Source organism: Niallia sp. FSL W8-0954, from assembly GCF_038005605.1.
Lineage (GTDB): Bacteria > Bacillota > Bacilli > Bacillales > Cytobacillaceae > Niallia > Niallia circulans_A.
Map to the genome: position 1 here is coordinate 2,354,547 of NZ_JBBOTN010000001.1, position 922,746 is coordinate 3,277,292.

920 protein-coding genes, 1 tRNA gene, 2 other RNA genes, 10 pseudogenes, 8 riboswitches and 6 other annotated features (1 of these 947 cut by a window edge) are annotated in these 922,746 nt (G+C 34.7%); of the genes and pseudogenes, 319 read left to right on the plus strand and 614 right to left on the minus strand.

Annotated elements, in window-relative coordinates:
• Window positions 1–67: 67 nt before the first annotated feature.
• Both NX902_RS11580 and NX902_RS11585 read right to left on the minus strand, forming a co-directional pair.
• Complete coding sequence (locus NX902_RS11580; protein ID WP_095328461.1) at window positions 68–1,084, minus strand: DUF3231 family protein; 1,017 nt, start codon at window positions 1,082–1,084, stop codon at window positions 68–70.
• 188 nt (window positions 1,085–1,272) lie between these two features.
• A complete protein-coding gene (locus tag NX902_RS11585; RefSeq protein ID WP_095328462.1) occupies window positions 1,273–2,403 on the minus strand; it encodes an IscS subfamily cysteine desulfurase in 1,131 nt (376 codons plus the stop codon).
• Window positions 2,404–2,543: 140 nt separating this feature from the next.
• On the opposite strand from NX902_RS11585, the gene nadB reads away from it, so the two are divergent.
• From nadB to glnA (NX902_RS11640), 11 genes are all read left to right on the plus strand, one after another.
• Window positions 2,544–4,151 (plus strand): L-aspartate oxidase, encoded by a 1,608-nt coding sequence (nadB, locus tag NX902_RS11590; protein WP_095328463.1) that lies wholly within the window; start codon window positions 2,544–2,546, stop codon window positions 4,149–4,151.
• Window positions 4,093–4,929: a carboxylating nicotinate-nucleotide diphosphorylase gene (nadC, locus tag NX902_RS11595; protein WP_095328464.1), complete on the plus strand. Its 837-nt coding sequence runs from the start codon at window positions 4,093–4,095 to the stop codon at window positions 4,927–4,929. Before nadB ends, nadC begins: the two co-directional genes overlap by 59 nt.
• Window positions 4,930–4,951: 22 nt before the next feature.
• Window positions 4,952–6,055, plus strand: a complete 1,104-nt coding sequence (gene nadA, locus NX902_RS11600; protein ID WP_095328465.1) for a quinolinate synthase NadA — start codon at window positions 4,952–4,954, stop codon at window positions 6,053–6,055.
• Between the two features lie 202 nt (window positions 6,056–6,257).
• Complete coding sequence (locus NX902_RS11605; RefSeq protein ID WP_341122865.1) at window positions 6,258–7,721, plus strand: sigma-70 region 4 domain-containing protein; 1,464 nt, start codon at window positions 6,258–6,260, stop codon at window positions 7,719–7,721.
• 441 nt (window positions 7,722–8,162) lie between these two features.
• A complete protein-coding gene (gene miaA, locus NX902_RS11610; protein ID WP_217279891.1) occupies window positions 8,163–9,125 on the plus strand; it encodes a tRNA (adenosine(37)-N6)-dimethylallyltransferase MiaA in 963 nt (320 codons plus the stop codon).
• Between the two features lie 27 nt (window positions 9,126–9,152).
• Entirely contained in the window at window positions 9,153–9,392 is a 240-nt protein-coding gene (gene hfq / locus NX902_RS11615; RefSeq protein ID WP_163188482.1) for an RNA chaperone Hfq, read from the plus strand.
• Window positions 9,393–9,956: 564 nt separating this feature from the next.
• Window positions 9,957–10,910: a stage V sporulation protein K gene (spoVK, locus tag NX902_RS11620; RefSeq protein WP_095328468.1), complete on the plus strand. Its 954-nt coding sequence runs from the start codon at window positions 9,957–9,959 to the stop codon at window positions 10,908–10,910.
• 156 nt (window positions 10,911–11,066) lie between these two features.
• Window positions 11,067–12,362, plus strand: a complete 1,296-nt coding sequence (gene hflX, locus NX902_RS11625; protein WP_095328469.1) for a GTPase HflX — start codon at window positions 11,067–11,069, stop codon at window positions 12,360–12,362.
• Window positions 12,363–13,631: a methionine gamma-lyase family protein gene (locus NX902_RS11630; protein ID WP_341160736.1), complete on the plus strand. Its 1,269-nt coding sequence runs from the start codon at window positions 12,363–12,365 to the stop codon at window positions 13,629–13,631.
• Window positions 13,632–13,742: 111 nt separating this feature from the next.
• Window positions 13,743–14,162 carry a MerR family transcriptional regulator gene (locus NX902_RS11635; RefSeq protein ID WP_016204997.1) on the plus strand — a complete coding sequence of 140 codons (420 nt, stop codon included), beginning with the start codon at window positions 13,743–13,745 and terminating at the stop codon, window positions 14,160–14,162.
• Between the two features lie 33 nt (window positions 14,163–14,195).
• A complete protein-coding gene (gene glnA / locus NX902_RS11640) occupies window positions 14,196–15,533 on the plus strand; it encodes a type I glutamate--ammonia ligase (protein WP_123257618.1) in 1,338 nt (445 codons plus the stop codon).
• Between the two features lie 104 nt (window positions 15,534–15,637).
• On the opposite strand, the gene NX902_RS11645 is transcribed toward glnA (NX902_RS11640), so the two are convergent.
• On the minus strand, window positions 15,638–15,862 hold the full coding sequence (locus NX902_RS11645) for a tyrosine-type recombinase/integrase (RefSeq protein WP_235850190.1): 225 nt from the start codon (window positions 15,860–15,862) through the stop codon (window positions 15,638–15,640).
• 533 nt (window positions 15,863–16,395) lie between these two features.
• Here NX902_RS11645 and NX902_RS11650 point away from each other — a divergent pair.
• On the plus strand, window positions 16,396–17,367 hold the full coding sequence (locus NX902_RS11650; RefSeq protein ID WP_163188478.1) for an NPCBM/NEW2 domain-containing protein: 972 nt from the start codon (window positions 16,396–16,398) through the stop codon (window positions 17,365–17,367).
• 59 nt (window positions 17,368–17,426) lie between these two features.
• Here the strand turns inward: NX902_RS11650 and NX902_RS11655 are convergent, their stop codons facing one another.
• Entirely contained in the window at window positions 17,427–17,594 is a 168-nt protein-coding gene (locus NX902_RS11655; RefSeq protein ID WP_141231315.1) for an IS3 family transposase, read from the minus strand.
• Between the two features lie 208 nt (window positions 17,595–17,802).
• The gene (locus NX902_RS11660) at window positions 17,803–18,447 is read right to left on the minus strand and encodes a ferritin family protein (protein ID WP_341160737.1); all 645 of its coding nucleotides are present in this window, start codon (window positions 18,445–18,447) and stop codon (window positions 17,803–17,805) included.
• Window positions 18,448–19,557: 1,110 nt separating this feature from the next.
• Between NX902_RS11660 and NX902_RS11665 the strand changes: the two genes are divergently transcribed.
• The 4 genes from NX902_RS11665 to NX902_RS11680 all read left to right on the plus strand — a co-directional run bounded on the left by NX902_RS11665 (window position 19,558) and on the right by NX902_RS11680 (window position 23,244).
• Window positions 19,558–19,713: a hypothetical protein gene (locus tag NX902_RS11665; RefSeq protein ID WP_161798419.1), complete on the plus strand. Its 156-nt coding sequence runs from the start codon at window positions 19,558–19,560 to the stop codon at window positions 19,711–19,713.
• 397 nt (window positions 19,714–20,110) lie between these two features.
• Window positions 20,111–21,616, plus strand: coding sequence for an IS21 family transposase (istA, locus tag NX902_RS11670; RefSeq protein WP_171509407.1), 1,506 nt, complete (start codon window positions 20,111–20,113; stop codon window positions 21,614–21,616).
• Window positions 21,613–22,332: an IS21-like element helper ATPase IstB gene (gene istB / locus NX902_RS11675; protein WP_036179323.1), complete on the plus strand. Its 720-nt coding sequence runs from the start codon at window positions 21,613–21,615 to the stop codon at window positions 22,330–22,332. Before istA (NX902_RS11670) ends, istB (NX902_RS11675) begins: the two co-directional genes overlap by 4 nt.
• Before the next feature lie 300 nt (window positions 22,333–22,632).
• Window positions 22,633–23,244, plus strand: a complete 612-nt coding sequence (locus tag NX902_RS11680; protein ID WP_171509605.1) for an undecaprenyl-diphosphatase — start codon at window positions 22,633–22,635, stop codon at window positions 23,242–23,244.
• A gap of 147 nt (window positions 23,245–23,391) precedes the next feature.
• Here NX902_RS11680 and NX902_RS11685 read toward each other — a convergent pair whose 3' ends face one another.
• Together NX902_RS11685 and NX902_RS11690 are read right to left on the minus strand one after the other, a co-directional pair.
• Window positions 23,392–23,922 carry a GNAT family N-acetyltransferase gene (locus NX902_RS11685; protein WP_095328477.1) on the minus strand — a complete coding sequence of 177 codons (531 nt, stop codon included), beginning with the start codon at window positions 23,920–23,922 and terminating at the stop codon, window positions 23,392–23,394.
• Window positions 23,923–24,073: 151 nt separating this feature from the next.
• Complete coding sequence (locus tag NX902_RS11690; RefSeq protein ID WP_172860331.1) at window positions 24,074–24,268, minus strand: hypothetical protein; 195 nt, start codon at window positions 24,266–24,268, stop codon at window positions 24,074–24,076.
• A gap of 263 nt (window positions 24,269–24,531) precedes the next feature.
• Between NX902_RS11690 and NX902_RS11695 the strand changes: the two genes are divergently transcribed.
• The gene (locus NX902_RS11695) at window positions 24,532–24,672 is read left to right on the plus strand and encodes a hypothetical protein (RefSeq protein ID WP_163188593.1); all 141 of its coding nucleotides are present in this window, start codon (window positions 24,532–24,534) and stop codon (window positions 24,670–24,672) included.
• Between the two features lie 99 nt (window positions 24,673–24,771).
• Here the strand turns inward: NX902_RS11695 and NX902_RS11700 are convergent, their stop codons facing one another.
• Entirely contained in the window at window positions 24,772–25,362 is a 591-nt protein-coding gene (locus NX902_RS11700) for a hypothetical protein (protein ID WP_095328478.1), read from the minus strand.
• A gap of 365 nt (window positions 25,363–25,727) precedes the next feature.
• Here NX902_RS11700 and NX902_RS11705 point away from each other — a divergent pair, with 365 nt between their 5' ends.
• Window positions 25,728–25,955, plus strand: coding sequence for a hypothetical protein (locus tag NX902_RS11705; protein WP_095328479.1), 228 nt, complete (start codon window positions 25,728–25,730; stop codon window positions 25,953–25,955).
• Window positions 25,956–26,034: 79 nt separating this feature from the next.
• Here the strand turns inward: NX902_RS11705 and NX902_RS11710 are convergent, their stop codons facing one another.
• A complete protein-coding gene (locus NX902_RS11710) occupies window positions 26,035–26,586 on the minus strand; it encodes a ferritin family protein (protein ID WP_123257626.1) in 552 nt (183 codons plus the stop codon).
• Between the two features lie 201 nt (window positions 26,587–26,787).
• On the opposite strand from NX902_RS11710, the gene NX902_RS11715 reads away from it, so the two are divergent.
• Both NX902_RS11715 and NX902_RS11720 read left to right on the plus strand, forming a co-directional pair.
• Complete coding sequence (locus tag NX902_RS11715; protein ID WP_095328480.1) at window positions 26,788–27,009, plus strand: WYL domain-containing protein; 222 nt, start codon at window positions 26,788–26,790, stop codon at window positions 27,007–27,009.
• A 405-nt stretch (window positions 27,010–27,414) separates the two neighbouring features.
• On the plus strand, window positions 27,415–27,726 hold the full coding sequence (locus tag NX902_RS11720; protein WP_095328481.1) for a spore coat protein: 312 nt from the start codon (window positions 27,415–27,417) through the stop codon (window positions 27,724–27,726).
• Window positions 27,727–27,845: 119 nt separating this feature from the next.
• On the opposite strand, the gene NX902_RS11725 is transcribed toward NX902_RS11720, so the two are convergent.
• The 3 genes from NX902_RS11725 to NX902_RS11735 all read right to left on the minus strand — a co-directional run bounded on the left by NX902_RS11725 (window position 27,846) and on the right by NX902_RS11735 (window position 28,623).
• Complete coding sequence (locus NX902_RS11725; protein WP_095328482.1) at window positions 27,846–27,956, minus strand: YjcZ family sporulation protein; 111 nt, start codon at window positions 27,954–27,956, stop codon at window positions 27,846–27,848.
• Window positions 27,957–28,165: 209 nt separating this feature from the next.
• Entirely contained in the window at window positions 28,166–28,267 is a 102-nt protein-coding gene (locus NX902_RS11730) for a YjcZ family sporulation protein (RefSeq protein ID WP_095328483.1), read from the minus strand.
• A 197-nt stretch (window positions 28,268–28,464) separates the two neighbouring features.
• On the minus strand, window positions 28,465–28,623 hold the full coding sequence (locus NX902_RS11735) for a hypothetical protein (protein ID WP_164463630.1): 159 nt from the start codon (window positions 28,621–28,623) through the stop codon (window positions 28,465–28,467).
• Between the two features lie 300 nt (window positions 28,624–28,923).
• Between NX902_RS11735 and NX902_RS11740 the strand changes: the two genes are divergently transcribed.
• From NX902_RS11740 to NX902_RS11765, 6 genes are all read left to right on the plus strand, one after another.
• Entirely contained in the window at window positions 28,924–29,505 is a 582-nt protein-coding gene (locus NX902_RS11740) for an LOG family protein (RefSeq protein WP_095328484.1), read from the plus strand.
• 43 nt (window positions 29,506–29,548) lie between these two features.
• On the plus strand, window positions 29,549–30,391 hold the full coding sequence (locus NX902_RS11745; RefSeq protein WP_341160738.1) for a GNAT family N-acetyltransferase: 843 nt from the start codon (window positions 29,549–29,551) through the stop codon (window positions 30,389–30,391).
• A gap of 44 nt (window positions 30,392–30,435) precedes the next feature.
• On the plus strand, window positions 30,436–30,960 hold the full coding sequence (locus NX902_RS11750; protein WP_095328486.1) for a YfiT family bacillithiol transferase: 525 nt from the start codon (window positions 30,436–30,438) through the stop codon (window positions 30,958–30,960).
• A gap of 578 nt (window positions 30,961–31,538) precedes the next feature.
• The gene (locus tag NX902_RS11755) at window positions 31,539–33,866 is read left to right on the plus strand and encodes a molybdopterin cofactor-binding domain-containing protein (RefSeq protein WP_163188589.1); all 2,328 of its coding nucleotides are present in this window, start codon (window positions 31,539–31,541) and stop codon (window positions 33,864–33,866) included.
• Window positions 33,856–34,680 (plus strand): FAD binding domain-containing protein, encoded by an 825-nt coding sequence (locus NX902_RS11760; protein ID WP_341160739.1) that lies wholly within the window; start codon window positions 33,856–33,858, stop codon window positions 34,678–34,680. Before NX902_RS11755 ends, NX902_RS11760 begins: the two co-directional genes overlap by 11 nt.
• Window positions 34,680–35,156: a (2Fe-2S)-binding protein gene (locus NX902_RS11765; RefSeq protein ID WP_163188587.1), complete on the plus strand. Its 477-nt coding sequence runs from the start codon at window positions 34,680–34,682 to the stop codon at window positions 35,154–35,156. The genes NX902_RS11760 and NX902_RS11765 overlap by 1 nt, the downstream gene beginning before the upstream one ends.
• A 49-nt stretch (window positions 35,157–35,205) precedes the next feature.
• On the opposite strand, the gene NX902_RS11770 is transcribed toward NX902_RS11765, so the two are convergent.
• Window positions 35,206–35,352 carry a DUF4021 domain-containing protein gene (locus NX902_RS11770; RefSeq protein WP_095328489.1) on the minus strand — a complete coding sequence of 49 codons (147 nt, stop codon included), beginning with the start codon at window positions 35,350–35,352 and terminating at the stop codon, window positions 35,206–35,208.
• 79 nt (window positions 35,353–35,431) lie between these two features.
• Entirely contained in the window at window positions 35,432–35,995 is a 564-nt protein-coding gene (locus NX902_RS11775; RefSeq protein ID WP_095328490.1) for a CBO0543 family protein, read from the minus strand.
• A 146-nt stretch (window positions 35,996–36,141) separates the two neighbouring features.
• On the opposite strand from NX902_RS11775, the gene NX902_RS11780 reads away from it, so the two are divergent.
• The 3 genes and pseudogenes from NX902_RS11780 to ltrA (NX902_RS11790) all read left to right on the plus strand — a co-directional run bounded on the left by NX902_RS11780 (window position 36,142) and on the right by ltrA (NX902_RS11790) (window position 38,952).
• Complete coding sequence (locus NX902_RS11780) at window positions 36,142–36,270, plus strand: hypothetical protein (RefSeq protein ID WP_268877100.1); 129 nt, start codon at window positions 36,142–36,144, stop codon at window positions 36,268–36,270.
• 161 nt (window positions 36,271–36,431) lie between these two features.
• Complete coding sequence (locus NX902_RS11785) at window positions 36,432–36,902, plus strand: YbaK/EbsC family protein (RefSeq protein ID WP_095328491.1); 471 nt, start codon at window positions 36,432–36,434, stop codon at window positions 36,900–36,902.
• Between the two features lie 788 nt (window positions 36,903–37,690).
• Window positions 37,691–38,952: pseudogene (gene ltrA, locus NX902_RS11790) on the plus strand (group II intron reverse transcriptase/maturase).
• Window positions 38,953–39,264: 312 nt separating this feature from the next.
• On the opposite strand, the gene lexA reads toward ltrA (NX902_RS11790), so the two are convergent.
• Window positions 39,265–39,885, minus strand: coding sequence for a transcriptional repressor LexA (lexA, locus tag NX902_RS11795; protein WP_047944821.1), 621 nt, complete (start codon window positions 39,883–39,885; stop codon window positions 39,265–39,267).
• Between the two features lie 155 nt (window positions 39,886–40,040).
• Here lexA and yneA point away from each other — a divergent pair, with 155 nt between their 5' ends.
• The 12 genes from yneA to NX902_RS11855 all read left to right on the plus strand — a co-directional run bounded on the left by yneA (window position 40,041) and on the right by NX902_RS11855 (window position 52,611).
• Complete coding sequence (yneA, locus tag NX902_RS11800) at window positions 40,041–40,352, plus strand: cell division suppressor protein YneA (protein ID WP_095328494.1); 312 nt, start codon at window positions 40,041–40,043, stop codon at window positions 40,350–40,352.
• Between the two features lie 22 nt (window positions 40,353–40,374).
• Window positions 40,375–41,037, plus strand: coding sequence for a YneB family resolvase-like protein (locus tag NX902_RS11805; protein WP_123257631.1), 663 nt, complete (start codon window positions 40,375–40,377; stop codon window positions 41,035–41,037).
• A 205-nt stretch (window positions 41,038–41,242) separates the two neighbouring features.
• Window positions 41,243–41,476, plus strand: a complete 234-nt coding sequence (locus NX902_RS11810; RefSeq protein WP_047944818.1) for a DUF896 domain-containing protein — start codon at window positions 41,243–41,245, stop codon at window positions 41,474–41,476.
• A gap of 184 nt (window positions 41,477–41,660) precedes the next feature.
• Window positions 41,661–43,667, plus strand: a complete 2,007-nt coding sequence (gene tkt / locus NX902_RS11815) for a transketolase (RefSeq protein WP_095328496.1) — start codon at window positions 41,661–41,663, stop codon at window positions 43,665–43,667.
• Window positions 43,668–43,851: 184 nt separating this feature from the next.
• Complete coding sequence (sirA, locus tag NX902_RS11820; RefSeq protein WP_095328497.1) at window positions 43,852–44,292, plus strand: sporulation inhibitor of replication protein SirA; 441 nt, start codon at window positions 43,852–43,854, stop codon at window positions 44,290–44,292.
• A gap of 86 nt (window positions 44,293–44,378) precedes the next feature.
• Window positions 44,379–44,597 (plus strand): YneF family protein, encoded by a 219-nt coding sequence (locus NX902_RS11825; protein ID WP_016205025.1) that lies wholly within the window; start codon window positions 44,379–44,381, stop codon window positions 44,595–44,597.
• Between the two features lie 458 nt (window positions 44,598–45,055).
• A protein-coding gene (locus NX902_RS11830) for an IS1182 family transposase (protein WP_163188552.1) occupies window positions 45,056–46,404 on the plus strand; the annotation gives its coding sequence in 2 pieces (ribosomal slippage) (window positions 45,056–45,620 and window positions 45,620–46,404; 1,350 coding nt in all).
• A gap of 554 nt (window positions 46,405–46,958) precedes the next feature.
• Window positions 46,959–47,552, plus strand: coding sequence for a hypothetical protein (locus NX902_RS11835; protein WP_341160740.1), 594 nt, complete (start codon window positions 46,959–46,961; stop codon window positions 47,550–47,552).
• A gap of 19 nt (window positions 47,553–47,571) precedes the next feature.
• A complete protein-coding gene (locus NX902_RS11840) occupies window positions 47,572–47,775 on the plus strand; it encodes a hypothetical protein (protein WP_095328500.1) in 204 nt (67 codons plus the stop codon).
• A 481-nt stretch (window positions 47,776–48,256) separates the two neighbouring features.
• On the plus strand, window positions 48,257–48,403 hold the full coding sequence (locus tag NX902_RS11845) for a hypothetical protein (protein WP_341122871.1): 147 nt from the start codon (window positions 48,257–48,259) through the stop codon (window positions 48,401–48,403).
• Between the two features lie 649 nt (window positions 48,404–49,052).
• The gene (locus NX902_RS11850; protein ID WP_249878574.1) at window positions 49,053–50,807 is read left to right on the plus strand and encodes an ABC transporter ATP-binding protein; all 1,755 of its coding nucleotides are present in this window, start codon (window positions 49,053–49,055) and stop codon (window positions 50,805–50,807) included.
• Window positions 50,800–52,611, plus strand: a complete 1,812-nt coding sequence (locus NX902_RS11855) for an ABC transporter ATP-binding protein (protein ID WP_163188560.1) — start codon at window positions 50,800–50,802, stop codon at window positions 52,609–52,611. The genes NX902_RS11850 and NX902_RS11855 overlap by 8 nt, the downstream gene beginning before the upstream one ends.
• A gap of 86 nt (window positions 52,612–52,697) precedes the next feature.
• Here the strand turns inward: NX902_RS11855 and NX902_RS11860 are convergent, their stop codons facing one another.
• Window positions 52,698–52,898, minus strand: a complete 201-nt coding sequence (locus NX902_RS11860; protein WP_095328504.1) for an aspartyl-phosphate phosphatase Spo0E family protein — start codon at window positions 52,896–52,898, stop codon at window positions 52,698–52,700.
• A 169-nt stretch (window positions 52,899–53,067) separates the two neighbouring features.
• On the opposite strand from NX902_RS11860, the gene NX902_RS11865 reads away from it, so the two are divergent.
• The 3 genes from NX902_RS11865 (at window position 53,068) to NX902_RS11875 (ending at window position 54,991) form a co-directional block, all read left to right on the plus strand.
• Window positions 53,068–53,772 carry a cytochrome c biogenesis CcdA family protein gene (locus tag NX902_RS11865; protein WP_095328505.1) on the plus strand — a complete coding sequence of 235 codons (705 nt, stop codon included), beginning with the start codon at window positions 53,068–53,070 and terminating at the stop codon, window positions 53,770–53,772.
• A gap of 233 nt (window positions 53,773–54,005) precedes the next feature.
• Window positions 54,006–54,365, plus strand: a complete 360-nt coding sequence (locus NX902_RS11870; RefSeq protein WP_095328506.1) for a response regulator — start codon at window positions 54,006–54,008, stop codon at window positions 54,363–54,365.
• 152 nt (window positions 54,366–54,517) lie between these two features.
• The gene (locus tag NX902_RS11875) at window positions 54,518–54,991 is read left to right on the plus strand and encodes a CcdC family protein (RefSeq protein ID WP_163188562.1); all 474 of its coding nucleotides are present in this window, start codon (window positions 54,518–54,520) and stop codon (window positions 54,989–54,991) included.
• A 231-nt stretch (window positions 54,992–55,222) separates the two neighbouring features.
• On the opposite strand, the gene NX902_RS11880 is transcribed toward NX902_RS11875, so the two are convergent.
• On the minus strand, window positions 55,223–55,774 hold the full coding sequence (locus NX902_RS11880; RefSeq protein ID WP_341123735.1) for a histidine phosphatase family protein: 552 nt from the start codon (window positions 55,772–55,774) through the stop codon (window positions 55,223–55,225).
• 165 nt (window positions 55,775–55,939) lie between these two features.
• Window positions 55,940–56,203, minus strand: coding sequence for a phage holin family protein (locus tag NX902_RS11885; RefSeq protein ID WP_095328509.1), 264 nt, complete (start codon window positions 56,201–56,203; stop codon window positions 55,940–55,942).
• Between the two features lie 171 nt (window positions 56,204–56,374).
• Here NX902_RS11885 and NX902_RS11890 point away from each other — a divergent pair, with 171 nt between their 5' ends.
• The 7 genes from NX902_RS11890 (at window position 56,375) to NX902_RS11920 (ending at window position 62,637) form a co-directional block, all read left to right on the plus strand.
• Window positions 56,375–56,596 carry a DUF1659 domain-containing protein gene (locus tag NX902_RS11890; RefSeq protein WP_163188566.1) on the plus strand — a complete coding sequence of 74 codons (222 nt, stop codon included), beginning with the start codon at window positions 56,375–56,377 and terminating at the stop codon, window positions 56,594–56,596.
• 44 nt (window positions 56,597–56,640) lie between these two features.
• Window positions 56,641–56,856: a DUF2922 domain-containing protein gene (locus NX902_RS11895; protein WP_163188568.1), complete on the plus strand. Its 216-nt coding sequence runs from the start codon at window positions 56,641–56,643 to the stop codon at window positions 56,854–56,856.
• Window positions 56,857–56,952: 96 nt separating this feature from the next.
• Window positions 56,953–57,090, plus strand: a complete 138-nt coding sequence (locus NX902_RS11900; protein WP_095328512.1) for a YvrJ family protein — start codon at window positions 56,953–56,955, stop codon at window positions 57,088–57,090.
• 230 nt (window positions 57,091–57,320) lie between these two features.
• Window positions 57,321–57,521 (plus strand): cold-shock protein, encoded by a 201-nt coding sequence (locus tag NX902_RS11905; protein ID WP_031537602.1) that lies wholly within the window; start codon window positions 57,321–57,323, stop codon window positions 57,519–57,521.
• Window positions 57,522–57,751: 230 nt separating this feature from the next.
• Window positions 57,752–58,897 (plus strand): exonuclease SbcCD subunit D, encoded by a 1,146-nt coding sequence (locus NX902_RS11910; RefSeq protein WP_095328513.1) that lies wholly within the window; start codon window positions 57,752–57,754, stop codon window positions 58,895–58,897.
• Window positions 58,894–62,034 carry an SMC family ATPase gene (locus NX902_RS11915; RefSeq protein ID WP_341122874.1) on the plus strand — a complete coding sequence of 1,047 codons (3,141 nt, stop codon included), beginning with the start codon at window positions 58,894–58,896 and terminating at the stop codon, window positions 62,032–62,034. The genes NX902_RS11910 and NX902_RS11915 overlap by 4 nt, the downstream gene beginning before the upstream one ends.
• Before the next feature lie 63 nt (window positions 62,035–62,097).
• Window positions 62,098–62,637, plus strand: a complete 540-nt coding sequence (locus NX902_RS11920; RefSeq protein WP_171509609.1) for a M15 family metallopeptidase — start codon at window positions 62,098–62,100, stop codon at window positions 62,635–62,637.
• A 132-nt stretch (window positions 62,638–62,769) separates the two neighbouring features.
• On the opposite strand, the gene NX902_RS11925 is transcribed toward NX902_RS11920, so the two are convergent.
• On the minus strand, window positions 62,770–63,816 hold the full coding sequence (locus NX902_RS11925) for a M42 family metallopeptidase (protein ID WP_123257639.1): 1,047 nt from the start codon (window positions 63,814–63,816) through the stop codon (window positions 62,770–62,772).
• A 562-nt stretch (window positions 63,817–64,378) separates the two neighbouring features.
• On the opposite strand from NX902_RS11925, the gene NX902_RS11930 reads away from it, so the two are divergent.
• Together NX902_RS11930 and helD are read left to right on the plus strand one after the other, a co-directional pair.
• Window positions 64,379–66,259 carry an LTA synthase family protein gene (locus NX902_RS11930; RefSeq protein ID WP_235850192.1) on the plus strand — a complete coding sequence of 627 codons (1,881 nt, stop codon included), beginning with the start codon at window positions 64,379–64,381 and terminating at the stop codon, window positions 66,257–66,259.
• Between the two features lie 460 nt (window positions 66,260–66,719).
• Window positions 66,720–69,044 carry an RNA polymerase recycling motor HelD gene (gene helD, locus NX902_RS11935; protein ID WP_123259453.1) on the plus strand — a complete coding sequence of 775 codons (2,325 nt, stop codon included), beginning with the start codon at window positions 66,720–66,722 and terminating at the stop codon, window positions 69,042–69,044.
• A 114-nt stretch (window positions 69,045–69,158) separates the two neighbouring features.
• On the opposite strand, the gene NX902_RS11940 is transcribed toward helD, so the two are convergent.
• Complete coding sequence (locus NX902_RS11940; protein WP_163188585.1) at window positions 69,159–70,529, minus strand: dipeptidase; 1,371 nt, start codon at window positions 70,527–70,529, stop codon at window positions 69,159–69,161.
• A gap of 183 nt (window positions 70,530–70,712) precedes the next feature.
• On the opposite strand from NX902_RS11940, the gene NX902_RS11945 reads away from it, so the two are divergent.
• Window positions 70,713–74,054: a hypothetical protein gene (locus tag NX902_RS11945; RefSeq protein WP_341160741.1), complete on the plus strand. Its 3,342-nt coding sequence runs from the start codon at window positions 70,713–70,715 to the stop codon at window positions 74,052–74,054.
• Between the two features lie 122 nt (window positions 74,055–74,176).
• Here the strand turns inward: NX902_RS11945 and NX902_RS11950 are convergent, their stop codons facing one another.
• Complete coding sequence (locus tag NX902_RS11950; protein WP_341160742.1) at window positions 74,177–74,710, minus strand: class D sortase; 534 nt, start codon at window positions 74,708–74,710, stop codon at window positions 74,177–74,179.
• 40 nt (window positions 74,711–74,750) lie between these two features.
• The gene (locus tag NX902_RS11955; RefSeq protein WP_095328522.1) at window positions 74,751–75,692 is read right to left on the minus strand and encodes a processed acidic surface protein; all 942 of its coding nucleotides are present in this window, start codon (window positions 75,690–75,692) and stop codon (window positions 74,751–74,753) included.
• Window positions 75,693–75,809: 117 nt separating this feature from the next.
• On the opposite strand from NX902_RS11955, the gene NX902_RS11960 reads away from it, so the two are divergent.
• Window positions 75,810–76,091 (plus strand): hypothetical protein, encoded by a 282-nt coding sequence (locus tag NX902_RS11960; RefSeq protein WP_341160743.1) that lies wholly within the window; start codon window positions 75,810–75,812, stop codon window positions 76,089–76,091.
• A 12-nt stretch (window positions 76,092–76,103) separates the two neighbouring features.
• Here NX902_RS11960 and NX902_RS11965 read toward each other — a convergent pair whose 3' ends face one another.
• The gene (locus NX902_RS11965; RefSeq protein WP_171509612.1) at window positions 76,104–76,550 is read right to left on the minus strand and encodes a GNAT family N-acetyltransferase; all 447 of its coding nucleotides are present in this window, start codon (window positions 76,548–76,550) and stop codon (window positions 76,104–76,106) included.
• A gap of 157 nt (window positions 76,551–76,707) precedes the next feature.
• On the opposite strand from NX902_RS11965, the gene pdxR (NX902_RS11970) reads away from it, so the two are divergent.
• Together pdxR (NX902_RS11970) and NX902_RS11975 are read left to right on the plus strand one after the other, a co-directional pair.
• Window positions 76,708–78,102: a MocR-like pyridoxine biosynthesis transcription factor PdxR gene (pdxR, locus tag NX902_RS11970; RefSeq protein ID WP_095328523.1), complete on the plus strand. Its 1,395-nt coding sequence runs from the start codon at window positions 76,708–76,710 to the stop codon at window positions 78,100–78,102.
• A gap of 13 nt (window positions 78,103–78,115) precedes the next feature.
• Entirely contained in the window at window positions 78,116–78,748 is a 633-nt protein-coding gene (locus NX902_RS11975) for a hypothetical protein (RefSeq protein ID WP_171509613.1), read from the plus strand.
• Here NX902_RS11975 and NX902_RS11980 read toward each other — a convergent pair.
• Window positions 78,743–79,126 (minus strand): Hsp20/alpha crystallin family protein, encoded by a 384-nt coding sequence (locus tag NX902_RS11980; RefSeq protein WP_095328525.1) that lies wholly within the window; start codon window positions 79,124–79,126, stop codon window positions 78,743–78,745. The two genes, NX902_RS11975 and NX902_RS11980, sit on opposite strands and share 6 nt — an antisense overlap.
• A gap of 109 nt (window positions 79,127–79,235) precedes the next feature.
• A complete protein-coding gene (locus NX902_RS11985; protein ID WP_095328526.1) occupies window positions 79,236–79,994 on the minus strand; it encodes a TraR/DksA C4-type zinc finger protein in 759 nt (252 codons plus the stop codon).
• 210 nt (window positions 79,995–80,204) lie between these two features.
• Here NX902_RS11985 and NX902_RS11990 point away from each other — a divergent pair, with 210 nt between their 5' ends.
• From NX902_RS11990 to NX902_RS12015, 6 genes are all read left to right on the plus strand, one after another.
• Window positions 80,205–80,471, plus strand: coding sequence for a spore gernimation protein GerQ (locus NX902_RS11990; RefSeq protein ID WP_095328527.1), 267 nt, complete (start codon window positions 80,205–80,207; stop codon window positions 80,469–80,471).
• Window positions 80,468–80,836 (plus strand): spore coat protein, encoded by a 369-nt coding sequence (locus NX902_RS11995; RefSeq protein WP_095328528.1) that lies wholly within the window; start codon window positions 80,468–80,470, stop codon window positions 80,834–80,836. Before NX902_RS11990 ends, NX902_RS11995 begins: the two co-directional genes overlap by 4 nt.
• Window positions 80,837–80,854: 18 nt before the next feature.
• Window positions 80,855–81,991: a zinc-dependent alcohol dehydrogenase gene (locus tag NX902_RS12000; RefSeq protein WP_095328529.1), complete on the plus strand. Its 1,137-nt coding sequence runs from the start codon at window positions 80,855–80,857 to the stop codon at window positions 81,989–81,991.
• A gap of 18 nt (window positions 81,992–82,009) precedes the next feature.
• Complete coding sequence (locus NX902_RS12005) at window positions 82,010–82,231, plus strand: hypothetical protein (RefSeq protein WP_095328530.1); 222 nt, start codon at window positions 82,010–82,012, stop codon at window positions 82,229–82,231.
• The gene (locus NX902_RS12010) at window positions 82,228–82,527 is read left to right on the plus strand and encodes a spore coat protein (protein WP_095328531.1); all 300 of its coding nucleotides are present in this window, start codon (window positions 82,228–82,230) and stop codon (window positions 82,525–82,527) included. Before NX902_RS12005 ends, NX902_RS12010 begins: the two co-directional genes overlap by 4 nt.
• 529 nt (window positions 82,528–83,056) lie before the next feature.
• Entirely contained in the window at window positions 83,057–84,385 is a 1,329-nt protein-coding gene (locus tag NX902_RS12015) for an alpha-glucosidase/alpha-galactosidase (protein ID WP_341160744.1), read from the plus strand.
• A gap of 366 nt (window positions 84,386–84,751) precedes the next feature.
• Here the strand turns inward: NX902_RS12015 and NX902_RS12020 are convergent, their stop codons facing one another.
• Window positions 84,752–84,895, minus strand: coding sequence for a small acid-soluble spore protein P (locus NX902_RS12020; protein ID WP_082138385.1), 144 nt, complete (start codon window positions 84,893–84,895; stop codon window positions 84,752–84,754).
• Window positions 84,896–85,049: 154 nt separating this feature from the next.
• On the opposite strand from NX902_RS12020, the gene NX902_RS12025 reads away from it, so the two are divergent.
• The 4 genes from NX902_RS12025 (at window position 85,050) to NX902_RS12040 (ending at window position 89,426) form a co-directional block, all read left to right on the plus strand.
• Window positions 85,050–85,307 carry a hypothetical protein gene (locus NX902_RS12025; RefSeq protein WP_095328532.1) on the plus strand — a complete coding sequence of 86 codons (258 nt, stop codon included), beginning with the start codon at window positions 85,050–85,052 and terminating at the stop codon, window positions 85,305–85,307.
• A 220-nt stretch (window positions 85,308–85,527) separates the two neighbouring features.
• Window positions 85,528–88,233, plus strand: a complete 2,706-nt coding sequence (acnA, locus tag NX902_RS12030) for an aconitate hydratase AcnA (RefSeq protein WP_123257649.1) — start codon at window positions 85,528–85,530, stop codon at window positions 88,231–88,233.
• Between the two features lie 172 nt (window positions 88,234–88,405).
• A complete protein-coding gene (locus NX902_RS12035) occupies window positions 88,406–88,954 on the plus strand; it encodes a GNAT family N-acetyltransferase (protein ID WP_095328534.1) in 549 nt (182 codons plus the stop codon).
• Between the two features lie 82 nt (window positions 88,955–89,036).
• Window positions 89,037–89,426 (plus strand): rhodanese-like domain-containing protein, encoded by a 390-nt coding sequence (locus tag NX902_RS12040; protein ID WP_095328535.1) that lies wholly within the window; start codon window positions 89,037–89,039, stop codon window positions 89,424–89,426.
• Between the two features lie 69 nt (window positions 89,427–89,495).
• Here NX902_RS12040 and NX902_RS12045 read toward each other — a convergent pair whose 3' ends face one another.
• Together NX902_RS12045 and NX902_RS12050 are read right to left on the minus strand one after the other, a co-directional pair.
• A complete protein-coding gene (locus NX902_RS12045; protein ID WP_123257650.1) occupies window positions 89,496–90,479 on the minus strand; it encodes a D-2-hydroxyacid dehydrogenase in 984 nt (327 codons plus the stop codon).
• Window positions 90,479–91,699: an aminotransferase-like domain-containing protein gene (locus NX902_RS12050; RefSeq protein ID WP_095328537.1), complete on the minus strand. Its 1,221-nt coding sequence runs from the start codon at window positions 91,697–91,699 to the stop codon at window positions 90,479–90,481. The genes NX902_RS12045 and NX902_RS12050 overlap by 1 nt, the downstream gene beginning before the upstream one ends.
• 434 nt (window positions 91,700–92,133) lie before the next feature.
• Between NX902_RS12050 and glnA (NX902_RS12055) the strand changes: the two genes are divergently transcribed.
• The 9 genes from glnA (NX902_RS12055) (at window position 92,134) to NX902_RS12095 (ending at window position 103,185) form a co-directional block, all read left to right on the plus strand.
• Window positions 92,134–93,468, plus strand: coding sequence for a type I glutamate--ammonia ligase (gene glnA / locus NX902_RS12055; protein WP_123257651.1), 1,335 nt, complete (start codon window positions 92,134–92,136; stop codon window positions 93,466–93,468).
• Window positions 93,469–93,701: 233 nt separating this feature from the next.
• Window positions 93,702–94,634: a manganese-dependent inorganic pyrophosphatase gene (locus NX902_RS12060; RefSeq protein ID WP_123257652.1), complete on the plus strand. Its 933-nt coding sequence runs from the start codon at window positions 93,702–93,704 to the stop codon at window positions 94,632–94,634.
• A 637-nt stretch (window positions 94,635–95,271) separates the two neighbouring features.
• Window positions 95,272–95,769 (plus strand): redoxin domain-containing protein, encoded by a 498-nt coding sequence (locus NX902_RS12065; RefSeq protein ID WP_171509616.1) that lies wholly within the window; start codon window positions 95,272–95,274, stop codon window positions 95,767–95,769.
• A 217-nt stretch (window positions 95,770–95,986) separates the two neighbouring features.
• The gene (locus NX902_RS12070) at window positions 95,987–96,118 is read left to right on the plus strand and encodes an FbpB family small basic protein (RefSeq protein ID WP_031540139.1); all 132 of its coding nucleotides are present in this window, start codon (window positions 95,987–95,989) and stop codon (window positions 96,116–96,118) included.
• A 64-nt stretch (window positions 96,119–96,182) separates the two neighbouring features.
• Window positions 96,183–96,326, plus strand: coding sequence for an acid-soluble spore protein N (locus NX902_RS12075; protein ID WP_016205356.1), 144 nt, complete (start codon window positions 96,183–96,185; stop codon window positions 96,324–96,326).
• Window positions 96,327–96,564: 238 nt separating this feature from the next.
• Window positions 96,565–98,904, plus strand: coding sequence for an AAA family ATPase (locus NX902_RS12080; RefSeq protein ID WP_095328541.1), 2,340 nt, complete (start codon window positions 96,565–96,567; stop codon window positions 98,902–98,904).
• Window positions 98,905–99,718: 814 nt separating this feature from the next.
• Window positions 99,719–101,800 (plus strand): TerD family protein, encoded by a 2,082-nt coding sequence (locus tag NX902_RS12085; protein ID WP_171509618.1) that lies wholly within the window; start codon window positions 99,719–99,721, stop codon window positions 101,798–101,800.
• 635 nt (window positions 101,801–102,435) lie between these two features.
• On the plus strand, window positions 102,436–102,870 hold the full coding sequence (locus tag NX902_RS12090; RefSeq protein WP_341123737.1) for an acyl-CoA thioesterase: 435 nt from the start codon (window positions 102,436–102,438) through the stop codon (window positions 102,868–102,870).
• Between the two features lie 24 nt (window positions 102,871–102,894).
• Complete coding sequence (locus NX902_RS12095; protein ID WP_095328718.1) at window positions 102,895–103,185, plus strand: hypothetical protein; 291 nt, start codon at window positions 102,895–102,897, stop codon at window positions 103,183–103,185.
• 137 nt (window positions 103,186–103,322) lie between these two features.
• Here NX902_RS12095 and NX902_RS12100 read toward each other — a convergent pair whose 3' ends face one another.
• The 4 genes from NX902_RS12100 to plsY form a co-directional block, all read right to left on the minus strand.
• Window positions 103,323–103,613 (minus strand): HesB/YadR/YfhF family protein, encoded by a 291-nt coding sequence (locus NX902_RS12100; protein ID WP_095328719.1) that lies wholly within the window; start codon window positions 103,611–103,613, stop codon window positions 103,323–103,325.
• A 151-nt stretch (window positions 103,614–103,764) separates the two neighbouring features.
• Window positions 103,765–104,913 (minus strand): CapA family protein, encoded by a 1,149-nt coding sequence (locus tag NX902_RS12105; protein ID WP_163186910.1) that lies wholly within the window; start codon window positions 104,911–104,913, stop codon window positions 103,765–103,767.
• Window positions 104,914–105,051: 138 nt separating this feature from the next.
• Window positions 105,052–105,876 (minus strand): sensor histidine kinase, encoded by an 825-nt coding sequence (locus NX902_RS12110; RefSeq protein ID WP_163186908.1) that lies wholly within the window; start codon window positions 105,874–105,876, stop codon window positions 105,052–105,054.
• 109 nt (window positions 105,877–105,985) lie between these two features.
• Window positions 105,986–106,588 (minus strand): glycerol-3-phosphate 1-O-acyltransferase PlsY, encoded by a 603-nt coding sequence (plsY, locus tag NX902_RS12115; protein WP_095328722.1) that lies wholly within the window; start codon window positions 106,586–106,588, stop codon window positions 105,986–105,988.
• A 160-nt stretch (window positions 106,589–106,748) separates the two neighbouring features.
• On the opposite strand from plsY, the gene NX902_RS12120 reads away from it, so the two are divergent.
• The 3 genes from NX902_RS12120 to NX902_RS12130 all read left to right on the plus strand — a co-directional run bounded on the left by NX902_RS12120 (window position 106,749) and on the right by NX902_RS12130 (window position 110,496).
• A complete protein-coding gene (locus tag NX902_RS12120; protein WP_163186906.1) occupies window positions 106,749–108,176 on the plus strand; it encodes a phospholipase D-like domain-containing protein in 1,428 nt (475 codons plus the stop codon).
• 61 nt (window positions 108,177–108,237) lie between these two features.
• The gene (locus tag NX902_RS12125; protein ID WP_095328724.1) at window positions 108,238–109,245 is read left to right on the plus strand and encodes a DUF3231 family protein; all 1,008 of its coding nucleotides are present in this window, start codon (window positions 108,238–108,240) and stop codon (window positions 109,243–109,245) included.
• Window positions 109,246–109,317: 72 nt separating this feature from the next.
• Window positions 109,318–110,496 (plus strand): acyl-CoA dehydrogenase family protein, encoded by a 1,179-nt coding sequence (locus tag NX902_RS12130; RefSeq protein ID WP_163186904.1) that lies wholly within the window; start codon window positions 109,318–109,320, stop codon window positions 110,494–110,496.
• Window positions 110,497–110,630: 134 nt separating this feature from the next.
• Here NX902_RS12130 and NX902_RS12135 read toward each other — a convergent pair whose 3' ends face one another.
• Window positions 110,631–110,792: a hypothetical protein gene (locus NX902_RS12135; RefSeq protein ID WP_163186902.1), complete on the minus strand. Its 162-nt coding sequence runs from the start codon at window positions 110,790–110,792 to the stop codon at window positions 110,631–110,633.
• A gap of 286 nt (window positions 110,793–111,078) precedes the next feature.
• Between NX902_RS12135 and NX902_RS12140 the strand changes: the two genes are divergently transcribed.
• The 8 genes and pseudogenes from NX902_RS12140 (at window position 111,079) to tnpA (NX902_RS12175) (ending at window position 119,111) form a co-directional block, all read left to right on the plus strand.
• Window positions 111,079–111,948 (plus strand): carbon-nitrogen hydrolase family protein, encoded by an 870-nt coding sequence (locus tag NX902_RS12140; protein WP_095328726.1) that lies wholly within the window; start codon window positions 111,079–111,081, stop codon window positions 111,946–111,948.
• A 7-nt stretch (window positions 111,949–111,955) separates the two neighbouring features.
• Window positions 111,956–112,624 (plus strand): annotated as a pseudogene (locus NX902_RS12145) (GNAT family N-acetyltransferase).
• Between the two features lie 495 nt (window positions 112,625–113,119).
• Complete coding sequence (locus NX902_RS12150; protein WP_341160745.1) at window positions 113,120–114,013, plus strand: DUF2268 domain-containing protein; 894 nt, start codon at window positions 113,120–113,122, stop codon at window positions 114,011–114,013.
• Window positions 114,014–114,727: 714 nt separating this feature from the next.
• Entirely contained in the window at window positions 114,728–115,147 is a 420-nt protein-coding gene (locus NX902_RS12155) for a MarR family winged helix-turn-helix transcriptional regulator (protein WP_123259437.1), read from the plus strand.
• A 26-nt stretch (window positions 115,148–115,173) separates the two neighbouring features.
• A complete protein-coding gene (locus tag NX902_RS12160) occupies window positions 115,174–116,793 on the plus strand; it encodes an MDR family MFS transporter (RefSeq protein ID WP_163186898.1) in 1,620 nt (539 codons plus the stop codon).
• Between the two features lie 173 nt (window positions 116,794–116,966).
• On the plus strand, window positions 116,967–117,674 hold the full coding sequence (locus NX902_RS12165; RefSeq protein WP_163186896.1) for an SGNH/GDSL hydrolase family protein: 708 nt from the start codon (window positions 116,967–116,969) through the stop codon (window positions 117,672–117,674).
• 134 nt (window positions 117,675–117,808) lie between these two features.
• Window positions 117,809–118,372: a hypothetical protein gene (locus NX902_RS12170; RefSeq protein ID WP_163186895.1), complete on the plus strand. Its 564-nt coding sequence runs from the start codon at window positions 117,809–117,811 to the stop codon at window positions 118,370–118,372.
• A 283-nt stretch (window positions 118,373–118,655) separates the two neighbouring features.
• Window positions 118,656–119,111, plus strand: a complete 456-nt coding sequence (gene tnpA, locus NX902_RS12175) for an IS200/IS605 family transposase (RefSeq protein WP_095330205.1) — start codon at window positions 118,656–118,658, stop codon at window positions 119,109–119,111.
• A gap of 203 nt (window positions 119,112–119,314) precedes the next feature.
• Here tnpA (NX902_RS12175) and NX902_RS12180 read toward each other — a convergent pair whose 3' ends face one another.
• The 6 genes from NX902_RS12180 to NX902_RS12205 all read right to left on the minus strand — a co-directional run bounded on the left by NX902_RS12180 (window position 119,315) and on the right by NX902_RS12205 (window position 128,470).
• Window positions 119,315–120,100, minus strand: a complete 786-nt coding sequence (locus NX902_RS12180) for a GNAT family N-acetyltransferase (protein WP_095328732.1) — start codon at window positions 120,098–120,100, stop codon at window positions 119,315–119,317.
• Between the two features lie 218 nt (window positions 120,101–120,318).
• A complete protein-coding gene (metH, locus tag NX902_RS12185) occupies window positions 120,319–123,777 on the minus strand; it encodes a methionine synthase (protein WP_171509619.1) in 3,459 nt (1,152 codons plus the stop codon).
• A complete protein-coding gene (locus tag NX902_RS12190; protein ID WP_123257661.1) occupies window positions 123,755–125,626 on the minus strand; it encodes a bifunctional homocysteine S-methyltransferase/methylenetetrahydrofolate reductase in 1,872 nt (623 codons plus the stop codon). Before NX902_RS12190 ends, metH begins: the two co-directional genes overlap by 23 nt.
• Before the next feature lie 13 nt (window positions 125,627–125,639).
• Entirely contained in the window at window positions 125,640–126,809 is a 1,170-nt protein-coding gene (gene metC, locus NX902_RS12195) for a cystathionine beta-lyase (protein ID WP_163186891.1), read from the minus strand.
• The gene (locus tag NX902_RS12200) at window positions 126,806–127,927 is read right to left on the minus strand and encodes a methionine biosynthesis PLP-dependent protein (RefSeq protein WP_095328736.1); all 1,122 of its coding nucleotides are present in this window, start codon (window positions 127,925–127,927) and stop codon (window positions 126,806–126,808) included. Before NX902_RS12200 ends, metC begins: the two co-directional genes overlap by 4 nt.
• A 131-nt stretch (window positions 127,928–128,058) precedes the next feature.
• Window positions 128,059–128,172: riboswitch (SAM riboswitch) on the minus strand.
• Between the two features lie 115 nt (window positions 128,173–128,287).
• The gene (locus NX902_RS12205) at window positions 128,288–128,470 is read right to left on the minus strand and encodes an H-type small acid-soluble spore protein (RefSeq protein WP_095328737.1); all 183 of its coding nucleotides are present in this window, start codon (window positions 128,468–128,470) and stop codon (window positions 128,288–128,290) included.
• A gap of 402 nt (window positions 128,471–128,872) precedes the next feature.
• Between NX902_RS12205 and NX902_RS12210 the strand changes: the two genes are divergently transcribed.
• The 10 genes from NX902_RS12210 to NX902_RS12255 all read left to right on the plus strand — a co-directional run bounded on the left by NX902_RS12210 (window position 128,873) and on the right by NX902_RS12255 (window position 137,725).
• Complete coding sequence (locus NX902_RS12210) at window positions 128,873–128,995, plus strand: hypothetical protein (protein ID WP_268877103.1); 123 nt, start codon at window positions 128,873–128,875, stop codon at window positions 128,993–128,995.
• Between the two features lie 160 nt (window positions 128,996–129,155).
• Window positions 129,156–129,839 (plus strand): response regulator transcription factor, encoded by a 684-nt coding sequence (locus tag NX902_RS12215; RefSeq protein WP_341160746.1) that lies wholly within the window; start codon window positions 129,156–129,158, stop codon window positions 129,837–129,839.
• Window positions 129,836–131,227 (plus strand): HAMP domain-containing sensor histidine kinase, encoded by a 1,392-nt coding sequence (locus NX902_RS12220; RefSeq protein WP_095328739.1) that lies wholly within the window; start codon window positions 129,836–129,838, stop codon window positions 131,225–131,227. Before NX902_RS12215 ends, NX902_RS12220 begins: the two co-directional genes overlap by 4 nt.
• 424 nt (window positions 131,228–131,651) lie before the next feature.
• Window positions 131,652–134,474 (plus strand): 2-oxoglutarate dehydrogenase E1 component, encoded by a 2,823-nt coding sequence (locus tag NX902_RS12225; protein ID WP_095328740.1) that lies wholly within the window; start codon window positions 131,652–131,654, stop codon window positions 134,472–134,474.
• Between the two features lie 19 nt (window positions 134,475–134,493).
• Complete coding sequence (gene odhB / locus NX902_RS12230; protein WP_095328741.1) at window positions 134,494–135,744, plus strand: 2-oxoglutarate dehydrogenase complex dihydrolipoyllysine-residue succinyltransferase; 1,251 nt, start codon at window positions 134,494–134,496, stop codon at window positions 135,742–135,744.
• Between the two features lie 282 nt (window positions 135,745–136,026).
• Window positions 136,027–136,227 (plus strand): gamma-glutamylcyclotransferase, encoded by a 201-nt coding sequence (locus NX902_RS12235; protein WP_123259431.1) that lies wholly within the window; start codon window positions 136,027–136,029, stop codon window positions 136,225–136,227.
• Between the two features lie 120 nt (window positions 136,228–136,347).
• Window positions 136,348–136,548, plus strand: coding sequence for a hypothetical protein (locus tag NX902_RS12240; RefSeq protein WP_095328742.1), 201 nt, complete (start codon window positions 136,348–136,350; stop codon window positions 136,546–136,548).
• A 71-nt stretch (window positions 136,549–136,619) separates the two neighbouring features.
• Complete coding sequence (locus tag NX902_RS12245) at window positions 136,620–136,823, plus strand: DUF6501 family protein (protein WP_095328743.1); 204 nt, start codon at window positions 136,620–136,622, stop codon at window positions 136,821–136,823.
• Between the two features lie 166 nt (window positions 136,824–136,989).
• A complete protein-coding gene (locus NX902_RS12250) occupies window positions 136,990–137,370 on the plus strand; it encodes a fluoride efflux transporter FluC (RefSeq protein ID WP_163186887.1) in 381 nt (126 codons plus the stop codon).
• Window positions 137,363–137,725, plus strand: a complete 363-nt coding sequence (locus tag NX902_RS12255) for a fluoride efflux transporter FluC (RefSeq protein ID WP_095328745.1) — start codon at window positions 137,363–137,365, stop codon at window positions 137,723–137,725. The genes NX902_RS12250 and NX902_RS12255 overlap by 8 nt, the downstream gene beginning before the upstream one ends.
• Window positions 137,726–137,806: 81 nt before the next feature.
• On the opposite strand, the gene yidC is transcribed toward NX902_RS12255, so the two are convergent.
• Window positions 137,807–138,595, minus strand: a complete 789-nt coding sequence (gene yidC, locus NX902_RS12260) for a membrane protein insertase YidC (protein WP_095328746.1) — start codon at window positions 138,593–138,595, stop codon at window positions 137,807–137,809.
• 29 nt (window positions 138,596–138,624) lie between these two features.
• Window positions 138,625–138,921: a hypothetical protein gene (locus NX902_RS12265; protein ID WP_095328747.1), complete on the minus strand. Its 297-nt coding sequence runs from the start codon at window positions 138,919–138,921 to the stop codon at window positions 138,625–138,627.
• Between the two features lie 304 nt (window positions 138,922–139,225).
• Here NX902_RS12265 and NX902_RS12270 point away from each other — a divergent pair, with 304 nt between their 5' ends.
• From NX902_RS12270 to NX902_RS12285, 4 genes are all read left to right on the plus strand, one after another.
• Window positions 139,226–139,765 (plus strand): cysteine hydrolase family protein, encoded by a 540-nt coding sequence (locus NX902_RS12270; RefSeq protein WP_123257666.1) that lies wholly within the window; start codon window positions 139,226–139,228, stop codon window positions 139,763–139,765.
• Window positions 139,766–139,792: 27 nt separating this feature from the next.
• A complete protein-coding gene (locus NX902_RS12275) occupies window positions 139,793–141,253 on the plus strand; it encodes a nicotinate phosphoribosyltransferase (protein ID WP_123257667.1) in 1,461 nt (486 codons plus the stop codon).
• A gap of 12 nt (window positions 141,254–141,265) precedes the next feature.
• Entirely contained in the window at window positions 141,266–142,090 is an 825-nt protein-coding gene (gene nadE / locus NX902_RS12280) for an ammonia-dependent NAD(+) synthetase (protein ID WP_095328750.1), read from the plus strand.
• A gap of 183 nt (window positions 142,091–142,273) precedes the next feature.
• Entirely contained in the window at window positions 142,274–142,438 is a 165-nt protein-coding gene (locus NX902_RS12285) for a hypothetical protein (protein ID WP_163186885.1), read from the plus strand.
• A gap of 73 nt (window positions 142,439–142,511) precedes the next feature.
• On the opposite strand, the gene pflA is transcribed toward NX902_RS12285, so the two are convergent.
• Window positions 142,512–143,243 carry a pyruvate formate-lyase-activating protein gene (gene pflA / locus NX902_RS12290; RefSeq protein ID WP_095328751.1) on the minus strand — a complete coding sequence of 244 codons (732 nt, stop codon included), beginning with the start codon at window positions 143,241–143,243 and terminating at the stop codon, window positions 142,512–142,514.
• Window positions 143,244–143,347: 104 nt separating this feature from the next.
• A complete protein-coding gene (pflB, locus tag NX902_RS12295; protein ID WP_123259428.1) occupies window positions 143,348–145,591 on the minus strand; it encodes a formate C-acetyltransferase in 2,244 nt (747 codons plus the stop codon).
• Between the two features lie 476 nt (window positions 145,592–146,067).
• Here pflB and NX902_RS12300 point away from each other — a divergent pair, with 476 nt between their 5' ends.
• Window positions 146,068–147,021 (plus strand): lysylphosphatidylglycerol synthase domain-containing protein, encoded by a 954-nt coding sequence (locus tag NX902_RS12300; RefSeq protein WP_095328753.1) that lies wholly within the window; start codon window positions 146,068–146,070, stop codon window positions 147,019–147,021.
• 157 nt (window positions 147,022–147,178) lie between these two features.
• Window positions 147,179–148,330, plus strand: coding sequence for a D-alanyl-D-alanine carboxypeptidase family protein (locus NX902_RS12305; protein ID WP_171509621.1), 1,152 nt, complete (start codon window positions 147,179–147,181; stop codon window positions 148,328–148,330).
• 242 nt (window positions 148,331–148,572) lie between these two features.
• Here NX902_RS12305 and NX902_RS12310 read toward each other — a convergent pair whose 3' ends face one another.
• Entirely contained in the window at window positions 148,573–150,192 is a 1,620-nt protein-coding gene (locus tag NX902_RS12310) for an ABC-F family ATP-binding cassette domain-containing protein (RefSeq protein WP_095328757.1), read from the minus strand.
• 733 nt (window positions 150,193–150,925) lie between these two features.
• Between NX902_RS12310 and NX902_RS12315 the strand changes: the two genes are divergently transcribed.
• Window positions 150,926–151,753, plus strand: a complete 828-nt coding sequence (locus NX902_RS12315; protein ID WP_095321507.1) for a formate/nitrite transporter family protein — start codon at window positions 150,926–150,928, stop codon at window positions 151,751–151,753.
• A gap of 57 nt (window positions 151,754–151,810) precedes the next feature.
• Here NX902_RS12315 and NX902_RS12320 read toward each other — a convergent pair whose 3' ends face one another.
• Window positions 151,811–152,539 (minus strand): ZIP family metal transporter, encoded by a 729-nt coding sequence (locus tag NX902_RS12320; protein WP_123257670.1) that lies wholly within the window; start codon window positions 152,537–152,539, stop codon window positions 151,811–151,813.
• Between the two features lie 265 nt (window positions 152,540–152,804).
• Here NX902_RS12320 and NX902_RS12325 point away from each other — a divergent pair, with 265 nt between their 5' ends.
• From NX902_RS12325 to recQ, 4 genes are all read left to right on the plus strand, one after another.
• Window positions 152,805–153,095 (plus strand): hypothetical protein, encoded by a 291-nt coding sequence (locus NX902_RS12325; protein ID WP_095328759.1) that lies wholly within the window; start codon window positions 152,805–152,807, stop codon window positions 153,093–153,095.
• 139 nt (window positions 153,096–153,234) lie between these two features.
• Entirely contained in the window at window positions 153,235–153,336 is a 102-nt protein-coding gene (locus tag NX902_RS12330; RefSeq protein WP_082138378.1) for a YjcZ family sporulation protein, read from the plus strand.
• Window positions 153,337–153,372: 36 nt separating this feature from the next.
• The gene (locus NX902_RS12335; RefSeq protein WP_095328760.1) at window positions 153,373–153,534 is read left to right on the plus strand and encodes a YjcZ family sporulation protein; all 162 of its coding nucleotides are present in this window, start codon (window positions 153,373–153,375) and stop codon (window positions 153,532–153,534) included.
• A 247-nt stretch (window positions 153,535–153,781) separates the two neighbouring features.
• Complete coding sequence (gene recQ / locus NX902_RS12340) at window positions 153,782–155,938, plus strand: DNA helicase RecQ (protein WP_095328761.1); 2,157 nt, start codon at window positions 153,782–153,784, stop codon at window positions 155,936–155,938.
• Between the two features lie 56 nt (window positions 155,939–155,994).
• Here recQ and NX902_RS12345 read toward each other — a convergent pair whose 3' ends face one another.
• On the minus strand, window positions 155,995–157,176 hold the full coding sequence (locus NX902_RS12345; protein ID WP_095328762.1) for an alanyl-tRNA editing protein: 1,182 nt from the start codon (window positions 157,174–157,176) through the stop codon (window positions 155,995–155,997).
• Between the two features lie 234 nt (window positions 157,177–157,410).
• On the opposite strand from NX902_RS12345, the gene NX902_RS12350 reads away from it, so the two are divergent.
• The 3 genes from NX902_RS12350 (at window position 157,411) to NX902_RS12360 (ending at window position 160,905) form a co-directional block, all read left to right on the plus strand.
• On the plus strand, window positions 157,411–157,596 hold the full coding sequence (locus NX902_RS12350; RefSeq protein WP_095328763.1) for a cold-inducible protein YdjO-related protein: 186 nt from the start codon (window positions 157,411–157,413) through the stop codon (window positions 157,594–157,596).
• A 263-nt stretch (window positions 157,597–157,859) separates the two neighbouring features.
• Window positions 157,860–159,992, plus strand: coding sequence for a PAS domain S-box protein (locus tag NX902_RS12355; RefSeq protein ID WP_235850202.1), 2,133 nt, complete (start codon window positions 157,860–157,862; stop codon window positions 159,990–159,992).
• 181 nt (window positions 159,993–160,173) lie between these two features.
• On the plus strand, window positions 160,174–160,905 hold the full coding sequence (locus NX902_RS12360) for a 3D domain-containing protein (RefSeq protein ID WP_095328764.1): 732 nt from the start codon (window positions 160,174–160,176) through the stop codon (window positions 160,903–160,905).
• A gap of 121 nt (window positions 160,906–161,026) precedes the next feature.
• Here the strand turns inward: NX902_RS12360 and NX902_RS12365 are convergent, their stop codons facing one another.
• Together NX902_RS12365 and NX902_RS12370 are read right to left on the minus strand one after the other, a co-directional pair.
• Window positions 161,027–161,770 carry a hypothetical protein gene (locus NX902_RS12365; protein ID WP_163186880.1) on the minus strand — a complete coding sequence of 248 codons (744 nt, stop codon included), beginning with the start codon at window positions 161,768–161,770 and terminating at the stop codon, window positions 161,027–161,029.
• Between the two features lie 147 nt (window positions 161,771–161,917).
• A complete protein-coding gene (locus NX902_RS12370) occupies window positions 161,918–162,154 on the minus strand; it encodes a helix-turn-helix domain-containing protein (protein WP_047943419.1) in 237 nt (78 codons plus the stop codon).
• A gap of 334 nt (window positions 162,155–162,488) precedes the next feature.
• On the opposite strand from NX902_RS12370, the gene NX902_RS12375 reads away from it, so the two are divergent.
• From NX902_RS12375 to NX902_RS12425, 11 genes are all read left to right on the plus strand, one after another.
• A complete protein-coding gene (locus tag NX902_RS12375; RefSeq protein ID WP_163186878.1) occupies window positions 162,489–163,469 on the plus strand; it encodes an XdhC family protein in 981 nt (326 codons plus the stop codon).
• On the plus strand, window positions 163,466–164,077 hold the full coding sequence (locus tag NX902_RS12380) for a nucleotidyltransferase family protein (protein ID WP_095328767.1): 612 nt from the start codon (window positions 163,466–163,468) through the stop codon (window positions 164,075–164,077). The genes NX902_RS12375 and NX902_RS12380 overlap by 4 nt, the downstream gene beginning before the upstream one ends.
• 1 nt (window position 164,078) lies before the next feature.
• On the plus strand, window positions 164,079–164,939 hold the full coding sequence (locus NX902_RS12385) for an FAD binding domain-containing protein (protein WP_123257675.1): 861 nt from the start codon (window positions 164,079–164,081) through the stop codon (window positions 164,937–164,939).
• A 20-nt stretch (window positions 164,940–164,959) separates the two neighbouring features.
• Window positions 164,960–167,248, plus strand: a complete 2,289-nt coding sequence (gene pucD, locus NX902_RS12390; RefSeq protein ID WP_163186876.1) for a xanthine dehydrogenase subunit D — start codon at window positions 164,960–164,962, stop codon at window positions 167,246–167,248.
• Window positions 167,249–167,258: 10 nt separating this feature from the next.
• Complete coding sequence (locus NX902_RS12395; RefSeq protein ID WP_123257677.1) at window positions 167,259–167,747, plus strand: (2Fe-2S)-binding protein; 489 nt, start codon at window positions 167,259–167,261, stop codon at window positions 167,745–167,747.
• A 4-nt stretch (window positions 167,748–167,751) separates the two neighbouring features.
• A complete protein-coding gene (gene uraD / locus NX902_RS12400; RefSeq protein WP_123257678.1) occupies window positions 167,752–168,270 on the plus strand; it encodes a 2-oxo-4-hydroxy-4-carboxy-5-ureidoimidazoline decarboxylase in 519 nt (172 codons plus the stop codon).
• 9 nt (window positions 168,271–168,279) lie between these two features.
• A complete protein-coding gene (uraH, locus tag NX902_RS12405) occupies window positions 168,280–168,615 on the plus strand; it encodes a hydroxyisourate hydrolase (RefSeq protein WP_095328774.1) in 336 nt (111 codons plus the stop codon).
• Between the two features lie 7 nt (window positions 168,616–168,622).
• The gene (locus tag NX902_RS12410) at window positions 168,623–169,936 is read left to right on the plus strand and encodes an allantoinase (protein WP_341161076.1); all 1,314 of its coding nucleotides are present in this window, start codon (window positions 168,623–168,625) and stop codon (window positions 169,934–169,936) included.
• Between the two features lie 1,087 nt (window positions 169,937–171,023).
• Window positions 171,024–172,205 carry a formate-dependent phosphoribosylglycinamide formyltransferase gene (purT, locus tag NX902_RS12415; protein WP_123259120.1) on the plus strand — a complete coding sequence of 394 codons (1,182 nt, stop codon included), beginning with the start codon at window positions 171,024–171,026 and terminating at the stop codon, window positions 172,203–172,205.
• Between the two features lie 53 nt (window positions 172,206–172,258).
• Complete coding sequence (locus tag NX902_RS12420; protein WP_204259878.1) at window positions 172,259–173,521, plus strand: L-lactate MFS transporter; 1,263 nt, start codon at window positions 172,259–172,261, stop codon at window positions 173,519–173,521.
• A gap of 150 nt (window positions 173,522–173,671) precedes the next feature.
• The gene (locus tag NX902_RS12425) at window positions 173,672–174,583 is read left to right on the plus strand and encodes an AEC family transporter (protein WP_095328776.1); all 912 of its coding nucleotides are present in this window, start codon (window positions 173,672–173,674) and stop codon (window positions 174,581–174,583) included.
• 57 nt (window positions 174,584–174,640) lie between these two features.
• Here the strand turns inward: NX902_RS12425 and NX902_RS12430 are convergent, their stop codons facing one another.
• Window positions 174,641–175,783 (minus strand): CAP domain-containing protein, encoded by a 1,143-nt coding sequence (locus NX902_RS12430; RefSeq protein ID WP_123257681.1) that lies wholly within the window; start codon window positions 175,781–175,783, stop codon window positions 174,641–174,643.
• Window positions 175,784–176,071: 288 nt separating this feature from the next.
• Between NX902_RS12430 and NX902_RS12435 the strand changes: the two genes are divergently transcribed.
• From NX902_RS12435 to NX902_RS12445, 3 genes are all read left to right on the plus strand, one after another.
• On the plus strand, window positions 176,072–176,203 hold the full coding sequence (locus NX902_RS12435; RefSeq protein ID WP_268874827.1) for a hypothetical protein: 132 nt from the start codon (window positions 176,072–176,074) through the stop codon (window positions 176,201–176,203).
• 165 nt (window positions 176,204–176,368) lie between these two features.
• On the plus strand, window positions 176,369–177,442 hold the full coding sequence (locus NX902_RS12440) for a branched-chain amino acid aminotransferase (protein WP_095328778.1): 1,074 nt from the start codon (window positions 176,369–176,371) through the stop codon (window positions 177,440–177,442).
• Between the two features lie 33 nt (window positions 177,443–177,475).
• The gene (locus NX902_RS12445) at window positions 177,476–177,715 is read left to right on the plus strand and encodes a hypothetical protein (protein ID WP_047943433.1); all 240 of its coding nucleotides are present in this window, start codon (window positions 177,476–177,478) and stop codon (window positions 177,713–177,715) included.
• Between the two features lie 103 nt (window positions 177,716–177,818).
• On the opposite strand, the gene NX902_RS12450 is transcribed toward NX902_RS12445, so the two are convergent.
• Window positions 177,819–178,646: a Cof-type HAD-IIB family hydrolase gene (locus tag NX902_RS12450; protein WP_095328779.1), complete on the minus strand. Its 828-nt coding sequence runs from the start codon at window positions 178,644–178,646 to the stop codon at window positions 177,819–177,821.
• Between the two features lie 264 nt (window positions 178,647–178,910).
• Here NX902_RS12450 and NX902_RS12455 point away from each other — a divergent pair, with 264 nt between their 5' ends.
• The 3 genes from NX902_RS12455 to pepF all read left to right on the plus strand — a co-directional run bounded on the left by NX902_RS12455 (window position 178,911) and on the right by pepF (window position 181,526).
• Window positions 178,911–179,114 carry an IDEAL domain-containing protein gene (locus NX902_RS12455; RefSeq protein WP_095328780.1) on the plus strand — a complete coding sequence of 68 codons (204 nt, stop codon included), beginning with the start codon at window positions 178,911–178,913 and terminating at the stop codon, window positions 179,112–179,114.
• A 409-nt stretch (window positions 179,115–179,523) separates the two neighbouring features.
• Window positions 179,524–179,655, plus strand: a complete 132-nt coding sequence (locus NX902_RS12460; protein WP_341122893.1) for a hypothetical protein — start codon at window positions 179,524–179,526, stop codon at window positions 179,653–179,655.
• An 80-nt stretch (window positions 179,656–179,735) separates the two neighbouring features.
• Window positions 179,736–181,526 carry an oligoendopeptidase F gene (gene pepF, locus NX902_RS12465; RefSeq protein ID WP_095328782.1) on the plus strand — a complete coding sequence of 597 codons (1,791 nt, stop codon included), beginning with the start codon at window positions 179,736–179,738 and terminating at the stop codon, window positions 181,524–181,526.
• Window positions 181,527–181,593: 67 nt separating this feature from the next.
• Here the strand turns inward: pepF and NX902_RS12470 are convergent, their stop codons facing one another.
• Window positions 181,594–182,496 (minus strand): LysR family transcriptional regulator, encoded by a 903-nt coding sequence (locus tag NX902_RS12470; protein WP_095328783.1) that lies wholly within the window; start codon window positions 182,494–182,496, stop codon window positions 181,594–181,596.
• A 139-nt stretch (window positions 182,497–182,635) separates the two neighbouring features.
• Between NX902_RS12470 and gltB the strand changes: the two genes are divergently transcribed.
• From gltB to NX902_RS12510, 8 genes are all read left to right on the plus strand, one after another.
• Entirely contained in the window at window positions 182,636–187,189 is a 4,554-nt protein-coding gene (gltB, locus tag NX902_RS12475) for a glutamate synthase large subunit (protein WP_095328784.1), read from the plus strand.
• Window positions 187,190–187,204: 15 nt separating this feature from the next.
• A complete protein-coding gene (gene gltD, locus NX902_RS12480; protein WP_095328785.1) occupies window positions 187,205–188,698 on the plus strand; it encodes a glutamate synthase small subunit in 1,494 nt (497 codons plus the stop codon).
• Window positions 188,699–189,040: 342 nt separating this feature from the next.
• On the plus strand, window positions 189,041–189,586 hold the full coding sequence (locus NX902_RS12485) for an HD domain-containing protein (RefSeq protein ID WP_095257302.1): 546 nt from the start codon (window positions 189,041–189,043) through the stop codon (window positions 189,584–189,586).
• Window positions 189,587–189,674: 88 nt separating this feature from the next.
• Complete coding sequence (locus NX902_RS12490) at window positions 189,675–191,861, plus strand: AAA domain-containing protein (protein WP_123257684.1); 2,187 nt, start codon at window positions 189,675–189,677, stop codon at window positions 191,859–191,861.
• A gap of 125 nt (window positions 191,862–191,986) precedes the next feature.
• Window positions 191,987–192,646 carry a peptidylprolyl isomerase gene (locus tag NX902_RS12495; protein WP_123257685.1) on the plus strand — a complete coding sequence of 220 codons (660 nt, stop codon included), beginning with the start codon at window positions 191,987–191,989 and terminating at the stop codon, window positions 192,644–192,646.
• 83 nt (window positions 192,647–192,729) lie between these two features.
• The gene (locus tag NX902_RS12500) at window positions 192,730–193,167 is read left to right on the plus strand and encodes a peptidylprolyl isomerase (RefSeq protein WP_047943443.1); all 438 of its coding nucleotides are present in this window, start codon (window positions 192,730–192,732) and stop codon (window positions 193,165–193,167) included.
• Between the two features lie 60 nt (window positions 193,168–193,227).
• Complete coding sequence (locus NX902_RS12505) at window positions 193,228–193,971, plus strand: SDR family NAD(P)-dependent oxidoreductase (protein ID WP_095328787.1); 744 nt, start codon at window positions 193,228–193,230, stop codon at window positions 193,969–193,971.
• A gap of 103 nt (window positions 193,972–194,074) precedes the next feature.
• On the plus strand, window positions 194,075–194,848 hold the full coding sequence (locus NX902_RS12510; RefSeq protein ID WP_095328788.1) for a TerC family protein: 774 nt from the start codon (window positions 194,075–194,077) through the stop codon (window positions 194,846–194,848).
• Window positions 194,849–194,893: 45 nt separating this feature from the next.
• Here NX902_RS12510 and NX902_RS12515 read toward each other — a convergent pair whose 3' ends face one another.
• A complete protein-coding gene (locus tag NX902_RS12515) occupies window positions 194,894–195,412 on the minus strand; it encodes a ribonuclease H-like YkuK family protein (protein ID WP_341161077.1) in 519 nt (172 codons plus the stop codon).
• 257 nt (window positions 195,413–195,669) lie between these two features.
• Here NX902_RS12515 and NX902_RS12520 point away from each other — a divergent pair, with 257 nt between their 5' ends.
• From NX902_RS12520 to lepB, 3 genes and pseudogenes are all read left to right on the plus strand, one after another.
• Window positions 195,670–196,569 carry a DUF4349 domain-containing protein gene (locus NX902_RS12520; RefSeq protein ID WP_123257686.1) on the plus strand — a complete coding sequence of 300 codons (900 nt, stop codon included), beginning with the start codon at window positions 195,670–195,672 and terminating at the stop codon, window positions 196,567–196,569.
• Window positions 196,570–196,669: 100 nt separating this feature from the next.
• Window positions 196,670–197,197, plus strand: a pseudogene (locus NX902_RS12525) (GNAT family N-acetyltransferase).
• A 41-nt stretch (window positions 197,198–197,238) separates the two neighbouring features.
• Window positions 197,239–197,763, plus strand: coding sequence for a signal peptidase I (lepB, locus tag NX902_RS12530; protein ID WP_095328791.1), 525 nt, complete (start codon window positions 197,239–197,241; stop codon window positions 197,761–197,763).
• Between the two features lie 63 nt (window positions 197,764–197,826).
• Here lepB and NX902_RS12535 read toward each other — a convergent pair whose 3' ends face one another.
• A complete protein-coding gene (locus NX902_RS12535) occupies window positions 197,827–198,006 on the minus strand; it encodes a DUF2533 family protein (RefSeq protein WP_235850203.1) in 180 nt (59 codons plus the stop codon).
• Window positions 198,007–198,211: 205 nt separating this feature from the next.
• Between NX902_RS12535 and NX902_RS12540 the strand changes: the two genes are divergently transcribed.
• From NX902_RS12540 to chrA, 6 genes are all read left to right on the plus strand, one after another.
• Window positions 198,212–198,583, plus strand: coding sequence for a GntR family transcriptional regulator (locus NX902_RS12540; protein WP_095328792.1), 372 nt, complete (start codon window positions 198,212–198,214; stop codon window positions 198,581–198,583).
• Window positions 198,580–199,464 (plus strand): ABC transporter ATP-binding protein, encoded by an 885-nt coding sequence (locus NX902_RS12545; RefSeq protein ID WP_341160747.1) that lies wholly within the window; start codon window positions 198,580–198,582, stop codon window positions 199,462–199,464. Before NX902_RS12540 ends, NX902_RS12545 begins: the two co-directional genes overlap by 4 nt.
• Window positions 199,448–200,098 (plus strand): ABC-2 transporter permease, encoded by a 651-nt coding sequence (locus NX902_RS12550; protein ID WP_341160748.1) that lies wholly within the window; start codon window positions 199,448–199,450, stop codon window positions 200,096–200,098. Before NX902_RS12545 ends, NX902_RS12550 begins: the two co-directional genes overlap by 17 nt.
• 209 nt (window positions 200,099–200,307) lie before the next feature.
• Window positions 200,308–201,261 (plus strand): tyrosine-type recombinase/integrase, encoded by a 954-nt coding sequence (locus tag NX902_RS12555; RefSeq protein ID WP_123259424.1) that lies wholly within the window; start codon window positions 200,308–200,310, stop codon window positions 201,259–201,261.
• A 155-nt stretch (window positions 201,262–201,416) separates the two neighbouring features.
• Window positions 201,417–201,884 carry a CoxG family protein gene (locus NX902_RS12560; RefSeq protein WP_341160749.1) on the plus strand — a complete coding sequence of 156 codons (468 nt, stop codon included), beginning with the start codon at window positions 201,417–201,419 and terminating at the stop codon, window positions 201,882–201,884.
• A gap of 157 nt (window positions 201,885–202,041) precedes the next feature.
• Window positions 202,042–203,238: a chromate efflux transporter gene (gene chrA / locus NX902_RS12565; protein ID WP_235973253.1), complete on the plus strand. Its 1,197-nt coding sequence runs from the start codon at window positions 202,042–202,044 to the stop codon at window positions 203,236–203,238.
• A gap of 61 nt (window positions 203,239–203,299) precedes the next feature.
• Here chrA and ribH read toward each other — a convergent pair whose 3' ends face one another.
• The 3 genes and pseudogenes from ribH to ribE all read right to left on the minus strand — a co-directional run bounded on the left by ribH (window position 203,300) and on the right by ribE (window position 205,080).
• Window positions 203,300–203,773: a 6,7-dimethyl-8-ribityllumazine synthase gene (ribH, locus tag NX902_RS12570; protein ID WP_095257294.1), complete on the minus strand. Its 474-nt coding sequence runs from the start codon at window positions 203,771–203,773 to the stop codon at window positions 203,300–203,302.
• Window positions 203,774–203,803: 30 nt separating this feature from the next.
• Window positions 203,804–204,394 (minus strand): annotated as a pseudogene (gene ribB, locus NX902_RS12575) (3,4-dihydroxy-2-butanone-4-phosphate synthase); the annotation flags it as partial.
• A 32-nt stretch (window positions 204,395–204,426) separates the two neighbouring features.
• Window positions 204,427–205,080: a riboflavin synthase gene (gene ribE / locus NX902_RS12580; protein WP_171509633.1), complete on the minus strand. Its 654-nt coding sequence runs from the start codon at window positions 205,078–205,080 to the stop codon at window positions 204,427–204,429.
• A 411-nt stretch (window positions 205,081–205,491) separates the two neighbouring features.
• A riboswitch (FMN riboswitch) is annotated at window positions 205,492–205,648 on the minus strand.
• 177 nt (window positions 205,649–205,825) lie between these two features.
• Between ribE and NX902_RS12585 the strand changes: the two genes are divergently transcribed.
• From NX902_RS12585 to NX902_RS12620, 8 genes are all read left to right on the plus strand, one after another.
• Window positions 205,826–206,590, plus strand: coding sequence for an MBL fold metallo-hydrolase (locus tag NX902_RS12585; RefSeq protein ID WP_095328800.1), 765 nt, complete (start codon window positions 205,826–205,828; stop codon window positions 206,588–206,590).
• A 219-nt stretch (window positions 206,591–206,809) separates the two neighbouring features.
• Window positions 206,810–207,565 (plus strand): exodeoxyribonuclease III, encoded by a 756-nt coding sequence (locus NX902_RS12590; protein ID WP_095328801.1) that lies wholly within the window; start codon window positions 206,810–206,812, stop codon window positions 207,563–207,565.
• A 144-nt stretch (window positions 207,566–207,709) separates the two neighbouring features.
• Complete coding sequence (locus tag NX902_RS12595) at window positions 207,710–208,690, plus strand: ring-cleaving dioxygenase (RefSeq protein WP_341160750.1); 981 nt, start codon at window positions 207,710–207,712, stop codon at window positions 208,688–208,690.
• A gap of 99 nt (window positions 208,691–208,789) precedes the next feature.
• Window positions 208,790–209,590, plus strand: coding sequence for an HAD family hydrolase (locus tag NX902_RS12600; protein WP_095328803.1), 801 nt, complete (start codon window positions 208,790–208,792; stop codon window positions 209,588–209,590).
• Between the two features lie 97 nt (window positions 209,591–209,687).
• Window positions 209,688–210,746, plus strand: coding sequence for an undecaprenyldiphospho-muramoylpentapeptide beta-N-acetylglucosaminyltransferase (locus NX902_RS12605; protein WP_095328804.1), 1,059 nt, complete (start codon window positions 209,688–209,690; stop codon window positions 210,744–210,746).
• 156 nt (window positions 210,747–210,902) lie between these two features.
• Window positions 210,903–212,240, plus strand: coding sequence for a DEAD/DEAH box helicase (locus NX902_RS12610; RefSeq protein ID WP_341160751.1), 1,338 nt, complete (start codon window positions 210,903–210,905; stop codon window positions 212,238–212,240).
• A gap of 115 nt (window positions 212,241–212,355) precedes the next feature.
• Complete coding sequence (locus NX902_RS12615) at window positions 212,356–212,946, plus strand: branched-chain amino acid aminotransferase (protein ID WP_095328806.1); 591 nt, start codon at window positions 212,356–212,358, stop codon at window positions 212,944–212,946.
• Window positions 212,947–213,012: 66 nt separating this feature from the next.
• Entirely contained in the window at window positions 213,013–214,035 is a 1,023-nt protein-coding gene (locus NX902_RS12620) for an STAS domain-containing protein (protein ID WP_095328807.1), read from the plus strand.
• A gap of 364 nt (window positions 214,036–214,399) precedes the next feature.
• Here the strand turns inward: NX902_RS12620 and NX902_RS12625 are convergent, their stop codons facing one another.
• Complete coding sequence (locus NX902_RS12625; protein WP_338134272.1) at window positions 214,400–215,533, minus strand: serine hydrolase; 1,134 nt, start codon at window positions 215,531–215,533, stop codon at window positions 214,400–214,402.
• Between the two features lie 487 nt (window positions 215,534–216,020).
• On the opposite strand from NX902_RS12625, the gene NX902_RS12630 reads away from it, so the two are divergent.
• Window positions 216,021–216,914, plus strand: a complete 894-nt coding sequence (locus NX902_RS12630; protein ID WP_163186864.1) for an NAD-dependent epimerase/dehydratase family protein — start codon at window positions 216,021–216,023, stop codon at window positions 216,912–216,914.
• Window positions 216,915–216,952: 38 nt separating this feature from the next.
• Complete coding sequence (locus NX902_RS12635) at window positions 216,953–217,390, plus strand: GNAT family N-acetyltransferase (RefSeq protein ID WP_095328820.1); 438 nt, start codon at window positions 216,953–216,955, stop codon at window positions 217,388–217,390.
• Between the two features lie 410 nt (window positions 217,391–217,800).
• Here the strand turns inward: NX902_RS12635 and NX902_RS12640 are convergent, their stop codons facing one another.
• Window positions 217,801–218,175 carry a winged helix-turn-helix transcriptional regulator gene (locus NX902_RS12640; protein ID WP_095328810.1) on the minus strand — a complete coding sequence of 125 codons (375 nt, stop codon included), beginning with the start codon at window positions 218,173–218,175 and terminating at the stop codon, window positions 217,801–217,803.
• Between the two features lie 122 nt (window positions 218,176–218,297).
• On the opposite strand from NX902_RS12640, the gene NX902_RS12645 reads away from it, so the two are divergent.
• The 3 genes from NX902_RS12645 to dacB all read left to right on the plus strand — a co-directional run bounded on the left by NX902_RS12645 (window position 218,298) and on the right by dacB (window position 221,847).
• Window positions 218,298–218,879: an NAD(P)H-dependent oxidoreductase gene (locus tag NX902_RS12645; RefSeq protein ID WP_095328811.1), complete on the plus strand. Its 582-nt coding sequence runs from the start codon at window positions 218,298–218,300 to the stop codon at window positions 218,877–218,879.
• Window positions 218,880–219,453: 574 nt separating this feature from the next.
• Window positions 219,454–220,263: an Fpg/Nei family DNA glycosylase gene (locus tag NX902_RS12650; RefSeq protein ID WP_123257696.1), complete on the plus strand. Its 810-nt coding sequence runs from the start codon at window positions 219,454–219,456 to the stop codon at window positions 220,261–220,263.
• Window positions 220,264–220,356: 93 nt separating this feature from the next.
• Window positions 220,357–221,847: a D-alanyl-D-alanine carboxypeptidase/D-alanyl-D-alanine endopeptidase gene (dacB, locus tag NX902_RS12655; RefSeq protein ID WP_095328813.1), complete on the plus strand. Its 1,491-nt coding sequence runs from the start codon at window positions 220,357–220,359 to the stop codon at window positions 221,845–221,847.
• Between the two features lie 54 nt (window positions 221,848–221,901).
• Here dacB and NX902_RS12660 read toward each other — a convergent pair whose 3' ends face one another.
• Together NX902_RS12660 and NX902_RS12665 are read right to left on the minus strand one after the other, a co-directional pair.
• Window positions 221,902–222,849, minus strand: a complete 948-nt coding sequence (locus tag NX902_RS12660) for a nucleoside hydrolase (RefSeq protein WP_095328814.1) — start codon at window positions 222,847–222,849, stop codon at window positions 221,902–221,904.
• A 216-nt stretch (window positions 222,850–223,065) separates the two neighbouring features.
• Complete coding sequence (locus NX902_RS12665) at window positions 223,066–223,692, minus strand: ribonuclease H family protein (protein WP_341160752.1); 627 nt, start codon at window positions 223,690–223,692, stop codon at window positions 223,066–223,068.
• Between the two features lie 157 nt (window positions 223,693–223,849).
• On the opposite strand from NX902_RS12665, the gene NX902_RS12670 reads away from it, so the two are divergent.
• The 9 genes from NX902_RS12670 to NX902_RS12710 all read left to right on the plus strand — a co-directional run bounded on the left by NX902_RS12670 (window position 223,850) and on the right by NX902_RS12710 (window position 237,994).
• Window positions 223,850–225,610 (plus strand): sensor histidine kinase, encoded by a 1,761-nt coding sequence (locus NX902_RS12670; protein ID WP_341160753.1) that lies wholly within the window; start codon window positions 223,850–223,852, stop codon window positions 225,608–225,610.
• Window positions 225,603–226,343 carry a LytR/AlgR family response regulator transcription factor gene (locus NX902_RS12675; RefSeq protein WP_095328817.1) on the plus strand — a complete coding sequence of 247 codons (741 nt, stop codon included), beginning with the start codon at window positions 225,603–225,605 and terminating at the stop codon, window positions 226,341–226,343. Before NX902_RS12670 ends, NX902_RS12675 begins: the two co-directional genes overlap by 8 nt.
• Before the next feature lie 149 nt (window positions 226,344–226,492).
• The gene (gene cstA / locus NX902_RS12680; RefSeq protein ID WP_123257701.1) at window positions 226,493–228,289 is read left to right on the plus strand and encodes a carbon starvation protein CstA; all 1,797 of its coding nucleotides are present in this window, start codon (window positions 226,493–226,495) and stop codon (window positions 228,287–228,289) included.
• Window positions 228,290–228,709: 420 nt separating this feature from the next.
• On the plus strand, window positions 228,710–230,911 hold the full coding sequence (locus NX902_RS12685) for a sensor domain-containing protein (RefSeq protein ID WP_341160754.1): 2,202 nt from the start codon (window positions 228,710–228,712) through the stop codon (window positions 230,909–230,911).
• A gap of 113 nt (window positions 230,912–231,024) precedes the next feature.
• A complete protein-coding gene (gene glsA, locus NX902_RS12690) occupies window positions 231,025–231,954 on the plus strand; it encodes a glutaminase A (protein WP_095328822.1) in 930 nt (309 codons plus the stop codon).
• A 115-nt stretch (window positions 231,955–232,069) separates the two neighbouring features.
• On the plus strand, window positions 232,070–232,876 hold the full coding sequence (speD, locus tag NX902_RS12695) for an adenosylmethionine decarboxylase (RefSeq protein ID WP_249878499.1): 807 nt from the start codon (window positions 232,070–232,072) through the stop codon (window positions 232,874–232,876).
• A gap of 183 nt (window positions 232,877–233,059) precedes the next feature.
• A complete protein-coding gene (locus NX902_RS12700) occupies window positions 233,060–234,229 on the plus strand; it encodes a M20 family metallopeptidase (RefSeq protein WP_445668889.1) in 1,170 nt (389 codons plus the stop codon).
• 162 nt (window positions 234,230–234,391) lie between these two features.
• Window positions 234,392–236,374 carry a methyl-accepting chemotaxis protein gene (locus tag NX902_RS12705; RefSeq protein ID WP_341160756.1) on the plus strand — a complete coding sequence of 661 codons (1,983 nt, stop codon included), beginning with the start codon at window positions 234,392–234,394 and terminating at the stop codon, window positions 236,372–236,374.
• 171 nt (window positions 236,375–236,545) lie between these two features.
• A complete protein-coding gene (locus tag NX902_RS12710) occupies window positions 236,546–237,994 on the plus strand; it encodes an alpha-amylase (protein WP_095328826.1) in 1,449 nt (482 codons plus the stop codon).
• A gap of 42 nt (window positions 237,995–238,036) precedes the next feature.
• Here the strand turns inward: NX902_RS12710 and NX902_RS12715 are convergent, their stop codons facing one another.
• A complete protein-coding gene (locus tag NX902_RS12715) occupies window positions 238,037–238,678 on the minus strand; it encodes a LysE family transporter (protein ID WP_095328827.1) in 642 nt (213 codons plus the stop codon).
• Between the two features lie 300 nt (window positions 238,679–238,978).
• On the opposite strand from NX902_RS12715, the gene map (NX902_RS12720) reads away from it, so the two are divergent.
• The 3 genes from map (NX902_RS12720) to NX902_RS12730 all read left to right on the plus strand — a co-directional run bounded on the left by map (NX902_RS12720) (window position 238,979) and on the right by NX902_RS12730 (window position 242,477).
• On the plus strand, window positions 238,979–239,722 hold the full coding sequence (map, locus tag NX902_RS12720) for a type I methionyl aminopeptidase (RefSeq protein ID WP_172859550.1): 744 nt from the start codon (window positions 238,979–238,981) through the stop codon (window positions 239,720–239,722).
• 348 nt (window positions 239,723–240,070) lie between these two features.
• Window positions 240,071–240,487 carry a hypothetical protein gene (locus tag NX902_RS12725; protein WP_095328829.1) on the plus strand — a complete coding sequence of 139 codons (417 nt, stop codon included), beginning with the start codon at window positions 240,071–240,073 and terminating at the stop codon, window positions 240,485–240,487.
• Window positions 240,488–240,751: 264 nt separating this feature from the next.
• Window positions 240,752–240,930, plus strand: a riboswitch (Lysine riboswitch).
• 155 nt (window positions 240,931–241,085) lie between these two features.
• Window positions 241,086–242,477, plus strand: a complete 1,392-nt coding sequence (locus tag NX902_RS12730) for an amino acid permease (protein WP_172859551.1) — start codon at window positions 241,086–241,088, stop codon at window positions 242,475–242,477.
• 60 nt (window positions 242,478–242,537) lie between these two features.
• On the opposite strand, the gene NX902_RS12735 is transcribed toward NX902_RS12730, so the two are convergent.
• Window positions 242,538–243,041 carry a hypothetical protein gene (locus NX902_RS12735; RefSeq protein ID WP_095328831.1) on the minus strand — a complete coding sequence of 168 codons (504 nt, stop codon included), beginning with the start codon at window positions 243,039–243,041 and terminating at the stop codon, window positions 242,538–242,540.
• Window positions 243,042–243,244: 203 nt separating this feature from the next.
• Between NX902_RS12735 and NX902_RS12740 the strand changes: the two genes are divergently transcribed.
• The 6 genes from NX902_RS12740 (at window position 243,245) to NX902_RS12765 (ending at window position 250,200) form a co-directional block, all read left to right on the plus strand.
• Window positions 243,245–243,577, plus strand: coding sequence for a PadR family transcriptional regulator (locus NX902_RS12740; protein WP_095328832.1), 333 nt, complete (start codon window positions 243,245–243,247; stop codon window positions 243,575–243,577).
• Window positions 243,578–244,333, plus strand: coding sequence for a DUF1048 domain-containing protein (locus NX902_RS12745; protein WP_123257703.1), 756 nt, complete (start codon window positions 243,578–243,580; stop codon window positions 244,331–244,333).
• Between the two features lie 119 nt (window positions 244,334–244,452).
• Window positions 244,453–244,866, plus strand: coding sequence for a GNAT family N-acetyltransferase (locus tag NX902_RS12750; protein WP_095328834.1), 414 nt, complete (start codon window positions 244,453–244,455; stop codon window positions 244,864–244,866).
• 562 nt (window positions 244,867–245,428) lie between these two features.
• The gene (locus NX902_RS12755; protein ID WP_123260876.1) at window positions 245,429–247,057 is read left to right on the plus strand and encodes a catalase; all 1,629 of its coding nucleotides are present in this window, start codon (window positions 245,429–245,431) and stop codon (window positions 247,055–247,057) included.
• Between the two features lie 295 nt (window positions 247,058–247,352).
• Window positions 247,353–249,230, plus strand: a complete 1,878-nt coding sequence (htpG, locus tag NX902_RS12760) for a molecular chaperone HtpG (protein WP_095328887.1) — start codon at window positions 247,353–247,355, stop codon at window positions 249,228–249,230.
• Window positions 249,231–249,474: 244 nt separating this feature from the next.
• Window positions 249,475–250,200: an MBL fold metallo-hydrolase gene (locus NX902_RS12765; RefSeq protein WP_123257704.1), complete on the plus strand. Its 726-nt coding sequence runs from the start codon at window positions 249,475–249,477 to the stop codon at window positions 250,198–250,200.
• Window positions 250,201–250,371: 171 nt separating this feature from the next.
• Here NX902_RS12765 and NX902_RS12770 read toward each other — a convergent pair whose 3' ends face one another.
• Window positions 250,372–250,995, minus strand: coding sequence for a LysE family translocator (locus NX902_RS12770; protein ID WP_171509638.1), 624 nt, complete (start codon window positions 250,993–250,995; stop codon window positions 250,372–250,374).
• Window positions 250,996–251,236: 241 nt separating this feature from the next.
• On the opposite strand from NX902_RS12770, the gene NX902_RS12775 reads away from it, so the two are divergent.
• The 4 genes from NX902_RS12775 to NX902_RS12790 all read left to right on the plus strand — a co-directional run bounded on the left by NX902_RS12775 (window position 251,237) and on the right by NX902_RS12790 (window position 254,141).
• Window positions 251,237–252,493: a sensor domain-containing protein gene (locus tag NX902_RS12775; RefSeq protein WP_095328838.1), complete on the plus strand. Its 1,257-nt coding sequence runs from the start codon at window positions 251,237–251,239 to the stop codon at window positions 252,491–252,493.
• A 275-nt stretch (window positions 252,494–252,768) separates the two neighbouring features.
• Window positions 252,769–253,143 carry a hypothetical protein gene (locus tag NX902_RS12780; RefSeq protein ID WP_047940673.1) on the plus strand — a complete coding sequence of 125 codons (375 nt, stop codon included), beginning with the start codon at window positions 252,769–252,771 and terminating at the stop codon, window positions 253,141–253,143.
• Window positions 253,140–253,691, plus strand: a complete 552-nt coding sequence (locus NX902_RS12785) for a hypothetical protein (protein WP_123257706.1) — start codon at window positions 253,140–253,142, stop codon at window positions 253,689–253,691. Before NX902_RS12780 ends, NX902_RS12785 begins: the two co-directional genes overlap by 4 nt.
• A gap of 147 nt (window positions 253,692–253,838) precedes the next feature.
• The gene (locus tag NX902_RS12790) at window positions 253,839–254,141 is read left to right on the plus strand and encodes a Parvovirus coat protein VP1-like protein (RefSeq protein ID WP_095328840.1); all 303 of its coding nucleotides are present in this window, start codon (window positions 253,839–253,841) and stop codon (window positions 254,139–254,141) included.
• 93 nt (window positions 254,142–254,234) lie between these two features.
• On the opposite strand, the gene NX902_RS12795 is transcribed toward NX902_RS12790, so the two are convergent.
• From NX902_RS12795 to NX902_RS12805, 3 genes are all read right to left on the minus strand, one after another.
• Window positions 254,235–255,503 (minus strand): glycoside hydrolase domain-containing protein, encoded by a 1,269-nt coding sequence (locus tag NX902_RS12795; RefSeq protein ID WP_163186852.1) that lies wholly within the window; start codon window positions 255,501–255,503, stop codon window positions 254,235–254,237.
• Between the two features lie 123 nt (window positions 255,504–255,626).
• On the minus strand, window positions 255,627–256,577 hold the full coding sequence (locus NX902_RS12800; RefSeq protein WP_095328842.1) for an L-lactate dehydrogenase: 951 nt from the start codon (window positions 256,575–256,577) through the stop codon (window positions 255,627–255,629).
• Between the two features lie 130 nt (window positions 256,578–256,707).
• Window positions 256,708–256,926: a hypothetical protein gene (locus NX902_RS12805; protein WP_095328843.1), complete on the minus strand. Its 219-nt coding sequence runs from the start codon at window positions 256,924–256,926 to the stop codon at window positions 256,708–256,710.
• Window positions 256,927–257,117: 191 nt separating this feature from the next.
• Between NX902_RS12805 and NX902_RS12810 the strand changes: the two genes are divergently transcribed.
• Entirely contained in the window at window positions 257,118–257,639 is a 522-nt protein-coding gene (locus tag NX902_RS12810; RefSeq protein ID WP_095328844.1) for a GNAT family N-acetyltransferase, read from the plus strand.
• Window positions 257,640–257,686: 47 nt separating this feature from the next.
• Here the strand turns inward: NX902_RS12810 and NX902_RS12815 are convergent, their stop codons facing one another.
• Together NX902_RS12815 and NX902_RS12820 are read right to left on the minus strand one after the other, a co-directional pair.
• On the minus strand, window positions 257,687–258,529 hold the full coding sequence (locus NX902_RS12815; protein WP_341160757.1) for a TIGR03943 family putative permease subunit: 843 nt from the start codon (window positions 258,527–258,529) through the stop codon (window positions 257,687–257,689).
• A gap of 15 nt (window positions 258,530–258,544) precedes the next feature.
• Entirely contained in the window at window positions 258,545–259,411 is an 867-nt protein-coding gene (locus tag NX902_RS12820) for a permease (protein ID WP_095328846.1), read from the minus strand.
• A gap of 196 nt (window positions 259,412–259,607) precedes the next feature.
• On the opposite strand from NX902_RS12820, the gene NX902_RS12825 reads away from it, so the two are divergent.
• The 3 genes from NX902_RS12825 to NX902_RS12835 all read left to right on the plus strand — a co-directional run bounded on the left by NX902_RS12825 (window position 259,608) and on the right by NX902_RS12835 (window position 262,385).
• Window positions 259,608–260,855 (plus strand): polysaccharide deacetylase family protein, encoded by a 1,248-nt coding sequence (locus tag NX902_RS12825; protein WP_204259876.1) that lies wholly within the window; start codon window positions 259,608–259,610, stop codon window positions 260,853–260,855.
• A gap of 123 nt (window positions 260,856–260,978) precedes the next feature.
• Window positions 260,979–261,395 carry an RrF2 family transcriptional regulator gene (locus NX902_RS12830; protein WP_095328848.1) on the plus strand — a complete coding sequence of 139 codons (417 nt, stop codon included), beginning with the start codon at window positions 260,979–260,981 and terminating at the stop codon, window positions 261,393–261,395.
• 93 nt (window positions 261,396–261,488) lie between these two features.
• Complete coding sequence (locus NX902_RS12835; RefSeq protein ID WP_095328849.1) at window positions 261,489–262,385, plus strand: NAD(P)/FAD-dependent oxidoreductase; 897 nt, start codon at window positions 261,489–261,491, stop codon at window positions 262,383–262,385.
• Window positions 262,386–262,559: 174 nt separating this feature from the next.
• On the opposite strand, the gene NX902_RS12840 is transcribed toward NX902_RS12835, so the two are convergent.
• Window positions 262,560–263,537: a LacI family DNA-binding transcriptional regulator gene (locus NX902_RS12840; RefSeq protein WP_095328850.1), complete on the minus strand. Its 978-nt coding sequence runs from the start codon at window positions 263,535–263,537 to the stop codon at window positions 262,560–262,562.
• A 6-nt stretch (window positions 263,538–263,543) separates the two neighbouring features.
• Window positions 263,544–265,025, minus strand: coding sequence for a sucrose-6-phosphate hydrolase (locus NX902_RS12845; protein WP_095328851.1), 1,482 nt, complete (start codon window positions 265,023–265,025; stop codon window positions 263,544–263,546).
• A 221-nt stretch (window positions 265,026–265,246) separates the two neighbouring features.
• Between NX902_RS12845 and NX902_RS12850 the strand changes: the two genes are divergently transcribed.
• A complete protein-coding gene (locus tag NX902_RS12850; protein ID WP_095328852.1) occupies window positions 265,247–267,193 on the plus strand; it encodes a sucrose-specific PTS transporter subunit IIBC in 1,947 nt (648 codons plus the stop codon).
• Between the two features lie 73 nt (window positions 267,194–267,266).
• Complete coding sequence (locus NX902_RS12855; protein ID WP_235850206.1) at window positions 267,267–269,459, plus strand: alpha-galactosidase; 2,193 nt, start codon at window positions 267,267–267,269, stop codon at window positions 269,457–269,459.
• A gap of 217 nt (window positions 269,460–269,676) precedes the next feature.
• On the opposite strand, the gene NX902_RS12860 is transcribed toward NX902_RS12855, so the two are convergent.
• Window positions 269,677–270,573, minus strand: a complete 897-nt coding sequence (locus NX902_RS12860; protein ID WP_095328854.1) for a LysR family transcriptional regulator — start codon at window positions 270,571–270,573, stop codon at window positions 269,677–269,679.
• A 113-nt stretch (window positions 270,574–270,686) separates the two neighbouring features.
• On the opposite strand from NX902_RS12860, the gene NX902_RS12865 reads away from it, so the two are divergent.
• Window positions 270,687–271,574: a sulfite exporter TauE/SafE family protein gene (locus tag NX902_RS12865; RefSeq protein WP_095328855.1), complete on the plus strand. Its 888-nt coding sequence runs from the start codon at window positions 270,687–270,689 to the stop codon at window positions 271,572–271,574.
• A 600-nt stretch (window positions 271,575–272,174) separates the two neighbouring features.
• Here the strand turns inward: NX902_RS12865 and murA are convergent.
• The 3 genes from murA to NX902_RS12880 form a co-directional block, all read right to left on the minus strand.
• Window positions 272,175–273,485: a UDP-N-acetylglucosamine 1-carboxyvinyltransferase gene (murA, locus tag NX902_RS12870; protein WP_095328856.1), complete on the minus strand. Its 1,311-nt coding sequence runs from the start codon at window positions 273,483–273,485 to the stop codon at window positions 272,175–272,177.
• Between the two features lie 28 nt (window positions 273,486–273,513).
• A complete protein-coding gene (locus tag NX902_RS12875; RefSeq protein ID WP_341122909.1) occupies window positions 273,514–274,344 on the minus strand; it encodes a DeoR/GlpR family DNA-binding transcription regulator in 831 nt (276 codons plus the stop codon).
• 153 nt (window positions 274,345–274,497) lie between these two features.
• Window positions 274,498–275,097, minus strand: coding sequence for a DJ-1/PfpI family protein (locus tag NX902_RS12880; protein WP_095328857.1), 600 nt, complete (start codon window positions 275,095–275,097; stop codon window positions 274,498–274,500).
• Window positions 275,098–275,254: 157 nt separating this feature from the next.
• Between NX902_RS12880 and NX902_RS12885 the strand changes: the two genes are divergently transcribed.
• Window positions 275,255–276,319: a DmpA family aminopeptidase gene (locus NX902_RS12885; protein ID WP_095328858.1), complete on the plus strand. Its 1,065-nt coding sequence runs from the start codon at window positions 275,255–275,257 to the stop codon at window positions 276,317–276,319.
• A 44-nt stretch (window positions 276,320–276,363) separates the two neighbouring features.
• Here the strand turns inward: NX902_RS12885 and NX902_RS12890 are convergent.
• The 16 genes and pseudogenes from NX902_RS12890 to NX902_RS12965 all read right to left on the minus strand — a co-directional run bounded on the left by NX902_RS12890 (window position 276,364) and on the right by NX902_RS12965 (window position 293,338).
• Window positions 276,364–276,932: pseudogene (locus tag NX902_RS12890) on the minus strand (nitroreductase family protein).
• Between the two features lie 94 nt (window positions 276,933–277,026).
• On the minus strand, window positions 277,027–277,644 hold the full coding sequence (locus tag NX902_RS12895) for an NUDIX hydrolase (RefSeq protein WP_095328860.1): 618 nt from the start codon (window positions 277,642–277,644) through the stop codon (window positions 277,027–277,029).
• Window positions 277,645–277,674: 30 nt separating this feature from the next.
• Window positions 277,675–278,835, minus strand: coding sequence for an ABC transporter permease (locus NX902_RS12900; RefSeq protein ID WP_171509640.1), 1,161 nt, complete (start codon window positions 278,833–278,835; stop codon window positions 277,675–277,677).
• Window positions 278,828–279,541, minus strand: coding sequence for an ABC transporter ATP-binding protein (locus tag NX902_RS12905; RefSeq protein ID WP_123257715.1), 714 nt, complete (start codon window positions 279,539–279,541; stop codon window positions 278,828–278,830). The genes NX902_RS12900 and NX902_RS12905 overlap by 8 nt, the downstream gene beginning before the upstream one ends.
• Before the next feature lie 248 nt (window positions 279,542–279,789).
• Entirely contained in the window at window positions 279,790–280,821 is a 1,032-nt protein-coding gene (locus NX902_RS12910; protein ID WP_123257716.1) for a glyceraldehyde-3-phosphate dehydrogenase, read from the minus strand.
• 126 nt (window positions 280,822–280,947) lie between these two features.
• Entirely contained in the window at window positions 280,948–281,754 is an 807-nt protein-coding gene (locus NX902_RS12915; protein WP_095328864.1) for a protein phosphatase 2C domain-containing protein, read from the minus strand.
• Window positions 281,754–282,215 (minus strand): HIT family protein, encoded by a 462-nt coding sequence (locus NX902_RS12920; protein WP_163186832.1) that lies wholly within the window; start codon window positions 282,213–282,215, stop codon window positions 281,754–281,756. The genes NX902_RS12915 and NX902_RS12920 overlap by 1 nt, the downstream gene beginning before the upstream one ends.
• A 46-nt stretch (window positions 282,216–282,261) precedes the next feature.
• Window positions 282,262–282,473 (minus strand) — a binding site (T-box leader).
• A gap of 90 nt (window positions 282,474–282,563) precedes the next feature.
• Window positions 282,564–283,049 carry a DNA topology modulation protein FlaR gene (locus NX902_RS12925; protein ID WP_341160759.1) on the minus strand — a complete coding sequence of 162 codons (486 nt, stop codon included), beginning with the start codon at window positions 283,047–283,049 and terminating at the stop codon, window positions 282,564–282,566.
• A 50-nt stretch (window positions 283,050–283,099) separates the two neighbouring features.
• The gene (locus NX902_RS12930; protein ID WP_163186830.1) at window positions 283,100–283,744 is read right to left on the minus strand and encodes a histidine phosphatase family protein; all 645 of its coding nucleotides are present in this window, start codon (window positions 283,742–283,744) and stop codon (window positions 283,100–283,102) included.
• Between the two features lie 21 nt (window positions 283,745–283,765).
• Window positions 283,766–284,497: a class I SAM-dependent DNA methyltransferase gene (locus NX902_RS12935; protein ID WP_095328867.1), complete on the minus strand. Its 732-nt coding sequence runs from the start codon at window positions 284,495–284,497 to the stop codon at window positions 283,766–283,768.
• Between the two features lie 8 nt (window positions 284,498–284,505).
• Entirely contained in the window at window positions 284,506–285,069 is a 564-nt protein-coding gene (locus NX902_RS12940; RefSeq protein WP_095328868.1) for an SGNH/GDSL hydrolase family protein, read from the minus strand.
• Window positions 285,070–285,213: 144 nt separating this feature from the next.
• A complete protein-coding gene (locus NX902_RS12945; RefSeq protein WP_095328869.1) occupies window positions 285,214–286,278 on the minus strand; it encodes an AbrB family transcriptional regulator in 1,065 nt (354 codons plus the stop codon).
• 78 nt (window positions 286,279–286,356) lie between these two features.
• Window positions 286,357–287,133 carry a hypothetical protein gene (locus NX902_RS12950; RefSeq protein ID WP_095328870.1) on the minus strand — a complete coding sequence of 259 codons (777 nt, stop codon included), beginning with the start codon at window positions 287,131–287,133 and terminating at the stop codon, window positions 286,357–286,359.
• A gap of 738 nt (window positions 287,134–287,871) precedes the next feature.
• Complete coding sequence (parC, locus tag NX902_RS12955; protein ID WP_095328871.1) at window positions 287,872–290,307, minus strand: DNA topoisomerase IV subunit A; 2,436 nt, start codon at window positions 290,305–290,307, stop codon at window positions 287,872–287,874.
• Window positions 290,304–292,283 (minus strand): DNA topoisomerase IV subunit B, encoded by a 1,980-nt coding sequence (parE, locus tag NX902_RS12960; RefSeq protein WP_095328872.1) that lies wholly within the window; start codon window positions 292,281–292,283, stop codon window positions 290,304–290,306. The genes parC and parE overlap by 4 nt, the downstream gene beginning before the upstream one ends.
• Before the next feature lie 641 nt (window positions 292,284–292,924).
• Window positions 292,925–293,338, minus strand: coding sequence for a CoA-binding protein (locus NX902_RS12965; protein WP_095328873.1), 414 nt, complete (start codon window positions 293,336–293,338; stop codon window positions 292,925–292,927).
• A 546-nt stretch (window positions 293,339–293,884) separates the two neighbouring features.
• Between NX902_RS12965 and NX902_RS12970 the strand changes: the two genes are divergently transcribed.
• On the plus strand, window positions 293,885–295,597 hold the full coding sequence (locus tag NX902_RS12970) for a methyl-accepting chemotaxis protein (RefSeq protein ID WP_172859341.1): 1,713 nt from the start codon (window positions 293,885–293,887) through the stop codon (window positions 295,595–295,597).
• A 54-nt stretch (window positions 295,598–295,651) separates the two neighbouring features.
• On the opposite strand, the gene NX902_RS12975 is transcribed toward NX902_RS12970, so the two are convergent.
• The 7 genes from NX902_RS12975 to NX902_RS13005 all read right to left on the minus strand — a co-directional run bounded on the left by NX902_RS12975 (window position 295,652) and on the right by NX902_RS13005 (window position 302,758).
• The gene (locus NX902_RS12975; RefSeq protein ID WP_095328875.1) at window positions 295,652–297,364 is read right to left on the minus strand and encodes a glycosyl hydrolase family 18 protein; all 1,713 of its coding nucleotides are present in this window, start codon (window positions 297,362–297,364) and stop codon (window positions 295,652–295,654) included.
• Between the two features lie 194 nt (window positions 297,365–297,558).
• Window positions 297,559–297,681 (minus strand): hypothetical protein, encoded by a 123-nt coding sequence (locus tag NX902_RS12980; RefSeq protein WP_268926805.1) that lies wholly within the window; start codon window positions 297,679–297,681, stop codon window positions 297,559–297,561.
• Between the two features lie 146 nt (window positions 297,682–297,827).
• Window positions 297,828–298,247, minus strand: a complete 420-nt coding sequence (locus tag NX902_RS12985) for a GNAT family N-acetyltransferase (RefSeq protein ID WP_341160760.1) — start codon at window positions 298,245–298,247, stop codon at window positions 297,828–297,830.
• Window positions 298,248–298,399: 152 nt separating this feature from the next.
• Window positions 298,400–298,981, minus strand: coding sequence for an energy-coupled thiamine transporter ThiT (gene thiT / locus NX902_RS12990; RefSeq protein ID WP_095328878.1), 582 nt, complete (start codon window positions 298,979–298,981; stop codon window positions 298,400–298,402).
• A gap of 69 nt (window positions 298,982–299,050) precedes the next feature.
• Window positions 299,051–299,149, minus strand: a riboswitch (TPP riboswitch).
• A 109-nt stretch (window positions 299,150–299,258) separates the two neighbouring features.
• Window positions 299,259–300,518 carry an MFS transporter gene (locus tag NX902_RS12995; RefSeq protein WP_341160761.1) on the minus strand — a complete coding sequence of 420 codons (1,260 nt, stop codon included), beginning with the start codon at window positions 300,516–300,518 and terminating at the stop codon, window positions 299,259–299,261.
• The gene (locus tag NX902_RS13000; RefSeq protein WP_095328880.1) at window positions 300,505–301,110 is read right to left on the minus strand and encodes a TetR/AcrR family transcriptional regulator; all 606 of its coding nucleotides are present in this window, start codon (window positions 301,108–301,110) and stop codon (window positions 300,505–300,507) included. The genes NX902_RS12995 and NX902_RS13000 overlap by 14 nt, the downstream gene beginning before the upstream one ends.
• 163 nt (window positions 301,111–301,273) lie before the next feature.
• Window positions 301,274–302,758, minus strand: a complete 1,485-nt coding sequence (locus NX902_RS13005; RefSeq protein ID WP_095328881.1) for an aminotransferase class V-fold PLP-dependent enzyme — start codon at window positions 302,756–302,758, stop codon at window positions 301,274–301,276.
• Window positions 302,759–302,832: 74 nt separating this feature from the next.
• Between NX902_RS13005 and NX902_RS13010 the strand changes: the two genes are divergently transcribed.
• On the plus strand, window positions 302,833–303,813 hold the full coding sequence (locus NX902_RS13010; RefSeq protein ID WP_164463836.1) for a site-specific integrase: 981 nt from the start codon (window positions 302,833–302,835) through the stop codon (window positions 303,811–303,813).
• A gap of 51 nt (window positions 303,814–303,864) precedes the next feature.
• Here NX902_RS13010 and spoIIP read toward each other — a convergent pair whose 3' ends face one another.
• The 6 genes from spoIIP to NX902_RS13040 form a co-directional block, all read right to left on the minus strand.
• Window positions 303,865–305,004: a stage II sporulation protein P gene (gene spoIIP, locus NX902_RS13015; protein ID WP_095328883.1), complete on the minus strand. Its 1,140-nt coding sequence runs from the start codon at window positions 305,002–305,004 to the stop codon at window positions 303,865–303,867.
• 257 nt (window positions 305,005–305,261) lie between these two features.
• Window positions 305,262–305,678, minus strand: coding sequence for a 3-hydroxyacyl-ACP dehydratase FabZ (fabZ, locus tag NX902_RS13020; protein WP_095328890.1), 417 nt, complete (start codon window positions 305,676–305,678; stop codon window positions 305,262–305,264).
• A complete protein-coding gene (locus NX902_RS13025) occupies window positions 305,678–306,283 on the minus strand; it encodes a lysophospholipid acyltransferase family protein (RefSeq protein WP_095328884.1) in 606 nt (201 codons plus the stop codon). Before NX902_RS13025 ends, fabZ begins: the two co-directional genes overlap by 1 nt.
• A 427-nt stretch (window positions 306,284–306,710) precedes the next feature.
• Window positions 306,711–307,583 (minus strand): HAD family hydrolase, encoded by an 873-nt coding sequence (locus tag NX902_RS13030; protein WP_341160762.1) that lies wholly within the window; start codon window positions 307,581–307,583, stop codon window positions 306,711–306,713.
• Window positions 307,580–308,353: a DeoR/GlpR family DNA-binding transcription regulator gene (locus NX902_RS13035; RefSeq protein ID WP_095328886.1), complete on the minus strand. Its 774-nt coding sequence runs from the start codon at window positions 308,351–308,353 to the stop codon at window positions 307,580–307,582. The genes NX902_RS13030 and NX902_RS13035 overlap by 4 nt, the downstream gene beginning before the upstream one ends.
• A 136-nt stretch (window positions 308,354–308,489) precedes the next feature.
• Window positions 308,490–309,257: an alpha/beta hydrolase family protein gene (locus NX902_RS13040; RefSeq protein WP_095328891.1), complete on the minus strand. Its 768-nt coding sequence runs from the start codon at window positions 309,255–309,257 to the stop codon at window positions 308,490–308,492.
• Between the two features lie 200 nt (window positions 309,258–309,457).
• On the opposite strand from NX902_RS13040, the gene NX902_RS13045 reads away from it, so the two are divergent.
• Complete coding sequence (locus tag NX902_RS13045; protein ID WP_123257723.1) at window positions 309,458–310,249, plus strand: histidinol-phosphatase HisJ family protein; 792 nt, start codon at window positions 309,458–309,460, stop codon at window positions 310,247–310,249.
• 269 nt (window positions 310,250–310,518) lie between these two features.
• Here the strand turns inward: NX902_RS13045 and manA are convergent, their stop codons facing one another.
• Window positions 310,519–311,463 carry a mannose-6-phosphate isomerase, class I gene (gene manA / locus NX902_RS13050; protein ID WP_123257724.1) on the minus strand — a complete coding sequence of 315 codons (945 nt, stop codon included), beginning with the start codon at window positions 311,461–311,463 and terminating at the stop codon, window positions 310,519–310,521.
• Between the two features lie 223 nt (window positions 311,464–311,686).
• On the opposite strand from manA, the gene NX902_RS13055 reads away from it, so the two are divergent.
• Window positions 311,687–314,857 carry a S8 family peptidase gene (locus tag NX902_RS13055; protein WP_171509647.1) on the plus strand — a complete coding sequence of 1,057 codons (3,171 nt, stop codon included), beginning with the start codon at window positions 311,687–311,689 and terminating at the stop codon, window positions 314,855–314,857.
• A gap of 53 nt (window positions 314,858–314,910) precedes the next feature.
• On the opposite strand, the gene NX902_RS13060 is transcribed toward NX902_RS13055, so the two are convergent.
• The 6 genes from NX902_RS13060 to NX902_RS13085 form a co-directional block, all read right to left on the minus strand.
• Window positions 314,911–316,134, minus strand: a complete 1,224-nt coding sequence (locus NX902_RS13060) for an MFS transporter (RefSeq protein WP_341160763.1) — start codon at window positions 316,132–316,134, stop codon at window positions 314,911–314,913.
• Window positions 316,131–316,565 carry a MarR family winged helix-turn-helix transcriptional regulator gene (locus NX902_RS13065; protein WP_095328896.1) on the minus strand — a complete coding sequence of 145 codons (435 nt, stop codon included), beginning with the start codon at window positions 316,563–316,565 and terminating at the stop codon, window positions 316,131–316,133. The genes NX902_RS13060 and NX902_RS13065 overlap by 4 nt, the downstream gene beginning before the upstream one ends.
• Window positions 316,566–316,863: 298 nt before the next feature.
• Window positions 316,864–316,995 carry a hypothetical protein gene (locus NX902_RS13070; protein WP_275068594.1) on the minus strand — a complete coding sequence of 44 codons (132 nt, stop codon included), beginning with the start codon at window positions 316,993–316,995 and terminating at the stop codon, window positions 316,864–316,866.
• Window positions 316,996–317,201: 206 nt separating this feature from the next.
• Entirely contained in the window at window positions 317,202–317,498 is a 297-nt protein-coding gene (locus NX902_RS13075; RefSeq protein ID WP_095328974.1) for a YfzA family protein, read from the minus strand.
• 258 nt (window positions 317,499–317,756) lie between these two features.
• Complete coding sequence (locus NX902_RS13080; protein WP_171509648.1) at window positions 317,757–318,470, minus strand: MOSC domain-containing protein; 714 nt, start codon at window positions 318,468–318,470, stop codon at window positions 317,757–317,759.
• Window positions 318,471–318,553: 83 nt separating this feature from the next.
• The gene (locus tag NX902_RS13085) at window positions 318,554–318,886 is read right to left on the minus strand and encodes a DUF3889 domain-containing protein (protein ID WP_095328898.1); all 333 of its coding nucleotides are present in this window, start codon (window positions 318,884–318,886) and stop codon (window positions 318,554–318,556) included.
• Window positions 318,887–319,036: 150 nt separating this feature from the next.
• Between NX902_RS13085 and NX902_RS13090 the strand changes: the two genes are divergently transcribed.
• Complete coding sequence (locus tag NX902_RS13090; protein ID WP_235850211.1) at window positions 319,037–319,609, plus strand: biotin transporter BioY; 573 nt, start codon at window positions 319,037–319,039, stop codon at window positions 319,607–319,609.
• A 281-nt stretch (window positions 319,610–319,890) separates the two neighbouring features.
• On the opposite strand, the gene NX902_RS13095 is transcribed toward NX902_RS13090, so the two are convergent.
• Window positions 319,891–321,546 (minus strand): copper resistance CopC/CopD family protein, encoded by a 1,656-nt coding sequence (locus NX902_RS13095; RefSeq protein WP_164463636.1) that lies wholly within the window; start codon window positions 321,544–321,546, stop codon window positions 319,891–319,893.
• A 237-nt stretch (window positions 321,547–321,783) separates the two neighbouring features.
• Between NX902_RS13095 and NX902_RS13100 the strand changes: the two genes are divergently transcribed.
• Both NX902_RS13100 and NX902_RS13105 read left to right on the plus strand, forming a co-directional pair.
• Window positions 321,784–321,957: a hypothetical protein gene (locus tag NX902_RS13100; protein WP_164463637.1), complete on the plus strand. Its 174-nt coding sequence runs from the start codon at window positions 321,784–321,786 to the stop codon at window positions 321,955–321,957.
• Between the two features lie 225 nt (window positions 321,958–322,182).
• A complete protein-coding gene (locus tag NX902_RS13105) occupies window positions 322,183–323,187 on the plus strand; it encodes a cation diffusion facilitator family transporter (protein ID WP_095328900.1) in 1,005 nt (334 codons plus the stop codon).
• 114 nt (window positions 323,188–323,301) lie between these two features.
• On the opposite strand, the gene NX902_RS13110 is transcribed toward NX902_RS13105, so the two are convergent.
• The 3 genes from NX902_RS13110 to NX902_RS13120 form a co-directional block, all read right to left on the minus strand.
• Window positions 323,302–323,709 (minus strand): hypothetical protein, encoded by a 408-nt coding sequence (locus NX902_RS13110; RefSeq protein WP_095328901.1) that lies wholly within the window; start codon window positions 323,707–323,709, stop codon window positions 323,302–323,304.
• 107 nt (window positions 323,710–323,816) lie between these two features.
• Entirely contained in the window at window positions 323,817–324,821 is a 1,005-nt protein-coding gene (locus NX902_RS13115) for an LLM class flavin-dependent oxidoreductase (protein ID WP_123257729.1), read from the minus strand.
• 90 nt (window positions 324,822–324,911) lie between these two features.
• Window positions 324,912–326,069, minus strand: a complete 1,158-nt coding sequence (locus NX902_RS13120) for a metallophosphoesterase (RefSeq protein WP_341160764.1) — start codon at window positions 326,067–326,069, stop codon at window positions 324,912–324,914.
• Between the two features lie 251 nt (window positions 326,070–326,320).
• On the opposite strand from NX902_RS13120, the gene NX902_RS13125 reads away from it, so the two are divergent.
• Together NX902_RS13125 and NX902_RS13130 are read left to right on the plus strand one after the other, a co-directional pair.
• Window positions 326,321–327,256 carry a helix-turn-helix domain-containing protein gene (locus NX902_RS13125; protein WP_249878448.1) on the plus strand — a complete coding sequence of 312 codons (936 nt, stop codon included), beginning with the start codon at window positions 326,321–326,323 and terminating at the stop codon, window positions 327,254–327,256.
• Window positions 327,257–327,381: 125 nt separating this feature from the next.
• A complete protein-coding gene (locus NX902_RS13130) occupies window positions 327,382–328,176 on the plus strand; it encodes a Cof-type HAD-IIB family hydrolase (protein WP_095328905.1) in 795 nt (264 codons plus the stop codon).
• A 58-nt stretch (window positions 328,177–328,234) separates the two neighbouring features.
• On the opposite strand, the gene NX902_RS13135 is transcribed toward NX902_RS13130, so the two are convergent.
• Window positions 328,235–328,669, minus strand: a complete 435-nt coding sequence (locus tag NX902_RS13135) for a hypothetical protein (protein WP_095328906.1) — start codon at window positions 328,667–328,669, stop codon at window positions 328,235–328,237.
• Between the two features lie 309 nt (window positions 328,670–328,978).
• On the opposite strand from NX902_RS13135, the gene NX902_RS13140 reads away from it, so the two are divergent.
• A complete protein-coding gene (locus tag NX902_RS13140) occupies window positions 328,979–329,296 on the plus strand; it encodes a thioredoxin family protein (protein WP_095328907.1) in 318 nt (105 codons plus the stop codon).
• Between the two features lie 238 nt (window positions 329,297–329,534).
• Here the strand turns inward: NX902_RS13140 and ppc are convergent, their stop codons facing one another.
• The 4 genes from ppc to NX902_RS13160 all read right to left on the minus strand — a co-directional run bounded on the left by ppc (window position 329,535) and on the right by NX902_RS13160 (window position 334,488).
• Window positions 329,535–332,297 carry a phosphoenolpyruvate carboxylase gene (gene ppc, locus NX902_RS13145; RefSeq protein WP_095328908.1) on the minus strand — a complete coding sequence of 921 codons (2,763 nt, stop codon included), beginning with the start codon at window positions 332,295–332,297 and terminating at the stop codon, window positions 329,535–329,537.
• Window positions 332,298–332,754: 457 nt separating this feature from the next.
• Window positions 332,755–333,054 (minus strand): heme biosynthesis protein HemY, encoded by a 300-nt coding sequence (locus NX902_RS13150; RefSeq protein ID WP_061796239.1) that lies wholly within the window; start codon window positions 333,052–333,054, stop codon window positions 332,755–332,757.
• Between the two features lie 242 nt (window positions 333,055–333,296).
• Window positions 333,297–333,677 carry a hypothetical protein gene (locus NX902_RS13155; RefSeq protein ID WP_095328909.1) on the minus strand — a complete coding sequence of 127 codons (381 nt, stop codon included), beginning with the start codon at window positions 333,675–333,677 and terminating at the stop codon, window positions 333,297–333,299.
• 184 nt (window positions 333,678–333,861) lie between these two features.
• Window positions 333,862–334,488 carry a YitT family protein gene (locus NX902_RS13160; protein WP_095328910.1) on the minus strand — a complete coding sequence of 209 codons (627 nt, stop codon included), beginning with the start codon at window positions 334,486–334,488 and terminating at the stop codon, window positions 333,862–333,864.
• Between the two features lie 226 nt (window positions 334,489–334,714).
• Here NX902_RS13160 and NX902_RS13165 point away from each other — a divergent pair, with 226 nt between their 5' ends.
• Complete coding sequence (locus tag NX902_RS13165; protein ID WP_047940607.1) at window positions 334,715–335,161, plus strand: Lrp/AsnC family transcriptional regulator; 447 nt, start codon at window positions 334,715–334,717, stop codon at window positions 335,159–335,161.
• A gap of 88 nt (window positions 335,162–335,249) precedes the next feature.
• Here NX902_RS13165 and NX902_RS13170 read toward each other — a convergent pair whose 3' ends face one another.
• The 14 genes from NX902_RS13170 to NX902_RS13235 all read right to left on the minus strand — a co-directional run bounded on the left by NX902_RS13170 (window position 335,250) and on the right by NX902_RS13235 (window position 350,199).
• Window positions 335,250–336,029 carry an HAD family hydrolase gene (locus NX902_RS13170; protein WP_095328911.1) on the minus strand — a complete coding sequence of 260 codons (780 nt, stop codon included), beginning with the start codon at window positions 336,027–336,029 and terminating at the stop codon, window positions 335,250–335,252.
• 187 nt (window positions 336,030–336,216) lie between these two features.
• Window positions 336,217–337,407 (minus strand): class I SAM-dependent rRNA methyltransferase, encoded by a 1,191-nt coding sequence (locus tag NX902_RS13175; RefSeq protein WP_095328912.1) that lies wholly within the window; start codon window positions 337,405–337,407, stop codon window positions 336,217–336,219.
• 97 nt (window positions 337,408–337,504) lie between these two features.
• Window positions 337,505–337,921: an NAD(+)--rifampin ADP-ribosyltransferase gene (gene arr / locus NX902_RS13180; RefSeq protein ID WP_095328913.1), complete on the minus strand. Its 417-nt coding sequence runs from the start codon at window positions 337,919–337,921 to the stop codon at window positions 337,505–337,507.
• 344 nt (window positions 337,922–338,265) lie between these two features.
• Window positions 338,266–338,847 (minus strand): ATP-dependent Clp endopeptidase proteolytic subunit ClpP, encoded by a 582-nt coding sequence (clpP, locus tag NX902_RS13185; protein ID WP_123259388.1) that lies wholly within the window; start codon window positions 338,845–338,847, stop codon window positions 338,266–338,268.
• Window positions 338,848–338,873: 26 nt separating this feature from the next.
• Window positions 338,874–339,488: a sigma factor gene (locus NX902_RS13190; protein ID WP_123259387.1), complete on the minus strand. Its 615-nt coding sequence runs from the start codon at window positions 339,486–339,488 to the stop codon at window positions 338,874–338,876.
• Window positions 339,489–339,560: 72 nt separating this feature from the next.
• Window positions 339,561–341,042 (minus strand): DUF4153 domain-containing protein, encoded by a 1,482-nt coding sequence (locus NX902_RS13195; RefSeq protein WP_341160765.1) that lies wholly within the window; start codon window positions 341,040–341,042, stop codon window positions 339,561–339,563.
• 93 nt (window positions 341,043–341,135) lie between these two features.
• Entirely contained in the window at window positions 341,136–341,756 is a 621-nt protein-coding gene (locus NX902_RS13200) for a hypothetical protein (protein WP_286167747.1), read from the minus strand.
• 20 nt (window positions 341,757–341,776) lie between these two features.
• Window positions 341,777–342,109: a PadR family transcriptional regulator gene (locus NX902_RS13205; protein WP_095328918.1), complete on the minus strand. Its 333-nt coding sequence runs from the start codon at window positions 342,107–342,109 to the stop codon at window positions 341,777–341,779.
• Between the two features lie 359 nt (window positions 342,110–342,468).
• A complete protein-coding gene (locus NX902_RS13210; protein ID WP_095328976.1) occupies window positions 342,469–343,368 on the minus strand; it encodes an AEC family transporter in 900 nt (299 codons plus the stop codon).
• Window positions 343,369–343,423: 55 nt separating this feature from the next.
• Window positions 343,424–344,671 (minus strand): glutamate-5-semialdehyde dehydrogenase, encoded by a 1,248-nt coding sequence (locus tag NX902_RS13215; RefSeq protein WP_249878439.1) that lies wholly within the window; start codon window positions 344,669–344,671, stop codon window positions 343,424–343,426.
• 16 nt (window positions 344,672–344,687) lie between these two features.
• A complete protein-coding gene (gene proB / locus NX902_RS13220) occupies window positions 344,688–345,785 on the minus strand; it encodes a glutamate 5-kinase (RefSeq protein WP_249878438.1) in 1,098 nt (365 codons plus the stop codon).
• Window positions 345,786–346,164: 379 nt separating this feature from the next.
• Complete coding sequence (locus tag NX902_RS13225) at window positions 346,165–346,941, minus strand: Cof-type HAD-IIB family hydrolase (protein WP_249878437.1); 777 nt, start codon at window positions 346,939–346,941, stop codon at window positions 346,165–346,167.
• 378 nt (window positions 346,942–347,319) lie between these two features.
• A complete protein-coding gene (locus NX902_RS13230; RefSeq protein ID WP_303984141.1) occupies window positions 347,320–348,294 on the minus strand; it encodes a DMT family transporter in 975 nt (324 codons plus the stop codon).
• 192 nt (window positions 348,295–348,486) lie between these two features.
• Window positions 348,487–350,199, minus strand: coding sequence for an ABC transporter ATP-binding protein (locus NX902_RS13235; RefSeq protein WP_095328923.1), 1,713 nt, complete (start codon window positions 350,197–350,199; stop codon window positions 348,487–348,489).
• A 463-nt stretch (window positions 350,200–350,662) separates the two neighbouring features.
• Between NX902_RS13235 and NX902_RS13240 the strand changes: the two genes are divergently transcribed.
• Window positions 350,663–351,580 carry a LysR family transcriptional regulator gene (locus NX902_RS13240; protein ID WP_163186814.1) on the plus strand — a complete coding sequence of 306 codons (918 nt, stop codon included), beginning with the start codon at window positions 350,663–350,665 and terminating at the stop codon, window positions 351,578–351,580.
• A 493-nt stretch (window positions 351,581–352,073) separates the two neighbouring features.
• Here NX902_RS13240 and trpA read toward each other — a convergent pair whose 3' ends face one another.
• From trpA to NX902_RS13280, 8 genes are all read right to left on the minus strand, one after another.
• Window positions 352,074–352,865: a tryptophan synthase subunit alpha gene (gene trpA / locus NX902_RS13245; RefSeq protein ID WP_341160766.1), complete on the minus strand. Its 792-nt coding sequence runs from the start codon at window positions 352,863–352,865 to the stop codon at window positions 352,074–352,076.
• Window positions 352,866–352,869: 4 nt separating this feature from the next.
• The gene (gene trpB, locus NX902_RS13250; protein ID WP_123257735.1) at window positions 352,870–354,066 is read right to left on the minus strand and encodes a tryptophan synthase subunit beta; all 1,197 of its coding nucleotides are present in this window, start codon (window positions 354,064–354,066) and stop codon (window positions 352,870–352,872) included.
• An 18-nt stretch (window positions 354,067–354,084) separates the two neighbouring features.
• Window positions 354,085–354,696 carry a phosphoribosylanthranilate isomerase gene (locus NX902_RS13255; protein ID WP_123259383.1) on the minus strand — a complete coding sequence of 204 codons (612 nt, stop codon included), beginning with the start codon at window positions 354,694–354,696 and terminating at the stop codon, window positions 354,085–354,087.
• Window positions 354,693–355,487, minus strand: coding sequence for an indole-3-glycerol phosphate synthase TrpC (trpC, locus tag NX902_RS13260; protein ID WP_123259382.1), 795 nt, complete (start codon window positions 355,485–355,487; stop codon window positions 354,693–354,695). Before trpC ends, NX902_RS13255 begins: the two co-directional genes overlap by 4 nt.
• The gene (gene trpD, locus NX902_RS13265) at window positions 355,488–356,513 is read right to left on the minus strand and encodes an anthranilate phosphoribosyltransferase (protein WP_341160767.1); all 1,026 of its coding nucleotides are present in this window, start codon (window positions 356,511–356,513) and stop codon (window positions 355,488–355,490) included. It abuts the gene before it with no gap.
• Window positions 356,510–357,097 carry an anthranilate synthase component II gene (locus NX902_RS13270; RefSeq protein ID WP_341160768.1) on the minus strand — a complete coding sequence of 196 codons (588 nt, stop codon included), beginning with the start codon at window positions 357,095–357,097 and terminating at the stop codon, window positions 356,510–356,512. Before NX902_RS13270 ends, trpD begins: the two co-directional genes overlap by 4 nt.
• Window positions 357,078–358,475 carry an anthranilate synthase component I gene (trpE, locus tag NX902_RS13275; protein WP_341160769.1) on the minus strand — a complete coding sequence of 466 codons (1,398 nt, stop codon included), beginning with the start codon at window positions 358,473–358,475 and terminating at the stop codon, window positions 357,078–357,080. The genes NX902_RS13270 and trpE overlap by 20 nt, the downstream gene beginning before the upstream one ends.
• An 88-nt stretch (window positions 358,476–358,563) precedes the next feature.
• Window positions 358,564–358,799: a binding site (T-box leader), on the minus strand.
• Between the two features lie 37 nt (window positions 358,800–358,836).
• Window positions 358,837–359,086: a binding site (T-box leader), on the minus strand.
• Window positions 359,087–359,145: 59 nt separating this feature from the next.
• Window positions 359,146–359,787, minus strand: coding sequence for an MOSC domain-containing protein (locus tag NX902_RS13280; protein ID WP_123259378.1), 642 nt, complete (start codon window positions 359,785–359,787; stop codon window positions 359,146–359,148).
• A 169-nt stretch (window positions 359,788–359,956) separates the two neighbouring features.
• Between NX902_RS13280 and NX902_RS13285 the strand changes: the two genes are divergently transcribed.
• A complete protein-coding gene (locus NX902_RS13285) occupies window positions 359,957–361,255 on the plus strand; it encodes an MFS transporter (protein ID WP_123259377.1) in 1,299 nt (432 codons plus the stop codon).
• An 80-nt stretch (window positions 361,256–361,335) separates the two neighbouring features.
• On the opposite strand, the gene NX902_RS13290 is transcribed toward NX902_RS13285, so the two are convergent.
• The 3 genes from NX902_RS13290 to NX902_RS13300 all read right to left on the minus strand — a co-directional run bounded on the left by NX902_RS13290 (window position 361,336) and on the right by NX902_RS13300 (window position 364,944).
• On the minus strand, window positions 361,336–363,213 hold the full coding sequence (locus NX902_RS13290) for a PTS fructose transporter subunit IIABC (RefSeq protein ID WP_123257742.1): 1,878 nt from the start codon (window positions 363,211–363,213) through the stop codon (window positions 361,336–361,338).
• Window positions 363,214–363,286: 73 nt separating this feature from the next.
• Complete coding sequence (gene pfkB / locus NX902_RS13295) at window positions 363,287–364,195, minus strand: 1-phosphofructokinase (protein WP_095328935.1); 909 nt, start codon at window positions 364,193–364,195, stop codon at window positions 363,287–363,289.
• Complete coding sequence (locus NX902_RS13300; RefSeq protein ID WP_095328936.1) at window positions 364,192–364,944, minus strand: DeoR/GlpR family DNA-binding transcription regulator; 753 nt, start codon at window positions 364,942–364,944, stop codon at window positions 364,192–364,194. The genes pfkB and NX902_RS13300 overlap by 4 nt, the downstream gene beginning before the upstream one ends.
• Window positions 364,945–365,367: 423 nt before the next feature.
• Between NX902_RS13300 and NX902_RS13305 the strand changes: the two genes are divergently transcribed.
• Complete coding sequence (locus NX902_RS13305) at window positions 365,368–365,721, plus strand: hypothetical protein (protein WP_123257743.1); 354 nt, start codon at window positions 365,368–365,370, stop codon at window positions 365,719–365,721.
• A 323-nt stretch (window positions 365,722–366,044) separates the two neighbouring features.
• Here the strand turns inward: NX902_RS13305 and NX902_RS13310 are convergent, their stop codons facing one another.
• From NX902_RS13310 to NX902_RS13365, 12 genes are all read right to left on the minus strand, one after another.
• A complete protein-coding gene (locus NX902_RS13310; RefSeq protein ID WP_163186808.1) occupies window positions 366,045–366,632 on the minus strand; it encodes a GNAT family N-acetyltransferase in 588 nt (195 codons plus the stop codon).
• 44 nt (window positions 366,633–366,676) lie between these two features.
• Window positions 366,677–367,405 (minus strand): exonuclease domain-containing protein, encoded by a 729-nt coding sequence (locus NX902_RS13315; RefSeq protein WP_163186806.1) that lies wholly within the window; start codon window positions 367,403–367,405, stop codon window positions 366,677–366,679.
• A gap of 1 nt (window position 367,406) precedes the next feature.
• Window positions 367,407–368,390: a DUF294 nucleotidyltransferase-like domain-containing protein gene (locus NX902_RS13320; protein ID WP_163186804.1), complete on the minus strand. Its 984-nt coding sequence runs from the start codon at window positions 368,388–368,390 to the stop codon at window positions 367,407–367,409.
• 176 nt (window positions 368,391–368,566) lie between these two features.
• The gene (locus NX902_RS13325) at window positions 368,567–369,850 is read right to left on the minus strand and encodes an ammonium transporter (protein ID WP_341160770.1); all 1,284 of its coding nucleotides are present in this window, start codon (window positions 369,848–369,850) and stop codon (window positions 368,567–368,569) included.
• A gap of 307 nt (window positions 369,851–370,157) precedes the next feature.
• Window positions 370,158–370,292, minus strand: coding sequence for a YjcZ family sporulation protein (locus NX902_RS13330; RefSeq protein ID WP_095328942.1), 135 nt, complete (start codon window positions 370,290–370,292; stop codon window positions 370,158–370,160).
• A gap of 195 nt (window positions 370,293–370,487) precedes the next feature.
• The gene (gene thiE, locus NX902_RS13335) at window positions 370,488–371,147 is read right to left on the minus strand and encodes a thiamine phosphate synthase (RefSeq protein WP_095328943.1); all 660 of its coding nucleotides are present in this window, start codon (window positions 371,145–371,147) and stop codon (window positions 370,488–370,490) included.
• Between the two features lie 12 nt (window positions 371,148–371,159).
• On the minus strand, window positions 371,160–371,960 hold the full coding sequence (gene thiD, locus NX902_RS13340; RefSeq protein ID WP_095328944.1) for a bifunctional hydroxymethylpyrimidine kinase/phosphomethylpyrimidine kinase: 801 nt from the start codon (window positions 371,958–371,960) through the stop codon (window positions 371,160–371,162).
• 4 nt (window positions 371,961–371,964) lie between these two features.
• The gene (gene thiM / locus NX902_RS13345) at window positions 371,965–372,783 is read right to left on the minus strand and encodes a hydroxyethylthiazole kinase (RefSeq protein ID WP_095328945.1); all 819 of its coding nucleotides are present in this window, start codon (window positions 372,781–372,783) and stop codon (window positions 371,965–371,967) included.
• Between the two features lie 478 nt (window positions 372,784–373,261).
• Window positions 373,262–374,035: a TIGR03943 family putative permease subunit gene (locus tag NX902_RS13350; RefSeq protein WP_176474170.1), complete on the minus strand. Its 774-nt coding sequence runs from the start codon at window positions 374,033–374,035 to the stop codon at window positions 373,262–373,264.
• A gap of 21 nt (window positions 374,036–374,056) precedes the next feature.
• The gene (locus NX902_RS13355) at window positions 374,057–375,091 is read right to left on the minus strand and encodes a permease (RefSeq protein WP_095328947.1); all 1,035 of its coding nucleotides are present in this window, start codon (window positions 375,089–375,091) and stop codon (window positions 374,057–374,059) included.
• Window positions 375,092–375,189: 98 nt separating this feature from the next.
• The gene (locus tag NX902_RS13360) at window positions 375,190–376,107 is read right to left on the minus strand and encodes a CobW family GTP-binding protein (protein ID WP_095328948.1); all 918 of its coding nucleotides are present in this window, start codon (window positions 376,105–376,107) and stop codon (window positions 375,190–375,192) included.
• Between the two features lie 64 nt (window positions 376,108–376,171).
• Window positions 376,172–378,154 (minus strand): methyl-accepting chemotaxis protein, encoded by a 1,983-nt coding sequence (locus tag NX902_RS13365; protein ID WP_171509652.1) that lies wholly within the window; start codon window positions 378,152–378,154, stop codon window positions 376,172–376,174.
• A 211-nt stretch (window positions 378,155–378,365) separates the two neighbouring features.
• Here NX902_RS13365 and NX902_RS13370 point away from each other — a divergent pair, with 211 nt between their 5' ends.
• Entirely contained in the window at window positions 378,366–378,923 is a 558-nt protein-coding gene (locus NX902_RS13370; RefSeq protein WP_095328950.1) for a class I SAM-dependent methyltransferase, read from the plus strand.
• 92 nt (window positions 378,924–379,015) lie between these two features.
• Here the strand turns inward: NX902_RS13370 and NX902_RS13375 are convergent, their stop codons facing one another.
• The 7 genes from NX902_RS13375 to NX902_RS13405 all read right to left on the minus strand — a co-directional run bounded on the left by NX902_RS13375 (window position 379,016) and on the right by NX902_RS13405 (window position 387,728).
• Entirely contained in the window at window positions 379,016–381,616 is a 2,601-nt protein-coding gene (locus NX902_RS13375) for a polynucleotide kinase-phosphatase (protein ID WP_095328951.1), read from the minus strand.
• A complete protein-coding gene (locus NX902_RS13380; protein ID WP_095328952.1) occupies window positions 381,617–382,978 on the minus strand; it encodes a methyltransferase domain-containing protein in 1,362 nt (453 codons plus the stop codon). It abuts the gene before it with no gap.
• A gap of 269 nt (window positions 382,979–383,247) precedes the next feature.
• Entirely contained in the window at window positions 383,248–383,427 is a 180-nt protein-coding gene (locus tag NX902_RS13385) for an H-type small acid-soluble spore protein (RefSeq protein WP_061796280.1), read from the minus strand.
• A 142-nt stretch (window positions 383,428–383,569) separates the two neighbouring features.
• Window positions 383,570–385,663 (minus strand): class I SAM-dependent methyltransferase, encoded by a 2,094-nt coding sequence (locus NX902_RS13390; RefSeq protein WP_123257753.1) that lies wholly within the window; start codon window positions 385,661–385,663, stop codon window positions 383,570–383,572.
• 63 nt (window positions 385,664–385,726) lie between these two features.
• Window positions 385,727–386,428 carry an alpha/beta fold hydrolase gene (locus NX902_RS13395; protein ID WP_123257754.1) on the minus strand — a complete coding sequence of 234 codons (702 nt, stop codon included), beginning with the start codon at window positions 386,426–386,428 and terminating at the stop codon, window positions 385,727–385,729.
• Window positions 386,429–386,556: 128 nt separating this feature from the next.
• The gene (locus NX902_RS13400) at window positions 386,557–387,252 is read right to left on the minus strand and encodes a DUF5694 domain-containing protein (RefSeq protein WP_341160771.1); all 696 of its coding nucleotides are present in this window, start codon (window positions 387,250–387,252) and stop codon (window positions 386,557–386,559) included.
• A 32-nt stretch (window positions 387,253–387,284) separates the two neighbouring features.
• Window positions 387,285–387,728, minus strand: coding sequence for a PH domain-containing protein (locus tag NX902_RS13405; RefSeq protein WP_123257756.1), 444 nt, complete (start codon window positions 387,726–387,728; stop codon window positions 387,285–387,287).
• 202 nt (window positions 387,729–387,930) lie between these two features.
• Here NX902_RS13405 and murQ point away from each other — a divergent pair, with 202 nt between their 5' ends.
• The 4 genes from murQ to NX902_RS13425 all read left to right on the plus strand — a co-directional run bounded on the left by murQ (window position 387,931) and on the right by NX902_RS13425 (window position 392,183).
• Window positions 387,931–388,830, plus strand: coding sequence for an N-acetylmuramic acid 6-phosphate etherase (murQ, locus tag NX902_RS13410; RefSeq protein ID WP_123257757.1), 900 nt, complete (start codon window positions 387,931–387,933; stop codon window positions 388,828–388,830).
• Window positions 388,831–388,851: 21 nt separating this feature from the next.
• A complete protein-coding gene (locus tag NX902_RS13415) occupies window positions 388,852–389,706 on the plus strand; it encodes a MurR/RpiR family transcriptional regulator (RefSeq protein ID WP_095328958.1) in 855 nt (284 codons plus the stop codon).
• A gap of 102 nt (window positions 389,707–389,808) precedes the next feature.
• The gene (locus tag NX902_RS13420) at window positions 389,809–391,173 is read left to right on the plus strand and encodes a PTS transporter subunit EIIC (RefSeq protein ID WP_095328959.1); all 1,365 of its coding nucleotides are present in this window, start codon (window positions 389,809–389,811) and stop codon (window positions 391,171–391,173) included.
• Entirely contained in the window at window positions 391,170–392,183 is a 1,014-nt protein-coding gene (locus tag NX902_RS13425) for a MupG family TIM beta-alpha barrel fold protein (protein WP_095328960.1), read from the plus strand. The genes NX902_RS13420 and NX902_RS13425 overlap by 4 nt, the downstream gene beginning before the upstream one ends.
• 560 nt (window positions 392,184–392,743) lie before the next feature.
• On the opposite strand, the gene NX902_RS13430 is transcribed toward NX902_RS13425, so the two are convergent.
• The 22 genes and pseudogenes from NX902_RS13430 to NX902_RS13535 form a co-directional block, all read right to left on the minus strand.
• Window positions 392,744–393,703, minus strand: a complete 960-nt coding sequence (locus NX902_RS13430) for a LacI family DNA-binding transcriptional regulator (protein WP_095328961.1) — start codon at window positions 393,701–393,703, stop codon at window positions 392,744–392,746.
• 322 nt (window positions 393,704–394,025) lie between these two features.
• Window positions 394,026–394,382: a hypothetical protein gene (locus NX902_RS13435; protein ID WP_341160772.1), complete on the minus strand. Its 357-nt coding sequence runs from the start codon at window positions 394,380–394,382 to the stop codon at window positions 394,026–394,028.
• A gap of 73 nt (window positions 394,383–394,455) precedes the next feature.
• Window positions 394,456–394,725, minus strand: a complete 270-nt coding sequence (gene rpsN / locus NX902_RS13440) for a 30S ribosomal protein S14 (RefSeq protein ID WP_095328963.1) — start codon at window positions 394,723–394,725, stop codon at window positions 394,456–394,458.
• A 68-nt stretch (window positions 394,726–394,793) separates the two neighbouring features.
• Window positions 394,794–394,943 (minus strand): 50S ribosomal protein L33, encoded by a 150-nt coding sequence (gene rpmG / locus NX902_RS13445; protein WP_016203575.1) that lies wholly within the window; start codon window positions 394,941–394,943, stop codon window positions 394,794–394,796.
• 34 nt (window positions 394,944–394,977) lie between these two features.
• Window positions 394,978–396,165: a GTP-binding protein gene (locus NX902_RS13450; RefSeq protein ID WP_341160773.1), complete on the minus strand. Its 1,188-nt coding sequence runs from the start codon at window positions 396,163–396,165 to the stop codon at window positions 394,978–394,980.
• A 215-nt stretch (window positions 396,166–396,380) separates the two neighbouring features.
• The gene (locus NX902_RS13455; RefSeq protein ID WP_235973327.1) at window positions 396,381–396,617 is read right to left on the minus strand and encodes a hypothetical protein; all 237 of its coding nucleotides are present in this window, start codon (window positions 396,615–396,617) and stop codon (window positions 396,381–396,383) included.
• A gap of 53 nt (window positions 396,618–396,670) precedes the next feature.
• The gene (locus NX902_RS13460; RefSeq protein WP_235973328.1) at window positions 396,671–396,994 is read right to left on the minus strand and encodes a hypothetical protein; all 324 of its coding nucleotides are present in this window, start codon (window positions 396,992–396,994) and stop codon (window positions 396,671–396,673) included.
• A 467-nt stretch (window positions 396,995–397,461) separates the two neighbouring features.
• Entirely contained in the window at window positions 397,462–397,836 is a 375-nt protein-coding gene (locus NX902_RS13465) for an immunity 22 family protein (RefSeq protein ID WP_123257760.1), read from the minus strand.
• A gap of 276 nt (window positions 397,837–398,112) precedes the next feature.
• A complete protein-coding gene (locus NX902_RS13470) occupies window positions 398,113–398,598 on the minus strand; it encodes a hypothetical protein (RefSeq protein WP_341161078.1) in 486 nt (161 codons plus the stop codon).
• Window positions 398,599–398,790: 192 nt separating this feature from the next.
• The gene (locus NX902_RS13475; RefSeq protein ID WP_341160774.1) at window positions 398,791–399,339 is read right to left on the minus strand and encodes a cytoplasmic protein; all 549 of its coding nucleotides are present in this window, start codon (window positions 399,337–399,339) and stop codon (window positions 398,791–398,793) included.
• Window positions 399,340–399,893: 554 nt separating this feature from the next.
• Window positions 399,894–400,106 (minus strand): bacteriocin immunity protein, encoded by a 213-nt coding sequence (locus tag NX902_RS13480; protein WP_095328965.1) that lies wholly within the window; start codon window positions 400,104–400,106, stop codon window positions 399,894–399,896.
• A gap of 404 nt (window positions 400,107–400,510) precedes the next feature.
• Window positions 400,511–401,056 carry an SUKH-4 family immunity protein gene (locus NX902_RS13485; protein ID WP_095328980.1) on the minus strand — a complete coding sequence of 182 codons (546 nt, stop codon included), beginning with the start codon at window positions 401,054–401,056 and terminating at the stop codon, window positions 400,511–400,513.
• A gap of 86 nt (window positions 401,057–401,142) precedes the next feature.
• Window positions 401,143–401,339 (minus strand): annotated as a pseudogene (locus NX902_RS13490) (IS1595-like element ISSpps1 family transposase); the annotation flags it as partial.
• A 455-nt stretch (window positions 401,340–401,794) separates the two neighbouring features.
• Window positions 401,795–402,235 (minus strand): SMI1/KNR4 family protein, encoded by a 441-nt coding sequence (locus NX902_RS13495; RefSeq protein ID WP_095328966.1) that lies wholly within the window; start codon window positions 402,233–402,235, stop codon window positions 401,795–401,797.
• A gap of 328 nt (window positions 402,236–402,563) precedes the next feature.
• Window positions 402,564–403,082: a hypothetical protein gene (locus NX902_RS13500; protein ID WP_095328967.1), complete on the minus strand. Its 519-nt coding sequence runs from the start codon at window positions 403,080–403,082 to the stop codon at window positions 402,564–402,566.
• Window positions 403,083–403,152: 70 nt separating this feature from the next.
• Window positions 403,153–403,626, minus strand: a complete 474-nt coding sequence (locus tag NX902_RS13505; protein WP_095328968.1) for a toxin-antitoxin system YwqK family antitoxin — start codon at window positions 403,624–403,626, stop codon at window positions 403,153–403,155.
• Window positions 403,627–404,250: 624 nt separating this feature from the next.
• Window positions 404,251–404,793: a T6SS immunity protein Tdi1 domain-containing protein gene (locus NX902_RS13510; RefSeq protein ID WP_341160775.1), complete on the minus strand. Its 543-nt coding sequence runs from the start codon at window positions 404,791–404,793 to the stop codon at window positions 404,251–404,253.
• 223 nt (window positions 404,794–405,016) lie between these two features.
• Window positions 405,017–405,529: an Imm6 family immunity protein gene (locus NX902_RS13515; RefSeq protein WP_095328970.1), complete on the minus strand. Its 513-nt coding sequence runs from the start codon at window positions 405,527–405,529 to the stop codon at window positions 405,017–405,019.
• Between the two features lie 551 nt (window positions 405,530–406,080).
• Complete coding sequence (locus tag NX902_RS13520) at window positions 406,081–406,545, minus strand: hypothetical protein (protein WP_095328981.1); 465 nt, start codon at window positions 406,543–406,545, stop codon at window positions 406,081–406,083.
• A gap of 521 nt (window positions 406,546–407,066) precedes the next feature.
• Window positions 407,067–408,299, minus strand: a complete 1,233-nt coding sequence (locus tag NX902_RS13525; protein ID WP_095328971.1) for an IS110 family transposase — start codon at window positions 408,297–408,299, stop codon at window positions 407,067–407,069.
• A 132-nt stretch (window positions 408,300–408,431) separates the two neighbouring features.
• On the minus strand, window positions 408,432–408,986 hold the full coding sequence (locus NX902_RS13530; protein WP_268877104.1) for a recombinase family protein: 555 nt from the start codon (window positions 408,984–408,986) through the stop codon (window positions 408,432–408,434).
• Entirely contained in the window at window positions 408,983–409,207 is a 225-nt protein-coding gene (locus tag NX902_RS13535; RefSeq protein WP_268877105.1) for a recombinase family protein, read from the minus strand. Before NX902_RS13535 ends, NX902_RS13530 begins: the two co-directional genes overlap by 4 nt.
• A gap of 166 nt (window positions 409,208–409,373) precedes the next feature.
• On the opposite strand from NX902_RS13535, the gene NX902_RS13540 reads away from it, so the two are divergent.
• Window positions 409,374–409,574 (plus strand): helix-turn-helix domain-containing protein, encoded by a 201-nt coding sequence (locus NX902_RS13540; RefSeq protein ID WP_026906918.1) that lies wholly within the window; start codon window positions 409,374–409,376, stop codon window positions 409,572–409,574.
• Window positions 409,575–409,891: 317 nt separating this feature from the next.
• On the opposite strand, the gene NX902_RS13545 is transcribed toward NX902_RS13540, so the two are convergent.
• The 5 genes from NX902_RS13545 to NX902_RS13565 are packed head-to-tail and all read right to left on the minus strand — an operon-like array spanning window position 409,892 to window position 413,174.
• Window positions 409,892–410,287 (minus strand): CDI toxin immunity protein, encoded by a 396-nt coding sequence (locus NX902_RS13545; protein WP_095328973.1) that lies wholly within the window; start codon window positions 410,285–410,287, stop codon window positions 409,892–409,894.
• 11 nt (window positions 410,288–410,298) lie between these two features.
• The gene (locus NX902_RS13550) at window positions 410,299–411,939 is read right to left on the minus strand and encodes a hypothetical protein (protein ID WP_341160776.1); all 1,641 of its coding nucleotides are present in this window, start codon (window positions 411,937–411,939) and stop codon (window positions 410,299–410,301) included.
• Entirely contained in the window at window positions 411,936–412,223 is a 288-nt protein-coding gene (locus NX902_RS13555) for a hypothetical protein (RefSeq protein ID WP_164463824.1), read from the minus strand. Before NX902_RS13555 ends, NX902_RS13550 begins: the two co-directional genes overlap by 4 nt.
• A gap of 46 nt (window positions 412,224–412,269) precedes the next feature.
• The gene (locus NX902_RS13560; RefSeq protein WP_095334370.1) at window positions 412,270–412,479 is read right to left on the minus strand and encodes a hypothetical protein; all 210 of its coding nucleotides are present in this window, start codon (window positions 412,477–412,479) and stop codon (window positions 412,270–412,272) included.
• Window positions 412,479–413,174 (minus strand): DUF4176 domain-containing protein, encoded by a 696-nt coding sequence (locus NX902_RS13565; protein WP_341160777.1) that lies wholly within the window; start codon window positions 413,172–413,174, stop codon window positions 412,479–412,481. The genes NX902_RS13560 and NX902_RS13565 overlap by 1 nt, the downstream gene beginning before the upstream one ends.
• A 379-nt stretch (window positions 413,175–413,553) precedes the next feature.
• Here NX902_RS13565 and NX902_RS13570 point away from each other — a divergent pair, with 379 nt between their 5' ends.
• Together NX902_RS13570 and NX902_RS13575 are read left to right on the plus strand one after the other, a co-directional pair.
• Window positions 413,554–413,835 carry a hypothetical protein gene (locus NX902_RS13570; protein WP_341160778.1) on the plus strand — a complete coding sequence of 94 codons (282 nt, stop codon included), beginning with the start codon at window positions 413,554–413,556 and terminating at the stop codon, window positions 413,833–413,835.
• A gap of 24 nt (window positions 413,836–413,859) precedes the next feature.
• A complete protein-coding gene (locus NX902_RS13575) occupies window positions 413,860–414,171 on the plus strand; it encodes a hypothetical protein (protein WP_341160779.1) in 312 nt (103 codons plus the stop codon).
• Between the two features lie 78 nt (window positions 414,172–414,249).
• Here the strand turns inward: NX902_RS13575 and NX902_RS13580 are convergent, their stop codons facing one another.
• The 7 genes from NX902_RS13580 to NX902_RS13610 all read right to left on the minus strand — a co-directional run bounded on the left by NX902_RS13580 (window position 414,250) and on the right by NX902_RS13610 (window position 417,669).
• Window positions 414,250–415,017, minus strand: a complete 768-nt coding sequence (locus NX902_RS13580; protein WP_303985699.1) for a DUF817 domain-containing protein — start codon at window positions 415,015–415,017, stop codon at window positions 414,250–414,252.
• A gap of 2 nt (window positions 415,018–415,019) precedes the next feature.
• Window positions 415,020–415,235 (minus strand): helix-turn-helix domain-containing protein, encoded by a 216-nt coding sequence (locus NX902_RS13585; protein ID WP_047940541.1) that lies wholly within the window; start codon window positions 415,233–415,235, stop codon window positions 415,020–415,022.
• Between the two features lie 10 nt (window positions 415,236–415,245).
• The gene (locus NX902_RS13590; protein WP_095333816.1) at window positions 415,246–415,728 is read right to left on the minus strand and encodes a DUF2975 domain-containing protein; all 483 of its coding nucleotides are present in this window, start codon (window positions 415,726–415,728) and stop codon (window positions 415,246–415,248) included.
• A gap of 173 nt (window positions 415,729–415,901) precedes the next feature.
• Window positions 415,902–416,132 carry a hypothetical protein gene (locus NX902_RS13595; protein ID WP_341160780.1) on the minus strand — a complete coding sequence of 77 codons (231 nt, stop codon included), beginning with the start codon at window positions 416,130–416,132 and terminating at the stop codon, window positions 415,902–415,904.
• Between the two features lie 130 nt (window positions 416,133–416,262).
• Complete coding sequence (locus tag NX902_RS13600) at window positions 416,263–416,925, minus strand: DUF1801 domain-containing protein (RefSeq protein WP_341160781.1); 663 nt, start codon at window positions 416,923–416,925, stop codon at window positions 416,263–416,265.
• Between the two features lie 20 nt (window positions 416,926–416,945).
• Entirely contained in the window at window positions 416,946–417,320 is a 375-nt protein-coding gene (locus NX902_RS13605; RefSeq protein ID WP_095333812.1) for an iron chaperone, read from the minus strand.
• Between the two features lie 160 nt (window positions 417,321–417,480).
• On the minus strand, window positions 417,481–417,669 hold the full coding sequence (locus NX902_RS13610) for a hypothetical protein (RefSeq protein ID WP_095333810.1): 189 nt from the start codon (window positions 417,667–417,669) through the stop codon (window positions 417,481–417,483).
• 147 nt (window positions 417,670–417,816) lie between these two features.
• On the opposite strand from NX902_RS13610, the gene NX902_RS13615 reads away from it, so the two are divergent.
• Entirely contained in the window at window positions 417,817–418,383 is a 567-nt protein-coding gene (locus NX902_RS13615) for a non-canonical purine NTP pyrophosphatase (protein WP_123257773.1), read from the plus strand.
• 134 nt (window positions 418,384–418,517) lie between these two features.
• Here NX902_RS13615 and NX902_RS13620 read toward each other — a convergent pair whose 3' ends face one another.
• From NX902_RS13620 to NX902_RS13660, 9 genes and pseudogenes are all read right to left on the minus strand, one after another.
• A complete protein-coding gene (locus tag NX902_RS13620) occupies window positions 418,518–418,973 on the minus strand; it encodes a DUF3278 domain-containing protein (protein ID WP_095333806.1) in 456 nt (151 codons plus the stop codon).
• Window positions 418,970–419,170, minus strand: coding sequence for a helix-turn-helix transcriptional regulator (locus tag NX902_RS13625; RefSeq protein WP_047940535.1), 201 nt, complete (start codon window positions 419,168–419,170; stop codon window positions 418,970–418,972). Before NX902_RS13625 ends, NX902_RS13620 begins: the two co-directional genes overlap by 4 nt.
• A gap of 591 nt (window positions 419,171–419,761) precedes the next feature.
• Window positions 419,762–420,046: a hypothetical protein gene (locus NX902_RS13630; RefSeq protein WP_047940534.1), complete on the minus strand. Its 285-nt coding sequence runs from the start codon at window positions 420,044–420,046 to the stop codon at window positions 419,762–419,764.
• A gap of 149 nt (window positions 420,047–420,195) precedes the next feature.
• Entirely contained in the window at window positions 420,196–420,378 is a 183-nt protein-coding gene (locus tag NX902_RS13635) for a hypothetical protein (RefSeq protein WP_095333804.1), read from the minus strand.
• Between the two features lie 159 nt (window positions 420,379–420,537).
• Window positions 420,538–421,356 (minus strand): pentapeptide repeat-containing protein, encoded by an 819-nt coding sequence (locus NX902_RS13640; RefSeq protein WP_095333802.1) that lies wholly within the window; start codon window positions 421,354–421,356, stop codon window positions 420,538–420,540.
• A 23-nt stretch (window positions 421,357–421,379) separates the two neighbouring features.
• A complete protein-coding gene (locus NX902_RS13645) occupies window positions 421,380–421,553 on the minus strand; it encodes a PspC domain-containing protein (RefSeq protein WP_235850355.1) in 174 nt (57 codons plus the stop codon).
• A gap of 69 nt (window positions 421,554–421,622) precedes the next feature.
• Complete coding sequence (locus tag NX902_RS13650) at window positions 421,623–422,369, minus strand: class I SAM-dependent methyltransferase (protein WP_095333798.1); 747 nt, start codon at window positions 422,367–422,369, stop codon at window positions 421,623–421,625.
• 21 nt (window positions 422,370–422,390) lie between these two features.
• Window positions 422,391–422,959 (minus strand): annotated as a pseudogene (locus tag NX902_RS13655) (histidine phosphatase family protein).
• A gap of 53 nt (window positions 422,960–423,012) precedes the next feature.
• On the minus strand, window positions 423,013–423,321 hold the full coding sequence (locus tag NX902_RS13660) for an NUDIX domain-containing protein (RefSeq protein WP_341160782.1): 309 nt from the start codon (window positions 423,319–423,321) through the stop codon (window positions 423,013–423,015).
• A gap of 249 nt (window positions 423,322–423,570) precedes the next feature.
• On the opposite strand from NX902_RS13660, the gene NX902_RS13665 reads away from it, so the two are divergent.
• Window positions 423,571–423,804 (plus strand): DUF378 domain-containing protein, encoded by a 234-nt coding sequence (locus NX902_RS13665; protein ID WP_095333792.1) that lies wholly within the window; start codon window positions 423,571–423,573, stop codon window positions 423,802–423,804.
• Between the two features lie 86 nt (window positions 423,805–423,890).
• Here NX902_RS13665 and NX902_RS13670 read toward each other — a convergent pair whose 3' ends face one another.
• The 10 genes from NX902_RS13670 to NX902_RS13715 all read right to left on the minus strand — a co-directional run bounded on the left by NX902_RS13670 (window position 423,891) and on the right by NX902_RS13715 (window position 433,044).
• Window positions 423,891–425,141, minus strand: a complete 1,251-nt coding sequence (locus tag NX902_RS13670) for a DUF445 domain-containing protein (protein ID WP_123259327.1) — start codon at window positions 425,139–425,141, stop codon at window positions 423,891–423,893.
• A gap of 181 nt (window positions 425,142–425,322) precedes the next feature.
• Entirely contained in the window at window positions 425,323–426,192 is an 870-nt protein-coding gene (locus NX902_RS13675) for a proline iminopeptidase-family hydrolase (protein ID WP_095333788.1), read from the minus strand.
• Window positions 426,193–426,236: 44 nt separating this feature from the next.
• Window positions 426,237–426,611 carry a VOC family protein gene (locus tag NX902_RS13680; protein WP_095333786.1) on the minus strand — a complete coding sequence of 125 codons (375 nt, stop codon included), beginning with the start codon at window positions 426,609–426,611 and terminating at the stop codon, window positions 426,237–426,239.
• 208 nt (window positions 426,612–426,819) lie between these two features.
• Window positions 426,820–427,533, minus strand: coding sequence for a nucleotidyltransferase domain-containing protein (locus NX902_RS13685; protein ID WP_095333784.1), 714 nt, complete (start codon window positions 427,531–427,533; stop codon window positions 426,820–426,822).
• 30 nt (window positions 427,534–427,563) lie between these two features.
• Window positions 427,564–428,457, minus strand: a complete 894-nt coding sequence (locus NX902_RS13690) for a PhzF family phenazine biosynthesis isomerase (protein WP_341160783.1) — start codon at window positions 428,455–428,457, stop codon at window positions 427,564–427,566.
• 40 nt (window positions 428,458–428,497) lie between these two features.
• A complete protein-coding gene (locus NX902_RS13695; protein WP_095333780.1) occupies window positions 428,498–429,076 on the minus strand; it encodes a DJ-1/PfpI family protein in 579 nt (192 codons plus the stop codon).
• A gap of 305 nt (window positions 429,077–429,381) precedes the next feature.
• Window positions 429,382–430,101 carry an IS21-like element helper ATPase IstB gene (istB, locus tag NX902_RS13700; RefSeq protein WP_036179323.1) on the minus strand — a complete coding sequence of 240 codons (720 nt, stop codon included), beginning with the start codon at window positions 430,099–430,101 and terminating at the stop codon, window positions 429,382–429,384.
• The gene (gene istA / locus NX902_RS13705) at window positions 430,098–431,603 is read right to left on the minus strand and encodes an IS21 family transposase (protein WP_171509407.1); all 1,506 of its coding nucleotides are present in this window, start codon (window positions 431,601–431,603) and stop codon (window positions 430,098–430,100) included. Before istA (NX902_RS13705) ends, istB (NX902_RS13700) begins: the two co-directional genes overlap by 4 nt.
• A 264-nt stretch (window positions 431,604–431,867) precedes the next feature.
• Window positions 431,868–432,014 (minus strand): hypothetical protein, encoded by a 147-nt coding sequence (locus NX902_RS13710; protein ID WP_163188603.1) that lies wholly within the window; start codon window positions 432,012–432,014, stop codon window positions 431,868–431,870.
• A gap of 157 nt (window positions 432,015–432,171) precedes the next feature.
• Window positions 432,172–433,044 (minus strand): AraC family transcriptional regulator, encoded by an 873-nt coding sequence (locus NX902_RS13715; protein WP_123257780.1) that lies wholly within the window; start codon window positions 433,042–433,044, stop codon window positions 432,172–432,174.
• 453 nt (window positions 433,045–433,497) lie between these two features.
• Here NX902_RS13715 and NX902_RS13720 point away from each other — a divergent pair, with 453 nt between their 5' ends.
• Window positions 433,498–434,949: an alanine/glycine:cation symporter family protein gene (locus NX902_RS13720; RefSeq protein WP_095333768.1), complete on the plus strand. Its 1,452-nt coding sequence runs from the start codon at window positions 433,498–433,500 to the stop codon at window positions 434,947–434,949.
• A 752-nt stretch (window positions 434,950–435,701) separates the two neighbouring features.
• On the opposite strand, the gene NX902_RS13725 is transcribed toward NX902_RS13720, so the two are convergent.
• Window positions 435,702–436,172: a hypothetical protein gene (locus NX902_RS13725; protein WP_235850354.1), complete on the minus strand. Its 471-nt coding sequence runs from the start codon at window positions 436,170–436,172 to the stop codon at window positions 435,702–435,704.
• Between the two features lie 264 nt (window positions 436,173–436,436).
• Here NX902_RS13725 and NX902_RS13730 point away from each other — a divergent pair, with 264 nt between their 5' ends.
• Window positions 436,437–436,925, plus strand: coding sequence for an SRPBCC family protein (locus NX902_RS13730; protein ID WP_095333766.1), 489 nt, complete (start codon window positions 436,437–436,439; stop codon window positions 436,923–436,925).
• 188 nt (window positions 436,926–437,113) lie between these two features.
• Here NX902_RS13730 and NX902_RS13735 read toward each other — a convergent pair.
• Window positions 437,114–437,533: pseudogene (locus tag NX902_RS13735) on the minus strand (IS1595 family transposase); the annotation flags it as partial.
• A gap of 281 nt (window positions 437,534–437,814) precedes the next feature.
• On the opposite strand from NX902_RS13735, the gene NX902_RS13740 reads away from it, so the two are divergent.
• Both NX902_RS13740 and NX902_RS13745 read left to right on the plus strand, forming a co-directional pair.
• Window positions 437,815–438,135, plus strand: coding sequence for a hypothetical protein (locus NX902_RS13740; RefSeq protein WP_095333764.1), 321 nt, complete (start codon window positions 437,815–437,817; stop codon window positions 438,133–438,135).
• Between the two features lie 215 nt (window positions 438,136–438,350).
• On the plus strand, window positions 438,351–438,821 hold the full coding sequence (locus NX902_RS13745; RefSeq protein ID WP_341160784.1) for a hypothetical protein: 471 nt from the start codon (window positions 438,351–438,353) through the stop codon (window positions 438,819–438,821).
• A gap of 477 nt (window positions 438,822–439,298) precedes the next feature.
• On the opposite strand, the gene NX902_RS13750 is transcribed toward NX902_RS13745, so the two are convergent.
• Window positions 439,299–440,486, minus strand: coding sequence for an RtcB family protein (locus NX902_RS13750; RefSeq protein ID WP_341160785.1), 1,188 nt, complete (start codon window positions 440,484–440,486; stop codon window positions 439,299–439,301).
• Window positions 440,487–440,604: 118 nt separating this feature from the next.
• Between NX902_RS13750 and NX902_RS13755 the strand changes: the two genes are divergently transcribed.
• Window positions 440,605–441,378 carry a YhfC family intramembrane metalloprotease gene (locus NX902_RS13755; protein ID WP_095333758.1) on the plus strand — a complete coding sequence of 258 codons (774 nt, stop codon included), beginning with the start codon at window positions 440,605–440,607 and terminating at the stop codon, window positions 441,376–441,378.
• A gap of 38 nt (window positions 441,379–441,416) precedes the next feature.
• On the opposite strand, the gene NX902_RS13760 is transcribed toward NX902_RS13755, so the two are convergent.
• Both NX902_RS13760 and NX902_RS13765 read right to left on the minus strand, forming a co-directional pair.
• On the minus strand, window positions 441,417–442,157 hold the full coding sequence (locus NX902_RS13760) for a hypothetical protein (RefSeq protein ID WP_341160786.1): 741 nt from the start codon (window positions 442,155–442,157) through the stop codon (window positions 441,417–441,419).
• The gene (locus NX902_RS13765; protein ID WP_095333754.1) at window positions 442,158–442,907 is read right to left on the minus strand and encodes a hypothetical protein; all 750 of its coding nucleotides are present in this window, start codon (window positions 442,905–442,907) and stop codon (window positions 442,158–442,160) included.
• Between the two features lie 186 nt (window positions 442,908–443,093).
• Here NX902_RS13765 and NX902_RS13770 point away from each other — a divergent pair, with 186 nt between their 5' ends.
• Entirely contained in the window at window positions 443,094–443,708 is a 615-nt protein-coding gene (locus NX902_RS13770; protein WP_123257785.1) for a DedA family protein, read from the plus strand.
• An 86-nt stretch (window positions 443,709–443,794) separates the two neighbouring features.
• Here the strand turns inward: NX902_RS13770 and NX902_RS13775 are convergent, their stop codons facing one another.
• The 7 genes from NX902_RS13775 to NX902_RS13805 form a co-directional block, all read right to left on the minus strand.
• A complete protein-coding gene (locus NX902_RS13775; RefSeq protein WP_341160787.1) occupies window positions 443,795–444,295 on the minus strand; it encodes an HXXEE domain-containing protein in 501 nt (166 codons plus the stop codon).
• A gap of 264 nt (window positions 444,296–444,559) precedes the next feature.
• Window positions 444,560–444,895 carry a cupin domain-containing protein gene (locus NX902_RS13780; RefSeq protein WP_095333748.1) on the minus strand — a complete coding sequence of 112 codons (336 nt, stop codon included), beginning with the start codon at window positions 444,893–444,895 and terminating at the stop codon, window positions 444,560–444,562.
• A 40-nt stretch (window positions 444,896–444,935) separates the two neighbouring features.
• Window positions 444,936–445,274, minus strand: coding sequence for a PH domain-containing protein (locus NX902_RS13785; RefSeq protein ID WP_095333746.1), 339 nt, complete (start codon window positions 445,272–445,274; stop codon window positions 444,936–444,938).
• Window positions 445,275–445,344: 70 nt separating this feature from the next.
• On the minus strand, window positions 445,345–445,887 hold the full coding sequence (locus NX902_RS13790) for a GNAT family N-acetyltransferase (RefSeq protein ID WP_095333744.1): 543 nt from the start codon (window positions 445,885–445,887) through the stop codon (window positions 445,345–445,347).
• A 217-nt stretch (window positions 445,888–446,104) separates the two neighbouring features.
• A complete protein-coding gene (locus NX902_RS13795; protein ID WP_123259320.1) occupies window positions 446,105–446,779 on the minus strand; it encodes a Type 1 glutamine amidotransferase-like domain-containing protein in 675 nt (224 codons plus the stop codon).
• On the minus strand, window positions 446,772–447,353 hold the full coding sequence (locus NX902_RS13800) for a histidine phosphatase family protein (protein WP_123260869.1): 582 nt from the start codon (window positions 447,351–447,353) through the stop codon (window positions 446,772–446,774). The genes NX902_RS13795 and NX902_RS13800 overlap by 8 nt, the downstream gene beginning before the upstream one ends.
• 15 nt (window positions 447,354–447,368) lie before the next feature.
• The gene (locus NX902_RS13805; protein ID WP_171509669.1) at window positions 447,369–447,899 is read right to left on the minus strand and encodes a GNAT family N-acetyltransferase; all 531 of its coding nucleotides are present in this window, start codon (window positions 447,897–447,899) and stop codon (window positions 447,369–447,371) included.
• Between the two features lie 304 nt (window positions 447,900–448,203).
• Between NX902_RS13805 and NX902_RS13810 the strand changes: the two genes are divergently transcribed.
• The 3 genes from NX902_RS13810 (at window position 448,204) to NX902_RS13820 (ending at window position 449,948) form a co-directional block, all read left to right on the plus strand.
• Window positions 448,204–449,034 (plus strand): type II toxin-antitoxin system SpoIISA family toxin, encoded by an 831-nt coding sequence (locus NX902_RS13810; RefSeq protein ID WP_095333738.1) that lies wholly within the window; start codon window positions 448,204–448,206, stop codon window positions 449,032–449,034.
• Window positions 449,035–449,175: 141 nt separating this feature from the next.
• The gene (locus NX902_RS13815) at window positions 449,176–449,358 is read left to right on the plus strand and encodes a hypothetical protein (RefSeq protein ID WP_095333736.1); all 183 of its coding nucleotides are present in this window, start codon (window positions 449,176–449,178) and stop codon (window positions 449,356–449,358) included.
• 455 nt (window positions 449,359–449,813) lie between these two features.
• On the plus strand, window positions 449,814–449,948 hold the full coding sequence (locus tag NX902_RS13820; RefSeq protein WP_268877141.1) for a hypothetical protein: 135 nt from the start codon (window positions 449,814–449,816) through the stop codon (window positions 449,946–449,948).
• 20 nt (window positions 449,949–449,968) lie between these two features.
• Here the strand turns inward: NX902_RS13820 and NX902_RS13825 are convergent, their stop codons facing one another.
• The 4 genes from NX902_RS13825 to NX902_RS13840 form a co-directional block, all read right to left on the minus strand.
• The gene (locus NX902_RS13825) at window positions 449,969–450,484 is read right to left on the minus strand and encodes a hypothetical protein (RefSeq protein ID WP_095333735.1); all 516 of its coding nucleotides are present in this window, start codon (window positions 450,482–450,484) and stop codon (window positions 449,969–449,971) included.
• Between the two features lie 300 nt (window positions 450,485–450,784).
• A complete protein-coding gene (gene metG / locus NX902_RS13830) occupies window positions 450,785–452,425 on the minus strand; it encodes a methionine--tRNA ligase (protein ID WP_095333733.1) in 1,641 nt (546 codons plus the stop codon).
• Window positions 452,426–452,523: 98 nt separating this feature from the next.
• Window positions 452,524–452,781: a binding site (T-box leader), on the minus strand.
• Between the two features lie 71 nt (window positions 452,782–452,852).
• Complete coding sequence (locus NX902_RS13835; RefSeq protein WP_095333731.1) at window positions 452,853–453,611, minus strand: class I SAM-dependent methyltransferase; 759 nt, start codon at window positions 453,609–453,611, stop codon at window positions 452,853–452,855.
• A gap of 163 nt (window positions 453,612–453,774) precedes the next feature.
• A complete protein-coding gene (locus NX902_RS13840; RefSeq protein WP_095333730.1) occupies window positions 453,775–454,158 on the minus strand; it encodes a PH domain-containing protein in 384 nt (127 codons plus the stop codon).
• Between the two features lie 127 nt (window positions 454,159–454,285).
• Here NX902_RS13840 and NX902_RS13845 point away from each other — a divergent pair, with 127 nt between their 5' ends.
• The 4 genes from NX902_RS13845 to NX902_RS13860 all read left to right on the plus strand — a co-directional run bounded on the left by NX902_RS13845 (window position 454,286) and on the right by NX902_RS13860 (window position 455,905).
• Window positions 454,286–454,609: an ArsR/SmtB family transcription factor gene (locus NX902_RS13845; protein WP_095333728.1), complete on the plus strand. Its 324-nt coding sequence runs from the start codon at window positions 454,286–454,288 to the stop codon at window positions 454,607–454,609.
• Between the two features lie 28 nt (window positions 454,610–454,637).
• Window positions 454,638–454,868 carry a hypothetical protein gene (locus NX902_RS13850; protein WP_341160788.1) on the plus strand — a complete coding sequence of 77 codons (231 nt, stop codon included), beginning with the start codon at window positions 454,638–454,640 and terminating at the stop codon, window positions 454,866–454,868.
• 12 nt (window positions 454,869–454,880) lie between these two features.
• Complete coding sequence (locus NX902_RS13855) at window positions 454,881–455,108, plus strand: hypothetical protein (protein WP_095333725.1); 228 nt, start codon at window positions 454,881–454,883, stop codon at window positions 455,106–455,108.
• A gap of 92 nt (window positions 455,109–455,200) precedes the next feature.
• On the plus strand, window positions 455,201–455,905 hold the full coding sequence (locus tag NX902_RS13860; protein ID WP_123257793.1) for a DUF3298 and DUF4163 domain-containing protein: 705 nt from the start codon (window positions 455,201–455,203) through the stop codon (window positions 455,903–455,905).
• A gap of 199 nt (window positions 455,906–456,104) precedes the next feature.
• Here the strand turns inward: NX902_RS13860 and NX902_RS13865 are convergent, their stop codons facing one another.
• Window positions 456,105–456,623, minus strand: a complete 519-nt coding sequence (locus tag NX902_RS13865; RefSeq protein WP_095333722.1) for an HAD family hydrolase — start codon at window positions 456,621–456,623, stop codon at window positions 456,105–456,107.
• Window positions 456,624–456,891: 268 nt separating this feature from the next.
• Here NX902_RS13865 and NX902_RS13870 point away from each other — a divergent pair, with 268 nt between their 5' ends.
• On the plus strand, window positions 456,892–457,215 hold the full coding sequence (locus NX902_RS13870; RefSeq protein WP_047940501.1) for a hypothetical protein: 324 nt from the start codon (window positions 456,892–456,894) through the stop codon (window positions 457,213–457,215).
• Window positions 457,216–457,271: 56 nt separating this feature from the next.
• Here NX902_RS13870 and NX902_RS13875 read toward each other — a convergent pair whose 3' ends face one another.
• Window positions 457,272–457,439, minus strand: coding sequence for a hypothetical protein (locus NX902_RS13875; RefSeq protein ID WP_164463641.1), 168 nt, complete (start codon window positions 457,437–457,439; stop codon window positions 457,272–457,274).
• Window positions 457,440–457,640: 201 nt separating this feature from the next.
• Between NX902_RS13875 and NX902_RS13880 the strand changes: the two genes are divergently transcribed.
• From NX902_RS13880 to NX902_RS13895, 4 genes are all read left to right on the plus strand, one after another.
• A complete protein-coding gene (locus NX902_RS13880) occupies window positions 457,641–457,823 on the plus strand; it encodes a hypothetical protein (RefSeq protein ID WP_095333720.1) in 183 nt (60 codons plus the stop codon).
• 102 nt (window positions 457,824–457,925) lie between these two features.
• Window positions 457,926–458,801 (plus strand): LysR family transcriptional regulator, encoded by an 876-nt coding sequence (locus NX902_RS13885; protein ID WP_095333719.1) that lies wholly within the window; start codon window positions 457,926–457,928, stop codon window positions 458,799–458,801.
• 144 nt (window positions 458,802–458,945) lie between these two features.
• The gene (locus tag NX902_RS13890; RefSeq protein WP_235850352.1) at window positions 458,946–459,326 is read left to right on the plus strand and encodes a CidA/LrgA family protein; all 381 of its coding nucleotides are present in this window, start codon (window positions 458,946–458,948) and stop codon (window positions 459,324–459,326) included.
• A complete protein-coding gene (locus NX902_RS13895) occupies window positions 459,323–460,015 on the plus strand; it encodes an LrgB family protein (RefSeq protein ID WP_095333716.1) in 693 nt (230 codons plus the stop codon). The genes NX902_RS13890 and NX902_RS13895 overlap by 4 nt, the downstream gene beginning before the upstream one ends.
• A gap of 411 nt (window positions 460,016–460,426) precedes the next feature.
• On the opposite strand, the gene NX902_RS13900 is transcribed toward NX902_RS13895, so the two are convergent.
• The gene (locus NX902_RS13900) at window positions 460,427–460,630 is read right to left on the minus strand and encodes a cold-inducible protein YdjO-related protein (RefSeq protein WP_171510321.1); all 204 of its coding nucleotides are present in this window, start codon (window positions 460,628–460,630) and stop codon (window positions 460,427–460,429) included.
• 429 nt (window positions 460,631–461,059) lie between these two features.
• Between NX902_RS13900 and NX902_RS13905 the strand changes: the two genes are divergently transcribed.
• Complete coding sequence (locus NX902_RS13905; RefSeq protein WP_095333715.1) at window positions 461,060–461,347, plus strand: DUF6509 family protein; 288 nt, start codon at window positions 461,060–461,062, stop codon at window positions 461,345–461,347.
• A gap of 70 nt (window positions 461,348–461,417) precedes the next feature.
• Here the strand turns inward: NX902_RS13905 and NX902_RS13910 are convergent, their stop codons facing one another.
• From NX902_RS13910 to ku, 11 genes are all read right to left on the minus strand, one after another.
• Entirely contained in the window at window positions 461,418–461,813 is a 396-nt protein-coding gene (locus tag NX902_RS13910; protein ID WP_123257794.1) for a cytosolic protein, read from the minus strand.
• Window positions 461,814–462,019: 206 nt separating this feature from the next.
• On the minus strand, window positions 462,020–462,220 hold the full coding sequence (locus NX902_RS13915) for a cold-shock protein (RefSeq protein ID WP_047940491.1): 201 nt from the start codon (window positions 462,218–462,220) through the stop codon (window positions 462,020–462,022).
• Window positions 462,221–462,377: 157 nt separating this feature from the next.
• Complete coding sequence (locus tag NX902_RS13920; RefSeq protein ID WP_341160789.1) at window positions 462,378–463,835, minus strand: DEAD/DEAH box helicase; 1,458 nt, start codon at window positions 463,833–463,835, stop codon at window positions 462,378–462,380.
• A gap of 497 nt (window positions 463,836–464,332) precedes the next feature.
• Window positions 464,333–464,533 (minus strand): cold-shock protein, encoded by a 201-nt coding sequence (locus NX902_RS13925; RefSeq protein WP_016203922.1) that lies wholly within the window; start codon window positions 464,531–464,533, stop codon window positions 464,333–464,335.
• A 259-nt stretch (window positions 464,534–464,792) separates the two neighbouring features.
• On the minus strand, window positions 464,793–465,635 hold the full coding sequence (locus NX902_RS13930) for a bifunctional 5,10-methylenetetrahydrofolate dehydrogenase/5,10-methenyltetrahydrofolate cyclohydrolase (RefSeq protein WP_095333712.1): 843 nt from the start codon (window positions 465,633–465,635) through the stop codon (window positions 464,793–464,795).
• 41 nt (window positions 465,636–465,676) lie between these two features.
• Window positions 465,677–465,760, minus strand: a riboswitch (ZMP/ZTP riboswitch).
• Between the two features lie 771 nt (window positions 465,761–466,531).
• Window positions 466,532–468,157, minus strand: coding sequence for a glycerol-3-phosphate dehydrogenase/oxidase (locus NX902_RS13935; RefSeq protein ID WP_095333772.1), 1,626 nt, complete (start codon window positions 468,155–468,157; stop codon window positions 466,532–466,534).
• A 295-nt stretch (window positions 468,158–468,452) separates the two neighbouring features.
• Window positions 468,453–469,943: a glycerol kinase GlpK gene (glpK, locus tag NX902_RS13940; RefSeq protein ID WP_095333711.1), complete on the minus strand. Its 1,491-nt coding sequence runs from the start codon at window positions 469,941–469,943 to the stop codon at window positions 468,453–468,455.
• A 27-nt stretch (window positions 469,944–469,970) separates the two neighbouring features.
• Window positions 469,971–470,789: an MIP/aquaporin family protein gene (locus NX902_RS13945; protein ID WP_047940487.1), complete on the minus strand. Its 819-nt coding sequence runs from the start codon at window positions 470,787–470,789 to the stop codon at window positions 469,971–469,973.
• Window positions 470,790–471,077: 288 nt separating this feature from the next.
• Window positions 471,078–471,623 (minus strand): glycerol-3-phosphate responsive antiterminator, encoded by a 546-nt coding sequence (locus NX902_RS13950; RefSeq protein ID WP_095333709.1) that lies wholly within the window; start codon window positions 471,621–471,623, stop codon window positions 471,078–471,080.
• Window positions 471,624–471,685: 62 nt separating this feature from the next.
• Window positions 471,686–472,333: a phosphatase PAP2 family protein gene (locus NX902_RS13955; protein ID WP_095333707.1), complete on the minus strand. Its 648-nt coding sequence runs from the start codon at window positions 472,331–472,333 to the stop codon at window positions 471,686–471,688.
• A gap of 76 nt (window positions 472,334–472,409) precedes the next feature.
• Window positions 472,410–473,243, minus strand: coding sequence for a non-homologous end joining protein Ku (gene ku / locus NX902_RS13960; protein ID WP_095333706.1), 834 nt, complete (start codon window positions 473,241–473,243; stop codon window positions 472,410–472,412).
• 187 nt (window positions 473,244–473,430) lie between these two features.
• Between ku and ligD the strand changes: the two genes are divergently transcribed.
• On the plus strand, window positions 473,431–474,660 hold the full coding sequence (gene ligD / locus NX902_RS13965) for a DNA ligase D (RefSeq protein WP_095333705.1): 1,230 nt from the start codon (window positions 473,431–473,433) through the stop codon (window positions 474,658–474,660).
• Window positions 474,661–474,787: 127 nt separating this feature from the next.
• On the opposite strand, the gene NX902_RS13970 is transcribed toward ligD, so the two are convergent.
• The 6 genes from NX902_RS13970 to NX902_RS13995 all read right to left on the minus strand — a co-directional run bounded on the left by NX902_RS13970 (window position 474,788) and on the right by NX902_RS13995 (window position 481,729).
• Window positions 474,788–475,717 carry an ATP-dependent DNA ligase gene (locus NX902_RS13970; RefSeq protein ID WP_095333703.1) on the minus strand — a complete coding sequence of 310 codons (930 nt, stop codon included), beginning with the start codon at window positions 475,715–475,717 and terminating at the stop codon, window positions 474,788–474,790.
• A 253-nt stretch (window positions 475,718–475,970) separates the two neighbouring features.
• Window positions 475,971–476,957: a diaminopimelate epimerase gene (gene dapF, locus NX902_RS13975; RefSeq protein WP_095333701.1), complete on the minus strand. Its 987-nt coding sequence runs from the start codon at window positions 476,955–476,957 to the stop codon at window positions 475,971–475,973.
• A 134-nt stretch (window positions 476,958–477,091) separates the two neighbouring features.
• Window positions 477,092–478,333 (minus strand): EAL and HDOD domain-containing protein, encoded by a 1,242-nt coding sequence (locus NX902_RS13980; protein ID WP_095333700.1) that lies wholly within the window; start codon window positions 478,331–478,333, stop codon window positions 477,092–477,094.
• A 431-nt stretch (window positions 478,334–478,764) separates the two neighbouring features.
• On the minus strand, window positions 478,765–480,063 hold the full coding sequence (locus NX902_RS13985; protein ID WP_095333698.1) for an NCS2 family permease: 1,299 nt from the start codon (window positions 480,061–480,063) through the stop codon (window positions 478,765–478,767).
• A gap of 266 nt (window positions 480,064–480,329) precedes the next feature.
• Complete coding sequence (locus tag NX902_RS13990; RefSeq protein WP_095333696.1) at window positions 480,330–481,115, minus strand: hypothetical protein; 786 nt, start codon at window positions 481,113–481,115, stop codon at window positions 480,330–480,332.
• A gap of 275 nt (window positions 481,116–481,390) precedes the next feature.
• Window positions 481,391–481,729 (minus strand): DUF4870 domain-containing protein, encoded by a 339-nt coding sequence (locus tag NX902_RS13995; RefSeq protein ID WP_047940478.1) that lies wholly within the window; start codon window positions 481,727–481,729, stop codon window positions 481,391–481,393.
• A gap of 404 nt (window positions 481,730–482,133) precedes the next feature.
• Between NX902_RS13995 and NX902_RS14000 the strand changes: the two genes are divergently transcribed.
• Window positions 482,134–482,691 (plus strand): GNAT family N-acetyltransferase, encoded by a 558-nt coding sequence (locus NX902_RS14000; RefSeq protein ID WP_095333695.1) that lies wholly within the window; start codon window positions 482,134–482,136, stop codon window positions 482,689–482,691.
• Between the two features lie 147 nt (window positions 482,692–482,838).
• Here the strand turns inward: NX902_RS14000 and NX902_RS14005 are convergent, their stop codons facing one another.
• The 3 genes from NX902_RS14005 to NX902_RS14015 all read right to left on the minus strand — a co-directional run bounded on the left by NX902_RS14005 (window position 482,839) and on the right by NX902_RS14015 (window position 486,239).
• Window positions 482,839–484,482 carry an FAD-dependent oxidoreductase gene (locus tag NX902_RS14005; protein WP_341160790.1) on the minus strand — a complete coding sequence of 548 codons (1,644 nt, stop codon included), beginning with the start codon at window positions 484,480–484,482 and terminating at the stop codon, window positions 482,839–482,841.
• A gap of 82 nt (window positions 484,483–484,564) precedes the next feature.
• Complete coding sequence (locus tag NX902_RS14010; RefSeq protein ID WP_095333692.1) at window positions 484,565–485,863, minus strand: arsenic transporter; 1,299 nt, start codon at window positions 485,861–485,863, stop codon at window positions 484,565–484,567.
• A 16-nt stretch (window positions 485,864–485,879) separates the two neighbouring features.
• Window positions 485,880–486,239, minus strand: a complete 360-nt coding sequence (locus NX902_RS14015; protein ID WP_095333690.1) for an ArsR/SmtB family transcription factor — start codon at window positions 486,237–486,239, stop codon at window positions 485,880–485,882.
• Window positions 486,240–486,555: 316 nt separating this feature from the next.
• Here NX902_RS14015 and NX902_RS14020 point away from each other — a divergent pair, with 316 nt between their 5' ends.
• The 3 genes from NX902_RS14020 (at window position 486,556) to NX902_RS14030 (ending at window position 489,385) form a co-directional block, all read left to right on the plus strand.
• Window positions 486,556–487,920: an MATE family efflux transporter gene (locus NX902_RS14020; RefSeq protein ID WP_095333688.1), complete on the plus strand. Its 1,365-nt coding sequence runs from the start codon at window positions 486,556–486,558 to the stop codon at window positions 487,918–487,920.
• A gap of 527 nt (window positions 487,921–488,447) precedes the next feature.
• Complete coding sequence (locus NX902_RS14025) at window positions 488,448–488,930, plus strand: spore coat protein (protein ID WP_095332069.1); 483 nt, start codon at window positions 488,448–488,450, stop codon at window positions 488,928–488,930.
• Between the two features lie 89 nt (window positions 488,931–489,019).
• The gene (locus tag NX902_RS14030) at window positions 489,020–489,385 is read left to right on the plus strand and encodes an Hsp20/alpha crystallin family protein (protein WP_341160791.1); all 366 of its coding nucleotides are present in this window, start codon (window positions 489,020–489,022) and stop codon (window positions 489,383–489,385) included.
• Between the two features lie 44 nt (window positions 489,386–489,429).
• Here the strand turns inward: NX902_RS14030 and NX902_RS14035 are convergent, their stop codons facing one another.
• A complete protein-coding gene (locus NX902_RS14035) occupies window positions 489,430–489,933 on the minus strand; it encodes a GNAT family N-acetyltransferase (RefSeq protein ID WP_095332065.1) in 504 nt (167 codons plus the stop codon).
• A gap of 251 nt (window positions 489,934–490,184) precedes the next feature.
• Window positions 490,185–491,009 (minus strand): CAP domain-containing protein, encoded by an 825-nt coding sequence (locus NX902_RS14040; protein ID WP_163186242.1) that lies wholly within the window; start codon window positions 491,007–491,009, stop codon window positions 490,185–490,187.
• A 456-nt stretch (window positions 491,010–491,465) separates the two neighbouring features.
• On the opposite strand from NX902_RS14040, the gene NX902_RS14045 reads away from it, so the two are divergent.
• On the plus strand, window positions 491,466–491,711 hold the full coding sequence (locus NX902_RS14045; protein WP_095332061.1) for a DNA alkylation repair protein: 246 nt from the start codon (window positions 491,466–491,468) through the stop codon (window positions 491,709–491,711).
• Window positions 491,712–491,806: 95 nt separating this feature from the next.
• Here the strand turns inward: NX902_RS14045 and NX902_RS14050 are convergent, their stop codons facing one another.
• The 5 genes from NX902_RS14050 to deoD form a co-directional block, all read right to left on the minus strand.
• On the minus strand, window positions 491,807–492,631 hold the full coding sequence (locus NX902_RS14050) for a hypothetical protein (RefSeq protein WP_204259860.1): 825 nt from the start codon (window positions 492,629–492,631) through the stop codon (window positions 491,807–491,809).
• 97 nt (window positions 492,632–492,728) lie between these two features.
• Complete coding sequence (locus NX902_RS14055) at window positions 492,729–493,634, minus strand: CobW family GTP-binding protein (protein WP_095332059.1); 906 nt, start codon at window positions 493,632–493,634, stop codon at window positions 492,729–492,731.
• A gap of 141 nt (window positions 493,635–493,775) precedes the next feature.
• Window positions 493,776–495,272 carry a lmo1851 family serine protease gene (locus tag NX902_RS14060; RefSeq protein ID WP_371000559.1) on the minus strand — a complete coding sequence of 499 codons (1,497 nt, stop codon included), beginning with the start codon at window positions 495,270–495,272 and terminating at the stop codon, window positions 493,776–493,778.
• A gap of 132 nt (window positions 495,273–495,404) precedes the next feature.
• Window positions 495,405–496,265 (minus strand): M15 family metallopeptidase, encoded by an 861-nt coding sequence (locus NX902_RS14065; protein ID WP_235850308.1) that lies wholly within the window; start codon window positions 496,263–496,265, stop codon window positions 495,405–495,407.
• Window positions 496,266–496,349: 84 nt separating this feature from the next.
• Complete coding sequence (deoD, locus tag NX902_RS14070) at window positions 496,350–497,051, minus strand: purine-nucleoside phosphorylase (protein ID WP_047940464.1); 702 nt, start codon at window positions 497,049–497,051, stop codon at window positions 496,350–496,352.
• A gap of 237 nt (window positions 497,052–497,288) precedes the next feature.
• Here deoD and NX902_RS14075 point away from each other — a divergent pair, with 237 nt between their 5' ends.
• On the plus strand, window positions 497,289–497,414 hold the full coding sequence (locus NX902_RS14075; RefSeq protein WP_095259060.1) for a hypothetical protein: 126 nt from the start codon (window positions 497,289–497,291) through the stop codon (window positions 497,412–497,414).
• 79 nt (window positions 497,415–497,493) lie between these two features.
• Here the strand turns inward: NX902_RS14075 and NX902_RS14080 are convergent, their stop codons facing one another.
• Window positions 497,494–497,664, minus strand: coding sequence for a YozD family protein (locus NX902_RS14080; RefSeq protein ID WP_095332057.1), 171 nt, complete (start codon window positions 497,662–497,664; stop codon window positions 497,494–497,496).
• A 191-nt stretch (window positions 497,665–497,855) separates the two neighbouring features.
• Between NX902_RS14080 and NX902_RS14085 the strand changes: the two genes are divergently transcribed.
• Window positions 497,856–498,008: a hypothetical protein gene (locus NX902_RS14085; protein ID WP_163186240.1), complete on the plus strand. Its 153-nt coding sequence runs from the start codon at window positions 497,856–497,858 to the stop codon at window positions 498,006–498,008.
• On the opposite strand, the gene NX902_RS14090 is transcribed toward NX902_RS14085, so the two are convergent.
• A complete protein-coding gene (locus NX902_RS14090) occupies window positions 498,005–498,709 on the minus strand; it encodes a hypothetical protein (protein WP_095332055.1) in 705 nt (234 codons plus the stop codon). The two genes, NX902_RS14085 and NX902_RS14090, sit on opposite strands and share 4 nt — an antisense overlap.
• A gap of 431 nt (window positions 498,710–499,140) precedes the next feature.
• The gene (locus NX902_RS14095; protein WP_047940462.1) at window positions 499,141–499,380 is read right to left on the minus strand and encodes a YozE family protein; all 240 of its coding nucleotides are present in this window, start codon (window positions 499,378–499,380) and stop codon (window positions 499,141–499,143) included.
• Between the two features lie 243 nt (window positions 499,381–499,623).
• Between NX902_RS14095 and NX902_RS14100 the strand changes: the two genes are divergently transcribed.
• Window positions 499,624–500,685, plus strand: a complete 1,062-nt coding sequence (locus NX902_RS14100; RefSeq protein ID WP_204259859.1) for a GDSL-type esterase/lipase family protein — start codon at window positions 499,624–499,626, stop codon at window positions 500,683–500,685.
• Between the two features lie 564 nt (window positions 500,686–501,249).
• On the opposite strand, the gene msrB is transcribed toward NX902_RS14100, so the two are convergent.
• From msrB to rsgA, 3 genes are all read right to left on the minus strand, one after another.
• Window positions 501,250–501,675, minus strand: a complete 426-nt coding sequence (gene msrB / locus NX902_RS14105) for a peptide-methionine (R)-S-oxide reductase MsrB (RefSeq protein WP_047940460.1) — start codon at window positions 501,673–501,675, stop codon at window positions 501,250–501,252.
• Window positions 501,675–502,208 carry a peptide-methionine (S)-S-oxide reductase MsrA gene (msrA, locus tag NX902_RS14110; protein WP_095332045.1) on the minus strand — a complete coding sequence of 178 codons (534 nt, stop codon included), beginning with the start codon at window positions 502,206–502,208 and terminating at the stop codon, window positions 501,675–501,677. Before msrA (NX902_RS14110) ends, msrB begins: the two co-directional genes overlap by 1 nt.
• Before the next feature lie 174 nt (window positions 502,209–502,382).
• Entirely contained in the window at window positions 502,383–503,435 is a 1,053-nt protein-coding gene (gene rsgA / locus NX902_RS14115) for a ribosome small subunit-dependent GTPase A (protein WP_341160792.1), read from the minus strand.
• 388 nt (window positions 503,436–503,823) lie between these two features.
• Between rsgA and NX902_RS14120 the strand changes: the two genes are divergently transcribed.
• Window positions 503,824–504,582 carry a DUF4397 domain-containing protein gene (locus NX902_RS14120; protein ID WP_095332041.1) on the plus strand — a complete coding sequence of 253 codons (759 nt, stop codon included), beginning with the start codon at window positions 503,824–503,826 and terminating at the stop codon, window positions 504,580–504,582.
• 88 nt (window positions 504,583–504,670) lie between these two features.
• On the opposite strand, the gene NX902_RS14125 is transcribed toward NX902_RS14120, so the two are convergent.
• The 5 genes from NX902_RS14125 to ilvA all read right to left on the minus strand — a co-directional run bounded on the left by NX902_RS14125 (window position 504,671) and on the right by ilvA (window position 510,671).
• Window positions 504,671–505,243: a YpmS family protein gene (locus NX902_RS14125; RefSeq protein WP_095332039.1), complete on the minus strand. Its 573-nt coding sequence runs from the start codon at window positions 505,241–505,243 to the stop codon at window positions 504,671–504,673.
• A 10-nt stretch (window positions 505,244–505,253) separates the two neighbouring features.
• Window positions 505,254–506,066 carry an SGNH/GDSL hydrolase family protein gene (locus NX902_RS14130; protein WP_095332037.1) on the minus strand — a complete coding sequence of 271 codons (813 nt, stop codon included), beginning with the start codon at window positions 506,064–506,066 and terminating at the stop codon, window positions 505,254–505,256.
• Between the two features lie 188 nt (window positions 506,067–506,254).
• Window positions 506,255–507,853 (minus strand): sensor histidine kinase, encoded by a 1,599-nt coding sequence (locus tag NX902_RS14135; RefSeq protein ID WP_095332035.1) that lies wholly within the window; start codon window positions 507,851–507,853, stop codon window positions 506,255–506,257.
• Window positions 507,854–508,294: 441 nt separating this feature from the next.
• The gene (locus NX902_RS14140; protein WP_095332033.1) at window positions 508,295–509,137 is read right to left on the minus strand and encodes a DegV family protein; all 843 of its coding nucleotides are present in this window, start codon (window positions 509,135–509,137) and stop codon (window positions 508,295–508,297) included.
• A gap of 268 nt (window positions 509,138–509,405) precedes the next feature.
• Window positions 509,406–510,671: a threonine ammonia-lyase IlvA gene (gene ilvA / locus NX902_RS14145; protein WP_095332031.1), complete on the minus strand. Its 1,266-nt coding sequence runs from the start codon at window positions 510,669–510,671 to the stop codon at window positions 509,406–509,408.
• Window positions 510,672–510,869: 198 nt separating this feature from the next.
• On the opposite strand from ilvA, the gene trhA reads away from it, so the two are divergent.
• Window positions 510,870–511,508, plus strand: a complete 639-nt coding sequence (gene trhA, locus NX902_RS14150) for a PAQR family membrane homeostasis protein TrhA (RefSeq protein WP_047940453.1) — start codon at window positions 510,870–510,872, stop codon at window positions 511,506–511,508.
• 180 nt (window positions 511,509–511,688) lie between these two features.
• Here trhA and NX902_RS14155 read toward each other — a convergent pair.
• From NX902_RS14155 to NX902_RS14175, 5 genes and pseudogenes are all read right to left on the minus strand, one after another.
• Window positions 511,689–512,507, minus strand: a pseudogene (locus NX902_RS14155) (PTS system mannose/fructose/sorbose family transporter subunit IID).
• Between the two features lie 43 nt (window positions 512,508–512,550).
• Entirely contained in the window at window positions 512,551–513,327 is a 777-nt protein-coding gene (locus NX902_RS14160; protein ID WP_341160793.1) for a PTS mannose/fructose/sorbose/N-acetylgalactosamine transporter subunit IIC, read from the minus strand.
• A 90-nt stretch (window positions 513,328–513,417) separates the two neighbouring features.
• Window positions 513,418–513,888, minus strand: a complete 471-nt coding sequence (locus NX902_RS14165) for a PTS sugar transporter subunit IIB (RefSeq protein ID WP_249878366.1) — start codon at window positions 513,886–513,888, stop codon at window positions 513,418–513,420.
• Between the two features lie 15 nt (window positions 513,889–513,903).
• Window positions 513,904–514,332, minus strand: a complete 429-nt coding sequence (locus NX902_RS14170) for a PTS sugar transporter subunit IIA (RefSeq protein WP_123257811.1) — start codon at window positions 514,330–514,332, stop codon at window positions 513,904–513,906.
• Between the two features lie 65 nt (window positions 514,333–514,397).
• Window positions 514,398–515,378: an SIS domain-containing protein gene (locus NX902_RS14175; protein WP_123257812.1), complete on the minus strand. Its 981-nt coding sequence runs from the start codon at window positions 515,376–515,378 to the stop codon at window positions 514,398–514,400.
• 263 nt (window positions 515,379–515,641) lie between these two features.
• Between NX902_RS14175 and NX902_RS14180 the strand changes: the two genes are divergently transcribed.
• Window positions 515,642–516,367 (plus strand): GntR family transcriptional regulator, encoded by a 726-nt coding sequence (locus tag NX902_RS14180; RefSeq protein WP_095332023.1) that lies wholly within the window; start codon window positions 515,642–515,644, stop codon window positions 516,365–516,367.
• A 282-nt stretch (window positions 516,368–516,649) separates the two neighbouring features.
• Here the strand turns inward: NX902_RS14180 and NX902_RS14185 are convergent, their stop codons facing one another.
• From NX902_RS14185 to NX902_RS14295, 23 genes and pseudogenes are all read right to left on the minus strand, one after another.
• The gene (locus NX902_RS14185; protein ID WP_095332021.1) at window positions 516,650–517,138 is read right to left on the minus strand and encodes a dihydrofolate reductase; all 489 of its coding nucleotides are present in this window, start codon (window positions 517,136–517,138) and stop codon (window positions 516,650–516,652) included.
• Window positions 517,135–517,929 (minus strand): thymidylate synthase, encoded by a 795-nt coding sequence (locus NX902_RS14190; RefSeq protein WP_095332019.1) that lies wholly within the window; start codon window positions 517,927–517,929, stop codon window positions 517,135–517,137. The genes NX902_RS14185 and NX902_RS14190 overlap by 4 nt, the downstream gene beginning before the upstream one ends.
• 30 nt (window positions 517,930–517,959) lie before the next feature.
• Window positions 517,960–518,355, minus strand: a pseudogene (locus NX902_RS14195) (anthrax toxin lethal factor-related metalloendopeptidase); the annotation flags it as partial.
• 280 nt (window positions 518,356–518,635) lie between these two features.
• Window positions 518,636–520,501: a group II intron reverse transcriptase/maturase gene (gene ltrA, locus NX902_RS14200; RefSeq protein WP_171510404.1), complete on the minus strand. Its 1,866-nt coding sequence runs from the start codon at window positions 520,499–520,501 to the stop codon at window positions 518,636–518,638.
• Window positions 520,502–521,249: 748 nt separating this feature from the next.
• Complete coding sequence (locus tag NX902_RS14205; RefSeq protein WP_341160794.1) at window positions 521,250–521,579, minus strand: anthrax toxin lethal factor-related metalloendopeptidase; 330 nt, start codon at window positions 521,577–521,579, stop codon at window positions 521,250–521,252.
• A gap of 250 nt (window positions 521,580–521,829) precedes the next feature.
• A complete protein-coding gene (locus tag NX902_RS14210) occupies window positions 521,830–522,408 on the minus strand; it encodes a TerD family protein (RefSeq protein ID WP_095332015.1) in 579 nt (192 codons plus the stop codon).
• Window positions 522,409–522,469: 61 nt separating this feature from the next.
• On the minus strand, window positions 522,470–523,081 hold the full coding sequence (locus tag NX902_RS14215; RefSeq protein ID WP_095332013.1) for a TerD family protein: 612 nt from the start codon (window positions 523,079–523,081) through the stop codon (window positions 522,470–522,472).
• Window positions 523,082–523,377: 296 nt separating this feature from the next.
• Complete coding sequence (locus tag NX902_RS14220) at window positions 523,378–524,481, minus strand: toxic anion resistance protein (protein ID WP_095332011.1); 1,104 nt, start codon at window positions 524,479–524,481, stop codon at window positions 523,378–523,380.
• Entirely contained in the window at window positions 524,478–526,127 is a 1,650-nt protein-coding gene (locus tag NX902_RS14225; protein WP_123257814.1) for a YceG family protein, read from the minus strand. Before NX902_RS14225 ends, NX902_RS14220 begins: the two co-directional genes overlap by 4 nt.
• Before the next feature lie 575 nt (window positions 526,128–526,702).
• Entirely contained in the window at window positions 526,703–527,497 is a 795-nt protein-coding gene (locus NX902_RS14230; protein ID WP_123257815.1) for a hypothetical protein, read from the minus strand.
• On the minus strand, window positions 527,494–528,612 hold the full coding sequence (locus tag NX902_RS14235; RefSeq protein ID WP_171509679.1) for a cysteine protease StiP family protein: 1,119 nt from the start codon (window positions 528,610–528,612) through the stop codon (window positions 527,494–527,496). The genes NX902_RS14230 and NX902_RS14235 overlap by 4 nt, the downstream gene beginning before the upstream one ends.
• 2 nt (window positions 528,613–528,614) lie before the next feature.
• Window positions 528,615–529,973 carry a phosphoribosyltransferase family protein gene (locus tag NX902_RS14240; protein WP_171509680.1) on the minus strand — a complete coding sequence of 453 codons (1,359 nt, stop codon included), beginning with the start codon at window positions 529,971–529,973 and terminating at the stop codon, window positions 528,615–528,617.
• Window positions 529,915–531,111 (minus strand): HpcH/HpaI aldolase/citrate lyase family protein, encoded by a 1,197-nt coding sequence (locus NX902_RS14245; RefSeq protein WP_095332001.1) that lies wholly within the window; start codon window positions 531,109–531,111, stop codon window positions 529,915–529,917. The genes NX902_RS14240 and NX902_RS14245 overlap by 59 nt, the downstream gene beginning before the upstream one ends.
• A gap of 291 nt (window positions 531,112–531,402) precedes the next feature.
• Window positions 531,403–532,185: a TerC family protein gene (locus tag NX902_RS14250; RefSeq protein ID WP_095331999.1), complete on the minus strand. Its 783-nt coding sequence runs from the start codon at window positions 532,183–532,185 to the stop codon at window positions 531,403–531,405.
• 36 nt (window positions 532,186–532,221) lie between these two features.
• The gene (locus NX902_RS14255; protein WP_095331997.1) at window positions 532,222–532,803 is read right to left on the minus strand and encodes a TerD family protein; all 582 of its coding nucleotides are present in this window, start codon (window positions 532,801–532,803) and stop codon (window positions 532,222–532,224) included.
• 75 nt (window positions 532,804–532,878) lie between these two features.
• Entirely contained in the window at window positions 532,879–533,475 is a 597-nt protein-coding gene (locus NX902_RS14260) for a YpjP family protein (protein ID WP_341160795.1), read from the minus strand.
• A 124-nt stretch (window positions 533,476–533,599) separates the two neighbouring features.
• Window positions 533,600–534,376 (minus strand): class I SAM-dependent methyltransferase, encoded by a 777-nt coding sequence (locus NX902_RS14265; protein ID WP_095331993.1) that lies wholly within the window; start codon window positions 534,374–534,376, stop codon window positions 533,600–533,602.
• Between the two features lie 180 nt (window positions 534,377–534,556).
• Window positions 534,557–534,991 carry a BrxA/BrxB family bacilliredoxin gene (locus NX902_RS14270; RefSeq protein WP_047940439.1) on the minus strand — a complete coding sequence of 145 codons (435 nt, stop codon included), beginning with the start codon at window positions 534,989–534,991 and terminating at the stop codon, window positions 534,557–534,559.
• 97 nt (window positions 534,992–535,088) lie between these two features.
• Entirely contained in the window at window positions 535,089–536,210 is a 1,122-nt protein-coding gene (locus NX902_RS14275; RefSeq protein WP_123257818.1) for a conserved virulence factor C family protein, read from the minus strand.
• A gap of 67 nt (window positions 536,211–536,277) precedes the next feature.
• The gene (locus tag NX902_RS14280) at window positions 536,278–538,164 is read right to left on the minus strand and encodes an ABC-F family ATP-binding cassette domain-containing protein (RefSeq protein WP_341160796.1); all 1,887 of its coding nucleotides are present in this window, start codon (window positions 538,162–538,164) and stop codon (window positions 536,278–536,280) included.
• Window positions 538,145–538,792, minus strand: a complete 648-nt coding sequence (locus NX902_RS14285; protein WP_445668896.1) for an HD domain-containing protein — start codon at window positions 538,790–538,792, stop codon at window positions 538,145–538,147. The genes NX902_RS14280 and NX902_RS14285 overlap by 20 nt, the downstream gene beginning before the upstream one ends.
• Window positions 538,793–538,947: 155 nt before the next feature.
• Window positions 538,948–539,808, minus strand: coding sequence for an amidohydrolase family protein (locus tag NX902_RS14290; RefSeq protein ID WP_095331986.1), 861 nt, complete (start codon window positions 539,806–539,808; stop codon window positions 538,948–538,950).
• Window positions 539,795–542,896, minus strand: a complete 3,102-nt coding sequence (locus NX902_RS14295; protein ID WP_341160798.1) for a GNAT family N-acetyltransferase — start codon at window positions 542,894–542,896, stop codon at window positions 539,795–539,797. Before NX902_RS14295 ends, NX902_RS14290 begins: the two co-directional genes overlap by 14 nt.
• Before the next feature lie 313 nt (window positions 542,897–543,209).
• Here NX902_RS14295 and NX902_RS14300 point away from each other — a divergent pair, with 313 nt between their 5' ends.
• Window positions 543,210–543,806 (plus strand): MerR family transcriptional regulator, encoded by a 597-nt coding sequence (locus NX902_RS14300; RefSeq protein WP_341160799.1) that lies wholly within the window; start codon window positions 543,210–543,212, stop codon window positions 543,804–543,806.
• An 88-nt stretch (window positions 543,807–543,894) separates the two neighbouring features.
• Here the strand turns inward: NX902_RS14300 and NX902_RS14305 are convergent, their stop codons facing one another.
• The 3 genes from NX902_RS14305 to NX902_RS14315 are packed head-to-tail and all read right to left on the minus strand — an operon-like array spanning window position 543,895 to window position 546,629.
• Window positions 543,895–544,374, minus strand: coding sequence for a glutathione peroxidase (locus NX902_RS14305; protein ID WP_095331980.1), 480 nt, complete (start codon window positions 544,372–544,374; stop codon window positions 543,895–543,897).
• A gap of 12 nt (window positions 544,375–544,386) precedes the next feature.
• On the minus strand, window positions 544,387–544,923 hold the full coding sequence (locus NX902_RS14310) for a hypothetical protein (RefSeq protein ID WP_095331978.1): 537 nt from the start codon (window positions 544,921–544,923) through the stop codon (window positions 544,387–544,389).
• Window positions 544,924–544,958: 35 nt separating this feature from the next.
• Complete coding sequence (locus NX902_RS14315; RefSeq protein ID WP_095331976.1) at window positions 544,959–546,629, minus strand: formate--tetrahydrofolate ligase; 1,671 nt, start codon at window positions 546,627–546,629, stop codon at window positions 544,959–544,961.
• A gap of 361 nt (window positions 546,630–546,990) precedes the next feature.
• Between NX902_RS14315 and metA the strand changes: the two genes are divergently transcribed.
• Window positions 546,991–547,899: a homoserine O-acetyltransferase MetA gene (metA, locus tag NX902_RS14320; RefSeq protein WP_095331974.1), complete on the plus strand. Its 909-nt coding sequence runs from the start codon at window positions 546,991–546,993 to the stop codon at window positions 547,897–547,899.
• Between the two features lie 617 nt (window positions 547,900–548,516).
• Window positions 548,517–549,677, plus strand: coding sequence for an IS110 family transposase (locus tag NX902_RS14325; protein WP_341160504.1), 1,161 nt, complete (start codon window positions 548,517–548,519; stop codon window positions 549,675–549,677).
• A gap of 133 nt (window positions 549,678–549,810) precedes the next feature.
• On the opposite strand, the gene NX902_RS14330 is transcribed toward NX902_RS14325, so the two are convergent.
• Window positions 549,811–550,515, minus strand: a complete 705-nt coding sequence (locus NX902_RS14330; protein ID WP_095331971.1) for an AIM24 family protein — start codon at window positions 550,513–550,515, stop codon at window positions 549,811–549,813.
• A 213-nt stretch (window positions 550,516–550,728) separates the two neighbouring features.
• On the opposite strand from NX902_RS14330, the gene NX902_RS14335 reads away from it, so the two are divergent.
• Window positions 550,729–550,941: a DUF3892 domain-containing protein gene (locus tag NX902_RS14335; RefSeq protein WP_095331969.1), complete on the plus strand. Its 213-nt coding sequence runs from the start codon at window positions 550,729–550,731 to the stop codon at window positions 550,939–550,941.
• An 88-nt stretch (window positions 550,942–551,029) separates the two neighbouring features.
• Here NX902_RS14335 and mntR read toward each other — a convergent pair whose 3' ends face one another.
• From mntR to NX902_RS14360, 5 genes are all read right to left on the minus strand, one after another.
• Window positions 551,030–551,455: a transcriptional regulator MntR gene (gene mntR, locus NX902_RS14340; RefSeq protein ID WP_095331968.1), complete on the minus strand. Its 426-nt coding sequence runs from the start codon at window positions 551,453–551,455 to the stop codon at window positions 551,030–551,032.
• A gap of 305 nt (window positions 551,456–551,760) precedes the next feature.
• Complete coding sequence (locus NX902_RS14345; protein WP_095331967.1) at window positions 551,761–553,911, minus strand: type IA DNA topoisomerase; 2,151 nt, start codon at window positions 553,909–553,911, stop codon at window positions 551,761–551,763.
• A 257-nt stretch (window positions 553,912–554,168) separates the two neighbouring features.
• Window positions 554,169–555,155, minus strand: a complete 987-nt coding sequence (locus NX902_RS14350) for an aromatic acid exporter family protein (protein WP_286167723.1) — start codon at window positions 555,153–555,155, stop codon at window positions 554,169–554,171.
• 2 nt (window positions 555,156–555,157) lie between these two features.
• Window positions 555,158–555,457, minus strand: a complete 300-nt coding sequence (locus NX902_RS14355) for a hypothetical protein (protein WP_095331959.1) — start codon at window positions 555,455–555,457, stop codon at window positions 555,158–555,160.
• 295 nt (window positions 555,458–555,752) lie between these two features.
• Window positions 555,753–556,040 (minus strand): hypothetical protein, encoded by a 288-nt coding sequence (locus NX902_RS14360; RefSeq protein WP_341160800.1) that lies wholly within the window; start codon window positions 556,038–556,040, stop codon window positions 555,753–555,755.
• A 415-nt stretch (window positions 556,041–556,455) separates the two neighbouring features.
• Here NX902_RS14360 and cspD point away from each other — a divergent pair, with 415 nt between their 5' ends.
• The gene (cspD, locus tag NX902_RS14365; RefSeq protein WP_009332654.1) at window positions 556,456–556,656 is read left to right on the plus strand and encodes a cold-shock protein CspD; all 201 of its coding nucleotides are present in this window, start codon (window positions 556,456–556,458) and stop codon (window positions 556,654–556,656) included.
• 101 nt (window positions 556,657–556,757) lie between these two features.
• On the opposite strand, the gene NX902_RS14370 is transcribed toward cspD, so the two are convergent.
• Both NX902_RS14370 and NX902_RS14375 read right to left on the minus strand, forming a co-directional pair.
• Entirely contained in the window at window positions 556,758–556,943 is a 186-nt protein-coding gene (locus NX902_RS14370; protein WP_095331941.1) for a zinc-finger domain-containing protein, read from the minus strand.
• A gap of 31 nt (window positions 556,944–556,974) precedes the next feature.
• Entirely contained in the window at window positions 556,975–557,634 is a 660-nt protein-coding gene (locus NX902_RS14375; protein ID WP_095331940.1) for a reverse transcriptase-like protein, read from the minus strand.
• A 475-nt stretch (window positions 557,635–558,109) separates the two neighbouring features.
• Between NX902_RS14375 and NX902_RS14380 the strand changes: the two genes are divergently transcribed.
• A complete protein-coding gene (locus NX902_RS14380) occupies window positions 558,110–558,499 on the plus strand; it encodes a reverse transcriptase-like protein (protein ID WP_095331938.1) in 390 nt (129 codons plus the stop codon).
• A 434-nt stretch (window positions 558,500–558,933) separates the two neighbouring features.
• Here the strand turns inward: NX902_RS14380 and NX902_RS14385 are convergent, their stop codons facing one another.
• The gene (locus tag NX902_RS14385; protein WP_047940419.1) at window positions 558,934–559,203 is read right to left on the minus strand and encodes a DUF6123 family protein; all 270 of its coding nucleotides are present in this window, start codon (window positions 559,201–559,203) and stop codon (window positions 558,934–558,936) included.
• A 182-nt stretch (window positions 559,204–559,385) separates the two neighbouring features.
• On the minus strand, window positions 559,386–559,862 hold the full coding sequence (locus tag NX902_RS14390) for a divergent PAP2 family protein (RefSeq protein WP_172859507.1): 477 nt from the start codon (window positions 559,860–559,862) through the stop codon (window positions 559,386–559,388).
• Between the two features lie 108 nt (window positions 559,863–559,970).
• On the opposite strand from NX902_RS14390, the gene sspL reads away from it, so the two are divergent.
• Window positions 559,971–560,105 carry a small, acid-soluble spore protein L gene (gene sspL / locus NX902_RS14395; RefSeq protein ID WP_047940691.1) on the plus strand — a complete coding sequence of 45 codons (135 nt, stop codon included), beginning with the start codon at window positions 559,971–559,973 and terminating at the stop codon, window positions 560,103–560,105.
• A gap of 225 nt (window positions 560,106–560,330) precedes the next feature.
• Here the strand turns inward: sspL and NX902_RS14400 are convergent, their stop codons facing one another.
• A complete protein-coding gene (locus NX902_RS14400) occupies window positions 560,331–561,203 on the minus strand; it encodes a 5'-3' exonuclease (protein WP_172859508.1) in 873 nt (290 codons plus the stop codon).
• Between the two features lie 220 nt (window positions 561,204–561,423).
• Here NX902_RS14400 and NX902_RS14405 point away from each other — a divergent pair, with 220 nt between their 5' ends.
• The 3 genes from NX902_RS14405 to NX902_RS14415 are packed head-to-tail and all read left to right on the plus strand — an operon-like array spanning window position 561,424 to window position 563,379.
• Window positions 561,424–561,795 carry a GntR family transcriptional regulator gene (locus NX902_RS14405; RefSeq protein ID WP_047940416.1) on the plus strand — a complete coding sequence of 124 codons (372 nt, stop codon included), beginning with the start codon at window positions 561,424–561,426 and terminating at the stop codon, window positions 561,793–561,795.
• Window positions 561,788–562,663, plus strand: coding sequence for an ATP-binding cassette domain-containing protein (locus NX902_RS14410; RefSeq protein ID WP_249878349.1), 876 nt, complete (start codon window positions 561,788–561,790; stop codon window positions 562,661–562,663). The genes NX902_RS14405 and NX902_RS14410 overlap by 8 nt, the downstream gene beginning before the upstream one ends.
• Entirely contained in the window at window positions 562,660–563,379 is a 720-nt protein-coding gene (locus NX902_RS14415) for a hypothetical protein (RefSeq protein ID WP_123259301.1), read from the plus strand. The genes NX902_RS14410 and NX902_RS14415 overlap by 4 nt, the downstream gene beginning before the upstream one ends.
• A 178-nt stretch (window positions 563,380–563,557) precedes the next feature.
• Here NX902_RS14415 and NX902_RS14420 read toward each other — a convergent pair whose 3' ends face one another.
• A complete protein-coding gene (locus NX902_RS14420) occupies window positions 563,558–564,427 on the minus strand; it encodes a sulfurtransferase (protein ID WP_141231358.1) in 870 nt (289 codons plus the stop codon).
• 34 nt (window positions 564,428–564,461) lie between these two features.
• Window positions 564,462–568,049, minus strand: coding sequence for a dynamin family protein (locus NX902_RS14425; RefSeq protein WP_171509689.1), 3,588 nt, complete (start codon window positions 568,047–568,049; stop codon window positions 564,462–564,464).
• Window positions 568,050–568,683: 634 nt separating this feature from the next.
• Between NX902_RS14425 and NX902_RS14430 the strand changes: the two genes are divergently transcribed.
• A complete protein-coding gene (locus NX902_RS14430) occupies window positions 568,684–569,136 on the plus strand; it encodes a chemotaxis protein CheX (RefSeq protein ID WP_095331928.1) in 453 nt (150 codons plus the stop codon).
• A gap of 440 nt (window positions 569,137–569,576) precedes the next feature.
• Here NX902_RS14430 and NX902_RS14435 read toward each other — a convergent pair whose 3' ends face one another.
• The 11 genes from NX902_RS14435 to NX902_RS14485 all read right to left on the minus strand — a co-directional run bounded on the left by NX902_RS14435 (window position 569,577) and on the right by NX902_RS14485 (window position 582,108).
• Complete coding sequence (locus NX902_RS14435; protein ID WP_341160801.1) at window positions 569,577–571,079, minus strand: carboxypeptidase M32; 1,503 nt, start codon at window positions 571,077–571,079, stop codon at window positions 569,577–569,579.
• A gap of 288 nt (window positions 571,080–571,367) precedes the next feature.
• Window positions 571,368–573,281: an ATP-dependent DNA helicase gene (locus NX902_RS14440; protein WP_095331924.1), complete on the minus strand. Its 1,914-nt coding sequence runs from the start codon at window positions 573,279–573,281 to the stop codon at window positions 571,368–571,370.
• Window positions 573,282–573,500: 219 nt separating this feature from the next.
• Window positions 573,501–573,671 carry a hypothetical protein gene (locus tag NX902_RS14445; protein WP_163186195.1) on the minus strand — a complete coding sequence of 57 codons (171 nt, stop codon included), beginning with the start codon at window positions 573,669–573,671 and terminating at the stop codon, window positions 573,501–573,503.
• Between the two features lie 103 nt (window positions 573,672–573,774).
• Window positions 573,775–574,908, minus strand: coding sequence for a THUMP domain-containing class I SAM-dependent RNA methyltransferase (locus NX902_RS14450; protein ID WP_123257832.1), 1,134 nt, complete (start codon window positions 574,906–574,908; stop codon window positions 573,775–573,777).
• 209 nt (window positions 574,909–575,117) lie between these two features.
• An RNA gene (gene rnpB / locus NX902_RS14455) (RNase P RNA component class B) lies at window positions 575,118–575,497 on the minus strand.
• 108 nt (window positions 575,498–575,605) lie between these two features.
• Window positions 575,606–575,908, minus strand: coding sequence for a cell division regulator GpsB (gene gpsB / locus NX902_RS14460; RefSeq protein WP_047940407.1), 303 nt, complete (start codon window positions 575,906–575,908; stop codon window positions 575,606–575,608).
• 75 nt (window positions 575,909–575,983) lie between these two features.
• Window positions 575,984–576,541 carry a DUF1273 domain-containing protein gene (locus NX902_RS14465; protein WP_204259857.1) on the minus strand — a complete coding sequence of 186 codons (558 nt, stop codon included), beginning with the start codon at window positions 576,539–576,541 and terminating at the stop codon, window positions 575,984–575,986.
• A 411-nt stretch (window positions 576,542–576,952) separates the two neighbouring features.
• Window positions 576,953–577,306, minus strand: a complete 354-nt coding sequence (locus NX902_RS14470; RefSeq protein WP_095331918.1) for a CotD family spore coat protein — start codon at window positions 577,304–577,306, stop codon at window positions 576,953–576,955.
• Between the two features lie 387 nt (window positions 577,307–577,693).
• Entirely contained in the window at window positions 577,694–578,947 is a 1,254-nt protein-coding gene (locus NX902_RS14475) for a ribonuclease H-like domain-containing protein (protein WP_163186192.1), read from the minus strand.
• A 10-nt stretch (window positions 578,948–578,957) separates the two neighbouring features.
• The gene (locus NX902_RS14480) at window positions 578,958–581,240 is read right to left on the minus strand and encodes a DEAD/DEAH box helicase (RefSeq protein ID WP_095331914.1); all 2,283 of its coding nucleotides are present in this window, start codon (window positions 581,238–581,240) and stop codon (window positions 578,958–578,960) included.
• A 79-nt stretch (window positions 581,241–581,319) separates the two neighbouring features.
• Window positions 581,320–582,108, minus strand: coding sequence for an alpha/beta fold hydrolase (locus NX902_RS14485; RefSeq protein ID WP_095331912.1), 789 nt, complete (start codon window positions 582,106–582,108; stop codon window positions 581,320–581,322).
• 234 nt (window positions 582,109–582,342) lie between these two features.
• On the opposite strand from NX902_RS14485, the gene NX902_RS14490 reads away from it, so the two are divergent.
• Both NX902_RS14490 and NX902_RS14495 read left to right on the plus strand, forming a co-directional pair.
• Window positions 582,343–582,825, plus strand: a complete 483-nt coding sequence (locus tag NX902_RS14490) for an Hsp20/alpha crystallin family protein (RefSeq protein ID WP_123257836.1) — start codon at window positions 582,343–582,345, stop codon at window positions 582,823–582,825.
• Window positions 582,826–582,967: 142 nt separating this feature from the next.
• The gene (locus NX902_RS14495; protein WP_082138221.1) at window positions 582,968–583,120 is read left to right on the plus strand and encodes a YpzG family protein; all 153 of its coding nucleotides are present in this window, start codon (window positions 582,968–582,970) and stop codon (window positions 583,118–583,120) included.
• 68 nt (window positions 583,121–583,188) lie between these two features.
• On the opposite strand, the gene NX902_RS14500 is transcribed toward NX902_RS14495, so the two are convergent.
• From NX902_RS14500 to NX902_RS14515, 4 genes are all read right to left on the minus strand, one after another.
• On the minus strand, window positions 583,189–583,701 hold the full coding sequence (locus NX902_RS14500) for a YppG family protein (protein ID WP_235850305.1): 513 nt from the start codon (window positions 583,699–583,701) through the stop codon (window positions 583,189–583,191).
• A gap of 175 nt (window positions 583,702–583,876) precedes the next feature.
• The gene (locus tag NX902_RS14505; protein WP_095331908.1) at window positions 583,877–584,248 is read right to left on the minus strand and encodes a YppE family protein; all 372 of its coding nucleotides are present in this window, start codon (window positions 584,246–584,248) and stop codon (window positions 583,877–583,879) included.
• Between the two features lie 52 nt (window positions 584,249–584,300).
• On the minus strand, window positions 584,301–584,555 hold the full coding sequence (locus NX902_RS14510; RefSeq protein WP_341122953.1) for a hypothetical protein: 255 nt from the start codon (window positions 584,553–584,555) through the stop codon (window positions 584,301–584,303).
• 145 nt (window positions 584,556–584,700) lie between these two features.
• Window positions 584,701–585,675, minus strand: a complete 975-nt coding sequence (locus NX902_RS14515) for a DUF2515 family protein (protein WP_235850304.1) — start codon at window positions 585,673–585,675, stop codon at window positions 584,701–584,703.
• Between the two features lie 89 nt (window positions 585,676–585,764).
• On the opposite strand from NX902_RS14515, the gene recU reads away from it, so the two are divergent.
• Together recU and NX902_RS14525 are read left to right on the plus strand one after the other, a co-directional pair.
• Window positions 585,765–586,370, plus strand: coding sequence for a Holliday junction resolvase RecU (gene recU / locus NX902_RS14520; protein WP_123257837.1), 606 nt, complete (start codon window positions 585,765–585,767; stop codon window positions 586,368–586,370).
• A 36-nt stretch (window positions 586,371–586,406) separates the two neighbouring features.
• The gene (locus tag NX902_RS14525; RefSeq protein ID WP_163186189.1) at window positions 586,407–589,100 is read left to right on the plus strand and encodes a PBP1A family penicillin-binding protein; all 2,694 of its coding nucleotides are present in this window, start codon (window positions 586,407–586,409) and stop codon (window positions 589,098–589,100) included.
• Between the two features lie 174 nt (window positions 589,101–589,274).
• On the opposite strand, the gene NX902_RS14530 is transcribed toward NX902_RS14525, so the two are convergent.
• The 18 genes from NX902_RS14530 to NX902_RS14615 form a co-directional block, all read right to left on the minus strand.
• Complete coding sequence (locus NX902_RS14530) at window positions 589,275–589,790, minus strand: YpoC family protein (RefSeq protein ID WP_341122954.1); 516 nt, start codon at window positions 589,788–589,790, stop codon at window positions 589,275–589,277.
• Window positions 589,790–590,446 carry an endonuclease III gene (gene nth, locus NX902_RS14535; protein WP_095331898.1) on the minus strand — a complete coding sequence of 219 codons (657 nt, stop codon included), beginning with the start codon at window positions 590,444–590,446 and terminating at the stop codon, window positions 589,790–589,792. Before nth ends, NX902_RS14530 begins: the two co-directional genes overlap by 1 nt.
• 287 nt (window positions 590,447–590,733) lie before the next feature.
• Entirely contained in the window at window positions 590,734–591,444 is a 711-nt protein-coding gene (locus NX902_RS14540; protein WP_341122955.1) for a DnaD domain-containing protein, read from the minus strand.
• 195 nt (window positions 591,445–591,639) lie between these two features.
• A complete protein-coding gene (gene asnS / locus NX902_RS14545) occupies window positions 591,640–592,932 on the minus strand; it encodes an asparagine--tRNA ligase (RefSeq protein WP_163186249.1) in 1,293 nt (430 codons plus the stop codon).
• Between the two features lie 343 nt (window positions 592,933–593,275).
• Entirely contained in the window at window positions 593,276–594,475 is a 1,200-nt protein-coding gene (locus NX902_RS14550) for a pyridoxal phosphate-dependent aminotransferase (protein ID WP_095331892.1), read from the minus strand.
• A 22-nt stretch (window positions 594,476–594,497) separates the two neighbouring features.
• Window positions 594,498–594,971: a cell wall elongation regulator TseB-like domain-containing protein gene (locus tag NX902_RS14555; RefSeq protein WP_095331890.1), complete on the minus strand. Its 474-nt coding sequence runs from the start codon at window positions 594,969–594,971 to the stop codon at window positions 594,498–594,500.
• A gap of 21 nt (window positions 594,972–594,992) precedes the next feature.
• Window positions 594,993–595,139, minus strand: a complete 147-nt coding sequence (locus NX902_RS14560) for a hypothetical protein (RefSeq protein WP_204259856.1) — start codon at window positions 595,137–595,139, stop codon at window positions 594,993–594,995.
• A gap of 29 nt (window positions 595,140–595,168) precedes the next feature.
• The gene (gene dinG, locus NX902_RS14565) at window positions 595,169–597,949 is read right to left on the minus strand and encodes an ATP-dependent DNA helicase DinG (protein ID WP_341122957.1); all 2,781 of its coding nucleotides are present in this window, start codon (window positions 597,947–597,949) and stop codon (window positions 595,169–595,171) included.
• Between the two features lie 242 nt (window positions 597,950–598,191).
• The gene (gene panD / locus NX902_RS14570) at window positions 598,192–598,575 is read right to left on the minus strand and encodes an aspartate 1-decarboxylase (protein WP_123257841.1); all 384 of its coding nucleotides are present in this window, start codon (window positions 598,573–598,575) and stop codon (window positions 598,192–598,194) included.
• A gap of 28 nt (window positions 598,576–598,603) precedes the next feature.
• Window positions 598,604–599,464 carry a pantoate--beta-alanine ligase gene (gene panC / locus NX902_RS14575; protein WP_341122958.1) on the minus strand — a complete coding sequence of 287 codons (861 nt, stop codon included), beginning with the start codon at window positions 599,462–599,464 and terminating at the stop codon, window positions 598,604–598,606.
• Window positions 599,461–600,300, minus strand: a complete 840-nt coding sequence (gene panB, locus NX902_RS14580; protein ID WP_341122959.1) for a 3-methyl-2-oxobutanoate hydroxymethyltransferase — start codon at window positions 600,298–600,300, stop codon at window positions 599,461–599,463. Before panB ends, panC begins: the two co-directional genes overlap by 4 nt.
• 239 nt (window positions 600,301–600,539) lie before the next feature.
• The gene (locus NX902_RS14585) at window positions 600,540–601,523 is read right to left on the minus strand and encodes a biotin--[acetyl-CoA-carboxylase] ligase (RefSeq protein ID WP_095331880.1); all 984 of its coding nucleotides are present in this window, start codon (window positions 601,521–601,523) and stop codon (window positions 600,540–600,542) included.
• Window positions 601,508–602,713, minus strand: a complete 1,206-nt coding sequence (locus NX902_RS14590; RefSeq protein ID WP_123259284.1) for a CCA tRNA nucleotidyltransferase — start codon at window positions 602,711–602,713, stop codon at window positions 601,508–601,510. Before NX902_RS14590 ends, NX902_RS14585 begins: the two co-directional genes overlap by 16 nt.
• Window positions 602,697–603,851 (minus strand): N-acetyl-alpha-D-glucosaminyl L-malate synthase BshA, encoded by a 1,155-nt coding sequence (gene bshA, locus NX902_RS14595; RefSeq protein ID WP_095331876.1) that lies wholly within the window; start codon window positions 603,849–603,851, stop codon window positions 602,697–602,699. The genes NX902_RS14590 and bshA overlap by 17 nt, the downstream gene beginning before the upstream one ends.
• Entirely contained in the window at window positions 603,848–604,561 is a 714-nt protein-coding gene (gene bshB1 / locus NX902_RS14600) for a bacillithiol biosynthesis deacetylase BshB1 (protein ID WP_095331950.1), read from the minus strand. Before bshB1 ends, bshA begins: the two co-directional genes overlap by 4 nt.
• Window positions 604,551–604,997: a methylglyoxal synthase gene (gene mgsA / locus NX902_RS14605; RefSeq protein WP_095331874.1), complete on the minus strand. Its 447-nt coding sequence runs from the start codon at window positions 604,995–604,997 to the stop codon at window positions 604,551–604,553. The genes bshB1 and mgsA overlap by 11 nt, the downstream gene beginning before the upstream one ends.
• Before the next feature lie 13 nt (window positions 604,998–605,010).
• On the minus strand, window positions 605,011–605,811 hold the full coding sequence (gene dapB, locus NX902_RS14610) for a 4-hydroxy-tetrahydrodipicolinate reductase (RefSeq protein ID WP_123257843.1): 801 nt from the start codon (window positions 605,809–605,811) through the stop codon (window positions 605,011–605,013).
• Between the two features lie 30 nt (window positions 605,812–605,841).
• Window positions 605,842–606,174: a nucleotide pyrophosphohydrolase gene (locus tag NX902_RS14615; RefSeq protein WP_095331870.1), complete on the minus strand. Its 333-nt coding sequence runs from the start codon at window positions 606,172–606,174 to the stop codon at window positions 605,842–605,844.
• A 232-nt stretch (window positions 606,175–606,406) separates the two neighbouring features.
• Between NX902_RS14615 and NX902_RS14620 the strand changes: the two genes are divergently transcribed.
• The gene (locus NX902_RS14620) at window positions 606,407–607,285 is read left to right on the plus strand and encodes a YitT family protein (RefSeq protein ID WP_095331868.1); all 879 of its coding nucleotides are present in this window, start codon (window positions 606,407–606,409) and stop codon (window positions 607,283–607,285) included.
• Window positions 607,286–607,366: 81 nt separating this feature from the next.
• Here the strand turns inward: NX902_RS14620 and NX902_RS14625 are convergent, their stop codons facing one another.
• The 26 genes from NX902_RS14625 to NX902_RS14750 all read right to left on the minus strand — a co-directional run bounded on the left by NX902_RS14625 (window position 607,367) and on the right by NX902_RS14750 (window position 633,926).
• Complete coding sequence (locus tag NX902_RS14625; protein ID WP_095331866.1) at window positions 607,367–608,401, minus strand: serine hydrolase domain-containing protein; 1,035 nt, start codon at window positions 608,399–608,401, stop codon at window positions 607,367–607,369.
• A gap of 128 nt (window positions 608,402–608,529) precedes the next feature.
• Window positions 608,530–609,714: an MFS transporter gene (locus NX902_RS14630; protein WP_341161079.1), complete on the minus strand. Its 1,185-nt coding sequence runs from the start codon at window positions 609,712–609,714 to the stop codon at window positions 608,530–608,532.
• A gap of 311 nt (window positions 609,715–610,025) precedes the next feature.
• Complete coding sequence (locus tag NX902_RS14635; RefSeq protein WP_047940378.1) at window positions 610,026–610,700, minus strand: zinc metallopeptidase; 675 nt, start codon at window positions 610,698–610,700, stop codon at window positions 610,026–610,028.
• Window positions 610,701–610,760: 60 nt separating this feature from the next.
• Window positions 610,761–611,573: a sporulation protein YpjB gene (gene ypjB, locus NX902_RS14640; protein ID WP_095331862.1), complete on the minus strand. Its 813-nt coding sequence runs from the start codon at window positions 611,571–611,573 to the stop codon at window positions 610,761–610,763.
• A gap of 73 nt (window positions 611,574–611,646) precedes the next feature.
• Complete coding sequence (locus NX902_RS14645) at window positions 611,647–612,240, minus strand: DUF1405 domain-containing protein (protein ID WP_163186179.1); 594 nt, start codon at window positions 612,238–612,240, stop codon at window positions 611,647–611,649.
• 125 nt (window positions 612,241–612,365) lie between these two features.
• Complete coding sequence (locus NX902_RS14650; RefSeq protein ID WP_047940375.1) at window positions 612,366–612,911, minus strand: ReoY family proteolytic degradation factor; 546 nt, start codon at window positions 612,909–612,911, stop codon at window positions 612,366–612,368.
• Between the two features lie 135 nt (window positions 612,912–613,046).
• Window positions 613,047–614,309, minus strand: coding sequence for a tetratricopeptide repeat protein (locus NX902_RS14655; RefSeq protein WP_341160803.1), 1,263 nt, complete (start codon window positions 614,307–614,309; stop codon window positions 613,047–613,049).
• Between the two features lie 24 nt (window positions 614,310–614,333).
• Window positions 614,334–615,233, minus strand: coding sequence for a hypothetical protein (locus tag NX902_RS14660; RefSeq protein ID WP_123259279.1), 900 nt, complete (start codon window positions 615,231–615,233; stop codon window positions 614,334–614,336).
• Window positions 615,234–615,368: 135 nt separating this feature from the next.
• Window positions 615,369–616,664: a 3-phosphoshikimate 1-carboxyvinyltransferase gene (gene aroA, locus NX902_RS14665; protein ID WP_095331854.1), complete on the minus strand. Its 1,296-nt coding sequence runs from the start codon at window positions 616,662–616,664 to the stop codon at window positions 615,369–615,371.
• A 15-nt stretch (window positions 616,665–616,679) separates the two neighbouring features.
• Window positions 616,680–617,783 (minus strand): prephenate dehydrogenase, encoded by a 1,104-nt coding sequence (locus NX902_RS14670; protein ID WP_095331852.1) that lies wholly within the window; start codon window positions 617,781–617,783, stop codon window positions 616,680–616,682.
• A gap of 27 nt (window positions 617,784–617,810) precedes the next feature.
• Window positions 617,811–618,914 carry a histidinol-phosphate transaminase gene (gene hisC / locus NX902_RS14675; protein WP_341160804.1) on the minus strand — a complete coding sequence of 368 codons (1,104 nt, stop codon included), beginning with the start codon at window positions 618,912–618,914 and terminating at the stop codon, window positions 617,811–617,813.
• Window positions 618,915–618,930: 16 nt separating this feature from the next.
• Window positions 618,931–619,296, minus strand: coding sequence for a chorismate mutase (aroH, locus tag NX902_RS14680; RefSeq protein ID WP_095331848.1), 366 nt, complete (start codon window positions 619,294–619,296; stop codon window positions 618,931–618,933).
• Window positions 619,297–620,379: a 3-dehydroquinate synthase gene (gene aroB / locus NX902_RS14685; RefSeq protein WP_095331846.1), complete on the minus strand. Its 1,083-nt coding sequence runs from the start codon at window positions 620,377–620,379 to the stop codon at window positions 619,297–619,299.
• The gene (aroC, locus tag NX902_RS14690) at window positions 620,379–621,551 is read right to left on the minus strand and encodes a chorismate synthase (protein WP_095331844.1); all 1,173 of its coding nucleotides are present in this window, start codon (window positions 621,549–621,551) and stop codon (window positions 620,379–620,381) included. Before aroC ends, aroB begins: the two co-directional genes overlap by 1 nt.
• Window positions 621,552–621,745: 194 nt before the next feature.
• Entirely contained in the window at window positions 621,746–622,519 is a 774-nt protein-coding gene (locus NX902_RS14695) for a CheR family methyltransferase (protein ID WP_341160805.1), read from the minus strand.
• Window positions 622,520–623,029: 510 nt separating this feature from the next.
• The gene (gene ndk / locus NX902_RS14700; RefSeq protein WP_095331840.1) at window positions 623,030–623,476 is read right to left on the minus strand and encodes a nucleoside-diphosphate kinase; all 447 of its coding nucleotides are present in this window, start codon (window positions 623,474–623,476) and stop codon (window positions 623,030–623,032) included.
• 135 nt (window positions 623,477–623,611) lie between these two features.
• A complete protein-coding gene (gene hepT / locus NX902_RS14705; RefSeq protein ID WP_123257847.1) occupies window positions 623,612–624,574 on the minus strand; it encodes a heptaprenyl diphosphate synthase component II in 963 nt (320 codons plus the stop codon).
• A 200-nt stretch (window positions 624,575–624,774) separates the two neighbouring features.
• Window positions 624,775–625,476 (minus strand): demethylmenaquinone methyltransferase, encoded by a 702-nt coding sequence (locus NX902_RS14710; RefSeq protein WP_095331837.1) that lies wholly within the window; start codon window positions 625,474–625,476, stop codon window positions 624,775–624,777.
• A gap of 6 nt (window positions 625,477–625,482) precedes the next feature.
• Complete coding sequence (locus NX902_RS14715; RefSeq protein WP_095331835.1) at window positions 625,483–626,295, minus strand: heptaprenyl diphosphate synthase component 1; 813 nt, start codon at window positions 626,293–626,295, stop codon at window positions 625,483–625,485.
• A 329-nt stretch (window positions 626,296–626,624) separates the two neighbouring features.
• On the minus strand, window positions 626,625–626,897 hold the full coding sequence (locus tag NX902_RS14720) for an HU family DNA-binding protein (RefSeq protein WP_016203034.1): 273 nt from the start codon (window positions 626,895–626,897) through the stop codon (window positions 626,625–626,627).
• A gap of 445 nt (window positions 626,898–627,342) precedes the next feature.
• Window positions 627,343–628,821, minus strand: a complete 1,479-nt coding sequence (gene spoIVA / locus NX902_RS14725) for a stage IV sporulation protein A (RefSeq protein ID WP_095331833.1) — start codon at window positions 628,819–628,821, stop codon at window positions 627,343–627,345.
• A 657-nt stretch (window positions 628,822–629,478) separates the two neighbouring features.
• The gene (locus NX902_RS14730) at window positions 629,479–630,528 is read right to left on the minus strand and encodes an NAD(P)H-dependent glycerol-3-phosphate dehydrogenase (protein WP_095331831.1); all 1,050 of its coding nucleotides are present in this window, start codon (window positions 630,526–630,528) and stop codon (window positions 629,479–629,481) included.
• Window positions 630,529–630,542: 14 nt separating this feature from the next.
• Entirely contained in the window at window positions 630,543–631,853 is a 1,311-nt protein-coding gene (gene der, locus NX902_RS14735; RefSeq protein WP_095331829.1) for a ribosome biogenesis GTPase Der, read from the minus strand.
• 395 nt (window positions 631,854–632,248) lie between these two features.
• Window positions 632,249–632,434: a capping complex subunit for YIEGIA gene (locus NX902_RS14740; RefSeq protein ID WP_095331827.1), complete on the minus strand. Its 186-nt coding sequence runs from the start codon at window positions 632,432–632,434 to the stop codon at window positions 632,249–632,251.
• Window positions 632,431–633,321 (minus strand): YIEGIA family protein, encoded by an 891-nt coding sequence (locus NX902_RS14745; RefSeq protein WP_095331825.1) that lies wholly within the window; start codon window positions 633,319–633,321, stop codon window positions 632,431–632,433. Before NX902_RS14745 ends, NX902_RS14740 begins: the two co-directional genes overlap by 4 nt.
• A complete protein-coding gene (locus tag NX902_RS14750) occupies window positions 633,318–633,926 on the minus strand; it encodes a YphA family membrane protein (RefSeq protein ID WP_095331823.1) in 609 nt (202 codons plus the stop codon). The genes NX902_RS14745 and NX902_RS14750 overlap by 4 nt, the downstream gene beginning before the upstream one ends.
• Before the next feature lie 214 nt (window positions 633,927–634,140).
• On the opposite strand from NX902_RS14750, the gene NX902_RS14755 reads away from it, so the two are divergent.
• Window positions 634,141–634,278 carry a YpzI family protein gene (locus NX902_RS14755; protein ID WP_095331821.1) on the plus strand — a complete coding sequence of 46 codons (138 nt, stop codon included), beginning with the start codon at window positions 634,141–634,143 and terminating at the stop codon, window positions 634,276–634,278.
• Between the two features lie 46 nt (window positions 634,279–634,324).
• On the opposite strand, the gene rpsA is transcribed toward NX902_RS14755, so the two are convergent.
• The 11 genes from rpsA to NX902_RS14810 form a co-directional block, all read right to left on the minus strand.
• Window positions 634,325–635,464 carry a 30S ribosomal protein S1 gene (gene rpsA, locus NX902_RS14760; protein ID WP_095331819.1) on the minus strand — a complete coding sequence of 380 codons (1,140 nt, stop codon included), beginning with the start codon at window positions 635,462–635,464 and terminating at the stop codon, window positions 634,325–634,327.
• A gap of 190 nt (window positions 635,465–635,654) precedes the next feature.
• Window positions 635,655–636,332, minus strand: a complete 678-nt coding sequence (cmk, locus tag NX902_RS14765; protein WP_095331817.1) for a (d)CMP kinase — start codon at window positions 636,330–636,332, stop codon at window positions 635,655–635,657.
• Window positions 636,333–636,589: 257 nt separating this feature from the next.
• Window positions 636,590–636,763, minus strand: a complete 174-nt coding sequence (locus tag NX902_RS14770; protein WP_163186170.1) for a DUF5359 family protein — start codon at window positions 636,761–636,763, stop codon at window positions 636,590–636,592.
• 98 nt (window positions 636,764–636,861) lie between these two features.
• Window positions 636,862–637,533, minus strand: a complete 672-nt coding sequence (locus NX902_RS14775; RefSeq protein WP_095331815.1) for a flagellar brake protein — start codon at window positions 637,531–637,533, stop codon at window positions 636,862–636,864.
• A 298-nt stretch (window positions 637,534–637,831) separates the two neighbouring features.
• Window positions 637,832–639,178 carry a germination protein YpeB gene (gene ypeB, locus NX902_RS14780; protein ID WP_123257850.1) on the minus strand — a complete coding sequence of 449 codons (1,347 nt, stop codon included), beginning with the start codon at window positions 639,176–639,178 and terminating at the stop codon, window positions 637,832–637,834.
• A 12-nt stretch (window positions 639,179–639,190) separates the two neighbouring features.
• Window positions 639,191–640,132, minus strand: a complete 942-nt coding sequence (sleB, locus tag NX902_RS14785; protein ID WP_235850306.1) for a spore cortex-lytic enzyme — start codon at window positions 640,130–640,132, stop codon at window positions 639,191–639,193.
• Between the two features lie 246 nt (window positions 640,133–640,378).
• A complete protein-coding gene (prsW, locus tag NX902_RS14790) occupies window positions 640,379–641,047 on the minus strand; it encodes a glutamic-type intramembrane protease PrsW (RefSeq protein ID WP_095331809.1) in 669 nt (222 codons plus the stop codon).
• Between the two features lie 39 nt (window positions 641,048–641,086).
• A complete protein-coding gene (locus tag NX902_RS14795) occupies window positions 641,087–642,064 on the minus strand; it encodes a YpdA family putative bacillithiol disulfide reductase (protein ID WP_123257851.1) in 978 nt (325 codons plus the stop codon).
• 195 nt (window positions 642,065–642,259) lie between these two features.
• On the minus strand, window positions 642,260–643,537 hold the full coding sequence (locus tag NX902_RS14800) for a Glu/Leu/Phe/Val family dehydrogenase (RefSeq protein ID WP_095331805.1): 1,278 nt from the start codon (window positions 643,535–643,537) through the stop codon (window positions 642,260–642,262).
• A gap of 588 nt (window positions 643,538–644,125) precedes the next feature.
• On the minus strand, window positions 644,126–644,707 hold the full coding sequence (locus NX902_RS14805) for an adaptor protein MecA (RefSeq protein ID WP_095331803.1): 582 nt from the start codon (window positions 644,705–644,707) through the stop codon (window positions 644,126–644,128).
• 154 nt (window positions 644,708–644,861) lie between these two features.
• The gene (locus NX902_RS14810; RefSeq protein WP_341160806.1) at window positions 644,862–645,650 is read right to left on the minus strand and encodes a metallophosphoesterase; all 789 of its coding nucleotides are present in this window, start codon (window positions 645,648–645,650) and stop codon (window positions 644,862–644,864) included.
• Between the two features lie 282 nt (window positions 645,651–645,932).
• Here NX902_RS14810 and NX902_RS14815 point away from each other — a divergent pair, with 282 nt between their 5' ends.
• Genes NX902_RS14815 through NX902_RS14825 form a run of 3 tightly spaced genes read left to right on the plus strand, consistent with a single transcriptional unit; the run spans window position 645,933 to window position 647,038 of the window.
• Window positions 645,933–646,154, plus strand: a complete 222-nt coding sequence (locus NX902_RS14815; RefSeq protein WP_095331799.1) for a spore coat associated protein CotJA — start codon at window positions 645,933–645,935, stop codon at window positions 646,152–646,154.
• Window positions 646,155–646,161: 7 nt separating this feature from the next.
• Window positions 646,162–646,422 (plus strand): spore coat protein CotJB, encoded by a 261-nt coding sequence (locus tag NX902_RS14820; protein ID WP_047940343.1) that lies wholly within the window; start codon window positions 646,162–646,164, stop codon window positions 646,420–646,422.
• Between the two features lie 46 nt (window positions 646,423–646,468).
• Window positions 646,469–647,038, plus strand: coding sequence for a manganese catalase family protein (locus NX902_RS14825; protein ID WP_095331797.1), 570 nt, complete (start codon window positions 646,469–646,471; stop codon window positions 647,036–647,038).
• A gap of 386 nt (window positions 647,039–647,424) precedes the next feature.
• On the opposite strand, the gene NX902_RS14830 is transcribed toward NX902_RS14825, so the two are convergent.
• The 5 genes from NX902_RS14830 to NX902_RS14850 form a co-directional block, all read right to left on the minus strand.
• A complete protein-coding gene (locus NX902_RS14830; protein WP_123257853.1) occupies window positions 647,425–647,883 on the minus strand; it encodes a DUF2663 family protein in 459 nt (152 codons plus the stop codon).
• Window positions 647,884–648,003: 120 nt separating this feature from the next.
• Complete coding sequence (locus tag NX902_RS14835) at window positions 648,004–648,771, minus strand: LysM peptidoglycan-binding domain-containing protein (RefSeq protein ID WP_341160807.1); 768 nt, start codon at window positions 648,769–648,771, stop codon at window positions 648,004–648,006.
• 80 nt (window positions 648,772–648,851) lie between these two features.
• The gene (locus NX902_RS14840; protein WP_095331791.1) at window positions 648,852–649,436 is read right to left on the minus strand and encodes a CPBP family intramembrane glutamic endopeptidase; all 585 of its coding nucleotides are present in this window, start codon (window positions 649,434–649,436) and stop codon (window positions 648,852–648,854) included.
• 9 nt (window positions 649,437–649,445) lie between these two features.
• Complete coding sequence (locus NX902_RS14845; RefSeq protein WP_123259276.1) at window positions 649,446–650,939, minus strand: RecQ family ATP-dependent DNA helicase; 1,494 nt, start codon at window positions 650,937–650,939, stop codon at window positions 649,446–649,448.
• Window positions 650,936–651,973: a helix-turn-helix domain-containing protein gene (locus NX902_RS14850; protein WP_164463826.1), complete on the minus strand. Its 1,038-nt coding sequence runs from the start codon at window positions 651,971–651,973 to the stop codon at window positions 650,936–650,938. Before NX902_RS14850 ends, NX902_RS14845 begins: the two co-directional genes overlap by 4 nt.
• Before the next feature lie 329 nt (window positions 651,974–652,302).
• Here NX902_RS14850 and NX902_RS14855 point away from each other — a divergent pair, with 329 nt between their 5' ends.
• Entirely contained in the window at window positions 652,303–652,551 is a 249-nt protein-coding gene (locus NX902_RS14855; protein WP_047940337.1) for a ferredoxin, read from the plus strand.
• 116 nt (window positions 652,552–652,667) lie between these two features.
• Here NX902_RS14855 and NX902_RS14860 read toward each other — a convergent pair whose 3' ends face one another.
• Together NX902_RS14860 and NX902_RS14865 are read right to left on the minus strand one after the other, a co-directional pair.
• Entirely contained in the window at window positions 652,668–653,249 is a 582-nt protein-coding gene (locus tag NX902_RS14860) for an ECF transporter S component (RefSeq protein ID WP_341160808.1), read from the minus strand.
• Between the two features lie 169 nt (window positions 653,250–653,418).
• Window positions 653,419–653,553: riboswitch (FMN riboswitch) on the minus strand.
• Window positions 653,554–653,817: 264 nt separating this feature from the next.
• Window positions 653,818–654,573, minus strand: coding sequence for a M23 family metallopeptidase (locus NX902_RS14865; protein WP_123259275.1), 756 nt, complete (start codon window positions 654,571–654,573; stop codon window positions 653,818–653,820).
• A 754-nt stretch (window positions 654,574–655,327) separates the two neighbouring features.
• Here NX902_RS14865 and NX902_RS14870 point away from each other — a divergent pair.
• Window positions 655,328–655,486, plus strand: coding sequence for a hypothetical protein (locus NX902_RS14870; protein ID WP_249878322.1), 159 nt, complete (start codon window positions 655,328–655,330; stop codon window positions 655,484–655,486).
• Between the two features lie 351 nt (window positions 655,487–655,837).
• Here the strand turns inward: NX902_RS14870 and NX902_RS14875 are convergent, their stop codons facing one another.
• From NX902_RS14875 to NX902_RS14925, 11 genes are all read right to left on the minus strand, one after another.
• On the minus strand, window positions 655,838–657,022 hold the full coding sequence (locus tag NX902_RS14875; RefSeq protein WP_171509700.1) for a GerMN domain-containing protein: 1,185 nt from the start codon (window positions 657,020–657,022) through the stop codon (window positions 655,838–655,840).
• On the minus strand, window positions 657,000–657,545 hold the full coding sequence (gene sigX / locus NX902_RS14880; protein ID WP_095331781.1) for an RNA polymerase sigma factor SigX: 546 nt from the start codon (window positions 657,543–657,545) through the stop codon (window positions 657,000–657,002). Before sigX ends, NX902_RS14875 begins: the two co-directional genes overlap by 23 nt.
• 260 nt (window positions 657,546–657,805) lie before the next feature.
• Complete coding sequence (locus NX902_RS14885; RefSeq protein WP_095331779.1) at window positions 657,806–659,578, minus strand: ATP-binding protein; 1,773 nt, start codon at window positions 659,576–659,578, stop codon at window positions 657,806–657,808.
• Window positions 659,575–660,291 carry a response regulator transcription factor gene (locus tag NX902_RS14890; RefSeq protein ID WP_095331777.1) on the minus strand — a complete coding sequence of 239 codons (717 nt, stop codon included), beginning with the start codon at window positions 660,289–660,291 and terminating at the stop codon, window positions 659,575–659,577. The genes NX902_RS14885 and NX902_RS14890 overlap by 4 nt, the downstream gene beginning before the upstream one ends.
• A 338-nt stretch (window positions 660,292–660,629) precedes the next feature.
• Window positions 660,630–661,358 (minus strand): 23S rRNA pseudouridine(2605) synthase RluB, encoded by a 729-nt coding sequence (rluB, locus tag NX902_RS14895; RefSeq protein ID WP_095259115.1) that lies wholly within the window; start codon window positions 661,356–661,358, stop codon window positions 660,630–660,632.
• A gap of 336 nt (window positions 661,359–661,694) precedes the next feature.
• Entirely contained in the window at window positions 661,695–662,228 is a 534-nt protein-coding gene (locus NX902_RS14900; protein ID WP_095259116.1) for a spore maturation protein, read from the minus strand.
• A 6-nt stretch (window positions 662,229–662,234) separates the two neighbouring features.
• Entirely contained in the window at window positions 662,235–662,822 is a 588-nt protein-coding gene (locus NX902_RS14905) for a nucleoside recognition domain-containing protein (protein ID WP_095331775.1), read from the minus strand.
• Window positions 662,815–663,966, minus strand: coding sequence for a D-alanyl-D-alanine carboxypeptidase family protein (locus NX902_RS14910; protein WP_341160809.1), 1,152 nt, complete (start codon window positions 663,964–663,966; stop codon window positions 662,815–662,817). The genes NX902_RS14905 and NX902_RS14910 overlap by 8 nt, the downstream gene beginning before the upstream one ends.
• Before the next feature lie 170 nt (window positions 663,967–664,136).
• A complete protein-coding gene (locus tag NX902_RS14915) occupies window positions 664,137–665,030 on the minus strand; it encodes a superoxide dismutase (protein WP_341160810.1) in 894 nt (297 codons plus the stop codon).
• Window positions 665,031–665,244: 214 nt separating this feature from the next.
• A complete protein-coding gene (gene scpB, locus NX902_RS14920; RefSeq protein WP_095331769.1) occupies window positions 665,245–665,826 on the minus strand; it encodes an SMC-Scp complex subunit ScpB in 582 nt (193 codons plus the stop codon).
• Window positions 665,827–665,830: 4 nt separating this feature from the next.
• Window positions 665,831–666,583: a segregation/condensation protein A gene (locus NX902_RS14925; protein WP_123259272.1), complete on the minus strand. Its 753-nt coding sequence runs from the start codon at window positions 666,581–666,583 to the stop codon at window positions 665,831–665,833.
• A 210-nt stretch (window positions 666,584–666,793) separates the two neighbouring features.
• Here NX902_RS14925 and NX902_RS14930 point away from each other — a divergent pair, with 210 nt between their 5' ends.
• Window positions 666,794–667,321, plus strand: coding sequence for a DUF309 domain-containing protein (locus NX902_RS14930; protein WP_095331765.1), 528 nt, complete (start codon window positions 666,794–666,796; stop codon window positions 667,319–667,321).
• A 78-nt stretch (window positions 667,322–667,399) separates the two neighbouring features.
• On the opposite strand, the gene NX902_RS14935 is transcribed toward NX902_RS14930, so the two are convergent.
• A complete protein-coding gene (locus tag NX902_RS14935; RefSeq protein ID WP_095331763.1) occupies window positions 667,400–667,765 on the minus strand; it encodes a GNAT family N-acetyltransferase in 366 nt (121 codons plus the stop codon).
• Window positions 667,766–668,611: 846 nt separating this feature from the next.
• Here NX902_RS14935 and NX902_RS14940 point away from each other — a divergent pair.
• Entirely contained in the window at window positions 668,612–669,478 is an 867-nt protein-coding gene (locus tag NX902_RS14940; RefSeq protein WP_123257859.1) for a DUF1002 domain-containing protein, read from the plus strand.
• Window positions 669,479–669,530: 52 nt separating this feature from the next.
• Here NX902_RS14940 and lysA read toward each other — a convergent pair whose 3' ends face one another.
• The 9 genes from lysA to NX902_RS14985 form a co-directional block, all read right to left on the minus strand.
• Window positions 669,531–670,856: a diaminopimelate decarboxylase gene (gene lysA / locus NX902_RS14945; RefSeq protein ID WP_095331759.1), complete on the minus strand. Its 1,326-nt coding sequence runs from the start codon at window positions 670,854–670,856 to the stop codon at window positions 669,531–669,533.
• A gap of 304 nt (window positions 670,857–671,160) precedes the next feature.
• Window positions 671,161–672,636 carry a spore germination protein gene (locus tag NX902_RS14950; protein ID WP_095331757.1) on the minus strand — a complete coding sequence of 492 codons (1,476 nt, stop codon included), beginning with the start codon at window positions 672,634–672,636 and terminating at the stop codon, window positions 671,161–671,163.
• Entirely contained in the window at window positions 672,587–673,198 is a 612-nt protein-coding gene (locus NX902_RS14955; protein ID WP_123257860.1) for a stage V sporulation protein AE, read from the minus strand. Before NX902_RS14955 ends, NX902_RS14950 begins: the two co-directional genes overlap by 50 nt.
• 36 nt (window positions 673,199–673,234) lie before the next feature.
• On the minus strand, window positions 673,235–673,654 hold the full coding sequence (locus NX902_RS14960; RefSeq protein WP_164463645.1) for a stage V sporulation protein AB: 420 nt from the start codon (window positions 673,652–673,654) through the stop codon (window positions 673,235–673,237).
• Window positions 673,644–674,264, minus strand: coding sequence for a stage V sporulation protein AA (locus tag NX902_RS14965; RefSeq protein WP_095331945.1), 621 nt, complete (start codon window positions 674,262–674,264; stop codon window positions 673,644–673,646). The genes NX902_RS14960 and NX902_RS14965 overlap by 11 nt, the downstream gene beginning before the upstream one ends.
• A 152-nt stretch (window positions 674,265–674,416) precedes the next feature.
• Window positions 674,417–675,175: an RNA polymerase sporulation sigma factor SigF gene (gene sigF / locus NX902_RS14970; RefSeq protein WP_341160811.1), complete on the minus strand. Its 759-nt coding sequence runs from the start codon at window positions 675,173–675,175 to the stop codon at window positions 674,417–674,419.
• A 12-nt stretch (window positions 675,176–675,187) separates the two neighbouring features.
• Window positions 675,188–675,628, minus strand: coding sequence for an anti-sigma F factor (gene spoIIAB / locus NX902_RS14975; RefSeq protein ID WP_047940317.1), 441 nt, complete (start codon window positions 675,626–675,628; stop codon window positions 675,188–675,190).
• A 1-nt stretch (window position 675,629) separates the two neighbouring features.
• Window positions 675,630–675,980, minus strand: coding sequence for an anti-sigma F factor antagonist (gene spoIIAA, locus NX902_RS14980; protein WP_047940316.1), 351 nt, complete (start codon window positions 675,978–675,980; stop codon window positions 675,630–675,632).
• A 132-nt stretch (window positions 675,981–676,112) separates the two neighbouring features.
• Window positions 676,113–677,276 carry a D-alanyl-D-alanine carboxypeptidase family protein gene (locus NX902_RS14985; protein WP_095331753.1) on the minus strand — a complete coding sequence of 388 codons (1,164 nt, stop codon included), beginning with the start codon at window positions 677,274–677,276 and terminating at the stop codon, window positions 676,113–676,115.
• 192 nt (window positions 677,277–677,468) lie between these two features.
• Here NX902_RS14985 and map (NX902_RS14990) point away from each other — a divergent pair, with 192 nt between their 5' ends.
• The 3 genes from map (NX902_RS14990) to NX902_RS15000 all read left to right on the plus strand — a co-directional run bounded on the left by map (NX902_RS14990) (window position 677,469) and on the right by NX902_RS15000 (window position 680,165).
• On the plus strand, window positions 677,469–678,215 hold the full coding sequence (gene map / locus NX902_RS14990) for a type I methionyl aminopeptidase (protein WP_095331751.1): 747 nt from the start codon (window positions 677,469–677,471) through the stop codon (window positions 678,213–678,215).
• Window positions 678,216–678,345: 130 nt separating this feature from the next.
• Window positions 678,346–678,873 carry an RNA polymerase sigma factor gene (locus NX902_RS14995; protein ID WP_095331749.1) on the plus strand — a complete coding sequence of 176 codons (528 nt, stop codon included), beginning with the start codon at window positions 678,346–678,348 and terminating at the stop codon, window positions 678,871–678,873.
• Window positions 678,870–680,165 carry a DUF4179 domain-containing protein gene (locus NX902_RS15000; protein WP_123259269.1) on the plus strand — a complete coding sequence of 432 codons (1,296 nt, stop codon included), beginning with the start codon at window positions 678,870–678,872 and terminating at the stop codon, window positions 680,163–680,165. The genes NX902_RS14995 and NX902_RS15000 overlap by 4 nt, the downstream gene beginning before the upstream one ends.
• A 63-nt stretch (window positions 680,166–680,228) precedes the next feature.
• On the opposite strand, the gene NX902_RS15005 is transcribed toward NX902_RS15000, so the two are convergent.
• The 16 genes from NX902_RS15005 to spoIIM all read right to left on the minus strand — a co-directional run bounded on the left by NX902_RS15005 (window position 680,229) and on the right by spoIIM (window position 696,088).
• Window positions 680,229–681,539: a pyrimidine-nucleoside phosphorylase gene (locus tag NX902_RS15005; RefSeq protein WP_095331745.1), complete on the minus strand. Its 1,311-nt coding sequence runs from the start codon at window positions 681,537–681,539 to the stop codon at window positions 680,229–680,231.
• Window positions 681,540–681,705: 166 nt separating this feature from the next.
• On the minus strand, window positions 681,706–682,527 hold the full coding sequence (locus tag NX902_RS15010; protein ID WP_095331743.1) for a purine-nucleoside phosphorylase: 822 nt from the start codon (window positions 682,525–682,527) through the stop codon (window positions 681,706–681,708).
• Between the two features lie 12 nt (window positions 682,528–682,539).
• Complete coding sequence (gene deoB / locus NX902_RS15015; RefSeq protein ID WP_095331741.1) at window positions 682,540–683,724, minus strand: phosphopentomutase; 1,185 nt, start codon at window positions 683,722–683,724, stop codon at window positions 682,540–682,542.
• A gap of 554 nt (window positions 683,725–684,278) precedes the next feature.
• Window positions 684,279–685,037, minus strand: coding sequence for an IS21-like element helper ATPase IstB (gene istB / locus NX902_RS15020; RefSeq protein ID WP_061801337.1), 759 nt, complete (start codon window positions 685,035–685,037; stop codon window positions 684,279–684,281).
• Window positions 685,037–686,326 carry an IS21 family transposase gene (gene istA / locus NX902_RS15025; protein WP_061801336.1) on the minus strand — a complete coding sequence of 430 codons (1,290 nt, stop codon included), beginning with the start codon at window positions 686,324–686,326 and terminating at the stop codon, window positions 685,037–685,039. The genes istB (NX902_RS15020) and istA (NX902_RS15025) overlap by 1 nt, the downstream gene beginning before the upstream one ends.
• 395 nt (window positions 686,327–686,721) lie before the next feature.
• On the minus strand, window positions 686,722–686,877 hold the full coding sequence (locus tag NX902_RS15030) for a hypothetical protein (protein WP_341160812.1): 156 nt from the start codon (window positions 686,875–686,877) through the stop codon (window positions 686,722–686,724).
• A gap of 238 nt (window positions 686,878–687,115) precedes the next feature.
• Complete coding sequence (ltrA, locus tag NX902_RS15035; protein WP_341160699.1) at window positions 687,116–688,378, minus strand: group II intron reverse transcriptase/maturase; 1,263 nt, start codon at window positions 688,376–688,378, stop codon at window positions 687,116–687,118.
• An 844-nt stretch (window positions 688,379–689,222) separates the two neighbouring features.
• Window positions 689,223–689,708: an immunity protein YezG family protein gene (locus NX902_RS15040; protein WP_123257864.1), complete on the minus strand. Its 486-nt coding sequence runs from the start codon at window positions 689,706–689,708 to the stop codon at window positions 689,223–689,225.
• On the minus strand, window positions 689,709–691,532 hold the full coding sequence (locus NX902_RS15045) for a DNA/RNA non-specific endonuclease (RefSeq protein ID WP_341160813.1): 1,824 nt from the start codon (window positions 691,530–691,532) through the stop codon (window positions 689,709–689,711).
• Window positions 691,529–691,816: a hypothetical protein gene (locus tag NX902_RS15050; RefSeq protein WP_164463824.1), complete on the minus strand. Its 288-nt coding sequence runs from the start codon at window positions 691,814–691,816 to the stop codon at window positions 691,529–691,531. The genes NX902_RS15045 and NX902_RS15050 overlap by 4 nt, the downstream gene beginning before the upstream one ends.
• 46 nt (window positions 691,817–691,862) lie before the next feature.
• Entirely contained in the window at window positions 691,863–692,072 is a 210-nt protein-coding gene (locus NX902_RS15055) for a hypothetical protein (protein WP_341160814.1), read from the minus strand.
• A complete protein-coding gene (locus tag NX902_RS15060; protein ID WP_095334371.1) occupies window positions 692,072–692,767 on the minus strand; it encodes a DUF4176 domain-containing protein in 696 nt (231 codons plus the stop codon). Before NX902_RS15060 ends, NX902_RS15055 begins: the two co-directional genes overlap by 1 nt.
• A gap of 681 nt (window positions 692,768–693,448) precedes the next feature.
• A complete protein-coding gene (gene xerD / locus NX902_RS15065) occupies window positions 693,449–694,342 on the minus strand; it encodes a site-specific tyrosine recombinase XerD (protein ID WP_095334178.1) in 894 nt (297 codons plus the stop codon).
• A gap of 4 nt (window positions 694,343–694,346) precedes the next feature.
• A complete protein-coding gene (locus NX902_RS15070; protein ID WP_047940308.1) occupies window positions 694,347–694,577 on the minus strand; it encodes a YqzK family protein in 231 nt (76 codons plus the stop codon).
• A 233-nt stretch (window positions 694,578–694,810) separates the two neighbouring features.
• Complete coding sequence (gene fur / locus NX902_RS15075) at window positions 694,811–695,275, minus strand: ferric iron uptake transcriptional regulator (RefSeq protein ID WP_095334167.1); 465 nt, start codon at window positions 695,273–695,275, stop codon at window positions 694,811–694,813.
• A gap of 144 nt (window positions 695,276–695,419) precedes the next feature.
• Window positions 695,420–696,088 carry a stage II sporulation protein M gene (gene spoIIM, locus NX902_RS15080; protein WP_095334169.1) on the minus strand — a complete coding sequence of 223 codons (669 nt, stop codon included), beginning with the start codon at window positions 696,086–696,088 and terminating at the stop codon, window positions 695,420–695,422.
• A 153-nt stretch (window positions 696,089–696,241) separates the two neighbouring features.
• Between spoIIM and NX902_RS15085 the strand changes: the two genes are divergently transcribed.
• On the plus strand, window positions 696,242–696,799 hold the full coding sequence (locus tag NX902_RS15085; protein WP_171509701.1) for a GNAT family N-acetyltransferase: 558 nt from the start codon (window positions 696,242–696,244) through the stop codon (window positions 696,797–696,799).
• A gap of 36 nt (window positions 696,800–696,835) precedes the next feature.
• Here the strand turns inward: NX902_RS15085 and NX902_RS15090 are convergent, their stop codons facing one another.
• Both NX902_RS15090 and NX902_RS15095 read right to left on the minus strand, forming a co-directional pair.
• Window positions 696,836–698,005, minus strand: a complete 1,170-nt coding sequence (locus NX902_RS15090; RefSeq protein ID WP_341160815.1) for an endonuclease Q family protein — start codon at window positions 698,003–698,005, stop codon at window positions 696,836–696,838.
• A 2-nt stretch (window positions 698,006–698,007) separates the two neighbouring features.
• Window positions 698,008–698,556 carry an NUDIX domain-containing protein gene (locus tag NX902_RS15095; protein ID WP_123257868.1) on the minus strand — a complete coding sequence of 183 codons (549 nt, stop codon included), beginning with the start codon at window positions 698,554–698,556 and terminating at the stop codon, window positions 698,008–698,010.
• 90 nt (window positions 698,557–698,646) lie between these two features.
• On the opposite strand from NX902_RS15095, the gene mciZ reads away from it, so the two are divergent.
• Both mciZ and NX902_RS15105 read left to right on the plus strand, forming a co-directional pair.
• Window positions 698,647–698,787: a Z-ring formation inhibitor MciZ gene (gene mciZ / locus NX902_RS15100; RefSeq protein WP_171509703.1), complete on the plus strand. Its 141-nt coding sequence runs from the start codon at window positions 698,647–698,649 to the stop codon at window positions 698,785–698,787.
• A gap of 71 nt (window positions 698,788–698,858) precedes the next feature.
• On the plus strand, window positions 698,859–699,770 hold the full coding sequence (locus NX902_RS15105; RefSeq protein ID WP_123257869.1) for an aldo/keto reductase: 912 nt from the start codon (window positions 698,859–698,861) through the stop codon (window positions 699,768–699,770).
• 712 nt (window positions 699,771–700,482) lie between these two features.
• Here the strand turns inward: NX902_RS15105 and NX902_RS15110 are convergent.
• Window positions 700,483–700,674, minus strand: coding sequence for a hypothetical protein (locus NX902_RS15110; protein WP_341160816.1), 192 nt, complete (start codon window positions 700,672–700,674; stop codon window positions 700,483–700,485).
• Between the two features lie 241 nt (window positions 700,675–700,915).
• Between NX902_RS15110 and NX902_RS15115 the strand changes: the two genes are divergently transcribed.
• Together NX902_RS15115 and NX902_RS15120 are read left to right on the plus strand one after the other, a co-directional pair.
• Window positions 700,916–701,152, plus strand: coding sequence for a DUF3977 family protein (locus tag NX902_RS15115; RefSeq protein ID WP_095334180.1), 237 nt, complete (start codon window positions 700,916–700,918; stop codon window positions 701,150–701,152).
• 100 nt (window positions 701,153–701,252) lie between these two features.
• Window positions 701,253–701,810: a cysteine hydrolase family protein gene (locus NX902_RS15120; RefSeq protein ID WP_123259260.1), complete on the plus strand. Its 558-nt coding sequence runs from the start codon at window positions 701,253–701,255 to the stop codon at window positions 701,808–701,810.
• 82 nt (window positions 701,811–701,892) lie between these two features.
• Here NX902_RS15120 and pdxR (NX902_RS15125) read toward each other — a convergent pair whose 3' ends face one another.
• On the minus strand, window positions 701,893–703,296 hold the full coding sequence (pdxR, locus tag NX902_RS15125) for a MocR-like pyridoxine biosynthesis transcription factor PdxR (RefSeq protein WP_123257872.1): 1,404 nt from the start codon (window positions 703,294–703,296) through the stop codon (window positions 701,893–701,895).
• Between the two features lie 107 nt (window positions 703,297–703,403).
• On the opposite strand from pdxR (NX902_RS15125), the gene NX902_RS15130 reads away from it, so the two are divergent.
• A complete protein-coding gene (locus tag NX902_RS15130) occupies window positions 703,404–703,844 on the plus strand; it encodes a GNAT family N-acetyltransferase (RefSeq protein ID WP_341160817.1) in 441 nt (146 codons plus the stop codon).
• Window positions 703,845–703,985: 141 nt separating this feature from the next.
• A complete protein-coding gene (gene fosM, locus NX902_RS15135) occupies window positions 703,986–704,411 on the plus strand; it encodes a FosM family fosfomycin resistance protein (RefSeq protein ID WP_095334186.1) in 426 nt (141 codons plus the stop codon).
• A gap of 139 nt (window positions 704,412–704,550) precedes the next feature.
• On the opposite strand, the gene NX902_RS15140 is transcribed toward fosM, so the two are convergent.
• Window positions 704,551–705,528, minus strand: coding sequence for an HD domain-containing protein (locus NX902_RS15140; protein ID WP_341160818.1), 978 nt, complete (start codon window positions 705,526–705,528; stop codon window positions 704,551–704,553).
• 106 nt (window positions 705,529–705,634) lie between these two features.
• Here NX902_RS15140 and NX902_RS15145 point away from each other — a divergent pair, with 106 nt between their 5' ends.
• Window positions 705,635–705,994, plus strand: coding sequence for a hypothetical protein (locus NX902_RS15145; protein WP_341160819.1), 360 nt, complete (start codon window positions 705,635–705,637; stop codon window positions 705,992–705,994).
• 53 nt (window positions 705,995–706,047) lie between these two features.
• On the opposite strand, the gene NX902_RS15150 is transcribed toward NX902_RS15145, so the two are convergent.
• Complete coding sequence (locus tag NX902_RS15150) at window positions 706,048–706,326, minus strand: hypothetical protein (RefSeq protein WP_341160820.1); 279 nt, start codon at window positions 706,324–706,326, stop codon at window positions 706,048–706,050.
• A 1,029-nt stretch (window positions 706,327–707,355) separates the two neighbouring features.
• Complete coding sequence (locus NX902_RS15155) at window positions 707,356–707,913, minus strand: CPBP family intramembrane glutamic endopeptidase (protein WP_095334194.1); 558 nt, start codon at window positions 707,911–707,913, stop codon at window positions 707,356–707,358.
• 508 nt (window positions 707,914–708,421) lie between these two features.
• Here NX902_RS15155 and NX902_RS15160 point away from each other — a divergent pair.
• Window positions 708,422–708,994 carry a hypothetical protein gene (locus NX902_RS15160; RefSeq protein WP_095334196.1) on the plus strand — a complete coding sequence of 191 codons (573 nt, stop codon included), beginning with the start codon at window positions 708,422–708,424 and terminating at the stop codon, window positions 708,992–708,994.
• A 51-nt stretch (window positions 708,995–709,045) separates the two neighbouring features.
• Entirely contained in the window at window positions 709,046–709,309 is a 264-nt protein-coding gene (locus NX902_RS15165) for a hypothetical protein (RefSeq protein ID WP_123259138.1), read from the plus strand.
• A gap of 1,311 nt (window positions 709,310–710,620) precedes the next feature.
• On the opposite strand, the gene NX902_RS15170 is transcribed toward NX902_RS15165, so the two are convergent.
• The 16 genes from NX902_RS15170 to NX902_RS15245 all read right to left on the minus strand — a co-directional run bounded on the left by NX902_RS15170 (window position 710,621) and on the right by NX902_RS15245 (window position 725,982).
• Window positions 710,621–711,985, minus strand: coding sequence for an MFS transporter (locus tag NX902_RS15170; protein ID WP_095334197.1), 1,365 nt, complete (start codon window positions 711,983–711,985; stop codon window positions 710,621–710,623).
• Between the two features lie 110 nt (window positions 711,986–712,095).
• Window positions 712,096–712,851: a 2-dehydro-3-deoxy-D-gluconate 5-dehydrogenase KduD gene (gene kduD, locus NX902_RS15175; RefSeq protein WP_095322430.1), complete on the minus strand. Its 756-nt coding sequence runs from the start codon at window positions 712,849–712,851 to the stop codon at window positions 712,096–712,098.
• Window positions 712,852–712,864: 13 nt separating this feature from the next.
• A complete protein-coding gene (locus NX902_RS15180) occupies window positions 712,865–713,875 on the minus strand; it encodes a zinc-dependent alcohol dehydrogenase (protein ID WP_341160821.1) in 1,011 nt (336 codons plus the stop codon).
• A 192-nt stretch (window positions 713,876–714,067) separates the two neighbouring features.
• Window positions 714,068–715,321: an enolase C-terminal domain-like protein gene (locus tag NX902_RS15185; protein WP_095334200.1), complete on the minus strand. Its 1,254-nt coding sequence runs from the start codon at window positions 715,319–715,321 to the stop codon at window positions 714,068–714,070.
• Window positions 715,322–715,422: 101 nt separating this feature from the next.
• Window positions 715,423–716,127, minus strand: coding sequence for a FadR/GntR family transcriptional regulator (locus tag NX902_RS15190; protein WP_095334201.1), 705 nt, complete (start codon window positions 716,125–716,127; stop codon window positions 715,423–715,425).
• Window positions 716,128–716,507: 380 nt separating this feature from the next.
• Entirely contained in the window at window positions 716,508–716,981 is a 474-nt protein-coding gene (locus tag NX902_RS15195) for a hypothetical protein (RefSeq protein ID WP_341160822.1), read from the minus strand.
• A gap of 144 nt (window positions 716,982–717,125) precedes the next feature.
• A complete protein-coding gene (locus NX902_RS15200; RefSeq protein WP_249937853.1) occupies window positions 717,126–717,833 on the minus strand; it encodes an alpha/beta hydrolase family protein in 708 nt (235 codons plus the stop codon).
• A gap of 28 nt (window positions 717,834–717,861) precedes the next feature.
• Window positions 717,862–718,404 (minus strand): DUF4269 domain-containing protein, encoded by a 543-nt coding sequence (locus NX902_RS15205; protein ID WP_123257879.1) that lies wholly within the window; start codon window positions 718,402–718,404, stop codon window positions 717,862–717,864.
• 2 nt (window positions 718,405–718,406) lie between these two features.
• Window positions 718,407–719,261: a DUF2785 domain-containing protein gene (locus NX902_RS15210; protein WP_123257880.1), complete on the minus strand. Its 855-nt coding sequence runs from the start codon at window positions 719,259–719,261 to the stop codon at window positions 718,407–718,409.
• Between the two features lie 42 nt (window positions 719,262–719,303).
• The gene (locus NX902_RS15215) at window positions 719,304–719,705 is read right to left on the minus strand and encodes a GNAT family N-acetyltransferase (protein WP_123257881.1); all 402 of its coding nucleotides are present in this window, start codon (window positions 719,703–719,705) and stop codon (window positions 719,304–719,306) included.
• A 412-nt stretch (window positions 719,706–720,117) separates the two neighbouring features.
• A complete protein-coding gene (locus tag NX902_RS15220) occupies window positions 720,118–720,831 on the minus strand; it encodes a DUF4367 domain-containing protein (RefSeq protein ID WP_341160823.1) in 714 nt (237 codons plus the stop codon).
• Window positions 720,815–721,342 (minus strand): RNA polymerase sigma factor, encoded by a 528-nt coding sequence (locus NX902_RS15225; RefSeq protein ID WP_341160824.1) that lies wholly within the window; start codon window positions 721,340–721,342, stop codon window positions 720,815–720,817. Before NX902_RS15225 ends, NX902_RS15220 begins: the two co-directional genes overlap by 17 nt.
• 130 nt (window positions 721,343–721,472) lie before the next feature.
• On the minus strand, window positions 721,473–722,234 hold the full coding sequence (locus NX902_RS15230; RefSeq protein WP_095334204.1) for a GNAT family N-acetyltransferase: 762 nt from the start codon (window positions 722,232–722,234) through the stop codon (window positions 721,473–721,475).
• A gap of 127 nt (window positions 722,235–722,361) precedes the next feature.
• Window positions 722,362–724,761 (minus strand): Ig-like domain-containing protein, encoded by a 2,400-nt coding sequence (locus NX902_RS15235; protein WP_341160825.1) that lies wholly within the window; start codon window positions 724,759–724,761, stop codon window positions 722,362–722,364.
• 308 nt (window positions 724,762–725,069) lie between these two features.
• On the minus strand, window positions 725,070–725,399 hold the full coding sequence (locus NX902_RS15240; RefSeq protein WP_095334228.1) for an HIT domain-containing protein: 330 nt from the start codon (window positions 725,397–725,399) through the stop codon (window positions 725,070–725,072).
• Window positions 725,400–725,430: 31 nt separating this feature from the next.
• Window positions 725,431–725,982 carry a short-chain dehydrogenase gene (locus tag NX902_RS15245; RefSeq protein ID WP_095334207.1) on the minus strand — a complete coding sequence of 184 codons (552 nt, stop codon included), beginning with the start codon at window positions 725,980–725,982 and terminating at the stop codon, window positions 725,431–725,433.
• A gap of 186 nt (window positions 725,983–726,168) precedes the next feature.
• On the opposite strand from NX902_RS15245, the gene NX902_RS15250 reads away from it, so the two are divergent.
• The 3 genes from NX902_RS15250 to NX902_RS15260 all read left to right on the plus strand — a co-directional run bounded on the left by NX902_RS15250 (window position 726,169) and on the right by NX902_RS15260 (window position 727,841).
• Window positions 726,169–727,056, plus strand: coding sequence for a ribokinase (locus NX902_RS15250; RefSeq protein WP_249878277.1), 888 nt, complete (start codon window positions 726,169–726,171; stop codon window positions 727,054–727,056).
• Between the two features lie 141 nt (window positions 727,057–727,197).
• Window positions 727,198–727,404 (plus strand): helix-turn-helix transcriptional regulator, encoded by a 207-nt coding sequence (locus tag NX902_RS15255; protein WP_047941067.1) that lies wholly within the window; start codon window positions 727,198–727,200, stop codon window positions 727,402–727,404.
• Complete coding sequence (locus tag NX902_RS15260) at window positions 727,401–727,841, plus strand: hypothetical protein (RefSeq protein WP_095334210.1); 441 nt, start codon at window positions 727,401–727,403, stop codon at window positions 727,839–727,841. The genes NX902_RS15255 and NX902_RS15260 overlap by 4 nt, the downstream gene beginning before the upstream one ends.
• A 673-nt stretch (window positions 727,842–728,514) precedes the next feature.
• On the opposite strand, the gene NX902_RS25835 is transcribed toward NX902_RS15260, so the two are convergent.
• Together NX902_RS25835 and NX902_RS15270 are read right to left on the minus strand one after the other, a co-directional pair.
• Entirely contained in the window at window positions 728,515–728,763 is a 249-nt protein-coding gene (locus tag NX902_RS25835) for a hypothetical protein (protein WP_445668890.1), read from the minus strand.
• A 9-nt stretch (window positions 728,764–728,772) separates the two neighbouring features.
• Window positions 728,773–729,285, minus strand: coding sequence for a DUF402 domain-containing protein (locus NX902_RS15270; protein ID WP_235850364.1), 513 nt, complete (start codon window positions 729,283–729,285; stop codon window positions 728,773–728,775).
• A 193-nt stretch (window positions 729,286–729,478) separates the two neighbouring features.
• On the opposite strand from NX902_RS15270, the gene NX902_RS15275 reads away from it, so the two are divergent.
• Window positions 729,479–729,679: a hypothetical protein gene (locus tag NX902_RS15275; protein WP_341160826.1), complete on the plus strand. Its 201-nt coding sequence runs from the start codon at window positions 729,479–729,481 to the stop codon at window positions 729,677–729,679.
• Window positions 729,680–729,832: 153 nt separating this feature from the next.
• On the opposite strand, the gene NX902_RS15280 is transcribed toward NX902_RS15275, so the two are convergent.
• Entirely contained in the window at window positions 729,833–730,081 is a 249-nt protein-coding gene (locus NX902_RS15280) for a YqkE family protein (protein ID WP_095334217.1), read from the minus strand.
• Between the two features lie 25 nt (window positions 730,082–730,106).
• Window positions 730,107–730,556 carry an OsmC family protein gene (locus NX902_RS15285; protein ID WP_341160827.1) on the minus strand — a complete coding sequence of 150 codons (450 nt, stop codon included), beginning with the start codon at window positions 730,554–730,556 and terminating at the stop codon, window positions 730,107–730,109.
• A gap of 124 nt (window positions 730,557–730,680) precedes the next feature.
• Here NX902_RS15285 and NX902_RS15290 point away from each other — a divergent pair, with 124 nt between their 5' ends.
• From NX902_RS15290 to NX902_RS15300, 3 genes are all read left to right on the plus strand, one after another.
• Window positions 730,681–730,812: a hypothetical protein gene (locus tag NX902_RS15290; protein ID WP_268877143.1), complete on the plus strand. Its 132-nt coding sequence runs from the start codon at window positions 730,681–730,683 to the stop codon at window positions 730,810–730,812.
• 224 nt (window positions 730,813–731,036) lie between these two features.
• Window positions 731,037–731,945, plus strand: a complete 909-nt coding sequence (locus NX902_RS15295; protein ID WP_095334219.1) for an alpha/beta hydrolase — start codon at window positions 731,037–731,039, stop codon at window positions 731,943–731,945.
• Window positions 731,946–732,190: 245 nt separating this feature from the next.
• Window positions 732,191–732,445, plus strand: a binding site (T-box leader).
• Between the two features lie 68 nt (window positions 732,446–732,513).
• Window positions 732,514–733,734: an MFS transporter gene (locus NX902_RS15300; protein ID WP_418789675.1), complete on the plus strand. Its 1,221-nt coding sequence runs from the start codon at window positions 732,514–732,516 to the stop codon at window positions 733,732–733,734.
• Between the two features lie 153 nt (window positions 733,735–733,887).
• On the opposite strand, the gene NX902_RS15305 is transcribed toward NX902_RS15300, so the two are convergent.
• The 9 genes from NX902_RS15305 to msrA (NX902_RS15345) form a co-directional block, all read right to left on the minus strand.
• Window positions 733,888–734,358, minus strand: a complete 471-nt coding sequence (locus tag NX902_RS15305; protein ID WP_336045513.1) for an NUDIX hydrolase — start codon at window positions 734,356–734,358, stop codon at window positions 733,888–733,890.
• Window positions 734,359–734,575: 217 nt separating this feature from the next.
• Window positions 734,576–734,731 (minus strand): hypothetical protein, encoded by a 156-nt coding sequence (locus NX902_RS15310; protein ID WP_156485413.1) that lies wholly within the window; start codon window positions 734,729–734,731, stop codon window positions 734,576–734,578.
• Window positions 734,732–734,870: 139 nt separating this feature from the next.
• On the minus strand, window positions 734,871–735,548 hold the full coding sequence (locus NX902_RS15315) for a VOC family protein (protein ID WP_336044380.1): 678 nt from the start codon (window positions 735,546–735,548) through the stop codon (window positions 734,871–734,873).
• Window positions 735,549–735,713: 165 nt separating this feature from the next.
• Window positions 735,714–735,857 (minus strand): hypothetical protein, encoded by a 144-nt coding sequence (locus NX902_RS15320; protein WP_217989368.1) that lies wholly within the window; start codon window positions 735,855–735,857, stop codon window positions 735,714–735,716.
• A gap of 58 nt (window positions 735,858–735,915) precedes the next feature.
• Entirely contained in the window at window positions 735,916–736,806 is an 891-nt protein-coding gene (locus tag NX902_RS15325) for a GNAT family N-acetyltransferase (protein ID WP_047941083.1), read from the minus strand.
• Between the two features lie 146 nt (window positions 736,807–736,952).
• On the minus strand, window positions 736,953–737,231 hold the full coding sequence (locus NX902_RS15330; RefSeq protein ID WP_047941085.1) for a CD3324 family protein: 279 nt from the start codon (window positions 737,229–737,231) through the stop codon (window positions 736,953–736,955).
• Between the two features lie 214 nt (window positions 737,232–737,445).
• Window positions 737,446–738,102 (minus strand): Type 1 glutamine amidotransferase-like domain-containing protein, encoded by a 657-nt coding sequence (locus NX902_RS15335; protein ID WP_047941086.1) that lies wholly within the window; start codon window positions 738,100–738,102, stop codon window positions 737,446–737,448.
• A gap of 382 nt (window positions 738,103–738,484) precedes the next feature.
• Window positions 738,485–740,197, minus strand: a complete 1,713-nt coding sequence (locus NX902_RS15340) for a methyl-accepting chemotaxis protein (RefSeq protein ID WP_047941088.1) — start codon at window positions 740,195–740,197, stop codon at window positions 738,485–738,487.
• A gap of 217 nt (window positions 740,198–740,414) precedes the next feature.
• The gene (gene msrA / locus NX902_RS15345) at window positions 740,415–740,927 is read right to left on the minus strand and encodes a peptide-methionine (S)-S-oxide reductase MsrA (RefSeq protein WP_047941089.1); all 513 of its coding nucleotides are present in this window, start codon (window positions 740,925–740,927) and stop codon (window positions 740,415–740,417) included.
• A gap of 157 nt (window positions 740,928–741,084) precedes the next feature.
• Between msrA (NX902_RS15345) and NX902_RS15350 the strand changes: the two genes are divergently transcribed.
• Entirely contained in the window at window positions 741,085–741,279 is a 195-nt protein-coding gene (locus NX902_RS15350; protein WP_341160828.1) for a YqzH family protein, read from the plus strand.
• A 6-nt stretch (window positions 741,280–741,285) separates the two neighbouring features.
• On the opposite strand, the gene NX902_RS15355 is transcribed toward NX902_RS15350, so the two are convergent.
• The gene (locus NX902_RS15355; protein WP_047941092.1) at window positions 741,286–742,077 is read right to left on the minus strand and encodes an SDR family NAD(P)-dependent oxidoreductase; all 792 of its coding nucleotides are present in this window, start codon (window positions 742,075–742,077) and stop codon (window positions 741,286–741,288) included.
• Window positions 742,078–742,256: 179 nt separating this feature from the next.
• Window positions 742,257–743,084 (minus strand): DUF1835 domain-containing protein, encoded by an 828-nt coding sequence (locus tag NX902_RS15360; RefSeq protein ID WP_341160829.1) that lies wholly within the window; start codon window positions 743,082–743,084, stop codon window positions 742,257–742,259.
• A 403-nt stretch (window positions 743,085–743,487) separates the two neighbouring features.
• Window positions 743,488–743,711: a binding site (T-box leader), on the plus strand.
• Between the two features lie 54 nt (window positions 743,712–743,765).
• On the opposite strand from NX902_RS15360, the gene proC reads away from it, so the two are divergent.
• Window positions 743,766–744,602, plus strand: a complete 837-nt coding sequence (proC, locus tag NX902_RS15365; RefSeq protein ID WP_163188613.1) for a pyrroline-5-carboxylate reductase — start codon at window positions 743,766–743,768, stop codon at window positions 744,600–744,602.
• A gap of 53 nt (window positions 744,603–744,655) precedes the next feature.
• Here proC and rnz read toward each other — a convergent pair whose 3' ends face one another.
• Window positions 744,656–745,570: a ribonuclease Z gene (gene rnz, locus NX902_RS15370; RefSeq protein ID WP_123257893.1), complete on the minus strand. Its 915-nt coding sequence runs from the start codon at window positions 745,568–745,570 to the stop codon at window positions 744,656–744,658.
• A gap of 417 nt (window positions 745,571–745,987) precedes the next feature.
• On the opposite strand from rnz, the gene zwf reads away from it, so the two are divergent.
• Both zwf and NX902_RS15380 read left to right on the plus strand, forming a co-directional pair.
• The gene (zwf, locus tag NX902_RS15375; protein ID WP_047941354.1) at window positions 745,988–747,460 is read left to right on the plus strand and encodes a glucose-6-phosphate dehydrogenase; all 1,473 of its coding nucleotides are present in this window, start codon (window positions 745,988–745,990) and stop codon (window positions 747,458–747,460) included.
• A gap of 95 nt (window positions 747,461–747,555) precedes the next feature.
• The gene (locus NX902_RS15380) at window positions 747,556–748,668 is read left to right on the plus strand and encodes a metallophosphoesterase (RefSeq protein ID WP_095332900.1); all 1,113 of its coding nucleotides are present in this window, start codon (window positions 747,556–747,558) and stop codon (window positions 748,666–748,668) included.
• Here NX902_RS15380 and NX902_RS15385 read toward each other — a convergent pair.
• The 5 genes from NX902_RS15385 to NX902_RS15405 form a co-directional block, all read right to left on the minus strand.
• Entirely contained in the window at window positions 748,641–748,967 is a 327-nt protein-coding gene (locus NX902_RS15385; RefSeq protein ID WP_341122981.1) for a hypothetical protein, read from the minus strand. The genes NX902_RS15380 and NX902_RS15385 overlap by 28 nt on opposite strands.
• Window positions 748,968–749,358: 391 nt before the next feature.
• Complete coding sequence (gene gndA / locus NX902_RS15390) at window positions 749,359–750,771, minus strand: NADP-dependent phosphogluconate dehydrogenase (protein ID WP_047941097.1); 1,413 nt, start codon at window positions 750,769–750,771, stop codon at window positions 749,359–749,361.
• Window positions 750,772–750,912: 141 nt separating this feature from the next.
• A complete protein-coding gene (locus tag NX902_RS15395; RefSeq protein WP_341160830.1) occupies window positions 750,913–752,178 on the minus strand; it encodes a DNA polymerase IV in 1,266 nt (421 codons plus the stop codon).
• 73 nt (window positions 752,179–752,251) lie between these two features.
• Window positions 752,252–752,719 (minus strand): chemotaxis protein CheW, encoded by a 468-nt coding sequence (locus NX902_RS15400; protein WP_047941099.1) that lies wholly within the window; start codon window positions 752,717–752,719, stop codon window positions 752,252–752,254.
• Window positions 752,720–752,879: 160 nt separating this feature from the next.
• Window positions 752,880–754,001: a tripeptidase T gene (locus NX902_RS15405; RefSeq protein ID WP_123257895.1), complete on the minus strand. Its 1,122-nt coding sequence runs from the start codon at window positions 753,999–754,001 to the stop codon at window positions 752,880–752,882.
• Between the two features lie 194 nt (window positions 754,002–754,195).
• Between NX902_RS15405 and prli42 the strand changes: the two genes are divergently transcribed.
• Complete coding sequence (gene prli42, locus NX902_RS15410; RefSeq protein ID WP_235973367.1) at window positions 754,196–754,309, plus strand: stressosome-associated protein Prli42; 114 nt, start codon at window positions 754,196–754,198, stop codon at window positions 754,307–754,309.
• Window positions 754,310–754,351: 42 nt separating this feature from the next.
• Here the strand turns inward: prli42 and NX902_RS15415 are convergent, their stop codons facing one another.
• The 13 genes from NX902_RS15415 to NX902_RS15475 form a co-directional block, all read right to left on the minus strand.
• Window positions 754,352–754,858, minus strand: coding sequence for a L,D-transpeptidase (locus NX902_RS15415; protein ID WP_095332889.1), 507 nt, complete (start codon window positions 754,856–754,858; stop codon window positions 754,352–754,354).
• A gap of 127 nt (window positions 754,859–754,985) precedes the next feature.
• The gene (locus NX902_RS15420; protein ID WP_163186073.1) at window positions 754,986–755,708 is read right to left on the minus strand and encodes an amino acid ABC transporter ATP-binding protein; all 723 of its coding nucleotides are present in this window, start codon (window positions 755,706–755,708) and stop codon (window positions 754,986–754,988) included.
• Window positions 755,701–756,360, minus strand: a complete 660-nt coding sequence (locus NX902_RS15425; RefSeq protein ID WP_095332885.1) for an amino acid ABC transporter permease — start codon at window positions 756,358–756,360, stop codon at window positions 755,701–755,703. The genes NX902_RS15420 and NX902_RS15425 overlap by 8 nt, the downstream gene beginning before the upstream one ends.
• Before the next feature lie 119 nt (window positions 756,361–756,479).
• Window positions 756,480–757,265 (minus strand): transporter substrate-binding domain-containing protein, encoded by a 786-nt coding sequence (locus tag NX902_RS15430; protein WP_163186070.1) that lies wholly within the window; start codon window positions 757,263–757,265, stop codon window positions 756,480–756,482.
• Window positions 757,266–757,627: 362 nt separating this feature from the next.
• On the minus strand, window positions 757,628–758,068 hold the full coding sequence (locus NX902_RS15435) for a BrxA/BrxB family bacilliredoxin (protein WP_095332881.1): 441 nt from the start codon (window positions 758,066–758,068) through the stop codon (window positions 757,628–757,630).
• A gap of 102 nt (window positions 758,069–758,170) precedes the next feature.
• The gene (locus NX902_RS15440; RefSeq protein ID WP_163186067.1) at window positions 758,171–759,424 is read right to left on the minus strand and encodes a dihydrolipoamide acetyltransferase family protein; all 1,254 of its coding nucleotides are present in this window, start codon (window positions 759,422–759,424) and stop codon (window positions 758,171–758,173) included.
• A gap of 25 nt (window positions 759,425–759,449) precedes the next feature.
• Entirely contained in the window at window positions 759,450–760,433 is a 984-nt protein-coding gene (locus NX902_RS15445; protein ID WP_341160831.1) for an alpha-ketoacid dehydrogenase subunit beta, read from the minus strand.
• Window positions 760,434–760,448: 15 nt separating this feature from the next.
• Window positions 760,449–761,441 (minus strand): thiamine pyrophosphate-dependent dehydrogenase E1 component subunit alpha, encoded by a 993-nt coding sequence (locus tag NX902_RS15450; RefSeq protein WP_163186097.1) that lies wholly within the window; start codon window positions 761,439–761,441, stop codon window positions 760,449–760,451.
• Between the two features lie 75 nt (window positions 761,442–761,516).
• The gene (lpdA, locus tag NX902_RS15455; protein ID WP_163186064.1) at window positions 761,517–762,941 is read right to left on the minus strand and encodes a dihydrolipoyl dehydrogenase; all 1,425 of its coding nucleotides are present in this window, start codon (window positions 762,939–762,941) and stop codon (window positions 761,517–761,519) included.
• Window positions 762,942–762,947: 6 nt separating this feature from the next.
• On the minus strand, window positions 762,948–764,039 hold the full coding sequence (buk, locus tag NX902_RS15460) for a butyrate kinase (protein WP_341122982.1): 1,092 nt from the start codon (window positions 764,037–764,039) through the stop codon (window positions 762,948–762,950).
• Between the two features lie 21 nt (window positions 764,040–764,060).
• Window positions 764,061–765,689 (minus strand): sigma 54-interacting transcriptional regulator, encoded by a 1,629-nt coding sequence (locus NX902_RS15465; RefSeq protein ID WP_341160832.1) that lies wholly within the window; start codon window positions 765,687–765,689, stop codon window positions 764,061–764,063.
• A gap of 238 nt (window positions 765,690–765,927) precedes the next feature.
• Complete coding sequence (locus NX902_RS15470) at window positions 765,928–766,650, minus strand: glycerophosphodiester phosphodiesterase (RefSeq protein ID WP_163186055.1); 723 nt, start codon at window positions 766,648–766,650, stop codon at window positions 765,928–765,930.
• 116 nt (window positions 766,651–766,766) lie between these two features.
• Entirely contained in the window at window positions 766,767–766,967 is a 201-nt protein-coding gene (locus NX902_RS15475; protein ID WP_047941113.1) for a cold-shock protein, read from the minus strand.
• 465 nt (window positions 766,968–767,432) lie between these two features.
• Here NX902_RS15475 and NX902_RS15480 point away from each other — a divergent pair, with 465 nt between their 5' ends.
• The gene (locus tag NX902_RS15480) at window positions 767,433–767,906 is read left to right on the plus strand and encodes a hypothetical protein (protein ID WP_163186052.1); all 474 of its coding nucleotides are present in this window, start codon (window positions 767,433–767,435) and stop codon (window positions 767,904–767,906) included.
• A gap of 247 nt (window positions 767,907–768,153) precedes the next feature.
• Here NX902_RS15480 and spo0A read toward each other — a convergent pair whose 3' ends face one another.
• Window positions 768,154–768,936, minus strand: coding sequence for a sporulation transcription factor Spo0A (gene spo0A / locus NX902_RS15485; RefSeq protein ID WP_047941117.1), 783 nt, complete (start codon window positions 768,934–768,936; stop codon window positions 768,154–768,156).
• 473 nt (window positions 768,937–769,409) lie between these two features.
• Between spo0A and NX902_RS15490 the strand changes: the two genes are divergently transcribed.
• Window positions 769,410–770,324 carry a 1,4-dihydroxy-2-naphthoate polyprenyltransferase gene (locus NX902_RS15490; protein WP_095332869.1) on the plus strand — a complete coding sequence of 305 codons (915 nt, stop codon included), beginning with the start codon at window positions 769,410–769,412 and terminating at the stop codon, window positions 770,322–770,324.
• A gap of 63 nt (window positions 770,325–770,387) precedes the next feature.
• Here the strand turns inward: NX902_RS15490 and spoIVB are convergent, their stop codons facing one another.
• The 21 genes from spoIVB to NX902_RS15595 all read right to left on the minus strand — a co-directional run bounded on the left by spoIVB (window position 770,388) and on the right by NX902_RS15595 (window position 789,542).
• Window positions 770,388–771,680 (minus strand): SpoIVB peptidase, encoded by a 1,293-nt coding sequence (gene spoIVB, locus NX902_RS15495; RefSeq protein WP_095332867.1) that lies wholly within the window; start codon window positions 771,678–771,680, stop codon window positions 770,388–770,390.
• Window positions 771,681–771,890: 210 nt separating this feature from the next.
• On the minus strand, window positions 771,891–773,579 hold the full coding sequence (gene recN, locus NX902_RS15500) for a DNA repair protein RecN (protein ID WP_123257905.1): 1,689 nt from the start codon (window positions 773,577–773,579) through the stop codon (window positions 771,891–771,893).
• A 16-nt stretch (window positions 773,580–773,595) separates the two neighbouring features.
• Window positions 773,596–774,045 (minus strand): transcriptional regulator AhrC/ArgR, encoded by a 450-nt coding sequence (gene ahrC, locus NX902_RS15505; protein WP_047941121.1) that lies wholly within the window; start codon window positions 774,043–774,045, stop codon window positions 773,596–773,598.
• Window positions 774,046–774,338: 293 nt separating this feature from the next.
• Complete coding sequence (locus tag NX902_RS15510) at window positions 774,339–775,169, minus strand: TlyA family RNA methyltransferase (protein WP_095332863.1); 831 nt, start codon at window positions 775,167–775,169, stop codon at window positions 774,339–774,341.
• Window positions 775,170–775,176: 7 nt separating this feature from the next.
• Window positions 775,177–777,069: a 1-deoxy-D-xylulose-5-phosphate synthase gene (dxs, locus tag NX902_RS15515; protein ID WP_163186049.1), complete on the minus strand. Its 1,893-nt coding sequence runs from the start codon at window positions 777,067–777,069 to the stop codon at window positions 775,177–775,179.
• Window positions 777,070–777,507: 438 nt separating this feature from the next.
• Window positions 777,508–778,401 carry a polyprenyl synthetase family protein gene (locus tag NX902_RS15520; protein ID WP_095332859.1) on the minus strand — a complete coding sequence of 298 codons (894 nt, stop codon included), beginning with the start codon at window positions 778,399–778,401 and terminating at the stop codon, window positions 777,508–777,510.
• Window positions 778,402–778,404: 3 nt separating this feature from the next.
• Window positions 778,405–778,644, minus strand: a complete 240-nt coding sequence (gene xseB, locus NX902_RS15525) for an exodeoxyribonuclease VII small subunit (RefSeq protein ID WP_047941124.1) — start codon at window positions 778,642–778,644, stop codon at window positions 778,405–778,407.
• A gap of 2 nt (window positions 778,645–778,646) precedes the next feature.
• Window positions 778,647–779,993, minus strand: a complete 1,347-nt coding sequence (gene xseA / locus NX902_RS15530; protein ID WP_163186046.1) for an exodeoxyribonuclease VII large subunit — start codon at window positions 779,991–779,993, stop codon at window positions 778,647–778,649.
• A 192-nt stretch (window positions 779,994–780,185) separates the two neighbouring features.
• Window positions 780,186–780,578, minus strand: a complete 393-nt coding sequence (gene nusB, locus NX902_RS15535) for a transcription antitermination factor NusB (protein WP_047941126.1) — start codon at window positions 780,576–780,578, stop codon at window positions 780,186–780,188.
• A gap of 274 nt (window positions 780,579–780,852) precedes the next feature.
• Complete coding sequence (locus tag NX902_RS15540; protein WP_095332855.1) at window positions 780,853–781,260, minus strand: Asp23/Gls24 family envelope stress response protein; 408 nt, start codon at window positions 781,258–781,260, stop codon at window positions 780,853–780,855.
• A gap of 15 nt (window positions 781,261–781,275) precedes the next feature.
• Window positions 781,276–782,634 carry an acetyl-CoA carboxylase biotin carboxylase subunit gene (gene accC, locus NX902_RS15545; RefSeq protein ID WP_047941128.1) on the minus strand — a complete coding sequence of 453 codons (1,359 nt, stop codon included), beginning with the start codon at window positions 782,632–782,634 and terminating at the stop codon, window positions 781,276–781,278.
• 17 nt (window positions 782,635–782,651) lie between these two features.
• Entirely contained in the window at window positions 782,652–783,125 is a 474-nt protein-coding gene (accB, locus tag NX902_RS15550; protein ID WP_095332853.1) for an acetyl-CoA carboxylase biotin carboxyl carrier protein, read from the minus strand.
• A 578-nt stretch (window positions 783,126–783,703) separates the two neighbouring features.
• Window positions 783,704–784,261, minus strand: a complete 558-nt coding sequence (locus NX902_RS15555) for a SpoIIIAH-like family protein (protein WP_095332851.1) — start codon at window positions 784,259–784,261, stop codon at window positions 783,704–783,706.
• 13 nt (window positions 784,262–784,274) lie between these two features.
• Entirely contained in the window at window positions 784,275–784,928 is a 654-nt protein-coding gene (spoIIIAG, locus tag NX902_RS15560) for a stage III sporulation protein AG (RefSeq protein WP_123257908.1), read from the minus strand.
• The gene (spoIIIAF, locus tag NX902_RS15565; protein WP_123257909.1) at window positions 784,921–785,553 is read right to left on the minus strand and encodes a stage III sporulation protein AF; all 633 of its coding nucleotides are present in this window, start codon (window positions 785,551–785,553) and stop codon (window positions 784,921–784,923) included. Before spoIIIAF ends, spoIIIAG begins: the two co-directional genes overlap by 8 nt.
• A gap of 15 nt (window positions 785,554–785,568) precedes the next feature.
• A complete protein-coding gene (gene spoIIIAE, locus NX902_RS15570; RefSeq protein WP_413230974.1) occupies window positions 785,569–786,810 on the minus strand; it encodes a stage III sporulation protein AE in 1,242 nt (413 codons plus the stop codon).
• 23 nt (window positions 786,811–786,833) lie between these two features.
• Entirely contained in the window at window positions 786,834–787,229 is a 396-nt protein-coding gene (gene spoIIIAD, locus NX902_RS15575) for a stage III sporulation protein AD (protein WP_047941134.1), read from the minus strand.
• Window positions 787,230–787,237: 8 nt separating this feature from the next.
• The gene (gene spoIIIAC, locus NX902_RS15580; protein WP_016204918.1) at window positions 787,238–787,444 is read right to left on the minus strand and encodes a stage III sporulation protein AC; all 207 of its coding nucleotides are present in this window, start codon (window positions 787,442–787,444) and stop codon (window positions 787,238–787,240) included.
• Window positions 787,445–787,461: 17 nt separating this feature from the next.
• Entirely contained in the window at window positions 787,462–787,977 is a 516-nt protein-coding gene (gene spoIIIAB / locus NX902_RS15585) for a stage III sporulation protein SpoIIIAB (RefSeq protein ID WP_163186043.1), read from the minus strand.
• The gene (gene spoIIIAA, locus NX902_RS15590) at window positions 787,978–788,904 is read right to left on the minus strand and encodes a stage III sporulation protein AA (RefSeq protein ID WP_095332841.1); all 927 of its coding nucleotides are present in this window, start codon (window positions 788,902–788,904) and stop codon (window positions 787,978–787,980) included.
• A 266-nt stretch (window positions 788,905–789,170) separates the two neighbouring features.
• A complete protein-coding gene (locus NX902_RS15595; RefSeq protein WP_123257911.1) occupies window positions 789,171–789,542 on the minus strand; it encodes a VOC family protein in 372 nt (123 codons plus the stop codon).
• Between the two features lie 302 nt (window positions 789,543–789,844).
• On the opposite strand from NX902_RS15595, the gene NX902_RS15600 reads away from it, so the two are divergent.
• Window positions 789,845–791,236: an alkaline phosphatase gene (locus NX902_RS15600; protein ID WP_163186040.1), complete on the plus strand. Its 1,392-nt coding sequence runs from the start codon at window positions 789,845–789,847 to the stop codon at window positions 791,234–791,236.
• Window positions 791,237–791,303: 67 nt separating this feature from the next.
• On the plus strand, window positions 791,304–792,020 hold the full coding sequence (locus tag NX902_RS15605) for a LysM peptidoglycan-binding domain-containing protein (RefSeq protein WP_341122989.1): 717 nt from the start codon (window positions 791,304–791,306) through the stop codon (window positions 792,018–792,020).
• Between the two features lie 108 nt (window positions 792,021–792,128).
• Here NX902_RS15605 and NX902_RS15610 read toward each other — a convergent pair whose 3' ends face one another.
• The 18 genes from NX902_RS15610 to NX902_RS15695 form a co-directional block, all read right to left on the minus strand.
• Complete coding sequence (locus NX902_RS15610; protein WP_341122990.1) at window positions 792,129–793,592, minus strand: glycoside hydrolase family 1 protein; 1,464 nt, start codon at window positions 793,590–793,592, stop codon at window positions 792,129–792,131.
• 39 nt (window positions 793,593–793,631) lie between these two features.
• The gene (gene yicI, locus NX902_RS15615) at window positions 793,632–795,938 is read right to left on the minus strand and encodes an alpha-xylosidase (protein WP_123259228.1); all 2,307 of its coding nucleotides are present in this window, start codon (window positions 795,936–795,938) and stop codon (window positions 793,632–793,634) included.
• On the minus strand, window positions 795,925–796,839 hold the full coding sequence (locus NX902_RS15620; protein ID WP_163186035.1) for an ROK family protein: 915 nt from the start codon (window positions 796,837–796,839) through the stop codon (window positions 795,925–795,927). The genes yicI and NX902_RS15620 overlap by 14 nt, the downstream gene beginning before the upstream one ends.
• A gap of 129 nt (window positions 796,840–796,968) precedes the next feature.
• Window positions 796,969–798,618, minus strand: coding sequence for an ABC transporter substrate-binding protein (locus tag NX902_RS15625; RefSeq protein WP_123257917.1), 1,650 nt, complete (start codon window positions 798,616–798,618; stop codon window positions 796,969–796,971).
• Between the two features lie 46 nt (window positions 798,619–798,664).
• The gene (locus NX902_RS15630) at window positions 798,665–799,579 is read right to left on the minus strand and encodes a carbohydrate ABC transporter permease (protein WP_095332820.1); all 915 of its coding nucleotides are present in this window, start codon (window positions 799,577–799,579) and stop codon (window positions 798,665–798,667) included.
• A gap of 10 nt (window positions 799,580–799,589) precedes the next feature.
• Complete coding sequence (locus NX902_RS15635; RefSeq protein ID WP_095332819.1) at window positions 799,590–800,546, minus strand: ABC transporter permease; 957 nt, start codon at window positions 800,544–800,546, stop codon at window positions 799,590–799,592.
• A gap of 285 nt (window positions 800,547–800,831) precedes the next feature.
• Window positions 800,832–802,115 carry a hypothetical protein gene (locus NX902_RS15640; protein WP_095332818.1) on the minus strand — a complete coding sequence of 428 codons (1,284 nt, stop codon included), beginning with the start codon at window positions 802,113–802,115 and terminating at the stop codon, window positions 800,832–800,834.
• Window positions 802,112–802,801 (minus strand): DUF624 domain-containing protein, encoded by a 690-nt coding sequence (locus NX902_RS15645; protein WP_163186026.1) that lies wholly within the window; start codon window positions 802,799–802,801, stop codon window positions 802,112–802,114. The genes NX902_RS15640 and NX902_RS15645 overlap by 4 nt, the downstream gene beginning before the upstream one ends.
• Entirely contained in the window at window positions 802,770–803,378 is a 609-nt protein-coding gene (locus tag NX902_RS15650; protein WP_341160833.1) for an AraC family transcriptional regulator, read from the minus strand. Before NX902_RS15650 ends, NX902_RS15645 begins: the two co-directional genes overlap by 32 nt.
• 115 nt (window positions 803,379–803,493) lie before the next feature.
• A complete protein-coding gene (locus NX902_RS15655; protein WP_341160834.1) occupies window positions 803,494–804,222 on the minus strand; it encodes a response regulator in 729 nt (242 codons plus the stop codon).
• A gap of 12 nt (window positions 804,223–804,234) precedes the next feature.
• Window positions 804,235–806,001: a cache domain-containing sensor histidine kinase gene (locus NX902_RS15660; protein WP_163186018.1), complete on the minus strand. Its 1,767-nt coding sequence runs from the start codon at window positions 805,999–806,001 to the stop codon at window positions 804,235–804,237.
• Between the two features lie 111 nt (window positions 806,002–806,112).
• A complete protein-coding gene (locus NX902_RS15665; protein WP_204259851.1) occupies window positions 806,113–808,341 on the minus strand; it encodes a glycosyl hydrolase family 95 catalytic domain-containing protein in 2,229 nt (742 codons plus the stop codon).
• Between the two features lie 42 nt (window positions 808,342–808,383).
• On the minus strand, window positions 808,384–808,545 hold the full coding sequence (locus NX902_RS15670) for a hypothetical protein (protein ID WP_163186012.1): 162 nt from the start codon (window positions 808,543–808,545) through the stop codon (window positions 808,384–808,386).
• Window positions 808,546–808,772: 227 nt separating this feature from the next.
• Window positions 808,773–809,228: an IS200/IS605 family transposase gene (tnpA, locus tag NX902_RS15675; protein WP_095330205.1), complete on the minus strand. Its 456-nt coding sequence runs from the start codon at window positions 809,226–809,228 to the stop codon at window positions 808,773–808,775.
• 162 nt (window positions 809,229–809,390) lie between these two features.
• A non-coding RNA gene (gene ssrS / locus NX902_RS15680) (6S RNA) lies at window positions 809,391–809,582 on the minus strand.
• Window positions 809,583–809,656: 74 nt separating this feature from the next.
• A complete protein-coding gene (gene efp, locus NX902_RS15685; RefSeq protein ID WP_047941155.1) occupies window positions 809,657–810,214 on the minus strand; it encodes an elongation factor P in 558 nt (185 codons plus the stop codon).
• A 12-nt stretch (window positions 810,215–810,226) separates the two neighbouring features.
• Window positions 810,227–811,288 carry a M24 family metallopeptidase gene (locus tag NX902_RS15690; protein ID WP_095332811.1) on the minus strand — a complete coding sequence of 354 codons (1,062 nt, stop codon included), beginning with the start codon at window positions 811,286–811,288 and terminating at the stop codon, window positions 810,227–810,229.
• A 252-nt stretch (window positions 811,289–811,540) separates the two neighbouring features.
• Window positions 811,541–812,071 (minus strand): YqhR family membrane protein, encoded by a 531-nt coding sequence (locus NX902_RS15695; protein ID WP_123257923.1) that lies wholly within the window; start codon window positions 812,069–812,071, stop codon window positions 811,541–811,543.
• 229 nt (window positions 812,072–812,300) lie between these two features.
• On the opposite strand from NX902_RS15695, the gene NX902_RS15700 reads away from it, so the two are divergent.
• Window positions 812,301–813,242: a DUF1385 domain-containing protein gene (locus tag NX902_RS15700; protein WP_095332808.1), complete on the plus strand. Its 942-nt coding sequence runs from the start codon at window positions 812,301–812,303 to the stop codon at window positions 813,240–813,242.
• A 188-nt stretch (window positions 813,243–813,430) separates the two neighbouring features.
• A complete protein-coding gene (locus NX902_RS15705) occupies window positions 813,431–813,820 on the plus strand; it encodes an SA1362 family protein (RefSeq protein WP_235850335.1) in 390 nt (129 codons plus the stop codon).
• A gap of 60 nt (window positions 813,821–813,880) precedes the next feature.
• Here the strand turns inward: NX902_RS15705 and NX902_RS15710 are convergent, their stop codons facing one another.
• Window positions 813,881–814,765: a patatin-like phospholipase family protein gene (locus NX902_RS15710; RefSeq protein ID WP_095332804.1), complete on the minus strand. Its 885-nt coding sequence runs from the start codon at window positions 814,763–814,765 to the stop codon at window positions 813,881–813,883.
• A gap of 325 nt (window positions 814,766–815,090) precedes the next feature.
• Here NX902_RS15710 and NX902_RS15715 point away from each other — a divergent pair, with 325 nt between their 5' ends.
• A complete protein-coding gene (locus NX902_RS15715) occupies window positions 815,091–815,336 on the plus strand; it encodes a spore coat protein (protein WP_123257924.1) in 246 nt (81 codons plus the stop codon).
• Window positions 815,337–815,547: 211 nt separating this feature from the next.
• On the opposite strand, the gene NX902_RS15720 is transcribed toward NX902_RS15715, so the two are convergent.
• The 8 genes from NX902_RS15720 to NX902_RS15755 form a co-directional block, all read right to left on the minus strand.
• Window positions 815,548–815,835 carry a hypothetical protein gene (locus NX902_RS15720; RefSeq protein ID WP_047941163.1) on the minus strand — a complete coding sequence of 96 codons (288 nt, stop codon included), beginning with the start codon at window positions 815,833–815,835 and terminating at the stop codon, window positions 815,548–815,550.
• The gene (locus NX902_RS15725) at window positions 815,835–816,134 is read right to left on the minus strand and encodes a DUF2089 family protein (RefSeq protein WP_095332801.1); all 300 of its coding nucleotides are present in this window, start codon (window positions 816,132–816,134) and stop codon (window positions 815,835–815,837) included. Before NX902_RS15725 ends, NX902_RS15720 begins: the two co-directional genes overlap by 1 nt.
• 463 nt (window positions 816,135–816,597) lie before the next feature.
• A complete protein-coding gene (gene vanY / locus NX902_RS15730) occupies window positions 816,598–817,494 on the minus strand; it encodes a VanY-A/VanY-F/VanY-M family D-Ala-D-Ala carboxypeptidase (RefSeq protein WP_095332799.1) in 897 nt (298 codons plus the stop codon).
• 90 nt (window positions 817,495–817,584) lie between these two features.
• A complete protein-coding gene (locus NX902_RS15735) occupies window positions 817,585–818,697 on the minus strand; it encodes a HAMP domain-containing sensor histidine kinase (protein WP_341160835.1) in 1,113 nt (370 codons plus the stop codon).
• Window positions 818,690–819,388, minus strand: a complete 699-nt coding sequence (locus tag NX902_RS15740) for a response regulator transcription factor (protein ID WP_095332797.1) — start codon at window positions 819,386–819,388, stop codon at window positions 818,690–818,692. Before NX902_RS15740 ends, NX902_RS15735 begins: the two co-directional genes overlap by 8 nt.
• 277 nt (window positions 819,389–819,665) lie before the next feature.
• Window positions 819,666–822,218 carry a vitamin B12-dependent ribonucleotide reductase gene (locus NX902_RS15745; protein ID WP_341160836.1) on the minus strand — a complete coding sequence of 851 codons (2,553 nt, stop codon included), beginning with the start codon at window positions 822,216–822,218 and terminating at the stop codon, window positions 819,666–819,668.
• 355 nt (window positions 822,219–822,573) lie between these two features.
• Window positions 822,574–822,804 (minus strand): hypothetical protein, encoded by a 231-nt coding sequence (locus tag NX902_RS15750; RefSeq protein WP_164464132.1) that lies wholly within the window; start codon window positions 822,802–822,804, stop codon window positions 822,574–822,576.
• Window positions 822,773–823,609: a lipoate--protein ligase family protein gene (locus NX902_RS15755; RefSeq protein WP_095332791.1), complete on the minus strand. Its 837-nt coding sequence runs from the start codon at window positions 823,607–823,609 to the stop codon at window positions 822,773–822,775. The genes NX902_RS15750 and NX902_RS15755 overlap by 32 nt, the downstream gene beginning before the upstream one ends.
• A 208-nt stretch (window positions 823,610–823,817) precedes the next feature.
• Here NX902_RS15755 and NX902_RS15760 point away from each other — a divergent pair, with 208 nt between their 5' ends.
• Window positions 823,818–824,195, plus strand: coding sequence for a rhodanese-like domain-containing protein (locus tag NX902_RS15760; protein ID WP_371000273.1), 378 nt, complete (start codon window positions 823,818–823,820; stop codon window positions 824,193–824,195).
• A gap of 96 nt (window positions 824,196–824,291) precedes the next feature.
• Here NX902_RS15760 and gcvPB read toward each other — a convergent pair whose 3' ends face one another.
• The 3 genes from gcvPB to gcvT are packed head-to-tail and all read right to left on the minus strand — an operon-like array spanning window position 824,292 to window position 828,243.
• Complete coding sequence (gene gcvPB / locus NX902_RS15765) at window positions 824,292–825,749, minus strand: aminomethyl-transferring glycine dehydrogenase subunit GcvPB (RefSeq protein ID WP_095332789.1); 1,458 nt, start codon at window positions 825,747–825,749, stop codon at window positions 824,292–824,294.
• Window positions 825,742–827,088, minus strand: a complete 1,347-nt coding sequence (gene gcvPA, locus NX902_RS15770) for an aminomethyl-transferring glycine dehydrogenase subunit GcvPA (protein ID WP_341160837.1) — start codon at window positions 827,086–827,088, stop codon at window positions 825,742–825,744. Before gcvPA ends, gcvPB begins: the two co-directional genes overlap by 8 nt.
• Window positions 827,089–827,145: 57 nt before the next feature.
• Window positions 827,146–828,243 carry a glycine cleavage system aminomethyltransferase GcvT gene (gcvT, locus tag NX902_RS15775; RefSeq protein ID WP_123257927.1) on the minus strand — a complete coding sequence of 366 codons (1,098 nt, stop codon included), beginning with the start codon at window positions 828,241–828,243 and terminating at the stop codon, window positions 827,146–827,148.
• A gap of 103 nt (window positions 828,244–828,346) precedes the next feature.
• Window positions 828,347–828,436: riboswitch (glycine riboswitch) on the minus strand.
• 2 nt (window positions 828,437–828,438) lie between these two features.
• A riboswitch (glycine riboswitch) is annotated at window positions 828,439–828,530 on the minus strand.
• Window positions 828,531–828,822: 292 nt separating this feature from the next.
• Between gcvT and NX902_RS15780 the strand changes: the two genes are divergently transcribed.
• Window positions 828,823–830,535, plus strand: coding sequence for a DEAD/DEAH box helicase (locus NX902_RS15780; protein WP_095332783.1), 1,713 nt, complete (start codon window positions 828,823–828,825; stop codon window positions 830,533–830,535).
• Window positions 830,504–831,310, plus strand: a complete 807-nt coding sequence (locus tag NX902_RS15785) for a YqhG family protein (protein ID WP_095332781.1) — start codon at window positions 830,504–830,506, stop codon at window positions 831,308–831,310. The genes NX902_RS15780 and NX902_RS15785 overlap by 32 nt, the downstream gene beginning before the upstream one ends.
• 64 nt (window positions 831,311–831,374) lie before the next feature.
• Here the strand turns inward: NX902_RS15785 and NX902_RS15790 are convergent, their stop codons facing one another.
• From NX902_RS15790 to comGA, 8 genes are read right to left on the minus strand one after another with little or no spacing between them, the layout of a single operon-like run.
• The gene (locus tag NX902_RS15790; protein ID WP_341160838.1) at window positions 831,375–831,563 is read right to left on the minus strand and encodes a YqzE family protein; all 189 of its coding nucleotides are present in this window, start codon (window positions 831,561–831,563) and stop codon (window positions 831,375–831,377) included.
• Between the two features lie 54 nt (window positions 831,564–831,617).
• Window positions 831,618–831,998 carry a competence type IV pilus minor pilin ComGG gene (comGG, locus tag NX902_RS15795; protein ID WP_095332777.1) on the minus strand — a complete coding sequence of 127 codons (381 nt, stop codon included), beginning with the start codon at window positions 831,996–831,998 and terminating at the stop codon, window positions 831,618–831,620.
• Window positions 831,999–832,004: 6 nt separating this feature from the next.
• On the minus strand, window positions 832,005–832,448 hold the full coding sequence (comGF, locus tag NX902_RS15800; protein ID WP_235850334.1) for a competence type IV pilus minor pilin ComGF: 444 nt from the start codon (window positions 832,446–832,448) through the stop codon (window positions 832,005–832,007).
• Window positions 832,445–832,768 carry a hypothetical protein gene (locus tag NX902_RS15805; protein ID WP_095332775.1) on the minus strand — a complete coding sequence of 108 codons (324 nt, stop codon included), beginning with the start codon at window positions 832,766–832,768 and terminating at the stop codon, window positions 832,445–832,447. The genes comGF and NX902_RS15805 overlap by 4 nt, the downstream gene beginning before the upstream one ends.
• On the minus strand, window positions 832,752–833,189 hold the full coding sequence (comGD, locus tag NX902_RS15810; RefSeq protein ID WP_095332773.1) for a competence type IV pilus minor pilin ComGD: 438 nt from the start codon (window positions 833,187–833,189) through the stop codon (window positions 832,752–832,754). The genes NX902_RS15805 and comGD overlap by 17 nt, the downstream gene beginning before the upstream one ends.
• The gene (comGC, locus tag NX902_RS15815; RefSeq protein WP_123260859.1) at window positions 833,186–833,500 is read right to left on the minus strand and encodes a competence type IV pilus major pilin ComGC; all 315 of its coding nucleotides are present in this window, start codon (window positions 833,498–833,500) and stop codon (window positions 833,186–833,188) included. Before comGC ends, comGD begins: the two co-directional genes overlap by 4 nt.
• Before the next feature lie 12 nt (window positions 833,501–833,512).
• Entirely contained in the window at window positions 833,513–834,547 is a 1,035-nt protein-coding gene (gene comGB, locus NX902_RS15820) for a competence type IV pilus assembly protein ComGB (protein ID WP_341160839.1), read from the minus strand.
• Window positions 834,537–835,601: a competence type IV pilus ATPase ComGA gene (comGA, locus tag NX902_RS15825; protein ID WP_341160840.1), complete on the minus strand. Its 1,065-nt coding sequence runs from the start codon at window positions 835,599–835,601 to the stop codon at window positions 834,537–834,539. Before comGA ends, comGB begins: the two co-directional genes overlap by 11 nt.
• Window positions 835,602–835,824: 223 nt before the next feature.
• Between comGA and NX902_RS15830 the strand changes: the two genes are divergently transcribed.
• Window positions 835,825–835,896 (plus strand) — tRNA-Gln (locus NX902_RS15830).
• Window positions 835,897–836,244: 348 nt separating this feature from the next.
• On the opposite strand, the gene NX902_RS15835 is transcribed toward NX902_RS15830, so the two are convergent.
• Both NX902_RS15835 and NX902_RS15840 read right to left on the minus strand, forming a co-directional pair.
• Complete coding sequence (locus tag NX902_RS15835; protein ID WP_095332765.1) at window positions 836,245–837,177, minus strand: cation diffusion facilitator family transporter; 933 nt, start codon at window positions 837,175–837,177, stop codon at window positions 836,245–836,247.
• A gap of 41 nt (window positions 837,178–837,218) precedes the next feature.
• The gene (locus tag NX902_RS15840; protein ID WP_172859748.1) at window positions 837,219–838,265 is read right to left on the minus strand and encodes a flavin-containing monooxygenase; all 1,047 of its coding nucleotides are present in this window, start codon (window positions 838,263–838,265) and stop codon (window positions 837,219–837,221) included.
• Between the two features lie 273 nt (window positions 838,266–838,538).
• Here NX902_RS15840 and NX902_RS15845 point away from each other — a divergent pair, with 273 nt between their 5' ends.
• A complete protein-coding gene (locus tag NX902_RS15845) occupies window positions 838,539–839,237 on the plus strand; it encodes a helix-turn-helix transcriptional regulator (RefSeq protein ID WP_095332761.1) in 699 nt (232 codons plus the stop codon).
• A 119-nt stretch (window positions 839,238–839,356) separates the two neighbouring features.
• On the opposite strand, the gene NX902_RS15850 is transcribed toward NX902_RS15845, so the two are convergent.
• The 8 genes from NX902_RS15850 to NX902_RS15885 form a co-directional block, all read right to left on the minus strand.
• Window positions 839,357–840,517 carry an IS110 family transposase gene (locus NX902_RS15850; RefSeq protein WP_341160504.1) on the minus strand — a complete coding sequence of 387 codons (1,161 nt, stop codon included), beginning with the start codon at window positions 840,515–840,517 and terminating at the stop codon, window positions 839,357–839,359.
• Between the two features lie 599 nt (window positions 840,518–841,116).
• The gene (locus tag NX902_RS15855; protein ID WP_123257981.1) at window positions 841,117–841,752 is read right to left on the minus strand and encodes an MBL fold metallo-hydrolase; all 636 of its coding nucleotides are present in this window, start codon (window positions 841,750–841,752) and stop codon (window positions 841,117–841,119) included.
• A 13-nt stretch (window positions 841,753–841,765) separates the two neighbouring features.
• On the minus strand, window positions 841,766–842,083 hold the full coding sequence (locus tag NX902_RS15860; RefSeq protein ID WP_095333912.1) for an MTH1187 family thiamine-binding protein: 318 nt from the start codon (window positions 842,081–842,083) through the stop codon (window positions 841,766–841,768).
• Window positions 842,084–842,181: 98 nt separating this feature from the next.
• The gene (locus tag NX902_RS15865) at window positions 842,182–843,309 is read right to left on the minus strand and encodes a YqgU-like beta propeller domain-containing protein (protein ID WP_123257982.1); all 1,128 of its coding nucleotides are present in this window, start codon (window positions 843,307–843,309) and stop codon (window positions 842,182–842,184) included.
• A 172-nt stretch (window positions 843,310–843,481) separates the two neighbouring features.
• Window positions 843,482–844,675, minus strand: coding sequence for a M14 family metallopeptidase (locus NX902_RS15870; protein WP_171509801.1), 1,194 nt, complete (start codon window positions 844,673–844,675; stop codon window positions 843,482–843,484).
• Window positions 844,676–844,806: 131 nt separating this feature from the next.
• Window positions 844,807–846,705, minus strand: a complete 1,899-nt coding sequence (locus NX902_RS15875) for an LTA synthase family protein (RefSeq protein WP_095333907.1) — start codon at window positions 846,703–846,705, stop codon at window positions 844,807–844,809.
• A gap of 291 nt (window positions 846,706–846,996) precedes the next feature.
• Window positions 846,997–847,959 carry an ROK family glucokinase gene (locus NX902_RS15880; RefSeq protein ID WP_341160841.1) on the minus strand — a complete coding sequence of 321 codons (963 nt, stop codon included), beginning with the start codon at window positions 847,957–847,959 and terminating at the stop codon, window positions 846,997–846,999.
• Complete coding sequence (locus NX902_RS15885; protein ID WP_047941253.1) at window positions 847,959–848,174, minus strand: YqgQ family protein; 216 nt, start codon at window positions 848,172–848,174, stop codon at window positions 847,959–847,961. The genes NX902_RS15880 and NX902_RS15885 overlap by 1 nt, the downstream gene beginning before the upstream one ends.
• A gap of 282 nt (window positions 848,175–848,456) precedes the next feature.
• Here NX902_RS15885 and NX902_RS15890 point away from each other — a divergent pair, with 282 nt between their 5' ends.
• Complete coding sequence (locus NX902_RS15890; protein WP_123257983.1) at window positions 848,457–849,329, plus strand: hypothetical protein; 873 nt, start codon at window positions 848,457–848,459, stop codon at window positions 849,327–849,329.
• Here NX902_RS15890 and NX902_RS15895 read toward each other — a convergent pair.
• Complete coding sequence (locus NX902_RS15895; protein WP_123260854.1) at window positions 849,319–850,836, minus strand: rhomboid family protein; 1,518 nt, start codon at window positions 850,834–850,836, stop codon at window positions 849,319–849,321. The two genes, NX902_RS15890 and NX902_RS15895, sit on opposite strands and share 11 nt — an antisense overlap.
• A gap of 582 nt (window positions 850,837–851,418) precedes the next feature.
• Between NX902_RS15895 and NX902_RS15900 the strand changes: the two genes are divergently transcribed.
• The gene (locus NX902_RS15900) at window positions 851,419–851,922 is read left to right on the plus strand and encodes a DinB family protein (RefSeq protein WP_123260853.1); all 504 of its coding nucleotides are present in this window, start codon (window positions 851,419–851,421) and stop codon (window positions 851,920–851,922) included.
• Between the two features lie 269 nt (window positions 851,923–852,191).
• Here the strand turns inward: NX902_RS15900 and NX902_RS15905 are convergent, their stop codons facing one another.
• The 7 genes from NX902_RS15905 to NX902_RS15935 form a co-directional block, all read right to left on the minus strand.
• Complete coding sequence (locus tag NX902_RS15905) at window positions 852,192–852,392, minus strand: hypothetical protein (RefSeq protein WP_095333897.1); 201 nt, start codon at window positions 852,390–852,392, stop codon at window positions 852,192–852,194.
• Between the two features lie 98 nt (window positions 852,393–852,490).
• Window positions 852,491–853,285, minus strand: coding sequence for a DUF92 domain-containing protein (locus NX902_RS15910; protein WP_235850357.1), 795 nt, complete (start codon window positions 853,283–853,285; stop codon window positions 852,491–852,493).
• Window positions 853,257–853,826 (minus strand): 5-formyltetrahydrofolate cyclo-ligase, encoded by a 570-nt coding sequence (locus tag NX902_RS15915; protein ID WP_095333895.1) that lies wholly within the window; start codon window positions 853,824–853,826, stop codon window positions 853,257–853,259. The genes NX902_RS15910 and NX902_RS15915 overlap by 29 nt, the downstream gene beginning before the upstream one ends.
• 71 nt (window positions 853,827–853,897) lie before the next feature.
• Entirely contained in the window at window positions 853,898–854,047 is a 150-nt protein-coding gene (gene rpmG / locus NX902_RS15920) for a 50S ribosomal protein L33 (protein WP_016204868.1), read from the minus strand.
• A 67-nt stretch (window positions 854,048–854,114) separates the two neighbouring features.
• Window positions 854,115–854,741: a hypothetical protein gene (locus tag NX902_RS15925; protein ID WP_095333893.1), complete on the minus strand. Its 627-nt coding sequence runs from the start codon at window positions 854,739–854,741 to the stop codon at window positions 854,115–854,117.
• A gap of 25 nt (window positions 854,742–854,766) precedes the next feature.
• Window positions 854,767–857,217, minus strand: a complete 2,451-nt coding sequence (locus NX902_RS15930) for a glycosyltransferase (RefSeq protein WP_095333891.1) — start codon at window positions 857,215–857,217, stop codon at window positions 854,767–854,769.
• Window positions 857,214–857,921 (minus strand): DUF4912 domain-containing protein, encoded by a 708-nt coding sequence (locus tag NX902_RS15935; RefSeq protein ID WP_095333889.1) that lies wholly within the window; start codon window positions 857,919–857,921, stop codon window positions 857,214–857,216. The genes NX902_RS15930 and NX902_RS15935 overlap by 4 nt, the downstream gene beginning before the upstream one ends.
• Before the next feature lie 457 nt (window positions 857,922–858,378).
• On the opposite strand from NX902_RS15935, the gene NX902_RS15940 reads away from it, so the two are divergent.
• Both NX902_RS15940 and NX902_RS15945 read left to right on the plus strand, forming a co-directional pair.
• Window positions 858,379–858,768, plus strand: coding sequence for a hypothetical protein (locus NX902_RS15940; protein WP_095333887.1), 390 nt, complete (start codon window positions 858,379–858,381; stop codon window positions 858,766–858,768).
• A 4-nt stretch (window positions 858,769–858,772) separates the two neighbouring features.
• Complete coding sequence (locus NX902_RS15945; protein WP_095333885.1) at window positions 858,773–859,261, plus strand: endolytic transglycosylase MltG; 489 nt, start codon at window positions 858,773–858,775, stop codon at window positions 859,259–859,261.
• A 188-nt stretch (window positions 859,262–859,449) separates the two neighbouring features.
• On the opposite strand, the gene phoU is transcribed toward NX902_RS15945, so the two are convergent.
• The 9 genes from phoU to NX902_RS15990 all read right to left on the minus strand — a co-directional run bounded on the left by phoU (window position 859,450) and on the right by NX902_RS15990 (window position 870,687).
• The gene (gene phoU / locus NX902_RS15950) at window positions 859,450–860,103 is read right to left on the minus strand and encodes a phosphate signaling complex protein PhoU (RefSeq protein ID WP_095333883.1); all 654 of its coding nucleotides are present in this window, start codon (window positions 860,101–860,103) and stop codon (window positions 859,450–859,452) included.
• Window positions 860,104–860,139: 36 nt separating this feature from the next.
• A complete protein-coding gene (gene pstB, locus NX902_RS15955) occupies window positions 860,140–860,961 on the minus strand; it encodes a phosphate ABC transporter ATP-binding protein PstB (protein WP_095333881.1) in 822 nt (273 codons plus the stop codon).
• Between the two features lie 20 nt (window positions 860,962–860,981).
• Window positions 860,982–861,860, minus strand: a complete 879-nt coding sequence (gene pstA / locus NX902_RS15960) for a phosphate ABC transporter permease PstA (RefSeq protein ID WP_123257985.1) — start codon at window positions 861,858–861,860, stop codon at window positions 860,982–860,984.
• Between the two features lies 1 nt (window position 861,861).
• Window positions 861,862–862,812 carry a phosphate ABC transporter permease subunit PstC gene (gene pstC / locus NX902_RS15965; protein WP_095333877.1) on the minus strand — a complete coding sequence of 317 codons (951 nt, stop codon included), beginning with the start codon at window positions 862,810–862,812 and terminating at the stop codon, window positions 861,862–861,864.
• Between the two features lie 68 nt (window positions 862,813–862,880).
• Window positions 862,881–863,849, minus strand: coding sequence for a PstS family phosphate ABC transporter substrate-binding protein (locus NX902_RS15970; RefSeq protein ID WP_095333875.1), 969 nt, complete (start codon window positions 863,847–863,849; stop codon window positions 862,881–862,883).
• A 212-nt stretch (window positions 863,850–864,061) separates the two neighbouring features.
• Window positions 864,062–866,161 (minus strand): peptidoglycan D,D-transpeptidase FtsI family protein, encoded by a 2,100-nt coding sequence (locus NX902_RS15975; RefSeq protein WP_095333873.1) that lies wholly within the window; start codon window positions 866,159–866,161, stop codon window positions 864,062–864,064.
• Window positions 866,162–866,425: 264 nt separating this feature from the next.
• Window positions 866,426–868,546: a peptidoglycan D,D-transpeptidase FtsI family protein gene (locus tag NX902_RS15980; RefSeq protein WP_341160842.1), complete on the minus strand. Its 2,121-nt coding sequence runs from the start codon at window positions 868,544–868,546 to the stop codon at window positions 866,426–866,428.
• A gap of 150 nt (window positions 868,547–868,696) precedes the next feature.
• The gene (locus NX902_RS15985; protein ID WP_095333870.1) at window positions 868,697–869,914 is read right to left on the minus strand and encodes an MFS transporter; all 1,218 of its coding nucleotides are present in this window, start codon (window positions 869,912–869,914) and stop codon (window positions 868,697–868,699) included.
• 164 nt (window positions 869,915–870,078) lie between these two features.
• A complete protein-coding gene (locus NX902_RS15990) occupies window positions 870,079–870,687 on the minus strand; it encodes a superoxide dismutase (RefSeq protein WP_095333868.1) in 609 nt (202 codons plus the stop codon).
• A gap of 558 nt (window positions 870,688–871,245) precedes the next feature.
• Between NX902_RS15990 and NX902_RS15995 the strand changes: the two genes are divergently transcribed.
• The gene (locus NX902_RS15995) at window positions 871,246–871,941 is read left to right on the plus strand and encodes a Crp/Fnr family transcriptional regulator (protein WP_341160843.1); all 696 of its coding nucleotides are present in this window, start codon (window positions 871,246–871,248) and stop codon (window positions 871,939–871,941) included.
• 139 nt (window positions 871,942–872,080) lie between these two features.
• Here the strand turns inward: NX902_RS15995 and NX902_RS16000 are convergent, their stop codons facing one another.
• Window positions 872,081–872,560 carry a DUF456 domain-containing protein gene (locus tag NX902_RS16000; RefSeq protein WP_095333866.1) on the minus strand — a complete coding sequence of 160 codons (480 nt, stop codon included), beginning with the start codon at window positions 872,558–872,560 and terminating at the stop codon, window positions 872,081–872,083.
• A 147-nt stretch (window positions 872,561–872,707) separates the two neighbouring features.
• On the opposite strand from NX902_RS16000, the gene NX902_RS16005 reads away from it, so the two are divergent.
• The gene (locus NX902_RS16005; RefSeq protein WP_123260849.1) at window positions 872,708–873,487 is read left to right on the plus strand and encodes a DUF1189 domain-containing protein; all 780 of its coding nucleotides are present in this window, start codon (window positions 872,708–872,710) and stop codon (window positions 873,485–873,487) included.
• A gap of 132 nt (window positions 873,488–873,619) precedes the next feature.
• Here NX902_RS16005 and NX902_RS16010 read toward each other — a convergent pair whose 3' ends face one another.
• Entirely contained in the window at window positions 873,620–875,332 is a 1,713-nt protein-coding gene (locus tag NX902_RS16010) for a methyl-accepting chemotaxis protein (protein ID WP_341160844.1), read from the minus strand.
• A 180-nt stretch (window positions 875,333–875,512) separates the two neighbouring features.
• Here NX902_RS16010 and NX902_RS16015 point away from each other — a divergent pair, with 180 nt between their 5' ends.
• Together NX902_RS16015 and ispG are read left to right on the plus strand one after the other, a co-directional pair.
• The gene (locus NX902_RS16015) at window positions 875,513–875,833 is read left to right on the plus strand and encodes a LysM peptidoglycan-binding domain-containing protein (protein WP_095333861.1); all 321 of its coding nucleotides are present in this window, start codon (window positions 875,513–875,515) and stop codon (window positions 875,831–875,833) included.
• A 234-nt stretch (window positions 875,834–876,067) separates the two neighbouring features.
• Entirely contained in the window at window positions 876,068–877,186 is a 1,119-nt protein-coding gene (gene ispG / locus NX902_RS16020) for a flavodoxin-dependent (E)-4-hydroxy-3-methylbut-2-enyl-diphosphate synthase (RefSeq protein ID WP_171510336.1), read from the plus strand.
• 56 nt (window positions 877,187–877,242) lie between these two features.
• On the opposite strand, the gene NX902_RS16025 is transcribed toward ispG, so the two are convergent.
• Window positions 877,243–877,635 (minus strand): DUF4190 domain-containing protein, encoded by a 393-nt coding sequence (locus NX902_RS16025; RefSeq protein WP_095333860.1) that lies wholly within the window; start codon window positions 877,633–877,635, stop codon window positions 877,243–877,245.
• Window positions 877,636–877,793: 158 nt separating this feature from the next.
• Here NX902_RS16025 and NX902_RS16030 point away from each other — a divergent pair, with 158 nt between their 5' ends.
• Window positions 877,794–878,372 (plus strand): hypothetical protein, encoded by a 579-nt coding sequence (locus NX902_RS16030; protein WP_095333858.1) that lies wholly within the window; start codon window positions 877,794–877,796, stop codon window positions 878,370–878,372.
• Window positions 878,373–878,444: 72 nt separating this feature from the next.
• Here the strand turns inward: NX902_RS16030 and NX902_RS16035 are convergent, their stop codons facing one another.
• A complete protein-coding gene (locus NX902_RS16035; protein WP_095333856.1) occupies window positions 878,445–878,858 on the minus strand; it encodes a Fur family transcriptional regulator in 414 nt (137 codons plus the stop codon).
• A gap of 257 nt (window positions 878,859–879,115) precedes the next feature.
• Here NX902_RS16035 and NX902_RS16040 point away from each other — a divergent pair, with 257 nt between their 5' ends.
• Window positions 879,116–879,388 (plus strand): DUF2624 family protein, encoded by a 273-nt coding sequence (locus tag NX902_RS16040; protein WP_254415417.1) that lies wholly within the window; start codon window positions 879,116–879,118, stop codon window positions 879,386–879,388.
• A 41-nt stretch (window positions 879,389–879,429) separates the two neighbouring features.
• Here the strand turns inward: NX902_RS16040 and NX902_RS16045 are convergent, their stop codons facing one another.
• Both NX902_RS16045 and NX902_RS16050 read right to left on the minus strand, forming a co-directional pair.
• A complete protein-coding gene (locus NX902_RS16045; protein WP_095333854.1) occupies window positions 879,430–880,323 on the minus strand; it encodes a deoxyribonuclease IV in 894 nt (297 codons plus the stop codon).
• Between the two features lie 19 nt (window positions 880,324–880,342).
• Window positions 880,343–881,653, minus strand: a complete 1,311-nt coding sequence (locus NX902_RS16050) for a DEAD/DEAH box helicase (protein ID WP_123257988.1) — start codon at window positions 881,651–881,653, stop codon at window positions 880,343–880,345.
• Window positions 881,654–881,918: 265 nt separating this feature from the next.
• Here NX902_RS16050 and NX902_RS16055 point away from each other — a divergent pair, with 265 nt between their 5' ends.
• Together NX902_RS16055 and NX902_RS16060 are read left to right on the plus strand one after the other, a co-directional pair.
• Window positions 881,919–882,503 (plus strand): YqfQ family protein, encoded by a 585-nt coding sequence (locus NX902_RS16055; protein ID WP_235850356.1) that lies wholly within the window; start codon window positions 881,919–881,921, stop codon window positions 882,501–882,503.
• Window positions 882,504–882,737: 234 nt separating this feature from the next.
• Window positions 882,738–883,679 carry a 4-hydroxy-3-methylbut-2-enyl diphosphate reductase gene (locus NX902_RS16060; RefSeq protein WP_095333850.1) on the plus strand — a complete coding sequence of 314 codons (942 nt, stop codon included), beginning with the start codon at window positions 882,738–882,740 and terminating at the stop codon, window positions 883,677–883,679.
• A 540-nt stretch (window positions 883,680–884,219) separates the two neighbouring features.
• Here NX902_RS16060 and NX902_RS16065 read toward each other — a convergent pair.
• From NX902_RS16065 to rpsU, 25 genes are all read right to left on the minus strand, one after another.
• Window positions 884,220–885,335, minus strand: a complete 1,116-nt coding sequence (locus NX902_RS16065) for a Nif3-like dinuclear metal center hexameric protein (RefSeq protein ID WP_095333848.1) — start codon at window positions 885,333–885,335, stop codon at window positions 884,220–884,222.
• Window positions 885,322–886,032 carry a tRNA (adenine(22)-N(1))-methyltransferase gene (locus tag NX902_RS16070; protein ID WP_095333846.1) on the minus strand — a complete coding sequence of 237 codons (711 nt, stop codon included), beginning with the start codon at window positions 886,030–886,032 and terminating at the stop codon, window positions 885,322–885,324. Before NX902_RS16070 ends, NX902_RS16065 begins: the two co-directional genes overlap by 14 nt.
• 22 nt (window positions 886,033–886,054) lie before the next feature.
• Entirely contained in the window at window positions 886,055–886,597 is a 543-nt protein-coding gene (locus tag NX902_RS16075) for a hypothetical protein (RefSeq protein WP_123257989.1), read from the minus strand.
• Between the two features lie 142 nt (window positions 886,598–886,739).
• A complete protein-coding gene (gene rpoD, locus NX902_RS16080; RefSeq protein WP_047941284.1) occupies window positions 886,740–887,864 on the minus strand; it encodes an RNA polymerase sigma factor RpoD in 1,125 nt (374 codons plus the stop codon).
• Window positions 887,865–887,903: 39 nt separating this feature from the next.
• On the minus strand, window positions 887,904–889,718 hold the full coding sequence (gene dnaG, locus NX902_RS16085) for a DNA primase (protein ID WP_095333842.1): 1,815 nt from the start codon (window positions 889,716–889,718) through the stop codon (window positions 887,904–887,906).
• A gap of 40 nt (window positions 889,719–889,758) precedes the next feature.
• Window positions 889,759–890,220 carry a YaiI/YqxD family protein gene (locus NX902_RS16090; RefSeq protein ID WP_095333840.1) on the minus strand — a complete coding sequence of 154 codons (462 nt, stop codon included), beginning with the start codon at window positions 890,218–890,220 and terminating at the stop codon, window positions 889,759–889,761.
• Window positions 890,221–890,596: 376 nt separating this feature from the next.
• Complete coding sequence (locus NX902_RS16095; RefSeq protein WP_095322362.1) at window positions 890,597–891,427, minus strand: pyruvate, water dikinase regulatory protein; 831 nt, start codon at window positions 891,425–891,427, stop codon at window positions 890,597–890,599.
• The gene (locus NX902_RS16100; RefSeq protein ID WP_047941287.1) at window positions 891,420–892,070 is read right to left on the minus strand and encodes a helix-turn-helix transcriptional regulator; all 651 of its coding nucleotides are present in this window, start codon (window positions 892,068–892,070) and stop codon (window positions 891,420–891,422) included. Before NX902_RS16100 ends, NX902_RS16095 begins: the two co-directional genes overlap by 8 nt.
• A gap of 207 nt (window positions 892,071–892,277) precedes the next feature.
• Window positions 892,278–894,344: a glycine--tRNA ligase subunit beta gene (glyS, locus tag NX902_RS16105; protein WP_095333838.1), complete on the minus strand. Its 2,067-nt coding sequence runs from the start codon at window positions 894,342–894,344 to the stop codon at window positions 892,278–892,280.
• Window positions 894,337–895,227, minus strand: a complete 891-nt coding sequence (gene glyQ, locus NX902_RS16110) for a glycine--tRNA ligase subunit alpha (protein ID WP_047941289.1) — start codon at window positions 895,225–895,227, stop codon at window positions 894,337–894,339. The genes glyS and glyQ overlap by 8 nt, the downstream gene beginning before the upstream one ends.
• A gap of 378 nt (window positions 895,228–895,605) precedes the next feature.
• On the minus strand, window positions 895,606–896,361 hold the full coding sequence (gene recO, locus NX902_RS16115) for a DNA repair protein RecO (protein ID WP_095322373.1): 756 nt from the start codon (window positions 896,359–896,361) through the stop codon (window positions 895,606–895,608).
• A gap of 33 nt (window positions 896,362–896,394) precedes the next feature.
• Entirely contained in the window at window positions 896,395–896,538 is a 144-nt protein-coding gene (locus tag NX902_RS16120) for a YqzL family protein (RefSeq protein ID WP_082138270.1), read from the minus strand.
• 229 nt (window positions 896,539–896,767) lie between these two features.
• Window positions 896,768–897,682, minus strand: a complete 915-nt coding sequence (gene era, locus NX902_RS16125; protein WP_217279781.1) for a GTPase Era — start codon at window positions 897,680–897,682, stop codon at window positions 896,768–896,770.
• Window positions 897,672–898,073: a cytidine deaminase gene (locus NX902_RS16130; RefSeq protein WP_095322359.1), complete on the minus strand. Its 402-nt coding sequence runs from the start codon at window positions 898,071–898,073 to the stop codon at window positions 897,672–897,674. The genes era and NX902_RS16130 overlap by 11 nt, the downstream gene beginning before the upstream one ends.
• Window positions 898,074–898,489: 416 nt before the next feature.
• Window positions 898,490–898,885: a diacylglycerol kinase family protein gene (locus tag NX902_RS16135; RefSeq protein ID WP_095333836.1), complete on the minus strand. Its 396-nt coding sequence runs from the start codon at window positions 898,883–898,885 to the stop codon at window positions 898,490–898,492.
• Window positions 898,863–899,333, minus strand: coding sequence for an rRNA maturation RNase YbeY (ybeY, locus tag NX902_RS16140; RefSeq protein WP_095333835.1), 471 nt, complete (start codon window positions 899,331–899,333; stop codon window positions 898,863–898,865). The genes NX902_RS16135 and ybeY overlap by 23 nt, the downstream gene beginning before the upstream one ends.
• Before the next feature lie 12 nt (window positions 899,334–899,345).
• Window positions 899,346–901,517, minus strand: coding sequence for an HD family phosphohydrolase (locus NX902_RS16145; protein ID WP_095333834.1), 2,172 nt, complete (start codon window positions 901,515–901,517; stop codon window positions 899,346–899,348).
• 314 nt (window positions 901,518–901,831) lie between these two features.
• On the minus strand, window positions 901,832–902,797 hold the full coding sequence (locus NX902_RS16150) for a PhoH family protein (protein ID WP_095333832.1): 966 nt from the start codon (window positions 902,795–902,797) through the stop codon (window positions 901,832–901,834).
• On the minus strand, window positions 902,794–903,987 hold the full coding sequence (yqfD, locus tag NX902_RS16155) for a sporulation protein YqfD (protein ID WP_172859952.1): 1,194 nt from the start codon (window positions 903,985–903,987) through the stop codon (window positions 902,794–902,796). The genes NX902_RS16150 and yqfD overlap by 4 nt, the downstream gene beginning before the upstream one ends.
• Window positions 903,988–904,001: 14 nt before the next feature.
• The gene (gene yqfC / locus NX902_RS16160; protein WP_016202973.1) at window positions 904,002–904,286 is read right to left on the minus strand and encodes a sporulation protein YqfC; all 285 of its coding nucleotides are present in this window, start codon (window positions 904,284–904,286) and stop codon (window positions 904,002–904,004) included.
• A gap of 232 nt (window positions 904,287–904,518) precedes the next feature.
• On the minus strand, window positions 904,519–904,965 hold the full coding sequence (locus tag NX902_RS16165) for a hypothetical protein (RefSeq protein ID WP_172859953.1): 447 nt from the start codon (window positions 904,963–904,965) through the stop codon (window positions 904,519–904,521).
• A gap of 25 nt (window positions 904,966–904,990) precedes the next feature.
• Window positions 904,991–905,989, minus strand: coding sequence for a flotillin-like protein FloA (gene floA / locus NX902_RS16170; RefSeq protein WP_095333826.1), 999 nt, complete (start codon window positions 905,987–905,989; stop codon window positions 904,991–904,993).
• On the minus strand, window positions 905,989–907,329 hold the full coding sequence (locus NX902_RS16175) for an NfeD family protein (protein WP_341160845.1): 1,341 nt from the start codon (window positions 907,327–907,329) through the stop codon (window positions 905,989–905,991). The genes floA and NX902_RS16175 overlap by 1 nt, the downstream gene beginning before the upstream one ends.
• A 293-nt stretch (window positions 907,330–907,622) precedes the next feature.
• Complete coding sequence (locus NX902_RS16180) at window positions 907,623–908,066, minus strand: GatB/YqeY domain-containing protein (RefSeq protein ID WP_172860339.1); 444 nt, start codon at window positions 908,064–908,066, stop codon at window positions 907,623–907,625.
• 17 nt (window positions 908,067–908,083) lie between these two features.
• A complete protein-coding gene (gene rpsU / locus NX902_RS16185; protein ID WP_003152957.1) occupies window positions 908,084–908,257 on the minus strand; it encodes a 30S ribosomal protein S21 in 174 nt (57 codons plus the stop codon).
• 327 nt (window positions 908,258–908,584) lie between these two features.
• Here rpsU and NX902_RS16190 point away from each other — a divergent pair, with 327 nt between their 5' ends.
• On the plus strand, window positions 908,585–909,502 hold the full coding sequence (locus NX902_RS16190) for a Na/Pi symporter (protein ID WP_095333822.1): 918 nt from the start codon (window positions 908,585–908,587) through the stop codon (window positions 909,500–909,502).
• Between the two features lie 258 nt (window positions 909,503–909,760).
• Window positions 909,761–911,106, plus strand: a protein-coding gene (locus NX902_RS16195; protein WP_095334233.1) for an IS3 family transposase whose coding sequence is annotated in 2 segments (ribosomal slippage) — window positions 909,761–910,205 and window positions 910,205–911,106 — 1,347 coding nt in all. Because the reading frame shifts where the segments join, the coding sequence is not laid out codon by codon here.
• Between the two features lie 174 nt (window positions 911,107–911,280).
• On the opposite strand, the gene NX902_RS16200 is transcribed toward NX902_RS16195, so the two are convergent.
• Both NX902_RS16200 and NX902_RS16205 read right to left on the minus strand, forming a co-directional pair.
• Window positions 911,281–913,062, minus strand: coding sequence for an ABC transporter ATP-binding protein (locus NX902_RS16200; protein WP_047941302.1), 1,782 nt, complete (start codon window positions 913,060–913,062; stop codon window positions 911,281–911,283).
• A complete protein-coding gene (locus tag NX902_RS16205) occupies window positions 913,052–914,812 on the minus strand; it encodes an ABC transporter ATP-binding protein (RefSeq protein ID WP_095334237.1) in 1,761 nt (586 codons plus the stop codon). The genes NX902_RS16200 and NX902_RS16205 overlap by 11 nt, the downstream gene beginning before the upstream one ends.
• Before the next feature lie 476 nt (window positions 914,813–915,288).
• Between NX902_RS16205 and NX902_RS16210 the strand changes: the two genes are divergently transcribed.
• Window positions 915,289–916,074 (plus strand): AraC family transcriptional regulator, encoded by a 786-nt coding sequence (locus tag NX902_RS16210; RefSeq protein WP_095334239.1) that lies wholly within the window; start codon window positions 915,289–915,291, stop codon window positions 916,072–916,074.
• Between the two features lie 79 nt (window positions 916,075–916,153).
• On the opposite strand, the gene deoC is transcribed toward NX902_RS16210, so the two are convergent.
• From deoC to dnaK, 6 genes are all read right to left on the minus strand, one after another.
• Window positions 916,154–916,819 carry a deoxyribose-phosphate aldolase gene (gene deoC, locus NX902_RS16215; protein WP_217279777.1) on the minus strand — a complete coding sequence of 222 codons (666 nt, stop codon included), beginning with the start codon at window positions 916,817–916,819 and terminating at the stop codon, window positions 916,154–916,156.
• A 133-nt stretch (window positions 916,820–916,952) separates the two neighbouring features.
• Window positions 916,953–918,305, minus strand: a complete 1,353-nt coding sequence (gene mtaB / locus NX902_RS16220) for a tRNA (N(6)-L-threonylcarbamoyladenosine(37)-C(2))-methylthiotransferase MtaB (protein WP_095334243.1) — start codon at window positions 918,303–918,305, stop codon at window positions 916,953–916,955.
• Window positions 918,306–918,310: 5 nt separating this feature from the next.
• The gene (locus tag NX902_RS16225; protein WP_095334245.1) at window positions 918,311–919,054 is read right to left on the minus strand and encodes a 16S rRNA (uracil(1498)-N(3))-methyltransferase; all 744 of its coding nucleotides are present in this window, start codon (window positions 919,052–919,054) and stop codon (window positions 918,311–918,313) included.
• 118 nt (window positions 919,055–919,172) lie between these two features.
• Window positions 919,173–920,114, minus strand: coding sequence for a 50S ribosomal protein L11 methyltransferase (gene prmA / locus NX902_RS16230; RefSeq protein ID WP_095334247.1), 942 nt, complete (start codon window positions 920,112–920,114; stop codon window positions 919,173–919,175).
• A gap of 20 nt (window positions 920,115–920,134) precedes the next feature.
• Window positions 920,135–921,259 carry a molecular chaperone DnaJ gene (dnaJ, locus tag NX902_RS16235; RefSeq protein ID WP_047941309.1) on the minus strand — a complete coding sequence of 375 codons (1,125 nt, stop codon included), beginning with the start codon at window positions 921,257–921,259 and terminating at the stop codon, window positions 920,135–920,137.
• 185 nt (window positions 921,260–921,444) lie between these two features.
• Window positions 921,445–922,746, minus strand: partial view of a molecular chaperone DnaK gene (dnaK, locus tag NX902_RS16240; protein WP_095334249.1) — the 3' portion only. Its footprint extends 528 nt past the window's final position; the window shows 1,302 of its 1,830 coding nt (coding positions 529–1,830); its start codon lies off the right edge, out of view; its stop codon occupies window positions 921,445–921,447.

Sequence of the window (922,746 nt, forward strand, 5' to 3'; positions counted from 1 at the left end):
TAGAGCAAAGTCTAGAAGACAATGCTCCATATACTTTTTCCCTAAATAGTAAATTTAGTAATAAGAATTATTCCTTATTATTTGCTAAAGTCTGCCTGTTATCAGCTAAAGGAGGTTGCTCTAGCCATCCATACTTTATTAATAACTCACATCCATCTTCAGCGTATAAACCTACTTCAGCCATGAATTTTGTATATTCTGCCGCAATATCTCTTCTTTGAGAAACAGATAAGCCAGCACCATAATAGCCAACTGCAGAAGAAACCAATGTAACGATATGGTATAACATTAATTTATCAGAAAAAGGAGAAACGGTGGAATTTGTTACCTCCGACACCCATGTTTTTGGAGAAGATAAGTCTTCCTTTGTAAGGATAGTATTAAAAGTAGTGAAGTGGTTCAAACAAATTTTTTTGCCTCTTTCAAAATATTTTTGAATATCTTTTGTTTGGCAAACCTGAGCAAAGCCTAATTCTAAAACTGTTTTTACTACGTCTTTTTTCATGTTAAAGCTCATACCGCTTATTTCAATAGCGTTTAATGGTCGTTTTTTCCCAAACCATCCAGCTAAATAACTTTGGTTATCGACAAATTTGACTTGCTCTGGTGTATTAATTCTAGCAGTTTTACTATAGAATCCTTTATTTAGCATGATGGAAACGATCCGTTTATGTAACTCCATCGTTTCCTTGTTACATTGGATAAAGTAATCTAACTGGTCAGCTCTTGATGATGTAGAAACGGCACCTGCATATCCAGTCAATCCTAGTAAGGTCATAATATGTAAATACGCTATAATAAAAGCGTCTGTAAAGATAGAAGGAGCATTTAAATTAACATCTTCCTCCACTGAAAAACCTTTGGGAATGGGAAGGTTCTCTTGAGTAAAGAAATCAGTAATTTTAGTGATATGGGTTTCAGCAATGCTAAGGGAAAAGTAGAGTACTTCTTTAATGTCTTCGTCTTTTGCTTTTTCAATTGAATGGGTAAGAATACATATGGATAAAGAATCATTTATGTATTGAGTCCAAAGGTTCGCTATTTCAGCTGTGGTTAGTTCTACATCATGACTGATCTTCTTCATAAAAGCTCCTCCAACAAGTGCATATATCAAATACAATTTTATTTTTTGATTTTATATTAATATTTCATAGTTGCGCCATTTCTATGTAAGAATTAAACAAAATGTTAAAGAAGCGAAAATAGGTTAAAGTGAGTAGGCTATAATAGATGTTTCCATAATAGATACACAATTTATACGAGTAAAATGGTTTACTTAGGAAGTGAACTGTTTAGTGCAAGCTGTTTAATCGTATTGGCTAAATCTCTTACATCTTCTTCCATATTGTCTTTGCCCATCGATATCCGAACAAACTCTTTTGCCTCTTGATCAGCCAATCCTAACGCCTTCATGGTTTTGGAAGGGGCTTGTTTTCCGACCTGGCACGCACTGCCTGTGGAGATGGCAAATCCACGACGATTACATTCAAGCATAAGCCATTGACCTTCTATCCCTTTAACTCGTAATCCGATAATTCCTGGATATTGATCCGTACATTCAAAAACAGTAACGGTTTCTTTCGGAAGCATCTCTGTAAATAACCTTCGGAACTTAGAATGCTTCGTTTCGTTCTCCGAAATTGTAGAGCATGCCTTTTGGGCAGCGACGGTCATACTTGCAATCCCAGCTGTGTTAACTGTACCAGAGCGAAAGCCATTTTCGTGGCTACCATTTAATACGATTGGAATCCAAGGAACATTTGGATTAATATAGGCAAGACCGACACCTTTGGGTCCATAAAATTTATGACTCGAAAGGGATAATGCATCGACATAGGGGGTTACTTTTTTAACCTCTATTTTTCCAATACTTTGCACCATATCACTATGAAAAAGAACATGATGCTTTTTACAAATCGCTCCGATTTCTTTTATTGGTTGGATTGTACCAATTTCAGAATTCACATGTTGGATAGAAACAAGCACGGTGTCAGGACGAATTGTTTCTTCTAGTAACCGAGTATCGATTAAGCCAGTTTCTGATAATGGCAAATACGTAATTTCATAGCCTTTGTCTGCTAAGACATGCATCGTACCGTGAATTGAAGCATGCTCTGCTATTGATGTAATAAGGTGTTTTCCTTCCTTTTTTGTCCCCTTAAGTAAGCTTTGCAAAATAAGAAAATTACTTTCTGTACCACCGCTTGTAAAGTAAATGCCTTTTTTATCTACGTTTATTAATCTTCCCCATTCTTCACGGCAATTCTCGACGATTCTAGTAGCTGTATCTCCCATATCATGAAGACTGTTCGAATTTCCAAAGTATTTACAAGCAACTTCGACATAAGTAGAAGCAGCATCGGAATCTAAAGAAGTAGTTGCTGCATAATCAAAATATTTCATCAAAAATTCCTCCAAAAAAATCAGTTGTTTACGGGAACCAGATTAATAAGCTAAAAATCTATCCATAAAAAACCCTTGCCTTAATTTTAAAACTATGTAAATATAAGTGTCAAGACACCTGTAAAATAGGATGGTGAAAAATGGACACGGATGTATTGATTATTGGTAGTGGAATCGCTAGCTTGCAGCTAGCTAAAAAACTTTCAACAGATTTCAATGTGATAATTCTCACAAAATCTAAAATAGAAAGCAGCAATTCTTATTTAGCTCAAGGTGGAATTGCTGCAAGCATGGGAGATTCAGATGATTATAGAAAGCACGCACTTGATACATTTGAAGCTGGACGCTTTCACAATAATCCTGAAGTAGTAACGAAAATTACAAACGCAGCACCCATCTTAATAAATGAATTGCGGCAGGGGGGATGCAAATTTGATGAGGATATGGCAGGAAATCTTGCATTAGGAATGGAAGGTGCTCATTCGGAAAACAGAGTAGTACACAGTGGCGGTGATACTACTGGAAAACAGTTGATGCAGTATTTAGTGGAAACAAAGACTAATAATATCAAAATCATCGAAAATGTTTTCGTCTATGAATTAATGGTAAATACTAATACTAAACAATGCTTTGGCGCAAAAGGCATATTTTCAGATGGAACACGAACAGAATTTTATAGCGCTCATACTGTTATTGCAACAGGTGGGTGTGGAAATCTTTACACCTATACGAGTAGTGCTTCCACCATTACGGGAGATGGAATTGCGCTTGCTTATTTAGCAGGGGCAAATATTAGCGATATGGAGTTTATACAATTTCATCCTACCCTGCTTTATGTTAACGGAAAAACGATTGGACTGATTTCAGAAGCTGTCAGAGGAGAGGGTGCAAGACTAGTTACAGCTTTTGGAGAGTACGTGATGGAACATGTCCATCCTTATAAAGACTTAGCTCCACGGCATATCGTCTCCCAAACAATTTATCAGTATTTATCGAAAGGGGAACCAGTCTATTTAGATATTTCCATGATTGCAAATTTTCAAGAGAGATTTCCTACAATTACAAATATGTGTCTAAAAGCAGGCATTGATTTGCAGAAAGGTCTGCTCCCAGTTGCGCCAGGCAGTCATTTTTTAATGGGGGGAATTGATATAGACCTGCATGGAAGAACAAATATCGATAATCTTTATGCAATTGGTGAAGCAGCTTGCACAGGTTTTCATGGAGCGAACCGTTTAGCAAGCAATTCTCTCTTAGAGGGTTTATATATGGGGAAAAACCTTGCGACACTTCTTCATAAAAAGCAAAAAATAAAAACGGAAACGATTCAATGGAAAAACGAAGAAAAAAATGAGAATTTCTTTCCGATTTTGCCAGAAAAAGCAGAGATTCAAGATCGAATGATGGAGTATGTAGGCATTGTCCGTAATGGAATCCACTTACGGATGCATCTTGAATGGCTTGAAGGTTTCAGAATAACCAATCTGGAACAGATCTCTTTAGAAAATAAGTCAGTCGAGGAGATAGAAAAGTATTTTATGCTTTTAACAGCTTTTCTAATTACCAAATCTGCATTGGAAAGAAAAGAAAGCAGAGGGGGCCACTTTCGTTCTGATTATCCTATGGAAAAGAATGAATGGATGAAAAAAAAGATCTGCATGAATCGTGAACAAACAAAGGAGAATCAAAATGAACCAATTAAAATTGCAGAAACTGCTGGAAGCATTTTTTATGGAAGATATCGGTGAACGTGATGTGACGACAGATGCGATTTTTCCCAAAGAGCAGCAAGGAGAAATCGTGTTTTTATCGAAGGATAATGGAATTTTTTGTGGGGAAGAGATTATTCAGGTAGGATTCCAAGTTTTGAATCCGGCAACAGAAGTCACAATGCGTATCCATGATGGAGACCGAATGGAAGTAGGTCAAAAATTGGCGACGGTAAGAGGAAAGATTCGTGATTTATTAAAAGGGGAGCGTGTTATTTTAAATCTTGTCCAAAGAATGAGTGGTATCGCCACAAAAACATGTGAAGCAGTAGAAACTTTAAATAGTGGCTACACCAAAATAAGTGATACGCGAAAAACGACACCAGGGTTAAGGATGTTAGAAAAATATGCGGTAACAGTTGGCGGAGGGCATAATCATCGCTTCGGATTGTATGATGCGGTGTTGATTAAAGATAATCATATTGCTTTCGCCGGTTCGATCGCTAATGCTGTAAAAGCGGTTAAACAGTCAATTGGTCATATGGTTAAGGTAGAAGTTGAAACGGAAACAAAGGAACAAATGTTTGAAGCTCTAGCTGCTGGCGCTGATGTAATTATGTTTGACAATCGAAAGCCTGAAGAAATTGTGGAGTGGATTACACATGTTCCAGAAACTGTAACGACAGAAGCATCTGGTGGAATTACATTAGAAAATCTTGCTTCCTATCGAGAGTGTGGAGTGGATTATATTTCATTAGGATTTTTAACCCATTCGGTGAAAGCAGTAGATATTAGTGTGAAAGTAAGCTTTGATTAAAGAGTAAAAAGGGGAGAGGAAAATGAATCTTTTAGAGGGGCTGCAAGCATCAAATACAATACCAGAGAAATACTTGGCCATGTCAAATGCGGAATTAGAAGAAAGAGTGGTTAGTGTAAAGAATCGATTAGGCAAAAAACTATTTATTCCAGGTCACCATTATCAAAAGGATGAAGTTATTCAATTTTCTGATGCTACAGGGGATAGCTTAAAGCTAGCGCAAGTTGCGGCTGAAAATACAGAAGCAGAGTTTATTGTCTTTTGCGGGGTTCATTTCATGGCAGAAACAGCTGATATCCTTACTACAGAGAAGCAGAAAGTCTACTTGCCAGATATGCGGGCGGGTTGCTCGATGGCGGATATGGCCGATATTTATCAGACTAATCGAGCATGGATCAAGCTGCAGGAATTGTTCGGAGACACGATCATACCACTAACCTATGTAAATTCAACAGCAGCCATTAAAGCCTTTGTCGGAGAAAATGGGGGAGCAACCGTAACTTCTTCTAATGCTGAAAAAATGGTATCCTGGGCCTTTACAAAAAAGGAAAGATTACTATTTTTACCAGATCAGCATCTTGGAAGAAATACTGCCTATAATTTAGGGGTTCCTTTAGAGCAAATGGCCATTTGGGATCCGGCCAAAAATGAACTTGTTTATGAAGGCGTGATAGAAGATATTAAAGTAATACTCTGGAAAGGTCATTGTTCTGTGCATGAAAATTTTACCGTGAAAAATGTCGAGCAAGTTAGAAAGCAATATCCTTACATGAAAATTATTGTCCATCCAGAGTGCAGCAGAGAAGTTGTCGCGGCAGCTGACTTAGCTGGTTCAACCAATTATATTATTGATGTAATCGAAAATGCAGAGTCTGGAAGTGCTTTTGCTATTGGTACGGAAATGAACCTAGTTAATCGGATTATGAAAGAACACCCGGATAAAGAAATTATTTCCCTTAACCCATATATGTGTGCTTGTTTAACAATGAATCGGATTGATTTACCTCATCTCGTATGGTGTTTAGAATCAATTGAAGACAATTTTGAAAGGAATCGAATTAATGTCGAAGAGCCAATAGCGTCTAATGCAAAAATAGCATTGGATAGAATGTTGGAATTATCCTGAATTCTAAGCTGAAAACTGCTTTGTAAAATAAAGGCAGTTTTTTTGGTTAAGTTAAGATGCCATTACATATCGCAACAATAAAAAGAAGTAAGTTATAATTTAACCAGAATATTTATTCAAAGTTGAATTTTCAAACAGATGGTTAATGACAAGTATTCTATCTTCCTTTAAAATATAGGTAATATATGGAGAATGGCGAAAGGTGGAATATACGCTGAATAGACGTCATAGACAATGGAAGAAACAAATACAAGCCTATATAAATGAATGGTATCTTCTAGCATTTTTATTAACTGGAGATAGAGTAACAGCAGAACAATTGTTAAATATGGCGGTAGATCAAGTAAAGGATAAGTGGTCCTATCGCCATTTTGAGCGTTTATGGGCAAAACCAGTAATCAAGAAATATATTAAATTTAGTCGAAATAATGAATGTAATGATAAATTTTTGGATTTTAGCACACTATTAAATCGAATAGGTTTGCTGGAAGGAAATGCCCGAGTTGCTTTTTTACTAAAGTATTATTACGGCTTTTCTTATAAGAAAATAGCGCGGAATCTACATATCTCTGAGAGAAAAGCGAAAATAATAATTTATGATGCCCTTCTTCTATGGACAAATAATGGCAAGTTAATTCCCATTGAACAAGTGGAAGCTGCTATAAATAAAGATATAAATCTCGCAAAAAATTTTTTACTAGATTCTTTCCGTTTTGAAAAGAAAAACCAATACATAGAAACTCGCCTTAAAGGTAAGCGAAAGGCACTATTCCTTATCTTTACGATAGTTGTTTTATTTGCTGGTGGATCCATTAATCAGAAAACGCTAGGAAAGACAAGAGTCAGTCTCGGACCGGATGTATATAAAATTTATAAGGAGGGAGGCGTGTTTCAGCTAGGAAGGGAGATTCAACAAAAAGGCTATACCGATATTTATGCCTATCCAGAAGAGGAAAATAATATTTTATATGTCCAATTTAGCACAGCAGAGAGTTTAGAAAATAAAGAAGAGGTAACAATGTTCATCGAATCTTATTTAAAGGAAAGGGACTTGGATTACGAAATTAGATATGAAGAGATGAACCAAGTGATTGAAGCAGAACAAACAGATGAACAAACAGCAGAGAATAAACAGCTGGAAATGGAACAAGAAATATACGAATTACTTACATCAAATACCTATTATTATATGCAAAACTATGTAAGTGATTCATCTGGCGAATCAAGGGAAATCCTTTTATCTGAGTCTATTCCAAAAGAAGAAGAAACGATGATCAAGGAAGAAATCAAAAATATTATGACAAAATTTGATAGTGAATGGAACTTCTCATTCGGAAAGGTCGATGCAGAAGTTGTAGAGATGGAAAAAGCAATGTGGAATATTGTACCAGCTCTTTTAGAAGCTTATATGTTTGGCGGCGACAAATATAAAGTATATGATGTCTATCCAACATATGAAGACGAGCAATTGAAATTCGATATATATACTGAATTAGCCTTCACAACAGATGAAGATCGGGCGAAAAACATAGAAACAGCCAAAGAGTTAAAAAGATCTATACAATTCTTTTTCCAACATGAAGACATTCAAAAACTCTTTAACCATGCTCCCTATGTTATAAAAATATATGGAAATAATAGAAAAGAAGTAGAATTCGATATTTAACACAAATATTAGGGAGGGGTCCTATTGAATAAATCGAGGCAAGCTCCAAGTAAAAGAAATCACTCGCTTTGTCACTGATTTTTTGAAAAAGAAAAATACATCCTACATCGTCCAATAATATTAACACATCGTCCAATAATATTATCGGGAAGATACTCTTGGGGGAAGAGAAAGAAGCTTATCAAGTTATTACAGAAGCGGAGAAAAAAGGGATAAAACTATGGCTAGGGGATTTTTCCGAACAAGGGAAAGTAACAGAATAATGTAACCATTTACTCAGCAGAGAAGGAAAAAATAAAAATTGATTGATAAAATTCCGTATATTTCATAAAGGATTGGTAATAATGCTTACAGGTTAAACTGCGCGGAAGAATGTGATAAAATAATAATAATAGCTTATATATATTTTGGCTAAATGTTAGTAAAAGGCAGTTGAATCATTTGACAATTAAAGAAAAAGTTGTGGTGCTAATTGGACCTACTGCTGTAGGAAAGACTAATCTTAGTATTGAACTGGCTAAAAAATACAACGGAGAAATTATTAGTGGAGATTCCATGCAAATATATAAGGGGATGGATATTGCGACAGCAAAAATCTCTCCAGAAGAAATGCAAGGGGTTCCGCACCATTTAATTGATATTGTAGAACCAGACGAAAGTTTTTCCGTCGCCCAATTTCAAGAGCTTGTGCGCAAAAAAATAACAGAGATTACAGCAAGAGGAAAGTTGCCATTTATTGTAGGCGGAACTGGTTTGTATATTCAAGCGGTTTTATACGATTATCAATTTCAAGAAACAGCTTCAGATCAGGCGTTTCGGATGAAACTGGAAGAAATGGCGCAGAGAGAAGGAAGCTTAAGAATTCATGACAGGCTGAAGGAAATAGATCCTGAGGCTGCAGCTGCTATCCATCACCATAATGTACGACGTGTAATAAGAGCACTCGAGGTCTTTCATGTCACGGGAAGAAAAATGTCTGAAATCCAAAAAGAGCAGAAGCAAGAGCCACTCTATGATACAGCATTAATTGGTTTGACAATGGATAGAGAAATTCTTTATGAGCGAATTAACAAAAGAGTCGATCAAATGCTTGAAAATGGATTGTTAGAGGAAGTGGAGCATTTTTATCATCAAGGCATAAGAGACTGTCAGTCCATTCAAGCAATTGGCTATAAGGAAATCTATAAGTATTACGATGGACTTCTAAGCTTACATGAATCGATTGAAGAGTTAAAACAAAATTCAAGAAGATATGCCAAAAGGCAATTAACTTGGTTTCGCAATAAAATGGATGTACAATGGTATGATATGACAGAAACCGTCAAAACAAATGACATAACAAAAAAAATACAGGAAATTTCTTCTTATTTAGAAGGAATGCTAGAGATTAAATCGAATACATAATAGTAGAGAGAAAAGAGGAGGATTTTCATGAAGCAATCAGTTAATATTCAAGATCAGTTTTTAAATCAATTACGTAAAGATGGCACAAACGTAACGGTATTCTTATTAAACGGATTCCAAATACGTGGATTTATAAAAGGTTTCGATAATTTCACGGTATTATTTGAATCAGAAGGTAAGCAGCAGTTAGTTTATAAGCATGCAATTTCTACGTTTGTTCCACAAAAAAATGTACAGATTGATTTAGAAGGCACGCAAGTTCAGTAAAATAGTCTCATTATAGGGCAAATATAAGTCCTATTGTTCAATCGAGTTAAAGATAGGGATACATAGGCATTTGCAAGGAAATGAATATGGAATAGCTTAATGAGAAACAGACTAAATCAAATATAGGTTTAGTCTGTTTTTTTATCCTTTCTCGTGTATGAAAAAGAATATATTGGTCGTCTGATAACAGTTTTTGGGTTCAAATTATACTGATTTAGTATGGATAAGAATTCAGCTTTAATTGTTTCGGTAAAAAAACGTTTGAAGTTAAAAATATGCTAAGCCATTTTATCTCCTTTTTTGCTTAAATATAATATTTGAAATATTTCTTTATTTCAGCATAATAACTTACTCCATAGAATGGACTCTCCAGAAGTCTCCTCGAAAGCACTAAAAAAAATAATCTAAAATAGTTTAATGAATAGTAAAGGTTCTGAATATACATTAACAATGGGGAATAGTAGCAAACAGTATGAATCAATGAAAAGGCTTATAAATAGTGATAAATAATGCTTTTGATGGGCAAGTGTTTAAAGCGTTTTGTTTTAAGAGGAGGTGTGGCTTTTGGAGCATCCAATCCGGATGAAGAATAATGGACAGATCAGCGTAGTAATCAATTCACAGAAAAAGAAGGTTCTTCCAAAGGAAAAGCCAGAAGCTGAGTCAATCCCCAGAAATGTTCCGAGTGAACATGAAGCACTTAGGGAAATTGAAGCGGAATTAGGAAGTCTTGTTGGCATGGATGAAATGAAAAAAATGATAAAAGAAATATACGCATGGATTTATGTAAATAAAAAAAGAGAAGAAAGTGGCCTGAAAACTGGAAAACAAGCATTGCATATGATGTTTAAAGGGAATCCAGGAACTGGTAAAACAACGGTTGCGAGGTTAATTGGCAAGCTTTTTCAAAAAATGAATGTCTTATCAAAAGGGCATTTAATAGAAGCCGAGCGTGCTGATTTAGTTGGTGAATATATCGGACATACAGCACAAAAAACAAGGGATCTCGTGAAAAAAGCAATGGGCGGAATTTTATTTATTGATGAAGCCTATTCTTTAGGTCGAGGTGGAGAGAAGGATTTCGGGAAAGAAGCAATTGATACATTAGTCAAGCATATGGAAGATAAACAGCATGATTTTATACTAATATTAGCAGGCTATTCTAGAGAGATGGATTTTTTTCTCTCATTAAATCCTGGCCTTCACTCCAGATTCCCGCTTGTCATTGACTTTCCCGATTATACGACAGATCAGCTAATGGAAATTGCTGATCGAATGTTAAAAGAAAGGGAGTATGCTTTAAGTCATGAGGCAGAAAAAAAACTTAAAGAACATCTTTCATATGTACGAAATGTCCAGCATCCAAAAAGTTTTTCGAATGGCCGCTATATTCGTAATATCATTGAAAAATCGATAAGAGCACAAGCGATGAGGCTACTATTAGAAAGTAATTATGATAAATACGAACTTATGACTCTTAGAAGTAATGATTTAATGTTAAACTCCCATGAAAAATAAGGATAGCAGGTTATTCTACAAGAAGTAATTCTCGTGGAATAACCTTTTTTCTGTATTTTTCTAAAAAGGCATTTTTACTAAGACATATTTTGGGTAACCTTATAAGGAGCAAATAGAAGAAACATTGTTTGTTTGCTATAATAGATAAAGTTCGACATGGAAAGAAGGTTTACATACTTGAAAGAAACTAAAATAGAAAAAGAAAAAGTAATCCTGGTCGGCTGCGAGACACAAAATGATGCTGCCCGATTTGCATATTCGATGGAAGAACTTGCGAATTTAACGAAAACAGCAAATGGAGAAGTTGTCGCTACTCTAACCCAAATGCGAGAAAGAATTCATCCTTCTACATATATTGGCAAAGGAAAAGTAGAAGAGCTAGAAATGCTTGCAGAGGAGTTAGAAGCAGACTTAATCATTTTTAATGATGAGTTATCGCCAAGTCAGGTGCGTAATGTATCAAAAAATTTGGACGCTAGAATTATTGATCGTACACAGCTTATTTTAGATATTTTCGCTTCGCGAGCAAGATCGAAAGAAGGAAAGCTGCAAGTAGAGCTTGCTCAATTACAATACTTATTGCCGCGTTTAGGCGGTCAAGGTCTGCAATTATCGAGACTAGGAGCGGGGATTGGGACAAGAGGTCCTGGTGAAACAAAGCTTGAGTCAGATAGAAGGCATATTAGACGGAGAATTGATGATATTAAAACGCAATTAAGTGTGATTGTCGAGCATCGTGATCGCTATCGAGAGAGAAGAAAGAAAAACAGAGCATTCCAAATCGCCTTAGTCGGCTATACAAATGCCGGTAAATCGACACTATTTAATCGCCTTTCGGAAGCAGATTCATTTGAAGAAGATATTTTGTTTGCAACTTTAGATCCAATGACACGCAAAATTATTTTGCCAAGCGGATTTTCGGCACTGATTACGGACACAGTAGGCTTTATTCAAGATTTACCAACAACATTAGTTGCTGCTTTCCGTTCTACTTTAGAAGAGGTCCGAGAAGCTGATTTATTGCTTCACGTTGTGGATAGTTCCAATGAGGAATATTATCAGCATGAGGAAACCGTACATAAATTACTTGAAGATTTGGAAATACCTGCAATTCCGCATTTAACGGTCTATAATAAAAAGGATTTAGTGCATCCAAAATTTGTCCCTACATCCAAAACAGAAAGTATTTTAATCAGTGCTTTTGATAAAGAAGACCGGGAACAGCTAAAGCAGACAATTGAACAAATGATGATGGAAAACATGGAATATTATGAAACAACGGTTGAAAGTAATAACGGGAAATTATTGTCGCAGCTAAAAAATGAAACAGTCCTGCGCAGCTTAATTTTTGATGAAGAAACGCAAAACTATTTGTGTAAAGGGTATGCGTTTAAAGAACATGCTATTTTAAACTATAAAAAGTCGATAGAAAAAGAGGAATGGGAGAAATAAATGTATAAACAGTTAACATATGGAACACAGCTAGAAACATTAGTAATGGAAGTGGAAGAACAAATAAAGGAAGTACATCAATCAATCGATAAAAGAATTGATTCCAATCAATTTCGTGTCTTAGCAAGCTTTCAAAATCACAAAGTAAGTGAATCACATTTTATTCCGTCTACTGGGTATGGATATGATGATATTGGTCGCGATACTTTGGAAAGTATTTATGCGGAAGTGTTTGGCGGGGAAGCTGGTTTAGTGAGACCACAAATTATATCAGGAACACATGCTATCAGTACGGCGCTATTTGGAATCCTTCGACCAGGCGATGAACTTCTATATATTACAGGCAAACCGTATGATACATTAGAAGAAATTGTTGGGATACGAGGGGAAGGGAGTGGGTCGCTGCGAGAGTTTAACATCGGATATAACAGCGTTAATTTACTTCCAGATGGACAGCCAGATTATGAAAAAATCGCTGCGTCTATCCATGCAAATACAAAAATGATTGGGATACAGCGATCAAAGGGCTATGCAACGAGACCTTCCTTTTCCATTAAAGAAATAGAAAAAATGATTGCTTTTGTTAAAGAAATTAAAAGTGATGTAGTTGTATTTGTTGATAATTGCTACGGGGAATTTGTCGAAGATTTGGAGCCATGTCATGTTGGTGCTGATTTAATGGCAGGTTCTTTAATCAAAAACCCTGGTGGGGGAATCGCTAAAACAGGCGGCTACATTGTCGGAAAAGAGGAATTCGTTAAAGCTTGTTCTTACCGCATGACGTCTCCAGGTATTGGGGCGGAGGCAGGGGCTTCACTTTACAGTTTACAAGAAATGTATCAAGGGTTCTTTCTTGCTCCACATGTAGTTGGTCAAAGCTTAAAAGGAGCAATTTTCACAGCAGCTATGCTGGAGAAATTGGGGATGAATTCTTCGCCTAGCTGGAATGCAAAAAGAACGGATCTTATTCAGTCTGTTCAATTTGATGATAAAGACAAAATGATTGCTTTTTGCCAAGCCATTCAATATGCTTCGCCGATAAACTCCCACGTAACGGCATATCCTAATTACATGCCAGGATATGAAGATGATGTCATTATGGCAGCTGGGACTTTTATTCAAGGTGCAAGTATTGAATTAACAGCAGATGGACCTATCCGACCTCCGTATGTTGCTTATGTTCAAGGGGGATTAACGTACTCGCATGTTAAAATTGCTATATGCATTGCCATTAATCAATTATTAGAACAAAAACTGATTACTATTTGAGTATAACAATCTGTTACATCAGTTGGGAAGAAATTGTAACATTAGTTGACATCTTTTTTTCCCAATCATATAATGAAGGGGAATTAAATCAATTTAAAGGAGCCGAATGCTATGTCTGGTAGTCAAATTCGTCGATCGATGCCTCTTTTTCCAATAAGTATTGTCATGCAATTAACAGAGCTGTCTGCTCGACAAATTCGTTACTATGAAGAACACGAATTAGTGGCTCCAGCAAGATCGGATGGCAATAGAAGACTTTTTTCATTATCGGATATTGATAAGTTATTGGAGATTAAAGATCTAATTGATCAAGGAGTAAACCTTGCTGGAATTAAACAAATATTCTCTGTTCAAGAAAAACAAGTGCTGACAGATGAAGTAAAGAAAGAAGCAGAAAAAGCACGCAGAGAATTATCGGATGAGGATTTGCGTAAATTATTGCGTAAAGAATTATTAAATGCAGGTCGCTTTAATGATACTCATCGTCCCTCTATGAGACAAGGAGACATGTCTCGTTATTTTCAAAAATAGATAAGAAGAAAAGTAGGGAGTGGAGGAATAGTCGTGGCTAAAAATTACACTAAAGAAGATATCAAAAGGTTTGCAAGTGAAAGTGATGTGAAATTTATCCGTTTACAGTTCACGGATATCCTAGGAACAATCAAAAACGTGGAAATTCCAATTAGTCAGTTAGATAAGGCATTGGATAATAAAATGATGTTTGATGGTTCTTCTATCGAAGGCTTTGTACGTATTGAAGAATCAGATATGTACCTATATCCTGATCTAAACACTTGGGTAGTATTCCCATGGACTGCTGAAAAAGGAAAAGTAGCACGTTTGATTTGTGATATTTACAATCCAGATGGAACACCATTTGGAGGAGATCCTCGTAATAATCTTAAAAGAGTCTTGAAAGAGATGGAAGATCTAGGATTCACGGATTTCAATCTTGGGCCTGAGCCGGAATTTTTCTTATTTAAATTGGATGAAAAAGGCGCACCTTCTTTAGAACTTAATGATAATGGTGGTTACTTCGATTTAGCACCAACAGACTTAGGAGAAAACTGTCGTCGTGATATCGTGTTAGAATTGGAAGAGATGGGCTTTGAAATTGAAGCATCTCACCATGAAGTAGCACCAGGACAGCATGAAATTGATTTTAAATACGCGGATGCAATTACAGCTTGTGATCAAATTCAAACATTTAAATTAGTTGTTAAAACAATTGCTCGCAAGCATGGACTTCATGCAACATTTATGCCAAAACCATTATTTGGTGTGAATGGTTCAGGTATGCACTGCAACCTTTCTCTATTCAAAAATGGCGAAAATGTTTTCTATGATCCAAAAGGTGAATTAGAATTAAGTGAAACAGCATTGCAATTTATCGCTGGTATCGGTAAACATGCTACTAGCTTTACAGCCATTACTAACCCGACTGTAAACTCATATAAGCGTCTAGTACCTGGTTATGAAGCACCTTGCTATGTTGCATGGTCTGCTAGAAATCGTTCTCCACTAATGCGTATTCCAGCTTCACGTGGCTTAAGTACTCGTGTAGAAGTACGTAGTGTAGATCCAGCTGCTAACCCATACTTAGCAATGGCAGCTTTATTAAAAGCAGGTTTAGACGGAATCGAAAACCAAATGACTCCTCCTGCTCCAGTAGATCGAAATATCTACATCATGAGCAAAGAAGAAAGAATTGCGGAAGGCATTGTTGATTTACCATCAACTTTAGCGCAAGCATTAGATGAGCTAAAGCAAAATGAAACAATGATTGACGCTCTAGGCGAGCATATCTTTGATCACTTTGTAGAAGCTAAAGAGATTGAATGGGATATGTTCCGTGTCCAAGTGCACCCATGGGAGCGCGACCAGTATATGGAAATGTATTGATTGGAAAAATCCTTTATTCATAAGGGATTTAGCTAAATTATTTCATGGGTGGAAATGGTTAGTTATTGGTCAGAATAACTAGCACCCATAAAACGCCCATGAAATTAAATTTTTCCGAGGACATTATTCATATGACTTTCAAACTTAGATAAAGAATTTTCTTCAATTTTTTTAGATATATGTGAATAGGTATCTACAGTGACTTGGTAGTTTTTATGACCAAGTCTTTTTTGTATATATTCTATAGTTGCCCCAGCTTCTAATAATAAAACTGCGTGAGTATCTCTAAGGGCATGAATCGGTATTTGAGGTAATTCTGCTCTTCTCAATATGCTTTCAAGATAATATCACCAGGCTGCATTGTGATGGAAAATGAATCATTACCCAAAAAATAGCGTAGCGTAAATTCATAATTTTTCTGATACTTATAAATTATGTAAAGATGTTTTGCTTTAGGTGAAAAATAATTAGTTTCTATCACGAAGTCCTTTGAGACAAAGAAGTCTGCATTCAATTGCTCTCGAATATTTTTTATAAAAACCTCACTAAATTGTAAATATGACATAAGTATTCTTAACCATCCTTTTATGTAAGATAGTGATAAATACGAAAAGATGAAAAAATGTTTCAATAAAATTAAAAAAATATAAACAATTATTTTCTATTAAGTTTAAATTGTTTGCATTTATACATATTAAATTTATATCATTAAGAAAATATTCAAAGAGAAGCGTTCCTCCTTAGGGGGTTTTTTTAGATTGCGTAGGATATGTATTTTTATAGAAAAATATGGTTGATTTTATAGAATGGATATAATATAATACTTTAGTCATAGGTATATATACATAAAGGGGGAGAATTAGTGAAAAACAGAAAAGTATTAATGTTTCTAATGGCATTTGTACTCACATTGGGTACATTTGTTACATTTAGTAGCACTGTAGATGCAGCTTCAAAGTCATCATTAGAAAAGCAAGTTAAAGATTTAAAAGCGGAAAATAGCAAGTTGAAAAAACAAGTCTCTTCAAAAGACAAAGAAATAAAGGATTTAAAATCAAAAGTTTCCAGCAGAGATAAAGAAATAAAAAAACAAAAGGGTAATGTAGCTTCTAAGGATAAAGAAATAAAAAGTTTAAAATCAACTATATCAAGTAAAGATAAAGAAATAAAAAGCCAAAAAGATAAGGTAGCATCTCGTGATAAAGAAATTAAAAGCCTAAAGGCTAAAGTAATTCAACCTCTTGACGCTAAGTTAAGTTATCTTGGTAATACAAAAAGCGGTAATACAACAATATCAAGTAAATCGGTTCCTGTCTTAGTTAACTACAATGGTGTACCTTACGCTCCTGTTCAACTATTAGGTTCAATGTATAATGTTGGTACTTCTTATAATAGTAAAGTGAAAACTTGGTACTTAGGTGAAGGTACAAATGGAGTTTATATGTCTGATGTCTTTGAGGAACCATATCATCAAACTGGTAGCTCATATACCAATGAAGATTGGGCTTTAAAAACAGGAGGAAATAAATATTCCAAAGGTTATGCATTCTATGTTGCAAACGATAACGAGAGCAACGTATATGACTTTAACCTTCAAGGGAAGTACTCATCTATTTCTGGTATGCTAGGTTTACAAGATGGTGGTCAAATTCCTGGCCATATTGCATTTTATGGTGATGGTAAATTAATCAAAGAGTATAACTTTAATGCGGGTGACTTACCAATTAATATGTCTATATCCGTTAAAGGTGTTAAAAAGCTTGAAATTAAAACAGATAGTAAGGCAGTTTGGTATGACAATTATTTTGTTTTGGCTAATATGAAACTAAAATAAAAATATAAAAGCGTTCTTGATTGAACTGTGCCCCATTTTACGGACAGTTTAAAAAAGTGCTAAGCAGCAATTAGATGGTCCCGGTATTGTACCGGGGTCATTTTATTTAATCCCCATGGATAACGATAATGGTTATATTCCACGATTACTCTATCTACTTCACTTTTAACATCTTTTATATTATCTATTATGAGATAAAAAGGAAAGCGTAAAACTTCTGTATTTATATGAACTTTTGCCCACTATTATGAGATAGTATATGTTCCGTGTCCAAGTGCACCCATGGGAGCGCGACCAGTATATGGAAATGTATTAATGATAAAAGCCTTGGTATTTTTATACCAAGGCTTTTTTAGATGGAATAGACGAAATTTTATTAAGATGGAAAATTAAAAGGATAGTTTGCCAATCCAATAAATAAGCTAGGTGATTATCCTAGCTTACGCGTTTATTTAAAAAATAAAGAAACCAAACTGCATGTTTTTGTTCATCATGGGCTGCTCTGATAAATGCTTCTTTAATTTTTAGATTATCAGTTTTGGAGGCAGTTTCTAAGTAAAAATCAACGGTCTCTTGTTCATCTTTAAATGCAAAGTCTATTCCAGCGTTAAACTGTTTTGGGCAATTTTCTATCATTTTGGGTTGATGGTTCTTCCCCGTCAATTGTGTATATAAATTCGAAAAAGTTCTGAAGTGTCGCATTTCATCATTTCTAATTTCCGTGATTCTTTCCTTGATTTCTTTTGATGGTGCTAGGTTAATCAGATGTTGGTAACAAGAGATAGCAGAATACTCACCATCAATTGCCTTCTCAATGAATGAATAAATATTATTTCTAGAATGAGCATGAAAAAGCGTAGTAAAACCTGGTACACCTGGAACGTAAGATCCTAGAAATTGTGGATAAGGATAAGTAGTTGAATGATAAGGGGGATATTTCAAATTGATAACTCCGTGGGAATAGTGAACATGACACTTATTATCCTGGCAATGCAATGGCTGATTCCAAGGACCAGCTTGAAAAAATGTAGTGCCGTGATATATTGGACCGTCAAGCCCTGTAATAACTTCTGGATACATAGTTTACCTCCTTTTACTTTTAGATATCTTATGTTAATTAGTTCCAGAAAATGTTTGTCTAAAAATAAAATGGGTTTTGTAAGAGAGAAGGAGAACGGGAAGGGGCTATTTATGAGAATAATAAGCTTAAACGTATTAATTTATTAGAAAATAAAGAATTGGATAAGTAAGCAATCTTTCGAAAGTGCTTTTGCTTGTTAGGTTACTACCTCAACTTGTCACTGTTCATTTATAAATTTTATTAGTAAGGACGGGGAATGGGAGAATTTGTTTAGGAGCACATTTTCTGTGTGAGATTTAAAATAAGTGAAATAGATTCAGTTAGGAAATTCAGTATTCTCTTATCCATATAAGACTTCTTTATTTTTCCTATATCTAATAATTTGTATGATGATGCTGATTGTAAAAGAAGTAGCAGGAAATACAACAAGCCAAGATTCTAAACATTAATATTAGAAATAAGGCAAGGGAAACAGTACTTTTGAAAAATGTTAGCAAGGAAAAGGAAGTGTAAGAGCATGAAAAAACAATCAAGTTAAATGGATAGCTTATTTTACCCTATATATAAGACATTCAAGTTGAGTTAAGAAAATTGATTTCGTTTTTGGATCAATTATTTCTATGAGCCCATTTTCTTCAAAATCTGAAAAGCAAAAGTGAATTCTGCCGTTGTATATTACCTTTTGGCCGAACGTTATAATTTTATTCAACAAATCATCCTTTGTTTTTTATTTCAAAAAAATAATTTCATTTACTTAATTAAATAATTGATATATGAAATTTAGATTAATGATAGCTTTACCCTAACATAAAAAAAGATTAGAGTATACAAAGACAGCTACTTTCCCAGTATTACATAAGATAACCAAATGAGGTGGCAAAGAAAAATAAAAATGTGAAATGCATATATAATTGTTTTATACAAGAAATCGTATCAATTCCCCACTACCTTTTTAATCGTAACATACTGCAGCTTCCCCATTAATTGCGATCACCTTTTGGAATTAACCTTAAAAAATAGGTAAGAAGATTTATGTCGAAAAATGACGAAATATATAGATTGTCCATTAATTTCTTTTCTTTAATAATGAAAGGGAGGGAGGTGCAAAGATGGAGTTAAAAACTACTGGAAGAAATAAGTACGATATGATTATGGAGTTAATAGCCTTACATGTGAAACAGGCAGATTTTTTTGGAGATGATGTAAGGCCAGAAGAAATTGAAGAATTATTTAAAAAATATTCAGAAATAGTAAATAGGATTTAAAGTATAAAAAGCATCCAGTGGATGCTTTTTACATGCAAAGAAACTCCAAAGAGGATTTTATACCACTTTCTACATTATTGCAGTTCCTCCATGTAGATTTAGGTACAATTTCAGTCATCAATAAAAATATGTAGTTTTTCTGTTTGTCTTCTCATGAGACAGATCGCTTTGGTGTCCATATGCTTATATTCGATCCTTTATGACTTGGTATTTTTGTAATCAAGTCTTTTTTATTATATGTAATACTTGTTTATGGCATCATAAAAATGTAGGGTATGGCATTAAATTTGTGCAATAGGGCCGTAGGCCCTGCACAAATTAAAAAACCACTTGTCAACATTCCAAAATACACATACACTTCCTGTTGGGACAAACAAGCGCAGGAGGTATTAAGGAGATGTTGGCAGTGGCCGAAATTAATTATATCAGACATGAGGTAAACATAAAAGACAGTAACTATTCGGAGATTGCACAAAGAATAGGAAGAGATCGTAGAACTGTTAAGAAGTATGCAGAACAGGATGATTTTAGTCCTGTAGAAAATATCAAACAAGACAGACCATCTCCAGTGATGGATCCTATTAAACATATAGTAGATGAATGGTTAATAGAAGATTTTAAACAAAAGAGAAAATTCCGTAGAACTGCAAAGAGAATTTGGGAGCAATTAAAAGAGGAGTTTGATTTTAAGGGTTCTGATCGAACAGTAAGAAACTACATATCCCATCGAAAAAAAGAACTATTAAATGAAGCGAATCAAGCAGCGTTATCACTAGAGAGCAAACCTGGGTCAGCTCAAGTGGATTTTGGAGAAGCTCCGTTTAAATATCAAGGGGAACAGATAACTCTACCCTATCTGGTTCTTTCTTATCCATATAGTAATTCATTTTATTTTCAGGTATTCCCCGCTCAAAACAAAGAGTGTTTTTTAGAAGGATTAAAGCGTATTTTTCACCATATGGGTGGTGTTCCAAGAACAATTAGATTCGATAATCTTTCAGCTGCCGTAAAGAAGGTATTGCCAAATGGCGAACGGCAGTTAACAGAGGAATTTCAGAACTTCGTTCTACACTATGGGTTCGAAAGTGAATTTTGTAATCCTAATAGTGGGAATGAAAAGGGTCATGTGGAAGCAATGGTGAAATATGTGAGAAACAATTATTTATTGCCTGGTCTCCACGTACTGAATTTAGACGAACTTAATAAGACGTTGTGGGAAAAAGCTGAGAAAGATCGTGAGAGAAAACATTATGAAAAGGAATCTTTCATATCCCAGCTGTTTGAAGAGGATCGGAAAGCCTTTTTGGTTTTACCAAGTAAGGAATACCAATGCATCAGATACGAAACAGTGAAAGCCGATAAGTACGGTTATATTAAAGTAGAAAAAAATCTATATTCTACTTCACCAAGATACGCTTTAAATAAGGTTCTAATTCGTATTTCATATAATTCAATTGATATTCTTACAGATGATTATCAACTAGTCGTTAGCCATCCTCGACTCTATGGTCAATATAGAAAATCGATTAATTGGCAGCCATACTTAAATCTAATGGCCAAACGTCCTATGGCACTTAAATATACTAGTTTCTATGAGCAGTTACCACAAGAATGGCAAACATATTTTAATTCATGTACTTCCTCTGAAAAATCAGAAGCCCTGAAGTTATTAGGTACAGTGATGAAAGATTATGATTTTAGTAAAATTACTGAAGCGCTGAAGATTGCATCAGAGCATGGTCATCCTTCGGTTGAATCAATTAAACAAGTATTCTACCAACTAATTAATGGTCGAGGGATACGCGAAGAAGTACATCTCCAAAAGTCATTGCCTATTATGCCGGAGGCTACTAGAGGTCTACAGCATTATAATCAGCTTCTAAAAGGAGCTGAAATAAATTGAGTACGCAGATTCAAGAATTCGCTAAACGATTGAAATTAAGTTGGATTAGAGAACATTATCAAGAGATAGAAGCCACATCAAATGAAGAGTATTTACTGAAGCTTTTTGAAAAAGAAATTGAGCAACGAGAAGAACGAAAAACAAATCTTTTACTTACACAAGCAAGCTTACCTAAAGTCAATGGGAAACCTTTTGATTGGAAGGACATTGTCCTAACAGCAGGACTAAGTAGTGAAGACCTATTAAATGGAGTATTCATGGAGCAGCAAGAAAATCTAATTTTCTATGGGGGTGTAGGTGCAGGTAAAACCTATTTAGCTACGTTAATTGGATTGAATGCCATACAAAGGTATGGCAAAGCTGTTAAATTCTATACAGCGGCATCATTAGTTAATCGATTATTAGAAGCAAATGAAAAAGGTAATCTCAATAAGCTTTTTAAGCAAATAGAGAAATTGGATCTTTTGATTTTGGATGAGTTAGGTTACATTCCTCTTCACAAACAAGGGGCTGAATTATTGTTTCAGGTTATTTCGATGTGTTATGAAACCAAAAGCATCATAATCACGACAAACCTTCAATTCGGTCAATGGAATCACGTTTTTGGGGATCCAATATTAACGGAGGCAGTAATTGATCGACTCATCCATCATTCGCATTTGATTGTATTTAAAGGCGATAGTTATCGTTATAAGGAGTCAATTATTCAGAATTAAATTTCGTTGGCAAGTGGTTACATTTTTGATTGCCGTTTTATGCATTTTTTGCTTGCCAAATACAGTAATACTTGCTGTGTTTCATTCAAAGGAGGAAAAAGATCAAGCTGCAGCTGGAAAATAACATCCTTTGTTTACTCTCTTTTGAATAATCCAGCTATAAATCAAACATTATTGTCACATTAAAATTACAGTACTGTTCGTGTATAAAGAAAAATGTTATCTATTTGGAAGGAGAAAAATCGTATTTTACTTTAAATTAAAAGTCATAGTATATCAAAAGAGAGGATTTAGATATTTATGATTTTTTCAGAGGTTAATATTCACTTATTTAGGTACATTAATGATTTAGGAAAGCAATACACCTTTTTGAATATACCAATGATACTTATTGCCGAGTATATGGTTTATTTCTTAGCTATTGCAACTTTGCTGCTCTGGTTCAGTAGCAAGAAGAAAAATAGGATGATGGTATTATGTGCCATGGTTAGTTTCCTATTTGCAGAAATTGGAGGGAAAATAGCTGGAATACTGCATTCAAATTATCAACCTTTTGAAGAGTTGTTAAATGTAAATAAATTGATTGAAAAGACTGTGGATAATTCTTTTCCAAGCGATCATACAATTTTATTTTTTTCCATTTGTCTATCCTTTTATTTGTTTAAAAGAGGGATTTGGTTGTTTTGGGTTATTCTTGCACTTATTGTTGGGATATCGCGTATATGGGTTGGAGTACATTATCCAATGGATGTTTTCGTTGGGGCATTCATTGCGACTATGTCATCCATTTTAGTATATTTGATTTTACCAAAATTAAAGTTGACTAATCAATTTTTAGCCTATTATGAGGATTTGGAACAACGTCTTACTAGAAAAGTTTTTTCAAAAAATAAAGGTTCAAAGGATATATAACAGTTGTTTACAATAATAGTATGAAAAAATAATGCAAGCCTCCTTCTAAGCGGCTTTGCTTACTGGGATAAACGAAGCGTGAATAATCCTTCAAAAGCAGCGTATGATAAATCACTCCGCTTTTGAAGGAATTTGATTAATAAAAATCTAATCTGAAGCTAAAAGTGAATACAATTTGAGATCAATAAAACGATTCTTAGCCTTTTCCGCTTTTCTTAAAGTTCCTTCGTAAGTAAAAGATAACTTTTCTATAAGTCTGATTGAATTAAAGTTATCAGGTTCGATTTTAGCTTCAATCCTATTTAGGTTTAAATCAGTAAAAGCAGATTGAATTAAGCATGAAATTGCTTCTTTTGCATATCCTTGTCCCCAATGGAGTTTGCTTAATTCATATCCTATTTCCGCTTTCGCATTGTCAAAATCAATAAAATTAAAGCCACAAGAACCGATAATTTGGTTCGATTCCCGCTCAATGATGGCGTAGCGAATGGCTTTATCTTCCTTTGCTAGCTCATCTAAGAAAAAAATCATTTCTTTAGCTTGACTTTCCTCTGTGAAACTGTCGATATTCATAAATTTTGTCACTTCTGGATCCGACCAAATCGGAAATAAACTAGTTGAATCTGAGTCTCTCATTTTTCTTAATAATAGTCTTGTAGTGTGTAATTCTGTAATCAATATTTTCCCTCCATTTTATAAGTTTAGTTTGGGGTTATATATTGATATCTGTGCATAATTCAGTCCCTTCGTATTGATCTTTTTTTATTATAACAAGACTGTTATGAGAAAGAAATAAAACTAACCAAAATGCGATTAACAACCACTATATTTATGAAAGAAGTCCAATAGTATTGGAAAATGGTAAGAGGTTAATGAGGGGGGATGACATGATTAACAGCTGATAATAAAAAATGATACTTCTTTTTAAAGTAAGTACCATTCGTCTTTTTGATAATTTGAGTTTAACTGCAGAAAAGTATGCAGTCATTAAGTGATCATTACTTAATTTTCTTAATGAATCCACCGTTGCAATCTCCTTTGATTGTTAATTAATGTATATTTACCTGAATTTGAGCAATATAAACTAACTATAGGGAAAATTAAGAAATCTATATTTAAACAAAGGCAGTACTGCTGCTTTCTTATTTTTTATGGTTTTCTTTATAGAAAAATTATTAATGGCACAATCATTTGTTTCACCATTTTCATACTATATATGGAAAGGACAAGCAATTAATAAATCCTTTGATTGCTTGGAGGTATTCTTTTAATAAAGGGGTGAAATTTATGCCATTTACAATTTTCGGTTTTGATTTAACTGTTACTATTTTAAATATTCCTTTTAATGCAGAATATAGTATTACTATTGGTAAAGAGCACAAAGGGAAACATCATCATGATCATCATCATCTTCCTGTAAAAGCATAATTATAATGGTTTAAGAAGGCTATAAATATGATCTATTTATAGCCTTTCCCATGCATGCCTAGAAGAGTAACGATGAGAAGTAATCACTAAAGCAGCGGATTAGTCCGCTGTTTCATTTGGTACAAAATTTAAAAAACGGGCAAATCCAAGAAGCATATATTGTCGTTTACTATACATATCATCTATTAGTTTACAAAAGTTTTTATAAGCGAATTCGTCTTTAGCTTTTTTGCGTTTTTCTCCAAGACTTTGCAATGATTTACTAAGCTTTTCTGCTTCGAAACGGTATGTTTTTTCCTTCTGTTCATATTCCTCGATTTTTGCTTTGATATTTTCCGGGATATAGGTTTCTGGAATAAGGAGCGAAACCATTGCTTTTATTTTTGGTATCTCCAGTTGATTTGCTAAATAGGTACGGTGATTCCCGTCTGTTGCAACTGTATATTTCCCATTAGGAAGCCTATATAAATGTAAATCGACGGGACATTCATCATGCCAGCCCTTTTGTTCAAGTGAATTTCGAAGTTCTTTCATTTTATCGCTGTTCTTTACTTGATTAACTGGTGTAGAAAGGCCGATGATGTCATTTGGAGATACAGATATGACACCATAATCAACTGTAACAAAAGGTTTATAAGTCTTCACTATTTGATCAAAGAGCATCCATCGTTTTCTAAATAATTTAATCAATGGAAACACCTCCTAATTAAAGCTATTTTAATTACAGGTAGTCTCATGACAACTAAATGATAATAATTATTTCAGACTATAGACAAACCTGTTAATAGGAGTTAATAGGAGTTTAGTAATCCATCATTTAAAAAAAAAACGATTACGTATCAGAAAATTCGTTTAGTTAAATGGTATAATAAGTTAGATAGATAATAAGTAAAGAGGAAGAAATAAGAAATTATATATGTAAACGGATTCATACAAAAAGAGAAACGATTATTTTTTTCTTTGTCAAGTTCTCATGAAAAACAGTAATAAATCGTTATATCTATCATATAGTACGAGTGTAATCATAGAAAAAGTGGAGGTGCCATTTTACTAATATGAGTGGATTAGTGTTTTTTCAATTGCTTGCCGCGTTATTAGTAGCATTTATATTTTCGTTTTTACCTATCTTAATTTTTTTTATAGTTGTCCTATTTTCAAAATTGAAAGGGTTTACTTTGTCTGGGAAGTTTACAAATAGCTATTTGTTAATCGGCACACTCTTTAGCTTAGTTGTTTTGTTCTCATTTAGTATTCCGACTGTCTTACATTATATTGGAAAATAAGCTGAATTTAAGAAAGATAGCTCCCTATGACTGAAGAATAACTTCTCCGGGGAGCTTATTAATTATAGATTAACCTCTTTTATTTCATAAAATATAAAAACCAAACGGCATGATTTTGCTCATCATGCGCGGCTCTTAAAAAAGCTTCTTTTACTTGATGGTTCGTTGTATTATAGGCGATTTCTAAATACATATCGACAGTCTCTTGTTCATCAAGAAAGGCAGCATCGATTCCTTTTCGATAATTAGTTGGACATTTTTCTTTCATTATTGGTGTGTGTTTTTTTCCTGTTAATTGAGTATATAAATTGGAAAAAGTATTATAATGTCTAATTTCATCTTTTCGAATTTCTGTTATGACTGTTTGTTCCTTTTTCGAAGGAGCGATATTTTTTAGGGTATGATAACAAGAAATGGCTGCATATTCTCCATTAATTGCTTTTGTAATTTGTGAAAGTAAATGGTTCTTTCGGATAGAAGTTTGATTAGGTTGCCTATAAAGACTGTAGGAATATGATGGTAGATTAAAAGGTGTAAAATATTTTTGATGAGGAGAATTGGATAGTTGGCTCCATTGGCTATGAGAGGAAAATGGATATCCTTCGAGCCTATGCGGTATAGCTAGGTTCATCTTAAAACTCCTTTGTTTTTGCTTTATCTTATTCTTAGTTCTGTGGAAAGTTGGTTGTCTTTATTAAAATGGGTGTCTAACAGCAAAGATAAAAAAATCTCCCCGAAAGAGTAAAAAGTTTTTAGGATAGAACATTAGTTCGCAAATGACTTGAATAAGAACGAATGTTCTTGTATAATGAAAAAGAAGGAGGAGTTAACGATGGTAAAGCAATTAGAAAAAGCATGGAAAGAAAAAAGACCAATTGAGATTATCTATGTAAAAAAGGATAATACTGTCTCCCAGCGTACAATACTGGTGTATGGAGTCACAGACATATACATAATGGCCTATTGTCTAAAAAAGAAGCAGCCACGCATTTTCAAGTTGGGTTCCATCTTAGCAGCCTCCTTTGTAAAAAAGAGACATCCATTGTATGCTTAGAAGCTTTTTCCTGAGGAGATAGCTTTTTATTTTTGAACAGATAAGATTGAATGTTGTTGCAGATGAATGGGAGCCAGTATAGATATTTCAGACTTGTAGGGTTCTTTCTAAAAAAGGGGAATCTATCATATTAGATTGTGAATCTATAAGCTTTTGTTCTAATTAGTGAATCATTAGCTGTAGATCGTTTGCTGGTATTATAAAATGCTCCGATTTCCTTGTGTTTAGCTTTATTAAAATCATCTATATTTACTAGACATATTATCCGCGTTTCTATTAATAGACTTTTCTCTTAGTAGTTCTGCATATTTTGACAAAGAATAGTATAAAAGCTCGGACAAGCATTGTTTCCTTACATAATATATATTGTAAGTGAAATTCAAAATTTGAAAGGAGCGAAAGAGAATGGGTCGTCATAATAATAATGTAGGTGGTTCAGGTAATAACAAACATTGCAATAAATGTTCTAATCGTGTTTCCCCAGTAGAAGATATCATCCATCCAACTAAAACAGTTGTTCGTACAACAACAAATGAACGCAGAATCCGTAATATTCATCCAACAGAAATCATCAATGTAAACAGAACTGTAGTTCGTAATGAAAACTTTTTCCCTGTAACAGAAAGACAAGTAAACGAAACAGTAGTGGAAGATTTTGATTGTGGAGCTGACATTAATAACTCAAATAACTGTAGACCAAGAAGAAGATTCTTCTAATGCAAGTAGGAAAGGGCACCTGTTTAAATATATATAGGTGCCCTTTTTTGTATAAGCGAGGATCTGTATTCAAAAAAGGACAAAAAAAGAAAGCACAAACCGTGCTTTCTTTTTACGGATTAATAACTTCCTAAATAGGAAGCCCCAATGATAATTAATAAAATGAACAATACAACTATTAAAGCGAAGTTACTACTGTAACCGCCGCCACCGCCATAACAATCTGACATGTGTGCCACCTCCTTCTACTAGTTACAATATATCCTATGTAAACAAGTAGAAGAGTGAATGGACAAGAATCCCATAGGTAGAACAAAAGGCTTTTTCATTAAAGGCTTACAACTAATAAATAATAGACTAGATATACTAAAAACGAAAAAAGCCTCAAGAACAATCACATATATGATTGTTCTTGAGACCTTAGTAATCTTTACATGAATTAATAACCGCCTACATAAGATGCACCGATGATAATTAATAAAATAAATAATACGACGATTAAAGCAAAGTTACTTCCAAATCCGCCTCCATATTCAGACATATCAGTCACCTCCACCTATAGATTTACTATATGATATGAAAGTGACCGACTATGGTGTGGACAAGTTCATCAAAAATTGTTAAATATGTAAAATGGTCAATAATCTAAAAAAGGAGTTGATCTAGGGAAAAATAACTGGATAGCGCTTACTTTTATATCTGAAAAGAAAAGTGTTCCATTTTATCAAAAAAATAAACCTATTGTGTGCAGACATCTTCTAATTGTGTAAGCTGAGAATTATGTACGAGTTCTACCTTAAAAACATTATAAATATCCCTAATTTCACAGTAACCTGTATCATAGCAAAATAAAACTTTGAACACTCTGCCTTTATACAAAACCTTCCCTTCTTCCATTATAAACCTCCTTGATATTAGGTGTACTTAGAGATGATTTCTTGTTTCAATTACCCAATCTTGAAATAATATAAACCTATTTTTTATTATTTTTTTTTGAAAAATAGGTTCCCGTTTTCTTATGTGCTATGAATCTTAGGAAAATCATAAAAATATAATAGGGAATTAGTGAAAATAAGACTTCTTTTAAGCCGTTAATCCAGTTAGAATAATAGGAAGGAGAAAATTTTTCCATTTCAACATTGTTGAACACAGGTTGGTAAATAGAAAGTGTACTATTCTTAAAATGGAGGGATCAAGGTGAAAAAAATTGCTGTGTTCTGTGGTTCAAGTACAGGTGCTTCGCCAATCTATACGGAGGAAGCAATTGCGTTAGGGAAGGAATTAGCAAGAAGAAATTTAGAACTTGTATATGGTGGATCATGCGTAGGTTTAATGGGAGCCATTGCAGACAGTGTGGTGGAAGCTGGTGGTAAAGTAATTGGTGTGCTTCCAGACTTTTTGCAAGAAAAAGAGATAGCACATCCAGCTTTAAGTGAGTTAATTATTGTTAAGTCCATGCATGAACGAAAAGCAAAAATGACTGAGCTTGCAGATGGCTTTATTACTCTTCCTGGCGGTGCAGGAACGATGGAAGAATTTTTTGAGATATTTACTTGGGCACAGCTTGGATTACATAAAAAACCTTTAGGAATTTTGAATATTAATCATTATTACGATCCTCTTGTGGGATTAATTAATCATATGGCGGATGCGGAATTTTTACAAGAGCAATACCGTTCCATTGCGATAGTAGATTCTAATCCAAAACAATTACTTGATCAATTCACTACTTATACCCCGCCAGCCATTAAAACGTTCATTGAAGTAAGTCAATCGTAATTTTTTTACCTTTAAATTTATTCATGATAGGAGTAGAACAGCTATGTATCTAGTACAGAAGTTTTATGATTTAGAAGATTTCAAGAACGTGATGATTCCTCATCTAGAGAAAGATGAAGCGGTAAATGGATTGCCTCTTGGAATTTTAATGAACGCTAATCAAGATGTAAAGCCACCTGTAATGGCTGGCTTATATGATAATGAACAACCTGTTCTCATGTTATTGCAAACACATCCAAAACAAATCATCGTCGCAGTATTTGAGAGGATTTTGCCTAATGATTTACCACTTATTAGCAAGTTGGTACATGAAAGTATCACGGATATTCCTGGTTTAATTGGAGAGAAAGCAATTGTAGAAGAACTTGCCATTCATATTGCCTCATTACGCAACTTAAAAGTTGTTCTTGGCATGGATCAACGTATTTATCAATTGAAGGAATTAAAGAAAAAGGCAGATCATACTGGTATTTTTAGATGGGCGAATAAAAGCGATCAGGCCATCACCCAGCAATGGGTTTATGATTTCGCAGTTTCAATCAATGAGCCTATGGAAATAGACCAAGCTGCTAAACGGGCAGAAGAACTGATTGATAGTAATCGGCTAGCGTTCTGGGAAGTAAATAATCAGGTAGTCAGCATGGCTAATGCAAGCAGACCGACGAAAAATAATATAACGATAAATTTTGTTTATACACCAAAGGAATTCCGAAAAAGAGGGTATGCATCAAATTGTGTTGCAGAGCTTACACAACGATTATTATCCTCTGGATTTTCCTCTACGAGTCTTTATACGGATATAACAAATCCTACGTCCAATAAGATTTACATGGAAATTGGATATGAGCCAAAGATCGATTCTATCTTATTATTTTTGGAGAAATGAAGGTCTTTTCAAAATTACAACGTCAATAAGGAGGAATAAAAAATATGGATGAAAAATATCCAATTGGATTATTTGAATGGCAAAGCGAAATTACCGAAGAAGTCTTACAACAGTGGCTTGCTGAATTGGAGGAATATCCTGATAAACTAGCAAAAGCAGTTGTGTCTTTAAATGAAGAACAGTTAGATACTCCATATCGGGATGGCGGCTGGACAATTCGTCAAGTGGTGCACCATGTAGCAGATAGCCATATGAATGCCTATATCAGAACAAAATTAACTTTAACAGAAAAAGAGCCGACGATTAAGCCGTATGAAGAAGCACAATGGGCAGAGCTCGCCGATTCTGCACTGCCTCTTTCTGTCTCGCTCCAATTGCTTACTTCACTTCATGAAAGATGGACGTATTTACTCCGTTCCATTCTCTTTACTGATGATAGAAAAAAAGAATTTTTACATCCTGAAAATGGTAAGCAGTCGATTGAATTATTAATGGGAACGTATGCCTGGCATGGTCGGCACCATCTTGCTCACATTATCAATTTATGTAAAAAGATGGGGTGGGATTAAGAAGATAGTAGGAAAGCTCTTTCTCAGTAAACAAGGGATTATTTGAATCTGAATAGTTTTCCGAAAAGGACAATTTAATTTCGTCTCTGTGCTTAAATAGATTTCGAGAAGATAATGAAGGTTTGAACCGGAGCCGGAATACAGAAGGATTGGGTTAGTCGCGATTACTTTATGATTGCAGGCTCTCCAGTCTTGTTGCGCTGTTTTTTATGTGTATTCCGGTTACTCCGTTTAATCCTTTCATTTATAATGGAATTCTCCTCAGAATAAAAAAGTAATGGATTGTATTGTTCTAGCTACTTAATTATTATATAGTAGCCATTACCTCATTAACCTTTACAAAATTTATAGACTGTTCTTTTTTGTTTATTTTCTTCATTAGACAATGAGAATGGTTAACGGATTTTCCTCAACCATTCATAAAATTTCCTTTTTTTTGCTTACACCACCTATATTTTTGAAAATATCCTCATATACATATAGAGATTTGTTTATTATTGACCAAGTTTTTTTATAATTGAATAATCTCATAAAATCCATTCTAGAATAATCTCGAGGAATAGAAGAGGAGGGGCACTGTGACGTATATTGGAAAAAGTGTTTTTCGAAAAGAATCCCTCGAAAAAGTGACAGGGAGAGCAAGGTATACGGCTGACTATCTCGCTAGTGATGCTCTACATGTGGAAATGGTGAAAAGCTCTTATGCTCATGCAAATATTCGCTCCATTGAAATAGAAGAAGCACAAAGGCTAGATGGCGTACGAGCAATAATTCTCGGAGATAATCTTCCTCTAATTGGGGAGGAAGTAATTGATCGACCGGCCCTTGCAGTTAATAAAGTTCGTTATTATGGGGAAGTAATTGCGCTTGTTGTAGCGGAAACCATTCCTATTGCCAAAAAGGCAGCACAGCTTATTCGCATTGAATACGACCCTCTACCTATTGTAAATTCACCGCTTCAAGGTCTTGAAGAAAACGCACCTCTTCTTCATGAAAATATGCTTGATTATACAAAAGACGAAGGAATATACCCTGTAGAAGGAACAAATATTATTAATCATACTAAGATCAGAAAAGGGGATATTCAGGCAGGTTTGCAAGAAGGGGAAGTCAAAATAGAATCTCATTTTTCCATTCCTTTATCCGATCATGCCGCAATGGAGACAAGAGCAGCTCTTTGTGAAATTACCGAAAGCGGGATTGTCCGAATTGTAACCAGCTCTCAAGCCCCTTATATGGTGAAAAAAATTATCAGCAGGGATTTCAAGGTGGAAACAGGGAAGGTTGTGGTGGAAACTCCCTTTGTTGGTGGTGGCTATGGTGGCAAGGCATCTGTACAGCTTGAAATTTTTGCTTTTATTGCATCAAGAGCAGTCGGCGGGCGAAAAGTGCGTTTATTTAATACAAGAGAAGAAGATATTGCGGTTTCGCCAGTACATATCAGTTTAGAAGCAACCATTCAGCTCGCTTGCACAGAGGACGGAAAACTAACAGCTGCAAAACTGAAATACGTATTTGATGGGGGCGCATATGCCGATAAATCTCCACATCTTAGTACAGCTGGAGCGGTTGATTGTACAGGACCTTATAAAATAGAGAATGTTTGGTGTGATGCTTTATGTATATATACCAATCATCCATATCCTGCTCCATATAGGGGCTTCAGTCATGGAGAGGTACATTTTGCTTTTGAAAGAGCAATGGATATGCTGGCAAAAAAAGTGAGAATGGATCCTCTTCGGTTTCGCAGAATAAATGCAATCCGTCCAGGTGATACCACACCAACACAAGTGTTGTTAACAAGCAGTAAAGTTGGAAATGTTGAAAAATGCATTGATCGATTACATGAAATGATGGAATGGGAAAAAGGACAATTAGAAGAAATTTCTCCTAATAAAGTACGCGTAAAAGGAATCGCATGCAGCTGGAAAAATTCAACTATTGGTCCTGGTGTCAGTTCGGGTGCCGTTATTACCTTTAACTCCGATGGGAGCATCAATCTTATGTCAGGCTTAGTGGAAATAGGTACGGGAACAAAAACGGTCTTGGCACAAATTTTAGCAGAGAAGATGCAAATGAAGGTGGAGAGAATTCATGTAAGAATGACGGTGGATACACAAACAGAACCAGAGCATTGGAAGACAGTAGCAAGCAGGGGTACGTTAATGGCCGGTAGAGCAGTAATGGCTGCAGCAGATGATGCCATTCGCCAACTGAAAAAAATGGGAGCAATCGTATTAAGGGCTTCAGAAGATGACATAGAGGTTGCTAATGAAACGGTATATTTACGAGATAATCCGCAAAAATTAGTGCCTTTTAAAGATATTGTTTATGGTTACACCTTTCCCAATGGCAATTCTATTGGTGGGCAAATTATTGCAAATGGAAGCTATACACTTACTGGATTAACGAAATTAGACCCTGAAACTGGTGCAGGGAATCCTGGTCCTGAATGGGCAGTCGCAGCACAAGGAGTCGAAATAGAGATAGACATAAAAACATTTCGCTACAAAATCCTTAAAGCAATAACCGTTGTAGATATTGGCGAGGTATTGAACTACAAAGGAGTACTGGGACAAATTAAAGGGGCCATGAGCATGGGCATTGCTTGGGCTGGAAGGGAAGCCTTTTATTTTGATGAGAATGGGAGGATTCTTAATCTGCAATTACGAACCTATCGGCCTCTAAGGTTTGGCGAACATCCTAAATATGAGGTAGCAATAATAAAAACACCTCATTTAGAAGCGCCGTTTGGAGCAAGAGGAGCAGGCGAACATGGTTTGATCGGTATTCCTGCAGCAATAGCAAATGCACTTTCAAAAGCAGTTAATCATGAATTAGTCCGGCTGCCTTTGACTCCAGAATCCATCTGGCGGCAGACAAAGGAGGAAGTACATGGACTTTGAATTTAAGAAGACATCTACTATCGGTCAAGCATTTGCACAGTTTGCCAAAACAAAGACGGAAAAACGACAACCTGCTTATTATGTTGGTGGCACAGAAATCCTCACATTACAAAGAGTTCAACAGTTAAACATTGATGTAGCCATTGATATTAAAGATATTCCAGCTTGCCTTGTTCATCAGCTGACAGAAGACTATCTTGTTTATGGTTCCTGTCTCACTCTAACTGAAATAGAGGAACATAATCATTTTCCATTACTAACAGATGTCTGCAAAGAAATTGCCGATCGTACTGCGAGAAATAAAATAACAGTTGGTGGTAATATTTGCGGTGCTATTTTTTATCGAGAGGCTGTTTTACCTTTTCTTTTGACAGACAGCATTCTTGTGCTTGCTGGCAAAAATGGATTGAGAACAGAATATATTCATGATGTTTTCCATCAGCAATTACAGCTTCCAGATGGAGAATTATTTGTGCAGGCATTTATTGAAAAAAGGTACATAACTTGTGCGTACATTGCCATTAAAGTGAGGCAGCAATGGGAAACCGGTTATCCGTTAATTACCATTGCTGCATTAGAAATAGATGGTGAAATGCGAATGGCCTTTAGTGGTTTATGCCCTTATCCGTTCCGTTCCCTCATATTAGAAAATATAATCAATAATCGAGTGCTCAGTCGGCAAGAACGAATCAATCAAATCGTAAATCAATTACCTGGGCCCATTTTAAATGATGTCGAGGGATCAGATGAATACCGTATATTTGTGCTTACAGATCTTTTAGAAAAAGTAATAGCACGACTGGAGGGAGATTAATGGTCGAAAAAGAACCTAATTTGCTGACGATGAAGTTACGTGTCAACGGGGAAAATCATTTAGTAGTCATTCCTCCATATCAAACCCTACTAGCAGTATTAAGGGAAGATTTATTTTTAACAGGATCTAAGCCTGGCTGTTTCAATGGAGATTGTGGCGCATGTACCATTATGGTTGATCAAATGGCGATGAAATCGTGTTTAATGCTTGCAATAGAAGCTGTTGGAAAGGAAGTAATAACTATAGAAGGATTAGAGAATAGTCCTCTTCAACAAACATTTATCGAGGAATTTGCTTTCCAATGTGGGTATTGTACATCTGGGTTTATTATGAACGGCCATGCATTGCTTCTAAATGAAGAGAATCCTGATAAAGAAAAAATAAAAGAATGGCTAGAATCGAATATATGTCGCTGTACAAGTTATGAAGAGATCGAAACAGCGATGTTAAAAGCGATAGAAAGAAAAAAAATATAAGATTAAATGCCCCTGTAGTCTAATATGTATGCTGCAGGGGCTTTTTTAGTTATTGCTTTAATTGACTATTTGAGTTATGACGCACATCTTCTTCTTTTGTTTCCGCCATGCCGTATAAACCATTCATTTCTTGTTCATCTTCATCTAGACCTAATCGATCTTGAAAGTTCGCATTTTTTACATTAGGATCTTTCATCTTTGTTCCCTCCTTTTTAAGTTATTACTTTCGTTAGTTTGTGAAAAAATGAAAATTATATGTGATATAAAAGAAAAGGTTAATTAGGAAGTGCCTTTTTTATCTTTTCAAAAATACTTTTTAAGATAACGCCTAGTATGATAAAACCAATAAAAGATCTTGTATGGGACCAATACTCGCCTAATATAAACATTTTTCGAAGCATAAATAATGGTTCAATAATATAAGAGAATAGAATCGACCAACCTAATGTCGCTAACATAAAGTGTTTCCAATTTGTAAAATATTGATAGACAATCATAGCCGTTATCGGAATAATGACCAAATTAGCAGGAATGAGAGGACTGATAATGGGGATAATTTTGTCTGGATAGCTCCATAGCATAAACTCAGTACCAATAACATCAAGGATCATGCAAAAAGTGGCACACACCATCCCATAAGAAAAAATTTCAAAAAAACGATTTTTATCTACAAGTTTCCACCAAATAAAATAAGGAATAATGGTTGCGAGAAATAGAATCCACCAGTTCGTCGACAAAAAGTCATGCTGCAGCCAATGATCGATGGAAAGTTGAGTTAATTTTTCTTTTTCTTGTTCGATTTCAATATTGCTAGGATAGTGTAAGATAAAACTTAACATGTATGTCACCACTTTTTATCCTTGATTTGAAGAAGATTTTATAAAATTAGTATGAGTGGATTAAAAAATTATTATTAGTATTAATTTATGTATACATAAATTTACCAATAAAGAGGATATTAATAGTTATAAAGGTGGGACAACAAATGAAAAAAAAGTGGAAAAAATACAAAGTTTATATTATTGGCTTATTTTATATCCTCTTTATTAATGCGTTAATTGCAGCAAGCTATATTATTGGGTTTAAGGAATTCAAAAAACTAATTACTTTCTAAACCAATTGTCTATATTGTGTCTACACAATATAGAAAGTGTCCTTTGTTAGTTAGAGGACACTTTTTTTTAGGCGTAATGGAGTGCAGGAAAAAGTATTTGAGCTGAGATCTGTTAAGTGATATATTTAAAATATTATGAAAATTCTAAAGGGGGTCCGTCATTGTCGTTAGAAAATGTACAAGCATATCTAAGTAAATGGAATAAAGAGAAAGATATACGACTATTTACAACTTCTAGTGCAACGGTTTTGGAGGCAGCTGAAACTTTAGGGGTAGAACCACAAAGGATAGCGAAGACATTGTCATTTCGTAAGGATAATAATGCGATATTAATTGTTACAGCAGGTGATGCTAAAATTGATAATAAAAAATTCAAACAAGCTTTTTCGGAAAAACCAAGGATGCTTTCACCAGAAGAAGTTTTAGAGAAAACTGGTCATGCTATAGGCGGTGTTTGTCCTTTTGGATTAACGGAAGATTTACCTGTCTACATGGATGAATCATTGAAGCGATTTAATACGGTCTTTCCGGCTTGCGGCAGTAGCAATTCAGCTATTGAATTAACCAATGAAGAACTTTATATATACGGAAATGTAGAGGAATGGGTGGATGTATGTAAGGGTTGGGAGTGATACAAAAAAGAAATTGTTTGAGCATTAATTAGAAAAATAATCATCAGCTCTTTTTTATATTAGCCAAATAGGTAATTGTGCAATATATATATAGGAACTTATGGACTTTATTAATATGAGAATAATTTAGTAGCTTTAAAGGGGACTGCATCGTGAGAGAAGCTTATCACTATGTGATAAGCTTCTCTCAGACTGTCGACAAACTCCTAATTCGGTAATTAGGAGTTTGTCTTAGTTGTGCGCCCGGCATGCACATGAACTATAGGGTGCGAGTCCCGAACCCCGAAGACAGAAGTAGAGGTTAGCCAAGAGCTAGGGTGTCCGTGGTGACGCGGAATCTGAAGGAAGCTGGAGGCAAAACACCGGTCCGAGGAACACGAATCTCATACAAGGCTAGTTACGACTGGATGAGTTTGCAACACAAAACAAAGTCCTTTCTGTCGAAGGTCATACCTAGTAAATGAGGCGGATAGATGGTGTGAAAGTGCATGTGCTTACCCGGGGAGGTCTGATGGAAACGTGAAGTACCCTTCATAACCTACTTGGTGACAAGTAGCTGAATCATCAGAAGTCAGCAGAGGTCATAGTACGATTGGGTCTAGAACCAGTCGGAAGGACTGAACAATTAAGAGAGATTAGCCCTTGGCTTTCCATCTAGAATGAAATAGCACAGAAAACAGAGAAACCTCACGCTTAGAAAGTAGTGGTGAATCCCACGAGGGTATTTGCGGAGGGTGGAGTTCAGATGGGCATAATAAGATAAGCTAATCACGGAAAGGAACGAAATGGTGATGTTGAATCAAATTCTTGAACGGCAAAATATGATACAAGCGCTAAAGCGAGTGGAAGCGAATAAAGGAAGCCATGGAGTAGACATGATGCCCGTACAAACCTTACGACAGCACATCCTCGAAAATTGGGAAACCATTAAATCGCAGATTTTGAATGGAACCTATGAACCACAACCAGTACGTCGAGTCGAAATCCCGAAACCAGATGGTGGTGTGCGTTTACTAGGTATCCCAACCGTGACAGATCGTTTTATTCAACAAGCTATCTCGCAGATTTTATCAAAGGAATATGACAAAACATTTTCGGACCACAGTTATGGATTCCGTCCAAATCGGAGTGCCCATGACGCTATTCGGAAAGCAAAGGGTTATTTAAAGGAAGGTTATCGATGGGTGATTGATATGGATTTAGAGAAATTCTTCGATAAGGTCAATCATGACCGACTAATGGCAACATTAGCGAAACGAATTTCAGATAAATCTTTATTAAAACTTATTCGTAAATATCTCCAAGCTGGTGTCATGATAAATGGAGTGATTTCAAGTATAGAAGAAGGAACACCACAAGGTGGACCTTTAAGTCCCTTACTTTCAAACATAGTTCTAGATGAACTCGATAAAGAGTTGGAGGAACGTGGACATAAATTCGTTCGATACGCAGATGATTGCAATATTTATGTGAAAACAGAACGTGCGGGTCTAAGAGTAATGGCGAGTGTACAAAGATTTATTGAGGGAAAACTCGTTTAAAAGTAAACGAAAAGAAATCAGCGGTAGACCGTCCTTGGAACCGGAAGTTCTTAGGTTTTAGTTTCACGAGTCACAAAGAACCAAAGGTTCGTCTTGCGAAAACAAGTCTAGTTCGAATGAAAAAGAAAATACGAGAGATTACCTCAAGAAAGATGCCATACTCCATGGAATACAGAATCAAGATGTTAAACCAATATCTAATGGGGTGGTGTGGTTATTTTGGATTAGCAGATACAAGTTCCACATTCAAATCACTAGATAGCTGGATTAAAAGAAGATTAAGGATGTGTCTATGGAAGAATTGGAAGAAACCTCAAACAAGAGTCAGAAATCTTACTCGGTTGAAAGTTCCTTTTGGAAAAGCATACGAGTGGGGAAACACCCGAAAAGGGTACTGGCGCATTTCTAAAAGCCCCATATTACACAGAACCCTCGGCAATTCCTATTGGGAAAGCCAAGGGCTGAAAAGTCTGCAAGTTCGTTACGAAACTTTGCGTTATTCATCTTAATTGAACCGCCGTATACGGAACCGTACGTACGGTGGTATGAGAGGTCGGGAGTTAATCACTCCCTCCTACTCGATTATACATATACATTCTTTTAAATAAGAGTTGATTTCCGTTGCAGGGGTTCGCTTTCCGTGGGGCTCGCGCTGAGCCGCTTCGGCCTAAAGGCCTGCAGGGTCTCAGACTGTCTCGCAGATCCCACAGGAGTCTCACCCCTTTCACTCCAATCAATGCATAATAATTCCATTTGCATTTCCTAAATTCCTTTTGTCAACAAGCTTCTCTATTTCCTGCCTCTTATTCTACTATTAAATATTATTGAATATGACGATATACACCAATTACTTTTCCAAGAATACTTACATTTCGTAGGATAATCGGTTCCATGGTGCTATTCTCTGGCTGAAGGCGGATAAAATCGCGTTCTTTAAAGAATCTTTTAACAGTAGCTTCATCTTCCTCTGTCATTGCCACCACTATATCTCCATTATTTGCTGAATGCTGCTGTCTCACAATAACATAATCACCATCTAAGATCCCAGCTTCAATCATACTTTCTCCCATTACTTCAAGCATGAAAATTTGTTCATCACTTGGTGCTAGTCTTTCAGGCAGTGGAAAATATTCTTCTACATTTTCAATTGCCGTAATAGGCATACCCGCTGTTACCTTACCGACAACAGGCACATTAATAATATTATATTTTGGTATATTGCTTTCTTCTAAATCCAAAATTTCAATTGCTCTAGGTTTCGTTGGATCACGACGAATTAACCCTTTACTTTCTAACCTTGCCAAGTGGCCATGTACCGTAGAACTCGATGCAAGACCAACCGCTTCTGCAATTTCACGAACAGAAGGTGGATATCCTTTTAGCTTTACTTCTTCTTTTATGTATTCTAGTATGTCTAATTGCCTCTTTGAAAGCTTCTGCATTATATGCACCTCGTTATTTTATTCTTGCATTAATTATAGCATGTTTAAGAACAGGATACAAACATAAGTTCTATTTTATTGTTGACAGGAAACGTTTGTTCGTATTAAACTAAAAACATAAACGAACATACATTCTAAAAAAGGTGGAATTATAGATGTCTAAATTGTGGGAAAAATATTCATATACTATTATTCTTTTAATTTGTGGTTTTATAGCGTGTATAATAATTGTAGTTAATACAGGTGAAGCAGATTCTAGCAAATATTTATCGGTTACCGTGAAAAATGGGGAAACTGTCTGGGAAATATCTAATGAATATGCAGGCTCTTATAATATGTCAAAAAAGCAATTTATTAAATGGGTAGAACAACAAAATAATATCTCTGCAAATAATATTTCGGCAGGAAAAGAAATACTTATCCCAGTACGTGAAGAGGATCATCAACTAATGTTAGCATCAGAATAATAGAAAAGGAATTATAATAGTAATGAATAAGGAAAAGAATGCAATTATCTATTGTCGTGTAAGTACAGATAAAGAAGAACAGACCACATCCCTTGAAAGACAGGAAGAGGAATTATTACAATTGGCAAGTAAAATGGGCTTTGAAGTAAAAGAAATCATCTCCGAAAGAGCAAGTGGATATGATTTAGATAGAGAAGGATTACTGGAACTTTTATCAAGGATAAAGGAAAAGGATATATCGTCCATTCTTATCCAAGATGAGACAAGATTAGGCAGGGGAAATGCTAGAATAGCGATTTTACATTGTATATTAAAGGAAAATGTCAAAGTTTATAGTGTTTCTTCATCAGGAGAACTAACACTTTCTGAAGCAGATGAAATGGTATTAAAAATTGTAAGTATTGTAGAAGAATATCAGCGAAAGATACATAATTTAAAGATAAAAAGAGGCATGAGAAGAGCTGTAGAAAATGGATATCGCCCTGATAGAAACTTAAAAAACTTAGGAGATCATTCAGGAAGGCAGAAGATAGATGTTCCTATTGAAGAAGTGGTGAAATTAAAGCAAAATGGGTTAACTTTTGCCGAAATAACATCTACTTTAAAAGGATTAGGATACAGCTTTTCTAAAGCTACTATACATAGGAGATATCAAGATTATATCGAGCAAATAAAAGAAAAGTAATGAGAAATCTTCATGTCAGTCTTTACAATAGGAAACTGCTTTTATTTATGTTATAATAGATTTCATCAAGCCAGTTACAAGTAAACTGGGCTTTTTTATTTTATTTTGCCAAAATAAAAATACACAGTTAGTGCATTATTGACAGATGATGAAACAAGTTATCTTATCGCACCAACCATGAAAACTTTAATAAAAGGAGTATAATATGTATCCTAAAAATAAACTTGATCGTATAAATGAACTCGCAAAAAAGAAAAAGGAAACTGGCTTAACGCTAGAAGAAGCAAAAGAACAAACAAAATTACGCGCAGATTATTTAAAAAATTTTCGTTCAACTATGGTAAATACAATTGAAAATGTAAAAATTCTTGATCCAAATGGAACGGATGTAACACCTCAAAAGATTAAAGATATTCAAAATAAAAAGAAATTACACTGATTTTTTCCTTTAAATCTAACCTTAACATTTATATGTTAAGGTTTTTTATGTTTTCTAAAGGAAATTATGGGTAAAATACAAAATAAATGTCGAAATTATATAGTGGTGCTTCTTTCTAGTGTACATATATAGAAAAAGAATCATATTGGCTACTAAAATCAAGGAAATGAGAGGATGTTGAACATTGAATACAAAATTAGATCATTTATCTATTGCTTCAATTAGAACACTTTCTATTGACACAATCGAAAAAGCTAAATCAGGCCATCCAGGAATGCCGATGGGTGCTGCACCGATGGCTTATACGTTATGGACATCTTATATGAATCATAACCCTAAAAATCCAGAGTGGTTTAATCGAGACCGCTTTGTTTTATCTGCAGGACATGGCTCTGCTTTACTATATAGCTTATTACATTTATCAGGCTATGATCTATCCCTTGATGATTTAAAGGGGTTTAGACAGTGGGGAAGCAAAACACCAGGACATCCAGAGTATGGACATACCGCAGGAGTGGATGCTACAACTGGACCCTTAGGACAAGGAATTGCGATGGCGGTTGGTATGGCACTTGCAGAAAAACATTTGGCAGGTGTATATAATAAAAATAATTATCCAATTGTCGATCACTTTACATACAGTATTTGTGGCGATGGGGACTTAATGGAAGGAGTATCTGCAGAAGCGGCTTCTCTAGCTGGACATTTACAGTTAGGGAAATTAGTTGTGCTATATGATTCCAACGATATTTCTTTAGATGGTGATTTGGATAAATCGTTTTCCGAAAGTGTAGAACAGCGATTTAAAGCATATGGATGGCAATATATCCGTGTCGATGATGGCAATGATACAGATCAAATTGCAAAAGCAATAGAAGAAGCAAAGAAAGATCAATCAAAGCCTACATTAATTGAAGTGAAAACGATTATTGGTTTTGGCGCACCAAATAAAGCTGGAAAATCATTAGTTCATGGAGCGCCACTTGGTGCAGATGAATTAAAATTAACGAAGGAAGCTTATAATTGGACGTTTGATGAAGATTTTTATGTTCCAGAAGAAGTTTATAATCATTTTAAAGAAAAAGTCTTTATGAATGGTGAGAAAAGAGAACAGGAATGGAAGGAACTTTTTGCAAATTACGAAAAGGAATTTCCGGAACTAGCTCAGCAATTAAAAACTGCTCTAGCAGATACATTACCACAAGGTTGGGATCATCAAATACCTGTATATGAGGAAGGCAGCAGTCTAGCAAGTCGTGCCTCTTCAGGGGAAGTTATTAATAGCATTTCAAGCGAGCTGCCATTTTTAGTTGGAGGATCTGCCGATTTAGCAGGAAGTAATAATACAATGATTAAAGGAGGAAAGGATTTTACTCCTGAAACGCCTGATGGAAGAAATATATGGTTTGGCGTTAGAGAATTTGCAATGGGTGCAGCTTTGAATGGAATTGCTCTTCATGGAGGATTAAAAATATTTGGGGGTACTTTCTTTGTATTCTCTGATTATTTAAGACCTGCGATCCGTCTCGCTGCTTTGATGGGATTACCTGTTACGTATGTTTTCACCCATGATAGTATTGCGGTAGGTGAAGACGGACCAACTCATGAACCAGTTGAGCAATTAGCTTCATTAAGAGCAATGCCTAATCTTTCTGTCATTCGTCCAGCGGATGGTAACGAAACAGCTGCTGCTTGGAAAATTGCACTTGAGTCTACAAATAAGCCAACTGCTTTAGTCTTAACTAGACAAAATTTACCGACTATTAAAGGGACAAAAGATAATGCATATGAAGGTGTATCGAAAGGTGGATATATTATATCTCCTTCTAAAACGGAAACCCCTGATGCATTATTAATAGCAGCAGGTTCAGAAGTCGGCTTAGCAGTTGATGCACAAAAAGAATTAGAAAAAGACGGAATCAATGTTTCAGTTGTCAGTTTACCAGCATGGGACCGTTTTGAACAGCAAACAAAAGAGTATAAAGAAACCGTTATTCCAAAAAACGTAAAGAAGAGATTAGCAATCGAAATGGGAAGTTCTCTCGGCTGGCATAAATATGTTGGAGATGAAGGAGATGTTCTTTCAATTGAAACTTTTGGAGCATCTGCGCCAGGAAATAAAGTATTAGAGGAATATGGATTTACAGTGTCCAATGTGGTCAAACGGTTAAAATCATTACTAGAAAGTTAACTCATCAAGGATGGCTGGAAAAGAATTCTTCACCAACCAATGGGGGGGATCGCATTTTCCATTCCATCCTATTTTCTTCGTTCGACAAAATAAGTCTGTTTTTTTAACACCTTGAGACACATCTTGGAGATATCCTTCTTTATAATAGAAGGAAAAGAAGTGGACAGGTTGGTGAAGATTCAGTATGAGAAGATATCAATTGTATTTAATTAAAGAAAAAATCGCTATTCACTATAATGGTAGAGAACGTTTGTTTTACAATTTATTTTCGGACCATACTAAAACAGACGATGGACCATTAAAGGAGATCCTGCAAAAACAAGTGGATTTTATTACGCTTCCTATTTCTAGATGGATGATCGAAAATCAACTATACTCCGCTTTACAAAGAAACAAGAGCTTCCGATATAAAGATGGTACTTTTTATATTGAAAACGGAAATTTAAGCAGTGCAACATTAACGATAAAAGATGATTCTTTATTTATAGAAGCAAAGGGTTACTATGATGCGGAATCCATTTTCTTTGAAATTATAAGGAAATACGAACCTTCTTTCTTAGCAATTGATGTGGAAAATGGCCGATTTGGCTGGTTAAAACCAATTAAGGAAAGAAATTTTGTCTAAAATGGAGAAATTCTGTAACAGATATTGTATAATATTATCTGGTCTAGTACACTAAAGTATAGACAACATGAAGGAGGAAAAAAGATATGCCTTGGTACGCATGGTTAAGTATTGTCGTAGCACTAATCGCCGGTATCGTTATCGGATTTTTTATTGCGCGTAAATACATGATGAACTACTTAAAGAAAAACCCACCAATTAATGAACAAATGTTAAAAATGATGATGATGCAAATGGGAATGAAACCTTCTCAAAAGAAAATCAATCAAATGATGACAGCAATGAACAAACAACAAGGGAAATAATAGGACAAGCATTCAGTAAAACCTATTTTTCTGTTTTGATAAGAGAGGATTCTGTCATTATTTATAAATAAATGGTAATTCTCATCAGAATTTCTAAACCACTTTTTTCTGATTCCAAGGTTGTAGAGTGAATTTTTCATCTATCAATTTGAATGGAAGTGGTTGATTTTTCTTATTATCTATTCGAAACCACTAATCTGTATGAAAACTTCAGCAGAGAGGTGGTTTTATTTTGTTTTTGGAAGATGTTTTGAATGAGTATATGTATCACTGCAAGTCCAAGGGATTTACTCGAGCCACCATTAAAAATAAAAATCAAGAGTGTAAGCAATTGTTCGAGTATTTAAAAGTTAACAGAGGAATAACAGATTTAGAGAGTGTGACTACATTTGACTTAAAGGCTTATTTACGAAAGAAACAGAAAGATGGCTTACAATATTACTAGGATGGTGGATGGTATGTTCAAACCGAAAAAAGAATCACAAAATGAAGCTGAATTTGTTTTTATTGAGGACTTGGTCCCGGAGGATCATCTTTTAAGAAAGGTTGATAAGTACATTGATTTTTCTTTTATTGGGGAGAAAGTCCGTCCCTTCTATTCAGAGAAAAATGGGCGTCCTTCGGATCCAATTATGCTATTTAAGATGATGTTCATTGGTTATTTTTATGGCATCCGCTCAGAGCGACAATTAGAACGCGAAGTCCAGATGAACGTGGCATACCGATGGTTTCTTGGCTTAAAGCTCCATGACCCCGTTCCGGATCATTCAACCATCAGTTGGAACCGACGAACTCGTTTTAAGGATACAAACATCTTTCAAGAAATCTTTGATGAAATTGTCCTTCAAGCTATCAATCATAAAATGGTCGGTGGAAGAGTTTTATTTACTGACTCCACTCACCTTAAAGCAAATGACAATAAGCACAAGTTCACTCGTGAAGAAGTAGAAATGGAGACTCGTGAATACATAGATGAACTCAATCAAGCTATTGATGAAGACCGATCAAACCACGGAAAAAAGCTCTAAAAGATAGAGAGGAGGTGATAGAGACAAAAGAAATCCGAAAAAGTACAACCGATCCGGATTGTGGCTTTATGTCCAGGGATAACAAGCAGGAAATGTTCTGTTACCTTGACCACCGAACAACGGATATGAAGTTTAATATTATAACTGATGCCTATGTTACTCCTGGAAATGTCCATGACTCTGTCCCTTACCTTTCTAGATTGGATCGCCAGATTGAACGATTTAGATTTAAAGTGGAAGCTGTAGCAATAGACTCAGGTTATTTAACGAATCCCATTTGTAAAGGTCTTCACGACAGAAGTATTTTTGGCGTCATTGCCCACCGAAGATTTCAGCCCACAAAAGGACTTTTCCCAAAGTGGAAGTTTACTTATGACAAAGAAAAGGATGTCTATGTTTGTCCGAATGGCCAGGAGTTAGTTTATCGCACTACAACAAGAGAAGGATATAGAGAATATAAGTCGGATGCTAAAAAATGTTCGGAATGCCCACTCCTGAAGGAGTGCACAAGGTCAAAGAACAAACAAAAGGTCATAACACGCCATGTGTGGGAAGACTTCAAGGAGAAGGTACGCCTAAACAGACTCTCCCTTTCCGGAAAAATGCTTTATAAACTTAGAAAAGAGAAAGTCGAGCGAAGCTTCGCAGATTCAAAAGAACTGCATGGGCTTCGCTATTGCCGGTTACGGGGCTTGCACAACGCGAGTGAGCAAGTGTTACTCACCGCAGCGTGTCAGAATATGAAAAAGATCGCCATGCACCTAGCCAAGCTAGGGTAATTGTGACGATCCTTGTTTTTTACATAAAAATGATGGAAGGCAGTGAAAAAAATAAATAATAAACCAAATTAAAAAGCTTGTGGAAGAAAATATAGTGGCTTTCTCCACAAGCTGAGGACTCTTACAAGTCCTTTTAGTTTAAATACATATAAATTCTTCTTTTTATTATCACTATATAACTACTCATAGAAATCTTTTTCGACAGCCATCAATCATTTATCAAATCTATGTACCGTAATAATTCGTATAATTTGTCTCTACCTAACCAATTGATTTACTCCTAAAAAAATATTTGTGTGGACAAAGTATATTGTACACACAGTCCAATAATACACTTTACCATTCGCATAACTATTCGTTAACAAAACACCCAAAATGTACCATCTAAATACAAGCTAAAAGTAATAATGGGAGAATAACGTACATATAAAATAGTAAATATATACAGCGTTAGTAAAAATGTTATAAAATTTTGAAAAAAAAGTTTTGAATTACCAAAAAAAAACCTAATTTATTATATACTAGTAATATATTAACTTAGGAGGTTTAAGAATATGTATATGAAAGTAAAAAGATTCGGTGTATTTTTCTTGTGTTTCACTTTATTTTTATCAGTTCTTACTCCAAAAGTAACACTAGCTGAAGAAAACGAAGACATAGAAGTTAGTGAAGAAGAAATCAACAAACTAGCTAAAGAATTAGAATTTGTATTTGAAGAAGTAGTAAAATTAGATGATGATGGAAATATTGTGAATATTAATTTTGAAAAGTATGATGAGACATTTGGAATGGATGAAAATATTGAGCAACTAAAGGAAGAGAGTTTAGATATATCTAATGAAGAAGTTACAAAATATTCAGATTTAATTAGTACGTTTTCAATTAATAGAACCCCTTCTTGGTATCCAAGTCAAAATAAGCGAGATAAAATTGATGCTTGTATTCGTAAGAAAATAAAGGATAATTATAGGGATACTTTATCAATTGCAGCTATTACAACTTTGATTCAATATGTTAAGGATGGAAATTATAAAAAGATAGCCAAAAGATTATTAAAAATGGGCGTTAAAAATAATGCGCTATCAATGGCTGTTACTCTAGTATATTATCACACGCAATGTGTAGCTAAATATCAACATTTGAAATAAAAGGACTGAGGAGGTTAGAATGTTTATAAAGAATTTTGTTTATTCTTTTATCGTTTATCCTGTTATATTCTTTACTGTATTTTTACTATATGGGATATTTGATGATAGACCTTATCATAGTACTCCATCTGAAGTAGCAATTATTCTTTGTATATACTACTTTATCCTAAGTGTATATCATGGAATTATAAAAAAATGGACTAAAAAAGAGAATGAATCTTAGTTAAGGAACCAAATTATTCTTCAAATTCTATAAATATAGTTAATTTTTATATGAAATAACGTAAAAAAAACTAAGGATAAAGTCTGTTTTAAATATTAATATGGAAACCTAACAAATGGAAGAAGATGTCAACTTATAATTATAAAAGTAACTATTAGAAATCATACAGATTCAATTTTGTATTGGGGTTACTTAAAAGGAGAGATTATATTGAAAGATATAGGAAGTAGTTTTTAACAATGACCACAATTTTGTTGTTGGTTTGAGATTGAATAATACTCTGACGGTGTTGTCAAAATCATAATACCGTCTATTTCATGTTAAAATGAAAAATAAATAAAAGTTAGTTGGTTTTTTACTTTATCTATGGACAAGCTATATTAATCGTGGTTTATTTATTCATAATAGATTAGTAGAATTGAATAGATAATAAAACCTTGATAAATTAACATTGATAAATTAACATTTATACCGATTAAAATTGATTTTTTATGAAACCTTCTCAAAAGAAAATCAATCAAATGATGACAGCAATGAACAAACAACAAGGGAAATAATAGGACAAGCATTCAGTAAAACCTATTTTTCTGTTTTGATAAGAGAGGATTCTGTCATTATTTATAAATAAATGGTAATTCTCATCAGAATTTCTAAACCACTTTTTTCAGATTAAATATGAAAAAAGTGGTTTATTTGTATTTTGATAATAATTTTCAATAAAAAGAAGACAAAATTTCAAGGCAGAGGACGACAAGACATAATGGAAATCAACTCATCATTTCCCCGGAAACCGCAAGATATGACAAAAGGTTCAATAGATTCGACAATCATGTGAAAGATACTTTATGAAGACAGCCTTGCTCTATAGCAGCTGGATATTACATTTTTTTAGTGACTAAAAAAGCCGAACAATCACAAAAATTTTGTCATTGTTCGGTTTTATTTTTGTCAGAATTACATTTGTTTTAAAATAATCAAACGACACTTCTGTTTTAGTTGACAGATAACTTATGACAATATTAAACTTAAGATGTATACGAACGTACATTCGGTTATAAAGGAAGGAGGAGAATAATAAGACAAACAGCCATTCAAGCAAAAGAACAGTATTCGTTCTAGGAATCCTCTTTAATTATAGGAAGAAAAACTAATATTTCCACTCTATTAAATATTTTGAAAATATAATAAAATTTCTTTCCAGTTCCTAAATATTTTGCTAAACTAGTGAAGGGTATTTTTACATATTTAGTTGCCAACAGATAAGAGGTGTGTATGGGTTGAAAGTTTTTTTAAATTTAAAATGGTATTTTATCCAGGAGAAGAAAGCTTATCTTGGAGGGGTTTTTCTGTTGATTTTAGTTGCTATCCTTCAATTGATTCCTCCGAAAATAGTTGGTATAGTCGTTGATCATATTCAAGGAAAAACATTAAATTGGAGCAATTTATTACAGTGGACAGGCGTTTTAGTTGTTTCGGCATTAGCAATGTATGTACTTCGTTATTATTGGCGAGTACTGATATTCGGGTCCGCTGTAAAGTTAGGGAGATTATTGAGAAATCAGCTGTATAGTCATTTTACAAAAATGTCTCAGTCCTTCTATCAGCGAAATCGTACTGGAGATTTAATGGCACATGCAACAAATGATATACAGGCGATTCAACAGACAGCAGGGCAAGGGGTGCTCACTTTAGTAGATTCTTTAGCAACAGGTGGCTTTGTTATTATTGCAATGGCTACAACAATTAGCTGGAAGCTTACCCTTATTTGTTTATTGCCAATGCCATTAATGGCGATATTAACAAGCTATTATGGTTCTTTAATACATAAGTACTTTCATCAAGCTCAGGCTGCTTTTTCATCGTTAAATGATAAAACGCAAGAAAGTATTTCTGGAATGAAAGTATTAAAAACATTTGGCCAAGAAAGAGAAGATGTTGAAGACTTTCGCAGATCATCTCTTGATGTAGTTGATAAAAATATTAAAGTAGCTCGTGTAGATGCTCTATATGACCCTACTATATCCATTATTGTCAGTATTTCTTTCTTTTTAGCAATTGTATTTGGGTCACGGTATGTTATTAATGGAGAACTTAGTTTAGGACAGCTCGTTTCTTTTACTACTTATTTAGGACTGTTAATTTGGCCAATGCTGGCATTTGGATGGCTCTTTAATATTATGGAGAGAGGGAGAGCTTCATATGACCGTGTTACGGCATTAATGGAAACTAAGGTAGATATTATCAATAAGCCCGCAGCTATTACAACACCGCCAGCGGGGGATATTGTGTATGATTTAAAATCTTTCTCTTATAACCATAAAATTGATGTTCTGAAAAATATTCACTTTTGTTTGAAAAGAGGGCAGACTCTAGGGATTGTCGGCAAAACAGGAGCTGGAAAAACGACGCTTTTAAAATTGTTATTTAGAGAATATGACCATTATGATGGAAAAATTATGATTAATGGAACAGAAATAAAGGAAATGGGTTTAGATGCATTGAGAGTATCCATTGGATATGTACCACAGGAACATTTTCTGTTTTCTGCCAGCATCCGAGATAATATTGCTTTTACTAATCCCAATACTTCAGAGGAAGAAATTCATAAGGCCGCTGTATTAGCAAATATTCATGATGATATTCTTGGATTCACAGATGGTTATAATACAGTAGTTGGCGAAAGAGGAGTATCTTTATCAGGGGGGCAGAAACAACGCATTTCAATCGCGAGAGCACTCCTGATGAATCCGGAAATACTTATCTTAGATGATTCTTTATCAGCAGTCGATGCAAAAACGGAAGAAAGTATTCTGACAGCTCTAAAGGAAAATAGGGAAGGTAAAACAACGATTATCACTTCCCATCGATTAAGCGCTATTGAACATGCCGACCTTATTATCGTACTAGATGAAGGGGCAATTATTCAAAGTGGGAACCATCAACAGCTTGTGAAGGAAAGCGGCTGGTATAAAGAAATGTACCATCGCCAGGCTTTAGAAGTAATGGTAAGCATGGGGGATACAAATGGATAAAACTATTAAACTCACAAGTGAACAGCAAAGAAAAGTATTATTTCGATTACTAGGTTATATAAAACCACATAAAAAAGCGGTAATGATTGCATTCTGTCTCTTAATTTTATCGACATTGGGAGAATTAGCTGGACCATATTTAATTAAAGTCTTCATAGATGATTATTTAACACCAAGAAATTTAGCCGTTCAGCCATTAACTGTTTTGGGAATTACCTATATTTTCATTCAAATCATGAACGTAGTAATTATGTATTTTCAATTATATAAGTTTCAAGAAATTGCTTTATATATTATTCAGCAGCTTCGGGTTGATATATTTTCGAAGATTCATACACTTGGACTCCGCTATTTTGACAAAATACCCGCTGGAAGTATCGTTTCGAGAGTAACAAATGATACGGAAGCAATTAAAGATATGTTTGTCAGTGTCCTTGCAACCTTTATTCAAAGCGGATTTATGATTTTTGGTATTATCATTGCTATGTTTGTTTTGAATGTTAAGCTTGGGGCAATTTGTTTAATTTTACTGCCAATCTTAGGATTTATTATTTATACGTATCGGAAATATAGCTCAAGCTTCTACCAAGATATAAGAGAACGATTAAGCCAATTAAATGCAAAACTTAGTGAATCTTTACAAGGAATGAGCATAATCCAAGTATTTAGACAAGAAAGAAGATTGAAAAATGAGTTCGATGATATTAATACTAAGCACTATCAAGCAGGAATGCGTAATATCAAGTTAGAAGGGTTACTCCTCAGACCTGCCATTGACCTTGTTTACGTACTTGGGCTTATTCTTGTTTTAAGCTATTTTGGGATATCTTCTTTTAACAATCCGATTGAAATTGGGGTATTATATGCCTTTGTAAGTTATTTAGATCGTTTTTTTGAGCCAGTCAATAATATGATGATGCGCCTATCACTTTATCAACAAGCAATTGTGTCTGCCTTTCGCGTATTTACCGTATTAGATGAAGAAGATATAGAGCCATCTTTAGTTGCTGATAGCAAAAGTAAAATTGAGAATGGTGTGATTGAATTCAAGGATGTCACTTTTTCTTATGATGGGAAACAAGATGTGTTGAAAAACATCTCATTTACGGCTAATGAAGGGGAAACTGTTGCATTAGTAGGACATACAGGAAGTGGAAAAAGTTCTATTGTCAATCTACTTATGCGGTTTTACGATTTTGGAAAAGGGGAAATTCTGATTGACGGCAAATCATTAAAGTCTTTCAGTAAAAGAGAACTTCGGGAAAAAATGGGGTTAGTACTTCAAGATCCATTCCTATTTTATGGAACAGTAACAGATAATATTCGTTTATATAATAAGGAAGTAACGGAGAAAGAAGTTATCGAAGCAGCTAAGTTTGTGCAAGCTAATCAATTCATTGAAAAGCTAGAAGATCAATATAATCATAAAGTGGTAGAAAGAGGTTCTGCTTTTTCAAGTGGACAGCGCCAGCTTATTGCATTTGCGAGAACCATTTTGACAAATCCGAAAGTACTAATATTGGATGAAGCAACAGCCAATATTGATACAGAAACGGAAGAAGCTATTCAACTAGCATTATCGAAAATGCGTAAAGGCAGAACAACCATCGCCATCGCTCATCGCCTTTCTACCATTCAAGATGCAGATTTAATCTTAGTGCTTCACAAAGGAAACATTGTGGAAAAGGGTAACCATCAACAACTTCTGCAACAAAAAGGATTGTATTATAAAATGTATCTACTACAAAATGGAGCTGCCGATTCTATTGAAGAGACAGTAGAGCATAAAGTGGAACTCACATAGAAAGGTGATTTAACTTTAGAATGATAAAATTAAACCGAAGTTCGCTAATCTAGCAGTGAACTTCGGTTTTTTTGCTTTTTCTCTTTTTAGATATTCCATTGTTTTTTTGATTTTGGGAAAGCAGGAAACTTATTTTTTAAATTTATTTCATTATATTTATTTAGTAATACATCTAATTCTTGACTGCATATAATGGCTGAGGAAGATGAAAAACCATGTTTCATAGCAATTTCAATAAGCTCTGTACGCTTTAATTCAATTTGAGTAAGCAATTGCTTTTTTAGCATGGTTAATTTTCCTTTCCGTCTAAATTCTGTTATTTAATAAATGTTAAAGTGGAAATTAATTTACTTAATTATATCTATTTTTGGAAGTAAATGCAAAAATATCGCAAAGATACATATATAGGCTGTACAAGCATATAGTTATAAGAAATGGAGAAAGGAGAGATAGATAGTGGTAGATATAAATTTTTTTATTGCATTAGGGGCAGGTTTTTTGAGTTTTATTTCTCCATGCTGTTTACCATTATATCCTGCTTATTTATCCTATATAACTGGAATGTCTAGCGGACAGTTAAAAGAAGAGAAACTACTTAATAATGCTAGTTTAATTCATACAATTCTATTTCTTTTTGGATTTTCGATTATTTTTATTGCCCTTGGTTTTGGTTCTTCCTTGATAGGAGAATATTTTAAAGTCTATCAAGAAGAAATAAGAAAGATTGGTTCGCTTATCATCATATTTTTTGGTCTAACTATCATTGGCTTAATAAAGCCTCAATGGTTAATGAAAGAATATCGGTTTTCTTTTAAGACCAGACCAACTGGTTATCTGGGATCCATTTTGATTGGATTAAGTTTTGCGGCAGGATGGACTCCCTGCAACGGTCCGATTCTAGCAGCGGTTCTATCTTTAGCAAGCCTGCATCCAGAAACAAGCTTACTATATTTAGGAGCATATATTATCGGATTTGCACTTCCGTTTATTTTTTTATCCTTTTTTATTTCTCATTGGAACAAGCTTAAAAAGTATAGTGTACAGTGGACGAAATTTGGCGGATTCTTTATGATTGTGATGGGAATTTTATTGTATGTAGATGGGATGAAATGGTTAACACGTGTTATTTCACCAATTTTTGGTGATTTTCAAGGTTTTTAATCATTACTCCATGCTATAATATTTAACAAGCACAATGGCAAGAGATTTAAAATAGGATGAATTACATAATTTTATACCATGATTTGTCAACTTTGATGCCGAAATACATTGAAATTATGATAAAGATTCGCTATATTGGATTAGTAATAGTAATAGTAATAGTAATAGTAATAGTATTAGTATTTTATTTACCTATTAGATATTGTGTTTTCGGTTGTTGAGGAGGAAGTAAGATGGCGCGAATATTGATTGTGGATGACGCAAAGTTTATGAGACTAACACTCTCAAATATTTTAACTAGATCGAATCATGAAGTTATCGGAGAAGGGGAAAACGGGAAGGAAGCAATAAGATTATATCGCGAACTGGATCCAGATTTGGTCACAATGGATATTACAATGCCAGAGATGAACGGATTAGACGCAGTTAAAGAAATTAAGAAAGAATTTCCCCAAGCAAAAATTATTATGTGTTCAGCAATGGGCCAGCAAAAAATGGTAGTGGAAGCAATTGAAGCTGGTGCGAAGGATTTTATCGTAAAGCCTTTTGATGATACGCGAGTATTAGATGCAATAAATCGAGTTTTAAAATAACAAATATAGTAGATGCTTTTATAGGATATGATATAATCATATCCTATCTTTTCTTTGTGTCTATTTATATAAATAGACAGTGTGCTGATCTTAGTGGTAAGATTAAAAGTATTCTTAAGGCAATGATAAAAGGTTAGTAAAGGGGTTTTTCTATGACTTCTGTCATAATTTCAACATGTATTGCAGTGTTTATGGGTGTCTCCGTTATGGTTATGAGAATGAAAGCGGCTAAGAAGCCAGTTTCACCAAAGAAAATTATATTGCCGCCTTTTTTTATGAGTACTGGAGCTTTAATGTTTATTTTTCCATACTTTCGTATTAGCGGACAAGAAATTTTACAAGCAGCTATTGCTGGAATCTTGTTTTCATTTTTATTAATTAAAACAACAAAATTTGAAATAAAAGATAATGATATATATTTAATTAATTCAAAGGCATTTATCTATATATTATTTGGACTCTTAGCAATCAGAATTGTGGCAAAGTATATTCTAAGTAGTTCCATCGATGTTGGCCCATTAGGCGGCATGTTTTGGATGCTTGCTTTCTGTATGATTGTTCCTTGGAGAATTGCCATGTTTATAAACTATAAAAAATTAACAAAGAATTTAAGTACAACTAACTAACAGGATATACAGAAAAATTAGCTGGATGAGTAGAGTAGTCATCCAGCTAGTTTTTTAGCTAGAAGAGATGAAGAAAGTGGTCAACACATGCACAAAGATTAGAAATAATAAATAAAGGCGATAAATAATTAGACAGCAGCAAGTTTCTTACATTTGATTTTGTTTTTGACTAAACGAAAGCAGACGATAATAGAAGTAGATCTCTTCATAATCTACCTGTACTTAAAGCTATTATTGTTTCCATAGCCGTTCATAAATTACTTTATTACCCACATTTTTTAAAAGGTATATATCAGGATTACTAAGATTTTGCCAATCATCAAACCCGAAATTTTTATTATAAAAATTTAAAAGTAATGACATTAGATTCCCATGTGTAACAATGATTGTATTTTCATGTTCATTATTAAAAACGTCTTCAATAATTTTTACTATTCGTTTCATCGCTTCCTGACTTGACTCTCCACCTTCAAATGTTAATTCGAAATCTTCAAAAGTTGCTTTTAGTTTATCCAACCAGTCAGAAAGACTTTCTGTGCTTAATACACGTTCTATTAATTTTCTATTAATCTCTATTTCTAAATTTAATCGCGCTGCAAGTGGCTGGATCGATTGAATAGCACGCTTATAAGGACTCGAAATAATACGGTCAATTTTAATTCTTGCAAAAAATTTAGATATTTCTATTGCTTGTTTAAAACCTTTATCAGTAAGTTGCGCTTCCGATGGTTGGCCTTTAGCCTCGCAATGTCTTATAATATAAACTTTTTTCAACAAGATCACTCCAATTATATGTAAATTTTCATAATATTTTAATGACACAATAAGTGAATTCACTAATTCAAATGATAGAGTCGATTATTCTTTTTGCAACAACAAAAGGAAAATCGACTCTATTTAGGTGATTGATCCTTCATTAAGTTATTCTGCTTTAATCTGTCATTATTGTCATTTAGATTTATCCTTAAATATAGTCTGCTTTGCAAGCTGGTGTCCAAATACAGATACGCCTGTTGCGATAATTCCATTTGTGATAGCTTCAAATGTCATTCCATAAGCAAAAGCTGCTAAAGAAATGGAGGTTAGAAGAAGAATCCAAATGATCAACCAATCAGAGATAATGGGTGTTTGTTTAAGTGCATAACCAATAATCCATAGGACCGGTACTAATATATAATAATGTTCCAGTAGAAAACTCTGTAACCATTCCAAAGTATCTTCCCTCCTTTATTTTATATGATTATCGTATGCACAGATGAGAAAATCGGATTGTTTACATAACCATTGTCATCAGCAGAAAGTACTATTTTCATGCTTCTAAAAAAACAACTGTCCTTTTTGACTTTTTCTCTCTATTTAAAAGTTGAAAGGAGGTGAGAGTTGATGGCACAAGCGCTTTGGAATGAAGCAAGTTTAAAGTTGGCTTTTCTAAATGGAATGAAAGAAAATGGAGAGCCGAATCTTGTAACAAAGACGTTTAGAAATTTAAATGAAATGGCAACTCCAGAACAAATTTTTGCAGCTGCACAAGGGATGGCAACATTAGTGACCTATTCTTTGTACTCGGTTGAACGAAATGACACTTCAGAAATAGTAGAAGCATAGTGATTTTCACAGCAATAGTAAAAAAATAGAAAGGAGAAATTATAATGGCAAAAACATTAGAGATCACATTTGAAACGAGTAATGGAAAAACTTCAAAATTATCCCTTGAAAGCCCGATTGAACCAGTTAATTCTGAAGAAGTATTAACTGTCATGCAAAGTATTATTGCATCCAAGGTCTTTACTTCAAATAATGGTGATTTAATGGCGGTAAAAGGAATTCGATTAGTGGAAAGAATGGTAACAGATTATGAAATCTAACGCATAAATAGCAAGTTAAACAGCTTACCTATTGCGTCTGGGAATAATTAATCCGCCTGAAACGTAATAGGTAAACTTTATTGGGAGGCGTACAGAGTGGATGAGGTTATATCATTTATAAGCCAAGTAGGGTTTCCGATAGTTGTCAGCTTTTATCTGCTGAATCGTATCGAAACAAAGTTAGATATAATGATAAAATCTATTCAGAGTTTACCAGAATTAATCAAAAAGTAGTATATCGCTAAAAAAATAACCGGAATTTATAATTATCCGAAAAATGAAAGGGTTTTCTATTGACAATAATAGCTAAAACTGTTAAATTTACATTAACCGTTATTGACGTATTTAGTATGTTATTTATTCAATCAACAACTTAAAATGATAGATTAATAGCCAAATGCTTATGCGTGAAAATGGTAATTAAAAGATGAAGCTAGCAAGCTTTTTTAGGAGGATTTTTTTACATGAAAAACGGTAAAGTAAAATGGTTTAATGCAGAAAAAGGGTTTGGATTCATTGAAGCTGAAGATGGTAATGACGTATTTGTACACTACTCAGCGATTCAAGTTGAAGGCTTTAAATCTCTAGAAGAAGGCCAAGACGTTTCATTTGAAGTTGTTGAAGGTGCACGTGGACCACAAGCTGCTAACGTTACTAAAATATAAGGATAGCTACTCTTCATATATAAAAGGTCAGACCAAAAAATGGTCTGGCCTTTTTCTTTTGGTAATCTGTCAAACGAATAATGTCTCCTTTTATAGAAATAATTGGTTTACTCCTTCTCTGATATCCTCATCTTTTCATAGTTTGTTATAATAATAGAATATATTCTTTTATTAATAATTAATATACTAAAAAAACGTAAGTTTTTTTCATAAACATAGAGGTGAAAGTAATGAAATTTATTCATACAGCCGATTGGCATTTAGGAAAATTAGTGCATGGTTTGTATATGACAGAAGATCAACGATTTATGCTGAAACAATTTATGGACCTAGTGGAGAAAGAAAAACCAGATGCAGTTATTATAGCCGGTGATTTATATGATCGCTCGATCCCTCCGACTGATGCCGTGAATTTATTGGATGAAGTATTATATTTTATTAATGTCGAGTTAAATACTCCGATTCTTGCGATCTCCGGAAATCATGATAGTGCCGAAAGATTATCTTTTGGAAGCTCTTGGTATCAGAAGAATCGTTTTTATTTAAACGGTAAAATAGAAAATAGCTTTACTCCGATTTCATTTTCTGGTGTGAATTTTTATTTAGTGCCATACTGTGAGCCGGTAGTGGTAAGAAAATTATTAGCGGATGATACTATTCTTAATCATCATGATGCAATGAAAGCGATTATTAGCAAGATCGAAAGTAATTTAAATATAAATGAGCCAAATGTATTCATCGGACATAGCTTTGTACTTGGCGGAAAAACAACAGATTCTGAGAGAATATTATCTGTTGGCGGATCTGGCTGTGTCGGTGCAGAATTATTTGCGCCCTTCTCTTATACAGCTTTAGGACATTTGCACAGTCCAGATGCTATACATCATCCAACTGTAAAGTATTCGGGATCATTGATGAAATATTCTTTTTCTGAAGCAAAACAGAAGAAATCAGTATCTATCATTGAAATAGATGAAAAAGGGAATTTCACGCAAAGCTATCAAACATTAATGCCGAAAAGAGATATGCGAGAAATGGAAGGATACTTAGAAGAATTGCTAGACGTTTCCTATTATCAGCAGCAAAAAGTAGATGATTATTTAAAAATTACATTACTTGATGAAGGGGCAATTCTTGATCCGATTCAAAAATTAAGACAAGTTTATCCCAATGTTCTTCATTTAGAAAGAAAAATAGAAAATAAAGACCGGAAAGAAAAGAGTATTTTACAAGTTCAAAAAGAAGTTCAAAAAAATGAATTAGAGTTATTCGCTTCTTTTTATGAAGAAATGACAACAGCCGATTTTACGCAAGAAAAACAGGAATGGATGACAACGGTCATTAACCAGGTTCTAAGAGAGGAGGGAGCGAAATGAGACCATTAAAGCTAACGATGCAAGCATTTGGCCCATATGCACGAAAAGAAGTCATTGATTTTACTGTTTTAGGAAATCGTACTATGTTTGTTATTTCAGGAAAAACGGGATCTGGGAAAACAACGATTTTTGACGGAATTAGTTATGCGATATACGGGAAAGCAAGTGGAGAAGACCGCAATGGTCCAGAATTAAGAAGCCAGTTCGCTGAAGACTCCTTATTAACAGAAGTCAGTTTTGAGTTTAAGTTAAAAGAAAACCGATATTTAATTACAAGAGCACCTCAGCAAGAGAAGAAAAAGGAAAGAGGAGATGGATATACAACTATCGGTGCTAAGGCAGAATTATATACGTTTGATGCAGATGGAAATGAACAACTTGTTGCCTCCTCTATCCGTGATGTCGATGAAAAAGTAAAAGAAATCATGCAAATAGATAGCAATCAGTTTCGGCAAATTCTAATGATCCCTCAAGGAGAATTTCGTAGATTGCTTACATCCGATAGTAAAGAAAAAGAAAATATCCTACAGCGATTATTTCATACGGAAATGTATAAGCGGATTGAAGAGAAGTTAAAGGAACAAGCACAAGCACTAAAAAAAGAAGTAGAACAAAAAGTGCTGTTACGTACCAATGCCTTATCGAAAATAACGGCAGTTTATCATCAGGATCTCATCACTCAATTGGAAGCAGATCGTGATAATGATGTGGCGATTCTTCCTCTATTAAAAGAAGAAATTGTATTAATGGGAGAAGAGATAGAAAAGCTACAGAAAAAATTGGATCGGAAAAACACAGATCGAGATAGTTTGAAGCAACATTTATATGAAGCAGAATCTATATTAAAACAAATAAAGCTTAAAGAAGAGCTTTCTACCCGTTTAAAAGAACTAAATAATCAACAGAAGGAATATGCAGAAACAGAAAATAAAATTAATATGGCGCAAAAAGCAGCGCTTCTTGCCCAACAGGAAGAAATTTGCCATCATTTAAAAAAACAAATCGATGAAAGAAATTTAGAAGAGAAAATGATTCAATTCAAGTTAGAAAAGCTTAATAGTCAATTAAAAGAGGCAGAAAAACAACTAAATCAAGAGGTAGAAAAAGAAGTAGAACGAAAACAGTTGTCTGATTATCTTGTCGATTTAAAAAATATGGAGAAGGATGTCTTTCGTTTTGCGGAAGTAGAAGGAAAACTAAGCATTATAAAAAAAGATTTAGATAGTCTAGGGGCTAAGGAAGCGTTACTTCAAAATCAACGAAAAGAGAAAGAAGTAATGATACAAAATGTGAAAGAACGTTTAAAGCAGTTAGACGGAATAAAGGAAATGCTGCTAGAAAACAAAGACAAGCTCCGGAATTTACAATCTATCTTAGAGAAAATGAATGATTATTTAGAAGTACTAAATCGCACGATGAGACAAAAAGTAGATGCGGAATCAAAGGAAAAAATGCTAGACAATACACTAAGAAGAGTGGAAGATGCAAAAAAACTAGTAGAAGAACTGGAAAATAAATGGCTTATCAATCAATCATATATTTTAGCGAGCAGCTTAAAGCCAGACGAGGCTTGTCCAGTTTGTGGAAGTGTACATCACCCTGATCCGGCAACAAATAGAAATCATGAAGACAATGCAACGGAAGAAGACCGTAAGAATGCGAAAAAAGATTTTGAAGCAATAGAGAGGGAAAAGGCAAAAGCAGAAGCGGCTTGGCTTGAAGCAAATACACAGTGGAAATTATTAGAGGAAGATGCTCAAAATAAGCTAATGAAAGTGAAAGATATTTATCCGGATTTTACTAATGAAGAAAGTACGATAGCAGTAAATACGATTAAAAGCGAACTTCACAGAATTAATACCGAACAGAAGAGACTTGAGGAACAATTGACAGAAAGAGATAAGATGGAACAATCTCTTGTTAGTGCTGAGCGCCGCTATCATGAATTGCAATCTGAGCTTGAAAAAATAGCAGTGGTGATGCGAGAGACTACTATCCAATACACAGAACATAATACCACATGGAAAAATATGAAAGATGCTATTCCAGCTGAACTGCGTGATCTATCTCGGTATAAAACAGTGTGGAAGGAAAGTTCGCTTCAGTTAGAGAAGTTAGAAGCTCAATTAAAGTTAGCGCAAGAAAAAGTGCAGATGTCGAAAGAAAATTGGCAAAAAGAATCCGTCCGTTTCGAAAGTGTACAAAAACAAATTAAACAGCTCACTGATAGCTTGCAGACAGAAAGAGAGATTTTTTTAGAAAGCATGACAAAGCAAGGTTTTTCAACCTATCGCTCTTATTCAGATAGTAAATTGTTGGAAAAGGAAGTAGAGAAGCTCAAAGAGTCAGTACAAGCTTACCGAGAAGAATGTCGGTCTGTTTCCGATCGATTAAAGGATTTAGAAAATACGCTTAAAGATATTACCATTCCGAACATGGAAGATCTTCAAAATAAGCTTAAGACTATTATCGAAGAAGCAAATAAATTGCAGGAAGAACATACAAATATGTTAATAAAGCAAAAAGAAAATAAAGAAATATATAATCAGGTGATTTCAATAAATCGACAAGTAAAGGATCTGGAAAATCAGTATAAACTTGTCGGTCACTTATATGATATTTCCAGAGGACAAAATGCTCAACGAATTACTTTTGAACGCTATGTATTGGCTTCTTTCCTGGATGAAATATTGCTTCAAGCCAATAGCAGATTAAATAAAATGACAAGCGGACGATATCAGCTTGTCCGCAAGAGTGACCGATCAAAAGGAAATGTCCAAAGTGGTTTAGAGTTACTCGTATTTGACCAGTATACAGGCCAAGAAAGGCATGTGAAAACACTGTCAGGAGGAGAAAGCTTTAAAGCTTCACTTGCCCTAGCGTTAGGATTGTGTGATGTTGTGCAAAACTTTGCTGGTGGTATTTCCCTTGAAACGATGTTTATTGACGAAGGTTTCGGTACATTAGACCCAGAATCATTGGATCAAGCAATTGAAACATTGATGGACATCCAAAATTCAGGTCGATTAGTTGGGGTGATTTCCCATGTTCCAGAATTGAAAGATCGAATGGAAATTAGACTCGAGGTAATCGCTGGGCAAACGGGAAGTACTACGCGATTTGAATATTTACGATAACGAAATGAAAGAATCATTTTGGAGGAAAACCTAATAATAACTTTAGAAGCTGGGAGCGGTATTTTGCGAAAAAAAAGAAAGAAGCATGGAAGAAGCCTATTTATTATATTGATTTTTTTCTTTATTCTTCTATTATATTGGAAATTAAACCAGCCTGATTATAGGGATGTTCCAATGCCTGTTGAATTAAACCCGGTTGTAAATGAAAAGAAGGATATTCTTGTTAAAAAAGCTGGTGATATTGGAATTCGGGTAGTTATCACAGAGGACTTCAGGAGTGTAGAGGAACAGAATCGCTTATATGAACAAGGAAGAACGAGAGAAGGTTCCATTGTCACAAATGCAAAAGGAGGCCAGTCGTATCATAATTATGGACTAGCGATTGATTTTGCTCTTATGGATATTAATGGAGTCGTTATTTGGGATATGAAATATGATGGTAATGGGAATGGCAAAAGCGATTGGTCAGAAGTGGTTGAAATAGCGAAATCTTTAGGTTTTCAATGGGGTGGCGATTGGGCAAACTTTAAAGATTATCCCCATTTTCAAATGGATTTTGGTTTAACAATTGAGGAATTGCAAAAAGGGAAAAGGCCTGAATAACAAAAAAGAGGGTGACTCATAATAAAAGATGTCATCCTCTTTTTTCTATTAAGAAACCACCATCTATCTATCCGGACGCATTACAATTACATTATGTGAACGTCTTAAAGCTCATTGGTAGTTGGCTAGAAATTAGACTAAATCACTTAACAGGTAATGATAAATCAATTGACCAGTTGCCTCAATAGACGAAAAGTGGGTGCGTTCGTATGCATGAGAGGAATCGATACCTGGTCCGATTAATGCATGTTTAATATCATGACCAGATCGTATTGCGGCAGATGCATCCGATCCATAATATGGATAAATGTCTAATTGATAGGGAATTTCGTGTTTTTCAGCTAATTGAACAAGATTTTTTCGTAAGGCATAATGGTATGGTCCACTACCATCTTTCACACAGATGGAGACAGTATACTCGTCTGTGGATTGTCCGTCTCCCATTGCCCCCATATCAACAGCCATATATTCGATTGTTTCGATTGGAATATTTGAATTGCCGCCATAGCCAATTTCCTCGTTATTGGAAAGAAGAAAATTAGTTGTATACGGAAGCTCAATATTATTTTCCGTTATTTTTTTCATTAATAATAACAGAATGGCCACACTAGCTTTATCATCTAAATGCCTAGATTTAATGAATCCAGATGGGGTAATCTCCACCCGCGGATAAAAAGAAACAAAATCACCAACAGAAATGCCTAGTTTTTTAACATCTTCTTGGTTTTTTACGATTTCATCAATTCTAACTTCCATATTAGCTTGATTGCGCTCAGCAGTTCTTGCTTCCTTATATACATGAACTGATGCTTGATGAAGGAGAATTGTCCCTGTATATGTCTTGCCAGAAGAAGTTTCAATTATACAATTTTCTCCTTCAATGCTGTTATACGTAAATCCGCCAATTAAATCTAAGCGGAGGCGACCATTTGCTTTGATTTCTTTCACCATAGCACCAAGTGTATCAACGTGCGCAGTCAACATCCGCTGCTTTTCTGAGATTTTGCCTGGAATAGTTGCAATTAATCCCCCTTTATTATTTCGATATGTTGAAATATTTGCGCTATGTAAGTATTTTTCCATTAATTGAATAATGGTTTCTGTGTTTCCTGAAGGACTTGTAACATTCAATATTTGTTCTAATAAATCGAAATATTCTTTTTGATCAATTTGTACCAAGTAGAATTCCTCCTTTTAATATCCTAATCATTATACTATTAATAATGGAAAGATTAAATATGCTTATCCGCTGTTTAACTTACTTATTCCTAGGGTAGTAAGAAAGAACTGTGAGTATTTACCATTTTCCTTTTGCGAAAAAAATGTTAGTATAAATTCTTGTCGAAAAAACACAAAACATGTGCTTTTCTTTCTTTTTTTCGTATAAATATAGATATTGCTGGTAATATTCATTAATTTAATGTAAGATGTGGTTAATTTGAAATCTTCTTAATGTAAATTTACATTAATAGGAAGGAAAAGAAATGACCATTTTGAAAATGATGTGTTATAATGGATTACGTCATTTCATCATCTGCTACTTCTGAAAGAAGATGAACAAAAAGAAGGGCAGTAACATATGTAGATAAGGTAGCACTAATTAAGGGAAAATAAACATTATATTAAGAGGTATTAATTATTTGAATTGAGGTGAACGGGATTGAAAGGTACGGTAGAATTATTTCGCAAATTTTTAACAAAACATTCTTCTTTCTTTTTAATCGCCATATTTTTATTTTGGATGAAAACGTATATTGGATATAAAGTAGAGTTCAGCATTGGCGTACAGGGACCTATGCAGGAATTTCTACTATTTATTAATCCATTGAGCTCAGCGCTGCTCTTTATTGGACTTGCTTTATTTGTTAAAGGGAAAGCACAGCCTATCTATATTACGATTATTACGGCATTAATGTCAGCATTATTATATGCAAATATAGTGTATTATCGCTTCTTTACGGACTTTATAACAGTTCCGGTAATAACGCAGGTTAAGGTAAATGGTGGACAATTAAGTGATAGTATTCTATCGTTACTTAAACCTTATGATATACTTTATTTCCTAGATGTAATTATTTTAATCGTATTACTTGCAACTAAAGCGTATAAACCTACGGTACAAAAAAATAGAAGAGCAGCAAAATCCGTTTTTGCACTAGCTATTTTAACATTTGTTATTAATTTAGGTTTAGCGGAGGCAGATCGCCCGCAATTATTAAGTCGTTCATTTGATAGAAACTATCTAGTGAAATATTTAGGTGCATATAACTTCACAATTTATGATATCGTCCAAAATGCGCGTTCAGAAAGTCAAAGAGCATTGGCGGACAGCAGCGATATTACGGAAGTACAAAACTTTATTAGTGCTAATTATGCAGAGCCAAATGACAAATACTTCGGAGCTGCAAAGGGTAAAAACGTTATTTATGTTTCATTAGAGTCTTTACAAAGCTTTATTATTAATTACAAATTAAATGGAGAAGAAGTAACACCATTTTTAAATTCACTTATCAAAGATGACAATACGTTCTATTTTGATAATTTCTTCCATCAAACAGGACAAGGAAAAACATCTGACGCAGAATTTATGATGGAAAATTCTCTATATGGAATGTCCCAAGGAGCTGTTTTTGTAAACAAAGCGCAAAATACACTGCAATCAGCACCAGCTATTTTAAAAGGGGAAGGATATACCTCCGCTGCATTCCATGGAAATTATAAAACTTTCTGGAATCGTAATGAAATGTATAAAACGATTGGATATGATTATTTCTTTGACGCAGAGTATTATGATATGTCAGAAGAAAATACAAAAAACTATGGTATGAAGGATATACCGTTCTTCGAACAGAGTATGCCTCTGCTTGAAGGGTTAAAGCAGCCATTCTATACAAAGTTTATTACACTATCTAATCACCATCCATTTGAAATGGATGAGGGGGATACTGACTTCCCAGCAGGTGACTTTGGTGACAATGCTGTAAACCATTATTTCCAATCTGCTCATTATTTAGATGAATCAATCCGTTTATTCTTTAAAGAACTTAAAGAATCTGGTTTATATGATAATTCAGTGATTGTTATGTATGGTGACCATTATGGAATTTCTGAAAATCATAATAAAGCAATGGCAAAAGTACTTGGTGAAGAGGAAATCACACCATTTATGAACACGCAGTTACAACGTGTACCATTATTTATTCATGTACCAGGTGTAGAAGGAAATGTCGTAAGTAAATACGGTGGCGAAGTAGATGTAATGCCAACGTTAATGCATCTTCTCGGTATTGATACAAAGGACTATTTACAAGTTGGTTCTGATTTGCTTTCTAAGCAGCATCGTGAAACTGTTCCATTTAGAAATGGTGACTTTGTTTCTCCTACACTAACGAAGATAGGCGATAACTATTATGATGCTAATGGCGAGTTAGTGGATGCAGAAAAAGGAAAAGAACAAGCGGAAGCAGCAGCTGCTGAATTACAAGCATCTGATAGCATCGTGACGAAGGATTTATTGCGATTCCATAAACCAGATGGATTTAAACCAATAAATCGTGAGGATTATAATTATATAAAAGGTAATACTAGCAAGGCTGATTCAGAGGAATCAGCGGAAGAATAAGCAAAAAAAGTCTCTTTCCAGTGAGTGGAAAGAGATTTTTTTGCTAATAAACATAAAAATATTTTATAATCATTTTTGCTATATCTGGTTATCAGACAGGAGAGGTTGAAATATTTTCTTTAGGTTGCAGGCTATTTATCATTATTTCGGCTTATGGATCTATCAAGATTTTATGAACGTGTAGGAGTCCATTTTTGTCTTTCTGCTTAAAAATGAGCGAAGGAGTTAGGTTTAATCAAACGGAACATGGCAAAAATATAACTAAACACATAATAAATCCCATATCCGTAAAGGATATGGGATGTCTTTTATTATAATAATGGTAATTTGTTGATAGATATGTTAAAATAAATGAATCTGTTAGTGAATTCATTTTTAGAAAAGAATATATTATTTCTATAATAATGATATCACAAAATGATTCTGCTTGTCAAGATAATTTATTAGGGGTGGAGACACTATGAACAATAAGGAACAACTAGAAAAAGACCAGGAACAAAAACGAATAGATTTCGTTCGTAAACAAATTGAAGAGAAGCTAACAGTATTAGAAACTGATATTAACCATATTGGCGGTGATGTAAGTCAGCTGCGTTCTAGTTTCTGGGAAGATGTTACTGTAAATTTAGATGAACCAGATGATGTCATTGAAACATTTACAAGTATTAAGCAGCAAGCAGAACTACTTGGTGAGCGGGAGCGAACATATGGACAGATTCATAAACAACAAAAGATTCTTCATAAATTAAAGGATTCTCCTTACTTTGGAAGGATTGATTTTAAGGAGGAGGGGGAGGAAACTGAACCAGTTTATATTGGCATACGTTCATTTATGGATAAAAAGAATGAAGAGTTTTACATATATGATTGGAGGGCACCGATTTCTAGTGTTTATTATGATTATTCACCAGGACCAGCGTCTTATCAAACACCAGGTGGTAAAATTAATGGGGAATTATTGTTAAAAAGACAATTCATTATCCGTGATGGAAAGCTAATCAGCTTATTTGATACTGGTGTTACTATTGGAGATGAATTATTACTAGAAGTGCTTGGTAATAATGCCAACTCCATGATGAAATCAATTGTTGCTACTATTCAAAAGGAGCAAAATCAAATTATTCGAAATGATAAAAGTAAATATTTGCTTGTACAAGGAGTTGCTGGAAGTGGGAAAACTTCCGCGGCTTTGCAACGAGTTGCCTATTTACTATATAAACATCGAGATACATTAAAATCGGATAATATTATGCTATTTTCGCCAAACCCATTATTTAATAGTTATGTTTCCACTGTCCTGCCAGAGCTGGGAGAAGAGAATATGCGTCAGTCTACCTTTTATGAGTATTTGCAATCAAGGATTGGCAAATCTTATCAAGTGGAAGACTCCTTTTCTCAATTAGAGTATTTGTTAACAGAAACAAACAAGGCAAAAAAAGCGCAAAGATTAATAAGTATTCAATATAAAAGTAGTGCTGCATTTAAAGAGCTAATCGATGAATATCTTCAACATCTGCAGAATGATGGGATTGTATTTAAGGATATTATGTTTCGGAAAAAAGTATTTATCTCTAGCGAAGAACTGACGCGAAAATTTTACGAAATGGATAGCACTATTACGATTCCCAATCGAATGCAATTATTAATTGAATGGGCGCAAAAGGAAATGAAAAAACATGCTAAAGCAGAAAGAAATCAACCTTGGGTGGATGAAGAAATTCAGCTGTTAGATAAAGAGGAATATTTAGAAGCATTCCATGCATCTGAAACGAAAAATGGAAAAGAGCAAGAATTTGCGTATTTTGAGGAAGAGGAAAAATTTTTACGCAAGATTATTGTAAACCGATATTTTAAATCTATTTATGCAGCCGTAAAAAAAATGAGGTTTATTGATTTTGCTGCTATATACAAAAATATTTTTCATTTAGCATGTCCTAAAGAGTTATCAAAGGAAGAGTGGCAAACGATAGGAATACAAACGATTGCTAATCTTAATCAAAGCTTCCTTGCGTATGAGGATGGAACTCCTTTTGCTTACTTAAAAGATAAACTAGAAGGCAAAAAATCAACGTCTGGTATTCGCCAAGTATTTATTGATGAAGCACAAGACTATTCTGATTTCCAAATTAACTATTTGAAGGAACTTTTTCCCTATAGTAAAATGACGCTTTTGGGCGATATTAACCAAGCTATCTATGCACACCATCACAATGAGATTGTTGGAAATGAAGAGAGTGAAGAAGTTGAACGAATAGAGTTAATGAAAAGTTATCGTTCAACAAAGGAAATAATTGAGTTTACAAGAGGCTTGACTGTAAATGGAGACTTAATTGAACCATTTAATCGCCATGGTGAAAAACCTGCAGTCGTAAATGCGGCAAATAGTGAAAAGAAAATAAAGAACATCCAAAAGAAAATAGAAGAGTGGATGGAAAAAGGCCATAAAACAATTGCGATCATTTGCAAAACAATTGAAGAAAGTAAGGAAGTATATAAGCGACTTAAAGCAAAATTGGATGTTCGTTTGATTCAAAAAGGAACGACTTCTTATGAAAAAGGTATATCTGTGATACCAGCCTATTTAGCAAAAGGAATAGAGTTTGATGGAGTTATCCTTTATAATGCTTCCAGCTATGAAGGCGAATTAGAGAAAGAATTATTTTACACAGCTTGTACAAGAGCAATGCATGAACTGACTATGTATATAGAAAACGGAAAACAAAATGAGTATTTTGAAAAAATAGATCATACAACCTATGTCTATGAAGAATTGGAAATTAATTAGCTAAATTTGTAGTTTAAAATACAGCTCCCTTTATCTATGCTAATGGCGGATTATCCTTCAAAGGAGCAGGGAGACGGGAGCTGATTTGATATTTAGTGTTAGTTCGCGCTATTTTTACCAAACCTCTGCCAGATCGAACCAGTAATGACAGATGGTTTCTAAGCCTTTGTCATAGTTTTCGAGATGAAAATGTTCATTTGGAGCATGGAAGTTTTCATCTGGTAAGCCGAATCCCATTAAGACAACTGGTAATTGCAAAATTTGATCAAAAGCGGCTACGATAGGAATAGAACCTCCACCGCGTGTATAGGAAGTAGGTACTTGATATACTTTTTCATACGCTCTTCCAGCTGCTTGAATAGCTTTATGATCAAAGGGAGTAACATAGGGATTGCCTTTATCAAATAATTGAACCGTTACATCCACTCCTTTTGGCTTATGCTTTTCAATATGCTTCTTCAATAAAGCAACAATTTCATCTGGATCTTGCGCTGGAACTAGTCTACATGTTATTTTTGCTCTCGCTTCAGAAGGGATAACTGTTTTGACGCCCGTTCCTTGAAATCCACCTTTAACTCCATTTATCTCAAGGGTTGGGCGTACCCAAAGTCTTTCTAAAGTAGTGAACTCTTTTTCTCCAAACAGGGAAGGAGAGCCGGTTTGTTCGATAATTGATTCATCTGTGATATCCAATGCTGTAAAAGCAGCTTTTTCCTGCTTTGTTAAAGGAGTTACCCGATCATAAAAGCCTTCGACAGAAATGACTCCATTCTCGTCATGAAAACTTGCTAATAGGTGGCTTAAAGCTGTAATAGGATTTTGAATTGCTCCTCCAAATAACCCAGAATGCAGATCACTTTTTGGACCTTTTACATAGATTTCCATCCCACATAATCCTCTTAAGCCATAGCAAATCGTTGGTTTCCCTTTTTCCATCATCCCTGTATCTGAAATAACGATGACATCGGCACTTAATAAATCTTTATTTGCTTCTACAAAAGACGGTAAGGCTGGACTGCCGATTTCCTCTTCTCCTTCGATGCAGAATTTAATATTTACTGGTATTGAACCTGTCGTTTTAAGAATTGCTTCGATTGCTTTAATATGCATAAAAACTTGGCCTTTATCATCACTGGCTCCTCTAGCATAAAGCTTTTCGTTACGAATTTCGGGTGTGAAGGGAGGAGATTCCCATAATTCGAGGGGATCAACTGGCTGAACATCATAATGTCCATACACCAATACGGTCGGCTTCCCTTCCTCATGTAGCCAATCTGCATAAACGACAGGATTGCCGCTTGTTTGATGAATGGCAGCATTCTCTAATCCAGCTTTTGTTAAAGCGTGCACTAACCATTCTGCGGTTCTTTCAATATCTGTTTGATGTTCAGGAAGGGCACTAATACTTTCTAATGATAAAAAGGAGAATAATTCCTCTAAGTGCTCTTTTCTTTTTTCTTTTAAATATTGTTGAATAACATCCATTCTATCCATTCCTCCAATTATTTCGATATGGAAAATAAATTCGCTTATATAAGAAGAATATCCTCTTTTTTTGAAAATAAAATATATTGAAAAATAAATAACTTTATTGTAAAATTACACCATTAGTTTAAATGGTATGAAATGCATGTGATTATAGAAAGGATGCATAAAATGCAAAAAAATATGGTTATTTTTTTTAATCGGATGGTAGAATCATTGTATTCGAAGGAATATATAACAGAAACGAGTTATACCGATATTAAGTCTGGTTTCCAAAAGTATTTAGAGGACGAGGCGATAAAAGAAAATGGAGAAATAGAAGAAAAAGTAAAAGTAAAAGTAATGGAGAAACAAGAAAAGAAAAAGCAGCCTTCCATACAAAAGAAACAACATACTCCTGAACAGCTGCGCGAACGAAATATAGGGGTGTTGCTTTATTTAGGAGTTTTTCTATTATTAATAGGTGGATTAGTGGTTGCAACTAGTAATTGGGACTCTATGCCCGGTTGGTTGAAGGCAGTATCTATTTTCTTTGTTTCGATCTTATTTTTTGGTTTTGCCATGTTATCGAAAAAAATAATAAAGATCGACCATACAGCCTTTGCTTTCTTTCTTCTGGGGAGTCTTTTTCTTCCAATAGGATTTTTGTCAATAAGCTTTTTTCAGTTAGCAGGTGACTATCTTTCTATATATGGCGAGGGACGTTTCTTATTAGGAGTAATCGCTGGTTTGGTTCTATTCCCTATATATGCAGCTTTAGCGATTTATTTAAAGTCCCGTCTCTATAAAATACTAACGATTGGGACTATCACTGGAACGATTGCCTTTCTGCTTGCTTTTTTACCATTAGCACTAGATGGATTCTTCTTCTTTATGATCATTTATCAATTTATAACCATCTATGTTTTATTAAGGTATCAGCACATGAAATGGATTAATTATTTTCAGAAGGAACTCACACCCATTGTTCAAGTGCAATTAATCTTAACTGCTTTATTTATGACTTTTCTGTTTGAGAGCAGTGTGATAAATGGCTTTTACTATTTGATAATCAGCAGTCTATTTATTATGACCGTAGCATTAACGAAACGAAAGCATGATCATTTTTACATAACTACTGCTATAGCCTTTGGGCTTTATCGAATTTTTACCTATCCAATTCTAGAAGACTTATTGCCAATAGCCTTTGCTTGCTTTAGTATTTTCCTTCTTTCTTTTGTCTTTATCTTAAAAGGAAAGATAGAGTGGGGGAAAGTTTGGGAGTTTACAAGCTTTGTCATTGCTCTGGCAACATTTTTCGTAACCATTCTTTTTTATTGGGAACTTTTTCTCGCTGGAAGTTTGTATTTAGTGTTTGCCTATCTCTTACTGGCTGTAGAATTCATCCTTTTAGCAAAAAGGCTAACATATGTAATTATTCGTTATTTGCCGGTTCTCTTTATCAACCTAGCTTTATGGAATCTTGCTCTGTTAATTCCATTAATAAAAGATCTCGACAGTTTTTTCCTTGTCAGCTACGGGATTAATATCGGGCTTTTATTTTTGCTAGGGATTTTTAATAATTGGTATCTATTACAGGATATTAGAAAACCTTCTGCCATTTATAATATTGCCTGGATGGTACTAATAGCCTTTTTATCAACAGCAATCTTTTTAGGGAAATGGTATATACCTTTTATGATAGCAGGAATTGCCCTAAGTCTATATAGCGGCAGTCGTTTCATAAAAAATAAAATTCAGCAGCAACTTCTTGCCTATATAATTCCGTTTACTGTTTTTTGTGTTTATTTTACAACAGCAGAATCCATTAGCTTAATCCAGAAGCAAGGACTTCCATTGTCAATAGCATTAGGAAGTTTAGTTACCATCTTAACGGGAAGTATATATGAAAAAATCGATAAGCAGATGGGGAGAAACGGCTATTTCATTGGACAAATCATGTACGGATTTGGATTGCTGTTAATTTTGGAATATTTCATACTAAACAAATGGGTGGCTACAGGAATATATTTAGCGTCAATTTTTATTTTTTATGATTTGTATCGAAAAATAAAAAACATCCTTATAGCCTGGTTAATCGGAATCGTTAGTTTGATTAGCTATTTCAGTCTTGTAGGTTCTATTTGGAACACAGATACAATTGTTTTTGAACTACTTATGAAGTATGGCTGGATTGGTCTGTTTATGCTGTCTTTAGGATTAAAAAACACATCATTCAAGCTGCCGTTTCTCACGCTTTCCCATATTTATATTATCGGAAGTATTATCATTGATCGATTAATAATAGAAAATAATTCCTTCCTGCCGTTTATCTATTTATTCATTGCTTATAGTATAAGTGTCTATTTAGTAGCGAATAAATATGTAAAAATGACATTTCGATATGGTAGCTATCTATCTAGTTATTTCTTTATAGCAGCGGCTTTTCCTTTTGGCTTTGCAGGAGGGAATGCTTATAACATCGCATTTACGGTAATGTCAATGGCGTTATTTGGGATTTATTATCTGAAAAAAGAAAAGAAAGAGCTTGTTTTCTTTTTCTTACCATTTAGTTCAGTTGGGATAATATATTGGATGTTTGCATCACCTTTTACTATCATAACTTACACCATCATCCTTGTTTATATTGCACTCCTGCTACTTATAATCCATCTAGAAAAATTATATCTTGTTTCGTTTATTGGAATAGTTTTCCTATTTATGAATAATGAAGTATTCATGCATGATTTTCTGCCAATCGATCGGTATCTGTTTACGCTGGTTTGGGGAGTTATATTTATGCTTATTAGCACTATTGTATATCCATTCATTACAAAGTGGCAGGAAGAAGGAGAAAAGTGGATTGATTTTTATTTCCTAGCAAGTTTTCTTACCATTTTCTCTTTATACGTAATAGAAACAAATTTAAAGTGGGATAATGTTATTCCGGGAGTGTTACTCGCATTGCTAGTATTTATCCAAAAAAATAGGGTGGGGAAAGAAATTAAATGGGTACCTCAACTTATTGGCTTGGTTACACTACTGTTGCCATATTACTCTATGTTATCAATTATTTCTATCCAGGAATATATCGAGACAGAGCTAAGAGTATTACCAGTACTTGTCGTCATGGTTGCCGCAAAGAAGATCGTCAAGCATGCGTCCGGACTACTAACGAAGATCGAATGGGGCGTTGTAACCATTTCGGCCTTGCTCTTAGCAATGGATGGCTATCTCTCTCATACAATCTATGATGCCATCATTTTGGGTGGGCTTGCGGTAATATCCATTTTATCAGGATTTTATTTCCGCTATAAATCTTATTTCTTTGTGGGAATTGGTGTATTAATATTAAATGTATTATTGCAAACTAGACCATATTGGGGTAATTTTCCTTGGTGGGTATATTTATTAATTGCTGGAACTATTCTAATTACCATTGCAAGTATGTATGAAATGCAAAAGCAAGGAAAACAACCAAAAATATTCACAAAAATACTTTTGTGGAAAAATAGAATAAGGAATTTTTTAAAAACTTGGAAATAGCCTAAGTTTATGAGATTCCGCAATAGCACACGAAGGTACAACTTTAACCTTCGTGTGTTTGTTTGGGATTTAATTGGCTGTGGTACGTGCATATGTAAAAATCATTCTAACTAGTTAGGGGATTATTCTGATCGATTATTTTTTCCGAATTCCTCTGAATGTGTTAACGTAGCTGTTACTACATATCTTTTTGGTGCATGTCCAATAAAGGAGAAAGGATAACAGGTAGTTAGTGTTAGGACAGGTCTTGATTTAGGAGTAAGAATGGTTCGGTCATTAGGCGAGACAATAGAGAATTTCGTAATTTTATATTCATATTCTTTTTCCATTGTTTGAATTATAAGAGAATCATTCTTTTTTAAATCTCTCAAGAATCGGAAAAAGGTGTCACGATGTCCTGACAATACAACATTGTTGTTTTCGCCAGGTAAAGCACTTTTGGGATAATGACCTGCTCCCTTAGTTAAGATCCCCGTACTTATCCCCTCATAAATAGGAATCGTTTTCTCTGATTTCGGCACGAGGATGACTCCCATTTTTTCTCCTTCTTTTAAAAATACTGATGGAGAGAAAACTACTTGACTATCTTTAGGAAGGAATGGTTGTTTTGTAATAGTTTCCACTTTCATATAACAAGACAAAGTATAGAAAATCATTCCTAATCCTATCAAAATAGAGAGGATCCCCATTTTCTTTCTAATTTTCATAGGGAACTTTCCTGAAGGTTACAAACAACCCTAGTAATACTAGCATATACCCTATGCAAAGCATAATGGGAAGAGAAGATGCCGTATTAGGAAGCTGAGCAGCATATAAATTAGCTAAACCTTCTGTCACTTCCGTCAATTCAACTACTTTGTCGATAGCATCTACAGAAGATACCATATCAGATGTCACAATTGCATCTCCAATTAAAAATTGATCATGATCGTATAATTCAATCGCAACTGTCGTATCCATCTGTTTATGTTTTAGATCATTCAAGGAAAGTTCGTTTCTTTTTCCATTATCATCGATACTAATGATGACTGGCTTTAAAGCAGTTGCTGTAAAAAAATCTTTCCAGAAATCAGTTAATGCATGGTTTCCTTCCTTGCTTATTCCGCCTTCTTGATCCATAGCTTGAAATGTTGATAATTTTACTTTCCAATCCTCCACTTTTGCAGCTAAGAAAGCAGGGTCCAATTTATTCAGATGGCCATAAAATTGTTGCTTCTCCTTATCATCAAAACCAATATTCTCAAGAAATTTTTCTAATTGCAGCATCTTATCTTCATGGTTTTTATAAAAATCAATCGCTACTTCTAAATCTTCTAAAAACCAGAAATCATCTACACTTTCATGAAATCCAGCCAATAAAATATCTAATTCTTCCTGTGTCATCGAATTTTGTACAAGCAATTTATCGAGATTAGCTGGCGTGATTGGAGTTCCAAGTTGTTTTTTCAAAACACGAATATTATCAAAATCACTTATTTTTAATCCTTTAAAGGATAAATACTCTTCTAAGTCTTCTGTGCTCCATCCTAAGTTATTGGCTAAGCTCTCAATCTCTTTCTCACTTGGAGAGGCGGCAACTGAAGAAGCTTGAAGAGATAAACCCCAAAAAAGAAGAAAAGAAAAAAGAACTTTTTTCATTAGACAAACCCTCCATCATCTTTGTATTGGTAGTGTTTGTTAATTTATGAAAATAATACGTGCATATTAGAAGAGATTTTGGAAATAGGGACGATTTTTTTAGGTGGTGAAAGATTATTGGCGAAAGTCGAGAGGATTTCTAGACTAAAGCGGAAAATATCAGCCAAAATGGGGAGGGAATCAGCCAAAGGAGAGAAAGAATCAGCCAAAATGGGGAGGAAATCAGCCAAAGGAGAGAAAGAATCAGCCAAAGTGGGGAGGAAATCAGCCAAAGTGGGGAGGAAATCAGCCAAAGCAGAGAAAGAATCAGCCAAAGCACAAAAATATCAGCCAAAGCATAACAAATACAAAACCCGTAAAGCGGGTTTTGTATATAAAAAATTATTTAAACTAGAGTAAACATAAAATCGATTAATTATTCAAATCTAATTCATAATGAAAAAATTGCGTATCCTTTTTATAGCCATTCTTCTCATATAATCTTTGGGCAGTTAAATTATCTACAGCTGTACTAAGACTTAGACTATTGGCTCCGTTATTCTTTGCGTATTCTTTTGCTTGTTGTAATAACATTTTTCCGATACCTTTTTTCCTTGCTCTTTTTTGAACATATAAATCATTTAATATCCATATTTTTTTCATCGATAAAGAGGAATAGGTAGGATAAAGTTGAGTAAAGCCTATGTAATCATCACCGTCTTGAACAACGAAGATTACAGATTCGCTGTTTTCGATTCGTTCTTTTATATAACTTGCTGCACTCACGATATCATCTTCTCGTTTATAAAACATGCGATATTCATTAAATAAGCGAGCTACTCCTTCGATGTCTTTCTTTGTTGCTTGCGATATGTTCATTTTACGCTTACCTCCACCAAAAATAATTTGTCACACATTAAAATCATTTCCTTCTATTTCTTGTCCCTTTATTTTAAAATGAAATGAGTATATTACATAGGTACAGTTAGGAGATATTTTAAGGGTACAAAACCGAGAGAAAAAGGAGAGGGAGAGCATGAATATGGCTATTCATTTGCATAAAGACAGCACGGAGCCAGTATATATGCAATTATATAATTATTTTAAAGCAGAGATTTTAACAGGGAAGATAGAAGCGGGCACAAAACTACCATCCATTCGATATTTAGCAAATTATATGCAGATTAGTAAAAATACTGTTATTGATGCATACCAGCAATTATGGATGGAAGGGTATGTAGAAAGTAAAGAAAAAAGTGGGTATACGGTTGTTTCCTTACCTAGTTATGAGTATAAAGATGGACAAAATCAATCAGAGCATAAAAATAATGAGAAGCAAATGGAGCCGTATTCCGTTAATTTTCATTATGGAGATATTGATCAAACTAATTTTCCAACAAATGCTTGGAAAAAGACCCTTAAAGAAATAATGGAGGACAAGCATAATAGGTGGATGAATTATGGAGATAAGCAGGGAGAATTAAAATTAAGAGAAGAAGTGGCTGGATACTTATATAGGTCACGTGGAATTCAGACGACAGCCGATCAGCTTGTTATTACAGCGGGGACAGAGCAGCTAATCCGAGTTGTATTATCACTTTTAAATGATTGCCCATTACATATAGGGATGGAGGAGCCAGGTTATAATGACGTGCGCAATGTATTCCAGGAAAAAGGGCTTGCCATATCTTCTATTCCAGTATTAGAAACAGAAGGACATGACTTATCTTCCTTATTAAATAGTTCTTGTAATTTGGTCTATATTACCCCTTCCCATCAGTTTCCTACAGGAAAGATTATGCCTATTTCAAAGCGGATTGAGCTATTAGAGTGGGCAGAAAGGGAGAACGGTTATATAGTAGAAGATGATTATGACAGCGAATTTCGTTTTCAAGGTTCGCCAATCCCAAGTATGAAAGCAATTGACCAGCATGATCGAGTTATATATATGGGGACTTTTTCTAAATCATTCTTACCAACATTAAGAATAAGCTATATGGTATTACCTAATGTTTTACTGGAAAAATGGAAAACGAAAAGGTATAACGAGACTCAATCGAGCTCCCCGCTATTACAGCTAGCTTTAGGGAAATTTATCCAAAAAGGAGGATTTGAACGGCATATTAAGCGTATGCGAAAAGTATATGAAAGAAAATATACTTTTTTGATCCAATGCATCAAGCAGTATATGGGAGATAAGGTAGAAATAATTGGTGAAAAAGCAGGTTTACATTTGCTTATTCGTATAGCTTTTAAAAATGAAGCCATTCTGCTATCAGAAGCAGAAAAAATAGGGATTAAGGTTTATTCTACAAAACCATATTTTGCTGAGGAAAGAGAGTGTTATCCTCTGTTATTAGGGTTTGGAGGATTAGAAGAAAAGGAAATAGAAGAAGGAATTATAAGCCTAGCAGACGCATGGTTTATGTAGAGGAGGAATATTTTTGGTATCTTTTGGCACATTTATAATCGGAGTAGCTGTAGCAATTATTACTTTTTTTGTACTCGACAATTTTACACCTCCTCTATTTCTAAATATTTTTATATGTTATGTAATTGTATTTGTTACGATGTTAATGACAACCTGGTATCGTATTCATACAACTAGAAATATTGAGAAATTGGAAAAACTTTTTAGAAAGAATAAAAAGCATCCCTATTATAGCTTTGTTTATGCTTTAAGTTTGAAAGAGGATAAAAGGGTAATTATAAGCTACCGGAAACTAATGAAACGAAAAAAATATCAAGCTCATTATCCGTTATTTACGATTTTATTTTCTCTTTATTTTGGAAAAACTCTAGGCCTTAGAGAAGAAGCTGAGAAAATAAAAGATTCGGAAATGAAGTCCTATTATTTAGCTTTAATAAATATTGAAGAGCGGCAATTTAATGCTGCCTGGCAATGGATAGAAAGGCTAAATAAGAAATGGATGAAAGAAGCACTATTAGCGGAAATTGCATTAAAAAAAGAAGAAAAGGATGTAGCGAAAAAGCATGCTAAAAGTGCTTTAAAGCATACGAAAGGAATCCAATATTATATCTTAAAAAAGACATATGAAAGAGAATTCGCCTTATAAAAATTGAATGTCAATAATAGATGTTAGTTTCTTGTTTTGCTGTTGTTCCTTCTGAATAAAAATTTCAAGAATTTCATTTGCGAATACAGCATGAATGGGATTTTGATCAATTGAAACTGGAAATTCAATTGATCTTTGTTTTTCTTCAAAAAGATTAGAATCATGAATCATTGCCTTAATAGTAAGCACATTTTTATTTACAGAAAGATAGATGCTGCTCTTCTGGCAATTCGTTAATAATGCTTCCACAATAAATTCTTTATCCGTTTCGTACACATCAATTCGAAACTCAGTTTCATCTAATACCGAAGTCAACGGATCAAGAAAATGGTTTTTCAGCCATTCATCCATTAAACTTAACCAGTTATCATCATTCATATATAATCCTCCTTAGTATATTTAACATATTCTGATAAGGAGGAAAGCGTGATGAAAAATGTAAAAAGGTTGTCTAAAGGCATTACACCTTATTAAGACAACCCTTTTTTTACTCATCATTTTCCACATAAGGCTCATGCTCGTATGCAGGCAAGTCACCGAACGTTGTCATAATGCCTTCTTCATCCAAGCTTTCTTCATAGCGTTTATGCTGTTCATTTGGATAAACCGTTATATTTTTCCCTTCTATATCCACACCGACAAAGTTTTCGTAATCTTCCACATAGCCAATGTTCTCATCACTTTCTGTGTAGACGTCATTATAATGGTCATAAACAGGATGTGCAAAATCAGATGGCGTTTCCGATGTTCCCCAGCTAGATACTTCCTGCCAAGAATCCTCTGCATCATATACGACAGATTCATCTTTATTATCCATATCGAATTTTCCGAAAGGAGGCATTAATATTTCTTCTTCCACAGGTCGCTTCTCAGAAATTTTCTGATCAGGAGAATGCTCCTTACAATAAAGTGTTGTAGGGATAACTTCCAATCTTTCTATTGGTATATCTTGAGAGCATTCCGCACATTTTCCGTATGTTCCTTCATCTATTGCCTTTAAAGCATTTAACACACCCATATATTCATGATGGTAATGTTCAGCAAGGGCAATATCCTTTTCGCGTTCATAAAGCTCCGTTCCTTCATCTCCTGGATGATTATCATAACTGGATAGCTCTCCAAGAGACTCATGGTAATGTCCATCTTTCAAATCTAAGTTATCATTATGTTCAAATCTCACTTCTAAATCACGTTTTTGTTCCGTTAATACTTTTTGAAAATGGGACATTTGTTGTTTATTTAGCATAATAACCTAATCCTTTCAAGAAGTCGTTTGCTTTATTAGTATGAGCAAAAGAAACGATAACATTAAAGGAAATATGTACATAATTCAATTTCTACGAAAATAAAGATGTTTTTTATTCCAAAAAAAATCGTTAAATATTGCTAGCGAATTGAGAAAAAAAGTAGGGGATAATAGCATAGTATTTCTTATTTGAATAGGAGGTAATTGATCATGGAAAGGAAAAGCTTTGCTCCACACGAATCATTAGATTTACATGAAGTAATAAATTTTAAAACACTCTGTGTAGCAAAATCCAAGTTAATGCAAGGGCTTGTGTTTGATGAAGATTTAAAAAAATTAATGCAAAAAGATGTAGAACAGTCTATTCAAGCACTTAGCGAGTTACAAGAAGCATATAAGGATGTGCCATTCGCAGCAGAAATTCCTCAAATGCGTCCAACGCCAATTATAGGTGGAGAGGAGGGTGTTATCCATTGAATAATGACTACTTAGATCCCATTAATGCGTTAAATATGCCAGAGCTTGCTGATATGACATTTGCGGTTGATTTTCTTATTCGCGCAAAAGAAGGAGTGAGAAATATAGCAACAGCGTTAACTGAAACAGCTTCACCAGACTTAAGAGTACTTTTACGAAAACAGCTTAACCAAGCAATCCAGATGCACCAAGAAATAACAGATTTAATGGTAGAAAAAAAATGGTTCCATCCCCATGATCTGAGTCAACAATATAAGTTAGATCAACTTTCGGCAAAGAATACTATTATGATTGGAAATATGCATTTGTTTACTGGTGAAACGAATCGAAAAGGAATGTTTGATCGGACGCCTGATCAGCATTAAATAAGGAGGTTAGATAGAATGAAAGCAGTAACGTACCAAGGGATTAAAAATGTAGAAGTAAAAGAAGTGGAAGATCCGAAGATTTTAAAACCTGATGATATGATCATTAAAGTGACAAGTACTGCAATATGCGGATCTGATTTACATTTAATTCATGGAATGATGCCAAACTTACAAGAAAATTATGTGATTGGCCATGAACCGATGGGAATAGTTGAAGAGGTTGGACCAGAAGTGACAAAAGTTAAAAAGGGTGACCGGGTTATTATTCCTTTCAATATTGCCTGTGGGGAATGCCAGTACTGCAAAAGTAATTTAGAAAGTCAATGTGACAATTCCAATGATAATGGAGATGTTGGTGCTTATTTTGGCTATTCAGGCAATGCTGGTGGTTATCCAGGCGGACAAGCAGAGTATTTAAGGGTTCCTTTCGCAAATTTCACTCACTTTAAGATTCCAGAAACTTGTGAAGAACCGGATGAAAAATTGACGGTTATTGCCGATGCAATGACAACTGGATATTGGAGTGTAGATAATGCAGGTGTGAAAGATGGAGATACAGTCATAGTGTTTGGGTGTGGACCAGTTGGATTATTTGCGCAAAAATTCGCATGGCTGAAAGGGGCAAAACGCGTCATTGCTGTCGATTATGTTGATTATCGTCTACAGCATGCGAAACGTACAAATAAGGTAGAAATTGTTAATTTTGAACAGGTAGAAAATGTGGGTGCTTACTTAAAAGAACTCACAAAAGGCGGTGCCGATGTGGTGATTGATGCTGTTGGCATGGATGGAAAAATGAGTGATATGGAATTTCTAGCGAGCGGCATGAAGCTGCAAGGCGGTACAATGAGCGCTCTTGTGATGGCTGCCCAAGCGGTTCGGAAATGTGGAACCATTCAAATTACTGGCGTTTATGGCGGCAGATATAATGCTTTTCCATTAGGAGATATCATGCAGCGCAATGTCAATATTCGTACTGGACAAGCACCTGTTATTCATTACATGCCATATATGTTTGAATTAGTTTCTACTGGAAAAATTGATCCGAGTGATGTCGTAAGTCACGTATTACCATTGAGTGAAGCAAAACGAGGCTATGAAATTTTTGATACGAAAATGGATAATTGTATAAAAGTTGTCTTAAAACCATAAGAAAGGCAGGAGTATGAAATGGATTATGTACTACATGAAGTATTAGAAGTTCAAGAACTAGCTACATTCAAAACGATTTGCATAACAAAAGCTAAAACGATGCGCGCACTTGTTTCCGATCCACAATTAAAAGAATTAATGCTGCAAGATGTGGATATATCAACAAGGCAGCTACAGGAATTTTCATCTATTTTATCGAAGGCGCAAGAAATGCCAGGAATTGGGGGAGAGAACGGATGAATTCCATTATTGAATATTTTACAGGTATGGATGCATTAACAGATCAAATGATTGCAACAGATCTATTAATTTCTGCCAAGAGCGGAATTAGAAATTATTCTATGGCCATCACAGAAACGGGACATCCGGAGATAAAAGAAATCCTTGTCCGCCATCTAAATGAAGCACTTGACTTACATGAACAACTATCCAGTTATATGGCTGAAAAAGGGTGGTACCATGCATGGGATCCAAAGGAACAAGTGAACTTTAATTTGCAAAACATTCATACTGCTTTAAACTTACCGATACTTTAAGATATAGAAGGAACTCGTTTGTTTGAACGGTTCCTTTTTTCTTTTGGGAAAAGTTGTAACTATAAAACAAAGTAATTAGGGAGAATAGTTAAAATATTTACTTGTAATGTAGTATAAAAGCTGATTAGTAAAGTAACTTTTTGAAAAGTGAGAATAATTATTGAAACCCCTTACAATTAATGTTAATATGCCTATATACTAGCTGTGATTATTAGTCAGATAGAAAACTTTATTACATAAACAATTCGCTGAAGGAAGAACTGTAAGATTCAACATGCTGAAAGTTTGAACATAGCGAATCAGTCAAATGTTACTTACACAGGGAGCTGCTTTATTGGTTGTAAAGAATGGAGGAGCATAAAAAGCAGAAGCTTATATTCCTAAAGATAATCTGTCAGCAATTTAGGAAGAAAGAAAATTTATTTGATAGCATCTTTTATGAATGGACCATGGCACAGGGATTGGAATGACTACGAAAGGAATATCAGTAAACGGATAAATCAAAGAAAGCTGGGAGGAGAGGATTACTATGTCGAAAATTACATTTCTTGGTGCAGGAAGTACCGTATTTGCTAAAAATGTTCTTGGAGATTGTATGTTCGTTGATGCCTTAGAAGGATATGAGTTTGCGTTATATGATATTGATAAACAGCGTTTACAGGATTCGGAACAAATGCTTACTAATTTGCAGAAAAGTCTAGGAAAAAACATTATCGTAAAAGCGTATACGGATCGAAAAGAGTCTTTGAGAGGAGCTAAATATGTAATCAATGCGATTCAGGTAGGCGGCTATAAACCAAGTACGGTAATTGATTTTGAAATCCCCAAAAAATATGGCTTACGACAAACGATTGCCGATACAGTCGGTATTGGGGGGATATTTAGAAATTTACGAACTATTCCCGTTATGCTTGATTTTGCAAAAGACATGGAAGAAGTTTGTCCAGATGCCTTATTCTTAAATTACACAAACCCTATGGCTGTGCTAACCGGAGTTATGAATCGTTTCACGCCGATTAAAACAATTGGACTGTGTCATAGTGTGCAAATTTGTACAAAAGAATTATTTGAAGCAGTAGGGATGGACCGAACAGGAGTGAAAGAGAAAATTGCCGGTATAAATCATATGGCATGGCTTCTTGAAGTAAGCAAGGATGGAGTTGATTTATATCCAGAAATTAAGCGGAGAGCTCGTGAATTGCAAAATACAAAGCATGGCGATATGGTTCGATTTGAATTGATGGATAAGTTTGGTTATTATGTAACAGAGTCATCTGAACATAATGCGGAATATCATCCGTATTTTATTAAATCTCGTTATCCTGAGTTAATTGACCGTTTCAATATTCCATTAGATGAATATCCTCGTCGCTGTGAAAAGCAAATTAATGATTGGGTTGCAATGAGAGAGGATCTAGTTAACAATAAAGCCTTGGAACATGTTCGTTCCCGTGAATATGGATCACGCATTATCGAAGCGATTGAAACAGATATCCCCTTTAAATTTGGTGGCAATGTGCTTAATACAGGAAGATTGATCAGCAATCTGCCGGAAAAAGCATGTGTAGAGGTTCCTTGTATTGCGGATCGAAGCGGGATTACTCCAACCTATGTAGGAGATCTCCCTGAACAGCTTGCAGCTTTAAACCGGACAAATATTAACACACAATTGCTGACAATTGAAGCAGCAATGACATTGAAAAAGGAATATATTTACCAGGCGGCAATGCTTGATCCACATACAGCTTCTGAGTTATCGATGGACGATATCATCTCCTTATGTGACGAGTTAATAGAAGCACATGGTGACTGGCTGCCGAATTTTACAACGGAAACTAGTGTTGGGTTAGCTAAATAGTACTCTCAAATATAGAGTGATCGTTTCCTTAAGGATTCGGTCTCTTTTTTCTTAAGATGCTCATTCATCATACATAAAAGGATTGTAAATTTGTATTTGTATTCTTATTATTAGTATAAAAACTATTTCATGGATTAATTACTGAAAAACAGTCAATTTAAAATGATGGAGAGGAAGGATGTGCATTTTTATCCTTATTGACTGATGTTGATTAGGCTATTTAATTAAAAAGGCCAAATGAGTGGCCGCATATTGACCACACATTTGACCACACATATGCATTAATTGGGGTAAATACTTGAAAAACATTTTAATATAAGCTGCTTTGTTAACTAGAATGTTGTAGAGTGAATTAGTGTACTTTTCTTACATATCGTGATGATTATTATGTTTTTGTCTAGAATGGTTACGGTTCTTCACCTTTTTGCTCCCGCTAAGTGGCTCTGGCTGACCAGATTGATTTCCTTTAGGAGCATTTCTGTGCATATCTTTGCTATCATTTTTGTTCACTTTTTTCTCTCCTTTCTATTATCATGAAGAGGTAATGCAATACTATCCTTTATAGAATGGTTTTTTATACACTGATTTATACCGCATATTTTCACGATTCTCTGCACAACTTATTGGTAAGCACCATGAATATAACTAGCAGGAGGATAAGAATATGCCTTATCATAGTAATAAACAAGAAGCTTTTCAAGATGCTCAACGGAATTTATTTGAAACACAAAATCTTTATCAAGATATCGTAAAAGATTCTGCAAACTATGGACATCAACTAAAGCATTTAAAACAAGAAATTAATGAGACCTATCAACAAATTGAGAATGCTCTGGAAGTAGCATCTGAGCATCAAAGACAGCAATTAGAAAGCTTTCAAAGAGACTTAAAAAGCATTGTGGATGAAGTAAATGAAATTTAAAGAAGTAGACCATCAGAAAGTTTGCAGCTTTTTCGATGGTCTACTTTTTGCTTTGAAAAGAAATGCCATAAGATAAACTTATCGTATTTGATAACTTTCTTATTATTTACTTATCACATTCCTTGTATTAAAATTATAAATGGTAAATAGATAATAGAGATCAAATTGTTCGACTATTTTTCTATTGTTGGTATATGATTACAATGAGGGGGTAATACATATGGCAAAAGATTTTTATAATGCCCGCCAAACGTTTGAAGTGGGTGGGAAGCGTTATCACTACTATCAATTAGCAGCTTTAGAAAAAGCAGGAATCGGTAAAGTATCGAAATTACCGTATTCTATCAAGGTATTACTAGAATCAGTTTTACGACAAATGGATGATTTTGTTATTAAACAAGAGCATGTAGAAAATCTCGCAAAATGGGGGACAGATGAGGTAAAGGAAATTGATGTTCCTTTCAAACCTTCGAGGGTAATCCTCCAGGATTTCACAGGTGTTCCAGCAGTGGTTGACCTTGCATCTTTACGTAAAGCAATGGCTGACCTAGGGGGAGATCCTAGCAAAATTAATCCGGAGAAACCAGTTGATTTAGTTATCGACCATAGTGTTCAGGTTGATAAATATGGAACACCGGATGCATTAAAAGCAAATATGGAATTAGAATTTGAAAGAAATGCAGAAAGATATCAATTTTTAAGCTGGGCGCAAAAGGCATTTGATAACTATCGTGCTGTACCACCAGCAACTGGTATCGTTCACCAAGTGAATTTAGAATATTTAGCAAATGTAGTACATGTAAATGAAACAGCTGAAGGCGAGTATGAAACATTCCCTGATACGTTAGTAGGTACTGATTCTCATACAACGATGATTAATGGTATTGGTGTTCTTGGCTGGGGTGTTGGTGGTATCGAAGCGGAAGCAGGTATGTTAGGACAACCTTCTTATTTTCCAGTTCCGGAAGTTGTAGGGGTAAAACTTGTTGGCGAAATGCCAAATGGCTCTACTGCAACAGACTTAGCCTTAAAGGTAACGCAAGTACTTCGTGCAAAAGGAGTAGTTGGAAAGTTTGTTGAATTCTACGGACCTGGTGTGCCGCAATTACCACTTGCTGATCGGGCAACTATTGCGAATATGGCACCAGAATATGGAGCAACATGCGGTTTCTTCCCAGTTGATAAAGAATCTTTAGCTTATATGAGACTAACTGGTCGTTCTGAAGAGCAAATCAATGTGGTTGAAGCTTACTGTAAGGAAAACGGTTTATTCTTCGATCCAAACTTAGAACCGGTTTATACGGATATTGTAGAAATTGACTTAGCAGAAATTGAGCCAAATCTTTCTGGTCCAAAGCGTCCTCAAGATTTAATTCCACTTTCTAAATTGAAAGAGGTATTCAATGAGTCTGTAACAGCTCCAGAAGGAAACCAAGGGTTTGGCTTAAAAGCAGACGAATTTGATAAAGAAGTAGTAGTGAACTTTGCAAATGGGGATTCTACTACAATGAAGACAGGTTCTGTTGCTATCGCCGCAATTACAAGCTGTACAAATACATCGAATCCATATGTATTAGTTGGTGCAGGCTTAGTTGCGAAAAAAGCAGTCGAAAAAGGAATGGAAGTACCTAAATTTGTAAAAACTTCTTTAGCACCAGGTTCAAAGGTTGTTACTGGTTATTTAAGAGATTCTGGCCTTCTTCCTTATTTAGAACAAATTGGATTCAACCTTGTAGGATATGGATGTACTACATGTATCGGTAACTCTGGTCCGCTTCGCGAGGAAATCGAGAAGGCTATCGCGGATTCTGATTTACTTGTAACAAGTGTGCTATCTGGTAATCGTAACTTTGAAGGACGTATCCACCCACTAGTTAAAGCAAACTATTTAGCTTCACCGCCATTAGTAGTTGCATATGCTCTTGCTGGTACTGTTGATATTGACTTGCAAAAAGAACCAATTGGAAAAGATAAGGATGGGAATGATGTATTCTTCAAGGATATTTGGCCATCTACAGAAGAAGTAAATGAAGTAGTACATCGTACAGTTACACCTGAACTATTTAATAAAGAATATGAAAGAGTATTTGATGATAACGAACGCTGGAATGAAATTCAAACTAGCAGTGATTCTTTATATAGCTTTGATGATACGTCTACTTATATTCAAAACCCGCCATTCTTTGAAGGCTTAAAACCTGATCCAGAGCAAGTATTACCATTAAAAGGCTTAAGAGTTGTAGGGAAATTCGGTGATTCTGTAACGACTGACCATATTTCTCCAGCTGGTGCCATTGGTGTAAATACTCCTGCAGGTAAGTACTTAAAAGATAATGGTGTACAGCCACGTGATTTCAACTCATATGGCTCTCGTCGTGGTAACCACGAAGTAATGATGAGAGGGACATTTGCGAATATCCGTATTCGTAACCAAATTGCTCCAGGTACAGAGGGTGGTTTCACTACGCACTGGCCAACTGGGGAAGTTACCTCCATTTATGATGCATGTATGAAGTATAAAGACGAAGGAACTGGCTTAATGGTTATTGCAGGGAAAGATTACGGAATGGGATCATCTCGTGACTGGGCTGCAAAAGGAACAAATCTGTTAGGCATTAAGACGGTTATCGCAGAAAGCTTCGAAAGAATTCATCGTTCTAACTTAGTGTTAATGGGAGTACTTCCACTACAGTTTAAAGAAGGCGAGAATGCGGAAAGCTTGGGATTAACTGGAAAAGAAACATTCAATGTTTATGTAGATGAAACAGTTAAACCACGTGATTTTCTAGAAGTTACAGCTACTACGGAAGATGGTAAGAAAATCACTTTTGAAGCATTAGTACGTTTCGATTCAGAAGTAGAGATTGATTACTATCGCCATGGTGGTATTTTACCAATGGTATTACGTGATAAATTAAAAAATTAATAGATTAAGAGAAAAACTCTCTCTATTTAAAGTTGACTTTATTTTCTAATCTTTGGGTGAAATTCTTTGCTCACAAGTTAGTAAAAAGTCTCTCTATAGAGAGAGTTTTGTCATTCTAACTAAAAGTCTATTTTACTTAATAGAAACTATAACTTAAGGAGAAAGCTATTTTATGAAAATAATTCCTGTACGTTATGATGTGAATAAGCTTCCTTATATAATAAGAAGTGCGGAGGAAAGCGATGCAGAACAGCTTGCTAGTGTTAGGTTACAGATCGATGGAGAAACAACTTTTCTAGATCGCGAACCTGGAGAGGGCTTACTTACTGAAAAAGAATTTAAACACTTAATCCGCTCAGATAGCGAAGCGCCAAATCATTTGTTTTTACTTGCAGAGAGAGAAGATGGGCAAATTATTGGCTTTTCTCGTTGTGAGGGTTCTAGTTTGCGACGTCTTAAGCATAAAGTCGAGTTCGGTATTGCTGTCTTAGAAGAATATTGGGGATATCAAATAGGTACCCATTTATTAGAAGAATCCATAAATTGGGGAGCGGAAAATGATATTACAAAAATGACATTATCGGTTATAGAGTTAAATGAAAAAGCGATTAAACTATATAAACGATTTGGCTTTGAAATAGAAGGAGTCTTAAAAAAAGATAAACGATTAACTAACGGGAAATATTATTCTACCATTTTAATGTCTCGATTTTTCTCCTAATGGTATGGAAAACGATTCATTAGTAATTTAGAATAAACTTTGTTACTATGTATATGTTAGATAATAAAGGAGTGATGAAGATATGGCATTAACTTTTGGAAAATTGGTAGAAGAGGCTAGAAAAAATGTTCCTGGTATTTCTTCTGTTGAGGCAAAAAAGAAAATTGAAGAAAACCCAAATACTTACATAATTGATGTTCAAGATGCTGCAGATGCTGGTGCTTGTGGTTTAATTCCTAGTTCTGTTAATATCTCTTTAGGAATGCTTCCAATTCGCGCAGATTTGGAATTACCTGAAGAATTAAGAGATCCAGAATTAGCGGATCGTAACCGTCCAGTTATTGTTACATGTGGTCTTGGTGGACAAGCGTCACTTGGTGCCTACCTATTAAAGCAAATGGGCTTCACAGATGTAGCCTTCATTGAGGGTGGAACTACCGCGTGGAAAAAAGAGGGTTTTGAAACAGTTTAATTAAGATATGTTATTAAATCTGCCGGTAAACAAATGTTTATCGGCAGTAATAGTCTTTTCCTTATGTTATTAATACCCCAATTGTTTATCTACGAGGTTCAAAAGTTCCTTGCCTTCTTTAAAGCGCTCGATATTTTCTAAGAATACATCCATGTAACGCTCAAGAGTATTGGGAGAAAAATATGCATTATGTGGGGAAATAATCAGATTTTCCAATTGCCAAATAGGATGTTGTGGTGGTAATGGCTCTGTTTCAAAGACATCAAGAGCTGCTCCTGCAATTTTCTTTTCTTTTAAGTGATTAATGAGCTCTTCTTCCACAATTGTATTTCCTCTTCCGATATTAATTAAAAAACTAGTTTTTTTCATGCTTTCTAATTTTTCTTTATTAATAAGATGGTACGTTTCTGGCGTTGAAGGTAAGGCTAGGATCAAAAAATCAGTTTCTGCCATCACTGATTCTAGCTGTTCAAGCCCGACAATTTTGTCGGCAGGATCGTCAGTTGCACGTATGGACGGTCTTTTTTTGCAGCCAATCACAAACATATCAAGTGCTTTAGCACGTTTCGCGATTTGCTTGCCAATCTCCCCATAACCAATAATCGCAACGGTTGCCCCTGAAAGATCGGTTATAGGGGTAGATGTCCAACTTCGATTTAGCTGATTCCGAATCATATAAGAAATTCCCCTCGCTAAACCTGTCATCATTGCAATTGTATGCTCTGCTATAGGTACAGAAGTGCATCCTTTTGTATTTGTAATGATGATATCATTCTTTTTCATTTTCTCTGTCAAAAGTGCATCTAAGCCAACACTTAAAGATTGAACCCATTTAATATAGGGCGCTTGTTCAGTGATGGCTAATGAATCTGTTAATCCCAAAGTCAAGACTATGTTGCAATCACTAATATCTTGCTTTATTGGCGGTTCGGGCTCCCCGAATTGCCATGGATCTACTATATATTCCGCGCCTGAAGATTTTATTTTATCTAAATACTTTTGTGGAATAGTTCTTCTGATATATATTTTAGGAATTGTTTTCCTGTTTATCATTAATTTACTCCCTTAATCATTTGTTTGCTATTTACATACTCATAATAAGTATTTGCGAGTCGTTTAATGGCTTCTTCAATGATATCCTCCTGACAGAAAGTAAAGCATAATCGCATATGATTATATCCTTCGTCTTTTAAGAAGAAATGCTTACCAGCGATATAGGAAACTCCGGCTGATGCTGCAGCATCTATAAATTCACTTGTGTCAATATGGCAAGGAAAGGTAATCCAAAGAAAAAATCCGCCATTTGCTTCATGAAAGGTAACATCATTACCAAAATATTGCTTTATGGCGGAAACCATGGCGTTTTTACGCGATAAATAAAGAGAATTTAAATAGCAAATATGTTCATCCATACCGATTTGATCAAGTAAATTTTTTGTAACCTCTTGAACATAGACGCTTGTTAACCCATCTATTTTTAAAATTCTCATTTTTTCGATAATTTCTGTTAAGCCAATAGCCCAGCCGAGTCGTAAACCTGGGGCGATAATTTTGGAAAAAGTACTTAAGTAAACGACTCGTTCAGGTCCGTACGAATAGATAGCAGGATTATATATTCCGTCAAAAGAAAGCTCGACATAAGCATCATCTTCGATAATAAAGAAATTATACTCATAGGCTAATTCAGCAAGTCGTTTTCTTCTGTCTACTGATAGATTAACCCCACCAGGATTTTGATAATTCGGTATTACATACATTAATTTGGGGAGCGGTAAATTGTTTTTTACTCTTTCGCTTAATTCTTGTTCCACTAAATCGACTCTTAAGCCATTTTCATCAATAGGAAAAGAAGCTAATTTTGTTTCTGCTAATTGAAATGTTTTCAATGCGCCGAAGAATGTAGGGGCTTCTACCCATACTTCATCGCCAGGGTCGGTTAAGGTTCTTGTAACTAAATCTATTGCTTGTGAACTGCCTGCAGTTATAAGTATTTCATTCTCTGTGGCTTTTATCTCACGTAACTTTGATCTTTCTTTAATCCAGTTAATAACAGCGTTTACTCCTGTTCCGCCACTATAAGCTAATGCGTGTCTTCCTTGTGTTTGCATGGCAGCTTCTGTAGCGGCGGTCATTTTATCAACCGGAAGTGATTCGGGTGCTGGAAAACCAAATGATAAGGGAATCAGATTTTCTTGATTTTGAGCGAAGGCGGAACCGATTACCTCGATGTCAGGAAATCTTCTACTATAGGAAAAAGGTTTTAATAATTGCATGCGTATCACCGTCCAAAATTTATTTAAAAGCTTTATAAAGATAGATTTTAATAAATATAAGCTATTTATTTCGTGATGGGAAATATTAAAAATGCCTAAAAATGAGAGAAAACAAGAGATAGATCGATAAAAGCATAGTTAAATAACGAATATTCGGAATTTTGTAATTTTTATAATAAATTTTTGTTATTGCTTCCATATAGGCAAATATCTGTTTCGGTCAATAATCTTACATATGACCATCATTCGACAAAAATTACAAAAACTATCTAACAGGATATAGGTGGAAAAACGGACAATACGGTAAGAAATAAATGTAAACGCTACCTAATAAAATTTTTAAAAAATTAAAAAAAAACATTGTTTTAACAGAATTTTTTTCTTATAATGAAATCAAGTTAGATAATAGAACATGAATTGTGAGGTAAGTTAACATGAGTGAAATTACATTAGAGAAAATTGAAAGTATTGTAAAAGAAAAAAATGTAGAATTATTACATCTACAATTTGTGGATATTGAAGGAATTTTAAAAAATATTACAATTACTGCTCAACAATTAGATGATGCTGTTGAAGGAAAAATCATGATTGACGGTTCATCCATTAAAGGATTTTCTCCTATTAACAAATCAGATTCTTATTTATTACCAGACTTAAACACATTCGCAGTTTTACCTTGGACTGAAACAGAAGGATATTCAGAAGCGCGGTTCCTTTGTTCTGTAACAAATCCTGATGGATCTTTATTTGAAGGTGATACTCGTAATGTTCTCAAGAAAACAGTCGAGCGCGCTGCTGAAAATGGATATAGTATTTCTGTCGGACCAGAGTTAGAATTCTTCCTATTTGCAACCGACGAAAATGGATATCCAACTACAGAATTAGGAGATAGAGGCGGCTATTTTGAACCATCACCAAAGGATTTGGGAGAAAAAGTCCGCGTTGAAATTTTCAAAACATTAAGAGCAATGGGCTTCACTATCGAAGCACTTCACCATGAAGTAGCAGAAGGTCAACATGAGATTAACTTCAAATATGCAGATGCATTAACTGCAGCTGACTTGGCTACAACATATAAATGGGTTGTGAAAACAATCGCTTCTCAATATGGTTTACACGCAACATTTATGCCAAAACCAGTATTCGGAATTAATGGTTCAGGAATGCATGTTAATATGTCATTCTTTAAAGATGGAGAAAATTGCTTCTATGATGCGGACGATGATTTAGAATTATCTGAAACAGCCTATTCGTTTATAGCGGGTGTTTTAGAAAATGTTAAGAGTTTCGTAGCTGTTACAAATCCTCTAGTAAACTCTTATAAGCGTTTAGTACCAGGATATGAAGCACCTTGCTACTTAGCATGGTCTGCATCCAATCGTTCTGCTTTAATCCGTATTCCTGCCAAACGCGGAATGGCTACTCGTGTGGAGCTTCGTTGTCCAGACCCATCATCTAATCCATATTTAACATTTGCTGTTATCGCTGCAGCAGGTTTAGATGGAGTGGAAAAAGGCTTAAGAGCACCAGCACCAATTAACGAAGATATCTTCCATATGACAGATGATCGTCGTGAAGAACTTGGAATTGACAGCTTACCTGGTGGTTTAGAAGCTGCTATTGCTGAACTAGAAGCAGGAGAAATTGGTCTTAAAACACTTGGAGAGCATGTATTCACTGAGTATGTTGCTGCGAAGAAAGAAGAGTGGGATAGCTACCGTACAACAATCCATACTTGGGAAATTGAAAACTATCAATATAAATTCTAATTCATAAGTTAATAGATTCCATAAACTGCAAATAACCACCTTTTCGGGTTGTTGATTTGCAGTTTTTCTTTTTATTCAAGCAATAAGCGTAATATTCACTATGCCTCTAGGGGAATTCCTTCTCTTTTTTATGTTCTTTTCTTTAATTTCCGGTAAGTTATGATAAAATAAAGAAGGATGTATGAAATAGAATGGATACGTCATCAGATTATTGTAATAAGGAGATTTGCTAAATGGAAAAAGTATTGATATTTGGTCATAAAAATCCGGATACGGATACTATTTGTTCTGCGATTGCGTATGCAGAATTAAAAAAGGCACTTGGAGTAGAAGCAGAGGCTGTTCGTCTTGGTGACGTTAGTGGAGAAACAAAATTCGCATTAGATTATTTTAAAACAGAGGCTCCTCGTTTTATTGAAAAGGCAGCTACAGAAGCTAATTCAGTTATCTTGGTAGATCACAATGAATTCCAACAAAGTGTGGAAGACATTAAAGATGTTACAATTTTAGAGGTTATTGATCACCATCGTATCGCTAATTTCGAGACAAGTGATCCTTTATACTACCGTGCTGAACCAGTAGGTTGTACGGCAACTATATTAAATAAAATGTATAAAGAAAATAATGTTGAAATTAAGAAAGAAGTTGCTGGATTAATGCTTTCAGCTATTATTTCTGATTCCTTATTATTTAAGTCACCAACTTGCACAGAACAAGATGTACAAGCTGCCAAGGAATTAGCGGAAATTGCTGGTGTAAATGCAGAACAGTATGGATTAGACATGCTGAAAGCTGGTGCTGATTTAAGTGATAAAACAGTTGATCAATTACTAAGTATTGATGCAAAAGAATTTACAATGGGTACATATAAAGTAGAAATTGCGCAAGTGAATGCAGTTGATACAAATGATGTCATTTCCAAACAAGCTGAATTAGAAACGTCTATTCAAGCAATTATCGACAAAAAAGGATTAGATTTATTCTTGCTTGTCGTAACGGATATTTTAAATAACGATTCTGTTGCTGTTGCTTTAGGCAATAAAGCAGAAACAGTAGAGAAGGCATTTAATGTATTATTAGAAAATAATAGTGCCTTATTAAAAGGTGTCGTATCTCGTAAAAAACAAATCGTACCAGTTTTAACAGAGACTTTTGAAGCGCTATAATCACTTGTTCAAATGGTCTTTTAATAAATGGTGCTGATTGGGAAAGCAAACAAGTGAATTAGAGCATAAGAGGCAGGTCTGTTCGCATTGTGAACGGTTCTGCCTTTTTTATTGGTCTAAGTGTAATTGGTTGAAATACTGCTGTCCTATTAGTTATGTAATTAATTGGTAAATTTTTGTTGGGATATATGATACGTTTAAAGTAAATGAAGAGGGCGTGATATGAAAGTAATATTCAAATTGTTTATAGGGATATTTATTGTTTTTACATTAACAGGGTGCTGTGGTGAAGATACATGTGAACTGCACTCCATTTTTTGTACACTAAAATAATCGGGATGCAGTGCAACGTTGAAGTTGTTGTGGCTTAATCTATGGAAAGCGAAGTGATTCTGTCGACGTTTTTTCTATAATATGTAAGTTGAATTATATATATTTCATTTCCAAAGAACTACTTATACTTTTAATGGGAGTCAAAAAAGCCGTCATTGTAACTAGAATGCAAATTATCTTCCTGTTAAAAATTCAACAAATTTTACGCACTCAATTTAATAATTATAAATTAATTGGTTAATCTATAAGAAGGTTAACAGTAGAACTTAGAAAAATACTTTACCAAATAAGAGGAGGAGGGCATATGTCACTAAAAAAAACAATATTTATCTTTCTGTTTTTTTCTAGCTTTTTCCTTATTATGTCCACTAATGTAGAAGCAAAAACAGGTTTAAATATTGGTGAGGAAGCGCCAGATTTTAAACTGAACGATTTAAATGGAAAGACAGTGCGGTTGTCTGATTATAGAGGAAAATCTGTCATGATAAATTTTTGGGCAACTTGGTGTCCACCTTGTAAAAAAGAGATGCTTGATATAGAAACTTTTTCTAAAAAAATGCAAGATCATTGGGTTGTTCTCGCGGTTAATGTGGATGGTGGAAATGAAAGAGGAGTTAGACAGTTTGTAAAGGAAAGAAATTTAACATTCCCTGTCTTAATAGATAATAACGATATGGTTTCAAATCAATATCACATTCTTAGTATTCCCACAACGTTTTTTCTTAATGAAGAGGGAATCATTATTAATAAGGGTTTCAGTATGTTAACACTTCAACAAATGATGAAAATGACACAAGATTAACAGAGTAAAGTTCACAAAAAATTAACAATGTAAGCGGTTTACAAAGGGAGCAACCTATACTATAATTACAAATGTAGCAAAGGAGTGCACACCTTATTTATTTTCTGAAAAAACAAACTTTTCAAATAGATTTAAAGATTATTTCTTTTTATTGTAATAATTATCTAACTTTTTGGGAAATATGTGAATACAAAATACTTATTAAAGGAGAATGAAGATGAGAAAACCTCGTAAACGTTCATTTCAAGAACTCGTATTAGAAAATAAAATGCAGTTATTAAAGGATCGAGAAGCGATTGAAAAAATAGAAGAACGGTTAGAAAGAAAACATTTGAAAAAAGCACGTTAATGAAGAAATTACCATCAATTCTGCTTGTTCTTTTGTACAAACTATAGTTGAAGGAGTTGATTTGATGAGTAATCCTAAAAAAGACAGCAAACACTTTGTTCCAAGTCATATCGGAACTAAATCTAGAAGCTTTGGTGGGAACAAAGGAAAGCAAATGCAGGACAAATCAGGACAACATGCTCAAGTAATACAAACAAAGGGCGAATAATCCTTCCTATCGAATAAAGGAAGATGAATAAAAAGCAATGGCTTCTTTTCTAATTGAGGCTATTGCTTTTTTTGCCTTCTATGATTGAGTTACACATTTTTCAAGGATAGCAATTTGCATCCTGCATATATTATGGTTATCAGATATTCACAGTGTGAAAAGTACATAATCATTAACGAAAAAGAAGGAATATGTTAGTATTAATAAGGAATTAAATTTATTAAGAGATGTGAATATATTGAATAACGAGAAAATAATTACAAATAGAAAATATCCAGAAATTTTTCTGATAGAAAAGGAATTTGAAGAACATGGATTTGTGCAAGATGAAAAGAAGATTTTAGATGAAATACAAAAATTAACTGAGGGTGAGAATGGAAAAGAAATCTCTCAGTTATTAACGATTGCTGCTTTATCAAGAATGTACACCGATAAAGAAGATACGATAGCGGTTGCCTGGTTGAATAAAGCGATTGAGCTGGATGAAGAGAATAAAACAGCTCTAAAATACCTTTCCCAATTCGATTGGAAAAATTTCAGCGGCTTACTGGATTCACTGGTTTTTCCTAATATTCGCGAAACGGATAATCGGACCGCCAAACGAAAAATTGCTGAGCAATATATTAATAATTGCCGCTCGTTTTTAGAACAGATGGATGAGGAAGCTACCCATCTGCAAAATCAGAAGAAAAATGCATCCCTATATGAAAATAGGGATGCTGTTGCAAAATATGAAGCAATTGAAGAATTATTACAAAAGGTAATGGAGAAAACGTCTCAGTTATTAAAATCAGCAGAAGAATATGAAGAGTCTATTAGCGGCGTGTTTCACACATCGATTTATTATGAGAGTGTAAAAGAATTAATTGAAGAATTGACTGAATTAAAGGATGAATGGACAAGCCTTTTTGTAGAAGATGTAGAGGAAGATAATAAGTCTCTTTCCTCTTTAGAGGAACTAGAGCAAATGGTAGGATTGGATGCTGTAAAAAAAAGAGTTTATGATTTTTATCAATTTTTACATTATCAAAAGTCTCGGAAAAAGCTAGGCTATAATATTCAAGATGAATTAAGCTTAAATATGATATTTACAGGAAATCCAGGTACTGGGAAAACTACTTTGGCAAGATTGATGGCAAAGATTTATCATGAATTGGGCGTATTGCCAAGCGCTGAAGTTGTGGAGACAGATCGGTCTCAATTAATCGGCGGCTTTATGGGACAAACAGAGGAAAATGTCCGTTCTGTGGTAAAACAAGCGGTTGGCGGTGTCTTATTTATCGATGAAGCCTATAGCCTAAAAAGAGAAGGACAGTCTGGAAATGATTATGGTCAAACGGCAATAGATACTCTTGTATCTTTAATGACAGGTTCAGAATTTGGTGGTAAATTTGCTGTCATTTTAGCAGGATATCCTGAAGAAATGCGTCAATTTTTAGACGGAAACCATGGTTTAAGAAGTCGCTTTCCTGCTTCTAATATGATTCATTTGCCAGATTATACACCAACGGAATTATTGGTGATAGGAGAAAGAATTGCTTCAGCGAATGACTATGTCATGACTGAGGACGGAAAAAAAGCATTGCTAAAGAGGCTTGAGAGAGAACAGGTAGATGAGAGCTTCGGAAATGCTCGAGCTGTTCGCAATATTGTGCTGGATGCAATATTTAGCAAAGGTTCTCGCAAAGCAAACGAACAAGAAATATTTAAATATACTCTATTGCAAGAGGCTGATTTTGTTTGTGAAGAAGATGACAAACAACTTGATCCTGCAAAAGAGCTTAATAAATTGATTGGATTAGCAAAAGTAAAAGATGAAATAAAAAAAATTATTGCGCTTGTTAAGGTGCAGCAATTGAGACAGACTAAAGCCAAAAAGAATCTGCCTATTCAACTGCATGCTGTCTTTACGGGAAATCCAGGTACCGGAAAAACTACGGTAGCTAAACTATACGCCCAGTTTCTTAAGGATTGCGGAATATTAAAAAGAGGTCACTTAGTTGTTACAAGCAGGGCAGATTTTGTCGCCGGCTATGTTGGCCAATCAGCTATTAAGACAAGAAAAAAAATAAGAGAAGCCCTTGGCGGGGTGCTATTTATCGATGAAGCTTATTCATTGTTAGGAAATAGTGGTCAGGATTTTGGGAAAGAGGTTGTTGATACATTAGTCATGGAAATGACAAAGCATAATGAGAATTTAGTTGTTATTCTTGCAGGATATCCGAATGAAACCAATACTCTATTACAAAGCAACCCAGGATTAACTTCAAGGTTTAAAAAATTTATCCATTTTGAAGATTATTCTGCAGCAGAATTGGTTGAAATCATGAAGTTATATGCAGATAAATACGATTATTTATTATCAACAGATGCAATCCAATTACTGCAAAATATGCTGCCGACAGTATCTACGGATGGAAATGGACGATTTGCAACTAATTTAATCGATGAAGCAGTTCAATTACAGGCTTTACGACTATCTGAGCAATTAGAACAAGGAATAGATGCAGATGTTTCTACGATAACTGCTGAGGATATTGAAAGTGTACTAAAAGAGAAAAGGAGAATCGACGAATAGGCTGGTGACGAATACAGATGGACAATTACTTTCTCTCAATAAGGGATATTGAAATGGATTATGTTGATATCGATATGATAGGGTGCTCGTTAAACAATTGCTAAAAAAGTCAAGCTTCAAATGTTGAATTAGAGCATAAATCTTGATATATAGGGATTTATTGGAGTTTTTTATTTGTTTTTTAACTTGCTGATTTTTCCTAACTTATCCTGAATTTTCTTGTAATTAACAAATTGCGGTGATTATAGTCAATCCAAGATAATCACCGTGACAACAAGTGGTAAAAAATATACATCATTTGTTTAATGATGCAATTTTAGTTGCCAGAAGAGACCTAGTTGTAAGTGTAGGAGGGAGAGGTTAGAAGGGGGGGATTTTTGAAAGTGAATAAAGAAAAATAAACGATATACTAAACATTAGAAATCGTGCGCAAGAATTTGTTGCCTATAAGTATAAAAAAAAACTGAGGCTGAAAGAGAAAAAATAAATAACTTATATTAGCACTTGCATTATTAGGAAATAAACATAAGGAATCCTCATCCTAATCCTAGAACTCCTTAGCCATAGACATAAAAGAAACAGAATTAAAATCGAACTTGATGAGTTTAAAGGTATATATTAGATAATACGACACTTGCTAAATTTTATTATCTGTTGGTACTTTTTATAGAATTTACAACAAAAAGTAAAACAAATACAAACCTACAGAGCCTGCAAGAAAATTATGGATATAGTACGATAGAAACAGAGTGAAAATGAAGTGTAAAACTAAAAGAAGTATGGTTTAGGGAATATTTTCAATTGGAGTGATTAAATGGTTATAAATGATGTTTACCTAAGAAGAAAAAACAAATTACTATTGAATAAAGGTAATGAAAAAACTCCACAGAAAAAATACATTGCGACAATATTATTAAACATTGATAATTTGGGATTTACATTATCAAATGATATTATTGAAATCCTATATACATATTCCATAAGTCAATTAAATAGTTTCTACATTGCTTTAGTTAAAAATTTAAAAGAGTTAGTAGGAGCAAACAAACAATACAATCCAATGTATCCTAATTTTCCCCACCAAGTAATGGATGCAGATGCCTCAGAATTATTCATTAATGCTATTTTTCATTACTGGTCTTTTGGATCATTACTTCCTAATTATAACAAAGAAGAGAGATTACCATTATATGATATAACAACCAAGAAAGTAATAGAGACGGGTACCGAGGAAGAATTTGAAAGTATTTTTATAAATCTATTATCTTCTAAAACTTCTATTTCTGAAACTGATAAAGAGGATTTAAGTTGGTTTTTCAATGAATATCCTGACAAAGTTAACAATATCTTACCTAAAGAAATACCTTCAAAAGAAAATGTAGCTTTGTTATCTATATTGTTACTGCATAATAACATAAATACTTCTGTATTATTTGATTATGTAAAGACAGCTACTGATGTATTAAGAATTGCCGTTGCTATGTCAGAAGGCGATATTAGTTTAGCAACTAATACAAAGTTTAAAAGTTTCAAACGTAAGGAAAGACGTTTATTAATGTCCTTATTAGAAAATTGTTCTAATATTGAAGAGGATATGAAACGATATAAGAATAGATGGATTAGATTAGGTGAAAGATTACATCCTACAGAATTTAAAAGATATGAAAAAGTAAAAGAGGCTTTTACTAAGCTGAGAAATAATCAACCAATTCAAACTTTTAATGGTGTGTTAACTAATGCGCTAGAAAATAATAGAATGGATCAAGCATTATCTTTATTAGTGAAAAGACCAGGGGAATTCGCACGTAAATTAGATCATTTAATAAGATTGCATACTAACCCAAATGTAATACTAAATGAATTTAAAAATGTGGCGGATAGTGTTGAAACTACAGTGCTATTGCAAGTTAGGGAGCACTTTAAAAATAGAAATAATCAAAAAGAGAAAAGAACATTTTTCCCTAAAGGTAATGTTGCTAAATTATTTGTCATTGATAATAACCTTCCTGAGATTGAGGAGAATATATGCAATAGCATAGTACAAATCTGCGAAAATAGTTTAGTAAATGAATATAAGAAAAGGGACTATCTTGGTAAGGTTTATCTAGATGAATCATTAAAAAATTATCTTGTGCCTTTTTCGCAACGTTCAGCAAGTAAGTCACTTAAATCAGTAGTAAGAGGTTCAAAATTAGATATAAGCGATTCAACCAGTACTATTCGCTCCTTTATTTATTGGAAAGAAAATAATTTGGATAGAGCCGATATAGATTTGTCTGCAGTAATGTATGATGATAATTGGGATTACTTAGAGCATGTGTCCTATACAAATCTGAGATCATCAAAGTATAAAGCTTTTCATAGTGGTGATATTACTTCAGCTCCTCATGGAGCAAGTGAATTTATCGATTTAGAAATTGAATCTGTTAGAAAATTTGGAGGAAGATATATAGTGCTTTCAATCCAATCCTTTACAGGTCAAACTTTTAGTGAGTTACCCGAATGTTTTATGGGATGGATGAGCAGGAAAAATCCAAATTCTGGAGAAATTTACGAACCTAAAACAGTCGAGAACAGAATGGATGTAACTTCTGAAGCTAGAGTAAGTATACCTATGATAATCGATCTTCATGAAAACAAAGTGATATGGACAGATATAGCACTTAGAAACAATCCTGATTATTACAATAATGTGGAAGGTAATAAAATAGGTATGGTATTAATGGGTAAAGCAATGACTACTTTAATTAAACCTAATCTTTATGAGTTAATAGAATTGAATATTAAGGCAAGAGGGGAAAAATGTGATAATATAGAAGAGGCAGATATTGTATTTTCTATAAATCAAGGTGTTACTCCTTTTGACCAGGATGTAATTGTGTCACAATATTTATAAGTTAAAATTGGGCTATTGCTTGTCTTCCTTCTATATCCATCTTCCTGAATTAGATGAGCAAATTCCCCGATTGTTTAATTAAGGCTATGTTATATCTTCCTTCAAACTACAATCTGTGTGAATGAATTAGATATGACAATTTCCTTTATAAAGGTTAGGGTGATAATAGCCCTGACCTTTTATTTACTATATTGCGATTGGATTTATTTAAAAGATGTAGTATTATGAATAATATTCATTGGTCTTTTCTGTTTTGAAGCAGTAATAACCAGGGAATTGGACTACTTAAGATGCTTTCTAATGAAAAATTAAATTCTAGTTGATACCATATTTACATACATAAAATGAGTAATATTATAACTGTATTAAAAGAATTTGTTGAATAAATAAAAAAGAGAAAGTGTAAGTCTCTATTATAAGTAATTTAGTTGATGAATTTATGAGACTAGGTGAAAGAGTTATTAAATTAAACAGCTTATATATAATGTTGGACAATAAAAATCTTTTTAAGAACCTATGGTCATATAATGCATCAATTGCCATATCTGATGCAGTTAAGAAATTTAACGTTATCACAGAGTGATAAAAATGGTGATTATTTTATAAAAAGTTGAGAAAAGGAAGTGCTAGAAACCGTGGTATATGTGAGTTCTAGGGATATTGAATTGTATTATGCTGATACCGATATGATGGGGGTTATTTATCATGCGAATTATCTTAAATTTTTTGAACGAGGAAGAACAGGTTTAATTGAAGATCTTGGGTATAGCTATTTAGAAATGGAGAACAAGGGGTATTTTGCACCTGTTTATGATGTGTATGCCCAATATAAAAAGCCATTACGCTATGGAGATCAGGCAAAGGTGAAAACCTGGGTAGAAACAAACGATGGCATAAAAACAGTTTATGGATATCAGATAATTAATCAGGACGAAGAAGTTTGCGTAGAGGGAACTACTACGCATATTATCGTTTCAAAAGAAACATTTCGTCCTAAATCGTTTAAAAAGATGTTTCCAGAATGGTTTAATAAATATGAAGAAATTAAAAAGCAACCTTCTGACAAGTAAGGATAGCAAAAGGGAGTTGCCGATATGGCCTTTGGTTTGAAGAAAAGCGAACTAAGAGAATGGAAAAGAAAAATTGATAATGGAGAAATTGCTTTTTTAACTCATTATTGGCTGGATGATCGTTTTCCAGGCTGTAAGACTGTTACGAAAGTTGGCTGTGCGGATCTAGAGAAATTAAAAACCTGGGGAAAGAAATATGGCTTAAAAGAGGAATGGATACATTATCGTCATGACGGCTATTCCCATTTTGACCTATTAGGCGATACTCAAAAGAAGATTTTAAAAGAGGAAGGGATTGACCAACCTTTACGATAGAGATTAGGTATTGGAAGGTAACTTTTTTTACACTTGATCGAGATAAAGCTAGAAAAAATGTTATTATAAAAAAACAGTGAGACATTAGATGTATCTCACTGTTTTTTAACATTCGTACCACTAAACAACAATAGTGCTTAATGAGCATGACGGTATTCTGGTTCATTTGCAACTTCATTGAAATCTGCAAATAGATCATGATCATCAAAATACCATAAATCCTTTTCTTCGATATAGTAATGGATACCATCTTTTTCTGTTTCTACTCCAATGTTAACCGGCTGCTCATTAGAGATTCCTAATGAAAATCCTTGCTGAACAGTACTGCATCCACCATAACGTGCAAAGAAGCGTACATAGTCACCGTCTTTTAACATCATTTCATCTTTATACCATTCAGCTGCTTTATCACTAATTACAATTTTCATATTAACACCTCTTATGAATTTTGCTTCGACCATTGGAAGCATTTTAATTCTATTCTAATTATATGTTCATTATAAAGGAATGGACGAGAATTATCTAATATTTGAATTTAAGATTATTTTAAAATGTTTGTAAAGAGCTGCAAGTTTTATTTTAGTCTGCCTGTCCCTCTTTTTGCATATGCTCCATGATTTCTTTATAAATAGAAGGACTGTATTTATTGATTGCATGCTGTGAATCTTGCAATGGATACATTTTATAATCTTTTTCAGCCTTACTAGAAACAAAAGTGGGATAGAAAGAAGGTGCTTCCATCGTAATAGATGTCTGCTTTCCTAATTGCTTTTTCTTGACTGTAACAGTTACCATTCCACCAATATCCCGATACTCTTCGTCCTGACCAGATAAAAAGTTTCCTAATGAATAGACTACTAATCCTTTATGTCCATTATGACCTTTTACCCACTCGATTGGCTGCAAAACATGTGGATGACTGCCGAATATAATATGCACACCTTCATCTACAAAAAATTGTGCCAATTCTTTTTGCTCATTAGATGGGAACCGTTGATATTCGTTTCCCCAATGAATCATCATCACGACAACATCTGCTTCTTTTTTTGCTTTTTGGATTTCATTGCTCATTCTTTTTTTATCCAAGAGATTTACAATATACTCTTTTCCTTCAGGAATAGGGATTCCATTTAACCCATAAGTATAGGCTAAATAAGCAACTTTAATGCCCTTTTTCTCTAAGACAACGACTTTATCTTGATCATCCTTAGACAAGTAGGTTCCAACATGAGGGAGACCAATTTGATTTAAATAATCAAGGGAGAGCTTTTGTGCATCAACTCCACGATCGAGGGCATGATTATTAGCCGTTGTGACAATATCGATGCCTGCTTTTTTTAAACTATCGGCAATATCATGAGGGCTATTGAAAGCAGGATATCCGGATAAACCAATCGATTCTCCGGCAACAATTGTTTCTTGATTTGCTATTAGCAAATCAGGTTTTTTTAATTCACTTGCTATATTATCTAGCATTTTATCAAAATTAAACCGATTTCCTTCTCGTGCGTCATTGTAGACACGATCATGGATTAAAATATCGCCGATAGCAGCTAATGTTATTTCGCTGGATTCTTCTTTTGCTAAATTTTCTTTGTCTCTCCCTGAATTAGAACGTACTTCTTTATAGGTAGAAGAGGAGTTGTCAATTGTATTTATAAGTATTATGCCGATTATACCAAAAAGAAGAAGGAAGAAAACGAATAGTAGATATGTTTTTTTCTGCATAACTAGCCTCTTTACTAATCTAAATTTTATTTGTTTCTTTACAATTAATAGCATACCAAAAAAATATTAGTTTGTAAGGAAAATAGGGAATTTTTACATAAAATAGGCTAACAGTAACTTTTTTGTTTCATATTTTCTTTAAGAAATATACAACGGAAAACAGATACTCATAGTTGTACCTTTGTCCTGTAAACTCCAGACTTTCATCTTTCCATCATATTTCTCAATTAGTTGTTTACATACATATAGTCCCATGCCTGTTCCGTTTTTTTTAGTTGTTTGCAGTGGTGTAAATAAGTTGTTTAATTGTGCTTTCGGTATTCCGCAGCCATTGTCTTTAATCTCAATAACTAATTGATTTTTTTGTTTTCTTGTGACAATTGCTATTTCTTTTGGAATAGATGAAAGATTTGCTTCTGTAGCTTCAAAAGCATTTTTGACTATATTAACAAACACCTGTGTGAAATGGTGTTTATTGCCTTTACATAAAAGTTCATCTCTAGAAAATTTCGTTATTAGATTTATGTCTTTTAAATTAGCTTCACATTTAAAAATAGGTATTAAATTTAGGAGTAATTCGTTTATAGATAATGGAGTAATATCGTCTCCTTGTGTTTTCGAAAGTGTTAAAAAGTTTGTGATTAGCTCATTTGCTCGTGCTAATTCTCCCAGAGCGATAGCAGTGTACTGGTGAATAAGTTCGACATTATTTGTTTGCTTTATTAATTGAAGGAAGCCACTTACAGTAGTTAATGGATTACGCACTTCATGTGTAATACTAGTAACCATTTTAGCGATATTTTCACTGTAAGTGGTGGAAAGGGACAGTGATTGCAAACTATCAGTTAGTGCTTCCATGGTTGCTGATTGTTCTTGCAGCTTTGCCTCCACACGCTTCCATTTATTGATAAAACATTGAAAAGTTGCCTCAGGTTCATGAAAAGATGTAGTTGGTAAGGTCATTTTGCATTCGCTCCTTTAACAATTATAGTAAAAGGTATGACGAAATAAATCATTTTATGTCAAATAAATATTCGACCAAGAAAAAAAGACCATAATCGGTCTTTTTTTCTTATAACCAGTTTACTTTTGGCTCTGTTTTATTAATAATTCTTTTAATATTCGCTCGATGTCTATAGACAACAAAAATAGTAAGAATCGCCAAGATGATAATGAGTAATTTATCTTCCCATAGAATAAAGGAATATATTAAACCTGCCAAACCAGCAACCATAGAGGACAGCGAAACATATTTTGATAAATAGAGGGAAATAAAAAAGACCGCAACAATAATCAGGAATAAGATAGGTTCGTGTCCAAGAAGAATTCCTGCTGAAGTAGCAACTGCTTTCCCTCCCTTAAAACCTGCGAAAATGGGATACATATGGCCAATAACAGCAAATACTCCAATTATAAGTGGATTTATATCCATTTCCACATTCCAAATAAGTGTGACCAACAGTGGAAGGACTGTTGCAATCGTTCCTTTCAGTATATCGGAGATTGTAACAGCAAAGCCTGCTTTTTTTCCAAGAACGCGAAATGTATTTGTACCACCTAAATTTCCACTGCCATGTTCTCGTATATCTATATTGTAAAAGGATTTGCCTATTATTAGTCCAGAAGGAATAGATCCAATTAAATAAGCGAGTATAATTAAAAGTCCAATAATCAATTTCGTATTCTCCTTCACGTATGTATACTATTTGCCTTTATATTGTACCATGTAATTGCTAAAACTCATCATTTTTTCAAAAAAATAATCTATATATCTTGCCATTAAAGGTAAAAACTAAAGGAATACAAGCTGAAATTTGGTGAGAAGAGGGGAAGAGATGAAACGAATATTCTTTCTTCTATTTATTATTTTTATCATGTTTTATAGTGGTACCATTTATCATCATTTGAAAAAGCCACTGCCTAAAGGGTTGTCTATAGAAGGTGTTATTCATCAGGTAAAGGATGTTGAACTATTAATAGATATAACCTACAAAAACAATAAAAAAAACAGAATGGTTCAACATGAAATAATTAATTCTATGCTAAAGGAAGTAGAGAAGGCAAATGAATTTATCATAATTGATATGTTTTTATTTAATAATGATACAAATGAAGACCAACAATATCCAAAGATAGTAGAAAAATTTACAGAAGCGTTAATTAAGAAAAAGCAAGAAAACCCAATGATAAATATTATTTTTATAACGGATAAAATTAATACTGTGTACGATTCGTATCCTTCAGAAGAATTTAAAGAATTAAAAGAAAACGGAGTGAAAGTGATTGAAACTGAGCTGAACGATTTGCGAGATTCTAATCCACTTTACTCTGGCTTTTGGCGTATGTTTGGACAGTGGGTAAAAACAAGAGGAGATGGACATCTGCCAAATTTTCTTGCAAAAAGCGCTCCAAAAGTTTCAGCTATATCCTATTTAGAGTTACTAAACATAAAAGCAAATCATCGTAAAGTTATGATTACTGAAAATACAGCAATTATCTCGAGTGGTAATATTCATAATGCAAGCGGTTATCATTCAAATGTTGCCTTTAAATTGCATGGGAATATCCTTAACGAATTGCTGAAAAGTGAGGAGAGTGCAGCAAGATTAAGTGAACCGATTGATTTGCCGAGAATAAAAGAACAAGCTGAAACAAAAAATACTAATGTGAAAATTCAATTATTAACAGAAGGAAAAATTGGTAAGCATATACTACAAGAAATTAAAAATACCCAAAAAAGTGAAGTTATTTGGATTGGCATGCTCTATTTAGCAGATCAAAAAGTAATCAAGGAAATAAAGGCAGCTGCCAAAAGAGATGTAAAGATATATATAATATTAGACCCAAATCAAAATGCATTTGGCAATAAAAAAACAGGCTTACCCAATATCCCCGTTGTAGCTGAACTAAGAAAAGCAAAAGCCGCAAACAACATTCACATTAAATGGTATAACGCAGGAAAAGAGCAATTTCACCCGAAACTCTTATATATAGAAAGATTGAAAGCTAGAGAAAGCACCATTATAAGCGGCTCAGCCAATCTTACGCAAAGAAATCTTTATGACTTTAATTTGGAGACAGATATAAAAATTATCGCGAGACAAAAAGAAAAAATTATGAGAGATACAAAGAGGTATTTCCAAAAATTATGGGAAAATGAGCAGGCTGATTTTACAAAAGAAGTTGATAGGCAAAAAAACTTCCCCATTTTTCGCTATATTATTTATCGTTTGCAAAGGATGCTAGGCTTTACGACTTATTAAGTTAATTAATAATTTCTGATCCTTTTCAAATACTAATATTACGGAAACGGAGGGAAAGATAATGAATAAAAAAGATATATTAACCTCATCAGAGCTTGCAACATTATGGATGACTTATCAAGAAAAAACAATGTTTCTTCGATTTGTTGAATATTTCCATGCTGTTAATGAAGACAAGAAAGAGAAGAACTTCTATGAAAGTCATCTCACCAAGTTAGCAAAAGAAATAAAGAAAATTGAAGCAATATTGACAGCGGAAGGAGCTATTATTCCGCATGGGTTTTCTGACCAAGATGTGAATAAACAAGCACCGCCTTTATTTCAGCCAACTTTCGCCTTGCAAATCGTAAGAATGCTCGCAGAAATAGGCATGGGACTACACGCTTTACATTTAGCAAGATCTTATCGAAAGGATATAATTCGTTTATACCAAGATTTATCTGTTACAACCCAGCATTGTTATGAAGAATGTACTGAACTGCTAATAGATAAAGGAGCCTTAAGCCGCCCGCCTCAAGTCGCAATGCCTGAACAAGTAGAAGTGGTTGTTAGTACGGAATATTTGAAAGGTACAAACATATTAGGTGATAAAAGAGTTTTAAATACGGTAGAGGTTTCTTTTCTCTATCAATCAATTGAAAGCAATAGTATTGGGCAACAATTAATAACTGGATTCGCTCAAGTAACAAAAGATCCTGAGTTAAAAAAATTCTTTACACAAGGTAAAGAACTTTCCAAAAAAATAATTGCGAAACTTTCAAAGAAATTAACGGATGATGATATACAAGTTCCATTAGGGTGGGTTGGTAGTCCAACGCTTTCTACGATTGCTCCATTTTCCGATAAATTAATGCTTTATTGTATAAGTTTATTTTGTAGTTTTGGACTTGGCAGCAATGCCATTGGTACGACCTTTAGCTTGCGCAAAGATTTGTCAGCAACCTTTATTCCTCTTATTGCGAAGATTTATGATTATGGAGTACAAGGGGCGGAGTTAATGGCTGAAAAAGGATATACAGAAGAGCCGCCAGCAATGGAGAATCGTCAAAATTTAATAAACAGAAAATAGTTCTTTCCTATTTAAAGGGAATGGCATTTTACTTATCAGTATATAGAAATAGTGCTATGATATACCATATAGATGATCTTGTTAAAGGGAGATGGCGCTATAGTGACTGGATTTTTCAGTTTGGAAAAAGATTTAGCACAAAAAATAAATAAACTTAAGGAAATGAGCAGGGGATTCTCAGAAAGAGCAAAGGAAATAGATGAAAGTGCATCTTTTCCTTTTGATAATGTTAAAGAATTACAGGAATCAGGTTACACAAGTTTAACCATACCAAAAGAGTTTGGCGGTCAAGAAATTTCTTTATATGAAATGGTAAGATTACAAGAAGTGATTGCCCAAGGTGATGGGTCTACTGCTTTATCCATCGGTTGGCACATGGGAATCGTAAGAAATATCCAAGAAGCAAATTGGAATAAAGATACATTAAGAGAGATATATGAGAAATTATTAACTGGCTCCTTAATAAATGGAGCTGCGACAGAACCGCAAACTGGTAGTCCCACTAGAGGTGGAAAACCTCATACAACCGCTGAAAAAAAGGGCGAGGATTGGGTTATAAATGGTCATAAAACCTTTACAACAATGTCTCCTGTTTTAGATTATTTTCTTGTAACAGCATCCATAAAAGATACAGATAATGTAGGGAATTTCTTAATACCTAAAGAGTGCAGAGGCATTCGTATTGAAAACACATGGGATAGCATTGCTTTAAGAGGAACAGGAAGCAATGATGTTTATTTTGAAAATGTGGAAATTCCAGCTCGTTATTTTGTTGAAAAATTAGATAGTCGAAAAAAAATCAATCCATGGCTTCTGCATATTCCGGCATGTTATTTAGGAATCGCCGGTGCTGCACAAAAAGAAGCAGTTACTTTTGCGAAAAACTATTCTCCAAATAGTATTAAAGGAACAATCAGCGATATTCCGAGTGTAAGATCTAAAATAGGAGACATAGAGTTAAAAATGCAAACGGCTAAACACTTTCTATATTCTGTAAGTAAAAAATGGGATGAAGCAAATAAAGAGCAACAATCCCATATGCTGCCAGAATTAAGTGCTGTTAAGTTAGTAGCTACGAATACTGCCATTGAAGTGGTAGATATGGCAATGCGCATCGTCGGAGCCCGCAGTCTTTCTGCAAAAAGTCCGCTTCAACGCTATTACCGAGATGTACGCGCAGGCTTACATAACCCACCAATGGATGATATGACACTTGATCAGCTGGCGCAAAAGTCTATTAATGAATATTAAATAATATTTCAAAAGGAATTTTTGAAAAAAACTTATCTATCATCGGAGTCGAGAGTATTAGGAAACAACGGATGTTTGTTTTGGAAATAGATGGTGGCTGGAATACTACTATCCCAGCCACCACAAACATATGTTTAGCTAACTTTTTTCCTATCAACCTTTATTCTATACGTCTGATAAAGGCGTAGAAAATAATTTTCTATTTTAAACGCACCATTTATGTATCTTTTTAATCCAATCACTACCAATTCCTCTATCAAAATTAAACCAAGGAATGCAAAAATGAAAATACTCAATAAAAATCCCTCCTTCAGCAAGCTTTATAACTTCTATTTCTATTCCTTTTTTTTCGAAAATCAAAACAATGGACTATCATAAAATAATATGAACATCTATCTTTTTAAGAACATAAATATAAATAGTAAATTCCAATAAAAAAGTAGTGCGAAACCATTGAAAAATATAGAAGAATAACGCATAATCATATCTTGAATAATCGTTTTTAAGGATTTTAAACACATTTATAAAAAAGTGCTTTACCTATATAAGGATATAAAATAAACATATAAAGGGAGATGGAAGATGAAAATAAGAGTTTCTGCCGTACAATACAAATTAGAAAACATTAAGTCATTTGAAGAATTTGCTAAACAATGTGAGCATTATGTTCGAACAGCACTTGAATTTGGTGCGGAATTTGTGTTATTTCCTGAATTTTTTACAACACAGCTTTTATCCATGGGAGATGAAAATAACGCTTTAACAATTAATGAGCTTCCAGGATTTACGGAGCAATATCAGGAATTATTCAGATCATTTGCTGTGCAAACGGGAATGCATATTATCGGTGGAACTCATGTCATTCGCAAAGAAGATAAATTATATAATGTAGCGCATTTGTTTTATCCAGATGGAAGAATAGAAGAACAAGCAAAGCTTCATATCACACCTACAGAGGAATATGAATGGAATATGGAAAAAGGAGACTCCTTCCGTATTTTTGATACAGAGAAAGGAAAAATTGCCATTCTAACTTGTTATGATATTGAATTTCCAGAAATTGTCCGTATGGCAAAAGCAGCAGGAGCAGATGTGATTTTTTGTCCTTCTTGTACAGATGATCGTCATGGTTTTCATCGTGTTCGCTATACTTGTCATGCAAGAGCCATTGAAAATCAAGTATATGTAGTTGTAACAGGAACAATTGGAAGCTTAACGAATGTGGATTTTATGCGAGCCAACTTTGGGCAGGCAGCAGTCATTACTCCTAATGATATCCCATTCCCCCCACAAGGAATTCTCGTTGAAGGGGAATTAAATAATGATATGATTGTAACAGCAGATTTAGATCTTTCCTTATTATATGAAGTAAGAGAAAAAGGTTCTGTCACAACATGGAGAGATAGAAGAACAGATCTTTATCCAGACTGGAATTCGACTGTGGAAGGATGATTACTGCATGATCTTTAGTGAGTTTTTTCTTTATGATGAGGAAAAACCGATTCGATGTACGGTCCGAAATTATCAAGAAAAGGATTTTAACGAACTAATGGCTATTCAAGCAGAATGTTTTCCTGCCCCGTTTCCAGAAGATCTCTGGTGGAACGATGAACAATAAGCAAGTCATCTTGCTTATTTCCCACAAGGGGCAATCTGTGTGGAAGTGGAGGGAGAACTTGCTGGATCATTAACAAGTCTCCGTACAATTTATGATCCTGAACATTCCCAGCACACATGGGAGGAAATAACCGATAATGGCTATATTACCACACATGATGAGAATGGAAATGCCTTATATGTAGTCGATATTAGTATCCGGCCAAAATATCGTAAGCTCGGTCTAGGTAAAGTGTTAATGCAAAGTGCCTATTATTTAGTTATACACTTAGGCATAGAACGATTGCTGGGCAGTGGAAGAATGCCAGGTTACAAGAAGGTGTCTGAAAAGCTTTCTCCCGCAAAATATTTGGACTATGTAATGGCAGGCAAATTGCAAGACCCTGTTCTAACGTTTTTGCTGCGATGCGGAAGAACGCCAGTAACGATATTGTCTAACTACCTGGACGATGAAGATTCTTTAAATTATGCCGTATTAATGGAATGGAAAAATCCCTTTCTAAACATATAAAACAGCGAATGTCTTATTTGATCTTCGAGGAGTGAATAGATTACTCCTCTTAAGATCGAGTGAGACATTTTTTATTATTTAAGGTATTCGGATTATGGTTGAGATTTCCTACTTAAAAGAAAACACCTAACATTAATCGGATAATAGTCACAATTTCCCCATTCATATAGAAAATCTAATAAAAAATATCCTCTAACTATTGACACTAACGTTGCGTAATTCTTTACAGTAGCAGTTGAAGGAGGTACAAAAAGATGGATAGGAGAGTAAAAGGAGTAGCTGAAGCGGGATATAATTTTCAATAAACTTGCACCCTTTGTGATCTATCTCCCGAATCTAAAAAAGTATAAGTAAAATTAAAGAATGGTATGGCTTTTTTAATGAAAAACTTGCCAAATACTATCCTGTTCCCTTTATGGATAGACAATCCATATTAACGATTTACCGAAAAACTTTGATAAATTGGTATTCAGATAATCAAAAAAGGTGGTAGCAATGAAAATAGTAATCGAAAATACAACCGAGCAATATGAAAAGTTGTTCTCTATGGAGGATGAAAAAGAAAACTACTTTCGGTATTCCATGATGAAACCTTTTGAAAAAATGTGGAATACTATTAATGTTCCTTTAAAAGCTAATCAATCTAATGGATATGACGTAATATTGACTACAAAAATGCTTGGGTATCTTGATGTTACGAAAACCGAAATCGGAAAGATAGCGTTAGAGAATCTAGAGAAGATTCAAGCACTTCAAACGGCATATGATACCTTAAATCACTGTGTTGATTTTATACAAGAGAACAACTTAAAATTAAATACTGATGAATTGAAATTTGGAATGTATATAGCTGATCCTAAAAAGCTACAATTACAAAAAGGTTATTGTGGCTTTGGGGGAATTCCTGGGTTTATTCAAGTGGCAATTTTCCCCAACTCTTATAATATACCTAAAATCCCTGCTGTCATTGCACATGAATTTCATCATAATCTCCGTTTCTCTTATTTTGATTGGGATCATGGTAATGTTACGGTTGGAGATTACCTAATAATAGAAGGTTTAGCAGAGTCATTTGCAAAAGAGTTATACGGAGAAAAACATTTAGGTCCTTGGGTTACTTCTTTTCATAAAGAGGATTTAGAATACTCAATCGAAGTAATAAAAGATGCATTAAATGTTAAGGGATTTGCGGAGGTTAGCAGTTATATGTTTGGTGACACCATTGCAATAGAACAGGGATATCAACCTGTTGGCCTATCACCGTTTGCGGGATATGCAGTTGGGTATCATGCAGTACAGTCCTTCATAAAAACCAATAATGTGGGGATAGGAGAAGCAACCTTACTTAGTGCAGAGGAAATACTAAACAATTGTGAAATGTTTTCTTAAATCGTTTTTTTATATGAGGGGCTGGGACAAAACTAAAAAGACTATGCTTAAAGCTGAATAATCATTTGGTTACTGGAGCGCAATGGAACGAACTTGTTTTTTAGCTATAAAAAGGATAAATCAATGAAAAAAATCGAACTATTACAATGTTTTATTGTATTATAGTTCGGTTTTTCTTTGTGTAAAATCCTTTTGCCCCACCCTCTTTTCTTGTTTAAGCAATTCATAAATGATTTTTATTGAATATAACCAATACAATAAAGGAAATGAAATAATGATCACCAATATGCTCTAAGATTCTTGATAGGAAGGAGAGTAAATCTGATTATAAATATCTGAGGAGAGAATACTTTATTATCCTCTCCTCATTACCAATAATATGGTACAAGTGCTAATTACAAAGCCTTTACCGATTCTTTGAATCGTTTAATCAAGACGTTGTTCGAGATTACACATCTGAAGCCATTAGTTTTAACCCTCTTTTTACATTCTTTTCCGATTACCATAATAGAGTTTAATTTCTATAATTTAAAAGCTTCTTGTACGAAAAAAGCAGCATAAACTGTGATAAAGTCTTTTTTTATATAATGAGGAAAAAACAATAAAACAAAAATAATTGACATGTAATTAATTAAGTTATATATTATTAAATGGTTAATAATTAAGAAGTTAAACATTTATTTATTAAGTAATTTTAGAAAGGACGGGGGATAGGTGCATAATGGCGAAGAGCTTTTTGAAGTTGCAGCGATGTTTGGCAACTTTATTAAAAATATAACTAGTGATTTTAATAAAAATAGCAGTGATTTAAATATTACTCAATATAAACTGCTTTTTCATTTAGATAAGGAAGGATCCCTAAATGTTTCAGATCTTGCTAAAAGCGTACACATTACAAATGCTGCTGTAACAACTATAACCGATCAGCTATTGGCGGAAGACTATATTACAAAAGATCGATCAAAAACTGATCGAAGAGTGGTCAATATTACCATTACCGATAAAGGAAGAAGTATCGTTAATAATATGAAAAAAGAGCAGCAGAATAAAATGAAGGAACACTTTCATAAGCTAACAGAGGAAGATATTCAACATTTAAAACGTATCTTTAAATTATTAAACGAAAATTTCTAAAATTTTATAAGAAAAGAGAGAATGCAATGGAACATTTAACACACAAGAAAAAACTGTCAATTATGATAGCTATCATGGCAGCTATGTTTTTTGCAGCGATTAACCAAACAATCGTTAGTACTGCAATGCCGAAAATTATTTCTATCCTTGATGGGATGGACTATTATACATGGACCATTAATATTTATATGCTTACATCCACAATTGCCACAGTTCTTGTAGGAAAGCTATCCGATATGTATGGACGTAAGCCGTTTTTATTAATCGGGATATTATTATTTATGGTTGGTGCTTTCTTAACAGGTACTTCCAATGATGTATTTCAATTTATTGCCTACCGTGGTATCCAAGGGATAGGTGCTGGTATTATTCAATCTTCCGCTTTTACAGCAGTTGGTGACTTATTCCCGCCTCGTGAACGTGGAAAATGGATGGGATTATTAACAGCTGTATTTGGTTTCTCCAGTGTTCTAGGACCTCTATTAGGAGGCTACTTAGTTGATCATTTAGATTGGCACTGGTTATTCTGGATTTTCTTACCAATCGGTATTATTGCTTTCGGTATGATTATGGCACTATTCCCTAAAGTTGAAGGAAACGGAAAACAAAGTATTGATTATATTGGATCTTTATTTATGACTGTTGCTATTGTTCCATTATTATTGGCCTTTTCATGGGCAGGAACAGAGTATGCATGGGGATCTGTACAAATTCTCGGATTGATTGCAGCTAGTATTGTTTTTGCTATTGTGTTTGTATTGGTGGAAAAGAAAGCAAAAAATCCAATTTTACCATTACATCTATTCAAAAATAATATTGTGACTGTTTCTAATATAATTGGTTTTATTATGAACTTTGGAATGATGGGTGCCATGATTTATCTATCTTTCTTTGTTCAAGGGGTATTAGGGATTTCTCCTACTTATGCTGGTTATGTAACAATGCCGATGTCTATTGTTATGGTTATCTCCAGTACCATTATCGGTCAGTTAATTTCAAAAACAGGGAAATATAAACGTTTTGCATTAATCGGAGTTCCAACAATGATCGCTGGTATGGCCATTATGATCTTTATGAATAGTGTACCAATGGCGATTTTAAGTATGATTGTGTTTGGTTTGGGATTAGGTATTGGTATGCCGGTATTTTCAATTGCTACCCAAAATGCCGTTTCCCATAAAGAATTGGGAGTAGTAACTGCTTCCACTCAATTATTCCGTAATCTAGGTGGTACAATTGGTATTGCTGTCATGGGTACCGTTATGGCAAATAATCTAAAGACAAACTTGCAAGATACGATGCAAAACTTGCCAGTAGTGAAAGATTTAGCAACATTAGATCCGAAAGTAACAGAGCAAATGGTTGGTTTCGCCAATCCACAAGCATTGATGAATAAACCATTACTTGAACAGACAGAAGCAAATTTACCCGCAGATGTACAACCGATATTTGCACAAATGATTCAAGGAATCAGAGATGCATTAGGAAATACATTATCAACGGTATTCTTAACTGGAACCATCGTATTAGTTGTTGCCTTTTTATTAGTATTCTTCTTAAAAGAAATTCCTTTAAGAACATCTAATCAAGCAGCTCCTGAAGAAAAGAAGGAAGAAAATATCGTTTTAGATAGACAAAAATCTTAATACGAATGCGATTTGGCTGTCTCCAAATTTTTGGAGACAGCCTTTTGTTTGCTTATTTCATGACAGGAACACAAATTGCAACCTATTTTTGGAAAAACCTGAAATTTTCTCGCACAACCTTTTTTCTGTTATAATAAGTTATAGTAATAGAATGAAAAAAGTAGGGATGTTAAATGAAAATTATCTGTTTTGGAGATAGCCTAACTAGAGGTGTCTCATTTGTAAAAGGTAGGATAAGAATTATTAAAGATAATTATCCCGCTTTGCTTGGAAAATTATTTGCCTTAAATAATTCGGATGATACGATTGTCTTAAATAAAGGTGTATTTAATGACAATTCTGATTTATTACTGAAGCGACTAGAGAAGGATGTTCTTTCTGAGGAGCCGAAATATGTTTTATTAAACGTTGGTGGGAATGATTGCAATTTTCAATGGCAAGAAGTAGCCGAAGATCCTGATAGTAATCATGAGCCGATTGTTCCGATAAATCAATATATCGAAAACATTGCTCAAATGGTCACAAAAATGAAGCAATCTAATATCACGCCAATATTGTTAACTTTGCCACCACTTGATCCAGTAAGATATTATAAATCAATTGCAGAAAGATATGGGACAACTATTAGTCATTGGATTAGCTGCTGTGGTGGGATAGAGCATTGGCATGGTTTATATAATTTTCATTTAAACAAATTAATTGAGCAATTAAATCTTCCAAGTATTGATGTTCGCTCAGCTCTTAAAAAGGCTGGGAATATTGCTGATTTTATCAGTGATGATGGAATTCATTTAAATGCTGAAGGTTACAAGAAAATGAGTTATTTCATTTTTGAGGAGATGAATCGATTAACCGGCAGACAACACGAACAATTATCGTAACTTATCTTTTTTTGTAAGAAAATAGTGGGAATAGTTTTTATACACACTAGGTATGGAATATTTTTGGAATTTGCGATAAGATAATGGGACAAGCAGTCATCAATAGGTAGATTTAAATAGTGGAGGAAATTCAGATGAGCACATTGTACGAAAAAATAATTGATGTTTTGCAACAAAAAGGACCGACAACCCTTTCCGCTATTTTTAATGAATTAAATAGTTATTTAGGAGAGGAAGAAACACCTATTTCTATGTCCTCCATAAAGTCTGTACTTTCTCGAAAAAAAGACTTGTTTGAGGTTTACGATGATATAGTATCCATTCACCCAGAAAAAGAAATTACAAAACTAATTGTTGAATATAAAGTAAATCAAGAACATTCTTTCAGTATTCATATCGATTTTGATCTTCGCAACTACTTAATTCAAGAATGGAGTCAGTTTCCAATTGTGATTCCTCCGGTTTTTAATAAAATTGAACCGGAAGAGTTTGATGCTTTAAGGATGGAATTATATCGCTTGAAAATGTGGGATTGGGAAGAAGAGCTGCTAGGAATTGAAACGGTTAAATGTACTGCCCGATTGGTTACTGTAACCTCGACTTATACGGTCGATTTAGTGAATATGCAATCAAAGGAATGGAGACAACTGCAGAAAATGATTTCTCTTTTTACTGATTTAGAATTATTGCTTAAATAAGTTAATCGATTGGGAAGTATGAGTGATAAATAGACGCAGTTATTGTCCCTTGATAAGGTAAAGAGGCTAGCTGCAACCATTCATTTATAATAGGGATAACAAAGCCAAACAATTATACGCAACTTCGTATAATTGTTTGGCTTTTTATTTTTTACTCTTTTTAAACCACAGGCTCTGCCTGTGTGAAAATAAAACTTGTAGAGTCGTATTAGAAAAAAACTCCAATCGTTATAATAGAAGATGGCCGTCAAACCAACTTCAAATAACGAGAGGAGTTCTGCTCATGTCGAGCGACAATAGTTTATCACATACAAGATGGAATTGTAAGTATCATATCGTATTTATTCCCAAATACAGAAGGAAAGTAGTATATGGGAAATTAAGAAAAGATATAGGTGCTATATTGAGAAAACTATGTGAAATGAAAGATGTAGAAATAATGGAAGCACATGCCATGCCAGATCATATACACATGCTGGTAAAAATACCACCGAAAATGTCTGTTTCGTATTTCATGGGATATTTAAAAGGTAAAAGTTCATTGATGATCCATGATAGACATGCAAATTTAAAATATAATCATGGAAATCGAACGTTTTGGGCGAAAGGATATTACGTAAGTACGGTTGGATTAAACGAAAAAACAATTGCAAAGTATATACGAGAGCAAGAAGCAGAGGACCGTTTGCGAGATAATATGAGCAAACGAGAATACGTCGATCCATTTAAAGATAAGTAGGGAGAGTAAACGGTTGGCGGTCAATTTAGAGGTCCCTTTAGGGGCTTCGTTGGTAAAGTGCCCTTATAGGGCGAAATTAAAACCGCCGGTTCTACCGGCGGATACTTACTTTGTTTCATATTAGAATAGTTCGTTTTCTAGATTATTTCATACGTGTTAGGTGGAAAATATCTTAGGAATCATTTGGGAAATATCGGAAGGATTTAGCGATACATAGTCCATAATCCAATATCTTCAAAGCCGATTTTTTTATAAATTTTACCAGCGTCAGGATTATCGTAAAATAAGCAGACAAACTGTTTGTCGTCTAATATATCATTAACAAGAGCCGTCATTAGCTTACTTGCCAATCCTTTATTTCTGTAGCCTTTATGTGTGCAGACGCCGACAATCATTGCTGAATGGGAATTTTCGGCCGTAGTGGAGACCGTTGATATAATTTCTCCTTTATCGTTTTCCAGAAAATATGTCCGCCCGGTTTGAGACTCGATCGCTTTCTTGAGCATATTTTTCGAATCTTCTGTAGTAGTAAATTCAGCAATAGAATTCCGTAATGTGACAATGCGATCAATATCATCAAGGGTAGCCTTTTTGATCATATCTATTTGTTTGATCTCTCGCTTTTTGCCGCATTGAGCAAAATAAGTCACTTTTTTCTTTCCTAAATTTAAAGAGGGAAGCTTTTCAAATTTTTCTACTAAATCAGCTCTTCCTGATAAGGTTACTGGATTCGTATTGGTTTCCATTATAGCTGCAAAAGCTTGGACATCAAAATGATCTTTATCGACAGCGTAAAATATATAGCTTTCAAAATATTTGAGAAGTACTGCTTTTATCTCTCCACTATGGAATTCTCCCCAAAGTTTTTGAAATGCAGAATGATACCCGAATGCCTCAATATCGCCAATAATAAAAAGATTCATTGAAGGGTCTTGAAGCAAAAATCTCATTACCTCAGCATGATCTTGCTCTGTAAGTTCTCGAATCATTGTATAACCTTCTTTCTGCTTTCTGAAAATAGTTAATTGTAAGTTTATCATAATATTAAGAATGTATATAGAACTAAAAGGATAAAAATAGGATAATTATAAATAGTATTTTACAGTTAAAAAATGAACACAGACAGAGGAAAGAAAAATCCAATCCAGCTTTGCTATCAGCTGGATTGGATTTTTGAAGTTAGTAAACATCTTACTAGAGAATAATATTAATAGGAATTGCTGGATAAGACGTTAAAGTAACGTGCATCTGGATGGGCAAATACCATTGCTGAAACAGATGCCTCTGGCTCCATCATACATTCTTCTGACAAGGTTATGCCAATATCTTCGGGTGACAATAAGCTGAACAATTTTTTCTGGTCTTCCAATTCAGGACAAGCTGGATATCCAAATGAAAATCTTTGTCCTTGATATTTTGCTGTAAAGCGATCCTTCATTGTAAAAGTTGCCGGGTCAGGGAATCCCCATCTATCTCTAATTTGACGATGAATTAATTCTGCTAACCCCTCAGCTGTTTCTAGTGCAAGGGATTGAAGGGCATGGGATTCAAGAAATCTTCCATCTCGTTTTAGCTGTTCTCCTGCTTCCCGTATACCAGTACCAGCTGTTACAGCAAAAAAAGCAACATAGTCCATCACTCCACTATCCACTGATTTTAGATAGTCTGCTAAGCATAAAAATGGTTCTCTTTCTTGTCTTGGAAAATCAAAGGTTTCGATTATTTTCGTTTTGTCTTTTGAATCATAGATATAGATCTTGTTGCCATCTGATTGAGCAGGGAAGAAGCGATAAACCGCTTTTGGCAGTATCCAATTATTTTGTTCAGCCTCATTTAACAGTTGTTCAATCATATTATTTAATTGGACAGCTTTATCGTCTTTCTTTTCTAGCAAAACATCAATTTTTCCTTTAACTCCTAAATGGTGACCTAAGAGCATTTGTTTATTAATATATGGTTTAATATGACTAGTCGTATAAGTCGTTAATATATGTCTTTTGATATCTTGCGGGACAAAGACGGGAGCATCTGTGTTAACAGTTTTTCTTTTAATACCAGTGATAACAGGTTTTGTATATTCTTTTACAGGACTAGCTGAAAGTAATTGCTTTTTCTTTTCATGTTCCTGTTTAAGCAAATCGAATTCGTCTTTATTAGTCAGCTGATTTGCAAGAGATAAGCCATTCATAGCATCTTTTGCATATAACACTAATCCATCATATTCACGTGAAATTTTTGTGTCGGTAAATTTTCTTGATAATGCTGCTCCGCCTACTAAGATAGGAACTTCTATGCCAGCTTGTTTCATGTCTGCAGCTGTTAGTACCATCTGTTGTGCCGATTTGACAAGTAAGCCAGACAAGCCAACAATATTTGGTTGTTCCTTTTTAATAGCAGAAACTAAATCTGCTGGGGGAACTTTGATGCCGAGATCAATCACTTCATATCCGTTATTAGAGAGAATGATATCAACGAGATTTTTGCCGATATCATGAACATCTCCTTTAACAGTTGCTAAAATAACTTTCCCTTTAGTAGAGGTAGAAACATTTTTGTCCATATATCCTTCTAAAAAGGAAACAGCCGTTTTCATTACTTCTGCGCTTTGCAGCACTTCTGCGACAATTAGCTGATTATCATTAAATAAGCGGCCAACTTCCTTCATTCCATCCATAAGAGGACCATTAATAATATCTAGTGGGGCACTATATGTAGTAAGTGCAATGGCTAAATCAGCTATTAATCCTTCTTTTGTTCCTTCAACAACATAATAAGCTAACCGTTCATCTAATGTTAAATTTTCAAGTGAATTGATCTTTTCTTTTTTCTTATCTCGATAAAAGTCCGTAAAAATAGCCAACGTTTCATCTGTTGTTTCAAATAATAGCTTTTCAGCTAATTCAATTTCTTCTTTACTAATGGACGCAAATCTTTCCAATTTTTCTGTATTAACGATTGCGTAGTCAAGGCCTGCTTGTGTGCAGTGATAAAGAAAGACACTATTTAATATTTCTCGACCGACAGGAGGGAGACCAAAGGAAACATTGCTTATGCCAAGAATAGTTTGGACGTCCGGGCATGCTTGCTTTATTTCCTTAATTCCTTCAACTGTCGCTAATGCTGAGCCGATGTACTGTTCATCTCCCGTTCCTACAGGAAAGACAAGGGGATCAAATATTATGTCTTGACCATTAATTTGATATTTTTTCGTTAACAAATCATATGATCGCTTTGCTATTTGTAGTTTTTTCTCTACAGTAACTCCCATGCCATCTTCATCAATAGTTCCAACAACAACAGCGGCTCCATACTTATGGATGAGAGGGGCGATAGCTTGAAATCTTTCTTCGCCATCCTCCAGGTTAATACTATTAATGATTGCTTTTCCTTGTGAGTAGGAGAGTGCCTTTTCTATTACTTGTTCATCAGTTGAATCAATAACAAGTGGTACCTTGACTTTTTTTACAACTTCTTTCATGAAAAGCTCCATGTCTTGCATTTCATCTCTATCGGGATCTGCTAAGCAAATATCAATAACATGGGCTCCGCCTTTGACTTGAGCTCTGGCAATTTCTGATGCTTCTTCGTATTTTCCTTCTTTTATCAACCTTTTAAATTTTCTAGAACCAATAACATTTGTCCGTTCTCCAACCATAATTGGTCTTAATGTAGGATCATCATAAATAAAGGGCTCAATTCCAGAAACCATGTGAAAATTAGTTTCTGCAACTTTTCGCGGGGAGATTTCTTTCATTTTTTCGGCGATTGCACGAATATGCTCAGGTGTAGTACCACAGCAGCCTCCAACAATATTTAGCCAGCCTTCTTCTGCGAATCCAACGAGTTTATTGGCTAGAGAGGAGGCAGTTTCGTGATAGTTTCCTTCTTCATCAGGCAAGCCAGCATTAGGATAACAGCTAACAGCAAACTTAGACAGACTTGAAAGTGAGCGAATATGATCCTGCATAAACTCTGGGCCTGTTGCACAGTTTAAGCCAATAGCGATAGGATGCATATGTTCAACGGAAATGTAAAATGCTTCGATCGACTGTCCGGCAAGAGTAGTCCCCATTGGTTCAATCGTGCCAGAAATCATTAGCGGAAGTTCTTTCCCAGTTTTTGTAAATGCTTGTTTAATACCTAAAAATCCAGCTTTAACATTCAGCATATCCTGACTTGTTTCTAGAAGGAGAAGATCAACACCGCCGTCGATTAATCCTAATGCTTGCTCTTCGTAAGAAGAAATGAGTTCTTCGAATGTAGTGCCGCCAGTGACACTTAATGTTTTCGTTGTTGGGCCCATTGCACCAGCAATAAATCTTGGCCAATCAGGTGTAGAATATTTCCTGACTGCTTCTTTGGCAAGTTTTGCAGCTTTAACATTTAGCTGGTAAGCAATGTGTCCTAGATGATATTCATCTAGGACAATTTTAGTTGCACCAAATGTATTGGTTTCAATAATATCTGCTCCGGCATGGAGATAGGATTCATGAATTTTCGTGATAATATCTGGTCTTGTTAGATTAAGATTTTCATTGCATCCTTCTAATTCTTCTCCACCAAAATCGGCTGCCGTTAAGTTCTCTCGCTGGAGCATTGTTCCCATTGCGCCATCCATAATGATAATTTTTCGTTTAAGCTGTTCAGCTAATGAAGTTTGTTGCATCAGTTGTCCTCCTAAGTGCAGCAGTTCGTAATTTCGTATAGCGAGCTAATTCTACAGAAAGCTCATACCGCAAAAACGGTGTTATTAAGTAAATACCGTTAAAATAATTGGCTGCAGTGTCGATTAAAGATTTGGTGATTTTGAGACCTTGCTGTGCTGCTTGTACTGGGTTGTCTTTAAATTGTGCCATGGTGCGCCGAATGGAGTCATCTATTTTTATGCCAGGAACCTCGTTGTGTAAAAACTCCGCATTGTTACTGCTTGTTAATGGCATTAAACCAATATAGATAGGTGTGTCAATGTGTTTTGTCGCTTCATATAATTCGATTATTTTTTGTTCGGAGTAAACAGGCTGGGTTATAATGTAATCAGCACCGCATTCTATTTTTTTCTCTAACCGTTTTACCGCTTTTTCTACCTGACGTACATTTGGATTAAATGCAGCTGAAACAGAAAATGTCGTTTTTTGTCCTAGATTTTTCCCAGAGAAAGAGAGACCTTCATTTAATTGCTTAATCATCGAAATTAAGTCAAATGAAGTCATATCATAGACAGAAGAAGCACCAGGAAAATCCCCAACTCGAGCTGGATCTCCTGTAATAGCTAGGACATCATGAATTCCTAATGTATGTAGTCCCATTAAGTGAGACTGTAAACCAATTATATTACGATCCCGACAAGCAATATGAACGAGAGGGCGAAGCCCAATGTTTTGCTTTACTAATGTAGCAATTGCTGTATTGGAAATCCGTGCAGAGGCTAAACTGTTGTCTGCAAGTGTTAATGCATCTATACCTTCTTCTTTAAGTTTTTTTGCACCTTCAAAGAAGCGCGTCGTATCTAGTTTTCTTGGAGGATCTAATTCCACAATAACAGAAGCTCTGGTTTTTACAATTTCCTCCAAAGGGGTGTAATCCCTAGGGGGAGGGGAATGCTCCAATATAGAATCAACAACAGCCTTATTAGTTTCAATTGTTTTTTCTGTAATAGGAGAGGCATCCTTCAACACTTTTGCGAAATTTCTGATATGTTCAGGTGTTGTTCCACAGCAGCCTCCTAAAAGTCGAACGCCTTGCTTTCTAAATTCTTCTGCTGATCTTTGGAAATATTCCGCATTGTCTTTATATTCGAATTTTCCGTCAATATAACTTGGTAAACTAGCATTTGGAAAGGCAGATAAGTATGCATTCCTCGGTAATGGTATTTGTTCAAGTGAAGCAATCATATGGTGTGGTCCCAATCTGCAATTCAACCCAATAATATCAGCACCTAAATTCTCTAATCTATCGAAAGCAGAAGCAAGGGATATTTGGTTTTGTAAAATCCCTATTTCGTGTATGGAAAGCTGGGCTAGGACTGGAATATCTGTTTCTTTTTTCGTAATTTCCAGGACTGTTTCGAGTTCCTCCAAATCATAAAATGTTTCCAAAAGAATGCCGTCGACATCTTCTAATAACAAGCAGTAAAGCTGTTCACGGAAACTGCGCTTCAACTCTTCTAAACTAATAGCTTGAGGCTTCATTCCTCTATTTCCACCAATTGTACCAAGTACATTTACATTTTTATTTTCCACGGCTTTTTTGGCAATTTTTACGGCTGCGCTGTTTATTTCCTTCACGTTATCTTCTAATCCGTATCTTTGTAATTTTAAATAGTTGGCAGCATATGTATTGGTTTGGATAATATCTGCGCCGGCATGGATATATGCTTGATGAACCTGCTCAATCTGTTCAGGGTGAGAAAGGTTTAAAGATTCAAAGCATGTATCTTTTCCATAAGAATAGAGGAGGGTGCCCATAGCACCATCACCAATTAAGATTTCATTTTTTAGCCTATCGAGAAAGTTCATTGTAAGCCTCCAGTTAAATAAAATGTAACTCTGCTGTCTTCTTAAGAGCTATATCAAAGTCATTGATTAAATCTAGTGGATTTTCTAATCCAACGGATAAACGTAGAAGGGAATCTGTAATTCCCCGTTCTGCTCTAGCTAAAGGATTCATCGCAGCATGAGACATTTTTGCTGGATAGGATAGAATCGATTCAACCGCACCAAGACTAACGGCGAATACAGGCAGTTTTACATTCTCTACAAAAGTACGCATTGCTTCTTCTGAATATAACTCAAAGGAGAAAACCGCGCCTGGATTTAGCGCTTGTTTTCTTTGGATCGCATATTGAGGGTGGTCTTCGAATCCTGGATAATGCACTTTTTTTATTAATGGGTGGTTTTGCAAATGCTCTGCGATCACTCTTGCCCCTTCACTTGAATGCTTCATCCGAACATGCAAGGTCTTTATTCCTCTAAGGAGTAGCCAGCAATCCTGAACACCAAGAACTGCGCCAAACGAATTTTGTAAATAACCAATTTGCTTTGCGAGCTCTGCATCTTTAACTACTGCTACTCCAGCGATTACATCGCTATGACCAGATAAGAACTTAGTAGCACTATGAAGTACAACATCCGCACCTAGCGTTAATGGTTTTTGTAAGGCTGGTGTTAAAAACGTATTATCCACGAAAGTAAGTGCACTGTATTTTTTGGCAAGTAAGCTAATTGCTTCAATATCTGTTACTTTTAATAAAGGATTGGAAGGAGTTTCTACATAAAGCACTTTTGTGTTTGGTAAAATAGCTGCTTCAACTTCTTCTAGATTCGTCATATCTACAAAGGTATGATCGATTCCAAATCGGTTCAATACGGTCGTCACCATACGATATGTTCCACCATATACATCTTCAGAAATAACGACATGATCACCTTGTGATAATAATAGAAAAGCAGTTGAAATTGCAGCCATTCCAGAAGAGAAGGCAAAGCCATGCGTTCCTTCTTCTAATTCTGCCACCACTTCTTCTAGTGCTTCTCTTGTCGGATTTAAGCTTCTGCTATAATCATATTTTCCAAATTCATCAATATCCTTTTGGTGAAAGGTGGAAGCGTGCTGAATTGGCACGCTGACAGCTCCAGTGTCTGGATCGAATTTATGTTTATTATGAAGCAATTTTGTTTCAAATGTATATGATGTTGTCATATTGTTACCTCCTGTGCAATTCCCTTTGCAATAGAGAAAGCTTTATCTAGATCTTTGATTAAATCATTTGCATTTTCAATACCAACTGAAAAACGTAATAGTCGATTATCGACACCAGTTTCTAATCTGACTTCTAGTGGAATATCTGCATGAGTTTGAGTGGCAGGATATGTAATAAAACTTTCCACCCCTCCAAGACTTTCGGCAAATGAGATTAACGTTAAGCTTTGCAAAAATGGATTTACCCAAGATTCACTTTGGATTCTAAACGAGATCATTCCGCCACGACCAGGGTAGAGGACATCTACAACAGCCTCATGTTTTTGCAGAAAAGTAGACAGTATTTTCGCATTCTCTTCATGTTTTTCCATTCTTAACGCCAGTGTTTTCATTCCTCTCATCAATAACCAAGAATCAAAGGGACTTAAAACAGCTCCAGCAGAATTATGGTGTAAGGCGAGCTCATTACAAAGCTCTTCTCCTTTTGCAACAATAAGACCAGCAAGAACGTCATTATGCCCACCTAAATATTTTGTTGCACTGTGGATAACGATATCAGCACCTAAACGGATCGGCTGTTGGATAATAGGAGTATAAAATGTATTGTCAACAATAAGCAGAATATTGTGTTCTTTTGCGATGGAAGCAATCACAGAAATATCCGTTTGTTCCATTAAAGGATTCGTAGGAGTTTCAAGGAAGATTGCTTTTGTTTTTGAGGAGATGGCCGCACGCACAGCATCTGTATCTGAAGTATTAACGTACGTACATCGAAGGCCCCATTTTTTATAACCTTGTTCTAATAGACGGTATGTGCCGCCATATAAATCTTTAGAAATAATCCATTCATCACCGCTTTGAAAAAGGGAAAGGATTGTTTGAATTGCTGCCATTCCTGAACTACACGCAAAGCCGCGGTCGCCTTCTTCTAATTCGGCAATTGCATTTTCTAATATTTCTCGTGTAGGATTTCCTGTCCGTGTATAATCATAGCCAGTCGACTCTCCAATACCTGTGTGACGATAGGCAGTGGAAAAATAAACGGGCGGATTAACTGCACCAGTAGTTGTTTCACTTCTATTACCAATTTGCGCTAACTTTGTTTCTAAACTATACATTCTATAACTCTCCTATTCTCATATTTGGAATTTTTATGTAATCAAAACAAATCAAGAAGTGGTCAAGAAAAATGACATGAAAAAAGTCTTCTTCGTTATAAGAAGAAGACTTTGATTATTAATGGTCATTCTTCTTATCTTTCAAGCTTAAATGCTTGATGGAATTAGCACCTTTTCAGTATGTGAAAATACTGAAGGTTGCTGAGGTTTCGCTGGGCCATTCCCTCTACCTCTCTTGATAAGAATTACTTATGTAATTGACTATTAATTTACTATATATTTCGTTTGTTGGCAAGAAATATTTTGTTATTTCTGAAAAGAAACTATATTCTACCTATTGTAATAAAGGTGAATATATCATCACATTTCTTCGATAAGCTGGTACACATCAACATCTAACTCGTAATCTGGATTTGTTTTCGTATAGATAGTTGCTTTTTTTGTTTTTTCATTTACATTCTGGATAATGATCTTTTCTCCTTGATAACTAACATCTACCATATCTGCAGCATTCATAATTTCAATCGCACGTCCAATATTCATTGATCGACCTCCTAAACTTACCAAAAACTCTCTATTTAATGAAAAGTAATTAACGATTGTTCATATAGATAATTATATCTTCATGATCACTTCGATTCTTTCGTATGAATGTACTAAATCTGTTGTCAGGGCTGATAGTTATCCGAAAGGTTTCTAACATTATAATGGCTCATTCCATCAATTATATGCCTTATTTTTTTCTTCTCATCAAATTTTAATGTTACTTTCATGCTTTTTTACAAAAAGAGGTATACCATAAGTTTTATTCACTTAAGCACATTAGAAAAGTTTTTTAACTTATAAAGTTAACAGAAAAAGTGCTTACTATATGTATTAATGGGGAATGGAATAATAATTCTCCATACTTTCATGCAAAAGTTCAATTCAAAGGAGAGATGAAACATGCATTTTCTTCGCATTGCGATGATTGTTTTTAGTTCCATAACTGCAGCGTCTTTATTCGGATTTCAATTTGTAGAAATGGCACATGCTATTATGGATTCAATGTTTTCGAAGCAAAATTAAAGATTACGGGGTAAATTTTGTATATCAAGCTTCTAACATGATAAAATAATCATATCTTTAGGCAGGTTAAAGCAGTTTTGTTGAAATTTCCTTTCATTATAAATCAAATTTCAACATTCCGCTTGTAACATTGCTTATGTAAAATAGAGAGCGTGGTATAATGAAAAAAATTTTGATTATAGAAGACGAAAAAAATTTATCGAGATTTATCGAGTTAGAATTAACATATGAAGGATATAAAACAGAGGTTTGCTCAGATGGTAGAAGCGGTCTTCAAAAGGCACTAGAGGAAGATTGGGATATTATCTTATTAGATTTAATGCTACCTGAATTAAATGGCATTGAAGTATGTAGAAGACTCCGTCAAACAAAAAACACCCCAATATTAATGATAACTGCACGGGATAGCGTTTTAGATCGAGTTTCTGGATTAGATAGTGGCGCAGACGATTATTTGGTTAAGCCATTTGCGATTGAAGAACTGCTTGCTAGATTACGTGCATTATTTCGCCGTATAGAGCCACAAACAAATACTTCCAATCAAATTATGACAAAGTTGACTTATAAAGATATTACACTGGAGGTGGAATCACATATCGCCAAAAAAGGAGAAGAGATTCTGTCCTTAACCAAAAGAGAGTATGATTTGCTTTATATGTTCATGACCAATATTAATATTGTCTTATCAAGAGATATATTATTAGAAAAAATCTGGGGCTATGAATCAGAAGTAGAAACAAACGTAATCGATGTATATGTTAAGTATTTAAGGAATAAGCTTGATCCATCTGGACAAGAAGTATATATCGAAACGGTCAGAGGGATAGGATATGTGATGAGATGAAATGGATAAAAAAAATATCTCTTTTACCTTGGAAATGGAAATTAACGCTTGGATTATCATTTAGTATTTTTTTAACTTATTCTATTTTTTCCTTTTTTGAATTTCACACTGTTTCTTCTTGGTTATTAAATCAGGAAGAAACAGATGTAAAACAAACAATGAATCAAGTTGTTAAACAATTGAACCTGCAAGAAAAGCATCCTACAGACGAAGAAATCACTGCAAATGTCACTTTATTAGAAAAACTCAATAACGATAACCAGCTTATTCGTATTTTAGATAAAAATGGACAAGCCATCCTTGCAGATATGAATGGAGATTTCCCAATTATTGAGCCAAATCAAATATATAATGATGAACAGTTTCATTATATTTCAATTGGAGATCATAATTCATTAGTTTATAGTAAGGAAATTAAGACAAAAGCATTTAATGGCAGAGTAGAAATTATTCGTTCCCTGGAATCCTTAGATAAAGTGAGAGAACACTTATGGTTTGCCATGACAATGTTTGCAATTGCTGCACTAATTATCAGTGCCCTTATTGGTTATTTTATTTCCTATTTATTATTACGACCAATTAATTCGATGACAAAAACAATGAAAAAAATTAAAAACAGTGGTTTTAAGGAAAGGATGCCAGTCTATCCTCAAAAGGACGAAATCGCTGATTTATCTCATATTTTCAATGAGATGATGGATGTGATTGAACAATCCTTTCAGCAGCAAAAACAATTTATTGAAGACGCTTCCCATGAATTGAGAACACCGGTTTCTGTCTTAGAGGGTCATCTTTCCATGCTGAATAGATGGGGGAAGAATAATCAAGATATATTAGAAGAGTCACTCCAAACATCAACTGAAGAAGTTGCTCGACTAAAAAAACTAATTATCAGTTTATTAGACTTATCCAAATTAGAGCAAAATAGAATGGAGTCAGATTTAACGCCAGAGAGGGTAAAGTGGATTTTTGAGCATACTATTCGTGATTTTGTAATGCTTCATGATGATTTTACTTTCGAGGTAAAGCTTGACTCTCTCCATCTTTATGAGGTATCTGAACAACATTTGCAGCAAATAACTACTATATTACTTGATAATGCGGTGAAATATTCTGTACATGAAAAAAATATTTTTCTGCATACGTATGAAACAGGCAACCATTTTATCCTAGAAATTACCGATCATGGAATTGGAATACCGAAAGAACATCTTGAAAAAGTATTTGATCGGTTTTATCGAGTAGATAAAGCTAGGAGTAGAGAACAAGGTGGAACAGGACTTGGATTAGCCATCGCAAAGCAAATTGTAAGCTTATATAATGGGTCAATTGAAATTAAAAGTAAGGTTGGTCAAGGAACAAAAGTAATTGTTCGCTTTAATATATAGTTACTACTAAAGAAAAAGGGGGAAGATGAGCAGGGCGCCGAATATAGCCTGAGCGAAGCGCCTGCAATTTCTTTTGAAGTATTCATATTAAGAGCAACTAACTAAGCCAGACAAACAGATGAAACAATGTTTGTCTGGCTTTTTTTATCCAAGTTAATTATATTTCACATTCTTTTCCTTTGTCATGTAAAATTTTATGCTGCATAAGATTACTAGTAAGATTGTTTTTTTTCTGAAGATAAGGCCGATAAAAAATATTTTTAATTTTTTTACCATAAAAATGTGTAAAACTTTTGAAGCTGTAATTAAACCATGATAGAATAGAAATGTAAACGTTTTAAAAAAGTTTTTTCACTACAAGGTGTAAAGCGCAATAACAAAGGGAAGATAAAAATGATAATTAAAGTGGTGGAGGGAAATTTTCATGGAGAAGCCATCTGATGGTACAGTCTCATACCAACCAAGATTTTATGGGCCGAATTTAGGGCTTGTAATGGAGCTTTATGAGAAATACGTTCAAGATCCAAATTCAGTTGATGAAGAAATGAAAAGGCATTTTGATCAATGGGGACCCCCGATTGATAATCAAGAGAAAACTAACACGAATCATTTATCTCTACAATCCGAAGTTCAAGTTGAAAAAATTATTGCAGCAGTAACATTAGTGAATAAGATAAGAGCCTATGGACATTTGGCGGCTGATATTTATCCATTAAAGGATCATAAGAGAGAGTATGAGTTATTTGATTTAGCTCGTTTTGATTTAACGAAAGAAGATTTAGAAAAGATTCCAGCCCGTTTAATTTGTCCAGATGCTCCTAACCATATATCAAATGGCTATGAAGCGGTTCAATATTTAAAAGAAATTTATACAAAGACCATTGCATTTGAATACTATCATGTTAATGATATTAAAGAAAAAAACTGGCTGCAGTCTAAAGTAGAATCAGGGAGCTTAAAACCAGCATGTCATAGAGAGTTAAAAAGAAAGCTTCTAAAAAGGGTAATAGAAGTAGAAGAATTTGAAAGTTTTTTACATAGAACATATGTCGGTCAAAAGAGATTTTCGATTGAAGGTCTTGATACAATGGTCCCGATGATAGATAAGATTATATCTGAATCAGTAGTAAATGGTGCTCAAAATATTAATATAGGAATGGCGCATAGAGGGCGATTAAATGTGTTAGCACATGTATTAGAAAAGCCTTATGAAATGATATTTGCAGAATTTCAGCATGCTCCTAATAAACAGTTGGTACCATCTGAAGGGTCCATAGGTATTAGCTTTGGCTGGACTGGGGATGTAAAATACCATTTAGGCTTAGATCGACAAATTAAATCAAATAATGTTTCAAATGTTCGGCTGACTCTTGCAAATAATCCAAGTCATCTTGAGTTTGTAGGTGCAGTAGTAGAAGGATTTACTAGAGCGTCACAGGATGACAGAACAAAACCTGGGTTTCCAGAGGAAGATTCTACTAAATCACTAGCTATTCTAATCCACGGAGATGCTGCTTTTCCTGGGCAAGGAATTGTTTCGGAGACTTTAAATTTAACAGGATTAAAGGGTTATCGAACAGGTGGAACGATCCATATTATTGCTAACAATACAATTGGATTTACAACAGAATCTAGTGATTCGAGATCTACTAGATATGCTAGTGATCTTGCAAAAGGATTTGAGATTCCAATAATCCATGTTAATGCAGATGATCCAGAAGCATGTATAAAAGCTGCAAAACTAGCTATCGAATACAGAGAGAAGTTTAAGAAGGACTTTTTAATCGATTTAATTGGCTATAGAAGATATGGTCATAATGAAATGGATGAACCAATGACGACAAATCCATTAATGTACAAGTTAATTCACGAACATCCAACCATTACTAAGCTGTACGGGGAAAAGCTAGTTGCGGAGGATGTGATAAAAGAAGAAGAAATCCAAGCTTTGAAAGAAGAAGTTACAAGAAAACTTAAAGAAGCACATGATAGAGTACCGAAGAAAAATGAAGATCCGGTTATTACTAATCCGCCTAATTCTGTGGAGCGACAATTGCCGAATGTTAATACGGCTGTTCCGATTGATCAATTAAAACATATAAATAATGAGTTGCTTTCCTATCCATCTCAATTTCAAGTTTTTGATAAATTAGGAAAAGTTTTAAAGCGGAGAAATGCTGCATTGGAAGGAGAAGGTAAGATCGATTGGTCTTTAGCGGAAACATTGGCTTTTGCAACGATTTTAGAAGACGGAACACCAATCCGACTTTCTGGGCAGGATTCGGAACGTGGTACGTTTGCTCATCGTAATATTATTTTACATGACTATGTAACTGGCAACCAGTATTCACCTTTACATACCTTATCTAAAGCGAAAGCATCATTTGCTGTTCATAACAGTCCGTTGTCTGAAGGTTCTGTATTAGGATTTGAGTACGGTTACAATGTTCATGCTCCCGAAACACTTGTGTTATGGGAAGCGCAATTTGGTGATTTTGCTAATGCAGCACAAGTAATGTTTGACCAATTTATTGCAGCTGGCAGAGCGAAATGGGGACAAAAATCTGGTTTAGTTATGCTTTTGCCACATGGTTATGAAGGACAGGGACCAGAGCATTCAAGTGCAAGATTGGAGCGATTCTTAATTTTAGCAGCTGAAAATAACTGGACTGTTGCAAACTTATCATCATCTGCTCAGTACTTTCATATTTTAAGAAGACAGGCAGCAATTTTAAACAAAGAAGAAGTACGACCTTTAGTTATTATGACACCAAAAAGCTTACTGCGTAATGCTGATGTTGCTTCTAATGGATTAGAATTCAGTGAAGGTGCTTTTCATTCTGTTTTGGAAGTAGATAATACTGGTGAAAATGACAATGTTGTTACACGCTTAGTTCTATCTACAGGTAAAATTTCGATTGACTTATATCAAGCACACAAAAAGCTTGAAAATGGAGAAGCAATCCATCTTGCAAGAGTTGAAGAAATTTATCCTTTCCCAGAAGAGAGGCTAACAGAAATTATTCAACGCTATCCAAATTTAAAAGAGGTAGTATGGGTGCAAGAAGAACCAAAGAATATGGGAGCATGGAGCTTTATGGAACCAAGAATTAGAAAGCTAATTTCCAATTCTATTTCCTTACAATATGTTGGTAGAAGAAGAAGATCTAGTCCTGCTGAAGGGGATCCAATTGTTCATCGTAAAGATCAAGCAAGAATCATAAATGAAGCATTGACTATGGAATGAATTGAGGGGGAAAATTAAAATGGCAGAGATTAAGGTACCAGAATTAGCTGAATCAATCACCGAAGGAACTGTAGCGCAATGGTTAAAGAAAACAGGGGAATATGTGGAAAAGGGCGACTATATTGTTGAATTGGAAACAGATAAAGTAAATGTGGAAATTATATCAGAAGAAAGTGGAATCATTCAAGAATTAAAAGCAAATGAAGGAGATACTGTTCAAGTTGGTGAAACAATTGCGATAGTAAATGCAGAAGGAGCTGCTGAAGAACCACAGACAGCAGAAGAAAAAAAAGTTGAAAAGGTTGAACCAGAAACTCCAAGTGCAGAAGAGCCAAAAGAACAAAAAGAAGAACTAGTTAATAAACAACATCCAATTGCTTCACCTGCTGCTCGCAAGCTGGCAAGAGAGCGAGGAATCGATTTAACAGCAGTCCAAACGAATGATCCATTAGGAAGAGTAAGAGCCCAAGATGTTGCAGCACATGATCAAAAGGCGGCTTCATCAGTTTCACCACAGTCAGCCCAAACGCCGAAAGTAGAAAAGGAAGCACCTGCTGTAGAATCAGATAATCGAGTGGAAAGAGTGAGAATGACAAGAAGAAGACAAACGATCGCTAATCGATTATTAGAGGTTAAACAAAATACGGCAATGCTAACTACTTTTAATGAAGTTGATATGACTAATATTATGGCATTAAGAAATCGTAGAAAAGATGCATTTCAAAAAGAGAATGATGTGAAGCTTGGCTTTATGTCTTTCTTTACAAAAGCTGTCGTAGCAGCTCTAAAGAAAGCACCATTATTAAATGCTGAAATCCAAGGTGACCAAATTGTCTTAAAAAAATATTATGATATTGGTATTGCTGTATCAACAGATGAAGGGCTTGTGGTACCAGTCTTAAGAGATGCTGACCGTAAAAACTTCGCTGAAATAGAAAGTGAAATATTAGACTTTGCAAGTAAAGCAAGAAGTAACAAACTATCTTTAAGCGATTTACAGGGTGGGACATTTACTATTACAAACGGCGGTGTTTTTGGCTCCTTGTTATCTACTCCAATTCTTAATGGACCGCAGGTCGGTATACTTGGAATGCATAAAATCCAGCTGCGGCCTGTAGCGATCGATGCAGAGAAAATGGAAAATCGACCAATGATGTATTTGGCTCTGTCTTATGATCACCGTATCATTGATGGGAAAGAAGCAGTTACATTCCTAGCAAGAATAAAAGATCTACTAGAAGATCCTGAGTCCCTATTGTTTGAAGCTTAATTACTTTGCTAAATATAGATACAGGGAGTTTCTACTACCGGAAACTCCCTGTATCTTTTTATAATAGAATAGTATTTGAAATCGCACAAAAAGTGTTGATTCGAACCAATAGCTAAGGAGTTTTCTGGATGAGAAACATGTCTAGGAGGCTTTGCTAAAAGAAGAAATAAATCATTATATGGTAGAAAATTTTCCGTGTCTGACAGAAGAAGCTTGGGTACATGGAAAATTATACGATGGAAACATTGATTATCCATTTTTAATATTAGCTGATCATAAAAAGTGTATGGAGAACTATATGCTGTACCATTTGCGGATTTGTTGATTTTAGATGGATTTGCTGACCATTACCAAAACGGCATTGATAATTTATATGTCCGAAAGATCGTTACTGTTCATCAAAAAGAAATTACTGGGGAGGCATTTACTTATGTTTGCAATAAACCAGAAATGCTCAAAAAGGAAATTACAGGAGGCAGATGAAGAGCATATCGAAACAAAAATTAAATATAATGTTACACTAATATAATATTTTTTTGGGTTTAAGGGACAGTTTAGCTGTGGTATAGAATAGTAACTACATCTTAGAAAGAAGGTCATAAAATGTATATTCAAGAACATAAAAACTTTTATGTCATCAAATATAATCATACATCGTATTATGCATTGGATTTCAAACGCTTGGATTGGATTAATGGCAAATGCTACATGACTTTTTTACAAGTAGATACAGGAAAATGGTTTACATTTGAAAGAAATAAGATAATGTGGATGGAAAAGGAACTACAGAATTTAGTTTCATAACGAGAATCTATTGCACTATGTATCGGTTTCCCTTTATACTAGGATAGTACTAGAATGAAAGGAGCAATAAAATGATACATGAAAACTGGGAAAAGAAACCATCTGTTAAAAAAGTAAAATGTATACATACCGATGCAAACAAATACATTGTTAATAGAGTGTTAACAGTAGGGAAAGAGTATGAAGTAAAGAACGAGACAGAGGAATTTTACTTTGTTGTAGATAACTCTGGTAAAATTGGCGGTTTTTACAAAGACTATTTTCAAACAATATAAGAATATAAGATGTCTTTTATGATAGAAAAGTTATGGATCTTTAGTGGATGAATGGATTAATAGAAATCCTTTGATGATCATAACGATTCTTTTCATTAGACATCTTTTTTTATTATAATTATAATTCTGATTTGATATTATTGAATTGTTAAGGGAATGAATAATAATGAACTATATATTTGTTGGGATTGGCGGTGTGATTGGGAGCATTTTGCGGTATATTGTAGGACAAATTCCTTTTGTCTATGATTTTCCCTTGCAAACATTGGGAATAAATATTGCTGGTTCCTTTATGCTAGGATGGTTTACAAGTGCCATTATAAAAAGACAAAAGCTAAAATCAGAGTATGCCGCAGCCATTGGAACAGGCATGATTGGTTCTTTTACTACCTTATCAACTTTCAGTATGGATACAGTCCATTTGTTAATTGATGGTAGTGATCTGCTCGCTATTTGTTACGTTGTTGGTAGTGCTGTTATCGGAATTAGCTTTGCGTATGTAGGAATGAAAATTGGAGAAAGAAAGTGGAGCAAATCAAATGGTTAGTAATCTTTTATTGATTGGAGTTGGCGGTTTTATTGGCGCTATTTCTCGTTACTTTTTTATAAATGAACTAAAAAAAATAATGGAAGCGTCTATCCCAATCCCGACCATGATTGTCAATATAGGAGGGTCGTTTCTACTTGGATTAATCGTTGGAATGGATGTGACCGCCAGTGTTTATTTTATTTTAGCAATTGGCTTTTTAGGAGCATTTACAACCTTCTCTACTTTTGCTGTTGAGGCAGTAACATTATATCGAGAAAAGAGAAGAATGGGGTTATATATATACATATTAGGGACATTCTTAGGGGGGATTTTATTCTGTTTTGCAGGGTGGAACGTTGGTCTCCATTTATAAAAGAAACATTTATTATCTAAAAAAAGGACAAATTTCACGCGTGGCTTAATGCTTTATCACGTAAAATTTGTCCTTTATTACTTATTTGTCTGTAGCTACCTTTGTATTACTAGGTTGAGGTGGATATAGTTTTCTTCCGATTAAAGACTGGAAGATAAGGAAAGTTCCACCGACTGTCCAATATAGTGGTAGAGCTGCTGGAGCATTTAAAGACACTATTACAATCATAATAGGAGAAATCAATCCTATTTTACTCATTTGCTTTTGTTGTTCTTGTGTCATGGTACTTTGCGATACTCTAAATTGTAAATAATAAACAATACCTGCTAACGCGGTTAGAATTAAATCTGACTGTCCTAAATTAAACCATAAAAAGGAGTGGCTAGCTATTTCTTGAGAACCACGTATTGCATAATAGAATCCCATTAAAATCGGCATTTGAATCAGCATTGGTAAACATCCAATATTAAGTGGGTTAATATTATTTTTTTTGTAAAGATCCATCATTTCCATTTGCAGTTTTTGCTGTTCTTTTTGATCTTTAGTGGCCTTAATCTTTTTCTGAATTGCTTCCATTTCAGGTTTAATTGTATCCATTTTGGATTTCATTAATTGTTGTTTTTTATATTGTTTCAGCATTAAAGGCATTAAGACAAGTCGAATTACTAAAGTGATCAGAATAATCGCAAGGCCGTAGCTTCCAGCAAATACATCTGCTGTTCCGTGAATAATTGCCGTAAAAGGCTCAACAAATATTTTATGGAAAAATCCATCATTATTTCCGCTTGCTGATGAAGAACAAGCACTCAGTAAAATAGTTGATAAACCTAATAGCATGATTAATAATGTATTTTTTGATAATTTTTTCATTGTAATTCCTCCAAATTGTTAATTAAATACTAGCTAACAAAGGAGGTAATTGGTTTCTCTGGATCATCATGTGAACTCTCTATTCTTTTACGGATATTTTTAACAATCCAGTGCAAAATAGGAGTATTATATTTTTGAACATTCATATTTATCGTTGTAATGGAAACATCTAATGACAACCTTTGATCTGTTGCAAAGAATTCTTGCTGAACCGTTGTCTTAATGTTCCAATCCCATAAATATTTCAGTACTAGACCTACTAAAAATGTATAGTAAACCGTTTGATAACTAGGAAAAAACGTTAAGTCTAATAATAAATCAATCATTTATACACCTCATTATTAGTGAACAAATAAAATTATATCGAAACTAGGGCTGAAAAGCAATTAACAACTAGAGATAAAGGTCAAGATTACAAATATTAAGTATATTTTATGACATTTTTTAATGCTGAATGATAAAAGATATTACCCTTCAAGAGGTACTATTTGCATAAAATCAGGAATAATTAAGTATTTACAATAGGAAAAAATAAAATGAATGGTATAATAAATGATAGTTTTAATATAATCAAGGTGTTTTCTTATAGGATGTTTTTAATAAGTTCTGTAAAAATTAAGGGGGGATTTAATGAAAGCTCTAATTAATATTGATTACACTTTTGACTTCGTAGAAGGCAATCTACCATGTGGTGAACCAGGCATTGCAATTGAGAATGAAATAGTAAAAATTACGAAGAATTTTATCGATAATGATGATTTAACTGTATTTGCAATTGATTTGCATACATTAAATGATCCATATCATCCAGAATCAAGGCTATTTCCACCTCATAATATTGCTGAATCAAGAGGAAGAGATTTATATGGAACACTTCAAAAGACTTATGAAGATCACAAAGATTTAACCAATGTGTATTGGATGGATAAAACTAGATACAGTGCTTTTGCAGGCACCGATTTACATATAAAATTGCAAGAGAGATCCATCAAAGATATTTATCTAGTTGGCGTTTGTACAGATATATGTGTGCTACATACTGCTGTAGATGCTTATAATCTTGGTTATAATATTCATATATATGAAAATGCCGTTGCTTCATTTAATGAAATTGGCCATCAATGGGCATTGGAACATTTTAAAAATGTACTAGGGGCTACTATCCTTTAGTCGTTTAGGGGTTGCAGGAGGACTATAATGAGTTTTAATTTTAAAGATGACAGTTTAATGTTACATACGGACTTATATCAAATTAATATGGCTGAAACTTACTGGGAGGATGGCATTGCTGAAAAGAATGCTGTTTTTGAAGTGTATTTTAGAAAATTACCTTTTAATAATGGCTATGCTGTTTTCGCTGGTTTAGAGCGAGTGATTCAATATCTAGAGAATCTGCAATTTTCTGAAGGGGATATTGAGTATTTAAGACAAGAAGGCTTTAAAGAAGACTTCCTAGCTTATTTGAAAGATCTGCATTTTACTGGAAGTCTACGGTCAGCAGCAGAAGGAGAAGTGGTTTTCGCAAATGAACCATTAATGAGAATTGAAGCACCACTTGCGCAAGCACAAATTGTCGAAACGGCCATCTTAAACATTGTGAATTACCAAACATTAATTGCAACGAAAGCTTCCAGAATTAAAAATGTTATTGGTGATGGAATCGTAATGGAGTTTGGAAGTAGACGTGCACATGAACTAGATGCAGCACTATGGGGAACAAGAGCTGCTTTTATCGGTGGTTTTAATTCCACCTCAAATGTCAGAGCGGGTAAATTATTCGGTATTCCGATTTCTGGAACGCATGCTCATTCTATGATTCAAGCCTATCATGATGAGTATATAGCTTTTCATAAATATGCGCGAAGACATAAGGAGTGCGTTTTTTTGGTAGACACATATGATACTTTGCGATCAGGCGTCCCTAATGCTATTCGTGTTGCAAAGGAATTAGGCGATAGCATAAACTTCCGAGGGATTCGCTTGGATAGCGGTGATTTAGCTTATTTATCAAAAGAAGCAAGAAAAATGCTAGATGAAGCAGGTTTCTATGATACAAAAATAGTTGCAAGTAATGATCTAGATGAATACACGATAATTAACTTAAAAGCACAAGGGGCAAAAATAGATATTTGGGGAATAGGAACCAAATTAATTACAGCATATGATCAGCCAGCACTTGGGGGCGTATATAAGCTTGTATCTATTGAAGATGAAGAAGGCAACATGCAAGATACGATTAAAATTAGCGGGAATCCAGAAAAAGTGACTACACCTGGGTTAAAAAGGGTATATCGAATTATAAATGATATAAATGGTAAATCAGAAGGGGATTATATTTGTTTAGAATCCGAACATCCTGAAAACGAAGAACGCTTAAAGATGTTTCATCCAACCCATACGTATATAAGCAAATTTGTGACTAATTTTACTGCAGTAGATATCCATCAAGATATTTTTAAGGATGGTAAGTTAATATATGCAACCCCTGATATCATGAGCATTCAAAAGTACTCAGAGCAAAGCTTAGAAATACTTTGGGATGAATATAAGCGTTCCTTAAATCCTGAGGAATATCCTGTAGATTTAAGCCCATTATGCTGGGAAAATAAAATGAGTCATATAGAAAAGGTCAAAGTATCTATTCAAAATCGCAAATGAGGAGGAAATAGCATGCGAGATTTACAAGAAAGAATTATGAAGGATTTAAATGTACAACCTGAAATTAATCCAAAACAAGAAATTGAAAAAAGAGTTCAATTTTTAAAGGATTACGCTAAAAAAGCGAAAGCAAAAGGATTTGTTTTGGGAATTAGTGGTGGCCAAGATTCATCTTTAGCAGGAAGACTGGCACAATTAGCAGTAGAAGAATTACGTGCAGAAGGCTATAATGCAACTTTTGTAGCTGTAAGATTGCCATATGGAGTTCAAGCAGATGAAGTAGATGCAAAACGTGCATTGGAATTTATAAAAGCGGATAAGGAATATGTATTTAATATTAAAAATCCTGTTGACGACGTGAAAACTGTTTATGATGACATGAGTGACACGCCATTAGCTGATTATCATAAGGGAAATGTAAAAGCTAGAATGCGAATGATTGCACAATATGCAATTGGCGGACAAGAAAATTTACTAGTGATAGGTACTGATCATGCTGCCGAAGCTGTTACAGGATTCTTTACAAAGTATGGAGATGGCGGTGCGGATGTTCTACCATTAACAGGATTATCAAAAAGACAAGGAAAACAATTATTAAAAGAGTTGAATGCAGAAGAGGCTCTTTATTTGAAAGTGCCAACTGCCGATTTATTAGATAATAAACCAGGGCAAGCAGATGAAACCGAACTTGGTATTACTTATGACCAATTAGATGATTATTTAGAAGGAAAAGAAGTTACACAAGATGTGGCAGAGAAGATTGAAGCTCGGTACTTATTGACAGAGCATAAGAGACAAGTACCTGCATCAATGTTTGATGAATGGTGGAAAGAATAGTAGAAAAGAAAAAGAGACCAATAAATTAATTGTCGGTCTCTTTTTCTTGGCAATTTTCTCTCTTAAATTAATGACACAGCACAAACATGTACCAATAATTAACATACTCTATAATGTAAGTACAAAATATGTAAATGTTGTTTAACAATATTTTGTACGAAAAAAATTATAGGAGGGAAATAAATGATTAAAATTCTAGGTTTAGACGTAGAAGTTACACTCTTAAATATCCCTATATCCTTTGAATCTGAATTATCTGTAGGCTGCAAGAAGAAGTCATGTTGTCCACACAAACCACCAAAACCGCCATATCCGCCATACCCCCCATACGCTAATCGTGATGCTTAAATAGGAGAATAGCTAGTAAGAGGCATTGATATCACATTGTGAATTAATGCCTCTTATCTATGTTTTTAAATCTTTACATCATTCTATTTAAAATAGCAGTCGCAAAATCAACTGATTCTTGTGTAGGTGGTTCGATGTCTTTTAAAGGATATTCTAATCCGAGCGTCTCCCATTTATATACACCTAACTTATGATAGGGGAGTATATCAATTTTTTCTACATTTTCAAGTTTTGCAATGAAATCACTTAGTCTCGTTAAATCTTCTTCTGTATCATTAATTGTAGGTACTAAAACATGTCTTACCCAAATAGGGATTTTCTTATTTGATAAATAGGTTGCAAAATCTAAAATATGATCATTTCCCATACCAGTTAATTTAATATGTTTTTTACGGTCGATATGTTTTAAATCAAGCAAGACTAAATCAGTATATTGCATTAATTCATCTAATTGTGCTTGGAAAGAAGGGGCTTTTGAGTAACAACCACCAGAAGAGTCAATCGTTGTATGAATACCAAGTTTTTTACACTCTTTAAATAATTCTATTAAAAATGGTATTTGTAATAAAGGTTCCCCGCCACTTACAGTAATACCACCACCAGATGGTTCGATAAAAGGAAGGTATGTTTTTAAATCATTGATAATGTCCATAACAGACATTTGCTTTCCTGTACCAATTTCCCAAGTGTCTGCATTATGACAAAATTGGCAGCGAAGTAAGCAGCCTTGGGTAAACACTACATAGCGAATGCCTGGGCCATCTACTGTTCCAAATGTTTCTATTGAATGTATATTGCCGTTCATGATTATTTTCCTCCTTATAATAAACCCGCAATCCAGTATAGTAGTAGCACTGTAAGAAGAGGGGGAGAGGGAATAAGAAAATCCCTCAGCCCAGTCTTTAAGAATTACATGGATTCATGGAAAGTACGACTAATAACGTCTTGTTGTTGCTCACGAGTTAATTTGATAAAGTTAACTGCATATCCAGATACACGAATAGTTAATTGCGGGTATAATTCTGGATGTTCCATAGCATCTAATAATGTTTCTCTATTAAATACGTTAACATTTAAGTGGTGCCCAGCTTTTGTTGCATAGCCATCTAAAATTGATACTAAGTTATTTGCACGAATATCTTCTTCTTTACCTAAAGCTTTTGGCACAATGGAGAAGGTATTCGAAATACCATCTAATGAATAATCGTAAGGTAACTTAGCAACAGAAGATAGAGATGCTAAAGTTCCTTTTGTATCACGGCCATGCATAGGGTTAGCTCCTGGAGCAAAAGGTTCCCCTGCACGACGGCCGTCTGGAGTATTACCTGTTTTCTTACCATATACAACGTTAGAAGTGATGGTTAAGATAGACATAGTATGCATAGAATTGCGATATGTTTGATGTTTACGTAGTTTTTTCATAAAGCTTTCAACTATCTCAACTGCAATACTATCCACTGCATCATCGTTGTTACCGTATTTAGGGAAATCTCCTTCCGTTTCGAAATCTACAGCAAGACCGTTTTCGTCTCTAATAACTTTAACTTTTCCATGTTTTATGGCACTTAATGAGTCTGTAACTACGCTTAATCCTGCAATACCTGTAGCCATTGTCCGAAGAATCTCTGTGTCATGAAGAGCCATTTCAATTCTTTCATAGCTGTATTTGTCATGCATATAATGGATAACATTTAATGTGTTGATATAGAGGCCAGCTAACCATTCCATCATATTATCAAATTTTTCGGTAACCTCTTTATAGTCTAGGTATTCAGAAGTGATTGGTTCAAATTTAGGTCCAACCTGGATTTTTAATTTCTCATCTTTACCACCATTAATTGCATATAATAAACATTTAGCAAGGTTGGCACGAGCTCCAAAGAACTGCATTTGTTTACCAATTTCCATTGCTGATACACAACATGCGATTCCGTAATCATCGCCCCATTGAGGTTTCATAATATCATCATTTTCATATTGGATTGCACTTGTTTGAATCGACATTTGCGCACAGAATTTTTTAAAGTTGTCTGGTAACTGTGTAGACCATAGAACAGTTAAGTTTGGCTCCGGTGCAGGTCCTAAGTTATCTAAAGTATGAAGGAAACGGAAAGAGTTCTTTGTTACTAAAGGTCTACCGTCATTAGCCATACCGCCAATTGATTCGGTTACCCAAGTAGGGTCGCCGCTGAATAATTCATTATAGTCAGGTGTACGAGCAAATTTTACCAGGCGTAACTTCATAATAAAGTGATCCACTATTTCTTGTACTTCTTTTTCTGTTAATGTGCCATTTTCTAAGTCTCTTTCTACATAAATATCTAAGAAGGTAGATACACGCCCTAAGCTCATTGCAGCACCGTTTTGTTCTTTTATTGCTGCAAGGTAGGCAAGATAAACCCATTGGAATGCTTCTTGGGCATTTGCTGCTGGTCGTGATAAATCAAAGCCATAGCTTGCACCTAATTCTTTTAATTCATGTAGAGCACGAATTTGTTCAGAAAGTTCTTCTCTTAATCGGATTGTTTCTTCTGTCATAACAGAACTTGTTGCTTTTTTGTCTTTTTGTTTTTCATTAATTAAGAAATCGACACCATAAAGTGCAACGCGACGATAGTCACCAATAATTCTTCCACGACCATATGCATCAGGAAGACCTGTAATGATTGCAGCTTTTCTAGCTAATCTCATTTCATCTGTATAAGCATCAAAAACTCCTGCGTTATGGGTTTTACGATGTTCAGTAAAGAATTTCACTAATTCTTCATCCGCTTTATAGCCGTATGATTCACAAGCTTGAACAGCCATTCTAATACCGCCGTTAGGTTGGAAAGAGCGTTTGAAAGGTTCATCTGTTTGTACACCGACGATTTTTTCTTTTGTTTTATCTAAATAGCCAGGGCCGTGAGAGGTAATGGTTGATACGATATCAGTATCTAAATCATAAACACCGCCTCGTTCTCTTTCTAGTTTACTTAATTCCATTACTTGTTCCCATAATTGTGTAGTTTCTAATGTAGGACCTGATAAGAAAGCAGAATCTCCATAATATGGTTTAAAGTTTTTCAGGATGAAATCACGAACATTTACTTCTTTCTGCCAAGATCCATTTTTAAAGCCTTCCCAATAATTAGTTGTTTCAACTTTTTCCATTATAATCACCTCATGATTTAATAAAATATATAACAGAAAGCTTTTTTCTTTCTGTTTTAACTATAACAGATAATATGTGAGAACAATCACAATAATTGTGTACATCTTGCGAATTTTCTGTGTCGTATATGTGAACTCTAATAATACCAAGGGTTTATAGAGGTGGTTTTAAAAGGGTAAAAGAAGAAGGTTGGAAAATATCTTTTATATCTGTTATATAAATTTATGATTTTTTCTCTATTCTGTTATACAATAGGGTAAGTATTCATCGTGGAGGAAAGAGAAAGGAAGTGGAGATGTTTTCCTTGTAATAGAATATTGCTATTCATTTTGTCCATACTATTGGAAAGTAATAAAGCTATTTACATAAAAATTTTTGAAAAAAGTTCCGTTTCTTTTCTTCCATATATAAGGTAAGATTAATTTTAGGTCTCTAATACTAGAATTAACATAAGCGAAATGTATGAGGTGTAAATATGTCAATCAGAAAAAAAGAAATCTTGATCAATATAGCGAAGATACTACTGCCGATTGTTATATTTATCATCGTTTTAAGAGAAATTAAAAACATGATTGTATCAGCGGATATAAACCAATTATATGAATATTTACAGACTATCCCATTTCATAGTTTGTTTTACATTGCAATAGGCGGATTCATGGCGACTCTTCCCATGTTTTTTTATGATTTTTTTCTTGTAAGGCATTTAAAGAAGCGTGTTCCAATTGTAGAAGTAGGTAAATATTCATTTATTAGTAATTCTTTTTCAAATTTAATTGGTTTTGGTGGTTTAATTGGTATTGCCTTACGAAATTTCTTTTATAAAAGATATGAAAAAGACCGAAAAAAACTATTTAAAGGGATTGCGGTAGTAACGATATTTTATTTATCTGGTATTAGCTTATTGTCTTGGATTGCTATTCTTTATAGTAGAAGACTGAATTTAATGGAAGATCATTTTTGGATATTTGCAGCCATTATTATAGTAGGATTAATATTTCCAGTGCTCCTCGTAAGTTATCAGAAAGCCAAGCAGCATAACTTTGTCTTTGACCAAAATCAGATAGTTGGTTTGATAATTGTTTCTCTGTTGGAATGGATATTTTTATTTGCATATTTATATTCTATCGCTAGAATAATAGCATTGCCAGTTTCTATTGGGGATTTTTTCTTGCTTTTCTTAGTTGCTGCTTGTACTGGAATAATCAGTATGATACCTGGTGGGATGGGTTCTTTTGAATTAGTATTTTTATGGGGGATTGAATCTTTAGGGATTGAATCAGAACAAATGTTGATAGTCCTATTTTTATATCGAATTGGATATTATCTTCTACCATTTTTATTGGCAGCTTTTTTATTTATAATAGAAATTGGAAAAAACATTAAGAAAAATGCGGCAGCCTATTTAAAGGCTTTTTCAAGTGAATAATCTATATGTTTAGCAATAAAAGTATACTTGAATAATGATAAAAAAATACAGAAGCGTTTCATTTTTGTGACAAAATCCCGATTGACCTTTATTATTCTCAATTATTTGGTACAATAGTCATGGTATTTAAAACATAGAAAATAATAGGTGGGGGAAAATGAAGGAAACGACCATTGTATTTTGTTTCGTATTATTATTATTTTGCTTTCCTGCTATAAGTAATGCTAAAGATAATAAGGAACCTGAACTAATAAGTGAGGCAGCTTTCTTATTAGATAGTGATACTGGAGCGGTATTATATGAAAAGAATGGGTATAAAAAAATGTATCCGGCAAGTTTAACAAAAATAGCGACTGCCATTTATGCGATTGAGCATGGAAAATTAGATGATATTGTTACAGTAAGTGAGAACGCGTATTCAGCGGAAGGGACAAGAGTTTATTTAGAGAAAGGCGAGCAAGTAACACTGAGACATTTACTTGATGGAATGCTAATTAACTCTGGTAATGATGCAGCGATAGCTATTGCTGAATACCTAGATGGTTCTATTAGTAATTTTGAGACAAATATTAACAAGTACTTAAAGGAAAAAGTCAATGTTCATTCCACGCATTTCAAAAATCCAAATGGTTTATTTGATAAAGATCATTACACAACTGCAAACGATTTAGCATTAATCACCCAGTACGCCATGAAAAATGAAACATTTAGAGAAATATTCGGCACAGATGAATTAAAGTGGGATGGTCTGTCTTGGGATACTACATTAGTAAGCCATCATCAAATGGTAAACGGTAGTCGCCCATACGACAAAGTGACTGGCGGGAAAACTGGTTTTGTAGACGAATCAAAACAGACTTTGGCTACTACCGCTGAGAATGGGGAGCTAAGTTTGATTGCTATTATTTTAAAAGGGACATATAAGCAGGATGTATATAATGATACGGAAGAACTAATGGATTATGGCTTTAGTCAATATATGCATAAATTAGTTCCAGGAGGAAAATCATTTTTTGCTAAGGGGACAACTTATGAAACTTCAGATGAAGTTAACATAACGGTTCCACGCACAAAAGGAAAAGATGAGGTTAGCTCTTCCGGTGTTTTAATGATTAAAAATGAGAACGATGATATTATTCAATCGGTACAATTAGCAAATGCTGAGCCAGCAGAGGAAACGTTTAAAAAGAATATTTCGGATGAAGCAGGAAGAGACGAGAAGAAATCTTCGTTTCCAGGAATAGTTTTCCTTATTCCGTTCGCCATTTATTTCATCTATGTGATAAGAAAAAAGGCAATTAAACGTTAAAAAAACGGGGAATCCCGGTTTTTAGTGGAAGGGGTGAGACTCCGCTGGGATCTGCGAAGACAGTCTGAGATCCTGTAGACCTTTAGGTCGAAGCGGCTCAGCGCGAGCCCCACGGAAAGCGAACCCCTGCAACGGAAATCAACTCTTATTTAAAAAATGTATATTTAATAAACTAAGACAAACTCCTAATTACTGAATTAGGAGTTTGTCGACAGTCTGAAAAACGGGGAATCCCGGTTTTTTTATTTATACATATTTGCAATATTTTTTTGTAATGCTTCATCTTCTAAATATTCATCGTAATTCATTTGCTTATCAACAAGTCCTTGTGGGGTAATCTCAAGAATGCGATTTGCAATTGTTGATACAAACTGATGGTCATGAGAAGTGAAAATTAATGAACCTTTAAAGTTGATTAATCCATTATTTAAAGCTGTGATGGATTCTAAATCTAAATGGTTAGTAGGTTCATCTAGAAGTAGAACATTTGCGCCACTCAGCATCATTTTAGATAACATACAACGAACTTTTTCTCCACCTGATAAAACGCTAGGTTTTTTCAATACTTCTTCTCCAGAAAATAACATGCGGCCTAAAAATCCTCTTAAAAAGCTTTCTGTTTGATCATTGGGAGAATATTGGCGAAGCCAGTCTACTAGAGTTTCGTCATCGTTATTAAAATACTCCGAGTTTTCAGCTGGAAAATAACTTTGAGAAGTAGTAACTCCCCATTTATAAGTGCCACTATCTGGCTCCATTTCGCCCGCTAAAATACGGAATAGAGTAGTCTTAGCAATTTCATTTGGACCAACTAGGGCAATCTTATCATCTTTATTCATAATAAAGCTTACATTATCAAGAACTTTAACCCCGTCAATGGTTTTTGTTAGGTTTTCAACTCTTAATAAGTCATTACCAATTTCACGCTCAGGAGTAAATGCAACATATGGATATTTTCGTGATGAAGGTTTAATGTCATCTAACGAAATTTTATCAAGTAATTTTTTTCGAGAAGTAGCCTGTTTCGACTTAGAAGCATTTGCACTAAATCGAGCAATAAAGTTTTGAAGTTCTTTAATTTTTTCTTCTTTCTTTTTGTTTGCATCGTTTGCCATTCTAGAAGCTAATTGACTTGATTCATACCAAAAATCATAGTTACCCACATAAATTTGGATTCTACTATAGTCTAAGTCTGCAATATGTGTACAAACCTTGTTTAAGAAATGTCTGTCATGGGACACAACAATTACAGTATTGTCAAAGTTAATTAAAAATTCCTCTAACCACTTAATTGCATTAATATCCAAATGGTTAGTAGGCTCATCTAGTAAAAGAACATCAGGTTCACCGAAAAGTGCTTGCGCTAATAACACTTTCACTTTATCGGAACCGTTTAATTCCGCCATTGTCTTATAATGAAGCTCCTCACCAATGCCTAATCCTTTTAAAAGAATCGCAGCTTCAGATTCTGCTTCCCATCCGTTTAATTCGGCGAATTCTCCTTCAAGCTCTGCGGCTTTCATGCCATCTTCATCTGTGAAATTTTCTTTCATGTAAATCGCATCTTTCTCTTGCATTACTTCATATAATCTTGCATGCCCCATTATTACCACTTTTAATACTTCATGTTCTTCATATTCAAAGTGATTCTGCTTTAAAACAGCAAGTCTTTCTCCAGGTCCTAAAGAAACATTCCCTGATTGAGCTTCTATTTCACCAGATAGTATTTTTAGGAAAGTAGATTTTCCTGCACCGTTTGCTCCGATTAAACCGTAGCAATTACCTGGTGTAAATTTAATATTAACATCTTCAAATAATTTGCGATCGCCGTATCGAAGACCTACATTCGTAACTGTTATCATTTAAAAATCCTCCAAACTCCAATATCCTTAAAATTATATCATTTTTCCTATCAGAGCGCGAATTATTTTAAATAAATCTTTCTTTAGATGAATTTTTCAGATGAAAGTTATCCGCATTCCAAAATAAATAATTTGCTTTAGCAAGATAAGAATCTAGTATTTATGGATTCATTTATGCTTAAAAAACCAAAAATATGAAAAATGCCCGATAGAAAAATGAAAAAATGTTTACGATAATAGAACCAAAGGGTAAAAAAATATCATAAAATAAAGGGTTTTCTTCTAATAAAGAGAATTTATTAAGAAGAGATGATAGTGTTTTAATATGTCTCTAAACTAATAAACGATTGTCTAAAATTATTTATGATTTGTTCATAATTTTTTCATAAATTTCTAGTACACTAAAACTATTAAGAAAAAAGGAGTCGTATATGATGGCTAAAAAACAGCTAGTTGATTTAGTTAATAAAATGAAAAAATCTGGTATAAAAATTAGCTTTACAAAGCCAAGATCGCAGTTTTCGGTAGCAATTCAACAGAATAGTAAATTATCGACTACGACACAGTGAGTTTATAAGCTTATTTCTATTTGAATAGTACATAATATATATTTGTTTTTGTAAATGAGATGTTTTTTCCTATAAACCAAATTGTTAAAAATTGTTCATTTTTTCACAAGGTAATTCGCTTTTCCTTTTGTATAATAATGTTATACAGAAAGGAAGGTATTGCAATGGAAATTCATCCAGTTGATAAGGCTATTAATTATGCATTGAAAAAGAAAGAAACAATCGACGATTCTTTCTTTCGTTATTTTGTAAAAGCCATTTTAGCAGGAATCTACATTGGTTTTGCTTTAATGCTGTGTTATCGTTTAGCACAACCATTTTTCGATATTCATTCGCCTGCCACCTATATGATGACTAGTTTATTTTTCGGGTTGGCGCTAGTCCTTATTTCGTATGGTGGTGGGGAGTTATTTACAGGAAACACAATGGCATTTGCTATGAGTACTTTGTCAGGAGCAACTAGTTGGAAAGATACTATTTATAATTGGGTTAGTACATATTTTGGCAACTTGGTTGGAGCGTTATTTTTTGCTTTACTAATCTATTACTCAGGCTTATTTAGCTTAGTTCCTAAAACAACTTGGCTTATGGATGTTGCTAATTCTAAAATGAGTGCTACAACAGTTGAATTATTTGTTCGAGGCATCCTTTGTAACTGGTTGGTTTGTTTGGCTATTTGGATACCGATGAATGTGAAGGGGGATGTCGGAAAAATAATTGCCACATTATTAATTGTCTTTGCCTTTATGATTTCTGGTTATGAGCATAGTGTCGCTAATATGGCGCTTTTCTCTATTGCCCTCATCGTACCACATCCAGAGACAATTACATTGGCAAATGCTTTACATAACTTAATACCTGTTACAATCGGTAATATCGTTGGCGGAGCATTCTTTGTTGGCGCATTAAACCTCTATATTTTTCCTAAGAAAAAAAGAAAAACGAATGAATCCTCTTTACGTGTTACTACACCTAAATCATTAGCAAAGTAACAGCCATTTTTTATTGACCAGAAAACTGTCGAAATCATATTTCGACAGTTTCAGTTTCTATCCTAGATGACTCATGCTTAGAGAGAAGATTAATCCCATACATGCAACAAATCCAACTGTTGGTCCTCCTTGCTCAAAAGCTTCGGGAAGCATAGTGGAGCAAACCATTGCAATTAATCCACCGGCACCAAATGACTGAATTCCAGAAAGCATTACTGCTGATGCGTTCTCTAAAAATAAATATCCCACTGAGCTGCTTATCGCGGAAATAAGGATGACACTGCTCCATAAAAATAAAATTTTCTTGTTTGAATAGTTGTCTTTTTTTAGACCCACCGTTGAAGAAAGGGATTCAGGAAAATTACTGATGAAAATGGCGATCAAAAAGAGCATGTCCACCTTCTGTGTTATTAATAGACTTAATCCTATAATCATTGATTCTGGTATCGCGTCCATCAGAGTGCCAATATAAATAGCTAGTCCGGAATGACCTTCTGGATTTTTATGTGATCGTTTCCGATTGGATCCGCCCTTTTTATAGAGAAATATTTCAATTAAAGTAAATAAACCTGCACCAGTTAAAAAAGTAATAGCTGTTGTAATGATTCCACTTTTATGTACAGATTTAATTAAAAGCTCAAAAGAAGAGGCCCCTATTAAAATACCAGTACCCAAAGCCATAAAATAAGCAATAATCCTTTTGGGTATCATTAAAAACAAACCAGCGATAGATCCCACGAGTAAGGAAAGGCTTGCTATTGCCCCCCACATTGCTGCAACTAACATATGAAATCTCCTTTTTTCTTATTCCTACCCAACTATTTTGAAATTTACACATTTAGAAGCTACTTTAAATTGGGTATTCCTATTTTGGAATATGCAATTTTTCATTCTGTTCACCTCAAGCTGATTGTAATTGAAGGGAAATTTTTCAGATTTAATTTTATGAAATGATCAGTCAAAATATCCGCTCTCCTTTTATGATAGTTGTCCATTCTTTTTTTAGACTTGTACATAGGATAATAGGGATGAATGGTTGGAGGTGTGATAAATGTCTGCTAAGAATTTTTATAATCAGTGTTCAAACGGTGTTGGAAGATGTGTAAGAATCCGAACCCATAGTGGTGAGGTTCATACCGGAATCATCGAAAGAGTCACTCCTAATAAAGTGTATATTCGACCAATAGGTGGAAATCGTCGGAGCCATGGTGGATTCGGATATGGTTATAGACGTGGTAATAGACCCGGCTGGGGCTGGGGTTGGGGCTGGGGATTTGGTGCAGCCGCTGTAGGAGTATCTTTAGGGTTAATCGCTGCATTGGCCTTTATTCCTTTCTTTTAAACGATTATTAAAGACAGATTTCTTTCTGAAAGGAATCTGTCTACATACTATAATATATTTTCAGCTTTTTCTTCAAACGCCCAAACAGGACAAACTCTAGACTCATATGATGCTTATGTGTATGAGGGAGGTGGAATAAATGAGTGGTGGCCATACAGCTGGTTTTGGTGGAGGTTTTGCTCTACTAGTAGTGCTATTCATTTTATTAATAATTGTAGGTTCTTGCTACGTCGGTTTCTGATAGGAATAAAGATAGAAAAAGGGAGTGTTTCATAAAATGGGTTACGGAGGATTTGGATACGATAATTGTGGATGCGGTTATGCTGCACCTGTTGCTGCACCAGTAGCTACTGGCGGAGGATTTGGATTCGGAAATGGTTTTGTTTTAATCGTAGTACTGTTCATTTTGTTAATCATCGTTGGAGCTGCTTGGCTATAATTTTAAATTAAAGGCTGATCCTCTACTTTCGATTAATGCCGTTAGGAGAGGTGTAGCTTAGCATAATTGATAGCTTGCTAATTCATCTATATGGGAATTAGCAAGCTGCTTATTATTTTTTGTCGGAGTGCTATAACACTTCTATTTGGACAAGCACTTGTAGCGATAAAGCTTCATTCAAAATTCATCCAATTAATGTTACAATATTTTAAAGATATGTTCGGATAAAAGTGGGGAGATTTAGGTAATGATGGATAAAGCACGTAGTATTTTAAAAGAGTACTTTGGATATGACCATTTTAGAAAAGGACAAGAAGATATTATTCGCCTATTATTAAATGGTGAAAATGTTGCAGGAATTATGCCAACTGGCGGGGGGAAATCTATTTGTTATCAGGTGCCCGCGATGATTTTCCCTGGATTGACGATAGTTATATCCCCTTTAATTTCTTTAATGAAAGATCAAGTAGATGCACTAACAGAAGTTGGCATTCCAGCGACTTATATTAATAGTACGTTACATAATGAAGAAGTGCAGGAAAGGATATATGATATAAAAAACGGTCATTATAAATTACTTTATATTGCACCAGAACGACTAGAAGCAGATTATTTTACAGATTTATTAAAGGAAGTTTCCCTATCTTTTATTGCTGTAGATGAAGCTCATTGTATTTCACAATGGGGACATGATTTTCGTCCAAGCTACGCAAAGATTGGCTTTCTCATCAATAAATTAGTGGAAAGGCCACTTGTCGCTGCGTTAACAGCAACGGCAACACCTAAAGTTCATGAAGATATTTGTCAATTATTAAATATTCCTTGGGAAAATACAGTTAAGACAGGTTTTGCTCGTGATAATTTATCTTTTTCCATTATTAAAGGGCAAGATAAAGGGAAGTTTCTCGAATCCTTTTTAAAGAAAAATAAAGAGGAATCTGGGATCATTTATGCAGCGACTAGACAAGAGGTGGAAAAACTGTATGAAAGATTAGCAAAAAAAGGCTATTCAGTTGCAAAATATCATGGCGGTATGAACGATGGGCAAAGAGAGGCTGAACAGCAAGCGTTTATAAAAGATGATGTATCCATTATGATTGCCACAAATGCATTTGGTATGGGGATTGATAAAAGTAATATTCGGTATGTCATTCATTATCAGCTTCCAAAAAATATGGAGGGTTATTATCAAGAAGCGGGAAGGGCAGGACGTGACGGTCTACAGAGTAAGTGTATATTGTTATATTCAGCACAAGATATTCGGATTCAGCGTTTTCTAATTGATCAGACAATAAGCGATCCAGATAAACAGAAGCAAGATCTCGATAAATTACAATCCATGATAAATTTTTGTCATACAGAAGATTGTCTTCAAGAATATATCTTGCATTATTTTGGTGAAGAATATACAGAGAAATGCGGCCAATGTTCGAACTGTACAGATGAAAGGACGGTAATCGATGTTACAGTGGATGCCCAAAAAGTATTGTCGTGCATGATAAGAATGGGTGAAAGATTCGGAAAAACAATGATTGCACAAGTATTAACTGGTTCAAAAAATAAAAAATTAATGGATTTTCAATTAAATCAAATTAAAACATATGGCCTTATGAAAGAGCAATCAGCAAAAGAAATTAGTGATTTTATCGAGTTCCTTATTTCTGAACAATATATAGATGTAAGTACAGGTACGATGCCAATATTAAAAGTTTCCAATAAAGGAAAAGAAGTTCTTTTAGGAAAAATAAGGGTGGTCCGAAAAGAACAAATAGAGACAGTAAAAGTTAGTGAAAATAACGCATTATTTGATTACTTGAGAGGTGTTCGCAAACAATTGGCAGAGGAAGAAAACGTTCCTCCATTTGTGGTATTTTCCGATCAAACATTGCGAAATATCTCAGTGCTAATGCCAACATCGCATGAAGAATTTAGAGAGATAAAAGGGATAGGAGACCATAAGTTACAAAAATATGGAGATGTAATCATTGATCATATTTTAGCGTTTCAAAAAGAGGAGACTTATTCAGCTGACAGGGAAGATATTCATTCTTCCGAAGTAAGGACAAAAAAAGACAAAAGAGCAAAAAAACAGGTGGAAAATTCCCATCTCCATACTTTTGAGTTATGGAAAAGCGGATTATCCATTAAGGAAATCGCAAAAGAAAGACAATTAAATGTTCAAACGGTAGAAAACCATCTGCTACGCTGCGGAGAAGAAGAAATAGAGATTGATTGGACAAAATTTCTAAAGCCAGAAGATAAAACGAAGATAGTGGAAGCAATTCAAAAAGTGGGCATGGATAAATTAAAGCCCATTAAAGAAGAACTTCCAGAAGAGATTAGTTATTTTATGATTAAAGTTGCGATAATGCTAGAAAAAAGAAACCAACAAATTCGAAATTAACAAAAACGACCTCTAGATCTTGGCAGAGCCGTTATCTCGAGGACGTTTTTAGTTTTTTATATACTCTCATCTAATCTTTGTCTTAGTTCCTTTAGGCAGGCATTTAATTGTAAAACGGAAGAGAACGTACCTTGTGCTTGCAGTACATTGCCACCACCTTTCCCTTCATATCCTTGGATTGTTTCCTTAAGAAACTTTCCACAATGAAGAGGATAATCACCATTCTGCTGTATTAGTATTTTTTTATCTGTTTCCGAACTCAGGAGAATAATGCTGCTAGATTGTTTTTGCAATAGATATTTGGCAAGAATAGATAAATCCTTGATTGTTTTGTCTGCAAATGAAAGGAAAATTACTTTTTCTGTATGTGTCGAAAGAATTTGTTCTGCTAAAAACGCTATATTTTCTCTTTTTAGTGTTTCTAATTCTTTAGTTAATGCCTTTTTCTCTAATTCCACTTTATTTACACGATCTTCAAGCTGCAGTTTATTTGTTTTAAAAAACGTTCCTAAGTTATCTAATATAGATTGTGCTGTTTGATAGTCACGAATGGCTCTCCACCCACTTAAAAAGAAAATCCTCGTTTGACCACGATGTTTTTCAGTTTTCAATATTTTAAAGACGCCTAATTCTCCAGTTCTGCCTACATGTGTTCCAGCACATGCAGAAAAATCCCAATTATCGATTTCCACGATTCTTATATCACCAGTTACTTTTGGCAGCTTTCTTAAAGGAAATTTACTCACTTGTTCATAGGTTGTAATATGCGTTTTGATTTCTAAGTTTTTCATAATATAGGAATTACAGGATTTTTCTAGTTGAGTCATTTGTTCCTTTGTTAGATCAGCTGTATCTATATCAATTGTTGTGTACTCTTTTCCTAAATGAAAGCTAACTGTTGGAATTTGATATAATTCTTCCAAAACAGCTGATAACATGTGCTGAGCAGTATGCTGCTGCATATGATCATATCGTCTATCCCAATCTAATTCACATGATACGAGTTTATTTTCTGGTTTTCTTTCCATAAGGTGATAAATTTGATTATCCTTCATCTGTACATCTACGACACGAATCCCGTCAATGAATCCAGTATCTGCTGGTTGACCTCCACCTTCTGGATAAAACGCTGTTTCTTTTAAAAGGACATAAATTTGATTTTTCGTTTCGATAACTTCCTTTATGGTGGTTGTCCATTTTGTTTCATATGGAGTTGAATAAAATAACTTTGTAGACATTATTAGCTCCTTCACGTTGAGTTTTCATCATATTACCATAACGATTACACTTAGTTACAGATTTTGAAAAATATTTGTTCATTTTTTTCGCTTTAAAGAAAATGGATGGTAAATGGGTACTACCCATTATGATTGTAAGTAGTAATAGGTGGTTTATTTCTTTCAATGTTTTGGTTTACATACATAATTATTAGAAGTGCTGGCAATAATAGTTTAAAAAGGGGGCGTGCTCATATGTTTTTTAATCGGAAAGGTGTGGAAGAAAAACCGGAAGAAGTGTTAATGAGTATGGAAGTATATGCATGTAATTCCTGTAACGGGTGGATGAGAAAGGATTTTGCTACAGACGATCTTCTTTGTCCTTTATGCGGAGATCAGACAACAGCTGAAATGAGAGAGCTTCCTCAAATCAGTAATTAATTATTAATCGCGAAAACTTGATAAATATATTTATTTTTGTTGTGCCAAGTCGTCGAGATTTCCTAATCAATATCCTTATTTAGGAAACTCTTCGACTTTCTTCATAAAATATTCAAGTCCTTTCATATCCCACTATTAAATCTCTCCACAGACGAATGGTTATGTGGCTATTTTGTGAATCATTTATACAAAAATGCTTTCTTATCTGTTTTATTTGATTTACAATCAAATAGAATGCAAAAAATAGATTAGGAGGATTTTTGTTGTATAACTCCATATTAATTTTCATTAGTATCCTAATCGTATATATGGCATGCTATTCTTCGTTTGATTTATTTCAATTAGTAAAAAATGGAGAGAAAAATAGTAGATTTTTGTTTTTAGCAAGCACATTTACGATAGGTTTTGGATTTTGGATTTTAAGTTTTATTGATATGATGATTAAAAATGTGTATGCAACTGCTAACTATAATATCCCTATCACTATCTTATCAATGGTAGTAGGCATATGCTTTAGTGGTATGGCATTTTATGCGCTATTAGATAAGAAAAAAAAGAAGAGAAGGATTTATGTATCTGCTTTCTTTTTTAGTCTTTCTTTATTATCAGTATCCATTATTGGTTTTTATTCAATCGGCAGTATAGTATATTATCAAATTCCGCAATTATTTATCAGTTTTTTATTGTTATTTTTTGTATTTTTTATTTCGATATGGCTATCATTTTATCCTGTTAATATCTCTGCCGTTTTTAAAAAATGGATACGTCCTGTATGTAGTTTACTAATGACAGGAGTGTGTATGATCAGTCATTTCATTCTCTTAAGTGATGTAAGTGCACCAGAAGTTTCCGTTGTGAGGGATTCCTATCAAAGCAGCTTCATTATTTACATTGCATTATTTGTTTCTGTCTTAGTTTTAGGTGGGTTAATTGGAACAAGTACCTTAATTGGAGAACGAATGGATGTAGGAGCAATTAATGTGAGAGATATGCAGCATGCTTTGGATGAGTCTGCAATCGTTGCTTTTACTGATAATAATGGAATGATTACATATGTAAACGATAAATTTGTGGAAGTATCGAAGTATAGTCGTGAGGAATTGTTAGGACAAAATCATCGTATTTTGAATTCTGGCCATCATTCGCCTGAGTTTTTTCGACAATTATGGAATACGATTAAAAAAGGGGAGATATGGAAAGGGGAGATACTCAATAAAGCAAAGGATGGTACGCTATATTGGGTTGATACCGTAATAGTCCCTTTTTTAAATAAGGAGGGGGCACCTTATCAGTATGTAGCAATAAGACGTGACATTACAGAGCAAAAAATGGTTCAGCATCAACTGGAAGAGTCTGTACGTGAAGTAAGTGACATTACCTATGCATTAGAACAATCAAGTATTATTGCATTTACAGATAAAAGAGGAATTATTACAAATGTTAATTCTAAATTTTGTGAGATATCCGGATATAGTAGACAGGAATTAATCGGGAAGACCCATCGTATTGTAAATTCTGGCTATCATTCAAAAGATTTTTTCCGAAATGTTTGGCAAACAATTGGAAAAGGAGAAATTTGGAAGGGGGAAATCCGAAATAAAAGGAAAGATGGCTCCTATTATTGGGTGGACACAACTATAGTCCCTTTTTTAGATAAAAACAATAAGCCTTATCAATACTTAGCTATTAGAAATGATATTACAGAAAAGAAACGAACAGAAGAAGTTCTTCATCGACAAGATAAATTAGCCGCGATTGGTCAATTAGCAGCTGGTGTTGCTCATGAGATCCGCAACCCTCTAACTTCCATAAAAGGATATGCGGAATTTTTGAGTATGGATGAAACCGAGAAAGATCGACAGGAATACTTTGAGATTATTCTAGATGAAATTGAAAGAGTAAACTCTATTGTCGAGGAATTCATGCTTCTTTCTAAGCCGACTGTTTCTGTATTAGAGAAAAAACCGCTACTTCCTATTATAGATAATGTTCTTTCGATTTTAGATTACCAGCTGCGAAAAAATAAAATCCAATTGAATCGCTACTACGAAGATTCCAATCCTTTCGTAGAATGTGACGAGAATAAATTAAAACAGGTTTTCTTGAACTTTATAAAGAACGCGGTCGAAGCAATGCCTGATGGGGGATCTATTGATATAAATGTAAAAAAAGAAAAGGGGAATATTTCCATTTTAATCAAAGACAGCGGAATTGGCATGTCAAAAGAGCAACTAAAAAAAATAGGTGAGCCCTTCTTTACAACTAAAAAAGAAGGCAATGGACTTGGACTAATGGTCAGTTTCAAAATAATTGAGAATTTAAATGGAAAAGTATATGTTGACAGTGAATTAAATAAAGGAACAAGCTTCCATATAACCTTACCTTCCGTTCATTAAAAAATATGTTTAAAAAGAAAACAGGTGTAAGTTAGTTGATTATTCTGACGATTCGTATTGTGTTTGTTATTGGATTGTCATATACGTAATCGAATTAACAACTGCCTGTTCTTTTTTTTGACGTTTTTCATGTTAAGATTATACCTGTTAGCTCAACTGGAGCTATTTTAGGAGGTATAAAATGAAAAAAATCTTTTCTATTCTAACTTGTGCGTCAATACTAACTACAGCTGCTCCGTTTGTAGGTGCAGAAGAAATGAAAGTTGAAAAAGGAGATACCCTTTGGTCTATTTCACAAGAAAAAAAGGTAAGTGTTGATGATATAAAAAGATGGAATGATTTAGATAGTGATATCATTAAAGTGGATGATACACTTACTATTAAAGAGGTAAAGAAATACAAAGTAAAAGCGGGAGATAATCTATGGAAAATCTCTAAAAAATATAATACAACTGTAGATCAGCTGAAGGATTGGAATAAGCTGAATAGTGATACAATACATAAGGATGATGTATTGATTGTTTCCAAAGAAGGTTCTGAACAAAAAACGTCAGAATCAAAGCCAGTTAACAAGCCGGTTAAAGCAGATAATACAGTAAAGGCTGAAAGTACAAATTCAGCAGCAAAAGAAATCACAGTCACTGCAACAGCATATACAGCAAATTGTGAAGGCTGTTCTGGTGTTACAGCAACTGGAATTAATTTAAAGGATAATCCAGATAAAAAGGTTATCTCAGTTGATCCTAACGTAATTCCTCTTGGCTCTAAGGTCTATGTTGAAGGATATGGTACTGCAATTGCTGGTGATACAGGTGGAGCAATTAAAGGGAAGAAAATCGATGTTTTTGTTCCATCTCAAGCGAAAGCATTAGAGTGGGGAAGAAAACAAGTATCAGTAAAAATTCTTGATTAAGTAAATAGTGCTGGAAAGTATTCCAACAAAAAATAAACCTAGACGATTATACGAATGTTTTTATTAGCATCTTCGTATAATTGTTTAGGTTTTTTTATTTGGTTATAAACCAGTTACCATTTTATTTTTTTATCGTTTCATCCTTTTCAGAAGAAACGAAGAATCGCTGAATTGGCTGTGAGATGCTTTTGATATTGTTTTCTATTTTTTCCGCTAAATAGTGTATTCTTTCGAAGATAACTTCTTTTAGATAGTCGAGCTGTCGACTGATTTTATTGACGCTCCCAGTTGTTTCCTTCATGCTTTCTAATAAGGTTTGCTGAAATATTTCTTGTAAATCCAGCTTTTCTGCAATATGTTGATAGTTCGTTTCTGTTTCCGTGATTTTTGTTTTCACATCTGTAGCAAGCTGATTAAAGTCTTCCATTTTATTAGAAATCATCACAATATCTTTCTCCTGAAAAGATAACTGGTCAAATAAAGCTGTTTGCCGCAGAGATTCTTCCTCTGTTAAATCTTTTTGCTCCTGCGCTAGTAAGATAATAGTGTCAAGTTGTTCTTCTATTTTGGATGTTTCATTATCCAAAGCAGTAAATTTAGTTAAAAGCTCCTTTGTAGCTGAATCATTAAGTTCTAATTTTGAATCGATTTCGTTAAATTGTTGAAGATGCTTCTTCTGTTTCTCAATCGAATCTTCCTGAAATTTATTCCATAATGTCATTAGTTGCTCATTTTGTTTGTGCTGTTTAAAAAGATATTCCTGTAAATAATTATGGTGGTAACGGGATTGATTATTTAAACTTTCTGCAGAAAGTTTGGGAAGATAAATTTTTGAAGAATTGCTGTGATGTTCATTAATAGGCATTTTTCCCCTCCTTTCTCCTTCTTTATCCTATTGGGAGAGAGAAAAAAGGGTGCAGGGAGGATAATTTTTAAATAGAAGAAAATAGAAAGTATCTACATAAAACACAACATGAGGGATCTGTATGTACTTGCTATTTTCTTCTAGAAATTACATAAACGGAGGAATTCCTTTACTAATTTCTGATATTATGGATGTAATGGAGGCGATATCTTGATCGTCAATGTTAAACGTTTGTCTAATCTTATTTTCTAAATCTTTACTAACTCTTCGCTTTCCGACTTCCACTAAAGCAATTAATGCAAAGCTGCAATTTAAAACACGGGCAAAATCTCTCTGTGTCATTTCGTAATTTTTCCTAATAAATTTAATAATTTCTTTATTCATAGTCCACCTCATTTAATTAAATAAAAGAATAAATAAGAAAGACGAAAAGAAGAATTTTTTAATCCAAGATATGAGAATTATAGTTGATAATCAAGGAAATGTAAATATATAAAGCTAGTAAAAATGAATACAAATATTTTGAAACCTCAACAATTCTTTTGTAATTTTTAGATAATTTGTTCAATTTATCTAATTACCTCTTTGATTATTATTTAATTAGTCCAATGACATATAAAAGGGAAGGAATTAATATGATGTAATAACATCCAATGTAATAAAAGGTAACAATTATTTTCGATCCGACTAAAAATTTGATTGGAATGGAGGAGTTAGCATGTCTTCCGATCATTATGCTGTTATTGATGCGGTTATTGCAATGGAAAAAAACAATTATTTAGCGACAATTGTGAATGTGGAAGGAACAGCCTACCGAAAAGAAGGAACTTTGATGTACATCACAGAGACCGGTAAAGAAGAGGGATTACTAACAGGCGGATGTGTAGAACAGGATTTACTCGCACGAATCGAAATGCAGAAAGAAGCAAAAGCCTTTCTGATGGAATACGATCTGCGATCTGAAGATGACTTAACATGGGGGCAAGGCGTTGGATGTGATGGGAAAATTTATATTATGGTTGAACCGATCACACCAGCAACAAGCGCTGTTTTTCAGCAATTAAAATCATATATGCAAAAAGGAGAAAGTGTCAAACTTATTAAGAGTTTCCATAAAATAAATAAATTCCTTGTTAATACGGTTATTCCACTAGGAAAAGAAGAAACAAATCCAGCATTAACTTCTTTTTTGGATACCGGAAATAATTATATATTTACACAAGTTCTCTCTCCTCAACCAAGATTAATTATCTATGGGGCAGGACCTGATGTTAGGCCAGTTGTTTATTTTGCAAGCAAAGCTGGGTTTTATGTCATTTTATCTGATTGGCGAGAAGCTAATTGTTCAGTAGATAATTTCCCTGATGCAAAAGAATACCAAATAGGTTCTCCGACTCAGGTACTAGACGCAATAAATCCCTCAGAAAATGATTATCTATTATTGATGACACACAACTTTAGTAAAGATCAGGAATTCGTACATTTACTTTTGGAACGAAGGGTGAAATTCTTAGGCTTATTAGGCTCCAAAAAGAGATCGGAAAAATTATTGGCAGAAAAAATAAAGCCAGATTGGGTCCACTATCCAGTGGGGATATCTATTCATTCAGAAAGCCCAGAAGAAATCGCCATTAGTATAACAGCACAATTAATTAAGATAAAAAATAGCAAGAATTCTGTTATGGGGAAAATTGGATGATTGCAGCTCTATATTTAGCAGCAGGGAATAGCAAGAGGATGGGTGAACATAAACTGTCCCTTCCTCTTCGGAATGAACCAGTAGGTAATCATGCATTATCCGTGTTGCTGACCTCGCCATTTGTTGATTTTGTAATTGTTATCACCCAACCAGACGATGACTTAAACTGGATAACTCCTGTCAATAAACTCTTATTAAATGGAAAAAAAGGGAAAGTGATTAATTGTGACGAATCGTCTCTAGGACAATCTTATTCCTTAAAAAAAGGGTTTAGAGCAGCTATCGAGCAACAAGCTGAAAAGATTCTTGTATGTTTAGCAGATCAACCTTTCATTACCCATGATATGATTGATAAAATCGTGACTACTCCATTACACCCTCCATATAAATATGTAGCAAGCATGCATAATGGAGTATACAAACCACCGATTTTGTTCCATCAGAGCGCATTATCAGATGTAAACCAGCTAGAAGGAGATAAAGGAGCTAGAAAATTATTAAAAGATGGTATATTGCAAGGAGAAAAGATTGAATTTTCTGAAGAAGAATATTTTATTGATATTGATACAAAAAATGATTATGAAAAAGTGCTGAAAAGGAGGGAATAACATGCATGTTTCAACACTCAATTATCCGACTACTGTGGAAATACCTACCACCCTAGCTGCTATTAATAAATGGAATGAATCAGATTATGCCTTCATTTCTGGCGGAACGATCCTTCAAGTAAATTGGGAAGCAGGTCATGACAAGCCAAACCATCTTATTAGTACAGAAAAATTAATAGAGTTAAAAGGAATCTCAGAAGTAGAGCGAAATGGTCAATATTTCTTGCAGATTGGTGCAGGCATGTCTATTTCTGATTGTTTAATCAACCCATTGGTACAAAAAAAGGCTCCGCTTATAGTAGCAGCATGTGAAAAGATAGCAGCTCCTGCTATCCGTAACAGAGGAACAATTGGCGGAAATATATGCAGCAAAATTGGTGATTGCATTCCTGCTTTATTAGTTTTGGAGGCACAATTAACATTTTTTAATGGCAAGGAGACCTACTTGGTCACATTAAAGGATTGGCTGGCATCACAAAAAAGCCACTCATCTGAATTGTTAACAAAAGTGCTCATACCAATAGCAGCACCGAAGACAGAAACATATTCTTTTTTTAAAAAGATTGGTAGACGGGCCAGTTTTACTGCCGCTATTATCTCGATTGCAGGGTATCTAGAGTTTGAAGAAAAAAATATAAGAATAATAAGAATTGCAATTGGCGGCGGCAGTCACATTCCGACTCGTCTTATAAGCACAGAAAGGGAGTTTACCCGCTCACATAGTGCTATTGATTGGTCCCGCATCTTTAAAGTAATTCAGGAAGATTTCTCTTCTTATACAGATCCCTTTATATCAGAAGCTTATCGCAAAAAAGTCGCAGCAAACGTAATTGTTGCTAATATGAAAGAATTACTCCAATAGAGAAGAAGGGAGTTGTTAAAATGGTTCTTGATATCGAAAGCGCTGGTAGTCGTTGGAAAATAAGAAGAGACGGCGAGCCTAAAGTGACCGGAAAACTTAAGTATTTAACAGACTTAACGTTTCCTAATATGCTCTATGGAACCGTTCTAAGAAGTGAATATCCTCATGCGGAAATTGAATCGATTGATACTAAAGAAGCAGAAGAGCTTGCTGGGGTTTTTGCTGTTATCACCTATAAGGATGTACCAGGCTTAAATGGCTTTGGGATTGTTATACAGGATCAACCTGTCTTTTGTGAAGAGAAAGTCAGATATGTAGGCGACGCAATTGCCGCTGTTGCGGCTAGAACAAAGGAAATAGCACAAAAAGCCATTTCCTTAATTAAAGTAAAGTATCAGCCGTTGCAGACAATAACAGATCCAGATGAAGCCTTAAAAGACACTGCAATCAGGCTGCATAAAGAAGGAAATCTCCTTCACCATGCTGCTTTTAAGAAGGGAAAAAGCAATATAGAGGAAGCTTTTAATAAGTGTGAATGGATCATAGAAGAAACGTATCAGACACCAAGACAAATGCATGCTTATATGGAAACGGAAGGTGGTGTGGCTGTACCAGATGAAGCAGGAGGCATTACCATTTATGCACCAACCCAGCATGGTTTTAAAGATCAGCTGCAGCTTTCTCGAATTTTAACACTCCCGCTGGAAAAAATCCGGATTATCTCTAGCCCGATTGGGGGCTCATTTGGAGGGAAGGACGAATTAAATGTTCAGCCCTATATCAGCTTGCTGGCATTAAAAACACAGCGACCGGTGAAAATCCATCAATCAAGAAGAATATCGATTAAGGCTGGTTTAAAAAGACATCCAATGAAAATCTATATGAAGACAGGTGCCGATGCATCTGGAAAAATAATTGCCCACCAAGTGAAGATTACGGCAGATACTGGTGCTTATGCGACTTTAGGACCGGCAGTACTTGACTTTGCTGTAGAGCATAGTACTGGTCCATATATAATCGAAAATGTAGATGTTAATGGCTATTCCGTTTATACGAATAACGGCGTTGCCGGTGAATTCAGAGGATTTGGCGGCAATCAAATCACCTTTGCATTAGAAACGCAAATTGAACGCTTAGCGGAAAAAGCAAAAATAGATTCAACTAAATTACGCTTCACTAATTTACGCAAGACAGAAGATTTTGGCCCGGTAGATCAGCCTATTGTTGCAACAACTGGTGCTTATGCTGTCCTTGCTGAAATTACCAAGTCAGCAATACTTCAAAAAAACTTGGACACCAATGCGATGGATGGAGATGGGAAAATAAAAGGAAGGGGATATAGTATTACCATGCATGGAGGGGGGTTGGGATATGGAAGAGCAGATGCTTCTGGTGCCCGATTGGCTTTAAACAGTGCAGGAAAATTAGAGGTGTCTTTTGGTTTCGAAGAATGTGGGCAAGGATTAATCTCAACCATTGAAATGATTATGACAGATACCTTTTTTTGCGTGTCTAGTGATATTGAAATTATTATTGGTGATACAGCTAAAGTTCCTCATTCTGGATCTTCTACTGCCTCACGAGCAACAAATATGGTGTGGCTAGGGATCAGTAAATTAAAAGCTCCATTTAGCGAAAAACTCCTTACATTAGCAGAAAAACAAACTAAATGCTCAAAAGAAAGCTTATACCTTGGTAAAAACGGCATTTGGAAAAAGGAAGAAGAAAACAAGGGACCAGCGCTTATTCTTTCCTATAAACAGTTAGCAGATTCATGTGAAGAGCTACCAACTGTTTCAGCAAGCTATCACTTTCCTACTACGCCAAACTCGATTGACGGCGGTCACTTCCTATATACTTTTGCTGGAGTAGCAGCAGAGGTCGAAATAGATATTTTAACCGGGATCGTTGCAGTAACTAGGATGGACCATGTTATTTCAGCTGGACCTGTAGTGAACCCAATGGGATATTTAGGGCAAATTGAAGGGGGAGCTAATATGGGGTTAGGATTTACGATTATGGAGGATGCAGTAATGGAAAATGGCCGATACATGAATGAAAATTTTGATACCTATCTTATTCCAACGATACTCGATATTCCGATAGAGACAACGGTAACAGCCATAGAAGAATTAGTCCCCGGAGATGACTATGGGCCAAGAGGTGTGGGGGAAATCGGCACAGTTGCTGTTGCTCCTGCTATCATTTCCGCCATTCATGACGCAACAGGCATATGGCTTAATCAACTACCAGTGCGTGCGGATATACTATTACAAGCATTGGAAAAACAACAAGGTTTACTAGATTAGGAGGGGGCAAATGGATACAAATGAAATCACGGAAACAACCACTTTTAAGGTGAATGGAGAATCTTTAACGCTAAGTCTTCCTCCAACATTTCGCCTTGTTGATATTCTTAGGGAGGTTTTAACTTTTACTGGGACGAAAATAGCTTGCGAAGCTGGTAGGTGTGGTGCTTGCTCAGTCATCATGAACGGAAAGCTGGTGAATTCCTGTTTAGTAATGGCATATCAATTAGAAAATGCAGAAATTTTAACGATTGAAAGCTTAGCAGAAAAAAATCTTCATCCCATCCAAGAAGCATTTTTACAGGCGGGCGCACTACAGTGTGGTTACTGTACTCCTGGGATGGTAATGGCATTAAAAAGTTTACTAGATGAAAACGAGCATCCCTCTAGAGCGGAAGTACTGACTGCTTTATCTGGAAACCTTTGTCGCTGTACAGGATATGAAGGAATTTTAAGAGCTGTTACGTTGTTAACTAATAAACGGGATGAAAAGGGATGAATATATGTATACGATAGCAGAAATTAATCAAATGAATCGACAGGAATTCATCGAAAAGATTGGCTGGGTGTTCGAGCATAGTCCGTGGATTGCCAATAAAACTTGGAATTATCGCCCCTTTCCAAGCTTAAATACACTCTATCAACTAATGGTACAGGCAGTAATGGAAGCGCCAATTGGAGATCAGCTTGATTTAATCCGGGCACATCCTGATTTAGGCGGGAAGTTAAAAATGACCTCCTCTTCTAGTAAGGAACAAAAAGGTGCTGGCTTGAATCAATTATCGGAGCAAGAATACATGCAATTTGCAGCCTTAAATAAGACCTATTCCGAGAAATTCGGCTTTCCGTTTATCTTAGCTGTCAAAGGTCATACCAAGGATTCCGTTTATCAGTCCATGAAAGAACGTGTAAACCACACAAAGGAAGAGGAATTTCAAACTGCATTAACCGAGATATTTTCTATATCGAAATTCCGATTAGAGGAAATAGTCAAACTAGAAACAGAAGGACAAGGTGCATAGATTATGAAAATGGGCATAACAACTCATGTATTAGATTTATCCAAGGGGAAACCAGGAAAAGGGATAAAAGTTGAGCTGTGGAGATTACTAGATTCTGAAAGAATTTTTTTAGCAAGCGGAATAACCAACCAAGACGGCAGAGTCGACACTATCCTATTAGAAAAAGTAGAGACTGGAGAATTCGAATTAGTATTTCATATACAAGAGTATTATCGTCATTTAGAAGAACAACACCCATTTTTCACCACGATTCCTATCCGTTTTTATACAGATGAAACCCAGCCGCATTATCATATTCCTTTATTATTATCTGGCTGGGGATATCAAACCTATCGGGGGAGCTGATGACTTGGTGGATTTAGATTTAATCATTCAAAATGGAATCCTTGTAAATGAGGAAACATTATATAAAGCTGATGTCGGAGTAAGGGGTGGGAAAATAGTCCTGGTTGGTTCGGAAATTAACGGAAATAACGCTACAAAAATCTTCAATGCGGATGGACTATATCTATTTCCCGGTGTTATTGATTCACATGTCCATTTTAACGAGCCAGGAAGAAGCGACTGGGAAGGGCTTGAATCAGGCAGCAAAAGCTTAGCTGCTGGTGGTGCAACATTATTTTTTGATATGCCTCTAAATAGTCATCCACCTACAACAACAGAATATGGTTTCCAGCAAAAAGAAAGGCTAGCAAAGGAAAAATCAATTATTGATTACCGTTTATGGGGCGGAATTGTTCCAGGAAATTATGATGAGATTGAAAAATTAGTAAAATGTGGTGTCATTGGTTTTAAAGCATTTATGTCGAATAGCGGGATAGAAGATTTCCAAAGCGCTGATGACCGCACTTTATATCAAGCGATGCAAAAAATCGCAGCCTTACATAGTATCTTGGCTGTACATGCAGAAAGTGATACGATTACAGAGTTTTTAAGCAAAGAAATCATCCATCAACAGACGAATCTTGGCCTTGCTTTTTCCAATGCAAGACCGATATTTTCGGAAGTGGAGGCTGTTCAACGCATCATTGCTTATGCCGAATCCACAAAGTGTAAACTGCATATTGTTCACATTAGCAGTTCGAAAGTATTGGAACCAATAGTTTCCGCAAAGAAGCGAGGGCTGGACATAAGCGTCGAAACATGTCCTCATTATTTGTCATTAACAATCGATGACTTAGAAGAATTAGGAGCAGTCGCAAAATGTGCTCCACCCCTGCGTTCTGATAAGGAAGTAGATGACTTGTGGAAAGCAATCAAACGAGAGGAAATTGATATGATTGGATCTGATCATTCACCATCTCTGCCATCGATGAAAAATGGCAATTTATTAGAAGCGTGGGGTGGAATTGCCGGCTGTCAAACAACCCTGTCTGTTTTATTAGAAGAAGGCTTTTGGAAACGAGGAATTTCTCTTCCGCTTATCGCAAAAATAACAAGTACGAACCCAGCTAAACGCTTCGGTCTCTATCCACAAAAAGGAAGTTTCGCAAATGGAAGTGATGCAGATATAGCTATTGTTGATTTAAATGAAACCTATACACTCCAAAAGGAAGATCTGTATTATAAGCATAAAATAAGCCCTTATATAGGCAAAACGTTTAGGGGTAAAGTGAAAGCAACTATTTGCAAAGGAGAAATAGTTTATTCAACTCTTAATGGATAGCAAGACTTTCACAATTTATTAATAAGGATACAGGAGTGTTTGGTGTTTGTAATTAACCATGATTGAGGAGGAAAAACCTCTAATCATGGATTGTTTTGTTTCCTTTTGTATAGAAAGTATTTATTTGCCAATGAAAACCACTTACACCATCTTTTCCGCAAAAAGTGGCGTTCATCTGGAGAATGAAAACCACTTATATTATCTTTTCCGCAAAAAGTGGCGTTCATTTGTTGAATGAAAACCACTTACGCTATCTTTTTCGCAAAAAAAAGCGTTCATTTGTTGAATGAAATCCACTTATGCCATCTTTTCCGTAAAAAGTGGCGTTCATTTGTTGAATGAAATCCACTTACGCCATCTTTTCCGCAAAAAGTGGCGTTCATTTGTTGAATGAAAACCACTTACGCTATCTTTATCGCAAAAAGTGGTGTTCATCTGGAGAATGAAAACCACTTACGCCATCCTTTCCGCAAAAAGTGGCGTTCATTTGTTGAATGAAAACCACTTACGCCATCCTTTCCGCAAAAAGTGGCGTTCATCTGGAGAATGAAAACCACTTACGCTATCTTTTTCGCAAAAAGTGGTGTTCAACTGGAGAATGAAAACCACTTATATTATCTATTCCGCAAAAAGTGGCGTTCATTTGTTGAATGAAAACCACTTATGCCATCTTTTCCGCAAAAAGTGGTGTTCAACTGGAGAATGAAAACCACTTACGCTATCTTTATCGCAAAAAGTGGCGTTCATTTGTTGAATGAAAACCACTTATGCCATCTATTCCGCAAAAAGTGGCGTTCATCTGGAGAATGAAAACCACTTATATTATCTTTTTCGCAAAAAAAAGCGTTCATTTGTTGAATGAAATCCACTTACGCCATCCTTTCCACGAAAAGCAGCGTTCCTCTTCCCTAAATGCACTAACACTTATCAACAATTAATTTTTCCATCATTATAACAAAATACGAATTATTAATAACTAAATTATAAAAACGTTCGGAAATGGAGAAAAAAATACTTGAATAGAAGAGATTTTTACGATATTATGCAGAATAAAGGAATAATTAATTGTTTAGGGGGATTGGCAATCGTGTTAGGAGCACCAAATACTTCACAAGCAAGAAAGATTATGTTATTAGGTTCTGGAGAATTGGGTAAAGAGGTTATTATCGAAGCGCAGCGACTGGGACTAGAAACAATCGCAGTCGATCGTTATGAACAAGCACCAGCAAGTCATGTTGCCCACCGCGCATATACAGTAGATATGCTTGATGTTAACCAATTAAAAGCAATAATTGAAAAAGAAAAACCAGATTATATTGTTCCTGAAATTGAGGCGATTGCAACGAGTGCGCTTATGGAGCTAGAAGAAGAGGGGTATTCGGTAGTTCCAACTGCTAAAGCTACCTATTTAACGATGGATCGTGAAGGTATAAGAAGATTAGCAAGTGAAACGTTGAACATACCGACTGCAAAATATGCCTTTGCCAATAACATAACAGAATTGAAAGATGCCGTACATAATATAGGTTTTCCTTGTGTAATAAAGCCAGTCATGAGCTCTTCTGGAAAAGGGCAAAGTATTTGCCGGAGCATAGATGAAATTGAATTTTCCTGGAAAGAAGCTGTTGATGGCGGAAGAGGAAAGAAAACAAGAGTCATAGTGGAAGAGTTTATTGAATTTGAATCAGAGATTACGCTTTTAACCGTACGTTCAGTTAATGGCACTACCTTTTGTCCTCCAATTGGGCATACCCAAAAAGACGGAGATTATATAGAATCATGGCAGCCTCATTTCATGTCGGCTGAACAATTAGATGAGGCAGAAATGATTGCTAAGAAAATCACGGATAGTCTGGGTGGATATGGAATTTTTGGTGTGGAGTTATTTTTAACGGAAAATGATGTTTATTTTAGTGAAGTCTCACCACGTCCACATGATACTGGAATGGTAACAATGATTACTCAAGACCTTTCTGAGTTTGCGTTACATGTTAGAGCGATTTTAGGGTATCCAGTTTCAGGAGTGAAACTACATAGCCCAGGTGCTAGTAAAACATTAAAAGCAACTGAAGAAAGTAACAGCTATTTCATTCAGGGGATAGAAGAAACGCTATCATTTGAAAATACCCAAATACGCATTTTTGGAAAACCAAAGACAACAAAAGGGCGGAGAATGGCAGTAGTATTGCATACAAATGAAACGGTGGATTTAGCGTTAGAAGGGGTAAGGAAAGCTTCCGCGCCACTTTCCATCACCTATTCTAGCTGACTAGAAAATGTAATTTAAGATAATTTACAAATAAACACAATAGGGGTATTACAATGAAAACAAAAAATCGTTGGCTTATTGCTTTATCTGCAGTTGGTATTCATATTTCAATCGGATCTGTATACGCATGGAGTGTATTTACAAAGCCGCTTGAATCACAGTATAATTGGACATTAACGAGTATTTCCTGGACTTTTAGTATTGCGATCTTATTTTTAGGATTATCAGCGGCGTTTTTAGGACATTTTGTTGAAAAATACGGACCACGAACTTCCGGCATGTTGTCTGCTTGTATGTTCGGTTTAGGGATGGCTGGTGCTGGATTTGCTACAAGTATCGAATCTTTACCACTTCTCTACATTACTTATGGAATGTTTGGGGGGATTGGCTTAGGGGTTGGGTATATTACTCCTGTATCCACATTAGTTAAGTGGTTTCCGGACCGCAGAGGATTGGCAACTGGATTAGCTATTATGGGATTTGGTTTTGCTGCAATGATCAGTAGCCCAGTTATGAATCATTTAATTAATACAGTTGGTATATCTAATACTTTTTATATTCTTGCAGCTGTTTATTTTGTTATTATATTTGTTTCAGCACAATATTTAGAAGCACCTCCAAAAGGCTATTTGCCGAAAGGTTTTCAGCAATCAGTTGAAGCTGGTAATGTAATAGTAAAGGAAGATTTATCACAATTAACAGCAAATGAAGCAGTTAAAACAAAAAGATTTTGGGCGTTATGGATTATGCTATTTATCAACATCACATGTGGTATTGCTATTCTTGCCGTTGCTTCGCCCATGGGACAGGAATTGGCAGGCATGTCAGTTGCGGGTGCTGCGACCCTAGTTGGGATTATGGGTGTATTTAATGGAGTTGGAAGAATTGCATGGGCTACAATTTCTGACTATATCGGCAGACCCAATGTATATACTTTGTTTTTTGCTGTTCAAGTAGTTGCATTCTTTGCACTGCCACATTTACATCATTATATTGCCTTTTCCATCATTATTTTTATAATTATGTCTTGCTATGGTGGAGGTTTCGCGTCCATTCCAGCTTATATTGGTGATATTTTTGGCACAAAACAGCTAGGAGCTATTCATGGTTATATTCTTACAGCTTGGTCAGCTGCAGGTGTTGCTGGACCTAGCATTGTATCATGGATTCGTGACACAACAGGAAGCTATCAAGGAACATTACTTGTTTTCTCTTGTATGTTTATTGTATCTCTGGCTGTTTCTTTACTTATTCGTTTAGATATTCGCAGATTAAAAGAATTGAATAAATCAGCGACAGAAAGTAATAGCTTCTAATAGTATTTAAAAAAGACTTATCACGTTTGATGCATCTAAAATTTTCTCAAACGTAATAAGTCTTTTTCTATCTAAGTCTTTGCAAGTATACGGATTAGTAGTATAGTAGGTTCATTGGAAATTTGCAGCTTAGTTAGGGGAAATTAGAAAATGGAAAATTTTAATACGCAATTTTTGTATTCCGTGATTATTATTGGCATGGGGTATTTCTTTAAACAAAGAAATATTATTAAAGAAAAAGATGGAGAAGGGCTTGCAAGGATCATTTTCAATATTACTTTACCTTGTTTAATCATCACCACCTTACATAATGTCATAATTGAAAAATCTTTGTTAATATTGGTATTTCTTGGTTTATTCTATGGTGTTCTTATTTCCATAATTGGACTATTTCTGTTCCGAAATGAAGCGAATAAGCAAAAAGGGATGTTAGGTATGTTGATACCCGGATTTAACATTGGTATTTTTGCATATCCTTTGGTGCAGGGTATATGGGGGGCTGAAGGGATAAAATATTTTGGTATGTTCGATATTGGGAATGCCCTTGTCACTTTCGGAATTAGTTATTTAATTGGCAGCTATTATTCACAAGAAGGATCCGAACTTTCAGCGAAGCAAGTGGTAGGGAAGCTGGGACGATCGATCCCGCTGATGACCTATGTACTTATTTTCTTCATCAGTATTGTAGGTATCGAGATACCCCATCAGATAATTGATGTGACATCTACCATTTCGAAGGCTAATATGCCACTCTCTTTGCTGCTTCTCGGTATTTATTTGAACTTTTCTTTTGAAAAGAGTCACTGGAAAGGAATTGGAAGGGTACTAGGGATTCGGTACGGGACAGGGCTTTTTTTAGGCGTACTAGCATATTTTTTATGGCCAGCAGAAGATATGTTTCGTTATACCATTTTAATCTGCTTAATCTTGCCGATGGCATCAAGTGTTTTACCGTATAGTGTGGAGTTTAAATATAACCAACGATTTGTAGGAACTGCTGCTAATTTATCGATAGTCATTAGTTTTTTCTTAATTTGGATGATTGGTAATTTAATTGTATAAATAGAAAGTTTGTTAATCGTAAAAACGAGGCTGGAATCAATTTTCCAGCCTCGTTTTTTATTCTGTCAGGAAGTTTTCGGTATAATATGGTTGAGACTTATTGTTAAAGGCAACTCCTACGCCGAGAGAGGCGAAATCTTTTTGAAGAATATTTTCTCGATGGCCGCTCGAATTCATTAAGCCTTCGTGAGCAAATATACTGCTGTTTTGGCCATAAGCCAAATTTTCCCCTGCTATCGTGTAACGGATACCATCGTTAAGCATGCGATCAAATGGAGATTCACCCTCCAGATTAGTATGGCTGAAATAATTATTTTCTGCCATATCTAAACTATGTTTTTGAGCCGTATCACGAACTGCCTCATTCCAAGTCAGCGGCTTTAAATGGTTATTGACACGACTGGCATTAGTTAAATCAAATAATTGGTATTCAAAGCCTTCTTTTAATTTTTCATTTCCTTCCACATAAAAATCCTTGCGATTTTCTTCTAAGGAAGAGCTGATAATTTGCAGAGCAGTTACGGTGTTATTTTCATGCTTATCAAAGAATACCGTTACATATGAATCATCAAGTGCGAACACTTCGTAATCCCTGTCCTCTGCCATTTTATAAAAAACAAGTCCTTTTCTTATCTCTGTTAATGGTTTTCCTAATGTTTTTAAGACAACTTCTTTCTTTGTTCCTTTTTTTATCCCGTTTGTTGAAGCAATTAAATCTTGATTGGTATATAAAGCTTCTACTTGATTATGTTCATCATAGCCTACCATAACAAAATTGTGATAATTTTGATGATAGGCATACCAAGAGATGCCGTATTCATTAATTGTTTCACGCTTTGGTGATCCCAGTGACTTTTCAACCGACTTTTTATCATCGCCGAGAGATATATTATGAATCGAAAAAGGATGGTCTTGCGGTGTAACTAATTCTGGTTTATCAATTTCTTCTGTATCTTCAGTATTTTCTTCAAAATTCCAGTCTGGTAACATATCCTCTGCATCTTTAAAAAAGGATTTTATTTTTTCAAACTCATCAGTAAAAGATTGGAAAAAGGAAGTGATCGAATCTTGATTTATGCGATTTTCCATGGAACCAGAAGGTTTGCTTTCTTCAGCATTATGTCCATTGTCTTTAAGATAAAAATTATATGCCCCATATATAAGGAGAATGGTAATAACCCATTTTAATAGTCTAATCATTGATAGTAACCTCCAATAGTCTTCTAATTATAACCAAAAAAATTAGGTTTAAAACTATTTTATCTGGGTATATTGAGATAGATTGTTTTTCACTTTTTATCCTATTTAATTATTATACCATGTCATTACGTCCTAATTGGTTTGTCTAGACTGTGTAATCAATTTGTAAAGCATCTTTATTATATGTAAACAGTATAAACTGCTATAATGAATATAACCGTTCCCATTTGGGAAATTTTAGTTATAAGCACTCTAGACAGATTTAAGACGGTTTTAAAGGAGGCTACTATGCATTTAATTAGAACCGACATCGATGAGATTTTAACAAACACAGCCGATTTAGAGCAGGAAATATCCACATGGAATTTAATCGACATAGAAATTGATGAACTTTTAGAAGACACAAAGCATTGGAATTAATTGTTGCAACCAAATGTACAAATTTTGTAGATATTGGTTGCTTTTTTTGTGCTGTAAATAACTATTAGTAAAAATTTTTACATCTTTTTTTCGAAATTACTTTCACTACAGTAAGTTTGCGTTATAATAAATAGAAATAATATTTAAGATGAGGAGAATGGAAACGTGACAGATCAAACAATTACTGTGACTTTAGCAAAAGATAAAAAACCGAAACCAGATCCTTCTACATTAGTATTTGGTAAAGTATTTACAGACCATATGTTTATGATGGATTATACAGTAGACAAAGGTTGGCATGATGCTCAAATTTTGCCATATCAACCAATAACTTTAGATCCTGCTTCTGTTATTTTCCACTATGGCCAAGCAGTTTTTGAAGGCATGAAGGCATACTTAACGGAAGAAGGTAAAGTGCTATTATTCAGACCAAAGAAAAATATGGAGCGTTTAAATAAATCAAATGACAGACTTTGTATTCCAGAAATAGATGAAGAGTTTGCCCTAAATGCCTTAACACAATTAATTAATATTGATAGAGAGTGGATTCCGAAAGGGGAAGGTACTTCTTTATACATAAGACCATTTATCATTTCCACACAGCCGTTCTTAGGAGTTGCTGCATCAATTAGCTATAAATTTATGATCATTTTATCTCCTGTTGGTTCGTATTATAAAGAAGGAGTTAAACCGGTTAAAATTTTTGTGGAAAATGAATATGTTCGTGCAGTTGCTGGTGGTACAGGATCTGCTAAAACTGCTGGAAACTATGCAGCAAGCTTAAAAGCGCAGCAAATTGCAAATGAAAGAGGATATTCCCAAGTTCTTTGGCTAGATGGCGTAGAAAAGAAATATATTGAAGAAGTTGGAGCGATGAATGTTTTCTTTAAAATTAATGGGGAAGTATATACCCCTGAATTAAATGGAAGCATACTAGAAGGGGTAACCAGAAGCAGTGTTATGGAGTTGCTGAAATATTGGAATATTCCTGTAACAGAAAGAAAAATAACTATTGCTGAAATCTTTGAAGCACATAAAAATGGTCAATTAGAAGAAGCATTTGGTACAGGAACAGCTGCTGTTATCTCCCCGATTGGTGAGTTCTTCTGGAACGAGGAAAAAATCGTTTTAAATAATGGAGAAACAGGGGAGTTAGCATCCAAATTATATAATACAATTACAGATATTCAAAATGGAAGACAAGAAGATCCATTTGGATGGGCTGTTGAAGTGAAATAATTCCTTTTGCGAGGAAAATAAAGGAGTATCTTAATGGTGAATAAAAGCCACACGCTAAATTTTGGATGGAATTTAATAGCACATAAAGATTATAAACTTTTCTCTAATCAAAATGAATATGTTTTAATGGATTGGGATGGGGACGTTGTCTTATGTGTTTCTGTTCAAGACCATGAGATTGAAATCCTTCGTAGTAATTGGAATCTTCATTTTAAAGTAAATTTAGCTTTTAAAACAATCAAGGTGTTTAATGAGCCTGATGAAGAAGAATGAACCAGTAAATTTTTAAAAGAAGAATAACGGAAATCTTAAAAGAGATAAAGCTTCGATTTATAATCGAAGCTTTATCTCTTTTATATGCGAATAAAATAAATCATTAAACAGATTTCGTAACCAAGGGTTCTAAAATAAACATATCGATTACCTTTGCTATACCATCGTTGTTATTTGTATCAGTTACGTAATCTGCAAGCTGCTTTACATCATCTGGCGCATTGCCCATAGCAACTCCAAGGCCAGCAAATTCAATCATGGCAACATCGTTATAACTATCACCTATTGCAATCACTTCTTCTCTAGAGATACCAAGTTTTTCAATAAGTATCGCTAAGCTTGTCCCTTTAGTAACACCTAATTCAGTAAATTCAAGGAAGTATGGCTTAGAGCGCATGACACTTAAATCATTAGCCAATTCTTTTTGTAGTCTTGCTTCTACCTCTTTAAGATAATTTTCTTCTTTCACCATTAATACTTTTACAACAGGAGAAGAAACGGTCTGCTTAAAATCCGCAACTGTTTTTATCGGCAAGCCTGTAAGTTTTCCTTCGATTTCAGTAAAAGGATTATTTTCTTGCGTAATAATTTCGTCATTCATATAAGTATGAATCCAAATGTTTTCTCTCTGGCTCAAATCAAATAGCTGGTGAACAGTTTCGGGAGAAAGTGTACTGCTGAATAATTCTTCGTTTGTTTGACAGTTAGTTATTTTTGCTCCATTGAATGAAAGAATAAAACTGCCATATTCCGCAAGTCTTAATTCTTTTGCCGCGTCCAGCATTGCATATGTTGGTCTTCCAGAAGCGAGAACTACTTTTACACCTTTTTCTTGTGCAAGCATTAAAGCAGTTTTGGTTGCTTCTGAAATAATATGGTCATCTGTTAATAAAGTATCATCCATATCTAATACGATCATTTTATAGCTCATCTGTATTTCCCCTTTCATAACCTCTTTACAGAATACATGAAAATAGAGAAATAGCCAATATCAAATTGGTGATAAAAGAGCGAAACAAAACTTCGAATTGCACCTTTTTATGTTTATAAATTTCTCTAGTGGGAAGTAATTAAATACAGTTACTAATTAGGAGTTAAATAAAAAAATAAAATGGAATAAATTACCTCAAAAAAAGTATTTGAATTATCAGAATATTACTGCTATACTATAAAAAAGAACAAGGGGTTGATTCAAATGGAAAAATATTTATTAAATGCACCAAAACAGTCTGTAGGAAATGTTGTGGATTCTTTATTTGCAGAAATGGTATTGGAAAAGGCCCTTTATGACTTTCAAAAAGCTGCACTAAAAAAACAAATCGATGAAACATTAATTGCTGGTGACAAAGAATTATTTTATCGTTTAACAAAAGAATTAAATCAATTAACTGCAAAATAACTACCGTAAAATATATAATATACTCATATTCGCTATCCTTGAGGAGAAAAACCTCGCTATATTTCTGAGAAGAAATTCAAGCGAGGTTTTCGCCTGAAAAAGGATAGTTTTTTTATTCCATTACCTAATTTCAGAACAAATAAAAACTGCTGATAAACAATATGTTTATCAGCAGTTTAAGGGACACTTAAGTGTGTCCTACGTATTGAGGCAATAAACTACGCTCCACATAGCGCAATAACGTTCATTGACTTATTCAATATAGCTCATCGCTTGATAAATATATCACATATAAATGATGCTGACAAGCTTTTTAAAAGAATAGTAGTTTTATTGTCCAATTGAGCATACGGACTGCATTGTTTTCCGAAAAATTAGCATTGCTTTTGAACATGTTAAAAAACTGCCAATGGAGCTTATTAATTGTCACAAAACTAAATTAGATATTGATCGTCATTCCAAAATAGAAGAAAGAGTAGTATTAGTCTTTTCTGCTTTACATAAAAGCATTCTGCTATGTATCATTATTGCATATACATAAAATCTCTTCTATTTTAAACAAAATGATAAGACTTTTATAAATAAGGGTAAAATAGAAACAGAAAGAATGGGAGGAAGTTTATGCAAACATATAAAACAAGGGAAGAAGTTGCTGATTGTGAAAAATGGAATTTACGTGATATATACGAATCAGAGGCTGCGTGGGATAACGATTTAGAAGCGGTAAAAGAAAAAATAACGACTCTTTCAGGATTCAACGGAAAAATTACAAACGGAACAACCTTATTAGCATATCTAACATTATCAGAGAAAGTTAGTTATTTATATAGGAAAGTCTACGCATATGGCATGCTTCTTTTAGACCTAGATACACGGAATACACATGCTCAAAGTCTTATTGAAAAAGCTCGGTTAGTAGGCCAAAAATATAGTAGTGCCACTGCCTTTTTTATGCCATATTTATTATCCTTAGATGAGCAGGAATTGAATACTTACATACAAGAAGAAGAGGGCTTAGCGTATTTTGAAAAAGATCTCTTGGAATCTTTCCGCTATAAAAAACATGTATTAAGCAAAGAGAAAGAAGAGGTACTATCTGAACTTGGAGAATCGTTATCTGTTCCTAGTAATGTGTTCGGTATGATAAATAATGCAGATATAACCTTTGGGGAAGTAACAACTGATAATGGTGAAAAGATTGAATTAACAAGAGGAATGTATGCAAAAAGAATAGAAGATGAGGACCGAGATGTTAGAAAAGAAGCTTATTTGGCGTATTATAAGCCATATATTGGTCTTAAGAACACAATTGCTGCGACCTTTAGCGCCGCCGTTAAAAACAATGTAAAAACAGCAAAACTTCGAAATTATCCTTCTGCTTTAGAAAAAAGTTTATTTGGTGATCAAGTACCTGTTGAGGTTTACGATAATTTAATTAGTACGACGAGAAAAAATTTACCTTATATGGATGACTATATGAATTTTCGTAAGAAACGGCTGCAACTTGATGAACTTCATGCTTATGACTTAAGCGTTCCACTAGTTGGCGAGGCCGCTAAAGAAGAGATCAGCTATGATGATGCTTTTCAGATTATGCTGGAGGCGCTGAAGCCTCTTGGTGAAGAATATTTAAGTGTGTTAAAAACATTTAAAGAAAAACGATATATAGATGTACGTGAAACTCCTGGGAAACGTTCAGGTGCTTACAATTTAGGCTTATATGGCGTCCATCCGTATATTTTACTGAACCATCGAGATGATTTAGATAGCTTATTCACCTTAGCTCACGAATGCGGACATGGTATGCACTCTTATTTTAGTAGTAAGCATCAGCCGCAAATAAGTGCAGGATATAGTATTTTTGTTGCGGAAGTAGCATCTACTGTTAATGAAGTCTTATTAATTCGTCATTTGTTAAAAACAGAAGATGACGAAACAAAACGCGAGCATTTATTGCATCATTTTATTGATAGCTTTAAAGGAACCTTCTTTACACAAGTTATGTTTGGTGAGTTTGAAAAAGCGGTTCATGAACAAGCAGAAAAAGGGTTGCCACTGTCTTTGGATTTTTTCAATCAAACCTATGAAGAATTATTTAAAGCATACAATGGCAGTGCTTTAGTAATAGACGAACAAGTGAAATATGGATGGGCAAGAATTCCGCATTTCTATCGTCCATTTTATGTATATAAATATGCGACTGGCTTTGCTTCTGCGATTAATATTGCTGATAAACTTCTCGAAGGAAAGAAAGAAGATGTAGAGAACTATTTAGAGTTTTTAAAAAGCGGAAGTTCGGATTATCCTCTTGAACTTCTAAAGAAAACCGGTGTCGATTTGACCAGTCCTGAACCAATTAATCATGCATTAACAATTTTTCATTCTTTAGTGAAGGAAGTATTAAAAAAATAAAAAAGTTTTCACAAAAAAATAAGGGTCCATTGCCTTTTGCAAAGGTGTGGCCCTTATTGCTTCTTTGTTACTGATATTTTTCTAGAATCGTGAAAAAGTCGATGATAAATCGACGAAATGTTTGTACAGATGGTGGCAATTCTCGATTACTTGGTACGATGATACCAACTGTACGACTAATAATTGGATCCTCAATAGGAACCTTCACTGTAAATTTGGGAACAGTATCATAAAATGTACTCTCTGGAAGAAGAGTTACACCCATTCCTGCGGAAACTAACCCTTTGATTGCATCTAAATCCTCCCCCTCAGCATTAATATTAGGTAAAAATCCTTCTTGTTTACATGCATCAATCGCGATTTTTTGCAATATATATCCTTCGGGAAATAAAACAAATTCATCATTTCGCAGATCCCGTAAGCGTAGTGATTTTCTTTCACTCAAAATATGATTGCTTGGTAATAGTGCGAAGATTTTCTCTGTAAATAGAATATTTCCTGTTAATAAGAAGTCATCTGTTGGTACAGGTCCTAAAAATGCTAAATCTATATCTCTATTTTTTACACCTTCGGTTAAAAAGTGATAAGAGCCTTGCCTTAATTGAAACTTTACATGTGGATGCTTTTCTTTAAATGCTGATATGACAGTAGGCAGTAAGTGGCTTGCAAGACTAGTTGGAAAGCCAATTTTAATCGAACCTCTTTCTGGGTCCAGATAGGCATTAACTTGTTCTACAGCTCGATCAACTGATTTCAGGATTGATTGGGAGTGGGTTAAAAAAATTTTTCCAATTGGAGTTAATTTAACATTTCTTCCTTCTCGTTCAAATAATTGAACACCTAATTCATCCTCCAAATTTGCAATTTGACGACTAACAGCAGATTGAGCAACATGAAGATGCTCAGCAGCTTCTGAGACGTGCTCTCTTTCAGCTACTTCAATAAAGTATTTTAGTTGTCTAAGTTCCATTTTTACCGACCTTCTTTATAATAATCTCTTTTTTAGATTAGTTCTATCTAAATGATATATTGTACATATGAATTTGTATAGTATAATTAAATTATCTGAATAAAAAAATTTGTTAGAAAATCTGACAGGGGTGGTTGAAATGACGTACAACCAAATGGAAAAGGCACAGGGCTTATATAGACCGGAATTTGAACATGATGCATGTGGAATCGGACTGTACGCTCATATAAAAGGGGAAGCGACGCATGACATTGTGAAAAAAGGTTTAAGTATGCTTTGTAAATTGGATCATCGCGGCGGTCAAGGGAGCGATCCTTTAACAGGAGACGGAGCTGGATTAATGGTTCAAATACCTGATACCTTTTTTCGAAAAGAACTTAAGGAATTCAATCTTCCCGAAAGCGGAAAATACGCAGTAGGAATGATCTTTTTTTCTAAAGATGATCCTCACAGAGAAATAATCGAAGCAAAAATTAACGAATATATTAAAGAAATGGGTCAAGAACTTATTGGCTGGAGAACTGCACCAACAGATTTCAGAAAAATCGGAAAAGTCGCACAAGAAAGTTGTCCGATTGTCCGCCAAGTATTCATTCAATCAAGCATAGAAAACAAAGATAAATTAGCTTTTGAGCGAAAATTATATATTATCCGTAAACTTGCTGAAAATTGGGGAAGAGCAGAAGAAAAAGAATTTTATTTCGCAAGTTTGTCATCTAGCACCATTGTTTATAAAGGACTTCTCACATCAGACCAAGTCGAAAGCTTTTATTTAGATGTGCAGGATCCGGCTTTTGTATCCGCGTTTGCTATTGTTCATTCCCGCTTTAGCACAAATACTTTTCCTAGCTGGGAAAGAGCACATCCAAACCGTTACTTAATTCATAACGGAGAAATTAATACTTTACGAGGAAATTTCAACTGGATGAAAGCAAGAGAGCAGCAATTTGTATCAGAAGTTTTTGGAGAGGATTTGCAAAAGGTACTGCCGATATTAGATGCAAATGGTAGTGATTCTTCTGTATTCGATAATGCACTTGAATTCTTTATCCTCTCTGGACGCACACCTGCTCATGCAGCTATGATGATGATCCCAGAGCCTTGGACTGAGAATCCCCATATTTCAAAGGCGAAAAGAGATTTTTATGAATATCATAGTAGCTTAATGGAACCATGGGATGGCCCTATGGCAATCACTTTTACGGACGGTAAACAAATCGGTGCTATATTGGATCGTAATGGTTTGCGTCCAGCAAGATATTATGTAACGAAAGATAATTATATTGTTTTTTCTTCAGAAGTGGGAGTTGTTCCAGTCGAAGAAGAGAATATTCTTTATAAAGAGCGTTTAAGTCCTGGGAAAATGCTATTAATTGATCTTGAAGAAGGTCGTATTGTTTCAGACGAGGAATTAAAAAATACCATTGCTTCGGCACATCCTTATGATGAGTGGTTAGATGAAGTTATTCGACTAGAGGAGAATGTAGAAGAAAAAGCAGAAGACTTTACGGATTTACTTGCAAGGCAGAAAGCATTTGGCTATACGTATGAAGATGTCCAAAAAAATCTACTTCCAGTTGTTTTGGAGGGCAAAGACCCGATTGGATCGATGGGAAATGATACGCCGCTTGCTGTCTTGTCTAATAAGCCGCAATCTTTATTTAATTATTTTAAACAGCTATTTGCACAAGTAACTAATCCGCCAATTGATGCTATTCGGGAACATTTGGTTACATCTACTTTAACTTGGTTAGGTGCTGAAGGTGATTTGTTACATCCTGATGCAAGTAATTGTCATAGAATCCAATTGAAAACACCAATATTATCAAATAGTGATGTAGAACAATTACGATCTCATACATTTACTGAATTTACAGCCCGAACACTAGATAGTTTGTTTACAGATGATTTAGAAAGCAGTTTAAATCAGCTCATGCAAAAGGCAGAAGAAGCAATTGCACAAGGTGTGTCCTTGCTTATTCTTTCAGACCGTGCAATGAAACGAGAAGAAAAAGCGATTCCCGTTTTATTAGCTGTCAGTGCTTTACATCAGGATTTAATTAAAAAAGGTCTGCGGACGAAAGCAAGTATTATCGTAGAATCTGGTGAAGTAAGAGAGGTTCATCATTTTGCAAGTTTAATAGGCTTTGGAGCCGATGCAATTAATCCCTATTTAGTATACGCAACCTACAATCAAGCAATCAAAGATGGGATGCTGTCCCTTTCCTATGAAGAGGCGGTAACAAGATATAATACAGTCATTACAGAAGGTGTTGTAAAAGTAATGTCTAAAATGGGTATATCTACTGTCCAAAGCTACCGAGGAGCTCAAATTTTTGAAGCTGTCGGTATCGGCGAAGAAGTTATCGACCGTTATTTTACTGGTACTGTTTCACAGCTTGGCGGTATTGGATTAGATATAATTGCCGAAGAAGCAACGAAAAGACATGAATGGGGTTATCAAGATGGGATGGACGAAACATTAGATTCGGGGAGCGATTTTCAATGGAGAAAAGGCGGGGAACATCACGCTTTTAATCCGAAAACAATCCACACCTTACAATGGGCATGCCGCAAAGGAGATTATTCCTTATTTAAACAGTTTTCTGAGGCTGCAAATGAAGAAAGCATGAGTTTTTTACGAAATTTATTTGCGTTTGATTCAGCACGACAGCCTATCGATATGAAGGAAGTGGAATCAGTAGAATCTATCGTAAAACGATTTAAGACTGGTGCAATGTCCTTCGGTTCTTTAAGTAAAGAAGCACATGAAACATTAGCAATTGCCATGAATAGATTAGGTGCCAGCAGTAACAGTGGGGAAGGCGGAGAAGATCCTTCTCGATATATGATAGATGAAAATGGCGATAACAGAAGAAGTAATATTAAGCAGATAGCTTCTGGACGTTTTGGGGTTAAGAGCCATTATTTAATAAACGCAAAAGAATTGCAAATTAAAATGGCTCAAGGAGCAAAGCCCGGTGAAGGAGGTCAATTGCCAGGGAATAAAGTATATCCGTGGGTTGCTGAAGTTCGCGGTTCTACACCAGGCGTTGGATTAATTTCCCCACCCCCGCATCACGATATTTATTCTATCGAGGATTTAGCTCAGCTCATTCATGACCTGAAAAACGCCAATAGAGACGCACGTATTTCAGTAAAATTAGTTTCAAAAGGCGGAATTGGTACCATCGCTGCTGGTGTTGCAAAGGGTGCTGCCGATGTAATTGTTGTAAGTGGATACGATGGAGGTACAGGGGCTTCACCGAAAACAAGTATTAAACACACTGGGCTTCCGTGGGAATTAGGTTTAGCAGAAGCGCATCAAACGTTGATGCTAAATGGTTTACGAAATCGTGTTGTTTTAGAAACAGATGGTAAACTGATGACAGGAAAAGACGTAGTACTTGCAGCCCTTATGGGAGCCGAAGAATTCGGCTTTGCTACAGCACCACTTATTGTAATGGGATGTGTGATGATGCGAGCTTGTCATTTGGATACATGCCCAGTGGGGATCGCTACCCAAAATCCAGAATTACGCTATAAATTTGCTGGAGATCCAGATCATATTGTCCATTTCATGCGTTTTGTTGCAGAAGAAGTACGTGAACTAATGGCACAATTAGGATTCCGCACAATAGAAGAAATGGTTGGAAGAACAGATGTATTAAAGGTAAGTGAACAGGCGCAATCGCATTGGAAAGCAAAAGATTTAAACTTATCGAAACTATTGTATCAAGTCGATGGACCAAGAACATTCGAAACACCACAAAACCATAAAATTGATGAAAGTTTAGATATTCAAAAAATACTTCCAGCAGTTCAAAAAGCTATTGTCAATAAAGAAGCGCTCCACTTGCATTATACTATCCAAAATACTAATCGTGTAACAGGTACAATTGTTGGCAGTGAAGTATCAAAATTATATGGAGAGGAAGGACTTCCTGACAATACAATCAATTTACATTTCACAGGTTCAGCGGGTCAAAGCTTTGGTGCTTTTATTCCCAAAGGCATGAGCATGTACTTAACAGGTGATGCAAACGACTATATTGGCAAAGGGCTTTCTGGAGGAAGAATTGTGGCAAAGGCACCAGCAGACAATTCATTTATTGCGCAAGATAATGTTATTATCGGAAATGTTGCATTTTACGGTGCTACAAGTGGGGAAGCGTTTATTAACGGAAAAGCAGGAGAAAGATTTGCGGTTCGTAACAGTGGAGCGAGTGTTGTAGTAGAGGGTATCGGTGATCATGGCTTAGAATATATGACTGGCGGAGAAGTCATTATTTTAGGTGATGTCGGAAAAAACTTTGCTGCAGGTATGTCAGGTGGAGTTGCCTATGTTTTATCGAAAGACGCGGACAAATTTAAAGCAATGTGTAATAAAGAAATGATAATCTTTGAACAATTAGAAGAACAAGCAGAAATAGAGAGAATAAAAGGGCTTATTAAAAAGCACATTGAATTAACAGGTAGTTTAGCAGGTCAACAAGTACTTGCTAATTGGGATAAATACGTTCAACAGTTTGTCAAAGTTATTCCAAAAGATTACAAACGAATGATCGCCAACATTCAAAAGGGACTTGAAAATGGTTTATCGGAAGAAGATGCCGCAATGGAAGCTTTTGCGAATAATTCCAAACAAGACAAAAAAAAACAAGCAAATAAAATTAGCGTATTAGTGCAGTAGAAAGGAGAGAACAGAATGGGAAAAGCAACTGGATTTATCGAATATAATCGGGAGGAAGCGGAAGAAAGAAATCCGCTTTCCCGTCTAAAAGATTTCAAGAAATATTCTGCTCCTTTCTCTGATGATGTACTTCAAAGACAAGGGGCAAGATGTATGGACTGTGCAACACCATTCTGTCATATCGGGATGGAAATTGCGGGAAGTACATCCGGCTGTCCAATCCATAACTTAATCCCTGAATGGAACGATTTAGTTTATAGAGGAAGATGGAAAGAGGCATTAGATCGTTTATTGAAAACAAATAATTTCCCTGAATTCACTGGTAGTGCTTGTCCAGCTCCTTGTGAAGGTTCCTGTACTGTAGCGATTTCAGATCCTGCTGTGGCGATTAAAAATATCGAACGGACTATTATTGATAAAGGATTTGAACAGGGCTGGATCCAGCCGCGGATACCGGCAAAGAGAACAGGGAAAAAAGTAGCCGTTATTGGTTCAGGACCAGCAGGGCTAGCTAGTGCAGATCAGTTAAATCAAGCAGGGCATTCCGTAACTGTGTATGAACGTGCAGATAGACCAGGCGGATTATTAATGTATGGGATACCTAACATGAAAATTGAAAAAAAAGATGTGGAAAGAAGAGTGAAACTACTTACACAAGAAGGTATTGATTTTATTACTAATACAGAAGTAGGGAAAGATATAACAGCTTCAGAATTAAGAGAACAGTATGATGCTGTTATTCTATGTACTGGCGCGCAGAAACAAAGAGATTTAGTAATGGAAGGCAGAGATGCTGAAGGTGTGCATTTTGCCATGGACTATCTATCTGGTGTAACCAAAAGTTTACTAGATTCCAATTTTCAAGATAAAAACTTCATTGATGCTGCTGGAAAAGATGTGATCGTCATCGGTGGCGGCGATACAGGTGCAGATTGTGTAGCAACTGCATTACGTCAGAACTGTAAAAGTGTAGTTCAATTTGGGAAGCATCCAAAGCTTGGGATAATGCGTTCAAGTGAAAATATGTGGCCAGCAGCGCCTAATGTATTCACATTAGAATATGCTTACGAAGAAGCTGAACAAAAGTTTGGTGAAGATCCAAGACAATATGGTATTCAAACAAAAAGAATGGTAAAAGATAGCGACGGAAAGCTAAAAGAGCTTCATACTGTTTCGATGGAAAAAATAAAGCAAGCAGACGGAACGTTTATTTTCAGAGAAATTCCTGGTACGGAAAAAGTATGGCCAGCACAGTTAGTATTTATTGCAATCGGCTTTGAAGGTCCAGAACAACCAGTACTGAAACATTTTGGACTAGAAACAACAAGTCGTAAAGTTGCTGCGGTATATGGCGATTTCACAACGAATTTGGAAGGTGTATTTGCTGCTGGTGATGCACGCAGAGGGCAAAGCTTAATCGTATGGGCAATTAACGAAGGCAGAGAAGTTGCCAGAAAAGTTGATGAATACTTAATGGGAACCTCGATTTTACCCACTGTAAATGCATAAAACGAGAAAAAAGATGTGATTAATGAGATATCACATCTTTTTTCTATATCCGTTAATATCTAACCTATAAAATCTCTTTTACAAAGGAAGAAAATTTTACGCATTCAAAATATTAATAAAATTCCAAATAAACGCTTTCCTTAAAACAATTAATAATCAACTTATAATCTAAGCCATTTAGCTATTTCAAGTGTTTTTTATTATCATTTTACAAAAAATATAATATAATAGGAAAAATACTTTTTTAAACGGATTAATACGGGTAGGATAAAGCAAATAAAGTTTATCAGACACTCTCTCAATATCGAGTGTTATTGTATATAAAGAAAGGAAGTGTCGGAGATGAGAGACGTTAAACTTCTCGATATATATAATCATCATATTGCACAAAAATATATTACACGTTCAGGTTTAGCTCATGCTCTGGCAGTTGCTTATCATGCTTTTGAAATGGCAAAAGAATCAAATGTCGATGTCGATAATGCAGCTAAAGCCGGATTTTTACATGATATGGGACACTATACATGGTATAAAGATGGAAAATGGGATTATAAATTATATAGACAAAATGACATTCATCCAATAAAAGGGGCAGAAAGAGCACATAAATTATTAATCCGTTTAGGAGAAAATCCAATTAAAGCAAAAGAAATAGCTTTAGCCGTTCTTTTCCATACAGATAGTTTCATTCCTGGTGGTTCCGTGATTTTAACCCCCTTACAAAAAATTGTTAAACTAGCTGATGAAAAGGACGAGGAGCCTGGGGGACATCATCACTATCGTACGATAACAAAGGAACGGGCAATAAAGAGTTTAGAACGATTAGATGCAAAAATTGATGAATATATAGAACAACAAACGAAGAATAGCAAAGAACTAGAAGGATAGAACTGGATTTCCCTGTTTCTATTCTTCTTTTCTTTTAAATGCTATAATAGAAAAATCGACTTTTTTAGAAAAGGAATTAAAGGGGAAAATGACAAACATTATCACTACCATTAAACAATGGCAGCAAGCACTACAAATCGAGATCAATCATTTAAAAAAATACGGGCAATCGAAAGTTGCTTTATATAATGGAATTCTCCTAAACACAGAAAATGACTTTACGTATTATTTTGAAAGCATCAGCAATCTAAAGGTTCCAATTGGATCAAATGTAATGATCCACTGGGGAAGTCAGGCTGTAAGGGGGAGAGTATTGTCGGCAGATGGCAAGAGCCTTCTTATTATTTTGGAAAAGGAGATTGGGGAGGATGTCTCAGAAGCATATTTATCCCATGATCCTTGGGAGCTATTAGAACAGCTGCAAATCCGTTTTGATACTATTAAAAAAAATAAACGTAAGCTTAGTAGAATCGTTAAATTAATGCAACCTAGTGAAGAAACAAAGCACCCAAGTGAGCAACTGAAAAATCATGTTCATGAGCTCTCTTTAAGATGCAAATATAACCCCGTCTCCTTTGTGTGGGGGCCGCCTGGAACAGGCAAAACATATACATTAGCTAGAGTTGCTCTACAACGTTATTGGAAAGGTAAGAGGATTTTACTCTTAGCACAAAGTAACCAGGCTGTAGATGTTCTACTCACGGAAATAACGACAACGATTAAAGAAAAGGACCGATTTAAAATAGGGGATATCCTTCGCTATGGGGGAAATAGCAATAATGCATCACTTGAACAAGAAAAAATTACAACAAGTTCCTTATTAGATAAAAAGGATATGGATCTTGCCAAGCAAAAACAGTATTTTTTTGAAGAAAAACTAAAACTTAAACAAGACCTTTCTTATTCGTTTACAACAAGAGATTCTGCTCAGTTATTAGAGATGGAAGAGAAATTAGCAAATGTGATGGAAAAAATCAGAAAAAGGGAACTGCAATTTGTACAAAAAGCAAAAATTGTTGGCACGACAATAGTAAAAGCTGCCACAGATCCAGCCATCTATGAAGATGAATACGATTTAGTAATAGTAGATGAGGCGAGCATGGCATATATTCCACAAGTCGCTTTTTCTGCATCACTAGCAAAAAGAATCATTATTTGTGGAGATTTTAAACAGTTACCTCCTATCGCAACTAGCCGTCATGCTTTAGTAGATAAATGGTTAAGAGAAGACGTATTCCACGCGACAGGCGTTGCCAAAACGGTTCATAGTTCATCGCTTCATCCTCAGCTTTTGTTATTAAACGAACAAAGAAGGATGCATCCAAGCATCTCTCAATTTACCAATAAATATATCTATCATTCCCTTGTAGGAGATCATAAGAGGGTGGAAAGAAACAGAAAAGCAATCGCAGAAAAACTACCTTTCCAAGGAGATGCCAATATTTTATTAGATTCAAGTCAATTTGGCGCATATGCCACCTTTGAGAGAGCTTCGAAGTCCCGTATGAATTATATCCATCTATTATTAGCTCTGCAAGTTATAAATGAGGCTTTAAGTGAAAAAGGAACAACGAGTATCGGCTATGTTACTCCATATCGAGCGCAGGCAGAAATAATGGAAGCAATGGCAGCAGAATTTTTCCCGGAAGCCATCATGGAAAAACGACTAATTGTGGCTACAGTTCATCGTTTTCAAGGAAGCGAAAGAGATATAATCATCTTTGATAGTGTAGAAGGACAGGCATTTTTAAAGCCTGGAATGCTTTTAACTGGTAAAGAAAGCGGTCGGTTAATAAATGTGGCGATCAGCAGGGCAAAAGGAAAATTTATTCATATAGCAAACAGGAACTATATAAAAACAAAAATAGATAGGAAGAAAACGATCCGACAGCTTGTCAATCATCAAGAAAGTTTTAATAAAGTGGTAACCAACCAACAAATTGGCGAGTGGATTCAAAAGAAGAATCCTAAGCTATTTTGGACGCACGCACAAAGAGTAGAATTACTAGAAAAAGATATCAAACGATCCAACCATACAATAATAGCCTCTTTTCCAAAACAGAACGAGATATTAAAACAACAATGGAAACAGCTTCTTAATAGAGGGAGTATAGGTTCAGCTCCTGGTATACCGTTTCCTTTCATTATTATTGATGAAAAAGTTATTTGGTTTGGTTTGCCGTCCGAATTAGTGAATGGCAGTACTCCACCGTCACTAGCAGTGCGTATACATTCTCCTTATTTAGCTAGTTATCTATTAAAATATATATCATGAACAAAAAGCATTATCCGAAGATTTGGGATAATGCTCTTTCTTTAGCTATTATCAGTTATTCATTGTACAAATAAAAACGTTTTCGTTAAAATAGGAAAGAATCCATACAGAGGAGATGATGTTATTTGAGTAGAAAACAAAGAGGTGGTATAGTATTTTTCTTGAGTTTAGTCCTTCTTTTACTACTGTCAGGCTGTGGCACAACGAAAAGTGAGCCATCAAATGAAGAAAATACAACACAAGCAAAAGTGATTTCACCAGACGACTATCCTATTGTAACGATTACGATGGAAGATAATTCGACCATTACATTAGAACTTTATCCTGATAAAGCCCCTAATACAGTCAATAATTTCGTATCATTAGTGAATAAAGGTTTTTATGATGGATTAATTTTTCATCGGATTATTCCTGATTTTATGATCCAAGGCGGCGATCCCAATGGGAATGGAACAGGCGGGCCAGGCTATTCGATTAAAGGAGAATTTTCAGAGAATGGGTTTGAAAATGACTTAAAGCATGAAAGAGGCGTAATTAGCATGGCAAGGTCTCAACTGCCTGATTCTGCTGGGTCACAATTCTTCATTATGGTTGCAGACGCCCCTCATTTGGATGGAGAATACGCTCCGTTCGGGAAAGTGATAGAAGGCATGGATGTCGTCGATAAAATAGTCTCTTCAAAAAGAGATAAGAATGACAAACCAGTAGAAGAGATAAAAATGAAACAAGTTACTGTAGATACAAAAGGTATCGATTATGAAGAACCAAAGAAAATAAAAGAATAATGGATAAAAGGAACGTAATATTTTCTTTCTTTCCGAAAAGATGATATGATAAAAGCTGATTTTGAAATAAGGAGATGTTGATCATGGCAACTAAAGGATACATATTAATGCAAAATGGTGAAAAAATTGAATTCGAATTATATCCAAACGAAGCTCCTGGAACAGTAGCTAACTTTGTGGAACTTATTAAAAAAGGTTTCTATAATGGTTTAACATTCCACCGTGTAATTCCTGGTTTCGTCAGCCAAGGCGGCGACCCAAATGGAAATGGAACAGGAGGACCTGGATACACAATCAAATGTGAAACAGAAGGAAACCCTCACAAACATGTGGAAGGAGCTCTTTCTATGGCACACGCTGGCCGTGATACAGGCGGAAGCCAATTCTTTATCGTACATGAGCCACAACCGCATTTAGATGGTGTTCATACAGTATTTGGACAAGTTACGTCCGGTATTGCTGCTGTAAAAGCAATGAAAAATGGCGATGTTATGGAAAAAGTGGAAATCACTGAAGAATAAATACAACAAGGCAGGCTGAGAAATTGGCTTGCTTTTTTATATGAATGGTTGGTGATTAGAATGTACAAAGATAAAGTTGTCATTGTAACTGGGGCTAGTAATGGTATTGGCAAAGCAATTGCAAAAGCTTATTTGCAAGAAGATGCCTATGTTATCCTAGCTGATATAGATGAAGAGCAAGGAAAACATGTACTTGATTCTATAGAGCAAAAAGAGAGAGCAATTTTTATAAAAACCGATGTTCGAAACGAAGCAGATATCATTCAAATGGTTGAGACAACACAAGCGAAATTTGGAAAGATTGATATCTTAATTAATAACGCCGGTAAAGGCATTTTTAAATCATTTTACGATTTAACGATAGAAGAATGGGATGATGTGATAAATACGAATCTCCGCAGCGTGTTTCTTTGTTCAAGAGAAGTCGCAAAAATCATGCGAACTCAAGGCGCAAAAGGGTCGATTATTAACATGTCATCTAGCAGAGCCTATATGTCGGAACCTAATACAGAAAGCTATAGTGCTAGCAAAGGTGGAATTATGGCTATTACTCATGCTTTGGCAAATAGTTTAGCTGATGCACATATAACAGTTAACAGCATATCACCAGGCTGGATCGAAACGAAAGATTATGAAAATCTGCGAGAAAGCGATCATGAACAGCATCTATCACAAAGAGTAGGTAAACCTGAGGATATTGCGAGAGCATGTCTTTTCCTCACAAATCCGCAAAATGATTTTATTACAGGAACGAATCTTATGGTAGACGGTGGTATGACAGTAAAAATGATTTATGAAGAATAATAGAAGGTATTTTTTCTTCTTTCCTTTATTACAGTTGCTATCTGAAAATGATAGGAGTATAATAGCTTCCATATGATTACATATAATAATGGAGGCTCATTAAGTGGACGTTTTACATCAGATATTATCAACCTATGCTTCATTTTTTGATTGGAAGATGTGGGCAGAAGTATTAACAGATCCAGTATCATGGGGATTAATCGGATCGTTAGTCATTTTAGAAGGCTTATTATCAGCAGATAATGCGCTCGTATTAGCAGTAATGGTAAAACATTTACCGCCAGATAAACAAAAAAAAGCATTGACATATGGTTTATTCGGAGCCTATTTTTTCCGTTTCTTCTTTATTGGAATTGGTGTTTACTTAATCCATTTTACCTGGATAAAAGTAATTGGAGCAGCATACTTAGCATGGATTGTAATTAAGCATTTCTGGCTTGGTGAGGAAGATGAAGATGCCTCAGCGATGAAGAAAGACAGTTGGACAATAAGATTGTTCGGCGTATTCTGGGCAACTGTTATCTCCGTAGAATTAATGGATTTAGCCTTTTCGGTTGACAGCATATTAGCATCTTTGGCTGTTTCAAATGAAATCTGGATTCTACTGATTGGTGGAATGCTCGGTATTTTAATGATGAGAACTGTTGCCAAATTATTCTTAGTTCTCATTGAAAAAGTTCCAGAATTAGAGAATACCGCCTTTGTATTAATTGGGATAATCGCGGTAAAGATGTTTGCTAGCATTTTTGGATATGAATTAGATCACTATGTATTTTTTGGGATTCTAATTGCTGCGTTTATTATCACATTTATCATTCATTTTATTAACAAAAATAAAAAGGTTTCTGAAGAAGTTGCTTCTTCAAAAGAAAAATAAATGTATTTTGCCTGTTCCGTTTGTGGACAGGTTTTTTTTATTTAATTATTTCGTATACTTATTAGCATAGGATGAAGCAACAAATGAATCAGGCTTAATTTTTGGTTCGATACCTATTGACTCCATTCTTGCTACCATTTCATTGACAAATTCTCTTGTTTTATTTCTTCTGCCTGCTCCAATATCTATATGTCCCTCTATCGAGAAAGTTGCTCCTTGATAAACAAAGGGGAGGACAACATCAATTAGTTGGCTTTTCCTATCCTCTGTGAACAGACTAACTACCTCTTCTGTAAGTGTTGTCTCATAGGAGATTTTCTCATGAAGTCTTAGAATCTTCCTTGGTATGATCACTTTTCTAATACATGCCCAAGCACCTTTTCCTTTATTCATAATGACTATTCCTGTAATAAACTTCGTATGTGTGGAATGCACTTGTGAATCTGTACCAATCATTAATTGATAATTTCCCGAAGGACTTCTAGACATAAAAGCAAGGATACGCTGAAAAACGATATCAAAGGTCATATTTTTCTCTTGTAAGTTTTGAAAAGTCATTTCCATATGCCTGTCTAACTCCACAAAGAATCCCTCCGTATAAACGTTATTTCCACCACTTTTATAACATTGTATGATAATCAAATGGATTTATCCCTGTAACTAAATTTGTATTATCGTATACAAAGAATACTGAATTGGTGTAAAAAATGGTCTTTATTTAGATGAACATAATAATGAGTTTTATAATAAAAAATGGAATTAAACTGAAACTTAATTTCTTCTTATCCGTCTAATCATTAACAAAACGCAGGAGGAAAAAAATGAAAAAATTTCTAATTATATTTAATTGGTCGTTATTATTTCTATTATTATTAACTGGATGCTCACAAAATTCCGAAGATAAAGCAGCTGATAGCAGAGATTATGAAAAGGCTGATTCCAATGTCATCGATGCCCAGAATGAAATAGGAGAACTACCCGCAACAGATAGTAAAACGGTAAAAGAAAATAACGGTCAAGCAATTAGTAATAATGACCGATTAGTTATTTATAATGGTAATCTATCCTTAAAGGTGAAAGACTATCACAACGTAGAGAAGCATATCCAATCAAAAGCAGCAGAGCTAGGCGGGTATATAGTGGAATCATCCATTCATGATAGTGGTACTGATTATATAAACGGAACTATTATCGTAAAAATACCTCAAAAGCATTTCCAAACTTACCTAAACGATATCGAAAAGAAAAGTATAAAGGTTACAGAGAAGAGTATCACCGGCAACGATGTGACTGAAGAATATGTGGATTTGCAATCACGGCTAAAAGCTAAGGAAGCAGTGGAAAAAAGGCTACTAGCTTTAATGGAACAAGCAGAAAAAACAGAAGACCTTCTTAAAATTTCAAATGATCTTGCAACTGTGCAGGCAGAAAAAGAACAAATATTAGGTAGAATGAAATACTTAAAAAATAACGTAGACTATTCGACTGTCACGATCCAACTGGAAGAAGAGTTAGTAAAAGTGGGTTCTATTCAAGATAAAGAGTCTTTAAATACATGGGAAAAAGCAAAAAGTCAATTCGTGAGCACGATTAACGGGTTAATTTCCTTCCTTTCAAGTGTCATCGTGATGATTGTTGGATTATCACCAATTTTAATTCCTGTTGTAGTTATTGTAATAGCTTGGATTATATATAGAAAAAAGAAAAACAGGTCAGAGTAATTTTATCGTGGCTATGCTATAATGGAATTAAATTCCTCCAGTGGGAGTTTAATCTATTAATATCATCACATTCATATTTATTAAGGAGTGGCTAAAGAAATTGAAATCAGCTGATCAATATCTTATCCGCCATGCGAAACTAGAAGATGCAGAAGCAATTTTTGCTATTCAGCAATCTGTGATTGCCGAAGAAGATTATCTGATAACTACTATCGAAGAGTTTAATCAAACACTGGAAGATCAACAGGCATGGGTCGCTAAAATTTTGCATCATAATGAGAGAGAAACTATCCTAATTGCGGAAGAAACCAATAAAGTAATTGGCTTTATTGTCTTTCAAACAAAAAATAGACAAAGACTTAATCACACAGGATCACTTGGGATGATGATAAGTAAAAAGCATAGAAGTAAAGGAATAGGAAAATAACTTATAAAAGCACTACTAGCATGGGCCAAAGAAAACCCGCTGATTGAAAAAGTTAGCTTAGGTGTTTTCTCAACAAATACTAGGGCTATTTCTTTATATACTTGTATGGGATTTATAGAAGAAGGTCGTAAAATAAAAGAAATCAAACTGTCAGAAAATGAATATATAGATGATATTTTAATGTATAAAATGGTGATCTAAATAGAACCAACTAATTTTTAAAGAGAAAAGAGGGAAGCAATATTAATAAGAAATCAGCTTTTCAAAGAGAGCTAAAGTCGTGGATTATTGCACTTATTTGCGCATTACTATTTGTGTTTATTTGCCGTAACTTTATTTTTGCCCCTGTTAAGGTAATAGGACAATCCATGCAGCCAACATATGAAAATCAAGATAGAGTGATTGTCTCTAAAGTTGGCCAAATCAAGCATTTTGATACCATCGTCTTTCATTCACCAATAGAAAAAGAAGATTATATAAAAAGAGTAATCGGCTTACCTGATGATACGATTGAAATTTATGATGATACACTTTATATTAATGGCGAAAAATATGACGAACCATATCTTCAAGAGAAAAAGAAGCATTTACTTCCTAATCAGAGATTGACGGAAAATCTTAAAGTTACAGTACCTAAGGGGCATCTATTTGTATTAGGGGATAATAGGCAAAATAGTATGGATAGTAGACAGCTTGGTTGTATATCAGAGGATGCTGTTGTCGGGAAAGCTGTTTTTCGATTTTATCCTGTTATGGAAAATTATTAATTAATAAAAAAACAGTCTTGGATAGGAGCTCACGTCCAGAACTGTTTTTTTATTTAGAACGATTTACAAATTCACATACCATTGCTTATGTAACATTTTCTCTAATTGAATGACACCATGTCTTGCCAATTCGTTTATTCGCTCTGTAACTTCATTTATTTGTGTCTCTCCAGTTTTGCAAAGTATAATTGCCTCTTCAATAAGAGACTCGCGACTTTGGTCTAATTGTTTAAATTGATTCATGCGTGAATTTATTTTTTCCCCATTTAGTTCTTCCTGCATGTTTTGTATATTATTTTAGATACTAATGATAAAAATAGAAGAAACTGTTTGTTTACATAATATTATTATGATAAATTAAAAACTTGTCTAATTATGAGGGTTGACACAACTGTTATATCTGTATATACTGACTATATACAGATATAACAGTTGAAAGGTGTTTCTAATGAATATTTTTATCTCCAATTCCTCAGAGGAGCCTATTTATTTGCAAATAGTAAAGCAAATAAAAGAGCAAATAGTAGCAGGTGAACTAAAAGAAACACAATCTCTTCCTTCTATTAGAAGTCTTGCAAAAGAACTTAAAATTAGCGTTATTACAACTAAAAGAGCCTATGATGAACTTGAAAAAGACGGTTTTATTGTTACAGTCGCTGGAAAGGGCTCATATGTTGCAGCAATAAACAAAGAAATACTTCGTGAAAACAAATTGACAACAATCGAGGAACATTTAACAGAAGCCAGCAGTACAGCTAAGCTAATCGGGTTAACATTAGAAGAATTACAAGAAATATTAAAAATTATTTATAAAGGATGAGCACAGTGGAAAACACATTAGAACTTATCAATGTATCGAAGAGCCGACAAGGTTTTTCTTTAGACAAGATTAATATTACCTTAAAAAAAGGATTTATAATGGGCTTTATTGGTCCAAATGGAGCTGGAAAAAGCACAACAATCAAACTAATTATGAATTTAATCAAAAAAGATAGCGGCATGATTAAAGTCTTTGGATTAGATAATGAAAAGCATAGTATGAAAATTAAAGAGAGAATTGGCTTTGTTTATGATGATAATCACTTTTATGAAGAGTTAACAATAAAAGAAATGAAGAACATCATCCGCCCATTTTATTCACAATGGGAAGAAAGCACATTCCTTAAATATGTTAAGGATTTTTCTCTACCAATGGATAAAAAAATCAACGAGCTGTCAAAAGGGATGAAAATGAAATTCTCATTAGCTATCGCTCTTTCTCATCAAGCTGAACTCTTGATTATGGATGAACCAACTTCTGGTTTAGATCCACTGGTTCGGACTGAATTGCTAGATGTACTGCAAACATTAATACAAGACGAAAATAAGACAATCTTTTTTTCGACTCATATAACCTCAGATTTAGATAAGATAGCCGATTATATTACTTTAATTAATAATGGACAAATCATTTTAAATAAAACGAAGGATGAGCTGTTAGAAGAATATACTATGGTTAAAGGCAAAGATAGCACACAGATTATCAATGATAAAAATTTAATCGGTTTAAAGAGTAATGATTTTGGTTTTGAAGCATTATGTAAAAACAAAGAAGAGGTAAGAAAGCAATTTGGAAATTCTTATTTCTATGAAAAGCCAACTTTAGAAGATATTATGGTGTTTTACACAAGAAGGAGTGGTGGTCATGTATCATCTAATTAAAAAAGACATTCTTATCCAAAAAAGATCAATAGCCTTATCACTATTGTTAATTTGTTTCTTCTCTGTTTCTCTTTCCAGTCTTGGAGAAGTTGGACTAATGGTTGGAATACTAGCAATTACTTATCAACTCCTTCTGGGAGCAAGTGCATTAGAAGATAAAAATAACAGTGATAAAGTTCTTATTAGTCTTCCGATAAAACTATCTACCATAGTATTATCAAAATATGTGTCCATCTATGTTTATGCAGCTTTTGCAGCAATTGGCTTTTATCTGATCCATGTTCTTGTGAAACTATTTCACATTCCGTTGGATGTTCCTTTTAGTTATATCATTCTCATAGGGGGAGCAATAATGGTAACAATATGTTTTTCTATTTCTTTACCTATGATTTTTAAATTTGGCTATTTAAAAGCAAAAATGGCTAACTTTATTCTTCTTTTCGTAATAGTGTTTGGAACAACTGGTATAATGAAGTATTTTGCAAAACTAGATAATCAATTTATCCAAGAAACGATGATTCGTTTATCGACATTATCAAAAGAAGAACTGGGATTAATCCTGATAATTCCACTTCTTCTTCTTCTAGTATCCTATTTTATCTCACTGAGCTTTTATAGTAAGCGAGAATTTTAAATATAGTGAAAAGAAAGAACATGTACATTTAAAGGTACTGTTCTTTTTTTATTTGCCACTCCGCTATCTAAATGTATACCTGTCATTAAAGTTTTAAATCTCTTCTAATTAATTTCTCATCATTACCGCGCATAATATCTCTTATGTGCGGTTTTTTAAGAATTATTGTATACTAGAATTATTACTATATAGATTAGGTGGCAATACATATGATCACAAAAGAAACATTATTTTCTTGGTATGAAGAAGAGTTAACGCTCTTTCGAACAGAAATGGATAATAAGGACTACAGTATATTTACGATCGATAATTATTTACGGGACATCTATTTATTCCTCGAATTTATTACACGAAAAAAAGAAGTATATATGGACTTAAATTCAGTAAAAAAATTACAGGTTACCCTTTTTATGAACGAACTAAAAACTAAGCGCGCAAATTCTGCTAGTTCGAGAAATAGAAGATTGACAGCCATTCGATCCTTTTATAAATGTTTAGTGGATTATGAGCTTGTCCTAAAAAATCCCGCTATTGATTTGGAGAGCGCGAAAGAACAAAAAGGAAAACTACCAAGTTATTTGGAAAAAGACGAATTAAAATCTTTTTTTGAGATGATTGGCAAGGTATCCCAAAAGCAGCATCAAAGACGGAACAAAGTCATCCTTGGACTCATGGCATTTGCAGGATTACGGGTAATGGAAATACACTCTCTTAATCTGTCGTCCATTAATCAAAACAGGGGGATTCACGTACTGGGAAAGGGAAATAAAACTCGTTATATTCCGTTACCGAAAAAGTTGATGGAAGAATTACAATTATATATAGAAGAAAACAGGATTTTCCCCATGAAAGGACAGGAAGATGCACTCTTTATTTCAAGGAGAGGGAAGCGAATATCCAGAAGACGTATTCAAGAAATAACGGAGCGGATCATTGATCAAATGCGAAAAGAATATCCGGAGCTAAAATGGAAGGAAAAAGGGATTTCTAGTCATAAATTACGACATAGTTTTGCGACACATTTAGTTAGAGATGGACGAGATATCCGAACAGTACAAGAGCTACTCGGTCATACTAATTTAAATACAACACAGAAATATACGCATGTATCTGATTTACAAAAAGAGCAAGCAATGGACTTGGAAATTTCAGAATACATATAAGTTTATCATAACTTTATTATGTAAACTAAATGACTTTCTTATTCATAATCGGACATTTGACAGCATATATATATCCATGATGTATGTTAAAAAGCAATCTCTTTTATTTGCTAGAACAGAAAAAGAATGACGATAAAAGTAAGATTAGTTTGTCAATGAAAGATAAGGGAAGTGTTTTGATGCCAAGTAAAAAGCATTCAATTATCGTCCATGCAAATGCAAAAAAGGTTTGGGATTTTGTTCGCTCTATGAACAACTGGGCACCATTAGTGCCAGGATATGTGAACCATGAAATCATCAACGACACAGTATCAACTTGGGAATTTAAAATTGATATGGGGCTTTTTAAGAAAAAAATAGAAATGAAGGTAACGATATTAGAGTGGAAAGAACCTACAAAGGTTACCTTTGACTTAGAAGGAATTAATGATCATTTTAAAGGAAATGGCTATTTTATGGTAGAGGTAAAGGATGCTAATTATACGAAAATGACAGGCTATTTAGAAATTAATTCAACTGGTACTTTTCCTACTATAACAAATAATCTTATGGAGCCCAAGCTAGAAGAAATCGCAGAAGAATTGACAATTGCAGTTAGTAAGGCTATTGAGGATTTGCAATAATATGATTATGTTAACTTAAAGCATTAAGTGATAAAGGAATATTCTTTTAATCATTTAATGCTTTTCTAAATTTTATGTAAATTTCCCTTTCCTATACTTGGTTAAATAGGCATTGTCCATTATGATAAAGATTACTAATTATTTTGGAGGTTTGTCATTGAAAAAAGGACAACAATTGAAGAATAGGACAAATTTTTTAGAAATTTTCCTTATTTCCACAAAACTAGGATTGACATCATTTGGTGGCCCCGTTGCACATTTAGGCTATTTTTACGATGAGTACGTAAGTCGAAGGAAATGGCTGGATGAGAAAAGCTATGCTGATTTAGTTGCCCTTTGTCAATTCTTGCCTGGTCCAGCAAGCAGTCAGGTTGGGATAGGGATAGGAATTTTACGGGGAGGACTCCTCGGTGGGATTATTTCTTTTTTAGGATTTACATTTCCTTCTGTTATTGCTCTAATAATCTTTGCTAGGATGATAGATGTCTTAGACATAGGGAATGCGGGTTGGATACACGGTCTAAAAATAGTTGCGACAGCCATTGTTGCCCATGCGATATTTGGTATGGCAAAGAACTTAACACCAGACCTAAAAAGGAAGACCATTGCACTTTTTGCATTAATACTCACACTTTTATGGCAAAGTGTCTTTTCCCAGGTAGGAGTAATTATTTTATCAGCTATCATTGGTTATTTTCTTTATAAGCAGCAAGTGAGACAACAAAATCAGGTGGATATTTCTTTTCCAATTTCAAAACAAGTAGCAAGTGTTTCTTTAGTCTTATTTTTTTCCCTTCTGTTTCTTTTACCGATAATTCGCGAGGTATTTTCATACCAATGGATTGCTATGTTTGATAGTTTTTATCGTTCTGGGTCTTTAGTGTTTGGAGGAGGACATGTAGTATTGCCACTTTTAGAGCGCGAATTTGTCCCAGGTGGATGGTTGAGTGAAGCATCATTCCTAGCTGGATATGGTGCAACCCAGGCAGTTCCTGGTCCTTTGTTTACGTTTGCTGCCTATATTGGAACCGTCTTAAATGGATGGGGTGGGGGACTACTCGCGACATTCGCCATCTTTCTGCCAGCTTTTTTATTAATTGTGGGAACACTCCCATTCTGGAATTTTGTCAGAAAAAATCCAAAAATTCAAGGAGCTATAATGGGTGTAAATGCTGCGGTTGTTGGTATTCTAGTCTCATCTTTTTACCAGCCTATTTGGACAAGCAGTATCTCAGATGCGAGTGATTTTGCTTTTGCAGCCATTTTATTTTCGATGTTAGTCTATTGGAAACTGTCGCCATGGATTGTTGTTATAACGGGTGCATTGGGCGGGATGCTGCTTCCTTATTTGTAGTTATAACTTTTCTAAAAAAACCTATAAACGAGAGAGCCTCGTTTATAGGTTTTTTGGTGTTTTAAGCTTGTGTTAATTGGTTATATAAATTTCCCATTTCAATGGCATTAACGGCAGCTTCCCAGCCTTTATTTCCAGCTTTTGTACCTGCTCGTTCAATTGCTTGCTCGATGTTTTCTGTTGTAAGAACTCCAAAGATAACAGGTATTTCTGTACTTAACGAAACGTTTGCTACGCCTTTTGCTACTTCATTGCTTACGTAGTCAAAATGAGGTGTTGCACCCCGAATAACAGTACCTAATGTAATAATAGCATCATAATTACCAGACGCGGCCATTTTTTTGGCTGCTAAGGGAATTTCATATACACCAGGCACCCACATAACAGAAATATTATCCTCGTTTACTCCATGTCGGTTTAATGCATCTTCTGCTCCAGATAAAAGCCTTGTTGTAATAAATTCATTAAAACGGGATACAACAATCCCGATTTTTAAATCAGTCCCAATTAAATTTCCTTCAAATACTTGTTTCATTCTTTATTCCACCTTTTGTAATAAATTTTGTCGGTATTGAATTAAATCTTGAATCGTAATCATTTTCAAAGCAAATTCTTCAGCGATTTGCTTTAAATCATCCACTCTTGCCATTGTTCCATCTTCCTTTAATACTTCCACGATCACTCCAACTGGATTAGCACCAGCTAGTATCGCTAAGTCAACAGCAGCTTCAGTATGTCCATTGCGATTTAGCACACCGCCATCCTTTGCAATGAGAGGAAAGATGTGTCCAGGTCTTGTAAAGTCATCGGCTTTAGCGTCTGAATCAACCATTTTGCTTATAGTAAAAGCTCGTTCATATGCACTAATCCCTGTTGTTGTCTCTTTATGGTCGATACTAATTGTAAATGCAGTGCTTCTCGGATCTGTACTATTAGTAACCATTGCAGGAAGGTGTAGTTTTTCTGCTAAATTTTGTTGAATAGGGACACAGATTAGACCGCGACCCTCTTTTGCCATGAAATTGATCATTTCTGGTGTAACGTGATCTGCCAAGCCGATAAAATCTCCTTCATTTTCACGATCTTCGTCATCGCAAACAATTACCACTTTGCCATTTTTTAAATCGTTTAATGCATCTTCTATGGAATCAAACATCGTTTTCTTCCTTTCGTTTAATAAATTTATGATTAAAAACCATTTTCTCTTAAAAATGAAGCAGTTAATGTTGAATCTTTTTTTATAGCTGGATTTTTGTCTCTATTCATAAAGGAATAAAAGTACTTAGCTAAAAGATCAAATTCAATATTCACTAGTTCACCTTTTCGCTTATTCCCAATCATGCTTACCTTAGAAGTATGCGGGATGAGTGATACAAAAATAGAGGTTGGAGTCGTTTGGAAAACCGTTAAACTCGTTCCATCAATGGTAATAGAACCTTTATCCATTACTAAGTGTATTTGCTCCTCTGGCATCTGAATTTCAACTAATGTACTATTTTCTATTTTTTTTGTTGATATAATCATGCCCGTACAATCAACATGCCCAGACACAAAGTGCCCGCCAAACCTTCCATTGGCAGCCATTGCTCGTTCTAAATTAACAATTGTGCCGCTATTTAGAAGCCTTAAAGTCGTATCGTTAAACGTGTTTGGCATAACATCGACTGTAAACAAACAATCACGGAAGGCAGTAACTGTTAGACAAACCCCATTTACGGCAATGCTGTCACCAATTTTCATATCCTCGAGAATCTGTTCTGCTTGAATCGTTATAGAAATAGTGTGCCCCGTCTTTTTACTATGCTTTACAACACCTAATTCTTCGACTAATCCAGTAAACAATGGAAATTCCTCCTTTCTGCAGAGTGTATTTATAGCTCTTAAATAGCAGGGGGTCAAACATTATATGGATAGAAAAAAACACTCCTTAAAGTCCATAAAAATACAAAATAAAACCCCGTATAATAAATTTATACGGGGTCAAATACATACTTAAATAAACATGTGGACGATAGAATAGCTGTTTTTTATGGATTGTTGTTTGTACTTAACGCTGTCAATGGGCATTTCACCATTCTTTTCAAAAAAGACCACTCTAAGCTTCAGTATATTTAGCAGTGATCACTTCAACTGTGAGCGCCCTTATTACTGCATCTCAAATACAACAAAACATCTCTATAGAAAAACAGAAACAGAAAAAGAAAGGAGACTCATTCTTTTCATTCTATCAATCATACCATTTTGTTTATTGTTATTTGCCTTCTCCCATCCAGACTTTACTGTCGGCTTTGGTTTCTCACCAAATCCACCGTTTTATAAATTTAAATCTTACAAAACGGGTCACGGGCTTAGAGTTTTACGTCCACTCATCACCGCCGGTTGGGAATTTCACCCGACCCCGAAGGCGATCACACATAGTGTGTAATCATAACTATTTAATTAACTGTATCGTACACCTTTTCCTTTTAATTATCAAATATTTTCTTTCAAGCACCATCTTTGCACTTCGAGTAAAGGGAAAATAATCTCAATAAGGTGTTTCTTTTATCGAATTGGTCACACTAAAAGAAAAAGGGGTGGCACAAGAATGAAAATTACAGAAAATGTTTTTGGCTATCGTACAGCAATTGCGAATATAGCATATATAGCAGGACTAGGAAATAGGAAAGAGGAATGGGTACTTATCGATACAGGCGTTCCTTATTCTGCTCCATTTATTTTGAAAAACACAGACCAACTTTTCAAGGGAAAGAAACCATTAGCAATCATTCTAACACACGCTCATTTTGATCATATCGGTGCATTACAAACACTTGTTAAGAAATGGAATGTACCTGTGTATATACATGAACAAGAAATTCCCTATTTGGAAAGTAAGAAGAAATATCCGCCACCTACGCCATTAAGGGAAAAAGGGATGATGTCCTTTCTTTCACCATTTTACCCGCGAGATGGCATTGATTTTCATTCCAGTATCAAGCCTATTCCATGGGATGGTTCTTTACCATATTTAGATGACTGGAAATGGATTCATACGCCAGGACACACGGAAGGACATATTTCCTTATTTAGAGAAAAGGATCGGTTGCTTCTAGCAGGGGATGCGCTGATTACAGTCAAACAAGAGTCATTATTTGCCGTTTTAACCCAGAAAAAAAAGATTCATGGTCCACCCGCATATTTTACACCAGATATAAACACCAGCTTCCAATCGATAGAAAAGCTATTAGCACTAGATCCGCAAATTTTATATACAGGACATGGTATGCCAATGTACGGAGCTGAAATAAGGGAGGGAATTAGGGAACTTCTTTATCAGTATAATACAGAGAATTTAGTAAAAGAAATTTAATTAATCATAATATAGTTATGTAAACTAAAAGTAGACAAATCATTATTTTGCCATCCCATATTTATAGGTGTTTGGAAAAAAACGATTTGTCTTTTTATTTTTCTCTATCATTTTGAGATGGCTATAGCGTCATTTTCTGCCAAGATATAATCCTTTAACGAATAGCTATTTCATGATACCCTTAATAATTAGAAGATTGATATAGTTAGGAGTATTTTTATGAAATTAGTAACTTGGAATGTTAATGGAATTAGAGCTTGTGTGAAAAAGGGCTTTCTCGATTTTTTCCAGCAAATAGATGCAGATATCTTTTGCCTTCAAGAGACAAAACTACAAGAAGGACAAATTAAACTAGAATTAGAAGGCTATCATCAGTTTTGGAATTATGCAGAAAGAAAGGGCTATTCAGGAACAGCCGTTTTTACAAAGGAGAAGCCACTTTCTGTTCAATATGGCATTGGAGAAGACTTTGAGGAATTGGAAGGGAGAGCCATTACCTTAGAATTTAAAGACTTTTTCCTACTGAATGTATATACCCCTAATTCAAAGCGAGATTTAAGCAGATTATCTTATCGAGTTGAATGGGAAAAACAACTAAAAAACTATATATTATCATTAGAAGCTATTAAACCTGTTATTTATTGTGGGGATTTAAATGTGGCTCACCAAGAGATAGATTTGAAAAATCCGAAGCCGAATATTGGAAACTCGGGATTCACAACTGAAGAAAGAAACGAAATGACAAGCTTACTTGAATTAGGATTTGTTGATAGCTTTCGATATCTATACCCAGAGCGAACCGATGTCTACACATGGTGGAGCTATATGGCGAAAGTAAGAGAGAGAAATATTGGCTGGCGTATTGACTATTTTATCGTTTCTAATCAATTAAAAGAGCGCATCCAAGATGCAACTATTCATTGTGATATAATGGGAAGCGATCATTGCCCTGTACAACTTGATATAGAAATATAATTTAATAAACAGGGCATTTTTATCATGCTATCATGTTAGAAAACAAATATGGTACAGATGCCCTGTTTTGTTGTGCAGATATCAATCCATTTAAAATAAATTTATATCGTTTCATTATACATATTTAGAAGGAGCGAACCGCAAATGAATTTAAAAGGAATTCATCACGTTTCTGCGATGACGGCAAAAGCAAAAGAAAATTACTCATTTTATACAAATATTTTAGGTCTACGGCTAATAAAGAAAACAGTCAATCAAGATAACCCCTCTGTCTATCATTTGTTTTATGGGGATGAGCAAGGCAGCCCAGGAACAGAACTAACATTTTTTGAAATTCCCCATATGGCTCTTAACAGAGAAGGAGTAAGCAGCATTTCTGCTACTTCTTTACGTGTTCCAAGTGATAAAGCATTAGAATTTTGGCTAAAACGTTTCGAAGAATATAATGTTAAACACGGAGAAATCTTAGAGAGAGCAGGCAGATTAACATTAGAATTTAGAGATTTTGAAACACAACGGTTCTTTTTAGTATCTGATGAAAACGATAATGGAGTGAAGGCTGGTATTCCTTGGGAAAAGAGTCCTATACCAGCAGAGTTTGCGATTACAGGTCTTGGACCAGTACAATTAACGGTAAGACGCCCAGAAGCGACTATTAGCGTTTTAACTGATTTACTTGGATTCCGCTTAAAAACTTCGTATCCATCCACTATGGAGAATCAACCCCCTATTCTGGTATTCGAAACAGGGGAGGGTGGCTCTGGGGCGGAGGTACATCTAGAGGAGCGAAACGATTTGAAAGTGCAGCGCCTTGGTAGAGGCGGTGTTCATCATGTAGCTTTACGAGCGGATAATGAGGAAGAACTTTATTATTGGATTGAAAAGGTGAATGAAGCTCGCTTCCAAAACTCAGGATATGTAGATCGTTTTTATTTTAAATCACTGTATTTTAGAGATCCGAATGGAATCTTGTTTGAAATTACTACAGATGGCCCTGGTTTTGCAACAGACGAAGATCTAAAACATTTAGGGGAATCTCTTGCACTTCCACCATTTTTAGAGTCTAAGCGGTCAGATATTGAGGCAATCCTAGAACCATTAGACACAAATAGAAAAGAAAAGTAATAGCTAACCGAAACGATAAACGAAAAAACAAAGTAGTATGCAAATATGCTACAATATTGAAAGAAACAATTGTTGGAATTACTAGGGGGAAAATGAATAATGAAATGCGTATCAATAGATTTAGATGGTACCTTGCTAGATGACCATCATCAAATATCTGAAGCAAACCGAATGATTATTCAGAAATTAAAGGATCAACATATAGAAGTAATTTTAAATACAGGACGTCAATACGCAGATGTTATTAAAGTAGACGGCGTAAAAGAATTAGAACTTCCCATTTTTTGTTTAAATGGCAGCATGATGTACGACGAAAAAGGAAAGCTACTATATGAAACACAAATTTCCATTGATTTATATCAAACTTTACTTAAAGTATTACAAAACTTGGAAGTAGGAGTTCTAGTTTATACGAATCAAGGTGGATTTCCAGGAACATTGCCAATGCTTCGCGGCAAATCATGGGATGAGATTCAAACACTCTTTGATCAACAAGATTATGAGGCGATCCTGCATTTAAAGGATGTAAAAATTTATAAGTTAATCGCCGTTGTCGATGAAACACAGCTAGATAAAATCGACCACGTTAAAGAAATGCTTAGAAAATATGAGGCTATTTCGTTTTCCTCTTCTTTTCCTAACAACTGTGAAATCACATCAACTGATGCACAAAAAGGGAAAGCGATTAGACGGTATGAAAATCTTCGGAACCTTACTTTTAATGAGATTTACTCATTTGGTGACGGAGGTAATGATATTACACAATTTGAAGTATCAACAAGATCTTTTGCCATGGAAAATGCTCCTGAAGAAATCAAAAAAAGAGCAAGCGACGTTACGAAAAGTAATAATGAGGATGGGTTTGCATACGCCATTGAAAAGATTCTGAAATTAGTGTAACCATCATATATTAGACTAGTTAAAGCCGGGATCTCTATACTAACTTCTGGCTTTTTCGCTGTGAAAATCGATACGAAGAATAGGAGTCGAATCTACTTTGAAGAAAATTGTGTTTACAGGCGGGGGATCTGCCGGCCATGTTACCCCTAATATCGCTATCATAAATGAATTAAATAAACAGTACTGGGATATTTCGTATATTGGCAGTAAAGCGGGGATTGAAAAGGACTTAATCGCAAAGATTGACATTCCATATTATTCTATTTCGAGTGGTAAATTAAGAAGATATTTATCAAAAGAAAATATAAAAGATATATTCAAAGTAATGAAAGGCTGTTATGACGCAAGAAAAATTTTAAAGAAAATCAAACCAAATGTTGTTTTCTCAAAAGGTGGATTTGTATCTGTACCTGTTGTCATCGCAGCCCGCCAGTTGAAAATTCCTGTCATTCTGCATGAGAGTGATCTAACACCAGGTTTAGCCAATAAATTGTCTGTCCGTTTTGCTTCAAAAATTTTTACATCTTTTGAAGAAACCTTACATTATCTGCCAAAAGAAAAAAGTAAAGCAATCGGTTCTCCGATTCGAAAGGAAATACTAACTGGATCTGCCTCTAAAGGGAAGTTCTTCCTTGGTTTTACTAGTCAAAAGCCGATTCTTACAATTATGGGGGGGAGTTTAGGGGCCAAGAAAATAAATGAAATCGTTCGTGATAATTTAGATACATTATTACAATCCTATCAAATTGTGCATCTATGTGGGAAAGGAAATCTTTCAGAAGATCATGCAGGGATAAATGGATACAAACAATTTGAGTATGTCTATAATGAATTAGCTGATATCCTAGCAGCGACAGAATTCGTTATTACGAGAGGCGGATCTAATTCTATTTTTGAATTTCTTGCCTTAAAAATTCCTATGCTTATTATTCCATTAACCAAACAGCAAAGCAGAGGAGATCAAATATTAAATGGGAAGGTCTTTACGGAAAATGGTTACTCCTATATGATAGAAGAGGAAGCATTAACAAAAGAGCATTTTCTTCATACCTTAAAACAAATGCAAGAAAATAAGCAAGGTATGGCAGAAAAGATGGAAAAGAACAAAAGCAAAAATGCTTTAGAAGAAATTATAAAAGAATTAAATCGCTATTAATATACATGTATCAGGCTATAGGTAGAGTTTGCATCTTCCTCTCTACTTGTAGTCTTTTTCATTATGCAGAAGATGATTTCACTTGATAATTTTGATAGAAAAAGCCAAAATAAGAAAATGGAATTCGTATATTTGAACGGAAAGTAGGTAAAATCCATGCAATCATTTACAGACATTGGATTGTCTTCAACAATTATTGAAAAACTTCATAAACAAGGAATAAAACAGCCAACCCCTATTCAAGCAAAGGTTATTGCACCACTTCTTAAAGGAAGCGATGTAATTGCGCAAGCACAAACAGGTACAGGAAAGACTTTTGCTTTTATATTGCCGATTTTAGAAAAAATGATTATCGATGCAAATCATATACAAACACTAATTTTAACCCCAACTAGAGAACTTGCTATTCAGATAACGAATGAAATCATGAAAATGAAACAGGAAGCAGTAAATGTTCTTGCTGTATACGGGGGACAAGATGTCGACAAACAGTTGAAAGTCTTACAAAAAGACGTTTCCATTGTCGTAGCGACACCAGGAAGATTAATTGACCATTTAAAACGAGGAACAATTGATTTAAGCAAAATCTCCTATTTTGTTTTAGATGAAGCAGATCAAATGCTTCATATTGGCTTTTTAGAAGAAATTAGCTATATTATGCGACGTATCCCTAAGTCAAGACAAACAATGCTATTTTCCGCGACTATTTCAAGGGAAGTCGAAAAACTTGCGAAGAAATATACGAAAAACGCCGACTATTTTACTGTTGAAGCAAAACAAGGACCAGCAAAAACCGTTAAGCAAGTAAGTATACATACAACTGATCGTGCCAAGCAAGGTACATTAATGACCTTAGTGAAGGAAGCAAATCCGTATATGGCAGTCATTTTCTGCAGGACGAAACGTCGAGTAACTAAATTATATGAAGTATTGCTCGCAAATAAATTTAGCTGTGGTCAATTACATGGGGATTTATCGCAGACAAAAAGAGAGCAAGTAATGAAAGCATTTCGTGATGGAAAATTCCAATTGTTAATTGCGACAGATGTAGCAGCAAGAGGCTTAGATATTGATGGAATTACACATGTATATAATTATGATATTCCGCAAGATGCGGAGTCTTATGTCCACCGAATCGGCAGAACAGGAAGAGCTGGTACAGAAGGATATGCAGTTACCTTTTATTCATCTGATGATAGACCATTGTTAGATTCAATAGAGAATCAATTAGATATAAAAATAGAAAAAATACAGCAACCCAAAAAGACAGATTCAACTAAACAAAGCGAAGAATCTAAACCAGCGAAAAAGCCATACAAAAAACAAAGCCATACAAAAAAGAAGGACGAAGTTATTCGTTCGTCTCAATCAGATAAAAAGGGAAGTGACAATAAGCGTAAGTCATTTTCAACAAACAATAAACATAGGGGTAATTCAAGTCAATCCCCAACAAAAAAATGGGCGAAACCTAAAAAACGAGATGGAAAAAGATAAAGAAGGTTCCCCTTTGCTTTAGGTTCCTTTTGAGGATTTAAAGGGAGAATTTTAGGCTTAGCTATCCTAATTTTCTACCAAAAAAACGATTGTATAATGAAGGGAGTTCATTCCATTGTTAAAAAAAGAAATAAATAAGTATATAGAAGAGTGCAAATCACTAAATTCAGGAAAAGTAGTTCTTTTCGAAGAGGAAATGAATTATGTTAGAAAAGAAGGCCTTGCAGACGATCATATGGTGATGGAACAGACAGCTGAGCGTTTTTCTGATTTATATATGGAGCTTGCCAATAAAGAAACAGACGAAGTGGTGCAGGAAAATGCTCAAGAGAGGATTCTTGAGGATACTGTAGACTATTTAGAGAGAAATATAGACATTTATCTCTATGTAGAGACAAAAGCATTTGACATTGTCTCTATCGATTCTATGTCCATAGAAGTTGATTCTGTTTTTGGTACCTATGAAGTTTTATGTGGATTAAAGAGTCCTAAAAAAACAGAAAAAGAAATTCGAGCATTTATGGAGAATCAACTAATAGGTGATGACACGCCTTACCAATTAATGTTCAATGGTAACGATGGCGTTTGGGATGTCAATTTCCCGTTAGAAAAAATCAACGGCTTCGATAAAGAAATGCAAATCGGGGATGCGTTAAAATTAGCTTATTTATTTTTATTCTCTTTAAATGAAAAATTATCAGCATAGCACTTTTTTGTTTTAAAACCGGATAAAATTAGATACATTTCGAATGTTTGGAAGCGAGGGAGAGACTTGACAAAAGAATCAAATCAAAAAATACAGATCAAATCTAGCGAATTTTCATGGAATAGCGAAAACGGTGTATTCCACTTTGACGGCGCTCCAGCACTATTATTTTGGGATAATGCATTTGAGATTTTTTTAAGCACCATTATGGAAATTTCCGGTCCTGATGCATCTAATGCCGTTTTTGAGACAACTGGTTTCCGGATGGGACTGCTAGTAAATGATTATTATCAAAATCGCTTTTCCATTGAAGAAATTATCAAGAAATATAGTGAAATATATTCAAGTGCGGGCTGGGGAAATGTAACGATAACAGCGTTTAACAAAGACAAGCAAACGGTAACGGTACGTTTGAAAAATTCATGGGAGCACCGAATCTTCCAATCTTTAAATCCAAGCCAATCTGCTGTATTATTACCGAGTCATTGGGCAGGTGTTTTTAGCGGACTATTTAAAGAAAAGATGTGGTATGAGTTAACTAAAAGTCAAACGAGGGGAGATGAATATGATGAATTAAACATATTCGTTTCTAACCACACTCCCCATCAAAGTGTCCATGAACTAGTAAGAGGGAAAGAAACAAAATACATTACAGAATTAGAAACAATAGTTGAGGACCGCACGAAAGAGCTATCCACTTTGATCAGGCATTTATCTACACCAGTCATGCCTGTCATGAAAGGCATCCTCGCTATACCGCTAATTGGGAAATTTAATGAAGAGCGTTTTGAAGATTTACTGCAAAAAGGTTTGCAGGAATTTTCCGAGCGTCGAGCAAGTTATTTACTTCTTGATTTAACTGGAATAAGCGAATTCGATCAGTTTATTATTTTTCGACTGCAGGAATTGGTAAAAGCAATTGAATTAATTGGCGGGGAATGCATCCTCGTAGGGATTAATCCACATTTAAGTGTGCAAATTATTCAATCAGGCGTTGATTTAAAACATATCCATACCTTTGCGACATTAGAACAAGGCATTGAATATGCAATTGAAGCTCTTGGTTATCGGATTGAGAAACAACCCTGAGTTAACGAAATAAAATAGTATCCATCCCCATAGCTTAAGAGAATTAACCTTCCTGCTAAACTATGGGTTTTGGTTTATCCGATTAAGAGAGTGCCTGCAATTACATTCATACATCATTTAGAATTATTCTCCAAATGTCTTATCCCCACAGGCTATGGATTCTCTTAAACAGATTGAATCTGAGAGAATTTAACTTAAGAAGATTCTAAACTTCTTGTAGAATATGTTAAAGAAAAACACTAAACTCTCTTATCTAGTTTTGGCAGGAGTAATTAATATTTTAAGAACATAATGGGATCTGCCGACTAAATGAGGATATCATACGAAGTAAGTTACAATCTAGAAAGTCGAATTCCTATCAACATTAAGGAATTCGACTTTCTAGAGCAGATAATTCTTTTTGTATTAGTGCTCGGAATTCAGCGTCTTTTAAAAATTTCAGTTTAAAGCCATTCAAATTTCGAGATAGTTTTGTTTGTTCAAATGAAGTCAAATCATTTGCAAAAAAGGCCAACTCAGTCTGGTTACCGTCTTTATCTGTAGCATACATTGCCGTTGTAATAATAAATGCAGTAGATCCACCCTTTTGCCCTGCATGAACAAGCCATTTTCGATTGTTTGGATTTTCCATTAACTGTTCCATTACTGGATCAAGATATTTATAGGTGTTTTCATCAAAATATGTTTTGTTATTTAGTTTTTCCATAATATAGACATAATCCTCTGAAGTTGATCGCGGTAAACGATTAGACCATATTCTTTGAACATCCATGTCTAAAGTATTCACTATTTGTTTTTTTTCTTCAGCAGCTGGAGGGTGGTTCAGCCATTTATTGTGTATATCCATCGCTCTTTTACGATATTCAGAAATATCCATACTTTTCATTACTTCGAGCATTTCTTGTTTAGTTATATTTTGCTCCTTCATTAGCTGGGTAGGGATAAACAACGCACTTACTATCGGATACAAAGGTTCATGATTTGAAATCCCTAGGCTTTCTAGAGAAGTATTAATATTTTCAAGCCCTAGCACATGAATTAAGTATTCGGTATTTGCATTTGAGCTGTAAGCAATCATTCCCTTAGCTACTTCACTTAAATGAACTTTATCTGTCTCTTTACCATCGTTTAGGTTAGCAATCCAAGCTTCATGTGCTCCACCATCTGTTTTAGGAATATAAAAGCTGTTTAGTTCCTCTAAACTAACTTCCTGCAACGGATCAATTTTCCCCTCTGCTGCCTGTCGTGCATATTCCATGGCGATAATAATTTTAACGGTGCTTGCTAAAGGTAACTGTTTATTTTGATTAACTTTTACCCACTTTTGTTTATTATAGTTGATCGAAAGCGCAACTCTTTCACTTTTTGCATTTTCCTTAATAAATTGAAAAATATAATCAGGATCTTCCTTGTTAATTTCCTTCTTAAACATATAAATTCCCATTCCGATCATGAAACTTAGCAAAACGATAATACCTATTGTAATCCATAGTGTCATTTTCAAGACAATCTCCCTCATTTTCTATTTGTAATCTATCTACGAATAATAGGATAGATAAGTTTCAATTTTAAGGGTAATATTCCTCTCTCTTCTTCATAGTCTCTAATTTTCCTAGGTGGTATAAAACAATTGGTCCCGTTTCGCTTGTGGAGAATTATTTACTTTTAGGTTTTAGCAATCTTCTTTATGTTTATGAATACTTTGGAGATTTCTTGCAATTGTAAAGCAATCATTAATCATTAATTTAGCTGATTCACCACAAGAAATAATGAAAACAGTTAATTTATACTACCATAGGAAATAAACTTGCTTTATACTTACTACTCAAATTAGAATATTTTGTTATATTTAGTTAGAAATAGTTAAAGAGCTATAGCTTAGAAGATAGTTCTGCTTTGAGTTTAGATATATTTTTTGTACTACTGGTTAGTGAAGAAGCTTTTTCTTCTTACAGGTAAATATTAAAATAGGAAGGAAGATTTGAATGTCAATAATTGATATAAAGATATTGATTACAGGAGTAACAGGGACTTTAGGTGGTGAGGTTGCAAAAAGATATTTAAAGGAAGGTGCAATGGTCAAAGGGTTAGTAAGAGACGAAAAGAGTTATAAAGAAATGAAAGAAATCGGCATAGAACCAATTATAGGAGAACTTACTAATCGAGGTTCATTAGTAGAAGCAGCTAAAGATATTGATATTATTATTCATTGTGCGGCTTATTTAGGCGAGGATTTAGAGAAAGCGATGAATTCAAATGTAATTGGTGTGGAAAATTTAGCGAGCGTAGCAATAGAATTAGGTATAAAGAGATTTGTACATATATCAACTTTATCCGTTTATGGCGAGCCAACAGAGGGATATTTTGATGAAAATTCACCAATTACAGAAAGTCATCCGGAAGTATATATTAAGACTAAAGCTCATTCTGAAAGAATTCTTAATAAGTATAAAAATAATGGACTCGGCTTAATCATTTTAAGACCTGGAGCGATTTGTGCAGAGAAAAACTCCTATTGGGGTGATAGACAAGTTGAACGGATGATAAATACCGACATTGTTAACTGGGTAAATCCAGATGACCTTATACCATGGGTACATAGAGATAATTTGATTGAAATGATTTTTGTCGCTATATTAAAGGGTATTAGTGGTGAAATTTATAATGCAATTGATGGAAACTATCCTGATAAAGAATATAGATTAGAATTAATAAATGCTATAGGTAAAAAATATATACTACCAGAGCGCAGATTAGAACGTCCAATTTATTCTAATAAAAAAATCAAAGGATTAGGATATATGCCAGTTAAAACATTTGAAGAAACTATTTCTAACCTAAAAAAAGTTGCTTTGAAGCACAATAAATATATTAACTAATAAATAACTAAAGGAAAATGAAAGGACTGATGCAATTAATGGATATTAGAAAACCTAATGATCTTGAATTAAAAATGGTATTATCTCTTTCGCCACAAGCTATTTTTGATGGTACTTTAGGACAAGTTGAACCTACGAAGGAAAAAATTGACCAGCTTGTTAAACCACTTTTGGAAAAAGGAAGCTACTATTTAATAGCCACAAAAAACAACAAAATAATGGGCTGGATTTTTATAGGGACAAGCAAAGACCAATTTACTGATAGGATGATTGGATTTATTTACGAGCTATTTGTTATAGAAGAATTCAGAGGGAAAGGAATCTCCAAACTGTTAATGAGAGCAGGTATTGACCATCTAAAACAAGATGGATATTCAGAAATCCGTCTAAGTGCATTTGCAGGGAATCACGCAATTAAACTGTATGAGAAATTGGGATTTAACATCAGGACAATTACTATGAGTTTACAGTTATAAGAGACTAACTTATTTTATTAATGAGTGTTAATCAAAAAGGTAGCCAACCTACCTTTTTGTTCAGATATTAACGCGGAGATCAGGTTAACATAATTTGCATTCTTTGTGTGGCTGAGACAATAGAAGAAACCCCCTGGTTTAAACAACACTTAAACATACATTTTCCATTTCCTTTCGTAAAACAACCTCCGAAAATATACTTTCTACATTATAAACATTGGTATTTTCACCTAAAATAACTTCATATATTCAATTTATTAATACTCTAGTAAAAGGCACTGTTGTTTGCTTGTTATTAAACAATAGTGACAGCAGCTTGTAAATGATCAATTCTTTTTCATAATCCTGAGTATGTTTATTGTTTAAGACTATGCAAAATAAATCTACAGCTGCTGACCAGACAGCTTTATTTAGTTATTGTTCCCTTTCATCGTGACTTCCTTCCTTTTATCCAATTGTTCTTCCCCCCAATAGCAAATTGCATCTAATACAGGAATCAGTGACAAACCCTTATCTGATAAAGAATATTCTACTTTTGGAGGCACTTGAGGATATTCCTTCCGATTAATTAGTTGATCACTCTCTAGTTCCTTTAATGTATTGGTTAGTGTTTTAAAAGAAATATTGCCAAGCCTCCGTTTCAACTGGTTATAGCGAATAGGGTTATTGTTTAAATATAAAGCATATAAAACTGTCATTTTGTATTTCCCACCAATTAATGACAAAGTATATCCAAAACCAGTATCCTTCAAATTCTCTTCAAATAGATAAGAATCGTTTTCCATTCAGCACTCTCCTTTAGGTTAGTATCACACTTTAATTACCGTACTTGTAAAAATATATAGCATACAATAAGATGAATGTACATCAAAATATGATGCAAATAAGGGAGAAGGAGGAACTAGTAATGAAAACAATCGTCTATGCACATCCATGGGAAGGAAGCTATAATCATGCAATCTTAAATTCTATCACGAAAGACTTAGAAGCTAAGGAAGAAACATTTCAAGTGATCGATCTTTATAAAGACGGGTTTAATCCAGTATTTACAGCAGAAGAATTGGCGCAATTTAATAGTGGAGAAACACCATATGAATTAGTTAAGGACTATCAAAAAAAATTAAGTCAGGCAACTGAGTTGATTTTTATATTTCCTGTCTGGTGGTGGGACTTACCTGCTATTCTAAAAGGGTTTATTGATAAAGTGATGTTGAGCGGATTCGCTTTTCTCGAGGATAAAACAACAGGTGCTTTGAAAGGCTTATTGACAAATATAGAAAAAACAACTGTGATTTCAACTTCTACAACGGATAAAGATTATATTGAATCTGAAGGAGGCAATGCTATTCAAGGAGTTTTCATTAACCGAACTTTAGCTGACCTGGGAGTTAAAAACGAATACACTAAATGGATTCATTTTTCTAGAGTTAACTTAACAACAGATGAGAAGAGGAAGCAATTTTTAAGAGAAATAACCCAAGAAATTTAAAGTAGATGGAATGAAAGAACGATATTTATGAAGAAATATACTTAAACGAATAGTAGCGTTCGCATTATAAGCTTAACCAGTTTTCAATGGTTGACCTTTTTTAACAGAATCTATTATACTAGCAGCCAGACTAGGCCATATGTGGGTGGGCATTGAACCTGTCAACTAAACTGTCCGCCCCCTATTTGTAGAAACATGTTTGAGGCTGGTTGGGACGTAGATCTTGTATAACAGCGAAGCTATGATACTTCAAGAAGGAATAGGAGTTACGGGTAAGTAATTTATAAAAGGAAGATAAGCAATAAACTGTAGTTAGTAAGGGTGGTTAGTTAAAAGTTTATTAAGGGGTAGTTTTCTTACTATTATGCTTACTGTGGCATAGATAAGTTTTATTAATGATAATTTACAACGTTTTATAGAGGCCCATACAACCAGTCATCTTCATTTTTATGAGCAAGTTTCTCATCTAAATGAAGGATTTACAAACTTTACATATTGATCATAAAGTGTCATAAATAGTTTTTCATGGTTTTGGCAAAAATAAGGGAGGAAATAAAAAGGAGAGAATGAATAAATGCCGGAATTGCCAGAAATGGAAAACTATAAAATCTTATTAAATAAATTGATTACCACTCAACCCATTACCTCGATAGCCGTTAACCGAGAAAAGTCCATTAATATTACGAAACAATCATTTGAGAATCAATTAGTGAATACTACTATTCTTCGCGTGGAAAGGCGTGCGAAACATCTACTCTTTTACTTAAACAATCAAAAGGTTCTTCTATTGCATTTAATGTTAGGTGGATGGATGTTTTTTGGAACCGAAAAAGAAAAACCAAATAGAACCATTCAAATCCAACTAACATTTGGAGAAAATCACTTGTATTTTATTGGACTCCGATTAGGTTATCTACATTTACTAACTCTTGAAGAATGTAAAGAAAGGCTGAACGACTTAGGTCCAGATCCTATTGAACCTCATTTTACTGAAAACAGCTTTCAAAACATCATTAACTCTAGGAAGGGGACAATAAAGCTTAAATTAGTCGATCAACATTTTATCTCAGGTATTGGCAATTGTTACTCCGATGAAATCTGCTTTGATGCGCAAATCTTACCGACTCGGAAACTAGAGGATTTAAAAGAAATGGAGCTAAATAAGCTCTATAATTCCATACTGAAAATATTAAGAGCGGCAACTCATATGGGTGGTTATATGGAGCATCCCCTTTATATAGGGGATAAAAAAACCGGAGGATATGATAAGCTTTGCAAAGTATATGACAGAGAAGGAGAAATATGTCCAAGGTGTCAGCACAAAATAGTATTTATAAAAGTATCTTCTAAAAAGTGTTTTTATTGTCCAGGTTGTCAGTTTTAATTATTCATGCGGATAATTCTGCAATTCCTGGACATAATATACTTTTAACAACTCAACGCACTTTTATCAAGGAGAAGTATAAGGAGTGAGAAGATGACTTTATGGAAAAAGGGAATAATAGTAGTAATGTTATTCTCTATATTCTTGTCTGGAAGCACACCTAACACATTTTCACCGAAAGTATTCGCAGCAGAAGATCATAAAAAAGCTACATTGTCCACGGCACTTGAATCACTGTTAAATATAGAACCAGAACTAAAAGGAAGTTTAGCAGGAATTAGCATTCGCGAACAAGAAACAGGGAAAATTGTTTATGAACATATGGCCGATTTACGACTAACGCCAGCTTCTAATATGAAGTTACTAACTTCAGCAGCAGCATTGAACATTTTAGGAGAAGACTATCAATTTATTACAGAAATTTATGGAGATGGAAGAGTAGAAGATGCTCATTTAAAAGGAAACTTATACATAAAAGGAAATGGGGATACAAGCCTTTTAGCCTCTGATTTAGCAAAACTCTCGAAAGAAATTAAAAGGAAAGGGATTAGCTATATAGATGGAGATATAATAGGCGATGACTCCTGGTATGACAACATTCCTTTTTCAAGTGATTTGGCATGGAGTGATGAATCTACCTATTACGGGGCCCCAATTTCCGCTTTAACACTATCACCAGATAAAGAATATGACGCAGGTACTGTATTGCTTGAAATAAAACCTGGTAAGAAAAAAAATGAACCCGTCATAATCAATACTTTGCCAAGAACAAGCGAAATTAAAATTGTCAATAATGGTATAACAGCAGATAAAGAATCTGCTGCAAGTTTAAAAGTTAACAGAGAACATAACAGTAAAGTAGTAACAATAACAGGAAGCCTGCCAATTGACGATTCCTTAAAAAAAGAGTGGGTATCTGTTCATGATCCTACAAGCTATACATTAGATGTGTTTCAACAAGCTTTAAAGAAAGAAGGAATACAGTGGAAAGGGGTGGTCAAAAAAGGAAGAACACCACAAATTGCTTCTATCCTTACCACTCATTCTTCGATTCCTCTCCGTGAATTGCTACTTCCATTGCTGAAATTAAGTAATAATACAATTGCTGAGACATTAATCAAGGAATTGGGAGTAGTCAAAAAAGGAGAAGGTAGCTTTGCAAAAGGACTCGAGGCCTTAGAAGAAGAATTAGTGGCTTTTCATCTTGATCCAACTAAGATGGTTATTCGAGATGGGTCCGGTATATCGCCTATAGATTTTATTTCAGCAAACGACTTAAGTTTGTTTTTATATGAAGTACAAGCACAACCATGGTTTCCCTCATTTAGTCAATCATTACCTGTATCAGGTCACGAGGAAAAAATGATTGGCGGAACACTGCGCCATCGATTGAATTCTGAGAATACTAAAGGAAAAATCCTCGCAAAAACGGGGACACTTACCTCTGTAAGTTCATTATCTGGCTACATGGAAAGCAAAACAGGCAAGAAATATATTTTTTCTATTTTATTGAACCATCTAACGGATGAAGATAAGGGAAAAAAGATTGAGGATAAGATAATGGAAACATTGGCAGAATATTGAGGTGGCTGCTTTGAAATATCCGTTCCTATTTTTTCAAATAGGAACGGATATTTTTTATAAATTATTTTTCGCCATTTTTGCTAAGTCGGTAATGTATGCGAAAAAGTCATCTCTCTTTACATCATATACAACAGAAACAGGCCGGCCATTGTCACTTATTAAGGTTCTCCCTTGGGACGGCGCTTCTGTTAAAGCAATTGATTTAACTTCTTTCATTTTAACTAGTTCTTTTTTTCCAATCGTTGCTGTTGTTAGTACATCCCAAAGATAATAGGTAGAGTTCGTTTCTACATGAACAAGAGGAGGACATGCAGCATAGCATTGACCAACAAAATCAATCCCTGTAAATTTTCTTAATGATGCCCAATGATTGCGGACAGAGAGGGTTAGTGGAACTTGATTCGTACTTTCTAGCGCTACCATTTCAATCTGTAAATCACTAGCCCAAACAGCTGCAACTGCCCAAGGATCCCAAAAAGCATTCCATTCAGCAGTTCCATCATGTTCTGGTTCCTGTACATTACCAACCTCTAAAAATGTTCCACCCATCCAGACTAATTTTTCAATTTTTTCTTGAATATCTGGAGCGATTTCAAGTGCTCTTGCTAAATCTGTCAGCGGTCCAGTAAATAAGAGTGTTGTTTTATCGGGATTTCCCCTTACTGTTTTAATTAAATGTTCATGTGCTGGAAGTTCACTTTCAGGGGTATTTATTTCACCGCTTTCATTTAAAATCGGCAAGGCATCCACATAAAACGTGTGCATTCTCCATTCTTTCGGAAATGGATTAACCCCGCGAGAATTAGATCTAGCAACTTCTACTGGTCCTTGACCAAATCGATCAATAATCTTTCTACTTGCACTGATGCCTGGTTCTAAATAGCCATCTGCTGGGATAACTGATACACCAATTAAGTCTACTTCATCCATTTGTAAGAGAAGAAACAGAGAAACTAAATCATCAATTCCGGCATCATGATTAAAATATACTTTCTTTTTCAAAAAATTCACTCCTATGTAAATAAACTTATAAACTAGTTATTTTCTATACCTATTCTATAATACTATCAGATCAATGTGAATAATTAGTAAATTAAATAAAATATCTATTTATTAATAATATTCAATTTAAGCTTTAAGTGACAAGAATGTTTAATGAAGAAAAAGAACTTGGAAAACCTCCAAGTTCTCAAAACAATATAATTATTAACAACAGCCTTACTTACGACCGAAGTCTGCTTTGATTTCACCATACTTATTCGTATCCCATTTTAGAATTTTATTTGAATAGTTATTTTGCTTCAGCCATTTTTCGGCACGCTCAATTAATTGCCACAATTCTTCTGTACGCTTATCTCTTACTAATGTTGTATTAGCCTTTTTATTACGTACCCAAGCTAACGCCGTCATACTATCACTGTATATGGTGGTGTTCTTGCCTTGTTTTTGCAAAAGACTTAATGCATGTACAATTCCTAAAAATTCGCCAATATTATTCGTACCGAATACTGGACCATAATGGAAAAGAACTTCTCCTGTTTTCGTATCAACGCCTTGATATTCCATCATTCCAGGATTACCACTACATGCCGCATCAACAGAAATGCTATTTTCCTCAATCGCCGCCAATGTTTTATTAGATTGTTTTTGAGCGGAAGAACTTTTGGATGCTGATTTTGATATATTTCCATCTTGCTTAAAGGCTTTTTCTGCTTCCTCCAAAGTAGGAAATGACTTAAAAGAAGCACCTTTAAAACCTTTTGTTTGCTTTTCACATTCCGCCCAAGTAGAGAAAATCCCTGTTTTTCTACCATTCCATACTACATAATATTTTTTTGCTGCCATATTTTCATCCAACCTTTCACAACTATTAAATAATCATATCACAGGAAGGGATCGAAACGAAAATGCTGACAGATCTCCACAATATGTTTGAAAAGGCTTTCTATAAATCTAGGAATTTACTATAATGATGTTGAGTAAAATAGGGAGGGGAAATAAATTGCTGCAATTACTTCCACTAATGATTGAACGAGTCGGTATTTTAGTTATTTTTGCCTTCTTATTATCGAGAATAAAGATTTTCCGATCGATTATTCATCATGAGTCACAATGGCACGATAAACTATCGTTAATTCTTATCTTTGGCGTCTTCGGAATAATTAGTAATTATACTGGAGTCGAAATATTAAAAGGAAGTATTAGCACCCATACATGGCAGCATGAATTAGATGTTTCAAGTGCTATTGCTAACACAAGAATTATGGGGGTAGCCATTGGTGGAATGATTGGTGGCCCATTAGTTGGCCTGGGAGTAGGATTAATAGCTGGCCTTCACCGATTAACTTTAGGTGGATTCACTGCACTAGCTTGTGGATTATCTACCATTGCTGCTGGATTATTGACTGGACTGCTTGGGAGGAAATACTCCATTAAACAGGATTCTGCATGCAAAGCAGTGATTATCGGCATCACCATGGAAATTATTCAAATGCTATTTATCCTTTTAATTGCTGCCCCTTTTGAGCTTGCATTCGAACTTGTCAAAATCATTGCTTTTCCAATGATTGTCATTAATGGGTTTGGAATGCTGATTTTCATCTATATCATTCAAAATATTCTGTTAGAGGAAGAAAAAACGAAAGCAGCACAAACGAATATTGCTTTAAATATTGCTCAATCTACGCTTGCTTACTTTCGTCAAGGACTAAATCCTGAATCTAGCAAGCAAGTTGCTAAAATTATGCTAAAAGCTACTAATGCTGATGCAGTATCCATAACGAATCGATCCATTGTTTTGGCACATGAGGGCCTCGGCGGAGATCATCATATCCCATTAGAGAAAACTTCTACCAAACTAACAGAAAAAGTGTTAAGGGAAGGAAATATTCTTATAGCGAAAAAGAAAGACGAGATTCAATGCAGCAATCAAGCATGTCCGTTGCACGCTGCCATTTTGTTACCATTGAAAGCAAATAATAAAACTGTCGGCACTCTTAAATTATATTTTGCCAATCCCAAAAATATTCAATTAGTAGAATATACTTTGGCAGAAGGGTTAAGCAAGTTATTTTCTTTACAGCTTGAATTAGCAGAAGCAGAATTACAACAAAAATTATGGAAGGATGCAGAAATTAAAGCATTGCAAGCACAAGTTCATCCTCATTTTCTTTTTAACAGTATGAACACCATATCTGCGCTAATTCGTACAGATGGAGAAAAAGCACGGCAGATGATCCAAAGATTATCTACTTATTTCCGCAGCAACATACAAGGGGCTAAAAATATGCTGATCCCTTTAAGTCAAGAATTAGAGCATGTTCATGCCTTTTTAGCATTAGAAGAAGCGAGATTTCCCAATAAGTTTATTATAAAAGAGTCCATAGAGCCGGAATTAAAAAAAGTCCTTATTCCGCCGTTTACATTACAACCTCTAGTAGAAAACTCCATTCGTCACGGTTTTTCCAAGGGTACAGTTGGGACCATCACGATATGTGCATATAGAGAGAAAGATAGGATGGTATTAATTACAGAAGACGATGGGAAAGGCATGAGTGAGGACACTCTATACATGATTGGGCAAAAAAATATATCCTCCAGTACAGGAACAGGTACGGCACTTTGGAATATTCAGGAACGAGTGAAAAAGTTATATGCGGAGAAAGGCAAATTCACCATTGAAAGTGAATGGAATAGAGGAACAAAGGTGATGATTACATTGCCTTCTAAGGAACCAAGCATATGGAGGGAAGTAGATGATTAAAGCATTAATTGTCGAAGACGAACCATTAGCAAGAGATGAATTAAAATATCTCTTGAAAAGAAGCAGCAAAATAGAGATAGTGGCCGAATGTGATGATTTGGAAACAGCTCTGTACATAATTGATAATCAAAAAATAGACGTTATTTTCTTAGATATTCAACTTGGGGAAGATAATGGAATGAATTTAGCGGAACAGTTAAAGCATACCGCAAATCGCCCGGAAATTGTCTTTGCAACTGCATATGATGAATATGCACTTCAAGCTTTTGACGTAAATGCTGTCGATTATATATTAAAACCGTTTGAAGAAGAACGAATTAATCAAACGATTTTAAAGATCCAGAATCAGCGGAGCGAAACTAAAGAAGAAACACACGGAAAAGCGCCAAGCAAATCGTCTCTTCAAAGTAATAAGTTAGCCGTCACAGCCAATGACAAAATAAAGATTATTGATTTAGATAAAATCGTCTATATAAGTGCACAAAATGGCAAAACATTGCTAATTACAGAAGAAGAGGAATTGGTCATTACTTTTACATTAACGCAATTAGAGCAAAAGTTAGTAAATAGTCCCATTATGAAAGTACATCGGTCTTTTTTAGTTAATAAAGAAAAAATTTGTGAAATCGAACCATGGTTTAATTCTACGTATTTACTATGCATGAATAATGGCGAAAAAGTGCCTTTAAGTAGAAACTATACAAAAGAGATTAAACAATTATTCGGATTTTAAGTAATTTTAATTGTTATATATACAGACTGGATATTGTATTTTATCCAGTCATTTTTGCATTTCAGCTAGTTTTCTATGCATTTTACCTTGAAAACGCTTTTTTATCCTTTTCATTTTTTATAATAAAACCATTAAAGGAGGTAGATAAAATGAATGCGGTTACAATCGTTATTGCATCTGCTTGTATTTTAATGATTGCTTATCGGTTATATGGGACTTTTATGGCAGTAAAAGTATTAAAGCTTAACGATAAAGAAAAAACTCCAGCACATGAACTTAATGACGGAAAAGACTATGTACCGACCAATAAATGGGTGACCTTTGGACACCATTTCGCAGCAATAGCGGCAGCTGGTCCCCTTGTAGGACCTATTCTTGCTGCACAGTTTGGTTATTTGCCTGGATTGATTTGGCTGTTGATTGGGGCTGTTATCGGAGGGGCTGTACATGATGCGGTCGTATTATTTGCGAGTATGAGAAAAAAAGGAAAATCATTATCTGAAGTAGCAAAGGAAGAACTTGGCCCCGTTGCAGGTTTTTGCACAGGACTTGCTATGTTATTTATTATCACCATTACCATGGCTGGTTTATCGATGGTAGTTCTACATGCTTTAGAAAGAAATCCATGGGGGACATTCTCGGTAGGAATTACTATCCCAATTGCAATGGGTGTAGGCATATTTTATAAAAAAACAGGTAATCTCAAACTATGCACAACCATTGGATTTATTCTGTTAATGATAGGTGTATTTGTAGGACCGATGATCCAAGACACCGTAATGGGAGATTGGTTAACTCTTGATACAAAAACATTAGCTATTATTCTTCCTATTTATGCATTCTTTGCAGCTGCTCTACCTGTATGGCTGTTATTGGCACCGCGAGATTATTTAAGTAGCTTTATGAAAATCGGTGTATTTATCGCCCTTATTATTGGTGTATTTATTATTAACCCTGCTATTGAATTTCCTGCATTTACGGAATTTGTAAATGGAGGGGGACCAGTTATCGCAGGACCAGTATGGCCGTTTATTTCCATTACGATTGCATGTGGTGCTATTTCCGGATTTCATGCCTTTGTCGGCTCTGGCACAACACCAAAGATGCTTGATAAGTGGACTGATATTAAAGTAGTTGGTTTTGGTGCGATGCTCGTCGAATGTTTAGTAGGGATTATGGCACTTATTGCTGCAACTGCTCTTCATCCCGGAGATTATTTCGCGATCAATTCTAGCCCAGAAGTATTTCGAACACTTGGCATGAGTGTATCAAACTTACCAGAATTAAGTCGGGAAATCGGCATTGATTTAGAAGGAAGAACGGGAGGGGCAGTTACCTTAGCAGTTGGAATGTCTTATATTTTCACAGAAATTTCTTGGTTCTCCCATCTAGCATCTTATTTCTTCCAATTTGTGATTATGTTTGAAGCGGTCTTTATATTAACAGCCATTGATGCAGGGACGAGAACTGCACGCTATTTAATTCAAGATTTTCTTGGTGAGTTCTACAAACCACTAAAAAGAGTGGATTGGCTGCCTGGTTCTATTTTCGCAAGTGCATTAGCATGTTTAATGTGGGGATATCTCTTATTTTCAGGAGATATTAGCTCGGTATGGGCACTATTCGGTGTCTCAAATCAGCTCATGGCAACGATCGGGCTGATTGTTGGAGCAACCGTTATTTTAAAAGTGGCTGATAAACGTAGATATATGCTGACTTGTCTTATACCGATGGCATATTTATTTGTAACAGTAAATTATGCTGGGGTGTGGATGGTTAAAAACGTTTATTTAAACCCAGAAGCGTCAGGTTATAATGTGCTTAATGCCGTACTATCAATCATCATGCTAATATTAGGGGTTATCATAATTATAGCTGCAACCAAAAAATGGTTTGACACCTGGAATACGCCCCGCGTTCATGTGGAAGCACCGAATCTAAATTAAGATAGAATGGTTTAAACTAATTTTCCTGTCAAAGCTATACCCAAATAATCTACGAATCTTGCTGTGTTATTTCGTATGATTGTTTGGGTTTTTTATTCATTTGAAAATTGATTTTCCATCTGACTTATATTTTAAAAATGGAAGTGACTATAAAAAGATTTATATTTGTTCTTATTCCCATGTCCATTCCCATTTTGCATATATCCACACTATCTTCCCCCAATAAATAGATTTCTCAAATAAAAATTATAAACGAATCCTAATAAGTGTATTCTATGTATACGTATACTTAAAAACTTATTGTCAATAGTTTAACTTTATGGAATTATGGATAGTAAGGGAGAAGTATTTTTGTTATATTACCTAGTAATAATTTTAATAAAAATTTTCTTGCCATAAATAAACGTAAGGAGTTCTTCTATGGATTATAAACACAGTGAAACAAAATGGATGGTAGCCATTTGTTTTTTTGTACTTTTATCTGTAATTTTAAATATCTTTGCTGCTTCTATAAATAAAGAGCTTTTTATTCTACTGCAATTAATTATTACTAGTGGCTTACTATATGTTTTTTATCAATTAATAAAAAAGTTCACCTATGTACTTGGCGAATTTGCTCAAAGCAATAAAAAATTACAGTCTATTTTTGACACACTGGACATTGCGATTTGGTTTCATGATTTGAAAACAAATAAATTAATGGTAACAGCTGGAATTGAAGCTATTTATGGTTATTCAGCAGAGGCATTTTATAAAAATTACAATTTGTGGAAAGATGTAATCCACCCAGCTGATCAAGAAGTTTTGGCGGAACGAGCAGAGCTTTTAACCCATCAAGATGTCGTTGTCAGCACTTATCGTATTATTAAACCAGATGGAAAAATCCGCTGGATAAAAGATAGAGGAATCGCTGTATTTGATAAAACAACTGGGGAAATGACCGAGTTTACAAGCGTGTTAATTGATATAACGGATAGCAAAGAAAACGAAGATAAATTCAGTAAACTGGTCGATATTTCACCAGATATTATTGCAGTAGTAGTTGATTACAAGTTTCAATATATAAATAAGGCTGGCACCAAAATGTTAGGTAAAGACTATAGTTCTTTACAGGGACTAGCCATAAGCGATTTACTTTTTGCAGATACTTATCAAAATATTGTGCAACAATATAAGAAAAGCAAAAAGTTAAACCAAAATGTCGTTGAGATGGAAATTGAATTGACGAAAGAATTAACGAAAAACGTATTTTTGGAAATCAATTGCATGCCAATTCTTTTTGGCGGACAAGAAGCTGTTTTGGTTGTTGGAAGAGATATTACATCCCGGAAACAGGCGGAATTAAAAATTAAAGAACTAGCTTTCACAGATACGCTAACAAAATTACCAAATCGAAACAGTTGTATGCATCATTTAAATGATCGACTCTATAACCAAGAAGTGGAAAGAATGTCTATATTGTTTTTAGACTTGGATCAATTTAAACGAATAAATGATACGAAAGGACATGGGATAGGAGATATCATTTTACAAGAAGTATCTACTATTTTGCAATCAGCTATCGAAAAAAATGATTTTGTTGCTCGCCTGGGGGGAGATGAATTTTTAATCCTATTAGAGAATAAAACAAAATTAGAAACAGCTGAGACTGCCCAAAAAATAATAAACCACTTTTCTTATCCTATTGTAGTGAAAGATGACGAATTTTTCGTGACACCAAGTATCGGTATCAGTATGTATCCATTAGACGGAAAAGATCAAGAATCATTAATAAAAAATGCCGATACAGCGATGTATGTTGCCAAAGACCAGGGAAAAAATAATTTTCAATTTTACTCCGCTTCCATTGCAGAAAAAGGAGCGCGAAAAATGGAATTGGAGATGGCACTAAGAAGAGCTATTATCAATAAAGAACTAGAGTTGTACTATCAGCCGCAAATCAATATCTATACTGGCAGCATATTTGGTGTCGAAGCTCTGCTACGTTGGAAACACCCGGTATACGGCTATTTGTCTCCAGATGAATTTATCCCAATTGCTGAGGAATCTAATCTAATACTATCGATTGGAGAATGGGTCATAACGGAGGCATTTGCGCAGAAAAAGAAATGGGAAAGAGAAGGAAAAAAAGATTTAAAACTTGCTATCAATATTTCGGCTCGTCAAATTCAATACACTGATTTCATACCTTTTCTACAAAAAGAAATAACAAGATTAGAAATAAATCCAGAAAAATTCGAGTTAGAGATAACGGAAAGCATTATGCAAAATATTGAATTAGCCCAAATCGAATTAGCTAATATTAAAAACCTTGGCTTTCAAATATCGATTGATGATTTTGGCAAAGGCTATTCTTCGTTAAGTTATTTAACATCACTGCCTATTGATACCATTAAAATTGATAAAACTTTTATTGATGATATTTGCCATCCTATCCACAAAGGCTCTTTAGCTAAAGTCATTATTGATATGGGACATAATATGAATTTTTTTGTCATTGCAGAAGGAGTAGAGACAGAAAATCAAATCGATTTTCTCATTAAACATCAATGCGATATCGTACAAGGTTATTACTTTAGCAAACCATTGACCTCATCTGAGTTAGAAAAGTACTATTTATAAACGAGAAATCTTTTTCATTTTTTGTTTCTAAGGATATACTATTATCATAAAGAAATTCTTTTTTATATTTTATAAAAAGGGATGCAAAAATTTTTCGTAAAGTTGGTGAAAAAATGCCTTGTCAATCTAATGAAGAATTAGAAAGTATCTTGTTAGAAGCAAAACAATATACACATAATGGGAAAGTTGCTGATTATATCCCAGCACTTAGCAAAGCAAACCCAGATGATTTATCTGTAGCTATTTATCACTCTGATGGTACATGTTATTCAGCAGGCTGCATTCATGAGAAAATTACTTTACAAAGCATTTCAAAAGTCATTACTTTAGCATTAGCACTAATTGAATCAGGAGAAGAGTATGTTTTTAGTAAAGTTGGCTATGAGCCTACTGGCGATCCATTTAATTCTATTGTAAAACTAGAAATGAGTAACCCATCGAAGCCATTAAATCCGATGATAAACGCAGGCGCTCTTGCTGTTACTCATATGATTGAAGGGAACACAGTCGATGAACGATTCCAGAAGATCATTGAATTTGTTAAGCTCTTATCAGGAAATAGTGATATAGGTTATTCAGCAGAGGTGGCTAAATCAGAATTTGATACATCGCATTTGAATAGAGCACTTTGTTTCTTTATGAAACAACATGGCATCATTAATGAAGATGTGGAAGAATTATTGGATTTATATACAAAGCAATGTTCAATCGAAGTAAATTGTTTAGATTTAGCACGAATCGGGATCGTATTTGCTTTAGATGGTAAGGAACCTGTCACAAACAAACAGTTAATGCCAGCACATGTAGCTCGTATTTGCAAAACATTTATGGTTACATGCGGCATGTATAATGCATCTGGAGAATTCGCTGTTCGGGTCGGAATCCCTGCAAAAAGTGGTGTTTCCGGCGGAATTTTAGGCGCAGTACCTTCTCGCTTTGGAATTGGCATTTCTGGTCCCGCACTAGATGACAAAGGCAATAGTGTTGCGGGCTTAAAACTATTAGAAATTCTTGCAAAAAAATATGATTTAAGTATGTTCTAATAATAAAGCTTATCACTAATCTTTTCTATTAAAAATGAGGATTAGTGATTTTTTGGTTATTCCCCAATCTGTTCGGGTAACATAACTGTACCAATTGTTTAAAAGGGGGATAAACATGAGTTTAACACCTCAGCAGCGTATAGAATTACATGGTTTTAACAATTTAACTAAGTCATTGAGCTTTAATATGTATGATATCTGTTATACTCGAACAAAAAGCGAGAGAGAAGCTTATCTTCAATATATCGATGAGCAGTATAACGCTGAGCGGCTGACGAAAATCTTGAAAAATGTTTCCGATATTATTGGCGCACATGTTCTAAATATTGCAAAGCAAGACTATGAACCACAAGGAGCAAGTGTAACACTGCTCGTATCTGAGGGACCAGTTGCTGATACTTCAAAAGAAGTATTTGAGGAATCACCTGGACCACTTCCAGGCTCCGTTGTTATGCATCTCGACAAAAGCCATATAACGGTCCATACATATCCTGAATATCATCCAGATGAAGGAATCAGTACATTTCGTGCCGATATTGATGTTTCGACGTGTGGAGAAATTTCGCCATTAAAAGCACTAAACTATTTAATCCACTCTTTTGATACAGATATAATGATTATAGATTATCGTGTAAGGGGATTTACCCGTGATATACATGGGCATAAACTATTTATCGATCATGATATCAATTCCATTCAAAACTATATTCCCGAAGAAGCAAAATCACAATTTGATATGATTGATGCTAATATCTATCAAGAAAATATATTTCATACAAAATGCAAGTTAAAACAATTCCATTTAAATAATTATTTATTTGCCTGTAAAGAAGAAGAACTGACTGAAGATGATCGTATGATGATAACAGCAAAACTCACACAGGAAATGAATGAAATTTTTTATGGGAAAAATATAAAGTGATCTATTACAAAACTGGCGACAACTTTTAAATAAAGCGAAGCCAGTTTCTTCATTTATCGTAAGATATTTATAAATCTAATGTATAAATATACTAACGATATTATTTTTAAACATATTTTTTCTAGCTTTTTTATAAAAAATTGGTAAACTATTATTGTAGAAAGATAGAAAGGTGCGAAAATGATGAAACAAATCATCCTAGATACAATTAATGAAAACGAAGCAAAATTTAAAGATATAAGTATTTATATTGGAGAAAATCCTGAGTTAGGCCATGAAGAATTTAAAGCTTGTGAAATTTTAACTGATACCTTAAAACAGCATGGTTTTAACGTTGAAATAGGGATCTGTGATTTACCTACTGCCTTTAAAGCAACCTTTGACAGCGGCAATGATGGTCCCGTTATCGGCTATATGGCAGAATATGATGCACTTCCTGAGCTTGGTCATGCATGTGGACATAATTTAATCGGGACTATGGGAATTGCTGCTGGAATTGGTCTTAGTAAAGTTTTAAGCGAAACAGGAGGAAAAGTGATTGTTTACGGTACGCCTGCTGAGGAAACAAAAGGCGGGAAAGTAACAATGGCAGAAGCAGGAATTTTTGAGGAGCTAGATGTGGCAATGATGGTCCATCCATTAGATAATTATATGACGAGCGGCGATTCACTTGCAATGGACGCTATCCAATTTGAATTTTTCGGCAAAGCTGCTCATGCTGCAGCAAGCCCGCATTTAGGCATTAATGCACTAGATGCTGTATTACAGACCTTTAATAGTATCAATGCTCTAAGACAGCATATAAAGTCAGATGCACGTATCCATGGAGTAATCACAGAAGGTGGAAAAGCGGCAAATATTGTCCCTGACTATGCTGTTGCACAGTTTTATGTCCGAGCAGGAAAAAGAGAAGAAGTTAATAAATTAGTAGAAAAAGTAAAACAATGTGCAGAGGGAGCTGCCCTGCAAACAGGTGCTACAGTTAAATCTAGTTTCTATGAATTCTCCTATGATGATATGATTACCAACCAAACTTTATCTGATTTATTTACAAAACAGCTTGTTGATTTAGGCGTAGATGCATCTGAAATACAGGAGCAGCGGGATGGTTCAGGATCCCTTGATATGGGCAATGTCAGCCAAGTAGTTCCATCTATTCATCCCTATGTAAAAATCTGTAATGAGGCATACGCTTGTCATACTCATGAATTTAGAGAAGCTGCTATGTCTGATCAAGGTAGAGATGCCATGATTTTAGGTGCAAAATCAATGGCTCTTACAGGTTTAGAAATTCTTACGAATAAAGAAGTACTCGCAGAAATAAAAGCCGAATTTATAAAAAATAAAAACTAGTACTTTTCCCTTACATTCAAATGATAACCTAATTTGAATGTAAGGTTTTTTTGTTAAATTAAGGCATTTTTATGACATTTATCCTTCTTTCGATATAGAAGAAAAAGATTCATTTATAATAAATAGGTCCTATTCTCAATCGTAAAGGAGCTATTAATCAAAATGAGAAAAATACTAAAGCGATTTCATTACAGCATGACGATTAAAAAGAAACTATATGCAAGCTTTTTTGTTCTATTATTTATTCCAACTATCTTCATTGGGGGCTTTTCCTACTTCAATTCCAAAAATCAGCTAGAGGAAGAAATAATGGACAACGCTTCCCAGCAAGTTAAACGGTTAGACGAAAATATCAACATCGAATTATCCACTAAAATAAAGCAAGTGGATAAACTTCGAAAAGATTGGGGAGAAGAAAGTAAACCTGTATCAAACGATCAAATCCTTGCTACACTAGAAGATTATTATTATTTTTATGATGACATTGACAGCATATTTTATGCTACAAAGCAAGGACAATATATACAAAAGCCAGATAGGCAAATGGCAGATAATTACGATCCAACCGCAAGTGAATGGTTTATTAAAGCAGAAGAGAACCCTGAAGAAATTTATATTTCTGATCCATACATATCTGCAAGTACAAATGAAATGGTTGTTACGATTGCTGGAAGCACTAAAGATAGCGATAAAGTAATTGGTTTAAAGATTAAACTTAGTGCCATACAATCTATTGTGAACAATGTCACAATAGGTAAAAAAGGATATGCTTTCCTTATTGATGAAAATAATGCTTATATGGCACATCCTACCGAAAAAATTGGAGAAATCGGTACAGAAAACTATATCGAGCAGATGAAAAGGAAAGAAAACGGGACTTTTACATATAGTTTGGATAACAAAGAAAAAAAACTTACTTATCTCACCAATAAGCTTACAGGCTGGAAAATAGCAGGCTCCATGTATGCAAAAGAAGTATCAGAGGCTTCATCTCCAATCTTGAAAGCATCATTTTGGGCCATCATTCTTTTTGTTTTCATTGGTTCCATTCTTATTTATTTCAATACCCAATCTATCCTTAAGCCACTAAATCAATTAAAAGAAAAAGCAGGACTAGTTGGGAAAGGTGATTTAACACAAAAACTAATTGTTAAAAGGAAAGACGAAATTGGTCATTTAACTTCTTCCTTTCAGAAAATGCAAGATAGTTTAAGGCACATTATTATCTATATGGAAAAAAGTATCAGCCAAGTTGCTGCCTCTAGTGAGAATCTTACCATCAGCTCTACTTCATCAACGAAGGTTGTTGAAGATTTAGTGTCTGTTACCCAAGAAATAGCAACTAAAGCGGATTATCAAAAACAACAGATAGAAGCAAATTCTACTAAGCTGAAAGAGATCACCGAGAGAACGGGATTTATTAGAGAAAACTCGTTGTCCATGTCCAATTTAAGCACAATGACAGTTGAAAAAGCGAAAGAAGGAGAACGCGCCATCTATCAAGCAGAAGAACAAATGCAGCTAATTGTGGAATCAGTCAATAAGTCTGATAAACAAATTGATGATCTGAATAAGCGTTCAAAAGAAGTGGAATCAATTATTCAATTGATAAGTTCCATTGCAAACCAAACGAATTTATTGGCTCTTAATGCTGCAATAGAAGCAGCAAGAGCAGGGGAAAGCGGAAAAGGTTTTTCGGTAGTAGCAGAGGAGATTAGAACATTAGCGGAAACTACGCAACACTCTGCCACAGAAATTGAGCACCTAATAAAAGGGATTCAAACGGATACACATTCAACAGTAGATCGAATGAAAAGTGTTCATCAGCAAGTAGATGGGGGACTATCCATTATGTCTTCGGTCAAATCAGCATTTCACTCTATTTCCACTAGTATGAATGAAACGATGCCGATTATTAATCGAGTAACTATCTCTTCTGAAGAGGTGTATCAACACATTAAATTGCTTTCTGAAACCTTTGATACATTACTTTTATTTAGCAAACAAAATGCTGAATTATCAGAAGAAATTTCAGCAGCTTCTGAAGAGCAGCTCGCATCCTTTGAGGAAGTATCTGCTTCTGCCATTACACTTGCTGAAACAGCTGATCATTTAAAAAATCTAATCAGTCAATTTCATTATTAATAATAAGAAATGTCTTCCTATCCATTAAATAAAATTACTTTTCTTTAAATACTATATTTCAAGTAGGCTTGAAATATAGTATTTTTGGGTAGTATTACTTCATATGAAAGCTTCTCAATAATTTTCATTGTGAGAAAAGCTACAAATTATATGGAGTAGGAGAAATGATAGATGGAAAATCAGACATTGATGCAATTTTTCGAATGGCATTTAGACGCCGATGGTCAACATTGGAACCGATTGAAAGAAAAAGCTGGAGAATTAAAGGAAGCTGGTATTGATTCCATTTGGATTCCACCTGTGACGAAAGCTGCCTCCAATGAAGACAATGGATATGGCGTTTACGATGTATATGATTTAGGGGAATTTGATCAAAAGGGCAGTATTCGTACAAAATATGGAACGAAAAAGGAATTACTGGAAGCTATTGAGGCATGTCATAATGTCGGAATTCAAGTCTATGTGGATGTGGTAATGAATCACAAAGCAGCAGCAGATGAGAAAGAAACATTTAAAGCAATTGAAGTAAATCCTGAAAATAGAGAAGAAGAGATATCAGAACCACATGATATCGAAGCATGGACAAAATTCACTTTTCCAGGAAGAGGAGATACTTATTCATCCTTTAAGTGGAACTTCCAGCATTTTAACGGAACCGATTATGATAATAAGACAAAAAAAGAAGGGGTATTCCGCATTGTAGGCGATAATAAAATGTGGAATTCAAACGTCGATGATGAATTTGGAAATTATGACTATTTAATGTTTGCAAACATTGACTATAATAATGAGCTAGTCCAAAATGAAATGATTTCATGGGGAAAATGGCTTTACGAAACACTAAATTGTGATGGCTATCGATTAGATGCCATTAAACATATAAACCACGATTTTATAAAAAAATTCGCCACTTCCTTGCTGAAAGAAAAAGACGATTTTTATTTCGTAGGTGAATTTTGGAAAGCTGATCTGCAAGAATGTCAGGAATTTTTAGAGCAAATGGATTACAAAATCGATTTATTTGATGTCCCACTACACTATAAATTGCATACTGCCTCCATGGAAGGAAGTAACTTTGATTTAACAACGATTTTCGAGGGAACGTTAGTAAAAGAAAATCCTCTTAATTGTGTAACATTTGTTGATAATCATGATACACAGCCAAATGAATCATTAGAATCATGGGTAGAAGATTGGTTTAAGCAAATTGCCTACAGCCTTATTTTACTTCGAAAAGACGGCTATCCAACCATATTTTATGGAGATTATTTTGGAATTAGCGGGGACGAGCCAATAGATGGAAAAAAGGCAGCCATCGACCCCTTATTATATGTTCGCAAGAAAAAGGCTTACGGCAAACAGGATGACTATTTTGATAATCCAAATATAATTGGTTGGGTTCGCCATGGAGAAGCTGAAATGGAAAAATCCGGATGTGCTGTTGTTATATCCAATAAGGATGATGGAAACAAAAAAATGTTTGTTGGTGAATCACGAAGTGGTGAAGAATGGATCGATTTTACAAATACAAGAAAAGATCGCGTGACAATTGATGAAGATGGATACGGCGAATTTCCTGTTAATGCGAAGAGTGTTTCCGTATGGGGATTAGCTGATTAAAAAAGTGTGGGGATATTGCGAAAAACAACATCCCCACACTTTTTATGAGGAAAAGAATAATTTCATCATTCCTTGATAACCAAAGTACACGCCAAATATAACTAAGGAAGCACCAGAAATAATGGAAATGCCTCTTAAAGTTCTAAGTGTAAGAAAACGTCTAAAGCCGTTTGTTAAAGCAGCTACAATCAAATCCCATAAAGTAAGACCAAGAAAAATCATACTGCTATATATCAATAAAGAACTAGTCCCATTTTCTTGGGCCGTTTTTGCTAATATCGAGCCATATATGCCTAACCAAAATAAAATGGATAATGGACTTGTTATAGACATGATAAAACCTGTTAAAAAACATTTAAACAAAGAATCTTTTCCTCGAAGGGAATCCAATTTAAGATGCTGGGCACCTACAATACTTTCCATCCCCGTATAAATCAAAATAAAGCCCCCAAATAGCCAAAGAAATATTTGAATGATTTCTATTTCAAGAAAATGAACCATTCCTATGTATACCATTATCATAAAAATACCATCTGCAAGCATGGATCCAAAACCAACAATCCAAGCATGCCAAAAGCCATTTTTAATTCCTTTATCAATTCTAGCGGAATTTACTGGACCAATCGGAGCAGCTAATGTTAATCCTAATAAGATATAGCTAAGTAAGATGGTCATACTGAACATTCGTTTCTCCCACATCCTTTCTTGTACATGCTATGTAAAAAAAATAGATGATATGTGATTTTAATTAGAAAAATGAAAACTTATTTATAATCAATGGATAACAACGCTTTATTAGCAAAATAACTTCACTAAATATTTAAACCAACATAATTGAGAACGTTAAAAAAGAATAAGCCATCTCTCTGTTCTTCTTTTTTATTTGGCGATAATAATGGAATTTCTTTTACTTAGTGCTTTATTTAGCATATAATAGTATACGCGAAAAAGATTCGAGAACTGATATAAACAAGGAGAATTTACATGATAGTAAAAAGTGAACAAGACATTAACGGTTTAAAAGAAATCGGGAAAATCGTAAGCATTATCAGAGAGGAATTAATAAAAAATACAGTACCGGGAGTGACGACAAAAGAATTAGATAATCTGGCTGGAAAGTTATTTGCCGAACATGGTGCGGTTTCTGCCCCTCAAGAAATGTACGATTTCCCAGGATATACTTGTATATCTGTAAATGAAGAGGTCGCTCACGGAATCCCAGGAGATCGTGTCATTCAAGAAGGAGATTTAGTTAATATTGACGTTTCTGCAAGCAAAAATGGATATTTCGCTGATACTGGAAAATCGATTGTAGTAGGAAATGGCGATCCTAAGCTTATTAAACTCTGTGAAGTAGCACAAGAAGCTTTTGAAGAAGGGCTTAAATGCTTCAAACCAGGAGCGAAGAAGAATCGTATTGGAAAGTTTGTATACAACACAGCAAAAAAGAACGGATTTACGGTAATTAAAAACCTGACAGGACATGGAATTGGAACATCTCTTCACGAGAAACCAGATCATATTCTAAATTATTTTGATTCATGGGATACAGAACTGCTTCGAGATGGAATGGTAATCGCTTTTGAACCATTTATATCAACCGGTTCAGAGGAAGTAGATGAAGGAAATGATGGCTGGACATTTACTACTAAAGATAAAAGCTATGTTGCCCAGTATGAGCACACTGTAATTATTACAAAAGAAAAACCAATTATAACAACTTTATAAATATAAAGAAGCAAGCTCTGTACCAAAATAAAGTACCAGATCATAGACAAACACCTTACAATTCAAGGTCTTCGCCTATGGTCTTTTTTTATTCCTTTTTACGACAACTGTTCACTATGACAAGGACAAGTATGACTACTTTGCTACAGGGAAGACACTGAAAAAGTTCAATTTGAGATTGTAAGATATCCCTATTCTATGTTCATTTATGAAAAACTGGTGATACAATGTATTTATGTGTTCACGCAGACAAATATTTGTAAATTAATAGTTCGAATTAGGAGTAGTGAGGTGCTAAATTCAAAGTAGAGAATTGCTTTACCGCTTGAATGAAAGGAGAGAATTTTTTTGAAGAAGAAGTTTCTAATCACCGGCTTAGTCTTATTTATAGTTATTTTTTCAAGTTTCTATGCATATGCTTCAACTCTGTCCATTTCTGGTAAGTCAGACAATGGCATGTGGAAGTATACCTATAAGAAAAATTTAGATCTAAGTGAGCCTACAGGCTGGCAGGGTAAATTAAAACAATTAGATAAACAAAAAGTGGAAGTAAAAGAATTAACATTTACAGACAACGATGAGATATTAGCACAAACTGATTCCTTTGTGGAAGGAACAGACATAGATGGGTCAGTCACTACTCTGCATCCTTTTGCTACAGAATTTTATTTAGGAAATAGTCCGAAAAGAGGGCATATTTATAAAATGGCTGTAAAATGGCAGAAAGAGGGAGAGACATATGAGGATACTTTCACGATTCATTAAACAATTGAACTCCATTGATTTCACAGTAAACTCAAGCTCTGTTTTAAAGCAGAGCTTATTTGTTTAGAAAAATTTAAAATTGGGAAAAACATAATAAAGCAATTGACAGTGCTTTTTAGAAAGTTCTTAAAACGAATAAACGATAAAAGAATCTATAATTGTGAATTTAGCGACATTTCCCTCTATTTATATATCCATTGACATTGATGGTCAGATCCCGTAACCTAGTACATGTAATTTCATAACAAAATCCTTATCAGCTCGAGATGAGGTAGAGGTCGCGATTTTTATTAGTAAAAAGAGGGAAAGCCAGAGAGCTTATTGATTGCTTTTGAAAGGAAATATCGCCGAAGCACTATTATTCTCTGATAATAGTAGCTGGGTCTGCATACGAATAGGTGCAGAACTGTCATAGGATCTTACTATGATGAACTATCCTGTTTATCTGATGGTGTTTTAGCGTTTCACACCATTTAAAGGTGTGTTTTTTTTATGCCTTAGAAATAATAAAAATACAATTGATTGTATACAGATATAAGGCTTCAAGTAAATCTCCTATGTCCTAGCATGAGCAAAATACATCATAAAGGAGACAAATATGAACACAAAAGGAAAATTAGGATTGGGGATATTAATATCCTTAGTCGTTGGAAATATGGTTGGCTCGGGAATATTTATGCTGCCACGCTCATTAGCGGAAGTCGCAAGTCCAGCTGGGGTTATTCTTGCATGGTTATTAACCGGATTTGGTGTGTTAGTTACAGCCTTAGTATTTGGAAATTTAGCTATACGCAAACCAAAATTAACAGGTGGTCCACAAATTTATGCGAAAGAGTTATTTAAACGAGGGTCCAAAAAATCTACTTTATCTGGTTTTATGTCAACATGGGGATATTGGATTGGAAATTTAGCGGGTAATGTTGCCATTATCACTACTTTTGCAGGCTATTTATCCACTTTTTTCCCTATTCTAACAAGTGAAGCAGCATTAATAAATATTGGCTCTTTTACCCTTTACGTGGGAAATGCGTTAACCTTTCTTGTTTGTACCATTTTATTATGGGGAACCCATTGGATCATTTTAAACGGTCTAGAGAATGCAGGAAAATTAAATATACTCGCTACTTCAGCAAAAGTAATCGGTTTTATGCTATTTATTATTATTGCTTTATTTGCATTTGAAACAAGCAATATCCTTCCATTTGCTGAACCTAAAGTAAATCATTCGGTTGGTCTGTTCGGACAAATCAACAGTGCAGCTATCACCACATTATGGGCATTTATCGGGGTAGAGTCGGCCGTCGTTTTTGCCTCTCGAGCAAAAAAACAGTCAGATGTTAAAAAAGCAACCATTATTGGACTATTAATTGCATTAGCAATCTATATTGGTATAAGCACACTTGTTATGGGAATTCTTTCCCAAAATGAACTAATTGCTTCGCAGAAACCTTTAATCGATGCGATCGAAACTGTACTGGGACCAATTGCCGGTAAAGTACTAGCAGCTATCGGGTTAATCAGCTTATTTGGCTCTACGATCGGATGGATTATGTTAAGCGCAGAAGTACCTTATGCTGCTGCTAAACAAGGAATTTTTATTCCTGCTTTCTTAAAGGAAAATAAAAAGGGTATTCCAACCTTTTCTTTAGTCGTGACCAATATTTTAGGGCAATTGTTTATTTTCTCCACCGTTTCAAAGAGTATTTCGCAGGCATTTGACTTTATCATTTATATTGCGACATTAAGCTATCTTGTTCCTTATTTAATTTCGTCTATTTTCCAATTAAAATTAGTTATGTCAGGAGAAACGTATACTTCCATGAAATCGAGAAGAGTAGACTTTGTTATTGGTATCATTGCAACGATATATTCTATATGGGTAATTATTGCAGGAACTGCAGATATTAAAACATTTAGCTTCGGAGTACTTTTACTATTAAGTGGAATTTTTTTCTATAACCAATTGAATAAAGGAACTAAACCCGAATAACACAATTGTCCGAGAGGTAAAAACTTTGTTTTTACCTCTCGGATTTTTTCTTATAACGGATTAAAGTGATTCACTCACTGTATTATCATCCCATTCCACTTCATGCTCTTTCGCAAGTTTATCTAATTCATTCATATATTGTCGAATCAGTTTACGAGCTTCCTCCAGCATAGCATTTGCCTCTTCTATTAGCGCGATATCCTGTGTTTCTAGCGCTGTAAGTATTTTCACAAATGCATTGTATTGTGTGTCAGCACCTTCAATATATATTTCATGAATTTCTCTTAATTCCTCTGTTTCCACTTGTACTGAATTCAACTCTTTAATAAATTCATTATAATTGGGTATAACCGTAGTTTGGATTGTATCATACATGGTCCAATCATCCGTATAATTAATACCCGAAACAGAATCGTATGCAGAAACAGCCTTTACTTCTAATTCAAACGCTGTTTTCATATCTTCATTTACATATTCAAGTAAATCCTCTCGAACTGGATCCGTTGAACAAGCTGTAATTAAAAACAGAAAGGGTAAAAACAAGATTTTAATAACTTTTTTCACTACTCCACCTCCTTCTCCTTACTGTATGAGGGAGTGGAAGTCCACTATGAAAGCTAATTGGAAAAAGATGAGCCTAATTTTCTACAAGTATCTTGCAATGCAAAATACCATATGGTAAGATAAGTTTAAAGATAGAATGTTGCTTTACAATATAGCGTCTATCTTGCTATACAATATAGTCTGAATAGAAAGGATATATGTCCATGTCAAAAAGTCAGATGTTAAAGGGAGTTTTGGAAGGATGTTTACTTGCAATTATATCCAAAGGAGAGATTTATGGTTATGAAATGATTGAAAAATTAGAAGCTTATGGATTTACCATGATTAGTGAAGGAAGTATTTATCCTGTACTTTTACGAATGAAAAAGGAAGAGCTTGTTACAGTAGAAACAAAAGCATCTCCATCTGGTCCAAAGCGCAAATATTATTCTCTTGCGGATAAAGGAACTAAAGTCCTAGATGAATTTGCTGATACGTGGACAGAACTGGCAACAAGTGTACATTGGTTATTAAAAGATATAAGGGAGGAGAAGTAAGTGAAATTATCGAAAGAAGCAGAAGCTTTTGTGGAAAATTTATATCTATATTTATTAACAACAGGAAAAAAGGAAAAAGAAATCAAAGAGATTGTCGAAGAATTGACCGATCATTTACAAGAAGCAGAAGCAAATGGAAAGAATATATCAGAAATAACGGGAGATTCCCCAAAAGCATATATGGAAAGTTTAGCAAAAGAAATGCAGACAGATTTAATCGAATGGGGGAAACTATTACCACATGTATTTATTAGTTTAATTGCCTATACCTTAATTGGAAAAGTTATTTTAGGCGAAAATCAAATATCTTTATTAGTTGGATTAGGTTCTCTATTGATTAGTGTTGTCATGCTTGGTATGTACGTTGTCATATTCCGTTTCATTTCATCAAGAAATGTCTCTAATAAAAAAGCATTTGCCATAATATTCCCCTTACAATTATTAATTATAGGAATGTTTATTGTGTTAATGTTCTACGGGAATAATTATGGACCAGTATATATGATTGATACGGTAACTAAACAACTACTATTCTTTCTTATTCCTTTTGTTTATTTATGCTGGTTTGCTTGGTGGAGTAAATCATGGGTTGTCTTTTTCCCTGTTATTCTCTATCTTCCAAACCTTCTAGTAAAACCTTTACCTATGTCAGAAGAAATGAAGACTATAACATCATCCATTATTTTCTTTGTATTCTTGTTCGGGTATTTTATCTGGATAATTTGGCAAGGAAAAAAGGCGCAAAAATCTACTTAATAACCTCTTAAAGCATATCTGAAAAAGATATGCTTTTTTGTAAAAAATAATTGAATATTAATTCATAATAATGTATAAATATAATTATAAGAATTCGAAGATTAAAGGGGAAAAGAAGCATGGATTACATTATAACAGAAGAGCTCCCACCATTCATAAAGTTTGCCCGATTACATGAGGACAGCGGTTTATTAAAAAATAAAAAAGGAAACTATACCCGGGAACAATTGTATAAAGCAGCAAAAAACAGCTGGTACTCTGTTTCTATTTATAATGATCAAAAACTTATCGCCTTTGGTCGCATGATATCAGATGGAGTATATCAAGCATTAATTTGCGACGTAATGGTTCATCCTGATGAGCAGGGCAAAGGATTAGGAAAGCAAATAATTGAAAAGCTCGTATCTAAATGCCAGCAATCAGGTATTCAATCCATTCAATTATTTTCAGCCAAAGGAAAACATCCCTTTTATAAAAAATTAGGATTCATAGAAAGAGAACAAGATGCTCCTGGCATGTCTCTCCATCTTTAAAAACTGCATTTTGTATGTGTTTTTTTTATTTTTTTCTTGTGCATATCCATCCTTATTCTGGTAACACTATTTACGTACTTAAAGAGGAGGAGTGTAAAGAAGAAGGAAATGACTATTTAACATCTAGGAAAAGTCTGAACCAATAGATTAGGTCATCTACTCGATTAATAACCAGCAAATCGAAGAGCCTTTATTACTATTGATCTAATTTACTTTCATTGTTGCTTTTAATATGTTACATAGTTTTTTAACTTTTTTCTATTAACTGCTTTAAAAATCTGTTTCATTTTATACCAGAATTTGCATGTATAGAAATAGGTTAACCAAGAATTTAATGGGTAAAAGTAAATAAAGAAAAGGTATGTAATCCATTTACTATTTCATTCCTTTTATTAGTATTATGCAAGTTCTTTGAGAATGAGAGTAAAAAAAATACCGTAACCCCAATATTTAAATGGTTTTACTCCATCCTTTACTTCCAACAGCATGAATTAACATTTATTGGATACAACTAATAATGACTAATTACTAGGAGGTTATTTATTTGACAGAGAAAAAAGATATGAATAATAAAAAGGGACAAGATCAAGATCGCGAAACGTTAACAACGCGACAAGGACATCCTGTATTAGATAATCAAAACATCCGTACTATTGGGAACCGCGGTCCTGCCACACTCGAAAATTACCATTTTATTGAAAAGATCTCCCATTTTGATCGGGAAGAAGTACCAGAGCGTGTCGTACATGCACGTGGGTCTGGAGCATTTGGGTATTTTGAAACTTACGGAAAAGTAGGAAATGAACCGGTTGAAAAGTATACTCGTGCAAAAGTGTTTTCCGGAGCAGGGAAGAAGACACCATTGATGGTTCGTTTTTCTACTGTTGCTGGGGCGAAGGATTCACCTGAAACAGCACGCGATCCACGTGGATTTGCTGTAAAAATGTATACCGAAGACGGAAACTGGGATTTGGTTGGAAATAACCTTAAGATATTCTTTATTCGTGATGCCATGAAGTTTCCAGATATGATACATGCCTTTAAAGCAGATCCAGTTTCAAACGTACCAAACCCACAACGTATGTTTGATTTTGTTTCCCGCACTCCTGAGGCTACACATATGATAACCTTCCTTTTCTCACCATGGGGAATTCCAGCTACATATCGTCATATGCAGGGTTCTGGGGTGAACACTTATAAATGGGTAAATGAACAAGGTGAAGCAGTATTAGTAAAATACCATTGGGAACCAAAACAAGGCATTCGCAATTTGACGCAAGAGGAAGCAGAATCTATTCAAGCCAAGAACGTTGGCCACGCTACACAAGATTTATATGAAGCAATCGAGCGTGGGGATTATCCTGAATGGGAGCTTTACGTGCAAATCATGGAGGATGATTATCATCCAGAACTAGATTTTGATCCTCTTGATGATACGAAGCTTTGGCCAGAAGATAAATTCCCATGGTTGCCAGTTGGGCGTATGGTCCTCGATCGTAATCCGGTCGATTTTCATACCGAAATTGAGCAAGCCGCTTTCGGTACTGGTGTACTTGTAGATGGAATGGATTTTTCTGACGATAAGATGTTACAAGGGCGCACCTTCTCTTACTCTGATACTCAACGCTATCGTGTTGGTGCAAATTATCTGAAAGTACCAGTAAACGCTCCAAAAGCACCTGTGCGCACAAATCAACATCGTGGGCAAATGGATGTACGTGATCCGAAAGAATCTGGGGACAACCCACATATCAACTATGAACCATCTATGCTTGGTGGTTTTAAGGAGGCAGGGAAAGAAGAGCGGGTGCCTCATCAGCCGACCTATAATGCTGCGGCGATGAGTGCACCAATAGACCGACCTAATAACTATGGACAAGCTGGTCACACATACAGAAGCTTTGAAGATTGGGAGCGCGAAGAATTAATAAAAAACCTATCGGAAGCACTGGCAATCTGTGATGAAAAAATTCAAAATGCAATGATTGAACACTTTACACAAGCAGATGAAGATTATGGCCGCCGTGTAAAAGAGGGCATCGAAACGAAAATGAAAGAGATGAAAGAAATGGCCAAAGAAAATGTTCCAGGGCGTGAAGCAGGTCAATCAAAATATGGGCAAGGAACAATAGATGCCAATGAAGCTACAAAAGATGCCGTGAAGAAAAGCCATGAAGCTGATCCTTATTAATAAGTGGAATGGTAGATAGAAAAAACAGCTACTAAAAGTTCATAATCCTAAAAAGGAGACACATTTAAAGTTGTGTCTCCTTTTTAGGATTATTAGACCTATTAACCATCCATTCACCCTGACTTTAGCGGGGAATTTTTTTGTGCTAACGACCATTCCGTGCATTCCTTTCCTTTATATAACAATAATTGACATCCCTTATGAAATATGATATTTAATTAATAGATTAGCACTCATTACATTTAAGTGCTAATATTATTACATAAGACAATGAAGAAAGGGTGTATGAAAATTGATCGAAACGAAAGAATTTAAAGCCGAATCGAAACGTTTATTAGAAATGATGATCAACTCCATCTATTCGCAGCGGGAAGTATTCTTACGTGAATTAATTTCAAATGCTAGTGATGCAATTGATAAAATTTATTATAAAGCTTTAACAGATGACTCTATTAATTTTGAAAAGGATAATTATTTTATTAAAATTACTGCTAATAAAGAAAACCGTACGTTAACCATTTCTGATACTGGTATTGGAATGACAAAGGAAGAATTAGAAGCAAATTTAGGTACAATTGCTAAAAGTGGTTCCCTTGCTTTCAAAATGGAAAATGCAGCGAAGGATGGCCATGATATTATTGGGCAATTCGGTGTAGGTTTCTATGCAGCGTTTATGGTGGCAGATGAAGTAACCGTTATTACTAAATCACTGAACAGTGATACAGCTTATAAATGGATGTCAAAAGGTGCTGATGGTTATACCATTGAAGAAACGGAGAAATCAACAATCGGTACTGATATCATCCTTACAATTAAAGAAAATGCAGAAGAAGAGCAGTATGATGAATTTTTAGAAGATTATCGTTTAAAATCGATTATTAAAAAATACTCTGACTTTATCCGTTACCCAATTAAAATGGATGTAACGACAAGTAAGCTAAAAGAAGGCACAGAAAATGAGTATGAAGAAGTTAGCGAAGAACAAGTCATTAACAGTATGGTTCCCATTTGGAAAAAGAATAAAAACGAGTTAACAGAAGAAGACTATCAAAATTTCTATGAAGAAAAACGTTATGGCTATGATAAGCCATTGAAGCATATTCATGTTAGCGTAGATGGAGCAATTCGTTATAATGCAATACTTTACATTCCTGAAAAAACACCGTTTGATTATTATTCTAAAGAGTATGAAAAAGGACTAGAGCTCTATTCAAATGGTGTCTTAATTATGGAAAAATGCGCAGACTTGCTGCCAGACTACTTTAGTTTTGTCAAAGGGATGGTTGATTCTGAAGATTTATCCCTTAACATTTCAAGAGAAATGCTGCAGCATGATCGTCAATTAAAACGGATTGAAAAGAACTTAACAAAGAAAATTAAGAGCCAGCTCCTCAGCCTTTTAAAGGATGAAAGAGAAAAGTATGAATCCTTCTATGAATCCTTTGGAAGACAAATCAAATTCGGTGTCTACAATGATTTCGGGATGAATAAAGAAATGTTACAGGATCTTCTCTTATTCTATTCATCTAAAGAGAAAAAACTAGTATCATTAGACGAATATGTAGAGAGAATGCCAGAGGATCAAAAATTCATTTATTATGCAGCTGGTGACTCGATTGATCGTATCGAAAAACTTCCACAAACAGAATTAGTAGCAGATAAGGGCTATGAAATTCTTTATTTAACAGATGATATTGATGAATTTGCAATAAAAATGATTGCAACATATAAAGAGAAGGAATTTAAATCCGTATCAAGCGGAGATTTAGGCCTTGATCAAGAGGAAGAAAAAGAGGAAAAAGAAGTAACAGAAGAGAACAAAGCGTTGTTTGATTACATGAAGGAGATTCTCTCTGGCAAAGTCAAAAACGTAAAAGTGTCTACCCGCTTAAAATCACATCCTGTATGTTTAACGGCAGAAGGGGAAGTTTCGATTGAAATGGAAAAAGTGTTAAGTATGATGCCAGACAATCAAAATATCAAAGCAGACAAAGTGTTAGAAATTAATAAAAATCATGAAATTTTCCAATCATTAAAAGAGGCTTATGAAAAAGACAAAGACAAAGTGGCTCTTTATACAAACCTTTTATATAATCAAGCCCTATTGATTGAAGGTTTGTCTATTGAAGATCCTGTCGAATTTACGAATAATATTTGTAAATTAATGAAATAAGAAAAGAAATCGGCTGGGACTAAGTTTTCCAACCAATATAAACTCGAACGATTATACGGAGATCCTAAGAGAATTTTCGGATAATTGTTCGAGTTATCTTTATTTTAAGAAGAAAATGGGGGAGAAAACATCTGCCCCTATTTCAAACTATACATCATCCCTATTCTTATAAATTTATGTTTTACTAATTAAAACGAAAACGCTATACTTATAAAAAAAACTATCAGAGATGGGGAACAATATTATGGCAGAATTAAAAGGAATAGAGATCTTGACGATTGAAAAAAATTCCTTTGTCATTCACCCAACCCTTATATGGGATGAAAAACAAACCTTATTAATAGATACAGGAATGCCGGGGTATATGGAAGATATAAATTTAGCGATGGCCAAAGCAAATAAATCCTTGGAGGACTTAACGGGAATTTTGTTAACACACCAAGACATTGATCATATAGGTAGCTTACCAGAAATATTAACCGCATGTACGCAGCATTTAACGATTTACGCACATGAAGGAGATATACCTTTTATAGAAGGGGATATACCTTTATTAAAAGCAAATCCTGATAATTTTAACGAAAAAGAATGGAAATCACTTCCTGATTCATTAAAATTTATTTATCTCCATCCACCTAAAGCAAAAGTTACTGCTTCTCTACAGAATAATCAACTATTAGACATAGATGGAGGTATAGAGATAATTCATACACCTGGTCATACACCAGGGCATATTAGCCTGTTTCATAAAAGATCTGGTACTTTAATTGCTGGAGATGCCTTAATAGCTGCCAATGGTCGCTTGCAGCACCCAAATCCAGTACATACACCAAATATGAAGCTAGCGATTCAATCCCTCAAAAAGTTTTTAGCTTATCCAATTAAACAAGTCGTTTGCTTTCATGGAGGAATGGTTACAGAAAATATCCAAGAGCAATTAGAAGGTTTGGTTCAAACGAAAACTCTTTAAAAATAGTGCACTATTAGAAATAATCCTAAAAATGCTTTACATACTTTTAGGAGATATTTCTAATAGTCACTTTCCCTTTCACTTAGTCTATTATTTAAACCACAAAGGTTTTGCTTCTCCATGTAGACAAGGAAAAGGGATTCTACTGGAGAATAAAAGAAACAGCCGACATTATAAAAAGAACTGAATTCCGCGAATCCCAAAATAACCTCCAAACAAAACAAGAATCAGGCCAGAAATTCTACTAACAAAAGTGATTAGCTGTTCAGATACGACATTTCGGAAAAAACTGGACAGCACCGATACGGTAATATCCCAGATTGCTACGCCAAATAACATGCATCCCGTATATAGAAGTACCGTGCTTGTACTAAAATTATGTATAGTAGAGGCTAAAATAGATCCATATATTCCTAACCAGAAGATAATCGATAACGGATTCATAATACTCATCAGCAATCCTGTAACAAATGACCGAAGCATAGAATTATTGTCTTTACCCCTACTTGATATAGTGCTAGTTTTAGTCATGACTCCTTCTATTCCTGTGTAGATGAGGACAAATGCACCGAACAACCAAAGAAAGGTTTGAACAATTGGGATATTAGCCAATTTTGCCACGCCAAAGTATACGAGAATGATAAAGAATACATCACCTAAGAGAGAACCTAGCGACAGAACCCAAGCATGGTGAATTCCATACCTAAGTCCTCTGTTTATAACCGCCGCATTTACTGGCCCTATCGGGGCTGCTAATGATAAACCCAAGGCAATATAATATAAAATACTGTCCATAAAGATCCTCCTAATATAAACGTCTATAATTAACGTATTCAATAAGGAGAGCATGTACCACATTTTTAGAAAACTTTTTCCATTCATAATTGGATTGTCTATATTTTGCAAAAGCAAAATCGAATAGTAAGTACTTCTATTGAAAGAGAGGACATCTTTTAATAATAGACTGACAATGATATAATATTAAAAAAGAAAATACCTATTTGCCTATAATTATTTTTTAGTAGGAGACATAACTATGAATGAAAATGATACGCCATCTCTTGATTTTTTTCGCATGCTTGTTGAACATGTAAGTGACTGGATATGGCAATTAAACGAACATTGGCAATTTACGTATTCCAATTCAATCGTTGAAGACATATTAGGTTATTCATCTGCTGAAATACTTGGGCAATCTCTGTTTTCTTATATTAAAGCAGATGAAATTCCAACATTAAAAACAATATTTTCAACCGCTAAGGAACATAGCAAAATTCTCCATAATATGGACTTCACCATGATACACCGAAATGGCTATGATGTATTGATCGAAACAAATGCGAAGCCTATAATAAATAGTCAAAACAAAGCAATCGGATATAGAGGAATCAATCGAGATATTACCTTATGGAAGAAAAATCAAGAGCGTCAGCAACAATTACTAGATATAATTGAGGCTTCTCCAGATTTTATAGCGACGGCAGACAGTAAAGGAAATACCACTTATTTAAATCCTTCTGCTCGATTCTTTCTTGGCATTTCTGAAAGTACGGAAGACTTGCAATCTGTGAATGCACAACTTTGGACAAATAAATTTGTTGAATTAAATGAAAACGGCATTTCAAACGAAAAAAGTATATGGCAAGGAGAAAATGTCCTATGCAACGCACTCGGGAAACAAGTTCCTGTATCGCAAACTATTGTCAGTCATAAAGCTACCTATCAAAATGTTCATTTTCTTTCCACCATTGCAAGAGATATATCAGAAAGAAAGGCATATGAAGCAATTATTAAACGCCAAGCACTATACGATACATTAACAGAACTGCCTAATAGACGCTATTTATATAAAACCATGACTGAATTAATAGAAGTCCAGAATGAAAGCCATTCATTTGCTTTACTGTTTATAGACATTGATGACTTTAAACAAATAAATGATTCATTAGGACACAAATACGGTGATCGAGCATTGAAGCTGATTGCAGCTAGGATGAAAGGATCAATCAGAGAAACAGATTTTTTATGTCGTTTGGGTGGAGATGAATTTATTCTTCTCATTAAGGATATGAATACAGAACATGAATTAGAAAATTACGCCAAGAGAATACTTGCTATCTTTAATCATCCTCTTCGAATGGACAATAAACTTTATTCTATATCTTGCAGTATCGGTATCAGTATCTATCCATATCATGGGAAAGATATCGAAACATTAATGCAAAATGCTGATAAAATTATGTATCATATGAAAAAATCAGGGAAAAACGGATATCAAATAACTAAACAATAAAAAATTTGATTCAAAGGCAAATGTCTTTGGGTCTTTTTGTTCATAGGTACAAGGACCCGCTATTAAAATCTATCTTTAAATACTTTCGATGATTCTTGGAAAATTCAATTGGCAGAAGGGCTGTTTGCAACTATTTTCATATAATAAAAGTTGCATAATTATCCCAACTTATCTAACTATTGAAGGATTTTGTAGAATATCATCGAAAAATAATGAAAAAGAATGTATAATAGGTACTTAGGAAAGTAGATTCTGAAAGAGGGAGGATCTTTAAAATGGAATGGACACTAGCCATATTGTTTATTGCAGCAGCCATTTTGCTCATTACTTCCGTAATTAAAGCAAAACAAACGTCAAAATCAGAGCAACGTGAAATAGATGTAATTCACCTTTCTGTGATGGAAGAAATAGCACAGTTGCAAAAACAAATACGCCATCTTGAGTTGGACATAGAAATATTAGAAAAACAAACAGGCGTTCAGCTAGCTTCTAAAGACCGAATGGTTTTACGAGAAGTGCTTGACTTGCATAGACGTAAGTATTCAGTTGAAACAATTGCAGCTCAAAAAAAGCTTACTCAAGCTGAAGTAGAAGAAATGTTAGCTCCTTACTTAACTGGAAAAGAGGAAAGGAGAAGTGTTTTACAATGAAGCCATCAATAATTACCAGCTTCGCAGCGGGGGTTCTTTTAGCGACTTCTGTTAGTGGCATTGTCTATTTTTCTACGAAGGATGATACAGCGAATGCTAAAACAAACAATAATGTCCAAAAAGTAGATAAAGTAGCAAGTGATGCAGCAAATACGCCAACTGTTGAAGAAATGAAAGATATCTTAACAAGCAGTGGCTATGTCGTTCAAACTTCTGATGAAGCAAAGAAAAAAGAAGATGATGTGAAGAAACAAGCATCTAAATCTAATACTTCTGAAGAAAAGAAAGATGACAAAGACAAAAAAGAAGAAGATAAGAAAAAAGAGGAAGTTAAAACAGTTACTGTTAAAGTTTCAAGTGGTATGACTAGTTATGATGTAGGAAGCATTTTACATGATGAAAAAATCATTAAAGAAAGTGCCTTAGAATTCTCGCAAAAAGTAGATAAAAAAGGCGTAGCAGAATACTTAAAACTAGGATCGTTTAAAATTAAAAGCGATATGTCAACCGACGAAATTATTTCCACTATCTTCAAAAAAAGAAGTTAACTTATAAAAGCTTGTCCGAAGTTTTCCTTTGGACAAGCTTTTATTTTTTATGAAACAATTTTTCATATGGAAGTTTTCCTTTTTAGATTGATTCCCCAAGCTATTTCATACAAGCATCATAATCTATACAGAAGGGAGAATCAGAAAATGCCAAAAAAAAGAAGGAAAAGAAATCCGATTAAACTATGCTTGCCTGGCGGATATCGATATTGCGGACCCGGCTGCAGTGGCCCTGGTGCACCGATCAATTATGTTGACTCCTGTTGTCGAAGGCATGATCAATGTGTAGAGACATATGGTTCTTGTCGCTATTGTGACGAAAAATTACTCCATTGTGTCCAATCAAAATCTAGAGAACGAACTCAAGAAGGGAAGACAGCCAGACTGATCTCTGACTTCATGCGATTTCGACTGGAAATCAATGGCGGATGGAGAGGCAGACGCTTATAAGTTCCTATAACGCGGCATCGGTGATTTTCATTTCTAGATTTAAAAAATGGACATCTTACTTTTCGAATTATTCGTTAGTAAGATGTCCATTTTTTATTGTTTCCATAATACATTTGTCAGTTTGCTGTCGAATAGATTAGTATCTATATTACATGTCTGATCATTAATACCATATTGCCAGCCATAGGCAAGCGACTCTTCCGGTGCATCCACTTTAAATTTGGGAGCATCTTCTTCTGTAGTTATCCCAATATTAGGAGAGGCAGACCATAGAAATGTATTATCTTTTATTTCCTCTTTGTTTTTTACAGCTTCATTAAAGGAAACAGTTAACGCTTCATCTTTATCAAAAATACCATAAATAGCAGGCTTATAGATAGATTTACTAACTTCGGCATACCAACCTTCTATAAAGGCGGCATCCACAGGATAATTGGGTTCTATATCCGCAAAAATAGCTACACCATCTGGGGCTCCAAGCTCCTTAGCCAACTCAATTGCCTTCTTCGCTTCACTTACACCATTATCATACCCTGTTGCGTCTGTAAACCCATTATATATTAGTAAGATATCCGCTTCATTGGAATGAATTAAATCGACTTGATCTGCCGTCAAGCCATGAGAAACACCTTCATTTGTTCCTAGATAGCGTGCAATCACTCTAGGATTTCCAAAGTTATCTCTTACACAAGCAAGAAAATCCTGTGTTGTTTCACTTGCAGAATCAATTCCCCATAAATAGGATGTTTTTTCCTTGTTTTCCTCATTTCCGTTTGTTTCTTTCCCGTCGTTTTCCTCCTTACCATTATCTTCTTTATTATTTCCGTTGTCGTTTGTATCTCCATTATCATTATTGGAAGATTCTTTCTTCCCATTTGTATTAACTTCATTGGAGACATTAACGTCCACATTTAAATCTAAATCATTCAATATATTATTCGCTAGCTCTGCTTTATTACTAGAGAGAATATTATTCGTAATATTATTATTGGTCGTACCATTTACCTGTCCTTTTAACAAGTTTTCAATAGCATTATTAATAGTAACAGATGCTTCGTTTTCTGTCTTATTTTCAATACTATTATCAATTGTTGCTTCTTTATCTTCTAAATCATTTTTCACCTTATTTTCTATTGTTGCTTTAGATTCGCCACTCACTATATTTTGTATATTGTTTGTTACAGAAATATTAACATTGCCTTGACCGCTTTCCGTTGTGACATTACTTTCGGAATTAACTGAATTGCCTTTTTCTTTGTCCGCTTCCACTTTATTTGCTTGAAAAAGCAAAACAGTAACAATTCCAGAAAAAAGAATCAAGAAAGTAGCAGCTGCTATAAGAAGGTATTTCTTCCAATCCATTCTGTCACACCTTTCCTAATTTACTTACTTTATAAAGTATGTAAATTAGGGAATTTGGGTGTGGGCTATTTTTGGAGAGAATATATTATCATTGCAGCTACAGCTAACAGAGGAATTAGATTATTAGCTAAAGTGCGGTTTGAGAATATCTTTTAAAACAGCAGCGCTTTGATGAAATTTTTCTTGTTCATCTGAAGCTAATTCCAACTCAACAACTTCTCGTATTCCCTCTCTATTTATAACAGCAGGAACACCTATATAGACATCCTTTTCCCCATATTGACCATCCAAATAGGCAGAAACCGTTAATACACTATTTTCATTACTTAAGATTGCTTTTGTTATCCGTACAAGTCCCATCGCAATTCCGTAATAGGTTGCCCCTTTTCCTTCAATGATTTTGTATGCCGCATCCCGTACATTCACAAAAATATTATCTAAATCTTCCATTTTATAATGAGCAGCTCTTTTCATTAACTTATAAACCGGGATACCAGCAACATCTGCCGAGCTGTAGGCAGGTAGTTCACTATCCCCATGTTCACCAATAATATAGGCATGTACACTAGTTGGGGCAACTTTAAAATAATCTCCTAGTAAATAGCGAAATCTTGCGGTATCTAATATCGTACCAGAGCCAATGACTTGATTTTTCGGTAAACCACTATAGCGCCAAGTAGCATAGGTTAAAATATCTACTGGGTTTGTGGCAACTAAAAATATTCCATTAAATCCACTTGCCATTACTTGTTCGACAATGGATTTAAAGATTTTTAAATTTTTTTCCACTAAATCAAGACGTGTTTCTCCTGGTTTTTGATTGGCTCCTGCACATATGACAACTAAATCCATTTCAGCACAGTCTTTATATTCCCCATATTTAATACTGATTGGATTAGGGGCAAATACCTTGCCGTGATTCAAATCCATTACATCGCCAAATGCTTTGTTCTTATTTAGATCAATTAATAATAGTTCATCGACAATTCCTTGATTCATTAAAGCAAATGCATAGCTAGATCCAACAAACCCAGTGCCGATTAATGCTACACGACTAACTTTATTACTTAACATTTTCTACTCTCCTTTTAAACCATTTATTAAATAGCGTTTGTCTATCACTTGTGAATTATGTATTTTATACAAAGTGGACTGAAATCATAAAAAAGAAGACATCATGCATATGATATCTCCTTTACAATATCTAACGCTTTCTTTTTTTATTATCTGTTGCAAGTACGGCTTTTTTTACCACCTTTTCAAATTCCACATTTACTTGATATACTTCTTCTTTTAGTTGATTCACGGAAAGGATCTTGCCTTTTCGTCCCTTTATTTTTACTGGTTCATCAATATTCGGTATGTCTTGCCGTAATTGGGTTAATACATTGGTACTATTTTCAAAATAATGGACAGTAATCATTCATTATCGCTCCTTTAAAGGAAGTTTTTTCGGATATTAAAATTAATATGGATAAAGGAAATAATTTAGAACGATAAACATGCTAGGCATTGGAAAGACAAACTTCCATTCATTTAAAAATATTTTCAAACAAACTTACTTGATCTTCGCTTATAATAAGAAAAGAATAAACAAAGGTGAGGGAACCATATATGAACATTTCCTTTAAAAAAATAGATAATCCAACTGATCAATTAGTTTCTTGTTTAAATAAGTGGGAAAATGATCCAAGACTTATCCCATTCATTCATCCTTGCAGAGATAAAGAGGATGCAGAAAACCGCGTACTTGTCACAATAGAGGATATAACAAAACGTTTAACCAATTACCATATGTATGCTATTTATTTAGATGATATACTTGTTGGAGAAATGAATTATACGATTGATCCCGTCCATTTATATAAAAAAGAACAGGGGACCGCCTGGATCGCTATTACAATCGGCGAAGAAGTTGCAAGAGGAAAAGGGATCGGCTCAACATCATTAATCTACTTAGAAGAGCAGATCAAAAAACAAGGATTTAACAGGATTGAATTAGGCGTATTTGAATTTAATAAAAACGCATATAAATTATATAAAAAGCTTGGATACCAAGAAATCGGCAAAAATAAATTCTTCACTTATTATCAAGATAGAATGTGGGATGATATTCGCATGGAAAAATATATATGAAAAAAAGGAGAGAAATGCTGCATATATGCAAACATTCTCTCCTTTTTTTAATACTGTCTATATACATAAGGATCATCTGGCTGATTAATGGACTTCCAATCTGTAACTTTAAGAATCGGAATGGTTTTCTTAAATGGTTGATAGTACACTGTTTCAAGCTTACCTGTTACTTGAAGCCATTGGTCATTCTCTCTTTTCAATTCATCCGGAATATCAAGAAGCATTCCAAAAACACCCGCATCTGCAATACAATGGATAATACCAAAACGCAGGAGGAACAGCTGATTATTGGTTAAATCCTCTTCCTTGTAAGTAAAGCCTGTCAATGTAATTTTTCTATCCATAAATTGTCCTGGGTAATTATAAATTGTTTCCAAATCATTTAAAAAATTATCTTCCCCTAGTTTAATTTCAGGGAGATTCTTTATTTTATCTAAGCCTTTATCCATCACTTCTGCATAGCCTTCTTTGCCATAATAGCTACTCGTATTCGGCTGCAGGAATTGATGCTGACTATATTCATCTCCTTCATCATATGCAGGGAAGTAGAGTCCTTTTTTCTCCACAATATTCGAATCAAGAGTAGCCACTGGAAGGACTAAACCAGTAAGAATAGGAATAAGCAAGGTTATAATCGTTAATCCACGTTTCCACCAACTATTTTCTTCATGAGCATGATCATGTCCACAATGATTACACGATTCATCATGTGTATGTTTATCTTTTTTTACATAGTTATAGACACATATAATTGTAAAGAGAACAAATATATAGATAGCAGACTCTGAAATATAAGCATATTTCATATTAATATATTTTGAAATATCGCCTGTTGCATGTAAATGTAGAAATAAATAAGTAAAGCCTATTAATACAAATATTCGAAACATGTTTTTTTCACCTCTTTATAGAAAAATTGTTACGAGAAACACGCAAACTGTAATAAGGCCTGTTAATAGAATGACAAACTTGGCTTTAAAAGTGCTTAGCATCATCAATGTATTTTTGATATCCAACATAGGACCAAACACTAGGAAAGCAAGAATAGAACCTTCAGAGAAGCTGTTTCTAAAGCTCGCTGCAACAAAAGCATCTGCTTGGGAACAAAGACTTAGTATGTACGCAAGTCCCATCATCACAAGATGAGAGGAAGCCTGTCCGGTTCCTATTGAGACTAGGGTGGAAGTCTTGACTAAAGTTTGTACTGCTGCAGCAATAAACGAGCCGATAACTAAGTATTTTCCAACAGAGAAAAATTCATCGATCGAATGTTTGAACATTGCTTCGATTCGGTCTTTAAAAGAATGAAAGTGCACATGTTCAATCACATGACTTTTCAACGGAGATTGCTTTACTGATTTATGCAGAGCAAGTCCAACAAGAATGGAACAAACAAGCGCCAATACAGAACGAAGAATTACCATTCTCCAGCTATTCCCGAAAGCAACATATGTCGAGAACATAACTACTGGATTAATAATCGGTCCGGTAAGCATAAAGGCAATACTGGCAGGAACCGGTACTCCTTTTAAAATTAACCGCCTTGTAATAGGAATAATTCCACATTCGCATGCTGGGATAATGCTTCCAACTAAAGAAGCAAATAAAATGGCCAGTATTGGATTTTTCGGCATCATTTTTGCAATAAGTTCCTCTGAGACAAAAATTTCGATTATTCCCGAAATAAGAACCCCAATTAGAATAAAGGGCAATGCCTCAATGATAATACTGATAAAAATCGTATTTAATTGTAATAAGGTTTCCATATTCATTTTTTAAACACCTACTTTTTTGGTAAAAATCAGAAAGTCATCATTATAAAGAAGATTTATTAAAATCAGATGAAAATAAAAGAGAATCACAACAAATGATAATTATGTATTGCAAACGAATACACGAACCTTTACATTAAATAGTAGGAAAGCAGGAAGGAAGTGAAAAAAGCTGAAGAGAAAGCTTTTGCTCTATTTGGTCGCACTATCACAATCTGTTTTCATTGTGGCATGTAGTGCTCCGTTACCAGAAGACCCAGTAAATCTTAAACAGAGTCATATAAATCCAGAACAAAAGAATTGGCAGTTAACTTCTGACTTTATAACTGTTCTAGTAGAAGCTGCAAAAAAAGGCATGACGGATACAAGTTCCTTTAATGTCTTTACCAGTACCATCGAACAAGTAATTAGCCAATGGGGAGAACCGGATCAAACAGATCAAGTAGGAGATGGATACTATGCCATCTATAAGGAAAAGGATACCGTGTTTGGCTATACTGCCAAAGGCGATATTTATGATGTTCGTTCCAATAAAAAGCGATTAAATAGATTATCTCTATCAGATTTAAAAAAGAAAATAGGGGACCCAGCAGAAATTAGAATAGGGGACGGCGAACAAATAATTGTCTATAACCTTAGTGAAGATATTCAGCTTAAGTTTATTATATTAAATAAAACCAAGAGGGTAGACCATTTATCTGTCTATCACAAACCTAGAAGTATACAAGAGGAATATACCTTAACTATCCAAGGCGAATCTAATCAACTTACCAATAAACAATGGGAAATGATGCAAAACTGGAGGAGGGAGATCGTGAAATTCCAAGAGAATAAAGCAAATGTATACCTCAATGGGCGGAATGAAAAGAAAATTTCTTTAACCTTTGATGATGGACCTGATGATAGCATTACACCAAGAATCATTGAAATATTACAGCAATATAAAGTGAAAGGGAATTTTTTCTTTATCGGCAGTGAAGCAGAAAAACATCCGCAAGTTGTAAAAAATGCTTATAAAAATGGGAATTTAGTTTTGAGTCATAGCTATCATCATGTTGACTTATCTGTTTTAGATAAGGAACAGCAATTAGAGGAAATAACACGAGCAGGTAGCGCTCTTCAATCGCTTATTGGAAAAGAACCTGCAATGATTCGCCCACCATATGGAGAAACAAATGAAACGCTAATGAAAAATGCTGAACTAAAAGGATATTCTATTATCATTTGGTCCATCGATACACTTGATTGGTCACAAATGGAGGCAGACAATATTATTAGAAATGTCACCAACCATTTGCGAAACGGCGATATTATTTTAATGCATTCAGATTCAGAAAAAACAGAAACAGCAAAGGCATTACCGAAAATAATTGAAGCTATTCAGGAAAGAGACTTTCAAATAGTCGGACTGGATGAATTACTAGGGATAGAGGCATACCAGTAAATAGGAAGGGAGTTCTCCTTAATAAAAGGAAATTCCCTCTAAAACTTGTTTTCTTCACTCTCTTTCTTTATAATCAATTATAGACATTAAAGGTCTTTAATATATCCGTAAAGAGGTAGTATGATGAAATATTCAAGAGCAACGAATTATGCATTACACACAATGGTCTATTTAACCCTTGCAACAAAAGGGAAAACGGTAGGAGTAGATCAATTAGCCAAAATCCAAGATTTATCACCAACATATCTATCGAAAATATTAACCAAACTTGTTAAAGCAGGCTTAATTGAGTCAACACCAGGTGTTAATGGCGGTTATCGTATTATAAAACAGGCCGAGGAAATTTCTTTTTTAGATGTTATTACAGCCATTGAGGGAAAGACATCTTTGTTTAGCTGTTCATTGGAACATGATGATAGAAAAAACGGCGAATGCTTAATTGAAAATGTCATGTTAGAGGCTGAAACAAAGATGCGTGAACATTTAAGCCAAAAATATATACGCGATATTGCTAATCAAATTGAACATAATGCTAAATAAAAAATAAAGGTGATAACTCATCTTTATTTTTAGTCTAATTACGGATATTAAGAGTCTTTAATATATGTTATTCTTATTGAGGAGGAAAAAGTAATGTTAGATTGTATTGTAATAGGTGGAGGCCCAGCCGGTTTAAATGCATCACTTGTTCTTGGAAGAGCACGAATGAAAACGATCTTATTCGACGACGATAAACCTAGAAATTCCGTTACCCAAGAATCCCATGGTTTCATAACAAGAGACGGTATTAAGCCTTCCCAATTTAAGCAAATTGGGAAAGAAGAATTAAAAAAATATCCCGATGTATTCTTTAAACACCAACAAGTTACAGAGATTAAAAAGGTAAATAAATACTTCATCATTTTCACCGATCAAAATGAATCATATCAGGCAAAGAAAATTATATTATCTACTGGACTGATTGATATACTGCCCGATATTGCTGGCTTGCATCATTTTTATGGAAAAAGCATATATAGTTGTCCATTTTGTGATGGGTGGGAACTTAAAGATCGAGCTTTAGCAGTATTGGCAGAAAATGATCATGCTTTTCATTTAACTAAATTGCTTTTTAATTGGAGTAAAAACCTTATCGTTTGCACAAACGGCAAGAAGATACTTACAAAAGAGCAACTTGACATGCTAAATAACAAAAATATTAAAGTAATCGAACAAGAAATAGACAGGCTGTACGGTGATAAGGGACAATTGCAAAAGATTATCTTTAAAAATGGGGAAGAGGTTGATAGAGAAGGAGGCTTTGTCACAGCCGAACTTCAACAAGCCGTTCCCTTTGCTGAAGCACTTGGATGTACATTAAATAAGATGGGTGGAGTGGAAACCGATGCTCTTGGGCGAACTAATATAGAAGGAGTATACGCAAGTGGAGATAATACTCTACTAACACCACCACAGTTAATAAACGCTGCAAGCCAAGGCAGCAGAGCTGCTTCAGGAGTAATAGCTGACTTAATTAATGAGGAATTTTAAGAAGTAAAAAACAAGAGAATGTAACTCAGCATTAGCTAGATTCTTGTCTTTCTCATTACCAATACCAAGTGGGCAATTTAGAGAATAAAGTTGCCAACTGTTTCAGAGAAAAGTCAGTAGAAAAGGAAGGGGATTTCTAGACTTGAAAAAATAAGCGGACAAACAAGGATAAAATCAACTTGTTTGTCCGCTTATTAGTTTTACGGGGATTTCATAGCGGTCTTCCTGATCATTTACTCCGTCTATTTTTTGAATAAGAAGTTCTACACAAAGCTTAGCCAATTCTCCAAGAGGCTGCTTCACTGTAGTTAGTTTAGGGAAGTAATCCTCTATAAAGGAAGTCCCATCATATCCAACTAGTTTAAAATCTTGCGGGGATGTTAAACCAAGTTTTTCCGCTTCATTTATTACTAAAAGTGCTTTCATATCATCTGAACAAAAGATTCCCTCTGGCTGCTCTGTTTTAAGTATTTTAGCGATTTCAACTGATTTTCTCAAGGGAGTAAAGCTTCCATTTATAGAAAATACTCTTGGTTGTAAACCAGCATTGTTCATTTCATCTATATAGCCCTTTGTTCGTAAATAGGTTGGTGATTTAACATCATTGCTTCCAGTTAACATGATTATTTTTTGGATACCATGGTTGAGCAAGGAGCGTGTTGCTAAAACACCGCCCTGATAATTGTCACTGCTTACAATTGGAATATTAGGAGCAAGGAAACGGTCAAAGCTTATAATAGGTGCCTTGATATTCGTGTAATCATCATGGTTTAAGTTATGCGCACCTGCAATGATTCCTTCTACTTGATTTGCTTGGAGCATTTGAATGTACTCTCGTTCTTTATCTGAATTATGTTCACTATTACATTGGATTGTTTTATACCCTGCACGGAAAAGTTCTCGTTCTAAATGATCAATCAATTCCGCATAGAAGACATTATTTAAAGCAGGAAAAATTAATCCCACTAGCTTTGTGGACTTCCCCTGCAAACTGCGAGCAAGATTATTTGGTTGGTAATGAAGCTCTCTCATTGCATCATGAACCTTAGCAATTGTTTTTTCTGATAGATAGCCTTTTTTATTAATAACACGGCTGACCGTTGTAGGACTCACCCCAGCTAATTTGGCTACATCGGTTAATTTTGCAACCATTTTAATTTACCTCTTCTGATTATTTAGTCTCCATATTGTACCGCTGACATTACGTTTAGAATGCAGGTAAATTAATGTTTGTGAATCATCTGGAAAAACACGTCCTGTAATAACTCGTTCTCCTTCATTTACAAAGCACTCAAAAACGGAGGTATCAGCAAATATATTTACTTTTATATCTGTATTTTTCGAAACATATGCTTCCCGCTGGAAACCATATTCTTGTGCAAAGCGTTCGCCTGCATATTCTCTGTCTACAGAAACTTTACCATTTACCGAATCGAGTGTAAAGGCTAAATAACGCGTTTTATCCACATTTGAAAAGAGCAATATTTTCACAATTTCATTTTCAGGTATGATTACTTCAAGTTCAAATCGATTGGTCTTCGTGTCAAATGACTCATGAAAAGACGTCTCCATTTCCCGCAATTTTTTTGTTTCTATTACTGGATATTGTTTCAGTTTCCCATCTTGTAATGTAAGTTCCTTCACTAAACTTAATACACCTTGATAACCTTCTTGATCTGTCGGATAATTAACTTCCGGTAATCCAATCCAGCTAATCGCAAGGGCCCTGCCATCAGGAGCATTAAATGCTTGTGTTGCATAGACATCGAAGCCTTCATCAAGATTTTGCAAATTTGTAGTTTTAGTGATCGCCGCCTTAACAGGGTCAAACGTATCTCCAATGGTATACATATTTGGATAAATATTTTCATAGGATTGAATTTTCTTAGATAAGCCTTGTGGGCAGAATAAGAGAACAGGCACATCCTCAATAAAGATAAGATTCGGACATTCAATCATAAAGCCAAGTTCTTGATCAGAAAATGCTAATTCACTAACCAATGTCCAATTTTTAATATCATTTTCTAATGCTTTGTAGAGAAAGATCGCCCCTTTTTTATCTGACTGTTTTTGGGCACCAATAATCATATACAGTTGATCTTGATAACAAAAAATTTGCGGATCTCTAAAATGATCTGTTGTTTCATTTGGCTGGTTAATCAATGGTTTAGGAAATTTATGAATGGTTCCGTCTTTATACATAAAGGCCCCATTTTGGAAGCTATAACGATTCCAATCTTTATCCCTAACATTACCAGTGTAAAAGAGGAAGAGCTTGTCTTCATCAATGGGATATGCTGAACCTGAATAAACCCCATGTGAATCAAAATTATTGTCCGATTGTAGGGCAATCCCATTTTCTTGCCAATGTACTAAATCCTTGCTTTCTAAATGGTACCAGCTTTTTAAACCATGGACAGCGCCGAATGGATAGTACTGAAAAAAGAGCTGCCATTTTCCATTGAAGAATGAGAAGCCATTTGGATCATTTAACAAACCTGTTTTGGGCTCAATATGATATCCGGTACGCCACTTGGAGTTTTCCACTGATTTATTTAAAGCATTCTTATAGTCAATGTCCCATTCTGAATAGGGTTTATATCTAAGATCTCGTGTCCAATTGCTAACAATATCTGTCATGTAATTAAAACTCCTTCATTGTAGTTCATAAGTGTACTTAAGGGAATTTTAAAACGTTCTCAAAAATATGTCAAACGTTTTCTCACTTACTATCAGTTCAATTATTACATTTATCTAAATAAAATAAAATTTTATGATAAACGTTTGACATAAAATGAAAACGATGTTAAATTAATCGTGCAAAAGGATTTGAAAGCGATTTAATAGAAAGGGGAATTTACATGAAACACAGAGAAGTAGCTGAACGTGTAGCCAAAGCGTTGGGTGAAGATAACTTAATTGCTGCTACACACTGTGCAACTAGATTAAGACTTGTTTTAAAAGAAACAAAAAAAATTGACCAAGCAGCTTTAGATGATGATCCAGATTTAAAAGGAACATTTGAAGCGAATGGTCAATTTCAAATTATCGTTGGTCCTGGTGACGTAAATGAAGTGTATAAAGAATTAATTAGCATCACAGGTGTTGGGGAAGCAACAAAAGATGATTTAAAAGAAGTAACGGCACAAAAAGAAACGAATCCTGTCATGAAATTAGTAAAGCTCTTATCCGATATCTTCGTTCCGCTAATTCCAGCTTTAGTTGCCGGCGGGCTACTAATGGCTTTAAATAATGTCTTAACAGGAGAGGGTTTATTTGGGCCAAAATCTATTGTTGAAATGGTCCCAGGTATTAAAGGCTTCGCAGAAATTGTCAACTTAATGGCCTCTGCACCATTTGCCTTCTTACCAATTTTAATTGGTTTTTCTGCAACAAAACGTTTTGGCGGAAATCCTTATCTTGGAGCAGCGGCAGGGATGATGCTTGTTATGCCCGAACTGGTAAATGGCTATGGAGTAGCAGAAGCTGTTGCTTCAGGGCAGATGCCGCATTGGGATGTATTCGGCTTACATATCGCTCAAGCCGGTTATCAAGGACAAGTTTTACCTGTAATTGGAGTAGCTTGGATTTTGGCAACACTTGAAAAGTTTTTTCATAAGCATTTAAACAATGCAGTTGATTTTACTTTTACACCATTGTTTTCCGTAATTATTACTGGTTTTGTCACATTTGCATTTGTTGGTCCATTATTACGTGGTGTTTCCAATCAATTAACAGATGGATTACTGTGGTTAATTGATACACTTGGTGGAGTTGGTTATGGTTTATTTGGATTGGGCTACTCTGCAGTTGTATTAACAGGTTTGCATCAATCCTTCCCAGCGATAGAAACACAATTGTTAGCGGATATTGCAAAAACTGGAGGAAGCTTTCTATTTCCAATTGCATCAGCAGCTAACGTAGCACAAGGAGCGGCATGTTTAGCGATCTTCTTCTTATCAAAAAACCAAAAGCAAAAGGGATTAGCATCCTCAGCTTCTTTCTCAGCTATGTTAGGAATAACAGAGCCAGCATTATTTGGGGTTAATTTAAAACTTAAATTCCCATTTTTTATCGGCCTTGTTGCAGCAGGTGTAGGAGCAGCATTTATGGGATTCACTGGAGTGCGCAATGTATCTTTAGGTCCTGCCGGAATAATTGGCTTTATCGCTATAAGCCCTAAAGCAATTCCCATGTTTTTGATTGGAGTTGTTATTAGTTTTGTGCTCGCCTTTGCAGCTACAATGCTTTATGGACGAAAAAAATTGAATGTTCCATCTACTAATTCTCAAGGTACTGAAACAACAGAAAAAGATTCTACGATTAATAGACAAATAGCATTAAGTGAAGAGATTGCGGCACCAGTCGAGGGGAACGCTGTTGATTTAAGGAGTGTAAATGATCCGGTTTTCGCTTCTGGTACAATGGGAAAAGGAATTGCCATTATTCCGCGTTTAGGGAAGATTTATGCTCCTATTGATGGAGTTGTGACAGTTACTAGTGATTCTAACCACGCATATGGAATTCAATCGGAAAAAGGTGCAGAAATTCTTCTGCATATCGGTATAGATACAGTAAAAATGGCAGGAGATGGGTTTAAAACCTATATTAAGCAAGGTCAAAAGTTGAAAAAAGGTGATTTGCTAGGAGAATTTGATATGGCGAAAATCAAAGAAGCAGGGTTTGATTCTACCGTGATGATGATTGTCACCAATTCTAGTGAATACTTAGAGATTAGTAGCATTAAGGATACAGATATTAAGGTAGGAGAGAAAGCTTTAACCTTAATACAATCAGAAAGGAACTAATGTTCGTCCCTTAATTCTTAATTAGTGAAATAGACTGGTATAGAAAGAAAAACGTATGCAAGGAGGTACTTCATTGCCTATATTTCTTGAAAAAGATGGCAAGACACTTCATTTACAAAACAAGAAAATAAGTTATGTTCTCTCCATAGAAAAAGATAAATATGTCTGTCATCGATATTGGGGAAGAAGACTAGAAAGTTTTAATGGAAGCACTCAGATTCAAATGATAGATCGCGGCTTTGCCACTAATCCGTTTCCTGAGGAGAGAGTGTTTAGCTTAAATGCACTCCCTCTGGAAACAAGTACGCAACAAAGCGGTGATCATCGAATCTCGAATTATACAATACGTTCGCATACCAATCAAACACGCACTGATTTTATTTTTAAGAAATTTGATATCATAACTGGAAAACAGCCACTGGAAGGTTTACCTACATTAGAAGGAGAAGATACCAATGTTACGACATTAATTATAACCCTATATGATGATATTCAGCAGCTGGAAATGAAGCTTTACTATCATCTTTATGAACAACTACCGGTTATAACAAGACATGTTGCTTTTCTCAATCATGGGGAACAAGAGGTATTCCTTGATAATGCCGGAAGTCTTCAAGTAGATATCGCGGCAGCTACTTTTGATTTATTAACTCTTTACGGGTCTCACACAAATGAGGCTAATATAAGTAGAAGGAAATTGCATAACGGAATTCAAAAAATAGAAAGTACTCGTGGTGCAAGCAGTCCGCAGCATCAACCATTTTTAGCCCTTTTAAATCCGAATACAGATGAATTCAGCGGAGAAGTACGTGCATTCCATCTTATTTATAGTGGGAATTTCCAAGCACAAGTTGAAGTAGAACAATATGGTTCATCACGTGTACAACTTGGCATAAATGCGGAAGGATTTTCATGGAAGCTTTCACCTGGAGGCAGCTTTGATACCCCAGAAGCTGTGATGGTTTATTCTAATCATGGGTTAAATGAGATGAGTCATACTTTCCATACACTTTATCAACAATATCTATGCCCTAAGTCATTTCGAAATCAAGAACGGCCAATCGTATTGAATACATGGGAAGCCAATTATTTTGATATATCAGAAGAAAAAAGTTGGAAATTAGCGGAGACAGCAGCACAAATAGGCATAGAAATGTTTGTATTAGATGATGGCTGGTTCGGAAACCGAAATGACGATACTTCCTCACTTGGTGATTGGATCGAGAACAAAGATAAACTGCCAAACGGAATAGCTGGTTTAGCTGAGATGGTGAAAAATAAAGGAATGAAGTTTGGTTTATGGTTCGAACCAGAAATGACTTCCCCCAATAGTGAGTTATTTAAAGCACACCCAGACTGGATTATCCATACCCATGGATATAAGCCCATAGAAGGAAGAAGACAGTTAGTCCTAGATTTATCTAATGCAGAAGTACAAGACTTTTTAATAAGCGTATTATCGGAATATTTAGTAACAGGCAAAATTGATTATATTAAATGGGATATGAACCGACATATAACCGATATTGGCAGTACCTCTTTTCCTATAGATCAGCAAGGAGAGATTTCCCATCGATATATACTAGGCTTATATCGAATCCTAGATACATTAGTGAATCAATTTCCAAATGTACTATTTGAAAATTGTTCAAGCGGAGGGGGGAGATTTGACCCTGGAATGATGCGTTATATGGCCCAGACTTGGACAAGCGATAATACAGATGCATTATGCAGGACAAAGATTCAATATGGCTACAGTTTGCTTTATCCTCCGATTATGATGGGAGCACATGTTTCTAGCGTACCTAACCATCAGGTGGGAAGAATCACTTCACTTGAAACAAGGGGAAGGGTTGCAATGAGTGGCAATCTTGGATACGAGTTAGATTTAACAGAAGCAGAGGAAGAGGAACTACTAGAAATAGAAAACCAAATATCTTTTTATAAACAACAGAGAAAGCTTTTTCAGTTCGGAAAATTTTACCGATTGAAAGCGCCAGGAGAATATTTCGAAAGTGCATGGATGTTTAAAAATGAAAAAGAAGCGATCGTTGTTTATTTTAACGGGATAGCACGGCCTGCTGTGCCAGTTAACTATCTCCCTGTTTATTATCTGGAAGATCTTGCAATCTATAAGGATGTAGCAACCGGAAGACTATATTCCGGCAGTGAACTTAACTATGCAGGAGTAACCATCCCACGGGTAAAAGAAGATTACAAAACATTGATTTATCACTTTGAGAAAGTAGAAACACAAATTAATTAGAGACCTGAATAGAGAGAGGGATATAAAAGATAAGGAGTAATATATCGAATAACCCCTAATTTTCTATTAATGATTTTGTCTTTTAGACTTCCTAAGGATTAGCGGGACTGGTGAGATTAAATAGACGAATTTCACCAGTCGTTCCTTGGAAAACAATAAGAATTAAAAAACGACAGCTAAAATCCTTAACTTCATTGAAAATCTAAAAACCCCCATTTTATTTCATATAATCCATATTTCTTATTGTATCCAGTAATTGATTAACGAGAGGAGAAAGCTCTACGTTTTCATTGCGTCTACAAAGGAATATCGGCCGTTTAATTTCAACTCCTTTCACTTTAACCACACCTACTTCCTTACGAAGCACATGTTCCTTAACTGCAAGTGAAGGAGCTAACATGACTCCATAACCTGCAATAACTGAATGAATAGATTCGTTTAAGCCATGAAATTGCAATCCAATAGGAGGGTGGTTCACACCATGAATTTTACACAAAGAAAATAACATGTCTCTTGTTGAGCTTCCATTTTCTCTTACTAAAAAAGGCTCTTGAACCAACTGTGAAAACGAAACTTCTTCGCCAGCAAATTTATGCTTTCGCGGCACGATGAACCAAAAATCAACATCCATTATGTGTGTGACATGCAATTCTGGTTGCTCCCACCGTTCTTTTACAACAAGTGCTAAATCTACTTTATAGCGGAGTAATTTCTCAATCGCTTCGTTTGAATTACCACTATATAACTCTATATGGAGTAAAGGATTATCTATTTTCAATTTTGCTAATAGAGATGGTAATAAAAAATTAGCCGGTAAATGCGTGGATGCTATTTTGATATTATCTAGTATTCCAGCTTTCAGTTTGTTTATTTTCCCCTCAATATCTCTTTCTAAATCAAATAAACGTTCCCCTTGCTTATATAAAAAATCTCCTTCCTTTGTTAATTTAATTCCTCTTCCCGCTGACTCAATTAATGTCAATCCTGTTTCTTTTTCTAAATTTCGGATTTGCATAGTTACCGCAGGCTGACTAATAGAAAGAACTCTTGCTGCATCTGTAACACTTTTTGCAGAGGCAACGGTGATAAATATACGCAGAGCATGAAGGTTCACTAATCTTCACTCCTATAAATATTATTTATATATACACAAGAAATATATATTAGACTTATCTATTATAATTATATAACCTTTTTATTAGAAATGGTAAAAAGGAGCCTATAATCATGAACTTACCAATGATAAAAGAAGAAAGCGAACAACAAATACAAATAAAACGTCAAAAAATCTTTTTCTGTATTATTCTAATCATACTAGTATCAATCGGACTAACAACAGCATTTTTAGGAAGAAGGGAGGGGAATTATCAACTTTTTACATTAATGCTAATTGGCTTAGGAGCTTCTTTTATTGGAACATTAGCAGGAGGGGGTGGCTTAATTACCGTTCCTGGTATGATGTTAACAGGTATTCCTATTCAAACAAGTATCGCTACAAATAAGTTTTCCTCAGGAATTGCGGCACTTTCTAGTGTTTTCTATTTAATAAGAAATAAACAGCTAAGTGTCCACTTTCTATTAATTACTATCCTAATCGCTGTTTTAGGTGGAATAGGGGGAGCACTAGTAACTACTAATATACAGGAAGAAACGATGAATATCATTGCATTTGCATTACTTTGTTTTGCCTTAATAGTGACAATGAAAAATAAACAATGGACTGCTACTATACAACAAGATAAAAAGCAAAAACAACAAAAAACAATAAAGAAAAGATTATACATTCCTTTCTTTATTGCAGCATATGATGGGGGATTTGGACCAGGATCCGCCACATTTAGTATTTTATTTTATTTAAAAAGTAATTTCACCTATATGAAAGCTGTGCAAATGACAAGAGTTATTATTCTTGGCAGCTGTATGGGAGGATTTATTATTTATTACCAGAACGGTTTTATTAATTGGTATTATGCCATTTGCATGGCAGTTGGTTCCATTATTGGATCACAGATTGGATTGCTCGTATTGCCAAAAGTTTCTCAAAAAGCAGCAAAAACTCTTTTGTTAATTATCATAAGTGCATTGATGGTACAAATGATTGTTAAAATTATTTAATATTTAATAAAGATGATTCTTTATTAGGATCATCTTTATCGTAAAAAAAGGGGAATGATTACTAATTGGATTATAAGGACTTTAATTATTTTTTATTCTAGTTTACATAATATATATTATACACAGTGATTAAAATTTTAATAAATCACATCTCATTCCAAAGTATACTCTAGATAGTGAGACAAAATTAAAAAATTGTTATCTCTTACAATCTATTATTAACTAACTGCATCGTATCTATATGGACATTTGAAATTTATTTAGTTAGCTTATTAAAAATTATTATTAGTTTTTTATATGCTCTATATAATTTTTCATTGAAAACTACTAAAAATTAATTTCATCTTTCGTCAAAAAAAACGATTAAAACTAGTTTTTTTTGTTTTTTTTGATCTATAAAAAATCATAAATCCGCCACTCACGTATATTGATAAATATTCTATACTTTTAAAAGGATGAAATGTCTTTATACTGCAAGTTGAAATATATTATAGCTAAAATCATTCAAAAAACCAAAGACGTCTATACAAAGAACATCTTTGGTTTTTTGGTCAGTTAATTCTCCCCTAGTTATCTATCAATTTAGGAAAAATATATTATCTATCTCATTATTTTTTCGAATTCTTGCATCATTAATAGATCATTTGTAATTTCATCAGAATGATGTAAAGAGACTTTCGCACCAAGGCTGTTAAAAGCTGCAACTGCCTCATCATATCCTCGTTCAATATGTTCAATTCCAGTAATTGTTGTCGTCCCTTCTGCTATTACTCCAGCTAACATTAGACAAATACCTGCACGGACATCTGAAGCATGCACTAAGGCTCCGTGTAAAGCTGACTTTCCTTTTATATGGGCAATCCCATTTGATACTTCAATAGATGCACCCATTTTGTTTAATTGGTATACATGATTAAATCGGTTCGGATAAACAGTTTCGCGAAGTATACTTTTCCCTTGTGCTTGTGTTAACAAAACGGTTAATGGCTGTTGCAAATCCGTTGGAAATCCAGGGAACATAGCAGTTCTTACCCTCGATGCTTTTAAACTACCATCTAGAAAAGACGTAATATTATTCTCTTTTATTTCCAAACCGACACCGATCTCTTCCAGTTTCGTGAGACAAGATGTTAGGTGTTCTGGGATAATATCATTCACTGTAATCGTTCCACCTGTAATCCCTGATGAAATCAGGAAAGCTCCAGCAATTAGCCTGTCAGGAATTACGGTATAACTACAACCATTCAAGCTTTTTATACCTTTAATTTTGATTGTATCCGTACCAGCACCTTTAATTCTCGCACCCATTTTATTCAAAAATAATGCCGTATCTGTTACTTCTGGATCTCTTGCAGCATTTAATAAAATTGTTTCTCCCTCAGCTAATACAGCTGCTAGCATGCTATTAATAGTGGCACCTGATGTAATCGTATCAAAATAGATTGTTGCCCCTTTTAATTTTTTGGCCTCCACCACATAATAATCTTCATGAAAAGTAAAAGTTGCGCCCATTTTCTCAAACGCCTTTATATGCTGATCAATTGGTCTGCTTACAAAATCATCCCCGCCAGGATAGCCAAGTGATACTTTTCCGAATTTAGCAAGTAATGCTCCAATGAAATAATAAGCTGTTCTAAACTTCCTTGACTTTTCAGGTTCAATTATCGGATTATATATTTTAGTCGGGTCAATATAAACATCCCCGCGGCTATCTCGCTCCATGATACATCCTATTTCTTCTCCAATTTGACGAAGTACTTTGAAATCAGCAATGTTTGGGATGTTCTTTAATGTTACAGGCTCACTAGCTAAGCATGCAGCAGCTAGAATTGCCAAAGAACTATTTTTCGAACCTGGTACTGATAAGGATCCTTCTAGTTTAGAAGGTCCCTCTATATTCATCCATCTCATTTTAAATCTCCTATTCCAATCTATCTAATCAACGTAAATCAGCAAATTTTATTTTTAGTTGTTTCTTTTTCATTTCATCAATCGTTTTTTGCGGTGCACCAAGATCTGTTAGAAGGATATCAATTTCTTCGATTGGTACGGATTGCATAAACATTTCACGACCGATTTTTTCATGGGGTGCTAAACAGACCACTTTTTGAGCAACACTGGCAACTGTCTGAGCAAATGCAGCTGCTTCAGGAGTAGAGGTACTTATACCTTTGGCATTAATTCCTCCACCAGTTAAAAAACAAATGTCTAAGGAAAATTTGCGCATCATTTCCATTGCAATACAATCAATTATACTGCTTGATGAAGCTCCTCTTAATTTCCCTCCGATTAAATAAGAACTTATGTTTTCTTTCATTCTAATAAGGTCGGCAATTTTCAATGAATTTGTAACGATTGTATAAGGGAAATCAGTTGGCAAATATTTTACCATTCCATAATGGATACCTGCTCCTCCAATAAAAACCGTATCATTTTCTTTAATAAATGATACTGCTAATTTTGAAATAGCATTTTCGTGTTGGGCAGCCGTTCCATATCGAATAGATGACGGCGGCGGCATTGTTCTTACTTTAGGTATTGGTTCAGAGAGAATGGCACCACCATATGTTTTTTGCAGCAACCCTTGTTCTTCCATGATTGTTAAGTCTCTTCTAATGGAATCAAGAGACATCTCAAATTTACTTGCTAGATCTTTAGCAATAACTTTCCCATCTCTAGAAATTATTTCTAAAATTAATTTTCTTCTTTCCTCCGCTAGCATACTATTCCCTTTCCCATTAAAATCTAAATTCATCTTATTCCGTTTCATTAAGTTTTGTCAAATATTTTTTCGTTTTCCTTCTGTTTCATTCCGTATTATGCCTTTTTTACCACCACAGAACATCTGTTCTACCATTGTTTTTTCTTGTTAGTTTATTTCTCATCTTTCGTTTCATAAAAAAATTGCTATATAAGCAGTTTTTTAAGAAAGTTCCACATCATATTCCATTCTTTTTGCTGTTTCTTTCGCTATTTTCACACCCGCTAAACGTTTGACAAGATGAAAGGACATATTAATACCTGCCGAGATGCCACCTGAAGTAATAATGCGCCCTTCATCGACAAACTTCACCTTCTTTACCACATTCACTTGTGGGTATTCCTCCTTAAGCCTTGTGAGGCTCGCCCAATGTGTTGTCGCGTTCAATCCATCAAGCAGCCCTGCTTCAGCAAGCAATAACGCTCCCGTACATACAGAAGCCATCCATTGAACCTCTCCCATTTGTTCCTTAATCCAATTAATCACCGTTTTATTATGTACTTCTCGTTCTCTTGCACCTAGTCCCCCTGGGATGATTAAAAGATCGAACTTAGGCATTGTTTGGAAACTATAATCCGGATATACCTTTAATCCATTTCTCGCTCGAATCATTTGTCCCGTTTCCGAAATAGTCTGCACGATAAACGGTTTAGACCCATCCTCTCTTGCTGTAACAGAAAACACTTCAAACGGGCCAGCAAAATCTAATACCTCCACATCATTGAATAGAAATATCCCTATTTTCCATTGGTCGGTTTGCATTTTATCTCTCTCCTTCGTTAAAGCCATATTCTAGCTAGTTACTTATTATTATTATACTTAAGAATTTCATCATAGAGAGATAAATTATCTTAAACTTGATTAACTGACTGATTTTTGAAAAAATAAAAATAATAAAAAGGAGAGGCGGTTTTTTTAAGTGAATGGACAAAAGAGGCTTCGAGATTATGGAATAACAATTGGAAAATTAGAAACAGGTAAAAGAAACGCCATTACAGATGTAGAAGGTGTCACAGTTGGCCATGCTACTTTAAATAATAGGGACACTCAGACAGGTGTTACCGCAATAATGCCCCATCCAGGCAATATATTTAAAGAAAAGGTAATCGCTGCAAGCCATGTAATTAATGGGTTTGGTAAAACAATGGGTTTAATGCAAATAACAGAATTAGGAACAATTGAAACACCTATTCTTTTAACCAATACATTAAGTATCGGTGTGACAGCTGATGCATTAATTGAATATATGCTAGAGCATAACGAGGATATTGGTCGAACAACAGGTACTGTTAATCCCATTGTGTGTGAGTGTAACGATATGTTTCTTAATGATGTGAGAGCAAGAAAGATTAAGAAAGACCATGTTTTCGGGGCAATCGCTAATGCTTCTGCGGAATTTGATGAAGGATCAGTTGGTGCTGGCCGCGGCATGCTGTGCTATTCTTTAAAAGGTGGAATTGGAACCTCTTCCCGAATAATACATATGGAACATGGTAGCTATACAATAGGAGTACTGGCTCTGACCAACTTTGGTACGCTGAGTGATCTAGTAATAGCAGGGAATCCAATCGGACAACAGCTCAAAAAAAAGCTTACACAAGCAAATGAAGATAAAGATAAGGGCTCTGTCATCATCATCGTAGCTACTGATCTTCCCGTTTCGGAAAGACAATTAAATCGAATTATTAAGCGCGCAGTAACAGGATTATCACGAACAGGTTCGATTATTACAACTGGAAGCGGTGAAGTAGTCATTGGTTTTTCTACGGCAACAAAAATTCCACATGAAAATCCTTATTCCAGTGTCCCTATTTCAACCATTCATGAAGAGGATATCGATGTTGCATTTAGAGCCGTTGGAGAAGCTACAGAAGAAGCTGTGCTAAATTCCTTGATAACTGCAACCCATGTAATTGGACGAGACGGGAATGAACGACCTGCTCTTATAGATTTATTAAGCGAACATAATATTTGTTTACATTAGAAAAAACAGACGCCTGTATGATACAAAGCGTCTGTTTTCCTTATTTATTTTTTATATTTACCTTGCAAAATCGATTCCTCTAACGGACGGCGGCTAGACGGAATTTCTCTTGCTTGAAAATCTTCCGGCAACGCTTCTTTATCCCCTTGATAACCAATGGCAATAGTTACTTGAATATCAAATTCTTCTGGAATGTTTAATACTTCACGAGCTTTTGCTTTATCAAATCCACCAATAGCATGTGTTTTTAAACCTTCTTTTATAGCCTGCAAGGATAAGAATCCCCATGCAGTTCCGCTGTCAAAGGCATGCATCCCATTTTGTTTATCCGAAATAAGCACTGCTAATACCGGTGCATTTTTACACCACTCTAAATTTCTTTCAAAAATAAAAGAATGAAATAATGATCGTTCCTCTACCGTTCGAGCAATAATAAAACGCCATGGCTGCAAATTATTTGCAGAAGGCGCCCAGCGAGCAGCCTCAAACAGGCGCATTAAGACTTCTTCAGAAACTTCTTTATCTAAAAAAGAACGGGGTGACCAACGATTTAAAAAATAGGATCAATCTCGTGGTCTGCTTGACGAAATGTATGTATTTCATTTTCCTTCATAAATATTCCACCCTCAAAATTTATTTCACTTCTATTCCATTTTAATTATAAAAAAATGGCAATTCAACTAATTGATTCTAAAGAATAGAAAGAATCAATCAAAATAAACAGGCTCCAACGGATTAGCCATATGTTTAAAAGCTAGTAATATTTGTGATTCTGTATTTCTTGGAATGGATAAAGGCGGGAGATCCTCTTTTGCAAAAAAACCGACAGAGCTAGTTTCTACTCCTTCCTGCGCCTCTCCTCCTACAATCTCACACTGGATGAACATTTTATATACATGGTAAGGAGATGGAGGATGCGGGTGGCATTTCTTATCCATAACCGCAATTAATTTTACTGCTTTCACCTTAAATCCTGATTCTTCTTGTACTTCTTTTACTGCGACTTCAGCTGGAGTTAAGCCAATATCGCCCCAACCTCCTGGCAAGGCCCAGGAATTATCTGTCTTCTCTTTCACCATTAGTATTTTAGTACCTTGAAAAACTACTGCCCTAATATCTACTTTCGGCGTAGCATACCCTGTTTCATTTGCAAAAAGATCACGAATTCTTGTTTCATTCACCTTGGTATATTCCGACATAATTTCTAAGCTGATCTTTCTGATATCTTCAAACCTTTCCAAATCAAAAGTATCCTTTGAATAGGTTAATCCGGCTTGGGCGATTGCTTGCAGCTGTTTCGCCCATTGTAACCATTTCGGTTCCATCTAATGACCTCCTTTACAAATTGCTTTGACTTACCTTCCAATGATAAAACCAAAAACACAAGTTAAAAAAAGTACCAGCACTAACGCAAAGCTTAGCATACCTCTTACAGCTTTTTTCCTTGCTGAGTAATAAGCATCACTTTCCATATATTTTTTCATCAACGGATGGTAGTGGCACACTTTATTCCATAGGGTCGTAAGCCACCCATTCATGATAATAGAAAACCCTACAAAAATAAGAATCTTTAACCATAGGGGCGGTACTATAATCATGGCACCGGTTGTGCTATTAATTAACATCAAATACCCATATAAATAACTAGAATTACGTATAACTATCTTAATAAATAATTCGATAAAGCCGTTAACTGGTGTGCGATTTTGAAAGATCCGTTTAGAGTTTTTGAAAATACGCGGTTTCTTTCTTCTCATAATGACCGGCTTTTCTATTTCAGGAGCTGCTAAATAGATGGCCTGAACGATACTAGTTTTACGCTCTTGCTCTAATTCAATATGGAGATCAATAGATGCGATCTTTTGTAAAGCTGTCAAACTAAAGAAGATCGACAACAAGAGGATAATTAGTGACAGAGCATATACTGGAATAGTCATTCCCATATCCACTATATGATAAATCCATTGACTAAACCAATTAAATACAAGAAACAAGAAAACCACCAGCAAGCTTTTTGCCCACATAGAACCTATTTTTCGGATATGGTACTTCCATAACATGAAGCAAGATTGTAAAGCAGTGAAATAGACAAATAAGACAAGGATTACTGACCAATTTAACAAATAATAATGGAGTAAAAATGGTAGTAAGCATAAGAAGCCTGCTGAAAGCACCATTGTTTGAAAGAACAGAGAATAGAAATAGCTCAGTGCTTTTAACCTTCCAATCAAATGAAGCTGTTTGACTAAAAATACTTTATCAGCTTCCACAATAAGGGTTCTGATATTGCCAATCCATGCCAGAAAGTAAAGGCAGAAAAAAGGAACAATAAAAGGGATCTTATGTATCCAGACAGGTATCTCCAGCCACCAAGAACGATAGATAGCTACACAGAAAACACCTAGAGGGACTAAGATATATACAATTACCGTCCAATCAGCAATCGATCGAAGCACTTTCCATTGATAGTGCCAATTCCTAATTAAACGTGAAAAAAACAACTTTCTACTATTCATTACCATGATCCTCTGCTAACAAATGAAAACAATCATACAAAGATCCAGCGGGCAACTGACATTGCTCCCTTATCTCCTCTAATGTTCCTTTTGCCACTAGCTGGCCATTATGGATCATAAGAAATCGATCACAAATCTTTTCTGCTGTATCTAATACATGGGTAGACATTAATATGCCAGCACCATGTTTTTGCTCTATTTCCATCGATCCGAGAAAAAGCTTCATGGCATTTGGGTCAAGTCCCATAAACGGTTCATCAATAATATATAAGGATGGATTTGTAATCATCGCAAGTATAAGCATCGCTTTCTGCTGCATTCCCTTTGAATATTTAGTTGGGTTTTCATGCGCGTGTTCCGCTAACTTGTACACATTTAGCAATTCATTAGCCTTTTGCTTATATTCCTTTTCTTCTAACCCCTCTACTGCTGCAACAAAGTCTAGGTGTTCCCATAATGTTAATTCATCATAGAAAATAGGTCGTTCTGGTAAATAGGAATAAGTTATGCCATCTATGTAGGAAACCGTTCCTTCTAAATGTTCGATTAAACCTAATAAACTTTTGATTGTCGTACTTTTGCCAGCACCATTTGGCCCAATTAAACCAACCAATTCTCCTTTTTCAATAGTAAAATTAATTTCTCTAATAATTTCTTTCTTTTGCTCATATCCAGCTGATTGAATCTTTACTTCTAAAAGAGACATTTACACACCCTCCCTATCACGTTCTTCTTTCATACGGACAAATCTGTAAGAAAGTTTCTAAATTAGAAAAAATTTTTGGAGATAAAAAAATCGGACCACTGGTGCAGGCCTAAAACAGTTGCTTTATTTCTGATTTAATTCGTTTTATAAATATAGGAGCATCATGAAGAAAGCAACAAAAAAATAGATGCAGTCAGATAATCTTACCTTCCTGCATCTATTCTATCGTTTAATCGATTAACTATCTTTTACACAGCTTGACTATCCATTTTCACACGCAACTTGCTTCCAACAAGCTTTACCAATTCAACCACTCGATTAGAATAGCCCCATTCATTATCATACCAAGCTAGTATTTTCACTTTATTTTGCCCGATGACCATTGTTGATAAAGCATCAATAGTTGCAGACTCGGTTGTTGTATTAAAATCAACAGATACTAAAGGTTCCTCTGTAATGCTTAGAATCCCTTTCAGTTTTCCGTTTGAGGCCTCTTCAAAAGCTTGATTAACAACTTCACTTGTCACATTTTTTTCTAAATCGACGACTAAATCGACTAAAGAAACATTTTGTGTTGGCACTCTTAACGCCATTCCATGAAGTTTTCCTTCTAAATGTGGAAGGATCTGTTTTAAGGCCTTAGCTGCTCCAGTCGAAGTGGGAATAATATTTTGCCCACATGACCTTGCCCGCCGTAAATCATGATGGGGATTATCTATATTGTTTTGATCATTGGTATAGGAGTGAATTGTTGTCATTAATCCATTCTTTATCGTAAAATGTTCGTCTATAACCTTAGCAACCGGTCCTAAGCAATTGGTCGTACATGATGCATTCGAAATAACATGATGTTTATCAATATTTAATATACTATCATTCACACCCATGACGATGGTTGCATCAGCATTTACACCAGGAGCGGTAAGCACTACTTTATGCGCACCAGCTTTTAAATGCATTGCTGCTTTGTCTCTCGCGTTAAATTTCCCTGTAGCTTCTACTACGATATCTATTCCCAATTCACGCCACGGAAGTTTTTCTGGATTACGGTTATTCACTAATAGAATCTCTTGGTCATTTATAAAAATCGAATGTTCTTTAGCCACAACCTTACCTGGAAACTTACCGTGAATTGTGTCATACTTTATTAAATGTGCTATCGTTTCAGAAGGATAACTGGCATTAATAGCAGTAATATGTATACTTTGATCATTAATAGCATTTCTAAGCACCATTCTTCCAATTCTCCCAAAGCCATTTATTGCAACTGATATTGTCATAGACTTCGCTCCTTTTTAAATATGTTATACTATTAAATTAATACTCTATAATAAGTATAACACATTTAAAATAAAATACATCTTATTTGATTAAAAATAAGATGTATTCTTATAGCGCCTTGAACTTTATCTCACTCCTTTTAAAAAATCACTTGGCATCGTATCTTCTTTGTTATTATGAACAATCCAAGATATTATCGTTGTGCTGTCACGGACATTTTTCTTTTTTATTTCTTTTAATAAATAATAGACGCTCTCTTGATTAGAAAACGTATCAAATCCTTGAAAAATGGCTTCCATCCTATGATAATCCGTGTTGGGACACTCAATCAGTCCATCTGTAGTGAGAAAGATATGTGTTTTACCCTTTCTTAATTCTTTCACTCCTTGATTATAGGAGGGTACTTCTTGATGGAAAGTACTATTTACCCCAATCCATTCATAGAAGCTTCGGTGATTTTGCTGGTATTCTCCTAACCTTGAAAGTTCTGGATGATGGAGTGCAAGTATACAGTCGCCAATTGATAACCACCATAAATAGTGTGCTTTTCTTACAACGATTAAGCATGCAGTTTCTCCTTGAATCATCTTGCATTGCTCCAGAAATTCCTTGCTTGCGAAATGGTTTAAGAAAAAGGAAGTAATTTCTTGGAACACTCTTTTTAACGGTAATTGGAGAATTGTTTTGATCTCCTCTTTCTTTGTCGCTATACTTTTTATTACTAATTCTGCACTTTGTGCTGAATCATGTGCATCCAAGAGGATGACAAGCTCCCATTCGCGTTCTATCCAAATGAAACAGCCGTCTTCATTTTTATATTGACCTGCAGAGGAGTTTCCTCCAAAGCGTCCAAGTACTAAATTATTTCTTAGATGGAGGATATTAATTTCATCTACATAATTCTTATCAGAACCTACCCATTTATATTCCATTACGCTTCCTCAAAAACTTCATTTGCTAAGTAATTTTTTATTCTTTTACATAAAGAGCTCATTTCCTCTGCGTTTGCAATCGGAGCCTCTGGCCAATCATATAACTCCGTTGGTCCCCAATATCTTTCAGGAGTATTCGGATATCTTGCAATTAGATGAAGGTGAAGATGAGGAACCGAATTTCCTGAGACGAGAGCATAAATATGTTCCGCGTTTTCTGTTTCCTTTAATGCCTTGCTGACTCTTGAAATAATAAGTCCAAACGCCTTTGCTTCATCATTTGTCATCTCAGCAAGTGTAGGAATATGTCTTTTTAAATCGATCATAAGATGTCCTAGGTAACTGCCCTTGCCTTTTCTATCAATATGACCAACATAAACATATTCATTTTCATAGATTGGTATTCCTGCTGTTTTAATAATCCCTTTATGTTTATCGCATATGAAACAATTGGTTTCCATTTCCCTTTCCCCCCTAAAATAGTATAAAAAAATCCTATTGTCTCTTAAAAGAGACGATAGGATTTATCGTGGTACCACTCTTCTTCATTCGTTAGAAAACGAACCTTCTTAAGCTCAATGACGAGAGCCAACCGTCTAGATATACATTTCTACCTAACCACTCCTAGGCGAGTTGGGAAGTGATATGCGCTATCTTTCACCAAACGACAGCTCTCTCTAGCATACTTACTTCTTAATACTCCTAATCATCGTGTTTATCTTATGGAACTAATTGAAACTTTCTGTCATTTTAGGAAAAACTTCAAAAAATGTCAATCGTTATTTTTAAATAGGTCCGATAATTCATTTTCATTTTTTATCACAAAAATTTTGTTCTGATACTTGTTTGTATGTATGAAAGAAAGAAGGTTTACCTACTTGCTCGAAATGCTTATTCCATTTAAACATTTTAAAGAAAATCGTTAAGTTTGGCTGGTAATGGGCCTTTTCTTGACCAAGCTTCTGTTTAACGTATCGTTTTATTATACGATAGGTACGTTTAGAATAATTGGTGTCCAAAAAAACAATGACATCTGCTTGTTGGAAGCTGCCACGTACCCATTCCTCACTATGCACACCTTCTACAATCCATCTATCTGTTTGGGTTATGGATTGTAAATTTGCTTTTCTCTCTTCTTCCGATCTTCTAATATCTCCACGATCTGATCGCTTCCAAACAACATTATCTAATTCATAATAGGGAATTTGTAATTTCATTGATAAATCTTTTGCTAATGTCGTTTTTCCACTAGCTACAGAACCAATGATATGAATCTTATTAGGAGTAGCTTTCACTATTCCCCCCTCCTTTATATAAGTTTTCACATAAGTATTGGGGGAAATATCTAATCTATACTTAAAGATAAAGATAGCTTTCCATTATCACGAAACGAAGGATCTGCTACTTTTTCGACCATTAATACACCATCTTTTACATTAATTACAGAAACACAGCAATTATCATGGTGTGGGTAATCAGCCATATTTAGCAGAGATTTAATGAAAAATCCAATCGTAACACCATGAGAGAAAACCAAAATATTGCCGCCTGTATCTTTATGCTTAGCAATAATATCGTCAACAGCCGTTCTTGTTCGCGTTAATAATTCAGTAAAGGATTCTCCATCTTGAACTTTGCTTTCCATATCTGTAAAGGAGAAGAGTCTTTCCACTATATCTCCATGCTGTGCGATAATGTCTGTCTGCAGCATTGCTTCCAACACTCCAAAATTCATTTCTTTTAATCTTGCATCTTTTGTTAGTTGAATATTTCTATTACCAATAGCAAATTTTGCCGTATCTAACACTCTCTGACTATCACTGGCATAAGCAGCCTCAAAAGGTATATCTGTTAAACCAGCACCAACTGACCTTGCTTGTAATATCCCATTTTCTGTTAAAGGAGAATCACAAAACCCTTGCATTCTCTTTTCGATATTATATTGAGTCTCTCCATGTCTGATAAAATACAGTCTCAATTCCTTCTTCATTTGAAACTCCCTTCCTTTGCTTTATTTTTCGCAAGATACTATCAAGAAAAGCGGAATCCTCATTCGTCTTTCATATTCTTCTTTACGCAAAAAATTTTCTCGTTTCGGCATTCCTTCTCGTAAATCGGTTATTTTAAAGCCTGCTTCTTTTAACAGCCGAAAATACTCCTCAATCGTGCGATGATATTTTACTACTTCCTCATCTATCCATCGCTCTATTCTTTCTCCTATAGAAAAATAATCATCGACAATCCAATTCGTTCTTTTTTTCGAGGAAACGGAACTGTCAAATGTAGAAAGGCATAGAGGATGTTGCACACTAAAGATAAACTTACCATTATCATTCAACTGATCATATACACCCTGAAAAATTGGCTGTAAGTCTTTAATATAGTGAAATACTAGCCTTGAGACAACGATATCCATTTTGCTATTGCTAAATTTCCAATCCTCTAGTGTAGAATGATACACAGAAGCAGTTGTGCCATTTAAAATATGGGAAGCTTCGTCAAACATTCTCTTCGAACCTTCTATTCCTGTATAACTTGCTGCACCTTTTTCTAAAAGTTCTATACCAAAACTTGCATCTCCACAACCTAAATCAAGGATAGACTTACCGTCTATTTTCCCTAATAATTCAGATAAAATAGGGCTTTCTATACTATTATTGGGGCTTGTTTCTCGATTTCTTCTAGCCCGATAATTTTCAAAGAACTGTTCCTGATCGTATACAGAAGAACCTGTATATGCCATATCTCCACCTACCAAATTTTATCTATTTTTTTCACAAGCAAATCTACTAAAATAGCATAACCTGCTTCCCCAAAATGAAGACCATCATTATGTATACCTTTTAGTTTCTTCTGATAATCTTTTAAAGAGAGCATTTCAGTATAAAAATCAATAAAGTTTGCTCCTGTTTCATTAGCAACTTCCTTAACTGCATTTGCATACCTAGCTAAAACCTCATTTGTCCTTGCAAACTGCAACGTTTCATCGACTGGAGCTGGCGTAATCAGAATAGCCTTGTCTGGACCAATCAATTGGACGATTCTCTTCATATTTTTTCGATAGGTGGGTAAGTCAATCATCTTATGAAAGGCTGCATCATTTGCACCAAATAGAATCGTTACTAAATCAGGCTGCTTCTGGATAACATCTGCTTGTATTCTTTTTAATGCATCAACTGTGTTATTCCCATTTATTCCTGCATTGATTATTTCATAATGATCGATTTTATCTGCCAGCATGGCTGTCAAAACAGGTTCATTTCTAGTTTCTCTCCCTGCAGTAATACTATCTCCAAAGCAAATTAAAAGCGGTATTTTTTCTCCCTCCTTCCTGTAAGAATATTCAAACCACTTGCTTCTATCCTATTTTATACTAATTGGAATGATTCGTCTTTTTCTTTTCGGAAATAAAACTTAAAAGTAGCAATTAGATTGTTGCACAAATTAATCCTATTGAAATTAACCTTTTCGCTCTGCTAATCTTTTTTCTACACGCTGAAAACCCCATTTCATAATAATTGGGACACAAAATAAGATAAACAACAATCGAAATAACTGGTACGTTGTGATAATCGGCAAGTTAGCATGAACGGATTGCCCCAGTACGGCCATTTCCGCCATTCCTCCTGGAGCTAATCCAATAAAAGCAGTCAATAATGAAATATCCTGATCTACTCTTACTAAAATATAGCCAAGTACTAAAGAAAAAAGGACTAGTAAGGCAGAAGTTACTGTAACAACACTTAAAAACCTTGCTTTGTTTTCGATATTACCAAATTTAATTTGTAAACCAAGATCAATTCCAATCAATGTTTGTGCCACACATGCAAGAGAAGTCGGAATTTCGGGTACATCCATCCCAGCAATCGATATGGTTGCAACAAAAATCATTGGACCAATCATAAACGGCGCTGGAAACTTCCACTTTTTCACTTTGCTTGCAATTAGAGAGCAAAAGAATAAGATTAGGAAAATCATCCAATGATAGCTCGGGCTTCCGCTAGTGGTTGTTACTGCTGCAACTGCTTGATTGCCATACAAAATAGGACTATATACGAGGAGTGGAACAAGAATCATGACAGATAAAATTCTACTTATTTGAATAACTGTAACGACAGTGAGATCAATTCCTTTTATTTCTGAACTAATCGCCACCATTTGAGATAGTCCTCCTGGGATACTACCGGCAACAGTTGATTTTAAATTACTATGCGTTAATTTTGAAGTTGTAAAGGCAAGAAGGAAACTAAAGGCAAGCATAACAACCGTCATCAAAAGCATGGAGGGGAGGTGGGTTCCCATTTCAATAAGTGTCTGATTGGTAAATTGCCTTCCAATGAGGTAGCCAATAACAAGGAGTCCGATATCTCGAAAGGAGAAAGGTAAATTCGGAGAATTTTTGGCAAGTCGAACATAAAGGATGGTACTGAACATGGGGCCAAGCAGCCAAGACAGAGGAAGCTGGCATACTTGAAACAACCATCCCCCAAATACAGCACTCAAACATAAGAAAAGTAATGACATAAATGCGATCCTTTCATAAAAGAAATAAGTACTTTCATTATACTACTTATTTCTCCTTAAAATGAAGAATCTCTTTTTTTAATGGTGTTGCGATCCTTTATAACTAATTTCCTTCACTTTTACTTTTTCTAATATCCATTCTTCCTTTTTCCATATCCACCAAGTTTCCAAGTAACCAATCGTATCAACTGTTGCCAGCCCACTAATTCTTTGTTTCCCTTTCATCGCCGTTTGATTGTTGAATCTTGTTACTTTTAATTCGGAAAAGGGGGATAAAATTAATTCAGTTGGTTCATTTAATCTTGCTTTATGATAAAGACCAAGTTTCTCATAATGATTTCTCCGATCATATAAATCGAATATATATGTTTTTTCATTATTTATTTTTATTTCCGCTTTATAGGCATCTTTAAACTGACTTTCAACCGATGCCAGCTCTGGTTTTTGCAATTCTATTAAATGATTGCCTTGTAGTTGAAAGAAATAAAAGTTTTTTTCTGACCCTCTTTCATTCGCAGAAACAGTAAGTAATATTTCTTTTTGATGATCATCATTTATATCGATTATATGTAATACAGGATCAAATCCACCTTCCACTGTTAGAGTGGCGCTCTTATCTTTTCCTTTCGTTACCTTTAAAAAAAATTCCTTAAAGAAATTGCTATTTTCAGGCTGATCGGATGCATCTCCTTTTAATTGCACGGTTTCTTCCTGTTCATCATTTGTTATATCGATTTTTTCTTCCAAAATTAATTTGTTTGTTTTATCTTCTTTCTCCATTGCATATACACCAGTAATAGCAGTTAAAGTCATCAAAAAGAAAGCACATAAAGCCACAAGCATTTCCCTTCTCATGCTAAAACCTCCCTATGTCTTATTACTTTTAGGATGTCCTTTTTTGGTAAAATCATGTAAGAAAGGAAAAGAAATTTTAATTGGAGGTTTTGCATAAAGTAAACTGGCATTATTAGAAGGTAAATGAACTCCATTGTTTATGATTTTCGTATTTAAAAAAGCGGGGTTTGCTCGGATAAAGACTGCCTTTTTCAGTGGTATTATAAAAAGTAGTATTCATTTGTTTGATGAACGCTATTTTCTCCTGCGCTCTACTGCAAAGTGGTTTTCATTTTCTTCATGAACACTATTTTTTCCTGCATTCTCTTCCAAAGTTGCTTTCATTCACTCGATGAACGCTATTTTCTCCTGCGTTCTCCTTCAAAGTGGTTTTCATTCACTCGATGAACGCTATTTTCTTCTGCGTTCTCCTTCAAAGTGGTTTTCATTCACTCGATGAACGCTATTTTCTCCTACGTTCTGGTGCAAAGTGGTTTTCATTTTCTTCATGAACGCTATTTTCTTCTGCGTTCTCCTTCAAAGTTGCTTTCATTCACTCGATGAACGCTATTTTCTCCTGCGTTCTCCTTCAAAGTGGTTTTCATTCACTCGATGAACACCTTTTTCTTCGACATTCTCTTCCAAAGTGGTTTTCATCGCTTTACCTTCCCTATATCCAAAACAATTTCATTCTAATTAAAAGAGGTTCCCAATTCGCAATTGACCTTACGAATCGGGAACCTCTTAAACTAATATTATTTATACTTGCTCATCGGTAATTTTTTCTTCCCATAATTCAACAATTTTACCTGCCTCTGTTTCATCGATAACAAAGGATCCATTGGAATAGCGATCATTAAAGCGAAGATCTGCCGTTTTCAGCGATTCAATATCGCCTTTCTCGGTTTGAAGATAAATGATATCTTGTGCCCCTGCTATTGTCATCCCAACAATACGGTGAGGATTTGCTTTTAATTCTCGAAGCATAATCAAGCCTCGTTTTGCTCTTCCAGAAAACTCAAATTCAGTGAGTTTCATTTTTTTTATGGAACCACGTTGCGTAACAATTACGACGCTTTCCTGCAGAGGATTTGTTATAACTTTACCAGCAACAACATAATCATTGTCTTTAAGATTAATACCTTTGACACCAGCTGCTCTTGCACCAACAATATTGATTTCTTCCTCATGGAATCGTAAGGCATAACCTATATGAGTTGCTATTAAAACTTCTTGTTTACCGTTTGTTAGGAAAACATCTACTACTTCGTCGTCTCCTTTTAGGTTAATAGCAACTAATGGTTTAGAGTAACGCTGTGCTTTATAGTTAATCAACTCTGTTTTCTTCGCCATACCATTTTTTGTAAAGAAAAGCAGATATTGATTTTGTTCAAAGTCCTTTATAGGCATTGCCTTAATAATCGATTCATCTCGGTCAATTGGTATGATATTGGAAATATGCTGACCTAGATCCTTCCAGCGTATATCTGGCAACTCGTGTACCGGTAAATAGAGATAATTGCCTTTGTCTGTAAACAATAACAAGACTTCGGTTGTGTTTACATCTATTTTGGCAAGTATTCGATCTGTATCTTTCATACCAAAATCTTGGCCATTGCTTGCTGCATATGAACGCTGGCTTGTGCGCTTAATATATCCATCTTTCGTTACAGTGACAATTACATCTTCACTCGCGATTAAGACTTCAAGATTGATTTTAATTTCTTCAATTTCATCTTGTATTAATGTACGTCTTTCACTAACAAAGCGTTTTTTTACATCTTTAAGTTCTTTTTTGATAACCGATAGCAATTTCTTTTCACTTGCTAGGATTGCCGTCCACTCTTCAATTTTTTGGGCCAACTCTGCCGCCTCTGCTTCTAATGCCGTTATATCTGTATTGGTTAAGCGGTATAACTGTAAAGACACAATTGCTTCTGCTTGAGGCTCAGTAAATTGAAAAGCAGCCATCAAGTTATTTTTCGCATCTCGTTTATCCTTTGATGCGCGGATCGTTGCTATAACCTCATCAAGAATAGATAATGCTTTTATTAATCCATCCACAATATGCTCGCGATCTTTAGCTTTTTGCAAGTCGAATTCAGTACGTCGTTTAATCGTTTCTTTTTGATGCTCGATATAAGCATCAAGTAAAGCGATAATTCCCATTAATTTTGGACGTTTATTATGAATGGCTACCATATTAAAGCTGTAAGTAATCTGTAGATCGGTATTTTTAAATAAGAAATTTAGAATTCCGTTTGCATCGACTTCTTTTTTCAACTCGATTACAATTCGCAATCCTGTACGATCCGTTTCATCTCTTACTTCTGCGATTCCCTCTACTTTACGATCCAAACGCAATTCATCAATCTTTTTCACCAGATTGCTTTTATTTAGCTCATAAGGAACCTCTGTAATGACAATTTGCTGCTTGCCGCCTCGTAATGTTTCAATTTCTGTTTTTCCACGAACAATGATTTTCCCTTTACCAGTCTCATATGCCTTTTTAATGCCTTCTACTCCTTGGATAATACCACCAGTCGGGAAATCTGGACCTTTAATATGTTTCATAATGTCTTCCACCGTACAATTTGGTGAATCCATACGCTCAATCACACCATCGATAACTTCTCCCAAGTGATGTGGTGGTATATCTGTTGCATATCCAGCCGAGATACCTGTAGAACCATTGACTAACAAATTCGGGAATTTCGCTGGTAACACCGTTGGTTCATTGGATGTATCATCAAAGTTTGGAATGAAATCCACAGTTCTTTTTTCAATATCACGAAGTAACTCTGCAGAAATAGCCGATAATCTAGCCTCTGTGTAACGCATAGCCGCCGGTGGATCCCCGTCAATACTCCCGTTATTTCCGTGCATTTCAATTAGGACATTACGAACCTTCCATTCTTGACTCATTCTTACCATCGCGTCATATACAGAAGAATCGCCGTGGGGATGGTAATTACCAATAACATTCCCGACTGTTTTTGCTGATTTGCGGAAATGTTTATCATGTGTATTTCCTTCTTCATGCATCGCATAAAGAATACGACGCTGAACAGGCTTTAATCCATCTCTCGCATCCGGTAATGCCCGTTCTTGAATAATGTATTTACTATACCGTCCAAAACGATCACCGAGAACATCCTCTAAAGGTAAATCACGGTATTGCTCTAATGAACTCATGATGGACTCTCCTCCTCAGTGACCATAATATTTTCATTTTCGAGAATATTGCCTTCTTCTTCTAATCCGAATGCAACATTTGATTCAATCCATTTTCTACGTGGTTCCACCTTATCACCCATTAATGTTGTGACACGACGTTCAGCACGAGCAAGATCATCTATCTTAACTCGTATTAACGTTCTTGTTTCAGGATTCATTGTTGTTTCCCAAAGTTGATCGGCATTCATCTCGCCAAGACCTTTATATCTCTGCAAAATATAGCCTTTCCCCACTTTTTTAATGGTATCTTGCAAGTCATCATCGCTCCAAGAGTATTCAATGACTTCTTTTTTTCCAGAACCTTTACTAACCTTATACAATGGCGGTAAAGCGATATATACCTTACCTGCTTCCACAAGAGGTTTCATATAACGATAAAAAAACGTTAATAGAAGTACTTGAATATGTGCTCCATCTGTATCAGCATCTGTCATGATAATGACTTTATCATAGTTAGAATCCTCTACTTTAAAGTCGGCTCCCACTCCAGCCCCAATTGCATGGATAATTGTGTTTATCTCTTCATTTTTAAAGATATCTGCAAGCTTTGCTTTTTCCGTATTGATTACTTTTCCGCGCAATGGAAGAACAGCTTGAAAGCGACGATCTCTCCCCTGTTTTGCGGAACCGCCAGCAGAATCTCCTTCCACTAAATATAATTCATTTCTTTGTGGGTTTTTCGATTGAGCAGGAGTTAGCTTACCAGAAAGAACTGCCTCTCCACGCTTACGTTTTTTCCCACTTCTTGCTTCTTCTCTTGCCTTTCGAGCAGCTTCTCTAGCTTGTGCCGCTTTAATCGATTTCTTAATTAAAAGAGAGCTGACTTCAGGATTTTCCTCAAAGAAATAGGCTAAGTGTTCAGAGACAACAGCATCCACCGCTGATCTTGCCTCACTGGTCCCTAATTTTCCTTTTGTTTGCCCTTCAAATTGTAATAAATCTTCTGGTACACGTACAGAAACGATAGCAGATAAGCCTTCACGGATATCCGAACCATCCAAGTTTTTATCCTTTTCTTTCAGAAGGTTAACTTTTCGCGCATATTCGTTAAACATACGTGTCATGGCTGTTTTGGCCCCAGCTTCATGTGTCCCGCCATCCTTTGTGCGGACATTATTAACAAAGGACAAAACATTCTCTGAATAGCCATCATTGAATTGAAAAGCATATTCCACTTCAATCCCGTTACTTTCGCCTTCAAGGCTTACGACTGGATGCAGGGTATCTTTCTCTTCATTTAAATATTCAACAAAAGCTTCTATTCCATTTTCATAATGGAAAACACCGTGCTCATTATTTCTTTCATCGATAATTTCAATTCTTAGCCCTTTTAATAAAAAGGCAGATTCTCTTAAACGTTCACAAAGCGTTTCATAATTATAAGTTGTTGTTGAAAATATCGCTGGATCTGGCTTAAAGTGAATCGTTGTTCCAGTTTGATTTGTTTTCCCGACTTTTTCTAGTGTGGTGACAGGTTTTCCGCCGTTTTCAAAACGTTGTTCATAAATAAAACCATCGCGTTTGATCTTTACAACAACCCATTCTGATAATGCGTTAACAACAGAAGCACCTACACCATGTAAGCCGCCACTAGTTTTGTAACCGCCTTGTCCAAATTTTCCTCCAGCATGAAGAATGGTAAAGATAACTTCAGGAGTTGGCTTTCCAATCTTATGCATTCCAGTCGGCATTCCACGTCCTCTATCTTTGACACTAATGGAATTGTCACGATGAATTTTTACAATAATCGCATCTCCATATCCAGCCAGTGCTTCATCGACTGCGTTATCTACAATTTCATATACAAGATGATGCAATCCTCTAGAATCTGTACTCCCGATATACATTCCCGGACGTTTTCTGACAGCTTCTAAACCTTCTAACACCTGAATGGCATCATCATTATATTCGAATGCTTGCTGATCTTTTGCCACTGACATACCCCTTTCACTTCTACAAATCCGACATAGTATCTTTCTATGTATCATGTCGAACAATTGTTTATGTATTCGTCTAAAAAACGAATTATCCTCTAAGTTCCAAAATATTTATCGGGTAATTGTTTTTTAGGCAGTTAAGAATTTTTGTCACTTTCTTATATAAAGCTGTAATTTCTATCGTTAACAAAAATTCTAAAACAGCCCTACTTTTATTAGACGAGTTTAAAAGAAGGCTTTTCTACTAACCTTCTTTTTTTCAAATTATCGAATTTTAATAAACAGTTGTTGATACCTGTCCAACAAAGAACATTTGTTCTTATATCGTATTGTAGCACATAATCTCATTTTTCACGTTCATTTTCCATTTTATCTTTCGATTTTTTCCTGACAAAACCAATATTATACCAATAATCGCAAAAGCAAAAGATTTTTTTAAGAGGATTTCCTCTTTTTATCTATATTATGTTAACACAGATTCTTTGGAAAAACGAATAAGTTTATAAATACCGCGTTCATTTTTTTTAAAATGATATCGTTTTATCCACTCAAACAAACAGTTTTTTTAGGATAAATGCTATTCTATTACAAAAGAAAAAACAGAATGATTAGTGACAACCATTCTGCTTTTTCTTTTTCTATTTTGTCATCGCGTGCTCTACTTTAATACAGCGATCCATGATTACCGTATAGCCTTTTTCTGTTAGATCATGAAATGTTTCTTCATGTACAAGTCCCAATTGAGCCCAAAATATATCTGCATCTATTTTTTCAAACTCAGCTGCAACCTCTGGTAAGAATTCCGATCTTCTAAACACATTAACAATATCAACATGTCCCTTGATATCTGTTAATTGCTTAACTGCTTTCACACCTAATACTTCATCTACCGTTGGATTTACGGGGATAATTTCATATCCTGCCTTTTGCATCGCCTCTGAAACCATATAGGATGTTCTAGAAGGATTATCGCTTAAACCAACTACCGCAATTTTTTTCGCTTTTTTTAAAATTTTGCCAATCTCTTCTCGACTTGGATTTTCAATTGTCATTAAAATCGCTCCTATTCCAATTCATTTCTAGTATATTTCCCCAAAGAGGGAAGAAAAAACGATGGAAAGCATAATAGAACACACTCTAACAATAGCAAATTTTGCCACACTTCAAAAGAAAATTGCATTATTTGCATAGATTTATGCCTACATAAAGTTTTTGGCAATAAAATTCTCTAACTAAACAATTTATAAATGTAAGGGGTTATTTTTCATAGAGACCCTTAAATTCCCCACTTTTTGCTCTAAGAATTGCTCGCCGTAAGCATAACTCTCCCAGAGAGACCCTTTCAATTGTTTTATATAAACACTTCAACAATATTATTAATGCTCCTTCCACTTATCCTTTTAAAAATAGTTGCTCTAAAAACAGCATGCTTCGATAAAACGAAATTTGATATATAGTACTATCCATTTTCTTTTGATTCTTTTAAAAAAAGGAAAAAATTCAGCTGCAAAAATATTTTTTAAAAATTACTTATGTACTGCCATATCCTTGCCGATATAGTAGTGTAAATATTATTTTAATTTAAAGGAGAAATCTGCTTGAAACTACTGAAAAATCTAAATATTACTCGGAAGCTTTTTATCATTATTTTAGTAAGTGCCCTTTCTCTGGGAACTATTGGCTACACGGGATTGCACTACATTAAGGATATGGCAAAAGATTCACAAGAAATGTATGAGAAAAGTTTAATACCAATATCCAATCTTATGCAGATGAGAATTAACACAAGAGCTAGTAACGGCTACACTTTAGAACTCTTGCTTACTACTGAATCAGCCAAAAACAAAGAATTAAATGATCAGTTAACAGCTACATCTCAAGAAACAGATCATCTATTGTCTGAATTTTTAAAAGACAACATAACAACCGAGGAAAAAGAGCTAGTTACCGTATATAACGAAGAAATGCAAAAATTAAATGATGCGCGAAAAGATGTAATTTCCCTTGCTTTACAGAATAAAAATGAAGATGCTTACCGTATTTTCACAACAGATGTCGAGGAATATAGAGTCAAAGTAAATGACACTCTGACATCGCTTCAAAACTTAAAGGCTTCCTCCGCAGAAGCTACTTATAAAAAAAACATAGAGAGTGTACAAACAGTTACTATTATTGTCTTTATCATTAGCGTTGCTGCTCTCATCCTTTTATTATTTATTAGTCTTATTATCAGTCGTATGATTGTAAGACCAGTAAAACAAATAAAAGATTTATTATTTAAAGCAGAACAAGGGGACTTTACGGTAAAGGGAACCTATCAATCAAAAGATGAAATCGGCGAACTTACTACCTCTTTCAACCGAATGACGGAGAAACTTCGCAATGTATTTAGTACTGTACAGGAATCCTCGCAGCATGTAGCGTCCGCATCGGAAGAACTTAGTGCAAGTGCAGAACAAAATAGCAGTGCAAGTGAGCATATAAGTCTAACCATTCAAGAATTAGCAACTGGATCTGAAACACAAGTAATGAAAGTAAAAGAAAGCAACCAAGTCATCACAACAATCTCGGAACATACAAATTCAATTGCTGCTCATACGGAAAAAATGTCTGAAAACGTAAAGCATGCATCTGATATGTCGACAGAAGGTAACAAAGCTATTCAACAAGTAAATAAGCAAATGAATTCGATTTATTCTAATGTTAATAGTCTTTCAGATGCAATAAGTATTTTAAATGAACGTTCAGCGGAAATTGGCCAGATAACGGATGTTATTACTGGAATTTCAGCCCAAACAAACCTTTTAGCTTTAAATGCCGCTATAGAAGCTGCTAGAGCTGGTGAGCACGGAAAAGGATTTGCCGTTGTTGCTGACGAAGTAAGAAAACTTGCAGAAGAATCAACGGCCTCTACCGAAAATATTGCGAAGTTAATCCATATGATCCAAAAGGATACTGAGCAAACCATTGAAACAATGAAAAAAGCTTCTAACGAAGTACAATCTGGACTAGATATTGTCCAGATTGCCGGAAGCTCTTTTCAAAAAATAGAGATAGCTGTAAAGAACGTTGTAGGTCAAATCGAAGAAATATCGAATGCCTTAGTTAAATTTACAGAAGGTACAGACATTATTAGTCATACGATTTATGAAGTAAGCGATGTTGCGATTGAATCTGCAAATAGAACCCAGAATATATCAGCAGCAACACAGCAACAACTAGCTTCCATGGAGGAAATTTCTTCTTCTTCCTTATCTCTTGCGAAATTAGCTGAAGAGTTACAAACGATAGTTAAATTATTTAAAATATAAAATGATAGCAAAAACCACTTTCCTTTGTATGGGAAAGTGGTTTTAAAGCATTACTTATTGTTCTTTTTTCTCTAAAGATAAAGCAGACCATGCTGCTTCATTAGCAAAAGTACGCGACCAACTTGCAAGTCCAGCTAAGTTATACTTTTCGACTAATTCTGCTCTCTTTGTTAAAGATAATTCATCTTCCAGCCAAATTTTAAAGGTTGATTTCGTTTTTTCATCATAATATTCCCCATAATTTTGACCGCTCGCTTCATCATAGGTAGGGGTAACTTTATGTTCTTTTAACCATTCCTCCACACTTTCCATCGAAAGTGATTTAGAGGATAATTCTCCATTTTCTTTTTCTTCCCATAGTCGAGCATATAATGGTACTCCGAGGACAAGCTTATCACTTGGAACAATATCAAGTAATGTTTCTAAATTCGCTTCAACCCATGGAAAACTTGCCACACTTCCAGGATTCGGGCTTGTTGCCCAATGCTCATCATATGCCATCACAACAAGATAATCGACAATCTCGGCTAAATGGTCTCGCTGTAAGAATGCAGAATAATTCCCGCCAGCTATAAACGTTATATCCATTGATACAGTCAGACCCGCATCATGTAAATAAGGTGTAGCTTCTCTCACAAATTGGGTGATATATTTGCCATCTTCTTCCCGAACATTTTCAATATCAATGTTGATTCCATCTAAATCGTACATTTCGCTATAAACTAAAAGTTGTCTAATCACTGTTTGCCTTTTTTGATAATCCTTGAATACTTCGTGTGTTTTATCCGGATCAAAAGCATTAGAAAATAATCCCCATACTTGATAGTCTTGTTTATGCGCCCACTCAACATAAGCTTTTGAGCCTAAATTACTGACATTACCGTCAGTTCCCTTCAGTTTAAACCAAGTTGGGGAAACAACATTTACACCGTGCATTTTTGATATCTTTGAAGTATCTGGATTTCTAGAATAAACAGCTTCCCATGTTAATTGGATTGGCCCATTGATCTTCTTCAATTTAGGTTCTTTCTGTTCTAATTCAACTTCAACAACCTCTGATTTCCCTTTATCTACATATTTCTTTTTTACAAACCCGGCAATTCCATTCGCTTTTCTTACAAAATAAAAACCATCTACTTCTTTTTCAATTGTTACATGCTCACCAGGTACTAATTCCCCTGTATAAGGAGATCGCAATGCAGCCTCCGAACGCAATCTGGTGAAATCGTTTTTAACTTTTTTCGTAGTAAATATTCCGCTTGCTCTTTCTTGTCCATTTTCCTCTAAAAGCACCACATGGTTATCCTCTACTATAGAGTATTGGATTGGATAAAAGCTCGCTAATGGATCTAAAGCCAAGTAAACTGTTCCATTCTCATCTCTTAATGGATGAAAGGAAAGTTTAGTGTTTTTATTATTTACATAATAGGAAACAGAATCAGACGGAAATTGGATCACCTTATCTTTAGTCGTGACAATAACGGAATTACTATTCTCATCATAAGTGATACTTTCATCTATTTTTTCCTGCCAAATATTTAGAGGCAAATAAACCGTGCCCTTGTCTATAATAGCATTGCCGACTTGTTCTCCATTTAATAATACAGGATTTTTTCCTTTGAAATACTCCACCTTATCCTTATTGGCAAATGGGTAGAACATTAGCATAATGAAAGATATAACGACTAATAATGCCGCTATGATAATGCCGCCAATTAATTTTCTCTTTGTTGGCTTTTTTTGAAATGAATACTTTATTTCTGTCATTTGTACCTCCTTGAAGTAGTCCTTGCAAAACAGATTCTCTCAAAATCTAGACGATTTTCGAATGATAATAGTTTCATATTATCACAGAATTCGACAAAAAAAAGAACCATCCAAACGAAAAGATGGCTCCCTTTCTTAAGGAATAGCTATACCTCTATTCTTTTTTCGATTTCTCAACTCGTATGTCTTTTCTATTATAAATCTTTTAAATTTATCTTTTTAAAAGTAAAAGAAAAGAAAACACTGCTAATCACATAGTAAATACCTAAAATAGCAAAGCAGTCTGTTGCAACTACCATTAACTCTTTCTGTTGCAAGATATATCTCCAACCGAAAGAACTAATCAAAAATATTAATGGGAAAAATAAAAATAAAAGGATGAATATAAAATTACTCTTATTGTTCATTACTAACTCTCCTCTCACTTCTGGAAGTGCGTCTTAATTCGCTCATAAATACCTTACTAATTATACTCAAGGAACGTTTTCCTAAATCCATAAAATGACCGGAAGCCTTTGCTTTCATAGTAAGTATTAGAAGTACTGCTAGCCAGCATTTCTACTCTTGTTGAGGGGTATTTACTATGTACATAGTATAAGAGTTTTTCCCCAAGACCAATCCCTCTATAGTCCGGAGCAATGAGTAACTCACAAATAAACAAAGTAATCGATCGATCGATAATGCCTCTAATATAGCCTATTAATTGATCATTAAGAGTGGCAACATAGGCTGCATTCGAATGATTCCAGGCAGACTTAGTATCTTCTTTCTTCTCTACTAAGTTAGTCCATTGTTCTCGTTTATTTAATTCATGAATTGATTGGAAATCGTCCTCTTTATATGGACGAATTTGAATACCTAACCCATTTTTTAAATTAATCATTTTCGCACACCTACTTTTCTAATTTTTGAATATCTTAGTAGTTATTGGTGTATTGCAATCATTTCTTATAAAAAATATGATTTTCCCCTTTGGAATATTGTACCATATGATAAGAAAAGACGCTCCTCAAGGAACGCCTTCTTTTGTACTCTTTAATTTTTAGAAGCTCCATTTACCGGTCGATCAAGGACAATGCGCGGAGCAGAAACTAATAAAAGAACTAGAATAATCGAACATAAAATAGTTGCTCCTACGTAGGAACCGCCGTTTACAATCAAGGAGTTGATAAATGGTGACATTCCTTTTGGTGCATAGCTCGCCCAAATAGTTACACCTGCAATGAAATGCCAAATATAGCGAGTAAACCCACCAACTACCACTGCTAATATTATTAAGCCAGTCGCTATTCCTTTTTGTTCCGTTTTTAACGCTTTTTGAATAGAGGAAGCAAATAATCCAGCAAAGCCAATACAAGCAAATGCAACTAAATATTCTAAAATTACTTGCCAGAATGTTAAAGCTTGTAAATCAAAAACTATTTGCAGTAGTCCCCATAAAAATCCTGCACTTGCACTAGCTTTAAAGCCCCAGCGAAATGCGACGATAAAAATAGGTACCATGGCAAAAGAAATCGAAGTATTAAATATTGGAATAGAAGGTAATAAATCAAGGATAAGTGCAACGGCCGCCATGATTGCCACTTCTATCATGACAACTAATTTCATATTTCTCATAAAAAAATCTCCTTTTTTTGCAGACCAAAAGGAGAACTAACGCGCGAAATGAATAATATAGCTATACTATATAAACTCTTCCCACATTCCTACGTTAGAATTAACTAACAGGTTCGAAGGGTCAGATCGATTGATCACTCTCAGCATTACGCTCCCCTTGTGGTTTGCTTTTTATCAAATTACATTCATTATAACATAGATTCTTATTATAAATAGGCGTTTTCTTTAAATAAATAAAATTCAGACGTTAATGTTTATAGCATCAATAATGAGATTTTTAAACTGTTTGGGTTATGTTCATTTGTTTTTTAGAATTTGTTTCCTTTTTAACAACATAACCCATTAATAACAAACCTAATATCCCAAATGAGAATAATCCTAAAGACATGGTTAAGGCAGAAATTTGAGTGCTTATCGTAATTGCTAAGCCAGCTACTATCATCTGTCCTTGACCAATCAATCCATTCAGAGCTAAATAAGAGCTGCGGTAATTTTCATTCACTAAATCTGCAAGGATGCTTTGATTAATCGGAACATACATCAATTCGCCTATTGAAATAAACAGCATCATCATAATAAGCCATAATGGTGACGAGATATAGGTTAGGATACAATAACTAACCACAAATAAACACATTCCTATAAAATATTGCTTATTGTCCGATATTTTTTTCATCATCCATGTAACAATACCTACACAAAAAACTACCAGTATAGTATTTTCCGCATGAAGAATCCCCACCATATTGATACCATTTACAGTAAGGATTCCAAAAAGGTTAGTATCTTGCATTGTATCTCTTAAGTGAATGGCAATATAATTTGTTAAGTGGCTCTCAAGAGAGAAGATAAGGAAGCAGGAAAGTAAGTAAATCATAAAAGTCCGGTCTTTCCAGACATGAAGATAATTAGACCAAATAGTAAATTTAGATTTATTGTCGCTCCTTAAAAATTTATTTTTCATAAGAGATTCTTTAATAAATAAATAGGTAACTAAGCTTGATCCAAGTGACACAATACCAACTGATAGGAAGAAATAGAAATGATAGTCAATAAAGAAAAATGCTCCTGTGATAGTACCAAGTGCGGTTGCTAAATTTGCTAGCCAATACATCGCTGTAAAAACAAATTTCCGTTGCTCTGCCAATACTAAATCATGAATCATTGCTGTAGATGCAGGGAAAAACATGCCATTAAAAAATAAATTAATCATAAATAAACCTGCGCTTATATATGGTAGATTAATCCGTGGTGAATTAAAGACTGCAATAAAAAGATAGGTTATTCCTATGCCCGCTTCTGCTATTATCATCATTTTTCTTCTCCCGATTCTATCTGCCAAGTAGCCGCCGATTAATGCGCCAACTATACCAGAGAGAATGACTATGATGACAATTACTCCTGTTACCGTTGTTCCGATTAGTGAGCTAAAATAAACAGATATATAAGGGATGATTGCACTTGATGTTAAAGAAGTAACAAACTGTAAATACATGCGGATACGAAGGGAAATATGTAATTGGCTAAATGTTTTCATCGGCATATTCCCCTTCCATACCAAATAAACGGTAAGCTTGATTTGTAAATGTGCTTGTAAACATAGCATGCGCATGATCTGAATAGGTTAACCGAGCTCCCATTAGGAAAGCCAGATATCCATACCCCACCTCTTTGGAGTTACTTTTTGGCAAGAAGCCTTTTTCCATTCCTATATGAACAATTTCTTGAATATAAACTAAAAATAGTTCAACAAATTCATCTAATGCATGAATTTCAGCGAATCTATCTGGCTGCCCAATCACATATTGCACAATACGAAGTTCTTTTTCGGACTCCATGAATAAATTCAGATGTTTTCGAATGATATATTTAAGTTTTTCTTCAGTTAAATCAGTAAGTTCATTTTTGGTTTCATTTATTATCTCCTTAAATAATTGGAGAGGTCTATTTACACATTCTGTAAACAAAGTTTCTTTATTTTCATAATAAGTAAATACCGTTCCAAAACTAACACCTGCTTCTGCAGCAATATCCTTAATGGTTGTTTTACTAAAACCGTTATGTGAAAACAACTTTAAAGCAGCTTGGTAAATATCTTCTTTTTTTTGTTCAGATCTTGGTTTAGCCATTTGAATTCCTCATTTTTTAAATGATTGATTAATCAATCATATTATATAAAAGAAAATATTGGTAGTCAAACTCTTTTTGTGAAATTTTCAAACTATTTATCCCCTTACTAAAAACTCCCTTATTAAGGGAGTGAAGTAAATGTATGTCGTTCGTTGCTGTCACTTATATCGTAAACAAATCCTTCATCTGTAATTTATCTCTTCTTATTGAATGATATTCACAAGAGAACGGCTTTGTTACATAGTCCTTTTTCCATTCATCTTGATAATTTAGAATCTTTTTAATAGCATCCACTATATAATATACTTCTGCGTTACTCATAGTAGGATGTAAGGATATTCGCACCCACCCTGGTTTATGCGAGAAATTTCCTTCTTGTATTTCTTTGCTTATTTCTTTTGAATATGCCTTTGTAATTGGTAGTAAATAATGTCCGTATGGACCAGCACACGAACAGCCACCCCTTACTTGTATACCAAAGCGATCATTCAATAATAGTACAACTAAATCATAATGAATATCTTCACAAATAATCGAGATAATCCCTAACCTATCTTCATTTTCGCTTTCTAGTATTCGAACTCTATTGATTTTCTTCAGTTCTGTCATAGCTAATTGAATTAATTCCTTCTCTCTAGCTGCTATTCTTTCTATTCCCATTTCTTCTTTTAGTTGTATACATAATGCTATTTTAATCGCTTGTAAAAATCCTGGTGTTCCCCCATCTTCTCGTTCTTCCTCCTCTTTTTTGTAAAGGATATCTCCCCACTCATTCGTAAAATCAACGGTTCCCCCTCCTGGCTGATCCGGTATACTGGAATAAATAAGCTTCTTTGACATCACTAGCACTCCGCTCGTTCCCGGTCCACCTAGAAATTTATGAGGTGAAAAATAAATAGCATCTAATCGTTCCTCTTTATCATCAGGATGCATATTCATTTCTACATAAGGAGCTGATGCAGCAAAGTCAACAAAGCAATAGCCTTTATACTTATGCATTATTTTTGCCAGCTCGTGGTAATTTGTTTTCCTTCCAGTAACATTGGAGCATGCTGTAAATGCCCCTATTTTTAATGGGATGTCCTTATATTGCTCTAGCAGAGATTTTAAATGTTCCATGCTGACATCCCCACTGTCATTTGGCTTAATCATTATGACATCTGCATTTGTTTCCAACCATGATAAATAATTAGAATGATGTTCCATATGAGTGACAAATATTACAGCGATTTTCTCTTTTTTCGCACAGGCACAGCCATTCTTTAAACCTATTATTCTTTGTAATTTATTAACAACCCCTGTCATACCAAATCCATCGAATAAAATAATGTCATTTTCGTCTGCATGAACATGTTTTTTGATGATTCGCTTTGCTTCCTTATATGCCTTAGTCATATAAGTACCCGTAATATTTGACTCTGTATGTGTATTAGCAACATACGGTCCTAATTTATGGATGATCTTCTCTTCAATAGTCTTATATAATCTGCCACTTGCCGTCCAATCCGCATATAGCAGCTGTTGCGTTCCATAAGGTGTAGAAAAGGTTAAATTATTGCCAATGATATTATGCTTAATTTTTGAAAAATATTGCTCTAATTTAGTATGATATTGGTAGACAGACTCACCAACTTTAATTCTAATCAATTTAAAATCCCCTTTCTCTCTCCTTCTTTAACCTATGTCAAAATAAGAAGAGAGGTTATTGCATTTCGGATAGTTTGAAAAAAATTCATAAGAAGGATGGAACATATATGATGATTACCTTGCCTGATTATGCACTTGATTATATGGAGAACTTAAATCAATCTGGACGAAGCAAACTTACATTAAAACAATATGAATCTGATTTAAAGAAATTTTTCAGCTGGCTCTCTACATACAAGGAAAATACTAAATTTGAAACAATAAAGGCATTAGGTGCTGATGATATTCGCGCTTACTTTCATTATTTAAAGGAAAAGCAACTGTCACAAGCAACTATACGCCGACTTGCATCTGTCCTTAGCCGACTATTGATGTACCACCAATGTGTTTGCGCCCATGAAATTCATAAACTAGCTGAAGCTGCCCCATTGCGTTCCCTAACTACAAAAGATTTTATTACAAGTGAAGAATCTAATAAATTATTGCAAAACCTGCTGACAAAGGATTTTGAAGGAACTAAAAAATCGGCTCGAAACTATCTGCTGGCAAGAAATTGGACAATTGTGACTTTATTAAAAACCTTTGGCCTGACACCTCTCGATATACACAGTATTAAAATGAAAGATGTGAACTTTGCACAAGGAGAACTAACTCTTCATAGAGAAGAATCTGGGTTCCTTCTCACCATTCCAAATGATATTCTGACAAAATTACGAGCATACTACTTTTCCATTCCGGAAGTCTTGCGGCCAAAATATTATTCTAATGATCCCGTCTTTGTTGCTTTTAACAATATTTCTTATTCTTTTCAATATGATTATGATCGACAAAAACCAAAAGCTCTGTCTGTCCGCGCTATTCAAGAAATGATTAAAGATGAAGTAAAAAGAGCAGGTTTGCGTAAAATTTCTGCAGTCAATTTTCGCAATGCTGCTATATTAAAAGAACTAGCATTAGGCGTAAGCGATGAGAAGGTAATGCATCAATTTCATTTAACAAGTGAAGCTGCCCTTAGAAGGTATAAACAATATTTGCAAAATAAAATCAATAGATAAATAGAAAAAAGCTGGACCTCCAATATAAAAGTTGGTCCAGCTTTTTCTTCGTTATTGCTGTGTCGCATCATTTTCTTCCCAATACACCTTTGAGAATACGTCAGCAAATGCTTCAATGCTGCGATTCAGTTCTCCTTGCGTATTGTCTATCCCACCTACTTCAAGTAGAATAGCACGATCAGAAAAGTTCTGATTGTATACTCCGTTTCCTTCTTCTTTTCCCTTCAAGAATACGCCTCTCGATATTCCAGGGTATTTTTTTTGCAGTTCTGCATGAAGCTTTTTGGCAAATTCTTGATTTTTTTCATAGCCTTTATTCGCATTGCCTATAATAAATAGTAATTTGGCATAGCTTTTACCATCAATCGTAGCACTAGTAGTTTTTTTCCTTGCTGAATCTCGGTGTATATCAATTAAATAGTTTAAATGTTTATTTTCGCTAACTGCTGTCTCCACCACCTCTTTAGAAACGGCATAAGATGAGAAGAAATTCCAGCCTCTATCAAGAAGCTTTTGGTTAATATTTGTTTTATCTAATTGCACGCCAATTCCTTCATCTTGCAATATACTACTTAATTTATTACTTAGCCCAACTACATTGGCCCGTTCATCTGAGCTGACTGCTTCATTTTCATTTGCATTCTTTAAAAGTGGTAGATATGCTTCTAGATTATGAGTATTGTAAACCAATACTGTTTTATTTTTAGGAGTAGTTACTGGAGCTTTATTCTCTGAAGGCTTATCTTCCTTCTCCACTTTTTCTTCATCTACTTCTTTAGGGTTCTTCATAAGCTCCTTAGAAGGAGTTGACTCAAATGGTAGATTAGCAAGACTTGTCCCTTCTTCTGCGACAACTATTTCAGTATGAAAAAAAGTCAGAGCAGGTAGTTCTCTTCCTAAAAGAGTGCGTGTGTCATCTAAACGAATATTAGTGGCAATTTGAAAAAGAATATTTCCGATTGAAAGTCCCTTTCCATCTGATTTTGGAAAAAGATGATTTTCACTATGAAATATTTCTGTATAAATTTCCGTTGTATTTACTGATTTTAAAATATTGGCAACATTATCAGAAGTTAATTTAAAGGAAAAAATAGAGGTCGTGATTCCCGCAATAAGGATAAACATTAGGATGATTCCTAATATTGTTGTATTCAAATATTGGATTAATGTACGTGTTTTGGAGGTTTGCATATAGGTACATCCCCTTTCTCCTTATAGATATATGTCTATTTACTAGAAAATAGTCTTGTAATCTATGAAATATTTGATAGGGAAATGTAATTATTTTAAAGATGATTGAGAAATTTTTTTATTATGTTGATTGCGTAAAATTTATTATAAAGACTATAGGAAGCTGCTATTTTTAGCTATCCAGTCTTCCATAAAAATAAAAATCACCTTCTAGAAAGATTGTCCTTTTCTAGAAAGTGACCAAGTAACTACTTTGCTTATTGAAAGGAAAAAAGAAACTCTGCTTCACAAATCAATTCACCAGCTACTGTTGCTTTCCCACTTGCTTTAGCAAAGCTATTTTTCACCTTTTCAACCATTACTTCCATACAAAGTTCATCTCCAGGAAAAACTGGCTTTCGAATTTTGGAATGATTAATGCCTGCTAATAAGGCGAATTTATTCCTATGTTTTTCTTCGCTATGAATAGCTACTGCTGTAACTTGCGCAATCGCTTCAATTATAAGGACGCCTGGCATAATCGGATTATTGGGGTTTTGCCCCGTCGCAAATGTGTCTTCCTTGTTAATCTGCTTTACTCCAACTGCCATTTTGCCTTCTTTTAACTCTAATATTTCATCTACTAGAGGCAGAGGATACCGACTTAGTATATCCTTCACTTTCTGTAGATTCATCATTGCTTACCGCCTCTTTTATCTAATTCATTTTGTAATTGTGCCATTACATCGCTTAATTCTCTTGTAATATCAGCTGGATCTTTTTTCGTACCATCTTCATTTTTCAAAAAAATTGGATCACCAAATATAACACGGATTTTCCTTCCCCTTAACAGCCCCTTTAAATCCGTAGGACCACTATAAGCTGCTGGAACGATAGGTACTCTCGCCAAGTTTGCAATCGTAGCAGCTCCCTTTTTTAATGGCACATCCTCAGAAGTTCTTGTTCCACTAGGAAAAATTCCTACTATCTTTTTTTCCTTTAAAAGTTTTACTGGCGTTTTAATACTGCTTGGGCCTGGATTTTCTCGATCCACTGGAAAAGCATTAATACTATGCAAAAATTTCGCTGCATTTGGTTTATTAAATAACTCTTTCTTAGCCATAAAGTGAATTTCATTTGGTAATAAAGAAGTACCAAGCGCAACCACATCCACCCATCCAATATGAGAACATGCAACCACATAACCAGTATCTTGCGGTAATTTATCTTTATTGATTACCTTTGTTCTGCCGAAAATTTTTAAGACAACATTTGCAAATCTGCTCGTAAATGCATACATTTTTTCTTTCTCCTTTATGTGAAAATTACTTATTATTTATGTGTAGCTATACTATATGTAAGATTTTTAAAATGGCCAAATACAAATATTCCGCTGTTAAAAACCGCTATCAAAAATAATATCATCTGCTATTAGTACTAGATACTATTTTTTTACTACCTACTTATTATATCTCATTCTCCTTAAAAAAAATAGTATCAAACAACTACAAAATAGGCGTCTTCCACATAATGGATCAACTGTAATTAAAGCAGTAATTTATCGAACTAATTTTCAAACAAGTTGGTGATCAAAGAATGGCCACAACCTTTATTTATCCAAATAATAAAAAAACCTAAACGATCATACGAAATTCTAATGGCCTATCCGTATAATTGTTTAGGTTTATATTTGATTCTAAGTCTTATATCCATGCAGGGTTCCTATATTATACGGTTATCGAAGACAATACTAATCGTTTAATCGTATTTGCGACTCCATCCTGGTCATTCGTTTCAGCAACCTCTAGTGAAGCTTCTATTACATCCTGCCTTGCATTTCCCATCGCCACAGGATATCCGACCTTTGTCAGCATCGAAAGATCATTCATACTGTCACCCATTGCTAACACATCCTTTAAGTGAATTCCTAAGTGATTTGCTAATTTTGCCAGTGCATTTCCTTTGGAGGCATCCTTATGTTCAAATTCAAAATTATAGGTACCAGATGTCACAATGGTGATGCTGGAATCATCTTCGAACGTTTTCCATCCAGTGTCTAGCTTCTCCTTATCAAAGGAAAATGCCAAAATATTATAGACATCAATTGCTGGATTTTCTATTTCTTTATAGCTATCAATATAAGAAAATCCTGTTTGTGCAAATTGAATAGTCGCATGTTTTTCAAGCTCTTCTCTGCTAATTTGAGGATTTGCCGTACATAAACGATCTAGTTCAATGGCAATTAATTGTCTACCACGCTGTGGCGAGTATAGATAATCGTTGCTAAAAACTTCATAATAGTAATCTCTCTCATCTAACCATTGCAATAGATTCATTGCTTTTGTCTTATCCATCGGAAGATGATCAAATAGTTTTCCTTCTGGATCATGGATAGTCGCACCATTTGCGCCAATAGCCCATGTTTTTAGTACGGTTTCTTTGAAAATCTCCATAACATCTGGATAGTTTCGCCCTGTTGCTACAATTACTTCTATTCCTTTTTCTTGTGCACTTTTCAAACTGGCTGCATTTTCTGGACTAATCTTACTTTCATGATTTAAAAGAGTTCCATCTAAATCGGTTACAATACATGTAATCATCCTTCTCCATCCTTCCTGTCTGCCACTAATAATTCCACACCATTTTCCTTTAATAATTGAATAAACCATTCTTCCGGTTCTTTATCAGTGATAAAGAGATCAATATCGGAAAGATTCGCGAATTGGTAAAAGTCAGTGATGCCAATCTTGCTATTATCGGCAACTACAATAACCTGCTTTGCTTGCTGCATCATCTTCTTTTTAACATCGCCGTCTTCTTCGTCAACAATTGTTAGTCCCTTTTCAGATATACCGACAATACCAATAAACACTTTATCTACATAATATTTATCCAATCGTTGAATAACAGAATTCCCATATAAATAGCGATGTTCTTTTTGCATTACTCCACCTAATAAGTGGATTTTCGGCAATTGTTTATCTGATAAAATATCTGCCAAATTAATAGAATTTGTTATCACTGTACATTCTTGATTAATAAAACTTCCGATTGCCTGTACAGTGGTAGAAGCATCTAAAATTATATGATCATTCTCACGAACAAAGGATGCAGCTAATTTTCCAATTGCTTTCTTTTCTTCTGAGACAGCTTTCAATCGATTATGATAATTATCTACTTTGCGATGAGTTTTTGGTAAAAGCGCACCACCCCTTGTTCGAATAATTGCTTGTTCCTCTTCTAGTTTTACTAAATCCCTTCTAGCTGTATCTCTGGAAACATGAAAGAGAGAACAAATTTCTTCCACCGTTATTTTTTCATGCTCATTTAAGTGCTGTATAATCTCCACTAATCTTTGCTCTTGTGCCATATTATCCCCTCAAATTCATTTCATCTATTTACATTTTAAGTTATTTACTTATAAATTTCCATTATAATAAGCAAAATAATTATTTTTACTTAAAAAAACGCAAACGGATATCTATTTCATCCATTTGCGTTTTTAATTATTTCCTTTCTAACCAGTCAACCGTTCCATTAATCAGCTTCAAAAATTGCCTTCCAGATGAGAATGTATGTACACCATCTTCAATAAGTATGGAATCAACTGTTCCTGTATTTCTAGTTAAATATTCATTTTTATATTTATTCAAATAGTGATAAGGAATATCCTCATCAGCTGTACCGTGCACTAGAAGCACATCTCCTGAAAATTTATGACAGCTAGTTAATGGTTGATAATCTGTTAAAGAATCAAAATAAGTTTGAAAAAAAGAATAACCATAAAAATCAACAACTTCCCTCTCTGCTAATTCAGATAATCTAGCTTTACCAAATATTCGTTTAATATCAACCGCTGGATCTCCGACAGCAGCCCACTGAATTAACCGGCTGACCCGTGAATCTTTGATAGCTGTCAATACCGCGACAGCTCCTCCCAGACTATGACCAAGTAAAATAAGTTCCGTTATCGAGAATCCATCATAAGCAAATTGAATAATTGCTTCTGTCTGTTCTATTAAATCAGACAATTGCGTGCTGCCATACTCACCACTTGATTCACCACATCCCCTATAATCAAAACGAATCACTAAATAACCCAATTCAGTCAGTACATTACTTGCCTTTACAAACAAGCGATCAACGCCAATTCTACTGCCAATTAACCCATGACACATTATCACTACTTTATATTCACTCTGTATTTTCTTTGGATAATCAACAGACAAAACAATAGTATCGTCTTTCCAGTTGATTGTTCTTACCTCGGTCATTATTTCTTCCTCCTAAATACTTCATATATCTATTATACATTATTCCTACCTGTTTAGTAAGTTTAAAAGAAGAATTTTCTGAAATCTTTTTCCTCATAAAATAATAGAACCTCTTTCCAACTTCAAGTTTGTTATTAAAATATGGTAGAATAAACAAGCAATATTTCATTAATTAAAGCGCGTCATTAAAGGAGATTCTTATGTATTATATTGATTATCATCATCATTCCAACCATTCATTTGATTCTAAGGCAATAATGATGGATATTTGTGAAAATGCCATAAGTAAAGGGGTAAACGAAATTTGTTTTACCGAACACTTTTCTGTCAATCCGAATGCTCCTACTTACGGTCATATGATTTGGCCAACATATCTAGAAGACATTAACAAATGTAGAATTCGTTATCAGGATCAATTAATAATTAAATTAGGAATTGAACTATGTGAACCCCATTTATTACGTGAACAATATAAAGCAGTGTTAGCACCGATTCCTTTTGATTATATCCTTGGTTCTGTTCACAATTTACATGGGCTTACACTTCGTAAATATATGAATACTCACCCTGATGAGGATATTTATCTTACTTATTTTAAAGAGGTTCTTGAATTAGTTACATACGCAGATATTGATGTCCTCGCTCATTTTGATTTAATGAAGCGCTATGCCCATCCCATACGAGGTATCTATCACTTCCCTGACTATCAGGAGATTATCACTACTATCTTAACAACAGCAATCAAAAGAAACATTGGTTTAGAAATTAATACTTCTGGCTGGCGAACAAGCTTAAATGAATCATTACCTTCTATAGAAGTTTTGGCATTATATAAAAAGTTAGGTGGCGAAATACTTACAATTGGTTCTGATTCCCATAGAAAAGACGATGTTGGCGCCGGTTTCATGCAAGCTCTTAATCTAGCAAAGAAAGCAGGTTTTACAGCATATTACAAATATGAAAAAAGAAAACCTATTCGAATAGATATGTAAAAATCTTAACAGCTTCTTATAAGCATTAGAGCTATACTAGCAGAGACTCTTCTATTGTAATGAGAAAGTAGAAGGATTTCCGACCATTCCGTTAGGATAGGATGAAAAAATTATCAATTAAAAGGATAATACAGCACTACTCAATAATCATCCCAAACTAAATAAAAAAAGAGTGCATAGGTAGTTACCGATAAAAGTTAGTATTGTTATTCTAACTTTTGGAGATCAGTATCCAAATGACACTCTTTTTTTATTTTTGCAAATTCGCTTTAGATATAGGAAACAATCAGCTCTGCTTTCCCAGCCAATTCAAATTCACCAAATTTATATGGCAGTATGAAATGATCCCCTTTTTGGAAAGTGAATTCTTTGCCATCCTTTTGCAGAGATCCATCTCCTTCAATTACGCTACATAGTAAAAAAGCTTGGTCTTGTTCTCTAGTAGACTGTCCGTCCAACACCCATTTTTCTACTGTAAAATAATCACATGTAACAAATTTAGTAATCTCCATGTTTCCTTGTTGTTTAACAAGTGGAGTAGTTGCCGCTAATTGATGTGGAACAGTTGTAACGTTAATTGACTGTTCAATATGCAGCTCTCGCTTATTGCCGTCGCTATCTGTACGATCATAGTCATATACGCGATATGTGGTATCCGAATTTTGTTGCGTTTCAAGGATGATAATCCCTTCACCAATAGCGTGAATCGTTCCGCTAGGTACAAAGAAGAAATCACCTTTTTTCACTGGTACCTTGTTTAGTAATTCATCCCATTTATTTTCAGCTATCATCGTTGTTAATTCATCTTTTGTGTTCGCGTGATGCCCAAAAATGATTTCTGCTCCATCCTGACAGTCAATAATATACCAACATTCCGTTTTACCAAGTTCTCCATTTTCATGAACTTTTGCATAGTCATCATTTGGATGCACTTGCACAGATAAATCTTGATTAGCATCTAATATTTTTGTTAATAAAGGAAAACGGTCACCTTCCATATTTCCAAAAAGCTCACGATGATTCTCCCATAACTCTTCTAAGTTTTTACCCGCTAATGATCCGTTCTTCACCATACTTTGACCATGAGGATGTGCTGAAAACGCCCAGCACTCTCCTGTTACTTCACTGGGAATATCATACCCAAAGCTACGTAGTGCTGTACCGCCCCAAATTCTTTCTTTAAATACTGGTTTAAAAAATAATGGCTCGTTCATGTGATTTGGAACTCCTTCTTTACAATATTTACTAGACTATTCTATCATATTCCAAAGTAAATTGGTTTTTATTTTCATAAAACGAAAATGTCGATCTGCTTTCTATATTATTAAATGAAATTGATAACATACATTTTTTTCTAAAAATACAAAAAATATGAGGACAAAGAGGTAGAAAGGTGTTTTAATAGATTTGTAATATATTACTAATAGGAGGAGAATTATGTATAAAAAGCGTAAATGGAAAACCTTATTTGCTTTGTTATTAACAGTGACATTAGTATTAAGCGCCATGCCATCGAAAGAGATTCTAGCATCAGAAGGAGAAATTTCAGCTGATACTCTTTCAATCGGAAAAGAGTTATCCTCGAGCTTTCAGCCAGATGAATATGTTAAATGGTTTAAGATTGATCCAAAATCTGTCGTGACTAAAGCAACTCACCTGGAGGTCGAATTGAATTCGACGGAAGAAATGAATATTAGCGTATATTCAAGTAAAGATAATGCTATGTCAGACAACACCTTCGATCGATATAACGCCGTTAGCTTTATGGATAATAAGGGCGTCATTTACTTCCCGATTGCTTGGGAAGGGCCATACTATATTAAGGTTGAGTATTATTCCAACACAGATGACGAGGAATACATAGAAGAAGAGGAAGTACCTGAACCGAATAGTCAATTTTCCTTAAAAGTAACGGATACAAAGCAAGCTCCTACTGTTGAAACAGAAGAAGCATGTCCAGTTGAATTAAGTACTAAGGAGACAAAGGACAATCAACCACTCCTTACACAATTACGTACCATTAGAGATACCATTTTGTCTTCAACCGAAAATGGGAAAAAACTATCTTCTTTATACTATCAAGTATCTCCATTTTTATCAGCGAAAATGATATTTAATAAGCAGCTAAGACAAGATGTATTAACAAATTTAAATACATTAAAACCGATTTTCGCTAATCTGCTTGATAATGGTACAAGTAGCACCTATAAGATAGGGAAAAACGAAGCAAAAGCAATAAATAATTTGTATGAAATCGCCTTAGAAGCTTCTCCTACCGCTTTACAAACTAAGATTTCAACCCTCGCTAACAAAGTAGAATTATCTAATATTGAAGGAAAAACGCTTGATGACATTTTTACTTTATTAGGAGCTTCCAGTTCAAGTATTACGAACAAAGAGATAAATAATAAATATATTGTAAAAATGAAAGCTGGTAAAACAGTTTCTTCTTTAAAAAACAGCTTGGGTAAGGCTTCTGCTCAAACGATTAAAGGTTTAGAAGGAAGCGAAAAAATTGCTGACGGCATGTTTACCCTTGAATTAAAGGAAGGAAAATACACAACGAAAAGTGCTAATACTCTTATTAACAAGATTCAAAAAGCAAAAGAAGTAGAATATATAGAGCCTGTACAGCAGTATACCTTACTATCCTTGCCAAGTGATGTTTCTGCACCTTACCAATGGTCATTAAAAAACACTGCCCAAACAAATGGGAAAAATGGTGCTGATATTCAATTTGAAAAGCTTTATCAGCTTCAACAATCTACTGATGTTAAACAAATGAAAATTGCTGTCTTAGATACTGGTGTGGATGCTTCATTAGCCGATTTAAAAAATAAAATCACAGCGGGTTATAATTTTATTAACGAATCAGACAATGTATATGATGACAATAATCATGGCACACATGTAAGTGGCATTATTGCAGCGGGCATAAATAATGGCTATTCAATGTCTGGCATCCATACAAACGCAAAAATTATGCCAGTCAAAATATTAGATGCATCTGGCTCTGGTGACACGGAACAAATTGCAAAAGGAATTAAATATGCAGTAGATCATGGTGCAAAAGTTATCAACATGAGTTTGGGTGGTGGTTATAGTAGAGTAATTGAGTCCATGCTGCAATATGCCAACAGCAAAAATGTCACTATTATTGCCGCAAGCGGAAATAATGGTTATGAAGGCCTTGATTATCCGGGCTCTTCCAAATATGTAACGGCTGTTGGGGCTTCCAACGATTTAGATATCGTTGCTGATTATTCAAGTTATGGAAAAGAGCTTAAGCTTGTTGCACCAGGTTCCAACATTCCAAGTCTGGTTCCCAATGGAAATCTCGTGTTATACAGTGGTACTTCAATGGCTACTCCACATGTATCTGCTGTAGCTGGATTATTGCTTTCTTTAAATGGAAAGCTGAAGCCTAAAGAAGTAGAAAAATATTTAATTGAAACAACAACATCTATTGTTTTTAAGGAAAATGACAATCCTGAAAATGAATTTTCGGAAGAATATCCAGAAGATTTACCTGCTAGTAGTAATCCCATCGGTTTTGATAAAGTATCTGGCTGGGGGCGATTAAACGCATTTTCTGCTTTTAGTGCTCTAAAATTAAACGCAAAAATTAATCCTGTTTATAATAGTACTCGATTACTTACCGGGACAGCTGAACAAGGAAGCAAAGTAAGTGTAAAACTTGGCAGTAAAACCTATTCTTCGTCAGCAGACAAAAATGGCAAGTTTACAGTAGAAATACCTTTACAAAAACCGGATAAGCTTATGTATATCCAACTTTCAAGCAAAAATGGAAATGCAAGTACTTCCCTCAGAACGACTGTTCAAAGAGACACGAAAGCTCCAAATTTACCAACGATTCAAAAACTTGGCGATAATGATAGTTTGATGAAAGGTACAAGTGAACCTTTTGCTTATATTAATGCAAAGGTTAAGGGGAAATTGATTGGTAAAGGAAATGCAGATAAAAATGGGAAATTCGCTATTAAAATCAAAAAACAGAAAGCTAATACAATTGTATCTGTAACAGCTGCAGATGGTGCAAAAAATACAAGTAAACCAGCAACCGTAAAAGTTGTGGATAACACTCCACCTCCCATCCCAACGATAACGGGAACAATCAGTAATAAATCAGATAAAATCACTGGTAAAGCGGAAGCTAATTCTACTGTTACTGCCAAAGCAGGCAAAAAGAAGCTCGGTTCTGCAGTTGCTGATAAAAAAGGAAAGTATACGATTAAAATTAAAAAGCAAAAAGAAAATACGAAAATCAGTGTTACAGCTACAGATAAGGCAAAAAATATAAGTAAAGCGAAGACTATTACAGTAGTAGATAAAATAGCTCCTGCTAAGCCAAAAGTAAATACGATCACGACGAAAACAACAAAAGTGACAGGAACTTCTGAAAAAAATGCGACCATTATCATTAAAAGAAACAACAAAGTATTAGCAGAAGGAAAAACAAATAAAAAAGGAGCTTTTTCTATCAAAATTAAAAAGCAAAAAGAAAAAACCTCTTTAACTATTACGGCAAAAGATACATCTGGTAATGTCAGCAAACCTGTTAAAAAAGTGGTCACAAAGGCAAAATAATAAAAAGGCTCTCCTTTTTAGAAAAATTCCATTTCTAAAAGGAGAGTCTTTTTTTAAGCACTTGTATTTAATTGTTCTTCCTTAGCTACTGTCGTTTCATTTCTAATCGTTTTACCATGCAAATAGTAATAAACAGCAATGCCGATTAAAATATAAATGCTGCTTAATGAATAGAATGAATTCAACCCAATAGCATCACCGATAATTCCTACAATATAGGAGCCGAACCCTATTCCTATATCAAATATGGATAAAAATGTAGCTGTTGCAAGCCCTCTTCGATGTGGCGCTGCTTTCTGAATCGCAATGGTTTGTAGACATGGAAACATTGATCCATATCCTAAGCCGATTAATGCAGCAGAAAGTAAGAACATCCATTCTGTTTGTGCAGTCCCCAGGATAATCATCCCAATGGAAAATAAGATGATACACGGATAAACAATTTTATTTGCACCATAGCGGTCAAACCACTTACCAGCAAAAGGTCTTGCTATTAACATAAAGATAGCGTAAACCACAAAGAAATATCCTGAAACACTTATAAATCCTTTTTTTTCAGCGTAAACCGAAACAAATGAAAGAATCGATGAATAAACAATCCCAAATATCGCTGCTATGATACTAATTTTTACTGCCGTACTCTCTATAATTCTATCAAATTGAAATCCTTTTTTCGCCTCTGCTTCTTTGTCTACTCTCTCTGTCTCTATATCTGACTCTAGTTTCATAAATCCACCTGTTAGAATCGCAAAGAAAGCAAAAATTAGCGCCAATGTAAACAAGGTAGAAGTTCCCCATGAGTTAATTGCTTGCAGTCCGATAAATGGACCGACTACCATTGCTAAATTCATACTCATCGAATAATACCCCATGCCCTCTCCTCTTCTAGAACTTGGCAAAATATCTGCAACAATCGTTCCTGTTGCAGTTGTAGCCATACCAAATCCAATGCCGTGTATTGCGCGAACGATGAGCAAACTAGTAATTGAATCAGTAAATAAATAAAAAACCGCTGCCACTAAGAAAATAAGTAATGAAGTAACAAATATAGCTTTTTTGCCAAACTTCTGCATCAAGTTACCAGCTACTGGGCGGATGAGAATAGCTGTTATAATAAATACCGTAACAATTAAGCCTGCTGTAGACTGCTTTCCATTCAATTCTCGAATCGCATAAATTGGTAATGAAACTAATAAAAAATAAAACGTCATAAATAAAAAAAAGTTACTTATCCATATTTGGATAAATCCCTTTGTCCATAATGGTTCTTTATTCAATTCTTTTCCTCCTTGATTGTTAATGAATGAGTCCATTCAAAAATTATGTGTTGTAAAGTCTTTCGAGATTCGATTGGCAATTGTTCAAGTAACTCCTGATTTGCTTGCAGAACAGCTGCTTCCCATTTCGCATACTGCTGTATAGCAAAATCTGTTAGAAAAACTCTATTTGTCCTCTTGTCTTCTCCCTTTATTTGCAGAACATATTTTTTCTCCACAAGCTTCTTTATGGTACGTGTTACTGGAGGGGGTTCTATGGATAGATAATCGGCGATTTCCTTTTGGGTAAGGGGACCATTCTTTTTTAATACATACAAAATTGCCCATTCAGAACTATAAATATCAAATGGCTCAAGTGCTGTATTTAATTGTTTGGTTAATTGTCGTGCGAGCTGCTGGATAGAATGGAATAAATCATGAGTCGTGTTCATTGCTTTCTCCGATCTAAAAATAATTACCTAGGTAACTATATCATATCTTTGTGGGAGATGGCAATATAATATTTCATTTAAACAAACGTTTGATTAAACATAATACAAACATACTAAGATTAATAGCACAAACCATGGCCTTGGTTTGTGCTATTAATCTTAGTATGTTTCTGCTGCTTTATTCGGTAGTGTATCGCAGACATCTTCCCCAAAACTTGAATGAAGCAATGTTTCTGGATGACAAGCTGCTATAGTCTTTTAATTTGTAACTAATTAAACTTAAACATCAACTAACTATTTACCAAATGCTACTAATTAAACGAAATACCATTCTTGGTATAAACAGTACAATATTCCAGACTACTTCCCCTACTACCTCAAATAATACTTCTTTAAAAAAACTGTTACGCTTTCTTGTTTTAATTTTCATCTTCTAACTTCCCGTTATAAAATTTAGGTACCTATTCTGGGTTAATAACTATAAATTGACTGCCTGAATAGATCTTTCGCTATCCTACCATTTTTCTATAAGCAGGCAGCTTAATAGCAGCAGTGTTTAAATATGGCCTCCAGCGTTATTCTATTCCCCACTTGCACACATATCTATTATTACAGCTTAAATCCGCAATGGTATTATTATTTACCGCGAGTAAAAATCTTTATTATCGCACTTATTATTCCGGGCACAAGAAAAAAGACGACAAAAAAGACAGTGAGTAAATTATACTGTGGTGTTTCATAGAAATTAAACCATTCAGTGATAATATAACTGTCAAGAAGCCTCCCAAATATTGTTCCATCCATATCTCTGTATTTAAGTATCCATCCTGTGGCTTCTGAAGTAAAAAAGAATATTTGTGACAATACAAATACGCTAATAGAAGATACCCAATATTTTTCCAGAAATGTTGAAGCTTTTTGTTTCCTAACCAATGTAAATCCCATCCTTTACGAATACTCTTGTCTATATATTCATAAATTCATACGGATAGTTAGGAATTAAGTTTCAAAATTTTTCTGTATTATTGGAAAAAATTAAATTGAATATATACCATTTCTACTAACTTGTTATTTAAATCATCAATAGCCATTAAATCAGAAGGAAATGGCGGGTGGATACTCGTAATTATAGATTGTTCAACTTTAAATAATTTACTTTTATGTTTCTACCATCCGTATTTATCCATTTCTTTATAAAATAGCTATCTCATCACCAATATGAATAATTCCAGTATGAATCACACTTGCATATAAACCAAAATGGTTATTTCGCTCTTTAACTATCTGTTTTAATAGCTTCGGCTGTCGGATGCCTGTTTCTGGATCTACAGTTATGATCATACATCTTTCACAAAACTTATTAATCTTCAGAATTACGTCTGAGCCGATTTTTATTTTTTTCCCTAGTAGATCTTGTTCGTTTATACCACTTTCTTGGAGATCATAGACAATATTTCCTCTGAATCTTCTCTCATCAATTGATTCACCAAATGATGTAGATAATTCTGATAGGGCCTTTGTGGAAATTAATAAAAGATTGTCTTCTTCAATTGCTGGAAAGGGAACAAAGGTCGGAGCATAGGTAATTGAATCTAGTGTCCGATTCGTTTCTTGTTCTAATCTTTCTAGTAATGCTGTTTCCCCCCAAATATATTCCGAGCCATCATTTGCAGTTATAGTTAAATCAGGAAATTTTTCTATTGACTCTTCTCCTGAAAAGCCTGCTCTATATGTAACCATTTTAGGGTATTGTGTTATTGTTAGATGTTTATTATTTGCTTTATCGATAAAAGCATGACTACGATCGCCGTATATTCCATAAGACATAATCCGTGCCTTTTCCAAGCTTTCTCCAGTAAATGATTTTATTGGATAGCGCATAATCTTTTGTATATTCCCTATCATAATTTCTCCCCTTTTACTTCTCTTTCTTCTATTAAAACAAAAAAACTCTCTAAAACCAATTCTTTTAGAGAGTTTTTCGAAAATTAAGGCTTTGTTTCCTGCATATCTACCGACAATAGTCGTTCTGTGCGGGTGTCAAAAGTTAAATGAACAAATACACCAATTTCCTTTTGATCTTTGTTTACAATTAGTTTAAACTTTTCCACAGATGTTCCTTTCTTATCTTCCTTGCCTACATGAAGATAATCAGTAACTTCACTATTAGGATATTTTTCTTGCGTTTTTGTTATGGCAATTCTCCCCCATTTTACATAGGAAGGCAGCTCTTCCGCACCTGTATGTAAAGGACCGTTAAGCTGCATAAGGAATAAGCTTACCAAAAAGATGCTTATGAATGGATATTTTAATTTTTTCATGCAAACATCTCCTTTCTTGTTATTTCTAGTATGAACAGAGAAACAAAATATATGTATTTTTATATGTTAACCAATTAAAATTATAAGTTGACACAAATTAATTAGAGAAGTATATTTATTACAGAAATTAAACAAAAGGGAGTGGCCATTTTGAAACAGTGGAAGCCAATAGATATAACAATGATTGCCTTATTTGTTGCTTTTATGGCGGTGGGAGCAAATGTTACAAGTTTTCTTATAATTGGAGGTGTTCCCGTAACTCTTCAGACTTTCTTTTCTATTCTTGCAGGGTTGATTCTTGGGAAAAGGTTAGGCGGTGTGGCGATGTTTGTATATATGCTTGTTGGCCTTATTGGAATACCTATCTTTGCGGGGATATCTGGCGGTCTTATGGTGATTACTAGGCCATCGTTTGGATTTATTTTAGCTTTTATTATGACAGCATTTCTTGTGGGTTCCTTAATCGAAAAAAAGCAAACCGTCCCATTCTATATTTTTAGCGCCTTCATTGGATTATTGATTAATTACATCATTGGGACTAGTTGGATGTATATGTCCTACAAACTTTGGTATGCTGCACCAGAAGGGTTTACCTACCAACTAATGTGGAGTTGGATGGCTCTACCTTTAATAAAAGACATTATCCTAACTTTTATTGCTGGTATTATAGGACATCGCTTATATTATTCCGTCATCAAAAAAAGTTCCTTTCGCGTGCATTAGCATGAAAATTTTTCTCGATAAGAAAGACTGGCACATTTTAAAGGACAATCTCTCATTTAGCTAATAAAAAAGACTATAGACAAACCCCATAATTATTTTAGGTATTTGCCTATAGTCTGAAAATCCTCGGTAATAGCGAACAAGTTTGTTACTAAAACCGATTGCTTTCTATGTTATTCGCTATTATACGACGTTCTCTTCTAAAAATCCTGTCTGATTATGCGCTTTCCCGAGAAATAATTATCCTCTTCTCTATTTCCCATTGCCCTCTATATGAAACTTTATCTTATGTCAATAGAATAAGAATAATCCAGTGATTCTAATTTATCGGTTAACACATGTATTTCTACATCCCATTTTCCCGGCTGATTTAATTGAAGATTCTCTGCAAAATAATGTCCTTCCTTTTCCTTCGTTAATGGAAACGCCATTTCTTTGTCTCCCTGTTTTAAACTAATTGTAATTTGTTCCACGGGATCAATTGGCTTACGATTATTATCAAATACAAATACTTCATACTGATTTTGCACACCCGTTTTCTTAGGTGTGATCGATAAACTGATATTTTCATTATACCCAAGTTCTGCTTCTTCATAAAATGGCAGGTCGATAGGCAAGGTCGGTGTCTGTATTTGAGTAAATGCTGTAGTTACTATCAGTATTAATATGCCAAGTGTAATTTCCACTTTTATTGATTTTTTATAAAAGTCTTTCTTTCTTAATAGAAGTCTGCTAACGAGGTGATATGCACCAAAAATCAACATTAATACAAGTAAACCAATTTTAATAAGCAAAACCTTTCCATATGCCGTACTTACTAATGACTGAAAATCAGGAATTAATAAGGAAGCATTTACTGCACCAGAAATGGCTAAAACCGCAACAGTAAAAAGGGCCCATAATGAATATTTCTCCATAGTTCCCCAATATAAATCATGCCCTTCCCCTTCTTTAGCAAATATGCCTTCTCGTAAAAAGAGAATAATAACAATCATTCCGCCAAGCCAAATAGATGCTGCTATTAAGTGAAAGAAATCAAGTACAATAGCTACAGTCTCATAAGGTGAACTGGAAGGATGGCCAAGAAATGCTTTTGAAAGCATGATGCCTATAAATGCTAATCCAGGAATTATCCAATGTTTTCTATCTAAATAAGCTTCTTTTGCCCAAATAAATCGTTGTCCAAGGAATAAAATAGCTAAAAGGATCATTTGTACAATCCAAATAATTCCTTCCTTTGTACTTGTCAATGTTTCCATTAAATTACTTGGCTTCAAACTAGCTAATAGACTTACACCAGCATAGCTTTGTGTTTGAATAACTAATGCACTAATAATACTAATAGCAAGTAATAAGACAGCAATAATAGAAATTCTTTTCGTTCTTTTTACTAGCTTAGCGGATAATTTATTATTTCTATACCAAAATGTATAGAATAACAATAATCCCATAAAGACAGAAAAACCTATATAAAGAAAGCCTTTATTGATCATCGTGCTTATAAAACTTACTAGATTTCCACTGTCCTGTTGAGTTGGAAAATCTGCACCATCCGGTAATTCCCCAATGCTGAAAGGAATCATCCCAGACACAGAATGGCCATCAGCAGAAACAACTCTCCACTCTACCGTATATATATCATTCGGTAAATCTGACTTTAGATCAACTTCCATTGATTTTTCTGTATCAGGATTAATGACTACATTTTTCTTGTCTACTCTTTCTCCCGATGAATTTAAAACATTTAATATTTTAAAACCAGTTTGGATCTTTTCATTGAACTCTATGTATACTCTCTCTGGCGCTGACTCTAATATTTCATTCTCACTAGGGTTTGAATTTGTAATATAAGCATGTGCAGAAACATTATTAATCCCTAAAAGACTAAACATTAATACAACGAAAGGAAGAATCATAAGCAACTTTTTGCTATTCACTTTTAAAATCACGTCCTTCTATTTTCTCATTCCCCTCCCAATTATAGCGAAAGAATAGACATTCGTACAATGAAGTGCTGCCTTCCTAAAAGAGTTCGACATTAAACTAGGTAGAGAAGTCAACATTTGTCTTTATAGCGCATTTTTTGCGCTTTCCCAAGAAATATTTACAGAAAAAGCGAATAAAATATGTTGAACTGGTAAATAATATGAATAAATTTAAAAGGAGGTAGGTCCATGGATATTAGCATGAATGCTGATGAAGTATTGTTGGCCATTCAACAATTACGCTCAAATGGCATGAATATGAATAAAAAGAAGATAAAACAAAGCCATCCAGATTTAATGCGCCATGCGCTCCATTATTTTCCTGATTGGAACAGTGCGGTTGAAAAAAGCGAATCAGCTTAAAAATGCCGGATTTACTACTTCTTAGACATACATATTCAACGATTGTCTGATAACACCATAGACTTACGAAAAAAATTTAATGAACACGTTTTTTTTCAGTATCAATTAGAAGTTAATAGAGGCTTCCCTTACAATGTAACCACTTAAACTTTAATTGGTTACAAACGGGAAGTTCTCTTTTTATTTGTATACGACCTTTACTGAGGAAGAAGGGTATTAGATAGGATGAAGGAATTCTTATTATTATTAAAGAATGGAAACCGTTCAGCTCTGCTTGCTGCTTTAGTAAATACCGTTATCTCCTTATTAAAAGGAGTTGCTTACTTTCTCACCGGCAATGTGGCGATGTTTGCTGAAACAATGCACTCCCTTGGTGATGCAGCCAATCAATTTTTTGTGTTTATTGGATCTGCATTAAGTAAAAAAGCTCCAACAAAACGCTTTCCAGGAGGATTTGGCAGACTTGTCAATGTTGTTTTATTATTTGCGGTTTTAATTGTTGGAATTATGGCTTATGAAACAATTCGCGAAGGGCTTGATCATGTTTTTAAGCCACAAGAATCAACAGGCTTTTTACTCATTATCATTATCCTCTCCATATCTGTTTGCTTAGAATTTACCGTTTTAATTAAAGCAATGAAAGAAATTGTTGCAACAGCAGGTTTAAAAACAAGAGGTTTACAATTGTTTTCTGCCAGCATTGCCTATTTAAAATCTGCCAAGCCTGCAACAAAATTGGTATTTTTAGAAGATTCCGTAGCAACAGCAGGAGGAATCTTAGCAATTGCGGCAGTAATAGTAAGTGAATATACAAACTTTAAACAAGCTGAAGGCGTTGTATCCATTATCATCGGCATTTTTATGTTTATTGTTGTTGGGAGAGTTTTTTTAGATAACGCTGCAGGAGCTATAGGAGAAGCAGATTTAGAAATGCAAGATACAATTGGCAATATCGCGATAAAAGATCCTGATGTACGCGATATCCAAGATCTAGCAGTCTACAAAGAAGGGGAAGATTTTCATGTAGAACTCAGTATCGAAATCGATAGTAAATTAACCGTTGAGCAAGTAGATAAAATAAGACAACGAATTGAAAAGCAGATTTTATCAGAAAAAGGCGTATCTGATGTGATTATCGAATTTGATAAAGATGATGGTATTTTAAAATGGCCCCATTTTATTTCCGAATTGGATAAGCATAAAAAGATGGCTGAAAAGCATACAAATTAAAATCAAAGATTATAAGGTTCATTCTTGAATAGGTGAATTAAAAATCAACTATTCTTCTATGCTAAAGGCCAGGAATACATAAAAAATCCCTGGCCTTTAAAATTAACAAAGAATCTATTTAATTACCGCGTCTTCAAACGGCGCATAAAATACTCCTTTAGGTGCCAGAACATTGGTTTCTGACTCCTCTTCTCTCCCATCGACTTTATATGTGCCTGCTGGAAAATAATCATAATAGCCAGACTTCACATGTAAATCCACATAGTATTCATCGAGTTCCCTCATTAATATGTGGTATGCTTCTCTATCCATAATTTCACCTAAATCATCAAGTTCAAAGTTTACTTTCACTGCCTCTATAAATGGTTCGCAAGATTCTGCCGCAACGTATAAATCTACGTCACAACATTCCATACAAAGTAAAACCTCTTCTCCTTTTATATTAGCATAAGCATCATCGACCATTTGTTTTAAAATCTGTTTGATTTTTTCTTGATTAACCAACTTCATAGTTGTTTTCACAACAGTTCCCTCCAAGTATTTACAGCTGACAAAATATCTATAGCTTTATCATACACAAAAACAAGTACAAAATGAAATAATATCATTTTGTACTTGCTACAGCCTTTTTATTTTAAAATATTTTTTACAATTTCATATGAACGAAGACGTTCAGATTGAGAATACACTTGTGTGTTGATTATTATTTCGTCCGCTTGGGTTTCCTCTAAAAATGTTTGTAATTTCTGAGTAACTGTATCTTTGGAGCCGATAATAGATGCTTTCAATTGCTTGTGAACAATAGCTTTCTCATAAGTACTCCACATCTCCTCCATATTGGAAACTGGGGGCTGCAGTTGTGTCGGCTTGTTCCGGATAAGACTTAAAAACTGCTGCTGAGAAGATGAAGCAAGATAGGCCGCTTTTTCATCCGTGTCTGCTGCAATAATATTCACTCCAACCATCACATATGGCTTCGTTAAAATTTCTGATGGACAGAATGATTGATAATAAGTATTAAGTGCAGGAATCGTATAGTCTGGCGAAAAATGACTAGCAAATGCAAAAGGCAGACCAAGTTGACCAGCCAATCTAGCACTAAAGTCACTAGAGCCTAACAGCCAAATCGGTATCGTTACCCCTTCCCCTGGTATAGCCCTTACTGGTAAATTCGTCTCTTCATATGGTTTAAAATACGTTCTTAATTCCTCTAGCAATTCAGGAAAATCACTTCCATCACTTTGATGGTAACGTCTTAATGCCCTTGCCGTCAGTTGATCACTGCCAGGCGCTCTTCCAAGACCTAAATCAATACGATTGGGGTACATAGATTCTAATGTACCAAATTGCTCAGCAATAACTAAAGGCGAATGATTCGGTAACATAATTCCGCCTGCTCCGACTCTAATCTTGCTTGTACCCCCAGCTAAATAGCCAACTAATACCGAAGTAGCACTACTAGCAATTCCAGGCATACTATGATGCTCAGCTACCCAATAGCGGTTATAACCCCACTGTTCAGCATGTTGAATAAGTTCTAAACTATTTTTAAAACTTTCAGCAGCATTGCTTCCTTCTCTAATCGGTGCTAAATCAAGAACGGAATATTTTATTTCCTGTAATGTTTTTCCCATATATCCAACCCCTTCTCTCTACTTACTATAAAGCTGTTCCGTTCTTCCCTTCAACTTTATTGCCTGTATATTGAAATTTCTGCGAATATATTAATCAAAATGATTTAGTAATTGCTTACTGTTTATATACTCTAATGTATCTTGATGATATCGCGAAAGAATATATTCCAATTGCGGCATTGGGGAAACAATCGGTATTTTTTTGTTTTTTATAATCCTAATAATTGGTTTTGCAGTTGATTTTGAATCGACAATTGCCCATTTTCCTTTTTTCTTCTTAAGCGTTAAATCAATTATTCCAAGGTGATTTCCCCAGTTTCCTGCCTGGACCGTCGGTTTTCCATTAATTATACCTTTTTCATGGTTAACACCTTTTGGTCCTTTTTCTCCTTTAACTGGAAAGATACCATGCGAGTGACCATAAAGAATAACATCTATTCCTTTGACTTTGCTAATATCTCTGACATTATTCCCTTGTTTTGGCCAATATTGATCAGAATATAAACCGGCATGCACTAAAGCAACAATTATATCTGCGCCAGCTTTTTTCATTTGTGGGACAATTTCTTCTGCTGTTTTTTGCATATTTTTTATGATAAGTTTATCTTCCAAATGCTCCTTGTCCCATACCCCGGTTATTGGAGTAATTAATCCTATGACACCCACCTTAATATTTTCCGTTTTTCCTTGATCATTTACTAATATTTTATCTAATAGTAGAAAAGGTTGAAAAAAATGAATATCATCTTGTTCATAACCATTATGATCATCTACATAAATATTGGCATTCGTATAGGGAAAATCTGCCCCTATTAGTGTATTTAACAAAAAATCTAATCCGAAATTGAACTCATGATTCCCTACCGTTGCCGCGTCATATCCCATTAAATTCATGCTCTTATAGGCTGGATGAATATCACTAGAATAAAACATCGGCGAACTTGCTACATATTCAGCAAGTGGACTTCCTTTTACTACATCCCCTACATCAAACAACATTGTATTTCTTTGTTCTTTTTTTGCCTGCAATATTAAACTTGCAACACGATTGTATCCATATTCAATCGTTTTCTTTTTCTCTTCGTAATTATAATCTAAAAGATAGGAATGAATATCCGTTGTTTCTAAAATTCGAAGTGGAAAGATAGATTCCTTGTGATTTTCATCAGAAGCTTTTGTAAGTAGAGGGTTGGCATGTATAAAAAGGATAAAAGTAATACAAATACTAACAAAGAATTTCTTTTTCATATGTAAGTCTCCCCTTTTCTCCGAGCACACCTTTCGATTGTCTTAGTTTATACATTTATGAACATACCTACACATAAATGAAGAAAGGAATTAATAATATCGTTTCCTAAATTAGAAAAAGTGGGAAATTTGTCAACTAATCAGAAGTTTTGATAGCTTTTGTCTTGTTGCAGGAAATTAATTCCCGCTTCTCTAAATACATACAGTAAAGATGGTCAATTAAATTGATTATTCAAAAGGAGAGAGAAAAAATGAAAGCATATACGATAGGTGAAGCATCAAAAAAACTGACGACAACGCCAACAATGCTAAAACAATGGGAAAAGGAATTTCAAGGAATTATCGTGATACCTAGAACCAAAACAGGAGCACGTATTTATACCGAAAAAGAAATAACCCTCCTACATGAGGTGAAAAATTTATATAAAGAGAAACGAAAAACAGCTGAAGTAAAAGAAACATTAACAATGCTCCTTAACAGACCTAAGAAAGAAAAGATTGTGGAAATAAAAGAAAAAAGCGAAAACACAACCGTCGAATTGCTTCCTAAAAAGGGAGCTTTAGAACCTGTTGAGACGGCGAAATCACAAATTACAGAACAAAACTTTCGCTTATTACTTTCTTCCTTGGAAAATTATAAACAAGATTTTCTTGAAGAAGTGAAAGATGAAATTAGAAATGGGATTAAAACAGAGGTATTAGAAACGATCTCAAAGGAAATAAAAGCTGGTCATGAAGAAACAATTTCCCATATTACTAATACAGTAAAGGAAACGCAGACACAAACATCCGAACATTTAGATGAATTTTCCGAACTTTTACATAAAAACGCAGAAACTACGACAACAAAATATGAAGAAATTCAAACGAAAATCAAAAAACTTTCCCAAATTTCGAAAGCTGAAAGAAAAACCTACTCGAAACAATGGACATCTAATGTTTCTTCCGCAAAAGAAATTAAATCAATGATTGAGCATCTCTCGAAATCAAATGAAGAGCTAAACAAAACAGTCGAGCAATTAAATGAAAATGATCAATATTTTATGGAAACATTGCAGCTAGAAAGAGAACAACTGAATAAAGAAATTAAACAAAGAGAAAGAAGTTTTCAAGAACTTGTACAAACATTTCGTCATGCCGCAGCTACTCAAGAAAAAAGGAGATCCTGGTGGAAAATTTTCAAATAATGGATAACATTTAAATTCTGCTGAAAGAGTAGCCAAATAATTTCCCTTTTTGGTTACTCTTTTTCATTTGTCCTTTTTATATGGTAGTATGGTATTGAAGAAATGTAAATTTAATGGAGGTAAAAATGTCAATTACTTATAAAGTTTTGTTCCTAGATATTGATGGAACTATCTTAACACCAGAAGATACGATCCAAGATTCCACAAAAAAAGCAGTGCAATTAATGAAAGAAAAAGGATTAGAGGTCTTTTTAGCAACTGGAAGACCACTGCATGAAATATCACATATTGGAGAGACACTCGCCATAGAATCGTTTATCGGTTATAATGGCGCATATGCAATACATAATGGAAAAGATGTTTTTAGACAACCGATGAGTCCTGACTTGGTCACGAAATACTTAGATATTGCCAATGAAAAAGGAAATGAACTAATTTTATATACAAATACTCATAATTTACTTTCCCACCCTGAAGGGAAAATGACAAAACAATTTAGTGCAAAATTCCACTTAAAGCAAAATAGAGCTTTTACTCTAGATGAAAAAGCGAATATTCTAGGAATTACTATAATCAATTTAAGAGAGGAAGATATTTCACTATACGAAGATTTCCCTGATATCCACTTATCACAAGTTAATATCGATGGATTTAGACATTCCTATGATGTTATTAGTGATAAAGTAAATAAAGGGTTTGCTGTCTCCCTTATTTTAAAAAGATTAGGAATCGAGAAAGAAGCTTCTATTGCTTTTGGAGATGGCCTAAATGACAAAGAAATGCTCCAAGTAGTTGGAGAAGGATTCGCGATGGGGAATGCACATGAGTTGTTGTTTTCCTATGCTAAGCATACAACCACATCTGTTACCGATTCAGGTATTTACAATGGCTTAAAATGGCTTGGATTAATCGAAGAATAAGTAATCATTCCTTAACAAAAAGGATCAGTCTCCTAAAACGGAAACTGATCCTTTTTTGTTAAACTTCTGTACTTTCCTCATTTGCTTCTTTGTTCAGATGCTGTAATATTTTCTTATCAAAATATTCTTCATTCATTTTGTAGGAGATTTCAAATGCTGGAGTGCTGGCAAATTCTTTTTTTATCCAGAAAAAATTCTCTTCTTTTATTGGCTCTGTTAAATCAAGCATAATAGTGATTTCAAGAGAGATAAGATGTTTATTTTTTGTAATATTTACAGTTGGATTCGTACTTCTTGCTACTTTGTTTATCAACTTTTTGTTAAAAAGCATGGAAAAGTGAAGTTCGTTACCGCTTTTATTTTTCTTATTGACTTTTAGTAAATAGGAATCACCTAGATCTACTAATTTCTCTTTATCCATATTCTCTATTGCTAATATTAAGCGTATGTACGTATTTTCCACTGGTGAGATGTTTATTTTTGTTGAACTCATTTGTTACCTCCTCTTACTTGAAACCGCAAAATGAACCCTCTTTATCATATGACAACATTTCATTTATTATAACGAAATAAGGGGTCAAAAAATAACTGCATAAATATAAATTATAATGGCAATATCATATTGTTTGCATCCTTCATCTCCTACCTTGTATATTCTTATCTTTCTAACGTTATAATGCAAATAAAATGCTTAGAGAAAAGAATGCATTTTGGAGGAAAGAAATACGTTTCATGTGTATAATAAAAATTGTAGTAACTTTTCATAGTTATTTGGAATTTATTTAATGAGGAGCTTAAAGATATGAATGAAATTAAAACAGTAGAAACATTTGAGGAAATTATTAACAATGGTGATACAAATATTGTGAAGTTTTTTACCACTTGGTGTCCTGATTGTACAAGAATGGATATGTTCATTGGGGAAATCATGGAAGCAAATAATGACAAAAAATGGTATAGTTTAAATAAAGATGAGCTTCCTGAAATAGCTGAAAAGTATGATGTCATGGGAATTCCAAGTCTGTTAGTTTTTAAAGACGGTGAAAAAATTGGCCACTTACACAGCGCCAATGCCAAAACACCTGAACAGGTAGAAGAATTTTTAGCATCATATAAATAATTTTGGGAAATAAAAAGAGGAGTAATATTAATTTGTCCTCTCAGTTTATCAACAAAAGGGGGATCAGAATGTTTTCATTCTGATCCCCTTTTGTCATATATGAAAGCAAAACCCTGTAGCGGAAACACCACTCCATTAGAAGAGGTTATACAAAAAAACCATAGACAAAACCTCGAATTTCAAGGAGTTTGTCTACAGTCTGAGATTAGACTCATCTTTTTTTCAGGCTATCCTCAAATCAGCCTGTATTTCGTAAACCAGCAGCGATACCATTAATGGTCAATAGAACTTGATTCAGTAATTCCTTGTCAAGAACTTCTTGTTCACGAAGCTGTTTAATTAAATCAACTTGGAAGAAATTCAATGGATCTACATATGGATTTCTTCTATAAACAGACTCTTGAATAGAAGGTGTGTGATCAAGTAATTCTTCTATACCAGTGATTTCTAATAAAATAGCTCTTGTCTTATCATATTCTTCTTTAATATTTTGATAAATCCGATTGCCGATTGCTTCATTTTCCACAAGAGAAGAATATTCTCTAGCAGTTGTTAAATCTGCCTTCATCAAGGCCATTTGTAAATTATCAATTGTCGAGTGGAAAAATGGCCACTTTGCATACATTTGTTTTAAAATTTCAATATTAGCTGGCTTTTGCTGAGCAAACTCTGTTAATCCAGTACCAGCAGCATACCAAGCGGGCAGAAGCTGTCTACTTTGAGTCCATGCAAAAACCCATGGAATAGCACGAAGATTCTCAAAAGTTGTTGTATTTTTTCTGCTCATTGGCCGTGAACCAATTTTTAAATTTCCTATTTCATTTAAAGGAGTTGCCTCTTTAAAATAAGTCATAAAATCAGGGTCATTAAAAACTAATGATTGATATTTTGCAAGCGCGATAGCAGATATTTCTTCCATGCAATCTTCCCAAAGATTTCTCTCTTCTTTATGTTCGCTAATATCCTTTGAAATATGAGCAATTGCCATGAGCAATGTAGAAGTTGCTTGCTCCAAGCTTCTAAAAGCAATATCTTCTAATAAATAGCGCGAGGATAATACTTCCCCTTGTTCCGTAATTTTTACGCCATCCCCTAATGTTTCACCTGGTTGAGATAGGATACTCTTATTCAACGGACCGCCGCCGCGACCAAGTGAACCACCACGACCATGGAAAAACTTCAAGCCGATTTGATAGTTACTAGCCATTTCGTGAATTTCACGCTGAGCTTTAAATAATTTCCAGTTTGCTGTTAATGTGCCACCGTCTTTACTGCCATCAGAATATCCTAGCATGATTTCCTGCTGGTCATTATGTTGTCTTAAATGTTCTCGATAAACCGGCATGCGGAATAATGTTTCAATAATCTTAGGTCCCGCGATTAAATCATCAATTGTTTCTAATAATGGTGCTACATTTAAGTGACTTTCTACGGTTCCATCCGCATGCAGTCGATAAATTCCAGCTTCTTTTGCTAATACAAGTACTTCAAGAATATCGCTTGGCGACTGGGTCATACTGATTAAATAAACATTAATAGCTCGTTCTCCAAATTTCTTATGTGCTTCTCTAATCATGTTAAATGTGCTAATCATTTCCTGTGTTTCATTTGAATAATCTTCGTTTAATAAAAGAATAGGACGAGGGTCATTCAAAACAGATTCAAGAATTCTTATTTTTTCATTTTCTGGTAAATTTTTATAATTATCTGTTATGCCAACTTTACGCAGAATCTCATCTATAGCTGCCTCATGCTCTCCACTATGATTACGAATATCCAGAGTTGCTAAATGAAAACCGAACAATTGCACTTGTCGAATTAATTTTTGTAAATCTTTTTGCTGATGGGCTTTTGGTTGATGCAAGGCGAAGCTTTCTTGAATTAAATATAAATCTTCAAGTAGCTCTTCTGCCTTCACATAGCCTTTTTCAGATTTGCCATATTCTTTTAATCTTTCTAAAATAATTGAAAATTTCCGGCGATAAACTTCTTTTTCAACTGGCCATTTCTTTTCTGGTGTAAGATATAGTTGTTCTTCCTCCATAATTGTCTGAATAAGCTTTGAACTAACCTTAACACGATTAGTAGAATGACTGAATCTCTTCATCAATTCATCTACTGCATGAATGTATTTTTGGATGACTAATTCATTTTGTTTATGCAGTGTTTGCCATGTAACATCAGGTGTTACATTTGGGTTACCATCTCGGTCTCCACCAATCCAAGAACCAAACCATAAGAAATTAGGTACTTTCCATTCGAAATTAGGATAGTTTTCATCCAGTGCATCCTGAACCTCTTGATGGATTTCTGGCAATACATCAAATAATGTTTGCTCAAAATAATAAAGACCATTTCTAACTTCATCCATTACGGTAGGACGCTCTTGCCGTAATTCATCTGTCTGCCACATGATCGTTATCTCTTCAAAGAGATCATCGTTTAAATGCTGTCTCTCTTTCTTCGTCAACATTGGGTTATCAAGTTGTTTTAAGATATTAGCAATTCTCTTTTGCGATTCTAAAATCGTACGTTTTGTTGATTCTGTTGGATGTGCTGTAATAATAAGTTCAAGTGAAAGAGTATTTAAGACTTCTTGAATGGTCTCTTCAGATAAATTCTTTTGTTTAAATGCCATGATTGCACGATCAATGGAATATGGCTGTACACCTTTTTCTTGACTTAGCTGATATTCTCTTCTACGACGTATACGGTGATTTAACTCAGCAACATTCACCAAATGAAAATATTTCGAAAATGCTCGAATAACTTGTCTGCGAACTGGCTTATCTAGTCTTTCCATTTCGAACTTTAATTGGTTATATGTATGTTCATTATTCGTTTCCCGCAGTTCTTTTGCTAATTTACGAATTATTTCTACCTTGTCTAATAATTCTTGGCCACCATGGTGGATAAGTACCTCACCAAGAATATTACCAAGGTGTTTCACATCTTTTCGTAAAGGTAAACTGCTCTCATTTCCTTTTATCGTTGTTGTCATTAGATTACCATCCCTTAATCTAAATTTTTTAACATAAATACTTTATTACCATTAATCCTATCATTATTCTTTTAAAAATTCATTAACAAAAATCGATAATTAATAGATAGATAAGATAGATCTTTAAGAAATCATCTATTTTTTATATTAATCATACAACAATTAACTTCCATTGGATTTTTATGTAAATTTTCTGGTAGATTTATGGGAACATATGAGACCTAAATATTATTTTTTCTTGATTCTCATCATTTATGTCATTTAAAGTATATAGCCTAAAAAATGAAATATGTAAACCTAAATGCTCTGTTACACTTAAAAGTGACGGATTAAATACAGAACAACTTTCATTTAGGAGTTAATTATAACATATAACAATCAGTATGGAAATATCTCATTTAAAATGAGGACAAAAGCAAATATAAAAAAACAGGAAGTGTTTCCACTTCCTGTTTTTTTAATGATGATGTTGTTCTTTTGATGGATTATAAATAGTGAATCCTGGCTGTGGAACATGGAAATATTGAATCCAAACACCATCCAAGAAATCTGCATCTCTTGTATCTAATAAAATAGGAATATCTTTATCAGACTGCACCACTTCATCATGTTCTGTCTTCTTGTCCAATTTTAAATCGTAATGTGCATGGTTTCCATGATTCTCTGTTATGTATACACGAATCATTTCTCCTTCTTCAGCCTTTTCTAACATTTGATTAAGTACTTTAACAGCGTGTCTGTTTATTTTGACTTTCATCTAATAATCCTCCTAAGCGAACATTTGCCTTCTTCATAATACTATCCCATTGTAATCTTCTAGAAAGACGTTTGCAAATATTCAAGACTTTATGTTTGAATTAATTCATTTTTTCTGTTTCTTTCGTAAAAAATCTCCTTGGCTCTTTCATAGGATTTACTTAGATTGTTTCGCTATCCGTTTATAAAAATAAAAAAGCAATCCAATTTATCTACATGGATTACTCTTGAAAATTTATATAATCAAATCAATGCAAGCTCATTTTGAATGGATTTTAAATCATTAAGCTCCTTGGCAAAAAGCTCAAATTGCTCTTTATTTAAGCCATCTAACGATTCATTTACTTTATATTCTAAATAATTCATTCTTAATTCCATATCCATTAAGGAAGTAATCTTTTTATTCGCAATAAACTCTTCTATTTCATCGATAAACATGAAGAAACTATAGTCATTTACCATAACAAGCAGTAGCCAGCCAAGCGAATCAACGTATTTTTTTTCTTCAGTAATGGTAATGATATCCCCTTTATGTAAATCAAGAATGAATGTATGTTCAGGTCTAGGACAGGTACATTCGATCATATATTGAAATGGAGCTAAAACAATGAAATCATTTTTCATTATATCTTACACCTTCCTATTCATTTCGTTATTTGTTTACATTTTAAATGAAAATGATTATCACTGTCAATTATTTTTCCTTATTATAATATTGAATATAAAGAATATCCTTTTTATTATAACAAAAAACAACCCTCTAACTCCCCTCTTTCATATGAAGGAGGGGAGTTAGGGGTTCCTATTGTTAAACAGATTGTGTTTCAACCACAGAGTTAACTTTTTCGATATTAGCATTACTCGTATTTCTTTTAGCTATTTTTTCCTTAAACGTACTCATCATAAACGAAATGATAAATACTGACACAATGCTGTAAAGACCTCTAATTAATCCTACACTGTACAAGCCAATTAAAATAACAATTGAATCAAAAATAAAATTTGTTTTTCCCATATTCCAATTTAATTGTTTTTGAAGCGTAATAGATAGAATTTGTGCTCCCCCTAAAGACGAACCATTCATAAACAAAATAATAGTTCCTATTCCAATAATAAAGCCACCGATGATAGACCCTAGTAGGGAATATAGAGCGAGCGGCGGTAGAATGATGGATAATAAATAGGAAAATAAAGTAACTAAGGATACAGCTAAGATGGTGGATAACGTAAATTTCTTCCCCATTTTAAAGTAGGATAAAATATAAAACGGTATGTTTATTAAAGTAAATAAGATGGAAAATGAAATAGGTAATAAGTAAGAGATACTTAATGCGAGTCCTGCTGTTCCACCAGTAACAATTGCTGACCCTTTTAATAAAAACAGACCGAATGATGTAATTAAACAACCAAACATCATTACAATTATTTTTCTCAATGCCACACACTCCTATAGTAATCATGATAAGCGGAAGATAAACGAGGATTTATCGATGAAATCCTAAAAATTTGTGATTTTAGGGTGGAATTCTTACATATATAATGATAGAATATATCGAAGTGTTTTTACATACCAATATGAATGTAATTACCTTGTACTTCCTCTATTTCGCATAAATATATGCATCATTACATTCATTTTGCAAAAAGGAGTATTCATTAAAATGGATAAGGTTGACATACAACTACTAAAAATTTTACAAGAAGATGCCAGAATTACGGTTAGTGATTTATCCAAAAAATTAGCTTTGAGTCGCCCGAGTGTTTCGGAAAGATTATTAAGATTGCAAGAAAAGGGGATAATTTTAGAATTCAGCGCCCGAATTTCACCTGCAAAGTTGGGGAGAGAAACGCTTTTATACATTCAAATCAGTGAACTAAAAGAAGAACCACATGCATTTGAGGAATTTATTAAAACAGAAGCAGACATTATTGAATGCCATCGTGTAACCGGTACTGTCAGTTATATTATTAAAGCAGCTGTTTCTGGAATTGACGGAATGAGAAACTTGGTCGACCGCTTAATTCCTTATGGCACTATTAATACTTCCGTCATCTTAGCTTCACCTGTTCCTTTTAGGCATATATTACCTAACGAACAATCACAATGAACAATCACAATAATGAATTAAAAAATGAAAAGACTAGTCGTCATAAGAGGCAAAATGTCTCCAATGATCACTAGTCTTTTCTTCTTTCTTAATCTAATAAAGCGAATAATTCTTCAAGGTGATGTATTTCATATGTGGGCAGTACATCCTGCTTTGCAGCCTTTTCGCGATTAATCCAAACGGACTTTATTCCCGCCCGATTAGCCCCTAAAATATCTGTCATTAAATTATCTCCCACCATTAAGCATTCAGTTTTATCTACACCTATTAAAGAAACAGCATGCTCAAAGATAGAAGGATCAGGCTTACCTTTGCCAAAATCGCCAGAAATTACAATATGATCAAAATAAGGAGAAATTTCTGGTGTAATAGATAGCTTAGTATTTTGCAAATGAGGCGAACCATTTGTTAATAATAACAATGAGTATTTACCCTTTAATTGATTAAGGACAGAAAATGTTTCTTCATATACGTAAGGAGATGTCTTTCTGTTTTCTGGAAAAGCTTCCGCTAATTCTTCGCCAAATTCGGGATCATCAATTCCGAGTGCTAGTAATCCTTTTGTCCATGCATCTTTCCTGTAAACCGGGATAATCTCTCTCATTATTGGAAAAGAAGCATGTTCTTCAAGAAATTCTCCCCAAAGTCCTTCAAAGGGATTAATCCCGATCATTTTCGTAAATTCATATGTATCATAACCTTCATATAAAGCTCTGGCTTCCTTCCGCACAGCTTCTTCTAAACGTACAGGAGAAATTTTATATTTTTCTTCTGCCAATTTACATGTTTTAAAAAAAGCTTCTTGTACACTTTTTTTATCCCATAGTAGTGTATCATCCAAATCAAAAATAATTGCTTTAATTGTCATTTTTCCGTTCTCCTTTTAAACAAAAAATATTTTATTCAAAGCATAGCCAAGCAAAAGAAATCTTTCTCTATAAGATTACAAGTGTTTTTAAACCACGTAAACCCTTCTTTTTCATAAAAAAGGACTTTGCTATTGAACAGCAAAATCCTTCTTTGATATTTCAAATCGAAAATAATATTCTAAGATATCACTTTAGTTTTTTTATAAAAACAACTTTTAAATAATTACTTTCTGTTACCTCTTTAATATTCGCAAAATCGGCAGGTAAACCAAATTGTTCGACTATTTGATATGTTTCTTTCTGATGATGAAAGGCAGCATCAATAAATCCCTTAAACTTCTTTATATCAAAGGTTGCACAATTAGTGGAAGCGACAATAATTCCGCCATTATTGGTTATGGCAATTGCTTCTTTAAGTAAATTAGTATAGTCTTTTGCTGCGCGAAAAGTATGCTTTTTTGAACGTGCGAAACTAGGAGGATCTAGAATGACCATATCAAAGCTTAGTTGTTTCTTCACTGCGTATTTAAAATAGTGAAAAACATCTTCTACGATAATTTTTTGACTCGATAAGTCAATATCATTTAACAGAAAATTATCTGCCGTTTTCTGCTTGCTTCTATTTGCCAAATCAACACTAGTAGTCGATAAACTACCACCAACAGCTGCCGCAACCGAAAAAGCCCCTGTATAAGAAAAAGTATTTAGAACATTTTTCCCTTTTGCATATTGATCTCGAATTGTTTTACGAACATCTTTTTGATCTAAAAAGATTCCTGTCATCGCACCTTCATTCAAGTTTACTGCGTATTTAATCCCATTTTCTAAAATAGTAAGGGGGAAATCAGCTTTTTTCCCAACCACAAAATCATCGTCTTCCATATATGTTCCATTATCATCGAATCTTTTTTTCTCATAGATTCCGTCTATTTCTAATAATCGCTGCAACGATTCAACAATCCAGCTTTTATATTTATAAATGCCAATACTGTACCATTGGATTAACAGATAATTTTGGTAAAGATCAACAGAAAAGCCTCCGATTCCATCGCCTTCCCCATTAAAGATCCGAAATGCTGTCGTTTCAGGATCCTTAAAATAGGCTGCTCTTTTATCAATTGCTTTTTTTAATCGATTTTCAAAAAAAGAATCATCAATAGGAATGTTTCTTTCTCTTGTCAAAATCCAACCAATTCCTTTATTTTGAATGGCATAATATCCTCTGCCAATAAATTTGTTTTTCTTTGTTACAACATCTATTATTTGCCCTTCTTCAAGAGAAATATTAGCTTTTATAGCTTCTTTATAAATTAAGGGATTTCCATTTAATAAATTTTTCTCAAATGGTGTTTCAATTTGTACTGTTACGATTTCCATTTTGCCACCTTTAACTTTCCGACCTAATATTTTCATATGCCCTTTCTATTATACATGAAATGAAGCTAGACGCTAATCTTCTCTATCGTTATGTGACTTAATCGTAAATTACATTTTTTCCTGCTTCGCTTAATTTTTTTAAAGATTCAAGCATATGATTTATTTCTTCATCAGAATGTCTTTCCCACGCGCCTAACTCCGCTATTATTTTCAAAGGAGACTTAGAACGATAGGAACGAGTTGGGTTTCCCGGAAATCTCTTGTCCGTTACGTTCGGGTCGTTTTCAAACTCACCTAATGGTTCTACAATATAAATACGTTCTTTTGAAGTAGACCTTGCTAATTCAGCACCCCATTTAGCAGCATTAATCGTTGCAGTAAAATATATATGGTTCGATTTTTTATCTTGGTAATTTGATAGGTGATTAGGTTCTAATAAATCGCCAATTTTCAGTTCTGCTTTCGTACCATGAAAAAACGGGCCATTGTCTAAAGCGTTTGTTTTAATATTCATTCAATGCACTCCTAAATTATTATTTTCATTTTTGTAGAACAATATTAGTATAGTGGGAAATTATAAAAAAACTAGTCTATAAATAGTACTGTTAGTAATGGTATAATGTAAGTAGAGAGAGAAAGAAAGAAAGAATTTAACTAAAAGGGAGAAGTCTAGATACTCTCTTAAGAAAGCCGCGAGAATTCCTAGATCCTGCTTCGGAGATCACAATGGAATAGGCCGCTACTACAATACTTTTACCAAAAAACAAATAACCAAACGAAATATACGCTACCCTTTAACTATCGCCGTATATTCGTTCGGTTTTATATTCGGTTAGACTCCTTTTGCTCCGCCTCTTTTTATTTCACGCTAATTATTTCATCGACAATGCCATATTCTTTTGCTTCTTCAGCACTCATGAAATAATCCCTTTCTGTATCATTTGCTATTTTCTCAAAAGACTGGCCCGTTTTCTCTGCCATAATACGATTAATATGTTCTTTAAGTTTTAATATTCGTTTCGCAGATATTTCAATTTCTGTTGCCTGCCCTCTCGTTCCACCTAATGGTTGATGAATCATAATTTCGCTATTCGGTAAGGCATATCTTTTTCCTTTCGTACCAGCAAGAAGTAATAACGCACCAAAGGATCCTGCCATTCCTGTACAAATCGTCCGAACATCTGGCTTAATATAGTGCATCGTATCATAAATAGCAAAACCAGCAGAGGTGGAACCGCCAGGACTATTGATATATATAGAAATATCTTTCTCTGGATCTTCTGCTGAGAGAAATAGCAGCTGAGCCACGATATTATTAGCAACTTGGTCATTGATCTCATCCCCAAGCATAATAATTCTATCCTTCAAAAGTCTTGAATATATGTCATAGGATCTTTCTCCATTTGCTGATTGTTCAATAACATAAGGAATAGTACTCATTGTTATTAACCTCCTGTATTCTATTATTATGCGGCTATAAGCATAGGCTGTTGAGACAAATATTTTTTATCTTCTTTAGCTAAAAGGATGTTTTTATAGATTGAATTAATTAGAATAGCGGGATCTTCTCTCTTAAGTACTTCATAGTACATCCTTTGCATGTTTTCCTTATCTTCATCATGCTGATTTTTAACGATCATCGCCTCTTTTTTCACTTGATTCCTGGCTCGGAACAATACTGATTTCACAGCAGTTTCTGTTATATTTAATAATTCTCCAACTTCTTTTAAGCGAAATTGAAACCCCTCTACGAGCAGATAGACAATCCCTTGCTTAAAGGTTAATTTTTCAGATAGAAATTCTGCCAGCATCATAGAGGTTAAATTTTTTTCTTCTGCTCTTGGTTCCTTTACTTGGATACCAATAATATCTTGTTTTTTTCTTATTTTATCAATCCATTGATTATCAGCTATTTTTTTAAGCAAAGCAGGTGTAATATCTTTATCTTGATAATTTTCCATCGCTTTTAAAAGGGCTTCTTGAATTAAATCCTCTCGTTCCCATTTATCTAAGGAAAGATACCGACAATAGGAATCGAGTTTTTGATACAGATTTTTTATATTTTGCATTTCCATCCTCATTGATAAATCCCTCCTTTTACTGTTTATATATAGAACGTTTCAGGTAGCGAAAAAGATACGGGGTCAAAAAAATTATTCTTCTAATCGATATTTATTCTCTTCATGATTTTCAGGCACTTTCTTAGCCAACTCCATTGCATTAAGTAACTTTCTTGCACGGTCTTCCACGATATTATAGCTCTGCCATTTTTGATCTGTCTGCTGAAGGCGTTCCTTTTTAGCAAGCAATAATTGTTTTACGCTCTCCATATCAGGATTTTTTTCGTAATAATCTACTAGAACCGGAATAGCTGAATAAGATAAAGAATCTATATAAAGAAAATCAATTAAGTTTGTTTCCTCAAACCGCTGCAAATTTTTGCTAACGATTATGCGATCGATATCCATGACATTCAGGCTACAGTAATATAACAGGGAAAATAATAAGAAAAAACGCATAAGTTGAATTTTCTTCATCCAAATTTTTATCAATGTGAAGGAGAAAAATACCGCTAAGAGTAAAATAAAGGAATGAGAAAATAATCGTAAATATGTATATCCATACGCCTGTTCATATAAAGATAATCGTAAATGAGCAGACAAAAGAATGATAAAACTAAAAGCAATTAAACAGGATAAAAATATTTTTAAAAAAAGAGTGCGTTTTTTAGCAAAGCTATTTACTAACAAAATAATTGATATGTTAATCACAGTCACGATAATAAGTTCAAAGAATCCTCTTCTCGCATAGGTAGCATATGTAAAACCATTCAATAATACATCATTGAAAAAATATTGGAACTGTACGATGGTATAAAATATATACAGCCCATTAATGAAAAGTAAAATGGTTAATAAAGTTGTTTGCTCCCATCTTCCTTGTTTTCCTTTTCTTTCGCTTGGAATAATAATCGACCTTTTACTAATTGTCTTCATGAATAGTAATAGAAAAACAAATATTAAACCTATTCTTAGCAATGTACTTATTCCATCTATATGGAATGAAAAAAGCCGGGTGATTATGGTTACCATCATATTATTAAAATGCTGATCTGAGGAACTAAGCAGGAAAATTAATAACATTAAAATCGGCATTACAATTACCATTCCTAATACTATTCTTTTTATAGGGATATAATTCCTTTCATCAGAACGTACATTTACTGATTTCCATACTAGAAAGGTTAAATATTTTCCTAATTTAAAAAAGGAAGAGACTTTCTTTCTTAAATAAAAGAAAACATCGGTATTGCACCAACTAAGAAAAGAAGGACTTGTTAATAACGTGGTATGAAAACCAATTAAACTAAAAATAACAATAAAATTAAAGAAATAAAAAGAAGGATTAGCTATGAAAACAAAAGACAATGATAATAGCCATATGCACACAAATAGATATATACCAATTAAACGATGTGTGTGCGTTTGTTTCCTCGTTAGATAAAAATAAAAAACATAAAAAACAACAACAAAAATACTAAGAGAAATCCCAATTATCTCTGTAAATAGCGTTATTTCTGCAATAATTGCCAGTAAAAAACAGCTTATAAAATAAATGAAATTTTTCTTGTTCAAGTTATTTTCCCTCCCTTTACATAGTTTATCTATATAGTGAAATAAAAAGAAATTCGTTGCACAGTAATACTAGGTAGTATACAAAAGAACAACTTATACCGATCTTGTTGTTCCATAGCGAAAGGCAAGATAACATATTGGATATAACATTATCGTAAAAGAAATACAGATAAGGACAAATTCCGGTGTTAATAATGGATCAAAGAGTGTTAATGGAATAATCTTAAAGACAACGGAACACATAAGCAATAGATTAGGAACTAATGAAATACAAAATGTCTTCAATAAAAGTTTTTTTCCGCCAAGGCCAAATTCCTTGCCTACTTCATATCCAAGTAAAAGCCAAAAGAATAAGTAAAGAACAATAAGAAAAAATGGAATACTGGTTAAGAGTGACCATAATTTACTGATTGTTGGATTAGATAGGCGATGATAAATGATCGTCAAACCAATTCCGCCGACAAAGAAAAACAAATTAGCGAAAAAGAAATTCCATTGCGTTTTTTTCGCAGTCATGTTTAACTCTTCTTGATACATGGCAACAACCTCTAGTGGTGTTCCTAATCTTTGGATTGCCATAATTAACGCTTCTTCTTCTGAACATTGTTTTTCAAAAGCAATCTCTTCCAATATGTCTATTAGATGAAGTTCATACTCCATGCATATTTCTTCAGATTGCTCATGATCTTTGAGTAAATCCCGCAGCTGTTTCATGTAGGATTCTTTTGAAGAAATCATATTCCCTTTCTCCCAATCACTTTATCAATCGTTTGCACAAAGTTTTTCCATTCTGCTGTTTTTTGCTCCAATATTTGCTGACCAGAATCGGTAATTCGGTAATATTTTCTTGCTGGTCCTTTTTCTGATTCTTTCCAAAAAGATTCTACATATTCTTGTTTTTCTAATTTATGTAGAGCGGGATATAAGGTCCCTTCTTTTACTTGCAAAGAATAATCACTTCTTTTTTCCATTTCTTTGACTAGTTCATAACCATACATTTCTTTCTCTGCTAATAGCTGTAGAAGTATTAAAGATGTACTCCCTTTTACTAGCTCTCTATTGAACATATTTTCACCTACCTAGAAATAAAATGTACTTTGTTAGTATTGTATCGTTCCTATCGCTATAATGCAATATGAAATATGACTCTCCAATCTAATTTTTTGCTCAAATCTACGCCTTTAAAGACTAGCATTCTTCATTTAGCCATTGTATATAGTTTAACGTATGAATTGGTTCTTTCATTCCAGTTCTTTTTTCAAATGCTATTTTCTTCTAAAAAAACGAGTAAAAACCCGAATAATTATCCGAACATGTCTTAGCATACTCACATAATTTTCAGGTTTAAAATAAAATGGAATATTTCTCCCCCATCTCTGATCTTAAACAGAAAAACTGATATCCCCTGTCAATTTTACAATAATGATTAAATCAGAGACAAAATAACAGGCAATGTTATTAAACTAGCTAATGTGCTAAAAAAGGTTGCACTTGATACAAAATCAGGTTCTGTTCCATATTGGACAGCATAAAGGGTTGTGTTTGCTGCTGCTGGCATTCCAGCAAGCAGAATCATTATTTGTTTTAATATCTCATCTACTGGCAATACAAGCGTTAGCAGCCATGCAATCACTGGTGATACTATAAGTTTAAGTAACAATGAAACAGATAGAGGGCGATAAGAAATATTTTTTAGACGGACATTAGCAAGCTGTATTCCTAAAACAAGCATGACGGTTGGAATCGCCGCATTGCCAACTAGCTTAATAGCCTCAAGCATCGTTGCTCCAATCGGTAGATGAAGAGAATGCAAGACTGCTCCTAGAATTGCTCCATACATAACTGGTACTTTTAATACTTTTTTTAAAGTATCTTTCCCATTTCCATCATCAACAGAGCCTTTGGCTGCATAATAAACACCGATCGTAACCATAATTAATTGCTGAATAACCATTAAGATAACTGCATAGTGCAAGCCTGGCTCTCCGAAAACAAATAAAACAAGCGGAGTTCCATAATTACCGTTGTTCATAAATGCCGAGGATAGTATCATTCCGCATGTCTTTCTAACCGAATAACCTCTAAAAAATCCAATAATGTAAACGATCGCGACAATACTTAATACTAACGTTAATGCGTACAGTGTCATATACAAATAGTCTATTGTAAAAGTTGTTTCATAAAAAACGCTAAAAGACAACAACGGCGTCATCAAATAAACAGATACAGCTGAAACAGATTTTATATCAATATGAAGCATCTTTTGTCCAATGAAACCAACGGAAAAAATAAAGAAAATAGGTAATAAAATACTTAAATATTCCAATAACATCATCCAATCTTCGTGAACTATGACATACCCTGGTGTAAACTGCCAGCAATTAATTTCTAACTTGACCTTCTCCATAAATAAAATATTTAAAGGATGTTAAAGCATTTAATCCCATTGGACCTCTAGCATGCAGTTTTTGCGTACTGATTCCAATCTCCGCCCCATAACCAAATTCAAATCCATCTGTAAATCTTGTACTAGCATTATGATAGACTGCTGCTGCATCTACTCCTGATAAAAAAGTTTCGGCATTTTCAATATTTTCTGTAATAATCGCTTCTGAATGCTTAGTACCATAAGTATTAATATGGTTAATTGCTTCTGTCACTCCATCTACTGTTTTTATACTTACTTTCAAAGCAGAGTATTCTGTATACCAATCTTCTTCTGTCGCTTTTTTTGCAAAAGAAAAAGTAGTGCAGACAGTTTCATCTCCATAAATCTCCACACCATTATGATGTAGTGCTTCTAATAGTGCTAATCCATGTTGAGCAAACCATTTTGTTTCTATTAAAATAGTCTCTAAGGCATTGCATACTGATGGACGCTGCGTTTTGCCGTTCAAACTAATCGCAAGGGCCATAGTTAACTCTGCGGTTTCATCAATAAATAAATGGCAATTGCCAGCTCCTGTTTCAATGACCGGAACGGTTGCTTCATTTACTACCGTTTCAATTAACCCTTTGCCGCCACGAGGGATCAATACATCTAAAAATTCTTTCAAATGAAATAGTTCTTTCGCTGTTTCTCTGCTTGTATCTTCAATTAGCTGGACTGCTTCTTTTGGAATTGCGGATTTCTCCAGCGCGCGATGGATTGTGTCAACAAGAGCCAGATTTGATTGCTTAGCAGATGAACTTCCTCTTAAGACAATACTGTTCCCTGTTTTCAGAGCAAGACTTGCTGCATCAATCGTTACATTTGGTCTCGCCTCATAAATCATTCCCATTACGCCAATTGGCACAGTTTTCTTGATAATTTTTAAGCCATTTTCTTTTTCGATTTCTTCCACCACTACACCAACTGGATCATTCAGTTTAATTAACTCTTTTAGTGCTAAGGCCATATTATTAATCCGCTTTTCATCCAGCATAATTCGATCTAAAACAGAAGAAGATAGACCATTTTCTTTCCCGTTTTCCAGATCTATTTTATTTGCTTTTATTATTGATTCTTGATCTTCTATTAATTGTTTACTAATAAAAGATAAAGCTGCATTTTTCTGTTCCGTTGTCTTATTTAATAATTGATAACTTGCATTCTTTGCTAATTTACCTTTTTGATATACTTCGCCCATTTTCCATCTCTCCTTTTTATAATTTCACCCATTTGTCACGGTGAATAACTTCGATTTTAGGATGTTTTATCATTGTTTTTTCTTCTGCTCTTTGTGTAATAATCGCTTTTAGCTCTTCAGAAGAATAGAGTACTTCCCCTTTACCGATAACTCCTTTTTCACCATAGACTTCGACAACATTTCCTTTTTCAAAGAGCCCTTCAACTTTATAAATACCGGCTGGAAGCAAGCTCCCACCTTTGTTTAGCAACGCCATTTCTGCTCCTTCATCCACATACAGACTTCCTTCTACTGTAGAATGAAGGGATATCCATTGACGATTACTGTTTATAGATGATAAAGCATCTGAACCAATATAGGTTCCGTCTCCTTTCCCCTCTATAATATCGATGAGCTTCTTCTCCCCCTCGCCTTTTCCGATAAAAACCTTTACTCCTAAGGAATTTGCTGTTTCTGCTGCAATCAACTTTGATTTCATGCCACCAGTTCCAACCTTTGACCCAGTTCCCTTCGCAGCATCCTTCCATTCCACCGTTATTTCAGGCAAATAATCAATCCGTTTTGCTGAGGCATCTTCCTTTGGATTTTTGTCATATAAGCCATTAATATCTGTGAGAATTATTAATTGATCGGCATGGACAAGTCCACTAACAAGGGCTGATAGCATATCGTTGTCTCCAAACGTTAATTCTTCTACAGATACAGTGTCATTCTCATTTATAATTGGTAAGATATTTCTTTCTAATAATTCTGTTAATGTAGAATAAGCATTTCGGTAGCGATCACGTTTGGAAAAATCATTTCTTGTTAGTAATACTTGAGCGGGAACCATCCCAAACTTACTTAATTGTTCATTATAGCTTTGAATTAGCAAGCTTTGACCTACTGCTGCTGCTGCCTGTTTCCCTTTCAATGTAACTGGTCTTGAAGGATAGCCGAGTTTTCCAAAGCCCGCAGCCACTGCTCCAGATGATACTAAAAGTACTTCATGACCATATTCTCTTAATTTTGCAATGCTTGCGATATGGTCACTTAGCTTTGATTGATCGATTGCTCCTTTTGTATTTGTAAGAGAGCTGCTCCCGATTTTTACAACAATTCTTTTCTTCTCCATTTGATTTCCTCCGTACTAAGTTACTCCGAATACACCCATTTAAAAAAGCTCATTTTCATCCTATTAAAAGGACGAAAATGAGCTTTCCGTGGTACCACCTTAATTGAACCAATATAAATATTGATTCCACTTTGTCTGATAACGCAAGAAATGCGCCTACTGTAGTAGGACTTGAGAGGCAGGTTCTGTGTTCTTTCATTATGAAGTCTTTCAGCTTATAAACTTCACTCTCTTTTATGAAAGGTTCTCACATACTAATCCTTTCGCTTCGTTCGATTTTCTTTTTTCTAATTATAAGCAGTTTTCACTATTGTTTCAATCGTTTTTTGAAATTTATAAGAATAGCAAAAAAATTTTTGTTCTATTTGTCAGTAAGTGATTATTTTTTTATCCCGGCCATTTCTTTTTTTAAGGCCCATTTTCTGATTGCATAAGCGACACCATTATCATTATTCGTCAAGGTAACAACATCTGCTGTCTGTTTCACTATATCTTGTGCATTTCCCATTGCCACGCCTATTCCTGCTTCTTTAATCATGCTAATATCATTTAAACTGTCTCCAGCCGCTAGTACTTGATCCATTGTAATATCTAAAAGTTCACATACTTTTTTAAGTCCTTTTGCTTTATTTATACCAAGCGCATTGACCTCAATATTTACTGGGGAAGAATTGCTGATTTCAAAGCATTTTTTCTCGTTTAAACTAGTTAAGACTTGTTCACGAACTTTATCATCTTCTATATGATAGCCAAATTTGAGCCAATCTGATTTATTTATGTCTTCTGGCATTTCATCTACCCAGACTTTCTCACAACTAGCAGCCCACATTTTAGCTTTATGCTGTTGTGCTAATTCCCACATCCATTGAATATTGCTTGCATCGACAAGATTTCTTTCGATTAAATTACCATTCATATCCCATATTTCACTACCATTTACCGTTATTAAATAAGAGTTTAATAACAGACTTTTTGCATGATCTCTACAAGTTGCAATAGTTCGACCAGTACTTAATACAACATGCAGTCCTTGGTCATGGGCCTCTTTAATCGCTTTTTTATTTTCTTCTGGAATTTCTCCTTTTTCATCTAATAAAGTACCATCCATATCTAGTGCGATTAATTTAATCTCTTTGTCTTCTAACCTCTTTGTCATTTTGCTGTTCCTCCTAATGATTATTTTTAGAAGTGATAGCCAAAAAACACGACTGTCAGAATTTCCGTATTCTTAAGCTGTATATTTATCTTTTTTTACCATAACTAGATTTTTGAAACAGAGCATGTTCACGCTATGCTAAATAAACTGTTTGCAATAATCCTCTAAAATTTTTTGCCAATCCACGTAGTAACAAAATTCAAATCATTTCTTCTGACTAACATATTCAACTTCTAAATTTGCCTTTCCTACTCATTACCATAGTATAACGAATGGGGATAAAAAAGTAAAAAATTCCGATAAGTCTAACAAAACTTCATAAAATCATTAGGGTTTTAACACAATTTTTACCTTACCTTCAACATATGATCGTAAGATTTATGAAGATGCTTCCATGCTTCTATTTATGTGTAATTTTTTACTTGAATATACACTATGTAAAACCATTCCAAACATAACTAAACAGATACCAAAAAAACTTAAATGGCTAGGTAATGGGGCAGAAAGAAATAGAACTTCTCCTATTAAGGCAAATAAAACTTCTAATGATTGTGTTGCCTCTACCGCTCCTAATTTAATCAAATTGTCTTTTACTAAATCTGTTGCGGCAAAAAATAAGATGGTAGCAATTATACCGGAAAATATGGCCACAATAGCAGATTGAAACACTTGTTGCTTTCCAGGTAATCCTAATGTGAATGCGCCAACACCTGATAATAGAACCCAAAAAGGAATACTTGCTACAGTCATACCTAGTACCCTTTGAAATACATCTAATCTCCCATCACATACCTCCATCATTTTCCGGTTACCTAGTGGGTAGGCAAAGGATGCAATAAGAATTGGAATAAGGCAAAATAATGCATTCTTTAAGGAAATAGATACGGCAAACTCAAGCTGCATAATGATAATACCCAATACAATTAACATGGAAAAGGTTAAGCTTTTAAAAGGAATTTTCCTTCTGATTTTTTGAATACGGCCATTTCCGTCCATTTTTTGCTCATAAAAAAAGGGAGCAAGCAATGTTCCAGATATAATAGTAAGCTGCCATGTTCCTGCAACCAGCCAACCAGGTCCATATGCTCCAGCAAAACAAATACCACCGTAAAACAATCCAAATCCTACTGAACTCCAAAAGATCCAAGTAACTGGATTTTCTCTTAATTCTTTCCATACTGCTGTTAAATTCCTTCTCCACCCAACTATTAGGAGCAATAACGGGACCATAAAAAAATAACGCAGAGAAGCACTCCAAATCCAGCTTCCTCCTCCTATTTCCATGGACTGATTTAATACAAAAGTAAACGCAAAAAACACAGCTGAAAATATCCCTAAAATGATTGGTCTCAATTGTTACCCCCCTATTTTTTGGTTAATTTTGAAAACTTATATCCAATATATCGCATATTGGATATTAATAACAATATTTTTTTATTTCCTTCTGAACTATGTTTTTTTTTGTTTAATTTAATTGTGGATGCTTCATTGTTGTGACCAACCAATAAAAAAAGGTCTGCACCTTTAAAAGTACAGACCATATGTTTATCGTTGATATTGAACACGATGAAGGTTAGCAAAAATACCATTACGCTCTAATAATTCATCATGCTTTCCTTCTTCTTCTATCCCATTTTCAGTAACTACTACAATGCGATCAGCATTACGAATAGTTGCAAGTCGATGAGCAATAATTAAAGTAGTTCGATTTTTAGCTAGTTCATTTAAAGAATTTTGAATAATTAATTCTGTTTCTGTATCAAGGGCAGAAGTGGCTTCATCCAATATTAAAATTGGCGGGTTTTTTAGGAACATCCGAGCGATGGCAATCCTTTGTTTTTGACCACCAGAAAGCTTTAATCCTCTTTCCCCAATTTGTGTTTCATATCCTTCTGGTAATTTAAGCACTAACTCTTCCAAATGTGCTCTTCTTACTGCCTCGTGAATTTCTTCATCTGTAGCATGTAAATTTCCATATGCAATATTTTCTTTCAGTGTACCTGTAAATAAAAAGACATCTTGCTGTACGATTCCAATTTGTGATCTTAATGAACTCATTGTCATATCACGAATATCGATACCATCAACTTTAATACTACCACTATTTACATCATAAAAACGTGGTATTAATGAACAAATCGTAGTCTTTCCAGCTCCGGATGGACCTACAAAAGCAATTGTTTCCCCAGCCGAAATGGAAAGATTAATATTTTTCAAGACAGGATTTTTATCATAGCCAAAGCTTACATCGTTTAAATGGATATTTCCTTTTAAGGATTCTACTTCAATTGCATCATCGCGATCTTGGATTTTCGGTTCCGTATCTAACAACTCCAAGAACCGTTTAAATCCTGCCATTCCTTTCGGATAAAGTTCCAAAATTGCACTAATTTTATCAATCGGTTTTTGCAGTATATTTACAAAAAGGATAAAAGATACTAATTCGCCAATTTTCATCTGATTATTAAAAGTTAACCAGGCACCAAATACTAGAACGACTAATGTGAAAAATCGCATTAACATATAAACAGAAGAAGAAGTAATCGACATTACTTTATATGCTCCGATTTTTGCTTTGCGGAATCTTCGGTTATTCACTGTAAATCTAGAAATTTCAAACTCTTCATTTGTAAATGATTGAACAACACGAACCCCAGATACACTATCTTCCACTCTTGCATTAACATCTGCAATATCTCCATACATTTGTCCCCAAGCTTTGTTCATGCTTCGGTTACAGTATGTAATTAACCAAACTAGAATTGGAACAATAAAGATAACGATAAGTGCTAGTTTAATATTAATCGTAAGCATAATCCAAAATGCACCGACAAATGTCATAATAGCAATAAATAAATCCTCTGGTCCATGATGGGCCAGTTCCCCGATATCAAATAAATCATTGGTAATCCGACTCATAATATGTCCCGTTTTTGTATTATCAAAAAACGAAAAGGATTGTCTTTGCACATGAGTAAATAATTGACCTCTCATATCTGTTTCAATATTAATCCCTAATTTATGTCCCCAAAAGTTAACAATGTATTGAAGAAAAGTACTGATACCATATAATAGCAACAGACCTACTCCTACAGATAAAATACTACTCCAATTACCTTCGGGAAGTAGTTCATCAATATACCAAGAGACTGCAAGTGGAAATGCCAGCTCTAATAAAGCAACCACTATTGCACTGGAAAAGTCGAGTGTAAATAATTTTTTATGTGGCTTATAATATGAAAAAAAGCGTTTTATCATGATCTTTCTCCTTCACTCCTATCGTTTTATTTACCATTTTACCAATCAAACTAGTTTTCTCTTTATTTATTATTGCGAAATCCTAACCTTCTCTTGCTTCGATTCTTCTAAAGCGCACAATGTAATCTTTTACCAAATACCATCATAATGAGAATCATTATTGATTATATTAGCAATTCACTTTTTCTACAAGAAAAATATTTATCATTCCGAAATAATTACAGAAGAAAACATTTATGAAAATAGGAGTAAGGACTGATTGCTTGTTTATAATAAAAAAAAAGAAATAATAATTTAGTTAATATTCTTTATTTTTAGATTATTCTATTAATTAATCTTTTTTCTTTACTAGTTTTTAGTATAATAGATAGAAAGAATGTATTGTCTCTTATTTTAGGTAATCTCGATATTGCTTTCTTCATGTATCATGTATTCTATGTCTTATAAAGGAGCGTGTTTTTTTTTGGATTATCATCTCTTAACCTTTGTAACAGTTGCTGAAAAACTGAATTTTACGAGAGCCGCAGAAAGCTTACATATTACGCAATCAGCAGTAACTCTTTCTATTAAAGCCTTGGAAAAAAAGTATAATATTACCTTTTTAGACAGAACGAATAAGTATGTAAAGCTAACAAAAGCAGGCGAACTATTTTATTTTCATGCTAAGAAAATTTTATCGGAATACAAGGAAGTAAATAATTTAATTGAACACCTTTCCGAAAAAGAAAGCCGTCCTCTCACCGTCGGTTCAAGCTTTACATTTGGAGAGTATTTACTGCCAAAAATAATGGCTAACAATGTTAGAATCAATAATAACCAAGAGAAACCAATGATAAGTATTAGAAATTCGAACCGTATTGTTGATCAACTTTTACGTGGAGAAATTGATTTAGGTATCATTGATAGTCCTTTAAAAACACACCCTCACCTATCCATTACACCTTTTAAAGAAGATGAATTAGTAATCATCGTCAGTAAAAATCATCGATTTGCCCATCAAACATTCGTGGAATTAAGCGATTTATATGAGGAAACTTGGATCCTAAGGGAAGAGGGGTCCGGTACGAGGCAGATTATTAATCAGTTTTTTCAAAACCAGGCATTCTCCCCGCCAATGATTCGGTCATTTGGGAGCATACAGATTATTAAAGAATCAATCGAAGCTGATTTAGGCATTTCTATTCTCTCTAAATACGCTATCCAAAAAGAATTTTCCATGGGAAGTCTAAAAATATTACGGATCAAAAATAGGCCAATTACCAGATATTTTTCCTATATCACTCCAGAATTTTCTTTTAAACATCATGCAGTATCTCCGCTAATCAAGGAGCTGACGAAAGAAAATAAACGATTATATCGAAACATAAATTTAGGAGAGTAATATGTAGGAGAGTTTCCAGTACTGCTAGGAGACAAGAAGGACAAAATGCTATTGAGCTAATGATCCGTGATTTGGAAATAATTTGCGCATTTTTTTTAGCCAATATACGACGTTAGAAGCATTCGAACAAAACTAAATAACAAAGAAAAACATTCTCATGTTAGCTTGCTAGCTGATGAATATTAGTATAAACCATTTCTTTCTATTCAGGTTGGGACATAAGTATTTCAATCAAATATAACCCCAAACAATTATACACATACACTAAAATTCGTATGTTTGGGGTTTTTGATTAATTTTAAGTAAGAAGGTTTGTGGTAACACTCGCAGGCTGAATGCAGTAACCTCCACGGCAAGCGAAGTGTATTCAGCCTGCGGGTAAATAACAAGTGACTTTACTGAAACCTTCTTTTTTAATTATAATAAAATACAGAAATTTGCGATTTTTCAATCCTATTCACTATTATCACTAAATGGAACTCATGCTCCAAACTTAAATAGCGGGTAATGTATTCCCTTTTTTGCTAGCTGCTATTAATGCTTTTATTTCCTCCAGTTTATTTTCAGAAAATAGTTGTACAATTTTACTTCCTACAATGACACCATCACAATACTCAGTCATGCTGACAACATGTTCAGGAGAAGATATTCCGAATCCAGCAAGAACAGGGATAGGACTAACTTCCTTGACCTTTAATAAATGGGTACCTAAATGAGCTTGGAAGCTTGTTCGAGACCCTGTTATACCGGTAACAGTTACAGCATATAAAAAGCCATTCCCTTTTTTGGCAATATTTTCGATGCGATCTAATGGGCTTGTTAAGGTTACTAATCGAATAATTTCAACACAATGTTTTGCTGCTACTTCCTCTAGTAATGCTTCTTCTTCAACAGGCAAGTCAGGTACGATTAATCCATTAATCGCAGCTTTTTCACAATCCTGAAAAAAATTCTCCACGCCATAGGCTAAAATAGGGTTTAAATAAGTCATGATAACAAGCGGGATATTCGTTAGCTCTCTAAACAACTGTATAGTTTCTAATACCCCTTTAAGAGTAGTGCCCGCTTGAAGAGAACGAATCCCTGCTGCTTGAATAATCGGTCCATCCGCAACTGGATCAGAAAAAGGAATGCCAAGCTCAATTGCTGTTGCGCCTGCTTCTTCAAGAAAAAGTACTTTCTCCTTTAATGTTTCCAGTCCTCCATCTCCAGCCATAATATATGGAACAAAAGCTTTATCCCCTTTATCAAGTGTCGCTTTAAAGGCTGCTTCAATTGTAATCATCCGCTTACTCCCCCATTCTTTCCATAACTGTATTTACATCCTTATCTCCTCTACCAGATAAACAAACAATAATGCCTTCCTCTTTATCCATCTTCGCTGCAAGTTTTACTGCATAACTAATGGCATGCGCACTTTCTAAAGCAGGGATAATTCCTTCGATCTTACATAGTAATTGTAGTGCTTCAAAGGCTTCGTCATCTGTAACAGATTCATAGTTAGCACGTCCGATATCATGTAGAAAGCTATGTTCAGGACCGATACCAGGATAATCTAAACCAGCTGAAATAGAGTGTGCCTCTTGGATTTGACCGTCTTCATTTTGTAATAAGTACATATATGAACCATGTAAAACACCTGGTTTTCCTTTCGACAATGATGCAGCATGTTTATCTGTATCAAGGCCATGTCCTGAAGCCTCTACTCCATGTAAAGCGACACTTTCCTCTTCAATAAATGGATAAAATATTCCCATTGCGTTACTGCCGCCGCCAATACATGCCACAATCGCCTCAGGTAGCCTGCCAATTTTTTCGATGTATTGTTTTTTCGCTTCTTTACCAATAACACTTTGAAAGTCACGTACCATCATCGGAAATGGGTGTGGTCCCATAACTGACCCAAGGATATAATGAGTATCTATCACATTTGTTACCCAATAACGTAAGGCTTCATTACACGCATCTTTTAAGGTAGCACTTCCGGATGTAACACTAACAACCTTTGCGCCTAATAACTCCATTCGAAAGACATTTAATTTCTGTCTTCGAATGTCCTCTTCTCCCATGAAAATCGTACATTCTAAATTTAATAAGGCACATGCTGTCGCCGTTGCTACTCCATGTTGGCCTGCTCCTGTTTCTGCAACAACTTTCTTTTTGCCCATTCTTTTTGCAAGAAGTGCTTGCCCAAGAGAGTTGTTAATTTTATGAGCACCAGTATGATTTAGATCCTCTCTTTTCAAATAGATTTTTGCACCGCCAGCATATTTTGTAAGATTTTCTGCATAATATAGCGGTGTTTCTCTGCCTACATAATCCTTTAAGAGATTATTTAATTCTTCATGAAAAGCAGGGTCTTCTTGTGCCTTTTTATATTCCGCTTCAAGCTCTGTCACTGCCAGCATCAGAGTTTCCGGAACATATCTACCTCCATACCTTCCAAAATGGCCTCTATTATCTGGATAAACATAAGTTTCTGTCATAATAAGCTCCCTCTTTTCTTAAATTTGAACAGTTTTTGCTAATTCTAAAAAAACTCTTATTTTTTCTAAATCTTTCTCGCCATCTGTCTCCACGCCGCTGCTTACATCGACCATAAATGGATGGGTGGTTTCTATTGCTTCCGTAAGATTATTTTCGTTTAGACCGCCGGCAAGAATAACTTTTTTATTGCCAAAGTCATAATCCTTTATCAAATTCCAATCAAACGCTATTCCATTTCCGCCATGATACTTTCCTCTCGGGCTATCAAGTAGTGCATAGTCACAAGGATATGCTGCCACTTGTTTTAAATCCTCTGGCGTGGAAATACTAAATGCTTTAATGATTGGCAAGGAAAAACTTGCTGCGAATTCTGCCGTTTCATCACCATGAAGCTGAATTACATTGATGCCTGTAACATTCACAATTTTCATTATATTTTCTTTGGACTCATTGACAAAAACGCCTACCTTCATTAAATCTTTAGGAAGAGTAGCGATAATATCCTTAGCCTCTTCTTCGCTTATTTTTCTTTTACTATTTGCAAATACAAAACCGATTGCACTTGCACCATAGCTAACAGCACATGCTGCTGCTTCTATTGTTGTAATTCCGCAAATTTTTACATTCATTCTATCTCCGCCCTTATAGACACTTTCATTTCTTTCATTTTTGTTTCAAGATCCGCTGCTTTCATAAAACTTTCCCCTACTAAAATAGCATTTGCTCCGCTTGCACTAACTTTTTGGATATCTGTATATGTGGAGATGCCACTTTCACTAATCATATACCTGCCACTTTCTTTAATTTTCCCTGCCAGTTTCTCGGTAGTATCTAATGTTACTTCAAATGTTTTTAAATTCCGATTATTGACCCCAATTAATTGCGCCTTTGTCTTCAAAGCTCTTTCTAGCTCTTCTTCATTGTGAACCTCTAATAACACTTCCAGACCAATTTCTGTTGCATACGTATATAACTCATGAAGTTCATTATCTTTTAAAGCTGCAGCAATTAATAGGATAATGTCCGCTCCATAATATTTCGCAAAATCAATTTGAATTTTATCGACGATAAAATCCTTGCAGAGAATCGGCAGATTTACTGTTTCTCTTACTTCCGCCAAATCCTCATATGTGCCTTTAAAAAATGGGGTATCCGTTAAAACAGAAATGGCATCTGCACCATATATTTCATACATTTTCGTCTGTTCCTTCGGATCTTTATCGATATTTATATCCCCTTTTGATGGGGATGCCCGTTTAAACTCAGCTATAATTGCTAACTTTTCCGCATCCTTCAGTTTCTCTGTAAAGGATCTTTTTTTAAAAGAATGCTTTTTCGTATGCAGTACTTCTTTTCTCTCATAAAGGTCAGCAATTGTTTCTCTTTTTTTTGTAATAATTTTATCTAATATGGTTGTCACTTAAATCCCTGCCCCTTCCAATTCTTTACTAACCTCTACTAATTGGTTTAACTTATAAAGTGCGGCTCCAGAGTCAATGCTTTTCTTTGCTATATGGACTCCCTCTCCAATACTTTCCGCTCTTCCAGCTGTATAGATACCAATGCCTGCGTTTAATAGGATTGTATCTCGATATGCACCTTTTTCTCCTTTCAACACTTTTAATAAAATAGCTGCGTTTTCCTTAGCATCGCCTCCACGTATTTGTTGATTTGTATAATATGGCAGATTAACATCATCTGGAGTAAGGACGATTTTCTCTATTCTTCCATTTTGTAAAATGACAAGCTGATTATCGCCTTGCAGGGAAGCTTCATCCATTCCACCTGCTCCATTTAATACAACTGCTCGTTTTCTACCAAGTTTCCGTAAGCTTTCCGCAAAGGTAAGCAATAAATCACTTCTGTATATCCCTAACACCTGGCTTTCCAAAGAAATTGGGTTGGTTAATGGACCAATTAGATTGAATATAGTTGGAAGTCTTAATTCTCGGCGAACCTTCATAATTCTCCCCATTTTCGGCTGCACATGTTGCGCGAACAAGAAAGTGATCCCAACTTCTTCTAATTGCTGCATGTTTTGTTCTGGAGTGATATTTAGCTTAATGCCAAGCTCTTCTAATACATCTGCACTTCCCGTCTTACTAGAAATACTGCGATTTCCGTGTTTAGCGACAGGAATTCCAGCTCCAGCTAACACAAATGCCGACGTGCTGCTAATATTGAAGCTTTGTGATTTGTCTCCACCTGTTCCACAATTATCGATACATCCACTGACAGGCTCAGCAAAAGACAATGTTTGTTTACGAACGGCTTTTACAATACCCACGATCTCTTCCACTGTTTCTCCCTTCATTTTTAAACTTGTCATAAAAGCAGCAATTTCTGTATCGGTAATGTCATCAGAAAAAAGAAGATCAGCGGCCCCTTCCATTTCTGTTTCAGTTAATGATTCATTAGCCATGATTTTCTCCACATATTGTTTCATCTCTCCACTTCCTCTCGAGTTTCATTGATAAAATTTTGCAAAAATTGCTTGCCGCTCTCGGTCCCAATCGATTCTGGATGGAATTGATAGCCATACAACGGATAATCTTTATGTTTGATCGCCATAATTTCATGGTCATCTGTTGAACTAGCCAAAACCTCAAATTCCTTCGTTAATGTACCTTTTTTAATAACAAGAGAGTGATAACGCATCACTTCAATCGGTTCCTCCATAGCATGAAAAAAGGGATGACCAGTAACTCGTAAAGTCGATGTCTTTCCATGCATGACATTTACTGCCTTTACTATCTCAGAACCGAAGGCATATCCAATTGCCTGATGCCCTAAGCAAATCCCTAAAATTGGATATTCTTGATAAAGGGATTGGATAAGTTCGATTAAGATGCCTGCATTTTCTGGCCTGCCTGGTCCAGGAGACAAAACAATTCCATGAGGATTTAATGTCCGAATTTCCTCTACAGTTATTTCATCATTTCGAACAACCTTTATCTCTTCTCCCAGCTCCCCTAAATATTGAAATAAGTTATACGTAAAAGAATCATAATTATCGACTAATAAAATCATGTTGTCCCTCCAAAAATAATTTTAATTTATGGATTGTTTCTTCATATTCCTTTTCTGGAATAGAGTCATGAACAATTCCTGCTCCAGCTTGAATGAATGCCTTTTTGCCTTTAATAACCATCGTGCGAATTGCTAAAGCAAAGTCCATATTCCCATTTTGGGAAAAATAGCCAACAGCTCCAGAATAAATACCTCGTTTTGTTCCTTCTAATTCATTTATAATTTGCATTGCCCTAATTTTAGGTGCACCTGACACTGTTCCCGCAGGCAAGCAAGAAATTAAAGCATCTACACACGAGTAATCCTTCTTTAATTCTCCACTTACTTCCGATACGAGGTGCATAACATGCTTAAACTTTTCTACTTTTATATATTTATCTATCGCAATACTGCCAAAATTACTCACTTTCCCAACATCATTCCTTGCTAAGTCAACAAGCATTTTATGTTCCGCCAATTCTTTTTCATCCAATAGTAAATCTTGTTCTAACTGGATATCTTCTTCCTTCGTCTTACCTCTTGGTCTTGTACCTGCAATAGGATTGGTAATGACTTTGCCATTTACGGCTTTAATTAAGCTCTCAGGAGAACTTCCGAGCACTGCATAATCTTCAAAATCAAAGAAATACATATAAGGGGACTGATTTTTGATACGCAATTTACGATAATAAGAAAATGGTGATCCTTCTATCTCAGCTGTCATTCTCTGCGATGGAACTACTTGAAAGATGTCTCCTTCTAAAATATATTGTTTTGCTTTCTTCACTTTCTCCATAAATTGTTCTTTTGATATACTTGCTTGAAAGGGAGTTACCTTTACTTCAGGTGAATCTTCTTTATATGGTGCAGTAATCTCTAACTTTCTTATCTGAAGGCGGAACTTTAACTCTTTTTCCGTTGTTGTGTGCTTTAATGGGCTAGCAATTAAATAAACTTTAAGTTCTGAATGATCAAAAATTACCAAATCTTCAAAAAACATTAGATGCACATCTGGAATCCCGATTTCATCCTTTGCTTCTGGGCCAATGTTTTCATATAGTCTGATATTGTCATACCCAACATATCCAAATGCTCCCGCATTAACTGGTAGTTGAAAGGGAAGCGTCGCTTTGTTTTCAGGTAAAAATTCGTTAATAAAATCGAGTGCTCTTCCTTTTCTTTGTTCTCGCTTTTCCCCTTCCACAATAGTTGTTTCCAATCCTTTCCCTATAACTTCAAAGGTTGGATCGCAGCCAATGATAGAAAATCTTCCAGAATCTTCATGTTTTAATGAGCTTTCGAGCAAAAATTTCTTTTTTCCAGACAATCTTTGATAAATACTAATGGGTGTCAGTGTATCTCCTTGGATTTCATCGATTAACAAAATGCTATTTTCCATCATAAATCCTCCTAGTCAGATGCTTTTGAAAAGTGCTCATCTATAAAATTCTATAAAAAAAGTCCCCTATTTGCATTGTTATTTGCAAATAGAGGACGATTCATAAACCGCGGTACCACCTCTGGTTAGAGCGAAGCTTCACTCTCTCTTTACGAGTACAATATTATACTCTATCCCAGTAACGGGGGATACCGTCAGGCCCTACTTCTTTTTCAAGCCCCCACTCAGAAGTCCATTCAGTATAATCAATGTATCGGTTCACAGCAGCCACCGACTCTCTTTAACATCTTTCTTATACTTACTACTCTTCCTCATTGTTTTGCCATATTTTTTTGAAAATAAAAAAGGGTCTCTCTCCTATAAAAAGGACGAGAAACCCGTGGTGCCACCTTCATTAGCTTAATAAAATTAAGCTCACTTTAAGAAATCAGTCTTTATTAGACAAATTTCTGTCTCTTGTAACGATGAGACGTTCGCTAAAGCCTACTACAAAGGTTGGTTCGGTTTAGAAGCTCAGAAGTCCATTCTCTTTATCGTCCACACTGGTTCACACCAACCACCAGCTCTCTGACGTTTTCAATAAAGATACTACTCTTCATCATTGCCGTTCGATATGTTAATTACATAATAGTGAACTCTCACATAAAAGTCAACCATTTTCCCCAAAAATTTATTTTACTTTTTGAAGTGCCTTTCTATAGCGATTCTTCCAATCTTCTGCTAATTCGTCAATTTGCAGGATGGAAAGCATTGCTTCTTTATTTGTACGATCAAGAAGCATTACTTTTGTTGCGTCCCAAACTGATATCTTGTTCTGCGGACGTTCTATTAGCTCCATCGTAGAATGTTCGCTGACTACGCCTTCTTCTAATACCTTAAAAAAATAGCCGGTATAACAAGTTTCCACAATTCTACTTAAAAATGGATCAATCTGATTATATTTTGAAATGGTTGAACATGGTACTCTTCCTTGTGTTACCTGAACAATAGCATTTCCTAAAGAAAAAATGTCCCCAATATATGTATTTTTTTCTGTGAATTCCGTTCCGCATATATTTTCCCCCAACGCCGGAGGATTTATTTTTGTTTTAAATTCGTCTTCCCATTTTTTATAATGTTCAAAAGGATAATAACAGACAGCCCTTTCCTTGCCACCATGAAATGCTGGATTAGCAACACCATCGCCTACAAAACCATCAAATGTTAGACTGACTTCACTCACTTTTTCTTTGCCAATCGCGGAAGAAATACTTTTATTTTTCCATATAAATGTTTTTTCCTTCCCAATACTAAGTGTGATAATTTTCCCCACTAATTAAACACCACCACTATTTTTATTTCATCATACCATATTATTGTACGAAAAGTGCTTGTAAACCAAATAATGAAATCCAGTTTTTGGATGAAAGAAAATGCTTTATTTTTTGCCATGACTGTACATATTAACTATAGTTAACTATTTGAAAGCAGGGAGAATGAAAATGGATCATGTAAATGATGATAAAAACATAGTAAACCTTACAAACAAAGCACAAAAGACAGCGAAGAAGCAAAATGTCAAGGTTTCAAAAATGGCGATATTCTCACTTTCTTCCATCCCATTAGTAATGACCCTTGGAAACAGTATGCTGATTCCAGTATTGCCTTCGATTGAAAAAAAGCTGGATATATCCTCTTTTCAAGTTAGTATGATTATTACAGTCTATTCCGTTTTAGCGATCATATTAATTCCAGTGGCAGGATATCTATCTGATCGTATCGGTCGTAAACGAGTGATTATCCCCAGCCTAATAATCGCAGGTGTTGGCGGTGTAATTTCTGGTTTAGCTGCATGGCTGATGGATAACAGTTACTGGATTATCCTTATTGGACGGGCTCTTCAAGGTGTTGGAGCAGCTGGGGCCTTCCCAATAGTATTGCCACTAGTAGGTGATTTGTTTAAGGATGAAGAACAAGTTAGTAGTACTTTAGGAGTTATTGAAACAGCTAACACTTTTGGGAAAGTACTTAGTCCCATTCTTGGAGCTTTTTTGGCAGGATTTATTTGGTTCATCCCATTTATGTCTATTCCTGTCTTCTGTTTGGTTTCCATCGTTTTGATTTTGATCTTTGTAAAATCACCAAAAAGTAAAGAAAAACCTGCACCATTTAAGGAATTTATTCAGCATACAAAAGAAACAATGCATAAAGATAAAAAATGGCTCTATGCCATTTTCTTTATTGGGGTAATCGTTATGTTTGTATTATTTGCCGAAATGTTTTACCTATCAGATATATTAGAAAAAAAATATCATATAAAAAATGTTAAAAAAGGGCTCTATCTTGCTATACCGCTTGGTGCTTTATGTCTTACTTCCTATATTACCGGGAAAAAAATTAAAAAAGACAAAAACTTAATGCGCTGGATTACTTTTATTGGATTGCTTGCAATCATTATTGGTACGATTGCACTCAACTTCTCGGACAATATGTGGTTTATCATTCTCTTTCTTACAGTGGCTGGCATTGGCATTGGTGCTAGTTTACCACCTCTTGATGCCCTTATTACGGAGGGAATTGAAAAAAAAGAAAGAGGAACCATCACAAGTATATATAGCAGTATGCGGTTTATCGGAGTCGCTGCAGGACCACCTATTATGGCAATTTTAATGAAGCATATCGACCATTTACAATTTTATTTACTAAGTGCAATCACATTAATCGCTGCGATCGCTGCCTTCTTTCGTTTAAAGTACGTGGATGGTCAAGAAGAAAAGAAAGAAAATAAAATAAACCAATAGAAAAACTTCCATCAGTTCTTTGATCATATTAAAAAAGCTGTAAATTAACGAGTAAAGTCAATTTACAGCTTTTTCTATACTTATTTTTGTTGAACAGGCTTCTTTACTAATCCTAACAATAAAGCTGATATGATCGCCCCTATTACAATAGCCAATAGGTATAGCCATGGATTTCCATCAACCAATCCAACTACGAACACACCGCCGTGTGGTGCTCTTAAACCGATATGGAAGAACATTGATAGTCCACCCGTAACTGCCGCACCAACTGCAACAGATGGTATAACGCGTAACGGATCACCTGCTGCAAAAGGAATAGCACCTTCTGTAATAAAGGAAAGACCCATAATAAAGTTTGTTAAACCTGCATCCTTTTCTTGCTTTGTAAATTTCTTTTTAAATAAAACTGTTGCTAAAGCAATTGCTAATGGCGGTACCATTCCACCAGCCATAATAGCAGCCATTGGCTCAAATACACCGTTTGCAATTAGCCCTGTTCCAAAAACATATGCCGATTTATTGATTGGTCCACCCATATCAATCGCCATCATTGCCCCTAAGATAATTCCTAAGAAGACGGCATTACCCGTACCAATATTTGACAGCCAATTTGTCATACCAGTGTTAATAGCTGCAACAGGTTCCATAATCACATAATTCATAATAAGGCCAGTAAAGAAAATTCCTAGTAATGGGTAAAGTAGAATCGTTTTAATTCCTTCTAATGATCTAGGAAGTACTTCTAACACTTTCTTTAGACCGATAACTAAATAACCAGCTAAGAATCCGCCAATTAATCCACCAAGAAAACCAGCACCACCTTGAGCAGCCATAAATCCTGCAACCATACCAGGAGCAAAACCTGGGCGATCTGCGATACTCATCGCGATAAAACCAGCAAGAACTGGCACTAATAATGCAAAGGCATTATCGCCACCAATATATTTAATAACAGCAGCAAAAGCATTATAACTCGGGTCATTCGGATCAGCTGAGTTATAACCAAACATAAAGGAAATAGCAATTAGTATTCCGCCACCAACAACAAATGGCAGCATGTTCGAAACACCGTTCATTAAGTGTTTGTAAATTTGACTACCAATGCCTTTTTTTCCTGTGTTAACTTCGCCGGAATTAGAGCCTGATCCACCGTTATATACCGGTGCTTGCTGGTTAATAGCGCGATTGATTAATTCCTCAGGTTTTCGAATACCATCTGCAACAGGTGTTTCAACCACATGTTTCCCGTTGAAGCGTTCCATTTGCACTTTTGTATCAGCAGCAACAATTACAGCTGTTGCTTTGTCAATTTCCTCTGCTGTCAGAACATTCTTTGCCCCACCGGAACCATTTGTTTCAACTTTAATATCAACACCCATTTCAGCTGCTTTTGCCTTTAATGAATCTGCTGCCATGTAAGTATGAGCAATACCGGTTGGACAAGCAGTTACTGCCACAATAAAATTCTTCTTATCGGCAATATTTTCGTCAACCGTTTCTTCCTCTACATCATAGCTGTCAATTATTGATATTACATCTTGTTTTGTAGTTGCAGTTAATAACTTACTGCGCACTTCTTCTTTAAGCAATAGTGTAGATAGTCTTGAAAGTGCTTCGAGATGAGTATTGTTAGCTCCATCTGGTGCAGCAATCATAAAAAATAAATTCGCCGGCTGTCCATCTAATGATTCATAATCGACACCACTGCTTGATCGCCCAAACGCAATAGCAGCAGTTTTTACAGCACTCGTTTTTGCATGGGGAATTGCTATTCCTTCGCCAATTCCCGTTGTACTTTGCTCTTCTCTATTTAAAATCGCTTGCTTATACGTTTCTCTATCTGTTAATTTCCCCGCTGAATGAAGAATATCCACTAACTGATTAATGGCATCAAGCTTACCATTTCCTTCAATATTCAAAAGGATAGTCTCTTGCGTTAATAATTCAGTAATTTTCATTCCATAACGCTCCCTTTTTATTTATATTTTTATCCACTTTCATCTATCTTTCTTATGAAATGGTGTGTATCGATTATGATTGTACTTGGACTTGCGGAAGAAGCTCTTCTACCTTTTCCTTTGTACATAATCCAATTGAAAAAGCAGTCGCACTTCCTGAGGCAATACTATAGCGGAAGGATTCTTTTATATCCTGTGTCTCCTCATATTTAGATAAGAAGCCTGCTACCATGCTATCTCCTGCGCCAACTGAGCTTTTCACTTGCCCTTTCGGAACCGTACTAATAATTTCTTCGTGTTGAGTAATCAAGACTGCGCCATCACCTGCTAAAGAGACGATCACATTTTGCGCTCCCATTTCCAATAGTTTTTTTCCATACGGGATCGCTTCTTCTGGAGTCGAAATAGTTACCCCAAACAATTCACCCAGTTCATGATGATTAGGCTTGATTAAAAACGGTTGATAAGGCAAGACTGCTTTTAATAATTCACCTTCTGCATCTACGACGAAAGAAACATTATTTGCGTGACAGATTTTGACTAGCTCTTCATAGGTGGTTTTAGGAAGAGTAGACGGAACACTTCCAGCTAAAACTAGTAGATCTTCTGACGTTAGAGCAGCAATCTTCTCTTTCAATTCCTGAAACTTTACTTCAGAAATAGCGGGACCATTTGCGTTTAATTCTGTTTCTGTATCACTCTTTAACTTCACATTGATACGTGTATCTTCTTCTACTTTCACAAAATCTGTTTCAATCATTTCTGATAATAGTTGTGTTTCAATAAAGCTTCCAGTAAATCCGCCGACAAATCCTAACGCTTTACTTTGCACGCCCATTTTTTTTAACACTCTTGAAACATTTATTCCTTTTCCACCTGCAAATTTACTTGTTTTTTCTAAGCGATTTAGTTCTCCTAAATGCACTTCTGCCACTTCGATTATATAATCGACAGAAGGATTTAAAGTTAGGGTATAAATCATTCTTTCACAACCTTTATGCTAGTTTTCCTTGAATATAAATCGTTTACCTCTTCATCCAGATAGTTAGTAATAATAGAAGCATTGTGCAAATCAGCTATCTTTGCAAAGTAAACTTCGGAAAATTTACTATCATCTGCGACAAAAAAAGCTTCTCTTGATAATGATAATGCTTTGCTTTTCACCATTGCTTCTTCTTGATCAGCAGTAGTATACCCATATTCAGGATGAATACCATTGACACCCATAAAGCATTTATCGAATCGATAGTTATCAAGACTTAATAATGCGCCACGACCGACTAACGCGTTTGTTTTTTCTTTGACATAACCACCTGTTATATAGGTTTGAATACGAGCTTCAAGTAAGCTTGTCATATGCGTAAGTCCGTTCGTTACCACAACAATGTCTCGATTCTTTAAGAATGGAATCATTTCTTTAATGGTTGAACCAGCATCCAAATATATACTATCTCCATCTTCTACTAGCTTTGCTGCGTATGCCGCAATCATTTTTTTCTCTTGGAGGTTTTTGAACGCTTTTTCACTCATACTCTGCTCCGTTATTTTCCTTTGGAGCCTAGCTGCTCCACCATGCACCCGTTTCAAGAACCCTTCTTGCTCTAATTGAGTTAAATCGCGTCTGATGGTGGATTCTGAAGTATTCAAAACATCTATCAAATCTTGAATTTTCACAACACTATGTTGTTTCAGTAATTGTAAAATAAGTTCATGCCTTTCAGGTGTTAACAAGATTATCACGCTCCCTTTTAGGGTATGTCTTGGGATTATGTCATTTTCTTTGAGGTGATTAACCTTAACTAAACAGGATTACGATAAATATGATTTTTACCCTCATTAAAAAACAACTTAATTTAAGAACATCATACTGTAAACGATTTCACATTTCAAGCATTTTCTTTCAAAAACAATCAAATATTATCATATTTTTGACGTTTTGTGAACGTTTTTAGTATAATATGAATTTTTTTATTGTTCTCCCTTTTAAAACTATCATTATTTTTCCCTAAATTATCTCTTTTAATTTACCGATTTTACGAAAATCGCAGCACTAAATGTTCAACACAGATAGAATTTCCTTTATCATTTCCTCGTTGTTTATGGTATTCTGTGTTCTGGTGAGAAAAATATTTACAAAAGAAAAGGAAGGAATATATGAAGAGAATTTCTTATTATTATTTAGACTTTGTTAAAATACTATTTTCTGCGGTCCTTTTATTTGCCATTTTCGGAACAGTTAACGATACGATTATAAAACTTATTACTGGTTACTCATTTCCTAATGTGGAATTTTTAAAGGGAAAGCAGTCTTTAACAGGATTGTTTATTTTACAATATATAGGATTTGCCTTGATTTATTTTGTGTTATACAAAAACACTCTATCTTTTATTGGCTTTACTAAAAATCGAGAGCGAAAAAAGCTTTCCTCGATGTGGACGAAATACCTAATACTATTCGGCATAGGATTTATCCTCTTGTTTTATATTGTATTACTCATTGTTTCCTAGATTAATTTAATAGAAAATAATTGCGTAAAAATAAATTGTATGATACTATCAAATCAATATATAGTTGTTTTTTTTATAAAATCACACTATATATAGTTATCGATTCAATCTTTAATCCAATGTCTCTTTTCGCTTCTATGAAGCGACTTTTTTTTGGATTAATTTCCTCTATCCGTCTTTAATATCCCCCTATTAATTAAATGTTTTGATCGAAGTGCTTTTTAATTACCAAAATTCATACAAAAAAGCTGCCCGATAAGTTCGAGGCAGCCTATTCATTATTCACTTCCACCTTTAGGGAAGCGGTCTCTATTATGTGCTTCTTACTTGATTTGTATGGGATACACTTGACTTGCTGAAGGTTCTTGTAACTTTTTAAAATACTCCTCTTTTGTCATACAATAATAAACGCTTGTAATTAATTGGTTATCAAAAAGTTTATAGCGGTTGGTTTTCTGGAATTTATAATGAAATCCACATTTTTCATTTACTCGTCTTGACTTCGTATTAAAATCAAAATGACCACACCATATTAAATCCAAACACAAGTGTTCAAATCCAAATTCTAACAGATAATTGACTGCTTCTGGAACGATCCCTCTTCCCCAATACCGGGGATTAAGAGCAAATCCTACTTCACGCTGTGCTAAATGAGAGAGTTTAGTATCAGGCGTTCGTTCATGAAAACCAATACTTCCAATCACCTTATTCTCTTCTTTCCACACAATCGCATAAGAATTTTCATTCTGTAAAAAATAGCGGATTACTTCTTTACTTTCTTGTTCACTTTTATGGGGTGGCCAGCCAGCAAACGGACCTACCTCTTCCTTTTGCGCATATTCATATAAATCTTTATAATCCGCTTCCCTCCACCCTCTTAGCAACAGTCTTTTTGTCTCAAATACATCCATTTTACATTCACCACCAGTTAATTATTAAAACTTTGTCCTCTATTTTACCGCCATGCTAATCTTTCATATATATCCTGTAAAGTGCGACAGCCCAATTGTTCAGCCCTTTGTAAATACTGACACCATAGAACAGCGGTTAATTTAGCATCCCCTAAGGCATGATGACGATTTATGACAGGAATATCACTAAATTCACACCATTCCTCTAATGTCAATATTTTTTGTTGTGGTTCAACAATTTTAAACAAAAAAGAAGTATCAACGATTCGATGTTTAAATGGTGTTTTAAAACTTCTCCAGCATGCAGACTGCATAAAGCTTTTCTCATGGGAAGAGTGATGAGCAATCAGTGTATGATCCTTAACAAATCCAAAAAATTGCACCAGTACATCGGATAGGGGCGGGGCATTATGTAAATCTTCGGATTTAATTCCCGTTAAAGAGCTTATTTCTTCTGGTATATCTATTCCAGCGTTAACTAAGGTATAAAATTGCTCATCTAAGATATCGCAGCCTTCTACCTTTATAGCACCAATTGAAATAATTTGATCGCCTTTATCAGGTAAAAATCCCGTTGTTTCAATATCAAAAACAACTGCTTTTAAATTATTTAATGGTAACCTGGAGGCAGCCTCAACCTTTAAATCTTTTTGAAGCTGTCTCATAAAAGCAATTTGCTGAGAATTACTCCCACTCGAGGTAGCGTGCAATACACTCGAATTGACTTTTCCATATAAATCTCTCATATATTGTAGAAACGATTCGACTCCCATTTTAACACCCTTTTTCAATTATCCTTTGTACTTGATGATATAATTTGATACCATGGCGCATTAATCCTTTTATATCTTGCCTTTGTTCTTTTGTTAACTGTTTTATATTCAAATAATGAACATCTTCATATGTTTTTGCCTCTTTAAATAATTCGATGCGATAATCTAATATTCTCCTAAAAGAGCTTTCATATAGTCTTAACCAGTTGTCATATGTCTCCATCGTTCTTAATGTCTTAATACGTTCTAATGTCGATGTTTCCTGGATTTTTTCCTTAATAGCTAGAAGCCTAATCGAATTAACATACGGTAAATACATCGTATGCTTTAAATGAATGGTACCTTTATGTCTTCCCGTTCTTTCCACAAAAAATTGACCGAATATTCCGACCCCTTTTTTTATACGCATTACATTATTCATAAATCTTTTTAGTAGCATTGGATGAAGAACGCAGTACTGATGAATATAACTTCTCAACTCTTGAACATAATTTTCCTCTCCAAACAGTTGTCTACTATCATAAAAGATTTGCAAAAATCTAATTGATTCCCAGTTTTCTTTTTCCATCCATTGCTCTAATTGGTGTTTCCATTCTTCTACGGATTTGCACCAGATAGGATTACTACTCATGACTTTCCCTTCACAATATGGATAACCTATTTCATTTAACGCATCACTTAGCCATTCTCCAAATTGGATAAAATATTGATTGCTGTTTTCTTCATTGCTTTCATAGATAATGCCATGATCTTGATCGCTAAAGATGCCTTGTTCTTTTCTGCCAGCACTTCCTGTAACAAACCAGACAAATGAACATGGAGGTTCACCGTAATTTTTTTTATATTCACAAAGGACAAATTGAAATAACTCCATAAATACTTCATCGTAAAAATTATTTAACTGAGTGTTTTGATAGGTGGTTGTTTGTAAAAAAAGTTCCTTTTCTCTTTTCCATTCATTAAACCTATGACTTTTAGAGCACATCCATGCACTTCCTTCTTCGATAAGGGATATTTATATGAATCTGTATGTCTATCATAACATGTTCTTATTTGCAATTGATTAATGAAAACAGATAAAAGTCTCACTTTTCAGCGAGACTTCTATCCTCATTAAGTTTATAGTCTATTTTCTTAATCGCGACAATTAATCGTCTGATTTTATAAGCTTTTTGTTTCATCTTTTGACAAGAACGCTTCTGGGTAGCCATATGAACCATGTTCACTAATATCTAAGCCCATGATTTCTTCTTCTTCTGTTACACGTAGTCCGCTAACCTTCTTGATAACAAATAGAATGACATAGCTTATTGCAAAAGCGAATAACCCACAAGTTAGAACGCCAAGCGCTTGCACTCCTAATTGCCCGAAGCCGCCGCCATAAAATAGACCAGCTTTCCCTACTCCCGTATATTCCGCTAACTCTGCTGTTGCAAATAATCCATTAGATAATGTTCCCCAAATTCCTGCAGTACCATGAACAGATAATGCAAAAATTGGATCATCGATTTTTCTATTCTCGAAGAAGCGTACACTATAAAATACCAGTACTCCAGCAATTAAACCAATTACTACTGCTGCCCAAGGCTCAACGAATGCACAAGATGCTGTGATGGCAACAAGACCTGCTAAGGCACCATTTAGCATGGTTGTAATATCTGACTTCCCTAAAACAATCCAGGAAATTAGTAGTGCTGCTACAGCGCCAGCTGCTGCTGCTAAGTTTGTATTTAATGCAACATATCCAAAGAAACCGTCCGCTACAGAAACTGTACTACCTGCATTAAATCCGAACCAACCGACCCAAAGAATTAGTACGCTTAACGCTGTATAAACTTGGTTATGACCAAATATCGGGTTAGCCGAACCATCAGCATTGTATTTTCCAATACGCGGCTTTAAAAGCATTGTAGCTGCAAGCGCCGCTGCTGCACCAGTTAAGTGAACAACAGTTGAGCCCGCAAAGTCTTGCTTTCCATGTTCTGCTAACCAGCCGCTTCCCCAAATCCAATGGGCAATGATAGGATAAACCAATATACCGAATAATACGGAGAAAATTAGATATACAGATAATTTCGCACGCTCCGCAAAACCACCAAGTGCAATTGTTAAAGAAATCCCTGCAAACGCTAGTTGAAAGACGAAGAAAACAGTAGTTTGTAATCCATCTCCATCTATTTGGCCAACGCTACCGCCATTGTAGAAAAACTCACTCATTCCGACAAAGAAATTAGCATTGTCTCCAAAAATAAATCCATAACCAACAGCCCAGAAAACTAACGAAGCTATCCCAAATGTAAAAATTGTTTTACCAGCAATATGGCCTGCATTTTTCATTCTTGTGGAACCTGCTTCTAATAAGATAAATCCACCAAGCATAAAAATAACTAAAATTGCAGCAATCATCGTCCACAAGCTGTTCATTAAAAACTCTAAATTTTCCATTAAGTTACCTTCCCCCTTTATGTACGTTAATTTACCATCAAGTGTCATATAATCTAACACTCTAATAACTTTATTTTACCCATATTAAATTTTCTGTCAATAAGAATTTTAAATTTAATTTTCTTAAAACTTAAAATATTATATTTATTTTATTATACCTGTTGTTTTATTACGATAATTGTATGTATTTTTCGATATTTTTCCGAAACCGTTACCATTTATATTTTAAAAATACCCATTAATGAACAAAACGTAAATTCTTTTATATGTAAAAAAAGCTGACACAAGGTCAGCTTTTTATCTTTTATTAACAAATAAATGTCGCACCGACGATAATTAATAAGATAAACAATACTACGATTAATGCAAATCCGCCACCGTAGCCAACACCACCAACAGCTCCAGTACCATATCCGCATCCATATCCACCATAACCGTACATATATACATCTCCCTTTCTCTTTTGTAGTAGATTAACCATTTCTTTTTTGGTTAACGAATAAGTAACCTTTATATTTTCTTTATTCTAGCTCCTCTACAAAACCATTGTATGCAGGCAGCTATATTTGGGTTGGGTGAATGTCTATTTTCCGCAAAAAATATAAACTCTTGCCATTTTACTTAAAAAAAATATAACTTATGCTTGGTCAAAAACTGCTTTTCTTAAGTTTATCGTTTGTTTATAAGGATTTTCTGCCAAACTTATTTCCGAAATAACAGCAACTCCATCTGCTCCTGCTTGTATAACAGGAGGAGCATTTTCAGTAGTAATTCCCCCTATCCCAACAATCGGTATCGAAATGTTCTCTTGTCTTACTTTTTCAATAAGAGAGGTGCCTTGTACTGCTTTGGCATCCTTTTTCGTACTTGTTGGGTAAATAGGACCTATGCCAATATAATCCGCTCCTGCCTCTATCGCTGCTTTAATCTCCTCTATGGAGTGAGCAGAAACCCCCAACAGTTTATTACCTAACATGTTTCTAACTTTTATGGCATTTTCATCATCTTGACCGATATGTACCCCATCAGCATCAATGGCCAAGGCTAATTCAATATCATCATTCACAATGAATGGAACATGATATTGCTTGCAAAGTTCTTGCAACCTTTTTGCCAGTTGAATTTTGTCTTCTCCTCTTAATGCCCCATTTCCCTTTTCGCGAAATTGGAAAATCGATATCCCGCCTTTAAGTGCTTCTTCCAAAATAACTTTTGGATCAGATGTACTATTGTTGCTTCCCGTTATAAAATAAATTTTCAACAATTGTTTTATTCGTTCTTTTGTATAAGTTGTCATATATCCCCCATATTATCTTTTGCTTTCTTGGTAAGCCCAATGGTTGGTTGGACCATGTCCACTGCCTATATGAAGATCATTTTTTATAGCTTGATGAATAAAATCCTTCCCTAATCGGAAAGCTTCATTAATAGAATAACCATTGGCAAGGGCCGCTGTAATCGCAGCCGAAAAAGTACATCCTGTTCCATGCGTATTTTTCGTTGGAATTCTTTCCGCCACCAAGCTTGAAAAATCGCTGCCATCAAATAATAGATCAATCGCTTCCTTCTCGGCCCCATGTCCACCTTTTATAACGACATAAGCAACCCCCATCGCATTTAATCTTTTGGCAGCTTCTTTCCTTTCCTCTATATTTCGAATATCCATCCCTGTTAATACCTCTGCCTCTGGTATATTCGGTGTTAAAACAGTAGCTAGAGGGAGGAGCTTTCTTTTCATGGACTCTGCTGCTTCCTTCTGCAATAAATTAGCACCACCTTTAGCGATCATCACAGGGTCAATCACCAAATTTTTCCAATGATACTCTTTTATCTTTTCCGCTACCAATTCAATTATTTCACTATTAAATAGCATACCTGTTTTTAACGCATCTGGTCGTAAATCCACTGCGATAGATTCTAGTTGTTTCTCAATTGCCTCAAGCGTCATTGGGTATACCCCATCTACACCTCGGGTATTTTGCGCGGTAATAGCGGTGATGGCACTCATTCCATATACTTTAAGTTCTTGGAAGGTTTTTAGATCTGCTTGGATTCCAGCTCCTCCGCCACTATCTGACCCTGCTATTGTTAATGCTTTTGCTGTAGCCATAAAATTACCCCCTCTTAATCTCCACTCTCATCGCTTCTTTTACATTCTCTTCCTTTATTTTCGATAATTGATTTAATAATTCGATTTGAAAACTTCCTGGACCTTCTTCACTCGTCTTTTCAAAAGCATGTTCTGATGCAACTCCATATGCTACTAAACCAGCTATAGAAGCAAGAAAGATATCCTTTTCTACTGCAATAAATGCACCAAGAATGGAGGAAAGTAAACAACCTGTTCCTGTAACCTTTGTTAACATGGAATGCCCATTATGGATAATAGCCAGTTTCCCGTCAACTGCGACTATATCTTGTTCACCTGTTATAATCACTGGTACTTGTAAAAGCTTTGCAGCTTCCAGCGCGATTCCTTGATTATTATGTTCGCCGACAGAGTCTACTCCTCTCATTTTTGCTTTAATTCCAGCTACATTCGCTACTTCTGCTGCATTTCCGCGAAGCAAGCTGATTTTTACTTCCTTCATAATACGGTGCACAGATTCCGTACGGTAACTAGTAGCTCCTGCACCAACAGGGTCTAAAATTACGGGTGTATTCGCCTGATTCGCAGCCTTCCCAGCAATAATCATACTCTCTACATTTTCAGCTGTTAGTGTTCCAATATTTAGGACAAGAGCATCCGCTACTGCTGCCATTTCTGCAACTTCTTCCTTTGCATATGCCATTACCGGTGAAGCTCCTAATGCTAGTAATCCATTTGCCGTAAAGTTAGTAACAACAACATTAGTAATATTATGAACCAACGGAACATGTTTTCGAAGTTTTGTTAAAATAGCCGGAATTACCATGTCAACTTTTTCATTCATCTCTTAATCTCATTTCCTTTCTAAAGTTCCCTATTAATCTTAAGACTATTAACGTTTTGATGGCAAAGTGATCTCCCTCTCACGGGAATTCCCTTTCATAGTACCTTTGCAGATAGTATTTTCTGAGGCCGATTTATTCTCCTCAAATATAGATATGCTTACAATGGCATCTTCCGTTTCAAACGTGAAATAAATTACGTACAAACAAAAAAAGCCATAACTAACTGAATTCCTAACACGGATACGAAGGAAGCGCCGTGCGATTTTTCAGCAATTATGGCAAAATAAAAACACTACGCCTAAGCAAAGTGTTTTGATCCCATTACACCTCCCTACGCTGGCATTATCCAACAGGTTCATTCGGTCAATGGCAGATTAGCCATACTCTCAGCCTGTTTCCACAAGCCCCCGCTTATATTTAATTGAATTCTCTTAAATTTTAACGAAAAAATAGGAATAATGCAAGAATGGTAGCCTATTAGTCTAATGAATATATGTAATCTTCATCAGGTGCTATTGTTTCTTCGGCCTTTTCTAGTTTAATGATAGGCATTATTTGACCCTCATATTCCTTCTTATCCAATTTTCCTGTTATCACATACCATTGATCACTTTGTAATCCACCAACTTCGCCCTCCAGCATGTAACCAAACAAGCCTAAATCTGCAATACAATGGGTCATGACATATCTTGCAATAACTGCTTGATTATCGGAAAAGGATTCTTCCCGATGAATAAAACCCGTAATCATCACTTCTTTACCCGCCATATCATCCAAATTTGTATGAATCATATCCATTGTCTGCAAATAATTGTCATCTTCAATTGTAATCATATCTTCTTTTTCAGAGGTTTTGAGCTGACCTTCACTAACAGAAAAGGTTTGTCCTTGCTCAAATTGAATATTTGGGAGCATGCTTTTATCAATCGACATGTCTTGTAAGGTAAAAAACAACATCAACGGGCTAAAGAATAGCAGATAAGAAAAAGTAAGGTTCAGGAAAGAGGCATTCTCGTCGCATACATCACAATCACAATCTGCTCCCTTTAAGTTGCTATTTAACAACCGGAAAAAACCAAGAAGAAACATTAATGTCATCGTTATACCTAATAATGGCACCATTTTAGGGGCAACAAGCTGTCCGACATCTCCTGTCACCAATAACTTGAAAATAAGGAGACTGAAGCCAATCAGCACAATTCCTTGCAGTTCGTTTGCTAATTGCCAGGTTGGACTCCATTTAATTTTCACCATTTTTCCTCCTTATATGTGTCATGAAAACAAAATGAATCGTGAAGCTAGCGAAAGCAAGAAGACAATCATTGTAACAATCGTAATAAACACGAATACGAATTTCACCCGAAAAGAGGCCATCATGACAAATGTATTCTTAAAATCAAGGATTGGTCCAAAAACTAAAAAACCAATAATCGCTTCAGGGGTAAACATCTTGGAGAAGGAAGCTGCTACGAAAGCATCTGCCTCTGAACAAAGTGATAGCACATATGCTAGCCCCATCATTACTGCTGTTCCTTCAATTGGTGATTCCCCCGCCTGCATGATAAAACTATCCTTTAAATATACTTGGGCAACACTTGCAAATACTGCTCCAACAATGAAATATTTCCCGATCGTAAAGAATTCATGACACGTATGATGCAAAATTCCTTTCCATTTAGAATCACCTTTGTTTTCATTAATAGGAACGGCTGCCATTAAATCTTCCCTTTGTGTTTTTAATACCTTTTGTTTCGAAAAAAAGAAATAAATAATGAGACTCACTATAATGGCTGCCAATACGCAAATGATAAAACGTCCGTATGCAATCGATAAATTATGTTGGAAGGCATAGTACGTACTGCCAAAAACGATAAAATTAAGAATTGGAGCTCCCATTAACAAGACAACACCAATATGGACAGGAATTCCTTTTTGAATTAATCTGCGAACAACTGGAATAATGGCACATTCACAGACTGGTGTAATCACTGCAGCAATTAAAGCAGCACCAATGGCCGCTATTGGGTTTTTCGGCATAATTCTAGCAATATACTCTTCTGAAATATAAATATTAATTATAGAGGAGGCGATAGCACCTAATAATAAAAACGGAAGTGCCTCAAGCAAAATCCCAAGAAATAACACAAAAATAGTTTTTATTTGATCTGGCAATGCGAAGCTCCATTGCTTTGCCACATAAAGATCCCCGAAAAAAAATAGATACATTAAAGCGATAAATAAGCAAAAGATAAAAATATCCTTCATACGAGTTGGGATAGACATAGCATACTCCTTTTCTTCGATCATGTATCCTTATATAGTTTATATCTATGCTTGTCCTATCCTATCTATGCAAAAAATAGTGTATCTTATGCTAGATTCGATTAAGATACACAAAGAAAGTATTATAGAATTACTTTTTCAGGTAATTTTTCACCTATTAAAATGATCTCTCCTTTTCGATCAGGAAGATATTCCTTTACTTTTTGCCATTCTAGCAAACCAGAAGCATATTGAAAATGATACCAAGAATGATCATCACTATTTTTGATTGTTCCTTTAGCTCGCAGTAACTTATCTTGATTATTTTTTAAGAAATCTCGTAATTCGCTTTTCGTCATAGGGGTTGTTTGAACTATTTTCATTGCTTTAATATGATGATGGTGATGATGATGGGAAATAGATTGGTCTTTGATTTTAGTACCTTCCTGTTTTTCCAAATATGCTGTTACTCCATGGCCATAGTTACTATGTAATAACGGAGCATCAGGATTTATCTTTCTAATTCGCTTTTCCACCTTTTCAACAGCAAGCTTGCTTGAAAGCTGATCGATTTTATTTAGGACTAATACTGTTCCGTTCTCAATTTGCTCTTTCTGCAGCTGCCTCACTTCTTTGCTGCTCGAAAAAATACTTGTATATTCTGTAAAATGCAAGCTGTCAATTAAACAAATTCTTTCAACGACCTCAAAATTATCTCTATATCTCTGTTCACTAAATGTCTCCATTATTTCGCAAGGATTTGCTACTCCTGTCCCTTCTAACAACACAATTTCTATGTTCTCTTTATGCAATGTCACGGTTAGGTCATTAAGTGTTGATCTTAAATCTTCTTTGATGGAACAACAGACACATCCATTTAACAATTCATAGAGTGACTCCTCTTTAAAAAGGTGTTTTTCGATATTTGTTTCCCCAAGTTCATTCAAGATAATAGCATATTTTTTATTTTTCCCTTTAAAATATTCCATACATTTTAATAGAGTTGTTGTTTTTCCGCTCCCAAGAAACCCATTTATTAAATAAACTTTTATTTTTTCCACGAAAATACCTCCTGCATATAAAGCCTAACGCTACTTTATGCAAGAGGTACTTTTCATATGACGATTAATAGGTAAATTGATGAAGATTTCGTTTGAGTTGTTCCGCCATATTCAACAAATTCTTTGCGGAACCTGAAATTTCTTCAATAGCAGCCAGCTGTTCTTCTGTTAGGGATACAACTTCTTCAGAAGAAGCCGAATTATCAGAGGCAATCTGCGCTAATTCGCCTGCTGTGATGCTTACCTCCTTTAGAGTGGTTGCCATCTCATTTGAAGTGTCCGTAACTTTTTGAATATGTGGGGTCATTTCCTTCATACTATGTACAATTTCTTGAAATCTTATATGAGATTCATCCGTTACTTCTAGTCCTGTTTGAACAGCTCGTGATACCTCTGCCATTCTTTGAACTGTATTCTCGGTCGTTTTCTGTACATCCGTAATTAATTGCGAAATATTACTGGCAAATTGTCCAGACTGTTCCGCAAGTTTACGTACTTCATTTGCTACAACAGCAAAACCTTTGCCTGTCTCCCCCGCCCTTGCTGCTTCTATCGCTGCGTTTAATGCAAGAAGATTCGTTTGTTCGGAGATAGTAGTAATGCTTTCTGTTATTTTTTCGATATGCTTGGATTGTTCTACGAGTTCTTTAATCATTTTATTTGATTCAGCAACTGTCCCATTGATTACATGCATTTGTTCCAGTGTTGCTTGTATGGAGTTCCCTCCCGCATATGCTTTTTCTATCGTGCCTGTTGAAAGATCTGAAACCTCTTTACTAAAAATAACGATTTGATTTGTTCCATTTAAGACAGACTTAAGACTATCGACATTATTATCCAAACCTTTTGTCTGAATTTCCGCACCGCTAGCTACTTGCTGGATAGTATTGGTTACATGCTCTGATGCAATAGTCACCTCATTCGCACTTGCTGTTAACTGACCGGCACTTGCAGCGACATTCTCGGAACTTTGCTCGATATTGCTAATAAGCTGTCGTAAATTATTTTGCATCGTATGAAATGCTGCTGCAACATCGCCAATTTCATCTTTAGCAGTTATGTTAATGTCCGTAGTTAAATTCCCTTTACTCACTGTAATGGCTTGTTCTTTCAATTTTTTAATTGGTTTGATAATAGAGGAAACAATCACCATCATCATGATCCCTCCAATAATAATAGAGACAGCTAATATCCCTGTTACCGCATACAATAGATCTTTGGAATGATTGACAATTTCTGATTTTTCCATCGTTCCTGCTAACTTCCATCCAGTCAGCTTATTTGTCTGAAAAACCATTTTCCGACTAATCTTATCTGCTGAATAATCCAATGTGCCAGCTTGTCGGTTATAAAGTGTTTCATAATAGGAGGCTTTCACCACACCCCCTTGTTTTTCATCTGGATGAACAATAAACCGTTTCTTTTGATCAAGTAAGATGACATAGCCTTCTTTTCCAAATGTTATTTCACCTGCGAGTTCTGCTAAGTAATCTAAATTCATGGTTACTGCCATAACGCCAGCATTATCTGCAATCGTTTTTCCAATGGTAATAACCATCTTTTTAGAAACTGGGGAAAGATAAGGATCCATGATAACTGCTTCTCCTGGTTTATTAACAGCCGCTTTATACCAATCTCTCAACCTTGGATCCATATGATCATTATTTTCCTCCATAGACTTCTGAAAAAGCTTTCCATCATTTGTTCCAATATAGATACTAGAAACTTCAGGATGGACTTGGCTATACTGCTCAATGGTTTTCTGCAGAGTTTCCGGATCTTTTTCCAATAGTTCTTTCGTCATTGTTTCTGTTAATGCTGACACATCATAAATTTTTTCAGACATTAAATTGGTTATACTCTTATCCAGCATGTTTAAATTAGTACTCGCATTGCTTATAAAATCTTTTTCCATCTGCTTGTTTGCATATAAAAAAGAAAATGCACCAATTAAGATACTCGGAATTAATAGCATTGCTAAAAAGGAAATAATAAGCTTCTTTTTTAACGGAATTCCTTTTCTTTTTTTTATAAGAAATTTTTTCATTGTCATCTCCCCTCTCTTTGAATACGCATACATTCTTACAAGAAAAAAGGTAATCCTTTCTGTACTATTATTTTACAATAGATAGGCGATGATTCCTATGTCATTTGGCCTGTTTTTTATTTGTTACTCGTTAACATTTTTATCTTGTCGAAAAAGTCATTTATATTCTATATTGTATGCTAATGGTAATTTCTAAAATGGAGGGATTCATATGAAGGATGAAACGATAAAGATTGTTATTGGTGCTGGGGAATACAGGAATAATCCTGGCTGGATTCATACACAGGAAGATGAGCTTAACTTATTGGACGATTCAACTTGGCTAAAGTTTGTAAAATGTTCCATAGACGCTATTTTAGCGGAACATGTATGGGAGCATCTCACCTTTGAGGAAGGCGTTCAAGCAGCCTCACTTTGCTATCAATATTTGAAGCCAGGAGGTTATATTCGCTGTGCTGTACCAGACGGTTTCTTTCCGGATGAATCGTATCAACGAATAGTGCAAATCGGAGGGCCCGGGCCTAAACACCATCCTGCCTTCACTCATAAGATTGTTCATAATTATCAATCATTGTCAAAAATGTTTAAATTAGCAGGATTCGAAGTACATTTATTGGAGTATTGTGATGAAGAAGGTGTTTTTCATGAAAATGAATGGCACGGAAAAGATGGCGTGATTTTTAGGTCCAAAAAATATGATCCAAGAAATAACGGGGAAAAGCTTTTATTTCCTTCTCTTATAATCGATGCATGGAAAAGAAAAAGATAATGAAAAATTAACCAGTGCATTCCCTTATAAATATCAAGCTGGGATAAAAAGCAAATTCATCGAGAAAATATCCTCTGAATTTGCTTTTCACCTTATAATCTTGCATCAATCGGATCTTCTTCCAAAGCCAATGTCGCAAGGACACATTCATGAATTCTTTCCATTGACTCCAACTGGATAAAACGATTGATCCCTTCTATTCCTAAAGCCAATTCCTTTAAGGCATTGCGCTGCTTCTTAGCTGTTTTACGGTCTTTTAATCGTCTTAATTGATCCTTTTCTAAATAATCCATGCCATATATAATTTGAAGATATTTCCGTCCTCTTACTTTAATGGCTGGTTGCAGTAATTTTCCCTTTGGATTTTTCGCAAGGAATTGATAAGGTTTAAAGATAACCCCTTCATGGCCATCTGTCGTAATTTCTTCCCACCAGCTGACAGCTTTCTTTAATGATTCATCATCATTTACAATCAGATAATCTGTTTTCATAAAAAGACTGCTAATTGTGCTGAAATATTCGTTTTGTTCCATATGCCACTGATGTGTTTGATGAAAATAACTTTCGTTGCTATGTGCAAGGATATGAAATGGAGCGATTTTTATATCCTCTAATTGTTGAATTTCCCAACAATATTGATTGTACACTTCACTAAAACTTTGCGCATTTTGTCGCTTTTGTGCAAATTCTTCTACCCAGCCATTAACAGCCATGCCATTTTGCTGCGCACAAAGAAGCTGCTCGTAAATCTTGTCTCTATCCATCACGCTCATTTCAGCCACATGTGCGTATTGCTGAATAATTAAATCCTTTGCCTTTAAATTCCATGGAAGGATTTCAGCATCAAGCAATACCCAGTCTGTCTGATTCTTATCAAAATAATTTACAGTTGTCAGATCATAATGGAGCTTTGTCAGAATTTTTTCTTCGAGCTCTATAGAAAAAAAGGCTCTCCCTGTTCTTGTATAGATAGTGCCTAAACTTCTTTTCCCAACATACTTTTCTGCTGCCTCTGGATTCTTAAATAACAAAAGTATCCCTCTGCTGCCCATATGCTTTTTCTCGACAACCATTTGGTCTATCCCATTATCTTTGTAGTAATGATAGGCATCGATTGGATGTTCCAAATATCCTTCGATTGTTGAAGTTTGCGGCGGAGGACTCATCGTTGGCGGTATATAGATTAACTCTTCCATGGGAATTGTAAAATGGGACACCTTGTCCATCGCTGCTTTCACATTATTTTGCGGACAACTAATTTCTCCAAACGTATCTGTCCAAACACTATAGCCATTAATAAATCGCTGAACATTCGGCAGAGAAAGCCTTGTTTCCTGCCATTTTTTTAATGGATTATCTTCAATTTGAGCATAATCCTTTTGAGCCTTAACCGAAATAAATTCTCTTTCTGGATAACGAAAAGCCGTTAACTTTCCGCCAAAAACAACCCCTTGGTCAATATTGATTGTATTATTCACAAAGAGCGGCTCCGGTTTCGGATCATGTCCCCAAATAATTAATTCTTTTGATAGATGATTTCTGTACCAGTCTCCACGGATCGGCTTCCCATCTGTGTCCATTCCTAATGTTTCTCCATATCTTGTAAAATCGGAAATCGTGTTTGATTGTTTGCCAATATAATGATCTTTTATCCCTGCATGAGCAACAACTGCTGTTTTCACACCATTTCTTGTCAGAACATAATGGGAAGGTGACTGAAGAAGCATAGTTTTCCAATCTTCTCTTATTTTTTCTATCTGCTCATCTGTATATGTAAGGGAAAAGGAAGTAAACGTTTCTTTAATCCATTCATCTCCGTGATTTAGTGTCACTTTTTTCCCATCAAGCCATCTTGCTATTTTCCATCCATGGTTACTATCAATCATATACGCAAGATTATGGTTAAGGTGAGCAGAGAAAAAGAAAAGTGCTTCTGTAGATTTTGGGCCGCGGCTCATAATATCCCCTACCGAAACAAATTTCCGACCTTCTGGATGGCGATATAACCCATCATCATGTTTTATATAACCTAAACGTTCTAGCAATTCGTAACATTCATCCATACATCCATGAATATCTCCGATAATATCTAAGCCATTATCAGCATTTAAATAGTACGAAGCTTCTTCTGTTTCGATACTTACTGACTCGTCCCGATCTCTAATATAATATATTGCGTGATAGCTTTCCCTTTGGATTTTGCGGATTTCCTGACGCATTATTTCAAATTGTCTTTTTACCTTCCCTTTTCCTCTCGGATGGGTGCGCTTTTCGTCTCTTTCCAGAAGGACAGATAAAGAGAGATCAAAAACAATCACTACTACAGGAACATGATATTTTTTTCCCAGAAGTCGATACTTTTCCCGTTCTGCCTCTTTTAAATGGGTTGCGTCGATATAGCTTCGCTTATTCAATGTCGCTCTTGCGCTAATCATTTGTTTCATCATTTCAAAGGCCGCTGTTGAGATTTGGCTATATTCTTCCATCAAGTTGGCAGCTACTTCTTTAGGTTGATTTGTCCAGTCTACAAAGTCAATATTACTGACTAATTTCCGAAAATGATCGGAACTAATTACTTCTTCCGCTTGCAGAAAACCTTTGTTTATCCAATTTTCCAATGTTGTTGATTTGCCACTATTTGATGGTCCTATTAATAAAACAATACTGTTATAGGGTATTCGAATCGTTTTCATTTATCCACCTCTTTTCTGCGAAAATATGGCCATCTGTGTAGGATAGCCGTAACCTTCTATATATTCACCTATCCCATCGATTTGTACCTTATAGTTAGCATGACTTTCCCAATACTTGGTCCATTCTTCAAACTGTTGCTGCGTCCATTCAAATCGATGGTCGCTGTGCCTTTTTGCCTCATTCATATCATAGACAGCATTGTAATCTTGATTAGGCGTTGTCACAATTACATGATAAGGCTTGTATTTTGTAAAAATGGTGTCAAATACCTTCCCTAATCGATTTTCGTCAATATGCTCAATGACTTCACAGAGAATAAAGATATCTTTCTTTTCCAATTCACTATCATAATAAAATAAAGAGCCCCATTTAAAAGTTGGAAGAAGAAAGTCAGGCTTATCCACTAATGCCTCGATTCTTTTTTTAGCTTTTAACTGTTCTCGTTCAGAAGGATCTACTGCGATAAGTTCTTCTATTCCGCTTATAAAGCCTAATTGGGCCGTTAGCTTTCCTTCTCCAGCACCCATATCTACAATTCGGCTATTATGCGGAAGCTTCTTTACAGTTTCTATAATTTTCTCATAGCGCCATTGATTTAAGCTTTTCTTCTTTGTCAAAGGTGCTTGTTTTTCCTCTGAAGGCTTTGATTCTATTAACCTTGATTTTTCTATTAAATCTGAAAAAACAAGCGACTCCTTTATAATTTCATTTCTTTTCGGATGGGAGGAAAGCCATCCTTCTCCGTAACGCTTCAGCTTATCCACTTCTTTTTCATCAATATAATAATGTTTATATTGGTCCATTACTGGAATCAGCACAAACAAATGACGGAAACAGTCTTGTATCGTCTGTTTTGCCTTTAACGTAATAAATTTTGCTGAACTTTTTTTCGCGAATGACTTTGGTAAAAGTACCTTGCCATTTTCGATCGTAAGCTCATATCCTAAAGGTTCAAAGAGTTCTGCTAATTCATGATTGGTTAACTTGGTAGATAGCGGTCCAAATGTAATTTCTAGGGGAAAAGAATAGTTCACCCACTCTTTGAATTCATCTTTTGGCTTTCCATTTAATGCAGTTCCAACTGCCTTTCGTAAAACTGAGCAGAAAATACTGCTGACAGCACTTTCTCTATCATTAATATAATGTGTAATAGACGAAAAGTTAGTTTGATTTTTCGTTAATTCCATATTATCTACTGTAACGAAAAATAATATCTGGACTTCATGCTCCTCGTTTTTGGTAAAAACAATGCGCACTAACCCGCCTTTCTCTTTTCTTTCATATAAGTTATGGGGATTTTTAGCAATAAGATGGGAGACCATCCTTGCATGCTCGCCATATACTTTAAGACTTATTTGCATAAACTCACCTCTTTTTCTCTCAAAACCATTTGAATACTATTTTACCATATTTTTCATAAAAAAGAACCACTATTACGAGTGGTTGCAGAATGAGGACAAACTCCTTGAATTAGGAGTTTTGCCTATACTCTTTTTTTGTAATCCCTTCTAATAGAGATGTTGTTTTCCGCTACAAGTGTTAAAAAGGGAATCAGAATGAAAACATTCTGATCCTCTCCTTTTGTCTACCAACTGGAACCTCTATCCTCGTGGTTGTCTTGCGAGAGATTTTAAGCTTCTTCTAGGCTTGCAATGTCAACTTCTGTTTGTTCTTGACTTCCGCCTACCAGATGAACGATTGCGGTTGCATCTTTTTCTTTAATATCTTCCAGCCAAACTGAGGCACCGTTATACTTTACTTCTATTTCTGCTGATGAGGAAAGTATTTGTTTTGCTCTGTTAATATCCATCATTCCACCTACTTTCTATATAAAGAAATGTTAAGTTCCCCATAGGGTTCCTTTATTAAAATAGATCCTTTTTCATTATGTGAAAGTAGGCGGAAATCTATTCTCTCCATTTTTTTGCCTTACTTGAAAACTATTTAAAGCTCTATCTAAGATGTTTTTCAATCACAATAAAACAGGTGCTGTCAGGAAGTTTAACCACGTTTTGAGAGGAATCCATCAATTTTACTTTCGGTAATAGATGCTCTGCATAGCCATCTTGTATATAATGGTCAAACAATAGCACTTTCCCCTTATTGCCAATCACCCTTTTAATAACATCTTTATATTCTGCAGGGGTAAAGTACCCGAACTGCTCTTGTACTTCATGCGGATAGGCCTCTTCTCCCCATGTATAAGTATATAGAAATTCCATCGCATCATTTATCGGCAATTTAACAGTGCTTTCATTAATTTGCTCAAACTCGATCTGTCTGCCTTTAAAATCATTTACATAGCGTTTAAAAAAATCCAAACCATTTGGCTGCTTAAATTCAATTTGTCTCCATTCTTCTTTCGGTTCGGTCATAATACCATCTCTAATTATGATTCTGCCGCCCGGTTTAAGGACTTCAAATGCACTTGTTAGGCTATCCAAAATAACCTCTGGATTAAATTTCATCCCTTTATATGGAATATAAGAATACATCTCATGAAGTATCGAAGAAAATACAATGGTATCCATACTATTCACCGCAAAAGTTTCTTTTAATTGCAGTGCATCTGCCTGTTTAACAAGCCATGTTTTCTTTTCTCTTATTTTCCTTTTTTCTAATGCCTCGATAACATTGGTAGAAATATCAATGCCGATAACAGTTGCTTGGGGATGACGATCCGATAGAATATCTAACATAATTCCACCGCCTGCCCCTATATCCAGCAGCTTATTTCCTATTGCATAGTCAGCAATCATCTTTTTATGGTCTTCAGCATTATTCATATCAGCAAGATAGTTTTGTTCATTTTGCATTCGATCAAAGCCATCCTTTCGAAAACCAAAAAAATCATATAAAAGAATGATTGCCCGTTCATAAAGGGGGGATTTTTCTGCTTCCTGACAAAACTCAATTAATTTCTCCCCAGCCTTTGAATAAACAAATGTTACGCTAATATTTTCATTTAAAGAGTCAAGCGGAATAATCACTAATTCGACATGTTCATTTGCGCACTTTGTGCCGGCAATTAAATCATCAATCGTTTGTTCTTTCAAAAATGCCTCAATGATTCTCTTTTTGTATAAGTTAATTGTCTTTTTACCTTTATAGTCATAATAGATGTCTTTCATAAACGGTTCAAAGCTGATTTGCCTTATTGTTAATGGATCGACTTTTTGATAGATTAATAGGAAGATTTTCAAAAATTCTTCCAAGGAGAAATCATGCAGAGCAGACTCCACATACCACATATCCGTTTTATGAAAAAATAATTGAAGCATTTCATTTCTTTTCGATTCTTTTAAAAAACGACTATACTCTTCATCAAAATTTTCACCGTTTTGGATAGCAGCTTTTCTCAGCCTCTTTATTCTTTCCTTTAATGGCAACTCTTGCTCCCTTTTCCCTTCCAAAATAGAGCTGATAACTTCTTTAACTTCCTTTTGAACTTCCTTCCATATTTGCGGTGAAACAGCTTCGATGATACATTGATTCAAGACATATAATAAACGGTACCTATCATTTTGATCTACTACGATGTTTTTATTCATAGATAAAATTAATGGTTCTAACTGACAATAGCGAACTTCTCCTCTTATAAATTGACCTATTAATCCATGTGTATAAATAAGTGTAAAAATAAGCTCTTCTAAAACCAAGTTACGTTCGCCATTTGTTGTCTTTCTTATTTCCTCTGCATAAATTTGCGCAGAACCAATATTATGAATGCCTAATTGAAATCCCCTTTCTCTCCAATATTTGCGCTGAGAAGGCGATCCACATTTTGCTACATCACTCCAAATTAAAACCTGTTCTATTATTTGTTTTTCAGGATCATTTAAACTCGTACAATTATCTAAGATTAATAGAGTCTTTTCCACATAGGATAAAACCGGATTGCTTTCTAACCCTTCTAACGAAGGAACTTGTTCTAAATTCACATTCTTTTCTTTTGTTATATAAAGATATTGCAGCCATTTCTGTTGACGTAATACCTCTTTATTTCCTTGTCTCACTTCTTGAATTACCTGTAGAGAGGCTAGCATTTCCTTTCACTCCTGACAAAATGATGAATACAATATTATCATCGGATTTAATTTAATTTAATTCTAAACAGTCTTTTTATCATTTACAAAGCTTAATACTGCCTCTTTAAACACATCTTGATTCTCTATGTATGGATGATGCCCGCCATTAATATAGTGAATGACTGCATTTTCACACGGAAAAGTTAAATGATGGTTTGGTCCAACAGCATGATCAGATTTACCAGCTATAATCAGAGTCGGTTTTTGTATTTCTCTCAGAAGTTCTGTAAAATCGTCAAAATATTCTTTTAAGGAAAAAACCTTCTTTTGGAAATAGGCATCCGTTCTTAATTCCTTATCTATCATATCTACTTCTTTTTTCTTGTCTATATCTGTATATTGAAAATGATCGTAACGTCCGTTCTCGATTAATTTAAATGGATAGCGATTTGCATATAGGACGGCTAAATATCCACCGAAAGAATGCCCTATAATCGACCATTTAGAAATACCTAGTTGGATACGTAGTTCTTCGCAATCTTCTATTAAATGGTTTATTCCAAAAGACTCCTCCTTAAAAATTTCTTCAGAGCGACATACTCCTCTCTGATCTATAACAACTAAACGAAAAAAATTGTTTAGACGATGTGTTTGATTCATGGAAAAGTCAAAACACCCTTCACCTGGGCCGCCATGTAAATATAGAATAGCTTTTCCTGTCATTTTCCCATGCGTTTCCACATATAATTCTTTATTATTAATGTTCAAGTAGTGAATTGCCATCGATTTTCATCCTCCCTTTTTCCATTCTTCTTATGCCTATAGAAAATGGGGGAGCTCGTGAAAATGGCAGTAACCTTGAACGTTAATGGAAGCCTTCTATTGAATACATGAAACATTCCTCCTGCCCCTTATATTTTGTTTGTATAGGAAAAAGGATTTATTACTTCCCAGCCAATTCCTTCAAAAAACTTTCTTAATAGCCACAAATGGTCACTGCCAATAAGAAGCAAAATACAATCTTGATCATTATCCTTTGTAATCTCTAGCACATTATTAAATATATACAATTCTCTTTTCATCCATTTATCTAGAAAGGGAATACCAATTTTTACACCCTGTTTATTTTCAACTAAGACAAAAGATAAATAAAGATCCTCAAGTCTATGTATATATGCGTTCTCATTCAATCGGCGAAATGCCTCTATTAATGAACTTGTTGCAGACAACACGGGACTAGCTTTATTTAAACTTTCCATTTTTTCAGATAGTTCTTGATAATTTTCCTTTATTTCATTAAATAGGTTTTGAACATCTTCTTGCCCTAATTCCCCTTCCAAATTTACACCATATACCTTATCATGGTGTAATTTATTCGCTAATCTAAAACCAATTTGTTCAATCTCATCTGAAGAATATTGATTACTTTCTTGATGAAATTTTTCAATAAGAAGCTGCTCATCTTTTTTATCCCATTCTAAGGCAATTTTGGAAGGTCTCCATTCTGCTAATAATTGAACTAATTCTTCGATCTCTTCGTCTTTCCTTTTTATCATATCAGCATTTTCCGCAAAATGAAAAGTGCCTACTAATATTATCTTCTTCACATCTCCACCGCCATCGTTAAAATAACTTATCGTTAATTATTGTTTTTTCCTCTTTTTGAAATTCTATTTTCTAATTCTATTAAAAATAATTCAGCGTTCTGCGGCGATATTTTTACACTGCCAAGGCTCGCTGTCATGTAAAATATTTCGATTGCTGATTTGGAAGTTAACAGTCGAAAACCAGTAAATATATCAGTCGTCTTAGCAACTTTAGTAATATTTTCATAGCGGATTTTACTGTGAAAAGGTCCCCCTTTTACTAGTAAATACTCATCGGTAAACACATACTTAATACCAAATGTAATCCATGCAAAAAAAGAAGTACATAAGATAAAAATGGTACTCATAATAATACTGGGCAATATGGTTCGTTCCTTCTCTATAAACAATGGACCTAACGTAACAAGCCCAATACTAAAAATAACGACTAACAACATGATAATAAAGAAGCGATCTACTTTCGAACGGAAAATCATGTTTTTACCCCCTCCTCTTATCATACGTATAAGGATAACAGTAAGTTTCAGTCAATTGTCTTTTCTTTTATGTAAGCATCTTGAAATAAAATTTGATTTTATTATTTGTTATGAATTATTGAAATTTCATTTTAGTTTTATTATAATCATCTCAAGGAAATCGTTTTCAAATCTAAACAAACTTGGAGAAGGAGTATTTACCATGGAAGAAAAGCTTGAGCTATTAACAACAGAATCTCGAAATGAGCAAACAATGCAAATCGATACGGCTGAACCAATGGAAATATTGCGTTTGATGAATGAACAAGATCAACTAGTGGCTCTTGCAGTCAAGGAAGTCTTATCTGATATAGAGGTAGCCGTCCAATACGTTTTTGAATCCTTCCAAAAAGGCGGTCGCCTTATTTATGTGGGCGCAGGAACGAGTGGAAGATTAGGCGTTCTCGATGCTGTAGAATGTCCACCAACATTTGGTACAGATCCCGAAATGGTGCAAGGACTGATCGCTGGTGGAGAAACAGCCTTTTTTAAAGCGGTCGAAGGAGCAGAAGATCAGCCAGAGCTTGGTATCAAAGATTTAAAAGCTATAAGTCTTTCAAAAAATGATACGGTGATTGGTATTGCCGCCAGTGGAAGGACTCCTTATGTTATCGGAGCATTGCAGTATGCAAGAGCAGTTGGAGCAAAAACAATTGCCTTATCCTGTAATAAAAATGCAGCCATCAGTAAAGAAGCAGAGCAAGCAATCGAAGTGATTGTCGGTCCTGAGGTGCTTACCGGTTCAACCCGGTTAAAATCAGGCACTGCACACAAAATGATTTTAAATATGATCTCCACTTCCTCCATGATATTGCTAGGAAAAGCATACGAAAACTTAATGGTAGATGTTCATGTAAGCAATGAAAAGCTTAAGGAACGAGCAATCGCTATTATTTGCAAAATTGCAGATGTCTCCTATGAACAAGCATTAGAAACATTGGAAGAGGCAAACTTACAAGTCAAAACAGCAATCGTCATGTTAAAAACAAATTCAAGCAAGCAAGAAGCAGAGCAGCTTTTAGCAAATGCTAATGGTTATGTAAAAAAAGCAATTCAGAAGTAATCTGAAAAGGTGGTTAAGATTGTGGTAGCAGGTGGTTTAAAAATTATTCAAAGCATGTTGGAGCAGCTCCCCGCTTCCGAGCGAAAGATTGCTGCATTTATACTAGAAAATCCAAATATGCTCTTAAACAGTACCGTTCATGAAATCGGCGCGCATGCAGGTACAAGCGGAGCCGCGGTTATTCGACTCTGTAAATCCTTAGGCTTAAATGGCTTTCAAGATTTAAAAGTTAGAATTGCTGGCGATTTAGTGAAGCCCCTTGAACAAGGATATCGCGATATTGAACCAGATGAATCCTTCTACTCTATTGTTCAAAAAACAACTAGTAACAGCATTCAGAGTATCCGTGATTCTGAAGAAATAATTAATTATGAAGAATTGGAGCGCGCTGTCCACACTATATCTGCTGCAAAAAATGTTCATTTTTTTGGGATTGGTGCTTCCAATATTATCGCTAAAGATGCTCAGCAAAAGCTTCTGCGAATTCATAAAAACGCTACTGCCTTTACTGATATACATCTTGTCGCTACATTAATCGGAAATGCAGGCAAGGATGATATTGTCTTTGGAATCTCCCATTCAGGCGAAACTCCCGAAGTAATTAAAGTCATGTCACTTGCCAAGAAACATGGTGTAAAAACAATCAGTCTAACAAAATACGGTCAATCTTCTGTTGCATCATTATCAGATATAAAGCTGTTTACTTCCTATTCAGCTGAAGCTCCCTTTCGAAGTGCAGCCACATCGTCACGTCTAGCTCAGCTATATATCATGGATATTTTGTTTCTCTCAATGGCAACAGTTCAATATGAGGACACTATTACCTCTATTGATAAAACAAGAGAAGCTATTCAATTTATTAAAGAAGGAAAGTAGCATTCGCTTAAATGTGTCTTCCCTATCTAGAAACAACATGGTGCCTGGACACATTTGATAGGAGTGCAAAAATAAATAATAGTGGAGAGAAGGGAATTTAAGATGGCTGGTGAAAACAATAAAATTTTAGCAGAAAAGATTCTCGAACAATTAGGTGGTCCTGAAAATATTGTTAGCTACACACATTGTATGACAAGACTTCGTGTCACACCGAAAAATTCTTCCTTAATCAATAAAGAAGAATTAAAAAAAGTGGATGGAGTATTAGGAGTTGTAGTTGAAGAAACACTGCAAATTATTCTTGGCCCTGGAAAAGTAAATAAAGTTACAGAAGCCTTTAGTAGATTAATCGAAGATGCTGGCGGGATTAATCTAAAAGAAAAGGCAGCAAGCACAAAAGCTGAAATTAACAAAAAAAATGCAACACCTTTTAAATTATTTTTGCGCAAAATTGCTAGTATCTTCATTCCTTTAATTCCTGCTCTCGTAGCGTCTGGATTGATAACAGGAATTACAAAAGCCATTGTCCAGGCCGGTGTGCTGGCAGAAGAATCACAACTTGCCATCATTTTATCTGTGATTGGCAGTGGATTATTCGGATACCTCGGCATATTAGTTGGTACAAATGCAGCAAAAGAATTTGGCGGTTCGCCAGCGCTTGGAGCTATTGCCGGTATTTTGATAATAAACCCCGCTGTTGCTGGCATTCATTTATTTGGCACAGATTTACTGCCTGGTCGAGGCGGACTAATTGGCGTGCTATTCGCAGCAATCTTTATCGCATTAGTTGAAAAACAGGTTCGTAAATATGTGCCAACCTCGCTAGATCTTTTTATTACGCCGACTGTCGCTTTATTGCTTACTGGTATCTTGACTTATCTCATATTTATGCCGCTTGGCGGTCTTATTTCTGATGTCATTACAAAAGGATTAACCTCCTTACTGGAAATGGGGGGTGTAGTTGCAGGATTTGTTCTTGGGGCAACCTTCCTTCCCCTTGTTGTCACTGGGTTACACCAAGGGTTAACACCAATACATCTTGAGTTAATTAATACAATTGATAATGATCCTCTTCTGCCAATCCTTGCAATGGGTGGTGCTGCCCAAGTAGGTGCAGCGTTTGCGATTTACTTTAAAACAAAGAAAACACGATTAAAGAGAGCTATTGCTGGTGGTCTTCCTGCAGGGATTCTTGGGATTGGCGAGCCATTGATATTTGGTGTTACCCTTCCGCTAGGGCGTCCCTTCTTAACGGCATGTTTGGGAGCTGGAATCGGCGGAGCGTTTCAGGCTGCATTCGGAGTTGCTACTGTAGCTATCGGCGTATCTGGTATCCCACTTGCATTCCTTGTTGTTACCGGTCAAGTGTTTCTATATTTAGCAGGGGTATTAATTGCTTATGCTGCTGGATTTGTTTTTACGTATTTATTTGGCTTCAAAGATGAAATGGCTGGTGAGTTTGAATGATTGGCATTTCCTTTTATTTAAAGGATCCTTTAGCGGAAGAACGAATTACCCGCGCTGGAAAATTAGGAGTAAAGCGGGCATTCACCTCCCTTCATATTCCGGAGGAGTCTGGTGAATTAGCGACTAGAGCTAAAGCACTTATGACTCTAGCTGCTGAATCAGGAATAGAGGTTTTTGCCGATGTTTCCTTAAGAACTCCTAGTCATTTAGGATTAAACAGTTTAATGGAGTTAAAGAAGCTAGGGGTTATTGGTCTTCGATTAGATGATGGTTTTGATAATGAAATGATTTTAACCCTTTCCCAAGATTTTAAATTGGCTCTTAATGCTAGTGCTTTCCAAGAGGAGGACTTGTCTGCACTTATAAAAGCTGGTCTGAATGCCAACCAATTGATAGCATGGCATAATTTCTATCCAAGACAAGAAACGGGATTATCCTTTTCTTTTTTTCAATCGCAAAATAAAATCTTCCAGCGCTTCGGAATACCTATTAGTGCATATATTCCAGGTGATGAAGAAAAACGTGGTCCTCTATTTGACGGGCTGCCTACATTGGAAAATCATCGGCACTTAGAGCCATATCATGGTGCATTAGAGTTATTTCTAGCAGGGGTTGAGGATGTTTACATTGGTGATCCTGGAGTAAGTGAAGCACTACTTCATAAATTAATCGATTTTGATCAGCATCATTATGTCTCCATCCGTATCCAGGATTATCAAGAAGGCGAGTTCCAACTTCGTCCTGATCTTTCCCGTGATGTTCTCCGCTTCCTAGGTACGAGAAGTCTAGAGAATATCTACCCAGAGAACACAGAAGCACGTCCAGCCGGCACAATCACAAGAGATAATGACCTCTATGGACGCTATCGCGGAGAAATACAAATCACCCTGTGCGATCTTCCAGCAGATGAGCGAGTCAACGTTATCGGAAAGGTAATTGATGCAGATATACCGCTTCTATCCTTACTAAAACCTAGTCAAAAAATAAAACTTGTTCCTTTTTCCTTCTAATTAGAGCAAAATCGTAAAGAGGCGAGTTAAAAAATATTAAAAGGTTGAGACATAACAAAATAATTAATGCATAAAGACGAACAATCTCTAAATTAGTGGTAAAACCAATTCGTTCCATTGCGCTACAGACACTCCCTTTCCGCGGGGAGCAACCTAAGCCTCCTCGGCTTCAAGCCTGTGGGGTCTTAGGCTTTGCTCTACTTCCCGCAGGAGTTGAGTGTCCTCCGCTCCATTTCACTCCGTTTTTGAAGATTATTTCGTTCTAGCATTTTTTCAAAAGAAAATAAAACGGAGCAGACTGAATACACGTAGACTCCTATGGGAGCTGCGAGAAAGTCCAAGACCCCGCAGGAACGAGGAGGCTTGGCGCTCGCCCCATGGAAAGCGAAGTGTATTCAGTCTGCGGGTGATTACCACAAACCATTTTTCTTAAAATAAATAAAAACCCCAAACAATTATACGAATATTTTCTAATATGTACATATAATTGTTCGGGGGTATATTGGGTTGAAATACTTATGTCTCATCCTCTTCTTATTTGCAGCTAAAGAACAACTTGTTTATACAGTGGTTCTTTCAATAAAACGAAAAAACATTTCTTCTTTCGATATTTCTTTGCTAATAGCTTGTTGAAATAAGTTCTTTCCCATCTCTAAAAGCGGAATTTCCATTGTAGATATTTCCATCAGCCTTGCAATGGATTCGTTATGATAACCTATTATCGCAAGCTCTTCTGGAATTTTGATTCCTTGTTTTTGACAATAGATAACAATTCCTGCTGCAACTTGATCACTTGTCACAATTAAAGCAGACGGAGGATTATCCATTTGCAGTAAATGATCCATCACCTTTTTGGCATCTTCAAAGTAATTACAGTGATCGATAATATATTCTTCACAATAAGGAAGTTGATGTTCCAAAAGAAACTCTTGATAGGCATTTGCACGTAATTGGCTGCTTGGACCCGTTTTTCTTCCAATACAGTAGCCGATTTTTTGATGACCCTTTTTATGTAAAAATGCTAAAGCTTCTTTGAAAATTTTATATTGGTTAACAAATGTCGAAGAAACTTCCTTCCCCTTTGTGTCTTCACATAAAACAATTGTTCCATAGGAAAGATATTCTTGAATTACAGACCATTCGCAAGTTCGCGAACAAATGATGAGGGAGTCAATTTGCTTTTGCTTCAACATTTGTAATGCCTCTAATTCCCTGCTTACCATATAATCCGTCTGAAACAATACAAGTTTATAATTATTCTCCAGCGCTTGTTTTGCTATCCCTTTTAATAGCAGCGCAAAATAAGGATGGTCAGAAAAAGGAAGGACAACACCAATCATTTGTGTTTTTCCTTTACTTAAATGAACTGCATTAATATTTTGTTCATAATTACTTTCTTTAATTGCCGCTAATACAGCATTTCTCTTTTCTTTGCTTACATATGGATGATTATTAAGGACACGGGAAACAGTTGTTACAGAAACACCAGCCATCTTTGCTAGATCTTTAATGTTTGTCATACTTTTCACCTTTTCAAAACCCAATATCTTTTTTACCTTATATATTAAGAATACAGTTTCTGGTCTTTTCTGTATACCCCAATGAAATAGCCTGCAAAAGATGCAATTTATGTTGCATCCATTGATTGTCCAGACGACTTTAAGCAAACATAAGCTAAGCTATAAAATAGAAGCAAAATAAATTTCTGCCCCGCTTCTCTTATTGCTTAAAGTGTAAAGGATGAAACACATACCAGGTTAATGTGAAAAAACAGATAAGCATGGTAGCTATGTATGTTATTCCAACGTATCCTATTTAAATAAGAGTGCCATTATGGCAAAATTAGGAGACAAATACAAATGTCCATTTTTTATTTTTTCGCGCTTTTCTATCAGTCTTGGAGTAATTAATCCATCTCATTTGATTAATTCTGGTCATAATCATTAAATCGATTTCCGCTTGGGCCTCATCCATAATCTCTTTAATTGTTGACATACTGAGGGAAAAATAACTAGACGCCTCTTTAAATGGGGAATGATTAACCATCAGCTCCATAAACTGTTTCTCGCTTACAGCTATCTTCTCTAATTCTTCTTCTTTACTCGTTATGTATCGATAAATCTCCCGTTTTTTTTCTGGCAAGTTAGCAATCGCGCTTCGATAAAAAATTTGCACTAATACAGGATTAACGGAATTCATTTCTTATTCCTCCATTTTTTTGTGTAGATAAAAGTCGTCAAACCAATATGCTGACGACTTTTCTTTCTATTCATTACCAGCTTGATTTTTTCACTCCTGGAATTTGTCCTTTATGGGCATATTCTCTAAAAGCAATACGGGACATTTTAAATTTTCTTAAGTACCCTCTTGGTCTACCAGTCACTTCACATCTATTTTTTAAACGGGTCGGTGAGGAATCTCTTGGTAGCTTTCTAAGTGCTTCCAAGTCTCCTTTTTCTTTTAACTCCATTCGAAGCGCTGCATATTTTTCAACCATGGCTTGGCGTTTTTTTTCTTTTACTACTTTCGACTTTTTTGCCATTTCTACTTCCTCCAATACATTCGAATTATATAAAACGAAATGATTACGATTTAACGACTATAAAAAAATTACTTTGTTTCTCTGTGCAAAGTGCGCTTTTTTAAACGCGGACAATACTTCATCAACTCGATACGGTCTGGATTATTTCGTTTGTTTTTTGTTGTAATATAATTTCTATCTCCTGTTTCTGTACATGCTAAAGTAATTTTCACTCTCATTTTTTCTTCCTCCTAATTAAATTGACTTTTTTTCTTACTCTACAAAAAATGCAGGCAGTGGATCAATAAATTTAGTCCAATCCTTTTTCATTTCCATATCAGTCAATAAACAAGCATCTAGCTCGTCTTCCATTTGCTGTTGATTCATGCCAATCCCAATAAACACTAACTCTGTCATGCGATCTCCGTAAAGAGGATCCCAACGTTTTTGTAAATCTGGATCTTCCTCTAAAACTTCTTTCTGCTCGCTTTCCGAATAAGCTGCTATCCACATGCCCGCTTCTTGTATGGTTAAGGACGGTCCAGCTTGGGAAAGTAATCCGGCAATATCATTTCTCGTAGCCAACCAAATAAATCCTTTCGCCCGAACTACTTCAACTGGCCAGTCTTGCAACCACTGCATTAATCTCACAGGGTGAAAAGGTTTATTGCTACGATACACAAAGGAAGAAATTCCATATTCGTCTGTCTCTGGAATATGCTCTTCATTTAATTCTTTTATCCAGCCTGCACCTTGACTAGCAGCGTCAAAATCAAATAACTGAGTATTTAAAACTTGATTTAAAGGAATTCTGGAATATTCACTTTCTATAATTTTGGCTTCTGGGTTAAATTTTTGGATAACTGCTTTCAGTTCCTGTAGTTTGCTTTCCGAAACTAAATCCGTTTTATTTAACAAAATGACATTCGCAAATTCAATTTGATCAATTAACAAATCTGCTATTTCTCTTTCATCCATTTCACCCACTGCTTGCTTTCGGTCTAAAAGACTTTCACCAGATGCATAATCATGCCAAAAACGATGAGCATCTAAGACTGTAACCATCGTATCTAACTGACAAAATCGCGATAAATCAATCCCTACACTCTCATCTACATATGTAAATGTTTGCGCAACCGGAATCGGTTCGCTAATTCCGCTTGATTCAATTACGATATAATCAATATCACCTAATTGCACAAGCTTTTCCACTTCAATTATTAAATCCTCCCTAAGTGTACAGCAGATGCAACCATTTTGCATTTCCACCAATTTTTCATCCGTTCTTGAAAAACCGCCCTGTTTCACCAATGAAGCGTCAATATTTACCTCGCTCATATCATTGACAATCACAGCCACCTTTAGGCTTTCCCTATTGGATAGAATATGATTTAGCAAAGTAGTTTTGCCCGACCCGAGATAACCGCTTAAAACAGTAACAGGGATTTTCTTATTATTCAATACTCTCACTCCCAATAAACAAATCGTCATCATTCCGATTTAAACTTTCCACTTTAGTTATTTCTGATGAAGTAATAACTATTCTATAATAAAACGAAATGATTACGATTTGCAAGTGTTTATTATATACTTTTTTATTATGTAATGAAATTTAGTTACGGAAGGGAACTTGGAATTTATGTTAATTTCCCCTTCTTCTTCCATCTTTATCTTAATTACTCTGCTATCTTTATACTATTAGTCTCTGTATCAAAAATTCTAGTGCGAATATCATCTTTAGAAAGCAATAAATCATTTCCCTCTTGATCAAAACAGTAAGCAATTGGGATAGAAAAACCGCCATTTCTATAGGAACCATCAGCATGACTTGTTCCGACTACGATAGCATTTTCTTTCATTGCTATTTTTCTTGCTTCACATGTCCATTCTTCGTATTGTTTCTCGCTAAACATTCCAACACCTATTGGATTAAAAATGATCTCAACCTTACCATTCTCTAAACCTACTACTCCTTGAAATATCTCTCTGCATAATAATTTTGTTTAGACGGTGTATATAATATTTCATTCTCAGGCGTTTTTGCTCTTTCTAAAATTATTTTCCCCGCGCGATTGGCTATAAATGCTCTATCTTTCTTATTTTTATCTTTATAACCTGTAACTATATATGTATGATGTTTTATCGCTAGATTACATACTTCTTCGATATAATCAGCAGTAAAGTAACCCTCTGGAAATAGAATGACATTGACTTCGGGAAAACGTTCTATTTCTTTTGTCAATTGCTGTAAGCTGTTTTCCATTTTTGGTTGACTAATTAGTATTTTCATTTTCCCTCCTGATACATTTAATTGTTTTCTAGTAAATATTTAAATGTATGTATATTCCTTTCATAATTTAAATCTTCCATTACAACAGCACCATAATTAGTTACTATTTATTTGCATTATTATTAAAAAAGTTCTTCCTTTGATCGGAAACCTTCACTTAAATTTCATCTACTTAAATACACTCTTTATTTCAATTGGAAAGCCCTTTCTTTTCATGAGAAAGTTTTCATTGTTCTATTGCTAATTTCAACCTCCAACAAAATGATTAACTAGCTATGTTTCCGGTTGACCTAGCATGATATAAGTCGTTATATCTTTCAAAAAACCATAGATTATTCCGTGCCTTTATATTTCCTTCTTTTGACTTCTGATATAGTAAGTGTAAAACATAAGGCTACTAAGAAGAGATAAGTAATTTCTGAGTTGACCATTAACTAATTCCATTCTCCATATCTTTAAAATTTATCTTACTCATAATTTGTTGCAGCAATAAAATCAAAATCATCTGTTGAGCTAATTTCATTTTGATATTGAAAATTATATATTAAAATCACAGCATTATATGATTTCTTTAGATTTATACTTTTCTGGATTTTTGGGATGACAATTTCTTCATACGAACACCCTTCTAATAATGCTGCAATATCACTACTACTATTCTTATACACTTCCTTTTCTATCGTATCCTCATCTGTTTCATCCACATCAATCTTAAAATCGATAAAGAATTGGGATGGGACAGACTCGCCATCCTCATCATAAGTTAAATCAACATACTCTCCTATTGAGTCCTCATCGTTTATATTCCCTAACCAAACTGAAACGCACCCTTGTTTTTCCATAATAGTAGCCTCCTATTTTGTCTTAAAGCATGAGGCAGAGACATAACTCCACCCTCTAATCTATTACTGCTAACAATTATCATGTGCTTTAACGGGGCTTCCTCCTACATAAACACGTTTGGATTGACATCTGATATAGTTGTTCTTAAATCTTTAATCTCTTCAGTACTAAATATATCCACACTTAAATTGAGGAACCTTTGAAACTAAGTTCTACTCATGTAAATCTCTTGATTTTCTAAGTTGACGTGCATTTTTCTTTCTGATTTTTTATTTTTAATCCAATGTATAAGCAATAATTTTTCCTTCTGGATAAGCACCATTCCAACCGCAAGGAAAGGCACCAAGTTGATATATCTCAAACAAATCTTCAAAAAAAGGGTTATTCTTTCCGTTTACCGCTCGATTAATGGCACAATTAGTAAGGTCTGCTACAACATCATTATAAAACATACTATATTTACATGAGCTTTTGCTCACATTACCAGCAATAACTTCTAATAATTCTTCCAATCCTTTAGGCTTTTCCTTTTCTGACATTGCGTAATAAGTCTCCCAAACTTCACTCATTTCCAATTCTCTGATATCTTTCCAATTATACTCATCCTCACCAAAAATCTCATCATAAGCTAAATATTCTGCTTTTTTTATATCATTAATAATAACAATTTTATTGGTAATATTATTAGTAAGTTCGCTCTGGAAATTTTTCGAGAACCGAATTACCTCTTCAACTAAATTATTAAATACACCATCGTTCATTACTTTTATACCACCTTTCTCAAAGTCAACTCTTACCCCTTCCACCTGCATGTACCATGTTATCTCACCTAATTATCGTCTTATTTTCACAAACCACTTAAAATATAATGCCTTGATGGTACTAGGATCCTAAGCTCTCCGTTCTCAAACAAATTATTTTCATTTTGTTTCACTAAATATCAGTTTAATTTATTATAAATAAAAAAAACTTGAAAAGGCACTTTGCCAATCAAGATTTGTAATTTTTTTTTTTTTAGGCACATACACAATAATTTCACCAATCGGGTATGTCCCCTTCCACCCACACGGCCACCCTCCTTGCTTATAAATCTCAAAGATTTTTTCATAAAAGTTGTCTGTTTTCCCATTAACTAATCGATTTAATGCACACATCATGAGGTCACCCTCAACTTCCTCATTAATATCAATATAATCAAAAGGAAGAAAGTCGTTCGAGTAATTGTTATAGTCATTAAAAAAATCATATAAATCATCTTGTTCAGTTACTAAATCCAAATCATATACCTGTTGAACAATACTTCCTGCTTCCTGTGATTTAACATTTTCCCATACAGTATCAACTTCACTTGAGTCCTGAGACCAAGCAAGGTTTTGTGCTTCCTTGAAATTATTTATTACCTCTAAATTATTTACATGAAAGTTATTCATATTAAACATCTTATTATGACGTATAAAATCCATTACTTCTTCTACTAATTGAGTGTTTTCACCCAATTTCATTTAGATAACCACCTTTCCCTTAATTCTTCTATTTTTCTTACAATATTGTTATAAACGTTTTGAAAGCCTCTATATTTAGATAGGCTACTAACATCGCCAAAAAGTATAGGTAAAAATACACCATTTGCAGAGTCATTCATTTCCATTTTTAATAACTGGATGTTTATTTTATGGAGTAGGAATTTTTATATCTTGCTTGATAACCTAGCCAACTTATAGAGCCGGGTAACCCCATTAACTCTAGTGAATTTTTCCTAGGAACGCGTAAGGGAGGATTTCCAGAAGCCCATGGAATATGTCTATTTTGCTTATCTATAACTTTAGGAATATTTAAAAATAATGGCCGATGTCATATCGCTTTTGATTGCCTTGTTTCGTCTTCTTCACCGTTTCATATGCAATGCTATATCCGCCTCTTGCTTGACCTTGTGTAGATACTCGAATATTTCTGATAACTTCATAACATGTTATGCTTTAGGATTACCGTAACGCTAGCCTCTATATTAATCAAATCATTGTATGGGGCTTTGCGATGCAATCACCCCCTTTACCGATTAGTTCTCTTCTTTATATGCTAAGGCAATCTCTACTACTTCCTCTGGAGATAAATCCTCATCATTCCAAAAAATTAAGTCACTCGGAGCAGGATGAGGAACATTTTCTTCCAAAATTTCTATATATTCACTTACCTTTTCATCAGACTGCTTAGGATTACCTATTTTTTTTACTAGTTCAACTAACTTATCTTTAGATAACTTTTCACTCATTTTTCTACCATTCCTAAATTACTGCCCTTTCTTTCCAAATTGATAAACAGGTTTTCACATATTTTAGTGTATTTTTGATAGTTTGAACACTTCTCTCCCCTCGTCTATAGGCTTTTATGTAAGTATATATGATTTATGTTTACCACCATGTTCTACAATAGAAGTACTTCCCTCTAACACCCTTGAAATATTTTGGTTTTTAAACTCCTTTGTAAGGTTATCATCTCCTATATTATCCCATTTCTCTTTCTCTAAAATTATCAAAGAATTAAATTGCTTACCTAACAGTTTATCTCCTTGGCATTACACTAATTGACTCTTTTTATATAAGTTTGGTGTGGGTTTGAAGACTTCTGTCTAATTTAAAGCTCTTATATTTTAAGGATCTTCCCATACGCGAGAGGTTATTCAAATAGATTTTCAAACTCAGTAGACCAAAAGAATCCTGCTTCCATACACTTACTATCAATTTTCTCTAGTTCCCCTTTTAGCCACTCCATTACTACTTTAGGTATATCGTTATCAATATAGGCATCCTCTCCGTTAATCTCTATTGCTTTATCAATCATGGATACATAAGCTAATATACATTCTGCAAACTGATTCAGAGATGAATTAACAAATATCACTTTATAATTATCCCCATTAGTAAGTGACACTATGTTTTCATCCTTCTCCGTTATACAGATTGGATTCCCCGAACCAGTTGACCCTAAAAACCAATATTTTTGAAACTCTTCTGGCATATCAAATACATCGGTAATAGGTCTAAATTGGGACGTAGTAAATTCCAAATACGGCGGTGGAGTCTCCGGTAGACCTCCTATAGACAAAAACCTCTTAACTTCCTCCGAAAAATATGTATTCATTAAATCTGCTTCTTTAAATTTGTTCAGTGGGCCATTCTTAATATAATCCCATTTATTAATAAATTCTTCTGGTGTCATCACCATTCTTCTCTCACCTTCTTGAATCTTTTATAAAGGTATCCAGCCTTCTTGCAGTTTCATCATCTACCCCAGTACCCCCATTCCTTTTCCTCATTATGGATACCGACAGTAGAAGAACCACCACGTTTTTCTAGATTTGTGATTTTTAATATCATTTTGACCTTTTTGACTTTCCCAGAAATAGGTTTCATCTATTTCTACTATTCCTTTAAATAAATCTATACTTTTCTTTAGCGCGTGCAGAAAACACTTTATGTCCCCAATAAAAAGTAGTAACGTGAGTATACCAACTGTCTTGGTTATCTCGGGCAGCTACCTACATTCCATTGAATCTGTCACCATTATGAATAGTTGTTCACTGTATTCCAATAGGTATTAGGTTCATTTCATCTGGTGCCAAATCACACCTTCTAGTCTTCTTCCAATTACGGTATCTTAGCCATTCAAATTGTGCCTCGACATTACTTTAACCAGAGACTTTCTGGTACATCTTTAGTTTCTACCACGAAATCCAGCACCCTTGAAAACTACAAAACCAAATTCCATTCCATCTGCAATTGCTTTTTACTTTATCAATTTTCGCTTGTGGATAGTTAAATACTCTCCACCAATAAATGACTTATTCTGTGACCAAATTTGTTTGCTGAATTTTCCCACTATAATGTCTTAAATACCAGTTAATTTATTATAAATTAACGAAGGCGTAAAAACATTCAAGATATGTCTTATTACCGTTCTTTAATCAGGTAGTAATTCCAAGTAATAATTATCATTTTCTTCCATCTTTCTTAAAAATTCTTCAAGAGAAGTGGCAATTTGAACGTCATAATAATAAACTGGATTTCTATTATTATCATTCAATTCGATGGACATTAATGCTGATTCACTGCCTTCAAAAAATATTAGTTTATTATTCTCAAATTCTTCATAGATTTCTATGTCGGGATAAAACTCAAAATCATTAACTCTTAATCGAAAATCTCTTACAGAATAGGGACCCATAATTCGATTAATATTAAATTCTGAACCTTTAATAAAACCGTAGCCCACCTCTCTATAAAAATGAACTAACTCCTTAGGGAATTTTAAATTAAGTGCCTTCTCAGCCTCTTTTATTTTGTTTTCAGCCACAGGATAAAAACTATTTTCTTGGTTTGTCTTAATAAATTCATAGCTCATTATTTTTTACCTCCTATACATAGGGTATTTGCTTTTGGGCTTTTCATGTATATCAGCTTGATGCGCATTTAGGAATATTAATTGTGTTAGTACAATCATTTAGCTAACTCTTCTTTTGTATTTCATCTGCAAATTCAATGCCTAGCTTTTGTTTACAATCTTCTTTATAACTATATCTAAATCATACTTTAGAATAGAATCTTCTGTGTTTTTTAAAAGTATCTTGAAAATGGTTAGTAAGTATTTATTTGGCCTCCCTATCACTGTCAATGTCCAGAAGTGATAAATTCCATCTATTACCTATCATCTTCTGAGGTTTATTTTTCCTTTACTCTCTTTCTTTCTCATTAAATAGTTTGTCTATGTAATTAATATTATCAAAAATCCAGTATCTATCCTCTTCAGGAATATCACTAGTAAAATCCTCACGAATCCCTGACCAATTATTAGGAACATAATTTTCAAAAGGTAATAGCTCAGGATAAAGGGAGAGAAGCTTTTTTTGATTAAAGTCTATAAATAATGATGGCCTCAATTCTAGAATAGTACTTCCATAATCTTGATGTTCAACTAACTTTTTTAATTCTGAAGTCGGTACGGTATAATCAGTATATTCTTGTAAATAGAGACGATAATTCTTTTCATTTACAACTGAAATGTTATTTCTTAGAGAAAGAGCAAAGTCCATATCAAAACTAAATCCATTTCTTTCATATAATTTTTTATATTTTACTATATCTAGTATCCAAACATCTCTTTCTGTTAGATACCATGAGAATTGAGAAGAAGTTTTTACCCCGACTATTATATTTTGGGCATACTCCGGTTTTAATAACAACGAAAACACCACTTTTTCATTCTATTTTTGCATAATGTTTATATTCTAAATTGAAACAAATCTATTATTCAATGATTTCTTACCTACCTATGTTACGATTTATTTCTCTTCTTGTTAATAAAATAGCATATTGCGCATTTTCTTTATCTTGTTCTAATTCCTTTTCCATTATAAGTTTTCCATTGGCGTCCCATTCTTTATAGTTCAATTCAATCGATAACTCGACTTCACTTGTCGATTTAACATTTCCATTTTCATGCCAACAAATACTTTTTCCATTAACTAGTCCATATTTAAAGTACTCTTCACATTTTATTTTTCCACTTTCATAAAATTCGCGATTTAAACCATGAGCTAATCCATCTTTATAGAAACAAAAATAAATTAGATTCCCATTTTCGTACAGTTCGAATGCTAATCCGGTAAATGGCTTTCCACCTTCATCTTCAGGGTTATCAAGAATCTCGTCACTATATGAAGTAAACCATAAATCATCAAAGTTTACACCGTTTTTCAAGACAAAATCCTTTGTATATTTACTATCATTTTCCATAATTAAGCACCTCTAGTATATATTAAGATCAGGCTATGATGTATGCATAGTGTGGATATCTTATCTTTTGCTTTTTGTACCCTTTTGGCATGAAATTATTGAGCTTCCTTGCATGGATTAATATACCACAAATTCTTCCAGCTTCGCATCAGACATCGCCAATAATGCCTCATTAAAAGTAGAAACTTCAGTTTGAGGTCCATCACCCAGATTTGTTCTTAATCTAATTAATCATGTTCCTCCTATTTAATAAAAATGCTGCCAACTGTTAGTCTACTGAGGTTGTACTGTTACAAAAGGGAGCGACTTACGTTGAAACAAGTATATACCCAACAACGTTCAACCTCTTCACCCTACCGCTGCAGAAATTGTACATTATGTGACCTTTTTAGGTTATCCATTGTTTAGCGCACATGCATTATTATTCATTTTAGTTTAAATGCTTTACACTAATCAAAAGGAGCCCGTATCTTTAGTTAGTATTACAACCGTACTCCATAATGGTATTGCCATCATGGGGTCTCTATTTCAAGCAGTATTATTCATTTGCTTAACTAAGCATATTACATACAAACAAGCACTTGATACCTTAAATGCGATCAAGTGCTTATATTGAGATTGGTTCTATTCAATCGGTCCCATAAATTCTGTAATAATAAGAATATGTTCTCTTATTTTTACCTTTTTTAGATTTTCTACTTTTTCAGATCCACCTAGACCTAGTAAAGGAGTGTATCCAAAACATTCTTCATAATCAGGTCTACCATACTTACTATAAGCTTTAGGGTATGGTTCCCACATTAATTCATCATTTATAAAGTCATTATCCTTTAAATCATCCAAAAAGAAGTTAAAGCCAGATGAAACAATGTGTACGAGTCCTTTCCTAAAGTTCAACAAATTAACATATTTATCTTTTTCCCACACGATAATATCACCCATCGAGGTCGTAAAAATTGGAATTGCTTGCTCGTACCTTCTATAACATCTTTCTAAAATATCCAAATACTCATCTGGATTAATTAATTTTAAAAAACCGTTTAATAATGTTCCAAAACCATATTTATACCATACTTCTATCAGTTCTCCCGGAAGTTTATCTTTATATTTTAAGATAATCCTTTCATCAACAGTATTATGTTTTAAAAAATTCTCAAAGGTATCCAATTAAAATGCTCCCTTAATTTAATGTGTCAACTTTACATTCAAATAAGTATTCTTTGGTGACTTCTTGACATATTATTTTCCACTATTTTTTATGTCGTTACGCCATAGGATGTTCTCTTACTTGATTCCATCGATTCAAGAAACGATTACTGGATCGTGTATAATCGCATCGACCGTTTCTGTAGCATTTTTCAAGAAAGTTCATATAATAATAGAGTCATAGTTAATTGTATAGTTGTAATTCCTTTAAAATTTCTGTCCGCCAATCATTCGCAATATTCCCATTCTTATAATTATCCAATAAAAAATTTATTCTTTGAATATAACTATCTGCATTCTCTACACATTTTCCAAAACAATCCATAAAATGGTCTACTAATGTATCATCAACTAAAGCAATTGGTTCTGGATAATATTTGACACCTTCTCTTTCAAATGCTTTTCTACTAGTATAAGCAACTGCATCAATAACACAGTTCCAAGCTATGAAGTCTGTTTCATTATCTGACATCTCTTGAATTATTGTTATACCATTTTCCTCATTATCTAACAATTCATAAAGAATAACCCCTATATTTTCTTTCCCTTTTAGCCATTCCCAACATTTATATATAACTTCTTGGGCTAACATTTGATCTTCTTTGCGAGAAAATACCGACAAAACTTTTTCTGAGAGTCCAAGGAAAAATATTACTTTACCATCTTCTGTTAAACTACTAAAGTTAGCATTTTCCATAATTAACCTCCCACTAATCATTATTCTCCATTTTTAATCATTAAATTAAGCCTACTAGTTATTTTTATGTTTTCACCCATTTCTGATGTTACTTCGATTTTATCTTAGCGTATTTTAACCTCTCATTACATAAATGTTAATTTTCGTAACACTTTTTAAATGAATAGCAAGTACTATACGACCGCTTCTAGTAAGAATACAACTTATAATTAATAAGCTAAGCTAAATTAATAACAGAACACACTTTCACGTTACCCTATTGTTTATTGCCACGAGCTTTGTCATTGTCTTTAGTTTACGTGTTTTGCAGTATCAGAAGTCCCCCACACCATGTAAATGTCAAATCATCCAATTTTCGTATTTTTTTATCAATCCTATATAAAATAAAACTCCATGATGTGCAGTACCTTCATGGAGTCTCTATTTTTCAAACATATCATTGCTCTTTTTGTCCAACTCAAATATCTTAATTGTATTTTAATTCACTTGCTTTATGTACACGTAAACCCCTTTCGTATAACTAATTTAGGTATTAGAGTACTCTAAACACGTTATCTTTCCTCTTTACACAAATAATTGTAATGACCAAATTCAGGAAATACATCCCAGTTTCTTTCAAGGATATCGCTAGTTTCGCGCTCCTCGACTGAACCGGTCTTTAAATCTGTCTTTTCCATTGCTATAAAGCCATCTTCTCGGAAGCCCAAAATCAAGGTGCTTACTTCCATGTCAGTTTCATCATCATATTCCCAATACATGGCTGTTCTTAAAAAAATCTTACCATCACTCATAACTTCAAAATCATAATTTAAATATTTACGAATCAGGTCATCATAAAACCCCAACGAAACCCATTCATTTGTAACATTTACAATATACTTAGGTTTCTCATCCTCTAATAATACCGCCGTATATGGTTCTTGTTTTTGATGGTATGTGTATGCAGTACGGACATCAAGTATGTTCCAAGGCTTCTTTTTGATGTCCGACCATTCGTCACAATAATAAATTTTCATAGTCAATTATACACCTTCCCCTTAATATCCCTAATAATAATCCTGCTTTTTGTTGCCTCATCAAGAATTGTTTGGTGAATTGGTTTATTTTGTACAGGTATTTCTAATATTAATTCACTTTAAGTCGCCCTTCTTTGAAAGCGTTAGAATTAAAAGTCCCATTTGTTATTTTAAAACCCCAAGAATGTTTTTTTGTGATTTCATTTAAGTAACTCTTAGCTGTTTTTTTCTTGCACTTCACTAAGTAGAGTAAATTTTCTCGATACTATTTCCTTGTTGGGTACATTTGAATCAACTACTTACTTTTTGCCCCCTACTTCTTTTGCTTCCAACTCTACCTCATCATTATAAGGGAAACGAGGACGATTTTCCTTATTAAAATTATTACCTGCTTCCCAACGCTCTTTAAGCAAATCTAGTACAGATTTCTTTTTAGGAGTAACATCACCCGTACCCTTAGGAATATCTAAATTAGTACTTAATAAAAGGATGGCAGTCTATTTAACCACCACCCAAACTAATTAACTTGCCTTCGTTTCAGGCATTCTTGGCAGAATATAAGCCGTTTTATTTTTCATCATACCATAGACAATTCTGACTAATCTCCTCATAATACAGAGAAGGGCTTGTGACTTGGATTTCCCTTCACTTTGCTTTTGATTATAGTAAGCATAAAACACAGGATTACGAGGAATTTTATTCCCCTTACTTACTTGGACTTGTTGAACAGCTAGGTTGTAAAAAACATCATATAGCTTTCGGTTGCCTTGTTTCGTTTTCTTCATCGTTTCCTTGCCACCCGAACCCATCTTGATAGGGGCTATCCCTGCATATCTTGCTAATTTGTCAGAGTTTGCGAACCGGTGAATGTCTCCGATTTCAGCAATTAAAGCGGATGAAGTAACCGTATCAATCCCTGGCATGGTTTCAAGCTGCATACCTAACTTCTGAATAGTTACTTTTAATTCTCTATCTACCTTCTTGATTTCCCTTTTCTTAAAGCTAATATCTCGAACTATGCTTTGAATGATAAAGTCTCTTGATGTTTGGTATTCTCGTTTTACTTCTCCATCTGCTTGAACAAGTGTTAATATTTGCTCTGCCTTTCTAGTGGAACAAGCATTGTTACTCACTTCTAATAGGAACTTCCGTAAGTCCTCTACTGTTTCCCCCTCCAAATGAGATGGTGAAGGGTAGCTTTCCCAAAAAGCTAAAGCTGTTTTTCCATCTACTTCTGAAAAGAAATCCTTGTAACTTGGATAATGATAGTTTAATTGCATATGCAGTTGGTTTTTCAAGGATGTTTGTGTTTTCACTAAAGCATTTCTTCTACCAACAAGTTGAGCGATTATCCAATGAATATCAAATGGTGTAGCTTCAGGTAAATACGGTAGGTCACGTATTAAAACCCTTGCCACACATTGAGCGTCCCAACTATCATTCTTTTGTGTCATCGCATAGCTGTTCCGTTCTGCATTGGATAAAGAGGAGTTAACAAATTTCACAATGTAACCTTGTTCAAGCAGATACAACGCTAAATCTCGTCCGTAACCACCTACATCTTCTAATCCAAATATAGGGGTCAAATCTTCTGTTAAATACCTATTCACATACTCTAGTAAACTTGGAAAGATGGCTGGTTTATTTTGAAACGTCATTTCCCCTAGCTTTTCATTCCAACAATCCAATATCACCGCTGTATGTTGAAACTTGTGTAAATCTAGTCCTATATAAATATACTTATCTCTTCTCATCAGAAAACCTCACCCCTATATTCGATTGAACGGATAAAGTAAGACAGAGAATGTCAGCAACCTTAGGTCGAGCGTTAGTCTCTAGGGACTCGCAAGGGTACGAAAGCCTATCCATTCTCTATCTGTTAACCGTTATAAAATGGCTTGATGTTTGCCATCTGCTGTTATGTCACCATAGTGGTATAACCCACTATAAAAGGCTTTTCTATCTAAAATCCTTTTGACTTGGACTTTAGTAAACAACTTTTCTTGTTTTGTTCGATGACCTTCCTCATTCAGTTGTTCCGCTAGTTGAGTTAATGACCATGAAGGATACTGTTCCTTTAAGTCAAACACTCGTTGTACGGTTTTGGCTTGTCTATCATCTATGACAAGGATTTTCTTACCTTTTTCCACTTTGTAGCCTAATGCGACATTTCCACCTGAATAGCCGCCCTGTTGGGCTTTCTTATTCCGCCCTCTCCCTAGCTTTAAAGAGATTTCTAATCGTTGATATTGATCTAATAACTCCATTAAACCATTGATTAAAAAATCGCTAGGGTCTTTCTTATGGATACTGTATTGCGGTTGTTCAATGCTCCGAATGTCTACTCCATACTTTTTCAATTCCCGATGTACTAACACTTTCACAATGTCTGACCGCCATAAACGGCTTGTATTAAGTGTTACAACATAATCCCACCTCATTGTGGGAGAGATACTCCAACATCTCCTAAAAGCATCCTATCCACTTCTAACGCTTCTTCATCTACTTTAGCACCACTGATACCCTCGTCCTTAAACAAGCGTAAAAGCGTGTACCCTTGAGCCTGACAATATGCCTTGATTTCCTCTTCCTGGTAAGCAAGGCTGTAACCATCTCTTGCTTGTCCTTGTGTAGATACTCGAATATATCCGATAACTTTCATGGTAGTTTCCCCCTCCGTTACGCTAATCTCAATTAACGTAACGCTTAGCCGCTATAATTAATATAAATTCATTGTATGCGGCTTTAGCGATACAATCAACCCCTTTACCGATACAAGTTTGTGATGTATCGTAAAAGGTAACATGAATAAGAGGAAGGGAAGTACCATGCCTATTACAATCAAGCTAAAGGAAATCCTTAAAGAACGAGACCTTTCACAGCGTGAATTGGCACGAATGACAGGTTTGCGACCAAATACAATCAGCCATCTTTGTTCAGACAATGTGGACAGAGTGTATCTATCAACATTAGAAACGGTTTGCAAAGTGTTAGACATCGACATTCAGGAGTTAATCGAGGTGGAGTAGTCCTCTTGTACTAGTAATCGTTCTATGTACGTAAAAGTTGCGAAAAATTTAAAAGGCAAGGAGAAATCAAAGGTAAAGTATTGAGGTTAGGAATGGTGGTATCTGATTATTTATAGGTTATTTATAGGATATAAAATACTTTAGATAAGGTACACATTTTAAAGCAATTGTACGTCAATGTAAATCAATAAAATATAATATACGGCTTACAAGAGTTATTTCAATCCTCTGAATAAAAAGCAGTTAATTCGGCACTCCGTCACTAAAAAAACCCTCAAATGAGTAACATTAATTCTCTTTTGAGGGTTAAATCCATTCTACTTTAATCCTACTTTTACTTCACCATCATGAAATATTTCAATAACATATCCTGCAGATGGTGAAAATATCCATGTATCAAAACTTACAGCAGTAACATCATCTATAACTTTAAATACTTTATCTAAAGTAGATTGGATAATTGGTAACGTCCCTTCATCCCAAATTATATAAACAACATTACTGTATTCATCTATGTTTTGGTGTAAAAAGGAGATTATCTCATCGACTGTATCCACTGCAGCATGATTAGACACTTTCTCCCATTCAATACGCCCCCACTCAGCAAATGGAAAAGAACTTTCAAAATTGCTTAATATTTGCTCTCTATTATTATCAGATAAGACATGTACATCCTCATCCAGTGCTTCAATACACTCATCAAATAAACTCATCTAAAATCCCCTTATCTATTTAATTGTTTTAATAAAGATTTAAAGGTGCTTTCGTTACCCTCAAATGGGATAGCGATTTTTCGGGCATTAGCCCCTTTACCATTACGAAAATCCTCAATATTTATATGTGTCCCCTTATTAGGGTCATAATCTAATCTCCATCTTACTTTTCCGTCAGCAGACTGCCTACCAACAACTTGACCATATCCAACACTTGACTTAAGCGTACCTGTGTATGGCTGTGAGTTTGGTCCTAAATCTCCAACTAGGTCAAGTGCCTTGTTTCTAGCTTGTTCATATGTTTTGACCTTATCTAATACTTGTTCTCCTTTTCCTATACCCTTAGTAGTCCCCTTCCCTTCCACTTTCCTCAAAGAAGCCGGAACGATTGAATCCATCCGATTTTCTATTGTGGCTCTGCTCCACACATTGACAGGAGCCTGATTCGCTGTGCTTAGTTGGAAGGACGGATTGGGCATGAAGTTTTGTCTAAAGAAGTGGGTGACTTCTTGGACATATTGTTTTCCACTATTTTTTATGCCATTAGGCCATAGGCTGTTCTCTTTCTTGCTTCCATCGATCCGTTGGAGCGATTCTGTTGTTTTTTGTGAAATGGCTGAACGGATTCCGTTGGTTTTATTTTTACTTTTTTCCACTTTTAACAGCTTAAGGTATTTTGCTTGGCCGACATATGGGAGGAAGGAAGTGGCTGCACTTCCCGATACATACATGATCCCTTCTTTTTCGGCGGTGTCTGTTATAGACTGCGCCATCGATTCAAGGACGATTGTGGGATCGTGTATAATCGCATCGAGTGTTTCTGTAGCACTCTCTATCCTTTTCGTAGAAGCTTTTTTTAGAAAATCTGGCTCTATAGAATCTGGAATGATTCCTGATGCGGCCACGATTCCAGCATCGACCACAAGCGTAATAAGGCCTTTGGCTATCTCATAAATCGCTACGGCGAGCCCTTTTACAAAATCCCAAACTCCCTCTGCTGTTACAGAAATCACATCGCTTACCTTTTCAGAGAAAGTTGTATAGTGATCCTTGACCTGAGAGGCCTTGTTTGCATATTCATCATCTGTATTTTCATACTTTTTTACTTTTGACTCATAGAGATCCCACAGCTCTTCCATTTTATTTTTTAACTTGGATTGAACAGATTCCATATCATTTCGAATGCTTTCCAGCTGTTGTTTATTATATCTGCTTCGCTCTTTTTCTTCCAGATCTGTATCGTCAAACAGACTAAATAGAAGGCTGGGGGACCTATATGTTTCCTGAATGGCACGGCTAAGTCTATAGGTTACTCCCCATTCAATTTGGGTGAGATTCCCCCAAATATCGTTCCGATCGACTCTCATCATGCTGTTTCTGGAAATAGGGGTAATATAGCTCGTTGTATCAGCCACATAGTTTTCAAACAACGTTAATAAATCCTCTATTTGCGTCTGGTAGCTTTGGATCGTTTTCTTGGATTCCTGCATAAGATCTTCCCATGCTTCCAGACTCTTTCCCGCGTTCCTCTCTGTATAGCCAGCTATCGTATGGAGAGAAGTCTGCATCTGATGAAGAGCCCGCTTATATGTATGAAGCTGTTCAATAATCTGATCCAGAATCCCATAGTTAATTTTCAAGTCCCGTTTCATGACTGACCGCTCCGAATGTCCTTGCCGATTTCTTCGTCTGCCTTTGTCATTTCTTCCAATATGCTTTTACCGGCTGTATAGACAGCATGCATATTTTTTACTAACTCTTTATTTACATCATTATTCATATGATCCAGAATAGCATCTACTTTATCGATGAAATCAGAATGAAAGTTTTTCAGCTGATTTCTTGTGCCTGTACGAAAGGTGTCTGTGTAACTACTAAACTCATCGATACTGGATTGCAGGGTTTGTAAAGTTGCCTGTAACTCACGGATATCCATCTTTATCTGTGCGGTTCCCAATGGTAAACTCCTCTCTCCTATTTTCTCATCTAAAAGGAACGGATTCAATAGCGACAATCAGTCGATTCAGTTCTCTAATCATTTCTTCTATTTTTTCCCGCATCTCTTCTTCCACTGAGGCATTTTCTAAGTCCATTTGCTCAAAATTTTTCTGTATGCCCTCTTTGGCATCTTCCAAAAAAGAGATCATATTTGATACTAAGCTAGAGGAAAAGCTTGACGTATAGTTTGCCATTATCTTTCACCAGCTCTTTCCATTTCCACTTGTAACGATTGCATGTCCTGTGCGGAAAACTCAATCGATGTCATCTTTTTTTCTACAACTAGCTCTTCTTTCATAAGCAGTTCAAATGCTTCTTCCATATCATCTTTAAAACCCATATGTAGGACATTTGTAATCAAAGGCTCTGTGAAATAAAGGATGGCATCTTTCTTCATCTCTCCTACAGGATAAACCACACCGCCGTACGGAAAAAACGTTTGATAACCTGTTGGAACGGTATAACGCTTGGTGATGACAATTTTGGTAGCTGAAGAAGTTTGCTGTTCTGGCAGAAAGTAAAGGGGATTCAGTTCCACAACTGACCCTAATGGCAGCACTTCTCTCATTATTTCTATGCAGGAAGTAACGAAGGGGAAGAAAAGATGGTCCTGTAAACGATAATGGGACTGTCTAAACTGAATCACATGCTCCTTATCCTCTTTTCTATAATAAATGGCCTCCTGGTTGGTACTCTTTATATCATAGGAACGGAGTCCTTGCTTATAAGCAAAATAGAGTTCCCGAAAGACGAGCTCGTCCTCCAAATATAAGTCAGCAAACGCATGGATTGCCGTACGATATTTATCCTTTGATTCATCGGATAAAGAATCCATGAGCTGAGCTATTTTTTTCATTGCCAACGCCTTTAACTGTTTTCTATCATTCAAATGGCTCCCTCCCTATCATGTAAATATTTTACATACATATATTATAAATGAGGGAATAGGAAATGATAAGGTGAAAAATAGCTAAATACCAAAGACCTACTTATATTCCTTTATTTTCCTAAATAACTCTTCATTCAAATGCTGTCTCTGATAATTTTAAATCCCGAAAGACTTGACTCCCTCAAAGGCTAGTTTTGCTTTTTCCTACTAAATTTTCTAAAACCAGATTCTATCCTCCTTAGTATATTTTTTGAAATCCTGCAATCCTTGAGCCTTATAAGGATGAGATGGATTTATTATTTTATTGGTTTTAAAACATATTAGCTCTGTTCTTTGGTAAAATATAGAATAGTTCAAAAATAAATTAGAGGATTTTTTTATGATAAATGTGATAAAAGGTTTTTTCGCGAGCTTTTTTTGTTATCTATTTCTTTATGCTATCTTATTTTTAATAGAAAATAAGATAGATGAACTTTTTGAAGCTCTTATTTTTCAGTCTATTAGTGGACTTTTCATTATTTTAATCCAGACCATGATAATGGAGCTTTGTTTTAAAATAGAAGGACATAATCGATTGTTTGCCATAATGATAGGTTTTATTGGTAATATTTGTAGTTTTATCTATGCGATTACTCGAAATGATTTAAATGTGAAAGTTTAAAATAAAGAAAAAAGGAGTTTCTAAATGAGGGCTGCCTACAGCGTTCTAAGAGAGATACATAAGGGCATTGCTTTACCGACAGCAAAAGATTATGATATGAAACAGCGGCAATTTGAAAATTTCATCCTTTTTTTAGAAAATGAAGGATTTATTGAAAGAGTACTTAGAATCGATACCTTTTTCTCCCTAAAGCCAGCTAGATTAACGAAAAAGGGACAAGCCTTTTTAGAAAAATACAATTACTTAGAGGAAACTTATCCAGATAAACAAAATATGATGAAATGGATCCGAGTAGGAAAAGAAGTGTACTCGAATGAAGCTGATGAGGAAGACTAAAATAAATTTAATAATAGCTCCAAGACTTCATTCCCATCAAGGAGCTATCTGTTTACGCTTTTTATTTCCCGTTATTATTTAAGCTGTTTTTTTCCCCTTAACCAGCTTCAAAGTTGCCACAATAAGAAAGCTAACTATCACCAATAATAGCCATGAACTCACTTTCCCAACATGAACAAGGCTCCAAGCATCTTTTTGATTGGGATATTCCCATGCACTAAAATAAGTTGCAATGTTTTCCGCTATCCAAATAAAAAATCCAATCAGTACAAAAGAGAGTGCTAGCGGCATTCGATATTTAATGCCATTTACCTTGTAAAATACCCAGGATTTCCAAAATACGATTATGACTAATCCAGATAAATACCAACGAATATCTATCCAAAAATGGTGGGTGAAAAAGTTCAAATATATAGCAGCAGCAAGTGGCACAACAACTAAAAAAGATGGCCAATTTACTAGCTCTACCTTTAACCTCCGCCATGCCTGACATAAAAAACTCGCAACACTTGCGTACATAAAGCCACTATAGAGAGGGACACCAAAAATTTTTGTAAAGCCCGCTTCTGGATAAGACCATGAACCCATCTGAACCTTGAAAAGCTCAAGGGCAAGTCCAATCAAATGGAAAACGGTTATAACCTTTAACTCATCAATCGTTTCCAAACCAGTACGGACCATCACCCACTGCATAAAAAGACAGATAAGAAGCAGCCAATCGTATCTTGGTAACAAGGGAAGTTCTATCATTTTTGTCATTGCCAGTGATGCAAAAATAGCTACAGGAAAAACACAAGCTAAAGCTTGTTGCCACCCGAAACAAATAAGCTGCTTTAATGCTCTTATCACTAGATTTCCTCTTCGTTTCTATATTCCAGTATATCGCCTGGCTGGCAATCCAATGCTTTGCAAATTGCTTCCAATGTTGAAATACGGATTGCTTTTGCCTTTCCATTTTTCAAAATAGAAAGATTAGCCATTGTTATTCCAACCTTTTCCGATAATTCTGTTACACTCATTTTTCTTTTTGCTAACATTACATCAATATTTATTATAATTGCCATTTGTATCACCTCAGACGATTAAGTCGTTTTCTGATTTTATATCAATTGCCTCTTTTAATAGCTTTTGAAGCACTGCAGCAAAAACGGCAATGACCATCGAAGCAAAAATCAGAACAAGTCCAATTAAAATAATTCCTGGCGCATCATCCCTTTCTGCTAAAAGGTAGAATAGCGGCAATCCCAACACAAAAATCGCGCTTATAGAAAGAGCACAGTTTTTTATTTTCTTTAGTGCATTAACGGATAACTCCGAGAATGCTTCATTCTTATCAATATAGTTTAACAGTTTAAATGCTTGATATAATGCATAGTAGAAAGGAATTGCTGCTGCATAAAAATCAAACATTATCAGATATTTTAAATAAGCATTATTTGGATACAACTCAGCAGCAAAATTTCCGATTTCTGGTACTAAGAAGATACATAAGGCCAGAATAGGTACGCCAATAAGAATAACAGCAATCTTTAAAAAGAGCGTTGATACTTGTTTCATCAAAAACACCTCACTAATTTATTTCTATTTTAAATTACCATATAATTTATCGTTTTACAATAAATTTTTATTAATAATTATTTGTTTTTTATTGTTTATAAAAAAACAGAGTAAAATAAAAAGTATCTCTTATGGAAAGAAATACTTTAACAATAGACTTATTTATCAATAAACTATCCTGTTACAAACATAAAGTCTTGTACAAATACGGAAACCGCCTTTAAATCAACTCGATGGCTTTTATACAATGCTTCTGCCTTCTTCAGCTCTTTCTTCATTTTAGGAGAAATTTTTTCTGCTTCTTTTAACGAAATGTCTCCAATTAATAGATCAATTGCTATTTTTTGTATGTTTTCTTCGCGAGACTGATGCAATATGTAGGAAATACAACTAATTTGGTCCATTCTTACACCTCTCTAAACATATTTTTATGAATAATTCTATGTTTAGACAGAAAATTCCTTCTTTTTCAAATAAAACAAAAAAGACAGTTCTCCGCTTCCTTTCAGAAACATTAATACTGTCCCTTTGCGACTATTTTTTGCCGGCAAATTTATGTGAGCCATCACAATTAGGCATTTTTTGGGAAAGTCCACAAATGCAGTCATTTAATCCCTTGCCATTTAGGATTCTCTCCATTGCCTTTTCAATCCTTGTTACTTTTGTTTTTGCTTGCTTTGGCTGGGAAAAATGAAGAATGTAAGCTCTTTGGCGCCCTGGTGTCAATCCTTCAAAAGCAGTTTTTAATGCAGGTATTTCTTCAAATTTCCTTTCAAGTTCTTCAGGAATACTGTATTCTTTGTGCTCTTTTACCGTCACTTCCAAACCTGATTTTTCCACTGCAATTGCTTCAAGAATATATTCTTTTATGGCAGATTCCCTTTTCATTATTTCTTGTAAGTTCTTAAAGCGAATTTGCCGCGCTGCCTGGACATTTTCTGTTTGTTGGACTAGAATTCCTTGAGGATCCTTTAAGAGAGCACCTTTATGAAATAAAAGAGCACAATATTCTTTAAATCCATGAATGAGCACAATGTTTTTATTTTTATAAGTGTAGCATGGATGCATCCATTTAAATTCTTCGGTCAGCTCTTCGCACTCAAGAGCAAGCTGTCGTAGCTTCACATATTCTTCCTGCCACTGGCTATCTTTGCTTAAAAATTCCTCCACCTGTGGATTTAATTTTCTATTTGCCATACAAGTACACCCTTCTATTATTACTCTTTTCTCCAAAATGTCTTACAATCTGCTTTATCAGTAATATTAAAGTCAATCATTTTTTCTAATAAAGAAAAATTAACGGAATTGCTCCATTTTATTCGTACGAGCTGCTTCGTATGATCATAGCCTGCTTGTACAATTTCATCTGAAAATTGGATGATTCCCGCTCTTTCAGGTGCGACTGCCAAATGCTGCTTTGAAATACTAAAGCCAATTATGAATGTTTCATGATCCGTAAACATCGGCTGATTCCAAGCAATTTTCGGCACTAAACTGGGGAATTTTTTCATTACCCAATGCAAGACCTCTTCTGTTCGATCCCGATGCTCGGGATTATCAATCCCTGCTAAAAACTCTGCAAAAACTTCCATATTCATCCTCCAACATACACTCTATTGCCAATAATCTCATTTTGATTCCTGAGTCTATCATATCGCATATTCATTTGTTATTCTAGCTACAAACAAGGTTAAGATGCATCACTTTTGCTATAGTTATTTGTTCTTTAATCTCATTTTTTAACGAATATCCTTAAAAATATACTGCACTTAATCCAACATAAATTAATATAGAAATGATAATAAACACTGAAAAGAATAGCCCCTTGCCAAAGCTAGACCAGTTTTTCATCCATCCCCATCTGCTTTTATTTCTATCAAGCCAAAAATAATCTATAAGAACAGCCAATCCTATTATTATCATAACAACAATCGGATTCATTCTTCTCCCTTCTTTATGATCATTATATGAAAATGTAAAAAAGTTATTTACCGATCAGCTAAAATTCTCTTTTTCTCTATAAATTTTGTTATATTAAAAGAACAGGAAAATTCATTAAGTAATTTACGAACACAAGGAGACACTTTGATGAAGGAAATTATATTTGTAACAACCAACAAAGGAAAAGTTGCATCTGCTGAAAAGGAATTAAAAAATATAAAAGTGACTCCTATACAGGAAGAGTTAAGCGAGCCACGTACTGACGATATTAAAGAGATTGCTAAACAAAAAGTCTTGCAAGCATATGAAATCGTTAAGAGACCATGCATTGCTTTAGATTCCGGCTTTTTCATCGAAGAATTAAACGGGTTTCCTAGAGCATATGTAAACCATATGTTAGATACTATCGGTATTACTGGTATATTAAAATTACTAAAAGAGGAAAATAACCGTGCTTGCGAATTTAGATCGTGTTTGGCCTATTATGATGGTGAACAAATAACATACTTTGCGAGCAAATCACAAGGAACGATAGCTGAAGAAATAAGAGGTTTAGATAATAATAATAAATGGTCTGATCTCTGGTATATTTTCATTCCCAACCATTTTAATAAAACACTTGCTGAATTTACGGAAGATGATTTCCATATATATGAAGAAAAGAAAGAAGAGTCCTGTATTCGTAAATTTGGAAAATGGTTTGAAGCGCTGTGATAGCGACAATATAATAAAAGCGGTGCAAAAACATTGTGTTCTTGCACCGAAAAAGCAAACAAGGAATGCTTGGATTCTATTATCTTCATAATCTTTGTTTATTTTATTATTTAACAAATGAACATATAAATTGTTTATAGCAAATCCTTATTTTTGTTATAAGAACGTTTTAAAGAAATGTAGTTAACGAAAAACCATAGCAAACCTGCGAACACTATTAACACAATTGTTTCCATCCATTCATTTATGTTGGCTGGCAAACCTAAAAAAATAACATAAAACAAGAAAAATAAAATAACAAAACTACTTGTTTTCATCACAATACTTCTTAATTCTTTCTTATAGGAATCTTCTGTTGCAATATCTGCATACTCAATACCAGATAGTATATACCGCCCTAACACATAAAGGAGAAATATCGCAATAGGTAGTAATAGAGATGTTTTAGCATCTAAATTAACATAGTTATTCAAAATAAGCATTCCTGCAAGGATAAGCAAAAGGATTATTGCTCCTTCTGAAAAAAAGTACAAAATCCTTTTTTCCTTATATTCATCATTAGGTAATAAAAAAGATATCCAAGATCTCATGACAACTCGACCTCCCAAAATAAATCATCTAATGTTGTATTTAATTCTTTAGCAATAGCAATACATAAATTCAGACTAGGATTGTATTCTCCTTTTTCAATCAACCCGATAGTCTGCCTAGTGGCATTCACTCGTTTTGCAAGCTGCTCTTGTGTTAAACCTTTTTCTATTCTTGCTAGTTTCATTTTACTTGCCATATACTCACCTACACAATGAAATATATATTTAACAATTTGTTAGATTTATCTTACATTATACAACGATAGAATGCAATATAAATCTTACATTAAAAATTTATTCCTTGGCAATAGTACATCTTTTCATCCAAAAATTACATCTTTTATTCTCATACAAAAAATATGTTCTCTTTTCGAAATCACTTCTTCCCCCCCTTATAGATTCGCAAGTTAGACGATATAGATATACCATAGGATTCACTTTTTAAGCGTAAATAGTTTTCTTCCGTTATCATAGTACTCTTTATATCGTGATTACTTGATAAAAAAAGCTAAATTCAGTTTAGAATTCAGCAAATAATTTTGCATTTGAATATTTTGTATTCAGTAACAAGATTTTCTTTAAACATAGAAAATTGCTCCTGTTAAGTATGATTCGTCGATAAAATAAATATTAGGTAAAATAAAAACTTCACTAGCAATGGGAACGCTTCGAATATCATATACATGCTCCTATCCTATTCGATTATCTAATATATAATATGAAGCATTCCTTCTTTTGTAAGCGTTATCTTTGCAATAATAAAAAAAACTCTCAAACAGAGAGTCTCCTTAACTAACTTTATAAAACTTATCAATTTTACCAGCTAAAATTCTTAAAAAGTCATTAATGGTCATATTTTCAATTTTTTTAGAATACCATGACAATTTATTCCCCATGTCTTCCCCATCATAATTAACATTTAATGGAACATACCCTTTTGTTTTGGAAGCTAAAGTATGATCGAAGGCAATGATTAATACTTTCCCCTCAGGTGTTTCTAACTTCACTTTATACCTTGGAAATTTGTAATCTGTGCTATACTTTACACCTTTAATCTTAGCCTTTGTTTTCATACATTCTCCTTTTCGAGTGTGTCTATTACTATTATAGCTTAAATGAAGATAATTAGACATCTTTAATTGGGATAATGGAAACTATGGGTATTTGGTCTTAAGAAACAACAAATATTTCTACCTATCTCACAGCTTTTTTCTGTAAGTTATTATTCAGTGTCCGCTATTACCTCTAAAGAGCCCTCCTCGCTGTAATGGATGATATTCACAATTTTGTAATAAGCTTTTTCAATGACAATTGTTTCTCCAATGGAGGGAGGAATTTGATAAATAACTTGCTTTGATTGCCAGCCCTTTACTTTATGCTGATATAAAGTATTTAGTCTCACCATGTAATATCGCCTCTTTCTATGGATGATCTAACAATTAGTAGCTATATGAATATGTATGCATTTCTAAATTTGTCCTTTCCTTTTAAATGAAAAAATCTGAAGCCGGTTTAGGACTTCAGTTAAGAAAGAGCGCATTCCATAAAAAAGCTCCATAAATATTCACAAAATCTCTCTCTCTATCCAATGTTTGGGTCTTTCTAAATAGTTTGGTATTTTAGTATGAACATCGCCAATAGCGGAATTAATTTGCGATTGTGTAAGGAAGAGCGCAGCTTCCAGGTTTGCTGCCCTTAAGTCAGCGTCTCGAAGATCCGCACCAATAAAATCAGCTCCTCGCAAATCACTATTACTTAGATTTGCAGCAATCATCAGCTTGCCTCGAAAATTTTCCCCTTGTAAATCTAATCCTTTTAAATCGGCCCCTATAAGGTCCGATTTATTTTTCAACCTCTTTTTCCCTTTATTCGTCCTACTCCCTCTATAATTTATACTTGCAGCAATTAAGAGCTCGTTAACTTTCCTTCGATGGGAATTAAGATCAATTGTTAAAATCTCTTGCGGTGTTCTTTCCGTTAGTTCAACGGTTTCATCATAAATAAGTTGAAGTTTATCATGAAAAGAAGCAGTTTCCTTTAACGTAAGTGCTTGATTTAGATACCAGAGCATTTCATGTAGTTGTTGAACAAGCGGAAAGATAAGGAACATTTCTTCTGCATGCTTACCACTCCGCCAATCTTTCCCTTTATAAATGGTTTGGGATACATGCTGCCCTGCACCGAAGCATTCATATGATACACAGCCGCGGAATCCTGTTTTTCTCAATTTATCATGGATGGAACAAGCATTGTCTGAACATAAATTTCTGCATGGTATCCCGCTCTCTTTATTAAAGGGAAAATCTGCTGATTCTCCATATGGCAATGCTACACAACATAATCCAAAGCAATTTTGACAATCCGACTTTAATGCATTAATCATTTCTAAATCTCCTAGTAATTTATTTACAAGCTTCTCGGGGAATCAGACATACTATTTACTAAAATAATATAAATTAGAATGGATACTGGCATAGTGATTATAAAGATTAAGCGAATACCTAGTGGCGTAATTCCAAAAAACTCAGCAATCCCCCCACAAACACCATAAATAGCTTTATTAATTTGGGATTTCCTCATTTTGCGATTCATCCTATCGTTCCCTTTCCATCAAATAAGCATGTGAAATTTCATTATCATTTTCTCAATTCATTTCCTGGCAATAATCGTAAATTCCCATGGAATATTCTCCTTTTTCCATCCAGGATGTTCCTCAAATCGATCTAATGTAAACCTAGCCGTAATAACTGCATTAAGAATTTCACTAAGTGTATAAAAGCGGAGAGAAACATCGGGAAAACCATCTTGCTCTTCTTCAGGGAAAAAATGTTTATATGCGATATCGCCTGAATGTATTTCCGTATCAAAATAAGTGTGCTTCGCCGAGAAATCTTTATTCAAGCATTTCAGCAAAGGATGATAATCGCTTAGAATCATTGTGCCATCCTTTTTTAAAATTGAAAATAAAAGGGACATAAGTTGATCTAAATCATGAAAATAATGGAGTACTCCCCCTTCCAAATAGAGAATGTCAAACGTTTCTCCATATGTTTGTAAATCGATGTCATAAACATCTCCTACCACATAATTTATGGAAGTATTAGCATAATAAGCTAGCTCGTTCGCGTATTGTTCATTTTCCTTTGATATATCGAAGACTGTCACATCAGCTCCTAACAGTGCTAATGGCACTGCCTTCCTGCCATTTGATCCACATAGATTTGCTATCTTTTTCCCCTCAACATTCTCTAATAATGCTTGATGCTTTTTTAAACTTGCTCGAGGGTCTTTCCTTATTTCTTTCGCTTTTTCCTTTGGGTGGCCATCTCGCTTTATCCAAAATTCATAGGCACGATATTCCCATGCCGCTTTATTAGTCGCACTTTGCTCATTCATAAGAAAGTCCTCCCCTTAAAATCACTCCCACAATCTTTCCACTTCTACTAATTCATTTTTCATAAATTTCATTCGGTAAATATCTGGCTTTGTCGTATGAAGTAAAAATTCTAAATCAAACCGCCTATCGTAGTAGCTCATCATTAACGTCATTACTACACCGTGGGTTCCGATTGCGATCTTTTTTCCTGCATATGTAGTTAGTAACTGTTTTAAAACCTTTATTGCCCGTTTTTGACATACTCTATTAGACTCAGCTCCAGCTAACGCATAATCTGGATTCGAAAACGATTTACTAAGAAATGGATACAATTCATTATTAGTTAATGGAACAGTATCTAGACTAAACACTTTTTCTTTTAAATCTTCCATAATGAACACCTCTTTGCCCAAGGCTGCAGCTAAATCATTAATGGTTAAGATAGCACGTTGATAAGGACTGGAAACAAAAAGATCAATTTCTTCCTTTTGTAGCATTTTGCTTATACGTTCAGAATCCTCTTTTCCTTTTTCTGTTAACCCTCTTGTTCGTTCTGTTCCTTGGCCTTTGGCGATTCACCGTGTCTTACCATGTAAATATATGTTATCATTTTACTCTCCCACATTTTCCCCTCTAATACGTAACCATTCCGTAGTTTTTTTCTTAATAAAGTTCTTTTCGATAAAGGTAAGAACCTCTATTTCCTGGCAGTGTTACGAATTCCTTTGCTTCTTCAAAAGACAACCATTTATAGCCACTATGCTCATTATTTAAACGTACATCTTGATTTTCCTCTATAAAGCTAACAAATACTGGGGTAATATATAGGGAGTTTTCTCCAGGCGAATATATTTGGTCAAATGTATTCGAACTATAAAGGGCTAGCTTGGTAATACCTGTTTCTTCCTTTACCTCTCTTAAACTGCTTCCTAAGCTTTTTCCCCCTGTTCTAGGCTTCCCCCTATGCAACACCACATATCTTAAATACTGGAGTTGCTCGTTTCAATAATAGAACTTTATCTAAAGACAACCGCTATCCTAGCACTGCAAATCGGTGTTTGTATCCCTTTCATTTTTTCACTCCAAACATGTTTTGTAAAATTAAGTCTTTTTTTATTATAGTTCTTTTTCTCAAAAACTGGTAATATTTCTTGTATTTTAATTTTATAAAAGAGGGATAAACATACTAGTAAATTTCTTAAACAAATAGGAGGTTAAAAGATGTGTGTATTACAGAAATTTGCCTTAATGCTAATCGTGATTGGTGCTGTTAATGGGGGACTTATCGGATTATTTCAGTACGTTCTTGATGTAGTGGTTTTTGGAGGACAGCATACAGGATTTTCTCGTATTATCTATAGTATAGGTGGAATTGCTGGTTTATTGAGTCTTAGCTTATTTTTCTCATCTGAAAGCTTATCTAAACCAAACTTTCAAAAGCGTCCCCCCTATTAAATTGGAATATAATCGTTATTAAACAAATTAAAACGGCAAACAAAATTATGCATTGGTTTTGTTTGCCGTTTTCAATTATTATCTTCTTATAAAATATTCGCCACTAACTGAATTCCACTTAGAAACAGACCGATAATAAATCCGCATACGGCTCCGTTTACCCGAATCCATTGCAGATCTTTGCCAACATTATTCTCAATCATATCGACAAGTGTTTCGTTATCCAGCTTATCCAGATTTTCTTTTACTAAATTGCCAATTTGATCATGGTTTTTCTCAATAAAATGAGAAATTTGGTGAATAATCCATGGATCAATCTTTTCGCCATTTTCTTCAATTTTTCCCACTAGCTGAAGAATAAATGGAAGAGCTTTTGTTTCCATAAACTCCTCATTTTCAAGAAGTTCGATTGCTTTCTCTTGTGCTTGCTTGAGGCTTGTTAAGATTGTATGATTGGACTCAAGCGAATCAAGGACTTTATCTTTCCATGTATAGATTCCTGCTAATACTTTCTCGTTTTCTGGAAGGCTTTCAATTTCCTTACGAATGTAGTGAACCAATGCTTCACGGTTTTGCTCCCCATCTTTTTGAAGACTACGCATTCCACTTAAGCAAAGATTTTGGACAATTTGCCCTAACTTTTCTTCTGTTAAAATATTCTGCAATGTCTTTAACGCAAATTGCAGCATGCCGCTTGCCTCAACATTATTTAACACATTCATCGAAACAGAACCAAGTTTTAGAGCTGTTTCTTCTTTTCGCAGCCAAGCTTCCGCTTTTACTAGAACATGATCCAATGCTTTTTTATCCACTTCTTCTGAAATTAATTGCTTTGTAAGCAGCTGTAGAATATTACTTATTTGTACATCTGATAAAGCTGCTGACATTTGCTTACGCACAAATGGAGTTATTTTTTCAACGTCTATATTTCTAATTGCTTGCTGTGTAGCCTTTATCATTGCTTTCTTTACTGGCTCTGTTTCTATTCTTGTTTTGATGGCAGCAGTGATTTTTTCGGTAAAAGGAATATTCTTCACTTTATCCTGGATACTTTCCTTTGATAACCAATCCTTTTTCAAAACAGTCACTAGCCCATTTACCATCCTATCCCTATTTTTAGGTAATAAACCAGTATGTGGGATTGGCAAACCTAAAGGATGTCTAAATAGTGCTGTAACGGCAAACCAGTCTGCTAGACCACCGACAAGTCCAGCCTCAAAACCGCCATGAATTAAATGTATCCAACTATTATCTTGAAATGGAAATGTCAGGATAAACCCCAATCCCATAATAAGAAGTGAATACCTTGCAAGCTTTCTTGATGATTTTTTTTCCACGCATTGTCCCTCATTTTACTTTTAAAATCGTTTTTACATCTTTTTAGATGTAGAACCTCTATTCAGTAGTATACCAATAATCACCTAAAAACAGAAAGAGAAAGTAGATTTTTAGCTTTTTTTCTTATGGTATAACAAAAGCCAAAAGATCTGTTCGACCTTTCAGCTTCCTAGCACCGCTTTATAACTTGTCTAATGGCGCTAAAAATTCATTCATTACCTGTCTATACTGCTCAGGTTCTTCTATATAGGCCATATGGGCACTTTCTTCAAATACATGAAAAGATGCATGTGGAGTTCTGCTACTATAATATTCTGTTGATGCTGGTGTTGCTTCATCATAGCGCCCACATGTATACAATGTTGGTATAGAAATTTCTGCTAACTGTTCCGTACAATCAAATGTTTTTAAGTTCCCTTGTACAGTAAATTCTGAAGGTCCCCACATTATTTGATACACATGTGGATTTCTAAAGTGCTTTCCTTGTTTTAAATGTTCTGGATAAGGCTTTAATCTACACACAAAATGATCATTAAACACTTCAATCGCTTGTTGAAAAGCAGGTGTATCTGTCGTTCCGTTTTCTTCACAGCTTCTGATCGTTTCTTGCACCTCTAGTGGTAATAAAGCTAAATTTTTCTTTTGATCTTTTTCCCACAATGGTGCACTTAAACACGGACTGGAGAAAATAATGCTGCTAATTCCTTCTCGATTATTAAAATAAGAAGCAGCGGCAAGAGTTGTGCCCCATGAATGGCCAAGAATATGGACTTTTTTCAATTCTAATCCTTTACGAACTTGCGCGACTTCTTCGACAAACCTGTCTAATGTCCATAGGGAATCATCATCTGGTCGATCTGACTTTCCACAGCCTAACTGATCATATAATATGACTGGTCGATCGGTTGCCAAGTCCTTTAACCCCTGTAAAGAGTATGAGCTAGAACCAGGTCCTCCATGTAAAATAAGCAGTGGAGTTCCTTCTGCTGTCTCATTATGTATGATATACCATACTTTTCCTCCTGTAACCTCTATATATCCTTCTTTCATCCGCTTACTCCTTTTCGCATTTTACTACTAGTTTAGCCTATTAATTATTCCGATATCTTTTTTTCGATAATCTCCACGCGATTTCCAAATGGGTCACGAAACTCAAACCGTTCATAGCCTTCAATAGGAATAGAATCAGTTATTTCTACTCCTAGATCACTCAGTTTATTTTTCCAATCCAACATACTATCTACTTGGTAAGCAAGGTGGGACTTAGTTGAATAACGATCAAATCCTTCTTCTGTTCCAACATGTACATCCATATTTCCTAGAGATAGCCAAAAACCCCCTCTTCCTTGTAAGGATGCAGGCTTCGCTATTTCTTTTATACCTAGCTCGCCACAATAAAAATCCTTAGCCTTTTGTTCCATTCCTTTAGGAATGGTTATTTGCACATGATGCACACCAATTATAGTCATCTTCCTTTTCCCTCCCAGATCTTCGTCCTATTAATTTTATAATAGTCTAGCCAAATAAAACATATCGTAAATCTAATCATTTATGATTAGAAAAAATAATGGTAAATAATGGTAAATAAGTCATTTATCTCCTTAGATACTATGAAAATACGGCAAAGAATAAATCATATATAAAAACCAGGAGACTAGCGAAGGTACAAATTAGGTTTTATGTTTCCTTACCAAGTGAAAATCCCGCAAACAGCTTGCCTCCATATGGCTTTAATACTTTTTCCGTAATTTCTATAATTTTATCTTTTTCTCTGGTTCGATAAAAGCAATCAAATGCTTCAATAAACTCATCCGCAAATAGAGAATCATATTGTCGTAAAGCCCTGACCATCCATTTCGATGTGCCAATCCATTGCTTATTTACTCTTAAAACAAATTCATGGAGAAGAAAGCTTAATGTACTTGCAATGAAAATTTCCTCTTGTTTATTGTCCGCTCCTATCAAATCGTCTAGCACGTCTGTTATAAAGTAACGCTTCGTACGAATTGTTTCCTCTGACCATTCTTTCGGTCCCTCTGCCAGCATTTGTTTTGCTTCTTGTTTGATTGCTTGCAAAGCTCCGTCGTCTCTTAATATGATTCCTTCTGTAACCATTCGCTGCATAGAAGGTTTGGCTATATTATAGTCCATTAAGAAGAAATCTTTATAGGAAGATAAATTATGTACAAATACTTCAATTGGCCAACCAAATTCCATCATAGACTCTCTATAAGAGGAGACGATCTTTTCATCAAAAATGACAATATCAAGATCGGAAGTAGCTGTTGCTTGTCCCCTTACTACACTTCCTGCTAAAACAGCAGCATTACAGTTTGCATAATATGTATCTATAAAAAGGCCGGCTGCTTCTACTGGCTCTAATCTTTCCATGTAATTAACTCCTTTTCCTAATCATTATATTCAATCAATAGTTATTATTAATTCCTTGACAAATACTGCTGTTCCACTAATCTCCACATCTAATTGACCATTCCTCTCAGAAACAATAACAGATACTCTCCCATCATGACCTATCTCCTGACCTTGTTCAATAACAATAGTCTTATTTTTCCATGCCTCATCCACATACTTAATATAATATGCCCCCATCACTCCTGACGCTGTGCCCGTAACTGGATCCTCGGTTGTCCCAGAGTAAGGAGAAGAAAAATGCCTTCCATGCATAATTGCATTTATATCATAGGTTTCCAGGCAAAATGGATGAATGGATGCATGAGGAATTTCCGCTAAAATAGCTGGAAACAAGTCATTTTTAACAGCCATTTTTGGAAATACACGCAGTTCTTTAATAGGAATGAGGAGTGTCCACAGCCCCGTATTGCCATAAAGAATCGGAAAATTTGGATCTAAATCAGATTCTTTAAGACCGATTGCTTCTGCTAATGCTAAACGTGAACCTTTGAATTCTTTAAATTGCGGTGTAACTTGCTTCATCGTAATGGCAGGCGAAGACTGATTACGATGATTAATTTTAATCGGAAGCACTCCCGCCTTTGTCTCGATGGAATAAAGTTCTTTGTCTGAGAGCAGCCCCATCGTTTTTAGTGCAAAAACAGTAGCGATAGTAGCGTGACCACAAAGATTCACTTCATGTCCAGGAGTAAAATAACGAATATTTAGATCAGCACATTCTGATGGTAAAACAAACGCCGTTTCATTAAAACCTACCTCTTTGGCTATTTTCTGCATTTCTATCTCGGTATATTGCTCTCCCGCTAACACGATTCCAGCAGGATTTCCCTTATTCGGCTGATCAGTAAATGCATCATAATGTAAAACAGTAATTTTCTTCATTTCCATTTTCCTCCTACTAATCTATTTATCTCTTCCTTTATTATCTATCATATTCCATCCGCTTTGCTGTTTCCCTTCCTACTTCCTCGCCGTATAACTTCTCCACTATATGAAAGGACATATTGATTCCGGCAGATATCCCACCAGAAGTTAGTATCTTTCCTTCATCTACAAATTTCACTTCCCTAACTATCTGAACCTTTGGGAATTCCTGCTCTAAGCGATCAATATCCATCCAGTGCGTGGTAGCCTTTAAATTATCCAACAACTCAGCCTTCGCTAATAAAAATGCTCCTGTACAGACAGAAGTCATAAATTCCACTTTCCTTGATTGCTTTTTAATCCACTTAATGGAAACCGGATTATAAATTTCGATTTCTTCTGCACCATAGCCGCCTGGAACAATGAGAATATCCAGAACAGGATGGTTTTCAAAAGAAAAATCTGCTTCTATTCTAAGACCATTTCTTGCTAAAATAGTTCCACCTTTTTCTGAAATAGTATAGACATGGAATAATTTATTCTCCCCACCAGCTAAAGAAAAAACTTCAAATGGACCAGCAACATCCAATACTTCTACTTCATTGTAAATGAATATTCCGACAATTAGTTCCTTCATGTTCCCCCCTAAAATAGATATATATGTAAAATAAAGAAAAATCAATTAACAACTCTAGTCTTTACATCCTAACACGTTTTGCGAATTTTAAAATAATATTTTTACTAAATTTCTTATAAATAGGCTCTGTTAAAGTTTAAAGATGATATTTCTTATAAAATAAAGTTCCATTTTATAATATTTGCTTATTAAACTAAGGCATCTGTTAGTGACATACCCTATTAATTTTTTGGATTGAGTTTGTATTTGGCAAGCAAAAAATGCATAAAACGGCAATCAAAAATGTAACCACTTGCCAACGAAATTTAATTCTGAATAATTGACTCCTTATAACGATAACTATCGCCTTTAAATACAATCAAATGCGAATGATGGATGAGTCGATCAATTACTGCCTCCGTTAATATTGGATCCCCAAAAACGTGATTCCATTGACCGAATTGAAGGTTTGTCGTGATTATGATGCTTTTGGTTTCATAACACATCGAAATAACCTGAAACAATAATTCAGCCCCTTGTTTGTGAAGAGGAATGTAACCTAACTCATCCAAAATCAAAAGATCCAATTTCTCTATTTGCTTAAAAAGCTTATTGAGATTACCTTTTTCATTTGCTTCTAATAATCGATTAACTAATGATGCCGCTGTATAGAATTTAACAGCTTTGCCATACCTTTGTATGGCATTCAATCCAATTAACGTAGCTAAATAGGTTTTACCTGCACCTACACCCCCATAGAAAATTAGATTTTCTTGCTGCTCCATGAATACTCCATTTAATAGGTCTTCACTACTTAGTCCTGCTGTTAGGACAATGTCCTTCCAATCAAAAGGTTTCCCATTGACTTTAGGTAAGCTTGCTTGTGTAAGTAAAAGATTTGTTTTTCGTTCTTCTCGTTGCTCAATTTCTTTTTCAAAAAGCTTCAGTAAATACTCTTCATTTGATGTGGCTTCTATCTCTTGATAATGTTCTCTAATCCAACTTAATTTCAATCGTTTAGCGAATTCTTGAATCTGCGTACTCAATTTATTTCAGCTCCTTTTAGAAGCTGATTATAATGCTGTAGACCTCTAGTAGCCTCCGGCATAATAGGCAATGACTTTTGGAGATGTACTTCTTCGCGTATCCCTCGACCATTAATTAGTTGGTAGAATACTTGTTTAATTGATTCAACCGAAGGATGACCATGCTCTGATGCAATCTTCAGCGCTTCAGTAATTTTACTAAAATCATAATCTTTCATCACTGTACCTAATAACTTCAGGGCTTCTGATTTTTCAGAGGAAGTACATGAATTAAAATATGTTTGCCATTCTTGTGGTAACTGCTCATAGAAACTAGTATATTTAAGTGCCATAGGACGTTTGGCCATTAGATTTAAGTATGGCTGCCAATTAATCGATTTTCTATATTGACCATAGAGTCGAGGATGGCTAACGACTAGTTGATAATCATCTGTAAGAATATCAATTGAATTATATGAAATACGAATTAGAACCTTATTTAAAGCGTATCTTGGTGAAGTAGAATATAGATTTTTTTCTACTTTAATATAACCGTACTTATCGGCTTTCACTGTTTCGTATCTGATGCATTGGTATTCCTTACTTGGTAAAACCAAAAAGGCTTTCCGATCCTCTTCAAACAGCTGGGATATGAAAGATTCCTTTTCATAATGTTTTCTCTCACGATCTTTCTCAGCTTTTTCCCACAACGTCTTATTAAGTTCGTCTAAATTCAGTACGTGGAGACCAGGCAATAAATAATTGTTTCTCACATATTTCACCATTGCTTCCACATGACCCTTTTCATTCCCACTATTAGGATTACAAAATTCACTTTCGAACCCATAGTGTAGAACGAAGTTCTGAAATTCCTCTGTTAACTGCCGTTCGCCATTTGGCAATACCTTCTTTACGGCAGCTGAAAGATTATCGAATCTAATTGTTCTTGGAACACCACCCATATGGTGAAAAATACGCTTTAATCCTTCTAAAAAACACTCTTTGTTTTGAGCGGGGAATACCTGAAAATAAAATGAATTACTATATGGATAAGAAAGAACCAGATAGGGTAGAGTTATCTGTTCCCCTTGATATTTAAACGGAGCTTCTCCAAAATCCACTTGAGCTGACCCAGGTTTGCTCTCTAGTGATAACGCTGCTTGATTCGCTTCATTTAATAGTTCTTTTTTTCGATGGGATATGTAGTTTCTTACTGTTCGATCAGAACCCTTAAAATCAAACTCCTCTTTTAATTGCTCCCAAATTCTCTTTGCAGTTCTACGGAATTTTCTCTTTTGTTTAAAATCTTCTATTAACCATTCATCTACTATATGTTTAATAGGATCCATCACTGGAGATGGTCTGTCTTGTTTGATATTTTCTACAGGACTAAAATCATCCTGTTCTGCATACTTCTTAACAGTTCTACGATCTCTTCCTATTCTTTGTGCAATCTCCGAATAGTTACTGTCTTTTATGTTTACCTCATGTCTGATATAATTAATTTCGGCCACTGCCAACATCTCCTTAATACCTCCTGCGCTTGTTTGTCCCAACAGGAAGTGTATGTGTATTTTGGAATGTTGACAAGTGGTTTTTTAATTTGTGCAGGGCCTACGGCCCTATTGCACAAATTTAATGCCATACCCTACATTTTTATGATGCCATAAACAATTGAGTTAATGGTTAAAGAATAAATCGTATATGTGTCTTCTGTATTCATAATGGTTTCTGACTTTTCATCAACCCAAATTTCAATTATTTCTATATCCCCTATAACTAATGATTCATAACTGTTCTCTATTGGATAAATAGTTTTCTATACTTTTATGATAATTTTGTCGATTATCAACCTTTACTTCACTATTTTGCTTGCAAACAAATAAAACCAACTGATAGAAGATATAGGATAAGATTAAACTTATTTTTTTCATAAATGAAAGTTCCCTTAACAATCTTTGTAATTTAGGCGAACAAATCCCTTTCTCCGATTCAAATATATTACTAACCGATTTATCTCACCTCTTGTTAAACTAACCTCCTATAGAAAAAAGAGCTGACCCAAGCAGCTCTTTGATCTAAAAAATAAAATTATTTTTTTAAAACTGGAATCCAAATTTCGCTTTTCACAAATGGTGAAGTTAAATCTTGGGTTTTAATCGACAAGATTTCGGGTCCTTCTGTTACTTGATAATTGGAAGATGGAAACCACTCAGAAAAAATCCTCCCCCAAGTTTCCTGTAAAGTACTAGGAAAAGCTCCCGTTGATTCAAATATCGCCCAGGTTAAAGCAGGAACTTCAAGTTTTGAAAAGTTTTCAGGACATTCTTCTGTTGTTGTCACTCCTATATACTGATCAAGCTCTCCTTTTTCTTCCATACGTCCATCAGAAAAGTTTGTAGATGCTTGAATCATTCCTTTAGGTTCAGCATTAGAGAGTTTTTTTAATTGATCTATTTTTTCCATAGTCAAAGATTTCCACATTGCTGTAATTTCCGGGTTTTCCCCTTCAAAAATAATTGGAACTCTTTTCATCATACCAACTATGTTAAATGCTTTTTTTTGTTCAATTCGGTAATTCATTTCATTTCCTCCTCTAATTGATAATTGGAAGGTCATTGGTGGAAAGGCTTTTAATTGCTGTCCGTTGTTTCTTGCTTCTGATGGTGTTACACCATGGAAATTTTGAAAAGCTCTAGTAAAAGAGTCTGGAGAATTGTATCCATATTTAACCGCAATATCAATTATCTTTAAAATACTATTTGTAAGCTCAAATGCAGCCAAACTCAGTCGTCTACGGCGAATGTATTCTGATAATGTTATACCTGCAAGAAAAGAAAACATTCTTTTAAAATGATATTCGGAGCAATGAGCGATTCTTGCCACTATTTTAAAGTCTATTTCGTTCGTGAGGTTCTCCTCAATATATCCCATTGCATCATTCATGTTCTTAAGCAAATCCATTAAATGCCCCCCTTTCATCAATAGAATAACAGGAGTTGTATGTATCCGTCCGACATTATGTGCACCATTTTGTCGGTTTAATCCTATCTTTTACTAAACTGACCATTTCTACCATAAGAAAGATCTTACATATTACAGTTTACTTCCACTTTAGCACCACATGAAAAAGGCCTCCCTTTACATTAGGAAAGTCTCCTATAGTTTGAGAGAAATGATTCACAATGTTCTTTTTAAAAATTTTTCTTCTAGTAGGATTAAAAAGGAGAAGAATCTAAAAAGACCTTACTAAATTATCTGTAGATCATTGGACTTTTAGATTCATCTATTAATATAAAAAATAATAAAAGCTTCTTACTGTGGATAATAGGGCAATAAATTTTATTGTATTATAGTTTCTAATAAATTATAATTAAATTCTGAATATTAAAACACACCACTTAAAGGAGTATGAATATGGAAGAAATCGTGACTTTTATTAACGGGATACTATGGAGTACCCCAGTCATTTATATTGTATTAGTAATCGGTCTTATATTTACGTTTGTATCTAAATTTCTTCAAATTAGACATATAAAGGAAATGATTGTCCTCATGTTCCATGGAAAGAGTTCAGAGGCTGGAGTCTCTTCCTTTCAAGCACTTTCCATCGCATTATCCGGTAGAGTTGGGACAGGTAACATTGCTGGGGTAGCTACTGCCATTGCCTTTGGAGGACCTGGTGCCGTGTTCTGGATGTGGTTTATGGCTTTTATAGGAGCTTCTACAGCTTTTATTGAATCAACACTCGCACAGATCTATAAAGTAAAGCAAGATGGCCAGTATAGAGGAGGGCCTGCATATTATATCGAAAAGGGAATCGGATCAAAGTGGTTTGCATTTCTATTTGCAGGAGCAGCAATCATTTCCATGTCGATATTAATGCCAGGTGTCCAGTCGAATTCAATAGCAGTTGGCATGAAAAACGCCTTTAACATGCCTACATATATAACAGGACTATTGGTAGTTTTACTGTTGGGGTTCATCATCTTTGGTGGTGTCAAACGGATAGCAAATGTAGCTCAGGTAATTGTTCCGATTATGGCTCTAGGCTATATCCTTTTATCCATCGTTATCGTTTTAATGAACATTAAAGAACTACCGGGAGTTTTTACTTTGATCTTTAAAAGTGCCTTTAACCTTGAAGCTACATTCGGTGGCATGATGGGTATGGCCATTGCATGGGGTGTAAAACGGGGAATCTACTCAAATGAAGCAGGACAAGGAACCGGACCACACCCATCAGCTGCTGCAGAAGTATCCCATCCTGTAAAACAAGGACTTGTTCAGGCATTTTCTGTGTATATCGACACCTTGCTTGTTTGCTCAGCTACTGCCTTTATGATCTTGTTCACAGGAATGTACAATACAAAAGCCCCAAATGGAACAATGATTATTAATAATGTAGAAGGTGTAGAGGCTGGACCAGGGTTTACTCAGGCAGCAATCGATAGTCAAATCCCTGGATTTGGTTCTGGTTTTGTAGCTATTTCTTTGTTTTTATTCGCATTCACGACTATCATGGCCTATTATTATATTGCAGAAACAAACTTGACCTATCTGCTCCGTAATAGAAATAACCGATTTTTTTCTGACTTACTGAAACTGGTTTTACTTTTTGCCACTTTTTATGGGTCCACTAAAACAGCCAGCCTAGCTTGGGCACTTGGTGATATTGGTTTAGGCTTAATGGTTTGGCTTAACATGATTGCTATCGTGATATTGGCTAAACCCGCTTTCATTGCATTAAAAGACTATGAAAAACAGAAAAAGCAAGGTTTAGATCCTGTTTTTAATCCAGAAACATTGGGAATCAAAAATGCAGACTTTTGGGTAAAGGAAGAAAAAGATAAAGATAAAGCCGTTTAACAGCAGAAAGACCTTCTCCTAAATAGGGAGAAGGTCTTTCTGCTGTTGGAGTTTTTGGGTAATTACACTGCCTCTTCTATCTCCCCAACAATAGAGGATTTTGTTTTATACCTTTTATTCTTTATGTCTAAAATCTCCAATAAAGAGGATTATTTTTATTTTATGAAGGAATGTACTTAAACTAATCTTCCCATAGCACTATAAGAAAAACGCTCTATTATTTGAAAGCTCCCAACTGTTTAAGTGCATTGATTCACAAGCTCCATCATCAAAAATACAAAAAAGTCTATGAATTTATAGCATTGCCTTATGTAACTTCAGTTTTTTACCCTTGCCTAGTATTAATTTTTGAATGATGAACTAATTCGTGATTTATAAAAGAAGAAAATCATTGTTCTATAGATTTGTTCAATAATATCAGGATTTGAATTGTATTCATCAAGGATAATCCTTACTTTTTGAATTACAGCCTCAACTCTCTTTAGTGCTTTAACATCTTCAGTATCTTTATGTTTAATTATTATTTATTATTAAAAATATATAAGACTTCATTTTCTAAAATTAATCTATTTTTTCCTTTAAGTGTTTATATCTCTGATAATAATAACTGTTTTTTCACCAATATAAGTTCTTGTACAAACTTCATTACTGTTAGAATCTATATTTAATATGCTTTCATTTTCACTGTTTTCTATAATATCCATTTGTACGTTATGGTTTGTAAAGTTAATTTGGGCTAAAAATTCAAGTTTTTATCTTTTTGCTAGTATTTCTTTTGCAACCGGAAATTCACCTAATTGCATATGTTTTTGAAGCAGTTGATTTGAAATTTGAATTGGATAATTTGTTTTCTCGTTTTGATTAACTCCCAAAACTTGTAGTAATTCATCATGGAATTCTTCTAAGGTAGGTATTTTACCTTCACGCATATGTTCTTTTTGGATTTTAAGAAGCAAAAATGGAATTTGGGCTTTTTCTTCTCCACTTAACTCTTTTTTCAAAACAATATAATTAATATCAGATAGTAAATCTGAAGATATAGTTTGGTCCTCAATAATTTTCATCAAAAGATTTTCTAAAAGTTCAATCTTAGAATTCAAGTTATAAACTTCTTTATCCAAACGTTCTACTTGATTTTCTAATTTTCCAATCACTTCTGATATCTTTTCAAAAGCCATATTAACACCTTCTCTTACTTCTTCAATATTTTTACACTCTCTCATATTTTTTCTCCTCTCTACTCAAGAAACTAACCTCTTATTAGTACTTAATTTTATTTCATCATTTCATTTGGAAAATTTATCCTATTTTATTACCTTATTCAATGAACCTCCCTCTTTACTTCCATAGGCAAAATTTCATTTACTACAGGGTATACTGCATCCGTTCGTAAAGAAGATTATGAAACGCACATTCAAATTATCATTTCAAAATTTTTCAATTATGATAATATTAAAGTGTAATTATTTTACAAAGGAGAGGTTTTTATGACAACTACTACAAATGATAAAGCTATTATTAAAGATGTAACAATTAATGCACCATTAAATTTAGTGTGGTTTGCCTGGACAATTTCTGAAAGAGTTTCTGAATGGTTTGCACCTGAAACTGTTATAGAAGCTAAAGAAGGTGGTGCATATGAACTTTACTTTATACCTGGAAATAAGGAGGGTATGAATACGAAGGATTGTAAAATCACAAAACTTATTAATGAAAAAGAGCTACATTTTACTTGGAAAGGACCAGACCAATTTGAGACATTAATGAACAATAAAAATGAATTAACAAATGTAAACGTAAGTTTTAAATCAATCAATGAGGATTCTACCAAGGTTATTGTTAAACATATTGGATTTAAAGATAATGAGGACTGGACCGAAGCAATTAAGTGGCACCAAATGGCTTGGTCAGGAGTTCTTGATAGTCTAAAATCTGCTCTCGAAAATGGCGAAGGAAATTTATGTTGCCAACCTTAAAAAAGAATATTCTACATACACCATCTATATTTTTAAGTATGTAGATGGTTTTTATTTCCTAAAAAGCACTAAGTACCTATCTCGTGATGTAGGAATTGTTGTTCAACTAAATCCCTCGTTAGTTAAACAAGCAGTAATGCTTATATCGTCAATTTTGATAACCTAAGTGTATCATACGTTTCCATATTTTAAATTAAATTCCCTTTAATCAACAAGTCATCCATAGTAATAGGATTCCTTTGATATTGAATAGATTCTAACACCTAAAACCAAGCAAGATAATTATTCAGGTATTTAGTTGCAACTCCATTAGAACGTTGTATCCCTCCTTTAAGCCTTCGGTGATAATTGTTAACGTTCTGGATATGGTATAGTCTCTTTGTGCGAACCTTACCATCTGACTTGAATTGAAAAATATCCATCCCTTTTTCAGCAGCATATGTTTTAAAGGCATGCCAAGAATCGGTGCGTAAAACACTTGCATTTGAAAGTTTATGACCGATAGCTTTGTCTAATTGCTCTTTTGTTAATCGACCCATTCCCAATACCTGCAAAAAAAGTCATCTCTTCACGGTTCTTGCGACTAAGACACAAACTTGTTCGTTACTTCATCTCCATCAACAATCATTGAGTATGTGCCAGTTCCTGTCGAAGAAGACACAGTAAGTGCATCAATTAAATACTCTCATAGTCGGTGCTTTTCTGCTGGATTTAGTTTTTGTATGGCTTTAAGAATATCAGTTGCTCTCACGTTCATCACCATTTTTATATAGTTATATAAATTACAGAACATAAGTTCTTATAAATCAAAATATCAACAACAGACTTTAACAGAGCCTATAAATAAATGGTATAATATTTGTTCGAATGATTTAATTGGGAGGAAAATATGATTCAAGCAATTGGCGTCGTTGATTTTCATTACAAGCCAATGAGAACAACGAAATATAAAGAGAATGTAACAAAGCGGATTAATGCAAAAACAAATAAATTCGATGACTCTTTTGAAGTTCTGACGATTTCAGAACCATATGATATGGATGGAGATATTTATGTCCGTGTTTCCTGCTCATTTACCATTTATATGTACGAAAAAGCCTATATTCGAAATCCCGAAGAGTATGTGGGTTCTGTATTTCCTACATTAAAAGAACGGATTACACCACATATCATTGCTACAAAGGTTTATAGTTTAACGAAAAGAAGATGATGTTTAAGGGAAGACTGATAAATTATAATAAACGCACCTAAAAAATAATATAATTCTTTGAAAATTCTTCTTTAACTAACGTGGTATTTAGTATAATTAGAATGGTGGAACTAATAACCTTAAGAATACACAAAACGTAAGAATCACGAGAAGAGACTACAAAAATTAGATCAACAAACAAAGTAGGTGGGTTGCATGGAAGAAAAAAACAAAAAATGGAAACATATTTTAATACAAAGGATATTGCCAAACGTAATGCCTTATTAAAGCAATTAGTATTTGACTTGCCAGATGACGGAAAGGACTTTTTTTTAAAACCATATAAAAAAGAGCGATATTTAGATATGCGACTTACTGCCATTCGAGGATATGCTGGCTTTGCAAGTGAAGAAGAGGTGGCCATTTTAATGAATAGGATGTTGGAAATCTTAACAAAGCGCCCCGAAAGTACTCCATATAATTATCAGGAATATGAGATCTTGCGGTCAGCTTTTTTGCTACCCTACCTGCTAGAAATATATCCTTATGACTGTTTCAAAAAATTTAATGAACAGTTAGAAAAACAGTACGATGCCATGCCTAATGTTTTCAAAGGAATTTTCACCTGCAATGATAAAGGTGAACATATCCAACTAGTTCCTTCAGCAGTAGTACAGAAACGGATTGCAGCTTTCCTGCGTGGGTAAAAGACGTCTCTAAGTGGTCCTTGAATCCACGAGCCGCTTTTGTCATTATCTCTCGTAATATACAAAAGAAAATGATTTCGCCCCGCTATCACTTAGTATCCATGTTACTTTTAAAGACGTTCCTTTGAGCACAAACATATATAAATCTACGAAAATCAAAATTAAATAATCTTAATATCATTTCACATTAGCAAGTCTTGCTGTTGATTTACATATTACGCAAATGGTTAATCGAGCATGGTGCCATACGTTAATGAAAAATGGGAGGTTATAGCTTGAACGGAAAAAAACGAAAAAAGACTCCTTTTTTGGGAGCCTTTTAGACATATTAATAGACTTTTTTGAAATTTTTTATGGATTTTTCCGATTTTTATTTCGCTCACTTTTGAAATTCTTCTGAATGTACATATAAGGAGAGCGACAGAAGAAAAATGCTTTCTCTCTCCTTATATTTATTTCATCCTTTCTATTTCCTTCTTAATTTGCCTTAAAGTTATACAACGGCTTAATAATTTCTGCAATATCAATAGTCTCTGCTGTATGTTTAATTATCTCTTCCATTGGTTTATACGCAAATGGACTTTCATCTAACGTACTATTCTTCACGGAAGTACTCCAAACGTCTTTCATGGATGTCTCAAAATCTTTTAAGCTAACGGTCTTTCTCGCCTTGGTCCTCGACATCAATCTTCCTGCTCCATGTGGAGCGGATTGGTTCCAATCATCGTTTCCTTTTCCAAAGGCAATAATGCTGCCATCTCTCATATTCAAGGGAATAATCACTCTTTCTCCTTTTCTAGCAGAAATAGCTCCTTTTCTTAATATCATATTTTCCATATCAATATAATTGTGAATAGTAGTAAATTGATCTAAAACTGCCCAATTCATCTTTGTAACAATAACATCAATCATGGCAAGTCGATTTAAATAAGCATATTTTTGCGCAATCTTCATATCATGCATATAGTCTTTAAATCCTTGCGACTCTAAATAAGCAAGTTCTTTGTTTAGTTTTGACAGCTTCATATTTTTTAAGCTTTCCTGAATTTCAGCATGCCTGCCCTCTTTCTTTAATTTAACAATCATTTCTTTTTTTATCCCGTCGATATTAACTAAGTTATCGTAAGCAAGTGTTTGGTAATATTCCGCTACTTGTGCACCTAAGTTACGGCTTCCACTATGTATAACGATATATACACTGCCATCAGCTGCTTCATTTAACTCGATAAAATGATTGCCCCCACCTAAGGTTCCAATACTGTGTTCTGCTCTTTTTTTATTTATTGGAGCTTTCACCTCATCTAAATCAATTTGTTCCTTATATGAATGAGCTTTATCTCTGATCGAGAATCCACTTGGGATGAACTTGCGAATCGTTTCATCTAATTCATCAAAATTCAAATTTGCTCTGTCTACAGTTAATTTTGCTACCGCCATGCCACAACCAATATCTACCCCTACTAGATTAGGGACAATTTTATCTTGAATAGTCATTGTTGTACCTATCGTACAGCCAACTCCTGCATGCGTATCTGGCATAATTCTAATCTTACTGTTCTTAGCAAATTCCTGATCACATAATTCCTTAATCTGTGCCTCAGCCACTTCTTCTAATTGATCCGTAAATACTTTAGCTCTATTATATTTACCAGTTAATTCAATCATTTGGTCACTTCCTTTTTAATTTTTTCACATAATTAGCTTGGTTAATCATTGACGTATAGTTTCAATCTGTTATACACTTAATATAACAGATTGAACTAGAATAGGAGGAATAAAAAGAATGAACTCTATTTATATTGGGATATCTCTGCAACTATTTCTTTCAGTAATAGTTCCAATTATATTAATGGTATATTTACAAAGAAAAAAAATGATGTCTTGGAAATCCTTACTTGTTGGTATTGTAATCTTCATTGTATTTTCACAAATTCTTGAAAAAATCGTTCATTTCATCGTGCTTAGCCCGACTGGCACTGAATTAAAATGGAGCAGTAATCCTTATCTTTTTGCATTATACGGTGGCCTTGCTGCTGGTATATTTGAAGAATTCGGTCGCTATTTTGCTTTTACAGTATGGTTGAAGAACAATCATCAGTTTAATGATGGACTATCATATGGATTAGGACATGGAGGAATAGAAGCTATATTTATTGGTGGCATGTCAGCACTGAATTCTCTGCTCATTTCATCTATGATAAAAACGGGGAACTTGGAAACATTATTAGGTCCAGCAGCTAAACCTGAAGACATTAACAATATTAAAGAGCAATTTGAACAGGCTAATGTAATGCTTTTTGCATCTGGCGGCTTAGAAAGAGTTTTTGCCCTTGCGCTACATCTTGCATTATCCATATTAGTCCTATATGCAATTAGACAGCAAAAATTTATATATGTTATTTATGCGATTCTTATACACGCAGCTGTCAATTTCTTCCCAGCATTATATCAGGCGGGTACTATCACCAACCTACTTATAATTGAAGTTTTTCTAGGGATAATTGCTGTACTATCCATCCTGTTTATTGTAAAAATGAAACCAAAATTTGAAAAATAAATATTAGATACTCAGCTCTCCTTTTTATGGAGAGCCTTTTACCATTGTTCACCTTCCCATTCATCCATAATTGTTATATTTTCTATTGTTGCACCTGAAAAAGTATTTCCACCATTTTCATAGCTATTAAGTGGCACTATATAATTATTTTTCTTATCAAATCCTTTAATTCCATAATATAGTCCTTCCCCATTAGAAGAAATAAAATCTTCCTCCTGATTCTCTATCTTTATTTGTGCTGCATTCCATATGGCTCCCCATTTATCTGGCACTTTGTATATACCATATGGTTTTCCACTGATTGATACGTCTTCCTCAATTTGAATTGCTGGTTCATACCATTCACCGCTCCAGCCACTGGTAAAATGTCGGTCTCTTATTAAATAGAAAGTAATAGTTTCTATCTTATTTTTTGAATCAAGATTCCATAGAAAATAGGATTCTGACTGATTTCCCTCCTTTATCCTCCATAAAAGCGGTTCTCCAGTGGTTGTTACATAGGTTACTTCCCATTTATTATCTATCCATTCTAATAAACTATAGCCATATTGTTTATCACTAGAAAGATGGGGAATGAAAACATGCTTTTCATCTAATGCTCTTTGGTCAAAAACTCTATTTATGCTAATTTCACCAGTATCTTCAATCATTTTTCTTATACTAGTTTCATTTGGAAGATCGGATGGAGAGCTTTCAGCTTCCTTTAAGAAAAGAAAAATAAATAAGCTTATAGCAATCATGACTACAACTAATAAATACCATACTCTGTTAAATTTCATCTATTCTGTTCCCCCTTTTAATACAGATTCAGAGGAGCGAAAATAGTACTGACCCTTTTCTGTTGAAATAAGCATCCCTTTTCCATCTCTTTCCATATAAATGGTAGATTCATAGCCAATCCCCCACTTTGGAGTCGCTCCTATAAGAATATAGGGAAAGCGTTCCATTGTCTGATGTGGCATCTGTCCTTCCTCTTCCAATTCTTCCTCCTTAATTTCTGGAAATGATTCATAATACCATTGCTGTGTATCCATTTTCCCAATCCCCCAAGAGGACAGACTTTCTATAAACAGCTCTTTATTAAGATCTGCTTGTTTGCCTGAAGGATGAATTAATAGAATGCCAGGATTATTTAGTTCAGCTAAAAAAGTCTCTACTTTATCAGTTGGATACAACAAACTTTGTACCAGAGAACTAAGCAAGGTTGTAATAAGAAAAATATAATTTCCAAAGAATCCAAGCCAAGCAAATGGTCGATACACCTTCCAACGTTCTTTCCGCTTTCCAAAAACCAATATAAGTATCCATACACCAAGTGGTAAAATAGCTATCTTTACTGGTGTTTCACTAACGATAAATGAAAAGTTAAAGCAAAATAAACCAATGTATATAATAATGACCATTTTCCATATAACAGGTTTTTCTGTTTGTTTTCTATACAAATAACATACTGCACCGATAAGTATGCCCCAACCAATTATAGTCATTATACTTGTACTTAACGCATTGGGAATCCAATAATCAACCATATACATTCTCCTATAAATCTATTGAATTAATCCTTATTTTAGCACAATTACCAAATAACAACATCTCATTTTGTAAAAATGTGAATGATATCATAATTGGAGAAATAGGATTATATTAGATGGTTTTAAAAGCATATGTTAAGATATTTTTATATATGTGAATGGAAAATATAAGGAGTGCACGGAATGGAAAATTGGATTATAGAAACAATGGAAAATTTTGGTTACTTTGGTATTTTACTATTAATTATGCTTGAAAATATCTTTCCACCAATCCCTTCGGAAGTTATTTTGACCTTTGGAGGCGCAATGACTGTAAAGACTAGTATGACCATAACAGGCGTTGTCACCGTATCTACAATTGGTTCTGTACTTGGAGCTATTATTCTTTATTTTATTGGTTCTTTATTGGATATAAGAAGATTGGAAAAAATCATTGAAAAATGGGGCCATATCCTTCGCTTAAAAAAAGCTGATTTATATAAAGCTGATCGCTGGTTTGATAAATTTGGCTATTGGACAGTCTTCTTCTGCCGCTTTATTCCACTTATTCGAAGTTTAATCTCGCTGCCAGCAGGCATGGCAAAAATGAACTTTGGTATTTTTCTATTTTTAACAACTATAGGTACATTCACATGGAATTTCGTTCTTATTCGTATTGGCGCTACAGTTGGTGATTCTTGGGAAGACATCGTTCATTATATGGACATGTACTCCAATGTAGCATACGTTATACTTGCTGTGATTGGTCTTGCAGTAATTGGTCTATACATATATAAACGCGTTATAAAACAAAAATAAAAGTTATCTCATGGCATTTGCCATGAGATTTTTTGTTCCTTTTCATTTCGACAACCAGATTTCCTGTTTTCTTTCCAATCCATTTTTTAATCCAAAGCGCTATCTTTAGAAAGTGTTATTTTGCCACCAATTTTAAACAAAAAAGGAATAAGCACCACTAAAGTAATTCCTACAGTAAATGTGGAAATGACTAGCTCATGCCATCTAATTAAATTTATGGATAACATTTGATAAATTACGAATGAATTGATTGGAAAGTTAAGTAATAAACCAGTAAGAAGTCCGGGTGCATACTTTTTCAACCAAACAGTTGCAATAAGATGCGGAAAAATAGCATTTAATATCATAGAACCTAAAAATCCAACAAAAATCCATTTCGATAAAACTGATTCTGGTCTGTATAAAAAACTGATTGCAGACAGATAAGCTAATATAGTTACAAAAATAACAGCAAAATTGAATTCCCTTGAAGTAACAGGCTTTTGAAACTTGGAAGATTGCTGAGACCATTTAGGCAGCCAAATTGCTTCTTCTATATTATGAAGTGTAATCGCAAAACAAAATAGTAGTATAAGTGAATAATCCATATACCTTTTCTCCACTCTTAAAGTAATTTCCCATCTTCATTATCCGCGGGCTTAATTTTTATATTTCCAAATCCGTTTTATAGAACAATTCGTTTACTGGATGGGTGATGATTCTTACATATAAAAAACATACGAGGAATGACAATCATACCAAGAACGAATATCATTACTAGTAATCTTTTATCCATTATTCTCCACTGTCCATATGATATAGAAAGCACCTTGCCTTTCACATTTATGATAATAATAGATAGCTAGGTAGCTTTAAAAAGGCTCTTTTAAGTTTGAAGCTTGAATTACGAATGCTGTCAAACCAGTATCAGATCCTGTTTCATGCCATTCTCCTTGCTCCCAAAAAACTGCCTCCCCTTTCTTTATAAGAAGCTTCCTATCATCGATATCTCTAACCCAGCCTTCACCCTCGACTACATGGAACAGCTGTGGAACCGGTGCTTGATGATTACCTAATATGCCTTTTGGACCAAGCGTGATAATGCCAATATTCGTAGCTTCATCTGTTTTCATGATTTTACAATAGCTAGCAGACACAGAATTGTATTGTTCTATGCTTTTTCCTTTGCCAATTGTAATTAATTTCATTTACCATAATCCTTTCTTTTTATTGTCACAGGATAAACAGTTATTTATACGTTTTTATTTTCGTCATAAAATCCTCTATATCCTCACTAATAATCTGTTTAAATTTCACTGTATCCTTTTTATATTTTATCGTTATATATTGATTCATTAAATTTCGCTTTAACTGAATGGCTTCTAAATTGGCATAATCAAAACTTTCGATTAGTTCATTTCCAGGAATGGAGTCTGCACAGAAAATTAATCGTTTTTCTGTTGCTGCCAGCATACCCGGACGCACTATTTTTTTATAAATAAACACTTCCAATGAACATCTAAGAGATCCTTGTATCGTTTCATTTTTCTTTAGTTGTTGTTGCAATATTTGAACGTCTGCTATCATCCATTTCCTCCTCCTTCTCCTTTTATTACTTTACGGCTGAAGTCGGCAAAAGATTCCTAATCCATTAACCTTAATCATTAGGATTAATGATAGCCAGAATTTGATGGTCTTTCCACTCTCCATTTATTTTCACATTGCTTTTGGCTATCCCTTCTTTGTGAAACCCAGCCTTTTCTAATACGCGAATCGAGCCAACATTATGGGGCATCACTCCTGCTTCTAATCGATGTAGACTAAGTGTATGGAAGGCATAGTCAACTAATTTTTTCACAGCAAGAGTCATATAGCCTTTGCCGTTACTGTCTTTATCAAGAACATAACCAACAATGGCATTATGTGCTGGCTCTCGTCTTACCATGTATAAATTAACACTCCCAATTAACTCATTGGACTCTTGTAGAAAAATGCCAAAATGATAATCACTGTCTTGCTTTGCATTTTCTTTCCATGTGTTAATAAGCTGTTCTTGAAAATGCAATGTATAGAACTCTTCCTTCCGAGCAGTCGAATAGTCTTTAAAAAAATCTCGATTTCTTAATTCTAGGTTCCATAGTCCCTCTGCATCCTTTTCCTCTAATAATCTTATGTAAATGGGATCTGTTGTTTGAACCATTTTTATCCACCCTTCTAGATCTATATTGTAATCAATCTGCATAAACGAAAAACAACGAAATTTTCCGAAAATAAAAAATACAATCATTTAATCTTTTTCATTTTAGACTAGGTTATAATAAATAGCTTCCTAGTAAAAAAGGTTAATCATAAAAATACTATACTAAAGGTCTTCTTTCCTTATGGTTAATAAAATTGATTGCGTAAAATTTATAATCCTATAAAAAATTGATTTTTTCCATTTTTTCGAGACGATTGTTGTTAATCTGATAAACATTATTTCCTTCCACAGCCATTAACCGATTGTTATAAAAATACATGCCCGTACCTTCATCTATTCCAAAATGTACATGTGGCTGAAACTTTATAACAGCTTTCCTTAAATGATTTTCATCCATCCATTCACTAAAATGAACTGCAATAACTGTATTTTTCAACAGCCCTAATCCTGTTTGCCACTTAAAAACTTGATCTTCATTGTCATTTGCTGAAATGATACAATGCTCCATACTAATAAGAGCTCCCGCAGAAAATCCAGCAATTGGTACTCCTGCTGAAAATTGTTCTTGGAGAATCCTTGATAAAGATGTCTCGACAATATACTTTGCATATTGTTCCGTATTACCTCCACCAATGATAATCCCGGCACTATTCTTTAGCAGCTCAACGGCGTCTTTCTCTGAAATAGTTAGCAAAGGGATAAATTGGAATTCTGTTATTCCATTTTCTATCAATTTTTTTGTATACTTAGCCAGATACTCCTTCCAGTTTGGTCTATCGATAATTAGAAAAGAAATTTTTCCTGTTCGTACAGAAACCAGTTCGGAAAATTTTCTTGCCATTTTATAGGTAAATGGCGGGCCGCCGCCAAATAAGAATAAATGTCTATTCATTATTATCCTCCCATATTCTCTCAACCGTTAATATTTGCTTCCCTTCAAATATTAATTTATAAATATCAGGCATCTCTAAATTCTTCCAAAATGTATAATCATACTCCTTTGAAAAGTAATTCATCATTAAAACCATGATATTTCCATGTGTTCCGATAACAATTCTTTTATTTTCATATTGCTTTAGTATGTGAAATAAAGCTTGGACTCCTCTTTTTTGGGCTATTAAATTAGACTCTCCACCATCCCAGAAAAAGGTTTCCTCTCTCCAAACTTTTTCGATGGCAGTATTAAAATCAGGAATAGATCCTTTTGCCAATTTACGTTCTCTAAAATCGTGTATAAGCTTGATATCTGTTTGAAAATATTCTGCAACCCCTTCTATGGTCTGAATCGCTCTCTTATATGGGCTCGATAAAACAATATCGATAGCTTCCTTTTCCATTCGTTTAGCGACTTGTTTAGCAGCAGAAAGGCCTTTCTCCGACAAAGGCCTTTCTAATTCATCTGCCGAATATACGGAATGTGCATGCCTGACAAAATAAATCGTTGTTCTAGATTCCAAATTGTTCATCCCACCCAGCATTTTTTATTCATCTTTCAGAATAGAGTATACATTTATATCAAAGGCCTTTGCATTCTGTTCATAGTACTTTCTCAAAACACCTTCATGCTGAAAGCCAAGCTTTTGAATAAGTTTATTTGATGCTTCGTTTTCTAAATAAATCATAGCTCCCACCCGATTTAAATGAAGCTCTTCTAATGCATAGGAGACAACTTTTTGGACTGCTTCAGATGTATAACCAGAGCGCCCATATTCAGGATTGATTTCATATCCGATTTCTGCTCTCTTATGAGAAAGAACTAAATTGTTTAAACCAAGTGTACCAATAAGTCGGGTAGTTCCTTTGATCTGCATGCCCCATCTAATTCCTCGTTGATTTTCAAAGTTATTAGCAAAATGTCCAATTAATGCTTCTACTTGTTCCATACTTGTAAATGCTTCTTGCCCATAGTACTGCATAACTTCTTCATTGGAAAAATAAGCAAATAAATCTCCAGCATCCTCTTTCTTAATCTCTCTTAATAGCAATCTCTCTGTCTCTAATATTGGAAACATCCTTATTCCCCTTTTCTCTGCACGTCTTTTGTTTACCATTATTTTCTTATTATAAGGGATAACTTTAGATTATCCTAGGGGGACTATTTTATATGCTTTCACTTCCCTTTACTTTTTTATTCTCATCCAGACATTCAATTAAAATAGGAAAAATTCAGGGTGTAAATCCATTCTCTTTTATAGAAAATGTCGAGCTATCTATACGTTTATATGTAAAGAAGGATTTCTTTTTTCTTTTATTTTCCATTACAATTATTAATGCGTGGTATAATAGTTTGGTAAGCGATTAAAGGGAGGATAAACATTGGCGGCAATCTATTTTGTTTTTATTACGGCAATGATTTTATTGATTGTTCTTTCACTCATCTATTTTTGGTGGCGAACAGATAAATATGTGGAAAATCTTCAAGCAATTCGAAAATCATATTATGTTTTATTTTTTCTCCTTGTTTGTCTTGGAATTTTGACAAAGCAGCTGCAAATGTCTGACTGGACAATGATTTTGTCGTTAGCAAGTGCTGCCGTTTTCATTGATATTGCGGTTTTCCAAACACCTGATATTCTTAAAATTTGGAATACTGAATTTCAACATAGTAATTATATTCGAAAAACGATTCGCAAAAATGAAGAAGTATTAGGCTACAATGCTAAAAAGGTTCAGAATTTTACTGAAGTTATTTCCAAAACAGCTGATCATTTTATCGAACGTAATCTTCCCCAGCATTGGCGTCAATATAAAGATGAATTACGTACTTATTTAAACCTGTATGCAGACACATTTCAATTTCATATTGCGATTTTCCCTTTTGCAATTAGTGCAAGCGGGGATGATTTAAAGCAAAACTTAGAATCTGCTTTTAATAGTGTAGAAATTTGCTATAATATTAGCTTTTTAGACAGAGAAGTGAAAGAAAATATTATTCAAGATCTTCTAGCAGGGAAAAGTATCCCCTTAAAAGACCAAGAAAATAATATAAATAATGAGGATTTAGTCAAAAATGTTTTTATCGTTGCATATTATGGGGAAAGTTATAATATGTTGATAGGTATCAGCTCCCAGTTCGTCGAAGTGGATGGAATTGATGCTTCCCACATCCTTAACTTAGCACAAATTTTCGATTGGTACATGGTTTAAGGCTCCTTTTTACCTGCTTTGTAGTATAATAATATGTAGAAAAAAAGCATGAGCAAAATTTCACGATCTAAAGTTTTATAGTTTTGGAGATTAATAGCTTGTGCCGGATTTTATAAAATTTTCTATAAAGGAGGAATTGATATGGCAGAAAAAAAGAAAACTGCAATTGCTTCTACTCCTGCACCATTCAATAAACCAAAGAACCAGACAAAAAAATCAATGAATCCGAATAGGAGAAAGATGACTGTAGCAGTATCAGAAACATTTGAAGATATTCATGACATGAATAAGAAAGCACTGAACTTACTAGCTAAACGTGCCTAATGAAAAGAGTCTATAGAAAAGGAGGGGAGATTTCTACTCTAAAAAACCCCTCTCCTTTTCTAAGACTCTTCTTTTTTAGGCTATATATTAAAATCTTTTTAATGTCACGGCTTAATATTTCGCAATAAATGGTAAACGTATTAATAAATGGAGGTTCGGAAATTTGCCACTGATTTTTCCGATAGCAGGCGGTATCTTAATGACATTATTTTATTGGACGAATAACTAACACCATTTTTCTTTATTTTAGGAGTACTCTTATTTATTAAGCATAATCCTTAATGTTAAAGCTTTCACCAGTTTGAAGAAGGAGCTGGAAAATTAATATCATATATCGTTTACTTTCACTTTCTTGCTGTTATATTATATCCTGTCTTTCATTTTCTAAATTACTTGTATAAAAACACCAATTATACGGACAACCTATAAATAAAAAGTAACGAGGCAATTTTTGTATGACTTTAAAAAGAAAACAAATCCATAATCCCAATAGACGGCATATGTCTGTACCAGCCATGCATTTTTCTGTTTCCATATACAATAAACAGGCTTTAGCTATTTTAGAAGCGATTGAAAAAAGTAAAAGATGATCCTTTTCTTTTCATGGCCACTATTTTATTTTAGGTTCTTTCTTACTGTAGTGCATATCTGCTTGTAAATGCTTATCTACATAGGAATAAAACTTTTCCATTGTATCTTTTTCTTTTAAAATAGTTTGAAGCTTTTGAGGATCTTTCCTGACTACCTTATGTTTTTTTAATAGCTGAAATACTTCTGGCAAAATACTGATGTCTTCACTTTCTAAATGTAAAATCGATTGATCCTTTAATTGGATAATCATATTGACATGTAATGAGGAGCCTAAAAGATATAGATAAACAGTAGGAACTCGTTGCACATTAAATTCCACAGAAACAATGTCTTTATACCGAATGGTTCGTAAATTCCGTTTCTTTTTCCGTCTAAATAACCCGCATGGTGTAAACAGAATACCTAAATCATTAAAGCTTGTATAACATATGGGATAAAGTTTACTTGCATAAGGGGGATATTTCTTTCCATATACCTCGACAATAACTGGCAAGACTCTGTTTGTTCCAGGTGATACAAACTCACTCCACTTCATTTCCGCTCCCTCCTATTTATTAAATGCCTCCTTCAGCCCTTTTACCATTCGCTCTTTCGTTATCATCTAATTTATTCTGTTACAATCGATATATTGCCAAGCAAACACTTCTTTTCAAAATCCTATATTTAACCTAGTATATTCTATATATCACGAAAAAGTTATAAAGAATCATGCAATAGATAATTTATTCGCTAAGTACAAGCTATTTTCCTCTGAAAATACAGCAATTTTCTACAGCATATTTTTCAGCTCTCCCCTTTTTCAATCACCTTAAAAAGAGGAGAGAAATGACAAAAATCAGGAATGTTTTTGTCCCATTATCAGTTGATTTAGTTCTTCTTCTATTAATCCTAAATCTAAGCGCTCAAAAAGGGGAGCGACATATATTATTTCCTTAGGAAGTGTATATTGTATATGCCACTCTATATTTGTAATTCCAAGCATTGCTCTAATTTTACGCGCGGAAAATGGGAGAAATGGTTCAAGAAGGTGGGCGAGATTGACAATCATAAATGTACAATTTGCTAATGTCATTTCACCAGCCTCCTTATTTATTTTTACTTGTTCCCACGGTTTTTGTTGATCAAAATAGCGATTTGCAGACCGAATATAAGAAAAAATTTCTTCTAATGCTTTTTTGCTTTTTCCTCTTTTTATCCAATTACCAGCGCTTTGATAAACATCTTCTGTGCTAGCAATGATTTTTTGGGAAACTTGTTTATCAGGAACCTTGCTATTATAAGCTTTTTGAATAAACTTTAACGTTCGATTCACAAAGTTCCCATAGGCACCTAATAATTCACTATTATGGCTATAAATAAATTCTCGCCAAGAAAAGTCGGTATCCCTTGCTTCTGGAGCGTTTATCGTTAGAAAATACCGAATCGAATCAGGATCATATTTCTGTAAAATATAAGGAACCCAAACAGCCCAATTTTGACTGGTAGATAATTTCCTTTTTTCTAATGTTAGATATTCACTGGAGACAATATGGGTTGGTAGCGATTTTCTTCCCAATCCAAGTAAAATACTCGGCCAAATAACTGTATGAAACGGAATATTGTCCTTGCCATGAACATAGTAAGATATTGTTTCAGAGCCCCAATAATCATCCATATGAAGACCTTTTTCTTTACAAGCCTCCATACTTGCTGTTAAGTAGCCAGCTACCGCTTCGATCCATACGTAAATTTTCTTTCCTTCAAATCCTTCTAATGGTACGTCAATCCCATTAGGTAAATCTCTAGTTACCGCCCTGTCTGGCAGTCCTTCTCGCAAGTACCTTTTCGTTAAGGAAATTGCATTTTCATTCCAAAGCTGATTATCTTCTGCTTGTTTCACATAGTTTTCAAGCTCTTTCTGAAAATCGCTAAAAGTGAAATAGAAATGTTCTGTTTTCTTAATGACAGGTTCCTCCCCACAAATTTTACAGCGTTTATCTTTTAATTCTAGTGGATCTAAAATCGTAGAACAGTGATCACATTGGTCTCCTCTGGCCTTTTGCTTGCAATGGGGACAAATTCCTTCTACAAATCGATCTGGCAAAAATTGATTGTCCTTTTGGCAGTATGCCTGCTCTACTGTTTTTCTGGATAAATAGCCCTTTTTCAATAAAGTTAGAAAAATCTCCTGAACTGATGCATGATGATGTTTAGCGTCTGTTCTTGTGTAAAGATCGTACGAAAAGCCTAGCTTAGCAAAACACTGCGAAAATTCTTTATGATAGCGATCTGCTATTTCTTGAACGGATGAATTCTCTTGATGGGCGCGAATAGAAATAGGTGTCCCATTACAATCACTACCTGATACATAGAGAACTTCTTCTCCCTTTTGCCGAAAATAACGAGCTAAAATGTCTCCTGGCAATAATGCTGCCACATGACCTAAATGCAAAGAGCCATTCGCATATGGCCATGCTCCTCCTATAAATATACTCATATTTACTTCCTCCTTTTATAGAATTGCTTCCTTCTTTTCATTCATTTGAAAATTATTCTTCAAATAAAAAAGCATAAAAAAACGCCCTAATCTAAAAAGATTAGGACGAGTTAACCCGTGGTACCACCTAGCTTTACAAATAGTTCACACTATTTGCCTCTAATCAGTACGTCTAAAAAAACAAGAGATACTGCTGCTGTTATAACGAGTGCCTATCTCGTCGTAGTCTACTCACGAATCGCTTTCGGTACGAAGCTCCAAGGTCATTTTCAATAAGGTTCATTTGCCTCTTTTCCACCATCAGAAGCTCTCTTTAAAATCTCCCCTTATTTACTTTTCCTTATCAACGCTAAACAAATTTATTAAGACTTATTGTAAATAGATCCCTACTTAATGTCAACATCTTTTGGTTTAATTTGCCCTTCAGCTAAATGACAGCGCCTACATAAACATGCAGATCATTAGGAACGAGAATGTTTCCATCTTTACTGTACTTATCGAAAAGAAACCCTAGTTCTTCTACAAACTCATCATAAAAAGGATCGTCTTTTTGCGGAGAATAAGAAGCGGAAAGATTTCGACCAATAAAATGTTCTTTATTCATTTTTAATGGATTGGATACCGCATAATGTTCATATCCATTTGTGAAAAAATGCTGCAGACCCAAACGCTCAATATTTATTCCGCCACTAAACCCTTGGAAATTCGGACAGTATCTTTTCGATATTTTAGCAGTTTCCGAATTTAATTGACTCGTATGATCACGACTATTCCAAATGAGCATGACCTGACCATTTTCCTTCAGAATACGTTTACATTCCTTTTTAAAAACATTGGCATCAAACCAATGAAACGCCTGTGCAACTGTAATTAGATCTACACTATTATCTGCGATTCCCGTGTTTTCGGCTGATGCATCTAGACAGGTCACCTGTTTGAAGTCTTCCATTCTAGCTTTCAGAATAGATCTCATCTCATCATTCGGCTCTATGGCGAAAATATATGTGCCGATATTCGCAACTAACTCGGTAAAAATCCCTGTGCCTGCTCCGACATCTGCGATGACAAAATGATCATTCGAGCCACTATACTCGGAAATAAGCTCCTTAAAAAAACGTTTAGGATAACCTGGACGATAACGATCATACAATGTGGACTTCCCTGAGAATTTAGCCTTTGAATTCATTGTATTCCCCCTCTTTAACCATTCTCTTTCCTTCTTCCCTGATTTATCCTATTCCCACCATACTAAATAAATATTCCACAAAGAATATTACATTCCTGCTATTAATTGATAGGAACAGCCCAGCTTTCATTCTCGCTTTTATGCTGGACTGCAATCTTCAAATTTAGGCTTTAGCAACATAACTTGCCAATGCTTTTTGCACGTCATAAATGCTATTATCTTTTTTGAATTGTTTAGAAATGGCTGGCAATTCTGCACCAGAGATCCAAATTTTCAATTCAGCATCCAAATCAAAATGACCTGCAGTTTCTATACTGAAACGCGAAATACTTTTATATGGTACAGACAAGTACTCGACTTTTTTACCTGTCAATCCTTGCTTATCGACAAAAATTAGTCGTAAGTCTGTGAACACAATTAAATCTCTGACTAATTTATAAGCAAGCTCGATTGTTTCATTAGAACCGATTACGTTGCTTAATTCCTTTTCTAGTTCCTTCACATCTGTTTCACTTGCATTTCCCATCAGCCCATTTAAAAAGCCCATTTTATCAACTCCATAAAAATTTATGATTTGTAGCTTAATCTAATTATCCACTTTCTGTCTATTGTTTGCAAAATATACGCAAATATCTACTTGCCTTTCTTTTATACCTGTAATATTATTATTACATATGAAACATATAAAAAACGGAGACAAATTACTACTTATTCTTGAATCATTATCAAACCCATATCGTTTGAAAATTATCGCTATCTTGAAAAATGAAAAGAAATATGTCAGCCAACTAGCTAGAGAACTTGGAATAAGTAGACCTTTATTATATTTGCATCTTCAAAAATTAGAAAATGCCGAGTTAATTAAAGGGCATCATGAAATTTCTGAAGATGGAAAAGCAATGAAGTATTATGCGTTAATTCCCTTTTCTCTTCCTTTATCAGAGGAATTAATTGCAGACCTGGCTGACAGTGTCACGATTAAGAAAAGAAAGGAGTAAACCAAAAATTATTTCAGGAGGGAACGAAATGCAAGTATTCAGTGTGATCAATCTCTTTATCGTCAGTATTCCTATTCTAATTGTGCTTGGTTTCATATTTTATATAGCAAGATATATGAAAAGAGCGGAAACGCGCGCAGATGAAAAGTTGAACTTAGAAAGAGAAAATATAGCCTATCAAAAGGAACAAATAGAAGCACTAAACAAAGTGAAAGAAAGAATTGTAAACATCGAAAAATTGTTAAATGAGACAAATTAAAGGAGATAAATGATGAGCGATCTTTTATTACTTTTACCAACTCTACTCCTTTACATCTTCATCCCAGCTTTGCTGATTTTTATCTTAGTACAATTTCTAAAACGAAAAGAAGCGAGAGCAATAGAAAGATTAAAGGTAGAAAAAGATAGCCTTTCCATACATAAACAGCAAATGACCATTATTAATGACTTAAATAAACAACTTTATTCGATTGAAAAAATGCTAAAAGATGTAGAATAATCTACACCTTTTAGCATTTTTTTTATATCCATACATTATACACTCAAAAAAGGGAAAAATAGCATGAAGACTAGAAAGGAATGAAGTGATGTATGAAAAGACAAACATATATATTGGTACCATTTATTATTATGTTAATCCTGATAACCTTTGTTCAACCTATATCTACAGTTGCCATTAAATCACCAAATGTTGTTATGACAAAACAATATAAAAATATTGAAAAACTAAAATATCCATTTCTAGTTAGTGCCCCTAACAACAAAGCGCAGAATAGTGTAAACAAAATCTTATTACAACATATAAAAGCATCGTATAATCAATACATAAAGTTAATGAAAGAAATGGAAAAACTCAAAAAAGAATCGATCTGTAAAGAATCAGCATCTGCCTGTCAGTTCGAATACATAACCAACTATCAAGTGAAATACAACCAAAATAATAAATTAAGCATTTTATTTTCTGACTATCAATTTACTGGGGGAGCACATGGAAATACGGTGATAACAACCTATAATTTCGACCTCAAATCAGGAAAGCTATTAACATTGGATGACTTTCTACCTTCCAAGGAACATTATGGCAAAGTAACAACTTATGCAATAGCATATATGAAAAAACACCCAGAAATATTTTTCGCAGATCCAGAAGAATTCACGGATTTTAAAGTGACAAACGAAACGAATTTCTATTTAGCAGACAACGGAATTGTACTCATTTTCCAGCAATACGAAGTTGCCCCGTACGCTTCTGGCAATCCATCGATATTCATTCCGGCATCTGTACTCTCTAAATAAGTTAATTTAAAAAGTAAAAAGGTGCATTATTAAGTATTGCTCGAAGGGAAAAGCAACATCATCCGAAAAGACTTATTATGAAAAAGCTATTACAGAAACGTTATTTTTATAGCTAATTAAAAACACGGATAATTATAGAAGCTCGTTTGCAGGCTTTTATTAATTATTCGTGTTCGTCTTTTTATTGAATATTCAACTGCTATTTGTCTTTATTTTTTCTTTGTCTTTCTATTTCTGCTTGTAGGCGCCCTTCAGGAGCGAAATCTTTTTCCCAATTTGGCGGCTTAATAATTTTGCCATCTTCTTCTCTAAATCTTGGTTTACCATCTTCAAACAGCTTGCCCATATTTGCTTCTTGAACAATTTGGAAGAGTGAAAATGGTTCTACACCGGCAATGACAAAACTTCCTTGATTAAAATATTCTACATCCGTTAAAGCATCCATTTGTGCTACTAATTTATCGTCAACGGGTTTCTTTTCTGTAAGTATTTTATCAGCAGCTTTATTTAATCCCTTTAAAAACTGCTCATATAACGCTTTAAATTTACTTTCGTCCCCTTCTGCTGTTGCATATAAAAATTCTACTAACTCTTCTCCAGTCCAAACGGCTCGATTAACAGCTGTTTTTTCTGCGATTGCAGTAGGTTCTGTAGCTACTTCGTGTCCAAATGCTTCATGAAATTTTTTTACCATATGATACATTGTATTATTATCCATTATTACTCCTTCTCACAACTTCTGCCATTTCTTTCAATTAGATTAAGAAATGCTGATTTAATTAATCATAAATATTGTACCATTAGATTCCCTGTTTTGCAGGGGATTCGATTAATTTTAAAAAATTCCACAGCAAAAATCGTCTATTTCTTTTATATAACACCTTTAAAATACTATTATAATAATCTTTTTCAAATAGTGAAAAAACACTAATTTACTACAGTTTAATAGCCTGTTATAATACTAGAGGGAAAGAGGTGTTTAATCAATGGAGATATTTAGTATTCAAGAATTAGAAAAAGTAATACGTCATGTCGAAATTGAAGGACAAGGGGGAATTTTTCAAGAAGAAACAGGGAAACAACCTAAAGATTATCCGAAGGAATTCCTTGGTCGTATTGTTAATTACATTACCGATAATCAGTTAATTAAAAAAATCCAGAAATTAACCGATGATGAAGCACTTCACTTATTTGTAAAATCAGTATACGTTGTCTGTATTAAGGATTTACATAGCGCTGATGATATCCAAGAACAAGATCTTGTACAAAAAGTTTTTTCAGATTATTTAAAAGAAACATCGATGGCCTAATAATATATAAGTATATTTTGCAACATAACAAAGACTAGGATGGATTTCACCCTAGTCTATTTTTTCTCTATTTGTTCTCTTGATTGAATACGGTAAATATTACTGTATATAAGCTCTGTCGGATTTTTTTTGTATAATTTTTCATATTTTTTGTGGGCAATTAAGTTATCTTTCCAATTACGAGGAAAGACGATTTTCTCTTTTAATTCGTGAAAAATACTCATGATGTTCCCACCTTTTCAAAATGATAATCTATGTATACCCACCTATATTCCTTCTTTAAACCTAATATTCTTATCCATTTTTATATTTTTAGTGTAAAAGTATTTTTTGCTAAAAAGAATCACACAATAGTTGTACTTCCCTTCTTCTTTGCGTAAAATAAATAAATAGTTATCTATTTTTTAAAGGACAGGAAGTTAATTATGACAAAATTCGGTTGGGTTTTAACGTTGGTTGGGTTTCTTGCAATCTTAAGTAGTATTCTTTATCCACTTGATGTTATTAGTAAGCAAACGGTCTTGATTCTTCTTTTCGGAGGAGCTGGAACTATGTTTGTTGGTTCAATGATTAGAAACTTATCCCTTCTAAAAAAAATCCCTAAATAACTGGATGGAAAAGGGGTTAAAGCTAATGTCCATTTCCATCCAGTCACAAGGCTGTCTCTATGATAGGGACAGCCCTTTTCAATCATAAAAGGAGGAAAAATAATGGAAATTAGACAGCTACATTACTTCGTGGAAGTGGTGAAACAAAAGAATATGACAAAAGCCTCAGACAAGCTTCATATTTCACAGCCTGCGCTAAGTAAAGCAATCAAAAGCTTAGAAGCCGAGATTGGTTTAACCCTAATTCACCGCTCCAATAAAACCCATGAGCTTACAGATGCAGGGTCAGTCGTATATGAATATGGGCAAAAAATTATTGCACAAGTGGAAGAAATGTCATCTACCCTGCACGATATGACCAATTTAACTAGAGGAAATATTAATATTGGCCTTCCGCCAATCATCGGAAGCTTATTCTTCCCAAAAATAATCGCCGCATTTCATAAAGCATATCCAAATATCCAAATAAATATAAAAGAATATGGTGCGGCAAAAGTTGTTAAAAGTGTCGAAGAGGGTGAATTTGAAATGGGTGTCGCTGTACTTCCCTTAGCAGATGAAGCTTTTAACATCTTCCCACTTGTAAAGGAAGAAATGAAATTAATTGTACCTGTATCTCATCGGTTTGCAAATAGACAAAAGGTGCAAATGAAAGAATTAAAAGAAGAAGAATTTATTTTTTACAGTGAAGAATTTGCCTTATATGAAATTATGCGCAAAAAATTTATCCAAGAAGGATTTGAGCCAAATATTATCTTCAAAAGCTCCCAGTGGGACTTTATGGTTGAGATTGTGGCAGCAAATCTAGGAATTTCAATCCTCCCCGAATCAATATGTAATCGAGCAAATAATAATCAAGTTCGCTTTGTTGACTTAGAGCCTATTACCAATTGGGAACTAGTCATCATTACGAAAAAGGATCGCTATTTATCCGTTGCTAGCAGAAGATTCATTGACTTTGTTCTTAACAATGAATAAAGTCCATATATCTTCTAATATCATTATAACTATTAGTTATATTAACTATAATTACTATGTATTTTACGAATAACTAAGTTAAGCGTATGATATTCATATACGAAAGAGATGGAAGATTTCATTCCATCAAATGAATATCAGAAGGTGATCTCATTGAAGAATATAGTGATAATTGCTGGGCAAATCATATTCCTTCATGTTTTTCTTTTTATCGGGATGGGAATTAAAATGATTGTTACAATACCAATTCCTGCTTCAATGATTGGATTAATAATTCTTTTTATTGGTTTAAAGCTTAAATTAGTGAAAGTGGAATGGGTAGAAAAAGGGGCAGCTTGGCTGCTTGCAGAATTGTTGTTATTTTTTATTCCATCAGCTGTTGGAATTGTTAATTACAACGAAATTTTAAATATAAAAGGAATTGAAACAGTCTTACTAATTGCAATAAGCACATTTTTTGTTATGGGGGCTACAGGTTTTACTGCTGAAAAAATATATAACAGAAAGAGACGTTTTAGCAAATGATCAAAATTATAATTCTTACCATTATTACTTATGTGCTTTATCGAATAGCAAAAGCATGTTATAAAAAATATAATATGCCGCTATTTCACCCATTGTTAGTTACCCCTATCTTGCTGATCTTATTTATTACTGTTTTTCATATTCCAGCAACGACTTATATGGAATCAGCCCAGCCATTAACCCATTTATTGGGTCCGGCGACTATCGCTTTTGCTGTTCCTATTTATAAAAATTTACATTTATTAAAAAAGCATTTTTCCATTATTATTGTCAGTGTAACAACAGGCACATTAGTTGCCATCTTTTCATCCTATTTATTATCTATTTTGATTCGCTTAAACAATGATTTTATTATGAGTATTTTACCACGTTCCATAACTACCCCTATTGCTATTGTTGTTTCAGAAGAAATCGGTGGTTTGCCAACATTAACAACGATATTCGTCATTATAACAGGGGTTCTTGGAGGAATTATAGGTCCATATGCAATAAAATGGCTATCCCTTCGTTCTCCCATTGCAAAGGGCCTAGCGCTTGGAATGGGAGCGCATGGAGTTGGAACATCAAAAGCAATGGAATTTGGTGAACAAGAAGCGACCTTCTCGACATTAGCCATGATATTAGCAGCGTGGATTACTGTCCTATGGGGTACATCCTTAATTCCATTAATGCTTAATTTGACTGTATAATTAAGCAAGTTTTTGGTACAAGAAATAAATTTTAGCTTCGCTATTACTATCGCAGCCTTCATACACTTCACATGATAAGCGAAGTGTATGAAGGCTGCACTCTTTTTCCAACTAAAAAAGTTTTATCGATTTAGTATTAAAAATGAAAAAATGGTGCTAGAGACACTCTCCTGGCTTTAGGAGTCTAGGTGTCTCTAGCACCATAGTGTATATGATAAAAATGATCCAAAGAGCTCAAACAAAAATGTTTGCATTTATATATTTATTTGCGTTTATTTTAAGCTGGAATATATTTAAGCCCCAGCTTAAAATAAACGCAAATAAAAAAATCTCCATCGGTGGATAAGACCTCACAAGATTATCCACCTGGAAAATCTTGTGAGGTCCATCCTATTTTGGAAAATTCCTTTTTTATTTTGAATATATACTATTATTATTAACCACTTGAAGCTCTCTAGTTGTTTTTACCATGTCACTTCCGCAGATTGGGCACTTTGGTGTCTCACTGCTTTTAAAATTATCACGGATCCAACATTTACACGTATCTGATGTACAATCCCAAACCACCACTTCTTCTTTAACAATTTCTTCATTATTTCTTCTACCAAATCCCATTGCCAAATGAAGCACCTCCAGGAAGCTAATTATTTGTTAAAACTTTAGTTTTCCATCTCTGTTCATAAAAAGTAAAACATTACTTCTACAAACTCATTCATGAACTACAAAACGAAAGTCTTAACAGGATAAAATAAAAAACACTTGTAAACCAGAGAAAAACATAAAAAATCCCTAAACAAGTGTAAACAAAAAATATAATCTAAAAACTAATATTAAATATACCATATACTAATAAAAATGTCAAACAGTTTATTATGCCATACTTTCTACCTCCAATGCAAATATTATTTTAAAAACTACTTTATTTTTTTAAAATCGATTCGCCCCCTAAAAGGAATACAATTAGCTATTCTGACTTTAATATGATATTATTTTCAAAGTAAAAGTACTATAATATTGTTTTGAATTTATTGGAGGTTTATAATAGTGAACATTAAAGAATATACAGTTGAGGAAATTAAAGATCCTACCGGCATCCTTGCTGGCCAGCGTTTTGAATTTTTCCTTACTGTTGAGTTTGATGAGGAAGATGAATTAGCAAATGAAGATCATTTACAAATAAAAATCTTATTTTCTGTGGACGACAATGGTTCCCATATATTGAATTATCATTTTTATGATAGCTTAGAAAATAAATATTTGGATTATGGTTTAGAGGAAGATGAATTAGCAGAAATACAAGCATTTTGCAAGCAACATTATTTAGAGGATTAATATTAAACCAATTCCGTTCAAATGGAATTAAGCTAATAAAGCTGGAGAAAATAATCTCCAGCTTTTCTCTTTATACTTCTACCAATTTTCCATCCTCTACAATATGGTGCATTAAATGAGCCAGATAGTGAATAGGACCAAAGTCTTCTTCTTCCTCTTCTTCGCCTTCTTCATACTGGAGATCATTTAGGTGCAGGGCAACAAATTGATAAAAATCTTTTAATTGAAAACTAAAGCATGCTGTTGGTTCTTCCTTTTCTTCTTCATATTGCAGGACTAAGTATGATTCTTTACCTTGTTCGTCTTCAGCGTCAAAATATATAAAGAATCCGATATTTGTATCTAATTCAAATAATTGACGTGTACCGCCACTGGTAACACGATTAAAATCATCTTCACTTAGTTTTTGCACAATCATTTGGTCTACTCCATCTTCTACATGAAAATTCACCGTAAATTCTTTCATGTTATGCACCTCTTTCTTTCTCTATATCATTTAACAGATCAAAACAAACTGAACTTTAAACCCAATATGAATCACAACTGCATGATCCGCTAAGAAACAAACATCAAGCAAATTCATTTAGGCTTGATGAAAGTATTCTTTCTTATTTTATCCAAATAGCATTCATTTAGCAAAAAAAAGAGCCCCGTAGGACTCTTCCTTACATTTTATAGTTTTGTTACATTAACAGCCTGTGGTCCGCGGCTGCCTTCTTCTATATCAAAATTAACTTCTTGACCTTCGTCTAAAGTTTTGAATCCTTCTGTTTGGATCGCAGAATAATGAACAAATACATCTTCTCCGCCATCTACTTCGATAAATCCAAAGCCTTTTTCTGAATTAAACCATTTTACTTTACCTGTTGCCATTTTTTTATTGCCTCCTAGATTTAAATAACAAGGATATATCCTATCCTTCATTTACCTAGTTTCCCCAATTTATTTCATTTAAAACGTTGAAACATCAAATACCAATATTTTCTTCCAAATAAAAGGGAAACCACGGTATAAAGTAAGCTATAAACGATTACTTACTTCTGTTACGACTTCTAGGTCTTCTATCACCAGAAGAGTTCGGGCGTTTTCTATCATAGCTGCCGCGTTCTCCCCCACGATCAGAACGACGTCTGCGATTACCGCCGCCAGATCGGTTATCTTTTTTCTTTGAACGCAATGGCTCAACAGCCGTTAATTTAACTGGTGTAGCATCTGGCTCTTTTGTAAGAAGCTTTAATGCTGCTGCAAGAAGTGTTACAGAATCTGTTTCTTCTAATAAGCCTTCTGCAACTCGCTTATACTCTGCATAGTCATTTTCTTCAATAGTTTTTGCAATTTTACTAATTGTTGCTTGTTGGTTTCCAGCTAACACATCTGTTAGAGAAGGAATTGGCTTTTTCGTCATTGATTTCTTCGTAACATTTTCAATAATACGTAAATGATCAAGTTCTCTAGGAGATACAAATGTTACAGCTAGTCCTTTTTTACCAGCACGTCCTGTTCTACCAATTCGGTGAACATAGCTTTCTGGATCTTGTGGAATATCAAAGTTATAAACATGAGACACACCGCTAATATCAAGTCCTCTAGCTGCTACATCTGTTGCTACCATGATATCAATGCTTTGTTCCTTGAAACGGCGAATAACTTGGTCACGTTTACCTTGTGGAATATCACCGTGAATTCCTTCTGCAGAGTATCCACGTTTAATAAGGCCTTCTACCACTTCATCGACACGTCTCTTCGTACGACCAAAAACAATAGCTAGTTCAGGTGATTGAATGTCCAGCAAGCTGCATAACACATCGAATTTTTGACGCTCTTGCACTTCGATATAATGTTGCTCAATGTTTGTAACAGTCATTTCTTTTGCCTTCACTCTTACTACTTGAGGTTCAACCATAAATCTTTCTGCAAGGCTTTGAATTCTTTTCGGCATTGTTGCTGAAAACAATAATGTTTGACGAGAATCTGGCGTTTCACTTAAAATCCTTTCAATATCATCAATGAATCCCATGTTAAGCATTTCATCCGCTTCATCAAGAATAATCATTTTTAAATCTTGTAAGCGAATTGTTTTACGTTCAATATGGTCAATTAATCGACCAGGTGTAGCCGCAATAATTTCCGGCTTCTTTTTTAGCCCACGAATTTGGCGGTTAATGTCTTGCCCACCATATATTGGCAATGTACGGATTCCTTTTACAGAGCCGATACGATTTAATTCTTCTGCTACTTGGACTGCTAATTCTCTTGTTGGAGCAATTACTAGTCCTTGAACTGCTTTGCCAACCTCAATTTTCTCTAGTAAAGGCACACCAAAGGCAGTTGTTTTACCAGTACCTGTTTGAGCTTGTCCAATCATGTCCTTACCTGATAATGCAATCGGAATCGCCTGCGCCTGAATTGGTGTTGGCTCTTCAAATCCCATATTTGATAATGCTTTTTCTAAACTGCTGCTTAATTTAAAATCTGAAAAAGTTGTCAATACTTTTTCCTCCTTGTTATTGTACTCCGTTGATTGATATTCCTTAGAATATAGGGCCAGAAATGTCGTAGGATAGGATCTTTATCATTTTAAATGAATGGATTCCACTAATTTTAGCGCATGATTACTCTTATATAGACCTTAAAACACCGCCCTATTATTAGGGACATTATTTGTTTAGAAAATACCAACCTAGAGTGTATTGTTTTATTTTGTTATAAATATATACTCTCCATTTTATTTCACTTTTTTTCATTTTCCAAAACATTAAGGTAAATAGGATCAATTAAAAGCCTGCATACCATACTTTAGTGGGAAATTATGTGGTTTTTTAACGGATGAATATAATGAAGTTGATGGAGAATTTTTATCTAAATGCCAATCTAAGCCATTTATTTTCGTTATTCTTCCTTTCACTGAAAAACAAAGCTTTATGTGAAACATCATTAAAAAAGGTGATGCATTTTGAAAGGCATCACCTTTTTTTGTTTTTTTTATTAAGCTTTAGTTACGTTAGAAGCTTGTGGTCCACGGTTACCTTCAACGATTTCAAAAGTTACGTCTTGGCCTTCTTCTAAAGTTTTGAAACCTTCTGTTTGAATTGCAGAGAAGTGAACAAATACGTCTTGACCTTCAGAAGACTCGATGAATCCAAAACCTTTTTCTGCGTTAAACCATTTTACTTTACCTGTGTTCATTGTAAAACCTCCAAAAATGTGTTACACACTAAGCACCTAATATAACTTTTAGGAATCGATACGTCATTTAACATGAAAAAGCCGTAGCTGAAATGATGTAGAAGAAAATCGCCTACATACGTTGCAGCTACGACCACCTTATCCTTAAAACATATACCGAACTTAATTGCGTTACATTTATAATATAATTTTTTTGCGTTTTTGTCAATAACGTTTTCAAAACTTAAGAAATTTCATATTCTATTGTTTGATTTCATTATTACTCGATTGCTGCTTCTGCAGAATCAACCGTATGCTTTAACAGCATACTAATCGTAACTGGTCCAACTCCTCCAGGAACTGGGGTGATGGCAGAAGCTTTTTCTAAACAAGCTTCATAATCAACATCTCCAATATTGCCTTTATTATAGCCAGCATCCAAAATAACAGCACCTGGTTTAATCCATTCACCTTGAATAAAATTAGGTTTTCCAACAGCAGCAATCACAATGTCTGCCTGTTTGACATGATCTTCTAAATGAACCGTTCTCGAGTGGCAGGTTGTCACCGTTGCATCTTTATTTAAAAGCAATGCAGAAACAGGCTTCCCTAAAATCGGACTACGCCCTACTACTACAGCGTGTTTCCCATTAACTTCTATATTATAATGCTCCATAATTTTCATTATAGCTGCTGGAGTACAGGATGGATATTTACCAAATCCTAAAGCTGTTTGCCCATATCCAAAACTAGTAACACCGTCTACGTCTTTCTCAATCGCAATTGCTTCAAATGCTTTCCGTTCGTCTATATGGCTTGGAACGGGATGTTGTAAAAGAATGCCATGCACCTTTTCATCGTTATTTAATGAATGAATCGTTGCTAACAATTCTTCTGTCGTTGTTTGTTTATCTAAATGAATTTTTCTTGAATCTATGCCGAGCTTTGCACACGCATTTCCTTTCATTCGTACATACGTTGCGGATGAAGGATCATCGCCAACTAATATCGTTGCCAAGCATGGAGTAATCCCTTTTTCCTTTAAAGCACTTATTCTTCCTTTTAATTCGTCCTTTACTGCATTTGCTACTACATTTCCGTCTAAAATTAATTTTTCCGACATGTATATACCTCCTGGTAAATTATAAAAAGAAGTGCTTTATGCCCTTCTGCCCAGACGACCGGCTATACATATACACAGCTCCCATATGGTTATTTCCATTTATGTCGTCAGTCACTATGTATTGATAAGTTCATTTGTATCATATCATAGCTCCCTTTTAAAGAAAATAATCTTCCCATTATTTTCTTATAATAATAGAGGAAAGTACCAGATCAGCTTTATCAAATAAAAAAGGACCTTTAAATCTGATGATCAACTCAGATTTAAAGGTCCCATTCGTGTATTCATCGATTGAATACAATTAAGCAATGCATATATTTAAGGAAATACACATCTATTAAAATGGTGTAATGCCTAAAACAACGAAAGCCCTACCTCTCTTTCATCCTTACGGTTCCTAGACCGTGCCAGTGTGAATTTAGGGTGAATTGTGCAGAACACAAAAATACATTTTCGAAAAAATAATGGAAGGATTAATCCGCATTAGGAAGGATTTAAATGTGTTTTTGAAGATAAATGGAGTGTAATTGTTTTGAATGCTATTATATAGTTGTTCCGTTTACTTATAAATTTCTTGTTACTTTACACAATAATTCTACAAAATTCTGTTAAACCTCAAATACATACAAGGAACATCTTATCGCAAAATTTGCTTATAGTCAACCATTAGTTTCCCTATTTTTGTAAAAACATTATTTTGTGGATGGTAAAATCGTTATTCTTACTATTATCAATCTCCATTTCATACACTTAATTACCACAATTTGATCAGTGCGATTCCTGGCGTGTTGTTAGCTAGAGGCGACTGCATGAATCACATAAGCGCGGCACCTCCAGCTAACCAACCTATCATATACGTTTTAATGAGGATAGCCTTATTCCCTATTAACTTTCAATTATCCTGCGAACGGTACAGTTGCTTTGTGTATTTCCTTTTCTAGTTCGGCTGTTAAAGTATTAGTCCTTTCGACGCTCCAATCATAATATTCTGCCATGTATTCAATTACCGCATCTTTTACTTCCTTTACTTTTGCAATATCAAATAGCAGCATTCCTGTCCGTCTGAGGAGTACATCTGTCGGAGTCATTGCAAATTCATATTCCATTGCATAGTGAATTCGTGCAAGTAGGACCGGAGAAAGTTCTTCATGTTTCCCGCTTAAATCCTTCGCAAGTTCATAAAGAATAGGAGCATTACTGCCATATAGTCTTGCAATTTTTTCTGCTTCCTCTTTTAAGAGTCCTCCATTCATTCCTTTTGTTAAAATATCCTGGATATACGCAGAAAACCCTTTTGAACCACCGACATCTCCACCGGAAATTGGCATTGTCTTTGTCATACATTGTTTAAATGATTTCCCCGTCTTCTCTTGCAATCTAGCGGAAACAAGATTAACAACTGTTTCAGCCATTTTACGATAACCAGTTAATTTCCCTCCAGCAATAGTAATAAGTTTACTGTCAGACTCCCAGATTTCATCCTTTCGAGAAATTTCGGATGGATCTTTTCCATCTTCCAAAATCAACGGTCTCACTCCCGCCCAGCTTGACTCCACATCTTCTGCGGAAACAGAGATCGAAGGAAACATAAATTTAATTGCTTCTAAAAGATAATCTCTATCTTCTTTCGACATCGATGGATGAATGGGATCTTCACTATAAAAAGTATCTGTTGTCCCAACATATGTTTTGCCATCCCGCGGAATGGCAAAAACCATCCTCTTATCTGGTGTATCAAAATAAATTGCTTGTTTTAAAGGAAATACAGATTGATCAATAACTAAATGAACCCCTTTTGTCAGCTGAAGCGTTTTTCCTTTTCGGCTTCCATCAATCGTTCTTAATGTATCAACCCATGGTCCAGTTGCATTTACCACGACATTGGCATAAATGGGGTAAACCGCATTAGAGATAAGATTTCTAACTTCTACGCCTTCTATTTTACCGTTTTTATCATATAGGAAGTTCTCTACTTTCGTATAATTTATCGCCGTTGCACCACAATCAACTGCCTTTTTCATTACTTCCACAGTCAGGCGACTGTCATCTGTGCGATATTCCACATAATATCCTCCACCTTTAAGCCCATCTTTCTTAATTAATGGTTCTTTCGCAAGGGTTTCTTCTTTCGATAGCATTTTTCTTCGTTCCGACTTTTTCACTCCAGCAAGAAAATCATATACTCTTAAACCGATATTGGTGGAAAATTTACCAAACGTTCCTCCTTGGTGCAAGGGAAGTAACATCCATTCTGGTGTAGTTACATGTGGTCCATTTTCATACACCACTTCTCTCTCTTTCCCTACTTCTGCCACCATCTTCACTTCGAATTGCTTTAAATAGCGGAGACCTCCATGAACGAGCTTTGTTGATCTGCTTGAAGTTCCTGCTGAAAAGTCCTGCATTTCTACAAGTGCAACTTCCATTCCTCTTGCTGCGGCATCTAAAGCGATACCCGCTCCTGTAATGCCTCCCCCGATAACTAACACATCAAATTTATTATTCATTAACTGTTGTTGCATTTTTTCTCTACTACTTGGCTTCTTTTGCAAAGTAAAACCCTCCCTATATCTTAAAAAACTTGTTAGTTAAATAATTTCCTTACGTTATTCATTCAAAACAATTTGGTTCGTACATGATCTAAACACAAACAAAAAGAGACCACAAAGCTACATTACCAATTAAACGATAATGCTTTGTGGTCTCTCCATTTCTCCAGACAAAAAATATTAACTTGTTTTTATTATATCATATTAATCTATATATTCATAGTATTTATACTATTTTATTAAACTTTTAAACAGAAAGCTATTCCTTTTATTTAAAAGCCATCGTGGCTTTAACAGCTTTCTTCCAGCCAGTATATAATGCTTCTCTTGTCTCTTCCTCCATTTTTGGTTCGTAGGAACGATCAAGGCTCCATTGCTCCGCAATTTCCTTTTGATCTTTCCAAAAACCGACAGCTAAACCAGCAAGATAAGCTGCTCCTAATGCAGTTGTCTCATTTATAACAGGTCTTTCTACAGGAACATTTAAAATATCTCCCTGGAACTGCATAAGGAAATTATTTCGAACGGCTCCTCCGTCTGCTCGTAATGTTTTGACTTGAATATTCGAATCAGTCTCCATTGCACCCAAAACATCTTTTGTTTGATAGGCAAGTGATTCTAGTGTCGCCCGAATAAAATGCTCTTTTGTTGTCCCTCTCGTTACCCCAAACATTGCCCCGCGAACATCACTGTCCCAGTAAGGAGTCCCAAGTCCAACAAATGCTGGTACAATATAAACTCCATCTGTAGAATCTACTCTGCTTGCATAGTCTTCGCTATCTTTGGCATCTTTTATCATTCTCAATCCATCTCTTAGCCACTGGATAGCAGATCCGGCCACAAAGATGCTTCCCTCAAGCGCATAATTCACTTTTCCATCTATTCCCCATGCGATTGTTGTTAACAAGCCATGATCTGATTTTACTGCTTTTTCACCTGTGTTCATTAGCATAAAGCAGCCAGTGCCATAAGTATTTTTCGCCATTCCCGCTTCAAAACATGCCTGACCAAATAAAGCAGCCTGTTGATCTCCTGCCACTCCTGCAATTGGTATTCTATTTCCGAAGAAATGCCCTTCCACTGTATGAGCATATATTTCAGAAGATCCTTTTACTTCTGGCAGCATAGACTTTGGAACTGTTAATATTTCAAGTAATTCGTCATCCCATTTTAAATCATAGATATTAAACATTAGCGTACGTGAAGCATTTGTATAGTCTGTTACATGCGCTTTCCCACCAGATAATTTCCAGATTAGCCATGTATCAATTGTACCAAATAATAAATCCCCATTTTCCGCTTTTTGTCTTGCTCCATCCACGTGATCTAAAATCCACTTTACTTTTGTACCTGCAAAATAAGCATCAATTAAAAGTCCTGTTTTATCACGGAAAAGCTGATTATACCCTTGTGCTTTTAGTTCTTCGCAAATTTCATTTGTTTGTCTTGATTGCCACACAATAGCATTGTAGACGGGCGCCCCAGTATTTTTATCCCATACAACTGCCGTCTCCCGTTGGTTGGTGATCCCGATACCTTCTATTTGTTCCGGCTTAATATCCGATTCTGATAAAACTGTCGCAATAACTGCCAAAATAGAACCCCATATTTCATTTGCATTATGTTCAACCCAGCCTGGCTTCGGAAATATTTGTGTAAACTCTTTTTGTGCTACATGGACAATATCCCCTTTTTTATTGAAAATAATTGCTCTAGAACTTGTTGTCCCTTGGTCTAATGATAAAATAAATTTTTCCATAAAATAAAACCTCCCATTAGTAAATGATTATGCTACTTTTTTACCAATACTCTTACTTTCCCCTTTTGTCTTAAAAAATGCAAGTAATAATACAATGACAGTAATCGCTATCACAATCCAAAAGCTTGATAAGACAACCCCTTTAAAGATATACGTATAAAAAACGGCTGCTAGGGATCCACCTAGTATGGGACCAACAACTGGTATCCATGCATAGCGGAAATTCGATGATCCTTTGCCGGCAATTGGTAAAACAAAATGGGCAATTCTTGGACCAAGGTCACGTGCTGGGTTAATGGCATAGCCAGTTGTTCCCCCTAATGACATCCCAATTACAACAATAAGCAAACCTACAGCAAGCGGGTTAAGTCCCTCAGCGAAGCTATTTGCTCCAATAAACAATAACCCAAGCACTAACATAAACGTTCCTATCAATTCACTTAATATATTTCCAAAGGTATGTGGAATAGCAGGACCTGTTGAAAAGACTGCTAATTTTGCTTCCGCATCCTTTGTTGCACCCCAATGCGGGAGATAGTGTAAATATACAATACATGCACCTAAAAAAGCGCCGATCATTTGTGCCAAGATATATGGCAATACTTGATTCCAAGCAAAATCACCTGTTATTGCCAGCGCGATGGTAACTGCTGGATTTAAGTGGGCCCCACTGATACTTCCGACAGCAAATGCTCCCATCGTAACCGCCAGCCCCCAGGCAAGAGTAATCACAATCCATCCTCCCCCATTAGAGAACGCTTTCTTTAAATTCGCACCAGCTACGACTCCTCCCCCGAATATAATCAAAATCATGGTTCCAACAACTTCTCCCATAAACGCAGACATCAAAATCCCCCTTTTCCTTGTTTCACTCTGTTTTATTCTGATAATTATCTTAAAATGAAATACCCCTAAACTACCATCATACTAATATTTATTTTTAGCATAATTACAGAGTGATTGTCATTAAAACATGCAAAAAAGGAGAACACGACAGATTAAGCCACTAAAATTATGGTGACTACTGCGTGTATCTCCTTTTCTCCAACACATTAAATTAACTTGTAAGGTAATTGTAAACGCTTCCTGACAGTCTGTCAATTATTTTTATCGTTTTCACTATAAAAAAATTATTTACTTTATTTTTTGCCATAATTCTTTTTTTGAAGTAGTTATACTAGTAGCCCCTGCTTCAATTGCATTACTTATATCCTTATCCGAGCGAATCAAACCACCTGCAAGAATAGGTACATTTAAACTCTCTTTTATTTCTTTAATCATCCAAGGCATTGTTCCTGGAAGCACTTCGATATAATCAGGATGTGTTCGTTGAACTAGCTTAACGCTTTTCGCTATTGCATGACTATCAAGGAGAAATACCCTTTGGATTGCTATCACGTTTTTCTGCTTTGCTTTTAAGATAACCGATGATTTTGTAGATATAAGTCCATATGGTTTAAATTCTTGACAGATAAACTCTGTTCCAAAATCATCACTTTTTAATCCTTGGATTAAGTCAACATGATAAATCATTTTCTTATTTGCTTTTTTTGCAAGCAAACTTATATGTTTTAACTGTGAAACATGTACTTCTAAAAATACGCCAATTTCATAATCACTTTTTAAAAATGCTTCAAATTCCTTCATATTGGATGATGCTGGAATAATATGCTGATTCATTTCATTTCCCCCAAAAATATTTCATTCTTCTCCGCTTAATTATTATTCATTCTGCATTCACACTAGCGTTTCGATTTAAATTCATATAGTCGAAATGCTAATATGCAAACAGCAGAATAGGCGATACCTATTGAGTAGCCACCAACAACATCTGTTGGATAATGGACACCTAAATATACTCTGCTTGTCCCTATTAAAAGAATAAAAAAACAGGCAATTATGTAAGCCAGCACTTTCTTCCCAGTAGATTTAAGCAAATGTATACATAAGTATGCACATGAGCTGAAGAAAATTAGCGAACCCATAGAATGTCCACTTGGAAAACTATAGCCTTTTTCTATTATAACAGGCAATATATCCGGACGCTCTCTTTTAAAGAACCATTTAAGAAGTGTATTTAATAATGCACCAAAACTATTAGTTGAAATGAAAAAAATAACTAAAGCATACTTTTTCTTCCATAGTAAAAGTACTGTAATAACTAGTATCGCGGCTGCAATAAACAGACTAGATCCTAAAAAGGTAATTCTTTCAACCCATATTGTTAAATCTTCTGAAATGAATGATTGCGTAAAGTGGATGATTGTCTCGTCAAATGAAATAATATCAGAGCTCTTTACATGTCTTGCAATAATATAAAATAGCCCACTAAAAATCAGGATAATTGCTAACATTATACCGATATATTTTGATGTTATTCTTTTCTCCATGTAAATCCCTCGCTGTTATATTTTAGTGCTAGCTATTCCTAAAATAGTAAAAGCTAGCACCTTGTCTTTTTCTTTTTTAAGCTTCTTTTACAACTTTCTTTCTTGTTGTTTTTTTCTTTTTTTCCTCAGTTTTCTTAGGCTTTGTATTATCAATAGATGCTTGTAGTGCAGCCATTAAATCCATGACATTAGATTCCCTTGGCTTATCTGTGCCTGTCACTACCTCTTTGCCAGCTTTCTTCGCTTCAATCAATTCAAGAAGAGCTGTTCTGTATTCATCAGTATATTTCTCCGGAGTAAATTCTGTTGTTAATTGGTCAATTAATAAAATCGCTGTTTCCAATTCTTTTTTCTCGAGTTGATTTACTTCCGGAACATTTGGTACATCGTCCACTTTACGAACTTCATCAGGAAAATGTATGGTTTCCATTACGAGGGTATTTTCATACACCCTAATAATTGCCAGCTGCTCTTTGGAACGAATAATAATTTTCGCAATTCCAACTTTCCCTGTCTCAAGTAAAGCTTGTCTTAATAAGGCATAAGCCTTGTTCCCCCCTTCACCGGAAGACATATAATAGCATTTTTCAAAGTAAATGGGATCAATCTCTTCCATCTTCACAAAATCAATAATTTCCACTGCTTTATCTTCATTCTCTTTACGCAAATTTTCCAAGTCTTCTTCATCAAGGACAACATATTTTCCCTTTGCATATTCATATGCCTTCACGATTTCTTCTGGAGCAACTTCATTTCCACAAGCAGAACATTTTTTTTCATATTTAATCGGGGCATGACAAGCCTTATGAAGTGTTCTAAGCTTAATATCTTTATCTTCTATTGCCGAATGCAGCTTAATCGGTATGCTAACTAGTCCAAAACTTATATTTCCTTTCCACATTGTATGCATATTTATTCTCCCATCTCATTAGTTGAATGCAAAAGCAAAATTCATCATCGCTTTACTTCTATCTATTTATACATTGTGTCACCGGTTTTTTTTCATACTATTTAATTATTGGTAACAGACACTGTTCATACTTATGTACTTAAATAGTTATACTAGTAAGAGATAGTCAAATCAGGAGGATAGACAAATGCATAAAGCTGCATTTTTTATTAGTAATTATCATAAAAAAACAGACTCATTTGGTGTCAGCGTCATTGGAAATGAGAACATAATCCCTGTAGGTTCTTTTCAAAATGGCTTAAAAAGAGCAGAAAAAACAGCATTATTACAGATTATAAAAGAACATGCTATAAAGGAAGATGACAACTTTTATTTTCTAGATCCCGGAATTTGCGTAGAATTACAGTTTTCCTCTTTTCAACAGCATAGACTAAACAATCCTGTTTTTATCCAATTTTTATATAATAAAGATTGGAAAGACTGTACATTAGAGAATGTTATTGCAACAGAGTCTACGCCTATTACTCATGCTGATAAACCTCTTTTTCCCAATACCAAGATTACGAAACTTGATTATATTTTATATTTAAAAGAAGTCAGTCCATATTTACTTCCTTTTTTAGAAAATCGATTATTGACTACGATTCGATTTCCCCATGGTTTATTTGGCGAATCTTTCTATCAAAAACAATGTCCAGACTACGCTCCTTCTTATGTGGAAACATATAAAAACGAAGACATAGAATATATTGTTTGTAATAATGTAGAAACGCTTATGTGGCTCGGAAATCAATTAGCGTTTGAATTTCACATTCCTTTTGAAACAATTTATTCTAATAGCATGCCTTCTGAAATTGTCTTTGATCTAGACCCGCCTTCTGTGGAACATTTTTATATGGCTATTAAAGCTGCAAAAGTTCTGCAACAGATTTTGGAACGATTACAGCTTTTATCTTTTGTGAAAATATCAGGAAATAAAGGAATTCAGGTGTATTTACCACTTCCAGAAAGAACATTTACTTATGAAAAAGTACGTTTATTCACAGAATTTATTGCTAATTATATGATTGAGGAAAATCCAGAGCTTTTCACCATAGAACGATTAAAGAAAAACCGCAGAAACAGATTATACATTGACTACATCCAACATAGTGAAGGAAAAACAATTATCGCTCCCTATTCCATTCGCGGTAATAAAGGCGGATATGTTGCATGCCCAATTGCATGGGATGAATTAACAGAAGATCTTCATCCTAGTCAATTTTCAATGGATGTTGTATTACAAAGACTTCAAAATGGGATTCATTCTTTCGGTGGTTATTTTGAGGCAAAAGAAAAACAACCTTTCCAGCAAGTACTAGATGTGTTAACAAATATAAAAAACGAGGAAGGGACAGGAAAACATCTAAATAGATAATTGCGAAAACGAATTATCAAATCCTTGTATTTAAACATAAAGACAATAAACGCCCAAACAATGGTACGGAATTTTTTCTGTCTAATGTTTGGGCTTATTTCTAAAATACTATTAGATATGCGTGTTGTTATTCTAATGTGCATTCTTCAATGGGAATAGTGACAAATGACTCGATGACTGGATGCCTTAATGTTTTGCCTTCTGTCCATTCTAAAAAGGAGATTTTGACAGTGAGTGCTGGTCGCAGCCAGACTCCATCTTTCGCTTCCTTAAGATTAACAAAAGAACTTTCTTTTATAATGATTGGCTCAATCGCCTTGGAGACAGCAGCCCAGTCGTTTGCGGTCAATTTACTCGAACCGGCACTTCCAATATAAACCAACTGTCCTGACTCATCAAATAACCCGAGGTGGAGAGAATGAACCGTTTTATGTTTAATTGTTACTCCTCCCACTATAGCAATTAAATCCTGCTCTTTTTTTCTCTTAAGCCATCTTGCATCTTTTCCGCCCAGAACATAGGAACTGCCAAGATCCTTGCAGACGATTCCTTCCAACTGATGTTGTTGACAAACAGTGAATAAACCTTGCATATCAGCAAAATTTTCAACAAGTCGAACAACTTTCGTCTCAGCTATTTTTTCATGCAATATTTTTTGTCTTTCCAGTAACGGCTTATCTACTAACCACTGTCCATCGAGGAACAGGATATCAAAAACCATATAGGTAATGGGAATCTCTTCTTGCAGACCACTTAATCGCTCAAAATTTCTCACTCTGTCCCGTTTCATTACTTCATAAAAGGATGGTTTCCCATCCTGCAAAGCAATAACTTCCCCGTCGAGAATACAATTTTTTGCCTGTACGAAGGAACTAGTCTTTAGTAATTCAGGATATTGCTGCGTTCTTTCGTTTTTCTTTCGATTAAATAATTTTGTGTTCTCTCCATCATAGTAGGAGAGAATTCTTGTTCCATCCCACTTAACTTGAGCTATCCATTGATCCCCTTTTGGAATTGCTTCTGTTAGTAGTGGTTCAAACGGCTTTATTGGTTTCATGTCCTTTATTCCTTTTATCCTTACCATTTGCAAATGGAAAAAAATTATACAAGATTTTGTCTAGTTTTCCTCTTTTTGGCGCTCTTATCCTTGCTATTTTCCTGCTAAAAATGCAGGTTATTGTCCATTTTCTAATCATTTTAAAATCTTCTCAAGACGGTAACAAAAAGGTCAGTTCCTATTCCACATAACATAATGTTGAATAGACCTAACCTTTTCCTCCCATACTAACCAACTACTGTTCTCTGCAAATTTATTTTAAATGGTTTTCGACATATTGTTTTGCTTCTTGTTGCAGTTTTTTATATTGAACAGCTTCTTCCTCGAAATAGGACTTATTCGATACGGAAAAACTTTCCATCGCATCCCATTTAAACGATACATCAGCACGATAAACATAAGTGGCATTGCCAATTAAATCAATACGATATTGATCATTACGATGATGAACATAACAGCGGACTTTGCCTCCATTATTATACACATCTACATAGGTATTTTCTTCATTAAACCCATTTAGTATGGAAACAAGGGTTGAAGCAGACATAGCAGTTCCGCAAGCATTTGTAAAACCTACCCCTCTCTCGTATGTACGTACATAAATGTTACCTTTTTCTAATATCGATACAAAGCTAACATTTACACCGTCTGGAAAATACTCATTCGGACCATTCACATATTTACTTAATGTTTCTTGAATATCAGAATCAAGTACTGCTTTATCTACAAGTGTAATTAAATGTGGATTAGGCACAGCTAAAGCAGTAAATAATAAATCATTATTTAATCCCGGAATTTTCCCATTTATTAGTGTAGTCGATTCTACCTGTAATGGCAGGTCCTTTGTTTGAAAAGATACAGGAGATATTTCTACCAAATACGTTGGAATATTAGGATAAATATCTGCTTCGTTTTTCACCTCTAAATTAGCTTTCATTGTTTCAATCACTGCTTCCTCTACCTGAAGAAGTTCACAAACATATCGAGCGACACAACGAATCCCATTTCCACACATGGAAGCTTCGGAACCATCGGCATTAAAAACTCTCATTCTTGCATCCGCAACTTGACTAGGCATTACAAAAAGAATACCATCCGCCCCTAAAGAAGAACCTCTATTACATAACGTTTTAGCTATCTCCGTTCTTTCTTCTTCGGAAAACTGATAGGCGTCTGAAATTTCATCTATTATTAAAAAATCATTGCCACTTCCATGACATTTTGTAATTTTTATATTCATTTCATAATTCCTCCAAGCTGAATTTGTTTCTTATTTATTTTACTGTTCCTTTGTCTAACCTGCAATCAATTCTTCCTGACTAAAAAAGAGAAAACCTTAACAGCTTATAATCAAGTCGTTAAGGTTATTTCCATTCATCCATATAAATAATCATCATCTAATAGCTTCTTTGCCCATGAAATAGATTCTGCATATACTTTAAATAATTCTTTTTCTTGAATATTTAATTCTTTACAACCAAGTGCAATTCCGGGCCAGTCAGCTGTTTCTGCTGCAATGACCAATTGAAGCACGTCTTGTTGAACATTTTTCTGTCCTGATAAAGCTTGTACAATTGTTTCATCCAATGGTAGATCGGAAAGAATGCTATCCATATCCCTGTTCATAATGGTATCCATAAGAGAGAACATGCCCGTCAAAAAAAAACTTCCATATTCAATCCTTCCCGGTACAAGCTTTGCTACTGATTCGCACATTTTAGAACGTATTAAGCAATTATGCATCACTTCTAAAGAAATTCCATTCTTCCAGTCCTTTTCCCTAACTGTAAGAATATAAATCCATTTTCGAAGTTCTCTAAGCCCAATATATATAATGGCATGCTTAATACTAGTTACTTTTTGTTTTACTCCATATTCTAGTGTGTTAATTAATTTTAAAAGCTTATAGGATAAAGAAATATCCTGTTCGATCAATTTAGAAATACGGTTTATGTCTGGATTTTCATCATGTAGTAGCTCAAGAATCTTATAATACGTCGGCATATAGGTTGGCACATCATGGGAAGACATAATGAATGGTCTTGAGAAATAATAACCTTGAAAATAATGATAGCCTCTATTTCTTGCTTGTTTATACTCCGAACTTGTTTCAAGTTTTTCAGCAATTAATTCAAGATGATGCTTTTTAGCAACATCTTCTATTTCTGCTCGCACTTCTTTTGTCGTATTTTGAAAATCGACTTTAATCATATCTGCTAATCTTAGCAAAGAATAAGAGTATGGGTTACTTTTCTCAAAAATAAAATCATCTAAAGCTAGTTTGTAGCCTAATTGTTTGAGTTCTAAACAAATATCTATTATTTTTTGGCTTGGAACAACTGTTTCTAGAATTTCTATTACAATATCCCTTGGGTGAAAATATGTAGGAAGCTTAAGTTCTAATAAATTCTCCGTAAAATTAATAAAGCAAGGTTTACCATCTGATAATTTATCTATTCCAATATTAAGAAAACTATTAATAATAACATCTGTCGTTGCCTGATCACCATTCACATTGGGGAAGGAATTAATATTGTTATGTCTATAAAGTAGTTCATATCCATAAACTTCTTCGATTCGATTAAATAGTGGCTGTCTCGCCACAAAAACTTCCATTTATTTACCTCCGTCAATCTTTTTACGCTTAGTTATTGTCATTTTAATAAATTTATAAGTAGAAGGTTGTCGAACCTTGCTTGTAAGAAAATAATTTTTTCACAAAAAAATGTCATCATGAAAGTTTAAGGATTATCTAAGTTGTATTTAAAGGGAATGAAGAATAGATTCTTTGATTCTAGGACCTTGATAATAAAAATGATAGTTTATCTAGAAAAAAGAACTTTTTTGCATACTATTTTTTTAAAAGTTTTTTTGAAAAAAACGGGGAATTCTAAAAATATATAGAGCAGTCTGACATATCGTTAAATAGAGTAAAGCTGCTAAGACAAAAAGCATATACTCATACACAAACGAGTGATGTCAGACTGCTAGTGACAACTTCTGAAATAAGAAAATAACTTCAAATTTCAGAATGGACGTGTCTTAGATTAATGTGTATATTGAAGTACAAAATTAATCAAAAATAATGAGGATATGAAATACAAAGGCAGTGAAACTTCTTTCGCTTTCCCTAATGCAATCTTTAAAATCGGGTAAAGAATAAACCCAATAGCCATGCCATCTGCGATACTGTACGTAAACGGAATCATCGCAATAATAAAAAAGCTAGGAAAACTTTCACTTAAATCCTTTAAATCCAGATTTCGGATATTCTGCAGCATTAACCCTCCAATAATGATTAAAATTGGTGCAATGGCACTGTCTGGGATTAATTTAATGACAGGAATAAAAAATGCTGAACAAATAAACAGAAAACCTGTCGTTACAGCGGTTAAGCCTGTTTTCCCACCAGCAGTCATACTTGCAGAACTTTCCACAGTAGCTACCGTTGGACTTGTGCCAAATAAACTAGATAGAAAAACAGAAATAGAAGTAGCTCGAAAAGCTTTTTGAAATCGCTTAGGTTTGTTTATAAATTGAACATGATTATTGACCAATCCAATATTTTCAAACACAAGTACCATTGTAAGAGAAAATACGGCAATCCAAAAAGGAATCGTTACAAGTTTATCAAAAGACAGATGGCCGAACACACTCCTGTATTCTTGAAGGTGAATCGATTGGCTACTTCCTGCGTTTACATTGATCAGTCCAAACAGCCAAGCAATGAAAGTACCAACAATAATCGTAATCAGAAAGTTTCCCTTCACATTTCTTAAAAACAGAATAATACTTATTAAAAATGTGAGTACTGTTGCCAATACATGTAAATCATTAAAAGATCCTAAGGCAATAATTGAATTTGTTCCTCTTTCTACTATCCCGCCTTTTTCCAAACCAATTAGCATTAAAAATAGACCTAATCCAACGCTAATCGATTCTTTTAACGAAACAGGAATAGAATCACTTACAATTCTAGCTAGTTTGGTAAAAGCCACAATCATAAAGAGAATTCCAGAAACAAACACTACTGCCAACGCTTCTTGCCAGGTTAGAGCCATTGAATTTACAATGGTATAAGAAAACAAAGCATTGATACCCATACCAGGTACAAGCAAAACGGGCACATTTCCATATAAGCCCATTAAAAAACAGCCAACAACGGATGTTAAAATGGTTGCAATGATTGCTGCTTCCAATGGAATACCTGCTTCTGCTAAGATTAAGGAGTTTACTACCACGATGTATACAACAGTAAAAAACCCAATAATCCCTGCAAGTACCTCTTGTTTAATGGATGTTTGACTTTCCTTTAGCTGAAAAAATGAAAAAATATAATCTTTCATCAGATATACCTATTTAGTTGTATCCCTCTCCCTACCCGCTTCCCTATAAATACAATATAAGCATGCCAATGATTGACATGACTTTTAGCATTCAATAAGGTAGCCACAAGAAATTATGATAGCAGATTACCAATGTTTTGCCAATGTTTTTCAGGAGAAAATACTCATTTTTTCCTACTTTCCTTTTAGTGGTTTATTATTATTTAGTCAGTTTTCATTAAATCAGCTTAGCAAAGGAAAACTTTCTATGCTCAACTCCACCCATATTAATGATTCGTATAGGCGAATAACTTTGTTAATATCGCATAGAGGTGAATAACCTCTTTATCAGACGCGTGGTGATCAATTGTCAACAGCGGCAGATTAGGATCTTGAAAACGTTTTGCCCATTCTTTCGGCATCCAGCCCTTTCTTAACTGAGCTAATTTATGACCATCTTCTTGCTCAAACTGGTACTCCATGTGACCAAAGGTTTTTTTCATTATGATTGTGTCTTCCCCATAAAGAAATTGGTTCACTAATCGTTTTTCGGTCTTTATTTCTAAAATTCTGCTGATTATTTTTTTATCCTTATTCTGTATATCTATTCTGTCTCTTTTTAAGGTAAAAACATATTGGAGATCCCCTTGCGTATTATAAAAGCCGTACGATTTTGTATAAAATCGATCGAATAAGAATGGTAGATACCAACGAATGACTGAGAATTTTTCATCTTTTATTTCCCCTATCTCTTGTCCTTCTCTATCAAAAACAATCATTCTTAAGGATGGGGCAGGTAAAAAAGATAAAACTACCGTATTGGATTTTAAAATGGATCTTGCCTGTCCTACGGAGAAAAAATTATCCATTTTCTCTAAACGCTGTTTATGTAAATAAAATTGACAAAAGCAAATTACACTGTACATTGCAAATGGGACTAAAAGGTAAAGAAAAGTAATACTTGAATGATTCAATAAAAATATGCCTATAAAAAGGAATAGAGGAATACAACTAATTAAACTAGCGTTCAAGGAAGATATGGCTGTATATTTATAGTATTTTTCAATATTCATCATGAAGACTCCTTTATATCCATTCTTGTAATGAAAGGTTAGCGCGGCTGTGCACTTATCTTTCTCATTCTTCTTATTCTATTAATTTCTATTGAAATCTATGATTAATTAGAAGAAAAATTTTAAAAGAGTCTAATCTATTAGTAAGTATTGATTGTGGAAATATAAAAACCGAAAAATGACAGCCTATTCGTTAAAAAGCGGGTCACCGAAATTGGTCGCTGATTTAAACGAATAGGCTGTCATTTTATAAACAGTTAATGATCTAACAATGATTATTTGATAAAACGAATCGTTAAAGGAATATGATAATCCTGGCCTTCATAAGCCTTAATGGCAGCGATAATTGTAAATACAAATGCCATGATTCCGATTATTGGTAAAATAATAAATCCTATTAAAAGAAACACAAGAATCCATGCTATAAAGGAATAAATGGCATAAGAAATTAAAAAGTTAAAATATTCTTTACCATGATAATCCACAAAAGGCGAATCCTTTTTCACGAGCCAGATAACTAATGGCCCGATAAAAGTAGTAAAAAAACTAGACACATAAATCAACATCGCAAAAACTCTATCATCATTTGATGATCTGTCTTTATTTAAATCCATGAAAGAAACCTCCAACTAAAATAATAATTGCTATGTTATTATATACGATTATTTCATATAAATGTTTCATTTTGAAATAATTTATGTCCAATTAATTGGCGGAAGTTTTCATCCCTCTTTGTTATAGTGAAATAATTTACCTTTCTTTACATCATTTCATTAAAATTTTACAATTTGTTTGTATTTTCCTATTTTCAATTTCACCGAAATTTTGTATGATATAGAAAAGTAATTTGTTATCATGAGATAATAATTAAAGATGGGAAGGCAAATGGTGCGCCACCGCTTTGGTTCTAGTGGGTTCGATTCCCACCCCGAAATTTTTTTTCAAATGGATTAAAAATTTCGAGGGTGGGCTTTTTCTTTTTCATGAATAAGTTCTGCCCTCAACTGGAGGGATTATTGTGTTAAAAAAAAGAGATCTTGAGGAATGTCAAGCGTTATATCCTTTAATGACGCACCCTGATGTCTTCCCTTTCGTGCGTCAAAAAGCTTATTCATATGAAGAATACCTTTTTCTTACCAAGCAGACAATAGAAGCGGAAGAAAGAGGAGAACTTATCTCTAGAACGATATTAGATGAATGGCAAAATCCGATTGGTACCATTAATCTATATGATATAAACGAAAATATCGGTTTCCTCGGTACTTGGTTGGGAAAACCTTATCATGGCATGGGATACAATCAAATAGCAAAAGAATTATTCTTTGCTGAAGCATTTTTTGAGCTGAATATTGAAAGTATATTAATGCGAATTAGAAGTAATAATATCCGCTCACTAAAAGCGGCTGAAAAGCTTCCCTATGCGGTGTCAGCAAATGAAACAAGAAGTAATCTGTTACAAATTTTAAATACTTCTGGAATCCCTTATCAACTATTCGAAATTCCTAAAGATTTATTTACTCTATACACTTTACGTCAAAATACGGAAGAGACGACAAATGATTGTAGAGAGGCGTAATTTAGCTCCGATACTAAAATAAGATCAGTCGATAGAAAAATAACTATCACTGATCTTATTTTTATTCTTCTATAATAATCTAACGAAAATTGGATGGAGAAATCCTCCATGTATTCATTCTCGCCTATGAATGAATATCATAGTAAATTATCGCTTCTTTTTATAACTTTGATAATTCTTGTTTCCACCAGAAAGATTATAGATATTCATAAATCCTAAATTACGTAGTACGTTTTGGGCAGCATTTCCGGTTACACCACTATTACAATAGGTAACAGTGAGTAAATTTGGATCTAGTTCCTTGCATTTCTCTCGCAAATCACCCAAAGGGATATTAATAGCTGTATCCACACATGAAGCATTAAATTGTTTTGCAGAGCGTGTATCAATAACTTGAATAGCCTCTCTCTTTTCTATCTTTTCACTTAAATCTTTTGGCGTGATTAATTGATTTTTCTTCTCAATAGCATTCTGTAAAGCCATTCCAGTATACATAACAGGGTCTTTTGCCGTACTAAAAGGCGGGGCATATGCAAGATCAAGATGAAATAAATCTTCCGCTTTTGCTTTAAATGTAATGGCTGTAACAAAAACATCTATTCTTTTATCGACTCCTTCTTCCCCTACTATTTGTACACCTAAAATTCTACCTGTTTTGCGATCTGCAATTGCCTTAATGACTAATTGTTTACCACCCAAATACTCAGCTCTTGCAGGCTTGATATTATGGAGAACTTCTATATCATAGCCTTCCTCCAATGCTTCCGTTTCGTTCATACCAGTTTGTCCAACAGCTAAGTCAAAAACACGAAGAATAGCAGTTCCTAAAATGCCTCTATGTTCTAAAGCCCCCCCTGTTATAACATCACCGGCTATTCTTCCCATTTTATTTGCTGTGCTTCCTAATGGCCGATATAATGATTTACCGGTAATGAGAGAATAGCTCTCTGCAACATCCCCTACCGCATATACATTAGGTAAGTTAGTTTGCATCCTATTATTTACGGCAATAGCACCAGAATGTCCTATATTTACACCGATTGACTCTGCTAAGTGAACATTAGGCCTAACCCCTGTTGCTAAAATAACCAAATCTGTTTCTATAACATTTCCTGATTTTGTTCTTATTTCGTTAGTAGTTATTTCACTAACTTCCTCATTCAAAAGAAGGTTAATCCCTTTTTTTACTAGATGTTCTTCTACATATGTAACAATATCTTGATCCATATGTGATAATATGTGATTACTGCGTTGCACTAATGTAACCTCTAACCCTCTGTTTGTTAGCTGTTCAGCCATCTCTAAACCAATATACCCTGCACCTATAATTGCAGCTCTTCTTGGCTCCTTCTTTTTTATAAACCTGTCAATAGCACTTGTATCTTGAATGGTTCGAATGTGGAAAACATGGTCTTTTTCTACCCCCTCAATTGGTAGCGTTAAAGGTGATGCTCCTGTTGCAAATACTAATACATCATAAATATCCTCTATCACTTCATCTGTATCCAAGTTTTTCACTTGGATCTTTCTACGATTTACATCGATAGCGATAACCTCATGCCTGACAAAAATATCTACATTATATCTTTTCTTAAACCAAGCTGGATTTCTCGGTGTTAAACTTTCTATTTCATCAACTTCTCCGCCTAAGAAATAAGGAATCCCACAACCGGAGTAAGAAATGTCATAATCGGCATTATAAAGTGTGATTTCTGCCTGCTCGTCATTTCTCCGTGCTTTTGCCGCTACTGATGTACCTGCCGCTACTGATCCTATGATAACAATTTTCATGATCACCCTCCTAAAAATAATAGTGTATTTTATGATTTATCTTTGCCAGTACTGTTCCCATAAACGATTTTTCTTATGTCTATTAAGAAATGATCGATAGCCATAAGTATAAACCAATTAATGTAATCAAAAGGGTTGGAATGGTTAAAATAATTCCCGTCTTAAAGTAAGTTCCCCATGAAATCTTGACCCCTTTTTGCGACAATACATGAAGCCATAATAAAGTTGCTAATGAACCTATAGGCGTGATTTTTGGTCCTAAATCAGAGCCGATAATATTAGCATAAATTAAGCCTTCTTTTATTACTCCTGTTGCATTTGTATCCGCTATAGCTAAAGCATCAATCAAAACAGTAGGCATATTATTCATAATAGAAGAAATAACAGCTGCAATAAATCCCATACCGATTGTCGCAATCAACAAGCCTTGGTCGGCAGCTACTTGAATAAGACTTGATAACAAGCCTGTTAACCCTACATTACGTAGTCCGTAAATGACTACATACATTCCGATCGAAAAGAAAACAATTGACCATGGAGCTCCCTTTATTACATTTCTGATAGATACTGCTTTGCTTCGTCTTGCAAAAATAAGAAATACAAGAGCAATGCCGCCAACAACAGCGGATACCGGAATCGCCAGAACTTCACTGCCTAAATATCCAATTAGAAGAAAGGCTAAGATTATCCAGGAAATCCGGAACATTTGTCGATCCTTAATAGCTTCTGCTGGCAACCTTAGATGGTTTAAATCATATATTTTAGGAATTCTCTTATGGAAGTAGAGATATAGAACAAGCATACTTGCCAATAAAGAAAATAGATTTGGTATAATCATTCTAGAAACATATTCAACAAATCCAATTCCAAAAAAATCAGCAGAAACAATATTTACTAAATTACTGACGACTAGGGGTAAGGACGTGGTATCCGCAATAAAACCACTTGCCATAATAAATGGAAGAACCATTCTTTCTTCTAACTTTAATGCTCGAACCATCGACAGCACAATCGGTGTTAAAATAAGCGCTGCACCATCGTTTGCGAATAATGCTGCCACAAGAGCACCTAAAAGGGAAACATAGAAAAACATTTTTAGCCCGCTTCCATTGGCCATTCGAGCCATATGTAGTGCTGCCCATTCAAAAAAACCTATTTCGTCTAAAATAAGGGAGATGATGATAATGGCGATGAATGCAAGTGTTGCATTCCAAACAATTCCAGTCACATCTGCAACATCATGAAAATCTACTACCCCGACTAATAAAGCTAATATCGCTCCCCCGCAAGCAGACCAACCAATAGAAAGGTTTTTGGGCTGCCAAATCACAAAAGTTAATGTTAATAAAAAAATAATAATTGCTAAAAATGTGTGTAGCAAATCAAGACTACCTCCATTAGTTACATAATATTTTAATGCCTTTTTCTTTTAACCTTGTCATTTTTCCATGCTGACTTGGTATATGCTGTAAAAGTTCATTTATCAATCCATCATATTGACTTGCTTTATTTAATGAATAGAAGACCCATTGACCTTTCTTCTGTTCTTTAACAATCCCTAAGTCCCTCATTTTACGTAGATGCTGGCTGATAGCTGGCTGCGACATATTATATATTTCTACCAATTCGCATACACAGCATGCTTGTTCAGACAACAAACTAACAATTGATAACCTTGTCTTATCTCCAAGCAGTTTTAACACATCTGCTGTCTCTTTTAAAGATAATACATTTAAAGATTGGTCTTTGTTACTCATTTTATCCACCCTCATTTATGTATTATAAATAAGCATATGCTTATTTATTTATGAATCAGGTAACAAAAAACATATAGGTACTTAAAAGTATTTGCTATCCCATTATCTACACCAATTGAATAGAAAAAAGCGGTGCTACCCTTTCATATTTTTAACTTTCATGATAAGGGGAATACTAATACTTTGCAAGTAAAAAATGAATGCGATTCCTCTTCCTATTTGCGAACAATTTAGAAGTTTTCGTTTTTTTCTCTCCTTCAATCTCCTTATCTATGATATAATACGAAACGTTATTGTTAAGAAAGAGGACAAGCAGATGAAACAAACATATTCTATAAAACAAAAGCTTTCTCAAATGATTATTATTTTATTTCCTGTATTGGTTACGCAGGTTGGTATTTTTGCATTAAGTTTTTTTGATACGACGATGTCTGGACATTATAGTCCTGTTGATTTAGCCGGAGTAGCAGTCGGCAGCTCCTTGTGGACGCCAATATATACAGGACTTAGTGGTATATTGCTGGCTTTACCTCCAATTGTCTCCCAATTAATGGGGAAAAATGAGCAAAAAGGCGTATCTTTTTCTGTTATCCAAGCAGCATACTTATCTTTTACTATGGCTATCGCCTTATTAATTATTGGTTATTTCTGTTTAGATTCAATTCTTGCAAATCTCGGCTTAGAACAGGATGTCTATAGAGTCGCATATCATTACTTAATCGCATTGAGTACCGGAATTATACCTATTTTTCTATACTTTGTACTGCGTTCTTTTATTGATTCTCTTGGCCAGACGCAAATTTCCATGTTTATAACGTTAATTGCAATACCGATTAATATTCTCTTAAATTATGCACTGATCAATGGTATTTGGATTTTTCCTGAATTAGGTGGAGTGGGCACTGGGTATGCAACAAGTATTACTTATTGGGTTATGCTCTTTATTGCGGTTTATATCGTTCATAAAAAACACCCTTTTGTAGCTTTTCAGTTATTTAGCCACTTTCCGACTATATCATGGAGTAAATGGAAAGAGATATTGACAATTGGCGTCCCGATTGGTTTTTCTGTATTCTTTGAAACAAGTATTTTTAGTGCAGTAACGATTTTAATGAGCAATTATGATACAAATACAATTGCTGCCCACCAATCAGCAATTAATTTTGCATCTCTTTTGTATATGGTTCCCCTCAGTATTTCTACCGCATTAACCATTCTAGTTGGTTATGAAGTAGGAGCTAGACGTATGAAAGATGCCAAAACATATAGCTGGTTAGGTGTTGGGCTTGCTATAAGCATCGCATTTATAAGTGGAATGATTCTTTTGACGTTTCGAACTAACATTGCTGGTATTTATACAAATGACTGGGAGGTTCTCCAATTAACAGCCCACTTTCTTATTTACGCGATATTCTTTCAACTATCTGATGCAATTCAAGCACCAATCCAAGGAGCTTTGCGAGGGTATAAAGATGTAAATGTTACCCTTCTCATGAGTTTTCTATCATATTGGGTGATAGGTCTACCTAGCGGATATATTCTTGCTGCCTACACTAACTTAGGACCCTTCGGCTATTGGATTGGTCTCATTATCGGCCTTGCAACCGGTGCAATTTTCTTAACAAGCCGACTATTTAAAATTCAAAAACACAAATTTAGTGATAAACAATACGGAAATTAACACCGGGGCTGAGACAAAACTAAAAAGAATATGCTTAAAGCTGAATAATCATTTGTTGAATTAGACGAATGATAAATAAAATCTATTTTTGTTTCTCGCCCCATTTTATAAGATTAGTGAAATGGAGTGGAAGACACTCGACTCCTGCGGGAAATAGAGGAAAGGCTGAGACCCCGCAGCGCAGTGAGGAGGCTCAGGTTCCTCCCCGCGGAAAGCGAGTGACTGAAGCGCAATGGAACGAACTTGTTTTTTAGCTATAAGAAAGATAAATCAGCGAAAAGAAAAACCCGAACTATTACGATGTTTTATTGTATTATAGTTTGGCTTTTTCTTTATGTAAAATTCTTTTGTCCCAACCCTCTTTCTGGAAGATCAAGCTTTTCCTTTTGATTTGAAACTGTTCCCCCATCTTGTCATTCATCTAGAAAGTATTTCCTTCAATTTACTAGGCAAATACACACTTTTGTCATGTGTGAATACAATAAAAAATAAGCATATATTTGTAAGTAAGAAAGGATGAATTTCCAATGTTCCCGTGGAATTTATTCCCTTTTAATAAAGACGCCAAAAGTAGAATGGACCAAATGAATCCGCAAGATATCCAAAAGTATGTGCAAGAAATGATGGATAAACTCATGCCTGAATCTCTGCAAAAAATGGAACCAGAGAAAATGTTCCAAAGCTTTTCAAAAGAAGCAAATTTTCGTAAAGATAACATTAACCATGCCGAAAAATTTAATTATATTGTTTTTGAGACGCATCATCATGTCTATGTCCGAATTCCTATCCTCGATAGCAGTTGGTTAGAGCATATTAAAATTTTCTATACTTCCAATCAACTAATTATACAACATATTCCCTTATTTGAAGATAAGCATACAATTACCCTTCCAGCAATTGTTCGTAAAAAAGGATCTGTCGCACTTTATAAGGATGATATTTTGGAAATAAGAATTCTAAAGAATATTGATATTCACTATTCAGAGATTGATGTTACAGAAATGAATTAATAGAAAGAGGAGAATTTATGAGTTTTGATAACTTAAAAAAAATCTATCAATTTTCAGAGAATAGTCATAAGAAAGACTACTAGAAAGATATGTTTGAACCAAATGAAAAAGAGTGGTTCTCCCATCCAGCTGCATCCATAAAAAATAGTGATGCTTTTCCTGCTTGCGATTTTTATCTATTTCATTCTCGATATTATATTGACATAGAATTACCAGGGATAGATATGAATCAGCTTTCGATTCATTTAAATAACAATCAACTGCGTATAGAAGGTCATTATCAAACCATCATTCCTGATTGTGCCTATCTATCAAAAGAACGGCAGAATAAACATTTCATTAAGAATATAAAAATACCCGCATATGTAAAGGAAAAAGAGATCAACAAGAAATATGAGAATGGAATATTGCAGCTTTCCTTTCCCTGTAAAGAAATGAGAAAGGAGGGAATGTAGACTTCCCTCCTTTCCTTTATCCTCTTTAAAATGACTGGTTATAATTATAGAAATAATTTATCATAGCAATAAAACGGTTTGTCTTTCCCTTCAAAAAATGTCGAACCAACCTTATTATATCCATTCTTCACAAATAAGTTTTGGGCCTTATCATTTAATGAATATGTATCTGTTTTTAAGTAAAAAATATCTTGTTCAATCGCATACACTTCAGCAAATGCTAATAAATTACTTGCAATGCCGCCTCCACGGATATCAGAATCAACGACTAATCGGTGTATAACCATGTATTCCTTATTATCATAGCTCCAATTAATTTTCTCATAACTTTTACCGCCAATTTGATCTATTGTAATGGATCCAACGACTTTATCATCCATAATAGCTACAAAAAGATTATTGTTTTCGATATCAGCCAGGAAGCTGGCTTCGTTTGGATATTTATGAGACCATTGATCATTACCTTCCTCTTGCATAATAACTAAAGCCTTTTTTACTATCTCCATAATTGATGCTAAATCATCTATATGTCCTTGTCTAATTTCCACAAATAATTTCTCCTATACAATAAATTTATCACCTGATGCCCTATTCTTTAGTTTGCTTTATATAAAAGTAGATATTCAGGAAAAATCATTATATAAATTTCTACTCAAAAATACCACTATTTTGTTTAAAAATAGCTCTCCTTTCTTGAATTTCCATTTTTCAGATAAAAAGATGTTTGAAATACAAAAAAATACAGCCTCGTCATCAATTAAAACGAAGCTGTATTTATAAACTTGCAGAAAAGATATGCTTATTTACCAATAAATTGTTGAGTCCAGTAATTACCATTTTCTACATAACCAACACCAATATGGGTAAATTTATTGCTTAAAATATTCGCACGATGCCCTTCACTATTCATCCATGCATTTACTACTTCTTCTGGGGTTCTTTGACCTTTGGCAATATTTTCTCCTGCTGCTTTATACGTTACACCAAATTGTTTCATCATATCAAATGGGCTTCCGTATGTTGGGCTTGTATGATCAAAATAATTATTTGCACTCATATCTTGTGACTTTGCTTTTGCAACTTTACTTAATTCATTATCTAAAGTAAGTGCTGGCAAGCCATTCTTCGCTCTTTCTTTATTCGTTAAATCTACTACTTGCTTTTCAAATGCGCTGACGGAAGAACTTGCATTAGCTGAATTATTTTTTGTAGATTCAGAAGTAGTATTTTGTTGTGTTGTTGTATTAGGTTTTGAATTTGATTGCTGTTGTACATTATTAGTTTCTTTTGGTTTTGCTGTTTCTTTCTGTGTTTCTTTTGGTTTCACTGTTTCTTTTTGTACTTCTTTTTGCGTATCCTTTTGTTTAGTAATAGGATAATATGCTTGTTGTTTATCCATTGATCCTATTAATTCATTCAAAACTTTATCTATATCTATATGATAATTAGAAGCTATATTATGAAAAATTTTATTTAGCTGTTCTTCTGAAAGATTGTGTGCTTGATAGATTGTTTTGGCTTCCTGTGGTTGAACAGTTGAAGCTTCCGCTTTATTTGCGAGTGGAGTAGCCATCAATAACGTTGAAGCTGCTGCCACTGAAAAAATTAAATTCTTCTTTTTCATTGTTTATTTCCTCCTTGGTTGTCCAAATCGAAATAGTCATAGATTTTGTTGTTTCGACTTACAACAACATCTTACCATACGTTTTTTTGTCATATTTCTGGATATTAAAACCAATAGAAGGAAATAGGAAGCATTTCTCATGGGTAAAAAAGGAATATATAATAGGTTAATAGCTATATCAACTAATTTTTTCTCTTTATTTCTTGAAAGAGGATATGGATAAAAAAACCTTTTTTTCTATTTTTTTAAAGTATAACTATATTTTAGAGTAAATTACATACTTGACAGACTTTTTGGGACTGCCTTTAAATAACATTAAAGACAAACAGTTTACAAAAATTTAGTGTTTGTTACAAACACTCATAATTCATTCTCATTTCTTCTATATGCATAAAAAACGGTAAATTTGGAAACCTAATATGGATTAATATACCTTATAAAGAATGGAGTAATGATATGAACAAACCGTATTGCTGCCCCAATTGCAAAACAAATCGCAGTCGCTTTAATATTATTCAGCAAGTTCCTCAATCCGTTAAGGTCGATCCGCAAACTGGTCAGGTTTTAGAGGAATATTCATCTGAGAATTTATCCCCTTTCCATATGGGATATTCTGGTCCAGATTATCGAGTTCAATGCGCTGCTTGTGGTTTGGTTGAAGATGAAAAAACCTTTATTAAATTTGGAGAAATGAAAGGATAAGAAATAAATTTACTCAGTTTATTATTTAAACAATAGTAAAAAACCCCAGCACTACAAGATTTAAAAGTGCTGGGATTTTCTTTTATAGGAACTATTCAAATGGATGAATCTTCAACCTTCACCTTCCATCCTTCTAATGGTGAAGTCCGAACTAATACTAGGTCTTTTTTCATATTTCTTGTTCTGGCATTTTTCATATATACATTACACTCAATGGCAAGAGTAACTTGTAGTGCTTGCTCATAAACCTTTGGCTTAACTTCATTTAAACGATTTATCTTAATATTCTCTATCAAAGCAAGTTCTGAAGACCAATCTTGCTTCGTTGTAATGTATGATAAAATGGTTGCATCCTTTTCTTTTATCCCTGCGATAAAGGCTTTGACTGCATCGTTTGGATTCATTTGTTCTAAGTACTGTCTTAATTGACCTGCTGCTTTATAGACCATTAATTTATGAGAAAAATCCATCTTCTCTGTTTTATGTGTTGTGCTTCCTAAAAAATGCACACAAAAATGTCCAGGAAAGTTGTTTGCTAAGGCACCTGCTCCATGGGGCATGCCATGCATAGATGCTGCGAACCATTGATCATTTACCATAATGAGAATCGCTCTTCTTCTCCAACTCCATTTCCCTTCATAAATTTCTTTCATTATCTTTGTATCTTTTACAGTTAATGGCTGTACATCTGCATGTTGGCTGCCTGCTCTCCGTTGTACCTTAAACTGATTACCTGTTTCAATATCTAAAATCGTAAACTTGCTATATTTTGGAATCATCTCATTAATCACGTTCCATGATAATAATTGAATATCAAAACTAATCGGAGAATAAATATTTTCTTCGGCTCCCTTCACTAAAGGTACAGGAATTATAAGAATATAACAAAGAAAAAGTAACAGGAAATTTTTTTTGTTCACAATAAACCACCTTCAATAGGATTTTTACTATTGAAAGTTTGCCCTATTTTCTTCTCTATACTCTAATTTATCTTCATTTGTTAAAATGTCATACCATTTATAATTGATCCAACGCTGCCTCTATCTTCTTCCAATCAACATTTTCTCCAATGAATACCATATTCAATGGCATTTTCATGTCTTCTCTCATAAATAAAGGCATGCCGTATGAATACTGAAATAAGTCTGGATGTTTTGCTTGGTGAAATTGAACATATCCCTTTATGCGATAAATCGTATCAGGCAACGCTCTTAAGAAATCTTCAAATTGGTCTGCTCCAATGCTCTTTTGAAATGTATACACAAATGTACTTAAATGCAAGCTATGGATGGAGGTTTTTTCGATATCCTTATAGACATGACTTGCCATTTGGAGTAATTTTTCAAAAGGAAATTTAGAAAAATTAGTCAGCACACTAAAAGCATGTGGATTAATCGATTGAAGCTCAAAACTAATTTTGGCTTTTTCAGCTTCAGTTAACTGATCTTCTTTATTAATAATTAATATACTTGCGTGCCTTGCTTGCTCAAGAATAAGTTGTTGAATTGGTGCATTTAACGCTGATCGCTCAAGCCACTGTCTTCCATCTATAACTGTTATGATTCCTTTAAACCGTAGACGATTGGCAAAAAGAGGAGAAAGAATCCCATCTATCGTTTCAACAGGATGTGCAGCCCCTGTTGTTTCAAAATAAATAACATCTGGTTTTTCTTCCACTAATAAAGTTTGTATTTGCGCTTCCACTTCATCTTGGATTGTGCAGCATACACACCCACCAAGTAACTCTTTTAATGGAATATCACCATCTATTTCGTTGGAGTCTATGGAAATCCTGCCTAATTCATTCATTAAGACAGCCACTTTTCTACCAAGCTCTTGTTCCTTTTTTAATATTTCTTTTAATAATGTTGTTTTTCCACTGCCTAAAAATCCAGAAAGGACGTATATATCTGTTTGTTTCATCTTATATCTTCCTTTATTTATATTAATTTTTGCGAAAAGGATCATGCATACTTTCACTACTTGTCATACAATGGCTTACTTTTAAAAGCAACCTAAGAAAAAGAGGATGACAATTGTCTGTCACCCTTTTTCATGAAAGTCTTATTTTTTCATTTCATCTTTTAATACTTCTATTGCTTTTTTCATTTGTGTATCTGATTTTTGAAGTTTTTCCCGGAGTTTATTCATTAATTCTGTTGTTGTTTTTCCAGTAATAATTCCATCTTCTTTTAATTTTTCTTTCTTTTGAAATTCTTTTACAGTCTTTTCCGTACTATCATCAAAATAGCCATTTGTATTGTCTACATCATATCCTAATGCTTTCAACATTTCTTGCGCCGTTTTAACTTCTTCTGAATTACTGCCTTTTTTCAATTTGCTTTCTGGATTAATCATTGTTAGGCTTGCATAACTTGGAAGTTCTACTTTATAGGTTGGCTCAATCCCTTTTTCATGAATCCAGCTACCGTTTGGTGTTAACCACTTATCGACCGTAAATTTAATATTACTTCCATCTGTGAAACTTTTTGCTTGTTGAACAGTTCCTTTTCCAAACGACTTAACGCCAACAAGCGGAACATTGGCAGATTGATTAACAGCACCAGCTAATATTTCTGAGGCACTTGCACTTCCACCATCAATTAGCACAACAAGTGGAATGTCCATATTGCTGCTATTTTGCGAAGTAACTTTTTCTACGGTTCCATCTTTATGTTCGATTTGATAAATAATTTCCCCATCTGGAACAAATAGACCAGCAATTTTCTTGACTTCTTCTAGTAACCCACCTGGATTATGACGTAAATCAAGAACTATGCCTTTCATACCATCTTCTTGATATTTATTTAAGATATCAACTAATTCCGTTGCTGTATGCTCCGAGAAGCTAGTTATTTGGATTTTGGCAATTTTGTCTTTACCCATTTCTCCATAAACAGTCTCAATCGGGATCGTATCTCTTGTAATCGTCATTTTTAACGGTTCACTTGCACCAGAACGTTCTATTTCTAATTCAACATTTGTTCCCTTTTCACCGCGAATTAAAAGAACAGCTTCTGAAGAACTCATTCCTTGTAATGACTTACCGTCTACTGTCAGAATTTTATCATTCGGTTTTATGCCTGCCTTTTCAGCTGGTGATCCTTTTATTGGCGATACTACTACAATGCTATCATTTAACTGCTGAATTTCTGCTCCAATGCCTTCAAAGGAGGAGGAAATACTTTGTTGAAAGTTTCCAGCCTCTTCTTCATTCATATAATCAGAATAAGGGTCATCAAGTGCTGTAAACATACCGTCAATAGCACCATTCACTAAATCCACTGAATTTAAATCTTTGTAATAGTTATCCATTAATGTATCATACGCTGTATAAAGTTTATTGAATTCTTCCCTCTGATTATTCACCTTAACTGCAGGTTCATCACCAAAAGAAAAGGCAATTGTTGTAATCCCAGCAGCGGCAATAACTACTACAAATAAAAGCATGACAAAATAAAACTTCTTAATTTTTATATACCCTTGCTCACTTTCTTGCTCTATTTCTTTTTCTGTATTATTGTTACCATTATCCAAATGCTTCACCACTTTCGTTTCCAAGAGAGTTTTACACTATGTATGGAAATAGAATACCATGTTTATTTTTACTTAATCAAATGTAAGGAAACTTATTCTATTAATAGGGAATAGAAAAGGAATGATTAAAGAGATATTCCTTTTCTGCACCCTAGCTTATATTTTTCGTACAACCTTAAAATATTCTTCTAAAGTCCAGTCATTTTCATAAATATCTTTTGCAGATTTTTTACCTACATATCGGAAATGCCACGGTTCAAATTTATATTGCGTGATTTTCTCCTTCCCTTTTGGATAACGAAGAATAAATCCATATAAATGAGCATTTTCCTTTAACCATTTTCCCTCTTTTGTTTCACCGAATCCCTCTGTTAATAAGAAGTCGGCACTCTCACTTGATATATCCATAGCAAGCCCTGTTTGATGCTCGCTATTTCCAGGGTATGCAACGGCTTGTACTGCTTTCTCTTCTCCTACCCGGCTAACCTCTGCATCATAAACCTCGGTTTGACGATTATAAGAACGATATCCAGAAACTGCATAAAGTGTAATGCCACTTTTCTTCGCACCGTTAAACATGTCCTCCAATGCCTTTGCCGCTTCTTTTCTCATATAACTTTTTTCAATATCTTGATTACCGAATGAAAATTCAACTTTAGGTCTCACTAAATCCTCTGGAGCATATCCATCTGGTAAGCCAAATTCTTTATTGACGAGCGAAACAATATTTGTCGGGTTTTGAATGACCTTTCTACCATCTACTTCTTTTATGTCATTAAAAAAAACAGACTCTAGTGTCCAAGGTTTTTTTTCTTCTTCTGATACTTTCTCTGGAGCTTGTTGTTCCTCATCCTTGACCTGATCTTCTTTGTTAACTGGTTGTTCCACTTCTTGCTCCTTTTCATTTTTATCCCAAAAAGAAACTTTATCTTGTATTGATTTTAAATCTACTTTTTCACACCCCGTTAACATTGCAATCGCTAATGCTAAAGAAGAGATGGCTACTGATTTCTTCATTTATGTCACCTTACATATCATTAAATTTTCTAACTACTGGATTTTATAAAGGTATGCAAAAAGCATACCTTTTTCTATTATTAATTATTTTATTGCTGCTTCTAATGCCACTTCAATCATTTCATTAAATGTGGTTTGTCTTTCATGTGCTGTTGTTTCTTCACCAGTTAAAATATGATCACTTACCGTTAAAACAGAAAGTGCTTTACGATTAAATTTAGCAGCTATCGTGTAAAGTGCAGCTGTCTCCATTTCTATTGCTAAGATTTGATATTTCGCCCATTTTTCCAGCTCGGAATTGTCGTTATAAAACATATCTGCGGTAAAGACATTTCCTACCTTTAAAGATAGTCCTTTGTCCAATCCACTATCATACGCTTTCTTAAGCAAATCAAAGTCTGCAGTTGGCGCGTAATCTACTCCCCCAAATGTTAAGCGATTCATTTGAGAATCGGTTGAAGCACTCATTGCAAGAATGACGTCTCTTACTTTTACATCTTTTTGGATAGCGCCACATGTACCAACACGAATTAAGTTTTGGACATTGTAGCTGCTAATTAATTCATTAATATAGATAGAAATAGATGGAACACCCATCCCTGTACCTTGTACACTAATTCTTTTTCCTTTATATGTCCCTGTATAGCCAAACATATTACGAACTTCATTATAGCATACTGCATCTTCTAAGAAATTTTCAGCAATATATTTTGCTCTTAAAGGATCCCCTGGAAGTAAGACTGTTTCTGCAATTTCCTGTTCTTTTGCACCAATATGTACACTCATTTTTATTTCCTCCAATTGACACTCATTTCATTGTTTCTATCCAAATATTACATGCTTATGAAAACTTCACTATTTGTACTATATCATATTCTAATATGCTGTAAAACATATTTAATTTTAGCATAACAATTTTTCATAAGGTTATACTAAAATTAGTTTTCCTACACTAAGTGAGGCAAAACTATTTTCATCCTATTTTATAGGAAAATAAAGTATTCTTTCAGGAGGGGGATTATAATGGGCAAAAAACATCGAAATAGGATTAATTCTCCAAAGAAAAATAATCATATACCAAAAGAGGCTATTATTGCTGAACAGGAAGCGCATGGAAAAGAATACTCTGCAACCGGTCGCAAACGATAATATGACATTTCAAGCTTTCAGAGTATTATAAAATTATGTATAAAAAAATGGTGAGATTTCCTCACCATTTTTATTATCTTTATTCATCAATTTCTTCGTCAATAATGCATTTGTCTAATAAATATTCGAATGTAATGTCAGCCAATTCTTCAATTTCACCTTCACTAGGAACGAATCCCCTTTTTAATAGCTCACGAAAGAAAAACTCTGCTATTTCCTCAGTATCAATAATTACGTCGATTTCTTTCATGCTTATCGCCCCCTTTTTTAAAGAATATATGTGACATTAAGAAAAAAATGCTTTCACAATAAAATTATCTGACAAAACAGTCTTTTTTTCAAGAAATATTATCTTTAGTCTATAGAAAATTAATTGGAAAAGTAGACATGTTCAGCAGCAGGTCCACATATAGTTTAAATAAAAAAGGGAGGCATCGAAAAATGAATAAAATCCAATACCTATTCGAAGAAATAAAAATAGATTTAAATGAAGAAAACAGTGAAATCCTCACTATCTTTCATTCCCTTTTACAAAAGCTTTTTGCCCTTCTAGTCATTAGCAGCATACCGATGTTTATCTATCTATTATTCTAGATTTTCGTTTCATTGTCTTTATCAGATCTACTGCTGACCAACTTGAGTTTTCGAAGAGTTAACTTCATAACCTGTTCATATTCGATATCTTTGAATAAAGAATATAAAATACTGTAATCATTATAGATATCTAGCAATCCGTCAATGAGCTCTTTCTTCTCCTTACTTCTTTCTAATAATTCTTTTTCTGTCTGCTGGAAAGAGCTATTTGACTTTTTTAACTCAATGGATTTTTGTTTTTTATCCAATATATAGAGTAGTCCTAATTTTTGTATAAATGAATCCGCGCTATCTGCATCTGCTACCAAGGTTAATTCATCTTCCCCTGCTTCTAGCCATTCTCCATCACTTACTCTAGAAAGCTCATAAATTACATCTTCCCATGCATCGTTTTTATATCTCCAAATTTCTGTTCGAAAACCCATTATTTTAAAAAGATTGGATCCATATCCTTTCACTTTTACTAAATCACCAATAAAGAAACGATACTCAATATCAATTTTCTCTGAATCCATAATTTCACCATCATACTCAGAAAGCATTTGCAAACTGGATTCCAAATATAAACCTTCACTTTTATTTACTTCATATACATGCATATGATCCAAATATTTTACGTCCGTGATTTTTCCTACTGTTCCGTATATCGTGATCACAACAGTATCACCAATTTTGAATTTAGGTTTTTTTCGATTCGCCATAATAACAAATCCTCTCTAAACAAGATTGTGTGGCATTGCCTATTTATGCGGTTTTCCCCCACACTCTTGAGTAGAATATTTGATCTATGAAGATGGGGGATATTAAAGGAATATAATCCTATCTTCAGTTACCATGTAATTTCCATCCTTTTTCGTCTATACTTTCACTTATTTGGTACTACTATCATATGCAATAAATCACTATTCGCGCATAAAAATTCTTTGTCTTCTGAATTGTGTTATTTATCCAACATTTCTTAAACGGTTTATTCATTATATGTATATATGTTAATAGGAAGAATACTTTCCAATGTTTAAGTACGGGCTGCAGCTCTTCCTTTTTTCTTAATATTTTAAGGAATAATTAACCTTTTAGGTTGGCCACAATATGAGAATAAAAAAACATCCAAACAAATTATCGTTGGATGTTATCAATAGCTATAATTCTTCTTTTCTTCTTGAAATAAATATTTCTCCCATGCCTCATCAAATATACGCATGCTTGGAAGATAATGACCATTTAATTCTAGATAATCGCTTATTTCATCATAATCAAAACTATTTTTGGGGAAATCATGATCAAGATAAGCTTCATTCGCAAATTCGCTAATTTGATCATTTGGTTCGGGATGTCTAAACTTCATAAGAAAATGATAAAAGGATTTAGTCATGATCTCACCTTCCTTGATCGATAGATATAACGTATACTATACATAATTGAAAATAATGGTGCAAGTGATTTAGCTGAATTTAAACTCATTCTATAGCAATTAGCAGGAGCGCCTAAATTACTAATCTTTCTAAATACAATAAAATTACTGGTTACCTTGTACTTCTGGAGGGTAATTTAATGAACAGAGTTGATATTCGTTAATTAATAAGGAGGGTAATAAAAAAGCAAAATGAAAAAGGGTTTGAAATATTTTATTTACTCTCTCATTTTTATTGTCATAATCAGCATGACATATGTATTGGTTCATTCTGAACAACCGAAAAGAAATGTCTACGATAAAATTATTGATGGAAAACAAGTGAACTATTTAATTGTTGGCGATAGTATTGGCAGGAGTTCAGGCGCAAGCAACAACCATCGAAAATGGTTTCACCTTGTGGAAAGGAGCTTAACAAAAAAATATGGAGGCTCATTTAAGAAACAGTTAGTAGTTCAAAGCGGAGCCACTGCATTTGAGGGATTATATAAATTGAAAAATAGTTTATCTAATAATATTGATTTAGTATTTATTGTATTTGGAGAAAATGATCGAAAATATATGGATGATAAGCAATTTTATTTTTTTTATCAATCTTTATTAGAAGAGGTTGTGTACCGTTATCCGGATGCAGAATTAATAACAATCACAGAAAGCAGTCTGGATAATGAGGATTTTGTGAACGTTATAAAAAAATTATCTAAAAATTTTTATGCAACAAATATTGATATGAGACTTCCTTTTCGAGAATCTAGATTATCGCCTGAGCGATTAACAAATGATCTTGTACATCCAAATGACTATGGGTATTATCTATATGCTCAAGAAATCGTTGATACGCTGCAAAAAGCAATTCACGACAAAAAAACAGTACTAACTTCTACTATACCTGTTAATGAGGTATCTAGTTTGGAGATGAAAACCAGTTATCCTATTGAATCAATCGATCCTTCTTTTCGAAAGAAAGATGGTTATTATACATCCAGTAAGATTGGCGCTAATATTGAATATCATTTTACTGGTCCTTTTTTAGGGGTAAACGTAATCAGAAGCGAAAAAGGCGGAATGATGGATGTTTTTATAGACAATAACTATGTAACTACTATTTCCACATGGTGGCCATTTAAAAAAGAAAGATCACTTTATGTCACGAGCGGCCTAAAAGATACGGACCATAAAGTTACTTTTCAAATTTCTGCACATAAATCAAGATATAATATAACCGATCAACATTTAATCCAAGTATCTTCTATTATCACTAATTAGCAAAAAATTACTTCCTTGAAGAAAAGGGGATGCCTTGATAGGTATCCCCTTTTCTTTTATTGAGGGTGAGACATAAGTATTTCAACCCGATATAACCCCGAACAATTATGCGTACATATTAGAAAATATTCGTATAATTGTTTGGGGGTTTTTATTTATTTTAAGAAAAAAGGTTTGTGGTAATCACCCGCAGACTGAATACACTTCGCTTTCCATGGGGCGAGCGCCAAGCCTCCTCGTTCCTGCGGGGTCTTGGACTTTCTCGCAGCTCCCATAGGAGTCTACGTGTATTCAGTCTGCTCTGTTTTTTCCTACTAATTTTAGTTTGCTTAAAAACTAAATAAGCTTTAAAAAAGGAGTGAAATGGAACGAAGGATACTCGACTCCTGCGGGAAGCAGAGCAAAGCCTAAGACCCAACAGGCTTTAGCCGAGGAGACTTAGGTTGCTCCCCGGCGCATCGTGTGTCTGTAGTGTGATGGAACGAATTGGTTTCACCATTGAATTAGAGATTGTTCGTCTTTATCCAATATATATTTTGTTTTGTCCCATCCCCTTTTCTTTTATTATCTAAATAAACTTAAATATTTACCATATCCTTTTTCTTCCAATTCCTCTTTTGGAATAAATTTCATTGCTGCTGAATTCATGCAGTAGCGTAAGCCTGTAGGTTGCGGACCATCATTAAATACATGGCCTAGATGAGAATCAGCTTCTTTACTTCTCACTTCGGTACGTATCATTCCATGACTTGTGTCTTTCTTTTCTGTTAATTCTTCTTCATCAATTGGTTTTGTAAAACTTGGCCACCCACAGCCAGCATCATATTTATCAAGTGAACTGAATAATGGTTTTCCTGAAACAATATCTACATAAATCCCATCACCGAATTCATCCCAATATTCATTACGGAATGGTGGTTCGGTTCCATTGTTTTGAGTAACTTCATATTGTATGGGCGTTAATTTTTCTTTTAGTTTGTCTTTTTCCATTACTGATCGCTCCAATTCTCGTCAATATATGCTGCACGTCCTGAACCAATATGATAACGATTATAATGTTCAGGATTCTTTCTGTAATAATCCTGATGATAATCCTCAGCAGGATAAAAAGTTGATGCTGGAAGAATTTTAGTCACAATCGGTTTACTAAATCTCCCACTTGCTTCTAATTGTTGTTTAGATTTTTCAGCTGCTTGCTTTTGATCCTCACTATGGTAAAAGATTGCTGTTTGATAGGATTGCCCGCGATCATAGAATTGACCGCCTGCATCAGTTGGATCAATTTGCTGCCAATAAATACTAAGCAATTTTTCATACGAAAAAACATGTGGATCATATGTAATTTGGACTGCTTCATAATGTCCCGTCGTTTCTGAACAAACTTCTTTGTAGGTTGGATTCTCTTTATGTCCCCCTGTATACCCAGAAACTACTTTGATAATACCTGGCTCCTGATCAAAAGGCTTAACCATACACCAGAAACATCCTCCTGCAAATGTTGCTACTTTTACATTTTCATCCACTTATATACCCCCCTGAATAACTTTCTCTCACTTATATTCCCACATCATCATGATTTCACACTATTAGCTTAATGTTTATAAGAGAAATATGCAAAAATTAAGTCTCTAAAAGGAACGTAAATCCCCTGATTCATAAGACCAAGGGATTTACAATAAAAAGTAATCAAGTAATAATTACTTTATCTTAAATTGGTTATTCCTTTTTTTCCATATTTTCTTTTGATCTGATTGCGCTTTTTTATCTTGTCGTCTTTCAAGAAAAGCTAGTTCCCTTAACAGCTTTTTGTAGCTGCGTAATCGTTCTTCTTCGATTTTCCCATTTTCAATAGCAAGCTTTACTGCGCAGCCTATTTCCTTTTCATGCTGGCAATCTCGAAATTTACAATACGCTGCAAACGCTTCTATTTCAGAAAAACTATTAGCAATACCTTCCTCACTATTCCATAATTGCAATTCCCTCATTCCAGGAGTATCAATTAATACTGCCCTATTCGGCAACAAGACCATCTCTCGGTTTGTTGTCGTATGCCGACCCTTTGCATCTGTCTCTCTAATTCCTTGGACTTCCTGTTTTTTGAATCCACATAGATAATTTGTCAAAGTAGATTTCCCGACACCGGATGAACCTAATAAAGCGACTGTCTTTCCAGGAGAAAGGAATGTTTTCAACGTTTCTAATCCAATATTATTCACAATACTCACTGCTATAATAGGAACGCCAAAAGCTACTGATTCTACTAAAGTAACTTTTTCATTAATATCATCTGCTAAATCTGCTTTCGTTAAAACAACGACCGGACTTGCTCCACTTTCCCATGTTAAAGTTAAATAGCGCTCTATTCTTCTTATATTTAAATCTTCATTCAATGAATTAACTAAGAAAATAGTATCAACATTGGCTGCTACTATTTGTTCTTCGGTACTATTACCTGCTATTTTTCTAGAAAATTTGCTTACTCGAGGCAATATGTTTGTAATGGTTCCTTTTTCTTCAGGAATTCTCGGCGAAACAATTACCCAATCGCCTACTGCAGGTAATTCTTCTCTTGATTTTGCTACGTATGCTAATTTTCCGGAAACTTCACATAACAGCTCACCATATTCGGTCCATACTCGATACATTCTTTTGTGTTCTAAAGAAATTCTGCCGATTATTTGATTTTCCTTTGCAACCATCTCAAATGCTTCTTTAATATTTTCGTTCAAACCAATATGGGTTAATTCCATGTATTGACCTCCAAATATTTGTAAAATAAAAAAACATGGTGCATACAGCCCATGTTTTCCCTACAAACATTTAGAAGTCCCTACATAAGAATGTATCATCTATCTATTCATGACAAATCTCATCTATTGAGGTAACCGTTTGGGCTGTATGCTATATGAATAATTGATTTAAAAAATGTAATTTTGCTCATAAAACATCAGCCCCTTTCATTTATTAATTTTATTATATAAATATTCAAATAAATTGTAAAGCCTATTTTATTAGGCACTCTCCCTAATCTTTAGCATATTCTATTTTCAAAAGACTCTTTTCTATATCTGTCAGACTGCGTTTACTTTTAAATCATAATGAAAAATAGGATAAATATGAACACGAGGAGGAAGTTCGATGACAAGAGATCATTTTCACTCCATACAGGAAGCCGGAATGTATAACGTATTAAGTGATTACTATAAATATACGAATCCTGAATTACATGTATATTATTATCATAAGCATCTTCAAAGCTTAAACCATGCTTTAAAGAAGGAAAGTAAGTCTGCTATTGTTTCGGATATCCAGAGGCAAAATGAGTATGGAAAAGTCAGATTCTTACAAGCTACTAATAACTTGCCAACTGTTGATATTTACATGAATGGTAAATGTCTGTTAAAAGAAGTATCGTTTAAAACGATGAGTAATGAATTAACATTACCTACTGGAAAATATCAACTGGATATATATGAAACTGGGAAGCAGATTGATCCATTATCTAGTCAAATATTGAAGATAGATAGTAATGTATATCATACTTTTGCTTTTGCCGGCAATGAAAGAAACCTAACAATACAGTTATTTCCTGAATTTCCAATTGTACCAGCAAACGAAACAAAACTACGGATCATTCAACTGGCAGAAAACCTGCCAACCATTGATATCGCCGTTCAAAAAGGAGATATCGTATTTCCATCTATACCTTATAAAGGTGCAAGTTCCTATTTAGGGTTGTTTCCAATGACTGTCTATTTAGAGGCAAGAAATGCAGAAACAAAGGAAGTACTAAAGAAATTTCCTGCTCTCCAATTAGAAGCCGATAAAACATATAGTGGATTTCTTGTCGAAGGAACCGATGAAAAAACTTGTGAATTATTAATTTTCTCCTGTTAACATAAAAAGGCTATTCTTAAATCTCCCACCAATAATCATTTATCATCTTGGACAGGAGATTTTTTAGAAATAGCCTTACAAATATTACTTATTCAGTTGGCAGCAATAAATTAAATTGAATGATATTTTTCTCTAAATCAAATGTTTTCGCCTCTACTAACATTCCGTTTTTCAAGTCCATCTTAGTTAAATGAACATATATTTCTTCTTCATTTGGCTGAATATCAACCCAATCTGGAAAATTATATTGATTTTCAATAAAATTCATTACATAAGATACGGGTAACGGCAGATGACCAATACTTATTTCTTTCTGTTTTAATAATAAATCCCCATTTTCTAATGCTATTGGTTCAAATGTTAATTTCATTTGAATATCTGTATGAAAAATTGGCATCGTTCCATATAGCTCTACTTGATCCGCTATATTTATTTCATAATGAATCGGACCATTAAGCCCTTCTTTTTCTAGAAAATGATTAATTAACTTCGTCAAATCCTCTCGATTTGTCGTAACAGCAAATGGAACTTCTTCTCCTTGCTGCTTTATTATCGGTGTCTTCTCCACTGGTTTAAATATCATTATCGCTATATATATGATTCCCAGTACAAGAGCACCTGCTAATGTTAAAAATGCTAGTTTCCACTTATTCTTAAACAACCTTTTCTCCTCAATTCTCCGTCTGCAAATTCTCTAGTATATCAGCTAGTGGTGCTGTTAACATCTTTTCGTAGATGGCTTCAGCAATAAGCTGATACCCCTTGTCATTAGGATGAAAATAATCTTCATACAGTAAATCTGACGTTGGATTTTCAAAAATATTCTCGATACTAACGAAATATGTATGCTTATATTTTGCTAATACCCCTTCACTCGTGCTATTCCAATCGGCCACAATTTGATTCATTTCTTTGATATCAGAAAACATCTTGATAAATGGGTTATAGACCCCAACTAATATTACGACAGCTTTAGGATTGTATTCTCGTATACTAGCCAAAACATTATTGAGATTTTCTTCATACTCGCTTAATTGTGCCAAAAATGAATCCATTTGCAAATTGGTAATATTATTCCGGACGACTTTCATAATATCATTTCCGCCAATCGTAATAATAACACCGTCTGCTTTTTTAATTGACTCACTAACTTCCTCTGTTTTAATTCTTTTTAATAACTGATCAGACCTGTTGCCTCTTACCCCATAATTCAAAAAATCCGCCTTATTTACTCCTTTGGTTTCTTCAAGTAAAGTTTGCAGATATGGAACATATCCCCCTTTTCCAGTGCTGTCACCAACACCTTGTGTAAGAGAATCTCCAACAGATACTATTGATAAATCTTTTGGTAAAAAGCTGACTGGTATATCCTTTTTATTCATAACTACCATATCTTTTTCTGTATTATAGAGTGTCTGATTGGAGCAGGAAACAAGCATTAAAAGAGAAAATAATAAAACAAGAAAGGTAAATGGTTTTTTCATCTTTTCACCTACCTTCATTTTTTATAGTATAGCATATTGAAGAGAATTCGAAATGAATTTATGCACTTATTTTTTTCCAATAAGCTCCCAATATGCATCCTAATCACTGCGAAAAAAATTCTCCCATTAAAAACTTTTTTCTTTTATGAAACTCTATATTCCATCTATATATAAGAAGAATTACTTTTTTACTCACTAAGATAGAGAGGGATGAAAATTCTAAATAACGTGCCCCTACCTTTTTCACTTTGTACTTCAATATACCCTTTCATCTGCTCAACCATCTGATAACAAACCATTAAACCCATCCCAGTACCCTTTTCTTTTAACGAATAAAACGCAGTACCTAATCGGTTTATCTCTTCTTCTGTCATTCCAATTCCAGTATCCTCTATTTCAAATACCCCATATTCCTTTGCTGGATAAAGGTTAATGGTTATGGTTCCTCCATTTTTCATTGCCTCAATTGCATTTTTTAAAATATTTATAAGTACTTGCTTTAATTCATTATTATTAGCTTCTATGTATACTTGTTGAATATTCTTTTTAAAGTGGATACCTTTACTCATCATTGCATAAGAGTGCATTAAGTCAATAACTTTGTTTGCCAAGTCTCTTCCATTAACCTTTTGTGATTGTTCCACATCAGGCTTTGCTAAAGACAAATAATCATTAATAATTGTTTCTGCGCGATTCATTTCCTCAATCATTAATTTAATATATGTTCTTTCTTCTTCACTCATATGTTCTTTTGCATAAAAAATTTGCAAAAAGCCTTTGACGACAGTCATCGGATTTCTTATTTCATGAGCAACGGATGCAGCAAGCTGACCAACTGCATTCATTTTCTCCGCTTTTTGTAATTCTTTATTAATTTTCAAAAAATCTACAATATTATCCATTTGCCTAAGTGCTTCTTCCATTGTAGTGAGTTGAAAATCCTTTGATATTGTTCCAAGCTCTTTAGCAGTATTGGTTAAACGATAAAAAAGAGACGCAAGATTATCAACAACTTCATTATAATTTTTCATCAGCCCTTGTAATTCTTTGTTATCATTTATATCCATCTTAACATCAAAATTCCCACCACTTATTTCATTCAAACCTACCATCATTTTGTTAATAGGGTGAAGGATTTTATTTAACCATTTTCTTATATAAATAAAAAGGAAGATAAAACTAATTAAAAGGAAGAATATCGTTTGAAGTGCGAGTTCTTTCAGAAAATAAAACTGGTCATTGAGCTTCCTTTCCATCCCGACAACGCCCATCAATTGTCCTTTTTTATCATTAATAGGAATGAAAGAGCTCATATAATGGTCTTTATTAAGTTTGTATATGTTACTGTGCTGAATTTCATGCATGGTAATTGTTCTCTTATATGTTGGCATTATTTTATCTGCTATAGTATCAACATAATGAATTCCTATTTTTTGATTTTGTTGAGAGATGACAGCTATATGATTTTGCTTCTCATTTTCTGCTAACACCGATATATACATGAGTTTCTTTATTTCGGAATTATTTTTATTAAAATCTGAAGAGTTGATCATATTTTGTAGTAGCTGCTTTGAATCAGTCCTTTTCGCTTCCCGCATTTGCAAGGAAGCATTATTACTTAATAGAGTTAGGATTTCTTCCCCATCCTTTTCAAAATTTGTCTTCCACTCTTTATACTGGCAATAAAAAACGAATGTTACAAAAAGCATGAGAAGAAAAAAAGGCAGAAAAAAAGAAATAACTTGATATTTATTCACAAAAGGAATAGTATAAAATTTTTTTATCATACTGGCCACCTATTTCTTATATTCCTTAGTCTACAAGAGACATACGATATTTGAATTACTTCTTCTAATTACAATTGAATTATATATCGTTATTTATTTATGTTCGTAATCTTAATTTATATGTTGATTCGACATTTTCGCTTAAAATCCCTTTAATTACCCCATTTTTATTTAATTCACTAATTTTAAAAATGAAGGGCCATGAATAGGTCTTTCTCCTAACGAATAAAAGAAGTCTACTTTTACCCTCAAAAAATATAAGCGGAACAGATACAAGTAATTGGGACAGAAAAAAGCCAAACAATCACAGGAAATTTCGTATGATCGCTTGGCTTTTATTCTTTTTAAATTGTTGTTAAAAAAGGTGTAATAAACACTACATTCTATTTTATGGAGCAGCAATCTGCCTTTTACTGAATCCTACAAACAATAAAAGAAGGATTATTCCATATAATAACTAAACCCGATTGCTCCTGGTCCGGTATGTGTGGAAATGATAGGAGTTGTATAGTCAATATCAACTCTATTAAAACCAGTAGCCTTTTCTATTGCCTCTTTTAATTTAAGCGCAACATCTAGGCTTCCCGCGTGTGTAATCCCTACCCCTTTGATTTTTTTTCCGATGCTGTCTTCCGTAAAGGCACTAGCTAAAAACTTCACTGCTTGTGAACGACTTCGTACTTTTGCCACAGGTGTATATACACCTTCCTCTAGAGTTGCAATGGGTTTAATATTTAATAAAGAGCCGAGAAAAGCTTTCCCTTTTCCAATTCTTCCGCCCTTCATTAAATTCTCTAATGTATCTACTACAACAAAAAGTTTCGTATGTTTTTTTACATGATTTAATCTTTGCAAAATTTCAGCTGCATTATGCCCATTTTTCACCATTTCTGCTGCTTCTAATACTTGAAAAGATAAACCTTTAGAAATAAATTCCGAGTCTACAACAAAGACCGTTCCCTTTGTTAATTGGCTGGCACTTTTAGCTGATTCTACTGTCCCACTCATTCCACCCGTCATATGAATAGATATAATATCATATCCTTCGTCTGCAAGTTCATCATATTTTTCCACAAAAGTGCCAACAGATGGCTGAGAGGTTTTAGGTAACTCATCTGCTTCTATCATCTTATCAATAAATTCCGCAGGTGATATATCTACTCGATCCAAGTATGATTTATTATCAATATAAATAGATAAAGATACTACCTCAATTTCATATTTTTCTAAAATTTCTTGCGATAAATCTACCGTTGAATCTGTTACAATTTTGATTTTTCTCATTTCACACTTCCTATTAATCATTTCATTTTTTAATTAAGCGCTTACTTTATTATACATTTATTTTTATTATTTTCCTATGCTACTGTGTATTTTATTTTATTGAGCATATATTACCCACTATACCACAAATTAAGCATTTCGTAACCTGTGAATTGAATCACAATCCATGGCGAATTAACTGACTACAAAGACTTTATAAACAATAATAATGATACATGATCAAAAAACCATGCGCATAATAACCACGCATGGTCATATTAAATAGATATTATACTAGTAAATGGAATAAGTTAGAATCTCTATTCACTTCCGTATACGGAAATCCCTTTTTATCCATTCTTTCAATTAATTCTCTGTAATCATCCCTATTTTTCAGTTCTAAACCGACAAGTGCAGGTCCACTTTCCTTATTATTCTTTTTAACATATTCAAATCGGACAATATCGTCATCAGGCCCCAAAACATCATCTAAAAACTCTCTTAGAGCACCAGCCCTTTGCGGAAAATTAACAATAAAGTGATATAATAATCCTTCATATAATAAGGAGCGTTCTTTAATATCCTGCATGCGATCAATGTCATTATTACCACCGCTAATGACAACCACAACATTTTTGCCTTTTATTTTTTCCTTATACAAGTCTAGAGCAGCAACTGGGAGAGCTCCAGCCGGTTCGGCGACAATGGCATGCTCATTATATAAAGACAAAATAGAGGTACATACTTTGCCTTCAGGTACTAATACGATATCATCTACATAATCTCTGCAAATTTCAAAATTCTTTTGTCCAACACTTTTGACTGCTGCTCCATCTACGAATTTATCAATTTTGTTCAATGTTACTACTTTATTTCTAATCAAGGCTTCCTTCATCGAAGGGGCACCAGCTGGTTCTACACCAATCATTTTCGTTGCTGGAGAAACGCTTTTCATGTATGTACTTAACCCTGCCATTAAACCACCGCCTCCGATACTTGCAAACACAAAATCAATCGGGACGTCAATATCATTCATCATTTCTATTGCCATTGTGCCTTGTCCGGCAATAACATTTTCATCATTAAATGGATGGATAAATGCTCTTTCTTCCGCTTCTGCACAGGCAACTGCTTCTACATATGAATCATCGAACGTATCACCTGTTAAAACAATTTCTACATTTTCTTTGCCAAACATTTTAACTTGTGTAACCTTTTGCTTTGGTGTTGTTGCAGGCATGAATATTTTCCCATGCACATTTAAATAACGACAAGAGTAGGCTACACCTTGCGCATGATTTCCTGCACTTGCACAAACTACTCCATTTTTCATTTTCTCTTTTTCCAGCATCTTCATGGAATAAAATGCACCCCTTAGTTTAAAGGAACGCACATGCTGTAAATCTTCCCTTTTTAAATAAATGTTGCAATCATATTTTTCGGATAACCGATAATTTTTTTGTAAGGGAGTATGGGCTACTATGTCTTTAATACCTTGGTATGCAATAATAATATCCTCTAATTGCACCCATTTTTTCATTACATTTTGTTCCATTTCCACACCCTCATTTCTAACAATTTTAATTTGTACATTATACCATGAATTATTCTTTTATCACTAACAAAATTTTAAATTTTCTTTTTTTTTAAACATTTTTGATTGCGTAAAATTATTGACTACGGCATATTCGGCAATTGTTTGTTTTTATGAAAGAAATCCATTACAATTAAGGGATAAGGAGTGAATAAAGTTATGAATTTTTCGATTAAAGATTTCTCATTAAAAGAAGAGATTGCAAATAGTATTACCCATGGGATTGGCTTTCTATTAAGTATACCGGCGCTAGTGATGCTGATCATTAATGCAGTTGAAACAGATAATCCATGGAGAATCGTCAGTTTTTCTATTTTTGGAGCAACTATGATTATCCTATATTTATGCTCCACCCTTTTGCATAGCATTACCCATGAGAAAGTGAAAGATTTTTTCGAGATCCTCGATCATTCTTCAATCTATCTTTTAATCGCAGGTACCTATACTCCTTTTGTTTTAGTTGCTATCCGTGGCGGGTTAGGCTGGACACTATTTGGAATTGTATGGGCATTAGCCATTATTGGTATTGTCTTTAAATGTTATTATGTAAAAAAATATATTGTTACTTCAACCATCTTGTACGTTATTATGGGCTGGCTGATTGTGATGGCAATCGTCCCGTTATATCATGCCATCGGCACCACTGGCTTTATGCTTCTCGTAGGGGGCGGCCTTTTATATACTATTGGAAGCATCTTCTACGTTATGCAAAAGATTCCCTATTTCCATGCTATTTGGCACCTATTCGTATTAGCAGGGAGTGCCTTAATGTATTTTTGTGTGTATCTTTATGTATAGCCGCAAGTTTTAACAATCCTTGATGTTCCGTTATAAAAAAAGATGAAGAAGTAATCATATCTCTGTTTGTCTACAGTCTGACCTATCAATATGATAGGTTTTTTATTTTCTTCAAAAAATGCTATAGAAAAAATGGCAGGTCTAATCACCTGCCATTTTTAATTTGAAGATAAAAACTGTTTATGGAGCAAGGATGCCTAACCATGCAAAGATAATTGAAACAATGATAATTCCCATTAACAGCCAAGTTGTCTTTATTTTTTTACCAAGCAACCAGTAAATTAAGAAGGTAACACCAATGGGTAAGAGACTAGGCATGATTCCGTCTAAGATATCTTGTACTTTCGTCACTGCATCACCAGTACCAAATTTCAGGGGTACTTTTACAACAACCATTGTCGCAATCATTGACCCTATTGTCATTAAACCTAATATCGCTGTGGAATTTGTAATTCTCTCCATTAAACCGGACTTTTGAATTTTATCTAACAAACCTGCTCCTAGTTCATAACCTTTCATCATTCCAAAATATCTCATTCCAAGCGCTGGGATATTGTATATCAGTAAAAAAAGAATGGCACCTAAAAGACTTCCATTTAAGGCTAGTGATGCTCCAATTCCAGCTGCAATAATGCGAAGTGTTCCCAAGAAAATTGAATCGCCTATTCATGACAATGGCCCCATCAAACTTACTTTGACATTATTGATCGAATCGATATCAAAGTTTTTGGGATCCCTTGCTCTTTTTTCTTCCATTGCTGTTATAATACCTAATACTAACGTTGAAAAATAAACTGTAATATTAAAAAATTCCATATGCCTTTGTAATGCCTTTGCTTTCTCTTCTTTGTTATTTTTATATAATTTTTCAATTATAGGTATCATGGAGGAAGCAAATCCCATATGGCCTTGTCTTACATAGTTCCAGGAAATTTCAAAAGGCAAAGATCTCCAAAAGACTTTCCTTAAGTCACTTTTAGTAATTGTCGTAGTTTCCAGCCCTGTCTTTTCACCAAGTCCTTTATTAGAAACATTGCTCCTATTAGAAGTCATCATCATCTACCTCCATTTCATTATTTCCGACAGCCATCTGTTTTTCACTCGTTTGAGACATAATGAAAACAATACAAACAGCTAATATAGCTACAGCAAGAACAGGCAAATTGAGATAAGCTGTTAGGATAAGACCTATGAATAAAAACGGAACAATTTTTTTATTCAAAATCATCCGAAGCAGAATGGCGAAACCAAGCGCAGGCAGAATTCCCGTTGAAATAGATAGTCCATCTTGAATAAAGGTTGGAATCATATTTAAAACATTTTCCATTACATTCGATCCTAAATAGAATGAAAGCGTGGTCAAAATTGCTAAAGGAAGATACATTCCAAATATACCACCATACCAGTGCATTCTGCTTACCCCTTTAAGATCTCCTGCAGCCGCATACTTATCTGCCTTATTTGCAAATAATGGAACAATAGCGATAAAAAGAAAGTTGCGGAGCATCATAACAAGCATAGCGATCGGCAAACCTAATGCGACTGCCATCCCGGCATCTTTATCCCCAATAATGGCAAAAGCAGTACCGAGAACACTCCCCGAAACGACTTCAGGAGGAAGTGCTGCTCCAACACCAACGGCCCCCATAAACGCTAACTCCAGAGTGGCACCAATTATACATCCAGCTTCTAAATTCCCTAAAGCCAATCCTACAAGAGGTCCTAAAACGATCGGTCGTGTTTGTAATGTTTTTCCTGTAAAATAATCACTATATCCAAAACATGCAATGAGAAATATTAATATAACCTCTAACACCATTTATCCCTCCTTATTAATTCTTACAAAAAACACTCAGGAAACAAAATGCTTGCATATAAAAAAGGGTAGGAACACCCTTTTTTATATGCATTACAGTACATTTTTGGCCAAAATTTTCTTATCATTAGGAATTTGTCTTATCTCAATTTCCACATTTCGCGTCAGCATTTCTTTCAGTAATTGTTCTTCCTCTGGTAGAACATTAATTGCTTTCGAAACATTTCTTGATCCTTCTTTTGCCTTTATTCCACCTAAATTAATTTGCTTTATTTCTGGAATGGCTTCCGATAACTTAGCGGCATCTGCAATAGATTCAACAACAATAAATAATTTATATTTATCGGTTGCTCCGCTTTGAATTGCTTTAATCGAATCCTCGATATTTTTTATGACTAATTTAACATTGGCCGGTTTAGCTAACTTCATTGTTGTTTTTTTTAGGTCATTTTTCATTAGTTCATCATTGGCAATTAAAATGCAATCTGCACCGAGCATTGATGTCCAAGAAACAGCAACTTGTCCATGTAATAAACGATGATCCACTCTTGTTAATAAAATCATAACCTTCCCTCATTTCTAAAACTCATCATCTATATTTTGAGAATCTTCTAGGATTTTATTGCATAAACAAATAGATTCCTTGGATTCATCTATTGATTCAACAATAATTTGTCCTGTATCCTTTTCTTCAAATTGTCTTGATAATAGGGTAATTAATAATCCTAAATTAAGTCCTGATACTACGAAGACTTTCTTATCCATTCTATTAACATAATTCATAAATTCATTGTTAACACTCCCCCCTAAGAGATCGGTTACAACAATTAATTCATCTTCTGGTTTTAAGTTTTCTAGAATGAAAGATATTTCTTTGTTCAAGTCAAAATCTTCTGTCATATATGCACAAAGAAACTCTACATTGGGCTGATCACCCATGATTAACCTCAATGAACCGTAAATTCCTTCTGCAAAATTGGCGTGCGAGGCTAATAAAAATCTCCTCAAATAGATTACCTCCTTCTCAAGCTGACATACTGATTTATTCAATAATAGTTTTCTAGAAAACTATCTTAATATTCAACTTTCCACATATATCTACGGGTCATATAATCATTTTTAGTAGCATAAGATAGTTGTCTTAGATATACATTATTTAAAATAGGGGAAAATAAAATATGGTTGAAATATTCAGAAACCGAGTCCTTTATTCTATTAATTCCTAATTCTTTAGCATCAAGGACATATACTTTTTCTCCACCATATCTCTTTAAAAACTTAATTACTCTTTCATCTGCAGAACGCACTCTGCCCTCAGAGGCTAATAAAAATACCGAAGTGTTTTTATCAATAGTTTCAAACGGCCCATGAAAAAATTCACAGCTATTTACAGTAGGGGAATCCTTTTGCACCATTTCCATTAGATTGCATATAGAGAATATATATGCAGATCCCATTGCTGGACCGCTCGCCATAACGTGAATACTTTGTTCGTTTTTGTTTTGTTCCGCCCAAGCTTTTGCCAGTGGAGTTGTATATTCCACAGCATCTCTATAAATAGTATCTACTATTTCAAAGCCTTCCATCGCATCATCGTATCCTTCATAATTTTCCAATAAATGCAATAATGTGATAGCAATCTGTAAACCGAAACTGGAATTGACCCTCTCTGTTTTACTTGAATCAATCGCAATACTCTCATATTGGATGTTATATTCACATGTTTCTGTCAATCCAGATGGTTCAACATATAATCCAATTGTTGTAGCACCAAGTTCTTTTGCCACTCTAGCAGCCTCTATTGTTTCAGGAGTTCCTCTCATTGAACATAGTACTGCTAATGTATCCTGACCACAAAACTTTGGCGGAGCATAAACAAATTCATTACTGGAAAACATTTGTGATCGAATGGTTGTTGATTCTCTATCCATAAAATATTGTGCTGGATAAAACCCACCATTAGATCCACCCGCTGCAATCCATACAACATTTTTAATTCCACCATTTTCTTTTTTCTTCTCTAAAATCTCTACTAAAATTTCGTTAACATTCATTTTAACAATCTCCTTTTTATTTTGTGATGTCCTATGATGTCTGCCTAAGGACAAGATCATAATAGCATATACTTTCCTCCATGTAAACATATTTTAGATATATCTACATACAAGTTTTATCAAAGTAACTGTTTTCATTTTGTTTCACCCTGATATACTCTTCTATAATTAGATACAACAGCATACAACTTTAGAAATATCTCATTTGCACTTGTATGCATTTTTAGGTATTATATAACTAAAATTGTTAGTGAGGCATTCATATGGAAAATTTAAATATAACTAGTAGTAAACCACTTTACCACCAATTAGCGGAAACAATTAGAAAAGATATTTATGAGGGGAAATTTAAACAAGATGAGCGTATTCCTTCAGAATTCGAATTAAGTGAAATGTACGAAATAAGTAGAAGCACTGTAAGAAAAGCCATTTCAATTTTAGTAGAAGAAGATTTACTTGTTAAAATACATGGGAAAGGTACATTTGTAGCTGCCCCCATGCTCGAACAAAATAATCGAGTTTTTATGAGTTTTACTAGCAACGTGGAGACACTTGGAAAAACTTTAACAACTAAAACACAAAAAGTTTATTATCGTAAAGCTACGGAACAAGAAATAGAATTCTTTAATCTAACAGAACCAGAAGATATTTTAATTATCGAAAGACTCCGGATTGTGGATAATTTACCGATTGGAATTGAAACAGTGTTTTTCACCAAAAAGTTTGATTCATTAAAAGATGAAAATTTGAATGGATCCCTTTATGCCGTTTTAGAAGATAAGTACAGTATCACCCCTTATACAGGCAGCAAGACAATTGAAATTTGTTATGCAACATTAGAAGAATCTAACTTATTAGATATACCTCGGGGCTCTGCTCTCATGTTGGTAAAAGATAAGGTTTATGACACACACAACAATCCCTTGCATATTTCCAAACAAGTTTTGCGTGGAGATAAATTTAAGTATGCAATAAAAAAAGACAATTGATTTTCTAATGGTTGCAGGATAAGGTTTTTAATGTTTAACCTCCCAAAATATAATCAAGTCCATTTCTATCATTAAAAATCTGGATTTGAAAATCGTTTATTCAGTCTGCGGGTGATCACCACAAACCTTTTTTACTTAAAATTAATAAAACCTCGAACAATCACACGAACTTATCTTGTACGTATAATTGTTCGGGGTTAATTAGTTAAAAAACACTTAAGTTCATTCTTCTCAACTTTATCGCTAGTTAGGATACTTATGTCCTTGTCTTTCTATCCCTTATCACACTCTCTCATAAACTAAAAAAGTATGCGGATAAATATTTTGCTCATCAACTTCCCCTTTTTTTTCACTTACCAGCTTCCATTCCTGCCAATTTAATGCCGGAAAAAAGGTATCTCCTGCAAAATTATGATCAATTTGTGTTATATACAATCTGTCTGTTTTCTTAATTGTTTCTGCAAAAAGCTCTGCACCGCCAATGATAAAGATCTCCTCAGCCTGTTTCTCTTTGCTCCACTCATAAAATTCTTGAACAGAATGGAGGATTGTGCAGTCTTCACACTGATACGCAGGATTTCTCGTAATAATTACATTTTCACGATTAGGCAAATTTCTGCCGATTGAATCCCTTGTCTTTCTACCCATTACGATTGGATGCCCAGTTGTTACTCTTTTGAAATACTTCAAATCATTCGGTAAATGCCAAGGTAATTGATTATTTACTCCTATTACATTATTACGATCCATAGCAACAATTAAAGAAATCATACACTTACTGCTCCTTTAATATGAGGATGTGCTTCATAATTGATAATTTCAAAATCATCAAACTCAAAAGAGAAGATATCTTTTACATTTCGGTTAATTTTTAACTGTGGTAACGGCTTAGGATCTCTCGTAAGCTGCAGCTTTACTTGCTCAATATGGTTCGTATAAATATGCACGTCACCAAAAGAATGTACAAAGTCTCCTACCTCTAAATCACAAACTTGTGCAATCATATGTGTTAGTAATGCGTAGGAAGCTATATTAAAAGGCACTCCTAGAAATACATCTGCTGATCGCTGATACAATTGACAAGATAATTTGCCATCTGCTACATAAAATTGAAATAAACAATGGCAAGGTGGCAATGCCATTTTCTCAATATCACCTACATTCCATGCACTTACAATTAATCTTCTGGAATCAGGATTTGTTTTGATGGCATGAATCAATTCTGAAATTTGGTCAATTGTGTTTCCTTCTCTAGTCGTCCATGAACGCCACTGATGACCATAAACAGGACCTAAATTCCCTTTTTCATCTGCCCATTCATTCCAAATTCGAACATTATTATCTTGTAAGTATTTCACGTTAGTATCACCCTTTAAAAACCAAAGTAATTCATGGATAATCGAACGTAAATGGAGTTTTTTTGTCGTAATTAAAGGAAAACCTTCGGAAAGATTGAAGCGCATTTGATATCCGAACGTACTAATAGTTCCGGTTCCTGTACGATCTTCTTTTTTTACACCATTTGTTAAAATATGTTCACAAAGATCTAAATATTGTCTCATTATTAAAACACCCTTTTTTTGTTAATCAAGCTATTTAATAGAAGCGATATAATGATATGTTTTTGGAGCAGATTCAAAAAGTTTTTCCTTGTCTGTTCCGCCAACATAAAACATAGCAAATGTTTCGGCGAAATATTCTTCCGCATACTGAAGAAAATATTGTCTAGTTGGAAATAGACTCCTTTTTTCTTCATTCCATATTGCCTTATAACGTTCTGATTTACTTGCATTTTTTAAAATTTTATAGTCAATAGAATGAGCTAATTCATGATACTCTAAATTAACTGAACTATGACCTTTTCCTTTTTCGCTTGCACCAATCTTCACTAGCACAACCTTGCCTCCACCAATACCAGGTACATCATCCCATGTTTTTTGGGAGTTGTAACCTCTAGGAATAATACCGGCAAATTTCTGCGCCGTTTTATTATCTGTTAATTATGTGTGGCATCCCAATCCGTAAGGATTGAGGTAGCCACTACCCATTTCGGGTGCGATAGGTAAGAATTTGAAGTAATCTCCATCTTTTCCCCCGCCTCACACCGTACGTGCGATTTTCACCGCATACGGCGTTCCATCGGGAAGCCATATTTTAAACTGTTGTCTCAGTTCTCCATAAAGCCTGTTATAGCATTGCGACTATAACTGACATCACACTAATTTGTTCAAATACGAATAAGAGTTAATTAATCCTCGAAAGCCGTACTTATTTAGCCTCTTTAAGCAACTTTCTAAGTTGCTCTATTTTCTTTCCACCTTTGGTATGGGTAACAGGATTTTCATTGTGAACCAGCTTGTGGCATGTTTTGCATAAGGAAACTAGATTTATCACCTTATTGACTTTATTGAGCGGTAGTTTAGGGTTTTTGTGATGTGTATTAAGATTCCATTCATATAGTGAAACCTTACAGCAGTTACATTTCCCCCTATCTCTGTTAAATGCGTACTCTCTATTTAGATAGAATTCGAAATTATATATCGGATAACGGTTATTGAGTTGATAGAAAGGAATATCCTCTTGGAAGAAATTCGGTCTTTCTAGTGCCTCACGTTTGCCAGTTGTCCGTTTATAAATATTTCTACCTTCTTCTGTGTAGGGAGACATTAAGAGATTCACTTTCATTGCATTACGTTTAGGAGTAAATGCAAATTTGGTTATTCCTACTTTGGCTCCATGCTCTTCAACGAAGAACACCTTGCTTTTTTGCTCTTTATGTCTATCTCTTCTATTTATAAGGGTGTCCGCTGGAGTAGTTAGTTGATGATATCGTCCTCGACGATTGTTCATAAACAACCATGTTCTCCATTGGGCATAATGAATACGTTTATCAAACCCTTGAAATATAGTAGATACGTTGGCGATTTTATAATAATTTGCTATACCGACAATCTTTGAGTTGATACTCTCGATTATGGCAACCTGTTTGGATTTAGTACCGCGATGGTCATAAAGGGTTTTAATATCTTTATTAATTTCCTTTATTTTCAATTTGGCTTTATCCATATTAGGAATAGCTTTTCCTTGTATGCTGCCTTTTCTAAGCCGATGTTCTTCTGCAAAAATCCAGAATCCTAAGAAATTGACCCTATTAGTTCTCACATCAGTAATTAAGGTCTTTTCCTTGGATAGCTCCAGTTTCAATTGGTGGTTAAAATATTTCTCCACTTTTTTGAGAATCCTTTTGGCATTTTCCTCACTTTTACAGAGTATAACCCAGTCGTCTGCGTATCTGATTAGAAATGTATCTTCGTGTCTTTGACGAACACGTTGTAACCCATTTCGAGAAACGTCTTTGACCTTATACCTAGCTGGATGCTCTTGGAACATTCTAGCAATCTCCCAATCAAAGTAATTAAGATAAATGTTAGCCAGAAGAGGTGAGATGATACCGCCTTGTGGTGAACCACTAACGCTGTCTCTGAAGTTACCTTCTTCCATAATTCCTGCTTTTAGCATCTTCTTAATCATCATAAGCACTCTTTTGTCTCGGATTCCTAATGTCCACATTATTTCAATCAACTTATTGTGATTGATATTATCGAAATATCCTTTAATATCGCCCTCTATTACCCAATAGGTTTTGCTTCTCCTAATACGTTCTAGTGTTTCAGCAATGGCTTGTTCAGCTGAACGCATTGGTCTGAAACCAAAGCTGTAATGGTAAAACTTAGCTTCTGCTATGGGTTCAATGACAATTTTGGCTATTTCTTGTATGATGCGGTCTATCATGTTAGGAATACCCAAGGGACGTTGCTTACCATCTGATTTGGGAATGTACTTTCTTCTTACTGGACTAGGTTGATAATTATTGATATTCCTACGAATTAGGGACATCAACTTATCTCTGTCCATTTGAAGATAGTAATCAATAGTCTTACCATCAATACCAGCAGTTTTGCTTCCTTTATTACCCTTGATATTATGAATGGCGGTCAGTATAGTCTGCTCGTTCTTCATAAGTTCAATAAGGTTATAGAAAGGTTTATTGCTTTCTTTGGCTAATCGGTACATACTATCAAGTGCTAGTTTTAGCTCTTTTTCGTTTTGTGGAAATTGTTTATTATCCTTCATTTCTATGTGGATCGCCCCCTTGATTAGAGAAAATGGACTATCCGAAATGAATTAACTCTTTTACTCTCACATGGTTCGTTTGAACATTTTCCTCAATTAGTGCAATACTTCTCGACTAACACCCTTCCCTAGAATAGTTTCTACCCTCTCTTACATTTCGTTGCAGAAGCAACTTATAGCAAGATACAAACGGCTATTCATTATTGGTACTATGGTGTCGCTGACTTCCAATAAGTTTCATAAGTTCCAATACCTCCACTTATTGGCTCTCGCACGTTCCCTTTAAACCAGCCCTTCTTTTACATTCCTTAGATGCCCTCTATACTCCGGCGCAACTTGTTCATGAGTAGACTATTCCTAACTCTCATGAATCTTATATAGGCACTGGAAAGACCTATATAAGCAATTTCTCTACTGGCAAAAGGGAAATACCTTCACGCAAATCCCAACCATATATCTCGTTATTAGGTTGGGGAATGAGTAACGGAGCGTACATACGAGGGTTCGATTTCGCTCATCATAGAATGTTTTTAAAGCCTACCGCCCTATATCCACGTTCAACGAGTTCGCTTCAAGGACGACTTCACCTAGCTTCAGACCTCTATCACATTGGAATGATAGACGCATGTAGGAGTCTCATAGACATGACTTGACTTGGAATATTAGCCATGACAGGGAAATTTCACCCTGTAAATCGTTTAAAGAGTTGTAACCAATCTTATAAAGATTCGGCCCCCGCTTTTCGTGTTTAAGCTACACTTATAGCGGAACGTGCCGCACTACCTGTAAACAATTTCACCTTTATTCCACTAGATTGTATCTTATTTAATAGAGTAGGTGGTAACTTATTTAATCTTTCAATAATAGTAGCTGCTTCTGCTTGGTCAAAATGTGCATCAGGCAGTAAAATAATATTCCCTAAATTTTCTTTTGCCTCGGTGGAAAGATGTGCTTTAATAACTGTTAGATCAGACAGGTTTTTTAAGCATATTTCATTATTAGGAAGCTGTGAGTTTCCCATAAGAATACTGGTTGCTGCTATCATTCCTACTGGTGCCAATCTTTTGAGCCATCTCATCCTTCTTCCTCCCCAATAAACTGATTGCGCTTCCTGCCCATTACTTATTTAACGGATAAGAATAATACTAGTCTATTAAAATTATAGCATGGTGAGTCAACGCAAAATACTAGTTAATATTGGGTGATAACTCCTAAAAAAATCCAAAAGAATGAAACATAGAGAAATCAATGCATACTTCTATGTTCATTCTTTTGGACATATGTCAGCGAGATGTAAAATCAAGAAAAAGTTTTACTAATTTCCCTCATTAAACCTCTAAACCATAATTCCGACATAGAGCAGCAAGTCCTCCAGAAAAGCCGCTGCCAACAGCGTTAAATTTCCATTCTCCGCCGTGTTTATAAAGTTCGCATACTATCACAGCTGTTTCAACTGAAAAATCTTCCCCTAGATCAAAGCGTAATATTTCCATGTTGTTATCTTCATTTACAACACGAACAAAGGCATTGGACACTTGTCCGAAATTTTGCCTTCTTGCTTCAGCATCATGGATGGTTACCGCAATCCCAATTTTGCTTACATGTGCAGGGATTTTTGTGAAATCAATAATAATTTGCTCGTCATCCCCATCGCCTTCTCCTGTGCGGTTATCACCTGTATGTTCCACACCGCCGCTAGGATGAACAAGATTATTATAGAAGATAAAATCTACATCATTTATTACTTTCCCATTGTCATCGGCCATAAAAGCCGATGCATCTAAGTCAAAGCCAGCCCCACCATCATATTGGTTGATATCCCAGCCTAATCCAATAATTGCTCTAGTTAATCCTGGATTTGTTTTAGTTAAATCAATACGTTGGCCTTTAGAAAGATTAATACTCAATTTCTATTCCTCCCTCGTTGAATAATAGATGGATTGTAAAAATTCGATTGCTATAGTCCGATCATGAAAATGATTTAACCACATCTCCTAAACTACCTGCATTTGTACCTGTGCCAACAGCTGCAAACTTCCAATCCTGTCCATGTCTATATAACTCCCCAGCGATTAAACTCGTTTTCCCAGCATAATCATCTGATAAATTGTAGTGAATAAGTGATTGGTTCGTCAATGGGTTAATAATTCGAATAAAGGCATTTTGAATCATCCCAAAATCTTGTCTTCTCTTTACTGCATCATAAATATTCACAACAAAAATGAGTTTTTGTATATGTGCAGGAACTTTACTTAAATCAACGCGGATTTGTTCATCATCTCCATCCCCATCACCTGTTAGATTGTCACCTGAATGGATTACACTGCCATCGCGACTTTTTAAATTCCCAAAATAAATAACATCACTATTCGCTTGAACTTTACCTTGTTCATTTACCATGATTACAGATGCATCACAGTCAATACTTGCTGCCTGTCCTCCACCAAAAAGAGAACCGAATAAGCCCCCACCCTTGTTTTGTTGAACAGGATCCCAACCAAGTCCAATTAAAATTTTACTTAATCCAGGATTCCCTTTTGTTAAATCAACTCTCTGACCTTTTTGTAAATTAATCGCCATTATTCCCAACTCCTATGTATGATATAATTTCATTTTTTATAAAGTCCTCTTTTTAAAATAGAGCTATTACTCATTTTCATAGAATATTAACTTTAGAAGGCCCTCGATTAATATTTATCTATTATCTTATGATAAGGGTAATAAATTAGGATGATACTTATTTAAGAGTAGCTAACGGATTTATTTTCCCGGACGATCAGTCGTATCGGAAAATAAATCCATTTGAACTCTTTCATGCTGTTAACACTAACCACAATTCATAAAAAGTGATTAAAAATATCTATCCCTTATACCATTTAACCTTGAAGTTTCATTTGCTTAAAGTTATTTTGTAATTCTTCTAATTTCTTTGTGCCTTCTTCTCTTAATCGCTTATTTTCTTCTTCAATTGTTTTTGTTTCTTGCATTCCTTTTATAATAATATTCCAAGATTCTTCAATCGTCTCAATCTTAATGCTAGGACTTCCTGCAAGCCTTGCAATATCAACACTCTGCTGGGATATATTTTGAGCGTTCTTGACAAGCATTTCGTTTGTTCTTCTATCCAGCTCACTCATGCTATCTGCAACTAATTTTTGTCTTTTTGCAGCAACAGCTTGGATTAGCCCATTTTTGAAAATTGGAATTGTAGTAACAAATGCCGAATTAATCTTTCCTATTAATTTTGTATTCCCTCTTTGAAGCAACCGTATTTGCGGTGCTGTTTGCAAGGCAACCATTTTAGCCATTTCTAAATCATAAACCCGCTGATCAAGGAGTTCTATTGCATTTCTAAGGGAGTCAAGCTGCATTCCCGCTAATTGATCTCCAGCAGTTGCTTTTGCTTCAATTTGCGGAAGTACTTGCGTCTTTAATTCTTCTGACTTCATTGCTCCCGCAACAGCATATTTTTCGAGCGTCAAATAATATTGATAATTTTGCTCATACATTTCATCAAGCATCGATGTCGAATCAACCATTTCATTTTGATATTTGGAAATTTCAACATATACTTTATCAATCTCTTGTCCCATAGACTGATATTTACCAAAAAGTTTTTCCATAATCTTTTCGCTTTTTTTAAACAGTTTGCCAAAGAAACCTTTTGACGTATCCTCAAAATCTTTTTTATCAAATTTATCCATGATTCTGCCGAGCTGTTTTAATAATTCTCCAGAATCTTCTACTTTAGTTGTTCTCATATTGTTAAGGATTTTATCGGAGAATTTTGAAATTTGCGTTGCCGGCTCTTTACCGAATTCAAGTATCTGTATTTGATCTTTTTCATCAATAGACTGGGCCAACTTTTGCACCTCTGGCTCATTTCTAAGCGCCAATTTAATTTCCGATACTTTTTCTTCTGTTAATAATTCTGCGACTTGGTTATCCGCATTGTTTATATTTGATGGTTGCATATTCATCCATTATCTCCCTTTCTACTCTTTAAAAATCCGCCAAATAATCCCCTTTTTAAAAAGGATGGTTCTTTGTATTCCATGTCGAATACAACGTCCTCCAGCCAATGGGTATCGAATAAATTGTCTTGCATAAAGTTCTCCATATCAACATGACCAGCTGGATTATAAATAATAATATCAAGACCCAATGCATTCATTAAAACTAACATTGCTGCATCTTCTCGCGTAAATACGCCATTTTTTTCGGTTTTAAATAATACAATACTTGGTACTTCTTGTGAGTAATCAAATTTCTGCAGCATTTTTAATAGTTCATCTGGTATAAGTAAACATTGAGAAAATAGAAAAATTGCTACATCTTCATTTGATTCATTCGACTGTTTTATAAGTACTGGGTTAGAACACACCCTTGAAATTGCAGCTGCTATCCCTTTTTGTAAGCCTAGTGGCAGCTGTTTATAATTCCAATAATGGGCACTCATCAACTTCTCCGGATCGAGTAAGCCGTTTCTTCCAAGTGCTCCCCGATAATGGTATCGGTAATCGCTAATAATGGCCCTTGTAAACGGAAACTCTTTAATTAATAGCGTCTCATCTCGATTGACTATTTCGTGAATGCGATCCCAGTATTCTTTTCGATTTTTACTTACACCAAATATTTTAGCAAAAATAGCCGGGATATGCACTTCTCCATTTTTCACTTCGAAATTTGGTCGAATCATAGCCAGCTCTTTTTCCAGAAGAAAAATTTCATCATATGTAGTTTTTAGGGTAACAGAAAACGGGATATAATCCCTAAATTGCCATGGTTTATATAGGTTGGATCCTTCATGATGGAGTATACTCTCTATTTCCTTTGATGCCCGATATGCTACTGTCGCTGTTCTTTTTCTTTCTTCTGTAGGAAAACTTTCAGGCTCTTTTCTTTGTGGATATTGATGCTGAAAAAAAAGCTCCTTATCCAGTTTTACTTTTTCCAAAATATCTTCCCCATTAGGATGAACCATGACAATATCACATCCAATAGTAAGGAGATAATAGATAAAATAGGACTGACTTTTATTCGCATCCCCATACCAGAGAAACTTAGGCATATTTTCACTTAGTACCGTTTCTTGTAAGGCAGGCTGTAAATGATTAATCGACCATTTTACAATATCCACTACTAATCTTCGTAAATCCTTATTTTTTATGCCGTTTTCTTCTATTTCTACAAAATGCTGAATTACTTTAATAAAGCTTTCGCGCAATTTCCGATGAATAGCCGGAACTGAAGATTTTATCAGTACATTTTCCCCATCAAGAAACGCAACAAATCGATTAATGGACAAATTCTGCTCATTCATTCGATTAAATACTTTTTGAATAGATTGAAAATGCTGATTGTCGATTGTCCTATCAAGTGTTTCATCTGTTAATAAGTGTAAGCCAGTATTATCTTTATATATCCAATTAAATAGCTGATTATAATATTCATCCTCGTCTAATGATATTCCTAGTAATTTAACGACTGCCTGCCCAAAAGTAAATATACGATTAGTGGTATCATATAATGGTCTTTCTTTAATAGGCTTTAGCAAAAGATTAAACCAATTTTCTTCAGACAATGGAAGTATTATATTATTAACGGTATAAAAGTCTTTGTTCATTTTCTCCACTTCCTAATTTTAACCCAAAGATAACTTTCTATCTTTATCATAGCATAGCTCCATGTGAACACTAAACATTCTACTTTATATTTATTTACGAATTTTTAATAAAAAAGTTTCATTTTTTGTAGTCAGAAAGGAAACCTTTCGTAAGATTTTTCTTTATATTCTCCAATTCTGTGTTTTTAGCACCTAACCTTCTGGGTGTGCATATAATACAGTACATTAGGCGAGTAGGTGCTAACTATGAGATCATTTTTTCGAAAATACACGTATCATGAAATTGAAACAGATTTAAATTATGTACAAAATGTTCTATCTTCCAACATGTATGTTTTTGTTGATTTAATCTTTATTTCTCTAATAATTAGTTTTTTTATGGCCATCTTTTTCGAATCTATCTTATTTGGGATTATTATATTTGTTTGCAGCTATTTATTCTTTGTCGCCATTTATTGTTTATTGCTCAAATTGATAAAAGATTCACCTGATGATCTATAAAATATATTTACCTTCCAACAAAATCCATCTTTTTAACGACTCTAAGGCGACCAATTATGGTCGCCTTAGAGTCGTTAAATAATAAATTCCTTATGAACCTTTCTTATGATTTCTTCTCCAGCAAACGCACCTTTTTGACTTGTTGCTTTATGAGAAAATCTACTTGCTCCACCACCTATTAGCTCTCCATGCCTAGGAATAAACGCAGTTTGGCATATATTTAGAAAAGGTAGATCTAATAAAGAATCTCCAGCTCCAATTGATTGCTCGATTCCTTCTCGTTCCTTAATATATTTTATTGCCTCTCCCTTGCAAACAGGACTTGGCATAAAGTAAAGTTTTCTTCCTTGTAAAGAGATATTCCAGCCGTTTTTTGCTGCAATCTTTGATAGTTCTATTTTTAAATCAGCGGCTATTGTTGTATTTAACACATAATAAAAGAAAAGATTATCAGCAATTTTCAAATCTCCCGGGAGAGAATACGCTTGGAGCATTGCCAATATTTCCTCTTTTTCACTACATTCCACACCAAGCTTCCCCTTTAGCCTCTCTTCCCACTCTGTCATGATTTCTCCATTATAGTGTATTCTTGCTCCGTTACTGGTTACACAGTAAGATACTGGTACCTCTCTTTCAAAAATAAAAATCCGCTTATATTGCTCATATGTTCTTGTTGTTACTGGAATAAATAAATAGCGGGAAGCAATCTCTTTCAATAAATTATAGCTCACCTTTGTCATATAGGAGACATACTTCCCATTCTTCTCTTCGACCCCAATCATTGATTGATTCCAAGGAGTTTCCATTTCTTCTAAAGCACGTTTTGAATAAATTAATGTTCGATCTAGGTCAGATGCAAATAATTTCATCCCTTTTGCACAACCTTTTTAATCAAACCGCAGCATGTATAGCTCATATGGGGATATGGAATTATTTCTACGCCTCTTTCTTTGGCAAGCATAACGATATGCTGCACATAAGGACTGTCAGGATCTTTCATTAATATCTTCCATGGTATTCTTCTTAATAGGACTCTTGTAGTTTCTCCAACTCCGGGTTTTACATAATGCGTGCTCTCAATTTGAAATTCATCCTTAATGGCTAGAACTTCTTTCATCCCCCGAAAATCAACCGATTGATCAAGAAGATTCTCATTCATTCTTTCTACTACTTGCTTTGGATTAATTTTTTGTAGAGCTTCTGTAATTTCATCTAAATAAATATTCGATACATCATACGGCTCTAATTCCTGATAATATTTCGCACCATGAAAATCATCCATTTGAATATATCTTTCATTTAATACGGTGCGGCTAACAAGCCCAGAAACAGTAGAATTTAAGCAAGCGCTCGGTATCAAGAAATCTTCTCTCGTTCCATAAAGCGTGGTACAGTATCCTGGATCTGCCAGTACAGCTAATGTATCATCTAAATGAACATGATATTTATTTAAATAACTTTCACACGCTTTTGTTAATTCAATTGAAATGGCGCCTTTACCTGTCCAGCCATCAATAAATTGGATAGCAGATTCTTTATGTGATTTTAATATATACTTAATAGCATTTTCATCTATCCCTCTGTCTCTAATGATGGAAATACTATAGTGCGGTAAAGAAACATGATATTTTTCTTTTATATATCGTTTGATTAATATCCCAATAGGAGTACCTGCTCTTGCTAATGAAACTAAAACCGTTTGTTTTCCATGTTTACGATATATCTGCTCTGCAACAACGGCAGTACTAAGTGCAACCTTATCTTTATAAACATGCAGTGTCTTCCAAAAAAGCTGTAAATAATGTTCTGGTGGATTATATTCGATTGGTAATGTTTCGCTATAATGTGCCCCACTTTGAATCTTTTTTTCTCGTTCCTCTGTGGAACCTTCTAAGAGTATTCCATTTAAATTTTTCAAAAGAAAAATGACATCTTCACTATTATAAGATCCGAATTTCGCTTGCTGATTTATGTTTAAATGCATCTTTACCTCCCACTAAAATAAACAACATTAATCTTTTTTACTTGTACTGCTTTTAAAGCTGTTAGCAGTTCTTTTAAACTATCTTCTTTCACGTTTCTCTCGAAAAACAGAAAAATGTCATCATATTGATTAGGCTTTATATTATACAAGTAATTTACAATCTCTAAATCTTCTGGATTCGCAAAGCAATATGCTGTTTGAGCTCCATAATACTCTTCATCATTTGGATAAATTGGACTTCTTGTTGTCGATTGATAAGATATGTCTTCCCCCATGAAACTAGCTAACTTCATGGGTATATACATAAATTCCCCTGTTCCTACACAAAGACTAGTTCCCACCCTCTTCTTCTTAAGCACCTTTGCAGCTTGTTTTATCCACTCATCTGTTCCTTCTTCTGTATATATACCAAATCTTCCAGTATCCTTTAAATATTGGAAGTCATTGCGCTCACCTGCAAGATTTGTGGAAATCAATGGTATAATGCGAGCTTTCACATAATTTTCTAGACTAATATATTCTACAGATGGAGTTCCATCATTTGTTACCAAACTCTCCATTATGGGTGGAAGATTTATTTGCTCTCCAACTAATTCAAAGCATCCTTTCAATAAGCAGACAGAATGAACCGTTATTTGCAGTTCTTCTTCAAGAGCTTTCATTTCTAATTGCCATTTATTAGAGCGCCAGTCAAGAATGGATGCCACCGTATATTTATCTCTTGGATATTTTCTATGAAGATCTCGGATGATATTGATCGCTGTTTTTCCAGTTGTGAGTTCATCATCAACGAGGATTATTTCCCTATTATTATCAAGAATGTCTTTTTTCACGTAACATCGATGGGAAGTAGCATGTGAATGTTCTTCTTCAAATGAGATGATAGGATCCAGCCCGTTTATCTTTTCTCTTGTGGTATGAAAAAAGGATGCTTGCTTAAAAGCCTGGAAAAAAGAGTGACCTAGTGCAGTTGCTGTTTCGGCAAACCCTATAATAATAGGATTGGATACTTCTTTTTGGATAAAGGGCTTGTCCACAAAAGGCAAAGAGGTATCATGATAAATTTCCAATAATCTCTCCCTTTGCGGTGAATGCTTTCCGGTCATAATTTCTTCATATCTCGCAGCAAGAATAAAACCTGTTAGCAGACCTTTTTTTGGCTCAATTGGCAAATGCTTTCCCAGTAGTTTACTGACAAATAAAAATGCCCGTCTTTTATTGATTCTTGCAGCCATTTTAAAAAAGTCCTCAATAGGAAGCTGAAATGGATTTTCTTCGACATTAATGTTCATCTGTAAATGATCAATGATTGGTAATGAAATTTTCTTGTTTAAGTAAGTCAATGTATGTAACTCCTTCATGGAACACCCCGTAAACCTTTGATTTTAAAATAATTTTCTGCGCCCAATATAAATGAGGCTTAATTTCATTCATTTTATTGGAAAAGCTACTCTTTACAACACCAATTTCTCCATTATTGCTATCCATAATATTTAATGCGTCCAAATATTCTTCATAGGGAACTACGTTTAATGCTTGAACTGGCTTTATATGGGTCGGATGAATAATGGTTTTCCCTGTTAATCCATTTGTTATATCCATCATAACTTCCCTTATTAATCCGTCCATATGTTTATCAATTAGCTGTGTTCGCATGTTCATTCCAGCTTTTCCATAACGTTTTCGAAAAGGTGTCTCTCTTAATTGTGGGATTAAAATTCTTTCTTTCGTCGTAAAATACTCCCAGACTGGTCCCGAAACGACATAGGCACTATCTGCACGTGTAAAGATATTAATAATATCTGAAATACAGTCGCGAATAATGGCAATATCATATATGGTTGTTTCTGGGCTTCTACGTATCCCATATAATCCACAAAAATCAGTTGCTCCTATTCTAACATTTAAAATTAAGTGCTTATAATGATCAAGCACATTTTTGATAGAGAGGAGTTCATTCATTCGCGTTTCTTTTTCAATTATTTTCTTCGTCTCCAGTATCGGCATTGCATATAAACAGTATCCGAGCTTGTTATATTTTTGTAATTCTTTTAAGATAATTTCTCCTGCTTCTGCTTCAAATTTTGGGATTACTATACCTGTTAATAAAGCGATCTTATCACCAAGTATATCCATTAAACTTAAAAACTGTGCAATAGAACGTATTCTGATAAAAATCAATGGCAATTCACTTTTTAGCAGAAGTCCATTTTGTATGGCTTGATTAATATCAGTTAACTCTTCTACTAATTTTCTTTCTGCTAAATCCACCTCATGATCGCCAATTGAATCCTCAAGACAAATAACCATAGAGGTTAAAGCAGGATGTTTCTTTCTCAATAAATCCTGATAAATATTAGGTCTAGTTGCAGGCATATACAATGTTGAAGCAAGTGCATAGGATAATACTTCTTTCTCCGAAGTGCTAAACACCTCTTCTGGTAACTGGAAGAAAAGACGTTCCAATTGTTTTTCATTTAAGTCAGAGAATAATTTCATTTCCTTTACTCCATTCCAGTATTTTCATTCTATTTATATACTATTCTGAAATTTTGTTAATAAATAATTTATTTAAAGCAGGATAATTATTACTATTTTACTATAAAATTCAATATTTGAGTATTACTTCTTATTGAATGACTTTAGGATGAAGTCGTCTGATATACAAAAGATATATATAAAGGAGGATTTTCGAGAAGTGGTTTCAGTATTGAAGTATTCTAATTAACAAAATAGAGGATATCCCTAGTACTACTACTTTAAAGAAACTAGAAATATCCTCAGAAATTATTAAGCCTCGCCTTGTTGTTCTGCTTTCTTTTTATTTCTAAAGTGAACAATGAAAGTGGCTCCAAATGCTATTACTAGCAATCCGAAGAAATAAATATGTTCGATGTGAATATCAAAAACGCCTAATAGCATCTTCGCTGCGATAATCAAGATTAGAATATAAGCAGTTGCTTCCAGCTCTGGAATTTTATCAATTAATTTAAGGAAAACACCCGCTACACCACGCATCATAAGGACACCTAGAATACCGCCAAGTAATAATACCCACACTTGGTTACTGACACCAAATGCTGCTAATACACTATCCACTGAAAAGGCAATATCCATTAATTCAACAGAAATTACCGTTCCCCAAAATAAGCCAAATGTGCGAATAAGAATTCCATTTTTATTGATGCCTTTATTTTCTTCTTCTCCGTCTTCTGCCTGATTCGCAGCTTTTTTACGATCTACGAAGTACTTGATAGAAAGATACGCCAAATAGGCCGCTCCCAGTATTTTCACCCATGAGAATTCGATTAAATAAACACCAATACCGATAGCTATAAAGCGGAATATGTATGCACCTAGTAACCCATAAAACAATGCTTTTCTTCTTTGTTCTGGTGGTAAATGCTTAACCATAACGGCAAGAACTAATGCATTATCCGCTGATAATAAGCCTTCCAATATTACAAGTGTTCCAATATAGCCCCAGCTGACTGGATCTGTTAGTACCTCTCCCCACATTTGCCAGTTAAAAAACTGTGCATATGTATCCATAATCGTTTCAAATATTCCCATGAAAAAAGGTTCCTCCTAAAATATGCTTATAAAGTCTTAGCCAATTTGCAGACCAAAGTCTGTTGCTAATGCAGCTAAACCACCTTGGTATCCACTGCCAATAGCACTAAATTTCCATTCATTATTATGACGATATAGTTCCCCAACAACTAACGCTGTTTCTATAGAGAAATCCTCCCCTAAATCGTAACGAATCAATTCCTCATTAGATTCTTCGTTAACAATACGTACAAACGAATTAGAAACTTGTCCAAAATTTTGATTTCTTGCTTCTCCATCATGAATAGTAATGGTAAAAGTAACACGTTGGATATTAGCTGGAATACTTTTTAAATCTACGATAATTTGTTCATCGTCTCCGTCGCCTGCTCCTGTACGATTATCTCCGGAATGAACAATCGAACCATTTCCACCTGTTGGATTATTGTAAAATACAAAGTCAGCATCATTTGTTACTTTTCCATTCTCGCCAAGTAAGAATACAGAAGCATCTAAATCAAAATCAGTTCCGCCATCATACTTATTTAAATCCCAGCCTAAACCAATAATTACTTTTGATAAACCAGGATTGCCTTTTGTTAAATCTACTTTTTGTCCTTTGGATAAACTAATTGCCATAATCTTTCTACCTCCAAGTTTTTTCAGTATAGTTCCTTTACGTAATCATAGATAAAAAAGTTTCAATTTTCCTTTTTAGCTCATCCACTTTGGCGGAGTATTTTTATCCCAGTAAATTTCTCCAAGTGCATAATGAGTTTGGAATTGATCATGATACGTGTGGTAATGGAAGTTAAAATAATAACCTTCCTGTGGGGGACGATCCCTTCTTACATGAAATCGGATAATATCCTCGTTATCTCTCGTAATATGAAATATCCGTTCACTTGTACCTGCAGCAGGAAATTCAGTTACTGTTAAATAACTTAACTCTTCTTCTGGAAAAATATGCGTTACTTCATTAATTGCTTTTTCCATATTTGGAAGAACAACTAAACGAAATTCATCTTCAATTACTGGTTTAATTTTTGGCCCGAATTTTAAATAGCTTTGTGCTTCTGCTTCCTTCATCATTTTGCTGATAAAATCTTCTCTTGAGAAATCCCCCTCAGTACTATCAACAAATATCGCTTCATCTTCGATACTTTCTCTAGCAAATGGTACTTCTCGCTCATCAATTGGTTTCTTATCATTATTATTATTATTTAAAAAGGTTGCTGGTGATGGTGAAACAAGACCAAACGTTAAAATAGAAACAAATACGACCAGGCTTTTACGAAGCCAATTAGGCATTTATTACACCTCGCTTTCCGCATCCTGATGTTATTATAAATCGAAAAAATATTTATAGATTAAGTATATATTATTTACTATCTAATCTTCTACTATTATCCTTATCATTGAGGCTATTTTTTTATCATTCTTTTTTCAACCAGATTCCGTAATGAAATTTTGCTGTTTTTCGCTTTACCTGTTCAAATTGAAATCGGTTAAATCTGCTGCTCCTAAAATGATCTTTCCAAACGACTCTTTCTTTCGCCACTCGCTTTGCTTGATTGATTAATTCTACAGACACTTCTTCATAATGTGCTAGTTGTTTTAACGGGTTGATTCCAGCAGATGAAATAGTTTCCTCAAACATAGGATCAAAATATACGCAATCAATACTATTGTCTTCTTTTCGAGCAAGTGCTTCTAATGCGTTAATATGCTTGACTGTAACTCTTCGCATTGCTTCATCGATAGCAGGATTACTTGTCTCCCATTCTTTCAAACCTGTCTTAACAAGAAATGCTATCACTTGATTCGCTTCTAATCCTTCTACGTTTCCACTACTGCCCACCACATAACTTGCAACAATGCTATCAGAAGCAAGACCTAAAGTACAATCTAAAAAACTTTTTCCCTTTGCTAAATTTGTCGCAACAATAAAAGGATCATTTTCCTTATTCATCAGCCTTTTTATTCGAAAGACTGCTGAATTCGGATGAAAAAAGAAAGGCTCCTCTGTATTTAATGAACAGAATTCAAATCTATTTTTTCCAATTATCAGAATATCTGATTGATATTGCTCTTTTAAGTGTTGAATAGATACTTTTTCTCTCCTGACATATCTGCAGTTGAAGTCTTTGGCAATTCTATCTGCGAGAATTTGCATATCCTTATTTGTCCTACTGGCAGTTGTTACAATCATATTTTTTCTCCTACTTCTATGTAATACTATATTCAATGCGAATCATGTTAAAATTAGGTCTTCATTATAAAATAGATAATTTTAAATTATCTATCGACGAATATAAATCCTATACAAAAAGAACTAAAAAAGAAAGTCCATGAGAAAAAGGTAACCCTTTATTCTCATGAACCAAATTTTTTAGCAATATTGTTCAAAAGCTGATACAAGATTTTCCATAATTGCTTCCATTGAATTTCCTTCAATATCATAGCGATGAATAAAATGAACAACTTTATTATCTTTAATTAATGCCATAGACGGAGAAGAAGGCTCAATATCCCCGAAGAATTCGCGCATTTTTGCTGTTGCCTCTTTATCTTGGCCAGCGAATACTGTTACTAGTTGATCTGGCTTTTTTTCAGATGCAAGCACTGCTTGAGTTGCCGCTGGTCTTGCTAAACCTGCAGCACATCCACAAACAGAATTAACAACTACTAACGATGTACCTTTGTTTGTTTCAATAAATTGCTCCACTGCGTCTTCTGTCAGTAATTCTTCAAAGCCTGCTTGGGTTAATTCTGCTCTCATCGGTTTTACTACTTGTTTCATATACTCATCATATGCCATTGACATAAGTAATCCCTCCATTATATACGTATATTCTATTCCTAAATATACATTAGAAATGTTTTTCGTACAATCTTTAGCATTAGGAAAATATAGTTACAGCTTATTTTCGCGCTTCGGTCATTTGTTTCCAAACAGAACCTTTTGCTTCTTCCCCTAGTTCAATTCGTTCAATAGCTAGTTTTATTTGTAAGCTCACTTCAAATTCTGGATCGTCCTCATGAGCCTTAAGCGCAGCCAATGCTCGCTCATCTCCAACTTCATACAAGAACATAGCGGCTCTCCATCGAACAATCTTGCTTTTATCATCTAATGCATGGATCATTTCTTCCATTGCTTCGGGAAACCCTAAATCGGATAAGCAATCTCCTGCAGTGCGCCGCACCGTTACCGTTTTATCCTTTAGTGCCTTATATAAGGAAGGAAGAACAGCTGTATCTTCAATCATTCCAAGATAGACAGTCGCAAGTCTGCGAATAGATGGTTTTTCATCATCTAGTGCTTTCGTTAGCACAGGGATATCATCTACTGTAGGATCTTCGCTTTGTTCTAGCTTTTGATATCTAACTTTCCAATCTTGATTCTCTAAATCTGCAAATGACAGCTTTGTTCGCACTCGTACCTGTTTATCATTTGCTTCTGTTTGCGGATTTTTTGCATGCTCAATAATCGCATTAATTCGCTCTTGTGGGTATGCAGCAACAAGTTCTTCCACCATTACATGCCCAATTTCCTCAAATTCACCGTAGCGCACACCGAAATCTTTCCATTTACGTGTCATTACTACATTATCTTCAGGTGTACGAACTTCCGATACAGCTTGAATAAAGGTGTCAGGTAAACCGAATCTTCTTTCTTCATTGCCATCCGATAATTTAATTTGCATAGGAATACCTTTATACATTTGAACTTGAACATTTATCTCCCCATAATGCTCATTTATCTCTTTTGACACCTCTGTAGCCTCGTCCTCCCCAAAGACATTCCGCACTTTTGAAAGTAATTCTTTCCAATCATAGCGGGCATTTCTTTCAACCGCTAGGAAATCAGCTACATGGTAAACCCCTTTAATCCCTTCAATGGAAAGGATATTTTGAATTAATTCAGGTGCTTCCGCTGAATTATCAAGCTTATAATTATTACTTTTTCCCATTGGCAGCTCTTGATCTAAATTAATTTTCATCGTATTAGGACTTGGTGTTGGTTCTATAGAAATAATTCTCATATTCCATCCCCCTCTTTTTCAACATTTATCTTATCATGCTTGATGCTATATCGAAAATAAACAGCTTTTATGACTTATCAGCGATTTCAGATAAATAGCTCCAGCGTTCAATTAGGTGTTCTAATTGGTTATTTAATTGTTCTTGCTCGCTCATTAACTCAGCTGCTTTTTCGAAGTCACTGCCTGTCTCGGCTAATTCTGTTTCTATAGTAGCTAATCTTACTTCGACTTTTTCGATATCCTCATCAATGGTTGCCCATTCCCTTTGTTCATTATAGCTTAGTCTTACTTTTTTCTCCTTTGGTTCCTTTTTAGGAAGTGGTATTTCTGTTTTCTCTTTTATTTGTTGTTCTTCTTTTCTCTCCACCTCTAAATATTCGCTGTAATTGCCATAATAGGTGTCGATAATACCATTTCCTTTTAAAATCAACAGCTGTTCAGCAACCTTATCAAGAAAATAGCGATCATGGGATACGGTAATAACCACGCCGTTAAAATCTTCTAAATAATCTTCCAGAACCATTAATGTTTGTGTATCTAAATCATTTGTCGGCTCATCTAATAAGAGTACATTTGGTTCTCCCATTAGTATTTTCAACAAATAAAGTCTTCTTCTTTCCCCACCAGATAGCTTTCCAATAATCGTTCCATGGGTATGAAGAGGGAATAAGAATCTTTCCAGCATTTGGGCAGCTGTAATGACTTTTCCATCAGAGGCTTCTATTACTTCAGCCGTTTCTTTTAGATATTCAATCATTCTTTTAGATGTATCCATATCTTCATTTTCTTGCGTATAGTAAGCCACTTTTACTGTTTGCCCAATGATTCTTTCGCCAGAATCGAGGGATGCCTTGCCTGCTAAAATATTTAAGAAGGTCGATTTACCAGTCCCATTTTTTCCTATTATTCCAATTCTATCCCCTGGTTTTACAAGCAAATTATAATTATTTAAGATTATTTTATCATGGAAACGCTTGTTTGCCCCCACCAATTCAAAGACTTGCTTGCCTAATCGACTTCCTTTCAAGGAGATATCTAATTTATCTTTAGCTTTAACATTAGCTAATTTATCATCTAATGCGTCAAAGCGCTGAATTCTGGCTTTTTGTTTAGTAGAACGCGCTTTTGCCCCTCTTCTAATCCATTCTAATTCTCTTCTAAATAAATTCTTTTGCTTATCAAGAGTAGCTGCTTCATTTTCTTCCCTGATAGCTTTCGCCTGTAAAAAGTCACCGTAATTGCCTTTATAGCTATACAAATTGCCCCCATCTAATTCAAACATTCTGTTTGTGACACGATCTAAGAAATAGCGGTCATGTGTTACTAATAAAAGTGCTCCTGTGTATCTGCTTAAATAATCTTCCAGCCATTTAACTGCCTCAAAATCAAGATGATTTGTCGGTTCATCTAAAATAAGCAAATCTGGTTCTTGAATCAGAACTTGTGCTAAAGCAACCCGTTTTTTTTGCCCACCTGACAATTCACCAATCTTCTTATTAAAATTAGTAATTCCTAACTTCATTAACACCGTCTTTGCATTTGTATGAACTTCCCAGCCATTTAAAGCATCCATTCTTTTTTGTAAATCAAATAATTTTTCATGAAGCTTATTGTCCTCTGGATCATGGTTGATTTCCATTAACATTGCTTCATAATCTTTAACTAATGCTAAGACCGGTGCATCACCAGCATATACTTGGTTTAATACGGTAAGATCTGGAATTAATTCTGGGCTTTGGGCAGAATAGGCGAAACGAAAATCCTTCGGTGCTATGATATCTCCTTCGTCTGGAATATCTATTCCAGCAACTATTTTTAATAAGGATGATTTCCCAGTTCCATTGATGCCGATTAAACCTACCCGTTCTTTTTCACTTATTGAAAAAGAGATGTTTTCAAATAACTTTTTCTCTCCATATGTCTTTGTTACATTTTCAATTGAAATACTCTTCATTTTGTACATTCCATTCTTTATAAAATTCTTTTAGAAAGCTTTCCATAAATTGATGCCTTTCCACTGCCATTTTTTTAGCACTTTCAGTATGTAAAAGGTCTTTAATTTTCAATAGTTTTTCATAGAAATGGTGAATAGAAGAGGAGTTGTTTTTTCGATATTCTTCTTCTGTCATCTTTTCCCTTATTGCACTATGTGGATCATAAATAGGACTTCCTATACTTCCTCCATAAGCAAATGTACGAGCAATGCCAAGTGCTCCAATCGCATCTAATCGATCAGCATCTTGGACTATTTTTGCCTCCAGACTTTTGGGAGTTATCCCATTTCCTCCTTTAAAGCCAACTGTTTCGATGATAGCTTTAATCTGTTCCTTCTCTTGATTCTCAATTGGAATCTGCATTAGTATATTTGCTAATCTTCGTTGCCCTTCGCTTTTGGATTTATTTAATTTTTCATCTGAAATGTCATGCAATAACTCAGACAGTTCTATGATATGAGAATACTCAATTCCTTCTTTTTCTGATAGTAATAAGGCTATTTTACGTACTCTATCTACATGATACCAATCGTGACCACTAGCATCATTCTCCATCTCTTGCTCTATTATATTTTCTACTTTCGTAATAAGCTTCATTTATTCTCACATCCAGCAATCTATTATGTCCATATTGTATCATGAAAAGTAGTTTTTCGAATATGAAAGAACAATCAATATAATTACGAAAGCCGGAGTAGAAAATTCAATCATTCTACTCCGGCTTTCGTTTCATTATTCATTTCCTATTTTTTACTTAAAAAGGGCTTTATTTTTGGAAATACCTTTAATGCTGTTCGATAAAATACGTCTTCATGGTAAGTTTCTGGAATGAGCTTTTTTATAAACTCTATATATGGTTCAAATGGGGCTAGCGGCCAATCTGTCCCAAAAAGCAATTTATCATATGATTGGGCAAAAACTAATGCATGGCGTAAATGATCGAGAAAAATCCCTTCATGTGCTTCTTCCAGTTCTTTTTTTGTTCCAACGATTAAACCAGATAAATCGGCATATACATTCGAATTTTTATAAATAATTTCCGCACCAGTCAATGTCCAAGGATCACCGAAATGTGCCATCATAAAATTCACATTACGATGTTTCACAGCCACTTCATCAATTGCAAGAGGATGACTATATTTTAAGTATCCTCTTTCAGAGTATGTATCTCCAGTATGGAACACAACTGGTAATTGATACTTTTCTGCTAGTCGATAAACAGGTTCATATACCTCATCATAGGCATAAAAAGGGTAGTAGCCTAAATAAATTTTTATTCCCACAACATGTGGCTTTTGAATCTCCTGCTCTAATCGTTCTTGTGCCGATAAATCCATATCATATGGATTTATCCCAGCACAGCAGACGACATTGTCTGGAACCAATAAGTCCAAATCTAATCCCATTGGGGTCTGGGCCTTATAATCAGGAAAGCCCATCTCTGGCGTTTCTGTAACCCCCATCCCAATCGCAAGGACAATATCAGCCTTCCTCATCTCTTCTTTCAAACCTTTATAACTATAATCTACAAAGGAAAGATCTCGAGCTGTCTCTTTAAACGATCCAATATTTGAGTAGTGTATATGGGCATCAATTATTTTCATCTACGTATTCCCTTTCTGAAAATGCTATTTGCCTTACCTTATTAACTAAAGAAGACTGTAATTCCCCCTCGGTAAACAGAAGATAGGTTGGTTCTGTAAATAAGCGGTTCTCTGTTCTTCTGCACTTAGCATAGGAAATCAACTGTATCACATCTTTATTACTATAGAAATCTATACCTTTTGATTTATCACTTGCAATATAATAACACTTTTCTTGCTCTAGCGATAAATAGGAATGACCCTTTATATTAACTTCTTGCTCTTCTGAAGCAACCATATATTGTTTTGTACTAACCTTGTTATCCTGAATATGGAGTACAGCTTTTTCCTCCTCATTGCAAGTGATAAATAGGTTTGTATGCCATTCTTCTTCTGCCATACGTCTGCCTGCATCATCAATTATTTCTACAAATGTAATGAGCAAAGGAATGCCTGGCATTGTAAGGAAATATTGTTCATACTTTAACCCATTCCATTTCTCATGATGCCTTATCGTTGTTACCAGCTTCACACCAGTCCATTCGTTATGATGGATATCTTTTAAACTAGTAAATGCACAAGCTGTCTCTTCCTTTAAGACAGAAAATACATTTAAATCTGGCGGACCATTTTTAATGCCCCCACACCACGGATTCCACCAACTTTTTGCGATAGGTTTAGGAAATGCATGATCCAACCATTCTTTCCCATTTACTACTAAAGAATAGACGCCTGGATAGTAATCAGGAGAAGCTTTAAAAGATATTATTCCATTCGAAACATGGTATATGGTAACTCCTTCTTCTATTATCACTTCTGTTGTCATGTTCTTACTACTTGGTACAAAAAGTAAATCTTCGGTATCTATTATTTTTGTCGGCAAAGAAATGGTTGTTTTCACTGTGTTTAGCCCTAATTGAAGATCCCTTTGAGGCTGAATTTGGTAGACTTCGGATGCTTCCGTATCAATTCTCTGTGAATCTCCTTGTCTTTCATTCATTGTTATGGTCATTTCACCTTGTATTGCTTGATTACTATAATTCTTTATTCGTACTTTTAAGTCATTATCTCTATCTATAATAAGATTTTCCTCATTAAATTCAACTTTAAATCCTGAGATAACAGTACTTGCGTGCTCTTTCTGTAGCCCTTCTGCTGCTAACTCCCATTGCTGCCAATTACGATAGGCACCGATATTCACTCTAAGAGGCGAAAAAGCAACGGATTCATTTTTTCCGAGCATGCGTGTGGATTCTATATGCACCTTCCAATTATCCATTTTAACGCGGGCTTCTTTAGCCCATGCAACACCGAATGGGATAGAATTTGGAGAAGAAAAATACCAATTCCCCGTTATATCCTTAGAATTTAATTCAAAAGGTTGTACGAGGTTCCATTCATTAAAGGAAACAACTTCCCCATTTAAAGGGAAATAGAGATTCTGCCATATGTCAAAAAAAGTTTCCTGTACACTTATTTCTTTTTCTTCCAAACTATTATTAGCAATGGTTATCCAACGTTTAATCAACCCTTCCGCAAAGAGCTGATTTGTTAACATAATATCTAGATATGGAAAAGCATTAGACTTAAAGAATAGTTCCAGTTTAATACTGTTTCCAGTTTTTTCAGTACGAACTTCATATGGCTTTTGTTTAGACAGCTCATTAGAATAAGGCTTTCCAATAGACGGTGCAAACAGAGCAAAGTCTGTATGAGCAATTTCTGTCGTAAGATCCATTTTGCTTACGGTAAGTTGATGTGGACCGTTATAAACCTGCCAACTCTTTTCTTGTTCTACTACAAACTGTTCACCAATCCCTTTGAAGGCAAGCGCAATTTCCTTTTCAAACGTTAAAATTCCCTGCTCATTCTCCACAATTTCTCCGATGATTTTTTCTTTAAAACTACCACAACTCTTCACTTGAACCGGAATGCGAATCCACTTTTTCGCTTTTTTAGCCAGATCGAAAGAATACTTATCCCCTTCAAAATGTAAGCGGTCATTTTTAGGAATGGTGAAATATCCATAAATATCTTTTTCTAAATTATTTCTAATCTCTAAATCTAAGTATGTGTTCATTCCTTTCGCTAAAATGGCCTCTATTTCCTTTCCCTCAATCGAAATAGGTGCTTGTGGGAAAACCCCCAGTTGTAAGCCTGTTTCTAGTCCATTGATTCTAACTGCAACCTTTAATGCCGGAAAGGTTTTTCCATTTACAGGTTCTTCTCCTTTTTCAATCACAAAAGAAGAAGAAATCGTTATTTCTTGATTACCCTTTATCTCTTGTGATCTTTGAAAACTGCATTGAATTCTGTCCTGATTATCTGCCAATACTTCTAAAGAAATTGGGCTTGCTGTTTTATTTTTTATCTTTAAATAGACCTTATGCTCTATTTCTTCTATGCATTTATGATTATCCATTGTTAATTCAATCTGAAAATCCTTAGTTTCCAAAGAGCAGATTCCTCTACTTGTTTTTTCAAATTTTACAACAATCGTCTCTGTTTCTTTTTGCCACACATATTCATAATGTGTAAAGCCTCTTTCAAACACCCCATCTGGCTTTATTTCAAGATTTCTTTTTAAATCTGCATACCAATCCATGTTTTTTAAATAACTATTTATTACTGCGTCATTTCGAACTGTTGGGATAAAATTCATTAGATGTGTATATTGGTCGTTATCCTCCCAAAAGAAACCGCAGCGTTTATATAATGGAACTGCCTTAAGATTACCTGCCCAAGTATATAAATCCAGTCTTGGCCATTTTAATTCTGTCGCTGCATTGAGTGCATGGAGCAAAAGCAGCTTACCAATTTTCTTGCCATGATAATCTGGACGAACATTTAATAAAGGAACATACAAGGCTCCTGCATCTTCTTTATAAACAGAAAAACCACAGTACCCTACTACTTCTTCTCCTATAACAGCTAAGAAGGTATCGATATTATCTGAGCTTTGCTGTTGATCGCGTACTTGTTCTTCTGTTTTTCCTGTTCCTCCCCATGAATCTTTACTTTTTGTCCACATGTCGGCCACTTTACCAGCAAGATCATCATGATAGCTTACTATTTTAATTTCCTCTAAACCCTTGATTGTCTTTTCCACTAAGAACCCTCTTTCCTCTTATTTTTCATTTTTGTTTGTATTGATATATTTTTATTTGTATTCATCCTAGCTCCTCCTTTCTTCATTGCAGGAATGTTTTTCCAGCATCCCTATTCTATCGTATTATTATTAAGAATTTTTGTAAAGATACCATAATAATAATTTTTCTAATAATTATGTATATCCAACAAAACTAGACAAAGCTCGTCAAAGGATTTTTTTTTCTTTTCACGAAAATTATAAAGACAAGGGTTTTAAACGTCCTTCTTGCCATTGGTCTGTTTCGATTATTTTATAATGAGGGGTGTATAGAATGTTAAGCGTACAAAAAAAAGAACTTACGATTAAGGAAGAAAACAGCAAATTATTAAGTGTGAAGGAAGCTGCGGAATATATTAATGAAGGTCCTGGTGTTGTTCGAAATTGGTTAAGAGAATTGAAAACACTCATACCAGTCATTATTGGCGAAAATGGCTACCGATATTTCGATCAAAAAAGCTTAGATATTTTAGTAAAAGTTAAACAAATGCGTAATGAAAAACAAATGTCTTTAAGACAAATTGAAGATGAGCTGACAAGGCCTTTACCTGCCTCTATCCCCATTGCCACTGAAGCTACGGAAAAAATTCTTCAGGATTTACAAACAATCAAAAAAGAATTAGAACTCCAAAAAAATTTCAATCAAGTATTAGTACAGCAACTAAAAAAGCAGCAAGAGCATATCGAATTTCAGCAAGAACATATTGCCAGTCAAGAAAGAAAAATAACTTTATTAGAAAATCCAATTGTTCTAAAAGAAAAAGAGGAACAATACTATGCTAAATCTAGAAAGAAGAAGCTGGCCGATCTAAATGAGCGGGAAACGAAGGAGAAAAAAAGTGGATTTATCCGCCTCTTTTCTTATCGTTAATCGTTCCTTATCATAAAAAATAAGGATCTTCAGCCTTTAGTGACAGGGTGTTCGTTCACTAAAAGCAGAAGATCCCTATTTTTTTCTGTTATCGGATAAGCTTTTCAATATCTGCTTTTATCTCGCTAGGACTTGTACTTGGTGCATAGCGGTCCACGACATTTCCATTGCGATCAATAAGAAACTTCGTAAAATTCCACTTGATTGCTTTCACACCTAATGCACCTGGTGCTTCTTTTGTTAAATATTGATAAAGAGGATCTGCTTCTTTACCATTCACATCAATTTTAGCAAACATCGGAAAAGTCACACCGTAATTCACTTCACAAAATGATTTTATTTCTTCATTTGTTCCCGGGTCTTGACTCATAAATTGATTACTTGGAAAACCCAGAACCACAAACCCCTCCTCTTTATACATTTGATACAATTCTTGCAGCTCTTTAAATTGAGGAGTAAAACCACATTTACTTGCAGTATTCACAATTAATAGGATATCCCCTTTAAAAGTGCTTAATGCCTGCATTTTTCCATCCATCGTTTTTACTTTAAAATCGTAAATGCTCATTTTACACTCTCCTTATACAGTTAATAATGAATCAATCGATTGAAGTGCAGTTAAAGTTTTTTCCATAAATTCCATCATCGTAATCATATCATCTATCTGTTCTTCTGTGATTAAACGATTAAAATCAATCGTAATATGATTCAGAATCGTTTGCTCCGCCTCAAGTGGCTGATAGCTGATTTCTTGCCTAATCTTCAAATCTTTTCCCCATATCTCTTCCACTAATTGCTGTATCAAGGGATAAAGAGTTTTGTCTTGTTTATGTCGTAAAAAAAGATGAATATATACGGTTGCACCAATCCACTTTTCTTTTTTTACACTCGCTAAAAGTTCAGCCGATAAATTTTGTAAATCAGCGGATAATTCAAACATTAGCTTAGCATTTTGTTGATTTTTCAATCGAAAAGTAATGGTATAATTTCTTGATAGCTTACTACTATTAAATACATCATTTCGATCTAAGACAATAATATCCCCATCTAAATCTTTATCATATATCAAGCCTTCCATTACTGTTCTCATATTTTCAAACGCTGTGGGATCAAACATCCTTTGTTCTCCTTTTTCCTTAATACATCCGGATATTAAAACAATCCAACTGCTTTACCGTCTTCATCAACATCCATGTTTAAAGCAGCAGGAGTTTTCGGTAAACCTGGCATTGTCATGACTTCACCAGTGAGTGCTACAAGGAAGCCCGCCCCAATAGATGGCTTAAATTCACGGATTGTAATTGAAAATCCTTCTGGTCTGCCAATCAATGATGGATCATCGGATAAAGAATATTGTGTCTTCGCCATACAAATAGGAAGATGCCCCCAACCAAATTTTTCAAAGTCGGCAATCTGTTTCTTTGCTTTTGAAGAATATTCTACCCTATTCGCTCCATAAATTTTTGTGGCAATCGCAAGCACTTTCTCTTCTATTGTAGTATTAAGCGAATATAAATGTCGAAAACTTTGTTCTTTCTTTTCGAGAATCGCTAAAATCTTTTGAGCAAGTTCTATACCGCCATCTCCACCTTTTTCCCAAACCTCTGTTAAAGCAACAGGAATTTGTGCTTGTTCACAAAGCTCTTTCAACACACTAATTTCTAATTCAGTATCTGTTACGAATTTATTAATAGCAACAACAAATGGTAAACCGAATTCTTTAATACTTTCTACATGCTTTTTTAAATTAGCAAAACCCGCTCGCAGCGCTTCTATATTTTCAACACCTAGCTCTTTCTTCTCGACTCCTCCATGCATTTTTAAGGCACGAATTGTCGCAACTATCACGACGATTTCAGGATCTATCTCTTTATTCCTAGCCTTAATATTTAAAAATTTCTCTGCTCCTAAATCCGCACCAAACCCAGCTTCAGTGACAACATAGTCTCCTAATTTGACAGCAGCAGTAGTTGCAATGACACTATTGCAACCATGGGCAATATTGGCAAACGGACCGCCATGAATAATCGCTGGAGAATGCTCGATTGTTTGAACCAAGTTTGGTTTAATTGCGTCTTTTAAAAGTAATGTAAGCGCACCTTCTACCTTCAAATCTCCCACAGTTACAGGTTCTCTGTCTACATTATACGCAACGACCATTCGAGCCAGTCGAACTTTTAAATCATTAATATCTGCGGCCAGACATAAAACAGCCATAATTTCAGAAGCAACCGTAATGTCAAAGCCATCTTCTCTCGGAACTCCTTGTAATGGCCCTCCTAAACCAATCACTACTTTTCTCAGCGCACGATCGTTTAGATCAACTGCTCTTTTCCAAACTATACGGCGCTGATCAATACGACATTCATTGCCTTGATGTATATGATTATCTACTAAAGCTGCCAACGCATTATTGGCTGTTGTAATAGCATGAAGATCTCCAGTAAAATGCAGATTAATATCCTCCATAGGTAATACTTGCGCTTTTCCTCCGCCTGCTGCCCCTCCTTTGATCCCCATTGTAGGACCTAAAGAAGGTTCTCTCATTGCTATGACGGTTTTTCTCTGTAATTTATTCAACGCGTCTCCTAATCCGACTGTAACAGTTGATTTGCCTTCTCCAGCAGGAGTTGGATTAATAGCCGTCACAAGGATAAGTTTACCTGATTTATTATTTTTCAACTTATTTAAGGTTGATGCTGTTATTTTCGCTTTATATTTTCCATATAATTCAAGATCATCATCTGATAAACCTAGCTTTTCGGCAATATGTATTATTGGTTTCATTACAGCTTGTTGAGCAATTTCGATGTCAGATTTCATTTTTCGTCTATACCTCCATGATTATCCTCTGGTAATTTCAGTCTTCCTTTAACATTGTACATTAAAAGAGACATGATACATACACGTTTCGACAAAATCATTATCTTACAAACATACTTAAAAATAATCCATAAATCCCTTTTAACATTCCTTCCTTTCACAAGATTATATAATATCTTTCAAAAATTCAAAACATTATGATTGCGACATATTCCAATCAAATTTATAATAAGCTATGATATTGATGGGAGAAAGTAATAACTAATTTATCGTTTAAATGCGATTGATATGAAAAAAACGGCAGTGACACCACAGACAATACAGAAAAGACGATTATAACTATAGGAGGAGACATACCTTTATGCCTATAAGAATTCCTCAGCTCTTGCCAGCACGAGAAATACTTGAAGATGAAAATATATTTGTAATGGAAGAAGGGCGTGCAAGAACCCAGGATATTCGACCATTAAACATATTAATATTAAACTTAATGCCTCAAAAAGAAAAAACGGAGGTACAAATATTGCGTTTGCTTGGGAATACTCCTTTGCAGGTCAATATCTCCTTTTTGAGAACAGCATCGTATGAGTCAAAGAATACAAGTTCCTATCATTTGGAACAGTTTTATCGCGATTTTGAAGCAATAAAAACAAATAAATACGATGGAATGATTATTACAGGAGCGCCTGTGGAATTAATGAGTTTTGAAGAAGTTGATTATTGGGATGAATTAACCAAGATAATGGAATGGTCGAAAACAAATGTAACGTCTACTCTGCATATTTGCTGGGGAGCTCAGGCAGCTTTATTTCACCATTTTGGCATTAATAAGTATGAGTTGGAACAAAAGTGTTATGGAATTTACTCCCACCATGTCTTAAATCCGGCAGATAAATTAATGCGTGGTTTTGATGACAGCTATTTAGCTCCCCATTCAAGACATACTAATGTATCAATTGAAGAAATCAAAGCACATCCAAAACTTGAGCTATTGTCTGCTTCTGATGAAGCTGGCGCCTTTATTATTAGTGGAAATAAAGGCAAACAAATCATGGTTACCGGTCACTTAGAGTATGATTCTAGCACACTTGCTGAAGAATATAAACGAGACAAAGAAAAAGGTTTAAATATTCACCTACCCCTCGGTTATTTTCCCGAGAATGATCCTAATAAAAAGCCATTAAATAGTTGGCGGTCCCACGCTCATTTACTATTTTCCAACTGGCTGAATTATTATGTGTATCAAGAAACACCTTATGAGTGGAAATGACACACATCAAGTAAAAATAGCTGGCACATAAGATTCCAACTTAAAATAAGAGGTTGGGATAAAAGTATTTCAATTTAATATAACCCGAACAATTATACATTCATACTAAAAAGGATTCGTATAATTATTTGGGATTTTTATTTATTGAAGAAAAAAGGTATGTGGTAATCACCCGCAGCCTGAATACACTTCGCTTTCCATGGGGCGAGCGCCAAGCCTCCTCGTTCTGCCGAGGAGGCTTAGGTTGCTCCCCGCGGAAAGGGAGTGTCTGTAACGCAATGGAACGAATTGGATTCACCACTAAATTAGAGATTGTTCGTCTTTATCCATTATTTATTTTGCTTTGTCCCACCCTTGTATATTAAGCACATGAGGTTCGCTACCTCTAGTGCTTTTTTTAGTATAGTTTTTTATACTAAAAGCAACGCTGTGGATTAGTAACTCACCCTACAGTACTTTTATAGTAACTGGTTTTATAGAGACTCTAACCACAGCTCTTTGTTTATCTGTTAATTAGTTAGATAACGCTAGACGTTTGATTTCGTACAAGGATACAGAACAAGGAGTGCGTGGCTTGAAAGCACAGCGTAATATATTTTAGAAAGAAGGAATTATTCATGATTTATGTGGGGATTGATGTAGCTAAACAGAAACATCAGATAGCCATTCTTGATGATGGAGGGGAAATTTATCGCGACAACTTGGTCATACAGAATAATTATTTAGGATTTCAAAAACTTCATGAAATTCTTAGCCATATTCAAACAGAGACAGCGCAAGAATGCCAAGTAGCACTGGAAGATACAGGCCACTATTCTCTTCCTCTTCTACAATTTTTAAGAAAGAATAGGTATCTAACTTATTGTTATAACCCTATCTTAATCAAAGAATTTTCTAAGGTACATACCTTGAGAAAAACCAAAACCGATAAGATCGATGCTTTAATGATTGCCAAAAAGCTGATGGTGGATTGGGAAAAAAGAGAAAAAAAGCAAAATCAAACTTCTATGGAACTGAAAGAATTAACCCGGCACAGGCGAAGAATGGGAAAACATCAATCGTTTCTGAAAACCCAATATACACGGATATTGGAAAAAGGTTTTCCCGAGTTGGCGACATATGGGCAAGTGAGACATTCCGCTTATATGATAAAGATATTAAAAAAATACCCAAGTCCAAAGAAAATAGCTGCAGCTCATTTAAAGACACTTTCTTCCCTTTTAGGTGCAAATAATAGTCAATTGTCAGCCTCAAAACTACAACAATTAGCAAACGAAAGCATTGGATACCATTCTGAAGTGGCAGAATTAGAATTAATTCAGACGATTGAACAGCTATACTTGTATGAAAAACAAATAAAAAAAGTTGATAAACGTATTCAGGAAATAATGGATATACTCGATTCGCCAATCGTAACCATTCCCGGAATATCTTATCAACTCGGTAGTATTATCCTAGCAGAAATAGGAGATATACATAACTTTAAGACCTCTAGTCAGTTATTGGCTTTTGCGGGAATGGAGCCATCCATTTATGAATCTGGAGAAGGGAAAGGGAAGGGACAGATGGTTAAACGCGGCTCTCCCTATTTGCGGTGGGCCATGTATCACGCAGCACGATTGGTTGCCATCTATTCCCCAACATTTAAAAGATATTATAAAAAGAAGCAAGCAGAGGGAAAACATTATAATGTGGTGATTAGTCATTTAGCTAAGAAACTAATAAGGGTTATCTTTCATTTACTTCGAAAAGAAGAACCATATAAAGAAGCCTTATAATAACCCCTATTTTTTAAATAAGGCCATTATAAGGCTTCTTTGTCATGCCTACATTTCTATTTTAAAAAACGATTAACTTGTTCTATTTACTGCTTGACTTTATATAGTTAGTCTCTTTTTAATGAGAGTTTATTTAACTGTTATTGCTTCCACTATTCGAAAAATATACTTCTTCGTATGGCTGAATAACGACGAAGCCCTCTCCCGAAAATTTCATTTGAATGGATTCTCCGCTGCCTCTTCCAAAAAATGATTTAAGAGTAATGTCTGTTACAAATTCTGGTTGTAGACTTCCCGACCAAGCAACTGTCGCATTAGGATCTGTGAATACAGGGTTATTTGGAGTAACTCTTAATGTTAATGGTTCGTAATGTGACGTAATCGCAACGATGCCACTTCCTGACAGGTTAATATTAAATAAGCCGCCAGAAAGCATCCCGGCAATTCTTTTCATTAACTTAATATCCCATTTGATAGACGGCTCAAATGCTAGTAAATCATTGCCATTTACAAAGATAGAATCACCATTTAAACGGAGAATGGAAATTTTCTTTCCTTGATCAGCTAAGTAAAGTTTACCCGTTCCTTCTGCTTTCATTAAAGAAGCACCTTCACCAGTTAACGCTTTTTTAAACATTTTACCTATTCCGTGTTCCAAAATACCTTCGCGAGTAAACCGAATATTTCCTCGATAAGAAACCATACTTCCTGCTTTCGCCCAAATTTTATTTGTTAAATTAATTTCAAGCATCCTTTCTGTTTCTAGTTCGAAAATTCCTTCATTTTTATCTTGCTGCTCTGTCTTAGCTAAAAACTCCTCTAAGTCATATCTCCCCATTTTCTCACCTCTTCTAAAATTGTTAATTTAAGGATATCATTTAGCTAGTTGCATGAAAATAAAAATATAGGGTAATGTTAAATATATTTTCTTCTATAATCTATCACTGCATCCGGCAATTCATGATAATTTCAAATGGGTTTGTATATACTATTTTATATACATTAATTGGCAAGAAAAAATCGTATGTGATTACGAAGAAAGGAGCTAATTATGGAAAAAATTGTTGCAGTAGAACGAAATTATATGGGAGACATTATTAGTTTTAAAACATCTAATGGTAGAGTAATTTCCTATCGAAAAGCTTTGCTTGATATCGAAACTGGGATAATTGACGGAGTAGAAATTATGGAAAATGAAAGAGAGCAAGAAGATTTACCCTACTCGATAATAGATAACTTTGACAATTATCCACCTATTTTTTAACCGTTTTCCAATAGACAATAAGGGCAATTCTCTGTAGGCGTTTATTCTGCTTTATTAAAGCACACACCTAGAGAAAATTGCCCTTTCTTTATTCGATTGAATCGTTTTTTTGCTGAATTATTTTTAACTCTTCTACATGTTTTGGATTCTCTTCAAAAAATTGCACTAAATCACCAATACGATCAATAGAGTCCCAGCTTAGATGATGTTCTATTCCTTCTACATCATCATATATATTTTCTTCTTTCACCCCAATAATTCTTAATAATTGCTCTAAAAGTTCATGTCTATACACTAATCGCTTGCCGATTTTCTTTCCTTTTGGGGTCAAAACCAAGCCTCTATATTTTTCATAAACCAGATACTCATCCTTATCCAATTTCTGAACCATTTTTGTTACAGAGGAGGGATGGACAGATAGGCCTTCGGCAATATCTGATACTCGTGCATATCCTTTATCTTCTATTAGGTTGTAAATGCGCTCAATGTAGTCTTCCATACTAGGTGTCGGCAATTCAACCCCTCCTTTACCAGGATTACTCCTTTTTTCTATTCTATTCCATCATGCTTGTCTACGTTATATGTATGTAAATACTTGTTTAAACAAAAAATTCACCTCTTTACAGAGGGAATAAACGTTTTAGAATAAGCTAGTTAAAATAGTGTGGCATAAAAGTATTTCTTAAGCATTTTACTATAAAAAAAATAAGGAAACAAGATTCTTTCTAACATAAGCTTCTTAAAAAACTCGTTCCCTCAAGTAAATTCCATGTGCTTTTATCTTTCTATTTTAGCACTGATACAAATTTGTAGCAAAATCTATTCGGGAAATTCCATTTTCCAACTAAAATACTCGTTATCCTGATTCTTCTCATATTTCATGATAGCATCAAATTTATTTCCTTTTTTGCTAATTAATCCTTTAACTGGCGCTTTCCCATTCTTGAGTAGTGCTTTAACCATCGTTTTCGTCGGCTTCTTCTTCATGGTCCCAAGAAATTTATCATTTTTCCAAATGACATATTTACAGCCATTTTTCCAGTTACTGCAGCCAAACCCCTTTTTTCCTTCTATAACAGCATGACCACAAAGGGGGCATTTCCCCAATACTTCTGTTTTGCCCTTGGTATATGTAACTTCTTGGATAATGATATCTTCTTCCTTCTTTATTGTTTCCACCGCGTTTGTTGTGAAGCTGCTAATTATTTGCAAAAATTGTTGTTTACTAAATTGTCCTTTTTCAATATCATAAAGTGTTTTTTCAAGTCTTCCTGTGAAATCTAAGTTAAACAAATCTTTAATTGGAAAGATTTCGACCATTCTTCTTCCTAACTCCGTACAAACTAAGCTTTTATTTTTTGCTTCTATATAACCAATATCTTTTAGTTTTTTTATCGTTTCAGCACGAGTAGCTGGCGTCCCAATGCTAAATCCGCTTAAAATGGATAATACATCTTCCTCTGTATCCGCATCAAAATTTTTCCCGCAAGTTTCCATCAGCCGAAGCAGTGTCTTTTCCGTATGTTCCTTTGGCGGCTGTGTAGTATGGATGCTAGTGGATGCTTTTTGTGTTAAAACCTCTTCTTGCAAATTTACTAACGGAAGCATAACATCTTTCGATTGTATATTTTCAATTTTTTTCCAGCCCTCTACTAATTGAACTTTTCCTTTTGTTACGAATCTTCCTTTTAATTCCACTTGATTCACGCTTGTGATGATTCTCGTCTCTTCTACCTCAGCAACAGGCATAAATTGCATTAATAACCTATTTTTTATTGCTACATATACTTGTTCTTCCTCTTGGCTTAATTTTTTGGGGAGAACATAAGTAGGAATAATTGCGCTATGACTTTCCACCTTTTTGTTATCAAAAATTCGTTTGGATGGCACAAATTTCACTTCATTTTTAAACGGTAAATCTGCGGCGAGGAGATTTACCACTTTTTCTGTTTTCGCAATAAGACTTTCTTCTAGGGCAATACTCGCAGTTCTTGGGTACGTGATATATTTCTTTTCATAGAGACTTTGCGCAACTTTTAATACTTTATCAGCTGTCCATCCCTTATATTTGCTAGTTATATAGCCTTGAAGATTAGAAAGATTAAACAAAAAAGGCGGATATTCCTTTTTCTTTTGTACCTTCTTATCTATTACAACTGCTGTTTTGCCTTTAATCTGTTCTTCTATTTCTTTCAAATATAGTTCTTCTTTAAACTTTTCTTCTTTGTTTTCTAGATAAGTACCTGTATAACTACTTCCATTTTCCGTTAAAAACGTTGCTTGCAGTTTATAATAATTTTCTGGAACGAAATTTTCGATTTCTTTATCACGATCATAAATGATTTTAAGCGTTGGCAATAAAACTCTTCCAATATTCAATGCCTTCCCTTTGCCTTTTTGATATTTCAAGGTTGCCACAGAGGTTAAATTAATACCAATTAACCAATCGGCCCATTGTCTGCTAACTCCGGCAGCTTGAAGAGGTCTCAGCTCTTTATTAGAACGAAGATTATTTAATCCATTCAATACTTCATTCGGTGTCCATTCATTCAGCAATAGTCGGTAAACTTCTTTTTCCGTTTTTAAATTATAAATAATACTATCTCCAATTAGCTGTCCTTCTCGATCATAGTCACAGGCAGATATGATTGAATCTACATCTTGTCTTTTCATTAACCTATGAATAATTTTCAGTTGTTTTTCTGCTCCACGGTCGGGCTTGTCTCTATCTTTCGGATCAGACTTTACTTTATATTGAAATTTCGGAGGAATAAATGGAAAATTTTCTAACTTCCATGTAGACATTTTTTCATCATAGTCTTTCGCATCATTTAACTGCAATAAATGGCCAAAAGCCCATGTAACAATATAGCCATTTCCTTCAAAATAGCCATCTTGTCTGTTTTTTATTTTTAAAGCATCTGCAATGTTTTTCGATACAGATGGTTTTTCTGCCAATATTAATTTCATCTATATCACCTTTTTTCATAACTTACGTTTCTTGTTATTTTATACAAAATAATATTATAATCGCAAAAAAGATAATTGTATAGAAAGGGGAAAAGCAGTAGAAATGCAACTAGAGGATCATAGAAGTGTTTCTATTAATTTATAGAGATTACTATATTTATGCTATTAATTTACCAATACTAAAGGGAAGTTTGCCTATCCATAATAAATAGACGGAGAACATAGCAAATGAAATTCTCCGTCTTTCCTTAAGATAACTAATATGCCACCTTCAAGGATTTTTTAATTTGTAAATACTGTTCTAATTCTTTTAAAACAAAAAAAACATGCGCCTGTTCTTCAAATGAATCCCAGTCAGCAGGCAGTTTATCATGCTTGATCAGCTCTTCTACTCTTTGGAGTTTACTTAAAAATAATACGGCCGTATTTCCTGAATGGACACATAAACTAAGTTCTTCCAGAAAGTCTGCCACCAGCTCTCGTTGATTATCTAATGTCTCTACAGATAAAATTCGATCAAAAAGCCTTGATATAATCTCTAATTGCTTTTCTCGGATTGTGAAGTAATGATAATAATAATTCTCTTTTCGAGTAAAATGATTTTCTACATCACGATAGGCGACTGATTTTGCACATTGTACAATATCTGATGCACGCTTTAATTTTGAAGCATACTCTTCTGTGATTTCATTTGTCCGCAAGTAAACAACCATATCCATCAATAATGCTTTAAAATAGGACTCAATATCCTTTTGATGTACTTTCATTTCCTTATCTAGACTAGGCATATAGCTATTAACAAGTAATGCTGCTCCAATTCCAATTACGATTAATGCCCATTCATTAAGAACAACGTCCCAAGTCATATGGTTGGTGGAATATATATGGAGGATAATAACAGTACTTGTTACAACCCCTTCATTTACCTTAAGTAAGACAGTGGTTGGGATAAATAATAGCAATAATAAACCAATGATATACGGTTCATACGCCATCCCCTCAAAGAAAATATAGGAAAATGGAATGGCAAGCATACATGCGATAAAACGTGAAAATGCACTATGCAAAGACTTTTTCTTCGAGTTTTGAACACAAAGTATGGTTATAATCGCTGAAGATACATAGAAATCTAAGTGAAAAAACTGGGCGATAGTTATTCCTATACTTACCGCAACTGCTGTTTTAAAGGTTCGATAACCAATTTTATATTTTTTCAGATTTCGCAAAGCTCTATGCATTTGCATCATCAATCACAACCAGTAACTAATAAATCATCCTGTAAAGAAGCTAACCTCGTATTTATTGCAATTTTATCACCAGGTTTTACTAAAAGTTCCACCACAGATCCACTAAAAGGAACACTGACATCTTTTATTTCTCCTGCTAATGTTCTAATAGTCAAAATTGGTTCCCACTCATAGAAATAAGCTTTTTCCTTCATTAGAATCTCACTAACAGTGCCTTCAAACGGACTAAGGATCATCTGGTCTTCTCTGGAAATTTCATAATACGGACTTTGACTGCTCTTTACAATCGTTTCAATCATTTTAATAAATCTTCCCTTTTATTTATTTTTTTACTTTACTTGTTTTGGGTTTATTTCATTGATAAATAAACTTAGTAATATAATAGTAATCATGTTAATAAAAACACATTTCCCCCTATAATTCAATAATTTCATGGATAATTTCTGCTTTTTTTCATAGGAAATTTTTGCATAAAAAACTTCTTTCAAATGTCTGTCAGGATTGAATCCCGCAGATATAACAATGAAAGCGCGAACAGGTTGTTTTTAAAATTATTTCTATTTGTTTTATGAAAAAAACTAGCTGTTAGCTAGTTTACATAAAATACTTCTTTATTTTGCTGTCTGTTTGGATATACCAATTTTCTTTTTCAATAATGTTTGATACCGTTAAAATAAGAGATGGGATTTTTTCTACATTGAATACGATTAAGCCAATTTTTTTTACCATAATGACAAAGGACTCGCCATGTGAAAAACTAGGCAGCACACTCCCTATTTGAAGAATACTTTTTACTATCGCTTCCTTACTGTCTTCCTCTAGAACAATATTTGGGGTAAATCGCAAAATCCAATTTTCCTTTTCCATTGAAAATCGATACATTAAGCCACCCTCTTATTCTATTTCCTAAAAAAACAAAACTGCTATTTCATCATATGTGGAAAATCATTATTTATGTAACCTAATAGTATGGGTAAAAACCTCTTTCAGATCCCTCCTTTTTTCCCATCCAAGTATTTATATTTTCATCCATTTATTTTGAATCACACCAAATTTAATCATCCTATGTATTCGTTTTGGTTTTTATTCAGCTAATAAGAAAACCCTTCCAAAAATTTAATTAAGTTTTCCGAAAAAACGCTTAGAAACCTTGACTACATATGGGTAATCGTGTATATTATAGACATCATTTAACAAAATTCAGAATAATTATTTTCTATTATTATTTTGTTCTATGAAAATATTTATTTTATAGGCACAATTCATGTGTCTTGAAAGGCTTAGGAGGAAATTTATTATGCAAAACGGTAAAGTAAAATGGTTCAATAACGAAAAAGGTTTTGGCTTCATCGAAGTTGAAGGCGGAGATGACGTATTCGTACATTTCACTGCTATTCAAGGCGAAGGTTTTAAATCATTAGAAGAAGGACAAGAAGTTTCTTTCGAAATCGTTGAAGGAAACCGTGGACCTCAAGCTGCTAATGTTGTTAAACTATAATTAATAATAATATCTATTAATAATAGTATTCAGGGGATTTTGCAAGGAATTTTCTTCTTGCAAAATTCCCTTTTATTTTTTACTTATGGAAAATGATCCCATCATTTTGAACTCGATAGTTTTTCCCCATATTCCTTTAGCTTATTTCCCACCGTACATTGCGAAATACAAAAGCGGTGAGCTCCCCTTTTACCATACTCTACTTTGTTTTGTCGGTATAGAAAACAATCTTTACAATAATCTTGCATTAATTCATCTGCTTCTTTCATCCATTTTTTTCTTTGCAAGCTTCACCCCTCCTTTCTTCTTACTGGCCGATTAGAGCAATTGCATTTTACTATAGATACGTTTCCCTTCTAACGCTTGAGTTGCCAGTTTATCTGCTTCCTTATTGTCGTTTCTGCTAATTGAAGTATAAACCATGCTCAAACGTAAAGTTTTGATTTTCGCCTCTATCCGATCGAGCCAATTATTTAAATCTTCTTCATAGCATGGCCACTCGCCTTCTAATTGTTTCAATACTACTTGGGAATCCCCTTTCACTTCACAAGTAACACCCTTGACTTCCAATTCTTCTAAGAGATTTAATGCATGACAAAGAGCAGCATATTCAGCTTCATTATTGGAGAGGATATCATGAAATAATTCATTTGCCCTAACTCTAAATTTCTTCTTTCCTTGATGAAAGAAAAGTACGACACCGATTCCCGCCGTTTTTGTTTCCTTATGGTAACCTCCATCAAAATATATCGTAAAGTCATGAGGCTCTTCTTCTATTTCTTCATTTAGTTTCCGTAATTCTTTTAATGTCCAGCTTGTGCCTTTTTCATCATAAAAAAGAATATCTGCTACATCATTACGTTTTTCCAACTCATCCCCTGCTTCGAGAGCCAGACTTGATTGGATCCAATCTGATGTAAAATAGATAAAATCTTTCTTTTTCTTCATTTGAAATTTATATTCTAATTTGTATTTCACAACGGAACAACCTTTCTACATATAGAATGACGTCAATAAGAGCGGGATTATTCTTACTGTCCGTTAAGGAAAAAACTAATTCTCTCCACTAAAAGATATAAAAATCCACTAATCCTTATGTTTTATAAAGATTGAAGATGGAGCCCAAAATCCTTTTGGCTCCTTCCTTCAGCTGTAGGATCTCTCACTTTCTCCCATCTACCGTAATCAATCGGACTTCTCAGTATTTCACTTTTTACTGTAACTATTGCAAAAGCAACGGACTTTTAGAAACCAATCTTTTCATTTATAATATTATACATCTTATTTCTTATTTTGTTTTTCTTTTCCACCTTGATGGAAACTTCCCACTCATCATAAGTCGATAGAAGTTTAATGATTTATATACAATTTATACAATTAGTATGAAAATAAAATAGTCACAGATCGTACATAATCATTGCTTAATCATATCAAAATTTTTGGAGGTAGCAAAATGATTGAAGTTTATATAGATGGTGCTAGCGCTGGAAATCCTGGTCCAAGTGGTGCTGGTATCTTCATAAAAGGTCATGGTTCTGCAGAAAAATATTCATTTCCTCTTGGTTCAATGAGTAATCATGAAGCGGAATATCATGCATTGATAAAAGCCTTAGAAATCTGTATCCATAATAAATATCTTTCCGTAAGTTTTCGTACTGACTCAGACCTCGTAAGTCGCGCAGTGGAAAAGGAATTTGCGAAAAACAAAAAATTCGCTCCGCTGTTGGAGCAAGCATTAAAGCTTATCAGTCAATTAGAGTTATTCTTTATTAAATGGATTCCAAGTAATGAGAATAAAACAGCAGACGAATTAGCAAGAATTGCCATTAGAAAAAATAAATGAGGAAGTTTTCACCCATTCTGTTTAAGCCTTCCCATCAAAAGTAATAAAATATACATAGCATTCAAACTGGATTTTTTTAGAAAATAGTGATTTCAATCAATGGGAAAGTGGCTGGAGCAAGTCGCAGCTTGGTAAAAACCATTAATAATACTAGTAAGTAGTGCTGCTATCATACAACTGGTTATTTATGATTTCCCTGAAGTTAGTCAAGTAATAATCTAGATGACTGCAAATGATTAATGAAACAGCATTTAGACTATTAAGGTGCAAAATAACAGCTGTATAGCACGAAGGATACTTCTAAAATACTTAAAAAGAGCAAAAACCCTTGCGATTATAGGGATTTTCTAATAGCGTACCCATATAATCGCAAGGGTTTATCTGATGACGTCAAATATCAACTCTTCTGGATGAGAAAATAATATCCCCTTTTTCTAGAGGGGAAATAAGTGATTTCTTTTTATAAAGCCGATTACTTCTTTTTTTGTTTTCAATTCGTTGTCGTTAAACATCTCGAGTAAGGAAACGAAAAAACTGCCATCAAATTTTTTTTGTATTTTTAAAGTACATTCAATTGCAGTTATGACAAGTTCATCTGTAGCATTTGTATATGCTTTACCAAAATAAATAAAACCTATCACATCTTCACCAAAGGAAAAGCCTTTACTTTCTAAAAAGAGCAAAAATTCCTCTACCGTTTTCAAACTTAACGTACATTCCCCTCTATCCTTTTACCTATATGTTACTTTATATCACGACAATTTTCTAGCTTTTTCAACATTTTTCCGTCTCTTACCAAGCTTTTGTCACCTATTTTTCATATTCAATTTATACAATGAAAAAGGCTAGAGATCATAAGAACTTTATTTCTCTAGCCTTTTGTTTATCACCGCAGTAATGAACGTTTCTTTTTTGTACATACATGGCCAAGAAAACCAACTAGTACACCTAATAAAGCTCCTCCTAACACCTCTTGAGGCTGGTGGCCAAGCATTTCTTTCAGTTTTTTTGGTGACTGCTCCTTAAAGGCGATATTTTTGTCTTTATTAATTTTACCGACTAACTCTCCTAAATCATTCACTTTTAAGGTTAATTCACCAGTCTGTCTTCTAATCCCTTGTGCATCATACATAACAATTAAACCAAAAATTAAAGACATAGCAAAGTCAATGGTTGGTAAACCACGCTTTAATGCTATAAATGTTGTAAGGGAAGATACGCCCGCCGAATGAGAGCTTGGCATTCCGCCTGTTTGAAAAAACAAGCCTTTATCCCACTTCTTTGTTTTAAAAAATTGTATAGGTATCTTTAAAAACTGTGCCAATCCAATACTAATTAAAGCAACATAAATGCCCTTGTTCATCTTCATCACCTCTTTCAAATAGTCTCTTTCTTTATGGATGATATTATTCTTGGTTGTTCATACTATGAATGATTTTTATTTCCACAACTAGTTGATGAGGTGAATGCAATGAGTAAAAACCATGGAAACAGAGGAAAAACAGCTGGAGGAGTAAATCCACAAGGGTACGGTCAAGACGCCGATATAACTCCATCTCCAAAAAGTAAATTGGAAAATGCAGCGAAAAAGAAAAATACAAAATAATGATAGTCCAGTAATTCTCTATGAGGATAGGGCTGTATTAAAGCCTCATCCAGCTTCTCTTATTCTTTCCCCCTTCTTACAAATAGACATAGAACAAAGGAACAGAAAAAGATAATCTGTAAAAATGTAAATGTCTAGTTTCCCTTTAAAAAACCAAACGAATAAAAAAAGATTATACGAAACATTCCATTAACATTCCGCCTAATCTTCTGGGTTAATCTTTTATTAAAATAAAGTAAGTGCTTCTTTCTTTTCTACATAATGATGAAATCTTTTAAACTCTAGCTCTTCGAATTTTTTTACTGCAGTTTCTGGATTGATATTTAAGTAACTTTCTTCTAGCAAACAGCTTACTGGTACGTCACATTTAATTTCTGCTAATTGCCTGCTTAAATGGAGCATTTCTAAATCCGCTTCAATCTTTGTTCGTTGTCCCTTTGTAAGAAGTGATAAATTAGCTAGAATTCCTTCGATATTTTCATGAACTTGCAGCAGCTTCAATGCTGTTTTTTCGCCAATTCCTTTAACTCCGGGGTAATTGTCGCTTGTATCGCCCATTAAGCCTTTTAAATCAATCATTTGTTTTGGTGTTATTCCTTTTTCTTCTTGAAAACTAGAAGGTGTATAAAGCATATAATTACCATAGCCTTTCTTTAATAGAGCTACGGAGATATGGTCATCTAATAATTGCAGGATATCCTGATCACCTGTAAGAATGGTGACATTAGCTTCCCCTTTCATTTGCTTTGCGATCGTTCCTATACAATCATCTGCTTCAAATCCTGCTACGCCTATATTCGGTACATTAAAACTTTCGACAACTTCCTTAACTAAATCAAATTGTGGAATTAGTTCAACTGGGGCTTCTGAACGATTCGCTTTATACGACGGATACATTTCTGTGCGAAATGTTGTACTTCCCATATCCCAACAGACCGCCACATGAGAGGGATTAAAATGTTCAATCGCTGTGAAAAAGTGTTTTACAAAACCATGAACCGCATTGGTTGGAATTCCTTTTGTATTGACCATAAATTGACCTGTCACTGCTGTGGCAAAAAATGCACGAAATAATAGCGCCATTCCATCTACTAACATTAGGTTTGCCTGTTTCTCCTTGTTCAAAATGCATCTCTCCTTTATCCATTAGTTCATTATAACAGAATCTCTAAACCTTGTGGCTGGTAGCTTTTTCTTTTTTTATTACTTACTTAAAAGAATAAATATCCGCTTAAGTATATTGACAATATTTTGTTATTGTTTTATAGTTGATTACACAACTAATCAACCAATCAACATTATAAGAAAGGGGCAGATCGTGAAAGCTGTTTTTGATGACTCAAAACCTATTTTTCAGCAAATTTCAGATATGATTGCGAATGAAATCGTCGAAGGTGAGTTGTTAGAAGGTGACCAAATTCCTTCCACCACCGAAATTTCTAAATTTTATCAAGTAAATCGTGCAACGGTGCAAAAAGGACTCGCTGCATTAGTGGAAGCTGGATATGTATATAAGCAACGGGGTGTTGGAATGTTTGTGTCTAAAGATGCTAAGCAAAAGTTGCTTGAAAAGCGCAAAGAAGAATTCTACAACGATTATTTAAAACCAATGTTTGAGGAAGCAAAGCGTCTTGAATTAAAAAAAGAAGAATTACTAAAAATAATTAAGGAGGATTATAAGCATGATTAAACTCGAAAATGTCTCTTTTTCATATGGAAATACGCCTGCTCTGCGGAATGTAAGTATTGAGGAAATAGAACCAATCATTATGGGGCTCTGGGGTCGAAATGGTTCTGGTAAAACAACGTTTATGAAACTTTTAGCGGGTATGGAGAATATTGATGCAGGTACAATCAATGTAAGTGGAATTATCCCATATAATAATACAGAAACAATGAACAATATCACTTATATACAAGAAAATCATCCATTCTCGATTCTTTGGAATGTCGAAGATGCCTTACATTACGGTGCATTATTTAACAAAAACTGGGATGCAGATTTAGCCGAACATCTGGTTTCCCTATTCGAACTACCACGGAAAAAGAAAATCAAGAATTTTTCTAAAGGTATGCAAACGATGTTACAAATCATCCTTGGTTTAGCTAGTAAATCACCTGTAACGATTATGGACGAACCAACAAATGGACTGGATGCTCATATGAGAAAACAGTTCTATGACGCACTTTTAAATACGTATGAAGAAGATCCACGTTTAATCATTCTATCGACACATCATATTGATGAAATGGAAGCATTGTGTGAAAAAATTGCCGTCATTAACGAGCAGACAATCATACGGTTTGAGGAAACAGAAGAATTAAAAAGTCGTGGAGTTCATTTATCTGGATTAGCTTCAGCAATTGAGCCTTTAATAGAAGGATATCCCATTTTAGAGAAAAGAAAACTCGGAAAACAAATGACTGTGATGATGGACGACATCTATTCGGATAACTGGATATCTAAAGCAAAAGATGCAGGTGTTACTATAGAAAAAACTAAATTACAGGATTATCTTGTTAACTATACAACCAGAAAAGAGGGACAAAAAATATGAATACTTTTAGAGGACCATTCCGATTAATGATGCGAGAAATGAGCATGACATTTTATATCAACGTTTGTATTACTTTTGTTCTGTTTGTTTTTTATAATATTTTAGGATATATAGGTGTAGCAGAATCTGGTTCCTTTATTTTGTTCGGTCCCTTATTTGTCGTTTTCCTTTTATACCCATTTATTAATTTTACTAGTTATCAATATATCCTTTCATTAGGCGGGACAAGAAAACAGTTTGTATTAGCTTTCTATCTTTCCGCAGCCATTTATAGTGTTTTGAGTGGAGTAATCCTTAATTTATTCTATCTTTTCACTACACTATTAACAAGCGGCAATTATCTTTTTCACTTTGCAAAATTCATCCACACCACAAACTGGCTTATTTATTTTTGGATAGATTTTTCTTGGATTTTCTTTCTATTTAGTTTGGGAATGCTAGCAAAAACGGTTTGGTTTAATTACGGAACGGCGTTTTTACTCGCTGCATCCACGTTACTGCTAATACTCGGAACGATTGCTGTTATATTTGGTGATATGAGCATCTTCATAACCACATTTTTTGAACATCATTTAAAATTTGTTGCCATTTTATTTGGATTATCAATTGTTTTTCTTTTATTGTCTTATTCCTTAATGAAAAATGCGCCTTTAGAAAAAGGAGGACGGTTGAATTTCAAACAATATAAACGAAATAATGTAGTCATTCATAGGTAAACAAACACTATAGATAAATAATAGAATATGAATATTGAGGGCAGCATCTATGAGTCTAACGAGGCATTCGGATCCGCCACAAGGAAATAAAGCCAAACAATCACTTAAAAGTTTGATTGTTTGGCCCTATTTTTGTTCATTTCCCATAATAAAAGTTAGTCTCATTCTTTATATTTTTTCAAAGAGAATTCTCCTCTTTTTCATCTTTCAAGTCAATTGGCAAACAGGTTTCAACTTCATTTTCTTCATAAGAAATCCAATCACTAAAACTGCCTGGATAAAGCTTGACCTTATCAAGTCCAGCCATTTTTAAGGAAATAAAATTAGGAGTAGCAGTTATGCCAGAACCACAATAGACAATATATTCTTTATTTGCATCTAGAGAAGAGAATCTACTCTTTTGCTCCCTTTCTGCTAAAAAGAAGCCGTTTTCTATCCCTTCTGTCCATACAAAGTTTATTGCTCCTGGAATATGTCCCTTTTTCTTATCAATTGGCTCTATTTCTCCTGTATACCTTTTATGCTCCCTAGAATCAATCAATATCTTATCTTGGTCTTTTGTTTTTACTAATTCTGAAACCTCCTCATAAGTGGCAATCATATGCGACTGAATCAGAGGAGAGAAATTACTCTTTGAAAAAGCAGGGACTTCTTGTGAAGTAGGATAATCCTTCTTTAGCCATTCCTTATAGCCGCCATCTAAAATGTATGTTTTCGAATGACCTATATAGTTCATTAACCACCATAGTCTCCCGGAAGATGCCCCATCCCCATTATCATAGGCAATGACTATTGTATCCTTTGCAACACCTATGTTTTCTAACTTATGAACAAATTCTTCTATATTTGGCAATGGATGCCGTCCCCCATGGTTGCTTATTGGAGCGGAAAGATCTTTTTCCAGGTGAAAATAAACACTATTTGGGATATGACCTTTTTTATACCACTCGATACCGGCATCAGGATTCTTTAAATCACAGCGACAATCAATTACCCTAATCGTATCTTGATCTATGTTTTTATTTAACCAATCAACATTTTTTACAATTTCCATCGTTATCCCTCCACGACTGTTCTCTTTTCTAATTCGTTTGTTGCGCAAACTCTGTTTGTACTGATTCTTTAATAATCCACTCTAGTTTTTCAATATTTTCATGTTCAGTTAATAATGCCGTTTTGCCATCATAATATTCGGCTACTTGTTCTTTCAGATTAACAAGAAGTATATCGATATGTTGTGCAAACAATTCTTTATAAAAAGCAAAAAAGGAGTTAGTTTGTTCCTTTATATATTTGTTACCATGCTCATCCACCAATTGTTCCATTTCTACTCCCATATTCTTTCGTTCATTCTTTTCAAAAAAACTCTTCGGATTTTTGTAATATTTGATGCCAATTTTATTAAGAATAGTATCTAATTCTTTAAAAGGGGCATGAAATATTATATTAGAATCTAACTCTCTTTCTATTTCTTCTTGTAAACGAATTTCTTTATTGATAGACTGAATCAAATGCCGAACTTCCTCATAACCCTCTATTTTTTGTTTATAAAAGAGTTGATCTAGTCTCACGTTTACTGCTCGTAACTCTTGTTCAAACTCAAAATTCAACTGAATGAGAAACGAAGTAGTCGCAAGTGATATTTCCCTTTTCTTATTGTCTCCTCGTAAGATTGATGGATGATAAGCTTCCTTCATTATCTCATGCAGTCGAAACATCACTCTTTGCTTTATATAAAACAATTGCTCCTCTACTTCCATTTTGAATTTTTCCAGAGCATGCTGGAAATCTTTACTTTCTATTTGAGATAGAATGGTCCATTTTTCCTCCTTCAATCTCGATAACTCTTGTTCTGCTACTTCTTTTTTTGCAAAAGTTGATTCCACCAATTTCTTTAATAAATCTATTGTTTCCACGTAATCTTTTTGAGCAGATTGAAGCATCATAGACAGCCACTCATGTTCGATAAAGTCATACATTTGTTCTTCTGCTTTTTGCATCCACTTCCCGTAAACATCATGCTTATAATAAAGACTAGAAACAGGAAGAATTCTTGGCGAACGTATCCCATATAACTGCAATTGCTCTTGCAGATATTCCTCTACTGCTGCTTGCTCTTCTTGATCCTTTGCTAAATCAATTGCATTAATGACAAAGAATATTTTATCCTTTTCAAAGGCATCCTTTAATCGTCCAAGCTGCATTAAAAACGCACGGTCTGCTTTGGAAAATGCGTGATTATAGTAGCTGACATAAAAAATACAATCTGCCTTTTTCATAAATTCAAAGCTTAATTCCGTATGTCTGCTGTTAATGGAGTCTCCTCCTGGAGTATCAACAAGTGTTATTCCTTTTCTCGTAATCTGACAATCAAAATAAACATCAATGGATGCCACGAAACAAGAGGTCTCTTCTATTGCCACATAATTTGAAAGCTCTTCTAATTCAATATTGGTCTCACTGCCTAAATAATGGCGATGGTCAGAATACCCTTTCAGGAAAGCTTGAAGATAGCGAAATTCATTAGCATATCTCTCCATTGGATTTGCCGCGAGCGTGTTTATTATCTTTTGTGCAGCTTCTAAAGAATTGGCCTCTTCCTTCACTAGCTGTAAATAGTCATTTATTTCTCTAAGCATTTCTGACTCTGACTTCCATTTTACAATAACTGTTTTATGTGGATGCTCTTCATCAATTGGTAATATTCTGTTTATGGTAGCAGTTGTTGGGTTTGGTGATACCGGCAAAATGGGATAATCAAGTAAGGCATTGGCAAATGAAGATTTTCCAGCACTAAAAGCTCCAAATAAGCATATAGTATATGTTCGATTTTCAATAATGGCAGCTTTATGGAATAAATTCTTCGCTATATGCGCAAATCCCTTTACTTGTTGAAGCCTGCTGCTTAAAAAGCGCAACTGTTTTAATAATAAATCTGTATCCATTTCCTTCCTTTCGTTTTGTTTTTGAACTTCAGCAGGTTTTAGATTCTTTTGTACGTTTTTTGTTTTGGAAGAGGATAGTGACCGATAAGTTATCTCTTCCTCGCTTGTATCAAGTAAACTTCGCAAAATGCTCTCGTCTACGTTTTGTGCTTCACAAAGATGTTCCAGCTCTTCTTTCCACACTTGCCATTTAGTCTCTACTTCTTCTTTTTTCACCTTACAGTTTACAAATGCTTGCCATTTCTTTTGTTCTTTTAGAAGGTTTTCTTTTTCAATCTGTAATTGTTGCTTTCGTTCTTCTTTCCACCTATTAAATAGTTGGGTGATTTCCTTCCTGAAAGACTGCTTCAAATCATTTTCAACTGTTTCACAATAGACTAGAACATAATTTTCGGAAAGCTGTGCGTTTTTATTTACTAACGCTTTTAATGTCTGGATACTTAAAATAGATGTCAGTCCTTTAATTAGCGAAAAAAACTCTGCCTTCCCCTGTTTCTCAAAAAACTGAGATAATGGTGTTATTAATTGAATTTGAACAAGCTTTTCCAATTCTGTGTAAAAAGTTAAAAGTCTATCTTCTCTTTCCTTTTGCGTTTTGCTTTTACTACCAAATAGGCCAATTTTAAAATTTTTCTGTTCTGATTCTAGATATGATTTAGCCAGTTCCCGAAGATTATATGGCATGATATAGGCATTCTTAATAATTGAATGCCACTCATTTTCTAATGACATTACTGTTTTATTTTCAGTTTCATCCATTGTTTGAATGGCTTTTTTGGTTGACTCTAAGCTTGCTTCTAAAGAATGATACTCTTCTTCTGTTAATTCTGATAACTGATCTTCGAAAGGAGCGATTATTTCAGCATTCTTTGTTTCTATAAAGGAAATATGATCTTTATATAGCTTTTGAAAAGATTCTTCCAAGGAGTAAGGCAGTATTAACTCTTGTTCTTCCATTTTTCTTATAATATAGGTCTTTAATTCTGCCAATCCTTGATAGAAATAATTGGTTTCGATTAAGGTTGTAAAGAATATTTTCTCTGGCTTTATCCCATAGGATAAAAAAGAATCATATACACTTTGCTTAAAATCTGCAAACGAAATTTCTACTTCTCGATGTTTATCCATCTGATTAACAATTAACACAAATTTCTTACCTGAATCCACAAGCTCTTTTGTAAAGTCAAAGTTGATTTCCGACTGAACATGATTATAATCAACTACATAAAAAATAATATCTGCAAGATGGATACTAGATTCTGTTGCTAATTGATGAGCTTGATCTGTACTATCTATTCCTGGGGTATCCATTAAAATAGCATTCTTTATTAGCAGCTCCGTATCTAATCGAACCTCTAATTCCTTTATATCCTCCACTCTTTCTGTTGCCTGTAGAACTGTTTTGATATCAAGCACTTCTTTATAGACATCTGCTTGATTAGAATGATATAAAACTTTCAGCTGGTTGCCACCCTTTTTTACTCGGATAATATTAGCTGTTGTTGGAATAGGACTTGTTGGTAAAACTGTTGTACCAACTAGGTTGTTAATCATGCTTGATTTCCCGGCAGAATAATGACCACAAAAAGTTGCAATAAATTCTTGTCTTGTCGCTTTTTTAATAAGCTCTTGCAATCTTTGCGCAGTTTGTTGATCATCATATGCCAAAAAATATTGGTAATATGCTGCCCATTTATGTAATGTGTCTATATTCGTTGAAAGCATGATATACTCCTTTTCATCTATGTATTTCTTTTATTTTAACTATTTTCCACATAACAATAAAGTAAAATAAACTGAAAATTGAAAGCGAAGACAAAATAACTTGGTTCATTTTCCTTGTAATTTAAGTACTGACTAATGTGTGTGACGGTAAGATAAGAAATACCCTTATAACTTTTTCCCTCACTATAATTTACATAATAAAATAAAAAACTGTTTTTCCTTTACAGCACTATGTACCTACCTGTAGGAGTGCTGTAAAGGAAAAACAGTATAATCCTTTTTATATGTTATTTCCTTTATTTCGTTGCATTTGTAGTATTATGTAAAACATATTTCATAATAAATAAATAACTGATAATCGTTACACCAATAGGAAAAGCTATCATTCGTTACACCCCTATCATTTTACCTGAGAATAATTCTCTATCTCAATTAAATAATATCATTATTGAAAATCATTTTCAATAAGAAAAAAGTTATCCAATTTTTAGTATTTTTTCTTATAAAGTCTGTTAAACCAACAAAAATAGGAAATATGTACCACGAAAAATAACCTATTTTCATAAAAAAATATAAACAAAATAGGTCTAATTTATGATAAGATATTTTTATCAGACGGATGGGGGAATAGTTAGTGACATTAACAAAAAGTACTACTGAAATTTTAAACGCAACTATAGAAGCTGTAAAAGGTGTTATTCCCTGCGAACTACAAATTGAGAAGCCAAGTTTAACTGTATCACCATTTATTTTACAATCTTTAGGGGTTTTAATAGGATTAACAGGTGATTTCCGTGGTCGAATTATTATTGACGGAAACGAACAGGTTTTTGGTAAGATTGGCGAATCCATGTATGGGATGTTCTTGGAAGGGCCAATGCTAGAATCATTCTCTGGGGAATTAGGTAATATGCTTGCTGGAAATTTATCTACCTTTGTATCTCAAAGTGGAATTGAAATAGATATTACACCACCTACTGTTTTAGCAGGTCAAACGAAGCTTTCTGGGTTTGATAAGGCTCTAACCCTGCCGATTTCGCTTCAAAATATTGGGCAATTAAACATTGTGCTAATTTTAGAGATTTAAAGTATTGTTTTGACAATCTTTTAGCTTGCCACATTTTTTTGTCTCATAACTTGTTTGTTATTTTCCACATGATGATAGATAACTCTTATTGCATATTATCATAGAACAAACACGAAAAAAGCAGAAGTAAATATTTCTTCTGCTTTTTTCACAATTTACTTACTATCTGTATGGCTTTGTACTTCTATTTTTATTAGATTCTCCGCTTTATGCCCACAGCATTTGCATATTGTCTTTTCTTTATAGATGGTCAGGCAGTAGCTACAATAATAATTCACCATATATATCACACTCACTTCTTCATAAACATATATTAGTATATTTATCAATTGTGGAATATGTGCCGAAACGAGAGAAGTTTACCCGCTTAGCTTATATTCTGGTTTATTGAGAGCTACCTTATAAAAATCCCTCCATATCGCGATCGGAGGATAGATCTATTAAAGTTCAAGCTGATAAACATCACTATATTTTTTGTATAAATAATCAATTAAATATTGGGCGTTTAATCCTTCCCCTGTTACATCCTTTAATATTTCGAGCGGTTTTTTCATTTTCCCAAAACGATGAATTTTTTCATTCAGCCACTCTTTAATAGGAAGCAAGTTACCCTGCTCTAATAACGCATCGAAATCAGGTATATCTTTCACCATTACCTGCTTTAGTTGGGCAGCATACATATAGCCTAGAGCATAGGATGGGAAATATCCAAAGCTTCCCCCTGCCCAATGTACATCTTGGAGAACACCCTCTCCATCATTTTCAGGAACTACCCCCAAATAAGTTTTGTACTTTTCATTCCATATAGCCGGCAAATCCTTCACTTCGAAATCACCATCAAATAAGCCCTTCTCCATTTCATAACGGATCATAATATGTAGTGGATATGTTAGTTCATCTGCTTCGATTCTAATCAATGAAGGCTTTGATTCATTAATTGCTCGATAAAAGTCTTCCACAGTCACTTCATCAAATTGACCATTAGCAAATGATTTCAAAGCTTCATAATTATGCTTCCAGAAAGCAAGATTTCTTCCCACAAAATTTTCATAAAATAGTGATTGGGATTCATGAATACCCATTGAGGTACCAGTGCATAATGGTGTTCCGATTAGCTCTTTCGAAATATTTTGTTCATACAGTGCATGACCTGCTTCATGGATCGTTCCAAAAACTGCCACTCTAAAGTCAGATTCATCGTATTTAGTTGTAATTCGAACATCTCCAGGATTGATTCCAGTCGCAAATGGATGCACCGTTTTATCTAGACGTCCAGCATCAAAATCGTAACCTACTTGTTTTAATATATCAAGACTAAACGCCTCTTGATTTTCTGCTGGAAATGGCTGATATAAAAAGTCAGTAGTCGGGCTATTCTTTGAAGCAGCAATTTTATGTACTAACGGGATAATTTTATCTTTTACATTTGAAAATACTTCATCTAAAATCGCAACCGTCATGCCTGGCTCATACATATCTAATAAAACATCATATTTATTTTCTTTATGTCCCCAATATTCAATGAATCGTTTATTCATCTCTACTAATTTTTCAAGATAAGGCTGAAACAAGGAAAAATCCGCTTTTTCTTTCGCTTCTTCCCATACACTTTCCGCTTTTGATTGGAGCATCACATATTCTTTATGTTCGTCTGCAGGAATTTTTTTATTGCGATCAAATTCCTTTTTCATTTGTTCCACTGTCTTTCTTGTAATTGGTGATAATTGATCTTGGATACTTTCCTCAGACAGGACAGTAAGATAGGCCTCTAGCTCTTCAGAAGTTGATAATTCAAATAATTCAGAAGATAGGACACCAATTACTTCTGTTCGTTGGTCTACTCCCTTTTTTGGAGCACCTGTACGTAAATCCCAGTAAATTAGAGCAAGTGCTTCATTGTATGCCCCTATCTTTTTCACATAATTTAAAAATTGTTCTTCCATTTCTTTTTGATTAATAGACAATATACTCTCCTCTTTTCTTATCTATATAATTTTATCTTAACATATTGTTTTGCGTTGAGATATAGGTATTCCAAGCAAATATACAACCAAACAATTAGAGGAATGTACTTAGAAACTTTGTATAACCTAAAAAAGGGTTGTGGGTATCACGCACAGAATCGGACAACCCTATAAGAGAATAACCATACAAAAAAACTCATAAGATAATTCATGCATTGTTCGATAACAACTTAGAATTTCTTATGAGTCATTTTATTATTTAACCAATTACATTGCTGTTACTGGTAATGCTTCGATTACAGCATTCTTTACTAGGTCTGCTACATTGGTATCCATACATAAATGAATGGTACCTTTATCTTCATGTGTACGGATTAAACGACCAACACCTTGACGCAGTCTTAATACCATATATGGTAAATCGACTTCTAGAAAAGGATTTTCCACATTTTCCCGTTTGCTTTTATAAACCGGATCATTTGGAGGGAATGGCAAAGAATAGATAAATACGTTTTCTAATGATCGCCCTGGTACATCTAGTCCTTCCCATAGGTTTACTGCACAAAGGATTGATTGTTCCTCATTTTGAAATTTTGAAACAAGGGTACTAATTTCTCTTTCCCCTTCAAAATATATCGGCAAAGAAAATTCCTGTGGCAGATTGTCCTTAAATCTAGCTAAATCTTCTTTACTATTGAAAAGAACAAGCGATCGACCATCTGCTTTTATTAACTCTTCATAACAATATGCTTGTTTTTCTTTGTCTTCATTCTGATTGAATGACTTAATATATACAGCCATATTCTCTTCATAATCAAACGGAGAATCAACAGAAAACGATAAATAATCAGCTGCGCCAATACTTTTGGCCATATATTCAAAGGATTTATTCTCAGATAATGTTGCCGAAGAGAAGACAATCGGTTTTTGTTGACTAAATACTTCTTCTTGCATAATATCTTGTACAAGTCTTGGCATAATAACAAGTGTTCTTTCCCCGTTATTTTCCTCAAACCAGGTTATTCCGTTCATTTCCTTTAAAAATAACCCTAACGAATGAGAAATCTGCTCTAAATATTCTTCTACAACTTTTAAATCGTACTCATTGATAACATACATTTCACTTTCAAAGACAAGCTCTTCCTCTAGCTCAGAAATATAGCCTGCTAATTTTTTACCGGCTTGGATTACTCGATCCGTTTTTTTGATTTCCTGTTTATCTGAACCCTCTGTTTTATAGGAAGCATCTGTTAGTTCTCTAAAAAACTGTTCATTTTGATAAATAGTTTCTTCAATAATATTTAAGGTTTTCTCACGTACATCGTTTGCCATTAAACGCGTTAAGAGATTTTCTAAGTTTTGCTCTGTCAATCGGTATGTTAATGCACTTTGGGCAGCATATTCTAATAAATGTCCTTCATCAAAAACAACACAAGCACTATCAGGTAATAAAGGAAGCTGTCCTTCCCTTTTTCTAGCTTCTTTTGTCCAAATATGCTCCATATAAAAGTCATGAGAACAAATGATTAAATCCTTAGCATTACGATAGTAATCTCGATGTAATGTCTGCCCACAGCGATGTCTTTTATCACAAGTAAAACAATCTTGCATGGAATCCCATGCTACCCCTTCCCATTCCTTATCATTCAAATCTGGATAGTCTTTTCTGTCTCCATAGGGTGAAAAAGATTGTAATGAACCTGTTCCGTGCACAAAATCTGGAAGGCTGTCATAAATCGTATTATACGTATCTTCGAATGTAATTTTTTGATCCAGTTTAGTTAAGCATAAATATTGATTTCGTGATTTAGCTAAACGAACATCAATATTTAATCCAAGCGCCTCCTCTAACTTTGCAATATCGCCTTCTTTTTTAACTAGCTGTTCAATTAACGTCTCATCTGAACAAGCAATAATGGCAGGCTTGTTTACATAACGGGCATAACAAATGCTATATAATAAATAGACAAAGGTCTTTCCAGTTCCTACTCCAGCCTCTGCAAAAATTGTTTTCCTTTCCTTAAACGCTTTTTCTAATTGATAAGCCATATATACTTGCTCATCACGTAGTTCATAACCTGCTTCTGGAAGAATGTCATAAAAGACATCGCCAATCCATTCTCCCAGCTTCTCGTAAAATGATTCAGTTTTTGATACTTCAAATGGCATGCTATTTTGCATGTAAACCCCTCCGACCTACGAATTATGCTGCTTGTCTTTAATCTTTATCTATTTAATAAGCAAAGAATAATTTGCTTAATTTTTTCATGACGAACCTTAATCATAGTCAATTTGACTGCAATATTCAAGTGAAAAGAGGGTTGCCTTCAAAAGAATCAGGCACCCTCTCTTACATCATTTCATTATTATTTGTTTTGGATTATAACAGTTTGCTTTCTCTTACCCTCTATCCCTTGATAAGGAATAAGTCATGGCCTGCTGAACCATTTGTTGTGCTGTAGATAATTGCTGTAAAACAGCTTGATCGGCAATACCTTCTTCTTCTATTAAATTCACTGATGAATTTAAAGCACCGATTATTTTTGTATAATCTATATTACTATCTTTCATAAAACTTCCCTCCAGAAAATTACGTATAGAATAAATATATACTGTTACTCAAAAAATATACTTATTTATCAGATGTAACTTCCTAAAAAGCAGACTTTATGTATTAGTCTCTTTTTCGCTTGCCCCAGTATTGATAATAATCTGTTCGAATGAATCCATTGAATAGTTTGCGTTTTTTCGTCGCTTTCCTGCCATAATGTGTTTCAAACTCTTCATCACTTGTAAGCATATAAATAGACCATGTTTCAAGTGGTGCAAATGCTTGGCCCATTTCCTGATACATTTTTTGAACAGACGGTTTATCGCCTAACCGTTCTCCATATGGCGGATTACCCACAATAACACCATTCTCTTTCATTGTGGTAAAATCTCTTACTTGCATTTGCTTAAATGTAATAAGGTCTCCCAATCCTGCTTCAAAAGCATTTTCTTGCGCTATTTGAATCATCCGATGATCGATATCTGTGCCAATGATTTCCAGTGGTTGATCATAGTTTGCAATTTCTTCTGCTTCTTGACGTACCTCTTCCCAGACTTCACTTGGCATCCAATCCCATGTTTCCGAGATAAAATCACGATTAAAGCCAGGTGCAATATTTTGCCCAATTAAAGCTGCTTCAATTGGAATGGTACCAGATCCACAAAAAGGATCTACAAAAGGTCGATCCGCAGTCCAATTGGTTAATAAAATTAAGGCAGCAGCAAGTGTCTCTTTTAAAGGTGCTTCCCCTTGCCCTGCACGATATCCCCTTTTATGGAGTCCTTGTCCTGAAGTATCAATCGTTAATGTAACGATATCCTTTAAAATAGCAACTTCAATCTTAAATAACGCGCCGTTTTCCTCTAGCCAACCTGTTTTCTTATAATGAGTGCTTATCCGATTAACAATCGCCTTTTTAACAATTGCTTGACAGTCCGATACACTAAAAAGCTTTGATTTCACAGATTTACCTGAAACAGGGAATTGTGCATTTACCGGAAGATATTCTTCCCATCTTATTGCTTTCGTTTTTTCAAAAAGCTCATCAAAGGTTGTGGCTTTAAATTCAGCAACTTTAATCTTTACACGATCAGCAGTACGAAGCCACATATTACTTTTTGCAATTGCCTTTTCGTCGCCTTTAAATAAAACTTTACCATTATCAACCGTACATTCATAGCCTAGCTCTCTTACCTCTTTTGCAACTATTGCTTCAAGTCCCATTGCTGCAGTAGCAATTAAGTCAAAATTTCTCATAACGACTCCTTTATCATCCTTTTAGCTGTATTTTCTTATGTATCATTATTACTCTTTCTATAGCTTCAAATTAGTATGTATATTCCATATAAAAAGGATGACCAGATTATATGAATGACATACTGATTAGAAAAAATTCTCCCAGCATATCAGACACAAATCTACGTGTCACCCTTTGTCATGTTATTATCATCATAATCAATATCACGCTCTATAAGCCATGTTCTGTTCCTTTGTACTCATGCGACTTTTTATCTCGTACTAAGGCGGTAATCATCTATCTACAGAAATTAATTTCTGTCCTTCTCTTCCGTTCATTTCCTCAGAGAAAGTTCCCCTACCATAATTTGGGTTTCTCGCTCGTGGGGTTTACCTCGTTCCACCCTTGTCATTTCTGACAAAGCTACGTCACTGTGGCACTTTAAAAGTATTCATACCATATCCGAAGACTTAGGTATTTTCCCTGCCGTCAGCATTAATATGCTGCCCTAGCTTATTTTTTGACTAGGCACGAACACTACAAGCATCTCAGCTTGTGCGAGCATGGACTTTCCTCTACAAACAATGTTTGCAGCGATTACCAAAGCGTTTTATTGATACAATAGCTATTATAGTTGTTTTACCTATTTAATGCAATGGTTATTATAGGAATTTATAATCTTTCCAACTACAATAATGCACAGTCTATTAAATAACATTAATCATATAGCTTACTTCCAAATACATGCTTTTCTAAATTAGATAATCTTTTTAAGATATCGAAGTTTGTAGTTCCAGCTGTCGTTGGAGCAGGCTGTCTACGACTAGCTTCCTCTGCTAGCTTCTTCAAACGTAAATTCTCTTGTTGCAGTTCTTCAATTTCTTGGTGAAGGGTTTCATAATCTTTAATAATTAAATCCAAAAACTTATCAACTTCTTCTGGTTTATAGCCTCTTACACCTGTTTTAAATTCTTTTTCTAAAATATCTTTTGCTGTTAGTTTCATTTTATCTGATAGCATTTATCGCTCACCTCAGTCGATTACCATTTATCTCAATTATTTTTTCAAAGAAACGCCATTTTGTCAATAAATCTATTAATACTCGTCCTGAAACCTTATTTCTTCAACAATATCTTGGAGATCTGAAAATTGAATTTTACGAATTTCATACGTGTTTTGCTCTTGATACTTTAGTGCTAGCTCATATAAGTACTTAGGACTGCCAGGTTTCTCTTCATCATAAAAAAGCAGTAATGCATCACTTTTTTTTAGTAAAAAAATATTCTTATCTTTTAATTGCTGGGGACTCTCATAGGGCTTCTTCGAAACAGAATCAACAAAATCAGCTTGCATGATTATTTCTTCATACCATTCTTGATTAGCCTCTTTCCAATTCTGTTCCTGTTCAAGGAAAGGCGTAATCACCCCTAGTTTTAAGTCTGGGTATTCTTCCATCTGCAAATCATATACTACTTCTGCAGCCCATAGCTCTGTTCCAAGCTGGCCACTAATTAATACCCACTCAAGTCCTTCTTCCAGCATTGCTAGCAAGTTCTTTCTAATTGCTATCTTTATGTATTCGGCTGCTAATTCGTCTCGCTTAAATATTCCAATTTCGAAAGGCTTATAGCCAGAAATGACGGCTATTTTCATAATAATATAAGGAACTCCTTCACAATTACCGTAGTTACTTTAAAATATATCATAAATATATTAACCCATAAAGAATTTATACTTTTTTAGCCAAAGATTGCTTTTCCCAGCCAGTCTAACATTACAGATTCATTATATGATAAGTATTTGATAAAATGAATGAAAATAATCCACCTAATATATTTCCACTCATTTCCAGATGAAAAAAAGAAATGCTACACTACTTCTTCCTCGTATTCTCATTAATCTATAGCTTAAGGCTAATTTGTTCTGTTTTATAGCAAAAAACTCCGTATAATAATGAAAAAAACAGACCCGAAATGACAAAAGAGGACCAGAATGAAAACATTCCGATCCCTTTTTGTCTACAATCATCTACAAGGAACTGAAAAAGCCTCTTGCGTTTTTTCCTTATCGTTTTCTGAATGGAAATCCACCAGGCATTCCAGACATACCAGCTTGACCTGGGAAGAATTGACCAGTAGCTGTAAATGGAGTTCCTCCCATTTGAGGAAAAGCAGGTGCTGTAGGCGCAGTTGGGAATGGAGCTGGAGCAGGACCCATATTAGCTTGAGTATTAGTTACTACTGTCTCACTAGATTGAGTGTGCGGGAAGAAATGTTGGTGCTCGTAGTTCACATGATTTACAGTAGTAGTATGGGTTGGGTGAATATGTGGCACAATATTATTTGTAAAAGTGTTATTCACACAACACTTTGTCGGATGAACTACTGCAGGTAAAATATTATTAGGTTTACAATGCATAAGAAAATCTCCTCTCAAATAAATTAGTTATCTTACAGTAACAACTTATGTTGAAAGGGATAATCTTGTACTAATACAAACACCTATTTTGTTATGTTTTTTAAAGCTTTGTTTATCAATGCAAAAAATTGTATAAAAGGAAGGTATAAAAGCTGTCTTTTAGAGTTGAAAATAAAATCATGGTTAAACAAACTAGCACAAAAAATAAACACATAACTACTTTATACAATTCGTTCACTCCATTGTGTTTCAATTAGACTATTTATCATTCTATGAAATTACTTCTTTTTCCCTATCTTCATTCAGGAAAATAGTATTTTCCAATACTAATTTTAATAGGGAAAGAGAGTACATCCAACTAGGTTATTAATGGAATTATTGAATTCATTAAATCGTATGCAGTTTTCTAATTAGACGTTCGTACCTTTTTTGGAGTTCCTGCTCCATCTTCGGTAAAGTTTCTTGTTCATAAAGTAGATTTTGCGCTTTTTTTGTGAGTTGCAATGCTTTTTGCGGATTTTTCTCTTTATGTTCAGCGAATTTTGCTAGTTCGATAAGTGATTGAATTACAATAATTTGATTCGTCTCCCATGTATATGTTTCCGTAATTTTTTGCCACAAGCTAAGAGCATCTTCAAACTTCTTCTCTCTTTTATATTCCTTAGCCAATAAAAAAGCTGCTTCTAAAAGCACTTCTTTATCCTGGTCCTTGATACTCTCTAGGTTTTGCTTGGCAACGTCCGTTTGCCCGATAATTGCGTACCATTTCCCTACCTCTAAAGTCTCTCTTGCACTGATTTCTTGATCTTTTCTTAGCAATTGACTGCTTAGATGGGTGTACAAGGTGATTAAAGAAAGAATATCTATTTCATTATGCTTTAAGATGCCAAGCATGCCTTCAGGATTTTTTCGTTCTACAAAATCAAAATAAATCATCGGAGCAAGAAACCCAGGAATGTCATCCTTCCGTTTTACTCCAAGAATTTCTTCTTCCACGATAGATAATTTTGTTCTTTCTAAACGATGCTTCCACATACGGCGGGAAGCGTGGTACAAATCAAAGTGACCAAATTCAGGAAGCTTTGGTACATGCTCCTTAATTAGCGTATGCCTTGTTTTTACTTGCGGCCAATCAAAGGCCTTGCCATTATAGGTTACGAGCGTTGTATAGTCTACATTTTCTAAAAAACTATTAAATAAAGGCACTTCTGCTCCAGGATGTGGCAATACATGCTGTTTTAAAACGATCTCCTCTTGTTGTAGCTGAGCGTAACCAAGGATAAAAATAGTATTGCCTGCACCGCCTCCAAGTCCTGTTGTTTCTGTATCAAAAAAGAATAAATCCTTAGGCTGATGTCCTTTTGCAGAAAGGGGATGATCATAGCTTGCCTTATTCCATTCATCGACCACCCCACAAAAATCTCGAAACGTATAATTCCCGTGTTTATAATCAAGAGGATAGCGCACTTCCCGAATTAAGCAATATTCACTATCTAACCAATAAGGCGAGACATTTTCCTGTTCCCACACCTTCATGAATGGGATTGTCCCTTTTTTTGCTTCGGGATTTTTCACAGGAAGGGTTTGCTCTTCTTTTTTTAGATGCGTCTTCATTCTGTTCAATTTATTTTTAATAGACATTTTAATCCCCTTATATGGAAATCTCACTATTCTCTAAAAGCGAGAGAATTTTCATTACATCTCTTTTACTGTTATGTGCATGGCTCTCTGTCCCTATGCAGGAAGGACAGCCGTATTCACAGGAACAATTTCCCACCATTTTTTTTGCTTCTTTTAATACTGCAGGCATTTCTTCATATATCTTCTTACTTAAACCAATCCCGCCAGGATATTGGTCATAGAAGAATATTGTTGCTTTTTCATTATGTTCTGCTTTAACTTGTGGGACTACATGCAAATCTTGTGGATCTGCCATGACAAGTAATGGGGCAATATGCTTTAACGCATGAGCAGCCCCTAATAGCCCCTGTTCTGTTTGCTCTTGTTCCCATTCTAGATCACTTGGTTGGAAAGAGATCCATGCTGCATTTGTATGGAGCTCCTCTTCTGGCAGAGTAATCGGGCCAGATCCAATATTTTCGTGGGTTTCAAATTTTATTTTTTTAAAAATGGTGCTCATTGCAACAATGCTGACATCACCAAATCCAGTTTCTGCTTTTTGATAGTTACTTTTATTGTCTTCTTCTAACACTTTTAAAGATACCGCTAAATTTGCATCTGTATAATAATCGACACTTACCTCGCGGACATAGGCTTTCTTTTCTTCCCAATCAAGCTTTTCTACTTGATATTGAATTCCTTGATGCATATAAATTGCTTCTTCATGCAATAACGTCATCGCTGAAAAGCGATCGCTTTCTCCAATTACTCTGCTTTTACTTACATCCGAGATATCAATAATAACAATATTTTCTTGAGAAGCGGAACGGAGACTAATATTATGAGCTGGAAAAGAATCATTCATCCAATACCATTTATCCCCATTTTGAAAGAGAATGCGCTCATCTGTTAAAAATTCAAGAATTTCGGTAATTTCACAATTACCAAAGGTATCCCCTTCTTTAAAGGGTAGTTCATATGCTGCACATTTCATATGATCTATGAGAATAATAAGATTATCAGGATTTATTCTCGCCGTTTCTGGATTTCTGCTAAAAAAATAATCTGGATTTGCCACCATATACTGATCAAGAGGACTTGAGCTAGCGACCATAATGACAAGAGATTCGTCATGTCTGCGACCTGCTCTTCCTGCTTGCTGCCACGAACTTGCAATTGTACCCGGGTATCCAGTCATGACACAAGCTTGAAGTTGTCCAATGTCTACTCCTAGCTCTAACGCATTTGTACTGACCACTCCATAAATATTGCCTTGACGTAATCCCTGTTCAATTTCTCTTCTTTCTGTTGGCAAATAGCCACCTCGATAGCCGCGAATAGACTTAGGTCCAAGTTGAAATTTGACAAGTTCCTGTAAATACGTAAGTAATATCTCTACTCGTACACGGCTTTTGGCAAAAATAATTGTTTGAATTTTATTTTTTAGCAACTCACCTGCTAATTGGCGTACTTCTAAAGTAGCACTTCTCCTTATATTCAAAGGGATATTCACAATAGGAGGATTATAAAAAACAAAATGTTTCTTTCCACTTGGAGCACCATTATTATTTATTAATTGAACCCGCTGTTCTGTTAAATTTTCCGCTAATTCTTTTGGATTTGCAATCGTAGCAGATGTACATATAAAGATAGGATTGCTGCCATAAAATGCACAAATCCGTTTTAACCTACGGATAACATTGGCTACATGACTCCCAAATACACCTCTGTATATATGCAGCTCATCGATAATGACGTACTTAAGATTTTCAAATAGAGATACCCATTTTGTATGATGGGGCAAAATGGCAGAATGAAGCATATCTGGATTGGTAATAACAATATGGCCAGCTTTTCGAACTTTTTGCCGAATAGAAGCTGGTGTATCTCCATCATATGTATAACTGTTTATTTGTAGTTCTGCACTTTCAATTAATTCATTCAATTCACTTTTCTGATCCTGTGCAAGTGCCTTTGTAGGAAACATATATAATGCTCGGGCGTTTTTGTCCTCTGCAATCGACTGGATGACCGGCAGATTGTAGCAAAGCGTTTTACCTGATGCTGTTGGGGTAACAGCAACGATACTTTTTCCTTCCCGAATTGCTTGATACGATGAATGTTGATGTGTATATAACCGGGTGACCCCGCGCTTTTGCAAAGCATCTTTTAAATTAGGAATTAAATCATCTGGAAGAGGAACGGTAACCGCCTCTTTCGCTTCTATTGTATGCCAAAAAGAAATTCTCTCTTTATATTCATCTTTTGTTTTTAAATCCCTTATAATTTCTTGAAGATTTTTACGTACTTTCATTTTGTTTCACCTCTACTATATCTATTTTACCGAATAGACGTTCGATTTAAAAGAGATTTTAACAAGAAAAAAGCAACCATTATTTACTATTTGACGAAATAAAGGAATAAATGGCGTTTGCCAACTTCTGTGGGGCTTCCTGCATACTCATATGCCCTGTTTCTAATTGAACTTCTGACACTTTCGGATTTGAAGCAGAAGTAACGCGATCTAAGGAAACCACTTTATCTTTCGTCCCCTTTATAAGTAAAACAGGAACATTTGCCTGTTCAATTACACCATTTCTATCTGGTCTTTTTCTCATTGCTGCTTGTGTCTCCATCGCCGCAATTCCATCGGTTTGATAGCCAATTTTTTTCGCTTTTTCTATTTCATTAGGTAAATCCCTTAGTGATTCATCTGCGAATAAATTAGGAATTAGCCCATTGACAAACTCTTTTATTCCAAGATCTTGGATTTTACGAATAGCCTTTAATCGTCCTTCTTTCCCTTCTTCTGTATCAGGATAAGCAGTGGAGTGTACTAAGCCAAATCCTTTTAAATGCTCGGCAAAAAGTTCAGCAAATGCCAATGTTACATAGCCGCCGAGCGAATGGCCAAACATATATACTTTGTCTATCTCTAATTTTTCCAATAGTTTATTTATATCCTTGGCTAAATCTTCTATCTCAAATGATTCGCCCCTATAGGTAGAGCTGCCATGTCCTCTTAGATCTACTGCTATCACATGGAAATTTTCTGAAAGGAGTGGAATAATATACTCCCAATAATCAACACTGCCGCAAAAACCATGAATTAATATAACGGTTTCTCCTTTTCCTTCTTCTATATAGGATAGTTGTTCATTGTCAACTACAATATGATTCATCTATAAAAACTTCCTTTCTTTCTTTTTCCTTTAATATATCACTTTTTTCAATATGGATGAACGAAAAACCCACCTGAGCATATTGTATTTCAAAATATGAGAATCCAAACACCAATTTAAGCTATTGGACATAGGATAGGAAAAAAAGGTATATCCCTTTCAGTTATCTTAAAAGTAATTAAAAAATGTTTGAATCTTTCATTCATGTTTTAAGTGTAAGGAGTGAATTTAATTATGTCATCCAATTTCCCAATCGACCCAAACAAAAAAGAAAAAACACCGCAACCATTTAATGGATTCATGCGTTCCATGAATCAGTTTTTTCAGGAAAAGCCAGTGAAAAACTTCCTGCAGCAAATGGATGAATTTTTTAGTAACCCATTTCCAAATATGGCTTTTCCATTAAGTGTAAATGAAACAGAAGGTGCCACGATTATTAAAGCAGAACTGCCCGGAGTTAATAAAGAGCAAATTCAATTGGACATCTATGATCATTATTTAACTATCAGCATTAATCATCAGGAAATTCTAACAGAGGAAAATTCGCAGACTAAAACATTTCATACAAGTAAAACGTATAAACGAAACAGCAGAAGCATTGCGTTTCCTCATCCAATTGATGAAAGAAAAGTAACAGCATCGTATCAAAATGGATTGCTTACAATTAAAGTCCCTAAACAAAAAGGGAAAAAAATTATGATTGAGGATAGAAACTAATTCAGAAAGAGTAAATTCTCCTTTCTCTGCACATATTAATAGTGGGTGTTAAAAGAAAATCCTCTCCTTCTATACGCTAGAAGGAGAGATATCTTTTCTATCCCTTCTACTTCTTTCTAATCTTACTTCCTGAGGTGATATGATGAGTTATAGAGATCAGTTAGATTCTCATTCTGCGCTTTTTCATCACAATTGGACGAGACCTAAACGTTCTAAATCCCAAGTAAATGGGCATACGCAAATGTCTCAGAATAATATCATTCTAAGAAGTAATGCAAAAGCACACCGCTGGTAAGTAGAGAAAAAGAAATGGAGGCTGTCACATGACAGCCTCCGCTTATTACTTCGTATTAGTATGGTATGTTACACCTTAAAGATTCCACCGACTCCTTTTACCAAGCCTGTTACTTGGTTCATTGCATTCATCATCATTCCTGCAGTATCCATCATTTTATTAAAATCTAAAGAACCATCTTGTGATTTAAAAGAATTCATGATGCTTTTCATATTTCCTTGTTTTTTTGGAATAAAGGACTGCTTTGGATATGGATTCATAAAGCCTTGATTTTGATTCATATAATTGGTTGTATATTGATTCTGTTCGCTGTTCTCCATATAATGAAGTGGATTTTGGAATATATCTTGTGTATTGTTTTTATAAGCATTTTGCGGGTGGTAATAACTTGATTGGTTATTTTGATAATTCGGCTGCATCGGTGGTATGTTATAGAAATTTTGCCCGTTCATGCCTGCTCCATTCCATTGACCTTGATTTAAATATGGATGATACTGTCTGTTATCAAAAGACACAGGATGCGTATAAGCGGTATGATAAGATGGTATGTTCCAGCTTTGTTGATTAGATGCTTTATGCATGAAATTCTATCCTCCCACGTTAAAGATATCCTTATCTACTATATGATAATACCGCCTATACTGTGCATTGATGTACAACTAATTTGACCTCTTTTGTTATCCCAAAAGGAACTGAACTTTATATTTATCAAAAAAGCAAAAAAAAAGAGAAATTTCATCTCCCTTTTACTAATCCTTATTTCGATTCACTTTTTAACGCATCCAGTAATGTTTGCAATATATATTTTACCGATTTAGCTGAATCAAGAAAGCGTTTTTTACTTGTTTGCGTAAAAAATGCTTGGATGGAAATAATTTCGATATGATCAGCCGCTGTATTTATTTGTATTGTATTCAAATAATCAGGCTTGGATTTCCGCACCCACTCTGTCGCCATTTCTTTCCATTTATCATTAAGCACTTTAATCTGATTGGCAAATGGTCGGACAACCTCATAAAAATCCTCATTTACCCCTGATTCCTTCACTTTGTAAAACGTATCTACTGCATACTCTACTGCTTCTAGAAGCTTAGCTGTATGTTCCATCAACTGATGATTTTCCGTCAATTTTGCCACTCCATTTTTTTGCTATTATCGTTAATGGTTTTATTTTAACGATTTACTTTGCTAAGTTCAAGTAAAGAGGCATTCGTTGTCGTTGGCTATCTGTTCGAATATTTAATTTACTGCCTGCTATTTTTTTCTCCATTGCAGCGATTCCTCTTTCTATATCAGTTAAAGAAGTAATATGCTCTTTCACAAGTTGCATGTTTTGCTTACCGGAATTTAAAAGCACTTCATCCAATGTATCTAGCTCCTCTTGAATTTCCTCTAACATATTCAATAACTTTTCTTTTGTATAAGCATTTTCCACGCAAATCCCCCCAAGCTATTTTGATATATACTCATTTCTTTTTTTTTAGCAACTATCCTGCATCGTTGACAAAACTAGAAGAGATTCGGCAAAGAAAGTACATATTCTTATTACTCGTTTATATTTCGACAAGATTAAGCAAAAATTAGTTAAACCATTTGTTTTCCTGACGAATAAGTGCATGTAACTGCCGCTGTTTTCTCAGATACCAATCTGTTATATGAAAAGGTTCTTTCTGTTCACTAAGGTTTCGCCACTTTTTCTTAATATGCTTTTTGAACCAATCCCCCCTTAGTATATGTTGATGCCTTACCACTGGATAAGCAGCTCGCAAAATGGGTGTTGTATTGGCTAAATTAGGATATATATATTTTTCATAATCTCTCCTCGAACCTGTATGTTCATTTTTCCTTGCAAAATCATAGAACTCTTGATATAAATTAGGTTTAAATAAAAGACTTGCTAATGTATTGCCAAGCTTAATCCGTGCGCTTAGTGATGTGAAGTTAGAAACGCTTGCCCCATAAAGTGTTCCTTGTGTAGTTGGAAAGAGGACTGCATTAAAATGAAACAAATCTTGAAAAAGATATGGAAGATAATGAAAAACATGATGTTTTATTCTTTTGTTTTCCATGACAGGCTGATGAATAACATTTTGTTCATTGATGATTAAGCTATTCATTAATCTTTTCTTGTCTTTTTTCTTCCAATAATGATTCCATTCTTCTACCATAAAAGAGGACACTTGAAAAAATTTTAATAAATGAAACATTGGCAAGTTATTTTTCGTCGAATATTCATAGAGTAATAATTGGGGGTATGCATCTTGAAAAATCAGCCAATTTGCTTTCTCGTAAGTTAAGTATATTTGCTGTCTTTTTTCTTGACTAACTACTTGTGGGAGCCAAGTTCCATTCAAATCGCACATATTCCAGCCTGCATTTCGGGAAACCTGACTCGCGAGAAACGCCCATTGTATTTCTTTATGTTTGTTATAATAGTGGAGATATGCTTTCGTTCTTGAAATATTGTCAAAGTTGCGCATATCGGTAATTAGTCTTATTCTATTAATAAGTTTTTCTTCTTCCAAGGAAGAAAAATATGATTTTTTACCTATCAAATTGTTCACCTCTTATGAACGCTTTATGGTATTATTGTTTGTTGATTGCACTAAGTTATACTTTGAAAGAATCTTTGTGAGGTGGAAATATGAAGATTCATTATCCAAATGGGAAAAGGTACACTCCCTTGAAAAATGTACATACCAAGTCGCAAAAAAAGGTAAGTTATAGTAATCGGGGAATGACACTAGAGGATGATTTGAACGAAACCAACAAATACTATTTAGAATTTGGTAAGGCTGTCATACATAAAAAGCCAACGCCTGTTCAAATTGTTCAAGTCGATTACCCTAAAAGAAGTGCTGCAGTAATAAAAGAAGCCTATTTTAAACAAGCTTCCACTACAGACTATAACGGTGTTTATCGAGGTAAATATATTGACTTTGAAGCGAAAGAAACGAAGCATACCACTTCCTTCCCGCTGAATAACTTCCATGAACACCAAATCAGGCATATGCGCTTGGTATGTGAGCAACAAGGAATTTGCTTTGTCATTATCTCTTTTTCTGAAACGAATGAAATATTCTATTTAGATGCAGAAAAACTATTTATATTTTGGGAAAGAATGATAAATGGCGGAAGAAAATCGATTACAAAACAAGAATTAGCAAGCAATGGTCATTCCATCAGCCTAGGTTATCGACCTCGAATTGACTATATAAAAGTAATCGATACTATTTATGGATTCAACTAATTCCTTTTGTTTTTAGAAAGAAAGGTAGGAATAATTATGACAGATAAATATCAAACGCGAGAGGAGCGCCGTAAACAACTTGAAGCCTCTAAGAAAAAAGCTCCTAAAAAAGGAAAGAAAAAAAGCGGTATGAATTTGTTTAAGCGCGTTCTGCTTATTTTATTAACAATCGGTATTATCGGCATTATTGCCGGTGGAGTGGCCTTTGCTATTATGGTAAAAGACGCACCTGAATTAAATCCAGAGACATTAAAAGATCCTATTTCTTCTACTATCTATGATAAAAATAATGAAGAAATAGCCAAAGTAGGTGCCGTTAACCGGGACTATGTAAACTATGAAGATATACCTGATTTAGTAAAAGATGCGTTTATCGCAACCGAAGATTCGCGATTTTTTAAGCATCATGGAATTGACCCTATTCGCTTAGGCGGAGCAGTTATTGCGAACTTCCGAGACGGGTTTGGTTCTGAAGGTGCAAGTACGATCACACAGCAAGTAGTGAAAAACTTCTTCTTTAACCAGCCACAAAAAACATTGAGCCGAAAAGCGCAAGAAGCATGGCTAGCTCTTGAATTAGAGCGCAAGTACTCCAAAGAAGAAATATTTGAGATGTATGTCAATAAAATCTTTATGTCTGAAAATATGAGCGGGGTGAAAACCGCAGCAAAGGTATATTTTGACAAACCTTTAGACGAATTAACGTTGCCTGAAGCAGCTCTTCTCGCAGGAATGCCACAGGCGCCAAATGCGTATAATCCGTTTAATAATCCCGAAAGAGCAGAGAAAAGACGGAATATCGTCTTATCTTTAATGCACCAGCATGGTTATATTTCTAAAGCAGAAATGGAAAAAGCACAAAAGACTTCTGTTGAAGATACATTAGTGAAAAAAGAAAAACGTAAATCAAATGACCTGCCATTTGATCCATTTATAAAACAAGTTATTGCCGAAATTGAGAAAAAATATCCAGATGTTAATGTATTTACAGATGGGTTAGAAATTTATACAACAATGGATAAGAAAGCTCAGGAATATGTAGATAAATTAATGTATGAGGGAGAAATCGTTCCTTTCCCTGACAAAGATTTCCAAGCTGGAATTACATTGTTAGATACAAAAACAGGCGGTATTTTAGCACTTGGCGGAGATCGTGATCCTGAAGTAAAGCTAGGCACAAACTATGCAACAGATATGAAGCGCCAGCCAGGATCAACAGCTAAGCCAATCCTAGATTATGGTCCAGCAATTGAACATTTAAAATGGGGTACTTATCAAACAATCGTAGATGAACGCAGTACCTATTCAGACGGAACACCGATTAACAACTGGGATAATAAGTATAAAGGCTCTATGACTATGCGAAAAGCGTTAGAAATGTCAAGAAACATCCCTGCTCTTAAAGCATTCCAAGCTGTTGGTGCTGAAAATGCTAAAGAATTTGCCGTGAATCTTGGTATCCCGCTTGAGGAAGCATATGAATCATATGCAATTGGATCATTTGAAGCTAGCACATTAGAAATTGCTGGAGCTTATAGCGCCTTTGGAAATGAAGGAGTATATAATGCCCCTCATGCTGTACGATCCTTTAAATTAAAAGATGGTACAAAAATAAATATGGAACCTAAATCAAAAGTAGTAATGCAGGATTATACTGCCTTCTTAATATCTGATATGTTAAAAGGGGTCCTTACAAGCAGCGATGGAACGGGAACACTTGCAAATATCCCTGGATTGCCTGTTGCTGGTAAAACCGGAACAACTAACTATACAGAAGAAGAACGAAATAAATGGGGAATAACGAATCAAAACAGTGTACCAGACGCCTGGTTCGCTGGTTATACAACGAATTTCACCATGGCTGTATGGACCGGATACACTGAGCGAAAAAATCCACTCACGCCTGGTGCTAATCAGAAAGTTGCCCAACAAATTTTCAAAGCTGTCATGGGGCATATTTCCGAAGATGTAGAAACACCAGATTTCAAGAAACCAGATAGTGTGGAAACCGTTAAAATTGAGAAAGGCACCTATCCAGCCCGGTTAGCAAGTTCCTATACGCCAAGTAGTCAAATACAGACCGAGTATGCGGTAAAAGGAAATATTCTTAATGAAGTTTCACAGAAATATAATAAGCCAGACGCACCAAATGGAGTAAAAGCTAGTTATAATGAAAACAGTGATGAAATTGACTTATCTTGGAATTACGGCAAGAAAGATGGCATCAAATTTGATGTCAGCGTCAGTGTAGATGGTGGAGCTAGTGAGCAATTGACTGTTACTTCTGACACAAGTTTAAAAATTGCTAAACCTACTCCTGGCAGCACCTATAATTTCGCCGTAAAAGTAATTAAAGGTGATCAAGAAAGTGATCCTGCGTCTGCAAGTATTACTGTCCCGGAAAAGATTGAGGAACAGCCGCCACAGGACCCAAATGAAACGATAGATGACGAAGAAAAGCCAGACGATTCAAATGGCGAAGATTCTGATGACAATCAAGATGATGGCGACAATGGCGATTCAGACAATGGAGATGAAAATCAAAACAATCAAGATAATAACAATGGGAACAACGGTGGGAATGGAAATAATGGTGAAAACAACAATGGCAACAACAATAATGGGAACAATAATGGACCAAATAATCATCCTAACCCTAATGATACTAACCCAAACCCAAACCAGAACCAAAACCGTAATAGAGAACAAAATCAAAATGATTCTCAATAAAACGAACTTCCAACAGTGGGGGCTTTCCTCCCCCTGTTGAATGGTTAGTTAAATTAACCTAACCTCTTTATTAATGAATAAATAAACCCAAGCAATTATACGAAGTTATCATCTCTGTATAATTGGTTGGGTTTATTTTTGTTGGAACATTTATGTTCTGGCTTCTTTTATTATTTAATTGCTTCTTTTTAATTTAACTAATTTAATCGCAAACTGTTTTTCTAATTCTTTATATAACTCATCCAGTTGTTTAAAGGAATGATAGCCATTTAATCTTTTTAAAATAAACTGAAGTCGATCTTCTAAATTGAAAGGTTTTACTTCTAAACTAGGATCTACCAAACCATTTTTAAATGTGACTGGCTTTTCATTAACCCAATATAAACATTCTAAGAAGTATTCTGCTCCAATCGTTAGTCCTTGTTGAAGTCTATTAGAATCTCTTTCTTTCACAAATAATTGTATTTCCTGTTTAAGCTGTCTCCACTTATCAAACACCAATTTTACACACTCAGGAAAGTTTTCTTTATTCCAAGGCTGATAAACTACCTTATTATGATAGTAATTAGCCTCATGTAAAAAAGCTGGCATTAGTTCAAAACTATCCGAAGCAATAAAAGGAAATTGTTTTATAACGGGGAACGGTCCATATATAAGCTCAAGTGGTGCATCTAATTGATTGTTAGCCATCAGACAACACCCTTTGTCTTCATTCTCTTTTTCCCTTCTCTACACAATGCTAGTAGTGGACAAACCTCGCATTGCGGGTTTTGAGCTTTACAATGATATCTTCCAAAAAAGATCATACGATGATGCGTTACAGACCATTCCTCTTTGGGAACTTTTTTCATAAGTGTTTTCTCTACTTCTAAAACGGAGTCTTTCCAACGACAGATACCTAATCGCTTACTAACTCTTTCCACGTGGGTATCAACAGCTATAGCGGGAATATTATAAGCGACAGAAACAACAACATTAGCCGTTTTCCTTCCCACACCTGGTAAGTTAATCAGTTCATCCCGGTCCATTGGTATCTCACCATTATATTTTTCTAAAACCATTTGGCATAGCTTTTGAATATTTTTGGCTTTATTTCGATATAAACCGATTGAACGAATATCATTCTGTAATTCTTCCAAGGGAACACTCAAATAGTCTTCTGGTGTTTTATATTTTTGAAATAAATTTTTTGTTACCTTATTAACAAGGGCATCGGTACACTGGGCAGATAATGATACGGCAATCACTAATTCAAACGGATTAGAATGAACTAATTCACAATGCGCTTCAGGAAACATTTCTCCCATCGTATCAAGACAATATCTAATTTCATCTTTTTTTAACATGTGATCCTCCGAAATGAATATACTATACTTACTCGCAATAAAAAAAAGTCATTCTACGAATAGCTAGACTAACATCTACATAAGAAGTCTTTCTTTCTATTTGTAGATGTTTTTATGAAAGTCTAAACGTTATTCTCTTGACAATCCTAGCTTTCTATGTCACCTTTTACTGCGAGGTTTGCTGCTTTTTATCCTATATTAGGAAGAACCATTAGTTCTCAGAAGGAAAGTTAAAAGGATCGGTCCCATTTACTTTCTCCTATACATTCTTCCTCTCCATCAAAAGATTATTGATCCAACCAATTATAAAAAGGCACTGTCTTTTTGTTAGAAGATTCTTCCGATTGTTCTGCTTTATAGCCAACAGATTGATGCTGTCTAAACTTTTTCCCATGGCTCTTTGCTTGCTCGATTGTCTTAATTCCATTCTTTTTCCATTCAAACAAGATTCGGTCAATATAACGAAAATTTAATTTACCTGAAATCACAGCTTCCCTAAGCGCTGCTTTTATAATTACTATTTCATGCTGATCGTCGTCTACCCACATATTTAATGTTTCAATTTCAAAAGGAGACAATGGTCTTCCAAATTCTCTTTCAAAACAAGTATATAAATCTGATTCTTCTTTTTCTATTAAAGCTTCTTCTTCTTTTTTATTATTAAGGAGAAATTGCTCAATTAATTTATTCCAAAGAGGCTCCAAGGAATATCTCTCAAATCGGATTCCGGTATCACTATTTCCATCTAATATGTCGATAAAGCCTTTGCGGATAAGTTGACTTAATAATTCATGACATTCATTAATATCTATTGTCATTTGTGCAGCTATTTCTGCAGGGGTCGGAAAATCCTTCCCTCGTTCTAAGTAATAATGTACTTGCAGTAAAAGAACTAATTCTTTTTCATTTATTTTTAAATGTTTGTAATGTGTTAGAAGTGTGGAAGGAATATTTACATTCCCTTCTTGCAGCCATTTTAAAAAAATTGTTTTATTCATAAGGACACCTCTAATTAAGTATATCATGTTGGCAATAAGCATGTAATAATGAAAATCACCCAAACCTAGCAATAGTTAACAAAAAGAAGAAGGGAGAAAACGAGGAATGTTATCAAAGATGAAAACCTCACATTATCTATTCTCTGTGAGGTCCTCCACCTAAACTTTCCGTATTTTCTACCCTACTATTGTTAATTAAGGATATAGACGATTTAATAATCTTGGGAATGGGATGGTTTCACGAACATGTTCCACTCCTGTAATCCAAGCAACTGTTCTTTCTAATCCGAGACCAAAACCAGAATGAGGTACTGAACCGTATTCTCTTAGTTCTAGATACCATTTGTATGTTTCCGGATCTAATTGATGCTCTTTTACTCGTTTATTTAATAGTTCCATATCATGGATACGCTCTGAACCACCAATAATTTCACCATAGCCTTCTGGAGCAATTAAATCTGCGCAAAGGACGACATCTTCTCTTTCATGGTCTGGCTGCATATAGAAAGGTTTAATTTTAGTTGGATAATGGGTGATAAACACAGGCTTATCAAAACTTTCCGCAATAGCTGTTTCATGTGGAGATCCAAAGTCATCTCCCCATTCAATATCATCAAAGCCTTTTTCATGTAAGAATGTGATTGCATCGTCATAGCTTATTCTTGGGAAAGGAGCAGTGATTTTTTCTAATTTAGAAACATCTCTTCCTAGCGTATTAAGCTCAAGCTGACAATTTTTCAACACAGATTGAACAACATATGATACGTATTGTTCTTGAACTTCTAAATTCTCATCAAACTCTACAAATGCCATTTCAGGCTCAATCATCCAAAACTCGATTAAATGACGGCGTGTTTTAGATTTTTCGGCACGGAATGTAGGGCCAAATGAAAATACCTTTCCTAACGCCATTGCTGCTGCTTCCATATAAAGTTGTCCACTTTGTGAAAGATAAGCATCTTCTTCAAAATACTTAGTTGCAAATAATTCTGTTGTACCCTCAGGAGCACTTCCTGTTAGAATGGGTGGATCTACTTTTACAAATCCATTTTCATTAAAAAATTCATACGTTGCACGAATTATTTCATTTCTAACTTTCATTACGGCATGCTGACGCTTGGAACGTAACCATAAATGACGATTATCCATCAAGAATTCTGTTCCATGTTCTTTTGGCGTTATCGGATAATCTGTTGAAGTATGAATCAATTCAATATTTGTTACTAATAACTCATACCCAAACGGGGAACGTTCATCCTTTTGAACAGTACCAGTAACATATACAGATGATTCTTGTGTAATTGATTTAGCTGTTTGGAAAACTTCTTCCGCTACGTCACTTTTAACAATAACTCCTTGTACAAATCCTGATCCGTCGCGAAGCTGTAAAAAGGCAATTTTTCCGCTAGATCGCTTGTTGGCAATCCACGCGCCTACTTTAACCTCTTTATCAACATATTTTGGTAACTCGGCAATAGTTGCTTTAATCACGATTAACTCCTCCAAAAACAAAAAAATATATGTACTTAAATAGATACTACGGCTTGCCCTATATAAAGTTGGGTATTAAAAACCGATTGTCTACTATTAGTAGCAGATTTAATAGAAATTATTCTACTCGATAAAAAATATTCTACCAAAACATTATACCTTTACATCTGTAGACAATCAACACTATCGATCACCTTCTAGTATAATATTGGCGTGTACAAAGACTTTTCTTTTATTCAATCCTACTCCGATCAATTTCTCTTCCAAAATAAATAATAGAAAAAGAGAAAATGCCCTAAAAGATATAGTATCTTTGTGGGCATACTCTACTAATAAAACTTTACTGGTTAACGACCATCTTTTTTTCGACAAATTGCTCCATTCGCGTTACGGCAGCTTCTAATTTTTCAAGTGACGTTGCATATGATAGTCGGATGTAACTATCTGCTCCAAATCCTGAACCTGGAACAACTGCTACTAATGCCTCTTCTAATAAAGCTGTTGAAAACTCATCTACAGACTTAAATCCAGTTAATTCTACTGCCTTTTGCACATTAGGGAAAAGATAAAATGCCCCTTTTGGTTTTAAACATGAAAATCCAGGAATATTATTTAATTTTTCATGAATAATATCTAAGCGCTTATTAAATGCTTGACGCATTTCTTCGACTGATTCTTGCGGGCCTGCATAAGCTTCTATCGTTGCATACTGAGATGGTGTCGTCGGGTTAGAAGTACTGTGGCTTGCTAGATTTGTCATCGCTGTAATAATTTCTTTAGAACCCGCTGCATAGCCAATTCTCCAGCCTGTCATAGAGTGAGATTTGGAAACCCCATTGATAATAATAGTGGCTTCCTTCAGTTCAGGGGATAGAGAAGCAATTGATACATGCTTGCTATCTCCATAAACTAATTTTTCATAAATTTCATCAGAGATAATTAAAATTTTATGTTCTAAACAAATCTCCCCAATTGCTTTTAACTCTTCTTCTGTATAGATCATTCCAGTTGGATTACTTGGCGAATTGATAATGATTGCTTTCGTTTTTGAAGTTATAGCCTCTTTTAATTGTTCTGGGGTAATCTTAAATTCATTCGATTCGTAACCTTCAATAAAAACAGGCTCTCCTTCTGCCAGTTTCACTTGTTCTGGATAACTAACCCAATAAGGAGTAGGAATAATAACTTCGTCCCCTTTGTCCAAAATTACTTGGAACAAAGTGTATAATCCATGTTTTGCTCCATTTGTGACGATAATCTGATTTGTTTCATAATCTAGTTTTTGGTCTCGCTTTAACTTTGCCGCAATTTCCTTTTTTAGTACTTGTAAGCCTGATGCAGGAGTGTATTTAGTATGTCCTTCATTCATGCTTCTAACCGCAGCGTCAATAATATTTTGAGGAGTGTTAAAATCAGGCTCTCCAGCGCCTAAACCGATCACATCATGACCATCTGCTTTTAAACTAGCTGCTTTTGCAGTAATGGCCAAAGTTGTTGATGGAGTTAATGCATTCACTCTTTGTGCTAATTGAATTTTCATTGTTATTTACCACTCCTATTGGTTAATAATTTTCAATTGTTAAAAGAATTTCTCCTGTTTCAAAATCAATCCAATGATAGTTTATGGAATCTTTATCTGTATGAGAATAGATCTCCCATACAGGTATACCATCATACATTCCCAAACACACATGATTGACTTTTTCTGGTGTCTGCTTCGATAATAATATATTAAGCGCTTCTTGTTTGGTCAGCCCATCTTTTTTCAATTTTTCGGTAACTTTATGGGATTTTTCATTAATCCAAACAATAATATCCTTATTATCATCGTTTTTACCTTCTAAAATATAATAGGCTTCCTTGCCATTATATAATTGAAAGCTGTCGACCTCTTTCAAATCGGCTTCTTTCTTAGCAATATTTTCTGCAACTTCTCTTGCAGATTTAACAGGCTTCATCGCTTGAACATATGTATTAATACTTACAGCTAGTCCAATAAGAACAACAACAACAATTATCCAAATCCATTTCTTCATTTTACATCACTCTTTAATACATTATTTTATACATAGGTTATTATAACAGGATTTATAAACAGAAAGAAATAATAATAATAATAATCGGTAGTTTTTTGCTAGAAATGACCAGCCAGCATCCACTTCCTCTTCTATTTTTCTAGAAGATGATGTGCATGCAAGCTGCATTGATTAGAGAACAAAATAGTTATCTACTTCTACTTCAGCCACTTTTCAATAAATTTGACCATTTCGGTATTATTTAGCTGCTTAATTGGCACAGCAGGAATAGATTTTAAAAAGGTTTCTCCATAAGAAGTGGAAACAATTCGGCGATCAAATACAATAATAAATCCTTTATCTTCTTCTGTACGAATTAATCTTCCGAATCCTTGTTTAAATCGCAAAACTGCTTCTGGAAGACTATTTTCTAAAAAGGGATTTCCGCCCTCATTCTTAATACGTTCATTTTTCGCTTCTGTTAATGGATCTTCCGGTGAAGAAAACGGAAGTCTAACAATAATTAAGCAGGTCAAGTCTTCTCCTGGAATATCAATTCCTTCCCAAAAACTATTCGTTCCCAATAATATCGCCTTATCGTATCGTTGAAAATTACGTGTTAATCTCATTCGACTTCCATTGGTAATTCCTTGGGCCAAAATAGCATATTCTTCTAGACAGCCACTTTCTTTCATATAATCATATGTCTTTTTCAGCATCTCATTTGCTGTGAAAAGAATAAGCATTCTCCCTTTCGTAGCTTGCGCGATGTTAATGATTTGTTTGCCAATAGTAGATACATACTCATTTAATGAGACTGTATTTACTTCGGGTACATCTGTTGGGATAAGCAGTTGTACTTGTTTCTCATAGTTAAATGGTGAATCTATTTGAACTTCTAATTGGTTTTTCCCTAGCCCTAAAACTTTCACATAATAATCAAATGAATTATTTACAGTTATAGTTGCGGAGGTAAAAACAATGCTTTGTTTCTGATTAAAAAAACGATTCTGTAAAGGTTCTGCAACAGAAGATGGCTGTGTATACAAAACAGCATTATTAAGAAAATTTTTCTTATCTGTTTCCAACCAGGCTATATTGTCTCCTTCGCGCAAAAACATTTCTCGCAAATGATTAATATATATTTGCCAATCATTTAATGTCGATTCAATTCGTTCAACTACAAGCATTTGCGAAGAGCTAAATTTCCTATTTTGCTCTTTTAATCGAAGCACTTTTTCTCTAAGCGCGTTTCTTCCATCCTTCCAGAGAAAAACCATTCTCTCTGCAACACTTTTGACTGCATTCCAATCTCCTGTATCTGTTTTCTTTATACGATAGCTACCTTTTCCTTCTTTACTTGATTGATTTGTTTTTTTCACATAACGTAGAACAGCACGAAACAGTTCATCTAATTCTTCATGTAGCGATAAAATAAATTGATTGAATTCTATTTTATCCGTTAGAGATAAATCACCTAGCATATGTTCTAAATGATACATTAGCTGCTTTTGATCTGTCGTCCCAATCGCATTGATACTTAATCGTACGGCTACATATGAAAAGCGGAAACCAAAATGCTTAGTAGCTGTTTTTTCAAAATGGTGGCCCTCATCGATAATGGCATAATGATAAGATGGTAGCAAATGTTGATCGGTTGTTAAATCTTTTACAAGCAAAGCATGATTCGTAATAATCATATTAGCCTTTTGCGCAGCATTCCGGGTTCTCCGATAAAAATCCTTCTGGGCCCATTCTTTTGAAATTGGTAATGAAAAATTCCCATCATTTTTAATTTTTTCCCAATAATTTATTCCACCGCTTGTTAAATTTAATTCATCTTTATCACCCGTTTCCGTTTCGGTTAACCATATTAAAATCTGCATTTTTGTTAAAATAATATCATAGTTATCCTCTTGCTCCTTTAAGGATACTTCAAATTTATCTAAACTAATATAGTGATTTCTGCCTTTTAAAAGCGTATAAGTAATTGGAAACGGAAGAATTCTTTTAAGCAAAGGCAAGTCTTTATGAAATAGTTGTTCCTGTAACTGAGTGGTAAATGTACTAATAATAACTTGCTCTTTGTTCTCTATCGAAAAATAAGCAGCTGGCACTAAATAACCAAGAGACTTTCCAACACCGGTACCCGCTTCAATAAGTCCATGCTGATTACTTGTTAGTGCTTGATGAACGGCATTCATCATTTCGATCTGCCCTTCTCTTTTTTGATAAAAAGATAGAGTATCTTTCATCCGTTTTTCTACAGTATGAACATCAAAAGAATCGGTATAATCTTTACTTTGGTTACTAATCAAATTACTAGGTAATTTTTTTAGCGTTAATCCACGATATACCTCCCAGCTTTCAGGAATATACTCAACTTTTGATTGTTTCTCTTGCAGCAATGATTGTAAATAAATATCTAAATCGCTTTTTAGCGATGAGCTTAAAAATTCTAATTGCTTTGTCGTAACTTGAGGCAGTTCGTTCAGTTTTGCTAGTAATAAAAGCAATAATTCTGCTGTCACATAAGCATCACTATCTGCCTGATGCGGTCTAGTATGGACAATTCCTTCCTGTGCGGCAAGGTCTGTTAATTTATAACTATCTGCTGTAGGGTATAAAATCCTTGCCAGTTCAACTGTATCAAGGATAGGGCCATAAAATTGTCTACACCCTGCCTGCTCTAACTCCTCATTTAAAAAAGATAAATCAAATAAAACATTATGTGCAACAAAATAAGCATCTTCTAATAAATGAACAATTTTGTCTGCTATTTCTTCGAAAATTGGCGCTGATTCCACCATTTCATCTGTGATCCCAGTTAATTCTTCAATAAACGGTGTTATTGGCTGAAGAGGATTAAGTAAGGAAGAGTACTCCTCTACAATGTTCCCATTCTCTATAACTACCGCTGCAAACTGTATGATTCGATCCCCTTTTCTCGGAGAATTACCGTTTGTCTCCAAATCAACTACTACAAATTTGTTACTCATTACGTCCACCTCAAACTTTCAGTCAATCAAACGGTATCATAAAAATGAAAAAAGGGAAAGATGTTCCTACTTTATGTAATGATTCTTTTATTGTGCTTTTTTCGTTTATTTTACACTTTAGAGAAAAATAAACGAAAAAAGGTTGGAACACAAATATTCCAACCAAATAGAAACCTGAACAATATACATACATGTTAAGAAATATTTATATAATTATTTTGGCTTTTAAGAATTTTCAGTTGTTATAATACTGTTTTCTCTGGTTCTTGCTGAAGAATAGTTGTAATGCGATTATTTTCATCCATAATCGCTACTTTAGGCTGGTGCTGGGTGAGCTCTTCATTTGAAACATAACAATAAGATATAATAATAACAATATCTCCTACTTGAACTAATCTTGCGGCTGCGCCGTTTAAACAAATCGTCCCAGTTCCTCTTTCTCCAGGAATAATATATGTTTCTAATCTTGCGCCATTATTGTTATTTACAATTTGAACTTTTTCATTCGCTACCATTCCAACCGCATCTAAAATATCCTCATCAATTGTAATACTGCCAACATAATTTAAGTTTGCTTCTGTTACAGTAGCTCGATGGATTTTTCCGTTCATCATTATCCGAAACATAAGGATAACCCTCCATTTTTGTCAATGTTTACCTAGATGCATGGTCTAATTCAAAGATTATATTATCTATTAACCTTGCTTTACTAAAGTGGACAGCAATCGCTATAACCATCTTCCCATTTAGCTCCTTTAATGTCTCTAATTGGGGATAGGATAATATCTCAAAGTAGTCAACCTTGCCGCTTGACTCTTTTTCAACGAAAGTGATAATAGATTTTTTTAATGCTTCTATATCTGCCGTTCCTTTTATTAACTCACTTCTAGCTATACTAAGAGATTTATATAAAATGCCTGCCTCTCGTCTTTCTATTGGCGTAAGGCGAACATTTCTAGAACTCTTTGCTAAGCCATCTTCTTCTCTGACCGTATTCACTGCAACTAGATTAATAGGAAAATGAAAATCTTCTATTAATCCATCTACCACTGCGACTTGCTGTGCATCCTTTTTACCAAAATAAACATTCGTCGGCTGAACTAAATGAAATAATTTCGTTAATACAGTTGCGACTCCATCAAAATGACCAGGTCTTGACTTACCACATAAACAGTTCGTACGTCTTTCCACTTTTACAGTCACAGACATTTGCCCTGGATACATTTCTTCCACCGAGGGATGAAATAAATAATCTACTCCTTCTTCCATTGCCACTTGTTTATCATGTTCAAAATCTTTTGGATAGGAAGCAAGATCTTCATTTGGTCCAAATTGCAGTGGATTAACAAATACACTCATAATCACAATTTCATTTTGTTCTCTTGCAGCTTTAATCAGTGCTCGATGACCTTCATGTAGATACCCCATTGTCGGCACAAAGCCAATGGTTACTTTATTTTTTTGTAACGAAGTAGTTATATCCTGTAATTGTTTTGGATTTGTGACGATATTCATTGGGTGTTTCCTCCATATAAGCTTTTTATTTCTTCCGCTTTCATCTGAAAGCTATGCTTCATTTCTGGAAAAGCCCCCATTTTCACTTCAGAAATATATTGATCGATTGCAAGAGAAATAGCTTCATTGACATTTGCATATTGTTTTACAAATTTTGCAACTCGATCCACACCATATGTGATCAAATCGTGATAAACAAGAACTTGCCCATCTGTTTCACTTCCAGCTCCGATACCGATTGTAGGAATATCCAATCTCTTACTCACCTCTTTAGCAACTTGCATCGGCACACACTCCAATACTATCGCAAAAGCTCCTGCAGCTTGGCATTTTAATGCACTATCCATAAGCCGTTTCGCTTCATCCGAACTTTTTCCTTGTACTTTATAGCCACCTAATACACCTACTGACTGAGGGGTTAAACCTAAGTGCGCCATCACTGGAATACCAGCATTTGTTAAACAGTTGATTTGTTCAATTACATCGTCTGCACCTTCTATTTTCACTGCATTTGCGCCTGTTTCTTGGATCAAGCGTGCCGCATTTAATAAAGTATCGCGACGAGATAAATGATAGCTCATAAACGGCATATCAATGACGATAAACGTATTTTCAGCACCGCGTTTAACCGCTTTTCCATGATGAATCATGTCATCCATTGTTACTGGTACAGTTGAATCATATCCAAGTACAACCATTCCCAAGGAATCCCCTACCAATATTAAATCTGTTCCTGCTTGTTCAACTAATTTAGCAGAAGGGTAATCATAGGCGGTGATCATCGTAATCTTTTCACACTTCTGCTTCATTTTGATAAAATCAGTTGTTGCTTTCACTAAGTTTTCCTCCTTTTAAATAGGAAGAGGGAATGGCTTTACACGAAAAAAAAACCTTCTACAAAGCATAGAAGGATTGTTTTATATGTCTATTTTCATCCCTCTGTCCTTGTCCAATTGTGGATCTAGGCAGATTAAATTATGGTTTATGCACATTCAAACATACTGGTGCAGTTCATTAAGATACTGCCCGACAAAAGCATTATAACAAATATTTCTCTATCCTGACTATGGGCAAATTACGTTTCCAACAAAATATCCGCAGAGTAAATCGAATGCATAGCCCCTTGCTCATCTTCAAGTAGCAAAACACCATCTTCTGTAATACCCTTTGCAAGTCCCGCTATGCTTCCATTCAGCGTATTAGCTGTCACTTTTTGTCCTAGGCTCACCGAATAGCTTTCCCACAGAAGCTTGATTGGATAAAAACCTTTCTCTAAATAAAGCTGATATAATTTTTCTAGCTGCAACATGATTCCTTGGATAAGTTCTGCCCGATCCCAGCTCTTTTGTGTTTCCAGATAAATAGAAGTGGCACTTGATTGGAGATCTTTCTCAAAGTCTTCAAGCTGCTGATTCACATTAATTCCTATTCCGATGATCAACGAATGAACTCTATCACTATCTGCTTGCATTTCTGTTAAGATGCCTGTTAGTTTTTTCCCATGCAATAAAAGATCATTTGGCCATTTAATATCTGCTTGTACCCCAGTTACTTCTTGAATTCCTTGGACGACTGCAACAGCTGTCAGCAATGTCAGCTGCGGCGCTCTCATTATCGGTATGTTCGGTTTTAAAATAAGACTCATCCATATTCCCTTATATTTAGGTGATTGCCATTTTCTTTCTAACCGTCCTCTGCCACCTAATTGCTCTTCTGCTATCACTAAGGTTCCCTCTTCTGCTCCTTCTAGCGCAAGTTTCTGAGCGATAGTTTGAGTAGAATCAACCGAATCTTCAAAATGGATATTTCTACCCATGTACATCGTATTTAAACCAAAGAATATTTTATCTGGTACAATTTTTTCTGGTGAACTGATAATTCGATAGCCCTTTTTTCGGACAGCTTCTAATATAAAGCCATCTTTTCGCAATGACTCAATATGTTTCCAAATGGCTGTTCGCGAACACCCTAAAAGTTCTGCTAGTGATTCACCAGATAAGTATTGATCAGGATTATTAGTAAAGGCTTCAATTAAACCTTTTCTTATATCTGATGACATCGTTTCAGCCACTCCTTTATTAATTGCTTGTCATTAGAAAGTTTTTCTTCCACGACATTCCTTTCCACTAAGGAGAGAACATCTTTTATCCATGGACCGGGTCTTTTTTCTGTCCAACTTAATAGATCGTTTCCGCCGATTTTTAGTTCTTCCATTGATTTAATCGGCAACTTCTCATACTTTTCTTCTAAATGAACAATATCTATGTTTACCTCGCAATTTTTTAACAATTGATACATTTTTTCCGCACTAACCGCAACAGATAATGTTGCAAAATACAGCGCCTGATTAGACCAATTAGTCATCTGCTCTCTTTGCAGCATCCAATATATTATCTTTTGAATAGTCTTTATTTGCTTGACTGATAATTTCCACGCACGTAAAAACAATTCTATTTGCTGCTTTTCCTTCATTCCAAGACATAAAATTAAAACAGCCCATTTTTCTAGCAATCCAAGCTTGGTCAGTGGTAATTTCGCGAACATAGAAACCCCTTTTTCTTCTGATGATAGCATCGGTAAGAATTGATATATTTTAGTTTCTACCATAATTTTTAAAGCTTCTAAACACCATGAACCTTGTAAAAGTTTTTCAAATTCAGCTGTTATTCTCTCTACCGCTATTTTTGAAAGAAGCTGTTGATTGTTTCTAATGCCATTTAGCGTGTCTTTCTCTAAGTGGAAGCCTAAAGTACTCACAAACCGAATTCCTCTCATTATTCTTAACGCGTCTTCTTGAAAACGTTCGTTCGGATTGCCAACTGTTTTAATTTCTTTTTTTTCTAAGGATTCTTTTCCATTAAAATAATCGATGACACGACCGTTTTTATCCATCGCCATTGCATTAATAGTGAAATCACGGCGTTTAAGATCTTCTTTTAACTCCCGTACAAAATGTACTTGCTCTGGTCTGCGGTAATCTCTATATGCGGATTCTGTTCGAAATGTTGTTATTTCATATGTATGTTGATCCCATATTACCATCACAGTCCCATGGGCAATCCCTACATCAATAGTGTGAGGAAAGATCGATTTAATTTCTTCCGGTGTTGCGGAAGTAGCAATATCGATATCATGAATTTGCTTATTTAATAAATGGTCTCGAACTGCTCCTCCTACAAAATATGCTTCATAACCTGCTTTCTCGATTTTATTAATAATCGGGAGAGCTTCTTCAAACGGATTTATCATTCATTTCACCAGTTTCTAAAATAGATTTATAAATCTCTATATATTGGTCAACGATGATATCGGCCCGGAAATAATCTCGTACTCTCGAAATAGAATGCTGCGAAAATTGGGCATGCTTCTTTTCATCCGTTAACAGCTTTATCGAATGTTTAGCAATATCTTCTATATCCCCAAGTTCACAAATATACCCTGTCTCATTTGGAACAATTACCTCAGGAATACCGCCGACATTTGTTCCTATGACGGGAACCCCGCATGCCATAGCTTCTAATGCCACCAAACCGAAGCTTTCTTTTTCCGAAAGAAGCAGCATGAGATCACTTAAAGAATAGAGCTCCTCCAAATTCTCTTGTTTGCCAAGAAATAATACCTTTTGTCTTAATTGAAGCTCATCCACTAATTTGGTCACCTTCGACATTTCAGGTCCATCACCAACAAGCAATAGTTTTGCGGGAATCTGATTTGCGATTTGATGGAATGCTTGTACAACATCTGTAACTCTTTTTACTCCTCTAAAATTAGAGACATGAATAACAACTTTTTCTGTATCGGAAATCGCCAGTTCTTTTTTCAAATGACTTGCATCGACTTTCCGATAAATTCGCTCATCAATAAAATTATAAACAGGGAGTATTTCTTTGTTTGGCTCAATTACTTCATAAGTTTGGGCGATTAATGAATTAGAAACTGCTGTTACGAGATCTGATTTTTCAATTCCAAAACGTATTCCCGCTGCAAGTGATGGATCATATCCTAGTACTGTTATATCGGTGCCATGAAGTGTTGTAACTATTTTGACATCCCTGTTGCTCATCTGTTTTGCTAATATAGCACAAACAGCGTGTGGGATTGCATAGTGAACATGCAACAAGTCTAACTCTTCTCGATTAATGACTTCCGCCATTTTGCTGCTTAATGCTAAATCATATGGCGGGTATTGAAAAACAGCATATTGATTTACTTCCACTTGATGGTAATAAATATTCGGATACATTTTATTTAAACGAAAAGGAATACTGGAAGAAATAAAGTGAATTTCATGTCCTCTCTCAGCCAGCATCTTTCCTAATTCTGTTGCAATAACCCCTGATCCGCCAACTGTCGGATAACAGGTAATGCCGATTTTTAATTTTTTCATTTGTCTCCACCTAATAAATCTTGATTTAATAATATTGGCTTAGATTTAATAAATCCTTCTGCGTAAATCACACCAACTTCTTTGCCAAAAAGTTTTTCTCTTGCTTCTATTGTGTCAATATAGCCATTTGTTAACGGAGTTTCCACACTGTTTTCACCTTTAACAAATTGACTTTGATAACAATTAAGACTAGCTTGCTTTTGCTCCATATAATCACTAATATCAATAACAAAATCAGGTTTATGAAAACCGTTTATCATGTAATAGTATTGATTCTGTACTTTATGGGCTGATGTATTTCCAACCTGATAGTTTTTTATCCCTGCTGAAAAGACTGCTTCATTCACAATTTTGGTGCAATTGCCATGATCCGGATGTCTATCTTCCCAATAAGGAGAAAACACAATCTTTGGTTTGTATGTACGAATCACTTCCACTACTTTTTTTATAGCTTTTTCTTCTAGATATAAACCTCGATCAGGAATCTGCAATGTCATTCTTTCAGCAATTCCCAGCACTTCTCCTGCTTTTTCCGCTTCTTGTTTACGTCTTTTTACTGTGCCATTTGAAGAAAGATTACTTTCTGTTAAATCACAGATAATAATCTTTTTCCCCTGTGCAGCATATTTTGCGATGGTTGCACCCATGCCGATTTCTACGTCATCGGCATGAGCACCAAAAGCGAGTATATCAACTTCATCAGTTTTCATTGAGTTTTTCTGTGAATTTTTTTGCCACTGGTTCTGTCTTTCCATGAACTATCTTTCTCCAATCTATGTCACCTTGCTCGAGTCCTCGAATTAATACTTCTCCAGTTCCCATATTTGTTGCCAGCGGAACAGAATAAACATCACATAAACGGATTAATGCTGTAACATCAGGTTCATGAGGCTGTGCAGTTAGAGGATCTCTAAAGAAAAAAACCATATCCATATCATTATTAGCAATATACGAGCCTATTTCTTGATCACCGCCGAGTGGTCCTGAATGAAAACGATGTACATCTAATCCTGTTGCTTCTTGAATTCTACCACCTGTTGTTCCAGTTGCGTATAAAGTATGCTTTGCAAATATATTTTTATAAGCAACAACAAAAGCAACCATGTCATTTTTCTTTTTATCATGAGCAATTAAAGCAATGTTCATCCTAATTCCACTCCTACTCCATAATATTTTCTAAACCGTATATCAATACATTTAGCTTTAATACCTCTTCTACTGCAAATTTAACACCTGACATAAAGGAAGCCCGATTATAAGAATCATGTCTAATGGTTAATGATTCTCCATCTGATCCGAACATAACCTGTTGATGGGCAATTAAGCCTGGTAGACGTGTAGAGTGTATTCTCATTCCATCGAAATCTGCGCCTCTTGCGCCTGGTATGGTCTCTTTTTCGTCTGGGTGTCCTTGTTTTTTGCTTTCTCTTACTTCTGCAATAAGCTCAGCTGTTTTCACAGCAGTTCCAGATGGTGCATCCAGTTTTTGATCATGATGCATTTCCATAATTTCCACATCGGCAAAATAGCGTGCAGCCATTTTAGAGAATTTCATCATTAACACAGCACCCAAAGCAAAATTTGGCGCAATGATACAGCCGCGATCCATTTCTTCACATAATTTTTCTAATTCGGCTAAGTTTTCTTTCGTAAACCCGGTTGTTCCTACTACTGGTCTAACACCATAGCTTAAAGCTGTTTTAGCATGATGCATGCCGAACTCAGGCGTTGTTAAATCAATAAGCACATCCGGTTTTTCTGTTTGTAGACATTTTTCTATATCCGTATATATTGGTACATCATAAGAAGCAAAGCCTTCTATCTCTTTTAAGCTTTTCCCCTCATTCTTATGATCTAAAACTGCAACAAGTTCAAAATTCTCTGTTCTTCCCATTAAATAAACTGCTTCTGTTCCCATTCTGCCTCTAGGTCCTGCGATTACGATTTTTACTTTATTCAATGTCCTAACTCCTTAATATGTATTTTGTCTTTATTGATCTTTCCTTGTCCAACGATCTTTATCCCGTGTGTTAAATTTATGCATAACACGATTATGTGCTTCTTCTAAATCGATATTAAGTGAATTGGCTAAACAAGTTAACACAAACAACATATCCCCAATTTCATCCGTAATTTCTTTCTCTGTTTCCGTTTCTTTTTTTGGTTTCTCCCCATAGTAATGGTTTACTTCTCTAGCCAGCTCTCCTAACTCTTCTGTCAGTCGGGCAAGCATGGCCAGCGGACTGAAATACCCTTCTTTAAATTGTCCGATGTATTCATCTACTTCTCTTTGTATATCTTTTACCGTTTTATCCTGATTCAATATAAGCACCTCAAGTCAATAAGTAATCTTATCCAATTCCATGTTAGCTAATCTAAACCATTTTTACAAACATTTTTGACGATATTAATATAAGTGTCTAAAAATGCATGCTCTTCTTTTCCTAACATTAACTAATTGCTTGCTTATCTGCTAGATTGCCCATCTGCATGTGATTCGATATAATGGATACGCTAATAATAGTGCATTTTGTACTAAGAAAGAAGGCGAGTCGATGTTTAAAAGTATTAAAGTTAAAAATATCTTGTTCATCCTTTTAGGATCTGCGATATTTTCCTTCGGTATTGTTCATTTCAATATGCAGAACAATTTAGCAGAAGGTGGTTTTACCGGTATTACGCTTTTATTATATGCTGAATGGAATTTGGATCCTTCCATCACAAATTTACTACTTAATATCCCTTTGTTTTTCATCGGGTGGAAGTTATTAGGGAAAAACGTCTTTATTTACACGATTATTGGAACGGTTGCAGTCTCTATTTTCCTCTGGTTTTTCCAGCTTCCAGAGATCGAGTTACATATTCCCCTCACTGAAGATTTGACTCTAGCTGCTTTATTCGCAGGAACATTTATTGGTGTCGGCTTAGGTATTATTTTCCGCTATGGAGGGACAACTGGCGGAGTAGATATTATAGCTAGATTAGGGTTTAAGTATTTCGGATGGAGTATGGGAAAAACCATGTTCTTCTTTGACTTTTGTGTCATTACGCTTTCGTTAATCACGTATCTATCATATAGAGAAGCGATGTATACATTGGTTGCTGTTTTTGTCGGGGCAAGAGTAATCGACTTTATTCAAGAAGGGGCATATGCAGCTAGAGGAGCAATGATCATTTCTGACGACAATGAAAAAATCGCCAATAAGATAATGAGTGAAATGGATCGTGGTGTTACTGTCTTAAAAGGACATGGTTCCTTTACTAAACAAGATCGGGAAGTACTTTATTGTGTTGTCGCAAAAACAGAAATTGTTCGTTTAAAAAGCATCATTACAAGTATAGATCCCCATGCGTTTGTATCGGTTAGTATCGTTCATGATGTAATGGGCGAAGGTTTCACTTTAGATGAATATAAACAACCTCTCGATAAATAAACTAAAAAATTGTATTCACTTTGCAATTAATATTAAATTACTTGCAACGATGAATACAATTTTTTTGCTCTTACTATTGACTTAATAATCATTGCCAAAAATAGAATGATAGATCTCTCCTATTATCCCTTTCATTTGATGTACACCTAAATCAGTATTTGTCATAATTATCGCCCCTTTTTTTAATAATGGGTAAGCTACAAGCATGCTCTGAAATCCAATCCCCCATCCTAATGCAGAAATTTCCACTTCTTTATTAGAGCTATCTAAAAACACGCTCAGTCCGATCCAATTTATGTTCCCTTGCGGACTGATTATCTCCTTAGCATTTTGCCTCGATAATCCTAATTGACTTCTACCTTCCAAAGCATTCATTAATTCCAATACTAAAATCGCTAAATCAGCAGGAGTAGTCCAAATATCACAGGCTGCTGGATAAGGATAAAAGGGGTAGTTTCCGTAGATAATTTGTCCTTTATTATCATGACCAGAAGAAATATTTTCAACACCTCTTATATCAATACAGCTCTGATTCATATGTAAAGGCTGAAGGAGAAATTCTTTTAATACTATGTGAAAAGATTTCTGCAAAGTATCTTCAATCAGTTGTTGAATAATGCAAAAGCCAGCGTCCGAGTAATGAAATGCACTCATTGGTTCACAACTGATCTGTATTTTCTGCCGATTGAATACGGAAGTTCCTTCTAATATGTCTATCATAGGAGGAACTTCCTCGTTTTCTTTCCATTCCCTAAAACTACCTTCTGGGTCAATAATCCCTGATTGATGACTCAAAAGATCTCTTAAAGTTACTTTTTTGCCTTTTATCCATTTATTTGCTGTTAAACGCCAAGAGCTAAGTTTAACATTAACATCTTCATCTAAATCAAGCAGTCCAGTTTCTACTAGCTTTAAAACCAACATAGCTGTCACAAATTTACTTATAGAAGCAGAATGGAAGCGTGTCTGTTCATTAACAATATCCGTTTTACCTGCTTCCTTCACACCATACTGTTTGATACAATTAAGATTTGCATCTTGTATTACCGCTATGCTTAAACCAGCTATTTTATAATGTTTCATTCGCTCTTCTACATTTAGATTTGTTAGTGCCATCCTAACTCCTCCTGTTTTCTTTTAGAGCAATCATAGCACAAAACGAACGTATGGTCTATTTTAATTATAATTAGCTCAAGAACGAAGCTTATTACGGCGCCTATAAGTGATGTCATACTAACTATTATCTATTTTAAAGTAGAATGTATTTCACTAACTCGCTTATCCGTCGGCAGTAAATATGTCAATATTCCTAAAAGCGGCAGCAGGCTACAAATAATCATAATTGCTTGCAAACTAAATGTGTCTCCAATAACACCAAAGATTACTCCACCTAGTGCCCCTATTCCAAATGCTAACCCTACAATTAAGCCTGACACAAGGCCAATCATACCTGGAAGCAGTTCTTGTGCATAAACAACGGTCACACTGAAACTAGACTGCAAAATAAAGCCAATAATAAATAATAAAGGCCCTATTAGCCAAAACGGCATATGTGGGAGCAGTAAAGCAAACGGTGCAGATCCGATTAAAGAAAAGAGAAGAATCGTTCTTTTCCCAAAGCGGTCTGCCAATGGTCCTCCAAGAAAAGTCCCAATTACACCAGCAAGTAAAAACACAAAAACAAATATTTGCGCATTTTCAATACTTAAGCTAAACTTCTCAATTAAATAAAAGTGAAGGAAATTACTAATTCCCGCTCCATACCAAGAACGTGCAAATACAAGGAAAATTAATAAACATATTGCCAGAATAATTTCTTTATTAACAACAAATTCCCGCTTTCCTTGTTGTTTCTTTTGTGGATTTCTAATATACAATTCTCTCTTATACCAAGTTGATACTTGAAATAATACAATCATGCCAATTGTAGCTAGAAGAGTAAACCAAATGGTTCCGAATTGACCTGTTCGTACAAAAATAAAAGCAGTAAATACAGGTGCTAATGATTGACCTGCATTTCCGCCCACTTGATAAATTGATTGGGCAAGCCCGCGTTTCGCTCCAGCTGCCATATAAGAAACACGAGATCCTTCTGGATGGAAGATAGCGGAACCAAATCCAATAAATAAAACGGATAATAAGACCAAGTAAAAATTTGGAGCGAGAGAAAGGCCTAGCATTCCGATTAAGCTTGAGAACATTGCAATCGGCAATAAATATGGTGCTGGCCTTTTATCTGCCAAAACACCAAACACAGGTTGTAGAATAGAGGATGTAATGTTTAAAGCAAAGGCAATCCAACCAATTTGGGTATAATTTAATTCCATTGACTTTTGGATAACAGGAAATAAGGCAGGCACAACCGATTGCATACAATCATTCAAAAAATGTCCAAGACTTATCGCAAATAAAATCCGATAAATGGTCATCTCCTGCCGCTTTTTCCCTTGTACATATTCAGCAGTTTGCAAAAAAACCCTTCTTTCTTTTTGTTTTCTTTTATGTAAATGGCATTGTTTATTATACACCTAGCATTTTTTAAAATCTATAATTTTCTAAAAAATCAAAATTCAAATAAGTTGATTCATCAATATATTTCGTTCCCATAAGAAGTTCCGTGTAATACCACAAATCTTCTTTTTTGATGAAAAAAACCCAATCAATGATACAAAAGACTTTCGTATCATTGATTGGGTTTAGTTTCGACTGAATAAATTAAAGCCCAGCTTATTTTTAATTTCTATTCATCTCTTAACATTCCTGTATAAATCAACAGCAAACGAACTAGTTCGAGAACAGCAACTGCTGCCGCTGCCACATATGTTAATGCTGCTGCATTCAACACTTTTTTCGTTTCTCTTTCCTCATCGTTTCTTATAATCCCTAATGACACAACTTGATCCATCGCACGGTTCGATGCGTTAAATTCCACTGGAAGTGTAACAAATTGGAACAGTACGCCGGCAGCCATTAAGATGATTCCTAATAACATCATCTCTGGAAGTCTTGCAAACATCCCAATTAAAATAAAGATCCATGATGCATTGCTTCCAAAGTTAGCAACTGGAACTAATGTAGAACGAAAACGTAAAAAAGAGTATTCTTGCTGATCTTGGATAGCGTGACCAACTTCATGTGCTGCAATAGCTGCTGCTGCTACTGAATGACCATGATAGTTATCAGTCGATAAACGGACAACTTTAGAACGGGGATCATAATGGTCAGATAATACCCCTCTTGTTTCCTCGACAGATACATCATAAAGCCCATTAGAATCTAATATTCTTCTCGCTACCTCTCTACCGGACATATGGGAGGAAGAAGCTACTTTGGAATATTTTTTGTATGCACTCTTCACCTTCATTTGTGCCCAAATAGGGATGAGAATAATTAGAATAAAATATATAAAAATCATGTTTTTCCCCCTATTATTTCTAGTAGTATATTTTTATTGTAAGCAGGAAAAACACCAAAGTCAAATATTATCCCTTTTTTGTTTTGTTTTTCTTTTTTCCGCTTTATCTCCGAGATATTTCCGCCAGCCAACGTAGGATAAAGTAAGAATAATAATACTTCCCGTCGAAATAATTACCCACCATAAAGAGGGATCTGCCTCATCCTCATAGAGTTGATTAAAAACATCCTGCAATTCACTTTCTAATTGGGTTACTTCCTCTAAATCTCCTTGTTGATTAAAAACTTGTAACCGATACGTATTCATAAACTCTACAAGGGAGTTTAATTCTTGAAATTGTGCAGCGGAAACATCCAGCTTAAGACTCGGATAAATAATTTGATATAACGATAGAAAAGAATCTAACTTTTCATCAAATTTTTCTTTATCATCTAAAAGGATAGCATCCTTCATCTCTCGATAGGTTGACATAACAGGTTCTTCCATCTGAGTCCATAAAGGTTGTTCACCTGATGAAACAGCATCAACCGCCAATCGAAATTTTGTTACCGAATTTATCCGTTCGTCATTTTTAATCGATTGATTAGTGATTGCCTCTACCGCTTCATCATGTGTACCAGTTAAAATCCTCCGTTCATCTACTGTAAACGGACTTCCATTTACACTAACTGAGCTAAACTGGTTTGAAAAATAATCAAGAATTTTTTTGGCATCCTCATAACGTTCTGATCGTACAAGCTGTAATACCTCATCTGAAAGCGTATCTAGTTCATCCAATTCCTTTGCAGGCGTTTTTTGGTCTGCATATACAGAAAAAGAAATAGGCAAAAGTAAAATCAATATCATTAACAACATAACCAATTTAGCCTTCATTCTTGTCCCTCCTCTATCTACTATTAAAAATGTATGATGAGTTGGACAAGGTTAGACTAAAAAAAATGCAATTCTATTGAATCCTCCATTGTAATTCCTCGCTCTTTTTATAGGCATAATAGGCAATCAATAGACTTAAAACACTGAGCCAGAAAGTAAAGTAGCCGATATTTGCCATATATTGATCTAATACGCTATATTTAGGCATCATTTTAAACACATAATCTATCACATCATTATGTAATGTCCAAATCGCTACGAGAATAATATGCCCCCATTTAAAACGATAAAAAGGAATATATAATAATCCTTGAATGGCCATAGCCCCATGTGAAATTATGAGCATCCATGAATCAATGCCGATTGTTCCTGTTTCAAAATAAACAAGGAAGTTCATAACTACTGCCCATATACCGTATTTAAATAATGTTACTAATGCCAGCGCTTCAATTAGTGGCCAGTTTTTTCTCCATAAAAACGCAATTAATACTAACACAAAAAAAAGGCTTGCCGTCGGACTATCAGGTACAAACAATAAAAATTTCGCAGGTGTTTCTGCTAACTGATATCTATACCAATAATAGCCATACACAGTTCCGAAGAGGTTAATAGCGAGTAATAGTCCAATAAAAGATCGATTACTTAATATCATGTAAATGCTTCTCACACTTTTTCTCCTTTTACTATCTTTATCCTCCTATTTTACCATAGTTTATAAAGCATCGGAAAATCTATCGATATTAAAATAATCCCGCAAAGTCTATTATCGGCTTTACGGGACTACATGCTTTTTCATTTATTTTGAAAGAACTTCAATTGATTTGTTAAGGTAATGAACATCTCTTTATCACCATTATCTAGCGCCTCATCAATTAACTGGAGAAGTTTTTCTTTTTGGAATTTTTCTATACTCTTCACTAAAAATTGTTCTGCAATCATTTTATCTTTTTCGGTAATTTGCAGTTTTTTCGGCATAAATGGATTTTCTACTAACACAGCTGCATATTGATGAACTTGATTCGATGCATAAAAATTAAGCTGAATATAAATATCTTCATCACGATTAAGGCGAATATCATGAAAAGACTTTTCTGCATCTGTAGTCATCACATTTTCTTTATAAAATCTAAAAGGTACTTCATCAACACAATGCGTGGACATAATTAAACCTCTTGGACATTTCTCTGCATTTTCAACAAAATGGACTTTTTCCATCAATTGATCATGACTCATTAAATAATTTAAAATCCATACACATTCCCGTCTCTTCAATTGATAGTGATTCAAAAACCAACGAATGAAGTCTTTTTTCTCGTTGACAGATACAGGGGTTTTCATTTTGTAATTCCCTCCTCTGCTTGCAACAAATTTTTACTATCCAACCTGTTTTACCTGCGTCTAAGGAAATGACAATTCTCTTTGCACTCGATAAGCCTTTTACAACGTCAATTAAAACTTGTTCATCCAAAAACCTTATTCGTTATCCATAAGGCGTTGTAATATTTCAATATACTCTTCATTACTTGGATCTGTTTGTAAAAGCATATTAAAAATTTCGGCAGCATCCTTTCTTTTTCCTTCTTCTAAAAGAAAATATCCATAATCATATAGAAAATCTGGAAGTTCTTTAAAGAAAGTATATGCTAATTGATATTTGTTTAATGCCTCTGAATATTTTTCTATTCCATGAAATGCTTTAGCAGCATCCCAATGTAATTGAGGTTCTTCTATTTCTTGGTTATCCATCATCTCAATTAGCTCAAGAACATCATCAAATCGATCTTGTGTTAAAAATAATTTATTCAATAAAAGAACTGCTTCTGTAAATTCAGGATCTATTGCAAGCGCTTCTCTAAAATGTTCCTCGGCTTTTTGTTCGTCACCACGTTTTAAAGCTAATTTACCACCATATAAGTATAAATCTTTATTAAACTCATCTTGCTTTATTCCCTCGATAACTGTATTATACGCTTCATTCAGCATTTCCTCCTGCTCATAGCTGCGAGCTAAATAAAGATATAAGGAATGATAAGAGGGATCCAATCCTTTTACCTCTTCAAACCGATTTATAGCAATTGTATATAATCCTGCTTGCGATGCAGTCAAAGCGAGATTAAAGAGCGTATTGATCTCGACTTTTTCCTCGAGTGCTTTTTCATAATAAGGAATAGCATCCTCAAATGCACCCCCAGCACTTAGATTATCTGCAATTCTCCCATTTATATTTACGCCAGCGATATGTTCCTCTTTGGGTAATACCTTTTGGTAGGACTTAATCGCCTCGGTAATTTTTCCTTGTTCTGCATATAATTCACCTAACGCAAAATCGATAATTACCTCATCTGGTAAGATTTTTTGCGCTTCTTTTAGTTTTTGTTCGCTAACCTCATATAACCCATCCATTTGATAGAGATCAGCAAGCAAAAGCAATGCTTGAGGAAATGAAGGATCATTTGGGTTTAATTGTTCTAAATAAGAAATCGCGGCTTCTTCATTGCCTAATTCCATTTCTACTTCCGCGACAAGAACAAGTAATTCTCCTTCTTCTGGGTAACCTTCCAGTAAAACTAAGAATAAATCTTTTGCTTCCTCCAAAAAGCCTAACTGAAATAATTCTTCCCCCAGCACAAATCTTTCTTCATTATTCCCTGATTTTAATACATCCTGATAATATTTTAACGCTTTGTCTTGTTGACCGTCCTCTAATAAAGATATAATTTCATTAACTCTTTCCATATAATAATCCTCTCTAATCCCCTTCTATACTGTCAGGAAGGAAGGTACTTTTACTTCCAGTAATTCACCAAAGCCAGGGCGGTAAAACACTTTATCCCCTGCTCGAATACATTTACCTTTGTGTATGGTCATTTGTATTCTATCATAATGATAATGAAACAAATCATTTTCTTCAATATTTATGATTGCATCATCCATAGCAAATAAATTATATGTTACTTCTCCACCTTGATATATATTACCTTTAAATGGATATATCCCCATTTTCACTAAATCCGGATAAGCTATCGCTATTCCTTCTTTTATCTCATGGGGAATAGAGGGTATTTTAACATCTCTCATTAAGCTTGACCACATATTTTGTGCTATTTTCTTTTCTTGTTGATCTTTTGTTAAAAAAATGGGAACCAATGGAGCGTTATAGGGGAATAGGGCTTCTTTTATCCATCCCCAAGGTACTCGGTATAACGCTTTTACATCTTCTACCTCGATAAATATAACAGGGATTTTTTCTCTTTTGCATCCTCGTATAAAACTTGGTGATAGCAGTTTTAAAGGAATTTTCACGCCAGCAACAAAATCAATCGCACAGTTTAACATAGGAGTCTTCATTTTTTTCACTTGTAACGGCAATTCCCTTTCTCTGTTAACCTCTAAATAAAACAGCAAGGTTGTACACCCTTTTTTAATTAAATTTTCTTCAATGTATTGTTTTTGTTGAGTATAGGAAAGAATTCTCGTGACATGATTATCAAGCATAACTGTGGTGGGAGCCATCATATAAGGAGAACCATCCATTCGCATATATTGATAGGAGTTAAAGGTATCTCTCATCAATTCCACCCTGTTATCCTCAATTAGAATGGAGGTCTTTTTTACTCTTTGCCTCTTTAATAAATGTATATTTTCGATGATATATCGCATCTTAAATCACCGCCTAGTCTTTTTAAGACAAGCTATGATTTAAGATTTGCAAATATTCCTCCAGCAAGAATTTAATCTTATTTACTGCCAGAAAAAAATCGCCGATAAACATACTATGTTCATCGACGGGCTCTGTTATTTTCTATTCGATAATTCATTGAGATGCTCGAAAAACGAAGGATAAGATACTGAAATTGCCTTAGCATTTTCAAGGGTAAGTTCGCCTTCACAAATCTGCGCAGCAATCGCCAGCATCATTCCGATACGGTGATCTCCATGGGAATCCACTTTCGTTCCGATAAGCTTCTTCCCTCCCCGGATAATCATACCATCCTCTGTCGCTTGTATATCCGCACCTAATTTCTTTAACTCGGTTACTACTGTATCAATTCTATTCGTTTCCTTCACCTTAAGCTCATGCGCATCCTTTATAACCGTTACCCCTTCAGCCTGGGTAGCTAATAAAGCAATAATCGGAATTTCATCAATTAACTTCGGAATAATTTCTCCCTCAATCGTTGTTCCCTTTAAATCACTTGTAGACACAGTAATCGTTCCTGTAGGTTCAAATACATCGGTATCATTTTTATGAATCTCCATGCATGCTCCCATGTTATGAAGAACCTCTAAAATACCAGTCCTAGTAGGATTAAGCCCGACATTATTTAATGAAATTTTGCTGTTAGGAACGATGCAACCAGCTACAAGGAAGAAGGCTGCAGAAGAAATATCTCCTGGCACATGAATGTTGGTTCCAGAAAGCTTTTGAGCACCTTCTACAAAGATCTCCTTGTCTTTTCTGCTAATTTCGCCTCCAAATCGCTGAATCATTCTTTCGGTATGATCTCTAGTAGGTACAGGCTCTATTATTTTTGTAACTCCATCTGCATTCAGACCTGCAAATAAAATCGCTGATTTAACTTGAGCACTTGCTACTGGTAATCGATAGGTAATACTCTGTAAATTACCGCCTCGAACGGATAAAGGGGTATATTTTCCGTCTTCCCTGCCATCAATTTTCGCCCCCATTTCTCTTAGAGGAGCAACAACTCTTGTCATTGGCCGTTTCCCAATGGATGAATCACCAATTAGCGTACTATGAAATGGTAAACCGGATAATATTCCTGTTAGCAAGCGGATAGTCGTCCCCGAGTTCCCAACATCCAATATATCTTTTGGCTCTTGTAATGCTTCCATTCCTTTTCCGTGTATTACCACTTCTTTTTCATTTTGTTCTATTAGAACACCTAGCTTCCGGAAACAAGCGATCGTACTTAAGCAGTCATCGCCTAATAAAAAATTTGTAACCGTTGTTGTCCCATTTGCTATCGATCCAAACATAATCGAGCGGTGAGAAATCGATTTGTCACCTGGGACTGCAATTTCTCCTTTTAAACCTCGATTTTTTGTTTTAAGTGTGATTAAGTCCAATAGCTTCACATCCTTTTATCCAATCGTAGTGTCATAATTAGAATAGGTAGCAATACACTTCTGTGCTCTTATTCTATCTTCTTCGGTTTGAAAACTAATTGCCAGAATTCCGAATATCTCTTCTCTGGTTTCCATTATTCTAATATTCGTTATACTTATTTTTTCTTGAGCTAAATAACCTGTAATCTCAGATATAACCCCTGGATAATCCGGTACATCTACAAATAAATCATAAAAAGCTGGGATTGCCCCTTTTTGATCTTGGGGCAAACCATCTCTTACTTTTTTTGCTCGGGAAAAATAGTCATATAATTCTTCGGCCCGTTCATTTTCAATGAGAGTAAGGACTCTGTCCATTTCTTTTTTCCATTCATTCATTAACTCAATTAACACGTTTTTATTATGTATTAATATATCGCGCCACATTGAAGGGCTGCTAGAGGCGATTCTCGTAATGTCTCTAAATCCTCCGGCTGCTAACCTAGTTACTAGCTTATGCTTTTCACTAATCTGATCTGCTTGATGCACCAGTGATGCAGCAACTATATGCGGCATATGACTGATAGCCCCAGCTAACAAATCATGCTCTTCAGGAGAAATAACAAGAAATTTCGCATTTGTGCCTTGTAACCATTTTAATAAACACTGAACATGCTGATCCTTGATTTTTTCATGGGGAGTTAATAAATAAAAAGCATTTTCAAAAAGAAGTACTTTTGATGCGGAAACACCACTTTTATGGGAGCCAGCCATTGGATGTCCCCCAATAAAAGTAACGTTTTTATCTAATAGTACTTGTGACTTTTCTGTAATAACAGACTTAGTGCTTCCAACATCTGTGATGATAACATTTTCTTTCAATTCTATTTTAGAAAGTATTTCGATGATTTTTTCTGTTTCTTTAACTGGTGTAGAAAGAATAATCAAATCAGCAGTTTTTGCACCTTCTTCTATCGTTGTTGAAAGATTATCAATAACCCCCATCATACTGGCTAATTTCAAATTATCCTCGGAAATATCAAAACCTGTAATGATGCTTTCTGGGTGTTCTTTTTTTATACATAAAGCTAACGATCCACCTATAAGTCCTAAACCTATTATGAAGACGCGACCGTTCATTCTATCACCGCCTTCTATTCCCAATTGTTATTGCGCCACTTTCTTTTCAGCAAGAAACTGTTTCATTGCTTCAATCAAACCATCGTTTTCTTCTTTTGAGCCTATTGTAATTCGAACAGAGGTTGGATAATTCAATGGAACACCTGAACGGACGATATACCCTTTACTCATTAAGTATTGAAATACTTCATCCCCATCTATTTTGAAATCAACTAGCACAAAATTTGTTTGTGATGGGAAGTAGGATAAATTATTTTCCTGACAGAAACGATATAACTGTTCAAGACCTTCTCTATTTTTCTGTCGACAAGACTCCACAAATTCTTGATCCTTTAAGGCCTCTTCTGTTGCGATTTGCCCTAATGTATTAACATTAAATGGTTCTCTAACCGGGTCTAATGTGTTTAATAAGCTAGCATTGGCAACACCATATCCTACACGGAAGCTCGCAAGACCGTATATCTTTGAAAATGTTCGTAAAACGATTAAATTATTAAACTGTCGTGTGAGCGAAATAGCTTCATAATAGTCTTCTGCCACTACATACTCGTAATACGCTTCATCAAGTACTACAAGCACATCCTCTGGAACTTTTTCTAGAAAAGCAAGTAAGTCCTGCTCAGGGATATATGTACCGGTTGGATTATTTGGGCTGCATAGCCAGACAACACTAGTATTATCATCAATAGCTTTAAGCATTGCAGGCAGGTCATGTTCTGCTTTTTCTGTTAGAGGAACTTCTCGAACCTCTGCTCCATCAACGACTGCATTGTGCTTATATTGTCCAAATGTATGACTAGCCATTACCGTATTTAACCCTGGTCTTAATAAGGCTCTAGATATCATTAAGATAATTTCATCAGAACCATTTCCTAACACTAACTCTTCTGGTTTAACCTTTAAAAAATCAGCTAACGCATAGCGAAGGTTTGTTGCATATCCATCGGGATACAATGCATAAGAGCCATCGACTTTTTTTAAAGCCTCTAATACTTTTGGAGAACTTCCAAATGGGTTCTCATTAGACGCAAGCTTAACAATATGTTCAAGTTTAAATTGTTTTTTCACTTCATCTATCGTTCTACCAGGCTGGTAAGCTTTCAACCCTAAAAGCTGCTGTTTCCATTTCATATTTTTCACCTCAAGTTTATTGTTTTGTTAAATCAGGTCTTAATTGAATTGCTTTTTCTAAATAAGTATGCTGTATTTCCTCTTGCGGCAGCTCCGTGTTCCAATGCATCATAATCCGAATACACTTTTCTAATGAATGAGGAACTGCTATTTCTTTCATACACATAACTGGTACATATGTCCAATCTTCTTGCATACGAATAATTTTAGCTGGGAAAGCAGCATTTATATCATCTGTTACTGACAAAAATACGGATGCCACATCACATGCTTTTATATTATTTGCGTTTATCATCTCTTTAAAAAGTCTTTCTGTTGCAGATAAAATTTCTGCTTCGATATTGTGTTCAACCGTTATTGCTCCTCTAACGCCTCTAATCATCTACTTCCCACCTTTAAATAAACCTAATTCTTCTCTAATTACCGCTTCGTTCACTTCTACTAGCACAGGAGATCCTATTTCTTGTAAAAGGACAAAACGAATCGTCCCATTTATAGATTTCTTATCCTGTCTCATTCGATCAATTAAACGTTCTATTTCTAAATCATTGGGAATATCACAAGTATAACCTAACTGTTTAAGCCACTTTATATACTCCTCTAGCGAAAATGCTATGTCATATTTTCGCTTACTTAATCTTATCGCAAATATCATTCCAATCACGACAGCTTCTCCATGAGTAAATTTTCCATACCCCATCTCTGCCTCAATTGCATGACCTAATGTATGCCCAAAATTCAAAAAGGCACGTACACTTGTTTCCTTTTCATCTTCTTCAACAATCGCTTGTTTAACAAGAATACCTTTCTCAAGAATTTCAGACCAATAAGCAATTTTTACTTGTGATAAATCACTTATCTTGCTACGTAGTTCATGATAAAAGCTTATATCGCTAATTAATGCATGTTTGATTACCTCACCAAATCCTGAGCGAAGTTCTTGAAGCGGCAGTGTAGATAGAAACGTTGTATCATAAAAGACAGCTTCTGGCTGATTAAAAACACCAATCATGTTTTTACCTAAAGGATGGTTAATAGCTACTTTTCCGCCAACTGCACTATCATGAGCTAAAATAGTGGTTGGGATTTGAATAAAAGGAATTCCTCTCATAAAGGAAGCAGCTACATAGCCTGCTAAATCCCCAACGGCTCCGCCCCCTAATGCTAACACTAGCGATTTACGGTCAAGGTGCTGTTCTAGCATATAGGTCAAACAAGCATAAAAAACATCAAATGTTTTTGCCTTTTCTCCTGCTGGCACTGTATAGCTAACGACAGGAAAGGAGGAAAGTTTCTTTTCAACCGTTTTCAGGTGCAGCTTTTCAACTGACTCATCTGTAATAATTAAAATTTTTGTTACATCAGCAAATTCCTTTTGCAGAAATGCTGAAAGTTCTGCAATTACATTCTCCCCAATCCATACATCATAATGTTTTGACATTGTTTGAATGGAAACAGTCTGCATTAGAATTCCCTCGCATGTCTATTGTGCTCAGCAATATTAGCTACAAGTCCTTCAAATCGATCAGCATAAAATTGATCAACAATAGCTGCAGCAAGCTCCCAAGCAACTGCATGCTCTGCTACTACAGATGCCGCTGGAACTGCGCAGCTATCACTGCGTTCAATGCTAGCTGTAAATTCTTCTTTTGTATCGATATCCACGCTTTTTAATGGTTTATATAGGGTCGGAATTGGCTTCATTACCCCTCTTACAACAATTGGCATACCGTTTGTCATTCCACCCTCTAAGCCACCTAGACGGTTTGTTCTGCGAGAATAGCCATTTTCTTGATCCCATATAATCTCATCATGAACTTCACTTCCTGGCTTTCTAGCAGCTTCAAAGCCTATTCCAATCTCTACTCCTTTAAATGCATTTATACTCATGATTGCGGCAGCAAGCTTTGCATCTAATTTACGGTCATAATGCACATAGCTTCCCACACCAATCGGCATACCTTCCACTATTACTTCTACTACACCGCCAATGGAATCACCATTTGCTTTCGCTTCATCGATGGCATTCATCATTTTTAAGCCTGCTTCTTCATCTAAACAGCGAACAGGAGAATTTTCCGTAATTTCCCTAAGTTTTTCAATCGACTCATAATTAGTTATATTTGATTTTATACCACCAATTTCAACGACATGTGAGGCAACTTTAATCCCTAGTAAATCAAGGAGCTTTTTCGCCACTGCCCCTGCCGCTACACGAACTGTCGTTTCACGGGCAGAAGATCTCTCTAACACATTTCTCATATCGCGGTGACCATATTTAATAGCGCCATTTAAATCTGCATGCCCTGGGCGTGGACGACTTATTTTTCGTTTTATTTCGTTTGCTTCCGCTTCATCAATTGGGTCCTGTCCCATAACTTTAGTCCAATGCTTCCAATCGTTGTTTTCTACAATCAATGAAACCGGTGAACCTAGCGTATAACCATGTCTAATACCGCCGCCAATTTCAACGGTATCTGTTTCTATTTGCATTCTTCTTCCTCTGCCATGCCCTTTTTGTCTTCTAGCTAACTCCTTATTTATATCTTCAGCTAATAAAGGCATTCCAGCAGGAAGTCCTTCGATAATTGTGATTAATTTGGGACCATGTGACTCCCCAGATGTTAAATATCTCATAATGAATCCTTTCTCCCTTCAACGCTTTAAAGTGATTATGTTCCAATATAACATACCAATCCTGTTATGAATAGTGAAAATCTAAAAATCTTCGCAAAATATTACAACGCGATAATCCTTTTCATAAGAAAAATAGCAATCATGTAAACAATGGCAAAACAACGATAAATTTGCAGTGTTGTTTTGCCATTAACTTATATTTTCCGATAAAAAAAAGTATCTGCTGTCTCAAATCCATATTTAGCAGGTGTAAAAATTTGCTCTGTACTCCCTACAAAGAAAATTCCACCAGGTTTTAAAGCTTGAGAAAATTTATGGTAAAGTAAATCTTTTGCATCCTCTGTAAAATAGATAAGAACATTTCTACACACAATTAAATCAAATGGTCCGCCAAACGAATCCGATAATAAGTTTTGCTTCTTAAATGTTACATTTCTTTTAACTTCCTCTTTTATTTTGAACATTGCACCATCTTTTTCAAAATATTTATCTTTTTGAGCGGATGGTACTTCGTTTAATGCTCGCTCTAAATAAATGCCCTTTTTTGCCCTGTCTAAGGCGTTAATATCAATATCCGTCGCAAGAATTTGAAAGTCTCTCAACTTCATTTCATTGGAAAGAAGCATAGATAAAGTATAAGGCTCCTCTCCTGTTGAGCAGGCGGCACTCCAAACCTTTAATTGTGCTTTTGATTGTAGAAGAGAGGGTAAGATTTTTTTCTCCAGTACTTCCCAGCGCTTATAATTCCGGTAAAACTCAGAAACATTAATTGTCATTCGATCTAATAGCTCGTCCAATAAATTTTTATCCTTATGTATCGCTTTAAAATAATCTTCAAAAGAAGTAAAACCCCTTTTTTCATAAAGAGATGTCAACCTTCTTTTCATTTGTGCCTCTTTGTACAAAGACAAATCTATTCCTGATAATTTGTAAAAATTCTTTATAAAATCTTGAAAATCCTTCTCCATTTAAAATTCCTCACAAGTATAATAAAATCAACTACTTTTTAAGTATATACGATTTTCCCACAAAACGGCCAAATTTTATTCCGATAATTCATATAATTACTAGAAAAGCGGAAGCGACTGGTTATCGGCGTACAAACTGGAGGGCGCTGACTGAGATAAAGGAAACACGGGGAAGCAGTGAGACGATGTTGACTTATCGTAGGGAAGCGACCGAAGTTTGCTAGAAGATAGGCGCTGAAGCTTGACATTGAAAAGCGGAGGGCACTCGGTAGGGGCGTGTGGGATGGAGCGACCGTTCCTGAGATATAGGATACACGATGAACGTTAGTGAATCGATGTTGCCTTATCCTAGGGAACGGTCGAGAAGCCCATCAGCCCCTAGTGCCCGGAGCTAGACATCAAAAGCGGAAGCGGCTGGATATCATCGCCCATACTCCAAGGTAGCCGGTCTCTTAGTTTAATCATTCAAAAAAAATAGCTGCCCTGCATAGGACAGCTAAGTAAGCTATATTAGTAAATCCAACTATCTAATAGTTTCTTATACTCTACTATTTCTTCTTCTTTAAAGAAAAGAGCAATTTCTCTTTGAGCACTTTCTATCCCGTCAGACCCATGGATAATATTTTTATGTTTTACTACTCCAAAATCACCACGAACCGTACCAGGCAAAGCTTCCAAAGGATCCGTTTTTCCCATCATCAGTCTTGCCTTGGCAATAACTTCCTCTCCTTGCCAAACCATTGCAAAAACAGGACCTGAAGTAATAAAATCTACTAATTGTGTAAAAAACGGCTTGCCTTTGTGTTCTGCATAATGTTGTTCCGCTAAATTTTCCGTAATATGAATAAGCTTTGCTCCAACAAGTTGAAAACCTTTTTCTTCAAAACGGGTTACTATTTTCCCTATTAAATTTCTTTGTACCCCATCTGGCTTTACCATTAGAAATGTTCTTTCCATAAGCTCACTCCTACCATATGTATTAGACTAGTAAACATGGTCATTCATGAAAAACTTACCACAAAAACCCAATTTATGCAAAAGAAATTTAAAAACGCTTTCATCAAAAACATGTACAAAAGGTATGCTTATTCCTTAAAATTTGCGCTTTCCTAAATATTTAGCGATATTATTAAGTGCAGATTTTGCTTTTCCATTTGGCAAATCATGGATAGTTTGCAAAGCCTTTTTTAAATACAAATCACTAACCTGCAAGGAACGATCGATAGCATCTGTATTTTTGATCATGGAGATAATTTCCATTAACTCTTTCTTAGGCATTGCCTCATGAACAGTTATCACTTTATCGCGCACTTTTTCTTGTTCCATCGCGAATAAAACAGGCAAAGTAATATTTCCTTGAAGTAAATCTCCACCAGCAGGCTTTCCTAATTCTTCTTCCGTACCTACAAAATCGAGAACATCATCTATGATTTGATAAGACATTCCAACATAATAACCAAATCGATATAACTTTTGTTGATAATCTTCCTCAACATCAGAAACAATAGCCCCTACTAACGAGCTTGCCGATATTAATAATGCCGTTTTCCGTTTAATTCGTCGAAAATAATCCCTTATATTTTGATCAAATCGGTATTTATCTTTTATTTGCTGAATTTCACCGATACATACTTCCACTATCGTATTAGCAAGGACTTTGTGAGCAGCTGGCTTATCTATCTCACTCATAATTTCTATTGACCTAGCAAAAATATAATCCCCTGTATACATGGCTACTTTATTATCCCATTTTGCTTTAATCGTCGGTTGGCCTCTCCTTAAATCGGAGTCGTCTATAACATCATCATGAACTAAGGATGCCATATGAATTAATTCTAATGAAATAGCTGCCTTTTTTATAACCTGAATATCATAGTTACCAAACTGTCCAGCAAGCAATACGAATATCGGACGTATTCTTTTGCCACCTGCTTGCAATAAATGTAACGATGATTCTCTTAAAATGGAAGAGTTCGCCTGTACCGTTTCTTCCAAAGCTTTCTCAATCTTATCTATATCCGAATTCAAAAATGAGTACATCATTTTTAATTTCACTAACTACTCACCCAACTTGTATCGATATTTTAAAATAATTATCCAGCATAAAAATGCTTATATATAAATTTAATCCTATTTATGAAAAAAAGAGGTCTAAATACAAGGACAAGAATACAGGATTAAAATGTAGTCCTCCCATCTTGATCCAAATATTGCTTATTGGATTTTGATTTAGACTCTCCTCTATGATTGCACGATTATTTATATCCTATATGAACCGCAGCAACACCACCAAAATAAGGCTTATATGTCACTTTCTTTAGTCCAGCTTCTTGAAACATCAGAGCAAGTTCTTTCATACCCGGAAAGTCACGTGCCGATTCTTGAAGCCATGAATATTCCTTATAGCTTTTCGCAAACAATTTCCCGAAAACCGGCATGATATATCGAAAATAAAAGTAGTATCCCTGTCTAAAGATCGGCATTGTCGGCTGGGATGTTTCTAAACAAACTACCAATCCACCTGGCTTTACCACTCTTCGCATCTCTTTTAAAACAGTTAAATAATCTGGAACATTTCGTAAACCAAAGCCGATTGTCACAAAATCAAACTGATTATCATCAAATGGCAATTCCATAGCATTCCCGTGAATAAGCTCAATATTCTCATATCCCATTGTCTTTTGTTTACCGATACTCAACATATTTTCACTAAAATCAAGTCCAACTACTTTGCCGTTTGGTCCAACTTGCTCTGCTAGGCTAATTGTCCAATCAGCTGTTCCGCAGCATACATCTAAACATGCTGCTCCTTTAGGCACATTCATTCTCTTCATCGTGTCTTTTCGCCATAGTTTATGTTGCTGAAAGCTGATGACTGAATTCATTTTATCGTAATTACTATAAATTTTTTCAAATACATTATGTACCTTTTCTTCTTTAGATTGCTGCTCTTGCATTTTTAATTACCCTTCCTCTACGTACAATTGTTGTTTGTTTATTGCATTTAATAACTGATAGGTATTTTCTCTAAACACTGCTTGTAATTCAGGAAGATTTTCTAGCATCTCTTCTAGTCGTGAACTTGTCTCTTTTAAATATTTATCTAATACGGCTGTTTTAGCACTTATAGATAATAAATTGTTCTTATTCTCATACTTATAAAATGTTTCGACAACGATTGATCCTTGCGTGCGGTCATATAATTCTTTTTCTTTTTGTATTCGATAAAGAAACAAATATTCCTCTACAAGCGATTTCCATCCATCTAATTGATAAAAGTCCACAAGCTTTTTAATTAATGCTCCCTCAATATTTTTCAGGCTTTCTATTACCTGCTCTATTGTTTTCGCATTCTGATGATAAAAGAATATTTTATTCTCATTTACCTCTTTAATTCCTTCTGCAAGGAATTTAAGCATTTTAAGGTCTTCGATTTCAGCTAATATTTTATAATATTGCCCACTATATAAATCCCCTGCTAATACTGTTAACTGTCGATTTCTTTCGTTCCCTTTATGCATCTTTTCATTTGTAACAAGCTCATGGGTATCAAGGGCAATTTGTATAAGTGTAATAGTTGTTGCATATGTAATTATTTCTTGTTTTTGTATATTTGCCTCTAAAAGGACAGATATAATTAGTAAAATCTTATGTTCATCTATAACCGGATTTGGTATATGTTTTTGCAAATAATGATTCGAAGTTCGCTCAATCACTCTTTTTTTTACACTCTCTATTAATTCCTGCATAACCATAACATCACCCTTGTTCCCCATTTATTCCTGGTTTTCTATAATTTCGTTTCTCGCATCTGCTTTTAATTAAGACAGGTGAAACTATCTTTCGAAAGATTGTCTATCTATCTTAGAGCTACAAATTAACAAAGCAAACTTAAAAAAAATACTTTCCATTTCTATCACATATTCTAATTATTATATCACAAGAAAAAGTAAAGGGATACAATTGGCACTTAGGAAAGGGTCTGCTTTATCTTTTCCGAATTAAATGAACATAATTCAGCTTTGTTTCTTTGCACCATTAAAAATAACAGAAAAAAACCGCGATAATTTTCGCGGTTTTAGTGAAATACTATCATTGTATGTAATTATTTCACTGCGTCTTTAAGTGCTTTACCTGGTTTAAAAGCAGGAACTTTACTTGCTGCGATTTCAATTTCTTCACCAGTTTGTGGGTTACGACCTTTACGAGCCGCACGCTCACGTACTTCAAAGTTACCGAAACCGATAAGTTGTACTTTATCACCATCTTTTAAAGCATTCAAAATTGTATCGAAAACAGCGTCAACTGCTTTAGTAGCGTCCTTTTTTGATAGTTCACTTGCTTCAGCAACTGCATTGATTAATTCTGTCTTGTTCATGCCTTTCACCTCCTCCCGAGTGTTTCAAATAAAAGCTAAAAATTAGTTTCATATCTTTATTTGTAAACAAATTAACGGAATTATATACGTCCTACTGAATTTTTTCTTAATTGAGACCAATTGGTTTCTACTAAAAAGAAATTCCAGTATGAAAAGCCTTAAGCTTTTAATAAAGATTAAGAAACCTTTTATAACGCTAATTCCTTTAAAAGATTATCATAATCATTTCTGCATATCAAGAAATTTTATATATTGATAGCAATATTTTCTTATTTTGAAATAAAAGCGTAACATTAAAACCATATTTTTACCAATTTCATCCATAATTTGAGCAGAAATGGAACTATTCTCCCGTTGTTTCAACAAAGTTATAAACGGGTATATATCTAATAAAAGAAATGCCTTTTTATTTATTCATCAAAAAAAGAACTCTAAAATAGAGTCCTTACAAAATAATTGCTATGAGTCCACCAGAGCCTTCGTTAATAATTCTTTCTAATGTCTCTTTCAGTTTATAACGTGCATTTTCTGGCATTAATGACAATTTTGCTTGTATGCCTTCTCGGACGATGGAACTTAAACTTCTTCCAAAAATATCCGAATTCCAGATAGATAATGGATCATCCTCAAAATCTTGCATTAAGTATCTTACTAATTCCTCACTTTGCTTTTCAGATCCAATGATTGGGGCAAATTCACTTTCCACATCCACTTTAATCATATGGATGGATGGTGCAACGGCTTTTAATCTAACCCCAAATCTCGAGCCTTGACGAATGATTTCCGGTTCATCTAAACTCATATCCACTAATGAGGGGGCAGCAATGCCATACCCAGTTTGTTTCACCATTTTTAAAGCATCTGAGATTTGATCATATTCCGTTTTAGCATGTGCAAAATCTTGCATTAATTCTAGTAGGTGGTCTTTTCCTCTAATTTCCACACCTACAATTTCTTTAAGGATATCATCATATAATTCATCTGGTGCAAACAAATCAATTTCTGCGATACCTTGCCCCATTTCTATACCTGCAAGACCAGCATTTTCAATGAATTCATATTCACTAAATTGCGAAACGACTCTATCCACATCTCTTAATCTCTTAATGTCTTTAACTGTTTCTTTTACTGCTTCTTGATAATTATCTCTTAACCAATGATTTTCTCTTAATACCATTACCCAGCTTGGTAAGTTTACATTTACCTCTAAAACTGGAAACTCGAATAATGCTTCTCGCATAACATTTAATACATCTGTTTCACGCATACTTTCTACACTCATGGCAATAACTGGAATATCATATTTTTCGGAAAGCTCTTGTTTTAGAGCATCAGTATTAGGATGATAAGGCTGAGCACTATTAATAATCATAATAAATGGTTTACCAACCTCTTTTAACTCTTCAATTACTCTATTCTCAGCTTCTAGATAGTTACTTCTTGGAATATCACCAATCGTACCATCTGTTGTAATAACGACTCCAATTGTACTGTGTTCTTGAATAACCTTTCTTGTTCCTATTTCAGCAGCTTCATGAAATGGAATAGGCTCTTCATACCATGGTGTATTGATCATTCTAGGACCGTTTTCATCCTCATAACCTTGTGCACCCGGCACAGTATACCCGACACAATCTACAAGCCTAATATTCACTTCTAATCCTTCATCTACTTTAATAGAGGCCGCTTGATTTGGAACGAACTTTGGCTCTGTTGTCATAATTGTTTTTCCTGCTGCACTTTGTGGAAGCTCATCTTTAGTCCGAGCTCTATCACCTTCATTGTCCATGTTTGGGATAACAACCAATTCCATGAATTTTTTTATAAAAGTTGATTTTCCGGTACGCACTGCTCCTACTACACCTAAGTAAATATCACCGCCCGTTCTTTCGGCAATATCTTTAAAAATATTTACCTTTTCCAAGTGATCCCCTCCTGAACTTTTCCTAGTACATGGGATAGAATTATCCATTTAATACTATTAGACAATATATATTTATGATGTTGTCCTATCTCTTTATGCCTTATTTTTTATTTTCCTCCCCTTTTTTTTGCTAGTTTTTATTTTAAAGTAATAAGACCTTTGTTTATGAACGTAAAAATGATGCCCATCTATACGTTTTCTTTTTATGAAACTAGCATGAATTCATTTATAAGCTATATTAATCCAATTTGTTCTGTGTATGAATAAATAAAACCTTCTCTTCAATATATACAAGAAGAGAAGGGATATGACACTTTTTGTTTGGAATCACCTATAAAAGACTAGAAAAACTAATCTGATTATCAGCCAGTCTATTAAACTTGCCAAACTGTTACAAAGACATATATCGTTCAAACAATATAGGATAATGTAAAGCGTCGAAAAACAAAAAAAAATCAAAGTAAGAAGTAGGGGAAACTTCTCACTTTGATTTCCATTGACTATTTGACCCAAACCCTGTTCATTCCACTAGGTTGCTTCAAGGCATTTTATGTTATTACATCCATTTTCGAACCATTAAAACGCCTAAATTTCCATAAAAAGATTTCGTTCATTCTCCTTTCATAAGAAAGGATTTACAAAGTACACATCTTTTCCTTATTCTATGTACTGAGAAGCAAGAATGTTTATTAAATCTTCCATTTCGTTCGTTTTTCCTCTGGCCATTAAGCTTTCGACTGCTGCTTTTGCATCTTGGCCATTGAATAAAATTTCGAATAATGCATTTGTGATAGGCATCGTAACATCGTATTTTTCGGAAAGCTGATGGGCTGCTTTCGTTGTTCGAATTCCTTCTACAACCATTCCCATTTGCTCCAGTACTTCTTCTAGTGCATGACCTTTTCCAAGCATATTACCTGCTCGCCAGTTTCTTGAATGAACACTTGTACAAGTAACAATTAAATCTCCAATCCCAGTCAAACCAGCAAAAGTAAGTGGATTTGCGCCCATTCTTGTTCCAAGTCTTGCCATTTCAGCAAGTCCTCTTGTAATTAATGCGGCCTTTGCATTATCACCAAAACCTAATCCATCTGCAATCCCTGCACACACTGCAATAATATTTTTCAACGCCCCGCCAATTTCTACTCCGATAAGGTCCGGATTTGTGTATACTCGAAAATTATGATTGATAAATAAATCTTGTACCAGTTCAGCTTCCTTCATATTTTTAGAAGATACTGTAACAGTCGTCGGATGACGCAAGCTTACTTCTTCCGCATGACTAGGTCCAGAGAGCACAACAATACTCTTTCGGATGCTTTCAGGTATCTCTTCCTCCATTATTTCAGAAATTCTAAGTAATGTACCAGGTTCAATTCCTTTGCTTACATGAACGAACGTTTTCGGTTCTTTAATATACGGGAGTAATTGAGGAATTACCTCACGCATCGCTTTTGTTGGTACAGCTAAAACAATGATATCCACATCATGAACACTCTCTTCTAACGAAGTAGTGCCTTTTACTTCATTGGGTAAGGTAATTCCAGGCAAATATTTACTATTTTGATGTAAATTATTTATCTCTGCAATATTTTTCTCATCTTTTCCCCAAATATGAATAGTATGACCATTGTCGCCAAGTACTAATGATAGTGCTGTCCCCCAGCTTCCAGCACCAATCATCGCTACGGATTTTTTATCTTTCATCCTTTACACCTCTTTTATTTTCTTTCTCTTGCAAATATTTTAATCGGTGTTCCTTCAAAACCAAAGGCATCTCTAATCCGATTTTCTAAAAATCGCTCATAAGAAAAGTGAAGCAATTCTGGATCATTTACAAAAACAACAAAAGTAGGCGGTCCAACTGCAACTTGGGTAGTATAGTATATTTTTAATCTTTTTCCTTTATCTGTTGGAGTTGGATTCATCGCAACCGCATCCATTATAACATCATTTAACACACTTGTTTCCACTCGGCGTGTATGATTTTCACTGGCAACTTTAATCATCGGAATTAAAGTATGAATACGTTTCTTTGTTTTCGCAGATAAGAATACAATTGGTGCATAGTCTAAGAATAAGAAATGCTCCCTTATATTTTGTTCAAAGGTTTTCATTGTTTTTTCATCTTTTTCTACTGCATCCCATTTATTTACAACAATAATAACTGCTCTTCCTGCCTCATGAGCATAACCAGCAATTTTTTTATCTTGTTCAATAATGCCTTCTTCCCCATCAATAACTACTAAGACAACATCCGATCTTTCGATTGCTCGTAATGCTCTAAGGACACTATATTTTTCTGTAGACTCATATACTTTTCCTTTTTTTCTCATTCCAGCTGTATCGATAATCACGAATTCTTCACCATTAACCGTTACTTGGGAATCAATTGCATCACGCGTTGTTCCTGCAACATTACTTACGATTACGCGGTCTTCGCCTAACATTGCATTCACTAATGAAGATTTCCCAACATTGGGTCTTCCTATAAGCGAAAATTTAATAACATCATCATCGTAATCCTTTGTATCACGCTTAGGAAAATGCTTTGCAGCTTCATCCAATAAATCTCCAAGTCCTAGACCATGTGAACCAGAGATCGGAAACGGTTCTCCAAATCCTAATGAATAAAAATCATAAATTTGTTCTCTCATATCTGGGTTATCTACTTTGTTTACAGCTAACACAACAGGCTTTTTCGCTTTATACAAAATCTTCGCCACTTCTTCATCTGCGGAAGTAACACCTTCACGACCGTTTGTTATAAAAATAATAACATCTGCTTCCTCAATTGCAATTTCTGCCTGCATACGTATTTGGTCTAAAAATGGTTCATCCCCAATATCAATACCTCCTGTATCAATAAGGTTAAAATCATGATTTAACCATTCTGCCGAGCTATAGATACGATCTCTCGTTACTCCTGGTATATCTTCTACAATAGAAATCCGTTCTCCTACTATCCGATTAAAGATAGTAGATTTCCCAACATTCGGTCGTCCAACTATTGCAATAACTGGTTTCGCCATCGCTATCATCCCTTCATATACATAATCATTCTATCCATGCAGCATGATTCCTTAGCAGTATAAACCTAAGGTAATCACGATGTTAAAGAACATTTCTTAGATTATTTATTTCTTTTATGAACGTAAGCACTAAAGCTTTTTTGTACTTTCCGTTTTTATAGCTTCGTTTTGAGTATGTCATAAACACTAATTCAAAAAATTCTCCTTCAAAACAAAACCAATAATCGATTTGCTCAAGTAATACCCTTTAACAAAAAATAGTAAAATAGGGGTTAACCCTTAAACTGAGAGGTAGACCCCTAACTAAAATAGTTTATCAAAGAGATGATAACCTAGCAACATAAAACTATATTTCTTTTGCATAACCTTACTTTTTTCTAGCTCTCTTATGATAATTAATGTTTTACAATAATAAAAACTTCCTCGCTGATTTTATGGGCAATCCCATCTAATATTGCTTCTAAATTAGTCGCAACTGTTTCTAATTCCTTTGTATCTTGGCAATAAAATACACCTGTTCCTGGAGCAACTTTATTTGGATTAGTTGTTATGGAGGCTAAAATGTATTTCTCTAAAGTCATTCTAACTCATCCTCCCTTTCTTCACGCTTACTTGGCATGCGAATCGCATTTTCTAGAGTTGGAACTGCACCAATGATACGAATGGCCTTTTTTTCATTATGTATTTGAGGTAACACAAATACAGCAACTCTTCCATCTTCTAGGTCTCTCTTAGCTAGAGGTACTAACGCAGGTGTTCCGGAGTCACGGTATACACCCAGAGCTGTTGTAACATCATATAAAATTGCTTGTCTTTGACCTAAATTTGCAATGGTAGTTCTCGCATTAAAATTCTTTGGTGTGAGAATAAATCCCATCCCATATTTCAACACTTCTTTCTGTCGCTCCGGTAACCCAATATTCATAATATAAATGGTATCAATATGTAAACCAGCCCCTTTAAATGTCGGTTGAACATATTCTATATCTACTATATCCTTTAATTGACCACCAGACATTAGTTTCTTCGCTATGACAACCGAGATGATTGCTGCAAGTATTCCTGTCCATATGTTGAAAACAATATAACCAAACGTGCTGACTAAGCCAGCAAACATTACTAAATAATTTCTACTTTCAAAAGCAATCGCGATTCCTTCGATATATGTTTTTCCTCTTGGTACCATTTCAAAACTATCTAGTTCTGTTAACGTATTTCTCTCCATATTTCTAACTTCACGAAATTGAGAGGCGGCAACAGTAAGGAAAGTTACTGCTGTAAAATCTTTGTTTAATATGGATGGTATTGCTACGGATCCTAAACCTGCTGCAATAAAACCTAACGCTATATGAATGATTTTCCCATGTAAATAAGTCGGATATTGTCTATAATCAGTGCGCAGCATAAACATCCTTAACAAGGTTCCAACAATTACTCCAAATAGAATTGGATAAACGAAATTACTCATAAGTTTTTTTGTCTCTCCTTTTCAAGCAAAAATACATAATTTTCCCATCTAACAAGTGTTATTTTTAGGTAATAAAGAGAAATCAATCCTAGCAAACCAAGTGTTAAAAAATCGAAAAAGGCCATTGAACCAATGGAATAATCCATCTGATAGCTTCTTAAAAGGAAGCTTAAAACTATCTCCCCATTAATACTTCCAATCAGCAAAACAAGTATTTGGCAAGATATATTTTTGTGCACCAAGATAAGGAATGTAAATAATATACTTGTTTTCAGCCATACACCCGGAATGAATACCCAAAAAGGATCAATGATGGCCATTAACTCATATGTAACATAAGCTAACATCATAAAAAAAGACGAAACAATCGTATAAATGCAGTTCTTCCATCGCAAAGTACCTGTATAAAAAAACGACATTATTAACACAACTAGGAGCAAAATGGAGCAACTTTTTCCTTGCCATTCCCACTGGTAAGGACTTAAAATAATTGCTGTTAATATATAAATAGAATATTTTGTTCGCTTTGGATTATTTTTGTCCATAAAAAACGTTGTTATTATCCAGATACACCATGTACAGAATAAAAAGATTGATCCTTCCATATCCTCACTCTCCTCTATTTTTCCATTATGTCTCGGAACTATGTAATTTAAACGAAAAAGATAGAAGAGTGCATAGGGACTATTCGGTAATTTTTTTAGGAATTTTTTTCATTAAGTATTTTCTGCATACGGAAGAATAATAAAAAGAACTTCTATGAAAGAAAGAAGGAGACATCCATTTTATAATGGAAATGAAAAACAGGAGGCATTGTAAATGGGTAAAGATAGACAGGAAAAAAAATTAAAAAATAGTAACAGAGTAGAATCTGATCGCGATCAAGCACTTCATTATAATGGTTCCACTCGCTTACAAAGTCCAGAAGAAGGAAGATTACTAAACGATAATAAGTAAAAAGACAAAGAGGTAGCCAAAATGGCCACCTCTTGATTATATAACATTAATTTTTTAACTTTTTCAATTGCTCACCAATCATATCTCCTAATTGGAAACCTTTTGATTCTTCAGGAAGTTCATATACTTCTTCTTCGTCTATTTCTTTTTCTGTTAATTCTTTAATACTTAAAGAAAGGCGTTGTTCTTCTTCATTCACATCTAAAACTTTTACTTGGACTTCTTGTCCTTCTTTTAATACTTCGTGAGGTGTTCCAATATGCTTATGGGCAATTTGAGATATATGAACAAGACCTTCAACCCCTGGGAATACTTCAACAAAAGCCCCATAGGAAACAATACGTTTTACAGTTCCATCTAGAACACTACCTTTTTCAGCACGCGCTGCAATGTCTGCCCACGGTCCTGGTTGTGTTTCTTTAATAGATAAAGAGATACGATCATTATTACGATCAACACTTAATACTTTCACCTTTACTTCTTGCCCTTCTTGAACTACATCTGTCGGACTAGAAATATGATCATGAGATAATTGCGAAATATGAACTAATCCATCAATTCCGCCTAAATCAACAAAAGCACCAAAATCTGTAATTCTTTGCACGGTACCTGTAAGTGTTTCGCCAACTTCAATTGAGTCAAGGAGGTTTTGTTTTTGTTTATTTTTCTCTTCCTCAACAACTGCACGGTGGGATAATATAAGGCGACTCTTGTCTTTTTCCAATTCTACAATTTTAAAAGAAATGATCTTCCCTTTGTAATCAGAAAAATCTTCTACATAATGAGCTTCTACTAAGGAAGCAGGAACAAAGCCTCTGACACCAAGATCAACCACAAGTCCGCCTTTTACGACGTCTTTTACTTCTGCTTCGAACACTTCGCCAGAATTAAACTTCTCTTCAAGCTGATCCCATGCTTTTTCCGCATCCACTTTTCTTTTTGACAAAACCAGAGCATCTTCTTCCACTTTAATTACTTCTAACTCAAGTTTGTCTCCTTCAGCTACTACATCACTCGCTTTTTCAATGTGAAGGCTAGATAATTCACTTATTGGTATAATCCCATCGAGTTTACTGTCGCTGATTGCAACAATCACCTGTTTCTCTTCCACTTTCGTAATCTGACCACTTACTACGTCTCCGACAGTATAATTATTTACAACTACATCATTTAATTCCTCAGACATATGTACTCCTCCTTCGACTCTATAGCGCCTAAACATTCTCGAAAGAATGTTTAGGCAACCGAAAATAAATTAATCATGCATACGATTTATAAGAAACCTTCTCTTTAAAGTTCTTACAAACTTCTTTTTTTGTCAAGTAAGAAACACTAGACTAGTTTGAAAGATTAAGTGATTTTTGCTTTCGTTTTCATTAATTACTTATTTTTTCTCTAGTTAGCTCCATAATTTTTTCGACTACCTCATTTATGGATAAAGAAGTTGTGTCCAATTCAATCGCATCGTCCGCCTTCTTCAATGGAGCAATTTCACGTTCTGAGTCTAATTTATCTCTTGCAGCAATTTCTCGTTTTAACTGTTCTAAGTCTGAATGATAACCTTTTGATACATTCTCTTTATGTCTTCTAATTGCTCTTTCATCAACAGAAGCTAAAAGGAAGACCTTTACTTCAGCGGTCGGAATCACATGGGTACCAATATCTCTACCATCCATTACCACCCCGCCGTTTACAGCAAACATTTGTTGTCTTCTTACCATTTCTTCCCTTACGAGCTTATGTTTAGAAACAATGGAAACAGAGTTTGTTACTTCACTTGAACGAATTTCCTTTGTGACATCATTGTTATCTAAAAAAATTAGTTGACCATGTTCACCTGGGAAAAGCTCAATAACTGTTTCATTTAACATATTTATTAAACTTTTTTCATCTTCTAAATTTAAATGATGATTAATTGCTTTAAAGGTCAATGCTCTATACATAGCACCTGTGTCAATATAAATGTATCCTAATTGTTCCGCAACAATCTTTGCAACAGTACTTTTTCCTGCTGCTGCAGGTCCATCAATTGCAATGCTAATTTTCTTTTCCATAAATCCTCCTGAACTACTGGCTCAAATATACCAATTAACTTATTAAAAAATTCTCCTATTCTATTTCTCCTCTAAAAGGAATGGGAAATCATAGCTAGTCCCATTAACAAAAGAGAAACAACATTAATAATACGGAGAGAAAGCTTTGCTTTTACGGCTTCACTTTCTTTTATTTTAACATATTCTTTCGATTTTTTATCATTAAATCCTCTCTTTTATCTATCTCTTTGGATAGGACAATTTATGAATAATCATCCTTATCTACCGAAGGTCTCAAGAAAGGAGACAAAATTCGAATCCATGACACCTTCATATTGAGTGATTGTTCTTATTTCCGGTATAAAATCCCAAGTATGAAGCATTTGCCCAATAATAAAAAAGACAATTTGAAGGGCGATAATCTTTAATAAAATTCTTTCAACCGTTTTCACTCCATGCAACTCCTTTTTCTACTGCTCTTATAAACAAAGCTAGACTCATGTAATATTTAGATTATAGGAATAGTATCGGAGTAAATGCATGCCTTTATTCAAATTTCAAGCCCTTTCTTTTTCAGTGATAGTTGACGGTCAAAGCTGAATCTTAGCATGGATTGTCGATCAACGGGATCGACGTCCAAAAATTCGATAGCCATTTTATAGTTCTGTTCGTTGTATTCGAAGATTTTTTTTATTTTCGCAGATAAATGTAGATAATTATACTCACCATTTTGTAAAGGTAAGACTACTGAAACTTTAATTTTACTATTTTGCTGAAGTTTTATATGTTTCGGAACTATTACCGCAGCTCCGCCTGCACTAAAATCCAGAGAAACAGTTGTAAATGGTTCTAAATTGTTCTCTTTCTCGAAAGGATGGATAGCCATATCAACACTTGTTTCAATCCTTACAAATTGTCTTCGCTGAATCTTAATCATTTGATCATCAGGAGGTAGCGAAAGGATTAGCAGGGGAACATTATTCTCTTTTTTCCTACCGATAACTTCTGAATGAAATAAATAAGCATTACCTTCGTTTGTTACAAAGTTAATCCTTAACTGAGCTCCATTCATGAGAAAAACAAGCTTGTTTGTTTCAAGGTGAATTGGATATTCAATACTGATTGATTTCTCCTCGACTCCTAAAATACGACTTTTATACTGTTCTACTTTTGTTTCGCCATGAATCGGTTCAATGACTAATGTGTCTCCTATTGAAATCACTTTATCTCACACTTTCCTTCCTATTTATATAAACGTTTTAATGCTACTGATCTTATTTTTTCTATATAAATTATGTAGTTCGTTTAGAAAATCTTAAGTAGACCTAAAGACCTAACGTTCAAATCCGGTTATTTATACCAAAATACCTACTTTTATGTATCATTATTGCATGAATGTTTTATATTTGGCAATACCGTCCATTCCATCATTAACAACACAGTAATTCTAATTCTATGTACCTATAATTAAAAAACTGTCAACAGACTTTTATTAAAGTTTGTTGACAGCTCTTTTCTAATTACACAACTTCTTCATATACAGGTTCAGCATTTTTTAACTTCTCTACCTTCTCTTCCACTCCATTATCAGCATTTATATAAATTCGATAAGTGTCTTCACCTAATGTCCCGATAAATTCATAACATAATACTTCTTCATTCATGTCATTTAAGATGATTGCCAATCCATCATCCATTATTTTTACTTGTTTATTAATTTTTTTTCGTGCATCTTGTTTGGAAATAACCGGATCTTTTATTTCTCTTTCTTTATTTGCCTTTAAATAATCCTCTGCTGCAAAACCAATGATATTTCCATTATCCAATGCAACCTTCATTTTGACACTATCTGGATAAATCTTCACTCCATCTATTTCAGTGACAAAATTAAACACACCAATATTTTCATACTGCATACTTTCAAATAACGCTAGATTTTTAAATTTATGTTCTTTTAAAAATTCAACTGCTTGATTACTTGCTTCATTTAGACTTATTTTATCTTTCTTAACTTCTCGAGAAACAATTGACCATATTGGATATCCGCCTTTTTTCGTGATATCCATGCTAGCTTCTACATTTGTTCCCTTTTCTTTAAGAGAAACACTATAAAAACCATAGTTTGATCCTTTACCATTTCCTGTAACTTTTACATCAACAGGATTTTTAAAATCTGCAAATTCTTTTGCGATTTCTTTGGCTTCTTTTTCTGTTATTGTCTTGCCTTTTAAATTTTTAAAGTTTTCATCTTTCTTTTCCATATTTACATTTGTCACACCAAAGCTTGTTTCCTGATAACCTTCTACTTTATCTTCTACCGTTTTTAACCCATCTATAATGGTGTTATCCAATTGTTTATCGGTAGCTAATGCCATTTCAACATCCATCCAGCGAAGATTATTTTCTAGTACCAAATGCTGCACGTTTCGTAATTCATCTTGAATGTCTGCTGCATCTTTATACAGCTTTGTTAACGTTTTGGATTCCTCATCCGATAACGGTTCTTTATTTAAATCTCTGACTGCTGTCCGATAACTAAAATCTCCGATATTCGCTAAAAACTCTTCTGTTTTATTAAATGGTAATAATGTCAATGGTAATTGACCTACATCTGAATGGGCTTCTGAAGTAATTCGCCATACTTCTGCCAATGCAGGAGACAGAGATTCTTGTGAATTCATTGCTAAAGTTGTCCCGATTTGATCATGAAGTAGGTCTACTTGATAAGTTAAATCATGAAAAGCTCTCTGGTAGTTATTCTCTGCGTTTAATAATACAGCATTTTTCTCTTTATGTTCTTGATAGCCCCAAAAGGCCACCCCTGCGACACCGAGTGTTAATACTCCTATTAATATTCCTCTTAACATTGTCTCACCCCACTATTTACAGAATATATGCTTACCTATTTGTTTAATTTGTGGTCGACCCCAGATCCATCCACTTGTTGCTGTATCTGGATTAAAGTAATACAGAGCATTTCCAGTAGGATCCCACCCATTTATTGCATCTAGAACTGCCTCTTTTGCTTGTTCATTTGGCGTTAACCAAATCTGTCCGTCTGCAACTGCTGTAAAGGCACGCGGCTCAAAGATTACGCCTGATACGGTATTTGGAAATGTTGAACTATTAACTCTGTTTAAAATTACTGATGCTACAGCTACCTGTCCTACATATGGCTCTCCTCTTGCTTCACCATATACAGCATTTGCCATTAATTGAATATCATTTTGTGAAAAACCATTTGGAACATTAGCTGCAGTTGGTTTTTTCCCCGTTGTATTTTCTCCGCCATTTGTATTAGTAGTATTTTGGGGAGCATTGTCGTTATTAGTTGCCCCTTGATTACTGCTTTTATTAGTCGTATTGTTGTTTCCAGCTGCATTTTTTTGTTTTGATGCTTGATCGTTATTATTTGTTTTCTTTTGTGCTGTATCATTTTGCTTTTTTGCTTTGCTTTTGTTCGAAGAAGGCATTTTTTGCTTTTCTAAATCTACTCCTCCATAATGAGAGAACTTTTTCCCGCGATTTATCTGTTCCTTGACAAATTGCTCATTGTATTTTGTTGCACTTGCTAACTTATTTTTCGTTTTCGTACCGGCTAATCCATCAATCGGCAAACCGTATTCATATTGAAAGTTCCTTAGTGCCCAATAAGTTTGCCAACCAAATACTCCATCAATCTTCCCATTATAATATCCTACATATTGAAGTCTTGATTGCAATTCAATAACATCATCTCCTACCGCTCCATGCTGAATAACCTGATTGGAAAAAGCATGTACTTTTTGTTCGGCGAAAGGAAATACTAGTAGTCCTGACATAACAAAAAGGCTGATTGATATTTTTGTGAGTAAAAACTTTTTATTCATGCTTATTACCCCCATAACTAATTACTATTAACATTAACTGTATTTTTTGTAGCAATTGGTTTTTTATACAAAAAAAAAGAAGAGTGAATGACATCACTCTTCTTTCTTACATGCTAGATGTTATAAATGCTTATTCCAAAGAGGATTTTAACCATTCCTCTTCCTTCATGGTAAATATATCCTTTACGTTATTCTTATTTAGGTTCCCGTCATTTTTCGAATAGGTTCGCTACTTAGTTCTCTAGCACTTTTCACCTTTCTAAGGCCTAACCACCATAAATAAAACATAAAAGGGGTGATGAAGATAAGCCAATTTTTCTCTAAAGAGACAATATAATCATATATAGCGTGAAGCAGAAAAGGAACAAGCAAGGAATAGACAAGCCATTTCCCTCTAGGAACAATAAATTTACCTTTTCCAAAATAATAACCCATAATAACCCCGAAAAGGGCATGACTAGATACAGGAAGCAAGGCTCTTCCGATTGCATACTCTAGTCCATTTGCCACTAAATACAAAATATTCTCCATCGTAGCAAATCCTAAGGACACGGCAACCCCATAGACTATACCATCGTAAGGCTCATCGAAATCAGCATGCTTCACCGCTGTATAAAAAACAATAAACCATTTAAAAAATTCTTCCAATAAGCTTGTGGTAAGCAAGGAACTCCAAATTCCCTCTGGAATGACATTCTCAGCTTGAATAACATATTGGATAAACATTATAGGAAACACAAGAAGTGCCCCTGTAATAAAAGACCGCATAACAAGTGATATTGGCTCAGAACCGTATTGGTCTTTTAAATAAAAATAGCTTAATAACGCTAAACCTGGTGCAAGTCCGGCTGAAAAAATCGCCAACATTTTATTTCCCCTTTTCCCCTATAGAAGAGTTGCACGGTCTCATTTATTTTTTTCTTGGATAGCCTTTGCGATTTGCGCACCATGAAATCTACCATTTTCAATAAAGATTTCATTCGCATTATTTCCAGCAGCAATTACCCCAGCAATAAATATTCCTTCCACATTTGTTTCCATAGTTTCCGAATCAAATACAGGTCTTCCTGTTTCTTTCTCAATTTCAATGCCCATTTTTTTCAAAAATGCATGATCAGGATGATAGCCGGTCATTGCAAAAACAAAGTCATTTTTTATTTCATGAAGCTTTCCATTTACTTCATACAGAAGAGATCCCTCTTTTATTTCGACAACATTTGCATGGAATTCCATTTTAATAATTCCTTTGCGGACTAAAGACTCGAATTCTGGTAAAATCCACGGTTTGATACTAGTGGAATATTCGCTCCCTCTATATAAAACTGTTACTCTTGCACCAGCTTTTACTAGCTCGATCGCAGCATCCACACTTGAATTTTTCCCGCCAATTACTGCGACATCATGATTAAAATAAGGGTGTGCCTCTTTAAAATAATGCATTACTTTATCCATGTCTTCGCCTGGAACATTCATATAATTGGGATGATCATAATAACCAGTAGCAACAATAACATAAGGAGCGATATACTCCTCTTTTTTCGTTTTTACAATAAACTCCTGTCCGTCTGTTCCGTCTGTTCTCTGAACGTCTAATACTTCTTCATATGCATGGATACGAAGATCTTTTCTTTTAACCACTTCGCGATAATAGACTAATGCTTGATTCCGATTTGGTTTATATTGTTCTGTTAAAAAGGCGACATCCCCAATCTCCAGCTTTTCACTTGTACTGAAAAAAGTTTGATGAGTAGGATAACCATGTATGGCATTTACAACATTTCCTTTTTCAATGATTAACGGATTTATATTTATTTCCTTTAAAGCGATCCCTGCTGCTAAACCACAGGGACCAGCACCAATGATAATTGCTTCTTCTCGTTTCAACATAGTCACTCCTAACATTTTACAAAAAGGTTAGCCCCTTCTAAAAAAATCCTTGCTTTACTATCATGCATTCTTTTTTAGCTATTAGATGATTCATAATCGAAAAGGCGTCCCTCAAAAAAGGTCCAATATAAAAAATCCCCTACCTATAAGGATAGGAGATTTTTGTAAAATCAGCAATAGATTTAATCAAATTTATATCCAACCACGGAATCTAGATGCTTCCGCCATTTTTCTAACCCCCACCATATATGCTGCCAGCCTCATATCAACTCGACGTATTTTGGCAGTATCATAAATGTTTTTAAAGGACTTACTCATTACTTTTTCCAGTCTTTCTTCCACTTCTTCCTCTGTCCAATAATACCCTTGATTATTTTGGACCCATTCAAAATAAGAAACAGTTACTCCGCCAGCTGAAGCTAATACATCTGGAACTAATAAAATTCCTCTTTCTGTTAAAATACGAGTAGCTTCTAATGTAGTTGGTCCGTTCGCCGCTTCTACTACAATACTTGCTTTAATATTATCTGCATTATGTTCTGTGATTTGATTTTCTATCGCAGCAGGTACTAAAATATCGCAATCCAACTCCAATAATTCTTTATTTGAGATGGTATTATTAAATAAGTTTGTAACAGTGCCAAAACTATCTCGTCTATCTAGTAAATAGTCAATATCTAATCCTTCAGGATCATGTAAAGCACCGTATGCATCCGAAATACCAATTACCTTCGCTCCAGCATCATGCATAAATTTAGCCAAAAAGCTACCCGCATTCCCAAATCCCTGTACGACGACACGCGCTCCTTCTATCTCTATCCCTCTTCTTTTTGCAGCTTCTCGTATACAGATAGTAACACCTTTAGCCGTTGCAGTTTCTCTTCCTTGTGAACCACCTAATACAAGTGGTTTTCCTGTGATAAATCCAGGGGAGTTAAATTCATCAATTCGGCTATACTCGTCCATCATCCATGCCATAATCTGTGAATTAGTAAAAACATCTGGAGCTGGAATATCTTTAGTTGGTCCAACAATTTGGCTGATTGCTCGTACATAGCCCCTGCTTAATCTTTCTAATTCACGAAAAGACATATCACGTGGATCACAGATAATGCCTCCTTTTCCGCCACCATATGGAAGATCAACGATTCCACATTTTAGACTCATCCAAATAGAAAGTGCTTTCACTTCTGTTTCCGTAACATTAGGATGAAAACGAATTCCTCCTTTTGTTGGTCCCACGGCATCATTGTGTTGAGCGCGGTAGCCTGTGAAGATTTTTACAGTCCCATCATCCATCCGCACTGGAATTTTGACTGTCATCATTCGAATCGGCTCTTTTAATAATTCATAAACTTCATCTGAATATCCAAGTTTATTTAAAGCTTTATGAATTACTGTTTGTGTTGATTTCAAAACATCGTGTTGCTCTTCTACATGATTCTTCTCATTAGATTTGTTGGCTACCATTAATAAATCCTCCTAAAAAACTACTTGTAGTTATCCACTGCAGTTCTTCTTTATAAGAATAATTATTTAGCTTCAATAGAATGCAAAACATAAATACAATTTTATTTGCTAATTCTAAGCACAGTATACACTTTTACTTACATTATGCAAGATCATTTATTTACTTATTTAGATTTATACGAATCCCTTCCTTTCAGAAGGCTTTCATTCCATAATATATTCTTTTTTTACTGTGATAAACTGTTTTTCCCCATTGCTAGTATCAGTATATTCAATTAAACGATTCTTTGTCCTACCTCACCCTCATTTAATTATCATTAATTCCTTTTTCTTCTACACTTTCCCATACAGCTTTTCCTGAGGCTAAACAAAAATCTAGTGGTGAAATACTATTATGTATCTTCCCCATTCCATTTTAACACTTTCAACAAGTTTTACCAATCATCAACTAAGAAATTTTTATGTACAAAATCCCCTTTAAACACACAAAAAAAGATAGATAATTCCAAACTCCGTCGAAGTTCCTATATCCCCGTTATCTGAGATTAACTTCAAAAATTGGAATTGTTCTACCTTGAAAATGGCTGATTAAAAAAAATGTACTAATGTTTCAATGGCATTATCCTTTTTGATGACATTCCCATATTCTTCAATAACATATATACTTTTTAAACTCGCTTCTCCAAATTCACTTAGAATAGCGATAATTTGTTCTTCCTTAAATGAAGAAATATCGACAAAACATAAATAATACCTTTCATTTAAATTATATAAAGAACCACCCTTAAAATTATTTTGCTCTAACTGTTTTACCGCATCAATTACATATTCTATATCAGTAAACTCATATAATATATCCACTGTTTCTTCTACCGTCACTTGCATCTCTAAAAAGCCCTCTGATAATAATTCTTCCGTATCCAATTCATTTTCACTTATTGTTAAGATCATTACCATTCCTTGTGCTTTCATGGAAAATATCTCAACTGCTACCGATCCGTGTATCTCCATATCAAATATGTCATTTGCTTCTTCTAACATTTCATGAAAAAAATACTGCCACTTTATCGAGTCTTTCCATATATCTTCCTTGGTCAATCCACGTTCATACAAATCATCTGTGGTCAGATGGATTTTAATTCTGTTGCTATTTAATCTCTCCAAACGCATGACTACGCCTCCTGCCTGCTCCTTGAAAAAACTCTTAGTTCAGTTTATGAAAGAAAGCAGGAATCGGTGAGTAATATTACAAAGTGGAGGATGATATATAAAAGCCAAGCATTCAAAAAGAAATGTTGGCCAAATCATCATCCATGTTGGAAATTTATTTATCCATTTGTTTATGTTGAATTTTGATAATATGTGTTTCTGGATGTGCGCCGAGCCTTAATGGAATGCTTGTCGTGCCATATCCATTACTGACAAATATAGTTGTATTTCCAATTACTTTCGTTCCTCCTAATTCGTATGGACCAAATCCCAAAATTCGAATTTGGCCACCATGGGTATGGCCACTTAACACTAAGGAAATCTGCTCATTCTCTTCCATCTTTTCCACTATTTTCGGATTGTGACTGACTAATATTTTAAAATCACTATCCTCCACTTCCTCTAACGCTTTTTCTAAATCATCATATTCTAATGAATAATCTTCGATACCGACTAAGGACCAGCTTTCCCCATCTGCAGATTGAAAAGTTATTGCTTTATTATTCAATAAAATAATACCTTCATCTATTAATAAAGTCTCCAAAACATCTCGGTCTATCTCATAGTCATTATTTCCCCAGACAAAATAAACAGGCCCGATTTTTTTTAACTTCCGCAAATTGTCACGTGTCTTCTCCAACTTTACTCCCTTCTCTAAAAGATCTCCACCTATTATCACTATCTCAGCTACATTCACCGCCTCGTTAATAACAGAATCATCAATTGATCTTCTATGAACATCTGAAATAAAGAAAAGAGTGATTTCACGGAAGGAAGCAGGGAAATTAGGAAAATAAAACATTTCATATTTAACATGGTTCTCATTTGCCATTTTTCTCATATGTAAAATTAAAGCAATCCCTACCAAAACAAGCAAAACAAATCCAACAAGTACATATATCATAAAGTCCCCCTAACTTTCTCCATCTGAATAAGGATAATGTTTATATTTTAATACATCTCTTACATGAAATACCATTTTCAAGAAAATTTTTCTATATTCACTTCCCATCTATACAGCTCCGAATGATAAGTTATTTACTCAAGAATTACAGCTTCTCTTTTTCCTTCCCTTCATCTATTCATACTTAAACCAAAACCAATTTACTGCTTTATTAAAAGCAAGCATGTAACTAAATCTTTCAACATAAGATGTAAAGTAAATTAAAAAAAAGGAGGGAATTCTATGTCTTCATTTTATAGAGAATATCACCCTTATATCAGTCCATTTGATCCTTGCCCCCCCATAAAAACAAAGGTTTTTTCCACACCGCCTAATTTATTTTTAGGTTTTCAGCCACCACATCTGCCCCAATTTAGTCCTATGGAAGCATTAAAAGCAGGAACCTTATGGAAGGCATTTTATGACCCATACTTCAGCCCATATGAAAAAACGAAAAGGGAGTGAAAAGTCAATGAAGCAGTTGCCACCAGAATATTATCAATTATTAGAACAGCTTCAAGCTGTAGACTTTGTATTAGTTGAACTTACTTTATATTTAGATACTCATCATTATGATCAAGATGCCATAAATCAATTTAACCATTATGTAAAAGAAAGAGAAAAATTCAAAAAAATATATGAAAATAATTTTGGCCCTTTATTACAATTTGGAAATAGCCCATCTGGTTCCCCATGGGATTGGGATGCTGCTCCTTGGCCTTGGCAAGTATAAAAAATATGTTTCTAAATAATTTTGCGATAAAGGAGAATGAAACCATATGTGGATATACGAAAAAAAATTACAATATCCTGTTAAAGTAAGTACTTGTAATCCTATGCTTGCTAGATTTTTGATTGAGCAATATGGCGGGGCAGACGGAGAACTAGCAGCAGCATTAAGATACTTAAATCAGCGGTACTCCATACCTGATCGGGTTATTGGGTTATTAACAGATATAGGAACAGAAGAATTTGCTCATTTAGAAATGATTGCGACTATGATCTATAAACTGACAAAAGATGCCACTCCAGATCAGCTAAAAGCTGCTGGACTTGGTGACCATTATGTCAATCATGACCACGCCTTATTCTACCATGATGCTGCTGGAAATCCTTGGACAGCAACGTACATACAAGCTAAAGGAGATCCCATCGCAGATCTGTATGAAGATATAGCAGCTGAAGAAAAGGCGAGAGCTACTTATCAATGGATTATTAATATGAGTGATGACACAGATTTAAATGATAGCCTTCGTTTTCTAAGACAAAGAGAAATCGTCCACTCGCAACGATTTAGAGAAGCAGTAGAAATTATTAAAGAAGATCGTGCCCAACGGAAGATATTTTAGTGTTTTCTTTATATAAATACAGTGCAGGGTCACAAGTTTTCCATTCAGAGAGAAATGCTTAGATATACCAACAATATTTCGTATGACTGTTTCAACTTTTTATTCATATAGTCATTATAAGCAGACTGAATACACTTCGCTTTCCAAGAGACGAGCGCCAATTTTCCTCTGCGTTCCTGCGGGGACTTTCTCGCAAGCTCCCATAAGAGTCTACGTGTATTTTAGTCTGCTCCGTTTTTCCTAATAATTATTTTTTGTGCTGGAACTGAGTATTATCTATTTAATTATATTTCCGCTTTTTTCAACTTAACTACTTATAGATATAAGATATAAAGCAGATATTTAAACAAGTAAGAGGATATGTAATCTTCCCACCTAACTAATTGTCACTTCGCTTGATGGAATAAATTAATGTCATATGATTCTTTGATTGTATTATAAATTTCATGCCGAACATTCCAAGTCTCACTATTTCCGAATAAATCTTTGCTTTTATCAATAAATTCACAGCGTAAGTCATGGTATTCCTTTTCTGCTTTGTCTCTTTTTTGTCTCATGACATTCATATACCCAAATGCTCCAATCAACAGAAATAAGAGATATAAATTTGCACTCTCTTCTACATATACAGAAAACATGACTGCAAATGAATGAGAATATGGGATAGCTATATGTTTATACAACCAAATAAAATAACAAAATGACGCAAAAATAGTAAACCACATAATAAACAAATGCCGATTTTTTAATTTATCATATTTTTTCTTTTTCTCAATGATTTTTAGGAGAACCTTTTTCGTCGTTCCATCCAAATCATATCTTTCAGGGAAGATTGATCGTTCCAAAGTCACTTCCTCCTTTAAATAGCACATCAAGTCTGATTTACCAAGCGTTGTATGTATAAACAATAATTCCAACACCTTTACTTAACTATATGTGGAGGAAGGACAAGTTAGAATAAGTTATTATGGTTCCATGATAATTTTTAGCGTTTGCCCTAATTGCACTTGATCTGTTGTCATATTATTGGCTGCTTTGATTTTCCCCATACCATCTCCATTGGGATAATATTTTAAAGCTATTCGATATAAATTTTCACCCTTTGCAACCGTATGGTACACAATTTTTTCATTAGGATTTGTTTGACTTGATTCCTCTTCTTTTTGCTTCGGCTCATTTTCTACCTTTTTCTCTGAACGTTGCTTTTCTTCTTTTTCTTCTTTTTGTTCTTTTTGTTCTTTTAGTTCTTTTTGCTCTTTTTGTTTCTCTGCTTCTTTTTTCTTTTCTTTTTCTTTTACATTTTCATCAGCTTTTTCTTTGAATTTATCTGCAGGAATTTCTTCTTTTTTCACTGTTGAATTACTTTCAATTACAAGTTCGTCTTGATTATTGTCACTATCGTCAGGTGTTGTTTTATTATTAGGTGAGTACCCTTTTTGAATATTTACATTTTCAAATACTCCTGAAGTATTCTCTGTTGATAAAAGATTGGAAATATCTTTACCATTTAATATTAATAATAAAGCTACTGGTAGTAAAATAAATAAAAATGCTAACAAGCTAATAATTGGTATCTTTATTTTTTTCTTCTTATTTTTGTGAACAGTACTTCTTGATGGGAGGGAAGATTCTTCTCTTTCCTCTGTAACTGGTACTTCTTCATCACTTGTCACTTTCTTTAATCTTTGTTTCTGTAATTCTGCCTGAACTCTATATGGATCCTCTTTTTTCATAAACATCCCATCCTTACAATTCCCCATAAAATCCCCAACTAAAAGGAGCGGTTATTCCATAGACATTTCCCTTGATATACTCAACTCTTTTGAAATAATTTAAATCGAATAATACAACCGAGTAGGAAATCAATAAGAAAATGCATAATCACTGTCACCCAGAGATTTTCTGTTACTTCAAATAAGATACCGATAACAAAACTTACCAATATGACATTCATAAATAAAAAAGGATTAAATAAATAGCGGTAATGCATCATAGCAAAAAGGAGACAACTTAGCAGCAGTCCTAAATTCGTCTGGATTACTCCTCTAAATAGTATTTCTTCACTAAATGCTACCATTAATGCTATGAATGCAATATGAAAAGGATTCCTATTTTGAAAGACTCGCTTATTCACGCCACCATCATCGTGGTAATGTTTAGAAAATCGTATCATCAAGAATATATCTATTCCTGTTATTGCTAATCCTGCTATTAAACCAATGATAAAATCTGTCTGTTCATACTTAAATACTGTTGTTAACGGAGGTTTCGATTGAAAAATAAAAGTATACAGTATGAAAGCGACAATAAGGAGAATAAATTGTGTTATATACACATTTTTTATTAAGTCTCGGTCTGACAATTGATTAATTAGGGCCGTATATTTTGCTTTATTCATTTATATATCCTACTTTTTTATATTTAAAATAAATGCCAGCTGACTCTTCCAATCCACTAGTACCTCGTCATCCTCCATGCTTTTTTTATGATAGAAATTGGATAACTCTATTCCACATCTATCACAGCAATTTTCATTTTCTTTGCTTTCGTACTTTTCTCCGAAATACTCTAATATATACCTTCTCCGGCAAGATATAGAGTGTAGCCATTCCATTAGGTCTTGCACTTTACGTCTTTTTTCATTTACCCGATTTTCTCTAAAATCATTATATAATTTTAGAGAATGCAATAGCTCGGAGACCGTTTTATTATTCGGTTCAATATAAGACTCCAACACGCGCCATTGGGTCTCGGTAAATAGCATTTCTAATTGATATCCCTCTTTTTTCTGCCATGCTTCAAATGAAGGGAAATTTTTTAAGCGTGCTTTCCACTGATTGATTTGTAATTCATCTGCCAATTCCGATTCAATTAACTGATAAGCAATCCACTCATCGCCTGGAGTATACAGGATGATGGAAACACTCGGATTGCCATCTCTACCAGCTCTGCCTATTTCCTGAAGGTAGGATTCTAATTGTGTTGGCAGATGATAGTGAATAATAAAACGAATATCTTCCTTATTAATCCCCATCCCAAAGGCGCTTGTTGCACAAATAACATCTAATTGTCCTGCTAGGAATTGCTGTTGAACAAGAATACGATCTTCTTGTGTCATCCCGCCATGGTATGCCATTATTCGTTTGGAAGATTTCTCTTTTAAAAAAGCTACTGTTTGTTCAGCTAGCTTTTTGCTAGAGAAATACACAATTCCTTGCCCATCAAGCCTTTGAATATATTCTAAAAGCTTGTCCACTTTTTCTTGAACGTGTGAGACTTCTTCTATATTTATAGCAATATTTGCTCGATCGACAGAATAAATGATTTCTTCTACCATTTCTAGATGTAAGGACTTTATAATATCCTCACGAACTGCTTCCGTTGCTGTTGCGGTTAGAGCTAAAGTTAAGGGATTATTTAATTTTTGTCGAATCTCCCCTAATTTTTGATAATCTGGTCGAAAATCGTATCCCCACTGGGAAATACAATGGGCTTCATCAATAACGAATAGACTAATTTCCATTTTTTGCAGCTGGTCAATGATATGTGGAAATGAAATCATTTCTGGGGATATAAAGATATACTTATATTGCTTAATTTGGCGTAATACTTTATTCTTTTCTGTCGGGTTCAAAAAGGAATTTAAAGCAACGACTCTTTTTTCCCCTTTCATTTTCATTTGCTCCACTTGATCCTGCATGAGTGACAAGAGAGGAGAAATAATAATTACCGTTCCCTCCAAAAGCTTGCCAGCTAATTGATAACACAAAGACTTTCCTGTCCCTGTTGGCAGCATCGCTAATGTGTGCCTCTTGTTAAGAATGGATTCTATCGTTTCTTTTTGCCCACCTCGAAAAGCACTTAACTGATAGTACTTTTTTAAGATTGCTTCTAAATTCATGAAAAATCACCGTATCCTGCCATCACTGCACGTATTTCAAAGTAGGAAACATCTGCTAATTGCTGCTTAATTACCTTTAAAGATTTAGAAGGCGATTGTTCCATACATGCTTTGATTTTTGTTATATTCTCACTGCTCACTAAATTAGCCATAGGAAAGTTAGGCACATTCAACAGTATTTCAATAATATGATCTTCAATTGTACTTTGTTTTAAATTTCTCACGCGAACAATTTGCTCGATACTTAACCCCTTTTGAATTAAATTAAATGTTTTAGCCGTTGACTCCGTAAGTGTAAATGGTTTCTTACCTTCCTTAATCATTTGACTTAACAGTGGAAACTCCCCCTTATCAGATAGAATTTTTTCTATCATGTAATGAAGAATAGCAAGGAAAGATAACTGATAATAGTAAGGATCTAGTTCCAATTCTATTGCTGCTTGCTCTGAAGTTAGACCTATTCTATCACTTCCGGTTAGTCGGATAATAAGAAGTAAAGGATCTAATTCACTCTCTTCCAGACAGTTAACTATTTCTTGGTAGAGATAGTGATTCATTTTACTTCTATCTATAGACGACATAGTATATAAAGTATCCTTCAACCATAGTTGTGTTGCAGGATTTCTTTGTATCGGCATATAGTGATTACTTTTTTTCGATAAGTGAGAAGTAACTTGTACAAATAAAGAAAGTCTTTGCCAATATGGCCCAGTTACTGAATGATATCTCCAGCCTTTCAAATATCTAGGAAATGGATTTTCCTTCAGTAATACTTCTAATTCTAGCTTTCTATCATTTTTAACAAAATAATGATTTTCTCCTGTTTTTTCCAGCCATTCTTCCTTATGTAAAGTATAGATTATTTGATCCAGTTGCTCTCTTGTTAATAAAGGGAATGACTGAAATAGGGAGGTCAGCTGAAAAATATGGATATCTTGGATGGTTTGGGATGACTTTTTTCCATTTAATATATGAAGAATAGAGTAAATAGTTCTTTCTCCATTCATTTTATATAGACACTTTAAAATGATCATTTTAAAAAAGGACATATTTTCATCTTCCTTCAGTTTGACAAATTTTGTTGAAATTTGTTTGTAACATTTCTTATATTTTACCATGAATTTTATTTTATAGTGTAATTTGATAACACATCCTTCACATATTTTTCAATGAAAAGGACTTTAAATACATTGGGAAGCGTTTGAATTTTTGACTATTTTAAGAAAGGTAGTTCTTATTTTCTACTTTTTATCTTTCTTTTATATTGAAAAGTTAAAGATTCAGTCTTACAATAAGATAATAGTAAGGAGTATGCTAGTCATGTATATACTCCGTATGAATAACACTGGAGGTTTTTTTACTCATGGCAAAATATACAATTGTTGATAAAGACACATGTATTGCATGTGGAGCTTGCGGAGCAGCGGCACCTGATATTTATGACTACGATGACGAAGGGATTGCTTTCGTTATGTTAGATGATAATCAAGGAACAGTGGAAGTACCTGAAGTATTATTAGATGATATGTTAGATGCTTTTGAAGGTTGTCCGACAGATTCGATTAAAGTGAGCGACGAATCCTTTGATGGAGATCCTCTTAAATTCGAATAGTGCTCTTTATCATACACAGAACAGAAAGGGATAATAATTCCTTTCTGTTCTTTTATATTTAACGGTTCGAGCCATAAAAAAAACAGTTCAGATAGACACTGAACTGTTTTTCTTGATTAAACATTTCTGGAAGGGATTTGTTTATTAATCCATACACCCATTTTTGAAAATACTAATGCAAAAATGATAGAAATGATTACTCCTTTTAACAAATTGAATGGAATAATCGCTGAAAGAACCGTTTGTTTTAATAAAGTTGTATCAGTCGGTATTTTCATTACTGTATTATAGAATGGCAACATAATAAAGTAATTAAACAAACTTAATAATCCTGTCATTATGATAATACTAAGGGCTAAGCCGATAGCCATTCCTTTTTTGGATTTAATTGCATTATACATAAAATAAGTCGGTAAGATGAAAGAAATTCCAGCGATAAAATTCGCGAAATGACCAACAGGAATTCCAGTATCACTTCCGGTTATTAAATAATCTAATATATTTTTAATCAACTCAACTAATATTCCAGCCCCTGGACCTAAAATAAGTGCAGCAACTAAAGCTGGAATATCGCTAAAATCAACTTTTAAATAACTTGGAAAAGGTGGGATCGGAAATTTGAGCATCATTAGCACATATGCTAAACTACTCATCATCCCAATTAAAACATACTTTCTTACATTCATTTTTTTCTTCATTTTCTTCTCTCCTTCTAATTAGGATCCATCTACCTAAGAAGAAAGATTCAGCAATTTATTAGGAATGCACCAAATAAAAAACCCTCAAGCTCTAGAGACTTGAGGGAGTAATTAAAGGTAAGCAAACTTAATAAACGTTCTTAATAGATAATTTGAACGATTGCAGAACCTCCATCTTCTCCCATCCAGACTTTACTGTCGGTTTTGGAATTTCACCAAATCAACCTACCGTAGTAGGGTCACGGACTTTGAGTACAAACTCATCACCGTCGGTCGGGAATTTCACCCTGCCCCGAAGATAGACCAATATTAATTTGTTTTATTACATAAGTTATTATACCCTAAAGAATAAATATTTGTGAAGAAGTTTGCTTATAAATTCAAACTTTGTTCATAAATTCACAAATATTGTCATTTAAACTCAAAAAGAATTCACAAAATACTATTATATTTATTCATTACTAGAACATAGTATCTTGTGAACTCTTTTCGTGGTTCATCACTCAGAAAAGCTCACTTTTTTACCTTTCTTTATATAGTTTTTATGTATAATCCTCACTTGTGTCTTCTAAAATAAAAGATACTTACTACTTTTCAAATAAATACTTGCTTTTTTGTAGGGTATCGTCGATAATTCCGAGTTATCTTCTTCTATATTAATTTCCATTTCCTCTATACTTCTCCTTATGTATTCTTTTTCTAACTTCTTTTCTTCCTCGTGAACTAAGTTCGCATGTGGTCTGTGGGGAAGGTTTTCGGATCGCTCTGTTATGGCTGCCTCACTCTCTTCTTCCACAGCTATTTTCACTGTCTGTCCTACCTCTACTTCTCCTAAAACTAAAAATGGATTAATAGCGTTTTCCTTTGCAATAGTCCACTCTTTATTATGTATTTCAAAATGCAAATGAACACCAGAAGACTGTCCTGTATTGCCCATTTCACCGATTACTTCTCCTTTTTTTACCAATTGCTTTTCCTTTGCGAATCGTTTATTCAAATGAGCATAGACCGTTTCAAGGTCATTTTTATGTTTAACAAAAATAACATTTCCATAAGATTGGGAATAATAAGATCTGGTTACAATTCCTTCATCAACTGCATAAACGTCTTCTCCCAAATTTCCTGCAATATCTATTCCTTTATGTGCACCATTTCTAGTATTAAAGGTATCCGTAATAATTCCTTCACTGGGCCAAGTCCACGTTTTTGTTCGTTCCGCTAAGGAGAAAGACTGTGCTTGAGAATGCTTCCCTCCTAAAAATAATAAACTGATGAACAAAAGCATAATAGCAGCTATAAGAATCCTCCTAATATAGTCTCCCATTTGGTATCCTCCTATTCTGTCCGTGCCCGACATTCTATTTATGATCGTGTTCTGTTGAATACTATCTATTCGCTTTTGGTTGATAAAATATCATACCAATCGTTATAAAGAATTCCACAAGAAGAGAAGATTTCTTTACAAGAGCGCTTAACTCACTATCCTATTCGCTTATCAGCATTCTATGTATGTTTTAATCGCCTGCAAAGATATATAGAATACTCTCCACACAAGTTTCCTATCTGTCCCTCTCCAATCTTCTCTTTCAACTTATGAGTACATGTTAAAGGTTAGAACTATAGAATACATAGAGAAAAATGCATATCTTTCTTATGTATGTGCCAATAGCTGATTTTAATTGGAAAGAGACAAGATATATTGTCTACATTCTTTCTGATTTTATTCTAGGGTAATTAAAACATCCTAAAAAATGGATAGCGAGACTAAGGGGTAAACGTAAAAAAACATAACCATTAGCAGACCTCATATTGGATTTTTTATATTTTCTTTCTTATGTATGGCTGATTATGGATATTCATACTACGTACACTAAAGTTCACTTCTTATATAATTCTTATTTTCAAACAAGTTTTTTGTAAATTTATGTTAAAATAAAATAGAATGTTAAAGAATTGTTCTTAATCTTTTGGAGATTTAGGTTATACAAATATTCTCTTAATACTAATAGGAAAAAGCTATTAAAGGAGTGTACAGTTTGAAAAAAAATATTAAAAGGAGAAGTGGAAACTTAACATTTGTGAGTGTAATCGCTGGAGGAGTAGCGGGATGGGTAGTCCATACTGGATTAAGTATTATTAGCACTACTGATATGACCCATTTATATGGAATATCTATTTTTTTAGGAGTTATTGTTGGTCTATTGTGGGATATAACTGATAAGTTAAATAATGATTAAGCATCTCTATTTATATATCATTTATCTGAAAATTTATTCATTATATAGGTTTTTAGTAGTTCGAAATAACGAAGTGGATCGGCGCTCGTCCTATGGAAAGCGAAATGTATTCAGTCTGCAGATGATGACCACACACTTTCTTTCTTAAATGAAATAAAACTCCAGAACAATTATTCGAATTTTTAGGATATACATATAATTGTTCGGAGTTTTATTTTGTTGAAATACTTATGTCAAACCCTATCTTAATATGTTTTTTCTCTATATAAAGTGCTAAAGCACGTAAATGAACGATTGTAATATTATCTTTTATATAACTTTACTAGTACTAATAAAAAAGATTCTCTTTTATTATTGCTCAATATCAACTTTATTGGCGGCAACCGGAACATCTAATTCTTTCGTTAGCTCAAATCCACCTACTTCTTTAACATTGGTATTCTCAAACTTTACTGTAGAATATTTAAAATCTTTCGCTGTTAATAAAATGGACTCAATCGCATGTAATGTTTTTTGGTCTTCTTCCATTTTACTTTCATTAGATAAATGAACAACTAGTTCTCCCTTATTCTCGTCTTTTGAAACCTTATCAATATCAATAGTATCAGGGATAGAAGCTACCAAACCATGTGTCTCCATATTATCTTCCATGGCATCAAAAGCATTTTCAATCGTATCATATGGCTTTTCCCAAGGCACATATAATGGTTGATCATCTGATTCATCATTCTCTAAAAGAAAATATGCTCTATTCTCTAATGGTTTATAATCAATACTTGTTTCTTCGCGATTTCCTAGTACTGCTCCTAGTTTACCGTCTGTATAAAACTCCATTTTCTTGGCGCCAATGGTTTGTAACTGCTGCTGAACCATTGTATTAAAAAAGTCTTCAGAATGTGAACCAAAATTTGCAAAATCCTGTTTCACATTTACTTCGATGTAATCATCTCTTAAATCATATGCAAACAGCTCTGGACTAATCGGAAAATTGCTGCTTAACTGTTTGTTAACACCTATTACTTTCTTCACGTTTTCAACATACAAATCAAATCTAGACAGCTGATTTGGATTTTCTACTAAAATGCTGACAGGAACAATAACTTGGACATTTTTATCTGGTATTGGATACGTTAATAATTCTTGCTTTCCTACCTCATTCTCGTAAATAGCCGATGGGATGAGTGAAGTAGTTCGTCTTTCTTCTTGTTCGTCTGCCATGTCATAATTTTCACTTTCAGCGGTCTCAGCTGTATCATAGCTTTTATTTTTCATTTCAGCAGAATTATCAGCCATCTTGCTTTCACCCTTAAAGGAGTCCTCTCTATTACTATCAAAGAAGCTTTGACTAATAATGAACAAGAGCATAACCGTACATACAGTGGCCAGAACAGGCATTAATCTGCGCGATTTTCGTTCTCTCTTCCTTTTCATTTGAATCGTATGATAGATGAATTCTGGACTTCTTTCATCTTTTATATACGGCATTTGTTTAAGCACCAGTTTAATTTTGTCATCATTCCACTTTTGTTTCGGCATAAGAATCCTCCTCTCCATCGTACTCTTCTAAAATGCTCCGCAGTGCTTTGAGGGCACGGTGCTGGGTTGTTTTGACTTTGCTTTCTGTCCATCCTAGTGCTTTGGCTGTTTCAGCAATAGATAATTCTTGAATATACCGAAACACAATAACCATCCGTTGGTCTACTGTACAATATTGCAAGGCATGATAAACACCTTTTACTTCTTCTGATTGCAAGGTGATTTCTTCTGGTAAAAATCCATCTGCTTTTACTTGCTGTTTCGACCAGTCGAACTTATCCATGATACGGTCTTTCCAATTTTTTTGTTTGCGAAAGTGGTCTATTGCGACATTCCTTGCAATACTAAATAACCAGGTTTTTTCAGAGCTTTTCCCCTCAAAGCGATGATAAGATTTAAGTACACGAATATAGACCTCTTGCATTAAATCTTCGGCCGTTTCTTTATGGTTCACCATATAAAATAAAAATTGAAAAACGTCATGATGATACTTATTATAGATTTCATCAAAAACGGAGTTCATCTCATTCCCTCCCCCGTTCACTATATTAGTCGTAAATATAACTTATTTAGTTTCACTCGTTATATGTAATTATTCCATTAGTCTGTAAACACAAGAAAAGATGCCCAGAAAAATTTGACCTCACAAGTTATATCTGTATGTAACAATTTCATACATACAAAATGGAAAATACCTTGCAGGGCCAAATACTTTTTTAGACACCCCATACGTTCTATTATGTTAAATTGTTTCTTGTGAATCAAGAAGAATCGGCACATTCTCTAATTTTCTTCTTTATTTCGAGGTAAAAAGATAAAAAATGTCGTTCCTCGCCCATATTTACTATAAACAGATATATCTCCGCCATGGGAATCAATAATATTTTTGACAATAGCTAATCCCAAGCCTGTCCCAGCATTGCCTCTCGTTCTAGCTTTATCTGCTTTATAAAAGCGCTCAAAGACATATGGTAAATCTTCCTCTGGAATTCCAGAACCGGTATCCTCTACTTCTAGATACACTCCATAATCATCCGATCTGCCTCTTAAAAAGACTGTTCCACCACTTGGGGTATGACGCATACTGTTATCCATAATATTGGTTAGAACTTGTTCGATACGATCTGGATCAAGTTCGTATTCCCCCATATCCTCCGATATAGAGACAGTAAAGGTGATTTCTTTTTCTTTAGCGATAGCATTAAACTTTCTCGCTACGCGATTAATAAAAGGATATAAATCAATTGCTTCCTTCCTTAATTCAAGATAACCTGTTTCCATTCTGGCTAAATCTAAAAATTCATTGACTAAACGACCCATTCGTAATGATTCATCATAAATAATACGAGCCATCTCTCTCTTTTCTTCTTCTGACTCAGCAATATTATCCACAATCGCTTCACTGTATCCTTGTAACATACTTATTGGCGTTCTTAATTCGTGAGAAATATTAGCAATAAAATCAATCCGAAGCTTGTCTAATTTACGTTCCTCTGTCATGTCGCGAATGACGACAATTGCTCCTCTAATATCCTTCTTATCATATAAAGGGCTGACAATCATTACCCAGTTTCTTCCTTGTAAAGTGATTTCATCTATTTGTTCATTACCCGTATGAACAGCAAGCTGGAACAACTTACGTAGTTCTTCTGGGATTTGCGCATGCATATCACTTAATTCGCCTTTTTCATAATACCAATGCTGCAAAAATTTCTCAGCAGGAGGATTCGTAAGTAATAAACTACCATTTCGATTAAGGGTTAGCACTCCATCTGCCATTCCACTTAGAATATTATCTAACTGCTCTTTTTCTTGACTTAAGGCATTCATATTAAAGTTTAATCTTTTCGCCATTTCATTAAATGCGATGGAAAGTTCGCCAATTTCATCCTGTGCCATGATGGGAACCTTTGTTGCAAAATTACCTTGGGCAACTTCAAATGCAGCCTCTCTCATCTTTCTTAACGGAGCAGTAATTCTTGTTAGAAGGAAAAAAGCAAAAATCGTTGTTAAAATAATCGCAATAACAGCTGCTAACACAATAAATTTGGCGGTGGATTGTTTAGATTCATTCATCGATTGTAAGGACTGATAAATAAAAACAGCTCCATCCTCTCCATTTACATGGAGAGGGGATCCGACAATCGCTACTTGCTCAGGTTTATTGTCTTTATTTGTTAATTCTGTCCTTACAACAGCTGTCTTATTGCTTGTCATCACCTTATTTAAGTCTTCATTTCCCTGAATGAAAGAATAAGAAAGTTCTTGCAAGCCATTCTCTGGGTAATAATAAACTTGATCTGGAGAGGAAACGATGATGGCCCCTGTCGAATGATCAAGGAGTTCTCCAACAATTTCTAATCCTATTTGATTATTATGCTCTTTCATTATTTCCGATATTTTTGTCGCAGTATTTGTTAATTCTGTTTCCGTCTGCTCTGTATAATACTGCTCAAAATACTCAAGAAGCATGATTGTTAGAATCGTTAATACAACGGAAACCAATAATAAAAAAGTAATCCAAAGCTTAAATACTACGCTCCGCCAAAACTTCATCCATTGTTAACCTCAAACTTATATCCTACTCCCCAAACTGTCACAATCATGCTTGCTGCTTCTTCTGATACACGGTTTAACTTTTCTCTTAATCGTTTAACATGTGTATCGACTGTTCTTAAATCACCAAAGAATTCGTAATGCCATACTTCTTTTAAGAGTAATTCTCTATCGAATACTTTATCTGGTGACTTAGCTAAGAAATATAGCAGTTCATATTCTTTTGGAGTTAAACTTACTTCTTTTCCACTAGCCAATACGCGATGTGCATCATGATCAATAGTTAATGCTGGAAAGATGATGACATCTTTTGAAGAACTATCACTTTGCTCAAAAGTCGTTTTAGTAGAGCGACGTAATATAGCTTTTACTCGAAGAACAACTTCTCTTGGACTAAATGGCTTTACGATATAATCGTCTGTTCCAACTTCAAATCCTTGAACTCTATTTACTTCTTCTCCCTTGGCTGTAAGCATAATTACTGGAGTAGTCTTCTTTTCTCTTAGCTCCTTGCATACCTCCATACCATCTTTACCAGGCATCATTAGATCGAGTAAGATAACATCATAATCTGTGTTTAATGCCTTAGAAAGAGCACTCATTCCGTCTTCCGCTTCTTCTACAATAAACTCTTCTCTTTCTAAGTACATCTTTAGAAGACGTCTAATTCTTTCTTCGTCATCTACCACTAGGATTTTTATTTCTTTCTCCATCGTTCATACCCTCCTAACAAAAATACACGAAACGATTGTTTTTTTTGCTGTTTCGTTAGCTGCATGTATAAATAAGTGCCATGTTTATTTGTAATAGCAATTTATATTATCGTCTATTATTTATACTGCATTTTTCCAGTTACATAGTAATTTATATAAATGATTTATCTAATCTTCCACAATTATTATAGCATTATTATCATGTAGATATTGTTATCATCCATTGCAATATGTGAAACTTTTATGAACATTTTTGGGTTATTTCTGCCGTATTAAGTAGGTAAGCATTTTTATGCAATGCAAGGACATAGACGCTGAAGAATACAAAAATATATTGGTTATCCTTTTTTCTTTTGCGCTTCTGCTCTTAGTAATTTCACTTCATGTGCAGTTAATTCACGAGCATCTCCAGGCTGTAAGCCATTTAAATTTAAGAATGAATATCTTTCTCTTTTTAATTTCATTACAGGTGTTCCTATCGCCTCAAACATTCTTCTCACTTGGCGGTTTCTTCCTTCATGAATCTTCAGTTCGACAATACTTGTTCCTTTTTTCTTATCGACAGAGAGAATTTTTGCCTTGGCAGGGGCTGTTTTTCCATCCTCAAGCATAATCCCTCTTTCCAGTTGCTTTACTTTCTCCCGAGCAGGGATGCCTTTGACTTTTGCAACATATACCTTCTCAATTTCTCCTTTTGGATGCATCATAAGGTTTGCAAATTCCCCGTCATTTGTTAAAAGAATGATACCTGAAGTATCATAATCTAAGCGTCCTATAGGATAAATTCTTGCTTCAATTTCAGAAAAATAATCCGTTACTACTTTTCTTCCTTTATCATCATTGACACTAGAAATTACCCCTCTTGGTTTATAGAGGATAAAATAAACTGGTTCTTCCCTCTCAACAGGAATTCCACTTACCTCAATTTTATCGTTAGAGCCTACTTTCACACCTAGTTCTTTAACTGTTTTTCCATTAACTTTTACTTTTCCTTCAAGAATTAATTCCTCTGCTTTTCTTCTTGATGCAATTCCAGCGTGTGCAATTACTTTTTGTAGTCTTTCCATCTAAATCACCTCATCCAATTTCTCAACAGTAAAAAATGATTGATCGTTTTTACAAAACATCTTCTAAGCGTTTATTTTTAATCCTATTATTAAAATAGACTAATTTCAAAACCTTGATCGTTCTTTTTTTGCCATTCCTATGAATTATGACATAAATTGACGAAATTTCAAAGAAATCTTTAAATGAGGGATTTGTTCATTAAATTAAATTTTTTATCGTGTGATGTTTTTTCTCATTAACCTTAACAATCTTTTAGAAAGAATCTGCCAAACAAAAAACAAAAATGCCTTAGGAATAGTTCCAAAACAACAAACTTTCCCTAAGACATTTTATAATTATTTACCAAACATTAAAGTTACAACTACAATAGCAGCGATAAATCCAATGAGATCCGCTAGTAATCCAACTTTCAAGGCATCCCCCATTTTCTTTATCCCTACTGCCCCAAAGTAAACGGTCAATACATAAAGAGTGGTATCGGTGCTTCCTTGTATAACAGAGGCAAGCCTGCCGATAAAGGAATCTGGACCATATGTTGCGATTAAATCACTTGTCATTCCCAACGCTGCATTTCCTGATATTGGTCTAATAATTGCTAATGGTGCTACTTCAGAGGGAACACCGATAAAGTCTAATACAGGCTTAAGAAAACTCATAAAAAACTCTAATGCTCCAGATGCTCGAAAAATGGATATAGAAACAAGCATTCCGACTAAATAGGGAATGATGGAGAACGCAATCTGTATTCCTTCTTTTCCACCTTCAACAAAGCTTTCGTATGTTGGAACCTTTTTAAATGTTCCATACAGTAAAATAAACCCGATGAGGGAAGGAATCATCCACAATGAAATTAAAGATACTATCTCCATCATACATCACCCTTTTCTCATTCTCTTATGGTAAAAATAGCGATCAATCAAAATCCCACCTATACAGGAGAAAATGGTTGCGATAATGGTTGGTCCTACTATATCGGTTGGAGAATCAGAATGGTAATTCATTCTGATTGCAATAACCGTTGTCGGAATTAAAGTAATACATGATGTATTTAAGGCAAGAAAAGTAATCATACTGTTACTTGCTGAATTCTTGCCCCCATTCAATCTTTTCAATTCTTCCATTGCTTTAATTCCTAGCGGTGTTGCAGCATTACCTAGCCCAAATATATTAGCAATCATATTCGATAATATATACCCCATCGCTGGGTGGTTTTTTGGAACCTCAGGAAAAAGCTTTGCTACTATTGGTCTAAATAGATTTGTAAGTTTTTGAAGTAACCCAGCCTGTTCTGCTATTTTCATCATCCCCAGCCAGAAAACTAAAACACTTATAAGACCAATACATATTGTTACCGCTTCTTTTGCTCCAGAAAAAATCGCTTTATTTACTTCATCCATCGTTCCATTAACTGCTGCAAAAACAATTCCTATAATAGCTAGTGCTGCCCAAATATAATTAACCATCCTGGCCAACCCCAGTCATTGCTGTAAACATATTCTTAAAATAATCTAGAAAGCTTTTTGATTCTTTTGCCTTAATATGTTTAAAATGAATAGGAACGCTATCTACAAGCTTACTATCTAAATATATTTTTGCTTCTCCTACTATTTCAGGTACTTCTTCCTGATTTTTTTTCCAATTTTTCTTGACCTTTGTTAAGCTATACTCAACCTTAAATAAATCTTCTTCTTTCTCTGTCACTGGGTATTCTAAATCAGACTTTATATAAACTTTATTTTTATAAAATTTATCTTTAACTGTTTTTATTTTCCCTTCCTCAATGACCTGCACTTTTTTATATGTTTTAAACGCGGTTTCAAACATATTAATATGATCATCCCAGTCATCCGGATCATTTAACGTTACTGCTATATACTCTACTCCATCCTTTTCCGCTGTACTGACCAATGTTCTTTTTGCTCTCTTTGTATACCCTGTTTTTCCTCCTGTTGAATGTTCATATAGACTTGTTAAAAGTTTGTTTTTGTTCCTCCAGACCCGATCCCACTCATTATTTGTACTTTCCGAACGATAGCTTTTTGTCCCAGCAATTTTTTTATATGTATCATTATTCATTGCATAACGGGTAAGCAGTGCCATATCGTAAGCTGTAGAATAATGGTCTTCATGATCATCAAGTCCATGAGGATTAGCAAAATGAGTGTTCTTCATGCCGATTTCTTCTGCTTTTTGATTCATTAAATAGACGAAGCCATCTAGACTTCCACCAACAGTTTCAGCAATAGCAACTGCGGCATCGTTTCCTGAGCGAAGCATCAATCCATATACAAGATCTTCGAGCTTAATTTTTTCCCCTTCCTGTAAGTAAATAGATGATCCTTCCGTTCTAATTGCATTACTACTAACAGTCACTGTCTCCTCTAATTTTCCAGACTCCACCGCGAGCAGCGCGGTCATTATTTTTGTAATACTAGCAATCCTTCTTTTTGTATGTGCGTCCTTTTCAAAAATAACTCGTCCAGAGTCTTGTTCCATTAATATCGCACTTTGTGCACTTACATACATTTGTGCACTGCTTTTTTGGGGAATGGCGAGAAACAGAATGGAGGTAATGATTGTAAGAAAAATTAGTTTACGTAATTTCATTTAACACAACCTCGTCTCCTTTAATGGTTTGTACAAGTTTATGAAAAAAAAGACAAGCATATGACTAATAAATAGAGCTTCCTCACAAATAAAATATGCAATCCTATAACGGACTGCATATTTTATAGCATATATTTCTGATATTATTAAATTATGCTTATGACTTCCCTTTAATAGGGGCGCCATTTCAATTCACTTGCTTTTAAAAATCGATTTTCAACATCTTTCCAATTAACAATGTTCCACCAATTATCTACATAATCGCCTCTATTATTTTTATACTGCAAATAGTATGCATGTTCCCAAACATCAAGTACTAATAATGGAATGGTGTCCCACTGGGTTAACAGCATATGTCGTTCAGATTGAAGAACTTCTAGGCGCCTTGCTCGTGGAGACCATACTAAAAGCGCCCATCCAACACCTTCCACCGCTTTTGCTGCTTCCGAAAAGTGTTTTTTAAAAGCCTTAAAACTACCAAAATAACTCCTAATTTCCTCCAGTAACGCTCCTTTAGGCTTGCCTCCACCTTTAGGACTCATATTATTCCAAAAAATTGTATGGAGATAATGTCCTGAACCATGAAATGCTAGCTCCCTAGACCAATGTTTCACAAGAGCAAAATCATTGTTTTTTCTTGCCTCTTTTAGTTTCTCTTCTGCATTATTCAGTCCTGTCACATAGGATTGATGATGCTTTTGATGATGAAGTTCCATAATCTCCTTTGAAATATAAGGTTCAAGGGCATCATAAGCATATGCTAACTGCGGCAACTGATGCTCTCCAGCTGCAATCGTCGGCTCCTTTATAAATATTGTTCCAAGCTGCTGTCTTTGGGCAAAATAGCTTTCCATTTGTTCATGAAGCTCTTCTGCTTCATGCTGAATCCTAATTAATTCCTCTGTTTCGATTGGTTTTCTTTGCACACCTTCCATTAACTGCGTAAATTTATCGAGCCTTTTCCAAATGCTCTCTTCCTTTTGAACTTCTTCCGATTCTAATAACTGCTTTAATTCCTGATTCCAAATCAACACATTTCTAACATATTCATTATAACTACTCATCTATGTGCCAACTCCATTTCCTCCATTATCGTTCTTATAAAAGGTATGATAAAAGGATGAGCATCATGTCTTTAAAATTGCGTCCTCACTGATCTTGATGAATGAGTTCTTATTAAATACGTGAAGAGTTGGACATAGATATTCCAGCTAAAGATTAACCTTATTTTAAAAATAATAAAAAAAGTATCTAAGCCATTGCCTAGATACTCCTTTTTTATTCTTCTATTTGCTGAAACGATTCAAAAAACAAATCAGCCTCTTCTTGATTAAACTCTTCTTCCTTTTCTGTCAATGGAGGTAATTCCCCAATATTCTTTAATCCGAAGTGGTCTAGGAATTCTTTTGTTGTTCCATATAGGATTGCTCTTCCCGCTCCCTCTGCTCTACCCACTTCTTTAATGAGCGCTTTTGCTGAAAGCGTATGAAGTGGGCGTTCTGTTTTTACCCCTCTAATTTCCTCAATTTCTGCTCGTGTAATTGGCTGCTTGTATGCAATGATTGCCAATGTCTCAAGGGCAGCCTGTGATAAGGTAGATGCATGTGGAGATTCCACTAACTTTTTTAGATAATCCGAATGCTGTTTCTTGGTAGCAAATTGATACGTACCAGCGATTTCTATAATAGAAATTCCTCTTGTTTTATCCTTGCGATAATTTTTGATTAGCTCATCTATTAATTGTTCTACTTCTAATTGCTCCATATCTAGAACATGCATTAATTGCTTGACCGTTAATCCTTCATCTCCCGCGGCAAATAGGAGACTCTCAACGATTGCTTTCCAATCATTCACTTTCAATCTGTTATTCAACTTCCTTTCCCATTACAAAAATATCTGCAAAGTTTCCTTCTTGTTCTACAAATATTTGTCGACGCTTTAAAAGTTCTAAAATTGCCAAAAAAGTCACGACAATATGTGATTTTGTTGCGACTGGAAAAAGTTCTGCAAAAGATGTTCTCTCTCTCCGAGTTCTTAAGAATCCAACAATTTCTTCCATTCGACTCTCTATTGGAATTTCTTGCCGCGTGATTTTTGTTGCTAACGGTGACTGTAACTTTTTACGTTTTAGCAATTTTTGAAAGGCAGCAAGCATATCATATAAAGAAACATCTAACTCTTGTTTGATGCTTTCTTCATTACTTACGTTAAAATCTGATAAATCACTTGGAGGTCTTGTAAAAATAAGCCCTCTTTCTAATTCCATCTCTTTAAGATCATCTGCCGCCTCTTTAAATTTACGATATTCTACTAACCTCTCAATTAGCTCTTCTCGCGAATCTTCTTCTGGCTCATACATTAAATCATCATCTAGTAACTCTTCTTCATGCTTTGGTAAAAGCATTTTACTCTTAATCGCTAAAAGAGTTGCTGCCATCACCAAAAATTCACTCGCTACGTCTAATTGTAACACTTGCATGGCATGAACATAATCTAAATACTGTTCGGTAATTTCTGCGACGTTAATATCATAAATATCAATTTCCAATTTATTGATTAGATGAAGAAGCAAATCTAATGGTCCTTCAAAACTATCAATTTTCACATTATATTGCATTATTCTCACCAAAATCCTAATAGAATCCCTTTAACTTAATAATGATAGTATTAATATAAACGAAACACAATAGTTATCCAACAGAAAAATCATCATTTCCCTAATTTTAAGTCTTATCGTTACATTTTTTATCATTTATCGATATAATAACAGACATATAATGGATCCGTTAACCCCATTTTAATTTCAGTAAAAAATAAGGAGATAATAATGTATCCGAATGAATATATAGAGTTTCTAGTACATTTTCATTGTGATCAAGATTATTTTGAGTGTCATGAAATTTTAGAGGAATATTGGAAAAAAGTCGATCCTGGCAATAAAGATTCTATTTGGGTAGGATTTATTCTCCTGGCAGTATCTGCCTATCATCATCGACGAAAAAATTTTAAAGGAGCAGAAAAAACGCTCATAAAAAGCAAACAGCTATTAGAAAAAAAGCAGGATATAATTAAGAAATTAGGTCTTGATAACTCAAAATTACTTCTGTTATTAAAGATACAAGAAGAGCATATTAAACAGCATCATGCCTTCTGTACCTATCATTTACCAATTAAAGACCACAACTTAGAAATGAACTGTATCGATTCAGCACATATTAAGGGACTGAAATGGAAAACTAGAGAGCCGGTTCCTTTTGAAATCATTCATCGTCATATAAGCCGAGATAGAAGTATGGTTATAAAGGAACGAGAAAACGCACTGCTTCAAAGAAAACAAAAGGATAAGCACTTTTAATAGTGCCGTCCTTATCACAAAAGAGGTGTTTTCTTAAAGAACCAATTCAATGGATTCTTCTTAGAAAACACCTCTTTTTTATTTATCTACTTGAACACCATCGTTACACTTAGATAAAAAATTGACAATTAATTCATTTGATTTTAATGTACGGTTCGGATAAAGACCTTTAACAGCTTGAACCATAGCTTTTCCAACACCTTGATGTCGATGAGATGGATTAACAGTTATATGCTGGATGGTAATGGAAGATTCATCTTCAAAGATAACGCCTATTAAGCCAATAATATCTTCCTCATCCTTCCATAAAAATAATTGCCAATTTTCTTCCGACTCATATTGTTTAATTGTTTGTTGTAATACTTTTAAATCTTTTTCTGCAGGCATAAATGAAAGCAATCCCATTGCAATCTTTTCAAATGCCTTTTTATATCGAATAATCATTAATATCCCTCATTATTTTTAAAACATATTCACTAACAGTTTTCCCATCAAAAATAAGATTCAATCAATCTCCTGATGTTAAATTAAAAATTTTTCATCTTTATGAAACTGAAACGAATTTTTATCATCCTCTTCCTTTTGTAAGAATCATTTAGGACCGCCCCAAAAATATGATAAATGTTATTGGTTCTATCATACATAAATTAGCGATATTCTTCAATGAAAATCTTTTAAGCATAAGGATTCATTCCTACCTATGCCAAATTACCCTTATAGAGATAATACTATTTATCCAGGCCTTTCATCCGTATACATCCGTTGAAGAGAATTTTTAAGGACTTCTAAAATTTCTGGTTGTCCCTCCTCGTCTTCGTTGCTAATAATTTATCCGCTAAACTTTTTTAAATTTATTTCCAATATCATTCCCTTTACTTCCTTCACTTCTTATTATTCTTGCCCGTTGATCGCTTTGTTGTTTACCCCCGAACAAGTCAACTCTGAATTCTACACATAAAGATTTTGAGAAAATGGCTATCTAGCTTCTTAAAAGAAAATCATTTTACTTTCCAAACTAAATCAAAATATTTACCACTTTAAATTTATTTAATACTATATAAAATATGCATCCTATGCAAAAAAGCTACAGAAAAACTTTATTTTTTCAGGAGTTATAGTGAATAATAAAGGGAAAGAAGACAATATAACTAGAAGAGGAAACTTATTATGGTTGAGTTACGTCTATTAGTTGTAGTTATTTTATCTCACGCAAATTTATGCTATTTTAACCAAATATGGATAGCACAACTTTTCACCTAGTTCAGCAGAAGGAAAACAGGAGGTTAACGAATGAAAAAAAATAAATGGATATGGATGGTCCTAGCTTTCTTACTATTAATACCGATTCCAGCTTATGCTGATGTAGCAGTTGGTGACATGATTGTTACCCTTGGCGAAAACTTAACACCGGAACAAAAACAGCTTTTATTAACAGAAATGAAAGCACCTGAAGATGCAGAAATTATTACTGTTTCTAATAAAGAAGAGCACCAATATTTAGGGAAGTACATTTCAAAATCGTTAATTGGTACTAGAGCGATTTCTTCTTCGGCCATTACAATCGGGGACAAAGGTACTGGAATTCAGGTTACTACCAAAAATATCAATTGGGTTACGGACGAAATGTACATTAATGCCTTGATTACTGCTGGCGTAAAGGATGCAAAAATTTATATTACTGCCCCTATTGAAGTTTCTGGTACAGCTGCATTAACAGGAATTATTAAAGCATACGAAGTTTCAACAGATACTGTTATCCCAGAAGACGTAAAGCAAGCTGCCAATGAAGAGATGGTGGAGACAGCTAATTTAGGGGAAGATATCGGACAAGAGGAAGCTACTGCTTTAATGGCTAAAGTGAAGGAGCAAATAGCAGAGCAAAAACCTAAAACAGTTGAAGAAGTACAAACAATTATTCAAGATTCTGCTAAAGAATTAAATATCAGTTTAACGGATGAACAGCTTCAAAGTCTTATTTCTTTCTTTAATAAATTAAAAGAACTTAATATTGACTGGAATCAAGTTGGAAATCAACTGAGTGAAGCAAAGGATAAATTAACTGGCTATTTAGAAAGCGAAGAAGGAAAAGGGTTTTTAGCAAAGATTAAAGAAGTCTTTACAAGTATCGTAGAAGCAATCAAATCTTTCTTCTCTTAACTATTATCTACTCAGATAAAAAAGGGAGTCCTAGCGACTCCCTTTTTTACCTTTATTTTTTTAATGAAGCTGTTTCTTTTAATGGCAAGTCTAAGCGTAATAAATCTTCAAATGATTCTCTCTTCACTACTAATCTTGCTTCTCCATTTTCCACGAACACAACAGGTGGTCTTGGGATTCGATTATAATTATTTGCCATCGAATATCCGTAAGCTCCTGTACAGAAAACAGCAAGTACATCATGATCCCCTGCTTTTGGTAAAGGAAGGTCCCAAATAAGCATATCTCCTGATTCACAGCACTTTCCTGCAATAGAAACTGTCTCATCTGGGGCTTGCAGCGGTTTATTTGCCAGTACCGCTTCATATTTGGCCTGATATAAAGCAGGACGAATATTATCGCTCATCCCTCCATCTATTGCCAGGTAATTTCTGACATTCGGTACTTCTTTTCGTGAACCGATTTTATATAAAGTCGTTCCTGCATCCCCTACAAGAGATCTGCCTGGCTCAATCCAAATTTCCGGCATTTGCATTTCTAAGTTGTTAACTTGTTCCTTTACTTCCTTGATAATTACATCTACATACTCAGCTGGCTGAATAGGCTGGTCTTCCTCGGTATAACGAATACCAAATCCACCACCTAAATTTAATACTCTTGATTCAAAATGATGATTGGCCTTCCATTCTGATAACTGTGCCATTATTTTTTGGGCAGCGAGAACAAAACCTGTTGTATCAAAAATCTGAGACCCAATATGACAATGAAGGCCTAGTACCTCTATATACGGCGATTTAATCGCTTCTAACAATGCTTTTTCTGCTTGTCCATTTTGTAAATCAAACCCAAATTTAGAATCTTCCTGACCAGTTAAAATATAATCATGAGTATGCGCCTCAATTCCAGGAGTCACTCTGAGTAAGATCGACATTTTCCTATTTTTTTCTTCACATAGTTGAGTAAGCATCTCAAGCTCATAAAAATTATCGACAACGATGCAGCCAATCTGTTTGTCAATTGCCATTATAAGTTCTTCTTTACTTTTATTATTCCCATGAAAATGGATTCTTTCTACAGGGAAATCTGCAGCGATTGCTGTGTATAACTCACCACCGGAAACCACATCTAATGATAAGCCTTCTTCGTTTGCTAGTTGAACCATTGCTATAGTAGAAAAAGCTTTACTTGCATAAGCTACTTGAGCTTTTACTCCAAGTTGATCAAAAGTCTGCTTAAAGCCTTTCGCCCTTTCTCTAATTAATTCAACATCATATACATAAACAGGTGTTCCAAATTTTTCGACTAATTCCAGCGTATCGACTCCACCTATTTCAAGATGACCTGCATCGTTCACTTTCGAAGTTCCGTAATAGTGCATAGATTCCCCTCTATTCTTCTATAAAATTATATCCCCTATTAAAAACAGACAGTCTACTTAAAGAAGAACTTGTCTGTTTGTGAAACATATAAATATCATCATTATTAACATTAGTCTCACCGTGATAAACTTGAGAAAGAAGCGCTAATGAAAGTTTCACTTTATTAATAATTCTGTTTAATTATCCAAATGTACCATAAATTCAGCCAATTCTCAAGTAGCTGTTTAGCTAATTTAACAAAGGAGCGGACAGATTATTTCCTGTATTAAAAAGAAGTAATCGGTCCGCATAAATATACTTTCACTATCTCTTAACTCGATCCCGTGGATGCAAATGACTTGGTCTAATTTTATTTCCTGGAACTGCACGGCGAATGAGAATTTGGGACAAAGCTATTGGATGAAAAGGAATAAATGGCCATAAATATGGAACATTTAATGTGGTTGTTCGAATTAAAAATAGAAGGTACAGGGTCATTCCAATAACAAAGCCAGGTGTATGAAAAATGGCTACAACGATTAACAAGGCGAGTCGAACAATTTTGTTAGCAATCCCAAGTTCATAACTAGGTGTAGCAAAGTTACCTATTGCAGCAACTGATACATACAGAATAACTTCTGGAACAAATAGTCCAACATCAATCGCAATTTGCCCAATAAGAACAGCTGCTATCAATCCCATCGCGGTTGACAATGGTGTTGGAGTATGAATGGCAGCAATCCTTAAAAATTCAAGCCCGAGGTCTGCAATGAAAATTTGTACAACAATTGGAATGTTTGTTGTTTCATTTGGCCCGATAAAAGCAAGCCTTTCTGGCAGCAGGGATGGCTCCAGCACAGCTAAAAACCAAAATGGCAGGAAAAAGATAGAGGCAATAATCCCTAAGAAGCGAATCCATCTCACAAAGGTTCCAACCATTGGCGATTGTCTATATTCCTCTGCATGCTGCAAATGATGAAAAAAAGTTGCTGGTGTTATAATGACACTTGGAGATGTATCGACATAAATAATGACATGACCTTCTAATAAATGGGTCGCAGCTACATCTGCTCGTTCCGTATATCTTACGAGAGGGTAGGGATTATAGCCTTGCTTTAATAAAAACTCTTCAATCGTTTTATCAGCCATTGTTAGTCCATCTGTTTTTAAGCTTTTCATTTCCTTTTTTACAATTTCAATTAAATCAGGATCTGCCACTCCATCAATATACCCTACGGCAATATCGGTTTTAGAACGCTCTCCCACTCTCATAATCTCAAAGCGCAATCGTTCATCTCTAATCCTTCTTCTAGTGATAGCAGTGTTAACGATAATATTCTCAACAAATCCATCGCGTGAACCTCTGACTACCTTTTCTGTATCTGGTTCTTCTGGCATCCTTCCTGGATAGCTTCGCACATCAATAATAAGACCATGATCGTATCCTTCTATAACAACTGCTACTAATCCAGACAGAACTTGGTCTACTAATTCATCCATTTTTTCAATAACTTGTACACTTTGGTGGACCAATTGATTCTGTATGATTTCAAATGTATCTCTTGCTTGCGATTTACGATCCGTATCATTTAAAAATAGTAGCTGCTCCAATAATTCGGCAATCAACGCACTATCACATAGTCCATTTACATAATATAAATTGACTTCTTTTCGCATTACTTTAAATTTTCGAACACCCAGATCGAAGCTAGTTCCAAGCCCAACCCGATCCTTCATATACTTTTCGATTTTATCTAGTTCTTCGTATATCTGGATCTTCTTTTCTGTCTTGCTGCTCATAAAAACCACTTCTTTCTAAAATATATTCTACTGCTTTCCGTGTTATCGGGGCACCTTTTTCATAAGAGTCTTTTTTCCCCATCTTCCCAATGTCTCCAATGCCAACAACAAGCGGAAGATTTAATTCATCTAGAATATACACAGTATCTCCATTCACTCTTCCTAACTCCATTTCTGGAATTCCATATTTGTCAACTCCATATGGCGTCAATTCACCATCTTGGTCGATGGCAACATCAATTTTTGTCCATTCCTCTCGTCTTGTTCTGCTTGCCACGGCAAGTACTCCCAAGACTTCTAAATCAGGATGAGTAGCTATGTATTTTAGTGCACTCTCGCCATTTCCTTCTCCCACAAAGCCACTATCATCAAACATAACTAGTACTGGATCATTTTTCGCTTGCTTAATAAAAGTTAATATTTCTTCTCCACTATGATTGCTTGGATTTCCAAAGGAGGTAGAGATACATCTTCCCCCAACGTCCTTCGCAACCATTTCAACAGCTCTTCTGGCATATTCATCTCCATCTGTTATTAAGATTACTTTTCTCCTATTTTCCATTTCCCATACTTCCTTTCTTCTCCATTACATTCAGCCTCAAGGAATAAAATATATCCAATGAAATAAGGAGCCAAAGATCTTACCAAATACAAGAGCCATCATTAATACTAATAATTTGTCAGCAATTCCAATTCGCTTTGCTAAAAGGGGGAATACATCCAGCACTTCTGTTAATGCTGCTGCTATCATTCCAATATAAATTCCTCCTGCAATGCCTATTATGATAAGTAGAAATGATGGTAAGGAAAAACTAGGTTCTCTCAAGAAAGCAAGTGTCCCAGAAACAGCTCCTAAAACAGCAGCCCATTCATATGCATAAATCTTACTAAAGGTTTTGGTTAGCTGTGTCAGTCTTGGGATAATACCAAATACGGTTAAAAAGGCTACGTAACCAGCCCCAACGGTTATTCCCCACGCTAACCCGACAAAAATCACAAATAAGATATTAATGATCATCTGATTTTTTTATGCTTTCTTTATTTTCATGCATAATCATGTACTGATCTAAGGACTGCTGATAATTGAATACTTCCACTTCTAATGGACTAGGCTCTTCATTAAGGCGTTTCTTAAACACATGGTTGAAAAAAATAACCATTCCTAAACCTAATCCTACGGAATAAGGAATCTGAAAAATTAATGGTTTTTCGACTTCCTTCCCTGTAATCATTTTATAAACTCTCTGATGGACAGATTGCATGCTTACATCTTCATGAAAGTTCATAATCGTTAATCCAGAACCAATAAAAAGTAATAGCCAAACTAGGATAAATAACGGAAGTGTTACTTTCCTCTTCTTAAAAACAACCTCAATGATCGTTTGAGCTGGTCCTATTAATTGGATTTCTACTTCTTTATCGATTTTTTTAATTTCGCGAATAACTAACGTACTATCAATAATGATAATATTCTTATCTTGTTCTGTAATATGGTATAGACATACATCCTTTAGTGTAGACAGCAATTCATCTGTTGCAATGATTTGTGCAAGATCTTTCAGAAATATCCGTTCATTTGACTTTTTTTGAATGCGATGTCTCATTCTGATATATATTGTCTCTGCCATTTTTTCACGTCCTAACACGTTGTTTTCACCATGACTGTAGTATTCGATTATCATGATAAAAATATGAAAGACTGTTAAATGGTAATTTTTTCACTTTATATATAAAAATAAAATAGCCGCCAATCCACGATGCGGACTGACGGCTATTATCTTTAAAGATCCATTTGCTCTTTCATTTGTATTAATATTTTTTTCTCCAACCTAGAAACTTGAACTTGAGAAATCCCAAGCCTCGTCGCTACTTCGGATTGAGTCTGATCTTTATAATATCGTAAATAAACAATCAGACGCTCTCGTTCATCAAGCTCCCTAATAGCTTCCTGTAAAGCAATCTTATCAAACCATTTCCCTTCATTTCCATCATCAATTTGATCCAGTAATGTAATGGGATCCCCATCATTTTCATAAACAGTCTCATGAATCGAGGATGGCGTTCGTGCAGCTTCTTGTGCGAGAACGATATCTTCTGGAGGTATCTCTAAAAACTCGGAAAGTTCCCCGACTGTTGGTGTTCTGCCATATTGCTTCGATAACTCGTCCTTCGCCTTTCGAATTTTATTACTTAATTCTTTTAACGATCTACTAACCTTTACCGTCCCATCATCACGGATAAATCGTTGAATTTCTCCAATAATCATTGGTACTGCATAGGTAGAAAATTTTACATCATAGCTTAAATCAAATTTATCAACTGATTTTAATAGCCCGATACATCCTATTTGAAATAAATCATCAGGATCATATCCCCTATTTAAAAATCTTTGTACGACTGACCAAACAAGACGCATATTTTTCTGAACGATAGTATCTCTTGCTGATTGATCTCCATCTTGGCTTAGCTTTATTAAGTCCTTGACTTCATGGTCTTTTAGATACGTTTCCTTCTTGTCTTTCTTTACCTCCACATCCATAGACGATTCTCCTTAATTGCTTAGCATTTTGCTTTTCATTAAATGCTTACGCAGACGAATCTCTGTTCCGCTATCTGGACTTGACTGAATTTCGATTTCATCCATAAAATTTTCCATGATGGTAAATCCCATACCAGATCGTTCAAGTTCTGGTTTTGTCGTAAATAATGGCTGTCTTGCTTCCTCTACATCGAAAATTCCTTTCCCTTCATCTCTGATGGTTAAATCAATGTATGAATCTTCTAATATAACAGAAATATAAACAATTCCATTCGGATCATTTTCATAACCGTGGATAATGCAGTTAGTCACAGCTTCTGAAACAACTGTTTTAATTTCCGTTAATTCATCCATTGTTGGATCTAACTGTGTAATAAATGCAGCAACCGTTACACGTGCAAATGACTCATTCTGGCTAAGTGCGCTAAATTGAATATGCATTTCGTTTCTCATTTTAAGCTACCCCCAATCGTTGTAGGGCAAATTCTTCATTTGTTTCCAGCTTCATAATTTTAAACATACCAGACATATCAAATAAACGCTGAACACTTGGAGAGATAGCACAAATGACCATTTCTCCTCCAAGCTGTTTAATTTGCTTATATCTTCCCAATATAACCCCTAAGCCAGAACTATCCATAAATGTTAAATGTTCAAGATTTAACACGATATGACGAATACTATAGCTCTCTATTGCAGTTGTTGCTTTTGTCCGTAATTCTTCTGCATAGTGATGATCCAATTCCCCAGATAGGCGTATACAAAGTACATTGTTTTTTATTTCCAACTCAATATTAAGACTCACTAGAATAGCCTCCTTATTTGGTTTAAAGAAACTATTCTAGGTTTTCATGCAATTTCCTTCTCCACAGACAAAACTAGTGTTCTTTCGCTAAAAACAGAAGGAAAATAAATGAATTCGACAAAAGAAATAAAACTATTCTGTTTTTGTAAACATTCCGGCAGATCGTTTAAATAATGTCCACCATTTTGCCGATTTCACTTCTTTTTGTGCTACCAATGGACTTGTCACAAGGGTTTTCCCGTCTTGTTTATAGGTGATTTTTCCAATCTCCTGTCCTTTTTCAATTGGAGCCTTTAATTTTTTATGCATCGTAATTTCTTTCTGTAATTTATCGATTTGCTCCCCTTTTTTCGTTAAGATAGAAATTGGTTCGCTCGTAACGGCTGTTACTTCTTTCTCTGATCCTTTGCTTACTTTTACTTTGCCAATCGCTTCTTCTCGTTTATGCAAAGGATGTGTTTCATATTGACTAAATGCATAATCCAGCATTTTTGTTACTTGAGCGTTTCTTTCTTTCGAGGTTGGCGCACCGAAAACAACTGCAATTACACGCATTCCATTTTTCATAGCAGTTGCGGTCAAACAATATTTTGCTTCAGCCGTAAACCCTGTTTTTAATCCGTCCACGCCTGGATAAAACTTAACAAGACGGTTTGTATTAACTAGCCAAAACTTCTTCTCGGTATCTTCTCTTAAATAATCTTCATATGTGCCAGTAAATTTCGTAATATCCTCATATTTCAGCAACTCTTTTGCCATTAATGCCATATCTTTTGCAGAACTGTAATGATCTGTTACTGGAAGTCCTGTAACATTTTGAAACTTAGTGCTTTCTAAGCCTAATTCTTTTGCTTTTTCATTCATTAATTGAACAAACTCTTCTTCAGATCCTGCTAATCTTTCCGCAACTGCTACAGCTGCATCATTTCCAGATCCAATGGCAATTCCTTTTAACATTTGCTCGGTTGTCATCTCTTCCCCAGGTTCAAGGAAAATTTGTGAGCCTCCCATAGATGCCGCATGCTCACTTGTACGTATTTTCTCATCTAACTTTAATTTTCCTTGATCAATTGCTTCCATGATCAGAAGCATCGTCATTATTTTTGTCATACTGGCAGGAGGAAGTTTTTCCTCGCTGTTTTTTTCATACATAATAGTTCCTGTATCTCGATCAATTAAAATGGCTGATTTTACATTTTCAACTAATTCTTGCTTTTTCTCAGCAGCTAAAGTGCCCGGTGCCAAAATTGATGTCATAAAACAGGTAATGATTAACAATGATATGATGCGTTTCATCTATTGACCCTCCATTCTATATAGCATCCATTTTTTCCAAAAAAAACAAGTTTATACAGTCAATGAAGAATATTCATGAAATAATTTGAATAGCACTAAAGGAAGATAGAATGTTTCATGCATTTTATAGGTATCGTTAGGCTAGTTTACTGATCTAGGTTATAATGAATGGAGTTCAAAGGAGGTTAACAATTGATTCATTTAAAGACACCTGAGCAAATTGAAAAAATGAGAAAAGCAGGAGAAATTCTTGCTGATTGTCATAAAGAAATTAAAAAGTTAATCAAACCGGGTATTACTACGGAAGAAATCGATGTATTTGCGGAAAACTTTATTTTACAAAGAGGAGCCACTCCAGAACAAAAGGGCTATCAAGGTTATCCATTTGCAACTTGTGCATCTATTAATGACGTAATCTGTCATGGTTTTCCTTCCAAAAATCCCTTGAAAGACGGAGATATTGTTACGGTAGATATGGTAGTAAACTTAGATGGATGGCTTGCTGATTCCGCCTGGTCATATCCGGTTGGGAATATCTCCGAAGAGGCAAAAAACTTATTAAAAACAACTGAAGAGGCATTATACATAGGAATAGAACAAGCAGTCGTCGGAAACAAAGTAGGCGATATCTCCCATGCCATTCAAATGTTCGCAGAAGCAAAAGGTTATGGGGTAGTGCGAGATTTTGTAGGACATGCAATTGGCAGAGAAATGCATGAACTCCCACAAATCCCTCACTATGGCCCTCCACATGTTGGCACACCTCTTAAAGAGGGAATGGTTATTACAATTGAACCAATGTTAAATATCGGTATGTATCATGCCAAGGTTGATTTGGATGGATGGACAGCACGAACTGTTGATGGCAGCCTTTCTGCGCAATATGAACATACCTTAGCCATTACAGCTAATGGACCAGTAATCTTAACAAAACAATAAGACAAACACCCAATGGCAGATTGCAAGCCATTGGGTGTCTTTTTGTTATCCTGAAAATATTCATATATTAAATCCAAAAAAAATGAACTTTTTAAACGCTACAATACTCTTATAAGCGAGAGGTGAAGACATGAATGATGAACAACTTGTACAGAAGGCAAAAAAGCGGAATAAAAAAGCCTTGCTTCAATTAGTGATGCAGCAAAAAGACGATTATTATCGTCTAGCGTATTCCTATATGGGGAATTCTCATGATGCGATGGATGCAATGGAAGAAATGATCGTCATCTTATATGAGAAAATTGCTCAGCTCGAAAAAATTGAATCTTTCTATAGCTGGAGTAAAACTATCTTAGTGAATATTTGTAAGGGGAAATTAAAAAAGGAACGTAGAGAAATAGTTATGGATGACTTAGAGCAGCACAATCTTTTACATACAACCGATCCATATAAATATTCAGTAGAAACACTAGACATTATACAATTATTAACAAAATTAACCCCAGTCCAAGCGGAAGCAATCAAGCTAAAGTACTTTCACGATTTCGATAATGAGACGATTGCCAGCATCATGAAAGTATCTACCGGCACCGTAAAATCTAGAATACACAATGGCTTAAAACGATTAAAGAAGATGTATGGAGGGGAAGACAAGTGAAATCTTTAGAGGATAAACTACTAGAGGAAAAAAAGAAAATCGCAGAAATAACAGCTCCGCCAGAATTAGAACAGCGACTAAGCAAAGCACTTTTTGATAAAAAAACAAACTCTCCTAACCTAAAGAGATGGTACCCCTTATCTGCTGCTGCAATTATTCTCTTAATTTTTATGACGTATCAATCAAGTGCATTGGCTTATTACGGCAAAAAACTGTTAGGATTTGATACCATTATGAATCAATCCTTAAAAGATTTAAATGAAAATGGATTCGGACAAAATATTGAGAAGTCTTATCTATTAGAAAATGGTACTGTATTAACAATCAATGGACTTATGTCCGATGAAAATAGATTGGTTGTTTATATTACATTAGAAAATGATAAAGGCTTGCCAGATGATCTAGATCATATTTTTTCTCCAAGGAACATTACTGGTTTTTTTACAAATGCAAAAATGAATAGCTCTGTTTTTGAAAAAAATGATGACAAAACAAAAATCACGGGAATATTAAATTTTGATCCCATTAATGCTTTTTCGAAAAAGCTCCAGCTGCACTATGTTTACTGGAAAGATGATGAAACAATGGAAGGTACAACTGATATCTCCTTTCCCTATAATCATAAGGAAGCATTACAAACAAAAATGAAGCAATCTATTAATAAAAAATGGAATGTAGATAAAGGTACTATTCATTTTAAAAGAATCACAGCTACTCCTACTCAAACGGTTATAGAAGGCTCGTTTCATGTCGATAATTATGACCGACTCAATTATGGTTTTAATGGAGTAGAGCTAGTCGCAAATGGTAAGCCTCTCTCCCAAGAAGGCTATACTACTTCTTCATCCATTAACAAAAACAATACATTTTCGATTGAATATGATGGCCTTCCAGAAGATATCCATTCACTCGAAATTCACATGAAAGACTTTATCGGTTATAAATCGATAAATAAATCCATTGCGCTTACAGAGAAAGAAGAAAATAGAGTAATACCATTAGAGAATGATGAATTAACCATAAAGAACATCCAGTTAAATGATATGCTATCAATAAGTATCTCCACGAGTGATTCTGTTTTATTCGATAAAGTAAGTATTATTAACGAAGAGCAAAAAAGAATTCCTTTAAAAACAACAACCAATCACCAGTTGATCACTAACAAGGATGGAACAATTAATAATGAGCGATCATTGCTATTTGACACAAAATCTCGGCCGCTGGAACTGCATATTGGCGGATTGCATTATGTGAAAAAGTACAATAAAACTTTAGCTATTCCTCTTCAATAAAGAAAGCAAAAGACTCACAAATGATCAGCAATTACGCTAGCTTCAATCGTGAGTCTTTTCTTCTTATTCTGTAATTATTTCATAAATTAGCGTAGGGGCTTTTACTTCATTGGGTGAAAGCTTTATATTTTCAACCAATTTTTTTATTACATCGTCTACTTCTTCAGTATTGCTATAAATTGTAACGAGTGATTCGCCAGCCTCCACTTTATCTCCTATTTTCTTGCGTAAAACTAAGCCTACCGCCAGATCAATTTCTGACTCTTTTGTTGCTCGGCCAGCTCCTAATAACATAGCAGCAGTCCCAATGCTGTCCGCTGTTATTTCTGCGACATAGCCTGATTCTCTTGCTGGAAGCTCCGTTATAAATTTAGCTTTAGGTAATAAATCTGTTTGATCCACAACAGAAGCATCACCACCTTGGGAACTTAAGAAAATTTTAAACGTTTCGAGCGCTTTGCCATTATCTATTACCTCTTGCAGCATTTCTCTCGCTCTATCCGTTGATTCTGCCTTTCCAGCTAAATAGACCATATGACTTCCTAAAGTTAAACATAGTTCCGTCAAATCTTCTGGTCCATGCCCCTTTAATGTATCAATTGCCTCTTTTACTTCTAGTGCATTTCCGATTGCATATCCTAAAGGCTGACTCATATCAGAAATAACCGCCATTGTTTTCCTGCCCACATTATTCCCTATTTGCACCATTGCTTCAGCAAGCTCTCTGGATGCATCCAATGTTTTCATAAATGCTCCAGCACCTGTTTTCACATCTAAGCAAATAGCATCCGCACCTGCTGCAATTTTCTTACTCATGATACTGCTGGCAATCAATGGAATACTGTTAACAGTCGCGGTTACATCTCGTAAAGCATATAATTTCTTATCAGCAGGAGTGAGGTTCCCACTTTGTCCAATAACCGCTAATTTATTCTTATTTACTAGATCAATAAACGCTTCTTTTTCTATTTCCACATGGAAACCTTTTACTGATTCTAATTTATCGATGGTTCCACCAGTATGACCGAGTCCTCTTCCACTCATTTTCGCCACTGGAACACCTACTGATGCCACTAATGGTCCCAATACTAATGTGGTAGTATCGCCAACTCCCCCAGTTGAATGTTTATCCACTTTAATTCCTTCAATGGCAGATAAATCAATGACATCTCCTGAATGAACCATTGCCATTGTTAATTCAGCACGTTCAGCTGCTGTCATATCTTGAAAAAACACAGCCATACTAAATGCACTCATTTGATAATCAGGAATCGTTCCATCTGTATAGCCTTTAATAATAAAAGAGATTTCTTCTTTGGATAATTCTAAACCGTTCCTTTTCTTCTCAATTAAATCGACCATTCTGAATGCCATAATTTGAATTCTCCTTCATATGTATGGAATTATTTTCTTTAAAATTGCAAAAACCCAAGTCAAATTACTGCTTTTTTTTAATTTTTTGATTTATGTAAACGGTGTAAAAATATAGCTGTCTAAAGAGTTACCGGTAAATCAGTAACTCTTTAGGATGAAAACTTCATTATGCACCTATATGTTTAATTAGCTCTTTCACATATTGCAGGAAGTTTGCTTTTACCTTTTCTGTTGTTTCGATTACTTCTTCATGATTCAGTGGTTGATCTAGAATACCTGCAGCCATATTAGAAATACAAGAAATCCCTAATACTTTCAGACCTGCATGACGAGCGACTATTACTTCTGGAACAGTCGACATCCCCACTGCATCGCCGCCTAATACGCGAAGCATTCTTACTTCTGCTGGCGTTTCATATGATGGACCTGTGTTTCCCACATAGACACCCTCCTGAATACTCAGTCCAATACTGCTTGCGACCTTGCGTGCTGTTTCACGCAGACTTTTGCAATATGCTTCTGACATATCAGGGAATCTCACCCCTAACTTACTGTCATTTGGTCCGATTAATGGATTGGTGCCCATATTATTAATATGATCAGAGATTAGCATTAAATCACCAGGTGCAAAGTTTTCATTCACCCCGCCTGCAGCATTAGTTACAATTAATTTTTCTACTCCTAATTCCTTCATAACGCGAACAGGGAAAGTTACTTTATCAAATGTATACCCTTCATAAAAGTGGAAACGACCTTGCATTGCTACCACTTCGATCCCCTTAATTGTACCGAATACAAGTTGTCCAGCGTGACCTTCTACTGTTGATACCGGAAATTCTGGGATTTCTTCATAAGGTATTTTTACTGGATTTTCGATTTCTTCTGCAAGAACTCCTAAGCCAGAGCCAAGAATTAAACCAATTTTAGGTGTTTTTGCATACTTTTGTTTTAAAAAATCAGCTGATTGCTTAATCATCGTATAATTCATTTTTTATTCCCCTTATATTAAGTCATTTAAGAAGCTTGTGCCATGCTTTGGCATCTTCACGCTGAAATTATCTGCTACCGTTGCTCCAATATCAGCAAACGTTTTACGTAGAGGCAGTTCTTTCGGTTCCTTTAAAGATTTGCTATATACTAATAACGGCACATACTCTCTTGTATGATCTGTCCCATGATGGATAGGATCATTTCCATGATCTGCGGTAATGATTAACAAATCATCTTCCTTCAGTAATTCCAATACTTCTGGCAGTCTAGCATCATACTCCTCTAATGCCTTTCCATAGCCAATTGGGTCTCTTCTATGTCCAAATAAAGCATCAAAATCTACTAAATTTAAGAAGCTTAGACCTGTAAAATCCATTTTTAATGTATCTACTAGTTTGTCCATCCCATCCATGTTAGAGACCGTTCTCAATGATTTGGTCACACCTTCTCCATCATAAATATCAGAGATTTTCCCAATAGCAATACTCTCAATTTGATTATCTTTCAATTCATTCATTACTGTCCGATCAAATGGCTTTAGGGCATAGTCATGACGATTTGCAGTACGTTTAAAGTTGCCTGGTTCGCCAATAAATGGTCTAGCAATAATGCGACCAACCATATATTTCTCATCGAGTGTCAATTCTCTTGCTAATTCACAAATACGATACAATTCATCTAAAGGAACAATGTCTTCATGTGCAGCAATTTGCAGTACAGAATCTGCTGAGGTGTAGACGATTAAAGCACCGGTCTTCATATGTTCTTCACCTAGCTCATCTAGAATTTCCGTTCCACTAGCTGGTTTATTTCCAATAATCTTGCGTCCAGATTTTTTTTCGATTTCATTTAATAGTTCATCTGGGAATCCTTCCGGGAATACGCGGAATGGTGTTGCAATGTTTAGACCCATTATCTCCCAGTGTCCAGTCATGGTATCTTTTCCGTTTGATGCTTCTTGCATTTTTGTATAATAAGCAAGTGGATTATCAGCACGCTCAACACCAGCAATTTCCTCAATATTACTAAGACCTAATTTCGCCATGTTCGGCATATGAAGACCATTCATTCTTTGAGCAATATGCCCTAATGTATGTGCTCCTTCATCATTAAATTTTTTCGCATCAGGTGCCTCGCCAATTCCTACAGAATCCATTACAATTAAGAAAACGCGATTATATTTATATGTTGACATCTTTTTCCTCCTTTTACCATATGATTTAACCTATTTTGTCCTACTATATGTATCTTTATTAACCATAAAAATTATAGCATAATCGTCAGAAGTCTGACATCTTTTTCAAGATTGTTATCTTCATTTTAGAAAAATAAAAATTGTTTTCCATTTTCTTATTCATTATACCTTTTTTCAGATGAAAAGAAAAAAGAACACTGTTCGAAGTTGACTAACCTAAATAAATGAACCCCATAAAACACCTTTGAACGGTACACTTAAACAAAGTTCTAACTCAAAGATGTTTTATCACTGCACCATATTGCTAGGTCAGTCTAATTGTTTATATCTCTATGGTTTTATATAATTTATTCCTGTGTTAGAGGTGGAAGAGTTACAACTAACTCGCCTTTAGGGGGTAAACAGAAATGATGTCCTCACCAAATTTTTAAAATTCTCTTCTTCTACTTCCATTTTACCAAGCAGAATAAGTCTGCTAAATGTGGAATTTCTTTATCTGGATATAAATGTCAACACAAATATGTACATTTTCGCTCGTTTAAGGATGTACAAAATCACTCGTTTTCTTGCACTAAATGATCCTTTAAACGATAGGAATTTCCCACCATTGTCACAACCTTCGCATGGTGTAAGATGCGATCTAAGATGGCATTTGCCAGCTTAGGCTCCTGAAATACTTCATCCCATGCCTTAAAGTTTACGTTCGTTGTTAAGATCGTACTGCGCTTTTCATATCGCATGTCAATCAGTTGGAAAAATAATTTCGCATCTTCTTGATCAATTGGCAAATAACCAATCTCATCAATGATTAATAGTTTATATTTTGTATAATGTTTTAGACGAGTTTCTAAGCGGTTCTCCAATCGTGCTCGTCTTAAATTCTGAATTAAATCATGGCATTTAATGAAATAGGTACTTGTTCTTTTCTTTGCTGCCGCAATCCCTATGGCGGTGGCCAAGTGTGTTTTGCCAACACCACTTGGTCCTAAGAAAACAATATTCTCGTTCTCTTCAATAAAGCGAAAGGTTAGAAAATCTTGAATCTGTTGCTGATTGACTGAGGTTTGGAAAGTGAAATCAAAATCTTTTATTTCTTTCATATGTGGAAATGCAGCCACCTTTACCATCGACTGCGTCATATTTTGTTCTCGCACATCAATTTCATAGTTGGTTAACTTGATTAACGTATCAATAAATGACAGCTGGTTCTGGACTCCGAAATCAATTACTTCATTTAAATGTAGAGTCATTTGCTTCAGCTTTAGATACTCTAGGTTTCTTAATAATTGTTGATAATTAGTGGATAGATTCATTATTTATACACTTCTCCAATCGTTGCTAGATTTTTCTTTGCCAAATCATCGATTTCCGGATAGTTATAGTAAGGGGCTGAAACAGCCAAACCTGCTTTATAATGTGCTTCCTGATAATTTAGCTTCGCTTTGCTGATTGGATGCTGTGCAATAAGTTTCATGTTATAATAAATCCATAAGTTGTTATCATACACTTGTAAACCTACTTTCTTTCCTTGATATTCTGGTGGTACGGAATACTGGTTTGATTTGTAGGAGATCATGTTGGATGCATTGACTTTTACTTGTGTGTGCTTAATGCGATAGGAATCTCTTACTTTATCAGTTGGTAGCTGGAGTAAGTGGTTCCTTTCTTTTTTATATTCAATCATTGGTATTCTTCCTGTCCCTTGGTGAATCTGGTGATTCACTCTGTTGGCTAACTCTTGTATAAATTGATGCAGTTCCTCTAAAGAGAATTGTCCTTGATAGGCATGAATTTCGTCTAACAATTTCATTGTCGTTTCGACTTTTCCCTTTGTCCTTGGTCTGCCAGCGATACAGGCTTTCACTTTAAAGCCAAAGTCTTTTGCGAATTGCTCAAACTTTGCATTCACTTTACCCGGATAATGTTCCGTTCTTGCTTCATCCATCACTGTTTTCATATTATCCGTAAGGAGTTCCTCAGGAACACCGCCAAACGTTTCAAAAGCTTCTGTTAGAAAGGAAAACAGCGTACTTTGTGACTTGGAAATACTCAAGTGGAATACTCGCAATCTTGAAGTAGATAGAATAAGCGCAGCTACATTGATCTCGACCTGCTCGCCATCTTTTGTTTCATATTGAATATTTTCCTTCCAATCTAATTGAGCTTGTTTACCTGGCGGAGTTTCATAGCGAACCGTCCCCTTCGGAGAAGCAATACGTTTGTCCTCCACAAAGTAAGCATTAAATTCAGGTATTCGAGCGATATAGGCTCGAAAGGTCGAAGCACCACAGTCTAAACCGTGATTATCCTTTAAGTACTGCCAAAGCACCCGCCGATAATAAAACACCTGTTTAGAATCCTCAGATAAAAGAGCAGCGATCACTTCATAATATTCATCAATTTTTGAGGACTTTTTTCTTGTCCTCTTGGGGACAAAACCATTTAGATATTTCTCAACTGTTCGTCGATCTACTCCAAGTTCTTCAGCCAATTTACTCTTATTAATTTTCATTTTCATATGCTCCATTATTTGTTTGAATTTTGGTAAGTCTGAAAGACTATTAATCTCAAAATTAACATCGACATTTAATGATATATACATGACTAGTCACCTCAAGACTAGTATGTAAAATGAAAGCAAATTTGTACATATTTATCCAAGCATTATTGTACATATTTAAAATAGCATTTCTAATCTGGATATATTTCTATAAACTCATCTGACTTTGTAATCGATAAAATCACTATTCTCTAATTCTGTTCCAAGTTTACTTGACACGATGAAGGCAGGAGTTGACTCTAAAAGATTAGCTCCTATCCATCCTTCAAATTCATAATGTAAATATTTTATCTGTTCTGATATCCCCTCTCTTCTGTTGCAATTTCTTCTTCTATTCCCTAAATGGTATATTCCCCCTGGCCACCTGATACTTTTGGTTCTAAAAAATATAAATCATTCATTCCTTCCTACCACAATCTTACCTTTTCACTGGCGGATTAAATATTTACCATTTTAAAACCAATAGCGAATATTTTACGACCGTCTATAGTAAAAAACCAACCAAAAACTTTAAGCCAAGGTAGCACATGCAAGCACTTTCGTGTTACTTCTTGTTTATCGTCAGGAGCTAATCCCGTTAGTTTGTCAGCCATTCCATGTTATTAAACCACCCCTACTATTTAAAATGTTATTTCGCCTAGTTATCGTACTTCTCACAAAATCCAAATATAAAATCAATACTCCATGATGATACTATCTTCATGAGCAATGAAATCATACACTCATTATTTATGTTGTCTAAAGAGTACATTCCATAATCGAGTAGGAGGGAGTGATTAACTCCCGACCTCTCACACCACCGTACGTACGGTTCCGTATACGGCGGTTCAATTAAGATAAATGACGCAAGAATTTATAACGAGTTTGTAGACTTTTAAACCCTTGATTATTCCAATAGGAAATATCGAGGGTTTTATCTAATATAGGACTGTTCGAGACGCGCCAATAGCCCTTTCGGCTATTTCCCCATTCATAAGCCTTCCCTTTTGGGACACCTAAATGTATAAGGTTGCGAATCCTTGTCTTTGGTTTCTTCCAGTCTTTCCATTGGCACATGCGAAGTCTTCTTCGTATCCAACCATCTAATTTTATAAACAGTGATTTAGTATCCGCTAATGCAAAATATCCACACCAACCCATTAGATATTGGTTTAATTTCTCCATCCGATATCTCATAGAATAGGGCATCTTTCTCGAAGTGATTTCTCGTATTTTCTTCTTCATTCGTTTTAAGCTTTCTTTTGCGATACGAATCTTTGGTTCTTTAGAAGACGTGAAGCTAAAACCTAGAAACTTCCGTTTCCATGGTCGGTCTACTGCTGACTTCTTCTCATTCACTTTTAATCGAAGTTTCTTTTCGATAAATCGTTGAATGCTTGCCCTTGTTCGTTCTCCTGCCCGCTTCGATTTTACGTAAACATTACAGTCATCTGCGTAACGAACGAATTTATGCCCTCGACTTTCTAGCTCTTTATCTAGTTCATCCAGAACTATGTTAGAGAGTAATGGACTTAATGGTCCGCCTTGTGGCGTTCCTTCTTCTGTACTTGAAATAACTCCATCCATCATAACGCCCGCCTGTAAATATTTGCGGATTAGCTTTAATAGTGGTTTGTCCTTGATTCTTTTCGCAAGTGTACTCATGAGTCTATCATGGTTGACCTTATCAAAGAACTTCTCTAAATCCATATCTACAACCCATCTATATCCTTCTTTGATATATCCCTTTGCTTCCCTTACCGCATCATGGGCGCTTCGGTTTGGTCGAAAGCCATAGCTATGTTCGGAGAACATCGGGTCATATATCTTCGATAATACTTGGGCAATGGCTTGTTGAATCAAACGATCTCTCACGGTTGGAATACCTAGTAGCCGAAAACCTCCACCAGTTTTCGGGATTTCGACTCTTCGGACAGGCATTGGCTCATAAGTACCCTTGAAAATAGCCTCTCTGATAGAATGCCAGTTTTCGACTAGGTGCTGTCGTAGGATTTGTACGGGCATCCTATCTACTCCATGACTTCCTTTATTCTGTTCTACTCGTTTTAATGCTTGAAGCATATTTTCCCGTGACAGGATTTGATTTAAAAGCATCGTTATTCTTCCTTCCGTGAATAGCTTATCTTCTTATGCCAGTGGTCACTCCACCCTCCAAGAGATCCCCCACGGAATTCACCGTTTCCTTCCTCAAGTGAGGTACTATGTTTTCTGTGTTCCTCATGACCTACTGAAAGCCAAGGGCTATTCTCTCCTAATTGTTCCGTCCTTCCAAATCGTTCTAGACCGATTTGTACTATGACATCGGCTGACTTCTGATGGTTCAGCTACTTATCGCTAAGTAGGTTAGGAAGAGTACTTCCCGTATCCATCAGACCTCCCCGGGTAAGAGTGCAATCTTTCCTTCCATCTATCTGCTTCATTTACTTTGTATCACCTTCGGCAGAAAGGACTTTGTTTTGTTTGGCAAACTCATCCAATGATACCTAGCCTTCTATGAAGTTCGTGTCCCTCAGACCGGAAGTTTGCCGCCCGCTTCCTTCAGATTCCGCGTCACCACGGACACCCTTGCGTTAGGCTAACTACTACTTCTGCCTTCGCAGTTCGGGACTTTCACCCTAAAGATTGCACCCATGCCGGGCACACCAAAAAAGCACTTGTTGTCTTTAATTGACAATCAAGTGCTTTAAGTTCATATGTTTTTAATAAACATTAAATTTGTAAGTTTTGTAATAACAGTATGACACCTATTGTATGTCATGACAACTACTACGTTAAAACTTACGAGTTCGTTAGTTTTATGTCCATTCCATGTCTTTATATTCGTCGCACAGTAAAATGTCATCTCGCCTAAGCTCGTACTTCGTTTTCTATTCTATCATTGCACACCATCATGGAGTATGTATTTTCAAACACCTTATATCTATAACTCTAGTAGAAATCATTTTTGTGTATTAATATATTCTCTAATTAGTTTCACATCACTTTCTCTCTTTTCATCAGGGAAAATTCCTAATTTTTTATACTTCCATATAATTAATCTCTCATAATGATTATAATTATTTTCTTCCTCTAATAAAGTATAATCAAATTCAATATCAAACTTACCAGTAGAATATAACTCAAATGTTAAATTAGTCCAAGGTTCCTGCTTATTTCTTTTAAATTCTTCCCATAACTCTCTAAAGATGCTGTCAAGAAGATTTAATTGTCGATCAGTCTCGTCTTCATCAATTCCTTCCATATCTTCAATATCTAAACTGTATATTGGTTCCTGCTTATTTTTTGGATAGTAGAAAAATACCGTCGAATCACTATATTCATCAACTTCTGAATATACCATTACTTTTTCCCATGGTTCTGGAATAATATTGTTTAACTGTATGGCTACTTTTTGATAAATACTTTCCATGTTCTCTGTATTCATTTACTTTCCTCCATATACATTTTTTAAACTGGCTTTAAATTTTTCTCCATCAATTCTGTATTTTATGTTAAAGCTAACTGGCCTCACAGAATCCCCTTCATATACAGGTCTAATATCAACTATAACTTCCCTCTTATCTCTTAAAGCTTTTGCCCAAGCAAATTCCAATTTTTTATAAGCACTTACATTAACATTACCATTCATTGCAACTATATTATCAATTAGCGGAGATCCATTAAATTGCGTACCGATTAAATGTCCACCATGATCGCCTTGAGTACTAGGAGCTTTAACTCGGTCTTCTCCACCAGCAGCTAACTGATGTTTACTATTACGTTCTCCCATCTCTAACGTTAATTCTCCAGAAGCTCTCTCAATTCTTCCTAGTTCATCTGTTTGATATAGATATCCATTCGTTTCATATTTTACATTAGGTTTCAATTTAAATTCATCTAAAAAGTGACTACCATCTTTAACTACATCATCAAAAGCCTTACTAGTATTACCCGTACCCTTAGTAGTCCCCTTCCCTTCCACTTTCCTCAAAGAGACCGGAACGATGGAATCCATCCGATTTTCTATCGTGGCTCTGCTCCACACATTGACAGGAGCCTGATTCGCTGTGCTTAGTTGGAAGGACGGATGGGGCATGAAGTTTTGTCTAAAGAAGTGGGTGACTTCTTGGACATATTGTTTTCCACTATTTTTTATGCCATTAGGCCATAGGCTGTTCTCTTTCTTGCTTCCATCGATCCGTTGGAGCGATTCTGTTGTTTTTCGTGAAACGACTGAGCGGGTTCCGCTGGCTTTATTGATACTTTTTTCTCCTTTTAACAGCTTAAGGTATTTGGCTTGGCCGGCGTATGGGATAAAGGAAGTGGCTGCACTTCCCGATACATACATGATCCCTTCTTTTTCAGCGGTGTCTGTTATAGACTGCGCCATCGATTCAAGGACGATTGCGGGATCGTGTATAATCGCATCGAGCGTTTCTGTAGCACTCTCTATCCTTTTCGTAGAAGCTTTTTTTAGAAAATCCGGCTCTATAGAATCTGGAATGATTCCTGATGCGGCTACGATTCCAGCATCGATCACAAGCGTAATAAGGCCTTTGGCTATCTCATAAATCGCTACTGCGAGCCCCTTTACAAAATCCCAAGCTCCCTCTGCTGTTACAGAAATCACATCGCTTACCTTTTCAGAGAAGGTTGTATAGCGATCCTTGACCTGAGAGGCCTTGTTTGCATATTCATCATCTGTGTTTTCATACTTTTTTACTTTTGACTCATAGAGATCCCACAGCTCTTCCATTTTATTTTTTAACTTGGATTGAACAGATTCCATATCATTTCGAATGCTTTCCAGCTGTTGTTTATTATATCTGCTTCGCTCTCTTTCTTCCAGATCTGTATCGTCAAACAGACTAAATAGAAGGCTGGGGGACCGATATGTTTCCTGAATGGCGCGGCTAAGTCTATAGGTTACTCCCCATTCAATTTGGGTGAGATTCCCCCAAATATCGTTCCGATCGACTCTCATCATGCTGTTTCTGGAAATAGGGGTAATGTAGGCCGTTGTATCAGCCACATAGTTTTCAAACAATGTTAATAAATCCTCTATTTGCGTCTGGTAGCTTTGGATATTTTTCTTGGATTCCTGCATAAGATCTTCCCATGCTTCCAGACTCTTTCCCGCGTTCCTCTCTGTATAGCCTGCTATCGTATTTAGAGAAGTCTGCATCTGATGAAGGGCCCGCTTATATGTATGAAGCTGTTCAATAATCTGATCCAGAATCCCATAGTTAATTTTCAAGTCCCGTTTCATGACTGACCGCTCCGAATGTCCTTGCCGATTTCTTCGTCTGCCTTTGTCATTTCTTCCAATATGCTTTTACCGGCTGTATAGACAGCATGCATATTTTTTACTAACTCTTTATTTACATCATTATTCATATGATCCAGAATAGCATCTACTTTATCGATGAAATCAGAATGAAAGTTTTTCAGCTGATTTCTTGTGCCTGTACGAAAGGTGTCTGTGTAACTACTAAACTCATCGATACTGGATTGCAGGGTTTGTAAAGTTGCCTGTAACTCACGGATATCCATCTTTATCTGTGCGGTTCCCAATGGTAAACTCCTCTCTCCTATTTTCTCATCTAAAAGGAACGGATTCAATAGCGACAATCAGTCGATTCAGTTCTCTAATCATTTCTTCTATTTTTTCCCGCATCTCTTCTTCCACTGAGGCATTTTCTAAGTCCATTTGCTCAAAATTTTTCTGTATGCCCTCTTTGGCATCTTCCAAAAAAGAGATCATATTTGATACTAAGCTAGAGGAAAATCTTGACGTATAGTTTGCCATTATCTTTCACCAGCTCTTTCCATTTCCACTTGTAACGATTGCATGTCCTGTGCGGAAAACTCAATTGATGTCATCTTTTTTTCTACAACTAGCTCTTCTTTCATAAGCAGTTCAAATGCTTCTTCCATCTCATCTTTAAAACCCATATGTAGGACATTTGTAATCAAAGGCTCTGTGAAATAAAGGATAGCATCTTTCTTCATTTCTCCTACAGGATAAACCACACCGCCGTACGGAAAAAACGTTTGATAGCCTGTTGGAACGGTATAACGTTTAGTGATGACAATTTTGGCTGCTGAAGAAGTTTGCTGTTCTGGCAGAAAGTAAAGGGGATTCAGTTCCACAACTGACCCTAATGGCAGCACTTCTCTCATTATTTCTATGCAGGAAGTAACGAAGGGGAAGAAAAGATGGTCCTGTAAACGATAATGGGACTGTCTAAACTGAATCACATGCTCCTTATCCTCTTTTCTATAATAAATGGCCTCCTGGTTGGTGCTCTTTATATCATAGGAACGGAGCCCTTGCTTATAAGCAAAATAGAGTTCCCGAAAGACGAGCTCGTCCTCCAGATATAAGTCAGCAAACGCATGGATTGCCGTACGATATTTATCCTTTGATTCATCGGATAAAGAATCCATGAGCTGAGCTATTTTTTTCATTGCCAACGCCTTTAACTGTTTTCTATCATTCAAATGGCTCCCTCCCTGCCATGTAAATATTTTACATACATATATTATAAATGAGGGAATGGAAAATGATAAGGTGAAAAATAGCTAAATACCAAAGACCTACTTATATTCCTTTATTTTCCTAAATAACTCTTCATTCAAATGCTGTCTCTGATAATTTTAAATCCCGAAAGACTTGACTCCCTCAAACGCTAGTTTTGCTTTTTCCTACTAAATTTTCTAAAATTAGATTCTATCCTCCTTAGTATATTTTTTGAAATCCTGCAATCCTTGAGCCTTATAAGGATGAAATGGATTTAATATTTTATTGCTTTTATAAATGTGAAAGTTAAATAACGAAAAAAGGAGTTTTCTTAATGAGGATTTATTGAAAGAATACTTAGAATTGAGGACTTTTAGAAAGATACAAATACTTAGAGAATTCTTATCCGAATAAACAAAATATATGGAAATGGAGCCGAGTAAAAAAAATATATGGAAATGGAGCCGAGTAAAAAAAACTATATTTGAATGAAGCTGATGAAGAAGAGTACATTTAAATACAACAAAAATAGCCCCAAGACTTCAATTTATCCAAGGAGCTATCCGTAAACTATACTTTTCCTGCTACTGTTTTATAAGTTGCTGACAGTGTCTTTTTCTCCTTACTATTTACCCTTTTAAATAAAAACTCTCTCCCGCCCACTAGGCACGAGGATGAAATTGACTATATACATCTTTCAATCTAGTTTTTGTTACATGGGTGTATATTTGAGTTGTCGAGATATCAGCATGACCGAGCATTTCCTGCACCGCTCTTAAATCAGCACCATTTTCTAATAAATGAGTTGCAAACGAATGTCTTAATGTGTGCGGTGTTATTTCTTTTTCAATATGGGCTTCCTTCCCTAAACGCTTTAAAATTTTCCAAAAGCCTTGTCTTGTTAATCGATTGCCATGGTGATTTAAGAACAAGGAATGCTCCGTGGATTTCTTTTGGTTTAAAAATGTTGGTCTCCCTTGATGCAAATAATCCTCCAATGCCCTCGTAGCTGCTCCGCCAATAGGGATGATTCTTTCTTTGTTCCCTTTTCCTATACAGCGGATAAACCCCATTGTAAGATGAACATCATCCATATTTAAATTGATCAACTCACTCACACGGATTCCTGTTGCATAGAGAAGCTCAAGCATCGCTTTATCTCTGAGTCCATAATGGTCATTTTTATGAGGAAAATCAAGCAGTGCTTCTACTTCCTCCATAGAAAGAACTTTTGGCAATGTTCTTTCTGCCTGCGGTGTTTCAATATGTACAGTTGGATCCTCTTCAAGCACACGATCGCGGAATAAAAATTGATGAAATGCACGAATAGATGCTATATGTCGTGCGATTGTTTTAGAGGACTTTCCTTGGTCCTTTAAAAAACCTAAAAAGCGAATAATGTGGGAACGCTGTATTTCTTTGAGATTACATTGTTCTACATTTTTCATATATTTTATATAGCTTTTCAAGTCTCTTTCATATGATACAAGTGTATTACTCGCTAAACCCTTTTCCACTAATAAATAATGTATAAAATCTTTTAATTGATCTTCCATAGGACTATTCCCCATTTAAGTAAAACAGGAATATTCGATCCCTCCATGAATATTTTTCTGTTTCCAGACTATTATCTGCATTCACCTTGATGGCAGAACCTGATGGCTCATCATAGCGATGTAGTTGTTGATATTCTTGATTAAACCAAACGATTGCATAATAAAAAAGAATCGTACATCCTGTAAATAGGAGAAATACTTTTAGTGTATTTATAATTGCTTTTGTCCATCTCATCCAAAATCCCTCCATAACTTCTATAATACAAGCTATGCCAGATTGGACATTTAATATACCTAATGGACCTATTATTCTTATTATAATAGAAATAAATATTATTTAAAGCGTTATGCGTTGAATAATTTACTTCCACTTTTTCATTTGGTATCTTATGTAAATGCGATAAAGGTAACATTCCTATTTTCGATTAGTAATTAACAAAAATAAAAAACCTTCTCTACTGAAAAGGTTTATTCTGCGGATGAAACATCCTCGCTTTTTTCCGTGCAACGATGACAAATACCATGAAATGTTAGACGATGATCTTTAATTTTAAAATTCCAGTCACGCTCTACTAATTTCTCTACATCTCCTAGTAAATCTTCTTGAATTTCATCCACTGCTCCACATTCAATACATACTAAATGGTGATGAAAGTGGGCTGCACCTTCTTGTCTCAAATCATACCTAGAAACACCGTCACCAAAATTTATTTTATCAACAATCTTCAATTCCGTTAGTAGTTCAAGTGTGCGATATACGGTTGCCAATCCAATTTCAGGAGATTTCTCTTTAACGAGTAAGTATACATCTTCTGCACTGAGATGGTCTTCTTCATTTTCTAATAATACTCGAACTGTTGCTTCCCTTTGGGGAGTTAATTTATAGCTCGAAGAATGCAACAGCTTTTTTATTCTATCTATTCTACTTTCCATTCCGAAAGTCCCTCCCTAGCCACTGTCCATCTCATTATAACAGAAGTAGGAAAAGAATCCTAATAAAAATTATTATAAATAACAATTAATAATAATTATTAATTTATAATGACTATCATTGATAATAAATCAACAAGCTTCCCACTATCCAAAAGGGATAGTAATAATAATAGATTGTACCATATTAATGACAGCTTTCATTAATAATGGCGAAATATATGCCTCTACTGCAGCAGCAATGCCGATTACTATAAAGGCCATTATTAGAAGAATAGTATATCTAGCAAACAGCGGCAGCATTGGTTCTCCCTTTTTCTTCATAAATTGCTGGCGAATCATTTTAAAAGAGAATGCTACTGATAGTGTAGCAGAAATTATAAAAATTGGAATAACAATTAGATTTTGTGGCAGAACCGACACAAATGATAGTAAAAATCCATGCCATCCCATTTGATTTACTAAAAAGCCAACCGTGAAACCAACTACCATCCCTTTAATAAATAGTAGAATTAAAATAATAGGCAATCCAATGATCGAAATACCTAACAGCCAAATAAAACCTATATACTTACTATTATGCGAAAAGCTTTGAAAAAACAAATCTTTACTGTCCGCTACCTGTCCATTTGAAACCTGTCCAAAAAACTGTGTTAAATAATAATAGAGATCTTCCTTTTGGGAGAGAGACAAACTATTCACTACAATTGCACCAAAAATAACCCCCATTAAAAACAATACAATGATAAATAAATAAATTGAGGAATGTTCGCGTATATGATTCACTAGGATATTCTGATATTTTTTCTTTTTCATTGCCTTTCCTCCCGCCAATTCTGTTAGTTAATGTTTATGCAAAAAAAAAGGGCATATGACTATAAATCTATTATTAATAGAAATGAAAAAATAATAAGATTATTATATTATTGATTATAGAGATAGATAGATTAACAAATGGAGGTGAGTGTTTTGAAACCAATATTAATCGATTTACCAGAAACGATCGAAACAGACAGGCTAGTCATACGCCCCTGTATGCCAGGAGATGGCAAAGATGTATATGAAAGCATTCAGCGGTCTAAAGAAGACTTTAAACCTTGGATGAGTTTTGCCAATCAGGAGCAAACACTAGAGGAAGTGGAAGCAGGCGTACGAGAATCATATGCCAAATATATTTTAAGAGAAGATATTCGATTACATATTTATTTAAAAGCAACAAATGAATTTATTGGATCAACCGGTCTACATTCGATCGATTGGAAAGTCCGCGTGTTTGAAATAGGCTATTGGTGTGATTCAGCTCATACAGGAAAAGGCTATATTACCGAGAGTACAAAAGCATTAATAAAGTTCGCACAAAGTACACTTGAGGCTAATCGTATTGAGATACGAGTAGATTCCACCAACATGAAAAGCCGTGCTATCCCAGAAAAACTTGGCTTCTCATTAGATGGGATTTTGAAAAATGAAACACTAAGTGCCGATACAGCAGAATTAAGAGATATTTGTCTTTATTCTTTGGCATAATGCAGAAAATCCCACAATTGTGATGTGGGATTTTTGCTATAACTTATCTACTCTAACCTTGCCGTATTTGCCGCCCCCGCCAACTTGCAAGTCTACCATTCCCGTTCTCGCTGCAACAATATAATCTGCCACTTTCTTTGGCACAACCTCCACTAGCTTTTCATAGGGGGCTTCATGAATGATTTGCATTTCAGTTGAAAAATAATCTAGCAATTTTTGCAGCGTTTTTTTTCCTAATCCAGGTATATATTCTAACGGAATTTGATGAATATACGGAGGTCTACTAGGCGCACTGGCTGCATCTTTTAAATCGCTAATTCTTGCTGCCACCCCTTTTACCCATTTATGACTTCCGCATTCTGTGCAGATCCCTGTCGCTTCCGAAAATGGAGAATAGCATTTCATGCAAACTGTTTCGTGATACTTACCTAATTTCGGATCTAATCCATAATTGGCAATAATTTTTCTACCTTCTTCTTGATGAAGAACTTTTGCAAATTCAGCAAAAGAAGCGTCCTCCATTTCCATGACCTGATATTCCCGAGCCATTTTTTCTAAAGAATGGGCATCAGAATTGGTTATAAATGAAAAAGAATGTAATTCTCTGATTTGGTCTGCCATCTCGGTATCAGAACTCAAACCAAGCTCAATCCCATCAATCATTTTCTCGTCTAAAACTTCTTTAAAGGAACGATTAACTCCGCTGCCATATAAACTTTTAAACGGTGTGAAGACATGGGCAGGAACGAATAATCCATTTAATTCCTTTACTTTATACTGTAATTCCTTTCCACTGATATAAAGGCGCTGCGAGCTTAATGTTACATTTTTCATATGGTGAGAAATCCAATTAGAAAATTCCTTCATTTTAGCCAATGTCGGTAGATAGCATAGCACATGAATAGGACCCTTACAGAAAGAATCATATATTTCGAGCTCTGAGCCAAGAATAATCGTAATCCCTTCCATTCTTACCCCACCATCGGCTAATTCCAGCATCTTCCCTTGTGCTATTAACTCCTCCATTTCCGATATTACTTCAGGAGAATGGCAATCAATGATCCCAATCATATCAAGACCTTTTTGCTTACTGGCATATTCTATGATTGCCGTTAAAGTTAAGTTTCTTGATGCTGTTATTTTTACCGGTTTCCCGCTCTTTGTTCTACCAATATGGATATGTAAATCAGTGTAATACGAATTCATTTTTACTCCTTTAAATTTGCAATTTGTAAATATTGTACCCCAAAAATCGTTTTAGCATCAAAAATACGCTTTTCTTTGATAAATTCCAATGCCTCATCTAGTGTAATTTCTAATACATTCACAAACTCATCTTCATCAAGTCCGGCTGCATTTTCTTTTTGCTTTAATCCTTTTGCCACATATACATGAATAATTTCATCAGCAAATCCTGGGGAAGTATAGAATGAGCTTACCAATTCCAGAGATTCACATTCATATCCCGTCTCTTCTTCTAACTCTCTTCTAGCACAAAGAGCTGGTTCTTCGTCTTTTTCTAATTTCCCAGCAGGAATCTCCACAATTACTTTTTCAAGCGGCTTTCGATATTGTTCTACCATAACTAGTTTATTATCATCCGTTATCGCTATTACAGCAACCGCGCCTGGATGCTTTACAAGTTCGCGCGTGGACGTTTTCCCATTCGGCAATTCGACCTCATCCACTTGAACTTGAATGATTCTCCCGCTATAAATATGCTCTGTTTTTAATGTTTTTTCTTCCAATGTACTCATTTGACACACTCCTGTTCTATTAAGCCAAAGCTCTGACATATAGATTATTATACTTCATTTCTGTTCAATGGAAAGGATTGGGGGAAGCTTTTGAAAGTATATATCCAGGAAAAAGGAATTATTTTATCAGGAAAGGCTTGGAAAATCCGCTATATTCTTAAAAAATACCAAACGGAATTTACTTATGTAAAAGATTGGATAAACGCAAATGCTGACAGCTCTCAAAAATAAGCCATATTCTTTGTGAATAAACAGCATCTTTCGTACAATAAGAGATATCTTTAGTGGAGAGGTGTTCAATTTTGCAAAAGTCTCAATTAGGCAATTCTAACTTATTTGTTTCCAAATTAGGTCTAGGCTGTATGAGTCTCGGTACCGAAGAAAAAACTGCTTTCCCAATTTTAGAAGCAGCACTTGAAGAAGGAATTAATTATTTTGACACAGCGGATCTATATGATCAAGGGAAAAATGAGCAATTGCTCGGTCAGTTTTTCAAGAATAATCGCGAAGATGTCATTCTTGCTACAAAGGTAGGCAATAAGTGGGAAGAAGGAAAAGAAGGCTGGGTTTGGGATGCAAGTAAAGCCTATATTAAAGAACAAGTAAAACAAAGCCTAAAGCGCCTTGGCACAGATTATATTGATTTATATCAGCTGCATGGAGGCACGATGGCAGATCCGATAGAGGAAACGATTGAGGCATTTGAAGAATTAAAAGAAGAAGGATTTATTCATTATTATGGCATTTCCTCCATTCGTCCTAATGTCATTCGCGAATATGTGAAACGTTCTTCGATTGTTTCTGTGATGATGCAATACAGCATTTTGGACAGACGTCCTGAGGAAGAAGCACTGCCATTACTTGCCGAAAACAATATTAGTGTTGTCACTCGCGGACCGGTTGCAAAAGGTCTATTAAGCCCTAAATATCGTGAAAAACTATCGGAGAAAGGCTATTTAGATTATTCTGGTGAAGAACTAACAGAAGTGTTACATACACTGGAACAAAAATTCTTAGATAATCGTACACTTACAGAGGCTGCCGTGCAATATAATTTAGCTCAGCCCGCTGTTGCTAGCATCATTGCTGGAGCAAGCTCAGCAGAACAGCTTCGCGCTAACGCAAAAGCAGTTAACAGTGCCCCTCTATCTGCGGATGAAATAGCATTCATTAAAAAGATTTCCAAAGCATCTGTTTATGAAGCACATCGTTAATAGGATAAGTGTTTTTTACGGAGCTTGTTCCCCGAATGGTTCATAGAATTTTTCTATGAACCATTTTTTATGATGGATGAATGCCAATTTTACTTATTGTTTTTGTAGGCGGGCGGAGCTCATCTTGGTTTTGAACGCTAGTTTTGAGCACTGTCTTTTGAAAAGTGGTTTTCATCTTGCTTATGAACACTTTTTTTTGGGCTCTATCTATTGAAAAGTGGTTTTCATCTTGCTTATGAACACCTTTTTCGAGCTCTATCTATTGAATAGTGGTTTTCATCTTGCTTATGAACACTTTTTTTGAGCACTGTCTTTTGAATAGTGGTTTTCATCTTGCTTATGAACACTTTTTTTGAGCACTGTCTTTTGAATAGTGGTTTTCATCTTGCTTATGAACACCTTTTTTGGACTCTGTCTCTTGAAAAGCGGTTTTCATCTTGCTTATGAACACCTTTTTCGGGCTCTATCTATTGAATAGTGGTTTTCATCTTGCTTATGAACACCTTTTTTTGGGCTCTGTCTCTTGAATAATGGTTTTCATCTTGCTTATGAACACCTTTTTCGAGCTCTGTCTTTTGAAAAGCGGTTTTCATCTTGCTTATGAACACCTTTTTCGGGCTCTATCTATTGAAAAGTGGTTTTCATCTTGCTTATGAACACTTTTTTTTGGGCTCTATCTATTGAAAAGTGGTTTTCATCTTGGTTTTGAACGCTAGTTTTGGGCTCTGTCTCTTGAATAATGGTTTTCATCTTGCTTATGAACACCTTTTCGAGCTCTGTCTTTTGAATAATGGTTTTCATCTTGCTTATGAACACCTTTTCGAGCTCTGTCTCTTGAATAATGGTTTTCATCCTGCTTATGAACACCTTTTTCGAGCTCTGTCTTTTGAAAAGTGGTTTTCATCTTGCTTATGAACACCTTTTTCGAGCTCTGTCTCTTGAATAGTGGTTTTCATCTTGCTTATGAACACCTTTTCGAGCTCTGTCTCTTGAATAATGGTTTTCATCTTGCTTATGACACCCTTTTTTGGGCTCTGTCTCTTGAAAAGCGGTTTTCATCTTGGTTTTGAACGATTATTTTAACACCAATATATTATTCTTATCGAAATAACACCTTAACTAAATAGGAGAAACGGGGAATCAGTTTGAAATACATAGAATTTGGTATAGGCAACAAATGGCTTATACGAACAGAAACAGAATTAGAAGATGGAACAGAGTTTGAGGAAAAAGGAATAAAGAGACCTATTAAATTTCAATCACTATATACTAGAATTTGGATTGGAAAAACAGTGCTTATTATCGACTCAAAAGAAGGATTTAAGCAAGCTACTAAAAATGGAAAATCCTTCAAATTAATACTTGGAATAAAAAGCCTCTAAAAGTTTATTTAATCTCCAAAAGGAAAACCTCTCCACAATCGCGAATATAATATCGTAGTTAAAAAGCTACTACTATTCTTTACTTAAAGGGGTTTTTCGATTGAATCAAGCATTATTAATTATTGATGTTCAACAAGAGCTGGTTGAAGGAAATGCAGAAGCAAAAGGAGTCTATAACAAACAAGGTTTATTAGAAACAATCAATTTAGTAATAAAGAAAGCTATTGAATCAGGGATAGAGATCATTTTTGTAAGAGATAAAGATGTTGCAGGAGGAAAAGGACCTGGATTTGACATTCACTCCGATATAAATGTCCCTCGCGAAGTTAAAATCTTTGATAAATATGCAACCAATGCATTCTATGGAACAGGTTTATTAGAGTATCTACAGGAAAAAGAAATGCGCCATCTTGTTATTATGGGGTGCGAAACTCCTTATTGTATTGATACAGCGGTCCGAACAGCAACGGTTAATCATATGGATGTCACCCTAGTTGGGGATGGACATTCCACAACCGATTCTTCTATCCTTTCTGCCGAGACCATTATAAAGCATCACAATACAATATTACATGGCCATTATAATGTCGATCATTTTTCCATAGTTCGCAATGCTGCCGAGGATTTGTTTACGCCTACTCATGATACATATCGATAATTTTCTCTCAAGAATAATCTAAAATTCCTAAACAAAAGTCATCTTAAAAATGGCTTTTGTTTAGCTAATTTCATTAATCACTCTAGATCTCCCAAGCACTTCTCAGTAAACCAATACCCTCATCCATTTCTGCGTCTGTTAATCCCCCATACCCTAAAATTACTTTTGGATTACCTGTATAGCGTTTCTCAAAGTAATACATGGAAAGCGGATATACCTTAACTCCACAGGCCAATGCCTTTTCTATTAATTGTGTTTCTGTCCACTCAGTATAAACTTCTAAAACAATATGAAGACCAGCATTTTCTCCAATCACTTTTACAAATCCACCTAAATAATGTTGAATCGTTTGCAGTAATACTTGGCGCTTCTTTCGATATAATGTTCTCATTTTATTTAAATGACTATTCCAATGGCCCTCTTTAATAAAACGATACAAAGTGTCTTGATGCATGCGAGAAACAGTCTGTTTATACACGGTAAAATGCTTCCTATATGTAGAATATAAAGATTTTGGGAGGACAGCAAAGCTTATGCGCAGGGATGGAATTAAGGATTTTGAGAAGGTTCCTAGATAAATAATCCGATTGTTCTTATCTAGTCCTTGAAGTGCCGGAATCGGCTTTCCCTTATAGCGATACTCCCCATCATAATCATCTTCTATAATATAACCGCCTTTTTTTTCTGCCCATTTAAGCAATTCTAATCGACGTGTAATAGGCATAATCATTCCATATGGAAATTGATGAGAAGGAGTTACATAAGCAATATTTGCTTTACTCTTATTCAACTGTGAAACATTCATGCCATTGTCATCAACCGAAATTGGTAAAACGTTAATCCCCATATCTTGTAAAACAACTCTAATTCGATGATAGCCTGGATTTTCAAGAGCGTATGTTTTATCCCTTCCGATCAATAAACCAATTAACCCAATTAGCATTTGCGTACCTGCACCTAGAATAATGTGGTCAGGATGACAGTTTACGCCTCTTGTCGCATATAAGTGTTTAGCAATCTGCTCTCTTAAATTAAATTCCCCTTGTGGATCTCCGTTCGAAAACCAGAAGTTTTGGTCTTCATATATCGATTGCATAGAAAGCTTTCTCCAAGTATTATAAGGAAAATAGCTACTATCGACATTTCCTGAATTAAAGTCTATTTTCACAGGATTTGCCTGTTCTACCTTTTGCATTTCCTTATTCTCTTCAGTATCGAGCCGGCTACGAAATTCTTCATCAATAGTTAATACAAATAATCCTTTACGCGGAATACTTTCCACATATCCTTCTGCACAAAGTTGATCATAGGCCGATTGGACTGTGTTTAAACTAATTTGCAAATGTTCCGCCAGCTTTCTTTTCGATGGCAATTTTTCATTCGGTGAAATATGGTTATTCATAATTTCTTGTTTAATAAAATCCGCTAACTGCATATAAAGGGGCTTACCACTATCCTTCTGTAAAATTGGTGTTAATTCTAGCATTAGTATCCACTCCTTCCCTTCAGCTGATACCTTTAAAAAGGACAATTCTGGTACTTTAGATTATACCAGATTGCCATTACATTAGAGATAGAAAGGGAGGAATGGATATGTTAAATGACCAATTACTTATTAAAGAATTAACTTCTGAAGCAGAATGGGAAAAAGCTTTTCCTGTTATGAAACAATTGAGAACGCAATTAAATTTGGATACTTATCTTACATTAGTGTCAGAGTCTGTAAAAAAAGAAGACTACCGTTTGATTGCACTTTATAATCAGAATGAAATTGTCGCCCTTTGTGGGTTTATGCCTATGATAACCTTGTATAACGGCAAATTCATCTGGGTATGCGAATTAATTACAGACAGCAAGCATCGGTCGAAAGGATATGGAAAGGTATTATTAAACTATGTTCATGAGTGGGCTGTCGCTAATGACTATCCTATCGTGTCTTTATCCTCTGGTTTACAGCGAATCGATGCCCATCGCTTTTATGAAGAAAAAATGGAATATGATAAAGTAAGCTATGTTTATCTGAAAAAAATCTAATGGAAAGTAAAAGAGACATTTGCTACTTAAGGAAATGTCTCTTTTATCATTAAATAACTAGTATCCTTTTAATATACTGTATTACTATTAAAAAAGGAGTTACCTTAACTCTAAAGAATGATAATAACAGGAGGGATTACAATGATAAAAGGACTTAATCACTTTTTATTTTCTGTTTCCAATTTAGAAAAATCTATTCTTTTTTACCAACAGGTATTTGATGCAAAATTGTTAGTAAAAGGTCGTTCTACCGCTTATTTTGATTTAGGTGGAATATGGTTAGCCTTAAATGAAGAGAAAGATATTCCAAGAAACGAGATTCACCATTCTTATACACATATTGCCTTTTCGATAGAGGAAGCTGACTATGATAAAACATTAAAAAAATTAGAGCATCTTAATGTTCGCCTTCTCGATGGCAGAGAAAGAGATGAAAAAGATAAAAAATCCATTTATTTTACTGATCCAGATGGCCATAAATTCGAATTTCATACTGGAACATTAAGTGACCGCATCCATTACTATAAAACCGAAAAACAACATATGACTTTTTTTGAAAGGGATTAACCATTAAATTTAAGAATCATGCAGTAAGTCAGAGGCAATAGTTATCTATTAATCTATTAGAACGATATATGGATTTACTTTGCATGCTTAAAAGTTAGTACAGAAGGGATTGAAACGAGTAACCAATAAAACAACTCCCTTACGCTTCTATCACTTTTACATAAGCACCTTTCCTCGCTTTTTGCAAAGCTGCATGATTCATCCCTTGAATTTTTTGCGAAAGGCTTGAAGCACTTAGTAGTTTATTTCGGCAGAAAATTAATGGGTCAATAAGTCGAACCTTATTCTTTAAATGGATATCAAAATCCTCTTCATCTTCGACTACTTTCACACTGGGATGGAGCTTATTCCATAGCATTTGGAGCTCCACATTCTTTGCTGTACTTATTTTATGGATTAACTCCTTATCCTCGCCTAGAAAATCAGAAAATTGTAGGATGCTATGAGCTAATGCTGCTTTTAAAACTTTTGTTAACTGGTCATATCCATAAATATTTAACGGATGCATGAAAAAATCGATGACCTCTTTGTAATAGGTTTCAACAAACCATTCTGCCGAATCGACATGTTGTAAACACATTTTCCCTTCAACTATTACAATATTTTCTAAAAATCCTTCTACATCCTTTAACGATATTTTTCCATATGTATACATATCTCGTAATGTATAGTCCACACGATCGGCACATAATTTTGGTGCAGGTTGCTCCAAAATGGTCCATTTAGAATCGTCTCCGATTATTTTCACATAGTCATAATGATATTTTTCTAAGATTATCGGTATTTCAGAATCCTTTATCACAGAAAGAAATATTTCCTCATGATAATTCTCATTCTGTTTATCTAAGACAAAGTCAATAATATGGGAAAAGGCAGTATGAGACACATCATGCAATAAACCAGCAATTTGTTCCTCTATCGAACCTCCAAGCTTTCGGATTAAAAGCATAACCCCAATTGAATGCTCATAGCGCGTGACATTCCAGTTTTCATTTACTAAATAACTTGCTCCGCCTTGATGAATTCCTTTTAATCGCTGGATTGGCTTACTTTCTATTAATTCTATTAAAACTTTTTCTATCTCAAAATTCCCGTACAGTTTATCAGATATTAGCAAAATTATTCTCCCTCTTATTCAATGTAAAAATACAACTTTTTTTAAAAAATTTCATACACTTCCAATAATTGTATAGTAAAGTATACATATAATGTTTTATCCTGTCATGTTTTCAAAAAATGAATTTATGAAAAGCAAATCTGAAAGGAGTATGAATGTGCATCAGAATATCAGAGAAAAACAAAGCAATAAAAGTAGCTTTTTAGGTGTACTGTCAATTCTTTTTCCTATTGTCCTTGGACTATTGATTCTTAATTTTTTTACAGACATCATTCCGTTGGAAAAGATTCAAGGATTACCTGTGCTTATGCCGCTTTTTGTGTGTCCTATTGGAGCAGTCATCGGCTTTTTAGGGTATAAACGGAGTAGAGATACCCTATCATTAGTAGGTATAATTGCCAATGTAGTATTGTTTTTGTTCCCTGTTTTTTACCACATACTAGGCACGCTTATAATGGGAAATTAATATAAATTTACGAAAACCACTTGAAGTTTAGTGGTTTTTATTTGCTTTTTTGTTCAGCCTAACCCACTAACCTTATCTCCATTTGCATTAAACATAGTAGTGACAGAATGATGTTTATATAAGGGAAACTGATGAAGCCACATATAGCCATCATCAAGGATACACACAGCTTTCTGATCATACCTTTTTGTTACTGACTCCACTACCTTCATTGAATGAAAGAGCGCCAAATATCCTGTAAACTCTTCTGTCTTCATAAACGTTTGAGCATATTGCTTTTCTACTATCCGTTTCCAGTTTTTATGGTTACCAAATTTTCTTTTTACTTGCATATACACCCATCCTAATTCAACAAGATATCTGAAACCAATCTGTCTCTTTCGGAAAATCATCTCTACTTAACGTAGTCTAGGCTTTTTTGTCCTTTACATAGGGTATATTTTAGACTATGGAAGATTGTACTTATGTACATTGCCATAGAATTCTTGTGGACTTCCTGTTGTTTTTTCACTTGTAACCTTACATAATAAAAACAAGAAATATGGTCAAGGCATTTCAGCCAAAAAATATACTGATACGAAACCTAACTATAATTTATTATCTCTATAAAGATCAGAAAGTAAAACTATTAGAAGAAATACTAGATAATGCGGCTCTTGATATATTTATTAATATGATTTTAGAAATTTAATTTCTCGTGATTAATTCTTAGGAAAATTAAATCATTCGACCAGAATATTACACTACTAGAGATGATCATATAGTAAAAATTTTGGTCTAAGTAAAATTTGGGATTTAGATCGGTAGCAATCGGAAAGAAAATCAAATTAACTATAAAACCTACTATAAAAAATAATACAAAATTTTTAATATAGGAATTATTTAGGGACTTTCTAAAGAGAAACTGAATTGGCGCTCCTATTACTAGATAGATTAAACTAAAAATAGTGAAAAATAACATGAATGAAGCTAAATCAAAAGAGTCGAAAAAGGAAAATGGAACCGAGTTAATAAAGTAAAACAAAAAAAGAGCAAGAAAAAAAGCTGAAGAAACAGAACAAATTAATAGCCTGATAAAAAAGTTGTTTGTTAATTTCATGATAAACATAGTACCTCCTCCTAATATTAGTTGGCTATACCAATATATAAATAGGTTTGTGATGAAAATTTTTAAAAATAACGGGAGGAAAAAAATGTATAAAAAAAGATTATTTTCACTTCAATTATAGCCTTAGGATTTACTATGTCTCTCTTGATTATTAGCGCAGACGCAGATATAACTGTTAGAACAAATAGGTGAACTTAGAGTTAAGCCCTAAAGAGAACGAATACTATAAAATATAAAATGACAATCGCGCCCGTTAGTAGAACAGTGATACTAACAAATTATATAAAGAGTGAACAATAATTACTGACCAAAGTGAGTTACTCTTTTTATATATAAATCCCAATATAATACCTAAAACAAAGGTCGTTGTTATGCCATTTAAAAGATATGAAAACTCGAATAGGTCTTTATAAAACCAAATCGGGAAATGAATTGATACAAAGAGCAAAGCTGTAATTGTGTTTGCTATCCAGAATTTATAAGAATCCATTAATTTTCTTAGTAAAAAACCTCTAAACACAATTTCTTCAGTAATTCCCACCAACAGAACTATATTAAGCCACTCATGCAACCCCATTTGAAAATCAATATTACTTTTTAAAACGATAAAATTTAAAATTACAAAATAAGATATGAAAACTAAAGACACCCAACATACCCATTTTAACCCCTTTTTAAAATTGTAACGTAAGCCTAAATAGGATAACGGATTATGTTTCTCCATAACTTTAACCAAAAATATAACAGGAGTGACCCAAATGGCTATTTTGATAACTGCTGATGTTATAGCCCTTGGTATGGACTCCATCATGTCTAAGTATTGGACTAACCATAATTCTCTCACACACCAAAGAACAAAAAAGATAATGAAAAATACCCAAATATAATTTTTATTTGTTTTTACTAAAATTTGTGACTCCCCCTTTTTTTATACAACAATCTGGCCCGATTGCGGAACAAAGAACTACTATACAAAATAGATATTTTTATCAAACTTTATTTTAAATAATCGAACTTTGTTTTAAATGATCAATCTTTTTATAAACCTACAAAAAGAAACATTCTTTATTAATTAATAATAATACCAGTACATACGATAAAAAGAATCTATTTAATTATCAATTTAGGAAGGATAGGTACACTTCTTTCCTCCTTTTTTTTATTTAGATTGCGACATAGTATATTTTTATTCTTATATCATAATAAGTTAAATTTAATATCAAATGAACATAATCAAAATTTTCTGTATACTCAGAAAAATAGGTGTGTTATCCTTAAAATGGAATCAAAATACCAAAAATCATGTGGGAGGTAATATAGTGAAAATAATAAAATCCGGAATATTAGCAGTTTTGTTACTTCTATTCACTAATACTGGTATAGGAAATGCAGAAGAGTACCAGGGTGGTGGTTTTTCTGAGAATGAGATAATTAAAGAAGGATCAAATGAAATTATTAGTGATTTAGAAGTTGAAGATAGACCTAACAATCTGAGTAGCCCTGATGCTGCAATTTCTTTAGGACCACCTAGTTGTAATAGAACTCATTCACATAATGTTGCCACTGTAACAATGCAAGTTAAAAATCTCACAGGTAGTTATAGATCTTTAATGTGGGGGTTTCATTTAACTTCTTCAGCTAGATCATTTTTGGGTCCAATTGTAGTAGTTAAAATGCCCTCTGCAGCAGTAAACGGTAAAGCTATAAACACACCATATGAACCTCATTCCGAAGGAGCATCATATAATTTTCATGGAAGCATGAAAAATTATCAAATTAAGGGTCAAAGTTATCCACTCAAAAAAGGTGATATAGTTAATCTTTCTTGGCATATAACGGGTACAAATCCGGAAAGATATGGTTATCGATATTTAACTTGCAAAATGCCCTAAAGAATAAACCGAAACATAAGAAATAAAGAAATGAGGTTGTAAATGATGGAGATAGAATGGAAAAAAGAAAGTATTATTTTTGAAACTTTAAGAGAATCAGAGGTATGGGCTGATTCTATAGCAAACGAAATACATGGTAGAACAATAAATGGGTATATTACACCAGATTATAAAATAGCATATGCTCTTTCATTTTTCCTAGCTTCTAATCCTGATTATGTTGTTCATACAGAAAAAAGTTTCAATATTCGTCCAGGATTAAAGGTAGAGGATTCATTTATTTATAAAGTTTGGGTAACATTTAATAGTAAATAAATCATATATGAGTATGATTTACACATACTGAAAACTTCCACATGTCAGCAAAAAATTTAGATTTTCTTTCACTCATTTATTTTTGACGCTATATTTTTCAATGTTGTTTACTTCATTGAAAATACATTTTCAAAAACTTCTTAGATAATTAAATAGTACATTACTACTTATATCCTACATAATGACATGGATTTGTATTATCTTATGTTGAGAAGAAACTCACAATTGGATTTATTTTCTCTGTTTTCGAGTTTCTTCTCTTTAAAGCATCTAAATTTCCTCGTTCGTAATATCTCTTGGTTTCTATTTTAGTTTTTCTGCTAATAGTTAGTGTTCTTCTTTGCAAACGATATTTAGTTATACAAAACTTAGAAAAACAGTGAAAAGTTAAGTAATAAAATTTTGCAAATTTTGTTGCTCCGCAAGTACTTCTCACTGCGATTATAAATCTATGGGTGGAGGGTAGAAATATAATGAGATTTATCAACCTCATTGTATTAAAAAAATTATAGAATTCATGCTATTCTCTATGTTTGCATTTCATATGTGTCTTCGTTACAAGTTAAGCAGATTCCATTAGCAACAGGTTTCATCCTTTAAAGGTCATCCTTGCAGAGAGTTCAATAGCCGAGATTTTAGATTGGCAAGGAATGTAATTAACTATACATCCTCCAATTTGACAATAGGAAGTTTGAACAATCTATCCTAATTCCTCATCGTATAAAACATCAAAGACATATTGTTTTGATTCAATTATCAACTAAGTTTGATTCTCTATTCTTACTATTATGAACAACATCCCCTTCTTGAAACATCCCATTTTGAGCGTCAATAACTAGCTGTGCTTTCTTCATCATTCTCTCCCCTAAAAAACTCTTTCTGTAAATTTATCAATATAATTAATACTATTCTCCTACTAGTTAATAAAAAAAGAACCTCTCTTTCATAGAAGAAGGTCCTTATAAATTATGAGTAATTCAATTCAGACAACACTTTCATATTGTAACTAACTTTTATATTCTATAGAGTTTTGTAAATTCCTTCTCCCATAACAAACCTCATTTGTTTTATAAGACACGCTTATTTTTTAGTGTGAAGAAGAAATAACTTCTTAGAATTTTTTATTCAGTGAAATTTGCACTGACAACTGTTACTATTCCTGATATTTTTTCATTGCTTAATTATTTGTTATTAATTAGAAAAACTATCCCGATATATATAATAATCGAATAGAATCCAATAAGTTTTAATTCTTCTAATCCCACTATATTGATAACCCTTTCAAAAATAGGGTTATTTTGCATTAAGTTCCTATTTAGCAGAATTGCTTAATTCAACACGTTTAATTTCTCCAACAATAAATAAGTAACTAATCATAGCAACTATTGCATTAATTCCAACAAAAACCAACGCACCATTATAGGAACCTGTTGCAGCAATGATGTAACCTATAATGATAGGTGTTGTAATCCCTGAAATATTTCCAAAAGTGTTAAATAAGCCTCCACTTATCCCTCCAATTTCTTTTGGAGAACAGTCAGCCATTACAGCCCAGCCTAATTGTCCAAATCCTTTACCAAAGAAAGCTAAGGCCATAATCCCTACAACTAGCCATTCTGCATCAGTATAATTACAAATAATCATACTTGCTGAAAGAATCATACCAATAATTATAGGAGTTTTACGGGCAAAAGTAAGAGATTTACCTTTTCTTAATAAATAATCAGAGTAGACCCCTCCTAAAATTCCACCTAAAAAGCCACTAAGTCCAGGTAATGTCGCAACAAATCCTGCTTCAAGGATAGACATCCCTCGTTCTTGAATCAAATAAACAGGAAACCAAGTCATGAAGAAGTAAGTAAGTGTTGAAATACAATACTGCCCAATATATACTCCTACTAACATACGACTTTTCAGTAACTGTTTAATATGTGACCAATTGATGCCACTGACTTCTTTATTGGCTCCCTTCTCCATCATCTCTAGTATCCCGCCGCCCTGCTCTATATAGTTCAGTTCTGCCTGATTAACATGCGGATGATTTTTCGGATTATGGATTACTTTTAACCAAACTAAAGCAATCATTATACCTAATGCGCCCATGATAATAAAAACGTATTCCCAACCAAACGATTGTGTTATCCAGGACATAAATGGGTTAAAAATAATTATAGCAAGAAACGCTGAGGCACTAAAAATAGCTGATGCAGTTGCACGTTCATTATCAGGGAACCAAGATGCAGCTACTTGACTATTTCCAGGAAAAGAAGGTGCTTCAGTTAGCCCCACAATAAATCTTAGAATAAATAGCATTACTATGGCAGTACTAGCATTAAAAAATCCAACAAACCCTTGTAATAAAGTAAAGGTTGACCAAAGAAATAGACTCCAAAAAAGAACTTTTTTTGTTCCAAACTTATCTAAAATCCAACCTCCTGGAATTTGACCAAGAGCATAAGCCCAACTAAATGCAGAGAAAATATACCCCATTGTTATAGCACTAATCCCTAAATCACTTTGTAAAGGTGAGGCAGCTATTGAAATTGTTGCCCGATCTGCATAGTTAATAGTGGTGACTAAAAAACACATAGATACAATCATCCAGCGAATATTCGTTTTTTTCATTGCTGGTGCTGGAATAAAATCTTTTATAGAATTATTTCTTTCTAAACTCATACTAGTCTCCCCCTTTTTCCCCTTTATGGTAATCATTCTTTATGACAATAAAGTCATAACCACTTTAGACTAGTTAAACAAGACATGATGAAATTTTAAAGCTATTTTAATTAACGGCCCAACCATCCGCCATCAACTGCAAGCAGATGACCATGCACATAATTGGCTGCATCAGATGCTAGAAATACAGCGGGACCTTTGAAGTCTTCTGGGTTTCCCCATCGACCAGCAGGTATTCTTTCTGTGATTTGTCTACTGCGTACAGGATCATTGATTAAAGCAGTATTCATTTCTGTAGCAATATAACCTGGAACAATGGCATTCACATTTACACCTTGTGATGACCACTCATTTGCAAGAGCCTTTGTAAGTTGACCCACTGCCCCTTTAGCAGAAGCATAGGCTGGAACAAACAGACCACCTTGAAACGAAGCAAGAGATGCGATATTAATAATTTTCCCACTGTTTTTTTCAACCATATGTCTTCCTGCTTGTTGGCAAAGAATCCAAACTGCCTTTAAATTCACATTTAATACATCGTCCCAATCCTGTTCAGAGAAATCTACTGCAGGTGAACGTCTTTGAATCCCAGCATTATTTACAAGGATATCAACTGAGCCCATAGTCTCAATGGCTTTTGGAATTGCTTGCTTTACTTCATTCAGATTCATGAGATCACATTGAATAATTTTACAACGAACACCTAATGCTTTTATTTTCTCTTCAGTGGATGTATCATCACTTCGTTGTAAAAGCACAATATCTGCACCAGCTTCTGCCAGTCCAATAGCAATCCCTTGACCAATTCCCCGAGTAGCTCCTGAAACAACTGCTACTTTTCCTGATAAATCAAACGCTTGCGTCATCTTCACCAACTCCTTATGGTTTAAATAAAATTTTTAATGATTCATCTGGTTTTTCCATTAAATCAAAACCTTGTTTTATGTCCTCTAATGGAAGGACATGAGAGACTAATGGATTAAGATCTATATTACGCTGGCCAAGTAACTCAATAGCTTTTGTAAAGTCATCTGAACTATAGCACCTTGTTGTCTTAAGTGAGATTTCTCTAAAATGCATACTTGCAAGATTAATAGTAGGGGGCTTTTTATAAACACTAACAACTGTGATTTCCCCTTGATACTTGATACAATCAATCATTTGATTAGCTGTAATTTGATTTCCAGCTACTTCAAATACCACATCTGCTCCTACACCATTTGTTGAATCTTTAACTATTTGAACAATATCCATGGTTTTTGCATCTATGCCCTCATAGCCCATATCTCTGGCAATCTTTAGACGCATCGTACTTACATCAGAAATGAATATCTTTCCTGCTCCTGCACGTTCCGCAATAAGAGCAATAAGCAAACCAATGGGTCCGGCACCCAGAATTGCTATCGTGTCTCCGACTTTCATATTTGAACGTCTAACAGTATGTATCGCAACAGTCAAAGGCTCAAGCATAGCCGCTTCTTTCTCTGTAACTCCATCCGGTAGTACTCTTAGTCTGTTAATCGGAATAGTAGTATACTCAGCAAAGCCACCATCTTGATCAATCCCTATATATCGCAATTTTTCGCAAACATGCATTTGGCCATTAGTACAAGCTGCACATTTTCCGCAGCTTAAAAGTGGCTCAACGGTTACTTTATCCCCTTTTTTTATCTGTTCATTTTCCACAACTTCCTCCACTACACCGCTAAACTCATGTCCTAATATTAGTGGTGCTTTTGCTCTTGGATGTAATCCATGATAAATCATCATATCCGTTCCACATATTCCCGCATAAGATACCTTGATTAAGGCCTCCCCCTCCTTAGGAGTTGGTATCTCTCTTTCTATCATTTCTACTTGCATAGAGTTTACATAAGCTCCTACTTTCATTAGAAATCACTCCTTTTCATCTATAAATATCCATTATTAAACCGATACTATTTCTATGATACCAAGAGCCTCATACTTACCAACCCTCCTAAAATAGTTTCATTACGACAATAAGATATCCACCTTTGAACCGCCTTATGATTCTAGCAAAGCTTTACACTGTTGACTCATACTTAATTAAAGAAAATCATATTATGGTCTTACAGCAGTTCCATCTGGTATACGTGCTAAAGTCCAGGACGGTATTCCACCTGCAACGGGAAATTTCTTTGCTTTTTCTTCGTCAATGTCTATTCCTAATCCAGGTTTTTCATTTACATAAGCAAAGCCATTTTCTTCTTGTGGGCACCCCGGAAAAACTTCTTCCAACGCATTATTGAATGGAGTCCATTCTTGAATGCCCAAGTTAGGTGTACTTAAATCTAAATGAAGATTAGCTGCTACTCCTACAGGTGAAATATCACCTGGTCCATGCCAAGCAGTACGTACCCCGTATAGTTCACTAAAAGTGGCTAGTTTCTTAGCTGGTGTAATACCGCCAATCGAACTAACATGACATCTAATAAAATCGATTTGCTGATTAGCAATTAAACTTTTCCACTCATTCACATTCGTGAATAATTCTCCCATTGCTATTGGGGTAGACGTCTGTTGTCTAATCATTTTCAACCATTCAATATTCTCAGGTGCAACGGGATCCTCTAGGAAAAAGAGATGATAAGGTTCCAATTTTTTTGCTAATCTTACAGCTTCAATTGCTGGAAGTCTTTCGTGAATATCATGGATAAATTCCATATTGTATCCGATCTTAGAGCGCAGATGATCAAATAGTTTTTCTATACTTTTCGAGTATGCTTCTGGATCAAAATAACATCCGGCTAATGATGTTTTAGGTGATCGTTTTGGAACTATTTTGTTAGATTTCTCATAAACAGTGGCTATTAACCTTGTATCAGTGGTTCCACTCCCACCATACATGCCCATCTGACAACGAGCATACTGATAACCCTCTTCCATAAGGGCTATGATGTTTTCCTCCACTGCCACTTCATCTGGACCGTCAGCATGTCGATAGAGAGGAATTCCATCCCGGCACTTACCTCCTAATAATTGATAGACTGGTAAATTTGCCAATTTTCCTTTAATATCCCAAAGAGCCATATCGACCCCAGAAAGTGCATTATTCATAATTGGGCCGTTCCTCCAGTATCCGCTTACATTTGCAGACTGCCAAATATCTTCAATTCTTCTTGGATCTTTCCCAATAAGAAATGGTTTAAGATAATCCTCAACAGCTGATTTTACGGCAAATATTCTTTGAGTAAAGGTTGCACACCCTAGTCCATATAATTCTGGTTCGTTTGTTTCAACCTTTACAACAACTAGATCGATTCCTCCAGGTGCAGTTAGTATTACTTTTACATCACGAATTTCTAAGTGATTCATTTCATTGCTCCTTCCTAATTTTTGAATTAAAATATCATCAACTCGTTAGTTGTCCTACAAGTTTGGCAGGAAAAATAATTACCTCTATCAAAAGAGGTGAATTATTTTCTTGAACTCTTTATTTTTTTTATAATTTCAATATTACTTTCCATGGATTTACTAAGACTAGTTTTAGCAGATTCTGCATCTCTATTTTGAATAGCTCGAAAGATTTGCAAATGTGCTTCAATACTATCTAAAGTAATCCCAATCACTCTATTTAACTCTTCTAAATAATAATAATAGAAATCTCTAATTGAATGCATCACTCTATAAAAAACGATATTGTTTGACGCTTTAGCTATAGCTAAATGAAAATTAAAGTCTATTTCCGAATATTTCTTATAGTCATCTCTATATCGAAACATATCATTTAGAATCTCTTCAATATTATCAATATCTTCTTTTGTTGCATTCTGTACAGCTAATTCTAAACATTTGAATTCAATGGTTTGGCGAAATACCATCATGTCAAAAAATTCTTCTTCGCTAAGATGCATTACCGGAACAAAATCATTGATGCTTTTTCCATTAATATCATCTGATACGAAAGTTCCCTTTCCTTGATATGTAACAACAATTCCTAAATCCCTCAAACGCTGTATGGCGCTTCTAATACTCACTCTGCTTACATTAAACAATTTCTGTAATTGCGTTTCGGAAGGAATTTTACTTCCTGGTTGCCAAGTACCGTTAATAATATGTTCTTTTAATTGTTCATAAACTGAATTAACAATATTTTTTTTATCAATGGAATTAAGTCCCATTCTTTTTCCCTCTCTTGTCTCATGTCCTACAAGTTATGAAATTATATTATCATAGACCTTTAAAAATGTAAATGCTTTCATACGATATTACCTAATATTATATTCTTCATTAATTACTCCCTAAGTTTTTCCTAATATTTGAATATTAGTACTGTTTCGAATTCTGCTATAAAAAAGTTAACTAAAAGCGATGCTATCAATAAATACAAAAGCCATTTTTCATAATAAATATATGTAAAACCAACTTTGATATCAGTGAAAACACTACTCGATACACCGTCACGTTCTCTTTTCTGATATTCATAGACAATAAACCATACTTGCATTTTTAAAAGTTAACACTAAATTATTATTATTAAAAGATATTTGCTTTAAGTCTGTTAAAAAAATTTCAATTGATACTCTAAGGTTGAATACATCATCTTATTCACTTCAACTTGCAAATCAAAATAATTTAACTTTATATCAGCTAAGCTTTCAATCTTCATAATTAACTGAATAAATTTAAAGGATCCACCTCTATTTGCATTTAATGGTAGGTCTGCATATTCTTGATATCTTTCTTTTATTATATGGATATCCTCGTCTATGACTGTATTAAATCCTTTCTCCCATAATGACGCAGGAGGATTGTCGTCTTGTTCAAAGACAGGAAAAATATCTAGTATTTTCTCCTTTTCCATCATTAGATCACAAGGCAAGGTTTGTTTATTCGTTAAGAGAGGGAACATTCTTGGAGAAACATAAGGAGTTACTATTTTTTGACAATCGACTTCATCAGTCCATAGCATAGCTGTTTCCAATGTCCTTACTAAGGGGCTAATAAACACAATATCCTGAGTGGCTAAAGGCAAACGTTCCTTTAGCTTATTAGCTTGACCCCTCCCCTTTTTTGTGAGAGAAGGATTTCTTTTTTGTAAACTAGCAGGAAGTTAAGTGTATGTTCTCCCTCTTAATGTCGTATAAATATTAAGTCCATCCTATCCCCTCAGCCTTTTTTAAATTTCCTTTAACCAAGCAATAAGTTTCTCTACCATTTCCGGTGTAAATGCATGATTCACTTTTTTAAAAATTTCCCACTCCACATTGGTTCGTCCCTTCTCCTGGCTAAGATACTTATAGTGATTTTCTTGACCCTCGATTGGAATTATCGTATCACTATCTCCATGCATAAGAAGAACTGGTGATAGACTCCTCGTTGTGCTTATTGGATCGTATTTCTTTATTAGCTCCTCTTCTTCTTGAGACATCTCTTCTCTATCATCTCGTATTCGAAATAATTTTTCTGTAAGGAGGAAGGAACCCGATCCATTGATATTTGCTAAGCCTCTTATGTCAGGCTCTCTCGCAAAAATACCATTGGCTATAAATCCCCCCATTGAATTGCCTATTAATAGGATACTGTTTTTCTTTACACCTACTACGCTTAAAAACTCATTAAATTCATCAATAGTATGGAAAATAGTATCCCAAAAGTACTGCTGAGTAATGTTGTAACCAAAGTGATCTTCTATAGGAAATCTTTCATCGTGATATAGGATGTCAGGAATTAATACGCCATATCCTTCTTGAGCCACTTTTTCGGCCAACTCTATGTATCCCTTCGCTGTTCCACCCCAACCATGATATAAGATTACAATTTTGTCTTTATTATGAATATTTTTTGAATGATAAAACTTCCATTCACCGATTATTTTTCTTTTCACTGTTGTCCCTTCCTTTTTCTACTGATACTTAAATGAATCTCTTTTCTTTCCCATATTCAATCAGCGCCTGATAAGGATCACCTTTTAACCCTAGAACCTGACAAAAAGCTGGCTCTGTTTTATAACCTTGTTTCTTTCGTATAAGTACTTCTTCTTTTATGGATGGATTTATCCTTAAAACGGCGTGTTCAATTATCATATGGAGATACGCATATTGCTGCTTAACCGGGATAGGCTGACCAAACAATTCAAATTCAAAACCATCAAAATAGAAATTTACTTTGATTATTTCCACTTCTCTAATCATTAATCTTTTTAGACGAAAATGATTCATTTTTCCAAAATAATCGATGACAATCTGGCTAAAAATTTCAAATTCGTAGACTTCCATTATAATATCTAAGTCGGAAGACTCTATATCCACTCCAATTGGAATGGTTCCGCAAAGAATTGGCTTATAAGAATGTAAAATTTCATTTATTTTTAATTTCTTCAATGCTAAATATGCTTGCTGCTGTTTAGCACTACCTCCCTGTAAATAATCTGGCGTATCAAATAGTGTCCAGTCCATCGTTAATAAATCTCCTTTATAGCATGGAGTACGACTGACTGTAGAGAAGATAAGGAAGGTTTATCTATTATTGTCAGCGATAAACTTTTTAAGAAATTTTTGTAATTTGCTACCAAAAACCAATAATTTACTTCCTCTAATTCATTCTTATCTTTCTCTAACTCCTTCCTCCTATTTTTTATCCAAGATTCCAACACTGACTTCTCTAACCCGTTATCTGCCATTTGTACAATGGGAATAATCATGCGCCCTTCTTCATCATGAATATAAACACTTTCCGCCTGATAGATTTTACCCAAAATCGCCCTCACTATTTCCGGATAATTACTTTGCTTCATTTTTGTATTTTTGACAAGTTCATCGAAAGCATCAGCTACATGTGCCATACTATGGGCCCATCCTTTTTCTCTAACATATCCCCTTACATCTTTTTCAAGATTTACATAGCTAATCAACTTATCTTTCACTTCAAGAACCTTTGCCCTTGATAAGAAATTATCGCGATTATCTTGATAAAGTATAAGTGCTATTAATAAAGAGGTGAAAGAACGAGTGAAAACAGAATCTGTATTCTTTTCGCCAATTCCTTTAAATAAAAATTGATCCCTTATACAAATATCTAATATTTCAGTTAACAGATCGTTATCTAGTTTGGATTCCAATATAAACTGACAAAATGTTTGATAAATCAAGTTATCTCTTAACTCGCTATCAGGGGAGCCAATATGTTTAAGCATGGACAGGATGACTTTCTGTTTTGTTTTTTCGTCCGATGCTATCTCTTTCATTTTTTTATTTGCTAAGAAGTACTTTAACTCTTGTTCCTTCATTGGAAATATATTTTCTATTAAATTCAAATTCTCCCTCCTATCAAAACTAGGGAAATATATGTCCCTTTTTCATCTGTTTACTTTATGCATGACAAACTGTGAGTTGCTTTTTTTGAACTCATTCTTGTTGTAAAAGGGAATTAAATCTTCCTCACAAAATAAACTGATAACATCAATATTGGATAATTCATCTACCATTTTAGCAATTAGCTTTGTGCCGATTCCTTTCCGATTAAAGGAGCTGGAAATAACGACATCCTCTATATACGCTCTAAAAATCCCATCCGTTATTGCTCTTGCAAACCCAATGAGCTTGTTCTTTTCCCATGCACCTACAGCAAATGTTTGGGATAACATTTTTTCTATATCCTTTTCCGTTCTTTCCTTCCACCATCCTGCATTTTTATATAGTTCTATCACCTCGCAAGCCTTTATTGGTTTCTCTCGCGATGTTCGTATTTCTATTTTCATGTCGTCTGCCTACTTATTTTTTATTTTATTTGTCAATTTTGTCAGCCAAGAACAATTTCCAAAATTCAAATTCATTCCATTCAACCTGTTATGATGCTTTTTTAGCATAAGCGTTTAAGATTAAAACTCGATTCGCTCCACTTCAAAATTATACCATTAAACCTCTAAATATGATTAAATTTTCAAAACCAAAAAGCAAAGTGACCTTCGATAAAAAAGGTCACTTTTTCTAAGATGAATGCTTTCTAGCAAAATATTCTTGCACTTTTTTAGCTACGACATTAGGTTTTACATCCATAACAACAGAACCCCTATTTCTCAACGTATTAACTCTCCCTTATTTTTACCATTCGGATTTTCCTCGCTAGCAATAACAATTAATTTTCCAATCACAAATTTATCATTCTGTTCTTCAATAAAATTCAATCATTTCAGCAATTTTGATTAAATCTCTTACATCTTTTACACCCGAGATAGTATATTGGTATCTATCTGTTTTTAGTATTAATTTTGGCTTTTTCTCCATATCTACTAAAACAGCCTCTTGATTATTAATCGTGATCTCATATTCTTTTTTCACTACACTGTTTATTCCGTTTCCTCGCATATTATTAGGCTTTTTTTCTGTTCGGATAGAAAAATTTTGGCCATTCTTTAACGGATAATCAACATTAACTAGAATAGAATTCTTTTCTTTTCTCGCACTTATTTTTGGTTCACCGGCAACTACAATGGAAGATAGATTATTAGTATTTAGGTTATATGGTAAAGTTGCTTCTTCCGACAGGTATACGGTTGTTTTACTTTCAAGTTTAATCTGCTCCTCAGCTGTAAAAGCTACTCTTTCACCTCGGTTCGCTTCCATATCGAAAGCTGCATTTTTTGCTCCCCCTTTTTCAAATGGGAGTGATTCCATTTCCATATGAGTGAAAAGAAAGAGGATCACTGCTGCTCCTATAATTGCCACAAAAGGGAATGGTTGAAGTGCATTTTTCGTTTTCCGATTATTCTTCATCTGCTCTTTCAGCTTTAAATGCAAAGTATTCTTTCGTTCTTTATCCCAATATATATCAGCTTCTAAGTCCCTCAATTCCTCATCTAGTTGTTCCTTATATAATTTTTCCATTTAATTCTCCCTCCTTTTTTAATTCTTTCTCCAAAGCTTTCATTGCTCGAAATAAAGTTGACTTCACTTTAGCCTCTGACCATCCTAAAATCCCTGCTGTTTCTTCAATAGAGAACTCTTTTAGTTTTCTTAGAATAATGATTTCTCGATAAGTTGATTTCAAAGTACTTAACGCCTTATAAATTTCTAATGATTGTTCTCTAATTTGCAGCATCTCTTCAGGTAATGGATTCTTATCTTTATTGAATAGAAAAGCTTCTTTTAGCAGTATTACCGGCTTCTTTTTTCTAATCATATCAACGGTGAGATTATGAGCAATCCGATACAGCCACGTTTTTTCACTTGCATTCCTTTTAAATGTATCCAAGTGAATAAAAGCTTTCAAAAAAGTATCGTTTGTTAAATCTTCTGCTTGCTGATAATCTTGAATCATGATGAAAATATATTTAAAAATAGCTTCTCCAAACTTTTCATACCATTCTAGGATGATTTTATCTTTCTCATTTTCCACCATTTCCCCTCCTTTATTAAAAATTCTATGTATAGACGGATAGAGTTCTAAAAAGTTTTACTTTTTTTAAATATTTTCAAAAATAAAAAGTGGATTCCTGCAAAGAGGTCCACTTTCGGTAATTCTCTGTTTATATAAATTCCTTTATTCTTTTCATCGCAGAATGAACTGTAAGCCGGTGATAAGCGACTAATTGATTCTTAAAAATCACTCCATAAACACCATATGGAGTTGGCGATAGCTTTAATAAATCTTCACGTGTTTGGAGATGGTGAATTTCTGCCTTTATTTGTAATTTACTAGCTGCTTCTATTACATTATCGATGGCTATATCGATATATGGGCATTGCGCTGTACGGAGAATGGTTAATTGATTGTTATGACGAGTCAGTCGTTCTTCCCAATCATTCGGAAAATATGGATTTGCTGCTTCATTTATTTTGTAGACTAATAACTCGAATCCATAGGGAGCATATTCTAGTTCAGTGAAATCATTTTTTAAGAAAACTTCCTTACTTGGCGTCCAAGAGGTTGTTGGATTTGTTACCACGATAACGCCATTCTTTTTATGATCTTTTGCATCTTGAATTACCTTTTCAATTAGCTGAGTTGCATAGCCTTTACCCGTTATATTTACCCATAGACAGTGGATGATGTAGTAATTTTCCCCATATACTACTCTGGAGGAATGTTCAATGGGTGTATATTCAATAAAACCGGCGAGCTTGTCATTCTCCATTAGTTGAATATATTTCAATCCTTGTCCAAATTGATCCATTAACCATGCTTTTTTTGCTTGATAGCCTGTTGACTTCTGTTTGCTTCTTAAACAATAGCAGCCATTTGCTTGTATATTTTCTGAGGTTAATTCAATCAGCTCTATTTTATTCAAAATGTTTCTCCACTCCCCATCTCAAAATGTTCACTCATTTCTGCCAAAACTTCGAATTTTAGAAACGATGGAAAAAACTATAATAATAGGATATCGTCTTTCCTTACACAAACGATATCCTATTATTTTATTTCACTTTTATTTTTGTTGCTTGACTCTTATTCTTTGCCTTATCTTGTGCATATATCAATAAGCTTGTATTTTTCTTTTGTTTTTTGATTGTCATTTTAAAGGAACCTTTTGCATCAGCTGTTGTTTTTTGCACGAATTTCTTTCCATTATAAATAGTAATAGTTGCATTCGCTTCTGCTTTTCCAGCAATAAGTGTCGTCTTCGATGTTACATTTGTCGTAATCTTTGGCATTGCTGGAGGAGTCTTGTCGATAACTTTTATTGCTTTGGATGTACTATTCCCAGCTGCGTCTATTATCTTAATTACTAATTTGGTTCCTGCCTTTTGTTTTGAAATCTTTATTTGGAAACGACCATCTTTTTGTACGGTACTTTTTCCTAGTTCCTTTTTACCTGCCAGTACAACAACTTTTGCATTTACTTCTCCTTTTCCTGATACAGTTGTCGACTTATCTGTAACTTCCTTAATTTGAGGTTCGTTTGGAGGTGTTTTATCGATATTTTTTATGGTTATAGACTTAACCTGTTTATTTCCTCCCAAATCTACAACAGTAAAGGTATATGTTCCATTCTTTTTCACCATGTACTTTACGTTTTCATTATTCACTTTCTTCCCATCAGGTAGCTGGATATACCGAATTCCAAAATTATCCTTTGCGGTTATTTGGAGTTCTATATCTCGGTTTGTTGGTTTCTTAGTTTTTTGTGTAATAGTAATACTCGGCTTTATTGTATCTGTAACTTTTTGGCTAAACTCGCGTACAGAATCATAGAGATTCCTACTACCAGAACTTTTCGCATATACTTTAAATTGAAAAGTTCCAGTACCTGCTGGCTGCCATTCTAGCTTATTATTCCTACTATAACTTTGTAGTTTTTTCCAATTATTCCCGTCTTTTATATAAAACTCATATAGAGGATTGCTTCCTCCCGTAGTTCCTCCAATAAATGTATACATCTTGGGTGCTTGTGAACTATCTTTTTCCAGAAACACCTCTGACACTGGTTCAACAATCGTTCCAAATGTTATGACAATATCACGATCCAAGCTTTTGCCTGCATAACCGCTAATAGCATTTTTATTTATCGTTAATTTATATTTTTTTCCCTTTGTTAATAATTCTGGGAGTATATGCAAATAATTATCATCAGACTCTATTTGAATAGGAATCTTCTTATCCCCCTCCATAAGAGTTATTCCATTTCTATCCTTCCATCTAATCCCCTGATTAAAAAAGAATAAAAGTTCAGAATCGATTTCCAGATTACTATTATCTTGTCTTAAACTTGCCCACACGTCATTTTTAACATCATAAAACAATGAATCCGTTAATTCAAAGGAAGACGGCTCAGTGTTTTTCATATACTCTACATAGTTATTTCCGTTCTCATCTTCATAGATAGCAATTAATCCATTTTGATAAAAGAGAGAATGAACAAAATAATCTTCTTTTAATGAATAGTAATAATCGGCAGATCCATAGCCATAAACATCTATTCCCCCAAAACTACTAGCTATATAAGTTCTTCTTCCAGAATCATCAAAGGCAATGTCATTAAAAGTTTCATATTCATTATTTTCCTCATCATAGGCCATCCTAAATTCAAAATCGAAAGTCATATCCTCTTCTTGTACAGTTGATAAACGAAATACAACCCCATTCATATTGTACATATATTGTCCGTCTGGGCTTATAACCATTTCCGAGCTTAAATGATAGTCTCCGTGATATGGGGAGTCATAATGGTCTACAATCTTGCCATTATCAATTAGATAGGCATAGGCATCTATTGGACTTATTGCTGAGTCCAATGTATAAAGACGGTGTAACTTTTCATTGTAGGAAATACTAGATTCCATGTAAATGGATGTATTATCATCGCCAGCATTTTCTGCTACTTCTTTTTTCGTATTTAAGGAATAAACCTTAATAGTTTCCCATTGATTAGAACCAGGAGTTATATAAAGGTAGCCATTCTGATCTATCGCAATATCCCATGGATCTGTGGATATTGGAAAGGTATCTAATAAAGTAAAATTTCCGGCATCCACTTCTGCAATGGCTCCTTTTAAGCCCTTTTCCGTATAATACGAATGTTTCATTAAATGCTGAGTCACATAGACTTTATCTTTGTATACTTCCACTTTTTCTGCTGGGTATTTAAGATTTATCTTTTTTATTTCTCCCGTTAGATAATTTACTCTCTGCAAAAGAGGCTTACCTATTTCTACCATATAAATATATGGGCGATTTGGATCAATCACTGCATCATCTGCTTGGAAATTAATCGATATCGCATTTGATGCTGCCTTTATTTTGCTGTTAGAACCATAAGGAACAAATAATGATACCAGCAGTATAATAGCTATAAATAAACGCACTTTTTTTCGCAAAAAACTCTCCCCCTGTAAGTCTCTCTATAATCGTTGTTTAGTTTCATTAATTTTATACTTAATATAAAAGACAATTGACCTTCAAGCTTTCATTTATTTTTAAATCCTTTTTTGCTGATTTTAAACGACAATAATTCTCCTTTCTTCTTTTTTATCGGTAATCTTCTTCCGTATTTTTATCTTTTTCCCGTCCACAACATTTTATATAAATAGTCATCTAAAAAGGGAATGCCTTCAGCATCCGTTTCAGAAATATTCAGTATTTAAAATGAATAATGATATTTTACTATTTTTTTAGATTCGACCATTTACCTTAGCGGTTTGCCGTGAACAATATGCCAATGAAGATGTTTGGAGTCTTGATACTTGCCAAGATTGGTGATAACTCTGCATGCACCATATTCCTTGGTTACACTAGCAGCTACTTGCTTTACAACGCCCAAAAGCTCCAATAGTAAATGATTATCTCCTTCTTCTAATGTAATAAGAGAAGCGATGTGTTTTTTCGGAATTGCTACTATATGAACTGGATAAAAGGGTTTTGTATGATAATACGCTAACACATTTTCTGTTTCCATCACTTTTCTAACCTTTGTTTTTCCACTAAGAACTTCATCACAATAAAAATCTTCTGTCATCTTTTTTCCTCCATTCCTTTTTAAACATTGTCTATGGTCTCTTCTCCCATGGTTCCACTACGCCTACTATTTTTCTCTGCCAATTATTTTGTATCGCATCGATCACCCCAGCAGAAATCTCTTTATGTGTAAGCCATCTGGAAGCGCTATTCTCCACAATAAATCCTAATTGAATCTGATGATAGCTGCAATTAGGGGGAATCGTTAGTTCCTTCTTTATTTTGGACAAATCCGAACTGCTCCCAGTAATGTGAAACAAACGCCATTTCTGTCCGCTTTCGGAAAGTTCGTCCTTCACTATATTCAAAGCATTTTTTCCTATCGAATGAACCCATGCTACAACCAAATCAATTGGTCCATTCTGTTGTATAGTCCATTCTAATTTCTCCCTAAACGCAGTGTGATTTGTATAATCAACCAGTAAGGGGGTTATTTTCGTTTTATCGTCCAGGATATCTATTAAACTATTTATTGGGGCAGCTTTTCTGCCAACAATAGATAATCTGCAATCCTCTTGCTCAGCCAGCCATCCAGACACATCAAAAAGCATTCCTGTGCCTCCAATAATTAAGGCATGCTTCATATTATTACTCCTCCTTTTAAATCAGCCTTTACCCAATCATTTATCATTTCTTGCTTACTACCCAAAACGCTCCTAAAATTTCCTAATAATTCCTCTTATCTTATTACTTTAACAAACTTAACCCGTTTATTTAAAGTAGAATCAGTGATATTCTATAAATAAGTTAAAAACTATGGGGTGAAAGACTTGAAGATTTTGAACTTTGGTTCTTTAAATATTGATAAAGTATATTCGGTTCCTCACTTTGTTTCTGCTGGCGAAACTTTATCTTCTACGAATTATGATGAATTTCCAGGCGGAAAAGGATTAAATCAATCAATTGCACTTGCTAAAGCTGGAGCACAAGTATACCACGGAGGAAATATTGGAAAAGACGGCTTATTTTTAAAAGAAGTATTAGCGGAAGCAAATGTAAATGTTGATTGGATTGATGAGAATGGGAACACAACTGGCCACGCCATTATTCAAGTCTCTGCTAGTGGAGAAAACTGTATTCTTTTATTAGGCGGAGCAAATAAAGAAATAACGATCGATCATATTAACCAAGTTTTAGCGAATTTTTCCCAGAACGATTTACTGTTAGTGCAAAATGAAATAAACGATTTAGCATACATAGTGGAAACTGCGCACAAAAGAGGATTAAAAATTGCCCTTAATCCATCACCTATCGATGAGACAATTACCACCCTAGATTTTTCAAAAATTGATTACTTAATATTAAATGAAATAGAAGCAAAAGCCATTACGAACGAACATACAAATGACAAGATTTTCCAAAAACTTTTATCCTTAAACAAGCAGCTAAAAATCGTCTTAACATTGGGCAAAGAAGGCGTAATTTATAAAGATAGTGTCGAAGAACATAGACAAGCCGCTTTTAAAGTAGATGCAGTTGATACAACCGCTGCTGGCGATACCTTTTTAGGATACTTTTTAAGTCAAATTTCCCAGCAGGAGGAAATAAAAAGTGCCTTGCAAATGGCTGCAAAAGCTGCTGCCATTGCTGTAACACGGAAAGGGGCCTCCTCTTCTATTCCAAGTTCGCAAGAAGTAATGGCGTTCACTAAAAAATAGATGATTAAAAAGAGAGAATTTAAGTAGTGATTCTCTCTTTTTTATGGATCAATAACCACCAAACGGAATATATATGTTGCATTAAGTAATATATATTGGTTATAATGTAATATATACATTCCATCAATAAGGAGGATTGCCTTGAAGAACCATATTAAAATTGCAAGAATTCAAGCAGATTTAACCCAGCAGCAATTAGCGGATAAGATTGGCGTTACTCGTCAAACAATCAGTCTTATTGAAAAAGGAAAATACAATCCTACTTTAAAACTTTGTCTTGAGCTCTGTTATTCCCTCAACAGAACATTAGATGAATTATTTTGGGTAGACAAGGAGGAAGAAAAATGAAAAAAATAAAAGATGAACGTCTAATTATGAAAAACTTACAAAATATTAAAGTAGCCTATATCATTCAAACGCTTGGAATTATTGGCATATTAGCTTATGACCTTATTACAAAGGGCTTAGCTGGAATGAGAGACAATCCGTTATGGTATGTATTTATTATTACTAGCATCATTTCAGCTTATCTATCAATGAATATAAGCGTCGATCATGAAAACAGCAAAAAGGACCCTAAAAAGGGGCTATCTCTTTCTATTACTATTGTCACTCTGCTTTCCGTGCTTATTGGAATTCTGATAATCCTCTCTGATAGAGAGCGTATCGTAAATGGTGTTCTTATTGGCGGAATAGTATTTATATGCGGGATCATACCTGTACTTTATACTTATTATTTACGGAATAAAAAAGGAAGAGATTTGGATGATGAGGATGAAGTTTAACTCTCTTACTGACATTTATTTTAGCCTGCTGGATTAATCTACCACTTTCGCTTATAATTATTGTAGTGTAATGCTAGAATCATAGTATTAATAAAAGTTAGAAAAAGGTGTAATATGAATAATTTTTTTAGCAGGCTAACCCTTTTTTTATATATTATTTTTTTCCTCCTAACTGGAATAGCTTTTTATTTTATCTATAAAGATTTTACTACCACTTTTCCCTTTTATTTTATCATTGGATATATCATATTCCTATTTTGTTTTATATTTTACTTACTATGGATGGCAGTATTCACGTGGAAGAAAAACTTTAGCTGGTCTTTATTGGCAAAGAAGGTATCGCAATGTATTTGCTTTTTTCTCTTATTCAGCTTAGTTAATTATCTATTTTCTTATTTTTTTCATCCGAATCAGAAGACTTTTGCATTTTCTTTTACCTCTCTTGGCTTAGCAATAGGTCTTACGTTTCTGGATATTCCTTATTTTCAAAGTAAAAGTAAAAAATAAAGCGACAAAATTACATGATTTACTATGGCTTAAATCCCATAGTGAATCATGTATTTTTCTGCTTCCTGCGCTGCTGTTATTTTTCGAGCTAGATCGATAAGCTCCCCTGATTTTTTATCCGCAACAATATCTAAAAATATTGGTAATGATTCAGGAGGTATAAGTGTTATTCCGTAATAGCCAAACCATTAGCCGGTCGTTCATATGTATGGAAATATGTTTTCATCATTGCTAATGGTTTTATCAACTCTTGTATAAAATGATCATTTACAGGTATACAATCATAAAGATCAGGGGTGTAATGATTATATACATGCCGTTTATTGAAATTTTGAATGATCCCAAATTCGTGGGTAATAGCCAAGCTTTTCACCTTTTCAAATAAATTCCGCCAATTTAAGCTAAATAAGTACATAGCTCCATTTTATGAGCGAAAAAAATCTGCTGTTTCTCTAGAAACCTCTGTAAGAATACCATCTTTCCGCTTTAACAATTGTTGTAATGCTTTTTGAACAAACCCTTTTTCAAACGTTTCAATGGGCTGAGGTAATTCTTCTTGATCCAAAATATAATACATTTGATTAGGTTTAATGACAATATCAATAATTAAATCTTCATAGATAACCATATCATTTTGAAACCAATTTTTTCTCACAATATTGAAATACGCTCCTAAATATTTTCCAGTTGTATCTCGCCAAAAATATAAATTATATGGCTGATCCAACCAATAATAAGCAAACGTATAGGTCCCTTTCGGAATAACTAGTTTTTGTTTGCCTTTCCTCATTTCAAATGACTTTTCCACTTGATGCAAGAGGGTGATTTTCCTTTTATCCGATTGAAGAAGTTTGCATTGATATTCTTCTATAGTAGAATCATAGCGAATTTTCCGTTCGACTATGTTTTCTCTACCCTTTAATTGCAAGTTTACCACTCTACCATCTCCAAATTCGATTCAACTTAACTCTTTTTCCCCTATATTATAGGCAAAACAAACATTTATCCAGATCAAATCCACAGAATATTCAGCACAAAATATTCTTATCTTGATACATTCTCACTAAATGGCTTTGTAAACATGCTAAAATAAGAATCACAAATTAATTAAAAACGAAGGAGGAGAGAAAATGTATGTAAAAGTATATGAATATCATATACCAACCGATAAAATCAAAGAATATTTCTATATTCAAGAGAAAGCAAGCAACATCTATCGCAAGTATATCAATTCAACAACAACCTATTTACAAAGTAATGATGATCCGACAAAATGGCTGGAAATACGACCTATCAGACTGAACAAGACTATCATGCCAATATTGCTTTAATCAATGAACAAACGGAAATTGTTGCGTTATTTCAAGAATTCCAAGCTTTGCTTCCCCTAGAAAATAGTCAAATAAAAGAAGAAAATTTCACCCAAATAACAGAAATAAAGTAATTATTAAAAAAAGGATACCTTTATCGATATCCTTTTCTTCTTACTTAAAATCCTTCCAATTCATTGCATTTTCATTTAACAGTTCTTCAAAACTTTTATTTTTTTCTCTTTGTCGACGTTCTTCTCTTTTTCTTTCTTCTTCTGCTTTTTGCTTGGCCTCTTCTTGTTGTTTTAGTTCTTGCTTTTTATTTTTCAGTTGATCTGCTAACTGTTCATTTAGAAGATCCCCTAATGTAACAGGCTTATCCTCCTGTTTTGTTTTTGGTACATGTCTCCGCTGCTTTGCCATCTGAATCCCCCTCCTTCTTTGGATTTTACAGTGCAAGTTCTATTGTTTCTTCTAATTCGACTTCTACATTCCCTTTAATTGCCCTTGTAATCATGCAGCTTGCTTCCGCATTGTGCGCAAGTTTTGCCGCAAGCTTTATGTCTTTTTCAGCAGCGTCTTTTTTGAGCACAATCTTCGGGCGATGAATAATTTTCTGGTAAGTAAATATACCGTTTGTGACATCAACTACTGCTTCTGATTCTAATGTTAAACTTTCCTTCTCAAGTCTACTTCTTTCCATCATTGCAGCAAGGGTAATAATAAAGCAAGTTGCTGCTGCTCCGAGAAGCATTTCATCTGGATTAGTACCGACACCAGGTCCTTCCATTTCTTTTGGAATCGATATTTTTGTTTTTAAATTGCCACTTTCGATTGTCCCAATATCATTTCGATATCCTGGCCAATCAGCTTTTAAATAAAAATGATGTTCTGCCATAATTCACCCTTCTTTTTACTATGCTGTATGTATAATAACATATTTTTTTACTCAAGTTATATTAGAGAATTGGATACTAAGACGATTGCTAGTATCATCACTTCTACACAAGGAGGAAAGAATGATGACTCAGAAACGTGACAAAGGCTACAGTCAAGCTGGTAAGCCTAATGCAGATACTGTCAAACAAACAATTGCGGCAGAAGAATTAGAAAAGGCCATTCATCCAACAAACAGACAAAATTCTAAACAATAATCTATTCTTCACCACACCTTCTATGAAGGTGTGGCTTCTTCTCTCTCATCTGCCTTTATTTGTAACCATTTATTTCATTTCGCATAAAATTTTTTATCATACCATGCATCTGTATACGTCTAATTTTTAATAATTAAAGAAGTTGTCCATTTTGTTTCTTTCTAAAGAAATGATACACTCAAATTAGTTTCTGCTAAATTTTTCAACTTACTGGAGGAATCGGTTTGAGAAAGCTGTTTCGTTATTTATTTTCTGTGTTATTATTTATTACTTCCATTGGTTTATACTGTTCCAATCGATTAATGTATATGAAGAAAAAAGACAATGATTTTATTGTAAATAGAGAAAAAGAAGCTGGTAGATTAGACCCTGTTTCTTATGAAAATTTAACTAAACAAGAAATTACCATTCCATCTCCTTATGGTTATGATTTAAAAGCAATCCTAGTAGAGCCTTTTGATACGAAGAAATATATCATTATTTCCCATGGAGTCACGGAAAATAAAACGAGTTCGATTAAGTATATGAACCTATTTTTAGAAAGAGGCTTCAACGGTATTATTTATGATCATCGCAGACATGGAGAATCGGGCGGGAAAAATACAAGCTTTGGCTATTACGAAAAATTCGACTTAAAGCAAATTGTCGATTGGCTTAAACGAGAAAAAGGAAAAGATATACTCTTGGGGATACATGGGGAATCGATGGGTGCAGCAACAATGATTCTTTATGCTGGAGGAATCGAGGATGGAGCCGATTTCTATATTGCAGATTGTCCTTTTTCCGATTTCAAGGAGCTGTTAAATTATGTCATCAAACAGGAAATAAAACTGCCTGGAAAAGTCTTTATTCCTATCGCTAATTTATTCTTACGTGCCAGAGCTCGCTATTCGATTAAAGATATTTCCCCTATCTCTGTCATTGATAAAATAAAAAGTCCGATGTTATTTATCCATAGCAAGAAAGATGATTTTATCTTGCCAGAAATGACACAAAAACTTTTCGATAAAAAAAAGGGGCCGAAAAAATTATTTTTCGCTGTTAATGGTACACATGCTCAAAGCTATAATGAAAACAAAGAGGCTTATGAAAAAGCCGTCGATGACTTTTTAAAGGAATATGTGCAAAGTTAAAATTTAAGGCTTAACAACATTAATTCTACTAAATAATAATGTATTCAGATTAAGCCATCGAAACGATGGCTTTTCTTATAATTCTTTATTATAAGATCGCCTTCTTGAAAAGCTCATCTTGCCCCTTCGTAAAAGAGAAACTATACACATTCATTATAATAATTATTATTTCATTATTTTTAAAAATTTCTTTACATCCCCTAGAAGGTTTGATATGGTAAATAACATTAAAATGCCATAAACAAATACATGCGATGAAGAGAAGAGTACAATCATGCAATTCTTCAAAGAGAGCTCCAGTTGGTGGAAAGGAGTAGGATAATGGTTGGAAGCAAGCCTCTGATCGGCACATCGGATCCATATAGGTGATGGTGTGACAGGTGCTCCTGTTATCGAGCTAGGGTATACGTATGGACTTCATACCGTACCTACAAAGGATAATATGGTAACATATTGTCAAACTGGGGTGGCACCACGGCGCGCAGCAACTCGTCCTCAAGACTAAAATCTTGGGGGTGAGTTTTTTTATTATCCAATTTTACATTTTTAAGGAGGAAATAAATTGCGTATAAACAAGTTAGTGAAGTCGTGGAAATACCCTTCTATCTTATTATCAAGCATTGGTGTTTCCAGTATTGGAGAATGGGTCTATTTTATAGCACTAAATTTAATCGTTCTTGATAGGATGGGAGTACTTGCTGTTTCGGGGTTGTATATACTTAGGGCTCTATCTGCATTTTTTACAAACTTTTGGTCCGGTAGTTTAATAGACCGATTGAATAAAAAACATCTGATGGTTCTGCTGAATATATTCCAAGCAGTTTTCATTGCCATATTGCCTTCCCTAGCATCTCTTTCTGCCATTTATACACTCGTTTTTTTTATTAATGTAGCTAGTTCCATGTATGAACAAACGTCAGTACCGTACATTACCAAGTTAATTCCTCCAGATCAAAGAAAAAGGTTTAATTCACTTCGAAGCTTAATTGATTCTGGAGCATTTGTGATAGGGCCTGCTATTGCGGGAATGCTATTTATGATTGGTTCACCTAATTTTGCCATCTATAGTAATGCAATAGCCCTTTTCATTTCAGCTCTTATCACACTTATTATGCCAAATATTGAAAGAAATGATTTTATTGAAACAGAAGATAAAAAAATTACTTTAAAGATTTTAAAACAAGATTGGAGATTAGTTGTAGATTTTAGCCGGAACCACCTGTATATTATCATTATTTATTTACTTTTTAGTACAGTAATGGTTTTGGCAACTGCAGTAGATTCACTGGAAGCAGCGTTTTCGAGAGAAGTGCTTCTATTGTCAGAGAGAGATTATGGATTTCTGGTGAGTATTGCTGGTGCGGGGATAATTGTTGGTGCACTAGTAAATATCATAATTGTTAAAAAGGTTGCTACCTCTTGGCTGATTGGTCTTGGATCCTTAATGGTATCAATCGGATATCTGATTTATGCATTTTCCGCTAATTTTTTGATAGCGGCAATTGGCTTTTTTATTCTTTCCTTTTCCATGGCTTTTCTTAACACTGGATTTAACACATTTTATCAAAAGAACGTTCCCATACATATAATGGGAAGGGTTGGTAGTGTGTACAGATGCATTGAAGCCTTTTTTATCATTATTTCGACCATACTTTTTGGGATAATGGCTGAAATGATTTCCATTAAGTCTGTTATCATATTAGGAAGCATCATTATGTTTGCAGTAACAATTATATTATTTATCTTTAATACACGGCCTTCGAAAGCAGCGTTTTATATGGAGGAATAATACTGAATACACATACTCATTAGTGCTTTTCCTATAATAAGACCTTGAAAGTTCATGAGAATATCCCAATTCTCATGAGCTTTTGTCAGCAATCTGAACATTTTTTATTGCCCGATAGGCTAATTTTATTAAAATACTTATACAATGTAGATATTATTTAAATACCGCTTTTCTATTGGAAAGCCAATCTTCTAAAGCATCCTCGTGTTGTTTGGTGAATAATTTCGGTACTTTGTCTCTTGGAAAGTATTTTAAATCTAAAGTCTCCGAACCATCTGCGATAAGTTCTCCATCAATGGGTTTGCATTGAAAAAAATGAGTGATAGTCTGAGCTGTATCTCCGTTCGGAAACTCACCAAAATATTTAGAGTAAACACCAATAAGGTATTCAACCTCAACATTTACTCCTGTCTCCTCAAGTATTTCTCGTTTAGCTGTTTCTTCTAGAGATTCTCCAAGTTCCATCGCACCACCTGGAAACCCCCATTCATTTCTATCTCCTCGTTTTTGTAAAAGAATTTCATTCCGTTCGTTATAAACAATACCACCAGCAAAATTAAGGAATATTAAATCATGTCCCACTTTTCCTCGAATATAACGAATGTAGTCTTTATCTCTATCCATAAAATTTCTCAACCTCATTTTTGTTTGAAAAGAATAATTAATAAGGTTACATTTAAACCTAATTTCACTTAACTTTTCTAGAATATCAATCTATACTTATATTTGGCTGTGTTTAAGAACAGTTTGGATAGTTGAACTTTATATATTTGCAGATAAAAAATGGAAGCTATTCTTAATAGAATTTAGAGCCACAATATAGTGACTCTAAATTCTATATCTATTCTTTACAAAAATCTACAAACTTTTTTGCTTGTATTAAGGACATGCCTGTTTGTTCTCTCACAAACTTCACCGCCTTAATTTCACCGACGGACTTTATTTTTTCTTGTACTAAGGTAATCAGTTCCTCACTATATATTTTAGTATAATCCATTTTCTCCAACCTCCTCTAATCTATAATACCTTATACGAATAATTAACCTTTTAGTTTCAAATATAAATTTATACAATTTATATTTCTTCTTATATAAAACAACATTTAAATTTTAAAAAAATACAGCTGTTGAGTTTCATTATAGAACTTCTAAATTCCCTTCTACATCAACCACAATTGTGTGATGCTGCGAGGTGATAATTTCCAGAGGGAATACAGCTGAAATTTTATTAGAGAAGAACCATTCTCTTCCTGGTTTATTGAGGATTAAGAAGATGCCTTTTGATTTATCTCCCATAAAGTTGATGGATGTTAGATCTAAAGGTTTATTATCCCGTTCATTAATTCCCACTTCCATCAATCTTTTCCCTGCGGCTGCTACATCATTAACCGTTACCCCTATCTCACTGATGTTTATGACACTTTCAATAGAAAATGGAGCCTCATCTAGTTCAGAAATAGAGTGCCTTGATATAAACTCTACTATATTTCCAGAAGGATCATAAAAATAGAGAGAATGAGCATGGATATTGGAAAAATACACTTCATCTTCTCCCTCATCATTAATATTTAAGGCAACCCTTTCTTTTACCCACGACTTTGCTTCTGCAAATTTATTAGCAAAAATGTTAAAAGCAAAGTGGTAATATGGATTCCCCAATACATTTTCTGATGTAAATTTCAATTTGCTTGAACCAGCTTTAATGCAAAAGCTATGACTATCTTCCTTAATCAATGGAAATCCAAGAGTCTCTACATAAAAACTCTTCATTTTTTTGATATTATTCGTTTGCAGAGTTAACAGTTTTACTTCCATTATCTATATCCCCTCTTTCGTTAATATTTCTAATACTCCGTTAATTCTAATATATATCATCCTTAGTAGTCTAAAATATTGCTTGATGGAGTTACTTCCATTTCATTCACGAGAAATCTCCCTTTATTAAAGAATCACATCCATCCCGCTATTTGAGGATTGTTTTCAAGCATAGCCAAAACCTTTAGAGGAGATAATATCTGTATCTTTAATTATTACCACACTCCCTCTAACTCCCTTTTGATCATTTCTCATCCCATTGATATAATTTGTTACCCGTTTTAGTTTAATGTAAGTAGATTGTTCCATACTTCCCCAATTAGAATATTAATTTCTATCCTTCTCTTTATATATATTCTCTTACAATTTATGCGTGGGATGTCAAAGGAAATAAGAAATGGTTCGGTAGAGCTTTTAGTAATGGACGGACAAACAATGTATCATTACTCGCTGTTATAAATTTTGTATCGATATTTTTAATCTTGTCATTTGGTGTGAAATAGAAATGAATTCGTTTTATTTCATCGGAAATTAGATAATTTATAATGGTTTCCAATTCCACTTCTTTTCTACTGATGACATCATAAATATGAAGTTGCTCATCTTCCTTCTTAAAGAGAACGATTACGTCTTCCTCTTCGATATAAAAAATTGCGTCGTTAAATACTTGGAGAAAATAAAACATTAATAGTTGCTCGTTATTTTCGACAGCTAATTTGGTTGAAATAGATGTCCGTTTCTTTGCAAATTCCTTCATCAGTAGCAAATCACTTAGATTTTCTATATCTAATTGGCGTATGGTCTTGGTTGGCACCGTTTGTTTTTTTAAATCAGCTATACAAAGAGAAAAGCTGCTTTCTTGTACTTTTTCAAATCCAAACTTCGGATAAAAGTTCAAAACGGTTTCATTCGCAAATAAGTAGATAAAGTCTATTTCATTTTCATGCTTTTCAATGATATGGTTCAGCAATTTTTTAGAAAGACCTTGATTACGAAACTCAGGATGTGTCATTACTGTACCAACTTGAATAGCTTTATATTCAATCCCGTTACACACAACGGTCATTTTGTTGATAGAGGCATTTGCTATTACTTGTTCCCTATAGATAAACGAATAACATATATAGTTATCATTCCAGCAACCATTTTCATCCCATTTACTAAAGTCTATTCCAAATACCTTTTGAGCTAATTCATTAAAGCTTTCTTTATATGTTTCGATATGTTTATAGTCACTTATTAGTTGATATTTTGCCATCCTCCGCTTCCCCCCAATATAATCTAATAAAAGAATCTTAGCATTCTCATTAAATTATATTTTGCTAAATCTGTAAGATACACCTAATATTTAACTCATAAATAAAAATAAGCCAACGCGACACTTAAAAACGCATTGGCTTATTTTTAACTATTATTCTTTTTTTCTTTTAATACTATTCTTTGAATACTCTTGACAGATAAATAATACCTTGCACTTAATATATTCATATCAGTACCAGCTAGATAATCATTATATATATTCTTATTTCTTTCCTTCAATTCTTGCCTTGTACTTGTGTTAGTCCCCCAGCTTTTCTTATTACTTTCATTCCTTGGTATATAGATACATTCACCATCGATATATTTTTGAACCTCCTTCAACAGTTCAGAAGGTAAAAGTTCCATTGCGTTTTTATAGCTCATTTTGCACTCCTAATAATTTTTTTCGTTTTATTAGAAATAAACAAAAGCTACATTATGCATTTTACATAGCCTTTGCTATGCAGTAAAAATATACTTTCTCAACTCATATCCTCCCTTTCAGTAACGAACCCTCATTATTCTTAATTAAATCATACCATAATATAGGAAAATAAAAGAAGTTAACATAAGAATTTTCTGTATATTACTAAATAAATTAGAGTGTCTCCTTTAATTTATGAATCTTTGAGTGGGATATTAAATACACATCACCAAAAATGTCCACTTTATCTTCCTTTACTCGTACAACACAATCTTTATTCGATGCATAAATGTCTATTTCCTCTGATAAAGAAGATAGTTCCTTTTGAACCAATGCAAGGTTATTTTCTAGATCGAAATGAGACAGAACCGAAAAATTGCCAAGACTAATTCCATCATAAACAGTGCTTATTTCCACTTCATAGCCAAAGTGTTCAGAGCATAACCATTTTGCGGACATATTGATCGCACCAGCGCTTGCCCCCATTACAACAGCCTTGCTTTTTCGTATCAAATCCGACAGTTCATATTCCTTCAAAAAACTATTTAAATTAAGTGTATCTCCACCCAATAAGAATATAACTGAAGCATTTTCGATTAGAGCATGCGCATCTTTTTTCTGAACACTATAATTAATTAAATGATATGTATCAAACATAATGCCAGCCTGGTCAAGCCAAGATCGTTCTGTAGCCCCCTTCTCTTGAGCACAAAGAGGATTCGAGCTGATCATTACAAGCGATTTTCTATCAGTTATATCCTCCTGCAATATTCTTCCTAGCTTCTCTGGGAAAAAATTGTTAAACCAACCTAAATAATAGTGAGTTTTCATAGCTACCCCTCCTCAAATTTATTTTATCGTGACAAAAACTATCCAGCTTTCTCCAAATGTTACGACTTTCCTTCAAACTATGATTAATTTTACAATATATTAATTTAGAAGATACTGCCGAAAGGATAACGATCTTTAAATGCGCATAATACTTACTATACGATATTCCTTTGAACCCATAAAAAAGTTTTTGTTATAACCTCTTAGATCAAATTCTAAATCTATCATTCTTTCATTTCTTTTGAATAAAAACCCCAAACCCTTATACGAAATTTTGACTACCATTTCCGTATAAGGGTTTGGGGTTATATTTGTTGTATACTCTATTCGTATACTAAATGAAATGAACTGCCATACATTTTAAGCAATTCTCTATGAAATTTTATATTTTAAATTGCTTTATCTTATCTTGTAAATCAGAAGCTAATTGTGCTAATGATGTAGAAGAAGCTGCTATTTCTTGCATGGATGCAACCTGCTCTTCGGTTGCAGCAGATACGTTTTCTGTACTAGCTGCTGCTTCACTTGCCATTGAATTCACTTCCAAAATCGAACCATTAATCGTATTAGTATGTTCTTTTAATTGATCAAGCGATTGACTTACTTCCTCTACTAATATAACTAGTTCTTGCACAGATTGTTCGATTCTATGGAATGATTCTCCTGCATCCTGAACAATTGTTAATCCTGTATCTACATCATTTGCAGCAGTTGTCATCGATAAAGAAGTATTCTTAGAATCAATTTGTATTTGGCTGATAAGATTAGTAATTTGCTCAGCCGATCCTGCTGTTTGTTCCGCTAATTTCCTTACCTCATCCGCTACAACAGCAAAACCTTTTCCTTGTTCCCCAGCTCTTGCCGCTTCGATAGCTGCATTTAATGCTAGTAGATTGGTTTGGGAAGAAATGTCCGATATTACCATAGTAATATCTCCTATTTGATTTATTCTAGTTTCTAATGTAGCTATTGATTCAGCAAGTGTCACCACATTATTATTAATGGATTTCATTTGTGTCGTTACTTCTGAAATACGTTTTGCACCTTCAAGCGATACATCCGCTGTCTGCTCTGCTGTTTCAGCCACTTTTTTTGCACGCACTGTTATATGGCCAGTCGTTTCATTTACATTACGGATGCCAGCTGTACTTGATTCCATCAATCTCATTTGGGTTTCAGAACCTTCTGCAAGCTGCTGGATTGTTTCTGAAATATGTTCACTTGCTTTACTGCTTTCTTCTGAACTGGAGCTCAATTGTTCCGATGATGAAGCGAGATGATGGGACGTTTCTGATAACATTTCAATAAGCCCCTTCATTCCATCCGCCATCCTATTATAACTATCAGATAGAGAACCTACTTCATCCTTCGCCTGATAACTTGATCTTGCAGAGAAATCTCCTTGTCCTCCTCTTTCCATTAAAGCCTGTAGACGTTTAATTGGGTTGACAATCATTGCGGATATATAGAGACCTAATAATACAGCAAGTATTACAGCAACAAATATAACTCCCCAAGAAATATATAGCATTGTCTTATAATACTTGTTATTTTCATTTGATATCTGTTCTGCATTTTCCTCATTTGCTGTTTGGAGTTCATCCAATTGACTGTTAATAATATTTCTCTTCGATTCAAGGTTTTTCGTGTAAAGATTATAGGCTGAGTCATTAAAATTATTGTTTGCTAATGATATCACTTCATCTTGAATACTACTAAAGCCTGTATAGGCATCTTTAAAAATTTTATATTCATCCGCTTCTTTTTTGGAAAGCGAAATAGCATCTAACTTTTTGACATATTTATCCGATTCTTCCGAATTCCTTTTAATAGTCTCTAATAACTCTTCATTTCTCTTTTTATCCTCTGTTATCATTAGCTCTATAACTAAGCTGTCGTTTGTGCGGCGATAGTTTTGGATCTTTGCTATGTAAGTATTAGGTATTAAATTTTCTTCATACATTTCTTTAGAACTTTTCGCCATCTCCTTTATACCATATATTCCAAATAATCCGATCAGCACTAGTCCAATAGTACTAAACATAATGATAATCAATATTTTTTTAGAAATATTGATATTTTGTAAAAATTTCATTAAAGCTACCTCTTTTCATTGATCTAATCCTTATATCATATCGACATATATCGACGATACTTTAGCTTAAAAAACAAAAAACTTCGAAGGGCGAAACTGTTTAGGATTATTAGGAAAAAATATAGTACAATAGGCTTGAATAAAATACAAAAAAGCGAATTTTGCTACATCTATCATTAAAGATAGTTTTCCTAGCAAAATTCGCTTTTTTCTTTTTTTACCAGTGTTCTTTGATAAATACATCTCTTCCTGACTTTTCTCTATCCTCTTTATAATGCTGCTTATTCTTCTTATGGTAATCTTGATGATAGTCTTCTGCTGGATAGAAGATGGCAGCTGGTTCAATTAATGTAACAATTGGCTTTTTAAATTTTCCGCTTGCTGCCATAGCTTGTTTTGATTTCTCTGCAAGTTCTTTTTGCTTATCATTATGATAAAAAATCGCTGTTCGATACTGTGGCCCGCGATCATGGAATTGACCATCTGGATCTGTCGGATCAATTTGCTGCCAATATAACTCTAATAAACGTTCATAGGGAAAGATTTCAGGATCAAAAGTGATTTCCACTACTTCAAAATGTCCTGTCGTTCCTGTTTTCACCTGTTCATAAGTTGGGTTTTCTACATGCCCCCCGCTATAACCTGAAACAATGCCGCCAATACCTGGCTGTTCTTCAAATGGGGATACCATACACCAGAAACATCCACCTGCAAAAGTTGCTTTTTCCATTTATCTCATCTCCCTATAGGTTTGGCCTTATCGTTTATTTAATCAAAAATTAGTGATAATCCTTTTATTAGATAAAAATTAGTATATAATACTTTGAACAAAGATACTATTTTTTTATACTTAAAAGAAAAACTACTTATTAATAGGGAAAGATAAGATGAATACATTATTCATAAAAAAAATGATTCAGAAATCACTTAAACAATATCATATGGAACCCAATTCACTCCCTCTCCATGAATATGAACGATTAGCAGTCCACATCATCGCTTTAAAAAAACAACATCCTGCCCATGAACTTTATGATCTAGTTCAAGATGTTGTTTATAGTTACATTACGAATACACTTTAGCTAATTCTATTTTTTATTTAGAATCCCGCCAACGAGCTTATCTGCAATTCCCGGAAATAGATTATAAAGAACACTTCCCCAATTCATCCACAAAGGTAAATTTAACTCACGTTTTGGATGTAGCATTAATTTTATTATTTTTTCAGCGACTGTATCAGCTGAAAGCATAAATTTCTGCACATTCTTCACATAATTCCCCGTTTTGTCAGCTGTATGAAAAAAATTTGTCTCGATTGGTCCTGGATTTACAGCAGAGATTTTTATATTTGAATTGGCTACTTCCAGTCGGAGACTATTTGTAAATCCTAGAACAGCATGTTTACTCGCAGCATAGGCACTTGATTTGGCTGTAGCGAGTTTCCCTGCCTGGGAGGCGACATTAATGATATGCCCGCCATTATTTTGCAGCATCGAAGGCAATACCTCTTTGGTACAAGCGATAAGCCCCATTACATTTACTTGAAACATTCGATTAACGTCTTCCATCTTTGCTTCATGAACCATATCAAAGATGCCAAATCCTGCATTATTGAGCAAAATATCAATAAAATCAACCTCTTGATATATCTTAGCAAAGACTTCCTTTACTTGCTCCGGATTGCTTACATCTAAAGTAAAATAAATAGCTTGTCCGGGAAACTGATTATTTATTTTCTTGCAAATAGCAGCGAGCTTATCTTCTGAACGAGCAAGAAGGATGGGACGAGCCCCCAAACGAGCAGCTTTTATAGCAATTTTTTCTCCTATGCCAGATGATGCACCTGTAATTACAATGTTCTTTCCATTTAATCCCTTCATTATCCACCTCAAAAAGCACATGCATGATGTAAAAATGCCCATTTACTTATTTCCTAAATAATCATCATTATATTGATATATTATATCGATTAAAACCTACTTTTCTCTTTCTTAGCCTTAATAAAGACAAGATTCCTTTCTCATTTTCACATAGAAGGTTCAAAATAACAACATAGACTTCACTCTTCTTTTTGTAAACAAACAAAATAACGTCTCATATTCTTAGGAATTCCTTTCATCTTAAACACCCCTGAATAAACAAGGTGACGAATCCGATATTCAAGAAAATCGGGATCCATATAAAGATGCTCTTCCTCTATCGTTCTCCAAATAAGCTGACTAGTCTTGATATAATCTAATTTTTCCTTTTCACTCATTCGTTTCAGTACTTCTACAATCGTTTGATCAAAATAATCCAAATCCACCGATACAATCGCTTGGTTTTCCCATATCCTTAAAAGTTCATCAGCATTGGCTATCGATTGCCACTCAGTTGCTAATCCTTCTCTTTGATTAGTTGTTACCATATAGCTGCTATCAATATGGTCTAATATAGATTGTAATAATTCGTTTTTTATTTCTGCTGTATGAATCATTGACTTTTCATTTGGTGCAATTTTTTTAAGTACTTCTGCTGTATCGATAAGATAAAGAGGATTTGATCTTTTTTTAAATATAAACATGAAAAATCTTAATGCTAGCTGTTCTTCGATGTTATTCCCATACCATATATATACTTGTCTTTTATCATCAATGTCATCTAAACTATTCATTTTATTCTGTAGTGCAGTTATGTATGGATTTTTCTCCTCGAATTCTCGATTAATATTATCATAAATCCATTCAGACCGTTCCTTTTGACCATTATGTACATCCAGTTGACGTAATGGTCCAAACATAAAGGATCCATCTAAGCCGATCACTTCGACATTCTTTTGAAGATTAACAGCTAATCTACCTGCAATATATTGGGATGCGACAAGATGAATAGCTTTTTTATGTTTCACGGTCTTTTCTTCTGTTGTTTGTTATCGCTTTGTTGATGCACGTAACTATTTCGTTTAAACTTTCTTCATCCAAAAATAATCCAAGACCTTGCACTGCTTCACTATTTTCATGTTCAAAGCTTTGAAACTCTTGTCTATTTTTAATATTATAAAGAGGAGAATGCTTAGTTTTTTTTAGTCATCTAATGTAATGTATGTGTGTGACTCTAATTTGTAACAATAGATGAGATTATCATCTATCAAGAAATATAGATAAGAACCATTTATTCTATTCTCCATTGCGAATCCTTTTTTTGTAAAATTCTAAATTTAATTATACAATCAACGGACTAATTTTCCCACTATTCTATTTTTCTATTGACAGACAAGCCTTTTTTCTTGCATAATCAAATAAATTTATCATAGGAATGCGATGATTAAGATTAGTAAATGACAATGGCTTGCTAGAGAGTGAAGTTCTATGGCTGCAAAACTTCATCAAGATTCATTTCATTGAACCTACTTAGGAGTTGTTAGGCAAACCTAAACGTAAACCGTCGTTACCGGAAAAGAGTTGTATAATCACACACGTGTGCTGATTATAGTTAAACTAAGGTGGTACCGCGGAAAAAACCTTTCGTCCTTTCATTATGACGAGAGGTTTTCTTATTTCCATACAACGTTTTTATAGGAGGAATAAAAATGAAAAAAATTGCTATCATTGGTGCTGGTTCTATGAGCGAAGCGTTAATTTCGGGGATTGTTTCTAGTAAGTTGCAGGAGAGTACAGAAATTACCGTCACAAACCGCGGTAATACAGAAAGACTCATTGAATTACAGAATCGCTATGGTGTTAAATACTCTTTCGATTTAGAAAGATTAGTTGGAGAAGCTGATGCCATTATTCTCGCGATGAAACCGAAAGATGTAAAAGAAGCTACTGTACAATGGAAAAATTATATCACAAAAGAAACGCTGCTCATTTCCGTGCTTGCTGGCGTAAATATGGACAGTCTGCAACGGCTAATCGGACTGGAAGTTCCCATTGCACGTGCTATGCCCAATACTTCTGCAACAGTTGGAAAATCAGCAACAGGTATTGCCTTCAACTCCTTTGTAGAAGAAGCACAAAAAACATTCGTCCTGGACATGTTTGAAACAGTTGGATTAGTTACATTTGTTCAAGAAGAACAATTAGATGCCATAACCGGTCTTTCTGGAAGCGGTCCAGCTTATATCTATTATTTAGTGGAAGCGATGGAAAAAGGAGCTGTAAAAATCGGACTAAATCGGGAAGTAGCTAATGAGTTGATTGTACAAACAATCCTTGGTGCAGCGGAAATGATCGCATCGTCCTCCAAGAGTGCACTTGAGCTTCGCAAGAATGTAACTAGTCCTGGTGGCACAACAGAAGCAGGCATTAACATTCTTGAGCAATATGATGTACAGAAGGCCTTCATTTCGTGTATGGAAGAGGCAACAGCCCAATCCAAAAGGATGGGAAAAGCACTTACAGAAGAACTAAAACTGTCCAAATAACATTATTTAAATATAGAAAGGATGTTGCCGCTTTTTTGACAACATCCTTTTACTTATATCTCGTATTCTGAAAAATCTTCTGCTATATATGTATTGGGAAAGATAGTTCTTGCTTCCTGCAATAATTGTTCTGTTAATGCATAATCATATCTGGCACTAATATGTGTAAGAATGAGACAGTCTACATTTGCCTTTTTAGCTGTTTTGGCAGCTTGTGCCGTTGTAGAATGATAATATTCCGTTGCGATGGAACTTTCTTTTTCGGAGAAGGTTGCTTCATGAACCAATATTTTAGCCTCTTTCGCCAAAATCTCAGCAGAAGCACAGGTTCTTGTATCTCCTAAAATAGTGATAATTCTCCCTTTAATATTCGGGCCAAGAAAGGTTTGGCTACCTACAACCGTACCGTCATCAAGGACGAGGTCTTCCCCCTCTTTAATTTTTTTATAAATAGGGCCAGGCATTATTCCATATTGCTTTAATTTATCTGTATCTAATTTTCCAGGTCGGTCCTTTTCTATAATCCGATAGCCATAACTTGTAACACCATGCTCAAGTATTTTTGCTTCCACGATAAAATCTTGTTCTTCCAAAATAATGCCTTCATCGATTTCTACAATATTTAGCGCATACTTTAAAAAAGTTTTGCTGACAGCAAGGCTAACTTGTACATACTCCTTAATTCCTTTCGGCCCATATATCGTTAGTGGTGTCTCTCCCCCTTGGAAAGACCGACTGGCGAGAAAACCTGGTAAACCATATAGATGGTCTCCATGCAAATGGGTAATAAAAATTTTATCAATTCTTCTTGGTTTAATATTGGTATGTAAAATTTGATGCTGCGTTGCTTCGCCACAATCAAACAGCCAAATACTTCCCTTCTCTTCTAAAAGCTTTAAAGCAATCGCTGTAACATTTCTTGCTTTTGCTGGAATACCTGCCCCAGTTCCTAAAAATTGCAACTTCATAATAAGCTTACTAATCCCCTTTCGTTTTCTTTCTTGTCATGAATCCTTTGTATAAATAAAAGCGTATCATTAAATACTAAAATAGAATAGATGTATTAAGTATACTTTACAGCTGCCTGTTTATCCAAATACGTAAATCTTTTAACTAGTAACTTTTGCTAATATATTGTAATATCATGTTGGATGAATGAAAAATTTCTGCTGTAAATACAAATAGTAAAAATATTTGCAAAAATTACAAACAAATTTGTTGCTATCTCCTTAAGAAAAAGATAAAATTTTATAACTGTATAGGTACATGTATTATTTAAGTGAAAATGCACCTATGTAAAACAGCAATTTAATAATTTTCATACATATATAAATGAAATGAGGTACTAGAAAGTGAATGAAAAACAAACATCAAATGCACTTATTATGATCTTCGGGGCAACAGGAGATTTAGCGAATAGAAAACTTTTCCCCTCTCTTTATCGATTGTATAAAAAAGGTAAATTAGCAAATTTTGCGGTTGTAGGTGTCGGGAGAAGAACATTAACACAAGAACAGTTTAAACAAAATGTTGTTAATTCTGTTTCTGAAGCAATTGCAAGTTCTAAAAATGATGATCTTGAGACATTCGCTTCTTATTTCTGCTATCATTCACATGATGTTACAGATTCAAGTTCTTATGTTGAGCTTAAAAACATAGCTGATGAATTAGATGTAAAACATAGCTTAAATGGTAATCGTGTATTCTACTTAGCAATGGCACCTGAATTCTTTGGTCCTATCGCCATTCATTTAAAGCAGGATGGACTAACAGAAGTAAAAGGGTACAAACGTCTAATTATCGAAAAACCATTTGGTCATGATTTAGAATCGGCCAAAGAACTGAATGAACAAATTCGTACTGCTTTTTCTGAAGATGAAGTTTACCGAATTGACCACTATTTAGGAAAAGCGATGGTTCAAAATATCGAAACAATCCGTTTTTCCAATGCAATTTTTGAAAATCTATGGAATAACCGCTATATCAGTAACATTCAGATTACTTCAAGTGAAGTATTAGGCGTGGAAGAACGTGGAAGATATTATGAAACAAGCGGGGCACTTCGCGATATGGTTCAAAACCATATGCTGCAAATGGTTGCACTACTTGCAATGGAACCGCCAATTAAACTTACACCAGATGAGATTCGCTCAGAAAAAGTGAAAGTTTTCCGTGCCATGCGTTCTGTTGAAGTAGATGAAGTTGATAAATACTTTGTAAGAGGACAATATGGAAAAGGACTTGTGGAAGATGTTGAGGTACCGAGCTACCGCGAAGAACAAATGGTAGACCCTAACTCCAACACAGAAACTTTTGTCGCTGGAAAAGTAATGATTGATAACTTCCGTTGGGCTGGTGTACCATTCTATATCCGTACTGGTAAAAGATTAGAAAGTAAATCAACAAAAATAGTGGTACAATTTAAAGATATTCCAATGAATTTATATAATCGTCCAAATCAAGAAATCACTCCAAATCTTCTTGTTATTCACATTCAGCCAGAAGAAGGAATTACTTTACATTTAAACGCCAAAAAAGCAGGACAAAATATGGAAGCAACACCAATCAAGCTAAGCTATGCTAATACTGGTATTGCAGGAATCAATACGCCAGAAGCATATGAAAAGCTAATTGACGATAGCTTGCATGGAGACGCTACTAACTTTACTCATTGGGATGAAGTGGCATTATCTTGGAGCTATGTCGATAAAATTTCCCAAGCTTGGGAACAAACACCTGCTACTCAATTCCCTAATTATGCTTCTGGTACAATGGGACCAAAAGAAGCTGATGAATTATTAGAAAAAGATGGTTTCTTCTGGTGGCCAGTTAATCAATTTGAAGTAGATGTTTGCTAACTCACACTTCAAGTGACTCTCTAAAAAAACGTGAATCTTATTGTATTCACGTTTTTTCTTTCCCTAAATTATGATTTCAGTCTAAGGAGTTTCTCATGAAAAAAATCAAATTAATCCTATCTGTCATTCTCGTATTCCTTTTATATAATCTACTCGTCTTCTACTTAGGATGGAATGGTTATGTATGGCTTGATTCCTTAAATCTATTAACCTATCCATCCATTTATATTGGAGCAGTTATTCTTTTCTCTTATTCATATATTGTCAGCCATTTCCTTAAGTCCATTACCATATTTAAAGTACTTGGTGCGTACTGGCTTGCTATTTTTGAATATGGTATCATACTGTTTCCATTAGCTAATTTAGGATGGCTTTTATTAAACCTATCTATTCCGTCAGAAGATGCAACAAAAATAGTAGGAAGTGCTGCCGCGGTAATTCTTCTGTTTTTACTTATTTACGGAACATTTAACGCTTATTCTCCTGTTATTAGAACCTATAAACTCACAGTAGACAAAAAACAAGCGAAAAGAGACTCTCTGAGGATCGCTATGGCTTCTGATATGCACTTTGGTACTTTATCTGGGAAAAGTCATCTAAACCGCCTTGTAACGAAAATAAACGGTTTAGAGCCAGATTTAATCTTGCTGCCCGGGGATATCATTGATGACGATCCCATTCCTTTTTTGAAAAAGGATATGGGAGAACAATTAAAACAATTACAAGCTCCTTTAGGTATTTTTGGGGTATTAGGTAATCATGAATATTACGGCAAAATGATTCCAACTTTTCTAGAAGAAATGAACCGAATTGGTATTCGCATCTTAATGGACGAAAAAGTAACTATCGATGAAACCATTCGATTAATTGGTCGTAAAGATAAAACGGACCAAGAAAGACTTTCCATTCCTAGCCTTCTTGAAAGTGAAAGTAACCATTTACCAATTCTGATGATGGATCACCAGCCAGATGAACTGGAAGCAGCAATGAATGATGGAATTGATATCATTCTATCTGGACATACCCATCGCGGGCAAATGGCACCAAACCATCTAATTACCAAACGAGTTTTTGAGTTGGACTGGGGCTATAAGAAAAAGAAGCAGCTTCATGCAATAGTTTCCTCTGGATTTGGATTTTGGGGACCGCCCATTAGAATTGGCAGCAGATCGGAAATTGTTTATATTGATATAACTTTTAAAGAGTAGGTTGTTTTTAATACATTTATTTTTGTGAAAAAGTAATTTGCTAGATTAATGTGCTGCTTGTTATAGCAGCATATTTTTTTGTCTTCTCGTTGTAATTTGTTTGTAGATTTTTGTAGTTGTTTAAACTCTTTGGATACGTAAAATTTATGTATGAAGGTCACTTTACTGCCTTTTTCTTTTTTGGTTGGTTCTAAAATGGCTGATGAACGCCTTTTTTCTACTTTTCTCTCTTCATTGTGGTTTTCATTCATCTTATGAACACCTCTTTTCCTCTGCTCTCTCTTCATTGTGGTTTTCATTCACCTTATGAACACCTCTTTTCCTCTGCTCTCTCTTCATTGTGGTTTTCATTCACCTTATGAACACCTCTTTTCTTCCTCCTTTTCTTATTTTTGGCTTTCATTCACCTTGTGAACACCTCTTTTCTTCCTCCCCCTCTTATTTGTGGTTTTCATTCATCTTATGAACACCTCTTTTCCTCTGCTCTCTCTTCATTGTGGTTTTCATTCACCTTATGAACACCTCTTTTCTTCCTCCTTCTCTTATTTTTGGCTTTCATCCATCTTGTGAACACCTCTTTTCCTCTGCTCTCTCTTATTTTTGGTGTTCATCCATCTCATGAACACCACCTTCTCCTTCAAAAAAAAGCACACTACATATAAAATCGTAGTGTGCTTTTTATCGCCATTCTTATTTTTCCATCCAGTTTGTATGGAAGATTCCTTCTTTGTCAAGACGCTCATATGTGTGAGCACCGAAGTAGTCACGTTGCGCTTGTAGTAAATTTGCTGGTAAAGTTGCTGTACGGTAGCTATCAAAGTATGATAATGCTGCTGCAAAGCTTGGTACAGGAATACCGTTTAAGACAGCTCCAGAAATTACTTCACGTAATGCTGATTGGTAGTTTTCAGTAATTTCACTGAAGTATGGATCCAATAGAAGGTTCTTCAATTCTGGATCACGATCATATGCATCTTTAATTTTTTGTAAGAATTGAGCGCGAATAATACAACCACCGCGGAAAATCATTGCGATTTCGCCATAGTTTAAGTTCCAATCGTATTCTTCTGACGCTTCTCTCATTTGCGCAAAACCTTGGGCATAAGAAACAATTTTGCTTAAGTATAGAGCTTTACGAACTGATTCGATAAATGCTGCTTTATCACCTGTGAAAGGTTTAATTTCTGGGCCAGAAAGTACTTTGCTTGCTTTTACACGTTCGTCCTTCATTGCAGAAATGAAACGAGCAAATACGGATTCTGTAATCATTGGAAGTGGTACACCTAAGTCTAGAGCACTTTGGCTTGTCCATTTACCAGTTCCTTTTTGACCAGCAGTATCTAAGATTAGATCTACTAAAGGTTTACCAGTCTCTTCGTCAACTTTAGTAAAGATATCTGCAGTGATTTCAATTAGGTAGCTGTCTAGCTCCCCTTTATTCCACTCTGCAAATACTTCATGAAGTTCTTGCGCTTCTAAGCCTAAAACATGCTTCATGATGAAGTATGCTTCACAGATTAATTGCATATCTCCATATTCGATTCCGTTATGCACCATTTTTACATAGTGGCCGGCACCGTCTGGACCGATATAAGTTGTACAAGGCTCATCGTTAACTTTTGCAGAAATATCTCGGAAAATCGGAGCAACTAATTCATATGCTTCTTTTTGGCCACCAGGCATAATAGAAGGTCCTTTTAATGCTCCTTCTTCACCGCCAGAAACACCTGTACCGATGAAGTGAATACCAAGTTCACTAAGCTCTTTATTACGTCTTTGTGTATCTTTAAAGAATGTGTTACCGCCATCGATGACAATATCGCCTTTATCTAATAAAGGTTTTAATTGCTCGATTGTTGCGTCTGTAGCTGGACCAGCTTTAACCATTAACATGATTTTACGTGGAACTTCTAAAGATTGTACAAATTCTTCTAATGTATATGTTCCAACAATATTCTTGCCTTCTGATTCTTTAAGCATTTCTTCTGTTTTTTCTTTTGAACGGTTGAAAACGGAAACAGTATAGCCTCTGCTTTCGATATTCATAGCAAGGTTTTTACCCATAACCGCTAAACCGATTACACCAAATTGCTGTTTTGTCATTTTTCCTAACGTCCCTTCTAAACTATGTATCCTTATAGTAGAATTCACTTAACTTTAGCAAGATTTTTTAAGTTATGCAACTAAAATGCAACTACTTTTCTTGATTATTTAAAAAAATTTTTTTTGTCACAAATAACTTAACTAAAATTTCTTTCCTTGCAAAAAATCTTTATTAAAACTAGTTTTGGTACCAATGTCTTCTTCTTTTTTCGAAATATTATTTCTTTCTGATGCTGGTTCAATAATAGAAGCGCCATATTTTTCTTTCAGCCTATCTATTGCTGTCCATAATGGTTCTTTCGCTGCTTCTTTTTCAAAGGAAAAGAGATCAAGTTGTTTTACTACAATATTATTGTCGATTAAATCTCCTGCTGTTATACCTAATAAACGAACAGGATTTCCATCCCATGCTGTCGTAAAAATCTCTTTGCTCTGCTGAAATATCTCTTCCTCTGATTTAATTGGATTTGCTAATTTTTTGCTCTTGGAATAGTTTTTTCTGTTCCCATAGCGAATGGTTACAGATAGATGATTAGCATGTACATGTTTTCTTTTCATTCTTGTAGCCACTTTATTCGCTAAAGATGCCAATACTTGGAATAAATCCTGCTGATTCTTTATATCGCGCGGCAATGTTGTTGAATTGCCAATACTTTTAAATTCATTGGCAGCTTCTGGATCAACTGGTCGATTATCTTCTCCATTGGCTTTCTCCTTTAAACGAATTCCATTGATGCCAAGTGTTGCTTTTAAAAGAATAGACTGCGCCATTGCTAAATCTTTTATAGTTTCTATGCCAATTGCTCTTAGTTTTCCCCCTGTTTTTTTTCCTATACCATGCATTTCTTCTACTTGCATCGGCCAAAGTATTTTAGGAATATCGCGTTTTCTTAAAATCGTGATTCCCATTGGTTTTTTTAAATCAGAAGCTGTTTTGGCAAGAAATTTATTAGGGGCAATCCCGATACTGCATGGTAAGTCTAACCGTTCAAAAATTCGTTTCTGAATCGTTCTTGCAATATATATCGGTGTTCCTAACTCATGGCAATGCGTAATATCTACATATCCCTCATCAATGGAAACAGGCTCAACAATATCGGAAAATTCGTGAAGAATTTGAAACATCGCAAGAGATGCCGTTCGATAACGATCAAAATTTGGAGGCAAAACAATTAAATCCGGACATTTTTTCTTCGCTTCCCATAAAGGCATGGTTGTTTTTACACCAAATTTTCTTGCTTCATAGCTGCAAGTGACAATAATACCTCTGCGCTCTTTTTCATTTCCTGCAATTGCCAATGGCTTCCCCTTTAACTGTGGATCATAAGCCATTTCAACAGATGCATAAAAACTATTCATATCTACGTGTAAAATAACTCGTCCTTTTTTTGGATAAAATTCTTTCATTTTGCTTTCACCAATTCTTTAAGATCATTTATAGTCACTTCTATTCCTCTGCTTTTAGCGCAAACCTTACTGCTTACGCAGGCTGATTTTTCATATAGTCTTTAATTTCTTTTACACCTTCAAGTGTTTCTAGTAAAATAGTTGGATCAAGCATTAATACCAAACGATTTTCTAAATTAAGAACACCTGTTATATATTCTGTTTTCTGATAAGCGGAAATGCCCACTTCTTTTATTACTTCGTCTTTTATATCAAGAATTTCTTTTGCATCATTTACAATCATTGCAAACGAAATATCTTCTGTTCGTGCAACAATTAATTTATTATTTTCATTTTCCTCTGTTTTTTGATTATATAAAACCATCTGTAAATCAATAACAGGGATAAGCTCGTCTCTTACTTTTCTTATTCCTCTGACAAAGGATGGCAATTGAGGAACAGGGGTAATCTGCTCTTCCTTTTCAATTGATATGACATAAGAAACATCTACGGAATATTCTCCGTTTGCCACTTTAAATATAACAACCTTCTTTTCTTCCATTTATATTCCCCCCAAAGATTCTATTTTACAGTAGTATTTACCTATACAATATTTTCCTCTGTTTTCTAGATAAATGCAAGTAAAAATAGAAACATTTGTTTGATTTATACTAAAAAGAGTGCTTCCCTAAAAAGGAAACACCCACAACTCCATCATATAATTATTGACCTGTTACTTCATCTATTATAGCAAGTACCATTTCAGCTAATTTATTTAATTCTTCGATTGGCATTTTTTCATTAGTTGTATGAATCTCTTCATAACCTACCGCTAAGTTAACCGTTGGGATACCAAAACCACAGATAACGTTGGCATCACTTCCGCCACCGCTTTGTTGTAGTTCGCAGCTTCTGCCGATTTTCGCTGCCGCTTTTTTCGCTACTTCTACAACATGGTCACCTTCTCCAAATTTAAAGCCTGGATACATAACATCCACTTCGACAATTGCCTGTCCACCCATTTCACTAGCTGCCGATTCAAATGCTTCCTTCATTTTCGCTACTTGTGCAAGCATTTTATCTTCTACTAATGAACGTGCTTCTGCAAGGATATCTACATGGTCGCAAACGATATTTGTTTGTTTACCACCAGCAAAACTGCCAATATTAGCTGTTGTTTCTTTATCGATACGACCTAAAGGCATTTTTGCGATCGCTTTTGACGCAATAGTAATAGCAGAAACTCCTTTTTCGGGTGCTACGCCAGCATGAGCCGTTTTTCCTAGAATCGTTGCTTTAACTTTTGCTTGTGTCGGTGCTGCCACAACGATATTTCCTACTTTCCCATCACTATCTAGTGCATACCCATATTTTGCTTGGATTAATTTTGGATCAAGTGCTTTTGCACCTAATAATCCAGATTCTTCTCCAACTGTAATGATAAATTGGATCGTTCCATGAGGAATATTATTTTCTTTGATTACTGTAAGTATTTCAAGCATAACAGATAGACCAGTTTTATCATCTGCGCCGAGTATTGTTGTGCCATCTGTTACTATGTATCCATCTTTAATGGATGGTTTTACGCCAACGCCTGGTACTACTGTATCCATATGTGAGGTAAAGTAAATAGGATCCACGTTCTCTTTCGTTGCAGGAAGCGTACAAATTAAATTTCCTGCACCATGACCAGTAATAGCTGTAGTATCATCTTCTATCACTTCTAAGCCTAATTCTTCAAATTTCTTTTTTAGTACGATACTGATTTCTTTTTCATATTTTGTTTCCGAATCAATTTGTACCAGTTCTAAAAACTGATTTAATAAACGTTCTTGATTGATCATTTTTCGTTCCTCCAAAAATTAGTGACATTATTAGTATACGCCTATAAAAAAAGAACATCAAATAAAAATAACAAGAGAGGAATCTCATTTTTTCTTATAAATACCGAAAAATTCCCACAAGCAAATATTCCATCTATTTATAGTTGTACCATTCTGTTATTCTTAGTAAAATAGACAATAAGAATGGTTAAGACATGGAGGATACTATGAAGAAAAAGAAAAATAGATTACAAAAGATTGTTGTATATTTAATGATCTTTGTTATGCTTGCATCTACCCTGTTGATTGGAATTGGAATGTTATTTTAATTTAAAATTAAGAAAGCGAAGAAGGATAAAACTTCTTCGCTTTTATTCAATCGCCCCATATTCCTTCGCTAGCTCTGGAAAACTTTTATCTGAATTGGTAATCAACACTTTTGTTCCTAAAGGAATGAAATCATAAATGGATTCCACTGCCTCATTTTGCATGCGTACACAGCCTTGTGACACGTATTTCCCGATACTTCCTGGATTATTTGTGCCATGAATCCCATACATTCTTCCATCTGTATTATTTGCATCAAAACCAATCCATCGTGTCCCTAATGGATTTTCCTCATCTCCTCCCATAATATCTTTTTTTCGATAATAGGGATTTGTGGCTTTAACTGTTATCGTAAATAAACCCTCTGGCGTTAAATCTTCTTTTTTTCCGGTCGAAACACTTATTGTTGTCTGCACTCGATTTTCGTCTATCAAGGTTAATTGATTCGTTTTTTTATTAATAATTAGAAAAGGATCTCCTGGTAATGGATTTATCCCCAACGGCCATACGGGGGAGATTGTTAAGAGAATAGACAAAACTAGTTTCAACATCCAATCACACTCTCTTTTTTTCCTTAGTTTGTGTGATTGTTGTATCTTTATGCGGAATAGAAAGTCCATTTTATCAAAAAGAAACAGGTTTCTTCATCTAATTGACAAAGAAACCTGTTTAACATTCTTATAGCATTTTCTCCAAAAACTCTTTGGCGCGGTCTGTTTTAGGGTTTGTAAAGAACTCAGCTGGAGGAGCATCTTCCACTACCACTCCACCATCTAAGAATAGAACTCTATTTGCCGCTTCTCTGGCAAAGCCCATTTCATGTGTCACAATAAGCATGGTAATTCCAGTGTTTGCGAGTGACTTCATTACCTCAAGCACTTCTTTAACCATTTCAGGATCCAAAGCTGACGTTGGTTCATCAAATAGGATTACATCTGGATTCATGGCAAGGGCACGTGCAATTGCCACTCTTTGCTTTTGTCCGCCTGATAAACGGCTAGGGTATACATGCGCTTTATCGGCAAGCCCCACTTTAGCAAGAAGCTCTTGACCCATTTTTTCCGCTTCACTCTTGCTTAGTCCCTTTACTTTGATTGGTGCATATGTCACATTTTGTAAAACCGTTTTATGCGGGAAAAGATGAAAATGTTGAAATACCATCCCAACGTTTTCTCTTATTCTTTTTATATTTGTATTTTTATCAGTAATATCCGTACCATCAATTATTACTTTTCCTTTTGTAGGTACTTCCAGTAAGTTAATACAGCGCAGAAAGGTAGACTTTCCTGAGCCAGAAGGACCAATAATCGTTACTACTTCGCCTTTTTCTACTTGCGTATTTATCCCTTTTAAAACTTGAAGAGAGCCATAAGATTTATGCAAATTTTCAACATTAATCACTTCTTCTCATTCTCCTTTCAACTGCTTTTGCCAATGTTGTCAGTATCATTACTAGAACGTAATAAATAAGGCCGGCAAGAATCATTGGCTCCAAGTATGCATATTTTTCGCCGCCCATTATATAAGCTCTACGCATAATATCTGTAACACCAATAACAGTAACAACAGCTGACTCTTTTGTTAAGGAAACAGCTTCATTGATTAATGCTGGAAAAATGTTCTTTAAAGCCTGAGGCAAAATTAAATCGAACATTGCTTGCCTAGGGGAAACACCTAACGCCATAGCAGCTTCTTTTTGGCCGCGATCTACTGCTAAAATTCCAGCTCGAATAATTTCTGAAATATAAGCAGCTGAATTTAAACCAAAGGAAAGAATTGCTGCAATAGCTGGCTCAATTTGGATACCAGTTAATTGTGGTACACCAAAATAGATAATCATTAATTGAAGAACAAGGGGCGTTCCTCTAAAAACTGATGTATAAATAGCAGCAATCCAGCTAAGCACTGGCAGCTTACTAAGTTTAAATATCGAAAGTATAATACCTAAAACAAAACCAATTATTCCTGCCACCACAACAATTTGCAATGTCACAGTGATTCCCTTTAACAAATATGGGAGAGAAGGAATAAATTGTTGGAAATCTAAGCCCATAACTATCTCAATCCTTTCTAAAAAAACGGGGGGATGTTTTTATCTATTATATAGCTTAAAAAACAAGAAAATGTTTAGGGCATATTCAGCCCTAAACTATCCCCCACATATACCTTTTCTTAGTTACCAAACCATTTTACAACTAACTTATCAATTTCGCCGCTATCTTTCATTTTCTTTAATTCAGCATTGAACTTTTCTGTTAGGTCACTGCCTTTAGGAAATGCAATAGCCGAACCAGCGTCTTCATTCGCTTCTTTCGCCGGGAAAGATGTTAATGTATCTTCTTTATTTAAATAACCTTTTGCAACAACATCCTCAATAATTGCTGCATCAAAACGACCTGCTTTAATTTCTTGAATTAATTGAGGAATACGGTCACGGTTCTCTACTGTAACTTTTACTGTTTTAGCGATTTCTTTTGCTGCATCTTCTTGAATCGATCCTAGTTGTACTCCAACCTTTTTCCCATCAAGATCTTGAACAGTTTTAATATTGCTATCTTTTGTTGTTACAACTAAGTCTTTTGCCGTGAAATAGACATCGCTGAAGTCAACATTTTCTGCTCTTTCCGGTGTTGGAGACATACCAGATAATACCAAATCCACTTTGCCAGATTGTAAGGCAGAAATTAACCCGCTAAAATCCATATCTTTCACTTGAATTTGGTAACCTAGCTTTTCGCTTAGTGCTTTGGCTAAATCAATATCAAAACCGATAATCTCATCACTTTTTGCAGTATCGATGTATTCAAATGGTGCATAATCTGCTGATGTTCCCATCACAAGTACTTTTTTATCAGCCGATCCATTTCCACTGTTTGAACCTTTTTCATCAGTAGAAGCGCCACATGCACTTAAAATGACTACTATAGACAACAGCATTAATGCTAATAATTTTTTCATCTTAAAATCCCCCTATACATACTTATGCTTTTATTCTCTATTAATATTAGTAGTTTGTTGCAAATTATTAGATAGTCTTTCAATTTATATTCATGCAACAATATGAATTTTAACACATGCTAATAATTATTCAATACAATTTATACAAATTCATCAAATGAAATACTATTCTGAAAAAATGTAATTTTCAAATAAATAATAAAGTTGGATAATTTCATGTCGCTAATTTTATCTAGTACACGTTTTTAATCTTTTTTCTTGCTGCAAAAAGCATTGCCAACTTCTATTTCCATAAAAAAACACCCTGAAAGCCAAATTTACTTTAACTTTCAAGGTGCAATATTATCATCAATAAAGCAAGCTTACTTTACTTCTGTGCAATATTCTTCGAATGCATTTTGTAGTTTTTCTACCACTTGCATAGGATCATGACCTTCAATTTCATGGCGTTCTACCATTTTAACAAGCTCACCATCTTTCATTAATGCAAAAGACGGAGAGGAAGGAGGAAAACCTGTAAAATATGAACGGGCTTGTTCTGTTGCTTCCTTATCTTGTCCTGCAAATACAGTTACTAATTGATCTGGCCTTTTTTTATAATGTAAAGAGTAACCTGCAGCTGGTCTTGCAATTCCACCTGCACATCCACATACAGAATTAACCATCACTAAAGTGGTACCTTTTTGGGATAATGCTTCATCTACAGCTTCTTTTGTTGTAAGTTCTTCGTAACCAGCCTCTACTATTTCTTGGCGTGCTTGACGGACAACATCATTCATGAATAAATTAAAATCAATATTCATCGTTTCGCTCCTTTTATGAAATATCTTCTTTTTACATTATTATAAAAAAAGTATTCATTTTCAATTTATTTGATTGCAAAACTTCTTTATTCATTACAGTCTTTAATATATTGGTGTTGTTTCCTCTGACGTTGTCTCTAATATTTCCTTGATTCTCTGAAGGAATCTTCCGCATATAAGACCATCTAATACACGGTGATCAAGAGACATGCATAAATTCACCATATCAGAGATCGCAATCATATTATCTTTAATAACTGGTCTCTTCACGATTGATTCCACTTGAAGAATCGCTGCTTGAGGATGATTGATAATTCCCATTGACTGAATGGAGCCAAATGATCCGGTATTATTAACAGTAAATGTGCCGCCTTGCATTTCATCAACTGTAAGCTTGCCTGATCTCGCTTTGTTTGCAAGTTCTGTAATCTCTCTGGCAATTCCTTTTATCGACTTTTCATCCGCATTTTTGATGACTGGGACAAACAGTGCATCTTCTGTCGCAACAGCAATGGAGATATTAATCTCTTTTTTCTGGATAATTTTATCGCCTGCCCAAGTCGAATTAATTTGCGGAAATTCTTTTAATGCACGCGCAACGGCTTTAACAAAGAAAGCAAAGAATGTTAAGTTATAGCCTTCTTCTTTTTTAAAGGAGTCTTTCACTTCATTTCTGTATTGAACCAGTTTGGTAACGTCCACTTCGATCATTGTCCAGGCATGAGGAATCTCGTGTTTACTCTTTACCATATTGTTAGCAATGGCTTTTCTTAATCCCGTAATTGGAAACTCCTTATCCCCTGCACTTGTTGGCACATTATGTACGATTGTTTCTCGTTGAGGAGCATGTTCAACTGTTCCATTAACAGAGCCTTTTTCTTCTGTTTTAACTTGGGGAATTCCTTCTTGGATTGCTTTTTGAACATCTTTTCTAGTAATTCTTCCCCCTGCACCTGTTCCAGTTAAAAGCGTTAAGTCAATTCCCGCTTCTTGAGAAAGGCGTAAAACAGCTGGTGAATATCTTGCCTTTTGACTTGTAGCAGCATCAGCTAGAGGTGCTTCAGTTTTTTCTTTCGATTCTGCTTTTACTTCTTTCTCTACCTGCGTATCGTCCCATTCTACTTCAATGGTACAAATTACTTCCCCTACTTCAAGTGTTTGCCCCTCTTCTGCAAGAAGTTCTTTAATGGTTCCCGAAAAAGAAGATGGAATTTCTGCATTTACTTTATCTGTCATTACTTCTGCAAGAGGATCGTATTTATTTACGACATCCCCTACAGCAACAATCCAATTACTAATTGTTCCTTCTGTTACACTTTCTCCTAGTTTAGGCATTGTTATCTTTTCAATCGGCATTCTTTTTCCCTCCTTGTTGTACGACTTAAAATTCTGCGAGCTTGCGCATTTCTGTTTCGACTTTTTCTGGTGTTACCAAGAAGAATTTTTCCATTGTTGGTGCATATGGCATTGCCGGAACATCTTCAGCCGCTAGACGCATAATTGGTGCATCTAAATCAAATAAGCAGTTTTCTGCAATAATTGCTGCAACTTCACTAATAACACTACCTTCTTTGTTATCCTCTGTTACTAGCAGAACCTTTCCTGTCTTAGAAGCGGCTTCAATAATAGCCTCTTTATCAAGTGGATAAACTGTTCGCAAATCTAAAATATGTGCAGAAATGCCATCCTCTGCTAACTTTTCAGCAGCCTGCAAGGCAAAATGGACACATAAACCATATGTGATGACTGTTATATCTTCGCCCTCACGCTTTACATCTGCTTTACCAATTGGTAACACATAATCTTCTTTTGGAACAAAACCTTTAATTAATCGATAAGCACGCTTATGTTCAAAGAATAATACCGGATCAGGGTCTTGAATTGCCGCTTTTAACAAGCCTTTGACATCATATGGTGTAGAAGGCATAACAATTTTTAGTCCTGGTGTATTAGCAAACATAGCTTCTACAGATTGAGAATGATAAAGCGCACCATGAATACCTCCGCCATATGGAGCACGAATAACAATTGGACAAGTCCAGTCATTGTTAGATCGATATCTTATTTTTGCTGCTTCTGAAACAATTTGATTGACAGCAGGCATTATAAAATCAGCAAATTGCATTTCGGCAATTGGTTTTAAGCCATACATTGCAGCTCCTATTCCTACCCCAGCTATTGCCGACTCCGCTAAAGGTGCATCTATTACTCGCTCTGCTCCAAATTGATCATACAGACCTGTTGTCGCTTTAAAAACTCCACCTTTTACTCCTACATCTTCTCCAAGAATAAATACTTTGTCATCCTTCTCCATTTCTTCCCGAATGGCTTGAGTTACTGCATCTATATAGGATATTACTGGCATCTTTCTGTTTCCCCCTTAATTCCCGTATACATATTTCAATGTATCTTCTGGTTGTGCATATGGTGCTTTTTCTGCATAATCCGTTGCTTCATTGATCACATCTGCCAATTTCTTATTTAACTCTTGATCCATTTCTTCAGTTAGTATTCCTGTAGAAAGCAAATACGCTTTAAAAGTGAATAATGGATCTTTTGCTTTAGCTTCTGTGATTTCTTCGCGCGCACGATAGCTGCTGTCGTCATCGTCAGAAGAATGAGGTGTTAAACGATAAGAAATCGTTTCAATTAAAGTCGGCCCTTCGCCTCTTCTTGCTCTATCAACCGCCTCTTTCGTCACTCGATACACTTCAATTGGATCATTTCCATCTACAGTGTATCCCGGCATGCCATAACCAATTGCACGGTCAGAAACATTTGCACATCCTAATTGCTTTTCAATTGGAACGGAAATCGCATATTTATTATTTTCACAAAGAAAAATAACAGGCAGCTTATGCACACCGGCGAAGTTGGCCCCTTCATGGAAGTCTCCCTGATTAGAAGAACCCTCTCCAAAGCTGACAAAGGTTACGAAATCCTTCTTTTCTATCTTCCCAGCTAAAGCAACTCCCACTGCATGAGGTACTTGAGTCGTTACTGGTGATGAACCTGTAACAATTCTATTTTTCTTCTGCCCAAAATGTCCTGGCATTTGTCTTCCGCCTGAGTTTGGGTCTTCTGCTTTCGCAAAGCCCGATAACATTATTTCCTTCGGTGTCATGCCAAAGGTTAATACAACACCCAGATCACGATAATATGGAAGCATGTAATCCTTTTCCCGATCGAAGGCAAATGCTGCTCCTACCTGGGCTGCTTCTTGCCCTTGACAAGAGATAACAAAAGGAATTTTTCCTGCTCTATTTAGTAACCACATTCTTTCATCAATTCTTCTGGCGAGGAGCATCTGCTCATACATTTCTAATACTTGATCATCCGTTAATCCCGCCTCTAAATGGCGATTATGAACCATTGTCATACTATTACCTCCTAATTGATTCATGTTTGTTCCCCCTATTTAGCTAGACATTATTTTTTGATTTCTTTATTAACCATGAATGGCTTTTCCTTCAACAGCAAGGGCTGCTTCTCCAATTGCCTCTGTCAGTGTTGGATGGGGATGAATTGTATTCCCAATTTCCCAAGCTGTTGCGTCTAGCACTTTGGCAAGAGCAGCTTCTCCAATAAGATCTGTTGCATGGGCCCCTATAATATGCACACCTAATAAATCATCGGTTTCTTGATCTGTAATTATTTTGACAAATCCATCTTGTTCTCCAAAAATAAGCGCTTTTCCAATCGCTTTAAAGGAAAATTTGCCTTTTTTAATCGTAAATCCAAGCTCAATTGCTTCTTCTTCTGTATATCCTACACTGGAAATCTCAGGACTTGTATAAATGCATTTGGAAACTGTTTTATAATCCAGTGGATGTGGTTTTTCACCGGCTATATGCTCCACAGCGATTATCCCTTCATGGGAGGCAACATGCGCAAGCTGTAATCCTCCTATACAATCACCAATTGCGTAAATATGTGATTCTTTCGTTTGATAGTATTCATTTGTTTGAATTTGATTTTGAACAACCGCAATGTCGGTATTTTCAAGACCAATTCCTTCTACATTTCCTATGCGGCCTACAGATACTAGCAGCTTTTCCCCTTCAAAGGACTTGGTCTCACCATTTTTTTCTGCTTGAATGATTACTTTATCCACATTCTTCTGTAAGGTTTCGGGAAGTACTTTAGCACCCGTTACGATCTGAATTCCTTTTTTCTTGAGAATTCTTTGTAATTCTTTACTGATTTCCTTATCCTCTGTTGGCACCAATCGGTCACTATATTCTAAAATAGTTACTTTCACATCAAAATCAGCAAGCATGGAGGCCCATTCAGCCCCTATTACTCCCCCGCCAACGATTATAATGGACGAAGGAAGTTTTTCCATTTGCAGCGCTTCTTCTGAACTAATGACAGTCGAACCATCAATCTCTAGGCCAGGTAAGCTTTTTGGCCGGGACCCTGTTGCAATGATTACATGTTTCGGAATCAGCATTTCGTTTTCTTCTCCATTATTCATTTCAACCGAAATAGTGCCTGGCATCGGGGAAAAAATGGATGGTCCCATTATTCTTCCATTTCCTTCATAAACATCAATTTTTCCTTTTTTCATTAAATACTGAACACCGCTGTGAAGCTGGCTTATAATGGTGGATTTTCTTTCTTGCACCCGATTGAAATCTAATCTTATATCTGAGGAAATAATTCCAAACTCCTCGCTTTTTTTCGCTGTTGCATAAACCTCAGCACTTCTTAATAACGCTTTACTTGGAATACAGCCATTATGTAAACACGTTCCACCTAATTTTCCTTTTTCAACCACTGCTGTCTTTAAACCTAATTGAGAAGCACGGATCGCTGCAACATAACCACCCGTTCCTCCTCCTAGAATGACAAGATCATATTCTTTAGCCATCTATCTTCACTCCTCTCTTTCCCCATATTCTTTTGGTCTCTCTTCCTTACGTAATACTCTTAAAACACCTTCTGCTAAAGATTGACGTTCGTTTTCACCTGGATATACCATTATATCTGCAATCCAATTAACACGTTCCATAATTAATTTTACAAAACGGTTACTATAGGCCAGTTCACCTGTCAGGATAATGGCATCTACTTTGCCAAAAAGCACGGTGCTCGCACTGCCAATTTCTTTAGCAATTTGATAAGCTAACGCCTCGTAAATAAGAATATTGGGATTATCTCGTTTACCAAGCTCTTCCTCTATGTCAAAAGAACCTTCAGGCACTTTATTAAGATAGGATTTCACTCCAGAATGATACAATAATTGATGCTTCATTTCTTCATATGTAAATTTACCTGAATAGCATAAATCAACTAAATCACCATGAGGCAAAGTACCAGACCGTTCCAAACTAAATGGCCCTTCCCCATTTAAACCATTATTGACGTCTATTACTTTTCCTTTTGCATGTGCACCAATTGTAATTCCATCCCCAAGATGGGCAATAATCAAATGTGCTTCTTCATATTTTTTGCCTAACTCCATCGCTGCTCGTCTTCCCGTTGATTTATGATTAAGTGCATGAAAAACACTTTTTCTTGTAATGCTCGGATATCCAGAAACCTTCGCAATATCGTCCATTTCATCGACAACAACTGGATCAACTATATAGGAAGGAATCTCTAAATGTTCAGCAATGTCATAAGCGATGAGGGCTCCTAAATTGGAAGGATGCTCTCCTCTTGTTTGAGCGAACAGCTCCTCCCGCATAGCAGCATTTATCGAATAAGTTCCACCATCGATCGGTTTAAGCAGCCCGCCTCTTCCACAGACAGCTGCCAATTTGGAAAGGTTGATTCCTTTATTTACTAAATAAGATAAAACCTCATCTGATCGATATTTATATTGAGCAACAATCGAAGGGAATTCTAGCAATTTATTGGAATCATGGTGTAAATCATCTACAATAATCGGAACTTCATTTTCATATAAGGCGATTTCGGTTTCTGCTGCCCGTGGGTTTATGACCAATATGCGATATTTCCTCATTTTTATAAGCCCCTAAAAAATTTAATTTAAATGATACTTATCCAATTTATAGTATAAATTACGGACTGACAGACCCAATGTTTTAGCAGTTAATGTTTTATTTCCATCTAGCTTTCTCAATGTCTGTTCGATAATAACTTTCTCGTATTTCTCTACCAGGTCAGATAATGTTTGATTGTCAGCATTGGCTTCCTCTTGAAATTCCGCTTGTTGCTTTTTTATTACCTGCGGTGGCGCGAGATGCTCTAATTTGAGCACGGTATCTTCTTCCTTAGCTTGTATCATCGAAAGCTGGAGGATTGCCTTTAATTCAAGGATATTCCTTGTATAACCATAATTTTTTAATGCCGTCTGTGCTTCTGGGTCAATATCAGTTATCCATCTTCCACTGTCTTCGTTCAACTCGATAAGAAAATGTTTTGCTAGCAGATAAATATCCTCTTTACGTTCCCTTAAAGGTGGTAAGTATATATTTGATTTCATTAATTCATCATAAAGCTCCTCTAAAAAATCCCCTGCCATTAGTGCTTTTTCTAGCTTAATAGGGGAGGAAACAATGAGGCGAAAAGATGATAGCTGCTTCTCTTCCAGTTCTAATTCCTTCAATCTTTTTAAAAGCAAGGTTTGTTCAGCCATCGATAAACAGGTAATATTTTCAAGATATACAGTTCCTTTTGATAAAGGGTTCTTTTTATTTAAAAATGCTCGTAACTGTTCTCGATGCTTCTGTGGACGAATCCGTCTAAATAGATGAAACTTATTTCCACCCCAATTATGAATGGCATTTGCAAGCATAAACTTACCAGTTCCCTCTTCTCCGCGGATAAATATAACCTGTTTACTCCCTGCTGCTAACTTTGCCTGTTCAATAGCAAAGTTCATGGATGGAGACTGATATATAAAATCATCAAACTGAAAGCTTTGTTCTAATCCTCGGATAATGGCTTTTGTCTGTTGAAGTTCCTTTTTTAACTGAGCCGTTTCTGTTTCATTATGAAGAATTTGCAAACAGCCCTTTAATTTTCCATCCACTATAATAGGTGTACTTTTTACCGTTAAACATAAGGTGCCTGTCTGAATGATTATTTCTGCATCTCTTCTTGTTTGAATAACTTCTTCTCTATTTTTTTTCATTAATTGATGATTATTTTGCTGATCAAGAAGCACAGCCAATTCTTTATATGACGAATTTTGCATAACAATATGACCAAATTCATCTACTACAACATAGGCTTCTGCACTTTTTTGCAAAAGCAATGTTAGCAGCATTTGAAGGTTATCTTTATCTATCCAATGTCTTTTTTGAGTCTCTTCTTGTAATACCGCTACAGCACCGATTATACTATTATCTTTTCCTATCAATGGATAACGGGAAATAAGAAGATAATCCGTTTCAGAAACAGCAAACTTTTTCTGCTCCTCTATTCTTTTCGTATGTAATACTCTCATCATCCCACTGTTAGGGATAACGGATAAAATATGCTGGTCTTTTTGAAGTGAATATTGGTTCTGCATCAAACTTTGCGCACTTTTATTGAAATAAGAGATAAGTCCGCAATTATCTACTATAATTACGCCTTCCTTTATTTCATCAAAAAGCGTATAAGAGGTTGACTGTATCATTCGATCAATCATTCGCACACTTCCCATCTGTCTATCCGTGCAATTTATTTCATATCTATACTATACCTACTCCCTAAAAATTATGCAATTTTTTTCCCGTTTTCTTTTATTTCTGAAAAGTAGAAAGGTTATGTCTGTTTAAATATTTTGAGACGCTGACTCATTGAGGGGGAATATTCAAATAGTTGTTTAAGAATTCTTTTCTTGCAAAAAAAGGTTTTCCGCCTCTTCTCTATATTAGAGATTACAGCAGAAAACCCATTTTTTATGATTGTGTCAGGACAGTTCGTGCAATAATTGGCTCATCTGTAATAATGGCAGATATTCCAGCATCCATTAATGCTTGCATCGTTTTCGGATTATTTACCGTATATGCCCTAACTTTAATATTATTTTTTTCTGAGGTTTTTATTATCTCTGGATTTATCCGTTTATAATTAGGGTGAAATCCTTTAGCATTTATAGCATTGGCATAAATCCAAGGCTGATAAATTCCATCAGACAACAAAGGAGCTGTTTCAATTTCTGGGGCGATGCGATAAGTATGTACAAGACTATAATGATTAAAGGAGGAGAAAATAATTCTTTTTTCAAAACCATATTTGCGGATGAGCGCAATCGTTTTCTCTTCCATTCCTTCATATGCAACCTTGTTATTCTTCATTTCAATATTGCAGATTATGTCATTATCTTGCATCCAATCAAATAACTCGATTAATGTGGGAATAGGCTCATTTTCGGCCTGCTTAAATCGATGTCCTGCATTAAATGATCTTAAATCCTTATAACTGAATGCTTGCACATAGCCTGAAGCATCCGTTGTTCGATCAACCTTTTCATCATGGATGATGACTATTTCTCCATCCTTAGACATTTGAATATCAATTTCAATCCCATCAGCCTCTGCCTTTTCTGCCTCGATAAAAGCCTTCATTGTATTCTCCGGATAATGTGCCGAAAAACCTCTGTGTGCAAATATTTTCGTCATAACAAAATCACTTCCTTATGTAGAACTTCATTATATAAAGCCATTTACATAATGTTTTGGTTAGATGAAAAAAACAGGCCCTAACCTAAGTCAGAGCCTGTATTACTTTTGTTAAATTAGTTTTTTACTACGTTAGCAGCTTGAGGTCCGCGTTGACCTTCTTCTATGTCAAAACTTACTTCTTGACCTTCGTCTAAAGTTTTGAAACCTTCAGTTTGAATAGCGCTGAAATGTACGAATACATCTTGTCCTTCTTCTGTTTCGATGAATCCAAAACCTTTTTCTGCGTTAAACCATTTTACTTTACCTGTAGCCATTTCTTGTTTCCTCCTATGTGCTTTATGCACAAATGTATTACTATCCTTGCTCGTAGTAAAAAATAAAGAAATATGTATTTCTCAACTATTTTCTAAAGAACAAAAATAAGTCTCCTTAATAGTAACAGGTTAATCTGCAGAAAGCAAATCTTTGAACGATTATTTTTCAATTTTTTAAAATAAATTCCTTATTTTGGATTAATCAGTTAAATAATCGCGGGAATATAACTATATGGGCGTGTTTTTTATTCTAGCTATTTAAAGCGCTTCATTTTCTTGCTTTTTAGTATTTTGTTGTCCCCATTGCTTTTTGTTCCTATTTGCTTCCCTTCTTGAAAAAATTTTATAGGAAATCCCTAATCCCTCTCGAATACATGGTAACATTAATCTAAAGCAAGAATGGCTAAAATAGACTAGGCTGTTATATTAAAACATAATCCAATTAAGTAACAGAGAGGTACCATTATGTCTAGGATTGACGAAATAGAGGATGCTGAAATTTTATATTATGTATATAATTTAAACTGGCTATTACCTAAAGAAAATCAAGAGATAGCAATTGACTTTCTAATTAATTTGCCTCCAGATAAAGCCGATATGATTATCCCTAAATACGGGAAAGAGTGCTGGGAAAATAGTGTTAGGGTTATTAAAAAAATAGGATATCCAAACAATAAAAAAGCTTTACCTAAATTAGCAAGATTATTACAAGATAGAAATTGGCCAGGTTCTCTTGAAGCAATTGAGCTTTTTCGTGAACTCGGAAAAGCAATAGCTACCCCTTATATAGAACAAGAGTGTATTTCAGCATGCAAACAAAAGGATTTAGACTGGCTAGAGAATTTATTTTTTGCTTGTAATAGCTTAAATTATAGCGAGAATGATTTCAAACATAAAGATAGTTATAGATCCATGAAAAAAAGTGCTGAATCACTTTAATAGAGTAATAAATCTGTTTAAAGAGCCACTCCCCCCTAGGACACAAAAAGGTTGTTTTTCAACTTTTTAGGTCCTTTTATTTTCTTACTTATACTCAACAAAAACAAACCCAATAAATCGTTTGATTTATTGGGTTTGTTGGTAAAAATTTATTGGTTTAAATCCAAAGAGAAAGTTTATTTTTTACATATTGGTGGGTTTTACCGTTTCTCTAAAACCCACTCATAACCAGCAGCCCCTAACCCTCTCAAGAAGCCTTATGCTCCAGCCTTAATTTATCTGCCACAATCGCAATAAATTCTGAGTTAGTTGGTTTTGCTTTGGACATGCTGACAGTGTAGCCGAACAAGGATGAGATGGAGTCGATGTTGCCTCTGCTCCACGCCACTTCAATAGCATGACGGATTGCCCGCTCGACACGGCTTGCTGTTGTATTAAATTTCTTCGCGATATCTGGATACAATACTTTTGTAATGGATCCTAATAATTCGATATCATTATAAACCATGGAAATGGCTTCGCGTAAATAGAGGTATCCTTTAATATGGGCAGGAACACCAATCTCGTGAATAATACTTGTAATGCTTGCGTCCAAATTCTTCGTTTTTGGTTCTTGTGTTTTGAAAGAAGAAGAAGATTTTCTGACAAATCCGGTTGTTTTGCCACTTACTTGACGAATATGGCTTGCTAAATACTCCATATCAAACGGTTTTAAAATAAAATAAGAGGCACCTAATTCAACCGCTTTTTTTGTAACATCTTCTTGACCAAAGGCAGTTAACATAATCACGTTAGGCATAGGTTTATTCATTTGGCGCATTCTTTCTAATACGGCTAAACCATCTAAATGAGGCATGATAATGTCTAGCACCATCACGTCTGGTTCTAGCTGCTCTACTAGCTCTAGACACTCCTGGCCGTTATGGGCAACACCAATTACTTCCATGTCGTCCTGAGCATCTATATACTCTTCCAATAATCCTACCAGTTCACGATTGTCATCCACAATGCATACTTTTATTTTCTTCAACGATTGTTTCCTCCCTCAATCCAAATGTCTCTAATTTTATCTATATTTTTATTCTAAATGACATTTTCGACAAAGCAACCAAAAATCCTTTGATTTTATAAAAAAAACTTAAAAAATAGGAAAAACCCCATTATTTCTCTCATTTTCTCACGTTTTCGACTGATTTCGATATCCTTCATATTTTTGTCGAAAAATCTTTACGACTTTATTATACACAACACATGGCTATAGAAAAAGCAATCAAGTGACTTATCTTCCATATACCCAAACAATTTTATTTGGAAGAAAAAATTATGGCTTTTTTATGAATATTTTCTTGTTGGGATACAACTTTATGCGGTATTATTAAAGTTGGACACAAAAACGTCTAGTTTTTTTGTTTTTACATTTATCTGCATAAAACAGATAAAGCTTGCACAAATTTATTAAGTATTTGTGTTTTCATTTTCCCAAAGTATAGAAAGGATTTTTTTATGGAGAACGTCACTAAGGAAAACAACACTTATAAAATACTATGGAAGCTAACGAGACCGCATACGTTAACAGCTTCTTTTGTACCAGTTTCCATTGGTACGGTATTATCTTTCCCTCATGCCTCAACAAAATGGGGTTTATTTTTTGCCATGATGTTTGCTTGTTTGATTATTCAAATCGCAACCAACTTATTTAATGAGTACTATGATTATGTAAGAGGAATTGATACTGCAGATTCAGTAGGAATAGGCGGAGCAATTGTTCATCATGGGATGAAGCCAAAATTAGTTTTAAATATGGCAATCAGCCTATATATAATTGCACTACTTTTAGGTATTTATATTTGTTCTAATACTTCTTGGTGGATTGCATTAGTCGGCATTCTCGGCATGGCGATTGGCTATTTATATACAGGAGGTCCGCTTCCAATAGCTTATACACCTTTTGGAGAAGTTTTTTCTGGCATATGTATGGGATGTATCTTCATCCTTATCTCTTTCTTTATCCAAGCAGGTCACATTAGCGAGGAGAGCATCCTTATTTCTGTTCCAATCGCTATTCTAATTGGTGCGATTAATTTATCGAATAATATTAGGGATATTGAAGAGGATACATTAGGTGGCAGAAAGACGATTGCTATTCTTATCGGCTTTAACAAAGCGGTTAATCTACTTGCGGCATTATTTATCTTATCATACCTCTGGATTATTATTTTCGTTGCTCTCGGCTTCTTTAGTCCTTGGCTATTAATCGTACTGCTTAGTTTCAAAAAGCCATTAGATGCCATTAGGGGTTTTAAAGGAGATCGAAGCCAAACACCGATTGCCATGAAAAACACTGGTTTAACAAACACCATGTTTGGATTATTTATCACGGTTGGTTATTTGTTAGATTTCATTATGCAAAATGCGTAGTAGTAGTAATGTCTCATGTAAAAGGATTGTCGATTCATCCTTTTACATGAGACATTTTATTTTTTATGATGCTTTTTGCTCTTTTTCATAAATATCGATTCCTGCCTCATTTAACATCCATTCAATGTGAACCCCATATCCGCTTGTCGGATCATTTACAAATACATGGGTTACAGCTCCGATGACCTTGCCATCTTGAATAATTGGACTTCCGCTCATTCCTTGTACAATACCGCCTGTTTTGCTTAATAATTCTTTATCTGTCACTTTGATGACTAATCCTTTTGTCGCAGGATACTTTTGAGGGACAGAGCTTACTACTTCTATATCAAATAGCTTCACCTGATCATTATCTACAACCGTTAAGATTTGCGCTGGCCCTTCTTTTACTTGGTCTGATAACGTTATGGGCATTGGCTTATCCATTATGCCATTTTTAATTTGTTTATTTAATACACCAAATATTCCAAAAGGACTATTTGTTTTAATATCCCCGATTATTTCTTTATCTTCTGAAAATCTTGCTAATTTTTCACCAGGATTTCCATTACTTCCTTTTTCAATACTTGTTACAGTTGATCTTAGTACTTCTCCATCATCCACAACGATTGGTTTTTTTGTATCCATATCTGAGATTACATGTCCTAACGCTCCATATTTCATGGAGTCTGGGTGATAGAAAGTCATTGTTCCAATCCCAGCTGCTGAATCCCTTATATAAAGCCCTAATTTATATGTGTTATCCCCTTTTTCTTTTAGGGGCATCAACTTGGTTTTAAACTCCTCTTTCTCTCTTTTTACAACTAAATCTAAAGGTTTGTTTCCTTCGCCTGCTTTTTGAACAAAAGGTGCTACATCTGCCATTTTTTCTATTTTCATGCCATTTATTTCGACTATCATATCGCCAACTTTTATTCCAGCCTTTTCACCAGGTGATTGCTTTCCTTCTTCTGTATTAACCTGATGGTGCCCTACCACCAGTACGCCAACAGTATTTAGTTTCACCCCAATGGACTGACCACCGGGAATTACTTTAAAGTCTTTAAGAACATTCACATCCACTTTTTTTATTGGAATACCTGCAAGTTCAAGCATCATCTCATCTTTCCCACTAACTTTTCCTTGCAAAGAAAATTTCCCTTTTTCTTGACTTAATGCAACAACCGAATCTTCGTCTGCTACATTTGCTGTCACAGAAATCGCCTCACTATTGTTGATCTCCATTGATTGTCCTTCAAACAATGTAATGCTTTTTGGGATATGAAGATATTCTTGAAATGATTGATTACATACTAAAGATATTAATGAAACAAGGAGAATCCCACCAATTATTTTTCTAAGGATATCACTTTTCAATTCACTTCACTCTCCTCGCTTCTTTTCACCACTACTTCTCCGGCTACATTTATAAGTTTGCCTGTAACAGCATCATTTATAACTGTTAAAAATTTTAAATACCTACCCATAATGGATAATCTTTGCAATTAGTTTCCCATGCACCATTAAATAGACAACTCTTCATAAGAATAAAATAAACCTCTGCACATATACAGAGGTTTTACGTGTCTATATTTTATTCTTAGCTTTTTGCGCTAATTTTAACAGTTCTTTTGCATGTTTTTTTGTTAATTCCGTAATTTCCGCTCCTGAAATCATTCGTCCTATCTCTTTTACCTTATCTTGCTGCACTAATGGTGTTACAGACGTAGATGTGCGGCCATCTTCAATTTTTTTAGCGATAAATAGATGGGTATCTGCCATTGCTGCCACCTGCGGCAGATGGGAAATACAGAGCACTTGAGAATCAACCGACACATGGTGGATTTTCTCAGCGATTGCTTGTGCTACTCTTCCACTCACACCGGTATCAACCTCATCAAATATGATGGATGTCACTCCTTGATGCTTAGAGAAAATGCTTTTTAAAGCTAGCATCATTCTAGAAAGCTCTCCACCGGACACAATTTTGGATAGTGGTTTTAATGGTTCTCCAGGATTTGTAGAAATGTAAAATTCCACTTCGTCTATCCCTTTTTTCGTAACATTATTCTCATCTGCATGAATTCTTACTTCAAAAACAGTCTTTTCCATGTAGAGTTCTTTTAATTCTTGATGAATACTATCTGTGAGACGAAGAGCCGCTCTCTTTCTTAAGGCAGTCAATTCCTTTGCTTCCACTAAAAGATCTTTCTTAAGAGAGGCTAACTCCCTTTCCAACAAATCGATATGCGTTTCTTTGTTTTGTAATGTTTCTAATTCTTCCTCGATTTTCGCAGCATACTCTAAAATCTCTGCTACTGTTTTTCCATATTTACGTTTTAAGGTATTGATTTCATTCAGTCTTGTTTCAATCTCATTAAGCCTTTCGGGATCATATTCCAGGTAATCTAAAGCGCTTCTCATCTGTCTTGCAATATCCTCTAAAATATAATAGCTATTGGAGACAGATTCAGCCATTTCCTTATATTCGGTGTCTAAGCTTGCAGCTTCCTCCATATTTCCCATAACCTCGCCAAGCCAGTCCAGCCCCTTTTGTTCTCCTCTTAGGGCAGTATAACCTGTTTGTATGCTATCATAAATTTTCTCGAAATTGCTTAATTTCTTTCTTTCTTCTAACAGTTCATCATCTTCGTTGATTTTCAAATGAGCACCTTCAATTTCATTGAACTGAAACTGTAGTAAATCAAGTCGTTGGGCCATTTGCTGTTCATTTTCTGTTAAATTCATAAGTTTCTTTTGAGTTTGTGTATAAGATCGATAAATTTCTTCATATTCTTCTAAAACAGGAGCTAATTCTCCCATTGCAAAAGTATCCAGCAACTGTAAATGCTTTGTTTCATCCATTAATTCTTGATGTTCATGCTGACCGTGAATATCAATTAAAGTGGAACCTATTTCTCTTAATACGGCGATTGTGATAAGCTTGCCATTTATCCGGCAGACACTCTTACCAGATAAAGCAATATCTCTTCTTAATACAATAGCACCCTCATCTATATCGATACCAAACTCATTCATTTTTTGAAAACAGGGATGACCGTCTTCTATATAAAATAGCCCTTCTATTTCTGCTTTTTCTTCTCCATGCCGAACAAATTCCGCCGAACCGCGGCCGCCAACTAATAAATTGATTGCATCAATAATGATAGACTTTCCTGCGCCCGTTTCACCAGTTAATACAGTCAGCCCCTTTTTAAAGGATATGGATAGACTTTCAATGATTGCAAAATTTTTAATCGATAATTCACTTAGCAATTAATGTCCCCCCAAATTAAAGCATATCAAGAAAACGATCACTAATTTTCTTGCCATCATCTGCAGTGCGACAAATAATTAGACAGGTATCATCTCCACAAATCGTCCCCAATATTTCATCCCAATCAAGATTATCAATTAATGCTCCAATCGCTTGTGCATTACCTGGCAACGATTTTAGAACAAGCAAATTTTCAGCTGAATCGATTTTCACAAAGGAATCCATTAACATTCTTTTTAATTTTTGTAATGGATTAAAGCGCTGATCAGCTGGTAAGCTATATTTATATCTGCCATCCTGAAGTGGCACTTTCACTAAATGCAGCTCTTTAATATCTCTTGATACAGTAGCTTGTGTTACATTATATCCAGCACTTTTCAGTTCATCTACTAATTCATCTTGTGTTTCAATATCATTATTTGTAATGATTTCTCTTATTTTTATATGCCTCTGGCCCTTATTCATATATTCCATCCTTTATCATTGGTTATCATTTTTATTTCCTTATGTATCACTTTTTATTAAAAGTATTTGTTCCTTATCATACGTTCATTCGATTTTTTTAGACAAGCTTCCTTTTATCTATTTTACCGTGTTTGTTCGTCTTTTTACAAGAACAAAGAAAACAAAATACATTTCCGCTCTATCTTTATTCATGCTAGACAAGCCAAAAAAGGGTCAGCCTGCATGGAGAACCTTTCCATTAGCATCCCACGCACTAATAGTTCTCTTGCTGCAGTCAAACCCTTTTACATAGCTTATTCTTCCGTTTCTTTTTTTGCTTTCAATTCGGAATGTGCCGCTTCTACCGTCTCTTTTATTTGATAATAATGCGTTTTTTCCTCTGCACATTCATCCCAATAGAGGTGAAGTAAAAATTCAATATTACCGTCTCCGCCGGTAATTGGTGAAAATGAGAGGTTTTTAACGATATATCCTTCTTTTATAGAGAAATCAATAATTTTTTCTAAAACAGATTCATGAACTTTACGGTCTCTGACAATTCCTTTTTTCCCAACTTGTTCTCTTCCAGCTTCAAATTGTGGCTTCACTAAAGCAATAACATCACTGCCGGAAACTAATAATGTCTTTAGGACTGGTAAAATTAGCTTCAGAGAAATAAAAGAAACATCAATCGAAGCAATATTCGGCATCTCGCCTTTTAAATCGACAGGAGTTACATAACGAAAGTTGGTTCTTTCCATGACAATCACACGTTCATCTTGTCTAAGCTTCCATGCTAATTGATTATAGCCTACATCCAATGCATAAGATTGTTTCGCACCATTTTGCAGGGCACAATCCGTAAATCCTCCAGTCGAGGAGCCAATATCAAGTAAGACTTTATCTTTCATATCAACATCAAATATTTTAAGTGCCTTTTCAAGTTTTAAGCCACCTCTTGACACATATTGAAGCGTCTTTCCTTTAACAGATAACTTAGAATCTGCATTTATTTTTTCACCGGGTTTATCTAGTCTATTCTCTTCACAGTAGACTATTCCAGCCATTACAGCTCTTTTTGCCTTTTCCCTTGTTTCGAATAAACCTTGCTCAACTAATAATACATCAATTCTTTCTTTCTTCATGAATGCTCTAAGCCCTCTTTTGTTTTTTTCTAGCAATGGCTGAAATTCTTTTTACAACTTCCTCTTTTGTTAATTTTATTTCTTCTAATAATGAATTTACATCTCCATGCTCAATGAATTCATCTGGAATTCCCATGCGATCTATTACATTTGCTCCAAAACCATGGTCATGGGCATATTCGATACAATAACTTCCAAATCCGCCTTGCAGTATAGCTTCTTCAATCGTTAAAATTGGTATTTGCTTTTTCAATAAGTCAGAAAGCATTTTTTCGTCTAACGGCTTAATGAATCTCGCATTTACCACTTTAACATGAATCCCTTGTAATTCAAGCTGGTTGGCTGCTTCCATTGCCATTTCAATCGTTGTGCCAAATGTAAGAATTGCTGCATCAGATCCTTCTCTTAATACTTCCCATGTACCAATTGGAATCGTCTTTAATGTAGAATCGAGCTCCACACCTATGCCATTTCCCCTTGGAAATCTCATTGCAATTGGGCCATCATTGTACTGTATTGCCGTATTTACCATGTGCTGCCCTTCATTTTCATCTTTAGGCATCATTAAAACTAAGTTTGGCATATGACGTAAAAACGCAATATCATAAATACCTTGATGGGTTTCCCCATCTGCTCCTACTAAGCCAGCACGATCGATGCCAATAAAGACATTTAATTTCTGACGGCAAACATCATGAAGCATCTGATCATAAGCTCTTTGTAAAAAAGTCGAATAAATAGCTAAAAACGGCTTCATTTTTTGTGTGGCAAGTCCAGCTGCTAATGTTACAGCATGCTGTTCCGCTATCCCAACATCAAGCATTCGACTAGGAAATTCTTTTGCAAATGATTCCAATTTTGAGCCAACTGGCATGGCAGGAGTAACAGCAACGATTCGATCGTCTTGTCTTGCCAATTTTAACACCGTATCACTCACTAGTTTACTCCATGCCGGTGCAGTGATAGCAGGTTTTACAAAATCTCCTGTTTCTATCTTATAAGGACCTGTTCCATGCCATGTACCGATTTTATCTTTTTCAGCCGGAGAAAACCCTTTACCTTTTTTCGTAATGACATGCAGTAAAACAGGGCCAGATGTTTTCTTTGCATAGTTTAGCTGTTCAAATAAGTCGTCATAATCATGACCATCAACTGGGCCTAAATACGTAAAACCTAACTCTTCGAAAAACACACCAGAAACTAACAAATATTTAAGGCTATCTTTAATTCTTTCAGCAGTTGCAGCCATCTTGCCACCTACGGCAGGAATTTTCTTTAAAAGCATTTCTAGTTCATCTTTTACCCATTGATACTTCCCAGCAGTTCTTAATCTTCCTAATACTTGGTGAAGAGCGCCAACATTTGGAGCAATCGACATTTCATTATCATTTAAGATAACAATAATGTTTTTCTTTTCGTCGCCAATATGATTTAGTGCTTCAAGAGCCATCCCGCCTGTTAAAGCTCCATCCCCAATAATAGGAATGATATAGGAATCTTCCTTTTTTAAATCTCTTGCAACAGCCATTCCCATTGCAGCAGATAAGGAAGTAGAGCTATGACCTGTTTCCCATACGTCATGCTCACTTTCATTCATTTTTGGAAAACCACTTAAGCCTTTATATTGTCTAAGCGTATCAAAATCCTTTGCGCGGCCAGTCAATATTTTGTGAACATAAGATTGATGACCTACATCCCAAAGAAATTTATCTTTTGGACTATCAAAACATTTATGAAGAGCAATGGTTAATTCCACCACTCCTAAGTTCGGACCGATATGGCCGCCAGTTTGAGAAAGTCTATTAATTAAAAAGTGACGGATATCTTCACTAAGGCTATTCAGTTCCTCGTTCGATAATCCTTTTAAAAAAGCTGGATTTTCTATAGACATTAAATCCATTTGTAACAACTCACTTTCATTCAGTATATAACCAATAAAGCGATGAAAAATACTGACTAATTGGTATATCTTCCTTCCGTTTAACCATTTGATTTATCAAGATCGTATTATATATTAGAATACCTTATTTTTATCAAAAAACCTAATTTATTCGTATTATTAAATATGTATTATACCATTTCTTCACTGATAATAGTAGTAATTCTACATAGTTAGCAAACAGAGTACTTTCGCGCTTAAAAGAAGGATGCCTCAAAGCGGAACATCACTAGTGCTTTTTACAAATTATCTTTTGAAAAAAGCATTAGCAATGTCAAATATTGAGACACCCTAATATGTGTTATTCGTTATTCTAAATAATATTTCCTAATATATATTTCGCTTAGTTTTATTATATACCATCTATAAAAAGCTTTTAAACCGTTTAGTAAGGATATTTTAATTATTTCTATAGCCAATTAAATCTGTAATTTCTTCTAATAGGAAACGATCAAAATTCAAACCGGAGAGAAGGTCTTTAGCCTGTTTAATATGCAGCTCTAATTCTTTTTTTGCTCCATCCATTGTTAATATTTTCGGATAGGTGCTTTTATGGTTATCCGTATCGCTGCCAATTGGCTTTCCAATCACTTCTTCATCCCCTTCTAAATCGAGAATATCGTCTCTAATTTGGAAGGCTAAGCCTAGATGATAAGCAAAACGTTTTAATGTTTCCAATTCCGTGCTAGTAGCATCTGCTAATAACGCGCCAATTATGATACTTACTTCTAATAGCTTTCCTGTTTTATGTAGATGTATATGTTCAAGATCACTTTGATTTAACGTCTTGCTTTCCCCTTCAATATCAGCAACTTGTCCACCTACCATCCCTTCTGCTCCAGCTGCTTTTGCTAAAAAGCCAATACTAGCAAGAATCTTATCGGATGGGATATTCTGGTTTGTCATATATGTCATGATTTGAAAACTATATGTAAGAAGTGCATCACCTGCTAAAATAGCAGTCGCTTCTCCGTAAACTTTATGATTCGTCGGTAAGCCTCTCCGCAAGTCATCATCATCCATACTTGGTAAATCATCATGAATCAAAGAATAAGTATGAATCATTTCAATGGCAGTCGCTGGCAGCAAACCTTCAAGTGGATCTCTTCCAAATGCTTTGAGGGTAGCAAATAAAAGCAGTGGTCGGATTCTCTTCCCCCCTGCATTTAAGGAATAGAGCATGGAATCTTTTAAACTGGAAGGAGCATTAAGCTTCTCGACATTTTTCTTTAATTCTTTTTCTAGTACTTCTTTATAGTCTTTTGTAAATGCTGACAAAGAAATTTTATTCAAGTGTTATTCCTCCTCAGCGATAGAAAAAGGTTGTTTTTTGCCGTTTTCTAGCACTACTTCCGCTAATTGTTCTTCGACATTTTTTAATTTTTCATGACAGTATTTAGAAAGCTCCATTCCTTTTTTATACGTGTTGATAGCCTCTTCTAAAGGAACGTCTCCTTCCTCTAGTTTTTCAACGATTCGTTCTAATTCTTCCATCGCTTCTTCAAAGGTTGGCTTATTTTCTCGATTAGTTGCCATGTTTATCTCTCCTTTATCTCCATAATTTCTGCCTGTACCGTACCATCGGCCAAGTTTAATTCAATATGCTCCTTAGGCTTAACTTGCTTTATACTGGCTATTAATTTCCCATTTTGATCATATGCTACATTGTAGCCTCTTTCCATTATCTTCAACGGACTTAATGCATCCATCTTTCCTATTGTCGAAAGAAAAGACTGCTTTTTAGTTTGAAGAATTAGCTCCGTATTACGAATCATATTTTTTTGTAAATTAGCCAAATCTTGTTGTGCCTTCATCACATATTGATGTGGGTGATTTCTTACTAGCTGCTTTTGCATTAATTGATGCTGATTATTCTTTTGCTCAAAAACTCTTTGTACATTTCGTATTAATAATTCTGTCTGTTTGTCTAATTGCTCCATTTTTTGATCGTATAAAACCTTAGGATAACGAAAAGCATAGGAACGTTGAATTCTATTTAAACGTAACTTTTGCAATTCTACTTTTTCTTTTATCCCTCTTATTAAACGGCTTTGTCTAGAATAAATTCGTTCAACTAGCTCATCGATATGAGGAACAGCAAGCTCTGCTGCACCAGTTGGTGTCGGTGCACGCATATCTGCAACGAAATCTGCAATGGTAAAGTCTGTTTCGTGACCGACAGCAGAAATAATGGGAATTCTGGAAGTAAAAATGGCTCTGGCAACGATTTCTTCATTAAAAGCCCATAATTCTTCAATGGAACCGCCGCCCCTGCCTACTATGAGGACATCAATTGCAGGAGACTCCTGTTCATTCGCCCGTTGAATTGCCTTTACAATAGAAAGAGCCGCTGCTTCACCTTGTACTAACGCAGGATAGATTTGGATGTTTGCAATAGGGTAGCGTCTTTTAATGGTTGTAATAATGTCTCTAATCGCAGCTCCGGTCGGTGAGGTAATAACACCAATGGTTTTCGGATATTTAGGGATTGCCTGTTTATGGTCTGCAAGAAACAATCCTTCTTGTTCCAATTTAGCTTTCAACTGTTCATAAGCAAGATAGAGCTGACCAATGCCATCTGGCTGCATATCTACCACATACATTTGATATTGCCCGCTTGATTCATAAACGGTAACACTTGCTTTAATCAGCACTTTCATCCCATTTTCAGGCGTAAACTTCATTTGCTGATTATTCCGGGCAAACATAACTGCTAAAATTCTGGCTTTCTCGTCTTTTAAGGTGAAATACATATGCCCACTTGAATGTTGCTTAAAATTGGATATTTCGCCTTTTACCATGACTTGCTGTAAATGAGGATCTGCATCAAATTTTCTTTTTATGTATTTCGTCAAAGCATGTACCGTTAAATACCGTGATTCCATTTATAAAAACTCCTTATACAGGATGGAAAAAGGGGTGTAGTATCGTACACCACATCCCTTAATCATTCATGTTTATAGGTTATAGAAGGAAACAATTTAGGATGATAACAAATCATATTTGCTGATATTGCAAAATAGATTTACATTGTCCACTAATCAGTCTTTTTCATCAAACCAACGTTTCTCTTAATATTACTGATTTTCTTTTATCTTTGATAATAATCCATTAACAAATCTACCAGATTGATCATCACCATAAAGTTTGGCAATCTCAACAGCTTCATCAATCGCAACATTTACAGGTACATCATCTGCTTGTCCATAAATCATTTCATATGTGGCAAGACGTAGAATGTTTCGGTCTACATTTGCAATTCTTTCTAACGTCCAATTTTCTAAATATTGCTTTATGGTTTCATCAATAGAAACTTGATTATTTAATACCCCATCCACTAATTTTGTAAGGTAGGGATCAGATTTTTCTCCTTCTAATACATGCTCTATTGCTGTTTCTTTGTCTATATCACTAATATCAATTTGAAATAGTGCCTGTAAGGCCTTTTCTCTGGCAGTTCTTCTCTTCATTATTTAAGCTCCTTTAAAATCCTTCCATAGGTTTAAGACAACCTATTTAGCTATGCTACATGAATAATAGCATAAATAAAAACAAAACTCTATCTTACAAGAAAAAAACCTATAATTAGTTTACTATTCTGGTCATTCTCACAAAAACAAAGACTGTCCATAGAAAAAACTTATAGCAACTAAGAGGAAGACCTATTAGTTACTATTTTGTTCTTTCCTGTTCAGCCTTTGTTATTTAAAGTCATTCTATGCTAATTTTAGGGAGTAATATTCCTTACATTTCTTGCTGTAATTCAGGTTCTTGTTTTGCTGTTTCGAACTGAACACCAACAATATGAATATTTACTTCCTCTGTTTCCAAGCCAGTCATATTGATTAACGTTTGACGAATGTTATCTTGAATTTGCTGAGCAACATGCGGAATAGATACACCAAAATTCATTACACAAAATACTTCCACTTTTATTCCTTCTTCACTGAGGTCGACTTTTATGCCTTTGTTATGGAGCTTTTTCCCGAACTTTTCCACAACACCAGATGCAAAATTGCTTCTCATTTGTGCAACACCTTCTACTTCAGAAGCAGCAATACTTGCGATAACCTCAATTACTTCAGGAGCAATTTCTACTTTTCCTAGACCAGTATACTCTTGGTTCATTTCTAAACTTGTTGTTTCGCTCATTACCTATTCCTCCTTTTAATCTTCTGATTTCATTAAATCATACATTTCTAAAAACTTTGTGTTGAAGTTGCCTGCCACAAACTTTTCATGATTAAGGAGATTTAAGTGAAATGGAATCGTCGTATCGACACCTTCGATTACAAATTCACTCAGTGCTCGTTTCATGCGGGAAATAGCTTCTTGTCTAGTAGATCCATAGGCAATCACTTTCGCAATCATACTATCATAGTACGGAGGGATCGTGTAACCAGGATAAGCAGCTGAATCAATACGTACTCCTAAACCACCTGGCGGTAAATACATCTTAATTTTCCCTGGTGAAGGCATGAAATTTTTCGCAGGATTTTCTGCATTGATACGGCATTCAATTGCCCAGCCAGTAAATGTAACATCCTTTTGATTATGTTCAAGAGGTTTACCTGATGCAACTAGTATTTGTTCTTTAATTAAATCAATACCTGTTACCATTTCTGTTACTGGGTGTTCTACTTGAATACGAGTATTCATTTCCATGAAGTAAAATGCTTGATTCTGATAATCAAAGATAAATTCAACAGTTCCTGCACCTGTATAATTTACTGCAGCTGCAGCTTTTACAGCAGCATCTCCCATTTTCGCCCGCATTTCTTCAGTTAATACTGGAGATGGTGTTTCTTCCAACAGCTTCTGTAATCTTCGCTGAATCGAGCAATCTCTTTCGCCCAAGTGAATGACATTCCCATAATTATCAGCAAGCACTTGTACCTCAACATGGCGGAAGTCCTCGATATATTTTTCTAAATATACACCTGCATTTCCAAACGCCGTTAATGCTTCTTGCTGGGTAATGTTAATCCCCTTAATCAACTCTTCTTCTGTTTTGGCTACACGGATACCTTTACCACCGCCACCTGCTGTAGCTTTAATAATTACTGGATATCCTATTTCTTTTGCTAATTCCATTCCCTCTTCTACATCTTTAATAATGCCTTGGGAACCAGGTACAATTGGCACACCTGCCTGACGCATTGTTTCTCTTGCAACATCTTTTGTCCCCATTTTATTAATAGCCTCTGGACTAGGTCCTACAAACGTGATTTTGCAATCTCTGCAAAGTTCTGCAAAGTCAGCGTTCTCTGCTAAAAAACCATATCCAGGATGGATAGCATCACATCCTGTTAAAGTTGCTACACTAATTATGTTTGTAAAGTTTAAATAACTGTCTTTTGAAGCTTTTGGTCCAACACAATATGCTTCATCTGCGATTTGGACATGTAAAGCCTCACGATCTGCTTCTGAGTATATAGCTACCGTTTGAATATCCAGCTCCCGACAAGCTCTGATAATACGAACAGCTATTTCTCCTCTATTTGCGATTAATAGTTTTTTTATCATGGATTAACCCCTCTTTGTTACGCCTTTACTAGGAATAATGGTTCCCCGTACTCAACAAGTTCTCCATCTTTTACAAGGATTTCTACAATTTCGCCATCTACTTCTGCTGTAATTTCGTTAAATAGCTTCATCGCTTCTACGATACAAACAACAGAATCCTTTGTAACCTTATCCCCCACTTTTACAAATGAAGGAGAGTCTGGAGAGGCTGATTGATAAAAAGTTCCTACCATTGGAGAAGTAATTTTATGTAAGTTATCATCACTTGATTTAACAGGTGTGTCTGCAACTACACTTTCTACTGCTACCTCTTTTGTTGCTTTGGCTTCTTGTTGTTGAATGGTTTTTGTCACAACTGGAGCTTGTGCTACTATTTCCCCAACGTTCTTTTGAATTTCAACTTTCACACCATCTTGTTCATATAAAAAATTGCTAATAGTCGATTCATCTATTAATTTTATTAGTTCTTTTATTTCTGAAATCTTTAACATATAATTGCACCCCTTAAATCATTCTATTAGGACTAGATACTAATATCATACGATAAGACCTTATGATAATTCAATATGCATCTTTAAAACATGACTTTTTTGCTACTAAATCTTTTTTCAAATTTTTCTCAGAAAGCTAAATCTGTAGGAAATCATCTCTCTTTCTACCTACTTATCATACCACTATCTTTTTAAAATAACTAATTAAAGCTGACCAATTATCCGAAATCGCTTACTATTATATTTACTTTAAAAAAAGAGCAAAAATTAATTATCGTGAGGTGGAAAGCTTCTGAAAGAATATCGGAAGTTTTCCCCTCATAACCGTCGTTTTAAAATTCCATGCTATTTTCTTAAATGAGACTGCTGCTCTTCGAATTATCTAATCTCACTTTCAAATACGCTTAACTGAATTTCTCCAAAGAGATAAGATATGTTGAGGAGAAAGCTTCATTATCTTCCTGCTACTCGTGCTGATCTATTTAAAAAACTGTAGTCACTTACTAGCAGTGATCTACAGTTTTAAACGTACTATTCGCTTTTCCCCTCTTCTTGTCCTTGCTGCTTCATATCTCTATTTATTTCGGATCAATTTTTACCGCAACATTTGCATTTGGTGCATCCATATTTTTGCGGACAAGCTGAACAATTTCATTGGCAGCATCTGCGGAAAGTTCTTCTGCTTTCACTGTTACTTTTACTGTGCCATCATCAGCAGTCTGAACAAGTACATCATCATAGTTTTCTGCTTTAATAAGGCTTTCCATTATCTTTTCATTATCTGTCATTTCTTGAAGTTCATTGATTTTTTCAGTAGCTTCATTTTTTTCTTCTGCTGTTTTATCTTTAGATCCTTGAATGGTTACTAACTCTTCTTTCATTTTGTCACGTTGTTCCATTAAATCTAGGCGCATTTGTTCAAATACTGCTTCAGAATCTGTAGTAGTAACTGTGCTTTCTCCTTTGCTATCTTTGGCTGCTTCTTCTGCATCATTGCTCTTTGCTTTATTATTATCTTCCTCTGTTGCTGCAAATTCATTTAATCGGGATTCCGGTGAAGTAATATAGTATACCGACAACACAACTACCAAGCTTAACATTGTTAACAACCATACCGTTTGCTTTTTTAATAACATCTATTCTTCCCCCTTAGTTTTGTTTAGGTTGTACAGAAACTCTATGACTAGGAACATCCAGCGCCCGAGTAACTGCTTCAACAATCATTGTTTTTACTTTTATATCTCCAGCTCCTTTTGCAACAACGAGAACTCCGGCTATTTTAGGTTTCATCGTCTCCACTACAATCGGAACTTGTTTATCTCCATTTGGTACTAATACAACTGTTTCTTCATTCGATGTTTCTTCCACATTCCGATTACCTCCCTGTGTATCCTTTTCTTCTGTTTTCTGGATCGTTTGGGATTGGTTTTTTTCATATACTTTCTTTTCTGATCCCTCTATATTTACATAGACAATTGCATCCTTAACCCCTGCTATCGCTGATATTGCTTCTTTAATTTCTTTTTTATATTGTTCTTCATAATCAGCAATAGTTAAATTACTACTATTGGCTTTTTGCCCAAATGTCTCTTCCGCCTCTTCAGAAGAAGCTTCATTATTATAAGCAGCGACTTCTTGAGCTTTATTATTGTCTTTAAAGAACATATTGCTTAACAGCATAATGGCGACTCCAAATAATACAACGATGACAATATAAGTGGTTTTCCCCTGTTTTTTTTCGTTTCCGTCATTTGACAGAATATTTTTCAACCAGCTTAATGGCCCTTTGTCCTTTTTATCCATTTTTCCCCTCCTCCCCTCCTTCGTACATAATTACAATTGCATCATTTCGCACTTCCCACTTTTCAGAAAGAAAGGAAATAATACTTTCTGTGTCCATTTGTTTTGTTTCCTTTTTATCAAGAAGAGGTTGCTGTGTATCAATTCGAACAGGGCTTACAGCTTCCACAACATTATTGGGATCCTGGCTTTCCTTCATATGAATAACCATTTCAGTTAGATTTGCAGGAAAGCCACCCTCCTTTTCTTTGTCAATTGATAATTGAATTGAATTAATCTCCATTCCGTAATTTGCTATCAACTCCTCATTTGCATCCTCTTTTAATTGGACAGCCATTTTATTTAATGTATATTCATCAAGTGAGGCTTGTATTTCTCTTTTTTTTAATTCAATGGAATTATTCATATTTTTTTGTTCAGGTTCACCCATTGCACTAGCTGAAAACACGGCTTCAAAGTCACTGGATATCAGCTTAAATACAGGTGTTAAAATGACGGTTATTAGGAGCAGGCCTGCGACCATCTTTGCATATTTCTGAAAAGTAGAGTTAGGCAATAGCATATCCACAACCGTTGCTAACAGTATAAAGAGAATAATATTTGTTACCCATTCTGTAATAAAATTCATTCTTTCGCCCCCTTTTTACCTAACCATCATCGTCAGATTACTGGCAACAATGATCACTGTAATGCTTAGAAAAAACATTAGGGATACAATTGCAAGTGCAGCAAAGACATAAATGACACTTTTACTAATAACATCTAAACATTTAATAACTGGCCCGCCGCCAATTGGCTGGAGAATGGCTGCTGCAAATTTATAGATAAAGGAAATCATTAAAATTTTTATGGCAGGAAATGCTACGAGAAGAAGGAGAATAACAACTCCTGCGATTCCAACCGTGTTTTTTAATAATAATGAAGCATTAATGACCGTATCTGTTGCATCGGTAAACATCCGTCCAATCACCGGGATGAAATTACCAGTTACAAACTTAGCTGTTTTAATTGTAATTCCATCTGTGATTGCAGATGATGCTCCTTGCACAGAAATTACTCCTAAGAAGATTGTTAAGAAAATACCCAAAATCCCAATGCTAATATTACGCAGCAAATTGGCGAGCTGAGTAACTTTATATTGCTCGGACAAACTGCTCACAACATGAAGCAGGGTTGATAAGAATAATAGGGGCAGCACAATATATTCAATTAACATACCGCTTGTATTCATCAAAAATAAGATAACTGGATGAAAGAAGGCAGCAGATATGGCGCCGCCAGAGGCTGCCATAAGGGCAAGCAATAACGGGACAAAGGCTAATATAAAATGGGTCATTTTCGAAATAGCATCACTTGCATAAGTGATAGCAACATGGAAGCTATTTAATGCAAGAATTATTAAAACCATAAAGACAATCGCGTATGCTACCTTACTGATGGAGCTTTTCTCAAATGAATTCTGAAGCATTTGAAGCATGACACTAAAAATAGTCAGTAGAATTAACGAACCTAATAATTTGCCATTTACAATAATCTCGTGGAAAGCAAATTGAAGTATCCCATGGAAGAAGCCTTGTAAATCAAAGCTTTTATCCCCTGTCATAAAATCATAGAGACTGCCTTTTTGACTTTCTGGCAGAAATCCACCATACTCTGTTTTGATGGAATCCCAAAAAGTTGTTAATTCATTAAGATCCAGAGATTCTAGTTGAGATTCAACTATTTTTGTGGGGTCCATTCCTTCTTCCTTTATTTCTTCTGCTGCTTCTGCTTCTAGTGAGTCTTGTGATTCATGAGGTGAGGCTTGTACAATCGGTTGATATAGAAAAAAGAGAGCTGCCATAACGAGTAGGACGACTTTCAACTTTGTTTTCAATTTTTTCACCTCGAAATAAGCGGTTTCCTAAGTTAATTGGGAATCATATTTAAAATAGTTTCTACTAAGACGGTTAAAATCGGAACAGCCATTGCCAATATCAATATCTTCCCTGCTAGTTCAATCTTAGATGCTATCGATCCTTGTCCAGCATCTTTTGTAATTTGCACAGCAAATTCTGCAATATAGGCAATACCAATTATTTTTAGAATCGTTTCGACATAAACGGTATTTACTTTTGCATTCAATGCTATCCTTTCCACCATTTGAATGATTGCAGCTATTTGGTCTACAAGAAAAAGAAAGATGGCACACCCGACAAAAACAACTAATAAAAAGGCGATATTTGGCTTTTGTTCTTTTACAACAAGTGCTAAAAATGTGGAAACAAGTGCAATTCCAACTATTTGAAGAATTTCAATGATGATATCCTCCCTTACCCTTGGAATAAAAATACTGCTTTGATTTTCTGGAATAAGTCATTTACAATATTCGCTACCATAAATAGAATGTAAATAAATCCAAATAATGTGACCCACTGTGCATATTCTTTTTTGCCGACTTGGTCGAGGATTGTGTGTAAAAAAGCAACAACGATTCCAACACCAGCGATTTTGAATATAATATCGACCTCTAAACCCATAAAAGTCTCCTCCTAAACTACATCAATAAAATGACAATCAGCAGACCCGAAAGAAATCCTAAGCTCCTTATCATTTTTTCATATTTCCCTTGTATTTCCCTTGCTTCCTCTTCTTCTCTTTCCAGATGGGTAAGTGTTAACATGATCTGCTTCTGCTGAGAAAAACGATCATGCCTTCCTAATGTTTCTCCAAATTGTTTCATAATTTCTAATTCTGAATCCTTCATCGCTGTTTTTTTCCAAATCTCATGCAAAGAGGCTGTCCATGCCTCTTTCACCGTTGTATCCTCTTTAAGCAAGCGTTCTGCAAAACCGGCAAAAAAGGAACGTAATGGTTCATTTAATTGTTCAGCTAAGCGTCTGCTTGCTTCATGCAAGGGGGTATGTCCATACATAATCTCCGCTTCCAAAGATTGCAGGGCAGATTTTAATGCGCGTATTTGCTTCGGTCTTTGACTTAATAGCTTGGAAAATTCCATTCCACCCCAGCTTGTAGAAGCAAGGATCAAGATTGCCCCAATTATTTTAATCATTTATTTCACCTTCATTTCATCCATCAATAACTGGCCTTGTCCATTTTTTATCGCTGTTACAGTCCCAGGACCTTTCCTTCTATTTAATTCAATATATCGTTCGAATATGCCCATTTTTATCATGCTAGAAAGCATTGGTCGTTTTTTAACTTCTTCCAAGCTTGAACCATGTGTAGTCATTATTAATTGAATACCTGCATTCACTGCTTCTAGTATTGCTTCTTCATCCTCTTTCCGACCAACCTCATCCACTATGAGGACGTCTGGACTCATGGAGCGAATCATCATCATCATTCCTTCTGCTTTTGGACAAGCATCCAGTACGTCTACACGAGGACCAAATGTCATTTGTGGAATACCATCCAAGCATCCAGCAATTTCAGACCGCTCATCCACAATTCCTACTTTTGCTGGTTTTATTAATGAATTATCCGCATCCGAAGAAATCAATCTAGCAATATCTCTCAATAAAGTCGTTTTCCCGGTCTGTGGAGGGCCAATAATCATCGTATGACGCCATTTCCCTTTATCATATAAATAAGGAATAAATGGATTTGCTATGCCAATTTGCTCCTTTGCAATTCGAATATTAAAAGATGCTACGTCCCTTATTGCCTTAACTTTGCTATCTTGTAAAATGACCTTGCCTGCTAGGCCAATCCGATGTCCACCTTGAACCGTGATATATCCTCTTTTCAATTCTTCTTCCATTGTATAAACGGAATACTGACTGATTTTATTCAATAATTGGTTTCCATCCTCTTTCGAAACAATAAACGGAAAAAAGATAGACCGTCCATTTATAAATACTTCTAAAGGTCTACCTATGCGTACTCGAATCTCTTCCATCCCTAATCTTTCTGATGGAGGGATTGTGAGAATAAGATTTTCGATTGCTTTAGGCAAAAAAGAATAGATAGTATTCACAATAGTTCCTCCTTAATGAAATTTCCTAGTTTAGATTGGCTGCTTTGTAATGACATATATAGGATGACTTATTAAAATGTATGCTTGTCTTCTTTTTTTATGTCATCTCCCCATTAATTCAGCTATTTTTTCTGATTGTTTTTAGGAGAATGGTTGAGGTACAAGTATTCGAAGGTTGTTTTTTCAGACAAAAAATATGGGAACGTCTAAATTGACGTTCCCAATCTTATTTCGTTAAGGAAAAGATAATTTAATTTATGATCATCTTACCAGTGGACTTGAAGCTTATTACCATTTGGGTCATAAAAATGGAAAAAGAAGTGACCATTGTCTTCCTTTATATCCTCTACCTTAACTTGATTGTCCATTAAGTGTTGATGAAACTCAGATAACTGTGGACTTGTAAAGCCAATGCTAAATTCTTCTTCATTATCAATTGTAAAATGTGCAAATGTTTCATCGTTGGTAGGAACTAAGATAAGTAAGAAAGGTCCTTCATTTACTTTTAAAATAGCAAGTTCCCCCGTATTGTTTAGTAACTGGAGCCCTAATACATCTCTATACCATCTTGCAGACAGTTCTAAATCTTTTACAGGAATTCTAATATAATGTACTTGTTCAATAAATGATTTACTCATAATCTTCTCTCCCTTTTTTTACTCCGATAAACTAAATAATTCCCTTTCTACCTACGTTTCTCCTTCTGATTATTGCAGTTTATCCCTACCTTGCAAGGAATTTCAGCTGATTTCCCAAGAGTAGACTCTCTTTATCATACATTCTGCCATTTATGCATTCTTTGGGAAAGAACGTCTATCCTAACCTCCACTACATACAAAAATCTGCTGACTTCAGACAATTGAGTTATACATGGTTAAAAAACCACTTTTTTTCAAATGCTATACCTAATTAAAAACCAAAAGTAGGGAGGGAAAAAAACATGAAAAAGCTGCTTCTCGTATTTATTTCCATAAGTCTAAGTTTTGTTCTTGTTCTTTCCATGCAACCAAGAACAGAAAAGCCTGCTTTCAGTAAGGAACAAAAGAGGAAACCAAAGAATGTTATCTTGCTCATCGGCGATGGTATGGGAGTTGGACAAATGGAGATTGCTCGATTATTTGAACATGGAGCAAATGGGAGACTTTTTATAGAAACGCTTCCCCATACCGCCATTGTTCATACTTCATCTAGCAATAATCGGGTAACAGACTCTGCTGCCGGAGGGACAGCTCTTGCCATTGGAAGGAAAACAAATAATGGAATGATTGGTATTACAGCAGAAGGAAAAAATGTAGATAGTATTTTAGACAAATTTAAAAGAGATGGAAAAAAAACGGCCATCATCACAACAAATTCTGTTACAGATGCCACACCTGCCAGCTTTACCGCAAGCGTCAATAATAGATGGGCTGATCAGGAGGAAATTGCTAAACAACAATTGAGTAATAAGGTGGATATTATCATGGGAGGAGGCAAAAAATATTTTACTCATAAGGATAAACGGGGAACAGATCTTATAGATGCTTATAAAAAAGCTGGATATGATTTTCTAACAACTGCTGAGGAATTAGAAAAAACGAAGTCCCAAAAATGGCTTGGATTATTCGGTGATGCTCATTTGAATTTTCAACTTGATAGAAGTCATATCAAAACAACCGAACCAACATTGGAGGAAATGACGAAAAAGGCATTAGACGTGCTATCAAGTGAACAAAAAGGATTTTTTGCAATGATTGAAGGAGGTCGAATAGATCACGCCTCACATGCTTCTGATATAACTGGTATATGGAAAGAAACAGTTGCATTTGATGAAGTGGTTAAGTACTGTGTGGAATGGGCGAAGAAAAGAAACGATACATTGGTTGTTGTTGCAGCAGATCACGAAACAATGGGCATATCTGCTACAGAAGCGTTAGATATTAGTGGTTTAAAAAAGGTTTCAGCGTCCCCTCATTATATGGCTCAGCAATTAATAAAGAAAAAAACAAATAATGGCTATACGGCAAAAAGCATAAAGAAAGTTTTTAAAGACTATGCTGGAATAGACCTCAGGAAAGATGAGCTGCTTCAGCTGCAAATAAATCCGAAAGTAAATAACGGACAAGTATATCGAGAACAACAAATGGACTGGAAAATTGGCACTATTATCGCGAACCATTATCATGCAGGAATTGTAGATTCACTCACCCAGCAGCTTAGTTCAACAGGCGGCCATACAAGCAATATGATTGTTGTATTTGCAGTTGGGACAGGAGCAGAAGAATTTCATGGTGTTTTAGATAACACCGATATCCCTAGAAAAATTGCTGCGATTATGGGATATGCCTTCTAAGAAATAAAAAGGGAAAGTCCAACCAATTATAAGCACTTCATCATATGCTATCATGAGGTGATATGATATGTTTTCTAAACCAACTTCCGTGACATATATATCAAACGAATTTCGTGCAACTGGTAAAAACATGCACTTTGGGATAGATTTTGCCCACAATGGCGTCAATGCAATTAAAGCTTGTGCTGACGGGATTGTCAGCAGATCCTATTACTCGGCGAGTTACGGAGAATGCATTATGATTCTTCATAAAATATCTGGACAAGAATATGAAACAGTGTATGCGCATTTGAAAAGAGGATCTCGAAAAGTGAAGGTTGGCGATTATGTAAAAAAAGGACAAGTTATTGGCATTATGGGGAGTACAGGAGAATCAACAGGTCAGCATTTGCACTTTGAATTACACATTGGTCGTTGGAATATCAATAAATCTAACGCAGTCAATCCATTACCATATTTCGAATCAGATTCTAATACAACCCCCTCACGTAATACAGAATATATTGTAAAAAAAGGAGATACCCTGTATCAAATTAGCAGAAAATATGAGACAACAATTAAAGTTCTACGTGCTTTTAACCAGATAGAAAACCAAGATATCATCAATGTCGGACAAAAAATTAAAATACCATCCCAAAAGGCTGTCTATTATGTGGTGAAAAAAGGAGATACAGTCAGCCGAATAGCAAAAAATTTTCATACAAGTGCGGGAAAAATAAAGGAATGGAATCAATTGAAAAATGTAGACAAAATTTACCCTGGCCAAAAACTAAGAGTAGGATAATTTATATTTATCCTACTCTTAGACTGTAGACAAACTCTTATTTTTTGGAAATAGAAGTTTGAGTTAAGTATATTTATTAATTTCTTTAAAACAGGGGGTTGTTTTCCGCTATTTAATCGACACACCATTTTCTAAAATAAGCTGCTTATACCAATAATAGCTTTCTTTCGGTATCCTTCTTAAATCCTTTTCTTCATGCTCCGTTCTATTTACAAAAACAAAACCGTAACGTTTTTTATATCCATTCAACCAACTTAATAAATCAGTAAAGGACCATGCGCAATACCCGATAATGTCCACTCCATCTGTTATTGCTTTTTTCATTTCTATTATATGCTTTTTTAAATAATCAATACGGTAATGATCCTTTATGCGGCCATCCTCAGCGATTGTGTCAATAGCACCTAAGCCATTTTCAGTAATAAAAATTGGTAAATCATATCTTGCCTGTACTCTTCTTAATGCGATTCGAAAACCAATTGGATCTATTTCCCATCCCCAATCTGTCTTTTGCAAATATGGATTGTCGACTGCATTAAACATCGGAATCTCTGGAGATACTGCTTGGCCGCTTTTAGGCTGCATTAAATATGGATCAGTTCCTGAAAATTCTTTTTCGCCATTCTTGTCAGCAAGCTCCAGTCGATTTTGCTGTGCTGTACCACCATGGTAATAATTAATACCTAAAAAGTCTGGTTTAGCGGATTTTAATAAAATTTCATCTTCTTTCAAAACGGTGGGAGCAATTCCAAGTCTCTCTAGTTGTTTCTTGACAAACTTTGGATAAGTTCCTTTACAATATACATCTAGCCACCAATCATTGTTAAATGCCTCGCCATTTTCTGCAGCTAATACATTAGCTGGATCTGCATTTAAAGGGTACATCGGTCCATACCCAAAACTTGGTCCGATCTTTCCATTCGGTACTATTTCATGAAATAACTTAATTGCTTCCGCATTTGCAAGATTAATAATATGATTGGCTTCATACATTCTTTTTAAATCGGTAACCGCAGGTGGATGTATGGCCCATCGGTAACCAAGTGTGGTGAAAACATTTTGTTCATTCATGGATACCCAGTAAGTAACCTTTTTTCCCAATCTACGATATAACACTTCACAATATTTTTTAAAGGCTTTAATTGTTTCTCGAGACTCCCAGCCATTAAAGCGCTCCTGTAATGATAGTGGTAAATCCCAGTGATAAAGAGTGATAACCGGTTCAATCTTATTAACCAATAACTCATCTACTAATCTTTCATAAAATAATAAACCTGCTTCATTCACCTGACCGTCTCCATCTGGGATTACTCTGCTCCAAGAAATGCTAAAGCGATATGCCTTTAAACCCATTTCTACCATCAATCTCACATCATCCTTGTATAGATGATAATGATCGACGGCTACATCTCCAGTTGTTCCTTCATATGTTTTTCCTTTTATTTTAGAGAAAGTATCCCAAATAGACGGTCCTTTTCCATCAACATTCCAAGCTCCTTCAATTTGGTACGCAGCAGATGCAGCCCCCCATAGAAAATCGGCTGGAAAGTCATCCAATTGTTTATGGTACATAACTTCTGTCCCTTCCTTTTCCTTAACCCTTCTACTCGTTTAGCCAAGTGTCCATTTTTGTTTTGATGAAATAATCCGGGTGGAATTATTTTCTACCTTCACTTCTGGGGCTGGAGGAATATCCGTTACTCCATGTAAAATAATTTCATATTTATTTATGCCAGTAACCTCTATTTCATACCGCCCGTGCTTTTTCGATACCATGACATTCGCTTGTTTTTCCCCATCTTTGCTATATATTGCAGCTGAAAGGAGTTGGTTTTCATGTAAATCAAATACGTGAATCTTCGGCTTTTCCGTATAATCATATACTGCTTGTTCCTTGCAGCTTCCTTCGATAATAATGCTATTTGGGCGGACCAATAACGGCAGTGTAAAATAATCATACGATTGCTCATACCAATGACCACCTTCATATAATTCTCCTGTTAAATAATTGGTCCAAACACCTTTTATCTCTGGGACATAAAAATTAACTTTGCCGTCTTCTCTAAAAATTGGTGCTACTAATAGATTATCTCCGAGCATGTATTGACGATCTAAAGTATGAGTGGATATATCATCTGGGAACTCTAAAACCATTGGTCTCATCATAGGTATCCCTTTTTCTGCAGTATATACAGATTGAGCAATTAAATATGGCATTAAACTCAGTTTCAATTTTGTAAAGGTGCGTGTAACCTCCACTGCCTCTTCTCCATACATCCAAGGCACTTTATACTCCCAGCTTCCGTGATAGCGGCTGTGGGAAGATAATAGACCAAACTGCGTCCATCTTTTATAAATATCTGGCGTTGCTCCTGCCTCAAATCCTGAGATATCATGACTCCAATAACCAAAACCGCCAAGACCAAAAGATAACCCTGCCCGAAGCGTCTCAGCCATTGATGGATAATCAGAAGTATTATCCCCACCCCAATGTACCGGAAACTTTTGCGAACCAACGGATGCAGACCTGGCAAATACTACTGCTTCTTCTTTTCCGCGCACCTCTACTAAAAGGTTATAAACTACTTCGTTATACAAATAGGCATAGTAATTATGCATTCTTTCCGGATCAGACCCGTCATAATAAACGCAATCTATTGGTATTCGTTCGCCAAAGTCTGTCTTAAAAGAGTCGACTCCCATATCAAGCAAAGAGGTTAACTGGGACTGATACCACTTCACAGCCGCAGGATTGGTAAAATCCACAATTGCCATTCCTGCTTGCCACTTATCCCATTGCCAAATATCACCATTAGCTTTTGTTAAGAAGTAGCCTTTTGCCATCCCTTCATCAAATAAAGGTGACTTTTGGCCAATATACGGATTAATCCACACACAGATTTTTAATCCTTTCGCTTTTAACCTCGCTAACATCTTTTCAGGTTCTGGAAAGATATCTTGATCCCAAGTAAAATTACACCATTCATATTCTTTCATCCATAAACAATCAAAATGAAAAACTTCTAAAGGAATATCATGCTCTGCCATTCCATCAACAAAAGAAGTAACTGTTTTCTCATCATAATCAGTTAAAAAGGAAGTGCTTAACCAAAGACCAAAGGACCATGCGGGTGGCATTGATGGTTTCCCTGTCAAGTCAGTATAATTTTCTAACACTTGCTTTAGATCTCCGCCACCAATAACATAATATTCCATCATTTCACCAGGTACGCTAAATTGCACCTTCGAAACCTTTTCACTTCCAATTTCAAAACTAGCTTTGCCTGGAGTATTCACAAATACACCATACCCATTGTTGCTTACGTAGAATGGAATATTTTTATATGCCTGTTCCGTACCAGTCCCACCATCCGCATTCCAAATTTCGACTGTTTGCCCGTTTTTCACAAAATGGGTAAACCGTTCCCCTAAACCATAAATGTTCTCTCCTACACCAATAGACAATTGTTCGCTGATATGGTAATCTCCCTGTGGATCTTTAATATATCCTTTACTTCTCGGATTGCTTTCTGTAAGAATTCGTCCCTTATATTTAAAAGTAATCGTAAAGGTTTCTCCCTTTGTCACAATGGCACTTAAATCCCCGGCAACAAAAGAATAGGTAGATTCCGATTCTGAAATATCTGGAACAATTTCTTTTTTATTGATAACAAAATGCGGCTCAAGCTTTTTTGTTCCTTTATAATGGTACATTCTGACACCAATTATATCTGGATGTGGAGTGAATAGTTCAACAGTCATCATCCCTCCATCTAATGTTGCCCCTTTATGATTTATATAGGAAAAAGGAGCATATAAAGTTAAGATATTTTTTGATTGTCTTGTCGAATACACATGTGTAGCATAGTTCACTTCAAAACCGTCTTTAACTAACCATCCGCCATTAAGAAATTTCATTCCTTTCACACTCCCCTTGCTTTAAATGGTTTTCAACTAAAATATATGCCCCCCATAAGCCCGAATCATTATAATGCTTACATATTTGTACAGGTACCATGAAATCTTGCCAGTATGGTATTGTGTTTAATGCCTCCTTTATATAAGAATATAGTGCAGGATTTTGACTTATGCCGCCACCAATTAGGACCTTTTCGGGATTGAAAATAACGACAGAATTAAATATCGCTACTGCAACGTACTTGCACCACTCTCTAATTATCTCTTTTACTTTATGATCTGTTGCTAAAGAAAATATTTCTTCGCCAGCTATTTCCGCTTCAGGTGGGAGTCCATATTTTCCCTTATAAAGGCTAATAAGTGCGCTTGTGGATGCTAACTCATGAAGTGTTTTATTTGGGAATCTCCCATAATCTGTAAGCATCATGCCTAATTCACCAGCTCGATAAGAGTGGCCCTTTATTGTTTGGTTCTGATAGTAAATCGCGCCGCCAACTCCAGTCCCCAGTGTTAAGAGAATAAAGTCATTAATATCGATTGCTGCACCGTTATACTTTTCTGCTAGCGCGGCGCAATTCGCATCATTTTCTATATAGATTGGACAATCTATTGTTAATCTTTTCTTTAATTCGTTTACTATATCTACTCCATTAATAGAAGTAATTGCACCTGCTAGAATAGGAACTCCATTTACTGAATCTATAAATCCAGGAAAGCTTATACCTATCCCTTTAATAGATGCTAATAGGCTCAAATCTACTATTTTTGCAGTCAAACTAGATAGAAAACTTTCTTTGTCATGTCTATCTGTTTTGAATTTGCCCTTTTGGACAATGTTAGAGCGTTCAATTAGTCCATATTTCACAAATGTTCCACCTACATCAAAACTTATCACAGCCATAACCAATCTCCCCTTAAAGGGATGAAACATTAGAAAGATAGGAAAAACTATTCTGCTTTGTTCCAACAGAGTCGTTTTAAGAAGAAATAGTTTTTATTTCCCAGATGTTTCACCCAAAAAAGTAAATCTTTAATTCTCCCATAACTCCATTCGATCTTTTACTAATCCAGTCATATCCGAACTAGCTTTATCAATCCCCATCTCCTTTAATTTTGTTTGCATTTCTGACCATTTCTGTTCAAACTCACTTGGAGGGGAAATGATAATATCAGTAATTGCTTGTGTTGTGTAGTCGTCTGCCTTTTGTTGAATCACTGTCAAATCACTGCTTGCTGGAATAGCTATTTCATAAGCACGACCATGCTTTGTCTGACCTAGTTCATCTGGAGATGGGAAGAAGTCTGCCCACACTTCATGACCATAACTACTTATAACCTCTTTTTCTTCCTCCGTATAATTCGACATGGCTAATTCTTTCGTATCAGACCTTGATATTGGTTGCCCAGTGGAGTCAACTGCTCCTGTTCCCCATTGTGGAAACGGGTAAATATAGTTCCCGACTCCTGTTTTAAGGGAATAATTAGGATCTGTTTGCGATTCTTTAATATCGGTCGCAACACGTTTTCCATCCTTGATTTCATAGTTTTCTCCTTCTATCCCCCAGTTAACTAAGATTTGTGCTTCTTCTGACGCCATCCAGTCTAAAAATCCAAAAGCCTTTTCTTGTTGTTTACTTGTAGAGGAAATGGAAACACCAACCGTGCCTGTATATCCATAGTCTTTTGTATCTGGCTGTAAAATACCTTCTTCTAATGTCACAGGAAGTGGTGCATAAGTTCTCCACGACTGTCCATCTGCTTTAAGAGCCGCAATTCCATCATTTATATCCCAGTTTTGATCCGCTAAACCTATGACACGGCCCGAAGATATTTTTGCAATGTATGTGTCATATTTTTGAGTAAAACTCTCTGGATCTACTAATCCTTCATCATACATATGGTTGAGCCATTTAAAGTACTCTTTTACTTTCTCATCTTGGAATTTATATCTTGTCTCGCCTGTACTTTCATCCACCAGCCATTGCCCATCATCCTGATATCCAGATGCATATCCTGCTGGGTTTCCTACTGTAATGAGCCATCTCCAGTCACTACCTAATAAAGATAAGCCAATCGTATCTTGTCCATTGATTTGCGGATACTTTTCTTTATAAGCTTTTAAAGCATTCTCGTAATCTTCTAAAGTTTTAATCTCTGGATAGCCTAATTCTTTTAATACTTCTAATTGTATTTTAAATGTTCCGCTAGGATTTAATACTGTATTCGTCATGCCGCCTGTACCCACATGGTAAATCTGCGGATCTTCTGTATTGTTCTTTAGGCGGACTAGTTGATCACCATACAGAGCTTTCAAATTATCCCCCTTGTCTTCAATCAGTTCATCTAATGGGATAACAGCTCCAGCATCAATTAATTTATTAAGATCGCCTTTGCCAAAAATTAAGTCAGGATAATCGCCGCTAGCAATCATTAAAGGAACTGCTTGTGTATCGCCACCAACCGGATGAGAAATTTCTAATTTTACCCCTGTTTTTTTGGTAATTTCTTTAGCAACCGGATTATCAAATTTGTCATCCTTCGTTAAATCCGCACTAAAAAACGTTAGGGTTGTTATGTCTCCATCTTTCTCTTTTTCTGAATCAACAGCTTTATTACAAGCTGCAAGTAACAGACTTGCCGATAACACCGAACCTGCCATTATCATTTTCTTCCATTTCATAAAAAAATCCCTCCTAATAATAAGCAAAATAGGCTAACCTAGCTGATTAATTTTTCACTGCTCCTAATGTTAATCCTGAAACAAAATATTTTTGCAGAAATGGATATACTAGCAATATTGGTACAGTAGCAATAATAGTGATTGCCATCTTAATAGATTCTGGAGTAGTTTTTCCTGCATTTAATTGCTCCATAGCTGAATTACTGACATTTCCCGTTGATTGTGCACTAGCATTGTCTAAAATCTTCATTAATTCATATTGTAGTGTTGTTAGATTAACATTCCCCCTCGCATATAAATAGGTATCGAACCAGCTATTCCATTGACCAACAGCGATAAAAAGAGCTATTGTGGCAATCGCTGGAATGCATAACGGCATAATAATCTTGTAAAATATAACAAAGTCATTTGCTCCGTCTATTTTTGCTGATTCTTCCAGTGCATCTGGTAAACTATCAATAAAGGATCTTATAACGATTACATTAAAAGCACTTAGTAATGCTGGAATAATATAGACAGCAAAACTGTTAATCAATCCTAAATTGCGAATTAAAATATATCCAGGGATTAGTCCGCCGCTGACATACATCGTAACGATCAATAATGTTGTAAGATGTTTTCGAAAGATGAAGTCTTTTCGGCTAATGACATAAGCCATTACACATGTACATAAAACTCCTGCTATAGTACCAATGACTGTTCTTAAAACAGAATTGGTAAAGGCTAACAGCAGTTGATCATTATTGCTGAAGATTTCTATATAGTTTGCAAAAGTAAATTCCCTTGGCAAAATGCGCAATCCACCTTTAGCTGTATCCACTGAATCATTTAATGAAATAGCTAGAACATTTAAAAATGGATAGAGTGTGGCGATAATGATGATAATCATTATTGCTCCAATGACTAAATCAAAGCCAGTAGGTCGATTTATGCTCTTTTTCTTCCTGAATAAATTTGTCATTTTAGCCTCCTTACATAAGTCCGCCATTTCCTGATTTTTTGGCAATATTATTAAATATAAAGATAAGAATAATACTAACGACTGATTTAAAAATTCCTATTGCTGTACCATAGGAATATCTAAACATACCAATACCGTAATCAAGAGCATACTTGTCCAGTACAAGCGCTTTATCTGCTACGATATTATTTCCAAGCAGCATTTGTTTTTCAAATCCAATATTAATAAGATTGCCAATACTCAAAATTAGTAATATAAGGATAATAGGTTTGATAGATGGAAGTGTAATGTGGATCATTTGTTTAAAGCGACTTGCTCCATCTACCCAAGCTGCTTCATACATTTCTTTATCGATACTCACCATTGCGGCGAGATAAATAATGGCATTCCACCCCATCTCTTTCCAAACATCAGAGAATGTGACAATATACCAAAACTTATTGGGATCACTCATAAATTGTATTGGGGTATCAATGATATGGAGGGACAATAATAATTCATTCAATGCTCCATTTGTTGAAAGCATGGTAGTTACAATGTTTGCTACAATTACCCACGATACAAAATGCGGAAGATATGATACGGTCTGTGTAAATTTCTTAAATCTTGTGAATCGCAGCTCATTTAATAAGAGAGCCAAAGCAATTGAGCTTGCGGTTCCAAAAACAATTCCTAATCCACCCATACCCAATGTATTAATTAATGCCCGATAAAATAATTCATCCTCAAACAGCGCTTTAAAATGCTTGAGACCAACCCATGGAGATTCTAGTACTCCTAATGCTGGCTTATAATCTTGAAAAGCCATAATCCATCCAAAAAGGGGTAGATAACAAAAAATGATAAGCCAAATTACCAAGGGTAGTGCCATGATGATAAGTACTTTTTGATCTTTCAGCTTTTTCCAGGTTATTTTTTTCTCCTTTTGGGGCTTTTTTTCTTGCTTAACAAGAGGTGCTATCTCCATCTCTCCCCACTCCCTATCTAAAGTAACTTCTTTATAAATAAAGTATAATTGGATACGCTTTCATTTTTAATAGTAATTCTTAGTGTAGTAAGTAGTAAAAAATAGTGTTTTGAAAGCGTTTAATTTATTGATATATTCTTTAAAATAAACCAAAAGTGCTCATGGCTGAATGAGCACTTTGATAAGATGCAAATTTATCTTCTAGAAGTACTGCTACCAATTTGTCTATTGGATATATTTCTAAACTACCTTATATGAAAGAATTTCAGCCATCTAATTGCTCGATTAATCAAATTCATTAACTTGCTTAAGCATCGTTACTAATTGGTCTTTTTTGATAACAAAATCAATATTGCCATTCTCTTTAATAGCAAACATGTTATTATTTGTTTTCAAAGGATAAAATTCTAGTTTTCGACTATGTTCTCTTCCGTCAGACGCAAACTCATACGCCATTTTCAAATAAGGTTTCTTTTCTAATGCTTCTCCTTTATATTCCTTATTTGCAGATAGTACAGCAATATATTGATATAAATTTCGAAAGTCTGCTTCATCTATATTGCTATTATTCAATTGAAAGGTAGAAATAATCTTGTCTGATGTACTATTAAGTCGATGGATAGCAGTTATCTGCTCTGATTGTTTGCCTTCAATTGTCCACTTGTTCAAAGCATCTGCCATAATAAGGCACAGAAACTTATCGATAATAGAAAAAGGGCGATTTACTAAATTTTCGATTTGCCCTTTTGGAACGACAAACAAATTTTTTTCTTTATTAACGGTAGCATAGTATTGATTATTTTCATCCTTTAACAATTTTAAAGTATATTCCTTGCCCTCTTCTTGAATAATAATCTCCTTCCAATTGATCAGCTTACTTTGATCGATTTCATTTGATGGATCTGATACTTTTAAATGTGTAAGTGTAGATAAGATTTCATCCATTTTTTTGTATTCCACTGAATAGTCGTGTGAATAATAGTCATGAAGAAACCATCCACTTATAAAGGGGGCCTTTTCTACAGATGAATAATCAGTTTGTTTACTCAAGGAATAATGATCTCGCTCTCCCCGAAATTCAATTTTTTTTATCTGATCTGCTTCTAGCGGAAATGCCTTCTTTTCCGAAAAAATGACCGGCGAATAGTATTTCACAAGATTTGGAACATTATAAAGCTGATAGGTTTGGTTTTGTCTCACTAAATAATATTGATTTTTCTTTTTATATAACTTCATTTGTGATTGATCTGCTGCCACCTCGAATAATAAATCCATTTCATTCTGCTCTTTCACTTTATCTCCTCTCATATTTGAAAAAGCTAGCACAAATTGATTTGCCATATCATCTTGGAAAGTCTGTTCCTTTACAGTCCAATCACTTCCTTCTTTGCTGAGTTTTATCGAACTGTCCTGTTGTTTAATATGCAACTCACTTGCCTGCTCGATGTTTTTTAAGTTTATGCTGCTTTGTTTGGGAGAAGCATGTTCACTTTCCTGATTGCAACTTACCAACAGACACATTACGAAAGGGATAAAAATATATAGATAGTTTTTTGGACTGGTTTTCATTTTTTTAACTCCTTCTCTAGCTGATACAGCACCGGATTTGTATAATACATTAAAATAAAGCCGAACAGGCTAAAAGCAAATAAAAAGGATACAGCGGGGACATAGTAAAAAAAAACAATAAGAATAACAGAAGTGGACAAGTGTAAAAATGCTTTTCCTGGAAATCGCAACAATATAAATGGTCCTGTTTTTAATAGTGTTTTCATATTACTTTCAAATCGGCTTAATACACTAAGACCAATACTTGTGGTGATAAAGACGATTGCTAAAAGAATAGCAACTACACAAGCCAGTATTAAATTATTTTTTTGTAGCATATAAAAAAAATCAATAAATAAGATAAAAAGGATGGTTAACTGTATAAACCAATAAATAAAACTGAGTTTAAAATTTGTTTTATAATCCATGAAAAAATCTCTTACTGGAGTAATACCACCTTCTCTTAACAATCGTCCGTTAGTTGAGAAAAGGGCAGTGAGACTTGCTCCCATAGGGAGAAGTGATATATAAAACAGCATAATATTTTCTAGGGAAAATGGAAAAAGTAGTAAAGCAGTAAAGAATAATATATTACTGAATACAAAACATAGATTCAAAAGAAAGAAAGTGGATATGTAATTTAGAATATGATAAAGCTGCCTACTGTTCATCGCTTCACCCATTGCCTTGTAATTTTCGGTATTCATTTGGTGACATGCCACAGTGTCGCTTAAACTTTTTATAAAAATAGTCCAAATTAGCATAACCTGTTCTTTCTGCAATCTCATAAATCATCAAATTAGAATCTTTTAGTAGTTGTTTTGCTTTGCCCATTCGTATTTCATCTAAATATTGAGAATAGCTTTTTCCTGTTTCTTTTTTGAATTTCTTGCCGATGTAAGCGTTGTTATAATTAAAGTGCTCTGATATAATTTTTAGATTTAAATCTTCCTTATAGTGTTTTTGTGTATATCTTTCTATTTCTTGGATCGTATTAATTCTATTAAAGCTTTCATTCACAATTTGCTGTAACACACGATAACTATTTTCCATTTCCTTCATTAACTGTTCCATCGTCCTACTTCTTGCAATACTCCTTTCAGCAGTATTCGCCACTTCCTGCAAGCGCTCTCTATCTGTTGGGTTAATAGTATCTATCACGTTATTTACAACACTTTGTAACTCCTTACTGACATTCCATTTGATTTCATTTTCATGGAGGGGATGATAACGGAAGTTTTCCTTATATTTAAATAAAGAATTTGCAAGATCTCCATCATACAAAATATCCTTTAACAGCTGCTCTGGTATATTTCCTGTAAAATGAGTTTTAGCTTGTAAACTTTTTATCCTTTCATTTGAAATAACCCCTAAGTTGGCATAAGAAAAGGTAATATCCTTACTTTCTTATCTCTTTATATAGCTGCTTCAAATGACTGCTTTTATTTTGCCATGAAGACTGAAGTATAACTTCACCTTCTTGACTGGCTATAGACAGTAGTTCCTTTTCCACGGTATCTAAATCAAAATCATCTAAAATTAGCGTCAAAGCATACGTATAATCATCGTGTGTGAATAAATAGCAAAGAACGTTTTTATTCTCCCTTATTCTTGTCTGAAATTCCCTTGCTATTGATTGGTTTGGAAAACGAATTAAACAAGCTAAACGATATTCAAGCGTACAGTGCTTAAAATCTCCTTCAAAAATATTTTTCCTTAGAAGATTGTAGATATCATTATTCGTCCCTTTCTGTTTATCTACTTCTTTGCGTATCCCTAACAATATATCTGTTAATTCATCTTCATCTATTGGTTTTAACAAATATGATACTGTTCCTAAGCGAATGGCTTTTTGAGCATAAGTAAATTCTGAATATCCTGATAGAATAATAGAATAAAAAGTTTCTCCTCTCTTTTGGGCAGTCTGTATCATTTCTAACCCGTCCATCTCAGGCATTCGTATATCTGTTATTACTAAATCAGGCTGGTATTCATTAATTAGTTTTATTCCTTCTTTCCCATTTTGAGCAGCACCAACAATTTCAAATCCATATTCCTGCCAATCAATAATATAAGGAAGTCCCTCTCTAATTACCGGCTCGTCATCAACAATTAGTACTTTTTTCATTTTATACGCCCCCTATGCTTTTATTGGGATGGTAACTTTAACAATCGTTCCCTTCCCTTCTGTACTAGTTATTGTTAGTCCGTATTTTTTTCCATACATTCTTTTTATTCTTTCGTTCACATTATTCAAGCCAATGCGGTTTCCTATTTTCTCTTTATGTAATATTTGTTGAATTTCGATTAATTTTTCTTTCGATATGCCTTTGCCATCATCTTGAATAAAAATATGAATAGCTTCTTCCATTTGCACAATATTTATTAGAATAAGTCCACTTTCTACTTTTTCTTCAATCCCATGCACAAATGCATTTTCAACAATAGGCTGCAAGATAAGGGGAAGAATATTATATTGTGCTGTATTTACATCTGATGTAATTTCATATCTAATTCTATTTCCAAAGCGAAGCTGCTGAATTCGCAGATAAAGCAGTAAAAAATCAATTTCCTCACTTAATTTCACATATTTCTGCTGATTATTTTCAAGGGATCTTCTTAATAGTTTGCTTAAAATTTTTACACTTTCCGATACTTCTTTATCCTTATTCTTTAATGCTCTCATCCGTATCATTTCTAATGTATTATAAAGAAAGTGTGGATTAATTTGACTCGCCAATAATTTAAATTCCGATTCCTTCTGCTGCAGCTGCCAGCTTTTTTCTTGTAATTGATGCTGATAATTTTTATGCAATAGATCTCTTAGGCTTTCCATTGTTGTATAAAGCTGAATATAGATATCTCTTATTTCATCATTGCCATCAATCGTTATCGGAATATCAAAATCACCGTTTGCCACTTTATGCATAGAATCTTTTAATTGTAATATCCTTCTATCCATAGAACTTGTATATCTTTTAATAACAAATAATACTAGTAACATAACAAGACCAATAATTGTATAGCTCTTTATCATTATTTTATTTACTTCGTTCAATATTTCTTGATTATTCATTACTGTCACTACTTGAAAATGATTCGTAATGGACTTAGGCAAATCTAACATTTGCCCATAAAATATAAATGGTTTTGTTTCTTTCATTTCAATGGAATATGTCTCCCCAACATTTATTGGGTGATTTTTCATTTTGTTTTGCAATTGTTTTGTTAAGTAGTTTTTCGGTGTATGGTTTGTATATTGAAAATTCGTTAGCTCTTTGTCTAATAGTAAAGCGTTATCAATTGTTGCCGAATTTAATATATCCATTAACGATAACTCATCCACATAAATGGCAAGAATACCAAGAAACTGATTTTCCAAGTTATACACACTTCTGACTAATGCCAAAAAAGGTTTCTCTGTTACTGGGTCTACTAGATTACACCAATAAATCTTTCCTTTTCCCTCTAGAGCCATTTCATACCAATTCATCTCTTTTATTTGTTCATCAGCAAAAACGAAGTTCGAATTGGTCATAAATGATTTATTATTTACAAAAAATCGAATATTAGCTAAATTACTATGATACCTAAGAAAATAATCAAATAAAGTGAATTCATTATACCCTTCAATCATTTCTTTTGGATTGGCATACCTTTTTGTTACAAGCTCTTCCAAGCCTTCATCCTGATATATCCAATCTGATATTTGGATAATGGAAGTGAAATTATCTTCTAGCCCCTTCCTTACTCTTTCGGTTTCAACTAGTATATCTCTTTCTCGAGACTTAATCATATCCTGCCTTATATTTATCGTTAAATAAATCCCTACAATAAATATTGGGATAACTACACTTAAGAACATAAGCATCAATCTTCTTTTTATAGGTATAAATTTACTACGCATCTTTCATCGCCTCTCTACTTAGACAGCACTATTTTTAGATGAAGACGATATCTGTGTCTAATTCGTTATTGCATTGTTAATAACATCTTCTAGCAAGTACTATTCAAAGACTTATCTTTTTTCCCATGTATCAAAAGTACAAGTCCAAGTATATTGCCACATATTTTTATTTAACTGTTTTAGATGCGTGGTCTCCTTTTTCACATGATATTGATTACCTAAATTCAGATTTGGAAAGCGATTTTCCTTTTGTTCTAAAGTGATAGAAACATCACCCTTTTCTATATCCCATTCTAAAGCTTGGACATAAAAATTATCGGGTAAACAAATACCAGTAGCCTTTCCTCTGCTTAAAAAGTAAGGGACCGTCTTTAAGATCGTGACACTATCCTCATGTTCCGAATAAATTAGGCAATCATGAATTACTTTCGGCAAAGAACCATTCGCATCTACATTAAATATATTTTTATCTCGATAATGGGCAGTTGCCAATGAATCCATAAATGCGTTTTCCAACACCAGTGCTTCTAAAGATTCTGTTACTTCTTTTGTTTGCTCTAAACTAATCGCACACATTGCTGCGTGCATTCTCCCATGGGAAGATGTTGTATCGCCTTCTATATTATTTAACCAAGAATCCATTCGTTTTCTAAAAGCTATTTTTGCAGATTCCCATAATTCCGGTGTATCTTGATTTATCTCTTTTGTTTGGAAAAGCGGATACAAATTGGAAAAATGACGATGATTATCATTTTCTACTGTTCTTGGATCTAGCCATTCCGCTATACCACCATCCTCTAACAAACGATAAGGTGGGATTTGTTTATAAAATTGCTTATAAATCTTTGCCACTTCTTCACCCAAGTGGGTTTTCGCCTCAATATAGTACTTTAACACACTCTTAACAATCGCAATATCCATTGTTGTATTGTCTCCCATTCCATTTTCAGCTGAATAGCTTGGGGACAAGCGAAGTTTTCCTTCTTTACACTGTGCAAAGTCTAAATAAAATGCCAGCACTTCTTCATAAAAAGGGATGCATTCATGTTTCAAAAAAGCTGCATCTTTTGTATAATGCCAATATTCATGATAAAAGTAAGCGAGCCAACCGGCTCCTGATATCCAAAAAATGAGCGGCCATTCTTCATTCCAATGTACATGTTTTGCTGTAGTACTGGCATGTGCAGGTACCAAAAATCCATGACATCCATAGTAGGATTGCGCATTTTCTCTAAAATCTGGATAATACTTTTTTAATCGTTCAAAAAAGCTGCGATATTCTGCAAAATAGCCACTGCTTGCTAATGATGAAATAGCCAGCTGGACATTTGTATCAAATGTATAATCACCACTCCAAGCAGGATGTAAGGTTCCCGACCAGATTCCCTGCAATGTCGGAATTCCATTTGCCATTGATTGAATGATATATCGTGATGCTTGATAAAAAAGCTGCATAAATACTGGTGTTATTTGTTTTCTAGTTCTCATTTCTGAAAGAACTTCTTCAAGATAAATAGTTCCTTGTTCATCCGTTAATAAAAGTTTGACAGCATTAAATTTTTTTGAAAAACTTTTTTTGTGTTCAATAACTGCCTTTTCATAACAACGGACTTGTCTTTCCTCTCTGTTTTTTTCAACGCATTGGATTGTAAAATAAATGGTGGTAGAATCATGAAACATCAGGCTATCTCTTTTAGAGATGATTCTCCCATCAGTGGAATCGATAGACCAGATTACATCATAGCCAGTTTGATCTTGATATCTATGTTCCCATTTTAACTTGCCATTCGCTGCGACAGTTATCTTCTCTTCCATTTTTATTTCTTTCCAATTAACCGGAATAATGCTTCCAGTTAACGGTTTTTCACTTTTAATTTTACCAAAAATACAATTTTCCTTTTTGGAGGCAAATAAGGTTTCTTCTACCTTGCCTCCTATTGAAGAATCATAAGTTACTTGAATCATTCCATTTTGAAAATCAGTGATCCTCTGATAATTTTCTATTGATGCTTGTTTTATCTCTATAAGGAACCTAGCAGCTGGTATAAAAGGATCACTCATCGTTAAACCCTTATAGCCTTGTTCTTGGGCTCTCTCATAAAAATATCTAATTCCTTCCCTATAGCCTTGCATATCTATAATGGAGCGAAGTTCTTCCAGATAGGGAGCTAAATATGGTAGCTTTTGCATTTGATTACCTTTTAGAAATAGGTCTTGAACTGTAAAATCCAAATAAGTTATATGTGGATTTCCATATAGTGCCAGCCCAATCTTTCCATTTCCAATTAATAGGCCATCTTCCCAACGATCAGCTATGGTACGATTAATTAATTTTGTCATCATTAACTATCCCCTATCTTTAAAGTAAGCTATTTCGATGATCTATAATGAACCAGATATTTTTTTACACAGCTTTGGTTCTGTCTCCCAGTAGGTCGCCAATACTTCTGCACCTACGGGATGAATAGTATCACTAAGCATTCTGCAGCCGCTTGATTGATCATTTGCAATATGCACCTTATAGTTTTTTTGATAAAGAATCAATCCTTTCACACTTATGATTGCGCTTACATATTTTAATAATAACAATTATGCTATTAAAAATAGCTGTAAATATTAGTTATAAAAATAGAAAAATTAGTGGTTTCTACGATCGATTAAAGTAAGTATCCGCCGGTAGAACCGGCGGTTTTAATTTCGCCCTATAAGGGCACTTTACCAACGAAGCCCCTAAAGGGACCTCTAAATTGACCGCCAACCGTTTACTCTCCCTACTTATCTTTAAATGGATCGACGTATTCTCGTTTGCTCATATTATCTCGCAAACGGTCCTCTGCTTCTTGCTCTCGTATATACTTTGCAATTGTTTTTTCGTTTAATCCAACCGTACTTACGTAATATCCTTTCGCCCAAAACGTTCGATTTCCATGATTATATTTTAAATTTGCATGTCTATCATGGATCATCAATGAACTTTTACCTTTTAAATATCCCATGAAATACGAAACAGACATTTTCGGTGGTATTTTTACCAGCATGTGTATATGATCTGGCATGGCATGTGCTTCCATTATTTCTACATCTTTCATTTCACATAGTTTTCTCAATATAGCACCTATATCTTTTCTTAATTTCCCATATACTACTTTCCTTCTGTATTTGGGAATAAATACGATATGATACTTACAATTCCATCTTGTATGTGATAAACTATTGTCGCTCGACATGAGCAGAACTCCTCTCGTTATTTGAAGTTGGTTTGACGGCCATCTTCTATTATAACGATTGGAGTTTTTTTCTAATACGACTCTACAAGTTTTATTTTCACACAGGCAGAGCCTGTGGTTTAAAAAGAGTAATAAAAAAAGAAGGAAACCAATGGTTTCCTTCTTTTTGCCGCATTTGCCGCTTTGATGTATGGAGTTTCAAAACCTGCTCCACCAGGTGGGTGTTCGCAAAAGCTCTCATCATATGTCCTAATGACAAATGGCATTAGGCCTGCTGATCCTGCTTTAATATAGAACTCCCTAATTATCGATAAAGGTTGAAACTTCATACGATAACGTACAACGCAGCTTCTATGTTTTTATCATACATGATTATGGAAAGAAAAGCAAATGGAAAATAAAGTATATCCTCTGATTTCCCTGCCTGTTTACGCGCGTGAAACGTAACTTGCTTCAGATGTATTAATGATTAAACGATCACCTTGGTTAACGAAGAAAGGAACTTGAACAGTTAGCCCTGTCTCCATTACAGCTGGTTTAGTACCCCCAGAAGCAGTATCCCCTTTAATACCTGGTTCTGTTTCGGTAACTTCTAATTCAACTGTATTTGGTAATTCTACCCCTAATGTTTCTGATTGGTACATCATAATATGGACTTCCATATTTTCTTTTAAGAATTTTAATTCATATTCAATAACAGCCTCAGGAAGTTCAATTTGGTCATAAGATTCAACATCCATGAATACATGCTGGTCACCATTTGCATATAAATATTGCATTTTACGGTTATCAATTTGTGCTTTCGCCACTTTTTCCCCAGCTCTAAAAGTTTTTTCTTGAACAGCACCTGTACGTAAATTCTTTAATTTGGAACGAACAAAAGCTGCACCCTTACCAGGTTTAACGTGTTGGAAATCCAATACGCGCCAAATTCCTCCGTCTACCTCAATTGTTAAACCTGTTTTAAAATCGTTTACTGATATCATGCAGTAATCCTCCTATAAAATAATCAATTCTTTCGTTGAATGGGTTAAAGCTTCATTATGATCTTCGGTTATAATTGTATCATCTTCAATACGCACTCCACCTAGACCTGGAATATAAATTCCTGGTTCTACTGTTACTACCATACCTGGTTCTAATGGAGCACTATTTCGGAAGGATAGGTTCGGTCCTTCATGTACTTCTAACCCTATTCCATGTCCGGTTGTATGTCCAAAATACTCTCCATATCCTTTTTCAGTTATGTAATCACGCGTAAGTGCATCTGCTTCGACACCAGTCATACCTGGTTTAATGCCTTCCATACCCTTAAGTTGAGCTTTTAAAACAATATCATAGATTTCTTTTAATTTCTCATCTGGGTTACCGACAGCGATCGTTCTCGTAATATCAGATACATATCCATTATAATACGCACCATAATCTAATGTAATGAAATCACCAGCTTCAATCACTTTATCGGATGCTACACCATGCGGCAATGCAGATCTTTTTCCTGATGCAACAATAGTATCAAAGGAAGATGAAGTGGCGCCTAATTTTCTCATAAAAAACTCTAATTCATTCGAAACTTCCAATTCTGTTTTCCCGACCTTGATGAAATCAAGAATATGGGTGAAAGCAGCGTCAGCAATCTTAGCAGCTTCCTTTAATATCTTAATCTCTTCATTTGTCTTAATCAAGCGTAACTTTTCAATAATTCCTGAAACAGGCACTAATTCACCTTTTACTACTGTTTCTAACTCCTTATACTGAGTAAAAGTCGTATAATCTTGTTCGAATGCCAATTTCTTGATTCCTAATTTCTCTGCTTGAGTAGCAACCTCTTGCAAAATTGCTCCTTTATGCTGGACGATTTCAAAACCAATACATTGATTCCCAGCTTGCTCTACATAACGAAAATCTGTAATGAATAACGCTTTTTCGCCACTGATTAAGACTGCTCCAGCAGAACCTGTAAAATTGCTTACATAGCGTCTATTATAGGTACTTGTTATTAAAATACCTTCTGCCCCAACTTCTGTCAGCGCTTCTCTTATTCTTTTCAGTTTCTCCATTTATAATCCTCTCCCTTAGTTTATACACTTTCTAGAGGCTCACAGTTCAGCCTTCCCTATTCTAGACAAGGTAAAAATCTGAATGATGAAAAAAGTACACTCATGTTAATTAGTTTAACATAAATACAGGTAGAATACAGGCAAAATTGCATGTAAACAGAGATTTTAGTTACCCTAACTAGCTGATCCAAAAAACATCTTAAAAAACTGAAAAAATCAGAGTTCGTTTGCCCTTTTCAATATTCTATAGGTTTAATCCCCTTCGTTCCCTGTCATATTCGTAACTGCTTTTTTGTCTTTATATTTTTTCAACTGAATTTCACTTTCTTCATAAGAGATTGAAGTTCCCACAAATACCCCATATAAAACGTATAAACAAACTGACGAAATGATTGTATCTCTTTTTAATTCCAAAAAAGGTGCCATACTTGGAAAAAGGGGATTTAAAATAACAAAAACACAAACAAACAAAGCAATACCGTACCCCATGCCAATGTAAATGGTTTTAAATTTTCTTAATATTAAATAATAGGCAAAGGCTGCTCCAGTGGAGAAAAAACCTATGGCAATGAAGCTTATGATCGTTCCAAGCCATCCATATTTCCAGCTCCCAATCGCCCAAGGTTCTAAAATAAAATTAGGGCGTAATTCGGTAAAATTAAAAATATATCCTATGTAACCGATAAACGTCCAGAATATTCCGCCAAACATTCCTGTCCAAATTACTAATGAAATAAAAGACATTGGTCTTTCTTTTTCATGTGAATCTTGTTGATTACCCATCCTGTCCACCTCCGAATATTAGTATGTCCCATTCCTTTTCTTTCCTTGCAAAATATCTCTTTAACATCTTTTTGAACAAAGTAATATGAAAGAAAGGAATGTCCTGCTAGTGGTTTTTTGAATTTTTTAGTAATATAGTAATAGGGGAATTTACAACCTTCATATTCTTCCCTTTTATAGGAAGCTTGTTGTTTTCACCTAATTTATCCTGAGGTTGGTGTAATTATACATGTCAAGTGAACAAAAACCATTATACGGAGGCCAAGCTGTTGTAGAAGGTGTAATGTTTGGTGGTAAACATCATTATGTCACCGCGATTAGACGAAAAGATCAGTCTGTAGATTACTTTCATCTTCCAAGAACGTATAATGAAAAGCTTACAAGATTAAAAAAAATTCCATTTTTAAGAGGGCTTATTGCCATTATTGAATCGAGTGGAAATGGAACAAAACATTTAAATTTCTCAACAGACAGATTTGATTTAGATCCTTCTGAAGATTATAAATTAGAAGAACAAGAACCTTCTAAATTATCGATGATTTTAGGGGTAGCTGTTCTCGGAGTCCTATCCTTTCTATTCGGAAAATTCATTTTCACGCTTATTCCAACCTTTTTAGCAGCTTTATTTATGCCTATCATTTCTGGTCATGTTGCCCAAATATTGTTAGAAAGCTTGTTTAAACTAATTCTTTTACTTGGATATATTTACTTTGTTTCCCTCACTCCCATTATAAAAAGGGTATTTCAGTATCATGGAGCTGAACATAAAGTAATTAACGCATATGAAAATGGGAAAGACTTGACTGTGCAAAATGTGCAAGCAGCTTCTAGATTACATTATCGCTGTGGATCAAGCTTTATCCTTTTTACCGTAATAGTTGGTTTATTTCTTTATCTATTCTTCTATCCAGAAAATCTATTAGAAAGAGTATTAATCCGAATTGCTTTAATTCCAGTAGTTATCGGGATTTCATTTGAAGTACTTCAAATCACGAATAAATTAAGAGACGTTCCTGTGTTAAAATATCTTGGTTTACCTGGACTATGGCTGCAATTATTAACGACAAAAGAACCAAGTGATGATCAAGTAGAAGTAGCGATACTTTCCTTCAATGAATTAAAAAGACGCGAGGAAGAAACTGAAGCACAATTATCAACAACAAATGATTGAATAAATAGAAGTAATGGGTATTATCTTTAAAAAGGGATTATCCCTTTTTTAATGGGTATTATCCCTACCAATACGAAAAATCTTTTTTCTGAAAACTTTTTCAAGTGAACAATTTAACCTTTTTTGAATAAACTTTTCTTATTAATAGTTTAAAAGTTAGAAAAAATGCTCATCATGCTTTTAGGGAGGTGGCTTTTTTGAAGAACCGATTTTCACTTATTTTATTTGGAAGTATCATTTTCCTTGCTTTCATTGGTCTAACTGTAAATTTAATTAAGAATCCTAGTGGATTTTTTCTAAACATTGTTGTGATGGTTGCTGTCGGTGGCATTATATGGTTCATTTATCGCCATTTAAGTACATCTAGTCCCCAAAAAAGAGAGCAAAAAGCTTTTCTAAAAGCTGCAAAGCAATCAAAGAAAAGGCTACAGACAAAAGACAGATCATCTTCTGGACAACAACAATCAACAAAAACCTCTTCCATAAAAGCAAATAAGCATAAAAGAAGTAAAAGCACTGCTCATTTGACTGTTATTGAAGGCAAGAAGAGCAAAAAGAAGAATCGAGCTTCCTTATAAAGGCTCGATTCTTCTTTTTAACATTCTTATCAATAGCGATACACCTCTTTAAAGAACTATTTAATAAGCCCATGATTTAAAAAATTTCATGGCACAATCTCTCCCTAGTTGTATTAACTTCGCTTGATCCTCTTTCGTAAGCGCAAATTCTGTTGCTAAAACCCCTTCAGTTGGAACAAAGATGATATTTTTCTCATGTTTACGCGAAATATATCTCGAATCATGAGCGTCTTTCATTGTTTCAAACATTGCTGCAAATAAATCTATGGCATTTGTGATTTTATGCTTTGGATGCTCCGTGATATTATGACTTAACTTAATCCCTAATACGGGTCGTGTTTTCAATACATTTTCTTGATCAAATAACCACATTGGAAAATTACTTAATACACCGCCATCGACAACGACATTTTTATTTGCCTTATTGCCGATTATCACTGGTTCAAAAAAATAAGGAAGACTGCAACTCATTCGAATAGCCTTTGCAATGGAAAATGTCTGAGGATTGATACCATATTTCGGTAAATCATCTGGCAGGATCATTAATACGCCATTTGTAATATCTGAAGCGACAAAACGTAATGTTTGATGAGGAATATCCGCAAAAGTTCTTAATCCTTTTGCTGCTAATTTTTCTTCTATCCATTTTTCTAATTCCTCCCCTTTATATAGTCCTAATTTCCAATAGAGAAAGAACCATTTTGCAAGGGGAAAGGGTATGAATAACTTTCTTTCATCTAAAAACGAATTTAAATCCAATTCTTCAAGTAGCTTTGCTATCTCTCTGCTTGTATAGCCTGCAGCAATTAGGGCTGCAATAATGGAACCAGCACTTGTTCCTGCTAGTCTAGCAAACTGAAAGCCACGCTGTTCCACTACCTCATAGGCGCCTACTAATGCCAGCCCCTTAATTCCCCCGCCAGAAAATACCCCGTCTATATACATATAATCACTCCTTTTAAAAGCGGTTAAGACGAAAGATATAGATGGAATCCCTACACCTCCCTACCTCAAATTTAGTATTACAAAGTGAAAAATAGTACAGAAGACAAGTTAAAAGTTAGTGGTTTTATAAGCATCTTTTTAGCTAAATTATAAAATTGCCGTATGCTTGTTAGGCATTTGTATCAAGCAAAATAGCGCTGAGAAACATACACTATTTCGAAAGCAGAAAAATCTAGGCACTTTCCTTTGCAAAAAAGCTAATAAAAAGATGAAGTTTGTTTTAAGGATATGTGTTAAAACAAAAATACAAAGAGGAGGAAATGTTATGCAAAATCAATACATTTATACAAATGACCTACGAAGAATTCGACCTGGCTTTGGAAGACCAGGATTCGGAAGACCAGGGTTTGGTTTTGGAAGACCAGGGTTTGGAAGACCAGGATTTGGATTTGGACTAGGATTATTAGGCGGATTTGCAACTGGTGCATTGCTTAGTCCAGCATTTGTTGGAGGATGGGGTTATCCACCATTTGGTTTCGGCTTTGGCGTTCCGCCATTTGGTTTTTATTAAAAACCGGTTGTTCCCTATAGTTTATGTATGGTGAAAACAGTATAAATCATAACTTAATCTAGCAATCATTTGCGAATTTGTTAAAAAGAAGAATTCACTATCGCAATAGAAATAAACCTAAACAATAATATGTAAGTTCCATTACATTATTGTTTAGGTATTTATTCGTGACCAATATACATAGTTCAGAAGTACCTTTACTAAGCTTTCGCTATTTCATATCATGAGATTTCATTTTATCTAATTCTTTTCTTCTTTTTTCGTGAAGATATTTTCTTCCGCCACTCCATTCTGCAAGAAGAAATAAACTTCCTAATAACAGAATAAGGATGTATGCAATAAAACTTTCGATTCGATCTGTTGCCAGCATCCATGTAACAAATCCAATATAAAGTAAAGGTAAAACTGCTCCCCAGTAAATGCTGTTTCTAGTTGAAAAGAAGAACTGAACAGCTAAAATACCAGCAGTAATAAAAACACCATAAAAATCTATATCCATTATTTCTCATTCCTTTCTTTTTTATATTTTTCAATAATTAATTTTGCATCTTCCACACTTATACGATCATCAATTGAGAGGCCCTTGATAAATTTAATAAACTCTTCGTTTTCCAAGACATCATTCATTTTAATTTTATCGATTAAACGATCAAGTTTAAGTCTCACTGTTGGATAGGAAACCTCATAGATTTTGGCAATTTCTTTTAACGATCCTGAAGTTAGAATAAACTTCTTGATAAATTCAAGATCTTCAATTTCTAATGTTAAAATCCAGTTTGGTACATCTTTTATATCCACACAACCTCACTCCTTTCTATTTATCACAAAATTAGTTTAACATATTTTTGAAAAAAATAAAACAAAATATTAATTTTATTAAAAACATTTTATATCTACACTTTAATTTTTATGATAATTTAGTTAAGTTTTTTAGAGTTTTATTTAAGAATGAAAGAAGTTATTACTTTAAATCATTACTTTCTCTACCAATAATTGGAGCGGAAGGGGTGAGACTCCTATGGGCTGATAGAAAGTCTGAGACCCTGCAGGAGCGTATGAGACGAAGCGGCTCGGCGCTCGACCCAAGGAAAGCGAACCCCTGTAGCGGAAATAAATACCTTATTAGAAGAGGTCATAAAAAAAGACCATAGGCAAAACCTCAAATTTCAAAGAGTTTGTCTATAGTCTGAGAGACTGTGCATTTCACAGCCTTCTTTTACATGTAATTCAGTTTTGGGATTAATCACATTTTGCATCCCCCTCATCTATCCATCTGAGAAGGATTTGTTTCCCCATTAAATACTGTCACTATAACACCATCTATATTGTTGCCTGATAGCTCATAGTGAAGATTGTCTGGTACATGAATATCCGTAGTTTTTGCGAGTGGATAATAAGAGACATCATATTTTTTCTCATTTAGCGTAATAGAAATGTTTCTTTCTTCTTTTAAATAAGCTAAGTATTCTTCTAAAACTAAATCCTTTTCCGCCATAATTGCACTATGCGGCAATCCAACATAGCGAATGTGCCAAGGTTCATATTGAATTCCAGTAACTTCTGTTTTATCCTTGGGATAACGTAATATAAAGCCATATCTCCAAGCGTTATTCTCTAACCATTTACCTTCAGGTGCTGCCTCCATCTTCATTTGTGTAGATCCTACATCAAGTGATAAACCTAAATTATGTTCGCTATAGCCTGCCGGCAAAGCATAGTCTGCCCCCATATCATGATACAGAACATTTTGCTCCTCAAAGTCTCGAAAGCCACTACTAATTAGAAAATGATTAACCCCTTCCTTTTTAGCGGCAGCTATCATCTCTGAGAATTTATGGAGTACCTCCTTAGACAATTTAATTTTATTATCGAACAGCACAAATCCCTGTGTCCATTCTTTATGTCTGAATAACTCGACAACATCTGACTTTATACTCTCTTGATGAACCGGAAATTCTTTATTAATCAGAAGCAAATTTCCTTGAAAGACCATTTCTCTTGAAATCTTTATTTTTCGTAAACCCTCATCGTTAGCACGATTGTCTAAATATCCACTGTTTTTTTGAATCACTATTTTATCTGAAAGAGGAGATTCTTTATAGACAAAGAAAAAAAACACACCTATTAATAATAACAATAAACATCCCCACTTCTTCATTTTAAAATCCTCCTTATTCTTATAAATAATAGAATAGGGGCAACTTTTTAAAAAAAGAGTAGGGTAAAGTTTAAATTTTTCTTAAATTCTTTATAAAATTTCAATTGGTGCATTTTCCTGCGGTAAACGTACTTCAAACACAGTACGTATCAAATTACTTTCAGCTTTTATCGTGCCATTATGCTGCTCCACAATATTCTTTGCAATGAATAAACCAAGGCCTGTGCTATTTTCTTGCTGAGTTCGTGCTTTATCACCTGTATAAAACATATCAAAAAGAAAAGGGTGTTCTTCAGCCGGAATACTATCTCCATAATTCACAATCTGAACAACTACTACATTTTCTTCAACAAAACCATTAATGTCCACATACCGGCCATCATATCCATATCGAATAGCATTAGTTAAAAGATTTTCAAATACACGAGCTAATAACTCTCCATCTCCCCAAATAAGTAAACGGGGGAGAATATTTATTCGGGCAATCAAATCATTTTTTTCGAAAACAGGATATAATTCTTCTTTTAATTGAAGAAGTAAATCACTTATATTAATTTCCTTCTTATCAATTGGCAGCATCCCATAGTTCATTCTAGTAATTTCGAATAATTCATCAATCAATCTTTCCAAACGCTGGGATTTAGTATAAGCAATCGTTAAAAAATGCCTCCGTTGTTCTTTAGTCAACTTCTCATCCTTCAGGATTAAGTCTAAATAACCTAAAATAGAAGTTAAGGGAGTACGCAAATCATGAGCCAAATTTACAACTAACTGTTCCTTACTACTTTCTGAAAAGTCTCCTCTTTGTATGGCATCTTCTAATTTCTCGCTAGCCAGATTAATTGCTTGTCCAATATCTCCAAATTCATCATTTGAGTTGATTATTACTTTATGTTTAAAATGCCCATGAGAAAGATAATGAATTCCATTGGATATATCCTTGAAATAATTTGAATAAGGCTTTGTGAGTATATAAAAAAACAATAAGGACAGGCAGAAAAATAATATAAAGAAGAAGGCAAAATCTCCAATACTTTTGATGAATTGACGAAGTAGTACTAGTGAATCACCATATTGAACCATCGTATGATAGTAAAGTTGTAACACTTTATAAATGAAATAAGTGATGATACCTGTCAGAAACATACTGGCAGCAAATAATGCAGTTATTCTAGCACGAAAACTGCGCATAAATTTAGCCATTGAAAGCATACCCCACTCCCCATACAGTTTTGATAATCTTATTTTTCCGCTTATCTTCTCCAAGCTTCTTCCTCAATGTACGTATATGCACCATTACCGTATTAGCTCCTTCAAAATATGCATCCCCCCATACTTTTTGAAAGATATTTTCAACACTATAAACTTTTTTCGGATGACTGGCTAACAAATGTAATATATCAAACTCTTTCGGTGTCAGTTCAATCGTTTCTCCTTGAAGCAACACAGTACGTTGCTCAAGTGAAATGACTATTTCACCAAATTCCAAGATTGTTTTATTAGTGCTTGCGATTGGATTATTCAGCTTCATAAATCGTCGTAACTGAGCATTTACACGTGCCACTAATTCAATGGGAGTAAATGGCTTTGTCATATAATCATCTGCTCCAATCACTAATCCATGGACTTTATCAAAATCAGAAGTTTTTGCACTCAAAAAAATGATAGGCATATTATATTTTTCCCGAATCAGGCGAGTTACGTCATATCCATCCATTATCGGCATCATTATGTCTAAAATCACTAAATCAATGGACCGAGTCTGGATAGCTAATATTGCATCTTGGCCATTAAGCACTTTCACGCAATTGTAACCTTCTTTTTCTAGATGGATTGCAACCAGATCAGCAATCTCTTCCTCATCATCTGCAATTAAAATCGAAATAGTTTTCATCTGTTTCACTCCTTTAAGAAGTTTCATCGCTTTAATAGCACAACTCCAAGCTTCAAAAATGGTTAGGAGGAATACCGTTTTTCAATATATCCTCTCCTAGTTCTATTCATTACTATAAGCTGTTATACTACTTTTACGCAACTTCTCCTGTCCCTATTTAGTATCACATAAATTCATTCTCAACTTTCAGCTATAAAAAAACCTCTTCATTAATATTAAGAAGAGGTTTTTTGGGAGAATGTTTTCAATTCAGCCATTTTTCTATATCTAAAATTTATTAAAGTCCACATTTTAATTGTGTGTTGCAATTCGTACAAGTATTACAGCCGCCAATTTCTTCGACGACGCCTTGTCTGCATACAGGACAAGTATCGCCTATCTCTGACCCAATCGTTACGTTTGTTGATTGCAATTCATTTATTGTATCAACAAGAACAACATGTGTTTTTTCCTGTTTTTGTAGTAGTATATCTTCGAATGTATTCTCTTCTGCCTTTAATGTTAGCACTTGACTGTCACGTGAACCATCAACATATACCGTACCACCCTTAGCGCCGCCACGGTATAATCTCTCATATACTTTCTGAACCTGCTCTACACTATATCCTTTTGGCGCATTTACCGTTTTACTAATAGAGCTGTCAATCCATCGCTGAATGATACATTGTACATCAGCATGAGTCTCAGGTGCCAGATCCATTGCAGCAACGAACCAATTGGGAAGATTATCTGAGTCTGCCTCTGGATGTGCATCTAAATATTCTTGAACAATATCTGCTTTTACTTCGATAAATTTTCCAAGTCTCCCGCTTCGGAAGTAAGAGAAGGAGAAGTATGGCTCTAGACCAGTTGATACCCCAACCATTGTACCTGTGCTTCCGGTTGGTGCAACAGTTAATAAATGGGAATTACGGATACCATATTGAAGAATATTGTCTCTAATATCCTCAGGCATTTTTTTCATGTAGCCAGTATGAATAAAAGCATTGCGTAATCCCGCTTCTTCCTCTTCTGTTTCTGCTTGTAAGAATGGGAAGCTGCCTTTTTCTTTTGCCAAGTCAATCGATGTTCTGTATGCAGTTGTTGCAATCGTTTCAAATACTCTATCTACTAAGACATTTCCTTCTTCACTGCCATATTCTGTTTCACAGTATATGAGTAAATCATGAAGGTCCATTACTCCAAGTCCAACACGGCGCTCTCCTAGAGCCTGGTTTTTATTTTCTTCCAAGAAGTAAGGTGTGGCATCAATAACATTATCCTGCAATCTTACGCCTACTTCTACTGTTTTCTTAAGCTTCTCAAAATTAACGGTCTTGTTTTCTTTATCTGCCATTTCTGCAAGATTAACAGCAGCAAGGTTACATACACTATATGGTGCCAGCGGCTGCTCACCACATGGGTTTGTCGCGACAACTTTTTGACCGTAGCTAGTTGCGTTTGTCATTTCATTCGCATTATCAATATAGAAGATACCGGGCTCTGCAGAATAAGTTGCACAGATATTAATTAGATTCCATAATTCCTTTGCCTTCATTTTACGATAAATACGAACTCTATTTCCTTTTGCCTCCCACTCTCTTACATCACCAACTTTATGCCATTCTTCATTATAATGTTGCATTTGCTCCTCATCGTAACTTTCTACATCTGGGAAACGAAGTGCATATTCTTCATCCTTTTCCACCGCTTCCATAAATTCATTTGTTAAGCAGACAGAAATATTTGCGCCAGTTAAAAATTCTGTCTGATGAACGGAATATGTCCCGCCGATTGAAAGCTTTTCTTCTGCATCCCTGAAAATTTCCTCGTTAAAACCACCTTGGCCAGGGATATTCTTATAATTTAGAATGCCTCGATACATGGCACGCTCTTTTTCCGTTAATGGCGTAAATTTTAATTTATCTTGTGCATATTTTTTAATGGTTTGATCTTGTGTATTATCGATCAAGAACCGTAAAATGCGGGGATTTTGCATTTTCGAAATAATGAATTCAATAATATCTGGATGCCAGTCAGCTAGCATAATCATTTGAGCGCCACGACGAGATCCACCTTGCTCTACTAAATGGGTTAATTTTGCAATATCATCCAACCAAGAAACAGAACCTGAAGATTTTCCATTAACTCCTTTGGCTAATGTATTCCGCGGTCTTAATGTAGATCCATTTGTTCCTACACCGCCTCCACGACTCATGATTTCCATAACCTGCTTACGATGCTCAGAAATACCTTCTCTTGAATCTGGAACAAAAGGCATTACATAGCAATTAAAATATGTAACATCTGTTCCTGCACCTGCTCCATATAACACACGACCAGCCGGGATGAAGTTCAAATTAACAAGCTCATGGTAAAACTTTTCGAACCATTCTTTTCTTTTCTCTTCCGTCTTTTCTACTGACGCTAGACCAGTTGCATTACGCTTAGCGATTTGCTCATAATATAGCTCCAGTGGTTTTTCAATAACCTCTAAAGAACGAATGACAACACCTGTTTCTGCTTCTTTTCCTTCCAGCACACCACGATAATCTTCTTCTACTAACACTGTTGCCGTGTTTAAGACATGATCAATTTCTTGAATAAATCCTAGTCCTCTTGCGGGAAACTTAGGATCCTCTTTAATAGTTAAAACCACAAAATCACCAGCAGTTAATGTAATTTTCTCTGTATCTTTATACGTATAACGATCAAGCATTACCAGTCGAGAAACGCCTTTATATGTTAGCTTCATATCTGGGGTAATTGGATGGACCTCCGGAAATAAAGCAATATCCTTATTCAGCTTCTCAACATTTAACTTAATACCCTGGCTTAACAATACTGACATGCAGACAACTCCTTCACTCATAAAAAAATGCTAACTAATTGATGAAAAATTTCTATTAAACTTAAATTAAGAAACTTCTATCCATAATCATGGTTAATTGATCCATACATACCTTTCCAAACAGTTGATATCTACCCTTCTCCTTATAGAAGTTTAAGAGTGGGATAAATCCATCAATAGGTGTCTAGTAATGTGATAACCTAAATCTATCACACAAAAACAGTGAAATCAATATATAGTATATAAACAAATGAAAAACATCTATATATTGTATATAGATAGAGTGTTAACCTATTTGTCAAATGATAAAATAAATAGATTCTAAAGAAAAGGAAAGAGAAATTAAGATAACAGGTTATTTAAAAGGATTTTCAACTCTTTTTGCACTTGCAACATACAAAAAAGCATAAGCCATTGGAATAGAGCGATTTATCGATTGATAAAATAGCTCAAATTTTTTTGCATTTATAAGCGAATACTCGTTTTTCACATTAACAATTGTCCACAAAAAAACACGAAATTCCATTAATAAAAGAATTTCGTGTTTAAGGATGTTATCGTCTAAAGTTCCATTCATCGTTTTCATATTTTTCTTTGGCAATTTTTTCAACATATTCTACTTCTTCATCTGTTAGTTGATAGTTTTCTAATTGAATTTGTAGCCCTTCTTCAAACCCTTTTTTAAAGGCCTCTTTCGCCATTTCAATGGTAATATTTCTTGTGGTTAACTCATTAATTGCCACTGCTTTGCTCTTAAATGCTTTTTGCATTCTCTCTTTAACACGCTCATTTGGATACTTAAATAAACGGAATAATTTATCCTCATCTAAATCAAGTAAAATGGAACCATGCTGCAAAATTACACCTTGCTGTCTTGTCTGTGCACTTCCAGCAACTTTTCTGCCTTCCACAACTAATTCATACCAGCTAGGAGCATCAAAGCATACTGCGGACCTTGGGCTTTTTAAATTATTTCGCTGCTCTTCTGTTTTCGGCACTGCAAAATAGGCATCCAAATCTAAAAAATGAAAACCTTTTAAAATGCCTTCCGAAATTACACGATATGCCTCTGTAACTGTTTTAGGCATATTAGGATGCTCTTCTGAAACAATAACACTATATGTTAATTCGTGTTCATGCAGTACACCTCTTCCGCCTGTCGGTCTTCTAACAAATCCAAGTCCCAATTCTTTCACTGCGTCTAAATCAATTTCTTTCTCTACCTTCTGAAAATATCCAATAGATAAAGTAGCAGGATTCCAGCCATAAAAACGGATAACCGGCGGAAAAACTCCTTTAGAATGCCATTCTAATAAAGCTTCGTCTAATGCCATATTAAAAGAAGGAGAATGATTGCCTGAATCAATAAATCTCCATGTTTCTTTTACCATGATGAACCCTCTTTTTCTATGTATGATGTATTCCTAAATCCTTACTAAGGATATCAAAATATCAGATTATTTAAAAGTAACTTGCATGAAAAACATGCTATTCTTCAAACTTTAGAAGGTTCATGTAAGTATTTACTTTACTACTATACCAGTTGATAGATATAATAGAGATAGTGCAAGTAATTGAAAGGAGAAATGAGAATTGACAATGATTTATACTCTTCTCATCATTTTAGTCGCATTCCTTGTATATTCATTAGTGATGTGGCTGTATCAACGCCGAATTGTTAAAACTGTTAACCAAGATGAATTTCGTCAAGGCTACAGAAAAGCACAATTAATTGATGTACGTGAACCGAACGAATATGAGGCAGGACATGTACTTGGCGCAAGAAATATTCCACTATCACAGCTAAAGATGAGAAAAAGTGAAATCCGTCCTGATAAACCAGTATATCTATACTGTCAAAATGGGATGAGAAGCGGCAGAGCTGCTCAATTTCTATATCGTAAAGGGTACAAGGATTTAACCCAATTAGAAGGCGGATTTAAAAAGTGGACAGGGAAAATTAAAGCAAAAAAATAATAATGCTCTTATTGAAATTATTATATAGAAGAAAGCTGATGCCAATTTACTTGGACATCAGCTTTTTTATTACTTAAATCATAGCACCCAGACGAATTACTTTGTATAGCGTAAAACAGGTTTTCTCGCTGCTAATGTTTCGTCCAAGCGACCGATCACCGTTGTATGTGGAGCCTCCTGAACGATTTCCGGTGTTTCTTCTGCCTCTTTTGCAATTTGGATCATTGCATCGATAAAGCTGTCTAATGTCTCTTTTGACTCGGTCTCAGTCGGCTCAATCATTATACACTCCTCTACATTAAGCGGAAAATAGATAGTAGGTGGATGATAGCCAAAATCCAGAAGCCTTTTGGCTATATCAAGTGTTCTGACACCTAGCTTCTTTTGTCGTCTTCCGCTTAATACAAATTCATGTTTACAATGACGATCAAATGGTAAATCGTAATATTCAGCCAAACGACGCATCATGTAGTTTGCATTTAATACAGCATTTTCTGTGACCGCTTTTAAGCCATCTGGTCCCATAGAACGGATATAAGTGTAAGCACGGACATTAATCCCAAAATTACCATAGAATGGCTTAACTCTGCCGATCGATTGAGGTCTATTGTAATCTAATACAAATTCTTCCCCTACTTTAGTCAATACTGGCTTTGGCAAGAATGGAATTAAATCAGCTTTCACTCCTACCGGTCCTGAACCCGGTCCACCGCCGCCATGTGGTCCTGTAAATGTCTTATGCAAATTTAAATGAACAACATCAAAGCCCATATCTCCAGGTCTGGCTTTAGAAAGAACAGCGTTTAAATTAGCGCCATCATAATATAATTTCCCACCGGCATTATGGACTATTTCCGCCATTTCTAGAATATTTTCTTCAAATAGACCTAAAGTATTAGGATTTGTTAACATTAATGCTGCAGTATCTTCTCCTACTACTCGTTTTAAATCCTCTAGATCAACAAGTCCATGTTCGTTAGATTTAACCGTTATTGTTTCTAAGCCAGCAACAGTTGCCGAAGCAGGATTGGTTCCATGCGCAGAATCGGGAACAATTACCTTTGTACGATGCATATCCCCATTGGCTTCATGGTATGCTCTAATCAGCATTAAACCCGTCCATTCGCCATGTGCACCTGCAGCCGGCTGCAAGGTTACTTCATCCATCCCTGTGATTTCGACGAGATGCTGTTGTAAATCATACATTAACTCAAGAGCCCCTTGTACAGCTGACACTTCTTGGAGCGGATGAATATGGGCAAACCCATTAAATCTTGCCACATTTTCATTTATTTTTGGATTATATTTCATCGTACAAGAACCTAATGGGTAAAAACCAGAATCCAAGCCATGATTTCGTTTGGATAATGCAGTATAATGACGCATAATATCTAATTCAGAGACCTCTGGTAGTTCTGGATTTTCTTCTCTTATATAATCATTCGGCAGCAATTCCGTAAGATCTGCTGCTGGAATATCCATTTCTGGCAAACTATAGCCAATTCTGCCTGGTGTACTGCTTTCAAAGATAAGAGGTTGATTTTTATTAGACATGATAATCCTCCATTTCTGCAACGAATTCATCTATTTCTTCTTTTGTACGCAATTCGGTTACGGCAATGAGCATATGATTTTCTAATTGTTTGAAGTCTCTTCCTAAATCATAGCCACCAATCATACCTTTTTCTAATAACGCTCGGTTTACTGCCGAAATAGAGGAATTACATTTAATAATAAACTCATTAAAGGATGGTCCCTCATACACTATTTCAAATCCTGCTTCTTTTAATTTGGTTTTAGCATAATGGGCTTTCTGGATATTAGCAATCGCCATTTCCTTCACGCCATGTTTTCCAAGTGCGGTCATAGCAACGGAAGCAGCTAATGCATTAAGTGCTTGGTTCGAGCATATATTAGAAGTTGCCTTGTCACGGCGAATATGTTGTTCTCGCGCCTGCAGAGTTAACACAAAACCTCTTTGACCATTGTCATCTACAGTTTGCCCCACTAAACGCCCAGGCACTTTACGCATTAATTTTGACGTTACCGCAAAATAACCACAGTGCGGACCTCCAAAGCCCATTGGAATTCCAAAAGGTTGCGCATCCCCCACGACAATATCTGCCTGAAAATTTCCTGGTGGTGTCAACGCCCCTAAAGCTAATGGATTACTAGATACAACAAATAATGATTTATGGGCATGAATAATTGCTTCTAAGTCCCTAAGCGGCTCAACTCTTCCAAAAAAGTTCGGATATTGAATCATAACAGCTGCAACTGTATCATCTACCATATCCTCTAATGCCTCTATATCTGTTATCCCGTCTTTATGAGGAATTTCTTGAACTTCAATATACTGTCCCTTTGCATAGGTTTTCACTACTTCTTTTGCTTCAGGGTGGACAGCACTTGAGAGAAGAATTTTCTTCCGTTTCGTCGTACCGGCACTTAACATTCCTGCTTCTGCTAATGCCGTTGCTCCATCGTACATAGAAGAGTTTGCTACGTCCATTCCCGTCAGTTCACATATCATTGTCTGAAATTCGAAAATAGCCTGTAATTCCCCTTGAGAAATTTCTGGTTGATATGGAGTATAGGCTGTATAAAATTCAGATCGTGATAAAACATGATCGACAATAACAGGCGAATAGTGATCATAAACTCCTGCACCTAAAAAAGAAACATTCGCTTTTGCATCAGCATTCTTTTGGGCAAGTTTTGTTAATTCTTTCAATAAAGCTGATTCACTTTTTGCGCGTTTAATCGAATAGTTTCCTTGAAAACGCACTTTTTCTGGTATATCTGAAAATAAATCTTCTACTGAACTTACTCCTATTGCCGCTAGCATTTCCTTTTGATCCTGTTCCGTCATCGGTAAATAACGATGCTTCATTCGTTTTTCCCCCAGTCATTAGCCCATTTGATTTATTTGTAGAAAAAAGCCTAAAAATTACTTTCGTTTATAAAAAGGAATTTTGGTTACTTTTGCCTTTAAATACTTTCCTCTAATTTCTACTTCTACTTCTGTATCTATTGCTGTATAATCACTTTGAATTAATGCAAGACCAATGTTTTTCTTTAAGGTTGGTGATTGTGTACCAGTAGTTACTTCCCCAATACATAATCCATTTGCATATACTTTATAGCCATGTCTCGGTATTCCTCTATCTACCATTTCGATACCGGCTAATTTTCTAATCAGTCCTTCTTCTTTTTGCTTCGTTAAAGCTGCTTTTCCAATAAAATCTGCTTCTTTATTTACTTTAACAGCAAAGCCAATTCCAGCTTCTAAAGGAGAGATATCTGCTGATAATTCTTGCCCATATAAGGCGAGTGTTGCTTCAAAGCGCAACGTATCCCTTGCACCTAACCCACAAGGAAGTACACCTAGCGGCTCTCCTGTTGTCAAAATTTCTCTCCATAAGTCAATAGCATCTTCACTTTGGCAATATATTTCAAATCCATCTTCACCTGTGTAGCCAGTACGGGATAAAAGAACTTCTTTACCTGCTATATTCACCTTGTTCTGAAAGTGAAAATATTTAATAGAAGAATCAATAGAAGGGTTTATTTTCCTTAGAACCTCTTCTGCTAATGGACCTTGCAGTGCTAATTGAGCAAAATCTTCTGATAAATTACTTAAGATTACATCCCCACTTGCATGCTTTTGTAACCATTCGAAATCCTTTTCAATATTGGATGCATTTACAACTAATAAATAGTGGTTATCCGCTAGCTTATATGTTAATAAATCATCCACAGTGCCACCATTTTCATAGCACATTGCTGAATATTGAGCAGCACCATTTTTGATTTTTTCAATATCATTCGTAAGAATTTTTTGCAGAAAAGCTAAACTATCGTTCCCTTTAACCTCGATTTCCCCCATATGAGAAACATCAAATAAGCCTGCTTTTGTACGAACAGCCTCATGCTCCTGTTTTATGCCAGAAAATTGTACAGGTAAATCCCAGCCTCCGAAATCGATTGTCTTTCCGCCATACTGTTTATACACCTCGTATAACGGTGTTTGCTTTAATAAAGTCAATGAACAACACTCCATTCCCCTATGTATTAGACATTCTCATTTATTGCATATCATAAAATGGCAACAAAAAAAGACAGAAACCCCCCTTTTAAAAAAAGTAAGGGCTCTGTCCTTGCACCTGAAAGTTTACCGATATAATGTCGGCTGTCCCCTTTGGTGGCTTACACATGTACTTGTAAGCACTCTCCAGAGCTGCGTCCAAATAGAGTTCTTTTGCCTGAGAGATTCACAAATAATATTGCTTGCTCCTTCGGCGCTACGAACGTAGTCTCTCCCCTATTTCTCATCCGCGATTCATAAAATTTTCTCCATTGGTCATACTAAATACTACCAGAAATAATGTTTGTTTATGTACTTAGCAAAATACGATTAATATTTGATCATTTTTCATTTAATGTTCATGTTTTGTCCCAATATAAATAAATTGTGACAAAATTAAAAACTTTTTTACCCTTTTATCCTAACATCCGAATGAAAAGGTGGCAATAAGTTTTTATGTTTACTAGCTCTCTTTTTTTAATTCTTATATACATAATATTTTAGCTTTACCAATGGAAACATTAGAAAGGATGAATAAAGATGACGCTCCAAATCAATTTTGATGATTCGTGGAATAATCAGCTATTAAAGCGAATTTCAGATGATGGCCCATGGGCCAATTGGGAACTATATAAGCTAGCAGTAGAAGTGGAACAACATAATATCATACCAGAATTCGAAGGTCTCCAAGCCCCTAAATACCTATCAGACCTTTCTCCATTACCTCACCAGCTGGAGGTTGCGAAAAAAGTAATAGAAGATATGAATGGAAAAGCTATTTTGGCAGATGAAGTAGGTCTTGGAAAAACGATTGAAGCAGGATTGATACTAAAAGAATACATGATTCGTGGTTTAGTAAAAAAAGTGCTTATTTTAGTTCCTGCCTCTCTAGTCACACAATGGGCGTATGAGTTAAATAGCAAATTTTATATTCCTGCAATGGTTCAGCGCAAAAGCTATGTTTGGGAGCAATGCGACATTGTCGTGTCTTCTATTGATACAGCAAAAAGACAGCCTCATCGTGATATTATAAACAATCTGGACTATGATTTGGTGATTATTGACGAGGCCCATAAACTCAAAAACAATAAAACAAAAAACTATGAGTTTGTCCAAAATTTAAAAAAGAAATTTTGTTTGCTATTAACAGCTACCCCTATCCAAAATAGAATTAGCGAAATTTTTAATTTAGTATCTTTATTAAAACCAGGTCATCTAGGAAGTGAATCATCTTTCTATGAAAAATATAAAAAAGATGCTCGCTCCATTGATGACGATGAAAATCTAAAAGCATTGGTCAATAAAGTCATGATCAGAAACAGACGCCATGATACAGGGATTGAATGGACCAAAAGAATTGTTGAAGCCGTTCCTATTGAATTTACGAAAGAAGAAAGAGCATTATATGAAGGACTGGTAGATTTAAAAACAGAAACCAATCTTTCTAGCAACATCGAAAATTCCCGCAGTCCTTTTTCGATGATTACATTACAAAGAGAGGCATGCTCCAGCAGGGAAGCAGTATATTATACACTGCAAAACATGGTAAGGAAAGTGGAAAATCCAACACCACAATTCCAACAAAGAATACAAGAACTAATAAAAAAAGTCGAAGCAGTTCAGCAAAACTCAAAGGCAAACAAGGCACTAGAGCTTATTAAGAAGATAAATGATAAAGTAATCATCTTTACCGAATATAGGGCTACGCAACTTTATTTACAATGGTTTTTGAAGCAGCACGGTATTACATCTGTTCCATTTCGCGGCGGCTTTAAACGAGGCAAAAAGGATTGGATGCGAGATCTCTTCCAGAATCATGCACAAGTATTAATTGCCACAGAGGCCGGCGGTGAAGGTATCAACCTCCAATTTTGTCATCATATTATAAACTTTGATTTACCATGGAATCCAATGAGATTGGAGCAAAGAATTGGCCGGATTCATCGACTTGGTCAAAAAGAAGATGTGAAGATTTATAATTTTGCCGTAAAAGACACAGTGGAAGATCATATTTTAAAATTACTTTATGAAAAAATCCATCTTTTTGAAAAAGTTATTGGCGAGCTAGATGATATTTTGACGAAATTGGATTTTGGCAATATGGATGATTATATGATTGATATTTTCTCCCACTCTAAATCTGAAGGAGAAATGAAAATCAAAATGGATAATTTAACAAGCATGATTGAATTCGCACAAAGTATGAAGGAGGATCAGCCGTATGAAGCAGCAGGAAATTCATCAATTTCTTGAACGATTTTTTGTCGCAAATGATTGTGAGATAGTGGAGAATAAACCTGGTTATCTCATTGTCCAATTAACAATTGAAATGGACAAGGAGTTAATGAATCGACCGTTTTATTGGCATTATCTTGAAAAGACTGGTGGTGTTCCGAATCCTGCCAGTCTTACCCTCATTACTGATCCAAAGCTGGCACCAGAGGATTTGAAGGGTGAACTGATTCACTTTGGGTCTCCCCGTCTTCATCAACTTTTTGCTTCTGCAAAAAACTTATCGAAGTATATTCGTTTATATGAAAATAAGATAACACACGGAAAGCAGCAAACCGCTTTACAACCATGGCTTGCACTTAATGTGAAAATTTCGTATCAATGTGACAGAAAACGAGATGTATTTCAATCGATTGGACTGCAGCTTATCAATGGTCAAATCGCAACAGATTTCCAAGCAAAAGTAGAGAAAATGAACCTTTCTGCCAAAATTCCTGATTATGCGTTCACACTTTCTCCCTTAATCATGCCAATAAGTGGGATAACAAGAATTGAGAATATGATAAAGCAATCTTTATTAGCAGAAGATCATACATGGGCAGATGAAGCAAAAAAAAGGTGGAAAAAGGATTTAGACTTACTAGAGCATTTTTATGAAGATATGGAAGGCATGGAGGAAGGACAAGAAACCTTGGAGACGGAAAGATTAGCTCTACAGGAGCAGTACGAACCAAAGATTAATATTTCGATTATTAATGGCGGGCTTTTTTATTTAGCTTCAGAAGCTGTTTCGTAAAGATCATCTTTAGTTAAAAAAGGAGTAAATTACTGTCAAAGGCAGTATCTACTCCTTTCCCAAACTATTTTTTTAGTTTTCTACGATTAAAACTGAATAAAATTAAATAAGGTAAAATCCCAAACCACCTCAACATGAAAGGTTCTTTCAGTCCTTTTCTTTCCGCTTTTAACTTTTTTCTTTCTTCTTTGGGCTGATCCATGTACTGGACAAATGTTTGGGTTAAATACTTCACATAATCATTGGTATTCATCTAATCACCTACTCTAGCATTTGTACTAGGATAGCCCTATCATTTGTTTTTTATTCATTCAACCCATTTCGTCATTTTATTCTGCTCTATATCAAAGTAACTTATCGCATAAATCGGCTTTATCGCCCCTTGCATCTTTAATTGATAATCGATTTTAACAGTCGTACGTGAATTTTTTTCCATTGTATAAAAGACATTACCATGTGAAAAATTCTTTGTACCTGAAAGGTCAGGATGTTCATTTGTAGAGAGTTCGTGCTCAATTTCTTTTAAGGAAGATAGAAAATAATATTCTTGAATATTGCTATTTTTCACTCCTGCATCTATCCCCTTCTTATTCACATAAATTCCATACAGTATAAATAAAAAATGGATAAAAAGAATATATACACATAAAGATAATGGGTAAATAAATCCTTTATTGTTCTTGATCAATTCCGATCACTCCAAAAATGTAAGATAAGATCTTATACTAGACTCTTTTTCCCTACCAAATCGGTCTACTACCTTAACTCGAAATCCGTTCTTCTGCATAATAAACTCTACTTTGTTAATAGCTTGTAATGCTACCTCATGCCCTGTTGAATCTACTCGCCTTCTAATGCTGCTGCCATATTTTTCATAAGTAACAACCCTTCCATCCACATAGAGCACCAATTTATTGTTTGAAACAGAAATCCCTTGTGACATTTTTGTTTCTTTTTTTAATTCAAGAATGAACACTTCCCACTCCATTTCTTGTAATTCTTTTTCCGAAAAGTGCTTGTCAAGCATAAGTCGCAAAGGAGTTAACAGGAGAGTAAGTATAATCGTGAAAATAAAAAAAGAAAGAAGCATTTCTGCCAAAACATAGCCCTTATTATTAAGAAGTATTCGTTTAATCATTCTTTCCACACTTCACAGATTTTTTTGTTTTTTTGAAATACATTTTTATATTGCAAACAGACAATACTATCTTTTTCCCAGACAATCGAGTAGCTCGTACCTTCGTTTTCAATAGTCGTATTTCCTCTTTCCACTTCCCCTAATTTAAGCTCTATTAAATGGTTATAAAATAATTCATTTACTAGCTTACTATGCTCGGAATCTTCTAGCTGTTTTAGCACATGGACATAAACCGGCATCCATGTTAGCGCTATCAACAACCATATCGTAAAGGACAATAAATAATCCGGCAGCATAAAGCCTTTACAATTTAGTCGCATAAAATCGTCCTTTCCCTATTAAAACGGTTAATTTATAGGGTTGTTTACCAATTCTAAATTCATAAGTGCCAAATTTCGAAAAATTACCATTTGAATTAATGTTAAAGGAAAGTGTCGCGTTAGTAGAAAAAATAATATCATCTGCATAATAACGTTCCACAATATTCCCAGTATTAGCATCAGCACGCATGTAGTAATAATGTAAAGTTGGATATATCCTCACTTGAATGGGCATTTGATTTTCTAGCGCATACGCTTGAGCATAATAAAGATCACCTTCCAATTGGGTTAAGAAGTGAGTTTCATTAAGAGAAGTTTGTTGGGAAGTAACAAGGAATATGGATAGAGAGGAAAGAACAACTAGTAAAGACATGGCAACAAACATTTCCATTAACGTAAAACCTCTTTGATTATTTATCATGGACTGTCTGATCCCGAGGTAGTAATTACTCCATTTTTAATAATTAACGCCTTGCCATTGGGACATTTTTTTTGGTCTGCTGTTATATAATTTTCTTCTTCCAGTTTAGCAAGATTCTCTGGATACGCTTTATGCTCTATATAGTAAGATTGAACCTCTGCTTGTACCATCTTTGTTAATGCTTCACACCCAGTATTATTGATTTTGGAATTATGCTTGGTTATATTGGGAATGGTGATAATCAATAATATGGAAATAACTACCAAAACAATCATCATTTCAATTAGGGTAAATCCTCGCTCATTCTTCATTTTTTTCTCCTTTCAAAAGCCGTCCAGTAATTGAAACATTGGCATTAACACAGATAAATAAATAGAAATTATTAGAATTCCAACAGCTGTATACAATGTAGGTTGAAGGACTTTTAATGTTTTTTGTAAATTTTCTTCTATTTGTATTAAGCAATAGTTTCCGAAATAATAGAATTCCTGATCAAGCTTTCCATTTTCCTGGCCGTGCTGAATAATTTGTAATAGCTCTTTTTCCAAAAAATCAAAGGAAGCAAAAGCTTGTTCAAGTCGCACTCCTTTTTTTAACTGTGAAATAGTGATTTCGCCTATTTGGGAATATAGTTTTTGCTCCTTGTTTTCAAGAAAAAATTGCATACACTCATAAATCGAAAAACCACTTGATAATAAATAACTTAACTGCACGGATAGTAGATAGGAAAAATAACGTCTAACAAATATCCCAATCATCGGAATACTCGCTAGTGCATTTATTTGCTTGATAACATCTAATTTTCGAAAAGAAAAATAATAGTAGAGAAGCGCGGAAATAAAACATAGGGATAAGAAAACAAGAAGAAATGGAATAATGTGACCAATAAATTGGAGAAATAGGAGAAAGAAATTCTTGTTAATATTCATCGTTAAAAAGATAGAATTAAACTTCGGGATGAGGATACTTTGAACAAAGAAAAATAAAACGAAGGTAAAACACAAAAGAAAAAGAGGATAGGTAAGGATTTTTCTTAATTTTCTTATCGTATCTTGCTTATTCTGAATCATTCTACTTGCATCTTGAAAAGCACTAGCAAATCCGCCATGCTTTTCAGCAAAGTAAACAAAACTTATCACTTGATAATCAAAATTGAATCTTACTAGGTTCTCAAAAAACGACTCTCCTCCTTTTAAAGAACCGTAACATGCATTAATATCTTCCATTCGACGATCGGGCATATAGTAACGAGAAGACTGGACTGCCTCTGCCATCGAATAGCCTCTATCCAGCAGCTCACCAATACACTTTAAAAATTTCGCTTGTTCTATATTAGACCATGCATGATTATTTTTCATCATAAATCCACCGTTCATATTCTCCTTTCTTTATATAGCCTAAGGCAATCCCTTTACAAATAATATCTCCTAGTGATTTATAGTTAGCTCTCTTAGTTTCTGTTCGGTTATAGAGAATATCAGAAATCATCCTGCCTGTAATCATTTCAAACACAGTTGATCTTTTTAAGTGGTTATCTAAACGGTAACAGTTAGGGGAACAATCTTTATCACAAAAAGGACATACCATTTCAACTAGTCTTTGAGCAGTAATAGCGATTAAGGTTTGTTCAATCTCAGTCTCTTTAATACCAAACTCTAACAGTCGATGAATCGCACCTTTCGCATCTCTCGTATGCATTGTGCTCAATACTAAATGACCTGTTAAGCTCGCCCTTATCGCAATATGAGCAGTTTCTTTGTCGCGGATTTCTCCAACCATAATAATATCTGGATCATGGCGAAGAATTGCTTTTAAGCCAGTGGAATACGTAATACCAGCTTTCTCATTGACTTGAATTTGCAAAACGTTTTCCTGCGTTTTTTCAATGGGATCTTCTAAGCTAATCACATTTCGCTGATAAAGATGTGCATTTTCATTTAGGAGAGAGTAGAGTGTTGTTGTCTTGCCAGACCCAGTTGGACCGGTCAGAATTATTAATCCATGTGCATGCTTTAACAAGGAGATTAATTTACGAGAAATATTCGGAAATAAAGAGATGTGATAGATTGGAAGCATATTTTGGTCGGAAAGTATACGAATTACTAAACTCTCATGAGGGTGAGATGGTAAGGTTGAAAGTCGTAAGCCAATATACTGACCTTTGACTGTTGTGGAAATAGATCCATTTTGCGGTTTTCTTCTTTCGCCAATATCCATAGATGCTGTAAATTTGAAATGAGAGATCAACTTGTCGCATTCATTTGCTGAAATTACTAAGTGATTAATTAAATGATTGGCAATTCGGAATTGGAGGACAGATTCCTTTTGTTTTGGGGTTATGTGAATATCAGTAGCATTCTGTTCTACTGCCTCACAAATAATACGATTTGCTAGAGCTTCAATTGATAACACTTATATTTAACACCACCTTTATATTTATTCAAATATATCTTTCGACAAAAAAAGGGTAAATTCCTTCTTTCTTTTTAATTTTTTTACGAATTTAATATTAGAGCTACTTATACAATTGGATTGTATTTTTCCCTTGATACATTGATTAACAATCTTTCCAAGAAAGTTCCAATAGTCTGTATAAAAAAACAGCTCCTATCCATACTATATATATCAACTATTTTGGGCTATAGCCAAGTGGTAAGGCAACGGACTTTGACTCCGTCATTCGTTGGTTCGAATCCAGCTAGCCCAGTAGCGACCCGTGTTTCGGGTCTTTTTTTTGTCAAAAAAGAAGGGCGGACAAAACAAAATATATATTGGATAAAGACGAACAATCTCTAATTTAGTGGTGAAACCAATTTGTTCCATTACGCTCCAGTCACTCGCTTTCCGCGGGAGGAAGCTGAGCCTCCACACTGCGGGGTCTCAGCCTTTCCTCTATTTCCCGCAGGAGTCGAGTGTCTTCCTCTCCATTTCACTAATCTTATAAAATGGGGTGAAAACAAAAATAGATTCTATTTATCATTTGTTTAATTCAACAAATTTATTATTCAGCTTTAAGCATAGCCTTTTTAGTTTTGTTCCAGTCCCTTATTTTTTATTATACATTCATATCCTCATGCTGAATCTGTGACTTTTCGATTTGGATTGTTGTATGTTCCATTTTAAATTTAGTCTTCAGACGATCAATCGCATTCTGTAGAATCACTTGACTATCACTCTTATCATCAATTAATAGATGGCAGCTTAGTGAATCTAATCCTGAGGTGATTGTCCATATATGCAAGTCATGTACATCGATTACTCCAGCGATTCCTTCCAACTCCTTTTTTACCTCTTCTTGATTAATAGTGGTTGGTGTTCCTTCCATTAAAATATGGATCGACGTTTTAATTACTCCCCAGCCGCTTTTCAAAATTAATAGCGCCACTACAACAGATATGATTGGATCAGCAATATACCACTTAAAGAAGAGCATGAGGCAGCCTGCAATAATTGCGCCAACAGAACCTAACGCATCCCCTAAGATATGTAAATAAGCACTTCGTAAATTAACATTGCCCTCTACATCGCCTTTTCTCATTAAAGCTAAAGCACTAATCATATTCGCTAATAGTCCAATTACAGCTATTATCATCATCGTTCCACTTGAGACAGTCGGTGGTTGGGAAAAACGTTCGATTGCTTCCAATATGATAAAAAAGGCAATAACAAATAAAGTAACACCATTAAATAAAGCCGCTAAAATTTCAAAACGATAATAGCCGTAGGTTTTATTCGAAGAGGCAGGCCGTGTGGCGAACCAGATTGCTAGAAAGCTTAAAAAAAGAGAACTTGCATCACTTAGCATATGTCCAGAATCTGACAATAAAGCAAGACTATTTGTAAGTAAGCCGCCAAAAAACTCTAACATCATAATACCAGCTGTTATGATTAACGCTATAAGTAAGCCCTTTTTATTTCCTTCTCTTATTTCTGAGAATCCATGATGATGTCCATGATGACTATGGTCGTGCCCATGAGAATGTCCCATCTTATCTTCCTCCTGTTTCTAATAATATGATATTTACTTCTTTATTCCATGTTTCTCCGTACATGTTGATAAATATATGCTGCATCATCCCCAACTCCTTGAAGCAGACTGGAAGCTCTATTTCTTTGCCATGGTAATCCTAAAAAATACAATCCAGCAATATTCGTTATTCCCTTTTTATGAATAGGATCGCCTTTTACATTCACTACTTGTGGAATGGTAATCCAACTATAATCATGATAAAAACCGGTTGCCCAGATAACAGTGTTAACTTTTAGTGTCCGTTTATCTAGAAACTCAAAAGTATCATCAACAATTCTTTCTGTACGCGGAAATACTGTTATTGCTCCACTTTTTATTTTTGCTCTTAAGTCAAATCCAAAAAGTGGGTCTGGTTTCTTCCTTAGCCATTGACCTATTTTAGAATTGGTACTTGCTTTATATATTCTCATTTTCTCAAACCACCAGAAAATACTCTTATTCCCTATATTTTGTGGTAAAAAACGAATTTTATGACCTACTGATAGGTATACCAAATATTTGTCTGAAAGCTCCGCTGCAACTTGCGCCCCTGAATTCCCAGCTCCTACAATTAAAACCGGTCCTTCTTTAATTTGTTTCGGATTATGATATTGCGATGTATGAAGCTGGACCACATTTTTAGATAAGGTAGAAGCGAATGAAGGTATCAATGGTTTTTGAAAGGATCCAGTAGCAATAATCACTTTTTTAGCTGCTAATAAACTGGCATTCGTGACTACCTTAAAACCTTCCTTGGTCTTTGATAGTTCTTTTACCTCTGTATTTAATTGAACTGGCAACGAAAACGTTGTTGCATAATCAAATAAATAGTCTGCTATTTCTTCTTTTGTGGGATAGCCATCTAAATCCCCATTCAGCGGCAACCCAGGTAGAGAACTGTAAAAACGTGGAGTAAATAAAGTTAATGTATCATATCTTTTTCTCCAGCTTTCACCTATGGAAGTTTCTTTTTCTACTATGAGAAAAGATAAGCCGCTTTTCTTTAAAAAGTAGCCCATCGCAAGTCCAGCTTGCCCGCCGCCAATTATTATTACATCGTAATCCATCACAATCGCCCCTATATTATATGAATATATGTTCATATATACATTATAAAATTTAAATAATAAATCTGTCAATAAAAATTAACAATAAGTTCCACTTCTCTTATAATAATCCATTTAAAACGTTGCTCATGCTTCAAATAGTGAATATGTACAATTTATGAACAAAATATTTGTGAAGTTGTGAACATTTTATAAACTTATCGTTTTAACCATGTTTATGGTAGATTGCTATATTATAATAAAGAAAATTAGTCCTTAGGAGGAACATTTAATATGGAAAATACACTAAAAGTTACAAATGTATTATCTGATCCAACTCGTTTCTATATTTATCAGTACATTACGAAACGTCATCAAGATGTCACGGTTCAAGAAATAGCGGATGAATTTTCCATCCATCCAAACGTAGCTCGCTTGCATTTATCTAAGTTAGAAGATGTAAGAATGCTACGCTCAGAAACAAAAAAGACAGGCAAAGGTGGTCGCCCCAGCAGACTATATCGTTTATCAGATGAAGTTATTCAATTTAGCTTTCCTTTTCGAGATTATCAATTATTAAGCAGCATTTTATTGAAAACGTTTGAAAGTCTTGGAGCAGATGGCAGCAAGGCACTTTATGAAACAGGAAAAACATTTGGTAAAGAGATGATGGAGCAGGAAATTGCTCGTATTACAAACAACACAGCTCTATTATCGAATGAGGATAAGCTACGTTTATTACAAAATGCGAGTTTAATGACTGGACAGTTACCTGCATTGGAATGGAATGACGATCAAACATCTTTATATTTTGAAATTTATAACTGTCCATTTAAAGAAGTTGCTATAGAACATAAAAATAAAGTGTGTACTATGCACCAATCCTTCTTTACGGGCATGTTTGAAGCTTTGTTTAAAGATGTCCAGTTAATTGAGAAACAAAATATTATTTCTGGTTGTGATCAATGCGCATATAAAACAATGGTGCAATAAGAAAGAGACTAACTATATAAAGTCAAGCAGTAAATAGAACAAGTTAATCGTTTTTTAAAATAGAAATGTAGGCATGACAAAGAAGCCTTATAATGGCCTTATTTAAAAAATAGGGGTTATTATAAGGCTTCTTTATATGGTTCTTCTTTTCGAAGTAAATGAAAGATAACCCTTATTAGTTTCTTAGCTAAATGACTAATCACCACATTATAATGTTTTCCCTCTGCTTGCTTCTTTTTATAATATCTTTTAAATGTTGGGGAATAGATGGCAACCAATCGTGCTGCGTGATACATGGCCCACCGCAAATAGGGAGAGCCGCGTTTAACCATCTGTCCCTTCCCTTTCCCTTCTCCAGATTCATAAATGGATGGCTCCATTCCCGCAAAAGCCAATAACTGACTAGAGGTCTTAAAGTTATGTATATCTCCTATTTCTGCTAGGATAATACTACCGAGTTGATAAGATATTCCGGGAATGGTTACGATTGGCGAATCGAGTATATCCATTATTTCCTGAATACGTTTATCAACTTTTTTTATTTGTTTTTCATACAAGTATAGCTGTTCAATCGTCTGAATTAATTCTAATTCTGCCACTTCAGAATGGTATCCAATGCTTTCGTTTGCTAATTGTTGTAGTTTTGAGGCTGACAATTGACTATTATTTGCACCTAAAAGGGAAGAAAGTGTCTTTAAATGAGCTGCAGCTATTTTCTTTGGACTTGGGTATTTTTTTAATATCTTTATCATATAAGCGGAATGTCTCACTTGCCCATATGTCGCCAACTCGGGAAAACCTTTTTCCAATATCCGTGTATATTGGGTTTTCAGAAACGATTGATGTTTTCCCATTCTTCGCCTGTGCCGGGTTAATTCTTTCAGTTCCATAGAAGTTTGATTTTGCTTTTTTTCTCTTTTTTCCCAATCCACCATCAGCTTTTTGGCAATCATTAAAGCATCGATCTTATCGGTTTTGGTTTTTCTCAAGGTATGTACCTTAGAAAATTCTTTGATTAAGATAGGGTTATAACAATAAGTTAGATACCTATTCTTTCTTAAAAATTGTAGAAGAGGAAGAGAATAGTGGCCTGTATCTTCCAGTGCTACTTGGCATTCTTGCGCTGTCTCTGTTTGAATATGGCTAAGAATTTCATGAAGTTTTTGAAATCCTAAATAATTATTCTGTATGACCAAGTTGTCGCGATAAATTTCCCCTCCATCATCAAGAATGGCTATCTGATGTTTCTGTTTAGCTACATCAATCCCCACATAAATCATGAATAATTCCTTCTTTCTAAAATATATTACGCTGTGCTTTCAAGCCACGCACTCCTTGTTCTGTATCCTTGTACGAAATCAAACGTCTAGCGTTATCTAACTAATTAACAGATAAACAAAGAGCTGTGGTTAGAGTCTCTATAAAACCAGTTACTATAAAAGTACTGTAGGGTGAGTTACTAATCCACAGCGTTGCTTTTAGTATAAAAAACTATACTAAAAAAAGCACTAGAGGTAGCGAACCTCATGTGCTTAATATACAAGGGTGGGACAAAAGAATTTTACATAAAGAAAAAGCCAAACTATAATACAATAAAACATCGTAATAGTTCGGTTTTTTCTTTTCGCTGATTTATCTTTTTTATAGCTAAAAAACAAGTTCGTTCCATTGCACTCCAGACACTCGCTTTCCGCGGGGAGGAAGCTGAGCCTCCTCTATTTCCCGCAGGAGTCGAGTGTCTTCCACTCCATTTCACTAACCTTATAAAATGGGGCGAGAAACAAAAATAGATATTATTTATCATTCGTCTAATTCAACAAATGATTATTCAGCTTTAAGCATATCCTTTTTAGTTTTGTCTCAGCCCCTTTTTCTTTATTTAAAAGCCATTAATATATGGATTATGATCCATTTCATGCTCAATCGTCGTTTTTCTACCGTGACCGGAAAGCACTAATGTGTCTTCAGGCAAATTCAATAACTTTTCATGGATACTTGTTAGTAATGTTCTTTGATTACCGCCAACTAAATCTGTTCTGCCAATACTTTCATAGAAAAGCGCATCGCCTACAAATGCCCAATTCTCTTTTTTAAAATAGAACGTAACACTGCCTGGAGAATGCCCTGGTGTCTCCATCACTTGAAAAGTAAAATCACCGATTGTCATGCTTGGATTTTCATCTAAGAAATGCTCGGCCGGTCTTGTTACAATCGGATTTGGCAGTCTAAATGCTTCGCTACCGTTTAATTTCGGATTAATTAGCCATTCTTCCTCTTTGATATGTACATAAACGGGAACACTATACTCTGTTCGAACATCTTCCACAGCACCAATATGGTCAAAGTGAGCATGTGTTAACAGAATAGCTATCGGAGATAATCCTAACTCCTGAATTATCTTGATTAACTTTTCTCCATTTGCCCCAGGATCTATCACCAAACAATCCTTATTTTCATTCCATATTAAGTAACAATTGGTCTGGATTGGCCCTAAAGGAATTTGTTTATACTCCATCCCATACCCCCTCCTATTTACTCTCTAATTGACTTACAACACGTTCTACTTTATCTTCCATTTTTCTACTTATATCCCGTCTATCATCAATTCGGATATTCGTACAAACACGAACAAGACCTTTTTCAAAAGGAACTTCATGCATAGCTTGGATTACTTCAAATAAAACAGGAAGCTCTCCCTCAATAATTGTATTCATCGGTGTTAATTGGAACCGAATTTGCCCTTTTTCTTCATAATGCATAAGCACTTTTTGTATATCTGCTACATATGCACTTACACTTGGTGTTTGTGTTCCTACTGGTATAACTGTTACATCTACAATTGCCATTAACTATGTTCTCCTTTCAACCGGCTATTTAATCTTATTTAAGACAAAGATACTTGATTTAAGTTCCATGATTATGATGGCATATTTTTATGCCATCATCAACTATTGTGAATAGTGGTAGAAAATAAGGAGCTAATTTCACCCGTTTTCATATCCAGCATATTTTCATAGTAATAACCAAATAGAATATACTTTCCATCACTAGAAATTTGGATGGGCTGATCTTCTAATTCCATTTCCGTATCTACCTTTTGGCTTTCACCTGTTTCCATATTTATTTCAACAAGATCAAAGCCATCTTGATAAGTTTCCGCATTACCACTATTTTTGGGAACAAAAGTAAGAAATTTATTCTCATAAAAAGTATAGTTTGGTATCAACCAATTGGAAAATTTAGATAATCTTGGTAGGCGGACACTTCCTTGCTCCTTTAATTCAGAATCATAAAAAGTATAAATGGCTTCCTCTTCTTTAGATGAACCGGACAGAGTAAGGAGATAACCATTTTTCTCTTCTATAAAATAAATATCAGGTACGTCCCATTCTTTTTCTTCTTTTGTTTCCATATTGAATAGTTTAAGAGGAGCGTAAAAGGAAGGGGAGCTTTGGTCCCAATCTAAATACATTACTTTTTCCTTTGATTGCCATTGAGGAAAGGGCGTAGACACAGGAAAATCACTTAATTCATTTTCTTGAATATCCAATACAGATACTTTACTTTCCCAATCCTTGGTGAAGGTCGTAATTAACAGTTCATTTTCATTATAAGGATTCCACACAAAATCTGTTTCATAGCTCTGCAGTTTTCTAGTAAGCACTTCATTTCCTTTCATATCAATTATATGAATTTCCCCTTCTTCATCAGAAAGAGCATTGTATATTAAAAGTTGATTTTTATTTATTATCACATTTGACAATTCTGTTACCGATTTATATAAAGGGCTATGCTTTCCAGTATAGATGTTATATGTATAAATTTTATTAACACCCTCTACTTTCGCCGAATAACAAATTGTATCATTTTTTATCCAGCCATATACTTGCTCAAAATCTCCTTCAATTGGACTAATAGGAGGAAGCATCGTGTTGTTATGGATATTTTTGTTCTTCGCTTCATTTTCACTGGCTGAATTATTCTGTCTTGGGACACAACCAGACAGAATAAGTGTGAAAAAAGTGAAGAGAAGAACTATTCCTAGTGTGTTTCTCTTACCTAATGGAAACATTTTTCACACTCCTATACTACTTTTCATGTTTTATTTACTCTATAGAATAGTAACATAAAAAAGCCGATTTTTTCGGCTTTTTTTCAAATATGCTGTGATATTTTAATAAAATAAGAAATATCCCTCAATATTAGGCACTTATTGACAATCCATGCTTACATTTACTGTAAAACTACAAATATAAAGACGCTAAGAAGATTGTAGATGTGTCATGATAGATTTCAGTAAATTGGGATAAAGGAAGAGGATTTATCCCTTTACCCAGCTCTAAAGTAAATCCAGGCTTTCTAAATTCTTGAATAAACCAATCTTTATAGCCTGCATGACTATCTACATTTTGAATGGCCTTATATCCACTCACTCTAAAAAATTCATTCGCTATCGTTTGCGATTCTGCTGGTTCTAATCCTTCATAGCCCCAATAAAATTCTTTTCCTTGCGTATGCAATGCTAATAAGCAGTCAAAGTTCTCTTTATATGCGAGCTTCGCCATCACTTGAGCCTCTGGTTCAGACAAAGGAGCGTCTCCTGGATAATCTCTTGGTGCTGGCGCTTTTGGTTCTTTCCGTTCCTTTTCAATTTCCCAATTTGCCGGAAATTGATTATTCAAATCGACTCCTCGTATATTCGCCTTCCAGCTAGTGAAATCAGTGCTTCCTTCATTTATCGAGATAAGTTTCTCTTTCTCTTTCTCTTCTTCTGGGGGACCATTCAAGACTAAATTAACTCCATCTGGATTGACCATCGGTACAATGGAAAGATCAATAGACTGATATAATGGCATTGTATGAACACAATGGATATTTGTCCCATTCGTTAAAGATAGTAAAAAGTCATTTAAAAATACCATTAAAATCGGCGTAGTAATCCATTCATTGGCATGGAAGGATGCATTTATATGAACCTTTTTTGTACCTTTTCCTATTCTAATTTCCTCAATATTATGTCCTAATACACTTTTACCAATTGTCTTCACTTGAATGAATGGAAAAAGCTTCTTTAATCTCGTTAAATCGACTTGCAAGGATTGATAATCATACTTTTTCTTCCCCTGCACTATTCTTCCAATAATGCGATTTGGAATATAAATTTCATCGCCTACTTGAAGATTATTTGGATTTAAATGTTGATTTAATAACAAAATACTATCCACCGAAATATTTCTTACTCCTGCCAATTTCCACAGAGTTTCTCCTGACTTTATCTGATGAACCTGTAATTCAAATCCAGGTATTTGGATGGTTTCAGAAGCTGCTAATTTATTCGGGTTAACATGTGGATTACTGTCTAAAATAAGATTCAAGGGAACCATAAAAAGCTGACTATAGTACCAAAGTGTATCTCCTGGTCTTAATTTGATCTCCATATGCCCACTCCTCTCCCTATATATATATGAACCTCCCTAAAAAACATTCATTATGGTACATTTCCTTATTCATAAAAAAAAGCTTTATGACAAAGTAGATATTTCTACATTTATCACAAAGCTCTATTACTCTACTCTTTTTTATTCGCTTCTTCTACTATATCAAGCATCCCTTTTTCTTTATCATAAAACCGCAATAAGTCTCCATAAATAATACTATCAGAATACTGCAATTCTAAATTCGCCTGCTCTATATAAGGCTCACATCTGTCTCCATCGACTGCTTCTCCAGTTGCTCGATCATAACAAACTTCTTTCGTATACACATAATCATCTGTGATAAAGCTGCCATCTCGTAAGACAACAAATGGATCATTGTTATCAGAGAAAAGATCAGATCCAAATTGAATATCATTTTTTGTCTCAATCCCAAGCAAATGAAGAAGAGTTGGCTTAATATCCACTTGACCGGACACTGTTGACAATGTTTTCCCTTCCATTCCGGGAATATGGATAACAAAAGGTACTCTTTGTAATTGAGTGCTTACAAAAGGAGTCACTTCTTCTCCTAATAACTCACTCATTGCTTTATTATGATTTTCGGAAATGCCATTATGATCTCCATACAGGACAATAATGCTATTATCATAGAGACCTTCTTCTTTTAGTTTCTCAATAAAAATTTTCAATGCTTCATCCTGATAACGGACAGTAGGAATATAATTATTCAGTGTTCTGCTGCCAGTTGTTAATGGCTCGATAAATTTGTCTTCTTCATCTAACTCGAAAGGAAAATGATTTGTCAGCGTAATAAATTTACTATAAAAAGGCTGCGGCATTTCTTTTAAATGAGCAATTGATTGCTCGAAGAAGTCAATATCCTTCAAACCCCAGCCAACAGAGTTTTCCTCCTTCACATCATAATCATTTATCTCATAAAATCGTTGGTATCCTATACTTTGGTACATAATATCACGATTCCAGAAACTCTTATTATTTGCATGAAGGGAAGCTGTGTAATAACCATTTTCATTTAAAATCTCAGGAGCCGCTTGATATTCATTCCCAGAATGAGTAAAGAAAACAGCCCCTCTACTTAATGGATACATTGAATTTTCTACAATAAATTCCGAATCTGAAGTTTTACCTTGTCCAGTTTGGTGGTAGAAATTTTCAAAATAAAAGCTCTCTTTAATAAAGTCATTTAAAAATGGTGAAATTTCTTCGCCATTAACTTCTCGATTGATTGTAAACGACTGAGTAGATTCTAGACTAATCATAATTACATTTTTCCCCTTAGCAATACCAAACATGTCCTTATTTGGTTCTATATAATTAGCCTGATTATAATTAACCATATCTGTTAATTCACTACCATCTGCAAAAGCTCTTTGTGCAGAAGTCTTTGTTTGCAGGAAAATATCATAAAGTTGATAATTATACGTTCCTATATTTTTCACTAAAAGCTCTCTATCAAATGTTCTAGTTAGCAATTGCGTTCTTTGCGTTTCTGCTAAACTTAAATTAAAAAAAGCTAAACTTATTGTAAGTAAATAGAAAATACTCTTGTGAACCCTTGTGTATTGCGGAATTTTTACAAAGGCTGGTTTCTTTTTCATAATGACAACTAGCAAAATAATATCAACAAAGAAAAGAATATCCGTAACATGAATTAACTCCCTAATACTACTCCCTAAATCACTCATATTACTTGTTTGAAATAAAAGCGGCAGGGTTAAAAAATCTGTATAAACTCGATAAAAAACCACATTTGCGTACAAAACAAAAGAAAGAATCAAACTTGAAATAAATATATATCGCTTTTGATTTTTTTCTGAGAAAAACATGGATATTCCTAGTATAAATAATATCGAACTTAAAGGATTAATGATTAATATGAATTGTTGAATCCAATTTTCAATTTTAATATCAAAGCTAGTAATATAGGCAATATTTGTTTTAATCCATAGTAAAACTGTTGCAATCGTTATAAGTGATAGCTTTGACCACTCCAATTTATTCTTAAACAATGGTGAATCCTCCTAACTATTGATCAAACAAAATCTCGAAAATTATTACTTTACACATTTTACAATAATTTTATTATATAAAGCTAATCTTTATGAAATTTTAATCAAATTTTCATCTTTGTGTATTATTATAATAGCTTACTCTTTTTTAAACGTCCAATCTGACGAAAAGTTTCATGAATTTTAACGACAAGTTTCTTTTTTGTTTAAAGGCAGCAAAAAAAATCTCCTTCGCAGCGGAAGAAGATTTATTATCATGCTTAATATCCTATCTATTTACACTTAGCTCGATTAATTTTTAGCCAACCACGCAGCACCAATTACCCCTGCTGTATTTCCAAGTGTCGCAACATCAATGACCGTTGACTCTGCTACACTTTTAAAGGAAAATTTCATAAAATTCTCTTTTACAGGATCTAACAGGACATCTCCGGCTTTTGATACTCCTCCACCTATGACAATTTTCTCAGGATTTAACGTATTAGCAATATTTGCTAATACTAGCCCTAAATGAAATGCAACAAATTGAACGATTTCATTAGCTAATTCGTCCCCTTTCTTCGCTGCATCGAATACATCTTTTGCTGTAATCTCCCCTTCTTGATCTAGTAACGAATGAAGCTCGCTTAATGTATGTCTTTCCGCTAATCTTTCTTTCGTTAAACGAACAATTCCCGTTGCAGATGCAATCGTTTCTAAACAGCCAGTTTTCCCACAGTTACAAGGAGCTCCATTTTCCACAATTGCAGTTAGATGACCTATTTCACCAGCAGCTCCTTTAACGCCTTGCACAATATCTCCATTAATAATAACGCCACCGCCAACACCAGTACCCAGTGTTACGCAAACTAAATCCTTTGCTCCCTCTCCTGCTCCCTTCCACATTTCACCTAAAGCAGCACAGTTAGCATCATTATCAATCGTTACTGGCAATCCTAAATCTGCTTCAAGGCGAGCCTTTAAAGGAAAATTATCGGGCCAGCCTAAATTTACCGTATTAAAAATAATTCCTGTTTCATAATCAAAAGGACCTGGCGCACCCATTCCTGCACCTAAAACATCGTCTTTCGAATGACCTAATTCCTTCAATTTAGCATCTATGGATTTTGCAATATCAGATGTTATATTTTTCCCTTCCTCAGAATTATCTGTTGGGATTTCCCAATGATCAATTAAATCGCCATTTAAAGATAAAAAAGCAATTTTCACCGTTGTTCCGCCTAAATCTATTCCAGCTACCCATTTTTCTTGCATCACACATTCCCCCGATTTCTCTTATCCTCTAAGTATTGTATTTCTTGATTAAGCAGTCGCATAGCAGAATCGAATTCTTGTTCTTTTATTAATTGAGATTGATATAATTCTTTAATTTCGGATTTCATTAATTGTAAATCGCCTACTCGATCTCCAACATAAATGATTGTCCCGTACTTTTTTAAAAACTGCTGTACGTCATAAATTGTTTGCATGGTACCCCTCGATTTCATTCTTTTTCTATCCACTGCAAAGGTTTGCATAAAGTGATAAATTAATCGTTTTCAAATTAAGTATAAAGGATACGGACTGTTTCCTCAACAGCAGATTCTTTTCCCTTATTAGGAAAGTAAATATATGGTTAAAGCTAGAAAACAAAAGTTATTCCCTCTCCTTTCTTCTTTTATCATAATTTTCTTTTCCATACATATATTGAAAGAAGTATAGATGAGACAGGCTCATATTTTGAGCATACTTAACATGGAGCGGTGAAAATAATGAAAAAAGATTTTATTCGTTTAAGTCTTTCTCTTATTATCCTTATTTCTATTTTCTATATTTTTCAGCAAAAGCAGATTGCTAAGGAAAGTATCACCTATTTTCCGATTGATCCTACAGTCACCTTTCCGAAAGCAAACACGACCCTTACTTTTAGCAAAAAAAGGTTCGATGAATACAGCATACTTTGGGAGAGCCATTCATCCATTAATAAAGTAGCATATTTACGACAGGATATGAGCTTTCTGTATGCAAATGGAAAACTAATAAATAAAATGGGAGAATGGAAACAAAACACATTAGAGCTTTCAGAAAAAAAAACAATTGTGGAAAGAGAAAGTAACTTTTTACAAACAATAACTTTTCATTATGCGGAAATACATGATAATAGTGAAAGAATTTTCAGTTCACAAAAAACTTCCGCAGACAGCTTATATATTATTAACTCCAAATTTGAAAATGCTCCCCTAAACTTTCATACTCCCAGTAACTTAACAGAGAAAGATTGGGCAAAAGCTTTGGAGAAAGAAACATTAAATTATGTAGAGTATGCTTATCTTCAAGCATTAAAAAAATTCCATATTTCACCCGAGCAATATCAGACCAAACTATTACTTACAGACTTAATCAACTATAACGATGCACCTCTTCCGAACTTTTCAAAAGAACAAAGCGCAAAAATAATCGGCCAATTAACAGAGGGTCTCTATAAAAATTATTTTCTTGGCGTTATTAAAGAAGATGGAACCATTGCTGATCCCATCGGTAGTTCTATCCCTGTATTATTAATTAATGATAACCATCTTCTTATCTTATTTACAACAGCAGATGGTGAAGCAATTGTTTTAAGACAGCAAATATCTACTCTTTAATTTTATCCCATAATAGAAGATATTCAGGATTGTTTTTGTCCAAAGCTAAAGCTGCTTGTATATATTCTCTTGCTTCTTCCAATTTCTTATTATATAGACTAACAACCGCTAAATTATAATATGCTTCATGAAACTCTGGATTTATCGCGATTGTTTTTTGCAGGTTCTTCTCTGCATCATGTAGATTACGCTTCTTAAGTTGAATATAAGAAAGTAAAAAGTAGTAAACTTCATTATCCTTTGGTTCAAGTTTCTCCAAAGCCAACTCAGCCTGTTGAAGTTTTTCATCTTGAATATACTCATGGACCAGCTTATAGGCTGATTGATCTTGTCTTTGCAGTACATCTTGATGGAATGTATAAAGAACACCAATTCCCAAAAGCAGTATAGTAACAAAGGCGGCACCAAGCTGAATTTTCCAGTTTTTCTTCTTTGGAAAATGAACAATCGCTGTGGCTAAGAAGCCGCCTAGCAAGCCACCAATATGTCCTGCATTATCAATTCCTTGTATAGTAAAACCAAATATAAGATTGATAATAATGACAATAATGACGTTCCAACCCATAACACGAAAAAAAAGCTGTGGAAAGCGCCAGGCAAAATAAAGAAGAGCTCCAAAACAACCAAAAATTGCGCCGCTTGCACCAGCCGATAAAGATGGACTTAATAAATAACTAGCAAATACCCCACTAAACCCAGCAAATAAATAAATAAACAAAAATCGGCATGATCCAAAAATCCGCTCAATTAGTGGCCCAACATAATATAGGGCAATGGAATTCATAAGTAAATGCAATATACCAATATGTAAAAAAACAGGTGTTATAAATCGCCACCATTCCCCATTGGCAATTAAATAATTTACTTTTGCTCCCCATTTAATTAGCGTTTCACTGTTTGTACTTCCGCCGCTTAATTCCATTAAGAAAAATACAATCACTTGTATAGCAATGAAAAGATACGTGATAAATGGTTTTCCAAAATTAAATAACTGTCTTTCTTCTTTTTCTTTTTGTCTTAAGCTCGTAAAGATTGCTTCTTTATATTCTTGTATATGGGTTTCTCGCTCTGCTTCCGTTTCTGGCATACGTTGTAATTCAGCTATTTTATGCTCTCCTATTTTCCAGTCTTGAACGGATCGATCGAGAAGTATTGATTCAATTTGTACTTTTTTATTTGGACTTAAAAATAATGGATTGATAATATGTTCATATGAGTCTACAGGCGGATAAGCGGATATATAAATGCTCACCACTTTAAGGGAACGACTATGCAGCGAACTTCTTATCCTTTCAGCATTTAACGCTGTCCTTTCTATGTCCCTGCTTAACCAATTACTCCAGTTAATATCAAATTGAAATAGACGAATAACGGGGGATTTTGATTTATTCTCTTGAGCCTCGAGCCATATTTCTTGTTGATCTTCTGTTAAGTAGATAATTTTATACTGATATTCATTTACTAGTATATGGATGATTCTCCAATACTTATAATGTTCTAGCTCCATCTGTTCTCTCCCTACTCTCCGAACATCTTGAAAGGTAATGACACTATATTCTTCAAGTTCTTAAATAGTTCCTTTTTAAGGAAATACGCTTTCTATGTAACAATACTATATATGTTTCTTTTTTTCCTTCATTTCTTTTAAATGTCACAAAATCCATCTTTCATTTTAGCTTATTTTATGTATTTTATAAATGAGAGTGACATTCGATAAACATACCGCTTGAAGACGTAAAGGTTATTATTTGTTATTACCTTTTTAAGAAGATTAAAAACACATTGGCAAAATGAAAAAAAGGATAGAACAAAAGTAACCCATTGATGCCCTTATGTTATGAACACTTTGCGCATCCCCTTTCCTTTTCGATGTCTATTTATCAAATTTTCACCACTCAAACAAATGATATTTGATATATGTCGATATTCTTGATATTATTCATATAAGAACAATTGTTCGATTCGATATTAAGATAGCAAGTATTTAGCACTATGTCAAAGGATATCAAGCAATTATCGTATATAAAAAGCGGAAATTTTTCCTGTATGAAATTAAAAAACTTTGACATTTGACTATGGAGGTATTTTTATGTATGTAACGATTACAGACTTTATTAGAGAGTGGAAGTGGGAGGCAGAGCTGACTCAAAAGGTTTTAGAAGGTTTAACCGATGATTCTTTACAGCAAAAAGTCTACCCTGAAGGTCGAACATTAGGAAGAATTGTTTGGCATTTCACAACCAATATCCCTGAATATTTAGCTCATTTCGGGCTAAAAATAAATGAACTAGATAACGCAAAAATAATTCCAGCTACAGCTAAAGAAATAGCCGCAACATTTAAACTTCTCAGTTCTACTGCAATCAAAGTGATAGAAGAACAATGGACAGACGAATCCTTAAAGGACGTGCAAACCGCATTTGGCAGAGAAGAAACAAATGCTCAAATTTTAATGGGTCTCATTAAGCATATCGTTCATCACCGTGGACAAGTTACAATTCTGATGCGTCAAGCTGGAATCAAGCCTTTTGGAGTTTATGGACCATCAAAAGAAGATTGGATTCGCATAGGGGTAGACAATCCACCACTTTAAAAGTAAAAAAGATATCGTTTGTAATACTAATAGGAAAACTAAATACACTTAGCTTAGATTAGCGGGACAGTTTTTACAGTTTAAAAGCAGAGCTTAGATTAACAAGACTTTGCGCATTCAGGCATACACTGGCTGTCCGTAAATTTTTAAAAGCCAATAAGAGCAATCAATTACGTTACTTCTCTGTAATTGTTTGCTCTTATTTTTGTGAGGTTACTTATTCCCAGCTCATTTAAACGCTATTTTCCGTCTCATCAGTTCATTTTTATTCATTGATAAATCGTATTTTGCGAACGTCCAAAAACAGAATTCATTGTCATTCTTTTTACACTTGGAATATTCATTAATATTCTAACTGCATATTTACGAATAAATGGACTTCTTAATACCGTATTAATGACACGATATCGTTTTTGAAATAAATAATATCCACCTAAAACAATTAGTAAAACGGAGAATACTTTTGACATTTTTGAAATCCCTCCTATTAACTAGTTTGGTAATAATATTATTTTTTATCCATATTAACGAATGAAAATGTTCTTGTATGGACCCGGTTAAAATATTACTAAAAGAAAAAAACATATACCAACGCAGCTAAAAAACCGGAAAGAACATTTACCATATCATTATTAAAAAGTGCAAAACCCTTTGTTTTCACTAAGGTAGTGTGACATTCTACTTTTGATTCAACTATTCGACCACAAACAGGACATTTATATTCCACTTGGACAAAGGCACCTAAAAGTGTATCCACGATATTACCTAAAAATCCAAAAACAAGGATGACCACAAAACTACCAGGCTCCAGAGCAAATAAGAAATTCGCTGTTAAAGCTATTAATAGTGATCCAGCAAATGCTGCAATTGTTCCTAGGACACTGACCGCTCCCGACGTTCCAGTGGCCGCTTGTTTAAACGTTCGAACAGAGATTGGCTTTTTCTTGCTTAACGATCCAATCTCTGATGCCCATGTGTCCGAGTTGGCAGCCGCTAGAAGTATGGCGAATACAATAATCCAGACTGATTCTTTTGTAAAAAAATAGATGATACCAACTATTGCTGCAAAGCCTCCATTCGCCATAACTTGCCATGCATCACGTCTCGACCCTTTTTTGGTTTTGTCCTCCATCGTCTGTTTCGTTTTGCTTTTGTATTTTGAAAACATACTAGAAGAAACAAAAAATACTCCTAGAACTACTAATCCTTTAGAGCCAAATCCTAGCGCAATTCCGCTCCCAACAAAAAAAGCCGCGATCGCACCACTCTTCGTTAATGACCTGCGTTTATATGCCAAATAAGAGACAAACAAAATGACTACTGCATACATCATACTACTCATTTGCGCAAATAATTCCTTCATTTGTAATGATCTTCTGAACAGCTAAATCATGGTTCTCAATGGGAATTTGCTGCTGTATTTGCATGGAAAATGCCAGTGATATTGTTTGTCCATCATAATTTTGCAAAAATCGGTCATAATAACCGCCCCCAAATCCTAATCTATATCCTTTAGGCGAAAAGGCTAATCCAGGAACTAGCAGTAAATCAATTTGTTTGGAATCCGTTTGTTTCGTTTTTTCTATAACTGGTTCAAACAGGTTACTATAGACCGATTCAAGTTGATTAAATTGCTCTAATTCGCGAAAACTCATTTGTCTAGTTGCAGGTATGCACTTTGGAACACTTACTTTTTTGCCTAATTTCCAAGCTGTACGAATAATTTGGTATGTATCCACCTCAGGAAATTTGGAAATGGTTATCCCAATATGACTAGCAGAGATAAAGGCAGCATCATTATATAATCGGGAAGCTATTTGGTAGGACATATGCTCATATAGTGGTTTATTAATTGACTGGAGTTGTTTTATCATTTCTGATCGGAAATGTTTTTTTTCCTGCATTTTATGTACACCTTCTTTACAATTTTCGTTATAAATATGAAAAAAAAACAGAAGGGATATCCCCCTTCTGCTTATTTTGTTTCACGATGAACTGTAGTACGTTTTTCTCTTGAGCAATATTTTTTTAGCTCAAGACGATCTGGATTATTTCGTTTATTTTTTTTAGAAATGTAGTTACGATCACCACATTCAGTGCAAGCTAACGTAATGTTTACACGCATGTTTATTTCCCTCCAAACTATAGGTTGCTAGTTCGTGCATACGACTTTTATATGATAACATCTTTTGTTAGGAAATGCTAGTACTTGTTTGCATTAGAATATGATTCATATCTAAAATATCCTTTTTTTCTGTCCCCATAATGGACCAAGCGCGACTAATACCAGTTGATTGAGGCATTACCTCCATATTTAAAGAAAAAATACTTACACTGGAGCCTTTTGCCATAGGCTGATATTTTAGGACTCCATTTTGATTATTGCTCCATATATGATCAGTATGCACATTCCAGAGAGGTTGTACGGTTCTCTGTTCCATGCTGTTTGAGTTATGTTCTCCATTTACTAAATATAGCTGGTCATCAATGGAATGATAGATAACGTTTTCCGTAGGTGATACAAAAGAAAGATGATTATGAAAAGCTTTTGAAAAATAATTCAACACTAGGATTTTCATTTTTTGGGGTTCTTGAGAGTGATTTCTGACGAAAATCTCATTATATTGAATTTTCGAGTGCTTGTGTATTTGTTTTACATGAACGGAAATAGAATGTTCTGGTATTAATTTTTCATAACCATTTTGAATCCAATACGTTTTTCCATCAACCCAGATTCCAGGAGTTGTCGTTATTTTTTTTACTAATAACTTTCTTTGAACACTTTGATAGTCTTTTTGTAAATTGGCCTCAATTTTCATTCTTCCTTCACCTACTCTAATATTTTTAATTAGATATGGATTCCTTCACCTTTGCCTGTACAATCAATTCATCAAAAACTCTTTTTGTCTCTTCGCCAATTCGATTCCAGCTAAAAAGCTGGCTAACTAATATTTGCCCCTTCTTACCAATTTCTTTACCTACGACTGGATTTTCTAACAAATACTCGATATTCTTTACTAAGTTCTCTGCATTATTTGTTTCCATATATAGTCCTGTTTCTCCATCCTTAATAATTCCTTTTAAGCCGCCTGTCTGGGATACAATCGTTGGAATGGCGAAAACAAGGGATTCTAATGCTACGATTCCAAATGGTTCATAGGAACTTGGTATAACAACTATATCTGCTTGTGCATAGAGTGCATTCTTCTGTTCTTCCTGCAAATAGCCTATTAAATGAACACTTTCTGCTAATTGATGTCTCTCAATAAATTGTTGATATTCGTCATACATTGGACCGATTCCAGCAATAACAAAACATAGATCATTTCGCTTTTTATGCAATTTTCTTGCTGCTTCTAATAATGTTCCAAAGCCTTTTTCTTTTACCATTCTCCCCATGGCAAAAACAACTTTTTTGTTGTCTCTTGAGAAATTATCAACCGGAGCTGCTGAAACGGCTTCCTTTTTCAGCATTTCGACTCCATTGGGAATGATATTAATTTTCGTTTGTTCTACATCAAAAATAGTCATTATCTCATTCTGCATATATTCACTGCACACAATTAAAGAATCAGCTGTGTCTATTAACTGCCTTTCTTGCCTATGGATAAATTTCTGCATTTCCGTATAGATACCACCGTTTCTTCCATGCTCAGTTGCATGGATGGTAGCTATTAAAGGAATATTTAATTGATTCTTTAAAGAAATAGCAGCTGCACCTACTAGCCAATCATGTGCTTGCACTAATTCAAATGTTGTGTTCTTTCCTATCTCTATTGCTTTTTCCCACATTGCTAAATTTAAGCCGCCAATCCAGTGAATAAAGTTTTGCTCTTTACTATAAATCGGCTTAACTCGATAAACAAATAAGCCAGCCTTTTCTTCTACATCTTCTGGATTTTTGTTCATCGCTTGTGCTGTAACAAGATGAACTTCATAGCCATTTTTTATTAAACTATTTGTTAACCCAACTACATGAGCACCAAGACCACCAACTAGATTGGGCGGGTACTCCCAAGATAAGATTAAAATGCTCTTCTTGTTTGTTGGTTCCTTTTGAGACCGAACCGTTTTATGGTTCTGGATTGTTGTATTTAAAATTGGTTGTTCTCTTTCTCTTAAGGAAAGCCAGTCTTTATCGATTGGTCCTATCCAAAATCCGCTTAACTTCTTTGCCGCTTCTAGATGGTTTGTTACTTCTTCACTTGTCCAATTATCTTGATAAAGGAGAGCGCTTAATAACAACCATTCCTTTTCCAATTGCTTTTGCACTCTATTAGTTGCTGGTGGTAAAGAAATTTGTCTCCATTCATGAAGCTCTCTTTCCAAAAATGCTAAAGCAGCATAGAAAGAACTATGTGTAACAACCGCCTCTCCCCCTCTACGTTCTAGGAAGGAAGCACAGAGATGGACACGATCCATTCCTTGACTGAATTGCTTTATATATGTTTCAGGCATGATATGAACCACATAGCCTTCATCATTTAAATAACGAATACTTTTATTCAGCTCGTCTGTTATCTTCACATAGTCAGCTAAATCAATTGATAAGGATAAAATGGACTCATTTATGTATGGAGGATAGGATTCTAGCAAATCTAATAACCATTTATCCCATATTTGTTTCGTTACATTCTCCCCTTTAAAAAGTTGATACAGCTTTTCTTCAACAGGAAAAAACACAATATTATGTGGTGATTCAACTGCAATACCTGTACCGCTTGGTAAGGGATCACTATGATTGATTGTCTTACTGTTAAGATAGCTATAAGAAAAGTTCTCTTTATTCAAATATAAATCTAAACCAGGTGAAAAATTTCCTTCTGGAAACCAGAATCCTGTCGGTCGGTAGTCTAAATAATCATCAATAATAGATAAGCCTATCTCTATTTGTAATTGAATACCTGTACTTGTCGATACATTTGATAAAGGCGAAAAGGAAGCGGGACTTGCCAGCAATTCGATCCGCTTTTCTTGAAGAAGCGACTTAAGGACCTTTAATAGATTTTTTTCTTTTTCTATCCAGAAAGAATACAATTCATCATCGCAACAGTATTTCTCTAAAAATTCTGTTATTTCTTCTCGAAATGACTGCACATCAAGCAGTTCGAGAAAAATTGGCGGCACAACAATTTGAATGGTATATGGAAGTTGATTCTTTTCTGTTTCGAAAAGAAACTTGATAAAGTTAATAGTTTGTGTATATAATTCCTTTTTCTTCTGTTTATCTTTTGAAAAATAGTTCATAAAAGGAATCTTATTAATTACAATCAGCTGAAAATAAGAACCATTCATTTCTTTTTCACATCCTCTTGCTCTTCTAATTCATAATAACTATAAGTGCTTACATGTTCAATCCAATTCGGGACAGAAACATCCCCATTCTCCCACTCCTGTAAATCCTTTGCTAGTTGGCCTGTTTGGTTATGGGCAGTTCTCGGTGTATGCAAGGGATTTGACTGTAATATCGGTAAAAAGGATTGATACACATCAAGAACCCCTATTTCAAAACAAAAACTTCTATTTGGTGATAAGTCCTGTAACACAACTGATTCTTGCCTATTTTCAACAGGCAGAATACGAGAATTATGCGCATTTCTTCCATTATAGATAATGCTAGTTATATCATTAATCTTTACTGCAAGCGAACAAGTTTCCGGATCAATATCATAATAAGTTGAAATTAACTGCCATTTTCCTTCGGGAATTCTCCAAAATATTAATGCAGTGTCTTCTGACGTTAACCAAGCCTCCATCCCATTTTTCTTTGCTAATAAATCAACGCTTGTCCAAAAGCTTTCCGTTATATATGATTCCTGCTTTTGCATTTGGATTGCCTTCTTTTGCTCCTCTGCTTGTCCAACATTCCCATCTTGTTCTTGTTCCTTCACATATTTTTTCCATTGGTACTGAACTTTTCCTACAGTTGAATTTAGTTCGATGGCAATTTTCCGGAAAGACAGTCCTTTACGTCTTAAATTTACAATTTGTTCAATCAATAGAAATTGCACCTCTTTCTAAATTTTATTTATCAAATGTCATTTCATTTCATAGGTGTATGTACCGCAATTTACTAGTATATGCATACAAGATTCCTTTTAGTTCGCTAATTATATCTATTATGTTACCACTGAATGAGTATTGCCACAACGAACAGATTTTGTCGGATTATGCTTAAACATACATACGTTTATTGTAATGGAGCAAAAAATTTTTTTTTGCCTTTTTCCATTAGCTATTACAACATCGATTCGACATATGGTTTTAAAAATTCCAGATGAATTACGACATATTCTTAACTGTTTCGCACATCTATTCGAATATTGTCACCCACGATCTTGATTTAATAGGAATTACCGATAGTTAATGATAAAATATCTTTAGCTTGCATTGTTCTTCTTTAGGTCTCTTATTATTTATATCATTTGAAATGAAGATTTTATTCTGAGGTGAATTATGTTAATTGTAATGTTAGTAATTATAGGAATTTCTTTATTCCTTCTTATTCTGTCTCTTTTCCTTCGTGATCCCATTAAAGATTTACGAGAGGAAATAGATCAGCTTTCCATTCAACAAGTACAAGAGCTATACAAAATAAAAAAGAAATTAAAACTATTAGAAGAAGAGTTAATGATCGGTGAGGAAGATTTTTCTTTAAAGCCATCTTCTACCCTAAAAAAACCATCCGCAATGGAAAGGGATAAACCACAGCCCATTCACGCTATTATTAAAAACCAAGTCTGGACCCTTGCAGCAAGTGGTGTACCAATTGAGCAGATTGCCAGTCAATCTTCCTTATCTATCACTCAAGTTCAGCAAATTATAAAGGAAAGGGTCGAAAAGTAACTAAATGAAAAAACATAGTTTACGTTCATTTGCCATCGGAATGCTCCTTTCAGCAAGCATTATTGGAAGTTTTTATTACTATTTAGAAAATAAAAGTCAAGAACAAGCAACGATAAGTGTATCTGAAGCAACATCCTATCTTCAAACAAAGGGGTTTACTGTGTTAGCAGAGGACGAATATAATAATTTACAAAAGCAAATAGCAGAGAAGAAACAAGAGCAAGCAAAATCAGCAGCAAATGAAAAAGAGAAAACACAAGAAGAGCCAACAGAAGAACAACAAGATAACATTGCCTATACGTTAAAAGTTAAAAGCGGTATGAGCATTTCTGAAATTGCTGAGTTATTATATAAAGAAAAAATCGTCAAAGATCAAGAAGAGTTTGAAACATACTTAATTGATAATGGCTACCATACCAAAATTCAAGTTGGCAGCTTTCCTTTAACTAGTGACATGAGTCATAAAAAAATTGCCGAAACTCTTACAAAATAAACGAACTGGAACATAATTAAATAAGTAATCTAAAAGGTCGAACAATCCATATTTAGCTATTAAGTATAAATGAAGCACACTAATTAGTTAAAAGCTATGAAATAATGAAACCCCAAATATTATAGAGATGTTGTTAGTATCTCCGTATAATATTTGGGGTGAAATCCTTTGTTCCGGTCTTTTTTTATTTACCAATCATATTGTCGGCCTTTAACTAAATAGAAAATATTTTCAGCTATATTAGTAGTATGATCTGCTGCTCTTTCTAAATAACGACAGACAAATGTCAATTGCGAAATTTGCTGTAAATACTCAGGTTTATTTTTACTAATTTCTAAAAGCTCCACAAACGCTTGTTTATTTAAAGCATCTACCTCATCATCCATTTCCGCGATTTTTCGAGCTAGTTTTGTGTCTTCTTTATTATAAGCATTTAAGGATAAGCGCAGCATTTCGTTAGTAATCCCTAACATTTTTTTAACATGTATCATCGGTTTCACTAATTCTTGATTCCCAATTCGAATAGTAGCTTTTGCAATATTAACAGCAAAATCTGCGATTCTTTCAATATCAGTCGCAATCTTAATTCCAACAATAATCCTTCTTAAATCAATTGCTACAGGTGCCTGCTTCGCAATTAATAGAATCGCAAAGTCATTTATTTCTTCATACAAATGATCAGCCTTTTGATCATCATCAATAATTTCTAAAGCCATTTCTATATTTTGTGTTTCAAGTGCTTCTAATGATCTTTCAAGAGCTTGAATCGAAAATTCACCAAGCTCTGTCAGTTTCTCTTGCAGTTCCTTAAGCCCTGCTTCAAATTTCTCTCTAACTGGCATAGTAAGATCTCCTTTTTCGGAATTCAGCTTAAATAATTATCCAAATCTACCTGTAATATAATCTTCTGTTCTTTTATCCTTTGGATTAGAGAATATTTTATCGGTTACATCAAACTCTATTACTTCTCCATTTAAAAAGAATGCTGTTTTATCAGAGATACGGGCTGCTTGCTGCATATTATGTGTAACAATAATAATGCTGTAGTTTTCTTTTAGTTCTTGAACTAACTCTTCCACTTTTAATGTCGAAATTGGATCAAGTGCAGAGGTTGGCTCATCCATAAGAATAACATCTGGTTCAATTGCAAGACATCTTGCAATACAAAGACGCTGTTGTTGTCCACCAGAAAGTCCATATGCATTTTGGTTTAATCTATCTTTTACTTCGTCCCAAATTGCCGCTCCCCTTAAACTTTTCTCGACAATTTCATTTAAAATTTTCTTATCTCGTATCCCATGAATTTTTGGTCCATATGCAACATTTTCATAAATAGATTTGGGAAATGGATTTGGTTTTTGAAAGACCATTCCAACTTTTGTTCTTAGTTCTTCCACTCCGTAATCTTTATCAAAAATATTTCTGCCACGATAATTAATTTCCCCTGAAGTTTTTACACTTGGCACTAATTCAATCATCCGATTTAAAGTTTTGATATATGTTGATTTACCACAGCCTGATGGTCCAATAATAGAAGTTACTTCATTTTCGATAATGTCTAAATCTATATTTTTCAGCGCATGGTTATCCCCATACCACAAATTAAGCTGATTTGTTTTATAAACAGAGTTTTTCACTCTACTGTCTGTAGCATTTATTTCTACTGCTTTTTTAATTTTATCTGCAAAAACTGTACTCATTTGAAGTTCCCCCTACACGTTTAATAACGTTTTTGAAATTTATTTCGAATTAATACTGCAATAGAATTCATTAAAATCAATAAAACTAAAAGAACAATTATTCCTGCTGCTGCAAGACTCTGAAACTCTTCTTGCGGTCTTCCTGTCCAGTTATAGATTTGCATTGGCAGCACTGTAAACATATCAAAAACAGTTCTCGGCAAGAATGCTAGGAATAAAGGTAAACCTAATACTACTAGTGGAGCAGTTTCGCCAATTGCCCGAGAAAGTGCCAATATTCCTCCAGTTAAAATACCTGGTATAGCTGCAGGCATGACTACTCTGACAATTGTCTGCCATTTCGTTGCTCCCATTCCAAGAGAGGCTTCTCTTAATTCACTAGGAACGGATCGAATAGCTTCCTGAGCTGCAACAATAATGATTGGCAATACTAATAAGCTCATTGTTAACCCTGCTGCAAGGACACTTGTTCCAAGTGTCAAAGCACGAACAAATAGTGTCAATCCTAATAGACCAAAAACAATGGATGGTACACCCGCAAGATTCGATATATTAATCTGAATAAAATTCGTAAATCTATTTTTACTTGCGTATTCTTCTAAATATATCGCCGTGCCCACTCCAATCAAAAGTGATACAGGTGCAACTACCGCCATAAGCCACACTGTTCCTATCAATGCAGTATAGACGCCAGCATTTTCAGGTTTACGGGAAGGTAAGCTTGTTAAAAACTGAAAATCTAAATAGCCAATTCCTTGAGTCAATACTCGATAAAAAAGGACACCAAGAACAATTAAACCAAATAAAGTTGCGCTAAAAAATAATCCTTTCATTATGATGTTTTTCATTAATCTTGGTTTCATTCGCTTAATAACTTCTGAATGGTTTACTAACTTCATCTTAATATTCCTCCCTAAAACGACGAGAAATGTACTGAGCAAGCAGATTCATCAAGAAAGTGAACAGGAATAATGTAAATCCAACCGCATAAATGCTGTAATAAATCGTTGTTCCATATCCTGCATCTCCTTGACTTACTTGAACAATATAGGCTGTCATAGTTTGTATAGATTCTGTTACATTGAAGCTTAGATTAGGTGTACTGCCTCCTGCAACTGCGACAATCATTGTTTCCCCAATTGCTCTTGATAAAGCTAATACAATGGAAGAAACAATTCCAGAAACTGCAGCAGGTAAGACTACCTTTAAAGCAACTTCTAATTTAGTAGAACCCATTGCTAATGCTCCTTCCCGCATTGCTCTGGGAACAGCACTCATTGCATCTTCTGATAAAGAAGCAATCATTGGCGTAATCATAATCCCAATAACAATTCCTGGACTTAAAGCATTAAACATTTCTAAAGAAGGAATAATGGATCTAAGTAATGGTGTTATAAATGTTAAAGCGAAAAAACCGTAGACAATTGTAGGAATACCAGCAAGTACTTCTAAAATTGGCTTAATTATTCTTCTTGTTCTATCACTCGCGTATTCACTTAAAAAAATGGCAGATGCCAACCCTATTGGCACAGCAACAATCCCAGCAATCAGCGTTACTTTTAACGTTCCAGACACAAGTGGCATGATTCCAAAAGAACCTGGATCAGAAAATGGATACCATGATTTACTTGTTAAGAACTCTTTTATATTCACTCTTTCGAAAAAAGTAAATGTTTCCATTACTAATGTAAATAGAATACCGAGCGTCGTTAATACCGAAAAGATTGCAGTAATCAATAATACTTTAGGCATAATTTTTTCTAACAGCTTACTTAAATTATTTTTTTGTTTTTTTTCAGCAATTAATTCTTGTACAGATCTTGCATTCACATTTGTCGTTTGTTTAATCATGCTTTTAAGTCCCCCTTAATCCAACAGCAAGATGGAAAGCTAAGTACAAAGCTTTCCATCAAAACTTATTACTTAAGTCCTTCGATTAATTCTAAATCTTTTTTGTATTCCTCATCTGGCAATTTTACATAGCCTACATCTTCTGATAAGTCAGCCGCATTTTCAATCATGAATTCTACAAAATCAGCTACTTCATCTTTTTTCACCGATTCATTTTTTACATAAGTGAATAATGGTCTTGATAATGGGGAATATTCGCCACTTTCAACCGTTTCATTTGTTGGTTCAACCGGGCCGTTCCCTCCGTCGATTGGTACTACTTTCAACTTATCTTTGTTTTCAGCATAATAAGCATAGCCAAAGTATCCAATTGCGTTTTTATCGCCTGTTACCCCTTGTACTAAAATATTATCGTCTTCTGATAATGTCGCTGCTTTAGCAATTGGCTGCTCTTCTAAAATCACTTCATCAAAATAATCGAATGTTCCAGAATCAGTTCCTGGAGAATAATATTTAATTTCTTCTTCTGGCCATCCTTCACGGATATCAGACCATTTTTTTGTTGTACCATCTTCAAGCCAGATTTTCTTTAATTCATCTAATGTTAAGTGGTCAACCCATGTGTTATCTTTATTCACTACAACAGATAAACCGTCATATGCTAATCTTAATTCTGTATAGTCAATTCCTTTTGATTCTAACTCTGATTTTTCTTCATCCTTAATTGGACGGGATGCATTACTGAAATCTGTTTCCCCTGCAATAAATGCTTTGAAGCCGCCACCTGTACCAGATGATGCTACAGAAACTTTCACGTTTGGCTGCTCTGCTTGGTATTCTTCAACGATTGCTTCCATAATTGGATATACAGTTGATGAACCGTCTAATTTTATTTGGCCAGATAATTGTTCAGTTCCATTATCTTTTGATGAATCAGATGACTTAGATGAACTGGCATCGTTATTTCCACCACACGCTGATAATGCTAACATTGTTCCAATCATTGCTGTCAATCCTACTGTTTTAAGGCTCTTCATTTTTCTCTTTACCCCCTAAGGATGCTTGTTTTGTTTACAAGATAACTATAAGACTTTAGTATTAACTTGGTTTTAACTATTTGTAAATCAATGTAAACACATTGTAAATTTAGAGGGTTTTCGCCCTATTTTTGTTAATTGGGGTATTCCTTGTTTTTTTTATAAAAAAAGGACAAAACTAGTAAATGGTAGTTTTGTCCTTTTTGATCCTATTATTTGTCTTTTTTCTCTTCTTTTTGTCTTTCTTTTTTCAAATCAAAGTACGCATCCAATACACGTTCCCCGATTTTCTTATTGGAACCATTATCTACACTTCCTTGGTATGCCCATGGAACCATTACAGCCATTGCTACTTCTGGGTTATCGGAAGGTGCGTAGCTGATTAAGCTTAGATTCATAACTTGCGGCGGTTCTTTTCCATACTCACTGCGAGAAGGTCCATCGTAAAATGCCTCTGCTGTCCCTGTTTTTGCCGCAGGTGAATAATCCTTCCCACCTAGATTAGAATAAGCAGTACCTTTTGGAGTTTGTGCCACCATTTTAAATCCTTGCTGCACTCGTTTGATCCATTCAGGTTTAACATCAACCTTATTTAATACTTTGGGTTTAACTGTTTCTACTACTGGTCCAAGTGTACTGTCATCTGCCACTGGTTCGCGAATCTCTTTTACAATATGCGGTTCCATTCTGTTCCCGCCATTAGCAATGGTTGAAACATATTGTGCAAGCTGCATATTCGAATACGTATCATATTGTCCAATGGATAAATCCAGTAAGAAACCTGGTAATGTATCTTGTCCTTTAAAGCCAACTTGCTCATTCGGCAAATCAATACCAGTACGGATTCCAAGTCCATATTGGGCAAATTCATTTCTCACTAACGAAAAGTCAGCTAATGAAACAGATAGTGGTTTACCGTAAACATAGTTAGCACCAGCCATCTTCATCACCGTTCTAAACATATAAACATTGGATGAGCGTTGTAAAGCGGTAAGATCGCTGATTGGCCCCATAGTTGTCCACGATTTTTTGGTAGTATTTCCAATTTTCACAGGAGTATCATTCCATACGGTGCCAGGAGAAATGGCTCCTGTTTTATAACCAGTTAAGACAGTTGCACCTTTGACAACAGAACCTACGTTGTAAGTGGTTGTAATATTACCAAGCGCGTCATCTTGAACTTCCATTTTACCTGTTTTATCATTTCTCACTAGTCGTTTCCCTGCCATTGACAGGACATCCCCTGTATTTGGATTCATTAACACAACATAGGCTCGATCAAGTAATTTAGTTCCCGCAAATGTTTTTGCTTTTTTTAATTCTTCCTCAATGATTTTTTCTATTTTTAATTGAAGTTCCATGTCGATTGATAGAACCAGATCATTACCGCGTTTTCCTTCTGTAATGACGTCGGTACTGACTATATTACCTTTTTTGTCTGTTTTATTGCGAATTTTCTCTTTTTGCCCTTTTAGAACATCCTCATATTGAAGTTCTAAGTAACTGGTACCGACCCGATCATTTCTGCTATATCCTCTAGAAACATAATAATCTAATTTCTCTGCCGGCAGTCCTCTTTCGGCGGAGCTTACATTCCCTAAAACAGATTTTAGCGTATCTCCAAACGAATAGGATCTCTCCCAGTCTGTTGTGGTACCTACACCAGGTAAGGCTTCTAAATTTTCACTAACTACAGCAAATTCTTTGTCGCTTACCTCTTTATTTTTGACCATTTGCGGTGTTAGTTTGTATCCACTTATAAACTCACGATAGATAGCTAACACTTCTAAATCATGATTAGTAAGTGTTTTTATATCCTCTTCGGTAATCCGATCAAGCTGCAATTGATACACTTGCTTATTATATTCCTCTTGATCTGGATACTTCTCAGCTAAAGCTTTTTTTTCCTTTTCAGTGACTTTCTTTTCCGCTTCTTTTTTATTTTTTATAATCCAATAGTCTTTTTTCTCGCGCTCCGTCACCTTTTTCGTATCTTTCATAATATATTTTGATAGTAATTCAGCGGTTTTGAGCATATCTTCTTGTTTCGCACCAGAATTCGTATAAGTAATTGCTTTTTCTGCTACATTATCTACTATCACTTTTCCTGTTGCATCATACATTTTGCCACGTGGCACAGAGGTATTTACTGTAACATCTTCTGTTTTCTCTAATTCTCTTTTATAATCCTCACCATAAACAATCTGCACAAAGCCTAGACGCAGAATCAATGCGGAGAATAATAAAAAGACAAAAAAGAAAATAATATTAAGACGTACAGGTATCGTTTTTTTCTTTTTCTTTTTTCCCAACGTTTAATCACACTTTCCTTCGATATTCTTTTTCTATTGTAATAGAAAATCGTAGATTATTCTATTAATAACTAATTGGAATAATATGCTAGGATTATTGACTGTATCAAACCATGCTATAACTTACTCTGTTATTCATTAATATGAGAGTAAATACCTCTATATATCCACGTTTCTTTTATCCAAAAAAAACCAAAAACACTATCTAAAAGGCAGTAACGACTATACCCATAGATAATGTTTTTTATTTATGAATCTCTTAAACTATTCTTTTTCTTTCTTTAATTCAAAATATTTGTCCATAACACGCTTTCCGATAGTTAAGTTTGGCGATGGCCCTTCACTGGTTGTGTATACCCAAGGAACCATGACAGCCATGGCAACCTCTGGGTTTTCGGAAGGCGCATAGGTGATTAAGCTGACATTCATTACTTGTGGTGGTTCTCCATCTTTATTTTTTCTTAATGGTCCATCATAAAATGCCTCAGCCGTACCAGTTTTTCCCGCTGGACTATAAGAAGAACCCGCGAAAGCTTTGGCTCCTGTACCACTTGTCATTACAAGACGAAATCCTCTATGAATTTGTTCCATCCACCCAGGCTTCAAATCCAACTTATTTAATACTTTCGGTTGAATTTCTTGAACTATCGGTCCTAACTTTCCTTCTTCCTTAGAAGTCTCGCGTATTTCTTTCACTATGTGTGGCTGAATACGATATCCTCCATTAGCAATTGTTGAAACATATTGTGCTAATTGCATGTTTGTATAAGTATCATATTGTCCAATCGACAAGAACATTAGATTCGCTGGCTGATTGGGATCCACTGCTCCTCTGAACCCAGCCATTTCATTTGGTAAATCAATTCCAGTCCTAACCCCTAAACCAAATTCTGAAAAAGAATTCCTTATTTTAGGATATGCTTCCACGTCAATATTTAATGGCTGCATATATGCATAATGTCCTTTTCCAATCATGATAGCTGTTTTAGCCATATAGACGTTAGATGAGTCCTGCAATGCTTTCAAATCACTAATCATGCCCATTTGTTTCCAAGATTTAAAAGGATTTGACCCTTTTATTTGCATAGTAGCATCTTGTATATAAGAACCTGGAGAAATAACTCCTTCTTTATATCCAGTTAATACCATTGCACCTTTAACAACGGAGCCAACATTATAAGAAGTTGTAATATTTCCTAATGCAAAATCCTGCACAACTTGCTTGCCTGTTTTATCATCTTTGCCTAACTGCTTTCCGGCCATCGTTAATACTTCGCCCGTATGGGGATCTATTAATACAACAAATGCTCTATCTAAATATTGGGTGCCAGCATAGCCATATTTCGTCTTTTTCAGCTCTTCTTCAATAATTTTCTCTACTTCTAGCTGTAATTTCATATTAATTGTCAATACTAAGTCATTTCCGGCAGCTCCGTTGGCAATCACTTCTGAATTAACAATTTCATCTTTTTTATCTTTGATAAATTTAACCTTTTTCTTTTGTCCTTTTAAAAGATCCTCATATTGCTTTTCTAAATAGCTTAGTCCGACTCTGTCGTTCATGCTATAACCTTTAGCGATATAACTGTCTTTTTCTTCTGCAGGAACGCCTCTTTGTGAAGTACTGACATTCCCTAATACGGTTTTTAATGTCGAACCAAAATCATATTTTCTGTCCCAGTCTCGAACTGTATCGACACCTGGCAGTTTGTCCAAATTTTCACTGATTATAGCGATTTCCTTATCAGTAACACCTTCATTTTTAACAATATGTGGTGTATAGTAATATCCGCTTTGAAATTCGCGATAAATAGCTAATGTTTCCATATCTAGATCTGTAAGTGTGTTTAAATCCGCTTCTGTTATTCGCTCACGTAAAAGCTCATCATATGCTTTTTGGTATTCTTTATTGTCATCCTTATGTTGTTGTTGTAGTTTCTCATTTTCTTTTTTGGATATTTTCTTCTTTGCTTCTTTCGGATGAATGAGAATCCAGTAATCCTTTTTATCTCTTTCTGATATTTTTTTTAGATCTTTTTCACTGTCCATCTTAATAATTTTTGCTAATTCTTCAGCGGTATCCCGCATTTCATTCGGTTTATATTTTTTCCAATTCGTATAGGTAATCGCATTTTTTCCGACATTACTTACAATGCTTTTTCCCGTTCGATCATAAATTTCTCCTCTTGGAACAGATGTGCTGATAGTAATGTCCTCTTTTTTCTCGACTTGCTTTTTATATTCATCTCCATAAACAATTTGGACAAATCCTAATCTTAAAATAAGTGCTGAAAACAATAAAAATACCGCAAAGAAGATAATATTTACCCTTAAAGGTATTGGATTTCTCTTTTTTTTCTTTTTTTCCCCCACGATCGATCCCACCTTTTCCTCCAAAACTTTCCTATTTTCTATTTTAAAGGAAATTTACAAAGATTACTATATGATTATTTTATATTTAACTGAATACTCTTTTCTCAACTTATTGATAAAGCAAAAAAAGGATCTGTAAATATGACAAATCCTTTTTTTGCTTTATGCCGTTTTCCATCTAATCTTTCGAGCAAAGAAATAGATCAGAGAATGTCCGCTCCCAAGTATAAATAACAGTATTGGGATTACTTTATTTGGATTGAATACACTGACGCCAATGATAAAAAGAATAACCGATAAAAGTCTTCCCAAATTGAGAAATAATTCTCTCACTACTATATATTCTATTCTCATTTCTCCTGCTTTCCAGCCTTTTCCGATAACATCAAAAGTCAAGCTGGTGTAAGGTACTAAAATCAGTGGGTAAGCAATAGCTATTATACCTGCATAAATCAATAATTTCGTATAAGAAAAGTCAAAAACAATAATAAACATCGATAAGAATAACATTATTCCGCCAATTAAAATGGACTTATTACGATTCTTATTTTTGACTGTCCTTGAAACAACATAATAGGCAATAAAGGAAATTCCTGAATTGATCAACCCAAATTTTCCTAAAGCCAATTCACTATCTGTTGCTATATAAACAAAGACAGTTATTATAAATGCAAAGACACCTTCTCGTAAACCTTGGAAAAAATGGGCATTCGTAATCAATTTCCAGTTATAATTATGTTTTCTCTCTTTGACAATTCTTTTAAAAAAATATTTACCTTCTGCTGGCCGTCTTTTTAGAAAGAAACTTGAAACAACTGCGAGAAGAAAAAGCCCAAGAGACATTCCAAAAACAATCATATACCCTGTTGACTTCGTGAGCTGGGAGATAATATATCCTGCAATCATTGGTCCAATCATTCCAGCAACAGAATTTAACAATCCTAAAAAACCATTAAAGAAATCTCTCGTATCTGGTTCTGTCACTTCAAAAGTTAAGACATTATAAGCTAACCAATAAAATCCGTTGCCAATTCCAAGAATGGCTCCCAGTACTAACAGAAACGTTGATGCTTTATCTCCTATTAATAATACTGTTAAATAGAAGATGGTAAGGAAAGCTACTCCAATTCGAAATACAATAACTCGATCAATTTTCTTCGCCCATCTGCCAGCAAGTGTAAAGGTAAATAGCTGCAACAAGATTATCGCAAGATTATACAAGCCTAAATCTCTAAATTCACCTGATTGTTTCCATAAAAACACGTTAACGAAAGTATTAGAAAGTGCTACACTAAGTGAGTACAGCCCCCCTGTAAGCAACAAAATTTTCAAGTCTTTTGTTAGCTCTACATCACCTATTAATTTTCCTATTTTCATCATAGAAACTCCCCTTTGTTCTAGAGTAGTTTCTAACAAAACAAATTTCGTTATGCATTATATATAAAAACTAACAATTATGAAAATAAGACCAAATTATGATAAATAAAATGGGACAAAAAAACCTGTAAGCAATTTATGCTTACAGGTTTTTACATTTCTATTTCTTATTTTGCAGCAGCAAAACGTTTAGCTACTTCATCCCAGTTAATAACATTGAAAAATGCATTAATGTATTCAGGACGACGGTTTTGATAATTTAAGTAGTATGCATGCTCCCAAACATCTAATCCTAAAACAGGTGTTTTACCTTCCATTAATGGATTATCTTGATTTGGTGTGCTAGTAACTTCTAATTCACCGTTGTTCACAACTAGCCAAGCCCAACCAGAGCCAAAACGAGTTGTAGCAGCTTTTGAAAATTCTTCTTTAAAGTTTTCAAAGCTTCCAAACTTGCTGTCAATAGCAGCAGCTAAATCACCAGTTGGTTGACCGCCACCATTTGGAGAAATTACTTCCCAGAATAATGAATGGTTTGCATGACCGCCACCATTGTTACGAACTGCAGTGCGAGCAGATTCTGGAACTGCATCAAGATTAGATACAAGCTCTTCCACTGTTTTAGAAAGTAATTCATCATTTCCTTCTAATGCATTGTTTAAATTTGTCACATAAGTATTGTGATGTTTCGTATGGTGAATGTTCATCGTTTCTTTATCAATGTGTGGTTCTAATGCATCATAAGCGTAAGGTAATTGTGGTAATGAATAAGCCATGTCTAATTCCTCCTAATATTTTATGTATTATGTTCTTCCCTCTAATAGTTTGCCCTATTCCGACAATTATTATATGAGAAGGCCTTTAACAATACATTATCAAATAAAGTGCTTACTTTCAATCAATTTGCTTGAAAAGATTCCCTCTTTAAAGTACCCATTTGTTATTATTTTAAAACATCTGAATAAATGAGCTTAAACACCTAATGCCAATTGCCTTTTTCCTTTCGCGTTCAGCAAGTAGAAAATCATTTTATTGCTTTAAATTTTTAACTTTCTCTCTTGGAATTCTTAAGTAATAATGCTTATATTCTCTTGTGATTAACATCACCCCAAAGAATTACCTATTTATAAATATACTAATTATATCTAAAACTTCTCCTTGAATAAGTTCGTTAAATTGTCATTTTTCCATTTTCGCCCTATGCATCAACATTCCTGATATTCCTAAATATTATTACACTTACTCCTATTCCAATATATCCCATTTTCAGATTGACAAATATTTCACAATGTTTTTTAATCAAGGAAAGAGGCTTTTTAGAGGAGTGCTTTCCTATGAATGAAGTGCAGCTATCATTATATAGTTTACTTATACAACATTTTTTTGAGATTGAAAAAATAGAGCATATAAAAAAAGGGACTTTACTTTTCCAAGAAAAAGACCCTGTCCAAAAGATATATATATTATTAAATGGAACCATTTCGCTTGGAAGAGTACACGAAAAAGGAAAAGAATTCGTCATTAAAATCCTTCATGATGAGGAGTTGTTAGTAGAATATCAATTATTTAAACATTCTCCTAAATACTATTTTTTTGCGAAAAGTCTGACTGATTGTGATGTCCTTGCTATAGATCGAACAGAATTTGAACAATTAGCATTAAAAGATCCAGTCTTATTAACTTCTATTACAAGTTGGTTAAGTACAGGCTATCTAAAAGCACATATGAAATGCCAAGATCTTATTATGAATGGAAAAAAAGGGGGACTTTACAGTATTTTAATCCGATTATGTCATTCCTTTGGAATAAAAAATAATGAAGGAATTTTGATTAATATCCCTATCACTCATCAAGAATTAGCAAACTTAACTTTTGGAACACGAGAAGTGATTCAACGAATATTAAAAGATTTAAGAGAAAGGGAAGTAATAGACTATAGCAACCAAAAAATCACCGTGAAAAACCTTGCCTATTTAAAAAGAGCAGTTGATTGTCAAAACTGTCCGGTCGATATTTGTGGACTTAATTAAAAGAAGCTGATATACCATTACTTCAAACAAATAGTTACCCGAACAAGTATCTGAAGATGCCAATGCTTTCGAATAATCGTTCGGGTTTTTTATTCATTTTTTTAGAAAGAGGTTTGTAAGTTTCATCTTATAAGCTTTTTTATATTTTAAAGAGGAAATAAATAATCATGATTGCTTGGATAATTCCTTTTGTTACTACACTGCTTAGGAAGCCTATTAATGAACCTACTCCTATTTTCAGGGCATTCTTCCAATTTGTCTTACTAACCACGAGTTCAGCTAGGACCGCCCCAATAAATGGGCCAAGAAGAATTCCTACTACAGGAATAACAAAAGGACCTATAAGTAACCCTATTGTACTTCCCCAGATACCAGCCTTTGACCCTCCAAATTTCTTTACTCCAATCCAATTGGATACGGAATCGGCAAAGAATAATAAGATTACAAACATACCTTGGATAATCCAAAAAAGGATACTAAGTTCTTCGAATGAAAAGAACAGACCATATAAAAGATAACCGGCTAATATAAAGATCACGCTTGGAATGATTGGATAAATCAGTCCAATAAACGCAATAATGAATAATATACTGATAATTGTCCAATAAATAATATCCATAACGATCCTCTTTTCTTCTTATTTATCTATTATGTTACCCATTCATCTTGTTTACCACACTTTTTTCTGCAAATCAAATGCTCGGACTTGTATCTATCGGTTGTAAAAAGATACAATAGGGATGAAACTTTTGAAGGATGTGTAAGAATGAATATTTTTAAGCAGTTTTATCGAAGCCTCTATTCTCCAAAAGATATAGCAAGCTTCCGTTTTCAAGGTATCGGAAAAACCATTATTTATTTGTTGCTTTTGACGATTATTGCCTCACTACCTAATCTATATTATTTAAATAAGGGAATAAATGAAGCAATACATACGTTTAGTGTAACCATGGAGGACGAAGTACCTTCTTTTACAATAAGTGATAATATCCTACATACAGATAATAATGAAGAACCTACTATTATTGAAAAACCGGATTTAACAATCATTGTTGATTCCTCAGGAACTTATGATCACGCGAAGGTTAGTTCCTACGGCAATACAGTAGCCCTTTTAAAGAATGAATTCGTAATAGTAACTTCTGGACAAGCTCAAACATTTGCCTATTCCTCATTCGGTAACTTTACCATGACAAGTGAGGAGCTCATTGACTTTATCCAAGGAATGGATTCATTATCCTATGTGTTTATCATTATATTAGTTGTTATTTACATTCTGTTCATGCTTCTCTATAAAGTCTTACAAACTCTTGTGCTTGCTATGTTTGGAAGCTTTTTCGCGAGAATATTCGGCAAAGGATTGACTTATGCACAGTGCTGGAAAATCACTGTCTACAGTATCACTATTCCAGTAATTTTCTTTGCTATTATGGATTGTTTACAGACAGTTGTTCCTAATGGATACTTATTAAATTGGTTTATTAGTTTATTCCTTGTCTGCTTAGCTATTAAAGAAATACAAACAGAAAAGCCACTACAACCTTAAAAAATAGGCTAGGTATTTTAGAAAAAAAGCCAAACAATCACGAACGCTTTGTGCAATTGTTTGGCTTTTTTATTTATAAAGGATATTGTCTCTCTTAAGCTACGAACGGGATTAGTCGTCTGATCATTTAATTTATTCGCTCCCATCCTTAGGAGCTGTTTGTTCTTCCATCTTAATATTCTCTTCTAAGGCTGCTACTAACGTTGTTAATCTTGCACTTATCTCTGCATTTACCTGAATACTCTCTTGCTGTATGTCTCCTATTCTTTTCATTTCATCAGAACTAGCAAGTGTTTGTTGACTAATCGATGTAACATGGAGTGTACTATGTTCCATTTTAGGAAAAAAGGCTTGAAGTTCATTTAATAAATAATGATTTTCCTTTAGTCCCGTATTGACAAGAGAAATTCCTTGCAATAACTGATTAATGGAAACTGTTGCTTTTTGAACTAAACCCTCACTTTTCGTAAAGTTCATTTGAATATCTTCTAAATCAGATGATGACTTTTGAATAATTAGATCCATATCGAGTGTGAAGGATTTAATATCCTCAGCGGATTTAGATGATAAAACAGCTAGTTTTTTCACTTCATTTGCTACTACAGCAAATCCCTTTCCTTGGCTGCCTGCTCGAGTCGCTTCTAATGTGGCATTCAAAGCTAAAAGCTTAGTTTGTTCAGCCAAACCTTTAATATCTTCTACCACCTTTTTAATCGATAATGCATGGTTATTTAAAAGATCATTATTGCTATATATCACTTTCACTTTGTCTTGTAGCATATGTTGGCTGGCAAACAAATTATTCATATTTTCTTCACCATGAATAGCAGCGAGATTCATTGCTTCCGTATGATCCTTTATTTTCTGGCTGCTTTTTTCAATTTGCTCGCTTAATGCCTTCATTTCTTGAAAAACACTAATATTATGTTCGGAACTAATAGCTGTTTGCTCAGCTCCATTTTTCACCGTATTTATCATTTCCGTGAGGCTTTTTCCACTTCCAATCATCTGCACAGCTTCAGTATGTAATATATCATTTGTTTTGGATAAATGAGCGCTTATTGCTTGCATCTCAGATAGGACAAGCTTTAACCGCTTAATCAATAAATTGTAACTGTTTATAAGCGAATTTATTTCTGGTATTGAGGTTTTAATGGATGTTACCTCATTTAAATGACCATTTCTGGCAATCCTCATGATTTCCCGTAATTTCAATAAGGGACTTACCATCGTTTTGACAAAAAAACGAATAACCATTGCTATAATAATAATACTCAATGCCGAAAACAGTAGTAGACTATTTTTTAATTGCTTTACATTATGCAAATATTCTTCTTGCGGTACAACTAATAAATATATCCCCTTCAATTCTTGGATTTGCTGAAAAGCAACGGTATATGTTTTTCCATTCCATTTCGTTTCCAATACTCCTGACTCTAAATCATGTATCTTCTGAATGAAGGAATTCTCCCACGTAAAATCAGACGTTTGACTTACTTTAAAAGGCTTAACCTCCTTTTCTGTGAGTACAAAAAAAGAGGCATTTAAACCTTCTTGAGCAAAACTAGCATCTTGATCTCTAATTATTTGTTCCATTTTTGTTTGGAACTTTTCTTCCTGGCCAACATACATTAACATTGTATTTTGCGCCATTACGTAAATAGTATTTGCCTCTTTTTCTAATCTTTCATGCATCATCTTAATCATCATTTTAGTAGAACTGTTAATAGAAATAAATGTCAAGATTAAAATTGTAATAATAAATAACGGTAAAATAAACAGAAATAACCGATTTTGAATAGAAAGCTTTTCCTTTTCTTTTTTCCTGTCCTTGGTTTTATTCATCTACTTGTCCCCCCTACTCAAACATTTTCACAAATATTTGTTAAGAACATGTAAAAGCAAAGTAATTTAATGTTAATTTTTATGACTTTTTACCTATATCCACCTTCCTAGCATTTTCATTGGTCTAATCGATAGTGGACAAGCATATAATTTCCTATAATCAGTTTAGGGGGATTTACGATGAAAAGGTTTTTTATTACCTTTGTTGTTCTAGTTACCATATATGTCATTTATATTGATTTAAACGAAGGCACACTCTCCTCCCGAAAAGAACAAGAACCGACAATAGAAACACAGGGCACACCTCAAGATTCGGCCTCATCCTTTGAGCAAAAAGTAAAATCTGGTGACACCGTTCTCTCAATTGTTGAACAATATTCGACTGGCGGTTTATCCGTAAGTCTTGAGACAGTAGTGAACGACTTTCAAAAATTAAATAATGGACTAAAACCGGAAGATATTCAAATTGGCAAAACCTATCTCTTTCCGATTTATAAATAGCATAAAAGAGAACTTCCAAAAATAATCTAATTTGAGGAAGTTTTTTGTTTTAATCAACAAGTTAGTTATCCCCATCCTTGAGGTGCTCCCAGTAAAAAGCTAAGCATTTTTTAGCAAGTTTCTTGTCAATTTCAATGTTTCATTGATACAATAGGTAAGGATATCAAGATTTAAATAAAAAGCTAATTATTTTGGCTTGTCCAATATAAAAGGAGCGAATCACCATTGAGTGAAATTATACATCGTACAAAAACCCGACCAATAAAAGTAGGTAATATCACTATTGGGGGAAGTAATGAATTATTTATCCAAAGTATGACCACAACTAAAACACATGATGTGGAAGCTACTGTAGCCCAAATTAAACGCTTAGAAGAAGCTGGCTGTCAAGTCGTGCGCGTAGCATGTCCAGATGAACGTGCGGCAAATGCTATCAGTGAAATTAAAAAGCAAATAAATATACCACTAGTAGTGGATATCCATTTCGATTATCGTTTAGCTTTAAAAGCAATTGAAGGCGGAGCAGATAAAATCCGAATTAATCCGGGCAACATTGGGAAAAGAGAAAAAGTGGAAGCTGTTGTAAAAGCGGCAAAAGCGAAAGGAATTCCTATTCGAATTGGGGTTAATGCCGGATCGTTAGAAAAGAAAATCTTGGAGAAGTACGGATATCCAACAGCAGATGGCATGGTTGAAAGTGCCCTGCATCATATCAAAATATTAGAAGACCTTGATTTTCATGATATCATTGTTTCCATGAAAGCTTCTGATGTTAATTTAGCAATAGAAGCATATGAAAAGGCTGCAAAGGCTTTTGACTATCCACTACATTTAGGAATAACAGAATCTGGTACGTTATTTGCTGGTACTGTAAAGAGTGCGGCTGGGTTAGGAGCTATTTTAAGCAAAGGCATCGGTAACACTTTACGTATTTCCTTAAGTGCTGATCCAGTTGAGGAAGTAAAAGTCGCTAGAGAACTGTTAAAGTCATTTGGACTTTCCTCTAATGCTGCAACATTAATTTCATGCCCAACATGCGGCCGTATTGAAATTGATCTTATCAGTATTGCAAACGAAGTAGAGGATTATATCTCTACTATAAAGGCACCTATTAAAGTAGCTGTGCTAGGCTGTGCAGTAAATGGACCAGGAGAAGCAAGAGAAGCCGATATCGGCATTGCTGGAGCTCGTGGAGAAGGCCTACTTTTCCGTAAAGGCAAAATAGTCCGCAAGGTTCCAGAAGATACGATGGTCGAAGAATTAAAGAAAGAAATCGATGCAATTGCAGCGGAATACTTTGCAAAAAAAGCTGCAGAAGAAAAAGAGATGGATACTATCAGTGTCCAGCCATAAATTTAAGAAAATCTAACCTCAAATAAGAGGTTAGATTTTTTAATTGCCTTTTCTTGTTAAAAGAATGGAGCAATAAAAATTCCAATGATAATGGAGATAGCACCTAATGCAATAGCCCATGTTCCTAGTGAACTTGCTCCTTTGCTTCTTGCGACGAATCCTAATACTATCCCAACAATCCCTAAAATGATAGGCATTACAAATAAAGAGAGGATAGAAATAACTATCGCCGTAATACCAATCCCTTTACCGCCTACTACTCCCCTGTCTCCCTCCGCATCAGAAGTGACTGGGCGTGTACCAGTAGAAGTCATCGGAGGTGTAGCATTATAAGTCATTGGAGGTGTTATTTCTGCTGATGTTTCTTCCAAATAATCAACAGGTGATTCAGTTCGCTCTCTATCCTGAAAATCGTGACCATATCCTTCATTGCTATTTTGATCTGCCATGATAATCCCTCGCTTTCTTTCATAGGAGCATTTATTATCATCACCAAGTTTTTGATTCGTATGTCTGTTAAAGTTTTACATGATTTCTTCCTTCCTTCTTTCCCTTATCCCTATAATTTGGTAAGCTAGAAAAGAACAACGTGGAAAAGGAGCACAAAATGAAGAAATTGCGTTTTGGAATCGATATTGATGGAACAGTAACCAGCCCAGCTGCATTTATTCCTTTTTTAAATGAGAGCTTTCAATTAAATATTACGCTAGAGGATGTTGTACAGTACGAATTTTACCCTCTTGTAAATGTATCTAATGAGGAATTCGACAAATGGTTTATCGAGAACGAGGCAAGAATTTATACAGCCTCTCCTCTTGCAGAGGGTGCAAATGTTGTTCTCCAAGAATGGGCTGAACAACATGAACTTATCTTTATTAGTGCTAGAGGCGAAGGAATGCTTGAATTGACAAAAGAATGGTTTCTTAATCAAGGTATCAGTTTTAACCATATCGAGTTAATTGGTTCCCATCATAAAATAGCGGCCGCCAAAAAAAATAAGGTCGATATTTTCTTTGAAGATAAGCATGATAATGCAGTGATGCTTCATGAAGAATTAGGGATACCGGTTATTCTTTTTGACACACCTTACAATAGAAAACCAATTCCTAACGGCGTTAAACGCGTAACCTCCTGGAGTGAAGCAAAAAAATGGGTAGATGAATGGGCTAATTCTTCTGTGAAATAACCCCTTCATTTCGTTGCAAAGATACTAAAAACCTATAAAAAACGAAGCGATATCTATGATATGCTTCGTTTTTTAGTTTCTACACTCTGGGCATTTCCCGTAAATTTCAAATTTATGACCAGATACATCGTATCCTTTCAAGCTTTCTGATAACTCTTCCATTGGACAAGTAATAATTTCTTTTGTTTTTCCACAATCTAAACAAATAAAATGATGATGGTGGTGTTGGTGCGAACAAGTAAACCGAAAATGCTTCTCTCCGTTTAATTCCGTCATTTCAAAAATTTCCAACTCTTCAAATAACGATAAATTTCGATATATAGTATCAAAACTAAGACCCGGATAATCATCCTTTAGCGATTCCAGAACATCCTTAGCTGTTAAATATTTATTCTCATTAGAAAATAGTGCTAATATATCTTCTCTTTTATCGGTATGTTTATATCCTTTTTCCTTCAGAATATCAAGTGCAGTTTGTACATTCATTTCTCCACCTCATTTCTTACACTTTTTATAAAATACTTACATGGAATAATGAGGAAAGAAAACATAATATTGATAAATATTTAATTCCCCAATATATAAATATAAATCTATAGTAATCATTACGATTTATTCACAATAAATGATTCAAAATCAGTATACAAGAACGATTGATTGTTGTAAAGATATCTCATTCAGATAAGTTTGCCAAAGAAATCAAAAAAGTTAGCACATTTTTGTTATTCCCCTCATATGTTAGAATGGGGAGTGATGACATGAAAATTTTTGAAAACATAATCAATCATAAAATTAACAACATAACCTCTACTGAATTATTGAAATACAGCAAGCAATTCAAAATTAAAATTACAAATGAAGAAGCAGTAAAGCTTGCTAATCACCTTAACGGCCGAAAAGTGAATATTTTTAAGCCTAATGAACGTGCGCAATTAATTAGAGAGGTAGCTAAATTAACAAGTCCTGCGACAGCAAAAGAACTAAATGATTTATTTAATTTATTTGCCGAACAGTAATCTACTTAACGGAAATAAAAAACGCTCAAATGAGCGTTTTTTTAACTTTCTAGGATTTCTTGCAATAAGTTTTCATTAAAGGTTTTCTTTTTAATCATTTCAATTTCATGTTTATATGGCGCTTTTTTGTTTGTTTTATCGATACCAACATACGGTGTTTCCAATATCTTTGGAACATCCGCTAACTCTGAATGATGAACAATTTTCATTAATGCATCAAAGCCAATTTGCCCGTACCCAATATTCTCATGCCTATCTTTTCTTGCACCAACGATATTTTTGCTATCATTAATATGCAATACCTTTAATTTATCTATTCCAACGATTCGATTAAATTCCTCTAATACCCCATCGAAATCCTCGACAATATTATAACCAGCATCATGTGTATGACATGTATCAAAGCATACAGATAATTTATCATTATGTGTAACGCCTTCCATAATCATCGCTAGTTCTTCAAATGTACGGCCGCATTCAGAGCCCTTTCCAGCCATTGTTTCAAGAGCTATCTGTAAGTTTTCATTTCCTGTTAGTACTTCATTCAAGCCTTCAATAATCTTTTTAATCCCTACATCCGCACCAGCACCTACATGTGCACCGGGATGTAACACGATTTGTTTTGCTCCTAACGCTTCTGTTCTCTCAATTTCACTGCGTAAGAAATTTACACCCAATTCAAAGGTTGCCGGGTTTGTAGTATTGGCAATATTAATAATGTACGGTGCATGTACAATAATATCATCAATTCCATTTTGCTCCATATGAAGTTGTCCTGCAGCAATATTTAAATCTTCTATTTTCTTTCTTCTCGTGTTTTGGGGTGCACCTGTATAGACCATGAAAGTATTTGCCCCATAGGAAGCAGCTTCTTCACTCGCCCCTAATAACATTTTTTTTCCGCTCATTGATACATGTGAACCTATTTTCAGCAATTCAATCTCTCCTCTTCACCTATTTTCTTCTACTCTTAATACGCTTTTCTCTCTTTTTAATTGTTTCTACTTGCTGCTGCATTTTCTTCTTGTAGCCCGGTTTCACTTTTTTCGGTTTTTTGACAAGAGATTTAGCCTTTAAATCAATTTCATCTACTTGTTTTTTGCGGTTTTTACGACGATTGCGATCATCTAATTCAATCCACTCACCTTTTTTTAGATCCATATGCTTAAATTCAACGCCTAGTTTTTCTAATTGATTAAGTTTATCCTCATCGGAAGGCTCATAAATCGTTAATGCAATGCCTGAATATCCAGCTCTGGCCGTTCTACCAACACGGTGTACATAAAAATCCAAGTCTGACGGAAGCTCATAGTTGATAACATGACTGATTCCTTTAATATCTATTCCTCTTGCTGCTAGGTCTGTTGCCACAATATATTGAAACTCTAAATCAAGAATTTGCTTCATTACTTTTTTACGTTCGCGAGGTGTTAAGCCACCATGAATTCTAGCAACTTTAAGACCTTTACTTGATAATCCATTTGCAACTTCATCACACATTTGTTTTGTATTCGTAAATACAATAGCAAGATAAGGATTAAAGCTTACTAATGCCTCATATACCGTTGTAATTTTATCTCGATGTCTCGAAGGAATTAATACGTGTTCAATTTTTGCTGCCGTTAACTGCTTTGGCTCAATATGAATAAAGGTTGGATTTTCTAAATATTTCTTTAAGAAAGGTTTTAATTTCTCAGGTATTGTTGCTGAGAACACAAACATACTTAAATCTTTAGGCATTTTTGCAGCAATTTGATCCACATCTTCAATAAAGCCCATATCTAGCATCAGATCTGCCTCATCTACAATAAGGATTTTTGCTGTATGCACAAATAATGCCTGCTCGTTGACAAGATCATTAATTCTTCCTGGCGTTCCAACAACAATTTGTGGCTGTGTTTTTAATTTTTCAATCGAACGTTGTTTATCCGTTCCCCCAATAAATAATCGCGAAGAAATCGGCTGGGCGGAATGCTTCGTAATTTTCTGTATTTCTTGGTGGATTTGATTAGCCAATTCTCTTGTCGGCGCTGTAATAACTGCTTGTACTGCTTGCTTTTCCGGATTGATTTTTTCAATGATCGGCAATACATAAGAATGCGTTTTGCCTGTTCCTGTTTGCGACTGACCAATAGCGCTTTCCCCTTTTAAGACAAGCGGAATGACTTTCTGCTGAATTTCCGTTGGCTCATAAAAACCTAATTCATCAATTGCATCTATAATAAATGGTTTTAATTCATATTGGTTAAATAGATTATTACTCATATAAAAACTCCTTATTAGCCAGATAAATGAGTGTGCACAGATTTGACATTTACCTATAGCTCTTTTGTCCATCATTTAATTATAATAAAAAATCGCTTAAAAGGCTATAACGTGCGCCCTTTTTATTTTTACCAATGTATTTTACTCTATTTCTAGCTTTTATCTTTCTTTTGCTAGCTATCCAAATTTTCTGTTAAAACCTAAACATATTAGTATCAACTGCATATTCTATAAAGTAGTATAAGTGAAAGGAGGCGTTTTAAATATGATGCCACCAAGACAGCGTGGACCGTTTCAAGGACCGCCAATGGGCGGAAGAATGCCAGGAATGCGAGGTCCTTCAAATTTTCCTGGCGGTCCGATGGGGAGAGGTGCAATGCCAAGCAGAGGAAATGGCGGAGGCGGTGGACTCTTATCAAGGTTACTTGGAGGAGGCAATAATACTGCTGGGGCAGCTACGAATGCTGGAGCAAGAAGTGCCGCTTCTGGAGGCGGTGGATTGCTAAAAACGTTAACTAACCCTTCCTCCATTAATGGATTTTTGGCTAATTCTCAAAAATTCCTTAATACAGCAAGCCAAATCGGTCCCATGATTAACCAATATGGACCAATGGTGAAAAACATCCCTGCGATATGGAAAATGTATAGAGGACTAACAAGTTCAAACAAGGAGACAGAAGAGACAGAAGTTACGGAGCAAAAAACTAGTAAGGAAATAAATGACAAAACCACTAGCAAACCACAAACAAAGAAAAAAGTTAAAAAAACAGAAACAGATCATCATGATTTTGAAACAGAATCATTCTCAGAAAACCCATCTGGTGCCTCAAAACCCAAACTTTATGTATAAATTCAACTGGCCTTAACTAGCAAAAACCTTCAGTATATTAAATTGGATCGGTTTTTGCTTCTATTGGTCAGTATTTTTTTTATCCTTTTTGGCTAACTTATTTTCCAGACACTTATGCTTTGTAAACCTCTCTTATGTTATATATAATAAACATGTTATATTATAAAGGAAATAATAGTATCTATAACTTAATATATTTGTTATATAGTAGGATCATGCAGGAGGAATCGGAGAATGAAAGTTATTAAAATTGCACCACGAGGTTATTGCTACGGTGTTGTTGATGCTATGGTAATTGCTCGAAATGCTGCTTTAGATAAAACATTACCTCGCCCCATCTACATTTTGGGGATGATTGTTCATAATAAACATGTAACAGATGCCTTTGAAGAGGAAGGTATTATCACATTAGACGGACAAAATAGAAAAGAAATATTAGACAAAGTTGATTCGGGAACAATCATTTTCACTGCCCATGGTGTATCACCAGAAGTCCGCAGAATAGCAAAAGAAAAAGGGTTAGTAACATTGGATGCAACCTGTCCAGATGTAACCAAAACTCATGATTTAATTAGCGAAAAGGTTAAAGAAGGTTATTACATCATTTATATTGGAAAAAAAGGCCATCCTGAACCAGAAGGAGCTGTTGGTGTTGCTCCACACGCCGTCTCCCTAGTAGAAACACTTGAGGATCTTAGCGGCTTGGAAATTAACCATGAAAAAATCCTCGTTACCAACCAAACAACGATGAGTCAATGGGATGTAGCTGATTTAATGGAAAGCATTAAAGAAAAATTCCCACAAGCTGAATTTCATAAAGAAATCTGCTTAGCAACTCAAGTTAGACAAGAAGCTGTTGCTAAACAAGCAGGTGAAGCGGATGTATTAATTGTTGTTGGCGATCCTAAGAGTAATAACTCAAATCGATTAGCACAAGTTTCCGAAGAAATTGCCCATACTACTGCTTATCGTATAGCAGACATCTCAGAACTCAAGCTAGAATGGTTGAAAGGAGCAAGCAGTGTTGCAGTGACTGCTGGTGCATCCACTCCAACTCCTATTACGAAAGAGGTAATAAATTTTCTAGACCAATACGATCCAGAAGACGAGAATACATGGCAATTTGAAAAGAAAGTTCCATTAAATAAGATTTTGCCAAAAGTTAAGGCGAAATAATGTATAGAACAAGCACTCTCTTCTTTAAATGGAGTGCTTGTTTTTTTTTGGTACATTCTCTCTTTATGAACGCTTGTTTTCTTCCTTCACTGGTAATTTCGGCGTTCACCCCTTTTATGAACACCACTTTGCTCTCTTCCCTCTCCATTTTCGGCGTTCATTCCTTTCATGAACGCCACTTTGCTCTCTTCCCTCTCCGATTTCGGCGTTCATTCCTTTCATGAACGCCACTTTGCTCTCTTCTCTCTCCAATTTCGGCGTTCATCCCTTTTATGAACACCACTTTGTCCTCTTCCCTCTCCAATTTCGGCGTTCATTCCTTTTATGAACACGCTTTACTCTCTTCTCTTTCCAATTTCAGCTTTCATCCCTTTCAGGAACACCGCTTTACTCTTTTCTCTCTCTAACTTCGGCGTTCACTCCTTTTTCAGCGTACCACCTTAAAAAACGCCCCTTTTATACTTTCTTTACAAAGAAAAAAGCAGACACTCCCTTGGTCTGCACTCCAAAAGTTTGTCCGCTTTTTACCTTAAATCTAGATTATACAAATGTAAAAGGATCGGTGTGAGTTACAGAAGGGAAAATTTCCACCTCATAGCCTTTCTCCTCACACATTCTCTTTAAAACCTTTGTTACACCATTCTTCATCACTTTTTCAACATTGTGTCCAGGATCAATAATATTTAGTCCCACTGCTTGGGCATCATGGGCAACATGATAATACATATCCCCTGTAATATAGACATCTGCCCCTTTCATTAAGGCATGGGAATAATACTTATTGCCATCGCCTCCTAATACGGCTACTTTTTTAACTGGAGAATCTAAATTCCCCACTACACGCACTCTGTCCACTTCAAGAACCTTTTTGACATGGTCAGCAAACTTTCCCAATGTTGTCTCTTCTACTCTTCCAATACGCCCTAATCCTAACTGCTCACCTTTTATCTTTAAATCATAAATATCATAAGCTACTTCTTCATAAGGATGGGCCTTTACCATTGCTTTTACTATTTTCTTTTCTTTCGAAGCAAGATAAACCGATTCTATCTTGACTTCTTCTACTTGCTCCAGCTTATTAACGCTACCTATGTAGGGAACGGCTCCTTCTAATGGTTGAAATTCTCCAATTCCTTCCGTCGAAAAAACACAGTGACTATAATTCCCTATTGATCCTGCTCCGGCATCGCCAATCGACTTTTTCACTTGTTCAACATGTTCTTTCGGCACATATACTACTAATTTCTTTAATTTATCTTCATAAGTAGGAACTAAAACTTCAGCATCCTGTATACCTAAAGCATCACTTAAAAGGTCATTTACCCCACCTTTTGCAACATCAAGATTCGTATGAGCAGCATATACAGTAATATCATTCTTAATTAATTTATGCATTAATTTTCCTGATGGATTGTCCATTGTTATTTTGGAAAGAGAGCGAAAAATAGGAGGATGATGTGCAATGATTAAATCCACCTTTTTTGATATTGCTTCTTCCACTACCTCATCGAGAACGTCTAGAGCAATCATAACGCGTTTAACTGGTCTACTTAAGTCTCCCACCTGCAGCCCGATTTTATCGCCTTCCATTGCATACACTTTAGGGGAAAATTGTTCAAATAAAGATATTATTTCATAGCCATTAATATTCTTCATCGTTTATCACCTCATCCACTAATTTTATCTTATGCTGCAGTTCTGTCCGTTTCTGCGTATTTTCCACAGAATCTGGTGCAGATTCCAACTGTGTAAGAATTCTTTGCCAGTTCTTTTTCTCAAGCTCCCATTTTTTAACGAATGCTGCATCTTTTTCTTTCATTAAAAATGGTCCAAATAATAGGGCACTTTCTTCGTTTAAAGATGGAGATTCCCCTTTTTCCGCTACTAGAACTTCGTATATTTTCCCATCCTCTTCTAAAATTTCTTCTGCCACTAAAGTCCAGTTATTTTTTAATAGCCACTCGCGAATAGAAAATGCACTAATATTGGGCTGAAGGACCAACCTCTGTACCGAATGCAATTTTTCTTTTCCATTTTCCAAAATAGATGCAATCAATGTCCCGCCCATTCCTGCAATGGTAATACAATCTACTTCATTTCCTTCGATTACTTCTAAACCATTTCCTTTTCGTACAGATATTTTCGAAGTTAATCCTTCTTGTTTTACTTGCTTAACCGCTGATTGATAAGGTCCTTCCACCACCTCACCTGCAATGGCAGACTGAACCTCTTTTCTTTTTATCATATAACATGGCAAGTAAGCATGATCTGAACCAATATCAGCAAATTTCGAATTTCTAGGTATGTATTTAGCAACGGTTTCTAATCGTTTTGATAATCTATCTGTATTCATTATATCCCCCACATTTCAAGTTCTAGTTAAACATATACTTGGATACAACAAGTATGACTAATAAACAAGCTCCAATATAAGCAGAAATCGTAAAATATAGCAGTTTAAACCTTTTACCGCATATATACCAAAATAAACAGTTTAGAAATAAAATAATATATAAAAATATTATTTTATTTACAAAAAAATACAAAACAAATGCTACACTGAATAAAAGAAAAATAATAGCAGCAACGGTGGCTGGTATATCTACATTTAACTGTTTTTTATTATACAAAAAAATACCGCCAAAACAAAAAATCAGAAAAATTAGTGAAATAGCCATTTGCAAAATAAAAGACAATTCAGTAAAATATAATAAAAATATAGTTATTGGGATGAAAGAAAAAAATAGTAAAGAAGAAAGTAAGAAACCACTTCTTTTTTTACTAATTGTATTTTCCTCCACCCCATTACCTTCTGTATATAGGGTAAGTAAATAATCACAATAATGTTCTGGAAGCATTTTATTTTCTTTCCAATAAGCGATTTCCTTAACAATAATTGTTTTTCGCTGATCTTGCATTTTTAAGTATCACTTCCTGTAGTTTAATTTAAGTAAACCAAGAAAAAATAAAACCTTAAAAAAAAGAAATAGCCACTTCTTACAGGAAGTAAACTATTTCTTTATAGGATCGTACTTGAAGACCACTTAAACCTTTGGCAACTTATTCTAAGAAATCTTTTAATCGTTTGCTTCTGCTTGGGTGTCTTAACTTTCTTAATGCTTTTGCTTCAATTTGACGAATACGTTCACGTGTAACACCAAATACTTTACCAACTTCTTCTAGTGTACGTGTGCGACCATCGTCTAGTCCAAAACGCAATCTTAATACATTTTCTTCTCTATCTGTAAGTGTATCTAATACATCTTCTAATTGCTCTTTAAGCAATTCATATGCAGCATGCTCTGAAGGAGAAGTAGCATCTTGGTCCTCAATAAAATCACCTAAATGGGAATCGTCTTCTTCACCAATCGGTGTTTCTAAAGAAACTGGCTCTTGTGCAATTTTTAATATCTCTCTTACCTTATCTGGTGATAAATCCATGTCTTCTCCAATTTCTTCTGGAGATGGTTCGCGGCCAAGATCCTGTAGTAATTGTCGTTGAACACGTATCAATTTATTAATGGTTTCCACCATATGAACAGGAATACGGATTGTTCTTGCCTGGTCGGCAATTGCACGCGTAATCGCTTGACGAATCCACCATGTTGCATACGTACTAAATTTAAATCCTTTTTCATAATCAAATTTTTCAACAGCTTTAATTAAACCCATATTACCTTCTTGGATTAAATCAAGGAATTGCATTCCACGGCCAACATAGCGTTTGGCAATACTTACAACTAAACGTAAATTAGCTTCTGCTAAACGACGTTTTGCTTCTTCGTCACCTTGTAAAATACGTTTTGCTAGGTTTATTTCTTCTTCTGCTGAAAGCAAATCAACTCTTCCAATTTCTTTCAAATACATACGAACTGGATCATTTATTTTTACACCTGGGGGAACACTTAAGTCATTTAAATCGAATTCTTCCTCCCCTTTAGCGAGTTCTTGGACATTTGGAGCTTCTTCTTCTCCATCACCAATTAATTCGACTCCCTGATCACCTAAAAATTCGTAAAACTCATCCATTTGGTGTGAATCTAATTCAAAACTAGATAATTTCTCCGCAATATCATCATATGCGAGCACACCGGTTTTCTTACCTACTTCTGTTAATTGTTCCTTTACCTGATCAAGGGTTAGTTCCGTTTCAATCTCTTTTGAACGGGCAGACTTTTCAGCCATTTGTCCCCCTCCTTCCAAAAAATCAAGACAATAATATACCTATTTTAACGTTTTTTCTAATAATAATACTTCCATGCCAATTTGAGCAGCTTTTATATAGTCATTTTGACGTTCTGCTTCTTTAAGCTGTTGTTTTTTTTCCTTTATTTCAAGCAGTTTTTCATAATTAGTAACTTGTTTCATATAATCACTAATCTCTAATTCACTAACCTCTTCATTCACTTCCATCATTTCGATCTCGGCTACAATCCGTTGTAAATCAGGATCATCAATAAAATTCATAAATGAACTTGTATCAGTGCCTAGACCCTTTTCATAAAAAGCTAGGAGATAAGTAAAAATTGCTTGATGTTCATCAATGTTAAATGCTCTTCCCTGTAATGAGCTTTGCACTTTGTAGGCAATATCCTCACTTTTAAACATATGTGCAAGCAGTCTTTTTTCTGCAGTATGATATGCGGGTAGTAAACCAGTTGCTCTTTTTTTTACTGTATATTGTTTTACAGGAACAACTGTTTTTTCATCAACATATTCGTTTGGACTTGATTGTTCCATCTGCATTTCTTGCTGCTTTAATGCCTCTAAAGATAACGAAAATTCATCCGCCAGTTGTCTTAAATAGAGGTCTTTTTCTACCGCCTTATCCAGTTTAGCAATTTCTCCTATTACTTCTTCTATATAGGCGAGTTTATCTCCTTCATTTTGAAGATTTTTCCCTCTTCGATAGTACAGCATTTTAAATCCCATAAAAGGAATACTACCATGAAGAATTTCCTGCTGTAGTTTATCTTCCCCAAATTTGTTCACATAATCATCGGGGTCCATTCCATCTGGTAACATTACTACTTTAACAATACAATTAGCCTTAGTAAGAAGCTGTCCTGCACGAAAGGCCGCTTCTATCCCAGCTGAATCAGAATCATAACAAATCGTTATATTTCGCGCGTTTCTTTTTAGAATTGCGATATGCTCCTCCGTTAAGGAGGTACCCATTGTCGCAACACTATTTTCCACTCCCGCTCTATTAGCAGCTATAACATCTGCAAACCCTTCAAATAAAACAGCTTGTTGTAGCTTCCTTATAATCGGCCTTGCTTTATGAAAATTGTAAAGTGTATTGCTTTTATTAAAAATTGGTGTTTCGGGACTGTTAAGATATTTGGGATTATTATCCCCTAATGCACGTCCAGAAAACGCAATTGTGTTACCATTTCGATCACTGATTGGGAAGATAATTCGATCGCGGAAACGATCAAAATATTTTTCATCCCTTTCACTTTTTACAATTAAACCAGCTTTTTCTAGTAACGAAACATCGAATTTACGTTTCCCTAAAAACTTCACAGCTAAATCCCAAGAGTTTAATGTATAGCCTATTTGGAACTTTTCAATAATAGGTAATGTAAAGCCCCTATTAGTCAAATATTCCAATGCGTGCTGACCATCCTTTGTATTTACGAGCAAATGATGGTAGAATTTAGATAATAATTCATGTGCATCAATCATTTGCTGTAAATCATTGGGGATAGCTGGTTTTTTTTCTAATTCACTGATTTCAATTCCTAAATCAATGCTTGCTCTGTCTGCAAGACTTGTAGCCACTTCTACAAAGGAAGTGCCTTCTAAATCCATTAGAAAGGTAAATACATTTCCGCCTGCATGACAGCCAAAGCAATGGAATATCTGCTTATCTGGCGATACAGTAAAAGAAGGTGTTTTTTCGCCGTGAAAAGGACAAAGACCGATGAAATTGCGCCCTTGTCTTGTAAGGGATACATGTTCTCCAATGACCTCTACAATATCAGTTGCCTGTTTAATTTCATTAAGTTTTTCTTCAGGAATGCGCGCCACCATTTTCTAACACATCTCCCTACTTATTGCCTACTTTAATGAATTATTCGACGTGTCCAATCGATTCTCCTTCATTTTTCGACAAAATCCTTATAAAATTTCTTCTAAATTTTTGTCGATCCTCCTCTGTAAATGGTTTAGGACCTTTTCCATATACCCCTTTTCGCCTTGCTTTAGCAGATAAATAACGCATATCTAATGCAGTATTTATCGTTTCTTCCTCATACATTACCCCTCTTGGTGAAAGAACAGTAACTTGCTTTAGCAATAAGGTGGAGGCCAAGCCAATATCTTGAGTTACGACAATATCCTGTTTTTTGGTAGCATTCATAATAAATAAATCAACAGCTTCTTTATCACTATCCACATACTTCCAGTTTTGTCCGTCATTCTCCCGCTTCATATGGGCATAGGATGCAACGAACTGCAATTCATAATGATAATAAGAAGCTATTTCGACAATATCTTCTTTTACAGGACAGGAATCAGCATCAACATATATCATGTGTTTTCCTAATGTACTATTAATTCTACATCACTCCACATATTCCTTCTTCCTAAATTATTTTTTCACGAAAGAAGTAATGTCGAAAATTTTTTTATCCCTTCCCTTGACTTCTCACAATAAATAGTTTATTCGTAATAAGCCAAGTCTAAACCTAAAACATGATACTTTTTTATCACAATTTTTTATTATAGTATAAATCAGCTTGAAATTCCATCTTTTTTTATCTATAATTATTCCTTTTAGATCATACTAGAACAAAAAAATGCGAAACAAAGCGAATTTTTCTATTGACTGCGGTAAAGCAGCCATAATGAAAAACTTGATTCTACTTTGGAGAACCAAGTCTTTACCAATTGCTGTTTATAGATAAAAACTAATTATCTGCATTATACTTAGAGCGATAATATAAATTGTGGATAATATTTGCTGTTTCTTCCACTGCTTTATTCGTAACATCGATAACCGGACAGCCAATGCGATTTACGATATCATCAAAATAGGTTAATTCTTCTTGTATTCTTTCAATTTGAGCATAGCTTGCTTGATCACTTAGGCCCAGAGAAATAAGGCGTTCTTTTCTAATATTGTTTAATTTCGTCGGGCTTATTTTTAAGCCAAAGCATTTACTTGCTGGTACTTGAAAAAGTTCTTTTGGCGGATCAACCTCTGGCACGATTGGAACATTTGCCACTTTCACTCTTTTATGTGCCAAAAATTGCGATAAAGGCGTTTTGGATGTTCGTGATACACCAATTAAGATAATATCTGCCTTTTCTAACCCTCTTGGATCCCTTCCATCATCATATTTCACAGCAAATTCTATCGCTTCAACTTTTTTAAAGTAATCTTCATCAAGTTTGCGGACAAGCCCTGGTTCATATAAAGGCGTTTTCCCCCATAAAACTTGGAATTGATCGATAATCGGACCAATAATATCACAGGCATATACGCCCTCTTGGCGAGCCAATTCACTCATATAGTTGCGAACCTCTGGTTTAACAAGCGTATAAGCAATCATCCCATGTTCCATTTTAGCTTGCATGACTACTTCATGTATATTCGATTTATCCTCCACAAACGGGAACCTTTTAATTAATACATTTACATTATGTCCAGAAAATTGGCTGATTGCTGCTTTTGTTACTAGTTCAGCTGTTTCACCAACTGAATCAGATACAACATAAATAATTTGTCTTTCAGTCATTATGTTCCTCCACAATTCCTTTACGATTGTTAGACAAGTCTACAAACGCTCTAGTAATATTTGTTTTCGAAACTCTTCCTATTACAAGAAGACCATTTTCATTTTTTTCTACAACTGGAAGTGCATCTATTTCGTGATCCATTAACTTGCAGCCAACATCTACTAAGATTTCTTCTTTAAAGCAATATGTGACATTCGGCATTCTTGTCATAATAATAGCGACAGGCAAAGAGTTTAACTCTTGTTTACCAATGCTTGCTCGTAATAGATCTTTGCGGGAAACAACTCCAGTTAATGTGGAAGCTTCATCAATAACAAAAATAGTTCCAACATCTTCTGTGAACATAATGACAATGGCATCATAGACAGAGGAATTCTCGTGAACAACTACTGGATGTGAATAATAATCTTTCACAAGGATATTACGGATATTATCAATTACTAGCCGCTCTGAGTTCTTGCCCGTATAGAAGTAACCTACACGAGGTCTTGCATCTAAAAAGCCGGCCATTGTTAATATCGCTAAATCTGGTCGAAGAGTAGCTCTTGTTAAGTTTAATTTATCCGCAATATGCTCGCCTGTTATCGGACCATTTTCTTTTACAATTTCAATAATTTTTTCTTGACGTTTATTCAGTTCGATTTCCTATTCACCACCTTCATTTAGGTAACGATATCTACTAACTATTATATACGAAATAGCCAGAATCAAAAGAAAAAGAATCTAAAGATAACTCTTTTGCTACAACCATATTTAACATTCAAGTACATATTCATTATGCCTAATCATAACAAAAGGAAACTAGGTAGGGGAATCCCCTGCCTAGCTTTTTGTTAAACTATCTAGTTACTACTTCACAATTATTTCATTTACACTTGCGAAACCTTTAATATAAGAAGCCATTTCCGCCATTAAATTTAGACGATTTTCTTTAATTTTCTCATTATCAGCCATTACCATAGTATGGTCAAAATATGCGGAGATTGTTTCTTGTAAAGAGAATAATAACTCAAAATACTCTTTTTCTTCCACTTTGGTATTAATTTTTTCTTTAACTGCTGTAAAACGATTATATAGATCACTTTCATATTCATTTTCAAACAAACTAGGATCAACCGCTGAAACGGTTACTGCCTTATTGGAAATATTGATAATTCGACTTAAAGCTTCTATGCCTTCCTTGAAATTAGCATCATCTTTGTGTAGTTCTAGAACTTTTGCCTTTCTTAAAACACTTGCAGCCCCACCGATTTTTTCTGCTAAAACTGCATCAATCATATCATAGCGGATGCCTTGTTCTTGTAAAATATACTTCACTCGTAATTTGAAGAATGACAGCACTGAATCAACTAATTCTTGCCCGGAAACTTTTGACGTATTCTCTATTGCCTGTATCGACAGTTCAACCAATTGCTCAATCGAAATATTCCAGTTTTTATCTATTAGGGTCTGGACAATTCCAGTTGCCTGTCTTCTTAATGCGTAAGGATCTTGTGAACCAGTTGGTACTAATCCAATACTAAAGAATGAAACAATTGTATCCAGTTTTTCTGCTAATGCAAGTACTGCCCCCACATTACTTGGTGCTGTTTCGTCATCTGCATGACGCGGCATATAATGCTCATTAATAGCGTTCGCTACTGATGCTTTTTCTCCCTTTTGAAGGGCATAACGTTCTCCCATTAATCCTTGCAGCTCAGGGAATTCGTAAACCATATTTGTTACAAGATCAAACTTAGCAATTTGCGCAGCTCTATCGACATCCTGTTTTTCTTCAGAAGTTAACTGTAATTCGTCGGCTAACTTAGAAGCAAGTAAACGAACACGAGCTACTTTTTCTGCTAAAGTACCAATTTCTTCATGATATACGATTGCTTCTAGTTTTTTTAGAAGGTCGTCTATCGCTAACTTTTGATCTTCTTTGTAGAAGAACGCAGCATCAGCAAGTCTAGCTCTTAATACTTTCTCATTTCCCCTTGCAACTTTGTCAAGATGTTGATGATCCCCGTTCCGAACAGTTACAAAATAAGGTAACAACTTTCCTTCCTTCGACTTAACTGGGAAATAGCGTTGATGTTCTTTCATGCTCGTAATTAATACTTCTGTCGGTAACTCTAAATAAGACTCATCAAAAGTCCCATATAAGGCAGTTGGATATTCAACTAAATTAGTAACTTCCTCTAACAAATCTTCATCAATTGGAATGATCCAATTGTTTTCTTCTTCTAATTTATTTATTTGTGAAACGATAGCTTCTTTTCTTTCCGCTGCATTAACCATCACATATTGAGCCAACATTTTCTTCTCATAATCTGAAGAGCTTTGAAAGACGATTTCTCCACCTAAAAAGCGATGACCACGTGACTGATTAGACGTTTCTACATTAGTAATAGAGAATGGAATAACCTCTTCTCCAAATAAGGCAATAAGCCATTTAATTGGACGAATATATCGTAATTCATTATTGGCCCAACGCATATTTTTCGGGAATGTTAAACTTAGAATCAACTCTTTTAATTCTGATAATAGTTCACTTGTCTGTTTCCCTTTAATAAATTTTTTAACATGAGCGTATTCCACACCATTTATCTCTTTAAAATAGATGTCTTCTACCGCTAAGCCTTGCCCTCTGGTGAATCCCGCAGCTGCTTTAGACCATTCACCAGCTTCGTTTAATGCAATACGTTTTGCAGGACCTTTTGCCTCTTCTTCCATGTCATGCTGTGATTCATCTAAGCCAGTAACAAGAAGTGCCAATCTACGCGGGGAAGAAAAAGCCTGAACCGAAGCATAACCCAATTGTTTCTCCGCAAGCCAAGCCTCCATTTTCTCTTTTAGTGATTGTATACTAGCAGAGATAAAACGTGCTGGCATTTCTTCTAAACCGATTTCCAATAATAAGTCTCTTTTATTCATGACTTTTTCCCTCCTTACTTTTTAAAATCGGGAATCCTAATTTTTCTCTTTCTTCGTAGAAAGTTTTTGCCACTTTACGTGCTAAATTTCTGCATCTTCCAATATACCCAGTTCTTTCTGTAACAGAAATAGCACCTTTAGCATCCAATAGGTTGAAAACGTGAGAGCATTTTAATACATAATCATAGGCAGGGTGTACTAGCCCTTCGTCCATTTGTCTATGCGCCTCTTTTTCATAGATTGAGAATAGATTAAACAGCATATCAGTGTCAGACGTTTCAAATGTATATTTACTATGTTCAAATTCTGGTTGATAAAAAATATCTTTGATTGTGAACCCATCTGTCCACTCTAAATCAAAAACATTTTCTTTATCTTGAATATAGGAAGCCAATCGCTCAATTCCATATGTTATTTCAACCGATACTGGCTTACATTCAATACCGCCAACTTGTTGAAAATACGTAAATTGAGTAATTTCCATTCCATCAAGCCATACTTCCCATCCAAGACCTGCGCAGCCTAGAGAAGGATTTTCCCAGTTATCCTCTACAAAGCGAATATCATGCTCTAACGGATTAATCCCTAGTGCTCTTAGAGAATCTAGATATAATTCTTGAATATTGTCAGGAGACGGCTTCATAATTACTTGAAATTGATGATGTTGATATAAGCGGTTTGGATTTTCTCCATATCGTCCATCTGCCGGTCTTCTTGATGGCTCTACATATGCAACATTCCACGGTTCAGGACCAATCGCTCTTAAAAAAGTGTATGGACTCATCGTCCCTGCACCTTTTTCTACATCATATGCCTGCATTAGGATACAACCATAGTCAGACCAATGTTTTTGCAATGTTAAAATCATGTTTTGAATATTCATTGCTTTCCTACACCTCCGAATTTATAAAACGTATATTCAGCATAGATTTATGTAGAGTTTGTTCTCGTAAAGAACACAAAAAACTCTCGTCCCTATGCCAAATATCTCTTGACATAGGGACGAGAGTTAACCCGCGGTTCCACCCTATTTGCTGTATAACTACAGCCGCTTTCATACGCAGTTGCTCCAAGAACGCCTTCCTTAACGCTCATGAACTTGGCTTCCACTATCCCAAGCTCGCTTTTCATGAGGTGAATTAAGTACTACTTTCTTTTCAATGCAACACTCTTATTTACATGAATAATAACGAAAAAAATATTAGTTGTCAACCTTGCTTCGATTTCTTCTTGATGAAGATCACTCTTCATTCAATTACTTTTATGTAAAGGAATCCCCTAAATTTTTCATTGATTGAATAAATTTTTTAGATTTCAAATACAATCCAGAATACTCTTCATAATAAGCATCAATAATCATACTCAGCTCTTTCTTAGTGGAATCTTTTACGGAGATACTTCCTAGACGGGAAATATCCATATAATAAAAAACCCGGAGCAGCTTTACTGTAGCCTGTGAGATTTTATAATGATAAGGGTCCTTTTCCAGGCATTGATGACAGATTAATCCACCTTCTCTGATAGAAAAAGAAAAGTGGCCCTCTGTAGCTCCGCAAAAAACACAGCGATCTAATACTGGATATAATCCTAAGCTGTTTAACATTTTTAGTTCATAGATATTTACTAATATTTCCGGATCATATTCTTCATTCATGTAATTCAACGTTTGATATAATAATTCAAAATGATAAGGATTGGGCTTTTTTTCATCTGTACATTTATCTGTAAGCTCTACTATATAGCTAGCATATGCAGTAAGAAAAATGTCTTCTTTTAATGAGCGCATACTCGATATTATGTCCCCTTGCTGTAAAAGCCCTAATCCACTACTTCGCTGGACGAGAAAATATCCATAGACAAAAGGCTGGGTTACAGCAGAAAGCCTGCTGTTAGGCTTTTTTGCACCTCTAGCCATTACCCCAACCTTTCCCCATTCTCTTGTATACAAAGTTACTATTTTATTGGATTCACCGTAATCGATGGATCTAATTACAATCCCTTCACACTTTTCCAGCATCACCATTCACCATCCCTTACTATAAGGACAGTACTATGAAATGGGATAATCGAGTTCCGCTAGTTCCTCTTCTTGCATTCCTGGTATTTCATGATTATGCTTTTCTAATTCTTTAAAGAGTAGATAAGTATCAATGTTACCTGTTTGGGAAAAAACTTTCCAGGTAAAGTCTAACATGTAAAACCCCACCTTTCGATTTTTAACTAGCTGTTTACAACCTTAATCTTATCATAGCCTGTCTTTATAAAATCATGAGACGAAAATATTGCTAATTGATTGCATGTATAATTTTCAAATAACCGAATGCCTTCTTGTTTAATACGTTTTCCTATTGCTGAAATAAAGGAGACAACAGGATTTCCTTCTTTTTCTTATGGCAGCCTTTATAGCTGTTCCGTTCTAATTATTAATATTCGTCTTCTCTAAACCCAAAATCACGCAATTGTGTCATTTTATTGCGCCAATCTTTTTGTACTTTCACCCATAATTCCAAATAGACTTTATTTCCAAGAAGATTTTCAATATCCGTTCTTGCTCTTTTTCCGATTTCTTTCAGCATACTACCTTGTTTACCGATAATTATCCCTTTTTGAGAATCTCGTTCAACGATAATAGTGGCCATTACGTTAATAACATCGTTTGATTTTCTCTCCATCTTCTCAATTACTACTGCGAGGGAGTGAGGAATTTCCTCTCTTGTTAGGTGCAGTGCTTTTTCCCTTATTAACTCAGAAACAATAAAGCGTTCAGGATGGTCTGTCACTTGATCAGCTGGATAAAATTGCGGTCCTTCTGGTAAATACTTTTTGATTTGTGTTAATAATGTTTCGACATTATTTCCTTCTAGAGCAGAGATTGGAACAATTTCTTTAAACGGATACTTCTCTTTATATGATTCAATAATGGCAAATAATTGATCTGGGTGAATCGTATCAATTTTATTAATCACTAAAAATATTGGTGTTTTTACAGACTGAAATTTCTCAAGAATGAATTCTTCCCCTTTACCAAAGCCTTCTTCAGCGTTAACCATAAAAAGGATTAGATCCACTTCTTTCAGTGTGTTCTGCGCTACCTTCATCATAAAATCGCCAAGTCTATGTTTCGGTTTATGAATTCCAGGTGTATCAATGAAAATAAGCTGTGCATCATCTGTTGTAAGTACACCTTGAACTTTATTTCTTGTAGTCTGTGGCTTATCGCTCATAATCGCAATCTTTTGCCCTATTACACGGTTCAAAAATGTTGATTTTCCAACATTAGGTCTTCCTATAATGGAGATAAATCCTGATTTGTGTTCTGTTTGATTATTAATGTTCATTTAAATCCTCCGGTGAAAATGCTCCTGGCAATAACTCTGCCACAGTTAATGTTTGTACGTCGCCTTTTAAATTCGTTAATATTACTTCCATGTCTTTTGGACAAAGTTCAGAAATCACTTGTCTGCAAGCACCACATGGAGAAATTGGTCCCTCTGTATCTGCCACAACAACAAGCTTCTTGAAAGTAGTATCACCTTCTGAGACAGCTTTAAACAATGCCGTTCGTTCTGCACAATTCGTCATACTGTACGCTGCGTTTTCAATGTTACACCCGCGATAAACGACACCCTTTTCCGAAAGCAGAGCTGCTCCTACCTTAAATTTTGAATAAGGTACATACGCTTTCTCACGTGCAAGCTTTGCTTCTTCCATTAGAAGTTCCTTTTTCATACAAATCCCTCTTTTCTTAAAGCAGCTTTTCATGCTATTTCAAGTCCACTTTTGGCTATATCACAAGCCGAAAAGGTTCTTGCTTAGCCAAATACTTTCCCCTTTAGCGCTAAGATTTATTTTAAAATAACTTTTCATTTTAGTGAGTATCTCTTTTTAGTAAGCCCTATTCTCGCCTTACCCATTATTTTAAAGAATAAATGGAACGTTTTCAAACTTCAGTAACACTTAATCTTATGTAAAATGTACTGTCTTAAAATTATATACTAATTTGGAAGCACAATAAAGAGAAAGAAGTAGGGAGTGATTAATGAACGTATAAAACCCCCAAAATAAAAAACTACCTTTTAAAAATTAAATCTTAAACAAATAATTATTTGTCTAAAATTTAATTTTTATCAGATAGCTTTTATTCTCTAACCTGTTATAGCGCTCCATATTTTCGGGATAAAGATGATTCCGCCAATCACAATCGAAAGAATTGCTGCGATAAAAACAGCACCAGCAGCTATGTCCTTTGCCTCTTTTGCCAATGGATGATATTCACTAGTAACAAGATCCACCACACGTTCTATTGCCGTATTTATCAGTTCTAGGCTAATTACTAATCCAATACAAAACGCAATAAACATCCATTCCTGTTTGGACAAATCATTTAAAAGGCCCAATATAATAACAAGAATGGTAATAACCAAATGAATCTTTACATTTCTTTCTTGTTTAATAGCAGTTAATATTCCCAATATCGCTAAACGGAAGGAGGATAATTGACTGTTCTTTCGAATTCTTTTATCTTTGTAATCCGAACTCATCTAAAATATCCTTTTGAAGAGTAAACATCACTTTTTCATCTTCTTCTGTCATATGGTCATATCCTAGTAAGTGCAAGAAGCCATGAACAGATAAAAACCCAAGTTCTCTCATATAAGAATGACCATAATCATTAGCCTGTTCCTCCGCTTTATCGATAGAAATGACAATATCTCCTAACATTCTAGGAAGTCCCTCTCCAACCAATTCCATTTCGCCTTCTCCTAATTCCTCCAGCGCAAAAGAAATAACATCTGTCGGTTGATCCTTTTCTCTATATTCTTTATTTATTTGTTGAATTTGTTCATTATGAACGAAGGTAATGGAAAGCTCAATTTCTCCTTGGAGATTTAGTTTTTCGGCTGCAAATTGTAAGACTTCCTCGATTTTCGCAATTTCACTTTCCTTCACCTTTTCGGTTTCATCAATAAAATCAATTTCTAAATTCATATTCGACTTCCTTTACTTTTTCATTTCTGGATATTCGATTCGCGAATGAAAAATCCCTTTTAACGTTTCACTTAATGTATTTCGAACAATATCTAATTCCTTTAATGTTAAATCACATTCATCCAATTGTCCATCTTGCAAACGGTCAGAAATAATATTCTTAATTAATGAGTCAATTTGCTCGGTGGTTGGTGCATTTAAACTTCTTACAGCAGCTTCTACACTATCCGCAATTCCTATAATTGCTACCTCACGCGTTTGAGCTTTTGGGCCTGGATAACGGTAATCACTTTCTTTTACCTCTCCCCCTTTTTCCTTTGCCTTAAAATAAAAATATTTTAAGAGAGAGGTTCCATGATGCTGTTCGGCAATATCGACGATTTCCTTCGGTAATTTATATTTTCTTAATAACTCAGCTCCATCTGTTGCATGGGCAATAATGATATTTTTACTAGCCTGTGGGGGAATACGGTCGTGTGGATTTCCCATATTCATTTGATTTTCAATAAAAAAATGTGGCCTTTTTGTTTTCCCGATATCATGATAATAACAACCAACTCTTGCCAATAAACCATTGGCGCCAATCGCTTCACATGCTGATTCCGCTAAATTGGCAACCATTACACTATGATGATACGTACCAGGTGCCTCTGTTAAGATTTTACGTAATAATGGATGGTTAGGATTGGAGAGCTCAATTAACTTAATGGTAGAAAGCACCCCAAACCCGGTTTCAAGGAAAGGTAAGAAACCGATTGTTAAAACAGCTGAACTTATTCCGGAAATAACGGCCAGTAAAAGGAATACACCGTATTCTTTTGCACCATAATGTCCGTTTTGCAAATATAAAATCGCTAATATCGTAACAATATTTATGAAAGAAATAAAGAATCCTGCATAAAGAATATTGGTCCGCTGATTTCTTTTATTTAAAAATAAAATACTGGCTAAACCACTAGTAATAATATATATACCCATTCCTACATTAAAAGTTCCAGCAACACCTTCATTAAACATAATCATTCCACAAACCGCAAGCATAATCGTTACTAATAAAGCAGATTTTTCTTCCATTAATATCTTAATTAACATAACCGCCATAGCAGCTGGAAATATATAGCCAATCTCTGTGTATTCAAACTGTTGGAAGGCGCTTATTGTTTTCATTAATACAATCGTTACACTAATTATAAGAAAGAACATTAAATAGAACTGGATATTATTCTCCTTCTCCTTTGATGTTCTTTTAAGTGTATAAAAATAAAGTGCCGCTAGCATCGCCAGGATGATTAAACCTAAACCGATAAATGGCTGAATGGAATTATCGCTGTCTAATAATCCAACAAGTTCAAGCTGTCTATGTATCTCTCTACTTATCAGTTGGCCTTCTTCCACAAGAACTTGGCCTTGAAGTACTCTTATCGGTTCCACACCATCAACAGCTTGCTGACGCATCTCTTCTGTTGCAGTAGGATCGTAAAATTCATTTTGAATGATTGCAAATCTACCTAAATCGATACTTGCACTCTTTAAATCAGATGTTAAACCATCGTTTACCTTTAAGATATCCTCCACTCTTTTTTTGGCATTTTCCACCTCATCTGAAGGAATCTTTCCATTCATTACTGTATGTATAGCTGTAACCGTAATATCTTTTGCGATTTCTAACTGATCTTCCGAATAAGGAATAAGAGATTTTAAAGAGCGGTCCATAATTTCATTCGTTACTTCATTTGTCAGCTTACCTTTTAGTAATTCAAGCTTCTCATCAACGGACGGCTCTTTTATTGATTCTTTATTCTTCTCTTCCTCTTCTGCTTTCTTTCTTTTTTCTTCCAGTTGTTTCTCAACGTCATTATTTACCTCTGTTACAGAATCAAATATAGAAGATATTAAATCCACACGATTCTGGGCAATTTCTTTATTAACCACATAGACATCCTGTACTTGATTTTTTGCTTCTTCCTTCTTTTTCTCTGTACTTTCTTTATCTTCCACCGTTATGGGCGACCTAATAGTTTGATCCGCTACAGAAAATAACTGTACATTTAATTTTTCCGGCTTTACGTTTCCATAGAGTGTAAAGAATAAAATGACACCAAGTAAAACAAAGAGAATTATTTTAAAAAAGGTAATATTCATTAGTTTTATTAAGTTATTACGCATTCTCTGCCAAACGTTCATATTTACCTCCTATTTCAAAAAATAGGTTCACTTGCTTATTCTATCATCTTAAACCTATTTTTTAATCCTTAACCTATCTAGATGTAAATTCTCCTTCTAAAAGCTGATTCAAACACTTATTACTTTCCTCAATAGATAAGTAAAACCACTATTAATTAAAAAGAAAAAAATCTGATGATATGTAAAATGATAACAGTTTTTTCGATCGTTTTCATCCTTTTTCGAATATTTCATGTATCTTGAATGTATCCAATATAGAAAGAAGGACAATATCGTAAGTTTGAATAAACTTACGATATTGTCCTTCTTTTCTTTTACATAACTTGCTTTCCATATGCATGAATAATTTTTCCGACTAATGGATGTCTCACTACATCGCTTTCTTCTAAATGAACAAAACCAATCCCATTTACATTTTGCAGAATTTGTTCTGCAACTACTAAACCTGATTTAACGCCCTTTGGCAGATCTATTTGTGTTTTATCACCTGTAATTACCATTTTGGATCCAAAACCAAGTCTTGTTAAAAACATTTTCATTTGTGCATGGGTTGTATTCTGTGCTTCATCTAATATAACAAAAGCATCATCCAATGTTCTCCCGCGCATATAGGCAAGTGGAGCTACTTCAATTGTATTCCTTTCAATCAAACGAGCAGTATGCTCCATACCAAGCACATCATGCAATGCATCATATAACGGTCGTAAATAAGGATCTACTTTTTCTTTTAAATCTCCTGGCAAAAAACCTAAACTTTCCCCCGCTTCCACTGCAGGTCTTGTTAAAATAATTCTATTTACTTTCCCGCTCTTTAAAGCATTTACCGCCATCACAACGGCTAAATACGTCTTACCTGTTCCTGCGGGACCAATCCCAAAAACTAGATCATTTCTTCTAATCGTGCGTATATACTCGCTTTGGCCGATCGTTTTTACTCTAATTGATTTTCCTTTAATCGTTTTCGCTATTTCTTCATCGTATAGTGACCCAAAATATTCAAGCGTTCCTTTCTTTGCCAAAGAGATCGCATACACCACATCTCGTTGACTGATGGAAACACCCTTTCGGATTACTTGTAAAAGTTTATCAACAATATCCCCAACGAGCTCTATTGAATCAGGATTCTCAGAAGAAACAAGCAGCGTTTCTCCTCTCGTTACGATGTTACAATCTAATTCTTTTTCAAGCACTTGCAGATTGCTATCTCCATTACCAAGTAAAGCAATTGCTTCGTTTGGATCTTTCAACTTTACATTCATCGTTTTTAAATCTTCTGTCATTCTGTATCTCCTTGAGTTAGAGGTTGTGCTTTCGCAATGTTTTCTATTGTTGTAAAAGCTATATTTAATTTAACTTTACCACTCTTTATATCTTGTTGTAAAATTTTTTCCTCCTTAATTTTCCCATCTTCACCAATTCGTTTCATAATATCCTTTCTAGCATCCTCCTTCCCTTTCTCGATAGCTTCCTTCTCACTATATCCTCTTGTTACAATCTCTTTTTCCCGATATGTTTTATTTACAATCTTAATTGGTAATTCCCATTTAAAAAACTTAACGTTTGACTCATTCTCCTCTTCCTCATATTCCTTATACTCTATTTTGCCAAACCCCCATACAGGAATACTCCACTTACCAAGCTTCATATAAATTTTTTGCTTTTCCGCTCCATTAAATACTTGGAAAGTAGTTTTCAAAGGAACAGTCACTTCTGTCGTATACCACACTTCTCCCCATACTTTCCCTTTAGCAGATACGCTTTTCGCATGATCTTCATTCCCTATTTTGCCTGCAACTAACAATTGTCCTTTTCTCACAACCTCATTGATGGCATATCGTTTTGTACCAGATTCCACAAAATCTGTTACAATTGTCGCTTTCTTCGTCGCTATTAAATTTTGCGGACCAGCTTCTTTCTTTTTCTTCGGCTCGTTTTTTTCAACCACCTGAAAATGATAAGTTGTCCCTTTTAACTCCACACCAATCCATGTAATTGCATCAATATTATTCGTTAATTCCGCTTGGATTTCATCTAATTCCTTTGCAAAAAACTGTGATTTACCAATTTTTATGTCCATCTTATCCAGCTGCTTACGAATTTGATATTCAGTCGCCGGATTCGCTCCCTTGATTTCTATTCCCCAGACCATATTGGATAAAGTAAGAACTAGTCCTAAAAAAAGGAATAACCCGAGCACAAAACCGCTGTTTTTCCACATTCTTTTATATAGAAACGGAGCTCCAGCTCGGCGCTGAAACTCTATTTTTATACCGCTCCCTCTAACTAAATGACGAAGAGAATGGATATTCTTTAGACTAATCTGAAAGGTTACAGCTTGCGGTCCGTGCTTCTTTACGTTCCAAACAGACATACCATTTTTTAATAACTTATTTAAAAACCTTTCTAAACCTTTGCCTGTTGCTTTCACTGTAATAATCCCTGTTAAATATTCTATCCAATGATTTTTCATAATTTCCTCCCAAATCATTCATTTATGTATAAAACTTGATCTATTTTCCCTTCTAATAATATTTCTTCTGGTAAAATTGTCTTTATAACAAACCCTTTTCCTTTAATCAACAGCTGCCCTTGTTTTAAAAGCAATCGCAATTCTTTATCTGAAAAGGTTATTAACCCTCGGTGGTTCTCTACATAAATATGTATTTGTCCGATCATTGTGATTCTAGGTAAGTCCATCATGACATCTTGAGGAAGTTCTAAATTTTTTATCATCCAGTTCCGCAAGTTGTGTCCCCATTTTTTAGCCATAAAAAAAGAACCCCCTTTCCTCTCTTTTATGAGATTCTCTGGATAGACAGTACGCTTTCTTACACTTACTATCATCATATTCACGGAGTCCTACATTATGCTAAGAAAAACTTTTACATCGCGCATTCGCGGACATTTTCTTCAAATTATCCTTTTATACAAAAAAGAGCTATTATCTAGCAAGTCAATTCTCCAAAGAGAAATAACGCTCGATAATAACTCTCTATTGTTTTTATTTTCTATTTGTTACTCTGTGTTGCATTGAAGCTCGATGTGGATTTCTTGAACGAGGCGATGCTAATACTTCCGAAAATACTACTGCCTGAACAATATTATCCTTTGTAAATAAGCCTTCAGACTCTTTAGGAAATTGGTTCTTATTTAAAGTTGGTCCTGAAACGACTCTATTTCGTTGTTTTTCCATCATTTTAATCTTCTTTTGTAAACTTGCATTTTCCCTTTGCAGCCTTTCCAGCTCAGAAAGCGGCTTTTCCTCCTGAACCACTTTTTTGGGCCTTACAGGGGCAGTCATGACTTGTCGTTCTCTCTCCACTTCTGCATTTACTTGTTTTGGCACCTGTGGACTCTTTGGTTTGGGCACCTGCTTTTTTTTACTATTATCAAAAACAGAAGAGAAGAGAAAAACTACAACCGCAATTATAATTGGAAGGATTTCCAAATCTTTTCCCTCCCTTTCTTAAAGTTTACTCATCATCTTTATTTTTCTGGTCATCTGTTAATTTACCGATAGAGCCTCTCATTTCTGTATCAGCCGTGATATTTTGTAAATTCATATAGTCCATTACTCCCATATTCCCTGAACGCAACGCATCAGACATAGCCATAGGAACTTCCGCTTCTGCTTCGACAACTTTCGCACGCATTTCTTGAACTTTTGCTTTCATCTCTTGTTCTTGGGCAACAGCCATCGCTCTACGCTCTTCTGCTTTTGCTTGAGCAATTTTCTTATCTGCTTCTGCTTGCTCTGTTTGTAATTCAGCGCCAATGTTTTTACCGATATCTACATCTGCAATATCAATCGATAGAATTTCAAAAGCTGTACCAGCATCCAACCCTTTAGATAAAACGGTTTGAGAAATCATATCTGGATTTTCTAATACTTTTTTATGATTATCAGAAGAACCAATTGTCGAAACAATACCTTCCCCAACTCTGGCTACAATCGTTTCTTCACCAGCTCCACCTACTAGTCTTTCAATATTAGCACGAACAGTAATTCTTGCTTTCGCTTTTACTTCAATACCGTCCATTGCAACACCAGCGATAAAAGGTGTTTCAATTACCTTTGGATTAACACTCATTTGTACGGCTTCTAATACATCACGCCCTGCTAAATCAATTGCAGCACATCTTTCAAATGTTAGCTCAATATTAGCACGATGGGCAGCAATCAAAGCATTTACGACCCTATCAACATTACCACCGGCAAGATAATGACTTTCTAATTGGTTGATTGTTACATTTAATCCCGCTTTATGGGCTTTAATCAACGGATTTACAACGCGACTTGGTATAACCCTTCTTAAACGCATCCCTACTAATGTAAAAATGCTAATTCTCACTCCGGCAGCTAAAGCAGAAATCCAGAGCATTACTGGCACAAACGTTAATAGCACCCCTAATAAAATAATTGCCAATACTACAACAATAATCCAAAATATTTCAAATCCGCCTACTAGCATTACTCATCCTCCTTTTGTATATCTATCGTTAGTATTTCCCTTACAACAATTCTTGAACCTTCTGCTTTTACTACTTTTACTTTCTTACCTTTATCAATAAAACTACCATCACTCACGACATCGATTCTTTCATCCTCAATAAGTATGACTCCGGCAGGACGTAAGGCAGTTAAGGTAACGCCTGTTTTCTCCACCAAATCATTGCGGTTCTGATTAGAAACATACCCACTTTCTGTATTGGTTGAGTCTGTTAATATGATTTTTTTAAAGAATTTCATTTTTCTACCAAACACCTTTACTAATAAGATAGATGCTATAATCGAAACTCCTATTGCGATTGCAAGGCTTATCCCTATGACCGCAATATCTCCACTTGCAAGAAACATGCTTGCAATGACAGCAACAATCCCTATTGCTCCAGCCATTCCACCGACGACAAAGAATTCCAGTATAATTAAAAGGATTCCAATCACAAAGAGAATGAGACTTTCGTATCCTGCAAGTCCTGCAACTAAATGACCATAGAAAAAGAGCAATAAAGCAGATATTCCCGCTATTCCCGGCAGTCCAAATCCAGGTGAATATAATTCGATGATTAACCCGAGACTCCCAATTGATAATAAAATAGGAATGATAATAGGATTTGTTACAAACCTTGCCATTTTCTCTGCAAAGCTTTCATCAACTTTTTCTATCTTTGCATTCTGTAACCCTAAATGATTTAGCACATCATCTAAACTATTTACTGTACCATTGGAATAATTTATCTCTTTTGCTTCAGATGAAGTTAAAGTTAAAAACTTGCCAGCTTCCTTCATACCTGGAATAGAAATAGATTTATCTGCCATCGCCATTGCATAAAGTGGATCTCTCCCTGTTTTTTCTGCTGCCCCTTTCATGGCAGAGATCCAGTAAGATTGAGCTTTTTCCTCTGCTGCATTCCCTTGTCCGTCTATCACGCCAGAGGATCCTATTCTTCCTCCCTCCACCATGTAGATCTCATCGGTATTTAATGCAATATAGGAACCAGCGGAAATGGCATCTTGGTTAATAAAAGTAACCGTTTTTATGTCGGTTTCTGCAATTCTCTTTCCTATTTCAATAGCAGCCGACACATCTCCGCCAGGTGTATGCATATCAAAGACTATCGCACTAGCCTGATTTTCTTCTGCTTCGGTAATTGCCCGATCTATAAACTGACTTAACCCTTTTTCAACCGTATCCTTTATTGGCACTACATATACTTTTTCTTCATTATTAGCGTAAATGATACTAGGAATGAAGGATAGAAAAAAAATAAAAAGAAGAGGAATCATCCATATTTTCTTTTGTCTTCTCAAATTCTCCCTCCTTTCCTAAATGGTAATAGAAAAATGTTATGGCTATGTATACGTTTAACTAAATAAAAAGTTTCATTTTTTAAAAATTTTATTTAGTTAATGATTTTTATCGTTAAATCGAGAAAAACAAAGGATAAGATATGGTCCTACCGAAGGAAAGCAACAGAGTTACTTTTTTAATAAAATCATCTATTTTTATTATATGTTATATTAGAAATAGATAAAACAAAAAATCTATTAACTATGTAAAAAGGCTGCAGATATAATCTGCAGCCTTTAAAACATAAACTTATTTATGAAAGGTGTTGTTGTACAAGTTTATTTACTAGTGAACCGTCTGCTTTTCCTTTAACTTTAGGCATTAAAGCAGCCATCACTTTTCCCATTTCTTTCTTTGAAGAAGCTCTAGTATCAACGATTGCTTGTTTCACAATCTCTGCTAACTCCTCTTCTGAAAGTTGTTCTGGCATATATATTTCAACATGTTTTAACTCCGCACGTATTTTGTCAACAAGATCTTCACGACCTGCTTTCTCAAACTCATGGAGGGAGTCTTTGCGTTGTTTTACTTCGCGAGAAAGGACAGATAACTCGTCTTCTTCAGAAAGATCTCTACCAAGCTTAATACTTTCATTCTGAATGGCAGCCTTAATCATTCGAATTACAACTAGTTTATCTTTTTCTTTGTTTTTCATCGCTTGCTTCATATCATTATTTAAGCGTTCGAGAAGACTCAATTTTGCTACACCCTCTCTTAGAACTTACGTTTTCTTGCTGCTTCTGATTTTTTCTTACGTTTCACACTTGGTTTCTCGTAGAATTCGCGCTTTCTAGCTTCCTGCAAAGTACCAGTTTTTGATACTGAACGTTTGAAGCGACGAAGAGCATCTTCAAGCGATTCGTTTTTACGAACGACGGTTTTAGACATTCTCTTTCCCTCCCTCCGAACACAACACACTAACATCAACATGGTTTCCATGTACCTTGACATTATAATATATCAAAGTTACAAGGTCAACTGTATTTGACCTAGTTAGACAAAATGTTTTAAAAAAACGTAAAAAAAAGGTGTTTTATATAAGGAATTAGCCTTTTTCTCCCTCCAATCCCTTCTCTTTTTGTATTTTTCCCTCTATCCATTTTTTTAAACACTCTGTCCTCTAGTATAAGTGCCAGGTTTGTCCTTATTAATTAGTTAAAAATGACATGTCCGCCTTCTTTATTTCATATAGTTCTGATAAGGAGGAAGTCTAGAATGATTTATCTTATACTTTTTATTATACTTATTCTTTTATTTATTTATGGGATGACCCTTTTACGGACAGGTTTATTTAATTTATCTTCTCAATCACTAAAAAACTCGCTCGAAAAATTGACAGATAAGCCATGGAAGGGGTTACTTGTTTCTATTATTATTACAGCACTTCTTCAAAGCAGCGCTGCCGTTATGGTTTTAACGATTGGACTAATTTCAGCACGAGTCTTAACCTTTCCTCAATCTATCGGGATTATTTTAGGAACAAATATCGGAACCACATTCACAACTGAATTTATTACTTTTAACATGAATAATTATCTGCTGCCACTTGCCATCCTAGGTGTGCTCTTGATTATCATTAACAAATATCAATTAAGAAGTATCGGCTTCATTTTATTCGGTATTTCCATTGTCTTTACAACCATGCGAGGCTTTAAATATTTCGCTGGAATGATGGAACATCATCCTGCATTAAATTCCTTTTTCCTTTCATTAGCAGACCGTCCTTTCATCGCCCTTATAGTTGGCATTATTATAACTGCCCTAATCCAATCAAGTACAGCGACAATTGGTATTATAATGGGCTTTTTATCAGCAGGATTGCTTCCAATTGAAATTGCTATAGCCATTATGTTGGGGTCTAATATTGGTTCCTGTATAACTTCTTTTTTAGCCTCAATAGGCACAGAAAAAAGTGCAAAACTCTGTGCTTATGCCCATATTTGGTTAAATATTGGAGGGGTCATTTTGTTTTATCCATTTATCAATGATTTAGCTGCTATTGTCAAAAATATGACAGCAGAAATGGATGTTCAATTAGCTCATGCAAGCCTATTATTTAATGTTCTGTCCTCGCTCCTAGTTCTACCCTTTGCCGAGCGCTTTGGCAAATTGATTATGCGATTACACAGCTGATGGATTATAGTGAAATGCTAAAAAGAGAGTGGGACATAAGTATTTCAACTAAATCTAACCCCGAACAATTATACGTACACATTAAAAAAAATTCGTATAATTGTTTGTGTTTTTTATTATTTTAAGAAAGAAGGTATGTGGTAATCACCCGCAGCCTGAATACACTTCGCTTTCCATGGGGCGAGCGCCAAACCTCCTCGTTCTGAACTGCACCCCAATTGTTAGACACTATCTACAATAATTGGAGGTGCAGTTTTTTTGTCCAAATTTACTGCGGAAATGAAGCTACAAGCCGTAACTCGCTATTTAAGCGGAAAAGAAAGTTACAGAGAAATTGGAAAATCAATTGGAATAGATCACAAATCGATTGTTAAATGGGTAAGACAATACAACTACAATGGTGCAGAGGCATTGATGAAACGTTGTACAAGTTATACACAAATGTTTAAACTAGAAGTACTACAATATATGACTGAAAATGGTACTTCTCTATGTGAAACGGCAGCTATTTTTAATATCCCAGCGCATTCCACTCTAGCTGTTTGGAAAAGAAAGTTTGAAACACAAGGGATAGAGGCCCTTCAGTCACAGGAACAGGGGCGTCTATCCATGAAAAAAGATTCAAATAAACAAAGTTCTACTGATCGTTCTTTTGAAGCACTAGAAGATCGAATAAAACAACTGGAAATGGAAAATGAGTATTTAAAAAAGTTGAATGCCTTAGTTCAAAACAAGGAAAAATCACCAAACAAGACAAAGCACAAGTAGTCTATGAGTTAAGGCATAAGTATTCGGTGAAGTCACTCGTAAAACTCGCTGGCATTCCACGCAGCACCTATTATGATTTAGTAAAACGAATGAATCGACCTGATCCAGACACCGATATAAAAAGAGAAATCCAAGCCATTTATGAAGAACATCAAGGTCGTTACGGATACCGACGTATTCGGGATGAGCTAGTGAATCGTGGAAAAAAAGTAAATCATAAAAAGGTTCAACGAATCATGAAAGAGCTGGGTTTAAAATGTCTAGTGAGGATGAAAAAATATAAATCTTATAAAGGCACAGTCGGTAAAATTGCGCCAAATCATTTAGACCGTCAATTTAGTGCGGACGCACCAAATGAAAAATGGGTAACAGATATTACAGAATTCAAGTTATTTGGGGAAAAGCTGTATCTATCGCCTGTATTAGATTTATTTAATGGGGAAATTATTACGTATACCATCGGTTCTCGACCAACGTATTCATTAGTTTCGGACATGTTAGAAAAAGCATTAGAATCCTTACCAAAAAGGCATCAATTACTCATGCATTCCGACCAAGGTTGGCATTATCAAATGAAACAATATCGCAACTTGCTTCAAGCAAAAGGGATTAAACAGAGTATGTCACGTAAAGGGAACTGTTACGATAACTCTGTAATGGAAAACTTCTTTGGGATACTGAAGTCAGAACTCCTTTATTTTAAGGAATTTGAAAGTGTGAACCACTTTAAACTAGAATTAGAAAAATATATAGAATACTATAATAGAAAACGGTTAAAGGGAAAATTCAAAATGAGTCCGGTACAATACCGAACTCATTTTCAACAAGTTGCCTAATGAAATAACTGCGTCTAACTTTTAGGGGTCACTGCAGCTTGCCGAGGAGGCTTAGGTTGCTCCCCGCGGAAAGGGAGTGTTTGTAACGCAATGGAACGAATTGGATTCACCACTAAATTAGAGATTGTTCGTCTTTATCCATTATTTATTTTGCTTTGTCCCACCCTCCTTTTTTTACATAACCTTCAATAAATCATATTGTGATTGATATAAATGATAATACAATCCTTTTTGTGCCATTAACTCATCATGGGTGCCTTTTTCTGCAACTCTCCCACCATCCACATAAAATATTTGACTACTATTTTTAATTGTTGATAGACGATGGGCAATGATGAAGGATGTCCTTCCTTTTAACAATTCAGTAATTCCTTCTTGGAGAAGTTCTTCCGTCTTTGTATCAATGCTGCTGGTTGCTTCATCTAATATCAATATTTTGGGATTTGCTAAGAGAGCTCTTGCGAAAGATATTAACTGCCTTTGCCCCGCTGATAAAGTACTACCTCTTTCTTCTACAACAGTATGATATCCATCCTTTAAGTCTTTTATAAAGTCATGTGCTCTAACAATTTTAGCTGCGGTAATCACTTCTTCTTCCGTTGCATCTAGCTTTCCATAGCGAATATTATCTAGAATGGTTCCAGAAAATACAAAGGTATCTTGAAGCATCACACCCATTTGCGACCGTAAAGATTTTAATGTTACATCTCTTACATCAATCCCATCAATTTTGACACTGCCTTCATTTACATCATAAAACCTACTTAACAAATTTATAATAGTAGATTTACCTGCACCTGTGGGGCCGACTAAGGCGATACTCTGACCTGCATTAATATGAAAACTGACATCACTAAGTATGTTTTTCCCTTCTTCATAACGGAAGGTAACTCGTTCAAAGGTGACATTCCCTTTAATCGTTGGCATTGGGATTGCTTTTGGCTGATCCTTAATATCTGGTTCAACATCCAGAGTTTCAAAAATACGTTCCAAATAAGCAGAAGCAGTGATAAGCGCATTATAGAAGTTCCCCATATTAATAACTGGGTTCCAGAAATTATTGACATAGCCAATAAACGCTACAAGTGTACCTGTACTAACATCTACCCCAATTTGCCGTATTCCTACGAAGTAAATTAAACTTGTTGTTAAAACAGAGATATTTTGAACACCTGGCCATAGAAGAAACTGGATTGAAACTGCCTTAAGCCAAGATGTTCGGGTTTCATTGCTTACTTCATCAAAAATTTCAAAATTCTCTTCTTCCCTTGCAAAGGATTGCGTAATTTTTATGCCGGCAATACTTTCATGAATATAGGCATTCATATTGGATTGTTTATTGCTTAACACTTGATACGCTTTTCTCTGCATATTTTTGATTACCCATACTAAGACTCCTAAAATCGGCAGCAGTGCTAAACTATATAATGTTAGTTTTGCGTCGATGGCAAACATAAACATTAACGTTATAATGACACTGATGATATCAGAGATCAGGTTTATCAGCCCATTACTTAATAGATCACTTAATGTATTAATATAATTAACGACTCTGATTAAGATTTTCCCATGAGGGCGATTATCAAAATAGGAAAAGGGCAGCTTCTGTAAGTGCTGAAAAATATCTAAACGCATATCCTTTAGAATATTTTGACCGATCTGCGTAATCCATTGAATGCGATACCGCATACATATACCAATTACAAATAGAGAAAGAACAAATAAAATACTAATCCCGATTAATAATGGAATATTTTTATCTGGGATAATTTCATCAATTGCTATTTTTGTAAAAAACGGACCGAGCATTCCTGCCACGTTGGCTGTTAAGATGATTAGCAATGTAATAAACAATGCCTTCTTATAAGGTTTAATATAAGCACCAATTCGTTTATAGTGACTCCAGTTAAATTCGGTCTCTAATTCTTCGTCGACATTAAACTTATTACGGGCCAATGGCTGCTCCTCCTTCTTCCTGCTCTACTAATCCTAATTGTCTTCTATACACATCGTAATACATCCCTTTTTTCGCCACAAGCTCTGTATGTGTCCCTTGTTCTTTCACTTCCCCTTTGTCAAGAACTAAAATAAAGTCCGCATCCCTTACAGATGAAATACGGTGTGCAATAATGAAGGTTGTTTTATCTTGTGTCAATTGATTTAATTCCTTTTGGATTTTACTTTCTGTTTCCATATCTACAGCAGATGTTGTATCATCTAATATCAAGATAGATGGATCCTTCGCTAACGCTCTTGCTAAGGAGATTCTTTGCTTTTGACCACCAGATAATCCCACCCCGCGCTCGCCTACGATTGTATCGTACCCTTCCGGCATTTTAACGATAAAGTTATGGGCATCGGCAATCGCAGCCACACGCTGTATTTGCTCCATGTTTAAATATGGTTTTCCAAAGGAAATATTTTCTTCAATTGTATTTGAAAATAAAAAAATGTCTTGCATAACCATCGAAATTTGATCGCGAAGCTTCCTCACTGGCCATTCTTTTGCATTTATTTGATCAATTAATACTTCTCCTTCTGTTGGATCATAGAATCTTGCAATTAAATTAACAAGCGTTGATTTACCAGATCCGGTTTCCCCTAAAATCCCAACAGTTTGCCCCGGTCGGACGGTAAAGGAAACATTTTTTAAGATAGGGGTTTCAGGGTCGTCGGAAAACGCAAAAGAGACATCTTTAAATGTTACATATCCAGCAATTTGCTTGCCTTTCTTTTTGTCTTCTACCATAATTTGTGGTTCCGTTATTAATAAATTTCTAATTTTTACACAAGATGCATTAAATCGCTGTACATCATTTATCAACCATCCACTCATGCGCATTGGCATATTTAAAAGCCACATAAATCCGTTAAATGCAACCAAGTCACCTATGGACATATTCCCCTGTATAACAAATAAGCCACCTAATAATAAAGTAATGACAGCTAATACTCCGGCAAATCCGTCCAGCCATGGCAAATACTTTTTAGAAACATTAGCAGAATCAAGATTACGTTTTCGATAGTCATCATTAAAATGATTAAATTTTTCGATTTCATACTCTTCCCGAGAAAATGCCTTAACTACTCGGTTGCCGCTAATATTTTCTTCCACCATGGAATTTAGTCTGGAAAAACTTTCACGGATTTCTAGAAACACTGGATGAGCTGCTTTGGACATTTTTTGTGTAAAAATAAAGATAAACGGTGTAACAGCAAGTAATGCTAACGTTAATTTCCAGTCGATGTTCATCATTACGATAATGGCAACGACAAACCAGATAACACATTCAGCAATATTATAGCAGACCCATGAAACAAAATGGCGTATAGCGTCCATATCACCAGTCATTCTCGCCATAATATCACCTACTCTATTATGATTAAAAAAGTCAAAATCAAGCTCTTGAAGCTTTTTATACATATCTTGCCTAATATCAAACTGTGCGTCTTGACCAACATATTCATATAACATTTGATAGATGTAACGAGTAACAGTTCTGATCAGTGTCGCTCCTATCATTGCTAGTAAAATAGGTACTAAGAGTTGGACTTGATTATTCTCAATGACTTCATCAATTAATCTTCCGCTTAAAATAGGAATAATCACTACAAAGAAAGAATTTGCTAATAAAATCAAGGATGCAACAATTACTTTTTTCTTATTCTTCTTTACGTAACTCCAAATCCATTGGTAATTATTCAATAGGAATCTACACGCTTTCTTTTTTTAATTTGTTTACTTCCAAAATAATATTTCAAAAGATAGCTAAATATACTTATAAATAAATTTTCCGAAGAGGAGATTTTTCCTTCTCCTTAACTATGGGTAATCGCCTTTAATAGGCTTGGTAAAATTTTTTCACTAAGTAAAATCAATAATATCTCTTAAAACATGTAAAGGTGTGTATACAAAATTTATAATCATTTTTACTTTCTCTCCCATCCTCGGCGCTGTTCTCCAATTATTACAAACAGGCAGCAAATGACTTAATCATAATCCTCCTTTTTAGCCATGAATAAACGCAATAAATGGGAACGTTACCATTTTATAATGTTATGCGATAAGAAATGAGAAAACCTTTTCTTATCACAGATTAATTTTAGTCACGAAGATTTGACGTAACTAGTACTTAAATTGTATAATTATGGACAAAATTTGACTTGAAAGGAGTACATTGAATGTTATACTATCAATCAAATTATTTTGGACAAAATGGAGATTTTGATCGTATATCAGCATTCAATCCTACCAACCTGCCTCATTTTCACCGCAGCTTGGAGCTGGTGATGGTTGATAAAGGCACACTGGAGCTTACCATACAAGATAAATCTTATACTCTCCACGAAGGAGAAAACGCTCTCATTCTTTCGAATCAAATACATAGTTTACAAAGCAATCAGAAAAACCACGCCTGGATTTATGTTTTTTCTCCAGAATTGGTTAATCAATTTTATCAGCTTAGTAAAAACAAAGATTTAATTCATCCAATATTTCAGTTACAGGCTGCCACAAGAGAGATGATAAAGGAGATATTCTCCAACAATAATAGTTCGATGTTTGCCAAAAAAGGGGTTCTGTACTTAATTTGTGCGGAATTGCTAAATCAAACATCTTTCAAAGAGGAAACAAGGAGAGATGATTATTTATTACATGATTTACTGAACTATATCCAAAATCATTTTACCGAGGAGCTTTCCTTAAAGGATTTATCACAAAAATTTGGATACGATTATTCCTACCTATCAAGATTTTTCACGAAAATACTGCATATACCATTTGTTGATTTTGTGAATGGGCATCGTGTAACCTTGGCCTCTCAATTATTAAAAACAACGGATAGTAAAATTACCGAAATTGCCGATATGGTTGGCTATCGAAACATTCGCAGCTTTAATCGAAACTTCGAAAAAATCATGAACACTACCCCAACTAATTATCGAAAAATTTATATGGAAAGTTATTAATGACACAGCAGCGATAGATTGACAAAAAAATCCTTAGAAAACAAATAATTGTTTTCTAAGGATTTTTTAAAAGGATATATTAATAATCACTATTGCTTGTCAAACCATTCACAATTGCAACTCCAGAGCTTGCTCCGATTCTAGTAGCCCCAGCAGCAATCATTTTCTCCGTGTCTTCACTGCTGCGTACACCTCCAGAAGCTTTCACACCTATATCTGGTCCAACTGTTTTTCTCATTAATGTTATGTCCTCAACTGTTGCTCCGCCTGTTGAAAATCCTGTTGATGTTTTTACAAAGTCAGCTCCTGCTTCTACTGCTAATTTACAAGCAATTTCTTTTTCCTCATTTGTTAGGAGACTAGTTTCAATAATCACTTTCGATAAGGCTTTACCTTTTGCCGCATCCACAACCGCTTTAATATCTTCTTTGACTAAATCAAAATTTTTATCCTTTAAAGCGCCAATATTAATAACCATATCTACTTCTGTTGCCCCATTTTTAATGGCATCTTCTGTTTCAAATGCTTTTGTTGCTGAAGTAGATGCTCCTAAAGGGAAACCGATCACTGTACATACCTTTACTTCTGTACCATTAAGCAATTCACTTGCAGCTTTAACCCATGTTGGATTTACGCAGACAGAAGCAAATTTGTATTGCTTAGCTTCTTCACAAAGAGTCACAATTTGTTCTTTCGTTGCATCAGCTTTTAATAAAGTGTGATCAATCATTTTTGCAATGTTCATTAAGATTCTCCTTTGGTATATGTACTAATTAAAGATATATGCCAAGCTCTTTGAACAAACAAAGAGCTTCCACATTTAATGTTATTAAAATTAATTTTATAAAACAAAAAGGAACAGTTGTAGCTAGCTTAACTTAAGAAACAATCGCAGCTTGATCTTCTACTTCCTCTAAAACCCGGACAAATTGTCCTTCATTTACAGGGTAGCCAGCTTTCGTTATTTTGACTTTCACAATTTTCCCAACCATTTCTTCTGTTGCTGGGAAAACTACTTTTAAATAGTTGTCTGTATATCCAACATAAAGCTTTCCATTGCCATCTTCTTTATAGACTTCCTCTGGAATAACTTCCACTACCTCGCCTTCATAGTTAGACGCATATTCCTTTGCTAATTGATCAGAAAGCGAAATTAAACGATGGACTCGTTCGTTCTTTACATCTTCCTCAATTTGGTTATCCATTCGCGCAGCAGGAGTTCCTGTTCGTTTTGAATATGGAAACACATGCAATTCAGAGAATTTATGCTCTTTAATAAAATTATAAGTTTCCATAAACTCTTCTTCTGTCTCTCCTGGGAAACCAACGATTACATCAGAGGTAATGGCCAACCCTGGCAAGGCTTCTTTTAATCTTGTAATTCTTTCAGCAAAGAATTCCATCGTATATTTTCTTCTCATTCTTTTTAAAACAGTATCTGATCCAGATTGAATCGGGATGTGAAGATGATTTACTATTATTTTTGATTTATCTAAGACTTCAATCACTTCATCTGTTATTTGGCTTGCTTCGATAGAAGAAATACGAAGGCGTTTTAGTCCCTTCACCTGGGATTCTAAATCACGCAGTAAATTAGCTAAGTTATAATCCTTCATATCTGAGCCATATCCACCTGTATGAATTCCTGTTAATACAATTTCTTTATAGCCAGCATTCACTAATTGCTGCGCTTGCTTAATAACCTCTTGCGGGTCTCTTGAGCGCATCAATCCCCGTGCCCATGGAATAATACAGAATGTACAAAAATTATTGCATCCTTCTTGGATTTTTAAGGAAGCTCTTGTTCTATCCGTAAAAGCAGGTACATCCATTTCTTCGTACACACGATTTTTCATGATGTTTCCAACAGCATTTATTGGTTGTCTTTCTTCTTTATACTGCGTAATATACTCTAGCATTTTCACGCGATCCTGTGTACCAACTACAATATCAACTCCAGGAATAGCCATTATTTCTGCTGGAGAAGTTTGGGCATAACACCCTGTAACACAAATAACTGCATCAGGATTTTTACGAACTGCACGACGAATTACTTGGCGGCTCTTTTTATCCCCTGTATTTGTAACGGTACATGTATTAATAACATATACATCAGATATATTTTCATATTCTACACGTTCATAGCCTTGTTGTTTAAACAACTGCCAGATCGCTTCTGTTTCATAATGGTTTACTTTACATCCTAAAGTGTGAAAAGCAACTGTTGGCATTTTTATCACTCCATCAATTCAAAATGATAAGATACAGTAGACAATAGGTATAATGGGGCAGTCTCTGTTCTTAATATTCTTGGACCAAGTCCGCATGTCATAAAACCATGCTCTTTTAATAATGCTACTTCAGATTCAGTCAGGCCACCTTCTGGGCCGAATACAGCAAGGATAGATTGTCCTTTTGTCATCGATTGCAAGCTTTTCGTTAACACGGACGATTCGCCTTCTCTTGCCTCTTCTTCATAGGCTATTAATTTTACATTATAACCTTCTGAAAGTTTTATCAACTCTTTTATACTAATTGGAGAACTTACTTCTGGTATCATGGTTCGATGGGATTGTTCTGCTGCTTCTTTTGCAATTTTATTCCAGCGAACTAATTTTTTTCCACCCTTTTTCTCATCCCATTTAACGACAGAGCGAGCTGCGATAAAAGGGATAAACTTAAAAGCACCTAATTCTGTTCCTTTTTGGATAATCCATTCCAGCTTATCCCCTTTTGGCAGTCCGCTCACAATAGAAACAGAAACAGGTAATTCTATTTCTCCTTCTAACCATTGTACCACTTTTGCAATGACTTCGTTTTCGGAAATTTTTTCTATTCTGCACCGTGCTGCCTGCTGAAGACTGTTGACACAATATATTTCATCGTCAATATCCATTCGCATCACACGTACAATATGATGATAATCATCCTCTTGAATAAAAAATGTATCCTCTTCGTTTTTAGCAAAATAACGCTGCAATCGAATACCTACTTTCCTTTAAGCAATAGAGAAGGAAGAATCGTAAGACGAAACTTCCTTTTTCCTTTAGAATATACGCTTACTCTTATAGCTTGTTGCTATGAAAGATTTTCTTCCATTAGCTCTTTTTCTGAGCCGTAATGCTTACCCAATCTTCCATTTGTACTGTTTCTATTATTTCTAGGCCTGATGCGATAATAGCATCCTTTACTTCTTCTTTTTTCTGAAGAATGATGCCAGAAGCAATAAAGTATCCATCTTTTTGAAGTAAACGATAAACATCATCTGTAAAACGAACAATTACCTCTGCCAAAATATTTGCGACAATTACCTCTGCCTGCTCCTCTATACCATTTAAAAGATTATTTTGACGGACAGATGTTTTCTCATGAACCTTGTTCAATTTAATATTTAATTTAGCAGAACGGACAGCCACTTCATCCAAGTCTAAAGCAAGCACAGATTTAGCTCCCAGCATGGCTGCTGCAATACTTAGTACACCAGAACCTGTACCAACATCGATAACCATATCGCCTTTTTTTACTATTCTTTCCAAAGCTTGGATACATAATACAGTTGTCGGATGCGTTCCTGTTCCGAAAGCCATCCCTGGATCCAATTCGATGATTAATTCATCCGTATGGACCGGTGTATAATCCTCCCAAGTAGGCACAATCGTAAATTTCTCGGATATTTTAACAGGATGATAGTATTTCTTCCAAGCTGTTGCCCATTCTTCTTCATTTACTTCCATAATGGAAACTTTATTTAATCCAATATCAATATTAAACAGTACTAAATTATTGATATTTTCTTTAATTGCCTCTACTGTTTCACCAAGAAAACTATTGATTGGTAAATACGCTTTAACTAGAACGCCTTCTTCTGGATAATCATCAGGATTTAGTTGGTAGATTTCGCCGAATTGGTCTTCTCTTTCTTTAATTAATTCAAAGGGATCTTCAATAACTACCCCACTAGCACCTGCTTCATGCAAAATATTTGAAATAGGTTCAATCGCTTCATTTGTCGTATGAATTGTGATTTCTGACCATTTCATTTCTACCAACTCCTTTTTGATTATTCACCTTTAAATGCTTTTTTTACCTTAGAGAAAAAACTGTCCTCTTCTTCTCCACGAGGAGTATCTCCAGATACTTCAGCAAATTCCTGTAATAGTTGTTTTTGTTTATCAGATAATTTTGTAGGTGTAATTAAGCGAATGATTACATGCTGGTCACCTTGGCCATATCCACGTACATTTGGAATCCCTTTGCCTTTAAGGCGGAATTTTGTTCCAGTCTGTGTTCCCGCAGGTACTTTCAATTTCACTTTGCCATGAATGGTAGGTACTTCCACTTCATCACCTAGAGCAGCCTGAACAAAAGTAATCGGCATTTCACAATATACATCTTCTCCATCACGCTCGAAGAAGTCATGTCTTCTTATGTGGAACACAACATATAAATCTCCTGCTGGCCCGCCGTTTATGCCAGGCTCTCCTTGCCCAGAGACTCTTAATTGTTGACCATCATCGATACCTGCTGGAATTTTAACACTAATTTTGCGACGTTTTTTCACTTTTCCAGTTCCGCCACAAGTTGAACATTTATGCTTAATCTCTTTACCAGTTCCATTACAGTAATTACATGTTCTTCTATTCACAATACGTCCGAATGGTGTATTTTGCTCCACATTCAATTGTCCAGTACCACTACAATGCTTACATGTAACTGGCTTAGTCCCTGGTTTTGCTCCCGTGCCATTACATGTTTCACAATTTTCTTCTCTTGGTATTTCAATTTCCGTTTCTTTCCCAAATGCTGCTTCTTCAAATGATAGTGTCATCGTATATTGTAAATCAGCCCCTTGACGCGGAGCATTCGGATCTCTTCTTCTTGATCCTCCACCACCAAAGAAAGTGCTGAAGATATCTTCAAAACCACCGAAACCACCGAAGTCTCCGCCGCCGCCGAAGCCTTGATTAGGATCTGTATGTCCAAACTGATCATAGTGCGCTCTTTTTTGATCGTCACTCAGTACTTCATAGGCCTCTTTCACTTCTTTAAACTTTTCATTTGCATCTGCTTCTTTATTAATATCTGGATGATACTTTTTTGAAAGCTTACGATACGCTTTTTTTATTTCATCCTTAGAAGCCCCTTTACTGACTCCAAGGACTTCATAGTAATCCCGTTTATCCATAATTGATTACCACTCCCCGATTCTTTTCACATAGATGCTATTGTATCATTTTGCTTTTCTAAAGTACAATAGTTTATTGCTATCTTTCCTAATTATCGCTTAAAAAACTTCCGATTGAAAAGAAAAGTCAAAGTCAAGATAACCTGACTTTGACTTTTCGCTAGACGTATATGGTTTTATTTCTTTTATTTATCGTCTTTTACTTCTTCAAACTCTGCATCAACTACGTTGTCATCTTTATCAGATGCACCGCCGTCTGCACCTTGTGCAGCTTGGGCCGCTTGTGCTGCTTCTTCATATAATTTCATAGAAAGAGCTTGAACGATTTCTTGAAGAGCGTCTTTTTTCGCACGAATTTCTTCTAATTCGTTTTTCTCGATAGCAGCTTTTAAAGCATCTTTTGCTTCATTTGCTTTGGCAACTTCACTTTCGTCCACTTTACCTTCTAAGTCTTTTAACGTTTTTTCAGTAGTGAAAACTAATTGATCTGCTTCATTTCTTAGTTCCACTTCTTCTTTACGCTTTTTATCAGCTTCAGCATTTTCTTCTGCTTCTCTTACCATTTTATCGATTTCTTCGTCTGATAAGCCTGTAGAAGATTTAATCGTAATTGTTTGTTCTTTATTTGTACCAAGATCCTTCGCACGAACATTTACAATACCATTTTTATCGATATCAAATGAAACTTCGATTTGCGGAATTCCACGTGGTGCAGGTGGAATATCAGCTAATTGGAAGCGGCCTAATGTTTTGTTATCCGCAGCCATTGGGCGTTCCCCTTGAAGTACATGAATATCTACAGCTGTTTGGTTATCAGCAGCAGTTGAGAATACTTGTGATTTAGAGGTAGGGATTGTTGTATTACGTTCGATTAACTTTGTAAATACCCCACCCATTGTTTCAATTCCTAATGATAGTGGTGTTACATCTAAAAGAACAACGTCTTTTACATCACCAGTAATTACACCACCTTGGATAGCTGCACCCATTGCAACTACTTCATCAGGGTTTACTCCTCTATGCGGCTCTTTACCGATTTCTTTTTTGATTGCTTCTTGAACCGCAGGGATACGAGTTGATCCACCTACAAGGATTACTTTGTCAATTTCAGATGCATTTAGACCAGCATCTTTAAGCGCTTGACGAGTTGGTCCCATTGTACGTTCAACTAATGAAGCAGAAATTTCTTCGAATTTAGCACGAGATAAAGTTACTTCTAAGTGAAGTGGTCCAGCTTCTCCAGCTGTGATAAATGGTAAAGAAATTTGTGTAGAAGCTACACCAGAAAGATCTTTTTTCGCTTTCTCGGCAGCATCTTTTAAACGTTGTAGAGCCATTTTATCTTTGCTTAGATCGATGCCATTTTCTTTTTTAAATTGCTCTACTAAATAATCGATGATTACTTGGTCAAAATCATCTCCACCAAGACGGTTATCACCAGCAGTAGATTTTACTTCAAATACGCCGTCTCCTAGTTCAAGGATAGA

Bases quoted from the DNA above. Each gene is read 5' to 3' on its own strand.
- prmA (WP_095334247.1), bottom strand. From the start codon at position 920,114: ATGAAATGGTCAGAAATCACAATTCATACGACAAATGAAGCGATTGAA.
- NX902_RS12470 (WP_095328783.1), bottom strand. From the start codon at position 182,496: ATGGAACTTAGACAACTAAAATACTTTATTGAAGTAGCTGAAAGAGAG.
- yqfC (WP_016202973.1), bottom strand. From the start codon at position 904,286: ATGGCTAAAAAATGGGGACACAACTTGCGGAACTGGATGATAAAAAAT.
- NX902_RS12430 (WP_123257681.1), bottom strand. From the start codon at position 175,783: ATGATTAGACTATTAAAATGGGTTATTACCATTCTCCTTATATATGGG.
- NX902_RS14715 (WP_095331835.1), bottom strand. From the start codon at position 626,295: ATGGGGAACAAGGGTGATGTTATGGTTATGCAGGAATTAATAGAGAGT.
- NX902_RS12100 (WP_095328719.1), bottom strand. From the start codon at position 103,613: ATGAAAATTGTAATTAGTGATAAAGCAGCTGAATGGTATAAAGATGAA.
- NX902_RS14490 (WP_123257836.1), top strand. From the start codon at position 582,343: ATGTCATCCAATTTCCCAATCGACCCAAACAAAAAAGAAAAAACACCG.
- NX902_RS12120 (WP_163186906.1), top strand. From the start codon at position 106,749: ATGAAACGAATATTCTTTCTTCTATTTATTATTTTTATCATGTTTTAT.
- NX902_RS15540 (WP_095332855.1), bottom strand. From the start codon at position 781,260: ATGAGCGAAACAACAAGTTTAGAAATGAACCAAGAGTATACTGGTCTA.
- rpsA (WP_095331819.1), bottom strand. From the start codon at position 635,464: ATGTCTGAGGAATTAAATGATGTAGTTGTAAATAATTATACTGTCGGA.
- NX902_RS14955 (WP_123257860.1), bottom strand. From the start codon at position 673,198: ATGGAAAATAGGAGAAAAGTAATCTTAATAACAGATGGAGATGAATAT.
- NX902_RS13750 (WP_341160785.1), bottom strand. From the start codon at position 440,486: ATGATTGAATTAACTGGTAAATATAATAGAGCTAAAGTATTTACGGAT.
- NX902_RS14045 (WP_095332061.1), top strand. From the start codon at position 491,466: ATGAACAAACCGTATTGCTGCCCCAATTGCAAAACAAATCGCAGTCGC.
- NX902_RS15865 (WP_123257982.1), bottom strand. From the start codon at position 843,309: ATGTTTCCATTAGGTAAGAGAAACACACTAGGAATAGTTCTTCTCTTC.
- aroH (WP_095331848.1), bottom strand. From the start codon at position 619,296: ATGATTAGAGGCGTTAGAGGAGCAATAACGGTTGAACACAATATCGAA.
- NX902_RS13070 (WP_275068594.1), bottom strand. From the start codon at position 316,995: ATGAAAATTAAAACAAGAAAGCGTAACAGTTTTTTTAAAGAAGTATTA.
- NX902_RS13800 (WP_123260869.1), bottom strand. From the start codon at position 447,353: ATGAACAATTTGGAATCTAGAACAACGATTTATTTTGTCAGGCATGCA.
- NX902_RS16150 (WP_095333832.1), bottom strand. From the start codon at position 902,797: ATGACAGAAGATTTAAAAACGATGAATGTAAAGTTGAAAGATCCAAAC.
- NX902_RS14325 (WP_341160504.1), top strand. From the start codon at position 548,517: ATGATTTATGTGGGGATTGATGTAGCTAAACAGAAACATCAGATAGCC.
- NX902_RS12360 (WP_095328764.1), top strand. From the start codon at position 160,174: ATGAAAAAAATCTTTTCTATTCTAACTTGTGCGTCAATACTAACTACA.
- tnpA (WP_095330205.1), bottom strand. From the start codon at position 809,228: ATGTCGAGCGACAATAGTTTATCACATACAAGATGGAATTGTAAGTAT.
- NX902_RS13545 (WP_095328973.1), bottom strand. From the start codon at position 410,287: ATGAGTTTATTTGATGAGTGTATTGAAGCACTGGATGAGGATGTACAT.
- NX902_RS11875 (WP_163188562.1), top strand. From the start codon at position 54,518: ATGACTTCTGTCATAATTTCAACATGTATTGCAGTGTTTATGGGTGTC.
- NX902_RS13760 (WP_341160786.1), bottom strand. From the start codon at position 442,157: ATGAAATTTAACAGAGTATGGTATTTATTAGTTGTAGTCATGATTGCT.
- recU (WP_123257837.1), top strand. From the start codon at position 585,765: ATGAAGATTCATTATCCAAATGGGAAAAGGTACACTCCCTTGAAAAAT.
- NX902_RS15970 (WP_095333875.1), bottom strand. From the start codon at position 863,849: ATGAAGAGCCTTAAAACAGTAGGATTGACAGCAATGATTGGAACAATG.
- murA (WP_095328856.1), bottom strand. From the start codon at position 273,485: ATGAGATGGATGAATATAGAGGGACCTTCTAAACTAGAAGGATCCTTA.
- NX902_RS12225 (WP_095328740.1), top strand. From the start codon at position 131,652: ATGGAGAAGCCATCTGATGGTACAGTCTCATACCAACCAAGATTTTAT.
- comGB (WP_341160839.1), bottom strand. From the start codon at position 834,547: ATGAAAAATAATCATGCATGGTCTAATATAGAACAAGCGAAATTTTTA.
- NX902_RS13035 (WP_095328886.1), bottom strand. From the start codon at position 308,353: ATGGCACAAGAGCAAAGATTAGTGGAGATTATACAGCACTTAAATGAG.
- NX902_RS13375 (WP_095328951.1), bottom strand. From the start codon at position 381,616: ATGAAAACGATTCGAATACCCTATAACAGTATTGTTTTATTAATAGGA.
- NX902_RS11905 (WP_031537602.1), top strand. From the start codon at position 57,321: ATGAAAAACGGTAAAGTAAAATGGTTTAATGCAGAAAAAGGGTTTGGA.
- NX902_RS15290 (WP_268877143.1), top strand. From the start codon at position 730,681: ATGACTCAGAAACGTGACAAAGGCTACAGTCAAGCTGGTAAGCCTAAT.
- uraD (WP_123257678.1), top strand. From the start codon at position 167,752: ATGTATACGATAGCAGAAATTAATCAAATGAATCGACAGGAATTCATC.
- NX902_RS13170 (WP_095328911.1), bottom strand. From the start codon at position 336,029: ATGACAATTAAAGCAATTATTTTTGATTTGGATGATACACTACTATGG.
- NX902_RS15895 (WP_123260854.1), bottom strand. From the start codon at position 850,836: ATGGAGCTAGAACATTATAAGTATTGGAGAATCATCCATATACTAGTA.
- NX902_RS12535 (WP_235850203.1), bottom strand. From the start codon at position 198,006: ATGAATCAATTTAAACAATTAGACCAAAGTCGCGAGTCTCTTATTGAA.
- NX902_RS12590 (WP_095328801.1), top strand. From the start codon at position 206,810: ATGAAATTAGTAACTTGGAATGTTAATGGAATTAGAGCTTGTGTGAAA.
- NX902_RS16050 (WP_123257988.1), bottom strand. From the start codon at position 881,653: ATGAGTAATAATCTATTTAACCAATATGAATTAAAACCATTTATTATA.
- NX902_RS12665 (WP_341160752.1), bottom strand. From the start codon at position 223,692: ATGGCAGCAAAAAAATATTATGTAGTATGGAATGGTAGAAAAACAGGG.
- NX902_RS12320 (WP_123257670.1), bottom strand. From the start codon at position 152,539: ATGTTAGTTGCAGCAATGTGGGGGGCAATAGCAAGCCTTTCCTTACTC.
- NX902_RS14260 (WP_341160795.1), bottom strand. From the start codon at position 533,475: ATGCCTAATTGGCTTCGTAAAAGCCTGGTCGTATTTGTTTCTATTTTA.
- NX902_RS12800 (WP_095328842.1), bottom strand. From the start codon at position 256,577: ATGTTAAGTAATAAAGTTAGTCGTGTAGCATTAATCGGCACTGGGTTT.
- NX902_RS14180 (WP_095332023.1), top strand. From the start codon at position 515,642: ATGGAAAATTTAAATATAACTAGTAGTAAACCACTTTACCACCAATTA.
- NX902_RS14860 (WP_341160808.1), bottom strand. From the start codon at position 653,249: ATGAAGAAAAAAATGAATGTAAGAAAGTATGTTTTAATTGGGATGATG.
- NX902_RS13515 (WP_095328970.1), bottom strand. From the start codon at position 405,529: ATGGAAAATGCTAACTTTAGTAGTTTAACAGAAGATGGTAAAGTAATA.
- glpK (WP_095333711.1), bottom strand. From the start codon at position 469,943: ATGGAAAAATTTATTTTATCATTAGACCAAGGGACAACAAGTTCTAGA.
- NX902_RS13455 (WP_235973327.1), bottom strand. From the start codon at position 396,617: ATGTTTAGCGAGAAACAATACGAAGAATGGACATGTGAAGCAAGAAAA.
- NX902_RS12840 (WP_095328850.1), bottom strand. From the start codon at position 263,537: ATGGTTGCAAAATTAACCGATGTAGCCAAATTAGCTGGGGTGAGTCCT.
- NX902_RS14940 (WP_123257859.1), top strand. From the start codon at position 668,612: ATGAAAAAAAATAAATGGATATGGATGGTCCTAGCTTTCTTACTATTA.
- NX902_RS13315 (WP_163186806.1), bottom strand. From the start codon at position 367,405: ATGGGAGTCGAATCGTTTCTACAATATATGAGAGATTTATATGGAAAA.
- NX902_RS12010 (WP_095328531.1), top strand. From the start codon at position 82,228: ATGAATTCCATTATTGAATATTTTACAGGTATGGATGCATTAACAGAT.
- NX902_RS14130 (WP_095332037.1), bottom strand. From the start codon at position 506,066: ATGAAAAAACCATTTACCTTTCTTGTTTTATTATTTTCTCTTTTAATG.
- NX902_RS16095 (WP_095322362.1), bottom strand. From the start codon at position 891,427: ATGACTGAAAGACAAATTATTTATGTTGTATCTGATTCAGTTGGTGAA.
- NX902_RS15720 (WP_047941163.1), bottom strand. From the start codon at position 815,835: ATGGATATAGATTTTTATGGTGTTTTTATTACTGCTGGTATTTTAGCT.
- NX902_RS12245 (WP_095328743.1), top strand. From the start codon at position 136,620: ATGATACATGAAAACTGGGAAAAGAAACCATCTGTTAAAAAAGTAAAA.
- NX902_RS13980 (WP_095333700.1), bottom strand. From the start codon at position 478,333: ATGGAAGTTTTTGTGGCGAGACAGCCACTATTTAATCGAATCGAAGAA.
- NX902_RS12500 (WP_047943443.1), top strand. From the start codon at position 192,730: ATGGCAACTAAAGGATACATATTAATGCAAAATGGTGAAAAAATTGAA.
- NX902_RS14055 (WP_095332059.1), bottom strand. From the start codon at position 493,634: ATGAAACAAACAGATATATACGTCCTTTCTGGATTTTTAGGCAGTGGA.
- NX902_RS13205 (WP_095328918.1), bottom strand. From the start codon at position 342,109: ATGTTCAATAGAGAGCTAGTAAAAGGGAGTACATCTTTAATACTTCTA.
- NX902_RS14255 (WP_095331997.1), bottom strand. From the start codon at position 532,803: ATGGCAATTAGTTTATCCAAAGGACAAAAAGTAGATTTAACAAAAGGC.
- NX902_RS12420 (WP_204259878.1), top strand. From the start codon at position 172,259: ATGAAAACAAAAAATCGTTGGCTTATTGCTTTATCTGCAGTTGGTATT.
- NX902_RS13430 (WP_095328961.1), bottom strand. From the start codon at position 393,703: ATGACAAACATTAAAGATCTAGCAAAGATGGCTGGTGTTTCTGTAACA.
- NX902_RS12560 (WP_341160749.1), top strand. From the start codon at position 201,417: ATGAAAGATAAGGGAAGTGTTTTGATGCCAAGTAAAAAGCATTCAATT.
- NX902_RS14190 (WP_095332019.1), bottom strand. From the start codon at position 517,929: ATGAGACAATATTTAGATCTTTGTGAACATATTTTAACAAATGGTGTA.
- NX902_RS12350 (WP_095328763.1), top strand. From the start codon at position 157,411: ATGTTTTTTAATCGGAAAGGTGTGGAAGAAAAACCGGAAGAAGTGTTA.
- NX902_RS15055 (WP_341160814.1), bottom strand. From the start codon at position 692,072: ATGGCAAACTATACGTCAAGATTTTCCTCTAGCTTAGTATCAAATATG.
- comGF (WP_235850334.1), bottom strand. From the start codon at position 832,448: ATGATTAAACGAATACTTCTTAATAATAAGGGCTATGTTTTGGCAGAA.
- NX902_RS15625 (WP_123257917.1), bottom strand. From the start codon at position 798,618: ATGAAATGGAAGAAAATGATAATGGCAGGTTCGGTGTTATCGGCAAGT.
- thiM (WP_095328945.1), bottom strand. From the start codon at position 372,783: ATGAATGAAAAAGTTGACATGGTAATTCCGGCTATTTTAACAAAACTT.
- NX902_RS15740 (WP_095332797.1), bottom strand. From the start codon at position 819,388: ATGAAAACTATTTCGATTTTAATTGCAGATGATGAGGAAGAGATTGCT.
- NX902_RS12700 (WP_445668889.1), top strand. From the start codon at position 233,060: ATGAAACAAATCATCCTAGATACAATTAATGAAAACGAAGCAAAATTT.
- NX902_RS12370 (WP_047943419.1), bottom strand. From the start codon at position 162,154: ATGAATAAAGAAATTATTAAATTTATTAGGAAAAATTACGAAATGACA.
- NX902_RS13190 (WP_123259387.1), bottom strand. From the start codon at position 339,488: ATGAGGATGGAAATGCAAAATATAAAAAATCTGTATCAAAAACTCGAT.
- NX902_RS12425 (WP_095328776.1), top strand. From the start codon at position 173,672: ATGGAAAATTTTAATACGCAATTTTTGTATTCCGTGATTATTATTGGC.
- NX902_RS13845 (WP_095333728.1), top strand. From the start codon at position 454,286: ATGAAACATATAAAAAACGGAGACAAATTACTACTTATTCTTGAATCA.
- NX902_RS14215 (WP_095332013.1), bottom strand. From the start codon at position 523,081: ATGGCGATTAATTTACAAAAAGGTCAGAGAGTTGATTTAACAAAAGGG.
- NX902_RS13990 (WP_095333696.1), bottom strand. From the start codon at position 481,115: ATGAATATTGAAAAATACTATAAATATACAGCCATATCTTCCTTGAAC.
- NX902_RS15805 (WP_095332775.1), bottom strand. From the start codon at position 832,768: ATGCGACTAAATTGTAAAGGCTTTATGCTGCCGGATTATTTATTGTCC.
- NX902_RS13405 (WP_123257756.1), bottom strand. From the start codon at position 387,728: ATGATTTTCCGTTCGAAAGTAGATCGCTTCTTTATTATCATGTTGTTA.
- NX902_RS12865 (WP_095328855.1), top strand. From the start codon at position 270,687: ATGAACTTACCAATGATAAAAGAAGAAAGCGAACAACAAATACAAATA.
- NX902_RS12765 (WP_123257704.1), top strand. From the start codon at position 249,475: ATGGCAGAATTAAAAGGAATAGAGATCTTGACGATTGAAAAAAATTCC.
- ndk (WP_095331840.1), bottom strand. From the start codon at position 623,476: ATGGAAAGAACATTTCTAATGGTAAAGCCAGATGGGGTACAAAGAAAT.
- NX902_RS14355 (WP_095331959.1), bottom strand. From the start codon at position 555,457: ATGATTGAAACGATTGTAAAGAGCAGTCAAAGTCCGTATTATGAAATT.
- NX902_RS15395 (WP_341160830.1), bottom strand. From the start codon at position 752,178: ATGAAAGAATTTTATCCAAAAAAAGGACGAGTTATTTTACACGTAGAT.
- NX902_RS13215 (WP_249878439.1), bottom strand. From the start codon at position 344,671: ATGGGCGAAGTATATCAAAAAGGTAAATTAGCAAAGAATGCAAGTTAT.
- rpsN (WP_095328963.1), bottom strand. From the start codon at position 394,725: ATGGCAAAAAAGTCGAAAGTAGTAAAAGAAAAAAAACGCCAAGCCATG.
- NX902_RS14985 (WP_095331753.1), bottom strand. From the start codon at position 677,276: ATGAAACGCATCATATCATTGTTAATCATTACCTGTTTTATGACATCA.
- NX902_RS12540 (WP_095328792.1), top strand. From the start codon at position 198,212: ATGAATATTTTTATCTCCAATTCCTCAGAGGAGCCTATTTATTTGCAA.
- NX902_RS11805 (WP_123257631.1), top strand. From the start codon at position 40,375: ATGAATAAGGAAAAGAATGCAATTATCTATTGTCGTGTAAGTACAGAT.
- NX902_RS12110 (WP_163186908.1), bottom strand. From the start codon at position 105,876: ATGACCTTACCAACTACATCTTTTCATGAACCTGAGGCAACTTTTCAA.
- NX902_RS16065 (WP_095333848.1), bottom strand. From the start codon at position 885,335: ATGAAGAATATTAATGGCTATGAAATAATATCTTTATTTGAACAATTT.
- ltrA (WP_171510404.1), bottom strand. From the start codon at position 520,501: ATGAAGGATAATAAACAATTTCCACAAAACGAAAAAGAGCTAAAACTA.
- gcvPB (WP_095332789.1), bottom strand. From the start codon at position 825,749: ATGTCTAATAAAAATCAACCTCTTATCTTTGAAAGCAGTACACCAGGC.
- NX902_RS13785 (WP_095333746.1), bottom strand. From the start codon at position 445,274: ATGATAGCAGACGTTCAAATATTGCAACAACAACTAAAGAAAAATGAA.
- NX902_RS12995 (WP_341160761.1), bottom strand. From the start codon at position 300,518: ATGAAAACATTTAGCCAATTACATATTTCCCTTCGTATCCGCATGTAT.
- NX902_RS15355 (WP_047941092.1), bottom strand. From the start codon at position 742,077: ATGAAGGGATTAAATGGAAAGAACATTGTAATTACAGGTGCATCATCT.
- NX902_RS16000 (WP_095333866.1), bottom strand. From the start codon at position 872,560: ATGGATATTATTTATTGGACAATTATCAGTATATTATTCATTATTGCG.
- NX902_RS15940 (WP_095333887.1), top strand. From the start codon at position 858,379: ATGTTAATTGTAATGTTAGTAATTATAGGAATTTCTTTATTCCTTCTT.
- NX902_RS13040 (WP_095328891.1), bottom strand. From the start codon at position 309,257: ATGACCGAGGTAAGAACAATCAACTGGAAAGACGATACTATTGTTTTG.
- NX902_RS13625 (WP_047940535.1), bottom strand. From the start codon at position 419,170: ATGGCAAGTAAAATGAAACTAGCAAGAATAGAAAAAGGTTTAACACAA.
- NX902_RS13815 (WP_095333736.1), top strand. From the start codon at position 449,176: ATGGCAGAAAAAAAGAAAACTGCAATTGCTTCTACTCCTGCACCATTC.
- dxs (WP_163186049.1), bottom strand. From the start codon at position 777,069: ATGGATTTAATGTCTATAGAAAATCCAGCTTTTTTAAAAGGATTATCG.
- NX902_RS12380 (WP_095328767.1), top strand. From the start codon at position 163,466: ATGATTGCAGCTCTATATTTAGCAGCAGGGAATAGCAAGAGGATGGGT.
- NX902_RS15030 (WP_341160812.1), bottom strand. From the start codon at position 686,877: ATGGCTGACAAACTAACGGGATTAGCTCCTGACGATAAACAAGAAGTA.
- NX902_RS15220 (WP_341160823.1), bottom strand. From the start codon at position 720,831: ATGGAAAAATTATATAAGGAACAACTAGATGAGGAATTGAGGGACTTA.
- NX902_RS15630 (WP_095332820.1), bottom strand. From the start codon at position 799,579: ATGACAAATTTATTCAGGAAGAAAAAGAGCATAAATCGACCTACTGGC.
- trpA (WP_341160766.1), bottom strand. From the start codon at position 352,865: ATGATTACAATTGAAGCAGCCTTTAAAGCGACACTTGATAAAGGGGAT.
- NX902_RS13615 (WP_123257773.1), top strand. From the start codon at position 417,817: ATGAAGGAAATTATATTTGTAACAACCAACAAAGGAAAAGTTGCATCT.
- NX902_RS12985 (WP_341160760.1), bottom strand. From the start codon at position 298,247: ATGATTAATTTAAAAAATGGGTTAGGTATTCAAATTCGTCCATATAAA.
- NX902_RS13550 (WP_341160776.1), bottom strand. From the start codon at position 411,939: ATGAAACGGGACTTGAAAATTAACTATGGGATTCTGGATCAGATTATT.
- NX902_RS14280 (WP_341160796.1), bottom strand. From the start codon at position 538,164: ATGAAGAGTATTTCAATTGAAAATGTAACAAAGACATATGGAGAGAAA.
- NX902_RS14670 (WP_095331852.1), bottom strand. From the start codon at position 617,783: ATGAACGGTCGCGTCTTCATAATAGGTTTAGGACTTATAGGTGGATCG.
- NX902_RS12045 (WP_123257650.1), bottom strand. From the start codon at position 90,479: ATGATAAACAGGAAAACAATTCCTAAAATATATATCAGAAGAACTATT.
- NX902_RS13310 (WP_163186808.1), bottom strand. From the start codon at position 366,632: ATGGATGTATTTGAGACAAAAAGACTGTTGCTAAGAGGGTGGAGGGAA.
- NX902_RS11930 (WP_235850192.1), top strand. From the start codon at position 64,379: ATGAAAACGTATATTGGATATAAAGTAGAGTTCAGCATTGGCGTACAG.
- NX902_RS13355 (WP_095328947.1), bottom strand. From the start codon at position 375,091: ATGATCGAAGAAAAGGAGTATGCTATGTCTATCCCAACTCGTATGAAG.
- NX902_RS13520 (WP_095328981.1), bottom strand. From the start codon at position 406,545: ATGAAAATTTATTATTGTGACGAATGGTCGGACATCAAAAAGAAGCCT.
- NX902_RS13650 (WP_095333798.1), bottom strand. From the start codon at position 422,369: ATGAATGAGCAAAGTGCGACTAATAAAGCGGCATGGGAATATCGTGCC.
- fur (WP_095334167.1), bottom strand. From the start codon at position 695,275: ATGGAAAGTAGAATAGATAGAATAAAAAAGCTGTTGCATTCTTCGAGC.
- spoIIP (WP_095328883.1), bottom strand. From the start codon at position 305,004: ATGCAAACCTCCAAAACACGTACATTAATCCAATATTTGAATACAACA.
- NX902_RS13895 (WP_095333716.1), top strand. From the start codon at position 459,323: ATGATCAAAATTATAATTCTTACCATTATTACTTATGTGCTTTATCGA.
- NX902_RS15695 (WP_123257923.1), bottom strand. From the start codon at position 812,071: ATGGGTAATCAACAAGATTCACATGAAAAAGAAAGACCAATGTCTTTT.
- NX902_RS11945 (WP_341160741.1), top strand. From the start codon at position 70,713: ATGGTTATTTTTTTTAATCGGATGGTAGAATCATTGTATTCGAAGGAA.
- NX902_RS12650 (WP_123257696.1), top strand. From the start codon at position 219,454: ATGCCGGAATTGCCAGAAATGGAAAACTATAAAATCTTATTAAATAAA.
- NX902_RS12460 (WP_341122893.1), top strand. From the start codon at position 179,524: ATGGAGCTTATTAATTGTCACAAAACTAAATTAGATATTGATCGTCAT.
- NX902_RS13715 (WP_123257780.1), bottom strand. From the start codon at position 433,044: ATGGATTTGCTTAAGAACATGAATGATGCAATGGGATATATTGAGGAG.
- NX902_RS15605 (WP_341122989.1), top strand. From the start codon at position 791,304: ATGTTTTCTAAACCAACTTCCGTGACATATATATCAAACGAATTTCGT.
- NX902_RS13645 (WP_235850355.1), bottom strand. From the start codon at position 421,553: ATGAGGAAATCCCAAATTAATAAAGCTATTTATGGTGTTTGTGGGGGG.
- NX902_RS11965 (WP_171509612.1), bottom strand. From the start codon at position 76,550: ATGAACATATCGCAAGCAACAAAGAAAGACATCGAAGGAGTAGCTCGC.
- NX902_RS12325 (WP_095328759.1), top strand. From the start codon at position 152,805: ATGTCTGCTAAGAATTTTTATAATCAGTGTTCAAACGGTGTTGGAAGA.
- arr (WP_095328913.1), bottom strand. From the start codon at position 337,921: ATGAATATTAAAACAAACGCTTTAGACAATGGCCCGTTTTTTCATGGT.
- NX902_RS15985 (WP_095333870.1), bottom strand. From the start codon at position 869,914: ATGATGAAAATAGGAAAATTAATAGGTGATGTAGAGCTAACAAAAGAC.
- NX902_RS15655 (WP_341160834.1), bottom strand. From the start codon at position 804,222: ATGAAAAAAGTACTAATTGTTGATGACGAGCCGGTAATTAGAGAGGGA.
- NX902_RS13320 (WP_163186804.1), bottom strand. From the start codon at position 368,390: ATGTGCTCTAAAAGTCATAGGTTTAATGAATGGAAAAGAGAAAAGGAA.
- NX902_RS12300 (WP_095328753.1), top strand. From the start codon at position 146,068: ATGTCAATCAGAAAAAAAGAAATCTTGATCAATATAGCGAAGATACTA.
- NX902_RS15070 (WP_047940308.1), bottom strand. From the start codon at position 694,577: ATGAGATGGACAAAAGCAATTATAAATACACTAAAAGTATTTCTCCTA.
- NX902_RS14475 (WP_163186192.1), bottom strand. From the start codon at position 578,947: ATGTCTATTAAAAATAAATTGAACAGAATGAAGACGCATCTAAAAAAA.
- acnA (WP_123257649.1), top strand. From the start codon at position 85,528: ATGGCAAAAGATTTTTATAATGCCCGCCAAACGTTTGAAGTGGGTGGG.
- thiD (WP_095328944.1), bottom strand. From the start codon at position 371,960: ATGGCTACAGCAAAAGCATTAACAATAGCAGGGTCAGATAGTGGCGGA.
- NX902_RS13740 (WP_095333764.1), top strand. From the start codon at position 437,815: ATGATTCAAGCAATTGGCGTCGTTGATTTTCATTACAAGCCAATGAGA.
- NX902_RS14620 (WP_095331868.1), top strand. From the start codon at position 606,407: ATGTTTAAAAGTATTAAAGTTAAAAATATCTTGTTCATCCTTTTAGGA.
- NX902_RS13635 (WP_095333804.1), bottom strand. From the start codon at position 420,378: ATGGTGAGACTAAATACTTTATATCAGCATAAAGTAAAGGGCTGGCAA.
- metA (WP_095331974.1), top strand. From the start codon at position 546,991: ATGCCTATAAGAATTCCTCAGCTCTTGCCAGCACGAGAAATACTTGAA.
- fabZ (WP_095328890.1), bottom strand. From the start codon at position 305,678: ATGAATCTACAGAAAGTGAAGGATATACTAAGTCGGTATCCTCTGCCT.
- NX902_RS14470 (WP_095331918.1), bottom strand. From the start codon at position 577,306: ATGCATTGTAAACCTAATAATATTTTACCTGCAGTAGTTCATCCGACA.
- NX902_RS16075 (WP_123257989.1), bottom strand. From the start codon at position 886,597: ATGCAAGATCAGCGAAAAACAATTATTGTTAAGGAAATCGCTTATTGG.
- NX902_RS13900 (WP_171510321.1), bottom strand. From the start codon at position 460,630: ATGGGATTTGGTAGAAGAAATAATGAAGAAATTGTTAAAGAAGAAGTG.
- NX902_RS13370 (WP_095328950.1), top strand. From the start codon at position 378,366: ATGAAGGATGAAACGATAAAGATTGTTATTGGTGCTGGGGAATACAGG.
- deoB (WP_095331741.1), bottom strand. From the start codon at position 683,724: ATGTCAACATATAAATATAATCGCGTTTTCTTAATTGTAATGGATTCT.
- NX902_RS14330 (WP_095331971.1), bottom strand. From the start codon at position 550,515: ATGGGGAGATATGACTTAGAGGAGTTTTTAGCTAAGACAGAGCAGCAA.
- NX902_RS13680 (WP_095333786.1), bottom strand. From the start codon at position 426,611: ATGACTATAATTGGTGTGCATCATGTGCAAATAACCATTCCTAAAGGA.
- NX902_RS15735 (WP_341160835.1), bottom strand. From the start codon at position 818,697: ATGGCTAAATTTATGCGCAGTTTTCGTGCTAGAATAACTGCATTATTT.
- NX902_RS15900 (WP_123260853.1), top strand. From the start codon at position 851,419: ATGTATGTAACGATTACAGACTTTATTAGAGAGTGGAAGTGGGAGGCA.
- NX902_RS25835 (WP_445668890.1), bottom strand. From the start codon at position 728,763: ATGTACTTATTTAGCTTAAATTGGCGGAATTTATTTGAAAAGGTGAAA.
- NX902_RS11710 (WP_123257626.1), bottom strand. From the start codon at position 26,586: ATGAACCTAGCTATACCGCATAGGCTCGAAGGATATCCATTTTCCTCT.
- NX902_RS12130 (WP_163186904.1), top strand. From the start codon at position 109,318: ATGATCTTGTTAAAGGGAGATGGCGCTATAGTGACTGGATTTTTCAGT.
- deoC (WP_217279777.1), bottom strand. From the start codon at position 916,819: ATGAACATTGCAAAAATGATTGATCACACTTTATTAAAAGCTGATGCA.
- NX902_RS15600 (WP_163186040.1), top strand. From the start codon at position 789,845: ATGAAAAAGCTGCTTCTCGTATTTATTTCCATAAGTCTAAGTTTTGTT.
- nth (WP_095331898.1), bottom strand. From the start codon at position 590,446: ATGTTAAAAAAAGATGAAATTAGATATTGTCTTGATACGATGGGAGAA.
- sirA (WP_095328497.1), top strand. From the start codon at position 43,852: ATGAGAAGATATCAATTGTATTTAATTAAAGAAAAAATCGCTATTCAC.
- era (WP_217279781.1), bottom strand. From the start codon at position 897,682: ATGAACATTAATAATCAAACAGAACACAAATCAGGATTTATCTCCATT.
- NX902_RS15285 (WP_341160827.1), bottom strand. From the start codon at position 730,556: ATGGCAGAACATCATTTTTATTTAAAAGCTGATTGGCCAGGATATCGA.
- NX902_RS12785 (WP_123257706.1), top strand. From the start codon at position 253,140: ATGAAGCCATCAATAATTACCAGCTTCGCAGCGGGGGTTCTTTTAGCG.
- NX902_RS14950 (WP_095331757.1), bottom strand. From the start codon at position 672,636: ATGAGCAGCAAGACAGAAAAGAAGATCCAGATATACGAAGAACTAGAT.
- NX902_RS15425 (WP_095332885.1), bottom strand. From the start codon at position 756,360: ATGGGCTTAGATTTCCAACAATTTATTCCTTCTCTCCCATATTTGTTA.
- NX902_RS15620 (WP_163186035.1), bottom strand. From the start codon at position 796,839: ATGGCTGTGATAAGTTTTGATGTAGGTGGAACATTTGTGAAATATGGA.
- NX902_RS14695 (WP_341160805.1), bottom strand. From the start codon at position 622,519: ATGGAGAAGGATTTTCAAGATTTTATAAAGAATTTTTACAAATTATCA.
- trpE (WP_341160769.1), bottom strand. From the start codon at position 358,475: ATGGAAAATAGCATTTTGTTAATCGATGAAATCCAAGGAGATACACTG.
- NX902_RS12900 (WP_171509640.1), bottom strand. From the start codon at position 278,835: ATGAATAGTAGAAAGTTGTTTTTTTCACGTTTAATTAGGAATTGGCAC.
- istA (WP_061801336.1), bottom strand. From the start codon at position 686,326: ATGTATATATCATTAAATGTCGATGTTAATTTTGAGATTAATAGTCTT.
- NX902_RS12520 (WP_123257686.1), top strand. From the start codon at position 195,670: ATGAAAAAATTTCTAATTATATTTAATTGGTCGTTATTATTTCTATTA.
- NX902_RS12305 (WP_171509621.1), top strand. From the start codon at position 147,179: ATGAAGGAAACGACCATTGTATTTTGTTTCGTATTATTATTATTTTGC.
- NX902_RS11955 (WP_095328522.1), bottom strand. From the start codon at position 75,692: ATGAAAAAAGTTCTTTTTTCTTTTCTTCTTTTTTGGGGTTTATCTCTT.
- NX902_RS15665 (WP_204259851.1), bottom strand. From the start codon at position 808,341: ATGACAAAATTAATTAATCGTACCATAGCTGATCGTTGGGAAGATGGC.
- NX902_RS14230 (WP_123257815.1), bottom strand. From the start codon at position 527,497: ATGAAATTATTTGCATCTGACCTAGATCGAACATTAATTTATTCAAAA.
- NX902_RS16040 (WP_254415417.1), top strand. From the start codon at position 879,116: ATGGGGAGTGATGACATGAAAATTTTTGAAAACATAATCAATCATAAA.
- NX902_RS15330 (WP_047941085.1), bottom strand. From the start codon at position 737,231: ATGAGCTATAAAAACGCAATGGAACTTTTACCTTCTGAACTGTTGAAG.
- NX902_RS15155 (WP_095334194.1), bottom strand. From the start codon at position 707,913: ATGATGGAGTCCATACCAAGGGCTATAACATCAGCAGTTATCAAAATA.
- pstA (WP_123257985.1), bottom strand. From the start codon at position 861,860: ATGAAGTTAGTAAACCATTCAGAAGTTATTAAGCGAATGAAACCAAGA.
- NX902_RS13690 (WP_341160783.1), bottom strand. From the start codon at position 428,457: ATGAAGAAAATTACTGTTTTACATTATGATGCATTTACTGATCAGCCG.
- NX902_RS12910 (WP_123257716.1), bottom strand. From the start codon at position 280,821: ATGACAATATCAGTTGCAATAAATGGCTTTGGGAGAATTGGAAGAATG.
- NX902_RS15260 (WP_095334210.1), top strand. From the start codon at position 727,401: ATGAAAAAAATAAAAGATGAACGTCTAATTATGAAAAACTTACAAAAT.
- msrA (WP_047941089.1), bottom strand. From the start codon at position 740,927: ATGGAAAAAGCAACTTTTGCAGGTGGATGTTTCTGGTGTATGGTATCC.
- clpP (WP_123259388.1), bottom strand. From the start codon at position 338,847: ATGAGTACTATTCCTTATGTTATTGAACAATCAGCAAATGGAGAAAGA.
- NX902_RS15785 (WP_095332781.1), top strand. From the start codon at position 830,504: ATGAAGCAGCAGGAAATTCATCAATTTCTTGAACGATTTTTTGTCGCA.
- NX902_RS14165 (WP_249878366.1), bottom strand. From the start codon at position 513,888: ATGATTTTATTAACAAGAGTGGATCATCGTTTATTACATGGACAAGTT.
- NX902_RS13575 (WP_341160779.1), top strand. From the start codon at position 413,860: ATGAGGGCTGCCTACAGCGTTCTAAGAGAGATACATAAGGGCATTGCT.
- NX902_RS13140 (WP_095328907.1), top strand. From the start codon at position 328,979: ATGAATGAAATTAAAACAGTAGAAACATTTGAGGAAATTATTAACAAT.
- NX902_RS13390 (WP_123257753.1), bottom strand. From the start codon at position 385,663: ATGCTAGCCTCTCTACAGGTAATTCAAGAAGTGAGACAAGGAAATAAA.
- NX902_RS14495 (WP_082138221.1), top strand. From the start codon at position 582,968: ATGAGTTATAGAGATCAGTTAGATTCTCATTCTGCGCTTTTTCATCAC.
- NX902_RS14820 (WP_047940343.1), top strand. From the start codon at position 646,162: ATGAAGCAGTTGCCACCAGAATATTATCAATTATTAGAACAGCTTCAA.
- NX902_RS13755 (WP_095333758.1), top strand. From the start codon at position 440,605: ATGAACTCTATTTATATTGGGATATCTCTGCAACTATTTCTTTCAGTA.
- NX902_RS12945 (WP_095328869.1), bottom strand. From the start codon at position 286,278: ATGTCATTACTTTTCTTATGTTTGAGTGCTGTATTTGGGGGATGGTTG.
- NX902_RS15475 (WP_047941113.1), bottom strand. From the start codon at position 766,967: ATGGCTACAGGTAAAGTAAAATGGTTTAACGCAGAAAAAGGTTTTGGA.
- NX902_RS12125 (WP_095328724.1), top strand. From the start codon at position 108,238: ATGAATAAAAAAGATATATTAACCTCATCAGAGCTTGCAACATTATGG.
- NX902_RS13665 (WP_095333792.1), top strand. From the start codon at position 423,571: ATGTGTGTATTACAGAAATTTGCCTTAATGCTAATCGTGATTGGTGCT.
- NX902_RS13135 (WP_095328906.1), bottom strand. From the start codon at position 328,669: ATGAGTTCAACAAAAATAAACATCTCACCAGTGGAAAATACGTACATA.
- NX902_RS13420 (WP_095328959.1), top strand. From the start codon at position 389,809: ATGGCTGGTGAAAACAATAAAATTTTAGCAGAAAAGATTCTCGAACAA.
- NX902_RS14025 (WP_095332069.1), top strand. From the start codon at position 488,448: ATGTTCCCGTGGAATTTATTCCCTTTTAATAAAGACGCCAAAAGTAGA.
- hflX (WP_095328469.1), top strand. From the start codon at position 11,067: ATGGAAAGAAGGTTTACATACTTGAAAGAAACTAAAATAGAAAAAGAA.
- NX902_RS14085 (WP_163186240.1), top strand. From the start codon at position 497,856: ATGAATAAAATCCAATACCTATTCGAAGAAATAAAAATAGATTTAAAT.
- NX902_RS14500 (WP_235850305.1), bottom strand. From the start codon at position 583,701: ATGCATAAAGCATCTAATCAACAAAGCTGGAACATACCATCTTATCAT.
- metG (WP_095333733.1), bottom strand. From the start codon at position 452,425: ATGAGTATATTTATAGGAGGAGCATGGCCATATGCGAATGGCTCTTTG.
- NX902_RS12585 (WP_095328800.1), top strand. From the start codon at position 205,826: ATGAAAATTACAGAAAATGTTTTTGGCTATCGTACAGCAATTGCGAAT.
- NX902_RS12025 (WP_095328532.1), top strand. From the start codon at position 85,050: ATGCCTTATCATAGTAATAAACAAGAAGCTTTTCAAGATGCTCAACGG.
- NX902_RS14310 (WP_095331978.1), bottom strand. From the start codon at position 544,923: ATGTTTGATCCCACAGCGTTTGAAAATATGAGAACAGTAATGGAAGGC.
- yicI (WP_123259228.1), bottom strand. From the start codon at position 795,938: ATGAAATTTCTTAATGGCGGATGGTTAGTTAAAGACGGTTTTGAAGTG.
- NX902_RS15380 (WP_095332900.1), top strand. From the start codon at position 747,556: ATGAAAAAAATCAAATTAATCCTATCTGTCATTCTCGTATTCCTTTTA.
- NX902_RS14240 (WP_171509680.1), bottom strand. From the start codon at position 529,973: ATGAAGGAGTTACATACATTGACTTACTTAAACAAGAAAATTTCATTA.
- sleB (WP_235850306.1), bottom strand. From the start codon at position 640,132: ATGTCAGGACTACTAGTATTTCCTTTCGCCGAACAAAAAGTACATGCT.
- NX902_RS13105 (WP_095328900.1), top strand. From the start codon at position 322,183: ATGAAGGAATTCTTATTATTATTAAAGAATGGAAACCGTTCAGCTCTG.
- NX902_RS11580 (WP_095328461.1), bottom strand. From the start codon at position 1,084: ATGAAGAAGATCAGTCATGATGTAGAACTAACCACAGCTGAAATAGCG.
- NX902_RS12170 (WP_163186895.1), top strand. From the start codon at position 117,809: ATGAGCACATTGTACGAAAAAATAATTGATGTTTTGCAACAAAAAGGA.
- NX902_RS11770 (WP_095328489.1), bottom strand. From the start codon at position 35,352: ATGAAAGATCCTAATGTAAAAAATGCGAACTTTCAAGATCGATTAGGT.
- NX902_RS12755 (WP_123260876.1), top strand. From the start codon at position 245,429: ATGAATAATAAAAAGGGACAAGATCAAGATCGCGAAACGTTAACAACG.
- NX902_RS13540 (WP_026906918.1), top strand. From the start codon at position 409,374: ATGCCTATTACAATCAAGCTAAAGGAAATCCTTAAAGAACGAGACCTT.
- NX902_RS15490 (WP_095332869.1), top strand. From the start codon at position 769,410: ATGGAGAACGTCACTAAGGAAAACAACACTTATAAAATACTATGGAAG.
- NX902_RS12485 (WP_095257302.1), top strand. From the start codon at position 189,041: ATGAGAGACGTTAAACTTCTCGATATATATAATCATCATATTGCACAA.
- NX902_RS12600 (WP_095328803.1), top strand. From the start codon at position 208,790: ATGAAATGCGTATCAATAGATTTAGATGGTACCTTGCTAGATGACCAT.
- NX902_RS11985 (WP_095328526.1), bottom strand. From the start codon at position 79,994: ATGCTAAATAAACAACAAATGTCCCATTTTCAAAAAGTATTAACGGAA.
- NX902_RS15990 (WP_095333868.1), bottom strand. From the start codon at position 870,687: ATGGCTTATTCATTACCACAATTACCTTACGCTTATGATGCATTAGAA.
- nusB (WP_047941126.1), bottom strand. From the start codon at position 780,578: ATGAAGAGAAGAACTGCCAGAGAAAAGGCCTTACAGGCACTATTTCAA.
- NX902_RS11660 (WP_341160737.1), bottom strand. From the start codon at position 18,447: ATGTATCCAGAAGTTATTACAGGGCTTGACGGTCCAATATATCACGGC.
- NX902_RS15050 (WP_164463824.1), bottom strand. From the start codon at position 691,816: ATGGATATCCGTGAGTTACAGGCAACTTTACAAACCCTGCAATCCAGT.
- NX902_RS11665 (WP_161798419.1), top strand. From the start codon at position 19,558: ATGGAGTTAAAAACTACTGGAAGAAATAAGTACGATATGATTATGGAG.
- NX902_RS12795 (WP_163186852.1), bottom strand. From the start codon at position 255,503: ATGGATTGGAAGAAATACCTTCTTATAGCAGCTGCTACTTTCTTGATT.
- metH (WP_171509619.1), bottom strand. From the start codon at position 123,777: ATGCAACAAACTTCATTAGCTGAACAGCTTAAACGAAAAATTATCATT.
- NX902_RS15860 (WP_095333912.1), bottom strand. From the start codon at position 842,083: ATGGCAATTGTAGATGTAACAGTTATACCAGTAGGAACACAAACACCA.
- ribH (WP_095257294.1), bottom strand. From the start codon at position 203,773: ATGAAACAAGTATTTGAAGGAAATTTAATTGGGACTGATTTAAAAATC.
- NX902_RS15690 (WP_095332811.1), bottom strand. From the start codon at position 811,288: ATGGAGAAACTGAAAAGAATAAGAGAAGCGCTGACAGAAGTTGGGGCA.
- NX902_RS12930 (WP_163186830.1), bottom strand. From the start codon at position 283,744: ATGAAGAAGGAATTGAGACTGTATTTTATCAGACATGGAGAGACTCAA.
- NX902_RS12095 (WP_095328718.1), top strand. From the start codon at position 102,895: ATGGCCTTTGGTTTGAAGAAAAGCGAACTAAGAGAATGGAAAAGAAAA.
- NX902_RS12265 (WP_095328747.1), bottom strand. From the start codon at position 138,921: ATGATTGATTTATTATTAGACTTAACGTTTTTTCCTAGTTATCAAACG.
- NX902_RS15845 (WP_095332761.1), top strand. From the start codon at position 838,539: ATGGAAAATACACTAAAAGTTACAAATGTATTATCTGATCCAACTCGT.
- NX902_RS16190 (WP_095333822.1), top strand. From the start codon at position 908,585: ATGATTTATCTTATACTTTTTATTATACTTATTCTTTTATTTATTTAT.
- NX902_RS13910 (WP_123257794.1), bottom strand. From the start codon at position 461,813: ATGAAAGAATTTACGGTGAATTTTCATGTAGAAGATGGAGTAGACCAA.
- NX902_RS11810 (WP_047944818.1), top strand. From the start codon at position 41,243: ATGTATCCTAAAAATAAACTTGATCGTATAAATGAACTCGCAAAAAAG.
- NX902_RS14930 (WP_095331765.1), top strand. From the start codon at position 666,794: ATGTATCCGAATGAATATATAGAGTTTCTAGTACATTTTCATTGTGAT.
- NX902_RS12085 (WP_171509618.1), top strand. From the start codon at position 99,719: ATGGTTATAAATGATGTTTACCTAAGAAGAAAAAACAAATTACTATTG.
- pstC (WP_095333877.1), bottom strand. From the start codon at position 862,812: ATGATTAAACAAACGACAAATGTGAATGCAAGATCTGTACAAGAATTA.
- NX902_RS15145 (WP_341160819.1), top strand. From the start codon at position 705,635: ATGTTTTCAAAAAATGAATTTATGAAAAGCAAATCTGAAAGGAGTATG.
- sigX (WP_095331781.1), bottom strand. From the start codon at position 657,545: ATGAACTCCGTTTTTGATGAAATCTATAATAAGTATCATCATGACGTT.
- NX902_RS12070 (WP_031540139.1), top strand. From the start codon at position 95,987: ATGAGAAAACCTCGTAAACGTTCATTTCAAGAACTCGTATTAGAAAAT.
- prli42 (WP_235973367.1), top strand. From the start codon at position 754,196: ATGGAGGATACTATGAAGAAAAAGAAAAATAGATTACAAAAGATTGTT.
- gndA (WP_047941097.1), bottom strand. From the start codon at position 750,771: ATGACAAAACAGCAATTTGGTGTAATCGGTTTAGCGGTTATGGGTAAA.
- NX902_RS15350 (WP_341160828.1), top strand. From the start codon at position 741,085: ATGAATACATTATTCATAAAAAAAATGATTCAGAAATCACTTAAACAA.
- NX902_RS15640 (WP_095332818.1), bottom strand. From the start codon at position 802,115: ATGAAAACCAGTCCAAAAAACTATCTATATATTTTTATCCCTTTCGTA.
- NX902_RS12750 (WP_095328834.1), top strand. From the start codon at position 244,453: ATGGATTACATTATAACAGAAGAGCTCCCACCATTCATAAAGTTTGCC.
- NX902_RS11745 (WP_341160738.1), top strand. From the start codon at position 29,549: ATGTATCTAGTACAGAAGTTTTATGATTTAGAAGATTTCAAGAACGTG.
- NX902_RS13725 (WP_235850354.1), bottom strand. From the start codon at position 436,172: ATGAGAGAGTGTAAAAATATTGAAGAAGTAAGAGAAGGTGTTAATATG.
- NX902_RS14905 (WP_095331775.1), bottom strand. From the start codon at position 662,822: ATGGTTAATTATATTTGGGCAGCACTAGCTATTATAGGAATTGTTTTT.
- gcvPA (WP_341160837.1), bottom strand. From the start codon at position 827,088: ATGAAGCATCGTTATTTACCGATGACGGAACAGGATCAAAAGGAAATG.
- NX902_RS14710 (WP_095331837.1), bottom strand. From the start codon at position 625,476: ATGCAAGAGCAGCAATCTAAAGAAGAAAAGGTACATAATGTATTTGAA.
- NX902_RS12200 (WP_095328736.1), bottom strand. From the start codon at position 127,927: ATGTATAGTTTAGAAACAAAGTTAGCGCAAATTGGTAATAGAAGTGAA.
- NX902_RS14335 (WP_095331969.1), top strand. From the start codon at position 550,729: ATGGAAAAAATTGTTGCAGTAGAACGAAATTATATGGGAGACATTATT.
- NX902_RS12190 (WP_123257661.1), bottom strand. From the start codon at position 125,626: ATGAACTTTCTCGATAGGCTAAAAAATGAAATCTTAATTGGTGATGGT.
- thiE (WP_095328943.1), bottom strand. From the start codon at position 371,147: ATGACAACTTATACAAAAGAACGAATAAAACAATTGTTGAAAATTTAT.
- NX902_RS15890 (WP_123257983.1), top strand. From the start codon at position 848,457: ATGAAAAAAGATTTTATTCGTTTAAGTCTTTCTCTTATTATCCTTATT.
- NX902_RS16035 (WP_095333856.1), bottom strand. From the start codon at position 878,858: ATGAATGTACAAACTGCACTTGATATTCTGAAGGAAAAAGGATATAAA.
- NX902_RS11910 (WP_095328513.1), top strand. From the start codon at position 57,752: ATGAAATTTATTCATACAGCCGATTGGCATTTAGGAAAATTAGTGCAT.
- NX902_RS14755 (WP_095331821.1), top strand. From the start codon at position 634,141: ATGGGTAAAGATAGACAGGAAAAAAAATTAAAAAATAGTAACAGAGTA.
- bshA (WP_095331876.1), bottom strand. From the start codon at position 603,851: ATGAAAAAATTAAAAATCGGCATTACCTGTTATCCGACAGTTGGCGGA.
- NX902_RS13955 (WP_095333707.1), bottom strand. From the start codon at position 472,333: ATGGAGAAAAGAATAACATCAAAATATATCGGTATAATGTTAGCAATT.
- NX902_RS13480 (WP_095328965.1), bottom strand. From the start codon at position 400,106: ATGAGTGAAAAGTTATCTAAAGATAAGTTAGTTGAACTAGTAAAAAAA.
- NX902_RS13525 (WP_095328971.1), bottom strand. From the start codon at position 408,299: ATGAGAAGAGATAAGTATATTTATATAGGACTAGATTTACACAAGTTT.
- xerD (WP_095334178.1), bottom strand. From the start codon at position 694,342: ATGGAAGATCAATTAAAAGATTTTATACATTATTTATTAGTGGAAAAG.
- NX902_RS13995 (WP_047940478.1), bottom strand. From the start codon at position 481,729: ATGGATTTAAATAAAGACAGATCATCAAATGATGATAGAGTTTTTGCG.
- glyS (WP_095333838.1), bottom strand. From the start codon at position 894,344: ATGAATAAAAGAGACTTATTATTGGAAATCGGTTTAGAAGAAATGCCA.
- NX902_RS14850 (WP_164463826.1), bottom strand. From the start codon at position 651,973: ATGATCATTTTAAAGTGTCTATATAAAATGAATGGAGAAAGAACTATT.
- istA (WP_171509407.1), top strand. From the start codon at position 20,111: ATGTTGGCAGTGGCCGAAATTAATTATATCAGACATGAGGTAAACATA.
- tnpA (WP_095330205.1), top strand. From the start codon at position 118,656: ATGTCGAGCGACAATAGTTTATCACATACAAGATGGAATTGTAAGTAT.
- accB (WP_095332853.1), bottom strand. From the start codon at position 783,125: ATGTTAAAGATTTCAGAAATAAAAGAACTAATAAAATTAATAGATGAA.
- NX902_RS11940 (WP_163188585.1), bottom strand. From the start codon at position 70,529: ATGGATGTTATTCAACAATATTTAAAAGAAAAAAGAAAAGAGCACTTA.
- ybeY (WP_095333835.1), bottom strand. From the start codon at position 899,333: ATGAATTTAGAAATTGATTTTATTGATGAAACCGAAAAGGTGAAGGAA.
- dacB (WP_095328813.1), top strand. From the start codon at position 220,357: ATGACTTTATGGAAAAAGGGAATAATAGTAGTAATGTTATTCTCTATA.
- NX902_RS13825 (WP_095333735.1), bottom strand. From the start codon at position 450,484: ATGAAGTGGAGTGAGTTTGTATCACCTGGAACAAACAGAGTCTTGCCA.
- NX902_RS12790 (WP_095328840.1), top strand. From the start codon at position 253,839: ATGCCAAAAAAAAGAAGGAAAAGAAATCCGATTAAACTATGCTTGCCT.
- NX902_RS13025 (WP_095328884.1), bottom strand. From the start codon at position 306,283: ATGTATGCATTTACGAGCAGATTTGCAAATGTTGTCTTAAAAATTTTC.
- NX902_RS13930 (WP_095333712.1), bottom strand. From the start codon at position 465,635: ATGTCGGAAAAATTAATTTTAGACGGAAATGTAGTAGCAAATGCAGTA.
- NX902_RS13875 (WP_164463641.1), bottom strand. From the start codon at position 457,439: ATGAGTATTTTTCACGAATTAAAAGAGAAAATCGTCTTTCCTCGTAAT.
- NX902_RS12805 (WP_095328843.1), bottom strand. From the start codon at position 256,926: ATGATTACTGTCCATTATTTTGAAAATAGTACCAATGTATTAACCCAA.
- NX902_RS13055 (WP_171509647.1), top strand. From the start codon at position 311,687: ATGTATAAAAAGCGTAAATGGAAAACCTTATTTGCTTTGTTATTAACA.
- NX902_RS14965 (WP_095331945.1), bottom strand. From the start codon at position 674,264: ATGGCAGAGACAATATATATCAGAATGAGACATCGCATTCAAAAAAAG.
- NX902_RS14015 (WP_095333690.1), bottom strand. From the start codon at position 486,239: ATGAGTAACAAAGACCAATCTTTAAATGTATTATCTTTAAAAGAGACA.
- NX902_RS12365 (WP_163186880.1), bottom strand. From the start codon at position 161,770: ATGCCTATTAATGAACATCACAGCAATTCTTCAAAAATTTATCTTCCC.
- NX902_RS14390 (WP_172859507.1), bottom strand. From the start codon at position 559,862: ATGAACAAGGGCATTTATGTTGCTTTAATTAGTATTGGATTGGCACAG.
- NX902_RS15945 (WP_095333885.1), top strand. From the start codon at position 858,773: ATGAAAAAACATAGTTTACGTTCATTTGCCATCGGAATGCTCCTTTCA.
- NX902_RS11695 (WP_163188593.1), top strand. From the start codon at position 24,532: ATGCCATTTACAATTTTCGGTTTTGATTTAACTGTTACTATTTTAAAT.
- NX902_RS13460 (WP_235973328.1), bottom strand. From the start codon at position 396,994: ATGAAAATACTAATTAGTCAACCAAAAATGGAAAACAGCTTACAGCAA.
- NX902_RS12490 (WP_123257684.1), top strand. From the start codon at position 189,675: ATGACAAACATTATCACTACCATTAAACAATGGCAGCAAGCACTACAA.
- NX902_RS13150 (WP_061796239.1), bottom strand. From the start codon at position 333,054: ATGAAAGTCAAAATAAACAGACACGCTGTTAAAGTACTTAATCAAATG.
- NX902_RS13495 (WP_095328966.1), bottom strand. From the start codon at position 402,235: ATGAGCTATGAATTTATTAAGACAAACCAAGAAAATAGTTTTTATCCT.
- pstB (WP_095333881.1), bottom strand. From the start codon at position 860,961: ATGAGTACAGTTTTTGCAGATAAAATTAAAAAAGCAGTAGAAATAAAT.
- dnaG (WP_095333842.1), bottom strand. From the start codon at position 889,718: ATGGTGGCGCGCATTCCTGAAGAAAAACTTAATGAAATTAAACAGGCA.
- NX902_RS15555 (WP_095332851.1), bottom strand. From the start codon at position 784,261: ATGTTATTAAAAAAGCAAACGGTATGGTTGTTAACAATGTTAAGCTTG.
- NX902_RS15435 (WP_095332881.1), bottom strand. From the start codon at position 758,068: ATGAATATTGATTTTAATTTATTCATGAATGATGTTGTCCGTCAAGCA.
- NX902_RS12630 (WP_163186864.1), top strand. From the start codon at position 216,021: ATGTCAATAATTGATATAAAGATATTGATTACAGGAGTAACAGGGACT.
- efp (WP_047941155.1), bottom strand. From the start codon at position 810,214: ATGATATCAGTAAACGATTTTAAAACAGGTTTAACAATTGAGGTAGAC.
- spoIIAB (WP_047940317.1), bottom strand. From the start codon at position 675,628: ATGAGAAACGAAATGCATATTCAATTTAGCGCACTTAGCCAGAATGAG.
- NX902_RS12915 (WP_095328864.1), bottom strand. From the start codon at position 281,754: ATGGAATATAAATGGGTAGGTTCTGATAAGAATTATGTAGATGAAATT.
- NX902_RS12920 (WP_163186832.1), bottom strand. From the start codon at position 282,215: ATGGAAACCAATTGTTTCATATGCGATAAACATAAAGGGATTATTAAA.
- NX902_RS16060 (WP_095333850.1), top strand. From the start codon at position 882,738: ATGAAAGTTATTAAAATTGCACCACGAGGTTATTGCTACGGTGTTGTT.
- NX902_RS13860 (WP_123257793.1), top strand. From the start codon at position 455,201: ATGAAAAGACAAACATATATATTGGTACCATTTATTATTATGTTAATC.
- rnz (WP_123257893.1), bottom strand. From the start codon at position 745,570: ATGAAGTTGCAATTTTTAGGAACTGGGGCAGGTATTCCAGCAAAAGCA.
- NX902_RS12950 (WP_095328870.1), bottom strand. From the start codon at position 287,133: ATGAGAAGGGAAATGCTTGTGGCTTTATGTGCTTTCTTTTTGATGACT.
- NX902_RS12845 (WP_095328851.1), bottom strand. From the start codon at position 265,025: ATGACAGATATTGTTAGCAATTGGACACGAGATCTTAGATATAAACCC.
- NX902_RS13780 (WP_095333748.1), bottom strand. From the start codon at position 444,895: ATGAAATTAATTACAATTGGCAAAGGAAAAAGCATAGAACAATACAAT.
- NX902_RS15780 (WP_095332783.1), top strand. From the start codon at position 828,823: ATGACGCTCCAAATCAATTTTGATGATTCGTGGAATAATCAGCTATTA.
- NX902_RS13425 (WP_095328960.1), top strand. From the start codon at position 391,170: ATGATTGGCATTTCCTTTTATTTAAAGGATCCTTTAGCGGAAGAACGA.
- NX902_RS14655 (WP_341160803.1), bottom strand. From the start codon at position 614,309: ATGGAAAGAGTTAATGAAATTATATCTTTATTAGAGGACGGTCAACAA.
- NX902_RS12610 (WP_341160751.1), top strand. From the start codon at position 210,903: ATGCAATCATTTACAGACATTGGATTGTCTTCAACAATTATTGAAAAA.
- NX902_RS15995 (WP_341160843.1), top strand. From the start codon at position 871,246: ATGAATGAAGTGCAGCTATCATTATATAGTTTACTTATACAACATTTT.
- NX902_RS15470 (WP_163186055.1), bottom strand. From the start codon at position 766,650: ATGACGAAAATATTTGCACACAGAGGTTTTTCGGCACATTATCCGGAG.
- ahrC (WP_047941121.1), bottom strand. From the start codon at position 774,045: ATGAATAAGGGCCAGAGGCATATAAAAATAAGAGAAATCATTACAAAT.
- NX902_RS15430 (WP_163186070.1), bottom strand. From the start codon at position 757,265: ATGAAAAAATTATTAGCATTAATGCTGTTGTCTATAGTAGTCATTTTA.
- NX902_RS15885 (WP_047941253.1), bottom strand. From the start codon at position 848,174: ATGCAAACAATTTATGACGTACAGCAGTTTTTAAAAAAGTACGGGACA.
- NX902_RS13530 (WP_268877104.1), bottom strand. From the start codon at position 408,986: ATGAGGTGGGATTATGTTGTAACACTTAATACAAGCCGTTTATGGCGG.
- aroB (WP_095331846.1), bottom strand. From the start codon at position 620,379: ATGCAGACTGTTTCCATTCAAACAATGTCAAAACATTATGATGTATGG.
- NX902_RS13865 (WP_095333722.1), bottom strand. From the start codon at position 456,623: ATGGATAATAATACAATGTATCATATGGTAAAAAAATTTCATGAAGCA.
- nadB (WP_095328463.1), top strand. From the start codon at position 2,544: ATGGACACGGATGTATTGATTATTGGTAGTGGAATCGCTAGCTTGCAG.
- NX902_RS14480 (WP_095331914.1), bottom strand. From the start codon at position 581,240: ATGAAAGTACGTAAAAATCTTCAAGAAATTATAAGGGATTTAAAAACA.
- NX902_RS13925 (WP_016203922.1), bottom strand. From the start codon at position 464,533: ATGAACACAGGTAAAGTAAAATGGTTTAACGCAGAAAAAGGTTTTGGA.
- prsW (WP_095331809.1), bottom strand. From the start codon at position 641,047: ATGTTGGCGATTTTTTCAGCCGGACTTGCACCAGGTTTAGCGTTATTA.
- recQ (WP_095328761.1), top strand. From the start codon at position 153,782: ATGATGGATAAAGCACGTAGTATTTTAAAAGAGTACTTTGGATATGAC.
- NX902_RS13770 (WP_123257785.1), top strand. From the start codon at position 443,094: ATGGAAAATTGGATTATAGAAACAATGGAAAATTTTGGTTACTTTGGT.
- NX902_RS14160 (WP_341160793.1), bottom strand. From the start codon at position 513,327: ATGGTGTTAGAGGTTATATTAATATTTCTCATTGCATGTTTTGGATAT.
- comGC (WP_123260859.1), bottom strand. From the start codon at position 833,500: ATGAAGAATGAGCGAGGATTTACCCTAATTGAAATGATGATTGTTTTG.
- NX902_RS15450 (WP_163186097.1), bottom strand. From the start codon at position 761,441: ATGGTTCATAATCGCCATTTAGAGGCGGGATTAACGGATGATCAAGTA.
- NX902_RS13270 (WP_341160768.1), bottom strand. From the start codon at position 357,097: ATGATTTTATTAGTCGATAATTATGATTCTTTTACGTATAACTTATTT.
- glnA (WP_123257651.1), top strand. From the start codon at position 92,134: ATGAGTGAAATTACATTAGAGAAAATTGAAAGTATTGTAAAAGAAAAA.
- ypjB (WP_095331862.1), bottom strand. From the start codon at position 611,573: ATGAAGGCTAAATTGGTTATGTTGTTAATGATATTGATTTTACTTTTG.
- NX902_RS12335 (WP_095328760.1), top strand. From the start codon at position 153,373: ATGGGTTACGGAGGATTTGGATACGATAATTGTGGATGCGGTTATGCT.
- NX902_RS12330 (WP_082138378.1), top strand. From the start codon at position 153,235: ATGAGTGGTGGCCATACAGCTGGTTTTGGTGGAGGTTTTGCTCTACTA.
- pfkB (WP_095328935.1), bottom strand. From the start codon at position 364,195: ATGATTTATACCCTAACTTTAAATCCTTCTGTCGATTATATAATCGAA.
- deoD (WP_047940464.1), bottom strand. From the start codon at position 497,051: ATGAGTGTACATATTGGTGCAAAAGAACAGGAAATTGCAGAAACAGTC.
- NX902_RS12000 (WP_095328529.1), top strand. From the start codon at position 80,855: ATGAAAGCAGTAACGTACCAAGGGATTAAAAATGTAGAAGTAAAAGAA.
- NX902_RS15335 (WP_047941086.1), bottom strand. From the start codon at position 738,102: ATGAAAACTCACTATTATTTAGGTTGGTTTAACAATTTTTTCCCAGAG.
- hisC (WP_341160804.1), bottom strand. From the start codon at position 618,914: ATGAAATGGAAACAGCAGCTTTTAGGGTTGAAAGCTTACCAGCCTGGT.
- NX902_RS14020 (WP_095333688.1), top strand. From the start codon at position 486,556: ATGAAACAAACATATTCTATAAAACAAAAGCTTTCTCAAATGATTATT.
- pflB (WP_123259428.1), bottom strand. From the start codon at position 145,591: ATGGAAAAAGTTGAAACAACTAATTATTGGGAAGGCTTTAAAAATGGA.
- NX902_RS15440 (WP_163186067.1), bottom strand. From the start codon at position 759,424: ATGCCGATTGAAAAGATAACAATGCCTAAACTAGGAGAAAGTGTAACA.
- NX902_RS13885 (WP_095333719.1), top strand. From the start codon at position 457,926: ATGGAAATTAGACAGCTACATTACTTCGTGGAAGTGGTGAAACAAAAG.
- NX902_RS11720 (WP_095328481.1), top strand. From the start codon at position 27,415: ATGGGTCGTCATAATAATAATGTAGGTGGTTCAGGTAATAACAAACAT.
- NX902_RS12770 (WP_171509638.1), bottom strand. From the start codon at position 250,995: ATGGACAGTATTTTATATTATATTGCCTTGGGTTTATCATTAGCAGCC.
- bshB1 (WP_095331950.1), bottom strand. From the start codon at position 604,561: ATGAAAACTGATGAAGTTGATATACTCGCTTTTGGTGCTCATGCCGAT.
- NX902_RS11680 (WP_171509605.1), top strand. From the start codon at position 22,633: ATGATTTTTTCAGAGGTTAATATTCACTTATTTAGGTACATTAATGAT.
- gpsB (WP_047940407.1), bottom strand. From the start codon at position 575,908: ATGCTATCAGATAAAATGAAACTAACAGCAAAAGATATTTTAGAAAAA.
- NX902_RS12645 (WP_095328811.1), top strand. From the start codon at position 218,298: ATGAAAACAATCGTCTATGCACATCCATGGGAAGGAAGCTATAATCAT.
- NX902_RS14650 (WP_047940375.1), bottom strand. From the start codon at position 612,911: ATGAAAACCCCTGTATCTGTCAACGAGAAAAAAGACTTCATTCGTTGG.
- NX902_RS12395 (WP_123257677.1), top strand. From the start codon at position 167,259: ATGGATACAAATGAAATCACGGAAACAACCACTTTTAAGGTGAATGGA.
- NX902_RS14800 (WP_095331805.1), bottom strand. From the start codon at position 643,537: ATGGTAGCCAACAAATCTAATGAGAAGAATCATGTAGAAGAGCAACAC.
- NX902_RS13470 (WP_341161078.1), bottom strand. From the start codon at position 398,598: ATGAACGATGGTGTATTTAATAATTTAGTTGAAGAGGTAATTCGGTTC.
- manA (WP_123257724.1), bottom strand. From the start codon at position 311,463: ATGAACGAGCCATTATTTTTTAAACCAGTATTTAAAGAAAGAATTTGG.
- NX902_RS13600 (WP_341160781.1), bottom strand. From the start codon at position 416,925: ATGGCAAATAGAAAATTAAATCCACAGGTGGAGGAATTTTTAAGCAAA.
- NX902_RS13100 (WP_164463637.1), top strand. From the start codon at position 321,784: ATGGATATTAGCATGAATGCTGATGAAGTATTGTTGGCCATTCAACAA.
- msrB (WP_047940460.1), bottom strand. From the start codon at position 501,675: ATGGAAAAAGACAAACTAAAAGAAAAATTAACGCCCATACAATATGAA.
- NX902_RS12730 (WP_172859551.1), top strand. From the start codon at position 241,086: ATGAACACAAAAGGAAAATTAGGATTGGGGATATTAATATCCTTAGTC.
- NX902_RS12310 (WP_095328757.1), bottom strand. From the start codon at position 150,192: ATGATAACAGTTACGAATGTAGGTCTTCGATACGGCGATCGCAAATTA.
- ligD (WP_095333705.1), top strand. From the start codon at position 473,431: ATGCATAAAGCTGCATTTTTTATTAGTAATTATCATAAAAAAACAGAC.
- NX902_RS11915 (WP_341122874.1), top strand. From the start codon at position 58,894: ATGAGACCATTAAAGCTAACGATGCAAGCATTTGGCCCATATGCACGA.
- sigF (WP_341160811.1), bottom strand. From the start codon at position 675,175: ATGGATGTGGAGGTAAAGAAAGACAAGAAGGAAACGTATCTAAAAGAC.
- NX902_RS15415 (WP_095332889.1), bottom strand. From the start codon at position 754,858: ATGTTGAAACTAGTTTTGTCTATTCTCTTAACAATCTCCCCCGTATGG.
- NX902_RS15385 (WP_341122981.1), bottom strand. From the start codon at position 748,967: ATGAAAACCACAATGAAGAGAGAGCAGAGGAAAAGAGGTGTTCATAAG.
- NX902_RS13945 (WP_047940487.1), bottom strand. From the start codon at position 470,789: ATGTCTGCGTTTATGGGAGAAGTTGTTGGAACCATGATTTTGATTATA.
- NX902_RS15040 (WP_123257864.1), bottom strand. From the start codon at position 689,708: ATGAATACAGAGAACATGGAAAGTATTTATCAAAAAGTAGCCATACAG.
- NX902_RS12675 (WP_095328817.1), top strand. From the start codon at position 225,603: ATGATTAAAGCATTAATTGTCGAAGACGAACCATTAGCAAGAGATGAA.
- NX902_RS12035 (WP_095328534.1), top strand. From the start codon at position 88,406: ATGAAAATAATTCCTGTACGTTATGATGTGAATAAGCTTCCTTATATA.
- pdxR (WP_095328523.1), top strand. From the start codon at position 76,708: ATGAATATGGCTATTCATTTGCATAAAGACAGCACGGAGCCAGTATAT.
- NX902_RS14080 (WP_095332057.1), bottom strand. From the start codon at position 497,664: ATGAAAGAAATCGACGTAATTATTGATACTGAGGAAATAGCAGAGTTT.
- NX902_RS14825 (WP_095331797.1), top strand. From the start codon at position 646,469: ATGTGGATATACGAAAAAAAATTACAATATCCTGTTAAAGTAAGTACT.
- NX902_RS13130 (WP_095328905.1), top strand. From the start codon at position 327,382: ATGTCAATTACTTATAAAGTTTTGTTCCTAGATATTGATGGAACTATC.
- rpsU (WP_003152957.1), bottom strand. From the start codon at position 908,257: ATGTCTAAAACCGTCGTTCGTAAAAACGAATCGCTTGAAGATGCTCTT.
- NX902_RS12075 (WP_016205356.1), top strand. From the start codon at position 96,183: ATGAGTAATCCTAAAAAAGACAGCAAACACTTTGTTCCAAGTCATATC.
- NX902_RS14400 (WP_172859508.1), bottom strand. From the start codon at position 561,203: ATGTTAGTAGATGGAATGGCGCTATTATTTCGTGCATTTTTTGCCACA.
- NX902_RS13710 (WP_163188603.1), bottom strand. From the start codon at position 432,014: ATGAAAAAAATAAGTTTAATCTTATCCTATATCTTCTATCAGTTGGTT.
- trpB (WP_123257735.1), bottom strand. From the start codon at position 354,066: ATGACAGAAACTTATGTTTATCCAGATAATAGAGGCCATTTTGGAAGG.
- pdxR (WP_123257872.1), bottom strand. From the start codon at position 703,296: ATGCTAGAATTAACACCAATTTTACAGAAGGATAGTGGTAAGCCCCTT.
- NX902_RS15275 (WP_341160826.1), top strand. From the start codon at position 729,479: ATGTATGTAAAAGTATATGAATATCATATACCAACCGATAAAATCAAA.
- ku (WP_095333706.1), bottom strand. From the start codon at position 473,243: ATGCATACAATGTGGAAAGGAAATATAAGTTTTGGACTAGTTAGCATA.
- NX902_RS14550 (WP_095331892.1), bottom strand. From the start codon at position 594,475: ATGAAAATTCAATTAGCACAAAGAGTGAATGCATTAACTCCATCAACA.
- NX902_RS15855 (WP_123257981.1), bottom strand. From the start codon at position 841,752: ATGGAGTATAAACAAATTCCTTTAGGGCCAATCCAGACCAATTGTTAC.
- NX902_RS11840 (WP_095328500.1), top strand. From the start codon at position 47,572: ATGTTTATAAAGAATTTTGTTTATTCTTTTATCGTTTATCCTGTTATA.
- NX902_RS12685 (WP_341160754.1), top strand. From the start codon at position 228,710: ATGGATTATAAACACAGTGAAACAAAATGGATGGTAGCCATTTGTTTT.
- NX902_RS11705 (WP_095328479.1), top strand. From the start codon at position 25,728: ATGAGTGGATTAGTGTTTTTTCAATTGCTTGCCGCGTTATTAGTAGCA.
- spoIIIAF (WP_123257909.1), bottom strand. From the start codon at position 785,553: ATGAATTTTATTACAGAATGGGTAACAAATATTATTCTCTTTATACTG.
- NX902_RS11765 (WP_163188587.1), top strand. From the start codon at position 34,680: ATGGTCGAAAAAGAACCTAATTTGCTGACGATGAAGTTACGTGTCAAC.
- NX902_RS14960 (WP_164463645.1), bottom strand. From the start codon at position 673,654: ATGATCATTAATATCTTATTTGTGATTTTTGTCGGGTTAGCGTGGGGA.
- NX902_RS12060 (WP_123257652.1), top strand. From the start codon at position 93,702: ATGGAAAAAGTATTGATATTTGGTCATAAAAATCCGGATACGGATACT.
- NX902_RS12715 (WP_095328827.1), bottom strand. From the start codon at position 238,678: ATGTTCAGTATGACCATCTTACTTAGCTATATCTTATTAGGATTAACA.
- NX902_RS13585 (WP_047940541.1), bottom strand. From the start codon at position 415,235: ATGGCAATTATAATAAATATTGATGTAATGTTAGCAAAAAGAAAAATG.
- metC (WP_163186891.1), bottom strand. From the start codon at position 126,809: ATGACAACATCATATACATTTGAAACAAAATTGCTTCATAATAAACAT.
- parC (WP_095328871.1), bottom strand. From the start codon at position 290,307: ATGAGTTCATTAGAGCAATACCGTGATTTACCTTTAGAGGATGTTCTC.
- NX902_RS14885 (WP_095331779.1), bottom strand. From the start codon at position 659,578: ATGAAGTTTTGGCGGAGCGTAGTATTTAAGCTTTGGATTACTTTTTTA.
- NX902_RS12180 (WP_095328732.1), bottom strand. From the start codon at position 120,100: ATGATTCGAGAACTTACAGAGCAAGATCATGCTGAGGTAATGAGATTT.
- dnaJ (WP_047941309.1), bottom strand. From the start codon at position 921,259: ATGGATAAACGGGATTACTATGAAGTCCTTGGAGTCAGTAAAGGGGCT.
- NX902_RS11630 (WP_341160736.1), top strand. From the start codon at position 12,363: ATGTATAAACAGTTAACATATGGAACACAGCTAGAAACATTAGTAATG.
- NX902_RS15095 (WP_123257868.1), bottom strand. From the start codon at position 698,556: ATGAGTACATTGGAAGAAAAAACATTAAAAACAGAGCATATTTATAGC.
- NX902_RS13285 (WP_123259377.1), top strand. From the start codon at position 359,957: ATGGATCATGTAAATGATGATAAAAACATAGTAAACCTTACAAACAAA.
- NX902_RS11775 (WP_095328490.1), bottom strand. From the start codon at position 35,995: ATGTTAAGTTTTATCTTACACTATCCTAGCAATATTGAAATCGAACAA.
- NX902_RS14995 (WP_095331749.1), top strand. From the start codon at position 678,346: ATGAATGATGAACAACTTGTACAGAAGGCAAAAAAGCGGAATAAAAAA.
- NX902_RS15130 (WP_341160817.1), top strand. From the start codon at position 703,404: ATGTTAAATGACCAATTACTTATTAAAGAATTAACTTCTGAAGCAGAA.
- xseB (WP_047941124.1), bottom strand. From the start codon at position 778,644: ATGGCAACTAATCGAGAAAATAAGCCAACCTTTGAAGAAGCGATGGAA.
- murQ (WP_123257757.1), top strand. From the start codon at position 387,931: ATGGAAGAAAAGCTTGAGCTATTAACAACAGAATCTCGAAATGAGCAA.
- spoIIIAB (WP_163186043.1), bottom strand. From the start codon at position 787,977: ATGATTAAAATAATTGGGGCAATCTTGATCCTTGCTTCTACAAGCTGG.
- NX902_RS11990 (WP_095328527.1), top strand. From the start codon at position 80,205: ATGGAAAGGAAAAGCTTTGCTCCACACGAATCATTAGATTTACATGAA.
- cspD (WP_009332654.1), top strand. From the start codon at position 556,456: ATGCAAAACGGTAAAGTAAAATGGTTCAATAACGAAAAAGGTTTTGGC.
- xseA (WP_163186046.1), bottom strand. From the start codon at position 779,993: ATGGAATCACGGTATTTAACGGTACATGCTTTGACGAAATACATAAAA.
- NX902_RS14425 (WP_171509689.1), bottom strand. From the start codon at position 568,049: ATGCTTTCAACGAATATAGACACATTACATAAATGGGCAGCATATTAC.
- nadE (WP_095328750.1), top strand. From the start codon at position 141,266: ATGCGAGATTTACAAGAAAGAATTATGAAGGATTTAAATGTACAACCT.
- NX902_RS14005 (WP_341160790.1), bottom strand. From the start codon at position 484,482: ATGAAAATTGTTATCATAGGATCAGTAGCGGCAGGTACATCAGTAGCG.
- NX902_RS15465 (WP_341160832.1), bottom strand. From the start codon at position 765,689: ATGGGAAGTGTGCGAATGATTGATCGAATGATACAGTCAACCTCTTAT.
- NX902_RS12965 (WP_095328873.1), bottom strand. From the start codon at position 293,338: ATGACAATTGAAAATCCAAGTCGAGAAGAGATTGGCAAAATTTTAAAA.
- NX902_RS15930 (WP_095333891.1), bottom strand. From the start codon at position 857,217: ATGAATGGTTCTTATTTTCAGCTGATTGTAATTAATAAGATTCCTTTT.
- NX902_RS14815 (WP_095331799.1), top strand. From the start codon at position 645,933: ATGTCTTCATTTTATAGAGAATATCACCCTTATATCAGTCCATTTGAT.
- NX902_RS15305 (WP_336045513.1), bottom strand. From the start codon at position 734,358: ATGGATAGAGATAAAGACTACATTCGTTATATTCGAGGAAAAGTGGGA.
- NX902_RS14380 (WP_095331938.1), top strand. From the start codon at position 558,110: ATGATTGAAGTTTATATAGATGGTGCTAGCGCTGGAAATCCTGGTCCA.
- NX902_RS15835 (WP_095332765.1), bottom strand. From the start codon at position 837,177: ATGGGACATTCTCATGGGCACGACCATAGTCATCATGGACATCATCAT.
- NX902_RS12215 (WP_341160746.1), top strand. From the start codon at position 129,156: ATGAAAAAAATTTTGATTATAGAAGACGAAAAAAATTTATCGAGATTT.
- NX902_RS14750 (WP_095331823.1), bottom strand. From the start codon at position 633,926: ATGGAAGGATCAATCTTTTTATTCTGTACATGGTGTATCTGGATAATA.
- NX902_RS14745 (WP_095331825.1), bottom strand. From the start codon at position 633,321: ATGAGTAATTTCGTTTATCCAATTCTATTTGGAGTAATTGTTGGAACC.
- NX902_RS11760 (WP_341160739.1), top strand. From the start codon at position 33,856: ATGGACTTTGAATTTAAGAAGACATCTACTATCGGTCAAGCATTTGCA.
- NX902_RS12050 (WP_095328537.1), bottom strand. From the start codon at position 91,699: ATGCAATTATTAAAACCTTTTTCCTATAGTAGAAGATTTCCTGACATC.
- floA (WP_095333826.1), bottom strand. From the start codon at position 905,989: ATGCTAGTAGGCGGATTTGAAATATTTTGGATTATTGTTGTAGTATTG.
- NX902_RS13175 (WP_095328912.1), bottom strand. From the start codon at position 337,407: ATGGAAATCGTAACAGTACAAATTGAAACACCATTTGAGAAAAATTTA.
- NX902_RS14730 (WP_095331831.1), bottom strand. From the start codon at position 630,528: ATGAAAGATAAAAAATCCGTAGCGATGATTGGTGCTGGAAGCTGGGGG.
- NX902_RS12935 (WP_095328867.1), bottom strand. From the start codon at position 284,497: ATGGCATATACAGGTTCTTCTGTATACGATCAGGAACAGTTCTTTGAA.
- NX902_RS15340 (WP_047941088.1), bottom strand. From the start codon at position 740,197: ATGAAATTTTTACAAAATATCAATATTTCTAAAAAAATATTGATTATC.
- NX902_RS12505 (WP_095328787.1), top strand. From the start codon at position 193,228: ATGTACAAAGATAAAGTTGTCATTGTAACTGGGGCTAGTAATGGTATT.
- NX902_RS12240 (WP_095328742.1), top strand. From the start codon at position 136,348: ATGTATATTCAAGAACATAAAAACTTTTATGTCATCAAATATAATCAT.
- yidC (WP_095328746.1), bottom strand. From the start codon at position 138,595: ATGAAAAAATTATCAAAAAATACATTATTAATCATGCTATTAGGTTTA.
- cmk (WP_095331817.1), bottom strand. From the start codon at position 636,332: ATGGAAAAGAAAATTAGCATTGCAATTGATGGACCTGCAGCAGCAGGA.
- NX902_RS13560 (WP_095334370.1), bottom strand. From the start codon at position 412,479: ATGGCAAACTATACGTCAAGCTTTTCCTCTAGCTTAGTATCAAATATG.
- NX902_RS14095 (WP_047940462.1), bottom strand. From the start codon at position 499,380: ATGACTAAATCCTTTTATCATTTTCTTATGAAGTTTAGACATCCCGAA.
- NX902_RS13870 (WP_047940501.1), top strand. From the start codon at position 456,892: ATGGAGATATTTAGTATTCAAGAATTAGAAAAAGTAATACGTCATGTC.
- rpoD (WP_047941284.1), bottom strand. From the start codon at position 887,864: ATGGCTGAAAAGTCTGCCCGTTCAAAAGAGATTGAAACGGAACTAACC.
- NX902_RS15880 (WP_341160841.1), bottom strand. From the start codon at position 847,959: ATGCAAGAAAAATGGGTAGCTGGAATAGATTTAGGCGGAACAACGGTG.
- NX902_RS14740 (WP_095331827.1), bottom strand. From the start codon at position 632,434: ATGACTTTAGAGAAATACATTTTAGCCTCCATAACAACTAATCCAAAT.
- rpmG (WP_016204868.1), bottom strand. From the start codon at position 854,047: ATGCGTGTAAACATTACGTTAGCTTGCACTGAATGTGGTGATCGTAAC.
- NX902_RS12205 (WP_095328737.1), bottom strand. From the start codon at position 128,470: ATGAATATTGGACGTGCGATTGAAATTATGAATGCTGCAGATATGGTA.
- NX902_RS11585 (WP_095328462.1), bottom strand. From the start codon at position 2,403: ATGAAATATTTTGATTATGCAGCAACTACTTCTTTAGATTCCGATGCT.
- NX902_RS11730 (WP_095328483.1), bottom strand. From the start codon at position 28,267: ATGTCTGAATATGGAGGCGGATTTGGAAGTAACTTTGCTTTAATCGTC.
- NX902_RS14315 (WP_095331976.1), bottom strand. From the start codon at position 546,629: ATGAAATCTGACATCGAAATTGCTCAACAAGCTGTAATGAAACCAATA.
- NX902_RS14410 (WP_249878349.1), top strand. From the start codon at position 561,788: ATGATTAAACTCGAAAATGTCTCTTTTTCATATGGAAATACGCCTGCT.
- trhA (WP_047940453.1), top strand. From the start codon at position 510,870: ATGAATTTTTCGATTAAAGATTTCTCATTAAAAGAAGAGATTGCAAAT.
- NX902_RS12015 (WP_341160744.1), top strand. From the start codon at position 83,057: ATGTCGAAAATTACATTTCTTGGTGCAGGAAGTACCGTATTTGCTAAA.
- NX902_RS13880 (WP_095333720.1), top strand. From the start codon at position 457,641: ATGACAAAATTCGGTTGGGTTTTAACGTTGGTTGGGTTTCTTGCAATC.
- NX902_RS16120 (WP_082138270.1), bottom strand. From the start codon at position 896,538: ATGTTAGACTTTACCTGGAAAGTTTTTTCCCAAACAGGTAACATTGAT.
- NX902_RS15320 (WP_217989368.1), bottom strand. From the start codon at position 735,857: ATGGAACAATCTACTTACATTAAACTAAAACGGGTAACAAATTATATC.
- map (WP_172859550.1), top strand. From the start codon at position 238,979: ATGATAGTAAAAAGTGAACAAGACATTAACGGTTTAAAAGAAATCGGG.
- NX902_RS14865 (WP_123259275.1), bottom strand. From the start codon at position 654,573: ATGGGAGACTATATTAGGAGGATTCTTATAGCTGCTATTATGCTTTTG.
- NX902_RS14840 (WP_095331791.1), bottom strand. From the start codon at position 649,436: ATGAATAAAGCAAAATATACGGCCCTAATTAATCAATTGTCAGACCGA.
- NX902_RS14635 (WP_047940378.1), bottom strand. From the start codon at position 610,700: ATGATTTTTATATATTTTATTCTAATTATTCTCATCCCTATTTGGGCA.
- NX902_RS14235 (WP_171509679.1), bottom strand. From the start codon at position 528,612: ATGCATTTAAACATAAATCAGCAAGCGAAATTCGGATCTTATAATAGT.
- NX902_RS11890 (WP_163188566.1), top strand. From the start codon at position 56,375: ATGGCACAAGCGCTTTGGAATGAAGCAAGTTTAAAGTTGGCTTTTCTA.
- NX902_RS12810 (WP_095328844.1), top strand. From the start codon at position 257,118: ATGAACATTTCCTTTAAAAAAATAGATAATCCAACTGATCAATTAGTT.
- NX902_RS12165 (WP_163186896.1), top strand. From the start codon at position 116,967: ATGAAAATTATCTGTTTTGGAGATAGCCTAACTAGAGGTGTCTCATTT.
- NX902_RS14030 (WP_341160791.1), top strand. From the start codon at position 489,020: ATGTTTGAACCAAATGAAAAAGAGTGGTTCTCCCATCCAGCTGCATCC.
- nadC (WP_095328464.1), top strand. From the start codon at position 4,093: ATGAACCAATTAAAATTGCAGAAACTGCTGGAAGCATTTTTTATGGAA.
- NX902_RS13595 (WP_341160780.1), bottom strand. From the start codon at position 416,132: ATGGACCAAATTAGTTGTATTTCCTACATATTGCATCAGTCTCGCGAA.
- buk (WP_341122982.1), bottom strand. From the start codon at position 764,039: ATGAGGAAATATCGCATATTGGTCATAAACCCACGGGCAGCAGAAACC.
- istB (WP_061801337.1), bottom strand. From the start codon at position 685,037: ATGAATCTATCCACTAATTATCAACAATTATTAAGAAACCTAGAGTAT.
- NX902_RS14910 (WP_341160809.1), bottom strand. From the start codon at position 663,966: ATGAAATTACGTAAACTAATTTTTCTTACAATCATTACCTCCATTCTG.
- NX902_RS12710 (WP_095328826.1), top strand. From the start codon at position 236,546: ATGGAAAATCAGACATTGATGCAATTTTTCGAATGGCATTTAGACGCC.
- NX902_RS13330 (WP_095328942.1), bottom strand. From the start codon at position 370,292: ATGTACGGTTATGGTGGATATGGATGCGGATATGGTACTGGAGCTGTT.
- NX902_RS16135 (WP_095333836.1), bottom strand. From the start codon at position 898,885: ATGAGTTCGGATTACAAAGATAAAAGAATTCGAAAGAACAGTCAATTA.
- NX902_RS13675 (WP_095333788.1), bottom strand. From the start codon at position 426,192: ATGAAAGAAGGATATATAGAGGTTACAGGAGGAAAAGTATGGTATATC.
- NX902_RS12625 (WP_338134272.1), bottom strand. From the start codon at position 215,533: ATGACACTATGGATTACAATAGGTATTATCGTTTTGCTAAGTTTCATG.
- NX902_RS12555 (WP_123259424.1), top strand. From the start codon at position 200,308: ATGATCACAAAAGAAACATTATTTTCTTGGTATGAAGAAGAGTTAACG.
- NX902_RS13805 (WP_171509669.1), bottom strand. From the start codon at position 447,899: ATGTTTCCAATATTAGAGACAGAGAGATTGCTATTAAGAGAGATTAAG.
- NX902_RS13120 (WP_341160764.1), bottom strand. From the start codon at position 326,069: ATGAAAAAGAAATTCTTTGTTAGTATTTGTATTACTTTTATCCTTTTT.
- yqfD (WP_172859952.1), bottom strand. From the start codon at position 903,987: ATGAAAAATCATTGGATAGAATATTTAACAGGGATTATTACAGTGAAA.
- NX902_RS13985 (WP_095333698.1), bottom strand. From the start codon at position 480,063: ATGAAAGATTATATTTTTTCATTTTTTCAGCTAAAGGAAAGTCAAACA.
- NX902_RS13465 (WP_123257760.1), bottom strand. From the start codon at position 397,836: ATGGAAAAACAAGGGTGCGTTTCAGTTTGGTTAGGGAATATAAACGAT.
- NX902_RS12275 (WP_123257667.1), top strand. From the start codon at position 139,793: ATGAGTTTTAATTTTAAAGATGACAGTTTAATGTTACATACGGACTTA.
- NX902_RS13590 (WP_095333816.1), bottom strand. From the start codon at position 415,728: ATGAAACAAGTATCAACGCTCTTTTTAAAGATTGCTGTTATTCTTATT.
- NX902_RS13365 (WP_171509652.1), bottom strand. From the start codon at position 378,154: ATGAAAAAATTTCTTATAAAAAAAAGAAAAGGAATTCCGTTAAAAAAG.
- NX902_RS16145 (WP_095333834.1), bottom strand. From the start codon at position 901,517: ATGAACGTTTGGCAGAGAATGCGTAATAACTTAATAAAACTAATGAAT.
- NX902_RS15215 (WP_123257881.1), bottom strand. From the start codon at position 719,705: ATGAAAATAGAAATACGAACATCGCGAGAGAAACCAATAAAGGCTTGC.
- NX902_RS15170 (WP_095334197.1), bottom strand. From the start codon at position 711,985: ATGAGTTTAGAAAGAAATAATTCTATAAAAGATTTTATTCCAGCACCA.
- NX902_RS14900 (WP_095259116.1), bottom strand. From the start codon at position 662,228: ATGGAGATAGTATCTTTAATTTCATTGTGGATGATTCCTTCCCTCATC.
- NX902_RS13840 (WP_095333730.1), bottom strand. From the start codon at position 454,158: ATGGGCTTTTTAAATGGGCTGATGGGAAATGCAAGTGAAACAGATGTG.
- NX902_RS15405 (WP_123257895.1), bottom strand. From the start codon at position 754,001: ATGATCAATCAAGAACGTTTATTAAATCAGTTTTTAGAACTGGTACAA.
- NX902_RS13630 (WP_047940534.1), bottom strand. From the start codon at position 420,046: ATGAAAACAAAGGCTAAGATTAAAGGTGTAAAGTATAGCACAGATTAC.
- NX902_RS16210 (WP_095334239.1), top strand. From the start codon at position 915,289: ATGTTATACTATCAATCAAATTATTTTGGACAAAATGGAGATTTTGAT.
- NX902_RS12385 (WP_123257675.1), top strand. From the start codon at position 164,079: ATGCATGTTTCAACACTCAATTATCCGACTACTGTGGAAATACCTACC.
- NX902_RS13640 (WP_095333802.1), bottom strand. From the start codon at position 421,356: ATGATTAATGCATTAAAGTCGGATTGTCAAAATTGCTTTGGATTATGT.
- NX902_RS14855 (WP_047940337.1), top strand. From the start codon at position 652,303: ATGGCAAAATATACAATTGTTGATAAAGACACATGTATTGCATGTGGA.
- NX902_RS14075 (WP_095259060.1), top strand. From the start codon at position 497,289: ATGGGCAAAAAACATCGAAATAGGATTAATTCTCCAAAGAAAAATAAT.
- NX902_RS16030 (WP_095333858.1), top strand. From the start codon at position 877,794: ATGAAGAAATTGCGTTTTGGAATCGATATTGATGGAACAGTAACCAGC.
- NX902_RS14225 (WP_123257814.1), bottom strand. From the start codon at position 526,127: ATGAACAAAGACTTTTATACCGTTAATAATATAATACTTCCATTGTCT.
- NX902_RS13125 (WP_249878448.1), top strand. From the start codon at position 326,321: ATGAAAGCATATACGATAGGTGAAGCATCAAAAAAACTGACGACAACG.
- NX902_RS14090 (WP_095332055.1), bottom strand. From the start codon at position 498,709: ATGGCGAATCGAAAAAAACCTAAATTCAAAATTGGTGATACTGTTGTG.
- NX902_RS13085 (WP_095328898.1), bottom strand. From the start codon at position 318,886: ATGAAAAAATTAAAATATCCATTCATAAGCATCTTTTTGGTAAGCTTA.
- NX902_RS12635 (WP_095328820.1), top strand. From the start codon at position 216,953: ATGGATATTAGAAAACCTAATGATCTTGAATTAAAAATGGTATTATCT.
- NX902_RS12270 (WP_123257666.1), top strand. From the start codon at position 139,226: ATGAAAGCTCTAATTAATATTGATTACACTTTTGACTTCGTAGAAGGC.
- NX902_RS11835 (WP_341160740.1), top strand. From the start codon at position 46,959: ATGTATATGAAAGTAAAAAGATTCGGTGTATTTTTCTTGTGTTTCACT.
- NX902_RS15180 (WP_341160821.1), bottom strand. From the start codon at position 713,875: ATGAAAGTAGGAGCTTATGTAAACTCTATGCAAGTAGAAATGATAGAA.
- NX902_RS15245 (WP_095334207.1), bottom strand. From the start codon at position 725,982: ATGAAGCATGCCTTAATTATTGGAGGCACAGGAATGCTTTTTGATGTG.
- NX902_RS13255 (WP_123259383.1), bottom strand. From the start codon at position 354,696: ATGAATGTAAAAATTTGCGGAATTACAACAATAGAAGCAGCAGCATGT.
- NX902_RS14265 (WP_095331993.1), bottom strand. From the start codon at position 534,376: ATGATTGTAACAACTGCCAGTAGGACAAATAAGGATATGCAAATTCTC.
- NX902_RS13915 (WP_047940491.1), bottom strand. From the start codon at position 462,220: ATGGCAACAGGTAAAGTAAAATGGTTTAATTCAGAAAAAGGCTTTGGA.
- NX902_RS14835 (WP_341160807.1), bottom strand. From the start codon at position 648,771: ATGAAAAAAGAGGATCCATATAGAGTTCAGGCAGAATTACAGAAACAA.
- NX902_RS11725 (WP_095328482.1), bottom strand. From the start codon at position 27,956: ATGTCAGATTGTTATGGCGGTGGCGGCGGTTACAGTAGTAACTTCGCT.
- NX902_RS13165 (WP_047940607.1), top strand. From the start codon at position 334,715: ATGGATAAGGTTGACATACAACTACTAAAAATTTTACAAGAAGATGCC.
- NX902_RS16070 (WP_095333846.1), bottom strand. From the start codon at position 886,032: ATGAATACAGATAGATTATCAAAACGATTAGAAACCGTTGCTAAATAC.
- NX902_RS12905 (WP_123257715.1), bottom strand. From the start codon at position 279,541: ATGTCTCTTTTAGAAGTAAAGATTCAATCAGCTGGATATGAGCAAAAG.
- NX902_RS15510 (WP_095332863.1), bottom strand. From the start codon at position 775,169: ATGAAGAAAGAAAGAATTGATGTATTATTAGTTGAGCAAGGTTTATTC.
- NX902_RS13080 (WP_171509648.1), bottom strand. From the start codon at position 318,470: ATGATAGGGAATATACAAAAGATTATGCGCTATCCAATAAAATCATTT.
- NX902_RS14450 (WP_123257832.1), bottom strand. From the start codon at position 574,908: ATGAGAAATTTTGACTTAATTGCTACTGCAGCAATGGGACTTGAAGCA.
- NX902_RS13795 (WP_123259320.1), bottom strand. From the start codon at position 446,779: ATGAATAGACATTTATTCTTATTTGGCGGCGGCCCGCCATTTACCTAT.
- NX902_RS13030 (WP_341160762.1), bottom strand. From the start codon at position 307,583: ATGATTACATGTATTGTAACCGATTTAGATGGAACTCTTTTAAATCAT.
- NX902_RS12150 (WP_341160745.1), top strand. From the start codon at position 113,120: ATGAAAATAGTAATCGAAAATACAACCGAGCAATATGAAAAGTTGTTC.
- NX902_RS13435 (WP_341160772.1), bottom strand. From the start codon at position 394,382: ATGAATTCCGTTAATCCTGTATTAGTGCAAATTTTTTATCGAAGCGCG.
- NX902_RS12820 (WP_095328846.1), bottom strand. From the start codon at position 259,411: ATGAATATGGAAACCTTATTACAATTAAATACGATTTTTATCAGTATT.
- spoIIIAG (WP_123257908.1), bottom strand. From the start codon at position 784,928: ATGGATAAAAAGGACAAAGGGCCATTAAGCTGGTTGAAAAATATTCTG.
- NX902_RS13820 (WP_268877141.1), top strand. From the start codon at position 449,814: ATGACTTTAAAAAGAAAACAAATCCATAATCCCAATAGACGGCATATG.
- NX902_RS12450 (WP_095328779.1), bottom strand. From the start codon at position 178,646: ATGAGCTATAAAATGATCGTATTAGATATGGATGATACTTTATTAACA.
- NX902_RS13325 (WP_341160770.1), bottom strand. From the start codon at position 369,850: ATGGAAAATTTAGAGTTTTTAATGAACAGCTTGTGGACGATGATTGCT.
- NX902_RS13235 (WP_095328923.1), bottom strand. From the start codon at position 350,199: ATGATAAAACGCTTTTTTTCATATTATAAGCCACATAAAAAATTATTT.
- sspL (WP_047940691.1), top strand. From the start codon at position 559,971: ATGAGTAAAAACCATGGAAACAGAGGAAAAACAGCTGGAGGAGTAAAT.
- NX902_RS14440 (WP_095331924.1), bottom strand. From the start codon at position 573,281: ATGCAAAATAGCATGCCATTTGAAGTATCAAAAACTGAATCATTTTAC.
- pucD (WP_163186876.1), top strand. From the start codon at position 164,960: ATGGTTCTTGATATCGAAAGCGCTGGTAGTCGTTGGAAAATAAGAAGA.
- NX902_RS14135 (WP_095332035.1), bottom strand. From the start codon at position 507,853: ATGATAAAAAAATTTTATACTATTCCTTTTGTGAATAAATATCAAGTT.
- NX902_RS15110 (WP_341160816.1), bottom strand. From the start codon at position 700,674: ATGAAAACCACTTTTCAAAAGACAGAGCTCGAAAAAGGTGTTCATAAG.
- pflA (WP_095328751.1), bottom strand. From the start codon at position 143,243: ATGAACGGCAATATACATTCAATAGAAACATTTGGAACAGTAGATGGC.
- NX902_RS15790 (WP_341160838.1), bottom strand. From the start codon at position 831,563: ATGAATACCAATGATTATGTGAAGTATTTAACCCAAACATTTGTCCAG.
- NX902_RS14350 (WP_286167723.1), bottom strand. From the start codon at position 555,155: ATGCAAATGCATAGAGCTTTGCGAAATCTGAAAAAATATAAAATTGGT.
- NX902_RS12315 (WP_095321507.1), top strand. From the start codon at position 150,926: ATGGAAATTCATCCAGTTGATAAGGCTATTAATTATGCATTGAAAAAG.
- NX902_RS13605 (WP_095333812.1), bottom strand. From the start codon at position 417,320: ATGGAAGTTTTTGCAGAGTTTTTAGCAGGGATTGATAATCCCGAGCAT.
- NX902_RS15240 (WP_095334228.1), bottom strand. From the start codon at position 725,399: ATGACAGAAGATTTTTATTGTGATGAAGTTCTTAGTGGAAAAACAAAG.
- NX902_RS13730 (WP_095333766.1), top strand. From the start codon at position 436,437: ATGACAACTACTACAAATGATAAAGCTATTATTAAAGATGTAACAATT.
- NX902_RS14185 (WP_095332021.1), bottom strand. From the start codon at position 517,138: ATGATTTCTTTAATTGTTGCTATGGATCGTAATAATGTAATAGGAGTA.
- NX902_RS11715 (WP_095328480.1), top strand. From the start codon at position 26,788: ATGGTAAAGCAATTAGAAAAAGCATGGAAAGAAAAAAGACCAATTGAG.
- NX902_RS15870 (WP_171509801.1), bottom strand. From the start codon at position 844,675: ATGGAGATCAAATTAAGACCAGGAGATACACTTTGGTACTATAGTCAG.
- NX902_RS13045 (WP_123257723.1), top strand. From the start codon at position 309,458: ATGTATTATATTGATTATCATCATCATTCCAACCATTCATTTGATTCT.
- NX902_RS15700 (WP_095332808.1), top strand. From the start codon at position 812,301: ATGTCAAGTGAACAAAAACCATTATACGGAGGCCAAGCTGTTGTAGAA.
- NX902_RS14360 (WP_341160800.1), bottom strand. From the start codon at position 556,040: ATGTATCGATTTTCAATGGAAAAGGAAAATTGGATTTTGCGATTTACC.
- NX902_RS14810 (WP_341160806.1), bottom strand. From the start codon at position 645,650: ATGATATATGTACTTGTTGGATTTGTTTTGCTTGTTTTGGTAGGGATT.
- NX902_RS14270 (WP_047940439.1), bottom strand. From the start codon at position 534,991: ATGTCAATGGCATATGATGAGTATATGAAACAAGTAGTAAAACCGATG.
- NX902_RS13720 (WP_095333768.1), top strand. From the start codon at position 433,498: ATGGAAGAAATCGTGACTTTTATTAACGGGATACTATGGAGTACCCCA.
- NX902_RS15755 (WP_095332791.1), bottom strand. From the start codon at position 823,609: ATGGTAAAAGAAACATGGAGATTTATTGATTCAGGCAATCATTCTCCT.
- NX902_RS14305 (WP_095331980.1), bottom strand. From the start codon at position 544,374: ATGAGCATTTACGATTTTAAAGTAAAAACGATGGATGGAAAAATGCAG.
- NX902_RS14845 (WP_123259276.1), bottom strand. From the start codon at position 650,939: ATGAATTTAGAAGCAATCTTAAAAAAGTACTATCAGTTAAGTGCTTTT.
- rluB (WP_095259115.1), bottom strand. From the start codon at position 661,358: ATGGAAAGACTACAAAAAGTAATTGCACACGCTGGAATTGCATCAAGA.
- NX902_RS15905 (WP_095333897.1), bottom strand. From the start codon at position 852,392: ATGTCAAAAGTATTCTCCGTTTTACTAATTGTTTTAGGTGGATATTAT.
- NX902_RS14555 (WP_095331890.1), bottom strand. From the start codon at position 594,971: ATGAAGAAATGGATTTGGATAATTGTTGTTGTTGTTCTTATTGGACTA.
- NX902_RS13380 (WP_095328952.1), bottom strand. From the start codon at position 382,978: ATGCAAATAAGTCTTAAAGTATATGGCGAGCATGCAAGGATGGTCTCC.
- NX902_RS13765 (WP_095333754.1), bottom strand. From the start codon at position 442,907: ATGGTTGATTATTGGATTCCCAATGCGTTAAGTACAAGTATAATGACT.
- NX902_RS15445 (WP_341160831.1), bottom strand. From the start codon at position 760,433: ATGCCAGTAATATCCTATATAGATGCAGTAACTCAAGCCATTCGGGAA.
- NX902_RS13505 (WP_095328968.1), bottom strand. From the start codon at position 403,626: ATGGAAAATGATAGTAAATATACAAAGGATTTTGTCTTGAAAAACGGT.
- NX902_RS12435 (WP_268874827.1), top strand. From the start codon at position 176,072: ATGCATTTAATTAGAACCGACATCGATGAGATTTTAACAAACACAGCC.
- vanY (WP_095332799.1), bottom strand. From the start codon at position 817,494: ATGAAGAAGTGGGGATGTTTATTGTTATTATTAATAGGTGTGTTTTTT.
- glsA (WP_095328822.1), top strand. From the start codon at position 231,025: ATGCCTTGTCAATCTAATGAAGAATTAGAAAGTATCTTGTTAGAAGCA.
- NX902_RS12815 (WP_341160757.1), bottom strand. From the start codon at position 258,529: ATGTTTCGAATATTTGTATTAATAGGCTTTACTTATTTATTTCTACAT.
- comGD (WP_095332773.1), bottom strand. From the start codon at position 833,189: ATGATAAATAATCAAAGAGGTTTTACGTTAATGGAAATGTTTGTTGCC.
- NX902_RS12895 (WP_095328860.1), bottom strand. From the start codon at position 277,644: ATGGAACCGAAATGGTTACAATGGGCGAAACAGCTGCAAGCAATCGCC.
- NX902_RS15610 (WP_341122990.1), bottom strand. From the start codon at position 793,592: ATGTACCATAAACAATTGGATGACTTTCCAGCCGATTTTCTATGGGGG.
- NX902_RS13475 (WP_341160774.1), bottom strand. From the start codon at position 399,339: ATGAAATTGGGTGAAAACACTCAATTAGTAGAAGAAGTAATGGATTTT.
- fosM (WP_095334186.1), top strand. From the start codon at position 703,986: ATGATAAAAGGACTTAATCACTTTTTATTTTCTGTTTCCAATTTAGAA.
- NX902_RS14290 (WP_095331986.1), bottom strand. From the start codon at position 539,808: ATGAAAATAATTGATGCCCATATACACTACTCAAATATTGGATCGTTT.
- NX902_RS12875 (WP_341122909.1), bottom strand. From the start codon at position 274,344: ATGAAACGGAATAAGATGAATTTAGATTTTAATGGGAAAGGGAATAGT.
- spoIIIAC (WP_016204918.1), bottom strand. From the start codon at position 787,444: ATGGGTTTAGAGGTCGATATTATATTCAAAATCGCTGGTGTTGGAATC.
- NX902_RS14245 (WP_095332001.1), bottom strand. From the start codon at position 531,111: ATGAAATTATTCTCTGACTTAAATGAAAAACAATTGGAACGTCTTTTC.
- NX902_RS14630 (WP_341161079.1), bottom strand. From the start codon at position 609,714: ATGACCATTTATCGGATTTTATTTGCGATAAGTCTTGGACATTTTTTG.
- NX902_RS11950 (WP_341160742.1), bottom strand. From the start codon at position 74,710: ATGATTTTCTATACTTTGTCTTGTTATATGAAAGTGGAAACTATTACA.
- NX902_RS13695 (WP_095333780.1), bottom strand. From the start codon at position 429,076: ATGAAGGAACTAATTGTCGGAATATTCATTTACAATGAAGTAGAAGTA.
- zwf (WP_047941354.1), top strand. From the start codon at position 745,988: ATGATCTTCGGGGCAACAGGAGATTTAGCGAATAGAAAACTTTTCCCC.
- nadA (WP_095328465.1), top strand. From the start codon at position 4,952: ATGAATCTTTTAGAGGGGCTGCAAGCATCAAATACAATACCAGAGAAA.
- NX902_RS15660 (WP_163186018.1), bottom strand. From the start codon at position 806,001: ATGCGTAGTAAATTTATACCTATAAAAAGAAGATTGATGCTTATGTTC.
- NX902_RS14345 (WP_095331967.1), bottom strand. From the start codon at position 553,911: ATGAAATTAATATTGGCAGAAAAACCATCTGTATCGAAAAACATTGCA.
- NX902_RS12255 (WP_095328745.1), top strand. From the start codon at position 137,363: ATGGTTAGTAATCTTTTATTGATTGGAGTTGGCGGTTTTATTGGCGCT.
- NX902_RS15090 (WP_341160815.1), bottom strand. From the start codon at position 698,005: ATGAATTCGTATTACACTGATTTACATATCCATATTGGTAGAACAAAG.
- NX902_RS15645 (WP_163186026.1), bottom strand. From the start codon at position 802,801: ATGAATACCGAAAATTACAAGGCAATGGGTGAAGCGATGAACAGTAGG.
- NX902_RS12740 (WP_095328832.1), top strand. From the start codon at position 243,245: ATGTCAAAAAGTCAGATGTTAAAGGGAGTTTTGGAAGGATGTTTACTT.
- NX902_RS11870 (WP_095328506.1), top strand. From the start codon at position 54,006: ATGGCGCGAATATTGATTGTGGATGACGCAAAGTTTATGAGACTAACA.
- NX902_RS16010 (WP_341160844.1), bottom strand. From the start codon at position 875,332: ATGAATAAAACCAAGGACAGGAAAAAAGAAAAGGAAAAGCTTTCTATT.
- odhB (WP_095328741.1), top strand. From the start codon at position 134,494: ATGGCAGAGATTAAGGTACCAGAATTAGCTGAATCAATCACCGAAGGA.
- mtaB (WP_095334243.1), bottom strand. From the start codon at position 918,305: ATGCCAACAGTTGCTTTTCACACTTTAGGATGTAAAGTAAACCATTAT.
- NX902_RS14625 (WP_095331866.1), bottom strand. From the start codon at position 608,401: ATGGCACTAACAAATCTAAATGTAGAAGAGCGAATGAAACATTATAAA.
- NX902_RS12830 (WP_095328848.1), top strand. From the start codon at position 260,979: ATGAAATATTCAAGAGCAACGAATTATGCATTACACACAATGGTCTAT.
- NX902_RS11980 (WP_095328525.1), bottom strand. From the start codon at position 79,126: ATGAATGATGATAACTGGTTAAGTTTAATGGATGAATGGCTGAAAAAC.
- NX902_RS14560 (WP_204259856.1), bottom strand. From the start codon at position 595,139: ATGCAGCTTGCATGCACATCATCTTCTAGAAAAATAGAAGAGGAAGTG.
- NX902_RS15925 (WP_095333893.1), bottom strand. From the start codon at position 854,741: ATGAAAATTGAGGCCAATTTACAAAAAGACTATCAAAGTGTTCAAAGA.
- NX902_RS13745 (WP_341160784.1), top strand. From the start codon at position 438,351: ATGGAAACATATTTTAATACAAAGGATATTGCCAAACGTAATGCCTTA.
- NX902_RS15480 (WP_163186052.1), top strand. From the start codon at position 767,433: ATGTCTAGGATTGACGAAATAGAGGATGCTGAAATTTTATATTATGTA.
- NX902_RS15045 (WP_341160813.1), bottom strand. From the start codon at position 691,532: ATGAAACGGGACTTGAAAATTAACTATGGGATTCTGGATCAGATTATT.
- NX902_RS14445 (WP_163186195.1), bottom strand. From the start codon at position 573,671: ATGAAAGATAGTAATATAGATTATACAAAAATAATCGGTGCTTTAAAT.
- NX902_RS13200 (WP_286167747.1), bottom strand. From the start codon at position 341,756: ATGAAACAGCTGCGGGATTTACTCAAAGATCATGAGCAATCTGAAGAA.
- NX902_RS16130 (WP_095322359.1), bottom strand. From the start codon at position 898,073: ATGAAAAAGGAACTTCTAATGGAAGAAGCAAAGCTTGCACGTGAGAAA.
- NX902_RS12850 (WP_095328852.1), top strand. From the start codon at position 265,247: ATGAAACACAGAGAAGTAGCTGAACGTGTAGCCAAAGCGTTGGGTGAA.
- NX902_RS12775 (WP_095328838.1), top strand. From the start codon at position 251,237: ATGAATGAAAATGATACGCCATCTCTTGATTTTTTTCGCATGCTTGTT.
- NX902_RS15710 (WP_095332804.1), bottom strand. From the start codon at position 814,765: ATGTATATAGACGGGGTATTTTCTGGCGGGGGAATTAAGGGGCTGGCA.
- NX902_RS15310 (WP_156485413.1), bottom strand. From the start codon at position 734,731: ATGGATTATACTAAAATATATAGTGAGGAACTGATTACCTTAGTACAA.
- phoU (WP_095333883.1), bottom strand. From the start codon at position 860,103: ATGCCAGTTAGAGAGAAATTTGAAGCAGGGCTTAAGGAACTGCAAGAG.
- NX902_RS12220 (WP_095328739.1), top strand. From the start codon at position 129,836: ATGAAATGGATAAAAAAAATATCTCTTTTACCTTGGAAATGGAAATTA.
- glyQ (WP_047941289.1), bottom strand. From the start codon at position 895,227: ATGAATATTCAAAACATGATTTTAACATTGCAAAAACATTGGTCTGAC.
- NX902_RS12550 (WP_341160748.1), top strand. From the start codon at position 199,448: ATGTATCATCTAATTAAAAAAGACATTCTTATCCAAAAAAGATCAATA.
- ppc (WP_095328908.1), bottom strand. From the start codon at position 332,297: ATGACAACAACGATAAAAGGAAATGAGAGCAGTTTACCTTTACGAAAA.
- hfq (WP_163188482.1), top strand. From the start codon at position 9,153: ATGAAGCAATCAGTTAATATTCAAGATCAGTTTTTAAATCAATTACGT.
- thiT (WP_095328878.1), bottom strand. From the start codon at position 298,981: ATGAGAAATATGAAATTAGTTGTCATGATAGAAGTGGCAATCATGGCG.
- NX902_RS14065 (WP_235850308.1), bottom strand. From the start codon at position 496,265: ATGAAGAAATCAGTAGCCATCTCTTCTTTAGCATTAGCGATTGCAATG.
- NX902_RS13850 (WP_341160788.1), top strand. From the start codon at position 454,638: ATGCAAGTATTCAGTGTGATCAATCTCTTTATCGTCAGTATTCCTATT.
- aroC (WP_095331844.1), bottom strand. From the start codon at position 621,551: ATGAGATATTTAACATCTGGGGAGTCACATGGTCCCAAATTAATCACA.
- NX902_RS13935 (WP_095333772.1), bottom strand. From the start codon at position 468,157: ATGCAACAACAGTTAATGAATAATAAATTTGATGTGTTAGTTATCGGG.
- ypeB (WP_123257850.1), bottom strand. From the start codon at position 639,178: ATGTTAAGAGGAATATTAATAGGAGTATTAACACTCGGTGTCGCAGGG.
- uraH (WP_095328774.1), top strand. From the start codon at position 168,280: ATGGGCATAACAACTCATGTATTAGATTTATCCAAGGGGAAACCAGGA.
- der (WP_095331829.1), bottom strand. From the start codon at position 631,853: ATGGCGAAACCAGTTATTGCAATAGTTGGACGACCGAATGTTGGGAAA.
- NX902_RS14540 (WP_341122955.1), bottom strand. From the start codon at position 591,444: ATGAATAAAACAATTTTTTTAAAATGGCTGCAAGAAGGGAATGTAAAT.
- NX902_RS15005 (WP_095331745.1), bottom strand. From the start codon at position 681,539: ATGGCATTCAGAATGGTCGATTTAATTGAGAAGAAAAGGAACGGTTTA.
- lexA (WP_047944821.1), bottom strand. From the start codon at position 39,885: ATGCAGAAGCTTTCAAAGAGGCAATTAGACATACTAGAATACATAAAA.
- gltD (WP_095328785.1), top strand. From the start codon at position 187,205: ATGGGAAAAGCAACTGGATTTATCGAATATAATCGGGAGGAAGCGGAA.
- NX902_RS12160 (WP_163186898.1), top strand. From the start codon at position 115,174: ATGGAACATTTAACACACAAGAAAAAACTGTCAATTATGATAGCTATC.
- NX902_RS14590 (WP_123259284.1), bottom strand. From the start codon at position 602,713: ATGATAAATCCGTTTGAAGAAGCTCTCCCGATTATTAATAAAATCGAG.
- NX902_RS14720 (WP_016203034.1), bottom strand. From the start codon at position 626,897: ATGAACAAGACAGAATTAATCAATGCAGTTGCTGAAGCAAGTGAACTA.
- NX902_RS15635 (WP_095332819.1), bottom strand. From the start codon at position 800,546: ATGGAGATAGCACCTCTTGTTAAGCAAGAAAAAAAGCCCCAAAAGGAG.
- NX902_RS12065 (WP_171509616.1), top strand. From the start codon at position 95,272: ATGTCACTAAAAAAAACAATATTTATCTTTCTGTTTTTTTCTAGCTTT.
- NX902_RS13155 (WP_095328909.1), bottom strand. From the start codon at position 333,677: ATGAAAAATGATTTCATTGTTTTAGCTCCATTTCAATATATGATCGAA.
- NX902_RS12285 (WP_163186885.1), top strand. From the start codon at position 142,274: ATGATTAAAATTCTAGGTTTAGACGTAGAAGTTACACTCTTAAATATC.
- NX902_RS11780 (WP_268877100.1), top strand. From the start codon at position 36,142: ATGAAAAAAAAGTGGAAAAAATACAAAGTTTATATTATTGGCTTATTT.
- NX902_RS14275 (WP_123257818.1), bottom strand. From the start codon at position 536,210: ATGAGAATTATTTCTATAGAACCAACACCAAGTCCTAATACGATGAAA.
- kduD (WP_095322430.1), bottom strand. From the start codon at position 712,851: ATGACGCAAGCGTTTGATTTATCAGGAAAAGTAGCAGTTGTTTCAGGA.
- gltB (WP_095328784.1), top strand. From the start codon at position 182,636: ATGACGTACAACCAAATGGAAAAGGCACAGGGCTTATATAGACCGGAA.
- NX902_RS13970 (WP_095333703.1), bottom strand. From the start codon at position 475,717: ATGAAACCAATAAAGCCGTTTGAACCACTACTAACAGAAGCAATTCCA.
- NX902_RS15190 (WP_095334201.1), bottom strand. From the start codon at position 716,127: ATGGGACTTAATTCCATTGATAAAAAAAATATTGTTAATTCAGTTTAT.
- NX902_RS12835 (WP_095328849.1), top strand. From the start codon at position 261,489: ATGTTAGATTGTATTGTAATAGGTGGAGGCCCAGCCGGTTTAAATGCA.
- NX902_RS14415 (WP_123259301.1), top strand. From the start codon at position 562,660: ATGAATACTTTTAGAGGACCATTCCGATTAATGATGCGAGAAATGAGC.
- panC (WP_341122958.1), bottom strand. From the start codon at position 599,464: ATGAATATCGTCACAAATCCAAAACAATTACAGGATATAACTACTTCG.
- NX902_RS12545 (WP_341160747.1), top strand. From the start codon at position 198,580: ATGAGCACAGTGGAAAACACATTAGAACTTATCAATGTATCGAAGAGC.
- NX902_RS12445 (WP_047943433.1), top strand. From the start codon at position 177,476: ATGGTGAATAAAAGCCACACGCTAAATTTTGGATGGAATTTAATAGCA.
- NX902_RS14585 (WP_095331880.1), bottom strand. From the start codon at position 601,523: ATGTCATCAGATATAAGAAAAGGTTTAATTGAAGCCTTTACTAATAAT.
- NX902_RS14040 (WP_163186242.1), bottom strand. From the start codon at position 491,009: ATGAAAAAGAAGAATTTAATTTTTTCAGTGGCAGCAGCTTCAACGTTA.
- NX902_RS14890 (WP_095331777.1), bottom strand. From the start codon at position 660,291: ATGGAGAAAGAAATAAAAATCCTAGTGGTAGATGACGAAGAAAGAATT.
- NX902_RS13065 (WP_095328896.1), bottom strand. From the start codon at position 316,565: ATGAACACGACTCATGATTTATTCCATTCTATCCAGCAGCTCGCACGA.
- NX902_RS13385 (WP_061796280.1), bottom strand. From the start codon at position 383,427: ATGGATATTAACAGAGCAAAACAAATACTTTCCTCATCAGCAGAAATA.
- NX902_RS11855 (WP_163188560.1), top strand. From the start codon at position 50,800: ATGGATAAAACTATTAAACTCACAAGTGAACAGCAAAGAAAAGTATTA.
- NX902_RS15010 (WP_095331743.1), bottom strand. From the start codon at position 682,527: ATGAATTATACGATGATTAAGCAATCAGCTGATTTTTTAAAACAAAAG.
- NX902_RS14300 (WP_341160799.1), top strand. From the start codon at position 543,210: ATGTTAAGCGTACAAAAAAAAGAACTTACGATTAAGGAAGAAAACAGC.
- NX902_RS16005 (WP_123260849.1), top strand. From the start codon at position 872,708: ATGAATATTTTTAAGCAGTTTTATCGAAGCCTCTATTCTCCAAAAGAT.
- NX902_RS14660 (WP_123259279.1), bottom strand. From the start codon at position 615,233: ATGCGATATATCATCGAAAATATACATTTATTAAAGAGGCAAAGAGTA.
- NX902_RS15315 (WP_336044380.1), bottom strand. From the start codon at position 735,548: ATGGAAGTAAAACTGTTAACTCTGCAAACGAATAATATCAAAAAAATG.
- NX902_RS15595 (WP_123257911.1), bottom strand. From the start codon at position 789,542: ATGAGTAAATCATTTATTGAACAAGTACATTATATTAGAATTCCTGTA.
- yneA (WP_095328494.1), top strand. From the start codon at position 40,041: ATGTCTAAATTGTGGGAAAAATATTCATATACTATTATTCTTTTAATT.
- NX902_RS13115 (WP_123257729.1), bottom strand. From the start codon at position 324,821: ATGGGAAAAACATTACAGGAAATAAAATATTCCGTTCTTGATTTAGCA.
- NX902_RS15400 (WP_047941099.1), bottom strand. From the start codon at position 752,719: ATGGAAGAAAAGAAGGTTGTTATATTTAAAGTGGCAAACGGAGAATAT.
- NX902_RS15915 (WP_095333895.1), bottom strand. From the start codon at position 853,826: ATGCAGGAAAAAAAACATTTCCGATCAGAAATGATAAAACAACTCCAG.
- NX902_RS16025 (WP_095333860.1), bottom strand. From the start codon at position 877,635: ATGGCAGATCAAAATAGCAATGAAGGATATGGTCACGATTTTCAGGAT.
- NX902_RS14935 (WP_095331763.1), bottom strand. From the start codon at position 667,765: ATGATTATTCGATATAAAAAGGCATTTGAAAAGATTGCAATGGGATTG.
- NX902_RS15205 (WP_123257879.1), bottom strand. From the start codon at position 718,404: ATGGACTGGACACTATTTGATACGCCAGATTATTTACAGGGAGGTAGT.
- NX902_RS14175 (WP_123257812.1), bottom strand. From the start codon at position 515,378: ATGAATGTTAACGAAATTTTAGTAGAGATTTTAGAGAAGAAAAAAGAA.
- NX902_RS12640 (WP_095328810.1), bottom strand. From the start codon at position 218,175: ATGGAAAACGATTCTTATCTATTTGAAGAGAATTTGAAGGATACTGGT.
- dapF (WP_095333701.1), bottom strand. From the start codon at position 476,957: ATGAATATAAAAATTACAAAATGTCATGGAAGTGGCAATGATTTTTTA.
- recO (WP_095322373.1), bottom strand. From the start codon at position 896,361: ATGCTGGAAAAGTGTGAAGGGATTGTAATTAGATCCATCGATTACGGT.
- NX902_RS14530 (WP_341122954.1), bottom strand. From the start codon at position 589,790: ATGGCTAACAATCAATTAGATGCACCACTTGAGCTTATATATGGACCG.
- NX902_RS14250 (WP_095331999.1), bottom strand. From the start codon at position 532,185: ATGGGAATATTTGAAACGATTATGGATACATATGCACAGTTTTTTAAC.
- mgsA (WP_095331874.1), bottom strand. From the start codon at position 604,997: ATGAACATTGCTTTAATTGCTCATGATAAAAAGAAAAATGACATGGTT.
- NX902_RS14875 (WP_171509700.1), bottom strand. From the start codon at position 657,022: ATGCCGAAACAAAAGTGGAATGATGACAAAATTAAACTGGTGCTTAAA.
- panD (WP_123257841.1), bottom strand. From the start codon at position 598,575: ATGTTTCGGATAATGATGAACGGAAAAATCCATCGAGCTACTGTAACA.
- NX902_RS14120 (WP_095332041.1), top strand. From the start codon at position 503,824: ATGACAAGAGATCATTTTCACTCCATACAGGAAGCCGGAATGTATAAC.
- rpmG (WP_016203575.1), bottom strand. From the start codon at position 394,943: ATGAGAGTGAAAATTACTTTAGCATGTACAGAAACAGGAGATAGAAAT.
- NX902_RS15325 (WP_047941083.1), bottom strand. From the start codon at position 736,806: ATGGCAAAATATCAACTAATAAGTGACTATAAACATATCGAAACATAT.
- NX902_RS12880 (WP_095328857.1), bottom strand. From the start codon at position 275,097: ATGCAAACCGACCAATGGAAAATAGGGATATTTCTATTCAATGATGTG.
- NX902_RS13395 (WP_123257754.1), bottom strand. From the start codon at position 386,428: ATGGCAATTCACTACTTGAACATTAATAATAAAGAATTATATGTGGAA.
- NX902_RS16055 (WP_235850356.1), top strand. From the start codon at position 881,919: ATGATGCCACCAAGACAGCGTGGACCGTTTCAAGGACCGCCAATGGGC.
- NX902_RS15280 (WP_095334217.1), bottom strand. From the start codon at position 730,081: ATGGCAAAGCAGCGGAGACATGTACCAAAAACAAAACAGGAGGATAAG.
- NX902_RS14205 (WP_341160794.1), bottom strand. From the start codon at position 521,579: ATGAGATGGCTCAAAAGATTGGCACCAGTAGGAATGATAGCAGCAACC.
- accC (WP_047941128.1), bottom strand. From the start codon at position 782,634: ATGATAAAAAAACTATTAATCGCAAATAGAGGAGAAATAGCTGTTCGT.
- NX902_RS13610 (WP_095333810.1), bottom strand. From the start codon at position 417,669: ATGAATCCGATTGTTGTTATGATAATAATAGGATTGGCTGTTCTTATA.
- NX902_RS12780 (WP_047940673.1), top strand. From the start codon at position 252,769: ATGGAATGGACACTAGCCATATTGTTTATTGCAGCAGCCATTTTGCTC.
- NX902_RS11860 (WP_095328504.1), bottom strand. From the start codon at position 52,898: ATGCTAAAAAAGCAATTGCTTACTCAAATTGAATTAAAGCGTACAGAG.
- NX902_RS12455 (WP_095328780.1), top strand. From the start codon at position 178,911: ATGGAAAAATATTTATTAAATGCACCAAAACAGTCTGTAGGAAATGTT.
- proC (WP_163188613.1), top strand. From the start codon at position 743,766: ATGAAAAAAATTGCTATCATTGGTGCTGGTTCTATGAGCGAAGCGTTA.
- NX902_RS15745 (WP_341160836.1), bottom strand. From the start codon at position 822,218: ATGTCAGTATTGTTAAGCCAGGGTATTAAGTTAAATGTTGAGAAGCTG.
- ilvA (WP_095332031.1), bottom strand. From the start codon at position 510,671: ATGGAACAAAATGTAATGAAAAAATGGGTGCAATTAGAGGATATTATT.
- NX902_RS12345 (WP_095328762.1), bottom strand. From the start codon at position 157,176: ATGTCTACAAAGTTATTTTATTCAACTCCATATGAAACAAAATGGACA.
- istA (WP_171509407.1), bottom strand. From the start codon at position 431,603: ATGTTGGCAGTGGCCGAAATTAATTATATCAGACATGAGGTAAACATA.
- NX902_RS14485 (WP_095331912.1), bottom strand. From the start codon at position 582,108: ATGAATCATATTGTAGTTGACAATGAACAACTATCCTATATAGAAGAA.
- NX902_RS15150 (WP_341160820.1), bottom strand. From the start codon at position 706,326: ATGCAAGTAAAAAGAAAATTTGGTAACCATAAAAACTGGAAACGGATA.
- NX902_RS13790 (WP_095333744.1), bottom strand. From the start codon at position 445,887: ATGGTTCAAACAACAGATCCCATTTACATAAGATTATTAGAGGAAAAG.
- NX902_RS15760 (WP_371000273.1), top strand. From the start codon at position 823,818: ATGATTTATACTCTTCTCATCATTTTAGTCGCATTCCTTGTATATTCA.
- NX902_RS12375 (WP_163186878.1), top strand. From the start codon at position 162,489: ATGTCTTCCGATCATTATGCTGTTATTGATGCGGTTATTGCAATGGAA.
- NX902_RS12005 (WP_095328530.1), top strand. From the start codon at position 82,010: ATGGATTATGTACTACATGAAGTATTAGAAGTTCAAGAACTAGCTACA.
- NX902_RS14525 (WP_163186189.1), top strand. From the start codon at position 586,407: ATGACAGATAAATATCAAACGCGAGAGGAGCGCCGTAAACAACTTGAA.
- NX902_RS14925 (WP_123259272.1), bottom strand. From the start codon at position 666,583: ATGCAATATAATGTGAAAATTGATAGTTTTGAAGGACCATTAGATTTG.
- NX902_RS13225 (WP_249878437.1), bottom strand. From the start codon at position 346,941: ATGACAAAGAGGTTAGAAGACAAAGAGATTAAATTAATCGCACTAGAT.
- NX902_RS16015 (WP_095333861.1), top strand. From the start codon at position 875,513: ATGAAAAGGTTTTTTATTACCTTTGTTGTTCTAGTTACCATATATGTC.
- rsgA (WP_341160792.1), bottom strand. From the start codon at position 503,435: ATGGAATTAACCCATATTGGTTTGAACGAAAATATTAAAGAAGCATTT.
- NX902_RS12515 (WP_341161077.1), bottom strand. From the start codon at position 195,412: ATGGAAATGACTTTTCAAAACTTACAAGAGAAAAATATGACCTTTGAT.
- NX902_RS12140 (WP_095328726.1), top strand. From the start codon at position 111,079: ATGAAAATAAGAGTTTCTGCCGTACAATACAAATTAGAAAACATTAAG.
- NX902_RS13535 (WP_268877105.1), bottom strand. From the start codon at position 409,207: ATGAAAGTTATCGGATATATTCGAGTATCTACACAAGGACAAGCAAGA.
- NX902_RS12975 (WP_095328875.1), bottom strand. From the start codon at position 297,364: ATGACAGAAATAAAGTATTCATTTCAAAAAAAGCCAACAAAGAGAAAA.
- NX902_RS11750 (WP_095328486.1), top strand. From the start codon at position 30,436: ATGGATGAAAAATATCCAATTGGATTATTTGAATGGCAAAGCGAAATT.
- NX902_RS13620 (WP_095333806.1), bottom strand. From the start codon at position 418,973: ATGAGATCTTGGATATCTTTTTTATTACCTAATGATGAATATAAGGAA.
- lysA (WP_095331759.1), bottom strand. From the start codon at position 670,856: ATGCACTATTACGGAACTTCGAAAGTGAACGATGCAGGTCATCTTGAA.
- NX902_RS13290 (WP_123257742.1), bottom strand. From the start codon at position 363,213: ATGAAAATTACTGAATTATTAACGCAAGAGACTATCCTTTTGAATATT.
- NX902_RS15715 (WP_123257924.1), top strand. From the start codon at position 815,091: ATGCAAAATCAATACATTTATACAAATGACCTACGAAGAATTCGACCT.
- speD (WP_249878499.1), top strand. From the start codon at position 232,070: ATGAGTTTAACACCTCAGCAGCGTATAGAATTACATGGTTTTAACAAT.
- NX902_RS13555 (WP_164463824.1), bottom strand. From the start codon at position 412,223: ATGGATATCCGTGAGTTACAGGCAACTTTACAAACCCTGCAATCCAGT.
- NX902_RS12595 (WP_341160750.1), top strand. From the start codon at position 207,710: ATGAATTTAAAAGGAATTCATCACGTTTCTGCGATGACGGCAAAAGCA.
- NX902_RS11735 (WP_164463630.1), bottom strand. From the start codon at position 28,623: ATGGAAGAAGGGAAGGTTTTGTATAAAGGCAGAGTGTTCAAAGTTTTA.
- NX902_RS11825 (WP_016205025.1), top strand. From the start codon at position 44,379: ATGCCTTGGTACGCATGGTTAAGTATTGTCGTAGCACTAATCGCCGGT.
- NX902_RS14805 (WP_095331803.1), bottom strand. From the start codon at position 644,707: ATGCGTTTGGAGAGATTAAATAGCAACAGAATTAAAATCCATCTGACC.
- NX902_RS13775 (WP_341160787.1), bottom strand. From the start codon at position 444,295: ATGGATTATTCACTTATACTACTATTTTGTTTTGCGATTACACTTCAT.
- NX902_RS14465 (WP_204259857.1), bottom strand. From the start codon at position 576,541: ATGAAAATAGCCGTCATTTCTGGCTATAAGCCTTTCGAAATTGGAATA.
- trpD (WP_341160767.1), bottom strand. From the start codon at position 356,513: ATGAAACAATATGTGGAGAAAATCATGGCTAATGAATCATTAACTGAA.
- NX902_RS14435 (WP_341160801.1), bottom strand. From the start codon at position 571,079: ATGGAAGAACAATTTTTAAATTATGTGAAAAAGATAGGGGCATACAAT.
- NX902_RS15910 (WP_235850357.1), bottom strand. From the start codon at position 853,285: ATGAAGGAATTATTTGCGCAAATGAGTAGTATGATGTATGCAGTAGTC.
- NX902_RS14915 (WP_341160810.1), bottom strand. From the start codon at position 665,030: ATGAGTAGTTATAATGAATATGTTAGAAATGTGTTGATTTGGAATCAG.
- helD (WP_123259453.1), top strand. From the start codon at position 66,720: ATGAACAATAAGGAACAACTAGAAAAAGACCAGGAACAAAAACGAATA.
- proB (WP_249878438.1), bottom strand. From the start codon at position 345,785: ATGGAGAAGAAAAGAATTGTTGTAAAAATCGGGAGCAGCTCTCTTACA.
- NX902_RS13305 (WP_123257743.1), top strand. From the start codon at position 365,368: ATGAAGAGAATTTCTTATTATTATTTAGACTTTGTTAAAATACTATTT.
- NX902_RS11895 (WP_163188568.1), top strand. From the start codon at position 56,641: ATGGCAAAAACATTAGAGATCACATTTGAAACGAGTAATGGAAAAACT.
- pepF (WP_095328782.1), top strand. From the start codon at position 179,736: ATGCAAACATATAAAACAAGGGAAGAAGTTGCTGATTGTGAAAAATGG.
- NX902_RS15750 (WP_164464132.1), bottom strand. From the start codon at position 822,804: ATGAAAACGATGAATGGAACTTTAGACGATAACATCCTTAAACACGAA.
- NX902_RS12705 (WP_341160756.1), top strand. From the start codon at position 234,392: ATGAGAAAAATACTAAAGCGATTTCATTACAGCATGACGATTAAAAAG.
- NX902_RS13855 (WP_095333725.1), top strand. From the start codon at position 454,881: ATGAGCGATCTTTTATTACTTTTACCAACTCTACTCCTTTACATCTTC.
- NX902_RS13685 (WP_095333784.1), bottom strand. From the start codon at position 427,533: ATGGAAAGATTAGAGCCAGTAGAAGCAGCCGGCCTTTTTATAGATACA.
- NX902_RS12040 (WP_095328535.1), top strand. From the start codon at position 89,037: ATGGCATTAACTTTTGGAAAATTGGTAGAAGAGGCTAGAAAAAATGTT.
- lpdA (WP_163186064.1), bottom strand. From the start codon at position 762,941: ATGGCTAAAGAATATGATCTTGTCATTCTAGGAGGAGGAACGGGTGGT.
- dinG (WP_341122957.1), bottom strand. From the start codon at position 597,949: ATGAGTAACAAATTTGTAGTAGTTGATTTGGAGACAAACGGTAATTCT.
- cstA (WP_123257701.1), top strand. From the start codon at position 226,493: ATGAATGCGGTTACAATCGTTATTGCATCTGCTTGTATTTTAATGATT.
- ltrA (WP_341160699.1), bottom strand. From the start codon at position 688,378: ATGCTTTTAAATCAAATCCTGTCACGGGAAAATATGCTTCAAGCATTA.
- NX902_RS12105 (WP_163186910.1), bottom strand. From the start codon at position 104,913: ATGCAGAAAAAAACATATCTACTATTCGTTTTCTTCCTTCTTCTTTTT.
- NX902_RS15840 (WP_172859748.1), bottom strand. From the start codon at position 838,265: ATGGATTACGATGTAATAATAATTGGCGGCGGGCAAGCTGGACTTGCG.
- NX902_RS13000 (WP_095328880.1), bottom strand. From the start codon at position 301,110: ATGGCTAAACCAAGATCTGAACAAAAAAAAGAAGATATTTACCAAGCT.
- NX902_RS16090 (WP_095333840.1), bottom strand. From the start codon at position 890,220: ATGATATATGTTGATGCTGATTCCTGTCCTGTAAAAGAAGATATTGTC.
- NX902_RS11635 (WP_016204997.1), top strand. From the start codon at position 13,743: ATGTCTGGTAGTCAAATTCGTCGATCGATGCCTCTTTTTCCAATAAGT.
- NX902_RS12210 (WP_268877103.1), top strand. From the start codon at position 128,873: ATGCATTTTCTTCGCATTGCGATGATTGTTTTTAGTTCCATAACTGCA.
- NX902_RS13570 (WP_341160778.1), top strand. From the start codon at position 413,554: ATGATAAATGTGATAAAAGGTTTTTTCGCGAGCTTTTTTTGTTATCTA.
- NX902_RS13835 (WP_095333731.1), bottom strand. From the start codon at position 453,611: ATGAATTCAAAGGCTAAATTCTCAGGGAAGTCCACATTGTATGATCGT.
- NX902_RS12250 (WP_163186887.1), top strand. From the start codon at position 136,990: ATGAACTATATATTTGTTGGGATTGGCGGTGTGATTGGGAGCATTTTG.
- NX902_RS14220 (WP_095332011.1), bottom strand. From the start codon at position 524,481: ATGAATATGCAACCATCAAATATAAACAATGCGGATAACCAAGTCGCA.
- NX902_RS13950 (WP_095333709.1), bottom strand. From the start codon at position 471,623: ATGAATCAGCATATTATTCCAGCATCATCCAATATGAAGGAATTTGAA.
- NX902_RS14140 (WP_095332033.1), bottom strand. From the start codon at position 509,137: ATGAGAAAAATCAAAATTGTAACAGATTCAACGGTAGATTTATCGCAA.
- spoIIM (WP_095334169.1), bottom strand. From the start codon at position 696,088: ATGAAAAAGAAAAAATATCAGAATATCCTAGTGAATCATATACGCGAA.
- NX902_RS15850 (WP_341160504.1), bottom strand. From the start codon at position 840,517: ATGATTTATGTGGGGATTGATGTAGCTAAACAGAAACATCAGATAGCC.
- NX902_RS15185 (WP_095334200.1), bottom strand. From the start codon at position 715,321: ATGAATCACTTAGAAATTCGTGATGTAAAAGTAATACTAACTGCACCT.